Source organism: Pseudomonas sp. R2-60-08W, from assembly GCF_003852335.1.
In the GTDB taxonomy this organism is placed as follows: domain Bacteria; phylum Pseudomonadota; class Gammaproteobacteria; order Pseudomonadales; family Pseudomonadaceae; genus Aquipseudomonas.
The window spans coordinates 1-922,746 of the sequence record NZ_CP027731.1; the positions used below are offsets into that span (position 1 = coordinate 1).

At 60.6% G+C, this 922,746-nt stretch carries 770 protein-coding genes, 16 tRNA genes, 7 rRNA genes, 10 pseudogenes and 1 riboswitch (1 of these 804 only partly in view); of the genes and pseudogenes, 417 read left to right on the forward strand and 386 right to left on the reverse strand.

Going from position 1 to position 922,746, the window contains the following annotated elements:
- The 5 genes from dnaA (at nt 1) to C4J90_RS00025 (ending at nt 7,525) form a co-directional block, all read left to right on the forward strand.
- Nucleotides 1-1,506 (forward strand): chromosomal replication initiator protein DnaA, encoded by a 1,506-nt coding sequence (gene dnaA, locus C4J90_RS00005; RefSeq protein ID WP_124360574.1) that lies wholly within the window; start codon nt 1-3, stop codon nt 1,504-1,506.
- Between the two features lie 38 nt (nt 1,507-1,544).
- Nucleotides 1,545-2,648: a DNA polymerase III subunit beta gene (dnaN, locus tag C4J90_RS00010; protein ID WP_124365235.1), complete on the forward strand. Its 1,104-nt coding sequence runs from the start codon at nt 1,545-1,547 to the stop codon at nt 2,646-2,648.
- Between the two features lie 20 nt (nt 2,649-2,668).
- Nucleotides 2,669-3,772: a DNA replication/repair protein RecF gene (recF, locus tag C4J90_RS00015; RefSeq protein WP_124418924.1), complete on the forward strand. Its 1,104-nt coding sequence runs from the start codon at nt 2,669-2,671 to the stop codon at nt 3,770-3,772.
- Between the two features lie 4 nt (nt 3,773-3,776).
- Nucleotides 3,777-6,194 carry a DNA topoisomerase (ATP-hydrolyzing) subunit B gene (gene gyrB / locus C4J90_RS00020; protein WP_124360577.1) on the forward strand — a complete coding sequence of 806 codons (2,418 nt, stop codon included), beginning with the start codon at nt 3,777-3,779 and terminating at the stop codon, nt 6,192-6,194.
- Between the two features lie 108 nt (nt 6,195-6,302).
- Nucleotides 6,303-7,525 (forward strand): IS3 family transposase gene (locus tag C4J90_RS00025; RefSeq protein WP_124418925.1). Its coding sequence is split into 2 segments (ribosomal slippage): nt 6,303-6,654 and nt 6,654-7,525, totalling 1,224 coding nucleotides; the frame shifts between segments, so codons are not numbered across the junction.
- Between the two features lie 76 nt (nt 7,526-7,601).
- Here the strand turns inward: C4J90_RS00025 and C4J90_RS00030 are convergent.
- Nucleotides 7,602-8,324, reverse strand: coding sequence for a response regulator transcription factor (locus C4J90_RS00030; protein WP_124360578.1), 723 nt, complete (start codon nt 8,322-8,324; stop codon nt 7,602-7,604).
- Nucleotides 8,325-8,695: 371 nt separating this feature from the next.
- Here C4J90_RS00030 and C4J90_RS00035 point away from each other — a divergent pair, with 371 nt between their 5' ends.
- Nucleotides 8,696-10,972: a CHASE2 domain-containing protein gene (locus C4J90_RS00035; RefSeq protein ID WP_124418926.1), complete on the forward strand. Its 2,277-nt coding sequence runs from the start codon at nt 8,696-8,698 to the stop codon at nt 10,970-10,972.
- A gap of 180 nt (nt 10,973-11,152) precedes the next feature.
- On the opposite strand, the gene C4J90_RS00040 is transcribed toward C4J90_RS00035, so the two are convergent.
- The 4 genes from C4J90_RS00040 to glyQ form a co-directional block, all read right to left on the reverse strand.
- Nucleotides 11,153-11,923 (reverse strand): 1-acyl-sn-glycerol-3-phosphate acyltransferase, encoded by a 771-nt coding sequence (locus C4J90_RS00040; RefSeq protein WP_124413409.1) that lies wholly within the window; start codon nt 11,921-11,923, stop codon nt 11,153-11,155.
- Nucleotides 11,924-12,005: 82 nt separating this feature from the next.
- Nucleotides 12,006-12,545, reverse strand: coding sequence for a D-glycero-beta-D-manno-heptose 1,7-bisphosphate 7-phosphatase (gene gmhB, locus C4J90_RS00045; RefSeq protein WP_177412761.1), 540 nt, complete (start codon nt 12,543-12,545; stop codon nt 12,006-12,008).
- Entirely contained in the window at nt 12,545-14,599 is a 2,055-nt protein-coding gene (glyS, locus tag C4J90_RS00050; RefSeq protein ID WP_124418927.1) for a glycine--tRNA ligase subunit beta, read from the reverse strand. Before glyS ends, gmhB begins: the two co-directional genes overlap by 1 nt.
- Nucleotides 14,596-15,549: a glycine--tRNA ligase subunit alpha gene (gene glyQ / locus C4J90_RS00055; protein ID WP_003187265.1), complete on the reverse strand. Its 954-nt coding sequence runs from the start codon at nt 15,547-15,549 to the stop codon at nt 14,596-14,598. The genes glyS and glyQ overlap by 4 nt, the downstream gene beginning before the upstream one ends.
- 81 nt (nt 15,550-15,630) lie before the next feature.
- Between glyQ and C4J90_RS00060 the strand changes: the two genes are divergently transcribed.
- Together C4J90_RS00060 and C4J90_RS00065 are read left to right on the forward strand one after the other, a co-directional pair.
- Nucleotides 15,631-16,188, forward strand: a complete 558-nt coding sequence (locus tag C4J90_RS00060; protein WP_124402558.1) for a DNA-3-methyladenine glycosylase I — start codon at nt 15,631-15,633, stop codon at nt 16,186-16,188.
- Nucleotides 16,189-16,228: 40 nt separating this feature from the next.
- Nucleotides 16,229-17,116, forward strand: a complete 888-nt coding sequence (locus tag C4J90_RS00065) for a lysophospholipid acyltransferase (protein ID WP_124360583.1) — start codon at nt 16,229-16,231, stop codon at nt 17,114-17,116.
- A gap of 135 nt (nt 17,117-17,251) precedes the next feature.
- Here C4J90_RS00065 and C4J90_RS00070 read toward each other — a convergent pair whose 3' ends face one another.
- The 5 genes from C4J90_RS00070 to def form a co-directional block, all read right to left on the reverse strand.
- Nucleotides 17,252-17,563 (reverse strand): tetratricopeptide repeat protein, encoded by a 312-nt coding sequence (locus C4J90_RS00070; protein ID WP_124418928.1) that lies wholly within the window; start codon nt 17,561-17,563, stop codon nt 17,252-17,254.
- Nucleotides 17,564-17,581: 18 nt separating this feature from the next.
- The gene (gene trkA / locus C4J90_RS00075; RefSeq protein WP_124360585.1) at nt 17,582-18,955 is read right to left on the reverse strand and encodes a Trk system potassium transporter TrkA; all 1,374 of its coding nucleotides are present in this window, start codon (nt 18,953-18,955) and stop codon (nt 17,582-17,584) included.
- Nucleotides 18,956-18,977: 22 nt separating this feature from the next.
- Nucleotides 18,978-20,288 (reverse strand): 16S rRNA (cytosine(967)-C(5))-methyltransferase RsmB, encoded by a 1,311-nt coding sequence (gene rsmB, locus C4J90_RS00080; protein ID WP_124418929.1) that lies wholly within the window; start codon nt 20,286-20,288, stop codon nt 18,978-18,980.
- On the reverse strand, nt 20,285-21,238 hold the full coding sequence (gene fmt, locus C4J90_RS00085) for a methionyl-tRNA formyltransferase (protein WP_124418930.1): 954 nt from the start codon (nt 21,236-21,238) through the stop codon (nt 20,285-20,287). The genes rsmB and fmt overlap by 4 nt, the downstream gene beginning before the upstream one ends.
- A 69-nt stretch (nt 21,239-21,307) precedes the next feature.
- Nucleotides 21,308-21,814, reverse strand: a complete 507-nt coding sequence (gene def, locus C4J90_RS00090) for a peptide deformylase (RefSeq protein WP_005783383.1) — start codon at nt 21,812-21,814, stop codon at nt 21,308-21,310.
- A gap of 135 nt (nt 21,815-21,949) precedes the next feature.
- Between def and C4J90_RS00095 the strand changes: the two genes are divergently transcribed.
- The 3 genes from C4J90_RS00095 (at nt 21,950) to C4J90_RS00105 (ending at nt 24,521) form a co-directional block, all read left to right on the forward strand.
- Nucleotides 21,950-22,726: a peptidoglycan-binding protein gene (locus tag C4J90_RS00095; RefSeq protein ID WP_124418931.1), complete on the forward strand. Its 777-nt coding sequence runs from the start codon at nt 21,950-21,952 to the stop codon at nt 22,724-22,726.
- A 63-nt stretch (nt 22,727-22,789) separates the two neighbouring features.
- On the forward strand, nt 22,790-23,893 hold the full coding sequence (gene dprA / locus C4J90_RS00100) for a DNA-processing protein DprA (protein ID WP_124418932.1): 1,104 nt from the start codon (nt 22,790-22,792) through the stop codon (nt 23,891-23,893).
- A 70-nt stretch (nt 23,894-23,963) separates the two neighbouring features.
- A complete protein-coding gene (locus tag C4J90_RS00105) occupies nt 23,964-24,521 on the forward strand; it encodes an L-threonylcarbamoyladenylate synthase (protein ID WP_124360590.1) in 558 nt (185 codons plus the stop codon).
- 104 nt (nt 24,522-24,625) lie between these two features.
- Here the strand turns inward: C4J90_RS00105 and C4J90_RS00110 are convergent, their stop codons facing one another.
- Nucleotides 24,626-25,603 (reverse strand): quinone oxidoreductase, encoded by a 978-nt coding sequence (locus tag C4J90_RS00110; protein ID WP_124360591.1) that lies wholly within the window; start codon nt 25,601-25,603, stop codon nt 24,626-24,628.
- 160 nt (nt 25,604-25,763) lie between these two features.
- On the opposite strand from C4J90_RS00110, the gene hemF reads away from it, so the two are divergent.
- Both hemF and aroE read left to right on the forward strand, forming a co-directional pair.
- Nucleotides 25,764-26,696, forward strand: a complete 933-nt coding sequence (hemF, locus tag C4J90_RS00115) for an oxygen-dependent coproporphyrinogen oxidase (RefSeq protein ID WP_124360592.1) — start codon at nt 25,764-25,766, stop codon at nt 26,694-26,696.
- Nucleotides 26,696-27,514 (forward strand): shikimate dehydrogenase, encoded by an 819-nt coding sequence (gene aroE, locus C4J90_RS00120; RefSeq protein ID WP_124418933.1) that lies wholly within the window; start codon nt 26,696-26,698, stop codon nt 27,512-27,514. The genes hemF and aroE overlap by 1 nt, the downstream gene beginning before the upstream one ends.
- Nucleotides 27,515-27,627: 113 nt before the next feature.
- On the opposite strand, the gene C4J90_RS00125 is transcribed toward aroE, so the two are convergent.
- The 3 genes from C4J90_RS00125 to betC form a co-directional block, all read right to left on the reverse strand.
- Complete coding sequence (locus C4J90_RS00125; protein ID WP_124418934.1) at nt 27,628-29,196, reverse strand: SulP family inorganic anion transporter; 1,569 nt, start codon at nt 29,194-29,196, stop codon at nt 27,628-27,630.
- A gap of 169 nt (nt 29,197-29,365) precedes the next feature.
- The gene (gene choX, locus C4J90_RS00135; protein WP_124413418.1) at nt 29,366-30,280 is read right to left on the reverse strand and encodes a choline ABC transporter substrate-binding protein; all 915 of its coding nucleotides are present in this window, start codon (nt 30,278-30,280) and stop codon (nt 29,366-29,368) included.
- Nucleotides 30,281-30,296: 16 nt separating this feature from the next.
- Nucleotides 30,297-31,811, reverse strand: a complete 1,515-nt coding sequence (gene betC / locus C4J90_RS00140) for a choline-sulfatase (protein WP_124418935.1) — start codon at nt 31,809-31,811, stop codon at nt 30,297-30,299.
- A gap of 103 nt (nt 31,812-31,914) precedes the next feature.
- Between betC and C4J90_RS00145 the strand changes: the two genes are divergently transcribed.
- From C4J90_RS00145 to C4J90_RS00170, 6 genes are all read left to right on the forward strand, one after another.
- Nucleotides 31,915-32,865, forward strand: a complete 951-nt coding sequence (locus tag C4J90_RS00145; protein ID WP_124413420.1) for a LysR family transcriptional regulator — start codon at nt 31,915-31,917, stop codon at nt 32,863-32,865.
- Nucleotides 32,866-32,895: 30 nt separating this feature from the next.
- Nucleotides 32,896-33,222 carry a DOPA 4,5-dioxygenase family protein gene (locus C4J90_RS00150; protein ID WP_124360599.1) on the forward strand — a complete coding sequence of 109 codons (327 nt, stop codon included), beginning with the start codon at nt 32,896-32,898 and terminating at the stop codon, nt 33,220-33,222.
- 164 nt (nt 33,223-33,386) lie between these two features.
- Nucleotides 33,387-34,346: a 2-dehydro-3-deoxygalactonokinase gene (locus C4J90_RS00155; RefSeq protein WP_124360600.1), complete on the forward strand. Its 960-nt coding sequence runs from the start codon at nt 33,387-33,389 to the stop codon at nt 34,344-34,346.
- 1 nt (nt 34,347) lies between these two features.
- On the forward strand, nt 34,348-34,968 hold the full coding sequence (locus C4J90_RS00160) for a 2-dehydro-3-deoxy-6-phosphogalactonate aldolase (RefSeq protein WP_124360601.1): 621 nt from the start codon (nt 34,348-34,350) through the stop codon (nt 34,966-34,968).
- A gap of 48 nt (nt 34,969-35,016) precedes the next feature.
- Nucleotides 35,017-36,165, forward strand: a complete 1,149-nt coding sequence (gene dgoD, locus C4J90_RS00165) for a galactonate dehydratase (protein WP_003170741.1) — start codon at nt 35,017-35,019, stop codon at nt 36,163-36,165.
- Nucleotides 36,166-36,350: 185 nt separating this feature from the next.
- Nucleotides 36,351-37,658, forward strand: coding sequence for an MFS transporter (locus tag C4J90_RS00170; RefSeq protein WP_124418936.1), 1,308 nt, complete (start codon nt 36,351-36,353; stop codon nt 37,656-37,658).
- Nucleotides 37,659-37,681: 23 nt separating this feature from the next.
- On the opposite strand, the gene trpA is transcribed toward C4J90_RS00170, so the two are convergent.
- On the reverse strand, nt 37,682-38,491 hold the full coding sequence (trpA, locus tag C4J90_RS00175) for a tryptophan synthase subunit alpha (protein ID WP_124360603.1): 810 nt from the start codon (nt 38,489-38,491) through the stop codon (nt 37,682-37,684).
- Nucleotides 38,491-39,717: a tryptophan synthase subunit beta gene (gene trpB / locus C4J90_RS00180; protein ID WP_124369062.1), complete on the reverse strand. Its 1,227-nt coding sequence runs from the start codon at nt 39,715-39,717 to the stop codon at nt 38,491-38,493. The genes trpA and trpB overlap by 1 nt, the downstream gene beginning before the upstream one ends.
- 110 nt (nt 39,718-39,827) lie before the next feature.
- Here trpB and C4J90_RS00185 point away from each other — a divergent pair, with 110 nt between their 5' ends.
- Nucleotides 39,828-40,724, forward strand: coding sequence for a LysR family transcriptional regulator (locus C4J90_RS00185; RefSeq protein WP_124418937.1), 897 nt, complete (start codon nt 39,828-39,830; stop codon nt 40,722-40,724).
- On the opposite strand, the gene C4J90_RS00190 is transcribed toward C4J90_RS00185, so the two are convergent.
- On the reverse strand, nt 40,721-41,047 hold the full coding sequence (locus C4J90_RS00190) for a YqjD family protein (RefSeq protein WP_003170746.1): 327 nt from the start codon (nt 41,045-41,047) through the stop codon (nt 40,721-40,723). The genes C4J90_RS00185 and C4J90_RS00190 overlap by 4 nt on opposite strands.
- 157 nt (nt 41,048-41,204) lie before the next feature.
- Here C4J90_RS00190 and C4J90_RS00195 point away from each other — a divergent pair, with 157 nt between their 5' ends.
- Both C4J90_RS00195 and C4J90_RS00200 read left to right on the forward strand, forming a co-directional pair.
- Nucleotides 41,205-41,420: a dodecin gene (locus C4J90_RS00195; protein WP_057725727.1), complete on the forward strand. Its 216-nt coding sequence runs from the start codon at nt 41,205-41,207 to the stop codon at nt 41,418-41,420.
- 116 nt (nt 41,421-41,536) lie between these two features.
- Entirely contained in the window at nt 41,537-41,761 is a 225-nt protein-coding gene (locus tag C4J90_RS00200) for a DUF1161 domain-containing protein (protein ID WP_124413426.1), read from the forward strand.
- Between the two features lie 152 nt (nt 41,762-41,913).
- On the opposite strand, the gene C4J90_RS00205 is transcribed toward C4J90_RS00200, so the two are convergent.
- Nucleotides 41,914-42,915 carry an LLM class flavin-dependent oxidoreductase gene (locus C4J90_RS00205; RefSeq protein WP_124360607.1) on the reverse strand — a complete coding sequence of 334 codons (1,002 nt, stop codon included), beginning with the start codon at nt 42,913-42,915 and terminating at the stop codon, nt 41,914-41,916.
- 215 nt (nt 42,916-43,130) lie between these two features.
- Here C4J90_RS00205 and C4J90_RS00210 point away from each other — a divergent pair, with 215 nt between their 5' ends.
- Together C4J90_RS00210 and C4J90_RS00215 are read left to right on the forward strand one after the other, a co-directional pair.
- The gene (locus tag C4J90_RS00210) at nt 43,131-43,562 is read left to right on the forward strand and encodes an OsmC family protein (RefSeq protein WP_124360608.1); all 432 of its coding nucleotides are present in this window, start codon (nt 43,131-43,133) and stop codon (nt 43,560-43,562) included.
- A 142-nt stretch (nt 43,563-43,704) separates the two neighbouring features.
- Nucleotides 43,705-43,944: a DUF1161 domain-containing protein gene (locus tag C4J90_RS00215; RefSeq protein ID WP_124360609.1), complete on the forward strand. Its 240-nt coding sequence runs from the start codon at nt 43,705-43,707 to the stop codon at nt 43,942-43,944.
- On the opposite strand, the gene C4J90_RS00220 is transcribed toward C4J90_RS00215, so the two are convergent.
- A complete protein-coding gene (locus C4J90_RS00220) occupies nt 43,945-44,367 on the reverse strand; it encodes a hypothetical protein (protein ID WP_124413427.1) in 423 nt (140 codons plus the stop codon).
- Nucleotides 44,368-44,476: 109 nt separating this feature from the next.
- Between C4J90_RS00220 and C4J90_RS00225 the strand changes: the two genes are divergently transcribed.
- Nucleotides 44,477-45,562: an aminopeptidase gene (locus C4J90_RS00225; protein WP_124413428.1), complete on the forward strand. Its 1,086-nt coding sequence runs from the start codon at nt 44,477-44,479 to the stop codon at nt 45,560-45,562.
- A gap of 72 nt (nt 45,563-45,634) precedes the next feature.
- Nucleotides 45,635-48,523 (forward strand): RHS repeat domain-containing protein, encoded by a 2,889-nt coding sequence (locus C4J90_RS00230; RefSeq protein WP_124418938.1) that lies wholly within the window; start codon nt 45,635-45,637, stop codon nt 48,521-48,523.
- Between the two features lie 16 nt (nt 48,524-48,539).
- On the opposite strand, the gene C4J90_RS00235 is transcribed toward C4J90_RS00230, so the two are convergent.
- Nucleotides 48,540-49,199: an HAD family hydrolase gene (locus C4J90_RS00235; protein WP_124413430.1), complete on the reverse strand. Its 660-nt coding sequence runs from the start codon at nt 49,197-49,199 to the stop codon at nt 48,540-48,542.
- Nucleotides 49,196-49,738, reverse strand: coding sequence for a gamma carbonic anhydrase family protein (locus tag C4J90_RS00240; protein ID WP_124360614.1), 543 nt, complete (start codon nt 49,736-49,738; stop codon nt 49,196-49,198). Before C4J90_RS00240 ends, C4J90_RS00235 begins: the two co-directional genes overlap by 4 nt.
- Before the next feature lie 101 nt (nt 49,739-49,839).
- Between C4J90_RS00240 and prlC the strand changes: the two genes are divergently transcribed.
- The 8 genes from prlC to C4J90_RS00280 all read left to right on the forward strand — a co-directional run bounded on the left by prlC (nt 49,840) and on the right by C4J90_RS00280 (nt 60,005).
- Nucleotides 49,840-51,891, forward strand: a complete 2,052-nt coding sequence (gene prlC, locus C4J90_RS00245; protein WP_124413431.1) for an oligopeptidase A — start codon at nt 49,840-49,842, stop codon at nt 51,889-51,891.
- On the forward strand, nt 51,888-52,163 hold the full coding sequence (locus tag C4J90_RS00250) for a YheV family putative zinc ribbon protein (protein ID WP_017528719.1): 276 nt from the start codon (nt 51,888-51,890) through the stop codon (nt 52,161-52,163). The genes prlC and C4J90_RS00250 overlap by 4 nt, the downstream gene beginning before the upstream one ends.
- A 269-nt stretch (nt 52,164-52,432) precedes the next feature.
- Nucleotides 52,433-53,185: a gluconate 2-dehydrogenase subunit 3 family protein gene (locus tag C4J90_RS00255; protein WP_124418939.1), complete on the forward strand. Its 753-nt coding sequence runs from the start codon at nt 52,433-52,435 to the stop codon at nt 53,183-53,185.
- 3 nt (nt 53,186-53,188) lie between these two features.
- The gene (locus tag C4J90_RS00260) at nt 53,189-54,973 is read left to right on the forward strand and encodes a GMC family oxidoreductase (RefSeq protein WP_124360617.1); all 1,785 of its coding nucleotides are present in this window, start codon (nt 53,189-53,191) and stop codon (nt 54,971-54,973) included.
- A gap of 12 nt (nt 54,974-54,985) precedes the next feature.
- On the forward strand, nt 54,986-56,284 hold the full coding sequence (locus tag C4J90_RS00265; RefSeq protein ID WP_124418940.1) for a cytochrome c: 1,299 nt from the start codon (nt 54,986-54,988) through the stop codon (nt 56,282-56,284).
- A gap of 70 nt (nt 56,285-56,354) precedes the next feature.
- Entirely contained in the window at nt 56,355-57,413 is a 1,059-nt protein-coding gene (locus tag C4J90_RS00270; protein ID WP_124413435.1) for a PA0069 family radical SAM protein, read from the forward strand.
- 230 nt (nt 57,414-57,643) lie between these two features.
- Nucleotides 57,644-58,372 (forward strand): carbonic anhydrase, encoded by a 729-nt coding sequence (locus tag C4J90_RS00275; RefSeq protein WP_124360620.1) that lies wholly within the window; start codon nt 57,644-57,646, stop codon nt 58,370-58,372.
- An 85-nt stretch (nt 58,373-58,457) separates the two neighbouring features.
- Nucleotides 58,458-60,005, forward strand: a complete 1,548-nt coding sequence (locus tag C4J90_RS00280) for a SulP family inorganic anion transporter (RefSeq protein ID WP_124418941.1) — start codon at nt 58,458-58,460, stop codon at nt 60,003-60,005.
- Nucleotides 60,006-60,135: 130 nt separating this feature from the next.
- Here C4J90_RS00280 and C4J90_RS00285 read toward each other — a convergent pair whose 3' ends face one another.
- A complete protein-coding gene (locus tag C4J90_RS00285) occupies nt 60,136-60,783 on the reverse strand; it encodes a hypothetical protein (RefSeq protein WP_124418942.1) in 648 nt (215 codons plus the stop codon).
- Between the two features lie 365 nt (nt 60,784-61,148).
- On the opposite strand from C4J90_RS00285, the gene coxB reads away from it, so the two are divergent.
- The 4 genes from coxB (at nt 61,149) to C4J90_RS00305 (ending at nt 65,534) form a co-directional block, all read left to right on the forward strand.
- On the forward strand, nt 61,149-62,276 hold the full coding sequence (gene coxB, locus C4J90_RS00290) for a cytochrome c oxidase subunit II (protein WP_124413436.1): 1,128 nt from the start codon (nt 61,149-61,151) through the stop codon (nt 62,274-62,276).
- Between the two features lie 58 nt (nt 62,277-62,334).
- Complete coding sequence (gene ctaD, locus C4J90_RS00295; RefSeq protein WP_124413437.1) at nt 62,335-63,921, forward strand: cytochrome c oxidase subunit I; 1,587 nt, start codon at nt 62,335-62,337, stop codon at nt 63,919-63,921.
- A gap of 138 nt (nt 63,922-64,059) precedes the next feature.
- The gene (locus C4J90_RS00300) at nt 64,060-64,611 is read left to right on the forward strand and encodes a cytochrome c oxidase assembly protein (RefSeq protein ID WP_124360625.1); all 552 of its coding nucleotides are present in this window, start codon (nt 64,060-64,062) and stop codon (nt 64,609-64,611) included.
- 35 nt (nt 64,612-64,646) lie between these two features.
- Entirely contained in the window at nt 64,647-65,534 is an 888-nt protein-coding gene (locus C4J90_RS00305) for a cytochrome c oxidase subunit 3 (protein WP_124365281.1), read from the forward strand.
- 6 nt (nt 65,535-65,540) lie between these two features.
- On the opposite strand, the gene C4J90_RS00310 is transcribed toward C4J90_RS00305, so the two are convergent.
- The gene (locus tag C4J90_RS00310; RefSeq protein ID WP_124365282.1) at nt 65,541-65,744 is read right to left on the reverse strand and encodes a twin transmembrane helix small protein; all 204 of its coding nucleotides are present in this window, start codon (nt 65,742-65,744) and stop codon (nt 65,541-65,543) included.
- A gap of 32 nt (nt 65,745-65,776) precedes the next feature.
- On the opposite strand from C4J90_RS00310, the gene C4J90_RS00315 reads away from it, so the two are divergent.
- From C4J90_RS00315 to C4J90_RS00335, 5 genes are read left to right on the forward strand one after another with little or no spacing between them, the layout of a single operon-like run.
- On the forward strand, nt 65,777-66,541 hold the full coding sequence (locus C4J90_RS00315) for an SURF1 family protein (protein WP_124418943.1): 765 nt from the start codon (nt 65,777-65,779) through the stop codon (nt 66,539-66,541).
- Nucleotides 66,507-67,091 (forward strand): hypothetical protein, encoded by a 585-nt coding sequence (locus tag C4J90_RS00320; RefSeq protein WP_124418944.1) that lies wholly within the window; start codon nt 66,507-66,509, stop codon nt 67,089-67,091. Before C4J90_RS00315 ends, C4J90_RS00320 begins: the two co-directional genes overlap by 35 nt.
- 10 nt (nt 67,092-67,101) lie before the next feature.
- The gene (locus C4J90_RS00325) at nt 67,102-68,181 is read left to right on the forward strand and encodes a heme A synthase (RefSeq protein ID WP_124360630.1); all 1,080 of its coding nucleotides are present in this window, start codon (nt 67,102-67,104) and stop codon (nt 68,179-68,181) included.
- On the forward strand, nt 68,169-69,068 hold the full coding sequence (gene cyoE, locus C4J90_RS00330) for a heme o synthase (protein ID WP_124360631.1): 900 nt from the start codon (nt 68,169-68,171) through the stop codon (nt 69,066-69,068). Before C4J90_RS00325 ends, cyoE begins: the two co-directional genes overlap by 13 nt.
- A complete protein-coding gene (locus tag C4J90_RS00335; protein ID WP_124360632.1) occupies nt 69,065-69,700 on the forward strand; it encodes an SCO family protein in 636 nt (211 codons plus the stop codon). Before cyoE ends, C4J90_RS00335 begins: the two co-directional genes overlap by 4 nt.
- Nucleotides 69,701-69,831: 131 nt before the next feature.
- Here the strand turns inward: C4J90_RS00335 and C4J90_RS00340 are convergent, their stop codons facing one another.
- The 3 genes from C4J90_RS00340 to C4J90_RS00350 are packed head-to-tail and all read right to left on the reverse strand — an operon-like array spanning nt 69,832 to nt 72,353.
- Complete coding sequence (locus C4J90_RS00340; RefSeq protein ID WP_124360633.1) at nt 69,832-70,602, reverse strand: MetQ/NlpA family ABC transporter substrate-binding protein; 771 nt, start codon at nt 70,600-70,602, stop codon at nt 69,832-69,834.
- Between the two features lie 51 nt (nt 70,603-70,653).
- On the reverse strand, nt 70,654-71,346 hold the full coding sequence (locus C4J90_RS00345) for a methionine ABC transporter permease (RefSeq protein WP_124360634.1): 693 nt from the start codon (nt 71,344-71,346) through the stop codon (nt 70,654-70,656).
- Complete coding sequence (locus tag C4J90_RS00350; RefSeq protein ID WP_124360635.1) at nt 71,346-72,353, reverse strand: methionine ABC transporter ATP-binding protein; 1,008 nt, start codon at nt 72,351-72,353, stop codon at nt 71,346-71,348. Before C4J90_RS00350 ends, C4J90_RS00345 begins: the two co-directional genes overlap by 1 nt.
- Before the next feature lie 184 nt (nt 72,354-72,537).
- Between C4J90_RS00350 and katE the strand changes: the two genes are divergently transcribed.
- Nucleotides 72,538-74,760 (forward strand): catalase HPII, encoded by a 2,223-nt coding sequence (gene katE / locus C4J90_RS00355; protein ID WP_256658904.1) that lies wholly within the window; start codon nt 72,538-72,540, stop codon nt 74,758-74,760.
- A 103-nt stretch (nt 74,761-74,863) separates the two neighbouring features.
- Here katE and C4J90_RS00360 read toward each other — a convergent pair whose 3' ends face one another.
- From C4J90_RS00360 to zur, 4 genes are read right to left on the reverse strand one after another with little or no spacing between them, the layout of a single operon-like run.
- Nucleotides 74,864-75,583 (reverse strand): PA5502 family lipoprotein, encoded by a 720-nt coding sequence (locus C4J90_RS00360; RefSeq protein ID WP_124418946.1) that lies wholly within the window; start codon nt 75,581-75,583, stop codon nt 74,864-74,866.
- Between the two features lie 37 nt (nt 75,584-75,620).
- Nucleotides 75,621-76,409, reverse strand: coding sequence for a zinc ABC transporter permease subunit ZnuB (gene znuB / locus C4J90_RS00365; protein ID WP_124360638.1), 789 nt, complete (start codon nt 76,407-76,409; stop codon nt 75,621-75,623).
- On the reverse strand, nt 76,402-77,187 hold the full coding sequence (gene znuC / locus C4J90_RS00370; RefSeq protein WP_124369084.1) for a zinc ABC transporter ATP-binding protein ZnuC: 786 nt from the start codon (nt 77,185-77,187) through the stop codon (nt 76,402-76,404). Before znuC ends, znuB begins: the two co-directional genes overlap by 8 nt.
- On the reverse strand, nt 77,187-77,669 hold the full coding sequence (gene zur, locus C4J90_RS00375) for a zinc uptake transcriptional repressor Zur (RefSeq protein ID WP_124365291.1): 483 nt from the start codon (nt 77,667-77,669) through the stop codon (nt 77,187-77,189). The genes znuC and zur overlap by 1 nt, the downstream gene beginning before the upstream one ends.
- 58 nt (nt 77,670-77,727) lie before the next feature.
- Here zur and C4J90_RS00380 point away from each other — a divergent pair, with 58 nt between their 5' ends.
- A complete protein-coding gene (locus C4J90_RS00380; protein WP_124418947.1) occupies nt 77,728-78,657 on the forward strand; it encodes a zinc ABC transporter substrate-binding protein in 930 nt (309 codons plus the stop codon).
- A gap of 127 nt (nt 78,658-78,784) precedes the next feature.
- On the opposite strand, the gene C4J90_RS00385 is transcribed toward C4J90_RS00380, so the two are convergent.
- Together C4J90_RS00385 and C4J90_RS00390 are read right to left on the reverse strand one after the other, a co-directional pair.
- Nucleotides 78,785-79,738 (reverse strand): homoserine kinase, encoded by a 954-nt coding sequence (locus C4J90_RS00385; RefSeq protein ID WP_124418948.1) that lies wholly within the window; start codon nt 79,736-79,738, stop codon nt 78,785-78,787.
- Between the two features lie 56 nt (nt 79,739-79,794).
- Complete coding sequence (locus tag C4J90_RS00390) at nt 79,795-80,085, reverse strand: DUF2782 domain-containing protein (RefSeq protein ID WP_057725690.1); 291 nt, start codon at nt 80,083-80,085, stop codon at nt 79,795-79,797.
- A 74-nt stretch (nt 80,086-80,159) separates the two neighbouring features.
- Here C4J90_RS00390 and polA point away from each other — a divergent pair, with 74 nt between their 5' ends.
- Nucleotides 80,160-82,955: a DNA polymerase I gene (polA, locus tag C4J90_RS00395; RefSeq protein ID WP_124418949.1), complete on the forward strand. Its 2,796-nt coding sequence runs from the start codon at nt 80,160-80,162 to the stop codon at nt 82,953-82,955.
- Between the two features lie 268 nt (nt 82,956-83,223).
- Here polA and yihA read toward each other — a convergent pair whose 3' ends face one another.
- Nucleotides 83,224-83,865, reverse strand: coding sequence for a ribosome biogenesis GTP-binding protein YihA/YsxC (yihA, locus tag C4J90_RS00400; protein WP_124360645.1), 642 nt, complete (start codon nt 83,863-83,865; stop codon nt 83,224-83,226).
- 266 nt (nt 83,866-84,131) lie between these two features.
- Here yihA and C4J90_RS26990 point away from each other — a divergent pair, with 266 nt between their 5' ends.
- The 6 genes from C4J90_RS26990 (at nt 84,132) to C4J90_RS00430 (ending at nt 89,531) form a co-directional block, all read left to right on the forward strand.
- The gene (locus tag C4J90_RS26990; protein WP_372237514.1) at nt 84,132-84,278 is read left to right on the forward strand and encodes a cytochrome C; all 147 of its coding nucleotides are present in this window, start codon (nt 84,132-84,134) and stop codon (nt 84,276-84,278) included.
- Nucleotides 84,279-84,311: 33 nt separating this feature from the next.
- The gene (locus C4J90_RS00410) at nt 84,312-84,923 is read left to right on the forward strand and encodes a cytochrome c (RefSeq protein ID WP_124413446.1); all 612 of its coding nucleotides are present in this window, start codon (nt 84,312-84,314) and stop codon (nt 84,921-84,923) included.
- Between the two features lie 168 nt (nt 84,924-85,091).
- A complete protein-coding gene (gene dsbA, locus C4J90_RS00415; RefSeq protein WP_124369089.1) occupies nt 85,092-85,727 on the forward strand; it encodes a thiol:disulfide interchange protein DsbA in 636 nt (211 codons plus the stop codon).
- A gap of 10 nt (nt 85,728-85,737) precedes the next feature.
- Nucleotides 85,738-86,616 (forward strand): endonuclease/exonuclease/phosphatase family protein, encoded by an 879-nt coding sequence (locus C4J90_RS00420; protein ID WP_124360648.1) that lies wholly within the window; start codon nt 85,738-85,740, stop codon nt 86,614-86,616.
- Nucleotides 86,613-88,667 carry a GGDEF domain-containing protein gene (locus C4J90_RS00425; protein ID WP_124418950.1) on the forward strand — a complete coding sequence of 685 codons (2,055 nt, stop codon included), beginning with the start codon at nt 86,613-86,615 and terminating at the stop codon, nt 88,665-88,667. The genes C4J90_RS00420 and C4J90_RS00425 overlap by 4 nt, the downstream gene beginning before the upstream one ends.
- 87 nt (nt 88,668-88,754) lie before the next feature.
- Nucleotides 88,755-89,531 carry an N-acetylmuramoyl-L-alanine amidase gene (locus C4J90_RS00430; protein ID WP_124360650.1) on the forward strand — a complete coding sequence of 259 codons (777 nt, stop codon included), beginning with the start codon at nt 88,755-88,757 and terminating at the stop codon, nt 89,529-89,531.
- Between the two features lie 57 nt (nt 89,532-89,588).
- Here the strand turns inward: C4J90_RS00430 and C4J90_RS00435 are convergent, their stop codons facing one another.
- Together C4J90_RS00435 and algB are read right to left on the reverse strand one after the other, a co-directional pair.
- Nucleotides 89,589-91,376, reverse strand: coding sequence for a KinB sensor domain-containing domain (locus C4J90_RS00435; protein WP_124418951.1), 1,788 nt, complete (start codon nt 91,374-91,376; stop codon nt 89,589-89,591).
- A gap of 10 nt (nt 91,377-91,386) precedes the next feature.
- Entirely contained in the window at nt 91,387-92,733 is a 1,347-nt protein-coding gene (gene algB, locus C4J90_RS00440) for a sigma-54-dependent response regulator transcription factor AlgB (RefSeq protein ID WP_124360652.1), read from the reverse strand.
- A gap of 400 nt (nt 92,734-93,133) precedes the next feature.
- Between algB and C4J90_RS00445 the strand changes: the two genes are divergently transcribed.
- The 5 genes from C4J90_RS00445 to C4J90_RS00465 all read left to right on the forward strand — a co-directional run bounded on the left by C4J90_RS00445 (nt 93,134) and on the right by C4J90_RS00465 (nt 97,506).
- Nucleotides 93,134-93,418, forward strand: a complete 285-nt coding sequence (locus tag C4J90_RS00445; protein WP_124418952.1) for a hypothetical protein — start codon at nt 93,134-93,136, stop codon at nt 93,416-93,418.
- A 78-nt stretch (nt 93,419-93,496) separates the two neighbouring features.
- The gene (locus C4J90_RS00450; protein WP_003170804.1) at nt 93,497-93,661 is read left to right on the forward strand and encodes a DUF1328 domain-containing protein; all 165 of its coding nucleotides are present in this window, start codon (nt 93,497-93,499) and stop codon (nt 93,659-93,661) included.
- A 2-nt stretch (nt 93,662-93,663) separates the two neighbouring features.
- The gene (locus C4J90_RS00455; RefSeq protein ID WP_124369092.1) at nt 93,664-94,131 is read left to right on the forward strand and encodes an inhibitor of vertebrate lysozyme family protein; all 468 of its coding nucleotides are present in this window, start codon (nt 93,664-93,666) and stop codon (nt 94,129-94,131) included.
- A 715-nt stretch (nt 94,132-94,846) separates the two neighbouring features.
- Nucleotides 94,847-96,178: a glutamate/aspartate:proton symporter GltP gene (gene gltP / locus C4J90_RS00460; RefSeq protein ID WP_124360655.1), complete on the forward strand. Its 1,332-nt coding sequence runs from the start codon at nt 94,847-94,849 to the stop codon at nt 96,176-96,178.
- A gap of 98 nt (nt 96,179-96,276) precedes the next feature.
- Complete coding sequence (locus tag C4J90_RS00465; RefSeq protein WP_048721443.1) at nt 96,277-97,506, forward strand: nucleoside recognition domain-containing protein; 1,230 nt, start codon at nt 96,277-96,279, stop codon at nt 97,504-97,506.
- Nucleotides 97,507-97,599: 93 nt separating this feature from the next.
- Here C4J90_RS00465 and C4J90_RS00470 read toward each other — a convergent pair whose 3' ends face one another.
- The 19 genes from C4J90_RS00470 to C4J90_RS00560 form a co-directional block, all read right to left on the reverse strand.
- Nucleotides 97,600-98,211 (reverse strand): ABC-type transport auxiliary lipoprotein family protein, encoded by a 612-nt coding sequence (locus C4J90_RS00470; RefSeq protein ID WP_124418953.1) that lies wholly within the window; start codon nt 98,209-98,211, stop codon nt 97,600-97,602.
- Entirely contained in the window at nt 98,208-99,146 is a 939-nt protein-coding gene (locus C4J90_RS00475) for an MlaD family protein (protein WP_124369096.1), read from the reverse strand. Before C4J90_RS00475 ends, C4J90_RS00470 begins: the two co-directional genes overlap by 4 nt.
- Nucleotide 99,147: 1 nt before the next feature.
- Complete coding sequence (locus tag C4J90_RS00480; protein ID WP_124365302.1) at nt 99,148-99,951, reverse strand: ABC transporter ATP-binding protein; 804 nt, start codon at nt 99,949-99,951, stop codon at nt 99,148-99,150.
- Entirely contained in the window at nt 99,948-101,096 is a 1,149-nt protein-coding gene (locus tag C4J90_RS00485; RefSeq protein WP_124360659.1) for an ABC transporter permease, read from the reverse strand. Before C4J90_RS00485 ends, C4J90_RS00480 begins: the two co-directional genes overlap by 4 nt.
- A gap of 54 nt (nt 101,097-101,150) precedes the next feature.
- Nucleotides 101,151-102,182: a DUF5924 family protein gene (locus C4J90_RS00490; protein WP_124365304.1), complete on the reverse strand. Its 1,032-nt coding sequence runs from the start codon at nt 102,180-102,182 to the stop codon at nt 101,151-101,153.
- Nucleotides 102,183-102,252: 70 nt separating this feature from the next.
- Nucleotides 102,253-103,635 carry a pitrilysin family protein gene (locus C4J90_RS00495; RefSeq protein ID WP_124418954.1) on the reverse strand — a complete coding sequence of 461 codons (1,383 nt, stop codon included), beginning with the start codon at nt 103,633-103,635 and terminating at the stop codon, nt 102,253-102,255.
- A 58-nt stretch (nt 103,636-103,693) separates the two neighbouring features.
- On the reverse strand, nt 103,694-105,352 hold the full coding sequence (locus tag C4J90_RS00500; RefSeq protein ID WP_124360662.1) for a Na/Pi cotransporter family protein: 1,659 nt from the start codon (nt 105,350-105,352) through the stop codon (nt 103,694-103,696).
- Between the two features lie 251 nt (nt 105,353-105,603).
- Entirely contained in the window at nt 105,604-106,371 is a 768-nt protein-coding gene (locus C4J90_RS00505) for a TerC family protein (RefSeq protein ID WP_124360663.1), read from the reverse strand.
- A gap of 68 nt (nt 106,372-106,439) precedes the next feature.
- The gene (locus tag C4J90_RS00510; protein ID WP_124418955.1) at nt 106,440-107,747 is read right to left on the reverse strand and encodes a CitMHS family transporter; all 1,308 of its coding nucleotides are present in this window, start codon (nt 107,745-107,747) and stop codon (nt 106,440-106,442) included.
- Between the two features lie 369 nt (nt 107,748-108,116).
- The gene (locus C4J90_RS00515) at nt 108,117-110,078 is read right to left on the reverse strand and encodes a DUF4105 domain-containing protein (protein WP_124418956.1); all 1,962 of its coding nucleotides are present in this window, start codon (nt 110,076-110,078) and stop codon (nt 108,117-108,119) included.
- The gene (locus tag C4J90_RS00520) at nt 110,075-110,395 is read right to left on the reverse strand and encodes a DUF2388 domain-containing protein (protein ID WP_124418957.1); all 321 of its coding nucleotides are present in this window, start codon (nt 110,393-110,395) and stop codon (nt 110,075-110,077) included. The genes C4J90_RS00515 and C4J90_RS00520 overlap by 4 nt, the downstream gene beginning before the upstream one ends.
- Nucleotides 110,396-110,433: 38 nt before the next feature.
- On the reverse strand, nt 110,434-110,742 hold the full coding sequence (locus C4J90_RS00525; RefSeq protein ID WP_124360666.1) for a DUF2388 domain-containing protein: 309 nt from the start codon (nt 110,740-110,742) through the stop codon (nt 110,434-110,436).
- 81 nt (nt 110,743-110,823) lie between these two features.
- Nucleotides 110,824-111,144 carry a DUF2388 domain-containing protein gene (locus C4J90_RS00530; protein ID WP_124360667.1) on the reverse strand — a complete coding sequence of 107 codons (321 nt, stop codon included), beginning with the start codon at nt 111,142-111,144 and terminating at the stop codon, nt 110,824-110,826.
- A gap of 330 nt (nt 111,145-111,474) precedes the next feature.
- Nucleotides 111,475-111,690: a DUF1127 domain-containing protein gene (locus C4J90_RS00535; protein WP_003187413.1), complete on the reverse strand. Its 216-nt coding sequence runs from the start codon at nt 111,688-111,690 to the stop codon at nt 111,475-111,477.
- Between the two features lie 318 nt (nt 111,691-112,008).
- On the reverse strand, nt 112,009-113,502 hold the full coding sequence (locus C4J90_RS00540; RefSeq protein ID WP_124360668.1) for an acetyl-CoA hydrolase/transferase family protein: 1,494 nt from the start codon (nt 113,500-113,502) through the stop codon (nt 112,009-112,011).
- A 234-nt stretch (nt 113,503-113,736) separates the two neighbouring features.
- Entirely contained in the window at nt 113,737-115,173 is a 1,437-nt protein-coding gene (locus C4J90_RS00545; protein WP_124418958.1) for an NAD(P)(+) transhydrogenase (Re/Si-specific) subunit beta, read from the reverse strand.
- Nucleotides 115,173-115,493, reverse strand: a complete 321-nt coding sequence (locus C4J90_RS00550) for an NAD(P) transhydrogenase subunit alpha (protein WP_003187417.1) — start codon at nt 115,491-115,493, stop codon at nt 115,173-115,175. Before C4J90_RS00550 ends, C4J90_RS00545 begins: the two co-directional genes overlap by 1 nt.
- Before the next feature lie 15 nt (nt 115,494-115,508).
- A complete protein-coding gene (locus C4J90_RS00555; RefSeq protein WP_124413459.1) occupies nt 115,509-116,630 on the reverse strand; it encodes a Re/Si-specific NAD(P)(+) transhydrogenase subunit alpha in 1,122 nt (373 codons plus the stop codon).
- A 452-nt stretch (nt 116,631-117,082) separates the two neighbouring features.
- On the reverse strand, nt 117,083-117,982 hold the full coding sequence (locus tag C4J90_RS00560; RefSeq protein WP_124418959.1) for a LysR family transcriptional regulator: 900 nt from the start codon (nt 117,980-117,982) through the stop codon (nt 117,083-117,085).
- 157 nt (nt 117,983-118,139) lie between these two features.
- Between C4J90_RS00560 and C4J90_RS00565 the strand changes: the two genes are divergently transcribed.
- The 9 genes from C4J90_RS00565 (at nt 118,140) to C4J90_RS00610 (ending at nt 128,739) form a co-directional block, all read left to right on the forward strand.
- Complete coding sequence (locus C4J90_RS00565; RefSeq protein ID WP_124360672.1) at nt 118,140-119,321, forward strand: acyl-CoA dehydrogenase; 1,182 nt, start codon at nt 118,140-118,142, stop codon at nt 119,319-119,321.
- Between the two features lie 13 nt (nt 119,322-119,334).
- Complete coding sequence (locus C4J90_RS00570) at nt 119,335-120,555, forward strand: CaiB/BaiF CoA-transferase family protein (RefSeq protein WP_124360673.1); 1,221 nt, start codon at nt 119,335-119,337, stop codon at nt 120,553-120,555.
- A 564-nt stretch (nt 120,556-121,119) separates the two neighbouring features.
- Nucleotides 121,120-122,656, forward strand: a 16S ribosomal RNA gene (locus C4J90_RS00580).
- Nucleotides 122,657-122,778: 122 nt separating this feature from the next.
- Nucleotides 122,779-122,855 (forward strand) — tRNA-Ile (locus C4J90_RS00585).
- A 10-nt stretch (nt 122,856-122,865) separates the two neighbouring features.
- Nucleotides 122,866-122,941 (forward strand) — tRNA-Ala (locus C4J90_RS00590).
- Nucleotides 122,942-123,180: 239 nt separating this feature from the next.
- Nucleotides 123,181-126,072: ribosomal RNA gene (locus C4J90_RS00595) — 23S ribosomal RNA — on the forward strand.
- Between the two features lie 171 nt (nt 126,073-126,243).
- Nucleotides 126,244-126,359 (forward strand): 5S ribosomal RNA (gene rrf / locus C4J90_RS00600).
- 109 nt (nt 126,360-126,468) lie between these two features.
- Nucleotides 126,469-126,584 (forward strand): 5S ribosomal RNA (gene rrf / locus C4J90_RS00605).
- Together the 16S, 23S and 5S rRNA genes with 2 tRNA genes alongside form the textbook arrangement of a ribosomal RNA operon.
- Nucleotides 126,585-126,858: 274 nt before the next feature.
- On the forward strand, nt 126,859-128,739 hold the full coding sequence (locus tag C4J90_RS00610) for a methyl-accepting chemotaxis protein (RefSeq protein ID WP_124418960.1): 1,881 nt from the start codon (nt 126,859-126,861) through the stop codon (nt 128,737-128,739).
- Between the two features lie 68 nt (nt 128,740-128,807).
- Here the strand turns inward: C4J90_RS00610 and C4J90_RS00615 are convergent, their stop codons facing one another.
- The 4 genes from C4J90_RS00615 to C4J90_RS00630 form a co-directional block, all read right to left on the reverse strand.
- Entirely contained in the window at nt 128,808-132,185 is a 3,378-nt protein-coding gene (locus C4J90_RS00615; RefSeq protein WP_124418961.1) for an amino acid adenylation domain-containing protein, read from the reverse strand.
- Nucleotides 132,182-133,129: a diiron oxygenase gene (locus C4J90_RS00620; protein WP_124418962.1), complete on the reverse strand. Its 948-nt coding sequence runs from the start codon at nt 133,127-133,129 to the stop codon at nt 132,182-132,184. The genes C4J90_RS00615 and C4J90_RS00620 overlap by 4 nt, the downstream gene beginning before the upstream one ends.
- Nucleotides 133,126-133,884, reverse strand: coding sequence for a DUF3050 domain-containing protein (locus C4J90_RS00625; RefSeq protein ID WP_124360677.1), 759 nt, complete (start codon nt 133,882-133,884; stop codon nt 133,126-133,128). Before C4J90_RS00625 ends, C4J90_RS00620 begins: the two co-directional genes overlap by 4 nt.
- Nucleotides 133,885-134,258: 374 nt before the next feature.
- Entirely contained in the window at nt 134,259-134,969 is a 711-nt protein-coding gene (locus C4J90_RS00630; RefSeq protein ID WP_124418963.1) for a GntR family transcriptional regulator, read from the reverse strand.
- Nucleotides 134,970-135,221: 252 nt separating this feature from the next.
- Here C4J90_RS00630 and lapG point away from each other — a divergent pair, with 252 nt between their 5' ends.
- Complete coding sequence (gene lapG, locus C4J90_RS00635) at nt 135,222-135,914, forward strand: cysteine protease LapG (protein ID WP_124360679.1); 693 nt, start codon at nt 135,222-135,224, stop codon at nt 135,912-135,914.
- A gap of 14 nt (nt 135,915-135,928) precedes the next feature.
- The gene (gene lapD / locus C4J90_RS00640; protein ID WP_124413463.1) at nt 135,929-137,875 is read left to right on the forward strand and encodes a cyclic di-GMP receptor LapD; all 1,947 of its coding nucleotides are present in this window, start codon (nt 135,929-135,931) and stop codon (nt 137,873-137,875) included.
- A 121-nt stretch (nt 137,876-137,996) separates the two neighbouring features.
- Here the strand turns inward: lapD and C4J90_RS00645 are convergent, their stop codons facing one another.
- Nucleotides 137,997-138,335 (reverse strand): hypothetical protein, encoded by a 339-nt coding sequence (locus tag C4J90_RS00645; RefSeq protein WP_057725300.1) that lies wholly within the window; start codon nt 138,333-138,335, stop codon nt 137,997-137,999.
- Between the two features lie 152 nt (nt 138,336-138,487).
- Nucleotides 138,488-153,634, reverse strand: a complete 15,147-nt coding sequence (locus C4J90_RS00650; RefSeq protein WP_124418964.1) for a retention module-containing protein — start codon at nt 153,632-153,634, stop codon at nt 138,488-138,490.
- A gap of 338 nt (nt 153,635-153,972) precedes the next feature.
- On the opposite strand from C4J90_RS00650, the gene C4J90_RS00655 reads away from it, so the two are divergent.
- The 8 genes from C4J90_RS00655 (at nt 153,973) to C4J90_RS00690 (ending at nt 165,237) form a co-directional block, all read left to right on the forward strand.
- On the forward strand, nt 153,973-155,331 hold the full coding sequence (locus C4J90_RS00655) for a TolC family outer membrane protein (protein ID WP_124360682.1): 1,359 nt from the start codon (nt 153,973-153,975) through the stop codon (nt 155,329-155,331).
- A gap of 40 nt (nt 155,332-155,371) precedes the next feature.
- On the forward strand, nt 155,372-157,528 hold the full coding sequence (locus C4J90_RS00660) for a type I secretion system permease/ATPase (protein WP_124418965.1): 2,157 nt from the start codon (nt 155,372-155,374) through the stop codon (nt 157,526-157,528).
- Nucleotides 157,518-158,882 (forward strand): HlyD family type I secretion periplasmic adaptor subunit, encoded by a 1,365-nt coding sequence (locus C4J90_RS00665; protein WP_124418966.1) that lies wholly within the window; start codon nt 157,518-157,520, stop codon nt 158,880-158,882. Before C4J90_RS00660 ends, C4J90_RS00665 begins: the two co-directional genes overlap by 11 nt.
- Nucleotides 158,883-159,096: 214 nt before the next feature.
- A complete protein-coding gene (locus C4J90_RS00670) occupies nt 159,097-159,963 on the forward strand; it encodes a TauD/TfdA family dioxygenase (RefSeq protein WP_124418967.1) in 867 nt (288 codons plus the stop codon).
- A gap of 60 nt (nt 159,964-160,023) precedes the next feature.
- A complete protein-coding gene (locus C4J90_RS00675; protein ID WP_124413467.1) occupies nt 160,024-160,944 on the forward strand; it encodes a LysR family transcriptional regulator in 921 nt (306 codons plus the stop codon).
- A gap of 238 nt (nt 160,945-161,182) precedes the next feature.
- Entirely contained in the window at nt 161,183-162,718 is a 1,536-nt protein-coding gene (locus C4J90_RS00680; RefSeq protein ID WP_124418968.1) for an MFS transporter, read from the forward strand.
- Nucleotides 162,719-162,733: 15 nt separating this feature from the next.
- The gene (locus C4J90_RS00685; RefSeq protein WP_124418969.1) at nt 162,734-163,792 is read left to right on the forward strand and encodes an HlyD family secretion protein; all 1,059 of its coding nucleotides are present in this window, start codon (nt 162,734-162,736) and stop codon (nt 163,790-163,792) included.
- Nucleotides 163,789-165,237 (forward strand): efflux transporter outer membrane subunit, encoded by a 1,449-nt coding sequence (locus C4J90_RS00690; protein WP_124418970.1) that lies wholly within the window; start codon nt 163,789-163,791, stop codon nt 165,235-165,237. Before C4J90_RS00685 ends, C4J90_RS00690 begins: the two co-directional genes overlap by 4 nt.
- 36 nt (nt 165,238-165,273) lie before the next feature.
- On the opposite strand, the gene C4J90_RS00695 is transcribed toward C4J90_RS00690, so the two are convergent.
- From C4J90_RS00695 to C4J90_RS00710, 4 genes are all read right to left on the reverse strand, one after another.
- Nucleotides 165,274-166,497, reverse strand: a complete 1,224-nt coding sequence (locus C4J90_RS00695; RefSeq protein WP_124418971.1) for a type II toxin-antitoxin system HipA family toxin — start codon at nt 166,495-166,497, stop codon at nt 165,274-165,276.
- On the reverse strand, nt 166,475-166,834 hold the full coding sequence (locus C4J90_RS00700; protein WP_124360691.1) for a helix-turn-helix transcriptional regulator: 360 nt from the start codon (nt 166,832-166,834) through the stop codon (nt 166,475-166,477). The genes C4J90_RS00695 and C4J90_RS00700 overlap by 23 nt, the downstream gene beginning before the upstream one ends.
- Nucleotides 166,835-166,939: 105 nt before the next feature.
- Nucleotides 166,940-167,644, reverse strand: coding sequence for a DUF3142 domain-containing protein (locus C4J90_RS00705; RefSeq protein WP_124418972.1), 705 nt, complete (start codon nt 167,642-167,644; stop codon nt 166,940-166,942).
- Complete coding sequence (locus tag C4J90_RS00710; RefSeq protein WP_124418973.1) at nt 167,641-169,803, reverse strand: outer membrane assembly lipoprotein YfiO; 2,163 nt, start codon at nt 169,801-169,803, stop codon at nt 167,641-167,643. The genes C4J90_RS00705 and C4J90_RS00710 overlap by 4 nt, the downstream gene beginning before the upstream one ends.
- A 159-nt stretch (nt 169,804-169,962) precedes the next feature.
- Between C4J90_RS00710 and C4J90_RS00715 the strand changes: the two genes are divergently transcribed.
- Genes C4J90_RS00715 through C4J90_RS00730 form a run of 4 tightly spaced genes read left to right on the forward strand, consistent with a single transcriptional unit; the run spans nt 169,963 to nt 174,673 of the window.
- Nucleotides 169,963-170,733 (forward strand): efflux RND transporter periplasmic adaptor subunit, encoded by a 771-nt coding sequence (locus C4J90_RS00715; RefSeq protein WP_124413474.1) that lies wholly within the window; start codon nt 169,963-169,965, stop codon nt 170,731-170,733.
- Entirely contained in the window at nt 170,730-172,049 is a 1,320-nt protein-coding gene (locus tag C4J90_RS00720) for an efflux RND transporter periplasmic adaptor subunit (RefSeq protein WP_124360695.1), read from the forward strand. Before C4J90_RS00715 ends, C4J90_RS00720 begins: the two co-directional genes overlap by 4 nt.
- Entirely contained in the window at nt 172,049-174,145 is a 2,097-nt protein-coding gene (locus C4J90_RS00725) for a biotin/lipoyl-binding protein (protein WP_124418974.1), read from the forward strand. Before C4J90_RS00720 ends, C4J90_RS00725 begins: the two co-directional genes overlap by 1 nt.
- A gap of 12 nt (nt 174,146-174,157) precedes the next feature.
- The gene (locus tag C4J90_RS00730; RefSeq protein WP_124360697.1) at nt 174,158-174,673 is read left to right on the forward strand and encodes a GNAT family N-acetyltransferase; all 516 of its coding nucleotides are present in this window, start codon (nt 174,158-174,160) and stop codon (nt 174,671-174,673) included.
- Here C4J90_RS00730 and C4J90_RS00735 read toward each other — a convergent pair.
- Both C4J90_RS00735 and C4J90_RS00740 read right to left on the reverse strand, forming a co-directional pair.
- Entirely contained in the window at nt 174,649-174,957 is a 309-nt protein-coding gene (locus C4J90_RS00735) for a hypothetical protein (protein ID WP_124418975.1), read from the reverse strand. The genes C4J90_RS00730 and C4J90_RS00735 overlap by 25 nt on opposite strands.
- 49 nt (nt 174,958-175,006) lie before the next feature.
- Nucleotides 175,007-175,597: a phage tail protein gene (locus tag C4J90_RS00740; RefSeq protein ID WP_124360699.1), complete on the reverse strand. Its 591-nt coding sequence runs from the start codon at nt 175,595-175,597 to the stop codon at nt 175,007-175,009.
- 201 nt (nt 175,598-175,798) lie between these two features.
- Between C4J90_RS00740 and C4J90_RS00745 the strand changes: the two genes are divergently transcribed.
- The 23 genes from C4J90_RS00745 to C4J90_RS00855 all read left to right on the forward strand — a co-directional run bounded on the left by C4J90_RS00745 (nt 175,799) and on the right by C4J90_RS00855 (nt 217,767).
- The gene (locus C4J90_RS00745; protein ID WP_124418976.1) at nt 175,799-177,412 is read left to right on the forward strand and encodes a glycosyltransferase family 39 protein; all 1,614 of its coding nucleotides are present in this window, start codon (nt 175,799-175,801) and stop codon (nt 177,410-177,412) included.
- Nucleotides 177,413-177,522: 110 nt separating this feature from the next.
- Nucleotides 177,523-178,365 (forward strand): sulfotransferase, encoded by an 843-nt coding sequence (locus C4J90_RS00750; RefSeq protein ID WP_124408574.1) that lies wholly within the window; start codon nt 177,523-177,525, stop codon nt 178,363-178,365.
- 49 nt (nt 178,366-178,414) lie between these two features.
- The gene (locus C4J90_RS00755; RefSeq protein WP_124418977.1) at nt 178,415-186,292 is read left to right on the forward strand and encodes an Ig-like domain-containing protein; all 7,878 of its coding nucleotides are present in this window, start codon (nt 178,415-178,417) and stop codon (nt 186,290-186,292) included.
- A 41-nt stretch (nt 186,293-186,333) separates the two neighbouring features.
- On the forward strand, nt 186,334-187,848 hold the full coding sequence (locus C4J90_RS00760; RefSeq protein WP_124360702.1) for a TolC family protein: 1,515 nt from the start codon (nt 186,334-186,336) through the stop codon (nt 187,846-187,848).
- Nucleotides 187,832-188,443 (forward strand): adenylyl-sulfate kinase, encoded by a 612-nt coding sequence (cysC, locus tag C4J90_RS00765; RefSeq protein ID WP_124418978.1) that lies wholly within the window; start codon nt 187,832-187,834, stop codon nt 188,441-188,443. Before C4J90_RS00760 ends, cysC begins: the two co-directional genes overlap by 17 nt.
- A gap of 9 nt (nt 188,444-188,452) precedes the next feature.
- The gene (locus C4J90_RS00770) at nt 188,453-188,710 is read left to right on the forward strand and encodes a DUF2789 domain-containing protein (protein ID WP_124360704.1); all 258 of its coding nucleotides are present in this window, start codon (nt 188,453-188,455) and stop codon (nt 188,708-188,710) included.
- A gap of 256 nt (nt 188,711-188,966) precedes the next feature.
- The gene (locus C4J90_RS00775) at nt 188,967-189,377 is read left to right on the forward strand and encodes a MarR family winged helix-turn-helix transcriptional regulator (RefSeq protein ID WP_124360705.1); all 411 of its coding nucleotides are present in this window, start codon (nt 188,967-188,969) and stop codon (nt 189,375-189,377) included.
- Entirely contained in the window at nt 189,374-191,452 is a 2,079-nt protein-coding gene (locus tag C4J90_RS00780) for an FUSC family protein (protein WP_124418979.1), read from the forward strand. Before C4J90_RS00775 ends, C4J90_RS00780 begins: the two co-directional genes overlap by 4 nt.
- Nucleotides 191,449-191,658 (forward strand): DUF1656 domain-containing protein, encoded by a 210-nt coding sequence (locus tag C4J90_RS00785; RefSeq protein WP_003187469.1) that lies wholly within the window; start codon nt 191,449-191,451, stop codon nt 191,656-191,658. Before C4J90_RS00780 ends, C4J90_RS00785 begins: the two co-directional genes overlap by 4 nt.
- A complete protein-coding gene (locus C4J90_RS00790; protein ID WP_124360707.1) occupies nt 191,655-192,545 on the forward strand; it encodes an HlyD family secretion protein in 891 nt (296 codons plus the stop codon). Before C4J90_RS00785 ends, C4J90_RS00790 begins: the two co-directional genes overlap by 4 nt.
- Nucleotides 192,542-193,984, forward strand: a complete 1,443-nt coding sequence (locus tag C4J90_RS00795; RefSeq protein WP_124418980.1) for an efflux transporter outer membrane subunit — start codon at nt 192,542-192,544, stop codon at nt 193,982-193,984. The genes C4J90_RS00790 and C4J90_RS00795 overlap by 4 nt, the downstream gene beginning before the upstream one ends.
- A 77-nt stretch (nt 193,985-194,061) precedes the next feature.
- The gene (locus C4J90_RS00800) at nt 194,062-194,694 is read left to right on the forward strand and encodes an NADH:ubiquinone oxidoreductase subunit N (RefSeq protein WP_124360709.1); all 633 of its coding nucleotides are present in this window, start codon (nt 194,062-194,064) and stop codon (nt 194,692-194,694) included.
- Between the two features lie 239 nt (nt 194,695-194,933).
- Entirely contained in the window at nt 194,934-196,430 is a 1,497-nt protein-coding gene (locus C4J90_RS00805; RefSeq protein WP_124369134.1) for a YdgA family protein, read from the forward strand.
- A 301-nt stretch (nt 196,431-196,731) separates the two neighbouring features.
- Nucleotides 196,732-199,212 (forward strand): poly-beta-1,6 N-acetyl-D-glucosamine export porin PgaA, encoded by a 2,481-nt coding sequence (gene pgaA / locus C4J90_RS00810; protein ID WP_124418981.1) that lies wholly within the window; start codon nt 196,732-196,734, stop codon nt 199,210-199,212.
- 12 nt (nt 199,213-199,224) lie between these two features.
- Complete coding sequence (gene pgaB, locus C4J90_RS00815; protein ID WP_124418982.1) at nt 199,225-201,222, forward strand: poly-beta-1,6-N-acetyl-D-glucosamine N-deacetylase PgaB; 1,998 nt, start codon at nt 199,225-199,227, stop codon at nt 201,220-201,222.
- A gap of 2 nt (nt 201,223-201,224) precedes the next feature.
- Nucleotides 201,225-202,565, forward strand: coding sequence for a poly-beta-1,6-N-acetyl-D-glucosamine synthase (gene pgaC, locus C4J90_RS00820; RefSeq protein ID WP_124360713.1), 1,341 nt, complete (start codon nt 201,225-201,227; stop codon nt 202,563-202,565).
- Nucleotides 202,566-202,567: 2 nt separating this feature from the next.
- Nucleotides 202,568-203,050 carry a poly-beta-1,6-N-acetyl-D-glucosamine biosynthesis protein PgaD gene (gene pgaD / locus C4J90_RS00825; protein WP_124360714.1) on the forward strand — a complete coding sequence of 161 codons (483 nt, stop codon included), beginning with the start codon at nt 202,568-202,570 and terminating at the stop codon, nt 203,048-203,050.
- A gap of 540 nt (nt 203,051-203,590) precedes the next feature.
- Nucleotides 203,591-205,312, forward strand: coding sequence for a ShlB/FhaC/HecB family hemolysin secretion/activation protein (locus C4J90_RS00830; protein WP_124418983.1), 1,722 nt, complete (start codon nt 203,591-203,593; stop codon nt 205,310-205,312).
- Between the two features lie 31 nt (nt 205,313-205,343).
- The gene (locus tag C4J90_RS00835; protein ID WP_124418984.1) at nt 205,344-214,382 is read left to right on the forward strand and encodes a filamentous hemagglutinin N-terminal domain-containing protein; all 9,039 of its coding nucleotides are present in this window, start codon (nt 205,344-205,346) and stop codon (nt 214,380-214,382) included.
- 1 nt (nt 214,383) lies between these two features.
- Complete coding sequence (locus C4J90_RS00840) at nt 214,384-214,866, forward strand: SMI1/KNR4 family protein (RefSeq protein ID WP_124418985.1); 483 nt, start codon at nt 214,384-214,386, stop codon at nt 214,864-214,866.
- Between the two features lie 738 nt (nt 214,867-215,604).
- Nucleotides 215,605-216,216 (forward strand): hypothetical protein, encoded by a 612-nt coding sequence (locus tag C4J90_RS00845; RefSeq protein ID WP_124418986.1) that lies wholly within the window; start codon nt 215,605-215,607, stop codon nt 216,214-216,216.
- A gap of 382 nt (nt 216,217-216,598) precedes the next feature.
- Nucleotides 216,599-217,003 carry a hypothetical protein gene (locus C4J90_RS00850; protein ID WP_124418987.1) on the forward strand — a complete coding sequence of 135 codons (405 nt, stop codon included), beginning with the start codon at nt 216,599-216,601 and terminating at the stop codon, nt 217,001-217,003.
- A gap of 131 nt (nt 217,004-217,134) precedes the next feature.
- On the forward strand, nt 217,135-217,767 hold the full coding sequence (locus C4J90_RS00855) for a hypothetical protein (RefSeq protein ID WP_124418988.1): 633 nt from the start codon (nt 217,135-217,137) through the stop codon (nt 217,765-217,767).
- Nucleotides 217,768-218,073: 306 nt separating this feature from the next.
- On the opposite strand, the gene C4J90_RS00860 is transcribed toward C4J90_RS00855, so the two are convergent.
- Nucleotides 218,074-218,331: a hypothetical protein gene (locus C4J90_RS00860; RefSeq protein ID WP_124372368.1), complete on the reverse strand. Its 258-nt coding sequence runs from the start codon at nt 218,329-218,331 to the stop codon at nt 218,074-218,076.
- A gap of 344 nt (nt 218,332-218,675) precedes the next feature.
- Here C4J90_RS00860 and C4J90_RS00865 point away from each other — a divergent pair, with 344 nt between their 5' ends.
- The 3 genes from C4J90_RS00865 (at nt 218,676) to C4J90_RS00875 (ending at nt 222,818) form a co-directional block, all read left to right on the forward strand.
- A complete protein-coding gene (locus tag C4J90_RS00865) occupies nt 218,676-219,068 on the forward strand; it encodes a DUF2846 domain-containing protein (RefSeq protein WP_177413417.1) in 393 nt (130 codons plus the stop codon).
- Nucleotides 219,069-219,142: 74 nt separating this feature from the next.
- Entirely contained in the window at nt 219,143-219,835 is a 693-nt protein-coding gene (locus tag C4J90_RS00870) for a hypothetical protein (RefSeq protein ID WP_124418989.1), read from the forward strand.
- A gap of 394 nt (nt 219,836-220,229) precedes the next feature.
- Entirely contained in the window at nt 220,230-222,818 is a 2,589-nt protein-coding gene (locus tag C4J90_RS00875) for an autotransporter outer membrane beta-barrel domain-containing protein (RefSeq protein ID WP_124418990.1), read from the forward strand.
- Nucleotides 222,819-223,451: 633 nt separating this feature from the next.
- Here C4J90_RS00875 and C4J90_RS00880 read toward each other — a convergent pair.
- Nucleotides 223,452-224,039, reverse strand: a complete 588-nt coding sequence (locus C4J90_RS00880; protein ID WP_124369157.1) for a hypothetical protein — start codon at nt 224,037-224,039, stop codon at nt 223,452-223,454.
- A gap of 16 nt (nt 224,040-224,055) precedes the next feature.
- Complete coding sequence (locus C4J90_RS00885) at nt 224,056-224,667, reverse strand: hypothetical protein (protein ID WP_124360726.1); 612 nt, start codon at nt 224,665-224,667, stop codon at nt 224,056-224,058.
- Nucleotides 224,668-224,937: 270 nt separating this feature from the next.
- On the opposite strand from C4J90_RS00885, the gene C4J90_RS00890 reads away from it, so the two are divergent.
- From C4J90_RS00890 to C4J90_RS00920, 7 genes are all read left to right on the forward strand, one after another.
- Nucleotides 224,938-225,618: a CsgG/HfaB family protein gene (locus C4J90_RS00890; protein WP_124360727.1), complete on the forward strand. Its 681-nt coding sequence runs from the start codon at nt 224,938-224,940 to the stop codon at nt 225,616-225,618.
- 29 nt (nt 225,619-225,647) lie between these two features.
- Nucleotides 225,648-226,010: a DUF4810 domain-containing protein gene (locus C4J90_RS00895; RefSeq protein WP_124365366.1), complete on the forward strand. Its 363-nt coding sequence runs from the start codon at nt 225,648-225,650 to the stop codon at nt 226,008-226,010.
- On the forward strand, nt 226,007-226,657 hold the full coding sequence (locus tag C4J90_RS00900) for a DUF799 domain-containing protein (protein ID WP_124365367.1): 651 nt from the start codon (nt 226,007-226,009) through the stop codon (nt 226,655-226,657). Before C4J90_RS00895 ends, C4J90_RS00900 begins: the two co-directional genes overlap by 4 nt.
- A 214-nt stretch (nt 226,658-226,871) precedes the next feature.
- Nucleotides 226,872-228,494 carry a VWA domain-containing protein gene (locus C4J90_RS00905; protein WP_124418991.1) on the forward strand — a complete coding sequence of 541 codons (1,623 nt, stop codon included), beginning with the start codon at nt 226,872-226,874 and terminating at the stop codon, nt 228,492-228,494.
- 154 nt (nt 228,495-228,648) lie between these two features.
- Nucleotides 228,649-229,221: an RNA polymerase sigma factor gene (locus C4J90_RS00910; RefSeq protein ID WP_124418992.1), complete on the forward strand. Its 573-nt coding sequence runs from the start codon at nt 228,649-228,651 to the stop codon at nt 229,219-229,221.
- The gene (locus C4J90_RS00915) at nt 229,218-229,820 is read left to right on the forward strand and encodes a hypothetical protein (RefSeq protein ID WP_124418993.1); all 603 of its coding nucleotides are present in this window, start codon (nt 229,218-229,220) and stop codon (nt 229,818-229,820) included. The genes C4J90_RS00910 and C4J90_RS00915 overlap by 4 nt, the downstream gene beginning before the upstream one ends.
- A 269-nt stretch (nt 229,821-230,089) precedes the next feature.
- Nucleotides 230,090-230,701, forward strand: a complete 612-nt coding sequence (locus tag C4J90_RS00920) for a hypothetical protein (RefSeq protein WP_124418994.1) — start codon at nt 230,090-230,092, stop codon at nt 230,699-230,701.
- A gap of 920 nt (nt 230,702-231,621) precedes the next feature.
- Here C4J90_RS00920 and C4J90_RS00925 read toward each other — a convergent pair.
- Entirely contained in the window at nt 231,622-233,307 is a 1,686-nt protein-coding gene (locus C4J90_RS00925; protein WP_124418995.1) for a hypothetical protein, read from the reverse strand.
- Entirely contained in the window at nt 233,304-234,203 is a 900-nt protein-coding gene (locus tag C4J90_RS00930; protein ID WP_124418996.1) for a hypothetical protein, read from the reverse strand. Before C4J90_RS00930 ends, C4J90_RS00925 begins: the two co-directional genes overlap by 4 nt.
- 909 nt (nt 234,204-235,112) lie before the next feature.
- On the opposite strand from C4J90_RS00930, the gene C4J90_RS00935 reads away from it, so the two are divergent.
- The 4 genes from C4J90_RS00935 (at nt 235,113) to C4J90_RS00950 (ending at nt 239,092) form a co-directional block, all read left to right on the forward strand.
- Complete coding sequence (locus C4J90_RS00935) at nt 235,113-235,544, forward strand: hypothetical protein (protein WP_124418997.1); 432 nt, start codon at nt 235,113-235,115, stop codon at nt 235,542-235,544.
- A 217-nt stretch (nt 235,545-235,761) separates the two neighbouring features.
- Nucleotides 235,762-236,718 (forward strand): DUF4917 family protein, encoded by a 957-nt coding sequence (locus C4J90_RS00940; protein ID WP_124418998.1) that lies wholly within the window; start codon nt 235,762-235,764, stop codon nt 236,716-236,718.
- Nucleotides 236,719-237,454: 736 nt separating this feature from the next.
- Complete coding sequence (locus C4J90_RS00945; RefSeq protein WP_124418999.1) at nt 237,455-238,288, forward strand: HEPN domain-containing protein; 834 nt, start codon at nt 237,455-237,457, stop codon at nt 238,286-238,288.
- Nucleotides 238,289-238,384: 96 nt separating this feature from the next.
- A complete protein-coding gene (locus C4J90_RS00950; protein ID WP_177413384.1) occupies nt 238,385-239,092 on the forward strand; it encodes an endonuclease NucS domain-containing protein in 708 nt (235 codons plus the stop codon).
- 369 nt (nt 239,093-239,461) lie between these two features.
- On the opposite strand, the gene C4J90_RS00960 is transcribed toward C4J90_RS00950, so the two are convergent.
- The 4 genes from C4J90_RS00960 to C4J90_RS00975 form a co-directional block, all read right to left on the reverse strand.
- On the reverse strand, nt 239,462-239,671 hold the full coding sequence (locus C4J90_RS00960) for a hypothetical protein (RefSeq protein WP_164488006.1): 210 nt from the start codon (nt 239,669-239,671) through the stop codon (nt 239,462-239,464).
- A 63-nt stretch (nt 239,672-239,734) separates the two neighbouring features.
- Nucleotides 239,735-240,577: a chromosome segregation protein SMC gene (locus tag C4J90_RS00965; protein ID WP_124419001.1), complete on the reverse strand. Its 843-nt coding sequence runs from the start codon at nt 240,575-240,577 to the stop codon at nt 239,735-239,737.
- A gap of 94 nt (nt 240,578-240,671) precedes the next feature.
- A complete protein-coding gene (locus tag C4J90_RS00970; RefSeq protein ID WP_256658905.1) occupies nt 240,672-242,420 on the reverse strand; it encodes a DUF927 domain-containing protein in 1,749 nt (582 codons plus the stop codon).
- Nucleotides 242,413-242,489: transfer RNA gene (locus C4J90_RS00975), tRNA-Arg, on the reverse strand. Before C4J90_RS00975 ends, C4J90_RS00970 begins: the two co-directional genes overlap by 8 nt.
- Nucleotides 242,490-242,860: 371 nt before the next feature.
- Here C4J90_RS00975 and gabD point away from each other — a divergent pair.
- Together gabD and gabT are read left to right on the forward strand one after the other, a co-directional pair.
- Nucleotides 242,861-244,303: an NADP-dependent succinate-semialdehyde dehydrogenase gene (gene gabD, locus C4J90_RS00980; protein WP_124360737.1), complete on the forward strand. Its 1,443-nt coding sequence runs from the start codon at nt 242,861-242,863 to the stop codon at nt 244,301-244,303.
- Between the two features lie 178 nt (nt 244,304-244,481).
- The gene (gene gabT, locus C4J90_RS00985; RefSeq protein WP_124419002.1) at nt 244,482-245,759 is read left to right on the forward strand and encodes a 4-aminobutyrate--2-oxoglutarate transaminase; all 1,278 of its coding nucleotides are present in this window, start codon (nt 244,482-244,484) and stop codon (nt 245,757-245,759) included.
- 82 nt (nt 245,760-245,841) lie between these two features.
- Here gabT and C4J90_RS00990 read toward each other — a convergent pair whose 3' ends face one another.
- From C4J90_RS00990 to desA, 4 genes are all read right to left on the reverse strand, one after another.
- Entirely contained in the window at nt 245,842-247,041 is a 1,200-nt protein-coding gene (locus C4J90_RS00990) for a hypothetical protein (RefSeq protein ID WP_124419003.1), read from the reverse strand.
- A 13-nt stretch (nt 247,042-247,054) separates the two neighbouring features.
- The gene (locus C4J90_RS00995) at nt 247,055-247,942 is read right to left on the reverse strand and encodes a nitrilase family protein (protein ID WP_124419004.1); all 888 of its coding nucleotides are present in this window, start codon (nt 247,940-247,942) and stop codon (nt 247,055-247,057) included.
- Nucleotides 247,943-248,113: 171 nt separating this feature from the next.
- The gene (locus C4J90_RS01000; protein WP_124419005.1) at nt 248,114-249,115 is read right to left on the reverse strand and encodes a sensor domain-containing diguanylate cyclase; all 1,002 of its coding nucleotides are present in this window, start codon (nt 249,113-249,115) and stop codon (nt 248,114-248,116) included.
- A 188-nt stretch (nt 249,116-249,303) separates the two neighbouring features.
- Nucleotides 249,304-250,488: a delta-9 fatty acid desaturase DesA gene (desA, locus tag C4J90_RS01005; RefSeq protein ID WP_124369170.1), complete on the reverse strand. Its 1,185-nt coding sequence runs from the start codon at nt 250,486-250,488 to the stop codon at nt 249,304-249,306.
- Between the two features lie 166 nt (nt 250,489-250,654).
- Here desA and dibA point away from each other — a divergent pair, with 166 nt between their 5' ends.
- The 6 genes from dibA (at nt 250,655) to C4J90_RS01035 (ending at nt 257,075) form a co-directional block, all read left to right on the forward strand.
- On the forward strand, nt 250,655-252,568 hold the full coding sequence (dibA, locus tag C4J90_RS01010) for a phosphodiesterase DibA (protein ID WP_124419006.1): 1,914 nt from the start codon (nt 250,655-250,657) through the stop codon (nt 252,566-252,568).
- A 300-nt stretch (nt 252,569-252,868) separates the two neighbouring features.
- Entirely contained in the window at nt 252,869-253,051 is a 183-nt protein-coding gene (gene oscA / locus C4J90_RS01015; protein WP_010565387.1) for a sulfur starvation response protein OscA, read from the forward strand.
- Nucleotides 253,052-253,197: 146 nt separating this feature from the next.
- The gene (locus C4J90_RS01020) at nt 253,198-254,208 is read left to right on the forward strand and encodes a sulfate ABC transporter substrate-binding protein (RefSeq protein ID WP_124384594.1); all 1,011 of its coding nucleotides are present in this window, start codon (nt 253,198-253,200) and stop codon (nt 254,206-254,208) included.
- A 178-nt stretch (nt 254,209-254,386) separates the two neighbouring features.
- Nucleotides 254,387-255,205 carry a sulfate ABC transporter permease subunit CysT gene (gene cysT / locus C4J90_RS01025; RefSeq protein ID WP_065949976.1) on the forward strand — a complete coding sequence of 273 codons (819 nt, stop codon included), beginning with the start codon at nt 254,387-254,389 and terminating at the stop codon, nt 255,203-255,205.
- A gap of 13 nt (nt 255,206-255,218) precedes the next feature.
- Nucleotides 255,219-256,091, forward strand: a complete 873-nt coding sequence (cysW, locus tag C4J90_RS01030) for a sulfate ABC transporter permease subunit CysW (RefSeq protein ID WP_122686303.1) — start codon at nt 255,219-255,221, stop codon at nt 256,089-256,091.
- A 3-nt stretch (nt 256,092-256,094) separates the two neighbouring features.
- Nucleotides 256,095-257,075, forward strand: coding sequence for a sulfate/molybdate ABC transporter ATP-binding protein (locus C4J90_RS01035; RefSeq protein ID WP_124360744.1), 981 nt, complete (start codon nt 256,095-256,097; stop codon nt 257,073-257,075).
- Between the two features lie 142 nt (nt 257,076-257,217).
- Here C4J90_RS01035 and C4J90_RS01040 read toward each other — a convergent pair whose 3' ends face one another.
- From C4J90_RS01040 to C4J90_RS01050, 3 genes are all read right to left on the reverse strand, one after another.
- Nucleotides 257,218-257,742 carry a DUF962 domain-containing protein gene (locus C4J90_RS01040; protein WP_124419007.1) on the reverse strand — a complete coding sequence of 175 codons (525 nt, stop codon included), beginning with the start codon at nt 257,740-257,742 and terminating at the stop codon, nt 257,218-257,220.
- A gap of 102 nt (nt 257,743-257,844) precedes the next feature.
- Entirely contained in the window at nt 257,845-258,255 is a 411-nt protein-coding gene (gene uraH, locus C4J90_RS01045) for a hydroxyisourate hydrolase (RefSeq protein ID WP_124360746.1), read from the reverse strand.
- Nucleotides 258,256-258,283: 28 nt separating this feature from the next.
- Nucleotides 258,284-258,757 (reverse strand): heme-binding protein, encoded by a 474-nt coding sequence (locus C4J90_RS01050; RefSeq protein WP_124419008.1) that lies wholly within the window; start codon nt 258,755-258,757, stop codon nt 258,284-258,286.
- A gap of 100 nt (nt 258,758-258,857) precedes the next feature.
- Between C4J90_RS01050 and C4J90_RS01055 the strand changes: the two genes are divergently transcribed.
- Complete coding sequence (locus tag C4J90_RS01055) at nt 258,858-259,223, forward strand: response regulator transcription factor (RefSeq protein ID WP_124413512.1); 366 nt, start codon at nt 258,858-258,860, stop codon at nt 259,221-259,223.
- 117 nt (nt 259,224-259,340) lie between these two features.
- Here C4J90_RS01055 and C4J90_RS01060 read toward each other — a convergent pair whose 3' ends face one another.
- A complete protein-coding gene (locus C4J90_RS01060; protein ID WP_124419009.1) occupies nt 259,341-260,345 on the reverse strand; it encodes an AraC family transcriptional regulator in 1,005 nt (334 codons plus the stop codon).
- A gap of 101 nt (nt 260,346-260,446) precedes the next feature.
- On the opposite strand from C4J90_RS01060, the gene C4J90_RS01065 reads away from it, so the two are divergent.
- Entirely contained in the window at nt 260,447-261,517 is a 1,071-nt protein-coding gene (locus C4J90_RS01065; protein WP_124413513.1) for a fatty acid desaturase, read from the forward strand.
- On the opposite strand, the gene C4J90_RS01070 is transcribed toward C4J90_RS01065, so the two are convergent.
- Together C4J90_RS01070 and C4J90_RS01075 are read right to left on the reverse strand one after the other, a co-directional pair.
- Nucleotides 261,504-262,319: an ABC transporter ATP-binding protein gene (locus C4J90_RS01070; RefSeq protein WP_124419010.1), complete on the reverse strand. Its 816-nt coding sequence runs from the start codon at nt 262,317-262,319 to the stop codon at nt 261,504-261,506. The two genes, C4J90_RS01065 and C4J90_RS01070, sit on opposite strands and share 14 nt — an antisense overlap.
- Nucleotides 262,316-263,890, reverse strand: a complete 1,575-nt coding sequence (locus C4J90_RS01075; RefSeq protein WP_124419011.1) for an ABC transporter permease — start codon at nt 263,888-263,890, stop codon at nt 262,316-262,318. The genes C4J90_RS01070 and C4J90_RS01075 overlap by 4 nt, the downstream gene beginning before the upstream one ends.
- 275 nt (nt 263,891-264,165) lie before the next feature.
- Between C4J90_RS01075 and C4J90_RS01080 the strand changes: the two genes are divergently transcribed.
- Nucleotides 264,166-265,167, forward strand: coding sequence for an ABC transporter substrate-binding protein (locus tag C4J90_RS01080; protein WP_124360753.1), 1,002 nt, complete (start codon nt 264,166-264,168; stop codon nt 265,165-265,167).
- A gap of 104 nt (nt 265,168-265,271) precedes the next feature.
- Here the strand turns inward: C4J90_RS01080 and C4J90_RS01085 are convergent, their stop codons facing one another.
- Entirely contained in the window at nt 265,272-266,192 is a 921-nt protein-coding gene (locus C4J90_RS01085) for a LysR family transcriptional regulator (RefSeq protein ID WP_124360754.1), read from the reverse strand.
- Between the two features lie 181 nt (nt 266,193-266,373).
- Here C4J90_RS01085 and C4J90_RS01090 point away from each other — a divergent pair, with 181 nt between their 5' ends.
- Nucleotides 266,374-267,279: a TauD/TfdA family dioxygenase gene (locus C4J90_RS01090; protein ID WP_124365392.1), complete on the forward strand. Its 906-nt coding sequence runs from the start codon at nt 266,374-266,376 to the stop codon at nt 267,277-267,279.
- Between the two features lie 135 nt (nt 267,280-267,414).
- On the opposite strand, the gene C4J90_RS01100 is transcribed toward C4J90_RS01090, so the two are convergent.
- Nucleotides 267,415-269,022, reverse strand: a complete 1,608-nt coding sequence (locus C4J90_RS01100; RefSeq protein WP_124419013.1) for an alkaline phosphatase family protein — start codon at nt 269,020-269,022, stop codon at nt 267,415-267,417.
- 121 nt (nt 269,023-269,143) lie between these two features.
- Nucleotides 269,144-270,088: a LysR family transcriptional regulator gene (locus C4J90_RS01105; protein ID WP_124419014.1), complete on the reverse strand. Its 945-nt coding sequence runs from the start codon at nt 270,086-270,088 to the stop codon at nt 269,144-269,146.
- Nucleotides 270,089-270,243: 155 nt separating this feature from the next.
- On the opposite strand from C4J90_RS01105, the gene C4J90_RS01110 reads away from it, so the two are divergent.
- Nucleotides 270,244-272,583: a TonB-dependent receptor gene (locus C4J90_RS01110; RefSeq protein ID WP_124419015.1), complete on the forward strand. Its 2,340-nt coding sequence runs from the start codon at nt 270,244-270,246 to the stop codon at nt 272,581-272,583.
- Here C4J90_RS01110 and C4J90_RS01115 read toward each other — a convergent pair.
- Nucleotides 272,554-273,753: a CynX/NimT family MFS transporter gene (locus tag C4J90_RS01115; RefSeq protein WP_124419016.1), complete on the reverse strand. Its 1,200-nt coding sequence runs from the start codon at nt 273,751-273,753 to the stop codon at nt 272,554-272,556. The two genes, C4J90_RS01110 and C4J90_RS01115, sit on opposite strands and share 30 nt — an antisense overlap.
- Nucleotides 273,754-274,110: 357 nt before the next feature.
- On the opposite strand from C4J90_RS01115, the gene C4J90_RS01120 reads away from it, so the two are divergent.
- The 10 genes from C4J90_RS01120 to C4J90_RS01165 all read left to right on the forward strand — a co-directional run bounded on the left by C4J90_RS01120 (nt 274,111) and on the right by C4J90_RS01165 (nt 282,103).
- On the forward strand, nt 274,111-274,917 hold the full coding sequence (locus tag C4J90_RS01120; protein WP_124419017.1) for an energy transducer TonB: 807 nt from the start codon (nt 274,111-274,113) through the stop codon (nt 274,915-274,917).
- Between the two features lie 25 nt (nt 274,918-274,942).
- Nucleotides 274,943-275,665, forward strand: coding sequence for a MotA/TolQ/ExbB proton channel family protein (locus tag C4J90_RS01125; RefSeq protein WP_124372371.1), 723 nt, complete (start codon nt 274,943-274,945; stop codon nt 275,663-275,665).
- Nucleotide 275,666: 1 nt separating this feature from the next.
- Nucleotides 275,667-276,068, forward strand: a complete 402-nt coding sequence (locus C4J90_RS01130; protein ID WP_010565408.1) for a biopolymer transporter ExbD — start codon at nt 275,667-275,669, stop codon at nt 276,066-276,068.
- Between the two features lie 290 nt (nt 276,069-276,358).
- Nucleotides 276,359-276,940 carry an alpha/beta hydrolase gene (locus C4J90_RS01135; protein WP_124419018.1) on the forward strand — a complete coding sequence of 194 codons (582 nt, stop codon included), beginning with the start codon at nt 276,359-276,361 and terminating at the stop codon, nt 276,938-276,940.
- A gap of 46 nt (nt 276,941-276,986) precedes the next feature.
- Nucleotides 276,987-277,913, forward strand: a complete 927-nt coding sequence (locus tag C4J90_RS01140; protein ID WP_124419019.1) for a sigma 54-interacting transcriptional regulator — start codon at nt 276,987-276,989, stop codon at nt 277,911-277,913.
- Nucleotides 277,914-278,019: 106 nt separating this feature from the next.
- Complete coding sequence (locus C4J90_RS01145) at nt 278,020-278,802, forward strand: MetQ/NlpA family ABC transporter substrate-binding protein (protein ID WP_124360764.1); 783 nt, start codon at nt 278,020-278,022, stop codon at nt 278,800-278,802.
- Between the two features lie 371 nt (nt 278,803-279,173).
- On the forward strand, nt 279,174-279,839 hold the full coding sequence (locus C4J90_RS01150) for an amino acid ABC transporter permease (RefSeq protein WP_124365402.1): 666 nt from the start codon (nt 279,174-279,176) through the stop codon (nt 279,837-279,839).
- Complete coding sequence (locus C4J90_RS01155; protein ID WP_124419020.1) at nt 279,820-280,479, forward strand: amino acid ABC transporter permease; 660 nt, start codon at nt 279,820-279,822, stop codon at nt 280,477-280,479. The genes C4J90_RS01150 and C4J90_RS01155 overlap by 20 nt, the downstream gene beginning before the upstream one ends.
- Nucleotides 280,476-281,252 (forward strand): amino acid ABC transporter ATP-binding protein, encoded by a 777-nt coding sequence (locus tag C4J90_RS01160; RefSeq protein ID WP_124419021.1) that lies wholly within the window; start codon nt 280,476-280,478, stop codon nt 281,250-281,252. Before C4J90_RS01155 ends, C4J90_RS01160 begins: the two co-directional genes overlap by 4 nt.
- A complete protein-coding gene (locus C4J90_RS01165; RefSeq protein WP_124360768.1) occupies nt 281,249-282,103 on the forward strand; it encodes a transporter substrate-binding domain-containing protein in 855 nt (284 codons plus the stop codon). Before C4J90_RS01160 ends, C4J90_RS01165 begins: the two co-directional genes overlap by 4 nt.
- A 117-nt stretch (nt 282,104-282,220) precedes the next feature.
- Here the strand turns inward: C4J90_RS01165 and C4J90_RS01170 are convergent, their stop codons facing one another.
- Complete coding sequence (locus C4J90_RS01170; RefSeq protein WP_124413524.1) at nt 282,221-283,384, reverse strand: AAA family ATPase; 1,164 nt, start codon at nt 283,382-283,384, stop codon at nt 282,221-282,223.
- A 121-nt stretch (nt 283,385-283,505) separates the two neighbouring features.
- On the opposite strand from C4J90_RS01170, the gene C4J90_RS01175 reads away from it, so the two are divergent.
- The 4 genes from C4J90_RS01175 to C4J90_RS01190 all read left to right on the forward strand — a co-directional run bounded on the left by C4J90_RS01175 (nt 283,506) and on the right by C4J90_RS01190 (nt 291,148).
- The gene (locus C4J90_RS01175; protein ID WP_124413525.1) at nt 283,506-284,588 is read left to right on the forward strand and encodes an efflux RND transporter periplasmic adaptor subunit; all 1,083 of its coding nucleotides are present in this window, start codon (nt 283,506-283,508) and stop codon (nt 284,586-284,588) included.
- A complete protein-coding gene (locus C4J90_RS01180; RefSeq protein ID WP_124419022.1) occupies nt 284,585-285,655 on the forward strand; it encodes an efflux RND transporter periplasmic adaptor subunit in 1,071 nt (356 codons plus the stop codon). The genes C4J90_RS01175 and C4J90_RS01180 overlap by 4 nt, the downstream gene beginning before the upstream one ends.
- On the forward strand, nt 285,652-288,708 hold the full coding sequence (locus tag C4J90_RS01185) for an efflux RND transporter permease subunit (RefSeq protein ID WP_124360772.1): 3,057 nt from the start codon (nt 285,652-285,654) through the stop codon (nt 288,706-288,708). Before C4J90_RS01180 ends, C4J90_RS01185 begins: the two co-directional genes overlap by 4 nt.
- A 250-nt stretch (nt 288,709-288,958) precedes the next feature.
- Nucleotides 288,959-291,148, forward strand: a complete 2,190-nt coding sequence (locus tag C4J90_RS01190) for a glycoside hydrolase (RefSeq protein WP_124419023.1) — start codon at nt 288,959-288,961, stop codon at nt 291,146-291,148.
- A 94-nt stretch (nt 291,149-291,242) separates the two neighbouring features.
- On the opposite strand, the gene C4J90_RS01195 is transcribed toward C4J90_RS01190, so the two are convergent.
- The 12 genes from C4J90_RS01195 to C4J90_RS01250 all read right to left on the reverse strand — a co-directional run bounded on the left by C4J90_RS01195 (nt 291,243) and on the right by C4J90_RS01250 (nt 303,183).
- Nucleotides 291,243-291,869, reverse strand: coding sequence for a bifunctional 2-polyprenyl-6-hydroxyphenol methylase/3-demethylubiquinol 3-O-methyltransferase UbiG (locus C4J90_RS01195; protein WP_124419024.1), 627 nt, complete (start codon nt 291,867-291,869; stop codon nt 291,243-291,245).
- Nucleotides 291,870-291,908: 39 nt separating this feature from the next.
- Nucleotides 291,909-292,553, reverse strand: a complete 645-nt coding sequence (locus tag C4J90_RS01200; protein WP_034117212.1) for a methionine ABC transporter permease — start codon at nt 292,551-292,553, stop codon at nt 291,909-291,911.
- Nucleotides 292,543-293,658: a methionine ABC transporter ATP-binding protein gene (locus C4J90_RS01205; RefSeq protein WP_124419025.1), complete on the reverse strand. Its 1,116-nt coding sequence runs from the start codon at nt 293,656-293,658 to the stop codon at nt 292,543-292,545. Before C4J90_RS01205 ends, C4J90_RS01200 begins: the two co-directional genes overlap by 11 nt.
- Nucleotides 293,655-294,470: a MetQ/NlpA family ABC transporter substrate-binding protein gene (locus tag C4J90_RS01210; RefSeq protein ID WP_124419026.1), complete on the reverse strand. Its 816-nt coding sequence runs from the start codon at nt 294,468-294,470 to the stop codon at nt 293,655-293,657. Before C4J90_RS01210 ends, C4J90_RS01205 begins: the two co-directional genes overlap by 4 nt.
- Before the next feature lie 144 nt (nt 294,471-294,614).
- Nucleotides 294,615-295,967, reverse strand: a complete 1,353-nt coding sequence (locus C4J90_RS01215) for an LLM class flavin-dependent oxidoreductase (protein ID WP_124419027.1) — start codon at nt 295,965-295,967, stop codon at nt 294,615-294,617.
- Nucleotides 295,967-297,160, reverse strand: coding sequence for an SfnB family sulfur acquisition oxidoreductase (locus C4J90_RS01220; RefSeq protein ID WP_124419028.1), 1,194 nt, complete (start codon nt 297,158-297,160; stop codon nt 295,967-295,969). Before C4J90_RS01220 ends, C4J90_RS01215 begins: the two co-directional genes overlap by 1 nt.
- A 24-nt stretch (nt 297,161-297,184) precedes the next feature.
- The gene (locus C4J90_RS01225) at nt 297,185-298,426 is read right to left on the reverse strand and encodes an SfnB family sulfur acquisition oxidoreductase (protein WP_124419029.1); all 1,242 of its coding nucleotides are present in this window, start codon (nt 298,424-298,426) and stop codon (nt 297,185-297,187) included.
- Between the two features lie 187 nt (nt 298,427-298,613).
- A complete protein-coding gene (locus C4J90_RS01230) occupies nt 298,614-299,390 on the reverse strand; it encodes a hypothetical protein (protein ID WP_124406007.1) in 777 nt (258 codons plus the stop codon).
- A gap of 310 nt (nt 299,391-299,700) precedes the next feature.
- Complete coding sequence (gene tcyN, locus C4J90_RS01235) at nt 299,701-300,447, reverse strand: L-cystine ABC transporter ATP-binding protein TcyN (protein ID WP_124360781.1); 747 nt, start codon at nt 300,445-300,447, stop codon at nt 299,701-299,703.
- A gap of 3 nt (nt 300,448-300,450) precedes the next feature.
- Nucleotides 300,451-301,116 (reverse strand): cystine ABC transporter permease, encoded by a 666-nt coding sequence (gene tcyL / locus C4J90_RS01240; RefSeq protein WP_003187646.1) that lies wholly within the window; start codon nt 301,114-301,116, stop codon nt 300,451-300,453.
- Nucleotides 301,116-301,910 (reverse strand): cystine ABC transporter substrate-binding protein, encoded by a 795-nt coding sequence (tcyJ, locus tag C4J90_RS01245; RefSeq protein ID WP_124419030.1) that lies wholly within the window; start codon nt 301,908-301,910, stop codon nt 301,116-301,118. The genes tcyL and tcyJ overlap by 1 nt, the downstream gene beginning before the upstream one ends.
- A gap of 277 nt (nt 301,911-302,187) precedes the next feature.
- Entirely contained in the window at nt 302,188-303,183 is a 996-nt protein-coding gene (locus C4J90_RS01250) for a D-cysteine desulfhydrase (RefSeq protein ID WP_124419031.1), read from the reverse strand.
- Nucleotides 303,184-303,429: 246 nt separating this feature from the next.
- Here C4J90_RS01250 and epsC point away from each other — a divergent pair, with 246 nt between their 5' ends.
- From epsC to mgrA, 3 genes are all read left to right on the forward strand, one after another.
- Nucleotides 303,430-304,356: a serine O-acetyltransferase EpsC gene (epsC, locus tag C4J90_RS01255; RefSeq protein WP_124419032.1), complete on the forward strand. Its 927-nt coding sequence runs from the start codon at nt 303,430-303,432 to the stop codon at nt 304,354-304,356.
- Between the two features lie 399 nt (nt 304,357-304,755).
- The gene (gene betT, locus C4J90_RS01260; RefSeq protein ID WP_164487677.1) at nt 304,756-306,717 is read left to right on the forward strand and encodes a choline transporter BetT; all 1,962 of its coding nucleotides are present in this window, start codon (nt 304,756-304,758) and stop codon (nt 306,715-306,717) included.
- Nucleotides 306,718-306,858: 141 nt separating this feature from the next.
- A complete protein-coding gene (mgrA, locus tag C4J90_RS01265) occupies nt 306,859-307,896 on the forward strand; it encodes an L-glyceraldehyde 3-phosphate reductase (RefSeq protein WP_124413537.1) in 1,038 nt (345 codons plus the stop codon).
- 113 nt (nt 307,897-308,009) lie between these two features.
- On the opposite strand, the gene tauD is transcribed toward mgrA, so the two are convergent.
- The 7 genes from tauD to C4J90_RS01300 all read right to left on the reverse strand — a co-directional run bounded on the left by tauD (nt 308,010) and on the right by C4J90_RS01300 (nt 316,216).
- Nucleotides 308,010-308,846, reverse strand: coding sequence for a taurine dioxygenase (gene tauD, locus C4J90_RS01270; RefSeq protein WP_124419033.1), 837 nt, complete (start codon nt 308,844-308,846; stop codon nt 308,010-308,012).
- A gap of 14 nt (nt 308,847-308,860) precedes the next feature.
- The gene (gene tauC / locus C4J90_RS01275) at nt 308,861-309,697 is read right to left on the reverse strand and encodes a taurine ABC transporter permease TauC (protein ID WP_124419034.1); all 837 of its coding nucleotides are present in this window, start codon (nt 309,695-309,697) and stop codon (nt 308,861-308,863) included.
- On the reverse strand, nt 309,694-310,473 hold the full coding sequence (gene tauB / locus C4J90_RS01280; protein WP_124419035.1) for a taurine ABC transporter ATP-binding subunit: 780 nt from the start codon (nt 310,471-310,473) through the stop codon (nt 309,694-309,696). The genes tauC and tauB overlap by 4 nt, the downstream gene beginning before the upstream one ends.
- Nucleotides 310,474-310,486: 13 nt before the next feature.
- Entirely contained in the window at nt 310,487-311,464 is a 978-nt protein-coding gene (tauA, locus tag C4J90_RS01285; protein ID WP_124419036.1) for a taurine ABC transporter substrate-binding protein, read from the reverse strand.
- Between the two features lie 246 nt (nt 311,465-311,710).
- The gene (gene gshA / locus C4J90_RS01290) at nt 311,711-313,294 is read right to left on the reverse strand and encodes a glutamate--cysteine ligase (RefSeq protein WP_124360792.1); all 1,584 of its coding nucleotides are present in this window, start codon (nt 313,292-313,294) and stop codon (nt 311,711-311,713) included.
- Nucleotides 313,295-313,508: 214 nt separating this feature from the next.
- On the reverse strand, nt 313,509-313,892 hold the full coding sequence (locus tag C4J90_RS01295; RefSeq protein WP_124360793.1) for a PaaI family thioesterase: 384 nt from the start codon (nt 313,890-313,892) through the stop codon (nt 313,509-313,511).
- Complete coding sequence (locus tag C4J90_RS01300) at nt 313,892-316,216, reverse strand: Tex family protein (protein ID WP_124413541.1); 2,325 nt, start codon at nt 316,214-316,216, stop codon at nt 313,892-313,894. The genes C4J90_RS01295 and C4J90_RS01300 overlap by 1 nt, the downstream gene beginning before the upstream one ends.
- Nucleotides 316,217-316,571: 355 nt before the next feature.
- Between C4J90_RS01300 and ompR the strand changes: the two genes are divergently transcribed.
- Both ompR and C4J90_RS01310 read left to right on the forward strand, forming a co-directional pair.
- A complete protein-coding gene (gene ompR, locus C4J90_RS01305; RefSeq protein ID WP_003236035.1) occupies nt 316,572-317,312 on the forward strand; it encodes a two-component system response regulator OmpR in 741 nt (246 codons plus the stop codon).
- Nucleotides 317,313-317,429: 117 nt separating this feature from the next.
- On the forward strand, nt 317,430-318,743 hold the full coding sequence (locus C4J90_RS01310; protein WP_124360795.1) for an ATP-binding protein: 1,314 nt from the start codon (nt 317,430-317,432) through the stop codon (nt 318,741-318,743).
- 139 nt (nt 318,744-318,882) lie between these two features.
- Here C4J90_RS01310 and rimK read toward each other — a convergent pair whose 3' ends face one another.
- The 3 genes from rimK to C4J90_RS01325 are packed head-to-tail and all read right to left on the reverse strand — an operon-like array spanning nt 318,883 to nt 321,059.
- Nucleotides 318,883-319,788 (reverse strand): 30S ribosomal protein S6--L-glutamate ligase, encoded by a 906-nt coding sequence (gene rimK / locus C4J90_RS01315; RefSeq protein ID WP_057725432.1) that lies wholly within the window; start codon nt 319,786-319,788, stop codon nt 318,883-318,885.
- Nucleotides 319,785-320,234: an ATP-dependent zinc protease gene (locus C4J90_RS01320; protein ID WP_372237488.1), complete on the reverse strand. Its 450-nt coding sequence runs from the start codon at nt 320,232-320,234 to the stop codon at nt 319,785-319,787. The genes rimK and C4J90_RS01320 overlap by 4 nt, the downstream gene beginning before the upstream one ends.
- 45 nt (nt 320,235-320,279) lie before the next feature.
- Nucleotides 320,280-321,059 (reverse strand): EAL domain-containing protein, encoded by a 780-nt coding sequence (locus tag C4J90_RS01325; RefSeq protein WP_124360797.1) that lies wholly within the window; start codon nt 321,057-321,059, stop codon nt 320,280-320,282.
- 116 nt (nt 321,060-321,175) lie between these two features.
- On the opposite strand from C4J90_RS01325, the gene C4J90_RS01330 reads away from it, so the two are divergent.
- The gene (locus C4J90_RS01330; RefSeq protein ID WP_124360798.1) at nt 321,176-321,583 is read left to right on the forward strand and encodes an RNA-binding S4 domain-containing protein; all 408 of its coding nucleotides are present in this window, start codon (nt 321,176-321,178) and stop codon (nt 321,581-321,583) included.
- Nucleotides 321,584-321,720: 137 nt separating this feature from the next.
- On the opposite strand, the gene C4J90_RS01335 is transcribed toward C4J90_RS01330, so the two are convergent.
- Nucleotides 321,721-322,524: a phosphatase PAP2 family protein gene (locus C4J90_RS01335; protein WP_124413543.1), complete on the reverse strand. Its 804-nt coding sequence runs from the start codon at nt 322,522-322,524 to the stop codon at nt 321,721-321,723.
- Between the two features lie 123 nt (nt 322,525-322,647).
- On the opposite strand from C4J90_RS01335, the gene hslO reads away from it, so the two are divergent.
- On the forward strand, nt 322,648-323,550 hold the full coding sequence (gene hslO / locus C4J90_RS01340; RefSeq protein ID WP_124360800.1) for an Hsp33 family molecular chaperone HslO: 903 nt from the start codon (nt 322,648-322,650) through the stop codon (nt 323,548-323,550).
- 179 nt (nt 323,551-323,729) lie between these two features.
- Entirely contained in the window at nt 323,730-325,271 is a 1,542-nt protein-coding gene (locus C4J90_RS01345; RefSeq protein WP_124360801.1) for a phosphoenolpyruvate carboxykinase, read from the forward strand.
- A gap of 57 nt (nt 325,272-325,328) precedes the next feature.
- Here the strand turns inward: C4J90_RS01345 and C4J90_RS01350 are convergent, their stop codons facing one another.
- The 5 genes and pseudogenes from C4J90_RS01350 to C4J90_RS01370 all read right to left on the reverse strand — a co-directional run.
- Nucleotides 325,329-326,192 (reverse strand): DMT family transporter, encoded by an 864-nt coding sequence (locus C4J90_RS01350; RefSeq protein ID WP_256658906.1) that lies wholly within the window; start codon nt 326,190-326,192, stop codon nt 325,329-325,331.
- Nucleotides 326,193-326,353: 161 nt separating this feature from the next.
- Entirely contained in the window at nt 326,354-326,710 is a 357-nt protein-coding gene (locus C4J90_RS01355; RefSeq protein ID WP_124419037.1) for a DUF1493 family protein, read from the reverse strand.
- Nucleotides 326,711-326,996: 286 nt separating this feature from the next.
- Nucleotides 326,997-327,479, reverse strand: coding sequence for a hypothetical protein (locus C4J90_RS01360; protein ID WP_124360803.1), 483 nt, complete (start codon nt 327,477-327,479; stop codon nt 326,997-326,999).
- Between the two features lie 273 nt (nt 327,480-327,752).
- On the reverse strand, nt 327,753-328,076 hold the full coding sequence (locus tag C4J90_RS01365) for a hypothetical protein (RefSeq protein ID WP_124360804.1): 324 nt from the start codon (nt 328,074-328,076) through the stop codon (nt 327,753-327,755).
- A 274-nt stretch (nt 328,077-328,350) separates the two neighbouring features.
- Nucleotides 328,351-328,503: pseudogene (locus C4J90_RS01370) on the reverse strand (YhfG family protein); the annotation flags it as partial.
- Between the two features lie 162 nt (nt 328,504-328,665).
- On the opposite strand from C4J90_RS01370, the gene C4J90_RS01375 reads away from it, so the two are divergent.
- The 3 genes from C4J90_RS01375 to C4J90_RS01385 all read left to right on the forward strand — a co-directional run bounded on the left by C4J90_RS01375 (nt 328,666) and on the right by C4J90_RS01385 (nt 332,504).
- Nucleotides 328,666-329,841, forward strand: a complete 1,176-nt coding sequence (locus tag C4J90_RS01375) for a tetratricopeptide repeat protein (protein WP_124419038.1) — start codon at nt 328,666-328,668, stop codon at nt 329,839-329,841.
- Between the two features lie 270 nt (nt 329,842-330,111).
- Complete coding sequence (locus tag C4J90_RS01380) at nt 330,112-332,049, forward strand: ATP-dependent DNA helicase RecQ (RefSeq protein WP_124419039.1); 1,938 nt, start codon at nt 330,112-330,114, stop codon at nt 332,047-332,049.
- A gap of 23 nt (nt 332,050-332,072) precedes the next feature.
- Nucleotides 332,073-332,504 (forward strand): thioesterase family protein, encoded by a 432-nt coding sequence (locus tag C4J90_RS01385; RefSeq protein ID WP_124419040.1) that lies wholly within the window; start codon nt 332,073-332,075, stop codon nt 332,502-332,504.
- 144 nt (nt 332,505-332,648) lie between these two features.
- Here the strand turns inward: C4J90_RS01385 and C4J90_RS01390 are convergent, their stop codons facing one another.
- The 3 genes from C4J90_RS01390 to fdhD all read right to left on the reverse strand — a co-directional run bounded on the left by C4J90_RS01390 (nt 332,649) and on the right by fdhD (nt 336,538).
- Entirely contained in the window at nt 332,649-333,137 is a 489-nt protein-coding gene (locus tag C4J90_RS01390; protein WP_124360808.1) for a glycine zipper domain-containing protein, read from the reverse strand.
- Between the two features lie 216 nt (nt 333,138-333,353).
- Complete coding sequence (locus C4J90_RS01395; RefSeq protein ID WP_124360809.1) at nt 333,354-335,702, reverse strand: FdhF/YdeP family oxidoreductase; 2,349 nt, start codon at nt 335,700-335,702, stop codon at nt 333,354-333,356.
- Nucleotides 335,699-336,538 (reverse strand): formate dehydrogenase accessory sulfurtransferase FdhD, encoded by an 840-nt coding sequence (gene fdhD / locus C4J90_RS01400; RefSeq protein WP_124419041.1) that lies wholly within the window; start codon nt 336,536-336,538, stop codon nt 335,699-335,701. Before fdhD ends, C4J90_RS01395 begins: the two co-directional genes overlap by 4 nt.
- Nucleotides 336,539-336,749: 211 nt before the next feature.
- Between fdhD and lysM the strand changes: the two genes are divergently transcribed.
- Complete coding sequence (gene lysM, locus C4J90_RS01405; protein WP_124360811.1) at nt 336,750-337,190, forward strand: peptidoglycan-binding protein LysM; 441 nt, start codon at nt 336,750-336,752, stop codon at nt 337,188-337,190.
- 109 nt (nt 337,191-337,299) lie between these two features.
- On the opposite strand, the gene yrfG is transcribed toward lysM, so the two are convergent.
- Nucleotides 337,300-337,962, reverse strand: a complete 663-nt coding sequence (gene yrfG / locus C4J90_RS01410; protein WP_124419042.1) for a GMP/IMP nucleotidase — start codon at nt 337,960-337,962, stop codon at nt 337,300-337,302.
- Between the two features lie 87 nt (nt 337,963-338,049).
- On the opposite strand from yrfG, the gene nudE reads away from it, so the two are divergent.
- The gene (gene nudE, locus C4J90_RS01415; RefSeq protein ID WP_124360813.1) at nt 338,050-338,616 is read left to right on the forward strand and encodes an ADP compounds hydrolase NudE; all 567 of its coding nucleotides are present in this window, start codon (nt 338,050-338,052) and stop codon (nt 338,614-338,616) included.
- Nucleotides 338,613-339,449 carry a 3'(2'),5'-bisphosphate nucleotidase CysQ gene (gene cysQ / locus C4J90_RS01420; protein ID WP_124419043.1) on the forward strand — a complete coding sequence of 279 codons (837 nt, stop codon included), beginning with the start codon at nt 338,613-338,615 and terminating at the stop codon, nt 339,447-339,449. The genes nudE and cysQ overlap by 4 nt, the downstream gene beginning before the upstream one ends.
- Before the next feature lie 127 nt (nt 339,450-339,576).
- Here cysQ and C4J90_RS01425 read toward each other — a convergent pair whose 3' ends face one another.
- The 7 genes from C4J90_RS01425 to rfbB are packed head-to-tail and all read right to left on the reverse strand — an operon-like array spanning nt 339,577 to nt 346,648.
- On the reverse strand, nt 339,577-340,032 hold the full coding sequence (locus C4J90_RS01425) for a thioesterase domain-containing protein (protein WP_124365090.1): 456 nt from the start codon (nt 340,030-340,032) through the stop codon (nt 339,577-339,579).
- A 26-nt stretch (nt 340,033-340,058) separates the two neighbouring features.
- Complete coding sequence (locus C4J90_RS01430; RefSeq protein WP_124402742.1) at nt 340,059-341,444, reverse strand: sigma-54 dependent transcriptional regulator; 1,386 nt, start codon at nt 341,442-341,444, stop codon at nt 340,059-340,061.
- Nucleotides 341,441-343,249, reverse strand: coding sequence for an ATP-binding protein (locus C4J90_RS01435; RefSeq protein ID WP_124360816.1), 1,809 nt, complete (start codon nt 343,247-343,249; stop codon nt 341,441-341,443). Before C4J90_RS01435 ends, C4J90_RS01430 begins: the two co-directional genes overlap by 4 nt.
- Before the next feature lie 36 nt (nt 343,250-343,285).
- Nucleotides 343,286-344,155 (reverse strand): dTDP-4-dehydrorhamnose reductase, encoded by an 870-nt coding sequence (rfbD, locus tag C4J90_RS01440; RefSeq protein WP_124419044.1) that lies wholly within the window; start codon nt 344,153-344,155, stop codon nt 343,286-343,288.
- Complete coding sequence (rfbC, locus tag C4J90_RS01445) at nt 344,152-344,697, reverse strand: dTDP-4-dehydrorhamnose 3,5-epimerase (protein WP_124360818.1); 546 nt, start codon at nt 344,695-344,697, stop codon at nt 344,152-344,154. Before rfbC ends, rfbD begins: the two co-directional genes overlap by 4 nt.
- Nucleotides 344,694-345,569 (reverse strand): glucose-1-phosphate thymidylyltransferase RfbA, encoded by an 876-nt coding sequence (gene rfbA, locus C4J90_RS01450; RefSeq protein ID WP_124360819.1) that lies wholly within the window; start codon nt 345,567-345,569, stop codon nt 344,694-344,696. Before rfbA ends, rfbC begins: the two co-directional genes overlap by 4 nt.
- A complete protein-coding gene (gene rfbB / locus C4J90_RS01455; protein ID WP_124419045.1) occupies nt 345,566-346,648 on the reverse strand; it encodes a dTDP-glucose 4,6-dehydratase in 1,083 nt (360 codons plus the stop codon). Before rfbB ends, rfbA begins: the two co-directional genes overlap by 4 nt.
- 185 nt (nt 346,649-346,833) lie before the next feature.
- On the opposite strand from rfbB, the gene C4J90_RS01460 reads away from it, so the two are divergent.
- The 4 genes from C4J90_RS01460 (at nt 346,834) to C4J90_RS01475 (ending at nt 353,038) form a co-directional block, all read left to right on the forward strand.
- A complete protein-coding gene (locus tag C4J90_RS01460; protein WP_124419046.1) occupies nt 346,834-349,740 on the forward strand; it encodes an aminotransferase in 2,907 nt (968 codons plus the stop codon).
- 120 nt (nt 349,741-349,860) lie between these two features.
- On the forward strand, nt 349,861-350,967 hold the full coding sequence (gene aguA, locus C4J90_RS01465) for an agmatine deiminase (RefSeq protein WP_124419047.1): 1,107 nt from the start codon (nt 349,861-349,863) through the stop codon (nt 350,965-350,967).
- 237 nt (nt 350,968-351,204) lie between these two features.
- Nucleotides 351,205-351,420, forward strand: coding sequence for a hypothetical protein (locus C4J90_RS01470; protein ID WP_124360823.1), 216 nt, complete (start codon nt 351,205-351,207; stop codon nt 351,418-351,420).
- Between the two features lie 301 nt (nt 351,421-351,721).
- On the forward strand, nt 351,722-353,038 hold the full coding sequence (locus tag C4J90_RS01475) for an OprD family porin (RefSeq protein WP_124360824.1): 1,317 nt from the start codon (nt 351,722-351,724) through the stop codon (nt 353,036-353,038).
- Between the two features lie 106 nt (nt 353,039-353,144).
- Here C4J90_RS01475 and C4J90_RS01480 read toward each other — a convergent pair whose 3' ends face one another.
- From C4J90_RS01480 to C4J90_RS01500, 5 genes are all read right to left on the reverse strand, one after another.
- Nucleotides 353,145-354,722, reverse strand: coding sequence for a M48 family metallopeptidase (locus tag C4J90_RS01480; RefSeq protein WP_124408833.1), 1,578 nt, complete (start codon nt 354,720-354,722; stop codon nt 353,145-353,147).
- A 13-nt stretch (nt 354,723-354,735) separates the two neighbouring features.
- Nucleotides 354,736-355,101, reverse strand: coding sequence for a hypothetical protein (locus C4J90_RS01485; RefSeq protein ID WP_124419048.1), 366 nt, complete (start codon nt 355,099-355,101; stop codon nt 354,736-354,738).
- Between the two features lie 37 nt (nt 355,102-355,138).
- Nucleotides 355,139-356,482 (reverse strand): CHASE2 domain-containing protein, encoded by a 1,344-nt coding sequence (locus tag C4J90_RS01490; RefSeq protein ID WP_124419049.1) that lies wholly within the window; start codon nt 356,480-356,482, stop codon nt 355,139-355,141.
- Nucleotides 356,483-356,606: 124 nt separating this feature from the next.
- Nucleotides 356,607-357,605: an NADP-dependent oxidoreductase gene (locus C4J90_RS01495; protein WP_124419050.1), complete on the reverse strand. Its 999-nt coding sequence runs from the start codon at nt 357,603-357,605 to the stop codon at nt 356,607-356,609.
- A 57-nt stretch (nt 357,606-357,662) separates the two neighbouring features.
- Nucleotides 357,663-358,451 (reverse strand): SDR family oxidoreductase, encoded by a 789-nt coding sequence (locus C4J90_RS01500; RefSeq protein WP_124419051.1) that lies wholly within the window; start codon nt 358,449-358,451, stop codon nt 357,663-357,665.
- 193 nt (nt 358,452-358,644) lie between these two features.
- Here C4J90_RS01500 and C4J90_RS01505 point away from each other — a divergent pair, with 193 nt between their 5' ends.
- Nucleotides 358,645-359,220, forward strand: a complete 576-nt coding sequence (locus C4J90_RS01505) for a TetR/AcrR family transcriptional regulator (protein ID WP_124419052.1) — start codon at nt 358,645-358,647, stop codon at nt 359,218-359,220.
- A gap of 52 nt (nt 359,221-359,272) precedes the next feature.
- On the opposite strand, the gene C4J90_RS01510 is transcribed toward C4J90_RS01505, so the two are convergent.
- Complete coding sequence (locus C4J90_RS01510) at nt 359,273-360,172, reverse strand: LysR substrate-binding domain-containing protein (RefSeq protein WP_124365461.1); 900 nt, start codon at nt 360,170-360,172, stop codon at nt 359,273-359,275.
- A 158-nt stretch (nt 360,173-360,330) separates the two neighbouring features.
- On the opposite strand from C4J90_RS01510, the gene C4J90_RS01515 reads away from it, so the two are divergent.
- On the forward strand, nt 360,331-361,890 hold the full coding sequence (locus C4J90_RS01515) for an MFS transporter (protein WP_124419053.1): 1,560 nt from the start codon (nt 360,331-360,333) through the stop codon (nt 361,888-361,890).
- Between the two features lie 224 nt (nt 361,891-362,114).
- Here C4J90_RS01515 and C4J90_RS01520 read toward each other — a convergent pair whose 3' ends face one another.
- Nucleotides 362,115-363,272 (reverse strand): AAA family ATPase, encoded by a 1,158-nt coding sequence (locus C4J90_RS01520; RefSeq protein ID WP_124419054.1) that lies wholly within the window; start codon nt 363,270-363,272, stop codon nt 362,115-362,117.
- A gap of 117 nt (nt 363,273-363,389) precedes the next feature.
- Between C4J90_RS01520 and C4J90_RS01525 the strand changes: the two genes are divergently transcribed.
- Complete coding sequence (locus tag C4J90_RS01525) at nt 363,390-363,587, forward strand: hypothetical protein (protein WP_124419055.1); 198 nt, start codon at nt 363,390-363,392, stop codon at nt 363,585-363,587.
- On the opposite strand, the gene C4J90_RS01530 is transcribed toward C4J90_RS01525, so the two are convergent.
- Entirely contained in the window at nt 363,564-363,854 is a 291-nt protein-coding gene (locus tag C4J90_RS01530) for a type II toxin-antitoxin system RelE/ParE family toxin (RefSeq protein ID WP_124419056.1), read from the reverse strand. The two genes, C4J90_RS01525 and C4J90_RS01530, sit on opposite strands and share 24 nt — an antisense overlap.
- On the reverse strand, nt 363,817-364,083 hold the full coding sequence (locus C4J90_RS01535; protein WP_124419057.1) for a CopG family ribbon-helix-helix protein: 267 nt from the start codon (nt 364,081-364,083) through the stop codon (nt 363,817-363,819). Before C4J90_RS01535 ends, C4J90_RS01530 begins: the two co-directional genes overlap by 38 nt.
- Before the next feature lie 428 nt (nt 364,084-364,511).
- On the opposite strand from C4J90_RS01535, the gene C4J90_RS01540 reads away from it, so the two are divergent.
- Entirely contained in the window at nt 364,512-364,829 is a 318-nt protein-coding gene (locus tag C4J90_RS01540) for a hypothetical protein (protein ID WP_124419058.1), read from the forward strand.
- 12 nt (nt 364,830-364,841) lie between these two features.
- On the opposite strand, the pseudogene xerC reads toward C4J90_RS01540, so the two are convergent.
- The 4 genes and pseudogenes from xerC to C4J90_RS01560 all read right to left on the reverse strand — a co-directional run.
- A pseudogene (gene xerC, locus C4J90_RS01545) lies at nt 364,842-365,851 on the reverse strand (tyrosine recombinase XerC); the annotation flags it as partial.
- A 360-nt stretch (nt 365,852-366,211) separates the two neighbouring features.
- Nucleotides 366,212-366,640, reverse strand: a pseudogene (locus C4J90_RS01550) (DUF4158 domain-containing protein); the annotation flags it as partial.
- Between the two features lie 158 nt (nt 366,641-366,798).
- A complete protein-coding gene (locus C4J90_RS01555; protein ID WP_124360831.1) occupies nt 366,799-367,062 on the reverse strand; it encodes a bacteriocin immunity protein in 264 nt (87 codons plus the stop codon).
- A complete protein-coding gene (locus C4J90_RS01560; RefSeq protein WP_124419059.1) occupies nt 367,062-369,179 on the reverse strand; it encodes an S-type pyocin domain-containing protein in 2,118 nt (705 codons plus the stop codon). The genes C4J90_RS01555 and C4J90_RS01560 overlap by 1 nt, the downstream gene beginning before the upstream one ends.
- Before the next feature lie 320 nt (nt 369,180-369,499).
- Between C4J90_RS01560 and C4J90_RS01565 the strand changes: the two genes are divergently transcribed.
- Complete coding sequence (locus C4J90_RS01565) at nt 369,500-370,267, forward strand: DNA adenine methylase (protein ID WP_124421177.1); 768 nt, start codon at nt 369,500-369,502, stop codon at nt 370,265-370,267.
- Nucleotides 370,268-370,317: 50 nt separating this feature from the next.
- Here the strand turns inward: C4J90_RS01565 and C4J90_RS01570 are convergent, their stop codons facing one another.
- The 4 genes from C4J90_RS01570 to C4J90_RS01585 form a co-directional block, all read right to left on the reverse strand.
- The gene (locus tag C4J90_RS01570) at nt 370,318-370,806 is read right to left on the reverse strand and encodes a hypothetical protein (protein ID WP_124419060.1); all 489 of its coding nucleotides are present in this window, start codon (nt 370,804-370,806) and stop codon (nt 370,318-370,320) included.
- Between the two features lie 53 nt (nt 370,807-370,859).
- Nucleotides 370,860-371,171: a hypothetical protein gene (locus C4J90_RS01575; protein WP_256658908.1), complete on the reverse strand. Its 312-nt coding sequence runs from the start codon at nt 371,169-371,171 to the stop codon at nt 370,860-370,862.
- A 487-nt stretch (nt 371,172-371,658) separates the two neighbouring features.
- A complete protein-coding gene (locus C4J90_RS01580) occupies nt 371,659-372,459 on the reverse strand; it encodes a hypothetical protein (RefSeq protein WP_124419061.1) in 801 nt (266 codons plus the stop codon).
- A 112-nt stretch (nt 372,460-372,571) separates the two neighbouring features.
- Nucleotides 372,572-372,647 (reverse strand) — tRNA-Thr (locus C4J90_RS01585).
- A gap of 328 nt (nt 372,648-372,975) precedes the next feature.
- Between C4J90_RS01585 and bcsQ the strand changes: the two genes are divergently transcribed.
- Nucleotides 372,976-373,875 (forward strand): cellulose biosynthesis protein BcsQ, encoded by a 900-nt coding sequence (bcsQ, locus tag C4J90_RS01590; RefSeq protein ID WP_124419062.1) that lies wholly within the window; start codon nt 372,976-372,978, stop codon nt 373,873-373,875.
- Between the two features lie 241 nt (nt 373,876-374,116).
- Here the strand turns inward: bcsQ and C4J90_RS01595 are convergent, their stop codons facing one another.
- The 5 genes from C4J90_RS01595 to C4J90_RS01615 all read right to left on the reverse strand — a co-directional run bounded on the left by C4J90_RS01595 (nt 374,117) and on the right by C4J90_RS01615 (nt 378,322).
- Nucleotides 374,117-375,304 (reverse strand): methyltransferase, encoded by a 1,188-nt coding sequence (locus C4J90_RS01595; RefSeq protein WP_124419063.1) that lies wholly within the window; start codon nt 375,302-375,304, stop codon nt 374,117-374,119.
- The gene (locus tag C4J90_RS01600) at nt 375,285-375,974 is read right to left on the reverse strand and encodes an ABC transporter permease (protein ID WP_124365093.1); all 690 of its coding nucleotides are present in this window, start codon (nt 375,972-375,974) and stop codon (nt 375,285-375,287) included. The genes C4J90_RS01595 and C4J90_RS01600 overlap by 20 nt, the downstream gene beginning before the upstream one ends.
- Before the next feature lie 38 nt (nt 375,975-376,012).
- Nucleotides 376,013-376,708: an ABC transporter permease gene (locus C4J90_RS01605; protein WP_065883173.1), complete on the reverse strand. Its 696-nt coding sequence runs from the start codon at nt 376,706-376,708 to the stop codon at nt 376,013-376,015.
- 74 nt (nt 376,709-376,782) lie between these two features.
- Complete coding sequence (locus tag C4J90_RS01610; protein WP_057725474.1) at nt 376,783-377,535, reverse strand: ABC transporter substrate-binding protein; 753 nt, start codon at nt 377,533-377,535, stop codon at nt 376,783-376,785.
- A gap of 13 nt (nt 377,536-377,548) precedes the next feature.
- A complete protein-coding gene (locus C4J90_RS01615; protein WP_124419064.1) occupies nt 377,549-378,322 on the reverse strand; it encodes an ABC transporter ATP-binding protein in 774 nt (257 codons plus the stop codon).
- Nucleotides 378,323-378,876: 554 nt separating this feature from the next.
- Between C4J90_RS01615 and gabP the strand changes: the two genes are divergently transcribed.
- Nucleotides 378,877-380,268: a GABA permease gene (gabP, locus tag C4J90_RS01620; protein WP_124360837.1), complete on the forward strand. Its 1,392-nt coding sequence runs from the start codon at nt 378,877-378,879 to the stop codon at nt 380,266-380,268.
- A 117-nt stretch (nt 380,269-380,385) separates the two neighbouring features.
- On the opposite strand, the gene C4J90_RS01625 is transcribed toward gabP, so the two are convergent.
- Nucleotides 380,386-380,799, reverse strand: coding sequence for a hypothetical protein (locus C4J90_RS01625; RefSeq protein WP_057725477.1), 414 nt, complete (start codon nt 380,797-380,799; stop codon nt 380,386-380,388).
- Between the two features lie 140 nt (nt 380,800-380,939).
- Here C4J90_RS01625 and C4J90_RS01630 point away from each other — a divergent pair, with 140 nt between their 5' ends.
- From C4J90_RS01630 to C4J90_RS01650, 5 genes are all read left to right on the forward strand, one after another.
- Nucleotides 380,940-381,905 (forward strand): arsenic resistance protein, encoded by a 966-nt coding sequence (locus C4J90_RS01630; protein ID WP_124419065.1) that lies wholly within the window; start codon nt 380,940-380,942, stop codon nt 381,903-381,905.
- Between the two features lie 86 nt (nt 381,906-381,991).
- Nucleotides 381,992-383,599 carry a glycosyltransferase family 39 protein gene (locus C4J90_RS01635; RefSeq protein ID WP_124419066.1) on the forward strand — a complete coding sequence of 536 codons (1,608 nt, stop codon included), beginning with the start codon at nt 381,992-381,994 and terminating at the stop codon, nt 383,597-383,599.
- 238 nt (nt 383,600-383,837) lie between these two features.
- Nucleotides 383,838-385,556 carry a ShlB/FhaC/HecB family hemolysin secretion/activation protein gene (locus C4J90_RS01640; RefSeq protein WP_124419067.1) on the forward strand — a complete coding sequence of 573 codons (1,719 nt, stop codon included), beginning with the start codon at nt 383,838-383,840 and terminating at the stop codon, nt 385,554-385,556.
- Nucleotides 385,557-385,587: 31 nt separating this feature from the next.
- Nucleotides 385,588-395,856, forward strand: coding sequence for a filamentous hemagglutinin N-terminal domain-containing protein (locus tag C4J90_RS01645; protein WP_124419068.1), 10,269 nt, complete (start codon nt 385,588-385,590; stop codon nt 395,854-395,856).
- Nucleotides 395,853-396,257, forward strand: a complete 405-nt coding sequence (locus tag C4J90_RS01650; protein ID WP_124419069.1) for a hypothetical protein — start codon at nt 395,853-395,855, stop codon at nt 396,255-396,257. Before C4J90_RS01645 ends, C4J90_RS01650 begins: the two co-directional genes overlap by 4 nt.
- Before the next feature lie 328 nt (nt 396,258-396,585).
- On the opposite strand, the gene C4J90_RS01655 is transcribed toward C4J90_RS01650, so the two are convergent.
- On the reverse strand, nt 396,586-396,840 hold the full coding sequence (locus C4J90_RS01655; protein WP_124419070.1) for a DUF6124 family protein: 255 nt from the start codon (nt 396,838-396,840) through the stop codon (nt 396,586-396,588).
- A gap of 416 nt (nt 396,841-397,256) precedes the next feature.
- Here C4J90_RS01655 and C4J90_RS01660 point away from each other — a divergent pair.
- The 7 genes and pseudogenes from C4J90_RS01660 to C4J90_RS01695 form a co-directional block, all read left to right on the forward strand.
- A pseudogene (locus C4J90_RS01660) lies at nt 397,257-399,866 on the forward strand (hemagglutinin repeat-containing protein); the annotation flags it as partial.
- 451 nt (nt 399,867-400,317) lie between these two features.
- On the forward strand, nt 400,318-400,458 hold the full coding sequence (locus C4J90_RS27330; protein ID WP_124419072.1) for a lysis system o-spanin lipoprotein Rz1: 141 nt from the start codon (nt 400,318-400,320) through the stop codon (nt 400,456-400,458).
- Nucleotides 400,459-400,471: 13 nt separating this feature from the next.
- Complete coding sequence (locus tag C4J90_RS01675) at nt 400,472-401,134, forward strand: hypothetical protein (RefSeq protein ID WP_124419073.1); 663 nt, start codon at nt 400,472-400,474, stop codon at nt 401,132-401,134.
- Nucleotides 401,109-401,348: a hypothetical protein gene (locus tag C4J90_RS01680; protein ID WP_124419074.1), complete on the forward strand. Its 240-nt coding sequence runs from the start codon at nt 401,109-401,111 to the stop codon at nt 401,346-401,348. Before C4J90_RS01675 ends, C4J90_RS01680 begins: the two co-directional genes overlap by 26 nt.
- A gap of 5 nt (nt 401,349-401,353) precedes the next feature.
- A complete protein-coding gene (locus C4J90_RS01685; protein ID WP_124419075.1) occupies nt 401,354-401,815 on the forward strand; it encodes a hypothetical protein in 462 nt (153 codons plus the stop codon).
- A 169-nt stretch (nt 401,816-401,984) separates the two neighbouring features.
- The gene (locus tag C4J90_RS01690; RefSeq protein WP_124419076.1) at nt 401,985-402,464 is read left to right on the forward strand and encodes a hypothetical protein; all 480 of its coding nucleotides are present in this window, start codon (nt 401,985-401,987) and stop codon (nt 402,462-402,464) included.
- Nucleotides 402,465-403,105: 641 nt separating this feature from the next.
- Nucleotides 403,106-403,336: a hypothetical protein gene (locus C4J90_RS01695; RefSeq protein ID WP_124360849.1), complete on the forward strand. Its 231-nt coding sequence runs from the start codon at nt 403,106-403,108 to the stop codon at nt 403,334-403,336.
- A gap of 181 nt (nt 403,337-403,517) precedes the next feature.
- On the opposite strand, the gene C4J90_RS01700 is transcribed toward C4J90_RS01695, so the two are convergent.
- The 5 genes from C4J90_RS01700 to C4J90_RS01720 form a co-directional block, all read right to left on the reverse strand.
- Nucleotides 403,518-404,189 (reverse strand): hypothetical protein, encoded by a 672-nt coding sequence (locus C4J90_RS01700; RefSeq protein WP_124360850.1) that lies wholly within the window; start codon nt 404,187-404,189, stop codon nt 403,518-403,520.
- A 169-nt stretch (nt 404,190-404,358) separates the two neighbouring features.
- Nucleotides 404,359-404,434, reverse strand: a tRNA-Phe gene (locus C4J90_RS01705).
- 103 nt (nt 404,435-404,537) lie between these two features.
- Nucleotides 404,538-404,810, reverse strand: coding sequence for an oxidative damage protection protein (locus C4J90_RS01710; protein ID WP_124360851.1), 273 nt, complete (start codon nt 404,808-404,810; stop codon nt 404,538-404,540).
- Nucleotides 404,807-405,874, reverse strand: a complete 1,068-nt coding sequence (gene mutY / locus C4J90_RS01715; protein WP_124419077.1) for an A/G-specific adenine glycosylase — start codon at nt 405,872-405,874, stop codon at nt 404,807-404,809. The genes C4J90_RS01710 and mutY overlap by 4 nt, the downstream gene beginning before the upstream one ends.
- Nucleotides 405,871-408,087, reverse strand: a complete 2,217-nt coding sequence (locus tag C4J90_RS01720) for an AsmA family protein (protein WP_124419078.1) — start codon at nt 408,085-408,087, stop codon at nt 405,871-405,873. Before C4J90_RS01720 ends, mutY begins: the two co-directional genes overlap by 4 nt.
- Nucleotides 408,088-408,411: 324 nt before the next feature.
- On the opposite strand from C4J90_RS01720, the gene C4J90_RS01725 reads away from it, so the two are divergent.
- The 7 genes from C4J90_RS01725 to C4J90_RS01755 all read left to right on the forward strand — a co-directional run bounded on the left by C4J90_RS01725 (nt 408,412) and on the right by C4J90_RS01755 (nt 414,272).
- The gene (locus C4J90_RS01725; protein WP_124360854.1) at nt 408,412-410,073 is read left to right on the forward strand and encodes an OFA family MFS transporter; all 1,662 of its coding nucleotides are present in this window, start codon (nt 408,412-408,414) and stop codon (nt 410,071-410,073) included.
- A gap of 279 nt (nt 410,074-410,352) precedes the next feature.
- Complete coding sequence (gene hisB / locus C4J90_RS01730; RefSeq protein ID WP_003237513.1) at nt 410,353-410,946, forward strand: imidazoleglycerol-phosphate dehydratase HisB; 594 nt, start codon at nt 410,353-410,355, stop codon at nt 410,944-410,946.
- Nucleotides 410,946-411,584, forward strand: coding sequence for an imidazole glycerol phosphate synthase subunit HisH (hisH, locus tag C4J90_RS01735; protein WP_124419079.1), 639 nt, complete (start codon nt 410,946-410,948; stop codon nt 411,582-411,584). Before hisB ends, hisH begins: the two co-directional genes overlap by 1 nt.
- Nucleotides 411,585-411,845: a DUF2164 domain-containing protein gene (locus tag C4J90_RS01740; protein ID WP_122305409.1), complete on the forward strand. Its 261-nt coding sequence runs from the start codon at nt 411,585-411,587 to the stop codon at nt 411,843-411,845.
- 90 nt (nt 411,846-411,935) lie between these two features.
- A complete protein-coding gene (gene hisA / locus C4J90_RS01745; protein ID WP_027605077.1) occupies nt 411,936-412,673 on the forward strand; it encodes a 1-(5-phosphoribosyl)-5-[(5-phosphoribosylamino)methylideneamino]imidazole-4-carboxamide isomerase in 738 nt (245 codons plus the stop codon).
- A 9-nt stretch (nt 412,674-412,682) separates the two neighbouring features.
- The gene (gene hisF, locus C4J90_RS01750; RefSeq protein WP_003171107.1) at nt 412,683-413,453 is read left to right on the forward strand and encodes an imidazole glycerol phosphate synthase subunit HisF; all 771 of its coding nucleotides are present in this window, start codon (nt 412,683-412,685) and stop codon (nt 413,451-413,453) included.
- Between the two features lie 63 nt (nt 413,454-413,516).
- Nucleotides 413,517-414,272 carry an ABC transporter substrate-binding protein gene (locus C4J90_RS01755; protein ID WP_124419080.1) on the forward strand — a complete coding sequence of 252 codons (756 nt, stop codon included), beginning with the start codon at nt 413,517-413,519 and terminating at the stop codon, nt 414,270-414,272.
- Between the two features lie 164 nt (nt 414,273-414,436).
- Here C4J90_RS01755 and C4J90_RS01760 read toward each other — a convergent pair whose 3' ends face one another.
- The 4 genes from C4J90_RS01760 to gpmI form a co-directional block, all read right to left on the reverse strand.
- Nucleotides 414,437-415,210, reverse strand: a complete 774-nt coding sequence (locus C4J90_RS01760; protein WP_124419081.1) for a divergent polysaccharide deacetylase family protein — start codon at nt 415,208-415,210, stop codon at nt 414,437-414,439.
- Between the two features lies 1 nt (nt 415,211).
- A complete protein-coding gene (locus C4J90_RS01765; RefSeq protein ID WP_124360859.1) occupies nt 415,212-416,540 on the reverse strand; it encodes a S41 family peptidase in 1,329 nt (442 codons plus the stop codon).
- Between the two features lie 30 nt (nt 416,541-416,570).
- Entirely contained in the window at nt 416,571-417,866 is a 1,296-nt protein-coding gene (locus C4J90_RS01770; protein ID WP_124419082.1) for a murein hydrolase activator EnvC, read from the reverse strand.
- A gap of 258 nt (nt 417,867-418,124) precedes the next feature.
- Complete coding sequence (gene gpmI / locus C4J90_RS01780) at nt 418,125-419,651, reverse strand: 2,3-bisphosphoglycerate-independent phosphoglycerate mutase (protein ID WP_124419083.1); 1,527 nt, start codon at nt 419,649-419,651, stop codon at nt 418,125-418,127.
- Nucleotides 419,652-419,802: 151 nt separating this feature from the next.
- Here gpmI and C4J90_RS01785 point away from each other — a divergent pair, with 151 nt between their 5' ends.
- The 3 genes from C4J90_RS01785 to secB are packed head-to-tail and all read left to right on the forward strand — an operon-like array spanning nt 419,803 to nt 420,986.
- On the forward strand, nt 419,803-420,216 hold the full coding sequence (locus C4J90_RS01785) for a rhodanese-like domain-containing protein (protein WP_124360862.1): 414 nt from the start codon (nt 419,803-419,805) through the stop codon (nt 420,214-420,216).
- A 1-nt stretch (nt 420,217) separates the two neighbouring features.
- Entirely contained in the window at nt 420,218-420,472 is a 255-nt protein-coding gene (gene grxC / locus C4J90_RS01790; protein ID WP_124365491.1) for a glutaredoxin 3, read from the forward strand.
- A 34-nt stretch (nt 420,473-420,506) separates the two neighbouring features.
- Nucleotides 420,507-420,986 carry a protein-export chaperone SecB gene (secB, locus tag C4J90_RS01795; protein WP_012721755.1) on the forward strand — a complete coding sequence of 160 codons (480 nt, stop codon included), beginning with the start codon at nt 420,507-420,509 and terminating at the stop codon, nt 420,984-420,986.
- Nucleotides 420,987-421,106: 120 nt separating this feature from the next.
- Here the strand turns inward: secB and C4J90_RS01800 are convergent, their stop codons facing one another.
- Nucleotides 421,107-421,562, reverse strand: a complete 456-nt coding sequence (locus C4J90_RS01800) for a tRNA (cytidine(34)-2'-O)-methyltransferase (RefSeq protein WP_003171120.1) — start codon at nt 421,560-421,562, stop codon at nt 421,107-421,109.
- Between C4J90_RS01800 and C4J90_RS01805 the strand changes: the two genes are divergently transcribed.
- A complete protein-coding gene (locus C4J90_RS01805) occupies nt 421,561-422,001 on the forward strand; it encodes a hypothetical protein (RefSeq protein WP_124419084.1) in 441 nt (146 codons plus the stop codon). The two genes, C4J90_RS01800 and C4J90_RS01805, sit on opposite strands and share 2 nt — an antisense overlap.
- Before the next feature lie 450 nt (nt 422,002-422,451).
- Here the strand turns inward: C4J90_RS01805 and ntrC are convergent, their stop codons facing one another.
- From ntrC to glnA, 4 genes are all read right to left on the reverse strand, one after another.
- Nucleotides 422,452-423,888 (reverse strand): nitrogen regulation protein NR(I), encoded by a 1,437-nt coding sequence (ntrC, locus tag C4J90_RS01815; protein ID WP_008435682.1) that lies wholly within the window; start codon nt 423,886-423,888, stop codon nt 422,452-422,454.
- Nucleotides 423,885-424,970 (reverse strand): nitrogen regulation protein NR(II), encoded by a 1,086-nt coding sequence (glnL, locus tag C4J90_RS01820; RefSeq protein ID WP_005783937.1) that lies wholly within the window; start codon nt 424,968-424,970, stop codon nt 423,885-423,887. The genes ntrC and glnL overlap by 4 nt, the downstream gene beginning before the upstream one ends.
- A gap of 372 nt (nt 424,971-425,342) precedes the next feature.
- Entirely contained in the window at nt 425,343-425,927 is a 585-nt protein-coding gene (locus C4J90_RS01825; protein WP_256658974.1) for a chorismate mutase, read from the reverse strand.
- A gap of 157 nt (nt 425,928-426,084) precedes the next feature.
- Nucleotides 426,085-427,491, reverse strand: coding sequence for a glutamate--ammonia ligase (gene glnA / locus C4J90_RS01830; protein WP_124360867.1), 1,407 nt, complete (start codon nt 427,489-427,491; stop codon nt 426,085-426,087).
- 334 nt (nt 427,492-427,825) lie between these two features.
- Between glnA and thiI the strand changes: the two genes are divergently transcribed.
- Entirely contained in the window at nt 427,826-429,280 is a 1,455-nt protein-coding gene (gene thiI, locus C4J90_RS01840; RefSeq protein WP_124360869.1) for a tRNA uracil 4-sulfurtransferase ThiI, read from the forward strand.
- A gap of 139 nt (nt 429,281-429,419) precedes the next feature.
- Entirely contained in the window at nt 429,420-431,240 is a 1,821-nt protein-coding gene (typA, locus tag C4J90_RS01845; protein WP_053140412.1) for a translational GTPase TypA, read from the forward strand.
- A gap of 176 nt (nt 431,241-431,416) precedes the next feature.
- Here typA and C4J90_RS01855 read toward each other — a convergent pair whose 3' ends face one another.
- Nucleotides 431,417-431,851: a YkgJ family cysteine cluster protein gene (locus C4J90_RS01855; RefSeq protein WP_003237464.1), complete on the reverse strand. Its 435-nt coding sequence runs from the start codon at nt 431,849-431,851 to the stop codon at nt 431,417-431,419.
- A gap of 228 nt (nt 431,852-432,079) precedes the next feature.
- On the opposite strand from C4J90_RS01855, the gene C4J90_RS01860 reads away from it, so the two are divergent.
- From C4J90_RS01860 to C4J90_RS01875, 4 genes are all read left to right on the forward strand, one after another.
- Nucleotides 432,080-434,530: a glycogen/starch/alpha-glucan phosphorylase gene (locus tag C4J90_RS01860; RefSeq protein ID WP_124413593.1), complete on the forward strand. Its 2,451-nt coding sequence runs from the start codon at nt 432,080-432,082 to the stop codon at nt 434,528-434,530.
- A 255-nt stretch (nt 434,531-434,785) separates the two neighbouring features.
- Entirely contained in the window at nt 434,786-435,796 is a 1,011-nt protein-coding gene (locus tag C4J90_RS01865; RefSeq protein WP_124360871.1) for a class 1 fructose-bisphosphatase, read from the forward strand.
- 176 nt (nt 435,797-435,972) lie between these two features.
- Nucleotides 435,973-436,227, forward strand: a complete 255-nt coding sequence (locus tag C4J90_RS01870) for a lipoprotein (RefSeq protein WP_033897714.1) — start codon at nt 435,973-435,975, stop codon at nt 436,225-436,227.
- Nucleotides 436,228-436,257: 30 nt separating this feature from the next.
- Nucleotides 436,258-436,827, forward strand: a complete 570-nt coding sequence (locus tag C4J90_RS01875) for a lipocalin family protein (protein ID WP_124360872.1) — start codon at nt 436,258-436,260, stop codon at nt 436,825-436,827.
- A gap of 96 nt (nt 436,828-436,923) precedes the next feature.
- Here C4J90_RS01875 and C4J90_RS01880 read toward each other — a convergent pair whose 3' ends face one another.
- Nucleotides 436,924-438,288 carry a formimidoylglutamate deiminase gene (locus tag C4J90_RS01880; RefSeq protein WP_124419086.1) on the reverse strand — a complete coding sequence of 455 codons (1,365 nt, stop codon included), beginning with the start codon at nt 438,286-438,288 and terminating at the stop codon, nt 436,924-436,926.
- 78 nt (nt 438,289-438,366) lie between these two features.
- Here C4J90_RS01880 and hutC point away from each other — a divergent pair, with 78 nt between their 5' ends.
- The 19 genes and pseudogenes from hutC (at nt 438,367) to C4J90_RS01980 (ending at nt 461,497) form a co-directional block, all read left to right on the forward strand.
- The gene (gene hutC / locus C4J90_RS01885; protein WP_177412738.1) at nt 438,367-439,146 is read left to right on the forward strand and encodes a histidine utilization repressor; all 780 of its coding nucleotides are present in this window, start codon (nt 438,367-438,369) and stop codon (nt 439,144-439,146) included.
- Nucleotides 439,143-439,703, forward strand: coding sequence for a HutD family protein (locus C4J90_RS01890; RefSeq protein WP_124413595.1), 561 nt, complete (start codon nt 439,143-439,145; stop codon nt 439,701-439,703). The genes hutC and C4J90_RS01890 overlap by 4 nt, the downstream gene beginning before the upstream one ends.
- Nucleotides 439,704-440,086: 383 nt before the next feature.
- On the forward strand, nt 440,087-441,790 hold the full coding sequence (gene hutU / locus C4J90_RS01895; protein ID WP_124419087.1) for a urocanate hydratase: 1,704 nt from the start codon (nt 440,087-440,089) through the stop codon (nt 441,788-441,790).
- A 141-nt stretch (nt 441,791-441,931) separates the two neighbouring features.
- Entirely contained in the window at nt 441,932-443,392 is a 1,461-nt protein-coding gene (locus C4J90_RS01900) for a cytosine permease (RefSeq protein ID WP_124413597.1), read from the forward strand.
- A gap of 68 nt (nt 443,393-443,460) precedes the next feature.
- On the forward strand, nt 443,461-444,426 hold the full coding sequence (locus C4J90_RS01905; protein ID WP_124402800.1) for an ABC transporter substrate-binding protein: 966 nt from the start codon (nt 443,461-443,463) through the stop codon (nt 444,424-444,426).
- A 71-nt stretch (nt 444,427-444,497) separates the two neighbouring features.
- A complete protein-coding gene (locus C4J90_RS01910) occupies nt 444,498-445,349 on the forward strand; it encodes a proline/glycine betaine ABC transporter permease (RefSeq protein ID WP_124419088.1) in 852 nt (283 codons plus the stop codon).
- Complete coding sequence (locus C4J90_RS01915; protein ID WP_124360880.1) at nt 445,346-446,170, forward strand: glycine betaine/L-proline ABC transporter ATP-binding protein; 825 nt, start codon at nt 445,346-445,348, stop codon at nt 446,168-446,170. The genes C4J90_RS01910 and C4J90_RS01915 overlap by 4 nt, the downstream gene beginning before the upstream one ends.
- A 132-nt stretch (nt 446,171-446,302) precedes the next feature.
- Nucleotides 446,303-447,810 (forward strand): annotated as a pseudogene (gene hutH / locus C4J90_RS01920) (histidine ammonia-lyase).
- A gap of 39 nt (nt 447,811-447,849) precedes the next feature.
- Entirely contained in the window at nt 447,850-449,382 is a 1,533-nt protein-coding gene (hutH, locus tag C4J90_RS01925; protein ID WP_124419089.1) for a histidine ammonia-lyase, read from the forward strand.
- A 163-nt stretch (nt 449,383-449,545) separates the two neighbouring features.
- Nucleotides 449,546-450,751, forward strand: a complete 1,206-nt coding sequence (gene hutI, locus C4J90_RS01935) for an imidazolonepropionase (RefSeq protein ID WP_124419091.1) — start codon at nt 449,546-449,548, stop codon at nt 450,749-450,751.
- 11 nt (nt 450,752-450,762) lie between these two features.
- Nucleotides 450,763-451,563 carry an N-formylglutamate deformylase gene (gene hutG, locus C4J90_RS01940; protein WP_124419092.1) on the forward strand — a complete coding sequence of 267 codons (801 nt, stop codon included), beginning with the start codon at nt 450,763-450,765 and terminating at the stop codon, nt 451,561-451,563.
- A gap of 123 nt (nt 451,564-451,686) precedes the next feature.
- Complete coding sequence (gene pip / locus C4J90_RS01945; protein WP_124369282.1) at nt 451,687-452,658, forward strand: prolyl aminopeptidase; 972 nt, start codon at nt 451,687-451,689, stop codon at nt 452,656-452,658.
- Nucleotides 452,655-453,092 carry a D-aminoacyl-tRNA deacylase gene (dtd, locus tag C4J90_RS01950; protein WP_124360888.1) on the forward strand — a complete coding sequence of 146 codons (438 nt, stop codon included), beginning with the start codon at nt 452,655-452,657 and terminating at the stop codon, nt 453,090-453,092. The genes pip and dtd overlap by 4 nt, the downstream gene beginning before the upstream one ends.
- A 267-nt stretch (nt 453,093-453,359) precedes the next feature.
- A complete protein-coding gene (locus C4J90_RS01955; protein WP_065950185.1) occupies nt 453,360-455,111 on the forward strand; it encodes a glucan biosynthesis protein G in 1,752 nt (583 codons plus the stop codon).
- Nucleotides 455,104-457,676 (forward strand): annotated as a pseudogene (gene mdoH / locus C4J90_RS01960) (glucans biosynthesis glucosyltransferase MdoH); the annotation flags it as partial. The gene C4J90_RS01955 and the pseudogene mdoH, both read left to right, overlap by 8 nt.
- A gap of 182 nt (nt 457,677-457,858) precedes the next feature.
- Nucleotides 457,859-458,668, forward strand: coding sequence for a transporter substrate-binding domain-containing protein (locus C4J90_RS01965; RefSeq protein ID WP_124413605.1), 810 nt, complete (start codon nt 457,859-457,861; stop codon nt 458,666-458,668).
- A gap of 210 nt (nt 458,669-458,878) precedes the next feature.
- The gene (locus tag C4J90_RS01970) at nt 458,879-459,676 is read left to right on the forward strand and encodes a transporter substrate-binding domain-containing protein (protein WP_124360892.1); all 798 of its coding nucleotides are present in this window, start codon (nt 458,879-458,881) and stop codon (nt 459,674-459,676) included.
- 134 nt (nt 459,677-459,810) lie between these two features.
- Nucleotides 459,811-460,770 (forward strand): amino acid ABC transporter permease, encoded by a 960-nt coding sequence (locus C4J90_RS01975; protein ID WP_124360893.1) that lies wholly within the window; start codon nt 459,811-459,813, stop codon nt 460,768-460,770.
- Nucleotides 460,763-461,497 (forward strand): amino acid ABC transporter ATP-binding protein, encoded by a 735-nt coding sequence (locus C4J90_RS01980; protein WP_124360894.1) that lies wholly within the window; start codon nt 460,763-460,765, stop codon nt 461,495-461,497. Before C4J90_RS01975 ends, C4J90_RS01980 begins: the two co-directional genes overlap by 8 nt.
- A gap of 52 nt (nt 461,498-461,549) precedes the next feature.
- On the opposite strand, the gene C4J90_RS01985 is transcribed toward C4J90_RS01980, so the two are convergent.
- The 4 genes and pseudogenes from C4J90_RS01985 to C4J90_RS01995 all read right to left on the reverse strand — a co-directional run bounded on the left by C4J90_RS01985 (nt 461,550) and on the right by C4J90_RS01995 (nt 466,807).
- Nucleotides 461,550-463,457, reverse strand: coding sequence for a methyl-accepting chemotaxis protein (locus C4J90_RS01985; RefSeq protein WP_124419093.1), 1,908 nt, complete (start codon nt 463,455-463,457; stop codon nt 461,550-461,552).
- Nucleotides 463,458-463,590: 133 nt separating this feature from the next.
- Entirely contained in the window at nt 463,591-464,463 is an 873-nt protein-coding gene (locus C4J90_RS27335) for a methyl-accepting chemotaxis protein (protein WP_372237489.1), read from the reverse strand.
- Nucleotides 464,449-465,507: pseudogene (locus C4J90_RS27340) on the reverse strand (methyl-accepting chemotaxis protein); the annotation flags it as partial. The pseudogene C4J90_RS27340 and the gene C4J90_RS27335, both read right to left, overlap by 15 nt.
- 109 nt (nt 465,508-465,616) lie before the next feature.
- Nucleotides 465,617-466,807 carry a murein transglycosylase A gene (locus C4J90_RS01995; RefSeq protein WP_124419095.1) on the reverse strand — a complete coding sequence of 397 codons (1,191 nt, stop codon included), beginning with the start codon at nt 466,805-466,807 and terminating at the stop codon, nt 465,617-465,619.
- Nucleotides 466,808-466,933: 126 nt separating this feature from the next.
- On the opposite strand from C4J90_RS01995, the gene C4J90_RS02000 reads away from it, so the two are divergent.
- Nucleotides 466,934-467,383: a cytochrome c gene (locus tag C4J90_RS02000; protein ID WP_124419096.1), complete on the forward strand. Its 450-nt coding sequence runs from the start codon at nt 466,934-466,936 to the stop codon at nt 467,381-467,383.
- Between the two features lie 5 nt (nt 467,384-467,388).
- Here the strand turns inward: C4J90_RS02000 and C4J90_RS02005 are convergent, their stop codons facing one another.
- A complete protein-coding gene (locus tag C4J90_RS02005) occupies nt 467,389-467,784 on the reverse strand; it encodes a DUF1090 domain-containing protein (protein WP_124419097.1) in 396 nt (131 codons plus the stop codon).
- 39 nt (nt 467,785-467,823) lie between these two features.
- A complete protein-coding gene (gene ligB, locus C4J90_RS02010; RefSeq protein ID WP_124419098.1) occupies nt 467,824-469,485 on the reverse strand; it encodes an NAD-dependent DNA ligase LigB in 1,662 nt (553 codons plus the stop codon).
- A gap of 157 nt (nt 469,486-469,642) precedes the next feature.
- Here ligB and C4J90_RS02015 point away from each other — a divergent pair, with 157 nt between their 5' ends.
- Entirely contained in the window at nt 469,643-470,974 is a 1,332-nt protein-coding gene (locus C4J90_RS02015) for an IS4 family transposase (RefSeq protein ID WP_124419099.1), read from the forward strand.
- Here C4J90_RS02015 and C4J90_RS02020 read toward each other — a convergent pair.
- The 3 genes from C4J90_RS02020 to C4J90_RS02030 are packed head-to-tail and all read right to left on the reverse strand — an operon-like array spanning nt 470,967 to nt 473,424.
- A complete protein-coding gene (locus C4J90_RS02020) occupies nt 470,967-471,167 on the reverse strand; it encodes a hypothetical protein (RefSeq protein ID WP_124419100.1) in 201 nt (66 codons plus the stop codon). The two genes, C4J90_RS02015 and C4J90_RS02020, sit on opposite strands and share 8 nt — an antisense overlap.
- Before the next feature lie 51 nt (nt 471,168-471,218).
- Complete coding sequence (gene metK / locus C4J90_RS02025) at nt 471,219-472,409, reverse strand: methionine adenosyltransferase (RefSeq protein ID WP_124360902.1); 1,191 nt, start codon at nt 472,407-472,409, stop codon at nt 471,219-471,221.
- Between the two features lie 19 nt (nt 472,410-472,428).
- Nucleotides 472,429-473,424, reverse strand: a complete 996-nt coding sequence (locus C4J90_RS02030) for a metalloregulator ArsR/SmtB family transcription factor (protein ID WP_124360903.1) — start codon at nt 473,422-473,424, stop codon at nt 472,429-472,431.
- A gap of 259 nt (nt 473,425-473,683) precedes the next feature.
- Between C4J90_RS02030 and tkt the strand changes: the two genes are divergently transcribed.
- The 6 genes from tkt (at nt 473,684) to fba (ending at nt 480,077) form a co-directional block, all read left to right on the forward strand.
- The gene (gene tkt, locus C4J90_RS02035) at nt 473,684-475,681 is read left to right on the forward strand and encodes a transketolase (protein ID WP_124360904.1); all 1,998 of its coding nucleotides are present in this window, start codon (nt 473,684-473,686) and stop codon (nt 475,679-475,681) included.
- Between the two features lie 169 nt (nt 475,682-475,850).
- Entirely contained in the window at nt 475,851-476,906 is a 1,056-nt protein-coding gene (gene epd, locus C4J90_RS02040) for an erythrose-4-phosphate dehydrogenase (RefSeq protein ID WP_124360905.1), read from the forward strand.
- 17 nt (nt 476,907-476,923) lie between these two features.
- Complete coding sequence (locus C4J90_RS02045; RefSeq protein ID WP_057014011.1) at nt 476,924-478,087, forward strand: phosphoglycerate kinase; 1,164 nt, start codon at nt 476,924-476,926, stop codon at nt 478,085-478,087.
- 31 nt (nt 478,088-478,118) lie between these two features.
- Nucleotides 478,119-478,346, forward strand: coding sequence for a hypothetical protein (locus C4J90_RS02050; RefSeq protein WP_124360906.1), 228 nt, complete (start codon nt 478,119-478,121; stop codon nt 478,344-478,346).
- 60 nt (nt 478,347-478,406) lie between these two features.
- Nucleotides 478,407-478,739 (forward strand): MliC family protein, encoded by a 333-nt coding sequence (locus C4J90_RS02055; RefSeq protein WP_124419101.1) that lies wholly within the window; start codon nt 478,407-478,409, stop codon nt 478,737-478,739.
- Nucleotides 478,740-479,012: 273 nt separating this feature from the next.
- Nucleotides 479,013-480,077 carry a class II fructose-bisphosphate aldolase gene (fba, locus tag C4J90_RS02060; protein ID WP_003177554.1) on the forward strand — a complete coding sequence of 355 codons (1,065 nt, stop codon included), beginning with the start codon at nt 479,013-479,015 and terminating at the stop codon, nt 480,075-480,077.
- Nucleotides 480,078-480,311: 234 nt separating this feature from the next.
- On the opposite strand, the gene C4J90_RS02065 is transcribed toward fba, so the two are convergent.
- On the reverse strand, nt 480,312-480,977 hold the full coding sequence (locus tag C4J90_RS02065; protein WP_124360908.1) for a polysaccharide lyase family 7 protein: 666 nt from the start codon (nt 480,975-480,977) through the stop codon (nt 480,312-480,314).
- 310 nt (nt 480,978-481,287) lie between these two features.
- On the opposite strand from C4J90_RS02065, the gene C4J90_RS02070 reads away from it, so the two are divergent.
- The 3 genes from C4J90_RS02070 to C4J90_RS02080 are packed head-to-tail and all read left to right on the forward strand — an operon-like array spanning nt 481,288 to nt 484,250.
- Nucleotides 481,288-483,393: a bifunctional diguanylate cyclase/phosphodiesterase gene (locus C4J90_RS02070; RefSeq protein ID WP_124360909.1), complete on the forward strand. Its 2,106-nt coding sequence runs from the start codon at nt 481,288-481,290 to the stop codon at nt 483,391-483,393.
- A 42-nt stretch (nt 483,394-483,435) separates the two neighbouring features.
- Nucleotides 483,436-483,936 (forward strand): M48 family metallopeptidase, encoded by a 501-nt coding sequence (locus C4J90_RS02075; RefSeq protein ID WP_065937088.1) that lies wholly within the window; start codon nt 483,436-483,438, stop codon nt 483,934-483,936.
- Between the two features lie 17 nt (nt 483,937-483,953).
- Nucleotides 483,954-484,250, forward strand: a complete 297-nt coding sequence (locus C4J90_RS02080; protein WP_124419102.1) for a helix-turn-helix domain-containing protein — start codon at nt 483,954-483,956, stop codon at nt 484,248-484,250.
- A 106-nt stretch (nt 484,251-484,356) separates the two neighbouring features.
- Here the strand turns inward: C4J90_RS02080 and C4J90_RS02085 are convergent, their stop codons facing one another.
- Nucleotides 484,357-484,809, reverse strand: coding sequence for a GNAT family N-acetyltransferase (locus tag C4J90_RS02085; protein ID WP_124402818.1), 453 nt, complete (start codon nt 484,807-484,809; stop codon nt 484,357-484,359).
- Between the two features lie 199 nt (nt 484,810-485,008).
- On the opposite strand from C4J90_RS02085, the gene C4J90_RS02090 reads away from it, so the two are divergent.
- Complete coding sequence (locus tag C4J90_RS02090) at nt 485,009-485,746, forward strand: ABC transporter substrate-binding protein (RefSeq protein ID WP_124365528.1); 738 nt, start codon at nt 485,009-485,011, stop codon at nt 485,744-485,746.
- A 73-nt stretch (nt 485,747-485,819) separates the two neighbouring features.
- Here the strand turns inward: C4J90_RS02090 and C4J90_RS02095 are convergent, their stop codons facing one another.
- The 11 genes from C4J90_RS02095 to betI all read right to left on the reverse strand — a co-directional run bounded on the left by C4J90_RS02095 (nt 485,820) and on the right by betI (nt 502,147).
- Nucleotides 485,820-487,121, reverse strand: a complete 1,302-nt coding sequence (locus tag C4J90_RS02095) for an IS4 family transposase (protein WP_124419103.1) — start codon at nt 487,119-487,121, stop codon at nt 485,820-485,822.
- 141 nt (nt 487,122-487,262) lie between these two features.
- Nucleotides 487,263-489,446 carry a YccS family putative transporter gene (yccS, locus tag C4J90_RS02100; protein ID WP_124419104.1) on the reverse strand — a complete coding sequence of 728 codons (2,184 nt, stop codon included), beginning with the start codon at nt 489,444-489,446 and terminating at the stop codon, nt 487,263-487,265.
- A gap of 221 nt (nt 489,447-489,667) precedes the next feature.
- The gene (locus tag C4J90_RS02105) at nt 489,668-490,846 is read right to left on the reverse strand and encodes an NAD(P)/FAD-dependent oxidoreductase (protein ID WP_124419105.1); all 1,179 of its coding nucleotides are present in this window, start codon (nt 490,844-490,846) and stop codon (nt 489,668-489,670) included.
- A 157-nt stretch (nt 490,847-491,003) separates the two neighbouring features.
- The gene (gene dbpA, locus C4J90_RS02110) at nt 491,004-492,341 is read right to left on the reverse strand and encodes an ATP-dependent RNA helicase DbpA (protein WP_256657486.1); all 1,338 of its coding nucleotides are present in this window, start codon (nt 492,339-492,341) and stop codon (nt 491,004-491,006) included.
- 198 nt (nt 492,342-492,539) lie between these two features.
- The gene (gene mdtD, locus C4J90_RS02115; RefSeq protein WP_124413617.1) at nt 492,540-493,967 is read right to left on the reverse strand and encodes a multidrug transporter subunit MdtD; all 1,428 of its coding nucleotides are present in this window, start codon (nt 493,965-493,967) and stop codon (nt 492,540-492,542) included.
- A 35-nt stretch (nt 493,968-494,002) separates the two neighbouring features.
- Nucleotides 494,003-494,893: an alpha/beta fold hydrolase gene (locus C4J90_RS02120; protein WP_124365532.1), complete on the reverse strand. Its 891-nt coding sequence runs from the start codon at nt 494,891-494,893 to the stop codon at nt 494,003-494,005.
- Between the two features lie 243 nt (nt 494,894-495,136).
- Nucleotides 495,137-496,453 carry a TldD/PmbA family protein gene (locus C4J90_RS02125; protein ID WP_124419106.1) on the reverse strand — a complete coding sequence of 439 codons (1,317 nt, stop codon included), beginning with the start codon at nt 496,451-496,453 and terminating at the stop codon, nt 495,137-495,139.
- The gene (locus C4J90_RS02130) at nt 496,453-497,895 is read right to left on the reverse strand and encodes a TldD/PmbA family protein (RefSeq protein ID WP_124419107.1); all 1,443 of its coding nucleotides are present in this window, start codon (nt 497,893-497,895) and stop codon (nt 496,453-496,455) included. The genes C4J90_RS02125 and C4J90_RS02130 overlap by 1 nt, the downstream gene beginning before the upstream one ends.
- Nucleotides 497,896-498,103: 208 nt before the next feature.
- The gene (betA, locus tag C4J90_RS02135) at nt 498,104-499,810 is read right to left on the reverse strand and encodes a choline dehydrogenase (RefSeq protein WP_124419108.1); all 1,707 of its coding nucleotides are present in this window, start codon (nt 499,808-499,810) and stop codon (nt 498,104-498,106) included.
- Between the two features lie 160 nt (nt 499,811-499,970).
- Nucleotides 499,971-501,443 (reverse strand): betaine-aldehyde dehydrogenase, encoded by a 1,473-nt coding sequence (betB, locus tag C4J90_RS02140; RefSeq protein WP_124369310.1) that lies wholly within the window; start codon nt 501,441-501,443, stop codon nt 499,971-499,973.
- A 110-nt stretch (nt 501,444-501,553) separates the two neighbouring features.
- Complete coding sequence (betI, locus tag C4J90_RS02145; RefSeq protein WP_124360922.1) at nt 501,554-502,147, reverse strand: transcriptional regulator BetI; 594 nt, start codon at nt 502,145-502,147, stop codon at nt 501,554-501,556.
- A gap of 378 nt (nt 502,148-502,525) precedes the next feature.
- On the opposite strand from betI, the gene C4J90_RS02150 reads away from it, so the two are divergent.
- The gene (locus tag C4J90_RS02150; RefSeq protein WP_256658975.1) at nt 502,526-504,460 is read left to right on the forward strand and encodes a BCCT family transporter; all 1,935 of its coding nucleotides are present in this window, start codon (nt 502,526-502,528) and stop codon (nt 504,458-504,460) included.
- 143 nt (nt 504,461-504,603) lie between these two features.
- Here the strand turns inward: C4J90_RS02150 and choV are convergent, their stop codons facing one another.
- The 3 genes from choV to C4J90_RS02165 form a co-directional block, all read right to left on the reverse strand.
- Nucleotides 504,604-505,782 (reverse strand): choline ABC transporter ATP-binding protein, encoded by a 1,179-nt coding sequence (gene choV / locus C4J90_RS02155; protein ID WP_124419110.1) that lies wholly within the window; start codon nt 505,780-505,782, stop codon nt 504,604-504,606.
- The gene (gene choW / locus C4J90_RS02160; protein WP_010207125.1) at nt 505,779-506,624 is read right to left on the reverse strand and encodes a choline ABC transporter permease subunit; all 846 of its coding nucleotides are present in this window, start codon (nt 506,622-506,624) and stop codon (nt 505,779-505,781) included. Before choW ends, choV begins: the two co-directional genes overlap by 4 nt.
- A gap of 69 nt (nt 506,625-506,693) precedes the next feature.
- On the reverse strand, nt 506,694-507,641 hold the full coding sequence (locus C4J90_RS02165; RefSeq protein ID WP_124365538.1) for a choline ABC transporter substrate-binding protein: 948 nt from the start codon (nt 507,639-507,641) through the stop codon (nt 506,694-506,696).
- A gap of 416 nt (nt 507,642-508,057) precedes the next feature.
- Here C4J90_RS02165 and C4J90_RS02170 point away from each other — a divergent pair, with 416 nt between their 5' ends.
- On the forward strand, nt 508,058-509,434 hold the full coding sequence (locus C4J90_RS02170) for an L-serine ammonia-lyase (protein WP_124360926.1): 1,377 nt from the start codon (nt 508,058-508,060) through the stop codon (nt 509,432-509,434).
- Nucleotides 509,435-509,469: 35 nt separating this feature from the next.
- Here C4J90_RS02170 and C4J90_RS02175 read toward each other — a convergent pair whose 3' ends face one another.
- Nucleotides 509,470-510,696 (reverse strand): MFS transporter, encoded by a 1,227-nt coding sequence (locus C4J90_RS02175; RefSeq protein ID WP_372237490.1) that lies wholly within the window; start codon nt 510,694-510,696, stop codon nt 509,470-509,472.
- A 171-nt stretch (nt 510,697-510,867) separates the two neighbouring features.
- Here C4J90_RS02175 and C4J90_RS02180 point away from each other — a divergent pair, with 171 nt between their 5' ends.
- Both C4J90_RS02180 and C4J90_RS02185 read left to right on the forward strand, forming a co-directional pair.
- Nucleotides 510,868-511,761 carry a LysR family transcriptional regulator gene (locus tag C4J90_RS02180; protein WP_124419112.1) on the forward strand — a complete coding sequence of 298 codons (894 nt, stop codon included), beginning with the start codon at nt 510,868-510,870 and terminating at the stop codon, nt 511,759-511,761.
- 88 nt (nt 511,762-511,849) lie between these two features.
- The gene (locus tag C4J90_RS02185; protein WP_124402828.1) at nt 511,850-512,236 is read left to right on the forward strand and encodes a type II toxin-antitoxin system PemK/MazF family toxin; all 387 of its coding nucleotides are present in this window, start codon (nt 511,850-511,852) and stop codon (nt 512,234-512,236) included.
- Between the two features lie 192 nt (nt 512,237-512,428).
- On the opposite strand, the gene C4J90_RS02190 is transcribed toward C4J90_RS02185, so the two are convergent.
- Genes C4J90_RS02190 through C4J90_RS02285 form a run of 20 tightly spaced genes read right to left on the reverse strand, consistent with a single transcriptional unit; the run spans nt 512,429 to nt 529,746 of the window.
- Nucleotides 512,429-512,824: a hypothetical protein gene (locus C4J90_RS02190; protein WP_124419113.1), complete on the reverse strand. Its 396-nt coding sequence runs from the start codon at nt 512,822-512,824 to the stop codon at nt 512,429-512,431.
- A gap of 26 nt (nt 512,825-512,850) precedes the next feature.
- Nucleotides 512,851-514,077 carry a beta-ketoacyl-ACP synthase gene (locus tag C4J90_RS02195; protein ID WP_124413629.1) on the reverse strand — a complete coding sequence of 409 codons (1,227 nt, stop codon included), beginning with the start codon at nt 514,075-514,077 and terminating at the stop codon, nt 512,851-512,853.
- Nucleotides 514,077-514,805 (reverse strand): 3-oxoacyl-ACP reductase FabG, encoded by a 729-nt coding sequence (gene fabG, locus C4J90_RS02200; RefSeq protein ID WP_124419114.1) that lies wholly within the window; start codon nt 514,803-514,805, stop codon nt 514,077-514,079. Before fabG ends, C4J90_RS02195 begins: the two co-directional genes overlap by 1 nt.
- Nucleotides 514,802-515,263, reverse strand: a complete 462-nt coding sequence (locus tag C4J90_RS02205; protein ID WP_124360932.1) for a hotdog family protein — start codon at nt 515,261-515,263, stop codon at nt 514,802-514,804. The genes fabG and C4J90_RS02205 overlap by 4 nt, the downstream gene beginning before the upstream one ends.
- Nucleotides 515,260-516,426 (reverse strand): beta-ketoacyl-[acyl-carrier-protein] synthase family protein, encoded by a 1,167-nt coding sequence (locus tag C4J90_RS02210; protein WP_124419115.1) that lies wholly within the window; start codon nt 516,424-516,426, stop codon nt 515,260-515,262. Before C4J90_RS02210 ends, C4J90_RS02205 begins: the two co-directional genes overlap by 4 nt.
- Nucleotides 516,423-516,905, reverse strand: a complete 483-nt coding sequence (locus C4J90_RS02215) for a hypothetical protein (RefSeq protein ID WP_124419116.1) — start codon at nt 516,903-516,905, stop codon at nt 516,423-516,425. Before C4J90_RS02215 ends, C4J90_RS02210 begins: the two co-directional genes overlap by 4 nt.
- Nucleotides 516,902-517,651 carry a class I SAM-dependent methyltransferase gene (locus C4J90_RS02220; RefSeq protein ID WP_124419117.1) on the reverse strand — a complete coding sequence of 250 codons (750 nt, stop codon included), beginning with the start codon at nt 517,649-517,651 and terminating at the stop codon, nt 516,902-516,904. The genes C4J90_RS02215 and C4J90_RS02220 overlap by 4 nt, the downstream gene beginning before the upstream one ends.
- On the reverse strand, nt 517,648-518,895 hold the full coding sequence (locus C4J90_RS02225) for an NAD(P)/FAD-dependent oxidoreductase (RefSeq protein WP_124413633.1): 1,248 nt from the start codon (nt 518,893-518,895) through the stop codon (nt 517,648-517,650). The genes C4J90_RS02220 and C4J90_RS02225 overlap by 4 nt, the downstream gene beginning before the upstream one ends.
- 33 nt (nt 518,896-518,928) lie before the next feature.
- A complete protein-coding gene (locus C4J90_RS02230; RefSeq protein ID WP_124419118.1) occupies nt 518,929-521,247 on the reverse strand; it encodes an MMPL family transporter in 2,319 nt (772 codons plus the stop codon).
- A complete protein-coding gene (locus tag C4J90_RS02235; RefSeq protein ID WP_124419119.1) occupies nt 521,231-521,914 on the reverse strand; it encodes an outer membrane lipoprotein carrier protein LolA in 684 nt (227 codons plus the stop codon). Before C4J90_RS02235 ends, C4J90_RS02230 begins: the two co-directional genes overlap by 17 nt.
- Nucleotides 521,911-522,336: a thioesterase family protein gene (locus C4J90_RS02240; protein WP_124419120.1), complete on the reverse strand. Its 426-nt coding sequence runs from the start codon at nt 522,334-522,336 to the stop codon at nt 521,911-521,913. Before C4J90_RS02240 ends, C4J90_RS02235 begins: the two co-directional genes overlap by 4 nt.
- Nucleotides 522,329-523,870 carry a histidine ammonia-lyase gene (gene hutH, locus C4J90_RS02245; RefSeq protein WP_124419121.1) on the reverse strand — a complete coding sequence of 514 codons (1,542 nt, stop codon included), beginning with the start codon at nt 523,868-523,870 and terminating at the stop codon, nt 522,329-522,331. The genes C4J90_RS02240 and hutH (C4J90_RS02245) overlap by 8 nt, the downstream gene beginning before the upstream one ends.
- Nucleotides 523,854-524,789 (reverse strand): glycosyl transferase, encoded by a 936-nt coding sequence (locus C4J90_RS02250; protein WP_124360941.1) that lies wholly within the window; start codon nt 524,787-524,789, stop codon nt 523,854-523,856. Before C4J90_RS02250 ends, hutH (C4J90_RS02245) begins: the two co-directional genes overlap by 17 nt.
- Nucleotides 524,786-525,520 carry a glycosyltransferase family 2 protein gene (locus C4J90_RS02255; RefSeq protein WP_124419122.1) on the reverse strand — a complete coding sequence of 245 codons (735 nt, stop codon included), beginning with the start codon at nt 525,518-525,520 and terminating at the stop codon, nt 524,786-524,788. Before C4J90_RS02255 ends, C4J90_RS02250 begins: the two co-directional genes overlap by 4 nt.
- Nucleotides 525,513-527,183, reverse strand: coding sequence for an acyl-CoA synthetase family protein (locus C4J90_RS02260; protein WP_124419123.1), 1,671 nt, complete (start codon nt 527,181-527,183; stop codon nt 525,513-525,515). Before C4J90_RS02260 ends, C4J90_RS02255 begins: the two co-directional genes overlap by 8 nt.
- Entirely contained in the window at nt 527,180-527,725 is a 546-nt protein-coding gene (locus tag C4J90_RS02265; protein ID WP_124365556.1) for a hypothetical protein, read from the reverse strand. Before C4J90_RS02265 ends, C4J90_RS02260 begins: the two co-directional genes overlap by 4 nt.
- A complete protein-coding gene (locus C4J90_RS02270; RefSeq protein WP_003209389.1) occupies nt 527,722-527,976 on the reverse strand; it encodes an acyl carrier protein in 255 nt (84 codons plus the stop codon). The genes C4J90_RS02265 and C4J90_RS02270 overlap by 4 nt, the downstream gene beginning before the upstream one ends.
- A gap of 9 nt (nt 527,977-527,985) precedes the next feature.
- The gene (locus tag C4J90_RS02275) at nt 527,986-528,261 is read right to left on the reverse strand and encodes a phosphopantetheine-binding protein (RefSeq protein ID WP_124360945.1); all 276 of its coding nucleotides are present in this window, start codon (nt 528,259-528,261) and stop codon (nt 527,986-527,988) included.
- On the reverse strand, nt 528,239-529,051 hold the full coding sequence (locus C4J90_RS02280) for a 1-acyl-sn-glycerol-3-phosphate acyltransferase (protein ID WP_124413641.1): 813 nt from the start codon (nt 529,049-529,051) through the stop codon (nt 528,239-528,241). Before C4J90_RS02280 ends, C4J90_RS02275 begins: the two co-directional genes overlap by 23 nt.
- A complete protein-coding gene (locus C4J90_RS02285) occupies nt 529,027-529,746 on the reverse strand; it encodes a beta-ketoacyl synthase chain length factor (RefSeq protein ID WP_124360947.1) in 720 nt (239 codons plus the stop codon). The genes C4J90_RS02280 and C4J90_RS02285 overlap by 25 nt, the downstream gene beginning before the upstream one ends.
- Nucleotides 529,747-530,061: 315 nt before the next feature.
- Between C4J90_RS02285 and C4J90_RS02290 the strand changes: the two genes are divergently transcribed.
- Together C4J90_RS02290 and C4J90_RS02295 are read left to right on the forward strand one after the other, a co-directional pair.
- Complete coding sequence (locus tag C4J90_RS02290) at nt 530,062-530,832, forward strand: ParA family protein (RefSeq protein WP_124419124.1); 771 nt, start codon at nt 530,062-530,064, stop codon at nt 530,830-530,832.
- A 484-nt stretch (nt 530,833-531,316) separates the two neighbouring features.
- Nucleotides 531,317-531,535 (forward strand): DUF6124 family protein, encoded by a 219-nt coding sequence (locus C4J90_RS02295; protein ID WP_177413386.1) that lies wholly within the window; start codon nt 531,317-531,319, stop codon nt 531,533-531,535.
- 128 nt (nt 531,536-531,663) lie between these two features.
- Here C4J90_RS02295 and trxC read toward each other — a convergent pair whose 3' ends face one another.
- Entirely contained in the window at nt 531,664-532,098 is a 435-nt protein-coding gene (gene trxC, locus C4J90_RS02300) for a thioredoxin TrxC (RefSeq protein ID WP_124402846.1), read from the reverse strand.
- A 223-nt stretch (nt 532,099-532,321) separates the two neighbouring features.
- On the opposite strand from trxC, the gene C4J90_RS02305 reads away from it, so the two are divergent.
- Together C4J90_RS02305 and C4J90_RS02310 are read left to right on the forward strand one after the other, a co-directional pair.
- Complete coding sequence (locus tag C4J90_RS02305) at nt 532,322-532,618, forward strand: type II toxin-antitoxin system HigB family toxin (protein ID WP_124419125.1); 297 nt, start codon at nt 532,322-532,324, stop codon at nt 532,616-532,618.
- Nucleotides 532,615-533,016: a type II toxin-antitoxin system HigA family antitoxin gene (locus tag C4J90_RS02310; RefSeq protein WP_124360952.1), complete on the forward strand. Its 402-nt coding sequence runs from the start codon at nt 532,615-532,617 to the stop codon at nt 533,014-533,016. Before C4J90_RS02305 ends, C4J90_RS02310 begins: the two co-directional genes overlap by 4 nt.
- A 4-nt stretch (nt 533,017-533,020) precedes the next feature.
- Here the strand turns inward: C4J90_RS02310 and selO are convergent, their stop codons facing one another.
- The 5 genes and pseudogenes from selO to C4J90_RS27350 all read right to left on the reverse strand — a co-directional run.
- Nucleotides 533,021-534,484, reverse strand: coding sequence for a protein adenylyltransferase SelO (gene selO / locus C4J90_RS02315; protein WP_124419126.1), 1,464 nt, complete (start codon nt 534,482-534,484; stop codon nt 533,021-533,023).
- A 48-nt stretch (nt 534,485-534,532) separates the two neighbouring features.
- Nucleotides 534,533-537,910: a mechanosensitive channel MscK gene (gene mscK / locus C4J90_RS02320; RefSeq protein WP_124419127.1), complete on the reverse strand. Its 3,378-nt coding sequence runs from the start codon at nt 537,908-537,910 to the stop codon at nt 534,533-534,535.
- Nucleotides 537,911-537,959: 49 nt separating this feature from the next.
- A complete protein-coding gene (locus C4J90_RS02325) occupies nt 537,960-539,702 on the reverse strand; it encodes a potassium/proton antiporter (protein WP_124369340.1) in 1,743 nt (580 codons plus the stop codon).
- Between the two features lie 145 nt (nt 539,703-539,847).
- Nucleotides 539,848-540,720 (reverse strand): methyl-accepting chemotaxis protein, encoded by an 873-nt coding sequence (locus tag C4J90_RS27345; RefSeq protein ID WP_371850830.1) that lies wholly within the window; start codon nt 540,718-540,720, stop codon nt 539,848-539,850.
- Nucleotides 540,703-541,527, reverse strand: a pseudogene (locus C4J90_RS27350) (MCP four helix bundle domain-containing protein); the annotation flags it as partial. The pseudogene C4J90_RS27350 and the gene C4J90_RS27345, both read right to left, overlap by 18 nt.
- 223 nt (nt 541,528-541,750) lie before the next feature.
- On the opposite strand from C4J90_RS27350, the gene C4J90_RS02335 reads away from it, so the two are divergent.
- Nucleotides 541,751-541,981 carry a hypothetical protein gene (locus tag C4J90_RS02335; RefSeq protein WP_124360957.1) on the forward strand — a complete coding sequence of 77 codons (231 nt, stop codon included), beginning with the start codon at nt 541,751-541,753 and terminating at the stop codon, nt 541,979-541,981.
- On the forward strand, nt 541,978-542,268 hold the full coding sequence (locus C4J90_RS02340) for a cell division protein ZapA (RefSeq protein WP_057724383.1): 291 nt from the start codon (nt 541,978-541,980) through the stop codon (nt 542,266-542,268). The genes C4J90_RS02335 and C4J90_RS02340 overlap by 4 nt, the downstream gene beginning before the upstream one ends.
- Here the strand turns inward: C4J90_RS02340 and C4J90_RS02345 are convergent.
- Nucleotides 542,265-544,067, reverse strand: a complete 1,803-nt coding sequence (locus C4J90_RS02345; RefSeq protein ID WP_124360958.1) for an acyl-CoA dehydrogenase — start codon at nt 544,065-544,067, stop codon at nt 542,265-542,267. The genes C4J90_RS02340 and C4J90_RS02345 overlap by 4 nt on opposite strands.
- 286 nt (nt 544,068-544,353) lie before the next feature.
- Nucleotides 544,354-548,307 (reverse strand): trifunctional transcriptional regulator/proline dehydrogenase/L-glutamate gamma-semialdehyde dehydrogenase, encoded by a 3,954-nt coding sequence (gene putA, locus C4J90_RS02350; RefSeq protein ID WP_124419129.1) that lies wholly within the window; start codon nt 548,305-548,307, stop codon nt 544,354-544,356.
- A 462-nt stretch (nt 548,308-548,769) separates the two neighbouring features.
- Between putA and putP the strand changes: the two genes are divergently transcribed.
- The 4 genes from putP (at nt 548,770) to C4J90_RS02370 (ending at nt 554,121) form a co-directional block, all read left to right on the forward strand.
- The gene (gene putP / locus C4J90_RS02355; protein ID WP_124360960.1) at nt 548,770-550,254 is read left to right on the forward strand and encodes a sodium/proline symporter PutP; all 1,485 of its coding nucleotides are present in this window, start codon (nt 548,770-548,772) and stop codon (nt 550,252-550,254) included.
- Between the two features lie 205 nt (nt 550,255-550,459).
- Complete coding sequence (locus tag C4J90_RS02360) at nt 550,460-552,481, forward strand: type VI secretion system tip protein VgrG (RefSeq protein WP_124419130.1); 2,022 nt, start codon at nt 550,460-550,462, stop codon at nt 552,479-552,481.
- Nucleotides 552,481-553,206 (forward strand): DUF4123 domain-containing protein, encoded by a 726-nt coding sequence (locus C4J90_RS02365; protein ID WP_124419131.1) that lies wholly within the window; start codon nt 552,481-552,483, stop codon nt 553,204-553,206. The genes C4J90_RS02360 and C4J90_RS02365 overlap by 1 nt, the downstream gene beginning before the upstream one ends.
- A gap of 78 nt (nt 553,207-553,284) precedes the next feature.
- The gene (locus C4J90_RS02370; protein ID WP_124419132.1) at nt 553,285-554,121 is read left to right on the forward strand and encodes a 23S rRNA (adenine(2030)-N(6))-methyltransferase RlmJ; all 837 of its coding nucleotides are present in this window, start codon (nt 553,285-553,287) and stop codon (nt 554,119-554,121) included.
- Nucleotides 554,122-554,854: 733 nt separating this feature from the next.
- Here C4J90_RS02370 and msrA read toward each other — a convergent pair.
- From msrA to aceE, 4 genes are all read right to left on the reverse strand, one after another.
- Complete coding sequence (gene msrA, locus C4J90_RS02375) at nt 554,855-555,502, reverse strand: peptide-methionine (S)-S-oxide reductase MsrA (RefSeq protein WP_124360964.1); 648 nt, start codon at nt 555,500-555,502, stop codon at nt 554,855-554,857.
- Nucleotides 555,503-555,574: 72 nt separating this feature from the next.
- Complete coding sequence (locus C4J90_RS02380; RefSeq protein ID WP_124413654.1) at nt 555,575-558,268, reverse strand: bifunctional diguanylate cyclase/phosphodiesterase; 2,694 nt, start codon at nt 558,266-558,268, stop codon at nt 555,575-555,577.
- Between the two features lie 303 nt (nt 558,269-558,571).
- Entirely contained in the window at nt 558,572-560,218 is a 1,647-nt protein-coding gene (gene aceF, locus C4J90_RS02385; protein ID WP_124419133.1) for a dihydrolipoyllysine-residue acetyltransferase, read from the reverse strand.
- 11 nt (nt 560,219-560,229) lie between these two features.
- The gene (aceE, locus tag C4J90_RS02390; protein ID WP_124365578.1) at nt 560,230-562,875 is read right to left on the reverse strand and encodes a pyruvate dehydrogenase (acetyl-transferring), homodimeric type; all 2,646 of its coding nucleotides are present in this window, start codon (nt 562,873-562,875) and stop codon (nt 560,230-560,232) included.
- A gap of 383 nt (nt 562,876-563,258) precedes the next feature.
- Here aceE and glnE point away from each other — a divergent pair, with 383 nt between their 5' ends.
- Genes glnE through C4J90_RS02430 form a run of 8 tightly spaced genes read left to right on the forward strand, consistent with a single transcriptional unit; the run spans nt 563,259 to nt 573,211 of the window.
- Nucleotides 563,259-566,198 carry a bifunctional [glutamate--ammonia ligase]-adenylyl-L-tyrosine phosphorylase/[glutamate--ammonia-ligase] adenylyltransferase gene (gene glnE / locus C4J90_RS02395; protein ID WP_124419134.1) on the forward strand — a complete coding sequence of 980 codons (2,940 nt, stop codon included), beginning with the start codon at nt 563,259-563,261 and terminating at the stop codon, nt 566,196-566,198.
- A 54-nt stretch (nt 566,199-566,252) separates the two neighbouring features.
- Entirely contained in the window at nt 566,253-567,287 is a 1,035-nt protein-coding gene (gene waaF / locus C4J90_RS02400) for a lipopolysaccharide heptosyltransferase II (protein ID WP_124402858.1), read from the forward strand.
- A gap of 1 nt (nt 567,288) precedes the next feature.
- Entirely contained in the window at nt 567,289-568,350 is a 1,062-nt protein-coding gene (gene waaC / locus C4J90_RS02405) for a lipopolysaccharide heptosyltransferase I (protein WP_124360970.1), read from the forward strand.
- Nucleotides 568,350-569,474: a glycosyltransferase family 4 protein gene (locus tag C4J90_RS02410; protein WP_124360971.1), complete on the forward strand. Its 1,125-nt coding sequence runs from the start codon at nt 568,350-568,352 to the stop codon at nt 569,472-569,474. Before waaC ends, C4J90_RS02410 begins: the two co-directional genes overlap by 1 nt.
- Nucleotides 569,471-570,277, forward strand: a complete 807-nt coding sequence (gene rfaP / locus C4J90_RS02415; RefSeq protein ID WP_124413657.1) for a lipopolysaccharide core heptose(I) kinase RfaP — start codon at nt 569,471-569,473, stop codon at nt 570,275-570,277. The genes C4J90_RS02410 and rfaP overlap by 4 nt, the downstream gene beginning before the upstream one ends.
- Nucleotides 570,277-571,011 (forward strand): lipopolysaccharide kinase InaA family protein, encoded by a 735-nt coding sequence (locus tag C4J90_RS02420; RefSeq protein WP_124419135.1) that lies wholly within the window; start codon nt 570,277-570,279, stop codon nt 571,009-571,011. The genes rfaP and C4J90_RS02420 overlap by 1 nt, the downstream gene beginning before the upstream one ends.
- Complete coding sequence (locus C4J90_RS02425; protein WP_124360974.1) at nt 571,008-571,760, forward strand: lipopolysaccharide kinase InaA family protein; 753 nt, start codon at nt 571,008-571,010, stop codon at nt 571,758-571,760. Before C4J90_RS02420 ends, C4J90_RS02425 begins: the two co-directional genes overlap by 4 nt.
- Complete coding sequence (locus C4J90_RS02430; protein WP_124419136.1) at nt 571,760-573,211, forward strand: lipopolysaccharide kinase InaA family protein; 1,452 nt, start codon at nt 571,760-571,762, stop codon at nt 573,209-573,211. The genes C4J90_RS02425 and C4J90_RS02430 overlap by 1 nt, the downstream gene beginning before the upstream one ends.
- 520 nt (nt 573,212-573,731) lie before the next feature.
- Here C4J90_RS02430 and C4J90_RS02440 read toward each other — a convergent pair.
- Nucleotides 573,732-575,810 (reverse strand): TonB-dependent receptor, encoded by a 2,079-nt coding sequence (locus C4J90_RS02440; protein WP_124419138.1) that lies wholly within the window; start codon nt 575,808-575,810, stop codon nt 573,732-573,734.
- 206 nt (nt 575,811-576,016) lie between these two features.
- Here C4J90_RS02440 and C4J90_RS02445 point away from each other — a divergent pair, with 206 nt between their 5' ends.
- From C4J90_RS02445 to C4J90_RS02470, 6 genes are all read left to right on the forward strand, one after another.
- The gene (locus tag C4J90_RS02445) at nt 576,017-576,352 is read left to right on the forward strand and encodes a YceK/YidQ family lipoprotein (RefSeq protein WP_124419139.1); all 336 of its coding nucleotides are present in this window, start codon (nt 576,017-576,019) and stop codon (nt 576,350-576,352) included.
- 132 nt (nt 576,353-576,484) lie between these two features.
- The gene (locus C4J90_RS02450; RefSeq protein WP_124413661.1) at nt 576,485-578,242 is read left to right on the forward strand and encodes a carbamoyltransferase; all 1,758 of its coding nucleotides are present in this window, start codon (nt 576,485-576,487) and stop codon (nt 578,240-578,242) included.
- The gene (locus C4J90_RS02455; RefSeq protein ID WP_124365590.1) at nt 578,243-579,139 is read left to right on the forward strand and encodes a GNAT family N-acetyltransferase; all 897 of its coding nucleotides are present in this window, start codon (nt 578,243-578,245) and stop codon (nt 579,137-579,139) included. It abuts the gene before it with no gap.
- The gene (locus tag C4J90_RS02460) at nt 579,136-580,542 is read left to right on the forward strand and encodes a PIG-L deacetylase family protein (protein WP_124419140.1); all 1,407 of its coding nucleotides are present in this window, start codon (nt 579,136-579,138) and stop codon (nt 580,540-580,542) included. Before C4J90_RS02455 ends, C4J90_RS02460 begins: the two co-directional genes overlap by 4 nt.
- Nucleotides 580,543-580,628: 86 nt before the next feature.
- Nucleotides 580,629-581,777 (forward strand): glycosyltransferase family 4 protein, encoded by a 1,149-nt coding sequence (locus C4J90_RS02465; RefSeq protein ID WP_124360981.1) that lies wholly within the window; start codon nt 580,629-580,631, stop codon nt 581,775-581,777.
- On the forward strand, nt 581,774-582,655 hold the full coding sequence (locus C4J90_RS02470; RefSeq protein ID WP_124360982.1) for a glycosyltransferase: 882 nt from the start codon (nt 581,774-581,776) through the stop codon (nt 582,653-582,655). The genes C4J90_RS02465 and C4J90_RS02470 overlap by 4 nt, the downstream gene beginning before the upstream one ends.
- A 106-nt stretch (nt 582,656-582,761) precedes the next feature.
- Here the strand turns inward: C4J90_RS02470 and C4J90_RS02475 are convergent, their stop codons facing one another.
- Nucleotides 582,762-584,627 carry a bifunctional O-antigen ligase/aminoglycoside phosphotransferase family protein gene (locus tag C4J90_RS02475; RefSeq protein ID WP_124419141.1) on the reverse strand — a complete coding sequence of 622 codons (1,866 nt, stop codon included), beginning with the start codon at nt 584,625-584,627 and terminating at the stop codon, nt 582,762-582,764.
- A 158-nt stretch (nt 584,628-584,785) separates the two neighbouring features.
- Between C4J90_RS02475 and msbA the strand changes: the two genes are divergently transcribed.
- The 3 genes from msbA (at nt 584,786) to C4J90_RS02490 (ending at nt 589,152) form a co-directional block, all read left to right on the forward strand.
- Nucleotides 584,786-586,591 carry a lipid A export permease/ATP-binding protein MsbA gene (msbA, locus tag C4J90_RS02480; RefSeq protein WP_124360984.1) on the forward strand — a complete coding sequence of 602 codons (1,806 nt, stop codon included), beginning with the start codon at nt 584,786-584,788 and terminating at the stop codon, nt 586,589-586,591.
- Between the two features lie 208 nt (nt 586,592-586,799).
- Nucleotides 586,800-588,224 (forward strand): bifunctional D-glycero-beta-D-manno-heptose-7-phosphate kinase/D-glycero-beta-D-manno-heptose 1-phosphate adenylyltransferase HldE, encoded by a 1,425-nt coding sequence (gene hldE / locus C4J90_RS02485; RefSeq protein ID WP_124419142.1) that lies wholly within the window; start codon nt 586,800-586,802, stop codon nt 588,222-588,224.
- A complete protein-coding gene (locus C4J90_RS02490; RefSeq protein ID WP_124413668.1) occupies nt 588,217-589,152 on the forward strand; it encodes an NAD-dependent epimerase/dehydratase family protein in 936 nt (311 codons plus the stop codon). The genes hldE and C4J90_RS02490 overlap by 8 nt, the downstream gene beginning before the upstream one ends.
- 68 nt (nt 589,153-589,220) lie before the next feature.
- Here the strand turns inward: C4J90_RS02490 and C4J90_RS02495 are convergent, their stop codons facing one another.
- From C4J90_RS02495 to C4J90_RS02510, 4 genes are read right to left on the reverse strand one after another with little or no spacing between them, the layout of a single operon-like run.
- Complete coding sequence (locus tag C4J90_RS02495) at nt 589,221-590,189, reverse strand: metal ABC transporter ATPase (protein ID WP_124413669.1); 969 nt, start codon at nt 590,187-590,189, stop codon at nt 589,221-589,223.
- Between the two features lie 41 nt (nt 590,190-590,230).
- Nucleotides 590,231-591,043, reverse strand: a complete 813-nt coding sequence (locus C4J90_RS02500) for an aldo/keto reductase (RefSeq protein WP_124419143.1) — start codon at nt 591,041-591,043, stop codon at nt 590,231-590,233.
- The gene (locus C4J90_RS02505; protein WP_124419144.1) at nt 591,040-592,215 is read right to left on the reverse strand and encodes an FAD-binding oxidoreductase; all 1,176 of its coding nucleotides are present in this window, start codon (nt 592,213-592,215) and stop codon (nt 591,040-591,042) included. The genes C4J90_RS02500 and C4J90_RS02505 overlap by 4 nt, the downstream gene beginning before the upstream one ends.
- 55 nt (nt 592,216-592,270) lie before the next feature.
- Complete coding sequence (locus C4J90_RS02510; protein ID WP_124360990.1) at nt 592,271-592,606, reverse strand: multidrug efflux SMR transporter; 336 nt, start codon at nt 592,604-592,606, stop codon at nt 592,271-592,273.
- Between the two features lie 103 nt (nt 592,607-592,709).
- Here C4J90_RS02510 and C4J90_RS02515 point away from each other — a divergent pair, with 103 nt between their 5' ends.
- Complete coding sequence (locus tag C4J90_RS02515) at nt 592,710-593,600, forward strand: LysR family transcriptional regulator (RefSeq protein ID WP_124419145.1); 891 nt, start codon at nt 592,710-592,712, stop codon at nt 593,598-593,600.
- Between the two features lie 23 nt (nt 593,601-593,623).
- Nucleotides 593,624-594,901: a lipid IV(A) 3-deoxy-D-manno-octulosonic acid transferase gene (gene waaA / locus C4J90_RS02520; protein WP_124419146.1), complete on the forward strand. Its 1,278-nt coding sequence runs from the start codon at nt 593,624-593,626 to the stop codon at nt 594,899-594,901.
- A gap of 123 nt (nt 594,902-595,024) precedes the next feature.
- Here waaA and C4J90_RS02525 read toward each other — a convergent pair whose 3' ends face one another.
- Nucleotides 595,025-596,464: a TolC family outer membrane protein gene (locus C4J90_RS02525; protein WP_124360993.1), complete on the reverse strand. Its 1,440-nt coding sequence runs from the start codon at nt 596,462-596,464 to the stop codon at nt 595,025-595,027.
- 195 nt (nt 596,465-596,659) lie between these two features.
- Nucleotides 596,660-596,765: riboswitch (TPP riboswitch) on the forward strand.
- Nucleotides 596,766-596,913: 148 nt separating this feature from the next.
- Between C4J90_RS02525 and thiC the strand changes: the two genes are divergently transcribed.
- Together thiC and cytX are read left to right on the forward strand one after the other, a co-directional pair.
- The gene (thiC, locus tag C4J90_RS02530; RefSeq protein ID WP_124402873.1) at nt 596,914-598,818 is read left to right on the forward strand and encodes a phosphomethylpyrimidine synthase ThiC; all 1,905 of its coding nucleotides are present in this window, start codon (nt 596,914-596,916) and stop codon (nt 598,816-598,818) included.
- 135 nt (nt 598,819-598,953) lie between these two features.
- A complete protein-coding gene (gene cytX, locus C4J90_RS02535) occupies nt 598,954-600,243 on the forward strand; it encodes a putative hydroxymethylpyrimidine transporter CytX (protein WP_124419147.1) in 1,290 nt (429 codons plus the stop codon).
- Here the strand turns inward: cytX and C4J90_RS02540 are convergent.
- Nucleotides 600,212-600,958 carry an RsiV family protein gene (locus C4J90_RS02540; protein ID WP_124360996.1) on the reverse strand — a complete coding sequence of 249 codons (747 nt, stop codon included), beginning with the start codon at nt 600,956-600,958 and terminating at the stop codon, nt 600,212-600,214. The genes cytX and C4J90_RS02540 overlap by 32 nt on opposite strands.
- A gap of 194 nt (nt 600,959-601,152) precedes the next feature.
- Here C4J90_RS02540 and C4J90_RS02545 point away from each other — a divergent pair, with 194 nt between their 5' ends.
- The 3 genes from C4J90_RS02545 to cpdA all read left to right on the forward strand — a co-directional run bounded on the left by C4J90_RS02545 (nt 601,153) and on the right by cpdA (nt 603,120).
- The gene (locus C4J90_RS02545) at nt 601,153-601,770 is read left to right on the forward strand and encodes an NUDIX domain-containing protein (protein ID WP_124360997.1); all 618 of its coding nucleotides are present in this window, start codon (nt 601,153-601,155) and stop codon (nt 601,768-601,770) included.
- Nucleotides 601,761-602,210 carry a DUF1249 domain-containing protein gene (locus tag C4J90_RS02550; protein WP_124419148.1) on the forward strand — a complete coding sequence of 150 codons (450 nt, stop codon included), beginning with the start codon at nt 601,761-601,763 and terminating at the stop codon, nt 602,208-602,210. The genes C4J90_RS02545 and C4J90_RS02550 overlap by 10 nt, the downstream gene beginning before the upstream one ends.
- Before the next feature lie 97 nt (nt 602,211-602,307).
- Nucleotides 602,308-603,120 (forward strand): 3',5'-cyclic-AMP phosphodiesterase, encoded by an 813-nt coding sequence (gene cpdA, locus C4J90_RS02555; RefSeq protein WP_124360999.1) that lies wholly within the window; start codon nt 602,308-602,310, stop codon nt 603,118-603,120.
- Nucleotides 603,121-603,134: 14 nt separating this feature from the next.
- Here cpdA and C4J90_RS02560 read toward each other — a convergent pair whose 3' ends face one another.
- From C4J90_RS02560 to C4J90_RS02570, 3 genes are all read right to left on the reverse strand, one after another.
- A complete protein-coding gene (locus C4J90_RS02560; protein WP_124419149.1) occupies nt 603,135-604,118 on the reverse strand; it encodes a M14 family metallopeptidase in 984 nt (327 codons plus the stop codon).
- Nucleotides 604,119-604,203: 85 nt separating this feature from the next.
- Nucleotides 604,204-605,520, reverse strand: a complete 1,317-nt coding sequence (locus C4J90_RS02565; RefSeq protein ID WP_124361001.1) for an MFS transporter — start codon at nt 605,518-605,520, stop codon at nt 604,204-604,206.
- Nucleotides 605,521-605,742: 222 nt separating this feature from the next.
- Nucleotides 605,743-606,663 carry a LysR family transcriptional regulator gene (locus C4J90_RS02570; RefSeq protein WP_124413676.1) on the reverse strand — a complete coding sequence of 307 codons (921 nt, stop codon included), beginning with the start codon at nt 606,661-606,663 and terminating at the stop codon, nt 605,743-605,745.
- Between the two features lie 222 nt (nt 606,664-606,885).
- Between C4J90_RS02570 and C4J90_RS02575 the strand changes: the two genes are divergently transcribed.
- From C4J90_RS02575 to C4J90_RS02600, 6 genes are all read left to right on the forward strand, one after another.
- Nucleotides 606,886-607,494, forward strand: coding sequence for a YqiA/YcfP family alpha/beta fold hydrolase (locus tag C4J90_RS02575; RefSeq protein ID WP_124361003.1), 609 nt, complete (start codon nt 606,886-606,888; stop codon nt 607,492-607,494).
- Nucleotides 607,495-607,540: 46 nt separating this feature from the next.
- On the forward strand, nt 607,541-609,445 hold the full coding sequence (parE, locus tag C4J90_RS02580; protein WP_124361004.1) for a DNA topoisomerase IV subunit B: 1,905 nt from the start codon (nt 607,541-607,543) through the stop codon (nt 609,443-609,445).
- On the forward strand, nt 609,445-610,440 hold the full coding sequence (locus tag C4J90_RS02585; protein WP_124419150.1) for an esterase-like activity of phytase family protein: 996 nt from the start codon (nt 609,445-609,447) through the stop codon (nt 610,438-610,440). Before parE ends, C4J90_RS02585 begins: the two co-directional genes overlap by 1 nt.
- A 70-nt stretch (nt 610,441-610,510) precedes the next feature.
- A complete protein-coding gene (parC, locus tag C4J90_RS02590; RefSeq protein ID WP_124419151.1) occupies nt 610,511-612,775 on the forward strand; it encodes a DNA topoisomerase IV subunit A in 2,265 nt (754 codons plus the stop codon).
- Between the two features lie 173 nt (nt 612,776-612,948).
- Entirely contained in the window at nt 612,949-613,659 is a 711-nt protein-coding gene (locus tag C4J90_RS02595; RefSeq protein ID WP_124419152.1) for a membrane integrity-associated transporter subunit PqiC, read from the forward strand.
- Nucleotides 613,660-613,780: 121 nt separating this feature from the next.
- Nucleotides 613,781-615,112 carry an IS4 family transposase gene (locus C4J90_RS02600; RefSeq protein WP_124361991.1) on the forward strand — a complete coding sequence of 444 codons (1,332 nt, stop codon included), beginning with the start codon at nt 613,781-613,783 and terminating at the stop codon, nt 615,110-615,112.
- Nucleotides 615,113-615,282: 170 nt separating this feature from the next.
- Here C4J90_RS02600 and C4J90_RS02605 read toward each other — a convergent pair whose 3' ends face one another.
- Nucleotides 615,283-616,815: an AhpA/YtjB family protein gene (locus tag C4J90_RS02605; RefSeq protein WP_124413681.1), complete on the reverse strand. Its 1,533-nt coding sequence runs from the start codon at nt 616,813-616,815 to the stop codon at nt 615,283-615,285.
- Between the two features lie 133 nt (nt 616,816-616,948).
- Between C4J90_RS02605 and serB the strand changes: the two genes are divergently transcribed.
- Nucleotides 616,949-618,163, forward strand: coding sequence for a phosphoserine phosphatase SerB (gene serB / locus C4J90_RS02610; RefSeq protein ID WP_124361009.1), 1,215 nt, complete (start codon nt 616,949-616,951; stop codon nt 618,161-618,163).
- A 116-nt stretch (nt 618,164-618,279) separates the two neighbouring features.
- On the opposite strand, the gene asd is transcribed toward serB, so the two are convergent.
- Genes asd through C4J90_RS02625 form a run of 3 tightly spaced genes read right to left on the reverse strand, consistent with a single transcriptional unit; the run spans nt 618,280 to nt 621,565 of the window.
- Complete coding sequence (gene asd, locus C4J90_RS02615) at nt 618,280-619,140, reverse strand: archaetidylserine decarboxylase (RefSeq protein ID WP_124413682.1); 861 nt, start codon at nt 619,138-619,140, stop codon at nt 618,280-618,282.
- A gap of 16 nt (nt 619,141-619,156) precedes the next feature.
- Nucleotides 619,157-619,972, reverse strand: coding sequence for a rhodanese-like domain-containing protein (locus tag C4J90_RS02620; RefSeq protein WP_124413683.1), 816 nt, complete (start codon nt 619,970-619,972; stop codon nt 619,157-619,159).
- A gap of 57 nt (nt 619,973-620,029) precedes the next feature.
- The gene (locus C4J90_RS02625; RefSeq protein WP_124419153.1) at nt 620,030-621,565 is read right to left on the reverse strand and encodes an HDOD domain-containing protein; all 1,536 of its coding nucleotides are present in this window, start codon (nt 621,563-621,565) and stop codon (nt 620,030-620,032) included.
- Between the two features lie 167 nt (nt 621,566-621,732).
- Here C4J90_RS02625 and motA point away from each other — a divergent pair, with 167 nt between their 5' ends.
- Nucleotides 621,733-622,584, forward strand: coding sequence for a flagellar motor stator protein MotA (gene motA / locus C4J90_RS02630; protein ID WP_124361013.1), 852 nt, complete (start codon nt 621,733-621,735; stop codon nt 622,582-622,584).
- A gap of 3 nt (nt 622,585-622,587) precedes the next feature.
- Nucleotides 622,588-623,607: a flagellar motor protein MotB gene (gene motB, locus C4J90_RS02635; RefSeq protein ID WP_124413684.1), complete on the forward strand. Its 1,020-nt coding sequence runs from the start codon at nt 622,588-622,590 to the stop codon at nt 623,605-623,607.
- A 60-nt stretch (nt 623,608-623,667) separates the two neighbouring features.
- On the opposite strand, the gene C4J90_RS02640 is transcribed toward motB, so the two are convergent.
- Both C4J90_RS02640 and rsgA read right to left on the reverse strand, forming a co-directional pair.
- The gene (locus C4J90_RS02640; RefSeq protein WP_124361015.1) at nt 623,668-624,063 is read right to left on the reverse strand and encodes a type II toxin-antitoxin system PemK/MazF family toxin; all 396 of its coding nucleotides are present in this window, start codon (nt 624,061-624,063) and stop codon (nt 623,668-623,670) included.
- A 285-nt stretch (nt 624,064-624,348) separates the two neighbouring features.
- Entirely contained in the window at nt 624,349-625,380 is a 1,032-nt protein-coding gene (rsgA, locus tag C4J90_RS02645; RefSeq protein ID WP_005784215.1) for a small ribosomal subunit biogenesis GTPase RsgA, read from the reverse strand.
- A gap of 108 nt (nt 625,381-625,488) precedes the next feature.
- Here rsgA and orn point away from each other — a divergent pair, with 108 nt between their 5' ends.
- Together orn and C4J90_RS02655 are read left to right on the forward strand one after the other, a co-directional pair.
- Nucleotides 625,489-626,031, forward strand: a complete 543-nt coding sequence (gene orn / locus C4J90_RS02650; RefSeq protein ID WP_010213620.1) for an oligoribonuclease — start codon at nt 625,489-625,491, stop codon at nt 626,029-626,031.
- Nucleotides 626,032-626,209: 178 nt separating this feature from the next.
- Nucleotides 626,210-626,827 (forward strand): trimeric intracellular cation channel family protein, encoded by a 618-nt coding sequence (locus tag C4J90_RS02655; RefSeq protein ID WP_177412764.1) that lies wholly within the window; start codon nt 626,210-626,212, stop codon nt 626,825-626,827.
- Here the strand turns inward: C4J90_RS02655 and queG are convergent.
- Entirely contained in the window at nt 626,824-627,888 is a 1,065-nt protein-coding gene (queG, locus tag C4J90_RS02660; protein WP_124419154.1) for a tRNA epoxyqueuosine(34) reductase QueG, read from the reverse strand. The genes C4J90_RS02655 and queG overlap by 4 nt on opposite strands.
- A 63-nt stretch (nt 627,889-627,951) precedes the next feature.
- Between queG and C4J90_RS02665 the strand changes: the two genes are divergently transcribed.
- From C4J90_RS02665 to C4J90_RS02720, 12 genes are all read left to right on the forward strand, one after another.
- The gene (locus tag C4J90_RS02665) at nt 627,952-628,812 is read left to right on the forward strand and encodes an NAD(P)H-hydrate dehydratase (RefSeq protein ID WP_124413685.1); all 861 of its coding nucleotides are present in this window, start codon (nt 627,952-627,954) and stop codon (nt 628,810-628,812) included.
- Nucleotides 628,800-629,270: a tRNA (adenosine(37)-N6)-threonylcarbamoyltransferase complex ATPase subunit type 1 TsaE gene (gene tsaE, locus C4J90_RS02670; protein ID WP_124361019.1), complete on the forward strand. Its 471-nt coding sequence runs from the start codon at nt 628,800-628,802 to the stop codon at nt 629,268-629,270. The genes C4J90_RS02665 and tsaE overlap by 13 nt, the downstream gene beginning before the upstream one ends.
- A gap of 15 nt (nt 629,271-629,285) precedes the next feature.
- The gene (locus C4J90_RS02675; RefSeq protein ID WP_124361020.1) at nt 629,286-630,707 is read left to right on the forward strand and encodes an N-acetylmuramoyl-L-alanine amidase; all 1,422 of its coding nucleotides are present in this window, start codon (nt 629,286-629,288) and stop codon (nt 630,705-630,707) included.
- On the forward strand, nt 630,707-632,620 hold the full coding sequence (gene mutL, locus C4J90_RS02680) for a DNA mismatch repair endonuclease MutL (RefSeq protein ID WP_124361021.1): 1,914 nt from the start codon (nt 630,707-630,709) through the stop codon (nt 632,618-632,620). Before C4J90_RS02675 ends, mutL begins: the two co-directional genes overlap by 1 nt.
- A complete protein-coding gene (gene miaA / locus C4J90_RS02685) occupies nt 632,620-633,591 on the forward strand; it encodes a tRNA (adenosine(37)-N6)-dimethylallyltransferase MiaA (RefSeq protein WP_124419155.1) in 972 nt (323 codons plus the stop codon). Before mutL ends, miaA begins: the two co-directional genes overlap by 1 nt.
- Before the next feature lie 93 nt (nt 633,592-633,684).
- The gene (hfq, locus tag C4J90_RS02690; RefSeq protein WP_016976904.1) at nt 633,685-633,945 is read left to right on the forward strand and encodes an RNA chaperone Hfq; all 261 of its coding nucleotides are present in this window, start codon (nt 633,685-633,687) and stop codon (nt 633,943-633,945) included.
- A gap of 12 nt (nt 633,946-633,957) precedes the next feature.
- A complete protein-coding gene (hflX, locus tag C4J90_RS02695; RefSeq protein ID WP_124361023.1) occupies nt 633,958-635,259 on the forward strand; it encodes a ribosome rescue GTPase HflX in 1,302 nt (433 codons plus the stop codon).
- 96 nt (nt 635,260-635,355) lie between these two features.
- A complete protein-coding gene (gene hflK / locus C4J90_RS02700) occupies nt 635,356-636,531 on the forward strand; it encodes an FtsH protease activity modulator HflK (RefSeq protein WP_124365625.1) in 1,176 nt (391 codons plus the stop codon).
- Nucleotides 636,531-637,397, forward strand: a complete 867-nt coding sequence (gene hflC / locus C4J90_RS02705; protein ID WP_003188064.1) for a protease modulator HflC — start codon at nt 636,531-636,533, stop codon at nt 637,395-637,397. Before hflK ends, hflC begins: the two co-directional genes overlap by 1 nt.
- 293 nt (nt 637,398-637,690) lie before the next feature.
- Nucleotides 637,691-638,878: an ATP phosphoribosyltransferase regulatory subunit gene (locus C4J90_RS02710; protein WP_124361025.1), complete on the forward strand. Its 1,188-nt coding sequence runs from the start codon at nt 637,691-637,693 to the stop codon at nt 638,876-638,878.
- 54 nt (nt 638,879-638,932) lie between these two features.
- Nucleotides 638,933-640,222, forward strand: a complete 1,290-nt coding sequence (locus tag C4J90_RS02715; protein ID WP_124365627.1) for an adenylosuccinate synthase — start codon at nt 638,933-638,935, stop codon at nt 640,220-640,222.
- 140 nt (nt 640,223-640,362) lie between these two features.
- On the forward strand, nt 640,363-642,297 hold the full coding sequence (locus C4J90_RS02720) for a methyl-accepting chemotaxis protein (RefSeq protein ID WP_124419156.1): 1,935 nt from the start codon (nt 640,363-640,365) through the stop codon (nt 642,295-642,297).
- A gap of 93 nt (nt 642,298-642,390) precedes the next feature.
- On the opposite strand, the gene C4J90_RS02725 is transcribed toward C4J90_RS02720, so the two are convergent.
- The 4 genes from C4J90_RS02725 to C4J90_RS02740 form a co-directional block, all read right to left on the reverse strand.
- A complete protein-coding gene (locus C4J90_RS02725) occupies nt 642,391-643,944 on the reverse strand; it encodes an iron ABC transporter permease (protein ID WP_124361028.1) in 1,554 nt (517 codons plus the stop codon).
- Complete coding sequence (locus C4J90_RS02730) at nt 643,944-644,969, reverse strand: iron ABC transporter substrate-binding protein (RefSeq protein WP_124419157.1); 1,026 nt, start codon at nt 644,967-644,969, stop codon at nt 643,944-643,946. Before C4J90_RS02730 ends, C4J90_RS02725 begins: the two co-directional genes overlap by 1 nt.
- A gap of 141 nt (nt 644,970-645,110) precedes the next feature.
- Nucleotides 645,111-645,197 (reverse strand) — tRNA-Leu (locus C4J90_RS02735).
- Between the two features lie 153 nt (nt 645,198-645,350).
- Nucleotides 645,351-645,437, reverse strand: a tRNA-Leu gene (locus tag C4J90_RS02740).
- Between the two features lie 225 nt (nt 645,438-645,662).
- On the opposite strand from C4J90_RS02740, the gene rnr reads away from it, so the two are divergent.
- The 7 genes from rnr to dnaB all read left to right on the forward strand — a co-directional run bounded on the left by rnr (nt 645,663) and on the right by dnaB (nt 652,947).
- Entirely contained in the window at nt 645,663-648,296 is a 2,634-nt protein-coding gene (rnr, locus tag C4J90_RS02745) for a ribonuclease R (RefSeq protein WP_124419158.1), read from the forward strand.
- Entirely contained in the window at nt 648,293-649,054 is a 762-nt protein-coding gene (gene rlmB, locus C4J90_RS02750) for a 23S rRNA (guanosine(2251)-2'-O)-methyltransferase RlmB (protein ID WP_124419159.1), read from the forward strand. The genes rnr and rlmB overlap by 4 nt, the downstream gene beginning before the upstream one ends.
- A 307-nt stretch (nt 649,055-649,361) precedes the next feature.
- Nucleotides 649,362-649,784 (forward strand): 30S ribosomal protein S6, encoded by a 423-nt coding sequence (gene rpsF, locus C4J90_RS02755; protein WP_003236224.1) that lies wholly within the window; start codon nt 649,362-649,364, stop codon nt 649,782-649,784.
- A 28-nt stretch (nt 649,785-649,812) separates the two neighbouring features.
- The gene (rpsR, locus tag C4J90_RS02760) at nt 649,813-650,043 is read left to right on the forward strand and encodes a 30S ribosomal protein S18 (protein WP_002551829.1); all 231 of its coding nucleotides are present in this window, start codon (nt 649,813-649,815) and stop codon (nt 650,041-650,043) included.
- A gap of 36 nt (nt 650,044-650,079) precedes the next feature.
- The gene (locus C4J90_RS02765; protein WP_124419160.1) at nt 650,080-650,973 is read left to right on the forward strand and encodes a hypothetical protein; all 894 of its coding nucleotides are present in this window, start codon (nt 650,080-650,082) and stop codon (nt 650,971-650,973) included.
- Between the two features lie 18 nt (nt 650,974-650,991).
- The gene (gene rplI / locus C4J90_RS02770) at nt 650,992-651,438 is read left to right on the forward strand and encodes a 50S ribosomal protein L9 (protein ID WP_003171376.1); all 447 of its coding nucleotides are present in this window, start codon (nt 650,992-650,994) and stop codon (nt 651,436-651,438) included.
- Between the two features lie 111 nt (nt 651,439-651,549).
- The gene (gene dnaB / locus C4J90_RS02775; RefSeq protein ID WP_003188079.1) at nt 651,550-652,947 is read left to right on the forward strand and encodes a replicative DNA helicase; all 1,398 of its coding nucleotides are present in this window, start codon (nt 651,550-651,552) and stop codon (nt 652,945-652,947) included.
- A gap of 6 nt (nt 652,948-652,953) precedes the next feature.
- Here the strand turns inward: dnaB and C4J90_RS02780 are convergent, their stop codons facing one another.
- Nucleotides 652,954-656,910 (reverse strand): dermonecrotic toxin domain-containing protein, encoded by a 3,957-nt coding sequence (locus C4J90_RS02780; protein ID WP_124419161.1) that lies wholly within the window; start codon nt 656,908-656,910, stop codon nt 652,954-652,956.
- Between the two features lie 216 nt (nt 656,911-657,126).
- Here C4J90_RS02780 and C4J90_RS02785 point away from each other — a divergent pair, with 216 nt between their 5' ends.
- The 8 genes from C4J90_RS02785 to C4J90_RS02820 all read left to right on the forward strand — a co-directional run bounded on the left by C4J90_RS02785 (nt 657,127) and on the right by C4J90_RS02820 (nt 669,699).
- Complete coding sequence (locus tag C4J90_RS02785; protein WP_012721927.1) at nt 657,127-659,430, forward strand: YgiQ family radical SAM protein; 2,304 nt, start codon at nt 657,127-657,129, stop codon at nt 659,428-659,430.
- Nucleotides 659,431-659,640: 210 nt separating this feature from the next.
- On the forward strand, nt 659,641-660,573 hold the full coding sequence (locus C4J90_RS02790; protein WP_124419162.1) for an NAD synthetase: 933 nt from the start codon (nt 659,641-659,643) through the stop codon (nt 660,571-660,573).
- A complete protein-coding gene (locus C4J90_RS02795) occupies nt 660,570-661,019 on the forward strand; it encodes a hypothetical protein (RefSeq protein WP_124413690.1) in 450 nt (149 codons plus the stop codon). Before C4J90_RS02790 ends, C4J90_RS02795 begins: the two co-directional genes overlap by 4 nt.
- A 300-nt stretch (nt 661,020-661,319) precedes the next feature.
- A complete protein-coding gene (locus C4J90_RS02800; RefSeq protein ID WP_124419163.1) occupies nt 661,320-662,249 on the forward strand; it encodes an NAD synthetase in 930 nt (309 codons plus the stop codon).
- Entirely contained in the window at nt 662,237-662,686 is a 450-nt protein-coding gene (locus tag C4J90_RS02805) for a hypothetical protein (protein WP_124419164.1), read from the forward strand. Before C4J90_RS02800 ends, C4J90_RS02805 begins: the two co-directional genes overlap by 13 nt.
- A 187-nt stretch (nt 662,687-662,873) precedes the next feature.
- The gene (locus tag C4J90_RS02810) at nt 662,874-666,164 is read left to right on the forward strand and encodes a DUF2126 domain-containing protein (protein ID WP_124419165.1); all 3,291 of its coding nucleotides are present in this window, start codon (nt 662,874-662,876) and stop codon (nt 666,162-666,164) included.
- A 158-nt stretch (nt 666,165-666,322) separates the two neighbouring features.
- Complete coding sequence (locus tag C4J90_RS02815; RefSeq protein ID WP_124419166.1) at nt 666,323-668,809, forward strand: circularly permuted type 2 ATP-grasp protein; 2,487 nt, start codon at nt 666,323-666,325, stop codon at nt 668,807-668,809.
- The gene (locus C4J90_RS02820) at nt 668,809-669,699 is read left to right on the forward strand and encodes a transglutaminase family protein (RefSeq protein ID WP_124419167.1); all 891 of its coding nucleotides are present in this window, start codon (nt 668,809-668,811) and stop codon (nt 669,697-669,699) included. The genes C4J90_RS02815 and C4J90_RS02820 overlap by 1 nt, the downstream gene beginning before the upstream one ends.
- A gap of 115 nt (nt 669,700-669,814) precedes the next feature.
- On the opposite strand, the gene C4J90_RS02825 is transcribed toward C4J90_RS02820, so the two are convergent.
- The gene (locus C4J90_RS02825; protein ID WP_057724239.1) at nt 669,815-669,997 is read right to left on the reverse strand and encodes a hypothetical protein; all 183 of its coding nucleotides are present in this window, start codon (nt 669,995-669,997) and stop codon (nt 669,815-669,817) included.
- 333 nt (nt 669,998-670,330) lie between these two features.
- Here C4J90_RS02825 and azu point away from each other — a divergent pair, with 333 nt between their 5' ends.
- Nucleotides 670,331-670,777, forward strand: coding sequence for an azurin (gene azu / locus C4J90_RS02830; protein ID WP_124419168.1), 447 nt, complete (start codon nt 670,331-670,333; stop codon nt 670,775-670,777).
- Between the two features lie 126 nt (nt 670,778-670,903).
- Here the strand turns inward: azu and nadE are convergent, their stop codons facing one another.
- The 3 genes from nadE to C4J90_RS02845 form a co-directional block, all read right to left on the reverse strand.
- Nucleotides 670,904-671,731, reverse strand: coding sequence for an ammonia-dependent NAD(+) synthetase (gene nadE, locus C4J90_RS02835; RefSeq protein ID WP_124419169.1), 828 nt, complete (start codon nt 671,729-671,731; stop codon nt 670,904-670,906).
- A 3-nt stretch (nt 671,732-671,734) separates the two neighbouring features.
- On the reverse strand, nt 671,735-672,949 hold the full coding sequence (gene pncB / locus C4J90_RS02840) for a nicotinate phosphoribosyltransferase (protein ID WP_124413698.1): 1,215 nt from the start codon (nt 672,947-672,949) through the stop codon (nt 671,735-671,737).
- Nucleotides 672,950-673,157: 208 nt separating this feature from the next.
- Nucleotides 673,158-674,048 carry a LysR family transcriptional regulator gene (locus C4J90_RS02845; RefSeq protein WP_124419170.1) on the reverse strand — a complete coding sequence of 297 codons (891 nt, stop codon included), beginning with the start codon at nt 674,046-674,048 and terminating at the stop codon, nt 673,158-673,160.
- Between the two features lie 154 nt (nt 674,049-674,202).
- On the opposite strand from C4J90_RS02845, the gene C4J90_RS02850 reads away from it, so the two are divergent.
- From C4J90_RS02850 to C4J90_RS02895, 9 genes are all read left to right on the forward strand, one after another.
- On the forward strand, nt 674,203-675,693 hold the full coding sequence (locus C4J90_RS02850; RefSeq protein WP_124419171.1) for an aldehyde dehydrogenase family protein: 1,491 nt from the start codon (nt 674,203-674,205) through the stop codon (nt 675,691-675,693).
- Nucleotides 675,694-675,869: 176 nt separating this feature from the next.
- Nucleotides 675,870-677,153: an FAD-binding oxidoreductase gene (locus tag C4J90_RS02855; RefSeq protein ID WP_124419172.1), complete on the forward strand. Its 1,284-nt coding sequence runs from the start codon at nt 675,870-675,872 to the stop codon at nt 677,151-677,153.
- A 374-nt stretch (nt 677,154-677,527) separates the two neighbouring features.
- Nucleotides 677,528-678,664, forward strand: coding sequence for a branched-chain amino acid ABC transporter substrate-binding protein (locus C4J90_RS02860; protein WP_124361046.1), 1,137 nt, complete (start codon nt 677,528-677,530; stop codon nt 678,662-678,664).
- 201 nt (nt 678,665-678,865) lie between these two features.
- Nucleotides 678,866-679,780: a branched-chain amino acid ABC transporter permease gene (locus tag C4J90_RS02865; protein WP_048727385.1), complete on the forward strand. Its 915-nt coding sequence runs from the start codon at nt 678,866-678,868 to the stop codon at nt 679,778-679,780.
- A 2-nt stretch (nt 679,781-679,782) separates the two neighbouring features.
- Complete coding sequence (gene livM / locus C4J90_RS02870; protein ID WP_124361047.1) at nt 679,783-681,060, forward strand: high-affinity branched-chain amino acid ABC transporter permease LivM; 1,278 nt, start codon at nt 679,783-679,785, stop codon at nt 681,058-681,060.
- On the forward strand, nt 681,057-681,932 hold the full coding sequence (locus C4J90_RS02875) for an ABC transporter ATP-binding protein (RefSeq protein WP_124413701.1): 876 nt from the start codon (nt 681,057-681,059) through the stop codon (nt 681,930-681,932). Before livM ends, C4J90_RS02875 begins: the two co-directional genes overlap by 4 nt.
- Entirely contained in the window at nt 681,929-682,645 is a 717-nt protein-coding gene (locus C4J90_RS02880; protein ID WP_124365647.1) for an ABC transporter ATP-binding protein, read from the forward strand. The genes C4J90_RS02875 and C4J90_RS02880 overlap by 4 nt, the downstream gene beginning before the upstream one ends.
- Nucleotides 682,646-683,419: 774 nt before the next feature.
- Nucleotides 683,420-684,184 (forward strand): SDR family oxidoreductase, encoded by a 765-nt coding sequence (locus C4J90_RS02890; RefSeq protein WP_124419174.1) that lies wholly within the window; start codon nt 683,420-683,422, stop codon nt 684,182-684,184.
- A 186-nt stretch (nt 684,185-684,370) separates the two neighbouring features.
- Entirely contained in the window at nt 684,371-685,276 is a 906-nt protein-coding gene (locus tag C4J90_RS02895) for a cation diffusion facilitator family transporter (RefSeq protein WP_124365650.1), read from the forward strand.
- A gap of 124 nt (nt 685,277-685,400) precedes the next feature.
- Here the strand turns inward: C4J90_RS02895 and C4J90_RS02900 are convergent, their stop codons facing one another.
- The 5 genes from C4J90_RS02900 to ureE all read right to left on the reverse strand — a co-directional run bounded on the left by C4J90_RS02900 (nt 685,401) and on the right by ureE (nt 689,058).
- Nucleotides 685,401-686,501, reverse strand: coding sequence for an AGE family epimerase/isomerase (locus C4J90_RS02900; RefSeq protein WP_124419175.1), 1,101 nt, complete (start codon nt 686,499-686,501; stop codon nt 685,401-685,403).
- 155 nt (nt 686,502-686,656) lie between these two features.
- On the reverse strand, nt 686,657-687,229 hold the full coding sequence (locus C4J90_RS02905) for a HupE/UreJ family protein (protein WP_124419176.1): 573 nt from the start codon (nt 687,227-687,229) through the stop codon (nt 686,657-686,659).
- 20 nt (nt 687,230-687,249) lie between these two features.
- Entirely contained in the window at nt 687,250-687,864 is a 615-nt protein-coding gene (gene ureG / locus C4J90_RS02910) for an urease accessory protein UreG (protein ID WP_017849719.1), read from the reverse strand.
- 22 nt (nt 687,865-687,886) lie between these two features.
- Complete coding sequence (locus tag C4J90_RS02915; RefSeq protein WP_124419177.1) at nt 687,887-688,561, reverse strand: urease accessory protein UreF; 675 nt, start codon at nt 688,559-688,561, stop codon at nt 687,887-687,889.
- The gene (gene ureE, locus C4J90_RS02920; RefSeq protein WP_124361055.1) at nt 688,558-689,058 is read right to left on the reverse strand and encodes an urease accessory protein UreE; all 501 of its coding nucleotides are present in this window, start codon (nt 689,056-689,058) and stop codon (nt 688,558-688,560) included. Before ureE ends, C4J90_RS02915 begins: the two co-directional genes overlap by 4 nt.
- A gap of 339 nt (nt 689,059-689,397) precedes the next feature.
- Between ureE and C4J90_RS02925 the strand changes: the two genes are divergently transcribed.
- Nucleotides 689,398-689,895 carry a C40 family peptidase gene (locus tag C4J90_RS02925; RefSeq protein ID WP_124413707.1) on the forward strand — a complete coding sequence of 166 codons (498 nt, stop codon included), beginning with the start codon at nt 689,398-689,400 and terminating at the stop codon, nt 689,893-689,895.
- Nucleotides 689,896-689,899: 4 nt separating this feature from the next.
- On the opposite strand, the gene C4J90_RS02930 is transcribed toward C4J90_RS02925, so the two are convergent.
- Both C4J90_RS02930 and C4J90_RS02935 read right to left on the reverse strand, forming a co-directional pair.
- Nucleotides 689,900-690,532 (reverse strand): TetR family transcriptional regulator, encoded by a 633-nt coding sequence (locus C4J90_RS02930; protein ID WP_057702615.1) that lies wholly within the window; start codon nt 690,530-690,532, stop codon nt 689,900-689,902.
- 151 nt (nt 690,533-690,683) lie between these two features.
- Nucleotides 690,684-691,055: a hypothetical protein gene (locus C4J90_RS02935; protein ID WP_124361058.1), complete on the reverse strand. Its 372-nt coding sequence runs from the start codon at nt 691,053-691,055 to the stop codon at nt 690,684-690,686.
- A 357-nt stretch (nt 691,056-691,412) separates the two neighbouring features.
- Between C4J90_RS02935 and C4J90_RS02940 the strand changes: the two genes are divergently transcribed.
- A complete protein-coding gene (locus tag C4J90_RS02940) occupies nt 691,413-693,479 on the forward strand; it encodes an AsmA family protein (RefSeq protein ID WP_124419178.1) in 2,067 nt (688 codons plus the stop codon).
- Nucleotides 693,480-693,614: 135 nt separating this feature from the next.
- Here C4J90_RS02940 and C4J90_RS02945 read toward each other — a convergent pair whose 3' ends face one another.
- Nucleotides 693,615-694,145 (reverse strand): bacterioferritin, encoded by a 531-nt coding sequence (locus tag C4J90_RS02945; RefSeq protein ID WP_124419179.1) that lies wholly within the window; start codon nt 694,143-694,145, stop codon nt 693,615-693,617.
- A gap of 236 nt (nt 694,146-694,381) precedes the next feature.
- On the opposite strand from C4J90_RS02945, the gene C4J90_RS02950 reads away from it, so the two are divergent.
- Nucleotides 694,382-694,681 carry a PsiF family protein gene (locus C4J90_RS02950; RefSeq protein WP_124361061.1) on the forward strand — a complete coding sequence of 100 codons (300 nt, stop codon included), beginning with the start codon at nt 694,382-694,384 and terminating at the stop codon, nt 694,679-694,681.
- Nucleotides 694,682-694,857: 176 nt separating this feature from the next.
- Complete coding sequence (locus tag C4J90_RS02955) at nt 694,858-695,871, forward strand: AI-2E family transporter (RefSeq protein ID WP_124361062.1); 1,014 nt, start codon at nt 694,858-694,860, stop codon at nt 695,869-695,871.
- Nucleotides 695,872-695,996: 125 nt separating this feature from the next.
- On the opposite strand, the gene C4J90_RS02960 is transcribed toward C4J90_RS02955, so the two are convergent.
- Complete coding sequence (locus C4J90_RS02960; protein WP_124361063.1) at nt 695,997-697,265, reverse strand: Hsp70 family protein; 1,269 nt, start codon at nt 697,263-697,265, stop codon at nt 695,997-695,999.
- A 236-nt stretch (nt 697,266-697,501) separates the two neighbouring features.
- Between C4J90_RS02960 and C4J90_RS02965 the strand changes: the two genes are divergently transcribed.
- Nucleotides 697,502-698,440 (forward strand): DnaJ C-terminal domain-containing protein, encoded by a 939-nt coding sequence (locus tag C4J90_RS02965; RefSeq protein WP_124419180.1) that lies wholly within the window; start codon nt 697,502-697,504, stop codon nt 698,438-698,440.
- 129 nt (nt 698,441-698,569) lie between these two features.
- Here C4J90_RS02965 and ureC read toward each other — a convergent pair whose 3' ends face one another.
- The 18 genes from ureC to C4J90_RS03055 form a co-directional block, all read right to left on the reverse strand.
- Nucleotides 698,570-700,270: an urease subunit alpha gene (ureC, locus tag C4J90_RS02970; protein WP_124419181.1), complete on the reverse strand. Its 1,701-nt coding sequence runs from the start codon at nt 700,268-700,270 to the stop codon at nt 698,570-698,572.
- Nucleotides 700,271-700,391: 121 nt separating this feature from the next.
- Nucleotides 700,392-700,700: an urease subunit beta gene (locus C4J90_RS02975; protein ID WP_124361066.1), complete on the reverse strand. Its 309-nt coding sequence runs from the start codon at nt 700,698-700,700 to the stop codon at nt 700,392-700,394.
- The gene (locus C4J90_RS02980) at nt 700,697-701,230 is read right to left on the reverse strand and encodes a GNAT family N-acetyltransferase (RefSeq protein ID WP_124419182.1); all 534 of its coding nucleotides are present in this window, start codon (nt 701,228-701,230) and stop codon (nt 700,697-700,699) included. Before C4J90_RS02980 ends, C4J90_RS02975 begins: the two co-directional genes overlap by 4 nt.
- Nucleotides 701,231-701,235: 5 nt before the next feature.
- Nucleotides 701,236-701,748 carry a GNAT family N-acetyltransferase gene (locus tag C4J90_RS02985; RefSeq protein ID WP_124419183.1) on the reverse strand — a complete coding sequence of 171 codons (513 nt, stop codon included), beginning with the start codon at nt 701,746-701,748 and terminating at the stop codon, nt 701,236-701,238.
- A 9-nt stretch (nt 701,749-701,757) separates the two neighbouring features.
- Nucleotides 701,758-702,060, reverse strand: coding sequence for an urease subunit gamma (ureA, locus tag C4J90_RS02990; protein WP_003171437.1), 303 nt, complete (start codon nt 702,058-702,060; stop codon nt 701,758-701,760).
- A gap of 144 nt (nt 702,061-702,204) precedes the next feature.
- Nucleotides 702,205-703,044, reverse strand: coding sequence for an urease accessory protein UreD (locus C4J90_RS02995; RefSeq protein WP_124419184.1), 840 nt, complete (start codon nt 703,042-703,044; stop codon nt 702,205-702,207).
- A gap of 31 nt (nt 703,045-703,075) precedes the next feature.
- Nucleotides 703,076-703,774 carry an urea ABC transporter ATP-binding subunit UrtE gene (gene urtE, locus C4J90_RS03000; protein WP_124419185.1) on the reverse strand — a complete coding sequence of 233 codons (699 nt, stop codon included), beginning with the start codon at nt 703,772-703,774 and terminating at the stop codon, nt 703,076-703,078.
- Nucleotides 703,775-703,842: 68 nt separating this feature from the next.
- Nucleotides 703,843-704,676, reverse strand: coding sequence for an urea ABC transporter ATP-binding protein UrtD (urtD, locus tag C4J90_RS03005; protein WP_164484508.1), 834 nt, complete (start codon nt 704,674-704,676; stop codon nt 703,843-703,845).
- Nucleotides 704,673-705,740: an urea ABC transporter permease subunit UrtC gene (gene urtC / locus C4J90_RS03010; RefSeq protein WP_124419186.1), complete on the reverse strand. Its 1,068-nt coding sequence runs from the start codon at nt 705,738-705,740 to the stop codon at nt 704,673-704,675. Before urtC ends, urtD begins: the two co-directional genes overlap by 4 nt.
- Nucleotides 705,740-707,242 (reverse strand): urea ABC transporter permease subunit UrtB, encoded by a 1,503-nt coding sequence (gene urtB / locus C4J90_RS03015; protein WP_124419187.1) that lies wholly within the window; start codon nt 707,240-707,242, stop codon nt 705,740-705,742. Before urtB ends, urtC begins: the two co-directional genes overlap by 1 nt.
- A gap of 75 nt (nt 707,243-707,317) precedes the next feature.
- Entirely contained in the window at nt 707,318-708,583 is a 1,266-nt protein-coding gene (gene urtA / locus C4J90_RS03020) for an urea ABC transporter substrate-binding protein (protein ID WP_124361074.1), read from the reverse strand.
- A gap of 219 nt (nt 708,584-708,802) precedes the next feature.
- On the reverse strand, nt 708,803-710,164 hold the full coding sequence (locus C4J90_RS03025; RefSeq protein WP_124419188.1) for a PepSY domain-containing protein: 1,362 nt from the start codon (nt 710,162-710,164) through the stop codon (nt 708,803-708,805).
- 140 nt (nt 710,165-710,304) lie between these two features.
- Nucleotides 710,305-712,365: a TonB-dependent copper receptor gene (locus tag C4J90_RS03030; protein ID WP_124419189.1), complete on the reverse strand. Its 2,061-nt coding sequence runs from the start codon at nt 712,363-712,365 to the stop codon at nt 710,305-710,307.
- Nucleotides 712,366-712,458: 93 nt separating this feature from the next.
- On the reverse strand, nt 712,459-712,848 hold the full coding sequence (locus C4J90_RS03035) for a DUF2946 domain-containing protein (protein WP_124406175.1): 390 nt from the start codon (nt 712,846-712,848) through the stop codon (nt 712,459-712,461).
- A gap of 10 nt (nt 712,849-712,858) precedes the next feature.
- Nucleotides 712,859-713,341, reverse strand: a complete 483-nt coding sequence (locus tag C4J90_RS03040; protein WP_124361078.1) for a copper chaperone PCu(A)C — start codon at nt 713,339-713,341, stop codon at nt 712,859-712,861.
- Nucleotides 713,342-713,388: 47 nt separating this feature from the next.
- The gene (locus C4J90_RS03045) at nt 713,389-713,781 is read right to left on the reverse strand and encodes a DUF2946 domain-containing protein (protein ID WP_124419190.1); all 393 of its coding nucleotides are present in this window, start codon (nt 713,779-713,781) and stop codon (nt 713,389-713,391) included.
- Nucleotides 713,782-713,878: 97 nt separating this feature from the next.
- Nucleotides 713,879-714,166, reverse strand: a complete 288-nt coding sequence (locus tag C4J90_RS03050) for an addiction module antidote protein (protein WP_124361080.1) — start codon at nt 714,164-714,166, stop codon at nt 713,879-713,881.
- Nucleotides 714,163-714,471 (reverse strand): type II toxin-antitoxin system RelE/ParE family toxin, encoded by a 309-nt coding sequence (locus C4J90_RS03055; protein ID WP_124419191.1) that lies wholly within the window; start codon nt 714,469-714,471, stop codon nt 714,163-714,165. Before C4J90_RS03055 ends, C4J90_RS03050 begins: the two co-directional genes overlap by 4 nt.
- A gap of 555 nt (nt 714,472-715,026) precedes the next feature.
- Here C4J90_RS03055 and C4J90_RS03060 point away from each other — a divergent pair.
- Entirely contained in the window at nt 715,027-715,275 is a 249-nt protein-coding gene (locus C4J90_RS03060; RefSeq protein ID WP_124361082.1) for a DUF6124 family protein, read from the forward strand.
- Between the two features lie 118 nt (nt 715,276-715,393).
- Here the strand turns inward: C4J90_RS03060 and C4J90_RS03065 are convergent, their stop codons facing one another.
- On the reverse strand, nt 715,394-716,113 hold the full coding sequence (locus tag C4J90_RS03065; protein WP_124419192.1) for a cobalt-precorrin-6A reductase: 720 nt from the start codon (nt 716,111-716,113) through the stop codon (nt 715,394-715,396).
- Complete coding sequence (gene cbiE, locus C4J90_RS03070; protein ID WP_124419193.1) at nt 716,110-717,315, reverse strand: precorrin-6y C5,15-methyltransferase (decarboxylating) subunit CbiE; 1,206 nt, start codon at nt 717,313-717,315, stop codon at nt 716,110-716,112. The genes C4J90_RS03065 and cbiE overlap by 4 nt, the downstream gene beginning before the upstream one ends.
- Nucleotides 717,316-717,353: 38 nt before the next feature.
- Between cbiE and cobG the strand changes: the two genes are divergently transcribed.
- From cobG to C4J90_RS03095, 5 genes are all read left to right on the forward strand, one after another.
- The gene (gene cobG / locus C4J90_RS03075; RefSeq protein ID WP_124419194.1) at nt 717,354-718,700 is read left to right on the forward strand and encodes a precorrin-3B synthase; all 1,347 of its coding nucleotides are present in this window, start codon (nt 717,354-717,356) and stop codon (nt 718,698-718,700) included.
- Nucleotides 718,693-719,319, forward strand: coding sequence for a precorrin-8X methylmutase (locus C4J90_RS03080; protein ID WP_124361086.1), 627 nt, complete (start codon nt 718,693-718,695; stop codon nt 719,317-719,319). The genes cobG and C4J90_RS03080 overlap by 8 nt, the downstream gene beginning before the upstream one ends.
- Nucleotides 719,319-720,050, forward strand: coding sequence for a precorrin-2 C(20)-methyltransferase (locus C4J90_RS03085; protein ID WP_124419195.1), 732 nt, complete (start codon nt 719,319-719,321; stop codon nt 720,048-720,050). The genes C4J90_RS03080 and C4J90_RS03085 overlap by 1 nt, the downstream gene beginning before the upstream one ends.
- Nucleotides 720,050-721,687, forward strand: a complete 1,638-nt coding sequence (gene cobJ, locus C4J90_RS03090; protein ID WP_124419196.1) for a precorrin-3B C(17)-methyltransferase — start codon at nt 720,050-720,052, stop codon at nt 721,685-721,687. The genes C4J90_RS03085 and cobJ overlap by 1 nt, the downstream gene beginning before the upstream one ends.
- A gap of 237 nt (nt 721,688-721,924) precedes the next feature.
- Complete coding sequence (locus tag C4J90_RS03095; RefSeq protein WP_124413728.1) at nt 721,925-722,704, forward strand: hypothetical protein; 780 nt, start codon at nt 721,925-721,927, stop codon at nt 722,702-722,704.
- Here the strand turns inward: C4J90_RS03095 and C4J90_RS03100 are convergent.
- The 13 genes from C4J90_RS03100 to C4J90_RS03165 form a co-directional block, all read right to left on the reverse strand.
- The gene (locus C4J90_RS03100; RefSeq protein ID WP_124419197.1) at nt 722,701-723,297 is read right to left on the reverse strand and encodes a MarC family protein; all 597 of its coding nucleotides are present in this window, start codon (nt 723,295-723,297) and stop codon (nt 722,701-722,703) included. The genes C4J90_RS03095 and C4J90_RS03100 overlap by 4 nt on opposite strands.
- Nucleotides 723,298-723,500: 203 nt before the next feature.
- Entirely contained in the window at nt 723,501-726,272 is a 2,772-nt protein-coding gene (locus tag C4J90_RS03105; protein WP_124413729.1) for a hybrid sensor histidine kinase/response regulator, read from the reverse strand.
- A 99-nt stretch (nt 726,273-726,371) separates the two neighbouring features.
- Nucleotides 726,372-727,664, reverse strand: a complete 1,293-nt coding sequence (purD, locus tag C4J90_RS03110) for a phosphoribosylamine--glycine ligase (RefSeq protein ID WP_124419198.1) — start codon at nt 727,662-727,664, stop codon at nt 726,372-726,374.
- Between the two features lie 129 nt (nt 727,665-727,793).
- Nucleotides 727,794-729,401 carry a bifunctional phosphoribosylaminoimidazolecarboxamide formyltransferase/IMP cyclohydrolase gene (purH, locus tag C4J90_RS03115; protein ID WP_124419199.1) on the reverse strand — a complete coding sequence of 536 codons (1,608 nt, stop codon included), beginning with the start codon at nt 729,399-729,401 and terminating at the stop codon, nt 727,794-727,796.
- 81 nt (nt 729,402-729,482) lie between these two features.
- A complete protein-coding gene (gene fis, locus C4J90_RS03120) occupies nt 729,483-729,803 on the reverse strand; it encodes a DNA-binding transcriptional regulator Fis (RefSeq protein WP_003221275.1) in 321 nt (106 codons plus the stop codon).
- Nucleotides 729,800-730,813, reverse strand: coding sequence for a tRNA dihydrouridine synthase DusB (dusB, locus tag C4J90_RS03125; protein ID WP_124413731.1), 1,014 nt, complete (start codon nt 730,811-730,813; stop codon nt 729,800-729,802). Before dusB ends, fis begins: the two co-directional genes overlap by 4 nt.
- A gap of 185 nt (nt 730,814-730,998) precedes the next feature.
- Entirely contained in the window at nt 730,999-732,219 is a 1,221-nt protein-coding gene (locus tag C4J90_RS03135; protein ID WP_124419200.1) for a DUF3426 domain-containing protein, read from the reverse strand.
- Between the two features lie 30 nt (nt 732,220-732,249).
- Nucleotides 732,250-733,128, reverse strand: coding sequence for a 50S ribosomal protein L11 methyltransferase (prmA, locus tag C4J90_RS03140; protein ID WP_124419201.1), 879 nt, complete (start codon nt 733,126-733,128; stop codon nt 732,250-732,252).
- A gap of 281 nt (nt 733,129-733,409) precedes the next feature.
- A complete protein-coding gene (gene accC / locus C4J90_RS03145; protein ID WP_124361096.1) occupies nt 733,410-734,771 on the reverse strand; it encodes an acetyl-CoA carboxylase biotin carboxylase subunit in 1,362 nt (453 codons plus the stop codon).
- A 17-nt stretch (nt 734,772-734,788) separates the two neighbouring features.
- A complete protein-coding gene (accB, locus tag C4J90_RS03150; protein WP_012721998.1) occupies nt 734,789-735,250 on the reverse strand; it encodes an acetyl-CoA carboxylase biotin carboxyl carrier protein in 462 nt (153 codons plus the stop codon).
- A gap of 24 nt (nt 735,251-735,274) precedes the next feature.
- Complete coding sequence (aroQ, locus tag C4J90_RS03155) at nt 735,275-735,730, reverse strand: type II 3-dehydroquinate dehydratase (RefSeq protein WP_065951442.1); 456 nt, start codon at nt 735,728-735,730, stop codon at nt 735,275-735,277.
- Between the two features lie 295 nt (nt 735,731-736,025).
- Nucleotides 736,026-737,987 carry a methyl-accepting chemotaxis protein gene (locus C4J90_RS03160; RefSeq protein WP_124419202.1) on the reverse strand — a complete coding sequence of 654 codons (1,962 nt, stop codon included), beginning with the start codon at nt 737,985-737,987 and terminating at the stop codon, nt 736,026-736,028.
- Between the two features lie 53 nt (nt 737,988-738,040).
- Nucleotides 738,041-739,711 carry a PleD family two-component system response regulator gene (locus tag C4J90_RS03165; RefSeq protein WP_124361098.1) on the reverse strand — a complete coding sequence of 557 codons (1,671 nt, stop codon included), beginning with the start codon at nt 739,709-739,711 and terminating at the stop codon, nt 738,041-738,043.
- Nucleotides 739,712-740,008: 297 nt separating this feature from the next.
- On the opposite strand from C4J90_RS03165, the gene C4J90_RS03170 reads away from it, so the two are divergent.
- The 4 genes from C4J90_RS03170 to speA all read left to right on the forward strand — a co-directional run bounded on the left by C4J90_RS03170 (nt 740,009) and on the right by speA (nt 744,131).
- The gene (locus tag C4J90_RS03170) at nt 740,009-741,076 is read left to right on the forward strand and encodes a DUF2333 family protein (RefSeq protein WP_124361099.1); all 1,068 of its coding nucleotides are present in this window, start codon (nt 740,009-740,011) and stop codon (nt 741,074-741,076) included.
- Nucleotides 741,077-741,078: 2 nt separating this feature from the next.
- Complete coding sequence (locus C4J90_RS03175; protein ID WP_124419203.1) at nt 741,079-741,615, forward strand: NUDIX hydrolase; 537 nt, start codon at nt 741,079-741,081, stop codon at nt 741,613-741,615.
- 88 nt (nt 741,616-741,703) lie between these two features.
- Nucleotides 741,704-742,075, forward strand: coding sequence for a translation initiation factor Sui1 (locus C4J90_RS03180; protein WP_124361101.1), 372 nt, complete (start codon nt 741,704-741,706; stop codon nt 742,073-742,075).
- Nucleotides 742,076-742,217: 142 nt separating this feature from the next.
- On the forward strand, nt 742,218-744,131 hold the full coding sequence (gene speA / locus C4J90_RS03185; RefSeq protein WP_124361102.1) for an arginine decarboxylase: 1,914 nt from the start codon (nt 742,218-742,220) through the stop codon (nt 744,129-744,131).
- A 129-nt stretch (nt 744,132-744,260) separates the two neighbouring features.
- On the opposite strand, the gene C4J90_RS03190 is transcribed toward speA, so the two are convergent.
- Nucleotides 744,261-745,604: an MATE family efflux transporter gene (locus C4J90_RS03190; RefSeq protein ID WP_124419204.1), complete on the reverse strand. Its 1,344-nt coding sequence runs from the start codon at nt 745,602-745,604 to the stop codon at nt 744,261-744,263.
- A gap of 278 nt (nt 745,605-745,882) precedes the next feature.
- Here C4J90_RS03190 and C4J90_RS03195 point away from each other — a divergent pair, with 278 nt between their 5' ends.
- Complete coding sequence (locus C4J90_RS03195; RefSeq protein WP_124419205.1) at nt 745,883-750,778, forward strand: alpha-2-macroglobulin; 4,896 nt, start codon at nt 745,883-745,885, stop codon at nt 750,776-750,778.
- 139 nt (nt 750,779-750,917) lie between these two features.
- Here C4J90_RS03195 and C4J90_RS03200 read toward each other — a convergent pair whose 3' ends face one another.
- Nucleotides 750,918-751,211 (reverse strand): hypothetical protein, encoded by a 294-nt coding sequence (locus C4J90_RS03200; RefSeq protein WP_124361105.1) that lies wholly within the window; start codon nt 751,209-751,211, stop codon nt 750,918-750,920.
- A gap of 90 nt (nt 751,212-751,301) precedes the next feature.
- On the opposite strand from C4J90_RS03200, the gene pbpC reads away from it, so the two are divergent.
- From pbpC to C4J90_RS03230, 6 genes are all read left to right on the forward strand, one after another.
- A complete protein-coding gene (gene pbpC / locus C4J90_RS03205; protein ID WP_124419206.1) occupies nt 751,302-753,632 on the forward strand; it encodes a peptidoglycan glycosyltransferase PbpC in 2,331 nt (776 codons plus the stop codon).
- A gap of 106 nt (nt 753,633-753,738) precedes the next feature.
- Nucleotides 753,739-754,047 carry a MazG-like family protein gene (locus C4J90_RS03210; protein WP_048723087.1) on the forward strand — a complete coding sequence of 103 codons (309 nt, stop codon included), beginning with the start codon at nt 753,739-753,741 and terminating at the stop codon, nt 754,045-754,047.
- Entirely contained in the window at nt 754,040-754,789 is a 750-nt protein-coding gene (locus C4J90_RS03215; RefSeq protein WP_124419207.1) for a methyltransferase, read from the forward strand. Before C4J90_RS03210 ends, C4J90_RS03215 begins: the two co-directional genes overlap by 8 nt.
- A gap of 24 nt (nt 754,790-754,813) precedes the next feature.
- On the forward strand, nt 754,814-755,416 hold the full coding sequence (locus C4J90_RS03220; protein ID WP_124369448.1) for a DUF4136 domain-containing protein: 603 nt from the start codon (nt 754,814-754,816) through the stop codon (nt 755,414-755,416).
- A 44-nt stretch (nt 755,417-755,460) separates the two neighbouring features.
- Nucleotides 755,461-756,018: a DUF4136 domain-containing protein gene (locus C4J90_RS03225; protein WP_124413740.1), complete on the forward strand. Its 558-nt coding sequence runs from the start codon at nt 755,461-755,463 to the stop codon at nt 756,016-756,018.
- Nucleotides 756,019-756,116: 98 nt separating this feature from the next.
- Nucleotides 756,117-758,099, forward strand: a complete 1,983-nt coding sequence (locus tag C4J90_RS03230; protein WP_124419208.1) for a pilus assembly protein TadG-related protein — start codon at nt 756,117-756,119, stop codon at nt 758,097-758,099.
- Here the strand turns inward: C4J90_RS03230 and C4J90_RS03235 are convergent.
- Nucleotides 758,096-760,828: a PAS domain-containing sensor histidine kinase gene (locus C4J90_RS03235; RefSeq protein WP_124419209.1), complete on the reverse strand. Its 2,733-nt coding sequence runs from the start codon at nt 760,826-760,828 to the stop codon at nt 758,096-758,098. The two genes, C4J90_RS03230 and C4J90_RS03235, sit on opposite strands and share 4 nt — an antisense overlap.
- The gene (locus tag C4J90_RS03240) at nt 760,825-761,265 is read right to left on the reverse strand and encodes a TadE/TadG family type IV pilus assembly protein (RefSeq protein WP_124419210.1); all 441 of its coding nucleotides are present in this window, start codon (nt 761,263-761,265) and stop codon (nt 760,825-760,827) included. The genes C4J90_RS03235 and C4J90_RS03240 overlap by 4 nt, the downstream gene beginning before the upstream one ends.
- A 75-nt stretch (nt 761,266-761,340) precedes the next feature.
- Here C4J90_RS03240 and C4J90_RS03245 point away from each other — a divergent pair, with 75 nt between their 5' ends.
- A complete protein-coding gene (locus C4J90_RS03245; protein WP_177413022.1) occupies nt 761,341-761,811 on the forward strand; it encodes a prepilin peptidase in 471 nt (156 codons plus the stop codon).
- Between the two features lie 125 nt (nt 761,812-761,936).
- On the forward strand, nt 761,937-762,710 hold the full coding sequence (locus C4J90_RS03250) for a response regulator transcription factor (protein WP_124361114.1): 774 nt from the start codon (nt 761,937-761,939) through the stop codon (nt 762,708-762,710).
- A 168-nt stretch (nt 762,711-762,878) separates the two neighbouring features.
- Here C4J90_RS03250 and C4J90_RS03255 read toward each other — a convergent pair whose 3' ends face one another.
- The 8 genes from C4J90_RS03255 to cpaB are packed head-to-tail and all read right to left on the reverse strand — an operon-like array spanning nt 762,879 to nt 770,297.
- Entirely contained in the window at nt 762,879-763,148 is a 270-nt protein-coding gene (locus C4J90_RS03255) for a DUF3613 domain-containing protein (protein WP_124419211.1), read from the reverse strand.
- Between the two features lie 2 nt (nt 763,149-763,150).
- Nucleotides 763,151-763,873 (reverse strand): tetratricopeptide repeat protein, encoded by a 723-nt coding sequence (locus C4J90_RS03260; RefSeq protein ID WP_124413747.1) that lies wholly within the window; start codon nt 763,871-763,873, stop codon nt 763,151-763,153.
- 10 nt (nt 763,874-763,883) lie between these two features.
- Nucleotides 763,884-764,777 carry a type II secretion system F family protein gene (locus C4J90_RS03265; protein ID WP_124413748.1) on the reverse strand — a complete coding sequence of 298 codons (894 nt, stop codon included), beginning with the start codon at nt 764,775-764,777 and terminating at the stop codon, nt 763,884-763,886.
- Between the two features lies 1 nt (nt 764,778).
- Nucleotides 764,779-765,660, reverse strand: coding sequence for a type II secretion system F family protein (locus tag C4J90_RS03270; RefSeq protein WP_124413749.1), 882 nt, complete (start codon nt 765,658-765,660; stop codon nt 764,779-764,781).
- 19 nt (nt 765,661-765,679) lie between these two features.
- Nucleotides 765,680-766,942 (reverse strand): CpaF family protein, encoded by a 1,263-nt coding sequence (locus C4J90_RS03275; RefSeq protein ID WP_124419212.1) that lies wholly within the window; start codon nt 766,940-766,942, stop codon nt 765,680-765,682.
- The gene (locus C4J90_RS03280; RefSeq protein WP_124419213.1) at nt 766,939-768,135 is read right to left on the reverse strand and encodes a pilus assembly protein; all 1,197 of its coding nucleotides are present in this window, start codon (nt 768,133-768,135) and stop codon (nt 766,939-766,941) included. Before C4J90_RS03280 ends, C4J90_RS03275 begins: the two co-directional genes overlap by 4 nt.
- The gene (locus C4J90_RS03285) at nt 768,132-769,352 is read right to left on the reverse strand and encodes a type II and III secretion system protein family protein (protein WP_124419214.1); all 1,221 of its coding nucleotides are present in this window, start codon (nt 769,350-769,352) and stop codon (nt 768,132-768,134) included. The genes C4J90_RS03280 and C4J90_RS03285 overlap by 4 nt, the downstream gene beginning before the upstream one ends.
- Nucleotides 769,353-769,367: 15 nt before the next feature.
- Complete coding sequence (cpaB, locus tag C4J90_RS03290) at nt 769,368-770,297, reverse strand: Flp pilus assembly protein CpaB (RefSeq protein WP_124419215.1); 930 nt, start codon at nt 770,295-770,297, stop codon at nt 769,368-769,370.
- A 325-nt stretch (nt 770,298-770,622) separates the two neighbouring features.
- Here cpaB and C4J90_RS03295 point away from each other — a divergent pair, with 325 nt between their 5' ends.
- Together C4J90_RS03295 and C4J90_RS03300 are read left to right on the forward strand one after the other, a co-directional pair.
- Nucleotides 770,623-770,814 carry a Flp family type IVb pilin gene (locus C4J90_RS03295; RefSeq protein ID WP_124361123.1) on the forward strand — a complete coding sequence of 64 codons (192 nt, stop codon included), beginning with the start codon at nt 770,623-770,625 and terminating at the stop codon, nt 770,812-770,814.
- Between the two features lie 31 nt (nt 770,815-770,845).
- Nucleotides 770,846-771,259 carry a response regulator gene (locus C4J90_RS03300; RefSeq protein ID WP_124415990.1) on the forward strand — a complete coding sequence of 138 codons (414 nt, stop codon included), beginning with the start codon at nt 770,846-770,848 and terminating at the stop codon, nt 771,257-771,259.
- A gap of 59 nt (nt 771,260-771,318) precedes the next feature.
- On the opposite strand, the gene C4J90_RS03305 is transcribed toward C4J90_RS03300, so the two are convergent.
- The 4 genes from C4J90_RS03305 to C4J90_RS03320 all read right to left on the reverse strand — a co-directional run bounded on the left by C4J90_RS03305 (nt 771,319) and on the right by C4J90_RS03320 (nt 777,482).
- Nucleotides 771,319-773,001 carry a ShlB/FhaC/HecB family hemolysin secretion/activation protein gene (locus tag C4J90_RS03305; protein ID WP_124419216.1) on the reverse strand — a complete coding sequence of 561 codons (1,683 nt, stop codon included), beginning with the start codon at nt 772,999-773,001 and terminating at the stop codon, nt 771,319-771,321.
- Nucleotides 773,002-773,188: 187 nt separating this feature from the next.
- Nucleotides 773,189-774,979: a collagen-like triple helix repeat-containing protein gene (locus tag C4J90_RS03310; protein ID WP_124419217.1), complete on the reverse strand. Its 1,791-nt coding sequence runs from the start codon at nt 774,977-774,979 to the stop codon at nt 773,189-773,191.
- A gap of 299 nt (nt 774,980-775,278) precedes the next feature.
- Nucleotides 775,279-776,127: a MaoC family dehydratase gene (locus C4J90_RS03315; protein ID WP_124361127.1), complete on the reverse strand. Its 849-nt coding sequence runs from the start codon at nt 776,125-776,127 to the stop codon at nt 775,279-775,281.
- Nucleotides 776,128-776,129: 2 nt separating this feature from the next.
- The gene (locus C4J90_RS03320; RefSeq protein WP_124419218.1) at nt 776,130-777,482 is read right to left on the reverse strand and encodes a 3-oxoacyl-ACP reductase; all 1,353 of its coding nucleotides are present in this window, start codon (nt 777,480-777,482) and stop codon (nt 776,130-776,132) included.
- Nucleotides 777,483-777,587: 105 nt separating this feature from the next.
- On the opposite strand from C4J90_RS03320, the gene C4J90_RS03325 reads away from it, so the two are divergent.
- Complete coding sequence (locus C4J90_RS03325; protein WP_124419219.1) at nt 777,588-778,865, forward strand: acetyl-CoA C-acetyltransferase; 1,278 nt, start codon at nt 777,588-777,590, stop codon at nt 778,863-778,865.
- Nucleotides 778,866-779,000: 135 nt separating this feature from the next.
- Nucleotides 779,001-779,897 (forward strand): PA4780 family RIO1-like protein kinase, encoded by an 897-nt coding sequence (locus C4J90_RS03330; RefSeq protein WP_124361130.1) that lies wholly within the window; start codon nt 779,001-779,003, stop codon nt 779,895-779,897.
- 163 nt (nt 779,898-780,060) lie between these two features.
- On the opposite strand, the gene cueR is transcribed toward C4J90_RS03330, so the two are convergent.
- From cueR to C4J90_RS03345, 3 genes are all read right to left on the reverse strand, one after another.
- Nucleotides 780,061-780,462, reverse strand: coding sequence for a Cu(I)-responsive transcriptional regulator (gene cueR / locus C4J90_RS03335; protein WP_124361131.1), 402 nt, complete (start codon nt 780,460-780,462; stop codon nt 780,061-780,063).
- A complete protein-coding gene (locus C4J90_RS03340; RefSeq protein WP_124419220.1) occupies nt 780,459-782,651 on the reverse strand; it encodes a cation-translocating P-type ATPase in 2,193 nt (730 codons plus the stop codon). Before C4J90_RS03340 ends, cueR begins: the two co-directional genes overlap by 4 nt.
- Before the next feature lie 202 nt (nt 782,652-782,853).
- Entirely contained in the window at nt 782,854-783,225 is a 372-nt protein-coding gene (locus C4J90_RS03345) for a hypothetical protein (protein ID WP_124419221.1), read from the reverse strand.
- A gap of 147 nt (nt 783,226-783,372) precedes the next feature.
- Here C4J90_RS03345 and C4J90_RS03350 point away from each other — a divergent pair, with 147 nt between their 5' ends.
- The gene (locus tag C4J90_RS03350; RefSeq protein ID WP_124361135.1) at nt 783,373-783,564 is read left to right on the forward strand and encodes a heavy-metal-associated domain-containing protein; all 192 of its coding nucleotides are present in this window, start codon (nt 783,373-783,375) and stop codon (nt 783,562-783,564) included.
- A gap of 85 nt (nt 783,565-783,649) precedes the next feature.
- Nucleotides 783,650-784,843 carry a multidrug effflux MFS transporter gene (locus C4J90_RS03355; protein ID WP_124361136.1) on the forward strand — a complete coding sequence of 398 codons (1,194 nt, stop codon included), beginning with the start codon at nt 783,650-783,652 and terminating at the stop codon, nt 784,841-784,843.
- Between the two features lie 13 nt (nt 784,844-784,856).
- On the opposite strand, the gene C4J90_RS26830 is transcribed toward C4J90_RS03355, so the two are convergent.
- The 3 genes from C4J90_RS26830 to C4J90_RS03365 form a co-directional block, all read right to left on the reverse strand.
- A complete protein-coding gene (locus tag C4J90_RS26830; RefSeq protein WP_164488008.1) occupies nt 784,857-785,030 on the reverse strand; it encodes a hypothetical protein in 174 nt (57 codons plus the stop codon).
- A 144-nt stretch (nt 785,031-785,174) separates the two neighbouring features.
- The gene (locus C4J90_RS03360) at nt 785,175-786,188 is read right to left on the reverse strand and encodes a zinc-binding alcohol dehydrogenase family protein (protein WP_124419222.1); all 1,014 of its coding nucleotides are present in this window, start codon (nt 786,186-786,188) and stop codon (nt 785,175-785,177) included.
- A gap of 26 nt (nt 786,189-786,214) precedes the next feature.
- On the reverse strand, nt 786,215-786,508 hold the full coding sequence (locus C4J90_RS03365; protein WP_124365704.1) for a putative quinol monooxygenase: 294 nt from the start codon (nt 786,506-786,508) through the stop codon (nt 786,215-786,217).
- A 118-nt stretch (nt 786,509-786,626) separates the two neighbouring features.
- Here C4J90_RS03365 and C4J90_RS03370 point away from each other — a divergent pair, with 118 nt between their 5' ends.
- The 3 genes from C4J90_RS03370 (at nt 786,627) to C4J90_RS03380 (ending at nt 789,847) form a co-directional block, all read left to right on the forward strand.
- Nucleotides 786,627-787,553 carry a LysR family transcriptional regulator gene (locus tag C4J90_RS03370; RefSeq protein WP_124413762.1) on the forward strand — a complete coding sequence of 309 codons (927 nt, stop codon included), beginning with the start codon at nt 786,627-786,629 and terminating at the stop codon, nt 787,551-787,553.
- Between the two features lie 137 nt (nt 787,554-787,690).
- Nucleotides 787,691-788,377: a helix-turn-helix transcriptional regulator gene (locus C4J90_RS03375; RefSeq protein WP_124361140.1), complete on the forward strand. Its 687-nt coding sequence runs from the start codon at nt 787,691-787,693 to the stop codon at nt 788,375-788,377.
- A 99-nt stretch (nt 788,378-788,476) separates the two neighbouring features.
- Complete coding sequence (locus C4J90_RS03380; protein WP_124413764.1) at nt 788,477-789,847, forward strand: MFS transporter; 1,371 nt, start codon at nt 788,477-788,479, stop codon at nt 789,845-789,847.
- Between the two features lie 128 nt (nt 789,848-789,975).
- Here C4J90_RS03380 and C4J90_RS03385 read toward each other — a convergent pair whose 3' ends face one another.
- Nucleotides 789,976-790,929 (reverse strand): adenosine deaminase, encoded by a 954-nt coding sequence (locus C4J90_RS03385; protein WP_124419223.1) that lies wholly within the window; start codon nt 790,927-790,929, stop codon nt 789,976-789,978.
- A 194-nt stretch (nt 790,930-791,123) separates the two neighbouring features.
- Between C4J90_RS03385 and C4J90_RS03390 the strand changes: the two genes are divergently transcribed.
- Entirely contained in the window at nt 791,124-792,215 is a 1,092-nt protein-coding gene (locus C4J90_RS03390; protein WP_124361142.1) for a calcium:proton antiporter, read from the forward strand.
- Nucleotides 792,216-792,351: 136 nt separating this feature from the next.
- Here the strand turns inward: C4J90_RS03390 and C4J90_RS03395 are convergent, their stop codons facing one another.
- The 6 genes from C4J90_RS03395 to C4J90_RS03420 all read right to left on the reverse strand — a co-directional run bounded on the left by C4J90_RS03395 (nt 792,352) and on the right by C4J90_RS03420 (nt 798,428).
- Complete coding sequence (locus tag C4J90_RS03395) at nt 792,352-793,710, reverse strand: 8-oxoguanine deaminase (RefSeq protein WP_124419224.1); 1,359 nt, start codon at nt 793,708-793,710, stop codon at nt 792,352-792,354.
- 232 nt (nt 793,711-793,942) lie between these two features.
- Nucleotides 793,943-794,629: an SDR family oxidoreductase gene (locus tag C4J90_RS03400; protein WP_124361145.1), complete on the reverse strand. Its 687-nt coding sequence runs from the start codon at nt 794,627-794,629 to the stop codon at nt 793,943-793,945.
- A 58-nt stretch (nt 794,630-794,687) separates the two neighbouring features.
- Nucleotides 794,688-795,269 (reverse strand): YigZ family protein, encoded by a 582-nt coding sequence (locus C4J90_RS03405; RefSeq protein WP_124419225.1) that lies wholly within the window; start codon nt 795,267-795,269, stop codon nt 794,688-794,690.
- A 12-nt stretch (nt 795,270-795,281) separates the two neighbouring features.
- Nucleotides 795,282-795,941, reverse strand: a complete 660-nt coding sequence (locus tag C4J90_RS03410; RefSeq protein WP_124361147.1) for a TetR/AcrR family transcriptional regulator — start codon at nt 795,939-795,941, stop codon at nt 795,282-795,284.
- An 87-nt stretch (nt 795,942-796,028) separates the two neighbouring features.
- A complete protein-coding gene (locus tag C4J90_RS03415; RefSeq protein WP_124419226.1) occupies nt 796,029-797,423 on the reverse strand; it encodes a uracil-xanthine permease family protein in 1,395 nt (464 codons plus the stop codon).
- 87 nt (nt 797,424-797,510) lie between these two features.
- Nucleotides 797,511-798,428, reverse strand: a complete 918-nt coding sequence (locus C4J90_RS03420) for a LysR family transcriptional regulator (RefSeq protein ID WP_124419227.1) — start codon at nt 798,426-798,428, stop codon at nt 797,511-797,513.
- A 126-nt stretch (nt 798,429-798,554) separates the two neighbouring features.
- Here C4J90_RS03420 and C4J90_RS03425 point away from each other — a divergent pair, with 126 nt between their 5' ends.
- From C4J90_RS03425 to C4J90_RS03475, 10 genes are all read left to right on the forward strand, one after another.
- Nucleotides 798,555-799,904, forward strand: coding sequence for an aspartate aminotransferase family protein (locus tag C4J90_RS03425; protein WP_124419228.1), 1,350 nt, complete (start codon nt 798,555-798,557; stop codon nt 799,902-799,904).
- A gap of 39 nt (nt 799,905-799,943) precedes the next feature.
- Complete coding sequence (locus C4J90_RS03430) at nt 799,944-801,437, forward strand: CoA-acylating methylmalonate-semialdehyde dehydrogenase (RefSeq protein ID WP_124419229.1); 1,494 nt, start codon at nt 799,944-799,946, stop codon at nt 801,435-801,437.
- Between the two features lie 570 nt (nt 801,438-802,007).
- Nucleotides 802,008-803,544: ribosomal RNA gene (locus C4J90_RS03440) — 16S ribosomal RNA — on the forward strand.
- Nucleotides 803,545-803,626: 82 nt separating this feature from the next.
- A tRNA-Ile gene (locus C4J90_RS03445) sits at nt 803,627-803,703 on the forward strand.
- 30 nt (nt 803,704-803,733) lie between these two features.
- Nucleotides 803,734-803,809 (forward strand) — tRNA-Ala (locus tag C4J90_RS03450).
- A gap of 249 nt (nt 803,810-804,058) precedes the next feature.
- Nucleotides 804,059-806,950, forward strand: a 23S ribosomal RNA gene (locus C4J90_RS03455).
- A gap of 171 nt (nt 806,951-807,121) precedes the next feature.
- Nucleotides 807,122-807,237 (forward strand): 5S ribosomal RNA (rrf, locus tag C4J90_RS03460).
- 161 nt (nt 807,238-807,398) lie between these two features.
- Nucleotides 807,399-808,058 (forward strand): paraquat-inducible protein A, encoded by a 660-nt coding sequence (locus C4J90_RS03465; protein ID WP_124361152.1) that lies wholly within the window; start codon nt 807,399-807,401, stop codon nt 808,056-808,058.
- Nucleotides 808,045-808,668 (forward strand): paraquat-inducible protein A, encoded by a 624-nt coding sequence (locus C4J90_RS03470; protein WP_124361153.1) that lies wholly within the window; start codon nt 808,045-808,047, stop codon nt 808,666-808,668. The genes C4J90_RS03465 and C4J90_RS03470 overlap by 14 nt, the downstream gene beginning before the upstream one ends.
- Entirely contained in the window at nt 808,661-810,964 is a 2,304-nt protein-coding gene (locus C4J90_RS03475; RefSeq protein WP_124419230.1) for a PqiB family protein, read from the forward strand. Before C4J90_RS03470 ends, C4J90_RS03475 begins: the two co-directional genes overlap by 8 nt.
- Before the next feature lie 169 nt (nt 810,965-811,133).
- On the opposite strand, the gene mksF is transcribed toward C4J90_RS03475, so the two are convergent.
- Genes mksF through mksB form a run of 3 tightly spaced genes read right to left on the reverse strand, consistent with a single transcriptional unit; the run spans nt 811,134 to nt 815,945 of the window.
- Nucleotides 811,134-813,974: an Mks condensin complex protein MksF gene (gene mksF, locus C4J90_RS03480; RefSeq protein ID WP_124419231.1), complete on the reverse strand. Its 2,841-nt coding sequence runs from the start codon at nt 813,972-813,974 to the stop codon at nt 811,134-811,136.
- The gene (gene mksE / locus C4J90_RS03485; protein WP_124361156.1) at nt 813,971-814,678 is read right to left on the reverse strand and encodes an Mks condensin complex protein MksE; all 708 of its coding nucleotides are present in this window, start codon (nt 814,676-814,678) and stop codon (nt 813,971-813,973) included. Before mksE ends, mksF begins: the two co-directional genes overlap by 4 nt.
- Nucleotides 814,668-815,945: an Mks condensin complex protein MksB gene (gene mksB / locus C4J90_RS03490; protein ID WP_124361157.1), complete on the reverse strand. Its 1,278-nt coding sequence runs from the start codon at nt 815,943-815,945 to the stop codon at nt 814,668-814,670. Before mksB ends, mksE begins: the two co-directional genes overlap by 11 nt.
- Nucleotides 815,946-816,132: 187 nt before the next feature.
- On the opposite strand from mksB, the gene C4J90_RS03495 reads away from it, so the two are divergent.
- Nucleotides 816,133-816,876, forward strand: a complete 744-nt coding sequence (locus C4J90_RS03495; protein ID WP_124421180.1) for an energy transducer TonB — start codon at nt 816,133-816,135, stop codon at nt 816,874-816,876.
- Complete coding sequence (gene rimI, locus C4J90_RS03500; RefSeq protein ID WP_003188286.1) at nt 816,869-817,321, forward strand: ribosomal protein S18-alanine N-acetyltransferase; 453 nt, start codon at nt 816,869-816,871, stop codon at nt 817,319-817,321. Before C4J90_RS03495 ends, rimI begins: the two co-directional genes overlap by 8 nt.
- A gap of 67 nt (nt 817,322-817,388) precedes the next feature.
- Here rimI and C4J90_RS03505 read toward each other — a convergent pair whose 3' ends face one another.
- From C4J90_RS03505 to C4J90_RS03510, 3 genes are all read right to left on the reverse strand, one after another.
- Nucleotides 817,389-818,231: an IS3 family transposase gene (locus C4J90_RS03505; protein WP_305955275.1), complete on the reverse strand. Its 843-nt coding sequence runs from the start codon at nt 818,229-818,231 to the stop codon at nt 817,389-817,391.
- The gene (locus C4J90_RS26995) at nt 818,228-818,536 is read right to left on the reverse strand and encodes a transposase (protein WP_256658866.1); all 309 of its coding nucleotides are present in this window, start codon (nt 818,534-818,536) and stop codon (nt 818,228-818,230) included. Before C4J90_RS26995 ends, C4J90_RS03505 begins: the two co-directional genes overlap by 4 nt.
- 94 nt (nt 818,537-818,630) lie before the next feature.
- Nucleotides 818,631-819,035 (reverse strand): serine kinase/phosphatase, encoded by a 405-nt coding sequence (locus C4J90_RS03510; protein WP_124402998.1) that lies wholly within the window; start codon nt 819,033-819,035, stop codon nt 818,631-818,633.
- A gap of 139 nt (nt 819,036-819,174) precedes the next feature.
- Between C4J90_RS03510 and can the strand changes: the two genes are divergently transcribed.
- Nucleotides 819,175-819,819 carry a carbonate dehydratase gene (gene can / locus C4J90_RS03515; RefSeq protein ID WP_124361159.1) on the forward strand — a complete coding sequence of 215 codons (645 nt, stop codon included), beginning with the start codon at nt 819,175-819,177 and terminating at the stop codon, nt 819,817-819,819.
- Here can and C4J90_RS03520 read toward each other — a convergent pair.
- The 3 genes from C4J90_RS03520 to acpA all read right to left on the reverse strand — a co-directional run bounded on the left by C4J90_RS03520 (nt 819,816) and on the right by acpA (nt 823,472).
- Nucleotides 819,816-820,340 (reverse strand): SET domain-containing protein-lysine N-methyltransferase, encoded by a 525-nt coding sequence (locus C4J90_RS03520; RefSeq protein WP_124419232.1) that lies wholly within the window; start codon nt 820,338-820,340, stop codon nt 819,816-819,818. The two genes, can and C4J90_RS03520, sit on opposite strands and share 4 nt — an antisense overlap.
- A gap of 139 nt (nt 820,341-820,479) precedes the next feature.
- Complete coding sequence (locus C4J90_RS03525; RefSeq protein WP_124413774.1) at nt 820,480-821,649, reverse strand: hypothetical protein; 1,170 nt, start codon at nt 821,647-821,649, stop codon at nt 820,480-820,482.
- 122 nt (nt 821,650-821,771) lie between these two features.
- Nucleotides 821,772-823,472 (reverse strand): acid phosphatase, encoded by a 1,701-nt coding sequence (gene acpA, locus C4J90_RS03530; RefSeq protein WP_124419233.1) that lies wholly within the window; start codon nt 823,470-823,472, stop codon nt 821,772-821,774.
- A 156-nt stretch (nt 823,473-823,628) separates the two neighbouring features.
- Here acpA and C4J90_RS03535 point away from each other — a divergent pair, with 156 nt between their 5' ends.
- Together C4J90_RS03535 and C4J90_RS03540 are read left to right on the forward strand one after the other, a co-directional pair.
- Nucleotides 823,629-823,919 (forward strand): nucleotidyltransferase family protein, encoded by a 291-nt coding sequence (locus C4J90_RS03535; RefSeq protein ID WP_124361163.1) that lies wholly within the window; start codon nt 823,629-823,631, stop codon nt 823,917-823,919.
- Nucleotides 823,916-824,257: a DUF86 domain-containing protein gene (locus C4J90_RS03540; RefSeq protein WP_124413776.1), complete on the forward strand. Its 342-nt coding sequence runs from the start codon at nt 823,916-823,918 to the stop codon at nt 824,255-824,257. Before C4J90_RS03535 ends, C4J90_RS03540 begins: the two co-directional genes overlap by 4 nt.
- 39 nt (nt 824,258-824,296) lie before the next feature.
- Here C4J90_RS03540 and C4J90_RS03545 read toward each other — a convergent pair whose 3' ends face one another.
- Complete coding sequence (locus tag C4J90_RS03545; RefSeq protein ID WP_124419234.1) at nt 824,297-825,715, reverse strand: short-chain fatty acid transporter; 1,419 nt, start codon at nt 825,713-825,715, stop codon at nt 824,297-824,299.
- 185 nt (nt 825,716-825,900) lie between these two features.
- Here C4J90_RS03545 and C4J90_RS03550 point away from each other — a divergent pair, with 185 nt between their 5' ends.
- Nucleotides 825,901-827,190, forward strand: a complete 1,290-nt coding sequence (locus C4J90_RS03550; protein ID WP_124419235.1) for an MFS transporter — start codon at nt 825,901-825,903, stop codon at nt 827,188-827,190.
- Nucleotides 827,191-827,345: 155 nt separating this feature from the next.
- Nucleotides 827,346-828,662 (forward strand): PAS domain-containing methyl-accepting chemotaxis protein, encoded by a 1,317-nt coding sequence (locus C4J90_RS03555; protein ID WP_124419236.1) that lies wholly within the window; start codon nt 827,346-827,348, stop codon nt 828,660-828,662.
- 298 nt (nt 828,663-828,960) lie between these two features.
- Here C4J90_RS03555 and C4J90_RS03560 read toward each other — a convergent pair whose 3' ends face one another.
- The gene (locus tag C4J90_RS03560; protein WP_124419237.1) at nt 828,961-829,770 is read right to left on the reverse strand and encodes an AraC family transcriptional regulator; all 810 of its coding nucleotides are present in this window, start codon (nt 829,768-829,770) and stop codon (nt 828,961-828,963) included.
- Between the two features lie 139 nt (nt 829,771-829,909).
- Nucleotides 829,910-831,721 (reverse strand): gamma-glutamyltransferase, encoded by a 1,812-nt coding sequence (gene ggt, locus C4J90_RS03565; RefSeq protein WP_372237483.1) that lies wholly within the window; start codon nt 831,719-831,721, stop codon nt 829,910-829,912.
- A 197-nt stretch (nt 831,722-831,918) separates the two neighbouring features.
- Here ggt and C4J90_RS03570 point away from each other — a divergent pair, with 197 nt between their 5' ends.
- Nucleotides 831,919-836,235 (forward strand): AvrE-family type 3 secretion system effector, encoded by a 4,317-nt coding sequence (locus tag C4J90_RS03570; RefSeq protein WP_124419239.1) that lies wholly within the window; start codon nt 831,919-831,921, stop codon nt 836,233-836,235.
- A gap of 58 nt (nt 836,236-836,293) precedes the next feature.
- On the opposite strand, the gene C4J90_RS03575 is transcribed toward C4J90_RS03570, so the two are convergent.
- Together C4J90_RS03575 and C4J90_RS03580 are read right to left on the reverse strand one after the other, a co-directional pair.
- A tRNA-Met gene (locus C4J90_RS03575) sits at nt 836,294-836,370 on the reverse strand.
- Nucleotides 836,371-836,582: 212 nt separating this feature from the next.
- Nucleotides 836,583-837,131 carry an RNA polymerase sigma factor gene (locus C4J90_RS03580; RefSeq protein WP_124361172.1) on the reverse strand — a complete coding sequence of 183 codons (549 nt, stop codon included), beginning with the start codon at nt 837,129-837,131 and terminating at the stop codon, nt 836,583-836,585.
- Nucleotides 837,132-837,395: 264 nt separating this feature from the next.
- Here C4J90_RS03580 and C4J90_RS03585 point away from each other — a divergent pair, with 264 nt between their 5' ends.
- Genes C4J90_RS03585 through sctU form a run of 11 tightly spaced genes read left to right on the forward strand, consistent with a single transcriptional unit; the run spans nt 837,396 to nt 847,536 of the window.
- Nucleotides 837,396-838,460: an HrpJ domain-containing protein gene (locus tag C4J90_RS03585; protein WP_124419240.1), complete on the forward strand. Its 1,065-nt coding sequence runs from the start codon at nt 837,396-837,398 to the stop codon at nt 838,458-838,460.
- The gene (gene sctV, locus C4J90_RS03590; protein ID WP_124413781.1) at nt 838,457-840,550 is read left to right on the forward strand and encodes a type III secretion system export apparatus subunit SctV; all 2,094 of its coding nucleotides are present in this window, start codon (nt 838,457-838,459) and stop codon (nt 840,548-840,550) included. Before C4J90_RS03585 ends, sctV begins: the two co-directional genes overlap by 4 nt.
- 37 nt (nt 840,551-840,587) lie before the next feature.
- Entirely contained in the window at nt 840,588-841,487 is a 900-nt protein-coding gene (locus C4J90_RS03595) for an FHA domain-containing protein (RefSeq protein ID WP_164488032.1), read from the forward strand.
- Nucleotides 841,484-842,842, forward strand: a complete 1,359-nt coding sequence (locus tag C4J90_RS03600) for a FliI/YscN family ATPase (RefSeq protein WP_124403009.1) — start codon at nt 841,484-841,486, stop codon at nt 842,840-842,842. The genes C4J90_RS03595 and C4J90_RS03600 overlap by 4 nt, the downstream gene beginning before the upstream one ends.
- Nucleotides 842,829-843,257: a YscO family type III secretion system apparatus protein gene (locus C4J90_RS03605; protein WP_124413782.1), complete on the forward strand. Its 429-nt coding sequence runs from the start codon at nt 842,829-842,831 to the stop codon at nt 843,255-843,257. The genes C4J90_RS03600 and C4J90_RS03605 overlap by 14 nt, the downstream gene beginning before the upstream one ends.
- Nucleotides 843,254-843,712: a type III secretion system HrpP C-terminal domain-containing protein gene (locus C4J90_RS03610; protein WP_124413783.1), complete on the forward strand. Its 459-nt coding sequence runs from the start codon at nt 843,254-843,256 to the stop codon at nt 843,710-843,712. Before C4J90_RS03605 ends, C4J90_RS03610 begins: the two co-directional genes overlap by 4 nt.
- Nucleotides 843,709-844,722 (forward strand): FliM/FliN family flagellar motor switch protein, encoded by a 1,014-nt coding sequence (locus tag C4J90_RS03615; protein ID WP_124361179.1) that lies wholly within the window; start codon nt 843,709-843,711, stop codon nt 844,720-844,722. Before C4J90_RS03610 ends, C4J90_RS03615 begins: the two co-directional genes overlap by 4 nt.
- Nucleotides 844,719-845,372: a type III secretion system export apparatus subunit SctR gene (sctR, locus tag C4J90_RS03620; protein ID WP_124419242.1), complete on the forward strand. Its 654-nt coding sequence runs from the start codon at nt 844,719-844,721 to the stop codon at nt 845,370-845,372. Before C4J90_RS03615 ends, sctR begins: the two co-directional genes overlap by 4 nt.
- Nucleotides 845,373-845,379: 7 nt before the next feature.
- Nucleotides 845,380-845,643: a type III secretion system export apparatus subunit SctS gene (gene sctS / locus C4J90_RS03625; RefSeq protein WP_124361181.1), complete on the forward strand. Its 264-nt coding sequence runs from the start codon at nt 845,380-845,382 to the stop codon at nt 845,641-845,643.
- A 10-nt stretch (nt 845,644-845,653) separates the two neighbouring features.
- Nucleotides 845,654-846,442 carry a type III secretion system export apparatus subunit SctT gene (gene sctT, locus C4J90_RS03630; protein ID WP_124361182.1) on the forward strand — a complete coding sequence of 263 codons (789 nt, stop codon included), beginning with the start codon at nt 845,654-845,656 and terminating at the stop codon, nt 846,440-846,442.
- A complete protein-coding gene (gene sctU, locus C4J90_RS03635; RefSeq protein WP_124413785.1) occupies nt 846,439-847,536 on the forward strand; it encodes a type III secretion system export apparatus subunit SctU in 1,098 nt (365 codons plus the stop codon). The genes sctT and sctU overlap by 4 nt, the downstream gene beginning before the upstream one ends.
- On the opposite strand, the gene C4J90_RS03640 is transcribed toward sctU, so the two are convergent.
- From C4J90_RS03640 to C4J90_RS03730, 19 genes and pseudogenes are all read right to left on the reverse strand, one after another.
- Nucleotides 847,537-847,902, reverse strand: coding sequence for a transcriptional regulator (locus tag C4J90_RS03640; protein WP_256658910.1), 366 nt, complete (start codon nt 847,900-847,902; stop codon nt 847,537-847,539).
- Between the two features lie 2 nt (nt 847,903-847,904).
- A complete protein-coding gene (gene hrpT / locus C4J90_RS03645) occupies nt 847,905-848,108 on the reverse strand; it encodes an HrpT family type III secretion system protein (RefSeq protein WP_124361185.1) in 204 nt (67 codons plus the stop codon).
- Nucleotides 848,105-850,235 (reverse strand): annotated as a pseudogene (gene sctC / locus C4J90_RS03650) (type III secretion system outer membrane ring subunit SctC). Before sctC ends, hrpT begins: the two are co-directional and overlap by 4 nt.
- Before the next feature lie 14 nt (nt 850,236-850,249).
- Nucleotides 850,250-850,642 carry a type III secretion protein gene (locus C4J90_RS03655; protein WP_124419244.1) on the reverse strand — a complete coding sequence of 131 codons (393 nt, stop codon included), beginning with the start codon at nt 850,640-850,642 and terminating at the stop codon, nt 850,250-850,252.
- Between the two features lies 1 nt (nt 850,643).
- Nucleotides 850,644-850,862, reverse strand: coding sequence for a type III secretion protein (locus C4J90_RS03660; RefSeq protein WP_124361188.1), 219 nt, complete (start codon nt 850,860-850,862; stop codon nt 850,644-850,646).
- An 87-nt stretch (nt 850,863-850,949) separates the two neighbouring features.
- A complete protein-coding gene (sctL, locus tag C4J90_RS03665) occupies nt 850,950-851,543 on the reverse strand; it encodes a type III secretion system stator protein SctL (RefSeq protein ID WP_124419245.1) in 594 nt (197 codons plus the stop codon).
- 11 nt (nt 851,544-851,554) lie between these two features.
- Complete coding sequence (locus C4J90_RS03670) at nt 851,555-852,127, reverse strand: type III secretion protein (protein WP_256658911.1); 573 nt, start codon at nt 852,125-852,127, stop codon at nt 851,555-851,557.
- Nucleotides 852,117-852,917 (reverse strand): type III secretion system inner membrane ring lipoprotein SctJ, encoded by an 801-nt coding sequence (sctJ, locus tag C4J90_RS03675; protein WP_124361190.1) that lies wholly within the window; start codon nt 852,915-852,917, stop codon nt 852,117-852,119. The genes C4J90_RS03670 and sctJ overlap by 11 nt, the downstream gene beginning before the upstream one ends.
- A gap of 5 nt (nt 852,918-852,922) precedes the next feature.
- Nucleotides 852,923-853,288: an EscI/YscI/HrpB family type III secretion system inner rod protein gene (locus tag C4J90_RS27000; RefSeq protein WP_256658912.1), complete on the reverse strand. Its 366-nt coding sequence runs from the start codon at nt 853,286-853,288 to the stop codon at nt 852,923-852,925.
- A 114-nt stretch (nt 853,289-853,402) separates the two neighbouring features.
- Nucleotides 853,403-853,600, reverse strand: coding sequence for a hypothetical protein (locus C4J90_RS03685; protein WP_124361191.1), 198 nt, complete (start codon nt 853,598-853,600; stop codon nt 853,403-853,405).
- A gap of 181 nt (nt 853,601-853,781) precedes the next feature.
- On the reverse strand, nt 853,782-854,714 hold the full coding sequence (locus tag C4J90_RS03690) for a sigma 54-interacting transcriptional regulator (RefSeq protein WP_124361192.1): 933 nt from the start codon (nt 854,712-854,714) through the stop codon (nt 853,782-853,784).
- Between the two features lie 303 nt (nt 854,715-855,017).
- Complete coding sequence (gene ychF, locus C4J90_RS03695; RefSeq protein WP_124361193.1) at nt 855,018-856,118, reverse strand: redox-regulated ATPase YchF; 1,101 nt, start codon at nt 856,116-856,118, stop codon at nt 855,018-855,020.
- 21 nt (nt 856,119-856,139) lie between these two features.
- Nucleotides 856,140-856,724, reverse strand: a complete 585-nt coding sequence (gene pth, locus C4J90_RS03700) for an aminoacyl-tRNA hydrolase (protein ID WP_124419246.1) — start codon at nt 856,722-856,724, stop codon at nt 856,140-856,142.
- 168 nt (nt 856,725-856,892) lie between these two features.
- Nucleotides 856,893-857,498 carry a 50S ribosomal protein L25/general stress protein Ctc gene (locus C4J90_RS03705; protein WP_124361194.1) on the reverse strand — a complete coding sequence of 202 codons (606 nt, stop codon included), beginning with the start codon at nt 857,496-857,498 and terminating at the stop codon, nt 856,893-856,895.
- A 138-nt stretch (nt 857,499-857,636) separates the two neighbouring features.
- The gene (locus C4J90_RS03710; RefSeq protein ID WP_003208392.1) at nt 857,637-858,578 is read right to left on the reverse strand and encodes a ribose-phosphate pyrophosphokinase; all 942 of its coding nucleotides are present in this window, start codon (nt 858,576-858,578) and stop codon (nt 857,637-857,639) included.
- A 46-nt stretch (nt 858,579-858,624) separates the two neighbouring features.
- Nucleotides 858,625-858,699, reverse strand: a tRNA-Gln gene (locus tag C4J90_RS03715).
- 37 nt (nt 858,700-858,736) lie between these two features.
- Nucleotides 858,737-859,540, reverse strand: coding sequence for a 4-(cytidine 5'-diphospho)-2-C-methyl-D-erythritol kinase (ispE, locus tag C4J90_RS03720; RefSeq protein WP_256658978.1), 804 nt, complete (start codon nt 859,538-859,540; stop codon nt 858,737-858,739).
- Nucleotides 859,541-859,589: 49 nt separating this feature from the next.
- Nucleotides 859,590-860,207 carry a lipoprotein insertase outer membrane protein LolB gene (gene lolB / locus C4J90_RS03725; RefSeq protein WP_124365751.1) on the reverse strand — a complete coding sequence of 206 codons (618 nt, stop codon included), beginning with the start codon at nt 860,205-860,207 and terminating at the stop codon, nt 859,590-859,592.
- A 4-nt stretch (nt 860,208-860,211) separates the two neighbouring features.
- Nucleotides 860,212-861,936 (reverse strand): tetratricopeptide repeat protein, encoded by a 1,725-nt coding sequence (locus tag C4J90_RS03730; RefSeq protein ID WP_124419248.1) that lies wholly within the window; start codon nt 861,934-861,936, stop codon nt 860,212-860,214.
- Between the two features lie 182 nt (nt 861,937-862,118).
- On the opposite strand from C4J90_RS03730, the gene hemA reads away from it, so the two are divergent.
- From hemA to C4J90_RS03760, 6 genes are all read left to right on the forward strand, one after another.
- Nucleotides 862,119-863,408, forward strand: coding sequence for a glutamyl-tRNA reductase (gene hemA / locus C4J90_RS03735; RefSeq protein WP_124361198.1), 1,290 nt, complete (start codon nt 862,119-862,121; stop codon nt 863,406-863,408).
- Nucleotides 863,405-864,487, forward strand: coding sequence for a peptide chain release factor 1 (gene prfA / locus C4J90_RS03740; protein WP_124361199.1), 1,083 nt, complete (start codon nt 863,405-863,407; stop codon nt 864,485-864,487). Before hemA ends, prfA begins: the two co-directional genes overlap by 4 nt.
- On the forward strand, nt 864,488-865,318 hold the full coding sequence (prmC, locus tag C4J90_RS03745) for a peptide chain release factor N(5)-glutamine methyltransferase (protein WP_124361200.1): 831 nt from the start codon (nt 864,488-864,490) through the stop codon (nt 865,316-865,318).
- Complete coding sequence (locus tag C4J90_RS03750; RefSeq protein WP_124419249.1) at nt 865,312-866,067, forward strand: molybdopterin-synthase adenylyltransferase MoeB; 756 nt, start codon at nt 865,312-865,314, stop codon at nt 866,065-866,067. The genes prmC and C4J90_RS03750 overlap by 7 nt, the downstream gene beginning before the upstream one ends.
- Nucleotides 866,060-866,854 (forward strand): glutamate racemase, encoded by a 795-nt coding sequence (gene murI / locus C4J90_RS03755; RefSeq protein WP_124419250.1) that lies wholly within the window; start codon nt 866,060-866,062, stop codon nt 866,852-866,854. The genes C4J90_RS03750 and murI overlap by 8 nt, the downstream gene beginning before the upstream one ends.
- A 99-nt stretch (nt 866,855-866,953) precedes the next feature.
- The gene (locus C4J90_RS03760; RefSeq protein ID WP_065891717.1) at nt 866,954-867,472 is read left to right on the forward strand and encodes an acyloxyacyl hydrolase; all 519 of its coding nucleotides are present in this window, start codon (nt 866,954-866,956) and stop codon (nt 867,470-867,472) included.
- A gap of 137 nt (nt 867,473-867,609) precedes the next feature.
- Here the strand turns inward: C4J90_RS03760 and C4J90_RS03765 are convergent, their stop codons facing one another.
- The 11 genes from C4J90_RS03765 to C4J90_RS03815 all read right to left on the reverse strand — a co-directional run bounded on the left by C4J90_RS03765 (nt 867,610) and on the right by C4J90_RS03815 (nt 877,170).
- Nucleotides 867,610-867,915, reverse strand: a complete 306-nt coding sequence (locus tag C4J90_RS03765) for a YkgJ family cysteine cluster protein (RefSeq protein ID WP_124361204.1) — start codon at nt 867,913-867,915, stop codon at nt 867,610-867,612.
- A 53-nt stretch (nt 867,916-867,968) separates the two neighbouring features.
- Complete coding sequence (locus C4J90_RS03770; RefSeq protein ID WP_124361205.1) at nt 867,969-868,448, reverse strand: DUF2878 domain-containing protein; 480 nt, start codon at nt 868,446-868,448, stop codon at nt 867,969-867,971.
- A complete protein-coding gene (locus tag C4J90_RS03775) occupies nt 868,441-869,712 on the reverse strand; it encodes a cyclopropane-fatty-acyl-phospholipid synthase family protein (RefSeq protein WP_124361206.1) in 1,272 nt (423 codons plus the stop codon). Before C4J90_RS03775 ends, C4J90_RS03770 begins: the two co-directional genes overlap by 8 nt.
- Complete coding sequence (locus C4J90_RS03780; RefSeq protein WP_124361207.1) at nt 869,699-870,508, reverse strand: DUF1365 domain-containing protein; 810 nt, start codon at nt 870,506-870,508, stop codon at nt 869,699-869,701. Before C4J90_RS03780 ends, C4J90_RS03775 begins: the two co-directional genes overlap by 14 nt.
- Nucleotides 870,505-871,752 (reverse strand): NAD(P)/FAD-dependent oxidoreductase, encoded by a 1,248-nt coding sequence (locus C4J90_RS03785; RefSeq protein ID WP_124419251.1) that lies wholly within the window; start codon nt 871,750-871,752, stop codon nt 870,505-870,507. Before C4J90_RS03785 ends, C4J90_RS03780 begins: the two co-directional genes overlap by 4 nt.
- Complete coding sequence (locus C4J90_RS03790; RefSeq protein ID WP_124369522.1) at nt 871,749-872,531, reverse strand: SDR family oxidoreductase; 783 nt, start codon at nt 872,529-872,531, stop codon at nt 871,749-871,751. The genes C4J90_RS03785 and C4J90_RS03790 overlap by 4 nt, the downstream gene beginning before the upstream one ends.
- Complete coding sequence (gene phrB, locus C4J90_RS03795) at nt 872,528-873,967, reverse strand: deoxyribodipyrimidine photo-lyase (RefSeq protein ID WP_124419252.1); 1,440 nt, start codon at nt 873,965-873,967, stop codon at nt 872,528-872,530. The genes C4J90_RS03790 and phrB overlap by 4 nt, the downstream gene beginning before the upstream one ends.
- On the reverse strand, nt 873,968-874,897 hold the full coding sequence (locus tag C4J90_RS03800) for a MerR family transcriptional regulator (RefSeq protein WP_124419253.1): 930 nt from the start codon (nt 874,895-874,897) through the stop codon (nt 873,968-873,970).
- A gap of 3 nt (nt 874,898-874,900) precedes the next feature.
- Nucleotides 874,901-875,860, reverse strand: a complete 960-nt coding sequence (locus C4J90_RS03805; protein ID WP_124419254.1) for a DUF523 and DUF1722 domain-containing protein — start codon at nt 875,858-875,860, stop codon at nt 874,901-874,903.
- 111 nt (nt 875,861-875,971) lie between these two features.
- Nucleotides 875,972-876,187 carry a TIGR02450 family Trp-rich protein gene (locus C4J90_RS03810; RefSeq protein ID WP_124419255.1) on the reverse strand — a complete coding sequence of 72 codons (216 nt, stop codon included), beginning with the start codon at nt 876,185-876,187 and terminating at the stop codon, nt 875,972-875,974.
- Nucleotides 876,184-877,170, reverse strand: coding sequence for an NAD(P)/FAD-dependent oxidoreductase (locus C4J90_RS03815; RefSeq protein ID WP_124419256.1), 987 nt, complete (start codon nt 877,168-877,170; stop codon nt 876,184-876,186). The genes C4J90_RS03810 and C4J90_RS03815 overlap by 4 nt, the downstream gene beginning before the upstream one ends.
- 212 nt (nt 877,171-877,382) lie before the next feature.
- Here C4J90_RS03815 and C4J90_RS03820 point away from each other — a divergent pair, with 212 nt between their 5' ends.
- A complete protein-coding gene (locus tag C4J90_RS03820; RefSeq protein WP_124419257.1) occupies nt 877,383-878,282 on the forward strand; it encodes a TIGR01777 family oxidoreductase in 900 nt (299 codons plus the stop codon).
- Between the two features lie 14 nt (nt 878,283-878,296).
- Complete coding sequence (hemH, locus tag C4J90_RS03825) at nt 878,297-879,322, forward strand: ferrochelatase (protein ID WP_124419258.1); 1,026 nt, start codon at nt 878,297-878,299, stop codon at nt 879,320-879,322.
- 127 nt (nt 879,323-879,449) lie between these two features.
- Here the strand turns inward: hemH and C4J90_RS03830 are convergent, their stop codons facing one another.
- Nucleotides 879,450-881,543, reverse strand: coding sequence for a TonB-dependent siderophore receptor (locus tag C4J90_RS03830; protein WP_124419259.1), 2,094 nt, complete (start codon nt 881,541-881,543; stop codon nt 879,450-879,452).
- Nucleotides 881,544-881,654: 111 nt separating this feature from the next.
- The gene (gene algW, locus C4J90_RS03835) at nt 881,655-882,815 is read right to left on the reverse strand and encodes a Do family serine endopeptidase AlgW (protein WP_124361218.1); all 1,161 of its coding nucleotides are present in this window, start codon (nt 882,813-882,815) and stop codon (nt 881,655-881,657) included.
- Nucleotides 882,816-882,916: 101 nt separating this feature from the next.
- Between algW and C4J90_RS03840 the strand changes: the two genes are divergently transcribed.
- The 3 genes from C4J90_RS03840 to cysN all read left to right on the forward strand — a co-directional run bounded on the left by C4J90_RS03840 (nt 882,917) and on the right by cysN (nt 886,682).
- Nucleotides 882,917-883,675: a Nif3-like dinuclear metal center hexameric protein gene (locus tag C4J90_RS03840; protein WP_124419260.1), complete on the forward strand. Its 759-nt coding sequence runs from the start codon at nt 882,917-882,919 to the stop codon at nt 883,673-883,675.
- A 181-nt stretch (nt 883,676-883,856) separates the two neighbouring features.
- Nucleotides 883,857-884,774: a sulfate adenylyltransferase subunit CysD gene (cysD, locus tag C4J90_RS03850; protein WP_003171640.1), complete on the forward strand. Its 918-nt coding sequence runs from the start codon at nt 883,857-883,859 to the stop codon at nt 884,772-884,774.
- Nucleotides 884,775-884,783: 9 nt separating this feature from the next.
- On the forward strand, nt 884,784-886,682 hold the full coding sequence (gene cysN / locus C4J90_RS03855) for a sulfate adenylyltransferase subunit CysN (RefSeq protein ID WP_124419261.1): 1,899 nt from the start codon (nt 884,784-884,786) through the stop codon (nt 886,680-886,682).
- A 167-nt stretch (nt 886,683-886,849) separates the two neighbouring features.
- On the opposite strand, the gene C4J90_RS03860 is transcribed toward cysN, so the two are convergent.
- The 3 genes from C4J90_RS03860 to C4J90_RS03870 all read right to left on the reverse strand — a co-directional run bounded on the left by C4J90_RS03860 (nt 886,850) and on the right by C4J90_RS03870 (nt 890,219).
- Entirely contained in the window at nt 886,850-887,749 is a 900-nt protein-coding gene (locus C4J90_RS03860; protein ID WP_124419262.1) for an acyltransferase, read from the reverse strand.
- Nucleotides 887,750-889,849 carry a phosphate acetyltransferase gene (pta, locus tag C4J90_RS03865; RefSeq protein WP_124365770.1) on the reverse strand — a complete coding sequence of 700 codons (2,100 nt, stop codon included), beginning with the start codon at nt 889,847-889,849 and terminating at the stop codon, nt 887,750-887,752.
- Nucleotides 889,850-889,928: 79 nt separating this feature from the next.
- Nucleotides 889,929-890,219, reverse strand: coding sequence for a DUF3565 domain-containing protein (locus C4J90_RS03870; RefSeq protein WP_164485281.1), 291 nt, complete (start codon nt 890,217-890,219; stop codon nt 889,929-889,931).
- Here C4J90_RS03870 and C4J90_RS03875 point away from each other — a divergent pair.
- On the forward strand, nt 890,218-890,703 hold the full coding sequence (locus C4J90_RS03875) for a peptidylprolyl isomerase (RefSeq protein WP_003171645.1): 486 nt from the start codon (nt 890,218-890,220) through the stop codon (nt 890,701-890,703). The two genes, C4J90_RS03870 and C4J90_RS03875, sit on opposite strands and share 2 nt — an antisense overlap.
- A gap of 272 nt (nt 890,704-890,975) precedes the next feature.
- On the opposite strand, the gene rpsT is transcribed toward C4J90_RS03875, so the two are convergent.
- On the reverse strand, nt 890,976-891,254 hold the full coding sequence (gene rpsT, locus C4J90_RS03880) for a 30S ribosomal protein S20 (RefSeq protein WP_003188401.1): 279 nt from the start codon (nt 891,252-891,254) through the stop codon (nt 890,976-890,978).
- Nucleotides 891,255-891,507: 253 nt separating this feature from the next.
- Between rpsT and murJ the strand changes: the two genes are divergently transcribed.
- The 6 genes from murJ to ispH all read left to right on the forward strand — a co-directional run bounded on the left by murJ (nt 891,508) and on the right by ispH (nt 899,026).
- The gene (gene murJ / locus C4J90_RS03885; RefSeq protein ID WP_124361224.1) at nt 891,508-893,046 is read left to right on the forward strand and encodes a murein biosynthesis integral membrane protein MurJ; all 1,539 of its coding nucleotides are present in this window, start codon (nt 891,508-891,510) and stop codon (nt 893,044-893,046) included.
- Nucleotides 893,047-893,165: 119 nt separating this feature from the next.
- Nucleotides 893,166-894,104 carry a bifunctional riboflavin kinase/FAD synthetase gene (gene ribF, locus C4J90_RS03890; protein ID WP_010213269.1) on the forward strand — a complete coding sequence of 313 codons (939 nt, stop codon included), beginning with the start codon at nt 893,166-893,168 and terminating at the stop codon, nt 894,102-894,104.
- Nucleotides 894,105-894,118: 14 nt separating this feature from the next.
- Nucleotides 894,119-896,950, forward strand: a complete 2,832-nt coding sequence (ileS, locus tag C4J90_RS03895; protein ID WP_124419263.1) for an isoleucine--tRNA ligase — start codon at nt 894,119-894,121, stop codon at nt 896,948-896,950.
- A 7-nt stretch (nt 896,951-896,957) separates the two neighbouring features.
- Nucleotides 896,958-897,467, forward strand: a complete 510-nt coding sequence (gene lspA / locus C4J90_RS03900; RefSeq protein WP_124421183.1) for a signal peptidase II — start codon at nt 896,958-896,960, stop codon at nt 897,465-897,467.
- 7 nt (nt 897,468-897,474) lie between these two features.
- A complete protein-coding gene (locus tag C4J90_RS03905) occupies nt 897,475-897,915 on the forward strand; it encodes a peptidylprolyl isomerase (RefSeq protein WP_177413419.1) in 441 nt (146 codons plus the stop codon).
- Nucleotides 897,916-898,078: 163 nt separating this feature from the next.
- On the forward strand, nt 898,079-899,026 hold the full coding sequence (gene ispH / locus C4J90_RS03910) for a 4-hydroxy-3-methylbut-2-enyl diphosphate reductase (RefSeq protein WP_124361227.1): 948 nt from the start codon (nt 898,079-898,081) through the stop codon (nt 899,024-899,026).
- A gap of 19 nt (nt 899,027-899,045) precedes the next feature.
- On the opposite strand, the pseudogene C4J90_RS03915 reads toward ispH, so the two are convergent.
- A pseudogene (locus tag C4J90_RS03915) lies at nt 899,046-899,561 on the reverse strand (GspH/FimT family pseudopilin); the annotation flags it as partial.
- A 204-nt stretch (nt 899,562-899,765) separates the two neighbouring features.
- On the opposite strand from C4J90_RS03915, the gene pilV reads away from it, so the two are divergent.
- The 5 genes from pilV (at nt 899,766) to thiO (ending at nt 903,063) form a co-directional block, all read left to right on the forward strand.
- Nucleotides 899,766-900,239, forward strand: coding sequence for a type IV pilus modification protein PilV (gene pilV / locus C4J90_RS03920; RefSeq protein ID WP_124421184.1), 474 nt, complete (start codon nt 899,766-899,768; stop codon nt 900,237-900,239).
- Nucleotides 900,236-900,943 carry a prepilin-type N-terminal cleavage/methylation domain-containing protein gene (locus C4J90_RS03925; RefSeq protein ID WP_124419265.1) on the forward strand — a complete coding sequence of 236 codons (708 nt, stop codon included), beginning with the start codon at nt 900,236-900,238 and terminating at the stop codon, nt 900,941-900,943. Before pilV ends, C4J90_RS03925 begins: the two co-directional genes overlap by 4 nt.
- Nucleotides 900,944-900,947: 4 nt before the next feature.
- Nucleotides 900,948-901,478: a PilX N-terminal domain-containing pilus assembly protein gene (locus C4J90_RS03930; protein ID WP_256658913.1), complete on the forward strand. Its 531-nt coding sequence runs from the start codon at nt 900,948-900,950 to the stop codon at nt 901,476-901,478.
- A gap of 11 nt (nt 901,479-901,489) precedes the next feature.
- Nucleotides 901,490-901,891 carry a type IV pilin protein gene (locus C4J90_RS03935; RefSeq protein ID WP_124413810.1) on the forward strand — a complete coding sequence of 134 codons (402 nt, stop codon included), beginning with the start codon at nt 901,490-901,492 and terminating at the stop codon, nt 901,889-901,891.
- A 62-nt stretch (nt 901,892-901,953) separates the two neighbouring features.
- Nucleotides 901,954-903,063: a glycine oxidase ThiO gene (gene thiO / locus C4J90_RS03940; protein ID WP_124419266.1), complete on the forward strand. Its 1,110-nt coding sequence runs from the start codon at nt 901,954-901,956 to the stop codon at nt 903,061-903,063.
- Here thiO and C4J90_RS03945 read toward each other — a convergent pair.
- The gene (locus C4J90_RS03945) at nt 903,050-903,283 is read right to left on the reverse strand and encodes a PP0621 family protein (RefSeq protein ID WP_124361233.1); all 234 of its coding nucleotides are present in this window, start codon (nt 903,281-903,283) and stop codon (nt 903,050-903,052) included. The two genes, thiO and C4J90_RS03945, sit on opposite strands and share 14 nt — an antisense overlap.
- A 126-nt stretch (nt 903,284-903,409) precedes the next feature.
- A complete protein-coding gene (locus C4J90_RS03950; protein WP_124356980.1) occupies nt 903,410-904,435 on the reverse strand; it encodes an outer membrane protein assembly factor BamD in 1,026 nt (341 codons plus the stop codon).
- A 149-nt stretch (nt 904,436-904,584) separates the two neighbouring features.
- Here C4J90_RS03950 and rluD point away from each other — a divergent pair, with 149 nt between their 5' ends.
- The 7 genes from rluD to C4J90_RS03985 all read left to right on the forward strand — a co-directional run bounded on the left by rluD (nt 904,585) and on the right by C4J90_RS03985 (nt 909,682).
- Nucleotides 904,585-905,547, forward strand: coding sequence for a 23S rRNA pseudouridine(1911/1915/1917) synthase RluD (rluD, locus tag C4J90_RS03955; protein ID WP_003188422.1), 963 nt, complete (start codon nt 904,585-904,587; stop codon nt 905,545-905,547).
- The gene (gene pgeF, locus C4J90_RS03960) at nt 905,544-906,269 is read left to right on the forward strand and encodes a peptidoglycan editing factor PgeF (RefSeq protein WP_124419267.1); all 726 of its coding nucleotides are present in this window, start codon (nt 905,544-905,546) and stop codon (nt 906,267-906,269) included. Before rluD ends, pgeF begins: the two co-directional genes overlap by 4 nt.
- A gap of 131 nt (nt 906,270-906,400) precedes the next feature.
- Nucleotides 906,401-908,965 (forward strand): ATP-dependent chaperone ClpB, encoded by a 2,565-nt coding sequence (gene clpB, locus C4J90_RS03965; RefSeq protein ID WP_124361235.1) that lies wholly within the window; start codon nt 906,401-906,403, stop codon nt 908,963-908,965.
- Between the two features lie 303 nt (nt 908,966-909,268).
- Nucleotides 909,269-909,344: transfer RNA gene (locus C4J90_RS03970), tRNA-Asn, on the forward strand.
- A 9-nt stretch (nt 909,345-909,353) separates the two neighbouring features.
- Nucleotides 909,354-909,430, forward strand: a tRNA-Pro gene (locus tag C4J90_RS03975).
- A gap of 5 nt (nt 909,431-909,435) precedes the next feature.
- A tRNA-Lys gene (locus tag C4J90_RS03980) sits at nt 909,436-909,511 on the forward strand.
- Nucleotides 909,512-909,605: 94 nt separating this feature from the next.
- Nucleotides 909,606-909,682 (forward strand) — tRNA-Pro (locus C4J90_RS03985).
- Nucleotides 909,683-909,875: 193 nt separating this feature from the next.
- On the opposite strand, the gene C4J90_RS03990 is transcribed toward C4J90_RS03985, so the two are convergent.
- From C4J90_RS03990 to C4J90_RS04000, 3 genes are read right to left on the reverse strand one after another with little or no spacing between them, the layout of a single operon-like run.
- The gene (locus C4J90_RS03990; protein ID WP_124419268.1) at nt 909,876-911,174 is read right to left on the reverse strand and encodes an NAD(P)/FAD-dependent oxidoreductase; all 1,299 of its coding nucleotides are present in this window, start codon (nt 911,172-911,174) and stop codon (nt 909,876-909,878) included.
- Nucleotides 911,175-911,234: 60 nt separating this feature from the next.
- Nucleotides 911,235-911,408: a DUF3094 family protein gene (locus tag C4J90_RS03995; RefSeq protein WP_124361240.1), complete on the reverse strand. Its 174-nt coding sequence runs from the start codon at nt 911,406-911,408 to the stop codon at nt 911,235-911,237.
- 53 nt (nt 911,409-911,461) lie between these two features.
- Nucleotides 911,462-912,091, reverse strand: coding sequence for a DUF1780 domain-containing protein (locus tag C4J90_RS04000; protein ID WP_083360208.1), 630 nt, complete (start codon nt 912,089-912,091; stop codon nt 911,462-911,464).
- Nucleotides 912,092-912,291: 200 nt separating this feature from the next.
- Between C4J90_RS04000 and C4J90_RS04005 the strand changes: the two genes are divergently transcribed.
- A complete protein-coding gene (locus C4J90_RS04005) occupies nt 912,292-912,846 on the forward strand; it encodes an energy-coupling factor ABC transporter permease (protein WP_124419269.1) in 555 nt (184 codons plus the stop codon).
- Nucleotides 912,847-912,909: 63 nt separating this feature from the next.
- Nucleotides 912,910-913,125: a hypothetical protein gene (locus C4J90_RS04010; protein ID WP_124361242.1), complete on the forward strand. Its 216-nt coding sequence runs from the start codon at nt 912,910-912,912 to the stop codon at nt 913,123-913,125.
- On the opposite strand, the gene yacG is transcribed toward C4J90_RS04010, so the two are convergent.
- Genes yacG through C4J90_RS04030 form a run of 4 tightly spaced genes read right to left on the reverse strand, consistent with a single transcriptional unit; the run spans nt 913,122 to nt 916,010 of the window.
- On the reverse strand, nt 913,122-913,322 hold the full coding sequence (gene yacG, locus C4J90_RS04015; RefSeq protein WP_065887991.1) for a DNA gyrase inhibitor YacG: 201 nt from the start codon (nt 913,320-913,322) through the stop codon (nt 913,122-913,124). The two genes, C4J90_RS04010 and yacG, sit on opposite strands and share 4 nt — an antisense overlap.
- Nucleotides 913,319-913,942: a dephospho-CoA kinase gene (gene coaE, locus C4J90_RS04020; protein WP_124419270.1), complete on the reverse strand. Its 624-nt coding sequence runs from the start codon at nt 913,940-913,942 to the stop codon at nt 913,319-913,321. The genes yacG and coaE overlap by 4 nt, the downstream gene beginning before the upstream one ends.
- Complete coding sequence (locus C4J90_RS04025; RefSeq protein ID WP_124419271.1) at nt 913,939-914,805, reverse strand: A24 family peptidase; 867 nt, start codon at nt 914,803-914,805, stop codon at nt 913,939-913,941. Before C4J90_RS04025 ends, coaE begins: the two co-directional genes overlap by 4 nt.
- Complete coding sequence (locus tag C4J90_RS04030) at nt 914,802-916,010, reverse strand: type II secretion system F family protein (protein ID WP_124419272.1); 1,209 nt, start codon at nt 916,008-916,010, stop codon at nt 914,802-914,804. The genes C4J90_RS04025 and C4J90_RS04030 overlap by 4 nt, the downstream gene beginning before the upstream one ends.
- 199 nt (nt 916,011-916,209) lie before the next feature.
- On the opposite strand from C4J90_RS04030, the gene C4J90_RS04035 reads away from it, so the two are divergent.
- The 3 genes from C4J90_RS04035 to C4J90_RS04045 all read left to right on the forward strand — a co-directional run bounded on the left by C4J90_RS04035 (nt 916,210) and on the right by C4J90_RS04045 (nt 917,242).
- On the forward strand, nt 916,210-916,623 hold the full coding sequence (locus tag C4J90_RS04035; RefSeq protein ID WP_124421186.1) for a pilin: 414 nt from the start codon (nt 916,210-916,212) through the stop codon (nt 916,621-916,623).
- A gap of 64 nt (nt 916,624-916,687) precedes the next feature.
- Nucleotides 916,688-916,763, forward strand: a tRNA-Thr gene (locus C4J90_RS04040).
- 173 nt (nt 916,764-916,936) lie between these two features.
- The gene (locus C4J90_RS04045; protein WP_124413817.1) at nt 916,937-917,242 is read left to right on the forward strand and encodes a DUF6388 family protein; all 306 of its coding nucleotides are present in this window, start codon (nt 916,937-916,939) and stop codon (nt 917,240-917,242) included.
- Nucleotides 917,243-917,336: 94 nt separating this feature from the next.
- On the opposite strand, the gene nadC is transcribed toward C4J90_RS04045, so the two are convergent.
- The gene (gene nadC / locus C4J90_RS04050) at nt 917,337-918,185 is read right to left on the reverse strand and encodes a carboxylating nicotinate-nucleotide diphosphorylase (RefSeq protein WP_124419273.1); all 849 of its coding nucleotides are present in this window, start codon (nt 918,183-918,185) and stop codon (nt 917,337-917,339) included.
- A 246-nt stretch (nt 918,186-918,431) separates the two neighbouring features.
- Between nadC and C4J90_RS04055 the strand changes: the two genes are divergently transcribed.
- From C4J90_RS04055 to C4J90_RS04070, 4 genes are all read left to right on the forward strand, one after another.
- On the forward strand, nt 918,432-920,588 hold the full coding sequence (locus tag C4J90_RS04055) for a DUF1631 domain-containing protein (RefSeq protein WP_124419274.1): 2,157 nt from the start codon (nt 918,432-918,434) through the stop codon (nt 920,586-920,588).
- Between the two features lie 61 nt (nt 920,589-920,649).
- The gene (ampD, locus tag C4J90_RS04060) at nt 920,650-921,213 is read left to right on the forward strand and encodes a 1,6-anhydro-N-acetylmuramyl-L-alanine amidase AmpD (protein WP_124369621.1); all 564 of its coding nucleotides are present in this window, start codon (nt 920,650-920,652) and stop codon (nt 921,211-921,213) included.
- A complete protein-coding gene (ampE, locus tag C4J90_RS04065) occupies nt 921,210-922,046 on the forward strand; it encodes a regulatory signaling modulator protein AmpE (RefSeq protein ID WP_124419275.1) in 837 nt (278 codons plus the stop codon). Before ampD ends, ampE begins: the two co-directional genes overlap by 4 nt.
- 145 nt (nt 922,047-922,191) lie before the next feature.
- Nucleotides 922,192-922,746, forward strand: the beginning of a protein-coding gene (locus C4J90_RS04070) for a methyl-accepting chemotaxis protein (protein WP_124419276.1). It continues 1,476 nt past the right edge of the window; only the first 555 of its 2,031 coding nucleotides appear in the window; its start codon is at nt 922,192-922,194; the stop codon falls past the right edge of the window.

Here is a 922,746-nt window from a genome sequence, read left to right on the forward strand (position 1 = left end):
GTGTCAGTGGAACTTTGGCAGCAATGCGTGGAGCTTTTGCGCGATGAGCTGCCTGCCCAGCAATTCAACACCTGGATCCGTCCGCTACAGGTCGAAGCCGAAGGCGACGAGTTGCGTGTCTACGCGCCCAATCGTTTTGTTCTCGACTGGGTCAACGAGAAGTACCTGAGCCGCGTTCTCGAATTGCTCGACGAACATGGCAACGGTATCGCGCCCGTGCTCTCCTTATTAATAGGCAGCAAACGCAGCTCCGCACCTCGCGCTGCTCCGAATGCGCCATTGGCAGCGGCTGCTTCCCAGTCCCAGGCTGCCCCGGTTGCCGCTGCCCCTGCGCCGACGCCTTCCAAGTCTTCCGCGCATAAAAATGCACTGGAGAACGAAGAGCCGTCCCGTGACAGCTTCGACCCCATGGCAGGCGCCAGTTCTCAGCAAGCTCCCGTGCGTGCCGAGCAGCGCACTGTGCAGGTTGAAGGCGCGCTCAAGCACACCAGCTACTTGAACCGCACCTTTACCTTCGAGAATTTTGTCGAGGGTAAATCCAACCAGCTGGCCCGTGCGGCCGCCTGGCAAGTGGCCGACAACCCCAAGCACGGTTACAACCCGCTCTTCCTTTATGGCGGGGTTGGCTTGGGTAAAACCCACTTGATGCACGCTGTGGGTAACCACCTGTTAAAGAAGAACCCGAATGCCAAGGTGGTCTACCTGCACTCGGAGCGCTTCGTGGCCGACATGGTCAAGGCCCTGCAACTCAACGCGATCAACGAGTTCAAGCGTTTCTATCGCTCCGTTGATGCGTTGCTGATCGATGACATTCAATTCTTCGCGCGCAAGGAACGCTCCCAGGAAGAGTTTTTCCACACGTTCAACGCGCTGCTCGAAGGCGGACAGCAGGTCATCCTCACCAGTGACCGTTACCCCAAAGAGATCGAAGGCCTGGAAGAGCGCTTGAAATCGCGATTCGGCTGGGGGTTGACCGTCGCTGTAGAGCCACCCGAGCTGGAAACCCGCGTCGCGATCCTGATGAAAAAGGCCGACCAGGCCAAAGTCGATCTGCCCCACGATGCCGCGTTCTTTATCGCCCAGCGTATTCGTTCCAACGTGCGTGAGCTGGAAGGCGCGCTCAAGCGGGTCATCGCGCACTCGCACTTCATGGGCCGTGACATCACCATCGAGCTGATTCGCGAATCCCTGAAAGACTTGCTGGCACTGCAGGACAAACTGGTAAGTGTGGATAACATCCAGCGTACCGTTGCCGAGTACTACAAGATCAAGATTTCCGACCTGCTATCCAAGCGCCGTTCGCGTTCGGTAGCGCGTCCGCGCCAGGTGGCCATGGCCCTCTCCAAGGAGTTGACCAACCACAGCCTGCCGGAAATCGGTGATGTGTTTGGCGGTCGCGACCACACCACGGTTTTGCACGCGTGCCGCAAGATCAACGAACTTAAGGAATCCGACGCGGATATTCGCGAGGACTACAAGAACCTGCTGCGTACACTGACTACGTGATGACACCAGCGCAGCTTATTAAGGCAAGGGACTAGACCATGCATTTCACCATTCAACGCGAAGCCCTGTTGAAACCCCTGCAACTGGTCGCAGGCGTCGTCGAGCGCCGACAGACCTTGCCGGTGCTGTCCAACGTACTGCTGGTGGTCGAAGGCCAGCAGCTGTCCTTGACCGGTACCGACCTGGAAGTCGAACTGGTTGGCCGCGTGCAGCTCGAAGAGCCCGCCGAACCCGGCGAAATCACCGTGCCGGCGCGCAAGCTGATGGATATCTGCAAAAGCCTGCCGAACGACGCGCTGATCGACATCAAGCTCGACGAGCAGAAGTTGGTGGTCAAGGCAGGTCGCAGTCGTTTCACCCTGTCGACTTTGCCGGCCAATGACTTCCCGACGGTTGAAGAAGGCCCGGGTTCGCTGACCTGCAGCCTGGAGCAAAGCAAGCTGCGTCGCTTGATCGAGCGCACCAGTTTCGCCATGGCCCAGCAGGACGTGCGTTACTACCTTAACGGCATGCTGCTGGAAGTGTCCGAAGGTATCATCCGTGCTGTGGCAACTGACGGCCACCGCTTGGCGATGTGTTCGATGCGCGCCGATATCGGCCAACCGGATCGTCACCAGGTCATCGTGCCGCGTAAAGGTATCCTCGAGTTGGCACGCTTGCTCACCGAGCCGGATGGCAACGTCAGCATCGTCCTGGGGCAACACCACATCCGCGCGACCACCGGCGAATTCACCTTCACCTCCAAGCTGGTTGACGGCAAATTCCCGGATTACGAGCGCGTACTGCCTAAAGGCGGTGACAAGCTGGTGCTCGGCGATCGCCAGGCCCTGCGTGAGGCATTCAGCCGTACGGCCATTCTCTCGAACGAGAAGTACCGGGGTATTCGTCTGCAATTGGCCAACGGTCAGTTGAAGATCCAGGCCAACAACCCGGAGCAGGAAGAAGCCGAAGAAGAAGTAGGCGTTGACTACAACGGTGGTTCGCTGGAAATCGGCTTCAACGTGAGCTACCTGCTGGACGTGCTGGGTGTGATGACCACCGAACAGGTTCGCCTGATTCTGTCGGACTCCAATAGCAGCGCACTGGTACAAGAATCCGATAACGACGACTCGGCTTACGTTGTTATGCCGATGCGCCTGTAATCATGCTCAGCAGAAGCTAGATGTCCCTCAGTCGCGTCTCGGTCACCGCGGTGCGCAATCTGCACCCGGTGACCTTCTCCCCTTCCCCTCGCATCAATATTCTCCATGGCGCCAATGGCAGTGGCAAAACCAGCGTGCTGGAAGCCATCCACCTGCTGGGCCTCGCCCGTTCCTTCCGCAGCGCCCGCTTGTTACCAGTGATTCAATACGAGCAGCTGGCGTGCACGGTATTTGGCCAAGTTGAACTGGCCGAGGGTGGACACAGCGCTCTGGGGATATCCCGCGATCGCGGCGGAGAGTTTCAGATTCGCATCGATGGGCAGAATGCGCGCAGTGCCGCGCAACTGGCAGAAATCCTGCCGTTGCAGTTGATCAACCCCGACAGCTTCCGCCTGTTGGAAGGCGCACCGAAGATCCGCAGACAATTCCTCGATTGGGGAGTGTTCCACGTGGAACCGCGTTTCATGGCCACTTGGCAGCGCCTGCAGAAGGTCCTGCGGCAGCGGAACTCGTGGCTGCGGCATGGTACACTTGACGCCGCTTCACAAGCGGCCTGGGACCGGGAACTGTGCCTGGCCAGCGACGAAATAGATGAATACCGCCGTGCCTATATCAAAGCCTTGAAACCAGTCTTTGAGCAGACCTTGAGCGAGCTGTTGGACCTCGAGGGGCTGACGCTGAGTTATTACCGCGGTTGGGACAAAGAACGTGAGCTGAGCGCAGTGCTTGCGACGTCCCTGCAGCGTGATCAGCAAATTGGCCACACCCAGGCCGGGCCCCAACGCGCTGATTTGCGCCTTAGATTAGGCGCTCACAATGCTGCGGATATCCTTTCCCGCGGCCAGCAGAAGTTGGTGGTGTGTGCATTGCGTATCGCGCAGGGGCATCTGGTTAGCCAGTCCCGACGCGGCCAATGTATTTATCTGGTGGATGACTTGCCGTCCGAGCTCGACGAGCAACACCGCCGCGCGCTATGCCGCTTATTGGAAGACTTACGCTGCCAAGTGTTTATCACCTGTGTAGACCACGAATTATTGAGGGAAGGCTGGCAGACGGAAACGCCAGTCGCTTTGTTCCACGTGGAACAAGGCCGTATCACCCAGACCCACGACCATCGGGAGTGAAGGCATGAGCGAAGAACACACGTACGACTCGACCAGCATTAAAGTGCTGAAAGGTTTGGATGCCGTACGCAAACGTCCCGGTATGTACATTGGCGACACCGATGATGGTAGCGGTTTGCACCACATGGTGTTCGAGGTGGTCGATAACTCCATCGACGAAGCTCTGGCCGGTCACTGCGACGACATCAGCATCATCATCCACCCGGATGAATCCATTACCGTACGCGACAACGGTCGCGGTATTCCGGTAGACGTGCACAAAGAAGAAGGCGTCTCGGCGGCAGAGGTCATCATGACCGTGCTCCACGCCGGCGGTAAGTTCGACGACAACTCCTATAAAGTGTCTGGCGGCTTGCACGGCGTAGGTGTCTCGGTAGTGAACGCTCTGTCCGAAGAGCTGGTCCTCACCGTACGCCGCAGCGGCAAAATCTGGGAACAAACTTACGTCCACGGTGTGCCACAGGAACCGATGAAAATCGTCGGTGACAGTGAAACCACGGGCACCCAGATTCACTTCAAGCCCTCGGCTGAAACCTTCAAGAACATCCACTTCAGCTGGGACATCCTGGCCAAGCGGATTCGCGAACTGTCATTCCTCAACTCCGGTGTTGGCATCGTCCTCAAGGACGAGCGCAGCGCCAAGGAAGAGCTGTTCAAGTATGAAGGCGGCCTGCGTGCGTTCGTTGAATATCTGAACACCAACAAGACTGCGGTCAACCAGGTGTTCCACTTCAACATTCAGCGTGAAGACGGCATCGGCGTGGAAATCGCCCTGCAGTGGAACGACAGCTTCAACGAGAACCTGTTGTGCTTTACCAACAACATTCCCCAGCGCGATGGCGGTACTCACCTGGTGGGTTTCCGTTCCGCGCTGACGCGCAACCTGAATACCTACATCGAAGCGGAGGGTTTGGCGAAGAAGCACAAAGTCGCCACCACCGGTGATGATGCCCGTGAAGGTCTGACCGCGATTATTTCGGTCAAGGTTCCGGACCCCAAGTTCAGTTCCCAAACCAAAGACAAGCTGGTGTCTTCCGAAGTGAAGACCGCCGTGGAACAGGAGATGGGCAAGTACTTCTCCGACTTCCTGCTGGAGAACCCGAACGAAGCCAAATTGGTCGTCGGTAAGATGATCGATGCCGCGCGTGCGCGTGAAGCGGCGCGTAAAGCCCGTGAGATGACGCGTCGTAAAGGCGCACTGGACATCGCTGGCCTGCCAGGCAAATTGGCCGACTGCCAGGAGAAGGACCCTGCCCTCTCCGAGCTGTACCTGGTGGAAGGTGACTCTGCTGGCGGTTCCGCCAAGCAGGGTCGCAACCGCCGTACCCAGGCTATCCTGCCGTTGAAGGGTAAGATCCTCAACGTCGAGAAAGCACGCTTCGACAAGATGATTTCTTCCCAGGAAGTCGGCACCTTGATCACCGCATTGGGCTGCGGTATTGGCCGTGATGAATACAACATCGACAAGCTGCGTTATCACAACATCATCATCATGACCGATGCTGACGTCGACGGTTCGCACATTCGTACCCTGCTACTGACCTTCTTCTTCCGTCAGTTGCCTGAATTGATCGAGCGCGGCTACATCTACATCGCCCAGCCGCCGTTGTACAAAGTGAAAAAGGGCAAGCAAGAGCAATACATCAAAGACGACGACGCCATGGAAGAGTACATGACGCAGTCGGCCCTGGAAGATGCCAGCCTGCACTTGAACGACGAAGCCCCAGGCATCTCTGGAGAGGCGCTGGAGCGCTTGGTCAACGACTTCCGCATGGTGATGAAGACGCTCAAGCGCCTGTCGCGCCTGTATCCGCAGGAGCTGACCGAGCACTTCATCTACTTGCCGGCCGTGAGCCTGGAACAGCTGGGCGACCATGCTGCCATGCAGGATTGGCTGGCCCAGTACGAAGTGCGTCTGCGCACGGTAGAAAAATCTGGCCTGGTGTACAAAGCCAGCCTGCGCGAAGACCGTGAACGCAACGTATGGCTCCCCGAGGTGGAACTGATCTCGCACGGCCTGTCGAACTACGTCACCTTCAACCGCGACTTCTTCGGTAGCAACGACTATAAGACGGTGGTCACCCTGGGCGCGCAATTGAGCACGCTGCTGGATGACGGCGCTTATATTCAGCGTGGCGAACGCAAGAAGCAGGTCAAGGAGTTCAAGGAAGCTTTGGACTGGTTGATGACCGAAAGTACCAAGCGTCACACCATCCAGCGGTACAAAGGTCTGGGCGAAATGAACCCGGATCAGCTGTGGGAAACCACCATGGACCCGGCTCAGCGTCGCATGCTGCGAGTGACCATCGAAGACGCCATTGGCGCAGACCAGATCTTCAACACCCTGATGGGTGATGCGGTCGAGCCTCGTCGTGACTTCATCGAGAGCAATGCCTTGGCGGTGTCTAACCTGGATTTCTGATCCGGTACCGGTAAAAAAAAAGGCCAACGCTAGCGTTGGCCTTTTTTTATGGATGTGTCCCGTCCTGAATAAGGTTTACACCTTCTGACCCATTTTCAGGAGGGAGTAATGAGCACGGGAAAAAGGCGTAGTCAGCGTGACTATTCGCTGACCTTTAAATTGTCCGTTGTCGATCAGGTCGAAAAAGGCGAGTTGAGTTATAAAGAGGCTCAAGAGCGCTATGGCATTCAGGGCAAATCGACCGTCTTAAACTGGTTACGCAGGCATGGTCGACAGAACTGGAGTCAAGGCGCATCAATTCGCACCAAGAGATCCCGTTCCATGGATGAGCCCGATAAGCCGCTGACGCCCGAGCAGCGAATCAAAGAGCTTGAAGAAGCACTCGCCCAGGCAAATCAAAAAGCTCAGTTTTTTGAAGCCGTCGTCGATGTTCTAAAGAACGACTTCGGTGTCTCTGTCGTAAAAAAGCGATCCGGCAAGTCCTCTCCCAAGGAAAAGTCAAAGACCTGAGTATTAGTCGGGCTTGCCAATTCATAGGAATTTCCCGCCAGGCTTATTACAAGCGCAATCGAGCCTGTGATGCCAGGGCCCGTCAGGCCCAGGATGTCATGGTGTTTGTTCGGGAAAAGCGACTCAGGCAACCTCGCCTAGGTACTCGAAAACTGCACAACCTCATGCACTGTGAGCCTGAAGTATCGGTAAAGGTAGGTCGAGACTGCCTTTTTGACATTTTGCGAGACCGGCGCGAATTGGTTCCTCGCAAGCGCGCTTATCACAAAACGACAGACAGCCATCACCGGTTCCGCCGACACCCCAACCTGCTTAAAGAAGGGCCTGCGCAAGTAGTCGCCACTGCTCCTGAGCAAGTATGGGTGGCTGATATCACCTACTTGCCTACTCAGGCAGGCGTGGCTTACTTGAGCCTGGTCACAGATGTCTATTCTCGAAAAATCGTGGGCCATCATGTGCACGAAAGCTTGCATACAGAATCTGTGATTCAGGCATTCAGCAAAGCCCTCAAGCAGCGAACAACTGAGCATCACCTAGTTCATCACTCGGATCGTGGCGTCCAGTATTGCTCAGAGCTTTACCAACGACTGCACGCTAAGCACCGTGTCAGGTGTTCAATGACCGATGGTTACGACTGTTATCAAAACGCATTGGCCGAGCGAGTGAACGGGATTTTGAAAAACGAGCTTCTCTTGCATCGACCTAAAGACGCTGCCGAGGCCCAGCGAATGGTGGACGAATCGGTGCAAATCTATAACAGCGAGAGACCTCATCTAGCACTGAAATACAAAACGCCCGATGCGGTGCATCAGGCGTTTTGAGGCTGAAATGGGTGTAAACCTATTTCAGGACTAGACAATGTTTGTTGAGCATTATCAAAATGCTCCACGTGGAACATCATCCTTCGGCGGGCGCCGCCACACTCTCCAACCGATACCCGTACCCATAGATCGTCAGCAACTGCCATCCTCGGTCCGCCGTCAATCCGAGCTTGTTGCGCAAGCGGTAGATGTGCGTATCCAGAGGGCGAGACGAGACCATTTCCTCATGGGTCCAAAATCGCTCATACAGGTATTCGCGGGACAGTGGCCGCGCCAGGTTGGCGAACAGGCAGCTGGCCAAGCGGTACTCCCGTTCGGTGAGGTTGATCGGTGTGCCAGCGCGCGTGACCGTCAACTCGGCATCATCGAACGTCAGGTCATTGAAGCTTTGGAGTTCATTGCTGGCGGACTTTTGCAGCCCGTGCCGGCGCAGGACGGCGCTGACGCGAGCCTTGAGTTCATTAGGACGAAAGGGTTTGCTGACGTAGTCGTCCGCTCCACTGTTGAGGGCCGCGACGATATCGCTCTCCGCATCGCGGCTGGTGAGCATGATCACGGCCGGTGGTGACTCCATGTGCTCGCGGGTCCAGCGTAACAACGCAATGCCGCTGATATCGGGAAGTTGCCAGTCGAGTATCAACAGGTCGAAAGTTTCACGGCGCAGTTGGCGCAGCAGGTCCTCGCCGCGCTCAAAACAATGCACGGACCAAGGCTGTTCCGAAGTGCTGGGAATCTGTCGCAGTGTCTGTTCTACCCGTCTCAACTCGGCGGGCTCGTCATCCAGTATTGCGACACGCATGAGTGGATCCTTCCTGCAAAAATACGACAGCTTAATCAGGGGCGCCTTGTGCACATACACAGACCCGCCGCTGAATCTGAATAATTATGGGCGGATACAACGAACTCCGAAACTCTGGGTACGCTGATATCAAAGGACCGTAACCAGCGAAAATCCTCGGCCCTCAAGGGGAAGATACCGGCTCCTGGCTATGAGGAAAAGGATCGATATACGCTATGGTGACTACCGGGTCCTCCAGTAAGACCGAAATAAGCTTCGCTGGTTTCAGCACCTCTAATGCGTCCCATCGTAACCACCTGGAGGGAGACCGGGCTTATGACACGTTCATGCGATGATCATCGATGTCTCGGCGGGCCTGTGGCGGTGGCCCTGTGAAACTATGGGGTAAGGCTGAAAAACGCCAACCCACCCGGGCACAGCTGCTGTTCCACGGGTTGGTGCGGGAATGGTTGCTGATTGGCTTGGTACTGTTGCCCTTCACCGTATACCTATCCTTGAGTCCGGGCCTGGCCCTCAATAACCCGCTCTATGACAGCTTGCGCCAGTTGGCACCGTTGCCTGTGGACCCGCGCATCGTATTGGTGACCATTGACGCGCCTAGCCTGGAAGAACTTGGCCCATGGCCCTGGCCGCGCAGTGTGCATGCAGACTTGATCGAACGCCTCAATGCTGCCCAGCCGGCAGGAATCTTATTCGATGTGATCTTCAGTGAGCCGGGCGAAGGCGCGGGTGATCAACGATTGGCCGATGCCGTGTGCAACGCAGGCAATGTATTGCTGCCGATTGTGACGGATAGCCGGGCACGGTCCAGGCAGACCGGGGAGCCATTATCGCCCTTGCTCAAGTGCGCCAGGGGCATCGGGCACATCAACGTCGAATCGGATAATGATGGTGTCGTGCGCAGCCTGTATCTACGCGAAGGTCCACCGGGAAGCACGCTGCCACAGCTGGCCTGGCTGGCATACACGTTGAACGGGCAAACATCGACGATGCCTGGCATGCCGCGTGAGCCCCGCAGTCAGCAATGGCATCAGGAGCATGAGATTCGCGTTCCGTTTACCTCTGCCCATGAGCGCTTTCCAAGTGTTTCCTACGTCAGCGTACTGCGTGGCGAGGTGGCTCCAGACGCGCTGCGCGGTCGACTGATTCTGGTCGGCGCCACGGCCTATGGAATGGGCGAAAGTTTCGTTACCCCGCTCTCCGCGACCGGCTCGACAGCGGGCGTGGAGATCCAGGCCAATGTGCTTAACGGTTTACTGCAGGGGCGCAGCATTGTCGATCTGCCGGGTTGGCTGGCGGCCTTGATGGCTACGTCCGGGGTGGCATTGTTGTTGGGCCTGCTGCTGTATCGCCCGCGTTATGCGCTATGGATGAACCTGGGCTGCATGGCCGCGTCGGTACTGATGTCGTGGGCGTTACTGAGCCTGGGCCATTGGTGGTCGCCTGCGGCCTGCCTGATTGGGTTGTTGCTCAGCTATCTGATCTGGAACTGGCGACGCCTGAGCGTGATCCTCGCCTATTTCGGCTGGGAACTGGCGCGCCTGGATAACGAACCGAAAGTCTTGCCAGAGCGGCGTCGTGCACCGGCCAGCAAGGGCGATGTGCTACAGGGGCGCATCTTCGCCCTCGAGCAGGCGGTCAGTCGCACCCGGGATACACGGCGCTTTATGGCGGATGGACTGGAATGCCTGCCAGTCGCAACACTGATCACCGATCCCCAGGGCAGCATCCTGTTGGCCAATCGCGTTGCCCGTGACGTATTCGGCAGCGACCTGGTACGCGAAAACCTCCTCGAACAGCTCGCCGACCTGGGTTACCCACCGCTGCATAACGGCGTGCGTCCTGCCCTGTCTGCACTGGAGCTGGTCGAGTTTCGTGATATCCACCAACGCAGTTTGCGCATGGAGCTCGCGCCCTTGCTTCCGGCCGAGGGTGATGTCGCCCTTGGCTGGCTGCTAAGCCTCACGGATTTAAGCAAGGAACGCGAAGCCCAACAGCACCGCGAAACCATGCTGCGCTTTCTGTCCCATGACTTGCGTGCACCGCATTCGGCAATCCTCGCGCTGTTGGATGTACACGACAGTGAATCACCCATCTTTGGCCAGATCGAACAACAGGTCCGACGCGCGCTGAGCCTCACCGAGTCGTTCGTACAATTGGCGAAAGCCGAGGCTGACGGTTATCAATTCCAACCTACGTTATTCGCCATGCTGGTGATGGATGCTTTCGATCAGGTGGCGGTCATCGCCCAACTCAAGGGCATTCATCTGGTTCACGATCTGGATGAAGCAGACGAAGGCATGGTGCGCGCCGATCAATCGCTGCTCACCCGTGCGCTATTCAATGTGCTGGAAAATGCGATCAAGTATTCGCCATCCGGCACCACCGTCCGGTTGAGTCATGGCTGTGTGGAGGGTTGGTTGGAATGCCGCATCAGCGATCAGGGGCCCGGAATTGCGCCAGAAGATTTGCCAGAGCTGTTCAACCAATACCGGCGCTTCAATTCGGCCCAAGGCAGTGACGGCCTAGGGTTGGGCCTGACCATGGTGAAGGCCGTCGTAGAACGCCACGGTGGGCATGTCAGCTGTGAAAGCGAGCTGGGTAAGGGCTCGACGTTCATCCTGCAATTGCCACCTTTGGAGGACTGAAAACGATCTTTTCTGCTGTGCATAAAAAACCGGTCACAAGGACCGGTTTTTTTATGAAGAAAAAACTTATGCACGTTTTTACAGATTTTATGCGCTTCAGAAATATGCCTGTAAATCAGTACGTTACTGATCAAAAATGCACATTTGCCAACAATCCGTGCACAGCTTATCCACAGATGCTCAAATCTCCGGCGTCTCTACCACTACAGGCACCGGCGGCAATGAACCCATGGCCCGTTGCTGCGCTTCATTCCAGGCAGCGGCGCGGTCATTCAATGCAGCAATGGCACGCGGGCCTTCGCCTTCTGCATACATGGGCTCGCCGATTACCACGGTAATGGTACCTGGGCGTTTAGCCCAGCCAGTCTTGGGCCAGAACTTGCCGGCGTTATGGGCAATCGGCAACACCGGCAGATTGGCGTTGACCGCCAGCGCAGTGCCACCTCGGGAGAATTTGCCGACAGTGCCATAAGGCACACGCGTACCTTCCGGGAAGATCAGCACCCAAACGCCATCCTTGAGCAGCTCGTCGCCCTTCTTGGCGACATGCTTGAGCGCCGCCTTGGGATTGTCACGGTCGATCGCAATCGGGCGCAGCATTGCCATGGCCCAACCAAAGAACGGCACGTACAGCAGCTCACGCTTGAGCACCTGGCTCAAGGGCGAAAAGTATGCCGAGAGAAAGAACGTTTCCCAGGTGCTCTGATGGTTAGACAGGATTACACAGGGCTGGTCCGGGACGTTTTCGGCGCCTTTGACCTCGAAACGGATATTCAGGAATACCTTGGACAGCCACAACGCGCAGCGGCACCAATACACATTGATGAAGCGATAGCGCGCCTTGAACGGCAGGAACGGTGCAATAAAAAAGCTCAGGGTGCACCAGAGAAACGAACTGGTGCCCAGCAGCAGGTAAAAGAAAAAGGTTCTGATGGCCTGCAAGATCGACATGGCGGCATTTACCGTTGCGGGACACGGCCCGCCTGTTAAAAGCGCACTCCCGAACAATCCTTGGTCAGGAAGTCGAGGGCGGCTAGTTGTTGATAAGTTCTGCGGCAACCGCCGCCAGATCGTCAAAAATCAAAGTGCCTACCGGCAGGTTTTTCGCCTGGGTCTTTTCGCCTTTCCCGGTCTTTACCAAAACTGGCTGAGAGTCGACGGCTTTGGCCGCCTCCAGGTCACCGAGACTGTCCCCGACGAACCATATCCCAGCCAAGGGCACCTTGTAATGTTCTGCAATGGTTTTCAACATGCCAGGCTTGGGCTTGCGGCAAGCGCAGCCCTCATCCGGCCCGTGGGGGCAGTACACCACCAGCCCCACCTCACCGCCCTGCTCCGCCACCAATGTGCGCAAGCGCGCATGCATGGCGTCCAGGGTGGCGATGTCGTAATAACCGCGGGCGATGCCGGACTGGTTAGTGGCAATGGCCACCGTCCAGCCGGCTTTGCTCAACTGCGCGATGGCTTCGATCGAACCGGGCAATGGAATCCATTCCGCCACCGACTTGATGTAAGCGTCGGAGTCGTAATTGATCACCCCGTCCCGATCGAGAATCAGCAGTTTCAACATGATCAGCCCAGTACGGAAATGTCAGCGATGTTGATGAACAACCCACGCAGACGCGCCAGCATGGCGTAGCGGTTTTTTCGCACGCCGGCATCTTCGGCGTTGATCATCACCGCTTCGAAGAACGCATCCACCGGCTCACGCAGCGACGCCAGGCGCGCCAACGCTTCGGCGTAGTTACGCTCGGCGATCAGCGGCTTCACGGCGTTTTCGGCCTTGGCGATCGCCGAGTTCAGCGAGAACTCCTTGGCATCGGCAAACAGACCGGGGTCGACTTCGGCAGTGCCGAGGTTGTCGGCTTTGCTCAGCAGGTTCGATACACGTTTGTTCACGGCGGCCAGGGCATCGGCTTCCGGCAGCTTGCGGAACGCCTGTACGGCTTGTACGCGCTGGTCGAAGTCCAGCGCAGAACCCGGTTGCAGGGCACGTACCGACAGGTATACGGAAACGTCCACGCCCTCGTCCTCGTAACGCGCACGCAGGCGGTCGAACACGAACTCCAGCACTTGCTCGGCGAGGCCCGCTTGCTTGACCTTGGTACCGAACTGGCCGACGGCAAACACCACGGCCTGGGTCAGGTCGAGGTCCAGCTTCTTGTCGATCAGGATACGCAGCACGCCCAGGGCTGCACGGCGCAGGGCATACGGGTCTTTGCTGCCGGTAGGCAACATGCCGATACCGAAGATGCCGACCAGCGTGTCCAGCTTGTCAGCGATGGCCACGGCCGCGCCGGTCAGGGTGCTTGGCAGCTCGGCACCGGCACCACGCGGCATGTACTGCTCGTTCAGCGCCAGGGCCACGTCGTTCGGCTCGCCGTCGTTGAGGGCGTAGTAGTAACCGGCTACGCCTTGCATCTCAGGGAATTCGCCGACCATCTCGGTAGCCAGGTCGCACTTGGAAAGCAGGCCTGCGCGTGCGGCCCAGGCGGCGTCGCCACCAATGCGCGGCGCGATGTAGGCCGCCAGCTTGGAAACGCGCACGGCCTTGTCGTAGACGCTGCCGAGTTTTTCCTGGAACACCACGTTTTGCAGGCGCAGGTTGAAGTCTTCGAGCTTCTGCTTCTTGTCTTGCTTGAAGAAGAACTCGGCGTCAGTCAGGCGCGGACGCACGACTTTCTCGTTACCGGCGATGATCTGCTGTGGGTCCTTGCTCTCGATGTTGGCCACGGTGATAAAGCGCGGCAGCAACTTGCCATCCACATCCAGCAGGCAGAAGTACTTCTGGTTGTCCTGCATGGTGGTGATCAGTGCTTCCTGCGGCACATCGAGGAAGCGTTCTTCGAACGAGCAGACCAGCGGCACGGGCCACTCAACCAGGGCGGTCACTTCGTCGAGCAGGCTTGGCGGCACGATGGCGGTGCCTTCCTGCAGGCGAGCCAGCTCTTCGGTGCGCTTGCTGATCAGCTCGCGACGCTCACTGGCATCGGCCAGCACGTAGGCGGTGCGCAGGTCATCGAGGTAGCTGGCCGGCGAGGTGATGCGCACGCTCTGCGGATGGTGGAAGCGGTGGCCACGGGAATCGCGGCCGGCCTTTTGGGCGAGGATGGTGCACTCGATGACCTGGTCACCGAGCAGCATCACCAGCCATTGGGTTGGGCGTACGAACTCTTCCTTGCGAGCACCCCAGCGCATGCGCTTGGGGATCGGCAGGTCGTTGAGGGAGTCTTCGACGATGGTCGGCAACAGGCTGGCCGTCGGCTTGCCGGCGATGACCTGGCTGAAACGCAGTTTCGGGCCGCTCTGGTCAATTTCGCTCAGCTCGACGCCGCACTTCTTGGCAAAGCCCAGTGCTGCCTGAGTCGGGTTGCCTTCGGCGTCGAACGCGGCCTGACGCGGCGGGCCATCCAGGTTGATATTGCGGTCCGGCTGCTGGGTTTCCAGCGCGGTGAGCAATACCGCCAGGCGGCGTGGCGCGGCGTAGACCTTTTTCGCGGCGAACTTCAGGCCGGCGCTGTGCAGGCCTTTTTCGATACCGGCCAGGAACGCATCGGCCAGGGTGCTCAATGCCTTGGGTGGCAGCTCTTCGGTGCCCAGTTCAACCAGGAAATCTTGAGCACTCATTGTGCAGCCTCCAGCTTAGCCAACACTTCATCACGCAAATCCGGGGTTGCCATCGGGAAGCCCAGCTTGGCGCGAGCCAGCAGGTAGGCTTGGGCGACGGAACGCGCCAGGGTGCGTACACGCAGGATGTATTGCTGGCGCGCGGTTACCGAGATGGCACGGCGCGCGTCCAGCAGGTTGAAGGTATGGGACGCCTTCAACACCATTTCATAGCTTGGCAACGGCAGCGGCTGGTCGAGCTCGATCAGGCGCTTGGCTTCGCTTTCATAGAAGTCGAACAGTTCGAACAGCTTGTCGACGTTGGCGTGTTCAAAGTTGTAAGTGGACTGCTCCACTTCGTTCTGGTGGAACACGTCGCCGTAGGTGACCTTGCCGAACGGGCCGTCAGCCCACACCAGGTCGTAGACCGAATCCACGCCTTGCAGGTACATGGCCAGGCGCTCGAGGCCGTAGGTGATTTCGCCGGTTACCGGGTAGCACTCGATGCCGCCCGCTTGCTGGAAGTACGTGAATTGCGTCACTTCCATGCCGTTGAGCCACACTTCCCAGCCCAGGCCCCAAGCGCCAAGGGTCGGTGATTCCCAGTTGTCTTCGACAAACCGGATGTCGTGGACCAGTGGGTCCAGGCCGACATGTTTCAGCGAGCCCAGGTACAGTTCCTGGAAGTTGTCCGGGTTGGGCTTCAATACCACCTGGAACTGGTAGTAGTGCTGCAGGCGGTTCGGATTCTCGCCGTAGCGGCCGTCAGTCGGGCGACGACTGGGCTGCACATAAGCGGCGTTCCAGGTTTCCGGGCCGATGGCCCGCAGGAATGTAGCGGTGTGGAAAGTGCCGGCGCCTACTTCCATATCGTAGGGCTGAAGTACCACACAACCTTGCTCGGCCCAGTATTGCTGGAGGGCGAGGATCAAGTCTTGGAAGGTACGCACGGCTGGCGTAGGCTGGCTCACGAAATTCACCTGTTACTTGGGCTGCGATTTAAAGAGCGGGAGTATACCCGATTCGGCCCTGCCACCACTCCCTGGAGCCTTATGCCACGCTGCTTTTGGTGTTCTGAAGATCCGCTGTACATGGCTTATCACGATCAGGAGTGGGGAACGCCGCTGCGCGATGCGCAGGGTTTGTTCGAGTTGCTTTTGCTCGAAGGGTTCCAGGCGGGCCTGTCCTGGATCACGGTTTTACGCAAACGCGAGCATTACCGGAAGGTCTTGTTCGGCTTTGATGCGCAGCGCCTGGCCAAGCTGACCGACGCTGAAATCGAAGCGCTGATGCAAGACCCGGGCATTGTGCGCAACCGTCTGAAGCTCAACGCCACACGCCGCAATGCCGCAGCCTGGCTGGCGCTGGAAGACCCTGTGGGTTTGCTCTGGTCGTTCGTCGGCGGCGTGCCCAAGGTCAATCACTTCAAGGATCGCAGCGAAGTCCCGGCGATTACGCCCGAGGCGCAAGCGATGAGCAAAGCCTTGAAAAAGGCCGGCTTCACTTTTGTCGGGCCGACTATTTGCTACGCGTTCATGCAGGCCTCGGGCATGGTCATGGACCACACTCAGGACTGCGACCGTTACGCGGACCTGGCCAACGCCGGTTAGAATGCGCGCTTTGCGTACTACACACGATCAGGAGTGACCTGTGGAAAAGTTTAAAGGCGCCTTGCTGGTAGGCGCTCTTCGGTTGTTTGCCCTGCTGCCCTGGCGCGCCGTACAGGCCGTGGGCACGGGCATCGGCTGGATCATGTGGAAAACCCCCAACCGCTCCCGCGACACGGTGCGGATCAACCTGTCCAAATGCTTCCCGGACATGGATCCGGCCGAGCGCGAGCGCCTGGTGGGACGCAGCCTGATGGACATCGGCAAGTCATTGACCGAAAGCGCCTGCGCCTGGATCTGGCCGGCCCAGCGTTCCATTGACCTGGTGCGCGAAGTTGAAGGCCTGGAGGTGCTGCACGAGGCCTTGGCATCGGGTAAAGGCGTGGTGGGGATCACCAGCCACCTGGGCAACTGGGAAGTGCTGAATCATTTTTATTGCAGCCAGTGCAAGCCGATCATTTTCTATCGCCCGCCCAAGCTCAAGGCTGTTGACGACTTGTTGCGCAAGCAACGCGTGCAACTGGGCAACCGCGTGGCGGCGTCCACCAAGGAAGGCATTCTCAGCGTGATCAAGGAAGTGCGCAAAGGCGGTCAGGTGGGAATCCCTGCCGACCCGGAGCCGGCTGAATCCGCCGGGATCTTCGTGCCGTTCTTCGCGACCCAGGCACTGACCAGCAAGTTCGTACCGAACATGCTCGCGGGCCACAAGGCGGTCGGCGTGTTCCTGCACGCCCTGCGCCTGCCAGATGGCTCGGGCTACAAGGTGATCCTGGAAGCGGCCCCGGAAGACATGTACAGCACCGATACCGCCACGTCCTGCGCGGCGATGAGCAAGGTAGTGGAACGATATGTCGGCGCCTACCCAAGCCAGTACATGTGGAGCATGAAGCGCTTCAAGAAACGCCCGCCGGGCGAGGCGCGGTGGTACTGATTCACACCTGACTCAAGACCACCAAAAAACCAATGTGGGAGGGGGCTTGCTCCCGATGGCGGTGGTTCAGTCAACTATGCATTGGCTGACACACTGCTATCGGGGGCAAGCCCCCTCCCACATTTTGATCTGCGTTCAGGCTTGGCGGTCGAGTTTCTTCAGGAATACCGTCATCTCTTTTTCGGCATGTTTGTCGCCATGGGCCTGGGCCGCCTGTATGCCTCTTTCCCACGCGTCTCGTGCGGCAGCGTTATCACCCTGCCCCAACTGCGCCTTGCCCAACAACTTCCAGGCCGCCGAATACTTAGGGTCGAACTCGACACATTTCTGTAGGTGCTTCGCCGCCTTGGCGTGGTCCTTCAGATCCAGATAACCCTTGCCTAAGCCAAACCTTAGCAGCGAATTATCCGCGCCCTTGGCGAGCATTTTCTCCAGGGATTCGAGCATGTCGGTCACTCCGTTTGATCAGAAAAAGCTCAACCCCACGTGGAACAGCTTCTCCACATCACGGATATGTTTCTTGTCCACCAGGAACAGGATCACATGGTCACCGGTGGCGATCACCGTATCGTCGTGGGCGATGATCACTTCTTCATCGCGAATGATTGCGCCGATGGTGGTGCCAGGTGGCAAGCCGATATCACGGATCGCCCTGCCGATGACCTTGCTCGACTTCGAGTCGCCATGGGCAATCGCCTCGATCGCCTCCGCCGCGCCACGGCGCAGGGAGTGCACGCTGACGATGTCGCCACGGCGCACATGCGCGAGCAACGTGCCGATGGTCGCCAATTGCGGGCTGATGGCGATGTCGATATCGCCGCCCTGGATCAGGTCGACATACGCCGGGTTATTGATGATGGTCATCACCTTCTTCGCTCCCAGCCGCTTGGCCAGCAGCGAGGACATGATGTTAGCCTCGTCATCGTTGGTCAGCGCCAGGAAGATATCGGCGTCGGCGATGTTTTCTTCCATCAGCAGGTCGCGATCCGAGGCGCTGCCTTGCAGTACGACGGTGCTGTCGAGGGTGTCGGACAAATGCCGACAGCGCGCCGGGCTCATCTCGATGATTTTCACCTGGTAACGGCTTTCGATGGCCTCGGCCAGGCGCTCGCCGATCTGCCCGCCGCCTGCGATGACGATGCGTTTATAGGTCTCGTCGAGCCGGCGCATTTCGCTCATCACTGCACGAATATTGGCCTTGGCCGCGATGAAAAACACTTCGTCATCGGCTTCGATCACGGTGTCGCCCTGGGGCAGGATCGGCCGGTCACGGCGGAAAATCGCCGCCACGCGGGTTTCCACATTTGGCATGTGTTCGCGCAGTTGGCGCAGTTGCTGGCCCACCAGCGGCCCGCCGTAGTAGGCCTTTACCGCGACCAGCTGCGCCTTGCCTCCGGCGAAGTCGATCACCTGCAAGGCGCCCGGAATTTCGATCAGGCGCTTGATGTAGTGAGTGACCACCTGTTCCGGGCTGATCAGCACGTCCACCGGAATGGCGTCGTTGTCGAACAGGCCGGCGCGGGTCAGGTAGGCCGCTTCGCGGACACGGGCGATCTTGGTCGGGGTGTGGAACAGCGTGTGGGCGACCTGGCAGGCGACCATATTGGTTTCGTCGCTGTTGGTGACCGCGACGAGCATGTCGGCATCGTCGGCGCCGGCTTGACGCAGCACGGTCGGGAACGACGCACGGCCTTGTACCGTGCGGATGTCCAGGCGGTCGCCCAGATTGCGCAGGCGCTCGGCATCGGTGTCGACCACGGTGATGTCGTTGGCTTCACTGGCCAAATGTTCAGCCAGCGTGCCACCGACCTGCCCTGCCCCAAGGATGATGATTTTCATCCGGTCACTCCCTTAAACCCATTCAGCCGCGCGCGGCGGCGATCTTGATCAGTTTGGCGTAGTAGAAGCCATCATGCCCGCCTTCCTGCGCGAGCAGTTGCCGGCCGTGCAGTTGCTTGACGCCGGCCGTGGTCGCAACGTCCAGCTCCCGCGCGCCGCTGGTGCGGGCAAGGAAGGCTTGGATAACCTCGGTATTCTCGGTGGGCAAGGTGGAGCAGGTGGCGTACAGCAGGATGCCGCCGACTTCCAGGGTCGGCCATAGCGCGTCGAGCAGTTCGCCTTGCAGCACGGCCAGGGCGGCGATGTCGTCGGGCTGGCGGGTCAGCTTGATGTCCGGATGACGACGGATCACGCCGGTGGCCGAACACGGCGCGTCCAGCAGGATGCGCTGGAACGGTTTGCCATCCCACCAGGTGGCGGTGCCGCGGCCGTCGGCGGCGATCAGCTCGGCGCTGAGGCCCAGGCGTGCGAGGTTCTCGCGTACGCGCACCAGGCGTTTGGCTTCCAGGTCGACGGCAACTACACCGCCAAGGTCTTTTTCGACTTCCAGGATGTGACAGGTCTTACCGCCAGGCGCGCAGCAGGCGTCCAGTACGCGCTGGCCGGGCGCCAGGTCGAGCAGGTCGGCGGCCAATTGCGCGGCCTCGTCCTGCACGCTGATCCAGCCTTCGGCAAAGCCCGGCAGGCTGCGCACGTCGGCGGCGGCCTCAAGCACGATGCCATCGATGCTGTACACACATGGCGCGGCGTTGATGCCGGCCTCGCTGAGCAATTGCAGATAGGCGTCGCGGCTATGATGGCGCCGGTTGACCCGCAGGATCATCGGCGGGTGTGCATTGTTGGCAGCGCAGATGGCTTCCCATTGTTCGGGCCAGAAGGCCTTCAGGGATTTTTGCAGCCAGCGTGGATGCGCGGTACGCACCACCGGGTCATGTTCCAGCTCGGCCAGCAGCGCTTCGCTTTCGCGCTGGGCGCGGCGCAACACGGCATTGAGCAGGGCCTTGGCCCAGGGCTTTTTCAGCTTGTCGGCGCAACCAACCGTTTCACCAATGGCGGCGTGGGCCGGCACGCGGGTGTAGAGCAACTGGTAGAGACCCACCAGCAACAGCGCCTCGACGTCAGCGTCCGCCGCCTTGAACGGCTTTTGCAGCAGCTTGGCTGCCAGCGCCGACAAGCGTGGTTGCCAACGGGCGGTGCCGAACGCCAAGTCCTGGGTGAAACCTCGATCGCGGTCTTCGACCTTATCCATCTGCGTGGGCAGCGAACTGTTCAGCGACGCTTTGCCGTTGAGCACGGCGGCGAGGGCCTTGGCGGCGGCCAGACGCGGGTTCATTGGGCGACCACGCCGAGAACGGTGCCCAGGGCAAACTTCTCACGACGGCTGTTGAACAAATCGCTGAAGTTCAGCGCCTTGCCGCCGGGCAATTGCAGGCGCGTCAGACACAGCGCCTGTTCACCGCAAGCCACCAACAGGCCGTCCTTGCTGGCGCCGATGATTTCACCCGGAGCGCCTGTACCCTCGGTCAGGGTCGCGGCCAGCACTTTCAAGGCTTCGCCGTTGAGCGTGCTGTGGCAGACAGGCCATGGGTTGAACGCACGCACCAGGCGCTCAAGCTCCACGGCCGGGCGGCTCCAGTCAATGCGGGCTTCGTCTTTGTTCAGTTTGTGGGCGTAGGTGGCGAGGCTGTCGTCCTGCACCTCGCCTTCCAGGGTGCCGGCAGCAAGACCGGCGATGGCCTGGATGACGGCCGGCGGGCCCATTTCAGCCAGGCGATCGTGCAGGCTGCCGCCGGTGTCTTGGGCAGTGATCGGCGTGGTGACTTTGAGCAGCATCGGGCCGGTGTCGAGCCCTGCTTCCATGCGCATGACGGTCACGCCGCTTTCGCTGTCGCCGGCTTGCACCGCGCGCTGGATCGGCGCCGCGCCGCGCCAGCGTGGCAGCAACGAAGCGTGGCTGTTGATGCAACCCAGGCGCGGGATATCGAGTACGGCTTGGGGCAGGATCAAACCGTAGGCGACGACCACCAGCAGGTCCGGCTTGAGCGCGGCCAGTTCGGCCTGGGCGTCGGCATTGCGCAGGGTCGGTGGTTGCAGCACGGCGATGTTGTGCTCGAGCGCCAGCTGCTTGACCGGGCTGGGCATCAGTTTTTGCCCGCGCCCGGCCGGGCGATCCGGCTGGGTGTACACCGCGACGATTTCATAAGGGCTGGCAAGCAGCGCCTTGAGGTGTTCGGCGGCAAATTCGGGTGTACCGGCAAAAACAATGCGCAGTGGCTCGGTCATCGGAGTTCTCGGTTAAAAGCAGTCACAAAAGAAAAAGGCTTGCCGCAGCAAGCCTCTGGAAGGAGGGCATCAAGCTTGCTGGCGATGCTTTTTTTCCAGCTTCTTCTTGATCCGGTCACGTTTGAGCGTGGACAGGTAATCGACAAACAGCTTGCCGTTGAGGTGGTCGCACTCGTGCTGGATGCACACCGCCAACAGGCCTTCGGCAATCAGCTCGAACGGCTTGCCGTCGCGGTCCAGGGCCTTGATCTTAACGCGCAATGGGCGTTCGACGTTCTCGTAGAACTCCGGCACCGACAGGCAACCTTCCTGGTATTCGCCCATCTCGTCGGTCAGCGGTTCGAACTCGGGGTTGATGTACACCCGCGGTTCGCTGCGATCTTCGGAGAGGTCCATGACCACGACGCGCAGGTGCACGTTGACCTGGGTCGCGGCGAGGCCGATGCCCGGGGCTTCATACATTGTTTCAAACATGTCATCGACCAACTGACGAACCTTGTCGTCCACTACGGCCACCGGCTTGGCGATCGTGCGCAGGCGCGAGTCGGGAAATTCGAGGATGTTCAAAATAGCCATAAGCGTAATTGCTGCACATGTGAGGTAGAGGCAAATCGGCGGTGGGATGGACCCAGGCAGCCGGTGTGAAACGTTCGAAAGCCGCGAAGGCTATGGCGTTTCACGCGAACGCACATAATAAAGGAGATTGACCCCATGAGGAAATCGCTACTCGTCTTGCTGCTGTGGGCCCCGTTCGCCATGGCGCTGATTCCCCAGCCCGGCCAGCGCCTGGATTCTTCCACGCAAAAGGCTATCCAGGGCTTCTTGCTGCACAACCGCATACTCGACTCGCCCCAGGAACTGGACAACGCGCCCTATATCGTTGCCGCCGATGCCGGGCGCGTGCTGGGCGCCACGGGTGAACGCATCTATGCCAGAGGCAGCCTGGACCCGGCCCAGCCGAGCTATGGGATCTTCCGCCGAGGCAGGGTCTACACCGACCCCAACACTCGGGAATTGCTTGGGGTCAACGCTGACGACATCGGCACCGCGCGCTTTTTGCTGGCCGATGACCTGACCACCCTGGCCGTGCAAAGGGTGACCCAGGAAGTGCGCCCAGGCGACCGTTTGCTGCGCGTCGAACCCGGCGTCGGCCTGGCGGATCTTAAAACCCCTGCAACTGCACCCTTCGTTGAAGGGCACATTATCGACATCCCCAAGGGGATCACGCAGATCGGCGTGCTGGATACGGTGACCCTGAACAAGGGACGCCGCGATGGCTTGGTCGAAGGCCAATTGCTTACGGTGATTCGGGCTGGCGCCTCGGTGCGCGATGCGCTTACCGGTAGCCCGACGAGACTCCCGGAGGTTCGTGCTGGCACGCTGCTGGTGTTTCGCACCTATGAAAAGCTCAGCTATGCCCTGGTGCTCAGTGCGTCCCGCTCCCTGGCGGTAATGGACCGTTTCGAGAGCGCCGATCAAACGCAATAAATAGCCTGCTAAATAAGTTACCAACAGAGTTATCCACAGCTTGTTCCGGTCAAGGATGATCATATGTTTCCGATAAACAGCAACGAAATTTCCCCGGCAGAGCTGGAAGCCCGGCTACGCTTGCACAGGCTGCCGGAACTGGGTCCCCAGCGTTTTCGCGTGTTGATCGAGGCGTTCGGCTCTGCTTCCAAAGCCATCAGTGCACCGGCCAGTGCCTGGCGCGCGCTCGGGTTGCGGGCGGTGAGTGCCGATGCCCGGCGCAGTGCCGATGTTCGCGATGGGGCCAGTGCGGCGCTGGCATGGCTGGCCCGCCCGGCCCAGCATTTACTGATGTGGGACCAACCTGACTACCCTGCACTGCTCGGCCAGATCGACGATGCACCGCCGCTGTTATTCGTTGCCGGCGACCCGACGTTGCTGGAAAAACCGCAGCTGGCCGTGGTCGGCAGCCGTCGCGCTTCCCGCCCGGGCCTGGACACTGCTGCTGCCTTTTCCCGCAGCCTGGCCAGTGCTGGTTTTGTCATCACCAGCGGCCTCGCGCTGGGTATCGATGGTGCGGCTCACCAAGCCGCACTGGACGTGGGCGGTCATACCATCGGCGTGCTCGGCACCGGCCTGGAAAATTTTTATCCACAGCGCCATAAGACGCTCGCCGCCGCCATGATTGCTCAGGGCAGCGCCGTGGTTTCCGAGTTTCCCCTGGACGCTCCACCCCAGGCCGGTAACTTTCCACGGCGCAACCGCATCATCAGTGGTTTATCCCTGGGTGTCCTGGTAGTGGAAGCCGGCATGGCCAGTGGTTCGCTGATCACCGCACGCCTGGCGGCGGAACAAGGGCGTGAGGTCTATGCCATTCCTGGTTCCATCCATCATCCCGGCGCCAAGGGCTGTCACCAGTTGATTCGCGATGGCGCGGTGCTGGTGGAAACCATCGAACACATTCTGGAAGGCTTGCGCGGTTGGCAGGCGTTGTCACGGCCGGCGCCGGTGCCGGTGGTGCATCCGCTGGTGGCCCTGCTGCACGCGGCTCCCCATACCAGCGAAGCCTTGGCGATTGCCAGTGGCCGGCCGCTGTCCCAGGTGCTGGCGACCCTGACCGAGCTGGAACTCGAGGGCCAGGTGGTCTGCGAAAGCGGGCGCTGGCTGGCGCGCTGCGCGCGTTTGTAGCGGCTTTTGTAGCTGGGTTTTGTAACGAAGATCGGTAAACTGCCCACAGCTTTAGTTCGGAGGGTAAACAATGGTCAACAGGTGGCGTGTGCTGGAAGCCGCGCGAGAAATTCGCGCAGGTGCGGTGATTGCCTATCCGACCGAAGCGGTCTGGGGCCTGGGCTGCGACCCGTGGAATGAAGAAGCGGTGGACCGTCTGCTGGCGATCAAGAATCGCTCAGTGGATAAGGGCCTGATCCTGGTGGCGGACAACATTCGCCAGTTCGACTTCCTGTTCGAAGACTTCCCCGACACCTGGATCGAGCGCATGGCCAGCACCTGGCCTGGGCCGAATACCTGGCTGGTGCCCCATCAGGACCTGCTGCCGGAATGGGTCACCGGTGTGCATGACACCGTGGCGCTGCGGGTCAGTGACCATCCGTTGGTACGGGATTTGTGTGCTCAGGTCGGGCCGCTGATTTCCACCTCGGCCAACCCCCAGGGCCGCCCGGCCGCGCGTACGCGGATTCGGGTGGAGCAGTATTTCCGTGGGCAAGTAGACCTCGTGCTGGGCGGCGCCCTGGGTGGGCGCAAGAACCCGAGCCTGATCCGCGATCTGGTGACAGGGGATGTAGTGCGACCGTCCTGAGACCGAGTCGCGCCCATCGGGGGCAAGCCCCCTCCCACATTTGATCGGTGTTCGTCATGACAACTCGGTCAAGGGTGGGAGGGGGCTTGCTCCCGATGACTTGTTTAAGGCAGCAGAATGGTTGAGCCCGTCGTGCGCCGCGCGGACAATTCGGTCTGCGCTTTGGCCGCATCCGCCAGCGCATAACGCTGGTTGATGTCGATGCGCACCTTGCCGCTCTTGATCATCGAGAACAGATCATCGGCCATTGCCTGCAAGTCCTTTGGATTGCTCGCATAGGTCGCCAGCGTTGGGCGGGTGACATACAGCGAACCCTTTGCCGCCAGAATTCCCAGGTTCACCCCGTCCACCGCACCCGACGCATTCCCAAAACTCACCACCAAGCCACGCGGTGCCACGCTGTCCAGCGAGGTCAGCCAGGTGTCTTTGCCGACGCCGTCATACACCACCGGCACCTTTTTGCCGTCAGTCAATTCCAGCACGCGCTGTGCGACATCTTCCTGGCTGTAATCGATGGTTTCCCAGGCGCCCAGGGACTTGGCCAGGGCGGCCTTCTCCGGTGAGCTCACCGTACCAATCAACTTGACGCCCAGCGCCTTGGCCCATTGGCAGGCCAGGGAGCCCACGCCGCCAGCAGCGGCGTGGAACAGAATGGTTTCGCCGCCCTTCAACTCATACGTCTGGCGCAACAGGTACTGCACGGTCAGGCCCTTGAGCATGGCGCCGGCGGCCTGTTCGAAGCTGATCTCGTCTGGCAGATGCACCAGGTTGGCAGCGGGCAAGACATGCAACTGGCTGTAGGCGCCCAGCGGGCCGCTGCCGTAGGCCACGCGGTCGCCGACCTTGAACTGGCTGACGTCACTGCCCACGGCATCGACCACGCCCGCCCCCTCTGCGCCCAGCCCCGATGGCAAGCTCGGTGGCGCGTAAAGGCCGCTGCGAAAGTAGGTGTCGATGAAGTTCAGGCCAATGGCTTCGTTACGTACCCGAACCTGCTGTGGGCCAGGCTCCGCTGGTGTGTAGTCCACATACTCGAGCACGTCGGGGCCGCCATGGGCGCTGAACTGGATACGTTTGGCCATTTACCTTCTCCTTGGGTCGAATAATACAAAGGCCCCTATCGGACTCCTAAGCTTGATCTTCGTCAACTGCGACGGCACGGGGTGCGGTGGTATCCTGTGCGCCCATTTGCCGCCGACGCCCAATGGCCTCGCGTAGCTTTGCCCGATTCAAGGTGATGCCATGACTACCCGCACCGAGGCTGTTAAAGCCTACCTGCTTGACCTGCAAGACCGCATTTGCAGCGCCCTGGAAACCTTCGAGACGGACACACGCTTTATCGAAGACGCCTGGACCCGGCCTGCTGGTGGCGGCGGTCGCACCCGTGTGATTGAAAACGGTTCGGTGATCGAAAAAGGCGGCGTTAACTTTTCCCACGTGTTTGGCAGCGGCTTGCCACCGTCCGCCAGTGCACACCGCCCGGAACTGGCCGGTCGCGGCTTCGAGGCGCTGGGGGTGTCGCTGGTGATCCATCCCCATAACCCCCATGTGCCGACGTCCCACGCCAATGTGCGCTTTTTCACCGCAGAAAAAGAAGGCGAAGAGCCGGTGTGGTGGTTTGGCGGCGGCTTTGACCTCACGCCGTACTACGGCAATGAAGAGGATTGCGTGCACTGGCATCGCGTGGCTGAGCAGGCCTGTGCGCCGTTCGGCGCGGACGTCTACCCGCGTTATAAAGCCTGGTGCGACACCTATTTTCATATCAAGCACCGCAACGAGCCGCGGGGCATCGGCGGCCTGTTTTTCGATGATTTGAACGAATGGGGCTTCGACACCTGCTTCGCCTTCATCCGCGCCATCGGTGATGCCTATATCGACGCCTACCTGCCGATCGTGCAACGCCGGCAAGCGATGGCCTATACCGAACAGCAGCGCCAGTTCCAGGAGTTTCGCCGGGGGCGTTACGTCGAGTTCAACCTCGTCTATGACCGTGGCACCCTGTTCGGCCTGCAATCGGGCGGGCGTACCGAGTCGATCCTGATGTCGCTGCCGCCCCAGGTACGCTGGAGCTACGACTGGAAAGCCGAAGCCGGCAGCGATGAAGCGCGCCTCACCGACTACTTCCTGCAGGACCGCGACTGGCTCGGCCTGGCTGCGCCCAAGGCGGTGGAGTGATGGATCACTATGTCGTCTTCGGCAATCCCATCGGCCACAGCAAATCGCCGTTGATTCACCGCATGTTCGCCGAACAGACCGGTGAGCAACTGGACTACAGCACACTGCTCGCGCCGCTGGAGGATTTCACCGGCTGCGCCCGTGAGTTCTTTCAACACGGGCGTGGCGCGAACGTCACCGTGCCGTTCAAGGAAGACGCTTTCCGGCTGGCCGACACCCTCACCGAGCGCGCCCAACGCGCCGGCGCGGTGAATACCCTGAGCAAGTTGGCCGATGGCACATTGCTGGGGGATAACACCGATGGGGCCGGCCTGGTGCGCGACCTGACGGTAAACGCCGGGCTCAACCTGCAAGGCAAGCGCATCCTGCTGCTGGGCGCCGGTGGCGCGGTGCGCGGCGTGTTGGAACCGCTGCTGGCCGAGAGCCCTGCCTCGCTGATTATCGCTAACCGCACCGTGGAAAAAGCGGAAGTGCTGGCCGAGCTGTTCGACGACCTGGGGCCGGTGTCGGCCAGTGGGTTCGATTGGCTGCGTGAGCCGGTGGACGTAATCATCAACGCCACTTCCGCCAGCCTGACGGGCGATGTACCGCCGATTGCGGGCAGTTTGATCGAACCGGGCAAGACGTTCTGCTACGACATGATGTACGCCAAGGAGCCCACCGCGTTTTGTCGCTGGGCTGAGGAACACGGTGCTGCGGTGGCAATGGACGGCCTGGGCATGCTAGTGGAACAAGCGGCGCAAGCCTTCTTCCTGTGGCGCGGTGTGCGCCCGGAGACGGCGCCGGTACTAGCCGAACTGCGCCGCCAGTTGGCCTGACACCAATCAAACTGTGGGAGGGGGCTTGCCCCCGATAGCGGTGTTTCAGTCAACATATAAGTAGCTGACAGACCGCCATCGGGAGCAAGCCCCCTCCCACAGTTTGATCGCGTTCAGTCTTCGAAATGGATGGGGCACTTGTCTGGCCCTTCCAGTTTCTTCAACTCTTCAACGACTTGTGGCCTGGCGCCACGCAACGTCAGGCGACGTCCGTGCCGCTTCAACCGCCGCGCCTCCTGATGCAGCATCTCCACCCCGGAATAGTCGATAAAGTTGATCTGCTGCGATTCGATCACCACCCGCTCGCCCTGCAGACTCTGCAGGCGCACTTGCAGGTAGTGACTGGCGCCAAAAAAGATCGAGCCACCCACTCGCAATACATCCTCGTCACCGTCGCGCCACTGCTGAATGCGCGGTTGCGAGGTGCGTTTGAGGTAGAAAAACAGTGACGCGAGCACTCCCGCATAAATCGCCGTTTGCAGTTCCAGCAGCAAGGTGGCGACACACGTCAGGCCCATCACCACAAATTCGGCGCGGCTCACACGGAACAACGCACGGATGCCTCGGTGGTCCACCAGCCCCCAGCAGATCAGCAGGATGCTCGCCGCCATGCTTGGGATCGGAATGTGTGCGATCAGCCCCGCGCCAAACAGCGCGAACAGTGCGACCCAGAGCGCGGAAAACACGCCGGCCAATGGCGAGCAGGCACCCGCCTCATAGCTGAGGCCGGACCGGGTGAAGGAGCCCGCCGACACGTACCCGGAGAAAAATCCGCCGATGATATTGGATAAACCCTGGGCTCGGACTTCCTGATTCGCGTCGAGCAATTGCTGGGAACGGGCCGACAGTGAGCGGGCAATCGACAGGCTGGTCACCAGCCCCAGCATGCCCACGGCCACCGCACTCGGTAGCAGACGCAAGATCGTATCCAGATCCATTGGCAATGAACGCATGGGCGGCAGCTGGCCGATAAACGCACTGACCAGCGCCACATGCCCGAACAGCGCCGGCCACAGCCACGCGGCCAGGCTGCCCAGGACCAGGGCGATCAATAGCGTCGGCCAGCGCGGCATCAGGTATTTGAGCAGCGCGCCCACCAGCAAGGTGCCCAAGCCCAGGGCGAGCGAGGCGCGGTCCCACTCGCCGCCATGCTCGAGCAGCGCCAGCAGGCTGTTGATGGCGGTGGCCTGGCTCGCAAGCTCCAGCCCCAGCAGGTTGGGCAACTGGCCTAGGGCAATCACGACGGCGGCGCCGAGGGTGAAACCGAGTACCACGGAATGGGAGACGAAATTCACCAGCGCGCCGAAGCGCAGCATGCCCAAGAGCCACTGGAAAATGCCGGCGAGGAAGGTCAGCAGCAGGATCAAGGTGACGTAATCCTGGGAACCCGGCACCGCCAGTGGGCTGATACTGGCGTAGAGCACGATGGAGATCGCCGCTGTAGGACCGCAGATCAGGTGCCAGGACGAACCCCACAGGCAAGCGATCAATACCGGGATGATTGCGGCGTACAGGCCGTATTCGGGTGGGAGACCAGCGATGAGCGCGTAAGCAATCGACTGCGGCAAGGCGAGCACGGCACCGCTGAGGCCAACCATCGCGTCCCGGCCGACGCTGGCGTGGGTTTGGCGCGGGAGCCAACTCAGAAAAGGGAAGAGTGTGTGACGGTTGGGCCGGGGCATCGCGAGCTCGGATAAAAAGGTTTGAGCCAGGGTATCAGGCTGCCACTGATCGTTCCCCCGCTCTGCGTGGGAATGCCTCTTGTGACGCTCCGCGTCACGGTTTTAAAGCGGACGCAGAGCGTCCAGGAATGCATTCCCACGCGGAGCGTGGGAACGATCGCATGTGTCTTTAAAGTTTGGCTTTTACCGCCGGCAACGCATCCTGGCCATCCAGCGTCTTCACACCTTCCAGCCACTTGTCCAACACCGCCGGATTGGCCTTGATCCAAGCCTTCGCGGCGTCCGCATTGCTGACCTTATTGTTCACCACGTCGGCCATGATGCTGTTCTCCATGGCCTGAGTGAAACTCAGGTTGGTCAGCAGTTTCCCCACATTCGGGCAGGCTTGCGCATAACCCTTACGGGTCAACGTGTAGACGCTGCCGGTGTCACCAAAATACTTCTCGCCGCCCTTGAGGTAGCGCATTTTCAACTGCACGTTCATCGGGTGCGGCGTCCAGCCGAGGAAGGTGACGAATTTCTGCTTTTTCACCGCCCGTGACACTTCCGCCAGCATCGCCTGCTCACTCGACTCGATCAGCTTCCACTGGCCAAGCTCGAAGTCATTTTTCTTGATGATCTCCTGCAGCGAGATATTCGCCGGTGCGCCGGAGCCGATGCCGTAGATCTTCTTGTCGAACTTGTCGGCAAATTTATTCAGATCGGCAAAATCATGCACGCCGGCTTCCCACACGTAGTCCGGTACGGCGAGGGTGAACTCGGTGCCGTCGAGGTTCTTCGCCAGTTGCACCACCTCGCCGTTCGCCACGAACTTGTCATAGAAACCTTGCTGCGCCGGCATCCAGTTGCCCATGAACACGTCGACCTTGCCGTCCCTGAGCCCGCCGAAGGTAATCGGCACTGCCAGGGCGTCGACCTTGGCCTTGTAGCCCATGCCGCTCAGCAGAAAACCGGTGATGGCGTTGGTCGCCGCGATGTCGCTCCAGCCGGGGTCGGCCATTTTCACCGTTTCACAACTGGCGTCCGCGTAGGCATTGGCGCTGCTCAACGCCAGAATGCCCAGCACAACCGTTAATTTTTGCATGGCCTTCCCTCTGAATTTATTGGTTTTGGCAGGGTTGTGGATAACGTGCCTTGCGCTCCAGGTCGTCGAGGTCGATATGGTTGCGCATGTACTGCTGACTGGCGTCTACCAGAGGCTGGTGATCCCAGCTCTTCAGCTTTCCTTGGGTCAGTGCCTCGAATACCAGGCGACGGCGGCGTTGGCTGGCGAGCACTCGTTGGTGGATCGCCGGGATGTCCCATTTGGCCCGCGCTTCGTTCAAAAACGCCTCAAACAGTGGCCGGTGTTCCGGTGACTGGCTGAGGTTTTCCCGCTCGTGCGGGTCGTTGTGCACATCGAACAGCAGACAAGGGTCGTCTTCGCTGTAGATGAATTTGTAGGCGCCTCGGCGAATCATCATCAGCGGGCTGATGGTGCCTTCGGCCATGTATTCGCCAAACACTTCGTCATGCCCGCCCTCGCCTTTGAGGTGCGGCAGCAGCGAGCGGCCATCCAGTGGCAGGCGTGGGTCCAGCTCGCCGCCGGCCAGTTCCACCAGGGTCGGCAACAGGTCGGCGGTCGACACGGCGTGGGTCACACGGCGCGCCGCGAATTGCCCCGGCGCACTGACCAGCAGCGGCACCCGGGCGGCCATCTCGAACCAGTGCATTTTGTACCAGAGGCCACGTTCGCCCAACATGTCGCCGTGGTCGCCGGAGAAGATGATGATGGTGTTATCGGCCAGGCCGGTGTCTTCCAAGGTTTGTAGCAGCTTGCCGACGTTGCTGTCGATGTAGCTGCACGCGCCGAAATAGGCACGGCGCGCATCGCGGATTTTATCCACCGGCAGCGGCTTGTCCCATAGGTCGTAGACCTTGAGCAAACGCTGGGAGTGCGGGTCAAGATCATCCTGCGCTGGCGTTGCAGGCAAGGGGATGTCGGCGTCGTCGTACAGGTCCCAGAACGGCTTGGGAATGGTGTACGGGTCGTGGGGATGGGTCATCGACACGGTCAGGCAGAACGGTTGCTCGCCGTCCTCGCGGATATGATCGAACAGGTATTGCTGGGCCTTGAACACCACCTCCTCGTCGAAATCCAGCTGGTTGGTACGCACGCATGGCCCGGCTTGCAGCACCGAGGACATGTTGTGGTACCAGGTGGGGCGTACATCCGGTTCATCCCAGTTCACTGCCCACCCGTAGTCCGCCGGGTAGATGTCGCTGGTCAGGCGCTCTTCATAACCGTGCAACTGGTCGGGACCGCAGAAATGCATCTTGCCCGACAGCGCGGTGCGGTAACCGAGGCGCCGCAGGTAGTGGGCGTAAGTGGGTACATCGGCCGGGAAGTCTGCCGCGTTGTCATAGGCGCCGATCTTGCTTGGCAGCTGGCCGCTGACCAAGGTAAAGCGCGAGGGTGCGCACAGCGGGCTGTTGCAGTAGGCAGCGTCGAAGACCACGCCGTGTTCGGCGAGGCGGCTCAGGTTGGGCAACTTGATCGGGGAAGATCCGTAGAAGGGCAGCATCGGTGCGGCCATTTGATCGGCCATGATGAAAAGAATGTTCTTGCGCTTCATGGGTTCTCGGCATTCCATAGGCAGTGTTTATGCGAATGAGCATGCAGCCCGCTTAAAGCGTGGTAAAGCCCATGAAGAACAATGTCTAGGATAAGCACAGCTTATGTATGAAGCGCTCGGTGACCTCTCCCTTGATCTGCTGCGCGCGTTCGAAGCGGCGGCGCGTCAGCGCAGTTTCACTGCCGCCGCGATGGAGCTGGGCACCACTCAGCCGGCCATCAGCCAGCAGATCAAACGCCTCGAAGAGCAGTTGGCGATCCGCTTGTTCGACCGCATCTACCGTGGCATCGAGTTGACCGAAGCGGGCGCCCTGCTGTTCGAACACGTCCAAGCCGGCCTGCACGCCATTAACCTGGGCTTGAGCACCGTCACCGAGCAAGACCAGCATGAAGTGCTGCAAGTGGCCACCGACTTCGCCTTCGCCGCCTACTGGCTGATGCCGCGCCTGCATCGTTTCCACCAGGCCAACCCGCAGGTGGATGTGAGCCTGGTGACCAGCGAGCGCAACCACGCCAGCCTGCGCAGTGACATCGACGTGGCGGTGCTGTTTGGTGACGGACGCTTCAAGCAAGGCGACAGCCTATGGCTGTTCAACGAGGAAGTGTTCCCGGTGTGCAGCCCGCAGTGGCTCAAGCAGCAGGCCACCGCGCTGACGGTGCAGACCCTGCCGGACTACCCGTTGCTGCACTTGCGCCAGGAAAACAACCGCCACTGGTTCGACTGGGCCGGCGTGTTTCGCGAGCTGGGAATCAGCGCCGCGCCCACCCCTGGGCAATTGCGTTTCGACAATTACACGCTGTTGATCCAGGCGGCCATTGCCGGCCAGGGCGTTGCGATCGGCTGGCGCCATCTGGTGGATGACCTGCTGGAGCAGAACTGGTTGTGCCGACCGATCAGCGACACGGTGATCTCGCGTTTCGGCTATTACGTGGTGCAGCCCCAGCGCAAGCGTCGTCGGCAGTTGGTCGAACGGTTTGTCGATTGGCTGGTGGCGGAGCAGGCCAGCAGCGCGCAGTCATTGACCGGGCTGGCCCTGCCGTCGATTGCGGTCTAGGATCGCTGCACAGTGGAACCGGAGTCCGGCATGCAACGTATCAAGGGCTATCACGCCCATATCTACTTCGACGCCAGCACGATCGACCAGGCGCGCACCTTGTGTGAAGACGCGGCAGCGCTCTTTCCGCTACGCATGGGGCGCGTGCATGAGCGTCCGGTAGGCCCGCACCCGGACTGGAGTTGCCAGCTGGCGTTCGAGCCGGAATACATCGGCGTGGTGCTGCCCTGGCTGGCGCTGCATCGCAATGGCTTGGTGGTGTTCCTGCACCCTGACACCGGCGATGACCTGAAGGACCACACTGATTACGCGGTCTGGATGGGTGCGATGCGCGAGCTGGATTTGTCTATTTTTTAACCGTTATGTGCTGACGCAATTCGCATCTTCCTAAGGATGTGTAAGATTTTACGCGCCTATCTCCCAATATATGGGACTGTTATTTATATATTGAGATGTTGCCAGGCATAGGTTTATATTCGCTCATCTGCTTTTTTCAGCACCCACTCATTTCAGGTGAAGCGATGCAGGCGCAATTGATCGCGCTCGATTGGGGAACCAGCTCCCTTCGTGCTTACAAACTAGGCCCCGCCGGCGTGGTGCTTGAACAACGCTCACTGCCCTGGGGCATCATGCATTTGCCCAGCGAACCGCGTGACATCGCGGGTGTTCGCTGCAGCAATGGCTTTGAGTTGGCATTCGATAGCGCCTGCGGGGATTGGCTCGACGCCCAGCCCGAACTGCCGGTGATCGCCTGCGGCATGGTGGGTAGCGCACAGGGTTGGAGCGAAGCGGCTTATCGCAACACCCCGGTGGATGTTGCCAGCCTGGGCCAGGCGCTGCACAAGGTGCGCAGCGTGCGTGGCGTCGATGTGCATATCGTGCCGGGCGTGATCGAACAAGTCGGCCTGCCCAATGTGATGCGCGGCGAAGAAACCCAGGTACTCGGTGTGCTGCACGGGCTCGCTACCGACGTATTGATCGGCCTGCCGGGCAGCCATTCCAAATGGGTCGAGGTGGTCGAGGGCTGTATCACGCACTTCGACACGTTCATGACCGGCGAGCTGTTCGCCATATTGAGCAAGCACAGCATCCTGGGACGCACCCAGCAATCATCGGAACATTTCCACACCGAGGCGTTTGACCGAGGCGTGGCTGTCGCGCTGTCGGCGGACGGCCAGCGCGGCGTGCTCTCGACCCTGTTCAGTGCCCGCACCCTAGGGCTGACCGCCGAACTTACGCCTGAGCAGCAGCCCGACTACCTGTCCGGCCTGCTGATCGGCCATGAACTCGCCGGGTTACCCGACAGCGCCAAACGCAAGCCGATCATCCTGGTCGGCGCCGCCCCCCTCTGCGCCCGCTATCAACGCGCTCTCGCCCAGTGCGGCTTCGCCCGCGTCAGCCTGGCGCAGGAAGCCAGCGAGCGCGGCTTGTGGCAACTGGCCGAGGCGGCCGGGCTCACTCAACCTGTAACGGAGGCCTGACATGCTCAAGAAAGCACTCGCACAAAACGGTTTGATCGCGATCCTGCGCGGTGTGCGTCCGGACGAAGCCCAAGCTGTCGGCCAGGTGCTGTACCAAGCCGGTTTTCGCGTGATCGAGGTGCCGCTGAACTCGCCGGACCCCTACACCAGCATCCGGACCCTGCGCGACAGCCTGCCTGCCGATTGCCTGATCGGTGCCGGTACGGTGTTGACGCCCGAGCAGGTCGAGCAGGTCAAAGCCGCCGGCGGTCAAGTGATCGTCATGCCGCACAGCGATGCCAAGGTATTGCGTGCGGCGAAAGCGGCGGGCCTGTACCTGTCACCGGGCGTGGCCACGCCGACCGAGGCCTTTGCCGCACTGGCCGAAGGCGCCGACGTGCTGAAGCTGTTTCCGGCCGAGCAAATGGGCCCGGCGGTGATCAAGGCGTGGCTCGCAGTATTGCCGGCGGGCACGTTGCTGCTGCCGGTAGGCGGTATCACCCCGGACAACATGCAGGTATTCACCGACGCCGGTGCCAAAGGCTTCGGGCTGGGCTCGGGCTTGTTCAAGCCGGGCATGTCCGTGGAGCAGGTCGCGAGCCGCGCCCAGGCGTACGTCGCGGCCTGGAAAGCCCTGAGCTGATTTCAAGTTCCGCGCCTGCTGGCGCCGCATCTACAAGAGAGATAACAGATGAAAATCACCAAACTGACGACCTTCATCGTCCCGCCGCGCTGGTGCTTCCTCAAAGTCGAAACCGACCAGGGTGTCACCGGCTGGGGTGAGCCCGTGGTTGAAGGCCGCGCCCACACCGTGGCCGCTGCCGTCGAAGAATTGTCCGACTACCTGATCGGTAAAGACCCACGCAATATCGAAGACATCTGGACCGTGCTCTACCGTGGCGGTTTCTACCGGGGCGGCGCGGTGCACATGAGCGCCCTGGCCGGTATCGACCAGGCGTTGTGGGACATCAAGGGCAAGGCCCTGGGCGTTTCCGTCAGCGACCTGCTGGGTGGCCAGGTGCGTGACAAGATCCGCGTGTATTCGTGGATCGGTGGCGACCGCCCGGCAGACACTGCCCGCGCCGCCAAAGAGGCCGTGGCCCGTGGTTTCACTGCGGTGAAAATGAACGGCACCGAAGAGCTGCAGTTCGTCGACAGCTTCGAAAAAGTCGACCTGGCCCTGGCCAACGTCGCGGCGGTACGCGATGCGGTCGGCCCCAACGTGGGCATCGGCGTCGACTTCCATGGCCGTGTGCACAAGCCGATGGCCAAGGTGCTGATGAAGGAGCTAGACCCGTACAAGCTGATGTTCATCGAAGAGCCGGTGCTCAGCGAAAACTACGAGGCCCTCAAGGAACTGGCACCGCTGACCAGCACCCCGATTGCTTTGGGCGAGCGCCTGTTCTCGCGCTGGGACTTCAAGCGTGTGCTCAGCGAAGGCTACGTCGACATTATTCAGCCGGATGCGTCCCACGCCGGCGGCATCACCGAAACCCGCAAGATCGCCAACATGGCCGAAGCCTACGACGTGGCCCTGGCCCTGCACTGCCCGCTGGGCCCGATCGCCCTGGCGGCCTGCCTGCAACTGGATGCGGTTTGCTACAACGCCTTTATCCAGGAGCAAAGCCTGGGCATTCACTACAACGAGAGCAACGACCTGCTCGACTATGTGCGCGACCCCGGCGTGTTCGATTATGACCAGGGCTTCGTGAAGATCCCCAATGGCCCGGGCCTGGGCATTGAGATCAACGAGGAATATGTGATCGAGCGGGCGGCCATTGGTCATCGCTGGCGCAACCCGATCTGGCGCCATGCCGATGGCAGTTTCGCCGAGTGGTGATTTCCAACTGAAAGAACAGGGTCAAAAAATGTGGGAGGGGGCTTGCTCCCGATAGCGGAGTGTCAGACGACACTTTGGCGGCAGGTTCACCGCTATCGGGGGCAAGCCCCCTCCCACATTTGATCCGGGTTCTTCAGTCAGCCCTGTTTTCAGACCTCAATAAACATAAAAAGAGGCATTTCCCCATGCACCCTGAACCCCTCACCGGACAGGCTTCCTTAGTCACGCCTAGCCGAAAGCGCTTCTTCATCATGGTGCTGCTGTTCATCACCGTGGTGATCAACTACCTCGACCGCAGCAACCTGTCGATTGCCGCCCCTGCGCTGACCAGCGAGCTGGGCATCGACCCGGTCCATGTCGGGCTGATTTTCTCGGCGTTCGGCTGGACCTACGCCGCCATGCAGATTCCTGGTGGCTGGCTGGTAGACCGTGTGCCCCCGCGCATTCTCTACACTGCGGCCCTGCTGCTGTGGTCGATCGCCACCGTCATGCTCGGCTTTGCCGCCAGCTTCATCGCCTTGTTCGTGTTGCGCATGGCCGTCGGCGCCCTGGAAGCCCCGGCCTACCCGATCAACAGCCGGGTCGTGACCACCTGGTTTCCCGAGCGCGAGCGCGCCACGGCGATTGGCGTCTACACCTCCGGGCAGTTCGTCGGGCTGGCGTTTCTCACCCCCGTGCTGGCCTGGCTGCAGCATGCGTTCGGCTGGCACATGGTGTTCGTCGCCACCGGTGGTGTCGGCATCCTATGGGCGGTGATCTGGTATGCGGTGTATCGCGAGCCCAAGGATTTCAAAGGCGCCAACGCGGCGGAAATCCAGCTGATCCGCGACGGCGGCGGCCTGGTGGATATGCAGGCGCAAGCGACCAAGGCGCCGTTCAGTTGGGTCGACCTCGGTATTGTGCTGAGCAAGCGCAAGTTGTGGGGCATCTACCTGGGGCAGTTTTGCCTGAACTCGACCCTGTGGTTTTTCCTGACCTGGTTCCCGACCTACCTGGTGAAGTATCGCGGGATGGACTTCATCAAGTCCGGCCTGCTGGCCTCGCTACCGTTTCTGGCGGCGTTCGTCGGTGTGCTGTGCTCGGGGATTTTTTCCGATTGGCTGATTCGCCGGGGCGCCTCGGTGGGCTTTGCGCGCAAGTTGCCGATCATTGGCGGGCTGCTGATTTCCACCGCGATCATCGGCGCCAACTACGTGGACTCCACAGCCTGGGTGATTGCTTTCCTGGCGCTGGCGTTTTTCGGCAATGGCCTGGCGTCGATTACCTGGTCGCTGGTGTCCACGCTTGCCCCCGCACGTCTGTTGGGCCTGACCGGTGGCGTGTTCAACTTCATCGGCAACCTGTCGGCCATTGCCACGCCGATCGTGATTGGTTTTCTCGCCAGCGGTGATTCGTTTGCGCCAGCGATTACCTACATTGCGGTGCTGGCGCTGCTTGGGGCACTGTCCTATGTGTTACTGGTGGGCAAGGTCGAGCGCATCGAGCTTTCCTAGCGCAAGAGCCAACACAGGCGCGCTTACCGACGAGCGTTACGCACGCCTTGCGACAGCGCCGCGCAATGGCTCAATACGCCATCGATCGCTTGCTGGTCGCTGCTGGCGTTGGCGATGTGATCGATCAGCGCAGAACCCACCACCACACCGTCCGCCAGGCGCGCGATGGCCGCCGCTTGCTCCGGTGTACGGATACCGAAGCCGATGCTGATCGGCAGGTCAGTGTGACGACGCAGGCGGGCGACGGCCTCCTCGACGTGTTCCAGGGTCGCGGCGCCGGCACCGGTCACGCCGGCGACCGACACGTAGTACACAAAGCCGGAGCTGCCATTGAGTACGGTCGGCAGGCGCACATCGTCAGTGGTCGGGGTGGTCAGGCGGATAAAATCGATGCCAGCGGCCTGGGCCGGATCGCAGAGCTCGCCGTTATGCTCGGGCGGCATGTCGACCACGATCAGGCCATCGACCCCGGCCTCCTTGGCGTCGGTAATGAACTGCGGCACGCCGTATTTGTGGATCGGGTTGAAGTAACCCATCAGCACCAGTGGCGTGTCGTTGTTGTCCTTGCGGAACTCGCGGACCATCTGCAGGGTTTTCGCCAGGTTCTGCCTGGCTTCCAGCGCACGGATGTTGGCCAACTGGATCGCCGGGCCATCAGCCATCGGGTCGGTGAAGGGCATGCCCAGCTCGATCACGTCGGCGCCAGCGGCTGGCAAGCCTTTGAGGATGGCCAGCGAGGTGTCATAACCCGGGTCGCCGGCGGTGACGAAGGTCACCAGGGCGGCACGGTTTTGTTCTTTCAGCTGTGCAAAGCGGGTGTGCAGGCGGCTCATCAGTGTTTCTCCTGCTGGGAGGTTTGCATATGGTGCATCACCGTCTGCATGTCTTTGTCGCCACGCCCGGACAGGTTGACCACCATCAGGTGATCGGCAGGCAAGGTCGGGGCGCGCTTGAACACTTCAGCCAGGGCGTGTGCGCTTTCCAGCGCGGGAATAATCCCTTCCAGGCGGCAGCATTTGTGGAAGGCGTCGAGGGCTTCATCGTCAGTCACCGAGGTGTACTGGACTCGGCCGATGTCGTGCAACCAGGCATGTTCAGGGCCGATGCCTGGGTAGTCCAGGCCTGCGGAAATCGAGTGGGCGTCGATGATCTGGCCATCATCGTCCTGCAGCAGGAAGGTGCGGTTGCCGTGCAGTACACCGGGTACCCCGCCGTTGAGGCTGGCGGCGTGCTTGCCGGTTTCGATGCCGTGGCCGGCCGCTTCAACGCCGATGATTTCGACGCTGGTGTCATCCAGGAACGGGTGGAACAGGCCCATGGCGTTGGAGCCGCCACCGATGCACGCCACCAGGCTGTCCGGCAGGCGGCCTTCCTGGGCTTGCAGCTGGTCGCGGGTTTCCTTGCCGATGACGGCCTGGAAGTCGCGCACCATGGCCGGGTACGGGTGCGGGCCAGCCACAGTACCGATCAGGTAGAAGGTGCTGTCGACGTTGGTTACCCAGTCACGCAGGGCTTCGTTCATGGCGTCTTTCAGGGTACCGGTGCCGGCGACCACCGGGATCACCTCGGCGCCCAGCAGCTTCATGCGGAACACGTTGGCCTGTTGGCGCTCGATGTCGGTGGTGCCCATGTAGATCACGCATTGCAGGCCGAAACGCGCGGCCACGGTGGCGGTCGCCACGCCGTGCATGCCGGCGCCGGTCTCGGCGATGATGCGTTTCTTGCCCATGCGCCGCGCCAGCAGGATCTGGCCGATGCAATTGTTGATCTTGTGCGCGCCGGTATGGTTCAGCTCTTCACGCTTGAGGTAGATCTTGGCGCCGCCGCAGAACTCCGTCAGGCGTTCAGCGAAGTACAGCGGGCTTGGGCGCCCGACATAATCGCGCTGGAAGTAGGCCAATTCTTCGTTGAACGCTGGATCGATCTTGGCGGCTTCGTATTCACGGGCCAGCTCAAGGATCAACGGCATCAGCGTTTCAGCGACGTAGCGGCCGCCAAACGCGCCAAACAGGCCGTTGGCGTCAGGGCCGTTGCGCAGATCGGTCTGGGACTGGGTCATGGGGCGCTCCAGGAAAGAATGGGTGTAGAGAACAATGAGGGCCACTCTACCCCTGCCGCTCCCGGCTGAAAACCGATAAGATCGCCGCAACCTGTCAGGAAAACTCACAGATGAGTCGAGACCTTCCGCCGCTCAACGCGCTACGCGCGTTTGAAGCCACCGCCCGCCTCAGCAGCGTCAGCCAGGCGGCCGAGCAATTGCACGTCACCCATGGCGCAGTCAGTCGCCAATTGAAAGTGCTGGAAGAACACTTGGGCGTCAGCTTGTTCGTCAAGGATGGGCGCGGCCTTAAACTCACAGATGCCGGGGCCAGGCTGCGCGATGTCAGTGCCGAGGCGTTTGAACGTCTGCGGGATGTTTGCGCCGAACTCAGCCAAAACAGCGCTGATGCGCCGTTTGTGCTTGGTTGTTCAGGCAGTTTGCTGGCGCGTTGGTTTATTCCACGCTTGGGGCGCTTGAATGCGGACCTGCCGGACTTGCGTTTACACCTGTCGGCGGGCGAAGGCGATCTGGACCCGCGACGCCCAGGGCTGGACGCCCTGCTGGTATTTGCCGAGCCACCGTGGCCGGCGGATATGCAGGTGTATGAGTTGGCAAGCGAGCGTATTGGCCCGGTGATGAGCCCACGATTTGCAGGCTACGCAAACCTGCTTCACGCGCCCGCTGCAGCCTTGTGTGGCGAAGCGCTGCTGCATACCACGTCACGTCCGCAGGCCTGGCCGAGTTGGGCGCAGCAACACGCAATCGATCCCGGCGCGCTGAAGCTCGGCCAGGGTTTTGAGCATTTGTATTATTTGCTGGAAGCGGCGGTTGCAGGGCTGGGTGTGGCAATCGCGCCGGAGCCGCTGGTGGCAGAGGACCTGCGAGCGGGTCGCCTGGTAGCGCCATGGGGCTTCAGTGAAACCCCGGCGCACTTGGCGTTGTGGCTACCCAAGCGCGCCGCAGACGGGCGCGCCGGGCAATTGGCGCAGTGGCTCAAGGCTGAGCTGGGGCGCCAACCGGTTTAGTCGCCGCGTTTGCACAGCAGGTAAGCCGCCAGCAGGCCCAGGGCACCTACAGCGACGCCGGCTGTGGTCCACGGGTGCTCTTGGGCGTAGTCCCGAGTAGCAACACCGGTTTCGCGAATTTTGACTTTGCTTTCTTCATAGGCATCGCTGATCAGGTGGCGAGAGTGCTTGAGGGCATTCTCGGCATTGCTTTTCAGGGCCTTCAGCGTTTTGCGCGACTCATCGGATGCATCATCCTTGAGGCTCTCAAGGGATTTGAGCAGGCTCGAAATCTCGGCTTCCATGCTTTCCAGCGACGCTTTGCGTAAAGAAGTGTTGGCCATGTGGACATCTCCTGAAGTGATTGAGTGGCATGTGTAGATACCGACTGCGGCGGTTTCGGAAAGTGCATTAAATCTGAACTTTCGTAGCCGAGCGGTCGCCTCAAGCAGTACGAATATTCACTGCTAGTCTTGATTGACGACCTACAGGAGAAACACCATGAGCGAACATCACACCTACAAGAAAGTCGAATTGGTGGGCTCATCCACCACCACCATCGAAGATGCAATCCAGAATGCCCTGGCCGAAGCCAGCAAAAGCCTCAAGCATCTGGAATGGTTTGAAGTGACTGAAACCCGTGGGCATATCGAGAATGGCAAGGTTGCACACTATCAGGTCACCCTGAAGGTAGGATTCCGAATTGCCAGTAGTTGATCGGGCGCGTGGAACTTTGATCGCTGGCCGATTGCCATAACCTGCGCTACATACAATGGGTGCCGACGTCATAGGCGTCGGCACGCTCTTTTCGACCAGCGCAAGGAAAGTATCGGATGAAGAAGTTTCTGTTAGCGGTAGGTTTGTTGAGCATCGCCGGCACGGCCCTGGCGGCGGGCAAGCCTTGTGAAGAGCTGAAAAGCGAATTGGCTGCGAAGCTCGATGCTAAAGGCGTTCAGGACTATTCGCTGGATGTTGTCGACAAAGGTGCAGCAGCCGATGCCAAGGTGATTGGCAGCTGTGAAGGCGGCACCAAGGAAATCGTCTACAAGCGCGGTTAAGCCCGTGTTGCAGACCTAAAAACCGACGCACTTGTGGCGAGGGAGCTTGCTCCCGCTGGAGTGCGTAGCGCTCCCTTTTTTTGGGGCCGCTTCGCAGCCCAGCGGGAGCAAGCTCCCTCGCCACAGACGCGTCGGTTTTTTTTGCCCGGAATTTAGCCCTTCATCAACTGCGCCAGCAGTTCGTAGGAATGAATCCGGTCGGCATGCTCGTACAGGTCGCAGGTAAAGATCAGTTCATCAGCGCCGGTCTGCTCGATCAGCACCTCCAGTTTGGCGCGGATCTTCGCCGGGCTGCCTACCATCGCCAAGCCGAGGAAACTGCCGACCGCGTCTTTTTCGTGGGGCAGCCACAGGCCGTCCATGGTTTTGACCGGTGGCCGCTGCACCAGGCTCTGCCCACGCATCAGTGCGAGAATGCGCTGGTACACCGAGGTGGCAAGGTAGTCAGCTTGTTCATCGGTGTCAGCGGCCACCAGCGGAATGCCAAGCATGACGTAGGGCTTTTCCAGCACGGCCGAAGGCTTGAAGTGATTGCGGTACACGCGAATCGCCTCATGCATCAGGCGCGGTGCGAAATGTGAGGCGAACGCGTAAGGCAAGCCACGTTCACCGGCCAATTGCGCGCTGAACAGGCTCGAGCCCAACAGCCATACCGGCACGTTGGTGCCGGTGCCCGGTACCGCAATCACCCGTTGGTCGGGCGTGCGTGGGCCGAGGTAGGCCATCAGTTCGGCCACGTCTTCAGGGAAGTCGTCGGCACTGCCGGAGCGTTCACGGCGCAGGGCGCGGGCGGTCATCTGGTCGGAACCGGGCGCACGGCCCAGGCCCAAGTCGATACGGCCGGGGTACAAGCTTTCCAGGGTGCCGAACTGCTCGGCAATCACCAGCGGCGCATGGTTGGGCAGCATCACCCCACCGGAGCCGACACGGATAGTCGAGGTGCCCCCGGCCAGGTAGCCGAGCAACACCGACGTGGCCGAGCTGGCGATACCGTCCATATTGTGGTGTTCAGCCACCCAGAAACGGTTGTAGCCGAGTTTTTCCACGTGCCGGGCAAGGTCCAGGGAATTGCGCAGCGATTGCGCCGCACTGCCGTTGGCGCGAACGGGCACCAGGTCGAGGGTCGAGTACTTAACGTCGGACAGCGATTTCATAGCCTGCTTCTCCAATGGGGGCGCAGGCTTCTCAGACGAACCAAAACCTGCCGCTTCATGTGCATGTTCTATGCAATGAGGGCATATACCCGAGATTCAATAGCAGGCATGAAATTTCCTACCTGAATGGTAGGTTTTTCCGACAAGGTGAACTTTGCCACGGTGTCTATCCTCAGAACCTTACTGACGCAAAACTACCGTTCGAGGAGAAAGCTATGAGTATCGTTAAAAAGGCATCCGCGCATTGGGAAGGCGATCTGAAGACTGGCCTGGGTTCCATTTCCACGGAAACTGGCGTGCTGCGCGAGGCGCCCTACGGCTTCAAGGCCCGTTTCGAAGGCGGCAAGGGCACCAACCCTGAAGAGCTGATCGGCGCGGCCCACGCCGGCTGTTTCTCCATGGCCTTTTCCATGATTCTCGGCGACGCGGGCCTGAAGGCTGACAGCATCGACACCCAGGCCGAAGTGAGCCTCGACCAGGTCGAGGGTGGTTTTGCGATTACCGCCGTGCATCTGGTTCTCAAGGCCAAGATCCCAGGCGCCAGCCAGGCGCAGTTCGACGAACTGAGCAAAAAGGCCAAGGAAGGGTGCCCGGTGTCCAAAGTGCTGAACGCAACCATCACCCTGGATGCCACACTGGTTAACTGACACACCCTCCATGTGGCAGGGGGCTTGCCCCCTGCCACATTTAGTTTTGCGTTAAATCAGAACTCGTATTTCATAGATGTGGTCCTATAGCCTATGCAGCCTAGGCGCACACTCGTGCGCATGCATTCAGGGAGCTTCACACATGAAACGTTTTGCCTTGGCAATCATCTGCGGTGTATTGGCCACTTCGGCCGTGGCCGCGCCAAAAGATTGTGAAGAGCTCAGGAAGGAAATCGAAGTGAATATCCAGGCCAAGGCGATCCCGTCCTACACCCTGGAAATCATCACTGCCGAAGAAGCCAAGAACCACGACAGCGCCATGATTGTTGGTTCGTGCGAAAACGGCACCAAGCGCATCCTCTACCAGAAAAACAACGACTGATCAGATGCAGTTCACACTGCGCTCCTCGGCCAGCAACTGACGCGCCGAGTCATACAGGCGGATGTTGGGGGTGAAGGCCAGTGAGCGACCTTCCAGTACGTAGCGTTGGCCAGCCTGGAAATGGTCGTACTGCAAGGTCATGAAGCAGGTTCGATACATCATCTGGCTGAGCCCCCCCAAACCACCGCCGGCGGGCACTTCGAAATCGAAGCGCACCATCAGTTCGTGGGGGCCGGGCGGCATTTGGAAAAAGCGCCCGTCGTCGAGGTTTTTCCCGTCCAGCCGCTGAGCCATGACCAATTTGGAGCCCGGTGTCGGCGTGGTGAAGTCTACCCAGGCCTGCCGAGGGTCGACTGGCGGGACGGGCGTCAATGCGCAAGCGCTGAGGAACAGGGCGGCGATGGGATACAGAAGCTGGCGCATGGCAGGTACTCAACGCGAGAAGATAGTTTGAGTATAAACACGCCATCGTGTGGAACATCACTTCAAACGTATCAGTCTGGCGCACACATCACCCAGGAGCAGTCGCGGCATGATCAGGCGTTTTCTTCCGGGGTTGCTCGCGATGCTGCTCAGCGGCTGCTCCAGCGTCAGTTACTACAGCCAGTTGGCGAGTGGTCAGTGGCAGCTGCTGCGGGCGCGGGAACCGGTGGCCGAGGTCATCGCCGATCCAACCCGTCCTCAAGGGTTGCGCGAGCATCTGGTGCAATCCCAGAAAGCTCGTACTTTCGCCAGCGAACACCTGCACTTGCCCGACAATCAAAGTTACCGGCTCTACGCCGATATTGGCCGACCCTATGTGGTCTGGAATGTCTTCGCCACGCAGGAATTTTCTCTATCGCCTGAAAACCATTGTTTTCCCATCGCCGGTTGCGTCGCCTACCGCGGCTATTACAGCCAGGGCGCGGCACGCGGCGAAGCGGCATTGCTGCGCCAACAAGGTATGGACGTGTCGATTGGCGGCGTCGAGGCGTATTCCACCTTGGGTTGGTTCAACGACCCGATCATCAGTTCGATGCTGCACTGGGGCGATGAGCGCCTGGCCACGTTGATCTTCCATGAGCTGGCGCATCAGCGCTTCTATGTGAAGGACGACACCGAATTCAATGAGTCATTCGCCAGCTTCGTCGAGCAGGAAGGTACCCGCCAGTGGCGAGCCGCCCGTGGACTGGCGCCGCTGAGCGATGGGACGCTGCAGCAGCGTGATCAGTTCATTCGCCTGATTCTCGATACCCGCAAACGCCTGGAAACCCTCTACGCACAGCCCTTGGCGCGCGAAGCCATGCGCCAGGCCAAGGCGGCGGAGTTCGAACGCCTGCGCCTTGAGTACCGACAGATGCGCGACAGCCAATGGGGCGGTGACAAGCGCTATGACGCGTGGATCAACCAGCCGATGAACAACGCACGGCTGTTGCCTTTCGGCCTGTATGACCAATGGGTGCCGGCGTTTGCAGCATTGTTTCGGCAGGAAGGCGGGGATTGGGTCAGGTTTTATCAGGCGGTGCGCGCATTGGGCGGTTTGGCTTCGCAAGAGCGCAAGATTCGTTTGAGGCAATTGATGAACGAATATCAGGGGATGAATGCGCAGAGCACGTTTGACGCGAGCAGATACAAGTAATATCTACATATCCCACCGCTCTGAGACGCGCTCATTAGAGTTTCCTGACCTTTACAGCGTCAGGGTTTCCTCATGTCTCTACCCTTGCATCAAAACACACCAACGTTAACGGCGATCGATCCACGCGGGTTGGCTGTGCGCACGGTCGCTTATTACCGGCCGACTGCCCAAGTCGAGCTTGAGGCGCGTATTACCCGTCAAGCGTTCAATGCCTCGGGTTTCGTCGTGCAGCAGTACGGGTCACGTCAGTGGATGGCAAGTGACGCCAAAGGGGTGAAAAAAGCCTGTCACGTGACGGTCTACAGCCTTGGCGGTCAGCCGATCTACAGCAATAGCACGGATGCGGGCTGGCGCCTGACGTTACTGGGGGGCGCGGGTCAATGGGTGCACAGGTGGGATGGTCGCGGCGCTCACCGTAAGTGCAACTATGACGCTTCGCTGCGGCCCGTGGCAGTGTTTGAACAAGCGGCCGATGATTCATCTGAGCGATGTGTAGAAAGGTTGGAATATGCAGGTAATTCAACGTCTGAGGCTGTGAATAATCGCTGTGGCCGGCTGGTGTTGCATGACGGCGAATGCGTCAGAACGCGCTTTGAGGAGTATGGCCTGCAGGGGCATGTATCAAGGCAGGCGCAGCGTTTTCTTCGAGAGATTGCGACGGTCAACTGGCCCTTGCAACCCACACAGCGAGAAGCTTTATTGCAGGATGAAGACTTCGTGACGTCATGGCGCTTCAGTGCATTGGGGGAAGCGCTTGAGCAGGTAGATGCAAAAAACAATGTAAAGGACAGTCGTTATGGACGCACCGGTGAGCTACTGGAAGTTGGCATCACCCTGGCGGGCGGTACTCGTCAGGTCATCGCGGATGGGGCCGGCTACAACGCCCATGGTCAGATGCTAACGCAACGTGCTGGAAACGGCGTAGTGAGCGAGTGGACCTACGACCCACGCAGCCAGCGTCTGGAGCGATTATTGACCTATCGCAGCAGGGCAAAGAAAGAGCGGTTGCAGGATTTGGCATACACCTATGACCACGTCGGCAATGTGATCAAAATCGTCGACGCAGCCCAACCCATCCAATGGTCAAGCAACGCCCAGGTCATGGCTGTCAGCCATTATCAATATGACACTTTGTATCAGCTGGTCCAGGCCAGTGGTCGAGAGAATGCGCACAATAGCGCTGGATCGGGGCTGCCAAGGCGGGCAACTTTCGGCGCCGCAAATGATAGCCAATGGCGCAACTACACCCGAACCTATACCTATGACGCCGATGGCAATCTGCAAAAGCTGCAGCATATGCCTAGCAACGGCAGCGGCTATACGCGAACAATGAAGGTAGCGACGCTCGGAAACCAAAGTCTGCCGACTACAGGCCCATTGATCGAGTCGCCCGCATTGGGCAAGGGCTTCGACCTCAATGGCAACCAGCAGCAACTCGAGCGGGGGCAGACCATGAACTGGGATGTGTCCAACCGACTGATCAGTGTCGCCTTGGTGACCCGTGAGGACGCGGCCAACGATGAAGAGCTGTACGGCTATGATGCGTTCGGCCAGCGCGTGATAAAAAATAGTTTGGTCCGGGCGGGCTCACTCACTCATCGTGCGCAGGTGTGCTATCTGCCGGGGCTGGAAGTACGGCGCGACAGTGCCAGCGGCGAATGGCTGAATGTCTTGAATATTGAAGTCGGTCGCTACAGCGTGCGGATACTTCAATGGGAAAAAGGTCGCCCTTCCGAGCTTGCGAACAATTCCATTCGTTGCAACTTGGCGGATCATTTGGGCAGCAGCACCCTGGAGCTGGATGAAAAGGCCCTGCTGATCAGTCAGGAAAGTTATTACCCATTTGGCAGCACTGCGTGGTGGGCGGCGAGAGGCGCCATCGAGGCACGCTATAAAAGTTGCCGCTACAGTGGCAAGGAGCGCGATGCTACTGGGCTGTATTACTACGGGATGCGTTACTACGCACCCTGGTTGCAGCGTTGGATCAGCCCGGACCCGGCAGGGACACTTGACGGACTGAATCGATACAGGATGGTGCATAACAACCCGATGAACAGGGTTGATCGTCAAGGGATGATTACATCCTTGCCCACCGACTGGAGTTCGGCAGGTCAAGGCAGGCTGCCAAGCTTTGGGCATCAAGTGTCCCTGGGCGCTGCACAGGGCGTGGTACTGGGCGGGGTTGCTGCGCTAGGGGCCAAGCTGACGGGCATTGTGGGGCCCTCAGTGGCGTTCGGCGCGTTCGTTGCGGGAGGCGTAGGTTTTGCCGCAGTACGCAACGTTTCGGATGAAATCCGTCATTCATTGTGGGTAGGGTCACCCAGTTATAAAAAGCTCGTGGCGGGTGCGCAGGCAGCTTCTGTCCTGTTGAATGCAGCGTATGCGGCGATCAATGATCCTGCTAACGCAACTGAATTGAATCAGCTGGATGCAGTGTTCTTCGAGGCGGCGCAGGGCTCGAGCAATCTGCAGGAAACGATGTCTGCGGTGAGTTATTACCATGACAACTTACACAGAATAAGCGTCATGGAGCACCATGAAGGCAGGACGACGGTAGAGGCTATTTCAGCCAGAGGCACATTGGCGTCCGGCAGGCTGACGATGCCAGGCGTAAAACGACTGATGTATTTTCAGCGGGACTTTCTAGAACGGTCTTCTGCAGAGGAAATTGCTCACACCTTCATTCATGAAGTCACTCACAGCGCACTCGCGACCCACGATGAAGGCGGCAGTTCGGCCACCGAGGACACGTTATCGTCCTATTTGAGTCGATTGCGCAGTCAGAGGATTTCACCTGCCACCAGTGCAGAAGCCAATGCTCATTATTTTTCTTTGTTGGCCGCCTTGCACCTCAATAAAGCCGACTATCTGCGCAGAAAAAACCGGTTAGCCAGTGGAATATCCGCTCACCCTGCAAGCTCACCGGCCGCACATGCTCCAGTGCGCAGACGGAGGCCTTGAAAACTCGCGTGGCGTGTTAACGATGGTCCATAAACGCCTGGTGCAGCTCGGCCAATGTTTCAAAATGCCAGGTCGGCGCTTCGGCATTCAGCTCTGCAAAGCTGCCAAACCCATACCCCACCGCCGCCGAGTCGAGCCCATTGCTGCGTGCGCCGATCAAGTCATGCTTGCGGTCACCGATCATCAAGGTGGTGGTCGGGTCCAGCCCTTCTTCACGCACCAGGTGGGCGATCAGCTCGACCTTGTTGGTGCGCGTGCCATCCAGCTCGCTGCCGTAAATCACCTTGAAGTGTTTGGCGAAGTCGAAATGCCGTGCGATCTCACGGGCAAACTCCCACGGTTTGGATGTGGCCACATACAGCTGGCGGCCTTGGCTGTTCAGTTCTTCGAGCAAGGGCATCACGCCATCGAACACATGGTTTTCATAGAGCCCTGTGACCCTGAAACGCTCACGATAAAAATTCACCGCTTGCCACGCCTTGGCCTCGTCGAAGCCGTAGAACTGCATGAACGCTTGCAGCAACGGCGGGCCGATGAAGTGTTCGAGGCGGGACAGGTCTGGCTCGTCGATGCCCAGCTTGCCCAGGGCGTACTGGATCGAGCGGGTGATGCCCTCGCGTGGGTCGGTAAGGGTGCCATCGAGGTCGAACAGCACGGTTGGGTGGTGCAGGGTCATCGGTCGAATCCTTCAGCCAGGTGCAGGTCTTTGAGCTTCACGTAGTTCGCTGCGCTGTAGGTGAAAAAGGCACGCTCCTTGTCAGTCAACGGGCGTACCTGTTTAACCGGGCTGCCGACGTACAAAAAGCCGCTGTCGAGTTTCTTGCCCGGCGGCACCAGGCTGCCGGCCCCGATGATCACGTCATCCTCCACCACTGCGCCGTCCATCACGATGCTGCCCATGCCGATCAGGATGCGGCTCCCCACGGTGCAGCCATGCAGCATGACTTTGTGGGCGATGGTCACGTCGTCACCGATCAACAGCGGGAAACCGTCCGGGTTGAACGGGCCGGCGTGGGTGATGTGCAGCACGCAGCCATCCTGCACGCTGGTGCGCGCGCCGATACGGATGCGATGCATGTCGCCGCGAATCACCGTCAAGGGCCAGACTGAGCTGTCGGCGCCGATTTCGACATCGCCGATCACCACCGCCGAAACATCGACAAAAGCCCCGGTGCCCAGGGTTGGCGTGTGGTTCTGATAGGTGCGAAGGGTCACGATAGCCTCTCTCTGTTGTACTGATAGCTGCGGTGGGTGTTGATTGTAATTAAGATGCCCCCATCTTTGTCTTATCTGTTTTTTCAGCCAAGGTGCCAACCGTGAGCGCGAACAACCCTCTTCTGCAGCCCTACGACCTGCCGCCGTTCTCGGCGATCCGTGCCGAGCATGTCCAGCCGGCCATCGAACAGATCCTTGCCGATAACCGGGCAGCTATCGCAGAAATCCTGCAAAGCCAGGGAAAAAATCCGACATGGGCGGGCCTGGTCCTGGCCATGGACGAGCTTAATGATCGCCTGGGCGCGGCGTGGAGCCCTGTCAGCCACCTCAACGCCGTGTGTAACAGCGCCGAACTGCGCGAAGCCTATGAGGCCTGCCTGCCGGCATTGAGCGCCTACTCCACCGAGATGGGGCAGAACCGTGAGCTGTTCCAGGCCTTCGAAGCCTTGGCCAGCAGCCCCGAGGCCGCCGGTTTCGATGTGGCGCAAAAAACCGTGCTGGAACACGCCCTGCGCGACTTCCGCCTGTCGGGTATCGATTTGCCGCTGGAGCAGCAAAAGCGTTACGCCGAAGTGCAGAGCAAGCTGTCGGAGCTGGGCAGCAAATTCTCCAACCAGTTGCTGGATGCCACCCAGGCCTGGACTAAGCACGTCACCGACGAAGCCACCCTCGCCGGCCTGACCGATTCGGCCAAGGCGCAAATGGCCGCCGCCGCCCAGGCCAAAGGTCTCGATGGCTGGCTGATCACCCTGGAATTTCCGAGCTATTACGCGGTAATGACCTACGCCCAGGACCGCGCCCTGCGTGAAGAAGTCTACGCGGCCTACTGCACCCGCGCGTCGGACCAAGGCCCGAATGCCGGTCAGAACGATAACGGCCCGGTGATGGAACAGATCCTCGACCTGCGCCAGGAACTGGCCCAGCTGCTGGGCTACGCCTCCTTCGCCGAACTGAGCCTCGCTACCAAAATGGCCGAGTCCAGCGACCAGGTGCTGAGCTTCCTGCGCGACCTGGCCCAGCGCAGCAAACCGTTCGCGACCCAGGACCTGCAGCAGCTCAAGGCTTACGCCGCCGAACAAGGTTGCGCCGACCTGCAAAGCTGGGACAGCGGTTTCTACGGCGAAAAATTGCGCGAGCAGCGCTACAGCGTGTCCCAGGAAGCCCTGCGCGCTTACTTCCCGATCGACAAAGTGCTGGGCGGCCTGTTTGCCATTGTGCAGCGCCTGTACGGCATCGAGATCGCCGAGCAGAAAGGTTTCGACGCCTGGCACCCGGACGTGCGCCTGTTCGAGATCAAGGAAAACGGTCAGCATGTCGGCCGCTTCTTCTTCGACCTGTATGCCCGCGCCAACAAGCGTGGCGGTGCCTGGATGGACGGTGCCCGCGACCGCCGCCGCACCCTGGAGGGTGTGCTGCAAAGCCCGGTGGCCAACCTGGTGTGCAACTTCACCCCGGCCGACAGTGGCAAGCCCGCCCTGCTGACCCACGATGAAGTGACCACCCTGTTCCACGAGTTCGGCCATGGCTTGCACCATCTGCTGACCCGCGTTGAACATGCCGGCGTATCCGGTATCAACGGCGTGGCCTGGGATGCGGTGGAGTTGCCGAGCCAGTTCATGGAGAACTGGTGCTGGGAGCCTGAAGGCCTGGCGCTGATTTCGGGCCATTACGAAACCGGTGAGCCGTTACCCCAGGACCTGCTGGAAAAAATGCTCGCGGCGAAAAATTTCCAGTCCGGCCTGATGATGGTGCGCCAGCTGGAGTTCTCGCTGTTCGACTTCGAATTGCACGCCACCCACGGCGATGGTCGCAGTGTGGCGCAGGTGCTCGAAGGCGTGCGCGATGAAGTCTCGGTAATGCGCCCACCGGCCTACAACCGCTTCCCCAACAGCTTCGCGCACATTTTCGCCGGCGGTTATGCCGCCGGTTATTACAGCTACAAGTGGGCCGAAGTGCTGTCGGCGGACGCCTTCTCCAAGTTCGAAGAAGACGGCGTGCTCAATGCCCAGACCGGTCGCGCCTTCCGTGAAGCGATCCTTGCACGGGGCGGTTCACAAGCGCCGATGGTGTTGTTCGTCGACTTCCGCGGACGTGCGCCGTCGATTGACGCACTCTTGCGCCACAGCGGCCTGAGTGAGGACGCGGCAGCATGAGTGAAGGGCCTGTGATCACCAAAAAGCAATTTATCGCCGGGGCGGTCTGCCCGGCGTGCAGCGAGCCGGACAAGCTCAAGATGTGGACCGAAGACAGCGTGCCACACCGCGAGTGTGTGGCCTGTGGGTATACCGATACGCTCAATGACCAGGGGCTGTCAGTGCCCAAGGAATTGGGTACGCGGGTCAATACGTCGGCATTGAAAGCGCCGGCGGACCCGAAGGTGCAGGCGGTGCAGTTCTTCCCCAACCCGAAGCTGAAAAAAGACTAGCAGTCCGTACGCGGACCAAAATGTGGGAGGGGGCTTGCCCCCGATAGCGGCTTGTCAGTCAACCTACACATGACTGACTCACCGCCATCGGAAGCAAGCCTCCTCCCATTTTTTTGCCCGCATGTATGCGACTTAGGTCGCTGAATTCTTTCTCTACATGCTTAGCCTGCTATCATTTGTAACCATTGATTGCTGCTCGCAGCAAAAAAAAGACAAGCCACTCCCCAGAAGCGGCTGCCAAACCCGTGACCACATGATGAGGTGCACCCATGTCTGATCAAGATCAAGACAACCCCCGGCGTGAGTTTTTGCGCAAATCCTTGACCTTGATCCCGGTGGTCACGGTTGCCAGCACTGGCCTGGGCGGATCGATGCTGATGACCACACCGGCACCTGCCGAGGCAGCGCCAGCCAAGCCTGCGGCCAGTGACAAGGCGTATGAACCGACCTACTTTACCGCCGAAGAATGGGCGTTCCTCAACGCCGCCGTCGAGCGCTTGATCCCTGCCGATGCCCAAGGCCCGGGTGCCTTGGAAGTCGGCGCTGCGGAATATATCGACCGTCAGATGAATACGCCGTACGCCAGTGGCGCGCTGTGGTTCATGCAAGGCCCCTTCAACGCCGATGCCGCGCCGGAGATGGGCTGGCAGAGCAAGCTGGTGCCCAAGGAAATCTATCGCCTGGGTATCGCGGCGACGGATGCCTGGTCGAAGGCGTTCAACGGTAAGGCTTTTGCTGCGCAAGACAGCGCTACCCGAGACGACATGCTGCACCGCCTGGAGGCGGGTGCCACTGAGCTGAGCGCTCATTTCGAGGCTGTGCCGTCAAAGATGTTTTTCAACCTGCTGCTGCAGAACACCAAGGAAGGCTTCTTCTGCGACCCCATCCACGGCGGCAATAAAGGCATGGTCGGCTGGACCATGATCGGTTTCCCCGGCGCCCGCGCCGATTTCATGGACTGGGTCGAGCGCAACGAGCAGTACCCCTTCCCGGCTGTTTCCATTCGCGGCGAGAGGGCTTAACTCGTGGCGACCATCATGAAGAAAGTGGACGCGGTGATCGTGGGCTTCGGCTGGACCGGCGCGATCATGGCCAAGGAGCTGACCGAAGCGGGCCTCAACGTGGTAGCGCTGGAGCGCGGCCCGATGCAGGACACCTACCCGGACGGCAACTATCCCCAGGTCATCGACGAATTGACCTACAGCGTGCGTAAAAAACTCTTCCAGGACATTTCTAAGGAGACAGTGACCATTCGCCATAGCGTGAATGACGTCGCCCTGCCCAACCGTCAGCTTGGCGCTTTTTTGCCGGGTAATGGCGTCGGCGGTGCAGGCCTGCACTGGTCGGGCGTGCATTTTCGCGTCGATCCCATCGAGCTGCGCATGCGCAGCCACTACGAAGAACGCTATGGGAAAAACTTCATTCCCAAGGACATGACCATTCAGGACTTCGGCGTCAGCTACGAAGAGCTGGAACCGTTTTTCGACTATGCGGAAAAAGTCTTTGGCACCTCGGGCCAGGCCTGGACCGTCAAGGGGCAATTGGTGGGTGAAGGCCGCGGCGGCAACCCCTATGCACCGGACCGCTCGAACCCGTTCCCGCTGGAGTCGCAGAAAAACACGGTCTCCGCGCAGCTGTTTCAGAAAGCGGCTGCTGATGTGGGTTACAAACCCTACAACCTGCCGTCGGCCAACACCTCCGGGCCTTACACCAACCCTTACGGCGCGCAGATGGGGCCGTGCAACTTCTGCGGCTTTTGCAGCGGTTACGTGTGCTACATGTACTCCAAGGCGTCGCCGAACGTAAACATCCTGCCGGCGTTGCGCCAGGTGCCGAATTTCGAACTGCGGCCCAATTCCCACGTGCTCAAGGTCAATCTCGACAGCACCCGGAAGAAAGCCACCGGCGTGACCTATGTCGATGGCCAGGGCCGGGAGTGCGAGCAACCGGCAGACCTGGTGATCCTCGGCGCGTTCCAGTTCCATAACGTGCGCCTGATGCTGCTGTCGGGCATCGGCAAGCCGTACGACCCGATTACCAATGAAGGCGTGGTGGGCCGCAACTTTGCCTACCAGAACATGGGCACCATCAAGGCGTTCTTCGACAAGGACACCCACACCAACAACTTTATCGGCGCGGGCGGCAATGGCGTGGCCATCGACGACTTCAACGCCGACAACTTTGATCACGGCCCGCACGGCTTCGTGGGCGGCTCGCCGATGTGGGTCAACCAGGCGGGCAGTCGGCCGATTGCCGGCACCTCCAATCCACCGGGCACCCCGGCCTGGGGCAGCGCGTGGAAGCGCGCCACCGCCGATTACTACACCCATCAGGTATCGATGGACTCCCACGGTGCCCATCAGTCCTACCGGAGCAATTACCTGGATCTGGACCCGGTTTACCGCGATGCCTACGGCCTGCCGCTGTTGCGTATGACCTTCGACTGGCAGGAAAACGACATCAAGATGAACCGCTTCATGATGGACAAAATGAGCAAGGTCGCCCAAGCCATGAATCCCAAGGCGATCGCCGTGTTGGGCAAGAAAGTCGGTGAGCATTTCAATACGGCGGCGTACCAGACCACGCACCTCAACGGCGGCGCGATCATGGGCACCGACCCGAAAACCAGTGCGTTGAACCGCTACTTGCAGAGCTGGGATGTACACAATGTGTTTGTCCCGGGGGCGTCGGCTTTCCCACAAGGCCTGGGCTATAACCCTACCGGCCTGGTAGCAGCGCTGACCTACTGGTCGGCTCGGGCGATCCGCGAACAGTACTTGAAAAATCCCGGCCCGCTGGTCCAGGCATAAGGAGCGATGACCATGAAAGCACTCGTTATCGCCTCCTTGGCGCTGTTCAGCAGTTGCTCGGTCAGCGCGGCTGAGGCCGAGCTGATCAAGCAAGGTGAATACCTGGCTCGCGCCGGTGACTGTGTGGCCTGCCACACCGCCAAGGGCGGCAAGCCATTCGCCGGCGGCCTGCCAATGGAAACCCCTATCGGTGTGATTTATTCCACCAACATCACGCCGGACAAGACCGGCCTGGGCGACTACAGCTTCGAAGACTTCGACAAGGCCGTGCGCCATGGCGTCGCCAAGAACGGTAGTACGCTTTACCCGGCGATGCCCTACCCGTCTTACGCGCGTGTCAGCGACAGCGACATGCAGGCCTTGTATGCCTACTTCATGAAAGGCGTTGAGCCGGTCGCCCAACAGAACAAGGACAGCGATATTCCCTGGCCGTTGAGCATGCGTTGGCCCCTGGCGGCGTGGCGCTGGATGTTCGCGCCGGCAGTCGAGGAGCATCAGGTACAGGCCGCCGCCGATCCTGTGGTCAGCCGTGGCGCTTACCTGGTCGAAGGCCTCGGCCATTGCGGTGCGTGCCACACGCCCCGCGCCCTGACCATGCAGGAAAAGGCCCTGAGCGCCGCTGACGGCAATGCGTTCCTGTCCGGCAGCGCGCCGCTGGAAGGCTGGATTGCGAAAAGCCTGCGCGGCGACCACAAGGACGGCCTCGGCAGTTGGAGCGAAGAGCAATTGGTGCAATTTCTCAAGACCGGGCGCAGTGATCGTAGTGCGGTGTTTGGCGGCATGAGCGATGTTGTGGTCCACAGCATGCAATACATGTCGGAAGACGACCTGACCGCTATCGCCCGTTACCTCAAGAGCCTGCCGGCGGTGGATCCCAAGAACCCGCCGCAGCAGTACGACAAGCAAGTGGCCCAGGCGCTCTGGAAGGGTGATGACAGCCAGCCGGGCGCCTCGGTGTACATCGACAACTGCGCGGCTTGTCACCGTACCGACGGGCATGGCTACACGCGGGTGTTCCCGGCGCTGGCGGGCAACCCGGTGCTGCAGACGGCGGATGCCACGTCGTTGATCAACATCGTGTTGAACGGCGGCACCTTGCCCGCCACCCACGCCGCGCCGTCAACCTTCACCATGCCGGCATTTGCCTGGCGCCTGTCGGACCAGGAAGTGGCGGACGTGGTCAGTTTCATCCGTGGCAGTTGGGGCAATCAAGGCACGCCAGTGAGCGCCAGTGACGTGGCCGACCTGCGCAAGAACGATATGCGCACCACCTCGGGGGATGATTTGGGGCAGGTCACGCAAAAGCACTGACCGCCAAACGGCACTGGTCAGAACCCTCACGCCTCGATACTGTATATAAAAACAGTATAGAGGCGTTTTCATGACGACTGCACTGCCACCCCGTGGCCGGGGCACGGCCACCAACCTGCACAACCGTTTCGCGCCCACCGTCAGCGTGGCCGAGGACGACGGCTGGTTCCAGGAAGTGCCGCCCACCCAGGGCACCGAAGTGCGTATCGAAACGGCCAAGACCATCATCACCCGCAATAACTCGCCGGACTTGCCGTTCGATCGCTCGATCAACCCTTATCGTGGCTGCGAGCACGGCTGCATCTACTGCTATGCGCGGCCCAGCCACGCGTATTGGGACATGTCGCCGGGGTTGGATTTCGAAACCAGGCTGATTGCCAAGAGCAACGCCGCCGACGTGCTGGAGCAGCAGTTGTCGAAGCCGGGATACGTGTGCGCGCCGATCAACCTGGGCTCCAATACCGACCCTTACCAGCCGATCGAGCGCGAATACAGGATTACCCGGCAAACCCTTGAAGTGCTGCTGCGCTATCGGCACCCGGTGACCATCATCACCAAAGGCTCCCTGATCCTGCGCGATCTGGACCTGCTCGCCGAACTGGCCCGGCAACGACTGGTGGCCGTGATGATCAGCCTTACCAGCCTGGACGATGAACTCAAGCGCATACTGGAGCCGCGCACGGCGGCGCCCAAGGCGCGGTTACGGGCGATACGGGTGATGCGCGCGGCGGGCATTCCGGTCGGTGTGCTGTGTTCGCCGATGATTCCGATGATCAACGACAGCGAGTTGGAAAGCCTGCTCACCGAAGCCCATGCCGCCGGTGCGCAAAGTGCCGCGTACATGATGTTGCGCCTGCCGCTCGAGGTGGCGCCGCTGTTCGAAGAGTGGCTGGCGGCGCATTACCCGCAGCGCGCGGCGCACGTGATGAGCCTGGTGCGTCAGGTGCGCGGTGGCGCGGTGTACGACAGCCGTTTCGGCGTGCGCATGCGCGGCGAAGGGCCGTTTGCCGATTTGCTGGCGCAGCGTTTCAGCAAGGCGATCAAACGTCTGGGGCTCAATCGCCGTGGAGGCTTCGATCTGGATTGCACGGCGTTTTGCCCACCGGGCCGGCAAATGGCATTGTTGTAGATTGAAGAGGATAAGTGCGAAACATCTGTAGGGTTAATCGCGTTTTGATATCACTGAAACCCGCGACCTAGAGCGGTTGATTCAGTTTGAGTTAAGTTTCGATGGGTACCTTGTTCGACGAGTGACTGATAAGTCGGCGCCCTGGCCTATGGAGGTTTCCCAACTTTTTCACTGCCCGGACGTCGAACTGGCCTGGAACACTTACCCTGCATTGATCAAGAGGATGAATTATGAGTGATAAGGATAAACAGCCGTTGGCTGCGTCGGCTTCAGCCTCTCAGGCGGAAACCGCCGATGCAGCGCTGCAGCACATTGTTGACGGCTTTTTGCATTTCCATCACGACGTCTTCCCCCAGCAGGAAGAACTCTTCAAGAAACTTGCCACGGCTCAAAGTCCCCGTGCGATGTTCATCACCTGCGCCGATTCGCGCATCGTGCCGGAGCTGATCACCCAAAGCTCCCCTGGCGATCTGTTCGTCACCCGTAACGTGGGTAACGTAGTGCCGCCTTATGGTCAGATGAACGGCGGCGTGTCCACGGCCATCGAGTACGCGGTACTGGCGCTGGGCGTGCAACACATCATCGTGTGCGGGCATTCCGACTGCGGCGCCATGCGTGCGGTGCTCAATCCCGACAGCCTCGAGAAGATGCCAACGGTCAAGGCCTGGTTGCGGCATGCCGAGGTGGCCAAGACCATGGTCCACGACAACTGCGACTGCGCCAATGAAGGCGAGAGCATGAAGGTGCTGACCGAAGAAAACGTCATCGCCCAGTTGCAGCACTTGCGCACCCACCCTTCCGTGGCTTCGCGCATGGCCAATGGCCAATTGTTTATTCACGGCTGGATCTACAACATCGAAACCAGCGAGATCCGGGCCTACGACGCGGACCAGTCGACGTTCCGACCGTTGGGCGGTGAAGGTCCGATCCCATCCGCGACGCCTAAAGCGCGCTTCTAATACACTTCCCTGCCGGGTAATGCGGTGGCTGCCATGGATGCAGCCAAGCTTTACCGCGCCCGGCGAATGCCTCGGGAGAGTCATCATGCGTGCTGCTCAATTGAAAGCTGTTTTGCCGCGGGAGCTGCTCGCCTCCGTGGTGGTGTTTCTGGTCGCCCTGCCTTTGTGCATGGGCATCGCGATCGCATCCGGCATGCCGCCGGCCAAGGGCTTGATCACCGGGATCATCGGTGGTCTGGTGGTGGGCTGGTTGGCGGGTTCTCCGTTGCAAGTCAGTGGCCCGGCAGCGGGGTTGGCGGTGTTGGTGTTCGAGCTGGTACGCCAGCACGGCATGCTGATGCTGGGGCCAATCCTGTTGCTGGCGGGCTTCCTGCAATTGGTGGCCGGGCGTCTGCGCCTGGGCTGCTGGTTCCGCGTGACGGCGCCGGCGGTGGTGTACGGCATGCTGGCGGGGATCGGCGTACTGATTGTGCTATCGCAGGTCCATGTGATGCTCGACAGTGCGCCCAAACCTTCCGGGCTGGATAACCTGGCAGGCTTCCCGGCGGCATTGATCGAAGCGATACCCACCCTCGGCGGCGGGCTCGGCTGGCAGGCGGGCTTGCTCGGTGTATCGACGATGCTGGTGATGTACCTGTGGGACAAATTCCGTCCACAACAACTACGCTTCGTGCCAGGGGCTCTGCTGGGCGTAGGCCTGGCAACGGTGACGAGCCTGGTGCTGGCCTTGCAGGTCAAACGTGTGGAAGTGCCGGAAAACCTGGCCGACGCCATCGATTGGCTGCGCCCCAGCGACCTGCTCAACCTGGCTGACCCGCAGCTGCTGATCGCCGCATTTGCCGTCGCCTTTATCGCCAGTGCCGAAACGCTGCTGTCCGCCGCAGCGGTCGACCGCATGCACAGCGGCCAGCGTTCGGATTTCGATAAGGAATTGTCCGCTCAAGGCGTAGGCAACATGCTGTGCGGATTGGTCGGCGCCCTGCCGATGACCGGCGTGATTGTCCGCAGTTCGGCCAACGTCCAGGCGGGTGCCACCACGCGCTTGTCAGCGATGTTCCACGGCCTGTGGCTGCTGGGCTTCGTGTTGTTGCTGTCGAGTGTGCTGCAGAGCATCCCGGTGGCGAGCCTGGCGGGCGTGCTGGTGTATACCGGGATCAAGCTGGTGGACGTGAAGGCGTTCAAGGCATTGGGGCGTTATGGCCGCATGCCGATGTTCACCTACGCGGCTACGGCGCTGGCGATCATCTTTACCGACCTGCTGACCGGTGTACTGGTGGGCTTCGGGCTGACGCTGGTCAAGCTGGCCTTCAAGGCCTCACGGCTGAAAATCAGCCTGATCGACTTGCCTCAGGACGGCGAGATGGAGTTGCGACTGATCGGTGCCGCGACGTTCCTGAAAGTGCCGGCGTTGACTCAGGTGCTGTCGACGGTGCCGATGGGAACCACCGTGCATGTGCCGCTCAATAACCTGAGTTATATCGACCATTCCTGCCTGGAGCTGCTGGAGGAATGGGGCCGGGCCAATGCGGCCAAGGGCTCGAAACTGGTGATCGAGGCGCGCGGGTTGAAGCGCCGGTTGGAAGGTCGGATAAGGACCACCACGAGGATAGGCTCCGCGCCCTCAACCACCTGACCAAACCGGATCAAAATGTGGGAGGGGGCTTGCTCCCGATTGGGGTGTATCAGCCAAATAGATTTTGACTGGTCCACCGCTATCGGGAGCAAGCCCCCTCCCACATTTCGTTCTGTGTCTGATTCAGGATTTAGGTCGGCTGATCCAGCGCCAACTCCACGCCAAGCTGGCGCGACAGGCACGGCCAGCGCTTCCACGCCGCTTCCGTGTCCGGGCTTTTCAACTGTTCGCGGTATGTCTCGACCGACTCCAGCGCAAAGCTCTCTTCGTTAAGCATCTCATCCACAGCCATGTGCACCGCTTCATCCAGCTGGTTGGCGAAGTCTTCACCGATCAATTGGTGGGCGATCAGGTTGGCGACCGTAGTGTCCGCCGGGATCAGCGGCTGGCCGAAATGCTTGATATACAGGTCGTTGACCTCCTCTACCAGGCGATGGGCCAGGTAGGCTTCGTCCAGCAAACCGTCCAGGCCTTCGTGGCCCGCCAGAATTGCCGGCGGCTGAAGGAAGAAGTGCTCGGCAATCTTCAGCACAGGCTTGATCTGGCTTTCGATTCCGGCTTCGCGCGCTACGTCGTTGGCGGCTTCGAGCAAATCCGGGACGAGGTCGATGTACGCGGTGACAAAGCGGGTCATGACAATGTTGCGATCACCGTCAACCAGGGAAATGGCCGAATGCAGGTGCGGCAATTGCTTTTCCAATTGCAGGGCAAGCTGGCCCGTGGTTGCTTCGTGTTGATGGGCACGGGAAATCTGCTCGCGCAATGCGGCGGTGTTCATGAAGGCTCCGGTCAGGCGTAGGAAAAGAGAGAGGATAAGGTAGCTCGGTTATACGAGCACCTAAGACGCATTTGTCATAATTATTTCATGGTTATACGCACACGTTATATCGAATTGCCATCGCTCGTCGGATAAACGATTCCGCCGCCCGTTTTATTGGGCCCGTCTGTCTGTTTTCACTCATTTGCCCCTACACATTGCGGGGTCGCTGCGGCTGTCTATACTCGGATTTGTAGGCAATTGGCTGATGACGCCCGACTGCATGACGCAGCAAGGCTTGGCGGTGGTAAGCAGTTTGGAAGCCGCTCCCTTCGCCGCAGGTGCAAACCGGCGGGATAACAAGAAACATAAAAGGGGAACCCGCAATGACGCGACATCCACACGTTTGGATGGGCTTAGTGTTGTCGTCGGTATTCGGCCAGGCCCACGCCGCCTGGACAACGAATATGGCGCCAGGTGCTACTGAAGTCAGTCACGCTGTGTTTGACCTGCACATGACCATTTTCTGGATTTGTGTAGTGATCGGCATCGTCGTGTTTGGCGCGATGTTCTGGTCGATGATCCTGCACCGCAGGTCCACCGGCCAGGTAGCGGCCAAGTTCCACGAAAGCACCACGGTGGAAATTCTCTGGACCGTGGTGCCGTTGCTGATCCTGGTGGCCATGGCCATTCCCGCGACCAAGACGTTGATCAACATCTACGACAGCAGTGAGTCGGATATCGATATCCAGGTCACCGGCTATCAGTGGAAGTGGCATTACAAATACCTGGGCCAGGACGTGGAGTTCTTCAGCAACCTGGCCACACCCGCCGAGCAAATCCATAACCAGGCCACCAAGGGCGAGCACTACCTTCTCGAAGTCGACCAGCCGCTGGTGTTGCCGGTGGGGGCGAAAGTGCGCTTTCTGGTCACCGCCGCCGACGTGATCCACTCCTGGTGGGTGCCGGCCTTTGCGGTCAAGCGTGACGCCATTCCAGGCTTCGTCAATGAAGCCTGGACCCGAGTCGAGAAACCCGGCATCTATCGCGGCCAGTGCGCCGAGCTATGCGGCAAGGACCACGGGTTCATGCCCATCGTGGTCGAGGTCAAGTCCAGGGCCGACTACGACACCTGGCTCGGCGAACGCAAGCAAGAGGCGGCCAAGCTCAAGGAACTGACCTCCAAGGAATGGACACTCGACGAACTGGTGGCCCGCGGCGACAAGGTCTACCACACCACCTGCGTGGCCTGTCACCAGGCTGAAGGCCAGGGCCTGCCGCCCATGTTCCCGGCGCTCAAGGGCTCGAAAATCGCCACCGGGCCTGCCGCCGATCACCTGAACCTGGTGTTTCACGGCAAGCCAGGTACCGCGATGGCCGCGTTCGGCAAACAACTCTCGGAAGTCGATATCGCTGCGGTCGTGACCTACGAACGCAATGCCTGGGGCAATAACAAAGGCGACATGGTCACGCCAAAAGACGTGCTGGCCATCAAACAGGCGCAAAGTAAATGACAGCCTCCCTTGCCACCGTCCAGACCCGCCCCGCCCACTCGCTTGCAGGAGAACGGTCATGAGCACTGTGATCGATGACCATGGTCACGCCGACCACGCCCACGGCCCCGCGAAGGGGTTGATGCGCTGGGTGTTGACCACCAACCATAAAGACATCGGCACGATGTACCTGTGGTTTGCCTTCACCATGTTCCTGCTGGGCGGTTCATTCGCCATGGTGATTCGCGCCGAACTGTTCCAGCCCGGCCTGCAGATCGTGCAGCCGGCGTTCTTCAACCAGATGACCACCATGCATGGCCTCATCATGGTGTTCGGCGCGGTGATGCCGGCCTTTGTCGGCCTGGCCAACTGGATGATCCCGTTGATGATCGGCGCACCGGACATGGCCCTGCCGCGCATGAACAACTTCAGTTTCTGGCTGCTGCCGGCGGCGTTCCTGTTGCTGGTCTCGACCCTGTTCAGCCCCGGCGGCGGGCCGAATTTCGGCTGGACGTTCTATGCCCCGCTCTCCACCACCTATGCGCCGGAAAGCGTGACCTTCTTCATCTTTGCCATCCACCTGATGGGCATCAGTTCGATCATGGGCGCGATCAACGTGGTGGCGACCATCCTCAACTTGCGCGCGCCGGGCATGACCCTGATGAAAATGCCGCTGTTCGTGTGGACCTGGCTGATCACCGCGTTCCTGCTGATTGCGGTAATGCCGGTGCTGGCCGGTTGCGTGACCATGATGCTGATGGATATCCACTTCGGCACCAGCTTTTTCAGCGCGTCGGGCGGTGGTGATCCGGTGCTGTTCCAGCATGTGTTCTGGTTCTTTGGCCATCCTGAGGTGTACATCATGATCCTGCCGGCGTTCGGGGCCGTCAGCTCGATCATCCCGACCTTTTCGCGCAAACCGTTGTTTGGCTACACCTCGATGGTCTACGCCACGGCCAGCATTGCGTTCCTGTCGTTCATCGTGTGGGCGCACCATATGTTCGTGGTCGGTATACCGCTGGTGGGCGAACTGTTCTTCATGTACGCCACCCTGCTGATTGCGGTGCCCACCGGGGTCAAGGTGTTCAACTGGGTCAGCACCATGTGGCAAGGTTCGCTGACCTTCGAGACGCCGATGCTGTTCGCGGTGGCCTTCGTGATCCTGTTTACCATCGGCGGTTTTTCCGGGCTGATGCTGGCGATCGCGCCGGCGGACTTCCAGTACCACGACACCTACTTCGTGGTGGCGCATTTCCATTACGTGCTGGTACCCGGTGCGATCTTCGGCATCTTTGCTTCGGCCTACTACTGGCTGCCGAAGTGGACCGGCCACATGTACGACGAAACCCTGGGCAAGCTGCACTTCTGGCTGTCCTTCGTCGGCATGAACATGGCGTTCTTCCCGATGCACTTCGTGGGCCTGGCCGGCATGCCGCGCCGGGTGCCGGACTACAACCTGCAGTTCGCCGACTTCAACATGGTGTCGTCGATTGGCGCGTTCATGTTCGGCGCCACGCAGATTTTCTTCCTGTTTATCGTGATCAAGTGCATCCGCGGCGGCCCGCCCGCGCCGGCCAAACCGTGGGATGGCGCCGAAGGCCTGGAGTGGAGCGTGCCCTCGCCCGCGCCGTACCACACCTTCACCACGCCGCCGGAGGTGAAATGAATAAGTCACCCTCGATTCCTTGTGGGAGGGGGCTTGCCCCCGATTGCTATCTCACAGCCAAAGGTAGTGTCGACTGGTACACCGCCATCGGGGGCAAGCCCCCTCCCACATTGATTGTGTCCGCTTGGGGTGGGCGTTATGGCTGACTCCATACCGATCAAACGCCTGGTTACGCGCCTGCTGATCCTGGTGCTGGCGATGTTCGCCTTCGGCTTCGCCCTGGTGCCGATCTATGACGTGATGTGCAAGGCATTCGGCATCAACGGCAAGACCGGCGGGCAGTACGAGGGCGAGCAGGTCGTCGACCCGTCGCGCCAGGTGCGGGTGCAGTTCCTGTCCACCAACGCCATCGATATGGTTTGGGATTTTTATGCCAAGGCCGACGAGGTGGTGGTCAACCCGGGCGCTGTGACCGAGATGCTGTTCGTCGCGTACAACCCGACTGACAAACCGATGACCGCCCAGGCGGTGCCGAGCATTTCCCCGGCCGAAGCGGCGATGTACTTCCACAAGACCGAGTGTTTTTGCTTCACCCAGCAAGTGTTGCAGCCAGGCGAACGTATCGAGATGCCAGTGCGCTTCATCGTCGATCGCGCCATGCCTAAGGATGTGAAGCATTTGACCTTGGCCTACACGCTGTTCGATATCACTGCGCGCCAGCCGCCCGTGGCGGCCCACAGCGGCGGCTAGCTACTGTTTGCCCGCTCAATCAGGAGAGCGAATACATGTCGACTCATGATACGTACTACGTACCAGCGCAAAGCAAATGGCCGATCATTGCCACGATTGGCCTGTTGGTCACCGTGTATGGGCTGGCCGTGTGGTTCAACGATCTCAAGGCGTTGCGCCCGGAATCCCACGGCCCGTGGATCTTCTTCGTCGGTGGCCTGTTGCTGGCCTACATGCTGTTCGGCTGGTTCGGTGCGGTGATCAAGGAAAGCCGCGCCGGCTTGTACAGTGCGCAGATGGACCGTTCGTTTCGCTGGGGCATGACCTGGTTCATCTTTTCCGAAGTGATGTTTTTCATCGCGTTCTTCGGCGCGCTGTTCTATGTGCGTACCTGGGCGGGGCCATGGCTGGCGGGTGAGGGACCCAAGGGCGTTGCGCATATGCTGTGGCCGAATTTCGAATTCGCCTGGCCCTTGCTGAACAACCCGGACCCCAAGCTGTATCCGGCGCCCAAGGGCACGATCAGCCCGTGGGGCCTGCCGTTGGTAAACACCATCCTGCTGGTGAGCTCCAGCGTGACCATCACCATCGCTCACCATGCCTTGCGCAAAGGGCACCGCGGCGCGCTGAAGATCTGGCTGGCGCTCACCGTGCTACTGGGCCTGGCGTTTCTCGGGTTCCAGGCCGAGGAGTACATCCACGCCTATAAAGAGCTGGGCCTGACGCTGGGCTCGGGTGTATACGGCGCGACGTTCTTCATGCTCACCGGGTTTCACGGCGCCCACGTGACCATCGGCACGATCATTCTGTTTGTGATGCTGATGCGCATCCTGAAGGGGCATTTCAATGCCGAACACCAGTTCGGTTTCGAGGCGGCCAGTTGGTATTGGCACTTCGTGGATGTGGTGTGGATCGGGCTGTTTTTCTTTGTGTATGTGCTGTGAACCGTTCTACCACGGCGCATGCGAGACCAACTGGCCACTGAAAAAGCCCCAGGCGATCAGCCCGACGGTGATGGCGGCCAACACCACACGCACAGTCAGGGCAGTGACGAGGCGGTTGGAACGGCCTTCGTCCTTGACCAGGAAGAACAAGCCACTGAACAGGCTCGCGACGGTCGCGATCAGCATCAGGGCAATGGCGGCTTTGAGCATGGTCTGGCTCCGGGCTTCAGGGGGAGGGGGCAATGAGATTCAGTATAGCCAGTGCCAGGCAGCGCCTGCGGCCCGGCATCGCGCCGACGTTGGTGGTGCTGTTGTTGCTGCCGTTGATGGTCGGCCTGGGGTTCTGGCAACTGTCGCGCGGTCAGGAAAAACAGCGCTTGGTCGACACTTACGCAGAGCGGCGTGCGGCCGCGCCCATGGGCAGCGAGCAGCTTGAAGCCAGTGCCGACCCAGCCTTTCGCCGGGTTCATCTGCGCGGCAACTTCGATGCCGAACACAGTGTGCTGCTCGACAACCGTATGCGCGACGGCAGGGCCGGCGTTGAGCTGTTACAACCCTTCCATGATCAGGCCAGCGGCGTGTGGTTGTTGCTCAATCGCGGTTGGCTGCCCTGGCCGGACCGGCGCACGTCACCGGTGTTCACCACCCCGGATCAACCGGTGAGTCTCGTTGCCTGGGTGTACGTCGCCCCCGGCGAAACCTTCCAATTGCGCGTCGACCCCACAACCGCGCAGTGGCCGCGCCTGTTGACCGCGTTGCATCCCGTCGCGCTGTGGGCTGAATTGCGCCGCAGCGGGTTCGCCTACGAGCTGCGCGCCGAAGCCGGCCCCGGTACCTACGACACCACCTGGCCGGTGGTCGCCATGGGCCCGGAAAAACACCTGGGGTATGCCGTGCAGTGGTTTGCCATGTCATTGGCGCTGCTGGCGCTTTACCTCTACCTCGGATGGCACAACGCAAAGGAGAAGCACCATGGGAGCCGCCATGAATCCACTCAACATGTCTGAGGCGCCGGACCGGCGTAAAGGCCGCTTTCAGCTGATCCTGATCCTGCTGATGGTGGTGGGCCCGATGGTGCTGGCAACCTTTATGTACAAGCTGCAATTCTGGGTGCCGGACAATCGCAGTTATCACGGTGAAATGATCGGTAACGGCCAGACCCGCGCCGACATCGGCGTGCAGGCCGATGAGGAGCGCTGGCAACTGTTGGTCACCGCGCCTGCCGCCTGCGCCGCCGAGTGCCAGCAACTGGTGTATCTGGCGCGCCAACTGCAGATCGGCCTAGGTCGCGATGCGTCCCGCGCCAGCCACGCGCTGGCCAGTGCGCAGCCGGTCGCTACCGACTACGACGCCAAGCTCAAGGCCGAGTACCCGCAATTGCAACGCTACTCACTGGACCTGTCGATCTTCAACCGCAATGCCGCCGCGCCGGGGGATGCGCACCTGTGGATCGTCGACCCCCACGGTAATCTGGTGCTGCGCTACGACGCCAAGGTCAACGGCAAGGATTTGCTCAACGACCTGCGCCTGCTGTTGAAACTGTCGAACATCGGATAAGGGCATCATCATGGCCAAGCCTGGATTTCGCCTCGCGTTGTTTGCCACCTTGCTGGCGCTGATCGTCGTGTTGCTGGGCGCCTATACCCGCCTGACCCATGCCGGCCTTGGGTGCCCGGACTGGCCGGGTTGCTACGGCTTTATCAGCGTGCCGCAAAGTGCAGCCCAGTTGGCCCATGCCGAGCTGCATTATCCGGATACGCCGGTGGAGGCCGACAAAGGCTGGGCCGAGATGACTCACCGCTACTTTGCCGGCACCCTCGCCCTGCTGATCGCGCTGCTGGCGGCGCGTGCGTGGAGCCACCGCCGCGACCCCGGCCAGCCGGTGAAATTGCCGCTGTTCGTGTTGATGGTGGTGATCGCCCAGGCGGCGTTCGGCATGTGGACGGTGACGCTCAAGCTGTGGCCGCAAGTCGTGACGGGGCACCTGTTGGGCGGTTTTGCCACCTTGAGCCTGCTGTTCCTGTTGACCCTGCGCTTGTCCGGTGTGTTGCCCGCATTGATCGTGCCCAGGCGCCTGCAATATTGGGCAACGGCGGGGTTGGTGCTGGTGATCGGGCAGATTGCGTTGGGTGGTTGGGTCAGCTCCAACTATGCGGCGGTGGCCTGTGTGGACTTGCCGACGTGTCACGGGCAATGGTGGCCGGCAGCGGACTTTGCCAACGGCTTTCACCTGACCCAGCATATCGGCCCTAACTACCTCGGTGGTCAGCTGGACAGCGATGCGCGCACGGCCATTCACCTCACCCATCGCGTCGGGGCGGTGCTGGTCACGCTGGTGCTGCTGGGCCTGGCCTGGCAACTGCGCGCGGTGGGCATGACGCGCCTGGCGGGCTTGCTGTTGATCGCCCTGGCGGCGCAAATCAGCCTGGGCCTGAGCAATGTGGCGTTCGGCTTGCCGCTGCCGGTGGCGGTGGCTCACAACGCCGGGGGCGCAGCGCTATTGCTGAGCCTGGTACTGGTCAATTATCACGCGCGTACCAGCCTGGTCCGGGTGCGCGTTCCACGTCCGATTGCCTGGCGGTTTATTCCGCGCAAACAGGTATCGGGCCTGATAACCCTTAAAGGAGAGATGCCATGGCGTCCTTGATCGGCGCGGGTCACGGCCAGGCTATCTGGCGCGACTATCTGGAGCTGACCAAGCCGAAGGTGGTGGTGCTGATGCTGATCACCTCGCTGGTGGGCATGTTCCTCGCCACCCGCGCTGGAGTGCCGTGGACGGTGCTGGTTTTCGGCAACCTGGGCATCGCCTTGTGTGCGGGCGCGGCGGCTGCGGTCAACCATGTGGTGGACCGGCGTATTGATGCACTGATGGCGCGTACGCACAAACGACCATTGGCCGAGGGGCGCGTCTCGCCGGCTGCGGCACTGGCCTTTGCGTTGTTGCTGGCGGTGGCGGGCCTGGCGCTGTTGCTGGCCTTTACCAACCCACTGGCGGCATGGCTGACGTTGGCTTCGTTGCTGGGCTATGCGGTGATCTACACTGGCTTTCTCAAGCGTGCGACGCCGCAGAACATCGTCATCGGTGGCCTGGCCGGCGCCGCGCCGCCGCTGTTGGGCTGGGTCGCGGTAACCGGGCATATCAGTGCCGAACCCCTGCTGCTGGTGCTGATCATCTTTGCCTGGACGCCGCCGCACTTCTGGGCGCTGGCCATTCACCGCAAGGAGGAGTACGCCAAGGCTGACATCCCGATGCTGCCGGTCACCCACGGCGAGCATTACACCAAGGTGCATATCCTGCTCTACACCTTTGCCCTGCTGGCGGTGAGCCTGATGCCCTATGTGATCCATATGAGCGGGTTGCTGTACCTGGCCTGTGCGCTGGTATTGGGCGGGCGCTTTCTGCAATGGGCCTGGGTGCTGTACCGTGGCAGCCAGCCGCACGCGGCGATCAACACCTTCAAGTACTCCATCTGGTACCTGCTGCTACTGTTTATCGCCCTGCTCGTCGACCACTACCTACTGTTGAACCTATGACTCGAACTCAGAAAACTGTCTTCATTCTCGTGGCCCTGGTGGCGTTGATCATGGGCCTGACCGTCAATAAGGTGCTATCGGGCAAAGGCCAGGGCGATCCCACCGCGCTGATCGACGCCGGCATTATCCTGCTGCCGCAAAGTCGCCAGCTGCCTGCGGTGAGCATGACCAACCAGGACGGCCAGCCGGTGCTGGTCGATGAGCTGAAAGGCAAGTGGAGCCTGCTGTTCTTCGGCTACACCTTCTGCCCGGATATCTGCCCGACCACCCTCGCCCAACTGCGCCAGATCAAGAGCGAACTGCCCAAGGACGCGGTGGATAAGTTGCAAGTGATCCTGGTCAGCGTCGACCCGAACCGCGACACCCCAGCCCAGCTCAAGCAGTACCTGGGCTATTTCGATCCGCAGTTCCAGGGGCTGACCGGTGCGAATGTGCAGGAGGTGCAGACGGTCTCGAATGCGGTGAGCATTCCGTTCATCCCGGCGGACACCAGCAAGCCCAACTACACCGTCGATCACAGCGGCAACCTGGCGCTGATCGGGCCGGACGGTACCCAGCGTGGGTTCATTCGCGCGCCGTTGAATAACCAGAAGCTGGTGGCGCAGTTGCCGGGGCTGTTGCAGCGTAAATAGCTCACGACACAAAACAAATGTGGGAGGGGGCTTGCCCCCGATAGCAGGGTGTCAGTCGATGAAGATATTGACTGACCTGGCGCTATCGGGGGCAAGCCCCCTCCCACATTTTTGATCTCCAGTGTGCTGGATCAGAACGCTGGCTTGATCGCGCCTTTGTACTTCTCTTCGATAAATTGCTTCACTTCAGGTGTGTGCAGGGCGGCTACCAGCTTCTTCACCGCGTCCGAATCCTTGTTGTCTTCACGGGTCACCAGGATGTTCACGTAAGGCGAGTCGCTGCCTTCGATCACCAGGGCGTCCTTGGACGGGTCCAGCTTGGCTTCCAGCGCGTAGTTGGTATTGATCAGCGCCAGGTCGACCTGGGTCAGTACGCGCGGCAGGGTGGCGGCTTCCAGCTCACGGAACTTGAGGTTTTTCGGGTTGGCGGTGATGTCCTTGATGGTCGACAGGATGTTGGTCGGGTCCTTCAGGGTAATCAGGCCGTTGTTGGCCAGCAGCAACAGGGCGCGGCCACCGTTGGTGGCGTCGTTCGGGATCACCACATTGGCGCCGTCCGGCAGCTCGTCCAGCTTCTTGTATTTGCTCGAGTACGCGCCCAGCGGTTCCAGGTGCACGCCGCCGACGCTCACCAGGTGAGTGCCCTTGGCCTTGTTGAATTCATCCAGGTACGGCTGGTGCTGGAAGAAGTTGGCGTCCAGGCGCTTTTCAGCCACCTGTACGTTCGGCTGCACATAGTCGGTGAAGACTTTGATCTGCAGGTCCACGCCTTCTTTGGCCAGCGCAGGTTTCACGAATTCCAGAATTTGCGCATGCGGCACTGGCGAGGCAGCGACCTTGAGGGTCTCGGCGTGGGCGGAAAACGCGGCAACGGCGGCGAAGGCAACCAGTAGTTTTTTCATCCAGCAAGCTCCATGTTCGGGCATCTGCCGGCACCAGGCCGGCCATGGCCGTTATTTTCGAGAAAAGTGCACCACCAGCTTGTCGCCGACGGTTTGCAGAATTTGCACCAGGATCACCAGCATCACCACGGTGACCACCATCACATTGTCCTGGAAACGCTGGTAACCGAAACGGATCGCCAGGTCGCCCAGGCCACCGGCACCGACCACGCCGGCCATCGCCGTGTAGGACACCAGTGTAATCGCCGTTACGGTAATTGCCGCGAAAATGCCGGGGCGTGCTTCGGGCAGTAAGGCGTTGGTGATGATCTGGCGCGTGCTGGCACCCATCGACTGCGTGGCCTCGATGATGCCGCGGTCCACTTCACGCAGGGCGGTTTCCACCAGGCGTGCAAAGAACGGTGTGGCGCCGATAACCAGCGGCGGAATCGCGCCCGCGACGCCCAGCGAGGTGGGCTCGTCCATATAGATGCCAGTGATCAGCTTGGTTAATGGAATCATCACGATCAGCAGGATGATGAACGGCAGCGAACGCAGGATGTTCACGATCAGCGACATAAAGGCGTACAAGCCTTTCTGCTCGAACAGCTGACGTGGGCTGGTCAAGAACAGCAGCACACCCACGGGCAGGCCCAGTACGACCGTGAAGAACAGCGAACCGAACAGCATGGTCATGGTATCGCCGGTGGCGAGCCAGATTTCGGACCAGTCGATGTCGGCGAAGAAATTCAGGAACAGATCCATTAGCGCAGCACCTCCATATGAACGTCAGCGGCGGTGAAGCGCGCAAACGCGGCTTCCATGTCACCGCCAGTGACGGCGAGGGTCAATTGCCCGTAGGGGATGTCTTTGATGCGGTCGATACGACCGGCCAGGATGCTGTAGTCCACCCCCGTTTCACGGGCGACGGTACCCAGCAATGGCGCGTAGGTCGCGTCCCCTTGGAACGTCAGGCGCACGATACGGCCCGGTACGTGGGCGAAGTCATCGTGCTGTTCGCCTTCATCGACCTGTTCGGCTTCCTGGACGAAGCGCTTGGTGGTCGGATGCTTGGGATGCAGGAACACATCAGCCACCGAGCCTTGCTCGACGATCACGCCAGCGTCCATCACGGCCACCTGGTCGCACACGCGGCGAATCACATCCATTTCATGGGTGATCAACACGATGGTCAGCTTCAGCTCACGGTTGATTTCAGCCAGTAATTGCAGGACCGACGCGGTGGTTTGCGGGTCGAGGGCGCTGGTGGCTTCATCGCACAGCAGAATCTTGGGTTTGGTCGCCAGGGCGCGAGCGATGCCGACGCGCTGTTTCTGGCCGCCGGACAATTGCGCCGGGTACTTGCGGGCGTGGTCCGACAGGCCAACGCGGGCGAGCAGCTCGGCCACGCGCAGCTCGATTTCCTTGCGCGACAATTCGCCGGCCAGTGTCAGCGGCAGCGCCACGTTGTCTGCAACGGTCTTGGACGCCAGCAGGTTGAAGTGCTGGAAGATCATGCCGACCTGCTGGCGGAAACGGCGCAGGCCGTTGGCGTCCAGTGCGGTGACTTCTTCGCCGTCGACACTGATCTGCCCGCCACTGGGCTCTTCAAGGCGATTGATCAGGCGCAGCAGGGTACTTTTTCCCGCACCCGAGTGGCCAATCAGGCCAAACACCTGGCCGTTTTCGACGCGCAGGCTGGTGGGGTGCAGGGCGGGAATATCCTTACCGGCGACGCGGTAGGTTTTATGGACGTTTTGAAACTCGATCACGTAGCGAACCTTGTGGGGCGCATGGAAAAGGGATCAGCGGTTAGCCGGGCGCGCATTTTAGCCTGTCCATCCAGTGATTCTTAGCATTTATTTCGTATCCATCCTGCGATTTGGCAATAACGAGACCGAAGGTCATAAAAAGGGAACGGCTCATAACGCTGTCAGTCACTACTTAAGCAATGCGATGTTCCGGGTGCCGTGCCCGGGGCTTCATTCAAACGAGCCGGGGACCGCTCTGGCCACTTTGACTAAGGAGTTTTTACTGATGAGTACCAAGAAGCCAGGCACCCCGCCGAAGAGTGAACTCGCGGGTACCGATACCCTGGACCGAGGCAATACCAACACCAAATTGCAGGCGTTGGAAGAATTCCGTTCCGATGCGACCGGCCAGGCCCTGCGCACTAACCAGGGCGTGAAGATCTCCGACAACCAGAACACCTTGAAGGTCGGTGCCCGTGGCCCTTCGCTGCTGGAAGACTTCATCATGCGTGAAAAAATCACGCACTTTGACCATGAACGCATCCCGGAGCGCATCGTGCATGCCCGCGGTACCGGCGCCCATGGTTATTTCCAGAGCTACGGCGACCATTCGGCGCTGACCAAGGCTGGTTTCCTACGTACTCCGGAGCATAAAACGCCGGTGTTCGCGCGTTTTTCCACGGTGCAAGGGCCACGCGGTTCCGGTGACACCGTACGTGACGTGCGCGGTTTTGCCGTGAAGTTTTTCACCGACGAAGGCAACTTCGACCTGGTGGGCAACAACATGCCGGTGTTCTTCATTCAGGATGCGATCAAGTTTCCTGATTTCGTGCACGCCGTTAAGCCTGAACCGCACAACGAGATTCCTACAGGCGGCTCGGCCCACGATACGTTCTGGGACTTTGTCTCGCTGGTACCGGAGTCGGCGCATATGGTGGTGTGGGCGATGTCTGACCGCGCCATTCCGAAAAGCCTGCGTGCAATGCAGGGTTTCGGCGTGCATACCTTCCGTTTGATCAACACCGAAGGCAAATCGAGCTTTGTGAAGTTTCACTGGCGGCCAAAGGTCGGTACCTGCTCGCTTGTGTGGGACGAAGCGCAAAAGCTGGCCGGTAAAGATACCGATTACCACCGTCGCGACCTATGGGAATCGATTGAAAGCGGCGACTACCCCGAGTGGGAACTGGGCGTTCAGATCGTTGCAGAAGAAGACGAGCATAAGTTCGACTTCGACCTGCTCGACCCGACCAAGATCATCCCAGAGGAACTGGTACCGATCACCCCGCTGGGCAAGATGGTGCTTAACCGCAACCCGGACAATTTCTTTGCCGAGGTCGAGCAGGTTGCGTTCTGCCCAGGCCATATCGTGCCGGGCATCGATTTCACCAACGACCCGCTGTTGCAAGGTCGTCTGTTTTCCTACACAGACACCCAGATCAGCCGTCTTGGCGGGCCGAACTTCCATGAGATCCCGATCAATCGCCCGGTCGCACCGAACCACAACAACCAGCGCGATGCGCTGCATCGCAGCGTGATCGATAAGGGCCGCGCAGCCTATGAGCCGAACTCCATCGACAGCGGCTGGCCGAAGGAAACGCCGGCGGGTCCGACCGACGGCGGTTTTGAGACCTACTACGAGCGCATCGATGCGAACAAGGTCCGCGAGCGCAGTGAGTCGTTTGGCGACCATTTCTCCCAGGCCACGCTGTTTTTCAACAGCATGAGCCACCACGAGAAAGAGCACATCATCGCCGCCTACAGCTTCGAGTTGGGCAAGGTCGAGCGCGAACACATTCGTGCCCGCCAGGTGAATGAAATCCTGGCCAACATCGACCTGGAACTGGCCAAGCGCGTGGCGCAGAACCTGGGCCTGCCAGCGCCGACCAAAGGCACGGTGCCTGTACGTGAAACATCGTTGAAGCAATCGCCGGCATTGAGCCAGGTGAATTTGCTGTCCGGCGACATCAAGACGCGCAAAGTGGCGATTCTGGCGGCTAACGGCGTGGACGGTGCAGCGATTGATGCACTCAAAGCCGCACTTGAGGCTGAAGGTGCGCACGCCAAGTTGCTGGGGCCGACTTCGGCGCCTGTGACCACTGCCAATGGCAAGTCACTGCCGGTGGATGCGTCGATGGAAGGCATGCCGTCCATTGCGTTTGACGCAGTGTTTATCCCTGGCGGTAAAGAGTCGGTCAAAGCGCTGAGCGGCGACGGTGTGGCGCTGCACTACGTGCTGGAAGCGTACAAGCACTTGAAGGCTATCGCGGTGGCCAGTGACGTGAAGCCTTTGTTGGATCTGCTGAAGCTGGAGGCGGATGCGGGGTTGATCGTGGGTGCGGATGCCAAGGCGTTCAAGGCGTTCTTTGCCGCGATTGCCCAGCATCGGGTCTGGGATCGGGAGCCTATGGCCAAGGCGATTCCGGCTTAATTATTGGGCTGTTTGTTAAATCGTCATCGGGGGCAAGCCCCCTCCCACACTTGAACGTATTCACAGTTCAAAATGTGGGAGGGGCTTGCCCCCGATGCTTTTGTCAGTCTGCCTTACGCGGTATCAACACAACCTGCGCCGGAATGTGTTTCAAAATTTGCCGGTGAATCTTCAGCTCATACCCTGCCTCAATGCGCTTCACCCGTTTGGTCAGCAACGTGGCCAACCACGGGTAATCTTCGGTACGTGGCACCTGAATGCTGACGTCGCACTGGTAATTCACCACGTCGGTGGCGATGGCATCCAACTGATGGCGCATGGCTTCGACATCCGCCAGGTTCAACGCCACGGTGGTGCTCGGCGCCGCCGGGTCGATGACCTTGGCGGCGGGCTTGGCTTCGGCGGCTTTTAAGGCGGCCTCGGCCTGATCCAGCTCGGCTTTGCGCGCATGGCTGATGGCGCTGTTGACGCCACCGGTCAGGGCCGGGGCCTTGGGCATCAGCGCGCGGGCACGGCTCAGGGCTGTGGCGGCGGCGTTGACGTCGCCCTTTTGCAGCACGATCTGGCTGCGCTGCAGGTAGGCTTCGGCCAATTGCCGCTGGTAAGCCTCCAGCGCCGGATCGTTGGGCGATTGGGCCTGCAACGTGGCGAGCTGGTCTTCGGCGGTGGCCAATTCGCTGCTGGCCAGGTTTTGCTCCAGTTGCGCGATGGCCGCAGCACGCGGATCCAGCGCTTCGGGGGCGGCGGGCGGTGTGCTTTGACAGGCGCCCAGCAGCAGGGAAAATGCGGCAAGGAGCAGATAACGGAAGGTGAACGGCTTCATTCCTGCGACTCTCTATTTGCGCAAAAAGCGAGCAAGTCTACACCCCTCGACGGGGCAGGACAAAACTCAGCAGAAACAGGGCGGCCGCCGATACTACGATCGACGGCCCGGCCGGTGTGTCCTTGAACCATGACAACGCCAGGCCTCCACACACTGCCAACATGCCCAAAAGGCTTGCGCCGATTGCCATTTGCTCCGGCGAACGAGCATGGCGCTGAGCGGCGGCTGCGGGAATGATCAACAGCGAGGTGATCAACAATACGCCGACAATCTTCATCGCGACAGCGATCACCACCGCGATCAATAACATCAGCGCCAGGCGCAGGGCCGGCACGGGCAAACCTTCCACCGTGGCGAGTTCCTCGTGCACGGTGATCGCCAGCAGCGGGCGCCACAGGCTCACCAGCAGCACCAGCACGGCCGCGCTGCCGCCTAGGATCCACATAAGATCGACAGGGCTGATCGCCAGCAGATCGCCAAACAGGTAGGCCATCAGGTCAATGCGCACTTCATGCATGAAGCTCAGCACCACCAGGCCCAGGGACAAGGTACTTGGCGCCAGGATGCCCAGCAGCGTATCGGAGGCCAGGGGTTGGCGCTGTTGCAGCGTTACCAACAACACCGCCAGCAGCAGGCAGCCGACCGTTACGGCGATGGTCGGGCTCACATCCAGCAGGAAGCCCATGGCCACGCCGAGCAGCGCGGCATGGGACAGCGTGTCGCCAAAGTACGCCATGCGCCGCCAGACCACGAACGAGCCCAACGGGCCCGCCACCAGCGCCAAAGCCAAGCCTGCCAGCAGGGCGTAGAGCAGAAAATCAGCCATGCTTGCAGCTATCTCCATGAACATGAGGGTGGGGTGCGGCGGGGTCGTCAACCACGGCGCCGTGCAGATCATGGGCGTGGTCATGGTGGTGATGGTAGATCGCCAGGCTTTGCGCGTTCTTACCGAACAGCTCGACGAACGCCGGATCGCCGCTGACCTGCTCCGGGTGGCCGGAACAGCACACGTGACGGTTGAGGCAGACCACCTGGTCGGTGGTGCTCATCACCAGGTGCAAATCGTGAGACACCATCAGCACACCGCAGCCGTGACGGTCGCGCAAGCGGGTGATCAGGCTGTATAGCTCGGCTTGCCCGGCGACGTCGACGCCTTGCACGGGCTCATCGAGCACCAGCAGCTCTGGCTCGCGCAACAGCGCGCGGGCCAGCAGCACGCGCTGCATTTCACCGCCGGAGATGCTCTGCACCGGGCTGTCGATCACCTGTTCGGCGCCGACTTCCTTGAGCGCCGCCTGCGCGCGGGCACGGTCGACCGCCGGTACCAGGCGCAGGAAGCGCAGTACGGAAAGCGGGAGTGTCGGGTCTACGTGCAGCTTCTGCGGCATATAGCCCACGCGCAGTTTGGGCCTGCGCCATACGCTGCCACGGTCGGGCTTGAGCAGGCCCAGCACGGCGCGCACCAGGGTGGTCTTGCCGGCGCCATTGGGGCCGATCAGGGTAACGATCTGCCCCGGCTCCACACTCAATGCGATGTCATCCAGCACGTTTTGCCCGGCGAACGTGACCCCAACCTGCTCCAGGCGGATTAACGCGTTGCTCATCAAGCCCCCTGACAGCCCGAGCACAGGCCGACCACTTCGACCGTTTGCCCTTCGACGCTGAAGCCGACTTCGGCGGCGCTTTTGATGATGGCGTCACTGATGCTTTTTTGTTCAAGCTCGATGGCGGCGTGGCACTGGCGGCAAATCAGGAATTGGCCCTGATGCGCGTGTTCCGGGTGGTTGCAGCCGACAAAGGCATTGAGCGAGGCGATGCGGTGCACCAGGCCGTTTTCCAGCAGGAAATCCAGCGCGCGGTAAACCGTGGGCGGCGCAGCGCGGCGGCCGTCCTGCTCGCTGAGTACGCCGAGGATGTCGTACGCGCCGAGCGGCTTGTGGCTTTGCCACACCAGCTCCAGCACGCGTCGACGCAGCGCGGTCAGGCGCAAACCCTTCTGCGCGCACAGGGTGTCGGCCTCCGACAGCGCGGTGTGAACGCAGTGAGAGTGGTCGTGGGGACGGCTGGCAAGCGGTGTTATAGGCATGAGCGGCGACAGATATTTGATAGAGACGTTATTATGTTACCCGTTCCTACGCCATTGAGTGGTCATCGTGTCCCGACTTTTTCCCGTTTTTGTCGTATTTGTCACCAGTTTGTTCATGGCTGGCGCCGCTCAGGCCGAGGTCAAGGTACTGACCAGCATCAAGCCGCTGCAGCTGATTGCCGCTGCTGTGCAGGACGGTGTAGCGGTTCCGGAGGTGTTGCTGCCACCGGGCGCATCGCCGCATAACTTCGCGTTGCGCCCATCCGACGTACGGCGCGTGCAGTCGGTAGACCTGCTTTATTGGATCGGTCCGGACATGGAAACATTTTTGCCGCGCGTGCTGAAAGGCCGTACGGCGACAACGGTGGCCGTGCAGGACCTGCCGGATATGAAACTGCGCCGGTTCGGCGAAGATAGCCACTCCCACGCCGATGAAGCCGACGAACATGATCACGATCATCGCCCCGGCAGCGTGGATGCACATCTGTGGCTGTCGACGGTGAATGCGCGGGTGATCGCGGCGCGTATGGCGGCTGACCTCAGTGCCGCCGACCCGGCCAACGCCGCGCGTTACCAGAGCAACGCAAAGGCCTTCGAGGATCGCCTGGATGCGCTGGATGTGCGCCTGAAGCAGCGTTTGGCCGGCGTTGAGGGCAAACCTTACTTTGTGTTTCACGAAGCCTTTGATTACTTCGAAGACGCCTACGGCTTGAAGCACGCCGGCGCGTTTGCCGTTGCAGCCGAAGTGCAGCCAGGCGCCCAGCATGTGGCGGCGATGCGCACGCGGTTACAGGAAGTGGGCAAGACCTGTGTGTTCAGCGAGCCACCGTTGCGACCAAGGTTGGCGGAGACGCTGGTGGCGGGTTTGCCGGTGAAGCTCGCGGAATTGGACGCGCTGGGTGGCTACACCCCGGCCACGGCCCAGGGTTACGAGCAGGTGCTGGAAAAACTGGGCAATGATCTGGCCGGGTGCCTGGAATCGCTCTGAGTGCCACTGCAGATCAAATGTGGGAGGGGGCTTGCTCCCGATAGCGGTGGGTCAGCCAGCAAATGTATCAGCTGACCCAAAGCCATCGGGGGCAAGCCCCCTCCCACATTTTTGACCGAGCAGGTCTTTAGAGCGCAAACGGCAGGTGGACGCTGACTTGCTGGCGTTGCGCCAAGCGCTGCTCGAACTCCGCCGGGTCATGAATCAACACATCCTGCCCCGCAAACGACTCGGCTGCGATCAGCCGCGACAGCCAGAACCGCACGCACGCCACGCGCAGCATGGTCGGCCACAGCTCGGCTTCCTTCGCAGTAAACGGCCGCAGCCCCGCGTAAGCCCCAAGCAATGCACGGGCGCGCTGCCCATCGATCACGCCGTCGGCATCCGAACACCAGTCATTCAAGGCGATGGCGACGTCGTACAGCATCGGCCCCGAGCAGGCGTTGTAGAAGTCGATCAGGCCGGTCAGGTGCGTGCCTTCGAACATCGCGTTGTCGCGAAACAGGTCGGCGTGAACGTTGGCGCGCGGCAGGGCAAGGATATGCGCCTTGTGGGCCTGGATCTCGCCCAAGGCGTCCTGCAGAAGCCGCTGTTGCGCGTCGTTCAGGTGCGAAATCAACTGCGCGCCTTCAGTGAGCATCCAATCCAGCCCGCGATCGGTCTTGCGTTCCAGCACTTTGTCGCCCTGGGTCGCCAGATGCAGGTGACCGAGCAAGTCGCCGACCTGGGCGCAATGCTGGGCGTTGGCGTCCTTGATGTGTTTGCCGGCCAGGCGCGGTTGCAACAGCGCCGGCTTGCCGGCCAGCGTGCGCAGGGCGACGCCGTCGGTGGTGCGCAGGGCGTAAGGCACGGGCAGGTCGGCGTCGTGGAGCACGTCGAGCAGCTCGATGAAGAATGGCATTTCCGCAACGGGGCCACGTTCAACCAGGGTCAGGACGTACTCGCCCTGTTCCAGGCGGATAAAGAAATTGGTGTTTTCACTACCGGCGGCAATCCCCTGGAAATCAAGCAGGCGGCCGAGCCCGTAAGGGGCAAGAAAGGTTTCCAGCTCGGGCCGAGCCAGGGGGGTGAACACAGACATGGTTAAAACTGCCGTTACGGGCGCCGCTCAGGGCGGCGCCGGTTGAAGTTAGGGAATCATTTCCATTCGAAGATCTTCCATGACGGGATCAGCATATCCGGCTGGTCAGAACGGATGAAGTTCGCGTCGGTTCCGTCAGCGCGTACCAGAAAATATGGTGGAGCACCTTTTGGCGTGACCTTGATGGCGTACAGGAAGCCGTTTTGGCGGTATTCCTGGATAGTCTTGTCGCCTTCCGTGCGAATGGTCACTTCCGGATCGCCCGACGGGGCGTCATCTGCCGCCATGGCAGCCATCGGAGCGAGTGCAATCAAGCCAGTGAACAGCAGGCGATTGAATGTACGCATGATAACCTTGTCCCTTTGTTTTCATTGGTCCGGCTATTCTAGCGCCTGACCCGCCGAAAAGGTTGATCCTGCTCATGAGCCAAGCGCCCCTCGTCCTGGTGGACGGTTCTTCTTATCTGTACCGCGCCTTCCACGCGCTACCACCACTGACCACCTCCAAAGGCCTGCCCACCGGCGCGGTCAAGGGCGTATTGAACATGCTCAAGAGCCTGCGCAGGCAATACCCGAACAGCCCGTTCGCCGTGGTGTTCGACGCCAAGGGCGGGACCTTTCGCGATGAAATGTTCGCCGAATACAAGGCCAATCGCCCGAGCATGCCCGATGACATGCGCCTGCAGATCGAGCCCCTGCACCAGAGCGTGATCGCCCTGGGCTTCCCGTTGCTGTGCGTCGAAGGCGTCGAGGCCGACGACGTGATCGGCACCCTGGCCCGCAGCAGCGCGGCCGCTGACCGTCCCGTGGTGATCTCCACCGGCGACAAGGACATGGCGCAACTGGTGGACGGGCACATTACCTTGGTCAACACCATGACCGGTAGTTCGATGGACATCGAGGGCGTAAAGGAGAAATTCGGCGTCGCTCCCGAGCAGATCATCGATTACCTGGCGTTGATGGGCGATTCGTCCGACAACATCCCTGGCGTTCCCGGAATTGGCCCGAAGACCGCCTCCGGTTTGCTGGTGGGTGTGAATGGCGGCCTGAAAGAGCTGTATGAACAGCTGGATATTGTGCCAACCCTGCCGATTCGTGGCGCCAAGACGCTGCCGGCGAAGTTGGAAGAGCATAAGGAGATGGCGTTCCTGTCCTATCAGTTGGCGACGATCAAGATCGACGTGCCCCTGGATATCGGCCTGGACGACCTGCACCTGATCGAGCCGGATCGCGAAAAGCTGCTTGAGTTGTACACGCTGCTTGAATTCAAGAGCTGGTACGAAGAGATCCAGCGCGATACCAAGCGTGTCGAGCTCAAGACGGCAAACGAGGTCGCGTCCGTCGCTGAAGCGTCGGTTGAGGCGGTGATAGCGGTGCCGGTGGAGTCGGTTTACACCACCATCCTGGACCAGGCCACATTCGATCTGTGGCTGAAGAAGCTCAACGACGCGCCATTGTTTGCCTTCGATACCGAAACCACCGGGATCGACGCCCAGCAGGCCCAGTTGGTTGGGCTTTCGTTCGCGGTGCAGCCCCATGAAGCAGCCTATATTCCGCTGACGCATTCCTATACCGGCGCGCCGGATCAATTGGACCGTGACACTGTGCTGCTGGCCTTGAAGCCGTTGCTGGAAGATCCGACCAAGCTCAAGGTCGGCCAGCACGCCAAGTTCGACATGAATATCCTGGCCAACTGCGCTATCGGCGGTGACCCTGCGCAGGGCATCACCGTGCGGGGCATCGCCTTCGATACCATGCTCGAATCCTACGTACTGAACTCCACTGCGACCCGCCATGACATGGACAGCCTGGCGAAAAAATACCTGGACCACGACACCGTCAGCTTCCAGGACATCGCCGGCAGGGGCGCCAAGCAGCTGACATTCGACCAGATCGCCCTCGAGCAAGCTGGCCCGTATGCGGCCGAAGATGCCGATGTGACGTTGCGCCTGCACCAGAAGCTGCACGCGCAGCTGGCAGCGATCCCGAGCCTGGCCAGTGTGCTGACGGATATCGAGATGCCGTTGGTGCCGGTGCTGGCGCGTATCGAGCGCCAGGGCGCCCTGGTGGACAAGGCACTGCTGGGCATCCAGAGCATCGAGCTGGGCAACAAGATGGTCGAGCTGGAGCGCCAGGCATTCGAGATCGCCGGCGAGGCGTTCAACCTGGGTTCGCCCAAGCAGCTCGGGGCGATCCTCTACGAGAAACTCGGAATGCCGGTGTTGAAAAAGACCGGCAAGGGCCAGGCATCCACGGCTGAAGAAGTGCTGGCCAAGCTGGCCGAGGATGATTTTCCGCTGCCCAAGGTGCTCATGCAGTACCGCAGCATGAGCAAGCTGAAAAGCACCTATACCGACCGCCTGCCGGAACAGATCAACCCGCGTACCGGGCGTATTCATACGTCTTACCATCAGGCGGTGGCGGCGACCGGGCGTTTGTCCTCCAGCGATCCGAACCTGCAGAACATCCCGGTGCGCACCGCCGAAGGGCGGCGCATTCGCCAGGCGTTTATCGCACCCAAAGGCTACAAGCTGCTGGCAGCGGACTATTCGCAGATCGAGCTGCGGATCATGGCGCACCTGTCGAAGGACGAAGGGTTGATGAACGCCTTTCGCAACGACCTTGACGTGCACACCGCCACGGCCGCCGAGGTATTCAAGGTTGAATTGAGCGAGGTTACCTCCAACCAGCGCCGCAGTGCCAAGGCGATCAACTTCGGCCTGATCTACGGCATGGGCGCCCAGAAGCTCGGCAAGGACATTGGCGTCGATACCAAGACCGCCAAGGCTTATATCGATGTGTACTTCGCCCGCTATCCCGGCGTGCGCGAATACATGGAGCGCACCCGCGCCCAGGCGGCGGACCAGGGTTTTGTGGAAACCTTCTTCGGGCGGCGCCTGTACGTGCCGGATATCAACTCCAACAAGCCTCAGGAGCGCGCGGCGGCAGAGCGCACCGCGATCAACGCGCCCATGCAGGGCACGGCGGCAGACATCATCAAGAAAGCCATGGTGAAGGTGGACAACTGGCTGACCGAGTCGGGCCTGGACGCCAAGGTCATCCTCCAGGTGCATGACGAACTGGTACTGGAGGTGCGTGAGGACCTGATCCCGGAGGTCAGCCAGAGAATCCGCGAACACATGAGCGCTGCCGTGCAGTTGGACGTGCCCCTGGTGGTGGACGTGGGCGTTGGCGATAACTGGGACGAGGCCCATTGATTCTGCGGCTGCGCCATCACCGCGCGTGATGGCACGGCGCTTTAGTTCGGAAACTGCCGTCAGTTATTTCCAAGAGTTTTTTGAACTCGCCGGAACTTAACCTGTGAACCGTCACTCAGAGTTACTGAATGGGTGGTGAAGCCCTTCAATGCTCCTATGTTGTGTTAAGTGTTGGCAGATATCTGGACCCCGCCCTAGCGGTCCGGAACTTGGACCCCGAACTTCCCTCCCCATACGAAGTCCGGGGTTTTTTTTGCCCGCGCAAAAGTTACTCGGCGATCTCAGCGCCTTTGTCCGCCAATTCCATCCAGCCGGCCAGTACCGTGTAGGCGTCTTCCAGGCCCATGCGCTTTGGCGCGGAGAACAGTTGGATGCTGATTGCGTCGCCCCAACCCTTACGGATCTCGGTCTGCACTTTGAGCAGGGTGTTCTTGGCTGCGCCGTAGGTCAGCTTGTCGGCCTTGGTCAGCAGGATATGCATCGGCATGCCGCTAGCGACCGCCCAATCGAGCATCAAAAGGTCGAAATCGGTCATTGGATGACGGATATCCATCATCAGGATCAACCCCTTCAAACTCTCCCGGCCACCCAGGTAAGCCTCCAGGTGACGCTGCCAGTGCAGCTTCAATGGGATAGGGACTTTTGCATAACCGTAGCCCGGCAGGTCGACCAGACGCCGATCATCGTCTAGCTTGAAGAAGTTGAGCAGCTGCGTGCGACCTGGGGTTTTCGAGGTGCGTGCCAGGCTGGCGTGGGTCAGGGTGTTCAGTGCGCTGGACTTACCGGCGTTGGAGCGGCCGGCGAAGGCGACTTCAAAGCCTTCGTCATCGGGGCATTGGTCCACTTTGGCGGCGCTGAGCATGAAGGTGGACTGTTGGCACAGGCCGAGGATGGGATTCTTGAGTTGCATGAGATTTCCGATGTGGGCGGTGCCGAAAAAGGGTGCGGCAAGCGGTGTCGTTTCCGTTTCAGTAGCGCCAGTATATAATGCCGCAGATTTTGTGTGTGCTTTGTCCCAGCGAAGGACGAAGTTCACGGGAGCGAAAGACCTTCATTGCGCATTAGAACGCAAAACGCTCTCAAACCCTGAACAGGTCGATGTATGACCTGATGGTGACTCGCTTCGGTGTCCTGATCGCACGTTAAAGCGCCCAGGCTACACAGGAACCGCAAGCGCTGTACAACCGAGTTTGCGTGGTCATGCCAGTGCAGCGCGTGACCCGGGGTTTCAAGGCAATGCCGCCGCGTGGTTTGTGCAAGGACTGCAGTACTGAGGATTACCAGGCCATCATTGAGTTGATGGTGAGTAAACCCGGTAGATAACTCTTAAACCCTTAGCCGTAGTTGGATTAGCTGATGAACAAACTGATCGTGAGTCTGCTGTTGACCTTGGGCATCACCGGTGCTGCCCATGCTGCAGGCGACGCTGCCGCGGGGCAGGCGAAAGCCGCCGTGTGTGGTGCTTGCCATGGACCGGACGGTAACAGCCCGGCACCGAACTTCCCCAAACTCGCCGGCCAGGGTGAACGTTACCTGACCAAGCAGATGCACGACATCAAGGATGGCAAGCGCGTGGTGCTGGAAATGACCGGCTTGCTGGCCAACTCCAGCGATCAGGACATGGCTGACATCGCGGCGTATTTTGCCAGTCAGAAAGGCAGTGTGGGAGCTGCCGATCCGAAACTGGTCGCCCGTGGCGAGAAGCTGTTTCGTGGCGGCGACCTCGACAAGGGCCTGCCCGCCTGTACCGGCTGCCATTCGCCCAATGGCGCAGGCAATGCCGCCGCAGGCTTCCCGCACCTGAGTGGTCAGCACGCCACTTACATCGCCAAGCAGTTGACCGACTTCCGCAAAGAAGAAGCCGGCCGCGCCAACGATGGCGACGCAATGACCATGCGCACCATCGCCCGTAAACTGAGTGACGAAGACATTGCGGCAATCTCCAGTTACATCCAAGGCTTGCACTGACAGCCTGCAACGTTAACGCTCGATTAATCCATCGATGCAAGCATAAAAAGGGTGGCTACGGCCGCCCTTTTTTGTGGCGGCTGCCGTTACACTAACGAACTCATGTCCGCGTAGACCTGTCACACCTAAAGGTCGCGTGAGGCGACCGTATTTGTCCAGGAGTAAAGCATGCGTAATCTGATCCTCAGCGCCGCCCTCGTCACTGCCAGTCTCTTCGGCATGACCGCACAAGCTGCCGACGTGCCGCTTGAAGCCGGTAAAACCTACGTTGAATTGGCTAACCCGGTGCCGGTTTCGGTACCCGGCAAGATCGAAGTGGTGGAGCTGTTCTGGTACGGTTGCCCGCATTGCTACGCCTTTGAGCCGACCATAAATCCTTGGGCCGAAAAGCTGCCCAAGGACGTGAACTTCAAGCGCATTCCGGCCATGTTCGGTGGCCCATGGGATGCCCACGGCCAACTGTTCCTGACCCTGGAAGCCATGGGTGTGGAGCATAAGGTCCATAACGCGGTATTCAACGCGATCCAGAAAGAAGGCAAGCGCCTGACCAAGCCAGACGAAATGGCTGACTTCGTTGCCACCCAAGGCGTTGATAAAGACAAGTTCCTGGCCACCTTCAACTCCTTTGCCATCCAAGGCCAGATCAAACAGGCCAAGGAACTCGCGCAGAAGTATGGCGTGCAAGGCGTACCGACCCTGATCGTCAACGGCAAGTACCGCTTTGACCTGGGCAGTACCGGTGGCCCTGAACAGACGCTCAATGTCGCTGACCAGCTGATCGCCAAAGAGCGCGCAGCCAAGTAAGGGGCTCGCCATGCGCCGCTGGGGTACCGAACGCGTTGTAGGCCTGCATGATCCGCGGGTCAACGAACATCATCTGGAATCCACAGGCCTGCCGGCAGACAGCCGCCTGCGCCTGCTCAGTTTCAATATCCAGGTGGGTAACAGTACCGAGAAATATCGGCACTACCTCACGCGTGGCTGGCAGCACTTGCTGCCGCACAAAGGGCGCACCGGCAATCTGCAAAAAATCGGCGACCTGCTCAGCGACTTCGACCTGGTCGCTCTACAGGAAGCCGACGGCGGGAGCCTGCGCTCCGGCTACATCAACCAGGTGGAACACCTCGCCCAGCTCGGCGCCTTCCCCTACTGGTACCAGCAACTCAATCGCAACCTCGGGCGCCTGGCGCAGCACAGCAATGGCGTGCTCAGCCGCTTGAAGCCGACCGTCATCGAGGATCACCCGTTGCCGGGCCCCAAAGGGCGAGGCGCGATCCTTGTGCGTTTTGGCGAAGGTCCGGAAGCGTTGGTGGTGGTGATGATGCATCTGGCCCTCGGCGGGCGTACGCGCAATCTTCAGTTGGCCTACGTGCGCGACTTGATCGGCAACTACAAGCACCAAGTGCTGATGGGTGACATGAATACCCATGCCAACGACCTGCTGCAGAATTCCCCGCTGCGCGACCTCGGCCTGCTGGCGCCGCAAGTCGAGGCCACGTTTCCCAGCTGGCGTCCGCAGCGCTGTCTGGACCATATCCTGCTCAGCCCGAGCCTCACACTGGAAAGTGTGCAGGTGCTGGCGCAGCCCATTTCCGATCACCTGCCGGTCGCGGTAGAGATTCGTCTGCCGGGTTCGCTTACGGCTGATGCATTACCCGCGTTGAGCCCAGGCCCTCGCGGACCTCTTGCATGAGCGACGACGCCCAGCGCTGGAAAGAAAAATACCTTAAAAGCATCGAGCAACAAGACAAGCTCGAACGCCGCTGGGCCGCCCGCCTCGACCTGCTACGCCGAGGGCTGGTGCGCAGCACGCTGGCGGCCGAAGGCACTGACCGCGCTGTCGATCAATGCATGAAGGAAATGCGCGATGTGGTGCGCACCGACGACATGGACGCTGCCCTCGCCGCCCTATTGCCGCGTCTGGAAAAGGCCGTGCTGGATTCCGAGCAGCGCCGCGAAACGCGGGTTGACCAGATCAGTTCCGCCCTCACCGCCCTGGTCGCGCAGTTGCAGAAACTGCCGCTGCCCCGTGAGGTGGCGCGCCCGCTGAAGACCTTCGCCAAACAGCTCGAAGCTCGGGTGGGGCAGGCGCGGGAAATTCCGCTGCTGCTCAGCGAGTTGAGCAACCTGCAAGAGCAGGCGCTGCAAAACCTGGAGCCAGAGGGTGAAACCTCACGCTCCGGGCCCGGTTTGTTGCAACGCTTGTTTGGTGCCAAAGAGGTCTCCAACGACACCTCTGCGCCTGAGCCCGAGGTGCTCCCTGCGGCAAAATCCGTTGCGCCCAAACCTGCCCCAGAGCCTGCGGAACCGGCCCAGTCCGAAGAACTGACACAAGCCTTGCGCGCGTTTGCACCGTTGGCGCAAACAGTGACGGCCGCCGAGCCTGAGGCCGTTGCACCGGTCAAAGAGACAGGGCCTGCCGGCGCAACGTTTGAGTTCGAGGCGCCTGCTCAAACATCAATTGCGGTCACGCCTGACAAAACCCCTGAACCGGTGGCGCCTGAAGCGCCGGCTGAGGAGGCCGCTCCCGAAAGCGCACTTGCTGCCTTTATCGAAGAGCCCCAAGACTCAGTCGACACGCCTGAAGAAACCCTCATCGGCAGCCTTTCCCTCCCGCCCGTATTGGATACCGCAGAGCCTGATCCCGATGCAATGCAATCGGATAGCCTCTACGCCCTGCCCGATTCGCCCGAGCCTTCCTACAGCTCGGTTGCCCAGCATATTGAAAACACCTTGCTCGGCCTGCTGGAAGACCTCTCCCTGCCCGAGCGCCACCGGCCCCAGGCCGAAGCCATGCGCGAACGCCTTGCCCACGGCTTGAACTGGTACGAACTGCTGCCGATTCTCGATGACCTGGCGGTGCTGATGTTGGCCGTCACCGACAGCGGCCAGCATGAGTTCGAGGCTTACCTTAAACAGCTCAACGAGCGCCTTGAGGCATTCCAGGGCCATCTGCAGGTTGCCAGCGAGGGTCACGCCGACAGCCGCTCTGCTGCGCGCCAGTTGGACACGCAGATTCGCGAGCAAGTGGACGGCCTGCAAAGCAGCGTGCAGGAAGCTGCCGATCTGGACAGCCTCAAGCAACTGCTGGAGAGCCACCTTGAAGGCTTGCTCGGCACCATGGACGAGCACCGCCAGCAGCGCGACCAACGCGAACAGGAAGTGGCCGCGCGCCTCCAGGGCCTGGCGGAGCGGGTGGCGAACATGGAGCAGGAAGCCCAGGGCTATCGTGAGCATTTGGAAATACAGCGCCAGAAGGCGCTGATCGATCCACTCACCGGCCTGCCCAACCGCGCAGCCTGGAGTGAGCGCCTGGATCAGGAGGTCAATGCCTGGCACCAGCGTGGCAACAGCTTGTCACTGGCCATGCTGGACCTGGACCACTTCAAGCGCATCAACGACGGCTACGGCCACTTGGCTGGCGATAGGGTACTGAAGATCATTGCCAATGTGCTGCGCAAGCGCCTGCGGCCGACCGATTTTATCGCGCGCTTCGGCGGCGAAGAATTTGTGTTGTTGATGCCCGACTCAGCATTGGCGGATGCCCTGGCCGTGGGTGAAGGGCTGCGGGCGGCCATTGAGGCTTGCCCGTTCCACTTCAAGGGCGTGCCGGTAACCATCACGGTATCCATGGGGGTTGCGCAGTTTCAACCAGGCGAGCGCAGTGACCTGGCGCTCAAGCGCGCAGATGAGGCGCTTTACAGGGCGAAGGCGGCGGGACGTAACCAAGTGCAGGCGGCGTAAAAATGTTTCCTTTTTGTGATTTGGCCGCCCGGAATCTGGCGTTACGTTACACTGTTGCATTATCGTCCTCTACGTATGCCTTCTCCCATGAAATCTCTTCTTATCGCCTCTGTCGTTCTTCTGCTCGCTGGCTGCTCCAGCGGCCCGCGCCTGAATACCAGCCACCCTTCGGTCAACCACGACAACCGTGTGCAGTTCGTTGTGGTGCATTACACCTCGGCCAACCTTGAACGCTCCCTGGCGTTATTGACCCATGGTCAGGTCAGCAGCCATTACCTGATCGGCGATGACGCTTCAGGCACCCTCTACAAGCTGGTTGATGAAAGCCAGCGTGCCTGGCACGCAGGGGAAAGTGAATGGATGGGGCGAACCTGGCTCAATTCCAGCTCCATCGGCATCGAGATCGTCAACCCAGGCTATAGCGACACCCCGACCGGTCGGGTGTGGTACCCGTACTCCGAAGCGCAGGTGAAATCACTGGTGGTGTTGCTCAAGGACATCAGCAAACGTAACGGGATCGCCCCCAAGAACATCATTGGGCACAGCGACATCGCCCCGCTGCGCAAGTTGGACCCTGGCCCGTTGTTCCCTTGGAAGCGTCTGGCCGATGAAGGCCTGGGGATTTGGCCGGATGCCCAGGCGGTGGCTCGATTCCAGGCGCAGTACGCCACGCAACTGCCAAGCATCAGTTGGTTCCAGCAAGAACTCGCGCGTCTGGGTTACCAGACACCGCAAACCGGCGAGTTGGATGTGGCCACGCGTCACGTGATCGCCGCGTTCCAGATGCATTTCCGTCCATCGCTGTTCGACGGAACGCCGGATGCGGAAAGTGCGGCGATCCTGCATGCCTTGAACCAACGCTGAATGGCTGGCAAGTTTTTGTGGCAAGGCAGCAAGCACCCTCGCCACAAAAGCGCGCGCCTACAGAGGCAAGGCCATATAGAACTGGGTGCCCTGCCCGGGCCGTGAGTACACACCCATGCGGCCGCCGTGCAATTGCACGATCTCCTTGCACAGCGCCAACCCCAGGCCGGCGCCGCCTTTTTTGCGCCCCACCTGCACGAAAGGTTCGAAGATGCGTCCTTGCTGGCCGTACGCAATGCCCTCGCCGTTGTCCTCGACGCTGATGATTACCCGCTCACCATGACGCCGAGCCTGCAAGCGAATCTGCCCTCTCTCGGCCGTGTGTCGCATGGCGTTACCCAGCAGGTTGTCGAGCACGCGCTCCAGTTGTGCCTGGTCGGCATACAGGCGCGGCAGGTCAGATTGCACCTCCACCATCAGTTCAATACCTTGCGCGTTTGCCGGCTCGGCGAATCGCGCGCGGGCATGTTCGAGCAGGTCGGTGACATCGCATGGCCCGAGTGTGAGTTTCTGCAGGCCGTTCTGGTAGCGCGAGAAGTTGAGCAAATCGTTGATCAACTGCATCAACCGCTGCATTTCTTCATTAACCGTATCCAGCAGGTCCGCTTCACGTGACTCCGCCGGGAACTTGGCCCGCTCGCGGAACAGTCCGAAGGCCATGTGCATGCCGGTCACCGGTGTTCGCAGCTCGTGGGAGGCGCGCAACACGAACTCGCTGCGCACCCGTTCAAAAGCCCGCTGCTCGGTGACGTCATGCAGCACCATCACCGCCCCCAGAATGTGCCCCTGTGTATGGCTGACCGGGGTCAGGCTGTACGTCAGCAGGCGCAGCTCGCCTTCGACTTCAACTTCCAGATCCTCCGGCGCCCGTTCCAGGTTGCCGCCGCGCAGCACCAAGTGCAGCTGTTCATCCATTTCCGGACGACCCAGGGCTTCGCCCAGGCCCTGGCCGAGGCGTTCTTCGTCCCAACCCAGTTGGCGTTGCGCCACAGGGTTGAGGTGCTCGAGATGGCCCTGGCGATCAATCATCAGCAAGCCGTCGTCAATGCTGTCGAGTACTGCCTGCAAGCGCTGCTGGCCGGCGAGCAGCTCATCGACATTGGTGGCCTGATGTTGGCGCAACGCCTCGGCCATGATGCCGAAGCGACGGGTTAGCTGGTTCATTTCCGCCGCCGACGATATCGGCAATGTCACTTCGAAATCGCCTTGCCCGATTTTGTCGGCAGCCTTGGCCAGTGCTTCGATTGGCCCGCCGAATCGCCGGGCAATGCCATGCGCGGTCACAAAACCGATGATCAGCACCGCAAGGCCTACCAGCCCCAGTAAGCTGGCAATCAACAGCGCCCGTTCACGGGATCTGTGCTCGCTCGTGCTGATATTTTCCAGCGCCTGTTTGTGGTGAACGATTAGCCCATTGCGCAGAGTATTGAAGGTTTCAGTGAGCTTTTCCTTGCTGCCCGGTACAGGTGGGTTCTGCTGGAATTCGTCAAATGCCTGCAGCAGGTGCTGGTAGTCGTCGCGTGCCTGACTGAAACCGTGGGTCAGTCCGTCACGTTGTTCATGGGCGATGCCCTGGTCCAGCAGGTCGAAGTATTGCTGCTTGGAAGCTTGCAGGGCAGCCGGATCAGGGCGCTTTTCGAGCATCATCATCAGTTGATCGCCCAGGCTCTGGCGCAACTTGAGACCCAGCTCCAGGGTGACGAAGTTGCTGCGAATCAACGATTCCTGGGTCTTGGCCATCTGCATCACGCTGACCAGGCCCAGGACCAGCCCCAGCAGGGCCACGGTGATCAGCGCTGAGATGCTCAGGAATAGCCGAGTACGCAGTTTCATCGCGAGCTTCATGAGGTACAGCTCATAGGTTGTACTGTTTACGTTTGCGATACAGCGTCGACGCATCGATGCCAAGGGTGCGCGCGGCCTGGTCCAGCGTATCGCTGGTGGCGAGGACGGCGCCGATATGGGCTTTCTCCAGCTCGTCCAGGCTCAGTGCCGCACCAATGCGCGGCGCGTTGTTGGTCGGTTGCTCGGCCATGCCAAGGTGGCTGATCTCGACCTTTTCCTGAGGGCAGATGATGCTGGCGCGTTCCACCACGTTGCGCAGTTCCCGGATGTTACCGGGCCAACGGTAGTTGAGCAGCGCTTCGCGTGCCTGATCGCTGAAGCCACGAGCCGGGCGGGCATACTCCTTGACGAAGCGCGCCAGGAACCGGTCGGCCAGGGCGAGGATGTCTTCACTGCGTTCGCGTAGCGGCGGCAGGTGCAGGGTGATGACGTTGAGGCGATACAGCAGGTCTTCACGGAAGCGGCCGTCGCGCACCATGTCTTCCAGGTTCAGGTTGGTGGCGGCGAGGATGCGCACGTCAGCGCGACGGGTAACCGGGTCGCCGACACGCTCGTATTCCTTGTCCTGAATGAAACGCAGCAGTTTTGGCTGCAAGGTGAGCGGAAAATCGCCGATCTCGTCAAGAAACAAGGTGCCGCCGTCCGCCTGGTTAACGCGGCCCAATGTGCTTTCGCTGGCACCGGTAAAGGCGCCGCGGCTGTGGCCGAACAATTCGCTTTCCATCAGTTCTGCGGTCAACGAGGGGCAGTTGATGGTCACGCAGGATTTCTTCGAGCGTTTGCTCCAGCCATGAATGGCCCGCGCCAACTCGCCTTTACCGGTGCCCGACTCGCCGAGAATCAAAATATTGGCATCGGTCCCGGCCACCTGGCGTGCGGTTTCCAATACCACCATCATGGCCGGGCTGTGGGAGTCGAGACCGTCCTTGGATTGGCGTACCGCGCCTTCCAGGGCTTCCAGGCGTGCCGAGAGCTGGCGTACTTCCAGTTGCTTGGCGGTGGCCAGGCGCAACTGGTCCGGGCTGCAGGGTTTGACCAGGTAATCGGCGGCGCCGGCTTGAATGGCGTCTACCGCAGTGTCCACGGCGGAGTGGGCCGTCACGATCACGACACGCATCCATGGCGCCTGGACACGCATCTGGGCCAATACATCCAGGCCATTGTCCTCGCCCAGGCGCAAATCCAGGAAGCACAGATCGAACACTTGGCGTTGCATCAAGGCATCGGCTTGGGCCGCGCTGTTGGCGGTGGCAACGGTGTAGCCTTCATCTTCCAGGCAATAACGAAAGGTACGGAGGATCGCGGACTCGTCATCCACTAAAAGAATGCGGCCTTGAAGTTCCTTGGCTGATTCCATCTGTCCCGCGCTCCTTAACTATGAATGTTGGTGTTTAGTCCCGGAATAATCGGGCAAGTTGCATGGTTTATTCTGATCGATAAAAGGCAACGTCGCGCAGCTATCTGCATACCTTCCTACACGCCCCGCTAAAGCCCCGCGCTAGTGGCGTTTTCATATCTACTCGCCGCTTCGGCAATCCTGCAGCTACTTTCGCTCCGTCGCCCCGACCACTGGCCATCGTGCATTTCGCACGGCCCTAGGGAGGGCATCGTGCAGGATGCTGGGCGGCGTGCTTTTAAATAATCTATATCTTATTGATTTTAAAGAGTTTTATTTTGTAATAAACCTGGCATGCGCTCTGCAATAGGTAATGCATAGAGCATCATGAACGAATAATCAGAATGCGGGAGAAAGCAGTATGACTCGCCAAAGCCTCAGCCAATTGCGTGTATCGCCTCTGCATCTGCAGCAAGGCCTGTTCGCCAGCCTGGCGTTGATGGTCACGCTGATCGCCGGCCAGCAGATGCAGCATTGGCAGCAGAGTCAGCAGCCAACTCCACAGTTCGAGCGTCCCGTCATGACCCAGACCCACTTCCGTTCCGTCGCCAGCACGGCTGTCGATGTAACCGCCCCGCAACTGAGAGTGGCAGACCAGGATTCCACCCTGAGCGAACTGCCGGTCCAGGAACGCTGGGTGTTCTAAGCAACAAAACGTCGCTCATGCCGAGCGGTCGCATGGCATCACTGCTGTTACCTCTATGAAAGCTTAAGGAGAATCACCATGTTGAGTTGGGCAATCACATTTCTGATCATCGCCATTGTGGCTGCAGTCCTGGGCTTCGGTGGTATCGCGGGCACCGCCACGGGTATCGCCAAGATTCTGTTCGTGGTGTTCCTGGTGATGTTCATCGCTTCGTTCTTCTTTGGTCGTCGCGGCCGAGGCTGAATATGACCACTTTGTCCCTCAAAGCCATCGCCGCTGCCGTGCTGTTGAGCGGCAGTGGCTTGGTGATGGCTGCCAATGACGGCCAATCCCGGGCCAACGAATTGCTCAGCACGGATGCGCAGTACCGTGAAACCTGGCAAGGCGTGGTGAAGAAAGAAGAGCGCCTGCCGGAATGGGTGATGAACCTGTCGGGTACGGCTGAGCAGATGAACGCGGTCGAAGAGGATGGCGATAAGTATCTGGTAGGGCCGCTGTGTGAAACGGCAGATACCTGCCTGAACAAGCGCCTGATTGTCGCCTTCAGCCTCGATAAGGAAGATGCCTACGCGATGTTGGTGGAAGTCCCGGCCGGCCTGCCGGCGGACAAGTCCCCAACACGCCACGCCGATTACCGTTTTCTCGGTAAGCCGGACGAAGGCATGAAGAAGCTGCTGATGGAGCAGCTGAAGAAAGATCCGAATTGGTACTAGGTTCCGTCTCACGGAGCCGGCGTCCATAGAAAGAAGCCAGTTCGCTTCTTTCTGTTTGTATCGCTCGGCAAGGGCGATGCATGACCAGGGGGCCGGGTTGCTCTGATCGATCAGGATCGGCGCGACCTACGGGTACAGGGAGTGCCTGCGCAAGGGCCGGGTCAGGCGAAAAGCTGCGACGCAAGTTCACAAGTCCTCAAGCTTGCTGAACTTGCGGCGAGCTTATGCTGTTCATCGCTCGTCCTTCATGCCACCCATAGCTGACATTCATCGTTTTTCCTCCCGCCAATCATTACCTTGTGTGTCGGCGCGACCATCTATCGAGAAAACTTTGCTGACGCTATAGGCTGTTTCTTACGCCAGGCTGCGGATTTTCCAAGCATTTTCAGTAAACCCCTCTAGCCATGCGGTATCTCTGTGCATACCGGAATTGGCAGCTTCACGGCAGGTTCACCCGCTTGAATGGCGCATTCGAACTGACCGTTCAGACAATTATTTTCAATAATGTCCATGCCGATTCGGCATAGGGTAGGCGTTTACGGCATTAGACGTCGCTCCCTTGCATGGGAATAGTTGCGGCTTTTTTCGCCTGCCAGTAAGCCATTTCGGCCACGCTGCGGTGACCTTCCATGGAGGCAGATGCACACACTTTTTCGCTTTCGAGCGGTCCAGCTGGCGCATTTGCCTTAAGTTCACTTGAAGTAAGGGTAATGACATGAAGAAGGCAAAGCTAAGCCTCGCCTGGCAGATCCTCATCGGTTTGGTACTGGGGATCGCGATCGGCGCAGTGCTCAACCATTTCAGTGCTGAAAAGGCCTGGTGGATCAGCAACGTGCTGCAGCCGGCGGGCGATATCTTTATCCGCCTGATCAAGATGATTGTCATCCCAATCGTGATTTCCTCGCTGATCGTGGGCATTGCTGGCGTTGGTGACGCGAAAAAGCTCGGTCGCATCGGCGTCAAAACCATCCTCTACTTTGAAGTCGTCACCACCATCGCCATTGTGGTCGGCCTGTTGCTCGCCAACCTGTTCCATCCGGGCGCGGGCATCGACATGAGTACCCTGGGTACCGTCGACATCTCCAAGTACCAGGCGACCGCCGCCGAGGTGCAGCATGAGCATGCGTTCATCGAGACCATTCTCAACCTGATCCCGTCGAACATCTTCGCTGCCGTTGCGCGCGGCGAGATGCTGCCGATCATTTTCTTCTCCGTGCTGTTCGGCCTGGGCTTGTCGAGCCTCAAGCCGGAACTGCGCGAGCCCTTGGTGACCATGTTCCAAGGCGTGTCCGAGAGCATGTTCAAAGTCACTCACATGATCATGAAGTACGCCCCTATCGGTGTATTTGCCCTGATCGCGGTAACGGTCGCCAACTTCGGCTTCGCCTCGCTGCTGCCGTTGGCCAAGCTGGTCATTCTGGTGTACGTCGCGATTCTGTTCTTCGCGTTTGCGGTGCTGGGCATGATCGCCCGCCTGTTTGGTTTTTCGATCCTCAAGCTGATGCGCATCTTCAAGGATGAGCTGGTGCTGGCCTACTCCACCGCCAGCTCTGAAACCGTGCTGCCGCGCGTGATCGAGAAGATGGAAGCCTACGGCGCGCCGAAGGCGATCTGCAGCTTCGTGGTGCCGACGGGTTACTCGTTCAACCTCGACGGTTCGACCTTGTATCAGAGCATTGCCGCGATCTTCATCGCGCAGCTGTACGGCATCGACCTGTCGATCGGCCAGCAACTGATGTTGGTCCTGACCCTGATGGTCACCTCCAAAGGTATTGCCGGTGTGCCGGGCGTGTCCTTCGTTGTGTTGCTGGCGACCTTGGGCAGTGTGGGCATCCCATTGGAAGGCCTGGCGTTTATCGCGGGTGTCGACCGTGTGATGGACATGGCGCGTACCGCGCTGAACGTGATCGGCAACGCTTTGGCCGTGCTGGTTATCTCGCGCTGGGAAGGCATGTACGACGATGCCAAGGGCGAGCGCTACTGGAATTCGCTGCCGCACTGGCGCAGCAAAGAGGCCCTGCCGGCCGGCGAGATCACGCGCGGCTGATCGCGCGAATGCGCTGACACAAACCCCGGATAATTCCGGGGTTTGTCGTTTCTGCCAGCCCCGCTATCATTCGCCCCAACTTTCGGGGGATTTAACTGATGCTCAATGGCCTGTGGCTTGGCTTCTTTGTCGTGGCAATGGTGTCAGCACTTGCGCAATGGCTGGTGGGCGGTAACGCCGGGATTTTCGCGGCGATGGTGGAAAGTATTTTCGCCATGGCCAAATTGTCGGTAGAGGTCATGGTGCTGCTGTTCGGCACCCTGACGCTGTGGCTGGGCTTTCTGCGTATCGCCGAAAAAGCCGGGATCGTCGATTGGCTGGCCAAGGCCCTGGGCCCGCTGTTTCGCCGCCTGATGCCGGAAGTGCCCGCCGGCCACCCGGCCATCGGCCTGATCACCCTCAACTTCGCCGCCAACGGCCTGGGCCTGGACAACGCCGCCACACCCATCGGCCTGAAAGCCATGAAGGCGCTGCAGGAACTCAACCCTATCCCCAACACGGCAAGCAATGCACAGATCCTGTTTCTGGTGCTCAATGCGTCCTCGCTGACCCTGTTGCCGGTGACCATCTTCATGTACCGCGCCCAGCAAGGCGCTGCCGACCCGACGCTGGTGTTCCTGCCAATCCTGCTGGCCACCAGCGCGTCGACCCTGGTCGGCCTGCTGTCGGTAGCGGTGATGCAGCGCCTGCGCTTGTGGGACCCGGTCGTGCTGGCCTATCTGATTCCCGGCGCGTTGGTCTTGGGTGGCTTCATGGCGCTGCTGGCGACCTTGTCCGCTACCGCACTGGCCGGCTTGTCGTCGATCCTTGGCAACCTCACGCTGTTTGGCTTGATCATGCTGTTCCTGGTGATCGGCGCGTTACGCAAGGTCAAGGTGTATGAGGCCTTCGTCGAAGGCGCCAAGGAAGGCTTCGATGTCGCCAAGAACCTGTTGCCCTATCTGGTGGCGATGCTCTGTGCGGTGGGTGTGTTACGTGCGTCCGGCGCGCTGGACTTCGGCCTGGAAGGGATTCGCCACCTGGTGGCCTGGACCGGCATGGACACCCGCTTTGTCGACGCGCTGCCGACCGCGATGGTCAAGCCGTTCTCCGGCAGCGCGGCGCGGGCGATGCTGATCGAGACCATGCAGACCCAGGGTGTAGACAGCTTCCCGGCGTTGGTGGCCGCGACGATCCAGGGCAGTACTGAGACCACGTTTTATGTGTTGGCGGTGTACTTCGGGTCGGTGGGTATCCAGCGCGCGCGGCATGCCGTTGGCTGTGCGTTGCTGGCAGAATTCGCCGGGGTCGTTGCGGCTATTGCGGTGTGCTACTGGTTCTTTGGTTGACCCTCGAGACCGCTATCGGGGGCAAGCCCCCTCCCACATTTGAAAGTATTCACAGATCAACATGTGGGAGGGGGCTTGCCCCCGATGAGGCCGTCAGTGTTTAGAAACAGCATTGCCTTGTGCGACCACCCAATCCACCACCTGCCTATTCAAACTATCCCCCGCCTGCCCAAACCCAGCCACCACCGCCGGCACCTGGGTATCGCTCACTGGCTGGCGCACTTCAAACCGGCGACTGGCAATGATGCGCTGATCACTGCCGCGCACCAGTCGAGCATCCAGGCGAATCACCACCTCCACGGCCTTGCCGCGATATTCACTCTGAAACGCCTGTAACTGCCCGCCCAGCTCATAGTCCGCCTGCAGGTTGGTCTCGTCGGTACTCAACAGCGTCACCCGGCCGTCACGCTGGAAGCCATCCAGCAGGCGATTACGCAACAGCACCGGCGCCGGATCGCTCCAGCGTGAGTTGGCATAGCTGCTGATCAAATCGCCATTGGGCACCACCGCAATGCGCGGGCTGTCGAGAAATTCGCTGGTTTGTGGCTTGGTCACGCGCAATGACCAGCTTACTGGCGCGCCTTGGCTGACGGGCTGGGCCGAAGCCAGGCGGTACACGTCGGACGGGTCCGGCTTGGGCAGGATCGAGCACGCGCTCATCAGCGCGAAGGCTGCCAGGGTGATCATTCGGTAAGCAGGCTTCATGGCGTGAACTCCTTGTTCTTGTCACTGCCCAGCAGGTAACCGCTGGGGTTGGCTTCGAGGCGGCGCGAGATGGCGCGCAGCGAACCAAGGGTTTCGCGCAGTTCGCGCACGGCCGGTGCCAGCTCATTGAGGCCCTGCAGGCCGCTGTTCACCGAGTCCTTGTTGTTGGCCAGCAACGTGTTGAGGGTGGCAGTGCTTTGCTCAAGAGACTTCATCGCCTGCTCCGCGCTGCCAAAGGCTTGCTTGCCTTGGTCATTGAGCAAGCCGTTGGCGTTGCGCATCAATACGGTGGTCTGCTCCAACGCACCGCCGGCCTGTTTGCTCACTTGCAGCAATTGCTGCATCACCACTTTGATGTCGCCGCGCTGGTCGGCTATGGCGCCGGTGGTTTGCTGCAGGTTATCCAGAGTAGTGCTCAAACGTTCGACGTTTTCCCGGGAGAACAGCTGGTTGGCGTTATGCAGCAGCAGGTTGATGCTGGTCATCAGGTCGTTACTGTTATTGAGCAGGCGTGCGATGGGCGATGGCGACGCGATGATTTCCGGCAGGTTGCCATCCTTGCCCTTGAGTTCCGGGCTTTGCGGGGTGCCGCCGCTGAGCTGGATGATCGAGGTGCCGGTGATGCCGGTCAGGGCCAGCTTGGCCTGGGTGTCTTCCTTGATCGGCGTTTGCCCGGCCAGGCGGATGCGCGCCAGCACGCGGCGTGGGTCCTTGGGGTCCAGGCGCAGGCTGGTGACATCGCCCACCTTGATCCCGCTGTACTGCACCGAACTGCCTTGGGACAGGCCGCTGACCGCTTCGTTGAACACCACCTCGTAATCGCGAAAGGCACTGTCGACGCTGGATTTGGCCAGCCACAGGCCGAACAGCATCGCGCCGACCACCACAATTACGCTGAACAATCCGATCATCACATGATGGGCTCGGGTTTCCATGTCATACCTCGTTGAGCGATTGAGCGGCATCCAATGCCGCGCGGCCTCGGGGGCCGTGGAAATATTCGTGAATCCAGGCGTCGTCGGTTTCCGAGACAACATCGATGGCATCGGCCACCAGCACTTTCTTCTGCGCCAGCACCGCCACGCGGTCGGTGATGGTGTACAGCGTGTCGAGGTCGTGGGTCACCAGGAACACACTCAAGCCCAGCGCATCGCGCAGGGTCAGGATCAGTTGGTCGAATTGCGCCGCGCCAATCGGATCGAGGCCGGCGGTGGGTTCGTCGAGAAACAGGATGTCCGGATCCAGGGCCAGCGCGCGCGCCAGGGCGGCGCGCTTGATCATGCCGCCGGACAGCGACGCCGGGTATTTGTCGGCCGCCGACAACGGCAGCCCGGCCAGGGCCAGCTTGACCGCCGCCAAATGCTCGGCATCCGCACGGCTGAGCCCGGCGTGCTCGATCAACGGCAGGGCGACGTTCTCGGTGACGGTCAGCGAGGAAAACAACGCGCCCTTCTGGAACAGCACGCCGAAGCGCCGTTCCACCAATGAGCGTTCATGCTCGGGCAAGCTCGGCAGGTTCTTGCCGAACACCCGCACTTGCCCCTCGCTGGGCCGGCGCAGGCCGACGATGCTGCGCAGCAACACTGACTTGCCGCTGCCAGAGCCGCCGACCACCGCCAGGATTTCACCCTTGTACAAATCCAGGTCGAGGTTTTCATGCACGCTCTGGCTGCCAAAGCGATTGCACAGGCCGCGTACCTCAATCACCGCCTCAGTGGGCGCTCGATGTAGACGACTCACCAGCCCATCTCCATGAAAAACATGGCAGCGACCGCGTCCAGCACGATCACCACGAAAATCGATTGCACCACGCTGGAGGTGGTATGCGCGCCGACTGACTCGGCACTGCCGCTGACCTTGAACCCTTCCAGGCAACCAATTGCGGCGATCAGGAACGCGAAAATCGGCGCTTTCACCATGCCGACCAGGAAATGCTGCACGCCGATGTCCGATTGCAGCAGCGACAGAAACATCGCTGGCGAAATATCCAGGGCCACCGCACACACCACGCCGCCGCCGATGATCCCTGAAAGCATCGCCAGGAACGTCAGCATCGGCAGCGCCACCAGCAGCGCCAACACCCGTGGCAGCACCAGCAGCTCCATGGGGTCCAGGCCCAGGGTGCGGATCGCGTCGATTTCTTCGTTGGCCTTCATCGAGCCGATTTGTGCGGTAAAGGCACTGGCCGTGCGGCCGGCGATCAGGATGGCGGTGAGCAATACACCGAATTCGCGTAGGAAAGAGAACGCCACCAGGTCCACGGTGAATACCGTCGCGCCAAAGCTCTTGAGCACGGTGGCGCCGAGGAAGGCCACGACGGCGCCGACCAAGAAGGTCAGCAGCGCGACGATCGGCGCGGCGTCGAGACCGGTCTGTTCGATATGCGCCACCATCGGCGTCAGGCGCCAGCGCTTGGGCCGCAAGATGCCGCGCACGAAGGTTTCGAGGATCAGGCCGATGAAGCCCAACAGCTTCATCCCGTCTTGCCACACGGTGTCCACGGCGCGGCCGATGCGCGCCAGCACTTGGATGCCAGTGCTCTCTTCCGGCTCTTTGAGCGGGACGCAAAAATCATTCAGCGAGCGGTAGACGGTCTTGAGCAGTGCGCGGTCGGCGGCGGACAGGCTGCAATCAGTCTGCTCGGCGGAGTGTTCGATGCGGTCGGGGCCCAGCAGCTCCACCAGCAGCGAAGCACCGGCGGTATCCAGGGCGCCGAGGCCGTTAAGGTCGATGCGCGCGCCAGCGTCGTATCGGCCGTCGAGTGTGGCCGACAACTTCTTCAGGTTTGCATAGTGGGCAAGCGTCCAGTCACCGGTAATCCGCAGCAGCGGCGGTGTGCTGGACGTATCGAGTTGGGCCGCGCCGGCTGTCGTGCGAGTGGTCATAAGCTCCGAGCTTGTTTGGCTATCCACAATTCCTACGTAATAGCATGATCGGGCCTACTCTGGGTTGTCCGTTTGTGCTGAGTCGGTGACGTTGAAGCGCAGCACGCCAATGACTTGGCCGTCTTCGGTCAGCACCCGCACCTGCCAGCGGCCTACCGAATCCGGCGGGAAGTTCTGCTTGTGGGTCCAGGCGCGGTAGCCCTCCTTGCGGCCGCCATGGATATCCAGGGCAATGCGGTCGACTTCCTTGCCGTTGAATTTCCACACATGGTAGATCCGCTCATCCAGGCCGCGCGGGGCGTTGATGGCGGTGTAGGCGTACAGCCCGCCGCTGCGCAGTTGGGCGGCGCTGACCTGCTTGAGGTCGTCGCCCGGTGTGCGGTCCTGGAGCTGGGTGCTGATGGCCACTTCGGTCATCCACAGGGTGGCAGGTGGCACCCAGCTTCGCAGCAGCCAGCCGGCGCAGCCGATCGCGGCCGTGACCCCCAGCAGCATCGCCCAGCCCTTGATGCTGCGCAGCGGCAGGCTGACGGCCAGGCTCGGAATCGACAGGGCCATGGCGACGCCCAAGGCCAGCTTGTAACTCTCGGCGGTGGTCAGGTGCAGGATGATCGGCAGTGCGGTCAGCAGTGCGGCGAATAACGTCAGCGTATGCAAGGCGAGGAACAGCGAACGCTTGGGCGCCAGCCACTTGTAGTACAGCGGGTCGATGATCGACACCAGCGCCGCCGCGCCGAGCAGGCCGGTGAACACCGACTGGCCGCTGTTCCAGGCCGTGGTGACGAAAAAGAACGGCAGCACGAAAAACAGACTTTCCTGGTGGATCATCTGGGTGGCATAGCGCAGCAGCGGTTCGGGTATTTCTCGGTTGAACAGCTTGGTGAACAGTTGCGTGAAGCTGTTTTCCAGCATCAGCCACAACCAGCTCACCAGCATGATCACGGCGATCCAGCTGGCCATGCCTTGCTGGCGGTCCACCAGGATGAAGCTGCCCACACCCGATATGAAACCGCCGAGTGCGATCACCCCAGGGTAGCGTTTGATCAGTTCTATAACGCGCTGGATAAGGGGCGGTAAGTTCGGCATGGACGATTCACAATGTGTGTGGGAAAAATCCGAGACAGAATAACGTCTTAGTCCGTTGTTCGGTGCCTCATTACGTGATCCGTTTGCGATAAAACCGTAGCGCCGCCCCAGCCAGGATGATCACTCCCAGCACACCCGCGCTGATCCAGCTCAGGGCGTTATAGCTCAACAGCGGCTTTTCGACGCGCCAGTAGCCCGGCTGCTCCAACACCTGGCGCATGGCCTGATTGGTCTGCGCCAGGGTCACGGCCTTGATGCGTTTGGCCGGGTCGCCGAAGCGGCCATCGGCATATTCGCCGGCCGCGCTCCAATAATAGTCGGCCAACGCGCTGTTGCCCTGCACTGCCCAGGCCTGGCGGGCGATGGCGGCTTGCTGCAGGCGAGCGAACACCGCCGGGTCGAGACCGTCCTTGAGCAGCTGCGCCTTGAGGTCTTGCAATACCTGTTCGGCTTGCTCGAGGTTGTCCCGTTCGAGGTCGGCGTTCAGGCTGAGGAAACCGACGCCGCCGAGCACTTCGCGTTCGGTCCACGGGCCGTAGGACAAGCCGTGCCTGAGCCGCAGCTGGCGGTACAACGCCCAGTCGAGGTAGTCCTTGAGCAGGTCGTAGGTTTCATCATGCTGGTCGTCCAGCACCGGTTCCGGGAACAGCCAGTGCAGCTTGGCGTTGTCGCCGACCCAGCCGTGGATCAGGTCACGCTGGCCGGCAGCGGCGTGCTGGATTTGCGGCAACGGCCGGTGTTCGCTCGGCTCTACCGGATCGAGTTGACCAAAGGTGCGTTCCAGGTAGGCCGGCAGCAGTTTGTCCAGATCGCCGACGACGATCAGGGTCATATTGTTCGGCGCGTACCAATTTTTGCGCAGCGCCTCCAACTGATCGCGCGTGAGGTGGCTGACCTCGGCGCGTTCGGCGCACTTGAGGCCCAGCTCGACGGCTAACTGGTTGCTGGCGTTGTGGCCGAGGTCCTGGCGGTCGAGCAAGCGTTGCAAGTGTGAGTAATGACCGCCGTCCTCGCGCTCGACTACCTGCTTGGCAGCGTTGATATGGGCGTCGGTCAGTTGAGTGCGGGTGATGATTGCCAGCAGCAGGTCCAGCACCTTGCGCTGATTCTGCGCGGGCGCCTCGATGACGAACGTGGTGTCGGCGTTGCTGGTGTAGGCGTTCCATTCGCCGCCCAGGGCTTGCATGCGGTCTTCGAGGTTGCCTTCGCCACCGCCATCGATGCCGCTGAACAACAGGTGTTCGAACAGATGTGGCAGTTCTTTCTGGTCGCAACTGAAATCGTCCAGGCCTACGCCAACCACCAGGCGGATGGCCACATGCCCGCGTTCGGTGCCCGGTTTGAGCAGCAGTTGCAGGCCGTTGGGCAAGGTGTAGCCCTCGACTTGCAGGCGGTCAAAGGCAAAGGTGTGTGCCGAGCCCAGCAGCAGGCAGGCGAGTAACAGGCGACGCATAACAAGCTTCCTGGCGAACGAGGTCCATTGTTAACTGACTTCGCTCGCTGGCGTACGTTCAGGGCGAATGGGTGATGTCGGCAATATCTTCAGCAGAGAGTGCGCCGGTGTCGGACGTTTCCAACACGACATAGGCGCTGCTACAGAACAACGAGTTCAAGCGCTTCATGTCGGCAATCAGCTCCAGGTGCAGGGAACTGGTTTCCAGGCTCTGCACGATTTTACGCTGCAGGCGGCTGACGTGGGCGTGGGCCAGGCGACGTTCCTGGGCGCGAAAGCGGCGTTTCTCACGCAGTAATTGACGGGCGCTTTCCGGATCGCCGCTGAGGAAGACCGACAGGCCCAGGCGCAGGTTGGCGATCAACTGGCTGTGCAGGCCGCTGAGTTCTTCCAGGCCGACCTCGGAAAATTGCCGACGTTGCGAAGTCTTCTGCTGCTGGACTTTGCGCAGCATGCGCTCGATCAAGTCGCCCGCCAGCTTCAGGTTGATGGACAACTCAATGATTTCTGCCCAGCGTCGGTTGTCCTGTTCACTCAGGTCTTCACGGGGCATTTGCGCCAGGTAAAGTTTGATCGCGCTGTAAAGCGCCTCGACGTCATCGCTGAGACGGCGCATTTCCTGGGTGATGGCGGTTTGGTTGCCGCGCAGCACTTCCTGCATCGAGGTGAGCATGTTGTCGATCAGGTCGCCGAGCCGCAGGGTTTCGCGGGCGGCGTTGGCCAGCGCCAGGCTCGGCGTATTCAGTGAGGCCAGGTCCAGATGGCGCGGCTTGGCTTTGCCATCGGTCTCGGGACGCTCCGGCAGCAGCCATTCGCACAGCCGTGCCATCGGGCCGATGGTGGGCAACAGAATCAGGCAGCGGCTGACGTTATAGAGCAGGTGGAACGTGATGACCATGGCCTGAGTGCTGTAGTCCAGGCCGTCCATCCAGCGTACGAGTGGGTCGAGTACCGGAATGATCAACAACAGGCCGATCAACTTGTACAACAGGCTGCCCAGGGCGACTTGCCGCCCGGCGGTGTTCTGCATGCTGGTGCTGAGAAAGGCCAGGATGCCGCTGCCGATGTTGGCGCCGATCACCAGGCCGATGGCCACGTGCAAACCGATCACGCCGGCACCGGCCAGGGTAGCCGTCAGCAGCACGGCGGCGAGGCTGGAGTAGGAAATCATCGCGAACAGCGCACCGACCAAGGCATCGAGCAGGATGTCACCGGTCAGCGAAGCGAAGATGACTTTGACACCTTGGGCATGGGTAATCGGCCCGGCGGCTTCGACGATCAGTTGCAAGGCGAGAATGATCAGCCCGAGGCCGATCCCGACCCGGCCGAGTTGCCCGGCCCGCGTCTGTTTGCGCGACAGGAAAAAAATCACCCCGAGAAAGATCAGCAGCGGCGACAACCAGGACAGATCCAGGGTGAGTACCCGCGCCATCAACGCGGTACCGACGTCGGCGCCGAGCATGGTGGCCAAGGCGGGCGTCAGGCTCATCAAGCCTTGGCCGACAAAGGACGTCACCAGCATCGCCGTGGCATTGCTGCTCTGCACCATGGCCGTCACCAGGATACCGGCGACAAACGCCAGCCAGCGCTTGGACATGTTCTGCCCGATGACTTGGCGCAGGTTGGAGCCGTAGACCCGCAGGATGCCGGTACGGACGATGTGCGTGCCCCAGATAAGCAGGGTCACGGCGGAAAGCAGATTGAGCAGGGTCAGCATGCTCGGCCCCCCGTGTGGGTGCGCTCCAACAGGAGCGAAGGAAAGTTGCCGCGTGCCGTTCTACGTCTTGTACTTAAGCTGTAGTTGGCGAACGGGCTCTGCGCCAGCATCGCATAGCTAAACTCGGGATTGAAACAAAACTGTCATATGTAGGAGCGAGCTTGCTCGCGAAGAACGTCAACGATTACGCGTACTGCCTGGTTTAACGCGTTGTCCTTGGGTTCTTCGCGAGCAAGCTCGCTCCTACAGGTTTATTGACCCGGAACGTCCTTGCGCAGTTTCACCGGGTCCTGCTGTTTCTTCTTTTTCGCGATGGCAGTGCGCATCTTGATGTTCACGGCTTCCACTGCCAGCGAGAACGCCATGGCGAAGTAGACGTAGCCTTTTGGCACGTGCACGTCGAAGGATTCAGCGATCAGCACGGTACCCACTACCAGCAGGAACGACAGCGCCAGCATCTTCAGCGACGGGTGCTTGTCGATGAATTCGCTGATGGTGCCAGCGGCCAGCATCATCACCAGTACGGCAACCACGATAGCGGCAATCATTACCGGCACATGGGAAACCATGCCGACGGCGGTGATGACCGAATCCAGGGAGAACACAATGTCGATGATCGCAATCTGGATGATGGTGTAGATGAATTTGCCGCCGGCGCCTTTAGGCTCGTCGTTGGTTTCATCTTCACCTTCCAGGGCGTGGTACATCTCCTGGGAGCTTTTCCACAACAGGAACAGGCCACCGAAGAACAGGATCAGGTCGCGACCGGAAATGCCCTCGCCGAACACTACGAACAGGTCGGCGGTCAGTTGCATGACCCAGGTGATCGACAGCAGCAACAGGATGCGCGTGACCATCGCCAGGGCGAGGCCGAAGATCCGGGTGCGTGCCTGCATGTGCTTGGGCATGCGGCTGACCAGGATCGAAATCATGATGATGTTATCGATGCCCAGGACGATCTCGAGGGCCGTCAGGGTGAAGAAGGCAATCCAGATTTCCGGATTGGTCAGCCATTCCATGTGTATTCCTTTGAGCAAGTGTTAGACCGCGCAAGCTGTAGCGCCGCGCGGTAGGTGAGTCGGTACGATTATAGAGTGCTGAACAGCGGAAAAATCCCCATCAGCAACGCGGCGAACATTATGCACAGGCATACCAGTACTGCCCACTTGAGGGTGAAGCGCTGGTGATCGCCAAACTCGATACCCGCCAGGGCGACCAGCAGGTAGGTCGAGGGTACCAGTGGGCTCAGCAGATGCACCGGTTGCCCGACGATCGAGGCGCGGGCCATTTCCACGGCGGTGATGCCGTAGTGGCTGGCGGCTTCGGCCAGTACCGGCAGCACGCCATAGTAGAACGCATCGTTGGACATGAAGAAGGTAAACGGCATGCTCACCAGCGCCGTGATCACCGCCAGGTACGGGCCCATGGCTTCAGGGATGACCGCCAGCAGGCTCTTGGACATGGCGTCGACCATGCCAGTGCCCGACAGGATGCCGGTGAAGATGCCGGCGGCGAAGATCAACCCGACCACCGCCAATACGCTGCCGGCGTGGGCCGCGACGCGGTCTTTCTGTTGCTGCAGGCACGGGTAGTTGACGATCATCGCGATACTGAACGCCACCATGAACAGCACCGGCAGCGGCAACAGGCCGGCGATCAGCGTGCACATCAGGGCAAGGGTCAGCGCGCCGTTGAACCAGATCAGCTTCGGACGGCGGGCATCGGGGAATTGCGACACGCTGATGTCGCTGTGGTTGATCTCGTCGCCCTGCAGGTGCAGTTCACCCAGGCGGGCGCGCTCGCGCTTGCCGTACATGTAGGCAATCACCAGGATCGCCACCACGCCGGCGGCCATGGCCGGGATCATCGGCACGAAGATGTCCGAAGGGTCCACATGCAGCGCACTGGCGGCGCGGGCCGTCGGGCCACCCCAGGGGGTCATGTTCATTACGCCACCGGCAAGAATGATCAGGCCGGCCATGATCCGCGGGCTCATGCCGATGCGCTGGTACAGCGGCAACATGGCGGCGACGCAGATCATGTAAGTAGTGGCGCCGTCACCGTCGAGGGACACCACCAGGGCCAGCACGGCGGTGCCGACCGAGACTTTCAACGGGTCGCCCTTGACCATCTTGAGGATCTTGCGCACGGCCGGGTCGAACAGGCCGGAGTCGATCATCAGGGCAAAGTAGAGGATGGCGAACATCAGCATCACGCCGGTCGGCGCGAGCTTGGTGATGCCTTCGAGCATCATCGGGCCGATCTTCGGCGCGAAGCCGCCGAACAGCGCGAACAGGATAGGCACGATGATCAAGGCGATCAGCGCAGACAGGCGCTTGGTCATGATCAGGAACATGAACGTGATGACCATGGCAAAGCCAAGGAAAGTCAGCATAGGAATACTCCAGGCGTAGCGCGGCTAGGGAATGGCGAACCGGGTGGGGTCAGCGCAGAACGAAAGGCACGTGGCGTACGGGGGGAGTTGGGGCAAACAGGCGGGTACGGGCGGACATCGGGAATCACCATTGTTGTTGTTAACAGTCGGTCTGTTGCCGACAGTGGGGGTGATCCTAGACGGGTAAGCTTTCAGCCAGCTTTCGCTGAGAAAACAGGAGATATACGGTCGTGAGGCTTATTCAGATAAAAAGTGTGGGAGGGGGCTTGCTCCCGATTGCGGTGGATCAGCCAGCACATGTATCAGCTGACCCAATGCCATCGGGAGCAAGCCCCCTCCCACAATTGGGTTTTGCGTACCGCTGAATCTTCAGGGCAGTTCGAGGCCACCGGCCGCCTTGTGCAACGCCCGCAGATGTTCGCCCATCTGCTTGAGATTGGCTTCGCAAGCGGCAATCTCGGCAGCACGGGCAGGCTCGAGCAGCGCCCTTACCTCTTTATCCAGTTCGCCGGTCAGCGATTGCAATTGCTTCTGGCGCTCGGCACTTTCCGATTCCAGCCGCTTGGCTTCTGAAGGTTGCGGCAGGCCGTAGCCGCCACTGTCGAGCAGTTCGGCCGGACGGCTGAGGAAGCCGCTGTTGGCGAGAATTTGCTGCAGCGTGTTATTGGCTTTCTCCATGCCGCCGTTTTTCAGCTCCCGGGCATTGAGGTAGCGTTGTTTGACTTCGTCCTGGGCGAGCATCAGTTGTTTGCGATAGCTGGCTTGTTCCAGCAACAGCAACGCGGCGCTGGTGCGCAAGTCGGCCTGGCTGAACCATTGGCGGCGCTCTTGCGCATTCAGCGACAGCCACTCCTCGACTTGGGTCTGCTTGATCGGCAGACGCTTGCGCAGTACATCGAACATCGCCTGGTAGCGCTCGCGGAACGAGTCGAAGTGATAACCCAGGCGCAACGCCTCGCGCTTGTCGTTCAGCACGCTGGTATCGGCCAACCCACGGGCGCTGAGGACTTCCAGCAAACCGTTGGGGGTGATGTTGTCCAGGCCGGTCAATTGCGGGTTGGCGCTGCCGCTGCGCAACAGCTTCAGGCTTTCTACCGCGCAGTTGTTGGAAATAAAGAAGTAGTTGCCGTCGTAGCTCCAGTGCATCTCGGCGGCATGTTCGACCGTGTCGTTGATTTCCTGGCGGTTGAGCTTCAGCGGCACGGATGCCAAGCCGCGCAGCTCGGTCTTGGTGTATTCGTCGATGACTTGGGCCAACGGCAGCACAAACAGGCGCGACGGGTATTTGCCCACCAGGCCGTCCCAGCTCGACAGCTGTACGTCACCGACGAAGGCGCGGTAGGACAACACCAGATGCTGATCCAGGTCCAGCCGGCAATCCGGCCCGCGCGGACGGCCCGGCGCGCAGATCACCAGGCGTAGCATGCTGTGGCCCCAGCGGCTTACCAGATTCTGGTTGGCTTCGGCGAGCAGGTAGTCGATTTCGTACACGCGCTCCGGGTCGATCTGGCCCAGCGGGGTTTTGGCGAAGTCATTGCCGGCGTTCAAAAACGCGTAGGTATTGCCGCAGGCGTCCTGCCCGGGCGGCGCCCAGCCGAAGTGTTCCTTGTAATAGCGCGCCAGCGCGGGACGGCGGCAGGCGTAGCTGGGGTCGAGGAGGAAGTACTCCATGTTGACCGCGACGAATTCCAGCGGGCTGGTGGTTTCGTAGATATCCGGGCTGCGCACCACCTGATTATTGTGCTGTTCGCGTTCGCCGCGACGGCCGACGTATTGCGGCCAACCGGCGAGGTCCAGCAAGCGTGGGTCATCACTGAGCGTGAAGCGCCGGTCATTCTGGCCACGGCATTGATCGGGCAGGCCAATCAAACCGGTGATGCTGTTCTGGCGGCTGCAGCGCTGGATCAGGGCGCGCTCGTCTTTGGACCACAGGCGCGCACGGTCATAGATGTGGGTCAGTTCATGCAGCACGGTGGCGAGCATTTCCTTGCGCACGGTGCCGTGGGGGCGGTTGGTTTTCTGCGTGGCGGCGCTGCCGTCAGTCAGGCTGGCAAGCAGGTTCTGGTTGAGGTCCAGTTCGGACACCAGGGAGGCCTGGCCATAAGCGTTTTCAGGCATCTTATCGGTCCAGCCGACGTCGATACGGCGGTCCAACTGCTCGATGAAACGCGGCGGCAAGGCGCCCATCGCTTCATCGAGCAGCGCCTGGCTGGCCTGCTGTTCCGCCGGGCTCAAGCCATCGGTCTTGAGCCGCAGCTGCAGGCTGGCCTGGGCTGTACCGGCACACAGCAGCACGGCCCCGGCCAGGAGCCAGGCATTGATTCGCCTCACAGAGCGAGAATAGCTTCGGCGAGCGTCTGGTCACTGGCATCACGGGCTTCTGGCACGCGGGTGCGCAAAGTGTCGAAGGCCGCTTCGAGCTGCGCACCACGGATCTCGCCGTTGGTGGCGACGAAACTGGCGGCCTCATCGTGGGCTTCACGCACGATCTTAGAGTCGCGGATGGAGGTGGTGGTGTCCGAGGTGAAATCAATAGTGCGCGCCGAAGCACGGACGATGATGTTACTGGTGGCCTTCAGGGTTTGCGCCTGGGCGACATCGGCCAAAAACAGCAGGCCGAGGGCGGCGATGATCAACGGGCTACGCATGGGGTGACTCCAATACAAAGATGGACATACAAAGATGATTATTGGACGAGAATTGCCTGCGCCAGTTCAAGGTCGCTCGCATGAAGTTTTGGCTGGGTACGGCGCAGGTAATCCAGCGCGGACTCCAAGCGTGCGCCCCGCCATTGGCCGTCAGTGGCAATGAAAGCAGCAGCATCATCCTTGGCAACCCGTACCAACTTGTTGTCGAACGGCGCAGAGGTCACCTTGCTGGTGGCGTACGCGCTGACAACGGTGCTCTGGATGGACACGTCAAAGGCCGAAGCCGGCGGTGCCCAGCAGGCGCAGAACATCACAGGAACAATCAATAGGCGGTATGAAAAAGCCATGGGACTCGACAACTGAAAACGAGCGCCAAGGCTAGCGCAATGACCGGATGAGGGCCAGTGCGACTGGCCCTTCCCCTGGCTTTAGATCGCCAGGATGGCCTGGGCCAATTGAGCGTCGGTGGCGGTGCTCAACTGCGGTGCCTGCTGGCGGATCTGGGCCAGGGCGCTTTCCAGTTTCACACCTCGGATGGCGCCTTCGCTGGCGACAAAACTGGCCGCGTCGTCACGGGCGGCTCGCACCACTTTGTTGTCGCGCAGTGAGGATGTGGCATCAGAGGTGGCGTCGGAGGTGGCTTTCAGTGCGCCAACGATCGAATCGGTGGTGACGATAAAGCTGCTCGCGTTGGCATTGGCAGCAACGGCCAACAGGGCGGCGGTGCACAGCAGGCGAAGACGGGACATGGAGTAACTCCTGTAGATGGCAAATAAAGTGGCACAGAACGGCCACAATGAAACGGACGTTGGCAATTGGGCATCTGACGCCCGCTCTACAAGGTTCGCCACGTAGTGATTGGATATTAGGCCACCGCATGTCCATTCGGAAGTCGTCGTTTAACTGTTATGGTTATATTTTAAAATATAAAAACTGTATTGGTTCGGCAGATCGTCGCTGTATCAATTGCATCGCATCAGAAACAGCAAAGCCCGCCTCCGGTTTCCCGGGGCGGGCTTTGCTTTGACAAATCAGAGTGCTGGCAGTGGACCCGACAGGTCAGGGCCAGCGAGCGCCAATCAGCGCCAGAACGGCTTGCTCAGCTCTTCGTAGCGTTGAGCTTCGCTGATACCTGCATCAGCCAGCAGACGCGAATCCAGGCGAGCCAGTTGGTGGCGGCTGGAGATGCGGCGCTGCCACAACATCAGGTTGGCGAGAACGCGCAGAGGCAGGGAAGCCTGGGTGTTAACAGCTTTTTCTTCGAAGAACAGTTCGGAACTGAGTGTACGTTCCATGATGACATCCTTCCGCTTGTGGCGGGATTAGGTAGTGGTTTAACTGATGCCAATCATCCTCCTCCCGCGCAAGACTCTCTAGATACAGTTCACTTGTATTGTGAGGGGCCAGTTAACTGTTTATAGAGGCTGTACGGTACGAAATGAGGGCAACTGTACCTGCTCGCACTGAAACAGTGCGAAATGGGCATTTTAGAGGAGGGTCGTAGGATATTTCGGTAGGAAATGACCGGTACAGCAGTACAGTTTTTGACGTAACCGCCGCTTAAGCGACCGGGTCGATGAAACTGTCTAGGCATCAACCCGGTTGTGTACTCCTCAAGCCTTGAGCATGTGTCCGGTTTCTTCCAGGTTAATGTGCCAGCTCAGTGCATCACGCAGGATGTGCGGGGTATGCCCGCCAAGCGCGCAGGCGGCCTCGAAGTAACTGTTCAGCGCATCGCGATACGCCGGGTGCACACAGTTGTCGATGATCACTCGGGCCCGCTCCCGTGGCGCCAGGCCACGCAAGTCGGCCAGGCCCACTTCGGTCACCAGGATGTCTACGTCATGTTCGGTGTGGTCCACGTGGCTCACCATCGGTACCACGCTGGAAATCGCGCCGCCTTTGGCAATCGACTTGGTCACGAAGATCGCCAGGTGCGCATTGCGCGCAAAGTCGCCGGAGCCGCCAATGCCGTTCATCATTCGCGTGCCGCAAACGTGGGTGGAATTGACGTTGCCGTAGATATCGAACTCCAACGCGGTGTTGATACCAATAATGCCCAGGCGACGCACCACTTCAGGATGGTTGGAAATTTCCTGCGGGCGCAGCACCAATTTGTCCTTGTAGTGCTCAAGATTGCCGAACACGTCGGCATTGCGCCGCTCTGACAGGGTAATCGAGCTGCCGGAGGCGAAGCTCAGCTTGCCGGCGTCGATCAAGTCGAACGTCGAGTCCTGCAGCACTTCCGAATACATGGTCAAGTCTTCGAACGGCGAGTCAATCAGGCCACACATCACCGCGTTAGCGATATTGCCGATACCGGCCTGCAGCGGGCCGAGCTTGTTGGTCATGCGGCCGGCGTCTACTTCCTGTTTCAGAAAGTTGATCAGGTGATTGGCGATGCCTTGGGTATCACTGTCGGGTGGCGTTACGGTGGACGCCGAATCGGCCTGATTGGTGATCACGATGGCGACGATCTTCTCGGGCGGGATAGGAATCGCCGGGCTGCCAATGCGGTCGTCGACTTTAACCAGCGGAATCGGCGTGCGGGTTGGCCGATAAGAGGGGATGTAAATATCGTGCAGCCCTTCCAGGTTAGGGTTATGCGCCAGGTTGATCTCGACGATCACTTGCTTGGCAAAAATCGCGAAGCTGGCCGAGTTGCCTACCGACGTGGTGGGTACGATATGCCCAAGCTCGGTGATTGCAACGGCTTCGATCACCGCGATGTCCGGCAACTTGAGCTGGTTATTGCGCAACTGCTCGACGGTTTCCGACAGGTGCTGGTCGATAAACATCACCTCGCCCGCGTTGATCGCCTTGCGCAGCGTGCTGTCCACTTGAAAGGGCATGCGTCGTGAGAGTACGCCGGCTTCGGTCAATTGCTTGTCCAGGTCGTTGCCCAGGCTGGCGCCGGTCATCAGGGTGATTTTCAGCGGGGAAGTCTTGGCGCGCTCGGCCAGGGCGTGAGGAACGGCCTTGGCTTCACCGGCGCGGGTGAAGCCGCTCATGCCGACGGTCATGCCGTCCTCGATCAGTGCTGCGGCGTCTGCCGCGCTCATGACCTTGTTCAACAACGAAGGCAAGCGGATACGATCACGGTACATGAATGGTCATCTCAGGCTACGGAAGCAAGGTGGGCAGTGTAGTGATTTCAAAAAGTTTCGGCCCGCTACCATGGTCGAATGCCGAGTAGCGATTTAGAGCCTTTGGTCGGGTTTCATATGAGTGTGCAAAGCGGGGCGTGCAATGTCCCCGGCTGCATTCCCACGCAGAGCATGGGAACGAAAAAACCCCAGCCTACGTGAGGCCAGGGTTTCGAGTGTTGCGCTGGCGCAGTGTTATTCGACGGCCTTGACCATGTCTTCGATGACCTTCTTGGCATCACCGAAGACCATCATGGTCTTGTCCAGGTAGAACAACTCGTTATCCAGGCCCGCGTAGCCGCTGGCCATCGAGCGCTTGTTGACGATGATGGTCTTGGCCTTGAACGCTTCAAGGATCGGCATGCCGGCGATCGGTGAGTTCGGATCGTTCTTGGCGGCCGGGTTGACCACGTCGTTGGCGCCCAGCACCAGTACCACGTCGGCCTGGCCGAACTCGGAGTTGATGTCCTCCATCTCGAACACTTGGTCGTACGGCACTTCTGCCTCGGCGAGCAGTACGTTCATGTGCCCAGGCATACGGCCCGCTACCGGGTGGATCGCATACTTCACTGTTACGCCGCGGTGAGTCAGCTTCTCGGTCAGTTCCTTGAGCGCGTGTTGCGCTCGGGCCACTGCCAGGCCGTAGCCCGGCACGATGATCACGGTGTCGGCGTTGGTCAGCAGGAACGTGGCATCGTCGGCCGAGCCGGATTTCACCGGTCGTGTTTCTTTAGCACCTGTCGCAGCGGCGGCGTCCGGCGTATTGCCGAAACCGCCGAGCAGTACATTAAAGAAGGAACGGTTCATCGCCTTGCACATGATGTACGAAAGGATCGCGCCGCTGGAACCCACCAGGGAGCCGGCGATGATCAGCATCGAATTGTTCAGCGAGAAGCCGATGCCCGCCGCTGCCCAGCCGGAGTAGCTGTTGAGCATCGACACGACAACCGGCATATCGGCGCCGCCGATCGGGATGATGATCAGCACGCCCAGGACAAAGGCCAGGGCCAGCATCACTGCGAAGGCCGTCAGGTTGCCGGTGAACATGAACGCCAGGCCCAGCCCCAGCGTGAGCAGGCCCAGCACCAGGTTGAGCTTGTGCTGGCCGCCGAACTGTACCGGTGCGCCCTGGAACAGGCGGAACTTGTACTTGCCCGACAGCTTGCCGAAGGCGATCACCGAACCGGAGAAGGTGATTGCGCCGATGGCGGCGCCGAGGAACAGCTCCAGGCGGTTGCCTGCGGGAATCGCGTCGCCCAGGTGTTTGACGATGCCCAGCGATTGCGGCTCGACGACAGCTGCGATGGCGATAAACACTGCGGCCAGGCCGATCATGCTGTGCATGAAAGCTACCAGCTCCGGCATCTTGGTCATTTCTACGCGCTTGGCCATGATCGAGCCGGCGGTGCCGCCGATCAGCAGGCCGACGATCACGTAGCCGATACCGGCAGTCGCCAGCTCAGCGCCGAGCTTATAGATGAGGCCGACGGTGGTGATTACCGCCAGCGCCATGCCGAGCATGCCAAACAGGTTGCCGCGCCGCGAAGTGGTCGGGTGCGAGAGGCCTTTGAGGGCTTGGATGAAACAGATCGACGCAATCAGGTAGAGCGTCGTGACGAGGTTCATGCTCATTACTTTGGCGCCTCTTCTTTTACTTTCGGGGCTTTTTTCTTGAACATCTCAAGCATGCGCCGCGTGACCAGAAAGCCACCAAATACGTTGACCGCTGCCAGCGCCACGGCCAGGGTGCCCATTGTTTTGCCCAGCGGCGTCACCGTGAGGGCGGCGGCGAGCATGGCGCCGACGATCACAATGGCCGAAATGGCGTTAGTCACGGCCATCAACGGCGTGTGCAGCGCGGGTGTCACGTTCCAGACCACGTGGTAACCGACATAAATCGCCAGCACAAAGATGATCAGGTTGTAGATACCGGGGGAGATAAGCTCTTCCATCGTCTGAATCCCTGCTTAGGCGTTTTTGCGGATGACTTGGCCGTCGCGGCACATCAGGCACGCGGCGACGATGTCGTCTTCGAGGTTGATTTCAAACTGCCCTTCCTTGGTGAACACCAGCTTCAGGAAGTCCAGCAGGTTGCGTGCATACAAGGCCGACGCATCGGCGGCCACGGCGCCGGCCAGGTTGGTCGGGCCGCAAATGATCACGCCGTTTTCCACCACCACTTGATCTGCGACCGTCAGCGGGCAGTTGCCGCCCTGGGCTGCCGCGAGGTCAATGACGACCGAGCCCGGCTTCATCTGTGCGACGGTTTCGGCGCTGAGCAAGATCGGTGCTTTGCGACCGGGGATCAATGCCGTGGTGATGACGATATCGGCTTGCTTGGCGCGCTCGTGCACAGCCAGGGCCTGGCGCTGCATCCAACTGGTGGGCATCGGGCGTGCGTAACCACCGACGCCGACCGCGCATTCACGTTCCTCATCGGTTTCGTAAGGCACATCGACGAACTTGGCGCCGAGGGATTCGATCTGTTCCTTTACGGCCGGGCGTACATCAGAGGCTTCGATTACTGCACCCAGGCGTTTCGCCGTGGCGATGGCCTGCAAACCGGCGACGCCGGCGCCAAGGATCAGCACGCGGGCCGCTTTCACGGTGCCTGCGGCGGTCATCAACATCGGCATGAAGCGCGGGTAGTGGTGGGCAGCCAGCAATACCGCCTTGTAGCCGGCAATGTTGGCTTGTGAAGACAGCACATCCAGGCTCTGGGCCCGCGAGGTGCGTGGCGCCGCTTCGAGAGCGAAGGCCGTGATGCCGCGTTCTGCGAGCTTGGCGATGGTTTCGTTGCTGAACGGATTGAGCATGCCCACCAATACGGTGCCGCTTTTGATCAGCACCAGTTCGCTGTCGCTGGGGGCAACCACCTTGAGGATCAGTTCGGCGCCAAACGCATCGTTGGCGCTGCCAATGGTTGCGCCTGCCGTTTCATAGGCACTGTCGACGATGCTGGCTTTAATGCCTGCGCCGCTTTGTACAGTGACCTTATGGCCCTGGCCGATCAGCTTCTTGATGGTTTCCGGGGTGGCAGCCACCCGCGTTTCACCGGTCTGGGTTTCGAGAGGAACACCAATGTGCACGTCAAATCTCCTGCATGATCTTTTTGCTTTTGATCTTTTTGTAAAAAGGCCAGTGCGCCGTGAGTGGCGCAGCTGGGGCGGCCGATCAGCACGATCCCGCTGAAATGACAGCGGGGCGCGGCATTTTGCAGGCGAACTTTACGGCCTTCAAGGGATTATGACGGGTGACGAAAAATTAACTACAAGTCACCCTGTGACTGATTGTCGCAACGCATAGAAATAACCTTATTAAATACAGGCTGTTAAGCACTTTTGTAGTGAAATATACAGTTTCCACATGGTCATGGTGAATAGTCGGTTATTGACCCGTGATGGTCGCTATAGGCCATGAAAATCATGGCTTTGAGCCTCATCTGTGTTCGGCAGGTACAGTCTGTTTAAATGCGACATCTACGTATATCTGTAGGGCTATTATTTATCTGACTACAAGGTCAATAAATTGCCGTACGCCTTTAAATATTGGGGTTGTAGCGCTGAGATTGGCCGATAAGCCAGTCTCGGAACGCATGCAATGAAGCAGATTCGACCTTTCGTTCTGGAATCATCAAGTAATAGGCCTTATCGCTGCTCAGGGTCTGGTTAGCGGCGATCATCAACTGTTTCTCCTGTAACTCCCGCTGGATCAAGAAGGGCGGGATCAACGCGATGCCCATGTCATGCATAGCCGCCTGGGACAACATTGAGAATAGCTCGTAACGCGGGCCTGTCATGTCGCGGGGAACGCTCAGTTGCTGGGCGTTGAACCACTGGCGCCAGGCATAAGGGCGGGTTGTCTGCTGCAGCAGAGGCAGTTCGGCGATTTCCCGAGGAGTGAAGTGCGCAAGGTCGCCGAGTAGGCGTGGGCTGCAGACGGGCACAGGGTTTTCACCCATGAGCCGATGGGATTCCGTGCCGGACCAGTCGGCATCGCCGAAGTAGATCGCAGCGTCGAACTCGGTGTCGGCAAAGAGGAAGGGGCGTGTGCGGTTGGTCAGGTTGACCGTCACTTCCGGATGCTGCTGTTGAAAGTCCTTCAGCCGCGGGATCAGCCACTGGGTGCCAAACGTCGGTACCACCGCCAGTTCGATCACGTTCGCGCCTTGCTGGCCCATGACTGAAAGGGTATCGCGCTCCACCGCATCCAGTTGCTTAGCCACTCTGCGGCTATAGGACAGACCCGCCTCGGTCAGCTTCACCCCGCGCCGCGAGCGCCGAAACAGTTCGACACTCAAAAACTCTTCAAGGCTGGCGATCTGTCGGCAGATCGCGCCTTGGGTGATGGAAAGCTCCTGCGCCGCCTTGGTGAAGCTCTCGTGGCGGGCTGCTGCTTCAAAGCTGATGAGCGCGGTAGTGCTGGGGATTTTCCTGCGCATGTACATTGTCCTCACATGTAAGGCGCATTTTTGGCCTTATCGAGCATTACGAAGTGAGAAATTAGCACAAGCTCATGCAGAAACCTCGTTTGCCCTCTGCGCCGTCCCGACCTAGTCTGCATGCACGACGTTTGATTCTTTTCGTGAGGACTTATTCATGGCTGGCAAGGCAAGCTTCAACTGGATCGATCCATTGCTGCTGGATCAACAGCTCACCGAAGAAGAGCGCATGGTGCGTGACAGTGCCGAGCAATTTGCTCAGGACAAGTTGGCGCCTCGAGTGCTTGAAGCTTTCCGTCATGAAAAGACCGACCCTGCGATCTTCCGCGAGATGGGCGAAACCGGCTTGTTGGGAGCGATGATTCCCGAGCAATACGGTGGCAGTGGCTTGAACTACGTCAGCTATGGGTTGATTGCCCGTGAAGTCGAGCGTGTCGATTCCGGTTATCGCTCGATGATGAGTGTGCAGTCCTCACTGGTGATGGTGCCGATCAATGAATTCGGTACCGAGGCGCAAAAGCAGAAGTACCTGCCGAAATTGGCCTCGGGCGAATGGATCGGCTGCTTCGGTCTCACCGAGCCCAATCATGGTTCTGATCCAGGCGCGATGATCACCCGTGCGCGTAAAGTGGAGGGCGGCTACAGCCTGAGCGGCGCGAAGATGTGGATTACCAACAGCCCGATCGCCGACGTGTTTGTGGTGTGGGGCAAGGACGACGCCGGCGACATACGCGGTTTTGTCCTGGAGAAGGGCTGGAAAGGCCTGAGCGCGCCGGCGATTCACGGCAAGGTCGGCCTGCGGGCGTCCATCACCGGCGAAATCGTGATGGATAACGTATTTGTACCGGAAGAGAACATCTTTCCGGATGTGCGTGGCTTGAAGGGGCCTTTTACTTGCCTGAATTCGGCACGATACGGCATCTCCTGGGGCGCGCTGGGCGCTGCGGAGTTCTGCTGGCATACCGCGCGTCAGTACACCCTTGATCGCCACCAGTTTGGCCGGCCATTGGCCGCGACGCAGTTGATCCAGAAGAAGCTGGCCGACATGCAGACCGAGATCACATTGGCGCTGCAAGGCTGCCTGCGCTTGGGTCGGATGAAGGATGAAGGGACGGCGGCGGTCGAGATCACTTCGATCATGAAGCGCAACTCATGCGGCAAGTCCCTGGATATCGCGCGTATGGCCCGGGACATGTTGGGTGGTAACGGTATCTCCGACGAGTTTGGGGTGGCGCGCCATTTGGTCAACCTGGAGGTGGTCAACACCTATGAAGGTACCCATGACGTGCACGCCTTGATCCTGGGGCGCGCGCAAACCGGTCTTCAGGCGTTCTATTAATAGGAGCATGGGCATGGGCGCGCTTTCGCATCTGCGAGTACTGGATTTATCGCGAGTACTGGCGGGCCCTTGGTCCGGGCAGATACTTGCGGACCTCGGGGCCGAGGTGATCAAGGTCGAAAGGCCGGGCAATGGTGACGACACGCGCGCCTGGGGGCCGCCCTTCCTCAAGGATGCTTATGGTGAGAACACCAGTGAGGCGGCGTACTACCTGTCTGCCAACCGTAATAAGGAATCGGTGACCATCGACTTCACCAAGCCTGAGGGGCAGAGGCTGGTGCGTGACCTGGCTGCCAAGTCGGACATCCTGATCGAGAACTTCAAAGTGGGTGGCCTGGCGGCTTATGGTTTGGATTATGAGTCGCTCAAGGAGATAAATCCGGAGCTGATCTATTGCTCGATCACCGGTTTTGGCCAGACCGGGCCTTATGCCACGCGTGCCGGCTATGACTTCATGATTCAAGGGTTGGGTGGGTTGATGAGCCTGACCGGTCGGCCTGAGGGGGATGATGGCGCGGGGCCGGTGAAGGTTGGGGTGGCATTGACCGATATTCTCACGGGGCTTTATTCAACCGTGGCTATCCTGGCAGCCCTCGCTCACCGGGATCACGACGGCGGCGGGCAACATATCGATATGGCGCTGCTGGATGTGCAGGTGGCTTGCCTGGCTAATCAGGCGATGAATTACCTGACGACGGGGGTCTCGCCAAAACGCCTGGGCAACGCGCATCCGAATATCGTGCCTTATCAGGACTTTCCTACGGCCGATGGTGATTTCATTCTGACGGTGGGAAATGACGGTCAGTTTCGCAAGTTCGCCGAGGTGGCTGGGCAGCCACAGTGGGCGGATGATCCGCGGTTCTCTACTAACAAGATGCGGGTTGCCAATCGTGCGGCGCTGATCCCGTTGATTCGTCAGGCGACGGTCTTCAAGACCACGGCAGAGTGGGTATCGCAACTGGAGAAAGTAGGCGTGCCGTGTGGGCCGATCAATGATCTGGCGCAAATGTTCGCTGATCCGCAGGTCAAGGCGCGGGGGTTGGCCATGGAGCTGCCTCATGCTTTGGCGGGGATGGTGCCTCAGGTCGCCAGCCCGATCCGGCTTTCCAAGACGCCTGTGGAGTATCGCAGTGCGCCGCCGCTGCTGGGTGAGCACACGCTTCAAGTGCTGCAGAGTGTACTGGGGCTGACGCCGTTGAATGTGGCTGCTTTAAGAAAGGCTGGCGTCATCTGAGGGCGCTCTCTATATAGAAGAGGTATCTGTCGGTCGTTTTATGATCAATCCTAACTATTTGATAAGAAAACGAAATTAGAAGTTGACGGCAGATTCTGTGCGCCTATAATTCGCCCCACTTCCGGCGCAGTCGAAACGGAAAACTTCTTGGTAAACAATGAGTTAAGTAAGTTTTGACAGTAAGTTGCTTCAGTTCATCGAGGCCAAAAGGAAGTTGAAAAAGAGGTGTTGACAGCAGCGTGTAACGCTGTAGAATTCGCCTCCCGCTTACGAGAGATCGCAAGCGCAAGTGGTTGAAGTTGTTGAAGAAATCTTCGAAAACTTCTGAAAATAACCACTTGACAGCAAATGAGGCTGCTGTAGAATGCGCGCCTCGGTTGAGACGAATAGCTCTTAACCAACCGCTCTTTAACAACTGAATCAAGCAATTCGTGTGGGTGCTTGTGGAGTCAGACTGATAGTCAACAAGATTATCAGCATCACAAGTTACTCCGCGAGAAATCAAAGATGTAACCAACGATTGCTGAGCCAAGTTTAGGGTTTCTTAAAAACCCAAAGATGTTTGAACTGAAGAGTTTGATCATGGCTCAGATTGAACGCTGGCGGCAGGCCTAACACATGCAAGTCGAGCGGTAGAGAGAAGCTTGCTTCTCTTGAGAGCGGCGGACGGGTGAGTAATGCCTAGGAATCTGCCTGGTAGTGGGGGATAACGTTCGGAAACGGACGCTAATACCGCATACGTCCTACGGGAGAAAGCAGGGGACCTTCGGGCCTTGCGCTATCAGATGAGCCTAGGTCGGATTAGCTAGTTGGTGAGGTAATGGCTCACCAAGGCGACGATCCGTAACTGGTCTGAGAGGATGATCAGTCACACTGGAACTGAGACACGGTCCAGACTCCTACGGGAGGCAGCAGTGGGGAATATTGGACAATGGGCGAAAGCCTGATCCAGCCATGCCGCGTGTGTGAAGAAGGTCTTCGGATTGTAAAGCACTTTAAGTTGGGAGGAAGGGCAGTTACCTAATACGTGATTGTTTTGACGTTACCGACAGAATAAGCACCGGCTAACTCTGTGCCAGCAGCCGCGGTAATACAGAGGGTGCAAGCGTTAATCGGAATTACTGGGCGTAAAGCGCGCGTAGGTGGTTTGTTAAGTTGGATGTGAAATCCCCGGGCTCAACCTGGGAACTGCATTCAAAACTGACTGACTAGAGTGTGGTAGAGGGTGGTGGAATTTCCTGTGTAGCGGTGAAATGCGTAGATATAGGAAGGAACACCAGTGGCGAAGGCGACCACCTGGACCAACACTGACACTGAGGTGCGAAAGCGTGGGGAGCAAACAGGATTAGATACCCTGGTAGTCCACGCCGTAAACGATGTCAACTAGCCGTTGGGAGCCTTGAGCTCTTAGTGGCGCAGCTAACGCATTAAGTTGACCGCCTGGGGAGTACGGCCGCAAGGTTAAAACTCAAATGAATTGACGGGGGCCCGCACAAGCGGTGGAGCATGTGGTTTAATTCGAAGCAACGCGAAGAACCTTACCAGGCCTTGACATCCAATGAACTTTCCAGAGATGGATTGGTGCCTTCGGGAACATTGAGACAGGTGCTGCATGGCTGTCGTCAGCTCGTGTCGTGAGATGTTGGGTTAAGTCCCGTAACGAGCGCAACCCTTGTCCTTAGTTACCAGCACGTTATGGTGGGCACTCTAAGGAGACTGCCGGTGACAAACCGGAGGAAGGTGGGGATGACGTCAAGTCATCATGGCCCTTACGGCCTGGGCTACACACGTGCTACAATGGTCGGTACAGAGGGTTGCCAAGCCGCGAGGTGGAGCTAATCCCAGAAAACCGATCGTAGTCCGGATCGCAGTCTGCAACTCGACTGCGTGAAGTCGGAATCGCTAGTAATCGCGAATCAGAATGTCGCGGTGAATACGTTCCCGGGCCTTGTACACACCGCCCGTCACACCATGGGAGTGGGTTGCACCAGAAGTAGCTAGTCTAACCTTCGGGAGGACGGTTACCACGGTGTGATTCATGACTGGGGTGAAGTCGTAACAAGGTAGCCGTAGGGGAACCTGCGGCTGGATCACCTCCTTAATCGACGACATCAGCTGCTTCATGAGCTCCCACACGAATTGCTTGATTCATTGAAGAAGACGATAGAAGCAGCTTTAAGCTCCAAGCTGATAGCTCTTAGCTAATCAGTTGCGCTCGAAATTGGGTCTGTAGCTCAGTTGGTTAGAGCGCACCCCTGATAAGGGTGAGGTCGGCAGTTCGAATCTGCCCAGACCCACCAATTTTGTTATGGGGCCATAGCTCAGCTGGGAGAGCGCCTGCCTTGCACGCAGGAGGTCAACGGTTCGATCCCGTTTGGCTCCACCATTAACTGTTTCTGCTGTTAGAGTTTAGAAATGAGTATTCCGCTGTGAATATTGATTTCTAGTCTTTGATTAGATCGTTCTTTAAAAATTTAGGTATGTGATAGAAAGATAGACTGAACGTTACTTTCACTGGTAACGGCTCAGGCTAAGGTAAAATTTGTGAGTCGCTCTTAATTGAGTATGATCGAATTTTCGGCGAATGTTGTCTTCACAGTATAACCAGATTGCTTGGGGTTATATGGTCAAGTGAAGAAGCGCATACGGTGGATGCCTTGGCAGTCAGAGGCGATGAAAGACGTGGTAGCCTGCGAAAAGCTTCGGGGAGTCGGCAAACAGACTTTGATCCGGAGATGTCTGAATGGGGGAACCCAGCCATCATAAGATGGTTACCTTACACTGAATACATAGGTGTATGGAGCGAACCAGGGGAACTGAAACATCTAAGTACCCTGAGGAAAAGAAATCAACCGAGATTCCCTTAGTAGTGGCGAGCGAACGGGGACTAGCCCTTAAGTGGCTTTGAGATTAGCGGAACGCTCTGGAAAGTGCGGCCATAGTGGGTGATAGCCCTGTACGCGAAAATCTCTTAGTCATGAAATCGAGTAGGACGGAGCACGAGAAACTTTGTCTGAATATGGGGGGACCATCCTCCAAGGCTAAATACTACTGACTGACCGATAGTGAACTAGTACCGTGAGGGAAAGGCGAAAAGAACCCCGGAGAGGGGAGTGAAATAGATCCTGAAACCGTATGCGTACAAGCAGTGGGAGCCTACTTTGTTAGGTGACTGCGTACCTTTTGTATAATGGGTCAGCGACTTATTTTCAGTGGCGAGCTTAACCGAATAGGGGAGGCGTAGCGAAAGCGAGTCTTAATAGGGCGTCTAGTCGCTGGGAATAGACCCGAAACCGGGCGATCTATCCATGGGCAGGTTGAAGGTTGGGTAACACTAACTGGAGGACCGAACCGACTACCGTTGAAAAGTTAGCGGATGACCTGTGGATCGGAGTGAAAGGCTAATCAAGCTCGGAGATAGCTGGTTCTCCTCGAAAGCTATTTAGGTAGCGCCTCATGTATCACTGTAGGGGGTAGAGCACTGTTTCGGCTAGGGGGTCATCCCGACTTACCAAACCGATGCAAACTCCGAATACCTACAAGTGCCGAGCATGGGAGACACACGGCGGGTGCTAACGTCCGTCGTGAAAAGGGAAACAACCCAGACCGTCAGCTAAGGTCCCAAAGTTATGGTTAAGTGGGAAACGATGTGGGAAGGCTTAGACAGCTAGGAGGTTGGCTTAGAAGCAGCCACCCTTTAAAGAAAGCGTAATAGCTCACTAGTCGAGTCGGCCTGCGCGGAAGATGTAACGGGGCTCAAACCATACACCGAAGCTACGGGTATCACGTAAGTGATGCGGTAGAGGAGCGTTCTGTAAGCCTGTGAAGGTGAGTTGAGAAGCTTGCTGGAGGTATCAGAAGTGCGAATGCTGACATGAGTAACGACAATGGGTGTGAAAAACACCCACGCCGAAAGACCAAGGTTTCCTGCGCAACGTTAATCGACGCAGGGTTAGTCGGTCCCTAAGGCGAGGCTGAAAAGCGTAGTCGATGGAAAACAGGTTAATATTCCTGTACTTCTGGTTATTGCGATGGAGGGACGGAGAAGGCTAGGCCAGCTTGGCGTTGGTTGTCCAAGTTTAAGGTGGTAGGCTGGAATCTTAGGTAAATCCGGGATTCTAAGGCCGAGAGCTGATGACGAGTTGTCTTTTAGATGACGAAGTGGTTGATGCCATGCTTCCAAGAAAAGCTTCTAAGCTTCAGGTAACCAGGAACCGTACCCCAAACCGACACAGGTGGTTGGGTAGAGAATACCAAGGCGCTTGAGAGAACTCGGGTGAAGGAACTAGGCAAAATGGCACCGTAACTTCGGGAGAAGGTGCGCCGGTGAGGGTGAAGGACTTGCTCCGTAAGCTCATGCCGGTCGAAGATACCAGGCCGCTGCGACTGTTTATTAAAAACACAGCACTCTGCAAACACGAAAGTGGACGTATAGGGTGTGACGCCTGCCCGGTGCCGGAAGGTTAATTGATGGGGTTAGCTAACGCGAAGCTCTTGATCGAAGCCCCGGTAAACGGCGGCCGTAACTATAACGGTCCTAAGGTAGCGAAATTCCTTGTCGGGTAAGTTCCGACCTGCACGAATGGCGTAACGATGGCGGCGCTGTCTCCACCCGAGACTCAGTGAAATTGAAATCGCTGTGAAGATGCAGTGTATCCGCGGCTAGACGGAAAGACCCCGTGAACCTTTACTATAGCTTTGCACTGGACTTTGAATTTGCTTGTGTAGGATAGGTGGGAGGCTTTGAAGCGTGGACGCCAGTTCGCGTGGAGCCAACCTTGAAATACCACCCTGGCAACTTTGAGGTTCTAACTCAGGTCCGTTATCCGGATCGAGGACAGTGTATGGTGGGTAGTTTGACTGGGGCGGTCTCCTCCTAAAGAGTAACGGAGGAGTACGAAGGTGCGCTCAGACCGGTCGGAAATCGGTCGTAGAGTATAAAGGCAAAAGCGCGCTTGACTGCGAGACAGACACGTCGAGCAGGTACGAAAGTAGGTCTTAGTGATCCGGTGGTTCTGTATGGAAGGGCCATCGCTCAACGGATAAAAGGTACTCCGGGGATAACAGGCTGATACCGCCCAAGAGTTCATATCGACGGCGGTGTTTGGCACCTCGATGTCGGCTCATCACATCCTGGGGCTGAAGCCGGTCCCAAGGGTATGGCTGTTCGCCATTTAAAGTGGTACGCGAGCTGGGTTTAGAACGTCGTGAGACAGTTCGGTCCCTATCTGCCGTGGACGTTTGAGATTTGAGAGGGGCTGCTCCTAGTACGAGAGGACCGGAGTGGACGAACCTCTGGTGTTCCGGTTGTCACGCCAGTGGCATTGCCGGGTAGCTATGTTCGGAATAGATAACCGCTGAAAGCATCTAAGCGGGAAACTAGCCTCAAGATGAGATCTCACTGGGACCTTGAGTCCCCTGAAGGGCCGTCGAAGACTACGACGTTGATAGGTTGGGTGTGTAAGCGCTGTGAGGCGTTGAGCTAACCAATACTAATTGCCCGTGAGGCTTGACCATATAACACCCAAGCAATTTGACTACTCCTGACTTTAAAAAAGCAGAAGCATCAGATTGCGGTGTGTGAAGACGCAATGAACCGAAAGTTCGATACTCACAAAACACCGACTTCTATCCCATACCCAATTTGCTGAAGCGAGGCCATCTGGCCACGACTCAGTACCCGAATTTCTTGACGACCATAGAGCATTGGAACCACCTGATCCCATCCCGAACTCAGTAGTGAAACGATGCATCGCCGATGGTAGTGTGGGGTTTCCCCATGTGAGAGTAGGTCATCGTCAAGATTAAATTCCAGAACCCCTGTTTGCGTACGCAAACAGGGGTTTTGTTTATGTAGAAGTCCATGAATTTCACCGGTACGTAGCTAGCGCAACGATCTGGTACACAGAATTTCTTGACGACCATAGAGCATTGGAACCACCTGATCCCATCCCGAACTCAGCAGTGAAACGATGCATCGCCGATGGTAGTGTGGGGTTTCCCCATGTGAGAGTAGGTCATCGTCAAGATTGAATTCCGAAACCCCTGTCTGCTTACGCAGACAGGGGTTTTGTCGTTTAGGGTTCTAAGTGGCTGATAATCGACTGTGCTCATACCGCCTGTCGTTCTCTTACGCTAAAAGCGGAAGATTCACACAAATCTCTAAGTTTTATCGATTTCTGGCCGAAAGCCTGACGAGCCATGCGTGCACCGAAATAGAGCGGTCGCAGAGTCCGCCTATCGCGATACATGGAATGTTCCACTCGGCACGCTCACCCCCCTTTGGCAAAAGAAGTCGATGAAATGAATCTCAAGTTCAGTCATAAAATTCTGTTGGCTGCGTCAGGCGTCGTGGTTCTGGCCTTCGCGCTATTCACGTTCTACAACGATTACCTGCAGCGCAACACGATCAGGCAGAACCTGGCGTCCTCCATCCAGCAATCCGGAGAGCTTACCGCCAGCAGTGTGCAGAACTGGCTCAGCGGCCGTATCCTGGTTCTCGAGAGCCTGGCACAAAACGTTGCCCATCAAGGCAGCGCCGCCGACCTTCCCGGCTTGGTCGATCAACCGGCGCTCACCTCCAACTTCCAGTTCACCTACGTTGGCCAAATCAATGGAGTGTTCACCCAGCGCCCCGACGCGAAGATGCCCGAAGGCTATGACCCACGTCAGCGCCCTTGGTACAAGCAAGCCGTAGCAGCCGACAAAACCATGCTTACCCCGCCTTATATGGCGGCTGTAGGCGGCCAGATCGTGACGATCGCCATGCCGGTGAAGAAGAACGGAGAGTTGTTGGGCGTGGTGGGTGGCGACTTGAGCCTGCAAACCTTGGTGAAGATCATCAACTCGGTGGATTTTGGCGGTATTGGTCATGCATTCCTGGTCAGTGGTGATGGCCAGGTCATCGTCAGTCCTGACCAGGACCAGGTGATGAAAAACCTCAAGGATATCTACCCGGGCACCCTGGTGCGCATCGAGAAGGTTAACCAGGAGGTTGTCCTCAATGGACAAGACCGAATCCTGTCCTTTACACCAATCAACGGGTTGCCGGGGGCTGACTGGTACATCGGTCTGTCTATCGACAAAGATAAAGCCTATGCCGCACTGGGTAAATTTCGCACTTCAGCGTTGATCGCAATGCTCATCGCCGTGGTGGCGATTGCCGTACTGTTGAGTGTGCTGATTCAGGTGTTGTTGCGTCCGCTGACCACCATGGGCGTTGCCATGCAGGACATTGCTCAAGGCGAAGGTGACCTGACCCGCCGCCTCGACGTGACCAGCAAAGACGAGTTTGGCGAAGTCGGTAGCGCATTCAATCAGTTTGTCGAGCGGATCCACGCCTCGATTTCCGAAGTGTCCTCGGCCACCCGCCAGGTGCATGACCTGTCCCAGCGCGTAATGGCGTCGTCCAACGCGTCGATCATCGGCTCCGATGAACAAAGTGCACGTACCAACAGCGTGGCTGCCGCTATCAACGAGCTGGGTGCCGCTACCCAGGAAATCGCACGTAACGCCGCTGATGCCTCGCAGCATGCCAGCGGTGCCAGTGAGCAAGCTGATGATGGGCGCAAAGTGGTCGAGCAAACCATCCAGGCGATGTCGGAACTGTCGCAGAAAATCAGCCTGTCCTGTACCCAGATCGAAACCCTTAACGCCAGCACCGACAACATCGGACACATTCTCGATGTGATCAAGGGCATCTCCCAGCAGACCAACTTACTTGCGCTTAACGCGGCAATCGAAGCTGCCCGTGCCGGCGAAGCAGGGCGTGGGTTTGCCGTGGTGGCGGATGAAGTGCGTAACCTGGCTCACCGTACCCAGGAATCGGCAGAAGAGATCCACAAAATGATCACTTCGCTGCAAGTGGGTTCGCGTGAAGCCGTGACCACCATGAACGCCAGCCAAGTCTCCAGCGAGGAAAGCGTTGAAGTGGCTAACCAGGCCGGCGAGCGTCTGGTCAGCGTGACACAGCGAATCGTTGAGATCGACGGCATGAACCAATCGGTCGCCGCTGCCACCGAGGAGCAAACGGCGGTGGTTGAAACCCTCAATGTCGACATCAACCAGATCAACCTGCTGAACCAGCAAGGCGTGGCCAATCTCAACGAGACGCTCAAGGACTGCGACGCGCTGTCCCAGCAGGCCAGTCGATTGAAGCAATTGGTCGACAGCTTCAAGATCTGATCCTCGCTGTATCGGAGCGAGGCCTCGCTCCGATACAGCCGAGCAACTTCAATGCGGGCCAAAGCCGCTCAGAGAAAGCCGATGGCTCTGAGGTAGTCACAGCCCTTGCGTAACAGTGCGGGGCTCTTTGGCGGATACTGTGTGCCCATTTGTTCCAGGCCCCACTGCGCGTTGCTGTAATGGATCATCGACGTGTCGCCGATGTCTTCACCCAACCCATCAAGGTAAAAGCCCAGTACGCCGAACAACGCATTGTCGTGGCGCACTGTGCGCAACGCCCGTTGCCAATGTTGAAGGCTTACCCGTTCGAAGGTGTGTCCGGCCTGGCTGAACGCATTAAGGTACTGGTCCCAGCTCAAAGGTTGAGGATTGTGCAGGTTGAAGACGTTTCGCCCAGGGACAAAACGCGCGCTGTGAAACGCGATGAAGCGCGCCAGGAAGTCCACCGGCATCAGGTCGAAATTGCCCTCCATTCGAGGAACCCTGCCCAACTGCAGTGACCCTTTGAGCATCAACATCAACCGATTTTTATGGGGTTGGCAGACACCGTTCCGGCTGTTGAAACTGATATTCCCTGGCCGATGAATATTCACCCATGCCCCTTGCTCGACTGCACGCCCCAACAACCGCTCGGCCACCCACTTCGAGAGGTTGTAGCCGTTTTTTACATAGAGCGGCAACGCGCGGCTTGCGGGTGCTTCGAGCACATACCCATCAGTGTCGAGGCGACTGCAGGCTGACAGCGTTGAAATGAAATTGAAAACTTTCTTACAGTGGGTCTCGCAAAGGCGCAGGCATTCAAACACCGGTTCGACGTTGTCGTTGGCCAGTGCTATGTAGTCCATCACATGGTTGACCTGCGCCGCATTGTGCACCAGCACACCATGATTGCGGGCGAGGTGGTCGTACGCCTCTGCAGACAGACCCAGGCGGGGTTGGCGCAGGTCGGCGGCATACACCTGCACTCGGCTCAGGTCCAGCTGTTCCAGGCGGTATTCGCGCAACGCCTGAGAGAATCGGTCCGCCGCCGACTGGCCTGGGAGCGCCCGGACCAGGCACGCTACCTCCTGCGCCCCACCCGCCAGCAAGGCCTGGACGATGTGCACGCCGACAAAGCTGTTCGCCCCTGTGACAATCGCCTTGCGTGGATCCCCGGCGCGGGCCTCGGGCAGCACCTCAAGCGTCATGGCTCGGGATGCATCTTTTTCCATCTGGCTGAACGATGTATTCGGCAGCGCTGCGCCCTGCATCTGCAAGGCCAGCGTACGAATCGTCGGCGCTTCAAAAAATTGGCTCAAGGAGAGGCTGCGGCCAAACTGCTCGCGCAGGCGCAGCAACAAAGTGGACAGCAGGATCGAATGGCCGCCCAGGTTGAAAAAGCTGTCGTCGATCGACACGTCACCGGCAGGCAACCCTAACAACTCCCCCCACAGGTCTACCAACTGCGCCTGGACTGGCGTGAGCGTGCTGCAACGCGTCATCTCCTGGGCGCGGGTAATTGGCGTCTCCCGCAACGCCTTGCGATCGATCTTGCCGTTGCTCGAAGCGGGGAGGCTCGGCAGCTCGCTCCAGGCGACAGGTTGCATATGTTCAGGCAGCCACTGCCGTGCGTGCTCCTTCAGGCTGGCCAGCGTGGCGCCGGGTTCGGGCTGGGCCGCAAAGCCGATGATTCTGTGCGTCTGATCAATCACCACTGCCACTTGGCGAAACAACCGACTGCTGCGCAGGCAGTGCTCGATCTCCTGAGGTTCGACCCGAAAACCGCGGATCTTGACCTGGTCATCCCGTCGGCCGCCCAACTCGATACCGTCTTGCGTCCATTTCGCCAGATCGCCGCTGCGGTAAGCCTGCAGCCATTGCCCGTCGGGCAACGTCAGCTTGATGAACGGGGAGTCGGCCTGAGGTGGTCCGTTCATATAGCCCAGGCTCACGCCCGGTCCTGCGAGGTACAGATCGCCCATCACCTGCTCGTCCACCGGTTGCAGGTGCTTGTCCAGGATCAAGACCTGGCTGTTGGCGATGGGCAGGCCGATATTGCGATTGCTATCACCGAGCCGAAACTTTCGATGGGTTGCCAGTACCGTGGCTTCGGTGGGGCCATAGAGGTTGTGAAACTGGCATTGGCCGGCCATTCGCTCGATCACGTAGGGTTCGCAAAAGTCGCCGCCGGTGAGCAGGTGTGCGAGGCCCAGCGGCTGGTCCAGCGGCAAGATGCCGAGCAGTGCCGGTGGCAAGAAAGCATGAGTGACGCGTTGCAGGCGAATCAGCTCGACCAATTGCCGGGGATCGTGACGTTGTTCTGCGCTGGGGACAATCAACGCTGCGCCCGCGATCAAGGCGGGGAAAATATCGATCAGTGAGGAGTCAAAGCTCAGCGGCGAAAATTGCAGGACGCGGCTTTTATCGTCCAGCGCCACACAGGTACCGAGCCAGGCCGTGAAATGTGCCAGATTATGTTGGCTGAGCAGCACACCCTTGGGTTGCCCCGTGGTGCCAGAGGTAAAAAGCGCCATACACGGCGCATCGGCCTGGGGACGATGGCGCATCAGCGGCTGTGTGGAGTCGATGCCGTGTGGGGTGAGCGTACTGACATCAAGTGAAACGCACTTATCCCGCAACGGGTGCAGGCCATTTTCCAGTAATACGCCTGCACCTGCGCTTGTCAGCATGCTGTGCTGGCGTTTTACCGGATGGTCCGGAGACAGCGGCAAATACACCGCGCCACAGCCCAGCACCGCCAGAATGCTTGCGTAAAGCTCGGTAGATTTTTCCAGGCATACACCCACCACCGGTGGTGTTTCAATGCCCGCCAACAGGGGCAGCAAGTGTTGCTGAATCGCCACGGCTTTTTCCTGAAGCTGGCGATAAGTCACCCTGCGCCCCGCAATATTCAGCGCTGTACGATCGGCGAAGGCATTCAGGCTGGCCTGTAACCGTTCGATCATGGGCGCCTGTGCCGCCCGCAGCAGTGCCGGATCGGCTGTACGGTTGAATCGATGCATGAACGCCAGTGACTCCAGTCCTCGCAAGCCCTGTTCGGGCAAGGTGCCCGGGTTGGCCGTTGCACAGAAATAACCAGGGTCTCTCGAGAATCCGCTGACCAATGACGCTACCCACTCCACCAGAGCGTGCGCCGCACGACGACGCAGGCGCTGGCCGTTGCCGCTGGGCTCCTCGGCGACGTCGTGCACGGCCAACAGGCGCCGATCACGGTCATAGCAGCGAAACTGAAGTGCGGGTAACCCAGTTTCGGACACGGGGCCGATGCACAGGCGCAGGCTCATCCACGGCGCATCGGTGGATAAGGCTGACGGTGACTGGCTGCCGTCCTCAATCACCAGGTCGACCGACCCCGCCCCCGCGATATGCCCGTATTGTTCCAGAACCTGCTTGAGGGCCCCCAGTGCTTCACTGGCACCGCCCCATTCAATCGTCAAGCGCCTCATGCCAGCCTCCCCGCCGCGGGCAGGTAGTCGTCCAGTGCGCGTGCCACGCTTGGGGTGTGCAGCACGCCGCTGTGGTGCAGGAAGCCCATGATGTTGCCCATCAACGGGTGCTGGCGGGTGATAGGAAAATCCAACGCAATGATTTCATCCTGCAGCGCCAAACGAATATCGGTACTGACATCCAGGTGTTCGATCAACTGCAAGTCGAAGCCTTTCTGTATGTCGTTGGTCAGGTAATGGGCCAGAAAAGTCGGGAGCACGCCGCCAATGCTGTCGCGGTCTTGCGCGCTTGCCGACTGCCAGTAGATACGCACCAACTGTGTCCAGAACTGTGCGTGGCGCCCTTCATCGAACAGGTGATCGGCCATCAGGCCGCGTACGGACGACTTGATACTGTCGTCCTTGGAAAAGGCCGCCACATCATGGGTGACGGTGTTTTCGGCGATGGCCACGACAATCAACTCGACGGCATCGTGCAGGTGCTCCGGTGCCTGCGCCTGCGCGGCCGGCAAGGCGCGGCTCAGTTCGATCTGCCCCGGCAGGTCCAGGGGCTCGATACCGGTCAACGCCACGGCTTGCTGCAGGAAGTCCAGTGCCACCAATGCGTGGTAATCCTCATCCACTACGACGGTCATTGCATCGTAGCGGCAGGCGAGGGGGAGGGGCAGCGAGAAGCGATTCTTGGCAATACGGCGGGCAAGTTTATCGACGATCTCGGTTTCGAAAACCACGATGTCATGGATGAATCGATAAAAGCTTTGCACCAGCACAAAGTCGCGGCATTGCGAGCAGCGCTCGAGAAAGGTCGCACTCAATACAAGGGGTTGGCGGCTCAGGGGATAGATCAGTTTGCCGTCGTTTTCCAACATGCGGCGCGGGCGTGTGCGGATGGTTGCGCGCCGCTCCCAGTCTTCGGCAAAGGAGTGATAGCCGGTGGCGCTCATGGGTGTACCTCATGCATTGAGGCGTGTACGTCGTCCCAGAAGGTCATGCGGCTTTCCAGGGCACCGAAGGCAGCGCTATCGGCTTGTCGCTGGCGAGTCGGGTCTGCGCCGATCAAATGCTGGAGCACCTGCTCCGCCGCCGGGCCGTGCTCCTGGCTATCCAACTCGATATGACGGTTGAGGTAGTGACACAAGATGGGTGCCTGATGAGCAATCAAGGGGCTGCTGCACAGAAGGCGCTCGAACATGGATGCAATGACGCCTTCACGACCATGCAGGAAGGCCGCCGCGACGCAGTGGGTGGGGGCGCTGAGTGCGATCTGCCATGTGCTGTCGACAAAGCGCGGCACGCCGGGGGGCGCACCGATCATTCGCAGCGCTGCGCTGACCTCTACACCCTGGTGTTGCAGGTCAATGAAACGTGCGATGACACGGGTATTGGCGCCCACCTCCGCCATGGCTTCCAGGTACAGCTCAAAGTGACTGCAATGGCCCCGCGTCGGATGTTCGTCCGACTCCTCGCCCAGCACGATTTCATTGATCAGGCGTGCGGCCTGCGGATTGGCTGGCGGGAGCCAGGGTATTTGGGTGCACGTAAGGTCCTGTTGCAGGCGTTTGGTCAGGGTCATGAAGTCCCAAACCGCAAATACATGGCTTTCCATAAAGTGTTGTAATTTGCTAAGAGAAGTTATTTCAGCAAATAACGGGTGACGGTACAGTTTAAGTTTCTTTTGTTCGAGCGAATGATGATGCATGGTTGACGCCTATGAAGTTGTTGCGACTGCTCTAGTTGCAGTGATGGATTTTGTAGTTGTTAGTTGGAAGATTAGCGTTACGGCGCGCCCACGCGAGGAGCGCTGGCTCAGTACGCGGGCAGCGATTGCAAGGTTTTTGGGTGAGTCGCTGATACTAAGCTGATTAAACGTTTGGATGAGCTTATAAATGTATTAAATGTTTTTTCGAACAAAAACTTCCCGGAGAAATAGTTGTTTGAAGTGTGAGAAGTTTCCTTATATAACGCCGATTTGATTAAGGCTTGCCGGTTTGTTCACAGTGTTATCAACGCGGGACGCTTCCTGATAAGGGATGGTACCCCGCGATGCTCAGGCTCAAGAGAGGTACGAGCGCCTTATGACGTGGCTGTTCTATTCGCAGTTTCGAGGCTATTGAGGTATCTATTGATGACCTCCATGCCTCGCATCAAGTGATTACGCAATGTCAGGATGCTTTCATCGATTTTCTTCTGCACCACCAGGTTGAGCAGTTCGCGGTGATCCTCCTGTGACGTCTCGCCCAGTCCCATCGCCTCGAGGTTGAAGCGCAGAAACCGCTCCTCTTCATTCAGCCCATGTTCCACCAATTTGAGCAGGCGATGGTTAGGCGCCTTGCCATACAGGATCATGTGAAACAGGCGATTGAGGCGACCGATCTCGCTGTAGTCTTTCTCGCATTCCAGCGCAGTGATACAGGCCTCTGCCTTGGCGATGTCCGACTCCGTGAGCAATGGGATCGACAAGCGCAAGGCTTCGGACTCCAACAGCATGCGCAGGGCATAGGTCTCAGCCGAATTGTCCTCGATCAAGGGCGCAACCACAGCGCCTTTGTGGGTCACCACATGCAGCAGGGATTGTGCCTCCAACTGGCGCAAAGCTTCGCGCACCGGCATACGGCTGACGCCGAACAGGCTGGCGAGTTCTTGCTGGCGCATAGCAGTGCCACAAGGCAATCGACCATCGAGAATGGCGTTACGCAACGTTTCTTCAATAATGGCGCGGGCAAGATGAGCGGGAATAGGTCCGCTGACCTTGATACTGCTTAAAGGGTTCGGCTTCTGTGTCACGGTTACGCTACCCTCCTTTCTTGAGTAATAAAGTGTGTTTATTGGATCCAATGAACACTAGAGATGGGCCATGCACTTGTCAAACAGCCAGAGTTTCCGTTTGTAAGGGCCCACAGCGTGTATTTTGTACGTCCCACAGGAGGCGGTTATAAACTCGCTCCACCGATGAATGATCGCACTGTGCCATTGTTTTTTGTGAGACGAAGCTTCACCATCCCTTGAAATTCCGTCTCTCTTCATGGACTGAACGCCTTGGCGGTAAGTTTTATTCCCTATCGAGTTTTTTGCTGGCTCTTATCAGCGATCTTATTGGCCGGCCTGATGCTTGGCGGGCTGCATGCCGATTGGGATTTCTCGCAGATCAGCCGCAAGGCCAGCGCCTTGTACGGGCCGTTGGGCGAGGGCCAGCAACGTATTGACGCGTGGCAGCGGCTGCTGAGCACCGAAAAACAGGTCAGCGAGCAAGACCAGCTCAAGGTCGTCAACGTGTTCTTCAACAAACAAATGACCTACGTGGAAGACATCGATCTCTGGCGCGCGGTCGACTATTGGGAGACACCCATCGAAGCACTCTGGAAGGGCGCCGGTGACTGTGAAGACTACGCCATCGCCAAGTATTTCAGTTTGCGTCATCTGGGCGTGTCCAGCGATAAATTGCGCATTACCTACGTCAAGGCCTTGCGTCAGAATCGTGCGCACATGGTCCTGACCTACTATTCGACCCCCGACGCGATCCCGTTGGTGCTCGACAGCCTGATGGACGACATTCTGCCGGCAACCCGCCGTACCGATTTGATCCCGGTGTATTCATTCAACGCCGAGGGGCTGTACCTGCCCGGCGCCAAGGGCAACAAGAAAGTCGGCGATACCAAACGCTTGTCGCGCTGGCAGGATGTGTTGAGAAAAATGCGTGCGGAAGGCTTCCCAGCCGAGCCTGCCAACTAGGAGTAACTGATCGGATGTCTTTGTTCAAACAGCTGTTGATCGCAATCTGTCTGTTCCTGGTGGTCGCCTTCAGCGGCAGCTTCATGGTCAGCCTGGAAAGTTCGCGCACGCAATACGTCAACCAATTGCGCTCCCATGCGCAGGATGCCGCGACGGCACTGGCGTTGTCGCTGACTCCCAATATCGACGATCCGGCCATGGTCGAGTTGCTGGTCAGCTCGATCTTCGACAGCGGTTATTACGCCAGCATCCGTGTGGTGGACCTGGCCACGGACCAAACCATCGTCGAGCGCAGCGGCATACCCGACAACAATGGCGTGCCCCATTGGTTTGTAAAGTTGATCGGCCTGGAGCCGGCCGGTGGTGATGCGCTGGTGAACCGTGGTTGGGAGCAGGCGGCGCGAGTCGAGGTGGTCAGCCATCCGATGTTCGCCCTGGCCAAACTCTGGCAGAGCGCCCTGGGCAGCCTTGGCTGGTTGCTGCTGTGCGGTGCGGTCAGCGTGGTGCTCGGCGGGCTGTTGCTGCGCCGGCAACTGAAGCCGTTGGACTATATGGTCAAGCAGTCCCACGCGATCGCCCGTCGGGAATTCCTCAGCCTGCCTGACCTGCCGCGTACGCCGGAGTTGCGCCGGGTGGTGCAGGCCATGAACCAAATGGTGGAAAAGCTCAAAGCGCTGTTCCAGGAGCAGGCCGAGCGCAGCGAAAAGTTGCGCACTGAATCCTATCAGGACAACCTCACCGGCCTGGCCAACCGCCGCTATTTCGAGATGCAGCTCAACGCCCGCGTCAGCAACCCCGAAGAAACCAACTCCGGCTACTTGCTGGTGTTGCGCGTCAAGGACCTGGCCGGCCTGAACCAGCGCCTGGGCGGCCAGCGTACCGACCAGCTGCTGCAAGCGGTCGGCGAACAACTGCTGCGCCAGTGCGAGCCGTACCCGGAAACCCATAACCTCGTGACCCGTATTCGTGGCGGCGAATTCGCCGTGCTGGCGCCTGGGCTCACGCGTGAAGAAGCGCTGCAATTGGCGCAGAACCTTGAAAGCACGTTGCTCAGCCTGCAGGCCACCGGCGCCAGCGATGTTACGCCCGTGGCCTACATCGGCCTGGCACCGTTCAACCATGGCGATGCGCCGCAGGCGCTGCTGACCCTCGCCGACCAAGCTTTGGCTCAAGCCGAAGGGCAGGGTGACAGCACCTGGGCGTGCCTCGACCACAGTGCCGCCGCCAGCGTCGGTGACGATCACCATGCCTGGCACACACTGTTGGACCAGGCGCTGACCCAACAGCGTTTCGAGTTGTACTTCCAGCCGGTGGTGGCCAGCCAGGACCCGCAATTGGTCTTGCACTACAAAGTGCTGTCGCGCTTGCAGGACTTTGACGGCCATACCCTACCCGCCGGGCGTTTCCTGCCGTGGCTTGAGCGTTTCGGCTGGTCAGCCCGCCTGGACCGCATGATGCTGGAGCAGGTGCTCAAACAGATGAGCGGCCACAGCCACAACCTGGCGCTGAACCTCTCAGCCGCAACCTTGCAGGATCCTCAGGCACTGCAACGCATTTATGACCTGCTGCGCCAGCACAGCAACCTGGGCTCGCGCCTCACCCTGGAGATCGGTGAAGAGCAACTGCCGGAACAGCTTGTGTTGGAACAGATGACCCAGCGCCTGCGCGAGTTGGGCTTTTCCCTGAGCCTTCAGCGTTTCGGTGGGCGATTCAGCATGATCGGCAACCTGGCCCGCCTGGGCCTGGCCTACTTGAAAATCGACGGCAGCTACATCCGCGACATCGACCAGGAAAGCGACAAGCGCCTGTTTATCGAAGCCATCCAGCGCGCGGCCCACAGCATCGATCTGCCGTTGATTGCCGAACGTGTGGAGACCGAAGGTGAGCTGAAGGTGATTCGTGAAATGGGGATTTTTGGCGTGCAGGGCCAGCTGTTCGGCGAGCCCGCGCCCTGGAAATAACGCAGAACCCATGTGGGAGGGGGCTTGCTCCCGATAGCAGTCAATCAGTCAATATCTTCGGTGACTGACACACCACTATCGGGAGCAAGCCCCCTCCCACATTTCGGTGCGGCTTCAGGGCTCAGATAAGCCCTTTCTCATCATCATTGATCAACTGGCTCAACCCACCCAACGCTTCCCGCGCCTGGTTCCGGTCCATCAATTTGGCCTGAGCCGCAGGCGGCAGGTCGGTCACGCTGATGACGCCCTTGCGGGTGAGCACCTGGATCAAGTCGTCCAGTACCCGGATCATTTCCAGGTCACTCTGTTTGAGCTGGGCCAGGCTGGTTTCCACCACTTCGTTGGCGTACCAGGCCTGGATCTCATGGTGATCGGCCGGCAGCGTTTCGGTGGATTCGGCAAAGGCGGCGGCCTCTACGCGACTCAACGCGCCCTGCGCATCACGTTGCACGTAAAACATAAGAACCCCCTCGAAAAAAAGCCACACATCGTCAGCCGCATAGGGCGGTCGTGTGTTGATAAGCGCGAGTATGCGATGCAACCGGCCGCCAGGGCCAGCAACGTATCGCCCAAATAAATCGGCCGCCTCGAGGGCGGCCGATAAACCCAAGCTTAGGCGGTGTGATCGATCTTGATGGTCGGGTCGGCACCGCTGATCAGCGAGTTGATGTTGGTGTGGGACCAATCATTGCCTTCCAGCTTGATGGTCACATCCGCATTGGCCAGGCCACCGGCGGCGTTGAGCTTGCCTTCGCTGCTCACCTGCAGGGTCGACACGCCTTCTACCGTGGTGATCTTGAGGTAGTTATCGATGGTGCTGTCCGTCTCGCCCTTCAACAGATCACGCAGGTCAATTCGGTCACCTTCCGACGCCTTGAAGTCCTTGATCACATCGTTGCCGATGTCACCGGCCTTCCACACGAAGGTGTCGGCACCCGCACCGCCGATCAGGATGTCGTTGCCCTGACCGCCCATCAACGTGTCGTTGCCGGTACCGCCCAGCAAGATGTCATTGCCCTTGCCGCCGTCCAGCACGTCGTTGCCGCCTTGGCCGAACAGAATGTCATCGCCATTGCCGCCGAGCAGCGTGTCGTTGCCGTCCTTGGCGCCGGACACGTCGAAGTCCGCGTAATGCTCGGTGACGTACTGGTGCACGTTCGAGGTGGTAACTGCCGAGACAGCCACACCGGCTTTCTGTGCCACGAAAGCCTGCAGGGCGTTGTAACCCTCGCCGGTCACCCCGCTGAAGCTCACCAGGTCGCCAAAGAGGATGTCATTGCCGTCGCCACCGCTGATGCTGTCCGCACCCGGCAGAGTCGCCTCGGTATGGCCGAGGATGGCGTTGGCCAGGTCTTTCGGATCGATATTGGCCTGTGGTTTGCCATCGCTGTCGTAAGGCTTCAGGTCGCTTAAGCTGATGTCGCTGTTGATCCCGATCGCTTCCACCTGCGACAGCCCGCCCAGCAGCGCAAAGGCGCTCTTGGAATTAGCCAATGTTGCCGCGTCAGTGCTGTTGCCTCGGCCGTCAAGATTGGACAGCTCAAAGGTGCCGTCGCCCTGAGCGCGGACCAGGCCCAGATTGGCGGCCGTCCACCAGAAGCCGTTCCAGGTTTGCAATTGAGCGGCACCCGAGGTGTCGATGCTGAAGTAATGGGTGTTATCCAGGTACTTGCCGACCGAGGTGCCGGGGGTGTAGTTGGCCGTCGTCACCACGTCATCGAACTTGACGTTGCCGTACAGCGTCACGTTGGTCTGCTCGCCGCTCTGGTAGAACGTCGGCTGACCGTCGGTGATGAAGTACGTCAGGTTGGTTGCGCCGGTGTTTTTGCTCGCCAGGTCGCTCTGGAAGAAGTTGGCGGTGGTCTTGAACACGTCTTCGTAGTTGGTGCCGCCTTCCGACACCATCGAGTCCAGCACCACTTTGAGCTGGGCCAGCGCATTGGGGGCATTGAGGTTGATGGCAATCGACTTGTTCACCTGGCTATCGAAGTCGGCCAGGAAGATATTCACCGTGCCCGATGTGTTGGCGCCCAGGCTGTTTTTCAGCGAGTTGAACACCGTGGTCAATGAAGCCTTCGCCGCGTCGATCGATGCGGTGCTCATGCTGCCGGAACTGTCCACCATGAACGCGATGTTGTAGTTCTTGCCCTGCACCACGTTCAGACCGCCGATGTCGGCTACGACGATGTCGTTGCCATCGCTGCCGATAATCGAGTCGCTGCCCGACGTGCCGGTTACCGAGTTATACGCCGCCGGGAAGACCGTCACCGGCAATTGCGCGGTGGTGCTTGCCGAGCCGCCGATGCTTTCGGTCGACGTCGAGGTCACGGTCAGGTTGAACTGGCCGCTGTAATAGGTCGGCGGCTTGATGGTCAGGGTGCCCAGGTCCCAGCCGCTGACGTTGACTTCGCCCACGGTTTTCGTCGCGGTGAAGGTGTGTCCCGAAGCGTCGGTAAGCACCGAGCCTGCCGGAATGCCGCCGATCTTCACCGCCAGGGTTTCCGAACCATCGGTGTCGGTCAGCGCGGTGGTGATCTTGGACAGTTTGACGCTGCCGTTTTCCAGGCCTTCGTTGAGCTTATAACCCACGTAGTAACCGTCACCGTTGCTGCCATGCAGGTCGGACACGGTCACGCCGGCGCTGGTCAAGTCGGTGATGCCGGTGTACAGCGGGACGTTGCTGGTGCTCAAGTTCTGCGTCGCGCCGCCATTGATCGACAGGTTGACGTCAAAGCTGCCGGGGCCCGCCTGGTTGGCCTGATAGATCTCAAGGCTGTAGTAACCGCTGACCGCCGGCGTGAACGTGCCGCTGAACTTGCCGCTGTTAGTGCCCCACAGGCCGCTGGCCACGTCTTTACCGCCGACGTTGATCAGCAGGCTGTCATCGGCGACGCCGCTGAAGGTGTAGTTCTTACCGGCTTCCATATACATCAGGCCGGAGATTTTTCCGCCTGAACCGGGGGTGACGTCGGTGGTGGACTCGACATTGGTCACCACCGCCGTGCTGTTCGGCGTGCCGGCGCCATCGATGGCTTTTTTCAGCACGTCCGGTGCGGCGCCGTTGCCGTTGGTGCCAAGGCCGGGAAGGCTGTTCCAGCTCTGTTTGATCAGGCCGACCGAGTTGACGTTGTTGTCAGCCACACCCAGGGTTGGCGCGTCGGCCACTGGGGTGATATCGACTTTCACCGTGGCGCTGGTGCCCAGGTCCTTGCCGTCGGTGGGCTGGAACTTGAACTGTGCGTAATCGGCCTGCTTGTTACCGATGCCCGTGCCGCCATAACCGTCGGCGCCGGACTCGTTGGCGTTTGGCGTAAAGCGTAACTGGCCGCCATCGATCTGGGCTTTGGTAAAGGTCTGGCCGCTGGTCACGTTGGTCCAAGTGGTGCCGTCGGTTGCCAGGTATTGCAGTTTGCCGGCCACCGGCAGGTCGGTGATTTTCACGCCGAGGCTGGCTGATGGCGAGTCCACGTCGCTCACGCCGAAGTTTGCCCAGGTCAAAGCCAGCGCAGTGTCTTCCGTACCGGTCACGGCCCCGCCCGTTGCCACTGGCGCATCGTTGACCGCCACCACGTTGACTGTGGTGGTGGCGACGTTGGAGTAATTGCCGCCGTCGGTCACCGCCACGGTAATGGTGCGCGGCGTGGTGCTTGGGTCGTGGCTGGTGTTGGTGAACGTGATGTTCTGGATACGCTGCATGTAGTCAGCCAGCGTCGCGCTGCCCGACAACGTCAGAGTGATCGTACCCGTCTGATTGTTGGTGCTGACGCTGATGCCATTCACGCTGTTGCCCAGGTTCAAGGCATCACCGGCTTGTGCGTTGGTCAGGGTGACCGTTGCGCCCGTCAGCAGGGTGCTGTCCGGATCGGTGATCTTGATATCGGTGTCGGCAATCGACACACCCGGCCCGGTGGTGCCTTCGGTGAAGGTGGTCTTGAAGTCGTTGCCACTGGCACCGCTGGAGTTGTTGGCGTCCAGGTCGATAACCGGTGGCGCATCGTTGTCGAGGATGTCAGTGCTGACAGTGCCCTTGTCGATCACCAGGTTCTCGAAGTTACCGCCTGTGGCCTTGTCGATGGTGATGACGATTTTTTCGGTCGGCTCGGTGATTCGGTCATCAAGCGTGCGGATATCAAACGGCACGCTGCTGGCGCCGGCTGGGATCTTCACGGTGTACACACCATTGAAATCCGAACCATCGGTGGCCGTGCCGCTGTACTTGAGGGTGACGGTTACATCGGTTTGCGCCGGGTTGCTCAAGGCCAGGGTGTAGTGCGCCGTACCGCCCTCGGTCACCGAAGCGTCGCCGCTGATGCTGAGGGTGGTGTTGGTGACCACATCCGTGACTTTGGTGACCACGGTGCTGCCGTCGACCATCAAGTGCTCGTATTTGTCGCCGCCACTGACTACGGCACTGATTTTGGCAGTGACATCATTGGCGCCGACATACGCATCGTTCGGCGCGGTGGCGGTGGTGAAGCTGCTGGACTTGCCGTTGCCGATGGTAATGGTCGAGCCGTTATCCAGCTTCACCACCAGGTCGGAACCGACGTTGGCCACTGCCGCACCATTTTTGTCGACCAGCGACGCGGTGTAGACGATCTGCCCGCCCTCGCTGACTGAACCCGTGGCCTTGAGCACCACGGTTACATCGTCGATGGTGTCGTTGATCGTGGTGGTTGCGCCGTTGCCTGCGACTGCCAGTTTTTCGAAGTTGCCGCCAGTTGCGTCGGTGATCTTGACCGTTTGAGTGCTCTTGTCGATGAACACGTCATCGCTTGGCGCGGGCACAGTTACGGTGCCGACGGTCTCGCCAGCCTTGATCGTGATGCTCGAACCGTTGTCCAACTTCAGGGTGACGTCGCTGCCGGCCTTGTTGCTCAAGGTGGCGGTGTAGGTGATCTGGCCACCCTCGTTGACGGCGCTTGGCGCGGTCAGCGTGACGCTGGTGAGGTCGGTACTGCCTGGGGTATCCGTGACGGTCGTGTTAACCGCTGTGGTACCCGGCACCAGGTTTTCAAAGTGCTCGCCACCGGTCACGCCTTTAATGGCGGTGGTGACGGTTTGATCGCCTTTGTAGACATCGTTCGGTGCCACGCTGGTAACCGTACCGCTGGATTGGTTCACGCCGATGGTGATGGTTTTGCCGTTGTCCAGAGTGACGGTTAGCGGATTGGTGGTGTTGTTCACCAGCGCGCCGTTTTTATCCACAAGGGTAGCGGTGTAGACGATATTGCCACCTTCGCCGACGGTAGGAGTGGCGGTCAGAACCACGTCGACCTTGTCTATGGTGTCGTTGATCGTGGTGGTTGCGCCGTTGCCTGCGACTGCCAGTTTTTCGAAGTTGCCGCCAGTTGCGTCGGTGATCTTGACCGTTTGAGTGCTCTTGTCGATGAACACGTCATCGGTCGGAGCAGGCACAGTTACAGTGCCGACGGTATCGCCAGCCTTGATGGTGATGCTCGAGCCGTTATCCAACTTCAGGATGACGTCGCTGCCTGCTTTGTTGGAAAGCGTGGCGGTGTAGGTGATCTGGCCACCTTCGTTGACTGCGGTTGGCGCTGTCAGGGTGACGGTAGTGGTATCAGCAGTGCCCGGAGTATCCGTGACGGTGGTATTCACTGCGGTGGTGCCTGGCACCAGATTTTCGAAATGTTCGCCACCGGTCACGCCTTTGATAGCAGTGGTGACGGTTTGATCGCCTTTATAGACGTCGTTTGGTGCCACGCTGGTAACCGTGCCGCTGGATTGGTTCACACCGATGGTGATGGTTTTGCCGTTATCCAGAGTGACAGTCAGCGGGTTGGTGATGTTGGTCACCGGCGCGCCGTTCTTATCCACAAGGCTGGCGGTGTAGACGATATTGCCGCCCTCGCCAACGGTAGGAGTGGCGGTCAGAACCACATCGACCTTGTCGATGGTGTCGTTGATCGTGGTGGTTGCACCGTTACCTGCGACTGCCAGTTTTTCGAAGTTGCCGCCCGTGGCGTCACTGATCTTGACGGTCTGGGTGCTCTTATCGATAAACACATCATCGGTCGGAGCAGGCACAGTCACGGTGCCGACAGTGTCGCCAGCCTTAACAGTGATCGACGAGCCGTTATCCAACTTCAGGGTGACGTCACTGCCGGCCTTGTTGCTCAAGGTCGCGGTGTAGGTGATCTGCCCACCTTCGTTGACGGCACTTGGCGCGGTCAAAGTGACGGTAGTGGCATCCGCTGTAGCTGGTGTGTCGGTGACAGTGGTGTTAACCGCTGTAGTACCAGGCACCAAGTTTTCGAAATGCTCGCCACCGGTAACGCCTTTGATGGCGGTCGTGACGGTCTGGTCGCCCTTGTAAACGTCATCCGGTGCAACAACCGAAACAGAACCGCTCGACTGGTTCACACCAATGGTGATGCTCTGGCCGTTATCCAGGGTGACGGTCAGCGGATTGGTGATGTTATTCACCGGCGTGCCGTTTTTATCCACAAGGCTGGCGGTGTAGACGATGCTGCCGCCTTCGCCAACGGTAGGAGTCGCGGTCAGAACTACATCGACCTTGTCGATGGTGTCGTTGATGGTGGTGGTTGCGCCGTTGCCTGCGACTTCCAGTTTCTCAAAGTTGCCACCAGTCGCGTCGGTGATCTTGACGGTCTGGGTGCTCTTGTCGATGAACACGTCATCGGTCGGTGCTGGCACAGTCACAGTGCCGACGGTATCGCCGGCTTTGATGGTGATGCTCGAGCCGTTGTCGAGTTTCAAAGTTACGTCACTACCGGCCTTGTTGCTCAGGGTCGCGGTATACGTAATCTGCCCCCCCTCATTGACGGCGCTTGGCGCGGTCAGCGTTACGGTAGTGGCATCTGCTGTACTTGGTGTATCAGTGACGGTGGTATTGACCGCCGTGGTGCCTGGCACCAGGTTTTCGAAGTGCTCGCCACCGGTCACGCCTTTGATGGCGGTGGTGACGGTTTGGTCGCCTTTGTAGACGTCGTTTGGCGCAACGGTGGTGACCGTGCCGCTGGATTGATTTACACCGATGGTGATGTTCTGGCCGTTGTCCAGAGTGACGGTCAGCGGATTTGTGATGTTAGTAACCGCATTACCCGACTTGTCGACGAGCGAAGCGGTGTAGACGATGTTGCCGCCTTCGCCAACGGTGGTGGTCGCGGTCAGAACCACATCGACCTTGTCGATGGTGTCGTTGATCGTGGTGGTTGCACTGTTACCTGCAACTTCCAGTTTTTCGAAGTTGCCGCCGGAAGCGTCGGTGATTTTGACGGTTTGAGTGCTCTTGTCGATGAACACGTCATCAGTCGGTGCTGGCACGGTCACGGTGCCGACGGTGTCGCCAGCCTTAACAGTGATCGACGAGCCGTTATCCAACTTCAGGGTGACGTCACTGCCGGCCTTGTTGCTCAAGGTCGCGGTATACGTAATCTGCCCACCTTCGTTAACCGCACTTGGCGCGGTCAGCGTAACGGTGGTGGTGTTATCGGTGCCAGGGGTATCAGTCACAGTCGTATTGACCGGTGTGGTACCAGGAACCAAATTCTCGAAGTGCTCGCCACCAGTGACAGTTTGAATAGCAGTGGTGACGGTCTGGTCGCCCTTGTACACGTCATCGGGAGCTACAACCGAAACGCTACCGCTCGATTGTTTCACACCGATAGTAATGCTCTGGCCATTATCCAAGGTCACGGTCAGTGGATTGGTGATGTTAGTCACCGGCGCGCCGTTCTTATCCACAAGGCTGGCGGTGTAGACTATATTGCCGCCTTCGCCGACGGTGGTGGTGGCGGTCAGAACAACATCGACCTTGTCGATGGTGTCGTTGATTGAGGTGGTTGCACCGTTACCCGCAACTTCCAGTTTTTCGAAATTGCCGCCAGTGGCGTCGGTGATCTGAACGGTCTGAGTGCTCTTGTCGATAAACACATCATCGGTAGGCGCAGGTACGGTCACGGTGCCGACGGTATCGCCCGCTTTGATCGTGATTGATGAACCGTTATCCAGCTTCAGAGTGACGTCAGTACCGGCCTTGTTGCTCAACGTCGCGGTGTAGGTGATTTGACCACCTTCACTAACGGCGCTTGGTGCAGTCAGCGTAACGGTCGTGGTGTTATCGGTACCCGGCGTATCGGTAACGGTCGTGTTGACCGGAGCAGTACCTGGCACCAAATTCTCGAAGTGCTCGCCTCCGGTCACGCCCTTGATGGCGGTGGTGACGGTTTGATCACCTTTGTAGACGTCATCCGGCGCAACAACCGAAACGCTGCCGCTCGATTGGTTTACACCAATGGTGATGCTCTGGCCGTTATCCAGGGTGACAGTCAGCGGGTTGGTGATGTTAGTCACCGGCGCACCGTTCTTATCCACAAGGCTGGCGGTGTAGACGATATTGCCGCCTTCGCCGACGGTGGTGGTAGCGGTCAGAACAACGTCGACTTTGTCGATAGTGTCGTTGATCGTAGTGGTCGCACCGTTACCCGCAACTTCCAGCTTCTCGAAGTTGCCACCAGTCGCGTCAGTGATCTTGACCGTTTGAGTGCTCTTATCGATGAACACATCATCGGTTGGCGCAGGGACGGTCACGGTGCCGACGGTATCGCCCGCTTTGATCGTGATTGATGAACCGTTATCCAGCTTCAGTGTGACGTCAGTACCGGCCTTGTTGCTCAACGTCGCGGTGTAGGTGATTTGACCACCTTCACTAACGGCGCTTGGTGCAGTCAGCGTAACGGTCGTGGTGTTATCGGTACCCGGCGTATCGGTAACGGTCGTGTTGACCGGAGCAGTACCTGGCACCAAATTCTCGAAGTGCTCGCCTCCGGTTACGCCCTTGATGGCGGTGGTGACGGTTTGATCGCCTTTGTAGACGTCATCCGGCGCAACAACCGAAACGCTACCGCTCGATTGGTTTACATCAATGGTGATGCTCTGGCCGTTATCCAGGGTGACAGTCAGCGGGTTGGTGATGTTAGTCACCGGCGCGCCGTTCTTATCCACAAGGCTGGCGGTGTAGACGATGTTGCCGCCTTCGCCAACGGTAGGAGTGGCGGTCAGAACCACATCGACCTTATCGATGGTGTCGTTGATTGTGGTGGTCGCACCATTACCCGCAACTTCCAGTTTCTCAAAGTTGCCGCCAGAAGCGTCGGTGATTTTGACGGTCTGGGTGCTCTTGTCGACGAACACGTCATCGCTTGGCGCTGGCACAGTCACGGTGCCGACGGTGTCGCCAGCCTTAACAATGATCGAGGAGCCGTTATCCAACTTCAGGGTGACGTCACTGCCCGCTTTATTAGAGAGCGTCGCGGTGTACGTAATTTGGCCACCTTCGTTCGCTTCAGCCGGAGCCGTCAGCGTCACTGTGGTGGCGTTGTCAGTGCCGGGAGTATCAGTAACGGTGGTATTGACCGGCGTGGTGCCCGGCACTAGGTTTTCGAAGTGCTCACCGCCAGTGACAGTCTGAATGGCAGTGGTGACGGTCTGGTCGCCTTTGTAAACATCATCCGGTACCACGGCGGTGACCGTGCCGCTCGATTGGTTTACCCCGATGGTGATGCTCTGGCCATTATCCAAAGTGACGGTCAGCGGGTTGGTGATGTTGGTCACCGGCGTACCGTTCTTATCCACAAGGCTGGCGGTGTAGACGATGTTGCCGCCTTCGCCAACGGTAGGAGTGGCGGTCAGAACTACATCGACCTTGTCGATGGTGTCGTTGATTGTGGTGGTCGCACCATTACCCGCAACTTCCAGTTTCTCGAAGTTGCCGCCAGAAGCGTCGGTGATTTTGACGGTCTGAGTGCTCTTATCGATAAACACGTCATCAGTCGGAGCAGGCACAGTTACAGTGCCGACGGTATCGCCGGCCTTGATGGTGATGCTCGAACCGTTGTCCAACTTCAGCGTAACGTCACTGCCGGCTTTGTTGGAAAGCGTGGCGGTGTAGGTGATTTGACCACCTTCATTGACGGCGCTTGGTGCGGTCAGCGTAACGGTGGTGGTGTTATCGGTACCCGGCGTATCGGTAACGGTCGTGTTGACCGGAGCAGTACCCGGCACCAAGTTCTCGAAATGCTCGCCACCGGTCACGCCATTGATAGCGGCGGTGACGGTTTGATCGCCTTTGTAGACATCATCCGGCGCAACAACCGAAACAGAACCACTCGACTGGTTCACACCAATGGTGATGCTCTGCCCGTTATCCAGGGTGACGGTCAGCGGATTGGTGATGTTGCTCACCGGCGTGCCGTTTTTATCCACAAGGCTGGCGGTGTAGACGATGTTGCCACCTTCGCCGACGGTAGGAGTGGCGGTCAGAACTACGTCGACCTTGTCGATGGTGTCGTTGATCGTGGTGGTTGCGCCGTTGCCCGCAACTTCCAGTTTTTCGAAGTTGCCACCAGTAGTCTCGGTGATCTGAACAGTCTGGGTGCTCTTATCGATAAACACGTCATCGGTCGGAGCAGGAACAGTCACGGTGCCAACGGTATCGCCGGCTTTGATGGTGATCGAAGAGCCGTTGTCCAGCTTCAGAGTGACGTCACTGCCGGCCTTGTTGCTCAAGGTCGCGGTGTAGGTGATCTGTCCACCTTCGTTAGCTGCACTTGGCGCAGTCAGGGTTACGGTGGTGGCGTTATCAGTGCCTGGGGTGTCAGTCACAGTTGTAGTGACTTTGTCGGTGCCCGGCACTAGGTTTTCGAAATGCTCGCCACCGGTCACGCCATTGATAGCGGCGGTGACGGTCTGGTCGCCCTTGTACACATCATCCGGCGCAACAACCGAAACAGAACCGCTCGATTGGTTTACCCCAATGGTGATGCTCTGACCGTTATCCAGGGTGACGGTCAGCGGGTTGGTGATGTTGGTCACCGGCGTACCGTTCTTATCCACAAGGCTGGCGGTGTAGACGATGTTGCCGCCTTCGCCAACGGTAGGAGTGGCGGTCAGAACTACATCGACCTTGTCGATGGTGTCGTTGATTGTGGTGGTCGCACCATTACCCGCAACTTCCAGTTTCTCGAAGTTGCCGCCAGAAGCGTCGGTGATTTTGACGGTCTGAGTGCTCTTATCGATAAACACGTCATCAGTCGGAGCAGGCACGGTCACCGTGCCAACGGTGTCGCCAGCCTTGATGGTGATGCTCGAACCGTTGTCCAACTTCAGGGTGACGTCGCTGCCTGCTTTGTTGGAAAGCGTGGCGGTGTATGTGACCTGGCCACCTTCGTTGACTGCGGTTGGCGCGGTCAGCGTGACGGTAGTGGTGTTGTCGGTACCCGGTGTATCGGTAACAGTGGTGTTAACCGGAGTAGTACCTGGCACCAGGTTTTCGAAATGCTCGCTCCCGGTCACGCCTTTGATAGCAGCGGTGACGGTCTGGTCGCCCTTGTACACATCATCCGGAGCCACAACCGAAACAGAACCACTCGATTGGTTTACACCGATGGTGATGCTCTGGCCGTTATCCAAGGTGACGGTCAGCGGGTTCGTGATGTTGTTCACCGGCGCGCCATTCTTATCCACAAGGCTGGCGGTGTAGACGATGCTGCCGCCTTCGCCAACGGTGGTGGTGGCGGTCAGGACGACGTCAACTTTGTCGATGGTGTCGTTGATCGTGGTGGTCGCACCGTTGCCTGCAACTTCCAGCTTCTCGAAATTACCGCCAGTGGTCTCGGTGATCTGAACGGTCTGGGTGCTCTTGTCGATGAACACGTCATCGGTCGGAGCAGGCACGGTCACCGTGCCAACGGTGTCGCCAGCCTTGATGGTGATGCTCGAACCGTTGTCCAACTTCAGCGTAACGTCGCTGCCTGCTTTGTTGGAAAGCGTGGCGGTGTAGGTGATTTGACCACCTTCACTAACGGCGCTTGGTGCAGTCAACGTAACGGTCGTGGTGTTATCGGTACCCGGCGTATCGGTTACGGTCGTGTTGACCGGAGCAGTACCCGGCACGAGGTTTTCGAAATGCTCGCCACCGGTCACGCCCTTGATAGCGGCCGTGACGGTCTGGTCGCCCTTGTACACGTCATCCGGTGCAACAACCGAAACAGAACCGCTCGACTGATTCACACCAATGGTGATGCTCTGGCCGTTATCCAACGTCACGGTCAGCGGGTTCGTGATGTTGTTCACCGGCGCGCCATTCTTATCCACAAGGCTGGCGGTGTAGACGATATTGCCGCCTTCGCCGACGGTAGGAGTGGCGGTCAGGACGACGTCAACTTTGTCGATGGTGTCGTTGATTGTGGTGGTTGCGCCATTGCCTGCGACTTCTAGTTTTTCGAAGTTACCGCCGGAAGCGTCGGTGATCTGAACGGTCTGAGTGCTCTTGTCGATGAACACGTCATCGGTAGGTGCAGGCACAGTTACAGTGCCGACGGTATCGCCGGCCTTGATGGTGATGCTCGAACCGTTGTCCAGCTTCAGCGTGACGTCACTTCCCGCTTTATTGGAAAGTGTCGCGGTGTATGTAATCTGACCACCTTCGTTAACTGCACTTGGCGCGGTCAGCGTAACGGTGGTGGTGTTATCGGTACCCGGCGTATCGGTTACGGTCGTGTTGACCGGAGCGGTACCCGGCACCAAGTTTTCGAAATGCTCGCCACCGGTCACGTCCTTGATAGCGGCCGTGACGGTTTGGTCGCCCTTATACACGTCGTCTGGAGCTACAACCGAAACAGAACCGCTCGATTGGTTCACACCAATGGTGATGCTCTGCCCGTTATTCAGGGTGACGGTCAGCGGATTGGTGATGTTAGTCACCAGCGCGCCGTTCTTATCCACAAGGCTGGCGGTGTAAACGATGTTGCCGCCTTCGCCAACGGTAGTCGTAGCGGTCAGAACTACATCGACCTTGTCGATGGTGTCGTTGATTGTCGCCGTCGCACCGTTACCCGCAACTTCCAATTTTTCGAAGTTGCCACCAGTAGTCTCGGTGATCTGAACAGTCTGGGTGCTCTTATCGATAAAGACGTCATCGGTAGGTGCAGGCACCGTCACAGTGCCAACGGTATCGCCGGCTTTGATGGTGATGCTCGAACCGTTGTCCAACTTCAGCGTGACGTCGCTGCCCGCTTTATTAGAAAGCGTAGCGGTGTAGGTGATCTGACCACCTTCGTTCGCCTCGGCCGGAGCTGTCAGCGTGACGGTCGTGGTGTCGATGGAGTCGGTAATGGTGGTAACCGCTGGCGTCGTACTAGGCACCAGGTTTTCAAAGTTGCCGCCGGTTGCGCCAGTAATGGTGGTGCTGATGGTGCTGCCGTTGACGTAGACATCGTTGGCCGGGGTATCGACTACAACGGTGCCCACGGACTCGCCGGCCTTGATGGTGATCACCGAGCCATTGCTCAAGGTGACGTTCACCGGCGTCTGCGCCGGGTTGGTCAAGGTCGCGGTGTAAGTAATCTGGCCGCCTTCGGTCACAGCCGTGTCGGCTGTCAGCGTAACGGCGGTGGTATCGACCGAATCAGTGATGGTCGTAACGGCGGGCGTCGTACCCGGCACCAGGTTTTCAAAGTTGCCGCCGGTGGCACCCGTGATGGTGGTGCTGACGGTCGAACCGTTAACGTAGACATCGTTTGCCGGGGTATCGACTACAACGGTGCCCGTCGATTCACCGGCTTTAATGGTAATCACCGAGCCATTGCTCAAGGTGACGTTCACCGGCGTCTGCGCAGGGTTGGTCAGGGTAGCGGTGTAGGTGATCTGACCGCCTTCGGTCACAGTCGAACCGGCCGTCAGCGTGACAGTGGTGCTATCAACCGAGTCAGTAATCGTAGTGACCGCAGGCGTGGTGCTCGGCACCAGGTTTTCAAAGTTGCCGCCGGTTGCACTGGTAATAGTGGTGCTGACAGTCGACCCATTAACGTAGACGTCGTTGGCCGGGGTATCGACTACAACGGTGCCCGTCGACTCGCCGGCTTTGATGGTAATCACCGAGCCATTGCTCAGGGTCACGTTCACCGGCGTCTGCGCAGGGTTGGTCAAGGTCGCGGTGTAAGTGATCTGGCCGCCTTCGGTCACGCTCGTGTTGGCTGTCAGCGTAACGGCGGTGGCGTCGACCGAATCAGTGATGGTCGTAACGGCGGGCGTCGTACTCGGCACCAGGTTTTCAAAGTTGCCGCCGGTCGCGCCCGTAATCGTGGTGCTGACGGTCGACCCATTAACGTAGACATCGTTTGCCGGGGTATCGACTACAACGGTGCCCGTCGATTCACCGGCTTTAATGGTAATCACCGAACCATTGTTCAAGGTGACGTTCACCGGCGTCTCCGCAGGGTTGGTCAGGGTAGCGGTGTAAGTGATCTGGCCACCTTCGGTCACCGTCGAACCCGCCGTCAGCGTGACGGTGGTGGTATCGACCGAATCAGTGATGGTCGTAACGGCAGGCGTTGTGCTCGGCACCAGGTTTTCAAAGTTGCCGCCCGTAGCACCGGTAATCGTGGTGCTGACAGTCGACCCATTAACGTAGACATCGTTGGCCGGGGTATCGACTACAACGGTTCCCACGGACTCGCCGGCCTTGATAGTAATCACCGAGCCATTGCTCAATGTAACGCTTACCGGCGTCTGAGCCGGGTTGGTCAGGGTAGCGGTGTAGGTGATCTGGCCACCTTCGGTCACAGTCGAACCGGCCGTCAGCGTGACAGTGGTGCTATCAACCGAATCGGTAATCGTAGTGACCGCAGGCGTGGTGCTCGGCACCAGGTTTTCAAAGTTGCCGCCGGTTGCGCCGGTAATAGTGGTGCTGACAGTCGACCCATTAACGTAGACATCGTTGGCCGGAGTATCGACCACGACCGTACCCGTCGACTCGCCGGCTTTGATAGTGATCACCGAGCCATTGCTCAAAGTGACAGTCACCGGCGTCTGTGCCGGGTTGGTCAAGGTCGCGGTGTAAGTGATCTGCCCGCCTTCGGTCACGCTAGAACCGGCCGTCAAGGTCACGGTGGTGGTGTCGAGGGTATCGGTAATCTGTGTCACGGCCGGGTTAGGGTCGAGGGTCAGCACCAGGTTGTTACCGCCGGTGGTGCCGGTGACGTTGACGCTGATCTGGCTGGCGTCGATGTACGGGCTGTCATTAGGTGCCAGGGGCACGTTGACGGTGCCGGTCAGTTGGCCGGACGGGATGGTAATCACCGCGCCGTTGGACAGGGTGACAGTCAGGTCGCTGGTGCCGGGCTGGGTCACGGTGGCGGTGTAGGTCAGCACGCCTCCGGCTTCGGTGATGCTAGGCGTGGCGCTCAGGCTCAGGGTCGCAGGCTGCAGCGCCAGGCTGCCGTTGCCGGTAGAAGCCTGGGCACCCGTAAAGGTGTTCAGGGTTGACGTGCCCTGGCCGATAGGGGCGGTGGGAAAACCGATGGTCGGATCGACACGGCCGGCGGTCGCTTCCAGCACCACAAAGCTGTGGCCCCCGCCTGCGGCGCCGTTACCGGCAGCGGTTGCGCCTGCTGCCGTGGCTTCGAGGTCGGTGGTCGGGTCGGCGCCGGCGGCGATGGCTTGTTGCAGTTCGGCTATTGATGGCGCGGCCTGTTCGGTGGCGGCGGCCAAGTCGGCAGTGGAGTCCGGCATGTCGGCGCTCCACTGGGTATCGCGGCCCAGGTCCAGTGTGCGCCCATCAGCCAGTTCCAGGCTCACCGCGCCCGACAGGCCCGTGTCAATCTGGTCGCCCGCGAACAGGCGATCACCCTCAACCAGAACACGGCGCGTTCCTTCCGGAGAAATAACGAACACTTGACCAACAATGCTTTTGACGATGGCAACAACATTGCTCATTAAATATTTCTCCGGCGATCCGTTTCTGATGATTTCCATGTGGCCACTAAAGAGTAGGGCCAAACTGGAGGGGGCGTAGTCTAGATAGTTACTGGCGTCAAATATTTGGCTGGAATTTTTAGTTATCTAGTTTATGCCAAACTATTGACCTTATGGCCGCCATCCTAAACAATCGCCTCCGTAATGTCACATTGATATTTATGCGGCGAACCGTCCTACATGTGTGAAGCAGTTCCGCTTTTTGAACTTTCCGACGTACGGTCATTACGGTAGCCATTATCCGACGCGGCGGCGCCAATCGCTGTGATTTGAGACAAGAAGTCCTGGGGAATTTTTTAATGCGTCTGCACCTGCTTAAGGCAATACCGTTCGTTCTCGCCGCCAGTTTTGTACAAGCCCAAACACTGCCCCAAGCCATGCAACAGGCACTGGATGTGCACCCAGAGATTCAGGCCGGTGTGAATAGCCGTATCGCCGCCGATTACCAGCTGCGTGCGGCGCAGGGTGGGTATCTGCCGCGTGTTGATTTGAATGCCGGCTATGGCCGTGCAGGCACCGATAACGCGTCCACCCGCCTCGCCAATGGCACGGGCGGCAACCACTGGGAAACCCTCAATCGCGGCGAGTCCAGCCTGCGCCTGCAACAAATGATTTTTGACGGTTTCGCTACCTCCAGCGAAGTCGGGCGTCAACAAGCCAACGTCAACGCCCGTGCCTACTCCCTGCTCGGTACATCCGAGCGCACCGCGTTGACCGTTGCCCAGGTTTACCTGGAAGTGTTGACCCGTCGCGAGTTCGTGCGCCTGGCCGAAGACAACCTGCGCAACCACGAACGCATCTACGATCAGATCAAGCTGCGCACCCAGCGCGGCGTCGGTAACGGTGCCGACCAGGACCAGGCCGAAGCGCGTCTGGCCCAGGCCCGCAACAACCTGATCACCGAGCAGACCAACCTGGCGGATGCGCAAACCAACTACCTCAGCGCCGTTGGCCAGATGCCCGACCAGCTCGAGCGCCCGGCACCGTTCATGGCCATGCTCCCGGCCGACCTGAATGAAGCGCGTCGCCAGATGCTCGACAACAGCCCGGTCCTGCGCTCGGCCGAGTCGGACATCTCTGCCGCCGAGAAGCAGTACGCCGCCGCCAAGTCCAGCTTCTACCCGCGCTTTGATGCTGAGCTTGGCACCAATGCCGACAACAACGTCGGCGGCGACGCCAACCACAGCAACGGCTGGGAAGCCATGGTGCGCATGCGCTTCAACCTGTTTGCCGGGGGCAGCAACAAGGCCGACCTGCAATCGAAGTCGTACCAGGCCAACCAGGCCCTGGACATCCGCAACAACGCCCTGCGCCAGCTCAATGAAGAACTGGGCCTGGCCTGGAACGCCCTGAACAACGCCAACGCGCAACTGCCGGTGGCCCAGCAGTATGTGGACCACAGCACGCGCGTGCGCACCTCCTACCAGCAACAGTTCAGCCTGGGCCAACGTACCCTGCTGGACCTGCTCGACAGCGAGAACGAATTGTTCACCGCTTCGCGTCGCCTGGAAGAGATCAAGAACATTCAGTTATTTACTCAGTACCGAATCAAGGCGACCATGGGCCAATTGCTCAAAAGCCAAGGCGTAGTCGCTCCAATGGCCTCCATCGTGCAAAACGATGTGAAGCCCAAAGTCCAGCTGCCTGGGATGAACTGAGTCACCCCATAGCCCCATCTGTTAGTCGAGAGTGCACCGCGTGGAATCCGAAGTCAGTCGAGTTCATCTCAGTCATGATCCACGCACGCTGCACGACGACCCGTTACTCGACGGGTTGTTGGCACTCTGCGCCCTGCACCAGAAACCGGCCAGTGCGGCCATGCTCACCACCGGCCTGCCGCTGCCTTCGCAGCGCCTGAGTGCCGAACTGCTGGCGCGTGCTGCCGCGCGTGCCGGGCTGCAGGGCCGGCTGTTGCAACGCAAGCTCGAACAGATCCCGGCCATCGCGTTGCCAGCGCTGCTGCTGCTCAAGGATGGGCGCAGTACCGTACTGGTCGGTTGGGAAGGCGACGATCAGGCGCGGGTGCTGCTCAGCGAAAGCGACGGCGGGGAAGTGCTGATCAAGCGCGAACTGCTGGCCGCCGACTACATCGGCAAAGTCTTCTTCGCCCAGCCGCAGCACAAATTCGACGTCAACCATGGCACCCTGATCCCGCGGGCGCGATCCTGGTTTCGTGACACCCTCAAGCGCTCGCGCTGGCTGTACACCGACGCCATCGCCGCCAGTTTTTTGATCAATATCATCGCCATGGCCGCGCCGCTGTTCGTGATGAACGTGTACGACCGCGTGGTGCCGAACCAGGCCACCGCCACCCTGTGGGTGCTGGCCGTGGGCATCTGTGGCGCGTACCTGTTCGACCTGGTGCTCAAAAGCCTGCGCAGCCTGTGCCTGGACCTGGCCGGTAAAAAAACCGACCTGATCATCTCCGCCACCTTGTTCGAGCGCATCGTCGGCATGTCGATGAAATACCGCCCGGCGCGGGTCGGCAGCTTTGCGCAGAACATCCATGAGTTTCAGAGCCTGCGCGACTTTCTCGCCTCGCTAACCCTTACCAGCCTGATCGACCTGCCGTTCACGCTGCTGATTTTCCTGGTGATCGCCCTGCTCGGCGGCCATCTGGTATGGATTCCGGTGCTGGCGTTCCCGATTGCCCTGGGTATCGGCTACGCCCTGCAGAAGCCGTTGGTCGCGACCATGGAACGCACCATGGCCCTGGCCGCCGAGCGCCAGTCGAGCCTGATCGAAACCCTCGCCGGGCTGGATGCGGTCAAGGTCAACAACGCCGAGAGCGAACGCCAGTACGGTTGGGAACAGACCATCGGCACCTTGAGCCGGCTCGAACTGCGGGTGAAGTTGCTGTCGGGCCTGTCGATGAACATGACCCTGCTGATCCAGCAACTGGCCGGCGTGATCATGATCGTCTTCGGCGTGTACCAGATTATCGACGGCAACCTGAGCATGGGCGGCCTGATTGCCTGCTACATGCTCAGTGGCCGCGCGTTGAGCCCGCTGGCCTCGCTGTCGGGCCTGCTCACGCGCTACCAGCAAGCCAAGGTCACCATGACCTCGGTGGACCAGATGATGGAGCTGCCCCAGGAGCGCAACTTCGAAGAGCGCCCCATGAGCCGCCGCACCCTGCAAGGCGCCATCGAGTGCCGGGGCCTGAACTTCACGTATCCGAACCAACAGAACGCTGCGCTGAAAAACATCAACCTGGTGATCAAGCCAGGGGAAAAAATCGGCATCATCGGCCGCAGCGGTTCGGGCAAAAGCTCCCTGGCCAAATTGATCGTCGGCCTTTACCAGCCTGACTCCGGCGCGTTGCTGGTGGACGGCGTGGATGTGCGCCAGATCGATGTCAGTGAACTGCGCCACAACATCGGCTACGTCGCCCAGGATATCCAACTGCTGGCCGGCACCCTGCGTGACAACCTGGTCAGCGGCGCACGCTACGTCGAAGACGAAATGGTCCTGCAGGCGGCGGAACTGGCTGGCGTGCACGAATTTGCGCGCCTGCACCCGCAAGGCTACGAACTGCAAGTCGGCGAGCGTGGCCAGAACCTGTCCGGCGGCCAGCGCCAGAACGTCGCCCTGGCCCGTGCGCTGCTGCTCAACCCGCCCATCCTGCTGCTGGACGAACCCACCAGCGCCATGGACAACACCGGTGAAGAACGCTTGAAACAACGCCTGCACGCCGTGGTGCAAAACAAGACCGTGGTGTTGGTGACGCACCGTGCCTCGCTGCTCTCCCTGGTAGACCGCCTGCTGGTGGTCGACCGTGGGCAGATTCTCGCGGACGGCCCGAAAGCCGTGGTCATGGAAGCGTTGAAGAAGGGGCAGATCAGTGTTGCTTAACTCCATAAAAAACGCGGTCGGCCGCTACTTCAAAGGTTCCGACTCGCTGCAGGGCCAGCCGCTGCCCGAGGTCAACAAAGCGTTGATCGAAGATGCGCCGCGAGTCATCCGCCTGACCATCTGGGCCATCATTGCCTTCTTCCTGTTCCTGGTGGTGTGGGCGGGTTTCTCCGAAATCGACGAAGTGACCCGTGGCGACGGCAAGGCGATTCCGTCGTCCAAATTGCAGAAAATCCAGAACCTGGAAGGCGGTATCGTCGCCGAGCTGTACGTCAAGGAAGGCCAGATCGTCGAGGCCGGTGCGCCGCTGATTCGCCTGGATGACACGCGGTTCGTGTCCAACGCCGGCGAAACCGAAGCCCTGCGCCTGGCCATGCAATTGCGCGTCGAACGCCTGAGTGCGCAGGTGGATGATCGCCCACTGAACATTCCCGACGAGGTGCTCAAGGCCGCGCCCAGCCAGGCCGCCAACGAACGCTCGCTGTATGAAAGCCGTCGCCAGCAGTTGAAAGACGAAGTCGGCGGCTTGCAGGAGCAACTGGTGCAGCGCCAGCAGGAATTGCGCGAGTTCACCTCCAAGCAAGGCCAGTACCGCAGCCAGCTGTCCCTGCAACGCCAGGAAATCAACATGTCCGAGCCGCTGGTGGCCCAGGGCGCGGTGTCGCCGGTGGAAGTGCTACGCCTCAAGCGCGCCGAAATGGAGACCCGCGGCCAGCTGGACGCCACCACCCTGGCAATCCCACGCGCCGAATCGGCGATCAAGGAAGTGCAGCGCAAGATCGACGAAACCCGTGGCAAATTCCGCAGCGAAGCCCTGACCCAACTCAACGAGGCCCGCACCGAACTGAACAAGGCCGAATCCACCGGTCGAGCCCTGGAAGACCGCGTCAGCCGTACCCTGGTCACCTCGCCGGTGCGCGGGATCGTCAAGCAGCTGCTGGTCAACACCGTCGGCGGCGTGATCCAGCCGGGCAGTGACATGGTGGAAATCGTGCCGCTGAACGACACCCTGCTGGTGGAAGCCAAGATCCGCCCGCAAGACATCGCGTTTCTGCACCCCGGGCAAGAAGCGGTGGTCAAATTCACCGCTTATGACTACACCATCTACGGTGGCCTGAAGGCCAAGCTCGAACGCATCGGCGCTGACACCATCACCGATGAAGACAAGAAAACCACCTACTACATGATCACCCTGCGCACCGACCGCAGCCACCTGGGCACCGATGAGAAGCCGCTGCTGATCATCCCCGGCATGGTCGCCTCGGTGGACATCATCACCGGCAAGAAAAGCATTCTCAGCTACCTGCTCAAACCGATCATCAAGGCGCGGGCCGAGGCGTTGCACGAGCGGTAATCTCTATCGCCTGCTCCGGCCTCATCGGGGGCAAGTCGAATCGTCGCACCGCCCCTCCCACACTTGATCTGTGAACGCATTCAAATGTGAGAGGGGGCTTGCCCCCGATGAGGCCATCAGCATCACCCAAAGCATATGGATATGCCCTAACAGTATTTAAACTTCCATTCTTAGACCTATAAATTCACTCCCCTGTCTGCCGGAAGTGAATCCAATGTCCACCATCAACCAAACCTTCGACATCCGCCCATTCCCCGGCAGTGTCGGCGCCGAAGTCATCGGCCTGGATCTATCCCAACCCGTCAACGACCAGGACTTCGCCCGCATTCATCGCGCACACCTGGACCACCACGTCATCGTGTTCCGCGACCAACGCATCACCCCCGAACAACAGATCGCCTTCAGCCGCCGCTTCGGTGTGCTGCAAATCCATGTGCTCAAACAGTTCCTGCTGGCCAATCACCCGGAGATCCTGATCGTCTCCAACGTTATCGAAAACGGCCAGTCCATTGGCCTGGGCGATGCAGGCAAATTCTGGCACTCGGACCTGTCGTACAAGGAGCTGCCCAGCCTGGGCTCGATGCTGCACGCCCAGGAACTGCCGTCCGAAGGCGGCGACACGCTGTTTGCTGACATGCACAAAGCCTGGGAGCAACTGCCCGAGCACCTGCGCAACGCCGTCGAAGGGCGCCGCGCCGCGCATTCCTATACCGCGCGTTACAGCGAGAGCAAATTCGAGGGTAACTGGCGTCCCACCTTGACCCCTGAACAGCTCGCCCAAGTGGCCGAAGTGGAGCACCCCATCGTGCGCACTCATCCTGAAAACGGCCGCAAGGCACTGTTCGTCAGCGAAGGCTTCACCACCCGCATCGTCGGCCTGCCAGAGGACGAAAGCCGCGACCTGCTGGCCCAGCTCTACGCCCACAGCGTGCTGCCGGCAAACATCTACCGGCACCAGTGGCAGCCTCACGACCTGGTGTTCTGGGACAACCGCTCGCTGATCCACCTGGCGGCCGGCTGCCCGAGCCATCTGCGCCGCAAGTTGTTCCGCACCACCATCCAGGGCGACGCGCCGTTCTGAACCGCTAAAGCCTGCTAGGATTGCGTCCAGTTCACTCCCGACCGAACACGAGTGCTTGGCATGCAACTACCGGACATGAACCTGCTGGTCGCCCTCGACGCCTTGCTCGATGAAGGCAGCGTGGTGGGCGCCGCGCGACGGATGAACCTGAGCCCGGCGGCCATGAGCCGTACCCTCACGCGTATCCGCGAGGCGGTGGGTGATCCGATCCTGGTGCGTGCCGGCCGCGGCCTGGTGCCGACGCCCAAGGCGCTAGAGCTGCAAGCCCAGGTGCGCAACGTGGTGGAGCAGGCGGCGTTGTTGTTTCGCTCGGCGGACCAGGTCGATTTGAGCACCTTGCGCCGCCGCTTCAGCGTGCGCGCCAATGACTTTTTCATCGGCGTGTATGGCGGTCGGCTGTTCGACACCCTGCAACGCGCGGCGCCGTTCTGCGAACTGCGCTTCGTGCCCGAAGGCGACACCGACGATGAAGCGCTGCGCGAAGGGCGGTTGGACCTGCGGGTGAGCAATACCATGCCGGCTGGTCCCGAAGTGAAGGTGCAGAACCTGTTCTCGACCACGTTTGTCGGCCTGGCCCGGGAAGATCACCCGCTGTTCGACGAAGAGATCACCGCCGCTCGGTTTGCCAGCTATTCCCACATCAGCATCTCGCGACGCGGCATCGCCCGTGGGCCCATCGATACCGCCTTGAATGCCCAGGGCCTGGAGCGCCACGTCGCAATGATCGCCCCCGGCTTTCACGGCGCGATGTTCATGTTGCCCGACTCCGACCTGCTGCTGCCGGTGCCCAAGGAAGCCCTCCTGAGCGCTCGGCGCCTGAAGCTGCCGCTGCGCTCGTTCGCCTTGCCGATTTCGCTGCCGACCCTGGTATTGGCGCAATCCTGGCACCCGCGCTTCGACAAAGACCCGGCGCACAAATGGCTGCGCGAGACCATGCGCGAGAGCTGCCACGCCACCTGGCTGGAAGCCCAGCCCAGCTGATTCTGAAGCCACACACAGTCAAATGTGGGAGGGGGCTTGCCCCCGATAGCGGTGTTTCAGTTTCACATCAGGTGACTGTCACCCCGCAATCGGGAGCAAGCCCCTCCCACATTAAAAGCCCCCTGCAACACCAGGGTGGATTGCGTATGACGCACTTATAACCTGCCAACAAGTCACTTTTTGTCATGCATTTGCCTGATTAAACTACTCGGGTATTCCCATTCCGAGTTACCTGTCCATGACTTCCCTCGCTGCCCCCGCCTTCGAGGCCGCAGCCAAACCCACTGCGCCCAGCCCACCGGTGTTCGGCCCGCGCATCATCATCGGCCTGGTCGGCGTGTTGCTGGCGGTGCTGGTGTCAGGCCTCAACGAAATGGTGACCAAGGTCGCCCTCGCCGATATCCGGGGTGCGCTATACATCGGCTTTGACGAAGGCACCTGGCTGGTCGCGGCGTACACCGCCACTTCCGTCGCAGCCATGGCATTCGCGCCGTGGTGCGCGGTGACGCTCTCCCTGCGCCGTTTCACCCTGGGTGCCATTGGCGTGTTTACGCTGCTCGGCATCCTGTGCCCGTTTGCACCGAACTACGAAAGCCTGTTGCTGCTGCGCACCGTGCAAGGCCTGGCCGGTGGCGCGTTGCCGCCGATGCTGATGACCGTGGCGCTGCGTTTCCTGCCCGCCAACGTCAAATTGTACGGGTTGGCCGGCTATGCACTGACTGCCACTTTCGGCCCGAGCCTGGGCACGCCATTGGCGGCGCTGTGGACCGAATACGTCGGCTGGCAATGGGCGTTCTGGCAGATCGTCGGGCCGTGCCTGTTGGCGATGGCCGCCGTGGCCTACGGCTTGCCGCAGGATCCGCTGCGCCTGGAACGCTTCAAACAGTTCAACTGGCGTGGTCTGCTGTTGGGTTTTCCGGCGATCTGCATGCTGGTGATCGGCCTGTTGCAAGGCAATCGCCTGGACTGGTTCGAGTCGGGCCTGATCACCTTTTTGCTCAGTGGCGGCGCGCTGCTGCTGGTGCTGTTCATGCTCAACGAATGGTCGCAGCCGCTGCCATTCTTCAAGCTGCAGATGCTCGGCCTGCGCAACCTGTCGTTCGCCTTGATCGTACTGGCCGGTGTGTTGATGGTGCTGACCTCGGTGATCATCATCCCCTCGAGTTTTCTCGCCCAGGTCCAGGGTTACCGGCCGCTGCAAACCGCACCGGTGATGCTGCTGATGGCGCTGCCGCAGTTGATCGCGCTGCCGCTGGTGGCGGCGCTGTGCAATCTGCGCTGGGTCGATTGCCGCTGGGTGCTGGGCATGGGGCTGGGCATGTTGGCGTTGTGCTGCATCGGCAGTTCGCACCTGACCTCGGCGTGGATTCGCGATGATTTTTATGGCTGGTACCTGCTGCAGATTTTCGGTCAACCGATGGCCGTTCTGCCCTTGCTGATGCTGTCCACCGGCAGTATTCAGCCCATCGAAGGGCCGTTCGCGTCGGCGTGGTTCAACACCGTCAAGGGTCTGTCCGCCGTGATCGCCACGGCGGTGCTGGATACGCTGACCACCCAGCGCGGGCATTTCCACTCGACCATGCTGGTGGACCGCCTGGGCAACTCGCCCCTGGCTGACGACGACGCGTCGGGCCTGGCGCACCGCCTGCACGAGCAGACTGTGGTGCTCACCTCTTCGGATCTGTATGTCGTCATGGCCGGTGTCGCGGTGGCGTTGATCCTGCTGATTTTCTGGATGCCCACGCGGATTTTCCCGCCTCGTGCACCGACCTGACCCCAAGGATTTTTCATGAAACGCAAAGACAAAATTGCCGTCTCCGTCATCGCCGTATTTGCCGTGGGCGTGCTGGTCTACCTGGTTGCGCCGGGCATCCTGGGCAGCCAGCGCCAGACCACCAACGACGCCTTCGTCGCCGCCGATTTCACCCTGGTTGCACCGCGTGTTGCCGGGTTCATCAAGGAGGTGCTGGTGGAAGACAACCAGCGCGTCAAGGCCGGCCAACTGTTGGCGCTGATCGACGACCGTGATTTTCGCGCCGCCGCCCAGGCCGCCGACGCCGACACCCTGGTCGCCCAGGCCCAACTGAAAAACGCCACCGCGACCCTTGAACGCCAAAGCTCGGTAATCGCCCAGGCCCAGGCCACCGTAGCGGCCGATCGCGCCGAAGTGGCGTTTGCCGAACACGAACTGAACCGCTACAACCACCTCGCCGGCGTCGGCGCGGGCACCGTGCAGAACGCCCAGCAAGCCAAGACCCGCATCGACCAGGCCACCGCGCGCCTGGCCAAATCCACGGCGGTGCTGGCAGCCGAACGCAAGCAAGTGGAAATTCTCACCGCGCAGCGTGACGCTGCCGAAGGCGGTCTCAAGCGCGCACAGGCCGCGCTGGAAATGGCCAGTTATCAGCTGTCCTACACCCGCATCGTCGCGCCGGTGGACGGCATGGTCGGTGAGCGTGCGGTACGGGTGGGCGCTTATGTCACGCCGGGCAGCAAGATCCTCGCCGTGGTGCCGCTGGCCCAAGCCTATGTCGTGGCCAATTTCCAGGAGACCCAGCTGTCTCACATGCAGGCCGGCCAAGCTGTGCAGGTGCGGGTCGACAGCCTCGATGGCGAGTTGCTCAACGGCCACCTGCAAAGCCTGGCGCCCGCCACGGGGGTGACCTTTGCCTCGGTCAAGCCGGACAACGCCACCGGTAACTTCACCAAGGTGGTGCAGCGTATTCCGGTGAAGATTGTGCTTGAGCCAAACCAACCGCTGACCGAACGCTTGCGCGTAGGGATGTCGGTGGAAGCCAGCGTCGACACCCGCGCCGCCGCGCAACAACATGAGGTGGCCCAGCAATGAGACATCTCGCCTGGCTCACCCTGAGCCTGATCAGTTTGAGCGCTTGCACCGTCGGCCCGGATTTCCAGCGGCCGCAGGGTCCGTCTGTGGCCCCATGGACTGAGCCCCAGGGGCGTCAGGCGGCCAGTCGCGCCACCAGCGACCCGTTGCAAGAGCGCTGGTGGGACGTATTCCACGACGAGCAACTGTCGGCCCTCACACGCCGCGCCCTCAGGGATAACCTCGATCTGAAACTGGCCAGCAGCCGCCTGCAACAAAGTCGCGCCGTGCGCCAGGTAACCACCGCCGAGCGTTACCCCAACGTCGACGCGGGCGGCGCTTACCAGCGCAAGCGCAACAGTGGCAGAGGCTTGAACGACCCCTCCGGCGAAAACGGCCGCTCGGCGTTCAACCAGTGGGACATGGGCTTTTCCGCCGCTTGGGAAGTGGACTTCTGGGGCCGGGTCAAGCGCGAGACCGAAGCCGCCGACGCCACCCTGGAAGTCGCGGAAAACGACCGCCGCGCCGTGTTGCTGTCGGTGCTGGCCGAGACCGCCCAGGACTACATCCAACTGCGCGGCGTACAAAACACCCGCGCCGTCACCGAGCAGAACCTCGACGTCGCCCGCCACAGCCTCAAGCTTTCGCAACTGCGCCTGGCCGATGGCGTGGCAACCGACCTGGACGTGGCCGAAGCCGCCGCCCAAGTCGCCGCCATCGAAGCGCGCCTGCCGGATTTGCAGCAGCGCCAGGACCAGTTGATCAACGCCCTGAGCCTGCTGATGGGCGAGCCTCCGCAAGCCCTGCACGCGCAGCTGTCCAAGGACGCCGCCGTGCCGCAGACCCAGCGCCAGGTCGCTATCGGCCTGCCTTCGGAACTGGCCGAGCGCCGCCCGGACATCCGCCAGGCCGAAGCCCGCCTGCACACTGCCACCGCCAGCATCGGTGTGGCCAAGGGTGATTTCTACCCGCGCATCACCTTGTCCGGCAGCCTTGGCTCCCAGGCCATGCAGCTCTCGGATCTCGGCTCCTGGGGCTCGCGCGCCTTTGCCTTCGGCCCGCAGTTCAGCCTGCCGCTGTTCAACGCCGGGCGCCTGCAAGGCATGGTGAACCTGCGCGAAGCCCAGCAACAGGAAGCGGCGCTGGCCTACCAGCAAACCGTGCTGCGCGCCTGGCATGAAATCGACGACCAGTTGACCCGCTACAACGCCAGCCAACTGCGCCGCGACAGCCTCGCCGAAGCCGTGCGCCAGAACCAGATCGCCCTGACCACCGCGCAACACCAGTACGTCGAAGGCGTGGCGGATTTCGTCAATGTGCTCACCGTGCAAAGCGCTCTGTTGGCGACTCAGGAACAGTGGGTGGAAAGTTCTACGAGTGTGTCGTTGGCGATGGTCGGGTTGTACAAGGCGCTGGGAGGAGGGTGGGAGTCGGTGTATCCGCTGGCACGTTCAGATGCGCAATAGGACGGACGTGGCGTCGTCTTCGGTTGTGCACCCGGGTCATGCGATCAGCTGCGTTTCAAACCGGGTGCATACCGTGGAAAGCATGCTGGCATCGGCACTGCTACAGCCTGCCGCCTCAAAAAAACCGGAGGCTTCTCGCACGACGGCATATACGTCAGTGACGATAGATCTTGCTTCATCCATCCCCAACCCAAAGCGCTCGGGCGTACTCAGCAAATTGCTGACAGACGATACCCTTCCCTCATTCCCGATGATGAGCGCCTGCAAGCCTAGCTGCGTTGGGTGGGGCAGCACGTCGAATACTGGCGCAAGGGAGTAGCCCGACGAGCTGGTCAAAAGTAGTCCGGTTTGTTTCAGGTGGTCGTCGCTATTTCCGATGAGCACATTGAATGCCATGCGTCGATAAAGTTCACGCATGTCGAGCGTTGCATCGTCGCTGACTTTCTTCAAAACGTCGGCGATTCTGGAATAGGAAACGTCACTATCAACCGCGCCAACGCGCATTCTCGGCTTCTCGGCGCTTACCAAAGAGTTGCAGCTGACATAGTGCTCGCGCCCCGTTCCTTCATGCCGGTCAAAACGCTCGACCATTAACACCGGCCTGCCTGCTACCTCGACCAACTTGTGCCCCGCTGCCGGTAGACCCGCCGCGTTCGCCATTTGCAGGCTGGCAAATTCAGCACGGGGCTGATCGAAAACATCGTCGCTGCGGCCGAACTTGGCAATCCATTCCTTACCTTCAAAAGTCACGGTGACCTTGGGTCTGGCGCCGCCCATAGAGCTTCCGAACTCGAATAGCCGTGCGATTTCCGCAGGGAGGTCCACATCGCCTTTCTCGACTTGATCGAGGCCAACCATGATTTTTTCGAGATCTTCAAATTGTGGCGGCTGGTGCAGGGTAGGTAACAGATGGCGCGAAGCACTGAAAAGCAGGCAACCGACCCCGGCACCCCGCGAGGCAAGCAGCCATTCGATGTCGTTTTGTGGATGCTGTTTGTGGGTGGCCAGCAGAACACGCCGGCCCCAATTGTCCGGAGTGGCGTCGTCAAGCACCCCAAACATGCGTGTGGAGGAATACTGGTTGGGGGTCAGTGGCAAATTCAGCGGGTCAATCGCGAATGCGTTGGAACGTGCGAGCCAGCTGTTCGCGTAGCGAAAAACGAATCCGCCCCCGTGCATCGCCACTTCACCGACGGGGACCGGATCACCGATTGAGTGAGCCGAAAAAACGAATGCATTACCAATCGGCTTCCAGGACATGGGGGTCTCCTTCTGTGCGAATTCGGTCAGGCTCACGGGCGAGGCTCAGGGTAATCCCGACCTGGTCAAGGTCTGGCGATGCGATGCTCGCCATCCCTTCCTCCAGGTCCATTGCGCTGAGCACATTCATCAGTACACCGAGGGATACGCCGGCTTCTCCGTGTCTCAGTCGTTGATACGTTTGCCGGGTTATGCCCGCGCGGCTGCATATGGTGGAAATCTTCAGCCGACGACGAATACGGGCTATTTCGATACCGTTTCCAATACCTTTCATCAGCTCATCGCTTCGCTCTGAGATGTACCCTTTGTGAGGGTTTGGCTTGCCCGTAGTTTGCATGATATATCACCCTTTAACGCGGTAAGAGTAACTTATATCATCGACTCTATTTAAGCCAGTCTGCACAAACTCCAGCTCGATGCGGATTTTTCCCTGTCGGCGGACTCACCGGTTCTGCAAAAACACCACATACCCCCGAAACCACTCACTCCCCTGTAAATACCCCGGCGCTTGCCATTCCCCGCCCTGAATCAGGCCGACCTTGAACGGCACGCCGAGCCGATTCATCCGGGGCAAATACGCGGCGTAGTCGGGGATGCTGTGCCGCCCTTGATAGGTCTGTACCACCACTTCATCCACCACGCCCTTGAGCTGGGCGATGGCGGCGGGGTCGGCGTTGCTGCTCCAGTCCATCAGGCCGGTGATGCTCAAGCGCAGGTCGGCCGGCAGGCGGTGGCGCAGGTCGCGCAGAAAGGCCGCGTATTCGTGCAGGTACTGGGTACGGGCGTCGAAGTCGATCTGGATGCCGACCACCGGGTTGCCCGCCTCGCGCCAGCGTTGCACCTGGCCAAGCAGTTGGGTGTAGACCTGTTCCGGCCATCGCAGAGTATGGGCGCGGTAGACCACCCAGATGTCGCCCTGGGTAATGCGCGGCACGTTCATGCCCTGGGCGATCAGTTGCACACCGCGTTGCGGCGCGCGGCGGGTGGAGTTGATCTGGCCCTGCAGGATGTAGAGGGTCTTGGCCTGCTTGAGCACCGGCTGGGGCGCGACGCCGCTCCACAGCCAGAAGGCGTCGTAGTCACGGGCGTCAACAGCACCGAAGGCCGGGCCTGCCAGCAACAGCAGGCCCAGCCACAGCATTTTCACCAGTAGTACTGCAGCGATTTGCCCCACTGGGTGTCGGCGAAACCGCTCTTGAGCTGGCGGAACCAGCCTTTGCGCACGCCCGGCGCCACGTCTTCGCCGCCGCAGCTGTTGTAGCCGGCCGGCGCGTAGCAATTGATCGCGCGAAACAGTGCGTAGGCCCGGTCGGTTTTGGGCGCCTTGGCATTGGCGATCACCTGCTGGTAGCCGTCCAGGCGCGAGAAGGTTTCACCTTTGAACTCCGAGGCGGTGCTGCCAAGGCTGCCGGTGGCGCGGGCTTGCTCCAGCGGCATGCCGTCCAGGCCATTGCGCAGGATAAATTCCCCCAGGCAGTTGAGGGCTTGCGGGTTTTTTGCGTCGCTTTGCAAGGTCGCGGCGGTTTGCGCGACGCTCGGGCAGGCATAGCCGGATTCGGCCTTGTCACCGTTCCACTGGAACAGCTTCAGGCTTTGCCCGCCGCTGTAGGTGTAACCCAGGCTGGTGCCGAGTTTGTCGTCAGACAGCGAGGCCTGCTTGAGGTCGTCGGCGAAGGTCGCGAACTGGCGGTGCAGCAGGTCTTTGTAGAGCAGCACGAATTGGGCGGTCTGGCGTTCAGTCGGGTCGTTGGCCTTGGCGACCTGCTGGCGCAACAGGTCGGGACCGGCCACGTTGCGCAGCAGGATGTAGCGCACCTGCCTGGCACTGATCGGCGAGTCGGCGGCGAACACCTTGGCCAGTTGGCCGCTGCGCTCGTAATTCATCGCCAGTGCCAGCTCCAATTGGTCGCGTTGCAGCGGTTGCTTGGCCAGCGGCAGCAGTTGCAGCCACAGCGCTTCGGCGCCTTTCCAGTCTTGCTTGGCTTCCAGGGCCAGGGCGCGCAGGGTCTGCTGGCTGAAGGCGAAGTAATCCAGGTTTGGCGGCAGGTCCGTCGGCAGGTGCTTCAGGGCCGTGTCGGGTTGGTGCTCGACGTACAGGGCATACGCCGCTTGCAGGTAGTCGAACAAGGCCGGCTCGTTGGCGAAGGTGCTCTTTTGCTTGTCGAGGGCTTCGCGACTCAACAGCGGCGGGGTATGGGCACGCATAGCCATCAGGTCGCTGACCAGTTGCAGCATCGGGCTGTTGGCCGCCTGGTTGCTGGCCATCAGCAGTTTGAGGTCGGCTTCTTCCACCAACGCGTCTACGCTCACATTGCGCTGGGCGTCGCTGGCTTCGGTGAATTGCCAGGTGAAATCTGCGGCGAGCTTGGTCTCGTCATTCGCCAGCCAGTGCACCCGGCGCAGCAGGCCACGGGCGGACGCGACGTAAGCGCCCTGCGGGTAGGTTTTCAGGTAGCCGAGAAAGCCTTCTTCGGCGTCGCTCAACGCGGCCTTGTCCACATGCTCGCGCTGGGGCACACCGTATTCGTCGAAGGCTTCGGCCTGGGCTTGGTTCAGCGAGGTGCGCGCGGCCATATACAGCGCAGTTTCCTTCAGCCAGGGCACCTCGCTGGTCGCGGCGGCGGCGAAACCGCGCTCGGCGTTACCGAAGCGGCCGCTGTAGAAGTCAGCGGCGGCCTGCAGATAAGTGCGAAACAGTTGGGCGCTGGCCGAAGGGGTCAGTTGCGCATCCACCACCTGGCCGTCCCAGTCACAGGTGGTCAGCAGCTGCAAACGTGCTTTCACCAGCAGGTCGCGCTCGGCGGGCGGCATATCGGCCTTGATCACCTGGCTGATAAACGCGGTGGCGCTGTCATCAGCGTTGCTGCGGCAGCGGCTGCCTTCGCCATCGAGAAACGCTTCGCCTGCGGTCTTGTACTCCTCACGCTTGATGCCCAGCGGCGCGAGCAGGGTGTCGAGCTCGGCGGTGCGCGAATCGTCCGCTTGGTTATCGGGTTCGTCCTCTGCGGCCGGAACCGGCACCAAGCGATACACCGGAAACGGCACCGGGCCGAAACCCTGGGCCAGGTCGTCTTCGCTCAGGGCATTCGGAGCCAGGGGTGCGGCCTTTTTGTCGGCCAGCAACAGGCGCAGGTTTACTCGGCTATCGTTGCCTGGGCTGAGAAAGGGTTGGTTGCTGCAGGGTTCGAGACTGTCACGCGACACCCGCCAGTCGGGGTAGCACGAGTCGTCGGAACTGGCCTGGGCCGTCAGGGGAATACCGGCCAGCAGGGCCAGTGCCAGAGGTGACAAAAAACCGATGCGCATGACGTGTCCTTGATCCTGGGTCCTTGGAGGACGGCAATCATAGCGTGATCCGACACCAGCTTCGGTGAACGCTCACACAAATCACGGATTTGTCCGATTGAGGGTAGTGGCGTTTTAACCTTGCTGACATAGACTGCGTTCTTCATCAGGGAGGATCGTATGAAGCTATTGCGGCTATGGCTGTTGAGTGTTGCCTGCGTGATCGGCGTGGCGCCTGTCGCCATGGCGGACGACCCCTTGCTGGATCACCCGCCGGCGGCTGCGGCCGGCACTGATGAGGCGCGCGGCGTGTTACGGGCCCGCGACCAGGCGATGCTGGCCAGCGAGTTGTCGGGGCGCATCGTCGAACTGCCGTTCAGTGAGGGCGAGTCGTTCAAGAAGGGCGACACCCTGGCACGTTTCGATTGCTCGGCCTACCAGGCGCAATTGAATGCCGCCCAGGCTTCCAGCCGTGGCGCCGGTGAAGAGCTGGCCCACAACAAACAGCTGGCGGCGCTCAATTCAGTCGGGCGCTTTGAAGTGGCCCGCGCCGAAGCCAAACTCAGCGAAACCCAGGCCCAGTCCCAGGTCTATCAGGTGCAGGTCAAGCGTTGCAGCGTGCTGGCGCCGTATGACGGCCAGGTGGTGCAACGCAAGGTGCAACGCTATGAAAGCGTGTCGGCCGGGGCGCCGCTGCTGGAAATCGTCGACAACCGCAGCCTGGAAATCCACCTGCTGGTGCCGTCACGCTGGATGGACAAGCTCAAGCCCGGCCAGACCTTCACTTTTACCCCCGATGAAACCGGCCAGGCGTTCAGCGCCACGGTCAAACGACTCGGCGCGCGCATTGACGAGGGCAGCCAGACGCTGCTGCTGGTCGCCACTTTACCCAACGCCGCCGGGTTGATGGCAGGCATGAGTGGCACCGCACACTTTGCGCAATTGCAATGAACGCCCCGATGCCGGGCAGCAGCGAGCGGGTGTTTGCGCAGTTTCTGGACCTGGAACGCCAGACCCGTGCCGCGCGCACCACCGAGCAACTGGCCTACAGCCTGGTCAATGACAGCCAGCCGCTGTTCGGCTATCGGCATGCCGCACTGTTGATCGCCGGCAAGGTGCAGGCGGTGACAGCCGTGAGTAACGTCGACCCGAATGCGCCGTTCGTGGCCTTTGTCGAGCAGGCGGTGGCGCAGTTGCACAAGCAGGCGCTGGCCCAGACCGCACGCGTAGTGCCGGCGGAGCAGTTGAGCGAGGCGGTGCGGGCGGACTGGCAAAGCCTGTCTGCCGGCCAGGTGTTCTGGTTGCCGTTGATCGACCCCCAGGGCCGAGTGTTCGGTGGCCTGTGGCTGGCGCGAGATACCCCGTGGAATCCGGCCGAGCAAGTGTTGCTGGCGCAATTGGGCGACACCTGCAGCCATGCCTGGCATGCACTGCAGCCGCAGCGGCCGTGGCGGTTGCGCCTGACTCGCAAGCGCCGGCTGATGGTGGTGGTCGCCTTGCTGCTGTTGCTGCTGATTCCGGTGCGCCAATCCGTGCTGGCGCCCGCCGAAGTGGTGCCGCTGGCCGGGCAGGTGGTGGCGGCGCCGCTGGATGGGGTGATTGCACAGTTTTTGGTCAAGCCCAACCAGGCGGTAAAAACCGGTGACCTGTTGCTGCGTTTCGAAAGCACCACCCTCACGGCCCAGGCTGACGTGTCGGCGCGTGCCCTGGGCGTGGCCGAGGCCGAGTTGAAGGCCAGCGCGCAGCGAGCTTTTGCCGATGCCGAATCGAATTCGCGTATCGACCTGCTGGCGGCCCGGGTCGAGCAAAAACGCGCCGAACGCGATTACGCCCGCGAACTGCTCAAGCGCAGCGAAGTGCGCGCCGAGCGCGACGGTATCGCCGTCTTCGCCGACGCCGAGCGCTGGACCGGCAAGCCCGTGCAAACCGGCGAGCGCCTGTTGCAGATTGCCGACCCCGACCAGGCCGAGTTGCGCATTGAGCTGGCGGTAGGCGATGCGATCGCCCTGGAACCGAACGCCCAGGTAGCGCTGTTCCTCGACAGCGACCCTTTGCATCGCCACCTGGCGACCTTGCAACGGGCAGCCTATGAGGCGCAGCCCACACCGGGTGGCCAACTGGCCTATCGCCTGGATGCGCAATTCGACGAAGCACCGCCGCGTATCGGCCTGCGCGGCACGGCCAAGCTGTTTGGCGAGCGCGCGCCGCTGGCGCTGTACCTGTTGCGGCGGCCGCTGGCAGGCCTGCGTCAAAGCGTGGGCCTCTGATGGACTTGCCCAAACTGCGTGAAGACCTGCAACTGTCCAGCGCCGGCGCGGCCCTGGACGGTTCGCCGCGCTGGACCCTGGCCGACCCGGTGCGCGGGCGCTATTTCAAACTGGGCGCCACCGCCATTCGCTTGCTGCGCCACTGGTCTTTGGGTGACCCGGAAAAAGTCCTGCAGGCCGCCAACCGCGAGCCGGGCCTGGCGTTGGGCGGCAGTGAAGTGGATGAGCTGCTGGGTTTTCTGCGCGCCCACGACCTGATCGCCGCCCTCGACCCGCAGCAGCGCGCCAGTTACCTCTACAAATCTGCCGCGCGTAAACAAAGCCTGTGGCAGGTGCTGCTGCATCAATACCTGTTTTTCCGGATTCCGCTGTGGCGACCGGATGCGTTTCTCAACCGTGCCTGGCCGCTGCTGGCGCGCTTTGGCCCTGGGTTGTTGCGCTACGGCTTGCCGATCATTTTGGCGCTTGGGGTGTTTCTGGTCGCGCGCGACTGGCAGCGCTTTGTGGCGACGTTTCCGCATCTGTTCAGCCTGGGCGGCGCCCTGGCGTTTGGCGTGGCGCTGTTCTTTGCCAAGCTGTGCCATGAATTCGGCCATGCCTTTATGGCCAAGCGCGCCGGGTGCAGGGTGCAGAGCATGGGCGTAGCGTTCATGGTGCTGCTGCCGATGTTCTACACCGACGTAAGCGACGCCTGGCGGGTTAATGATCGTCGTGCGCGCTTGATGATCGGGGCCGGTGGGGTCATGGCCGAGTTGTTGCTGGCGTGCATCGCCCTGCTGGCCTGGTCGCTGCTGCCGGACGGCCCGGCGCGCACGGCAGCGTTCATGCTGGCAAGCGCCACCTGGCTGACCACCCTGGCGATCAACCTCAACCCATTCATGCGCTTCGATGGTTACTTTCTGATCAGCGATTGGTGGGAGGTGGATAACCTGCAAGGTCGCGCCTTTGCGCTGTGTCGCTGGCGCTTGCGCGAGCTGCTGTTCGGTTATGGCGAACCGGCACCGGAGCCGTGGTCGCCCAACCTGCAACGCCGGCTGTTGTGGTGGGGCTACCTGGCGTGGCTGTGGCGCGCGGCGCTGTTTTTAGGGATCGCCTTGGCGGTGTATCACCTGTTTTTCAAGCTGCTGGGGATCGTCCTGATGGGGGTGGAACTGGTGTGGTTTATCGGCCTGCCGATCTTCAAGGAGTGGCGCCAATGGTGGAGCCGACGCAGCCAGGCCCATGCGCCGCGGGTCATGCTCAGCAGCCTGGGCCTGGTGCTGGTGGTGCTCGCGCTGGTAGTGCCCTGGCGCAGCGCGGTGGAGCTGCCGACCATGCTCGAAGCCGGGCGCGCCAGTGCGCTGCATGCGCCGGTGGCGGCGCGGGTCAAGCACTTGCGGGTGGGGGACGGGCAAGAGGTGACCCAGGGCCAGGTGCTGATCGAGCTGGAATCACCGGACCTGGACGCCCGGCAAAGCATCGTGCGCCGCGAAGTGGAGATTTTGCAGTTGCAGATGCGCCGCCAGGCCGGGCGCAGTGAAACGGCAGTGGACGCTGGCATCAATGATCAGCGCCTATCCCAGGCCCTCGCCGAATACCGTGGCCTGGCCGCCCAGCGCGAACGCCTGCTGCTGCGCGCGCCTCACGCCGGCACGGTGCGCGATGTGCTGCCGCAATTGAGCGTGGGGCGCTGGCTGTCGCCCAAGGATTCGCTGGCGCGGGTGGTGGAAGAAGGCGCCCGCCTGCGCGGTTACATCGCCGAGGCCGAGCTGTGGCGGGTGGCGCCGGGGGCAACCGGACGGTTTATCGCCGATGACCCGATGCACGCGGCCATCCCGGTGGAATTGACCGATATCGACGCCAACGGTGTGGCCTACCTGGACCAGGAGGCGCTGACCTCAGACCACCACGGGCCGATTGCCGTGCGCCGCGATGAAAACCAGCGCCCGGAGCCGGTGCAGGCGCAATACGGCGCACGCTTGAAAAGTCTGCAAGCGATTGCAACGCCCCGTCAGCCGTTGCGCGGCGTGGTGGTGCTGCAGGGGCGCAGTGAGTCGGTGCTGGGCGTGGCCTGGCGACGGGCGGCGGCGTTGGGTGTACGGGAAAGCGGGTTCTAGGAGTTGAACGCAATGTCGAACAAGCAAGGTGCCCTGGCGCAGGGCCTGGTGATGCGTCCCTCACGCAGTACCGACGGGCCGTTTTTGCAGCGCCTTTACCGCTCGGCACGTGCGGATCTGCAGTGGATTGATGGCGAGCAGGCGCTGGTCGAGGAGGTGATCGCCCAGCAATTCCAGGTCCAGGAAAAAGGCCTGGACGAGCATTTCCCCGGTGCGCTGCACTATGTCATCGAAAAGTTGGACACGCCCATCGGCGCCTTGAGTGCCGACTTCGGGCCACATGAAATCCGGGTGTTGTACCTGGCATTCATTCCCACCGCGCGTGGCCAGGGTTTTGGCCGCGCGGTTTTGCAAGGGGTGCAGCAGGCGGCCACGCAGGTGGCGTGCCCGGTGAGCACGGTGGTGTGGGCGAGCAACCCCCATGCGTGCCGGCATTACCTGGCGCTGGGGTTTCGGGTGGAAGAACAGACGCCCGCCGCGCAGCGGTTGGTGTGGTACCCGTCTCAGTTGAACACAATGCAGAAATAACCCCGCTCGCTGTCGCGGCCCATGGCGGGCTCGCGAGACACAAACACCTGTTCGAGGCAGGCGTCCGCCAGCGGTAAACGGCATAAGCCGTCGACGAAATCCGTGGGTACAAGGCTTTCGAGCAGCACCCTGAAGGCCCCGCGCGGGCTGCCTGGCAAGGTGGCTTTGGGGGTTTCGGTGAGGCTTTGGACCTGGATCGGCAGCGCCGAACCGTCGGGCAGGTAAAGCACGGAGGTGCCATCAAGCAACGGTCGAAAGTGTTCCGGGGTGACCAGGTTCAACATGTGAGGCTCCATTTCAGAGATGCCGGGGCCTGCGAGCCCCGGCCAGGGGTTAATCGCGCGACGGAAAAAGCCCGTTCAAGGCAATGCTGAAATTGATCGCAAGGTAAGGGTTCATGGTGGCCAAGGCCTGGCCCTGGCCGGCGACACTGATCGTGCCTCCGGCCACGGCGGTGCTCACGCCCTGCAGAGGGACCGGCGTGGCGCCCTGCTGGTCTGAATAGATTGCAGCGCTGCCCGGCCCACCGCCGGAAGCGCCGATAAACGCGTTGGTAGCGCTGGGTACTGTCAGCGGGTTGCTGGAGGTGTTCGCCAGTTGCACCGAGGTGGTGGCGGTGAGTGGTGTCATGGCGTGGGTGTGGGCAGGCAGGTTGAGCAGGGTGGCGGTGACGGATTCCGTGCCGGAGATTTCGCCAATGACGCGCGCCGACAACCCCGCGCCGCTGCCTTGACCAATGGGCATTCGACCTTGCAGGTTAGGCAGCATGAAGCTGACGCTGCCATTTCCGCCGTAAACGACACCGAGCAGGGCGTACAGCGCCTGGTACTGGTTGACGGCAAGGGTTTGCCCGGCGCACAGGGCCCAGTCTCTGGGGGCGAAATCAAATGCAAAGGGTTGGATGGTGCCGATGAAAACTTCCATGGATCGTTCATCCTTGTGATGGCTAGACAGGGGGGAGGACGCCAATCGGTCCGGCGCCATCGCAGAGCGTAGTCGCCGTTGTTGCTTGCTGCCTGGCGGTTGCGAAACAGCGAGCGAAACCGGGGCTTTTGTCCTAGAGTGGCGCGTGTTTGCGCATGTGTGGGGTTTGCCTGGTAAACGGGCTGTGTCTGGGGAGTTGAGGTGCGACGGTCTGTGGTAGAACAAGACGAAAAAGTGGCGGCACTTTCCTTAGTCAATCGTCTTTCGAGCACCTGGGAAGGCGCCGGTTGGCTAGGCCGTTTGTGGTGGGTGCCGATCCTGGCGCTGGCCATGGCCGTGCGGTTTTATGGCCTGACGGCTGCGGCGATCTGGGGCGATGAGGGTTCAAGCCTGCTGCTCAGCGAATACGCCCTGGACGACCTGTGGTTTCACGCCGCCCATGATGTGCATCCGCCGCTGTACTTTTTCATGCTGCGCGGCTGGATCGAACTGTTCGGCGACGGCATCTGGTCGATTCGCGGCATGAGTGCTATCCCCGGCGTGCTGGCGGTAGGCCTGGGCGTCTGGCTCACGCGGCAACTGTCTACCCGCCGCGCAGCGGTGCTGGCGGGGGTGCTGCTGGCGCTGTTTCCCTCCGCCGTGCGCTACAGCCAGGAAGTGCGCATGTACTCGCTGCTGGCGGTGTGGTTGCTGGGGGCCACGCTGGCGCTGGTGTACTGGGTGCGCCAACCCGCGCGCACGCGTTACCTGGTCGTTTATGCGCTGTTGATGGCCGCCGGTTTTTATACCCATTACTTCACTGCACTGTGCGTGCTGGTGCACTGGGCTTACCTGGGGCTGCTGTGCCCGTCCCAGGCGCCCGGCCAGCGCCTGATCCTGCGTCCGTCGTGGTGGTGCGCCAATGCGCTGGTCGTGGCGTTGTACCTGCCCTGGCTGCCGAACATGCTTGACCTCGTGCAACACGTCGAACAGCTCAAGGTTGGCGGTGACATTGGCTGGGAAGACCCGGTCACGTTGACCTCCGTGCCGTCGATGATCTGGCAGTTCACGCTTCAGGATGAAGGCGTGGACTTCTGGCGACCGCTGTTCTGGCTGTTCCCGCTGTTGTTGATCGCCGTCGTGATAGCCACCGCCTGGCAGGATCGCGAGCGCCATCGCCCGGCCCGCCTGCTGGCGCTGTTCTTCCTGTTGCCGCTACTGCTGGTGTATGCGGTGTCGTTTATCTCGCCGGTGTTTATCGAGCGCTACCTCACGGTGTACGCCCTGGGCTTGCCGATCCTTGTGGCCCTGGCCATCGACCGCCTGCCCACGCGCCTGGCATGGCTGGGCGCGGCGTTGTGCGTGGTGTTTGTCGGAGTGGAGCTGCTGGGGCTGAAAAACAATGCCACGGTGGATGTGCATGATCAGTTCAACGTGCCGGTGGAGTTCGTCAACCGCAACTATCAGGAAGGCGACCGCATCGTTCTCAGCGACATGATGTGGTACCTCAGCTACGTGTATTACGACCAGACCGACGCCCAACTGCAGCTTTACACCCCGCCCAGGCCCGACGGTACGCCGACTCGGCCGAATGCCTATGGCTTCGGCACTCTGGTGGATCAGGACGGCGGGCGCATCTACCTTGACCGTCTGTCTGCCTTAGCGCCCGACACACGACGTGTCTGGCTCATCAGCAGCAACGAGCTGCCGGATGAATTCGCGCCGATTCCGCCAGGCTGGCAAGAACTTTTGCAGCAGGACGGCGGCGGCGCGCGGGCGCGGCTGTTCGTGTTGTGTGGCGGGCCAGAGCCTTCGCGGCCCGCCGGTTGCCGCTAATCACGAATTGGTATTAGGGGCATGCCAAAATAGTGGCAAATGATCGCTAGTCGGCACTGTGTTTCTCAACTACGCTCCGGCCCACAAATGGATTTTTGTCCTACAAAGTGGTGAACGGATTGCAGTATCACTTTATCTCGGGCTTGCCGCGCTCCGGCTCGACCCTGCTCTCTGCGATTTTATTGCAGAACCCGCGTTTTCACGCCGGCATGAGCAGCCCTTTAGGCACCTTGTTCAATGGTGTGCTGGCGCAGTGCAGCGCCGGCAGCGAGTTTGGCTCGGTCATCGATGCCAACACCCGTCGTCGCCTGTTGCGCGGCCTGTTTGATTCCTACTACGCCGACAAAGCCTCCATCCCGGTGGTATTCGACACCAACCGCCAGTGGTGCGCGCGTATGCCTGCGCTGCACGACCTGTTTCCCCAGGCCAAGGTCGTCGCCTGTGTGCGCAACGTCGCCTGGATCATGGACAGCCTGGAACGCCTGTATCGCGCCAATCCTTTCGAAAACACCAAGCTGTTTGGCGATGACGTCGAGCGCAACACGGTCTACAGCCGCTGCGAAACCCTGGCCCAGCGCAACCGTCTGGTCGGGTTTGCCTGGGCTGCGCTCAAGGAAGCCTATTACGGTGAACATGCCGATTCTTTGCTGATCGTCGATTACGACCTGCTCAGCCAGGCCCCGGAGCGGGTCATGCGGTTGGTCTACGATTTTATCGGCGAGCCATGGTTTGAGCATGACTTCGACAACCTCGCCTACGACGCGCCGGCATTCGACGAGGCGCTGGGCGTTTCCGGCTTGCACAAGGTCCAGCCCAAGGTGCGTTTGCAGACGCGGCGCACCATCCTGCCGCCGGACTTGTTCCAGCAGTACACCGAGTTGTCGTTTTGGCAGGACGGCTCAGCCAGCGCCGCCAATGTGATTCGTATGAAGGCCAACGCCGCGATCAGTTGATCGCGGCGTTTTCATTTTTCTCAAGAACGTTTGACGCCGGGTGAGCAGCATGTGGTGGAGCAATCGCAAGTCGCGGGAAACCGAAGCAGTACGGGCACGGGTCTCGCCGATGATCATGCACCTGGAGCCGCGCATGCTGTTCGACGGCGCAGTCGCCGCCACCGTGGCTGAAGCGGCGCAACCCGACAGCCATCCCACCGCTGACGCCGCCAAGCCGCCGACGGCTGACCACCCGAGCGTGAGCAAAGACACCCACGGCCAGGCCGACGCGCCAGCCGTTTCCCCCGTAGCCGTGCCCGGTCAAACCGTGGTGTTCGTGGATGCCCGGGTCAAGGACTCCGCCAGCTTGTTGCAAGGCGTGGCCCCGGGCGCCCAGGTCATCCAGCTGGATGCGAGCAAGGACGGCCTGCAGCAGATTGCCGACTACCTCGACACTCACCAGGGCGTCAGCTCGGTGCAGATCGTTGCCCACGGCAACGCGGGCGATCTGTGGCTCGGTACTACCTACCTGTCGGCCGATAATGTCGCGGCCCGCAGCGCGGTGCTGGGGCAAATCGGCAAGGACATGAACGTTGGCGGCGACATCCTGATTTACGGCTGCTACACCGCCGAGGGCGAACGCGGCCTGAATTTTGTCGATTCCCTGGCGCAGTTGACCGGCCGCGACGTGGCGGCGTCGATCAACCGCACGGGCGTGGGCGGCGACTGGGACCTGGAGATCGCCACCGGCTCCATCGAAAGCGCCAACGTGCTGTCGACCAAAGCCATGAGCGATTACCAGTGGGGCCTGGCGACCTGGACCGCTACCAACAACCTCAACACTGGGGTCGGTTCGCTGCGCGCGGCCATCGCCTCGGCGCAGAACGGCGATATCGTCACGTTCAATGCCGGCCTCTCCGGCTCGACCGTGGCGCTCACCTCCGAGTTGCTGATCAATAAAAACATCACCGTCGATGGTGACCTGGACAACAACGGCACCGCGGATATCACCCTCGATGGCCAGTACCGGTCCCGCGTCGTGGAAATCGCGTCCGGCAGTACGGTAACCCTTGATGGCCTGGTCATCACCAAAGGGCTGGTGGCGGGCAACGGCGGCAACGGCGGCGCGGCAGCGGCGGGCGCGATGGGCGGCGGGATTTTCAACGCTGGCACCCTTACGCTCAACAACGTGACGGTCACCGCCAACGCCGCGTCCGGTGGTGGTGGCGGTGGTGGCGTGACGCCCGCCTATTCCGGCGGCGGTGGTGGCGGCGGCGGGGGTATCGGTGGGGGAAGCGGCGGCCATGGCGGTTCGACCGGGCCAGGCAACCTCACGTATGCCGGGGGCGCCGGCAGCGCCGGCGCTGGCGGCTACGGGGGTGGCTACTCAGTCAACGACATGGGCGGACGCGGCGGCACCAGCACTGGCGGCCTGGGTGGCAATGGTGCGTCAGGCTACAGCCACGGCGGTGACGGCGGATCGGCGACCAACGGCACGCTGTCGATTGGCGGTGGCGGTGGCGGCTCCGGCTGGGACAAGGTCGGCGGCGTCGGCGGCAATGCGTCGGGTGGTATCTACAACGCTTCAAGCGGCACCCTGAAAGTGATCGGTGCTTCGGTGATCAGCAACAACATCGCGGCCGGCGGCGGCGGTGGGGGCGGCGGCAGCGGCGGCAAGATCTTCGACGGCGGCGCCGGTGGTCGCGGTGTGGGAGCCATCTGGAACAACGGCGGGACCGTGTTGATCACCGCCGCCAACTTTGCCGCGCTGAGCGGTAACGCCGCGGCCAGCGGGGTAGGCGGCCCCACTAGCGGGGGCACCGCGGGTACCACGCCGAGCGCGCAGCCCTCGATTTACAGCAGTGGCGGCGTCCTCAATACCGCCTACGTCGAGCCCCCGACCGCCACCATCGTGCTGGCTGATAGCGCCCTGAAAATCGGCGATACCTCACTGGTAACCATCACCTTCAGCCGGGCCGTGAGCGGTTTCACCAATGCCGACCTGGCCATCGCCAATGGCACGTTGACAGCCGTTTCCAGCGCCGACGGCGGCATTACCTGGACGGCGACGTTTACGCCCACCAATGCCATCTCGGACACCACCAACGTTATCTCCCTGGACAACACCGGCGTGGCGGCCATCTCCGACGGCGCAGTCGGCGTCGGCACCACCAATTCCGCCAACTACGTGGTCGACACGCTTCGCCCGACGGCCACGATCGCTATCACCGACACGGCACTCAAAGCCGGTGAAACCACGGCAGTGACCTTTACGTTCAGTGAAGCCGTAAGCGGTTTCACCAACGCTGACCTGACCATCGCCAACGGTACGCTGAGCGCGGTGAGCAGCAGCGACGGCGGTATCACCTGGACGGCGACCTTTACCCCGACCACTGCTATCACCGACGCCACCAACCTGATCACCCTGGACAACACCGGCATTGCCGACCAGGCCGGCAACGCCGGCAGCGGCACCACCGATTCGGCCAACTACGCCATTGATACGGCTCGGCCGACCGCGACCATCGTGGTCGCCGACAATAGCCTGAGCATCGGTGAAACCTCGCTGGTGACCATCACCTTCAGTGAGGCCGTGAGCGGTTTCACCAACGCGGACCTGACCCTCGCCAACGGGACACTGTCGGCCGTCACCAGCGGCGACGGCGGCATCACCTGGACGGCCACGTTCACGCCCACCAACAGCGTCACTGACACCACCAACGTGATTACCCTGAATAACGCCGGGGTAGCAGACGCTGCCGGAAACACCGGGCAGGGCACCACCGATTCGAACAACTTCGTGGTCGACACCACGCGTCCGACCGCTACCCTTGTCGTGGCCGACACCGCGCTGGCCATCGGTGAAACCTCAACGGTCACCATCACGTTCAACAAGGCCGTCAGCGGCTTTACCAACGCGGACCTGGCTGTCGCCAACGGTACGTTGTCAGCCGTCAGCAGCAGCGACGGCGGCATCACCTGGACCGCGACGCTCACCCCAACGGCCAGCATTACCGATACCACCAACCTCATCACCCTGGATAACACCGGGGTCAGTGATGTGAATGGCAACCAGGGCCTCGGCACCACCAGCTCCAACAACTACACCATCGACACCCAGCGCCCGGCCGCGTCCATCGTAATGGCCGACACCGCCCTGAAAATCGGCGACACCTCGCTGGTGACCATCACCTTCAGTGAAGCCGTGTCGGGTTTCACCAATGCCGACCTGACGATTGCCAACGGCACATTGACGGCCGTCAGCAGCAGCGACGGGGGGATTACCTGGACAGCGACGTTTACCCCTGCCGCCAGCACCAGCGACACCACCAACCTGATCACCCTGAACAACACCGGCATCGCCGACCAGGCCGGCAACGCCGGCAGCGGCACCACCGATTCGGCCAATTACGCCGTCGATACCGTCCGGCCAACCGCCACCATCGTGGTCGCCGACCCGGTGTTGAGCGCCGGTGAGACCTCGCTGGTCACCGTCACCTTCAGTGAGGCCGTCAGCGGTTTCACCAATGCCGACCTGGCGATTGCCAACGGTACGTTGACGGCCGTCAGCAGCAGCGATGGCGGTATCACCTGGACCGCCACCTTCACGCCGACGCTTGGCGTCAATGACGCCACCAACCTGATTACCCTGGCCAATACCGGCGTCGCCGACCTCGCCGGCAACGCCGGGTCCGGCACCACCAACTCGGCCAACTACACGATCGACACCGTACAGCCGACAGCGACCATCGTGGTCGCGGACACCTCGTTGAGCATCGGCGAAACCTCACTGGTCACCATCACTTTCAGCGAAGCGGTCAGCGGTTTCAGCAACGCCGACCTGGCCATCGCCAACGGTACGCTGAGCGCGGTGAGCAGCAGCGACGGCGGTATCACCTGGACGGCGACGTTCACGCCGATCAGCAATGTCACCGACACCAGCAACCTGATCACCCTGGACAACAGTGGCGTGCAAAATGGTGCGGGCAACGTCGGCAGCGGTACCACTGACTCCAATAACTATGCCATCGACACACAGGCCCCGACCGCCAGCATTGTGCTTGCCGATACCGCCCTCGGCGTCGGCCAGACGTCGCTGGTAACGGTCACCTTCTCCGAGGCGGTCACAGGCTTTACCAACGCCGACCTCGCGGTTGCCAACGGTACCCTGGGCGCCTTGAGCAGCAGCGATGGCGGTATTACCTGGACCGCAACCTTCACGCCGACGGCCGGAATCACCGACACCAGCAACCTGATCACGCTGAGCAACACCGGCATCGCCGACCAGGCCGGCAACGTCGGCAGCGGCACCACCGATTCGAACAACTACACCATCGACAGCCAGCGCCCAACGGCCACGATCGTGGTCGCCGACCCAATGTTGAGCGCCGGTGAGACCTCGCTGGTGACCATCACCTTCAACGAGGCGGTTTCAGGTTTCGACAACAGCGACCTGAGCGTGCCCAACGGCACGCTCTCGGCGGTGAGCAGCGCCGACGGTGGCATCACCTGGACGGCAACCTTCACCCCGAACTCCAGCGTGCGCGACACCACCAATCTGGTCACCCTGAACAACGCCGGGGTCGCCGACCTGGCCGGTAATGCCGGTACCGGCATCACCAACTCGGGCAACTTCACCATTGATACGGTGCAACCGACGGCAACCATCGTGGTCGCGGACACCGCGTTAAGCGTCGGCGAAACCTCGCTGGTCACCATCACCTTCAGCGAAGCGGTCAGCGGTTTCAGCAACGCCGACCTGGCCATCGCCAACGGTACGCTGAGCGCGGTGAGCAGCAGCGACGGCGGTATCACCTGGACGGCGACGTTCACGCCCACCAGCGCCATTACCGACGCCAGCAACCTGATCACCCTGGATAACAGCGGTGTACAGAACGGCTCGGGCAACGTCGGCAGTGGCACCACCAGCTCCAACAACTACGCCATCGACACACAGGCCCCGACCGCCAGCATTGTGCTTGCCGATACCGCCCTCGGCGTCGGCCAGACGTCGCTGGTAACGGTCACCTTCTCCGAGGCGGTCACAGGCTTTACCAACGCCGACCTCGCGGTTGCCAACGGTACCCTGGGCGCCTTGAGCAGCAGCGATGGCGGTATTACCTGGACCGCAACCTTCACGCCGACGGCCGGAATCACCGACACCAGCAACCTGATCACGCTGAGCAACACCGGCATCGCCGACCAGGCCGGCAACGTCGGCAGCGGCACCACCGATTCGAACAACTACACCATCGACAGCCAGCGCCCAACGGCCACGATCGTGGTCGCCGACCCGACCCTGGCCGCCGGGGAAACTTCGCTGGTGACCATCACCTTCAGCGAGGCGGTTGCAGGTTTCGATAACAGCGACCTGAGTGTGCCCAACGGCACGCTCTCGGCGGTGAGCAGCAGCGACGGCGGCATCACCTGGACGGCAACCTTCACCCCGAACGCCAGCGTGCGCGACACCACCAATCTGGTCACCCTGAACAACGCCGGGGTCGCCGACCTGGCCGGTAATGCCGGTACCGGCATCACCAACTCGGGCAACTTCACCATTGATACGGTGCAACCGACGGCAACCATCGTGGTCGCGGACACCGCGTTAAGCGTCGGCGAAACCTCGCTGGTCACCATCACTTTCAGCGAAGCGGTCAGCGGTTTCAGCAACGCCGACCTGGCCATCGCCAACGGTACGCTGAGCGCGGTGAGCAGCAGCGACGGCGGTATCACCTGGACGGCGACGTTCACGCCCGCCAGCGCCATTACTGACGCCAGCAACCTGATCACCCTGGATAACAGCGGTGTACAGAACGGCTCGGGCAACGTCGGCAGTGGCACCACCAGCTCCAACAACTACGCCATCGACACACAGGCCCCGACCGCCAGTATTGTGCTTGCCAATACCACCCTCGGCGTCGGCCAGACTTCGCTGGTAACGGTCACCTTCTCCGAGGCGGTCACCGGCTTTACCAACGCCGACCTCGCGGTTGCCAACGGTACCCTGAGCGCCTTGAGCAGCAGCGATGGCGGCATTACCTGGACCGCAACCTTCACGCCGACGGCCGGAATCACCGACACCAGCAACCTGATCACGCTGAGCAACACCGGCATCGCCGACCAGGCCGGCAACGTCGGCAGCGGCACCACCGATTCGAACAACTACACCATCGACAGCCAGCGCCCAACGGCCACGATCGTGGTCGCCGACCCGACCCTGGCCGCCGGGGAAACTTCGCTGGTGACCATCACCTTCAGCGAGGCGGTATCAGGTTTCGACAACAGCGACCTGAGCGTGCCCAACGGCGCGCTCTCGGCGGTGAGCAGCACGGACGGCGGCATCACCTGGACGGCGACGTTTACGCCGACCAGCGACATTCACGACACCACCAACCTGATCACGCTGGATAACGCCGGTATCAGCGACCTGGCAGGCAATGTCGGCAGTGGCGTGACGGGCTCCGATAACTTCAGCATCGACACGCTGCGGCCGACCGCGACGGTTGTGGTCGACCACGGCGCATTGAAGGTGGGTGAGACTGCCCAAGTCACCATTACCTTCTCCGAGGCAGTCAGTGGCTTGAGCACCGGCGACCTGAGCGTGGCCAATGGCACTCTGGGCAACCTGGCCTCCAGCGATGGCGGCGTGACCTGGACCGCGACCCTGACGCCGACGGCCAACATCACCGACACCAGCAACCTGGTCACGCTGAACAACAGCGGCGTGCAGGACGCGGCCGGCAACGCAGGCAGCGGCACCACCGATTCCAACAACTATGCCGTCGACACCCAACGCCCCACCGCGAGTATTTCCGTGGCCAACGGCACCTTGGGCATCGGGCAGACCACCACCGTTACCATCGCTTTCAGCGAAGCAGTGAGCGGCTTTGACCTGTCGGACCTGAGTGTGGCCAATGGTGTGCTGTCCAACCTGGCAAGCCAGGATGGCGGTAAAACCTGGACCGCCCTCCTGACCCCAACCGCGGTGATCAGCGATGCGACCAACCTGATCGTGCTGGATGCGGGTCAGGTCAATGACGCGGCGGGTAATGCCGGCAGCGGCATTGCGATCTCCAACAATTATGCGATCGATGGCGAACGTCCCACCGCGACGATCAGCATCGCCAACCCGAACCTGACGGTGGGCCAGACCACCACCGTGACCTTCACCTTCAGCGAGAAAGTCAGTGGCTTCGACCTTGATGACCTGAGCGTGGCCAACGGCAGCTTGTCCAACCTGGCAACCAGCGATGGCGGCCAGACCTGGACGGCCACCTTGACCCCGTCAGCCAACCTCAACGACCCGAGCAACTTCATCACCCTCGATACCGGGCTGGTGAATGACCTGTCGGGCAATACGGGCAGCGGCTTTGCCAACTCCAACAACTTCTCGATCAATACCGTTACGTTGACTGGCGACCCGCTGTTTCGCGTCACCGAGCCGGCACCGTCGCAGGTGGCGACGAACGTGCCATTGCAGCCCGTTATCTTCGGCCAGCCGACCGGCAATCTCGGCTCACTCATCGGCTTCTCGCCGTTGTTTGCACCGCGCGAAATAGGCGCGGGCTTGCCGCCCCTGGGCAGTATCTTCATTCAGAACGGTGCGTCGGCGCCGAGCTTTATCGCCCAGGTGTTCAGCAACAACGACGCCGGTGATGGCAGCGGCAAGGGCTTTCTCGGCTTTGGCGGCGGCGATGGCGGAGTGTTTGGTTCAAGCTCCTTGTCGAGCCTGTTCAACCGTGACAGCGGCGGCGACGACAGCGGCCTCAAGGCGTTCGACAGCAAGTCGATCAAGGGCCAGTCCGACCCGGCCCACGGGTTGCGTGGCGTATTTGGCGCGCCAACCCTCGGCCAGCAATTGCAGCAACTCAAGGACACCGAACAACGCCAGGTGATTGACCTGGCGCGTGCACTGCAACAGGTCGGCATCAGCGAAATGCAGGCTTGAACATACTTAACTCAAGACGCAGGAACAGGGGCGCTCCAAGGATGAAAACAGGTCATAAGTTGTTCGGCGCCAGCTTGCTGGCGCTGGCGATCGGCGGTTGTGCGGTCACCAGCGAGCCGATTGAACGCAGTGTCAGTGAGCAGCGAGCCCGCAGCGATCTGCAAGGCATGTACAAGGACCAGGAGCCGCTGAGCGGCCCGCTCACGCTGCACCAGGCAATGGCCCGTGCGGTGAAGTACAACCTCGAAGGCCGCTTGAAGATCATGGAAGAAGCCCTGGCCATGCGTCAGTCCGACCTTTCCAGCTTCGACATGCTGCCGCGCATGGCCCTGTCTGCGGGCTACGCCGGGCGCAATAACACCAACGCCTCCAGCAGCCAGAGCGTGCTCAGTGGCAACCAGTCGCTGGAACCGTCCACCTCCCAGGACCGCGACCGCCGCGTGGCGGACCTGACCATGGTGTGGAACGTTCTCGACTTTGGTGTGAGCTACATCAGCGCCAAGCAGCAGGGCGACCAGCGTCTGATCATCCAGGAACGTCGGCGCAAGGTGATCAACACCATCGTGCAGGACGTGCGCTCGGCCTATTGGCGCGCCGTGGCGGCTGAACGCTTGCTGACCCAGATCGACAGCCTGATGGCGCGGGTCAACCAGGCCCAGACCAACAGCCAGAGCATGAGCGAGCAGCGCATCGGCGACCCGGTGCAGGCCCTCGGTTACCAGCGCTCGCTGATCGAAGCCACGCGCCAGTTGCAGGAACAGCGCCGCGCGCTATCCCTGGCCAAGACCGAACTGGCTACCCTGATCAACCTGCCCATGGGCACCGACCTCAAGCTGGTAACGCCCGATGACTACAGCGTGCCGCAACTGAAGGTCAAGCTGGCCAGCCTGGAGCAGGAAGCCCTGGCCAACCGCCCTGAACTGCGCGAGCAGGACTACCAGACCCGCATCAGCGCCGCCGAAACCCGCAAAGCCATGCTGCGCCTGCTGCCGGGCCTGGAGTTTTCGGCCGGAGGCCATTACGACAGCAACTCGTTTTTGGTCGACAACCGTTGGGCCGACTACGGCGCCAAGATCACCTGGAACCTGTTCAACGTGATCTCCGCGCCGGCCGCCATCGACGTCGCCAAGGCCGGTGAAAACGTCGCGACAGCCCGACGCCAGGCGATGTCCATCGCGGTGCTGGCCCAAGTCTACGTGGCCAACGCCAATTACCAGGAAGCCGTGCGCCAGTTCAAGACCAGCGAACAACTCGCCAGCATCGACGGGCAAATCCTCACCCAGTTGCGCAACCGCCATGAGGCCGCCGGGTTAGGTGAGCTCGACTTGATCCAGGGCGAACTCAACACCCTGCAAGCCGACCTGCGCCGCGACCTGGCCTACGCCGACCTGCGCAACGCCTATGGCCAGATCTTCGCCAGCGCCGGGCTCGACCCGTTGCCCGAAGAGCTGGACTCGGACCGCGTGCAGTCCATCGCCACGGCGTTGGCTGGCCGCGAATCAGCGTGGGCTGCCGGCAATATCACCACGCCGGTGCCACGTGCCGTCGCCAAATAACCTGGTGGCGCCGACGGCGAGCGTCACTCGCCGTCAACGCGAAGCACGCAATGGGCATCGCGGCGTGGCGATCCTGCTCACCGGTTTGCCCGCCTCGGGCAAATCCACCCTGGCCCAGGGGCTGCACGTGGCGCTGTTCGAACAGGGCCGACAGAGCCTGGTCCTCGACGGCGACGCTTTGCGCGGTGGCCTCAACAAAGACCTGGGGTTTGCCGACAGCGATCGCCTGGAGAACATCCGCCGCGCCAGCGAACTCGCGGCACTGCTGGTGGAAAACGGGCACATCGTGATCCTGGCGTTGATCGCGCCGCTGGTTGAGCTGCGCGCGGTGTTTGCCGAGCGCCTGGGCGCCGATTATCGCGAAGTGTGGTGCAGCGCCTCACTCGCGGTGTGCGAAGACCGCGACCCCAAGGGGCACTATGCCCGGGCGCGAAGGGGAGAACTGCCGGGGTTCACCGGCATCGGCTCGCCTTACGAGCCACCGCCCCATGCGTCGCTGGTGTTGGATACCGGCGTGCTGCCGGCACAGCAGTGCGTCGAGCGGTTGCTGGCGTGGCTGGCGCCTGGGCTAGACTCTGGGAAATCGTCTTCTTAGGAGCCCGCCATGGAATCGCCTGTGCATAGCTTGTCGTCACTGTTCAAACAGCTTGGATTAGCGGATGACCCGGTGAGCATTGAGCAATTTGTGGCGGTTCATTCACCGCTCAAGCCGGAGCTGAAACTGGCGGATGCGTTTTTCTGGACCGATAGCCAAAGAGCGTTTTTGCGTGAGGAGATTCTGGAAGATGCGGATTGGGCGGTGGTGGTGGATGAGTTGAATGTGATGTTGCGGGGCGGGCGAGATGTGCAAAAAAATGTGTGAAAAGGCCAAAACTTGAAAAAAAATGGTGAGGGTTGAAAAAAACCGAGCTTTAGTCGGCTAGGTGAATTTTTTTTGAGAATGTGGGAGGGGGCTTGCCCCCTCCCACATTTGCCCTGCGGTGTTGCCGCCAAGTCGCTCCACTCATCCGCGAAATTGTTTCCAAACTTGACGGGCGCGCATCGATCCACCATATTGATAGTTAGCAAACTAACTGTATGCGAACTATCCAGTGCCTCAATCTCTCGAACAACTCCAGATGAACCTCAGCAGCAGCATGGTGGTGGGCGCCCGTCACTGGCGCAAAATCTGCCAGACCACGCTGGTGAGCTATGGCATCTCTGAAGCCTGCGCCGTGCCGCTGTTGATGATCGGTCGCCTGGGGGACGGGGTGCATCAGGTCAAAGTGGCCCAGGCGTCGGGGATGGAAAGCCCGTCGCTGGTGCGCCTGCTCGACCGGCTGTGCCACGACGGCTATGTGTGCCGTACCGAAGACATCCACGACCGCCGCGCCAAGGCCCTGAGCCTGACCGCGCGTGGCCGCGAGTTGGTGCAGGCGGTCGAGGCGCAACTGGTGCGCCTGCGCCTCGAAGTGCTGGCGGACATTACGACCACCGATATGGAAGCCGCGCTGCGCGTACTGCGGGCCTTTGAGGCGGCGACGCCTTGAACGGATTCTTTACCGGCTTTCCGCCCGCTCGCGACTGGTTCTACGGGGTGCGTACGTTCGCCGCTTCGATGATCGCGCTGTACATCGCCATGCTCATGCAAATGCCGCGTCCCTATTGGGCGATGGCCACGGTGTATATCGTCTCCAGCCCCTTTGTCGGCCCCACCAGTTCCAAAGCGTTGTACCGCGCCATCGGCACCTTGATGGGCGCGGCGGCGGCGGTGTTTTTTGTGCCGATGTTCGTGCAGTCACCCTATATCCTGGTGGTGGTGATCGCGTTGTGGACCGGGACCTTGCTGTTTCTCTCCCTGCACCTGCGCACCGCCAACAACTACGCGCTGATGCTGGCCGGCTACACCTTGCCGCTGATTGCCCTGCCGGTAGTGGACAACCCGCTGGCGGTGTGGGACGTGGCTGAGGCGCGTACCGAGGAAATCTTCCTCGGCATCGCCGTGGCCGCGGTGGTGGGCGCGATGTTCTGGCCGCGTCGCCTGATGCCTGTGTTCGATGGGTCCGTGGCCAAGTGGTTTACCGACGCCCAGGTCTACAGCCAACGTTTTCTCACCCGCGATGTGGAGCCTGAAGCCGTCAGCAGCCTGCGCGGTGGCATGGTCGCGACCTTCAACACCCTCGAATTGATGATCGGCCAGCTGCCCCACGAAGGCGCGCGGCCGCAGACGGTGCGCAACACCAAGGAACTGCGCGGGCGCATGATTCACCTGTTGCCGGTGATCGACGCCCTGGACGATGCGGTGTACGCCATCGAACATCGCGCCCCCGAGTTTCTCGCTCAGCTCACGCCGTTGCTCCAGGAGGCCAATACCTGGCTGCAAAGCACCACCCAAACAGCCCCGCTTGAACGTTGGCGCGTGCTGCGCGACCAGATCGACGCCGCGCAACCCCAAGGCGAAGCGCTGGACGACCGCCACACGTTGCTGTTCTCCAACGCCCTGTACCGCCTCGGCGAATGGGTCGACCTGTGGCAAGACTGCCGCAGCCTGCAAGCCGCCATCCAGTGCGAAAGCCAGGACACCTGGCGCGCCGTATACCGTCACTGGCGCCTGGGCCGGCTCACGCCGTTCCTCGACCGGGGCCTGATGTTCTACTCGGCGTTTTCCACCGTCAGCGCGATCATCGTCGCCTCGGTGCTGTGGATTCTGCTGGGTTGGACCGACGGTGGCAGCGCAGTGATCCTGGCCGCCGTCGCCTGCAGCTTTTTCGCCTCGATGGACGACCCCGCACCGCAGATCTACCGCTTCTTTTTCTGGACCGCCATGTCGGTGCTGCTCGCCAGCCTGTACCTGTTCCTGGTGCTGCCCAACCTGCACGATTTCCCGATGCTGGTGCTGGCGTTCGCCGTGCCGTTCATCTGCATCGGCACCCTCACCGTGCAGCCACGCTTTTACCTGGGCATGCTGCTGACGCTGGTCAACACCTCATCGTTCATCAGCATCCAGGGCGCCTATGACGCGGACTTTCTCAACTTCGCCAACGTCAACCTGGCCGGTCCCGTAGGCCTGCTGTTTGCCTTTATCTGGACCCTGATCGCGCGGCCCTTCGGCGCGGAACTGGCGGCCAAGCGCCTGACCCGTTTCAGCTGGCGCGACATCGTCAGCCTCACCGAACCTGCGACCCTGGCCGAACACCGGCATATGGCTGCGCAAATGCTCGACCGCCTGATGCAGCACCTGCCGCGCCTGGGCCTCACCGGCCAGGACACCGGCACCGCGCTGCGCGACCTGCGCGTGGCGCTGAACCTGCTCGACCTGCTCGCTTACTCCCCGCGCATCCTCGGCGTGCCTCGCGTGCTGCTCAACCAGGTGGTGGAAGGCGTGGGCGGTTATTTCAAGGCGTGCCTCAAGGCCGGTGAACGCTTGCCCGCGCCCAGCGGTCTGCTGATGACCCTGGACCGCACGCGCCGCGCCCTTAACGGCCAGGGCCTGCAAGACGACGGTGACACGCGCCTGCACCTGCTGCATGCCCTGGCCGGCCTGCGCCTGGCGCTGTTGCCTGGCGTGGAGTTCATTGGCGGCACGGAAATGGAAGCGCCGCTACCCGATGGAGCGCCTTTATGATCGGTGACCTGGATATCAGCGGCGTATTCCTGCCCACGCTGCTGGTGCTGATGGGCATTACCTATGTGTTGTTTCTGGTGGTGCACGGGCTGTTGACGCGCATGCACTTCTATCGCCTGGTCTGGCACCGGGCATTGTTCAATGTGGGGCTCTACGCGCTGTTGCTGGGCGCGGTGGACTCACTCAGTCGATATTTGATGACATGAAAAAACCTTTTTTGACCATCGGCCGTGTAGTCCTGACGCTGTTGATCGTGAGTTTCGCGGTCGTCGTCGTGTGGCGCATGGTCATGTACTACATGTTTGCGCCCTGGACCCGCGACGGGCACATCCGCGCCGACATCGTGCAGATCGCCCCGGACGTGTCCGGGCTGATCCAGCGGGTGGACGTGCGCGACAACCAACTGGTGACCAAGGGCCAGGTGCTGTTTGCCGTCGACCAAGACCGCTTCAAGCTGGCCCTGCGCCAGGCCCAGGCCGCCGTGGCCGATCGCCAGGAAACCCTGGCCCAGGCCCAGCGCGAGTACAAGCGTAACCGTGGCCTGGGCAACCTGGTGCCCAGCGAGCAACTGGAAGAAAGCCAGTCCCGCGTGGCCCGTGCCCAGTCGGCGTTGGCCGAGGCGCAAGTGACGGTGGATTCCGCCCAGCTCAACCTCGACCGTTCGGTGATCCGCAGCCCCGTGGACGGCTATGTCAACGACCGCGCGCCGCGCACCCAGGAGTTCGTCACCGCCGGGCGGCCGGTGCTGTCGGTGGTGGACAGCAATTCCTTCCATATCGACGGCTACTTCGAAGAGACCAAGCTCGACGGCATCCACGTCGGCATGGGCGTGGATATCCGCGTGATCGGTGACAACGCCCGCCTGCATGGGCATGTGCAGAGCATCGTTGCCGGTATCGAAGACCGCGACCGCAGCAGCGGCTCCAACCTGCTGCCCAACGTCAACCCGGCGTTCAGCTGGGTGCGCCTGGCCCAGCGGATTCCCGTGCGTATTGCCTTTGATGACGTGCCGCCGGACTTTCGCATGATCGCCGGGCGTACGGCGACGGTGTCGATCATCGATGACAAGGCCAAAGCCGGAGACCAGCCATGAAGCAACTGCTGGCCACCGCTGCGCTGGGGGTGTTGCTGTCGGCCTGCCAGGCGGTAGGCCCGGACTACAAATTGCCGGACACCGCTGCCGTCAACCGTGGCGACCTGCAAGGCGCTATCGCGGGGGAGGGCAATAACGTGATGTCGGCGCCGGTGCCGACGGACTGGTGGAAACTCTACAAAGACCCGCGCCTGGATGAGCTGGTGCGCCAGGCCATGGCCTCCAACACCGACTTGCGCGTGGCGGCCGCCAATTTGCAACGCGCGCGCTATCAGACCCAGCAGGCCGAATCCGCAGGCGGCTGGAGCGCCGGTGCCAAGGCCGAAGCCCAGCGGTTGCAGGAGTCTGGCGAAGCCTTCTTGCTGGAAGACAAAGTCCCGGTGGGCAACATCGGCAGTGTGGGCATCACCACCTCGTATCAATTCGACCTGTTCGGCACCCTGCAGCGTGGCATCGAAAGCGCCCAGGCCAGCGCCGATGCGGCCCAGGCGGCCGCCGATATCGCGCGCATTACCCTGGTGGCCGACGTGGTGCGTTCCTACACCCAGGTCTGCGCCGCCAACGAAGAGCTGGCGATTGCCAACGAATCCCTCGACCTGCAAGCGCAAAGCACCCGACTCACCCAACGCCTGCGCGACGCCGGGCGTGGCGATGAAACCCAAGTGACGCGCTCGCAAACCCAGTACAAATCCCTGCGCGCCGATATGCCGCGCTACGAAGCCGCGCGCCAGGCGGGGCTGTTCCGGCTGTCGATGCTGCTGGCCAAACCTCTCGAGCAACTGCCGGCTGGCACCGCCAGTTGCGCCGAGCTGCCGCACATTGCGCAGTTGTTGCCGGTGGGCGACGGCGCGGCCCTGCTCAAGCGCCGCCCGGATGTACGTCAAGCCGAACGTCAACTGGCCGCTGCCACCGCACGCATCGGCGTGGCCACCGGCGCCTTGTACCCCGACATCGCCATTGGCGCCACGGTGGGCACGGTGGGCCTGCTCGACAACCTCGGCCAGCCGGCGACCAATCGCTGGGGCTTTGGCCCGATGATCAGCTGGACAGTGCCGACCAACGGCGCCCGTGCCCGTATCCACGAGGCCGAAGCCGCGACCCAGGGCGCCCTGGCGCATTTCGACGGGGTGGTACTCAACGCGATCCGCGAAACCCAGACCGGCCTGGCGCAGTACACCGCCATGTTGCAGCGCCGTGAGGCGCTGGCTGATGCCGAACGCTCGGCACGTGAAGCGGCAGACCAGACCCACCGGTTCTTCCAGGCCGGGCGCGAGTCGTTCCTCGCCGACCTGCAAGCGACCCGCACCTACACCACCATGCGCGCGCAATTGGCGGCGGCCAACACCCAGGTTGCGATGAGCCAGATCGACCTGTTCCTGGCCCTGGGCGGCGGCTGGGAAAGCGGACGAACGCAAGGGGTAAAACCCGGCAATCCGTGAGGTGATGGCTATGCTGTGTCTAAGGGGCGTAACGCCTCGCCTGACACTGCTCGCGTTTGCTCATGGGGATTCCAATAATGAAAAACCCTTATGCTCCCGCTTTCTGGTGCGTGCTCTTCGCACTGGTGCTGTTATCGGCCGCGTATTTCTACGGGGTGATGCTCGCCCACCAACTCGACAAGGCCATGGTGTTTCTCGACAGCGCCTGCCTGGTCATCGGCACCTTGTCCATCGGCGTGGTGGCCTGGGCGTCGTATCAAAACCAGCGGGTGAAGCGAAAGCTGCTCGAGCAAGGCAAGACCCGCGTAACGATCTGGGATACCAAGGTTGCCCTGCGCCGTGTCGAAACCGTGTTCGACCGCTATTTCTGGGGCAGCTACTGGCAACCCGGGCGCACCTTCCAGGAAGTCATGGGCGACCTCACCGGCACGCCCCTGGAAAAAAGCCTCGAAGTCCTGAAGAAGCAGTGCGTGGTACTCGACCGGCAGGTCGCGGACGGCAGGCACTGGCTCAATAATGCGCGGGAATTGTCCGATGTCGCCACGCAGATGGCCCGTGAACGCTACCAGCTGGACTTCTGTGACCCCAAGAGCGACACCCCCGGCAATGCGGTAATACACCGCGAGTTTGAGGTGTTGGTCTACACCTGGACGGCGCGCTTGAAGAGTTTCGATCACCAACTGGACGAAATTGAGCTGGAGTACTCCTGAACTCCTGCTGAACTGATCCCTCTGAAAGGCTGGGCCGTTTATGCCCGCCAGTGCTAATCTTCCCCAGCCTTTCGGCCATACGGGCCAGTACTGTAGGAGCGAGCTTGCTCGCGAAAGACGTCAACGATAACGCGTGCATTCTGAATGAACGCGGTGCCTATGCGTTCTTCGCGAGCAAGCTCGCTCCTACAGTTCAAGGAAGACAGCCCACTTCTCACAGGATTTGATCAGGTCACTTCATGAATAAGCCAGCAGTCGTTCTTTTGGGTTTCGTTGTCGCCGTTGGCGTCGTCAGTGCAGGCGGCGCCTGGTACACCGGTAAACAACTGGAGCCGGTCCTGCAAACCGCGATCCAGAACGCCAACAAGGAACTGCAGACCTCCATGGCCGGCGTCGACGGCAGCGTGTCCCTGGAACTGGTGTCCTTGGACCGCGGCGTGTTCAGCAGCACCGCCCACTACCGCCTCAAGGGCCAGGGCAGCGTGTTCGGCGAGCAAAACCCGAACCCCGAGCTGCTGTTCGTCGACCATATCGAACACGGCCCGCTGCCGTTCTCGCGCCTGGTCAGCCTGAAGTGGCTGCCAGTGATGGCCACCAGTCACTACGCACTGGAAAAGAACGCCACCACCGAACAATGGTTCGCCGCCAGCAAAGACGTGTCGCCGCTTAAAGGCGTGGCCAATATCGGTTACAGCCGTTCGGTCAGCGGCAATGTCGAACTGCTGCCCCTGGAATTCAAGGACGATAAGTCCTCGGTGAGCTTCTCCGGCGCCAACCTCGACTTCGACAGCAGCGCCGAAGGCCAGAAGGTCAAGGCCGACGGCTATATGAACAGCCTCAAGGTCGCGGCGGTCGATGCCAACGGCGACGCGTTCGAAGCCGAACTGGCCGGCCTGACCGTCGCCAGCAACCTGGCCAAATCCACTTTCGGTTTCTACACCGGCCAGAACACCATCGAACTGACCGACACCAAGGTTACCTTCGGCCCGCAGAAAGCCGTGCTGACCCTCAAGGGCTTCGAGCAGAAAGACTCCAGCGAAACCAAGGACAATAACCTGGCCGGCCGCGTCGACTACAAGATCGACGAGATCGGTTACCAGGGTAAGCCGGTGGGCTCGGCTGCCATGGCCGTCAGCATGAAGAACGTCGATATCCCGGCGATGCTGGTGTTGACCAAGCTCTACCAGGACAAGATGCAGCCGGTGCAAGCCGCTGCCGCTGCCGGCCAACCCGCGCCGGAGCTGCAACTGACCGAAGCCGAGCAGACCCTGGCCGAAGCCAACGTCAACCAGGTGCTGGCCGCCAAGCCGCAACTGGCCGTGGAAAACCTGTCGCTGAAAACCACCCATGGCGAAAGCAAGTTCAGTCTGGTGCTGGACCTGGCCAAGCCGGCCTCCATGGAACTGCCGCCGGTTGAACTGGGCAAGCAGATGATCTCGCTGCTGGACGCCAACCTGACCCTGTCCAAGCCGATGATCGGCGACGTGGCCGCGTTGCAGGCGCAGGTCGGCGGCGTGACCGACCCGAAAGCCATCGAACAGCAATCGCAGATGGCGGCCGATATGGTCAGCGGCATGGCCGTGGGTACTCAGCTGGCAACCCTGGAAGGTACCGATGTAGTGTCCAAGCTGCACTACGCCAATAACGAAGTGACCTTCAACGGCCAGAAGATGACGGTTGAGCAGTTCATCAGCTTTGTGATGTCCAAGGCCGGCGCAATGAGCGGCGCGCAATAACCCTGAAATGCAGTTAAAAATGTGGGAGGGGGCTTGCTCCCGATAGCGGAGTGTCAGTCAGAACATTCATAACTGACCCACCGCCATCGGGAGCAAGCCCCCTCCCACATTTTGTTTTGTGCTTGGCAAAAAACCTCGTTCAGCCAATTCTGAACAATTGTTCTGAATTGCCCTTGGCCTCGCCTGGCTGAGGGATAGTTCCCATAGGAAAGCTAGGTCGGGTCCCGAGACGCCGACACCCTGATGCACATCGCTCAGGATCACCCATCGTTGCAGCTTTCCTTGTAAGGAAGCTGACGCCATGTTGCCAATCCATTCACTCAGTGCATCAGGCCGGTTGCGGTTGCTCATCGGAGCAGCCCTGTGCAGCCAATTGCTGATGCCCGCCTACGCCGTGGCCGATCCTGCCTATGACGCGCTGATCATTCAGGCCCGCAACGGCCACTTCACGCCGGCCCTGACCCAACTGCGCCAACTGTCCGCCGAACGTCAAACCCCAGGGCAGGTCAGCGATCACCTGGTGATTGCCGGTTGGGCCGGGCAGGACGCCGAAGTGCTGAAGGTGTATGAAGCCCAGGGTAAAAATCGCAACCTGACCAGCCAGGCGCTGGCCACGGTGGCGCGCACCTACCGCAATCAAAAACAGTGGGCCCAGGCCGAGGTGGTCTATCGCCAGGCGCTGCTGCGTGAACCGAACAATATCGACCTGCAACTGGGCCTGGCACTCACCCAGGCCGATGGCGGCAAAGCCACCGAGGCGGTGCAACGTTTGCGCGCGCTGGTGGCCGCGCAGCCGAATGACTCCAACCGCCGCATGGCCCTGGGCTACGCGCTGAGCCGCGCCGGCTTGAACTACGACGCACTGTTTGAATTCGACCAGGCATTTATCCGCGCCGGCGACAAACCTGACGTGGCCCGTGAATACATCGTCGCCCTGCAAAAGGCCCGCCTGCCGGAAGCCGCGCTGCGCCTGTCGGCCAAGCGCCCAGGGCTGGTGGACGCGGTGACCCAGCGCCGGCTGGAAGGCGACCTTGCTGCCGAGCGCGTGCGCATCGCCGAGTTCGCCACGCGCACCGAAAAAGAACGCTACGTGGTGGCCGACCGCGCGCTCAATGACTACGACCGGCTGATCGCCCGCTGGGCCCCGGACGCCAGCGCCCATGACGACGTGGTGCGCTGGCGCATCGACCGCCTGGGCGCGCTCAAGGCCCGGGCGCGTACCGCGGAAGTGATCCGCGAATCCCAGACCCTCACCGGCGAAGGCGTGCAGTTGCCCACTTACGCGTTGCGTTGGGTTGCCGCGTCGTACCTCGATCAGCGCCAGCCGGAGAAAGCCGAACCGCTGTACCGCCAGGTGTTGACCGCACCGGATGCCGACGCCAGTTACCGCGTCGACGACAGCACCGCGTTGTTCTACGCGTTGCTGGAAAGCGACAAGGTCGAGGACGCCCGCCAGGTCGCCAACACCCTGGCCAAGGAACAGAACCCCCGCGTCGAACTCAAGGGCCTGCCGATTGGCAACCCCAACGATAACTGGATGGACGCGCAACAACTGGCCGCCCAGGCCGGCACCTTCGGCGGCGACCTGCCGGGCAGCGAAGCCAGCCTGGAAGCCCTGGTGGCCAAGGCGCCAGGCAACGTCGGCCTGCGCATCGCCCAGGCCGACATGTACCGCGCCCGTGACTGGCCGCGCCGCGCCGAAGGCACCCTCAAGGAAACCGAAGCCCAGGCCCCACGCGACATCGGCCTGGAAGTGTCCCAGGCCTATACCGCCATGGACCTGCAGGAGTGGCGCCAGATGGACGCCCTCACCGACGACGTGGTTGCGCGCAACTCGGACAACCGCCAAGTGCAACGCCTGCGCCGTCTGCGCGATGTACATGACATGGCTGAACTGCGCGTCGAGGCCTACACCGGCAAAAGCTATGGCGGGGGCAATGACAACGACGCGGGTGCCGTGGCCGGTAGCCGTGACTGGGGCATTGAAAGCGTGATCTACACGCCGCCCATCGATGAAGACTGGCGCCTGTTCGCCGGTGCCGGCTACGCCACCGCCGACTTCAGCGAAGGCACCGGCCAGCACCGTTGGCAGCGCGTGGGCGTGGAGCGGCGTACCCGCGACATGACCATTGAGGCCGAAGTGTCCAACCATTCCTACGGTGATGGCTCCAAGCAAGGCGCGGCAGTGTCGATTGCCCGCGACATCAACGACCACTGGCAGTACGGCGGCAGCGTCGGCTACCTGCTCACCACCACGCCATTGCGCGCCTTGAACGACGGCGTCACCGCCAACGGCGGCAGTGGTTTTATCCGCTGGCGCGCCAATGAAAGCCGCGAGTGGAAACTGACCCTCAGCCCGTCGCACTTCAGTGACGGCAACGACCGCTTCGAAGCGCTGCTCAGCGGCCGCGAAGGCCTCTACAGCTCGCCCCATGTGCAAGTCGACCTGGGCCTGGAAGTGGGCGCCAGCCGCAACAGCAAGGAAGACACCGCGTACTTCAACCCGAAGTCGGACTTCACGGTGTTACCGATGATCAACGTCAATCACGTGCTCTATCACCGCTACGAGACCCAGTGGAGCCAGCAGTTCCAGATCGGTGCGGGCACCTACAGCCAGCGCGACTACTCCACCGGCGGCATCGGCCTTATCGGTTACGGCCAGCGCTTTCGCTGGAACGACGTACTGGAAATGGGCGCCAACCTCAGCCTGATCAGCCGACCTTATGACGGTGATCGCGAACGCGATCTGCGCCTGCTCGTCGACCTCACTTACCGTTTCTAGAAGAGCCTGACCATGACCGTCCTCAGCCGTTGCTTGTTGGTCCTGGGTGTAATGCTGGCCGCCGCCTGCGCCCAGCAACCCGCGCCCTATACCCCACCCGCGCAACGGCCAACAGCGCCGAACGAAGCGCCTTGGCCGAAAAACCATTTCCTGGGCATTGCCTACCACGACGTCAATGATCGCGACCCCGACCAGACGGTGGTGGCGGTGCGCACCGAACGCTTGATCGAGCAACTGTCGTGGCTGCGGGAGAACGGCTACCAGGCGGTCAGCGTCGACCAGATCCTGGCGGCGCGCAACGGTGGCCCTGAGCTGCCGCCCAAGGCCGTGATGCTCAGCTTCGACGACGGTTATACGAGCTTCTACACCCGCGTGATGCCGATTCTGCGCGCCTACCACTGGCCGGCTCTGCTGGCGCCGGTGGGCTACTGGATCGATACGCCGCTGAACAAGCCGGTGGACTTCGCCGGCTCACCGCGACCGCGTGGCGAATTCCTCACCTGGCAGCAGATTCGCGAAGTGTCCCAGTCGGGCCTGGTGGAAATCGCCGCCCACACCGACGCCAGCCACACCGGGATTCTGGCCAACCCCCAGGGTAACCTGGAGCCGGCGGCGACCTCGCTGCGCTACGACCCGGCGACCCAGCGCTATGAAACCCAAGCGCAGTTCCAGGCGAGGATGCGGGCCGATGTGGCGGCCATCACGCAGAAAATCCGCAGCGTGACCGGCAAGGCGCCACGGGTGTGGGTGTGGCCGTACGGCGCGGCCAAAGGCACGTCCCTGGCGGTGGTCAGCGAGCAGGGCTACCAGATGGCCCTGACCCTGGAAGACGGCCTCGACAGCCCCGGCAACCTGATGAACAGCCCACGCTTCCTGGTGGCCTCCGACCCGGACGGCGAGCACTTCGCCAACAGCATTGTCGCGGCGCAGACCCCGGCGCCGCTGCGCGTATTGCACGTTGACCTGGACAACGTCTACGACCCCGACCCGGCCCAGCAGGCGCGCAATCTCGACGTACTGGTCCAGCGGGTAGTGGACATGGGCGCCGGCACGGTATTTTTGCAGGCCTTCGCCGACCCCAAGGGTGACGGCCTGGTGCATTCGCTGTATTTCCCCAATCGTCATCTGCCGGTGCGCGCCGACTTGTTCAACCGCGTCGCCTGGCAATTGCACACCCGCGCCCATGCTGCGGTGTATGCGTGGATGCCGGTGCTCAGTTTCGCCCTCGATCCCAAGCTGCCCCGCGTGACCCGCTGGGACCCGCAAAGCGGCAAGCTGGGCGCCGATCCTGATCAGTACAAACGCCTGTCGCCGTTCGACCCGCAGGTGCGCAAAATCATCGGCGAGATCTACGAAGACCTCGCCCGCAACAGCGCCATCGACGGTGTGCTGTACCACGACGACGCCGTGCTCTCGGACTTCGAAGATGCCAGCCCCGCAGCGCTCAAGGCCTATACGGCCAATGGCTTGCCGGGCAGCATCGCCGCCTTGCGCGCAGACCCGGCAACGCTGCAACGCTGGACCCGCTTCAAAAGCCGCTACCTGATCGATTTCACCCAGGAGCTGACCACCAAGGTGCGCGCCATCGCCGGGCCGCAGGTGCTGACCGCGCGTAACATCTTCGCCGAGCCGATGCTCAACCCGGCCAGCGAAGCCTGGTTCGCGCAGAACCTCGATGACTTCCTGCAGGCCTACGACTGGACCGCGCCGATGGCCATGCCGCTGATGGAAGGCCAGTCGCTGGAAAACTCCAACGCCTGGCTGGAAAAACTGGTCGCTACCGTCAAGGCCCGCCCCGGTGCGCTGGAGCGCACCGTATTCGAACTGCAAGCCAAGGACTGGCGCACCCAGCAAGCCCCCGATATCAACGCTGTGCAAATGGCCGAATGGATGGGTGTGCTCAAACGCCAGGGGGTCAAGAGCTTTGGCTACTACCCGGACAACTTCCTGGAAAACTCGCCGGACCTGAAGACCGTACGCCCGGCCCTTTCCAACCAGTGGAACCCTTGATCATGTTCGACAGAATCCTGGCTTTATTCGTGTTGGCGTTGGTACTGGGGGTGCCCCTGGGCCTGATTTTCCTGGTCACCGGGCAGTTCCTGATGGACTTCGTGTTTTTCTACCCGTTGTTCATGTCTGCGCTGTGGATCGCCGGCGGCCTGTACTTCTGGCTGCACTGGGAGCGTCACTGGCCGTGGAAGGAAGACACCCCGGCGCCGACCCTGGCCGGCAACCCGCTGATCTCGATCATCATCCCCTGCTACAACGAAGGCGATAACGTCGCCGACACCATGGCCGCCGCATTGGCCCAGGTGTATCCGAACATCGAGGTGATCGCGGTCAACGACGGTTCCAGCGACAACACCGCCGCCGTACTCGACGCGCTCGCGCTGCAACACCCACGCCTGCGCGTGCTGCACCTGGCGCAGAACCAGGGCAAGGCCGTGGCTCTGCGCATGGGGGCGGTGGCCGCGCGCAGCGAATACCTGGTGTGCATCGATGGCGATGCGTTGCTCGACAAAAACGCGGCGGCCTATATGGTTGCGCCGATGCTCGACAACCCGCGCCTGGGCGCCGTGACCGGCAACCCGCGTGTACGCACACGCTCAACCCTGATCGGCCGGGTACAAGTGGGCGAGTTCTCCTCGATCATCGGCCTGATCAAGCGTACCCAGCGCGTGTTCGGGCGGATCTTCACCGTGTCGGGGGTGGTGGTGGCGTTCCGTAAGAAGGCGCTGAACCGCATCGATTACTGGAGCACCGACATGATCACCGAGGACATCGATGTCAGTTGGAAGCTGCAGCTCGATCACTGGGCGATCTTCTACGAGCCGCGCGCGCTGTGCTGGATCCTCATGCCCGAAACCGTCGGCGGCCTGTGGAAACAGCGCCTGCGCTGGGCCCAGGGCGGTGCTGAAGTGCTGTTCAAAAATATCCGCGGCATCTGGCAATGGCGCCATCGCTACCTGTGGCCGCTGCTGTTCGAGTATTGCCTGTCCACCGGCTGGGCGTTCACCTTCCTGCTCTCGGTGTTTTTCTGGGGCCTGGGTAAGTTCATGGTGTTGCCGCAGGCGATTACCGTCGTCTCCCTTGTGCCGCCGGCGTTTACCGGGCTGGTCCTGGCAATGGTGTGCCTGCTGCAGTTCGCGGTGAGCATCCTGATCGACCGGCGCTACGAAAAAGACCTGTGGAAAACCCTGTTCTGGACCGTGTGGTACCCGATGGTGTTCTGGCTGGTGAGCCTGTTCACCACGCTGGTCAGCTTTCCCAAGGTGTTGTTCAACCAGCACCAGAAACGCGCACGCTGGGTCAGCCCGGACCGTGGTATCAAACCTGCCCAAGAGGAGGCGTGACGATGAAACTGGTCAGAACCCGCCAGCACCTGGTGATGTGGATCATCGATGTGTTGCTTACCCTGCTGGCCTGGGGCGGCCTGGTCTGGCTGCTGGCCCGGGGCATGAGCGCCATGCTCGAAACCCACGGCGGCCCGCGCCTGGAAGCGCCGATTTTCGCCGCGCTCAATACCTTGCAGATCTATCTGTGGATCGCTCTGTTCAACGCCGTGATTCTGATCGCCTGGGCGCGCTACCAGCAACGTAAAGGCCGCAAATTCGCCCAGCGTCGCGCCGAGGCGAATGCGCTCAGCGACCAGCACTTGAGTGAAAGTTTCAACCTTGGCGCGGGCGACCTGGAGCAACTGCGCCGGCCTGGCGTGCTGGTGATCCACAACGATGAAGAGGGTGGCGTGGGAGAAGTGAAGTCCCACGTGTCCCGCGACGTCGAACGCCCCGGCCTGGCCCTGGTGCCCGGCTCGGAAAAAGACAAGGGCATTGGCTAGGCTCTTCAATGCAGTGAATACCCAATGTGGGAGGGGGCTTGCCCCCGATAGCGGTCTAAAGATCATTCCCACGCTCCCGCGTGGGAATGCCTCCTCGGACGCTCCGCGTCCCGCCAACCGCTCACACAGGTGACGCGGAGCGTCACGGGCTGCATTCCCACGCGGGAGCGTGGGAACGATCAAGCCCCCTCCCACCTATGCGCAGCAGTTCAATCCCTGTTGTGGGAATTCCGATAAATGGGATCGGATTCACAAAACCCCCGCGAACTTTCCTCCAATCCCCGGTACTAACCTAGCGACGACACCTGATGGCTAAATAATGGCGATCAATGGCTGCTCAGTCGAATTCTCATCGAAACAGCTGCCGCCGGTCGGATTAAACGTTTCCGCGATCAGCCTGAAAGCTGTTAGATGATTAAATTTTGTTACTAATCAATACATTAACGGCCAGGCCCGCTCGAACACCCAACAGCCCCAGCGTCTTGGACTGCTGGAAGTTCGATGTTAGTTTGCCGGCCCTTGATTTTCGACGGATCGAACATGCCTCTGTTAATGCCACGGACTCGGTTTCTTCTATGCACTGTGTTGCTCACTTGCCTGGGCCTGAACACTGCATTCGCCGCCCCCACCCCCGGCGACCAGGACCTGATCCGCGACCGTCAAAACCGCCTGCTCGAAGAGCAGCAGCGGCGTCTGCAGGAACTCCAGGACCTGCCCGGTAAAGCGGCTAAGCCCGAAGCCCCGGCCACCCCCGCCGACACGCGCTGCTTCCCGATCCAGGATATCGAACTCAAAGGCGCCGACAGCCTGCCGGCCGCCGACCGCGAGCGCCTGCTCAAACCGTATATCGGCCAGTGCCTGGGCGTGTCCCAGCTCAACGAATTGCTCAAGGCCATCACCGACTACTACCTCGGCAAAGGCCGCGTCACCAGCCGTGCCTACCTGCCGCAGCAAGACCTCTCCAGCGGCCACCTGCAAGTGCTGGTGGTGGAAGGTAAGCTCGAAGCCCTGAAAAGCGCCGAAGGCAGCACGGTGACCGAGCGCGAATTGGCCATGGCCTTTCCCGGCAAGGTCGGCGAGGCGCTGAACCTGCGCGAGATCGAGCAACTGGTGGACCAGCTCAACCGCCTGCCGTCGAAACAGGCGCAGATGGAGCTGACCCCCGGCAGCCAGGTCGGCGGCAGCGACGTGGTGGTCAAGAACACCCCACAAAAGCCCTGGCGCGCCAGCCTGTCGCGCAATAACGACGGCCAGAAAAGCACCGGCGAACAGCAATGGGGCGCCGGCCTTGAGTGGGACAGCCCGCTCGGCCTGGGCGACCAGTTGATGCTGCGCGGCGGCCATGACGCCATCAGCGACCACCAGAAAACCTCGAAAAACACCCTGCTTTACTACAACGTGCCATGGGGCTGGTGGAACTTCAGCTACAGCTACAACGAGAGCGACTACCGCACCTACATCGTGGCCGATAACGCCAAGTACAAGCAGGACGGCGACAACCAGAACCACCAACTGCGCGCCGAGCGGGTGATTCACCGCGATGACGTGAGCAAGACCTCGGTCAACGTCGGCCTGGCGCACCTGCGCACCAACAACTACCTCCTCGACGTGCGCACCGCGCCCAGCAGCAACCGCCTCAGCGAACTGCAACTGGGCATCAACCACGGCCGCCGTATCGGCAGCGCGTTCGTCAACCTCGACCTGGGCATGCAGAGCGGCATCGGCCTGCTCGACGCCCAGTCGCAGGAAGAGCGCGACCCGCTCGGCCGCCGCCAGCCGAATTCGCGCTACCGCAAATACACCGCCACCGTCAGCTACCTGCAACCGTTCAGCCTGTGGGGCGAGTCGTTCAGCTTCAGCAGCCTGGCCACCGGCCAACGCAGCGAAGACATCCTGTTTTCGCCCCAGCGCATGAGCCTCGGCGGTTCGGCCTCGGTGCGCGGCTTCAAGGACCAATTATTGACCGGCGACAGCGGCGGCTACTGGCGCAACGAAGTGCGCTGGGCACGCCCGGTGACCCTCGACTGGATGCGCCCGGCCTTCTTCGAATACGGCGCCAGCGTCGGCTACGACCAGGGCGTGATCAGCAACGACCGCTACAACGACAACCTGCATGGGCGGGTCTCCAGCAACTCCCTGGAACTGTTCGCCCGCGGCAAACACGTCAGCACCAGCGTGACCTTTGCCCATTCGTTAGAAAGACCTGGGGTCGTGACCGAGCGCGAAGCGCCGATCTACTTCCGCATGGATTTCTTCCTGTAATTCAACGCCCCGCTGCAATGAGAACCTGACAATGGACGTTCGCCAATTCGCCTTCCTGGCCCGCCAACCTTCTGCCGCCCTGAAGCCGCGCAACGCGTTCTTCGGCCTGCCCAAGCGCGGGCTGGCGTTGATCCTCGCCAATGCGCTGTTCTGGCAGCCGCTGCTGGCCCAGGCCGAGGGCATTGTGGTCAGCGCGCCAGGCACCACGGTAGGTGCGGCGGGCAATGGCGTACCGGTGGTGAACATCGCCACGCCCAATGGCGCAGGCTTGTCCCATAACCAGTTCCAGCAGTACAACGTCGGCCCCAACGGCGTGATCCTCAATAACGCCACCGGCACCCTGGTCAACACCCAGCTGGGCGGCTACATCGTCGGCAACCCCAACCTCAAGGGCGGCGCGGCCAGCGTCATCCTCAACGAAGTCAACGGCGGCAGCGCCAGTCAGTTGCGCGGTTATACCGAAGTAGCGGGGCAGTCGGCCAAGGTCATCGTCGCCAACCCGTACGGGATTACCTGCAGCGGCTGCGGCTTTATCAACACGCCGAACGTGACCCTGACCACCGGCAAACCGGTCCTCGACCCCACCGGCCAGCTGAAAAGCTACCAGGTCGACGGCGGCGCCGTGACCATCGACGGCGAAGGCCTGAACGCGAGCAACGTCGACCGCTTCGACATCATCACCCGCTCGGCCAAAATCAACGCGCAGATCAACGCGCGCGAACTCAACGTGATCGCCGGGCGTAACGACGTCGATGCAAAAACACTCAACGCCACCCCACGCGCCGATGACGGCAGCGCCAAACCCGAGCTGGCGATCGACTCGTCCGCCCTGGGCGGCATGTATGCCGGTGCGATCAAACTGGTGGGCACCGAGGCCGGTGTGGGCGTGAAGCTCGACGGCACGCTGGCGGCCAGTGGTGGGGATATTCAGCTCGATGCCAATGGGCGGTTGAGCATGGCGCAGGCGGCGGCCACCGGCAACGTCAAGGTCACGGCGCAGAATGTCGACCTGACCGACAAGGTCTACGCCAACGGCAACGTGCAGGTCACCAGCGCTCAGAACCTGGTCAACCAGAAAAGCATCGCCGCCGGCCAGCGCATCGAACTCAACGCGGCCAACGTGAACAACCCCGGCATCATCGAAGCCGGCGTCGCCGCCGATAACACCCGCAACACCACCGGCGATCTGGTGGTCAACGCGCAAACCGTCACCACCTCCGGCAACCTGCTGGCCAGCCGCGCCCTGGCGATCACCGCCGCGCAAGCGCTGACCAATCAGGGCGCAATCATCCAGGCCAAGACCGTCGACCTCAGCAGCGCCAAGCTGACCAACCAGGGTGCCAGCGCGCGCCTGTTCGGCGAGCAGAGCCTGGCGATCAACTCACCGGCCATCGTCAACCTCGGCGGGCTGATCCGCTTCGGCGAAGGCCAGGCCGCCACGCTCGACAGCGCCTCCCTGGACAACCGCCAGGGCCGTATCGAAATGGCCGGTGGCAGCCTGGTCGTGACCAGCGCCAACCTCAACAACAGCGGCGGGCAAATCATCGCCAACGACCTCACCGTCAACGCCGGCAGCCTGAACAACCAGAACGGCGTGCTGGTGGGCAAAACCGCTACCGTCAATGCCAGTAACCTCGACAACAGCCTCAAGGGCCTGATCCAGGCCGACGGCGGCGCGCTCAACCTCACCGTTGCCAACACCTTCAACAACAACCAGGGTTTCGCCCAGGCCAGCACCGACCTCAACGTCACTGCCGGCACCCTCAGCAGTAATGCCAGCGGCGTGCTGAGCGCCGACACCGGCAAGCTGACCCTCACCGCCGCGCAACAGCTCAACAACGCCCAGGGCCGCCTGCAGGCCGGGCAGGGCGATATCGCACTGCGCGCCGCGAACCTGGATAACCAGAACGGCGTGATCGTCGGCAAGCAACTGCTGTTCGACGTTGCCGGTGGCGATATCGACAACCGTGCCGGGCGCGTCTTGGGCGACCAACTCGACGTGCGCGCTACCGGCCTCGACAACCGCAGCGCCGGCCTGCTGGCCGGTGGCGCCCAGGGCGTCAGCCTGCTGCTCAAAGGCCCGGGCCAGTTGCTTAACGCCCAGGGCCGCATCCAGAGCGAAGGCCTCCTGCAATTGCAGGGCGAGCGTTTCGACAACAGCGCCGGCATCCTGCTGGGCCAGACCGTCGACGTGACCGCGCAGACCTTCAACAACAGCAACAAAGGCGCGCTGGTCAGCGATGGCGGCGACGTGGTGCTCAAGGTCAGCGACCTGCTCACCAACGTCGGCGGCCAGATCGACGCGGGCGAGCGCAGCGTATTGGTCAAGCAGCTCACCACCTTCAACAACGACGGCGGCACCCTGCGCGGCAAGCGCCTGGACATCGCCGCCCAGCACCTGAACAACGACAACGGCCAACTGCTGGCCGGCACCGGAGGCTTGAGCTACAGCGGCCAGGATCTGAGCAACCGCAAGGGCCTGATCCTCAGCGGCGGCGCCCTCACCGAATTGACCACCGCCAGCCTGGATAACCAGGACGGCACCGTGCAGGGCGACAGCCTGAGCGTCACCGCCGACAGCGTGAACAACGGCAGCGACGGCCTGATGGCGAGCTTGGTGGGCAATCTGCAACTCACCGTGCAAACCCTGGCCAACCGTGGCGGCAAACTGTTCGGCAAAGAGCAGGTGACCGTCAACGGCGCCACCCTCGACAACAGCGCAGGCGGCCAGATCAGCGGCAACCAGCTCAACCTCACCTCTCGCGACACCCTCACCAACCAGGGCGGCCTGATCGAAGCCAACCAGGGCCTGACCCTCACCGGCGGCAACCTGGACAACAGCGCCAACGGCCAATTGCGTGGCCTGGGCGGCGCCAGCAGCAGCCTCAACCTAAGTGGGGCGGTAAACAACCAGAATGGCACCCTGGAATTCGGCAGTCAGGCCTTCAACCTCGACGCGGCCAGCCTCAACAACCAGAACGGCATGCTGCAACACGCCGGCACCGGCCTGTTCCACCTCAACACCGCCAGCCTCTCCGGCAGCCAGGGCAATATCCAGGGCATGGGCAGCGCCGACTGGGCATTCGGCAAAGTCGACGGCCTGGGCCGCGTGCAACTCAACGACGTGCTCACCTACAAGAGCGACCAAGCGCTGGCCCTCAAGGCCGGTGACCGTATGGCCAGCGCCAAGGGGTTGGTCCTCAATGTGGCCAGCCTGGACAACGGCGGCGAACTGCTCAGCGATGGCGACCTGAGCATCACCACCGGCGACATGAGCAACAGCGGCCGCGTCTCGGCTCTGCAAACCCTCACCGTCGCTGCGAACAATCTCAACCAGAACGGCGGCCGCCTGGCGGCCACCAATGCTCGCCTGACCCTCAACGGCACCCTGGCCAACCTCGGTTTCCTCACCGCCCGGCAGCAGTTGGATATCGCCGCCGCGCAAATCGACAACCGTGGCACCCTCGGTGCCCAGGGCGCGGTGAACCTGACCGCCGTCAACGGCATCACCAATGCGGCCGATTCGCTGTTGTTCAGCGGCGGCGACATGACGTTGCGCGCCAATGGCTTCAGCAACAGCTATGGCGATGTCTACAGCAAAGGCAACTTGAGCTTCGCCGCACGGGATGGTGGGCGTGCCGTGCTGTTCAGCAACCGCTCCGGCACCGTGGAAAGCGAAGGCTCCATCGGCATCAATGCGGGCTTCATCGAAAACGCCAAAGACGAATTCGATCTCGGGCAAACGCTGACTACCGGCAGCTTGTATTGGGTTTGTTCGCAACACTGCGACGAGAGCGACAACTGGGAACGTGGCGAGATCACCATCTACGAAACGTACCTTGAGGCGGCGACCAAGGATTCGGCAGCGGCGCGCCTGGTGGCGGGCAAAAACATGCTGCTGCAAGGCGACAATGTGCAGAACCGCTACAGCCTGATGGCCGCCAATGGCGACCTGAGCATCACCGCCGGTGACCTGCTCAATCAGGGCGCCGCCACGCGTACGGGGCAGCGCAAGATTGTCGTCAACACGCCAGGGCACGTTCCCGACGATTTGTTTGAACGCATGCGATACGTCGACGTTCCCGCGTTCAATGCGGCCACGGCGGCTGGGCATTTCGATAAGGCGCGCTTCGAAGAACTGAAAAGCCGCTCGCCCAATAGCCGGCCTTTCGTCCACTCAAGCGACGTCACCACCTGGACCGACAACGGCGGCCCTGGCTACGCGGCGACGCTACAAGCCGGCGGCACGGTCAACCTCAACGTCGCCCGCACCCTGCAAAACGGCACGCTGCACAACAACACCCTGGCCCAGTTGACCGGCACCCTCGGCGACGACCAGACCGGCATCCCCGTCGGTGGCATCAACATCAACCTGAGCAAACACGCCAACGACCCCAGCGCCCAGGCACCGGGCAGCGTATTGCCAGTAGTGGGCGTGGCCCCCGGCGGCGGCTTCGTGCCTGTGGACTACACCGGCACCGCCTTCGCCCCGGTCGACCCCACCACCTCGCCCACCTTCCAACTGCCCAAGGGCGAGTACGGCCTGTTCGTCAAGAACGCCGACCCCACCAGCCACTACCTGATCGAGACCAACCCCGAGTTCACCTCGATATCGGGCTTCTTCAGCTCCGACTACATGCTCGGCAAACTCGGTTTCAATTCCGACAACGCCTGGCGCCGCCTCGGTGACGGCCAGTACGAAACCCGCCTGATCCGCGACGCGGTGCTCGCGCAAACCGGCCAACGCTTCCTCGCCGGCGGCCTGTACAGCGACGCCGACCAGTTCCGCTACCTGATGGACAACGCGTTGGCCAGCAAAGACGCCCTGCGCCTGAGCCTCGGCGTGTCCCTAACCGGCCAGCAAGTCGGCGCCCTGACCCACGACATCGTGTGGATGGAAAATCGCGTCATCGACGGCCAGACCGTCCTCGTGCCCGTGCTGTACCTGGCCCAGGCCGAGTCGCGCAACGTGCGCGGCAACAGCCTGATCCAAGGCCGCGACCTCAACCTGGTCACCGGCGGCGACCTGATCAACGTCGGCACCCTGCGCGCCAGCAACAACCTCTCCGCCATCAGCAGCGGCAGTATCTACACCGGCGGCCTGGTCGAAGCCGGCAACAACCTGAACCTGCTGGCCCAGGACAGCATCCGCAACGCCATGGCCGGCGAAATCCGCGGCAAGCAAGTCAGCCTCACCGCGCTCAAGGGCGATGTCACCAACGACAACACCGCCATTCAGGTGCGTGACGGCGTCGGCATGCGCACCCTCACCGACACCAGCGCTGGCACCATCGTCGCCCGCGAAAACCTCGCCATCGACGCCGGCCGCGACCTCACCAACCGAGGCGCTTTGGTAGCGGGCAACGACGCCAACCTCACCGCCGGCCGCGACCTCAACCTCATCGCCGCCAGCGACACCAGCGTCAAGCACGAGACCCGTGACAGCGGCGAAAAATCCAGCATCACCACCGACGTCAAAAACCTCGCCGCCAGCGTCACGGCGGGCGGCAGCATCAACATGCAAGCCGGGCAAGACGTCAACATCATCGGCAGCAACGCCACGGCGGGTAAGGACCTCAACATCGCCGCCGGCCGCGACCTCAACGTCGCCTCCGTCAGCGACATGCACAACGTCGAAGGCAAGGAAAAACACGGCAAAAAACGCATCAAAACCTCAGACGACCAGACCACCCAAGTGGCCAGCGTACTGACGGCGGGCGGGGATTTCGTCAGCCAGGCTGGGCGTGACACCACGATAGTGGCGAGCAGGATCAGTGCGGGGAATGAGGCTTATCTGTATAGCGGGGATAAGTTGAACCTGCTGGCGGCGCAGAACAGCACCTACAGCCTTTACGACATGAAGGAGAAGGGTGGTTGGGGCGCGAAGAAGACCAAGCGCGATGAAGTGACCCACGTCACGAATGTGGGGACTGAAATCAAGACTGGTGGTGATCTGTCGCTGGTCAGCGGCGGTGATCAGCTGTATCAGCGGGCCAAGCTCGAGAGTGGTAAGGACCTAGCGATCACCAGTGGCGGCGCGGTGACCTTCGAGGCGGTCAAGGACCTGCACCAGGAGAGCCACGAGAAGAGCAAGAGTGACCTGGCGTGGACCAGCGCCAAGGGCAAGGGGAATACCGACGAGACGCTGCGCCAAAGTGAGTTGAAGGTACAGGGTGAGTTGGCGATCAAGGCGGTCAACGGGCTGAAGATCGACATTAAACAGATTGATCAGAACACGGTTAGCCAAACGATTGATGTGATGGTCAAAGCAGACCCACAGTTGGCTTGGTTGAAAGAAGCCGAGAAGCGCGGGGATGTGGATTGGCGGCATGTGAAGGAACTGCACGACTCCTTTAAGTACAGCCATTCCAGCCTCGGCCAAGGCGCAATGCTGGCAATCATTATCGTTGTCACCGTGTTGACGGCGGGAGCCGCCAGTGCACTTGCTGCCTCTGCAGGGAGCGCAGTCGGCGCGGGCTCGACCATGGCGGCTGCGACAGCCGCTACTGCTGCGACGTCGACCACCGCTGCAGTTGCAGGAACTGCGGCTGGGTTGGGCAACGTTATCGCGACGGCGTCGTTGACTTCGCTTGCTAGCACCGGCGTTGTTAGCACCATAAACAATAAAGGCAACCTGGGGGCAGCATTCAAGGAAACGTTCAGCAGCGACAGCCTGAAACAATCGCTGATCGCGGGTGCTTCTGCAGGTTTTGTGAATTACGCGAGTGGCAATTGGTTCGGCGCACAGAGCGACCCCGTAACTAATAAAGTAAGCGGCCCAAGCGTCGTGCCCCATTGGAACGACCCGGCAGCAATTGGCCGTTTTGGAACGATCCAATTAGCTGGTGGTGCAGTGCGCGGGACGCTTTCTGAAGCCCTTGGACAAGGGAGCTTCAAAGACGCCATGAAGGGCAGTCTTTTTGATGTGATGCAGGCGACCGCCTTCACAGGCGTTGGTGATTTTGGCAATGCCTACAAACTTCAAGACAGCGGTCTAAGCAAAACGGCACTGCACGCCGTTGTAGGCGGGTTGCTTTCGGAAGCCATGGGTGGCGACTTCAAGACGGGAGCGATTGCTGCGGGTGCTAATGAAGCCCTTATTGTGACGTTGGATAAGTCACCTCTACTCATTAGTAGTGATCCAGCAGAGCATGATCGACTGGTCAATGCAGCATCCAAGCTGGTGGGATTGCTCGCTGCCGCAAGCGTTGACGGCGATGTTGCAATGGGCTCGGAAATTGCTGGAAATGCACAATCATACAACCGCAAGTTGCACGCTCAAGAAGAGAAACGATTGGCCCAAGAGGCCAAGAGTTTAGATGCCACTAAAGGTCAAAGCCGATCTGGCTTTGAGTGGGATGCCCTCTTAACATTTGTTGCCGGAGGTGAGGTCGATCAGAAAACCAACAATGAGCTTCAAGGGATTCTGGCCGGTTACGGTCCTACAAATCCTGAAGGGCAAGCACTAGGAGACGACCTGGCTGTTGCGCGGGGAGTTATCAATAAGCTGCAAAACGAGAAAGTCCTACTGACCTGGGGTGATGGCAGCCCCATTGTTGCGAACGGGGATCAGGTCGTCGCGTTCAAGTCTACAGATAAGCAGTACAAGGATTCGCTGCTGTTCAATCCTTCGAGCAACACAACCTACAACAACGAACCCGGTGGTGTGGGTGTTGTGCCGGATGCGTGGGCCGAGCAATACGGAGAGCGTACGGCTATCAGGAAATTTCCTGAAATCGCCGCGCTCAGTTCTGATACTGCCTCCCAAGCAGAGCAAATAGACCGGCTACGCGTTTTGGTGGGCGGTGGCATTAATTCAGATATAGATCTCAAACTGCTTGCTGAGCTTATGCCTGTAGGTGGCGTAGGCAAGGGAGCACTGTTAAGCGCAATCAAAGAGTTGGCGGCGCGGGACACATTGGCGGTTAAAGGAACGGAGGCTATCGCTGGGAAGGCTGCGGAGACTGTTTCTGGAAAGGCCATTGAGTCAGCAGCCGGTAAAGGCTTGGATGCGGCGGCGGGTAAGGGGACTGAACAGTTTGCCAACCAAGCACAGGCCAAGTTAGCAGGCTATAGCCCATGCTGTTTTGCTGCCGGGACTATGGTCGCCACCCCTGATGGTGAACGAGCCATTGACGCCCTCAGGGTGGGCGACGTCGTCTGGACCAAACCTGAAGAAGGAGGTGAACCGTTCGCCTCGAAGGTCTCGGCAACCCACATTCGCACGGATCAGCCGATCTACCAGTTGACGCTTGTGAAGAACGGCAGTGCCGGTGAAGGTATCACTGAGACTCTGCAAGTGACGCCGGGTCATCCGTTCTACGTGCCGGCGCGCAAAGGCTTTGTACCACTTATAGAGCTCAAGCCGGGTGATCAACTGCAGTCGTTGGGGGATGGGGCGACGCAAGAGGCTTCGATCTCCGTAGTATCAATAAAGCTGCTGCAGTCGCAGGGGAAAACGTACAACCTGACGGTGGACATTGGGCATACTTTCTATGTTGGCAAGCTAAGCACGTGGGTACATAACATTGGACCTTGCTATACCTGTAATGCGGGAAGCTGTTCGATTCACGGTAATGTTGGAGATATTCCTTATGACTCAAGGAATATACGGGCTGAATTGAGCGATAAGTACGGGGTCGACAATGTATTATCTACGACTGTTCCGCCCGCAGGGATGCCTAATGTAAAGCTGGCTGGAATGCATAAAGATATTTTGCTGCCAGACGGTAACACTGCTCGTGTGGTCTTTGATAATAAAGGATTCCCTATATTTGATGACGTTACAAAATTTGACACGCATATAAACATAAGTGAATTTAGAGCGGCCAGTTACGATGGGCAGTTAAGGATGGCGACCCGCGATTTGCGGACACAGATAGAGAGCGGCGCTTTTCCGAGTTCCGCGTTTACGGACGTACAGCTTAAAGCAATTCGCAGCGGCCAGGATAAGATCCCAGGGTATACTTGGCATCACCATCAGGATACCGGTAGGATGCAGCTGGTTCCCGAAGTGTTCCATAATGGCGCGCGTCACGTCGGGTGGGAATCGATGAGTAAGGGTAAATAAAATGATCGCAGGCATAAGTTTTGATTCGTATTATGGGCCAGGTAGCCCCGTTAAAATAGAGGCATTTGAAAGACTGGCCGGCATAGCTCTTCCTGCCCTATATAAAGAAATTTGCGTGGGGTTTAATGGCGCGTTTATCTTAAATAAGCCTGTTTTTAAATTTTATAATCGTCTTCTTGGAGAGGATGTTACGAGCGGTACCGGTATGTTCTTGCCTTTCGGCGAGATCGAGGGATCATTCGAGACGATGGAGATTAAGTATCAGTATCCTCCGGAGGAATTCGTTCAAGGGTTAATTATTTTTTCGGCGCTGGGGAATGGTGACGCGCTCTGTTTTGATTACCGAGAGAATCGCTTGACCGATGATCCAAGCGTGGTGATGTGGCATCATGAATCCACACCCGGCAGTGACCTCGAATTGTCATTCGTTGCGCCCTCTTTCTCAGAGTTTCTAGGAAAGTTATTTGAACGGCTAGCTGAATAATTAAAGGTGTTAGTCGAGTGGAGCAGGCCGCGTTGTTAGCAGCGAGACGGGGCCTTACTTCTGAAAGGCGAAACGGGGATAGCTACGTTAGATTTATTTGTATAGTCGATGGAAAGCGCCAAATCATTCATTTGAATGAAGTGCGTAGAATGTAGCTATGATTATAGTCAAAGATGCGCACTATGATATCTAATTCATATCCCAGAATAAGAGTTTTTATCGCATTCATGTTGTGTCCCTTTTTGTCGGGGTTAGCCGCCGTGCCATTAATGTTGATCTCGATATTGATAACAGTGTTCAAGAACTCATCATTAATCGGGGAGGTAAGAGGAAGTGAAATTTTTTCGCTATTTATTACAATTCCCTTAATGGTTCAATTGATTTTTTTTGTTCCTGCATTAGTCTTTGCTCTAATATTGGTTTTTGTTAGGCCTGTGGGCAGGGTTAAAGTATACTTAATGATTTCAATTGTCGGCGCAGTTGTTTCTTCTGTGTGGATGTTTGTTGTGGTTTTTTTCTTCATAAGTAAAGTTGAAAATTATCATGTAATGAGAAATATGTTTCCCGTATCTTTGAGTTTTTTGTTAGGCGGGAGCTCTACTTGGGCTGCTGCTTATTGGTTTCTTCCTAGGCGAATATCCAGCGATTAAAGTGGGATAGAAAAAATAGAGGGGCAGGGGGCAGCTTTATTTAAATGGCCTGAGTTAAATAAATCTGCCCAGAGCGGAGCTGAATTAGATGAGTAATTTAATTAAAAATATAAGCGACCTGCCTTCGATCGAAAAGGTCAGAAAAACTGCTCAAGGGCTGGCATTACTAGACGCGGTAATTATGCCGCAATGGGAGTACAGGTACTTTTCATTCAATTGTAATTGGGATGGGAAGGGTGAAGAGATGATGGCATCCATGAAGAACGGCGAGGGGGCCGGGTACTTTATACACTTTACTTGCGAAGGAGTTGTAGGTAAGGTTCTAGATGAAAATTTATTGTCGAATCCGCAAGAGCATTTGGATAACATGCCCGAAAAATTTCGAGCTTTTAAAGATGAACCTGCATTTTCCAACAATAATGCAAGTTTCTTTTTCTGGCGGGAGGCTAATCAAGGCTCATGGCAGGCATCACCGGATAAATTGAAGCGGTTTCCTCTTCTGGGTTTCTTGCAAGAAGGTGCTCTTGCCTATAAAGAGTTTGCTGAAAACTGTTATGAAAAAATAATTGATATTAATATTATTGAGAAAGTCCTCGAGTCGCTGACAGTAACGACAGAACAGTTGGTTGTAATTAATTCTGAAGTTGGTTTGGACGATTTAGATGATGATTTTCTAGAGATTTTAGGCGGCACAATTTGATTGAAGATGTCTAGGTTGTTAATTTTATATGTGCGCTCTTTAAAAGCTTACCTATTTTATTGATTTTAAGTGTTCTCAAGTAGGGCGGTTGAAAACCGCCCACTTTTTATTATGAATTCTGCGAATTAAATTTCCTTCCAATTACATCCAACAAATCACAACCATCCCGCAGCGGGGAATAGGGGTCGGCCCCTGAGAAATCCCGTGATGCAAATGGTACATTACATGGTCTTGAGGTCAAAAGCGGAACCGCTAGCAAGACAAGCTACCAAGAATTTACCGATTACTTTGTTAATAAGTTTGGGGCGCAAGGGAAAGGACGAATAGAGGGCAAAGTCATCGAAAGCGCTACAACTGTCTATGTGCCGTGAAGGTGGTAAATATGAAGCTCGAAGCCGAAAATAGTCCTGTAATAATTGGTTTTAATCAGGCGCAGCTTATAAAAGCGCTAAAAAAATTAAAAAGCTACGGTTCTAGCTCGTTCGCATGCATCACTGATGATGACGGTAACTACATGCAAGTGGCTGGAGGCAGATTTACTTGTTTTATTGAACGATATGACGCTAAAAGTAAAAAGTTGTTTAGAGGTTATCATTCAAATTCAAGTATGAACTTTGAAGATGGGACCTTACTATCGTTTGGTGGGGGGCGTGTTCCGTTAAATAAAGATGAGTGGTTTAATATTGATGATGTGATTGAGGTGTTCTCTCTGTTTACCCAGAATCAGACTTTACCAGAAAATATCTACTGGCGCGAGATAAGGGTTTTGGATCAAAACGGCAGTTGAGGGGAATGCGGCTAGACTACAAATTTAGAACAGGTTGTTTTTTATTGTGGTATGAGCCAATTTTATCCGAGCTCCATTGGTCCACTTAGCGTCGGTACGAACATCACAACAGTAGAAAAGGACGTTCGAAAATGAAATATCGAAGCGTATACCGAAAAGGTCTTTCCCTAGTTATCTTGTTTAATTTAATGCTATTAGCAGGATGCACAGGCATTCCCTACGAAAAGCTCGAGGACCAGATATCCATCCAGAAGGATCTTTCCGTAACGCCCGAGGAGATCGTCACGATGAGCCAGGTAACTTGGTGCACCTATCCTTATGGTGACATGATACCGTGCCAACCACAGAACGCACTTGCGGTACAAGCGCGCACAAAACTGATACTTGCCAATTATAGCGGTCAGCACTATAAACCCATCTTAAAAATCATGGTCAATGACGTCATGTGCGCTCATCTCTACGAGTCCAGAGAGACATCACCCAATTTTTATTTATTCACCAAAGAGTATGCGCTGCAGGTTTGGACATTCGATGTTCACAATAAGCCAGATATTAAGAAAAAGAAGCTTATGCTCGACGTCATGGTGCCGGAGGGAAAAAAAGCCTATGTTGGACCAGAGGGTAACTTTGTCGAAGCTACCGGGCGGACCAGCGAGGCAACTTATGTTACGAAGACTCCTGCTATTGTTTATACAACGAATACAGAAATCATGCAAATGATCAATCCATGTGTTAAGGAGCTTAAAACACAAAAGCAGGATTAGGCCCAAGCCACGACTTGCAATAATGCTGTTAAAGCATTATATGCTATTATAACCGTGACCTGATCCCTATTGTGGTTCCTGTTTAATTGTGATGTTTCGATGTAAGGCATAATTGGCGCATTGTGGAGATTAGCCCCGAGTTTGATGATAGATATATAGGTATCGTTAATTCTTGTTTTCGGGTTTTTGACTTTCGGTGATGTAAGTTTGTCAGTGCTGAAAACTAGTAATTAAATAAATCTGTCCCCTTTGTTTCTATTTTTAGCGCACCAAAACGGGCGACACCACGGCCGCCCGATTTTTCACTCAGGACAGCTCAGCATTCAGCCTGCGACTGATGACATCCAGCAAATCACACCCATCGCGTAGCGGGATGGCCAGCAAGTGGGCGAAGTCTGAAAGCACTACGGCATCGCTGCTGAGTTGTTCGCGGAAGGCCAGGTTTTCCAGCAGTTGGGTGACGGCCCGAATACGGTGCACGGCGGCGTCGTGAAGGACGTCGAGGGGTGCCTGGGTGTCGATAATCAGGGCGGGGACGGTGCAGTCGTGGCCGGTTAGGGGCATGTATCGATTCATCATTAAGCTCTCTAGATTATTGAGGGCTCGGTTTTTCGGGTCGCCAAACCCGGTCGCTTTTTGAGCGACGGCCGGACTATAAGCCCCTCGCCCAAAATCGCGCAAGGCATCACAGCAGTGGCACCAGCCCTCATGCCATGCCAACCCTTGCCGACACATTGGCGATGACCCAACACATCAAAAACTGAGACCCCGCCATCATCGGCGCTCTCGCAACTGCTCCACCGTTAACCACAAGGAAGAAGTACATGATCAAGTTGTTCTGCAAAGCCGCTGTCGTTCTGTCTCTGGCCACTCTGTTTGGCTGTTCCTCCACGCCGTCGGTAGAGAAGATGCAGGCTGACGTGGCGAACTACTCGTTGCCCAAGGCTGCCGTGGCCGATAAAGGCCTGGTGTATGTCGTGCGCCCTAGCAACGTCGGGATGATGGTGCGGTTCAACGTGTTCCTGGATGACAAGGAAGCCAACTCGGAGATGGGTTATAACCGTGGTAACCAGTACATCTATTTTTTCGTGACGCCGGGCAAGCATGTGATCAGCTCCAAGGCTGAAAACTGGGCGGACATGCCGATCGACGTCAAGGCGGGTGAGGTGGTTTACCTCAAGCAGGAAGTCGAAATGGGCTTCGCCGTGGCGCGTAACAGCCTTAAAACGCTGAGCGAAGTCGAAGGCCGTTATCTGGTCAAGGATGCGTCCTTGGGCACTATTGCCAAAGAAAGCAAATAAGTTGAAGTCGGTCTGTCGGCAGGGTCAGGTCTTGCCGACAGCTACTTATTCTCTGCAAACATTAAGGGACTGATGTGAAAAACCTCCTCCTAATCCTTTTCACCACCCTCATCCTCGGCGGTTGCGTCAGCCACCCCCTCACCCCCGAAAACCGCGCGCAGATCAAGACGGTAAAAGTCCTGCCCGTGAAGTGGGAAAAGAACATGGTGTACTTCGGTCGCGAACAAGCCTGGGGCGCGGCCCTGGGGGCCGGGGTTGGCGCGGGTGTTGGCATGGCCAGCGGTGCGTCCAAGGTGGGTACTGCGGCGTTGAGCGGCGCCGGTTTGGCTGGTGGCATGAAGCTTGGGCAATTGGCCGAGATGCCGACGTCGATGGCGATCCTGACGTTGATCGAAGCGGAAAAAATCGACGTGGGTGTGTTGCTCAAGCAGGGCTTTGTCGATGCGCTGGGCAAGACCTCGACGCTCAAGGTGGTCGGTGACGATGAACCGGCCGATGCGCAGATCCAGTTGACCGTGTCTGAGTGGGGCTTTCGCCTGACCCAAGGGTTCAGCAGCGTGATTTACCCCACCATTAGCGTGTTGGCGCAGATGAATCGCGGCGATGAAATGATCTGGCGCACCTTTGAAACGGTTACACCATTCAATGGCCAGAACGTTTATGGCTATACGCCGCTGACTTATCGCACCGATCCTGAGGCCTTGCGCCGGGCGTTGACCGGGATTACGCAGATATCTGCGCAGTATCTGGTGAAGGAGCTCAAGTAAGTCTGACGGTGGTGTAACAACGTCTATGCGGCGTTTTTCTGGTTGCTCGCGTTATCGTTGACGATTTTCGCGAGCAAGCTCGCTCCTACAGGGGGGCGGTGTTGGGGCGTGCCGCTTATAGCTTTGAACATTTTGTTTATCCCAGTGTCTTTACCCCGCCCACCCGCAATCGGTAGGGCTGCATGGACTGCAGCGTTTTCAAATGACATTAAGGATTGATGTGAACCTTCCCCTCTTACGGCCCCTTTCTGCCACCGCCTGCGGTGCACCGGCTCGCGCCTGCGATTCTCAAGGACGTCAGAGGCATCATTCGGATCGGTTGATCCTTTCCCACAGCACACCTACTGCCGCCGGGCCTCTTGGCGGTTTTGACCTGTAGTTCATGGAGTTAGAAATGAAGCGCAAGCAGTTCCAGAAAAGTCTGTTGGCAATCATGGTCGGCGCGATCAGCACCCAAGTGCTGGCCGTGGAGTTCGACCTGGGTCAGGGCAAGAATATTTGGGCCAATGAGACGTTCAACGAGCCCGTGACCATCACCGGCCAGTTTTCCCGAGTGGTCGATTCCAACACCACCGACCCCGCCGGCCTGGGATTTGCCAACACCCACATTCAAGGCTCGCTGATCAATCGCGCAGACATCACGCTGGAGTCGCAAGGCCGCACCATTCGCGCGATCGCTATCGACCCGATGTTCTGGACTGGCCCGACCGGTTTGGCCCCGAGCACTGTCACCGGGGATGTGGTTCAGGCAGGCAACGTGCTGATGCGCAACGGCGCGTATGAAGGGCTTGAGATCGGCCCCACTACGATTGGCGGCAGCGTTATCAACTCCGGCACCATCCGCTCCACGCCTCCCGTGGGTACGGTGACAACGCCCGGCTACCTGGGCGGCGGCGAAGGCATTTACCTGCATGGCACCACCATTGGGGGTGACGTTTCCAATACAGGTGTGATCGATATGGCCGGCGAGGGTGCGATTGGCTTGATCCTTGACATCGACGGCGACACGCCGACCACCATCGGCGGCAAAATCCTGAACTCGGGCTCGATTACTGCCACAGGCGAGGGCGCTTGGGGTGTGGAAGTGGAAACCGACACCAGCCCTCTGCGTATTGAAAACAGCGGCCTGATTTCCGCCAATGGCAATGAGGCGAAAGGGCTGTTTCTGTACGGCGGCACCTTTGATTACATCCTCAACACCGGCACCATTGAAGCCAAGGGCGCGTCGGCCAATGCCTTCGACCTGTCCGGCGCCAGCTTTGCGCAGAACAGTGCCGCAGGTGCGCGCGGTATCGTCAACCGCGGCCTCATCGCGGCGGACGGCACTGCGATCCAGGTGGATGCGGCCGAGCAGGTTGCGAGCTTTGAAATCAACCAGCAAGCCGGCGAAATCCGCAGCAACAGCGGCATCGCCGTCGACGCCAATAACCTCGCCAGCCTGAACTGGACCGGCGGCAAAATCACCGGCGACCTGCTCAACCTCAACGCCGTCAACATCGACGGCCAGGCAGGTTTCACCGGCAGCCGTATCATCGCGCCAGTGTCGGTCAACTCGGGTTCGCTGAACCTGTCCGCGCCTGGCACCGCTATCACCGGCGATCTCAATGTGGCCAGCGGTGCGGGCGTTGATATGCACCTGTCCGACAGTGTGGTGCCGACCACGCCGTATCTCACCGTCAACGGCACGGCCAATCTGGCCCAGGCCTCCAAGCTGACCGTCAGCGCCAACCCGGGCGACTTCGCCGCGCCTAAAGCCGGCACGCAATACACCTTGCTGCAAGCCACCAACGTGCAGAACAACGGCGTGGCCGTGACCAGTGCGTCGTCGTTGCTGAACGTGCTCAGCTACTCGGCCGATGCGCAGACGGTCAAGGCCGTAGTGGCGGTGAAAAGCGATCAGCAGGTGCAGCAGGAACTGGCGGGTGCCAGCGCGGGTGCGTCGGCCGCAACCGCCGTTAACGTGTTGAAAAACGATGTGCTCGGCGAGCTCAACCAGAACGACCCGGTATTCCAGAGCCTGGCCAACGCCGGGACGGCACAGCAACTGGCGCAACTCGCCGACCAACTCACGCCGGACGTCAACCGTGGCGCCCTCGATGTGGCGCTGTCGGGGCAAACCGTGGTCAACGGCGCGATCTTCAATCGCCTCACCGACCAGCGTGAAAGCCACCAGGTCGGCGGTGTGTGGGTGCAGGGCCTGAGCAGCAACATGGACCAGGACGGCCGTGGCGGCAACAACGGTTACTCGGCCAACAGCAGCGGCATGGCGGTGGGTGTGGACGGTCGTTTGAACGACACCACCACCCTGGGCGTGGCGTACAGCTACCTCAATTCGAATATTCATTCGGACCTGGGCAACAAGACCGACGTCGAGGGCCACGCGCTGTCGTTGTACGGCAACTGGGCGCTGCAGAACTGGTTCGTGGATGGAAACCTCAGCTACGGTCATAACGAGAACGACAGCAAGCGCCACGTCGCGGGCACCACGGCCAAGGGCAGCTACGACAGCAATGTGTTGGCGGCCAGCGTGATCGGCGGCTACAGCTTCAAGCCGTCCCAGGCGGTGGTGATCGAGCCACGTGTAGCGGCGCGCTATGCCAACGTACGCATGGATGGTTTTACCGAGAAAGGTTCGTCGGCGGCGTTGAGCACGGCTTCGCAGCGTTATGAAGTGGGCGAGTTGGGCGCTGGTGTGCGCCTGGCGGCCAACCTGCCGTTGAGCGCCGGCACGCTGCAACCGGAAGCTACGTTGATGGCCTATCACGACCTGATGGGTGATCGCGTCGCGCAAACCTCCAGCTTCGTGGCGGGTGGTTCGCCGTTTACCGTGACCGGTGCATCGGTGGCGCGTGACAGCTATGAAGCCAGTGTGGGCGTGAATTACCATGTGTCGGACTTCAGCGTCGGCGCCAGCTACACCCGCCAGGCACGCAGCGGTTTCGATGCTGACGGCGTCATGCTCAAGGCACGCTACGCCTTCTAACCACACCGCGAAACAAGTGTGGGAGGGGGCTTGCTCCCGATTGCGGTGGTCCAGCCAATCATGCATTGACTGACTCGCCGCCATCGGGAGCAAGCCCCCTCCCACATTTGGATTTGTGTGAATCCGTCAGAACAACTTGCGCTGTACGGCCTCAACCCGCGTACGTAGAGCCTGCCGCTAATCCCCTGTGGGAGGGGGCTTGCTCCCGATAGCGGTGGTTCAGCCAATGATGTGTTGGCTGACTCGCCGCTATCGGGGGCAAGCCCCCTCCCACATTTGGATTTGTGTGAATCCGTCAGAACAACTTTCGCTGTACGGCCTCAACCCACGTACGTAGAGCCTGCCGCTAATCCCCTGTGGGAGGGGGCTTGCTCCCGATAGCGGTGGTCCAGTCAATGTTGTGTTGACTGACTCACCGCCATCGGGAGCAAGCCCCCTCCCACATTTGGATTTGTGTGAGTCCGTCCAGACAACTTGCGCTTTACTGCCTCAACCCGCGCAAGTAGAGCCTGACGCTATTCCCCTGTGGGAGGGGGCTTGCTCCCGATAGCGGTGGTCCAGCCAATGATGTGTTGACTGACTCACCGCCATCGGGAGCAAGCCCCCTCCCACATTTGGATTTGTGTGAATCCGTCAGAACAACTTGCGCTGTACCGCCTCATCCAGCGTGCTGCGCGTCAACGCCTCTACCACTTCCCGGGTGTCTGCCTGGAACGGGATGCCCACGATCAGCACCAGGTGCATCCAGGTGCGTACCGACTCGCTCTTCTTGACGCGGCCCAACTCCTTTCCGTCTTTGTCCTTGAACACGGTTTCCAGGGTGAAGGTGTTCTTGGCCGTGGACGGGATGATGAAGAACGTCACGCCGGTGATAATCGCCGAGGCCATGCTGAACTGTTCGTTGTTGTACAGGGTGGCGTCGGCGTAGATGTCCGAGTCAACCTTGTCGGTGCTCACCCGTGCAAAGCGGTTGGACTGGCGGAACCCATCCGCCACGGCTTTTTCCCACAGGGCGGCGGGTGCGCCGGCAGCGGCGTTGGCGGGGCCGCCGTTGACCTGGTTCAGCCCGGTGGTGCGCACGTACGCCGTAGGTTTCTGCGCTGGCGCGTTGGCGGTCGGTGGCCAGGTCTGTACCGGTGGCAGTTCGTGTTGCGAGTAGGACACGCAGCCCGTCAGCAAGACGGCCGCGAGTACCAGGCTGTGCTTGATCAATCCTTTCATGTGATGCTCCTTGAGTTTACGGTTTGGCCAGTTTGGCGGTGGCGGTGTCGAGCAGTTGCGCGACGAGTTCGTTCAGTTGTTTGGCGCCCATGGTCGGGGCCCAGTATTCGCGACCGTAAAGGCCCACGTTGCGCTCGAACTTGACCTCTTGTTTGCTGCTGGCCAGTTCCTTGCCGTCGCGGTCGACGATCACCAGGTCGCCGGCCAGATCGAACGTGTCGACGTAGATCGGGCCGTTGACCCAGATCCAGATCGTCAAGGTCAGCAAGGCGCCGGGTACATAACCCGGGTGCACGCCGCGATGGCCCTTGAGCGACGTCATGTTGAACTTGAGCGAAACATCCTGCTCACCCAGGCGCACCGGGTACTCGGTAACCTGCTTGAAGTAACCGGCCGCGCGCACGTACTGGTTAAGCTGCAACGTCAATGAACGGCTGATAGCGGTTTTGTTGGCGTCGTTGATGTCAGCGGCATTCACCGTCACATCAGCGATTTGCGCGCTGCGCGGGCTGCTGACAGAAGCCGGGTGTAACGGGGCGCCGATGGGGCCGGTGACGGTGTAGGACACACAGCCGGTCATCGACAGTGCGGCAACGAGGGCCGCTGCCCGCAAGAGGATTTTCAACACGCAATATCCCTATTAATGAATGAACCAGGTCAGGGTCTCGGCACGTCGGCTCAGAACTTTAGGCCGATCCGGTTTCCCTCCCTCAGCAGCCCCACTCATCACTTAACCCGGCGTTTATTCAAAACACCTTGAGAACCGCTCTCAACCCCGTAAAATGCCGCAGCCGTTGCGGCACGACAGGTTCAGGGATGAATACAGACGCACGTGTTTCCCTCCCCGAAAATGGCCGCAGCCCTGCGCTCTGCCGATTTCTCACTTTAGGAGCAACACGTGAAGACACTGTCCAAAATCCTGCTGTCGGGCCTCACCGCCGTGGCGCTGTTGACCGTGGCCGGTTGCGCCACCGAGAGCAACCGCGCAATGCCGGTGGAGCAAGTCGCCAGCGCCAGCGTGGCCTATTCCGGCGTGCGCGTGCCGATTGCCGTGGGCAAGTTCGACAACCGCTCCAGCTACATGCGCGGTATCTTTTCCGACGGCGTCGACCGCCTCGGTGGCCAGGCCAAGACCATCCTCATCACCCATTTGCAGCAGACCAACCGCTTCAGCGTGCTGGACCGCGACAACATGGGCGAAATTTCCCAGGAAGCCAAAATCAAAGGCACCGTGCAGAAGCTCAAGGGCGCTGATTACGTGGTGACCGGCGATGTGACCGAGTTCGGCCGCAAGGAAACCGGCGACCGCCAGCTGTTCGGTATCCTCGGCCGTGGCAAGACCCAAGTGGCCTACGCCAAAGTCGCGTTGAATATCGTCAACATCAACACCTCCGAAGTGGTGTATTCCACCCAGGGCGCGGGTGAGTACGCGCTGTCCAACCGTGAAGTGATCGGCTTCGGCGGCACCGCCAGCTACGACTCCACCCTCAATGGCAAGGTGCTGGACCTGGCCATGCGCGAAGCGATCAACCGCCTGGTGGACGGCATCAACGCCGGCGCCTGGAACCCACGTAACTGATCAGCAACACCTCAAGGAGCAGTACACGGATGAGCAAGGCAGTGAAGTTGGCGCTGACGCTGGCAGCAATCGCGACGGTAACCGGGTGCCAGACGGCGCCCCAGCCCCTGTATCAATGGGAAAGCTATCAGCCGCAGGTTTACGAATATTTCAAGGGTGAGCCCAAGGAAGCGCAGGTCGAGGCACTGGAGCGCGACCTGCAAAAGATCAACGCCACCGGCCGCAAGGCGCCGCCGGGCTACCACGCGCATTTGGGCATGCTGTACATGAACATGGGCAAGGACGACCAGATGGTGCAGGAGTTTCGTACCGAGAAGGCGCTGTTCCCTGAGTCGGCCGCCTACATGGACTTTTTGCTGAAAAACGCCAAGACCGGAGTCGCCACTAAATGAGCCTGTTAAAACTCACCGGCGCCCTGCTGGCCCTGGCCTTGCTCGGCGGTTGCGCGGCGCCCAAGACGTTTGATTACTCAGCCTACAAACAGGCGCGGCCCAAGTCGATCCTGGTACTGCCGCCGATCAACGAATCGCCGGAAGTGCAGGCGTCCTACAGCCTGGTGTCGCAAGTCACCTATCCGTTGGCCGAAGCCGGCTACTACGTGCTGCCGATCGCCCTGGTGGACGAAACCTTCCGCCAGAACGGCCTGACCACCGCCAACGATATCCAGGCCGTACTGCCGGCCAAGCTGCATGACATCTTTGGTGCAGACGCCGCGCTGTACATCACCGTCAGCGAGTACGGCACCAAGTACATGCTGATCTCCAGCGACACCTCGGTGACCGCCTCGGCCAAACTGGTGGACCTGCGCACCGGCACCACCCTGTGGACCGGCACGGCGCGTGCGTCGAGCGAGGAGGGCAACAATAACAGCGGTGGCCTGGTGGGTATGTTGATTACAGCGGCGGTCAAGCAAGTGATCAACAGCTCCACCGACGCAGCGCACCCGATTGCGGGCATCACCAGCGCACGGTTGCTGTCGGCCGGGCAGCGCACCGGAATCCTGTACGGCCCGCGCAACCCGAAATACGGCACAGACTGAAGTTCTTCAGACACTGAAGATCAAATGTGGGAGGGGGCTTGCCCCCGATAGCTTAGTGTCAGCCACTGCATCTGGTGGCTGACCCACCGCCATCGGGAGCAAGCCCCCTCCCACACTGATTTCTGCTGTTGTCAAAATTGCACGCGTTAACCCGAACCCCACATTCCCCGCGTCTGACCTTGTGAACGGACTATTCACTCACGAGGTTCAGCCCATGTCCCGTCCTCTGCTCTTCCTGCGTCCTGCTGCCCAAGGCTTCACCCTTACCCTGCTGGTGGCGTTGGCCGGGTGCGGGCTATCTTCCTCGCCTGACCTGGCGAAACCGGCTGAGCCCGTCGCAGAGCTTCAGCGTGCGACGGCCCAGGGCGCATTGGTCAAGCGCATGGCCATGCCTGCACCGATGCAAATGCGCGAGACCGCGACCATGGACTACCGCAGCGAACCCCGCGAGCAATACGCCAACCTGCCCGACAACCCGGTGCATCGCGTCGCCGAAACCCCCGTCTCCACTTTCAGCGTGGATGTCGACACCGGTAGCTACGCCAACGTCAGACGCTTCCTCAACCAAGGCAGCCTGCCGCCCGAAGGCGCGGTGCGCCTGGAGGAAATGGTCAATTACTTCCCCTATGACTACGCGCTGCCTACCGATGGCTCACCCTTTGGCGTTACGACCGAAGTCGCCGCCACGCCGTGGAACCCACGGACTAAACTGCTGCGCATCGGCGTCAAAGCGTCCGACCGCGCCGTGGCGGACCTGCCGCCGGCCAACCTGGTGTTTCTGGTGGATGTGTCCGGCTCGATGGACCGTCGCGAAGGCCTGCCGCTGGTCAAAAGCACCCTGAAATTGCTGGTGGATCAATTGCGTGATCAGGACCGCGTGTCATTGGTGGTCTACGCTGGCGAATCCCGCGTGGTGCTCAAGCCGACTTCCGGGCGTGACAAAACCAAAATCCGCAACGCCATCGACCAACTCACCGCCGGTGGATCCACCGCTGGCGCGTCCGGTATCGAACTGGCCTACCAGATGGCCCGCGAAGGCTTTATCGACAAGGGCATCAACCGCATCCTGCTGGCTACCGACGGTGACTTCAACGTGGGCATCAGCGACTTCGACAGCCTCAAGCAAATGGCCGTCGACCAGCGCAAAAGCGGTGTTTCGCTGACCACCCTCGGTTTCGGTGTGGGCAACTACAACGAACGCCTGATGGAGCAACTGGCCGATGCCGGTGACGGCAACTATGCCTACATCGACAACCTGCGCGAAGCCCGCAAGGTGTTGGTGGACCAGCTCAGCTCAACGCTGGCGGTGGTGGCGCGGGACGTAAAATTGCAGGTGGAATTCAACCCGGCACACGTCAGCGAGTACCGCCTGCTTGGCTACGAAAACCGCGCCTTGAAGCGTGAGGATTTCAACAACGACAAAGTCGATGCCGGCGAAATCGGCGCAGGGCACACGCTGACCGCGCTGTACGAAATCGTACCCAAGGGCGAGAAGGGCTGGTTGGAACCTTTGCGCTATGCCAGAGCGCCTGCGGCTGAAAACACCTCGGCAGAACTGGCGACGGTGCGCGTACGCTACAAACCTGCGGCGGGCGGTGATAGCCAATTGATCGAACGGACCGTCGATAAAATATCCGCCAGGCCCAGCGACGACCTGCGCTTCAGCGCCGCCGTAGCCGCGTTCGCCCAGCAGCTCAAGGGCGATGGCCGCTACACTGGCAACATGAGTTTGCAGGACACCGCCAAACTGGCGCGCTCAGCCCGCGGCGACGACCCGTTCGGCCTGCGCAACGAGTTCGTACAGCTAGTGGAACTGGCCCAAAGCCTGAAACGCTGATCTCAAATCCTACACTGTCCAAATGTGGGAGGGGGCTTGCCCCCGATAGCGGTACATCAGCACCAAATGTGCTATCTGACCCACCGCATCGGGAGCAAGCCCCCTCCCACAATTAATCCTGCTTCGGCTGACAAAAAGGAGTTCACCCCAGCACATGGCCGTCCCAGACGATCCACCCAGCGACGAATCGCTGCTGGCCCGCTACCGCACCGGCGACGCCGCTGCTTTCGAAGCCTTGTACGCCCGGCACCGCCAAAGCCTGTACCGCTTCCTCCTGTCCCTGTGCAACAAACCCGAACTGGCCGAGGAAATCTACCAGGACACCTGGCTCAGCCTGATCCGCAGCACCACCCAGCCACAGGGCCGGGCGAGTTTTCGTACGTGGCTGTTCCAGATCGCGCGCAACCGCCTGATCGACCACTGGCGCAAGCACGGCATCCACAACCCGTTGCACGACAGCTACGACGAGCAGCTGCACGCCCAGGCCGACCACAGCGCCGGCCCCGAGCAACACCTGAGCCTGAGCCGCGACCAGGCGCGCCTCGACGCCGCCGTGCAAGACCTGCCCGAAGACCAGCGCGAAGTCTTCCTGCTGCGCCTGCACGGCGAACTTGAAGTCCCGCAAATCGCCACGCTCATCGGCGCCCCGCTGGAAACCGTAAAAAGCCGCCTGCGCTACGCCCTGCAGAAATTGCGGCGCTTGCTGGCCGACGAGGTAACTGTATGACTGACACTCGACCCACCCCAGACGACGAACTGCTCCAGCACTACCGTCAACACAGCACCGGCGAACCCCCCGCGTCCCTCGACGCCTTCATCCTCAACACCGCCCGCCGCGAAGCCCCGGCGCCACAATCGAACCTGTGGCAGCGCTGGCTGCACGCCTGCCAACGCCCACGCTGGCAAATGGCATTTGCCACCGTCGCAGGTTTAGCGCTGATGATCGGCGTGCTCACGCACTCCCCCGTGCCGCAGCCCGAGATCTCCACCGCGACATTCTCCGCCCTGCGCCACGAAGAAGCCGCCCAGCCAACGCCGCAAGCCTTCTCCGCCCCCGCGCCAATGGCCCGAATGGCAGCGGCACCCAGGCTTGAAAGTGCGCCGGCTCAGGCTGAAACTGCGGATGCACTGGCGGCCCCGCCAGCGGTAAAGCTCAGCAAGGCCGCGCCGGTTGCATTGCCGTTTTTGGAGCAGGAGCTGCAGGCCATCGTGAAGTTGCGTGAGGCGGGAGAGAGCAAGGCGGCTGATGAGAAGCTGCTGGCTCTGCATAAGCGCTTTCCGGAGGAGGATTTGCCGGGGAGGTTGGAGGCGTTGCGGAAGCGTTGAATTGGCATATACGGAAAAGCCCCAGGTCTTTCGGCCTGGGGCTTTTTCATTCGTATCTGGTGCCCCGGCGTCGTTTGAACTGGGCTGTCATATGCCTGTGTTTACTGGGTTTTCCGGTTGTTTATTCGGTTAGGCATACACGTAGGCATACATAGTGCTTCTTACTGCCCCTCCTCTCCTGTACCTACCCATGGTAAAACGCCACCAGATGATGGGGTGCAAACGTTCGTTCTTCGCCGCCAGCGAAGCCAAGACATGAGTGATTGACGATGTATTCCAACCAAGCAATAAGCCAAGCTTTGCAAATCAGATTCGCCGCATTCAAAGGTCGCAAGAAAGATGATTACGAGAGCGAGAATATCGCTCATGGGGCTGCTCATCTTGCGTTGGACGTTGGGATCATCACGAACGACGCCTTGCTAATCGCTCAGGCACAAGAGGTCATCACGGCGATTAGTGATTTTTGGCAACATCTAGAAGACCTGGACCAGAAGGCGCTGACCGACAGCTACGCCGATTCGGATGCTCTCCAAGAGAAGCGTAGGCAGGCGAATAGAATGGTCAAAGATCTGGTGGGGAAAGAGTTTCATGATTCGCGGTGGGGGGAGCTCATTGAGATCTATCAAAAAACCTTTCCGAGCTTTCTGGTAGGAGCGTCGGTATACGCGAGGATTGAACCTAAAAAGGCAGCTAGCGAGCTTCGTAAAGAGCTAATGGGCCTGTTGACCAAGAAACGGTTGGAGCGAGCTCCCACCCTTGGCGAGGTTCAAGCTTTGCTGCCTTCTGCCAAAGCTCTTTTGGAAGATCGTACCATCCGTTATTTAGAGGGGGCCTTACCCGGGTTTGATTTTCGAAATCACTCAATCTTGAACTCCAAATAGGCGCTGGGGACCCTGGTAGTTTTGCCTCAACACGGGGCATGAAACCCGCGGGATCGAGTTAGTGGGAGGTGCCGGAAGTTACTGAAATTTCAATCGTTGAAATTGAAAGGATCTTGAAGAAAAAGGGCCATCGTTACAGCTTTGGTAAAGGTGGCTGTATCTGTTGCTGATAGTGAACACCTGCATGGCGTCAACCATGGTGATGGGTGTCAACCACGTCAACCTGTCAACCAACTTAAAAAATCCATCCGCTAACACGAACGCGCGGGTTCTTTACCCCGTGTCTATCCGAAATGCCCAGGGTCCCCAGCGGCTTTCCGATTCATTGGGCAAATGCACTGGTGAACAGCAGTTCACCCGGTTCACCTGTTCACTAAGCTGGGCACCTTTCCGCTGACACGATCACGCGTGTTTCCTACACCGTGCCAAACCAACATGCGAAGGGCCGCCCGTGATTTAACCAAGGCCAAGAGCATGATCGATCTTCCTTCGCTGAAGGAGCAATACTAATGGGGCTAGGGGGATACCTTAATAAAACCGTGTTACGGGTGTTACGCGCGTTACATATTATTTTAATTGTTTGATTTTAAAGAGTTTATATGGCGTTACACAGCCGTGTTTTGTTTCCCGATAGACGTGTTACATGGCAAATGGGTGTTACCTCAATAACAGCTCTGCGAGGAGCGGTTTATGATAATTAAGGCGATTGTCATCAGACTAGATCCCTTCGCGTAGAAGGGCCGCTACCGGCCAGAAGTGGACGGTCTCTAAAACTAGGGACGGTTCACACTGGAATAGGTGGGCAACCTCATTGGAATAGACATGTACCCATCCTATAAATTGTCTAGCTCTAGGCTCGTCTGGTAGTGCCCGAGCCCTCTTCATCGATGACGAGGGTCAGGTTGATCAGGTGAGTGCGGTCAAAGCGCCGGATGTAATTTGGCAAGCTTTGCAACGTACCAGGTAGGCAAAGGATGGCGGTGCAATCTAGCTGAGATCGCAATCAGCACTTCCCAGGTGGTGTTGTGCCAAGCGAAATCCTCTGGGGAGGCGGCCTGGCTCGGCACCTTCACAGAAGCCTCAACCTCATCATCTGGCGTCGGCCGAAAGCCAGTCAGGGCACGTGATATGCCAATGGCATTCACATATGCATCGGAACCCGTCAGCATCTGCAGTGCCTTTTTGGGGAACCACCTTTCCTTGGTTACCCCTTCAAGATTTGGAACAATCTCCCCAGTCAATTGATCGAGGGCCTCCTGGTCGCCCAGCAAAGCAGCCATGGTTCCCAGGAGCGGCACCAAAGTCGTGGTTTTGAAGAATCGACCTCTTTGGGTTTCTTTCCCGGAGAACAGGGCCATGGCATCTTCAAGATCATCGGTATCCACCGGCATGATCCTGTTCCGATGCAGAGCGGCATCAAAGCGATCAATGCACTCACGCACCATGAGTTGGGTGCTGGCTGTATCACCCACGGCCATGATCGCGGTCATGGCTATCGAAAGGTCAATGGCTTGTCCGTCATAGACGGGTAGCAAGCATCCGTTGTGCGCGTTGATGAAGGACACCAGGCAGCCGTGCATGGCTCGGAGAGTTGCGGTATCGACCTTCAGGGACTGAAGCAACAGCAGTGTGGTGCCCAACCGGCCAAGCTCATCGCAAATCAAGTCGATGTAGAGCACCTGATCGGGGCGGTAGCGGAGCATGCGTCTGCGGTTCAGGAGCGACGGCATCACGCGCTCGTAGTACCGTAACAAGGCGTTCGCATGGAGCCGAGCAAGCGTTTCGAAACGTTTGAGGAACTGAGTGTCGGTCTGCAGGCCAAGCGTTATCGATTCGCTCCAGAGGCGTAGCAAAAGGTACTCACCTGCGAGCACGCCTGGTTTCTGATTCCCCTCACTTTCGCCCCAGACGAGAAGCACAGCCCACCCCATGCCCGCCGCCGCTGCTCGTTTGTGGAAGCGGTTCGCGCGCGTATTTTCTGATACGTCTTTGTCATCCTCAAGTGCGGCCATGCAGTCATCAACAAACCGAACGAACCTGGAGAATGAAGCCTGCGTATCCTCAAGCCCGGTCAAGGCTGCCCTCAGGTCGGATTTGCCTTTCCCGAGCAGCAAGGCATCGTCAAAGAGGTACTCCTCGATGTAGGGACTCAACTGATCCATGCCCCAGAAATCCAGCGAGCATAGAGGAGAGAATTCGACCACCTCCTTCGAGATTGCCGAGTAATCTGACTGTGCGTCTTGCTTGAGGATGCCGTTTGAAACCAGGACGATTCGCTTTTTTAGGCCCCGCAGAGGCTCTTGCAGCCTATTCCGGACGTACTCGGTGTACGCTTGGCGGATGGAGGGCGAAATCGCCTGCTGAGTGCCATAGAAGTCGTTCCGGTTCACATTGCCAAATTTGATGATGAACAGGAAAACTTCCGTTTGCCCCTGAGCATCCTCCTTGGTGGACATAACGTCGACACCACCCTGATTCACGCCAATCTGGGCACGGCTGTGCACCGAATGACCCATCGCTTGGAGAAGCTCTGGAAGGAGTGCATCCAGCTCATCGCGCTCGCGAAGCCCCGAAAGGTAGTGTGATAGAACCAGTTGGATGCTCATTGGTCAGCTTCCTTCCATAGGCTCATGATCTTCTGGTCATATAGCAACGGGTCGGCAATCCAGGTCTGAGGCAATTCAATACTCATTTCCTGCGTGAACATGGGGATCATCGCCTCGACGGTCTCGTGATCGTTCTGATATTCCACTGATACTTGGTTGGAATACTTGAAATGCTGCGCGGTCATGAACATTTCGAACAGGGATCCGCCGTGAGCCTTCTCCGCCACCGCCCGATTCTCATTCCGGCGAAGGTAGCTGAAGCTCCGCCGCATTTCCGATGACATCTGTAGCTCAGTGAGGTGGGGCAGGGCGTCCAAGGCGCAGCTTTCGGCGGACAGCCTTTCGCCCAGGTGCTTGGCGGGAGTTGACTGAGCAAGCGGTGAGGGATCTGCTTCAAGGAGACGTTTGCAGGTGGCTGGGTACTCTGTCGCCAAAAAATCGATGACCACACAGGTCGTTGCAGAAATCAGAGGGCTTGGGGGTAGGTCTTCGTTCATGCTCAACACCCAGCCAAGTGATACTGGTACAGAAACGTTCAGGGCACACAATCTGCGGGCCACAGCGCTGGTGGATGCCTCTGTGGCTCCGGACAGCGTGAACCTCACCAACGTGGGATGTTGGAGGTACTGGACGCTGACCTCGTGCACCAACGCTTTGCTCAGCTTGTGGTGGCCTTTGTCACCGATCCATTCGCAGGCAGCCAGGACAAACAAGTGAGTAGACGCAACCCGATGGAGGCAGTCCTTTGCTTCATCTACCAGGGTATCGGCCTCAACTCCGGAGGTTTCCGCCTCGCGCCAGAGGGCATAGAACTCGCCCAGCAAGGCCTCACCATCTTGCTCAAGGTTGGCTCTGTAAAGGCGTAGGTAAAAATCGTTGAACCGGATCATGTCCATGTGAATTGGCTCCGAGGGCGTCGGTAGGTACGCATTAGGATGATACTACGCCGCCCCGTGGCTGCCCCAACGCTGATTCGCCAGTAAAGCATTGACCAGTAGAGAATCGTGGAGCAACCAATGACTACAATCGGCCGTTTGAATCGCCCCAGATTTCTTAAATAGTGAACGTCCGCTTTTGGCCGGTTGCTGTCTGTCACGAAGGGCAGCTACCGATCCAAAGCGGCCGATCAGTGCCCGCGAAGATCAACCAACATTGGTCAATCGCTCTTGATAAGCGCCACGAGGATTGTGGGAAGCTCCCTTTGGGGTTAGCCTTCGCAAGCGTAAACACAGTAACTCTAGGCCAATTACAAGGACGGTACATTCAAGCCATGCATCTACCCCTTCCCTCGACTAAGCAAAGTAAGTTGCAATCAATTCGCACTGTGATCTCACACGCGGCGCGTTTAAAGGCGCCATGTGTGCCTACTGATAATTAATCGTCATGTCATATATATCTAAATACCATGGAACATCCACCATAATTGCGACTGACATACAATTGGGAAAAATTGACCATACGCTCGGAGGAGGTGAGTTGGGGCAAGGTTTCTATCTCGGTGATTTGCTTTGGGTTGCAAAGGCTTGGGCTCATAATCGCCACGGCAAAAACTCAGCCGTTGTCAAAATTGAAATACCAGATCCGGAATTTAACACTTTATCCATAGAACTACTCTCGCGCACAGATGCACTAGCTCTCCGGAAGGAGATCAAGGTGATGAATGCCACTAGAACTTATACCCATGGCTATGACGTGCTATGGTCGCCCATAGTTGGAACGACAAGGGTTGAAGCAGATCAGTATAAATATGAATCTAAATTTGGTGTAGATATTTTGAATGGAGTTTCGTGTGCTCGGAGCCTAGTATGAAGGTTCACTACCTGTGCCATCCGCCCGGTGATTCAGCAAATTTCGTGTATGCTGCCGAACTCCCTACTGATTATTACGCGCCAGGAATGTTCTGTGTCGAGGCTTCCAGTTTAAGCGGGACTGTTTCGGATTCATTTCAATTTCCTGCTCAATTAAAAAAGAACACTGTTATCCTTAAACTCGTCAGAGTTAGTGCTCGCACTTACTCTGTGGAGGTCAAGGAATTGGGCGTGAAGTTCTTTTTTAAGCTCATAAGCTTCGACAGGACGTCGCGTTATGTCGGGCAAGCTCCAAACCGATTTTCTGATTATCCATTGCTTCGGGTGCAACCGGCTAACTTCCTTCGATTAGAGCAAGCTTGCTTAGATTATGACTTTTACTTTGTCGGACTAGGTTATGAACCTCCACAATCGCAGCTCGAAGGCTAGCGTTAATTAGATCCGGCCCCTTAAAAGGGGCCGGTTATGTGCCAAATACACGTTGAGGCTTTGGCTCGCACGAAAACCTTAGTCTTATTGCTAGATGCCTGTGGATAATTTAAGCTAATTACCTATTCCAGACTAAATACACGACTTTTTTTAGCCTGTTTAAGTTGACTTGTATGGATGTGATGTTTTTAAGGACTTTAACTCGAGGGTATCCGGAATGATTGGGAAATGGTCAGATATAGAAACGCTCGGGTGGAAGACCTTGCTTTTGGGTAACGGTTTTAGCATCGGTATTAGCGGTAAATTCAGATATGAATCCTTGCTGAGTCAGGTCGATGCTCTAGGCATTGCGATGTATCCCCACGCCAGATCGTTATTCAGTGAAACGAAGATTGGAACATCAAATTTCGAAGAGGTGCTTAAGGTTATTTATCACGCTTACTTAGTAAATTTCTATAACCTAGAAGCGATAAAGCAACTTTATTTCAATGTTCAAAAATCCCTAATCGAAGCGGTTCAGTCGTCTCATGTATCCTATTCGGAAGTACCAGTCACAAGAATTGCAAAGATCTTGGGGGCTTATGAAGAGGTATACACAACAAATTATGATCTCATTCCATACTGGTCTATGGTAGATGTTTCGTTCTCCGGATTTTGTGACTTCTTTTGGCATGTGGGTTGCGAGTTTAATCTGGCAAACGCTGAGGTGTGGGGTGGAAAGACCCCGATATATTATCTACATGGCGCGGTTCATTTGAAGTCAAGCCCTGAAGGTACCGTCTACAAAGTAACTATGGGGGGCAGCAATACTTTGTCCGACGTGATAGGCTCACCTGGGATGGGTAATACTCCGCTTTTTATATCAGAAGGCAACTCAGATATCAAGCTGAGAAAAATCAGAAGCAACTACTACCTTAATTTTTGCTATGAGAGTTTTCTTAAATGTAAAAACAATATAGTGATTTTTGGTCATGGTCTTGATAGAGAATACGACGAGCATATATTAAAAGCGCTTAAAGCTTCCCCCCTGAAAAAGATCGCAATTAGCGTTTATTCTGGACTGAGAGTTGAGGACAAGCTCTCCTTCGCTAGTTACGTCGTAGCGTATTTTGCTGGAACGGATAAAGATCTTTATTTTTTTGAATCGAAAACTCACCCGCTGTCACTACTGTAGGTAGTGTCTGTATTTAATTAGTCGTAATCTGGATATCATCAACTTGTGGCTGGCAATTCCACGGATTGCAGCTTAGAAAATCATCTCGCGAGGGCCTTAATTTATTTTTGTTTGATGAATGCCAGAAAGATGAAGCAGTCCAGGCAGACGTAACGAGTTCACTAGGATAAGCCGAGAAATTCGCTAAATGTTTTAAACACGCCTGACAACCTGACCTGAGACTTACGTGAGCCAAATGAGCGTCGCCGACTTAGAACATACCTGCAAGCGCAAGCTGATAAGTCGCGAACGCATCCTAGCTTAAATAGAGCGGTTCGTTTCCCGAAAGGGATCTACTTTGACTGACGGAGCCGTTCTGCCTTAACGCGATGCTCCCGATTTCAGCCGCGTGGCGAAGGGCAGCTTTGGGCCGAATGCGGTCATAGGGAAACCAATTCAACGCTAGGGATTCGAACCCCTTCAGACATCCCTACAGCCCGCTCAAGGCCAGAAAATCCGGTATATTCGTCCTTTGCTAATAGCGTCCTGCGGTCTATGGCGGTGTTCAATCTGCCCAAATTTTACCCTAAACCACTTCACCACCGCCGCTGCTATGCTTGGTTTTTTTCTCGACAGGAGTCGACAATATGCCAGATGATTACTCACTGATAGACACACCCGGCTTTGCCCGTCGAGTTCCATCCATGAACATCTGAAAAATTACAAGACTGACTTCCTCTGAAACTAAGGAGTACTGATGCAAGTAATAGGAAGTGGAAGTACCACCTATATGCTTCTAAACGGAATAGTCGTACCTGACGAAGTGCAGCTCGATGATAACATTTGTCTGCAACCTGCAGACGCCTCTCACTTGAATTTTCATACAGCAATTGCTACTTGCAGAAGACCAGATGATATCGCCGTTGTAGCAGCATACATACCGCGGATTTCAGCGCAACTGAAAGTGACCGCTAACACACAGGATGAGTTGGCTATCCGCGCCTGGAACTCCGCATGGGACGTCCTCATACTTAGCGCAGTATTTCACACAGAGATTGGCTTTAACCTCCAATCAGACACTACAGCATCCGAAATCCATGAAGCCAGTCACTTACACGCAACTAGCTATCACATGCGAGGACTAACTTCCGACAATCCACATAAGCTCTCACCTGAAGAGCTGGTATGGATCAGAGCCCATTTCGCAAGTGCAAGGGAACTTCTTAGTGATGATCGTTTTCAAACTGCTATACATTGCCTCGCTTCATATCGGTGGCACTCGATGCCTAGGATAAAGCTCGCAGTACTGTGGGCAGGTATAGAGGGGATTTTTGGCGCAAGCTCTGAGATCCGATTCCGGATTAGTTTATATATCGCCCGTTTTTTGCATCATGAAGATCCCATCAAGCGCAAGGACACATTTGAAACTATCAAAAAGCTCTACAACATTCGCTCTGCCGCTGTACATGGATCCAAAATGAAAGGAAATATAAGAGGTGCTGTCGACGAGTCAGCAGAAATTCTTCGCCAAATTTTATTGCAGTGCGTTATTTACAAATCTCTACCTAATGAAAACGATCTGGTTCCGTAGGCGAATCAATTAGTCCGGGGCAATTCAAAGGCTCCATAAAGTAACTCGCCATGACAGATTCGCGAGCATTGATACACACAATCAGCAGGGAAGCCCATGCGTTCGCCAAAGCAGTATCTCGTTGTAGAAGTAAACGCAGAAGGAACCGTTGAGTTTCACCCTATGAAGAACTGGTGCAGGGCCAATCCGACCGAAGCACCAGCCTTAAATCCCAACGAAGCAAATTCACAGGCTTTGCGGCGGGGATTTGACCGGCTTGGATGGGCAGTCGAGGAAACCGACTCACAGGTGCGTTTCTTCAAACCCGGCACCACCCAGTCAGCCTTAGAAACGCTTGGCGAAAAAGATTCTGACTTAAACGACCTGGATACGCCAGACAGCGATCGTGAAACAGTTTTTGAGCTTGAGTACCAGCTACGAGACTTCATAGCCCATAACATCGAGTCGATCAAGGTTGATGGTAAGGCACTGCGGCTATATGTAGATGACCAAGGCCGGGACGGTATTGAGTACCCAACAGGGGTTGGGCCTATAGACATTTTGGCTACAGATAGCGATGGCGCGTATGTAGTCTTTGAGCTGAAACGTGGGCGAGTGGCGGACAAAGCTATTGGACAGATCAGCCGCTACATGGGCTGGCTGATTACGAATAAAGCGGAAGGAACGAAGGTCAAAGGGGTCATTGTCGCAAAGGATATTAGCGTCAACCTTAAACATGCCGTTGTCGCGGTGCCAAACGTTTCGCTTTTTGAGTATCACATCAGCTTCACCCTGAACGATATCAAGCCTGCCAACTTCAGATGAAGTGAGTCTCTCCTAGTTTCGTAGTCATCCTCACCTCTCGAACCGCTACTGGTTCGAATGCCTACTTTTGGCCCATTGTGTTGAAAAAGTCCGGCCTGGTTCCCATTGCTGAAAAGTACGCGTCTGAGATTGAAATCCTTACCTTCAGCAGAGGCTGCCTGACTCGGATTTCGCGTAGCAGCGTGCAAAAAAGGTGTTTTCATCCATCAATATTTGAGCCGTTTGGGCAAGCCGACTTTTTCAACAGAATCGGCCGAAAGTGGTCGTAAGCCTAAGGTCGTTATAGACCAGAAGCCGAAAAGTTCTGAACCCTTGCCTCTAAGGATAGGATCTAGTGAAGCGGAAGCTGCTCAGACTTCCGCTTCTTCATCAGCTGCTCTTTCTTTTGAGCTGAAGGTCGATGAAATCGAGCTCTGCCTTGATTGCATCAATTGTGAGCGTTTCGACTTTAGTGGCTTTTTTTGCTCTTGCATCCAGTTTTTTCATATCGGCCATGACGGCCATTATCCCGTTCAAATGAAGCTTTCGGGCCTTTAGGTAATCAGGCATCTTTGCGCTGTTCTGTGGTGGTTTGTTCATGGAGGGACCGTGGTATGCCCGAAACAACCTGTTTCTCGCAGGCTGCTTCGGGGAAGGTTTAATTTAAGCGGCCAATAGATCAATCAGGCTGTGTTGGCGAGAGCGATCTGCAAGTTCTTGCCAGGTCCAGCTTCCAAAGCGCTCGCCCTGTTCGGGAATATCTAGCTTCATCAATGCAACCGGGTCCCGACTAATCAGGTTGCGTGCAGCCCACAGCTTGCCGCCGGTCTCCAGCAGTGCTTCCGCGGCCTCATTCCATTGTTCTTCCAGCACAGTGTTCGCCAGGTGAGCCGCGCTGTTCTCGATCTTGGCGCGTTCTTTTTGTGCTTCTGTGATGTGCAGATCAATCGTCACGAGCTCCTGCTCCAGCGCGGTGATGAGCAGTTGTTGGCGGCGGTGATGCTCAACCGCGGCCGTGAGGTTTTTTGCTGCCTTTTGAGCTTCGGCGTTGGCTGCTTTCTCGCCCTCTACATCGCCCCAAGCGACAGCCTGTGCATAAGCGGTGGCTGCGTCCGTTTCAGCTTGTCGAGCTTTTGCCATGTCTTCCTGATCGCTCTGGCGGACCTGCTGCAACCGTGTCTCAATGCTGTTGCGCTTTTCGTTGAGTTCCATCTCGTCGGCTTTCCAGGTCGCCATGGCGCTGATGTAGCCCGCAGCCAAGCTTTCACGGTTTGTCAGTGCCTCAAGGCGATCTATCTTTTGATTCAGGAGGTGGATTTCAAGCTCCCGCGAGTCGATGCGTCTTTTGTGATCGTTGATTTCATCCTGCACAGCCTTTTGTCGGCGCTGCTGGATCACCTCAGGGCTATCTAGTGCTACTTCCAAAGGCGCGAGATCGCGCTGAATGCTCTCCATTTCGAGGGTCATTTTGTCGCGGCGGTCTTTCAGTTCTTGGATAGTGTTCATCTGTATTGTCTCTTGGCATTGCGGTTTATAAGGATGGTTGAACGGCTGGCGAGGCGGGAATGAGCCGGCGCTACCTCGATCAGCAGGCATGCCGTCAGGCGGCCTTGGCCTTGCTTTTATCCGTTCCTGGAAGGGTCTTCACCACATAGCAGCGTTGAGGACCTAACCCGGGCAGGCGAATCAAGCTGTACGCCTTTCCGTCGCTTCCCGGCTCGAGCACGCCCCGTTGCAGCAGCTCCTTGTTCACCGCACTGATGTTCATGCCTTTGAAGATTTCGGCCCGCCAGGATTCAGGCAGAACGTAGTAGGTGTTGGTGGTGTGCAGGGCATCGCCCATGCCATGTTCCAGCGTCTTGCGAAAGCCCAACCGATCAATCGTGCGTGGGCCATGTTCATCAATCTTGGCGGCGGCAGATTCCCAGCGGGTAAAGCGGCTTTCTCCAAACCGCTCGATGACCTGGCGCAGCCGCGCCAAGATCGCATCGCCCTCGAAGTTTCCGGCGCCGCCACGTTCGGCCAGCCACGCGTGCAAACACACCCGTGCGGCGGTCGTGGCAGTGCCATCCGGCCAGCCGGTGACACTAAAGGCGGTGGCCAACTCTCCGGCGGCGGCGGCGAGTCCGAATCGAAGAGCGGCACGCTGCGCCTGACCACTGGCCGAGGCTGGTAGGTTTTGGGTGATGAACTGTTCCACCGTGCGGCGCACGATCACTGTCCACCTGAGCATTTCCCCAGGCGCACACAATGCGTGCAGGAAAGCGGTGAGGGGCGTGCCGTAATATTTGGCTACTCGGGCCTTGAGCGCATCGGAGAGGGCGGCAGCGTCCTCAAAACCGTTCAACACATCGAACATGCCGAGACCTTTGCTCGCATCCGCAGGTACGGCGAGCATGCGCACCTCCATACCGGCTTTCAGCTCCTTGTTGGCATCCGCCATGTGCTGCGCCAGTGTCTTCTCGCCGGTCGAGAGAAACAGCAAGCGCCACTCCTGCACCTGTCGGCCCGCCTGTCCTCGATCATTTGCTCGAGCCTTGCCGGTGCCATTGCCGAGCATGTAGACCGTCTCGCCAATAATGCGTGGGTCGCACATGCCGATTTCATCAAGCACCAGGAGACCGTCCGAGTGTGCTGCGGCTATGGACTCCAGGGCGTTATCTGTCGAGCGCCACGAACGCACCAGACGGGGCCCGCCATAAACCGATGCAGCAACTTGCAGGTGGGTAGTCTTGCCCCCGGAACTGTCGCCGTAGAGATGGAAGCCGCCCGACTCATGTCCCAGCAGGTTCAACAGAGGCCCTGCAAAGGCCACAGAGACGACAAACGCCAAGCGATGGTTACCAACGCACAGCGCGCCGATTTGCTGCTGCCATTGCTCCAGAGAACCCGCCTCGCTGATCGGCGGCAACTGTGCGCCGGCCTCATAAAAATGCAGATGTTCGGAGTGCGAGCCGATTTGTTGTTCGGGCAATAGGAACGCATTGTGGTGCCAGCCCAAACGCGTCACTAATCGTGCGCGCTGGGCGCTATCGAAGCCGCCGAGATAACTCTGCAGATCATTGCGGGCATTGCGCCCTGATCGGGTTCCCGCGAGGCGCAAGCCCATGTCTACCAGTGGACCGAGTACGTCCTTTCCGAAGTCGCCAGCCATGGTTCGGGCCGGAATGTTCCAGTGCTTTTTGGCGCCGTCCGGGTAGTCGAATTCGACCAACAAGCCCCAGTTGTGGCCCTTGTCGTCGCGATTACAGGCGCCGGATAGCCAGAAACAAAAAAGCCCGCACGGGGCGGGCTTCTTGAGGTGTTTCGTAGACTGTCTGAGACAGCCCGAGACTGCTATATGGTGCACCCGGCGGGATTCGAACCCACGACCCCTGCCTTCGGAGGGCAGTACTCTATCCAGCTGAGCTACGGATGCTTGTGCGGGCGACATCATACCCATGTCGACCTTGGGCGTCCATGCTGGTCTTTGGGCGTTTATGCGTAGGATTCCGCCGCGTGCAGGCTCTGGGCCGGGGGCCATCGATCAGTGCGGTGAAACCAAGTGCAACTACGCTGATCAGAAAGGTCTGACGGATATGCCGTTTTTGTTCTTTTTTTCGAACATCCTATTGCCCTGTACCCCCATTGATCCTAGGATTCGTTTGAGATTTCAAACGCTCTGTCTCCCGTGCGCACTTTATTGGTTCTTGCGCACCGAGGCTGATTTCCCTGACGGCAGCCCACCAGGCGCCTTTCAACAACTCTAATTCGCTCCGCGTGCGCGCGGTGCTGTTAAGGAAAGCCGACATGCAGCTTAAAGACACCCAGTTGTTCCGCCAGCAAGCGTTCATCGATGGCGCTTGGGTCGATGCGGACAACGGTCAGACGATCAAGGTCAACAACCCGGCCACGGGCGAGATTCTCGGCACCGTGCCGAAGATGGGCGCCGCCGAAACCCGCCGCGCCATCGAAGCCGCCGACAAGGCCCTGCCGGCCTGGCGTGCACTCACCGCCAAGGAGCGCGCCAACAAGCTGCGCCGTTGGTTCGAACTGTTGATCGAAAACCAGGACGACCTCGGCCGCCTGATGACCCTCGAACAAGGCAAGCCGCTGGCCGAAGCCAAGGGCGAAATCGTCTACGCCGCTTCCTTTATCGAGTGGTTCGCCGAAGAAGCCAAGCGCATCTACGGTGACGTGATTCCCGGCCACCAGCCCGACAAGCGCCTGATCGTGATCAAGCAGCCGATCGGCGTGACCGCTGCCATTACCCCGTGGAACTTCCCTGCGGCGATGATCACCCGCAAAGCCGGCCCAGCCCTGGCCGCCGGTTGCACCATGGTGATCAAGCCTGCCTCGCAAACCCCGTTCTCGGCCCTGGCCCTGGTGGAACTGGCGCACCGTGCCGGTATCCCGAAAGGCGTGCTGAGCGTGGTCACCGGCAGCGCCGGCGACATTGGCGGCGAGCTGACCAGCAACCCGATCGTGCGTAAATTGTCCTTCACCGGTTCCACCGAAATCGGTCGCCAGCTGATGGCCGAATGCGCCAAGGACATCAAGAAAGTCTCCCTGGAGTTGGGCGGCAACGCGCCGTTCATCGTGTTCGACGACGCCGACCTGGATAAGGCCGTCGAAGGCGCGATCATCTCCAAGTACCGCAACAACGGCCAGACGTGCGTCTGCGCCAACCGCCTGTATATCCAGGATTCGGTCTACGACGCGTTTGCCGAAAAGCTCAAAGTGGCCGTGGCCAAGCTCAAGATCGGCAACGGTCTGGAAGAAGGCACCACCACCGGCCCGCTGATTGACGAAAAGGCCGTGGCCAAGGTCCAGGAACACATCGCCGACGCCCTGAGCAAAGGCGCCAAACTGTTGGCCGGTGGCAAGGCGATGGAAGGCAACTTCTTCGAGCCGACCATCCTGACCGACGTGCCGAAAAACGCCGCCGTGGCCAAGGAAGAAACCTTCGGCCCACTGGCGCCGCTGTTCCGCTTCAAAGACGAAGCCGAAGTGATCGCGATGGCCAACGACACCGAGTTCGGCCTGGCGTCGTACTTCTATGCGCGCGACCTGGGCCGTGTGTTCCGCGTGGCTGAAGCCCTGGAATACGGCATGGTCGGCGTCAACACCGGGTTGATCTCCAACGAAGTGGCGCCGTTCGGCGGCATTAAGGCTTCGGGCCTGGGCCGTGAAGGTTCCAAGTACGGGATCGAGGATTACCTGGAAATCAAATACCTCTGCCTGGGCATCTGACCGGTAAGGGATTGCAGTAAACGCAGAGGGCACGAGAGCGCTGTCCCTTTGCGTGTTTCACAGCGTTATTCGCAGTGGCCGGAAAGCTGTGGCAGTCGATCATCGCATGCTGCCGTAGTTGCCTCCCCGCCACCTATCCTTGAGCCACGCCGCCCGATGAGCGGCGAATGAGGACTTTATGAGCAAGACCAACGCTTCCCTGATGAAACGCCGCGAAGCCGCTGTACCGCGCGGTGTTGGCCAGATTCACCCGATCTTCGCCGAATCCGCGAAGAACGCCACCGTGACCGACGTTGAAGGTCGCGAGTTCATCGACTTCGCCGGCGGTATCGCCGTGCTGAACACCGGTCACGTGCACCCGAAAATCATCGCGGCGGTGACCGCGCAACTGAACAAGCTGACGCACACCTGCTTCCAGGTGCTGGCCTACGAGCCTTACGTGGAGCTGTGCGAGAAAATCAACGCCAAGGTGCCAGGTGATTTCGCCAAGAAAACCCTGCTGGTCACCACCGGTTCCGAAGCGGTCGAGAACGCCGTGAAAATCGCCCGCGCCGCCACCGGTCGTGCAGGTGTGATCGCCTTCACCGGCGCGTACCACGGCCGCACCATGATGACCTTGGGCCTCACCGGTAAAGTCGTGCCGTACTCGGCCGGCATGGGCTTGATGCCGGGCGGCGTGTTCCGAGCGCTGTTCCCCAATGAGCTGCACGGCGTGAGCGACGACGACGCCATCGCCAGCATCGAGCGTATTTTCAAGAACGATGCCGAGCCGCGCGATATCGCTGCGATCATCATCGAGCCGGTGCAGGGCGAAGGCGGTTTCTACGTCGCGCCGAAAACCTTCATGAAGCGCCTGCGCGAACTGTGCGACAAGCACGGCATCCTGCTGATCGCCGACGAAGTGCAAACCGGTGCCGGCCGCACCGGCACCTTCTTCGCCATGGAGCAGATGGGCGTCGCCGCCGACCTGACCACCTTCGCCAAATCCATCGCCGGTGGTTTCCCGCTGGCCGGTGTGTGCGGCAAAGCCGAACACATGGACGCCATCGCCCCAGGCGGCCTGGGCGGTACCTACGCCGGTAGCCCGATCGCCTGCGCGGCCGCGCTGGCGGTAATGGAAGTGTTCGAAGAAGAGCACCTGCTGGACCGCTGCAAGGCCGTCGGCGAGCGCTTGGTAACCGGCCTCAAGGCCATCCAGGCCAAATACCCGGTAATCGGCGAAGTGCGTGCCCTCGGCGCGATGATTGCCGTGGAGTTGTTCGAGGACGGTGATAGCCACAAACCGAACGCCGCTGCCGTTGCATCCGTGGTGGCCAAAGCGCGTGACAAGGGCCTGATCCTGCTGTCCTGCGGTACCTACGGCAACGTCTTGCGCGTACTGGTGCCGCTGACCTCGCCGGACGAGCAGCTGGACAAAGGCTTGGCAATCATTGAAGAGTGCTTCTCTGAGCTTTGAGCCCAGCGCCTTTCTCGATAGAAAAACCCCGCCTCGGCGGGGTTTTTTATGCACGGTGAATCACCTTCAGACGTTGCTTGGATTAATCCGCGATCACCACACCGATCAACGGAACGATCAACACCGTACTGATCGCCATGGATAAGACGTTGCCGATGTAGGGGTGCAGGTAGCTGGGCAGGCGCCCGGCAATCGCGCAGGCCAATGGCGGGGCGATCAGCGCGCCCAGTATCGCGCTGGCTACAATCACTGTCGGGTTGCCGCCATAGGTCAACACGGCAGCGGGTACCACCGAGACCAGGGGCACATAGGTTGGGTACCAGCCGCGCTCACGCCATTGCCGGCGCCACAGGATAATGCCGATGAGTGAGGTCAGCGCTTGGCCTGCAATCAGGTGTGGCAACCATCCAGATCCATACGCGGGGCTCAGGGGGTTCAGTGCGTAGGCCAGCAACACCCCAGCGAGCAAACCCAGGCTGGCCCACTCATTGCCATAGAACGGCGCTTCGGAAAAGTCCGCCAGCACCCGACGTAACGTCCAGCGTATACCGTAATCGGGTGTTTTCAGGGCGGCAGCGGGAGGGATGCTCGCTTTGGGGTCAACTGCGCGACTTACCAGCACCGGCAGGGCACGGCATAGTAAAAACGCCACCAAACTGCCTAAAGCCATGCCCAATACATTGCCAATCACCACCGGCAAACCCAGCGGAATGCACAGGTAGTTGACCAGCAACAGGCAGCTCGGCGTCACCAGAAGCGCGCCGAGCAAGGCGCCATTGAGCGTGACCTTCCACCCCCCGCCAAACAGCAGCACCATGGCCGCCGGCAGCGAAACAAAGGCGGCGAACGTGGGTTGCCAGGCGTCTGCCGTCAGGGTCCAGCCCCACATCGCATTGCTCAGCAGCAAGCCCAGCAATGAACTGGTCACCAACCAGGGCCAGAGCCCCGTGCCGTAGGCGATGCTGAAGCCTTGCCAGGCCTGAGCATAACGACTGGTCCAGTAACCGAAAGCGCCACCGAGCAGCAGGCCGAGTGACGCGAACTCGTGTTTGTAGAAGGCCACTTCGCTGATATCGCCGACCACCCAACGCACCCACGCTGTAGGGCTGGGCAGGCTGGCCATCATGTCGTTGTAGCTTGGCCAGAGCTCCGGCGCCGAGGTGGAATAAACCACTGATAACCCGGTGAGCGACACTGCCAGGGTGAGCGAGGCCAGGACCAGAAGGACAAGGTGGCGAACAGATGAGTCTGATGACAGTTTTTTTGTCGGTAGGAAAGCCATGGTCGCACCCCCATCAGCGTGGCAGGCACGGGTGAAGGCGGTAGCCGAGCATCCCGTCATACAGGTCGCTGCGACGATCCCGTTGCAGGTCGTTGAGGCTGTTCCAGATCGGTGCGCTGCGGGCGCTGGAGAGGTCGATGTCGGCGTAAATAATCGCTTGCTCGTTAGGTGAGGCGATCTTGCCGATGGGCCAGCCGTTGGTGCCGGCAATCAGTGAACACCCAAGGTAACGTGCATCCTGTTCCTCGCCGATACGGTTGGCCGCAGCAATGAACACGTTGTTGACGTGGGCGGCCGTCATGGTCAAGTACGAGGCCATGCATTTGCCGGCTTCGTCGAACAGCGGCGGCGGGGTCCACACCCAGTTGTTCAGGCTGCAGATGATATCGGCGCCTTGCTGGGTCAGGATGCGTGGGACCTCGGGGAACCAGATGTCCCAGCAGATCAGTAAACCTATACGGCCTATGGGGGTTTCAAACACGGGGAACCCAAGGTTGCCAGGGCTGAACCAGAGCTTTTCCTTGTTCCAGAGGTGGGCCTTGCGGTATTTACCAATCAGGCCGTCGGGGCCCAGCAGCACTGCGGTGTCGAACAGTTGCATGCCGTCGCGTTCAGCCAGGCCTGCCACGAGATGCACCTGGTGAAACTGCGCGAAATCCATCCAGGCCCGCAGGCTGGGACCGTCTGGAACGGGCTCGGCATGCAGATAGGCGTCCTGGCGACTGTTGAACAGATAACCGGTATTGGCCAACTCGGGCAGCACAATCAGATTGGCGCCATTGTTAACCGCTTGCAGGGCTAGGCTCAGGCTGGTTTCCAGGTTGGAAGCGCGATTGTGGGTGCCGACTTGCGGATCAAATTGCACAACGGCGACGCGTACGGGACTCGTGGACTCGTTCATGGTGCAGACCTCTTATTGTTATGAACCCACCGGAATGGGTGGGCGTTTAATAGGAAGTCTTCTTTTGCTGTGCGTCAGTAGGTTGTTTCCTTTTGAAGCGTAGGCAGTTGCTGTATCAGCGGCTGCCTCTGGTAGCGCGGTACGCGACTAGCGCTGCCAACCCAGTACGAGCTAACCCGCGATCACCCGGTTTTTACCCTGACGTTTTGCCTCATACATCGCCGCATCGGCGCGGCCGAACAGGCTGTCCAGGGTCGAGTCGTCTTCGCGCAGGCTGGTCAGGCCCTGGCTGACGGTAACTGTAAACGCGTGGCCTTCAACGCTGAAACTCAGCGCCTGGATTTCCTTGCCCAGCCGCTCGGCTACCTGCAGGGCCATCTCCGGGGCGCAGCCGGGCAGTACGGCGGCGAATTCTTCGCCGCCGATGCGGCCGAACAGGTCGCCACGGCGCAACACGCCTCGGCCACTTTCGGCGATGCGCCGCAGCACCTGGTCACCTTCGAGGTGGCCATAACTGTCGTTGATGTCTTTGAAGTCGTCGATGTCCAGCAACAGGAACGCCAGCGGCGTGCCCTGCATACAGGCGTTGTCAAAGGCCTGGTTGGCGAGTTCGAAGAAGTGCCGGCGGTTGCTGCTCTGGGTCAGCACATCGGTGGTGGCCAGGCGATGCAGTTCCAGCTCCAGCTGCTTCTTTTCGGTGATGTCCTCGGCCATGCCCACGACGATCATAGGCTTGCCCGGCTCGGCCTGCTGATTGATATAGCATTTGTCGCTGAGCCAGCGGATCTGCCCGTCGACCGTGACGATGCGGTATTCGCGGTCTTCCACGGCGCCCTGTTCCAGCACGCGGGCCAGGCTGTGTTCGGCGTAGTCGAGGTCTTCGGGGTGGATGCTGTTGCGCCATTCCCGGTGATCGGCCAACAGCAAACCGGCGCTGCGGCCGAATATCCGTTCGTAGGCCGGGCTGACGTAGAGCACGCGACGCGTTTCCCAATCGATGGCCCACAGCACCGCATTCACACTCACCAGCAGCGAGCTGAGCAGCTGCTCACGCTCACTCAGCCGTTCGACCTCACCCTGGGCATGCATCAGCGCCAGCAGGGTCGACGCCGCCGCCGGACGCGGTGGCTGGGCGGTGGACAGGTCAGTCGGGCAGGGCTTTTCGTGAACCATCGGAACAACTCTCTCTGGGCGCGCCGCAGGATGGAACAGCGGTCACTACAAGGGGTCACCATGATGGCGAAGTGTTCTTTGAGAGAGGGGAATTGCAGTGAAGTTCCGTGATCGTGGTGGATTGGCGGTGCCCGGAAAATGGCGCCAAAAAGCCAGTGTGCGGGAGGGCGAGCCCTCCCGCGGTACCGTCAGACCGCTGCGGGACGCAGTGAATAGGTCTTCAATTGGTGAGCGAAATCACGCAGAGATTGAATGCCGCTGGCCTCGGCTTCGTGCACCCATTCCTTGATCGCAGCCAGCATGTCGTGGCCGTTGGAACTGGTTTTGAGCCAGATTTGCTGCAGCGCCAGGCGCTTCTCGTAGATCACGCTCAGCGCATGGCTGTGTTCCAGCATGCTCTGGATGCGCACGTGGTGGCGATCGCTCAGCAGGCTGGTTTCCCGCGACAGCAGGCGCTTGGCGCGGTGAAACTGGTGGCGCACCGAATGATCGACTTTCTCCAGCTCCTGCTTGACCAGCGGGCCGATCACCAATTTGCGGTATTGGGCCATGATCTGGAAGCGGTTGTTGAGGATCGCCATCGCGGTGTCCATGTCCAGATGGCCCTTGCCTTCGACACGGTGGGCGATCGGCGCGACGCGCTGCACCTTGGCCAGGCGCAGGAAGCTGAACACCTTGATCCAGGCCCAGCCCAGGTCGAATTCCCACTTTTTCACCGACAACTTGGCCGAATTGGGGTAGGTGTGGTGGTTGTTGTGCAGCTCTTCGCCACCGACGATGATGCCCCACGGCACCAGGTTGGTCGCCGCGTCGCGGCATTCGAAGTTGCGATAGCCCACGGCGTGGCCCAGGCCGTTGATGACGCCGGCGGCCCAGAACGGGATCCACATCATCTGGATCGCCCAGATGGTGATGCCGATGGTGCCGAACAGCAGCACGTCGATGACACCCATGATCGCGATGCCCAGCAGCGGGTAGCGCGTGTAGAGGTTGCGTTCGATCCAGTCGTCCGGGCAATTCTTGCCGTAGATGCGCAGGGTCTCGGGGTTTTCCGCTTCGGCGCGGTACAGCTCGGCACCTTTGCGCAGCACGGTGGACAGGCCCTTGATCACCGGGCTGTGCGGGTCATCGACGGTTTCGCATTTGGCGTGGTGCTTGCGGTGGATGGCGGTCCACTCGCGGGTGTTCTGCGCCGTGGTCAACCACAGCCAGAAGCGGAAGAAGTGTTTCAGGCCAGCATTGAGCTCGAGCGAGCGATGGGCCGAATAACGGTGCAGATAGACGGTGACCCCGATAATGGTCACATGGGTCATCAACAACGTGACTGCCACCAGTTGCCAGGCTGACAGGTCAAGAAAACCGTTGTACCACATAGGCTGTATGGCCCTCAGATAAAGTAAAGAACAGCTCACGCATTATCACTAAGCCTACAGAGAAAACCAGCCGCCCTTTCAGATAGAAGTGACTGGATGTTTCTTATTCTATAATCCTCAGCCTTCGTAGGGCGATTGTGTTTTTTTGGTAAGGATTACTGAGCATATGTTGTTTTCATACCGAGGAGCCCTACGTGCGGGGCTGGTATACCTGCTGATTTCCATTCTATGGCTCCAGCTTAGCCACCAACTATTAATCAGCTTTATCGATGATCCACGGGCGTTGGCGCATTGGCTGCAACTGCGCGGCTATGTCTGGGTAGGCCTGAGCGCGCTGGCTATTTACCTGATGGGCGGGCGGTTTGCTCGTGCCCACGCGTTGCAACAACCCCTGAAAGAAAACCGTGAGCGCCTGCAACAGGCCGCTGCGGTGTTTGATTGCACCCGCGAAGGCGTGCTGGTCACCGACGCTCAGGGCCTGATCGTGCACGTCAATCGGGCGTTCATCGAGATCACCGGATACCGCCGCGAAGACGTCATGGGCCGGCCACCCAGCCTGTTCAAGTCCGGGCGCCATTCGTCGAATTTTTATCAACAGATGTTCCAGGCCCTCGAGCGCAGCGGCGAATGGAGCGGCGAAATCTGGAATCGACGCAAAAGCGGAGAAATTTACCCCCAGTGGCAAACCATCCGCGTCATCCGTGATGACCAGGGCCACATCAGCCACTACGTCGCCGTGTTCTCGGATATCAGCGCCATCAAGGACTCCGAACACGAGCTGGCGCACCTGGCCCACCACGACCCGCTGACCGGCCTGCCCAACCGCCTGCTGTTCACCGACCGCGCCGAGCAGGCGCTGGCCTCGGCACGCGTGCACAAGCGCGGCTGTGCATTGCTGTTGATGGACCTGGATCACTTCAAGATCATCAATGACAGCCTGGGCCACAACGTTGGCGATCAACTGCTCAAGCTGGTGGCCGACCGTCTCAAGGGGCTGTTCGGGCCTGGGGTGACCCTGGCGCGCCTGGGGGGCGACGAGTTCGCCGTGCTGGCGGAAAGTTGTCCACAGGTGATGCAGGCTGCGGCCATGGCCCAGCGCATGCTTGAGGCCATGAAGGAGCCGTTCATTTTTGACGGCAACCAACTGTTTATCAGCGCCAGCATCGGTATCAGCCTGTTCCCCAGCGATGCGCTGAGCGCCGAGCAATTGTTGCGCAACGCTGACTCGGCCTTGTTCAAGGCCAAAAACGCGGGCCGTGAAAGCTACGCCTTGTACACCGAGGAACTGACGGCTCACGCGCAGAGTCGTGTGGAAATCGCCAGCGAATTGCGCCGCGCCCTCGACCGGCAGGAACTGCGCGTCTATTACCAGCCCGTGCACGACCTGCAGGACAGCCGTTTGATTGGCGTGGAAGCGCTGGTGCGCTGGCAGCACCCGGAGCGCGGCCTGGTGCCGCCGGCTGAATTTATCCCCATCGCCGAGCGCACCGGGTTGATCGCCGACATCGATGCCTGGGTGATGGACCAGGCCTGCCGCCAGATGTGCCTATGGTTGGCGGACGGCGCGCCGTTGGGGTTTATCGCGATCAACGTCTCCAGCCGCCTGTTTGCCCGGCGTGAACTCTATGAACAGATCGGCCAGGTGCTCCACGACACCGGCCTGGACCCGGCCTTCCTGGAGCTGGAAGTCACCGAAAGCGCGGTGATGGACGACCCGGAAGTCGCCCTTGAACAACTGCACCGCCTGCGCGAACTGGGCTTGCGCCTGGCCATCGACGACTTCGGCACCGGCTATTCCTCGCTGTTGCGCCTCAAGCACCTGCCGGTGCAGAAACTCAAGATCGACCAAGGCTTTGTCGCCGGCTTGCCCTGGGACGAAGACGACGCCGCTATCGTGCGCGTGGTCATCGCCCTGGCCAAAAGCATGGGCATGCAGGTGCATGCCGAGGGGATCGAGCAAGTGGAGCAGGCGCGCTTCCTGTTGGACCAGGAGTGCGACATGGGCCAGGGGTATTGGTTTGGCAAGCCGATGCCGGCCCAGGAGATAGATTGGACCCGGACACCCCCCATCCACATTTGAAATGCATTCAACTGTGGGAGGGGGCTTGCTCCCGATAGCGGTCTATCTGGTTAGAAAATCTTGTCTGACCCACCGCCATCGGGAGCAAGCCCCCTCCCACATTTGCATTGCATCAGGCCTTAATTTCAGTGGCTGAACGCAAAACCTGCGCGCAACCCCACGCCCCGTCAGAAAATTCTTTTTGGTTATATAAACATTCTTAAATAGTATTTTTAAGAATATCCGCGCTTATCTACTATCGCCCTCACGCCGCAAGCAGTGCCGCCACTGCCAGGCACTATTCATTTCAGGAGCGAGACCATGAGCGCATCTCTACGTAGCGTCGACGGCCAGGACGAAGCAGCCATTTTGCGTGAGATCCAGAGCGCCTTGCGCGATCTGCGGTTTGGCGCGGTGGAAATCACCGTACACAACGCTCAAGTGGTACAGATCGAACGCAAGGAAAAATTCCGTCTGCAGAACCCGGGTAACAAACCCGCCTAAGAATAAGCCACCAGTAGGAGCAAGCTTGCTCGCGAAAAACGCCAACGATAACGCAGCGCATCAGGTTTAACACGGTGCTCCTTGGTTTTTCGCGAGCAAGCTCGCTCCTACAGGGTTGCGCCAACATAAGAATTTCAGGAGCTTCTATGTCGTCGATTCGCCGTTACGCCCTGGCCGCATTGGCCAGTGCCGTGTTTGCCGGTTCCGCCGTTGCCAAGGACTACGAGTTGCTCAACGTCTCGTACGACCCGACCCGTGAGCTGTACCAGGACTACAACGCTGAGTTCACCAGCTTCTGGAAACAGTCCCACCCTGGCGACAACGTGAAGATCCAGCAATCCCACGGTGGTTCGGGCAAGCAGGGCCGCGCGGTGATCGACGGCCTGCGCGCCGACGTGGTGACCCTGGCCCTGGCGGGCGATATCGACGAAATCGCCAAGCTGGGCAAGACCCTGCCGGAAAACTGGCAGACCCGCCTGCCGGATGCCAGCACTCCGTACACCTCGACCATCGTGTTCCTGGTACGCAAGGGCAACCCCAAGGGCATCAAGGACTGGGGCGACCTGATCAAGAAAGACGTTTCGGTGATCACGCCCAACCCGAAAACCTCCGGCGGTGCGCGCTGGAACTTCCTCGCCGCCTGGGCCTACGGCCTGAAGACCGGCGGCAGCGAAGCCAAGGCTCAGGAATACGTCAAGGAGCTGTTCAAGCATGTGCCGATCCTCGATACCGGCGCACGCGGTTCCACCATCACTTTCGTCAACAACGGCCAGGGCGACGTGCTGCTGGCCTGGGAAAACGAGGCGTTCCTGGCGCTGAAAGAAGACGGCGGTGCCGACAAGTTCGACATCGTCGTGCCGTCGCTGTCGATCCTCGCCGAGCCGCCAGTGGCCGTGGTCGACAAGAACGCCGAGAAAAAGGGCAACACCGAGATCGCCACCGAATACCTCAAGCACCTGTACAGCCCGGCTGGCCAGGAGATTGCGGCGAAGAACTTCTACCGCCCACGCGATGAGAAAGTCGCCGCCAAATACGCCCAACAGTTCCCGAAACTGGACTTGGTGACCATCGACAAAGATTTCGGCGGCTGGAAAACTGCCCAACCGAAATTCTTCAACGACGGTGGCGTGTTCGACCAGATCTACACGGCGCAGTAACAACACCGATCCCTGTAGGAGCGAGCTTGCTCGCGAAAAACTTCAAGGCACCGCGTGCAAACAGACCGCCCGCGTTATCGTTGACGATCTTCGCGAGCAAGCTCGCTCCTACAGGGGTCAGGAGAGCCCGCATTCATTTGCGGGTTTTGCATATCCGTTCCGCTAACCAAGGACTCTTATGTCGCGTCGTATCTCCCCCGTCATACCCGGCTTCGGGCTGACGCTGGGCTACACCGTCGTGTACCTCAGCCTGATCGTGCTCATCCCGCTGGCGGCGATGTTTGTACACGCCGCTCAACTCACCTGGGATCAGTTCTGGAACATCATCTCCGCACCCCGCGTGCTGGCGGCGTTGAAACTGAGCTTCAGCACTGCGTTGTACGCCGCGCTGATCAACGGCGTGATCGGCACCCTGCTGGCCTGGGTGCTGGTGCGCTACACCTTCCCCGGGCGCAAGATCATCGATGCGATGATCGACCTGCCGTTCGCCCTGCCTACCGCTGTGGCCGGTATCGCGTTGACCGCGCTGTATGCGCCTAACGGCCTGGTTGGCCAGTTCGCCGCCGACCTGGGCTTCAAGATCGCCTACACCCCGCTGGGCATCACCCTGGCGCTGACCTTCGTTACCTTGCCCTTCGTGGTGCGCACCGTGCAGCCGGTACTCGCCGATATCCCCCGGGAAGTCGAAGAAGCCGCCGCCTGCCTGGGCGCCAAGCCGCTGCAAGTGTTCCGTCACATCCTCGTACCGGCGCTGTTGCCGGCCTGGCTGACCGGTTTTGCGTTGGCCTTCGCCCGTGGCGTCGGCGAGTACGGTTCGGTGATTTTCATCGCCGGCAACATGCCGATGAAAACCGAGATTCTGCCGCTGCTGATCATGGTCAAGCTTGACCAGTACGACTACCGCGGCGCCACCTCGATCGGTGTGCTGATGCTGGTGGTTTCCTTTGTCTTGCTGCTGCTGATCAACTTGTTGCAGCGGCGCATCGAACGTCCATAAGGAGGCGCGGAACATGTCCCAATCGTCTATTTCCGCCGCGTCCTCGGCCAACGCCGCCCGGCGTGGCAGCGCCACCTCGCGACGCATCCTGATCGGCCTCGGCTGGCTGGTGTTCGCGCTGTTTTTGCTGCTGCCGCTGTTGATCGTGGTGTCCCAGGGCTTGAAGAATGGCCTCGGCGCGTTCTTCACTGCGATCCTAGAACCGGACGCGCTGTCGGCGCTGAAACTCACGGTAATCGCCGTGGTGATTTCGGTGCCGCTCAACCTGGTGTTTGGTGTCAGCGCCGCGTGGTGCGTGAGCAAGTATTCTTTCCGTGGCAAAAGCATATTGGTAACGCTGATCGACCTGCCGTTCTCGGTCTCGCCCGTGATCGCTGGTCTGGTGTACGTGCTGATGTTCGGCGCCCAGGGCTTTTTCGGGCCGTGGTTGCAGGACCATGACATCCAGATCGTGTTCGCCTTGCCCGGCATCGTGCTGGCGACCATCTTCGTCACCGTGCCGTTCGTGGCCCGCGAGCTGATCCCGTTGATGCAGGAGCAGGGCACCCAGGAAGAAGAAGCCGCGCGCCTGCTCGGTGCCAACGGCTGGCAGATGTTCTGGCATGTCACCGTGCCGAACATCAAGTGGGGCCTGATCTACGGCGTGGTGCTGTGTACCGCGCGGGCCATGGGTGAGTTCGGCGCGGTGTCGGTGGTGTCCGGCCATATTCGTGGCGTGACCAACACGCTGCCGCTGCACGTCGAGATTCTCTACAACGAATACAACCACGTCGCCGCCTTCGCGGTGGCCAGCCTGTTGCTGATCCTGGCGCTCTTCATCCTGCTGCTCAAGCAGTGGAGCGAGAACCGAATCAACCGCCTGCGCAACAGCGCCGGTGAGGAATAAGTCATGTCGATCGAAGTCCGTAATGTCAGCAAGAACTTCAATGCCTTCAAGGCCCTGGACAGCATCAACCTGGATATCCAGAGTGGCGAGCTGGTGGCCTTGCTGGGCCCGTCCGGCTGCGGCAAGACCACCTTGCTGCGCATCATCGCCGGCCTGGAAACCCCGGATGACGGCAGCATCGTGTTCCACGGCGAGGACGTCTCGGGCCACGATGTGCGTGATCGCAACGTGGGCTTTGTGTTCCAGCACTATGCGTTGTTCCGCCACATGACTGTGTTCGACAACGTCGCGTTCGGCCTGCGCATGAAGCCGAAAAACCAGCGCCCGAGCGAAAGCCAGATCGCGACCAAGGTTCACGACCTGCTGAACATGGTGCAGCTCGATTGGCTGTCGGATCGCTACCCGGAACAACTCTCCGGCGGCCAGCGCCAACGTATCGCCTTGGCCCGCGCCCTGGCGGTAGAGCCTAAAGTGCTGCTGCTGGACGAACCCTTCGGCGCCCTCGATGCCAAGGTGCGCAAGGAGCTGCGCCGCTGGCTGGCGCGCTTGCACGAGGATATCAACTTGACCTCGGTGTTCGTGACCCATGACCAGGAAGAGGCCATGGAAGTTGCCGACCGTATCGTGGTGATGAACAAGGGCGTGATCGAGCAGATCGGCTCACCGGGCGAGGTGTACGAAAACCCGGCCAGCGATTTTGTGTACCACTTCCTGGGTGACTCGAACCGCCTGCACCTGGGCGAGGATAAACACCTGCTGTTCCGCCCCCATGAGGTGTCGCTGTCGCGGCATGAGCTGGAGGATCACCATGCGGCTGAGGTGCGCGATATTCGGCCGCTGGGCGCGACCACGCGGGTGACGTTGAAAGTCGAAGGCCAACCCGAGCTGATCGAAGCCGAAGTGGTCAAAGACCACGACAGCCTCACCGGCCTGGCCCGTGGCGAGACCCTGTTCTTCAAACCCAAGGTCTGGCAAAAAGCCTAAGCTCACCGCAAAACCAAATCTGAAACTGGGACCAAATGTGGGAGGGGGCTTGCCCCCGATAGCAATGGATCAGTCAAAACATTTGTGACTGAGACACCGCCATCGGGGGCAAGCCCCCTCCCACATTAAACTTCACCCGGCTTTAGACCGTGGCGTTTTTCCCGCGCACCGCCACCGGCCCCGAGCGCGCTTCAATCTGTTGTTTCAGGTCCTGCCGCAAACCCACCAGAAACGCCAACTCCGCCACCACAAACAATGGCCCCACGATCAGCCCCGACACGTCGTCCACAAACGCCGGCTTGCGGCCTTCGTAGTAATGCCCGACAAACTGGATCACCCAGCCCAGCACAAACAGGCCCACGCCGCTGCCCAGCCACACCGTCGTGCTCTGCGCCGCCAGTACGTGCCCGGCCCACACCGACAAACCCATCAGCACTGTCATCAACCCACCCAGCGCCAGCTCCAGGCGCAGGTAGAACCACGCCGAAAACAGCGCCAGCAACACCGCCGGCGATAGCCACAGCCCACCCACCGCCCATTCGGGGCGTGACAGCAGCACGGCGACCGCCACCACGATCAACGGAATGCCGATGAAATGACTGGTGATATTGCGCGGGTCGCGGTGGTAGGCGGCGTATTGACTGAGGTGGTCGACGAGGCTTTTCATTGTTATTCCTCTTGTAGGATGTTTGATCATGCCCTGTCAGTCGGCTGCCAGCGGCTGCTGATGATGATCGCGCAAGGCCAGGGTGAAGTCGAGCAGGCGCGCCTATGAACCGCGATAGGTGGAGAAGCCATAAGGGCTGAGCAACAGCGGGATGTGGTAGTGCTGGTCAGCCTGCTTGACCTGGAAAATCACCGGCACTTCGGGGAAGAAGGTTTCGCGGTTGGCTTTCTTGTAATAGTCGCCGGTCTTGAACACCACGCGGTACTCGCCCGGCTTCATTTTGCGATCAGCCGGGAACAGTTCGGCGATGCGCCCTTGCTGGTTGGTCACGCCTTGGGACAGCGCCTGCCATTGGTCGCCCACGTGTTCTTCCAGGGTGACGTTGACGCCGGCGCTCGGCAGGCCATTTTCCAGGTTGAGCACATGCACGCTCAGCGGGTTGCCGTCGGCCAGGGCCAGATTGCACAGGCCGCTCAGGCTGAGGGCGGCGAGGGTCATGCTTAGGGTTTTCATCGAGAAGTCCTTGTTGGCAGGAGTGGAATCAAGGGGTGATTTTCAAGCCCAGTTGCTCGGCCGCCTGTACGGCGCAGGCTTCATCCTGCGGCGCGCCGCCGGCACCGGCGATGCCCAGCGCGCCGACCAGTTCGGCCTCGGCAAACAGCGGCACGCCACCGCCGAGCAACAGCAATTCGGGCAAGCTGTTAAGGTTGGCTGCCTCGGGGTTGTTGCGCGCACGCTCGGCGAACAGCCGGGTTGGGGTTTTGGTCGACAACGCCGTGTACGCCTTGCGCTGGCTGGCGAGGCTGTTGTGCGGGCCAACGCCGTCGGCGCGCAGGCTCAGCAGCAGGTTGCCGCCACGGTCGAGCACGGTCACCGCGGCGTTGCAGTGAGCCAGGCTGGCATCGGCCAATTGGCGCGCGGTGTGTAAATCAAGCGTGGCGTGGCGTGGCAGTTGTGGCGTCGCCTGGGCGGCAGTCGCCACGGCGAGGCTCAGGCATAAAGCAGTGCGATACATGGTGAACGCTCCAGAAGGCAGGCCGTCACGGTAGCCAGTGGAGGTGGACAAAAGCCGCACAATTTGATGACAGGTTTGTAATCAAACCCAGAGGTAAGGCATGCACGTGTTGTTAGTGGAAGACCAGCCGCAACTGGCGCAACGGATGGCCCAGGCCTTGAGCGAGGCCGGTTTTACCGTGGAAGTCGCGGCCAACGGCATGGCCGCGCAACGGTTTGTGGAAAGCACCGTGTACGACCTGGTGATCCTGGATGTGATGCTGCCGGGCCTGAATGCCTGGAAGTTGCAGCAGGCGATTCGCCAACGCGGCGAAACGCCTGTGCTGTTTCTGACCACGCCCGATGGCATCGAAGATCGTTTGCGTGGGTTGGAGTTGCATGAAGACGACTACTTGCTCAAGCCGTTTGATGCCAAGGCATTGGTGGCGCGGGTGAGGAAGGTGTTGCGGCGTGACCGAGGGCGGTGATGGCCTCCACCACCGCTATCGGGGGCAAGCCCCCTCCCACAGTTGATTTGTGAATACAGTTCAAATGTGGGAGGGGGCTTGCCCCCGATGAGGCCCTCAAAGCCACCACACATCCCGCTACCGCAACCCATCCCTGAACTGCCCCGGCGTCATCCCCGTCCAGCGCTTGAACGCCCGATTGAAGCTGCTGGTATCGGCAAACCCCAACAAATGGCTGATCTCGGCCAATGAACACTGCGGATCGCGCAGGTGCAACAGCGCCAGGTTCTGCCGACACTCATTGAGCAGCGCATCAAACCGGCAGCCTTCATCTGCCAGGTGCCGCTGCAGGCTGCGCAGGCTCAAATGCAGCGCCTGGGCGATCCGCTCCGCGCTGGGTTCGCCGTCGGGCAGTTGCGCCTCGATGGCGGCGCGCACCTTGCGTTCCCAGGTCAGCGGTTGCAGTTGGGCCAGGGTGCGCTTGAGCACGGTTTCATTGTGTTCGGCCAACTCCGGGTTGGCGTCGTCCAGGTGGCTGTCGAAGTCGCGGGCGGCGAACTCCAGGCGGTCTTCCTCGGCGCCGAAGAACACCGGTGAGCGAAACACCGTGTGCCAGGGCGCTGGGTCGGCCGGTTCCGGGCGCCGCAGGTATACCGCCAGCGGTGCGTAGTCACGCCCGAGGCGATTGCGGCAGGTGCGCACATAGATCGCCGCAAACGCATCGATAGCTTCCAGCGCCGGCGCCGGGCTGCCTTCGGGCCGCAGCAGGCGGAAACGGTAGCCGTCACCGTGACGGCTCAGCTCCAGGCTCAGGGCATCACTGACCACCTGGTGATAGCGCACGATACGCTCGAACACTTCGCGCAGGCTGCCGCTGGCCACCAGCGCATACCCCAACGCATGAAAGGTGGTGGGGCTGACAAACCTCGACACCCGCAAGCCAATCGCCGGATCGCCACTGGCCTGCACCGCCAGTTCCCACAGGCGCGTGGTGGCCGACAACGGGTAGCGCGCATTCGGGTCGTCCATCAACAGCGGGTCGAGCCCGGCCTCGCGGCAGAGCGCGGCGCTGTCGAGGCCCAGGGCGTCGAGTTGCTTGCGCAGGGCGCGGGTCCAACTGGCGAGGGAGGTGGGTTCGGTCATGGCGATTGGCGCTTGCGGTCAACAGGTTGGCGTGCGGAGCTAGCGCCCTGCGCTAGGGTTGGGTGCAGGATGCAGGCATCACTCCACTAGAGAATGGAAGCATGGACGGTACTTGTGCAAGTCCCCAGCAGATGAACGCCCAACAGCGTTCGGCGCATATCCGTGAGGTGGTGCTGGCCGAGGGCGTGCGATTGCGCCAGCGTCACCCCTGGCTGCTGCATCAGGACGCCCTGGGCGCGGGCATCCTGGCGTTTGCCCTGGTCGGCATGCTGGGTTCGGCGGCGCTGTATATCAGCGGCCAGATGGCCTGGTGGGTGTGCCTGCTGCTCAACGCCTTCTTCGCCTCACTCACCCATGAGCTGGAACACGACCTGATCCACAGCATGTACTTTCGCAAGCAGCGCGTGCCGCACAACCTGATGATGGGCCTGGTCTGGCTGGCGCGGCCGAGCACCATCAACCCATGGATTCGCCGGCACCTGCACCTTAACCATCACAAGGTCTCCGGTACCGAGGCCGATATGGAAGAGCGCGCGATTACCAACGGCGAGCCCTGGGGCATCGCGCGCTTGCTGATGGTCGGCGACAACATGATGTCGGCATTCATCCGTCTGCTGCGCGCCAAGACCTGGCGGCACCGGTTCAGCATCCTCAAGCGCGTGGTGCTGGTGTACGCACCGCTGGCGCTACTGCATTGGGGCGCGTGGTACGTGTTCCTGGGTTTTCATGCCGCCAATGGCATCGCCAGCCTGATGGGCGCGCCCATCGAGTGGTCAGCCGGGACGCTGCAGATGATGCAGGTGATCGACATCGCCGCCGTGGTGATCATCGGCCCCAACGTGCTGCGCACCTTCTGCCTGCACTTTGTCAGCTCCAACATGCATTACTACGGCGATGTGGAGCTGGGCAATGTGATCCAGCAGACCCAGGTGCTCAACCCCTGGTGGATGTGGCCGTTGCAGGCGTTCTGTTTCAATTTCGGCAGCACCCACGGCATCCACCATTTTGTGGTGAAGGAGCCGTTCTATATTCGCCAGATGACTGCCAAGGTGGCGCACAAGGTCATGGCCGAGATGGGTGTGCGCTTCAATGATTTGGGCACCTTTGCGCGGGCCAATCGGCTTGAGCGCCAGGAGCAGCCGCGCAGCGAACTGTCGTTCAGCAAGCGATGAATGCCAACGGCAGGTCGCGGATCTGCTCGCGCGCCGGCGGCTGGTAGTGATCGTCGCTGGTCAATTCATGCAGCAGCTCTTCGCGCAACTGGTGGAATTCAAAGCTGCTGCGCTGGCGTGGATGGGGCAGGGCAATCTCGACCACATGCTTGATCCGTCCCGGTCGGGGCTCCATCACCACCACCCGGTCGGCCAGGAAAATCGCTTCCTCCACGTCGTGCGTCACCAGCACCGTGGTGATACTGGCGCGGGCGCGGATCGCCAGCAGTTCGTCCTGCATCTGCTGGCGGGTCAGCGCGTCCAGTGCGCCGAACGGCTCATCCAGCAGCAGAATTCGTGGGCTGGCGACCAAGCCGCGAGCGATCGCCACCCGTTGCGCCATGCCGCCGGACAACTGGTGAGGATAGGCGCGGGTGAAGTCAGTCAGGCCCACCAGTTCGATAAAGTCGCTGATGCGCCGGCTGCGCTCGGCCTCGCTCAAGGGCTCGTTGACCAGACCCAGGCCAATGTTCTGCGCCACCGTCAGCCACGGAAACAAGCGGTGTTCCTGGAACACAATGCCGCGTTCGCCACCGATGCCGTTCACCGGCTTACCGTCCACCTGAATCTCGCCGCGAAACTGCGTATCCAGCCCCACCAGCAAGCGCAGCAGCGTGGATTTTCCGCAACCGCTGGAGCCGACAATCGCAACGAATTCGCCCTCGGCGATCTGCAGGTTGAACTCACGGATGGCCTCCAATTCGAAGCCCTCCACATCGAAAGACTTGCCCACGTGGTTGAAGCTGACAATTGGTGCGTTCATGCGTGTCTCCAGCGGGTGGCGCGAGTTTCAAGGCGTTGGCCGACAAGGTTGAGGGTGGCGCCGGTAAGGCCGACCAGCAGCATGCCGCTCATGATCAAGTCCATGCGCAGCAGCTGTTGGGCGCCGATCATCAGGCTGCCGATACCGCCGTTGGACGGCATGAAGTATTCCGCGCCGATGGTGCCCAGCCAGGCGTAGATCAGGCTCAGGCGCAGGCCGGCGAAAATTCCCGCTGCCGCGCCGGGCAAGATCAGGCGTCGCAGCCGTTGGGGCAGGTCCAGGCGCAGCACTTGGGCGGCTTCGCTCAGTTGCGGTGACAGGTTCAACACGCTGCGCTGGGTGGCGACAAACAAGGGGAAAAACGCCGCCAGGCCGATAAACACCCACTTGGCCAGCTCCCCCAGACCAAACCAGGCCGTGAGCAGCGGCACCCAGGCGAAGATAGCGATCTGGCGCAACGCGGCGAGGGTAGGGCCGAGTACCCGTTCACTGCGCGGTGACAAGCCCAGCCACAAGCCCACGGCAAACCCCAGGCTGCCGCCCAGCACCAAGCCGCCCAAGGTGCGCCCCAGGCTTTTGCCCAGCGCCCCCGACAGCGTGCCATCCGCGACACCCGAGGCGGTGGTGTGCAGCACCGTCCAGGGGCTCACCAGGATATTCGCATCGACCCAGCCCTGTTGCGTCGCCACCTGCCACAGCGCGAGCAACAACAGCGGCAGCAGCCACGGCTGCAGGCGTTGCCAGCCGTGGTAACGCGGGCCGCGACGGATCTGCGCCGTTGCCGGGTGCGGCCAGTGCACCCAGCGCCGATCCAGCCAGCCGATGCCACGGTCCATCGCCACGCCCAGCACGCCGATGACCACGATGCACACAAAGACGATATCGAGCATGAATAACTGGCGCGCCCACACCATCAGGTAGCCGATGCCTTCGCTGGAGGCGAGCAGTTCCACCGCCAGCAGCGACGTCCAACCGGCCGCCAGGGCCAGGCGCACGCCAGCCATGAACGCCGGCAGGGCGGCGGGCAGGATCAGCCGGCGGATCAGCAGAGGGGTGGGCAGGCGCAGCACCCGCGCAGCCTCACGCAACTGCGGTTGGGCGTCGCGCACGCCGACCAGGGTATGCAGGGTGACCGGCACCACGATGGCCTTGACCAGCACCACCAGTTTCAGCGTCTCGCCAATGCCGAAAAACACCATGAACAGTGGGATCCACGCCAGGGTCGGCACCTGCGACAGCGCGCTGAATGTCGGAAATACCAGGCGCTCGGCACGCGCGCTGAAGCCCAGCCAGGCGCCGAGCAAGGCCCCGGCGCTGATGCCCGCCAGCAAGCCCCAGCACAAGCGTTGCAGGCTGATCGCCAAATGGCTCCACAACTCGCCGCCCGCCAGTTCCGCCGCGCTGCGCCAGACCAGTGAAGGCGGCGGCAGGATCTGTTCGCTCATCCACTGCTGACGGCTGGCCAGCCACCACAGGGCAAACAGCGACAGCGGCAGCAGCCAGTGGCTGAACGACGGCCAGCGCAGGATGGGCGTTGCAAGAGGCGGGCTCAACCGTGCGCTCCGGGCCATTGAGGACTCCCTTTCGTTATGTGATTTCGATCTTATAAAAACGTAATCAAGATGATTGTGGGATAAGAGAAGTCATTTAAAGCCTGCGCTCGACACGCATCCAATGCATTCGAAGAATATTTTCGATGCTGTTTATGCATAGGTCGCTGGAGGCTGCGGTTTGGCTCGCATAGTGCTAAAAGCTATAAAATAGTGAATTTATAGTATTTAAAGTTTTCATCGGCCTGTGCCTACTTTCAGCTCCCGGCGACCGTCGCCCACCAGGAGCTGCGCTTATGAAACTGCCCTTCAAACGTCTGATCACGCTGTTCGCGGGCACCGCACTGGCGGGGCTGGTGCATGCCGCCGAACTCAAGGAAATCCGCATTGCCGTGCCCGACCTCAGCGCCGGCACCCAACACAGCGGTGGCGGCATCACCGATGTGTTGCGCGAACAGCAGATCTTCGAAAAGGCCTTCGCCGACCAAGGCATCACGATTCAGTGGAATTACTTCAAGGGCGCGGGCCCGGTGATCAACGAAGCCTTTGCCAACGGCCAGGTGGACCTCGCCTACCTGGGCGACTTGGCGGCCATCATCGGCCGCTCCAATGGCCTGCAGACCCGCTTGCTCAGTGCAACGGCACGGGACATCAAGCAGTACCTCGGCGTGGTGCCGGGCTCGGGCATCAAGACCCTGCAAGACCTCAAGGGCAAGCGCGTCGCGGTGTTTCGCGGCACGGCCAGCCAGTTGTCGTTCGACAGCGCATTGGCCAGCCAGGGCTTGAACGAGAAAGACCTGAAAGTCATCAACCTGGACTTCAACGCAGCCGGTGCGGCGCTGGCCGCCAAGCAGATCGACGCGACCTGGGGCGGCTCGAACCTGACCGCGCTGCAAGCCAAGGGGCTGGCCGAAATCGCCCTGACCACCAAGGACCTCGGCGGTGCCGGCAGCATCCAGGCGGTGCTGGTGGGCAGCAAACAGTTTGTCGATGAGCATCCCGACGCCGTGGCCAAGCTGCTCAAGGCCCAGCAGCAGGCGGTGCAATGGTTGACCGATGACAACAACAAGCAGGCTTACATCGAACTGGTGTCGGGGCTGGCCAGTTATCCGCCGGTGATCCTGACCAATGATTTGAAAGACCAGCAGCTCAGCGCGATTTTCCCGGCGACGCTTGATCCGGTGTTTCTTGGCAAGTTGCAGGATGCAGTGGACTTGGCGTCCAGGGAAAAGCTGATTCGCCGGTCGTTTCAGGTGAGTGACTGGGTGGCGCCTGGGTTGGTGGCGGCGGGGCTTTGAGTATTGTGGTGTCTGGGGTATCGCATCGGGGGCAAGCCCCCTCCCACAGTTGATCTGTGAATACATTCAAAATGTGGGAGGGGGCTTGCCCCCGATGAGGCCCTTCAAACCGCCACACTCACCTCCTGCCGATCTACTTCCACCAACGTCTCGATCATCGCCTTGGCCGCCGGTGACAAGCGCGACCCGGTACGGCTGACAATCCCGCACCGCGCACTCAGGGTCTCCAGGTTCTGCGGCAGGTTGCGCCAGTGCAGCAGCACCAGCGCACCTCGGGCGATATCCTCGGCGAACGCTTCTTCGGTGCCCACGCCGATGGCATTGGACTGCAGCACAATCTTTACCAGCGCCGGGAAGTGTTCGGTCTGGATGCTCGGCGAAAAGTCCATGCGCCCGCTCAGGTTCGCCAGCAGTTTGCGAATGCCCTGGGAGATCAGCGGCGCGGCCAGCGGGTAGTCGAACATGTCGTTGGTCGACAGGCTGTCCTTGGCCAGCAGCGGGTGCCCCGGGCGGCAGAAAAACACGCCGCGCTTGGGGGTCAGCGCACGGGTCTGGAAGTTCGGGTCGGCTTCGAACTGGCGGATGTCGGCAATGAAGAATTCGATCTCTTCACGGCTCAATGCACGGCTGAGCTTTTCCCAGTTATCCACTTGGAAACTGGTGCGGATTTTCGGGTGCGCGCCGATAAAACGCGCCACCGCATCCGGCACCAACTTCACCGCCGGCGCCGGGCCGCAGCCGAAGCGCAGGTCGCCGGCATCGAGCTTGGTCATGCGCGTGACTTCACTGCTCAGCAAGGCGGCGCCATGCACCAGGGTCAGGGCGTGTTGCAATACCACCTGGCCTTCTGGTGTCGGGCGCAGGTCCTTGTGGCCACGGTCCACCAGCACGCAGCCAAACTCCTGTTCCAGCCCCTGGATACTGCGGCTGAACGCCGGTTGCGTGATGCCCATGGCGTCAGCCGCACGCACAAAACTGCGGTGTTCGTTGAGGGCGATGAAGTAGCGCAGCTGACGAAGATCCATATGCATTCCCGGCATTTGAAAAATAGGTCGAAGGCATTTGCGAGCGACCCAGCTGAGGTTTTAAATGCAAGCTCTTATTCCGTCAACGAAGCAATGGTTCAATTGCTAGATCTAAAAGGCATATGAATAGAGCGTTGTCGGCGAGCGTTCCACCATCCGCAGGCACATGAGGGTCACTACAATGAGCAACGCCGCATTAGCTGTTCAACCCATCGCCCAGGCACTGGAGATTCATCCGGTCGCCGGCCGCATCGGCGCCGAGATTCGTGGCATCACACTGTCCGGTCACCTCGATGCCGCCACGGTCGAAGCCATCCAGCAAGCGCTGGTGCAGTACAAGGTGATCTTCTTTCGCGAGCAAACGCACCTCGATGACCAGAGCCAGGAAGCCTTCGCCCATCTACTCGGCGAGCCGATTGCGCACCCGACTGTGCCGGTACGCGACGGCACGCGCTTTCTGATGGAGCTGGACGGCACCCGCGGCCAGCGCGCCAATTCCTGGCACACCGACGTGACCTTCGTCGACGCCTACCCGAAAGCCTCGATCCTGCGTTCAGTGCTGGCGCCAGCCTCCGGCGGCGACACCGTCTGGGCCAACACGGCGGCCGCCTACAACGACCTCAGCGTCGAACTGCGCGCCCTGGCGGATAACCTGTGGGCCATCCACAGCAACGAATACGACTACGCCGCGCGCAAGCCGGATGTGGCGGTGGAGAAGCTTGAGGAGTACCGCAAGGTGTTCACCTCGACGGTGTATGAAACCGAGCACCCGGTGGTGCGCGTGCATCCGGTCAGTGGTGAGAAAACCCTGTTGTTGGGGCATTTTGTCAAACGCCTGAAAGGCTACTCCCAGGCCGACTCGACGCAACTGTTCAACCTGCTGCAAAGCCACGTCACCCGCCTGGAAAACACCGTGCGCTGGCGCTGGAACAGCGGCGACGTGGCCATCTGGGATAACCGCGCCACCCAGCATTACGCGGTGGATGACTACGGCACCCAAGAACGCATCGTGCGCCGGGTGACGCTCAAGGGCGATGTGCCGGTGGGTGTGCAGGGCCAACGCAGCCAGACCACCAAAGGCCTCTAAATTCACAGAGATGATCGTTCCCACGCTCCGCGTGGGAATGCCTCCTGGGACGCTCCGCGTCCCGCTACCGCGCACAGGTGACGCAGAGCGTCACTGGCTGCATTCCCACGCAGAGCGTGGGAACGATCATAGGCCTTACCAGACCCCGATCTGCACGACCTTCTCCGCCTCCGGCTCCCCGTAGCGAAACCATTGGCCACGCACTTCAATCTCCGTGTGGCTGATGGTGGTGCGCCGCTTCAGCGCGCGCAGCCACTCGAACAGATAACCCGCGTGTGTCTCGCGCACCTGCGCATAGGCCGGATCGGCGCCCAGGTCGTGCACTTCCTGCGGGTCGTTTTCCAGGTCGAACAGCTGCGCGCGAAAGCCGTCGTACGCCAGGTATTTCCAGCGCTCGCTGCGCACCATGGTCATGCGGCAACGGTCGATCGGCTGGCCCAAGCGCTCGCGGGCCGGGGCCTGGAAGGCGTAGTCGTATTCGGCAATCGCATACTGGCGCCAAAGGGTCGGCTGACCATGCAGCAGCGGGATCAGCGAGCGGCCTTCCAGGCGGTGATCGGCGGCGGGCAGGCCCAGCGCATCGAGGAAGGTCGGCAGGGCATCGATGGTCTCCACCAGGCGCGCGTCCACCGAGCCGCGGCTGCTATCGGCACTGGCGCGCGGGTCGCGCACAATCAAGGGAATGCCCACGGCAGGCTCCAGCAGAAATTCCTTTTCACCGAGGAAGTGGTCGCCGAGGAAGTCGCCGTGGTCGCTGGTGAACACGATCAGCGTGTCATCCCAGCGCCCGTTGCTTTGCAGGAAATCGAACAGTCGCCCGAGCTGGTCGTCGATCTGTTTGATCAGCCCCATGTAGGTCGGAACCACCGTGAGCCGCACCTCGTCGCGAGAGAAATTCACGCTCTCCTGGTGCTGGCGGAACGCCTGGTACACCGGGTGATCGCTGGTCTGCTCCGGTTGAATCGGCGCCTGCACATGCTCGGCGGCGTACAGCGCGTGGTACGGCGCCGGTGCGATATAGGGCCAGTGCGGCTTGATGTAGGACAGGTGCAGGCACCAGGGTTGCTCGGCCTGCTCCTGGATGAAGTCGATGGCGCGGTCGGTGGTGTAGACGGTTTCCGAATGCTGCTCGGCGACCCGCGCCGGCAACCCGGCGTTGCGCATATGCCAGCCGCTGAGCACTTCGCCGTTTTCACCTTGTGCGGCATTGGCCCATTCATGCCACGGGTTGCTGCCGCTGTAGCCCTGCTCGCGCAGGTAATGCGTGTAGGGCGCGGACTCGCGTTTATCCTCGAACAGCGGGCTGTCGGGGTAGATGCCGTCGTGACGAAAGTAGGCGTCGAAGCCCACTTCATTCAGCGGCTCGGCCTGGGCGCTTTCAGGGTCAATGTTCACGCGTTGCAGCGCATCCAGATTCGGCGTGGCGTGGGTCTTGCCCACCAGCGTAGTACGGATGCCGTGGGGGCGCAGATAGTCGCCAATAGTCAGCTCGTCCAGCGGCAGCGGCACGGCATTCCACGCCACCTGATGGCTGCTGACATAACGCCCGGTGTACGCCGACATTCGCGACGGCCCACAAATGGTGCCTTGGGTATAGGCACGGCTGAAACGCACGCCGGCAGCGGCGAGGCGGTCGATATTGGGGGTGTGCAAATGTGCGTGGCCATAGCACGACAGGTAATCGCGGCGTAGTTGATCGCACATGATGTACAGCACATTGCGCACGGGTTGGGGTTTGGACATGAGGCTTCACCGAACGGAGGACAGGCGACGTTTTTCGCCGTTCGGATGGGCGCTGGCAAGTGCATTTGGGGTCTGGGTTTCATGCAGTGAATGCATGGAGCTTGCCCCCGACGGCGTCGGTTCACACAGCGACATTTTCCAGCGTACAAATATCTTCATCCAACTCATCTATTTGCTTGATCTGCTCAATCATCGCCTCCGCCAGCGGTGACAACCGATACCCCGCGCGGCTGACGATGCCGTAGCGGGTGTAACTCTCCTCCAGGTTCTCATCCAGGCCGTCGATCGTCAGGCACACCAATTCGCCGCGAGCCATCTGCAGCACGTCGCTGTTGGCGCTGACGATGCCGATGGCGTCCGAGCGCAGCACCACCCCCAGCAGGCTGTAGCCGTTTTCGCATTCGACATTGGGCAGGTAATCCGGTCGGCCGCTGAGGTCGACGATGACTTTGCGCAGGTTCGGTGGGCGGATGGTGACGGCCAGCGGATAGCTCATCAGTTCGGCGGCGCTGACGCTGTCGCGGGCGGCGAGGGGGTGGCCGACGCGGCAGCAGAAATACCAGCGGCGCGCGCGCAGGCGATGGGTGTGATAGTCGGGGTTGGCTTCGAAATGTCGGGTGTCGGCGACGAAGAATTCGAACTCTTCGCTGAGCAGGCGTTTGCTCAGACTTTCCCAGTCGTCCACCTGGAACTGCACGCGGGCCTTGGGATAGCGCCCGATAAAACTGCCGATGGCGCGGGGGATCAAGCCGCCCGCCGGGGCCGGGCCGCAACCGAAGCGCAGTTCGCCCGCCTCGAGGCCATTGAATTGGCTGATTTCGTTAGCCAGTTGCTGCGCGCCGCTGACCAGGCGCCGGGCGTGTTCGAGCAGCACCTGGCCTTGTTTGGTCGGCGCCAGGTCTTTGCGGCCGCGGTCCACCAACTGGCAGCCGGCACTGTGTTCCAGGGCCTGGATGCTGCGGCTGAAGGCCGATTGCGACAGGTTCACCGTCAACGCCGCCGCGACAAAACTGCGTTGTTCGGCGAGGGCGATGAAGTGGCGAAGCTGGCGCAGGTCGATATGCATTTTTCACATCAAAAATATCCGGGAAATGCATTGGCTATGCATTAGGTCGACTCCTTATAAAGGCTATCTCTTATGCAGTAAATGTTCGTAAAAACATAAATAAATAACCCAAAGGAATATCAGAGATTGAATATTCCTGGGTTCCGGAGCCGCTCATGAGTCTGTTCACGCCCGCTGTACCTTGCTCTCCCTGGACGCTCAAGCGCCTGCCCTTGGCCCTGTTGCTCGCGGGCAGTGCCGGTTGGACGCTCAGCCATGCGGCCGAGCCTGCGCCTGCGGGCGAAAGCGCCAGTGGTCAACTGGAAACCGTCACGGTCACGGCCCGCCGGCGCACCGAAAGCGCCCAGGCGGTACCGACGCCCATGAGCGTGGTCGGCGGCCAGGCGCTGGAGAGCCAGCGGGTGTACCGGATTCAGGATTTGCAGCAACTGGTGCCCAGCGTCAACGTCGCCTATATGCATGCGCGCCAGTCCAGCGTGTCGATTCGCGGCCTGGGCAACAACCCGGCCAGTGACGGCCTGGAAGGCAGCGTGGGGTTGTATATCGATAACGTGTACCTCGGCCGTCCCGGCATGGCGGTGTTCGACCTCATGGACATCGAGCAGCTCGAGGTGCTGCGCGGCCCGCAAGGTACGTTGTTCGGCAAGAACACTACGGCGGGGGTAATCAATATCAGCACGCGCGCGCCGAGTTTCACCCCGGAGCGCAGCATTGAAACCTCGTTGGGCGAGGACGGTTATTTCCAGACCAAGGGCACGATTTCCGGGCCGCTGACCGATGACTTGGCAGGGCGTTTTTCAGCCTATCGCACGCGCAGCGACGGCGACATCAAGAACGAGCATGACGGGCACGACCTCAATGGCGGTTCGCGCCAGGGCTTTCGCGGGCAACTGCTGTACAAGCCCAATGAGGCGTTCAACCTGCGCTGGATCGGTGACTACAACGAGGAGGATTCCAGCGCCGGTACCCGTGTGCTCTACAGCACCGGGCCGACCATCAACGGTACCAACCTCTACCAGTCCAGGGCCAACGCAGCGGGCGCCACGCTGGTCGACGGCACCCACCGCAAGGTCAATCTGGACAATGACCAGCACGTCACGGTGTTTCAGGGCGGAACGTCGCTGGAGGCCAACTGGACCTTGCCGAGCGATTTCACCCTGACGTCGGTCAGCGCCTACCGCTGGTGGAATTTCACCCCGCGCAATGATGACGGGCTTAACGTGCCGGCCTCGTATAACGCCGGCGTATCGGTGGAAGACAAACAGTGGTCCCAGGAATTTCGCCTGGCTTCACCCCAGGGCGGGTTCTTCGATTACGTGCTCGGCGCCTATTACTTCGGCTCAGACCTGGATAACCAAGCCTTCGCCTACTACGGCCCCAAGGCGGACATCTGGAACGGTACGCCGACCGGCGCGTTGAATAATGTGAGCAGCGTCGGCAACGGGCACATCCGCACCGACAGCTTTGCGCTGTTCGCCCAAGGCACCTGGCACCTGACTGAACGCCTGGATTTCACCGCTGGCCTGCGCGGCACCTACGAAGAAAAAAGTGCCTGGGTGACACGCAATGCCCCGCTCGGCGGTGCTGCAGTCAGCGGCGCGGCTGCCACGGCGCGGCGCGGGCGTGCCGGGGCGTATGACTCGGGTGACCTGACGCAATACAGCGCCACGCCGTCGGGGCTGCTCAACCTCAGTTATCACTTCAACGACAACCTGCTGGGCTACGCGACGCTGTCCCACGGCGAGAAGTCCGGTGGCGTCAACCTGGCGGTGGGCTCGGCGCCGACGGCCGGGGCCGACTCGCTGCTGATCGGCACCGAGCGGGCCAACAATGCCGAGTTGGGTTTCAAGAGCACGTTGTGGGATCGACGCCTGCAGCTCAATGCCAACCTGTTCTGGACCCAGGTCAACGGCTACCAGACCAACGCTTACGATCAGGACAACCGGGTGCAATACCTCACCAACGCCGGCTCCGTGCGCTCGCGGGGCGTTGAAGTGGAAAGCACCCTGGTGCCGATCAAGGGCCTGACGCTGAACATCAACGGGTCGTTCAACGACGTGAGTTACCTGTCTTACAAGGACGCGCCATGCCCGCCGGAAGTCAGCCTGCGCCCCGGTGCGCCGGCGTCCTGCGACTTGACCGGGCACCAGGTGGTGGGCGCGTCGAAATGGATTGCCAATGCCAACGGCGAGTACAAGTGGAACTTGGATAACGGCTTTGAACCCTACGTCACCGCCAGTTATGCCTTCCGCTCCAAGGCGGTGGGCACCGTGGAAGACTCCGACTACGGGCAGATCCCCGCCTATGCGCTGGTCAACCTCTCCACTGGCCTGCGCGGCAACTACGAGCAAGGCCAGTGGGATGTGTCGTTGTGGCTGAAAAACGCCTTCGACAAAACCTACTACACCACCCTGTGGACCGGCGGCAACGGCGGTTACGAAGGCCTGCTGGGCACGCCGCGTACCCTAGGCGTGACCGGGCGCTACGACTTCTAGCCCGGTGCGATAGGTGGCCGGGCTGAACACCCGCGTCACCAGCAGCATCGCCACCGCCGTTACCGTGAGCACGACCCAGGCGCTGATGAAGTGGCCGGTAAGCTCGCGCAACCAGCCGGTCAACCACGGCGAAACAGCATTGATCAAAAAGCCCACGCCTTGTACGAAGGCCGCCAGTTGCCCGGCCTGGCGTGGGTCGCGGTGATGGTCGAGGGTCAGCAGCAGGCTCAGGGCGAAGCACGCACCCAGGCCGAACCCGCACAAGGCCACCCACAGGTGGGGGAATGCGGTGGGCGCGATGATCAGGCCGAGGTAGCCGAGGATTTGCGCCAACAGGCTGATGGCGAGCAGCGGGCGACGGTCGATCCCACGTTGCGCCAGTACCGGCATCAGCAGCGCGGCGATGACTTGAAAAATGGTCATGAACGCCAGCAACGAGCCGCTGGGCAGCACGCCCCAACCCAGTTGCTGATAGTAGGCGGGCAGCCAGGCCACCATGCTCATGTAGCCGCAATTGACCAGGCCGAAATACAGCGCCAGCAGCCACGCGCGGCGGTTGCGCAGGCCTTTGAAGGCCGGGGCAACCTGTGTATTTCGGGCGGCGCCCAGCGGTAACCCTGCCCATAGCAACAACGCCCCCAACGCTGGCAACAGCCACACGCCCAGGCCCGCCTGCCATTGCTGGAAATACGTGGCTACCACCGGGCTGAGCAGCGCCGCCAGCCCTCCACCGGCCATCAGCGACGCCGAATACACACCCATCGCCACCGGCACGCGGTGCTGAAATTCGCGCTTGATCATCGCCGGCACCAACGCCTGGATCAGCGCTACGCCCGCGCCGCCGAGCAATGCCGTGACCAACAGCGCCGAGGCCTGGCCCATCAGCCAGCGCGCCAGGCACGCCAGCAGAATCATCACTAAACCCAGAGCAATACCGCGCCGTTCACCCAATCGCGCTTCGACCCTCACGCCCACCAGCGCCACCAACCCCATGCACACCACCGGCAAGCTGGTGAGCAAGGCACTGCTCTGAAAGCTCAGGCCGGTGGCTTGGCGAATTTCACCGAGCAGCGGGCTGATGGAGCTGAGGATGGGCCGCAGGTTCAGTCCCAGGACCACCAGGAGGCCCCAGCCTGCGAGCTTGCTGGCGATCGAATGGTTAAACGTCATGCAGGACCTGCCGGAGTGCAAAAAGAGGCAGGGAGTATGCCAGCCGTTGTGCTGGGTCGACAGCCTGAGCACGCCCGTGGTGAGTTGCTTGCGTGTTGCGATGCAAATCCCGTTTGAACCATGCCTTCGCTGAATATTTTGTATGCCGTAAACGCATGCAAAAACAAGCGCTTCGCGCAAAGCCACGGAAGACGCGGGCTTGACGCAGCGGGCCCATTTTTATATTCGCTTTAGATATATCCATAACTGTAAAGATTACTTTAAGAGATAAGCGCTCAACCCCGATGATTCAGCCCTCGACGGCCTTTCAAGCAGGCCTGTCGGTTTTTTGGTCTTAAAGCCGTAGGGAGTGAATCAATGGGCAATGTCCAGACCGCCGCCAGTGCACAAGAGGCGCAATGGCGCCTGGCACCGGGTGGTGAGTTGGTCGACCTTGGCCGGCCGCACCGTGCGCCGTTGGGTCAGTTACGCCTGCAACAGACCCCCAAGCGGTTTTCCAGCCGACGCGAAGGAGTCCTGCTGGGCTTGTTGGTGCTGGCCTTGCACGGCGCGGTGATCTATTGGGTGAGCCAGAAGCCCACCCCGCTATTGCCGGTGGTGCCGCCGGAAATTCCGCCGATGACCATCGAGTTTTCCCGGCCGGCGCCACCCGTGGTCGAGCCGCCACCGCCCGTGCCTCCGCCACCTGCGGTGGTCGAGCCGCCGCCGCCGGTGGTGGATGAGTTGGCCGCCAAGCCGGCGCCGCCCAAACCGATTCCTAAACCCAAACCCAAGCCCGTGCCCAAACCTGAGCCAAAGCCGGTACCCAAGGCGATCGAACAGCCGCCAGCGCCGCCTGTACCCGCGCCGCCGGCACCTGTTGCACCGCCCGCGCCGGCCCCGGTAACGCCCGCTTCGGCCAACGCCGCGTACCTGAAGAACCCGGCGCCGGAATACCCGTCGCTGGCCCAGCGTCGCGGCTGGGAGGGCACCGTGTTGTTGCGGGTGCACGTACTGGCCAGCGGCAAACCGGGTGAAATCCAGCTGCAGAAAAGCAGCGGTCGCCAGCAACTCGATGACGCCGCATTGGCCGCCGTGAAGCGTTGGAGCTTCGTGCCAGCCAAGCAGGGTGACGTGGCCCAGGACGGCTGGGTCAGCGTGCCGATCGATTTCAAGATCCATTAATTATTCAGTTGCACAGAGGGAACACATCATGGCTTTGGCATCTCCACTTGAATCCATTGAAAGCGCGGTGATCTGGCTGTTGGTGGTCTTTTCGGTCGCCACCTGGGGCTTGGCGTTATTGAAGGGCGTGCAATTCGGGCGCCTCAAGGCCCAGGATCGCCGGTTTCATAAAAAATTCTGGGCTGCCTCAAGCCTGGACGCCGCCGCCGAATTGACCGAAACCCAACCGGGCGCGGCGGCCCGAGTAGCCCATGCCGGTTACGCCGCGATCCAGGTCGGCGATACCCAGCACGCGGCTGACCTGAGCCAGGCTATCAATCATCAAGACCGCCTCGAGCGTGCCCTGCGCCAGCAAATCGTGCGTGAACGCCGCTCCCTGGAGACCGGCCTGGCCGTAGTCGCCAGTATCGGCAGCACCTCGCCGTTTATCGGCTTGTTCGGCACCGTGTGGGGCATCATGGAAGCGCTCAAGGGCATCAGCGCTGCCGGTTCGGCCAGCCTTGAAACGGTGGCGGGGCCTATCGGTGCGGCGCTGGTCGCGACGGGTGTGGGGATTGCCGTCGCGGTGCCGGCGGTGCTGGTCTACAACTATTTCCTGCGTCGCCTGAAGCTGACGGCTGCCGATCTGGACGACTTTGCCCACGACTTCTACAGCCTCGCGCAGAAAAACGCATTCCGCGTGCTGCTGCATCCCGCGCTGACCAAAGCCAGCGCCGGCACCCCGCAAAAAGTGAAGGAGGCGTCCTGACATGGCCTTTTCCACCCAAGACAGCGATGAGGTGCTGAGCGAGATCAACGTCACGCCGCTGGTGGACGTGATGCTGGTGCTGCTGGTGGTGTTTATCGTCACCGCGCCGCTGCTCACCAATGCGATTCCGATCAACTTGCCCAAGACCGAGGCCGTGGCCCCGGTCGAGCAGAAAGACCCGCTGGTGGTGAGCATCGACGGTGCCGGCAAGCTGTTTATCAACAAGGACGAAATCCAGCCGGACCTGCTGGAATTCAACCTGCAGGCGGCCAAGGCCAAGGACCCCGATGTGCGGGTGCAACTGCAGGCTGACGATGGTGTGAACTACGGCGAAGTGGCGCGAGCCATGGCGTCTATCGAGCGCGCGGGGATTACGAAGTTGTCGGTGATTACCGCACGTTAATCGCAACAAAGCCGCGACGATTTTTGGGCCGTTTCCTTGGCAGGGTGCGGCCTTTTTTTTATGTATGGCCGATGAGGTAAATGTGGGAGGGGGCTTGCCCCCGATAGCGGTGTATCAGTATCAGATGTGCTGACTGACAGAATGCTATCGGGGGCAAGCCCCCTCCCACATTTTGACCGGATGCGGGATTGAGATTTTGGTTATTAATAAATAGCTTCTTATTCCTTAACGAATATAAACCGCGTCCCTATACTGGTCAGCAACGTTAAACGCTGCAGGAGGGCACACCCATGCACAGCGAATCGATTCGTTACCTGATCGTGCCGGGCTGGCAAGGATCGCCAGAAGATCATTGGCAAAGTCACTGGCAGAACAGCCTGCCCAACAGTGCGCGCGTGGAGCAGGATGACTGGCTGACCCCGCGCCGCGAAGATTGGGTGGCGGCGTTGGCCGAGGCCATCGCCGCCGACAGCACGCCGGTGATTCTGATCGCCCATAGCCTGGGCTGCATCACCGTGGCGCATTGGGCGGCTACCGCGCCTGTGAATTTTCTGCGCCAGGTGCGCGGTGCCTTGCTGGTGGCCCCGGCGGATGTTGAACGTCCGGCCTGCGCCCCCGCCCTGCGCAACTTCGCGCCGATTCCTACCGACCTGTTGCCGTTTCCCAGCCAAGTGGTCAGTTCCGACAACGACAGCGCCGTCAGCGCGCCACGGGCGTTGGAGCTGGCGCGCCAGTGGGGCGCCGAAGCCGGCATCCTGTCGGGTGCCGGGCATATCAATGTGAAGTCCGGGCATCAGCGTTGGGAACAGGGTTTCGCCTACCTCTATCGCCTGCAAAATCGCCTCGAGCATCACGCTCGGCGCCGTGCATAAAACATTTCAACGCCCCGTCCCTGAGTGGATGGGGCGGGAGCCTGCCATGAGTCTGCATGAAACCTACGGCCAGCCCTTGCTGACCTTTCCCGATGCCGAAAAAAGCCCGCTGAGCATCCGCGCCAAGGCACTGGTGTTCGTCGACCCTCGTTCGCGGCAACTGCGCGAAGACCTGGAAAATCTCGCACCGCGTGCGCTGCCCGTGTTGATTCGCGGCGAGACCGGTAGCGGCAAAGAGCTGCTGGCGCGGCATATTCACCGTGGCAGTGATCGCTCGGGCTTGTTTGTGTCGGTCAATTGCGGCGCGATCAGCCCGACTTACGCCGACGCGGAGCTGTTCGGCTATGCCGCCGGCAGCCACAGCGGCGCGGCGAGCAGCCGGGCGGGGTGGTTCGGTTCGGCCAACGGCGGCACGTTGTACCTGGACGAAATCGGCGACTTACCTTTACCGATCCAGGTCAAATTACTCGCCGCCCTGGAAAACCACGAAGTCACCCGCGTTGGCGCACACCAACCCAGCCCGGTGGACGTGCGCCTGGTGGCCGCCACCAGCATCGACCTGGCCCAGGCGGTGGCAGCGGGCAAGTTCCATGAGCGCCTGTTCCATTATCTGAGCGAAGGTCAATTGGACCTGCCGGCATTGCGCGAGCGGGTCGGCGACATCCTGTCCCTGGCCGAATACTTCCTGGGCATCTACAGCCAGCGCCTGGAACTGCCGGTGCCGCTGATCAGCGACGCCGCCCAGCGCGTGCTGGAACGTCATAGCTGGCCGGGCAATACCCGCGAGCTGGAAAACGTTATCCACTTTGCCCTGTTGGTGAGCAGCGGCGATGAGATTCTGCCCGAGCATCTGAACCTGCCCGCCGCCGGCTCGCCGTTGGAGCAGGTGCAGCGGATTTTCGCGAACGCCAGTCCCACCGAACGGGAGACGCTGCGTACCTTCCTGTATGAGCAAAATGGAATATCAACGTGAATAAAAGATATTGTTCGGGAATAAAAAATCTAGGTATTGTCCACTCCACGCCGCGATAGCACTTCGCTGGCACTCCACATAAAAACGGTCGTTAGAAGGACATTGCATGAAAAAGGTTCTGTTGTTTACCGCACTGGCGGCTGCCCTGACTGCCAGCTTCGCCCAGGCCAACGAGAAACTGGTGGTGGCCGCCACCCCGATCCCGCACGCCGAAATCCTTGAGCTGGTCAAGCCAACCCTGGCCAAGGAAGGCGTAGACCTGCAGATCAAAGTCTTCACCGACTACGTACAACCGAACGTGCAAGTGGCCGAGAAGCGTCTGGACGCCAACTACTTCCAGACCCTGCCGTACCTGGATAACTTCAACAAAGGCAAGGGCACCAACCTGGTGACCGTAGTCGGTGTGCACGTTGAACCGTTCGGCGGTTACTCGAAAAAGATCAAAAATATTTCCGAGCTCAAGGATGGCGCCACCGTGGCTATCCCGAACGAAGGCTCCAACAGCGGCCGCGCCCTGTTGCTGCTGCAGAAAGCGGGTGTGATCACCCTCAAAGACCCGACCAATGCCTTGGCCACGCCGAAAGACATCGCCAGCAACCCGAAAAACCTGAAATTCAAGGAGTTGGAATCAGCCCTGCTGCCACGCGTGCTGGACCAGGTTGACCTGGATCTGATCAACACCAACTACGCGCTGGAAGCCGGCCTGAACCCAGCCAAAGACGCGCTGATCATCGAAGACGCCAAGTCGCCCTACGTGAACTTCCTGGTCGCTCGCCCGGACAACAAGGACAGTGACGCTATCCAGAAACTGGCCAAGGCCCTGACCAGCCCGGAAGTCAAAGCCTTCATCGAGAAGAAATACAACGGTGCGGTGGTGCCGGCGTTCTGATGTAACTCAAAACCCCCTTCAAGGTTTCAACGCCGGTGGCTGGTACAGCACCGGCGTTTTTTATTGCTGAAAATTTGGAATGCAATCGAAAGGTGGGAGGGGGCTTGCTCCCGATGGCGGCAGGTCAGCTACACATGAGCTGACTGACAGACTGCTATCGGGGGCAAGCCCCCTCCCACATTTGATCTTGATTCCACCGTAAATCTTCAGTGTGCCCCCTCCCGGCGACCTTAGCTTTTTGGGTGATATCAATATGCTATTTCGGTATTTAAAGTTTGCTTTTTATACCTTTAAAGTTCGCGCTACCCGACGTTACCCACGCCGGAACGGATAGCGCTCGCCGCATTATCCTGCGGCGTCATGGACTCAAGATGACCTTCGATTTTGCTTTTATCCTCAGCACCTTGCCGGCATTTCTGAAAGCGGTCGGAGTGACGCTGCAAGTGGGTCTGATCGCCATTGCCACCTCCTTGCTGGTGGCACTGATCAACGCAGCGCTGTTGGTGTTTCGCACCCCCTACCTGTCGCGGCTGGTGGCGCTGTATGTGGAGCTGGCGCGTAACACGCCGCTGCTGATTCAATTGTTCTTCGTGTATTTCGCGCTGCCGGCCCTGGGCTTGAATATTTCCGGGTTCTGGGCGGCAATTATCACCATGACCTTCCTCGGCGGCGCCTACCTCACCGAAGTGCTGCGCGCCGGTGTGGAAGCGGTGCCAACGGCACAGATCGAGTCGGGCAAGTCCATCGGCCTGTCCGACTGGCAACTGCTGCGCCATGTGATTCTGCCCCAGGCCGGCATCCTCAGCCTGCCGGCGCTGTTCGCCAATTTCATCTTTCTGCTCAAGGAGACCACGGTGGTTTCCGCTGTGGCGGTGCCCGAGATTCTCTACACCACCAAGAGCTACATCGCGCTCTACTACAAGACCTACGAAATGCTCGCCGTATTGACGCTGATCTGCGTGCTGCTGTTCTTGCCGTTGTCGCTGTTGCTCAGCCGTTTGGAAAGGAGGCTCCAGCATGGCCAGTTCGGGTCTTGAATTGTTATGGGTGTCGTTGCCGCAACTGGGCAAGGGCGCTGCGCAAACCCTGTCGATTTCATTCTTGAGCATCGCCTTCAGCACGGTCGGCGGCGTGTTGTATGGCGTATTGCGCACCTTGGACAACCGCTTGATCAATGCGCTGCTGCGGGTTTACCTGGAGCTGTTTCGCGCCATCCCGGTGCTGGTCTGGCTGTACCTGTTGTTTTTCGGCCTGCCGATCTTCTTCGGCCTGAGCATCCCCAGTTTCTGGTGTGCGGTGCTGGTGTTGTCGTTGTGGGGCGCCAGTGAAGTCGGCGAAGTGGTGCGCGGCGCCTTGCATTCGCTGCCCCGTGGCCAGCGCGAAGCCGGCTTGTCGATCGGGCTGTCCGGCCCGCAGTTGTACGGCTACGTGCTGCTGCCCCAGGCCCTGAAACGCATGACGCCGCCGACCATCAATGTCTACACGCGGATCATCAAGACCAGCTCCCTGGCGGTGCTGATCGGCGTGGTGGATGTGATCAAGGTCGGCCAGCAAATCATCGAGCGCACCTATGAGTCGGTGTTGATCTACGGCGCGCTGTTCCTGTTTTTCTTCTTTATCTGCTACCCGTTGTCGGCCGCCTCCAAGGTGCTGGAACGGCGCTGGGCCCAAGCATGAGCGCATTGATCGAGTTTCAGGGTTTCAACAAATTCTTCGGCGAACAGCAGGTGCTCAAGGGCATCGACCTGAGTGTGCACAGCGGCGAAGTGGTGGTGATCCTCGGCCCCAGCGGTTGCGGCAAAAGCACCTTGCTGCGCTGCCTCAATGGCTTGGAAGTGGCTCACAGCGGGCACTTGCGGTTCGCCGGCAACGAGCTGCTGACCAAGCATACCGACTGGCGCCAGGTGCGACAGGACATCGGCATGGTGTTCCAGAGCTACCACCTGTTCCCGCACATGAGCGTGCTCGACAACATTCTGCTCGGCCCATTGAAGGTGCAAAAGCGCGACCCGCGTGAAGCGCGTGAGCAGGCGGAAAAACTGCTGGCGCGCGTGGGCTTGGCCGACAAGCGCGACGCCTTTCCACGCCAGCTTTCCGGCGGCCAGCAGCAACGCATCGCCATCGTCCGTTCGTTGTGCATGAACCCGCAGGTCATGCTGTTCGATGAAGTCACCGCCGCCCTCGACCCGGAAATGGTCAAGGAAGTGCTGGAAGTCATCCAGGACCTGGCCCGCGACGGCATGACCCTGCTGATTGTCACCCACGAAATGGCCTTCGCCCGCGCCGTCGCCGACCGCGTGGTGTTTATGGAGGCCGGTCGCATCCTCGAACAGAACACCCCCGAGGCATTCTTTACGAACCCGCAAACCGCACGCGCGCAGCAGTTCCTGGAGAAGTTCTCCTTTGTTTCAACACTGCCCAGAAAGATCAAGGAACCGGAGCTGCTATGAAAAAGTTACTGCTGCCACTGTTTGCCGTCGCGTTACTGGCCGGCTGCGACAAGAAGGCCGAAGAGCCTGCCAAACCTGCCGCCAGCGCGGTGAGTGCGATCGACAAGATCAAGGCCCGCGACAAGCTGATCGTCGGCGTCTTCACCGACAAGCCGCCGTTCGGCTTCGTCAACGAAGCCGGCCGCTACGTCGGCTTCGATACCGACATCGGCCGCCAATTCGCCAAGGACCTGTTGGGCGATGAAAACAAAGTCGAGTTCGTCGCCGTGGAGCCGGCCAGCCGTATCCCATTCCTGCAAAGCGATAAGGTCGATCTGATCCTCGCCAACATGACCGTGACCCCTGAGCGCAAGGAAGCGGTGGACTTCACCAACCCCAACCTGAAAGTCGCGGTACAGGCCCTGGTGCCGAACGACAGCCCGGTCAAGAACCTGGATGACCTGGCCACCCGCACCACCATCGTCACCACCGGCACCACCGCCGACATCTGGTTGACCAAGCACCACCCGGACTGGAAGCTGCTCAAGTTCGAGAAAAACTCCGAGTCGCTGCAAGCGCTGTCGGCCGGCCGTGGCGATGCCTACGCCCAGGACAACCTGGTGCTGTTCAGCTGGGCCAAGCAGAACCCCGGCTACCGCGTGCTGGAGCAGAAGCTCGGTGACGAAGCACCGATTGCCCCGGCGGTTAAGAAGGGCAATATCGAACTGCGCGACTGGGTGAACGCAGAGCTGGCGAAGTTGGGTGAAGAGAAGTTCTTGCTCAAGCTCTATGACCAATATGTGCGTAAAGAGCTGAGCGATGACACCAAGCCTGAGAGTGTGATTGTTGAAGGGGGCAAGTGGCAGGGCTGATAAAGCTATCGGGGGCAAGCCCCCTCCCACATTTGAATACATTCACACATCAGAACCTGTGGACCCAATCCAGTGTGGGAGGGGGCTTGCCCCCGATGAGGCCTGTGCAGTCGCCCTCTATTCCGGCCATTGCCACGCCGGCGCATCCAGCATCCCTTGCCCCACAATCCGCGTCTCCCCCAGCACCTTCTCCAGCACAATCGAATTGCACTCTTGATCCTGCTGCAACGCCGCAATCAAGCGGCTGGCATGGGACACCACCCACACCTGGCACTGCGCCGACGCCTGGATGATCAAGCGCGCCAACGCCGGCAACAGGTCCGGATGCAAGCTGGTTTCAGGCTCGTTCAGCACCATCATGGTCGGCGGCCGTGGCGTCAGCAGCGCGGCGATCAGCAGCAGGTAGCGCAAGGTGCCGTCCGACAGCTCTGCCGCCGACAACGGGCGCAGCAGACCTTCCTGGTAAAACTCGATGGCAAAGCGCCCGCCCTGTAACGGTTGGATACTCAGGCGTGCGCCCGGGAATGCATCACTGACGGCGTGCTGCAACGCCTCGGCGTCGCCCACTTCCCGAATCGTCTGCAACGCGGCCGCCAGATCCCGACCGTCGTGATGCAAGACCGGCGTGCGCGTACCCAATTGCGGTTGGCGTACCGGCGCATCCCCATCGCTGCGAAAGTGGTCATAAAAGCGCCAGCCACGAATGCTCTCGCGCAGCAGCAACACTTCCGGCGAGCCGCGCAGGTTACCCACCTGATCGAACAGGCTGTGGTAGTTGGGCGTGTGCTGGGCCAGCACATCCCAGGCGCGGCCTTCACGCGCCCGCACCATCGGCCCGGAACGTTGCACCAGCAGGCTGGCCGGGCGGTAGAGGGGGCCGGCCCAGATACATTCCTTCTTGATTTCCGGGTCCAGTTTGAACTCGCTGCCGGGAACCGGAATGGGCATTCCCAGGGAGATGGCATAGCTGAAGTCCTCCCCGGCAAAGCCCAGGCGCAAGCGTTTGACGCCTTGGGCCACGACGGCCTCCACCGGCACTTCGCCGCTGTGCATGCGCCGGCTGATGGTTTCCGGTCCGGCCCAGAACGTCGAGTCCAGCCCGCCCTCCCGGGCCAGGGCATTGATCACCCCGCCCTGGGCGGTTTCGGCCAGCAGGCGCAGGGCGCGATACAGGTTGGACTTGCCGCTGCCGTTGGGGCCTGTGACCAGATTCAAGCGGCCCAGGGGCACCACCAATTTATTGATCGAGCGGTAATTGGCCACCGCGAGGGTCTTGAGCATGGCAATTGAGTCGGTAGGGGAACCATTGAAGTATGGGATCCTCCATGCAGATAAGGAACCCTGATCTAAGCTCACAGTCGCATACACACTGGCACGTCGGCATCACGCAAAAGGAGCCTGCATGGGCGGTCGCATTTCCACATTTTTATTCGGGCTTGGCTTACTGACGCTGCTGGGCGGTTGTGGCCAGGAAAAGACCGAGCCCAAGGCCCATTCACGGGTGTTCGTGCAAACCGTGCAGCCGGCGGATTTTGCCGCAGCGGTCACGCTGACCGGAGATGTTCAGGCGCGGGTGCAAACCGATTTGTCCTTTCGGGTGGGTGGCAAGATCATCCAGCGCCTGGTCGACGTCGGTGATCGGGTGACGGCCAAGCAAGTGCTGGCCAAGCTCGACCCCAAGGACCTGCAGACCAACGTCGATTCCGCCCAGGCCCAGGTCGTGGCCGAGCAGGCGCGGGTCAAGCAAACCGCCGCCGCCTTCGTGCGCCAGGAAAAACTCTTGCCCAAGGGCTACACCAGCCGCAGCGAATACGACGCCGCCCAGGCCGCGTTGCGCAGCAGCCAAAGCGCCCTGGCCGCCGCCCAGGCGCAGTTGGCCAACGCCCGTGAACAACTGGGCTACACCGCGCTGATCGCCGATGCGCCGGGCATCATCACGGCGCGCCAGGCTGAAGTCGGCCAGGTCGTCCAAGCCACCCTGCCGATCTTCAGCCTGGCCCGCGATGGCGAACGCGACGCGGTGTTCAACGTTTACGAATCGCTGCTGGTGGAGCCGCCGCCGGACGCGCCGATCACCGTCAGCCTGCTGGATAACCCGAGCATCAAGACAGTGGGCAGAGTTCGCGAAGTCACCCCTGCCGTGGCCGCCAATACCGGCACCGTGCAAGTGAAGATCGCCCTGCAAAGCCTGCCCAAAGGCATGGAGCTGGGCTCGGTGGTGAGCGCCACCGCCAATGGCCCGGCCAAGGCCAGCATCGAGTTGCCGTGGTCGGCCTTGACCAAGGACCTCAGCGAACCCGCCGTGTGGCTGGTAGACGGCGACGGCAAGGCGCAACTGCACAAGGTCACAGTGGCGCGTTACCTCACCGGCAAGGTGATCATCGGCGACGGCCTTAAAGGCGGCGAAAAAGTCGTGGTGGCCGGTGGGCAATTGCTGCACCCCGGCATGCTCGTCGAAATCGCCCAGCAAGGAGCCCAGCCATGAAGCACCTGACGGTTATCCTCGCCGCCAGCCTGTTGCTGGTGGCCTGCTCCAAGGAAGACGCGCCGCCCGAACCGGTGCGCCCGGTGTTGTCCATGGAGGTGAAGGCCGAAGACCAGGCACAGCTCGGCCGCTTTGCCGGCACCATTCAGGCCCGCTACGAAAGTAACCTGGGCTTCCGTGTGCCGGGCCGTATCGCCCGCCGCGCGGTGGACGTGGGCGCCGAGGTGGAGAAGGGCGCCTTGCTCGCCGTCCTCGACCCCACCGACCAGCAGAACCAATTGCGCGCCGCCCAGGGTGACCTGGCCCGCGTGCAGGCACAGTTCATCAATGCCCAGGCCAATGCCCGCCGCCAGCAGGAGCTGTTCGACCGTGGCGTCGGCGCCCAGGCGCAGTTGGACGTGGCCCAGACTGACCTGAAGACCACCCAGGCGACCCTTGACCAGGCCCGCGCCTCGGTCAATCAAGCCAAGGACCAGCTCAACTATGCCGAACTGCGCACCGACCACGCCGGCATCGTCACCGCCTGGAACGCCGAGGCCGGCCAGGTGGTCAGCGCCGGCCAGCAAGTGGTGACCCTGGCCCGCCCGGACATCAAGGAAGCGGTGATCGACCTGCCTGCCGGCCTGGCCGAGCGCTTGCCGGCGGATGTGGTGTTTCTGGTGGCCGGGCAACTGGACCCCAGCGTGCACACCACCGCCATCGTGCGCGAGATCGAGCCCCAGGCCCAAAGCGCCACGCGTACCCGGCGCGCACGCTTGAGCCTGACTGACACGCCCACCGCGTTTCGCCTGGGCACCGCCATCAGCGTGACCTTGAGCAGCGCCATCGCGCCGCGTATCGAGCTGCCGTTGAGCGCCTTGCAGGAAGTCGACGGCAAGACCCGCATCTGGTTGCTCGACACCCAGAGCCAGACGGTGCAACCGCGTGATGTCACGGTTATCAGCCGTGACGTCGACAGCGCAGTGCTCAATGGTGGCATCAAGCCCGGCGAGCGCGTCGTCACCGCCGGTGTGAACAGCCTGAAACCCGGGCAAAAAGTCAAAATCGACGAGGACAGCCCGCGATGAAAGGCAGCTTCAACTTATCCGACTGGGCCATCAAGCATCAGTCCTTCGTCTGGTACCTGATGTTCGTCGCGTTGCTGATGGGCGTGTTTTCGTACATGAACCTGGGCCGCGAGGAAGACCCCTCGTTCACCATCAAGACCATGGTCATCCAGACCCGCTGGCCGGGCGCGACCCAGGAAGAAACCCTCAAGCAGGTCACCGACCGCATCGAGAAAAAACTTGAGGAACTCGACTCCCTCGATTATGTGAAGAGCTACACCCGGCCGGGCGAATCCACGGTGTTCGTGTTCCTCAAGGACACCACCAGCGCCAAGGCTATCCCGGAGATCTGGTACCAGGTTCGCAAGAAGATCGACGATATACGCGGCACCTTCCCTCAAGGTTTACAGGGGCCGTCGTTCAACGACGAATTCGGTGATGTGTTCGGCTCGGTGTACGCCTTTACCGGCGATGGCCTGTCGATGCGCCAGTTGCGCGACTACGTGGAGCAGGTGCGCGCTGAAATTCGCTCGGTGCCGGGTCTGGGCAAGGTCGAGATGATCGGCCAGCAGGACGAAGTGATTTACCTGAATTTTTCCACACGCAAACTGGCGGCCCTGGGCATCGATCAGCGCCAGGTCGTGCAAAGCCTGCAGTCGCAGAATGCCGTGACCCCCGCCGGCGTGATCGAGGCCGGGCCGGAGCGGATTTCCGTGCGCACCTCGGGGCAGTTCGCCTCGGAGAAGGACCTGGCCAACGTCAACCTGCGCCTGAATGACCGCTTCTATCGCCTCGCCGACATTGCCGACATCAGCCGGGGCTACGTCGACCCGGCGCGGCCGATGTTCCGTTTCAACGGCAAGCCGGCGATCGGCCTGGCGATTGCGATGCAAAAGGGCGGCAATATCCAGTCGTTCGGCAAGGCGTTGCACGGGCGCATGGATGAGCTGACCGCCGACCTGCCGGTGGGCGTCGGGGTGCACAAGGTTTCGGACCAGGCTGAAGTGGTGGAAGAGGCGGTCGGTGGCTTTACCAGCGCGTTATTCGAAGCGGTGATCATCGTGCTGGTGGTGAGCTTTATCAGCCTGGGCATGCGTGCCGGGCTGGTGGTGGCGTGCTCGATTCCGTTGGTACTGGCCCTGGTGTTTGTGTTCATGGAATACAGCGGCATCACCATGCAGCGGGTGTCGTTGGGCGCCTTGATCATCGCCCTCGGCCTGTTGGTGGACGATGCGATGATCACCGTGGAAATGATGATCACACGCCTGGAAAAAGGCGAAACCAAGGAGCAGGCCGCGACTTACGCCTACACCTCCACAGCGTTCCCGATGCTCACCGGCACGCTGGTGACCGTCGCCGGTTTCGTGCCGATTGGCCTCAACGCCAGTTCGGCGGGGGAGTACACCTTCACCCTGTTCGCGGTCATTGCCGTGGCGATGTTGGTTTCGTGGGTGGTGGCGGTGCTGTTTGCGCCAGTGATCGGCGTGCATATCCTCAGCGCCAACGTGAAGCCCCATAGTGCCGAGCCGGGGCGCATCGGCCGCGCGTTCAATGGCGGCATGTTGTGGGCCATGCGCAACCGCTGGTGGGCCATCGGCATCACCGTGGGCCTGTTTGTGGCGTCGGTGTTCTCCATGCAGTTTGTGCAGAACCAGTTCTTCCCGTCGTCGGATCGCCCGGAAATCCTCGTCGACCTCAACCTGCCGCAAAACGCCTCGATCAACGAGACGCGCAAGGCGGTCGACCGTCTGGAAGCGATCATCAAGGACGACCCGGACATTACGCGCTGGAGCACCTATATCGGCCAGGGCGCGATCCGTTTCTACCTGCCCCTGGACCAGCAATTGGAGAACCCGTACTACGCGCAGTTGGTGATCGTCAGCAAGGGCCTGGAAGAGCGCGGCGCTTTGATTGCGCGCCTGCAGAAGCGCCTGCGCGATGATTTCGTCGGCATCGGCAGTTTCGTGCAACCGCTGGAAATGGGCCCGCCGGTGGGACGACCGATCCAGTATCGCGTGTCCGGCAAAGACACCGACCAGGTGCGCAAGCACGCCATCGAACTGGCGACCCTGCTCGACCAGAACACCCACCTGGGCGAGATCATCTACGACTGGAACGAGCCGGGCAAAGTGCTGCGCGTCGACATCGCCCAGGACAAGGCGCGGCAACTGGGGCTGTCGTCCGAAGACGTGGCGCAGTTGATGAACAGCGTGGTCAGCGGCGCCTCGGTGACCCAGGTGCACGACGACATTTACCTGATCAATGTGGTCGGCCGCGCCGAAGACGCCGAACGCGGTACACCGGAAACCTTGCAGAACCTGCAGATCGTCACGCCCAACGGCACCTCGATTCCGTTGCTGGCCTTCGCCACCGTGCGCTACGAGCTGGAGCAGCCGCTGGTGTGGCGTCGCGACCGCAAGCCGACCATCACCATCAAGGCCGCAGTGCGCGACGAGATGCAGCCGACCGACCTGGTCAAGCAGCTGGCGCCGACCATCCAGCAGTTCAGCGACGGCCTGCCGGTGGGTTACAAGGTCGCCACCGGCGGCACCGTGGAAGAAAGCGGCAAGGCCCAGGGCCCGATTGCCAGCGTGGTGCCGCTGATGCTGTTCCTCATGGCCACGTTCCTGATGATCCAACTGCACAGCGTGCAGAAGATGTTCCTGGTGGCGAGTGTCGCGCCGCTGGGGCTGATTGGCGTGGTGCTGGCGCTGATCCCCACGGGCACGCCCATGGGCTTTGTGGCGATCCTCGGTATCCTCGCGCTGATTGGCATCATCATCCGCAACTCGGTGATTCTGGTGACACAGATTCATGAGTATGAGGTGGCGGGGTATTCGCCGTGGGATGCGGTGGTGGAAGCCACCGAGCATCGGCGCCGGCCGATCCTGCTCACGGCGGCGGCGGCGAGCCTGGGCATGATCCCGATTGCCCGGGAAGTGTTCTGGGGGCCGATGGCCTACGCGATGATTGGCGGGATCATCATCGCCACCTTGCTGACGCTGTTGTTCCTGCCGGCGCTGTATGTGGCCTGGTACAAGATTCGCGAGCCAAAGCAGGAAGAACGCGGTTAAAAATGTGGGAGGGGCTGATCGTTCCCACGCTCCGCGTGGTAACGCCTCCTGGGACGCTCCGCGTCCCGCCAAGCGCTGCAAATTTCGGCTACTGCGCACAGGTGACGCGGAGCGTCACGGGCCGCATTCCCACGCGGGAGCGTGGGAACGATCTTTGAGATGTGGGAAGCTTCTGAAAGTGACGCCTGTTGCCCTAGTCACCCGTTGAGTGTTTTACCCTCCGGCCTCCACTTCTCAACGGTCGCCTGCCATGAACCGTCTGCGTCATACCTTGCTGATCTGCTGCTGCTTCCTGTCGCCCCTGGCCTTTGCCAGCACCGTATTGGAAAACCCGTTGTGGCGAGTCGAACTCGACCCGGCCACCCTCGCCATCCGTGTGACACCCAGCGGCCAACCCGAGGTTCAAGCCTCCAAAGGCGTATCGGCCCGCGCCGTCAGTCAACTCGCACAAAACGATCAACAGGTCAGTTGGCAATGGGACGACGGTGCCTATCGCGTGACTGCCAGCCTTGAGCAGCGCGACCTGCTGCTGTCGATCAGGGCGCGGGAAGACGGTGAACTGCCGATCCTTGTGCAGCCGGCGAGCGCCCTGGGCAAGGGGTTGATGTGGCCGTTGGCCGAAGGGCATTACGTGCCGGCCGGCAATGCCCTGTGGAGCGAGTTCCTGGTATCGCAGGGCGAAATCAACACCACCCAGGACCTCAGTCTGCCGTTGTGGGGGGTCGATCACGGCGCCTTCACCTTGAACTGGCTGCTGACCAATCCCTACAACAACCGTCTGCGCTGGCAAGGCCAGGCGTTGTCGTTGGCCCATGAGTTCACGTCGCTCGCACCTGCCGCGCCCATGACCCTGTTGTTGCACCTGGGCGAAAGCGACCCGCTGGCCGGCGCCAAGCGCTATCGCCAATGGCTGGTCGAACAGGACCGTTACGAACCCTTGGAGGCCAAGCTGCGGCAAACGCCGGGTGCGCAAAAACTGCTGGGCGCCAGCCATGCCTACCTGTGGGGCAATGACCTGCTGGCGCTGGAGGATGTGCGTGATTGGCCGCTGTTGCTCAAGCGCTTGCGCGATCATGCGCTCAAGGGCCTGTTGGACAAGGACTCCGCAGCGCTGCTGGCGCAGCCGCGCAGGTTGAATCGCTACGAGCAAACCGTGCTGTTGCGCGGCCTCAACGCGGCGATCAACCAGAAGGCCCGGCAGAGCTGGCAGGTGGACGAGCCCGATATGACCCGTCTTGCCGCCCGCTACGGTGAGTTGCGTCGCGAACTGGTCGTGGATTTTGCCGGTGCCCTCGGCGGTAGCCCCGACACCTGGGGCAGCAAGGTAGTACAGACACTGCGCGACGCCGGGCTGCCACGCTTGATGCTGACCCTGGGCGAAGGCTGGGAAGGCGGCCTGTGGCACCCCGAAACCATCCGCGCCGGTGTCGACGCGGGCTACCTGATGGCGCCCTACGACTCCTATCAAACCGCGTTGTCCGCCACCGAAAACCCCGACTGGACCACCGCCCACCTGGGCAGCAAGGCCTACCGCGACTGCGCCATTGTATTGAAGGACGGCCAGCTCAAGACTGGCTTCCAGCGGTCCGGCCACTACACCGATCCGCGCTGTGTGCGGCCGTTATTGGAAGCGCGGGTGAAAGCCGTACAGGCCAGGGCCGGCTTCAACGCCTGGTTTCTCGATGCGTACGCTACCAGCATGCTGCTCGACAGCTACCGCGACAGCGCACCGATGACCCAGGCGCAAAACGCTGAAGGCAATATCGATGCGTCCCGTTGGCTGAGCACCACGCTGCAATTGCCGACAGGCTCCGAAGACGGCAACGCCGTCACCGCCCAGGGGATCCTGTTCGCCCATGGCATGCAAACCCCGGTGCTGGGCTGGGGGGATCGCGACATGACTCAGGACAAACAGTCGCCCTACTACGTGGGCAACTGGTATCCGCCGGAGCAACCGGCGGTGTTCTTCAAGTCGGTGCCGCTGAACGAGCCGTTTCGCACGCTCTACTTCGATCCGACGCTGCGCCTGCCGCTGTACCAGGCGGTGTTCCATGGCTCGGTGATCACCACCCATCACTGGCTGTTCGATAGCCTCAAACTGAGCAATGTGCGGGCTGAAAATGAGCTGACCCAACTGCTCTACAACGTACCGCCGCTGTATCACCTGAGTGCTGCGACGCTCAAGGAACGGCTGCCGTTGATTCAGCGCCAGGACCGTTTTTTCCGCCCACTGCATGAGCGATTGGCGACTCAGGCGATGACCGGGTTTCGCTGGCTGACGGCGGATCGGCAGGTGCAGGAAACCATGTTTGCCGATGGCACGCGGCTGGTGGCGAATTTCTCGGCGGGAGAAAAACGAGGCTATGCCGGGCGCAGTGTGACGGCGCTGGTGGAGGGTGAAAAGCCGGTGGTGTATCAGGTGGATCAGCGGGGCCATTGAGACCATCGGGGGCAAGCCCCCTCCCACATTTGGAATGCGTTCCCCTGTGGGAGGGGGCTTGCTCCCGATAGCGTCAGCCCAGGCAATACATCACTTAAACCCGACGCCACACACTGGCCAACCAAGGCTGCTGCTCCCGAGGCAGTCCAGCGGGGCGGTGGTAATGCTCCAACTCCACAAACCCCGCCGTCGTCAGCAATGCCTGCCAGGCCGCCAGATCGTGATAAGACCCATACCGTGGCCCATTCCAGCCTTCCTGGTTGTCACCGCGAGGGTTGGAGCTGAACAGCACGCCCCCAGGCTTCAACGTGCCATGCAGTTGCTTGAGGACCCGGGGCAATTCCTGCTTGGGAATATGAAACAGCACCGCATTGGCAAACACCCCATCGAAGCGCCCGTCGGGCAGGTCCAGCTTGAGGAAGTCCTGCTGCAACACCTCACAGCCACTGTCGTCCCGCGCCATCTGTGCAAACCGTTCGGAACCATCGAGCCCCACAGCGATATGCCCCAGGCGTGTAAAGGTCTGCAGATCCCGCCCCGGCCCGCAGCCAAAATCCAGCACGGTAAAAGGCGGCGTGCCCTGAATGTGCCGCAGCAACGCGTCGATGTTCTGGCTCACATCGTGATCGCGGGTGCCCTCGCGGAAGTCTTCGGCCACTTTGTTGTAATGGCTGAGGGTGGTGGCGGTGATCTGGTTAAGGTCGTCGGGCTTGAGGGTCATGACAGGCAATACCGGGCGCTGGGATGCGCCGACTATACCTCACCTCTTGTTCAGCACCCGCGCCAGTCGATCGCCGCCGAGTTGGATCACCGCCACCAACACCACCAACAGCACAATCACCGTCAGCATGATCTGCGTATCGAAGCGCTGGTAGCCATAGCGGTACGCAATGTCGCCCAAGCCACCGGCGCCAATCGCCCCGGCCATGGCCGACGAGTTGATCATGGTCACCAGGGTAATGGTGAACCCGCCGACGATCCCCGGCAGCGCTTCGGGCAACAGCACGTGCCAGATGATGTGCCAGCGGCGGCACCCCATGGCCTGCGCCGCTTCGATCAAGCCATGGTCGACCTCGCGCAGGCTGACTTCGGCGATGCGTGCAAAGAACGGCGTGGCCGCGATGGTCAGCGGCACGACTGCCGCCCATACGCCGTAGGTGGTGCCGACGATCAGGCGCGTGAACGGGATCAGCGCCACCATCAGGATCAGAAACGGAATGGAGCGGAACAGATTGACGAAGGCCCCGAGCACCCGGTTAAGCGCGGGCGCCTGGTAGATGCCGCCTTTGTCGCTGGTGACCAGGAATACCGCCAGCGGAATCCCCACCAGCAAGGCGATCAACGACGACACGCCCACCATCAACAAGGTGTCTATGGCGCCCTGTACTAAACGATCAAACCACATAGCCCAGCACCTCCACCTGTTGTGCCCAGTTCGCGGCGCGGTTGCGCAGTTCTTCGGTGCTATGGGGCGAGCCATTCACCGCCAGCAGCAGTTGCCCCAAGGCATGGCCCTGAATCCGTTCGACGCCGCCCTGCAGCAGACGCACACGCCCGCCGAGGGCACTGAACAGCGCGGCCAGGTCGGGTTCATCGCTGGCACTGCCGGTGAACTGCAAGCGCAGTACCACGGCGGCTTCCGGCGATGCAGGCTGGGTATGCAACCGGTTTTGCAGTTCTTCCGGCAGCCCATGTTGCAGCGGCGCCAGCAGAGTCTTGCTGACCTCGTGTTGCGGGTTGCCGAACACTTGCCACACCGGGCCTTGCTCGACGATGCGCCCATGCTCCAGCACCACCACGCGGTCGCAGATGTCGCGGATCACCGCCATCTCATGGGTGATCAACACGATGGTCAGGCCCAGGCGCTGGTTGATCTCGCGCAGCAGGCCGAGGATCGATTGGGTGGTTTCCGGGTCCAGCGCCGAGGTGGCCTCGTCGCACAGCAAAATCTCGGGGTCGTGCACCAGCGAACGGGCGATGCCCACGCGCTGTTTCTGCCCGCCCGAGAGCTGCGCCGGATAGGCCTGGTGCTTGTCTTGCAAACCCACCAGTTCCAGCAGCTCACGCACCTTTTGCTCACGCTGCGGCTTGGGCACCCCGGCGACCTTGAGCGGCAGTTCGACGTTCTGCCAGACGGTCTTGGCCGACATCAGGTTGAAATGCTGGAAGATCATGCCGATGCGCCGGCGCAGCGCGACCAGGCGGTCTTCATCGAAGCAGCCGATATCCACCTGATCGATCAGCACGCGCCCGCTGCTGGGTTGTTCCAGGCGATTGATGGTGCGGATCAGCGACGACTTGCCGGCGCCGCTGCGGCCGATGATGCCGAACACTTCGCCGCGCGCAATCGCCAGGTCAATGCCTTGCAGGGCATGCACCGTGCCGTCATAGGTTTTGCCCAGGTTGATGAAACGCACATGGGCGCTGTTCAAGTCCGGATGCAGTTCGGTCTGCTCGGCGTCCCTGGGCAATGTGCCCAGGTCGCGCAGTTGGGCGTTGGCGGCGGTCATTTTTTATCGTCCCAGCCGACCTGGTAGAGCTTGCCGAGGGATTTATCCAGGGCGGCGCGCACCGTCGGCGAGTGCTGGTAGATGTCGACGAACTTGATCACCCTCGGGTCGGTTTTGCTCTTGGGCTGGATCACGAACTGGATCACGTATTCCGGGTGGTCGAGGCCATCGAACAGCAGCGCCGACTCGGCATCGAAGGTCTTGGACAGGCGGATGTACGCCGGGTAGCCCTGCACCAGGTCGGCGTCGTCATAGGCGCGTACCAGTTGCACGGCCTCGACTTGCAGGATCTTGATCTTTTTCGGATTGCTGACGATGTCTTCTTCAGTGGCCTTGTAGCCCACCCCCGGCTTGAGGGTGATCAGCCCGGCCTTGGCCAGCAGTTGCAGGCCGCGCCCGCTGTTGATCGGGTCGTTGGCGATAGCCACGCTGGCGCCTTCGGGCAGGTCATTGAAGCTTTTGTACTTTTTCGAATACAGGCCGACGTTGTTGATGATGCCCGGCGCGTAGGGCACCAGGTCAAAGCCGGCGGCGGCCTTGGCGTTTTCCAGGAAGGGGATGTGCTGGAAGTAGTTCACGTCGATATCGCCGGCGGCGAGGCTGACGTTCGGCGCGATCCAGTCGGTGAATTCCACCAGTTCGACCTTCAAGCCCTGTTTGCCGGCTTCTTCTACAGCGGCTTCCAGGGGAATCGCGAAGGCGGCGGTGGTGCCGACTTTCAACGGCGCATCGGCGGCGAATACGGCCGAGCTGAACAAGCCAAATGCCAGGGCCAGTGCTTTGACTGGCTGGGTGAGCAGTGCTTTTTTCATAAATTTTTCCAGTCATAAGGTATTGGTATAAACAATGAAGATCCAATGTGGGAGGGGGCTTGCCCCCGATGAGGGAGTGTCAGTGAATGCCGCTGCGTCTGACCCACTGCTATCGGGAGCAAGCCCCCTCCCACAATTTTTGGTTCAGTGTCGATAGGTAGACCCGGTGTGTTGTTCGGGAAGACGCGCAGTGCCATGGAAGACTTTTTCGCGCAGCGTTCCCTGCTCATATTCAGTCTTGTACGACCCACGCTTTTGCAGCTCCGGCACCACCAGGTCGATAAAGTCCACATAGCTTTCCGGCGTCACAATGCGCGTGAGGTTGAAGCCATCCAGGCCGGTTTCGCTGATCCACGATTCCAGTTCGTCGGCGACCTGCTCGGGCGACCCCACCAGCGTGATGTAGCGCCCACCGAGGGCGTGCTGCTCGAGCAGTTTGCGTCGGGTCCAGTCGTTGTTCTGCAGGTTCTTGGTCGCCGACTGGATGGCGTTGCTCTTCACGTACTGGATCGGTTCATCCAGTTCGTACTCGGAAAAGTCGATGGCCGTGGAGGCCGAAAAGTGCGCCACGCCGGCCTCCGCGCTGGCATAGCTGAGATACTCGGCGTGCTTGGCCCAGGCCAGTTCCTCGGTCGCGCCGACGATCACGTTCAGGCCCATGAACACCTTGATGTCATCCGGATTGCGCCCGGCCTCTACCGCGCTGGCGCGCACCTTGTCCACCTGGATTCGGGTCGCGGCCTTGTTCTGCCCGCTGATGAACACGCACTCGGCATGGCGCCCGGCGAACTGCAGGCCACGGTCCGAACTGCCGGCCTGGAACAGCACCGGCGTACGCTGCGGCGATGGCTCGCACAGGTGATAGCCCTCCACCTGGTAGAACTCGCCATGGTGTTCGACCTTGTGCACCTTGCCTGGCTGCGCATACACCCGAGCCTGGGGATCGTTGACCACCGCGTCATCCTCCCAGCTGCCTTCCCAGAGTTTGTACAGCACCTCCAGATATTCATCCGCCTGGTCATAGCGGCGGTCATGCTCGACCTGCTCGGTCAGCCCCATGGCCTTGGCGGCGCTGTCGAGGTAGCCGGTGACGATGTTCCAACCCACCCGGCCCTGGCTCAGGTGGTCGAGGGTGGACATGCGCCGGGCGAACAGATACGGCGGCTCGTAGGTCAGGTTGGCGGTGAGGCCGAAGCCGAGGTTCTGGGTGACGGCCGCCATGGCCGAGACCAGCAGGAGCGGGTCGTTGACCGGCAACTGGATTGCTTCCTTGAGCGGCACGTCGATGGACTGCTGGTACACGTCATACACGCCGACGATATCGGCGATAAACAAACCGTCGAACAGCCCGCGCTCGAGGATTTTTGCCAGGTCAGTCCAGTACTCGAGGGTCTTGTACTGGGTGGACGTGTCCCGTGGATGGGTCCACAAACCGTGGTTGATATGCCCGATGCAATTCATGTTGAAGGCATTGAGCAGGATTTTTTTCTTGCTCATCAGATGGTCCCCCGCAGCGGCGGGTTTTCATCGTTAAGGTAGTAATTGCCCACCGCGTGGTATTTCCAGCGCACCGGGTCATGCAGGGTGTGCACCCGTGCGTTGCGCCAGTGGCGATCCAGGCCATGCTCGGCCAGGGTCGCCTGGCTGCCGGCCAGTTCGAACAGCGTGCTGCCGGCGGCCAGGGAGATTTCGGTGCTCAAGGCGCGCACTTCGGCGACGGCGATGGACGCGGCCGCGACGGTCTGGGCATTGCTGTCGGCCTGGGCGCGGTCGAGAAATTCGCCCGAGCGCTCCAGCAGCGCTTCGGCGGCATGCAGGCGAATGCTCAAGTGGCCGAAGCTCTTCAAGGTCAGCGGGTCATCAGTGGCCTTGTCGCTGCCCGAGTCGATCCAGGGACGGGTCTTGGTGCGTACAAAATGCAGCGCGTCTTCGAAGGCGGCGCGGGCGATACCGGTGTCGATGGCGGCATGAAGAATCTGCGCCAAGGGGCCGACGGTGGTCGGGCGTTCGAAAGCGCTCTGGAACGGGATCACGTCCTGCGCCGCCACCCACACGTTGTCGAACACCACTGAGCCGCTGCCGGTGGTGCGCTGGCCGAAGCCGCTCCAGTCGTCGATCACGCTCAGGCCTTCGCTGTCGCGCGGCACAAAGGCCAATTGCTGCACGCCGTGTTCATCCACCACCGAGGTGGGGATGCGCTGGGCGTAGATCGCGCCAGTGGAATAGAACTTGCGGCCGCTGATGCGAAAACCCTCGCCATCACGCGTGAGCGTGGTCACACGGTCGTGGGCGGTCTTGGTGCCCAGCTCCGCCAGGGCGTTGCCAAAGCGCTGGCCGGCCAGGACCTCGGCGTACAGGCGCTGCTGCTGCTCGGGGCTGCCGTTGACCCGCAGCACTTCAAGGGCATAGAAGTGGTTCTGCGGAATCTGTCCCAAGGACGCATCCGCCTGGGCGATCAAGGCGATGACCTTGGCCAGGGTGACGTTGGACACGCCAGCACCGCCGTAGGCCTTGGGCACGCTGATGCCCCACAGGCCGGAGCGCGAAAAGGCGTCAAGCTCGGCCAGCGGCAGACGGCGCTCGCGGTCGCGCTGGGCGCTGTCGCGGCGCAAGTCTTCAGCCAGGTCGCTGGCGACAACAAGGGCTTGTTCGTCGTTGGTGATGACCGCGACGGGGTGAGAGAAAGTCATGATGTTCTCCAGATGTCTGGTCGGTCAGATCCAGGAATGGCGAGCCGGCAGAGTGCCGTTCAGGCGATAGGCGCCCACCGCGTGATACTTCCAGCGCACCGGGTCATGCAGCGTGTGGACCCGCGCATTGCGCCAGTGCCGGTCAAGGTTGAATTCGGCGAGGGTGGCGCGGCTGCCGGCCAGCTCGAAGAGTTTTTCGCTGACCTGCAACGCCACCTCAGTGGTGAGTACCTTGGCTTCGGCGACGGCGATCGACGCGCGTGCAGCGGACTGCGCGGTGAGCGGCGCAGCGCTGACCTGGTCCAGCACCTGGCCGGCCTTGCGCAACAGCGCCTCGGCGGCGTGCAGTTCGATTTTCAGCTTGCCGATGTCCGCGATCACATACAGGTCGTCGCTGGCCCGTTCGACCTTGGCGTCGATCCACGGGCGCGAGCGTTCACGTACAAAGGCGATGGTGTCGTCCAGGGCGCCACGGGCAATACCGGCGTCGATGGCCGCCTGGATCAATTGCGAGACGGCACCCTGAATATTCGGGCTTTCGCCCAGGCGCCAGTTGTCCACCACCAGTTCTGCGTCCACCGGTACCCGGTCAAGCAGTACGGTGCCGCTGGCGGTGGTGCGTTGGCCAAAACCCGACCAGTCATCCACGATGCGCAGCCCTTCGCTGCCACGGCGCACGAACGCCATGACTTGCTTGCCGTCGTCGTTGAGCGCTTTGATGGCCACCCAGTGCGCAAACAACGCGCCGGTGGAGTAGAACTTCTGGCCGCTGACCACGTAGCCGTCACCCTCGGCGGTGATACGCGCCTTGAGCTCCAGGGTATTTTTGGTGCCGCGTTCCGGGCCGCCATTGCCGATGCGCCAACCGTCGAGCACGCTCTGGAACAGCTGCTTTTTCTGGCGCTCGCTGGCGGTGCTCTGCAACAGGTGCAGGATGCCGAAATGGTTCTGCGGGATCTGCCCCAGGGCCGGGTCGGCCGCGCTGATGATCGCGAAGACCTCGGCCAGGGTGACGAATGAAACCTGCGGGCCGCCGTATTCACGGGGAATGGAAATGCTGCCCAAGCCGCTGCGGGTGAACTGTTCGACCTGCGCCCAGGGCAATTGGCGTTGCTGGTCGCGCTTGGCGGCTTGCAGGCGCGCGGCGTCGGCCAGCTCATGGGCGGCGCTCAGCGCCTGGGCGTCGTTGCGCACCACCGTGGCCGGCAACAACAGTGGGGCTACGTCCAGATCACTCTGGAGGGGTGTTAGAGCCAAGTTAGACATCAGCGCCGCTCCTTGGCTGCACGTAATGCCCTGGCGTTATGCACCGGGGTAATTCTGACCATACCGACCTCGCATTCAATGAAATAAAAACAAAACAATCAGGAATGTCCGGTGGTCCGGTGCATATACCCTAAGCGTGTTTATTTTTTAAATAAACTAACTTTTAGGAATATGCATAGAAGGCGCGTCACCCCGGTTCGCAGGGGGAGCCGAAAGGGCGAGGTTGATACACGTCCTTGGCTGCGCCAGGACAAGTGGGAACCCAGGCGGCGATGCGCAAGGTGCGGGCTGGCGCCCAGCGTGAATTGTTGCCGACGCGGTCCAGGATGCAGTACGTCACCTCCAGGCGGCAGTCGTCACCGCCTTCGATAATGACTGTCGAAGGCACCCAGACCTGCACCGCCAGGCCGACGTCCCTGGCCTGGATGTTCGGCAGGTCCATGCGCACGTCACCCCAGCGCAGCGTGATGGCATCGCCACTGGCCATGTTCGCGTAAGGCTCGATGCTCAGCGGAATTCCGCGTTGCACCTGGCGACTGTTGACGCCCTGGCGGCGGATGGTCTCGGGCAGGCTGACCGGCGCGAGGTTCTGGTTTTCGTCGCTGTACAGGGCCGACGGCGCGCCGCCCGGGTAGTTGGTTTTGACCCGGACCTGGGTGGTGGCCGAGCGCGCCGGGCCGTGGCCGATCTGCATGATCTGGTAATGCACCCGCGCCGGGCCATCCTGCACAAAACTTTCCGGCACTCGCAGGTGGGTAGGCGTGCCGATTTTGCCGGCGGTCACCCGGCGTGAGGCGGCAAAGCAGTTGTTCCAGAACAGCTCGATCAGGTCGCCTTCTTCCATGCCGGGGTAAGGTGCGATGTCGACCTGCAATTGGGCAGCCGCGTGGGCACTGATGCCGTTTCGAACGGCTTGGGGCAGGGTGGGTGCGGTCAGCATGGCCGGGGTTGTAGTGTGCGTCATAAGTGATCTCCTTGATGCAGCCAGCAGCAATCGTTCCGGGCCTGGGCGCGGGTGCGCAAAGGGGCCGAAAGAACGATTCAGTGAGTAGCCGGGATAGGATCCAATCCTCTGGACGCTAGATAAGAGGGTTGGACCGGGGGCGTCAATGGCGGCAAAAGGCTAAACGGCGGGTTCGAGGATATTCAGAAGGGTCTGACTGGAAGGGGTATTTCAAGAGGGGCGCAGCGTGGTGTTTTACCGGCAGCAATGGCGATTCGGTGTAGGAGCGGCTTTTTGTGGCGAGCAAGCCCGCTCGCCACAAAAAGCCGGGTCAATGGGCGAGAAACTTGCTCAGGAACTGCTGGGTGCGTTCTTCCCTGGGATTGGCGAACAGCGCCTTGGCTTCACCCTGTTCGACGATCACGCCCTTATCGAAAAAGATCACACGGTTGGCCACATCCCGGGCAAAGCTCATCTCGTGGGTGACGATCACCATGGTGCGGTTTTCTTCGGCCAGGCTGCGGATGGTCGCCAGCACTTCACCTACTAATTCGGGGTCGAGGGCCGAGGTGGGTTCGTCGAACAGGATGACCTCCGGCTCCATGGCCAGCGCCCGAGCGATCGCCACACGCTGTTGCTGCCCACCGGACAAGCGCCGAGGATAAGCCGCCTCCTTGCCCGCCAGGCCCACTTTGGCCAGTAGCTTGCGGCCCAGCTCGGTCGCCGCCTCGCGTGGCATCTTCTTGACCACGATCGGGCCTTCGATGACGTTTTCCAGCGCGGTGCGGTGGGGGAACAGGTTGAAGTTCTGGAAGACAAAACCGACGTGCTGGCGCAGGCGTCGCACCAGGCCCTGTTGCTGGTTGAGTGGCTTGCTGCTGTCGATCTCGATGTCGCCCACCTTGATGCGGCCGCTGGTGGGTTCTTCGAGAAAATTCAGGCAGCGCAGGAACGTGGTCTTGCCGGAACCGCTGGGGCCGATGATGGCCACGACTTCGCCGGCCTTGACCTCCAGGTCGATGCCGTTGAGCACCACCTGGCCGTTGAATTGTTTGGTCAGCTTTTCAACCACGATCATGCTTCAAGACTCCAGGTCGTGCCGGTTGACCCGGTCTTCCAGACGATTTTGCAGATGCGCCAGGATGCTCGCCAGGATCCAATAGATCAGGGCTGCGGACAGATACATGGTGAAAATTTCGAAGGTGCGCGCCGAGACCAGTTGCGCCTGCCGGAACAGCTCGGGCACCTGGATAGTGGCGGCCAGCGCCGTGTCCTTGACCAGCGAAATGAAACTGTTGCCCAGCGGCGGCAAGGCCGTGCGCATGGCTTGCGGCAGGATGGCCCGGCGCAACGTCTGCGCGCGGGTCATGCCGATACTCGCGGCGGCTTCCCACTGGCCACGCTCGATGGAGGCGATGGCGGCCCGCAGGATTTCACAGGCGTAGGCGGCCATGTTCAGCGAAAAGCCGATCATGGCGGCCGGGATCGGGTCCAGCTCGATGCCCACTTGCGGCAAGCCGTAGTAGATCAGGAACAGTTGCACCAGCAAGGGCGTGCCGCGAAAGAACGACACGTAAACCCGCGCCGTCCAACTCAGCAGCTTGAAGCGCGACAAGCGCATCAACGCCAGGCCGAAGCCCAGCAGCAGGCCGAAAAACATCCCACCCAGGCTGAGGATCACCGTGTAATACGCGCCCTTGAGCAAAAAGGGCGCGGAGTCCAGCGCGAGTTGGAAACCTGCTTCCATTATTGAGTGACGTCAGCGTTGAAGTACTTCTCGGACAACTTCTTCAAGGTGCCGTCGGCGCGCAGCTTGTCGAGAGCCTTGTTCACCGCGTCGAGCAGTTCAGGCTCGCCCTTGCGCAGGGCAATACCGGCTTCCTGGCGGGAGAAGGCGTCGCCGGCAGCGGCGGTGTTCTTGGCTTTCTTGGCGTATTCCAGAGCGGCCAGGCGGTCGATCAGGATCGCGTCGATGCGGCCGATGCGCAGGTCCTGGAATTTGGTCGGGTCGTCGTTGTAGGTCTTGATGATGGCTTTGGGTTGGTTTTCCTTGAGCCATTGTTCGTAGTTGGTGCCCAGGCCCACCCCGACTTTCTTGCCGGCCAGGTCGTCGGCGGTCTTGATGCTGTCGACATTCTTCGCCAGGGTCAGCGCCTGGATACCGGAAATGGTGTAGGGCTTGGAGAAGTCATACTTCTTCTTGCGCTCTTCGGAAATCGTCACCTGGTTGACCACGGCGTCCAGGCGTTTGGATTCCAGGGCGGCGAGGATGCCGTCCCATGGCGTGGCTTGCAGCTTGACCTTGACGCCCAGCTCCTTGGCCAGCGCCTCGGACAGCTCCACCTCGAAGCCGCTGAGCTTGCCGCTTTCATCGACAAAGCTGAACGGTGGGTAGGTGCCTTCCAGGCCGATCTTGATCTCGCCGGCTTTCTTGATGGTATCCAGTTGCTCGCCGGCAACCGCCTGGCCAAGCATGCCTGCGCCGAGCGCCAAGCCCAATGTGCCGACCAGCAATGTGCGACGCAATACAGAAATAGTCATGAAGAGCCCCTGTGGTTTTTTATGGTGAGCGAAGCCGGTGACGCAGTAGCCGTATCCTGCCTTAAAGCGCGGTGCGCGTCTTCGCCTTCGGCGTGATGATAAAGCCGGTTTTTAAGACTTGAAAATAATATAAATCATGTTTGATATTCGTTTTTGAAATATAAGCGAATCCAATGTGGGAGGGGGCTTGCCCCCGATAGCGGTATATCAGTCAACTCCTCGGACACTGACCCACCGCTATCGGGAGCAAGCCCCCTCCCACATTTACAGCGTTCGGTCAGTTAAACACCGAATCATAGGCAAACAACGCCGGCGCTCCGCCGGTATGCAGGAAAATGATCGGCCCGTCTGCGAAACGCTGACGCCCGATGCCGTCCAGCAGGCCGGCCATGGCCTTGCCCGTGTAGACCGGGTCGAGCAACAGACCTTCCTGACTGGCCAGAAGTTTGATCGCCGACAACGTACCCGCATTCGGTTCGCCATAGCGCGGGCCGAAGTATTCGTCCCACAGGATCACCTTGAACGCCTCGGGCACGTTCATGCCGAGCAGTTCGGCCGTACGCTCGGCCAGGCCTTGCACTTTCGGGCGTTGGGCTTCATCGGTGCGCGATACGGTGACGCCGATCACCGGCAGGTTTGGCAGCGCTTCGCTCAACGCCAGTGCCAGGCCGCTGTGGGTGCCTGCGCTGCCGGAGGCCAGTACCACCGCCGCAAAGTCGAGGCCGCTGTCTTCGATCTGCGCCGCCAGCTCCAGGCCCGCGCGCACATACCCCAACGCGCCGAGGGCGTTCGAGCCGCCGATAGGCACCAGGTAGGGCTTCTTGCCGTTGCTGCGCAGGCGGTCGGCGAGGGCGTTGAGTTGGTCGTCGGCATTGTCGAGGTTTTCCACCCGCTCCACCTTGGCGTCGAACAGCTCCAGCAACAGGCGGTTGCCGTTGCTCAGATAGTTGGGGTCTTCGGTGCCGGTGGGGTTTTCCAGCAGGGCGACGCAGCCCAGGCCGAGCCTGGCGGCCAGCGCGGCGGTCTGGCGCACATGGTTGGACTGGATAGCGCCGGCGGTGACCAGGGTATCGGCGCCCTGGGCGATGGCGTCAGCGGCGAGGTATTCAAGTTTGCGCAATTTATTGCCACCCATGGCCAGTGGGGTGGTGTCGTCGCGCTTGACGTAGATATCCCTGCCCAGCCAGGCCGACAGCCGCTCGAGTTTTTCCAGGGCGGTGGCGCCGCCCAACAGTTCCAGACGGTTAAAGCGGTCGAGCTGTTGTTTGATCATTGCTATGCACGGTGGCTGAGTGATGGGGCGACTATAGGCAGGCACTTTTCATCGGGCAACCGCCAATCGCTTATGGGCTGGGGTTATATGTTTGGGATAATTGGTTATTAAGGCTGCTTTCAGTGCATGTCGTAGAGTGGGTGTCTTTTCAGGGGCAAGCTGTAAGCGGCAAGCTGCAAGTTGATCGCGGTTTGCTTGCAGCTTGCAGCTTGCCGCTGCGCCCCCCCTATTCAGGAGCAAACCCCTTTGAGCGAGCGTTCCAGCCATTGGCAACTACAGACCATCGTCAGCCAACTGCGCAGCGCCCGGGACCAGTGGCGAACGCGCAATGGTCGCTTGAGTGGCGAACATGGAGGCCGCGAACTACCGTCTCGCCAGGCGGTGGCGCAGATTCTCGAAGACTTGTGCGGCGCACTGTTCCCGATGCGCCTGGGCCCGGTGGACCTGCGCGAAGAAAGTGAAGACTTCTACGTCGGGCATACCCTCGACGTCGCCCTCAACGCCTTGCTCGCCCAGGCCCGCCTGGAGCTGCGCTACGCCGCGCGCCAGGGCGGCCAGGATGACCGTGAGGTCGACGCCCAGGCCATTCGCCTGATCCAGGATTTCGCCCTGGCCTTGCCGGCGTTGCGCAGCCTGCTGGACACCGACGTACTGGCCGCCTACCACGGAGACCCGGCCGCGCGCAGCGTGGATGAGGTGCTGCTGTGCTACCCCGGCATCCTGGCGGTGATTCACCATCGCCTGGCCCATCATCTGTACCGCGCCGGTTTGCCCCTGCTGGCGCGGATCAGTGCGGAAATCGCTCATTCGGCCACCGGTATCGATATCCACCCCGGCGCGCAGATTGGCCCGAGTTTCTTCATCGACCACGGGACCGGCGTGGTGATTGGCGAGACGGCGATCATCGGTGAGCGAGTGCGCATCTACCAGGCGGTGACATTGGGCGCCAAGCGCTTCCCGGCGGATGAAGATGGGCAATTGCAGAAAGGCCATCCGCGCCACCCTATTGTGGAGGACGATGTGGTGATCTACGCCGGCGCTACGATTCTGGGGCGGATTACCATCGGCCAGGGTTCGACCATTGGCGGTAATGTGTGGCTGACCCGCAGCGTGCCGGCCGGGGCGAATATTACCCAGGCGAATTTGCAGCATGATGATGGCGCGCAAAAGTAACGAACCTGCGCAAATCCCCTGTGGGAGGGGGCTTGCCCCCGATAGCGCTGCACCAGCCAATACCTGTGCTGGCTGACCTACTGCTATCGGGGGCAAGCCCCCTCCCACATTTTTTATGCGCATTTCAAACCGGTGATTGCTGAACGTTTTGTCATCGCCACGCGTCATACCAATCCCTGAGCTAGTGTAGGAATCACCTACCACTCGGCCCCGAAATTAGTCCCAAACCGCCTATCCATGTTTAACTTGAACGTTCGTTCAAGTTAAACCGGTGGTTCGCTGCCCGCTCACAACAGGAGGCTTACCTTTGCTGAGTCCGTTATTGACAGCCACATTTCACACCTCGGGGGTGCATGGTTCATGAGTGCATCGTCTACCCCGTCCAGCGGTCAGGTGCGCATGAATGCGCCCGTCTTCTACTTTGCCGCCACGGCTATTCTGCTGTTCGGCATCACTGTCATCGCTATCCCGCAACAGGCCGGTGCCTGGCTGCTGGCGGCGCAAAACTGGGCGGCCAATACGGTCGGCTGGTACTACATGCTGGCGATGACCCTGTATCTGGTCTTCGTGGTGGTCACCGCGTTATCGGGCTATGGCAAGATAAAACTCGGTGCCGACCACGACGAGCCCGAATTCAGTTACCTGTCCTGGGCCGGCATGCTGTTCGCCGCCGGGATCAGCATCACGCTGTTCTTCTTTTGCGTGTCCGAGCCGTTGACCCACCTGGTGCAACCGCCCCAGGGCGAGGCGCTGAATGCCGATGCGGCGCGCCAGGCCATGCAGATCCTGTTCCTGCACTGGGGCCTGCACGGCTGGGGCGTGTTCGCGTTTGTCGGCATGGCCCTGGCGTACTTCGCCTACCGGCATAACCTGCCGCTGGCGCTGCGTTCGGCGCTGTACCCGTTGATCGGCAAGCGCATCAATGGCCCGATCGGTTACGCGGTGGATGGCTTCGGCATCATCGCCACGGTGTTCGGCCTGGGCGCCGACATGGGTTTTGGCGTGCTGCACCTCAATTCCGGCCTGGATTACCTGTTCGGTATTGCCCATACGCAGTGGATCCAGGTGGGCTTGATCACCTTGATGATGGGCGCGGCGATCATCGTCGCCGTGGCCGGCGTCGACAAGGGCGTGCGAGTGATGTCCGACATCAACATGCTGCTGGCCTGCGCGCTGCTGCTGTTTGTGTTGTTTGCCGGGCCCACCCAGCATTTGCTCAACACCTTGATCCAGAACATCGGGGACTACCTGGGCGCCCTGCCGACCAAGAGTTTCGATGTGTACGCGTACGACAAACCCAGCGACTGGCTGGGTGGCTGGACGGTGTTCTACTGGGCGTGGTGGATCGCATGGTCGCCGTTCGTGGGCCTGTTCATCGCACGCATTTCCCGTGGCCGCACCATCCGTGAATTCGTGTTTGGCGTGCTGCTGATCCCGCTGGGTTTCACCCTGGCGTGGATGTCGATCTTCGGCAACAGCGCCATCGACCAGGTGCTCAACCATGGCATGACCGCGCTGGGCCAGTCCGCCATCGATGAACCGTCGATGAGCCTGTACCTGCTGCTGGAAACCTACCCGTGGAGTAAAACCGTGATTGCGGTCACGGTGTTCATCAGCTTTGTATTCTTCGTGACCTCGGCCGATTCCGGCACCGTGGTGCTATCGACGCTGTCGTCCAAGGGCGGCAACGCCGATGAAGACGGACCGAAATGGCTACGCGTGTTCTGGGGCGCGATGACCGCCCTGGTCACCAGCGCCTTGCTGTTTGCCGGCAGTATCGATTCGTTGAAGTCCGCGGTGGTGCTGACCTCGCTGCCGTTCTCGCTGATCCTGTTGCTGATGATGTGGGGGCTGCACAAGGCGTTCTACCTCGAATCGCAAAAGCAGATCGCGCAGTTGCATTCGTTGGCGCCGGTGTCGGGCTCACGCAAGGGCACGGGCGGTTGGCGCCAGCGTTTGAGTCAGGCCGTGCATTTCCCGTCGCGGGATGAGGTGTACCGCTTCCTTGAGACCACGGTACGTCCGGCGATCGAAGAAGTGACGGCGGTGTTTGTCGAAAAAGGTCTCAACGTCGTCACCCAGCCCGACCCGTCCAACGACAGCGTCAGCCTGGAAATCGGCCACGGCGAAGAGCATCCGTTTGTTTACCAGGTGCAGATGCGCGGCTATTTCACGCCCTCGTTTGCGCGCGGCGGCATGGGGTCCAAGCAGCTCAACAATCGCCGCTATTATCGGGCGGAAGTGCACTTGCGTGAGGGCAGCCAGGACTACGACCTGGTGGGCTATACCAAGGAGCAGATCATCAATGACATCCTCGACCAGTACGAGCGGCACCTGCAGTTCCTGCACCTGGTGCGCTGAGAAAACGTACGGCGCACCGTTCCTCTCAAGTAGGTCTTTGCTGTAAAAGGGAAAGGCAGACTTAAGCGATTCAGCGGGCTGAAAGGCCTGGGAATAACCTTATTCCCAGGCCTTGTTTGCCCCAAGCCTAGAGAGGATTCGATGACGTACATTGCTGCCGAAAACCGCTATGAATCTATCCCTTATCGCCGCGTAGGCCGCAGTGGATTGGTGCTGCCGGCACTGTCCCTGGGGTTGTGGCACAACTTTGGCGACAGCACCCCGATCGCCACCCAGCGCGCCCTGCTGCGCACCGCGTTCGACTTAGGCATCAACCACTTCGACCTGGCCAATAACTACGGCCCGCCCTACGGCAGCGCCGAGATCAACTTCGGCCGGTTGCTGCGCGAAGACTTCAAGCACTACCGGGACGAGCTGATCATTTCCAGCAAGGCCGGTTGGGACATGTGGCCCGGCCCCTATGGTCAGGGCGGGGGTTCGCGTAAATACGTGCTGGCGAGCCTGGACCAGAGCCTGCAACGCCTGGGCGTCGACTATGTGGATATTTTCTATTCGCACCGTTTCGACGCTGACACGCCGCTGGAAGAAACCGCCAGTGCGCTGGCCACCGCCGTGCAGCAGGGCAAGGCGTTGTACATCGGTATCTCGTCCTACTCCGGCGTAAAAACCCGTGAGATGGCAGCGCTGCTCAACGAGTGGAAAGTGCCGCTGTTGATTCACCAGCCGGCCTACAACCTGCTCAACCGCTGGGTGGAAAAAGACCTGCTCGACACCACCGAAGAGCTCGGCGCTGGGGTGATTGCGTTCACACCGTTGGCCCAGGGTTTGCTCACCGACAAGTACCTCAACGGCGTGCCGGCCGACGCACGAGTCAACCGCCCAGGTGGCGGTTCGTTGCAGGCCAAGCACCTATCCGACGCCAACATTGCCCATGTTCGCGCCCTCAACGAAATCGCCCAGCGTCGCGGCCAGAGCCTGGCGCAAATGGCGCTGGCCTGGACCCTGCGTGATCCACGGGTAACCAGCGCGCTGATCGGTGCCAGCCGACCGGAGCAGATCATCGAGAACGTCGGGGCGTTGAAGAACCTGAGTTTCAGTGCAGAGGAACTGGCGGAGATTGATCGGTTTGCTCTGGAAGGCGGGATCAACTTGTGGGAAAAACCATCCACCGCCGAATAACCTGACGCAGCTCGGTCAAACATGTGGGAGGGGGCTTGCTCCCGATGGCAGTGGATCAGTCAATAGATACAGTGACTGACCCACCGCTATCGGGAGCAAGCCCCCTCCCACATTTAGAACGGCACATCGCCCAGGATGGTTGCCCGATGCATCACCCGCCGCTGTGGCCGGTAGTCATCCACTGCGTAATGCTGGGTCACGCGGTTGTCCCAGAACGCCACGTCATTTTCCTGCCAGCGCCAGCGGATGGTGAATTCCGGGCGTGTGGCATGGGCGAACAATAGTTTGAGAACCGCCGCGCTTTCGGCCGATTCCAGTTCATTGATCCGGGTGGTGAAGCCTTCGCTGACGAACAGCGATTTACGCCCGCTCACCGGGTGCGTGCGGATCACCGGGTGCGACAGGGGCGGGTTTTTTCGGCGGGCTTCTTCCCAACGGGCTCGGTCGTCGGCGGTGTTGCCAAAGCGCTCCAGTGGGAAAGACTGGGTGAAGTCGTGGGTGGCAGTCAGCCCATCGAGCAATGCTTTGAATGGCTCGGACAGCGCTTCATAAGCCGCAATCCCACTGGCCCACAAGGTATCGCCACCGAACGCCGGCAGCAGTTTGGCGCTGAGCACCGCGCCCAGGGCTGGCGTGGGCAGGAAGGTCACGTCGGTGTGCCATACGGCGTTATCACGCACATCGGTGACCGCCGTGTCGAGGATCAACACTTCGGGCTGCTCCGGCACGTTGGGGTAGATCGGGTGGATGTGCAGGTCGCCGAAATTCGCCGCGAACCGTGCCTGTTGCTGCGGGGTGATCGGCTGGTCCCGGAAGAACAGCACCGAATGCTTGAGCAGGGCTTGTTCGATGGCGTCGCGCTGTTGGGCGCTCAGTGTCTGGGTGATATCGACGCCACTGATCTGGGCGCCGAGCGCGATGCTTAGTGGGGTAACGGTCAGGCTGCTCATTTATTCATCATCACTCAGTGTGCCTGGCCATGCCACGGCACCAATTTACGCTGCAGGGCGCGCAGGCCCATTTCCATGGCGAAGGCGATCAGCGCGATCACCAGGATGCCGAGGACCACGACGTCAGTGACCAGAAACTGCGCCGCCGACTGCACCATGAAGCCCAGGCCGCTGGTGGCGGCGATCAGCTCGGCGGCCACCAGGGTCGACCACCCCACACCCAGGCCGATGCGCACGCCAGTGAGGATGTCGGGCAGGGCGCTGGGCAGGATCACATGCCGGATCAACTGCGCACGGGTCGCGCCCAGCGACTGTGCGGCGCGCAACTTGGCTGGGTCGACCGTGCGTACGCCGGTCGCGGTGGCGATGGCAATCGGCGCAAAGATCGCCAGGTAAATCAGCAGCACTTTGGACAGCTCGCCGATGCCGCACCAGATCACGATCAACGGCAGATAGGCCAGCGGCGGGATCGGCCGGTAAAACTCGATCAGCGGATCGAGAATGCCACGGGCGATACGGTTGGCACCGATGGCGATGCCCACCGGCACGGCCGTCAGCACCGCAAAGCCCAAACCCAGGCCGATGCGGCTGAGGCTCGCGCCCAGGTGCTGCCACAAGGTGGAATCCATATACCCCGTGGTCGCCAGCAACCAGCCTTTTTGCAATACGGCAGAGGGTGGCGGCAGGAATAGCGGCTCGATCAAACCGGTGGCGGTCACGGCCCACCAGACAGCCAGCAAGGCCAACAGGGTCAACAGGCTGATCCAGCGCGTGCTCACGCGGCGGCGTACGGGAATGACGGCGTGTGTCACGGGCTTGGCCGCCGTGGCGGCGAATTCGTAGCTGCTCATGCGCACACCTGCCGTTGCGAGAACACTTTGCCCAGCACGTGTTCGCGGGTTTCGATAAAGCGCGGGTCGGACTTGATCGCCCGTGCCGATTCGCCCGCCGCATAGCGTTGGCCGAAGTCCAGGTGCAGGCGCTCGACGATCTGGCCGGGGTTGGGCGCCAGCAGGATCAAGTCCGTGGCAAGGAACACCGCTTCTTCGATGTCATGGGTGATCAGGAACACCGGCTTGGCCGTGCGTCGCCAGACTTGCAGCAGCAGTTCCTGCATCTGTTCGCGGGTGAAGGCATCGAGGGCGCCGAAGGGCTCGTCCATCAGCAATACGCGAGGGTCGGCCGCCAAGGCGCGGGCAAGGCCGACGCGTTGCTTCTGGCCGCCAGAGAGTTGCCAGATGCGGCGGCTGTCGAAACCGCCCAGGTCCACCAGCGCGAGCATTTCCCGGGCGCGCACTTCACGTTGCGCCTTGGGCACGCCGGCCAGTTCCAGGCCGAAGGCGACGTTGGCCAGTACGTTTTGCCAGGGCAACAGGGCATCGTCCTGGAACACCACGCCGCGCTCGGCACTGGGCCCCTTGACCGGCACGCCATCGAGGGTGATGCGCCCGGCCGAGGGCTCGACAAAACCGGCAATCAGGTTCAACAGCGAAGTCTTGCCACTGCCGGACGGGCCGAGGGCCACCAGCAATTGCTGGGGCCCAAGCTCGAGTGAAATATCCGCCAGTACCGGTTCCGGAGCGCCTGGGTACTGTGCGCTGATGCGCTCCAGCTGTAGCAAGGCCATCGCGATGAACTCCTCAGTTAGTGATGAATTTGGCGCTGATGTAAGGGGCGTAATCCGGCAGCACCGCGTCGACCTTGCCTTGCTCCTTGAGGAACGCTGCGGTATCGGTGACGGCCTTGGTGGTTGGCGCGCCCAGCAGGGTCACCTGGTCAGCGGCCAGCGGGTAGACGTTGCCTTGCAACAGCAGTGGGATGTCGCTGGCCTTGGCACCGGAGAGCTTCACCAGTTTGTCGACGTTGCCTTTGTCGGCGAGCCAGGCTTGTGGGTCTTTGCGGTACGCCGCGTAGGCATCCAGGGTGACTTTGGCGAAGGCGGTGACGATTTCCGGATGCTTCTCGGCAAAATCCTTACGCACGATCCAGGCATCGAAGGTCGGTGCACCGAACTTGGCCAGCTCGCCGGAGGTGATCAACACCTTGCCGTTTTCCTTGGCTACGCCCAGGGCCGGGTCCCACACATAGGTGGCGTCGATATCACCGCGCTTCCAGGCGGCGATGATGGCCGGTGGTGCGAGATTGAGGATGGTTACTTTCGAGGGGTCGATGTTCCAGTGCTTCAGCGCGGCCAACAGGCTGTAGTGACCGGTGGACACGAACGGCACGGCGATCTTTTTACCGATCAGGTCCTGCGGGCTGTTGATCCCCGAACCCTCGCGCGCCACCAGGGCTTCGGCACCGCCGATCTGAGTGGCGACGAGGAAGGTCTGCACCGGTACCTTGCGGGTGATCGCGGCGGTCAGCGGGCTGGAACCGAGGTAACCGATTTGCACGTCGCCCGAAGCGATGGCGGCGATGATATCGGCGCCATTGTCGAATTTGCGCCAGTCGATTTCGGCATTGGTGGCTTTTTCATAGGCGCCATCGGCCTGGGCGACTTTCGCCGGGTCGACGGTGGTCTGGTACGCGACGGTCACATCCGCCGCCTGGGCAAACAGGCTGGCACCGGCCAGGGACAACGCCGCCAGCAAGCGCAGGGGGGTCAGCAGTTTCAAAGGGAAGCTCCTCGATCAGGCGGCCGGGGGTCGGCGTGTGAGGAGACTAAATGATCTAAGAATCCGAAAATAAATAACATTTTCGAATTAGCTTAGTCGGAGAAGAATTGAAGCAAACCTTTGAGCATATGAGAGACAAATGTGGGAGGGGGCTTGCTCCCGATAGCGGTGGATCAGTCACTGATGGAGCGACTGACACGCTGCTATCGGGAGCAAGCCCCCTCCCACAATGGACCGCGTTCGGTCTTAGTTACTGATCGCCAGAATACTCGCCTGGTACGACCCCACGAACACATCGAAATCGCCCACTTCGTTTTGCTCAAGCTCCGCCTGCTGGGCCAGCGATGTACGCGCCAGTTCTTCAAAGCGCGCCTGTTCCTCAGCGGGAAGCGGCTCCTTGCGGAAATACTCAGCATGCACCTCGCTCTGATGCAGGGAGAACTGCGCAAAGCTTTCCTTGCGCTCGGCCATCGCTGCCAGCACCTGAGCCGACGGCGTCAATGACGGGTCATTGATCTTCGCCAATTGAGCGTCCAGTGCCTGGCTGTGCTCAGTGATGCCGTGGCTTTCATCGAGCAGGGCGGCCAGGGGTGCGATGTGCTCCAGCAGCTCGGTGGCCCACTCTTTCATATCCACCGCTTGGCCCTCACGCTGCAATTGCAGGCCCGGACGGCGACCTTCCTTGACCACGCTGAGGAAGTTGGAGGTGGCATTCCCACATTCATTATTGGCGAACAGCGGGCTGTCATTCAGCGCGCAATACAGCAGGAACGCGTCGAGAAAGCGCGACTCTGGAAGGTCGATACCCATCGGCAGGAACGGGTTGATGTCCAGGCAGCGCACTTCGATGTACTGGATGCCTCGCGCCATCAGGGCCTGGATCGGCCGTTCGCCGGTATAGGTCACGCGCTTGGGGCGGATGTTGGAGTAGTACTCGTTTTCGATCTGCAGGATGTTGGTGTTGAGCTGCACCCACTCACCATCCTTGTGCGTGCCGACTTCGACATAGGGCGCGTAGGGCGTTGCCACCGCTTCGCGCAGGCTATCGGTGTAGCTGGCCAGGTCGTTGTAGCACGGCGTGAGGCCGGCCTGGGCGTTGCTCTGGTAACCCAGGTCGCTCATGCGCAGGCTGGTGGCGTACGGCAGGTACAGGGTGTCGGCGTCGAGCACTTCAAGCTGGTGCGAGCGACCGCGCAGGAAGCCGGCGTCCAGGGCCGGCGACGCACCGAACAGGTACATCAACAGCCAGCTGTAGCGCCGGAAGTTACGGATCAGCGCGATATAGGCGGTGGACTGATAGTCGCGGTCGGTGCCGACAAACCCTTCGGCTTCCTTGAGCAGCGGCCACAGCTGTTCCGGCAGCGAAAAATTGTAGTGGATACCGGCAATGCATTGCATGGTCTTGCCGTAGCGCAGGGCCAGGCCCTTGCGATAAACGTACTTGAGCTGCCCGATATTGGAGGTGCCGTAGTAGGCAATCGGAATATCTTCCTCGGCCGGCAACGGACACGGCATCGAGGGGCTCCACAGGTACTCGCTGCCCAGCTTGGTGTAGGCAAAGCGATGGATCTTGTCCAGGCTGCTCAGGGTATCGGCCGGGTTGGGCAGCGCGGGGGTGATGAACTCCAGCAGCGATTCCGAGTAATCGGTCGTGATCTGTTCGTGAGTCAACGCGGCGCCCAGGGCTTCCGGATGCGGTGTCTGGGCCAGGCGGCCCTCGCTGGTGACGCGCAGGCATTCACGCTCGATGCCATGCAGGCAGTGCTCTAGCAGGGAGAGGTGTTCGCGCTTGCCGAGCAGAGCCAGGCGGCGGTTGAGAAGTTCGCTCAAGTTGGATTCCTTCACGCGTCAGTCGCCCCAATATGGGGGTGGGCAAGACGGTCTACAAGGGTGAAGTTGAAACTGGCGTGATCGCCTGGTTCTGAGTCGATTTGACCCGCTCTGAATATGCCGACTTCACTCCATGAATTGGGCTACAGCGCAGCGAGAAAATTCCGACGCTGTTGTCACAGCGCCGAAATTAACTCAAATCATGGGCGGGGAGCTATAGGACAGCGAACGTGCCCTGTGCTTTTGCGACAAGTCTGTCGCCTTGGTACACGTCGGCTTCGACTACTAATGTGCGCCTTCCGGCGTGGATCACCCGGCTGGTGCACAGTACGTCACCGTCTTCCACGGCGCGGATATAGTTGATTTTGCACTCGATGGTCGCGCTCTGCTGGTCGAACCCATGGGCGCTGGAGCAAGCCAGGCCCATGGTGATGTCCACCAAGCTGAAAATCGCGCCACCATGCAGCTTGCCGCCGCGATTGCGCAAATGCGGCGCCAGGCTCAGGGCCACCTCGGCAACGCCCTCATCCAGGCGCTGCAGGCGGCAGCCGATCAGTTCGCTGAACGCGCTCTGGGTCAAACCGGCCGGAATATCCATCAGCGCTTCTTCAACTGCTTGGCGTTGGCGAACAGCGAGGCCATGGCGTTGTTGCTCGGTGCGGCTGTCGCGGTTTCCTTGCGCGGCGCGGTGTTCTGCGACGAGCGCGGGGCCGAGCCAGGACGAGCACCACGGGCGCCGTCGATTTTCTCGCCGGGGGTGTCGCTCATGCGCATCGACAGACCAACGCGTTTACGTGGGATGTCGACTTCCATCACCTTGACCTTGACCACATCACCGGCTTTCACCGCTTCGCGGGGATCCTTGATGAACTTCTCTGAAAGCGCGGAGATATGCACCAAACCGTCCTGATGCACGCCGATATCCACGAATGCGCCGAAGTTGGTCACGTTGGTCACCACGCCTTCGAGGATCATGCCCAGTTGCAGGTCCTTGAGGTCTTCGACACCGTCCTGAAACTCAGCGGTCTTGAATTCGGGGCGCGGGTCGCGGCCGGGTTTTTCCAGCTCTTGCAGGATGTCGGTGATGGTCGGTACGCCGAAGGTTTCGTCGGTGTACTTCTTCGGGTCCAGACGCTTGAGGAACGCCGCGTCGCCGATCAGCGAGCGGATGTCACGGTCGGTTTCGGCGGCGATTCGTTGCACCAGTGGATAGGCTTCCGGGTGAACCGCAGAGGCATCCAGCGGGTTATCACCGTTCATTACGCGTAGGAAACCGGCGGCTTGCTCGAAGGTTTTCTCGCCCAGGCGCGCAACCTTTTTCAGTGCGGCGCGGGTTTTGAAGGCGCCATTCTCGTCGCGGTGGGTGACGATATTCTGCGCCAGGGTAGCGTTGAGGCCAGAAATACGTGCGAGCAGCGCCACGGAAGCGGTGTTCACGTCCACACCCACGGCGTTCACGCAGTCTTCCACCACAGCATCCAGGCCACGCGCTAGCTTGAGCTGCGACACGTCGTGCTGGTATTGGCCGACGCCGATGGATTTAGGATCGATCTTCACCAGCTCGGCCAGTGGGTCCTGCAGGCGACGGGCAATCGACACGGCGCCGCGGATCGACACATCGAGGTCCGGGAATTCCTTGGACGCCAGTTCCGAGGCCGAGTACACCGAAGCGCCTGCCTCGGAGACCATGACCTTGGTCATCTTCATGGCCGGGTATTTTTTGATCAGCTCGGCGGCCAACTTATCGGTTTCGCGGCTGGCGGTGCCGTTGCCGATGGCAATCAGGTCCACGGCATGCTTGGCGCACAGGGCGGCCAGGATGGCGAGGGTCTGGTCCCACTTGTTGTGCGGTACGTGCGGGTAGACGGTGGCGTGGTCCAGCAGCTTGCCGGTGGCGTCGACCACCGCGACCTTGCAGCCGGTGCGCAGGCCCGGGTCCAGGCCCAGGGTGGCGCGTGGGCCCGCCGGAGCGGCCAGCAGCAGGTCATGCAGGTTGTGGGCGAATACGTTGATCGCCTCGGTTTCGGCGCCGTCGCGCAGCTCGCCGAGCAGGTCGGTTTCCAGGTGGGTATAGAGCTTGACCTTCCAGGTCCAGCGCACGACCTCACTGAGCCACTTGTCCGCAGGACGATTCTGATTCTGAATGCCGAATTGTTGACCGATCATGCCCTCGCACGGGTGCATGGTGCCCGGCAGCTCGTCGCCGACTTTCAGCGCGGAGCTGAGAATGCCCTCGTTACGGCCACGGAAAATCGCCAGGGCGCGGTGGGACGGCATGCTCTTGAGGGGCTCGTCGTGTTCGAAGTAATCGCGGAACTTGGCGCCTTCTTCTTCTTTGCCGGCGATGACGCGGGCGCTGAGGATGGCTTCCTGTTTCAGGTAGGTACGCAGTTTTTCCAGCAGGCTGGCGTTTTCCGCGAAGCGCTCCATCAGGATGTACTTGGCGCCCTCCAGGGCGGCCTTGATATCGGCGACGCCTTTTTGCGCGTCGACAAAGCGCGCGGCTTCGGTTTCCGGGGTCAGCGACGGGTCGTTGAACAGGCCGTCGGCCAGGTCGCCCAGGCCCGCTTCCAGGGCGATCTGACCCTTTGTGCGACGTTTCTGTTTATACGGCAGGTAAAGGTCTTCGAGGCGGGTCTTGGTGTCGGCGAGCTTGATGTCGCGTTCCAATTGCGGGGTCAATTTGCCCTGTTCTTCGATGCTGGCCAGGATGCTGATACGCCGCTCGTCGAGTTCTCGCAGGTAACGCAGGCGTTCTTCCAGGTGCCGCAGCTGGATATCGTCAAGGCTGCCGGTCACTTCTTTTCGGTAACGGGCGATGAAAGGCACCGTGGAGCCTTCATCCAGTAGCGCGACGGCCGCTTCGACCTGTTGTGGGCGTACACCGAGTTCCTCGGCGATGCGGCTGTTGATGCTGTCCATAAAACCACCTGAAATTCTGAAAAGCAGCTCGCAGACCCGGAAAACAAGGCCTTGCGAGGCTGGTTGAGCGGCCCGACTGGCGCCGCTGCCTGGGTCAAGAGGCAGTCTGTTGACCCTCGAAATCGAAAAAACACGACAAGCGAGTAAAAAAAGCCTGGCAGTAAACGGTAACGATCTGACGTTGCCCTGCACGAAGGCGCCGCATTATAACCAGCGTTCTGCCCTTGGGGGCTACTGCGCCAGTGCTCGTAGAGCGCGGCTTGGCTGGCAGTAGAGGAAAAATCTGCTAACAATGCACACGGTGCGTATAACGGCAGCTAGGCCATAATGCGCGCCGAGATAAGAGGAGCATCTAATGAGCAGCACTGCACAAACTGCTGAAGGCGAAAAAATTCTCATCGTTGACGACGATCCGGGGCTGAGCAGCCTGCTGGAGCGTTTTTTCAACTCCAAAGGCTACCGGGCCCGCGCGGTGCCGAACACCGAGCAGATGGACCGCCTGTTGGGGCGTGAAGTGTTCAATCTGGTCGTGCTCGACCTGATGCTGCCCGGCGAAGACGGCCTGACCGCCTGCAAGCGTCTGCGCGGCGCGAACAACCAGATCCCGATCATCATGCTCACTGCCAAGGGTGATGAGCTGAGCCGCATCAAGGGCCTTGAACTGGGCGCTGATGACTACCTGGCCAAGCCGTTCAACCCGGACGAGCTGATGGCACGGGTCAAGGCCGTATTGCGTCGCCAGGCCCCGTCGGTACCGGGTGCGCCGGGCAGCGAAGACGAAAGCGTGACCTTTGGCGACTACGAGTTGTCCCTGGCGACCCGCGAGCTTAAGCGTGGCGACGAAGTGCACATGCTCACTACCGGCGAATTCGCGGTGCTCAAGGCCCTGGTGATGAACGCTCGCCAGCCGCTGACCCGCGACAAGCTGATGAACCTGGCCCGTGGCCGAGAATGGGACGCCCTGGAGCGCTCCATCGACGTGCAGATATCCCGACTGCGCCGGATGATCGAGCCGGACCCTTCCAAGCCGCGGTATATCCAGACGGTGTGGGGTGTGGGTTATGTGTTTGTGCCGGATGGCACCGCAACCAAGTGACCGATGATTTGCAGGGGGCGGGCATCCGGCGTTTGATTCCATGAGGATCGACGGGGTGTCCGGCGTCTGCAATTCTGCGAGCGCCGCTCGTTCCTGCAAGGTGTCTAGCTGTCTCCTATGAAAACCCCGCTGTGGTTCCCGCAAAGTTTCTTCTCCCGCACCCTTTGGCTGGTGCTGATCGTCGTTCTGTTTTCGAAGGCACTCACACTGGTTTATCTCTTGATGAACGAGGACGTGCTGGTGGATCGGCAGTACAGCCATGGCGTCGCCTTGACGTTGCGCGCCTACTGGGCCGTAGACCCTGAGAACCGTGAAAAGGTAGCCAAGGCCTCAACCCTGATCCGGGTTGATGGGGCCGGCGTGCCTGAGGGCGAACAGCATTGGCCCTACAGTGAGATCTACCAGCGCCAGATGCAGGCGGAACTGGGCGACGACACCGAGGTGCGGCTGCGCATGCATGTGTCGCCTGCGCTGTGGGTGAGGGCGCCCAGCCTGGGAGATGCCTGGATCAAGGTACCGCTGTATCCGCACCCGTTGCGCGGGCAGAAAATCTGGAACGTATTGGGCTGGTTCCTCGCCATTGGCTTGCTTTCAACCGCGTCCGCGTGGATTTTCGTGCGCCAGCTCAATCAACCGCTCAAACGCCTGGTGTTCGCGGCCCGCCAATTGGGCCAGGGGCGCAGCGTGCGCCTGCCAGTCAGCGATACGCCCAGTGAGATGACCGAGGTGTACGGCGCGTTCAACCAGATGGCGGAGGATGTCGAGCAGGCCGGGCGCGAGCGCGAGCTGATGCTGGCGGGCGTGTCCCATGACCTGCGTACACCGTTGACGCGATTGCGCTTGTCCCTGGAGTTGATGGGCAACCATACCGACCTCACCGATGACATGGTGCGCGACATCGAGGATATGGATGCGATTCTGGACCAGTTCCTGGCATTCATCCGTGATGGGCGCGACGAGGTAGTGGAGGAGGTTGACCTGACCGATCTGGTACGTGAAGTGGTCGCGCCCTACAATCAGAGTGGTGAGCAGGTGCGTCTGCGCCTGGAGCCGATTCAACCGTTTGCGTTGCGCAGGGTGTCGATGAAGCGCCTGCTGAACAACCTGATCGGCAATGCCTTGCATCATGCCGGTTCGGATGTGGAAGTGGCGGCGTACGTGTCTGGCGACAGCGCTGCGCCCTATGTCGTGCTGAGCGTGATGGACCGCGGCACCGGTATCGACCCGGCGGAACTGGAGGCCATCTTCAACCCCTTCACCCGTGGCGACCGTGCCCGGGGCGGTAAGGGTACCGGCTTGGGCTTGGCGATTGTGCGGCGGATTGCGTCGATGCATGGCGGCAATGTCGAATTGCGCAACCGCGAAGAGGGCGGACTGGAAGCACGGGTGCGCCTGCCGCTTGGATTGATGTTGCCCAGGGATGCGGTCTAACAGACAACATGAATCAAATGTGGGAGGGGGCTTGCTCCCGATAGCAGAATGTCAGTCATGCAGATGTAACTGACCCACCGCTATCGGGAGCAAGCCCCCTCCCACATTTGAGCTGATGTTGTGTCAGGAGCAGAGCTTTTCAGCCCTTTCCCTTGGTCCGGGTCATGTTCGGCCCGCCATTTTTTTCCAGATGCTCAATAATGATCCCCGCCACATTTTTGCCCGTGGTGGTCTCGATCCCTTCCAGGCCCGGCGATGAGTTCACCTCCATGACCAACGGGCCATGGTTGGAGCGCAGGATATCCACGCCCGCCACGGCCAACCCCATGACCTTGGCTGCACGCAGCGCGGTCATGCGCTCCTCCGGGGTGATCTTGATCAGGCTCGCGCTGCCGCCACGGTGCAGGTTGGAGCGAAACTCACCCGGTTTGGCCTGACGCTTCATGGCGGCAATCACCTTGTCGCCCACCACGAAGCAGCGGATATCCGCACCGCCCGCTTCCTTGATGTACTCCTGCACCATGATGTTCTGCTTGAGGCCCATGAACGCCTCGATCACCGATTCCGCCGCCGTTGCGGTTTCGCACAGCACCACGCCGATGCCCTGGGTGCCTTCCAGCACCTTGATCACCAGCGGCGCGCCATTGACCATTTCGATCAGGTCGGGAATGTCATCCGGGGAGTGGGCAAAACCGGTGACCGGCAGACCGATCCCCCGGCGCGACAGCAGCTGCAGCGAGCGCAACTTGTCCCGCGAGCGCGCGATGGCCACGGATTCATTCAGCGGGAAGACCCCCATCATTTCAAACTGGCGCAGCACCGCGCAGCCGTAGAACGTCACCGAGGCGCCGATGCGTGGGATCACCGCATCGAAACCTTCCAGCGGCTTGCCCCGGTAGTGGATCTGCGGCTTGTGGCTGGCAATGTTCATATAGGCCCGCAACGTGTCGATCACCACCATTTCATGGCCACGTTCAGTGCCGGCCTCGACCAGGCGGCGGGTAGAATACAGACGCGGGTTTCGCGACAGCACAGCGATCTTCATGCAGCACCTGGGGCAGAAATAGTAGAGACCGGGAACACCGGCTTGTCTTGAACGTACTTGACGCCCGGGCTGACCACCAACTGGCCGTCAATCAGCGCCTTGGAGCCCAGCAACAGGCGATAACGCATGGCTTTGCGGCAAGCCAGGGTGAATTCCACCCGCCACACCCGATCGCCCAACGCCAGGGTGGTGCTGATCACGTAGCGCACCTGTGCATGGCCGTTGGAGCTCTTGATGGTTTTCATCGTTACCAGGGGCGCTTCGCAGCGGCGGTGACGCAGTTGCACCACGCTGCCCAAGTGGGCGGTAAAACGCACCCACTTTTCGCCATTACGCTCGAATGGCTCGATTTCAGTGGCGTGCAAGCTCGAGGTACTGGCGCCGGTGTCGATCTTGGCGCGCAGGCCAGCCACTCCTAGGTCGGGAAGCGCCACCCACTCTCGCAGACCCACAACGGTCAAATGGTCAAATGTCTTCAATATGGGTACCGGTCAATGTGCCCAGGCGTCAGGCGAAACCTTGGCCAGGGCATTGAATGCGGGCTTGGCGAACCAATAGCCCTGCATTAGAAATATTCCACAGTCGGAGAGGAAGTCCCGCTCGCCGGCACTTTCGATGCCTTCGGCGATGACAGTAACCCCCAACTGCTCACAGATTGTGACAATCCCCCGGACGATCACCTGACGGACTCGGTCTTGATCGACATCGCGAATCAGCGCCATGTCGAGTTTGATCAGGTCCGGTTGGAAATCGGCCAGCAGATTCAGCCCCGAATAGCCCGCGCCGAAATCATCGATGGCGGTCTTGAAGCCGAATTCGCGGTATTCACGCAGAATATTCGTCAAATGGCGATTGTTATCTACATGCTCGCTTTCCAGTGTCTCGAAAATCAGGCGGTCCAGCGGAAAATTGTGCGCGCGGGCGGCCTCCAGGGTGCTGCGGATACACAGTTCCGGACGGTATACGGCATTGGGCATGAAATTGATGGAAAGGTGAGTCTGCATGCCCAGGGCGGCAGCGCCGGCAATTGCCTGGGTGCGGCAGCGCTGGTCAAAGCGGTAGCGATTGGTTTCGTTGATATGTGCCAGCACCGATAACGCGTTCTCACCCTGGGTGCCGCGCACCAAGGCTTCATTGGCAAATATCGAATGGTCACGCAGGTCTACGATAGGCTGGTAGGCGAAAGCGAAATCGAACCCCAGGGGCTCGCTTTGCTGGCAACCCACGCACCGCTGGTTGGGCGAGGTGAGTGAAACGGGAAAGTCGGTCACAGCGTGTCCTCGCGAAAACAGAGTGCTACCTGGCGTATCTTAGGTGAGCCTCAGGGTTTATGCGTCGAAGCGTTTCAACGGTAAGGTTGCGACATTTTTCAGAGCGAGGAATTCAAGTGGCTCAAAAACAGGAAGAGGAAGAAAAGGTCCGCCTGGACAAGTGGCTGTGGGCCGCGCGTTTCTACAAAACCCGTGCCCTGGCCAAGGCCGCTATCGAGAGCGGCAAGGTGCACCATCGCGGTGAGCGCTGCAAGCCGGGGAAGGAACCGCGTGTCGGCGACGAGTTTCAGATTCGTACAGGGTTCGATGAAAAGACTGTCGTGGTTCAGGCGCTTTCCGCCGTGCGCCGGGGTGCGCCAGAAGCGCAGACGCTGTATGTGGAGACCCAAGCCAGCATTGCCAAGCGCGAGAACGCTGCGGCCATGCGCAAGGCGGGAGCTTCGGGTTTGACCACCGACGGCAAGCCGAGCAAAAAGCAACGCCGGGATTTGTTCAAGTTTCGCGGCAGTGGCAATGATGATTGACTGCGCAAATCTCCAGCGCAAAGAAGATCAAAAATGTGGGAGGGGGCTTGCCCCCGATTGCTGTAGGTCAGCTACCTATAAGCTGACTGATCCACTGCTATCGGGAGCAAGCCCCCTCCCACATTTGGCCGGCGGTGTTAACGGGCTGTACGTATCACACTCAATCGCCCGATCACCGGCAATTTGCCGAGCAACCCGAAAACCGGCGCTGTTACCCGCAACAGGAACCCCGACACCTTCGCTGCAAACGGCGTGTAGTAACCCCAACCCAATGCCAACAGCGCCAGCAAAACCCCGCCGATGTAATCGTCCTGGCCCCAATGCGCGCCTGCTACCAGTCGCGGCATCATGAACAACAGCGCCAGGCCCCATATCGCCAGTACCTGGCCGCTGCGCCTGGCGAACACGGTCATGAACATCGCCCAGATCAACAACACCGACGCATGATCGCCGGGAAAGCTCTGGCTCGATCGGTCTTTCAGTTCCCAGGTTTTCTCCAGCCCAGGGAAAAAATCACTCATCTGCACTGCGCCGCCGATCACCATCGACGGGCTGCTGTGCTGCCAACCCATCTGCGCCGCGAGTTTGGAAAACAGCATGCGGATAAACAGCAGCAACAAAAGAATGCTGAGGAAGCCAAAGAACGCTTGGCGAACCTGCACGGCCTTGAACACCCAGTCGCCGCGTATCAGCAGCGCCAACAGAATTACCCCGACGACCGCATCAAACGGCCGCAGGCTCGCCACTGCCCACACATGCAACCAAGTGGAGTTGCTCGCCAGCGGACCGTTGAGCAGATGAAACAGCCACTCGTCGAAAACCACACACAGCATCTGCCCAGTGGGCCACAGCCAAAAACACAGCAGCCCGATAGCGACTAGATTGCAAAGAGCCCATCGCCGGAGGTTCCAGTTCGCTTGGAACAAACCCGGATTGTTCATAAACTGTCCCTCATCGCTCTATCAAGCTCCTTGTTTTAGGAGAATCCGCACCAATATGGCGCTAAAGCGTTTAATTTTATAAACGTTGTAATCATTTTGTCATCACTTCAGATACCCAGACCTATGACTGATCTACCGGATACCGACTTCACCCAACGCTTTATCTTTGACGAGAACGACGCCCGCGGCGAATTGGTTTCGTTGGAGCTCAGCTACGCCGAAGTCCTTGCCAAACACGCGTATCCGGAGCCGGTCGCGCAGTTGCTCGGTGAGTTGATGGCCGCGGCTTCGCTGCTGGTGGGCACGATGAAATTCGATGGCTTGCTGATCCTGCAGGCGCGTTCCGAAGGTCCGATCCCGATGCTGATGATCGAGTGTTCCAGCGAGCGCGAGATCCGTGGCCTGGCCCGTTATGACGTCGACCGGATTACACCGGATGCCACTTTTTCCGAGCTGATGGCCGATGGCGTGCTGGCGATTACCGTTGACCCCACCGAAGGCCAGCGCTACCAGGGCATCGTTGACCTCGACGGCGAGACCTTGGCGGACTGCTTTACCAACTATTTCGTAATGTCCCAGCAAGTCGGCACCAAGTTCTGGCTCAACGCCGACGGCAAGCGCGCTCGCGGCCTGTTGTTGCAGCAATTGCCGGCTGACCGCATCAAGGATGAGGATGAGCGCACGGATAGCTGGCGCAAGCTGACCGCTCTGGCGGGCACCCTGACCGCTGAAGAATTGCTGGCACTGGACAACGAGACCATCTTGCACCGCCTGTACCACGAAGAGACCGTGCGCCTGTTCGACGAACAGTCCCTGCGCTTCAATTGCAGCTGCTCCCGCGAGCGCTCGGCCAATGCCCTGGTCAGCCTGGGCCTGGAAGATGCGCAGAATCTGGTGGTGGAGCACGGTGGCCATATCGAGATCGACTGCCAGTTCTGCAACGAGCGTTATCTGTTCGATGCTGCCGATGTCGCCCAATTATTCGCCGGCGCAGGCATCGACACCCCTTCCGACACCCGCCACTAAAACGTTTAAGCACAGGTAAATCACCTGTCAAATGCCGGATTAGAGGCGTTCTGACGGGAGGGCCCTACTTTTTTTGGGCTTTTCTGGCATAATCCGGCCCACTTTTTTCGCGGTAGTAGTGCGCAACTTTCTACTACAAAACGTTTGGAGCACTCGGCCATAGGCCGACGGGGAACCTCATGACGCAAGCCAATAACGCCGTATACACCGATCTGAGTGTTGACGATCTGGTCAAAGAAGCCCTGCAGCGCGGTGAAGGCGTGCTTGCCGATACTGGCGCGCTGGTCGTAGAAACCGGTCACCGCACCGGTCGTTCGCCGGTCGATCGTTTCATCGTTGAAGAGCCGACTACCCAGGCCGCAATCGCCTGGGGCCCGATCAACCGCAAGTTCCCGGCCGACAAGTTCGATGCCCTCTGGGCTCGCGTCGAGGCCTTCAACAATGCGCAAGAGCATTTCGTTTCCCACGTTCACGTAGGGGCTGCCGAAGACCACTACCTGGCCGTGAAAATGACCACCCAGACGGCCTGGCAGAACCTGTTCGGTCGCTGCCTGTTCATCAACCCGGCCCAATACAACCCGGCCGGTCGTGAAGAGTGGCAAGTGCTCAACGTGGCCAACTTCGAGTGCGTGCCAGAGCGTGACGGCACCAACTCCGACGGTTGCGTGATCCTTAACTTCGCCCAGAAAAAAGTGCTGATCGCCGGCATGCGTTACGCCGGTGAAATGAAAAAAGCCATGTTCTCGGTGCAGAACTTCCTGCTGCCGGCCGCCGACGTGCTGCCGATGCACTGCGCCGCCAACATCGGTGAAGCAGGCGATGTGACCCTGTTCTTCGGCCTGTCCGGCACCGGCAAGACCACCCTGTCCGCCGACGAAAGCCGTTACCTGATCGGTGACGACGAGCACGGTTGGGGCGAAGGCGTGGTGTTCAACATCGAAGGCGGTTGCTATGCCAAGTGCATCGACCTGTCCGAGCAGAACGAGCCGGTTATCTGGAAGGCCATCAAGCACGGCGCCGTGCTGGAAAACGTCGTCATCAACGAAGCCGGGCATGCCGACTACGCCGATGTCAGCCTGACCCAGAACAGCCGCGCCGCCTACCCGCTGGAACACGTTGCCAAGCGTTCCGAGAAGAACCTGGGCGGCGAGCCCAACGCGGTGATTTTCCTGACCTGCGACCTCACCGGCGTGCTGCCGCCCGTGTCGATCCTCAGCGAAGAACAAGCGGCCTACCACTTCCTGTCCGGCTACACCGCACTGGTGGGCTCGACCGAAATGGGTTCGGGCAGCGGCATCAAGTCGACTTTCTCCACCTGCTTCGGCGCACCGTTCTTCCCGCGCCCGGCCGGTGAATACGCTGAGCTGCTGATCAAGCGCATCCGTGGTTTCGGTTCCAAGGTCTACCTGGTCAACACCGGCTGGACCGGCGGCGGCTACGGCGTCGGCAAACGCTTCAACATCCCGACCACGCGCGGCGTGATCGCAGCGATCCAGAGCGGCGCGTTGATCGGTGCCGAAACCGAACACCTCGACACCATCAACCTCGACGTGCCATTGGCCGTGCCGGGCGTTGAAACTGGCCTGCTGAACCCACGTAACACCTGGGCTGACAAGGCTGCCTACGATGAAGCGGCGAAGGCGTTGGCTGGATTGTTCATCGAGAACTTCAAGAAGTTTGAAGTGAGCGATGCGATCAAGGCTGCAGGGCCTAAGTTGTAAGATCCGATCGTTGTGAAAAAGCCGCCTCTTGAGGGCGGCTTTTTTGTGCGCGAAAGATCAGTCGGCGATGTGCAAAACCACAGCTCCGACCAGCACCAGCACAACCCCCAGCACCTGCACCGCCGTCAGCCGCTCCTTGAAAAACACAAACCCCAGGATCGCTGCAATCCCACCTGACAGCGTACTGATCACCGTCACCACCGAAACCGACCCTGCCATTGCCCCCCACGAAAACGCCGAGAAACCACCGAGGTTCATCACGCTCGCTCCGGTCAATGTCGCGCAGTTTTTCAGCGGCGGGATTTTCAAGCCGTCCTTGATCTTCCGCACCATCATCACCATTACGCACCCTCCAACCAGGTAACCCAGCCACAGCATAGTGATGGGGCCCAGCGCCGGCAGCGTATAGCGGCCTTGCAGCCAGAAACTGGTGCCGTACAGCAGCGCGGCGAGCATGGCGTAGGCGATGGACAGGCGCGGGTTGTTGTGGGGTACGCCGTTGTCCTTATGGAGGCTGGAAAGGATCACGCCGATGACGCACAGGCCGATGCAGCCGAGTTGGACCAGGCTGATCTGCTCGCCGCTGGCCCAGGACAGCAAGGTGGTGACTACGCCGTATGAGGTCACGAGTGGCGCAACGATGGCGGCTTTGCCCAGGGCGAAGGCTTTGGACAGTGCGAGGGCGCCGGACACGGTGAGCAGCGCGGCCGCGATACCCAGGAGCCAGACGCTCAACGGCGCATTGAGGGATTTGGAAAAGAAGGCAGGAAAACTGACCAGCAGCAGGGTCATGATCAAAAAGCCGAGGGCTTGGCCGAAATACACCGCGCGTTTAACACCAACGGCCCGGGCGTTGAGGCCCACCAGAAAGTCCGTGCCGCCCCAGAGCAGGGCGGCCAGCAGGCCCATCGTTACGTCCATGTAAGGTCCTTGTTATGCATACCGTTCGCCAGGTTAGCGCAGATCCAAATGTGGGAGGGGGCTTGCCCCCGATTGCGGTGTAACAGTCAAAAGTTGGCCGCCTGACACACTGCTATCGGGAGCAAGCCCCCTCCCACACTTGATTCTCGTTGTACTTCAGTTCAGCTCAGGTTTTCCAGCGTTTGCGTGTCCCAGCTGTGGGTCTTGATCGCCAGGTAGAGCATACCAATGGTCAGCGGGACTTTGTCGCCATGCCCCTTGGCACGGTGCTTGAGGAACACGTCGAAGACCGGCGGGTTGAAGTAACGATAAGTGTCGTAGTCGCCCAAGTCGAGGGCGAACTCCTGCTCCAGTGCTTCCATCAGTTGCTTGGCCTCGCTGCCGTCACAGCCCAAGTCGAAATTGAGTGAGGTTTGCAGATGGATGGTCTTGTGTTTCGGCAGGCCGATTTCTTCGTGCAGCAGTTGCAGAAGTTGCTGCATGACGGGGTCTTCGGGGAAGTTGGGGGCGAGGTTCATGGTGGGCGCACGTAGAAGTGGGTGAGGGGGACGGTTGCGTTGGTGGCGATACTTGTTTTGGCTTTTTAACAAAATGATGCCTGTTACAAAAGCGATGACCGGCAGGCTCTCTGTTTGTGTCTCCCTTATCCAAGAGGTGGCGCAGAATAAGATTGTCGGACCGCTCACCACGAGTATGAGCCCAAAAGCCTTTCTGAATACGGGCCGCTTGATTGTTTTGTCGGCTAAAGCGGGAAGTGCCAAGAGTAGAATCAGATTTATCCATTGGATGTACATGGTTATCGTATTAGCCACCCTGAAATTGTCGGACCATTGACGAGAGAGATCGCTGAGGGCCGATGCCTCCGTTGACCTGAGCGTCGATCCCTATAACGACGTCACCGGCGTGATAGCTACGAATGAGGCCTTTGATAGTCAGACCTACGGCTGCTCCTGCGGCGAGTCCAACTGCTGGAGATGCCAGACTCATTGGCGCTGATACCGCGCCGCTGATTAATCCTGCAACGATTTCCCCGCGAATGTTGAGCAAGTCGGCATGTTGCCGGGTGATTGGCTTCGAGATGCCGATGGTGATTTTGCAAGGCAAATCACGGGCAAGCATTTTGTCGTATAAATCTACGAGCCGCTGGCGCAGCTCATTTGCGAATGTGCCTGCTTCCAGTAGGCATAGATTTGCCAGTGCGTGCCGGTTGGCTGGTAAGGCTATAAGGCGAAGCACCGTGAAGGTGATGCCATAATGGCCGATGTATTGAGTCCTTTCGATGTTCACGGGTGTCCGCCGAGAAAGTTGAGACCGCGCTATTTTCATTCAGCTACGGGTAACTTCTGTAGACGTTAGGTGGGTATTTGGAGCAGTTTGGGAAGGGGATGTCGCGGTGTTTGGAAGTTTCTTACAGCGGTTTCCGGCATTTGTGCCTTGGCAGCGACGCCATAGGTAAAACTGGTCAAATGTGGGAGTCCGGCTTGCCCGCGTTGACGTTGGGTCAGGTGTGGAAATGTCGCCTGATACTCCGCTATCGCAGGCAAGCCAGCTCCCACAGGGTTAGCTGTGTGGCTGGCCAGTTTGTGTTGGACTGCCGGCCGCCGGCTGTAGCTGCACGTGTTGCGCCGCTTCCAGCAAATCACAGCCGTCCTGGACGAGCAGGTACAAGGCGTTGGTGATGTGGGAGATGTCTTTGAGGTCGGCGTGTTCGAAGGTCAGGCAGGAGAAGGTTTCCAGTAGGTCCGTAGCTGCGCGGATGCGTTGGTGGGCGGCGGACTGGATGTCTTCGGCTTTGGCTTCGGTGTCGATGACGAGGGGGTAGGTATCGGTGAAGTTAGTGCGCAGAATGCGATAACGATTGGTTGGGAGGTTGGGCTTTGTCATTTCAGTTCCAATACAGATTCAAAGAAATACACCAAACGAGTTGGCACGTTTGTCCCTGCTGTTTTTCGGATGACCAAACCCGGTCGCTGATTTGGTAGCGACGGAACGAACCTTAGAAGTGAGTGTGTTCTCGGGCAATAAACGAATGGTTTAACTGTTCATGGCCTCAGATCATTCCCACGCTCCTGCGTGGGAATGCATCCCGTGACGCTCTGCGTCACCAACACCTGAGGTTCAAGCCGTGCAGTGATGAGGCGTTGAGTTCGCGAGGCAAATACTGGGCAAGGACCGCGGCTCTCGTCGGCAGAGCATTGTCGACATCGGACGGTTGGGTGTCGAAGCCTGCCAGACGCAAGCTGGCAAGATAGTTGGAGCGTTGTATCTGCTTGTAGTAAGCCTGTTTCTGCTTGAACGTCATCTCTTCCACGGCGCAGTTCTCCAAGACAGAGGCTGGTTTCATCGTGCGGTCGGTGTTCGCTATAACCACGTCACATTCCTTATAAAAAATCCGCCAGCGCGCTGAATTCAGCGTATGTTTCACCGCAAAATCTTGTAGGGCAATTCCGCCCACTACTTAAAGGGAATTAACATGGGTTTGCTTCGTGTCGCTTCGGCGATGTCATTGTGTGCGGTGGCTTTTTCCGTTCAGGCCGAGCAGTTGCCGATCGAGGTGCTGAGTGCGGTGGTCAAGGACCAGAAAATCGCCGACGCCGAGGTGCTGCTGCAACGCAACGGTGCGCAGAACGTGGTGGGCCGCACCAACGCTCAAGGGCAGGTGACGCTGACCAGCGAGGCGGCTGACGACGTCAGCAACCTATTGATCATCAAAAAACCGGGCTATTCCAACCTGGTGGTGAAGTGCCCGTGCAAGGGCATGACCTACGCTATCAGCCCTGTGATGGAAAACCTCGATGGCTTGCGCGTGGTGCTGAGCTGGGGCCAGACGCCGGAAGATCTCGACTCCCATATGATCTTCCCCGGCAACAATATCTACTTCGAGAACAAGACCGGCACCGACGCCGAGCTGGACGTGGATGACACCGACAGCTACGGCCCGGAGACCATCACCCTGCAGAAAAAACACTACGGTGAAAGCTACGTTTACGCCGTGCATGACTACAGCAACGGCGGCAATCCAGGCTCTCGTCAGTTGTCCAACAGTGAAGCCAAAGTATTCGTGTACATGGGCCAATCGCTGGTGCGCACCTACTACGTGCCGAAAAACCGCAGCGGTAACCTGTGGACCGTGTTCCGCATGACCGGCAGTGGCGACTTCCAGGACATCAACACCTTCACCGGCGTGACCGTTAATGCCGCTAATGTACTCAACGAAGTCAAACCATTGCTGGACGACAGCGTCGCCGTTACCGCTGTCGCCGTCAGCTCTTCCGCACAGACCGATGCGAAGCGTCTGAATGTGCAGGGTGAAGCGGCCTACCAGGCGGGTAATCTGGACCAAGCGATTGACCTGTTCCGCCAGGCCATTGATCTGGATAACGGCTTCGGTAAAGCCTATGGCAACCTCGGCCTGGCGTATCAAAAGGCTGGCAACACCGCTGAATCGATCTGGGCCAACCGCAAGGCCATCGCCCTGGCGACGGGGGCCAATGCGGCAACCGTACGCGCGGGTGCCTACTACAACATTGCGCGAATCTACGAAGCGGCGGGCCAGTTCCCGGATGCGCTGCGTCACTACCAGTTGGCCAAGGAGCAGAAGGCCAATCCGGTGTACGACACGGCGATTGAGCGGGTGCAGAACCGCTGATTCGGTTGTAGCGCGGTTTTGAAATGTGGAAGGGGGCTTGCTCCCGATAGCAGTGGGTCAGTGATTTATTTGTAGCTGATCCACCGCCATCGGGGGCAAGCCCCTTCCCACATTTGGTTTTTGGTGTTCCTACAGTCGTATTTGGCCCAAGGCCATTGCTGCACCCTGTGTATCATCCTGTCTCTTTTTTCCATGCGACCTTTCTCGATCCGCTGAACTTAATGGGCTACGTTTTTAAGCCACGTTCAACGGTCAATGGAGTGACAGCCTATGCACGACACCCTCCAGCAGGTCTTTGGTTATCCACAGTTTCGTTTGGGCCAGGAAGAGACGGTCAGCGCCGTGCTGGCCGGTCGTTCGGCGGCCGCTATTTTCCCCACCGGGTCGGGCAAGTCCCTGTGTTATCAACTGTCAGCCGTATTGCTGCCACACCTGACGCTGGTGGTGTCGCCGTTGTTGGCATTGATGCAGGACCAGTTGGGTTTCCTGCGGCGTCACGGCATTTCAGCGGGCAGCATCGACTCGGCGCAAAGCCGCGAGGACGCCAATGACGTGATGGCTCGCGCACGTTCCGGGGAATTGAAAATCCTGATGATTTCCGTGGAGCGCTTGAAAAACGAGCGTTTCCGCAACTTCCTGCAAAGTGTGCAGCTCTCGCTGCTGGTGGTGGATGAGGCGCACTGCATTTCCGAATGGGGCCACAACTTCCGTCCGGACTATCTGAAGCTTCCCGACTACCAGCGCCAGTTCAAGATCCCACAAGCGCTGCTGCTGACGGCTACGGCCACGCCCAAGGTAATTGCCGATATGCAGGCCAAGTTCGCCATTGCGCCGCAGGATGTGATTACCACTGGCTTTTACCGGCCCAACCTCAACTTGTTGGTAGAACCGGTGAGCGGCGCGGACAAACGCCGGCGTCTCGTGCAATGGATGAGCGAGCGGGCCAATCAGCCGAGCATCGTCTACGTCACCCTGCAAAAAACCGCCGAGCAGATCGCCGAGCACCTGAACCGTAACGGCATCCAGGCCGAGGCGTATCACGCCGGTTTGCCCCATGATAAACGCGAGGGCATCCAGCAGCGTTTCATGGGCGGGCGCTCCAATTGCATCGTCGCCACCATCGCGTTTGGCATGGGCATCGACAAAAGTGATATCCGCAATGTGGTGCACTTCGACCTGCCCAAATCCATCGAAAATTACAGCCAGGAAATCGGCCGCGCCGGGCGCGATGGCCAGCCTTCGGACTGCCTGGTGCTGGCCAATCGCGACAGCCTCAATGTGCTGGAAAACTTCGTGTACGGTGATACGCCGGAGCAGGAAGGTATCCGCCGGGTGCTGGAAGAGGTGCAGGCCGCGCGAGACGAGGGCCAATGGGAGTTTTTACTCAGGTCTTTATCGGACCACAGTAACATTCGCGAGCTGCCATTGAAGACGCTGCTGGTGCAGTTGGAGCTCAAGGGCGTGATCGCACCGCGCTACGCGTTTTATGCCGAGTACCGTTTCAAGTACCTGATCGAACCCGATGCCTTGCTGGCCCGATTTTCCGGGGAGCGGCAACAGTTTGTCGCGGCGATCATCCAGGTGTGCAAGCGCGCGAAAACCTGGGCGACCGTGGATTTCGACGCGCTCTACCAGCAGCACAACGCCGAGCGCAGTCGTGTGGTGAAAGCGTTGGATTACTTCCAGGAACAGGGCCTGATCGAATTGGAAAGCAAGCAGATGACCGAGGTCTACAGCTTGCTGAACACCAATTTTGACCCACAGGTGCTGAGCGCCGAGTTATACACAGGCTTCAAGCAGCACGAGGTGACAGAAGTGGCGCGGATTCACGCCATGCTTGATCTGTTCGCCACCGAGCAGTGCCTTGGGCAACGCCTGGCGCGCTATTTTGGCGACGAAAATGTACCTGAGCGTTGCGGGCATTGCTCGGTGTGCCATGGGCACGTCGCCCATCTACCGCCGCCGCCGCGCCTGCCGCCGCTTGTGGATAAGAACTTCATGGGGCTGTGCGGCGATTTTATCCACAGGCATCATGAGCACACCGGCCAATTGCCGGGTGCGGAACGGTTGACGCGCTTTCTGGGTGGGATCAGCGTGCCGTTGTTCACCAAGTTGAAGGCGCGGGGTATTCCCGGGTTCGCTGCGCTGGAGGACTACCCCTACGCCGAGGTTCGTGAGTGGGCCGAAGCCCATTTGAATGACCTGTAAACTCCTTCTAACGAGAGGTGCCCATGCCTGACTCAGTGTCCCAACGTGCCGATTACGCACACTTCCAGCCGATCATTACGCGCTGGCACGACAATGACGTGTACGGCCATGTGAATAACGTCACCTACTACAGCTTTTTCGACACGGCGGTGAATACCTACCTGATCGAACAGGGCGAGTTGGATATTCATGACGGGGAAGTGGTCGGGTTTGTAGTCAGTTCGGCGTGCGATTACTTTGCGTCGATCGCTTTCCCAGAGCGCATTGATATCGGCCTGCGGGTGGGCAAGTTGGGCAATAGCTCAGTGCAATACGAGTTGGCGGTATTCAAGGCAGGCGAGCAGGAAGCCTGTGCGGCGGGGCGTTTTGTGCATGTGTTTGTCGACCGGGGCACGAACCAGCCGGTGACGATTCCGGGGAGGTTGCGCGAGGCGTTGCAGCGGTTGGTGGTCTGACTCGGTCCTGCAAACACCGCTGAACCAAATGTGGGAGGGGGCTTGCTCCCGATAGCGGTGGATCAGTCACTGTATGTATTGACTGATCCACCGCTATCGGGAGCAAGCCCCCTCCCACATGGGATTTTCTGTGTTCGTCAGGCCTTAGTCATCATAACGATGATGGCGCTTGTGTTTGTTCTTGCGATGCCCATAGGCATGACCGCGGCCAGGGTGGCCATCGCGGTAGTAGCGACGGTCGTCGCGGCCACGGTAACGACGGTCATCGTCATCGCTCTTGTTGCCCATGTAGTTGCCCAGCGCGCCACCTGCGCCACCGCCGGCAGCTGAGCCGATCAGTGCGCCGGTGCTGCCGCCGACACTGCGGCCTACCACGTTGCCGCCGGCAGCGCCCAGTGCGCCGCCAATGGCGGCTTCGCCACGGCTGCGCTTGTCGGCGCCGACCGCGCTACCGCCCGCGCCACCCAGCGCTGCGCCGATGGTCGAACCGGTGTTGCCGCCCAACTGCTGGCCGACAACCGAGCCTAGAACCCCGCCCAATGCGCCGCCCACACCGGCTTCGGTGGTGCCACCGGCCATGGCTGCGCCACTGACCAGGCCAAGGGACAACAAGAGAATCGAGGAGAACTTCATTCAGGGAAACCTCAAGGGGATGACGGCGCGATCCTGAGGTTGTATCGAGCCGCTGACAATCGAAATCCGACCGGCGGCAGCAGTTGTATACAATTTGCTAAGTTGCTGTTTTGTATAGGGAACTTAAGTTGTTTTTACGAGTCTTTAGTTACTTAGGAAAGGCCGCTTTTATATAAAAAGCGGCCTTTTTTGTGCCTGCAAAATGTGTAGCACACGTCAGGCCGAGCGCGCCATGATCAACCCATTATCGCTCGCCGCTTCCAAACGAATCGCCACAAACTTCGACGTCGGCGTATGGCTACCGTCGCCCGTGCTTTCCAACGGCACCAGAGGGTTCACTTCCGGATAGTAAGCAGCGGCCTGCCCGGCCGGAATATCGAACGCCAGTAGGGTGAAGCCCTTGACGCGCCGCTCTCGGCCGTCTTCCCACAGCGAAATGATGTCCGCCTTCTGCCCCGGCTTGAAGCCCAGGCGGATGATGTCGGCTTCGTTGACGAACAGCACATCCCGTTGGCCTTTGACGCCGCGATAACGGTCGTCTAGCCCATAGATAGTGGTGTTGTACTGATCGTGGGAGCGCATCGACTGCATGATCAGGTCCGGCACACGCCCTGTGGCGTGGGTGCGTTCGTGAATCAGGTCTTTGGGCAGAACGTTCGGTCGGAAGTTGGCGCGGCCCGATGGGGTGTTCCAGCGGCGTGCGCCGGCGGAGTTGCCCAAGTAGAAACCGCCCGGGTTTTTGAGCTTCTCGTTGAAGTCCTTGAAGCCTGGAATGGTGTCGGCGATCAGGTCGCGAATGCGTCTGTAGTCAGCCACCAGCCAATTCCAATCCACCGGTTTGCTGCCCAGGGTCGCGGCGGCAATGCCCGCCACAATCGCGGGCTCCGATTTCATCAGCTTCGACAGCGGCTGCAACTGGCCGTTGGAGTCGTGGACCATGCTGAACGAGTCTTCCACCGTCACCGCTTGCGGGCCCTCGGCCTGGATATCGATGTCGGTACGGCCCAGGCATGGCAGGATCAGCGCGTCTTTGCCGTGCATCAGATGGCTGCGGTTGAGCTTGGTGCTGATCTGTACAGTCAGGTCGCAGTTACGCAATGCTTCGAACGTGCGGGTGCTGTCCGGCGTGGCCTGGGCGAAGTTGCCGCCCAGACCGATAAACACCTTGGCGCGGCCTTCAAGCATCGCGTGGATGGCTTCGACCACGTTGTGGCCATTGGTGCGCGGCACCTGGAACTGGAAGCGGCGCTCCAGTGAGTCGAGGAATGCCACCGGTGGGCGTTCGTTGATGCCCATGGTGCGGTCGCCCTGCACGTTGCTGTGACCGCGCACCGGGCACAGGCCTGCACCTGGGCGGCCGATATTGCCGCGCAGCAACATCAGATTGGCGATTTCCTGGATGGTCGGCACCGAGTGACGGTGTTGGGTGATGCCCATCGCCCAGCACATGATCACGTTCTTGCCTTTGGCATACATGCGCGCGGCTTGCTCGATCTCCACCAGCGTCAGGCCGGACTGCTCGACGATTTCCTCCCACGAGGTGTCGTCGATCTGGCCCAGATAGTCCAGCACGTTGATGGTGTGTTCGTTGAGGAAGTCGTGATCGAACACCGCTTCCTTGCCTTCGGCCAAGGCTTGACGCTCCCACAGCAGCAGGAACTTGGCCATGCCGCGCAGAATGGCCATGTCGCCGCCCAGCGCCGGGCGGAAATAGGCGGTGTTGGTTGGCTTGTCGCCGTTGGTGAGCATTTCCAGCGGATGTTGCGGGTGCTGGAAGCGTTCCAGGCCACGTTCTTTCAGGGGGTTGATACACACCACCTGAGCGCCGCGCTTCACCGCTTCGCGCAGAGGCTCGAGCATGCGCGGGTGGTTGGTGCCGGGGTTCTGGCCCCAGACGAAAATCGCGTCGGCATGTTCGAAGTCATCAAAGGTCACAGTGCCTTTGCCCACGCCCACACTCTGGGCCAGGGCGACGCCGCTGGCTTCGTGGCACATGTTCGAGCAGTCCGGGAAATTGTTGGTGCCGTAGGCGCGCACAAACAGCTGGTACAGGTAGGCGGCTTCGTTGCTGGCGCGGCCCGAGGTGTAGAACTCGGCCATGTCCGGGCTGGGCAGGGCATTGAGGTGCTTGCCGACCAGGTCGAACGCGGCGTCCCAACTGATGGGCTGGTAGCGGTCGGTCGCGGCGTCGTAGCGCATAGGCTCGGTGAGACGCCCTTGGTACTCCAGCCAGTAATCGCTTTGTTCCAGCAGCGCGGTCACGCTGTGTTTGGCGAAGAATGCGGCGTCCACGCGGCGCTTGGTGGCTTCCCAATTGACCGCCTTGGCGCCGTTTTCGCAGAACTTGACCATGCCACTTTCCGGCGAGTCGCCCCAGGCACAGCCCGGGCAGTCGAAGCCGCCGTTCTGGTTGGTCTTGAGCATCATGCGCAGGTTTTTCAGCGCGTTGTCGCTGGTCAGCCAGGCGTGCGCCACGCTGATCAATGCACCCCAGCCGCCTGCCGGGCCTTTATAGGGCTTGTAGCGTGGGGTTGGGGTTTGGTCGGCTTGGTGGTGAAGGCTCATGGCTGGTACTCCATCGCTGGGCTGTAGACCCGCGGCGCGCTTTTCTGCGGCAGGTGGATGAGATTGAGGTTATGCCGACGCGCCCATTGCAGGGCAAGGCCGGTGGGCGACGACAGGCTGACCAGGGTCTGGATGCCCGCGCGCAGGACTTTCTGGATCAATTCGAGGCTGCAGCGGCTCGTGACAATTGCCAGGCCACCGTCGGTCGGAATCTGTTGGCGGGTCAGTGCACCAATCAATTTATCCAGGGCGTTATGCCGGCCGATGTCTTCGCGGCCCATCAGCAATTCGCCCTGGTTGTTCATAAATATGGCTGCGTGCACCGCGCCGCTGTGTTGGCCCAAGGGCTGGAAGGCGCTGATGCGCTGGCGCAGGCCATCAAGCCATGCGGCGGGTGGCAAGGGTGCGCCGGGCAGCACCTGCAGGTCGGGCAAAGCCTGCTCCACGGCTTCGACGCCACACAGCCCGCAGCCGCTGGTGCCCGCTAATTGGCGGCGCTGCTGCTTGAGGTTCCAGAACGCCCGGCTGGAAATCTGTACCTGGGCATACTGGGCAGAGCCCGAACCGCTGAGCTTCAGGTCATAGATGTCGCTGACGTCGGTGATAATGCCGCTGCCAAGGCTGAAGCCGACAATGAAGTCTTCCAGGTCGGTCGGCGTCACCAGCATGACGGCCTGGCTGATGTCGTTATAGGCAATCGCCAACGCCACCTCTTCGGCCAGCGCAGTACTGCCGACGTCTGTGTGTTCGAGATTGCTGTACTCATAGCTCTGGCTGGCGGCGGGCGCGGGCATTTCAAGGGCGGGCGCCGCGCAGGTTGGGCGCTTGGCGTTCATGAGGCAATTACCACCGACGGATTGATCAGTGTTCAGACTAGGCGCGACAAAGGGTCGCGTCTAATTGCCAGTATTGATGTAGTGATAGACGGCGTCGATCAAGGCTCGGTTTTGCGCGGTCGTCTGCTCGTCTTTGGGGCCGCTGGAACCCAAAACCTTGGGACTGGTCTAGTCTTGGGCATCAGGAACTTAAACCCAAGGAGAGCGCACTATGAGTATTTTCAGCTTTATCAAAGAAGCCGGCGAAAAGATCGTCGACCTGTTGACGCCGGGTAATGCTAATGCGAGTGAGCAGTTGAAGGAGCATGTGAGCAAGGTGGGCCTGGGTAATCCAAACGTGCAAACCACCGTGGATGGCGACAAGGTCACCGTGACCGGTGAAGTGGCCACCCAGGAAGAGAAAGAGAAGATCCTGCTGGCACTGGGCAACATCGCCGGCGTGGCGAGCGTGGATGATCAGATCACCGTCACGGGTCCTACGGTTACCGCTGCGCGTTTCGTCGTGGTGAAAAAGGGCGATACCCTCAGCGCGATTTCCCTGGCTGTGTACGGTAATGCCAACCAGTACAACAAGATTTTCGAGGCCAACAAGCCGCTGTTGTCGCACCCGGACAAAATCTACCCAGGCCAGACCCTGCGTATTCCTGAGTAATACGCACAACAACCCTGTGGGAGGGGGCTTGCCCCCGATGGCAGTGTGTCAGTCACTGGATGTGTTTCTGATATACCGCTATCGGGAGCAAGCCCCCTCCCACATGGGTTCAGAGTCCGGCTATTAGATCGCGGTAGTCCTCGACAGCCGCAAACTCTGCGGTGTCCTTGGGTCCCTTTTTGCTGTCGGGCTCTTTGACTGCCAGCAAATGCCCCACACCGAACTCCCTGGCGCTGCGCAGGATCGGCAGGGTGTCGTCGATAAACAGGCTGCGGGCCGGGTCGAACTGGATATCAGCGTGCAGCGCTTCCCAGAACTGCTGGTTTTCCTTGGGAAAACCATAATCGTGGGAGCTGATCAGTTGCTCGAAGTACGGCGCCAGCTCAATGCGCTCCAACTTCAATGACAACGAATCGCGGTGAGCATTGGTGATCAGGATCACGCGTTTGCCGGCCTGTTTGATCGCCGCCAGAAATGTATCGGCGTCCGGGCGCAGGGCGATCAGGTGGGCGGTTTCAAGCTTGAGTTCGCGTACTGGGATCTTCAGTTCGGCGCTCCAGAAATCCAGGCAATACCATTGCAACTGTCCGGCGTTACGCTCGAACAGGGGCTGCAGTTCCATTTCGGCCATGGCCCGGTTTACGCCATGCAATTCGGCATAACGCTGGGGCAGGTGCTCCATCCAGAAATGGTTGTCGTAGTGCAGGTCGAGCAAGGTGCCGTCCATGTCCAGCAGGACGGTATCGATGGCGTGCCAGGGCAAAGAGGGCATGGGGCGTTCTCATGTAAGTAAAGATATCCGACACAGACAATCGGAAAAGCCACGGTATAGTAACCCGATCACGCCAAGGAGCCGTTCATGCGCCAGAAACCCACCGTCCTCGCCCGCGAAATAGTCGCCAGTAGCCGTTTGTTCCGCGTGGAGGAAGTGCAATTGCGCTTTTCCAATGGCGTTGAACGGACCTACGAGCGCCTGGTGGGCCGTGGTGCCGGTTACGGCGCAGTGATGATCGTCGCCATGATCGACGAAGACCATGCCTTGCTGGTGGAAGAATACTGCGGTGGCACCGACGAGTATGAGTTGTCCCTGCCTAAAGGCCTGATCGAGCCCGGCGAGGATGTGTTGGCGGCGGCGGATCGCGAACTCAAGGAAGAAGCCGGCTATGGGGCACGCCAGTTGGAACACATCACTGAGCTTTCACTGTCTCCCGGCTATATGAGCCAGAAAATCCAGGTGGTGCTGGCCACCGAGCTTTATGAAGAACGCCTGGAAGGCGATGAGCCCGAGCCCATGCGTGTGGAGCGGGTCAACCTGCGTGAGCTGTCGGCACTGGCACAAAACGAGCAGTTCAGTGAGGGCCGGGCGCTTGCCGCGCTGTACCTGGTGCGAGACCTGCTGACCCAGCGTGGAGTGTTTACCTTATGAGCGAACTGTTTCTGGGCCACCCCTTTATCGCCCCCGTCATCGAACTGGCTCGCCAGGCCGGTGAAGCCATCCTGCCGTACTGGCGTGCCGACGTTGCGGTTACCTCCAAAGCGGATGATTCTCCGGTGACGGCCGCCGATCTGGCTGCGCACCATCTGATTCTCGCTGGCCTGACTGCGCTGGACCCAAGCATTCCGGTGCTGTCCGAAGAAGACGCCGATATCGACCAGAGCGTGCGCGCCGGTTGGCAGCGTTGGTGGCTGGTGGACCCGTTGGATGGCACCAAGGAATTCATTGGTGGCAGTGAAGAATTCACCGTCAATATCGCCTTGATCGAACAAGGCCGCGTGGTGTTCGGCGTGGTGTCGATGCCCACCAGTGGTCGTTGCTACTTCGGCGGCGCGGGCCTGGGGGCTTGGCGTTCGGATGTGAATGCCGCGCCCAGGCAGATTCAGGTGCGCCAGACGCCGGCCGCGGGTGAAGCCTTTACCGTGGTTGCCAGCCGCCGTCATACCAGCCCGGAGCAGGAGCGTTTGCTGGAGGGGCTGAGCCAAGGCTTGGGGGAGCTGAAACTGGCGAATATCGGCAGCTCGTTGAAGTTCTGCCTGTTGGCCGAGGGCAGTGCCGACTGCTATCCGCGCCTGGCGCCGACTTCGCAGTGGGACACTGCGGCGGCGCAAGGCGTGCTGGAAGGGGCGGGGGGCGAAGTGCTGGAGTTGAATGGCAAGCCGTTCAGCTACCCGGCGCGGGAATCGTTGTTGAACCCGTTCTTCCTGGCGTTGCCGGCCAAGGCGGCGTGGCGTGAGCGCCTGTTGACCCTGGCCAGATCTTAAGACCACAGCAAAACAAAATGTGGAAGGGGGCTTGCTCCCGATGGCAGTGTGTCAGTCAATATCTAAGTGACTGATCCACCGCTATCGGGGGCAAGCCCCCTCCCACATTTGCTTTGTGTGATGGCGGCTAGCGGTGCAGGACGTACTGGCCGGTGAAGGTCACTGCACGTTCTTCACTGCCCTCATTCACAATCCACGTCTCCAGCGTCAACCGCGCACGGCCATAGCGCTTGTACGTTGCGACAAAACGCTTCCACACTTTCTCCTCCGGCGCTGGGCAAATCACCGTCGCGTCCTGCGTCACCGGCAACGGATAGCTGATCTGCCCTTCCTGAATCACGATATGCCCGTCTTCGATCCCTTCCTCGCGCAGTTTCAGGTGCAACCAACCCCAACCCGCCAGCACGGCGCCGCAGTAGAGGCTGCCGCCAAACATGGTGCTCTTGTGGTTGATATTGGCTTGCAAGGGTAAATGCAGTTGCAGTTGGCCGTGTTGCCAGTCGAGCACCTTGAGGCCCATTTCCCGGGTGAGGGGGATGTCGTGATGGAGGATGGATTCCAGGTAACGGCTGTCGCGGCTCATGGCGGTCTCTTGGCGGGTGGGCAGGGTCATTCGTCGTCTGCGCTGTGGCTGGCGCTGTCGGCGAAGTTCAGGCCATGCTTGCGCAGTTTGTCGTGCAGGGTTTTGCGGGGCACGCCGAGGGCTTCGGCGAGGCTGCGCATGGAGCTGTGGGGGCGGGTCAGTTCGGCGGCGATCAGGCTTTTTTCGAATTGTTCGACTTGCTCGCTCAAACCGCCGGGCGTGGAGGTCAGTGTGCTGGCGGATGGATTGTCCAGTGTACTGTCCAAGGCCAGTTCCAGGCCCAGGGCAAAGCGTTCGGCGGCGTTTTGCAGCTCGCGTACGTTACCCGGCCAACTGTGGCGCAACAGCAGCGCGCGCTGGCCCGGTTGCAGCTCATGCAGGGGCAGGCCGTGGCGGCTGCTGGCTTCGTCGGCGAAGTGCTGAAACAGCATCAATGCGTCTTCACCGCGCTCGCGCAGTGGCGGAATGCGCAGCGGCGCGACATTCAGGCGGTAATACAAGTCGGCCCGGAAGCGGCCCTGGTCGGCCGCCTGGCGCAGGTCTTCCTTGGTGGCGGCGATGATGCGGATATCCAGTGCAATCAACTGGTTGCCGCCCAGGCGCTCCACCACACGCTCCTGCAGCAGGCGCAACAGCTTGACCTGTACATCCAGGCTCATGCTTTCGATTTCATCGAGGAACAGCGTGCCGCCATTGGCGAATTCGAACTTGCCGATACGGCGCTTCTGCGCGCCGGTAAACGCGCCCGGTTCATGGCCGAACAGCTCGCTTTCCACCACCGATTCGGCCAGGGCCCCGGCGTTGATCGCCACGAACGGGCCGCTGCGGCGGCTCGACAGATCGTGCAAGGCGCGGGCGACCACTTCCTTGCCGGCGCCGGTTTCGCCGAGGATCAGCACATCGGCCTTGGTCGCTGCCAGTGCGCCGATTTGCTCGCGCAGGCGCAGCATCTGCGGCGAATGCCCCACCAGGCGCGTGCTTAGTTGCTGCCGGTCACTGAGGGCCAGGCGCAGGCTGCGGTTGTCCAGCACCAGTCGGCGCAGGGCCAGGGCGCGGCGCACGCTGTCGAGCAAGGCGTCGCTGGCGAAGGGCTTTTCGAGGAAGTCATAGGCGCCGGCACGCATGGCCTGCACCGCCAGCGGCACGTCACCGTGGCCAGTGATCAGCAGCACTGGCAGGTCAGGGTCCTGGCCGTGCAGCTCGGCGAGCAGCTCCAGGCCGTCCATGCCGGGCATGCGGATATCGCTGACCACCACGCCCGACCAGTCCCGCGACAAGCGCGCGGTGAGGCCGCTGGCTTCGCCCAGGGGCAGCACTTTCAGCCCGGCCAGGTCCAGGGTCTGGCACAGCGCCTGACGCAAATGGGGATCGTCATCGATCAGCACCACCTGAATCTGGTTATCGATACTCATACACTGCGGTCCTCGGACGGTTGCAGACTGACGCCCGGCGAGCCGGCACGCAATTTCAAGGTTAACAGCGCGCCGCCTTCCTTGTGGTTGGCGAACAGCAGTTCGCCGCCGAAGGCGCGCATCAGGGTGTCACAGATCGCCAGGCCCAGGCCCAGGCCCTGGGTGCGCGTCTTGGTGGTGTAGAAGGGCTCGCTGGCGCGGCCCAACGCTTCCATGCAAAAGCCCGGGCCGTTGTCGCGAATGTACAGGTTGACGCCCAAGTCGGTGGTTTGGGCACTCAGCCACAGTTTGCGCGGCGGGCCTTTTTCGGTAAGGGCGTCCAGGGCATTGGCCAGCAGGTTGCCCAGCACCTGGCGCAGACGGGTTTCACCGGCTTGTACCCATAAGGTCGCTTCGGGTAAGTCGCGGATCAATTCCACTTCCATCGAGCGCCGCCGTTTGGCCAGTAAGGCCAGGGCATCGTCCAGCGCGGGTTGCAGCGCCACGCTTTCCGGCGCGTGGCGGTCACGGCGGGCGAACGCGCGCAAGTGGGCGATGATCGAGGCCATGCGCCCGGTCAGTTCGCTGATCAACTTGAGGTTGCCGCGCGCATCGGCGGTGCGTTCATGGTCGAGCAGGATTTCAGCGTTTTCCGCGTAGCTGCGAATCGCTGCCAGGGGTTGGTTCAGTTCATGGCTGATACTGGCCGACATGGTGCCCAGCGCCGAGAGTTTACCGGCCTGCACCAGGTCATCCTGGGCACGTACCAGTTCCTGCTGGGCGTGTTCGCGCTCCAGCACTTCCTGTTTCAGGCGCCGGTTCAGGCCTTCCAGGTCGCTGGTGCGCTCGGCCACGCGCATTTCCAGCTCGCGGCGCGCCTTCGCTTCGAAGGCGATACGCTCCAGGTAATGCCGGCGGCGCTGCATCATCAAGCCGAGCAGTAGCATCAGCACCAGCAACGTCGCGCCGCCTACGGCCACCACGGTACGCACCGGGCGGTTGATCAAGGATTGGGGGGCGAGGATTTCCACATTCCAGCCGGTCTCGGCGATGGCGGTGGATTGGCGCAGCCAGGCGCTGCTGCTGAGGTTCAGCGGCTGAGGATCACGGGTGGGATAAGGCTGAATGGCAATAATGGCCTGGCGCTCTGCGGCGGTCAGCGGCCGGGTGGCGCGGAACCGCCATTGCGGGCGCGAAGTGAGGATCACCACGCCGTTGTGGTCGGTCACCAGGAGTTGTTCCGGGGTGTTGCCCCACAAGCTTTCGGTGTGGTCCAAGTCAACCTTGACCACCAGCACGCCAATGATGTTCTCACCATCGCGTACGGCGGCGGCGAAGAAGTAACCGCGCTTGGCCGAGGTGGTGCCCAGCCCGAAAAAACGTCCTAGGCGCCCGGCCATGGCTTCGCTGAAATAGGGGCGAAAGGAAAAGTTGCGCCCGACAAAGCTGTCTTGTTTGTCCCAGTTGGACGCGGCGAGAGTCTTGCCGGTGGTGTCCATCAGGTACATCACCTCCACCCCGGCCTGGGCGGCGACGTCCTTGAGCAGCGAGTTGGCGTTGACCAGGTTGGTGCTGACGTGAGGCGCATCCAGCGCGGTACGCAGGGCCGGCAGGTCACCGAGGATCTGCGGCAGCACTTCATAGCGATGCAGGGTGCCCAACAGGTTGGCGACGTACAGGTCGAGGGTCTGACGGTTCTGCCCGGCCAGCTCGCTGCGGTAGTAGCGCTCGGCCAAGTGCTCCAGCGGCCAGAGCAGCGGCGCCAGGCACAACGCCAACAGGGCGAGGCTGCGCCAGCGGGGTCTTCGCGGAAGGGGTGGGGTCATGGGAATCGTGCGCCTGTGGGTACAGGCGCATTATGCCTAGTGCTGCCCGGCAAGACACTCGTGCAATGCGTCTTGCCACTGCGGCTGGCTGACCTGCCACTGCTGTTGCAGACGGCTGCAATCCAGGCGCGAGTTCAGCGGGCGTTTAGCGGGTGTTGGATAGGCGCTGGACGGGATCGCTTCCAGTTCGGCGCAGGCTTTGCCCGCAGCGCGAAGGGCTTGGCCAATGGCCTCGGCAAAACCGAACCACGACGTTTCGCCCTGGGCCGTGAGGTGGTAAACCCCCCAATCCCCGGCGTTACCGGCTTGCCAGCGCTCAATCAACGCACGTGTGCTGTTGGCAATGGTCCCGGCCCAGGTTGGCGCGCCGATCTGGTCGGCGACGATGCGCATCTGCGGCTTCTCCTGCAGCAGACGCTGCATGGTCAGCAGGAAATTCTTGCCGTGGCTCGAATACACCCAGCTGGTGCGCAGAATCAGGTACTTCCCGCCCACGGCCGCAATCGCCTGCTCGCCCGCCAGCTTGCTCTGACCGTAGACGCCCAGCGGGTTGGGCGGATCGCTTTCGGTGTACGGGGCCGGCTTGCTGCCGTCGAACACATAGTCGGTCGAGTAGTGAATCAGCGGGATGCCAAGGGCCTTGGCTTCTTCGGCGAGGATGCCGGGGGCGATGGCGTTGATGGCGAAGGCAGCGTCCGGCTCGCTTTCGGCCTGATCGACCGCCGTGTGGGCGGCGGCGTTGATGATCAGGCTTGGGCGGTGAGCGCGCACTTGTTGGCGAATCTGCTCGGCGTGGGCCAGGTCAAGCTGGTCGCGGCCGAGGACGATGAGCTCACCGAGGCCTTGGAGCCGCTGTTGCAGCTCTTGGGAGACTTGGCCGTGTTGGCCGGTGATCAGTATTTTCATGGGAACAAGTCGGCTTCCATCAGAAGTTTACCGACCTGGTCCTTGGCAGACAGTCGCGGCGGCTCGGACAGCGCCCAGTCGATAGCCAGCGTCGGGTCATTCCAGAGAATGCTGCGTTCGGCACTCGGTTGATAGTAGTCGGTGGTTTTGTATAGAAACTCGGCATAGTCACTCAGCACCACAAACCCATGGGCGAAACCCTCCGGCACCCACAGTTGGCGATGATTCTGCGCGGATAAACGTACGCTCACCCATTGGCCGAAGTTCGGTGAGCTGCGGCGGATGTCGACGGCAACATCCAGCACTTCACCGTAAGTGACACGTACCAGTTTGCCCTGAGTGTGTTCAAGCTGGTAGTGCAGCCCGCGCAGCACGCCTTTTTGCGAGCGTGAATGGTTGTCCTGCACGAAGTCACGTTTGAGCCCCGTGGCGGCTTCAAAAGCGCGAGCGTTGAAGCTTTCGTAGAAAAAACCGCGCTCATCACCGAATACTTTTGGCTCGAGAATCAGCACGCCAGGTAACGAGGTTTCAACGACATTCACTTGGTTTCTCCGGCCAGCGAGTAGAGGTATTGACCGTAACCGGTTTTGCCGAAGTACTTGGCACGTTCCAGCAGATAGTCACGATCAATCCAGCCGTTCTCGTAGGCGATTTCTTCCAGGCAGGCTACTTTCAGGCCCTGGCGGTGCTCGATGGTCTGCACGTAGGTCGAGGCTTCCAGCAGGCTGTCGTGAGTGCCGGTATCAAGCCAGGCGAAACCACGACCGAAACGCTCAACGTGCAGATCGCCGCGCTTGAGGTAGGCGTTGTTGACGTCGGTGATCTCCAGCTCGCCGCGTGGCGAAGGCTGGACGGCCTTGGCGATGTTGATCACGTCGTTGTCGTAGAAATACAGGCCGGTGACGGCATATGGCGACTTGGGCTTGGCAGGTTTTTCTTCGATGGACAGGGCGCGGCCTTCCTTGTCGAAGTCGATTACGCCGAAACGCTCTGGGTCTTTGACCCAATAACCAAATACTGTGGCGCCGCTGGTGCGTTCTGCCGCAGTGCGTAGTTGGTCGCCAAAATGCTGGCCGTGGAAAATGTTATCTCCCAGGATTAGGCAGACAGGGTCATTACCGATGAAGTCTTCACCAATCAGAAATGCCTGGGCCAGGCCATCCGGTGTGGGTTGCTCGGCATAGCTGAAGTGCACGCCAAACTGGCTGCCATCACCCAACAGGTTGCGATACTGCGGCAAGTCTACCGGGGTGGATATGACCAGGATGTCCTTGATGCCCGCCAGCATCAGCACAGAGATCGGATAATAAATCATCGGTTTGTCGTACACCGGCAACAGCTGTTTCGACACGCCCAGCGTAATGGGATGCAAACGGGTGCCGGAGCCGCCGGCCAATACGATGCCTTTCATCATGCGATCAAATCCTTCAAGTCGGTGTTGCCCAATCGTTGGCCTTGATAACTACCGTCCTGGACCCTGCGGCACCATTCCAGATTGTCGAGGTACCACTGCACGGTTTTGCGTAGACCCGTTTCAAAAGTCTCTTCAGGCGTCCAGCCCAGTTCACGTTCGATCTTGCTCGCATCGATCGCATAACGTTGGTCGTGACCGGGGCGGTCTTTGACGAAGGTAATCAGATCGCTGAACTTCTCCACCTCGGCCGGGCGTTGTGGCGCCAGCTCTTCAAGCAGGTTGCAGATGCTGCGTACCACGTCGATGTTCTTTTGCTCGTTGTGCCCACCGATGTTGTAGGTCTCGCCAACCACGCCTTTGGTCACGACTGTCAGTAGCGCCCGTGCATGGTCTTCGACATACAGCCAGTCGCGTACCTGCAGCCCATCGCCATATACCGGCAGCGGCTTGCCCGCGAGGGCGTTGAGAATCACCAGCGGGATCAACTTCTCGGGGAAATGGAACGGCCCGTAATTGTTGGAGCAGTTGGTCAACAGTACCGGCAGGCCATATGTACGCTGCCACGCGCGTACAAGGTGGTCGGACGCCGCCTTGCTGGCTGAATAAGGCGAGCTGGGGGCGTAAGGCGTGACCTCGGTAAACAGGTCGTCCACGCCGTGCAGGTCGCCATACACTTCGTCAGTAGAAATGTGGTGAAAACGAAACGCATGCCTGGCGGGCTCGTCGAGCTTCTGCCAATAAGCACGGGCGGCTTCCAGCAGGCTATAGGTGCCAACGATATTGGTCTGGATAAAGTCCGATGGGCCATCGATAGAGCGGTCTACATGGGACTCGGCCGCCAGGTGCATGATCGCCTGTGGCTCGAAGCGCGCCAGTACGGCGCTGACTGTCGCCTGGTCGACGATGTCGGCCTGGACGAACTCATAGCGGCTACTGGACGCGACGCTGGTAAGCGACTCCAAGTTGCCGGCGTAGGTGAGTTTGTCCAGGTTGAGCACTTCGTGCTCGGTATGTTGAATCAAGTGCCGGATCAAGGCAGAGCCGATGAAGCCAGCGCCGCCGGTGATGAGAATACGCATATCGGAGGCCCTTTCCTTAGACGGACATTAAGCGAGTGAAGCATAGCTTGAGTTGTGTAGCAGGGGTGGCGCAAGCACGGTGTATGTTGGGGGTTGCCTAACCCTTTCATCAATGGCGATATAGGCCCTGTCAAAAATAGACACCTGTCAAAAACAGACACCTGACAAAACGCAGAGGTTGTCCCATGTTGCTCGCTACCTTGATTCACCGCGCCAGCTTAGCCTGCCCGCAAGCAGGGCCTACCCACGCGGCGAGGTTGCTTGAGCAGCATTATGGCCTCACAGGTAGATTAACTTCATTGGGTAGCCAGCAAGACCTCAACTACAAAGTTGAAAGCCCCCTGGGCCGCTTTGTTCTGAAAATCTGCCGGGGTGACTACGCCGCAATCGAGCTACTGGCCCAGCATGCAGCCCTCAACGAGCTGCAGGCACACGTACAAGTGCGCGTGCCCAAGGTCATCAAGGCCCTCAATGGCGACGAACTGCTGAGCGTCACCGTCGATGGGCAAACCCTGCACCTGCGGCTACTGGACTACATCGACGGCCAGCCGCTGACCGATTTGCCTCACCTGGGTCGCGATGTGATCGCAGGGTTCGGCGACCTGTGCGGGCGAATGAGCCTGGCACTGTCAACGTTCACCCATCCCGGCCTGGATCGCACTCTGCAATGGGACCCACGCCACGCGCAGGAGCTGATTACCCATCTGCTGGCGACCTTGCCCGAGCTTCCCCATCGCACTGCACTGGAGCAAGTCGCCGGGCGGATCGAAGCGCATATCCGGCCTCTGGCTGCACACCTGCCCTGGCAGGCCGTGCACATGGACATCACCGATGACAATGTGGTTTGGCAGCGCGATGCGCAGCGGCATTGGCAGGTCCAGGGTGTGATTGATTTCGGCGACCTGGTACACACCTGGCGCATCGCTGACCTGTCGGTGACGTGCGCTGCGCTGCTGCATCACGCTGAGGGCGACCCGTTTGCCATCCTGCCGGCGATCCAGGCCTGTCACGCGATCACGCCGTTGCAGCACGAAGAGTTGCGCGCGCTGTGGCCGTTGATCGTCGCCCGCGCGGCGGTGTTGGTGTTGAGCAGTGAGCAGCAGCGACGTCTGGACCCTGATAACGCCTACCTGTTGAAGAACGCCGAGCACGAGTGGGAAATTTTCCATGTCGCCACGTCGGTGCCGTTCGAACTGATGGAAGCGGCGATCCTGAGCAGCGTCGGCGAGGCGTTGCCTGCCTTGGCCAACCAGGACTTTGCCCCCTTGCTGCCGGGGCTGGTCGGGCGGGAGTTCGCGCTGATCGACCTGGGCGTACTCAGCCCGCATTTCGAGGCGGGCAATTGGGAGACGCCGGGCATGGATCGGCGGCTGCTGAATGAAGCCGCAGCGGTGCATGGGCTGGCAGCCAGCCGTTATGGGCAATATCGCTTGTCGCGCACCCGCCCGGACAGTGCTGTGGAACCGGACACCTTCGCCCTTCATGTCGAATTAAGCCTGCCCCATGGCACAGTGCTTGAGGCACCTTTCGCCGGGACACTGCGCGAGGGCGCCGACGGTTTGCTGTGTGTGTACGAAGAGCGCCTGAATCTGCGCGTATGGGGCGTGACAACGCGGCTCAAAGCCGGTGCGCAGGTGGTGAAGGGGCAAATACTCGGTGAAGTCCACGGGCCTTTGATCGTGCAGCTGTGTCGTGCCGACCTGGAGCCCCCGCTGTTCTGTACCCCTTCCCGGGCGTCGGCGTGGCAGGCGTTGTGCCCGTCACCGGCGGCGCTGCTCGGGCTGGCCTGTGATGCCGAACCGGAGCTGGACCCCGAAGCCCTGCTGGCCCGGCGCGACGCCAGCTTCGCCCGTTCGCAGAAGCACTATTACGTCGACCCGCCCCGTATCGAGCGGGGCTGGCGCAATCACTTGATCGACATGCAGGGCCGCTCCTACCTGGACATGCTCAACAACGTGGCGGTGCTGGGCCACGGCCACCCGCGCATGGCAGCGGTGGCGGCGCGGCAATGGTCACTGCTCAACACTAATTCACGTTTTCACTACGCGGCGATCGCCGAGTTTTCCGAGCGTCTGCTGGCGCTGGCGCCGGCGGGCATGGACCGGGTGTTCCTGGTCAACAGCGGCACCGAGGCCAATGACCTGGCGATCCGCCTGGCCTGGGCCTACAGCGGCGGGCGCGACATGCTCAGCGTGCTGGAGGCCTATCACGGCTGGTCGGTGGCGGCGGACGCGGTGTCTACCTCGATTGCCGACAACCCCCAGGCGTTGAGCAGCCGCCCCGACTGGGTACACCCGGTGACGGCGCCGAATACCTACCGGGGTGAGTTTCGCGGGCCAGACAGTGCGCCTGACTATGTACGAAGCGTGGAGCACAACCTGGCGAAAATCGCCGCTGGCCAACGCCAACTGGCGGGTTTCATCTGCGAACCGGTGTATGGCAACGCCGGTGGCATTTCGTTGCCGCCCGGCTATTTGCAGCAGGTCTATGGGCTGGTCCGCGCCCAGGGCGGTGTCTGCATTGCCGATGAGGTGCAGGTAGGTTATGGGCGCATGGGGCATTTTTTCTGGGGCTTTGAAGAGCAGGGCGTCGTGCCGGACATCATTACCATGGCCAAGGGGATGGGCAACGGGCAGCCGCTGGGCGCGGTGATCACCCGTCGAGAGATTGCCGAAGCCCTGGAGGCCGAGGGCTATTTCTTCTCGTCATCGGGCGGCAGCCCGGTGAGCTGCCGTATCGGCATGGCGGTGCTGGATGTGATGGAAGAGGAAAAGCTGTGGGAAAACGCCCAGGTAGTGGGCGGGTATTTCAAGACACGCCTGCAAGCGTTGATCGAGCATCACCCGTTAGTCGGTGCGGTACACGGTTCCGGCTTCTATCTGGGCCTCGAGCTGGTACGTGACCGACAAACCCTGGAACCCGCGACGCAAGAGACTGCGCTTTTATGCGACCGTCTGCGCGAACTGGGAATCTTCATGCAGCCGACCGGCGACTACCTGAACATCCTCAAGATCAAGCCGCCGATGGTCACGACCCGGCGCAGTGTAGATTTCTTCGTCGACATGCTATCGAAGGTGCTGGATGAGCTGTAGTCATTCGATTGTTATCGACTAAATTACGTTATATGGCTTAATTATTATTCCTGTTCACTATTAATGCCGATATTTATCCGTTATAAAGTCGGCTTTCACCCCATTCGGAGTCCTCATCGCATGACCACCCTGCACAGCACACCTCGCGCCGATGGCTTCCATATGCCCGCCGAATGGGCGCCACAGACTCAAACCTGGATGATCTGGCCCGAGCGCCCGGACAACTGGCGGCTCGGCGGCAAACCGGCGCAAGCGGCCCACGTGGCGGTGGCCAAGGCCATCGCACGGTTCGAGCCGGTGACCGTTGCGGTTTCCGCCGGCCAGTATGAAAACGCTCGTAGCCGCCTGGATGTTCCGAATATCCGCGTGGTGGAAATGTCCAGCGACGACGCCTGGGTACGGGACACGGGGCCGACTTTCGTGATCAACGACAGCGGTGAAGTACGCGGGGTGAACTGGGATTTCAACGCCTGGGGCGGTTTCGATGGCGGCCTGTATGCGCCGTGGAACCGTGACGCACAGGTGGGCGGCAAGATTCTCGAGATCGAGCGCGCGTCGCGTTATCGCACCGAAGGTTTTGTGCTGGAGGGCGGTTCGATTCACGTCGACGGCGAAGGCACCCTGATCACCACCGAAGAATGCCTGTTGAACCGCAACCGCAACCCGCACTTGGATCGCGCCGCCATCGAAGCGGTGCTCAGCGCCAACCTGGCTGTGGATAAGGTCATCTGGTTGCCGGATGGCCTGTTCAACGACGAAACCGACGGCCATGTGGATAACTTCTGCTGCTATGTGCGCCCAGGTGAAGTGCTGCTGGCCTGGACCGATGACCCGCAAGACCCGAACTACCCGCGCTGCCATGCCGCCATGGACGTACTGCAAAGCAGCACCGACGCCCGCGGCCGCTCGCTCACGGTGCATAAGATGCCGATTCCGGGGCCGCTGTATGCCACCGAAGAAGAATGTGCCGGTGTCGATCCGGTAGACGGCAGCCAGGAACGTAATCCGAGCGTGCGGTTGGCCGGTTCCTACGTCAACTTTCTGATCGTCAACGGCGGCATCATCGCACCGAGTTTCGATGACCCGCTGGACCATCAGGCCAAGCAGATCCTGCAGAACCTGTTTCCACAACACGAAGTCGTGATGGTGCCGGGCCGTGAACTGTTACTGGGGGGTGGCAATATTCACTGCCTGACCCAGCAGCAGCCAGCACCGCAGAGAAATTGAGTGCAGTTGTAACAGCGCCTTGAGGGCGAGCGAGCACTGCGCGAGCGCAGTGCTCCAAGCAAGCCCGCGACCCAGCACGGTCGCGGGCTTTTTTGTGCCTGAATACCTGTGAATGCGGGAGATTGGCATAGCTCTTGTATCGGCAAACACACCACAGAGCGCCAAGGTGATGACCGCATGGTTCTGTCACAAACCTTGAGTAAGTTAGCCGCTCACGCAGCAGGAGAGAGCGCTGAAATGAATGCCGAAATCAACCCGATGTACACGCGCACGTTCCACCCGGTGCGGGTCGACGGCGACGCGATCCACGCGCTGGCGCTCTGGTTGAAGGAAAACGGCGCGCGCCAGGGCAGGCAACAGCCCGACTTGCGCAGCGTGATGAGTGAACGCTACCCAGCGGGCTTGTTCACGGAGGATGAGGTGCAGGTATTGTGCGCGCTGGAGCGTAACTGAAAGCGCCGACGAATCAATATGGGAGGGGGCAAGCGCTTTTTTGTAGGAGCGCTATAGGTCTGTGCTTAGAATTATTTAGCCTAAATACAGGCGGTTCACGAAATTGACACATAGTTCAACGCGCGCATAGGATTGCGTCCAACGCCTGTGGCTAACAGCCATGACTCATCCAATAAGAAAAGGCCCGCGGCAGTTCAGTCGTCCGCGGGCCTTGTTTTTTCTGGAGAAAGTCGACACCAGAAAGCGATACGGGGCCTGGTGTCATAGCGCGTACTCAACCAGTAATAAGGAATATAAGAAAATGTTGAAGCAACGGATGAGTCTGATCGCTCTGGGGATTTTGAGCGCATCGACAGCCATGGCGAACGACCAGGAGCAATCCAAGGGTTTCGTTGAAGACAGCCACCTGAACATCGCAGCACGCAACGCCTACATCAGCCGTGACTACAAAAACGGCAAGCAGGACAAGGCCGAGTGGGGCCAGGGCTTTATCGGCAAGTTGGAATCCGGTTTCACCCAAGGCACCGTCGGTGTGGGTGTGGACGTGATTGGTCAGTACGCGATTCGCCTGGATGGTGGCCAAGGCCGCGCCGGCGCCGGCGGTATCGACTTCTTCAAGCAGGGCAACGGTACGGTTGATGCCAACGGCAAGCCGAACCCAGGCCCGGCCCCTCACGACCTGGCCAAGGGCGGCGCGGCCGTGAAATTCCGCGTTTCCAACACCGTGCTCAAGTACGGTGATCAGTTCCCGGCCGTGCCTGTGTTGCAGTACGACAACTCCCGCCTGTTGTCGGAAACCTACACCGGTACCTCGATTGTTTCCAAAGAGATCGCCGGTCTGCAACTGGACGCCGGTCACTTCACCAAAGAAGCCCGCAAGAGCATGGAAGGCACCGATAGCGGCCGCCTGAAAAGCATCAACTACATCGGTGGTAGCTACAAATTCACCGAAAGCCTGTCGGCAGCGTTGTATGCCTCCGACATGCAGGACGTACTGAAGAAGCAATACGTCAACGTCAACTATGTGCTGGCGCTGCCAGAGAAACAGTCGCTGACCTTTGACTTCAACGGCTACAAAACCAAGCTGGACCGCAGCTTCGCCCTGGAAAACCAAAAAGACGCTGACGCTCGCGACAACAAAATCTGGAGCCTCGGCGCTACCTGGGCCGTTGGCGCGCACAGCTTCACCATCGCGCACCAGCGCAGCACCGGTGACACCGGCTACCTGTACGGCGGCTACCGCAACGCTGGCGGCATCGGCGACGGCGGCAATACCATCCTGCTGGCCAACTCCTACTGGTCCGACTTCAACGGCAAGGACGAGCGCTCCTGGCAAGCGGGCTACGGCATCGACTTCACCACCTTCGGTGTACCGGGCCTGACCTACAACATTGCCTATGTACGAGGCACCAACATTGACGACGGCACTGGCCGTGGCGATGGCACCGAGCGTGAAATCTGGAACCAGTTCAAGTACGTGGTCCAGAGCGGCCCGGCCAAAGACCTGAGCCTGCGCGCTCGCGCCTCGTGGTTGCGCGTTTCCAACAATGCCAGCGAATACAACGTGGGCGGTAACGAAATCCGCCTGTTCGCCGACTACCCGATCAATGTTTTCTGATTGATCGCAGGTCGCGCCTGATGCCAGGCGAGAAAAACCCCGACTGGTTCGGGGTTTTTTTATTTCTGACGACGAGCATTTCCCGCTAGGCGGTGGGCATTGAACGTCAGGCCTTGATCGGCGCGAGCTTCTTGCAGTTCTCCTTGCGTGTCGGGTATTGCTCACACTTGCGCAGCACGGTTTGCACCTGCTGCACATTCTGCAGTTGCTGGTTGGCCAACAGTTTTTCTGTGATGAACAGTTCCTCCGAGCCCAGATTGCGTTCGGCCTTGTCGATCATCTCCAGTGCCGATTGCCCGTCGCCCCGCTTGAGGTGGTAGCTGATCATCAAGTCATAGGTGGAAGGGCCGGCCAGGGACCAGTCCTTGATCGCTTGCAACTCTCTCACCGCCTCGCTGTTTTTACCCTGGGCCAGGCGCAGGGTATAGGCAGTGCGCCGAATGCTCGGCTGGTCCTTGACGGGCGAGGCCAGGGCCTTGCGAACAAACCTTTCGGCATCCGGTACCTTGTTTTTCTCCAGGGCATCGATTGCGAAGTACGCGTCTTTGTAGCCCTGCAAGGCCTCCGCCACTTTGGGCGTAGCCTTCATCTTCGACCAGCTTTGCGGGTTGACCCGGGCGCGGCGTTCCTGGCGATATTCGCGCTGCAAATATTGGCGCAGCTCTGTGTCGCGGTCCGTGGCCGACATATGCGAGCGGTTGAAGTACTGCGTGGTTGCGGTGATGCCGGTGGTCAAGCCGTCCTTGACCAGTACGTCGAGCTCCTTGGTGAACTGGTTGAGATTGAACTGTTGCAGCGAATCCTGCATGGCATTCTTACGTGCCGTGAGGAACCCAGTGAGCAAGGGTTTCTGTTTGCCCTGGAAGTCGTTGAGACGCTCCAGACTATGGGTGGCGGCGCGCGGCGCGTAACCGGCGCGGATCATCAAGTCGGTGCCAAGCAGGTCGGCCTGGTCTTCCTGGCTACGGCCCCAGGCGGTGCTCCACACTTGGTCGGAAAACGTATTGGCCAGCGCGGTGTACAGCACCGTGTTGCCGATGGTCTTCTGGGTACCGGCCGGGTCTTTGCTGAACAGCTTCATGGTACCGGCGCTACGGTCGACGCCAGTATCGGCTGCCATGGTAGCCAAGGCGACCGTGGAGGCGACGGTGGTAAACATGTCTTTCTGCTGCTGGAAGGCCGCCATGCGGTCATGGTGATGCAGCAGCACATGGCTCATTTCGTGACCAAGCATCGCCGCGATTTCGTCTTCGCTGGCAACGTTGTCCAGCATGCCCAGCGGTACGAACAGGTTGCCGTAAGGGTCTGCCGACGGTCCGAACCCATAACTGTCGGTGATCTTCACCTGTAGCGGCGGAACTTCGCCCGGCCAGCCCTTGGACAAGCGCGTGACAATGCCCTGCAAGTAGCCTTGCAGCATCGGGATATCCACCAGGTTCTGCTGGCGCGCTTCGGCAGCCGGCACCGCCCGCCCGTCGTAGCTCAGGCGCTGTTGGCTCTGGCGTTGGGGGTCTAGCTTGTAGTACTGGCGCACGTCGATGTTGTCCACGTAGTGGCCTTGGACCCGCGATTGGGTCGACGGCCCTACCAGGTTCAGGAACGCCTGGTCCGCGCCCTTCAAGGTGGCGCAACCACTGAGCACCGAACTGGCCAATAGGCTGGCTGCTACTAGATATTCCCTCACCGCAACGCTCCCTTTATTGATTGCAACCGGCACCAAAACCTATGGTGGAATTATTGCGGGCGTCCCTGGCCTGGCTTTTCGTCAGGCCGAGACAGGGCAGGTCGACCACGTTCAGCGGCGGTTCGATACGCAGGTCCATGGTGTCCAGCCAGACTTTCTGGCCTGCCAGTTCTACCTGCACCAGGTCCAGCGCCTGGTTGTACTGCAGCACCGGCATGGGTTGGGTAGGCGCATCTTTTTTCGCCAACTCGCGCTGTGGCTTGCCCTGCTCGTCGAGCACCGTCACCGGGTCGGCGAGGAACGCCTGGATACTGTGGGTTTCCGCCCAGGCACCCTGGGTAAAGAGGGCTGCGAGCAAGACGATGAGGCTTCTTTTCATCCTTGATTTCCTTGAGTCAAATGGCAAAGCGGCACGCTCAACGATCGCGGTCGAAGAAGGCTTCGATCCGCTCGCTGAACAACACCAACGACAGCAATACGATGCCCAGCACGTTGACCGGGGTGATGTCATTGAGGCTCAGCAGCACACTGACCACCCCGAGCATTGACATCACCAACAGCCACGACGGGCACGGCGAGGTGAAAAACCAGATTTCCTGGCGCCGCCAGCGGCTCCAGGTGCGATGGCCCGCCAGGCGTCGTGCGTGCAGCGCCTTGAGCACAGCGATCAACGCCAGCAGCCCGAGCTCCAGCAGGTCCAGCCAATTGAAAGGCAGGTGGGGGAAGTCGGCGGGTTCATGGTCATAATTCATACCTGCATTGATCAGGTTATCCAGGGCCATGGCGTGCAGGTAAACGCCGGGGAGCTGGCCGTGTACCGGCGACTCCACCAGATCCCCCGTGGACGCGATATTGGCGCCGATCAGCACCAGGCGGTCGTGGAGTAATTCGGCGATCAAGGCTTGGTCGTCCGGGTCACTGACTTCCAGGTCACTGGCCGATAACGTCAGCGTATAAGGGCACTGCGCCTGGGCGGAGTCATCCAGTTTCCAGAACACGGCCTGGAAGAACTGCGCCACCCCGTCCAGCAAGAAATGCCGCGCCGCTGCGCAGTGGCGAATATCGGCAATACGCGCCTGGTCCGCTGCCAGCTTCAGCCCCCATTGCACCGCGATGGGCTGGCGCTGCGCAGCGGTTTGTACATCCACAGGCGGCGACGTGCAGTCTTGGGTGGCACAGAACGCCCGGTATAGCGCCAAGGCGGGAGTTTCCATCAGCCCGGCCTGTGTGTGCTTAGCCAGTGGGTACTTGTCGTCCACCCCTTCCCACGCTACCAGTGCTGGCCGGCTGACCTGCATAAAAGGCGCCAGCGTATTGGCCTGGCCTGCCTCCGCGCGCGTCAGCCCAGTATTGGCCAACCACAGCGGAATGCCCTGGCGTTGATAACGCTCAAATACATTTGCCAGCAACTGACTGCCCCGCGCCGGGTCGCCGAACGAATGGTCGTGGCTGTAAAGCAAATCCACAAACACAGCCCGTGGCTTGTATGCCAGCAAACGCTTGAACAATTTGCTTTGGTCGCTGTACGGCATTGGCCATGGGCTGTCATTGCGCATCAGGTAGGCATCATCAATCAACACCACCGCCACCTGCTGTTGTCCGAGGCTTGGGTAGTGGCTGGCGAACATACGATTGAGCCACTGCGCCGACGCCTTGTCGCTGGAACTGGCCAGGCCAAAAGGATCAAGAATCGCCAGCAACACGATGATGGCCGCCAGCCAATAGCGGCGGTATTTGAACAGCGGGGTGTTGGACAACATCCATGTCTCGATTAAATGCATAGCAAGGCGGGGTTTTTAACGGAGTAGAGAAGGGGTGTCAATCAAAGAGGTGGCTAAGTGCCATGTTATTCGTGCGCGTGGATCGCCTTTCGCAAAAAAAAACCTATCGGAGCGTAATGGTCACCTTGCCTTTTGCTCTGCCCTGCTCGACGTACCGCAACGCTTCTGCGGTCGATGTAAACGGGAAGGAGCGATCAATGACCGGTTTGATGACGCCAGCCTCGATCAGCGAGGTGATTTTTTGCAGCTGCACCCCGTCGGCATGCATGAACAAAAACGCATAGCTCACCCCCTGTTTGCGGGCTTTTCTGCGAATGCCGCTGCTGAGCAGGCGCATGACCTGCCCCAGCACCCAGGGCAGGCCTTGGGCTTGGGCAAATTGCGCAGTCGGCGGCCCCGACAGGGAAATGAGCTGCCCGCCAGGCTTGAGAACCTTGACCGATTTCTCCAGTACATCGGTGCCGAGGCTGTTCAACACCACGTCGAAATCGCGTAACTCGTTGGCAAAGTCCTGCTGCTTGTAATCAATGACCACATCCGCCCCAAGTGCTTTCGCCCATTCGACATTCGCCGTGCTGGTGGTGGTGGCAACGAATGCGCCGAGGTGTTTGGCGAGCTGGATGGCAAGCGTGCCAACACCGCCGGAGCCGGCATGGATCAACACCTTCTGGCCTTCTTTCAGCTGGGCGGTTTCAACCAGCGCCTGCCAAGCCGTCAAGGCGGCCAAGGGGATGGACGCCGCCTGGGCCATGTCGAGATTCGACGGTTTCAGCGCCAGCGCGTCTTCGTTCACAGCGATCAGCTCAGCGAAGGTTCCGATCCGCGCGTCGGGAGGCCGAGCGTACACTTCGTCTCCCGGCTTGAATCGCGTTACCGCCGCACCCGTACGAACCACCACGCCAGCCAGGTCATTGCCCAATATCAAGGGAAGTTTATAGGGCAGGATCAGTTTGAACGCCCCCGTCCTGATCTTCGAATCCAACGGGTTCACGCTCGTTGCATGCACCTGGACCAGCACGTCATGCACACCGACCGCAGGGTTGGGCACTTCGCCAATCATTCCGTTCTGCTTGCCGTAGCGGTCGATAAAAAATGCTTTCATGGTGCAACTGCTCTTGTCGGTGAAATGAGAGGCGCGGCCCCGGCAACGTCAAGCCGTTCAGGCTTGAGTCAAATAGCGTTGTGCCACCGTGGACTGCTTGATCTGCGCCAAAAGCCCCCCACGCGCGGCTTGCAGCGCATCCCAACGCTCGCCTTCCTGCAGCGCAGGAATAGTCACCAGCTCGCGTCGGTCAAAACCAAGCAGGGCGGCATCGACCAGCTCACCCACTTCCATGATTTCGCTCAAGGTATTGATGTCGATACCGGCGCGGTCCCAAATTTCCGTGCGGGTGGCGGCGGGCAGTACGGCTTGTACGTAAACACCTTGGGGCGACAGTTCCAGGCTCAGGCCTTGGGAAAGGAACAGCACAAACGCCTTGGTCGCCCCATAGACCGACATGCCGAACTCAGGCGCCAGCCCCACCACCGAACCGATGTTGATGATAGAGCCTTCACCTGCTTTGGCCAGGCGTGGCGCGATGGCGCTTGCGAGTCGCACCAGCGCGGTGGTGTTGAGGGCCACCAGCTGCGCAACGCTGTCAGTGCTTTGCTCGATGAACGTGCCCGATTGTGCGGCGCCGGCATTGTTGACGAGGATGCCGATGCGCACGTCATCGCGCAGGCGCGCTTCAACACTGTGCAAGTCGCTGAGTTGCGTCAGGTCGGCCTGAAGCACATCAATGGCGACGTTGTGTTCGTCCTGCAACTTCGCGGCGAGCGTTTCCAGGCGCGCGTGGTCGCGGGCGACCAATACCAGATCATGCCCGCGTTGGGCGAAACGTTCGGCATAAACCGCGCCGATGCCGGTGGAAGCGCCAGTGATGAGAACAGTAGGGCGGGTCGTCATGATGTCAGCTCTTTATCAGGGGTTGGGATTGAGGTGCGCATAAATCCAAGGCTCTATCAGCCGGTGACTTTGGTAGAGGTCATGTCACTTGCGATTAGGATGATGATCGAAATCTAAACTGTCAACGGTTTTGATTATGAACGACATCTATGTATCATCAGCTCATGAATTCTGCGGTAGAGAGGTAGCGAACATGCGCGTGTCCAAGGCCAAGGCCCAAGCAAACCGGGAGCACATCGTCGAAACGGCTTCAGTGGTGTTCCGCGAGCGCGGTTTCGACGGCGTCGGCGTGGCCGACCTGATGGCCGCCGCCGGCTTCACCCACGGCGGTTTCTACAAACATTTCGGTTCCAAGGCCGACCTGATGGCCGAAGCCTCGGCTTGCAGCCTTGCGCAGTCCCTGGCCAGCGCCGAAACATTGAGCGTGCAGGAGTTCATCGACCTGTACGTGTCCAGGGCCCATCGCGACAGCCGCGCCACGGGCTGCACCCTGGCGGCGTTGTGCGGCGACGCGGCGCGCCAGTCGAGCGATTTGAAATCGACTTTCGCTGAAGGTATCGAGCATATGTTGCAAACCATCGGCGGAAACTACCCAACTGGTCCGGATGCGGAGCCGGATGAGGCGAGGGTGAAAATGATTGATCTGCTGGCAAGAGCGGTTGGCGCGATTGTGTTGTCGCGCGCTTGTCCTGATGACTCGGCGTTGGCGGATGAGATTTTGGGGGTGTGTCGGGGGGAGATGACGGAGTCGTTGTCGGGTAAGGCTTAAAGAGGGTGGTGGGGCTGCCGCGCTGTGCAGGCGCGCATTCTCCACACACCAATCACTCGTTCAAGGCGCTGTTGAATAACTGGCTGTGCATAAAGTCTATGAAGACTCGCAGTCTCAACGAAAGATGTTTGCTGGAAGGCCACACCAGCCTGAATACCCCGGTATGGACCGTATAGTCCGCCAACACCTGAACCAATTCGCCGTTCTTGATCGACTGGGCCGTCATGAAGTCGGGCAGGCACGCAACTCCCAGGCCTGAGCGAGCCACATCGACAATCACCTCTGTCGTGTTGCACACCATGGTCTGAGGTAGCTCGAAATCGGGCTCCCCTGGTGCAATACGTAACGGCCAGGGCTCCACTTTTCCCGTCGAAGGAAACTTGTGCAACAGGCATGAATGCGTGGCGAGATCCGCTGGGTGTTTGGGTATACCGTACTGTGCGAGATAGTCCGCAGACGCCACGATCTGGAGCTGGAAGCATCCCAGTCGTTTGGAAATCAATCTCGAGTCAGTGGGCTCGCCTGTGCGTAATACGGCGTCAAACCCTTCCTCGATAACGTCGACCATGCGATCAGAAAAATCGATATCGAGTTCTATTTCGGGATAGGTGCGCATGAACTCGATGATGGCCGGCATGACGAGTCCGCTTACGAGAGGCAAGCTGATCCTCAATTTGCCCCGCGGTTTTTCACGCGCGTTGCTCAGCTCCATTTCTGCAGCTTCAAGCTCTGAAAGTATCCGTCGACAGCGTTCAAGAAACAGTGAGCCTTCCAGCGTCAGGGCGATACTTCGTGTATTGCGCTGGAAAAGGCGTACACCGAGCCTGTCCTCCAGCCGGCCAATACTTTTGCCGACGCCCGACGAAGAAATCCCCAGTCTTTTTCCCGCCTCGGTAAAGCTTCGAGTCTCAGCCACCAATACAAATAATGAAATGCTGCCAAGCGATTCCAATGGACGGACCTCACTGCGGACACCAGGGTCCGATATGTTCGGATTATAGGCCTGTTTTTGTTTGCCGACGCAAGCCCTAACCTCTCGATGGGCCGATCACCGCAGACAACTGTGCGCGAGGGACCACACCTGCGCACGCCAATGAAGGAACCATTCAGATGAACTCAACATATAGCGCTCAGACGGCTCCCCCGTTATTGAAGTGGATACAGCTTTTTGCAGCTTGCCTGACAGGCGTGCTCATCCCGCTTTGCTTTACCGGGCCTGCCGTAGTGCTCTCGTCCATCAGCGCGGCCATGGGTGGCTCTGCTGTGGAGCTCAGTTGGGTGGTCAACGCTTATATCCTCACCTATGGCAGCGCCATGATGGCGGCGGGAAGCCTGACGGATATCTATGGGCGTAAGCGGGTCTGGCTGATTGGCCTGGTCATCTTCGTGTTGTCTACCGTGGCTATTCCCTTTTCTTCGACTGTATTGCAGATCGATATCCTGCGCCTTGTGCAGGGGTTGGGCGGAGCAGCCGCATTCGCCGGCGCCATGTCGTCATTGGCTCAGGTATTCCATGGCGCAGAGCGCACCAAGGTATTCAGTCTGCTCGGTACGACTTTCGGCATTGGGCTAGCCTTCGGCCCACTGGCCGCCGGGGTGTTGGTCGACTCGGCAGGTTGGAAATGGACGTTCCACGCGACTGCATTAATAGGCATCGCGGGGTTCTTGCTCGTGTGCGTGAGTGCGACGGATTCCAAAGACCCGGCTAACAACGGTATGGACTGGCCAGGCGCTCTGAGTTTCACGGCCGCGCTGACGTTGTTCACTTATGGCATTCTCCTCGCGCCAGAGGATGGTTGGGCCAGCCCGGTCGTTTTGGGGAGTGTCGCCGCCGCGATCGTGCTGTTCATGATTTTCGTGATGATTGAGCGCCGTACCAGTAGCCCGATGCTCGACCTTTCGTTGTTTAAACAATCCAAATTCGTCGGCGTGCAGATCCTTGCAGCGAGCCCAGCATTCTTTTTCGTGGTCCTGATTATCATGCTGCCGGCGCGATTCATCGGGGTCGATGGGCTCAGTGCCATGCAAACCGGAAAGATGATGATTGCGTTGGCCGCGCCGTTGTTGTTCGTACCGTTCCTGGCGGCTCAGCTCGCGCGACACTACACCTCAGGGATGCTCTCGGCAGTCGGACTGGTGCTGGTGGCTGCCGGGTTGTTCTGGCTGGCCGTTGTGCTCGATAGCGGTGCCAGCAATGCCGTAATGCCCATGGCGCTGGTCGGCATCGGTATTGGCCTGCCGTGGGGGTTGATGGATGGCATGGCCGTCAGCGTGGTGGAAAAAGAACGTGCGGGTATGGCTACTGGCATTTTCAACGCAGTTCGCGTTTCTGCCGACGGGATAGCGATCGCCGTGGCCGGGGCATTACTGGCGACGTTCATTCAATGGGGATTGTTCGACGGCGTCACCCATTTTGCAGCGCATCAGATAATGGAGGCCTCCAGCCGGGCAGCGCTCGGCGATTTGCAGAGCGCAGGCATTCAACTGCCAGGGCAGTCGGACCTGTTGCGCCTCGAGTACGCGAGTGCGTTTCGGCATCTGCTTTTCATCCTGGCTGCTGGCAGCGTGCTCACGGCCATTGCTGCGTACGCAACACTGGGTCGAGTCAGCGCGCATGATCATCAGCCAGTGGAAGCCGTTCGCCCGGTGATCGTCGGTGACGGAGAGTGATCGGGCGGACACGAACGGGCGACGATTCCTATCGAGCTCACCCGGCGTCGATGTTAGGTCTTGAGTAGGATCTATGTGCATCGAAAGTGTCGTATCGTAAAGGACAAAACTGTCCGATATTTTCGTGGGGCGCAACGTAGATCACCGAGATGAAGACCGAGCGCTTACTTGGTTGCGCCACGTTTCGCTTTAGAACTAAAGACGACAAATTTCATTTTCTTATCCTACCGCCCCTCAATCAACGCCCGCTCCTCCAACCAAGTCTCCTGAACAAACTGATCCGTAATCGCGTAAATCCCATGCCCGCGCCGCATGATGATGTTCTCCGCCACCAGCGCAATCACCACGGGTTGAATTTCTTCAACCCGTACTTCGCGACCTACCGTTTTCGAATATTCTGCGGCTGCATCGGTAGAGAAAATCCCCCGAGCATCGCCTTCCGTAGCCGCGATCTTATTGAAAACCGCCTGAGCCAGGCTGCCCAGTTGTTCGACTTTTTCTAGCTCAATACTTGCCGCTGCTGAGCGTAAGGTACTGGCAATCACGGGGAGGAAAAGACCAGGCTCGCCGTCCTGCTGCAGTAACTGACGCAATGCCTTGAGCATTTCCTCAGGTCGATTGCCCAAGGTATTGAACGCTTCGATGGCGGAGTCAAGTGAGGGGAGCTTTTCCTTTTTCACCGTCATTGCCAATCGGTTGAGCAGGAATTCAACGTAATCACCCTTTAGCAGTGGATACGCGGCCGATGTCGCGCCGGAAAATGCTTGGTTACGTTTGGCGGTCAACTCGCTTACTTGGGCCCTGTGAGAGCCCGTGCCGATAAAGAGGAAGTAGCCCGGCGTATTCGGGCGTGGGTTGATTGCATCACGAGCAGCCTTGAGTGCCAGGAGCAGTTGATTGCCATCGTCGGAGGAGATGGCATGTTGCACCTCGTCGATGATCAGCACGAGATGGGTCTTCGCTTGGTCGACGACCTCTGTGAGCGCCTGCGCCAATGTGGGGCCGTCGGCGTTGCCGATGCTGTCGAGTTTGAAGCCGAACTTGAATCCTGCTGCACCTAGATCGACATGGCTGACTCGCGTGAGCGTTTCCAGGACTGAAGAGCCCGGCGTTTGCAGTTCTTTCAAGGTCTTGTGGATGGCGTTGTGCACGAGCGTTGCCGGGTTGGCCAGCGTGTCGCTCCAGAGGTCGACGTAAATCACCAATGCGCCTGCTGCCTCCAGGGCCGGGATAAGGTCGTTGCGCAAGAACGTCGTTTTACCTGTACGACGCAGTCCAGACAAAAAAAGACCCGAGCGCAGACCTTCATCTAATACGCCTGGGTTAAGAAGCTGGTTTGCCATCGATTCAGCCAATTCAGGACGCTGGAATATGCTGCTCATGCAATTACCCCTTTTTATGGATAAGCCATAATTATTGCCAATCCATAATTTAGCATAAAGAGTGAATCTGGAATCTGGGCGCGCAAAGAGGTGATTCAAAAGGAGAGGAGACTGGGGATGAATAGCCATGAGATCAACCCTGCAGCGATGGTGAAGGTCGATAAAGTCTCGGCCCCTGTCGAACGAGCCTTGTCTGATTCAGAGCTGAAGCAATTCTGGAAGACGGTTGAGGATACTGACGGGAAAAACGCGAAAAACGGGATCAGACCGGGCGCTTCTGCGTATCAACGATCACCAATCCTCCCGACGCTCTGAATGCTGTTGAAGAATCCGGAAGACCATCACGCGGTCACCCTGCAAGCTATAGGTCGCTCGATACGGATACGTGGTGATAATCAGCTCTCGGCAATCGGGCACTGGAGACGCTTTCCCTGCATTAGGAAAACGCTCCAGCATTTCCAGGCAGTTGAGGATGTGGAAGACGGCTGCCTCCCCCAATTCCGCGCCGACTAAACCTTCGTAATGCTCGTAAATTCCATCCAGGTCACTTTCCGCTTTGCTGCTTAACGCGATCTTCGGCACGTTTTACCCACTTAGCCTTTACGGCATCCAAATCGGTGACGTTGCCGGCATCAGCATATGCGATGCCTTCCTGCACGGCTTTGAAATGCCAGGATTCATCGGCCACATAGCGGCTCAAAGCCCGTTGCAGGTGGTATTGGCGGTCTCGGTCGGTCGCCTGCGCCAGTTGATCCAGCTCGCTGGCAAGTTCGGGCTTTACTCGGAAAGACAGAACGGAAGAGGCTGCCATAACGTTGCTCCATACATTTTTTGTATACGCTGTATACACAGTATACGAACGTTAGGCTTCGGCAGGTTGGCGGTCAATAGCGGTTAGTCGGTTTAGGAAGGGTTTGCAGGCGAGCGACTGGGTGGTATTAACCCAAAAACAACAAAGCCCTCACATTTCTGCGAGGGCTTCGTTTTATATGGTGCCGGCACCAGGAGTCGAACCCGGGACCTACTGATTACAAGTCATGCACCGTAGTCAGTCAAGGCTTAACTTTGCGGCGTTTATTTGTACGTTGAGCGTAAGCCGTACGCCCTTTGATTCCTGCATCAAGGCGTTCATTGTACGCGGGAAATCATGCTACTTTTCTCTAGCCAAACGACAGCTATCTGTGGATAACTCAGATTGATCTGCGCAGAAATAGTCACTTTTAGGGGCTTGAGGACGTTATGAAAGGCACGATTGCAATCGACGCCCAGGGTGATGGGCAAGAGTTTTACGGGAAATTTAAACGGGAGCCGGTCCTCGTTACAGACGAATATCGAGTGTACGAGCTTGCCGATTTCTACCTTGATCGAGACGAGACAATTGAGGTTGTGGGCAGCAAGTCTGGTCGGTTGCTTGGCAAATATCGGCAGATAGCCATTGTCGGCGCTCAGGAGCCGAAGCATTACAGCATGGTCGAAGCGTGGGCATTTGACAGCTCCCTGCGACAACCTGCGAAGAACATCAGCTATCGGGCTATTTTCTTCGACTTTGACGTGTAGTCGATGGGTAAATTACTCCGCCGAGGGGTTGACGGTCGGCACGCTCAAGTCATAAACATCCATCATTGATTCGTCTTTGTGCCCTGACGCCTGCTGCTTGTCCGCCCGGGTGTCTACCGTGTCAGTGATGCCCTTGCGCTTGAAGTCGTGCATCCCGAATCGCTGCTCCTCGGTCAGGACACCTTTCTCGATCGCCTGCACGATCAACCGCTGGAAGGCGGTATCAAGCCCCGACTTCGACAGCTGTCTGCCGGTGGCAGCAATAATCAGGAAGCGCTGGTCTGCGCGGATTGGTACCGGCACACGTTTTCGCTCCCACGTCTCCGACCTGACGGCCTTGGCTGCATCCCATGCAGCGCGTAGCCGAGGCGTCCAGCGAACGATATTGTCCCGGCTACCCTTCCGGCGGTTGGTCAGCACGCCCTCGGCGAGCTCGTTCTCGTCGGTTAGGGTGATCGTCTCGATACCGCGTAGACGGCAGAGGTAGCCTATCTCCATCACATACCAGAGGTAAGGCGAGCAGGCTGGCCGCTCTTGAGCTGACCTTGCTGCTGCGCGAACCTGATCAGGTTGGCCATGACGATGTCGTCGGGCAGCCGCCGCAGTTTGCGCTCTTTTGGCGACTCGATGCCCCTGGCCGGGTTGTCCTTCACGAAACCACGGTTGCGGCCCCACTGCATCACGCGGCGCAGGTAGCGCAAGGCGTGCGCGGCCTTTGATGGTTTGCCCTCCTGGGCGATCTTATCGATGATCCGCTGGATAAGCGCCGGCGTGAACTTGAGCACCGCCAGCTCGCCCAACGGCTTGCCGAGCTTTGTGGGGAATGCCAGAAGCACGTCGCGGGAGTAGACGTAGTCGTCGTGGGTTTTCTCGCTGAGAGCCTTGTAATGATCACTTTTGTGGAACTCGTTACAGAGATACTGCAGGCTGTCTCGGTCCACGCCGTTGCGCTCCTCGATCAGCCGGTGAAGCTCCGAAAGCGTCACGTTGCCCGCGCATAGATTCTGCCGCTGCTTACGACCAGGCAGTTGACCGGCAGATCTCGCGCTGGCGTCAGATTCAGCATCAGGCAGAAATGCAACGCCAGGCCAAGGAAAAAGCCCATGCCATGCCTACTGATGGTGACAGCCATCAGCCAGACGAGCCCACAGAGGGTGCGTATCAGCAACTGCCGAATACTGGGCAAAGCTGAACCTAAAAGAACTCCAGATTGAGAAAGAGAGCGGGGTAGATCCAGCCACCGAAAAAATCGCGCTGCTGGCGAAATCTAGTATTTGGATTACATTTAGCTGTACCGCAGAAGGGCGGCGGACTGACGGATCATCCAGCAGTACACCTGTGCTGCGCTTTGCCAAGGAGCGTTACATGTCAAATGCTTCTAAAGACCGGTTAAACAACTCGCCCGGACGATCCGTCCCTGTCCAGCAGAGTGCATATAGCCAGCGGGTTAACCGAAAGCCGACACTGACGTCAGAAAGTACTCGATGACCGTAGCGGTCCTGAATCTCGACGGCATGGCGGTGACGTTGAAGTGTTTCGGAGTAGAGCAGGACGCAAGTCAAATCATTAACACCCAACTGTTTACTGAGTATTTGCAGTACCTCCTGTGGAATGGCTGAAAAGTCATCGGGGAAGGCCCCGAGATAACGAAGGCTGGTCAGTTGTACGGCGTAACCGAGACGGTTGTGTTCGCCACGCAGTGGCACGAGGACTTTGTAGTCGTCATCGCTCAGGTGAAAATAGCGCTCTAGCTCATCCCTTCTGGGGGACTCGACGTAACGCCCAAAACCATCGCGTTGCTCTTGGGTCAAAAAAAACGACTGGCATCGATCACAGCGCCTCGACGTAAAGTAACGGTTTTGCGCTTATACACTCGTGGCTGACGGTGCGGCAAATAAAATGTCAAAGGTCTGCAAATAGCGAAAAGCCCAGTCGCCTTTTTTTGGCGACTAGGCTTGGTTAGCTTTGATTAAGCTGTTTTGAAGCCTGGCTTGCCATTGGCGGCCCGCCATTCTTTAACCTTATTAGTTATTGCCTCGGGCGTGCTCTCTGCGTCCGTCGCTGCATAATAAATAAGGTCTGTGCTTTCAGGATGTTCGGTGATTCTTTCGAAATGCTCCAAAAGTATATCTAGCTGATCATCGGTCTTGGCGATATTCTCTTTAAATATCTCCTTCATGAACTCCAAAAACTCAGCTTCTGTATATTCTGAAATACTGCTTTTAAGTTCCATTATTTTACTTCCTTATGGATATCTATGTGACGCTTAGGTGTCAAAACACGCATGTTTTCGATATTGTAAATATCTCCGCCTTTCGCAACTTCGTCAATATGATGAAGTTCAAAAGATGATCGTTTACCCACAGCATCAGCTTTTCTGGACTTTGCAGCTTTACCAGTGATCATGCGGTCTCTGTTTGTCAAAATAAATTGTTTCGCAAGTTCTGGGTCACTAGCTACGGCTTTCCAGAAGGTTTCTCGAAACTCTCTGAAGTTCTTAAATTCCTTCCCTCTAAGTTGATCGGCAATCTGCGACGGGATGGGTGCACCCTCACCTTGTGATGCAGCGCCTAACCAAGTCCCCGACACAGGTTGGCCAACACCTGTCGCCACGCCTGGATCCTCTCGCCGGTCCCTGAACATCACATAGATTGGAGGCAGACCCGAGTCTGCCGGGAACACGGTGACGAAGTCATCAAAACCAGCGTCTGCAACCCCTGGGAAAGTGTCAATCCTTCCTTCAACCGGCGTTACACTAGCTCCAGTGTAGACCGGTGGAGTAGGTTGTTCGGCAGGTAGGGTGGTCGAGCTGTTACCAGGGTCGACAATCGGTGTCCAAGTCAAAGTCCTTGGTGGGGCGTCTCCTGTCGTCACACTGTACAGGTTCTGTTCGGCGTTATAAGTAGCAGCCACCACCCTGACTTTCGAAGAAATCGTCACACCATCAGTCTTTACCACAATGACTTCTGACTGCCCATCTGCAGCTGTTTTCGAGCTAAGCCGAACAGGCAAATCAACGGTACCACCGGCGGCGGCAATGGCTGGCAAATCTTGGCTTAGCTCAGGGGTAAGATCCGACACAGGGGTACTAAACGTATAACGTTCAGGCAACTCCCCATTAGCCAGTTTGGGCGAATAGATTAAAGCAGAAACCCCAACCAGAAGACCTGAGGCGGTGCCAGCTGCCAAACTGGTCAAGGCGGCAATTGCAGAGCGGATAGCTGTTTGCAAGGTCACTGCCGCCGCTTCAATGACAGCGATGGTTCCCGCCGAGGTTATAACAAACGGTGCAGCCGCTGACGCTGGGCCTGGAGCACGAAACGTATTGGCAACGCGAATAGCCTCTGCAGCTAAACGGGCTTGCTCAGCTGCTTCGGCGGCGATCCTGGCTGCCTCCGCTGCTGCCGCTTCATCCGCGATCCGCTTAGCTTCAGCCTCTGCCGCGACTCTCGCCGCTTCAGCAGCGGCAGCCTCATCAGCCACGCGTTTTGCTTCAACCTCAGCGGCGATTCTGGCGGCTTCAGCGGCTGCCGCTTCATCGGCAATGCGCTTGGCCTCGGCCTCAGCAGCGACCCTGGCTGCCTCAACTGCAGCCGCTTCATCGGCAACACGCTTGGCTTCGACCTCAGCGGCGATTCTGGCGGCTTCAGCGGCTGCCGCTTCATCGGCAATGCGCTTGGCTTCGGCCTCCGCCGCGAGACGTACGTCTTCTGCTGCCTGGGCCGTAGCAACATTCTGGGTCAGTAATGCGGACTTTTCTGTAAGAATTCGTATTTTTTCCTCAAGTATTTTTGCCGAATACGCCGCCGTAGCTGACGCTTCCCAGTTTTTATAAGTATCAAGGGGACTGTTTGGGTTTTTAGGTGATTGAAAGATATTTACAAAATAAACCGCACTTTTTTTCATTTCCACCGCGAGCACATTTCTACCAAAAAAAGCGGTAGCAGCTGCGTTAGCGTTAGCCAATTCTGCGGTGTTCTGCGCAATCAGGCCGTCTACAACGGATTTTTCCTTGTTGGCCTTCTCAAGTTCGGAGAGAGGGTTAGGTCCTACACCTGCCGCGATCTCTGCTTCAACATCAGCCGGCAATTGGGGCAAGTAAGCCGTATAGGATTGCTCCATACTTCGTTGAGCGCTAGCGACGGTTACAACCACAGACATTGTGTACCGATCGCTCGTAATTCGTTCCTGATTGAAAAATGCATCAACTTCAGGGCCAGAAGCGAACTTGCCGTCCCATGGCAGTGGTTTAGCAATGACCCCACCCCCTGGCAGAGGCCCTGGTGGATTGGGCAATGGTGGATCAGGGGTCACGATAGTGGGAGGCAGAGTAATATCTGGTGGTGACATGTGTTTCTCCTTGATGTTTAGATCCCTTACGAATGCCTTCCAGTGGCTATCGATAGCATGGGCAAGCAAACACTTAATGTGCAAACAGAATGTTCGCGAATCCACTGTACATAAGCACAGCTATCGCACCAAGCCAAAATATGCACAAATGCATAAATATTGGACGGACGGTATTGATTTCGATTGGCCATCACTCGAAACCAAACGAGCCCCACGATCAAGCCTTTACTGAAGTGATGCTATACAACGCGGCTTGATCAGCTATGGACGATCAGCTGCAAATAAGCACCACCACCAAAACCCATTGCAAAGGATTGCAAATGACAAACCCAATCGTTCCATGGATGGGCGGCAAGCGCCGTCTTTCGAAGCGCCTGCTGGCGCTGTTCCCAGACCACGAGTGCTACGTCGAAGTGTTTGCCGGCGGCGCTGCGCTGTACTTCAAGCGAGAGCAGCCCGCAAAAGTCGAGGTTTTGAATGATCTCAACGGCGACCTGGTGAACTTGTACCGTGTAGTCCAGCACCACCTTGAGGAGTTCGTTCGTCAGTTCAAGTGGGCACTCAGCTCCCGACAGATCTTCGAGTGGCAAAAGATGACAGCGGCCGAGACACTGACGGATATCCAGAAAGCGGCCACATTCTTCTACCGCCAACACCACGCGTTCGGTGCAAAGTCCACGGGACAGACATTCGGAACCGCTACTACCGGCCGGGCCATCAACCTGCTGCGGATTGAGGAAAACCTATCGCTGGCTTGGCAGCGCTTGTCCGGCACGTACGTCGAGAACCTTCCGTGGCTGAAGTGCGCCCAAAAGTACGATCGGCCTCACACCTTTCACTATATGGACCCTCCGTACTGGGAAACCCAGGGCTACGGAGCTGAGTTTGGCTTTGACCAGTACGAGCTTATGGCCGAGTTCATGCGCGCCTGCGAAGGCAAAGTGATGGTAAGCATCAATGATCACCCGGATATCCGCCGGGTGTTTGAAGGGTTCCGCATGGAGGCGATGGATATCCGCTACAGCACGGCCAACCCTAGGAAGGGCGTAGCAGAAAGAACAGGTGAACTGGCGATCATGAACTGGTAGCGGTCGCTATCAGCGCAGCAACAGCAACAGCAGTGGTTGCTGAAACCTGATCAGTATCGAGGGCCAGGAGGCGGTCTTGGCTTCAAGTCCAGCGACAAATGCTCGTTCTGTTTACGGATCAATCTGGCCAGATATTCCAGCCAATCCGCGATAGCGTCGGCCGCAGCTGGGCGGTCCTCTGGCACCCATGACGACAGGTGTGCTTCTAGCAACTCCTGAAAGTCCAGGTCTTCCCCTGCTTCATGTATGAGGCCGACTAGAGGGGAGTAGTCTGGAAGACCCGACTCGATGGCCGCGTCCACAAGGTCCATTGCATCAAGCGAAATGAAAGGACGAATGCCGTCTTCTGCTTCGCTCTCGTCAGGAACTTCAAACGTAACTTTGATCTTTCCGGAGAGCATCTTCGCCCCTTTCGTGTCCCTTACCGCATGTCGGGAAATGGCTGTGGATAAATGGCCGAAAGCATAGCGGGTTGAATGCTGCCCGCCGCCTATTGTACGTGTGATTGTACGTATTGCAGAAACAACAAAGCCCTGCATCGCTGCAAGCCCTTGTTTTGTATGGTGCCGGCACCAGGAGTCGAACCCGGGACCTACTGATTACAAGTCAGTCGTTTTACCGTTCCGGTCACGCCGCTGGCGCAGCACACGCAATCGGGGTCAATCCCAAGAATGTCCAGCGCACCATCTATATAGCCACGCAGGTAGTCAGCGCGATTGAACAAAATCAGGCTGGCCGGTCCTTCCTGGTAGTCCCAATGGACCTCCCACAGGGCGCCTTTCTTGATGACTTCAATTTTTGGAATGGGAGCGACGGAGCTGGGCTTTGTCATGGTGTTCACCGGATTAAAGTCGCGAGGCGAGAGCAGTTTGGTGCGGCGTGCCTGAACGGCTGCTGAAAACATTTTCCAGGTACGCCCCCTCCTGACACGTAAGTGGCGTCAGCAGTTCGAGAAACGCCTGAAAAGCCCCGGATTCATTGGGGGGCGTCACTTACAGTCCCGTCGTCTAAAAGTGTAAGTCAGGAAAGGGAATTAAAAAAACCTTTAAAAACAGTAGGTTGCGTTCAGCCTCACTTACAGTCACAAACTGTTCGGCGCCGACACTGATCTGACAGTCTACTTACGGTTTAGAAATGGTTCTAAGCTATTGAAATATAAGGGGTAGAGATAGATAAAAAATCTCACTTACACTTCTTACGCACTTTTGATGGGTGCACCGGAAAAAAATTCCGTGTGTCGTAGGGTGGACACTCGACGTGTGCAGACACTTCCTTGGCGCTAGATTTTCGGGCTATTGGATATCCATACTTGTTGATCGCAGCCCGCCTGGCTCGGTGCAGATCTGTGCGCTGAAACCGATATAGAAGCTACAGCAGGTAACCGCCCAGGATTACTCGAGAGCTTCTGTATGGAGGCTCTTTGGATACTTGCGCCTATTCCAGAACCTGCTGTTGAGCCACATACCCACGACTACGCCCAGAAACGAGTAAAAAAGAAGCAAGGTGTCTGGGTTAGCAAGGAACGAAGGGCGCGGTCCGTAGATCGCGGTGAGAAAGCCAGATAGGGCCACACCAATCGGGAGTAAAGTCGAGCCGAGCGGATGCAGTTTCCCTGGCTTGCTCTTTTGGGGTTTAGGGCGAATGAATTGGCCAAGATTTCGAAAACCCTGTGGAAGACCTTTCAAGGTGCCTTTAACGCGAGGTTTCCGATCAGTACTGGTATGCAGAATTTCCACCACAACTCCATCGTCTTTATCGAGGAAGTTGAAGCTAAACGTGATTTCATTAGCGCCTATGTCTGGCGTCTTTAGGATCGAGAAGTCATTTACTGCCCGACTCGATTTCAGTATCGCAGCAGATAGGATTTGACCGTCGTCTCCTACTTGGAAGCGGAGCGGATCCTTCGCGACGATATCTTCACCATTGACTGTGTTCTCGCCACTGTTCCAGAAAATCAGTATGGATTTGGTTAGGCGGGGGATACTGATGCCGTTGTACTGCACGACTATCTGCGATGGCAGCGCATCCGAAGCGCTCCCCAGAAGATGCTCTCCCAGGTGTACATACGCCAAGCTAGTTCGTTTACGGGTCCATAGGTACGTACAAGCCGCGAAAACGATACCTGCGATTCCAAGCAACGTGCCCAGCCAGCTCTTGTCCAGGAGGCCCTGCGCATAGTCGATCCACGACATTACCGTATCCCTACAGATGATGAGGAAGCGAAAACTGGTTGCTTGTTACGTGCCTTGTTACGTATGACACAAAAAACAAAGGCCTGCATCGCTGCAAGCCTTTGTTTTTAAATGGTGCCGGCACCAGGAGTCGAACCCGGGACCTACTGATTACAAGTCAGTTGCTCTACCAACTGAGCTATACCGGCGTGTTAGGGCGACGATTATAGCGATTGAAAAGGTTCTGTAAACCCCTGAATTCTGACTATTTTTGCAAACGCTGCGGTTTTTTGCAGTCGCCGTGTTTTTTGCCCAATGTCACTGCATGAAAACCTGCGCAAGCAGCACTCAGAAAAAAGCCATTAAATTGACTTTTTACCGTTCATCCAGAAAGCACAAAACAAAAACATCAAAATAATGACACGCCCTACCCGTTGCCACAGAATGCCCAAACAAGGACGCCTATAATAAGACCTGCGGTAAGTATCCGCGCTTGCCGAGCTTCACGTCTTAACGCTGCGTCGTGAGGAGCAGGTTATGAGCCTTAGCAGAGAAATCCTGGCGTTGTTCGGCAAGGATGTCGCCCATGACGCCAATGGCATCAATGCGCGAATGCACTTTTTCGGCAGTGTCCCTGAACAATCCCTTCAATATCTCCAACCGCTGGTTACCCCTGTGTTGCGTCCAAAAATAGTGGCGCTTGTGTCGATCAATGGCGGTGTCGGGCGCAGCACGCTGGTTACGGCGTTGAGCAGCGGTTTGCAACGCCATGGGGAGTCGGTGGTGGCGCTGGATCTGGACCCGCAGAATGCCTTGCACCACCACTTTGGTGTCAGTTCCACCTTGCCGGGAATCGGGCGCACCAGCCTGGAGCATGGGCAGTGGGGTCCGCTGCAGCAGTTGGGGTTTGCCGGTTGTCAGGTGATCACCTTCGGCGATATCGATATCCAGCAGCAGGAGAATCTGGAGCGTTGGCTCAAGCATGAGCCCGATTGGCTGGCGCAGCGTCTCGCATCATTGGGTTTGAGCGAGCGGCAGACGGTAATTATCGATACCCCTGCCGGCAATAACGTCTATTTCCATCAGGCGCTGAACGTGGCCGATGTGGTGCTGCTTATTGTGCAGCCGGACGCTGCGTGCCTTGGTACGCTGGATCATCTGGACACGCTGCTCGCCCCGTACCTTGAGGGCCAGTGCCCACCGGCTGTGCACGTAGTGGTCAACCAGGTGGATGAAAGCAATGCCTTCAGCCTGGACATGGTTGAGGCATTCAAGCATCGGCTTGGCACAGACCTGCTGGAGGTGCATCGCGACATGGCGATCAACGAGGCCTTGGCCTTCGCGGCCGACCCGTTGGATAACGTGACCAAGCGGCTCGCCAGTGACGATATCAACGCGTTGTGCCTGCTACTGAAGGCGCCGAGGAAAACCGTGTGAAAGGGCGGTTTATATGGTTTACGCCAGATGCTTATGCACAATCGGTTGGTAACGGTGGTTACTGAACGGCCATTTTGTGGAGCTGTTCTCAATACGCTGCAACTGCCTGTTTTGCGTGCGTTTTATTGTGTGAACAAAAAGTGACCAGCGCTGCTTTTGGGCTGTAGCGCTGATGGCTACAGCTTTGGTAAAGAATTCATCAACAGAGTTATCCACAGGGCGCGGTAGAAAGTTGTGCTCCTTAATCGCGCTCGGCGAGCACCATCAGGTTGCGTGGAGTGAGGGTGTGTTCACAGAAGCTGCCGAGCTCGACGTTGTAGCCGTGCTCCATCAGGAATAACGCGCGATCCAGTATCAGCCACATTTCCACCGGGCGGCGAAACAGGCCTCGGACCAGTTCCAGGTTTCGTACCTCGGCCAGCCGGCGCCAGCCGTGTGCTTCCAGCGCCCCCCAATCCTGGTCACCGGTAGATAAATCCTTCAGGCGTGCCAGCTCCCGGCAATAGTCAGCGAAGGATTTATCCAGCCACTTCGTGGGCAGGGACGGCGTGGGCAGGTAGTCGTCGCAACCGCGTAGCTGCCGTTGCAGTCGGTCGAAGCCCAGGCGTCGGGCCATGGAGGTATCGCGTTGCCGGCGTACGCGGTTGCCAGCAGTGACGGTTTCGCTTAGCGGCAGGCCCAGATCATCGATCGACAGCTGCAGGGCCGACGCGCGCCCGGACGCAGACAGCGCTTGATAGTGGTCGGCGCCGATGCGGTTATAGCAGCACGGCGCCAGCGCCAGTTGTTTGCAGCCGGCAGCGCTGGCAAGTTGCAGCATGCGCACATGCAGGTCGCCGCAGGCATGCAGGGCGATGGGGGTGTGCTTGGGGCTGATCGCCACATCCGCCATCACGTCTTGCAGGCGATGGGTAGCGCGCAAGCCGTGGTGATCACTCAAAGCTGTGCCGGAGGCAATCAGGGCCGGGTCATATTCCAGGCAGGTCAGCTGTTGGCCAGGTTGCAGCAGGCGGCGGCCGAGATGGCCTTTGCCGGCGCACCAGTCCAGCCAGTGGTGGGGCTCTGCGGCAAAATTCAGGGCGGCGCCGAAGGCTTCGATCTGCTGCCACTTGCGCCCCGGAACGTCGACATCCAGGCGATGGCGAGCGGGTGCAAGCGCGTGTGTCGGCAATTTATCCACGGCGCTGAGGCGCAGCGCCTGTGCGGCCAACTGTGGAAAAGGCGCGGGCGCCGGCAGGTCGTGGGGGTGATTGTGGCTGGCTTCGGCGTCGTCCAGCGAGCGTTGGCGTAGCCACTGTGCTAGCGCCGGATGTTCGGTTTCCCAGGACAATCGAAGCTGGGTAAAGGGCCGTGGTCGCCACAGCCCTTGGTGCTCGATCAGAAACGCATCCAGTGCCTGGAAGCGTGCCTCAACGTCCTTGGCATGCATCGACGCGCAGCCATTTTTCCAGCAGTTTGAAACCGCGCACCAGCACGTAGGCCATCACCAGGTAGAACAGCCCGGCCGCAAAGAAGATCTCCACCGGCAGGTAGGTACGGGCGATGATGGTCCGGGCCATGCCGGTCAGTTCCAGCAAGGTCACGGTACTGGCCAGGGCGCTGGCCTTGAGCATCAGGATCACTTCGTTGCTGTAGGCCGGCAGGCCGATGCGCGAGGCGCGGGGTAGGATGATGTAGAACAGTGTCTTGGGCCTGGACATGCCCAGGGCGCGTGCCGCCTCGATCTCGCCTGGGGGAATGGCCTGGATCGCGCCGCGCAGGATTTCAGCGATATAGGCGGCGGTGTGCAGGGTCATGGTGGCGGTGGCGCACCAGAACGGATCGCGCAGGTAGGGCCACATGAAGCTGCCACGCACGCTGTCGAATTGCGCCAGGCCGTAGTAGACCAGAAACAACTGCACCAGCAACGGCGTGCCACGGAAGAAGAAAATGTAGGCATAGGGCAGGGCGCTCACATACCAGCGGCGTGATGAGCGAGCGATGCCCAGTGGGATCGCCAGCAGCAGGCCGGCAATCACGGCGATTGCCACCAGCTCCAGGGTCAGCGTCGCGCCCTGGGCCAATTTGGGCAGCCATTTGATGATCACGGCCCAGTTCAGGCCCAGGTCGAAATGCGACAGCCAGCTGTAATCAGCACTCATTGGGCGCTCCTTGCAAAGCCGCGGGCGGCGCGTTTTTCCAGGAAGTGCATGCTGGTCATGGCGAGCACGGTCAGGCCGAGGTACATGAAGGCGGCGACCATGAAAAAGGTGAACGGCTGCTTGGTCACGGTCACGCCGATCTGCGCGTGGCGCATGATCTCTTCCAGGCCGATCACCGATACCAGCGCGGTGTCCTTCATCAGGATCATGAACAGATTGCCCAGTCCCGGCAGGGCGATGCGCCACATCTGCGGCATGATCAGCCGCGTGAAAATCCGAAATTTCGACAGCCCCAACGCCACACCGGCTTCACGGTGGCCCTTGGGAATGGCGAGGATCGCACCGCGAAACACTTCCGTGGCGTAGGCGCCAAAGCACAGGCCCAGGGCGATGACGCCGGCGGCAAAGGCGCTCAGGGACAGGTCGGGGTTACCGAAGAATTCCCCTAGGGCACGCATCAGATTGACGGTGCCGAAATAAATCAGCAGCACCCACAGCAACTCGGGAATACCGCGAACGATGGTCGAATAAGCACCGCCCAGCCATTGCAACGGCTTGTACGGTGAAGTCTTGGCCAAGGCGCCGGCCAGGCCGAGCACCAGCCCAAGGCACAGGGCCGTGAGCGCCAGTTTGACGGTCATCAGCGCGCCGGCGGCAAGGGCCGGGCCGAATCCGTAGAGGTCGAAATTCATGGTGTTTTCATATCGCGGCAGGCATTGCTGGAAGCCGGCGCGCTCGGCTGAGCGCGCCGGTCAGGCCGTTCAGATCATTCGATGCTGAACGGGAAGTACTTGTCGTTGATCTTCTTGTAGGTGCCGTCTGCCTTGATCTCTGCCAGGGCTTTGTTCAGGCGCTCGCGCAGCGGGTCGCCCTTGCGCACTGCGATACCGATCTTGTCGCTCTCCACAACCGGGTCGCCCTTGAATTCATAGGCCGAACCGTCTTTGCTCTTGAGCCATTCGTACTGCACGTACTTGTCGGCCAGGATGCCGTCCAGGCGGCCGGAAGTCAGGTCGAGGTAGGCGTTTTCCTGGGTGTCATACAGCTTGGCCTCGGTGTCCGGCAGCTTGTCTTCCAGGTAGGTGCCAGCCAGGGTCGCACGTTGTGCACCGATCACCTTGCCCTTGAGGTAGGCGGCGTCGGGCTTGAAGTCGGCGGTGGCTTTTGGCGCGATGAACTGCAGCTTGTTGGAGTAGTACGGGTCGGTGAAGTCGACAGCCTGCTTGCGCTCATCGGTGATCGACAGCGAGGACACCAGGAAGTCGAATTTCTTGGCGTTCAGGGCCGGGATGATGCCGTCCCAGTCGGACACATACACTTCGCACTTCTCGACTTTCATCTTGGCGCACAGGGCGTCGCCGATGTCTTTGTCGAAACCGACGACATTGCCACTGGCGTCTTTATTGTTGAAGGGTGGGTAGGCCGCTTCGATCCCCATTTTCAAGGTTTCTGCCATGGCCGTGGCGCTGAACGCCATCGAGACGGCCGCGGCCAGAAGGAATTTTTTATAGGTCTGCATGCATGTTGCTCCGTTAGCGGTTGCTGGACATGAATTGTTTGCAGCGCGCCGAAAGCGGGTTTTCAAATACCTGCTGTGGCGATCCTTGCTCTTCGACCAGGCCCTGGTGCAGGAACACCACTTCGCTGGACACTTGGCGGGCGAAGCCCATTTCGTGAGTGACCAGCAGCATGGTGCGGCCTTCTTCGGCCAGCGCGCGGATCACATTAAGTACTTCCTGGACCATTTCCGGGTCAAGCGCCGACGTCGGCTCATCGAACAGAATGACCTTGGGCTGCATCGCCAACGTACGCGCAATCGCTGCGCGCTGTTGCTGGCCGCCGGACAGTTGAGCCGGGTAGGCGTGGCGCTTGTCGGCGATGCCGACCTTGGCCAGCAGGGCCTCGGCCACTTCTATCGCTTCGGCCTTGCTCTGGCCGAGCACGCGGCGAGGGGCCTCGATGATGTTGTCGAGGATGCTCATGTGCGGCCACAGGTTAAAGTTTTGAAACACAAAACCGATTTCGCTGCGCAGGCGGTTGATCTGCTTGCCGTCGGCGGCCATCAACTCGCCGTTTTTTGCGGCCTTGAGCTTGAGTTCTTCGCCGGCCACCAGGATCTGGCCCTGGTGCGGGTTTTCCAGCAGGTTGATGCAGCGCAGGAAGGTGGACTTGCCGGAGCCGGAGGAACCCAGGATCGAGATCACATCGCCGTCGCGAGCGGTCAGCGAGATACCTTTGAGTACCTCCAGCTCACCGTAGCGTTTGTGCAAGTTGCGGATTTCAAGCGCGGGCGCGGCCTCGGCCATGTGCGGTCCTCATTGTGTGCATTGCATTCCTGCTGTTGGGCCGCCTTCCTGGCGAGGCGCCAAGCTAGCATAGCGTTTGGATGACAGCCAACAGCGCTGCGGACGGTTAACAGGTGGTCTGCGGCAGGGTGTCGCATCGGCGCAGCAGCGTGTCGCGCCATCAACAACTAACAGACGTCTGGACCTGGCCAATCCACAGGCTTCGCGTAAAAAAGGGCGCGATGGTGCCAGCTTTGGCCGGGTGTTGGAAGGGTTAACCGGGTAAACGGTGTATATCGGCCCTTTTATAGAGCGCCGCCTACTTTTTGTGTGTGTTTTTGGTGCGCTCATGCGCTATGAAAATGGGTCGCTCGGTAACGCTATAGCGAAATGCCATTGTTCTCAATGACTTGCGACGACTGAGGGATTGTCCTACAGCCCGCGTAAATCCAGGCTTTGTAACATTTTGGCGCAAAACTTGCGTAAAAAATAAAGAACGCCCTGTTGGTTTCTTTTCACGAGAAAGACTGCGGGCCGGGCGAACCGTTTTCGCAATTCCTCCCAAAGGTGTGTCAATGAGTAGTACGCAAAGCTGCAATGACCTCGAACAGGGGCTTAAACCGCGTCACGTGACCATGCTCTCGATTGCCGGGGTGATTGGTGCCGGTTTATTTGTGGGCTCCGGCCATGCGATTGCCGCCGCCGGTCCCGCTGTACTGCTGGCGTATGCCGCTGCGGGTACGCTGGTGGTACTGGTGATGCGCATGTTGGCCGAAATGGCCGTTGCCTCGCCGGACACCGGTTCGTTCTCTACTTACGCCGACCGTGCGATCGGCCACTGGGCCGGGTTTACCATCGGCTGGCTGTACTGGTGGTTCTGGGTGCTGGTGATTCCGTTGGAAGCCAACGCGGCCGCGACCATCCTGCATGCCTGGTTCCCGGGCGTAGCCATTTGGGCCTTTACCCTGATCATCACGTTGCTGCTGACGGCGACCAACCTGTTCAGCGTGAAGAACTACGGTGAGTTCGAGTTCTGGTTCGCGCTTATCAAGGTCGTGGCGATCGTGGGCTTTGTCATCCTCGGCCTGGCGGCGATTTTCGGCTTTTTACCCACCAGCCAGGTCAGCGGTGTGTCGCACCTGTTCGATACCCAAGGCTTTATGCCGAACGGCATGGGCGCGGTGCTGGCGGCGATCCTGACCACCATGTTCTCGTTCATGGGTACTGAGATCGTGACCATCGCCGCCGCAGAATCGAAGAACCCCGGCCAGCAAATCACCAAGGCCACCAACTCGGTGATCTGGCGGATTGGTTTGTTCTATCTCTTGTCGATTTTCATCGTCGTGTCCTTGGTGCCTTGGAATGATCCGACGCTGGCTGCCGTGGGTTCCTACCAGACCGTGCTCGAGCGCATGGGCATCCCGAATGCCAAGCTGATCGTCGACCTGGTGGTATTGGTTGCCGTGACCAGCTGCCTCAACTCTGCGTTGTACACCGCCTCGCGCATGCTGTTCTCCCTGGGCCGTCGTGGCGATGCTCCAGCTGTGGCCAAACGCACCAATAAAAGCGGCACGCCTTACTGGGCCGTGTTGCTGTCCACGGGCGCTGCATTCCTGGCGGTGTTTGCCAACTATGTGGCGCCGGCGGCGGTGTTCGAATTCCTGCTGGCCAGTTCGGGCGCCATTGCCTTGCTGGTGTATCTGGTGATTGCCGTGTCGCAACTGCGCATGCGTCAGAAGCGTACGGCAGCGGGTGAGAAGATTGTGTTCAAGATGTGGCTGTTCCCAGGCCTGACCTACGCGGTGATGGTGTTTATCGTGGGCACGCTGACCATCATGCTGTTCCAGGAAGCGCACCGCGTTGAGATCATCGCGACAGGGATCCTGAGCTTGCTGGTGGTGTTGGCGGGGCTGTTTGTTGCAAATCGTCGCAAGGCGCAGAGAGTGGGCGCTGCCGTACTGAACTGACGAAATGCAGATCAAAATGTGGGAGGGGGCTTGCTCCCGATGACAGTGGGTCAGTTAACAAATAAGTGACTGACACACTGCCATCGGGAGCAAGCCCCCTCCCACATTTTGTATGTGTCAGTCTGCTGAATTCGTCAGGGCCTGGGACGCTGCTACATAGTCCGCCTGGAACTGCGGCGATTCGATCCACGCCAATGCGGCGGCCTCGTCATCGCTGTCAGTGGCCCATTGCCGATATTCAATCAGCGCGGCCAGGATAAAGTCGGTCGCTTCCTCTTCGCCTTCCTGCTCCAGCACCAGCGCCAGCAGCGGGTGCGCCAGGAATACCGCACACAGCGCCTGCTGGCTGATTTCGCCCGCCGTGCGCATCTCCACGAACAGCTCGGTCAAGTCCACCGACTCAAGGTCGATACGGCTGTCATCGCCTGCGAACGCGTCCGGCTTGGTTGCGACGGCACGCTGGGTGCGGTTTTGCTTGGCCTTGGTTTTTGCCCGCTGGGCGCGTTTTTGCTGCTTGTTTGGCGAGGCCATGGGCGTAACGTCCTTGGGTTTGGGGCAGGTATTGAAGCGCAGGTTGGGAGAAATCCCAAGAAGGTTTGGTCGCTCATCCAACTCGACCGCCAGGCAATAGATGAATAGGCTTGGTCTTCGCAACTTGCCAGAGCGTCTTCATGACCCGCGATACCCTCGAGCACAACCAGATTCCCGTCTACTCTGGCGCCATCCTGCTCGCCGCTCTGTGTGGGGTATTCGCGCCATCATTCGCTCAGGGCCTCAGCGTGCTGATCACGCCGGCCATCGCGATATTGATGTACGCGATGTTCCTGCAAATTCCTTTCCTGGAGCTGCGCCGCAGCTGGGGCAGCAAGCGCTTTATGGCGGCGTTGCTGCTGGCCAATTTCATCCTGGTGCCCTTGCTGGTATGGGCGCTGACCCGTAGCCTGCTGGGGCACCCTGCGCTATTGGTGGGCGCGTTGCTGGTGTTGCTGACGCCGTGTATCGATTACGTGGTGGTGTTTACTCACCTCGGTAAAGGTGATTCGCGGTTGGTATTGGCAGCCACGCCGCTATTGCTGCTGATGCAATTGGCCCTGCTGCCGGTGTACCTGGGTTTGATGCTGGGCACGCAATCCGGGGTGGTGATCGCGGTCGGGCCGTTTATCCAGGCGTTTCTGGTGTTGATCGTGGCGCCAATGGTGCTGGCCGCGTTGACCTTGGTCCTTGCGCGCCATTCAACACGCATAAGCCGATGGAACAGCGCCTGGGCCTGGCTGCCGGTGCCGGCGATGGCCCTCGTGCTGTTTGTGGTGATTGGCTCGCAAATCACATCGGTGATTCGGGACATCGGCGTACTGCTGCCAGTGCTGCCGATCTACGCAGGTTTCGTGCTGCTGGCGCCGCTGATGGGAATGTTGGCCGCGCGGCTGTTTGCGCTGCCGGCGGCCTCGGCGCGTGCGGTGACGTTCAGCGTATCCACCCGCAATTCGCTGGTGGTGCTGCCCCTGGCGCTGGCGTTGCCTGAGGGCGTGCGCGGGTTGGCCGCGACGGCGGTCATCCTGCAGACCCTGGTCGAGCTGGTCGCGCAGTTGATCTATATCCGCCTGATCCCGGCCCTGGTGTGGCCCGCCAGCCGCTAACGCGTGAATAATCAGGTTTGTTCAGGCGCTATTCAGGGAGGCGGCCGGCACCATAAGCCCGCGCTTCCCACCTGACAGGTCACCCGATGGATCATCGCAACCGCTATCGCCTGGAGTCACTGGGCATCTTTCTGATCGTCTTATTGCTGTTCACCTGGGGTATCTGGGACCAGCAGCCCCAGGGCTTTGACGGACGTTGGGCGCTGTTCCTGCAGGAAATGTTTCGCCACGGCGCGAGTCTTTTCCCCACCACCTACGGCCAGCCGTACGCCGATTATCCCGGCACCGCGACGTTCCTGAGCTTCCTTTTCGCACGCTTGTTCGACGCGCCCAACCATCTGGCGAATGTGCTGCCCACCGCGCTGGCTTCGGCCGGCGTGATTGCCTTGATCTATCGCCTGCTGGCGCCGTCCAGCCGGCCCTGGGCATTACTGACGGTGCTGCTGACATTACTCACCACCCAGTTGCTCGAAAAGTCGCGCTCGGTGTGCCTGGACCAGATGATCGCGCTGTTGTGCATCGGCACTTTCTACCTGCTGCACAGTGGTGAGCGCCTGGGCTCGCGGTGCAGGCAGCTTGCGGTGTTCCCCCTGTTTATCCTGGCCTTTGCGATTCGCGGGCCGCTGGGGTTGATCGAGGTGTGTGGCGTCGCCTGCGTGTACTCGGCGCTGGGCCGGCCGGGGGAGCGGGTCAGGCAGGTGTTGATTCACGGCGTTGTCGGGTTGGTGCTGCTGGCGGCTTGCTGGTGGCTGTTGATGAAGCTCGCGCGCATCAGTGGTGGCGATGCCTTTGCCGATGAGGTGTTCAAGATGCAGGTCGGCGGGCGCCTCGATGAGTCCGGCGAGCCGTTCTACTTTTACTTCCAGCTGAGTCTGTACCGGTATTTCCCGGTGGTGCCATTGGCGCTGGCTACCTTGATTACGCTGCGCCATCGCTGGGCGCAACGCTGGGCCAACGAGGATGTGCAGTTATTGATACGGCTCGGCGCGTGCGGCCTGATGATTCTGCTCGGCCTGTCCGTGCCGCATTTCAAGCGTGCTTATTACATTCTGCCCATGGTGCCGATGTTTGCCGCCGTCGCGGCTTATGGGTTGCTTCAAGCCCAAGGCTGGCTCGTTGGCGTGCGTCGCGGTTACGAAGGGCTCGTCGTAGCGTTGCCGGCGCTGTGCGTGGTGGTGCTGTTTGTGTGTCGGCATGCCTGGCACAAGCAGGGTTACTGGCCCGACGTGTCCATGCCGCTATTGATCGGCGTGCTGGTGCTTCTGCAGGTGGCGGCGATCCTTGCGTGGTATCGGGCTACGCGATTGATGTGGCTCAGCGCAATCGCCCTGACGGCCCAGTGGTTGCTGCTGGTGAGCGTCATCGAGCCGGCCAAGGACCTTCAGTTCGATACCCGGCAGTTTGTCCGCCAGGTAGAGGCGTTGCGGGATGCGCAGCCGGGACCTCTGGTATTTGTCGACCTGGCCCGGGACACCTGGGCGGTGCGCTACATGATGAACCTGGATCACGATGAGCAGCCGCTGTTCGTCGGGCGTAACGAGTTGGAGAAGCTCGTCACATTGCCCCGGCCATCCTGGGTGATTGTGCCGCGCAAGGACACGGCGCTGTTGAAGGGCTCGCCCGTGGAGCCATTGGCACCGAGCTTTCAGGGGCGGTTGAATGACAATCCGTTGATGGTGTTTTTGCTCAACTGAGAAGCCTTTTTTGGTAAGCATCTGAAGCGACGCTCAGCGCGTTACCGTCGCTCGTTCAGTTAGATCATCGCTACCGTTTATCGGAATCGCAACGCCAGATACTCGAGCTTTATAATTTTTTATTTAAAAATCAGTTAGTTAAGAGTTATTAAGGCATCTACTGATAAGACAGTCGGGATATTGGCTGACGCATGCTTCGATGTTAATTTGCCACCCTTTGTAAATCGACGGATCGAACATGTACTTTCTCCTGCCATGGACTCGGCTGCTGGGCGCCTGCCTGCTGACTTTTTTCACGCTGAACAGCGCATTCGCCGCCCCCACCCCCGGCGACCAGGACCTGATCCGCGACCGTCAAAACCGCCTGCTCGAAGAGCAGCAGCGGCGTCTGCAGGAACTCCAGGACCTGCCCGGTAAAGCGGCTAAGCCCGAAGCCCCGGCCACCCCCGCCGACACGCGCTGCTTCCCGATCCAGGATATCGAACTCAAAGGCGCCGACAGCCTGCCGGCCGCCGACCGCGAGCGCCTGCTCAAGCCGTATATCGGCCAGTGCCTGGGCGTGTCCCAGCTCAACGAACTGCTCAAGGCCATCACCGACTACTACCTCGGCAAAGGCCGCGTCACCAGCCGTGCCTACCTGCCGCAGCAGGACCTTTCCAGCGGCCACCTGCAAGTGCTGGTGGTGGAAGGCAAGCTCGAAGCCCTGAAAAGCGCCGAAGGCAGCACGGTGACCGAGCGCGAGTTGGCCATGGCCTTTCCCGGCAAGGTCGGCGAGGCGCTGAACCTGCGCGAGATCGAGCAACTGGTGGACCAGCTCAACCGCCTGCCGTCGAAACAGGCGCAGATGGAGCTGACCCCCGGCAGCCAGGTCGGCGGCAGCGACGTGGTGGTCAAGAACACCCCACAAAAGCCCTGGCGCGCCAGCCTGTCGCGCAATAACGACGGCCAGAAAAGCACCGGCGAACAGCAATGGGGCGCCGGCCTTGAGTGGGACAGCCCGCTCGGCCTGGGCGACCAGTTGATGCTGCGCGGCGGCCACGACGCCATCAGCGACCATCAGAAAACCTCGAAAAACACCCTGCTCTACTACAACGTGCCATGGGGCTGGTGGAACTTCAGTTACAGCTACAACGAGAGCGACTACCGCACCTACATCGTGGCCGATAACGCCAAGTACAAGCAGGACGGCGACAACCAGAACCACCAACTGCGCGCCGAGCGGGTGATTCATCGCGATGACGTGAGCAAGACCTCGGTCAACGTCGGCCTGGCGCACCTGCGCACCAACAACTACCTCCTCGACGTGCGCACCGCGCCCAGCAGCAACCGCCTCAGCGAACTGCAACTGGGCATCAACCACGGCCGCCGTATTGGCAGCGCGTTCGTCAACCTCGACCTGGGCATGCAAAACGGCATCGGCCTGCTCGACGCCCAGTCGCAGGAAGAGCGCGACCCGCTCGGCCGCCGCCAGCCGAATTCGCGCTACCGCAAATACACCGCCACCGTCAGCTACCTGCAACCGTTCAGCCTGTGGGGCGAGTCGTTCAGCTTCAGCAGCTTGGCCACCGGCCAACGCAGCGAAGACATCCTGTTTTCGCCGCAGCGCATGAGCCTCGGCGGTTCGGCCTCGGTGCGCGGCTTCAAGGACCAGTTGCTGACCGGCGACAGCGGCGGCTACTGGCGCAACGAAGTGCGCTGGGCGCGCCCGGTGACCCTCGACTGGATGCGCCCGGCCTTTTTCGAATACGGCGCCAGCGTCGGCTACGACCAGGGCGTGATCAGCAACGACCGCTACAACGACAACTCGCATGGGCGGGTCTCCAGCAACTCCCTGGAACTGTTCGCCCGCGGCAAACACGTCAGCACCAGCGTGACCTTTGCCCATTCGTTAGAAAGACCTGGGGTCGTGACCGAGCGCGAAGCGCCGATCTACTTCCGCATGGATTTCTTCCTGTAATTCAACGCCCCGCTGCAATGAGAACCTGACAATGGACGTTCGCCAATTCGCCTTCCTGGCCCGCCAACCTTCTGCCGCCCTGAAGCCGCGCAACGCGTTCTTCGGCCTGCCCAAGCGCGGGCTGGCGTTGATCCTCGCCAATGCGCTGTTCTGGCAGCCGCTGCTGGCCCAGGCCGAGGGCATTGTGGTCAGCGCGCCAGGCACCACGGTGGGTGCGGCGGGCAATGGCGTGCCGGTGGTGAATATCGCGACGCCCAACGGCGCAGGCTTGTCCCATAACCAGTTCCAGCAGTACAACGTCGGCCCCAACGGCGTGATCCTCAATAACGCCACCGGCACCCTGGTCAACACCCAGCTGGGCGGTTACATCGTCGGCAACCCCAACCTCAAGGGCGGCGCGGCCAGCGTCATCCTCAACGAAGTCAACGGCGGCAGCGCCAGCCAGTTGCGCGGCTACACCGAAGTGGCGGGGCAGTCGGCCAAGGTCATCGTCGCCAACCCGTACGGGATTACCTGCAGCGGCTGCGGCTTTATCAACACGCCGAACGTGACCCTGACCACCGGCAAACCGGTCCTCGACCCCACCGGCCAGCTGAAAAGCTACCAGGTCGACGGCGGCGCCGTGACCATCGACGGCGAAGGCCTGAACGCCAGCAACGTCGACCGCTTCGACATCATCACCCGCTCGGCCAAAATCAACGCGCAGATCAACGCGCGCGAACTCAACGTGATCGCCGGGCGCAACGACGTCGATGCGCAAAGTCTGAACACCACCCCACGCGCCGATGACGGCAGCGCCAAACCCGAGCTGGCGATCGACTCCTCGGCCCTGGGCGGCATGTATGCGGGTGCGATCAAACTGGTGGGCACCGAGGCCGGTGTGGGGGTGAAGCTCGATGGCACGCTGGCGGCCAGTGGTGGGGATATTCAGCTCGATGCCAATGGGCGGTTGAGCATGGTCAATGCCAAGGCCAGCGAAGCGGTGGTGATCAAGGCCGACCAGTTGGATGCCACGGGCGCGATCTACGCGGGCACCCGAATCGATGCGCAAACCACCACAGGCTTGAGCAACCAGAAAAGCCTCGCCGCGCGCGACAGCATCAGCCTGACCAGCAGCGGGCAGGTGATCAACAACGGCATCATCGAAGCCGGCGTGAATGGCGATGAAAGCCGCAATGCCAGCGGCGACGTCAACCTGACGGCGGCGAGTGTGCAAAACACCCAAAGCGTGGTCGCCAGTCGCACCCTGATGGTGACCGCTGCGCAGACCGTGAATAACCAGGGCGGCACATTGAGCGGTGTGAACACCGTGGTCAGCGCAGGCCAGCTCGATAACCGGGGCGGCAGGGTTCTGGGGGCCGAGGCGCTCAAAGTCAACGCCACCGGCCTGGATAACCGCGCGGCTGGCTTGGTGCACAGCGATAACAGCACCGACGTCACGGTGACGGCTGCCCTGGATAACCAGAACGGCCGAGTGATCGGCCTCAAGAGCCTGACGCTCAACGCCGGGCAATTGACCAACGATAATGGCTTGGTCGCCAGCCAAGAGCAGGCCCAGGTAACGGCCGGGCCGTTGAGCAACCGGGCGGGCGAAATCTCCGCCCAGCAAACCACCCTAAGCGCCACGTCGCTGGATAACCGTTCCGGCAAACTGCTGGGCAGCCAACTCAACGTGACCGCCAGCGGCGCCATTGATAACCGCCTGGGGATTTTCTCCGCCACCAGCCTGCTGACGGTGCAAGCCGCAAGCCTGGATAACAGCGACCAAGGCTCCGTCGCCAGCCAGGGCAACCTGACCGCGACCATCGCCGGGCTGTTCGACAATCACAATCAAGGCAACCTGGTCAGCCAAGGGGCCCAGCAGGTTCGGGTCGGGCAGCTGAACAACGCCCAGGCTGGACTGGTATCGAGTAAAACCACCCTGGCGCTGCACGGCGATACTCTGGCCAACCAGGGCGGCCAGGTGATCGCCGATGGGGCATTGACCCTGACCGGCGGTAGCGTCGACAACAGCAATGGCGGCCAACTGAGCAGTCATAGCCGGTTGACGCTCAATGCCAACCAACTCGACAACAGCGCGGGTCGGATCAGTGCCAAGGGTGATCTGCAGGCCACCGTCGGCGTGCTCAACCAGCAAGCGGGTGAGCTGGTGAGCGAAGGCGCGCTGAGCCTTATTGGCACCTCGGTGGACAACCGCAACGGCGGTTTCATCGCCGCCACCAACGGCGTTGATTTGCGCAGCCAGAGCGTGCTCAACCAGCAAGGCGAGATCTCCAGCCAGGCCAAGGTGCTGCTGGTGGCCGACCAGTTGAACAACAATGCTGGCAAGGTGATTGGTGACAGCGGCTTGAGCCTGACCGTGCAACGCCTGCTCAACCAGAGCAAAGGCCTGCTGGCCGGGCGCGACGGCCTCGTGCTGAACGGCGGTCAACTGGATAACAGCCTGGGCGGCCGCATCACCAGCCAGAAAGACCTGAATATCAACCTGAGCGGCGACCTGCTCAACCATGATCAGGGCACCTTGCTCAGTGAAGGCACGTTAACGGTCAAGGCTGGCACGCTGGACAACCGCCAGGGCGGCATTCTGTCCGCCGCCAACGCGCTGTCGATCACAACGGACGGCCAGCTGAACAATCAGGCGGGCAAGCTGCTGGCCGATGGCACGGCCACGCTGGTGAGCGCTGCGCTGAACAACAGCCAGGGCGGTGTGATCAGCGCCAAGCAACAGGTTGATGTGCGCAGTGCGGGGCTGGACAACAGTCAGCGCGGCAGCATCAGCAGTGACGCCGGCATCAGCCTGAATGCCGGGCAACTGGACAACAGCCAGCAAGGTTCAATCTTTGCCAAGTCCACGGTCAAGGCCACCATGACCGGGCTGGACCAACACGATCGTGGCGAGTTGGTCAGCGATACCCACATCGATCTGGATTTGAGCCACGGGCAACTGATCAACCGCGACCACGGCCTGATTGCGACCCCCGGCCAATTGCTGCTGAGCAACCTGGGCAGCGTCGACAACAGCCAGGGCGGCGAGATTTCCAGCACCCAATCCTTCCTGTTGACGGCCGATGCACTGAACAACCGGGGCGGCAAAGTCATCAGTGGCGACAGCCTTCAGGTACGCATCGCCAAGGCGCTGGATAACAGCGTTGAAGGTGTGTTGTCTGCCAAGAACCTCTTGCAGGTGGATGCAGGCAGCCTGGACAACCAGGCCGGCGGCGCCCTCGCCAGCCGTGGCGCGCTGGACCTGAAAGTCACCGGCCTTCTGGACAACCATAACCAGGGGCTGATTTCTGCCGCCACTGCCCTGAATGCCACGTCGGGTGCATTGAACAACAGTGACAAGGGCCGGCTTTCTGCCGGCACGTTCCACACCCTTAATACCGGCGCACTGAATAACTCCCAGGGCGGGCAACTGGTCAGCGATGGCAGCCTGACAATCACCGCCGCCAATGTGGATAACCGCAGTGGCGTGATCGGCAGCCAGCACGCCTTGAACCTGACCGTCGCCAACCTCGACAACGGCGCGGGCCTGATCAACAGTCAAAGCGACCTCACCCTGGCGGGCCAGCGTGTGGACTCAAGCCAGGACGGTGAAATCTCGTCCAAGGGCGACTTGAAACTCACGATCCAGAAGCTGATCCAGCGCCAGGGCCGCTTGATCGGCGAGCGCGCCGTGAGCCTCGATCTGCAAGGCGGTGATCTGGACAACAGCGCGGGCTTGATCAGCGCCAAAGGGCCGTTGACCTTCGCGCGCCTGGCCAACCTGACCAACCGCGAACAAGGCGAAATCTCCAGCCAGACGGCATTCAGCGTGGCCGCCAAGCGCATCGATAACGGCGATCGCGGGGTCATCCTCAGTGCCGATCAATTGCGTCTTGAAGCGGATACGGTGGTCAACGCTGGCAAGGGTTTGATCTCTGGCTGGAATGGCCTGACCGTCGTCGGCGGCAGCCTGGACAACAGCGCCGAAGGCACGTTGTCGAGCAAGAGCGGCATCTTGCAAACCACGCTTACCGGCGCGCTGGATAACCACGCGGCAGGTGCGCTGGTCAGCCAGGGCGAGCAAACCATCAGCGCGGCCAGCCTGAACAATGATCAAGGGATCATTTCCGGCCAGGCGGATGTCAGCCTCACCGTTACCGGCCGCCTGGACAACAGCAACGGCGGCTTGATTTCCGCCGGTCAGCACCTGGGCTTCAACCATGCCCAAAGTGAAATCCTCAACCGTGGCGGCCAGATCAGTGCTGCCAGCATCACCCTGGTTGGCCAAAGCCTGGACAACAGCGCCGGTCAACTGATCAGCCAGGGCACTCTGGAAGGCACCCTCAGCGGTGCGCTGATCAACGCCAACAACGCCCGTCTGGCCAGCGGCGCAGCTTTGCTGCTGAACGCATCGAGCCTGGATAACCGTGGCGGCCAACTGGTCAGCCAGGACCGGCTCGACCTGACCCTCGCCGACGGTCTGGATAACCGCGACAAAGGCACCCTCGCCAGCCAGAAAGACCTGGTGATCAAGCTGTTGGCCGGTGACATCAACAACCAGCAGGACGGCCTGATTTTCAGCCAGAAGGGCAAGCTTGATCTGGCTGCGCGTACCCTGAACAACCAGAAAGGCACGTTGCAAAGCCAAGTCGATAACCGGCTACGTCTGAGTGGCGCCCTGAACAACCAGGGTGGCCGGGTCGACAGCCTCAGTGGCAACCTGGACCTGGAAGCAGCCAGTGTGGCCAACACCGCCGGCGGCATACTCAACAGCAGCAAGGGCTGGATCAAACTGGTCAGCGGCCTGTTCGACAACGGCAGCGGGATCACCCAGGCGCAATCGCTGGACATCACCGCCAACGGCGGCTTGCTCAACCAACTCGGGCACCTCTCGGCCCTGGCCGGTGAAAACCGTATCGTCACCAGCAGCTTGAATAACCAGGGTGGAGGTGTGTATGCCGACACCTTGCTCAAAGTCACGGCCCAGGATTTCGATAACCAGGGCACGGCTGCCGGCAACGGCGGCAAGGTCGGCGCGCGCACCATCGACTTCGGCCTGACAGGCGCCCTGAGCAACCGCTTTGGCCTGATCGAAAGCGACGACACCCTAAGCCTCACCGCGCAAACCATCAGCAACGTGGGCGGTACCCTGCGGGCCATGGGCCGCACCGGTTCCACGCGCATCAGCACACTGGGGCTGTTCGATAACCGCCTGGGTGCGCTGGAAAGCGCCAACGAAGAACTCAACCTGCAAGCGGCCAGCCTGGACAACAACGGCGGGCGCATCGTGCACACCGGCAGCGGCACATTCGACCTGACTTCCGACCAGGTCACCCGAGCCGGCGGCAGCTTCATCACCAGCGGCCAACTGGACATCACGGCCGCCAAGTGGACCAACAGCAGCGTGATTCAGGCTGCACGCCTGAACCTCGACATCGGCGAGTTCACCCAGACCGCCAGCGGCCAGTTGCTGGGCGCACAAAGCCTGACCGGCATCGGCGGCACCTGGACCAACGAAGGCCTGCTGGCCAGTGACGGCATCCTCAACCTGACACTGACCGGTGGCTACAGCGGCAATGGTCGGGTCAGCAGCCTGGGCGCCATGAGCCTTACCAGCGCCCGCATGGACCTCGGCGATAACGCACGCATTGCCGGTGGTGCACTTACCCAGATCAACAGCACCACCCTGAACAATCGCGGACGCCTGACCGCCATCGGCGACCTGACCGTCAACGCCACCACCTTGAACAATTACGGCACCCTGGGCGGCGCTGGAAAGGTCCGCCTGAACGCCACTCACCTGCTCAACGACAAGGGCCTGATCTTCAGCGGCAACGACATGACGTTGCGTGTCAGTGATTTCAGCAACCGCTATGGCGACGTCTACAGCCTGGGCGGCCTGGACATCGCTCGCGACGACGCCAATGGGCGCAGCGCCCTGATCGAAAACGTCTCCGGCACCCTGGAAAGCACCGGCAACATGCGTTTGCTGGCCGACACCCTGAGCAACCGTCGCGACCAATTCAGCACCGAAATGAAACTGGTGTCGGGCAGCTTCGACACCTACTACGACGACTTCTGTGACGGCAAGGGCTGTGAAGTGCACTTCCGCTCGGTTGAGCGCTACGAGGACGTCGTCACCGGCAGTTCCCCCACGGCGTACATCTCGTCGGGCGCAGGCCTGACCGTTGGCGCGCAAACCGTCGACAACCTCTACAGCTCCATCTCGGCTGCGGGCAATATCCAGATCGATACCGGTGTACTGAACAACACAGGCGCAGCCGGTGGCGAGGATCGTCACTTCGACTCGGAGTTCTATACCCGCAACGACAGCGTCTACAACACGTTCATCATCCGCAGGAACCAGTTCAACCTCTACAACAACCCCAACTCGGCCGACTACCGTCCCGGCGAAATGACCATCGCCAAGCTGAGGGACGGGATCGGTAACTTCTACAACGATTCCAGCTATGTCGTCGCCACCGCCGGACGTGTGATTGCCCCCGCTGTTATTCAGGCGGCTGGATCAGTCACCGTTAACGCTACGCAGCAAATCAACAACAGCGTGATCCGCGCCAACGCCACGGATATCAATACGCCGGCGCAAAACCGCAATACCAACTCCGACGTGTTTGCCTCCACGGTCAAACCGGCGATCACCGCGCAACTGCCGCCGGACCTTGCCCAGCGCCAGGTCAACCCGGTGACCTTGCCGGGCTTCAGTTTGCCGACCAGTCAGAACGGCTTGTTCCGCCTCAGCGGCCAGGCCGCGAAAGCCGGCGCAGCGGGTAAAACCGCCACCGGCAGCGGTGACTTCAGCGTGAACGGGCGAGTGGTCAGCGCCGCCGAGCGCGAGAAAACCCTCGACTACAGCGCCGTGCAAGAGCGCGGCTTCAGCCTCGATGGCCAGCCGGTCAGCGGCGCGGTAAACGGCCAGGGCCCGCTGGTGCTGGACGGCCGCGCGCCTTCGGTCACCCGCGTGCAGGGTGTGCCAGACATCGCCCCGGTGGACAACAGCCACAAATACCTGATCGAAACCAACCCGGCGCTCACCGACCTCAAGCAGTTCATGAGCTCCGACTACCTGCTCGGCAAACTCGGCTACAACCCCGACGCCAGCTGGAAGCGCCTGGGCGACGGCCTCTACGAGCAACGCCTGATCCGCGAAGCCGTGGTGGCGCGTACCGGCCAGCGCTATATCAACGGCATCGCCAGCGACGACGCGCTGTTCCGCTACCTGATGGACAACGCCATCTCCTACAAGGACTCGCTCAACCTGCAGCTCGGCGTGTCGCTCACCGCAGAACAAGTCGCGGCGTTGACCCACGACATCGTCTGGATGGAAGAGGCCGAGGTCAACGGGGAGAAAGTCCTGACCCCGGTGTTATACCTGGCCCAGGCCAACAACCGCCTGGCGCCCAACGGTGCGTTGATCCAGGGCCAGGACGTCAGCCTGATCAGCGGCGGCGACCTGCACAACAGCGGCACCCTGCGCGCCACCAACAACCTGAGCATGGTCGCGGGCAACATCGACAATAGCGGCCTGATGCAAGCCGGCAACCGCCTGGAAATGCTCGCCACCGACTCGATCCGCAACAGCCGTGGCGGCATCATCACCGGCCGCGACATCAGTGCCACGGCTGTGACCGGCGACATCATCAACGAGCGCACCGTCACCACCTTCAAGCGCGACGGCGAGAAATTCCAACTGCGCGACGACGTGGTCAGCGATGCGTCACGCTTCGAAGCAACCGATACCTTAAGGCTCAACGCCGGCCGGGATGTGCTCAACGTAGGCAGCACTCTGAAAGCGGGCGGCAACGCCAGCGTGACCGCAGGCCGCGACGTAGTGATCGCCAGCCAGACCGAAGAAGACAGCGCCGCCTACCAGCGCCGCCGGGTCAAAAGCACCGAGCAAACCCTGCTGCAACACGGCTCCAGCGTGGAGGTGGGCGGCAACCTCGCCATCGACGCCCGACGCGACATCGCCGTGGTCGCCAGCACCGTCAGCGCAGCCAAAGACCTCAGCGTCAAAGCCGGCGAAAACCTCACCCTGGCCGCCGCCGCCAACGAACAGCACGACTACTCCAAAGGCAAAAAAGGCGACACAAAAACCACCACCCAACTGGACAACGTCACCCAACAAAGCGCCGAACTCAAAGCCGGCGGCGACCTGATCGCCGTGGCCGGCACCGACCTGACCCTGGTCGCCAGCAAAATCAGCGCGGGCAACGAAGCCTACGTGCATGCCGACAACGAACTGCAACTGCTCGCCGCGCAAGACAGTAATTATTCGCTGTATGACATGAGTAAGAAAGGCGGGTGGGGCAGCAAGAAGACCCAGCGGGATGAAGTGACCGATGTGAAAAATGTCGGCAGTGAGATCAAGACGGGGGGAGACCTGACGCTGGAGAGTGGTGGGGATCAGAAGTATCAAGCGGCGAAGCTCGACAGTGGCGGGGATATTGCGATTGTCAGTGGTGGGGCGGTGACGTTTGAGGCGGTGAAGGATTTGCATCAGGAGAGTCACGAGAAGAGCAAGAGTGACATGGCATGGAACAGTGCCAAGGGGAAGGGCGCTACGGACGAGACGCTGCGTCAGACACAGATGATGGCTCAGGGTGAGTTAGCTATCCGTGCTGCTGGCAAGATCAATATCGACGTCAAACAAATTGATCAAAAGACAGTCAGCCAAACGATTGATGCGATGGTTCAAGCTGAACCTCAATTGGCGTGGATCAAGCAAGCCGAAGCCAACGGCCAAGTTGATTGGCGAGTTGTGAAGGAGATTCATGACAGTTGGGATTACAAGCACTCAGGTTTAGGTGCTGCACCCGCGCTGATTATTTCGATTGTCGCAAGCTTCTATCTGGGGCCTCTCGCCGGAGCCATGGCCAGCAACTTTGCTGTGGGCACTATCAATGGCGGCGGAGACATTGGTGCGGGCCTGAAAGCCGCAACCAATAAAAATGCGATTAAAGGCTATGCAACGCAGATGGTTACAAGCGGTATCTTGGCCGGCGTAGATACCGCCGTGGCGGGTTGGAATCCCGATGGCCCTTTGATTCTGAATGCCAATGGTGTCAACAATCCAGGCTATTCCTCAAACATGCTGGATTGGAATACGGTTAGTGAGAACGTACTTCGAAGCAGCACACATGCATTGGTCACAGGCAGCGTTAACACTGCGATCAACGGCGGTAGTTTAAAAGATAATCTCGGTGCTGCGGCTATTTCGGAAGGTCTCGATCTCACAGCCGCTTTTGGAAATAAACAAGTCGGTGATTTAGCGGATTATTTGGAAGTCAGCCCTGGCACAGCCTCAAAAGTGTTCATGCATGCTGTCTTGGGCGGAGCACTTTCATCTGCCAAGGGCGGTGATTTTAAAACAGGCGCACTTGCAGGGGCTGCTGCGGAAGGATTGACGACTATCGCGACAGAGAATCTTGGTAAATACCTGGATTCTCAGCTTGCTACGAATCCTCAGTTCAAAGTAGCCACCGCTCAAGTTATTGGGGTGTTGGCAGGCGCTTTGGGTAATGGTGATCCCGAGACAGCCAGTTGGGTGGCGGGGAATGCCGAGCGCTACAATGCCTTTGAGCATATGGGCGGTAATTGGGGAGCTGCTGCGACCAGTCTCGGCGCTGAAATGATCGAGCAAGGCAAGACACCTGATGAGATCTCTGAGGCGTTCAGATCCTTGGCCAGAAGCGATGGGTATGAGGGGCCGGGCCATGATTATGTTGCTGGTTGGGTCTATATACCTGGCGCGCTCGGGCTAGCAGTAGCTACACCTGAGCTGCTGATGGGGTGCGCGTTTGCTCCGCTGGCATGCAACCAGGCTGCAATAGCCGCTGCGGAAGTGGCGGGCGGAAATGCTACTCTCGGGGGGACGGCGTTTGGTGTTTTTGGTGGGGGCGCGCTGGCTGTTGCGGGTGGCGCTGCTCAAAACGGCGGAGCTAAGGCACTCCAGTTATTACCTGATTTCACCAACGGTCGAAAAGCATTTGAACATTATGCCAAACACTCCCAAGGAGTAATATTGGGCGGAAAAGGTAAAGCGGTGGCGAAGATAGATGGTGCTGATATGTCCGAGTTCACTTCGTTGGATTCATACGTCAGTGCTGCACGGTCTTTTTGGGCGCCATCCAGTAGAGAAGGGATTCAGCAGGGCATTCGAGCAGATGGCTCTGTCCTAAGGTTTGAACCGTCCACTGGATATTTTGGCGTTATGCGGAATGGTAAAATAAACACTTTCTTTAGGCCTGACGGTGATGCTGCAGCAAGGCTAAAATATTTCAAGGATCAGTTATGATAAACGAGAATATTTTTGAGCTGTGTTCAACTATTCTGACCAAGCTCGGATTTGGTAATGAGACTTTTAACTCATTAGTTCAAAGGTGGGATTTTTTTGTTGATGAATGCCAAGATGGATATCGTTGGGATTATTCTGAGTATAGAAACGAAATTAGGGTAAGAGGGTTGCTAGAGCAGTTGTTGAATAGCTCAGCAATTTCCAGCTCAGAGAATTTTAAGGAGTTGCGCGAAAAAGTTATTTCCGTGGATAAAAAATTTAAAGATTTATTACAGCCAGGTATAGCTTTGGTCGAAGGGGAGGGGTGGTGGGATAGCGGGGTTTTGATGTATGCAGGTGAAGACTATTCCTGTTATATGAAAGAAGCTCACGGAGTATTGGTTGAGGTTGTCGAAAGTTAAGTGGCGCGAAATTGAAAGGGAAAGTTGCAGGTATAGGTAATACATTAATATAACGACGTTGCTCGTAAGGGAAGGGTAGAGATTTATTTTTTCAGGAAAAATAACGGTAAAGGGACAGATTTATTTGGTTGCTCTATTGATGGTTTGCTCTTTAATAACGTGGTTTTATTTTTTTTGGTGCCTGCTAGCTTTATGGTTAGCCAAGATGGATGCCTATGAGGCATCATTTTTTGTAGATAATTCAATTGTTTGAATGTAAGTGATAGAGGGGGGTAGGCCACGATTTTCGAATAAAACTGCGTAACCTACCCTCATCCCTTTTTCTTCATTAAAAATCAGAGGTTACTGGAGTCGTTTTTTTCAGAGCATCGTTCACTAGAAGGTGCGCGCTTTCGATCAGCTGGGCCAAACCGAAGGTTTGAAGTCGCTGTGATCCGCTTGAGGAAAATGCTTGTTCATTAGCCATAGCTGACGCCGAAGCCAAAAGCTCACTTGCATTCACTAATGCTTCTTCGGAGCTCAAATCTGGCCTCACATTGAAAACACTGGTAGGCAAATCGTCGGCATCTATTCGCGTGTTCATGAGCGATACTCCAATGCACCACACATTGAATGAGCGCTAACGGAAGAGCGCGAACCCCTCATCACGACTTCTACTTCAATAACTCGACAGTTTCGATTTGTAGAAAACATCCACTCGATCCTCAGACATTTAAGAGGCCACCACCTTCGTTGCGACACGAGTGGGTGGTGGACCGTGCGAGGGTCGCAAACCGGTGTCCGAGGGTACCGGCCGGGCAAAAGCCCGCCTCACACGGTCCACCATAGATGCGGTAAGCAGGCACAAAAAAGCGCCAGCTACAGAGCTATGGCGCTACCGCGCCTCAGACTACTTCAGGTTGCGACACCCGGCCACAGGATTTACTGCGACGTCGAATCCTAGCCAAGTTACTTCCTATGGCTCAACCTCGCCAGGCCGTGGGAAAAGTCCGAAGCTCGGGAACAGGGCAATACGTCTTCAGAAAGAAAGATTCAGTTTTCCGACCGTCCGGCCAGCGTTACATCAATGGCCTCGCCAGCGACGACGCGCTGTTCCGCTACCTGATGGACAACGCCATCTCCTACAAGGACTCGCTCAACCTGCAACTGGGCGTATCGCTGACCGCCGAGCAAGTGGCGGCGTTGACCCACGACATCGTCTGGATGGAAGAGGCCGAGGTCAACGGAGAGAAAGTCCTGACCCCGGTGTTATACCTGGCCCAGGCCAACAACCGCCTGGCGCCCAACGGTGCGTTGATCCAGGGCCAGGACGTCAGCCTGATCAGCGGCGGCGACCTGCACAACAGCGGCACCCTGCGCGCCACCAACAACCTGAGCATGGTCGCGGGCAACATCGACAACAGCGGCCTGATGCAAGCCGGAAACCGCCTGGAAATGCTCGCCACCGACTCGATCCGCAACAGCCGCGGCGGCATCATCACCGGCCGCGACATCAGCGCCACGGCCGTGACCGGCGACATCATCAACGAGCGCACCGTCACCACCTTCAAGCGCGACGGCGAGAAATTCCAACTGCGCGACGACGTGGTCAGCGATGCGTCGCGCTTCGAAGCAACCGATACCTTGCGGCTTAACGCCGGCCGGGATGTGCTCAACGTAGGCAGCAATCTCAAGGCTGGCGGCAACGCCAGCGTGACCGCAGGCCGCGACGTAGTGATCGCCAGCCAGACCGAAGAAGACAGCGCCGCCTACCAGCGCCGCCGGGTCAAAAGCACCGAGCAAACCCTGCTGCAACACGGCTCCAGCGTGGAGGTGGGCGGCAACCTCGCCATCGACGCCCGACGCGACATCGCCGTGGTCGCCAGCACCGTCAGCGCGGCCAAAGACCTGAGCGTCAAAGCCGGCGAAAACCTGACCCTGGCCGCCGCCGCCAACGAACAACACGACTACTCCAAAGGTAAAAAAGGCGACACCAAAACCACCACCCAACTGGACAGCGTCACCCAACAAAGCGCCGAACTCAAAGCCGGCGGCGACCTGATCGCTGTGGCCGGCACCGACCTGACCCTGGTCGCCAGCAAAGTCAGCGCGGGTAACGAAGCCTACGTGCATGCCGACAACGAACTGCAACTGCTCGCCGCACAAGACAGCAACTACTCGCTGTATGACATGAGCAAGAAAGGCGGGTGGGGCAGCAAGAAGACTCAGCGGGATGAAGTGACCGATGTGAAGAACATCGGCAGTGAGATCAAGACTGGGGGAGACCTGACGCTGGAAAGTGGTGGGAATCAGAAGTATCAGGCGGCGAAGCTCGACAGTGGCGGGGATATAGCGATTGTCAGTGGTGGGGCGGTGACGTTTGAAGCGGTGAAGGATTTGCATCAGGAGAGTCATGAGAAGAGTAAAAGCGACCTGGCCTGGACCAGCGCCAAAGGCAAGGGCAATACCGACGAGCTGCTGCGTCAGACTGAAATCGTCGCGCAGGGCAAGTTTGCTATCCAGGCGGCTGATGGCTTGAAGATTGATATCAAGCATATCGACCAACAGTCTGTATCCCAGACCATTGATGTGATGGTCAAAGCTGACCCCCAATTGGCTTGGCTCAAAGAGGCTGAAAAGCGCGGAGACGTGGATTGGATAAAAGTGCAGGAGATGCACGACTCCTTTAAATATAGTCACTCCAGCCTTGGACAGGGCGCAATGTTGGCAATCATCATTGTGGTCACCGCCTTGACTGCGGGCGCTGCGAGTGGCGCGTTAGGTGCTGCTGCAGGGGCTGGTGCGGGCTCAGGCACTGCGATGGCGGCAGCGGGCAGTTCCGCGATGGTGACGGCAGGTACTGCAGTTGGGACTGCAGCGGCAGGATGGGGGAACGTGATGATCACCACCGCGCTTTCTTCCATGGCGGGTACCGCAGCGGCGAGCACTATCAACAACAAAGGCAACATGGGCCTAGTGCTTAAGGACGTGACGAGCCAAGACGCTCTGAAAGGGTATGCCACGGGCGCGGCAATCGCCGGCTTTGGCGCAGCCTTCACCGACGGTTGGGGGAGAGAGTTGACGTCTGAGGGCAACTATAAAACGGTGAGTTACGCGGAGCGGGTTAAAGCCTATACCGCGAATACGGCGTTGAAAGGCGTGCTGAGTGGCAAAGATAAAAGCTCTTGGCTGACGATCGCGGGCACTGGAGCGCTGACTGAAATTTATCAATATTCCGCTGGGCGCGGTCCGGATACACGACCGGGAGTCGACAGAGTGAAGGGGCCTGAATACGAGGTGTTACCTGATGGATTTGTTCCTCGTGAAGTCTACAACGGGGTAGATAGAGATGGTAAAAATATTGGTCTCAATCTAACTGAGGGCTGTGGCATATTTTCTATTTGTCATGGCACTCCAATTAGTAATGGATTAAATCAAGTTCCTGGGTTTAATTCTTTCGCGACATCGCATGACACATGGATGAGTGATTTGGAAACGTACAAGGGAGATGAAATGTCGTTTATTGAAAATATTGGAAGTATGCCCCCGGCGCTATTTGTTAACTATGGTGCGATCTATGACAAATATCGACCTCAAATCGAAGCGGAGAAAAAACGTGCGCAGAATTAGTCTCTTTGTATTATTCGCCTTTTTAATCACAGGGTGTGCACCTTCTTACTCTGGGTGGAAGAACAGTAAGGATGCTTGGGTGGGAACAACATTGAATTCGCATAATCACTCCATTTGTCAACGAGATTGTGGCGGGTCGCTATGGTCCCCGGTGAATAAAAATCGCGTGTTTGATCGTGTTGTTGCTGAAGGAAAAAATAAACGGATTTACATTACGTGGATCAGGGATTGCCATTACTCCGTGTTGGTTTCCGAGGACGGTATCATTAGAGCGTGGCGGCCCGAGGGACGCAGTGATGAAAATTGCTATATATACTAGTGCACCGTCTCAAAAATAAGGCTCCTCATTCCTGTGAGACGATGGCCTCAGGCTCGTTGTATTTTGTTCGATGTGTCTTCTCCATTGGTGTTGCAGACGTAGAGAGTCTGCTGCGCATCGTGGGATGTTGTCGTGCCAATAGCGGCCACGTGCCCAGTTCCACCGGCACCACCAGCCTGGGCGATTCGAGAGCCGTCGAACTCACTCCAACTGCTGAACAAACTGTTTTTGATATACGAGCCGGGACCATTACCGATCAAGAGGAAGGTCTGACCCTGAGGGATCCGTGGTTGGCGAGCCGGAAGGGGTACTTGATACGGTCAAGGGCATCGTGGAAGCTGTCGGTAGCCCGATAGAGACGTTTCGGGCATTGAGATCCGTGTTTCAAAGCGGGGATGTGCTGGGTAACGTCTCGGACGCCGTAAAGCAGTCCTACGTCGCACGAGTCGATAATCTGGAAGCGGAGTATGAGAGAGCCGGGGCGAGTGGATCGTTTAACGCAGGGCGTGAAACCGGGAAGCTGATAAGCGACGTGGTGGCTCTTGGAACGGGGGGTGGGGGAGCGCTAAAAAGCGGAGCCGTGTTCGTCGAAAAGGTCACTGCTAAGGTCGCTAAAGTGGAGTTGGCGGGTGCAAAAGGGGCGGGCGCAGGAAAGGCGCCATACACCTCGACTGTCTCGACGGATGCTGAGGCTGGCATGCCGTATACGCGCCCGATAAAGGAGGCTGGTGCAAAAGCTACTGGTGGCGCTGCCGGAAAGGTAGACGAGTTTATCCCTCCAGGAATGGATCGCCCATTCCGTCCTGTTAACCCAGAGTTTCCGCCGAGCAAATCTGTTGTTGATGCAATGGAGAGCCCGCAAATTAAAAATATGGTGGGTTGTTCAGGAACAGACTGTTCAGATATTGCAAGCAGGTTATTTGATGCTTCTGGTGGTAAAGGTTATTGAAGTTCGCCCTTCGAAAGTTGGCGATTTGAATGTTTTTGAGAATGGTATTAATGAACCGGGTCAGTTTTATCACCAAGTCTATACCGATGGTCGATATGTTTATGATCCACGGCTGTCCTCCAACCCTATCCCTAAGGGGGATTGGGAGCAGCATATTAAAAATATCGACCCAGGCGGAGTTTCAATCTCTGATAAGTTGAAGGGGTTAAAGTGATGGGTGTGACTAGGATTTTAGACTCGGAAGGTGAGCTGCTAAACATTCTTCATGACTTGAATGCACTTGAGTGGAGAAAGTATAGGCAACGTAATCCAGAAGTCTGGATGGGTGATCATTTTGAAAGAGAGGATCGTTCAAGATTTCCTCCATATATAGCTTTTCGATTTGAAAAAGAAAATACATATATTATAGGTGCTTTAAATGAGGTAATTGCTTCTTATGTTGGCTTGATTTCTTGGGTGCTGATAGGCTGTGAGCGTTATGCGTCCTCTGGCATGAACTGGGTAGTTCAGCCCGCACATATTAAGGAAGTAGAGGCTAAGGCCCAATCTTTAGGACTATCTTCTGAAATCTATCTTGCTGAGTATGAGCCTGAGTTTGGCTCTATTGCCTTTGAAGACTTGGCTGGATTAACTGAATATGTTCGTAAGAAATTCTCAGAGTTGAATATTTCCAGCCAATGAACTGTAGCGGCTGAATTCAGATTTTTCTCAGAATAATAAATCTGCTTCTTTTTTTACATGAGCAGGTGACGACAGATAAAGGTATTCCATTTATGGAAAAGCGCCTGAGCGATGGGCGTGGTGTGCGATTAAATTTAGGCGGGGCTTTTAAAGGGTTTGTCGACTAGTTATGAAAGAGTTTTACGAGGTTGTCCTAAGTGGCGTGGCTAAAGAGGATCTTCTTGCTCTCCTGAATATCTTGAAAAGTCACTCGGAACGCGTCGCTGCTGTAACGGCTTCACAAAAGCTCGACATTGAAAATAGGTTGTGTCTGGATCAGAAAATCGTTACGGGGCTTTGTGGGTTTGATGGTGATGTTTGTGTGACTGCTAAATTATATGGTTTTGATACGATATCTGCCCGCTCTGATTTTTTCGTACTACTTAGGATTATAAAGTATGGAAAGGATGTTAATGTGGAACTATGCTTTGATGATGCCTGCTTGATAGATGTTGATAGAGTCATGCTCGCGCTACAGAAATACTTACAAGGGATTTCTGATAAAATTCGCCTGGCGGAGTTTTATGGCGGCATGGAACCTGCCCGGGATTTAGAAACTCGGTACTTTACTAACGACATATTAGGGCCTCTGTTTGCTCGTGCCCGCTAACCGCTATTCATAAGTAATGAAGAAAAGGAGGCTGGAAGTGATCTATGAGAAATTTATTCCCTGATTTGTACTCTGACCTTGTTCCAGGTATATCAGCAGCAGGATTCTCTTTAGGTGAATCGTTTTCCAGCGTTAGCGAAAAAGTTGGGGAGGTTGAGTGGTAAGGTCCGGAAGTAGCTGTTCGTGACATTCTCCTTCAAAATAACTCTTGGGTCGGCATTAAGAGACGGATCGGTTTCGGTAATGAGTTCTTATCTTCATATCGATTTATGAATGAGGCCGTCTCGCTGCACTTCGAAAGTAGCGGAAGGCTTTATAGAATTGCCGTAGGTGAGGGGTATCTTGGAAAATTTAATAGTGTCAGCGTGGGGGATGATCTTCGGGCCTTAGAGATGGAGTTCGATGTTTTGTTTAATGATGCGGACGATGACTTCCTTATAAAGAAAAGTGGGAGCATATTGATGGGAATTAGTTTTGTTACAGACTGCAGAGCATCCTTGGAAGATGCGCCAGAACAAGTTATCAAATTTATATCAATACATGACTGGTCTTTTCGATAAGAATAGTGGGCAGATCACGTTCTTCAAATGTCCATCAAATAAATTTGCCAGCCAGAGAAGAGCTAAAGAGTTGGGGCAACGATGAGCATGGAAGACGTGGTGGCTGACAGGCTTGGAAGAATCGCTGCGGATGGGTTTGATATTTTTAAAGTATCAAAAGAAGCGCATGATATTTATCAAGATCCTAATTTTTTACTTACAAAAAAATTAGATCTTGCGTTGTTGTCACTAATGGTAATGATCGAGGGGCCAGAGTATGAGATGACAGAAAAAGAGTTTCATGAACTTTTATCTGATATTCGCCAAATGTAGTCTCTTCAATATACCTATGTCAGGCGTTATCGACACCGGCCTTGCGCTGGTGTTTTTGCACGTGCGCCAGGCATGGCGCGCTGCGCGCGAGCGCAACCAGCTTGGCTGTGGTGGCCTCGCTGGTGACTGACAGTCCTCTACACACCCGGCAAGCCCATCCGAATGCCCTTAGAAAACCCTTCTACTTACAACGAAACCCCTCCGGCATCGTAACCGTGTAATTACGCTGCACCCGATCCTGAAAATTCAGATTGCGCAGCCCCTGCTCCACCAAAAAGGCTTCCACCTTCGCGGGCTGGCAGTCGTCGTTATAGGACGATGCCCGCAGCAGATACACCGCGCGCTTGCTCGTTTCATCCCGGGCGGTGGCCCTGAAGGTGGTGAGGGTGGTGTAACCGGTGCGCTCAGAGGTGCCCACAGGGCCGTAGGTGGTGTTTGGGGTGCTGGTGCAGGTCAGCTGGTCGGTTTTCTTTTTGTTCTTCTTGCACTCGGTGGTGGTGCTGTTTGCCACCTGGCCGTATTCGGTGGCGGTATAGCGGTAGGTGACTTGCTTGCTGTCGACGTCCAGGGTGACGGTCATTTTGATGGGGGTGTGGTTTTTGGGCAGGGTGGTGTCGGTGAAGACATTCTGAAAGCCCTGGTCCTTCATGGCGCTGACCATGTCGCGCAGGTAGTAGCGGGCGTTGAGTGCGTTTTCGTCGCTGCCGCCGGTGGATGTCACCAGTACCGTGGCCTGGCGGTCGAAGTGGTAGTCGGGGTCAGGTGTTGCGTTGATCGCTACGTCCATTTGCGTGGCGCATCCACTGAGCATTGCGGTCAGTAGCAGTAGCGTGCAGAGCAAGAAGCGGGTCATGAAGGAAACCTTACAGCGGCGAATTGGGTAAAGGCTGAACGATCGGGCCCAGCGAAAAAACCCTCAATCGTCTTGCTGCGACACCGTGACGCCGTCAGGTCGGTCGCCATCAAATCGCAGGCAATAAAAAACCCCAAGGAACATGGTTCCTTGGGGTTTTTCGGTATTTTGGTGCCCAGAGACGGAATCGAACCGCCGACACGGGGATTTTCAATCCCCTGCTCTACCGACTGAGCTATCTGGGCAACGGGGCGCATTAAACGGGTTTTTCAGGGGGTCGTCAAGCAAGTTTTCAAAAAATATTTAATTATTACCGTCGCTTACGTGCCGACCCCGGTTTTTGATCAATTATTGAGCAGGCGGAACGTAACCTTCGGCTTGGGCGTATTCCTCGCCGGAAAAGAACTTGTCCATTTCGCCCTGCAGGTATTTGCGGTCTTCGGCGTTCATCATGTTCAAGCGTTTTTCGTTGATGAGCAGGGTCTGGTGTTTTTGCCAGTCGCCCCAGGCTTTGGCGGAGACGTGGTCGTAGATGTCCTGGCCCTTGGCACCCGGAAAAGGGGCGCGTTCGAGTGCGGGCAGTTCTTCTTTGTACTTGCGGCACATGATGGTGCGGGTCATGACGACTCTCCTGCGTTCAATACTTCAGCCGCGCGCTTCAGCAGTTTTTTTACCGGGGCGGCAAGGCCCAGGCGCGGCGGGGTGGCGAGGTTATACCAGAGCCAGTCGGCCTCGGCCACGTGATGGGCGCTTTCCTCGACCTGGACCAGCCAGGGTTCGATGGCCAGCTGGAAGTGGCTGAAGGTGTGGATCAGCCCCGGCAGTTCCTGGTGCTTGCCCAATGCCAGTGCGTGCTGGTTGGCCAGATGATCGAGGTCTTCCAGGTCGTCCAGCTCCGGCAGGCTCCACAAACCGCCCCACAGGCCCGTGGAGGGGCGACGGTAAAGCAGGATCGCGCCTTCGGCATTGGCCAGCATCGGCATCAGCGTGCGTTTCTGGGGGATGGTCTTGCGTGGTTTGGGGATCGGGTAGCGCGTTTCCAGGCCGAGCATGTGCGCTTCGCAGCCTTTTTCCAGCGGGCACAGCAGGCAGCTGGGTTTGCTGCGGGTACAAAGGGTCGCGCCCATGTCCATCATCGCCTGGGTGTAGGCGTTGACGCGGTCATGGGGCGTGAAGCGCTCTGCGGTGGCCCACAGCTGCTTGGCGACCTTGGGTTCGCCTGGGTAGCCCTCTTGCGCGGTAAAGCGTGCCAGCACGCGTTTTACGTTGCCGTCGAGGATCGGCGCGCGCAGGCCCATGCTCAGGCTGGCGATCGCTCCGGCGGTGGACAGGCCGATGCCGGGCAGCTCGGTGAGCTTTTCGACATCCCTGGGAAACTCGCCACCGTAGTCGGCTACCACGATCTTTGCGGTTTTTTGCAGGTTACGCGCCCGGGTGTAGTAGCCCAGGCCGGTCCACAGGTGCAGCACTTCGTCTTCCGGCGCGGCGGCCAGGGCTTCGACCGTCGGCAGGGACGCCATGAACCGGTCGAAGTAATTGAGCACGGTGCTGACCTGGGTCTGTTGCAGCATGATTTCCGACACCCACACCCGATAAGGCGTAATGCCCTGTTGCCAGGGCAGGTCGTGGCGACCATGGCGGTCGTACCAGTCGAGTACCGCCTCTGAAAACTGCTCGTCTCTCATCGGTTGAACAAGCCTTTCAGTGCGTCTTTGAGCTTTGGATTCACTTTGTCGAGCTTCTCTTCGAGCTTCTCGTTGAGGCGATTGCCCGCCGCCTTGATGGCGACCTGGCCAAGCCCGTCCTTGTCCAGGCGGCAGGCCTTGGCGCCCAGTTCCAGCGGGCCACGGCAACGCAGCGGCACTTCGATGCCCTGGAAGTTGGCGCCGACCTGGCAGGCCGGGTCCGGCACGTCGCGCTGGTCGCCTTCGACGATGATGCCCACGCGGTAGTCCATGCCCAGCACGCGCAGGTCGACATCGCCATCGCCGTTGAGCGTCAGCCCCGGAATGCGCACCTTCAGGTCAGGGTTGCTGGCCACGCCATTGCGGAACGTCAGGTTGCCGCGCAGTTCCTGGAAGGGCGTGTCCTTGCCTTGTGGCGTGGTGCTCAGGGTCTTGCGGTTGAGCAGGGCGATACCGGTACACAGTTGCTGCTCGATGTTGGCGTTGAGCAACACACCGTTGTTGATCACGACGTTGGCGGTACCGTTGAGGCTGTCGATCAGGGCCTTCTGGCTGTTGCCTCGACCACTCAGGTTGCTGTCGAGGGTGATCAGGCCTTTGACCGGCGGGGTTTTCCCCTGGGCCTGCAGGATGCGTTCGACGGGCACTTGCTTGATATGGCTTTGCAGCGCCAGCAGCGGGATGTCCTGGCGCACGTCGAGGCTGCCGTTGGCCTGGAACGTACCGTTGTAGAGGCCGCCGCTGAGGCTGTCGAGCTTGAGCTGGCCGTCGATGCCGGAGGCTTTCAATACTGCATTCTGGATTGGCAACTGGCTCAAGGTCAGCTGACCAAAGGCGAGGTCTGCGTTCACATCCAGGCTGCGCAGGCGGGTCAGCGGCAGCAGTTTGTCGCTGCTCCAGGCGCCCTTGGTCGGCGCTTCCGGCAGCGGTGTGGTGCCGCCGGCGGCCATTGCCCCGGCTTCGCTGCTCTGCACTTCGGCCTGGCGTGCGGCGGTGGCGCCTTTGGCGGCTTCGGATTTGGCCGGCAGGTAATTGTCGGCGTTGAAGGTATCGCCCTTGAGCTGCACGCGCAGGGACTGCTTGGCGAAATCATCCACGGCGACGCGACCGGTGAAGGTGCTGCCGTCGAGTTTCAGGTTGAGGTCTTCCAGCGCAACGCTGGTCGGCGTGCCCTGGACGCGGCTGACCAGTTCGACTTTGCTCAGGCTGCCCGGCGCCATGGCCGGCAGCGGGTGGCCGACGCTCTCCAGAAACTTCGCCAGGTCGAACTGGGCGACCGACAACGCGCCGCTGACCTGCGGGGTTTTGTCCAGGTCATTGACCCGCAGTTCGCCCAAGGCGCGCAATTGGTTGGCCGAGAGTTTCAGGTTGGTCCATTCGGCGAAGTTGGCCGCCAGGTCCACCAGCACCTGGCCCTGGGTGGAGAAGGTCAGGGTCTTGCCTTGCAGGGGCTCGCCGGTAGCTTCGCCACTCAGGCGCATGTCTTCGAACTGGTAGCGCTTGAGGGCGCGTTGGATGCGTAGATTGCCGTTCAGCTCGGTCTTGAGCCGCATGACCGGTTGGTTGCTGCCCAGGAACGCGGTGAGTTTCAGCGGGATGTTGGCGCCTTCGTGGATCGCGCCGGCACTGAGCTGGATGCTTTCGGCGCTGAACTGCTTGCCGGTCTGTTCATCGTTGTATTCAACGCGGGCGTTGTTGATGGTCAGGCTGTCGATGTCCAGGCGGATCGGCTGCGGCGGTTTTTCCGGCTTGGTTTCAGCAACCGGCTCGACCGGCGCGGGAGCGGGGGTACCCGTGGGTTCATCGGGCAGGTTCTTGCCGATGTCTTCCCAGTTGCCGTGGCCGTTCTTGTCGCGGTTGAGGCGCAGGTTCAGGCCTTCGACGCGCACATCGCTCATCTGCACTTCGCGGCGCAGCAGCGGCAGCACGCGTACCGACAGGCCGAGCATCTGCAGGTCGGCGAATGGTTGGGTCGGGTTGGTCAGGGTCGCCACCCCGGCTTCGTGCAGCTCCAGGCCCAGCCAGGGGAACAGGCTCCAGCCGATGTCGCCATTGAGCGTCAGCTCGATGTGGGCTTTGTCGCGGGCAATCTGGCGAATTTCTTCTTTGTAGTCGTTGGGATCGAAGAGGTGGGTCAGGGCAAAGCCGAGAGCCACAATGATCAGCAACAGCCCGAGAAATACCAGACCCAGGATTTTGCCGAACGCTTTCATGGGCGAGTCCTTGTATGTCGATTTCAAAATTTAGCCGCAGAGTATAACGCCCGACGGCCTGCATCAGTTCGTGGATCGTTACATTGTATCTACGACCGCCGAAACAAGATTCTGGCGTCAAAAAAAACCGATTTGCTGAAAAAAGTGATGTCACTTTGGTTTTTCTCGCGCCCGCAAGTGCTAATCTCTGCGCGTTCGTCCGCCTTCTGCGACCTATCGTCGCGCCAAAATGGAGTTTCACCCAAAAAAACGGCCACGCTTTGCGTGCAAGGCCGAGGGGGAGAGCGCCTGACGGACGCATACCAATAACTGGGGGAAACACCAATGAGCACTAGCACTGCGGCCGATATCAACGCCGCACAGCCTGCGTTCCTGTCCAAGGAACGCATTATCGCCAAGCCCGGCTTCAACCGCTGGCTGGTTCCGCCGGCCGCCCTGGCCATTCACCTGTGCATCGGCATGGCCTACGGTTTCTCGGTGTTCTGGTTGCCGCTGTCCAAGGCGCTGGGTATCACTGCGCCGGTCGCCTGTGCGCCGGACATGGGCTTCATCGCCCAGGTCTTTTCGTCCCAATGCGACTGGCCCATCTCCATGCTGGGCTGGATCTACACCCTGTTCTTCATCTTCCTGGGCTGCTCGGCAGCAATCTGGGGCGGCTGGCTGGAACATGCCGGGCCACGCAAGGCCGGTGTCGTGTCCGCACTGTGCTGGTGTGGTGGCCTGCTGATCTCGGCCTTGGGTATTTATACCCACCAGATCTGGCTGATGTGGATCGGCTCCGGGGTCATTGGCGGTATCGGTCTGGGCCTGGGCTATATCTCGCCGGTATCGACCCTGATCAAGTGGTTTCCGGACAAGCGCGGCATGGCCACCGGCATGGCGATCATGGGTTTCGGTGGCGGCGCGATGGTCGGTGCACCGCTGGCCGCAGCACTGATGGGCCACTTCGCTTCGCCGACCAGCGTGGGCGTATGGCAGAGCTTTTTGGTGATGGCTGCGATTTACTTCGTGTTCATGATCGGCGGCGCACTCTCGTATCGCGTGCCGCCGACCGGCTGGAAGCCTGAGGGCTGGACCGCGCCGGCGAAAAAAGCCAGCAACGCGATGATCACCCACCGTCATGTGCATGTGAACGTGGCGTGGAAAACCCCGCAATTCCGTCTGGTATGGCTGGTGCTGTGCCTGAACGTGTCGGCCGGTATCGGCATCCTCGGCATGGCGTCGCCACTGCTGCAGGAAGTGTTCGGCGGCAAGCTGCTGGGTGTGGATGTGCCGTTTGGTCAGCTGGATGCCGGGCAACTGGCGTCGATTGCAGCCATCGCGGCAGGCTTCACCGGGTTGTTGAGCCTGTTCAACATCGGTGGCCGGTTCTTCTGGGCGTCGTTCTCCGACTACCTGGGCCGTAAAAACACCTACTTCGTGTTCTTCGCCCTGGGCTTTGCCCTGTACGCGCTGATCCCGAACCTGGGGCACCTGGGCAACGTGGCGCTGTTCGTGGCGGCGTTCTGCATCATCCTGTCGATGTACGGCGGTGGTTTTGCGACGGTGCCGGCTTACCTGGCCGACCTGTTCGGTACGCAAATGGTCGGCGCGATCCATGGCCGCCTGTTGACCGCCTGGGCTGCGGCCGGCGTGCTGGGCCCGGTGTTGGTGAACTACCTGCGTGAATATCAGCTGAGCATCGGCGTCGAGCGCGCTGCGGCCTACGACATCACCTTGTACATCCTCGCTGGCCTTCTGGTGCTGGGCTTTATCTGCAACCTGCTGGTGCGTCCGGTCGCTGACAAGTACTTCATGACCGACGCCGAACTTGCCGCCGAACAGGCGCTGGGCCATGACAAAGGTGCTGATGCCAGCACTTCCCTGGAGTGGAAAGCGGCTCCCGGCACCGTGCCCATGGCGATCGCCGCCTGGCTGGTGGTGGGCATTCCGCTGGCGTGGGGTGTGTGGGTGACCCTGCAGAAGACGGCTGTACTGTTCCACTAACACTGCAAAACCTTTGTGCCTGATCGTTCCCGCGCTTCGCGTGGGAATGCATCCCGTGACGCTCCGCGTTACCAGCGCGCAGGCTCTGAGTCTTACACCCGTTGGCGGGACGCGGAGCGTCCCAGGCGGCATTCCCACGCAGAGCGTGGGAATGATCTTCGCGCACCATGCTGGGGCGCTTTGATCAACTCGTCAGTCTTATCCCCTCCGATGTTTCTGTTTAGCGCCCGCGCCCCTATAATGGCTGCCTTTTTCGCCCAATGATTTGCGGAGCTGGTGATGGTCGAACGTATGGCGTCCGTCGAGCGCGACACTCTGGAAACCCAGATCAAAGCCTCGATCAACCTGGATGGCACCGGAAAGGCCCGATTTGATATCGGTGTCCCTTTTCTTGAGCACATGCTGGACCAGATCGCCCGTCACGGGCTGATCGACCTGGATATCGTCAGCAAGGGCGACCTGCATATCGACGACCACCACACGGTGGAAGACGTAGGCATCACCCTCGGCCAGGCATTTGCCAAGGCCATCGGCGACAAAAAAGGCATTCGTCGCTACGGCCACGCCTATGTCCCACTGGATGAAGCGCTGTCGCGCGTAGTCATCGACTTCTCCGGCCGCCCAGGCCTGCAGATGCACGTGCCCTACACCCGCGCCACCGTGGGCGGCTTTGATGTCGACCTTTTCCAGGAATTCTTCCAGGGTTTCGTCAACCACGCACTCGTCAGCCTGCACATCGACAACCTGCGCGGCACCAACACCCACCACCAGATCGAAACCGTGTTCAAGGCCTTTGGCCGCGCGCTGCGCATGGCCGTCGAGCTCGATGACCGCATGGCCGGGCAAATGCCGTCGACCAAGGGCGTTTTGTAATGCAGACGGTCGCGGTTATCGATTACGGCATGGGTAACCTGCACTCGGTGGCCAAGGCCCTCGAGCACGTCGGGGCCGGCAAGGTGCTGATCACCAGCGATGCCAGCGTGATCCGCGAGGCCGACCGCGTGGTGTTCCCAGGCGTGGGCGCGATTCGCGACTGCATGGCCGAGATCCGCCGTCTGGGCTTTGACAGCCTGGTGCGTGAAGTCAGCCAGGACCGCCCGTTCCTCGGCATCTGCGTGGGTATGCAAGCCTTGCTCGACAGCAGTGAAGAGAACGACGGCGTTGACTGCATCGGCCTGTTCCCAGGCCAGGTGAAGTTCTTTGGCAAGGGCCTGCATGAAGACGGCGCCCACCTGAAAGTCCCGCACATGGGCTGGAACGAAGTGCGCCAGAGCATGGATCATCCGCTGTGGCACGAAGTGCCGGACATGGCGCGCTTCTACTTCGTGCACAGCTACTACATCGCCGCCGGTAAACCGGAGCAGGTGGTGGGCGCCGGGCACTACGGCGTCGACTTCGCCGCCGCGCTGGCCGACGGTTCGCGCTTTGCCGTGCAGTTCCACCCGGAGAAGAGCCATACCCATGGCCTGCAATTGCTGCAGAACTTTGCCGCGTGGGACGGTCGCTGGTAAATGGCCAAGAAGCCCAAGCCGCCGATCTTGAACCTCACGCCCGAGCAGGAGCGTGAGGCTACCGACAAGATCAAGCGCTTCATGGAGGACCGCTTCGAGCTCAAGCTGGGCTCGTTCGAGGTCGCCGAGATTCTTGAGCTGTTCACCACCGAAGTGGCGCCGCACTATTACAACAGGGCGATTTTCGATACGCAGACGCTCCTTAAAGAAAGGTTCGAAAGCATCGAAAGCGACTTGTGGTCGCTTGAAAAGAGCAGCTGAGAGCGTCAAGCCCCAAGCTGCAAGAATTGATACGCGTGCTTGCTTGCAGCTTATAGCTTGCAGCTTGCAGCTCTTTGACGAAGGAAAAGCATGCTCATTATCCCCGCTATCGATCTCAAGGACGGCGCCTGCGTACGTCTGCGCCAAGGCCGCATGGAAGATTCCACCGTGTTCTCCGATGACCCGGTGAGCATGGCTGCCAAATGGGTGGAAGGGGGCTGCCGTCGTCTGCATCTGGTGGACTTGAACGGCGCCTTCGAAGGCCAGCCGGTCAATGGCGAGGTGGTCACCGCCATCGCCAGGCGCTACCCGAACCTGCCGATCCAGATCGGCGGCGGCATCCGTTCCCTGGAAACCATCGAGCACTACGTCAAGGCTGGCGTGAGCTACGTGATTATCGGCACCAAGGCCGTGAAAGACCCGGCCTTCGTTGCCGAAGCCTGCCGCGCCTTCCCAGGCAAAGTGATCGTGGGCCTGGACGCCAAGGACGGCTTCGTCGCCACCGACGGCTGGGCTGAGATCAGCACCGTGCAGGTCATCGACCTGGCCAGGCAGTTCGAAGCCGACGGCGTGTCTGCCATCGTTTATACCGACATCGCCAAAGACGGCATGATGCAGGGCTGCAACGTGCCGTTCACCGCTGCTCTGGCGGCGGCGACGAAGATTCCGGTGATCGCGTCCGGTGGTATCCACAACCTGGGCGATATCAAGTCGCTGCTGGACGCCAAGGCGCCTGGCATCATCGGCGCCATCACCGGCCGCGCGATCTACGAAGGTACCCTGGACGTCGCCGAAGCCCAGGCTTACTGCGATGCCTACAACGGCTGAGGACTGACCATGGCGCTGGCCAAACGCATCATCCCTTGCCTGGACGTCGACAACGGTCGCGTGGTCAAGGGCGTCAAGTTCGAGAACATCCGGGATGCCGGCGACCCGGTGGAAATCGCCCGTCGCTACGATGAGCAAGGTGCCGACGAAATTACCTTTCTCGACATCACCGCTAGCGTCGACGGCCGCGACACCACCTTGCACACCGTCGAGCGCATGGCCAGCCAGGTGTTTATCCCGCTGACCGTGGGCGGCGGCGTGCGCACCGTGCAAGACATCCGCAACCTGCTCAATGCCGGCGCAGACAAGGTCTCGATCAATACCGCCGCGGTGTTCAACCCGGAGTTCGTCGGCGAGGCCGCGCAGCACTTCGGCTCGCAGTGCATCGTGGTTGCCATCGACGCCAAGAAAGTCTCCGGCCCTGGCGAAACCCCGCGTTGGGAGATCTTCACCCATGGCGGGCGCAAGCCCACCGGTTTGGACGCGGTGGAATGGGCGATGAAAATGGAAGGCCTGGGCGCCGGTGAAATCCTGCTGACCAGCATGGACCAGGACGGCATGAAAAACGGCTTCGACCTGGGCGTGACACGCGCCATCAGCGACGCGCTGGGCATCCCGGTGATCGCTTCCGGCGGGGTCGGCAACCTGCAGCACCTGGCCGATGGCGTCATCGAAGGCCACGCCAGCGCGGTGCTGGCGGCGAGTATTTTCCACTTCGGCGAATACACGGTCCCCGAGGCCAAGGCCTACATGGCCGCGCGCGGTATCGTCGTTCGCTAAACGCTGGACACCATGGCAGGCTCGCGGCACTCTCTGCGCTTGCCATGGATTCCGGTAGCCTTCATGTTCAAACACCTGCTGCTCGCCCTCGCCAGTTCCTCCATGCTCATGGTGGCTACGGCACACGCCGAAGAATCGTCCGACGCCTCTCTGGTGTTGCTGACGGAAAATTTCCCGCCCTACAACATGGCGAAGAACGGCAAGAATTTCGCCAAGGACGAGAACATCGAAGGCATCGCCGTGGACATCGTGCGTGAAACCTTCAAGCGCGCCGGCATTTCCTACAATCTCACGTTGCGGTTTCCTTGGGAGCGAATCTACAAACTCGCCCTGGAAAAGCCTGGCTATGGCGTGTTCGTCATGGCGCGTTTGCCGGACCGTGAAGCCTTGTTCAAATGGGTCGGCCCGATCGGCCCGGACGACTGGGTGCTGCTGGCCAAGGCTGACAGCAAGATCCAGCTCGACGGCCTTGAGCAGGCGCGCCGCTACAGGATTGGCGCCTACAAGGGCGATGCCATTGCCCAGAGCCTGGACAAGCAGGGGCTCAAGCCGATTGTCGCCTTGCGTGACCAGGATAATGCGCAAAAGCTCATGGAGGGCCAGATAGACCTGTGGGCCACCGGCGATCCTGCTGGGCGTTACCTGGCGCGGCAAGTAGGGGTGAACGGGCTCAAGACCGTACTGCGCTTCAACAGTGCGCAGCTTTACTTGGCGTTGAACAAGGATGTGCCGGATGAATTGGTGGCCAGGCTTCAGGCCGCGCTGGATGAATTACGCAAGAGCGGCCGAGTAGACGAAATCATGGCGCGTTACCTCTAAAGTTGGCAGTTCCCATGCAGCGCAGGGGAATCAGCAGAATAAACGCGGTCAAAAATGTGGGAGGGGGCTTGCCCCCGATGGCGGAGTGTCAGTCAATACATTAGGGGCTGGCCCACCGCATCGGGAGCAAGCCCCCTCCCACATTGGATCTTCGCAGCCTTCATTTAGCGGTAAATGCCGTCTTTGCCGTGCCCGGCCATTGCCCGGTTACTGCGCACACTGATCATCAATTTGATATCAATCCACTCCACACCCTGGGCCTTGAGCTTGGGCAGCTCGCGCTCGAGCACCGCCAGCGTTTGCGGATAAGTATGCCCGATCATCACGGCCGAACCCTGCTTGTGCGCCAGCTTGATTGCGGTTTGCAACTGCGTGGTAATCGCCGCCTCGGTGCGTTCGTCATCCAGGAACACATCCCGCGAAACATGCGCCAAACCGATTTTCTGCGCCTCAGCCGCAGCCACCGTTTGTGCGCTGGTACGGCTGTCCACAAAAAACTTGTGGCGCCGCTGCAGCTCGCCCATTAACCAGGCCATTGCCTGCGGCTGCGCCGTCATGCGGCTGCCCATATGATTATTGATGCCAGCGGTGTAGGGCACGGCCTCGAACGCCGCGTTCAGACGCTTGCCCAGCTCTTCGATCGACAGCTCGGGGTGCCAGGCAAACGGCCCGGTGGCCGGGTCCATGGGCATGTGCAGGATGACAATCTTGCCGGCCTTGTGGGCTTCGCGGGCGAATTCGGCGGCGTGAGGGGTGTCGGGCATGATCGCGGTGGTGACCGGCCCAGGCAGGGCCAGCACGCGACGATCCCTGGGCAGGTTTTGCCCCAGGTCGTCGATGATCAGGGTCAGGTAGGCTTTGTGCGGCTCGCCGGCCGGCGTCGCTTTGGCGAATCCGGCCAGGCTGCACAGCACGGCGATAATCAGTACAACACGCATATCAACGGCTGCGCGTGATGCTCAGGCCCTTGAGCAGGCTCAGCGCCTGGGCCAACTGGTAGTCGTCGTCCTGCGGCATCGGCTTGGCTTTGGCGCCGCTGCCGGTCGGCTGGTCGGCCCCGCCGTTGCCATTGCCCAGGTGGCCTTGCAGATCGGCTTCCTTGTAGTACTCGCTGTCGATCTCGTTGGTGATCTTGGCCCTGCGCACTTCGATGTCCGGCACGATGCCCTGGGCCTGGATCGAGCGCCCATTGGGCGTGTAGTACAGCGCCGTGGTGATCTTCAGCGCACGCTCGTTATTGAGCGGCAGCACCGTTTGCACCGAACCTTTACCGAAGCTGGTGGTGCCCATCAGCACGCCGCGCTTCTGGTCTTGCAGGGCGCCGGCGACGATCTCCGATGCCGAGGCGCTGCCGCCGTTGATCAGCACGGCCAGTGGCACGTTCTCGCTGAGGTCGTTGCCGGTGGCCGAGAAACGCAACTCGGAATTGGCGATACGGCCCTTGGTGTAAACGATCAGGCCCTTGGTGATGAAGTGGTCGACCACTTCCACCGCTGACTGCAACACGCCGCCTGGGTTGTTGCGCAGGTCGAGCACGATGCCGTTGAGCTTCTTGCCGTTGTCCTTGCGCAGCTTGGCCAGGGCCTTGGCCACTTCGTCGCCGGTCTTGACCTGGAACTGGGTGATGCGGATGTAACCGTAGCCCGACTCCAGCAACTGGCTCTTCACGCTCTTGACCGTGATGGTCGCGCGGGCCAGGGTCACGTCGAACGGGTTGCCGCCGTCGCGCACCAGGGTCAGGGTGATTTTCTGGCCGAGCTTGCCGCGCATCTTGTCGACGGCTTCGGTCATGGATTGGCCGCGGGTCGGCTGGCCGTTGATCTTGACGATCAGGTCGCCGGCCTGGATGCCAGCCTTGGACGCTGGGGTGTCGTCGATGGGCGAGACCACTTTGATCTGGCCGTCTTCGGAGCCCACTTCGATGCCCAGGCCGCCGAACTCACCGCTGGTGCTTTCCTGCAGTTCGGCAAAGTCTTCCGGGCCCAGGTAGGCGGAATGCGGGTCGAGGTTGCTGAGCATGCCCTTGATGGCATTTTCCAGCAGGGTCTTGTCGTCTACGGGTTCGACATAGGCTGCCTTGATCCGGTCCATGACCTCGGCAAAGGTGCGCAGCTCGTCCAGCGGCAACGGCGCCTTGGTGGTCGCGGCAGAGGTCGCGGCCGGGGCGGCGGGTGCAGCCGGTGCGGCCTGATCGGCGAAAGCCAGAGGCGCGCCGATCACCAGGGCGATCGTCAGGGCCAGCGAAGTGAGGCGGGACAAATGCAGCATGTCGAACGAACTCCTAATGTAGATGCGACCCTATCCTTGGGATCGGCACCATTGTGCGGGATCGCTCGGGCGACCCTGCTGACGAATAGCGAAGTACAGCGCCGGCGTGTCCTGGCCACCACTGTTACCGACAGTGGAGATGGATTCACCGGCTTTTACCACATCACCTGCCGACTTGAGTAACGTCTGATTGTGGCCATAAAGGCTCAAATAGCCATTACCGTGGTCGAGAATCACCAGCAAACCGGCCCCGCGCAGCCAATCGGCGAACACCACACGCCCGCCGTGAACGGCGTGGACCTGGCTGCCGGCAGAGGCGCTGATCATCACCCCATCCCACTTGGCGCGGGTGTCATCGCCACGGGTTTCCCCGAAGCGTGCCAGTAGTCGACCATCAACGGGCCATGGAAGTTTTCCGCGAGCCGAAGCAAAAGGCCCGCCGAACGACTCGCCACTGCTGGAAACCAATGGGCCAGGCGCTGCATGTGCCGGCTTGCGTGGGGCCGGCGCATCGGTAATGGCTGCCAGTTCGGCCTCACGCTGGCGCTTTTTTTCGGCTTCCTGCTGGGCGATCAGCGCTTTTTGTCGCGCTTCTTCGGCCTCGCGTGCCTGGCGGGCCAGGGTTTCTTCGATAGTCTTGAGCACTTTGGCCAAATCGGCCTGGTCTTGCTCGCGCGCTTGCAGCTTGGCGTCGCGGGCTTTCACGTCGTCGTTGAGCTTGGCCAGGGCTTGCTGGCGTTCCTTGCGGACTTTATCGAGTTCGTTGCGCTGGGTGTCGAGTGCGGTTTTCTGGTCGAGCAGCTGTGCCTGCTGGTCGTTGATCTCCTGCTCGACATTGGCCAACTGGCGCAGGGTTTCGTTGAAGCTCTTCAATTGCGCCAAGCGCGCCTGGCTCACGTAATCGTAATAGGTGAGGGTGCGGGCGAATTTTTCCGGGTTCTGCTGGTTGAGCAGCAGCTTGAGGTATTCCTGGCGGCCGCTCTGGTAGGCGGCGCGGGCCTGGATCGCGATCAGGCGTTGCTGCTCAACGCGTGCGCTCTGGAGTTTTTTTTTCTCAGCGTCGAGTCGCTCCAGTTCCGACTCGCTCTTCTTTAATTCTTTTTGCAGCTCCTGGACCTGCTTCTCCAGCTTGCCCATTTCGGTTTCCGTGCCGCGCAGGTCTTTCTGCACGCCGGATTTCTCTTCCTGGAGCTTGCCGAGCAGTTTTTTCAGCTCGGTAATGTCCTGACGCGTAGCGTCCAACTGTTGTTGGGTTTGTGCGCGCTCATCGGCAAATGCCGGTTGGAGCAGGCAGACAAGAGCAAGGGTAATCAAGGCGCGAAGCATAGAGGCGGGCGACACCAGGGGAAAGGGACGGCCTAGTATGCCCGCCAAGCGCTGCAAAAAAAACGCCCAATTGGGGCTGGCGGGCAAGATAGGTGCCGAGTGGCGGTGGTATGGCAAAAAGATATCTACCAAACGCTGCAAAGCTAATGTGGGAGGGGGCTTGCCCCCGATTGCGGTGGGTCAGCTAAATAGGTGCTGGCTGAGCCACTGCTATCGGGGGCAAGCCCCCTCCCACACTGTTTTGTGGTGTGTTTTGGATTAGACCAGGATCGAGGTCCCAGTCATCTCTTTCGGCTTCTCCAGCCCCATCAACATCAGCATGGTCGGCGCCACATCCGCCAGTACGCCGCCGTTACGCACTTTGAAGTCGCGCTTGCCGACGTAGATGAACGGCACCGGTTCGGTGGTGTGGGCGGTGTGGGCCTGGCCGGTGGATTCATCGGACATCTGCTCGCAGTTGCCGTGGTCCGCCGTGATCAGCGCTTCGCCACCGACCTTGTCCAGGGCATCGACAATGCGACCGACGCACAGGTCCAGGCATTCCACGGCCTTGACCGCCGCTTCCAGGTTGCCGCTGTGACCGACCATGTCGCCGTTGGCATAGTTGACCACGATCACGTCGTAACGCTGATGCTCGATGGCGTCGACGATCTTGTCGGTGACTTCCGGTGCGCTCATTTCTGGTTGCAGGTCGTAGGTGGCGACTTTGGGCGAAGGGATGAGGATGCGCTCCTCGCCCGGGAACGGTTCTTCACGTCCGCCGGAGAAGAAGAAGGTCACGTGGGCATATTTTTCGGTTTCGGCAATGCGCAGTTGCGTCTTGCCGTTTTTCGCCAGGTAGTCGCCCAGCACGTTTTCCAGGCTGCCCGGCGCGAATGCCGAGGGGGCCGGGATATTGGCAGCGTATTGGGTCAGCATGACGAACTCGACCTTCGGCTGGCGCGCGCGTTCGAAGTCTTTGAAGCCGTCGTCGACAAACACATGGCTCAGCTCACGGGCACGGTCGGCGCGGAAGTTCATGAACACCATGGCGTCGCCGTCTTCGACCTTCACCGGCTCGCCGATGGTGGTGGCCTTGACGAATTCATCGCTCTCGCCACGCGCGTAGGCGGCTTCCAGGCCTTGTTGGGCGGTAGCGGCGTTGAATTCGGCCTGGCCGTCGACGATCAGGTTGTAGGCTTGGGCTACGCGGTCCCAGCGGTTGTCGCGGTCCATGGCGAAGTAGCGGCCCACGATGCTGGCGATACGGCCCTTGCCCAGGGCGGCGAAGGTGGTGTCGAGCAGTTCGATGGACGACTGCGCGCTTTTGGGCGGGGTGTCGCGGCCATCGAGGAAGGCGTGCAGGTAGATCTTGTCGGCGCCGCGCTTGAAGGCCAGTTCGGCCATGGCCACCAGGTGGTCCTGATGGCTGTGCACGCCGCCATCGGACAGCAGGCCCATGAAGTGCACGGCCTTGCCGGCGGCGACGGCTTTATCCACCGCAGCGCAGATGGTCGGGTTCTCGAAGAACTCGCCATCGCGGATCGCTTTGGTCACACGGGTGAAGTCCTGATAGACCACTCGTCCGGCGCCGAGATTCATGTGGCCGACTTCCGAGTTGCCCATCTGGCCGTCCGGCAGGCCCACGTCCATGCCGGAACCGGAGATCAGGCCGTTGGGTACGGTGGCGGTGAGGCGGTCCAGCACGGGCTTGTTCGCTGCGTACACAGCGTTGTCGTGGTGGCTTTCACTGTGTCCGAAGCCATCGAGAATAATCAGGACCAAAGGTTTAGGCGTGGTAGTCATAGATCCTCTCGCGGCGGTAATAAAGGAAGACAATGGAAAAGGGAGTGGCAGTTTAAAGCGAAGTTCCAACCGCGTCACCGCTTTACGGGGGTTGGCCGCCCCTGGCGGCTGTGTATACTTACCGCCATTTTAACGCCCTGGAACCTCCTTGATGGTTGATCACCTGATTGCATTTGCCACTGCCCACTATCTGCTCGTGGGTGCCTTCGTCATCCTGCTGGCGCTGCTGATCGCTCACGAATTGAGCCGTGGTGGCCGCAGCCTGAGCACGTCGGAGCTGACCGCGCTGGTCAACAAGGATGAAGCGGTTGTCGTGGATATCCGCCCGGCCAAGGATTTCGCCGCCGGCCATATCGTCGGCGCCCTGAACATTCCCCAGGACAAGCTGATGGCGCGCCTGGGCGAGCTGGAAAAGCACAAGGCCAAGACCATCATTCTGGTCGACGCCCAGGGCCAGCATTCCGGCACTCACGCGCGTGAAATGCTCAAGGCCGGCTTCACCGCCGCCAAACTGTCCGGCGGTATCGGCAGCTGGAAGGCCGATAACCTGCCGCTGGTGAAGTGATATGAGCCAGGTTGTCGTGTATTCCAGCGATTATTGCCCTTATTGCGTGCGAGCCAAGGCTTTGCTGGGTAAGAAGGGCGTTGCCTTCGAAGAGATAAAAGTCGATGGCAAGCCCCAGGTGCGCGCCGAAATGGCCCAGAAGGCAGGGCGCACGTCGGTCCCGCAGATCTGGATCGGCACCCGGCACATCGGTGGCTGCGACGACCTGTTTGCCCTTGAGCGCGCCGGTAAACTTGATGCGCTGCTGTCCGCCTAACCCCTAAAAGCCCCAAGATAGAGAAGGATCTGCGATGACTGATCAACAGAACACCGAAGCAGCAGAAGCCCAAGGCCCACAGTTTTCGCTGCAGCGCATCTATGTGCGTGACCTGTCGTTCGAAGCACCGAAAAGCCCGGCCATCTTCCGCCAGGAGTGGACCCCAAGCGTTGCGCTGGACCTGAACACCCGTCAAAAAGCCCTGGAAGGTGACTTCCACGAAGTCGTGCTGACCCTGTCGGTCACCGTCAAGAACGGCGAAGAAGTGGCCTTCATCGCTGAAGTGCAGCAGGCCGGTATCTTCCTGATCCAGGGCCTGGACGAAGCGTCCATGAGCCACACCCTGGGCGCGTTCTGCCCGAATATCCTGTTCCCGTACGCCCGTGAGACCCTGGACAGCCTGGTCACCCGTGGCTCGTTCCCGGCGCTGATGCTGGCACCGGTGAACTTCGATGCCCTGTACGCTCAAGAGCTGCAGCGCATGCAACAGGAAGGTTCGTCGACGGTTCAATAAGTCGATGCGGTAAAAAATGTGGGAGGGGGCTTGCTCCCGATGGCGGTGGGTCAGCTACAGATATGCTGGCTGATATACCGCTATCGGGGGCAAGCCCCCTCCCACATTTGCTCTGCGGTGTTACTTGAAGCCGAGTTGGCGCCAGCCTTCATAGACCGCCACGGCGACGGTGTTCGACAGGTTCAGGCTGCGGCAGCCTTCGCGCATCGGCAAGCGCAGGCGATGGCCGTCGGGCAGGGCGTCGAGCACTTCGGCCGGCAGGCCCCGGCTCTCCGGGCCGAACAGAAACGCGTCGCCCTCGGCGAAGCTGGCATCATGAAACGGCCGCGAGCCCTTGGTGGTAAACGCGAACAAGCGCGGGTGGCCCAGGCTCTCCAGGCAGCTTGCCAGGTCGGCGTGGCGCTTGAGGGTGGCGTACTCGTGGTAATCCAGCCCGGCGCGGCGCAGGCGTTTATCGTCCATGTCGAAGCCCAGCGGCTCGATCAAATGCAGGTGGCAGCCACTGTTGGCGCACAGCCTGATAACGTTGCCGGTATTCGGCGGAATTTCTGGTTGAAAAAGGATGACGTGAAACATGCACGGCTCCGAAGGTAAAGATGCGCTGCATTCTACCCCCGAAGACGACCCGAGGCCGAAGCTATTGCCACGGGTGCTCGGCTCACTGGCGATTGTCGGCTTGATGATTGGCTTGATGATTGGTCGCTTGACCACTGCGGACCCGGTCGAGCTGCAACAGGTGGAAGCTGCGGCGGACGGTTTGGTGGTGTGGTTCAACAGCGAACCCAAGCTGCACGGCGAGCATATCGACGGCACCGTGGCGCTGCTGTTCGACGCGCAGGGCAATGCCGCCAGTGGGCAACTCAAGGTCAATGACAAGGACGTGAACTGGCGCATCCGCAAGACCGACAGCGGCTTGCTGCTGAACCTGGTGGCGGCTCGGCCATTACGCGGGGAGTGGAAGGGCGAAGAGGTCGATGACCGCTGGCGGCTGGAGATCCATCTCCACGAACAATAAAAGAGGGAGTTCCCGGCCTGCCTGTACCAGGGCTCCCAAAACGGGGTGAAGCCTAGGGCTTCGGTGTTAAAGAGGGGATTCTCGGCCTGCCTGTACCAAGGTCCCCGAAACTGGGTAGTACAAGAGTTATTGCAGGGGGCGTGCCAGAGTTTGCAATTGGCGCCATAAAAACTTGCAAGAAAGCGCAAAGCCCCGGAATTCGGGGCTTTGGTGGTTTCAGCTTTGGAGAGTTTTTCAGTCGTAGCAATCTTTCGGGTGCCGGCTCCATGCCCGATGCCGGTTCATGGTGCATTGAATCAGTGCATGACTATGAGCCTTATGAAGATCCAAATGTGGGAGGGGGCTTGCTCCCGATAGCGGTAGATCAGACACAGATGTTGTGACTGAACCACTGCTATCGGGAGCAATCCCCCTCCCACATTGGATCTTCGGTGGATCAGAGAGCGGTGATCATGCCTCGTCACCTTCGTCGTCATCCCCGCCGTCGACCTTCATCCCCAGCTCCTTGATCTTGCGCGTCAGGGTATTACGCCCCCAACCCAGCAGCACGGCGGCATCGCGACGGCGGCCAGCGGTGTGCTTCAGTGCGGTCTCGATCATGATCCGCTCGAACGCCGGCACGGCGCTGTCCAGCAGGTTCGACTGGCCGCGTGCCAGGGCCTGGTCGGCCCATTGGCGCAGTGCCTGTTCCCAGTTGGTGACCGGTGCCGAATCCTGCGGCAGGCTCAGCAGTTCCGGCGGCAGGTCGCTGATATGCACTTCGCGCCCGGAGGCCATCACCGTGATCCAGCGGCAGGTGTTCTCCAGCTGGCGTACGTTGCCGGGCCATGGCAAGTTCTTCAGGTATTCCTCGGTCTCGCTCTTGAGCAGCTTCGGCTCGACGGCCAGCTCCTGGGCGGCGCGGCTGAGGAAGTGACGGGCGAGGGTAGGGATGTCTTCGCGGCGGTCCGACATGCGCGGGATGTGGATGCGGATCACGTTGAGGCGATGGAACAAGTCCTCGCGGAATTTGCCGGCGTGTACCAGGGTTTCCAGGTTCTGGTGGGTCGCCGCGATGATGCGTACATCCACCTTGACTGGCGTATGCCCGCCGACGCGATAGAACTCACCATCGGCCAGCACCCGCAGCAGGCGGGTCTGGGTATCGGCTGGCATGTCGCCGATTTCATCGAGGAACAGGGTGCCGCCGTCCGCTTGCTCAAAGCGCCCGCGCCGCAGGTTGGCCGCGCCGGTGAACGCGCCTTTTTCATGGCCGAACAGCTCGGACTCCATCAGGTCTTTCGGGATAGCCGCCATATTCAACGCGATAAACGGCGACGCCGCCCGAGGGCTGTGACGGTGCAGCGCGTGGGCGACCAGCTCTTTACCGGTACCCGACTCGCCGTTGATCAGCACGGTGATGTTGGAGTGGCTCAAGCGCCCGATGGCGCGAAACACTTCCTGCATCGCCGGCGCTTCGCCGATGATTTCCGGCGTGCGCGTCAGGGCCGGCGGGGCTTCCTGGTTCTGCTGTTCCTGGGCGTGCTGGTTGGCGCGCTTGACCAGCGCCACCGCCTCATCCACATCGAACGGCTTGGGCAGGTACTCGAAGGCGCCGCCCTGATACGACGCGACAGCGCTGTCCAGGTCCGAGTGCGCCGTCATGATGATCACCGGCAGGCGCGGATGCTGTTCGCGAATCCGCGCCAGCAGGTCCAGGCCGCTGGCGCCGGGCATGCGGATATCGGAGATGATCACATCCGGCTGCTGGCGAGCCAGGCGGCTCATTACACCGTCGGCGCTGTCGAAGCTCTGGGTGGTCATGCCTTCCTGTTGCAAGGCTTTCTCCAGGACCCAGCGGATAGAACGGTCGTCATCGACGATCCAGACAGTTTCACTACGGCTCATGTCGTGGGGGCTCCTTGTTCCAATGGCAGGAAGATCGAGAACGTGGTGTGGCCGGGATGGCTCTCACATTCGATCAGGCCCTGATGCTGGCTGATGATGTTCTGGGTAATGGCCAGGCCCAGCCCGGTACCGTCCGGGCGGCCACTGACCATGGGGAAGAAAATGGTTTCCTGCAGCTCCGCAGGAATGCCCGGGCCGTTGTCGATGATTTCGACCTTGGTCACCAGGCGATGGCGCACATGGCCAATGGTGAACTGGCGCAGGGCGCGGGTGCGCAGGCTGATGCGGCCCAGGCGCAACTCGTTCTGGCTGCTGATGGCCTGCATGGCGTTGCGCACGATATTGAGCACCGCCTGGATCATCTGCTCACGGTCGATCAAGACATCGGGGATGCTGGGGTCATAGTCGCGCACCAGGGTGATGCAGCCCTGGCTTTCGGCCTCGACCAGTTGGCAGACGCGCTCCAGCACTTCGTGCACGTTGGTCATCGCCAGCGACGGCAGCTTGTTGGAGCCGAGCATGCGGTCCACCAGGTTGCGCAGGCGGTCGGCCTCTTCAATGATGACGTTGGTGTAGTCCTTGAGATGCTCCTCCGGCAGCTCGCGGGCCAGCAACTGCGCCGCGCCGCGAATGCCGCCCAGCGGGTTCTTGATCTCGTGGGCCAGGCCGCGCACCAGCATCTTGCTGGTTTCCTGCTTGGACAGCTGCGCCTCCTCCTTGGTGATGCGCAGCAGGCGGTCGCGGGGGTGTACTTCGAGCAGCAGCAGGGTCGCGCCATTGCTCAGGATCGGCGTCACTGCGTAGTCGACGGTCAAGGTCTGGCCAGTGAGGGCGGTGAGCATCGCTTCACGCTTGGTGAACGGGTGTGCCTGCTCCACGGCCTGGCGCAACGAGCTCAGGGCTTCGGCCGACTCGGTGAACAATTCGCTGATGAACTGCCCATGGCTGCGCTGGCCGCTGATAGCCAGGAGCATCTCCGCCGCCGGGTTCATGTACTCAAGGCGCAGGTCCGCGTTGAGCAGGATGGTCGCAGTGGTCAGGTTGTCGAGTAACAAACGGTGCAGTGCATCACTGATGGTCATCAGGACCTCTTTTGGAGCAAGGCGCAGGCTTGAGGCACACGCTGATACAAGGAAAATGCAAAAACCAAACCAAGGCTCCGAAAAGAAGCGTTAAAGCCCTGAAATAAGGGGTTCAGGCGCGAAACTGTGGCGTTCCGCCAGCTTGTTCGGGAAGAATCGAACCAAAATGGGCTGGATCGCTGGGATGGGTGCAACCTATCGCACCAATATAGTGCGTTTTGAGAAAGTCTGTTCAGGAAGCTGAATGCACCCAAATCCAATGTGGGAGGGGGCTTGCTCCCGATAGCGGTGTATCAGCTGTTAAATATGCTGACTGACACTCTGCTATCGGGAGCAAGCCCCCTCCCACAGTTTTGACTGGGTTTGCACGCGTTAACCTTTGTAAACGCACAGCTCGGCGGTGGCGCGGATCATTGCCAGTTGGCGCAGCGGGTCATTGAGTGGTTCATGCACCGCCTCGGCAAGCCATTGGGGGCATTGAGGATCTGTGCGCAGGGGTGTGAAGTCGGCCAACTGCTGCAGCAGGCGTTTTTGCAGCTCATCCAATCGCGGGCGAATCTGCTTGACCAGGTCCGGACGCGGATCGTCGGGGGCCTTGCCCTGGAATTGCCAGTCGGACAAGTGGGTGTACTGCACCAGTTTGTTTGCCTCGATCTGCGCCGAGAAAAATTGCTCGGCGGCGGCGGGGTCCAGTTTGTAGCTCGGCGCTTGGGCGACGACGCTGGCAATCACTTCCTGCTCGCGCCTTTTATCTTCCACGGGTTTATGGCTGTCCCATTTGCTCAAGGCCACCTGGTCGGCGATCTCCAGGCGTTCGGCGATGCTGTTGAGCAGCGGCTCGAGCGTGGGCGGGGCGGCGCAAGCACCGGCACTGACGAACAGCAGAGCGAACACAAGTCTATGTTTCAACGCAGATCTCCTGTGGGAGGGGGCTTGCTCCCGATGACGGTGTGCCAGTCATACCTATACTGCCTGACACTCTGCCATCGGGGGCAAGCCCCCTCCCACATTTTTTATTGGGTTTGAACATGTAAAGCAGCGTAATTCCCAAGCAAAAAAAGACCTCCCGAAGGAGGCCTTTTTCAATCACGCTACGTCAAGCAGCGCTACCGGATCAGCAGCTGTAGTACAGCTCGTATTCCAGTGGGTGTACGAAGGTGCGAACCTTGATTTCTTCTTCGCTTTTCAGCTCGATGTAGGCATCGATGAAGTCGTCGCTGAACACGCCGCCTTTGGTCAGGAACGCACGGCCCTTGTCCAGCTCTTCCAGGGCCTCTTTCAGGCTGCCGCACACTTGTGGAATCTCTTTGGCCTCTTCAGGCGGCAGGTCGTACAAGTTTTTGTCGGCGGCGTCGCCAGGGTGGATCTTGTTCTGGATGCCGTCCAGGCCAGCCATGACCAGGGCTGCGAAAGCCAGGTATGGGTTGGCTGCCGGGTCCGGGAAGCGGGCTTCGATACGGCGCGCGCGCGGGCTGGACACGTAAGGGATACGGATAGAAGCGGAACGGTTACGGGCCGAGTAGGCCAGCATCACCGGCGCTTCGAAGCCTGGGACCAGACGCTTGTAGGAGTTGGTCGACGGGTTGGTGAAGCCGTTCAGGGCCTTACCGTGCTTGATGATACCGCCGATGAAGTACAGGGCGGTGTCGGACAGGCCGGCATAACCTTCGCCGGCGAAGGTGTTCTTGCCTTCTTTGGCGATGGACAAGTGAACGTGCATACCCGAACCGTTATCGCCGTACAGCGGCTTAGGCATGAAGGTAGCGGTACGGCCGTAGGCATCAGCCACGTTGTGTACGCAGTACTTCAGGGTCTGGACTTCGTCAGCCTTGGCGACCAGGGTGTTGAACTTCACACCGATTTCGTTCTGGCCGGCAGTCGCCACTTCGTGGTGGTGAACTTCGATGACCAGGCCCATTTCTTCCATGGCGTTGCACATGGAGGTACGGATTTCGTGGTCGTGGTCGAACGGCGGAACAGGGAAGTAGCCACCTTTGATGCCTGGGCGGTGGCCTTTGTTGCCGCCTTCCACGTCCTGGTCGGACATCCACGAACCTTGTTCGGAGTAGATCTTGAACATGGAGCCGGAGATGTCGGACTTGAACTTGACCGAATCGAAGATGAAGAATTCTGGCTCTGGGCCTACGAATACGGTGTCGCCGATACCGGTCGACTTCAGGTATTCCTCGGCACGCTTGGCGATCGCACGTGGGTCGCGGTCGTAGCCTTGCATGGTCGAAGGCTCGATCACGTCGCAGACGATGATCAGGGTTGGGTCTTCGGTGAACGGGTCGAGGACGGCAGTGCTGTCGTCCGGCATCAGGATCATGTCGGAGGCTTCGATGCCTTTCCAGCCAGCGATGGAGGAACCGTCGAACATCTTGCCTTCTTCGAAGAAAGCATCATCCAGCGCGTCGCGAGCCGGCATGGTCACGTGGTGCTGAGTACCTTTGGTGTCCGTGAAGCGCAGATCAATCCATTTAACGTCATGATCTTTGATGAGTTGAACCGACTTCGACATGGTGTCCTCCGGGTGGCTTCGGGCTAGGGTAGTGGAGTTAGCCCTTAGAATTTGGGTGATGCCGGCGCGGATACTCCGCCAAGGCAACCTGCCTCACAAGAGAGCAAATTGCATGCCAGTGCGCCAACATGGTCTTTTTGCGTCAAAATGGCCCCTATAACGGTGCAATCGGCCAAAGCGCGGCAAATAGCGCACTGCAATGTAGCGCTAACGGGCGAAAATGACCCGTTTTGGTGCGCAGCGAATGCGCTGCATATTAACTGGTTAAACCTTGAGCGATTTCCGCTATAATCCGCGCCCCCCTTTTTCAGCAGGCCCGGCGCGCGCTGTTTCCATGAAATTAATCGTTAAAGTCTTCCCCGAGATCACCATCAAGAGCCGACCGGTACGGACGCGTTTCATCCGTCAGTTGGCCAAGAACATCCGTGCCGTGCTCCGTGACCTGGACCCGGCTGTGGTGGTGAATGGCGTGTGGGACAACCTCGAGCTGGAAACCCGCCTGACCGACGCCAAAGCCTTGAAGGACATGACCGAGCGCCTGAGCTGCATGCCGGGTATCGCGCATTTCCTGCAGGTGGATGAGTACCCGCTGGGCGACTTCGACGACATCACCGAGAAGTGCAAACAGCACTTCGGTGACGCGCTGGCCGGCAAGATTTTTTCGGTGCGCTGCAAGCGTGCCGGCAAGCATCCGTTCAGCTCCATGGATGTGGAAAAATACGTCGGCAGCAAGCTGCGTCGCGAGTGCGGCGCCGCCGGAATTTCCCTGAAAGCACCGCAAATTGAAGTGCGCATGGAAATTCGCGACAAACGGTTGTTCGTGATCCACAGCCAGCACAACAGCATCGGCGGCTACCCGCTGGGCGCCCTGGAACAGACCCTGGTATTGATGTCCGGCGGTTTCGATTCGACGGTGGCGGCCTACCAGATCATGCGTCGCGGCCTGATGAGCCACTTCTGCTTCTTCAACCTGGGCGGGCGTGCACACGAATTGGGCGTGATGGAAGTCGCGCACTTTATCTGGAAGAAGTACGGCAGCTCTCAACGCGTGCTATTTGTGAGCGTACCGTTTGAGGAAGTGCTGGGCGAAATTCTCGGCAAAGTCGATAACGGTCATATGGGCGTCGTATTGAAGCGTATGATGTTGCGCGCGGCGTCCCGGATTGCCGATCGGTTGCAGATCGACGCGCTGGTGACCGGCGAAGCGATCTCCCAGGTATCCAGCCAGACGCTGCCAAACCTGTCGATCATCGACTGCGTCACCGAGAAACTGGTGTTGCGCCCGCTGATCGCCAGCCACAAGCAGGACATCATCGATCAGGCAGAGCAGATCGGCACCGCCGACTTTGCCAAGCATATGCCTGAGTATTGCGGGGTCATCTCGGTGAACCCCAAGACCCACGCCAAGCGCAACCGCGTGGAGTATGAAGAACAACAGTTCGACATGGCGATTCTGGAGCGAGCGCTCGAGAACGCCAAACTGGTCCCGATCGATCGCGTCATCGACGAGCTGGGCCAGGATGTGCAGATCGAAGAAGTCAGTGAAGCTCTGGCCGGCCAGATCATCGTCGACATCCGTCACCCGGATGCCGCCGAAGATGAGCCGCTGGAAATTCCTGGCATCGACGTACAAACGCTGCCGTTTTATGCATTGAACGCGCGTTTCAAGGAACTGGATGACAGCCGTCAGTACCTGCTGTATTGCGACAAAGGCGTGATGAGTCGCCTGCATGCCCACCATTTGCTCAGTGAGGGGCATGCCAATGTGCGCGTTTATCGACCGAGCTAAGAGCCCGGGGCTGTTTGCCTGTGGCCTGCGTCACCGGCCCCCCGACTCTGCCGTCAAGCTGTAACGGCAAGGCCTGACTCTACTGTAAATCGCTGCCACGACCTGTCAGCACACCGAATCCTCTGATCGAGATACACAAGTGATCGAAAATCTACGTAACATCGCCATCATTGCTCACGTTGACCATGGTAAAACCACCCTGGTAGACAAACTCTTGCGTCAATCCGGCACCCTGGAGCGCAACGAGCTCAACGACGAGCGCGTGATGGACTCCAACGACCAGGAAAAAGAGCGCGGTATTACCATCCTGGCAAAAAACACCGCTATCAACTGGAACGGCTACCACATCAACATCGTGGACACCCCGGGCCACGCCGACTTCGGCGGCGAAGTAGAACGCGTAATGTCGATGGTTGACTCCGTTCTGCTGCTGGTTGACGCTCAAGACGGCCCTATGCCGCAAACCCGTTTCGTGACCAAGAAGGCTTTCGAAGCCGGCCTGCGTCCGATCGTGTGCATCAACAAGGTTGACCGTCCAGGTGCGCGTCCGGACTGGGTTCTGGACCAGATCTTCGACCTGTTCGACAACCTGGGTGCCACCGAAGAGCAGCTTGATTTCCAAGTGATCTACGCCTCGGCCCTGAACGGTATTGCCGGTCTGGAACACACCGCCATGGCGGAAGACATGACCCCGCTGTACCAGGCCATCGTTGACCACGTTCCACCACCGAAGGTTGACCGTGAAGGCCCGTTCCAGATGCAAATCTCGGCACTGGACTACAACAGCTTCCTGGGTGTTATCGGCGTTGGCCGTATCGCCCGTGGCAGCGTCAAGCCGAACACCCCGGTTGTCGCGATCGGCGCCGACGGCAAGAAGCGTAACGGCCGTATCCTGAAGCTGATGGGCCACCACGGCCTGCACCGTATCGACGTTGAAGAAGCCTTCGCCGGCGACATCGTGTGCGTCAGCGGCATGGACTCGCTGTTCATCTCCGACACCCTGTGCCAGCCAGACACCGTCGAGGCGATGAAGCCTCTGACTGTTGACGAGCCAACCGTTTCCATGACCTTCCAGGTCAATGACTCGCCGTTCTGCGGTAAAGAAGGCAAGTTCGTGACCTCCCGTAACATCAAGGAGCGTCTGGACAAAGAGCTGCTGTACAACGTTGCTCTGCGCGTTGAAGAAGGCGACTCGGCCGACAAGTTCAAGGTCTCCGGCCGTGGTGAGCTGCACCTCTCGGTACTGATCGAAACCATGCGTCGCGAAGGCTTCGAAATGGGTGTTGGTCGTCCGGAAGTGATCATCCGTACCGTTGACGGCGTGAAGCAGGAACCGTTCGAAAACGTCACCATCGACACCCCGGAAGAATCCCAGGGCAAGGTGATGGAAGAGATGGGCCTGCGTAAGGGCGACCTGACCAACATGGTGCCGGATGGCAAAGGCCGTGTGCGTCTGGAATACAACATCCCTGCTCGCGGTCTGATTGGTTTCCGTAACCAGTTCCTGACCCTGACCAACGGTGCTGGCATCCTGACCTCGATCTTCGATCGCTACGACACCATGAAGTCCGGCGATATGTCCGGCCGTCAGAACGGTGTTCTGGTATCGGTAGAAACCGGCAAGGCGCTGACCTACTCCCTGGAAACCCTCCAGGCGCGTGGCAAGCTGTTCGTTGAACACGGTCAAGAGATCTACAACGGCCAGATCGTTGGTCTGAACAGCCGTGACAACGACATGGGCGTCAACCCAACCAAAGGCAAGAAGCTCGACAACATGCGTGCTTCGGGTAAAGACGAAACCATCGCTCTGGTTCCACCTGTTCGCTTCACCCTGGAACAGGCCCTGGAATTCATCCAGGACGACGAGCTGTGCGAAGTCACGCCTAAGTCGATCCGCCTGCGTAAGAAGATCCTGGACGAAGGCGAGCGTACCCGCGCTGCCAAGAAAGCCAAGAACTGAGTTAACTCAGGCTGAATGAAAAACGCCCCCGGTCGAAAGGCCGGGGGCGTTTTTTTATGTCTGATCGTTCCCACGCTCTGCGTGGGAATGCCTCTTGGGATGCTCTGCGTCGCGCCTTTAAGAGCGGACGCGGAGCGTCCAGGGCTGCGTTCCCACGCGGAGCGTGGGAACGATCATCAAAACTTGTCGAGTGTCTTGAAATTAGTCTCGCGCACCACTTCTTTCGGCTTGTACGCGCAATACCCCGGCCGCGGCCCGATTTTCGGGTGGTTGCGGCAGGTATCCGGGCGCTTGTCATAAATAGTGCAAAAGCGCGTCTTACGATCCAGGTACAGGCAGTCGTTGTTGCTCATGCGCTGCAAAGTAAAAATCTCGGATTTGGAATTGAAGCGCTCGACGATGCCTTCCTTCTGCAAACGCTTGGCGATGTTCTTCGGCGGGTCGCCGCGCTCGAACTCATCGACGATGCCGATGCGGATCAGGTCCTTGATCTTCACTTCGACCGGCAGCGTGCAGCAGCTGGACACGCAGCCACCACACATGTGGGCGGAATATTTCTGCCAGGTCTCGAGACGGTCGAGTTCCGCGGCGGCGATCAGTTGAGGCTTCATCAGGGTTCCAAAAGGTGGGGCTGTATCCGGGCGCGCGATCATACCGGGATTGGTGGTTTTTTGAACAACCTTTTCAGAGTTTCTGCGCGAACGGCGATCAGGCACGACCTCTGCATCAAATTCATGCAACGCTCAATGAGTTAAAAAACTGACGAACCAGAGCGTCTACCGTCTGTCAGACCGTCTAGGCTCTAGCAACTCCTTCTATCTCGCCCGAGGTCGCAATTGATGTCTCAGGAACCACTTGCACGAGAAGCAGAGGTAGCCGCATTTCGCGATGCTGTCTTGACCAAACTCACCTACGCGGTGGGCAAGGACCCGGATCACGCCTTCGACCACGACTGGTTCGAAGCCATTGCCCTGGCCGCCCGCGACCAGATGGTCGACCACTGGATGGACCATACGCGGCGCATCTACCGCAAAGGCCAGAAACGGGTTTATTACCTCTCGCTGGAATTTCTTATCGGCCGCTTGCTCTACGACAGCCTGAGCAACCTCGGCGTGCTGGAGATCGCGCGCGAAGCGCTGTCGGAGCTGGGCGTGGACCTTGAGCGCATTCGCCTGCTCGAACCCGACGCGGCGCTGGGCAACGGTGGCTTGGGCCGTCTGGCGGCGTGCTTCATGGAAAGCATGTCGACCCTGGGCATTGCCGGCCACGGTTATGGCATTCGTTACGAACACGGCTTGTTCCGCCAGGCGATTGTCGATGGCTGGCAGCAGGAGCAGACCGAACGCTGGCTGGATTTCGGTAACCCGTGGGAGTTCGAGCGCGCCGAAGTGATCTACCCGATCGGTTTTGGCGGCAGCGTGGAAACCCTGGCGGACGCGTCCGGCAAGATGATCCAAGTGTGGTCGCCCAGCGAAACCGTGCGCGCGGTGGCCTACGACACTCCGGTGGTCGGCTGGCGTGGCGCCAGCGTCAATACCTTGCGCCTGTGGCGCGCACGGGCGGTCGAAGATTTGCACCTGGAACGCTTCAACGCCGGTGACCACCTGGGCGCCGTCGCCGAAGTGGCGCGGGCCGAGAGCATCTCGCGTGTGCTGTATCCGGCCGACAGCACCGAAGCGGGGCAGGAACTGCGCCTGCGCCAGGAATACTTCTTCGTTTCCGCTTCGTTGCAAGACTTGCTGCGCCGCCACAAGAACATGCACGGCTCGGTGCTGAGCCTGGGCGAACACGCCGCCATCCAGCTCAACGATACTCACCCGTCCATCGCCGTGGCCGAGTTGATGCGCCAGTTGGTCGACCTGCACGACATTCCTTGGGAAGCGGCGTGGGACGTCACTGTCGAAACGCTTTCCTACACCAACCACACCTTGCTGCCCGAGGCATTGGAAACCTGGCCGGTCGGTTTGATGGAGCGCATGCTGCCCCGGCATATGCAGATCATCTACCTGATCAACGCCCAGCACATCGACTCGCTGCGTGCCAAGGGCATTCACGACTTCGACGTGCTGCGCGCCGTGTCGTTGATTGAAGAAGACAACGGCCGTCGTGTGCGCATGGGCAACCTGGCGTTCCTCGGTTCCCACAGTGTCAACGGCGTGTCCGGTCTGCACACTCAGCTGATGCGCAGCACGGTGTTTTCCGAACTGCATAAGCTCTACCCGGAGCGCATCAACAACAAAACCAACGGCATCACCTTCCGCCGCTGGCTGTACCAGGCCAACCCCAAGCTCACCGATATGCTGGTGCAGGCCCTGGGCCCTGACATTCTCGACAACATGGAAACCCGCCTGGGCGAGCTGGAAACCTTCGCCGAGAAACAGACCTTCCGCAAAGCCTTCGCCGACCAACGCCTGCACAGCAAGCGAGCGCTGGCCGAGATCATCCATGAGCGCCTGGGTATTTCGGTGAACCCGGCGGCGATGTTCGACGTGCAGGTCAAACGGATCCACGAATACAAGCGCCAACTGCTCAACCTGCTGCACACCGTGGCGCTGTATCAGGCGATCCGGGCCGAGCCGGAGGTCGACTGGGTGCCGCGGGTGAAAATCTTCGCCGGCAAGGCGGCGGCGAGTTATCACCAGGCCAAGCTGATCATCAAGCTGACCAACGATATCGCCCGCACCGTCAACAACGACCCGACCGTACGCGGCCTGCTCAAGGTGGTGTTCCTGCCCAACTACAATGTCAGCCTGGCGGAAAGCATCATCCCGGCGGCGGACTTGTCTGAGCAGATTTCTACCGCCGGTTTCGAGGCGTCGGGCACCAGTAACATGAAGTTCGGCCTCAACGGCGCGCTGACCATCGGCACCATGGACGGCGCCAACGTGGAAATGCACGAGCGGGTGGGCGCCGAGCACATGTTCATCTTCGGCCTCAGTGCCCAGCAGGTCGAAGCCCGCAAGCACGCCGGTGAATTCAACGCCGGGCCGGAAATCGCTGCCTCCCATCGCTTGAGCGATGTGCTGCAGGCGATCCGTGGCGGTGTGTTCTCGCCGGATGATCCGGGCCGGTATGTGGGTTTGATCGACGGGCTGATCGACTACGACCGCTTCCTGGTGTGTGCCGACTTCGACTCCTACTGGGACGCCCAGACGCGGGTCGAGGCGCATTGGCATGACTCCAAGGCCTGGTGGCGCTCGGCGGTGCTGAATACGGCGCGGATGGGCTGGTTCTCCTCGGACCGGACGATCCGCGAATACGCCACCGAAATCTGGAAAGCCCTCGACTAAACGCCACAGTAGAAAATGTGGGAGGGGGCTTGCTCCCTATAGCGGTCTATCAGTTAACAGCTATGTCGACTGGCACACCGCTATCGGAGCAAGCCCCTCCCACATGGGGTTCTGCGTATATGCACCGTTGTTGGAGATAGCCGTTGGGCCAACCCGTGAACTCTATTGGCGTTAAATCCTCTGATTAGAGGAAATCAGCCCCGACTCGCGTTAAACTGCGCGGGTTTTTAAGCCCCCCATTCTCCGGAGCCGTCCATGTCCCGCGTTACCTTGAGTCGCTATTTGATCGAGCAGACCCGCAGCAACAACACGCCTGCCGATCTGCGCTTCCTTATCGAAGTGGTGGCGCGTGCTTGCAAGGAGATCAGCCACGCCGTGTCCAAAGGCGCACTGGGTGGTGTCCTGGGCAGCATGGGCACTGAAAACGTGCAGGGCGAAGTGCAGAAAAAGCTCGACGTTATCTCCAACGAAATCCTGCTCGAAGCCAACGAATGGGGCGGTCACCTGGCCGGCATGGCCTCCGAGGAAATGGACAATGCCTACCAGATTCCGGGCAAATACCCCAAAGGCGCGTACCTGTTGGTATTCGACCCACTGGACGGTTCGTCCAACATCGACATCAACGCCCCGGTCGGCACCATCTTCTCGGTACTGCGTTGCCCGAACGAATACCTGAGCCAGAACGAAGCCCTGAACGAAAAGGCCTTCCTGCAGCCGGGCACCGAGCAGGTTGCTGCCGGTTACGCGATCTACGGCCCACAGACCATGCTGGTGCTGACCCTGGGCGATGGCGTCAAGGGCTTCACCCTGGACCGCGAAATGGGCAGCTTCGTACTCACCCACGAAGACATCTCCATTCCGGCCTCCACCCAGGAATTTGCGATCAACATGTCCAACCAGCGTCACTGGGAAGAACCGGTGAAGCGCTACGTCAACGAGTTGATGGAAGGCGAAGAAGGCCCGCTGAAGAAAAACTTCAACATGCGCTGGGTCGCGGCCATGGTTGCCGATGTGCACCGCATCCTGACCCGTGGTGGCTTGTTCATGTACCCACGTGACGGCCGCGAACCGTCCAAGCCGGGCAAACTGCGCCTGATGTACGAAGCCAACCCGATGTCGTTCCTGGTGGAACAGGCGGGCGGGGCGTCCACTGACGGCCACCAGCGCATCCTCGACATCCAGCCCGAAGGCCTGCACCAGCGTGTGGCGGTATTCCTGGGTTCCAAGGAAGAAGTTGAGCGTGTGACGGCGTATCACAAGAAGTAAGCTGCTGCGATAGGTTATCCGCCGTGTTGTGAGGCGGATCACCGTTAAAGAAGCCCCGAAACGTTTCAGCGTTTTCGGGGCTTTTTTGTTTTCGCTCGTCGGGAACCAGACACCTCTTTTCCCTTCTAAGCTTCTGGCAGATACCCCAGCTGCTTTGTCTCTCCAGGAGCTTTTCCATGTCTTTACGCCGTCTCGCCCTGCTGGCTTTTTGCGTGCTGTTAGCCGCCTGCAGCAAGGTCAACCAAGAAAATTACCAGAAGCTGTCGGCCGGCATGGCCAAGGCCGAGGTTGAGTCGTTGCTGGGCAAGCCGACCGATTGCTCCGGCGCACTGGGCATGTCCAGCTGCACCTGGGGCGATAAAAACAGCTTTATCAGCGTGCAGTACGCCGGTGACAAAGTTCTGATGTTTTCCGGGCAAGGCCTGAAGTAAACCGGGGCGCGAGCCTGCGGGAGAAGAAGAATGATGCGTTTTGTTGTGTTCCTTTGCGCCAGCCTGTTTTTGGCGGGCTGCGCCAGCCATTCTGGCGATGATCTGCAACCCAAGACCGCGAGCAACGTCAACCTCAAGCGTTACCAGGGCACCTGGTATGAGTTGGCTCGCTTGCCGATGTACTTCCAGCGCAACTGCGCGCAGTCCGAAGCCCGCTACACCTTGTTGCCGGATGGCGACATGTCGGTGTTCAATCGCTGCCTGACGCCTGAGTGGAAATGGCAGGAAGCCAAAGGCACGGCCACGCCGCAAGTGCCGGGCAAGACCGACAAGCTCTGGGTAGAATTCGATAACTGGTTTACGTCGTTGTTGCCGGGCGTTGCCAAGGGCGATTACTGGGTGCTGTATGTCAGCGATGACTACAAGACCGCCATCGTCGGCAGCCCGAGCCGGCGTTACATGTGGATTTTGTCGCGTACGCCAACGGTAAGCGCCGATACGCGTGAAGACCTCTTGAGCAGGGCACGACAGCAGGGGTATGACACCACGCGTTTGATCTGGCGCACGTCCGACAAGCAGATGGCGAAAACCTCGCAGTAAAAATGTGGGAGGGGGCTTGCCCCCGATAGCAGTGTGTCAATCAGCGCATCTGATACTGATACATCGCCGTCGGGAGCAAGCCCCCTCCCACATTTTTTAACCGAGTAAGTCTCTCAAGACCTGGATAAATGCCCGGCCGCTTTCTTCCTCGCCGGCATGATGCCCATCCCGCACCACCCACTGGCCGTTGACCAGCACATCCCGTACCTGTCGATCACCGCCAGCGAACAGCCAGCGATTCAGAATGCCGTCCTCTGTCGCTGTCGCCAGGTAAGGGTCGTTGCCGTCCAGCACGATCCAATCCGCGCGCTTGCCCACCTCCAATCGACCAATCGGCTGGCCCAATGCCTGGGCGCCGCCGTCCAATGCGGCATCGAACAGCGTACGGCCGACCATCGGCTGGTCATTGCGATACAAGCGATTGCGCCGTTGATCGCGCAGGCGCTGGCCGTATTCCAACCAGCGCAGTTCTTCCACCACGCTCAGTGACACATGGCTGTCGGACCCGATGCCCATGCGCCCGCCCTGGGCCAGAAAATCCACCGCCGGGAAAATCCCGTCGCCCAGGTTGGCTTCGGTGGTCAGGCACAAACCGGCAATCGCCCGGCTCCTGGCCATGCGCGCGACTTCGTCGGCATCGGCGTGAGTGGCGTGCACCAGGCACCAGCGCTCGTCGACGTCCACGTTGTCGTACAGCCACTGCAACGGGCGTTTGCCGCTCCAGGCCAGGCAGTCGTCAACTTCTTTTTGCTGTTCGGCAATGTGAATGTGCACCGGGCACGCCTTATCACTGGCGGCCAGCACGTCCTTGATCTGCTCGGGCGTGACCGCACGCAGGGAGTGGAAACACAGGCCCAGTTGCTGCGCAGGTTGCGCGGCGAGCATCGGCTGCAAGCACGCCTGCAGATCCAGGTAGTTGTCGGTGCTGTTGATAAACCGGCGCTGGCCGTCGTTGGGCGCCTGGCCACCGAACCCCGAATGCGTATAAAGCACCGGCACCAGCGTCAAGCCGATGCCACTGCTGGCGGCGGCCTGGCTGATCTGGCGCGACAGCTCTGTGCGGTCGGCATAGGGCTGGCCACTGACGTCGTGATGCACATAATGAAACTCGGCCACCGAGGTGTAGCCGGCCTTGAGCATCTCGATGTACAGCTGGCGGGCGATGATCTGCAACTGCTCCGGGTTGATCTTGCCGACCATGCGGTACATCAGGTCACGCCAGGTCCAGAAGCTGTCATTGGGGTTACCCGCCACTTCCGCCAACCCCGCCATGGCGCGCTGGAAAGCGTGAGAATGCAGGTTCGGCATGCCGGCCAATACCGGACCTCTTAGCCGTTCGGCGCCCACCGCGCTGGCATTGGCCTCAACCTGTATCAGGACCCCATCGGCGCTGACTTCAAGACGTACATCATTGGCCCAGCCATCAGGCAGCAGCGCGCGGTCGGCAAAGAAAGCGGACATGATCAAGGCACCCCGGTCGTGTGTTTATTTGTATATACATATACAGACGTTTGCCTGCTCGGTAAACTCCGGCAATCTATGCATCTTTTCCCCCTGCAAGGATTCCCTGTGCCGACTCCGCCCGCCAAGTCTCCGCTGGCTGCCCACATGGACGAAAGTCCGGCGCCCTTGTATGCCCGCGTCAAACAGATGATCAGCCAGCAGATCCTCAACGGCAACTGGCCGCCCCATTACCGCGTGCCGTCGGAAAGCGAGCTGGTCAGCCAATTGGGCTTCAGCCGCATGACCATCAACCGCGCGCTGCGCGAGCTCACGGCCGAAGGTTTGCTGGTGCGCATGCAGGGCGTCGGCACGTTTGTCGCCGAGCCCAAGAGTCAGTCGGCGCTGTTTGAAGTGCACAACATTGCCGATGAGATCGCCTCCCGCGGCCATCGGCACACGTGCCAGGTCATCACCCTGGGCGAAGAAGCGGCCGGTTCGGAACGTGCCGTTGCGCTGGAAATGCGCGAAGGCGGGCGGGTGTTTCACTCGCTGATCGTGCATTTCGAAAACGACATTCCGGTGCAGATCGAAGACCGTTTCGTCAACGCCCTGGTCGCGCCGGAATACCTGCAACAGGATTTCACCCAGCAAACGCCCTACGCCTACCTCAACCAGGTCGCACCGTTGACTGAGGGCGAGCATGTGGTCGAAGCCATCCTCGCCGATGCCGCCGAGTGCAAGCTGTTGCAGATCGAGCCGAGCGAGCCCTGCCTGTTGATCCGCCGACGCACCTGGTCTGGCCGCCAGCCGGTGACGGCCGCGCGCTTGATTCACCCCGGTTCCCGACACAGCCTCGAAGGACGCTTCAGTAAATGAGTTCAGTCAACGTCTGGCGCGCTGCCGACTATGTGCGCATGCCGTGGAAGAATGGCGGCGGCAGCACCGAAGAAATCACCCGTGATGCGGGCACCGGCCTCGATGGTTTCGGCTGGCGCCTGTCGATTGCCGACATCGCCGAGTCGGGTGGTTTTTCCACCTTCGCCGGCTACCAGCGCGTGATCACCGTGATCAAGGGCGCGGGCATGGTGTTGACCGTGGACGGTGAGGAGCAGCGCGGTTTGTTACCGCTGCAACCGTTCGCGTTCAAAGGTGACAGTCAGGTGGCGTGCCGCTTGATCACCGGGCCGATCCGCGATTTCAACCTGATCTACTCACCCCAGCGTTATGACGCGCGGTTGCAGTGGGTGGATGGCGTACAGCGGTTTTTCAGCTCGGCGCACACTGTGCTGGTGTTCAGCGTGGCGGATGAAGTGAAGGTGCTGGACCATGTGCTGGGTCATCACGATTGCCTGCAAGTGGACGGTAACACCGGCTTGCTGGATATTTCGGTCAGTGGCCGCTGCTGCCTGATCGAACTGACCCAGCGCGGTTAAAATGTGGGAGGGGGCTTGCTCCCGATAGCGGTGGATCAGTCAATATATCTTTGACTGACACACCGCTATCGGGAGCAAGCCCCCTCCCACGTTTGTTTTGTGTTGCTCTTAGGATCTGTTTCCACAGCCCCCGCACCAAATTGTTACCTAACGCCCCAGCGCGGCGCAAAGCCGCGTTGTCGTGACAAACCTCCCTCGCTGCAAAACTCCTTCGTAAGAAATTTCATCACGCCTCGAAGCCTTAATTTCCAAGGCTCCCACGCGCTTTCGAAAAAAATCCAAACCCTCGCTCTGAAAGTTGGCCGCTTGATTGCATATGCTTGTACATACAAGTAAAGATGTGTGCGTAAGAGTCTCCTTCGCACCATCCATGTTCGCGCATCATGCCGAGGAGTCCAGCTGTGACCGATTTTTCGAAAGCAAGGCCTACAAAATACCGTGACGTCGAAATCCGCGCCGCCCGCGGTAACACGCTCACCGCCAAAAGCTGGCTGACTGAAGCGCCGCTGCGCATGCTGATGAACAACCTCGACCCGCAAGTGGCCGAGAACCCCAAGGAACTGGTGGTATACGGCGGTATCGGGCGTGCCGCGCGCAACTGGGAGTGCTACGACCAGATCGTCGAGAGCCTTACGAATCTGAACGACGACGAAACCCTGCTGGTGCAATCCGGCAAGCCGGTCGGCGTGTTCAAGACCCACAGCAATGCCCCGCGCGTACTGATCGCCAACTCCAACCTGGTGCCGCACTGGGCCAGTTGGGAACACTTCAATGAACTGGATGCCAAGGGCCTGGCCATGTACGGCCAGATGACTGCCGGCAGCTGGATCTACATCGGCAGCCAGGGCATCGTCCAGGGCACTTACGAAACCTTCGTCGAAGCCGGTCGCCAGCATTACGACAGCAACTTGAAAGGCCGTTGGGTGCTCACCGCCGGCCTCGGCGGCATGGGCGGTGCCCAGCCTTTGGCCGCGACCCTGGCCGGCGCGTGCTCGCTGAACATCGAATGCCAGCAGGTCAGCATCGATTTCCGTTTGAACAGCCGCTATGTCGACGAGCAGGCCACCGACCTTGACGACGCCCTGGCGCGCATCGCCAAGTACACCCAGGAAGGCAAGGCGATCTCCATTGCCCTGCTGGGTAACGCGGCTGAAATTCTGCCGGAACTGGTCAAGCGTGGCGTGCGCCCGGACATGGTCACCGACCAGACCAGCGCCCACGACCCGCTCAACGGCTACCTGCCGGCCGGCTGGAACTGGGACGAATACCGCGCCCGCGCCAAGACCGAGCCTGCCGCTGTGATCAAGGCCGCCAAACAGTCGATGGCGGTGCACGTCAAAGCCATGCTCGAGTTCCAGAAACAAGGCATTCCGACCTTCGACTACGGTAATAACATCCGCCAGATGGCCCAGGAAGAAGGCGTGGAAAACGCCTTTGATTTCCCAGGCTTCGTACCGGCCTACATCCGCCCGCTGTTCTGCCGGGGTATCGGCCCGTTCCGCTGGGCCGCGCTGTCGGGCGACCCGCAAGACATCTACAAGACCGACGCCAAAGTCAAAGAACTGATCCCCGACGACGCCCACCTGCACAACTGGTTGGACATGGCCCGCGAGCGCATCAGCTTCCAGGGCTTGCCGGCGCGTATCTGCTGGGTCGGCCTGGGCCAGCGCGCCAAGCTCGGCCTGGCGTTCAACGAGATGGTGCGCAGCGGCGAGTTGTCCGCGCCTGTCGTAATCGGTCGCGATCACCTCGACTCCGGCTCGGTGGCCAGCCCCAACCGTGAAACCGAATCCATGCAGGACGGCTCTGACGCTGTGTCCGACTGGCCGCTGCTCAACGCCTTGCTCAACACTGCGAGCGGCGCGACCTGGGTGTCGTTGCACCACGGCGGCGGCGTCGGCATGGGCTTTTCCCAGCACTCGGGCATGGTGATCGTGTGTGATGGCACCGACGAAGCGGCCGAGCGCATTGCGCGGGTGCTGCATAACGACCCGGCTACCGGGGTGATGCGACATGCGGATGCGGGTTACCAGATTGCGATCGATTGCGCCAAGGAACAGGGCCTCAACCTGCCAATGATCAAGTAACCAGTGTGGGAGGGGGCTTGCTCCCGATGGCGGTGTATCAGCCGGAAAATCAGTGACTGACACACTGCTATCGGGGGCAAGCCCCCTCCCACATTGGATTGGCGTAGCACATAAAAACAATCCATCAGAGGTTGAACACCCATGGCTGCAAACGACACCACCCCGTTGATCGAAAGGCGTTCGATCGACTACATCCCGGAAGCGGAAAGACATGGTCGTCTATTGAGCCAGTTCACCCTGTGGCTGGGTGCCAACCTGCAGATCACGGCTATCGTCACCGGCGCCCTGGCCGTGGTGCTGGGCGGGGATGTGTTCTGGTCGTTGATCGGTCTGTTGATCGGCCAACTGCTGGGCGGCGGGGTGATGGCGTTGCATGCCGCGCAAGGGCCCAAGCTTGGCCTGCCGCAGATGATTTCCAGCCGGGTGCAGTTCGGCGTATATGGCGCGGCCATTCCGATCGTGCTGGTGTGCCTGATGTACCTGGGTTTCACCGCAACCGGCACGGTACTTTCCGGGCAGGCGCTGGGCCAGTTGTTCGGGGTCAGCGACAGCGTCGGCATTCTGATCTTCGCCAGTGTCATCGTGCTGGTCACGGTGCTGGGGTATCGGGTGATCCACTTCATCGGGCGCGTCGCCAGCGTCATCGGCGTGATCGCCTTCGTCTACCTGTTCAGCCGCTTGATGGGCCAGGCCGACATCGGCGCATTGCTGCAGATCCGCCATTTCAGCTGGAGCAGCTTCTTGCTGGCGGTTTCGCTGGCAGCGTCCTGGCAAATCGCGTTCGGGCCCTATGTGGCGGACTACTCACGTTACCTGCCGAGCAGCACCTCCTCGGTGAAAACCTTCCTGGCGGCTGGCGCAGGGTCGGTCATCGGCGCGCAGGTGGCGATGGTTCTCGGTGTGTTTGCCGCCGCCATGGCCAACGGGCAATTCGCCGGGCACGAAGTGGCTTACATCGTTGGCCTGAGCGGCAGCGGTGCAGCGGCGGCGTTGCTGTACTTCAGTATCGCGTTCGGCAAGGTCACGATTTCCACGCTGAACTCCTACGGCAGTTTCATGTGCATCGCGACCATCATCAGCGGCTTCCAGGGCCACCTGCGGGTATCGCGCCTGCAGCGCCTGCTGTTCGTGCTGGCGATTGTCGGCACGGCCACCCTGATCGCGCTGCTCGGCCAGCACTCGTTCCTGGGGGCGTTCAAGTCGTTCATCCTGTTTCTGCTGGCGTTCTTCACGCCCTGGAGCGCGATCAACCTGGTGGATTACTACTGCATCACCCGCGAGCGTTATGACGTGCCAGCGCTGGCTGACCCCAAAGGTCGCTACGGGCGTTGGAACCCCCTGGGCATCAGCGTTTATGTATTCGGTGTGCTGGTGCAGCTGCCGTTCATTTCCACCAAGTTCTATACCGGCCCGCTGGTAGAAACCCTGGGTGGGGTGGATATCTCCTGGATCATCGGCCTGGTGTTGCCGGCGGCCCTGTACTACCTGTGCGCGAAAAAATGGCACGGCACGATGCCTGATCAACTGATCCTGCCGGTCGAGCAGGACAGCGTTGCACCCACGCAAACAAGCGGTATCGGTCGCGCTGCGGCGCAGGCCTGACGGGACGTGGACAAGGCAGGATGCCTTTTGACTGCCGTAATCCATTTCATGATTGGGAGCGTCACACAATGAAAATGCATAAGACCCTGCTGACCACGTTGCTTTCTGCGGGCTTGCTGGCAAGCGCCGGCGCTCAGGCGGCCGGCTGGTGCGAATCCGGCAAGCCGGTGAAGTTCGCCGGCCTGAACTGGGAAAGCGGCATGTTGCTCACCGACATCCTGCAAACCGTGCTGGAGAAAGGCTACGACTGCAAAACCGACAGCCTGCCGGGCAATTCCATCACCATGGAAAACGCCCTGAGCAGCAACGACATTCAGGTGTTTGCCGAAGAGTGGGTCGGCCGCAGCGAAGTCTGGAACAAGGCCGAGAAGGCCGGCAAAGTCGTTGGCGTCGGTGCGCCCGTGGTTGGCGCCATCGAAGGCTGGTACGTGCCGCGCTACGTGATCGAAGGCGACGCCAAGCGCAAGCTGGAAGCCAAGGCCCCGGACCTCAAGACGATTGCCGACCTGGCCAAGTACGCCGCGGTGTTCAAGGACCAGGAAGAACCCTCCAAGGGACGCTTCTACAACTGCCCGGCCGGCTGGACCTGCGAACTGGACAACAGTGAAATGCTCAAAAGCTACGGCCTGGAAAGCACCTACACTAACTTCCGCCCCGGCACTGGCCCGGCGCTGGACGCGGCGGTGCTGTCGAGCTACAAGCGCGGCGAGCCGATTCTGTTCTATTACTGGTCGCCGACGCCGCTGATGGGCCAGGTCGATCTGGTCAAGCTGGAAGAAAAACCGGGTGTGGATAAAAGCGTGAGCATCAAGGTCGGCCTGTCCAAGGCCTTCCACGAGCAAGCGCCGGAACTGGTGGCCGTGCTGGAAAAGGTCAACCTGCCCATCGACCTGCTGAACCAGAACCTGGGCCGCATGGCCAAGGAGCGAATCGAGTCGCCGAAACTGGCGAAAATTTTCCTCAAGGAACATCCTGAAGTCTGGCACGCCTGGGTGAGCGAAGACGCCGCCAAGAAAATCGACGCGGCCTTGTAGGTCAAGCGTGTCCGGCTACCCTGAGGGGCAGCCGGGCGCCTGGCCTCAACCCACTGGATCGAGAGCACGCTATGTTTCCTGAGAGTTTTACGTTTTCCATTGCCGACTGGGTCAACGGTTGGGTGGATTCGCTGGTCACCAACTACGGCGACGTGTTCCGGCACATTTCCGACACCCTGCTATGGGCCATCGTCAACCTAGAAAGCCTGCTGCGCGCAGCGCCCTGGTGGCTGATGCTGGCCATCGTCGGCGTCATCGCCTGGCACGCCACGCGCAAGGTGGTGACCACGGCCGTGATTGTCGGTTTGTTGTTCCTCGTCGGCGCGGTCGGCCTGTGGGACAAATTGATGCAGACCCTGGCACTGATGATGGTCGCGACGGTGATCTCGGTGCTGATCGGCATCCCGTTGGGCATTCTTTCCGCGCGCAGCAATCGCTTGCGTTCGGTATTGATGCCATTGCTCGACATCATGCAAACCATGCCCAGCTTCGTGTACCTGATCCCGGTGCTGATGCTGTTCGGCCTGGGCAAGGTACCGGCGATTTTCGCCACGGTCATATACGCCGTGCCGCCGCTGATCCGCCTCACAGACCTGGGTATCCGCCAGGTCGACGGCGAAGTCATGGAAGCCATCAACGCCTTCGGCGCCAACCGCTGGCAGCAGCTGTTCGGCGTGCAACTGCCGCTGGCGCTGCCGAGCATCATGGCGGGCATCAACCAGACCACCATGATGGCGTTGTCGATGGTGGTGATCGCCTCGATGATCGGCGCCCGTGGCTTGGGTGAAGACGTACTTGTCGGCATCCAGACCCTCAACGTCGGCCGAGGCCTCGAAGCCGGGCTGGCGATCGTGATTCTCGCCGTGGTCATCGACCGCATTACCCAGGCCTATGGTCGTCCACGGCATGAGGCGAGCAAATGACTACTGTCAGCAAAATCGAAGTCAAGAACGTCTTCAAGATCTTCGGCAACCGCTCCAAAGAAGCGCTGGCGCTGATTGGCCAGGGCAAGACCAAGGATCAGGTGCTGGCCGAGACCGGTTGCGTGGTGGGTGTGAACGACCTGTCCCTGAGCATCGGCACCGGTGAGATCTTTGTGATTATGGGCCTGTCGGGCTCCGGCAAATCCACCCTGGTGCGTCACTTCAACCGCCTGATCGACCCCACCAGCGGCGCGATTTTGGTCGACGGTGAAGACATTCTGCAACTGGACATGGAGGCCTTGCGCCAATTCCGTCGCCACAAGATCAGCATGGTGTTCCAGAGCTTCGGCCTGTTGCCCCACAAGAGCGTGCTCGACAATGTTGCCTATGGCTTGAAAGTGCGCGGCGAAACCAAGCAGGTGTGTGCCGAACGCGCCCTGCACTGGATCGAAACCGTGGGCCTCAAGGGCTATGAGAACAAATACCCGCACCAGCTCTCTGGCGGCATGCGTCAACGTGTAGGCCTGGCCCGCGCCCTGGCGGCTGACACCGACATCATCCTGATGGACGAGGCCTTCAGCGCCCTCGACCCGCTGATCCGCGCCGAGATGCAGGACCAGTTGCTTGAGCTGCAAAAGACCCTGCACAAGACCATCGTATTTATCACCCACGACCTCGACGAGGCGGTGCGCATCGGCAACCGCATTGCGATCCTCAAGGACGGCAAGCTGATTCAGGTCGGCACGCCCAGGGAGATCCTGCATTCGCCGGCGGATGAGTATGTGGACCGGTTCGTTCAGCGGCGGGCGGCGGTGGTCTGACTGATCGTTCCCACGCTCCGCGTGGGAATGCATCCCGTGACGCTCTGCGTCACTCCCTGACAGCGGGACGCGGAGCGTCCCAGGCGGCATTCCCACGCAGAGTCTGGGAACGATCAACTTAAGAGGCTGAAAATGTCCCAGGCAACAAAAATCACCCTCGCCGACACCCCGTTGCGCTGGCAGGACGTCGTCGCCGTCGCCCGCCACGGCGCCGTGCTCGAACTCTCGGGCCACGCCTGGGCGCGTATCGACAATGCCCAGGCCATCGTGCAGCGCATCGTCGCCAGCGGCGAACGCGCCTATGGGGTGAACACCGGCCTGGGCGCGCTGTGCAATGTTTCGCTTGAGGGCGAGCAACTGAGCCAGTTGTCGCGCAACACCTTGCTCAGCCACGCCTGTGGTGTCGGTCCGGTACTGAGCGATGAGCAGACCCGCGCGATCATCTGCGCCGCCATCATCAACTACTGTCACGGCAAATCCGGCCTGCACCCGCAAGTGGTGCATGCGCTGCTGGCGCTGCTCAACCACGGCATCACGCCGCAGGTGCCGTCCCAGGGTTCGGTCGGTTACCTGACCCACATGGCCCATGTCGGCGTGGCGCTGCTCGGGGTCGGCAACGTCAGCTATCGCGGCCAGGTGGTGACCGCGCAAGCAGCGCTGGCAGCCGAAGGTTTGCAGCCGGTGGTACTCGGCGCCAAGGATGGCTGTGCCTGGTCAACGGCACGCCGTGCATGACCGGCCTGAGCTGCCTGGCCCTGGCCGATGCGCATCACTTGCTGGAATGGGCCGACGTGATCGGCGCCATGAGCTTCGAAGCCCAGCGCGGCCAGATCGACGCGTTCGACGAAGCAATCATCGCCCTCAAGCCGCACCCGGGCATGCAGCACGTCGGCCGCCATCTGCGCGCCTTGCTCGACGGCAGTGAAGTGATCGCCAGCAGCCGCGGCATTCGTACCCAGGACGCCCTGAGCCTGCGCTCGATCCCGCAAATCCACGGCGCGGCGCGCGATCAGGTGGAGCACGCGACCCGCCAGATCGAGACCGAACTCAACAGCGCCACGGATAACCCGCTGCTGCTTGGCACGCCGGGCAACTACCGCGTGGTGTCCCAGGCCAACCCCCACGGGCAGTCCGTGGCGCTGGCCGCCGACATGCTCGCCATCGCCATGGCCGAAATCGGCTCGGTGGCCGAACGCCGCCTGGACCGCCTGATCAACCCGCACGTCAGCGGTCTGCCGGCATTCCTGGTGAGCAACCCGGGGGTCAACTCCGGGATGATGATCGTGCAGTACGTCGCCGCCTCCTTGTGCGGGCAAAACCGCCAGTTGGCGCAACCGGCGGTGCTCGACAACTTTGTCACCTCGGGCCTGCAGGAAGACCACTTGAGCATGGGCACCAATGCCGCGCTCAAGCTGCATCAGCTACTGGCCAACGTTACCCAGATTCTGGCCATCGAATACCTGATGGCGGCCCAGGCGTTCGAGTTCCTCAAGGACCAGCGTTTCGGCGCCGGCACCGACCGCGCCTGGCGCTTGTTGCGCGAAGTCGTACCGGCCTACGAAGAGGACCGCTGGCTGGCGCCGGACATCGCGGCGGCCGCCCACCTGCTCAAATACACCGCATTACCGAATGTGCACTGAACACCTATTCAAGAAGAACAATTCACAAGGAGAACGAATGTGACTGCGCTAAACCTGATTCCAGGCCAACTGAGCCTCGCCCAACTGCGGACCATCTACCAGCAGCCGGTAACCCTCAGCCTGGATGACAGCGCCTCGGCCCAGATTGAAGCCAGTGTGGCCTGTGTGGAGCAGATTCTCGCCGAGAACCGCACTGCGTATGGCATCAACACCGGTTTCGGCCTGCTGGCCTCGACCCGCATCGCCAGCGAAGACCTGGAAAACCTCCAGCGTTCCCTGGTGCTGTCCCATGCCGCTGGCGTGGGTGAGCCGATCAGCGATGCGCTGGTGCGGCTGGTCATGGTGCTCAAGGTCAACAGCCTGAGCCGTGGGTTTTCCGGGATTCGTCGACAGGTGATCGACGCGCTGATCGCACTGATCAACGCCGAGGTTTACCCGCATATTCCGCTCAAGGGCTCGGTCGGTGCATCCGGTGACCTGGCGCCGCTGGCCCATATGTCCCTGGTGCTGCTCGGCGAAGGCAAGGCGCGTTACCAGGGCGAGTGGCTGTCGGCCACCGATGCATTGAAAATCGCCGGCCTCACGCCGCTGACCCTGGCTGCCAAAGAGGGCTTGGCCCTGCTCAACGGCACTCAGGTGTCCACCGCCTACGCCTTGCGCGGCCTGTTCGAGGGCGAAGACCTGTTCGCCGGTGCGCTGGTCTGCGGCGGCCTTACCGTGGAAGCGGTGCTCGGCTCGCGCTCGCCGTTCGACGCGCGTATTCATGCCGCGCGCGGCCAACGTGGGCAGATCGATTCGGCGGCGGCCTATCGTGACCTGCTCGGCGAAAGCAGCCAGGTGTCCCAGTCGCACCAGAACTGCGACAAGGTGCAAGACCCGTATTCCCTGCGTTGCCAGCCACAAGTGATGGGCGCCTGCCTGACCCAGTTCCGCCAGGCTGCCGACGTGTTGGTCGTTGAAGCCAACGCCGTGTCGGATAACCCGCTGGTGTTTGCCGCCGAAGGCGATGTGATTTCCGGCGGCAACTTCCACGCCGAACCGGTGGCCATGGCCGCCGACAACATGGCCCTGGCCATCGCCGAAATCGGCTCCCTCAGTGAGCGCCGTACCTCGTTGATGATGGACAAGCACATGTCGCAATTGCCGCCGTTCCTGGTGGGCAATGGTGGGGTCAACTCCGGTTTCATGATCGCCCAGGTCACGGCTGCGGCCCTCGCCAGCGAAAACAAGGCGCTGGCCCATCCCCATAGCGTCGACAGCCTGCCGACGTCGGCCAACCAGGAAGACCACGTGTCCATGGCCCCGGCTGCGGGCAAGCGCCTGTGGGAAATGGCCGAGAACACCCGTGGCATTCTGGCTGTTGAGTGGCTGGCCGCCTGCCAGGGGCTGGATCTGCGCGACGGCTTGAAAACCTCGCCAACACTGGAAAAAGCCCGTGGCCTGTTGCGTGACAAGGTGGCGTTCTATGACAAGGACCGTTTCTTCGCCCCGGACATCATCGCCGCCAGCGAACTGCTCGCCAGCCGCTGCCTGAATGAACTGGTGCCGGCCAAGTTGCTGCCAAGCCTGTAACCCACCGATCGTTCCCGCGCTCTGCGTGGGAATGCCGCCCTGGACGCTCTGCGTCCGCTTTTAGAGTGGTGACGCGGAGCGTCACAGGATGCATTCCCACGCAGAGCGTGGGAACGATCTTCTCCTCATAAGAATGTCTCATCGATAACTGAGGGAGGCGTTGATGAAAACCCTTTGGCAACACTGCCACGTCGCAACCATGGCCCATGGCAAGTACTCGATCATCGAGGACGCCGCCATGGTCACCGCACATTCGCTCATCGAGTGGATCGGCCCGCGCAGCCAAGTGCCGCCGGCGGACTACACCCACGTGCATGACCTGCAAGGCGCGTGGGTCACCCCAGGGCTGATCGACTGCCACACCCACACGGTGTTTGGCGGTAACCGCAGCGGCGAATTCGAGCAACGCCTCGAAGGTGTCAGCTATGCGGACATCGCGGCCAAGGGCGGCGGTATCGCCAGCACCGTGCGCGCTACCCGTGCGGCGACGGAAGATGAGTTGTTCGTCAGCGCGGAAAAACGCCTGCGCAGTCTGTTGCGCGACGGCGTGACCACGGTGGAGATCAAGTCCGGCTACGGCCTGGACCTGGCTAACGAACGCAAGATGCTGCGTGTGGCGCGACGCCTTGGGCAAGCGCTGCCGGTGAGCGTGCGCGCCACCTGCCTGGCGGCCCACGCGTTGCCGCCGGAATACAAAGACCGCGCCGATGACTACATCGAGCACATCTGCAACGACATGCTGCCGAGCCTGGCGGCCGAAGGGCTGGTGGACGCGGTGGATGCCTTCTGTGAATACCTGGCGTTTTCCACCGAGCAGGTGGAACGTGTGTTCAAAGTGGCCCAGCAACTCGGCCTGCCGGTGAAATTGCACGCCGAGCAATTGTCTTCCCTGCATGGCTCCAGCTTGGCAGCGCGCTATCAGGCGTTGTCGGCGGACCACCTGGAATTCATGACCGAAGAGGATGCCATCGCCATGGCTGCTGCCGGCACGGTCGCCGTGTTGTTGCCGGGCGCGTTCTACTTCCTGCGTGAAACCCAGTTGCCGCCCATGGAGGCCTTGCGCAAACACGGCGTGAAGATTGCCATTGCCAGCGACCTCAACCCCGGCACCTCACCGGCACTGTCGGTGCGCCTGATGCTGAACATGGCCTGCACCCTGTTCCGCATGACCCCGGAAGAAGCCCTGGCCGGCGCCACGCAGCATGCGGCCACCGCGCTGGGCATGGGCGATACCCATGGTTCCCTGGAAGTGGGCAAGGTCGCGGATTTTGTCGCCTGGCAGATCGATCGCCCCGCCGACCTGGCCTATTGGCTGGGTGGCGAACTGGATAAACGCGTCGTACGCCATGGCGTCGACGTCACTGTGTAAGGAGTCGCGTTGTGGATAAGGTACTGACATTCAAACAAGGCAACACACCGCTGCTGATCAGTATGCCCCACGCGGGCCTGCGGCTTACGCCAGCAGTCGAGGCCGGGCTGATCCCCGAAGCGCAAAGCCTGCCGGACACCGATTGGCACATCCCCACGCTGTATGACTTTGCCGATGAACTCGGTGCCAGCACCCTGGCGGCGGAATATTCGCGGTTTGTCATCGATCTGAATCGGCCGTCCGATAATAAGCCGCTCTACGCCGGCGCTACCACCGGCCTGTACCCGGAGACGCTGTTCGACGGCGTGCCGCTGTTCCGCGAAGGGCAGACACCCTCCGAGGCCGAGCGCGCGAGCTATCTGCAAAAAATCTGGGGGCCGTATCACCGCACGCTGCAAGAGGAACTCGCCCGCCTCAAGGCCGAGTTCGGCTATGCGCTGCTGTTCGACGCGCATTCGATCCGCTCGGTGATCCCGCACCTGTTCGATGGCAAACTGCCGGACTTCAACCTCGGCACCTTCAACGGCGCCGCGTGCGATCCGCAACTGGCCAGCCAGCTCGAAGCCATCTGCGCCAATCACCCGCAATACACCCATGTGCTGAACGGGCGCTTCAAGGGCGGTCATATCACCCGGCATTACGGCAACCCGGCGCAGGATATTCATGCGGTGCAGTTGGAGCTGTGCCAGAGCACGTATATGGAGGAGATCGAGCCGTTCCGCTATCGCCCCGACCTGGCCGAGCCGACCCAGATGGTGCTGAAACAATTGCTGCAAGCTTTGCTGGCATGGGGGCAAACCCGCTATCGATAATGGCTGACACCGGTACAAGCGCTCAAGGGCATGCTCATTGCACAATTCGGGTTTATGATGCCGGACGGCAAAAATAATAGACGTCCCCCCAGGGATGAACCCCGACACCCTACGGAGCGCGCAATGCAGACTTGGTACCCGCAGATCAAACCCTACGCCCGGCACGATCTGGCAGTCGATGATGTTCACACCCTGTACGTCGATGAAAGCGGCTCCCCCGAAGGGCTGCCCGTGGTTTTCATCCATGGCGGCCCAGGCTCCGGTTGTGATGCCCAGAGCCGGTGCTACTTCGATCCGAACCTGTACCGCATCGTTACCTTCGACCAACGCGGCTGCGGGCGCTCCACGCCCCGCGCCAGTCTGGAAAACAACACCACCTGGGATCTGGTCGCCGACCTTGAGCGCATCCGCGAGCACCTGGGCATCGACAAATGGGTGCTGTTCGGTGGTTCCTGGGGTTCGACGCTGGCCCTGGCCTACGCGCAAACCCACCCCGAGCGCGTGCATGGCCTGATCGTGCGCGGCATTTTCCTCGCGCGCCCACAGGACATCGAATGGTTCTACCAGGCCGGTGCGAGCCGCCTGTTCCCGGACTACTGGCAGGACTACCTCGCGCCGATTCCTGTCGATGAGCGTCACGACATGATCGCGGCCTACCACAAGCGCCTGACCGGCAACGACCAGATCGCCCAGATGCATGCAGCCAAGGCATGGTCCGGTTGGGAAGGGCGCATGCTGGGCCTGTGCCCGAGCCCGCAGCATGTCGAGCGCTTCTCCGAGCCGCAGCGTGCCTTGTCCATTGCCCGCATCGAATGCCATTACTTCACCAACAACTCCTTTCTGGAGCCCAACCAGCTGATTCGCGACATGCACAAGATCGCCCATCTGCCTGGCGTCATCATTCATGGCCGCTACGATATGATCTGTACGCTGGATAACGCCTGGGAGCTGCATCAGGCCTGGCCGAACAGCGAACTGCAGGTCATCCGCGAAGCGGGCCATGCGGCGTCCGAGCCTGGAATTACCGATGCGCTGGTACGCGCAACCGGCGAAATGGCACGGCGCCTGCTTGATTTGCCGCCTGAAGAAGCATGAAGGGCCTGTTGCAACGGGTGCGAGGCGCCCGGGTCGAGGTTGCCGGCGAAGTCGTCGGGGCGATTGAGCAGGGTTTGCTGGTGCTGGTGGCCGTCGAACCTTCAGATACCCCCGAGAGCGCCGATAAACTGCTGCATAAGCTGCTTAACTATCGGGTGTTCAGCGACGACGAGGGCAAGATGAACCTGTCGTTGAAGGACATCGGCGGCGGTTTGCTGCTGGTGTCGCAGTTCACGCTGGCGGCGGACACCAAAAGCGGGCTGCGGCCAAGCTTCTCCACAGCGGCCCCGCCGGCCCTGGGAGCGGCGCTGTTTGATCACTTGTTGTTACAAGCGCAACAATTGCATGGCAAGGTGGCGTCAGGGCGTTTTGGCGCGGATATGCAGGTGCATCTGGTCAATGATGGCCCTGTGACCTTCCTCTTACAGACCTGAATGTATGAAAAACGACGTTAATGCCTAAAAACGCAGGGTTTCGCTACAAATACTTCGTTGTCCCTGATGCGTTGTCTCGCGGGCTACTAGATAATCGCGCGCTACGGGGATCAGCGTTGTTTGGTCCATTTTTGACTTAGGTAGAGACTTGTCCGACAAACCAGTGGGGAATCATTTTGCCCCTGAGGAGTCGGAACAATGCTCGCCAACCTGGCATATAGATAGCTGGCCGTTGGTTTTTTGATCTGTTTTCGGCGAGGGTTGCTCGTGATTGTTAGTCCCTGTAATGCACCAAAATTGTCTGCCAAACGGTTACGAAACGCACTGGTGACGGGCTCTGCCCTGTTTTGCCTGTTCGGCGCGGGTCAACTGTGGGCATTCAGTCTGGACGATGTGTCGGCCAAGGCAAAAGAACTGGCTGGGCAGAAATACGAAGCTCCGCGCAGCAATCTGCCGAACGAATTCCGCGAAATGAAATTCGCTGACTACCAGAAGATTCGTTTCCGCAACGAAAAAGCCGAGTGGGCCGATCAGAACACCCCGTTCAAGCTGTCCTTCTATCACCAGGGTATGCACTTCGATACACCGGTGAAAATCAATGAAGTCACCGCTGACAGCGTTCAGGAAATCAAATACGACCCCAATCGTTTCGATTTCGGCGACGTAAAGTTTGATCCAAAAGCCACCGAACAGTTGGGTTATGCCGGCTTCCGTGTGCTGTTTCCGATCAACAAGGCTGACAAGCAAGACGAAATCATGACCATGCTTGGCGCCAGCTATTTCCGCGTCGTCGGCAAGGATCAGGTGTATGGCCTGTCGGCCCGTGGCATGGCGATCGACACCGCGCTGCCGTCCGGCGAAGAATTCCCGCGTTTCACCGAATTCTGGATCGAGCGTCCGAAGCCGGGCGACAAGCACCTGGTGATCTTCGCGTTGCTGGATTCCCCACGTGCGACGGGCGCCTACCGCCTGATTCTGCGTCCGGGCACCGACACCGTGGTCGACGTCAAATCCCAGATGTACCTGCGCGACAAAGTCAGCAAGCTGGGCGTGGCCCCGTTGACCTCGATGTTCCTGTTCGGCGCCAACCAGCCGTCCAAGGTCCTCAACTACCGTCGCGAGCTGCATGATTCCAGCGGTCTGTCGATCCATGCCGGCAATGGCGAGTGGATCTGGCGCCCGTTGAACAACCCTAAACACCTGTCGGTCAGCAACTTCAGCGTCGAAAACCCGCGTGGGTTCGGCCTGCTGCAACGTGGCCGCAACTTCAGCCACTACGAAGACCTGGACGACAACTACGACAAGCGGCCGAGCGCCTGGATCGAGCCGGAAGGCGACTGGGGCAAGGGCAGTGTCGACCTGGTAGAAATTCCGACCGCTGACGAGACCAACGACAATATCGTTGCCTTCTGGAGCCCGGCCGAACTGCCGGAAGTCGGCAAGCCGCTGGACGTGTCCTACCGTCTGCACTGGACGCTGGACGATGCTGCCTTCCATTCGCCTGACAGTGCCTGGGTCAAGCAGACCCTGCGTTCCACCGGTGACGTGAAGCAATCCAACCTGATCCGTCAGCCGGACGGCAGCGTGGCTTACTTGGTCGACTTCGAAGGCCCGGCCCTGAAAAAACTGCTGCCGGACGCCCCGGTGCGCAGCCAGGTCAGTGTTGGCGACAACGCCGAGCTGGTTGAAAACAGCGTGCGCTACAACGAGCACACCAAAGGCTGGCGCCTGACCCTGCGCATGAAGATCAAAGACGCGAGCAAGCCGACTGAAATGCGCGCCGCGCTGGTGCAGGAGATCGCACAGGCCGAGCCAGAACAGGTTTCGACCCACGTGCTCAAGGCTGACAAGGTCTTGGCCAAGCAACACGAGAAACAGGCCAAGAAAGACGCCAAAGAGGCGAAGGACAAGGACGCCAAGCAGCCAGAAGCTGCCCCAGCCCCTGTCACGCCGGAGCCGGCCAAGACCGAACAAGTCCTGACCGAAACCTGGAGCTACCAGTTGCCCGCCGATGAGTAATTCACAAGTCAAGCCAGAGACTCTGACCGAGTATCTGGCGCATCTGCCCATGACCGCTGAGCAGCGTGCCGAACTGGCGGGCTGCAGCTCCTTCAGCGAATTGCACGAACGCCTGTCGTCCGCAACCTTCGACGCACCTACCGACGCCGCCCAAGCGTCGGTGGGCCGCAGGCTGACCCTCAGCACGGCCGAAGAGCTGCAGGACGCCGAGATGCTGGCGCTCGACGCCAGCGGTCGCGTCTGCCTGAAGGCTACGCCGCCGATCCGTCGAACCAAAGTCGTGCCCGAGCCTTGGCGCACCAATATCCTGGTACGCGGCTGGCGCCGGATGACGGGTCGTACCAACCCGCCCAAGCCGCCGAAAGACGAGCGGGTCCTGCCGGCTGCGCGCTGGCGGACCGTGGGTTCGATCCGTCGCTATATCCTGTTGGTGCTGATGCTTGGCCAGACCATCGTGGCCGGCTGGTACATGAAAGGCATCATGCCGTACCAGGGCTGGTCGCTGGTGGACTTCGACGAAATCCGCAACCAGACCCTGCTGCAAACCGCTACCCAGGTTCTGCCTTATGCACTGCAGACCAGCATCCTGATCATGTTCGGGATTCTGTTCTGCTGGGTGTCGGCCGGTTTCTGGACCGCGCTGATGGGCTTCCTCGAACTGCTGACCGGTCACGATAAATACCGTATCTCCGGTAAGAGTGCTGGCAACGAGCCTATTCCGAAGGATGCGCGCACCGCGTTGGTCATGCCGATCTGTAACGAAGACGTGCCTCGGGTATTCGCCGGTTTGCGTGCGACGTTCGAATCGGTGGCGGCTACCGGTGACCTGGACCGCTTCGACTTCTTCGTGCTCAGCGACAGTAACGACGCCGATATCTGCATTGCCGAACAGCAAGCCTGGCTCGACGTGTGCCGCGAAGCCGGTGGTTTCGGCAAGATTTTCTATCGCCGCCGTCGCCGTCGCGTCAAGCGCAAGAGCGGTAACCTCGATGACTTCTGCCGTCGTTGGGGCGGGGACTACAAGTACATGGTGGTGCTCGACGCCGACAGCGTGATGAGCGGCGAATGCCTGACCAGCCTGGTACGCCTGATGGAAGCCACGCCGGATGCCGGGATTATCCAGACCGCGCCGCGTGCGTCGGGCATGGACACCCTGTATGCGCGCATGCAGCAGTTCGCCACCCGCGTCTACGGCCCGTTGTTCACCGCCGGTCTGCACTTCTGGCAGCTGGGTGAATCCCATTACTGGGGCCACAACGCAATCATCCGCATGAAGCCATTCATCGAGCACTGCGCCCTGGCGCCGTTGCCGGGCAAAGGCGCGTTCGCCGGTGCGATTCTCTCCCACGACTTCGTCGAAGCCGCGCTGATGCGCCGTGCCGGCTGGGGCGTGTGGATTGCCTACGACCTGCCGGGCAGCTACGAAGAACTGCCGCCGAACCTGCTCGACGAACTCAAGCGTGACCGTCGCTGGTGCCACGGCAACCTGATGAACTTCCGCCTGTTCCTGGTCAAAGGCATGCACCCGGTGCACCGTGCGGTGTTCCTGACTGGCGTGATGTCGTACCTGTCGGCGCCGTTGTGGTTCTTCTTCCTGGTGCTGTCCACTGCGTTGCTGGCGGTGAACACCCTGATGGAGCCGCAGTACTTCATGGCGCCACGCCAGTTATACCCGCTATGGCCACAATGGCACCCGGACAAGGCGGTGGCGCTGTTCTCCACCACCATCGTGCTGCTGTTCCTGCCTAAATTGCTCAGCATCATCCTGATCTGGGCCAAGGGCGCGAAAGAGTTCGGCGGCAAGTTCAAGGTGACCCTGTCGATGCTGCTGGAGATGTTGTTCTCCATGCTGCTGGCGCCGGTGCGCATGATCTTCCACACCCGTTTCGTACTGGCCGCGTTCCTCGGCTGGGCCGCGACCTGGAACTCGCCGCAACGCGACGACGACTCCACGCCCTGGAGCGAAGCGGTCAAGCGCCACGGTCCGCAGACTGTGCTGGGCTTCTTGTGGGCACTGTTGGTGGTGTGGCTGAACCCGAGCTTCTTGTGGTGGCTGATCCCGATCGTCGGTTCGCTGATGCTGTCGATCCCCGTGTCGGTGATTTCCAGTCGGGTCAAGCTGGGCCTCAAGTCTCGCGATGAAAGCCTGTTCCTGATTCCCGAGGAATACAATCCACCGCAGGCGTTGCTGTCGACCGAGAAGTACACCCACGAAAACCGTTGGCACGCGCTTAACGACGGGTTCGTACGTTCGGTGGTCGACCCACAGCAGAACGCCCTGGCCTGCGCCCTGGCGACTTCACGTCACCGCGAGGCGGAGCCGATCGAGTACCTGCGAGGGGAGCGTGTTCGCCACGCGTTGAAAGTCGGCCCGGCCGGCCTCAACAACGGCGAACGCCTGGCCTTGCTCAGCGATCCGGTGGCCCTCGCTCGCCTGCATGAACAGGTGTGGAGCGAAGGTCATGCCGAGTGGCTGGACGCTTGGCGTGCTTCGATCAAGGCCGATCCGCACGCGCCGTTGCTACCCCTGCAACCGCAGTCGTCCCAGGCTCTACCGGCCTGATTCAGACGCCCCCGAGGGCTCACCTCGGGGGTGTTCCAAGTGTTTGCCCTACAGCGTTTACCGCTCCTTCCTTTCTCCGCTAACCCTTTGTTATTTCGAAACAAAACACCTTCGTTCGAAGCGTATTGCCGTGCCTGTGGCTGGGGTAGCATCGCCCCCAATCTGACTCGCCACGGGGGCACATATGTTCAAAAAGTATGGTTCGGCACTGCTGATGGGTGTTGTCGCATTGATTCACACAGGCTTGCTCAACGCAGGGGCAATTGACGACGCCGTTCGCCGTGGTGTGCTGAAAGTCGGTACCACGCCGACTTACGTACCGTTCGAAATGACGGACAGGCAGGGGCGCATCGTCGGCTTCGAGATCGATTTGCTCCATGCCATGAGTCGCGCGCTGGGGGTTGAACTCGAACTGGTCACGGTGCCCTATACGGAGTTGTTGTCGGGGCTGATGGCGAAGAAGTTCGACCTGATCGGCAGCGGTATGACGGTCACCCAGGAGCGCAACCTCAAGCTCAATTTCAGTGATTCTTTTATCGTGGTAGGCCAGACCGTCCTGCTGCATCCGCGCCTGGCCGGCACGGTGTCGAGCATCGAAGACCTGGACGAGGCGAGCTATCGGATCGCGGTCACCGAAGGCACCACCGGCGAGGCCGCGGCGCAGCGCTTCCTGGGGGCGGCCCGGCTGATGAGTTTCGTAACGCCGGAGGAGGGTGTGCGCGAGGTGGTGGAGGGCAGGGCCGACGCTTTTATTTATGATGCGCCCTACAACCTGATCGCGATGGCCCGGCCCGAGAACAGCGCATTACTGACGCTGGAGCAGCCGTTTACCTTTGAGCCTCTGGCGTTCGGCCTTAAAAAGGGTGATTACGACAGCCTCAACTGGATCAATCATTTTCTCAACCAAGTGGCCCAGGACGGGACCTACGATCAACTGCATGACAAGTGGTTCAAGGACACTGCCTGGATCGCGGAAATTGACTTGTCGTCATAACTGCTTACACATCAACCCATTAGTGAACCCAGGCGCTGACCGGTCTAGGCCTGCGGTCATGCGCGGCGCCGTAGGGTTCCTCTTACACACGCCGAGAACATTTAGCCGTGAAACCTTTGTGACGGGCAACGAGTGGGTTAGGATCGCACCCCGAAATGGCGCAACCCTTTTGTGCGCCCACTTTATGAGAACCGTTCAGGGGACTTGATGATGAAAAAGTATCTTTCGATGCTGATGCTCGGCGTCACCGCGCTGGTGGCGGCCACTGCGGCCCAGGCCGGCGCCATCGATGATGCGGTCAAGCGCGGCACGCTGAAAGTCGGCATGGACCCGACCTACATGCCGTTCGAAATGACCGACAAACGCGGTGACATCATCGGTTTCGAAGTGGACATCCTCAAGGCCCTCGCCAAGTCCATGGGCGTCAAGCTGGAGCTGGTGTCTACCGGTTACGACGGTATCATCCCGGCCTTCCTGACCGGCAAGTTCGACATGATCGGCAGCGGCATGACCCTGACCCAGGAACGCAATCTGCGCCTGAACTTCAGCGAACCGTTCATCGTGGTCGGCCAGACCCTGCTGATTCGCAAGGACCTGGAAGGCACCATCAAGTCCTACAAAGACCTGAATGACGAAAAGTACCGCCTGACCTCCAAGCTTGGCACCACCGGTGAAATGGTCGCCAAAAAACTGATCGCCAAAGCCAAGTACCACGGCTACGACAACGAGCAGGAAGGCGTGCTCGACGTGGTCAACGGCAAGGCTGACGCGTTTGTCTACGACGCACCGTACAACGTGGTGGCCGAGAAGAAAGTCGGCAATGGCAAGCTGGTGTTCCTTGACGAACCCTTCACCTTCGAACCCCTGGCGTTCGGCCTGAAGAAAGGCGACTACGACAGCGTCAACTTCATCAACAACTTCCTGCATCAGATCAAGCACGACGGCACCTACGATCGCATCCATGACAAGTGGTTCAAGAGCTCCGAGTGGCTCAAGGACATGGAATAAAGGCTGATTGATCATTCCCACGCTCCGCGTGGGAATGCAGCCCGTGACGCTCCGCGTCACAAAGCAGACGCAGAGCGTCCATTGAGGCGTTCCCACGCGGAGCATGGGAACGAGCTCTAATCCCGGAATCTGAAATGAAACAGAAAAAAGCCCAATGGCCCTGGCACCTGCTGACGGTGCTCGTACTGGTCGGCCTGGCTGGCGCCTTGTATTACGCCACCTCGCTGATGTCCTACGAATGGCGCTGGAACCGCGTGCCGCAGTACTTCGCCTACCAGGCTGAGGAAGCGCAGCGTGCGGCGGATATTTCGACGGTCATTGAACTGGTACGCAAAGGCGACGTGGCCGAGGTTACCCTGCGCAATGACGCCGGCACCGAACAAACGCTGACGGTTGCCGACAACAGCCTGCAGGTGGCGCGCGGCGATGATGTGGCTGAAGGTGACGTCATCGGTGTCAACCGTCATTGGGCGTTGGGGCCGCTGATGTGGGGCCTGTGGACCACGCTGTGGTTGTCGGTGGTGTCCGGCGTCCTGGGCCTGGCGATTGGCCTTGCCACCGGCTTGTGCCGCCTCTCCAGTAACCCGACCTTGCGCGATCTGTCGACGCTCTACGTCGAACTGGTGCGTGGTACGCCGCTGCTGGTGCAGATCTTCATTTTCTATTTCTTTATCGGCACGGTGCTCAACCTGTCACGGGAGTTTGCCGGGATCGCCGCACTGTCGCTGTTCACTGGCGCCTATGTGGCGGAAATAGTGCGTGCCGGTGTGCAGTCGATCACCCGTGGCCAGAACGAGGCCGCGCGCTCCCTGGGCTTGAGCGCCAGCCAGTCGATGCGGCATGTGGTGCTGCCCCAGGCGTTCAAGCGCGTACTGCCGCCGTTGGCCGGGCAATTCATCAGCCTGGTGAAAGACACCTCGCTGGTCTCGGTGATCGCGATCACCGAGTTGCTCAAGAGTGGACGCGAAGTGATCACCACCTCGTTTTCGCCGTTTGAAATTCTGTTCTGTGTGGCAGGCCTGTACCTGCTGATCAACCTGCCGCTGTCGAAAATGGCCAGCCGGCTTGAGCGGAGGCTCGCGCAAAGTGATTGAAGTCCGCGATCTGGTAAAAGTCTTCGACACCCGCGGTCATGTGGTGCGTGCGGTGGATCATGTCACTACCCAGGTGGCCAAGGGCGAAGTGCTGGTGGTGATCGGCCCGTCCGGCTCCGGCAAGTCCACCTTCCTGCGCTGCCTCAATGGGCTGGAGGAGTTCGACTCAGGTTCGGTCAGCATTGACGGTTTGCAGCTGGCCGACCCGAAGACCGATGTGAATGCCTATCGCCGTGAAGTCGGCATGGTGTTTCAGCATTTCAACCTGTTCCCCCACATGACCGTGCTGGAAAACCTGTGCCTGGCGCAAAAGGTCGTGCGCAAGCGCGGCAAGCAAGAGCGTGAGGCCAAGGCCCTGGCACTCCTGGAAAAGGTGGGTATTGCGCAGAAAGCCAATGAGTTCCCGTCACGCCTTTCCGGCGGCCAGCAACAGCGGGTTGCGATTGCCCGCGCCCTGGCGATGGAACCCAAGGTGATGCTGTTCGACGAACCCACCTCGGCCCTCGACCCGGAAATGGTCGGTGAAGTGTTGGATGTCATGAAGACCCTGGCGCTGGAAGGCATGACCATGGTGTGCGTCACCCACGAGATGGGCTTTGCCCGCGAGGTGGCAGACCGGGTGTTGTTCTTCGACCACGGCAAATTGCTGGAGGACGCGGCGCCGGCCGAATTCTTCGCGGCGCCGAAGGACCCGCGGGCCCAGGCTTTCCTGCGCCAGGTCTTATAGGTTCGGGCGCCTATGTGGGAGCAAGCCCCCTCCCACATTGGATGGCGGTGTTTCAGAGCTTGAATTTGCCGATCAGCGTCTGCAGATCCAGGCTCAACCTTGTCAGCTGAACGCTCGCGGCCGCCGTTTCCTCGCTGGCGGCGGCGGTCTGTTCCGACACATCCCGCACCTTCAAGACACTGCGATTGATTTCCTCGGCCACCGCGCTTTGCTGTTCGGCGGCGGCGGCAATCTGCGGGTTCATTTCCTGGATGACCGATACCGTGCGGGCAATCGCTGCCAAGGCCTCGCCGGCGTCGCGAGTCAGGGCAACGCTGTTGTCGGTCAGGTTGCGACTGCTGTCCATGATGTCCGCGACCTGTTGGGTGCCGTTATGCAGCCCCAGGATCAGCCCTTCAATCTCTTCAGCCGATTCCTGTGTGCGCTGAGCCAGGCTGCGCACTTCATCGGCGACCACGGCAAACCCTCGCCCGGCAGTGCCTGCGCGCGCCGCTTCGATGGCGGCGTTCAGGGCGAGCAGGTTGGTCTGTTGGGACACGGACTTGATAACGTCCAGCACGCTGGCGATCTTTTCGCTCTCTTTTTGCAGAGCCAGCATCGCGCGGCCGGATAAGGCCATTTCACTGGCCAGGTTGCCGATTTGCTCAACCGCCTGGATGACTACCTGCTCGCCGGCGCCGGCCTGCTGGTCTGCTTCGTTCGCTGCAACGGACGCGCGTTCGGCATGGCGCGCCACTTCCTGGGCGGTGGCGAGCATTTCATTCATCGCCGTGGCCACTTGGTCGGTTTCATCTTTCTGATTGTTCAGCCCGTTGCGGGTCTGTTCAGTCACGGTGGATAACTGCGTCGCCGCACCGGCAATCTGCCGAGCGCTGTCACCGATGCTGCCGATCAGGCTGCGCAGGCTGTGGGTCATTTGGCCGATGCTGTGTTGCAGTTGGCCCAGTTCGTCGCGGCGCTCCACCTGGATATCGTGACTCAGGTCGCCGTTGGCGATACGGTTGGCGGAGGTCAGGACCTGGCGTAACGGTAAGACGATCTGCCGAGCAATCCACCAGGCGGCCAGGGTGCCGAGCAGCAACGCCACAGCGGTGACGCTTGTGAGCAGGGTATGGGTTTGTTTCACTTCCCGGTCGAGTTTAAAGGCCTGGGCCTGGCTTAACAGGTCGTTTTGTTCCAGGACTTGATCGAGTTGTTGTTCGAGTCGGTTCTGCACGGCCTCGGTATTAAGCTGGGCCTCCTTGAGCGCTATCAATTGCCCACGGTAGGCGGCCAATTGGGTTTTGAGCAAAGCCGCATCCACCGGGAGGGTCGTGACGGCCTCTTGCGCCGCCTCCATTGCATCGAGCGCCGTACTGACCGTTTGGGCATAGGCTTGCAATGAGTCGGCCGCCCACGCCGGGTTCTGGGTGCCATCATCGGCAAGTGTTATCGCCTGGCGCAGGTCTTCAATGGCATCAAGGGCTTTCTGGTTTTCCTGGTCGGGTAAATCACTGGCGAATTGGGCCAGGGTGTCGCCGGTCTGAAGGGCCATTTGTTTGAGCGGGCTGCGGGCGTTTTCACGACGTTCGACCAGGGACGGGAGCTCATTGAACTCGGCTTTTAATTCAGCTACCAGGCGCGTTGTTTCCTGAAGGTGCTGCTGGTCGGAGGGGGCTCTCATGTGGGTTGAGAGGTCAGCGACATACAGTTCGATTTTTCCGATGCGCGCGTTGATTTTGCTCAGGCTGGCCGTGTCCGCCTGTATTCGGTACACGATTCGTTCGGCACGCATGGCTTCGGCATCAACAGCCCACTGCCCCAATGTTGTCAGCTTGGAAGAGCGTTCAAGCACGGCATTCAGAGCTTGCCAGCTTGTCACAGCGATAGTGAGACTGAGGAACAGCACCAGGCCAAAACCCAGGGCGAGTTTGAGGCGGACGCTGATGTTGTCCAGCAAGCGAGTCAGCCAAGTAAACATGGTGAACCTCCAAATCTGAAAAGCGCTTAGCAACAGAGCAAACGCTAATCCGATTCGAGGTGAGGGCTGGCTGATAACTGTGTAGGAAATTTCACAAGATGCGGCGGCCTCAATCGGCCGCCGCTCAAGTCAGTCAGATGCGGAAGCGCCCGACCAGGGTTTGCAGGTAGATGCCCAGGCGTGCCAGCTCTGCGCTGGACGCCGCCGTTTCTTCGCTGGCCGAAGAGGTTTGTTCGGAAACATCGCGCACATTCAACACGCTGCGGTTGATCTCTTCGGCCACCGCGCTTTGCTGCTCGGCGGCCGTGGCGATCTGCGAGTTCATCGCCTGGATGGTCGAAACGGTGCGCGTGATGTTCTCCAATGCGCTGCCGGCGCGGCGGGTCAGTTCGACACTGCTGTCGGTCAGGCCGCGGCTGTTGTCCATGATGGTCGCCACCTGCTGAGTACCGTTTTGCAGGCCGACGATCAGTTCCTCGATCTCCTCGGTGGACTTCTGTGTGCGCTGGGCCAGGCTGCGCACTTCGTCGGCCACCACGGCGAAGCCACGCCCGGCTTCACCGGCACGCGCCGCTTCAATGGCCGCGTTCAGCGCCAGCAGGTTGGTTTGCTGGGCCACGGACTTGATCACGTCGAGCACGCTGCCGATTTTGTCGCTTTCGCGCTTCAGGTCGGCCATGGCGATCGTCGAATTGCCGACTTCGGTGGCCAGGCGCTCGATCTGGGCGATGGCTTCGCCAACCACCTTGTCGCCTTCACGGGCCTGCAGGTCGGCGGCTACGGCGGCTTCCGAGGCTTCTTCGGCATTGCGCGCAACTTCCTGCACGGTAGCGGCCATCTCGTTCATGGCCGTGGCTACCTGGTCGGTCTCGATCTTCTGACTGTTGACCCCGGCGCTGGTCTGTTCGGTCACTGCCGACAACTGCTCGGCGGCGCTGGCGATTTGCGTGACGCCATCGCTGATGCCGCCAATCAACTCGCGCAGGCCCACGGTCATGCTTTGCATGGCGCGTTGCAGTTGGCCGAGTTCATCCTGGCGGGTAGATTCCAGATTGTGGCTCAGGTCGCCCGAGGCTACGCGTTCGGCGACCTTGAGGGTTTGATTGAGCGGAATGATGATCTGGCGAGTGATGGCCCAGGCGGCGAAGAGACCAAAGCTCAGTGCCAGCAGGGCAGCCAGCAGCAACAGCTGTTTGGCTTGCGCGGCATCATTGTCGCGGACCACGGTTTGCGAGGCGGTGAGTGTGCTGCTGCGGTCCAGCAGAATGTCGCCTTGGACGTTCATGAGTTTCAGCGCAGCGGCGCTGGCCACCTGCGAGTCGCGGTACTGGCTGACAGCGGCGCGGTAGGCTTGCAACGAGGCACTGGCCTGTTGCAGGTTGGTCGAGAATTGGTCAGGTAGCTGGCCGTTAAGGGCGGCGATTTTCTTCAGCGTATTGTCGATGGCATCCAGCGCAGGCTGCTCGGCCTCGGCTTTGCCGCTGTAGGTGTAGCCGCGAACCTGGAACCGCGCCTGCTGGATCAGCTTGCTCAGATCGACGATGCTGTTGAACTGGCTGACGCTGTCGCCCTGTAACAGGGCCTTTTCCACTTCGCCGACTTTGAGCACTGCGTTGTCGGCGGTATCGCCGAGTTTGCTGCGCGCGTTTTCGCGATTGGCACCTGCCTGGACCATAGCGTCGAATGCACGCTTGTACTGGTCAACCGCCGCAAGTTGGTCATCGACCAACGCGATATCGGCGGGCTGTTCAATCAGCGCCCGCGCAGTTTTCAGGCCGCTTTCCAGTTGGCCGAGAAGGCCATTGACGGTTGCCGGGCCCTGTTCGCCACGACGCATTTCAAAGTCCAGTCGCGCGATGCGCAGGTCCTTGCTCAAGTCGTTGAGGCTGGCGATGTAGCCCAGTTTGTCGCCACGGCTTATCACGCTGGAAAGCCCGGTCCAGCCGGTGAGTGTGATGATTAACGTAAGCAGCAACACCAGGCCGAAGCCCACGCCCAGTTTGGTTTTGACGCTCACATTTCCGAGCTTTTCGGCCGACCAACGATACATGCTGCGAACTCCCCTGGAACAAGGCTTGGACTTATTCACAGGCTATCGGCATGTGCACGGGATTCTGTAGCGCCACCGATTCACTGGGGGAGGAGGCTTGCCCCGATCATCATAGAGCGTCCGTGACAGGCGCCTGAGGCAGCGCCGCACCCTTGGGCCACAACATCCAGATCTGCCCCTGTTGCTTCATGTTGCCCGCCAACTCGCCCGCTGCCTCGCCTGTGCCCCAGAACAAGTCTGCCCGCACTTCGCCGGTGATTGCGCCCCCGGTGTCCTGGGCTGCGACGGGTCTGGTGATGGCTGAACCGTCAGGTCTGGTGGTCGACAGCCACAACAGACTGCCCAGCGGAATCACCTTGCGGTCTACCGCCACGCTGTACCCCGCCGTCAATGGTACATTCAGCGACCCGCGCGGCCCTTCGTTGCTGTCGGGGCGGGCGCTGAAGAATACATAGCTGGGGTTGCTCGCCAGCAACTCTGGAATACGCTGCGGATGCGCCTTGGCCCAGGCGCTGATGGCGCCCATGCTCACCTCTTCTTTTTTCAGCTCGCCTTGCTCGATCAGCCAGCGGCCGATAGGGCGGTAGGGATAGCCGTTCTGGTCGCCATACCCCACACGCAGTTGACGCCCACCGGCCAGTTGAATACGCCCAGAGCCCTGGATCTGCAGGAACTGCAGGTCCATCGGATCGGTCAGCCAGGCTATCGGCTTGGCGGTCGAGCCTTGGCCGTTGATGGTGCTGGCATCGTCATACGGCTTGAGCATGCGGCCTTCCAGGCGGCCGCGCAGGCGTTTGCCCTTGAGTTCCGGGTAGATTGCTTCCAGGTTGACGATAATCAGGTCATCCGGCACGCCGTACACCGGCACATGCGCGGTGGCGGTTTCAGTCAGGCTGCCGGGATAGACCGGCTCGTAGTAGCCAGTGATCAGGCCGTTCGGGGTGTTGTCGGCTGAACGCAGGCCGAATACATCCAGGTGCTCTTTAAGAAACCCGCGAACCGCCACGGCATTGCCCGGTACGCTGGCTGCCGCTGCGCAGGTCGCGCCCCAGACCGGGTCGGCCTTGAGGCGCTGACAGGCACTGCGCCAGGATTCGAAGCCCGCCAGCAAGTCGCTGTCGGAAACCGCCGGCAGCGCTTCCCACGGAGCGCTCACGTAAGTGGCGACGGCATGGGGTTTGGGCGCCTCTTCTTTGGCTGTCTCTTTGCCAGCGTCTTTGCCCAGGTCGCAGCCGGCCAGCAGCGCGATCATCGGTAGAGCCCACGCCAGGCGGCTCCAGGGTTTCCAATTGACATTCATGCATGTAATTCCTGAAGCGATTGCCCGTGCTTTTTCGCGCTCGGGCAACCTTATTATTAATAGGGCTATTGGTCTTTGCGGAGGGGGCGGGGATACTGACCGCCGTTTCCGTGACCCTGAGCCACCATGACTTTAAAAAATATGACCGTTGTAGCGTTGGCCTGCCTGGCCTTGTCCGCCTGCGGCGGGGTTGATCCCAATTCCCCCCTGGGCCAGCGCAAGGCGATCTTCAAACAGATGCTCAAGACTGCCGAAGGCCTGGGCGGCATGTTGCGCGGGCGCATCCCTTTCGACGGCGCCCGGTTCGCCGACGGCGCGGTCAAGCTGGACGCGTTGTCCCATCAACCCTGGCAGCACTTCCCGAACGTGCGTGAAGAGGACCACACCAGTGCCAGGGACGAGGTGTGGCAAAAGCAGGCGCAGTTCCAGCAAATGGCCCGCGACCTTGAGGCGGCCACCGGTGAATTGGTGATCGCAAGCCAGGTCCAGCCCTATAAGGCCAGCAATCTGCAACCTGCAGTGCAGAAAGTTGAAGATGCCTGCAGCGCCTGCCATAAGCAGTTTCGGGACCACTGACCGGTTTACTGATCGAGTTCTTCCACCGCATCCTGCAGTTCTTTGCGCGATTCGGCGAGCTTGTCCTTGCGCTTGTTGATCTTGTCCGGATCGCCTTTTTTCATGGCCTTGTCGAGGTCGGCCTGACGGCGGCTGACTTCGTGCTTGGCATCCAGCACCTTGTTTTCGCGTTCTTTCTTCAGCGATGCGTCAGTGCAGTTGGCGGTGACCTCGCTCAGGGCTTTTTCCAGGCCGGCCTGTTGGGCGCTGTTGCCATGGGCCTTGGCCTGTTCGATCTGGGTGCTGATGGCCTGGCGCTTGGCGGCGCAGCCGGTCAGTTCGGGCGTTTCGTCGGCGGCCAGCAGCGGCGTGGCCATGAAGCTTGCGACAGTCAGTAAGGCAAGAGGGGCAAGAAATTTCATATAAGGACTCCAAGTAGCATTCAGAGGGTCGGGCCGGACTCAGAAACCGTCTATGCCGGCTCCACGTAATGTTTCAGCCAATGCCTGGACCTGCGGGTCGCGGAAAAAGGCGCTCAGTTGCGCTGCGCGGCCCGGGCCGATGCCGTCCGAGGCCAGCCAGGCTTGGGTGTCTTTGGCGACCAGCGTATGCCAGTCGCCCTCCAGGTTGTTGCGCGCCGCAGGCGGTACGCCCAGGGCTTTGAGCCACTGTGCAAACGGGCGTTGCCGGGCGCTGTGAATACTGTCGAGCACCCGCGCGCGGGTGCGTTCGCCGAAGCCATCAATGTTAGCAAGCTCTGCCGCATCCAGGGTCAACCAATCGAGAAAGCCTGCGATTAGACCGGCCTGGATCAATACGTTCCAGGTTTCCCGCCCCATATGTGGCAAGGCCAGGCCCTGGTTGCTGCTCAGCCAGGTGAGGCGCGAGAGCAGCTGCTCCTCGCAGCCAGGGTCCAGTTGCCAGCAGCTCAAGGCGTGAAAATCTCGAGTATCGGGTACTGGCACTTCCACTCGGGTGTTGTTGCGCAGGATCACCTCGTCGAGCCGGGGAATGACCTGGCCGGCAAGGCTGATGGATACCTGATCGCCGGGCCGGATGTCGAGGGCCTGCCAGTTTCTCAACGAACCCGCGCTGACCCGGCTGATTTGCCGGTCATCCAGTCGCACCGGTTCCAGTTCGAGAATCGGTGTGATACGCCCGGTACGCCCGATCCTGAACTGCACCTTACGCACCAGCGCCAGCGCCTTGATCGCTGGGTACTTCCAGGCCACCGCCCAGTAAGGTGCGCTGGCTTGCCAACGTTTGGCGGGTGCGCGCGCAGCCTGGTGCAACACCACCCCGTCGCTGGCGAACGGCAGCGGATGGTTGTACCAATGTGTACGCCAGCGCGTGGCATCGCTGATGCTGTCGATGGACTGGCTATACCGCTGGCTGTCGGTGAACCCCCACCGTGCCAGCGTGGCCAGGCGCTCGGTGAAGCCCGCCGGGCCTTCGGGCCAGGCCCAGACGAACAACCCGATCCCGCCCACCTCGGTGTCGCTCAATTGGCGTCGGTTCATCAAGCCGGCCACTTTGCTACGCGCGTTGAGCCCGCCGTTTGCCGACTGTACGTGACCGTCGAGGCGCCAGTAGAGCTCGCCTTGCAGCACGGCGTCGACGGGCTCCGGCAGTTGCTGGACGATTCCCGGCATCTTGCGCGCGGAAGCTGTCCAATCGTGACCGAGCAGACCGTCGCCGCGGCTGATGAGTTGGTGCAATTGGCCTTTGCGATACACCAGGGTCACGGCTACCCCGTCGACCTTGGGTTGAATCCAGACGTCCTGGCGGGTGCTGAGCCATTCACCCACAGCGGACGCGTCCAGCAGTTTGTCCAGGCCGGTGTGCGCGACCGGATGGCGCAAGGTGCCACGTGAGCTGGCCAGGGGGTTGTCAGCCTTGAGGGCGGGTTGGCGCGAACATTTGCGCCAATCTGCCAGGCGTTGGCGGGCTTGGTCGTAAAGTTCATCGCTGATGGGGGACTGCCCTTGTCGGTGATAAACGTCATCCCATTCGCTGACCTGCCTGGTCAACGTGTCGATTTGCGCTCGGGCATCATCGGGACAGTCTTCGGCCCAGGCCCAGCACGGTAGAAAGCCGATCAGGAGAACTATAAAAAAACGCATCGTGAGCATCCTTGCTCGAAAAGGGTGCTCAGCCTAAGTGATCCGCATGGCGACAAAAAAGCCTCCACTGAACGGTAATGCTGTTCACTTAAGCATTTGAGCTAAAGCGGGGCTTCCTAGAAAATCCGATGCCAGACCTCTGGCATCGGATTTTTTTATGTCTGTTCAACAGGACCTGCTCGACCTCGGCGACCTTTTCAACTTCTGCGACCTAAGCACTTTCACCCAGAACATCCCCATTGAATGGGTTGCGTCTGCGCTGGATCTATCCAGTCAGGCCACTATTCGTCGGCGTCGCTTGCCCGCCGATCAGGTGCTTTGGTTGGTGCTTGGCATGGCGTTGTTTCGTGATGAGCCTGTCCATGAGGTCGCTAGACGGTTGAACATTTGCGCTCAAGGCCTCGCCTCCGACCACTTGTTGGCCCGAAGCGGCGTCACTGAAGCCCGCAAGCGACTAGGGGCCGATCCCGTTGAGTGGTTATTCCGTAAAACCGGCACTCAATGGGGCTTGGAGCGCTACGACGAGGACGACTGGCACGGTTTGCAGGTCTTCGCGGTGGACGGTGCGCTCTTGCGCACGCCGGACACACCCGAGCTTCGAGATCATTTCGGGTCAGGAAATACGCCCAGTGATCGTCAGACTCCCTTCCCCATGATGCGCTTGGTAGCGCTGATGAACGTGCGTTCGCACTTAATCCTGGATGCACAATTAGGGCCTTACCGGCGCAATGAAATGCGCTTGGCCGACGAGTTTTTGCAGCAAGTCCCCGACCACTCCGTGACGCTATTCGATAAAGGATTTTGGGGCGCAGAAATGCTGTTGAGCCTGAGTAACACCGGAACCCACCGTCATTGGTTGATTCCCGCCAAAAAAGGCATGGTCTGTGAAGAAGTGATCCGTTACGGCGAGCACGACCGCTTGGTGCGCATGAAGGTCTCACCGCAAGCCAGAAAGAGAAATCCGGCTCTTGGCACCCACTGGGAAGCCCGCGAAGTCAGCTATGAAATCCAAGGCAGATTAAAAACTGTCATGACGTCGTTACCAGCCAACACCTACAGCACCAAGGTCGTTGCCAAACTTTATCAGGAACGCTGGGAAATCGAATTGGGCTTTAGGGATATCAAAAGCTCTATGCAGCAGAATGCCGTGACCTTGCGCAGTAAAAAAATCGACTTGGTCTATCAGGAGGTCTGGGGGCTTTTACTCGCTTACAACGTGATTCGCCGGGAGGCCGGTCAAGCAGCGGTAGCGTTTGGTCGAGCTCCGTCGGACATACGCTTTAAGCCCGTTTGCCAGTATATCGCCGTGCAGTTGATCGTGATGGCGGCAGCCAATCCGGTATCAGCCACAGGCAGACGCTTGGCCGAACTAAGGAAGGGTATCGGCAGCTTGTTTCTGGATCACCGCCCCAGACCTGCAAGGCCGAGGACGGTGAAGATCTCAAAAACCCGATTTCCAGTGGATCGCAATGCTGCTCCGCTTAAGTGAACAGCATTACCACTGAACGGGGCTTTTTACCGGGTGTTTCTGCTTGCTTGAACAGGCCGTCCAGCGCGTTCATCGCGCCGTTGTTTTCAGCCTTGGCCTGCTGCTTTTGCTGGCCCGCGTCGACTCTGGCCTGAGTTTCATCGATTTTGTTGCAACCTTTGTTGCTCGCTCCAGCGCGGCCTGAATCCAACACGTAAAAAAGCCCCGCCGGGTTAACCCGGCAGGGCTTGGCGAGCCACAGCGATTACAGGCCGGCAGCAGTACGCAGGTCGTTGGCGCGGTCGGTTTTTTCCCAGGTGAAGGTGGTGAAGGTGTCGTCGCCGACCGTCTTCTGCGCAGGGGTACGACCGAAGTGGCCGTAGGCTGCGGTTTCCTGGTACATCGGGTGCAGCAGGTCGAGCATGGTGGTGATCGCGTATGGGCGCAGGTCGAAGATCTCGCGCACCAGCTTGACGATCTTGTCATCGCTGATCTTGCCGGTACCGAAGGTATTCAGCGAGATCGAAGTAGGCTGGGCCACGCCGATGGCGTAGGACACCTGAATCTCGCAACGTTCAGCCAGGCCGGCGGCGACGATGTTCTTGGCCACGTAACGACCGGCGTAGGCTGCGGAACGGTCGACCTTGGAGGGATCCTTGCCGGAGAACGCGCCACCACCGTGACGGGCCATGCCGCCGTAGCTGTCAACGATGATCTTGCGACCGGTCAGGCCGCAGTCGCCCACCGGGCCGCCGATGATGAACTGGCCGGTCGGGTTGATGTGGAACTGGGTGTCCTTGGTCAGCAGCTCGGCAGGCAGTACGTGCTTGACGATCAGCTCCATCACGCCTTCGCGCAGGTCTTTGTAGGAGACATCCGGGTTGTGCTGGGTGGACAGTACGACGGCGTCGATACCCACCACTTTGCCGCCTTCGTAGCGGCAGGTGACCTGGGACTTGGCGTCCGGGCGCAGCCACGGCAGCAGGCCGGATTTACGTGCTTCGGCCTGGCGCTGTACCAACTGGTGAGAGAAGGTGATCGGTGCGGGCATCAGCACCTCGGTTTCGTTGCTGGCGTAGCCGAACATCAGGCCCTGGTCGCCAGCGCCTTGATCTTCAGGCTTGGCGCGGTCGACGCCCTGGTTGATGTCGGGGGACTGCTTGCCGATGATGTTCATCACGCCGCAGGTCGCGCCGTCAAAGCCGACGTCGGAGCTGTTGTAGCCGATGTCGGTGATCACGTCGCGCACGATCTGTTCCAGGTCGACCCAGGCCGTGGTGGTGACCTCGCCGGCGATGATCGCCACGCCCGTTTTCACCAGAGTCTCGCACGCCACACGGGCGAACTTGTCTTCAGCAATGATGGCGTCCAGCACCGCGTCAGAAATCTGGTCGGCGATTTTGTCCGGATGCCCTTCAGACACGGACTCGGAGGTGAAAAGGGAGTATTCGCTCATCTCGATGTTTTCCTGATATTTACCGATGGTGAGTGTCGCCAGCCGGTCGCTGAAAATGGCGGACCTGAATCTGGAAACCATTACGTAAACCTACATAGAGGCTTTCCCCGGGAACGAGTCCCGCAGCGGTGGCCCAACGGGCCAGATCGTCCTGTTCAAAACCCAACCAGAGATCACCGCAGGCCTCCCTGGCCCAATTCTGGTTGTGGCTGCATAAATCCGTTACCAGCAGGCTGCCGCCGGGGTGCAGCAACCCGGCCATTTGCTTGAGCGCGTCGGCGGGGACGGCAAAGTGGTGCAAGACCATGTTCAGTACCACGCAATCGGCCCGCAGGCGGGTGTCGCTCAAGGCGTCGGCCAGTTGCAGGCGGACATTGCCCAACGCCTCGCGTTCACACAGCTGGCGCGCCAGTTCAAGCATCGCCGGGCTGTTGTCCAGCGCCGTCACCTGGCCAAAGCGCCGCGCCAGGTCCGGCAGGAAACCGCCGTCGCCAGGGCCGACTTCCAGGGCTGTGGCCTCATTGCTGAAGCTCAGCTTGTCCAGCAGCGCCAGTACGCTTTCGCGGTACTGGGGCAAGCCGGCGATCAGGTCTTGCTGAGCACGAAATTTCTCGGCAACCCGTGCGAAAAAATCCTGGCTGGCAGCGGCGCGTTGTCCGTGAACCTGACTGACGCGTGACTGTACGTCGCTCGGCAGGTCCAGGCTGTCCACCTCGTCGAGCAGGGCGGCGTGCAGTTTGCCGCCGAGCAGTTCGGTGTGGGGCAGGGCGCGACGGTAAAAAATTGCATTGCCTTCGCGGCGGGTCGCCACCAGGTCGGCCTGGGCCAGTACCTTCAGATGATGGCTCATGCCGGACTGGCCGATGGCGAAGATCTGCGCCAGTTCCAATACGCCGAAGGAATCGTTGGCCAGTGCGCGCAATACGTTCAAGCGCAGCGGATCACCTGCAGCCTTGCAAAGGGCAGCCAGTTCATCGCCGTCGTCAGGACGCAGGGAGGGCACAGGTAGGTTCATAAGGCCAGCAGTCTAGTGACGGGTGGTAATCGCCGCAAGGCCAATATCAAAAAGTTTTGATATTGATCGATAAGTGGCAGTTATAAGCGGGCGCTATAACCTTTGGACGAACCGGCATCCGGGTTCTGCAAGGGATTGGCGGGCAAACCACAGGAAAAACCGCTTCAAGTGACTATCTGTCATTGCCCGCAGGCGGTGGCTGAGGGAAAATGCCGGTCCTTTTTTCCGTTTCTTTGTTCAAGCCCCCAGGAGATCAGCGATGCCCAGCCGTCGTGAGCGTGCCAACGCCATTCGTGCCCTCAGCATGGATGCCGTGCAAAAAGCCAACAGCGGCCATCCCGGTGCCCCGATGGGCATGGCGGATATCGCCGAAGTACTTTGGCGTGACTACCTGAAGCACAACCCGAGCAACCCGTCGTTCGCCGACCGTGACCGTTTCGTACTGTCCAACGGCCACGGCTCGATGCTGATCTACTCGCTGCTGCACCTGAGCGGCTACGACGTCACCATCGATGACCTCAAGAGCTTCCGCCAGTTGCACAGCCGCACCCCGGGCCACCCGGAATTCGGCTACACCCCAGGCGTCGAGACCACCACCGGTCCCCTGGGCCAGGGCCTGGCAAATGCGGTTGGCTTCGCGCTGGCTGAAAAAGTCCTGGGCGCGCAGTTCAACCGCCCCGGCCACGATATCGTCGATCATCACACCTACGTATTTTTGGGTGATGGTTGCATGATGGAAGGCATTTCCCACGAAGTCGCTTCCCTGGCCGGCACCTTGGGCCTGGGCAAGCTGATTGCCTTCTACGATGACAACGGCATTTCCATCGACGGCGAAGTTGAAGGCTGGTTCACCGATGACACCCCCAAGCGTTTCGAAGCCTACAACTGGCAGGTGATCCGCAACGTTGACGGCCACGATCCGGAAGAAATCAAGATCGCCATCGACACCGCTCGCAAGAGCGCGCAGCCGACCCTGATCTGCTGCAAGACCACCATCGGCTTCGGTTCGCCGAACAAGCAAGGCAAGGAAGACTGCCACGGCGCCCCGCTGGGTGACGCGGAAATCGCCCTGACCCGCGAAGCGCTGAAGTGGAACCACGGCCCGTTCGAGATCCCGGCCGACATCTACGCCGAGTGGGACGCCAAGGAAAAAGGCCTGGCCACCGAAGCCGAGTGGGACCAGCGCTTCGCTGCCTATTCCGCCGAATTCCCTGAGCTTGCCAATGAGCTGGTACGCCGCCTGGCCGGTGACCTGCCGGCCGATTTCTCGGAAAAAGCCTCGGCCTACATCGCCGAAGTCGCGGCCAAGGGCGAGACCATCGCCAGCCGTAAAGCCAGCCAGAACACCCTGAACGCCTTTGGCCCGCTGCTGCCTGAGTTCCTTGGCGGTTCGGCCGACCTGGCCGGTTCCAACCTGACCCTGTGGAAAGGCTGCAAAGGCGTGTCGGCTGAAGACGCCAGCGGCAACTACATGTACTACGGCGTGCGCGAGTTCGGTATGAGCGCCATCATGAACGGCGTGTCGCTGCACGGCGGGCTGGTGCCTTACGGCGCGACCTTCCTGATGTTCATGGAGTACGCCCGTAACGCGGTACGTATGGCCGCGCTGATGAAGAAGCGCGTGATCCATGTGTACACCCACGACTCCATCGGCCTGGGCGAAGACGGCCCGACGCACCAGCCGGTCGAGCAATTGACCAGCCTGCGCACCACGCCGAACCTGGATTGCTGGCGCCCTGCCGACGCGGTGGAATCCGCCGTGGCCTGGAAGCACGCGATCGAGCGCAAGGACGGCCCTTCGGCGCTGATCTTCTCGCGCCAGAACCTGCAACACCAGGTGCGTACCGACGCGCAAATCGCCGACATCAGCCGCGGCGGCTACGTACTCAAGGACTGCATCGGCGAGCCGGAGCTGATCCTGATCTCCACCGGTTCCGAAGTGGGCCTGACCGTTCAGGCGTACGACAAGCTGACCGCTCAGGGCCGCAACGTGCGCGTGGTGTCCATGCCCTGCACCAGCGTGTTCGAAGCCCAGGACGCCGGCTACAAGCAATCGGTATTGCCGTTGCAGGTCAGCGCGCGTATCGCCATTGAGGCGGCTCACGCCGACTACTGGTACAAGTACGTAGGCCTGGAAGGTCGCGTGATCGGCATGACCACCTACGGTGAGTCGGCGCCGGCACCCGCCTTGTTCGAAGAGTTCGGTTTCACCTTGGAAAACATCCTGGGCCAGGCTGAAGAGCTGTTGGAAGACTAAGGCGCTAACGCGGTGGCCCACTGACCACCGCCTCTACTGTAGGAGCGAGCTTGCTCGCGAAGATCGTTAACGATAACGCAGCGTTTCTGGTTTAACGCGGCGCTCTCAAGTTCTTCGCGAGCAAGCTCGCTCCTACAGTGGTTTGTGTCGCCCCTACTGCGAGAACCCCATGCCCCAACCACGTCCCTACAAAGTTGCACTCAACGGCTACGGCCGCATTGGTCGTTGCGTCTTGCGTGCTCTGTTCGAGCGAGGGGCGGCGGCAGGGTTTGAAATTGTTGCGATCAACGACTTGGCCGACATGGCCAGTATCGAATACCTGACACGCTTTGACTCCACTCATGGCCGCTTTCCCGGCGAAGTGCGGGTCGAGGGCGATTGTCTGCATATCAATGGCGACTGCGTAAAAGTACTGCGCAGTGCCACCCCCGAGGGCATCGACTGGGCGGCGCTGGGTGTCGACCTGGTGTTGGAATGCTCCGGTGCCTACCACACCCGTGCCGACGGCCAGCGTTTTCTCGATGCCGGCGCTCCGCGCGTGCTGTTTTCCCAGCCGATGGCCAGCGAGGCGGATGTGGACGCCACCGTCGTCTACGGCATCAACCAGGACTGCCTGACCGGCGCCGAGCTGCTGGTGTCCAACGCCTCGTGCACCACCAACTGCAGCGTGCCGTTATTGCGCCTGCTGGACCAGGCGATCGGCCTGGACTACGTGTCGATCACCACGATCCACTCGGCCATGAACGACCAGCCGGTGATCGACGCCTATCACCACGAAGACCTGCGCCGCACGCGCTCGGCGTTCCAGTCAGTGATTCCGGTGTCCACCGGCCTGGCGCGTGGTATCGAGCGATTGCTGCCGGAACTTGCCGGGCGAATCCAGGCCAAAGCGGTACGGGTGCCGACGGTGAACGTGTCCTGTCTGGACATCACCATGCAAACCGTGAGCGATACCGATGCGGTGGAGGTCAACCGGATATTGCGCGACGCCGCCACCAGCGGCCCGCTCAAAGGCTTGCTGGCCTACACCGAGTTGCCCCACGCCAGCTGCGATTTCAATCATGACCCGCATTCGGCGATTGTCGATGCCAGCCAGACCCGCGTTTCCGGCCCGAGGCTGGTGAACATCCTGGCCTGGTTCGACAACGAATGGGGCTTTGCCAACCGAATGCTCGACGTTGCAGAACACTATCTGCAAGTGGCTTCCAAACAACCTCAACAGTAATTCAGGAACTGCGACCCATGACCGTGTTGAAGATGACCGACCTCGATCTGCAAGGTAAGCGCGTACTGATTCGCGAAGACCTCAACGTCCCAGTCAAGGACGGTGTTGTCACCAGCGATGCGCGAATCCTGGCCTCGCTGCCGACCATCAAGCTGGCCCTGGAAAAAGGCGCGGCCGTGATGGTCTGCTCCCACCTGGGTCGCCCGACCGAAGGTGAGTTCTCCGCCGAAAACAGCCTCAAGCCTGTGGCCGAATACCTGAGCAAGGCCCTGGGCCGCGACGTACCGTTGGTGGCTGACTACCTGGGCGGCGTTGACGTCAAGCCTGGCGACATCGTGCTGTTCGAAAACGTGCGCTTCAACAAGGGCGAGAAAAAGAACAGCGACGAGCTGGCCCAGCAATACGCGGCGCTGTGCGACGTATTCGTGATGGACGCCTTTGGCACCGCCCACCGCGCCGAAGGCTCGACCCACGGCGTGGCCAAGTTCGCCAAGGTCGCCGCTGCCGGCCCGCTGTTGGCCGCTGAGCTGGATGCGCTGGGCAAGGCCCTGGGCGCTCCGGCGCAACCGATGGCCGCCATCGTCGCCGGTTCCAAAGTCTCCACCAAGCTGGACGTACTCAACAGCCTCAGCCAGATCTGCAACCAGTTGATCGTCGGTGGCGGCATTGCCAACACCTTCCTGGCCGCAGCCGGCCATCCGGTGGGCAAATCGCTGTACGAGCCGGACCTGCTCGATACCGCACGCGCCATCGCCGCCAAGGTCAGCGTGCCGCTGCCGGTGGACGTGGTGGTCGCCAAGGAATTCGCCGAAAGCGCCGAAGCCACCGTCAAGCTCATCGCTGACGTGGCCGACGACGACATGATCCTGGATATCGGGCCGCAAACCGCAGCCAACTTCGCTGAGCTGTTGAAAGCCTCCCAGACCATTCTGTGGAACGGCCCGGTCGGCGTATTCGAATTCGACCAATTCGGCAACGGCACCAAGGTGTTGGCCAAAGCCATCGCTGAAAGCTCGGCATTCTCCATCGCGGGGGGTGGCGACACTCTGGCGGCCATCGATAAATATGGCGTTGCTGATCAGATCTCCTACATTTCTACCGGTGGCGGTGCGTTCCTCGAGTTCGTCGAGGGCAAAGTACTGCCGGCCGTTGAAGTGCTGGAAACCCGAGCCAAAGGTTAAGGCGCGCGTGATCAGGAAAAAGGAGCGTCCCATGATCAAGTCGTTGGCACTGGTGATAGCAGTGGGCCTGTTGGCCGGCTGCAGCAGCACGCCAAGCGCAGCGCCCGAGGCGGATAAAGCCACGGCGCCGCTGAAAAAAAACTGCTACCAGGCCGACTGGCAAGCCGAGACCATGCCGGTGATCAACAAGCGCATGGGCAATGAACGGCTGGAGAAATACGACTCCGCGCCCAACGGTCAGGAACAGGGTTGCCCTTGACGGGTCTGATCCACTAACCCACAGCAATGGCGGCCTTGTGTCGCCCTGCGAGGATAGGCAATGAAAGGCGCTATCGCCCTGGCAACCCTGGCCTTGTTGGCCGGTTGCAGCAGCATGAACATGTTCGACAAGGCTGGGCCGGAAGGTAAATGGACGACGTGGACCTGCGACAGCAAGGCCGAGATCAATTGGCGCTTCGCCAACCCGGCCCGCACTGAGGTGGATGTACGCCTCGGCGGTTCCGACCAGGTTTATCGCCTCAAGGAGGACGTGGCGGCTTCGGGTGTGCTGTACAGCGATGGCCAACTGGCCTTTCATACCAAGGGTGAGGAAGGCCTGGTCTACTGGGTGGCCACAGATGATCTGATTGGGCGCGGCTGCAAGGCCCAATAAGATTTCGAATTTGATGAGATCCAAATGTGGGAGGGGGCTTGCTCCCGATTACGGTAGGTCAGCCAGCACACAGGTGTCTGGCAAACCGCTATCGGGAGCAAGCCCCCTCCCACATTAAATCCGGTTCCAAAGTGACATAGGTTGTGAGCCGGACACTGCAATAACGATTCAGCAGCACAAGGCTCAACCCCTTGATCTGCAATAACTTGAATAGCAGCCGCCGCTACGGCAGGCTTGCACGATTAACGACCCTCGACCGGGAGAGACAACACAATGGCACTTATCAGCATGCGTCAAATGCTGGACCACGCAGCCGAGTTCGGCTACGGCGTTCCAGCCTTTAACGTCAACAACCTTGAGCAGATGCGCGCCATCATGGAAGCCGCTGACAAGACCGACTCCCCCGTGATCGTCCAGGCTTCGGCCGGTGCCCGCAAATACGCCGGTGCGCCGTTCCTGCGCCACCTGATCCTCGCGGCCATCGAAGAATTCCCGCACATCCCGGTGTGCATGCACCAGGACCACGGCACCAGCCCTGACGTGTGCCAGCGCTCAATCCAGCTGGGCTTCAGCTCGGTGATGATGGACGGCTCTCTCGGCGAAGACGGCAAGACCCCGACCGACTACGAGTACAACGTACGCGTCACCCAACAAACCGTGGCCATGGCTCACGCCTGCGGCGTATCGGTTGAAGGCGAGCTGGGCTGCCTGGGCTCCCTGGAAACCGGCATGGCCGGCGAAGAAGACGGCATCGGCGCCGAAGGCGTGCTGGATCACAGCCAGATGCTGACCGACCCGGAGGAAGCCGCCGACTTCGTCAAGAAGACCCAGGTAGATGCCCTGGCCATCGCCATCGGCACCAGCCATGGCGCCTACAAGTTCACCAAGCCACCGACCGGCGACGTGCTGGCCATCGACCGCATCAAGGAAATCCACAAACGCATCCCCAACACCCACCTGGTGATGCACGGTTCCTCCTCGGTACCGCAAGAGTGGCTGGCGATCATCAACCAGTACGGTGGCGACATCAAAGAAACCTACGGCGTACCGGTTGAAGAAATCGTCGAAGGCATCAAGTACGGCGTGCGCAAGGTCAACATCGACACCGACCTGCGTCTGGCCTCCACGGGCGCAATGCGTCGCCTGATGGCGACCAACCCGAGCGAATTTGACCCACGTAAATTCTTCGGCGCTACCGTGACTGCCATGCGTGATGTGTGTATTGCACGTTATGAAGCGTTTGGTACTGCCGGTAATGCTTCGAAGATCAAGCCGATCTCGTTGGAAGCGATGTATCAGCGGTATTTGAAAGGTGAGTTGAACGCTAAGGTCAACTAAGCCTCAGCGTTTAAAAGGAAGCCCGCAGTGATGCGGGCTTTTTTGTGCTTGGAGATGGCAGGCCGCAACGGAGCCGTAGGACGAGCGCCGCGTGCTCAGGCTACGCGATCCAAATGTGGGAGGGGGCTTGCCCCCGATGGCTGTGTATCAGCTAACACATTCAGAGACTGACCCACCGCTATCGGGGGCAAGCCCCCTCCCACAGGGTTCATCGGAACTTGCCTACTCACGATTTTACTCGTGATCAATATCCAACTTCGCAAACGTCACCTTTGCCCCTTCCTTGCTATCCCCGCTGTTGTCCTGCACATACACCCCCGCCTTGAAGTACAACGGCTTGTCGGCCCAGGCTGCGCCGATGCGTTCATTCCACTCACTGTCGGCTGCGTACACGCTGAGCAGCCCGGCTTTGTTGAGGTTGATCACATAGGTGAAGGTCTTTTCCAGTGGCACATTGGAGGCAACGATGATTACCCGGCTTTCAGATTCGTCCGGGCGCATGCGCACTTTGGCGACGATGTTGCCGGTCTGGGTTTTTTCCTTGAACTGGTACTCCAGTTTGATCAGCGGTTTCTGACTGTCGTAGGCGTGGATCTGGCCGATCACAACCTTGCCGGTGGACGGTACCTGGTTGACGGTGAGCGTGGCGCGCAGGAAGTTATCGGCTTCGGGGTAGGTCCAGTTGCGCAAGCGCCCGTCGGCGTAGGTTTCGCGCAGTTCGCTGCGCGGGTAGATGGCGTTTTCCGTGCGGGTGCCGGTGACAGGGGTCCAGAACTGCACATCGCTGCCTTCGGCCTGGAAATACTGGTCATTGAAGCCGTTGAGCAGCTTCGGGGTTTCGATGGTCGTGGGCGGGGAGCCGACCGGAATGCTCAGGTTCCAGGTGGAAAGGTCGATCATGGTGTTGGCCTTTTACGAGGGGTGAAAGCTTTAGCCCGAGGGCTGCACAGGTTCTTTATAGGTGGTGTTAACCAAGTTGTTAACACTGACTGGCAATTTATTGGCGTCAGCAGAATGCCAAAAAGCCATGTTGCCCATGGTACGCGGGCTACAGAGCCTTACCGTTAGTCGGCTGCCTCGGCTTTGGCGCAATGATGGCATCGACGTTACTTCTGCTTTTTTATAACCGGGGCTAGAGTGAGGCCTCATTATTTGTCCGGTTTAAAGTACCCGAAGTGACCGGTGCAGTTCCTTAAGGAAGAGACGTAGCATGGATTGCGCTCCAAACCTCGGCGACGGCAGTTCAGTTCTCTTGGTGGTCGATGACTACCCGGAAAATCTCGTCAGCATGCGTGCAGTGTTGCAGCGCGAAGACTGGCGAATCATTACCGCCGCTTCCGGTCTGGAGGCCCTGGAATTGCTGCTGGTCCACGACGTCGATCTGGTATTGCTGGACGTGCGGATGCCCGGTATGGATGGCTTCGAGGTGGCACGCCTGATGCGGGGCAGCCAGCGTACGAGCATGACGCCGATCATCTTTCTCACCGCCGATGCACAGTCGCCCGACGCGGTGCTCAAAGGCTATGCCAGCGGTGCGATCGACTACCTGTTCAAGCCCTTCGACCCGCATATCCTCAAGCCCAAGGTGCAGGCGCTGTTGGAGCATCAGCATAATCGCCGCGCCCTGCAGCGGTTGAGCCATGACCTGGAAGCCGCCCGCGCCTTCAATGCCTCGGTGTTGGACAACGCCGCCGAAGGCATTCTGGTGGTGGGCGAGGGCAGCGTGATTGAGTATGCCAACCCAGCGATCTCCAGGCTGCTCAACGCCACGATGGCGGAGTTGCAGGGCGAGAGCTTCTTGAGCTTCCTGCAAAAACCCCATGTGCCAGCCTGGTTGGGGTTCCCGATGTACGAGGCCTATCGCAAAGGCGAAACGTGGCGCTTGCACGATGCCATCTTGCGCACCAGCCGTGGTCAACAGGTGCCGGTGGCGTTGTCCTGCGCGCCCTTGCCTGCAGAGCAGAAGGCGATGGTGGTGACGGTGCTGGACATGTCCGAGGTGCGTCACTTGCACCAGCAACTGGAGTTCCAGGCGGTCACCGACCCGCTGACCGGGCTGCTGAATCGTCGCGGCTTCTACCAGACAGTGGGCAACATGTTGTCGCGCAGCGAGCGCAATGAGCAGTCGCTGGTGTTGCTGTACCTGGATCTGGATGGCTTCAAACGAGTCAACGATACCTTGGGCCACGACGCCGGTGATCGCGTGCTGCGCTGGGTTTCCGAGCAGATGCAGGCGTGCTTGCGCTCCTACGACATTCTGGGACGCATGGGCGGGGATGAATTCACTGCCTTGCTGGAGCTGGAGTTCCCGGAGCAGGCGGCGAAGATTGCGGAGAAACTGATCGAACGGGTGTCGGTGTGCCAGCAGGTCGACGGTCTGGAGGTGATGCTTGGGGTCAGCATCGGTATTGCGACGTTTCCCGACTGTGGCTCGGATCTGAGCGGTTTGTTGCGCGCGGCGGACATCGCCATGTACGAAGCCAAGCGCGCTGGCCGTCAGCAGTATCGCTATTACGACCAGGAAATGAACGGCCGAGCCCGTTCACGCCTGATGCTGGAAGACAGTGTGCGCACCGCGATTCAAAACAAGGAATTCACCTTGGTGTACCAGCCGCAGGTGTCACTGGAGAACGGGCGCTTGCGCGGTGTCGAGGCATTGCTGCGCTGGCAGCACCCGAGCGTCGGCGATGTGTCGCCGGGTCTGTTTTTGCCGTTGCTGGAAGAGGCGCGCTTGATCAGCCAGTTGAGCACTTGGATTTACCAGCAAGTCGCCGCCCAACGCCAGGCCTGGCAAGCGGCGTTCGATGAAGAGCTGGTGCTGAGCGTGAGCCTGAGCAGCAGCCAGTTCAATATGCCTAACCTGGCCAGTCAACTGCGCCAGGTCCTCGAAAGGCACGGGCTACAGGGGCGGCAGTTGGAAGTGGAAATCGGTGAAGACTGCCTGATGAGTAACCTTGAGGAGTCGACCAAGCAGCTCAAGCTGTTGCGTGGGCTTGGGGTGCGTATCGCCCTGGATGACTTTGGCTCAGGGCGTTGTTCCCTGGCGCATTTGCGCGACCTGGCGTTCGACACCCTCAAGCTGGACCCGCAATTGGTGGCCCGCCTGCCAGGCTCGGCACGGGATGCAGCGATGGCGCGCAGCATCATCGAGCTGTGCGGGCATTTCGATGTTTTGGTGATCGCCGAGGGCGTAGAAACCCTTGAGCAGTCGCAGTGGCTCAAGGCCCATGGGTGCTCGTTCATCCAGGGCACCTGGGCGGCGGCACCGCTGATGGCCGAGGACGTGGTCGGTTGGTCGCACCCTCACACGCTTTGAATTCGCTACACTGGCGCCCGTCCGAACCACGTTGCAGACCCCATGACCGCGTTGAAATACCTCCAGGCCTATCCCGCTGCCCTTCAGGAGCAAGTTCGCCAACTGATCGCCAAGGACCAGTTGGGCGCCTACCTGGAGCAGCGTTATCCCGAGCGGCACGCCGTGCAGAGCGACAAGGCCTTGTACAGCTACGCCCTGGCCTTGAAGCAGGAACACCTGCGCAATGCGCCGTCGATCGACAAGGTGCTGTTCGATAACCGCCTGGACCTGACCCACCGCGCCCTGGGCCTGCACACCACGATTTCCCGAGTGCAGGGCGGCAATCTCAAGTCCAAGAAAGAGATCCGCATCGCCTCTCTGTTCAAGGAAGCGGCCCCCGAGTTCCTGCGCATGATCGTGGTGCACGAGCTGGCGCACTTCAAGGAATCGGACCACAACAAGGCGTTCTACAAACTCTGTGAACACATGATGCCCGGCTACCACCAGGTGGAATTCGACCTGCGGGTGTACCTCACCTGGCGCGATCTGCAGGGCAAGCCCTAATCACAAGGCGATTGACCATGGATGTGAGCAAGACCAAGAGCAGCTTCTACCGCCGCCTGTATGTGGCGTACCTGATCGACAGCGGCCTGGCCAGCAGCGTCCCCGCCCTGACCGATGCCACTGGCATGCCCCGGCGCACGGCGCAGGACACGATTGCGGCATTGGCCGATCTGGATATTGTGTGCGAGTTCGAGCAGGAGGATGGCGCCCGTAACCATGCCGGGCGTTATCGGATTCGGAACTGGGGTGCGATTGATCGCGGGTGGATCGAGGGGAATCTGGTGTCGATCAAGCGGGTATTGGATTATCCCTGAAGGCTTGCAGTGCCTGGCCTGACGCTATCGGGGGCAAGCCCCCTCCCACACTTGATCGGGTTCACACGGTCAAAATGTGGGAGGGGGCTTGCCCCCGATGAGGCCATCAGACTCGCCGCATCCCGATATGTGGAATATCGTCTTCCAGGTATTCCTCTCCCGCCACCACAAACCCGTACCGTCCGTAATACCCCTGCAAGTGCGCCTGGGCTGACAGAAAAATCGGTGTCTCGGGCCAGATATCCTCGATCTGCTTGAGGGCCTCTTCCATCATCAAATGCCCCAGCCCGGTGCCGCGTGCCGATGGCGCGACGATCACTCGACCGATCACCACATCGCCGCCCTGGGTCTCTGGGTCCAGCAGCCGCAGGTAGGCCACCAGTTCATTGTCGTTCCAGGCCATCAAGTGGTGGGTATCGCCTGACAGGTCCTGCCCGTCAATGTCCTGGTAAACGCATTTCTGTTCAACGACGAACACCTCGCCGCGCAGGCGCAGGATGGCATAAAGCTGCTCTTTGCCCAGATCGTCGTGATGTTTGCAGACCCAATCAACCGTCATGATGTGCGCTCTTGTCAAAGGCTTGGCAGGGATAGTAAGCGCGACCGGCGCTGCTGTCTAAAACCGGCTATTTTGTGAATGGCGTCAATTTGCCATCATTCAGTGCATGCACGGCCGACTTCTTTGTGTAATAAGCAATGCACGCTCATTGATGAGCTACTGTTATCAGGCCATCGCCTGCCCGCCAAGGATTTTAAGCATGCCGCGATTGTCTCGTGCCGTTGCTTTGATTGCAGTGCTGCTGCTGGCCCAACCGGTGGTGGCGCAGCGTCTGCGCCTGGTGGCGGATGGTTGGCCACCGTTCACCGATGTCACCTTGGTCAACGGCGGGCTGGCCACGGATATCGTCAGCACCGCGCTGGCTCGGGCGGGGTATGCCAGTGATTTTGAGCAGGTGCCTTGGGCGCGCGCGCTGAAGGGTGTAGGCGATGGGCGCTACGACGTGCTGATCAACGCGTGGTACGACGATGCCCGCACGCAGCTGGGGCAGTTTTCCGAGCAATACCTGGTCAACCGTGTGCGTTTTATCAAGCGTCGCGACGACGCTATCGATTATCAGAGCCTGGAACAGTTGCACGACGAAAGCATCGCCGTGGTGCGCGGCTATGCCTATTCGGCGGCGTTCGACCAGGATGCGCTGTTACAGAAAGTCCCGGTGCATAACTTTGCCATGGCCGTGCGCATGCTGGCGGCGGGCCGTGTGCGGCTGACGCTGGAAGACGAGTACGTGGCGCGTTACTACCTGGCGCGGGAGTCACCGAGGGTGCGCAATGCCGTGGAGTTCCTGGGCAAGCCGCTGAGCGAGAACAGCCTGCATATTCTGGTCAGCCTGAAGAACCCCGAGCATGCGCAGATCGTGGCCGGCTTTGATCGGGAGATTGCCAGGATGAAGGCGGATGGCAGTTATGCCAGGTTGATGAAGGCCCACGGGATGTAGTGGTCTTGAGGGCCTCATCGGGGGCAAGCCCCCTCCCACATTTGACTGCATTCCACTTTGAGAGGCAGCCCTTTCAAGGTCTTTTGATTTTAGCGGCCTTGAGCACCCGATCCGTCGACACATGGGCATTCGCGGCTTTGCCTTCCAGCCATTCCTTGGGTTTAGGCACCTTCGGCCCCCGCTTGCTCTTGACGACCGCTTTGGGCTGGATATTTCGAGCAAGTGCAAGCAGGTATTGAGCCAGCCCCGCTGCGGGGATAGGGATGGATAAATATTCTGGCAAGGCTATTTGCATTCCCTCGTAACCGCTGCGTACCTGCACCGTCAGGTGGAAAATCGATGCATCCCAATCGTCGGGCAAAGTCTGGCGATGAGCCTGCTCGACGCTGCGTTTGAGCACGGCCAGAACGTTGTAAGCCAACACGGCTGATGCAAATCCCAACAGGGCTGCTTTAGGGTTGCCCAAGGTTTCGATTTCACTGTCCAACACCGCTTCCAGGCGCTGGAACATCCCTTCGATGCTCCAACGACGGCGGTACAAATCGGCGATTTGCTCAGCACTGATAGAGTCGGGCAAGTTGCTCCAGAACAGCAGCGTGGTGTCGCCGGATTCGGTGGGGTTTTGCAGGCTCAGTTCGACTCGCCGCCACTGGCGTCCACCTTTTACTTCGATGATTTGCTCACGCACGCTGCCTGCCGCGACCGCAACAGGCAGCTGCCAGTCGCTTTCCTTAAGCAGACGTGGATGTTTGCTCTGTTCGCGAATGATGAACGAGGCCCCGGTATCTTCGCAGGCCTCCATGACTGGAAGCGTGCAGTAGAGTCGATCAGCCATCCACAGTTGCCCCGCGTTGGCCTTTTCCAGCAACGGCAGCACGCTGACGCGTTCGCTGGCATAGGCATCTTCACAAGGCTGCAGATCAACGACCTGGTCCAGATCGGGGTCGTAAACCACAACGGAAAAACCAGGCCGGGCGGCGCCTCGTTCACGGCGCAAAGCGCCCAGACGCTTTTCGCTCGAAGGCAGGTGGTTACCGTCAACGACCCGTAGTTGCCAACCAGGCAAAATGGCTGTGTGCCCCAGTTCTTTTATCGTCGGTGCCAAACGCTCTGCGCTACCGGTGACCAAGGCGCGCAGTAGCGCAGGCTCTGTACGACTGACCTTGTCATACAGCGCCGCCAAGCTGACAGGAAGATCTTCCATCTGTCGCGCGGCGGCATGCAGCGAAGGTCGCAAACCCAATGAAACAAGGGACATCAGTTCAACGATGGTTGAAAACAAAAGCTCTCGTGGGTACTGCCGCTGACGGTGCTCTTCGAATATCTGGTCGACCCATTCAGCAGGAACAGCCTGCTCCAATATCACTCTGGTCATGACACTGGCCGGTGCTTTTTTCTCAAACCGCGCTAGAACCTCTGCCCACATCGCTTTCGTCACCCTGATCGGAGTTTTGCGGGATTTTATCAAAGACCTTGAAAGGGCTGACTTTGAGAGGGGCTTGCCCCCGATAGCGGCCTAAGCCGCGCGGGTATCCTTGATCAGGTGCGCCGCCAACGTCCGCAACGGCCCCAACTGCCGACAGATCAACGCCAACTGCGTCTGCACCAGCCGCTGGCCTTCGTCGATTTCATCCGGCATCTGCTCAAGCTGCGCCGCCAGTGCTTCCTCCTCATCACTCTGAATCGCAATCGGCTGTTTATTCGCCAGCCCACTGGCGATCTCGTCGATGCTCAATGCCAGGGCGCGCCCGGCACCGTCGATCAACTGCTCCCGCACCTCGGCCGGCAGCGGGGTGTCGCGGTGTGCGCCAAGGCCCGACAAGTAGCTGAGCAGGGTGTGCGACAGCACCAGGAACCTGAAGCCCACATCCGCTTCCTTACGGAAATGCCCCGGTTCCATCAGCATGTTCGCCAGGGTGGTGGACAGCGCCGCATCGGCGTTGTGCGCGTTGCGACGGGCCAGGCGGTAGGCCAGGTCGTCGCTCTTGCCAGCGGCATACTGCTGCATGATCTGGCGCAGGTAGATGCTGTTGCAGGTCAGGGTATTGGCCAGCACTTTGTTCAGGCGCCGGCCTTGCCAGTCCGGCAGGAACAGGAACACCGCCAGGCCCGCGATCAGGCTGCCGAGCAGGGTATCGAACAGGCGTGGCAGGAACAGTCCGTAGCCATCGCCCACTTGGTTGAAGCAGAACAGCACCATCAGGGTGATCGCCGCCGTGGCCAGGGTGTAGCGCGTGGTGCGATTGATAAAGAACACCAGGCCGGCGGCGATGGCGAACATCGACTGCACCACCGGGCTGGGAAACAGGTCGAACAGCGCCCAGGCCACCGTGAGGCCGATGGCGGTGCCGATGATCCGCTGGCCGAGTTTGCGTCGCGTCGCACCGTAGTTCGGTTGGCAAACAAATAGCGTGGTGAGGATGATCCAGTAGCCCTGGGACGCGTGGATGGCATGCAGCGTGGCGTAGCCGACGGTCAATGCCAGGGACAGGCGCAAGGCGTGACGAAATAGCAGCGAGGTCGGCGTGAGCTGGGTGCGCAGGCGCGTCCACATTTCCTTGAGGTTGCGCGGGGCGCGGTCCAACAGATTGCTGTCGGTGGCGTCGGCCAGGGCATCGGGGTTGCTCGCGTCGCCGAGCAGGCGGTCGAGGGTGGACAAGTTGGCGGCCAGGGCCCGCAACGAGCGCAGCAAACCGCGCCAGGCCGGGTTGCTCTGGATGCGCAGGTGTTCCAGGGAGGCGTTCAAATCGCCCAGGGCTTCGGCGAAGCTGTCGTCATAAATGAACGGCTGGCGCAGCTGGATCGACTCGGCCAGGGCCTGGCACGCCTTGCCTTGCTGGCGCAGCAGGCGTTGGCAGCGGAACAGCACGTCGCTGTGGAAGAAGGCTTCGGCCAAGGCGTTATACGGGTAATGGGACGAACTGGCGCGCTCGTGGATGTCTTGCGCCAGGAAGTACAGCTTCAGGTAACGGCTGACCTTCGAGCCTGGGCGACCGTTGCCGACGCGGTGCAGGATGATTTCCTTGGCGGCATTCAAGGCGGCGACGACCCGGCCATTTTGCTGGGCCAATTCCAGGCGCCGCGCCTCTACGTCCAGCTGGCGGATCGGTTCGAACAGCGACGACTTGAGCTTGAGATAACGCCCCAGCTCGCGGAACAACCGCGCCAGGCTCTGCTGCACCGGCTGGTTGGAAAACAGCGCCTGCCACAGCACCGACAGCACGCCGTACCAGGCCGCACCCGCCACCAGCAGCAAGGGCTCGTGCCAGAAATCACTGACGGCACCGCCGCGCTGGTCCACGCCGATCATGGTATAGACCGACAGAATCAACGTGGCCGAGGCAATCGCGCCATAGCGTTCGCCGAGCGCGCCGAGCATGGTCAGGCCGAACGTGGCCAGGGCCAGGGAGGCCGCGAAAATCCAGGGGTAAGGGAACAGCAACTCCACCGACAGCGCCGCGATGCTGAAGCACACCAGCGTCACCGCCAGGGCGTTGAGGCGGCCTTGCCAACTGTCATCGGTCTCGGCCAGGGCGCTGGCGATAATCCCCAGGAACAGCGGGATCAACAGCGTCATTTCATCCTGATACCAGCACAGCGCCATGCTGCCGGTGAGGGCGATGAATACCCGAATGCTGTAGCTGAATTTATCCAGTGCCCACAGGCGCCGCAGGGACTGCTTGAACGAGGTCGATGACATGAAGTCGGGAGTCTTCCGGGACGATGCCGCTAAATTGAGCTATCAAGGACGCCACGGCAAGGGTGGTGATCACATCCACCCGCAAAATATTTCCCTGGCTCACCGCAGACCAAATGTGGGAGGGGGCTTGCCCCCGATAGCAGTGGACCATTCAACTCATCAGGTGACTGACACACTGCTATCGGGAGCAAGCCCCCTCCCACATTTTTTACCGTGTCGTGTCAGGCGTACTGCGCAGCCGCATAGCCTGACGCCCAGGCCCACTGGAAGTTGAACCCGCCCAAGTGCCCGGTGACATCCAGCACTTCACCGATAAAGTACAGCCCTGGGCTTTTCAGCGACTCCATGGTCTTGGAAGACACTTCCCGCGTGTCCACCCCGCCCAATGTCACCTCGGCGGTGCGATAGCCCTCCGTGCCCGCCGGTACCAACTGCCAGCTGCCGAGCATCGAAGCGATGTCGGCAATTTCGGCATGGGTGTACTGCTTCATCGGCTTGGACGCGAACCAGGTCTCCGCCAGCAGATTGGCCATCTTCTTGGTGAAAATCTCGCCCAGCAGGGTTTTCAGCTCGCTGTTGGGGCGCTCGGCCTGTTGCTGTTGCAGCCAGGCGTGGGCGTCGTGGTCGGGCAGCAGGTTGATTTCCACGGTGTCGCCGGATTCCCAGTAGGAAGAAATCTGCAGGATCGCCGGCCCGCTCAGGCCGCGATGGGTAAACAGGATGTTCTCGCGAAAGCTCTGGCCGTTGCAGCTGACCAGGCAGTCCACCGAGGTGCCCGACAGCTCGCCGCACAAGTCCTTGAGCTGATCGGTGATGGTGAACGGCACCAGTCCCGCGCGGGTCGGCAGCAGCTCATGGCCAAATTGCCTGGCCACTTGATAACCGAAGCCGGTGGCGCCCAGGGTCGGGATCGACAGGCCGCCCGTGGCGATCACCAAGGACTCGCAGCGCAGTTCGCCCAGGGTGGTCTGCAACTGGTAGCCGTGGTCGACCTTGGCGATGGCTTCAATCGAGGTATCCAGGTGCAGGCTCACGCCGGTCTGGATGCATTCGTCGAGCAGCATGCCGAGGATGTCGCTGGACTTGTTGTCGCAGAACAGCTGGCCGAGTTTCTTTTCGTGGTACGGCACGCCGTGCTTGGCTACCAGCCCGATGAAATCCCACTGGGTATAGCGCGCCAGGGCCGACTTGCAGAAGTGCGCGTTGTGCGAGAGGAAGTTGGCCGGCTCGGTGTACAGGTTGGTGAAATTGCAGCGGCCACCGCCGGACATCAGGATCTTTTTGCCGGCCTTGTTCGCATGGTCGATCAGCATCACCTTGCGCCCCCGCCCGGCGGCGGTCAGCGCGCACATCAAGCCTGCGGCGCCGGCGCCAATGATCACAACTTCGGTCGAGCGCACAGCAATGTCCTCATACAAATTCTGAATTGGAATACAGTCAAATGTGGGAGGGGGCTTGCTCCCGATGGCGGTGTGTCAGTAAGTACATCTAGCACTGATACACCGCTATCGGGGGCAAGCCCCCTCCCACATTGGATTTTCATTGGATGGAAGAGCCTTACAGAATCCGCACGCGCAACGAACGGCCCTTGATTTTGCCGTCGTTCAAACGCTGCAGTGCCTGCTTGGCGACCCCGCGCTCCACGGCGACGAAGGCCTGGAAGTCAAAGATCGCGATCTTGCCGACCTGGGCTCCCGGAATCCCGGCATCGCCGGTCAGTGCGCCAAGGATGTCGCCTGGGCGAACCTTGTCTTTACGCCCGGCGGCGATGCACAGGGTGCTCATCTGCGGCAGCAGCGGGCCGCCGCTCTGCGGCTTGAGGTTGTCCAGCTGGTCCCAGTTCAAGGGCGACTTTTGCAACTGCTCGATGGCTTGGGCACGGTGCGCTTCGGACGGCGCCACCAGGCTGATGGCGATGCCGGTCTCCCCCGCGCGACCGGTACGGCCGACACGGTGGATATGGATTTCCGAGTCGCGGGCCAGTTCGACGTTGATCACCATGTCCAGTGCGTCGATGTCCAGGCCACGGGCGGCCACGTCGGTGGCTACCAGGACCGAGGTGCTGCGGTTGGCAAACATGGCCAGCACCTGGTCGCGGTCACGCTGCTCGAGGTCGCCATGCAGGCCAACGGCGGAGATGCCTTTGGCGGTCAGGTGGTCGACGGTTTCCTGCACTTGCTGCTTGGTGAAGCAGAACGCCACGCACGAAGCCGGGCGGAAATGCGCCAGCACCTTGGTCACGGCGTCCATGCGCTCTTCCGGCGAGATTTCGTAGAAACGCTGCTCGATCTGGTCGTCGGAGTGGAAGGCTTCGGCTTTCACCTGTTGCGGCGCGCGCATGAACTTGGAGGCCAGCTGCTTGATGCTCACCGGGTAGGTGGCCGAGAACAGCAGGGTCTGGCGGCGTGGCGGGGTCTTGCTGATGATGTCTTCGATGGCGTCGTAGAAACCCATGTCGAGCATGCGGTCGGCTTCGTCGAGGATCAGCGTGTTCAACCCGTCCAGTACCAGCGAACCTTTGCGCAAGTGCTGCTGGATACGGCCCGGGGTGCCGACGATCACGTGGGCACCGTGCTCAAGGGAGGCGATCTGTGGGCCGAGGGACACGCCACCGCACAGGGTCAGCACCTTGATGTTGTCTTCGGCGCGGGCCAGGCGACGGATTTCCTTGGCCACCTGGTCGGCCAGCTCGCGTGTCGGGCACATCACCAGAGCCTGGCAACCGAAGTAGCGCGGGTTGATCGGGTTCAGCAGGCCGATACCGAAGGCGGCGGTCTTGCCGCTGCCGGTCTTGGCCTGGGCGATCAGGTCCAGCCCCTTGAGGATCACCGGCAAGCTCTGCGCCTGGATCTGCGTCATCTCGACATAACCCAGCGAGTCGAGGTTAGCCAGCATGGCGGCGGACAGGGGCAAAGTATTAAAAGCGGTGGCGATGGTGGTCACGGGACTGGCTCTGCAAAACAAAATGTCGCGCAGTGTAGCAGGCCCCCTTGGGTTTCTTTGTATGTTCTCGACGAGGCGTAGGGGGCCAGCGGCAAGTTATCAGCTGCAAGCCGCAAGCTTGAAGCTTACAACTTGAAGCTTGCAGTTGCTTCAATGCTCCAGGTCGTGCTCGCGGCTGACCACGCGTTTGCCGTCTTTTGGCGACAATTGCAGGAAGATCGCCGCCGCCAGCATGGCCATGATGCCCACCGTGAGGAACGTCAGCTGGAACGCGCCCAGTACCGTATTCACCCCATCGTTGCCGGTCTCCAAGGTAAACCCGCCGAGCAGCGCACCGGCGCAGGCCACGCCCAGGCTCAGGGACAGTTGCGCCACCACCGACAGCAAACTGTTGCCGCTGCTGGCCTGGGCGTCGTCGAGGTCGATCAGCGTCACGGTGTTCATCGCGGTGAATTGCAGGGAGTTGATCGCGCCCAGCACCGCGAGCATGCCCAGCAGCATGGGATAGGGCGTCTGTTCGCTGACCAGGCCCATGCTCGCCAGCATCGCGCCCAGGGCCAGGGTGTTGCCGGTGAGCACCACGCGATAACCCAGGCGCTCGATCAACGGCCTCGCGATGGACTTGGCAAACATCGCCGCCGCCGCGAGCGGCAGCATGCTCATGCCGGCTTCCGACGGCGAATAGCCCAGCGCCACCTGCAACAGCAAGGGCACCAGAAACGGCAGGGCACCGCTGCCCAGGCGTGCGAACAGGTTGCCGAGGATGCCCACGGCAAAGGTGCGGGTCTTGAACAGCACCGGGGAGAACAGCGGGTTATCGATATGCCCGGCGCGCAGCCAATACGCCGCCAGGCACGCCAGGCCACCGAACAGCAGCAGCATCACCCGCAGGTGCGGCAAGTGCAGTTCGCCCAGGCCTTCCATGGCGATGGTGATCAGCACCATCGCCGCGCCGAACAGCACAAAGCCCAGGCCATCGAAGCGCGTGCGCTCGCTGCCGCGCAGGTCGGGAATGAATTTCCACACGGCATAGCAGCCGATCATGCCCACCGGCAGGTTAATCAGGAAGATCCAATGCCAGGTCAGGTATTGCACCATCCAGCCGCCCAGGGTCGGGCCGAGCAACGGGCCGAGCAGGCCGGGGATTGTGATGAAACCCATGATCCGCACCAGCTCGGAACGGGGATAGGCGCGCAGTACCACCAGGCGCCCGACCGGCAGCATCAGCGCCCCGCCCAAACCCTGGATCACCCGCGCGCCCACCAGCATGCTCAAGCTGCTGGACAGGGCGCACAGCAATGATCCGATGCTGAATAGCAAAATGGCGCCAAAGAAGATTTTCTTGGTACCGAAGCGATCGGCGATCCAGCCGGATGCCGGAATCAGCAAGGCGACGGTGAGCATGTAGGCAATGACTACGCCCTGCATGCGTAGCGGGTTTTCCGCCAGGTCCCGGGCCATGGCCGGCAAAGCCGTATTGAGGATCGTCCCGTCCAGCGACTGCATGAAGAAGGCAATCGCTACCACCCAGGGTAACCAGCGGGCGGTCTTGGCGTCGAGAGGGGCACGATTCGGCATGGGATCCCTTTTGTTAGCAGGCTATGTGTCGGCGATTATGCGCCATCCGTCGCTGCTTTTCCCACTGGCGGTTCGTCTAAGTCCGACAAGGCGGCGTGTTCACCGACCAAAAAATCCAGCAAGGCGCGGTGCACCGCCAGCGCCGCCTCGCGGGATTCCAGGTCAAGCAAATGGCCAGTATGTTCGGCCACGGCGAAACTGCTGCGCCTCACGTAACTGCCGAACAGTTGTGCATCGGCGGCGGGGGTGTATTCGTCCAGCGTACCGTTGAGAAAGTGCACCGGCGTTTCAATCTGCCTGAGCGCCGGCAGGTAGTTGCCGTCGCCCAATGCCAGCACCTGATGAATATGAAAGCGCGCCTGGCGATACTCGGTGGTGGCCATGTTCGCCAGATGGCGATGGTTGTTGCGCTTGAGGCGGGGCGACAAGTATTTCCCGACCGTCTCGTTGAGCAAATGGCCGACGGCGGATTTGTCATCGGCCTCGATCAACACGCGTACGCGCTCCACGTACTCGAGCATCGCCTGGTTGAGGTTGGGCGCCAGGGCCATCACCACCGAGCTTTCGATGGAGGGCGGGTTATGGGCCAGGGTCAGCAGCGTGGAGATGCCACCCCATGAGGCCGAGACCAGATGGTTGACCGCAAAGCGCTGCACCAGCGCCCGCAGGATCTGCACTTCGTCATCCTTGGTGACCAGGTCGAGGTCGGTGTTGTGCTCGCGGGAATAGCCGGAGAAGGGCAGGTCGAACAGCAGCACATTGAAATGCTCGGCCAGGCATTTGCTGGTGCGGGCAAAGGAGCGCGTGGTGGACAGGGCGCCATTGACCATCAGCACGGTTTTTCTGTGTGGGTCGTTGCCCAGTTGCTCTACGTGGACGTTGTAATGCTTGTACAGCTTGTCTATGACAAAACTTGCCTGGGTCATCGCAACACTCCCTGTCGTGTGGCGGTATGCCATTAGCTTTTATAACGGGGTTTATTGCGGGCGACAACAGGCCGCCCGGAGTATGGGATTGAACGGTAGGAAGGGGCTCAGCGAAGTGTCCGAAATCAACACAGGACAATGTGGGAGGGGGCTTGCCCCCGATGGCAGTGTGTCAGTCGATAAATACTTGGCTGATCCACCGTCATCGGGGGCAAGCCCCCTCCCACATTGGATGTGTTGTGCTTAGAGGGTGAGCGTCAGGCGTTTGACCAGGGCGCCTGGCAGCAGGTTGGACGCGGTGTTGCGCTGGCCATACGTACTGGCCGACAGCAGCAGTTCCCGATCAACAGTCAGCGCTTCCAACTGCGAGCCCAGCAGGCTGTACACGCTGTCGTCAAAGCGCATGGTGCTGACCGGCGCCTTGATCTCGCCGTCTTCCACCCAGAACGTGGCGAAGCGGGTCATGCCGGTCAGGCGCGCCGCCGGTAGATCGGAGTAGTTCAGGTACCACAGGTTGCTGATGTACAACCCGGTGCCCAACTGCTTGAGGATATCGGCCTGGGCCAGGTTGCCGGCAGCCATTTGCAAGGCGCTGGGGGACTCGTCGCTGCTGGCGCCATTGGCGCTCAGGCCATATTCGGCGGCGCTGCGCGAGTTGACCAATTGGCCGTCGGCCTGGCCGGCATGGATCAACGTGACGTCACTGCGCGGGTAGCCTTCGCTGGAAAATGCCTGGCTCAGTGAACCGCTGATCTGCTCGGTTACGGTTACCAGCGGGCTCAGGTGTTGTTCACCGGCATACAGGCGTTGCAGCGAACTGCCCTTGCTGGCGATGGCCTGCGCGGAAAAACCGCCCCAGGTCACGATGCTGATGATTTCTTCGAGTGCCGCCGGAGCGAGGTAGGCGCGGTACTGTCCGGGTGCCAGCGGGTGCAGCGGTCGGCCCAGGAAGTGAAGCTGGTCGCGGGCCTGCTGGACGCGCCGGGCGAACTCGGCACTGTCCCAGGTGTGCCCGGCGTAGCTGGCCTTGACCGCTTCGCCATTGGCATGGAACAGACTGAAGTCGAAGTTGAAGCTGTTGGCCTGGTGCCAGCCGAACGCGCCGTCGGAGCTGGCAAAGCCACGGCTGATCGGGCCAGCGGCATAGAAGCCGACCAGGTCCACGCCTTCGGCGGCCTGGCTGATGTCTTGCAGCACCTGGGTCAGTTCCGGCAAGGGTCGCAGTTGTTCGTTGTGGCTTTGCCAGGCGTTGTGGTTCAGCAGCAGGTAGGGGTCTGGCGGCAGCAACGGCAAGGTTTCGCGCAACTGTTGCAGGCCTGTGGCGAGGCGATGGCGGTCCAGTTGCGGATCACCCGCCAGGGTGATGACGAGGTCAGCATGGCGACCGGCGTTGATCAGCTTGAGGTTGAGGCTGGCCTGTTGCACCTGGCCGGCCTGGCGTACCTGGGCGTGGTTGAAACGCACGAACTCGGATGCTTCAGCGGCAAAGCCGAGGTGAAACTGTTCCTGCTCGGTGATGGCCTGTTTGAGCCAGTCCACCAGTGCCTTGAAGTCGTTCATCAGGCATCTCCCCCAAATACGTCGACGTTACTGAATACACACGCCGGCGAAGCATGGCCGACGCGGATCACCTGGTTGGGTTCGCCTTTGCCGCAGTTCGGTGTGCCCAGCACCTTGAAGGTGCTGGCATCGCCGACCGCGCTGAGCTTGCGCCAGAACTGCGCGGAAATGGCACGGTAGTTGGGGTTCTTGACCACGCCCTTGAGTTCGCCGTTTTCGATCAGTTGGCCCCATTCGCAGCCGAACTGGAATTTGTTGCGTGCGTCGTCGATGGACCAGGAGCGATTGGTCGACATCAGGATGCCGTGTTCGATACCGCCAATCAGCTGGGCCAGGCTCTGGTCGCCTGCCTCAATATTGAGGTTGGCCATGCGGTCGATCGGCGGGCGGTTCCAACTGCTGGCACGGCTGTTGGCCACACCGCCCAGCCCCGCGCGAAATTGCGACAACGCGCCGCCCAACGGCTTGAGCAGCAGCCCTTCGCGAATCAGGAACTGTTTGCTGGCGCGGCTGCCGTCATCGTCATGGCTGTAGCTGGCGAGCTGTTCGGGGATGTCCGGGTCGAACGTCACGTTGAGCAGGTTGGAGCCGTATTGCAGATGGCCGAAGTCGCTGGCCTTCACAAAGCTGGTACCGGCGTAGTTGCGCTCGTCGCCCAGAATGCGGTCCAGCTCCAGCGGGTGGCCGATGGACTCGTGGATCTGCAGGATCATCTGGTCGGGCATCAGCAGCAGGTCACGCGGACCCTGGGGCGTGTTCGGTGCCAGCAGCAGTTGCAGGGCCTCATCGGCCACACGCGGCGCGGCGCCGATCAGGCCGAAGCGGCTGATCACGTCAAACCCGCCTTGCTGGCCGAAGTTGCTGCCGCCAAGGGTGCGAGTCTGGCTGTCCTTGCCATCGAAGGCGGTGACATTGACGCCGGGAAACACAAAGCGCTGGGCCTGGCGCAATTGCGCGCCGGCGGTGTTGAGGTAGATCTGTTCGACCGTGGTCTGGCCGAGGCTGACGTCCCAGCTCACCAGGCGCTCATCCCTGGGCACGGCAGCCGATTCATCGCCGAGCAGTTGGTAGCAGTCGCTCAGGGACGGGAAGGGCTGGTCGAAGTCGGGAGACAGGTAGTCGGCAACGTCACTCGACACCGCTTGCTCGCGCAGGTCGAGCAGCGCGTGGGGCTTGATCCGCCGGGCCTGCTGCTCGGCACGGTCGAGGGCGGCTTGCAGGCCGGCCAGGGACAGATCATTGGTCGCGGCGTAGGCTTCGACGCCGTTGAGGCGCACGGTGAGCATGGCGCCTTCGTCATGGCTCAAGTGTGGCGGTTCGGCGACGTTCTTGCGCACCGACAGGTACCGGCCGGATTCGCGCACATAGCGCAGGGAGAAGAATTGGGCGGTGGTGCGCAGGGCACTGAAGTGTTGTTTGAGCGTGGCGTGGTGTTCGAACATGGGGCCTTCCTTGTGGGCAGCTCAGCGCGGGGCAGGCCAACAGAGTAGGCCGGGGCTGGGGGCTGATCAAGGAGGGGGAGGTGATCGTTCCCACGCTCCGCGTGGGAATGCATCCTGTGACGCTCCGCGTCACGACCTCAAGAGCAGACGCAGAGCGTCCAGGGCGGCATTCCCACGCGGAGCGTGGGAACGATCGGTTGGCGGTGTATCAGTTATTGCGCAGCGGCCCCACTTCACGCAGCGGCTTGCCACGCACCGGCGCGTCACCCGCCACGTAGTAGTCGGCGGTGCTGCGCGGCAGCGGCTGGCGGCCGCGGATCTTGTCGGCGATTTTCTCGGCGATCATGATCGTCGGGGCGTTCAGGTTGCCGGTGGTGATGATCGGCATGATCGACGCATCGACCACACGCAGGCCCTGCATGCCATGCACGCGGCCCTCGCCATCGACCACCGCCATCTCGTCGGTGCCCATCTTGCACGAGCAGGACGGGTGGAACGCGGTTTCGGCGTGCTCACGGATGAACTTGTCCAACTGTTCATCGGTTTGCACCTCGATACCCGGGCTGATTTCGCGGCCACGGTATGGGTCCAGTGCCGGCTGCTGCATGATTTCACGGGTCAGGCGGATGCCGTCGCGAAATTCCTGCCAGTCCTGCTCGGTGGCCATGTAGTTGAAGAGGATGCTCGGGTAGTCCCGTGGGTTCTTCGACTTCAACTGCACACGGCCACGGCTTGGCGAACGCATGGAGCCCATGTGTGCCTGGAAACCGTGCTCTTTCACCCCGTTGCTGCCGTTGTAGTTAATCGCGACCGGCAGGAAGTGATACTGGATGTTCGGCCATTCGAATTCCGGACGCGAACGGATAAAACCGCCGGCTTCGAACTGGTTGCTGGCGCCAATGCCCGTGCCGTTGAACAGCCACTCGGCACCGATGGCCGGCTGGTTGTACCAAAGCAGCGAGGGATACAGCGACACCGGCTGAGTGCACGCATATTGCAGGTACAGCTCAAGGTGGTCCTGCAGGTTTTCGCCGACGCCTGGCAGGTCGTGGACCACCGGGATGTCGAGGCTTTCCAGCAGTTTGGCCGGGCCGACGCCGGAGCGTTGCAGCAGCTGCGGCGAAGCGATTGCGCCGCTGCAGACCAGCACTTCTTTACGCGCACGGGCTTCAACACGCTCTTCAGCGGCGCCGATCAGGTAACGCACGCCGACCGCACGCTTGCCTTCGAACAACACTTTGTCGGTGAGGGCGTGGGTAACGATGGTCAGGGTCGAACGCTTCTTGGCGACGTCCAGGTAACCACGTGCGGTGCTGGCGCGACGGCCGTTCGGCGTGACGGTGCGGTCCATCGGGCCGAAGCCTTCTTGCTGGTAACCGTTCAAGTCTTCGGTACGCGGGTAACCGGCCTGCACGCCGGCTTCAACCATGGCGTGGAACAGCGGATTGTTGCCGGCTTTGGGCGTGGTCACGCTGACCGGGCCTTCGCCACCGTGGTAGTCGTTGGGGCCGATGTCGCGGGTTTCGGCTTTGCGGAAATACGGCAGGCAGTCCAGGTAGGTCCAGTCTTCCAGGCCCGGCAATTTCGCCCAGTTGTCGTAGTCCATGGCGTTGCCACGGATGTAGCACATGCCGTTGATCAGGGAAGAGCCACCCAGGCCCTTGCCACGACCGCATTCCATCCGGCGACCGTCCATGTGTGGCTCTGGGTCGGTCTCGTAGGCCCAGTTGTAGCGACGGCCTTGCAGCGGGAACGCCAGGGCGGCGGGCATCTGGGTACGGAAGTCGAGGCGGTAGTCCGGGCCACCGGCTTCCAGCAACAGGACGGTGACGCCTTCGTCTTCGGTCAGACGGGTCGCCAGGGTGTTACCGGCAGAGCCGGCACCCACAATGATGTAGTCGTATTCTTGGGACATTGAATGCACCCTCTTTGAAGTGTGGTCAGGTCGGGCCTCATCGGGGGCAAGCCCCCTCCCACATTTGACTGTATTTACACATCTGAACCTGTGAACACAGTCAGTGTGGGAGGGGGCTTGCCCCCGATAGCGGCCTCAAAGGCACTACAAGGCTCGGTTCTTAGAACACCGAGGCGTAATCGCCCAGCTCAACCTGTACCGATTTGATGCGCGTGAAGTTATTCAGCGAGCTGATCCCGTTTTCACGGCCCACACCGGATTGCTTGTAGCCACCGACCGGCATCTTCGCGTCGGATTCGCCCCAGGCGTTGATCCAGCAGATACCCGCTTCCAGCTGGTGAATCACGCGGTGGGCGCGGTTCAGGTCCTTGGTCACAAGGCCCGCAGCCAGACCGAAATCGGTGTCGTTGGCGCGGCGGATCACTTCTTCTTCGGTTTCATAGGTGAGGATGCTCATCACCGGGCCGAAGATCTCTTCACGCACGATGGTCATGTCATCGGTGCAGTCGGTGAACACGGTCGGTGCGACGAAGGCGCCCTTGGCCAAGTCGCCGTCGGTCAGGCGGTCGCCGCCGCACAGCAGGCGTGCGCCTTGCTCTTTGCCTTTGGCGATGTAGCCCAGCACGCTTTCCATGTGCGCAAAGCTGACCAGCGGGCCGAAGTTGGTGTTGTCATCCTGCGGGTCGCCCACACGGATGCGCGCAACACGTTCAAGAATCTTGGCTTCGAACGCCGCTTGCAGGTGCTTGGGCACGAACACACGGGTGCCGTTGGTGCAGACCTGGCCGGAGCTGTAGAAGTTGGCCATCATCGCGATGTCGGCGGCACGGTCCAGGTCGGCGTCTTCGAACACGATCAGCGGCGACTTGCCGCCCAGTTCCATGGTCACTTCCTTGAGCGACGAACTCGACGCGCTGGCCATGACTTTCTTGCCGGTGTCGGTGCCGCCGGTGAACGAGACTTTCTCGATGCGTGGGTGTTCGGTCAGCCAGGTGCCGACTTCACGGCCGCTGCCGGTCAATACGTTGAATACGCCGGCGGGAACACCCGCCTCGGTGTAGATCTCGGCCAGTTTCAGGGTGGTCAGCGAGGTGACTTCGCTCGGCTTGAAGATCATCGCGTTGCCGGCGGCCAGGGCCGGTGCGGATTTCCACAGGGCGATCTGGATCGGGTAGTTCCACGCGCCGATACCAGCAACCACGCCCAGCGGCTCGCGGCGGGTGTAGACGAAGGACGTGTCGCGCAGCGGAATCTGCTCGCCTTCGATGGCTGGCACCAGGCCCGCGTAGTATTCCAGCACGTCGGCGCCGGTGACGATGTCCACGTATTTGGTTTCGGAGAAGGCTTTGCCGGTGTCCAGGGTTTCCAGGGCGGCCAGCTCATCGTTGCGCTCGCGCAGGATGTCGACGGCGCGGCGCAGGATGCGCGAACGCTCCATGGCGGTCATGGCGGCCCAGATCTTCTGGCCTTTTTCAGCGCTGACCACGGCACGCTCGACGTCTTCCTTGGTGGCGCGTTGCACTTGGGCGAGAACTTCACCGTTAGCCGGGTTGATGGCTTCGAAGGTGGCATCGCTGCCAGCGTCGCTGTAGCCGCCGTCAATGTAGAGTTTTTGCAGGTCGAAACGGGCCATAAAGTCCTCGCAAGTGCATAAGTGGTTGGCGTTACCCGTCGAACAGTGGGCCATGGAGATGTGGCAATACTGCGCGGCGGACGTTCAGGGGTTGAGCGTTTATAAGGGCTCTAACTCACCTGCTTGGCCAATTGGAAATCCATGTAGTCGTAAGCGATCCGTTGCGCCTGCTCCGTGTCGAAAGCGTCTCCCGACAAGGCGCCGCGCAACCACAAACCGTCGATCAGGGCCGCCAGGCCTCGAGCTGCGCTGCGTGCCTCGGGTAACGGCATCGCACGGCGGAACTGGCAGCACAGGTTGGAATACAGGCGGTGATCGTTGATCCGCTGCAACCTGTGCAAAGACGGGTGATGCATGCTGGTGGCCCAGAAGGCCAACCAGGTTTTCATTGCCGGGCCGTTGACCTGGCTGGCGTCGAAGTTGCCTTCAATGATCACCCGCAGATGCGCCCGTGGGCTGTCATCGTTCAGGGCACGCCGGCGTTCCTGGACGTTCTCGATCAGCGCGTTCATCAGGTAACGCATCGTCGCTGCGATCAGGCCGTTCTTGTCCTGAAAATAGTGACTGATGATGCCATTCGAGACACCCGCCAGACGGGCGATCAGCGCAATGCTGGCATCTCCCATCCCAACCTGATCGATGGCCGTCAGAGTGGCTTCGATCAACTGCTGGCGGCGTATGGGTTGCATACCGACCTTGGGCATGTAGCACCTCTCCTTTGGCCTGCCGACAGGCGATCCACGTCCATCGGCTTGAGGGCCAGTCTATTTTGTTTTGATTGAACGTTCAATCAACAAAGAATAAGCTCTGCGACAAATCGTCGCTGCTGACAGGTATTTCCTACTTTCGGACAGCGACGTCTGACACCTGGAAAACCCTTGGAACGCCCCATTTACCGCTGCGGCAGGGGCCAGGGAATTTTGAGGTGTCTTTATAACACCCGTCCGTCGACTGCCGAAAAATCGATGTCCCGGGATAACCGTTGCCTTGTGTTTCTCTCTCGCACTGCCCGGAGCATCTGCGCCATGAGTTCTGCCTCTCTTATAAAGACCCCACCGGAAAAGGTCCGGGTCAACGGTTGGGTGTTCTACACCTCCACCGCGCTGATTCTGTTGTTGACCGCCATCCTGATCATCGCCCCGCAGGAGGCCGGGCGCATGCTCGGCGTCGCCCAGGCCTGGCTGTCGAAAAGCTTCGGCTGGTACTACATGGTGGTCATCGCCGCCTACCTGGTGTTCGTGGTCGGCCTGGCGTTTTCGTCCTACGGCAAGTTGAAACTGGGCAGCAAGGACGACACCCCGGACTTCAGCTACGGCGCCTGGGCCGGCATGCTGTTTTCGTCGGGCATCGGCATTTCGCTGCTGTACTTCGGCGCCTCTGAGCCCCTGGATCACTACTTCAACCCGCCCGAAGGCACGGCCGCCAGCAATGGCGCGGCACGTCAGGCGCTGCAACTGACCTTCCTGCACTGGGGCCTGCATGGCTGGGCGATCTATGCGCTGGTCGGCCTGGCTGTGGCGTACTTCGCGTACCGCCACAACCAGCCGCTGGCCCTGCGTTCGGCGCTGTATCCGCTGGTGGGCGAGCGTTGGGTGAAGGGCGCGGCCGGCCATGCGGTGGACGGTTTCGGCATGTTCGTGACCCTGCTCGGGCTGGTGACCAACCTGGGGATCGGTTCGATGCAGGTGTCGTCCGGGTTGGAAAACCTGTTCGGCATGGCGCACAGCAACACCAACCTGCTGATTGTGATCATTGTGATGAGCACGGTGGCGACTATCGCTGCGGTGTCGGGTGTGGAGAATGGCATCCGCCGCCTGTCCAACCTCAACATCGTGTTGTTCAGCGGTTTGCTGATCTTCGTGCTGCTGTTCGGCCCCACCCTGCACCTGCTCAACGGCCTGGTGCAAAACACCGGTGACTACCTCAACGGCATCATTCTGAAAACCTTCGACCTCTATGTGTACGAAGGCGACGCCGACAAGACCGAGCGCTGGATGGGCCTGTGGACCCTGTTCTACTGGGCCTGGTGGATTTCCTGGGCGCCCTTCGTGGGCATGTTCATTGCGCGCATTTCCCGTGGCCGCACCGTGCGCGAACTGGTCGCCGGCGTGCTGCTGATCCCGCTGGGCTTCACCCTGGCGTGGTTGTCGATCTTCGGTAACTCGGCGTTGGACCTGGTGCTGAACCATGGCGCGGTGGAGCTGGGCAAGACCGCGCTGGAACAGCCGTCCATGGCCATCTACCAGCTGCTTGAGCATTACCCGGCGTCGAAAGTCGTCATCGGTGTGTCGATCTTCGTGGGCTTCGTGCTGTTCTTGACGCCTGCCGATTCCGGCGCGGTGATGATGGCCAACCTGTCGTGCAAAGGCGGCAACGTGGATGAAGATGCGCCGCACTGGCTGCGGATCTTCTGGTCGGCGGTGATCACCCTGGTGACCATCGGCCTGCTGTTCGCCGGCAACTTCGAAGCCATGCAGACCATGGTGGTGCTGGCGGGTTTGCCGTTCTCGGTGGTGCTGATTCTGTTCATGTTCGGTTTGCACAAGGCCATGCGCCAGGATGTGGCCATCGAACAGGAGCAGGCGCAGTTGGCTGAACGCGGGCGCCGGGGGTTCAGCGAGCGCCTGACCGCGCTCGACCTGCAACCGAGCCAGGGCACCGTGCAACGCTTTATGGACAAGCACGTCACGCCGGCATTGGAAGAAGCCGCCACAGCGTTGCGCGAGCAGGGATTGGAAGTGCAGACCTTGCTGGGCAAATCCAAACGCTGCATCGGTGTGCGGATCGAGATGGACGAGGGCAACCCGTTCGTCTACGAAGTCAGCCTGGATGCTTATTCCTCGGCGCCCACTGACCTGCCCGAAGAAGAACGCACCCGCTACTACCGCGCCGAGGTGTACCTGCACAACGGGCCGCAGGAATACGACCTGATGGGCTTCACCCAGGAGCAGATCACCCGTGACGTGCTCGATCAGTTCGAAAGCCATCGGCAGCTCCTTGGCCGGGTTTATAGCTGAAGCCAGGCAATGCGCTAAATGTGGGAGGGGGCTTGCCCCCGATTGCGGTGTGTCAGTCAGCACATTTGATGCTGATACACCGCTATCGGGGGCAAGCCCCCTCCCACATTGGCCCGGTTCCTTCAGTTGTTTTGCGGTGTTGGTTATCCCAGGTTTTTGCCGAGCAGGGCGTGATACAGCTCGCTGTCTCCCAGGATCCCCACCACCTTGTTGTTTTCATGCAACACCAGCTTGTTCCCCGTCTGATAGCGGATCTGCAAGGCATCACGCATGCCGATATTGGAATCCACCAACGTCGGCACCCGGCCCAGGCCTTCTACCGCTTGCCCCGGCGCCCAGTTCTGCAGGTTCATCACCACGCCATTCTGGCGTGCGCCCTGGATGGTGTTGCCTTCGGCCAGGTCCAGCCAGGAATCGCCGCCTGGGTCCAGGCATACCGAACCGTTCACCCGCGTGCAGTTATCCAGCGTGCGCATCAGGCTGCGGCCGCACAGTACGTTCAGTGGGTTAGTGTGGGCGACGAAGGTGCGCACATAGTCGTCCGCCGGGTTCAGCACGATTTCTTCCGGCACGCTGTACTGGATGATCTTGCCGTCTTTCATGATTGCGATGCGGCTGCCCAGCTTGAGGGCTTCGTCGAGGTCGTGGCTGACGAACACGATGGTCTTGCTCAGCTTGCGTTGCAGCTCCAGCAGCTCATCCTGCAGGCCCTGGCGGATCAGCGGGTCGAGGGCGGAGAAGGGTTCGTCCATCAGCAGGATATCGGCGTCCATCGCCAACGCACGGGCCAGGCCCACACGCTGTTGCATGCCGCCGGACAGCTCGTCGGGCTTCTTGTTGCGCCATTGGCTCAGGCCCACCAGCTCGAGTTTTTCATCGACCAGGGTGCGTCGTTCCTTCTCCGGACGGCCCTGCATTTCCAGGCCGAAGCTGATGTTCTCGCGTACCGTCAGCCAGGGCATCAGGGCGAACTTCTGGAACACCATGGCGATGCGTTTGGTGCGCATCATTTTCAGCTCGGCGGGGGTGCAGGACGCGATGTCGATCTGGCGACCTTCATGCTCCACGAACAGCTGGCCACGGCTGACCGTGTTGAGGCCGTTGATGCAGCGCAGCAAGCTGGATTTGCCGGAGCCCGACAGGCCCATCAGCACGCAGATCTCGCCTTTTTCCACATCCAGGCTGGCCTTTTCAACGCCGACAATCTGCCCGGTTTTCTTCAGGATTTCGTTACGGCTCATGCCCTGGTCCAGCAGCTTGAGCGCTTCGCGTGGGTCTTTGGAAAAGATCACGTCGACTTTGTCGAATCGGATAATGCTCATGCATCACCCCCTACTTTGGCATCGGGTTGTTTGCAGATACGGTCGAGCATGATGGCCAGCAACACAATGGCCAGCCCGGCTTCGAAGCCCAAGGCGATGTCAGCGGTGTTGAGTGCGTTGACCACCGGCTTGCCGAGGCCATCGGCGCCGACGAGCGCCGCGATCACCACCATCGACAACGACAGCATGATGCATTGGGTAATACCGGCGGCAATGCTCGGCATCGCGTGGGGCAGTTCGATGCGTGAGAGCAACTGACGGCGTGAGCAGCCGAACGCCTTGCCGGCGTCCATCAACTCTTGCGGTACATCGCGGATGCCCAGGTAGGTCAGGCGGATCGGCGCGGCAATCGCGAACACCACGGTGGAAATCAAGCCGGGCACCACACCCAGCCCGAAGAGGGTCAGGGTAGGGATGAGGTAGACGAAGGTCGGTACGGTCTGCATCAGATCGAGAACCGGCCGCATCATGGTGTAGAACATCGGCTTGTGCGCGGCAACAATGCCCAGCGGCACGCCGATGACCACGCAGACCAGAGTGGCGAACAGCACCTGCGCGAGGGTTTCCATGGTTTCCTGCCAGTACCCCAGGTTGAGGATCAGCAGGAAGGAGGCGATGACAAAGACGGTCAGGCCCCATTTACGTTGGATAAAGTGAGCCAGCAGCGCAATCAGACCGATCAATGCCAGCGGATTGAACCAGGTCAGCGCAAACGTCACGCCGTGGATCATCGTTTCCAGTGTCGATGCGATCGCGTCGAAGTAGTTGGCGCCGTGTTGGGTCAACCATTCGACGAAGGCAGCGATGTACTGGCCTAGTGGGATTTTCTGTTCAGTCAGCATGGTAGTGAATGTCCACATGCGAAGAGGGAAACATCCCGGGGCAGCGCACCGCCCCGGGGTCAGCGGGTGCTATTTGGCGAGGTAAGCTTTAACGGCATCGAGACCCGGTTGGCCATCAACGGTGGTGACACCGGCCAGCCAGGTGTCGAGGATTTGCGGGTTCTTCTGCAGCCAGGCCTTGGCGGCAGCATCGGGCTTCATTTTGTCGTCCAGGACGTTGCCCATCAGGGTGCTTTCCATGTTCAGCGTGAACTGCAGGTTTTTCAGCAACTGGCCGACGTTGCTGCATTCCTGGGTGTAGCCCTTGCGGGTGTTGGTGTAGATGGTGGCCTGGCCGTAGTTGGGGCCGAACGAATCGTCACCCCCGGTCAGGTACTTCATCTTGAAACGGGTGTTCATCGGGTGCGGTTCCCAGCCGAGGAACACGATGGCCTGGCCGCGCTTGGTGGCGCGTTCAACCTGGGAGAGCATCCCCGCTTCGCTGGACTCGACCACTTTGAAACCGGCTTTCTTGAGGCCGAAGGCATCCTTGTCGATCAGCGTCTGGATGGTGCGGTTGCCGTCGTTACCCGGCTCGATGCCGTAAATCTTGCCGCCCAGCTCATCCTTGAATTTGGCGATATCGGCGAAGTCTTTCAGGCCCTTGTCATACAGCGCTTCGGGCACCGCCAGGGTGTACTTGGCGTTTTCCAGGTTGGCGCGTACGGTTTCCACGGTGCCGGCATCGCGGTACTGCTTGATGTCGTTTTCCATGGTCGGCATCCAGTTGCCGAGGAAGATGTCCATGTTCTTGCCGTCAGCCAGGGACTTGTAGGTCACGGGTACCGAAATCATCGTGGTGCGCGGCTTGTAGCCCAGGCCCTTGAGGATTTCGCTGGTGGTCGCGGTGGTGACGGTGATGTCGGTCCAGCCGACATCGGAGAAGTTGACGGTCTTGCATTGTTCCGGTTCTGCGGCGTGCGCCATGACCGGCAGACTCAGCATGGCGGCCAACAACAACGAGGGTGAACCTTTCATCGGGGTAGACTCCTGTGTTTTTTCTGGCGGCATTCGCCGCGCTTTATAGGTGCTGCTATTGGAGTATGCGTCGGACAGCTCTGGCACGGTGCCTTGCAAACGAGTCGAGACTGATCATGTACCAGTGAAAATCTGACGCCTACAGGGGGCGTCGTATCCAGTACAGGGAGGGTCGCATCCAGTGTCGGTGACGTCGCTTACAGATTTTTACCACAGTGAAACTGCAGTTTTTACTCATCTGCACCGTTAAAAACGGCCAAAACAGGCGATCGCACGTTAGCGACGCTGGTGAGCATGGGTGCGTCGGTGTGAGACGCCGTGACGGCGGATAAAAGCTGGATGATGCCGCCATCTGGGCGATCTGAGCGTAGCACCTCGTTCAAGCCTGGCCGCGCTTATCGAGGAGTTTCAGGTTAATGGCTATCAGCGTTTTCGACTTGTTCAAGATCGGCATCGGGCCCTCCAGCTCTCACACCGTCGGCCCCATGCGCGCTGCGGCGTTGTTCGTTCAAACGTTACGCGAACGTGGCCTGTTGGAACAGGTTCGGCGTGTCGAAGTGCAACTCTACGGTTCCTTGTCGGCCACCGGCATCGGCCATGGCAGCGACACCGCCACCATTATGGGGCTGATGGGCGAGTGGCCGGACGCAATCGACCCGTCCCAGATTGGCGTGCGCATTCACACGCTGCGCGAAACCGACACCCTGCTGCTCGACGGTCGCTTGCCGGTGCCATTCGTATGGTCACGGGACATGCGTCTGCTCGACGAAAACCTGCCGTTCCATCCCAACGCCATGACCCTGGTGGTGTTCGATGCTGACGGCGAGTTGCACCGTGACACCTACTACTCGGTGGGCGGCGGCTTTGTGGTGGATGAAGCCCAGGCCCAGAGCGGCGTGGCGGACATGGACCGCACCGAGCTGCCGTATGACTTTTCCAGCGCCGCAGAGCTGTTGCAGCTGTGCAAGACCCACAACCTGCGCGTCGCCGAACTGATGCTGGCCAATGAGAAGGTCTGGCGCTCCGAAGAAGAAATTCGCAGTGGCCTGATGACCCTGTGGCGTGCCATGCAAGCGTGCGTGGAGGAAGGCCTCAAGCATGAAGGCATCCTGCCTGGCGGCTTGAACGTGCGCCGTCGCGCCGCCAAGTTGCACCGCAGTCTGCAGGAGTTGAACAAGCCCAATGTGATCGGCTCAACCTTGAGTGCCATGGAGTGGGTGAACCTGTTCGCCCTGGCGGTCAATGAAGAAAACGCCGCCGGTGGGCGCATGGTGACGGCGCCCACCAATGGCGCAGCGGGGATCATTCCGGCAGTGCTGCATTACTTCATGAAGTTCAGTGAAGAGGTGACCGAGGCCAACGTGGTCGACTACCTGCTCGGCGCGGCGGCGGTGGGCATTCTGTGCAAAAAGAACGCCTCGATCTCCGGCGCCGAAGTCGGTTGCCAGGGCGAAGTCGGTTCCGCCTGCGCCATGGCCGCAGCGGGCCTGGCGGAAATTCTCGGCGCCACCCCTGAGCAACTGTGCAACGCCGCAGAAATCGGCCTGGAACATAACCTGGGCCTGACCTGCGACCCGGTGGGCGGCTTGGTGCAAGTGCCGTGTATCGAGCGCAATGCGATTGCGGCGGTCAAGGCGATCAACGCTGCGCAAATGGCCTTGCGTGGCGATGGGCAGCATTTTATCTCCCTGGACCGGGTGATCCGCACCATGCGCGATACCGGTGCGGATATGCATGACAAGTACAAAGAGACGTCGCGGGGCGGGTTGGCGGTGAGTGCGGTTGAGTGCTGAGACCGGGTCACCTGCATCGGCAGACGCAGGTGATCTCAGGCCTTCACATGGCCCAACGGCGCCAACTTCGCCAACCTCAACGCCACCAGCAACGCGCCGATCAGCAACGCCAGGATAAATGCGCCTATCCCATTCCATCCGGCAAAGTGCCAGAAGAACCCGCCCGCCGTCCCGGCAATGCTTGAACCTGCGTAATAGCAGAACAGATACAGCGACGACGCCTGTCCCTTCGCCTTTACCGCACGACGGCCGATCCAGCTGCTGGCCACCGAGTGGGCGCCGAAGAAGCCGAAGGTAAAGATCAACATGCCTGGCACCACCAGCCATAGCGGGGTGAAGAGTGTCAGGGCCATGCCGGCGAGCATCAGCACAATGGTGCCCCACAGCACGCGGCGGCGGCCCAGGCGGTCGGCGAGCGAGCCGATCTTTGCCGAGCTGTAGATGCCCGACAGATACACCAGCGACAGCAGGCCGACCACGGCTTGGCTGAGGTCATACGGATCGGCCAGCAAGCGATAGCCGATGTAGTTGAACAGCGTGACAAACGCGCCCATCAGCAGGAAGGCCTCAAGGAATAACCACGGCAGGCCCGCGTCCTTGAAGTGCATGACAAAACCGTCCAGCAGGTTGCGCGGCTTGAGGCTGCTGGCGCGGAAGTTGCGCGATTCGGGGAGGATTTTCCAGAACACCGTCGCGGCGATCAGCGCCAGGCCGCCGATGATCAGCATTGCGGTGTGCCAACTGACGAAGTCGATCAGCACGCCGATGATCAGGCGCCCGCTCATGCCGCCAATTGCATTGCCGCCGATGTACAGGCCCATGGCCAGGCCGATGTGTTGCGGGTGGATCTCTTCGCTCAGGTAGGTCATGGCCACGGCGGCCAGGCCGCTCAGGGACAAGCCCACCAGCGCCCGCATCAACAGGATGCCTTCCCAGCTCGGCATCAAGCCGCTGGCAATGGTGGCCAGCGCTGCGCAGAACAACGCGGCGACCATCACCGGCTTGCGCCCCAGCCTGTCGGAAACCGGCCCGGTAATCAGCAGGCCGAAAGCTAGCATCGCCGTGGCGACCGACAGGATCAGGCTGCTTTGTGCGGCATTGATGGAAAACTCGTGGGACAGCGCCGGCATCATCGGTTGCACGCAATACAACAGGGCAAACGTGGCGAAGCCGCCGGAGAACAGCGCCAACACCGTGCGCATGAACATCGGCGTGCCTTTTTCGATGTACTCGTCGTTGAGCTGCGCGACGACCTCATCCAGGGCAGTGTGCGGGGCTTCTTGAGCGTGTGCAGCAACAGCAGATTTCACGGTGACCTCGGGGAGGAAAGACTGCCACGGCCGGCAATACGAAAAAGAATATAGCTGGCTAATGATTCTTTCCAATATATTGTTCGACCCGTTTGATAGCTTTAGCGACCTAATGAGGTTTGCATGGAATTACGTCACCTGCGGTACTTCATCGCCGTCGCCGAGGAGCTGCATTTTGGCCGCGCCGCGCAAGTGCTGGGCATCTCGCAACCGCCGTTGAGCCAACAAATTCAGGCGTTGGAGCAAGACGTGGGCGCGCGCTTATTTGAGCGCACCAATCGTCGGGTCGAGCTGAGCGAAGCAGGGCGACTGTTTCTGCACGAGGCGCGCCTGGTGCTGGCGCAGGTCGATAAAGCGGCAGACATCGCGCGACGGGCGCAGCTGGGAGAGCTTGGAGAGCTGAAAATCGGCTTCACGTCGTCGGCGCCGTTCAACGCCAGCATCCCGCAGGCGATCTTTGCGTTTCGCCAGGCGTTTGCGGCAGTGCATTTGAGCCTGCAAGAAATGAGCAGCACCCAGGTGGCCGAATCGTTGCTGGATGAGTCGATCCAGGTCGGGCTCATGCGACCGTTGCCGTTGCCGGACTCGCTCAGTGTGATCGAACTGATGCGCGAGCCGTTGGTGGCGGTATTGAGCGCCGGGCACCTGTTGGCCCAGGGCAGCGAAGGCGGCTTGCACCTGGCGCAATTGGCTGACGAACCCTTTGTATTTTTCCCGCGCAGTTATGGCAGCGGCCTCTACGCACAATTACTCAATCTGGCCCGCGACGCCGGGTTCAGCCCGCACTTTGCCCAGGAAGCAGGCGAGGCGATGACCATCATTGGCCTGGTGGCGGCAGGGTTGGGCGTGTCGGTGCTGCCCGCGTCTTACCAGCGTATCCGCATTGACGGCGTGGTGTACCGTACTTTGCTGGACCCGGAAGCGGTAACAGCGGTGTGGCTGGTGCAGCGCAAGGGCGCGCAGACGCCGATGGCGCAGGCGTTTGTGGAGTTGTTGACGCGTAAGGCGTCGGTGTAGGCCGGGTCACATATCAGGTAACGCAACCGGCTTAGTTATTCGAGGGAAACTTGCGCAGAATCGCTCTTTTTCAAGCGAGTGAATATGGATGGCACTTCTCTATCAGCCCAAGGAGGGCAGCGTGTTGATTTGTGATTTTCGTGGCTATGAGGTTCCGGAAATCACCAAGATTCGGCCCGTTATTGTGGTACGCAAACATCGGACTAATAAGCTGCTCGTCACGGTGGTCCCTCTGAGTACCACTGCCCCACAGCAGGTGTTGGAGCATCATTTGCAGCTTGATAGCCACCTTCAGGGAGCGAGCCCCATCTGCTGGGCAAAATGCGACATCGTTGCGACAGTTAGCTTGGGCCGACTGGACCGAATCAAAAGTAAAGATCGTCATGGAAAACGAACTTACAAAATCGCAGAACTCACCAGTGACCAATTCTTGGCAATAAAGGCGGCGGTGCGCAGTGCGCTTGGGTTGCGATAAAGTAGGACGGCATTCTGCCACTGATTGCAGGCCGCCTGTTTTCAGGCATACTGGCCGAGTTCCCGAAAGGGGCTTGTGAGACTCTGAGGATCCTGGGCAACCAGCCATCGCAGAGCCAGGCAGGAAGCGGCGATGACAAGCCAACCTGTTTGAGAAGAGGGCGCCGAAAGGCGCCCTTTGTCGTTTCTGGCGTTATTGAATTCCCGCCGAGCGCAACCCGGCCATGATGTCGCGGTCCAGCATGCTCACCCAACGGTTGTAGTTGCGATGGATCTTGCCGTCCTTGTAGCCCAGGTCGCGGCTGTCGCGATAGGTAATGGCGTAGCTGTTGCGGGTGTAGCGGATGTCGATGGCTGCATAAAACTGGTTGCGCACGGTGATCTCGGCCTGCACCAGTTGCGGGCTCAGGCGTTGTACCGTCCACTCGCGTTTTTGCAGGGCAGCGACGATCACCTGTTTCATTTTTTCTTCGCTGACCTGAGTGGTGGCCGGCAGTTCGTGCTGGGTGTTGAGTACCGGTTTGTTGGTGCAGCCGGCGGTGGTCAGCAGGGCCAGGGTGATCAGGGTCGCGCGTAGCAGGGAAGACATTCCGTTTTCTCCAATCGTTTTAAAAGTCAGGACCAGCGGCGGAAGATCAACGAGGTGTTGACGCCGCCGAAGGCAAAATTGTTGTTCATCACGTAGTCGTGATGCATCTCGCGAAAGCCACCCTGCAGGTAATCCAGCTCGCCGCAGTGCGGGTCGACGGTGTCCAGGTTGAAGGTGTGCACGTATTGGTCGCGGTTCATCATCTCGATGCTGAACCATGACTCCAGCGCCCCGCACGCGCCCAAGGTGTGGCCAAGGAAACTCTTCTGCGAACTGATGGGCATGCGAGGGCCGAACAGGCTGCTGGTGGCCAGGGTTTCGGCGATGTCGCCCTGGTCGGTGGCGGTGCCGTGGCCGTTCACGTAGCCGATGGCGGACGGCTCAAGCCCGGCATCTTCCAGCGCCAGTTCCATGGCGCGACGCATGGTTTTCTGTTCCGGGCGGGTGGTGTGCTGGCCGTCGGCATTGCTGCCGAAACCGACCAGTTCCGCATGAATATGCGCACCCCGCGCCAACGCGTGTTCCAACTCTTCCAGCACCAGCATGCCGCCGCCTTCACCAATTACCAGCCCATCGCGGCCGCTGTCGTAGGGGCGCGGGCTGGTTTGGGGCGCGTCGTTTTTCAGGCTGGTGGCGTAGAGCGCATCGAACACCATTGCCTCGGTGGGGCACAGCTCTTCGGCGCCTCCGGCCAGCATCAAGGGCAGGCGGCCGAACTTGATCGCCTCGTAGGCATAACCGATGCCCTGGCTGCCGCTGGTGCAAGCGCTGGACGTGGGGATCAAGCGGCCGGTCAGGCCAAAGAAGATGCTGATATTTGCTGCCGTGGTGTGCGGCATCATGCGCACATAGGAGTTGGCATTCAGCCCCTCGGCCACCGAGTTCAGCAGCATGTTGCCGAACGCCTTGATCTCATCGGTGCTGCCGGTGGACGAACCACACGCCACGCCCATGCGCCCGTCCTTGATCGACGCGTCGCCGAGCAGGCCGGCATCCTGCAACGCCTGCTCCGCCGCCCACACCGCCAGTCGCGAGACACGGCCCATGCTGCGCAGCTGCTTGCGCGTCCAGTGCGCGGGCACGACGAAATCATCAATCGGCCCGGCCAGGCGCGTGTTCAATTCGGTAAAACGGTCCCACTCATCCATGCGCCGGATGCCGCTGCGGTTGGCGCGAAAGTTGGCCGCGATGGTGTCCCAATCGCTGCCTAGGGAGGTCATGCCGGCCATGCCGGTGACGACGACGCGCTTCATCAGCACAAGCCCCCGTTCACGGCCAACACCTGGCGCGTGATATAGCCGGCTTCGGCCGACATCAGGAAGTTCACCGCCCCGGCGACTTCTTCCGGGGTGCCCATGCGCTGCGCCGGGATCATCTTCATCAGCTCTTGCACCGGGACGTTTTCATCCAGCATGGCGGTGTCGATCAAGCCCGGTGCGACACAGTTGACGGTGATCTTGCGCTTGCCCAGCTCGATGGCCAGCGCTTTGGCTGCGCCGATCAGGCCCGCCTTGGACGCGCTGTAGTTGACCTGGCCACGGTTGCCGATCAGCCCGGAAACCGAGGTGATGCACACGATGCGCCCGGCGGCGCGCCGACGAATCATCGGCATCATCACCGGGTGCAGCACGTTGTAGAAACCGTCGAGGTTGGTGCGCATCACCACGTCCCAGTCATCTTCCGACAGGGCCGGGAAGGCGCCGTCGCGGGTCAGGCCGGCGTTGAGCACCACGCCGTAATAAGCACCGTGCTGCTCCACATCGGCTTCAAGGATTGCCTTGCACGCGGCGCGGTCTGCCACATCGAATTGCAGCACCCGCGCCTGGCGGCCCAGGGCTTGGATTTCGACCTGTACCGCGCAGGCTTCGGCATGCCCGCTGCGGCAATGCAGCACGATGTCATGCCCGGCCTGGGCCAGGCGCAGGGCAATGGCGCGGCCGATGCCACGGCTGGAGCCGGTGACCAGTACGGATTCAGTCATGGCGTTTCGTCCTTCGTTTCAGCTAAATAGTTGGCCGCCTGGGGCGGTCGAAATACGTTCAAGCGTGCGCTGGCCTGGATTCCATCGCCAGTGAGGTGGCATTCGAACACCCCCATGCCATTGTCGTCTTCCAGGGAGCGCAGGCCGTGGATGTTCAGCTCGGCGCCGGCGGGGAAGTGCGCCACGTTGCACTCGAATTTACGCGTGCCCAACAGGAAGCCCAGTTCCACCGCCAGGCCTTGCTGGCGCGCGCGGCAACCGGCATAGGCGGCGACGCTTTGCGCCATCAACTCGATACCGACCCAGGCCGGCAGGCTGCCGTCTGCGCGGTTGAACAGGCCACCAGGCTTGACGGTGAGGCGGGTATGCACCTGCTCTTCATCGAACGACAGCACCTGGTCGATCAGAATCATGTCGCCCGCGTGGGGCAGCAGTTCGGCGAGTGGCCAATCGATCATGGGGCCTCTCCAATAATCAGGCTGACGTTGTTGCCGCCGAAGGCAAACGAGTTGCTCATCAGGTAGGGTTTTTCCAGGGTGTCGCCCTTGTGCGCCCACTGCAACGCGGGCAGCGCCGGGTCAAGGTGGCCGTCCCACACATGGGGCGGGACAAGGCCGTGAGTCAGGCTCAACCAGCAGAACGCCGCTTCCAATGCGCCCGCCGCGCCGAGGGTATGGCCGCTCATGGGTTTGGTCGACGAACAGGCCACGCCGCCCGGAAACAGGTTGGCGACCGCCTGGCTTTCCATGGCGTCGTTGTGTTGGGTCGCGGTGCCGTGCAGGTTCAAGTAACCGATCTGCGCGGGCGTAAGTTTCGCGCCGGCCAAGGCCTTGCGCATCGCCTGCAACGCCCCCTTGCCGCTGGGCTCGGGCGCGGAGATATGGTGCGCGTCGCAACTGGCGCCACTGCCCAGCAGGGCGACCGGCGCCGCCTCGCGGCTCATCACGAACAACACCGCCGCTTCGCCGATATTGATGCCGTCGCGGTTCACCGAGAACGGATTGCAGCGCTCGGCAGACACCGCTTCCAGCGCGGTAAACCCGTTCAGCGTCAGCCTGCACAGGCTGTCGACGCCGCCGCAGAGCACCGCATCGCACACGTCCAGGTCGAGCAGACGCTGGGCGCTCATCAGCGCGCGGGCGCTGGACGTGCAGGCGGTGGAAATCACATAGGCCGGGCCGCTCAACTGCAGCCAGTCGGCGAGGAAATTCGCCGGAGCGCTGAGTTCCTGCTGCTGGTAGTCGTAGTCGCCAGGGAACGCGTGATCGCGCAGGTAGTGGGCAATGCCGCGACTGGCTTCATCGATGCCCGAAGTGCTGGTACCCAGCACAACGCCCACCCGTGAGGCGCCGTAGGTGTCGATCACCTGGCGAATCTGCGCCTCGATCTGCAACGCCGCTTCCAGCAGTAACTGGTTATTGCGGCTGCTCTGCTGGCCCAATTGCGCCGGAATGGTTGCCAGCTCGCCGCGCACCGCCGCGACCGGCACCACGCGCTCCGGCACCCAGCCGCTCTCGGCGCGCATGCCGCAACAGTCACCGGCAAACAGGCTGCGGCTGACCTCGGCCTGGCCGCGCCCGAGGGCACAGATTACGCCGAGGGCATTGAGGTAGGCAGTCATCGGCCGGCTCCCAGCGGAGTAATGCGATAGCTCAACGGTTGGCCCGCCATGTTCACGCTGAACACCTCCGAGGACTGATAGACGATTTGCCAATGGCCCGGCAGCGTTCGCGTGAGGTCCCTGGCCTGAGCCGAAGGATACAGCGCACGCACGTCATCTGCCGAGGCCAGGGCAAACAGCAGCGCGGCGAACAGTTCTCGCGCCTGGGGATTGGGCGGTAGCAAGCCATCGGCCTGCCATTGCCCGTCGATCAGCTTCTGCCGGGCCTGGGGAATGCCCAGCGGATCCATCAACGACCAACGAATCGCCGCGTCTTCACGCTGGATCACCAACAGCCAGTCCTGGCTGCGCTCGCCCTCCAGGCGTTGCACATGCAATTGCATCGGCAAGGCCAGCGCCGGGATTTTCTCGGGTAACGGCGCCTGGCTGGCGCACGCGCTGAGCAGCAACAGGCAACCCATCAACAGCCAGCGCATCATGAGCTCGCGGCCTCTAACGGTTTGCGCGCCACACAGTTGACCAGGGTTTCCTCACGCTGGCCCACCGGCGGCGCCTTGCGCAGGCCCCAGCGTTCCAGCAGGCCGAAATCGCTGGAGCGGCTCCACCACAGATAGGGATACGAGACGTTCTGCGCGCCGAATTCAAAGCCTTGCTCGCGCAGCATCTGCAGATACTCTTCGGCGCTTTTCTGCACGTGCATTGGGTGGCGGAACAGCCAGCGGATTACCCAGGTGTCGATATAGGCCTCGGTGGACTCGGCAAACAGCAAATAGCCGCCCGGCTTGAGTACCCGATAAAACTCCTTGAGTGCGCGATGTTGCTCGACCAGGTGGTGGAAGGTCTGGTGGCAAAACACGATATCGACGCTGGCGTCGGGGACTTCGAGGGTGGCGCAGTCGCTGGCGATCAGCTCCACGGCCAGGCTCTGGCGAGCGGCTTCTTCGCGGCTCAGGGCCAGGCTGTGAGGGTCGGCATCCAGGCCGATCAGGCGCGAGGGCGCAAAGACCTGCTGCAGCAAGTTGAAGGATTTGCCCTGGCCGCAGCCGGCGTCGAGCAACACCGGCGCCACTGGCAGCGGATCGCTGAACAGGCTGCGCAGGTCGTTGATCGCCACGCGCAACACATGGTGCTGCCAGGTGTGGCTGCGCAGGAACCAGAAGCCGAACCGGGTTTCTTCGACGTAGTTCTTACTCAGGTAGTTTTTTTCAACGGCAGGGCTGGTCATACCGTCTCACTCGCGCAGATCTGCGACAACATGCGCAGGCGCCGCTTGGGCTCGCTGACGAACGGGTTGCGTTCATCCCAGGCGTAACCGGCGAGAATCGAACTGATCATGCGGCGAATCTCCGGCGAACTGCCGGCGTGGAAAATCACATCCTGGAACGTTCCGGCGTACCAGCCTTCGACGTAGCAGCGGAAGGTGTCGACGCCGCGCTTCAACGGCTCGGCAAACTCGGTTTGCCAGTCCACCGTTTCGCCTTGCAGTTGGCGATGCAGCAAGCCGGCGGCCATGCTCGCCGAGCGCATGGCGATGGTCACGCCGGACGAGAACACCGGGTCGAGAAATTCTGCCGCGTTGCCCAGCAGCGCAAAGCCCGGACCGTGCAGGGTTTTGACGTTGGCCGAATAGCCGCCGATGCTGCGCGCCGGGGTGTCCCACACGGCGTTTTGCAGCACGCCGGACAGGCTCGGGGTTTGCTCGATAAACCCGCGCAGGCAGGCGTCGAGGTCGCCGTCGCGGCCGTCGAAGTGCTCCTTGGCCGCGACCACGCCCACCGAGCAACGGCCGTTGCTGAACGGGATGGTCCAGAACCAGATATCGCGCTTCTCGGGATGGGTGGTCACTAGAATCTTGGTGCGGTCGAAGCCTGGGTGTTCGATGCGGTCTTCGACGTGGGTGAACACGGCCTGGCGCAGCGGGAAATTCGATGGGGCTTCAAGGTCCAGCAGGCGCGGCAACACGCGGCCATAGCCGCTGGCATCCAGCACGAATTTGGCCTTGAGGTGGTACTCGCTGCCATTCTCGCGGCGTACGTGCAGGTAACGACACTCGCCGGAAAAGTCCACGCCGACGATGCTTTCGCCATAGCGGATTTCCACACCCTGCAGTGCCGCCTGATCGGCCAGCAGCTTGTCGAACTCGGCGCGCTGCACCTGGAAGGTCGTCGGCTTGCCGTTGCTGAAGGTGTCACCGAAATCGAACGCGCTGTAGCGCTCGCCCCAGGCGAACGCGGCACCGGTTTTCAGTTGAAAGCCGGCCGCCTGCACGGCGTCGAGCATGCCGGCTTCTTCGATAAAGTCGATGCAGTGCGACAGCAGGCTTTCGCCAATCGAGAAACGCGGAAAATGCTGGCGCTCGATAATCAATACATCATGCCCTTTGCGCTTGAGCAGCGCGGCCGCGATGGCCCCGGACGGCCCGGCACCGATCACCACCACTTGGCGACGTTCCATTTCAACTGTGGGCACGAAGGCTCCTTGCCGCTTTGGCGATAATCACATTCATAAGGCGTGTTTCTGTTGCCCGGCCCAGGGCGCCAGCATAAAGCTGAATGCCAGGCCGAGGCTGACCGACAGGCCGAAATTGCTCACTGCCGGGGTACTGGAGACGGCCAGCAGGCCGAACGATAACCAAGTGGTCAGCGCGGCCAGTAAGGTTCCCAGCAGGCTCACGGCCGCACCGCCGATCTGCTCGCGCATCAGGATCGCATAATCGACGCTGATAGCCGTGACCAGCAGCAGGCCGAACAGGCTGAACAGGGTCAGCGGCTGGCCCAGCCAACCGAGGCTGGCCAGGCTGCACAGCGCCGCCAGCAGCGGCAGCGCGACGATGCGCAAGGCGCCGATGAGGCCGAAGGGCAGCATCAACAGCACCACGATCAGCACACAAGACAGCAACTTCAACTCGGCGGCGCTGATTTGGGTATTGGCAAACACGCGGTTCAAGTCACCCAGGCGATCCACCAGTTGCACGCCGGGCAAGTCCACGGCCTGCACCCGCAGCAAGGCCGGGTTGTTCAGGCCTTGCAGGCTGACCATCGCCGCCACGCCGCCGTCTACCGGGCCCAGCCACAGCGTACGCCATGGCTCGGCCAGCGGGCCTTTGAGCGCGGCGTCGATGTCTTCGGTGGGCAGTGCCTGCAACTGCGCGACCTCGGCCTGCAGCGCGGCGGCGGGCACGCCGAGGTCCAGCAGCGGTTGCCAATGCTGCGCGAGTGTATCCAGCGCCGCGCGCAGTTGCTGCTGCTCGGCAGGCAGGTTGACCAGTTGATTCAGCGCCAGGTAACCCTGCAGCTTGTCCATGTTCACCAGTTGATCCAGGCGCTGGCCCAGCGCCGCTTGGCGTTCGAGTAACTGCTGCTGAGTGTCGGCGCGCACCAGGAAGAACTGGCTGGTGGGCTGGAACCCGGTGATGCGCGCCACGGCCTGGGCCTCCTGCAGCAATTGCGGCGGAGCGCCGATCCACTGGCGGATATCGTTTTTAGTGTTCAACTGCCACAGGCCACCGGCGCAGAACAACAGCACCCACACCAGCAGCACCGAGCCTGGTACGCGCTTGATCAATGCCGCCCGCCATTGCCACAAGCGTTCGGCGATGCGCAGCGGCCATTGTGCCGGGCGCAGCTCCACACCGCTGAGCAGCGCGGGCAGCAGGCACACGGCCGAGAGATAAGCACCGACCAAGCCGGCTGCGGAGAACACCGCGATTTGTGTCAGCGCCGGGAACGGCGTCCAGGCCAGGGCCAGGTAGCCGATGCAACTGGTGGCCAGGCTCAGGCTCAGCCCTGGCAGGGTCAGGCGCAATGCCGGCCAACTGCGCCAGGGTTGCAGGCTCCAGCTTTTGGACAGGTAGTGCAGCGGGTAATCCACCGCCACGCCGATCAAGCTCGAGCCCAGCACCAGGGTCATCACATGCATATGGCCGAACAGCGCCACACAGGCCACGGCGCCAAACAGCATGCCGACCACCACCGGCACGAACGCCAGCAGCACCCGCCAGCGCCGGAACGCCAGCAGCAGCAACAGCAGGATGCCCACGGTTGCGCCGCCGCCGACCCAGGTGATTTCCCGCGTGGCTTGCTGTTGCCCATTGGCCGCATAGAGCAAGCCGCTGGCGGCGAGCAGTTGCACACCTTGCTCGCCTGCCTCGGCGCGGCTGGCCTGGAGCAGATCGGCCACTTGCAGCGGCAGTTTCATATCGAACGCATTGCCGGTGGTGCGCGCCCGCAACAGCACCCAACTTTTGCCGTCGGCATCGGCGATCAGCGCGCCGCTGCCGATATCCAGCTGTACCGCCCCGTGTTGTGGCTGGCTGTTCTGGATGCGCCCGGTCAGGCCCAGCCAGTCGTCCTGGCTCGGCACCAGGCTGAAGCCGGTGAAGGGGTCGAACAGCGACTGCACACGCTGCTGGATGAAGGCCTCAGGCTGTTCGATCAGTTGCTCGCGGTCCTTGGCCGCCAGCATCGCCAGGCGGCCGCGCAGCAGCTGTTCGCGCAGCACCGGCAAGTCGGCTTGCAGGTTCCATTGCACCTTTTCAAACAGACCGCTGGCTTGCCAGCGCTCGGCCAGTTGCTGCGCCACGGCCAGCGCTCGTTGGCGGTCGGCATGCCCCACCAGCACCAGCATCTCGCGGTTCAGCGGCTCCTGCATGCGCTGCTCGGCTTTGAGTTCCAGGGCGTCCGGCGTATTGCCGGGCACCAGCTCCATCAAGTTGGCCGACAGCGGCGCACCCGCGCGCCACTGCCAGCCGGCCAGGGCCAATACGGCCACCAGCAGGATCAGGAACAGGCGCGGCAGCAGGCGCTCACTGGGCAAAGTCATGTTGCTCGGCAATGCTCAAAGGTTGGTCGGCGCTGCTGTCCTGCATGCGCAGCAGGGTGCTGTCGCCCTGGGTTTCCAGCAGCTCAATGGTATTGACTAGCTCGCCGCCGTCGATATTGATCTGGGTGAACACCTGCTTGAGCAGCAGCGAACGCGGGATCAGCGTCAGCTTCCATTGCTGGGCTTGCCCTTGCAGTTGCAGTTCGAAGTCACGCTGCAAGCCGCTGCTGTCGCCCTGCAGCACCGCGAGGAACAGGCGATTCTGCTCGGCGCCGGCGCTCTTGTTGGGCAGCAATTGCCAGCCGTTGGCGTCACGCCGGGCGATGCCCTGGGCGCTGATGCGGTAGTCCTGTTGCAGCGGGGTCTTCAACAGCCACAGCAAGCCGTAGTCCTTGGCGAGCACGAAGGTGCCTTTGCTGACCAGCGGCTGGGGCAGGGCGCGCAGGTGTTTTTCCTGGATGAAGTTGCCGTGGATCACGCGGGGTTTGGCCAATTGATCGCTCAGTTGCTGCAGGTCGAAGGCGTGGGCGCTGAAACTCAGCAACGCGGCGGCCACTGTAAGAGCGAGCTTGCTCGCGAAAAACCTGAGGGCCCTGCGGGGGGTCAGGTGCTGCGGGTTATCGTTGGCGATCTTCGCGAGCAAGCTCGCTCCTACAGGGGATCTCATTTCAGGGCCCTTTCTACGGCGTCGGTGAAGACTTTGGGCGAGGCCAGCTGCATCTCGCGGCTGGCGATCTCTACCGCCACTTGCACGGTGCTGGCGCGGGTCAGGCGTTCGCCGCTGGTGAGGTCGGTGATCAGGTAATTGATCTTCAAGCGGTTCTCCCACTCCACCAGGCTGGCGCGCACGTTGAGGGTTTGGCCGAAGGTCGCGCCGCGTACATAGCGCAGCTGCATGTCGATGATCGGCCAGGCGTAGCCGGCTTCGAGCATCGCGGTGTAGTTGTGGCCGATCTTGTCCAGCAGCGCGCAGCGCGCCACTTCCAGGTATTTCACGTAATGCCCGTGCCACACCACGTTCATCGAGTCGATATCGAAAAACGGCACGAGGATTTCAGTGTCGCTGTGCAATACGCCGGGGCTACGCATGCAGCCTCCAGTGTTGCGCGGCAATACGTTGCAGGCACAGGCGCAGTTCGCCTTCCAGGGCGCGGTCTTCAATGACCGGCGGGAAATCCTTGGCCAGTGCTTCATGCATCGCCGCCAGCGCCGGCGGCAACGGCCGGGCATCGTCGGCCTGGGCGCGCAGCCATACTCCTTGGTTGGCGGCGAGCAAGGTGGCGGCGGCAACCTGCTCGGTCAACTCCAGTACGCGGATCGCATCGCGGGCGGCGATGGTGCCCATGCTCACTTTGTCCTGGTTATGGCACTCGGTAGAGCGCGAAAACACGCTGGCCGGCATGGTGTTTTTCAGCGCTTCGGCGGTCCAGGCGCTGGTGCCGATCTGCACGGCCTTGAAGCCATGGTTGATCATCGCGCGGTCGGCCGGCGCGCCCGACAGGTTGCTCGGCAGGCCGTGGTTGTAACGCACGTCCACCAGCAGCGCCAGTTGGCGGTCGAGCAGGTCGGCGACGTTAGCCACCAGGGTTTTGAGGCTGTCCATGGCAAAGGCGATGTGCCCGCCGTAGAAGTGCCCGCCGTGCAGCACGCGTTCGGCTTCGGCATCGATGATCGGGTTGTCATTGGCGCTGTTCAGCTCGATTTCGATAAACGAGCGCAACCAATTCAGGCTGTCGGCCAACACGCCGAGCACATGGGGCGCGCAGCGCAGCGAATAGCGATCCTGCAGGCGATGCAGCGGTGCGGTCGGTGCATCGATAGCCAGGTCCTGGCGCAGCCAGGCGGCGACTTGCATCTGCCCGGGGTGGGGCTTGGCGGCGAACAGGCGTTCGTCGAAGTGTTCCGGGTTGCCTTGCAGCGCCACCACATTGAGCGCGGTGATGCGCGTGGCCAGGTGCAGCAGGTAGTCGGCGCGGGCGAAGGCCAGGCAGGCAATGCCCGTCATCACCGCAGTGCCGTTCATCAACGCGAGGGCTTCCTTGGGCCGCAGTACCAGCGGCGCCCAGCCCAGTTCGCGGTGCACGTCGGCGGCTTGGCGCCGTTCGCCACGAAACAGCACTTCACGCTCGCCGGACAAGGTCGCCGCCACATACGACAGCGGCGTCAGGTCGCCGCTGGCGCCCACCGAGCCTTCTTCTGGAATCAGCGGCAGCACATCGTGTTCGAGGAAACCCTGCAGGCGCTCCAGCAGTTCCACGCGCACGCCCGACACGCCATGGCACAGCGACTGCAAGCGCGCCGCCAGCACGGCGCGGGTGGCTTGGGCGTCGAGCAATTTGCCCAGGCCGCAACCGTGGAAGGTGTAGAGATGACGCGGCAGCGCTTCGACATGGTGCAACGGCACCGCGACCACGCACGAGTCGCCGTAACCGGTGGTCACGCCGTAGATCACGCCTTCCTTGTCCAGCAGCGAGTCAAGAAACTGCGCGCCCTTGGCGATGCGCTGGCGATACGCGGCATCGTTCTGCAAGCGGGTAGGCACCTGACGGTTGGCCAGGGCCAGTACGTCTTCGATGCGCAAGGGGCGTTCGCCAAAGGTGATCGGCTCAAGAGGCGTCGTCATCGGTCTTCCAGAAAGGGTAAAAGTTGAACCACTGTTGAGGCGCCTGCAGGCAGAACTCACCCAGGCGTGCGGCGTAGCGGGCGGTCCACAGGGCGATGACCTGCTCGCGGGTGCTGCGCTTCCATTCGATCGATTGGGCGAAGGGCTCGATGGTCAGGCGATAGCGGCCCTGGTGCTTGAGGCACATCAGCAGGTTGACCGGGCATTTGAGCAGGCCGGCCAGCAACCACGGGCCTTGGGGGAACGCGGCTGCATGCCCGAGGAAATCCACGCACACTGTGCGCCCGCCGTGCAGCGGGATGCGGTCGCCGGCAATCGCCAGCCACTCGCCGTCGTCCAGGCGCTGGCTGAGCAGCAGCATGGTGGCCGGGTCCAGCTCGCTGACCTGGATCAGGCGCAAATGGGTCGCGCCCGCTTCGCCCAGCAGGCGATTGAAACGCTCGGCATGCTTGGTGTGCACCAGCACATTCATGGTGACGCGTTCGCCGATTTCCGCCAGGGCGCGGCACACTTCCAGGTTGCCCAGGTGCGCGCCCACCAGCATCTGCCCGCGCTCGCCTCGCAATTGGCCGCGTAATTGCGCCGGGTCGTTGATGTCGATCTGTTCCAGGCGCAGCTTGCCGTTCCACACGTCCAGCTTGTCGAGCAGTGAGTCGGCGAAGGCCATGAACTGGGCAAAGACCGTCCTGTGGCTCGGCAGCAGGTCATCACGCCCGCTCCACTGCGCCAGGCGCTGCTGGTAGTGCCAGGCGCTCTGGCGCGCGGTGCGGCCGAACAGGAAAAAGTACAACACAATGCTGTAGAGCAACGGGCTCAACAGGCGGCGACCGAGGACTTTTGCCGCGACCGCCGTGAGTTTCATCAACCAGAAGCTGCCGCGCTCCTCGCGATCGGCCCAGTGTTTGCCGCTGTCGCTCATGCCTGCCACCGGCGCCACAAAATGGCCGGCGCGCGCACCAGCATGCCGAAGAACAGCCGCGTGTGCATAGCGCTGATGCGCACGTTGTCGCGGAACAGGCGGAAGTGCGACAGGCCGTCGGCGGGGTAATGCACCTGGGTCGGCAGCCAGCGCATGGGCTGGTTGCGCCAGGCCAGGCGCACGAGGATGTCCGAGTCGAAATCCATGTGTGTGCCAATGTAGGCCGAGTCCATCAGCGCCAGCGTGGGGGCCAGCGGGTACACGCGAAAGCCGCACATCGAGTCGCGAATCTGCAGCGACAGGGTGTTGATCCACACCCACACGTGGGTCAGGTAGCGTGCGTAGAGGCGGCCTTTGGGCACGCTGTCGTCGTATTCGGGGTAGCCGCAGATGACGGCGTCGGGGTGCCGGCGGGACGTGTCGATAAAGGTCTCGACTTCGCGCAGGTCATGCTGGCCGTCGGCATCCACCTGCAGGGCATGGGTGTAACCCAGTCGCGCGGCTTCGCGAAAGCCCGCCATGACCGCGCCGCCCTTGCCCTCGTTGCGGGGCAGTGTCAGCAGGGTGACGTGTTCCAGCGTCGCCAAGTGGGCCAGCACTGCCGCGCAGGCCGCGCTGCTGCCGTCGTCCACCAGCAGGCAGGGCAGGCCGCTGTCCAGCAGGCTCTGGACCACGGCGGGCACGGCGGCTTCGTGGTTGTAGACCGGGATCAGGGCGCAGGGGTTATGCATGTGCGGCCTCCAGCACTATCCGCCCACTGGAGCAGGCGGCGACGCCATTGCGGTAGGCGAAGTACAACTTGCTGCGTTCGCGGTCAAAGCGCAGGTGCAATTCGATGTGATCGCCGGGGCGCACCAGTTGCTGGAACTTGAGCACTTCCATACCGGCGAACGTCGCTGGCAGGTCGAGCAATTGCTGGCCCAGGTTGAAGGCCCATTCCACCTGCACCACCCCAGGCAGCACCGGCGTCACCGGGAAATGCCCGCTGAAATAGGCCAGGTCCGGCGGAACGCTCAGTTGCAACGTCCATTCGCCGTCGGTTTCGACCTGCGCCAGCACCTCCGGCGCCTTGGGGCGCGGCGCCAGCAACAGCGCTTCGGTATCGGCCTGGGGCAGCTTGCCCTGGCTGTTGAGCGGCAATTGGCGCAGCAAACGCCAGCGGCGCGGCAAGGCCAGGGCTTCGCAATGCTGGCTCAGGTGTTCGCGCAGGGTTTGGGTCACCGTGCGCCGGCCCTGGTTGCGCAGGGCATGCAGGCCCTCGGCACTCAGCACCACCAGGGCGCCGAGTGAGGCGCGATTTTCCTGCACCACGCCCAGGCGGGTGTCGGCAACCCATGGATGGTGCATCAACGCCTGTTCGAGCATCGGCAAGGCGATGCGTTTTTCTTCCAGCTTGACGATGCGGTCCAGGCGCCCGAGCAGTTCGAAGCGGCCATCGGCATGGATGCGCGCGGCGTCGGCGGTCTGTTCGATATGCCCCTCGGGCAAGTAAGGCGAGGCAATGCGCAGGGCACCGTCGGCATCCTGGCTCAGCTGTACGTCGGTAAACGGCTGCCACGGCTGGGCACCCTGGCGCCAGGCGATACCGCCGGTTTCCGAGCTGCCGAGGATTTCCGTCGGCCATTGCTGCAAGCGGTCGTAGAGGCTGGCGGCGGCCTCGACAGGCAAGGCACCCCCGGAGGAAAACACCCGTGAGACGTGGCTCAGCGCCGGCCAGTCGAGGTTATCGCCCATGCGCTTGAGCAGCGCCGGGCTGGCCACCCAGGCGAAGTGCCGATGCTCGCGACTGGCGCGCTGCAGGTCCTCGGGGAATGCCAGCTGCCTGCGCCCAAAGGGGCGCCCGGCGCACAGCGGCCACAGCACGCGAAACAGCAAGCCGTAGATATGTTGGGTGGCGACGCTGCCGATGATGCAGGCGTCTTTCAGGTCGGCGCCCCACAGCGCTTCCAGCGCCTGGACCTCATTGGCCAGCTGGCGCAGGGACTTGTCGATGCGTTTGGGTTCACCGCTGGAGCCGGAGGTGCACAGGCTCAGTTGGCAGCTATCCAGGTCGAGTGCGGCCGGGCGCAGTGGCGTGTGATACAGCGCCTCCAGCTCCGATACCTGCGTCAGCCAGGCATCCACGGCGGCGTCCCAGCGTTGACGGGTCTGGGGTTGCAGGTCAGCCGGCAGCAGCACGCTGACCCCGGCACGCCAGGCGCCGAGCAGGGCAATCGCCAGCACGCCCGCGTCTTCCAGGTGCACCGCCAGGCGCTGTATGCCACGCGCTTGCAGGCCTGCCGCCAGGCGCAGGGATTGTTCCACCAGTTGTGCATGATTCAGCGCAGGCTCAATAGCGACCTGGCGGTGTTCCTGCGGCTCGAGCAGCAGATGCTCAAGTTTCAAACCTTTCATACGCGGCCTCGAACCCTTTGTCGTACCAGCCATTCCACGGCAAACAACAGCCCCATCAGCCCGTAGGCGATCAAGCCGTTGTACAACGTCCACCAGCTCAGCGGCGCCCACAGGGTGAGGGCGGCGGCGAGCAGGCCATTACCCAGGAAAAACACACTCCACACAACGGTGACCCGGCGCGTATACACAATTGCATGCGGCGGCAACTGCGGGTCGCTCATGCGCGCCAGGCGCTCGACCATCGGCGGCCCGTATTTAAGGCTCAGGCCGAACAGTGCCAGCATGAACGCGCTGACCAGGCTGGGGTACCAGCGCAGCCACTGCGGGTTATCGAACCAGGCCAGCGCCAGGCAAAACACAATCACCACCACCGCCATCCAGCGACTGCCGGGGCGTCGTGCAGCGGTGAGCGCGCGCAGCAGCCACAGGCTGCCCAGCAGCAGGCCGAATTGCCAGGGCGCAAAATGTTCGGTGCCGTAATACACCGCAAAGGGGTACAGCAGCCCCGCCAGCAACAGGCCAAGGCCGATCAGCCGGCTCATGCGGCGGGCTGGACCAGACGGTACACCGCCTCAACCACGTCATTCACAGTGCGCACCGCCTTGAACTCTTCGGCGGCGATCTTCTTGCCGGTCTGGCGCTTGATATGGTCGATCAGGTCCACCGCATCGATGCTGTCGATTTCCAGGTCCTGGTACAGGTTGGCATCGAGGGTGACGCGTTCAGGTTCCAGTTCAAACAGTTCCACCAAGGCGTCGCGCAGGGTGTTGAAAATATCGTCACGAGTTTGCATGGTCCGGTCTCAAGCTGCCTGTCTGGCCGTGACGAATGCCGCAAGGCTGGCCACGTTGGTGAAGTGATTGCGCGTGTCCTTGGCGTCGGCGTCGATCTTGATGCCGTACGTTTTCTGGATGGCCAGGCCCAGTTCCAGGGCGTCGACCGAATCCAGGCCCAGGCCTTCGCCGAACAGCGTCTGCTCGCTGCCGATGTCGTCGGCACTGATGTCCTCCAGGCCCAGGGCCTCGATGATCAGCGTCTTTATGTCGTGCTCAAGGCTAAGGCGGTGTTGGTCGCTCATCTTCGGCGAGCTCCTTAATGAAATAGTGATGCAGGTAATCGTTGAGCTTGCGTGACGCCTGGGGCGCGGGGCCCAGTGCGGCGAACGCCTGTGGTTCTATATCGGCACCCACGCGCAAACTGAAGTGGAATCGGCATCTGGGAATGCGATACCAGGGCTCGGCCTTGGTCAGGGTGGTGGGGCTGACCTTGATCACCACTGGGGTGATGATTGTCGCACCGCGCAGCGCAATGGCCGCGCCGCCGCGATGAAAGGCAGGTGGCGCGCCGGGTGTGGTGCGGGTGCCTTCGGGAAAGATGATCAGGGTCTGGCCGGCGCGCAGGGCGTCGGCCGCCGCGTCCAGCATGTCGGCGCTGCCGTCGTTGCTGATGTAGCCGGCGTCGCGCACCGGGCCGCGGGTAAACGGGTTCTGGAACAGGCTCTGCTTGACCACGCAATTGGTCTGGCGCATCAGGCCGATCAGGAACACGACGTCAATCAGCGACGGGTGGTTGGCGACGATCATCTGGCCGGGGCGGCCGAGTTTGTCCGCACCCTCGACGCTGTAGGTGAGGATGCCCAGAAACTTCATCATCCGGATAAAAAACCAGAACAGGCAACTGATGGTGTGGCGCGCGCGTCGTTGATGCTGCCTGGCGTCGCCCGGCAGGCAACTGAGCAGCGGGAATACCAGCAAGCGCAGGCACAGCCCGCCGACACCGAACATAAAGAAGCTGGTGGCCGTGGCGAGCAGGCGCCAGTAATAGGCCTGCCGTGGTTTGTCGGTCAGGATTTGCGTCGCCAGTTCCATACTCGGTTCTTCCAGGCATGTTGGCAGGCGCCCTGTTCGGTCAGCAGGGTGCGCAGCAGGTTCAGGGCGTGGGGCCACTGGGTTTGAGTGAGTTGGACCGCGCTGCTGTTTAGTTCCAGTTGCCACTCGTCGCCGGGCGTGAGCAGAAGGCCGAGGGCATAGGGGAAGGGCACGTCGGCGATCCAGCTGGCATACGCCTCGGGCGGTTGTTCCTCGGTAATCACCAGCAATACCGCCGGGGCGCCTTCGTTGAGCAACGCAACGGCTTCGAGCAGGCCGTGTTCGAGGCCATCGCCAGCGGCGGCGAGGGCGGTCATTTCGCTGGTTTCATTGCGCAGGATCGACCACAGGCCAATCACCGCATTGTGCACCGACAGGCTGAACTGGGTCGGCGACAGCGGCTGCTCGTTGGCCAGGTCGCTGAGGATGTCGAGGGTGCGCGGGGTCTCGCCGTGGCGCGAGACAAACACCAGGGGCAGCGCTTCATGGCCTTCGGCCAGCGGCCAGCCCACACTGAACGCCATGCGCGCCAGGCGGCTTAAGCGTCGGCGTTGCATGGCTGGCAAAAATGACACATCCGGGGAGGCATCGCTGGCGGGCAGCAACACCGGGTCCCGGCACCATGCCTGCCAGTCGTCCGCACGCTCCAGGCCAGGGGCCCAGGCGCGCCATTGGGCGATGTTGAAGTTGATCACTGAGAAGTTATCCCGCCCCTGCGGGCTTCCATGTGCGGCCAATGGCCCCGGATTCCGGGACAGAGGGCAATGGCCGAATGGCGCGCATTATCCCGGTGCCGTGGGCTTCTAGCAAATATTGGTAAAAATTTGTTCACGACGGATCACAAATAAATTGGACGAATTCACAAATTGTGCGCGATAGAGGGCCGAACTGGATTGTCGGAGCGTTCCCATTCATTCGTGGGCCAGACACAGGGTATGGATGAACGAGGTAGCTAACCGGCGCTTTTGCGCTCTACACTCGGTCATTCATTGATACACGGAGGTTTTCCCATGCGGCGCGTGGTGTTCAATCAGAAAGGCGGCGTGGGCAAGTCCAGCATCGCCTGCAACCTGGCGGCGGTCAGCGCCAGCGAAGGTTATCGAACCCTGTTGGTGGACCTCGATGCACAGGCCAACTCCACCCAGTATCTTACGGGGCTGACCGGCGACGATATCCCCATGGGAATCGCCGACTTTTTCAAGCAAACCCTGTCTTCCGGGCCGTTTTCGAAGAAAAACAAGGTGGATATCTACGAAACGCCGTTCGACAACCTGCACGTCATCACCGCCACTCCGGAACTGGCAGACCTGCAGCCCAAGCTCGAGGCCAAGCACAAGATCAACAAGCTGCGAAAGCTGTTGGATGAGTTGAGCGAGGATTACGACCGTATTTACCTGGATACGCCACCGGCGTTGAATTTCTATGCGGTGTCGGCGCTGATTGCCGCTGATCGTGTGCTGATTCCCTTTGATTGCGACAGCTTCTCGCGCCAGGCCCTGTATGGCCTGTTGGCTGAAATCGAAGAATTGAAGGAAGACCATAACGAAGGCCTGGAAGTCGAAGGCATTGTGGTCAACCAGTTCCAGGCCCGGGCGAGCCTGCCGCAGCAGATCCTCGATGAGTTGATTGCCGAAGGTCTGCCGGTATTGCCGGTGTACCTGGCCAGCTCCGTGCGCATGCGCGAGTCGCACCAGGAGAGCAAGCCGCTGATTCATCTGGATCCACGGCATAAGCTGACGCAGCAATTTGTGGAACTGCATAACCTGCTGGAAAACACCTGATCTCAAGCACTACACAGATCCAATGTGGGAGGGGGCTTGCCCCCGATAGCGGTATGTCAGCCAGCTTATCTATTGCTGACCCACTGCTATCGGGGGCAAGCCCCCTCCCACATTTGGATTGCATTCCAGTTGGGTTTCTGGGAATTGTCCTACGTAGGCTGTAGGAGCAGTCTGGCAGCAGGGGATTGGCCTTGTAACCTTGCCTACAGCTACGCCAGAATCCGCCGGCTTGTGCGTCTGGATGGGCGTCTCTAAGGTTTGCCGGTCGCTGAATGTTCAGTGATCGGGTTTAGTAGCCCACTCAGACGAAAGTACGTGCACCGCTTCAAAGCATGGCGCTTCTTGCCTGTCGATGGTAGCTGTGCGCAGGGCACCTTCGGGTGCGCCGGGTTTTGCTTTCGTTCTACCGGTCTACTAACCTGCGTACAGCTGCCGCCCCTTGTTTAGTAGCAAGCAGGCGATGGCCCTGGCAGAGAACGAAAATATGAATTTATTTACCGTTACACCCAACCTCCCCACCGAAGCGCTGGTCATCAACAGCTACGAAACCTTCGCCTCAGTCCGCACCTTATTACTCAACCTGTCCAACGACCTCACCGGCGAACACCGCGACGTGGCCCTGGCTATCCATCAATTGAGTGAGCTTGGCGTCATGCTGGTCAGCCAAATGATGGACCGCCAATCTCCACTGGCCCAAGGCTGAAACGCGGTCAAAATGTGGGAGGGGGCTTGCTCCCGATGGCAGAGTGTCAGGCACTTAAGTGTCACTGACCCACCGCTATCGGGAGCAAGCCCCCTCCCACACTGTCCTGTGGTGCTTTCCTGATCGGGTTACACGCCTTGGCTACGCAACCAACTCATCAATTGCGGCAACGGAAACGCCCCACTCTGGCGCGCCACTTCGCGGCCATTCTTGAACAGAATCAAACTGGGAATCGAGCGAATCCCCAGCTGCGCCGACAACTGCTGGTTGGCCTCGCTGTCCAGCTTGGCCAGCCGGCACTTGCCCTCCAACTGCCCGGCCGCCTGCTCGAACACCGGCGCAAACGACTTGCACGGCCCGCACCAATCCGCCCACACATCCACCAGCAACGGCAGGTCACCCTTGATCTGGCTGGCGTAGTCGCCTTGTTTCAATTCAAAGGGTTTGCTCAACAACACAGGCTGCTTGCAGCGCCCACATTTCGGCGCATCGCCCAGGCGTTCGCCGGGGATGCGGTTAAGACCGTTGCAATGAGGGCAGGGGATTACAAGAGGTTCGGACATTGGGGGCTCCAGGGGACTTGCCAATAGGGTGTATCTGGTGCCGGGGCTGAGATTAATCAAGGCTTGCTGCAGAGACTCATTCGCTCACAGTTTTGCCCGCGCCGCGGTGAATCGTCTGGCTAGGCTTTCTGGTGTGCGCCACCGGTCTGTTTGCGACTATAGCAAATTGCGATAGTTCGAAATCAGGTTTAACCTTCATAGCAAGATGCGATAAGGACGTTGCATGCGAGTCATCAGTGAAAGCAGGATCTGGGAAGCAAAGGGAAAATGGCCGCGCTCGGCGACGGCTTTGGATCAGTGGTATCGCGTGATCAAACGCAACGCCCCCAAGGACTTCGCCGCAATGAAAACCATATTTCCCGCCACGGACAAGGTAGGTGAATTTCATGTGTTTGATATTGGCGGTAACAAGCTGAGGTTGATTGCATCGGTGCAGTATCGAATGCAGCGCGTTTACATCAAGCACCTGCTTGACCATCGCGATTATGAGAAGGACAAATGGAAGGAAAAAATCAAATGAGCGCACTTATGCGAGTGGCGGCAGAGCACTGGCAATTCGTTTCGCCCGTGCTGCGCAAGCCGGAAACCGAGGCAGAATACGACACACTGGTATGCGGTTTGGATGAGCTGTTGAGCCTGGTGGGTGACGACGAAGATAGCCCGCTGATGAGCCTGGTCGACATTCTCAGCGACTGGATAGAAGCCTATGACCGTGAGCATCGTCCAATGCCCGTGGCCAGCGGGGTGGATGTGCTGCGTTACATGATGCGCGAGCACAATCTCACCCAGAGCGACCTTCCAGGGGTCGGCGCGCAATCAGTCGTCTCGGAAATATTGAGCGGGAAACGCCAGCTCAACGTGCGCCAGATTCGTTGGCTGGCCGAGCGTTTCGGGGTGTCTGTGGAGACCTTTATCTAAGAGGTCAAGACGAGCAACTAATCTCCAGATGCTTGCCCCAATCCGGCGGCCGCTGTGCGTACTGTTCCATCCCCGCTTGTTCCTCAAACGGTTTGGTCAGGACTTCATGCAGCCGTCGCACTTCGCTGTAATCGCCTGACTCGGCAGCGGCGATGGCGTTTTGGGCGAGGTAGTTGCGCAGGATGTACAGCGGGTTCACGGCATGCATGCGTTCACGGCGCTGTGTCTCGCTGTCGTCCCCGTCTCGGGCAACACGGGCCTTGTACAGCTCGGCCCAGGCATCGAAACCGGCCAGGTCGACAAAGTCATCGCGTAACCGCGTGACTGCCAAGGCTGCCGACTCATCGCCAAGGCGTCGGAAAAACAGCGTGTAGTCCACGCCGCTGTTCTGCATCAGCTTGAGCAAGCGTTCCACCAGCTGCTGGTCGTCGTCTTCGGCGGTCGTCAGCCCCAACCGGCGACGCATCAGGTCTAGGTAGTGCGCTTGATACAGCGGCAGGTACAGGCCAAGGGCTTCTTTAAGGGCGTCAACGCTGATAAACGGCGTCAGCGCCTGGGCCAGCGCGCTGAGGTTCCACTGCCCGATCGGCACCTGGTTGCTGAAGGAATAACGCCCCTCATGATCGGAATGGTTGCAGATGAAGTGCGCATCGAAGTCATCCAGAAACGCAAATGGCCCGAAGTCGAAGGTGATGCCCAGGATCGACATGTTGTCGGTGTTCATCACGCCATGGCAGAAGCCATAGGCCTGCCATTTGGCGATCATCTCGGCATTGCGTTCGACGACTTCACGGAACATCGCCAGGTAAGGTTCCGGTTGTTCGCGGCACTCGGGAAAGTGCAGGTTCAAGACGTGTTCAGCCAGCTGGGCCTGCTGCTCGGGCTGCTTGGTGTAATAGAAATATTCGAAATGCCCGAAGCGGATATGGCTGGGTGCCAGGCGCAACACCATCGCCCCGCGTTCCTGTTTTTCACGCCATACCGGTGTACTGGAGCCGATCACGCACAAGGCGCGACTGCTGGGGATGCCCAATGCATGGAGGGCTTCGGAGGCGAGGAACTCACGGATCGAGGAGCGCAATACCGCACGCCCGTCGCCCATCCGCGAGTAGGGCGTCATGCCGGCGCCCTTGAGGTGCAGGTCCCAATGCTCGCCGGCCTGGTTATACACCTCGCCCAGCAGCAACCCTCGGCCATCGCCCAGTTGCGGGGTGTAGCCGCCGAACTGGTGCCCGGAATAGACCATCGCCCGCGGTTCCGCTTCGGCCCATAGCTTGTGGCCACCAAACAGTTCGGCAAACACGGGCGTTTCGGCCACGGCCGGGTCAAGGTCGAGCAGGGCCATGGCGGCGGTGCTCGCCACCACCAGGCGCGGCTCGTCGAGGGGCTCGGGCAGCACGTGGGTTGAGAACCCATCGCCCAGGCGTGCGAAGCGGTTGTCGAAGGTCAGTTCGTCGAGGGCTTTCACCGGCCATCTCCAGCAGGATGCCCCCAGCGTTTTGCTGGGGGTAATTCGTTAGTCGAGTTTGCTCGGCGGTGGTTCAGGCGCGTCTGCGACCTTTCCGGCGGGCGGCTCGGGAGTGTCCTGCTCGGGCGCGACGATGGTCTTGTGCTCGTCTTCCACCGGAACCAGTTTGTATTCGTGGCCTTGCATGTTTTTCAGATACACCTCCATCTGCCTGAACGAGATGTTGATGTGCTGTTTCTTGAACTCACGGTTGATAAAGCGGTTGACCTCGTCCAGCACAGGGTTGCGGTCGCCCAGGTCGCGCACATGCATGCGCAGCTCGTGGTCGAGGGTGCTTTCGCCGAAGTTGAGGAAATACACGTGGGGCTCGGGCTCTTTGAGTACCCGTGGGTTTTCCTTGGCGGCCTTGAGTAACAATTCCTTCACCAGGTCCAGGTCGGAGCCGTAGTCCACGCCCAGTTTCAAGGTGACCCGAGTGATGGTGTCGGTCAGCGACCAGTTGATCAGTTGCCCGGTAATGAAGGTCTTGTTCGGGACAATGATGTCCTTGTTGTCGAAATCGGTGATGGTGGTGGCGCGAATGCGGATCTTGCTCACCGTGCCCGACAGGTTGCCGATGGTGATGGTGTCGCCGATGCGCACGGGGCGTTCGAACAGGATCATGATGCCGGAGATGAAGTTGGCGAAGATTTCCTGCATGCCGAAGCCCAGGCCTACCGACAGCGCGGCCACCAACCATTGCAACTTGTCCCAGCTCACGCCCAGGGTGGACAAGGTCGAGACGAAACCGACGCCGGCGATCACATAGGACAGCAATGTGGTGGTGGCATAGGCGCTGCCTTGTGCGAGCTCCAGTTTGGACAGCACCAATACTTCGAGTAGACCGGGCAGGTTGCGCGCCAGGGCGAAGGTGATACCGATGATGATCAGCGCGCCGAGCATGTCGCCGATGCTGATCGGCACCATGCTGATATTCGAGCCGGTGCCGCTGGTGTATTCGTACAGCGTGACGTTATCGAGGTAGGAAAATACCGAGATCAGGTCCGACCAGACCCAGTACAGGGCTGCGATAAAGCCCCCGAGCAAGGCCAGGCGGATCAGGCGCAAGGATTGCTCGTTGACCTTTTCGATGTCCAGGGTCGGCTCTTCCACCACCGCTTCGCCTTCACCGGCTTCCTTGGCGGCCTGGCGTTTGGCCAGGGCGCGCGCATAGGCCAGGCGTCGGGCGGCAACGCTCAGCCAGCGCACGAAGGTGGCTTCGATTACCAGCCAGAACATCAGCAGGTACAGGGTGTTGATCAAGCGATCGCTGAGTTTCAGAGCGGTGTAGTAGTAGCCAAAGCACACGGCAATAAACAATGCGACGGGCAGGGCGGTGAAGACCAGCCCGATCGTCTTGCGAAACAGCGAGGCTTTTTCATGGGTGGGGCTGTTCAACAGCAGGCGGCTGAGCAACCACGCCATCAGCGCGTAGCAGGTGAGTACCACGGCGATGCCCAGCACATCTTCGGCGAGCGCCGCCGGTTGGTGCTCGGCGATGGCAACCACGGCCACCAGGGCCAGTACCACCAGCCCGAGCTTGCGTACCCAACCTTGCAGGAATTCGACCTGGGGTTTTTCCCAGCGAAAATGCAGCTCGGCCACACCGCCGGGCGCCAGGATGCGGTAAGCGGTGTAGAACACCAGCCAGGCTTGGGCGATCTGCAACAAGGCCGAACCCAGGTTGGCGTTTTGCCCGCGGGCGTCGATCTGCAACGCATAGCCGCACAGCGCCAGGCCCAGGGACACCGGCATCGCCAGCAGGATATTGATCAGGATCGCCTGGGGCGTGTGCCACTGGCTGTCGCGCTTGAAGTGACCGATGTCCAGGTGAACTTTGTTGAGGCGCTGATACAGCGCCTTGCGCCGCCACAGCAGCGCGCCGATCAACAGCAGCAGCGGCAGGAACAGCCACGGGCGCTGGGTCAGGCCGTCATACAGTTCGCTGACGCTGGAGGCCCAGGGCAGGGTGGTGATTTGCTTGCTCAGGTGCGCCGGTACGGTTTCCAGCCACTCGGTGTCCAGCGGCTTGTTGCTGGGGATCCAGAACATCTGTTCATCGAGCGTGGCGCGCAGGGTGGTGGCGGTGCTCAGCAGTTGTTTCTGGTTCAGTTGCAGGGTGATGGATTCGTTGAGCAGCGCGCTCAATTCACGGCTCAGGCGCTCCAGCAGGTCGCTGCGGGTAATTGCCAGTTCCAGCAGGGTGCGACGCAATTGCGGGGTGACGTCGTCCGGCGGCTGGTTGGCCAGCAGGTTATCCACATACGCGCTTGGCGAGCTGATCAGCTCGCGCTGCTGGTTGACCTCGAACTGGTACAGGCGAATGTTGGCGATGTCGTCGGCCAGGTCACGGTCGACGGTCAGGCGTGGCAGCGCCTGTTTCTGCTTGTAGAGGATCTTGGACAGCAGCAGGCTGCCCTTGAGCACGTTGATCTGCTCGTCCAGCGCCGAATCGCTTTGGGTGACGGTGTCCAGTTGCTGCTTGGTCTGCAGGTTTTTCTGGGTCAGGTCGTTGAGGCGGTCGGTGCTCTTGAGCAAGTAGTCGGAGAGCTTCAGGTTGGCCGCGCTTTCCGTGGCCAGCAGGCTGCTGCCGCCGGCTTTCTGCGCTTCGATGGACTGTTGGGTCACCGTCTGCTGGGACTGGGCCAGGCGTTTCTGGTTGATCAGGGTTTGCAGGTCCTGGATTTCCTGCTCCAGGCGCGCGGTTTTTTCCTGGATCAGATCGTGCTGGCTGTTGCCCAGGTCTTGCAACTGGCTGTTGCCGGCCAGTTCCTGGCGGCGCAGGGGGATCAGCGCATTCAGGGCGGCGAGTTCGGCGTTGAGCTGGTTGCGCTGGTCGGCGCTGAGGGCTTTGCCGTTGTCTTTGCCGGTCTTGAGGGTCGCATTGATCTGCTGGATGCGCGTCTGGCTGCTGCTGATTTCGGTTTGGGCGCGCTCGGGGCGGGTTTGGGCGGCGATGGTCAGGCTATTGGCGTCGGCCAGTTCTTTTTGCAGATCACCTTGCTGGGTGGTGCGTTGCACCAGCAATTGTTCAAGCTGCGGCACAGGCAGGCTGGCGTAGCGTTGGGCCACCGGAATGATTTTGGTGGCCTTGAGCCGAGTCAGCTCGCGCTGGTTGTCCGTCGTCTGGCGCGGGGCATCTTCCAGCTGGCGCTTCAGGTCTGCCAGGCGCTGCTCGTACTCCTGCTTGTTAGCCAGGAACGTCAGGGTCTGTTGCAGGATGCTCTGCAACGCCTTCATGTCGGCGTCGGGTAGCTTGCGGTCGGGCAGTTTGTCCAGGGTTTGCTGGACAGCGTCGGCGCTGGGTGGGTCGGCCGCGTGAACGGTGCCAACACAAAGAGTCAGGCCCAGCAGGGCAGTGGCGAGAAAAGTGCGCAGGGTTGGCATAGAGACCGGTCGAGCTAGATGAAGAATCGGGGCATTGTCGCCCCGCAGTTTAGAGGAAGAGACCGGGGCCCGGGCGACTTCCTTCGGGGAATCTGACGCCGACTTTGCCAATCTTGTTCCCGTCCATGACCGCGACGGTCCAGATGGTGTTGTTCCACTCCACCTGGTCGCCCACCACCGGCGCGCCGCCGACTTTCTGGGTGATGAAGCGGCTCAGCGGCATGTCCGGGTCGATACCCTCGAGCTTGAGCCCGTACAGCGCCGACACCGCGCCCAGCTGGGCGTCGCCTTCGAGTACGAAGTCGCCGAAGAAGCGCAGGTCCAGGCCTCGCTGCGGCGCCTGGCTGAACAGTTTGCCCAGGGCCGGCAGGTTGTGTTCATGGCCGATGACGCAGAGCAAATCATCGACTTCCAGCACCGTACTACCCGACGGGTGGAGCAGTTGCTGGCCACGGAACAGCGCCGCGATCCGTGTGCCCTCGGGCATTTTCAACTCGCGCAGGGCGGCGCCGATGCACCATTTCTCCGCGCCCAGGCGGTAGACGAACAGCTCCCACTCGCTGGTGACGTGCACTTCCAGGGCGGCGCGGGAAATCGGCGCCGGGTCCGGCGGTACGGTGACTTTCAGCAACTTGGCCACCCACGGCAGGCTGGTGCCCTGCACCAGCAGCGACACCAGCACGATAAAGAACGCCAGGTTGAAATACAGCTGGGCATGGGGCAGGCCGGCCATCAGCGGGAACACCGCGAGGATGATCGGCACCGCGCCGCGCAGGCCGACCCAGGCGATAAAGGCTTTTTCCCGGCCGTGGAACGCCTTGAAGGGCAACAGGCCGACCATCACCGACAGCGGCCGTGCAAACAGGATCATCCACAGCGCCAGGCCCAGTGCCGGCAAGGCAATCGGCAGCAAGTCATGGGGCGTGACCAGCAGGCCCAGCACCAGGAACATGCCGATCTGCGCCAGCCAGGCCATGCCGTCGAGCATATGCAGGATGCCATGACGGCTGCGCACCGGACGGTTGCCGATCACCAGGCCGCACAGGTACACGGCGAGAAAGCCACTGCCGTGCAAGGCGTTGGTCAGCGCGAAGACGAACAGGCCGCCAGCGATCACCAGGATCGGGTACAGGCCGGTGGCCAGGTTGATGCGGTTGACCATCTGCAGCATCAGCCAGCCGCCGCCCAGGCCGACCAGGCCGCCGATGCCGAACTCGCGGACCAGGTGGGTCAGCAGGCTCCAATGCAGGCCGGTCTGGCCGCTGGCGAGCATGTCGATCAAAGTCACGGTGAGGAACACCGCCATCGGGTCGTTGCTGCCGGATTCGATTTCCAGGCTGGCGGTCACCCGTTCGTTCAAGCCCTTGCCGCCCAGCAGCGAGAACACGGCTGCGGCGTCGGTGGAACCAACAATGGCGCCGATCAGCAAGCCCTGCACGATGTTGAGGTCGAACAGCCAGGCCGCGGCCATGCCAGTGAGGCCGGTGGTGATCAACACGCCCACCGTGGCCAGGGACAACGCAGGCCAGAGTGCCACGCGGAAACTCGCCACCCGCGTGCGCAAACCGCCGTCGAGCAGGATCACGGCCAGCGCCAGGTTGCCCACCAGGTAGGCGGTCGGGTAGTTATCGAAGATGATGCCGCCGCCATCGACGCCGGCGATCATGCCCACGGCCAGGATGATCACCAGGATCGGGATGCCCAGGCGCGACGACAGAGAACTCACCAGAATGCTCGCACTCACCAGCAACGCGCCGATCAAGAACAGGCTGTTGATGGTCGTCGCATTCAAAGGCAGTACTCCAGAGCAGGGAAAGACAGGGCGCAAACTGACCATGCAGTCTGCGTGCCAGGGATTCTAACCTGTTGAATTGCTGCGCTGTCAAAAGATCGTTCCCACGCGGAGCGTGGGAACGATCAAGCCCCCTCCCACATTTTTACAGCCGGAAGCGGCCCACCATGCCATTGAGGTCCACTGCCAGGCGCGACAACTCGCTGCTCGCCGCGCTGGTCTGGCTGGCGCCTGTCGCCGATTGCACCGACAGATCGCGGATATTCACCAGGTTACGGTCGACTTCCCGCGCGACCTGCGCCTGTTCTTCCGCTGCGCTGGCGATCACCAGGTTGCGCTCGTTGATCTCGACAATTGCCGTGTTGATGGTATCCAGCGACATCCCTGCGCCCTTAGCGATGTTCAGCGTGGATTCGGCGCGCTCAGTGCTGTTGCGCATCGAATCCACCGCATGCTCGGTGCCGGCCTGGATGCTGCCGATCATGCGCTCGATCTCGCTGGTGGACTGCTGGGTGCGATGGGCCAACGCGCGTACCTCGTCCGCCACTACCGCAAAACCACGCCCGGCCTCACCAGCCCGCGCCGCTTCGATGGCCGCGTTGAGGGCCAGCAGGTTGGTCTGGTCGGCCAGGCCACGGATCACGTCCAGCACTTTGCCGATATCGCGGGATTCATTGGCCAACTCACCGATCAAGGTGGCGGTGGCTTGCACGTCGCCGCTCATGCGTTCGATGGCGCTGACGGTTTCCTGTACCAGGTCACGGCCATCACCGGCCGAGGTGGTGGCGTTGCGCGAGGCTTCGGAGGTGCTCACGGCATTGCGCGCGACTTCCTCGACCGCGCTGGTCATTTCGTTCACCGCGGTGGCGGCCTGTTCGATCTCATTGTTCTGCTGGGTCAGGCCACGCGCGCTTTCGTCGGTGACGGCGTTGAGCTCTTCGGCGGCCGACGCCAGTTGCGTGGCGGAGCCGGCGATGCGTTGCAGGGTGTCGCGCAGTTTGTCCTGCATCTTGGCCATGGCGGCGAGCAGGCGGCCGGCCTCATCGTTGCCCTCGACTTTGATCGGGCGCGTGAGGTTGCCTTCGGCCACTTCTTCGGCCGCTTCCAGCGCTTGGGAAATCGGCACGGTGATGCTGCGGGTCAGCAGCCAGGCGAACAACAGGGTCAGCGCGGTGGCGATCACCAGCAGGCCCACGACCATGTTGAAAGCCAGATCGTACTGGTCTTCGGCCTGCTGGTTGGTGTCCAGGGCCATGCTGTTGTTGATTTCCAGCAGGCGGCTGAGCACCGCGTTGACCTGCTCGGAGTTGTTCAGCAGTTCGGTGTTGAGCAGGGCGCGCAATTCGTCGACCTGGTTGGCCCGGGACAGGCTTTTCATGCGCTCTTCGATCTGATGGTACTGGGCCAGTAACCGCACGTATTCATCGTAGGTCGCGCGTTCTTCGCGGCTCTCGATCAGCTTTTCATATACGCCCTGGGCGGTGCGGATCTGCTGGTTGCGCACGTCGAAGGCTTCCAGGGTTTTCTGCTGTACTTCCGGCTCGCGGTTGGTGAGCAAGCGGTACGACAACACGCGCAGGCGCAAGGTCAGCTGAGTGAATTCGTCGAGGGCGCGGATGCTTGGCACGCTGGACAGGGTGATGTCTTCGGTGGCAGCACGGATCTTGCTCATTTGGTTCAGGGCGAACACGCCCAGAAACAACATCAACGCGCCGATAAACGCGAAGCCGAGGAAAGCCCTCGGGGCGATATTCATATTACGAAGAGACATGCTGGAATCCTGGGGAGAAGCGCGATCCGTGCGGCCATGAGACGGGGTGTGCATCGCGTATCGGCTCTGCGACTAAAGTCTTAAGGGGGCGCGCGCTTTTGTCGCAGCTGACCGGGGGTTACACGGATTCAGGAACCAGATCGGGTAATTGCAGTCACTAAGGCTCGAAAGCGCGGCCCGGCCCTTGAACATCGGGCTGCGCGCCGGGGATAACCCTGGCATCCGAGGTGAATTTTCTTTATCGTCACCGCCCTTTTAAAAAGCCCGAGAAATCAAAATGTTAGAAGCATCCCTCAGCCAACTGGAACAATTGGTCAACGACCTGGTACAGCAGAACCAGGACCTGCTGAGCAGCAACGAATCCCTCAAGGCGCAACTGGCCCAGGCCAAGGATGAAAACGACAGCCTGCAACTGAACCTGATGGAACAGGAAGAAAAGCATGGCGCCACCGCTGCCCGCATCCAGGCACTGGTTGAGCGTGTGAGCGCAGGGCCTGTCAGCGCATGAATGAAGGGATAAAGGTCGTTTCGATTCTCGGTGAGGATTACTCGATCAAGGCGCCGGCCGGGGAAGACCAGACCCTGATGCACGCCGTGACCATGCTCAAGGCTTCGCTGGCCACGACCAAGAAAAAGTACCCGACCCTCATTGGTGACAAATTATTGGTATTGGCCGCGCTGAACCTGTGCGCCGAGCAGATCGAAATGCAGCAGGCTCACCAACAGGAACTCGACCGTTACCAAGAGCAAGTCAGCGCCACGGTCGAGGTGATTTCCAAGGCGATCCAGCCTTAGAACCACGCATCCTGCATGCCCAGGCACGTATCGTCGCGTGCCTCGAGAATCGCCAGTTCATGATGGCAGCTTGGTACTTCCCAGGTCAGGAAGTACCGGGCGGCCTGGAGCTTGCCTTTATAGAAGGCCACATCGGCCGCGTTGCCCTTGGCCAGCCCTTCTTCGGCGCGAATCGCCTGTTCCAGCCAGCGCCAGCCAATTACCGTGTGCCCGAACACTTTCAGGTACAGCGCCGAGTTCGCCAGGCTGCTGTTGACCTTGCCCTGGGCGAGATCGCTCAGCAGGCCCAGGGTGACCTTTTGCAGGCGATTGACCAATTGCTCCAGCGGTTCCCTCAGCGCGTTGAGCGTTGGGTATGGCTGCGCCCGAGCACCTGTCTCGGCGATCAGTCGAATCAATTGCTTGAGGCCGGCCCCGCCGTTCTGCGCCAACTTACGCCCAAGCAGGTCCAGGGACTGGATGCCATGGGTGCCTTCGTGGATCGGATTCAGGCGGTTATCGCGGTAGTACTGCTCGACCGGGTACTCGCGGGTATAGCCATGGCCGCCGAGAATCTGGATCGCCAGTTCGTTGGCCTTGAGGCAGAACTCCGACGGCCAGGATTTGACGATGGGGGTCAGCAGGTCCAACAACTCGTGGGCTTGTTTGCGTTCGGTTTCACCTGGCAGGGTGGTGGTGTCGTCGAACAGGCGTGCGGCGTACAGGCCCAGGTCGAAGGCGCCTTCCACGTAGGCTTTTTGGGTCAGCAGCATACGCTTGATATCGGCGTGCTGGATGATCGACACCGGTGCGGTGCTTGGGTCTTTGCTGTCCGGCAGGCGGCCTTGCGGACGTTCGCGGGCGTACTCCAACGAGTAGAGATAGCCCGCGTAACCGAGCATCACCGCGCCCATGCCGACGCCGATCCGTGCCTCGTTCATCATCTGGAACATGCAACTCAGGCCCTGGTGTGGTTTGCCCACCAGATAGCCGACACAGTTGCCGTTATCGCCAAAATTGAGTGCTGTGGACGTCGTGCCGCGCCAGCCCATCTTGTGAAACAGCCCGGCCAGCAGTACATCGTTGCGCTCGCCCAGGCTGCCGTCAGCGTTGACCAGGAATTTGGGCACGATAAACAACGAAATGCCCTTCACCCCGGCCGGTGCATCGGGCAGCTTGGCCAGCACCATATGCACGATGTTTTCCGACAGCGGATGGTCGCCACCGGAGATGAAGATCTTGTTGCCTTTCAGGCGATAGCTGCCGTCAGCCGCAGGCTCGGCACGGGTACGAATATCCGACAGGGATGAACCGGCGTGTGGCTCGGTCAAGGCCATGGTGCCGAAGAAACGGCCTTCGATCATCGGTTGCAGGAAGCGCTGTTTCTGCTCCTCGGTGCCGAAGCTTTCGATCAGGTTGGCGGCGCCCATGGTCAGGAACGGGTAAGACGTAGAGGCCGCGTTGGCGGATTGGAAGTGAGCGAAGCAGGCTTGGGACAGCAGGGTCGGCAACTGCATGCCACCGGCTTCGAAGCTGCGGGCGGCATTGAGGAAACCGGCTTCCAGGAAAGCATCCACCGCCGGTTTCACTTCCGGAATCAGAATCGCCTTACCGTCTTCGTAACGCGGTTCGTTTTCATCGTTCTTGCGGTTGTGAGGCGCGAAGTACTTTTCGGCAATGTTGCGCGCTGTGCTGATGGCGGCGTCGAAGGTTTCGCGATTGTGCTCGGCAAACCGCTCGCGCTGGGTCAGGCCCTCGGCATCGAGGACTTCATACAGCTCGAAAGCCAGATTGCGGGAACTGAGCAGCGTCTCGGACATGGCGGCTTACCTTTAAAGAGTATGCCGCAGTCTAGGAGCGCTAATAAAAAGGGGAAAGGAAGATAGATAGGGGTGATGGGGCGGCACAAGTTGCGAGCCTCAAGCTATAAGCTACAAGTAAGAGCAGTGCGCTTTCACTTGTAGCTTGCAACTTAAGATCGTTCCCACGCTCTGCGTGGAAACGCCTCTCTTGACGCTCCGCGTCACGCTTCTGGACGCAGAGCGTCCTTGAGCTGCATTCCCACGCGGAGCGTGGGAACGATCAGCTTGAAGCTGCTGTTTGCCGTTAACCGATGGTCATCAGGCTCGCATTACCGCCGGCAGCAGCGGTGTTAACGCTCAACGCCCGCTCGATCACCAACCGCTCCAGGGCAATAGATGTCTCACCCTGGGACAAACCATGCACCCCAACAATCGCCCCACCGCGCTGCGCCACTTGCTGGCACACCGCACGCAGTTGGTCGGAGTCACCGTGATGCAGCACAGCGTCGAACACCACGTCGTCCTTGGTCCAGTCGGCCACGCGCTTGATCTTCGCCTGAATATCCTTCGGCAGGCGTGGGAACAAGGCCTTGGTCAGCTCGGTTTCCGGCCATACCGCCGAACCGCCTACCGCCAATATCGCAGCCAGTTGAGTCAGCAGGTCGCCTTCCACTTCCGCCAGGCACAGCACGTGTTCACGCGGCAGGATCGCATAGCTGTTGCGCTCGCCGGTCGGGCCAGCCAGTTGGCGGGTGATACCGCTTTGCGACTGGGCGGCGAATTGGCTGCACAGGGCGCTCAGTTCGCTGAAGTTGTGGCTGTCGGCCCAGGTTTTCAGCGCGGTCAGCGGTTGGCTCATTGCGTCGCGCAGGCGCAGGTCCGGTGCGGTCAATGCGTCGCCACGTACGAAGGATTGCTCGATCGCATCGGTAGGACGAGTCGACAGCAGGCGGTACAGGTACAGCGGGCCACCGGCTTTCGGGCCGGTACCCGACAGGCCTTCGCCGCCGAACGGCTGCACGCCGACCACGGCACCCACGATGTTACGGTTGACATAGACGTTACCTGCATTGACGTTGTCGATCACCTTGGCGATGGTCTCGTCGATGCGGGTGTGCACGCCCAGGGTCAGGCCGTAGCCGGAGGCATTGATCTGGCCGATGAGCTGGTCGATCTCTTTGCGCTTGTAGCGCACCACGTGCAGCACCGGGCCGAAGATTTCGCGTTGCAGCTCGTCGAAGCTTTCCAGCTCGATCAGGGTGGGCATCACGAAGGTGCCACGCTTGATCTCTTCGCCATCGGCAATCGCCACCTGGTAAACGTTGCGGCCTTTGTCGCGCATGGCCTGGATGTGTTTCTCGATACCAGCCTTGGCTTCGGCGTCGATCACCGGGCCGATATCCACCGACAGGCGTTCCGGGTTACCCAGGCGGCATTCCGCCATGGCGCCCTTGAGCATTTCGATGACACGGTCTGCCGAATCTTCCTGCAGGCACAACACGCGCAGGGCCGAGCAACGTTGGCCGGCGCTGTCGAAGGCCGACGACACCACGTCAATCACCACTTGTTCGGTGAGTGCCGAGGAATCCACGATCATCGCGTTCTGGCCGCCGGTTTCGGCGATCAGAGGAATCGGACGGCCCTGGGCGTCAAGGCGACCGGCGACATTGCGTTGCAGCAAGCGTGCAACCTCGGTGGAGCCGGTGAACATCACGCCTTTGACGCGTTCATCACCGACCAGGCGGGCACCGACGCTCTCGCCCTGGCCCGGCAGCAATTGCAGCACGCCTTGCGGAATGCCGGCTTCGAGCAGGATGCGCACGGCCTGGGCGGCGACCAACGGGGTTTGTTCGGCGGGTTTGGCCAGCACCGGGTTACCGGCAGCCAATGCCGCCGCCACCTGGCCGCTGAAGATCGCCAGCGGGAAGTTCCACGGGCTGATGCACACCACCGGACCCAATGGGCGGTGGGCGTCGTTGGTGAAATCGTTACGCGCCTGCACCGCGTAGTAGCGCAGGAAGTCCACGGCTTCGCGCACTTCAGCGATGGCGTTGGCGAAGGTCTTGCCGGCTTCACGGGCCAGCAGGCCCATCAGTGGCTGGATCTCGCCTTCCATCAGGTCGGCGGCGCGCTCCAGGATCGCGGCGCGTTCGGCGGGCGGAGTGGCCTGCCAGATCGGCGCGGCGCTGATGGCGCACTGGATGGCGTTGTCGACGTCTTCGACGGTGGCCTCCTGAACGTGACCGACCACATCGCGCACGTCGGACGGGTTCAGCACCGCTGCAGCCGGTTGTTCGCTGGCGGCGCAACCGAGCATCGGCGCGGCTTTCCAGTTGTTGTGAGCGGTGGCCAGCAGGGCGCAGGACAGCGATGCCAGGCGATGCTCGTTGGCCAGGTCGATACCGGCCGAGTTGGCGCGGTCGCTGCCGTACAGGTCACGCGGCAGTGGGATACGCGGGTGCGGCAGGCCGAAGCCGCCTTCCACCGTCGCCATCTGCTCGATGTTCGCCACTGGATCGGCCACCAGCTCCTGAATCGAGATGGAGTGATCGGCGATGCGGTTGACGAACGAGGTGTTCGCACCGTTTTCCAGCAGGCGACGTACCAGGTACGCCAGCAGTGTTTCGTGAGTGCCGACCGGTGCGTACACACGGCACGGACGGTTCAGCTTGCCTTCGGAGACCTTGCCCACCACCTGTTCGTACAGCGGTTCGCCCATGCCGTGCAGGCATTGGAACTCGTACTGGCCGGGGTAATAGTTCTGACCGGCAATGTGATAGATGGCCGACAACGTATGGGCGTTGTGCGTGGCGAACTGCGGGTAGATGGCTTCCGGCACCGACAGCAGTTTGCGTGCGCAGGCAATGTAGGAAACGTCGGTGTACACCTTGCGGGTGTACACGGGGTAGCCTTCCAGGCCTTCGACCTGGGCGCGCTTGATTTCGCTGTCCCAGTACGCGCCTTTGACCAGACGGATCATCAGGCGGTGGCGGCTGCGGCGTGCCAGGTCGATCACGTAGTCGATCACGTAAGGGCAACGTTTCTGGTAGGCCTGGATCACGAAACCGATACCGTTCCAGCCAGTCAGTTGCGGCTCGAAGCACAGGCGCTCGAGCAGGTCCAGGGACAACTCGAGGCGGTCGGCTTCCTCGGCGTCGATGTTCAGGCCGATGTCGTATTGCTTGGCCAACAGGGTCAGCGACAACAGGCGCGGGTACAGTTCGTCCATCACCCGTTCGTACTGCGCGCGGCTGTAACGCGGGTGCAGGGCGGAGAGCTTGATGGAGATGCCTGGGCCTTCATAGATCCCACGGCCGTGGGACGCTTTGCCGATGGAGTGAATGGCTTGTTCATACGAAGCCAGGTACTTCTGGGCGTCGTGTTCGGTGAGGGCGGCTTCCCCGAGCATGTCGTAGGAATAGCGGAAACCCTTGGCTTCGAACTTGCTCGCGTTGGCCAGGGCTTCGGCGATGGTTTCGCCGGTGACGAACTGTTCACCCATTAGGCGCATGGCCATGTCGACGCCCTTGCGGATCATCGGCTCGCCGCTTTTGCCGATGATGCGGCTCAGGGACGAGGTCAAGCCTGCTTCGTTATGGGTCGCGACCAGTTTGCCGGTCAACAGCAGCCCCCAGGTAGCAGCATTGACGAACAGCGACGGGCTGTTGCCCAAGTGCGGGTGCCAGTTGCCGGTGCTGATCTTGTCGCGGATCAGTGCATCGCGCGTGCCTTTGTCCGGAATGCGCAGCAGCGCTTCGGCCAGGCACATCAGCGCCACGCCTTCCTGGGACGACAGGGAAAATTCCTGCAGCAGGCCTTGAACGATACCGGCACGGCCGCCAGCGCTTTTCTGGTTGCGCAATTTTTCGGCAATCGTGGCGGCCAGCTTGTTGGTGGCTTCGGCCATTTCTACCGGCAGGCGTGCCTGCTCGATCAGCATCGGCACCACTTCCGGCTCGGGGCGACGGTAAGCGGCGGTGATCGAGGCGCGCAGTACAGATTGCGGCAGGATGCTCTCGGCGAACTCAAGGAAGCACTGGTGCGCGTGGTCATGCTGGACTTCGCCGGCGTCGTCGGCATCCTTGCTGCCCGAACCGTTAAGCTCGGAAAGGGTTGCACCACCCTCGAGTTTCTCCAGGTAATTGAAAATTGCCTGTTTGATCAGCCAGTGCGGCGTGCGATCAATGGAGGACGCGGCAGCCTTCAGGCGCTCGCGGGTCGGGTCGTCGAGTTTGACCCCAAGGGTGGTCGTAGCCATTTTGTTATCCTCATGGGTGCCACTACCGAGTGGCATCTGCTGGCGGCAAGATTAGCTTTGCCCATGAAGAGGTGCAACCGGGTGCAACCCTTTTTGTTCATGAAATTTTCGACGGTTGATCGGAAAAAATCTGGCCTTCTGCCGAAACGGCGCCTTGGTGGTGCATTTGCTTCTGAGGTTGACTGTTCTTGCTCCGAAAAGTAGCAAAAAACCGGTGTTTGTTCTTAAATGCGCGTAGGTGCAACTTATTCGCGAGAAACTGGTTGCACCTTATTTGCTTTGTTGAATAGCATTCGCGCACCAAGGTGCAACCACTTCCACAGGTCGGTTCATCGGCTGGCGGCTTTCCTGGGGAAACGCCAGTCATAAATGCGCGGCAAGCAGCTTCGTTTACCCGGTTAACCACCGGTAGCGGGCTGACAGACCGTCGCTACATAAAAACAAAGCCAGGGCGTCACTTCTATGAGCGTTAGTAATCCCACCCTGATCACGTTCGTGATCTACATCGCAGCAATGGTACTGATCGGCTTGATGGCCTATCGCTCCACCAATAACCTTTCCGATTACATCCTGGGCGGTCGCAGCCTCGGTAGCGTGGTGACCGCTTTGTCCGCCGGCGCTTCCGATATGAGCGGCTGGTTGTTGATGGGCCTGCCGGGCGCGATCTACATGTCCGGGTTGTCGGAAAGCTGGATTGCTATCGGCCTGATCGTCGGTGCCTACCTCAACTGGCTGTTCGTGGCCGGCCGCCTGCGGGTGCAGACCGAACACAACGGCGACGCCCTGACCCTGCCGGATTACTTCTCCAGCCGCTTCGAAGATAAAAGCGGGCTGCTGCGGATCATCTCCGCTGTGGTGATCCTGGTGTTCTTCACCATTTACTGCGCTTCCGGCATCGTGGCCGGTGCCCGTCTGTTCGAAAGCACCTTCGGCATGTCCTACGAGACTGCGCTGTGGGCTGGTGCCGCAGCGACCATTGCCTACACCTTTATTGGCGGTTTCCTGGCGGTCAGTTGGACCGATACCGTGCAAGCCACGCTGATGATCTTCGCGTTGATCCTGACGCCGATCATCGTACTGCTGGCGACCGGCGGCGTGGACACCACCTTCCTGGCCATCGAAGCCAAGGACCCGACCAGCTTCGACATGCTGAAAAACACCACCTTCATCGGCGTTATCTCGCTGATGGGCTGGGGTCTGGGTTACTTCGGCCAGCCGCACATTCTCGCGCGGTTCATGGCGGCGGATTCGGTGAAGTCGATTGCCAACGCGCGCCGCATCTCCATGACCTGGATGATCCTGTGCCTGGGCGGCACCGTGGCGGTGGGCTTCTTCGGCATCGCTTACTTCTCGGCGCATCCTGAGGTGGCCGGTCCCGTGACCGAAAACCCTGAGCGCGTGTTTATCGAACTGGCCAAGATCCTGTTCAACCCATGGATTGCCGGTGTATTGCTGTCGGCCATCCTGGCGGCTGTCATGAGTACCCTGAGCTGCCAATTGCTGGTGTGCTCCAGCGCCCTGACCGAAGATTTCTACAAGGCATTCCTGCGCAAGGGTGCGTCCCAGCTTGAACTGGTATGGGTCGGTCGGATCATGGTGCTGGCGGTGGCCTTGATCGCCATCGCCCTGGCCGCCAACCCGGAAAACCGTGTACTGGGCCTGGTCAGCTACGCCTGGGCCGGTTTCGGCGCCGCGTTCGGGCCTGTGGTGCTGATCTCGGTGATTTGGAAAAACATGACCCGCAACGGCGCACTGGCCGGCATCCTGGTCGGCGCGATCACCGTAATCGTGTGGAAGCACTTCGAAGTGCTGGGCCTGTACGAAATCATCCCAGGCTTCATCTTCGCCAGCCTGGCGATCTACTTCGTGAGCAAGATGGGTGCCCCGACTGCCGGTATGGTCGAGCGCTTTGATGCCGCAGAAAAAGATTACAACCTCAATAAGTAATTCACCGGGCGCTGGGCGCTCGATGAGTTAACAAAAAGGCCCGCGTCCTACGGATGGCGGGCCTTTTTTTGCCTGTGATTTACGACGCTCCGAAGAGGATTCCGACGTTCGCGTGTAGGGTTTTACTGATTTTCCTCGGGCCTGCTCAGCAGGGAGCAACAGTGGTGCAGAATCGGTCGCCTATTTTTTTGCAGAGAAACACCGGATGTTCGCTCCTGCCAATCAAACCGCGTTTACCCTGACCCTGGATGGGGTTGCCAGTGACCTCAGGGTCTACAGCTTCAAGGGTAACGAAGCGCTCAGCCAGCCCTATCGTTTTGACCTTGAGTTGGTCTGCGAGCAGCCCGACCTGGACCTTGAGAACCTGCTGCATCACCCGGCGTACCTCGGTTTCGATGATCAGGGCCATGGTGTGCATGGCCTGGTTTACCGGGTAGCGCAGGGTGATTCCGGGCGGCGCCTTACGCGCTATCAGTTCAGCCTTGTGCCGCACTTGGCCTACCTGAAACACAGCAGCCACCAACGTATCTTCCAGCACAAGACGGTGCCGCAGATTGTGGCGCTGGTGTTGACGGGGCAGGGCATCCAGAGCGATCAATTCGAGTTTCGCCTGAGCGGTACTTACCCCGAACGCGAGTATTGCGTGCAGTTTGCTGAAACCGACCTGGCATTCGTTCAGCGCCTGTGTGCCGAGCAGGGCATTCACTATCACTTCCAACATTCGGCCGAACAGCACCTGCTGGTGTTTGGCGATGACCAGACCGTGTTCGCCCAGGCGCAGCAGCCAACCCCGTATATGCCCGGTTCCGGAATGGTCGCGCAGACCCCGGCGATCAAGCGGTTTGCCGTGCAGCTGGAAACGCGCACCACATCGGTGAACCTGCGCGATTACGATTTTCGTAAACCGCGCCTTGAGCTGGAAAGTGCAGCTACCGGCGAGCAACTTCCCACTCTTGAGCAGCAATTCTTCCCCGGCCATTTCAGCGAGCGTCCCCATGGTAAATACCTCGCACAGCGTGGGCTGGAGCGCCATCGCAGTGACTATCGGCTGGCGCATGGCTCGGGTGATGAGCCTGGATTGGTCAGCGGCCGCTTCCTCAGACTGAGTGGGCATCCGCGTGAGGACTGGAATGGGTTGTGGTTGGTGACGCAGGTGAGTCATGAAGGTATGCAACCCCAGGTGTTGGAGGAGGCTGTCACAGACCTCGCCGGCGGAGATTTTCGTCAGGGTTATCGCAACACATTCATTGCCGCTCCATGGGATGTCATGTTTCGCCCCCCTTTGCCTGAAATACCCCGCCCAAGTGTGTCCGGCTATCAGAGCGCGGTGGTTACCGGGCCCGTCGACAGTGAAATTCACTGCGATGAATACGGCCGGGTGAAGGTGCAAATGGCCTGGGACCGCGCTGGCGAGCGGACCGATCAGTCCAGCTGCTGGCTGCGAGTCGCCAGTGGTTGGGCCCATGACCGTTATGGCACGGTGCTGATTCCCAGGGTCGGCATGGAAGTGCTGGTGGGCTTCATCAATGGCGACCCGGATATGCCGCTGGTGATGGGCTGCCTGCCCAATGCCGTGACATCGGTGCCCCTCGATCTGCCGGCGGACAAGACCCGCAGCATCTTTCGCAGCCAGAGCACGCCCGGCGGTGGCGGCTACAGCGAGCTGCGCATCGAAGACCGCAAGGGCGCCGAAGAAATCTACCTGCGTGCCCAGCGTGATTGGACCCAGCACGTATTGCACGACCAGCAGGTGCAGGTTGATAACAGGCGTCGGGTGAAGGTCGGCGGCGAGTCGCACCATGAGTTGCACGGCGAAGAGCAGCGCATTACCCATGGCAACCGCCTGACCGAGCTCAAGCAGGATGATCACTTGATGGTCGGCGGCTCGCAGCAGATGCGAGCTGGCAGGACCATCCAAATTGGCGCCGGGCAGAGCATCGTCATCGATGCGGGAGCCAGCGTTACGATTCAGGCGGGAGGGCAGTCAATCACGATTTCGGCGGGCGGGATTTTCAGCAGTGTGCCAATCCAGCTCGGCGGGGCGCCAGCACCTGCGGAGGCGCCGTTGACGCCCGGTTTGAAGGAGACGGTACTGGCGGTTATCCCGCTCCCCCTGAGCCCTGTGCAAATCGCCAGCCTGAAACGCAGCGCGCCGTTTTGCGAAGAGTGCGAGCGTTGTCGGGGCGGGCAGTGCGATATCACCGATCATGCGCGGAGGGCTTCCTGATGCAGGCACTCATGGATCCTGGCACCTGGTTGGCACAGTTTCCCTTGCGCGGCGATGAGCGCATCTTTGCCGTGCTGGGCAATGCCAGCGCCGCCAAACCGCTCGTCGCCTGGCAAAATTTGACGGCAGGGCCGCTGCCGCAAGCGATCTGGGCGGGTACGGCCTACGCCCATTGGGACGAGGTGATGCCTTACGTGGGCATTGTCGAGCCGGGCAGCGCGTTTCTGGAGTGGGTCGCCACCGCGCACGCCACCGATTGGGGTTGGTTGGCGGTATCCTCCAGCGCGCTGGACACCGTGATCGCCCATCTGCAAAGCATGACCAAGGTGTTTATGCCCAATGACCAGGCGGTGTTTCTACGCTTCTGGGATGGCGCTCAGTTTCAGCCGATGTGGCAGCAATTGGGTGACGAGGCGGGGAAGGTCTTGCCGGTGTTTGGGCGTTATTTGATCAATGGTCAGCCGCTGACGGTGGCGACTGACCCGATCACCCCTGCCAAGCCCTGGCCCTGGTGGCGAGTGCCTGCGCCATTGCTCGAGCATCTGGCTGAGCAGTCCCCGCAGGTACTGGTCGGCAACCTGTTGCAATGGCTGCAAGAGCAGCGTCCCGATCTGTATGCCGCCTTCACGCCGAGCACGTTGCGGCACAAGCTCACCTGGCTCGCGCGCAGGCCGGGGATCAACCATGCAGCGCTGGCCGATTACCTCGCTACGCAGTTGAGTTAACAAAAACACCAGCCGCCATGCGGCCCTGCACCTTTGCCCCGGTAGAAGGTAAACTTCGCCTCCTGCGCAGGAGCAACCATGAATTATCGTCACGCCTTTCACGCCGGCAACCACGCCGATGTCTTCAAACACCTGACCTTGACCCGCCTCATCGCCTTGATGTCGCGCAAGGAGCAGCCGTTCGCCTACCTCGATACCCACGCCGGCATCGGCCTGTACGACCTGCAGGGTGACCAGGCCAACCGCACCGGTGAATACCTGGAAGGCATCGCCCGCCTGTGGGGCGCAAGCGACCTGCCGCCGCTCACGGCCGATTACATGCGCGTGCTCCACGAGATGAATCCGGATGGCCAGTTGCGCTACTACCCAGGCTCGCCGGAGCTGGCGCGGCGCCTGACGCGCCCTCAGGACCGCGTACTGCTCAACGAAAAGCACCCGGAAGACGGCCTCTTACTCAAGGACAACATGAAGGGTGATCGTCGGGTCAAGGTGCACCTTGGCGAAGGCTGGCACGTGCCGCGCGCCCTGTTGCCGGTGCCGGAAAAACGCGCGCTGATGCTGATCGACCCACCGTTTGAAAAGCTCGATGAAATGCAGCGTTGCGCGGCGTCCCTCAAGGAAGCCGTCAGCCGCATGCGCCAGACGGTCGCGGCAATCTGGTACCCGGTGAAAGACCCGCGCATGTTGCGCCGCTTCTACCAGGACCTGGCCGGCACCGGTGCGCCGAAACTGTTGCGCGTAGAGCTGCTGGTGCATCCGCTGGACACGCCCAACACCCTGACCGGCTCAGGCCTGGCAATTGCCAACCCGCCGTGGGGCCTGGAAGAGGAGCTGCGTGAATTGCTGCCGTGGCTGTCCAGGCAACTGGGCCAGACCCAGGGCGGCTGGCAGATGGATTGGCTCATCGCTGAATAGCCTATTTCAAGCCAAACACAGGACCCAATGTGGGAGGGGGCTTGCTCCCGATAGCGGGGTGTCAGTCAGTACATTTGTCACTGATACACCGCATCGGGGGCAAGCCCCCTCCCACATTTTGTTTTGTGTCGTTCTTCAGATCGGGCGGGTCTGTCCGGAAGAGGAATTGCGTGGGTTGGATTGGCTCATCGCTGAATAGCTTTATCTCAAGCCAAACACAAAACCAGTGTGGGAGGGGGCTTGCTCCCGATAGCGGGGTGTCAGTCAGTACATTTGTCACTGATACACCGCATCGGGGGCAAGCCCCCTCCCACATTTTGTTTTGTGTCGTTCTTCAGATCGGGCGGGTCTGTCCGGAAGAGGAATTGCGTGGGTTGGATTGGCTCATCGCTGAATAGCTTTATCTCAAGCCAAACACAAAACCAGTGTGGGAGGGGGCTTGCTCCCGATAGCGGGGTGTCAGTCAGTACATTTGTCACTGATACACCGCATCGGGGGCAAGCCCCCTCCCACATTTTGTTTTGTGTCGTTCTTCAGATCGGGCGGGTCTGTCCGGAAGAGGAATTGTGTGGGTTGGATTGGCTCATCGCTGAATAGCTTTATCTCAAGCCAAACCCAAAACCAGTGTGGGAGGGGGCTTGCCCCCGATAGCGGAGTGTCAGTCAGTACATTTGTCACTGATACACCGCAATCGGGGGCAAGCCCCCTCCCACATTTTGTTTTGTGTTGTGCTTTAGATTGGGCAGGTCACGCCGGTGCCGCCGATGCCGCAATAACCCTGGGGATTCTTCGCCAGGTACTGCTGGTGATACGCCTCGGCGAAGTAAACCGTCGGTGCTTCGTCGATTTCGGTGGTGATCTCGCCCAGGCCGGCCTTGGTCAGCTCTTGCTGATAAGCCTCGGCACTGGCTTTGGCTGCCGCCAACTGCTCCGGCGTGGTGGCATAGATCACCGAGCGGTATTGGCTGCCGATATCGTTGCCCTGGCGCATGCCCTGGGTCGGGTTGTGCAGTTCCCAGAACATCTTCAGCAAGTCTTCGTATTTCACTTTGGCCTGGTCATACACCACCAGCACCACCTCGCTGTGGCCGGTCAGGCCTGAGCAGACTTCTTCGTAGGTCGGGTTCGGCGTGAAGCCGCCGGCGTAGCCGACCACGGTGCTGACCACGCCGTCGCGCTGCCAGAACTTGCGCTCTGCGCCCCAGAAGCAGCCGAGGCCGAAGATCGCAAAACCGACGTCGTCGGTAAACGGGCCCAGCAGCGGGTTGCCGTTGACGAAATGCGTCTCCGGCAGGTTCATCGGGGTTTCACGGCCAGGCAGAGCTTGTTCTTGAGTAGGCAGCACGTTTTTGTTCACCAGAATTTCCGAGCGCAAGACCATGATCAGTCCTCTCGTCAGGTTGATTAGCAGTAAATTGTCAGACAGCCAGTGTGCCCGAGTGTTACAGCGCTGTCAGGCGATTGGCCCGCGTGGGTAGCGTTTAAGCTTCTCCAGCAGCTCTGCGCCGGGGATTGGCCGGTCGAACAGGTAGCCCTGGCCCACGTCGCACCGATGCCGGCGCAGGAACGCCAATTGCGCGGCGGTCTCGATGCCTTCGGCCACCACCTTGAGCTTGAGGTTGTGGGCCATGGCGATGACCGCCGAGGTGATTTCCATGTCGTCCTGGTTATCCGGGATTTCGTGGATAAAGCTCCGGTCGATCTTAATGATGTCGATGGGGAATTTTTTCAAGTAGCTCAGCGACGAATAACCGGTGCCGAAGTCGTCCATGGCCAGGGTCAGGCCAAAGCTCTTCAGTTGGTCCAGTTGCAGGCGCGTGTCTTCGGTAGCTTCCAGCAGCAGGCCTTCGGTCAGCTCCAGCTCCAGGAGATTGGCCGGCAGCTGTTCTTCCTTGAGAATCGTGGCGATCGAGGCCACCAGGTCCGGGTCGGAAAACTGTTTGGGCGACAGATTGATCGCTACCTGCAGATTACCCAGGCCCGCCGCCGTCAACTGCCGGCTCATGCGGCACGCCTGGCGCGCAATCCATTTGCCGATGGGGATGATCAAGCCGGTCTCTTCGGCCACGCTGATGAACTGGTCGGGGCGGATCATGCCCTTTTCCGGATGGTTCCAGCGCAACAACGCTTCCATACCCAACAGGCGGCCACTGCGCAGGCACAGCTTGGGCTGGTAGAACACATCAAGCTCGTTCTGGGTCAGGGCGCGGCGCAGGTTGTTTTCCACGAACAGTTTGTAGCTCGCTTCGGCATTCAGGGCTTCGGTAAACACCTGCACCTGGTGTTTGCCGTTAGCCTTGGCCTTGTGCAGGGCCAAACCGGCGTTGCGCATCAGGGTCTGCGGGTCGCGGCCGTGCAGCGGTGCGCAGGCCAGGCCTACGGAGCCGGTCACGCTGATCAATTGGTTGTCGACGAACATCGGCTTGTCGAGGGTGGCCAGCAACTGGCTGGCGACCTGCTGGCCGGTCTCCAGGTCGGCATCGTCCAGCAACACCGCAAACTCGTTACTGGCAAAGCGCGCCAGGCTGCCGCCGCTGCTCAGGCTGTTGCGTAGACGACGGGCCAGGCTGATCAGCAGCTTGTCCCCGGTCTGGTGCCCGAGGCTGTCGTTGATGCGCTTGAAGTTGTCGATGTCCACCAAAAGCAGGCTGATCGGGCTGTCGCTGTCGCGGGCAAAGCGCTCGTCGAGGTTGCGGATGAAGGCCGGGCGGTTGCCCAGGTTGGTCAGGTTGTCGGTGTAGGCCAGGCGTTCGATGCGCTGTTGCGCCAGCTTGGTCTGGGTGATGTCTTCGTAGATGCCGATGTAGTGGGTCAACTCACGGTTGTCGCCGTACACCTTGGAAATCGACAGCTGGCCCCAGTAGGGTTCGAGGTTTTTGCGTCGGCTTTTGAATTCACCTTGCCAGCTGTTGCTCTTGGCCAGGCTCGACGGCGCATCGAACAGCAACTCGCTGAGGTTCTCCAGGGCCGGCAACTGCGCCAGGCGGTGGCCGTGCACCTCTTCGGCGCTGTATTGGGTGATCGCGGTAAAACTTGGGTTGACGTACTCCACCACGCCGTCGCAATTGACCAGCAGAAAGGCGTTGGCACTTTGTTCCACGGCACGCTGGAACAGGTGCAGGGCGCTGGTGGCGGTGCGGCGGTTGTGGTTGTTGATGACCTGGGCGAACTGGTCCGCCAACTCGCCGGCAAAGGCGATTTCATCGGACTGCCAGGCACGCGAACTGCCGCTTTGCTCCAGGCACAGCACGCCGACGACCTGGCCATCCACCCGGATGCTCGCGTCGAGCATGGCGTGGATATCCTTGGCGAACAGGCTTTCGGCCATTTCCCGCGTACGCGGGTCGCGCAGGGCATTGGTGGCATCGATCGCGCGGCTGCTGTGCAAGGCTTCGAGGTAATCGGGGAAGCAACTGGCGTCAATCGCTTCGGGCAAATGGTATTGCTGATCGGCGCGGTGATAAGCCGAAATCGGCACCAGGCGCTGGCCTTCCAGGTTCCAGATGCTGGCGCAATCGATCTGGTAGATGTCGCAGGCGCTGCGGGTGATCAGTTCGGCGGCTTCTTGCAGCGAATTGGGTGTGGTGTAGCGTTGGCGGGCCAGGAGCAGGATCAACTCCTGCTGGGCGCGTACCCGCTCCAGGTGCTGCAGTTGTTCCTGTTGCGCGCGCTGGTTGAGTTCCAGGGCGATTTGCAGGCGGCTGTTCTGGTTTTCCAGGTCGGCGGTCGGCACCGTGGCGGGAATTTCGCTGAACAGGCCATCAACCACCATCAGGTAGCCGCGCAGCAGGTGGCGATTGTGTTGTTTGTAGGCCTCACCCATTTCCAGCAGGCTCAGCGGGCCATCGTTGGTGTGCAGGGTGTAGCGCACCAGGTAGTGGGGGCTGAGGGTCAGTTGCTGCTGGATCGCGTCGTGCAGTTGATAGCGTGCCTGGGGCTCCATCAGGCTGGCGTACGGCGTGCCGATGAGGGCACAGAGCTCGACGGCCGGCAGGCCGAATTGGCGTTCGCAATTGGGGTCGAGGTAGAGCAGCGCCCAGCTTGCCTCATTAAGCCGCTCGAAACGCAGCATACCGAGGCGCGAAGGCACCGGTAATTGCGTCACTACCTCGGCCGCCGTTCGGGCGACATCGGGTTGGCTTTTCATGGGGGAAACTCGCTTGGAAAAATGCGCACGGCGCCGGGCTCACGCCCTCTTTACTGTTGCCTGCGGCAAGGTTGCATCATGCGGCACGCACTGACAAGAGAGGATGAAGGCTAAGTGCTATAACCCTGTTATCGGCCACGCAGGGCGTTTCTGCAGTCGAAGTGACGGAAGGTGTACAAGCCTGTCCTATGTATACAACAAACGGGCAAAAAAAGCCCCGCCAAGTGGCGGGGTTGAGGTACGAGCGTGGCGCTCGGAAATCGGTGCGGCAAAGGCCTCCCGCTCAGGGGAGGCCGCTGCGGCTTACAGCAGGATGGTGCGGATGTCGTTCAGCAGCTGGCTCAGGCGCTGGGTGAAGCGTGCCGCCGCCGCGCCGTTGATCACGCGGTGATCGTAGGACAGCGACAGTGGCAGCATCAGCTTGGGCTGGAACGCTTTACCGTCCCAGACTGGCTGGATAGTTGCCTTGGACACACCCAGGATCGCCACTTCCGGCGCGTTGACGATTGGCGTAAAGCCAGTACCGCCAATGTGCCCGAGGCTGGAGATGGTGAAGCACGCGCCCTGCATGTCGTCCGGGGTGAGCTTCTTGTCGCGGGCCTTGGCGGCCAACGCAGCAGCCTCGGCAGCCAGTTGCAGCAGGCTCTTCTGGTCGACGTTCTTGATGACCGGTACCAGCAGGCCGTCAGGCGTGTCTACCGCAAAGCCGATGTGCACGTACTTCTTGCGAATGATCGCCTTGCCGCTTGGCGCCAGCGAGCTGTTGAAGTCCGGCAGTTCCTTGAGCAGATGCGCACAGGCCTTGAGCAGCAGAGGCAACACGGTCAGTTTCACGCCGGCCTTCTCGGCCACGGCTTTCTGCGCAACGCGGAAAGCTTCCAGGTCGGTGATATCGGCCTGGTCGAACTGAGTCACGTGCGGGATGTTCAGCCAGCTCGCGTGCAGACCTGCCGCGCCGATTTGCATCAGGCGGGTCATCGGCACTTCTTCGATTTCGCCGAAACGGCTGAAATCCACGGTGCGGATCGGCGGAATGCCCGAGCCACCGGTAGCGCCGCCGGCAGCTGGCGCTTCCTTGGCTTTCTGCATCATGGCCTTGACGTAGGCCTGCACGTCTTCCTTCAGTACACGGCCGTGAGGGCCGCTGGCCGCGACGGCGCCCAGCTCGACACCAAACTCACGGGCCAGCTGACGCACGGCAGGGCCGGCATGAACCTTGGCACCGCTTGGCGCGGGTGCGGCGGCAGCAGGAGCCGGTGCAGCTTCGGCTTTGGCAGCAGGCGCAGGCGCGGCAGCGGCCGGAGCAGCTTCAGCCTTGGCCGCAGCCGGAGCGGCAGCCGGTGCCGGAGCAGCAGGCGCAGCGCCCTGTACTTTCAGCTTGAGAATGAAATCGCCAGTGCCGACTTCGTCTTCCAGCTTGACCGCAATGCTTTCCACCACGCCGGCAGCCGGCGATGGGATCTCCATGGAGGCCTTGTCGGACTCCAGGGTGATCAGCGACTGGTCGGCTTCGACGGTGTCGCCGACCTTGACCAGCAGCTCGATGATCTTGGCCTTGCCCGACGAGCCGATGTCCGGAACATGGATGTCCTGGACGGTGGCGGCGGCAGGTGCGGCGGCCGGGGCTGGAGCAGCCTCGGCAGCAGCAGGCTTTTCAGCAGCCGGTGCAGGTGCAGCAGCGGCAGCAGGAGCCGCCGCAGGGGCCGCATCAGCGGCACCTTCGATTTCCAGCTCCAGCAGTTCGTCGCCTTCTTTCAGGCGGTCGCCCAGCTTCACTTTCAGGCTTTTGACCACGCCGGCCTTGGGAGCAGGGATTTCCATGCTCGCCTTGTCCGACTCCAGGGTCAGGATGCTCTGGTCGGCTTCGACGGTGTCGCCAACCTTCACAAACAGCTCGATTACTTCACCTTCACCGCTGCCGATGTCAGGTACGCGAATGAGTTCGCTCACAAAAAATCTCCTCAGCAGTCCAGTGGGTTGCGTTTTTCCGGGTTGATCCCGAACTTGACGATGGCGTCAGCCACCACCTTGGGTTCGATCTCACCACGGTCAGCCAAGGCTTCCAGGGCTGCCAACACCACGAAGTGACGGTCGACTTCGAAGAAGTGACGCAGCTTCTTGCGGCTGTCACTGCGGCCGAAACCGTCGGTGCCCAGGACTTTGAATTCCTTGGACGGGACCCACTGGCGAATTTGTTCAGCAAACAGTTTCATGTAGTCGGTAGAGGCGATGACTGGACCCTTACGGCCGGCCAGGCACTCTTCGACATAGCTCAGTGCAGGCTTCTGACCCGGGTGCAGGCGGTTGCTGCGTTCCACGGCCAGGCCGTCGCGACGCAGTTCGTTGAAGCTGGTAACGCTCCACACGTCGGCGCCGACGTTGAACTCGTCACGCAGGATCTTCGCCGCTTCACGCACTTCGCGCAGGATGGTGCCGGAGCCCATCAGCTGTACGTGGTGCGCCGCTTCCTTGGTGTCTTCTTCGAGCAGGTACATGCCCTTGATGATGCCTTCCTCGACACCGGCCGGCATGGCTGGCTGCTGGTAGGACTCGTTCATCACTGTGATGTAGTAGAAAACGTCCTGCTGCTCTTCGGTCATCTTCTTCATGCCGTCCTGGATGATCACCGCCAGCTCATAGCCGTAGGTTGGATCAAAGGTGCGGCAGTTCGGGATGGTGGCAGCCAGGATGTGGCTGTGACCGTCTTCGTGTTGCAGGCCTTCGCCGTTGAGCGTGGTACGGCCGGCGGTACCGCCGATCAGGAAGCCACGGGTACGGCTGTCGCCTGCGGCCCAAGCCAGGTCGCCAATGCGCTGGAAGCCGAACATCGAGTAGAAGATGTAGAACGGCAGCATCGGCTGGTTGTGGCTGGAGTACGAAGTACCGGCAGCGATGAAGGAGCTCATGGCGCCCGCTTCGTTGATGCCTTCTTCGAGGATCTGGCCCTTCTTGTCTTCCTTGTAGAACATCACCTGGTCTTTATCGACTGGCTCGTAGAGCTGGCCGACGGAGGAGTAGATGCCCAACTGACGGAACATGCCTTCCATACCGAAGGTACGGGCTTCGTCCGGGATGATCGGCACGATACGCGAGCCGATTTCCTTGTCCTTGACCAGCTGCGCGAGAATCCGCACGAAGGCCATGGTGGTGGAGATTTCGCGGTCGCCCGAGCCGTCCAGGATAGCCTTGAGGGTATCGAGTGGCGGCGTCGGGATGCTCATGCTCTTGGCGCGGCGTTGCGGCACGAAACCGCCCAGTGCAGTGCGACGCTCGCTGAGGTAGCGGGCTTCGGCGCTGTTCGGCTCAGGCTTGAAGAACGGCAGGTTCTCCAGCTCTTCGTCCTTGACCGGGATGTCGAAGCGGTCGCGGAACAGCTTCAGGCTGTCAACGTCGACTTTCTTGGTGTTGTGCGCGGTGTTCTTCGCTTCGCCGGCACCGGTGCCATAACCCTTGATGGTCTTGGCCAGGATGACGGTCGGTTGCTCTTTGTGGTTGACCGCTTCGTGGTACGCCGCGTAGACCTTGTACGGGTCGTGGCCGCCACGGTTGAGCTTCCAGATCTCGTCGTCGGACAGATCAGCAACCATCGCCTTGAGTTCAGGCGTGTTGAAGAAGTGTTCACGCACGAACGCGCCGTCTTTTGCTTTGTAGTTCTGGTACTCGCCGTCGATGACTTCGTCCATGCGACGTTGCAGGATACCGTCGACGTCCTTGGCCAGCAGCGGGTCCCAGAAACGGCCCCAGATGACTTTGGTCACGTTCCAATGCGCACCGCGGAACACGCCTTCGAGTTCCTGGATGATCTTGCCGTTGCCGCGAACCGGGCCGTCGAGGCGCTGCAGGTTGCAGTTGATGACGAAGATCAGGTTGTCCAGCTTCTCGCGGCCGGCCAGGGAGATGGCGCCCAGGGATTCCGGCTCGTCGCACTCGCCGTCGCCCAGGAAGCACCAGACTTTCTGCTTGCCTTCGGGAATGAAGCCACGGGCTTCCAGGTACTTCATGAAGCGTGCCTGGTAGATCGCCTGGATCGGGCCCAGGCCCATGGATACCGTCGGGAACTGCCAGAAATCAGGCATCAGCCAAGGGTGCGGGTAGGACGACAGGCCCTGACCGTCGACTTCCTGGCGGAAGTTGTTCATTTGTTCTTCGGTAATGCGGCCTTCCATGAACGCACGGGCGTAGACGCCTGGCGAGGTGTGGCCCTGGAAGTAGATCAGGTCGCCGCCGTGTTCGTCGGTCGGGGCCTGGAAGAAGTAGTTGAAGCCGATGTCATACAGGGTTGCGCTGGAGGCGAAGCTGGAGATGTGACCGCCCAGGTCCGAATCCTTCAAATTCGTGCGCATTACCATCGCCATGGCGTTCCAGCGTACCAGCGAGCGAATGCGGCGTTCCATGAACAGGTCGCCAGGCATGCGTGCTTCGTGGGTAACGGGGATGGTGTTGCGGTATGGCGTGGTGATGGCGTAAGGCAATTGCGAGCCGCTGCGGGTCGCGAGTTCGCCCATACGGGTCATCAGGTAGTGAGCACGGTCTTCGCCTTCTTTGTCGAGAACCGATTCCAGGGCGTCCAGCCATTCCTGGGTTTCGACGGGATCGAGGTCTTGCATGGCTTGCTCCAGGGCGGAAAGGCTACCAGAATCGGTTGCCTGAAGTTTGCGACTGGCCTTGTGGGCAGACGACATAAATTCTTGGATGGCCGAAGGTTGCTTCGGCGTCCTGTAGTTTTACTACAAATCGTCGGCCATTTCAGCCTTTCGAATGTATATACGAGTAGTAAAACTACACAAGACTGAGCGTATGGCTCGGTCTGGCTGGTGAGCATAATCGTTATTGTTGGTCTATTGCGAACAAGAAAAGGTGAAAGTTTGATGTTGCCTGCCAAGATTGATTTAATTTCAGCTATTTCTAACTTTTGTTCGACAGTCCTTCATCGAGCATGGCTCCTGCGTTCACAACTACACGCCATTTACACGCCGATCAAGGATAGACCATGAGCCTTCCAACGTTGGCCGAACTTCCGGCCATTCTCTTGCCTTACGCCAGCCGGGCCGAGCAGTCATTTCGTGACGCGGTGGCCGCGCTGGATGACGATCATGGCCTTTCTGGCTGGACGCCGCAACGGTGGGCCGACTTTGCGCGGGTGTGCGCTGCCAGTGATTTTGTCATTGAACAGAGCGTGCGTGACCCTTTGATGTTGCTTGAGTTGGTGGCCTGGGGCGAGCTCGACCGAGGGTTTGCGCCGGGTGAGTTGTGCGGGCAGATTGCCGGAGCCGTGCAACAGGCCGAAACAGAAGACGAACTCGGCCGTGTGCTGCGCCGCCAGCGTACGCGCCAGCAGGTGCGCATCATCTGGCGCGACCTGACCCGCCAGGCGGATTTGGTGCAAACCTGCCGCGACCTCTCCGACATGGCCGACGCCTGCATCGACCAGGCCTACCAATGGCTGTACCAACGCCATTGCGTGCAATTCGGCACGCCAACCGGGCGGCGCAGCGGCGAGGCGCAGCACATGGTCATCCTTGGCATGGGCAAGCTCGGGGCGGTGGAGCTGAACCTGTCGTCGGATATCGACCTGATCTTCGCCTACCCCGAAGGCGGCGAAACGGTGGGGGTCAAGCGCTCCCTGGATAACCAGGAGTTTTTCATTCGACTTGGTCAGAAATTGATCAAGGCCCTCGACCCGATGACGGTCGACGGTTTCGTGTTCCGCGTCGACATGCGCCTGCGTCCCTACGGTTCGGCCGGCGCGCTGGTACTGAGCTTCAACGCGCTGGAGCAGTACTACCAGGACCAGGGCCGTGATTGGGAGCGTTACGCCATGATCAAGGCCCGCGTCGTCGCCGGTGACCAACTGGCCGGCGCGCAGTTGCTCGACATGCTGCGCCCGTTCGTCTATCGCCGTTACCTGGACTTTTCGGCCATCGAAGCGCTGCGCACCATGAAGCAACTGATCCAGCAGGAAGTAAGGCGCAAGGGCATGGCCGAGAATATCAAGCTGGGTTCGGGCGGTATTCGTGAGGTGGAATTTATCGCCCAGGCGTTCCAGCTGATCCACGGTGGCCGCGATCTCAGCCTGCAGCAACGTCCGCTATTGAATGTGCTGGGCACCCTGGAGGGCCAGGGTTACTTGCCGGCCGCCGTGATCAGTGAGTTGCGCAATGGCTACGAGTTTTTGCGCTACACCGAACACGCGATCCAGGCGATCGCCGACCGCCAGACCCAAATGCTCCCGGACAGCCCGGAAGACCAGGCGCGTATCGCCTTCATGCTCGGTTTTGCCGACTGGGCCGCGTTCCACGAACGCCTGATGTATTGGCGTGGACGGGTGGACTGGCACTTCCGCCAGGTGATTGCCGACCCTGATGAAGAAGAGGGCGAAGAAAGCGAACTTGTCGTCGGCGGGGAATGGTTGCCGCTGTGGGAAGAATCCCAGGATGACGCCGCCGCCTGCCGCCAGTTGAGCGAAGGCGGCTTCAGCGATGCGCCCAAGGCCCTCAAGGCCCTGGCTGGCTTGCGCGGCAGTCCGCAGCTGCGCGCCATGCAGCGCCTCGGTCGCGAGCGGCTGGATGCGTTTATTCCGCGCTTGCTGGCCCAGGCGGTCGAACACGCCAACCCGGACCTGGTATTGGAGCGCGTACTGCCGCTGGTCGAGGCGGTCGCCCGGCGTTCCGCTTACCTGGTGCTGCTCACTGAAAACCCCGACGCCCTGCGCCGTCTGCTGACGCTGTGCGCCGCGAGCCCGTGGATCGCCGAGCAGATCACGCGTTTCCCGCTGTTGCTCGATGAGCTGCTCAACGAAGGGCGCCTGTTCAAGCCGCCGTTGGCGCCGGAGCTGGCCGCCGAATTGCGCGAGCGCCTCACGCGTATCCCTGAAGACGACCTCGAGCAGCAGATGGAAGCCCTGCGCCATTTCAAGCTGGCGCACCGCCTGCGGGTGGCCGCGTCGGAAATCGCCGGCAGCCTGCCATTGATGAAGGTCAGCGACTACCTCACCTGGCTGGCCGAAGCCATCCTCGAACAGGTGCTGGCCCTGGCCTGGCGCCAGACCGTTGCCCGTCACGGCTCGCCGCAACGGCTGGACGGCAGCCTGTGCGATCCTGGGTTCATCATTGTCGGTTATGGGAAAGTCGGCGGTATCGAATTGGGGCATGGTTCGGACCTGGACCTGGTGTTTATCCACGACGGCGACCCGCAGGCCGAGACTGACGGTGCCAAGCCGATCGACGGTGCGCAGTTCTTCACGCGCCTGGGCCAGCGCATCATTCACTTGCTGACCACCCAGACCAACTCCGGCCAACTGTATGAGGTGGACATGCGCCTGCGGCCTTCAGGTGCGTCCGGGTTGCTGGTGAGTTCACTGGGCGCGTTCGACCGCTATCAACAAAATGAAGCCTGGACCTGGGAGCATCAGGCGCTGATTCGCGCGCGGGTATTAGTCGGCAGCCAGGATGTGGGCCAGGCGTTCGAGCAGGTCCGCGCCAAGGTATTGGGGCGTGAACGGGACTTGGCGAAGCTGCGCCAGGAGGTCAGCGAGATGCGCGCCAAGATGCGTGACAACCTGGGGACCAGGAGCACAGCGGCCGGTATGGGCGCCAATGCCTTCGAAGCCACGGCGCTGTTCGACCTCAAGCAGGACGCCGGAGGTATCGTCGATATTGAATTTATGGTGCAATACGCCGCTTTGGCGTGGTCTGCGCAACATCCATCGTTGCTGCGCTACACCGACAATATCCGCATTCTGGAAGGCCTGGAGCAGGTCGGGCTGATGCCTGCCGCCGATGCCCATTTGTTGCGGGAGGTGTATAAGGCGTACCGCTCCGCCGCGCACCGCCAAGCCTTGCAGAACGAGGCGGGCACGGTGGCCGGGGACCAATTTGCAGACGAGCGGCGCCAGGTGATGCGAATCTGGCAGGCGCTCGGTTTGAGCTGAAACACTATTAGGGCGGGGAGGCATAAGCCTCCCCGCATCGTTTGTGGAAACTACATGAATATTCTGATCGTTGGGCCCAGTTGGGTCGGTGACATGGTGATGGCACAGACACTGTTCCAGTGCCTGCGGCTGCGCTATCCGGACTGCCAGATCGACGTGCTTGCCCCTGAGTGGAGCCGGCCGATACTTGAGCGCATGCCTCAGGTGCGCAAGGCCTTGAGCTTTCCGCTCGGCCATGGCGCGCTGGAATTGGCGACCCGCCGGCGCATCGGCAAAGCCATGGCCGGCCAGTACGACCAGGCGATCCTGTTGCCCAACTCGCTGAAGTCGGCGCTGGTGCCGTTTTTTGCCGGCATTCCCAAGCGTACCGGCTGGCGCGGCGAGTTTCGCTATGTGCTGCTTAACGATGTACGCACCCTGGACAAAGCGCGCTACCCGTTGATGATCGAGCGTTTCATGGCCCTGGCCTACGAACCCGGCGCCGAGCTGCCCACGCCGTATCCGCGCCCCAGCTTGCAGATCGACCCGCTGACCCGTGATGCGGCGCTGGCCAAGTTCGGCCTGGCGCTGGACCGCCCGGTATTGGCCTTGTGCCCGGGCGCCGAGTTCGGCGAGTCCAAGCGCTGGCCGTCGGAACACTACGCCAAGGTCGCCGAGACCAAGATCCGCGAAGGCTGGCAGGTGTGGCTGTTTGGCTCGAAAAACGATCATTCGGTGGGTGAGGATATTCGCCAGCGCCTGATTCCGGGCCTGCGCGAAGAGGCGGTGAACCTCAGTGGCGAGACGTCCCTGGCCGAAGCCATCGACTTGCTGTCATGCGCCGACGCGGTGGTGTCCAACGACTCCGGCCTGATGCACGTCGCCGCTGCGCTGAATCGCCCGTTGGTGGCGGTGTACGGCTCGACGTCCCCAGGGTTCACGCCACCCTTGGCCGACCAGGTCGAAGTGGTGCGCCTGGGCCTGGATTGCAGCCCCTGTTTTGAGCGCACCTGCCGTTTCGGCCACTACAACTGCCTGCGCCAATTGCTGCCGCAGCCGGTAACCGATGCCTTGCAGCGGTTGCAGGGCGACGTGGTCGAGGTTCACTGAGTTGCGGGTACTGGTAATCAAGACCTCATCCCTGGGCGACGTGATCCACGCCTTGCCGGCACTCACCGACGCGGCGCGGGCGATCCCCGGCATCCGTTTCGATTGGGTGGTGGAAGAAGGCTTTGCCGAAATTCCGACCTGGCACCCGGCGGTGGACAAGGTGATCCCGGTGGCGATTCGTCGCTGGCGCAAGAACCTCTGGCAAACCATCAAGAGCGGCGAATGGCGGCGTTTCAAACAGGCCGTGCAGTCGACCAAGTATGACCTGGTGATCGATGCCCAGGGCCTGCTGAAAAGTGCCTGGCTGACCCGCTACGTGCGGGCGCCGGTGGCCGGCTTCGATAAAACCTCGGCCCGCGAACCCCTGGCGGCGCGCTTTTATTCCCGCCGCCTGGCCGTGGCCCGTGGGCAACATGCGGTGGAGCGGTTGCGCCAACTGTTTGCCGTGGCGCTGGGCTATGACCTGCCCAAGGGCCTGGGCGACTACGGCTTGAGCGTCGAGAAACTGCTTGGCCTGCCGCCGAAGAAACCCTTCGTGCTGCTGCTGCACGGCACCACCTGGGACACCAAGCACTGGCCCGAAGCCTACTGGCGCGAACTGGCCGAACGCATGGCCCGCCTGGGCGTGGACGTGAAGTTGCCGTGGGGCAACGCCGCCGAAAAAGCCCGCGCCGAGCGCCTGGCCCAGGGCTTGCCCAACGCCGAAGTGCTGCCAAAACTGAACCTGGCGGGCGTGGCCCGTGTATTGGCTGGTGCGCGCGCCTGTGTGGCGGTGGACACCGGCCTCGGCCACTTGGCGGCGGCGCTGGATGTGCCGACCATTTCGCTGTTCGGGCCGACCAACCCGGGCCTCACCGGCGCCTACGGCAAAGGCCAGGTCCACTTGGCCAGCGACTGGCCGTGTGCGCCGTGCCTGCAAAAGCACTGCACCTACCAACCCACCGCCGATGACCTGCGGCGGTTCGACATCACGCGCGAGTCGCCCCTGTGCTTCACGCGCCTGAATCCTGAGCGCGTAGCAAGCCGACTGAGCGCGTTGTTACTGGCTGAGGAGCAGCACTGATGCAACTGGCTTTCGTACTGTACAAATACTTTCCCTTCGGTGGGCTGCAGCGTGACTTCATGCGCATCGCCCTGGAATGCCAGCAGCGCGGCCATCAGATTCGTGTCTATACGCTGATCTGGGAGGGCGATATCCCGCCCGGCTTCGAAGTGCTGGTGGCGCCGGTCAAGGCGCTGGTCAACCATCGCCGCAACGAAAAGCTCTACGCCTGGATCCAGGCCGACCTGGCCAGGCGCCCGGTGGACCGAGTGGTGGGCTTCAACAAGATGCCGGGGCTCGACCTGTACTTCGCCGCCGACGGCGTGTTCGAAGACAAGGCCCAGACGCTGCGCAACCCGATGTACCGCTGGTTCGGGCGCTACAAGCACTTTGCCGAATACGAGCGTGCGGTGTTCGACAAGAACGCCAAGACCCAGATCATGGTGCTGTCCGAGCATCAACAGCAACTGTTCAGCCAGTATTACGGCACCCAGCCCGAGCGGTTCCACCTGCTGCCGCCGGGCATCGCCCGTGACCGGCGCGCGCCGCCGAACGCCGCCGACATCCGCGCTGAGTTTCGCCGTGAGTTCGGCCTGGCCGAGGATGATTTGCTGCTGGTGCAGATCGGTTCGGGTTTCAAGACCAAGGGCGTCGACCGCAGCCTCAAGGCCGTCGCCGCATTGCCGTCCAAACTGAAAAAACGCACCCGCCTGTTTGTAATCGGCCAGGACGACCCCAAAGTCTTCCAATTGCAGAGCGCCACGCTGGGCCTGGGCGACCAGGTGCAGTTCTTCAAGGGCCGCAACGATATCCCACGCTTCCTGCTCGGGGCGGACCTGTTGATTCACCCTGCCTACAACGAGGCGGCCGGCATGGTGCTGGTCGAAGCGGTGGTCGCCGGCCTCCCGGTACTGGTGAGCCGGGTCTGCGGCTACGCGTTCTACATCGACAAGGCCCAGAGCGGCCGAGTGTTGGACGAACCGTTCGAACAGGCCCAGCTCAACCAGTACTTGGTGGATATGCTCGAAGATCCACACGCGCGCGCGACCTGGAGTCGCAATGGTCTGGCCTTCGCCGAGACGGCCGACCTGTTTAGCATGCCGCAGTACGCTGCGGACCTGATTCTGGCGGAGCCAAACCGATGAAGTTGATTCTAGCCGAACCCTTCAACACCCTCTGGGCCGGACGCGATGCGTTCGCCGAGGTCGAGAAGCTGCAAGGCCAGGTGTTCCGCGAGCTGGCCGCTCGCCGTACGTTGCGTACGGTGGTGCAGGGCCAACCCTATTTCGTGAAGATCCACCGTGGCATCGGCTGGGGCGAAATCCTCAAGAACCTGGTCACCGCCAAATTGCCGGTGCTGGGCGCAGGCCAGGAGTGGCTGGCGATCCAGCGCTTGCAGGAACTGGGCGTGCCGACCATGACGGCGGTGGCCTTTGGCGAAAAAGGCAGCAACCCGGCCGACCAGCATTCGTTCATCATCACGCAAGAGCTGGCACCGATCATCAGCCTGGAAGACCTGACCCTCGATTGGGTCAAGCAGCCGCCGGTGCCGGCGATCAAGCACGCCTTGACCGTCGAGTTGGCGAACACCGTCGGGGCGATGCACCGGGGCGGCGTCAATCATCGCGATTGCTACCTCTGCCACTTCCTGCTGCACACCGACCGGCCCATTGCGGTCGATACCCTCAAGCTGTCGGTGATCGACCTGCACCGCGCCCAGGTGCGTGCGACGATCCCTGTGCGCTGGCGCAACAAAGACCTGGCCGGGCTGTATTACTCTGCCCTGGAAATCGGCCTGACCCAGCGCGACAAGCTGCGCTTTCTCAAGCATTACTTTCAGCAGCCGTTGCGCCAGATCCTCGCCGAGCAAACCGCGCTGTTGCGCGAACTGGAACGCATGGCCGCCAAGCTCTATGCGCGCAAGCAGCGCTACGGGGATGCGCTCTGATGGCGGGTTGGAATCTGGAACCTGCCTACGCCGCTCTCGCGGACGACTTCGGAAGCCTGGAAGCGGTGTTTGCCCTGCAAGGTGAGCGCCTGACCCGCGACCCACTGTCGGAAGTGATTCGGGTGGAGCGCGGCGGGGTCAATTATTACGTCAAACGCTATGTCGGGGCTGGCAAAGGCCTGCGCCGCTACCTGGGCAAGCCGCGGGTCAAGTCCGAGTGGCAGAACCTCAAGCGCTTTGCCAAGTGGGGCATTCCCACCGCCGAGGTCATCGCCTGGGGCCTGCAACGTAGCGGATTGGCCTACGACCGTGGCGCGATGATCACCCGTGAGCTGCCCAAGACCGAAGACCTGTCGGCGTTGGCAGAGCGCAACGATCCGCGCCTCAAAGACCCCATGTGGGTCGATGCGATCAGCCGCCAGCTCGCCGAATACACGCGCACCATGCACGATCACCGCTTTACTCATAACGACTTGAAGTGGCGCAACCTGCTGGTCGACGACCAGCGCACCCTGTACCTGATCGACTGCCCCAACGGCGATTTCTGGCGCGGTTTCTGGCTCAAGTACCGCATTACCAAAGACCTGGCCTGCCTGGACAAGGTCGCCAAGTATCATCTGTCGGCCACCCAGCGCCTGCGTTTCTACATGCAATACCGCCAACGCACGCACCTGAAGACGTCGGACAAACAACGAATTCGCCATGTGGTGAAGTTTTTCGAGGGACGTGAATGAGTGACTTCCTGGCGGCCGAAGACCGCGCTTTGCTTGAGCGCAACGGCCTGGCTAGCTTCGACGCGCTGTGGGCCCGGCAACTGGATGCGGTGGACGAGCCGAACACCAGCGGCGACGGCTGGAGCAGCGTGTATCGCCTGGAGCTTGAAGGTCAGGGTTACTACCTCAAGCGCCAGAGCAACTACCTGACGCGCACCTTGCACCGGCCGTTTGGCGAACCGAGTTTTGCCCGCGAGTTTCGCAATATCAGCCTGTACCGAAAGCTGGGTATCCCGGCCTTGCAGGCAGCCTTTTTTGGCGAGCGCAAGGTTGCAGGCGAGCGCCGTGCGATGCTGCTCACCCGTGCCCTGGACGGCTGGAACGACCTGGACTCGTTGCTGGAGCAATGGACGCAACTGAGCGACGCCCAGCAGCACGCGATCCTGCTGGCCTGCGGCAAGCTTGCGCGGCATTTGCACAGCGTGGGCCAGGTGCACGGCTGCTTTTATCCCAAGCATATTTTCCTGCAGGGCCGTGGCGACAGCTATGCCGCGCAACTGATCGACCTGGAAAAGACCCGTCCGCTGTTGTTCGGCTGGCGTGACCGGGTCAAGGACCTGGAACCGCTGCTGCGCCGTGCACCGCAGTGGACCGACGCCCAGGTGCGACAGCTGTTGGCGGCTTACCTTGAGCAGCCCGAAGAGAGTGCATTGGTGTCTACCTGGCACCAGCGTCTGACGGCTCGCCGCAGCCACAAGGAGAACCGCTGATGCGTTTGTCCGAGCTGAAAAATGCCGGTCGTACACCCCACCTGCCGCTGACCCTTGATCTTGCGGATGCGGCAGGTCCGGGGCAACTGCAACTGCTCAGCCTGTTGCGGGTATTGCCGGGGCAGCGCTACGTCGGCGCTGCCGTGTGGCGCGGTCGCCCGGTGCTGGCCAAGTTGTTGGTGGGCAGCAAGGCGGCGCGGCATTTTCAACGTGAACTCAGCGGTGTGCGGCTGTTGGCCGAGCAAGGCTTGACCACACCGCTGTTGCTCGCCGACGGTTTGCAGGAAGGCGAGGGGGGCTGGCTGCTGTTCGAGTTTCTCGAAGGCGCCCAAAGCCTGGCCGACGCCTGGCTCGCTGTCGAAGGCTTGCCGCCCTTGGCCGATGAACAAACCGCTGTGCTCGCCGAAGCGCTCGGCGCGATTGCGCAGATGCATGCCCAAGGGTTGTGGCAGGAAGACCTGCACCTGGACAACTTACTGCGCCAGGACGGCAAACTGTATTTGATCGATGGTGCCGGAATCCGTGTCGAAGAGGCGGGCAAGCCGCTGTCGCGCAATCGAGTGCTGGAAAACCTCGGGGTGTTCTTTGCCCAGTTGCCGAAAAACCTCGAGCCGTTTACCGAAGAATTGCTGGTGTACTACCTGCTGGCAAACGGCGAACATGCCTTGCCCCTGGAAGCGCTCGAAAAGCAGGTGCGCAAAGTCAGCGCCTGGCGCATGAAGGACTATCTGAACAAGGTCGGTCGCGACTGCACGCTGTTCAGCGTGGTGCGCGGTGCCTTCGGCCTGCGCGCGATTCGGCGTGAAGAAGAGGCCGCCATGCTGCCCGTGCTGGAGCAGGCCGATGCGCTGCTCGACCAGGGCTATCTGTACAAGACCGGTGGCGCGGCGAGCGTGGCCAAGGTCGAAGTGGCCGGCCGGCCCCTGGTGATCAAACGCTACAACATCAAGGGTTTCGCCCACTGGCTCAAACGCTTCTGGCGCCCCAGCCGTGCCTGGCATTCCTGGCGCGAAGGCAATCGCCTGGCATTCCTAGGCATCGCCACGCCCAAGCCGCTGGCGGTGTTGGAGAAACGCTTTTTCTGGTTGCGCAGCCGTGCGTATCTGGTCACTGAATACCTGCCTGGACCCGACATTATCGAGCGTTTTGCGCCCTATGTTGAAAACGGCGATGCGCCTGAAGATGAGCTGCTGGCGCTGGACCGGTTGTTCGCCGAGTTGATCCGCGAGCGCATCAGCCATGGAGACTTCAAAGGCCACAACCTGTTCTGGAGCGAAGGCCGCTGGGCGATGATCGACCTTGACGCCATGCGCCAGCACCACTCCGCTGCTAGCTTCGCTGGGGCGTATGCCAAGGATCGTGCGCGGTTCATGCGTAATTGGCCGCAGGGCAGTGCGTTGTATCAGGTGATTGATCAGCGTTTGCCTAAAGAGGTCAGCGCCTCCGGTTGAAGCGGGCCTTCGGCCCTATCGGGGGCATAGGTATCTACACAGCTTAGTAGCAGTCTAAGTAACCACGATGCGAAGCGAGCCGCTCTTGATCTTGCTCTTGATCTAAGCGCCCCGTTAAACCACGCTGGCCGTAATCCGATAGTGATTTGGGGGGTAAACCGGCAGGGATGCCGGTTTAGCCGCCCCGCGCCATGGATGGCGCGTGGCGGCGGCCCTCCCAAATCACTGTCGGATTATGGGCACACCGAGCCTAGGCGAGGTGCCGAGTGGTGGGGCAAGAGCCTTTTTGGTTACTTTTGGGGCTCTTTTCCAAAAGTGACCTGCCGTCAGGGCGGAACCCTAAGCCGCCGTTACCGCAGCAACGGATATGTACTCGTTCTGATCCAACATCCTGGCCGGCTGTCGGGCCGCCATCGGGGGCAAGCCCCCTCCCACATTTGACTGTTACACTTCTGAAGATGTGAACACAGTCAGTGTGGGAGGGGGCTTGCCCCCGATGGCGCCCGCTCAGGCGCTGCAGTCAGAACTGATACTCCGCCCCCGCCCCCGCATACCATGACCGCCCCGGCGCCGCTTCGTAGTAGCGACCATTGCCGTCCCCCACGATCACCGAGCCCACGTACTGACGATCCAGCAAGTTATCCAGGCGCAAGGTCTGGTGAAAGGTCCAGTGCTCTGCCTTTTGCTCGAACCGCGCGCGCCAGTTGAATACGCTGTAGCCCGGTGCGGCGTGTTGGCGGTTGGTGTCTTCGACGTAGACTTTGCTGCGGTACATGCCTTCGAGGGCGGTACTGACCCAGTCGCGCGGTTTCCAGTTCAGTTCAGTGAACAGCGTGGTTTGCGGCACGCCGGGCAGGTAGTTGCCTTTGTCGATGGTATTCGCGCCGCTGGGAAAGGCGCTGTCGTAGGTCGCCTGCAGGCGTGTATAGGCGAGGCTGGTGCTCCAGTGCTCGCTGAGTTGGCTTTCCACGCCCAGTTCGAAGCCGCGACGCAAGGTTCGGCCAGCGTTCTGGTAGCTGGTGCGGCCACCGATGGATTGCTGCACGACCAGTTCGTCTTCAGTGGTGATCTGGAACACGGCGGCGTTGACGCGGGTGTTGGCCAGTTGGGCCTTCAGGCCTATTTCGTATTGCGTGCTTTCAGACGGCTTCAAGCCAAAGTTGAAGCCTTCGACATTGCCTGGTGCATAGGCCAACTCGGCCTGGGTGGGGGTTTCGAAGCCTTTGCCTGCGCTGATGTAACCGTGCAGGTCGGGCGTGAACGCGTACATCACGCTCATCGATGGGGTGTTCTTCTGGTAAGTCTTGTTGCCGCTGGCGTCGCCATTGCTCAGGAATTGGTCGTCGACGTCCATCTGCATAGTGCTATGGCGGATGCCGGCTTGCAGGGTCCAGCGGTCGAGGGCCCAATTGGCCTGGATATAGGGATCGAGGCTGCGAGCGGTATCGATTTCGTCACGGCGTAGCTGGCCTTTCACGCCCAGGGTGTTGCCGCTGTAGTTCTGATAGCCGTGGCGGCTGTCTTCGCTCTGGTCGAAGTCCAGGCCGGTGATGATCATCAACTCGCCCGGCGCGCGTTCGATGGGCTGCATCCAGCGCACGCTGCCACCGTAGAACTTGCGGTCGAATTGCACGACGCCACCGCCACGCTCGTTTGCGGGCGTGCCCTTGGGGATCGACAGGTACTGAATCACGCTGCGCCGCCCCGTGTAGGCGTTGACCTGCAAGGTCGCCTCGCCAAAGTACCGTTCGTAATTCATGCCCAATTGCTGATGATCGATACTTTTACGCGTGTTGTAGGTCAGCGCATTGGCGCTCACCGAGCGTGGATCAGCCTTGTACGCCGCCCAGGTCTGCCCCAGCGGATCTTGCGTGCCATTCTGTTCCAGGCTGCTGTAGATCAACGCCAGCTTGCTGTCGTCATCCGGCTGGAAATTGAGCTTGGCGAACGTCTGGTCGCGGCGCGCGCTGCTGTGGTCGCGATAGCCGTTGGTGTCCATGCGCGAGGCGTCGAGCACGAAGCCGGCGCCGTTGGCCGCACCTTCGGCGGTGAGGTGGTTTTTGTTCAGCCCGTCGCTGCCGACCAGGGTTTCGGCACCGATGCGCGGCGGGCCCTCGCCGTCGCGGGAGAACATCTGGATCACCCCGCCGGCGTTGCTGCCATACAGCGTCGCGGCGGGGCCGCGCAGTATTTCGATGCGTTCGGCGGTGTCGAGGTTGAAGGTCGCTGCCTGGCCCTGGCCGTCCGGGGTGCTGGCGGGAATCCCGTCGGCCAGCAGCTTGATGCCGCGCACGCCGAAGGCTGAACGGGCGCCGAAGCCACGGGAGGAGATTTGCAGGTCCTGCGCGTAGTTCTGGCGGTTCTGCACCACCAGGCCGGGCACACGGGACAAGGCTTCGGAGGCGTTGATGCCGAGTTGGCCGTCGCTGATCTGTTCGCGGCTGATGCCGTCGACCGAGTAGGGCAGGTCAAAGGTGGGGCTGGCGTTGCGCGAACCGGTGACCACGCTGGGGTCGAGGATCAGCGGCGTATCGTCAGCCTGGGCGGTATTGACCAGGCCCAGGAGTAGGGCCAGGCAAGCGGGGGTAGATGAGTTCATGAACAGGTCAGGTCCGTGGCGCCACCCGCCTGAGGTGCGCGGGTGCAAATATCGCGAGTTTAACGATTCAGCCTGGGAATTGCCGAGTTCCTTGCCGTTGGGCCGAATGAGAGGTTTCCTACGCCAGGCAGCGGCTATGGAAACCTGAGTCGGCGGCCCTAGGGTGCTAGATTTTCGGTCCTCTCAATAAGAAAGAAGAAGCAAATATGTGGACGCTTATCGTGCGGTTATCGGTGCTGCTGGGAATATCTTTGCTGCTGGGCGGCTGCGGTACCGCGACCACTGTGCTGCGAGGTGATGACGTCACTGTTCGCGAGCTCAGGGGCAAGAAAACCTATTGCCAGTCTGTTTCACGCATCTACAGCGGCGTGGCGTATGACCTGTGTGTCCTGCACGGGCCGCTCAATTCCGCAGGCGGACTCTCGCTGAACGGTATTCCGTGGGCCATTCTCGATGTGCCCCTCTCCGGAGTGCTGGATACGCTCGTCCTGCCCTATACCCTCTACCGGCAAAACGCCGACGGTAACCTTGAGCTTCGCTAGCCCTTGGCGCTAACAGCTTCCTAGTGCTTTTAAGCTATAATCCCGCCCTTTAGCTGTTTCCCGCCCGTGCGGGAGGCACACTTTTTTCAGGCGCGACCCGCCTGCATGCAGACTAAAAGAGGCTAGACCCCAGTGGCATTGACGATTCTTGGCCTGTCCGGCGCCCTTAGCCATGATCCTTCCGCGGCCCTGTATATCGACGGCAAGCTGATCGCGGCCGCCGAAGAAGAGCGCTTCGTACGCGACAAACATGCAAAGAACCGCATGCCCTACGAGTCGGCGAAGTTCTGCCTGGAGCAAGCAGGCATCAAGCCTTCCGACGTTGACGTGGTGGCGATTCCGTTCGCTCCGATCAGCTTGTTCGGCGAAGCGCGATGGCACTATGCCAAGCGTTACTGGTACGCCCCGGACCGCGCGCTCGACGCGATCCTGATGGGCAACCGCCGCTACAAGCGCTATCGCAACAAGATCGTCTGGTGCCTGGAGCAACTGGGCTTTGATCCGAAGAAAATCAAGATCGAACCGGTTGAACACCACCTGGCCCACGCCTCCAGTGCCTACCACTGCTCCGGCTTCCAGGAAAAAACCGCGATCCTGGGCATCGACGGCAAAGGTGAATACGCCACAACGTTTTTTGGTTACGGCGAAAACGGCAAGATCCACAAGATCAAGGAATTCTACGATCCGGACTCCCTCGGCGGCCTCTACGGCGCGATCACCGAGTTCCTCGGTTTCGAGATGCTCGACGGTGAGTTCAAGGTCATGGGCATGGCGCCTTATGGCGATGCCAGCAAATACGATTTCTCGCGCCTGGCCTCCTTTGAAAATGGCGAGTTGGTGATCAACACCGATTACGCCAACGTCATCGGCCTGCGTCGCTATAAAGAGAAGGGCAAGGGGTTCTACTTCTCGCCAAAACTGATCGAGTGGCTGGGGCCCAAGCGCGAGGGCGATATTGCCGACGAGCCGTACATCCACTACGCGGCCAGCATGCAGGCACTGTTCGAGAAACTGGCCTTGCAGATGATCGACCATTACCTGGGCGACATCCTCAAGGACACCGGCAAGCTGGCCTTTGCCGGCGGCTGTGCGCTGAACGTAAAGCTGAACCAGAAAATCATTGCCCGCGATGACGTCAAAGAGCTGTTCGTGCAGCCGGCGTCCGGCGATGCCGGCACTGCCGTGGGTGCGGCCGCCTATGTCTCCCACGCCCGTGGTGTGCCGGTGGAGAAGATGGAGCACGTCTATCTCGGCCCGTCCTACAGCAACGAAGATGTCATCGCGGCGTGCGCCAAGCACGACAGCAAGCCGAACTGGCGCAAGATCGAAAACATGCCCAAGCGTATCGCCAAAATCATGGTCGATGGCAACCCGGTGGCCTGGTTCCAGGGCCGCATGGAGTTCGGCCCGCGTGCACTGGGCGGTCGCTCGATCATCGGTTGCCCCAGCGCCACCGGCGTGGCCGACCGTATCAACCACCAGATCAAGTTCCGCGAGCGCTGGAGGCCTTTCTGCCCGTCAATGCTCGACACCGTGGCCCCGCAGATGATCAAGGTCGATCACCCGGCGCCGTTCATGACCTTCACCTTTGAAGTCTCGGAAGAATGGAAAACCCGCGTGCCGGAGGTGGTGCATGAAGACGGCACCTCCCGTGCCCAGGTGCTCAAGCGCGAATACAACCCGCGCTACTACGACATGATGAAGGAACTGGAAGTACTGACCGGTAACGGCGTGTCGCTGAACACCTCGCTCAACCGCCGGGGTGAAGCGATGATCTGCTCGCCGACCGACGCGCTGAACATGTTCTTCGGCTCCGACCTGCAGTACCTGATCATGGAAGACATCCTGGTGGTCAAGGATGGCGTGGACCCCTATGACGCCGTGGTTTAAATGCTGAACCGCTTGCGGGGCTGGCGTGAACGTGGCTGGACGCCTGTCGAGGCCGAGGTTTACGCCCAGGCCTGGCAGCGTTACGGCGGCAGTGTGGCGACCCATCCGCAGGTGATCGAACGCCTGGCCGGCCTGGCGCAGCTTCCGGTGCGCTACCTGGGTTGGGAGCAGGACGGCGAACTCAAGGGGGCGATTGCCACCTGGGGGCGCGACCTGGCCTTGTCCAAGGACGTACTCAAGCGCACCGGCAGGAAGGGCCTGTTTGACCTGGGCAATGCCGAGCTCATCCTGCCGATTGCCGCCGATGCGCAGGTACCGTTGCGCCACCGTGGGCGTTACTTGTCAGCGCTGAACGAAGGGCGCATCAGCACCCTCAAGCCCCAGGCCGAGCAATTGGCCATGGCGCGCACCCCTGAAGAACTCTCGAAAAAGTTTCGCTACAACCAGCGGCGTGAATTGCGTTTGCTGGAAGAAGCGGGTGGCGTGGTGCGGGCGGTCAACGAGTTTTCCAGCGTGGAACTGGCGGCGATTTATTGCGACCTGTTCCAGCGCCGCTGGGGTTTCCCGGCGGCCGGCGCGGCGCGCTTGGCCGAGGTGCTGGAGTTGCTCAAGGAGTTTCTGTTCGGCTCGGTGCTATTTCTCAACGACGCCGCAATCGCTGTGCAGTTGGTGTATCAGGTGCAGTCCCGCGAATGGTTCAGCGCCGAATACGTCAACGGCGGTGTCGACCCTGAAACTCGCGCGTTCAGCCCCGGCAGTGTGTTGAGTTTTCTTAATACCCAAAGTGCCTGGGAGCAGGCGCGTGCGGCCGACAAGTCGCTGCGCTTTTCCTTCGGGCGTGCCGACCGCGAATACAAGGAGCGCTGGTGCAACCCGGTGCCGGTGTTCAGCGTATGAGCCGCAAACAGCAGTTGCTCAAGCGCCATCGGCGCAACAAACGCATTGCGCTGGTAATCGGCTTGCTGGTGCTGATCGCGACCGGTGTGCTGGTGGCCTGGTGGCTGCCGCCAATCCTCGCGGTGCTGCTGTGGGCAGCCCATGAAGCCTGGTTTGCCGACCACCTGTTCTACTCGCCAAAAGACCCTTATGAGTACGCCTTCCCGGCCGGCAGCGAACAGCCCGGTTTGCGTCTGGAGGCGGGACGGCTATTGCTGGACACGCCGTTGGCGGCCGATGAAACCCTGATCATCGGGGTTGAGTTGAAAAGCTCATGGCTAGGGCGCTTCCTCGACCCGGCGTTGGACGTGCTGGGCCTGGAAACACCGGACCGGCAAGTCTTCGAACGGGGTGTCGCCGGGCGGCGTTATCTCAACCTGACCGGCGCCACTGAAGCACTTGCGGCGGGCAATATCGTTTTGCGCGGACGTTTTTGCCGGATCGAGGGCCAGCCGACGCTATGGCGTTTTCGCCAACCCGACTATCGCCAGCAACGCGTAATGGTGATCGCCCCCCACGCCGACGATGCCGAGCTGGCCGCGTTCAGCCTTTACAGCCAGGCGACACAAAGCTGGATCGTGACCCTGACCGCCGGCGAAATCGAAGCCGAGCATTACCAGCACATGGGCTTGCCCAAGGCTGATGCGGCACGGCTCAAGGGCCGCCTGCGCGCCTGGGACAGCGTTGCCGTGCCGCGTTGGGCCGGTGTGCCCGAGGCGCAGTGCGTGCAACTGGGTTATTTCTGCATGCAATTGCAGGCCATGCAGGCCGCGCCGGATCAGCCTCAGGCCTCGCGCGAAGCCGACTTGGCCGATACGCGACTGTTCCGTCAATTCAATAGCTTTGCTTTGCCCGGGGATGTGGACGGCGCGCCGACCTGGTACAACTTGATCGCCGACCTGCGCGCACTGCTGCTCAAGGCGCAGCCCCAGGTGATCGTGTTGCCCACGCCGTTGCTCGACCCGCACGCCGACCATATCTGCGCCCATGCGGCGGTGCTTGAAGCGTTGCAGGGCCTGGCGTGGCAGCCCGACACATTGCTCGGCTACGCCAATCACCTGCATGATAACGACCGCTGGCCGATGGGCGATTCCGGGGCCGGGGTGGCGCTGCCGCCGCATTTCGATGCCGCCGTAGCGCTGGTCCCGTGCAGTTTTACCCTGACCTTGCGCCAGCAACAGGACAAGGCCATGGCGCTGGGCATGATGCATGACCTGCAGCCGCGAGCGCCGTTCAAGCGTCGCGTGCGCAAGTGGTTGCAGCAGGTGCTGGCGGGCCGTAGTCCATCGCCTTATGGCGAGAACGAATTCTTTCGCAAGGCCGTGCGTCGTCACGAGCTGTTGTGGGTCCTTAAGCAGGACTGAGACCCTATCGAAGGCAGGCCGGCATGGGCCTGTCGCTGTTTTTTACCGGGCCGTGCGCCCGTAGCCAGATCGCTGCATGGAGAGTTATGAAGCCGCGTTTCAAGGTTTTGCAGTTACAGCCGGACTACAACGTCAAGACCCATGATTTCGCCGACCTGGGTGAGCAGATCGTCAAATCCCTGCCGGTTGAGCGTTTCGAGGTGACCTCCGGTTTTCTCAGTGGGCGTCCGCAGCCAGGCCAGCCCTTGAGCGTGGCCGAGCACTCCCACTATTTCGAGTTGCCGGAGAAGTCCCTCAAGGGCATCCGCTTTGGCGCCATGTGGCAGATCTACAAGTATTGCCGCGAGCAGAAATTCGACGTGGTCATCTGCAACCGCTTCAAATCGGTGAACATGATGCTGTCGCTCAACCGTTGGCTGAAGATCCCGTTGTGCATCGGCATCTCCCACGGTTTCGGCGAGTATGCCCGTGGCTATCGGCGGCGCCAGACCCAGCGTTGGGTCAGCCCCGCCTGGCGGTTCGTCGGTGTGTCAGAGGCGGTGAAGGATTACCTGGTGAACCTCAACTGCGGGTTTACCCGTGAGAACACGACCTATGTGACCAACGCGATCGATATTCCCCAGGCAGAGGCTTTGCAGTTGTCCCGCGAGGATGCCCGCCAAGCCCTTGGGCTGCCGATGGACGCACGCATGATTGGCGCCCTCGGCCGTCTGGTGCCGATCAAGGGCCACACCCATTTGCTGCAAGCTTTTGCCACCCTCAAGGACAAATACCCTGAGGCGCAGGTGGGCATCATTGGTTCCGGGCGTGCCGAAGCCGATCTGCGCGCCGACATCGAGCGCCTGGGCCTGACGGGCCGTGCGCATTTGCTGGGCTTTCGCGAAGACGGCATGAAGTACGTGCGCGGTTTCGACATCTGGACCATGCCATCGCTGTTCGAAGGCCTCGGCCTTGCGCTGCTGGAAGGCATGAGCGGCCACTTGCCGGTGATCGCGTCCAACGGCCCTGCGATGCTGCCCTTGGTGCAGGGCGCGGGCGGTTTGTCCCATGACCCAGGCAACGTCGAGCAGTTGGCCGAGGCCCTGGATACCTATCTGGCGCTGAGTGATGAGCAGCTGCGCGCCAAGGGCGAAGAGGTGTTCCGCTATCTGGAAGCCAACCATACCCTCGACGAGTTCAAGCACAAGTACCTGACCCTGATTGAAACCGGTTTGCGTGAAGTAGGTAGAGCATGAATCAGCAGCAACCCCTGGTCTCGGTGATCATTGCTTCCTATAACCACGCCCGGTATATCGAGCAGAGCATCCTCAGCGTGTTGGGGCAGACCTACCCCAATATCGAGTTGTTGGTGGTGGACGATGGTTCCAAGGATGACAGCGTCGAGCGCATCCGGCGCTTGCAGGCCGAACACGGCTTTGATTTCCAGGTGCAACAGAACCAGGGCCTCAGCGCCACCCTCAACGGCGCGATCGCTCGCGCCAAGGGCAGCCTGATCGCACCGTTCGGCTCGGATGACATCATGTTGCCGGACCGTATTGCGACCCAGGTGGCGTATATGGAGGGCAAGCCGAAGGTGGGCATGTGCGCCGGCAACATCGAGCTGATCGATGGCGATGGCAACCTGCACCCGGAGAAGAAGCAACGTCGCGATGTGCCGTTTCGCAGTCTCGATTTTGACGACATGTTCATGGACCGCAAGCCGTTCCCACCGGCGCCCACCATGCTGATTCGTCGGGACGTGCTGGAGGAGGTCGGCGGTTTCGACCCGCAGATTCCCCTCGAGGACCTGCTGATCCAATTGAAGATCACGGCGGCGGGCTACACCATCGACGCCCTTGACGTGGTGATGGCGCAGTATCGACAGCACGGCAGCAACACCTACAAGAACCACCGCTACATGATCCAGAACATCCTCAAGACCTACGCCAAGTTCAGCGACCACCCGGCCTATGACGCGGTGCGCTACAACTTCCTGAACTCGATGTTCTTAAAGACCGCCCAGCGCGACCGGCCGTTGGCGCGCGAGATTCTCAAGCAGATTCCCCTGAAGTTCTGGGGCCGCAAAACCTTGCGCGGGTTGGTGCGGCTCTACCTGGCACCGCTCAAAAGCTGAGGCGTTTCCCCTGTAGGAGCAAGCTTGCTCGCGAAAAACCCGAGGACACTGCAGGCAGTCTGAATGCCCGCGTTATCGTTGACGATCTTCGCGAGCAAGCTCGCTCCTACAGGGGCTCATCACCTGGATGGGCCAGGCTGTGTACCTGCTCGCGAATTTTCGCAGTGGCCGTTGGGCTCGCAACGGTTGCGTAGCCCTTCACCAGTTGCTCGAAGTGCGTTTCGAACAGCCAGTTGCGGTCCTGCGGATAGCGTTGCATGTGGCGCAAATTACGCTGGCGCAATGCGTAGCGCAGGGGCGACGGGAAGATGCGCAGGTCGGCGACGTCAATCAGGCCGAACTCACCGTCGTCCATCAGCAACACGTTGCCCAGGTGCAGCGAACGGAAGTACACGCCGCGCTCATGCAATTGCGCCATGAACCGACCAAAACGCTCGACCAGCGATTCGCGTAGGCTGCTGTCCAGGCTTTGCAGGGCCTGGCGCAGGGTCAGGCCGGGCAGGGGCGTGTAGGCCACGGCGCTGCTGGCATCGGGCAAGGAGTAGAGCCCGAGAATGTGTGGTGCGGGGATGTCCAGGGTGCGCAATTGCTCGCTGTTGCTGGCAAAGCGCTCTGAATACGGGTTGAAGCTACCGGAGGTGTACCAGCGGCGTGGGCGGAACAGCTTGAGGAAGCTGCCATCTTCCAGGCGCAAGACCTTTGGCCCGAGGCCATCGGCTTCGATTACATGGGCATTGCTGCACAGCTGGTCGAATGCCTGGGGCTTGATCGATTGCACAGGCATGCGCAGCAGACTGCGGTGGCGCTGGGCGACGCTCAGGCCGGCAATGATTGCCAGCGGGATCCACAGCAGGAACCAATGCTCCTTGGGTCGCGACAGGATGCCGCCGCCTTCGGTCAGGCCGGCACCGATGCCGTAGGCCAGCAAGGACGATGCAAGGATGAACAGCGGCTGTGCGCGCTCTTTCAGACCTTTATACAGGCCCCATCCGAGCATGAAGGCCCACGGGATGAAGCCAATGATACCGACGTAATAGAGCACGCCGAGGGAGAAGCTGTGGGGCTCGCGAAGTTGGTCGCCAACTGCCAGAGTCAGATACAGCTCGGAATCGTAACTATGACCGATCCACGGATGCTCTGCGATTAGGTGCAACGACATGCGCCACAGCTCAAGGCGGAATGAGCTGCCTCGTTCGGTGATCGATTCAGGGTAAAACACCAGGAGCGCGACAGCACCCAGGATCATGCCGCTGAGAAGCAGTGCCGAGCGCCGGTTACGGCTGAGAAAGCTCATCCACAGGATGGCAAGCGTCAATGCTACAAGCGGCGTGCGTGAACCGGTCGCCAGCACGGCCGTGGCCATGATCGCAAGCGCTGGTACGCTGAACCACAATACCTTCTGTCGCTGGGTGGTCATGCAGGTGTATAGCCAATAAACCGTAAAAAAACCAAAAAGGTGCGAGCTGAGCAACGGGTTGTCGAGGGCGCCAAGACCGCCGATCATGCGCATGCCGGGTTGGAATCCCTTGGCGAACGCCACCAGATTCCACAGGCTTACCACTAGCGCAATGGCAGCGGCACTAAAGAAGATCGGTTTGAACAGTTCATTGCGATAATGCAGCAACAGCCCGCAGCCACCAAACAGCATGAATGTGTTCAGCGGGCGTTTGAACAGGTCGGTGTCGGTACTGGGCTCCGGGCTCCAGAGCAGGCTCGTCAAGGCCCAGGCAGAAAACACCAGGAACGCGAGGGCAATAGGCTCGCGCAACAAATCCTTGAGTTCCTTGGGACGCATGCACAACAGGAACAAGGTGGGCACGCTGAACAGGATGTAGAAAACCCGGTGCAGTACGTTACGGTTGCCGACGAAGAACAGCGCACTCAAGAGCAACAGCAAGCCAACAGGCAAAATCCACAGGACCAGGAAGTCGAAAACGCGATTTGAGCCATAGATAAGGCGCTTTGAGTGCATACGATAAAGCCATTCCAGAAAGAGAAAGCCGACCATCTTAAGGTAGTGGCTATGTAATGTCGCCCGTCTGATCCAACCGGGCTGTGGGTTACGCCGGGTGCAAGTACAACAGAGAAGCTGTGCTAAAGTCAGCCTCCTTTTTCAAAACGCCGCGTGATATGACCGACTCCAGTCCGAGCGCAAGCCCTTCGAGCTTGAAAATATACTTCCGCCTGCTCAGTTACGTTAAGCCTTATATGGGCTTGTTCGCGTTGAGTATCCTTGGATTTCTGATTTTCGCGTCGACCCAACCGATGCTGGGTTACATCCTCAAATACTTCGTCGACGGCCTGTCCAACCCCGAAGCCGTGCTGTTTCCGACCGTGCCGTTCTTGCGCGACCTGCAGCTGCTGCAGGCGGTGCCGCTGCTGATCATTCTGATCGCGGCCTGGCAAGGCCTGGGCTCATTCCTGGGCAACTACCTGTTGGCCAAGGTCTCCCTGGGGCTGGTCCACGATTTGCGCGTGCAGTTGTTCAACAACCTGCTGACGCTGCCAAACCGTTACTTCGACAACCATAACTCCGGCCACCTGATTTCCCGCATCACCTTCAACGTGACCATGGTCACAGGGGCGGCAACCGATGCCATCAAGGTGGTGATCCGCGAAGGCATGACAGTGATCTTCCTGTTCGCCTCGCTGCTGTTCATGAACTGGCGCCTGACGCTGGTGATGATCGCCATCCTACCGTTGATTGCGGTCATGGTCAGCACGGCCAGCAAGAAATTCCGCAAGCAGAGCAAGAAGATCCAGGTGGCCATGGGTGACGTCACCCACGTCGCCTCGGAAACCATCCAAGGCTACCGCGTGGTGCGCAGCTTCGGCGGCGAGGTCTACGAGGAAAAAAGATTCTTCAAGGCCAGCCAGAGCAACACCAACAAGCAATTGCGCATGACCCGTACCGGGGCGATCTACACGCCGGCGCTGCAACTGGTGATCTACTCCGCGATGGCGGTGCTGATGTTCCTGGTGCTGTACCTGCGAGGCGATGCGTCGGCCGGTGACATGGTGGCCTACATCACCTTGGCCGGTTTGTTGCCCAAACCGATTCGCCAACTGTCGGAAGTCAGCTCGACTATTCAGAAAGGCGTGGCCGGTGCCGAAAGCATTTTCGAACAGCTGGACGAAGAGGTGGAGGTCGACCACGGCACCCTCGAGCGTGAAAAAGTCAGCGGCCGCCTGGAAGTGCGCAACCTGAACTTCACCTACCCCGGCACCGAGCGCCATGTGCTCAAGGACATCAGCTTTACCGCCGAGCCTGGGCAGATGATCGCCCTGGTAGGGCGCTCGGGCAGCGGCAAGTCGACCCTGGCCAGCCTGATCCCGCGGTTCTATCACCACGAGAGCGGTGAAATCCTGCTCGATGGCATCGAGATCGAAGACTACAAGCTGCTCAACCTGCGCAAGCACATTGCCCAGGTGACCCAGCACGTGACCCTGTTCAGCGACACCGTGACCAACAATATCGCCTACGGTGACCTGGCCGGCGCGCCACGCGAAGACGTCGAGGCGGCGGCGGCGGATGCCAACGCCAGGGACTTCATCGACCAGTTGCCCAAGGGCTTCGATACCCAGGTCGGCGAGAACGGCGTGCTGTTGTCCGGTGGCCAACGCCAGCGCCTGGCGATTGCCCGTGCCCTGCTCAAGAATGCGCCTGTGTTGATTCTCGACGAGGCCACCTCGGCCCTCGACACCGAGTCCGAGCGGCATATCCAGGCCGCGCTGGACAAGGTTATGCAGGGCCGCACGACGCTGGTGATCGCACACCGCTTGTCCACCATCGAAAAGGCTGACCTGATCCTGGTGATGGACGACGGTCGGATCGTCGAACGTGGCACCCACGGCGAATTATTGGCGCAGAACGGCTATTACGCCCGCCTGCATGCCATGGGCCTGGATGCGCCGGTAGCGGCTGATATCACCTGATCTGAAATACGCACACATCTACTGTGGGAGGGGGCTTGCCCCCGATAGCGAAGTGTCAGCCTGCACATATGTCAGCTGACCCACCGCCATCGGGGCAAGCCCCCTCCCACATTTGCCCTGCGCTTGATTCGGCGTCGCGCCAGTCGCAAGCCAGCGCAAACCCTGTGCTAATATCGCGCCCCTGTTCATTTTGTATGTGGGTTGCTCCATGAAGTTGTCCATGCCGCGATTCAATCAAGCCCCTGTCTTGGTGGTCGGCGATGTCATGCTCGACCGTTACTGGCATGGTGGTACCTCACGGATTTCCCCTGAGGCGCCGGTACCGGTCGTCAAGGTCGAGCAAATCGAAGACCGTCCGGGTGGCGCTGCCAACGTTGCCCTCAATATTGCCGCGCTCGGCGCCCCGGCCTCCCTCGTGGGTGTGACCGGTGACGACGAAGCGGCCGACAGCCTGGCCAATAGCCTGCGCGGGGCGGGCGTGCGCGCGTTGTTCCAGCGCATCGCGCATCAGCCGACCATCGTCAAGCTGCGGGTCATGAGCCGTCACCAGCAATTGCTGCGCATCGATTTCGAAGAACCCTTCGCCACCGACGCCCTGGCCCTCGGTGGTCAGGTCGAGGCGTTGCTCGAAGGCATCAAGGTGCTGGTGTTGTCCGACTACGGCAAAGGCGCCTTGAAGAACCACCAGGTGCTGATCCAGGCCGCCAAGGCCCGCAACATTCCGGTGCTGGCCGATCCCAAGGGCAAGGACTTCTCGATTTATCGGGGCGCCAGCCTGATCACGCCAAATCTCAGCGAGTTCGAAGCCGTCGTCGGTGGTTGCGCCGATGAGCACGAACTGGTGAGCAAGGGCGCGGCGCTGATGGCCGATCTTGACCTCGGCGCCCTGCTGGTGACCCGTGGCGAGCACGGCATGACCCTGCTGCGTCCAGGCCATCCGGCGATGCACCTGCCGGCGCGTGCACGGGAAGTGTTCGACGTCACCGGCGCCGGTGACACGGTGATTTCCACCCTGGCCGCGTCCATCGCCGCCGGTGAGGAGCTGCCCCACGCCGTGGCCCTGGCCAACCTGGCGGCGGGCATCGTGGTTGGCAAGCTGGGCACCGCTGCCATCAGCGCACCCGAGTTGCGTCGCGCCATCCAGCGCTCCGAAGGCTCGGAACGTGGGGTGCTGGGGCTCGAGCAATTGCTGTTGGCGATTGACGACGCTCGCGCCCACAACGAAAGCATTGTCTTCACCAACGGTTGCTTCGACATCCTGCACGCCGGCCATGTGACTTATCTTGAGCAAGCGAGCGCCCAGGGCGATCGCCTGATCGTCGCGGTCAACGATGACGCGTCTGTCAGCCGCTTGAAAGGCCCTGGCCGCCCGATCAATAGCGTCGACCGGCGCATGGCGGTACTGGCAGGTTTGGGGGCGGTGGACTGGGTGATCAGTTTTTCTGAAGGCACCCCGGAAAACCTGTTGGCCCAGGTCAAGCCAGACGTGCTGGTCAAGGGTGGTGACTATTCCGTCGACCAGGTAGTGGGTGCGGACATCGTCAGTGCCTACGGCGGCACGGTCAAAGTGTTGGGCCTAGTTGAAAACAGCTCAACCACAGCTATCGTCGAGAAGATCCGTAATAATGATTGATACTAAAAAGTGGGTTCTGATCACCGGTGGCGCTGGCTTTATCGGTTCGCATTTGGTCGATGCGCTGCTTGCGAGAGGCTATTGGGTGCGCGTGCTGGATAACCTATCCACGGGCAAGCGAAGCAATTTGCCGCTCGATAACCGGCGAGTCGATCTAATTGAAGGTGACGTCGCCAATGCCGAAGAGGTGGAGCGGGCCGCTGTCGGCGTGACTGCGGTGGTGCACTTGGCGGCGGTAGCTTCGGTACAAGCATCGGTGGATGATCCAGTCGGCACGCATCAGAGCAATTTCGTAGGCACCTTGAATGTCTGCGAAGGCATGCGTAAGGCCGGCGTAAAGCGTGTGGTATTTGCTTCCAGCGCAGCTGTGTATGGCAATAATGGGGAAGGTGCTTCGATTGAAGAGGAGACTGCTAAAGCTCCGTTGACACCTTATGCTTCGGACAAGTTGGCAGGTGAGTTCTACTTTGATTTCTATCGCCGTCAGCATGGCCTGGAACCGGTGATTTTTCGCTTTTTCAATATTTTCGGACCACGCCAGGATCCGTCATCACCGTACTCTGGCGTGATCAGCATTTTTAGCGAGCGTGCCCAGCGAGGTTTGCCTATTTCGGTGTTCGGCGACGGTGAGCAGACCCGCGATTTCATGTACGTTGAAGACTTGGTCGAGGTACTGGTGCAAGCCGTCGAAGCGCCAAGCGCACCCTTTGGGGCTATTAACGTCGGCTGGAACCGCACCACCACCCTCAAGCAGGTCCTGCACGCGTTGGAAGAGGCGCTGGGCTCGTTGCCTGCTGTGACGTACGAGCCGGCGCGCCCCGGAGACATTCGGCATTCAAGGGCGAATAACCAAAGGTTGCTGGCCAGTTTCAAGCCGCCTGAGCCTACTCTCTTGAAGGTTGGCCTGGAGCGTTTGTTGAACGGCTGACTTCTCTCCATGTAGGAGCTGGGTGGGTAGAGCCGTCCGGCTTGCTCCTTAGCGATAGCATTAACGCTTCAGTCCCTGGCTTTTTTCTTCGGCACGATCTTGCGCAGCATCTGCTGCGCCTTGCCGGTCAAGCGCTTGAGCTTCGACTCTTTTTCCGGTTCTGCCAGGCCTTGCTGGCGCAGCCAGTCCTTCCAGCGAATCCGCTCATCACGCACCAGCCAGCCCTCCTGCTGGGCGAAGCTTTCGGCCAGGTACAAACCACGCGTGCTCGCCGGGTACAACTGATCTTTCTTGACGGTGTACAGCTCGGCCAGCGGCTCGCCGTCTTTGAGCGGCATCAAGTACAGATCCGGACGCTGTCGATCCAGGCGCGCCACCAGTTGGTCACCTTCCAAGCGCTCATCCACATGAAACAGGCTCAGTGACTTGGCCTCCTTCGGCACTTCCAGGCGCAGATCGTAAATCAGCTGCAGTGACGCCGTCGGCAGGTGCACATAGGCCCGTGGGCGCTCAATCAACTGGGTGGTCGCACAGCGCACCGGGCGCGCGGCGCCGGACAGCGGGCTCAGGCGAAACGGCAGGGCTTCACGGTAATGCAGCGCGGCGGAGTAGGGCGCCGGCAGCCACGTGTCGTTGAAGCGCCCGCCGAGCCAGCCTTCCGGGGTTTCCAGCAAGCACTCTTCGGCAATTTCCTGGATGGCGGTATGCAGCGGCAGGTTCAGTTCATGGGCCGGGACGTAGCCGGAGATCAACTTGAGCACTACATCGCCGCGATCCTGGCGCCGCTGGCGCACCAGTACCCAGTAATCCTTGTTTTGCCAGTGCAGCGTCAGGCGCACCGAAACGCCGAGGTTCGCCAGCTCCAGGGTGAAGCGTTCGGCGTCCGGCACCTCGACCGGCTTGCGCCGTTGCAGGGTCTGGGCGAAGTTGAGCGGCATGCCGACGCTCTGGTAGCTCAGGCCTTCAGGGGTGGCTTCTACGTGCAGCGGCAGTGTCTTGAAGTTGCTCGGGTTCTTTCTTATGAGCGTACGCGGCATGTCGGCTCCTTTTTGCGACGGGGTCGGCCGCGTGGGCGGCATCAGAGTTGACGGATGACTCGGGCAGCGGTTGCCACGTTATGGGCCAGGTGCAGCGGATTAATCGTCCCGACAATAGCACTGGCGACGCCCGTTTGCGCAAACAACAACATGAAACTGGCCTGAATTGGATCCATTCCAGGCTCCAGACACACGTGGCCGCTGGCCAGGGCTTTTTTCACCAGGATGCCCTTGCCATGGGCCGCCGCGTATTCAATGACGGCTTTTTCAGCTTGTTCGTTCAAATTGTAAGTGACCATTGCGCAATCACCCTGTTCCAGCGCTTTCACGCCGCCTTCAACGGTCTTGCCGGAGAAGCCGAAACCGCGAATTTTCCCCTCTTTTTTCAGCGCCGCCAGGGTCTGGTACACCTCGCAATCATTGAGGATATGCAAGTCGTTACCATCAGAGTGCACCAGCACCAGGTCGATAAAATCCGTTTCAAGTCTTTTCAGGCTGCGCTCGATCGACATCCGCGTATGGGCGGCGCTGAAATCGTGGCGGGATACACCCGCTTCGAATTCCTCACCGACCTTGCTGACGATCACCCACTCCTTGCGCTGGCCGCGCAGCAGAGGCCCGAGGCGCTCTTCGCTGCGGCCGTAGGCGGGCGCGGTGTCGATCAGGTTGATGCCCAGCTGGCGCGCCTGGCGCAGCAACATCCGCGCCTCGTCGTCATCCGGAATCTTGAAGCCGCTGGGGTATTTCACCCCTTGGTCACGGCCCAGCTTGACGGTGCCCAGGCCCAGCGGCGACACCAGCAAGCCGGTACTGCCCAGGGGGCGATGCAGGTCGTGCAGGGTTGGCAGGCTCATGGCAACAGTTGCTCCCAGGCGGGTTGGCCGATAGCCGGCTTTGGCAGCTCGGGCAGGGAGGCGCTGGCGCTTGGGCGGATGCCATCGCGTTCCAGGCGGGTGATGACTCGGTCGGCGAAGTCCGGTGCCAGGGCCAGCTTGGTCGGCCAGCCCACCAACAGGCGACCCTGTTCGGCAACGAAGGCATTGTCGGGACGGGTCAGGCCCGATTGCAGTGGCTCGGCGCGGTTGACGCGCAGGGTGGCCCACTGGGTCTGGCTCATGTCGATCCACGGCAACAACTGGGCAAGCTCTTTCTGGGCAGTGGCGATCTGCTCTTGCGGCGTGCGAGCCACGCCGTCGGCCTCGGCGATATCACCACCGATGTACCACACCCAGCGACCGTCGGCGGCCGGGTGGGTGGTCACGGTCAGGCGCGGCTTGGTGCCGCCGCCCAGGCAGTGGGCATACAACGGTTTGAGGCCCGGGCCTTTGGCGAGGATCATGTGCAGCGGGCGGGTTTGCATCGCCGGCTGGCTCAAGCCCAGGGCCGCCAGCAGTTCGGCCGTGCCAGCGCCGGCGCTCAAGACGATGCGCTGGGCGCGGATGTCGCGGCCATCAACCTTCAAGCCGACCAGCGTGGCGCCGTCGAGCAGCGGTTCGATGTGCTCGCCTGCGAGCAAACCGTCACCGGCCAGATGCGCCAGGCGTTCAATCAGGCTTGGCACGTCCACCACCAATTCCGCCAGGCGATAGACCTTGCCCTTGAAGCGGCGATCTTGCAGCGCCGGGGGTAGTTCGTCGCCCTTGACCTGATCCACGCGACCGCGCACGGCCTTGCTGGCGAAAAAGCTGGTGAGATTGCCGGCGAGGGTGCCGGGGGACCACAGGTAGTGGGCTTCGGAGAGCAGGCGCACGCCGGAAAGGTCCAGTTCGCCAGTGCCGGCCAGGGCTTCACGCCAGCGGCGCGGCATGTCGGCAATTGCTTCGGAGGCGCCGGTGAGGGCGCCGTGCAGGGCGTATTTCGCGCCGCCGTGGATGATTCCCTGAGACTTCACGCTTTGCCCGCCGCCCAGGGTCGCGCTTTCCACCAGCACCGTGGAAAACCCCTGGCGGCGCAGGCGCGCATTGAGCCAGAGGCCGGCAACCCCGGCGCCGACAATCAGAACGTCGGTGGAAATAACGGATGGCATCGGCGACCTCAATGTTCAAGACAAGAGGCGCAGTATACAGGCTGTTGAGTGGCGGTCAGTGACCGGCGGTTTTCGAGAACAGCTGAATCACCACCACGCCCAGCACAATCAGCCCCATCCCCAGCATGGCCGGGATATCCAGCTTCTGCCCGTAGATGAACAACGCCGCAATGCTGACCATCACGATGCCCAACCCTGCCCATACCGCGTACGCCACGCCCACCGGCACCGTGCGCACCACCAGCGTGAGCATCCAGAACGCCACGCCATAACCGACGATCACCAGCAACAGCGGGATGGGGGTGCTCCAGCCCTTGATGGCTTTCATGGAAACGGTCGCGATCACTTCCGAGCAGATGGCGATGGCCAGGTAACAGTAGGCGGCGTTCATGGTGCGTTCCTCAAGGTGAAGCTCGTATGATAAGTTCGGCATTCTAGAGGTTCAACAGATGGGGTAAAGTCATTACCTATCCGAATTCAAGATAGGTTCAGCCATGAGCGTGCAGTGGGATCTGGAACAGATGCGCCTGTTTGTCGGCGTTGCCGAGCAGCGTTCGTTCTCTGCCGTGGCGCGCGGGCAACGCAAGGCGCAATCGGCCATCAGCAACGCTATTGCGATGCTGGAGGCGGACCTCGGCGTCAGCCTGTTCGAGCGTAGCAGCGGCCGCCAGCCGCGCCTGACCGAAGCCGGCAGTGTGCTGCTGGAGGAGGCGCGTGAAGTGCTGCGCCAGTGCGAGCGCCTGACGGGACGGGCGTTGTCGTTGACCCGGGGCGAGGAAGCGTGCCTGCGCCTGGCCCAGGACGAGGCGATGTTGTTCCAGCCGGTGCTCGACAGCTTGGAAGCGCTGGCCGTGCGCTATCCGTTGCTTGAAGTGCAGCTGTCCAGCGCCGCTCAGGGCGATGTGGCGCGCAAGTTGGTGGAACGCCAGGCCGACCTGGGCCTGTTGTTCTACCACGACCAGATCCCCGAAGCTCTCGAACGACGGGTGGTGGGCAGTGTGGAAATGGTCACGGTGTGCGGAGTGAATCACCCTTTGGCCAAGGAAAAGTACGTGGATTGCCAACGACTGGCGCAGTTTCGCCAGTTGCTGATGTCGACCCAGACCAGCGTCTACCCCGGCAGCGAAGCCGCCAGCCCGCTGGTGTGGCGGGCCGACAGCTTCTACGTATTGGCCGAATGGCTGATGAGCGGCCTCGGTTGGGCCTGGTTGCCACGGCATATCGTGCAATACCCGACCTACCAGCAACAAATGGTTGAACTAGACAGCGAATGGACCCCGCCGGCGCTGGTGGTGGAACTGGTGTGGCGCCGCGATGAGCCCCTTGGGCCGGCCGCGCGTTTTTTGGCTGAACGTTTTGCCGAGTGCCTGCAGGCGATCGACTGAAAAAGCCGATAAACTCCGCCGCCATGAATAGAACTCTCTACAGCTGTCTGTTTTACCTGGCGCTGCCGTTGGTGGCTTTACGTCTATGGTTACGCGCGCGCAAGGCGCCGGCCTATGCCAAGCGCGTGGGCGAGCGGTTTTCCTATGGCTTGCCGGTGATGCAGCCCGGCGGCATCTGGGTGCATGCGGTGTCTGTGGGCGAAAGCATTGCCGCCGCGCCGATGATCCGCGCCCTGCTGGAGCGTTATCCGCAGTTGCCGATGACCGTCACCTGCATGACGCCCACCGGTTCCGAGCGAATCCAGGCGCTGTTCGCCAATGAACCGCGCATTCAACATTGTTATCTGCCGTACGACTTACCCTGCGCCGCCAAGCGTTTCCTCGACCGGGTACAGCCCCGGCTGGCGGTGATCATGGAAACTGAATTGTGGCCTAACCATATTCACGCCTGCGCCCAGCGCGGTATTCCGGTGGCCCTGGCCAATGCGCGGTTGTCGGCGCGCTCGGCCAAGGGCTACGCCCGGTTTGCCAGGCTGACCGCGCCGATGCTGGCGCAAATGAACTTGATTGCGGTGCAGACCGAGACCGAGGCCGAACGCTTTCGCAGCCTCGGCGCGCGTCCTGAAACCGTTGAAGTCACCGGCTCGATCAAGTTCGACCTGACCGTCGACCCGCAACTGCCGGCCCGCGCCGCCGCCCTGCGCGAACAATGGGGTGCCGGTGAGCGGCCGGTGTGGATCGCCGCGAGTACCCACGAAGGCGAGGATGAGGTGGTGCTTGCGGCCCATCGCCAATTGCTCGCCAGCTATCCCAACGCCTTGCTGATCCTGGTACCGCGTCACCAGGAACGCTTTGACCCGGCCTTTGAGCGTTGCGTGCAGCAGGGCTTTTCCACGGTACGTCGTTCCAGTGGCGAGCCGGTCACCGCCCACACCTCAGTGTTGCTCGGCGACACCATGGGCGAGTTGCTGTTTCTCTACGCCTTGGCCGACAGCGCCTTTGTCGGCGGCAGCCTGGTCCCGACCGGTGGGCACAACCCGCTGGAGCCGGCCGCGCTGGGCAAGCCGGTGATCATGGGGCCGCACCTGTTCAACTTCCTGGAAATCACCGCGATGATGCGCGACGCCGGGGCGTTGCGTGAGGTGGATGATGCAGAAGGCTTGGCCGAGGCGGTGCGGCAGCTGTTCGAGTTGCCACAGGATGCGCGCAGGATGGCAGAGGCGGGGTTGAAGGTAATGCAGGCCAACCAGGGCGCGCTTAAGCGCTTGCTGGATGGCCTGGACAGACTGATAAGTCACTGACTCAACACTGAACCAACTGTGGGAGGGGGCTTGCTCCCGATAGCGGTCTGTCAGTTCAAGTTGTCTTGACTGACACTCCCTCATCGGGGGCAAGCCCCCTCCCACATTGGTTTTGCGGTGTGGTCAAGAACCTGGGCGGGCCTTCAGTTGCTCGGCGGCGGCTTTGGCCAGGTCCGGTGGCAGGAAGTCCTTGTCCGGGTTGTAGTCGGCCTTGAGGTAGCGCGTCAGGTCCTGCAGATCTCCTGGATTCAACGTGCCCGCAGCCTGCTTCAAGCGCAGGTTGTCGAGGATGTAGTCGTAGCGGCTATTGTTGTAGTTGCGCACCGACGCGTAGAGCTGGCGCTGCGCGTCGAGCACGTCGACGATATTGCGCGTGCCCACCTGATAGCCGATTTCCGTGGCTTCCACCGCGCTCTGGTTGGAGATGATCGACTGGCGGCGCGCCTGTACCTGCTCCACGTCGGTGTTCACCGCGCGGTGCAGGTTGCGGGTGTTTTCCACGACCTGGCGGCGCAGGCCTTCGCGTTGCTGTTCGGTCTGGCCCAGGCGCGAGTAGGACTCACGGACCTGGGAGCTGGTCAGGCCGCCGCTGTAGATCGGAATGTTCAGGCGCAGGCCGATGGTGCGCTGTTCGACGTCACCGCGATAGGGCGTGCCGAACGCATTCGGGTTGCTGAAACCCAGGGCATCGTTATCGCCTTTTTCGTACTGCGCCACTGCGTCCAGGGTGGGCGCGTGGCCGGCCTTGCGCTGCTTGAGGGTTTCCTCGGCGGCAGTGACGGCGTAGTTGCTGGCCAGCAGGTTCAGGTTCTGGCGGCCGGCAGTTTCGACCCAGGCTTTGGCGTCGTTCGGCAGCGGTGGCAACACCGGCAACGTATGGACAATGCCCTGGATCGAATTGTATTGGCGATTGGTCAGGGTGATCAGCGCCTCGAAGGCGTCTTCCACCTGGCGCTGGGCGAGGATACGGTTGGCTCGTGCCGTGTCATAGCTGGCCTGGGATTGCAGCACGTCGGTCTTGTCCGACAGGCCCACATCGAAGCGTTCATTGGATTGGTCCAACTGACGCTTGAAGGCATTTTCTTCGGCCTTGGTCGAGGCCAGGTTGTCTTGGGCGCGCAGCACGGCGAAGTAGCTTTCGGCGCTCTGCAGGATCAGGTTCTGTTCGGTCGCCGAGAGCTGCAGCGCCGCCTGCTCGTTGGTGGCTTCGGCAGCTTGCAACTGGAACCAGCGGTCGGCACGGAACAGCGGCTGGCTCAGGGTTGCACGCCAGGAGTGCGCATCGCGATTGGCGGTGGCGGCCGGCGTGTCGATCTGGGTGCGTACGTTGTTGATATCAGCGCCGCCGGTCAGGTTCGGCAGCAACCCGGCGCGAGCCTGGGGCACCACTTCTTTCTGCGCGCCGTACTGGGCGCGTGCGGCGGCCAGGTCGGCGTTGTTGTCCACCGCTTCCTGATAGACGCTGACCAGGTCGGTCCTGGCAGACAAGGGCGCTTCAGCTGCCCAGACCATTGTGTGGGTCGCACAAGACACGGCAACTGCCAGTGAAAGTTTGCGCAGCATGAGTCGATCCCTGAATAAATATTACGATGATAATGTGTTGGCCAAGGCTACGGTGACCCAACTGGAGCGTCAAGCCTTGAGGCAGCTCCCGAGTGTAGTGGCCGGACCGCGGCACAACAATCCTGCAATCACGCCATTTATCATGCCCAATGCAGCGCCATTGGCAATTTGCCCACGCCATGGTCTAGACTGGCCGCGTTCTTGTCGGGGTGCCTTGTTGGAAGGCTGAGATCGGTAAATACCGGATCCCGTTGAACCTGATCAGGTTAACGCCTGCGTAGGGAACAAGATTTCTCGTCACCCGGCGAGTCCTCTTGTGCTTCGTCCGGGAAGTTGTTCGACAATCGAACAGCCCTCGTGCGCCAAGCACAGCACTGGTTCCAGTGCCTCCGTCCGTCACAGGTTCGCTCCGACAAACATCCACCGCCTGGAGAGTTGGAGAGCCCGTGATGAGCACAGAAATAAAAAGTACAAAACTGAAAAACACCGTTCACTTGAGTGAATCGGCCAAGGTCGACTCCGGCTCCGTGCAGCCGTTTACCCGCTCGCAGAAGATCTACGTACAAGGCACGCGCCCGGACATTCGTGTGCCGATGCGCGAGGTCAGCCTGGATGTGACGCCCACCGATTTCGGCGGCGAAATCAACGCGCCCGTGGTGGTCTACGACACCTCCGGTCCGTACACCGACCCCAACGTGATCATCGACGTGCGCAAAGGCTTGGGCGATGTGCGCTCGCCCTGGATCGAATCTCGCGGCGACACCGAGCGCCTGTCGGGCCTGAGTTCGCACTTCGGTCAACAGCGCCTGAGCGATGCCGAGTTGACCGCCCTGCGTTTCGCCCATGTAAAGAACCCGCGCCGCGCCAAGGCCGGGGCCAACGTCACGCAAATGCACTACGCGCGCAAAGGCATCATCACCGCCGAGATGGAGTACGTTGCCATCCGCGAAAACATGAAGCTTGAAGAGGCCCGCGCCAGTGGCTTGCTTGACCAGCAGCACGCCGGCCACAGCTTCGGCGCCAGCGTACCGAAGATCATCACCCCTGAATTTGTGCGCGAAGAAATCGCCCGTGGTCGCGCGATCATCCCGGCCAACATCAACCACACCGAATTGGAACCGATGATCATCGGCCGTAACTTCCTGGTGAAGATCAACGGCAACATCGGCAACAGCGCGCTGGGCTCGTCCATTGAAGAAGAAGTGGCGAAACTGACTTGGGGTATTCGCTGGGGCTCGGACACGGTGATGGACCTGTCCACCGGCAAGCACATCCATGAAACCCGCGAGTGGATCATTCGCAACTCGCCGGTGCCGATCGGTACGGTGCCGATCTACCAGGCCCTGGAAAAAGTCGGTGGCGCCGCCGAGGACCTGACCTGGGAGCTGTTCCGTGACACCTTGATCGAACAGGCCGAGCAGGGCGTCGACTACTTCACCATCCACGCCGGCGTGTTGTTGCGCTATGTCCCGCTGACCGCCAAGCGCGTCACCGGCATTGTTTCCCGTGGCGGCTCGATCATGGCCAAGTGGTGCCTGGCCCACCACAAAGAGAACTTCACCTACACGCATTTCGATGAGATCTGCGAAATCATGAAGGCCTATGACGTCAGCTTCTCCCTCGGCGATGGTCTGCGCCCTGGCTCGATTGCCGACGCCAACGACGCCGCGCAATTCGGTGAACTGGAAACCCTTGGCGAGCTGACCAAGATCGCCTGGAAGCACGACGTGCAAACCATGATCGAAGGCCCGGGCCACGTGCCGATGCAGCTGATCAAGGAAAACATGGACAAGCAGCTCGAGTGCTGCGACGAAGCGCCGTTCTACACCCTCGGGCCGCTGACCACCGATATTGCGCCAGGCTATGACCACATCACCTCCGGTATCGGCGCGGCAATGATCGGCTGGTTCGGCTGCGCCATGCTCTGCTACGTCACGCCCAAGGAACACCTGGGCTTGCCGAACAAGGATGACGTGAAGACCGGCATCATTACCTACAAGATCGCGGCGCATGCTGCCGACCTTGCCAAGGGCCATCCGGGTGCGCAGATACGCGACAACGCGCTGAGCAAGGCACGCTTCGAGTTTCGCTGGGAAGACCAGTTCAACCTCGGCCTGGACCCGGACACCGCGCGTTCCTATCACGACGAAACCCTACCGAAGGATTCGGCCAAGGTCGCGCATTTCTGCTCGATGTGCGGTCCGAAATTCTGCTCGATGAAAATTACCCAGGAAGTGCGTGAGTACGCGGCTAACCAGCGCATTGAAGCGGTGGATGTGGACGTGGCCAAGGGCCTGGCCGAGCAGGCGGAGCGGTTCAAGCAGGAAGGCAGTCAGCTGTACAAAAAAGTCTGAAACCCATGATCATTCCCACGCTCCGCGTGGGAATGCATCCCGTGACGCTCCGCGTCACAAAGGCGGACGCAGAGCGTCCAAAGCGGCATTCCCACGCAGAGCGTGGGAACGATCAGCCCCTCAGAGATGCCCCCCTTGAACATTCAACCGAGTACCTACTCCCCCGACATCGCGGTGCCTACCGACAAGCGCGTCTTCGGCGCCCGCGACCTGTTCTCCCTGTGGTTCTCCCTCGGCATCGGCCTGATGGTCCTGCAAACCGGCGCGCTGTTGGCGCCGGGCCTGGGTTTGTCCGGCTCATTGTTGGCCATCTTCCTTGGCACCCTGGTGGGCGTGCTGTTGCTGGCATCCGTCGGTGTGATCGGCAGCGACACCGGTTTGTCCGCCATGGCCGCGCTCAAGCTCAGCCTCGGTGCCAAGGGCGCCAGCCTGCCGGCGCTGTTGAACTTGTTGCAATTGATTGGCTGGGGCTCGTTCGAAATCATCGTGATGCGCGATGCCGCCAGCCTGTTGGGCACAAGAGCGTTCAGCGAAGGTAACCTGCTGGCGAGCCCCTTGCTGTGGACGCTGTTCTTCGGCGGCCTCGCCACCTTGCTGGCGGTGAGCGGCCCGCTGACCTTCGTGCGCCAGGTCCTGCGCAAATGGGGTATCTGGCTGCTGCTTGCGGCCTGCCTGTGGCTGACCTGGAACCTGTTCGCCAAGGCCGACCTCGCTGCGCTGTGGGCCCAGGCCGGTGATGGCTCGATGCCGTTTGCGGTGGGCTTCGACATTGCCATCGCCATGCCGCTGTCCTGGCTGCCGTTGATTGCCGACTACTCACGCTTCGGCAAGCGCGCTAAAAGCGTGTTCGGCGGCACGGCGCTGGGGTTCTTTGTGGGTAACTTCTGGCTGATGAGCCTGGGGGTGGCGTACACCCTGGCATTTGCGCCAAGCGGTGAGGTCAATGCATTGCTGCTGGCCCTGGCCGGCGCCGGCCTGGGTATTCCGCTGTTGCTGATCCTGCTGGACGAGTCGGAAAACGCGTTTGCCGATATTCACTCGGCAGCGGTGTCGAGCGGGATTCTGCTGCGCTTGAAGGTCGAGCACCTGGCGTTGGCCATTGGTGTGATCTGCACCCTGATCGCCTGCTTTGCGCCCTTGGCGCAATACCAGAACTTCCTGTTGCTGATCGGTTCAGTATTTGCGCCACTGTTCGGCGTGGTACTGGTGGATCACTTCATCCTGCGCCATCGGCGCCAGGGCGCGGTGACCCTGCTGCACTGGCCGGCGCTGTTGGCCTGGCTGGGCGGCATCGCTACCTATCATCTGCTGGCCAACCTTTCTCCGGATATCGGCGCAACCCTGCCGGCATTGCTGCTGGCGGGGCTGCTGCAGTTCATCCTGGGGCGGGCGGTCAGTGGCGCGCGGGCATCAGCTCAGGCTTGATCACACCGGTCAGGCGCGCATAGGGGATGGTGATTTCGATCAACCCCTGTGCATAAGGGGCAATGGTGCTCACGTTGTACTTGAGCACCACGCCGCCACTGGTCAAGGCCACATTCGGGGTTTTCTGGAACGGCCAGTTCTTCACGAACTCCGGATCGCGGTCCATCTTGGTGTTGATCAACCAACTGTTATGGGCAACTTTTGCCGTATTCCAGAAGGCCTGCTCCTGGCCGGGCAACAGCATGTCGGCCAGGCCCAGCTCTTTATGCAGCACACGTGAATAGTTGATGAACCCGCGGCCAGGCTCACCGTGGGCCACGCCGGTGTCCAGGTAGCTGGAGACTTCGACGATCACCAGGGCGTCATGCTGCTCGCGTACCTTGGCTTGCAAATACATGCTGTGGCGGTCGGGGGATTCGCGCAGGAACTTGTCCCGGTAGGCATTCAGGGTTGCCGGTACGCTGGCGCCGGGGCTGGTGCGGGTCATTTGCAGCAAGCGCTGCTCCACCAGGCTGTCGAGTTGCGGGTCGGCGGGGAAATGCACGGTATCGATGTTCACCAGCGGGCAATCAGGGCTGCCGCAGCCGGGCTTGGTTTGCTCCGACTTGTCGGTGGTAACGTCCAGCGGCTTGAGCTGGCTGGGTTGGAACAGGCTCTGGCAGGCACCCAGGGTCAAGGCAATACAAGCCACGGAGGCGATTTTTAAAAGCGACATGTGTGTCCTTCGTAAATCGATGGAAAGCGAAAAGAGTAGCGCTTGGACTGCCAACAAGGCCGCCAGTTCGCCACTAGACTGATTAGAGTGAGTTTGACGCCCGCCGTCTATCCCGGCAACCGGAAAGGGGCTGCGCCAACCTGCATGGGCGCGTTAGGATGGCGCCCATTGCACGGCTTATGACGAGGAAGAATATGACGGATTTTACGAAGTCGACGCCGAATAAAATCGAGATTGTTCAGCGCGACTCTGCCTACAAGGGCTTCTACCAGCTCGATCGCGTGCAGTTGCGCCACGAGAAGTTTGACGGCGGCATGAGCCGCGTGATCAATCGTGAAGTCTTCGTGCGCCATGACGCGGTGTGCGTGCTGCCCTACGATCCGCAGCGCGATGAAGTGGTGCTGATCGAGCAGTTCCGCGTGGGCGCCATGGGCCGCACCGACAACCCCTGGCTGGTGGAAATGGTCGCCGGACTGATCGACAAGGACGAGCAGCCGGAGGAGGTTGCACACCGCGAAGCCGAGGAGGAAGCTGGGCTGACGTTCTCCGCGCTGTGGCCGATCACCAAGTATTTCCCCTCGCCTGGCGGCAGCACCGAATTTGTCCACTTGTACCTGGGCCGTTGCGACAGCTCCCAGGCGGGTGGTATCCATGGATTGGAAGAAGAGGCAGAAGACATCCGCGTCACCACCTGGGCATTCGAAGATGCCTTGCAGGCGGTACGCGACGGTAAGATTTCCAACGCAGCCAGCATTATCGCCCTGCAATGGCTTGCGCTTAATCGCGCGGAAGTGAGGGGGTTATGGCAGTAAAGGCACGGGAACGTTATCGGGTCGACCTGATCGGGCTGCAAGCCGCGTGCGAGGCCAACTATGCGCGGCTGATGCGCCTGCTGCCCGACATGCGCCACGCGCCCGAGGCGCGGCGCATTGCCGTGACCCACGGCGACCAGATGCTCGGCGTGCTGGCCCTGGAAGTCATCGTCAATTGCCCGTACACCACCATCCTGCGCGTGCGCCAGGAACACAGCCTGCCGTGGCTGCCGGTGCCGCAGCTGGAAGTGCAGGTGTACCACGATGCGCGCATGGCCGAAGTGATCAGCGCCGAACATGCACGGCGCTTTCGCAGCATCTATCCTTACCCGAATGTGTTCATGCACCAGCCCGATGAGAAAGCACAGCTCAATGTGTTCCTCGGCGAATGGTTGAGCCACTGTCTGGCCTTGGGCCATGAGTTCGAAGTCGTGCGATAGATGTGAACGGTGTCCGTTTGTCCAGGTTTCCTCTTTGTGTCCTGCCCTAGCATAATTGCCCCAACTATCTATTCCTGTGATTGCTAGGGAGAGCGCCTTGCCGAGCGTATCCGCCGTGAACCCTGACGCTGTGCTGCTGGTGCAGCTGACCGACAGCCATCTGTTTGCCGAGGCCGACGGCACGCTGCTGGGTATGAATACCCGCGAAAGCCTGCAGCGGGTGATCGAATTGGTCCGCGAACAGCAGCCGTCTATCGATCTGGTGCTGGCCACCGGGGATCTTTCCCAGGACGGCACATTGGCGTCATACCAGCAATTTCGCGATATGACCGCGCCGATAGGTGCTCCCGCGCGCTGGATTCCCGGCAACCACGATGAGCCGCAGGTCATGGCCCAGGCTGCCGTGCACAGCGACCTGCTGGAGCCGGTGGTCGATGTCGGCAACTGGCGCATCATCCTGCTGGACTCCGCCGTACCCGGCTCCGTGCCCGGCTACCTGCAAGACCAGCAACTGCAATTACTCGCCCAAGCCTTGAGCGAAGCGCCGAACCGGCATCATCTGGTGTGCTTCCATCATCACCCGGTATCGATCGACTGTGCCTGGATGGAGCCGATTGGCCTGCGCAACCCCGATGCGTTGTTTGCCGTGCTCGACCGCTTCCCGCAGGTCAAGGCGGTGCTCTGGGGCCATGTGCACCAGGAAATCGACCGCGAGCGCAACGGTGTACGTCTGCTGGCTTCGCCGTCCACGTGCATCCAGTTCGCACCCGGCAGTGAGGACTTCAAGGTCAGCGAGCAAGCGCCGGGCTATCGCTGGCTGCGCCTGCATGCCGACGGATGGTTGGAGACCGGCGTAGAAAGGCTCGAAGGCTTCGCGTTCCAGGTGGACTACGGCAGCAACGGCTATTGACCATCGCGGCGCGGCTATAGGTCCAGCACCTTCGCCAACCTGACCACCGTAACGCCTTGCCCCAAGTGCCGCAGCGAGGGTTGGATCAGCACGCAGTTGTCATACGGCGTGAGGATTTCGCGTTCGGCGTCTCTGGCGATCACTGTTCCCGCGTGAGCGATCCGTTTAAGGCCACGGAAGTCATCGGTAAAACTGAAGTCCATGCTGTGCGCGATCACTGGATCGGTGACCTGCAAACAGTGCTGGGCAACGGGCTGTTCACGGCTTAGAAACTTCGAAACGTCGGCCTCGGCGACGGTTTCAGTCGCCATCAGGAAACGAGCGGCTATATCGAGGGCGACGTATTCGCTCTTTTTTGAAAAGTGCTGACCTGTTTCGATGAGCAGCGCGTTTTTGGTGCTTTTGGCGTCACCAAACCCGCCGTAGTCTCGCATGCGTTGTCCATTGGCGTGGCCAGCGTCGGCGACGACGGTGGCCGGTACACCCAACGATTTGGCAAATGCCAGGCCTTTGGCGCACGCCCCGCACATCATCAAGGGGGGGGATTCTTCGTGCATTGAATGGATATCGAGCAGCAAATCGACAGTGTCGATCAGCGGTCGCAGTTCACGTGCGCGGCGCAACTCGACAGACTCTCGCTCGCCTTCCAGTGCGGATGGCAGCCAGACACGGTTCATGTCCTCGTCGATGAAGCGGGACGCGTCGATGTTTTGCGGGTCGAAGCGTTGATAGGCCTCAACGTTGCCGAACGCCAGTGACAAGCGGCCCTTGCGCGGGCGGATACCGCGGCGTAACAGGGCGTCTACCGCGATGGCTCCGCTGACTTCATTCCCATGGGTCAATGCCATGATCAAAACATGCGGCCCTGGTTCGCCGCTGTCGAAGCTGTAGACGTAGTCAATCCCGCTATTACCGTTTTTCCATGGGCTGAGGTCGGGGAAGTCGACTTCAATCGGGTATGGCTTCAGGGATGCACGCACTTGCTCTAAGGTTTTCATTTCTGTCTCCGACAGACCAACGTTTAGACGTGTCGCCAGATGAGGCACGACAATCAAGAGAAGCTGGCTTTCATAAGTGCTCGGCTCAACTGGCCGAAGGTTGCGTACCGCGCATGCGCCGGCCGAGGCAGACGATCGACACGACACTGATCAAGATGGTCCCCATCACGTAAAAGCTCGGTGCGAGCTTGCTGCCGCTGGCTTCGATCAACGCGGTCACGATCAATGGCGCAAAACCACCAAACAGGGTGACGGAAAAGTTGTAGCTCAGCGCCAGGCCCGTGCCGCGAATGCTGGTCGGAAAAATGTCGGAAAGCATCGCTGGAATCGGCCCCAGGCAGGCTGCGATCAACAAGCCAACAAGGGCTTGCACGATCAGCAGTGTGGTGACGCTGGGGAAGGTGTTGAGCAGCACGAACATCGGGTAAGACGAAAACCCGGTAATCAACAGCGCAATGGTCAGTACCCGGTATCGTCCGTAGCGGTCGGAAAGCCCGCCAAATACCGGCGCCATCAGCATTAACGTAACGCCCGTCATCAGCGCCCCGAGGTAAGAAGACGTGGCGGCGATGTTCAGTTGCTTGAACGCGTAGATCGGCATGTACAACTTATGGACATAATTGAATGCGGTCGCACCGGCCACTACACCGATAGCCAGCAGCAGGCTGACATGCTCCTTGATCAAGACGTCTCGCAGCGGGGTTTTGGCCGTGCTGCTGACCAGCGTTTTCTTGAAGTCCGGGGTTTCATCGATTTGTGTACGAATGTAATAGCCCACCGGCCCGATCAGCAGGCCGAAACCGAATGCGACGCGCCAGCCCCATTCGTTCAACTGCACATCCGACAGTACATAACTGAGGATCGCGCTGACCCCCGCTGCCAGGACGGTTGCCAGCCCTTGGGTGGACAGTTGCCAGCTGGCAAAGAAGCCCCGGCGCTTGGCGTCTGCGTGTTCGACCATAAACGCCGTCGCGGCGCCGAACTCACCGCCTGTGGAGAACCCTTGAAGCATGCGCGCAACGATGATTAACAGCGGCGCGGCCAAGCCAATCTGTTCATAGGTGGGTGCGAAAGTGATTATCGCGGTGCCGAGCAACATGATCATGATCGACAGTGTCAGCGAGGCTTTTCGCCCGGCTTTGTCGGTATAGGAACCCAGCACAATGGCGCCCAGCGGACGCATCAGAAAGGAAATGCCGAATGAGCCCACAGCCAGCAACAGTGAGGTGGTTTCGTTATCGGAGGGGAAAAACTGTTTGCCGATGACGACTGCAAAATAGCCGTAGATCAACAAATCATAGAACTCCAGCGCATTGCCGAAACTGGCAGCGATGATTTCCTTCCATGGGCCTCGTCGGGCTGGGGTCGTTGCCGAGGGTAAGGCGGGTGATTGAGCGGTCATGGGTGTGCCCCGGGTGTATTTCACGTTTGGCATTCGGATTCGCCCAAGCTGCTACGCGGCCTGGCGAGATCGAAAGCGTTAATTGTTATGGGTGAAAGCCCGGATGAAAGTGAATCAATAGCGGTGTAGCGGCAATTGCTGATTTGGCACAGATTTGAGCTGTTTTGGCACGGCCCAGGCCAGTCGCGGCTGGTAGCGGTGGTGAAGCGGAAAAACGGGCGGTCATGAGGGGGGCGGCAGCGTTTCAAACGCTGCCAACGCTTCCCATATCTTCATCACCATCTCGCTCTGGTTATCGCGTAACCGATGCAGCGATACGTCGAAGCTGACGCAAAACTCGGCGCCGCCCGCAATCAGCAGTTCGCCCGACGCCAGCGCATCGCTGACGACCATCTGCGGTAACCATGCAAGGCCCTTGCCACGCTTGGCCATTTCCAGAATCGCATCATAGGAATCGGCCTGGTAAACCATCCGCAACGCCAGGCGCTGTGGCAGTCGCTCCAGGTGCTGCGCCAGCACGCCGCGCAGCGCAAGGGAAGGTGAAAAGGCCAGCCAGGGAATAGAGAGGGCGTTACTGCTTGCGGCTATCTGCTGGCGCGGTTGGCCCTGAGCGTCCGGCGCACTGACCGGTAGCAATTGCTCCTTTGCCAGCACTCGAGAGTCAAAACGCTGCGGGTCGATCAATGACTGGGTCAGCGGGCTGGAAAAGCTCAGCAGCAGATCGACTTCGCCAGCCGACAGCCGGCTGATGGCCTCTTGCGCACCGCTGGTGAGCAGTGACACCGCAAAACTGCCCAATTGCGGGTACAGCGACTCGTACCAGTCGGGGAAGAAGTCACAGGCCAGGGTTCGCCCGGTGGCGATACGCACGGGTTCATCGCGGCTCAGGGGGCCGCCTTTGAATTGCGCTCTGACGGCGGTCAGCAGTTCCAGCGATTGGGTGGCGGCGTCCAGAAACAGTACGCCGCAAGGGGTCAATGACACTGGTTGTGTACGTTCGATCAATGGCGTGCCGACCCATTCTTCCAGCGCCCGGATACGGCGCCCGAACGCGGGGTGCGTGACGCACCGATTTTCCGCAGCGCGCGACAGGCTGCGGGTGCGGGTCAGTTCAATAAAGTCCTCAAGCCATTCCAGTTGCATGCTGTTTTCCCGCTCGGCAACCTATTTAACGCGCCGCCAGTACCGGCGAATTCCACAAGCAATGAAGAAAGGGTGCGCTGATCAAAAAATGAGCAGTTTGCAGCCGATCAGGTGCTTAAGGGTCGTGGAACGGATAGTAACGCCAGCGGCGATGGGCTGCACCCACGACCCCGCTGTTACCTGTAAACTGCGCCTCTTTGGCGCAAGCATGGAGAGCCCGGCATGTCCGCATCAATCTTGTATATTCACGGTTTCAACAGCGCACCGGCGTCCAACAAGGCCAGCCAGTTGATGACCGTGATGGACAGCCTGGGCCTGGCCGACCAGTTGCGTGTACCGGCCCTGCATCACCACCCGCGTCAGGCGATTCCTCAATTGGAGGAAGCCATCGCGCAACTGGGTCGGCCACTGCTGGTGGGAAGCTCACTCGGCGGCTACTATGCAACCCATCTTGCCGAGCGCCATGGCCTCAAGGCGTTGCTGGTCAACCCGGCGGTCAGCCCCCATCGGATGTTTGACGGTTACCTGGGCACCCAGAAGAACCTCTACACCGATGAAACCTGGGAGCTGACCCACGACCACGTCACGGCATTGGCCGAGCTGGAAGTGCCGGCTCCTCAAGACGCCGCGCGTTATCAGGTGTGGTTGCAGACCGGGGATGAAACCCTGGATTATCGCCTGGCCCAGCAGTATTACCGGGCCTGTGCCTTGCGCATCCAGGCCGGTGGCGACCATGGTTACCAAGGGTTCGCCCAGCAATTGCCGGCACTGTTGAGCTTTGCCGGCATTGGCGCAGATCAGTATCAATCCTTCGATTTTTCGTCACTGTAAAAATCGCGGGTCACTTTTTTAATCGAACGACTCACGACGAGACCCCATGGCCACTCCCAGCGCTAGCTCTTATAACGCCGACGCCATCGAAGTCCTCTCGGGCCTCGACCCGGTGCGCAAACGCCCCGGCATGTACACCGACACCAGTCGGCCGAACCACCTCGCCCAGGAAGTCATCGACAACAGCGTTGACGAAGCCCTGGCCGGCCACGCCAAGTCGGTGCAGGTCATTCTCCACGCCGATCACTCCCTGGAAGTGTCCGATGACGGTCGCGGCATGCCAGTGGACATCCACCCCGAAGAGGGCGTGTCGGGCGTCGAGCTGATCCTTACCAAGCTGCACGCCGGCGGCAAGTTCTCCAACAAGAACTACCAGTTCTCCGGCGGCCTGCATGGCGTGGGTATTTCGGTGGTCAACGCGCTGTCCACGCAGGTCAGGGTCAAGGTCAAGCGCGATGGCAACGAATACCAGATGACCTTCGCTGATGGCTACAAAGCCACCGACCTGGAAGTGATCGGTACCGTTGGCAAGCGCAATACCGGCACCAGCGTGTACTTCGCGCCGGACCCGAAATACTTCGATTCGCCGAAATTCTCCATCAGCCGCCTCAAGCACGTGCTCAAGGCCAAGGCCGTGCTGTGCCCGGGCCTGCTGGTGAGCTTTGAAGACAAAGGCACGGGCGAGAAGGTCGAGTGGCACTACGAAGACGGCCTGCGCTCCTACCTGGAAGACTCCGTCAGCGACTTCGAGCGGCTGCCCAACGCGCCTTTCTGCGGCAGCCTGGCCGGTAACAAGGAAGCCGTCGACTGGGCGCTGTTGTGGTTGCCCGAAGGCGGCGACAGCGTGCAGGAAAGCTACGTCAATCTGATCCCCACCGCCCAGGGCGGCACCCACGTCAATGGCTTGCGCCAGGGCCTGCTGGATGCCATGCGCGAATTCTGTGAATACCGCAGCCTGCTGCCACGCGGCGTGAAGTTGGCGCCGGAAGACGTGTGGGAGCGCATCGCCTTCGTGCTGTCGATGAAAATGCAGGAGCCGCAATTTTCCGGCCAGACCAAGGAGCGTCTGTCGTCCCGCGAGGCGGCGGCGTTTGTCTCCGGGGTGGTCAAGGATGCCTTCAGCCTGTGGCTCAACGAGCACCCGGAGTTGGGCCTGGCCCTGGCGGAACTGGCGATCAACAACGCCGGCCGTCGCCTAAAGGCCAGCAAGAAGGTCGAGCGCAAGCGCATCACCCAGGGCCCGGCATTGCCCGGCAAGCTGGCCGACTGCGCCGGACAGGACCCGATGCGTTCCGAGCTGTTCCTGGTGGAAGGTGATTCCGCCGGTGGTTCCGCCAAGCAAGCGCGGGACAAGGAATTCCAGGCGATCCTGCCGTTGCGCGGCAAGATCCTCAACACCTGGGAAGTCGACGGCAGCGAAGTCCTGGCCAGCCAGGAAGTGCACAACATTGCCGTGGCCATCGGCGTCGACCCGGGCGCGGCGGACATCAGCCAGTTGCGCTACGGCAAGATCTGCATCCTCGCCGACGCCGACTCCGACGGCCTGCACATCGCAACCCTGCTGTGTGCGTTGTTCGTGCAGCACTTCCGCCCGTTGGTGGATGCCGGTCACGTCTACGTCGCCATGCCACCGCTTTACCGGATCGACCTGGGCAAGGAGATTTTCTACGCTCTGGACGAAGCCGAGCGCGATGGCATTCTCGACCGCCTGGTGGCCGAGAAGAAACGCGGCAAGCCACAGGTCACGCGATTCAAGGGCCTGGGTGAAATGAACCCGCCGCAACTGCGCGAAACCACCATGGACCCGAACACCCGGCGCCTGGTGCAGTTGACCCTGGAAGACTTCGCCGGCACGTCGGAAATGATGGACATGCTGCTGGCGAAAAAGCGCGCACCGGATCGCAAAGCCTGGCTCGAATCCAAAGGCAACCTGGCCGAGGTTCTGGGCTGATGCGCACAGGCGTCGCCCTGGCGATCCTGATGGTGTGCGGGTTGGCGACCACCGATGTGGTTGCCGCGCCCGTGGCTGAGCTCAAGCTGGTGTCGGAACATCCGGTAGACGGCATGCGCGGCGGGAACCTGTCGGGCCTGGCGCTGTGTGGCGAGCAATTGTGGACCGTCTCGGACCGTGATGATGAGCAGATTTATCGCCTGGACACCCGCGCGCCGACCTGGACCGCCGAAGTGGTGGCGATCGACGTACCCCCCGTGCCCGGATCCGGCCTGCCGTGGGGTTTGCGCTCGCGCACCAAGGCGGCTTCGTTCGTTCGCGGTGGCGACCTGGATTTCGAAGGCATCAGCTGTGATGCCGCAGGCAACCGCTACATCGTCAGCGAAGCCCACGCGGCGGTGTTGCAGGTGCCGGTAGCAGGCGCACCCGAGTGGCTGAAAATTGCCCCAGGCATGGTGCGCGAGGCTCGGGCCAGTGGCATGTTGCTGCACTTCAATGCGTTGTTCGAGGGCCTGACGGTGAACCCGCAGGGCGATCGGATCTGGCTGGCGGCCGAGCGTGAGCGCCAAGGCCTGGTCTCGATCAAGCGCGGGCAGAGCGTGTGGGATTGCGACGGTGCTTGCGTGTTGTTGAGCGAGGCCGGCCTGGAAGTGCAACCGGCGCAGTTCCCCAACGCCAAGGCGGTGTCGAAGGACTTCGCCGACCTGGCGCTGTTCAACGGCAAGCTGTTTACCCTGGAGCGTAATGCGTTCCAGATTTGCCGGCGCGATACGGTGACGGCCAAGGTTGAGCTGTGCTGGTCGTTTGCCGACGAAACCCTGAGGCCCGAGCGGCGTTACCCCCAGCCTTACGGCCTGGCCGAAGCCCTGGTGGTGGACGCCGACGGTGCCTGGATTGGCATCGACAATAATTTCGGCGCGCGTGCCGATGGTGAAAAGCGCCCGGTGGTCTATCGTTTCGCCGCCCCGGCCGGTGGCTGGAGTGCCCAGCCATGAGCCGTCACGAATTTGAATTGAATCAGCGCAGCGGCAATTCCGTTGCGCCTTACCCCATGATGAGGCCCGCATGAGTGACATCCTCGCAGACAGCTTAGATGGCGTAGAACGCCGATCGCTGGCTGACTTCACCGAAAATGCCTACCTCAACTACTCCATGTACGTGATCATGGACCGTGCCCTGCCGCATATCGGCGACGGCCTGAAGCCGGTACAACGGCGCATTATCTACGCCATGAGTGAGTTGGGCCTGGACGCCGACTCCAAGCACAAGAAGTCGGCGCGTACCGTCGGTGACGTGCTCGGTAAGTTCCACCCCCACGGCGATTCGGCGTGCTATGAAGCCATGGTGCTGATGGCCCAGCCGTTCAGCTACCGCTACACCCTGGTCGATGGCCAGGGTAACTGGGGGGCGCCGGATGATCCCAAGTCCTTCGCCGCCATGCGTTATACCGAGGCGCGCCTGTCGCGCTACTCGGAAGTATTGCTTAGCGAACTGGGCCAGGGCACCGCGAACTGGGGGCCGAACTTTGACGGCACCCTCGACGAACCCCTGGTATTGCCGGCACGTTTGCCGAACATCCTGCTCAATGGCACCACCGGCATCGCGGTCGGCATGGCCACCGACGTGCCGCCGCACAACCTGCGCGAAGTCGCCACGGCCTGCGTGCGCCTGTTGGATGAGCCAAAAGCCACGGTCGAGCAGCTGTGTGAGCATATCCAGGGTCCGGACTACCCGACCGAGGCGGAAATCATCACGCCGCGCGCCGACCTGCTGAAGATGTACGAAACCGGCAAGGGCTCGGTGCGCATGCGCGCGGTGTACCACGTCGAAGACGGCGACATTATTGTCACCGCGTTGCCGCATCAGGTATCCGGCGCCAAGGTGCTGGAGCAGATTGCCGCGTTGATGCAGGCAAAACCGTCGAAATTGCCGCAAGTCGCCGACCTGCGGGATGAGTCCGACCACGAAAACCCTTGCCGCATCGTGATCATCCCGACCAATAGCCGGGTTGATCATGAAGTGCTGATGCAGCATTTGTTTGCCAGCACCGACCTTGAGTCCAGCTACCGGGTCAACGTCAACATCATCGGCCTGGACGGCAAGCCACAGCTCAAGAACCTGCGCAATTTGCTGGTGGAATGGCTGGAGTTCCGCGTGCAGACCGTGCGCCGCCGCCTGCAATTTCGCCTGGACAAGGTCGAGCGCCGCTTGCACCTGTTGGACGGCTTGCTGATTGCCTACCTCAACCTGGATGAAGTGATCCATATCATCCGTACCGCCGAGCACCCGAAGGCCGAGCTGATCGCGCGCTTCGAGCTGAGCGAAATCCAGGCTGACTACATCCTCGACACCCGCTTGCGCCAGTTGGCACGCCTGGAAGAAATGAAGCTGCGCGACGAGCAGGACGCGCTGCTCAAGGAGCAAGCCAAGCTGCAGGCGCTGTTGGGCAGCGAAGCCAAGCTCAAGAAGCTGGTGCGCAGTGAACTGATCAAAGACGCCGAAACCTACGGCGATGAGCGCCGCTCGCCGATTGTCGAGCGCGCAGAAGCGAAAGCTCTGACAGAAACCGAGCTGTTGCCTAACGAGAAAATTACCGTCGTTCTGTCGGAAAAGGGTTGGGTTCGTTCCGCCAAAGGGCATGATATTGATGCCACCGGCCTGTCGTACAAGGCCGGTGATGGCTTCAAGACTGCGGCGGCTGGGCGTTCCAACCAATTTGCGGTGTTTATCGACTCGACCGGGCGCAGTTATTCGGTGCCGGCCCACACCCTGCCCTCAGCACGCGGGCAGGGCGAGCCGCTGACCGGGCGCCTCACGCCGCCGCCGGGAGCGAATTTCGAGTGCGTGCTGTTGCCGGACGATGATTCGCTGTACGTCATCGCGTCCGACGCCGGCTATGGTTTCGTGGTCAAGGGTGAAGACCTGCAGGCCAAGAACAAGGCGGGCAAGGCGTTGTTGAGTCTGCCGAACAACGCCAAGGTGATCCTGCCGCGACCGGTGGAGGATCGCGAGCATAACTGGCTGGCCTCGGTGACCACCGAAGGGCGTTTGCTGGTGTTCAAGATCAGCGACCTGCCGCAGTTGGGCAAGGGCAAGGGCAACAAGATCATCGGTATCCCTGGAGAGCGGGTGGCCAGTCGCGAAGAGTACGTGTCCGACATCGCCGTCATCCCGGAAGGCTCAACCCTGGTGCTCCAGGCCGGCAAGCGCACGTTGTCATTGCGCCCTGACGACCTTGAACACTACAAGGGGGAGCGCGGTCGACGCGGTAACAAACTGCCTCGCGGCTTCCAGAGAGTGGATGCTTTGTTGGTAGAAACGCCTGCTTAAGGCGTACTAGAGGCCTCGATCTACGATTTAACGCGTAGATCGACGCTTTGGCGCTGGAGTCATGGCGCATATTCACGGATGATATGGCCTTTCCAGCGCCGGCGTGGCCGAGCGTATTTAGGTTATTTTTAGTATTACATTGTGGTTCGCCGTGCGGCAGCCACCTGGATGGGATGATGACTGCTCCACGCCTTCCTCTATTTTTGATGCTCGCTGGCCTGTTAGGGCTGGCGGGTTGCAGCACGCACCAGCCGGTGTCGCTGTACCAGCTGGACAGCGGAAGTCCGGCTCAGCCAGCACAAACCGCCGGCATGGCCGTTCTGCTGGGGCCGGTAATCGTTGCCGATTACCTGCAACGCGAAACCCTGCTGCAACGTCAGAACGACGGCAGCCTGCAAGGTTCCACCGATGGTCGCTGGGCGGGCAGCCTGTCCTCCGATATCAATCAATTGATGTTGCGTCAGGTGGCCGGTCAGCTGGACAGCCAGCGTGTGGTGCTGGCGCCGGGGCCATCCGGGTTTACCCCGGATGTGCAGGTGCTGCTGACGATCACGCGGCTTGACTCCGGTACCTCGCAACCGGCGATCCTGGATGCACAGTGGCGCCTGATCGACCGTCGCGGCCAGGTGCGGGACAACCGTATCGTGCACCTGCAGGAAGAACATACCGGCACCACGGCGTCCCAGGTCCAAGCCCAGGGCGTATTGTTGCAGCACTTGGCGCAACAGTTGTCGGTAGCGCTCAAGCCGCTGGCCAACCAGCCGCCAATTGCCGAGGCCCCGCGCAAGCAGGCGCCGGCACAGGCCAAGCCGGCCACACCGGGAAAACCCAAGATGCCAATGGCGACACCGATTCGTACGGATTTGGAAGTGTTCAGGTTTTGATCTGAATGGCAGACAAACAAAAGGCCCGCTGAGTAAGCGTAATGCTGTTCACTTAAGCATTTGAGCTAAAGCGGGGCTTCCTAGAAAATCCGATGCCAGACCTCTGGCATCGGATTTTTTTATGTCTGTTCAACAGGACCTGCTCGACCTCGGCGACCTTTTCAACTTCTGCGACCTAAGCACTTTCACCCAGAACATCCCCATTGAATGGGTTGCGTCTGCGCTGGATCTATCCAGTCAGGCCACTATTCGTCGGCGTCGCTTGCCCGCCGATCAGGTGCTTTGGTTGGTGCTTGGCATGGCGTTGTTTCGTGATGAGCCTGTCCATGAGGTCGCTAGACGGTTGAACATTTGCGCTCAAGGCCTCGCCTCCGACCACTTGTTGGCCCGAAGCGGCGTCACTGAAGCCCGCAAGCGACTAGGGGCCGATCCCGTTGAGTGGTTATTCCGTAAAACCGGCACTCAATGGGGCTTGGAGCGCTACGACGAGGACGACTGGCACGGTTTGCAGGTCTTCGCGGTGGACGGTGCGCTCTTGCGCACGCCGGACACACCCGAGCTTCGAGATCATTTCGGGTCAGGAAATACGCCCAGTGATCGTCAGACTCCCTTCCCCATGATGCGCTTGGTAGCGCTGATGAACGTGCGTTCGCACTTAATCCTGGATGCACAATTAGGGCCTTACCGGCGCAGTGAAATGCGCTTGGCCGACGAGTTTTTGCAGCAAGTCCCCGACCACTCCGTGACGCTATTCGATAAAGGATTTTGGGGCGCAGAAATGCTGTTGAGCCTGAGTAACACCGGAACCCACCGTCATTGGTTGATTCCCGCCAAAAAAGGCATGGTCTGTGAAGAAGTGATCCGTTACGGCGAGCACGACCGCTTGGTGCGCATGAAGGTCTCACCGCAAGCCAGAAAGAGAAATCCGGCTCTTGGCACCCACTGGGAAGCCCGCGAAGTCAGCTATGAAATCCAAGGCAGATTAAAAACTGTCATGACGTCGTTACCAGCCAACACCTACAGCACCAAGGTCGTTGCCAAACTTTATCAGGAACGCTGGGAAATCGAATTGGGCTTTAGGGATATCAAAAGCTCTATGCAGCAGAATGCCGTGACCTTGCGCAGTAAAAAAATCGACTTGGTCTATCAGGAGGTCTGGGGGCTTTTACTCGCTTACAACGTGATTCGCCGGGAGGCCGGTCAAGCAGCGGTAGCGTTTGGTCGAGCTCCGTCGGACATACGCTTTAAGCCCGTTTGCCAGTATATCGCCGTGCAGTTGATCGTGATGGCGGCAGCCAATCCGGTATCAGCCACAGGCAGACGCTTGGCCGAACTAAGGAAGGGTATCGGCAGCTTGTTTCTGGATCACCGCCCCAGACCTGCAAGGCCGAGGACGGTGAAGATCTCAAAAACCCGATTTCCAGTGGATCGCAATGCTGCTCCGCTTAAGTGAACAGCATTACGCTGAGTAAGCGGGCCTTTTTGTATCTGAAAATAGAAGCCATGGCGCAGTCAAATGTGGGAGGGGGCTTGCCCCCGATGGCGGTGGTTCAGTGAGTGATGTGCTGACTGATACTCCGCTATCGGGGGCAAGCCCCTTCCCACAGGGAGCAATTGCGTGCCTTATGTCTTTGTGCGCGTCTCATGCATCCGCGCCAGCTGCCGTTCCAGCATTGAGGGATAAGGTTCCATCAAGCGCTCCACACAGCTGGCGCCCTCAGGGCTGGCAATCGGGCGGATGCGTGCGCGTTGGCGGATCAACGTGTCTTCACTGATCTTGCGCTCCACCAGCAGCAGGTTGCGGCTGTGTTGCGACAAGGCCAAGGCATCCTGGGCGATCTCGGTCAGCAGCAGGTCGATCTGGCTGATGCCGAACAGGTCATCACCCACTGTCAAACCCAGCTGCAGTTGCAACGTGATGCCGCTGTCCGCGACTTCGATCTGCAGGGCATGACCCAGGGCGCGCAGCAATTCGCCGCAGCAGATGGCGTTGGTCAGGTAGTCCTCGCCGCTGTCTTCGCTGTGGAACAGCATCAGCGTGCTGCCGTCGTTCAGGGTGTGCAGTTCGCTCTGGTAAAGCGAAGCGGCCTGGTCGAGACAGTCGCGGTAGCGTTCCAGCAGTTCCGTCAAGCGAGCGCGGGGCAAGCGGCGCAGTTGGTCCTGGGCACCCAGTTGCACGGCGAGTACGGCGCTGTACTGAGGTTCGCTGCTTTTGGCGGGAAGCGGCTTCGGCGCCACGACGGGCGCGGCCTCGGCGGTATCGCGCAGGTCGGCGAACGGGTCTTCGTCGTCAAGCTCGTCTTCTTCGGCCTTGATTACATGTCGCGGCGCAGGCTTCAAGCCCGCCACCGGAGCGCTTTCGTCAAAGCCTGGGTCGCGCAGGTCGCGTACTTCAAACTCAGGCTCGTCGGTGTAGTCGGCGTCGTCGTACTCGGGTTCGGGTTCGACTTCAGGCACGGTCGGCTCCGGGGCGAAGCTGGCATGCAGCTGGCGCGCCAGGTCGCCGATTTCGTCCTGGCGGTCGGTGGCCGGGGTGTGTTCGTCGATATCGCGCAGCCAGATGCGCAGTTGCATCAACGGCGTGGAAATATGCCGTCCCAGGCGCAGGCTCAACGCCAGGGCGAGGGCCAGCAGGATCGCGCTCAAGATGCCCATGCTCTGCAGGCTGATGGTCATCGGCTGCTGGAATTGCTGCATGTCCAGGCTGATGCGCAATTGGCCGGCTTTTACATCCTGAAACGTGATATTGCTCTGATACAGGCCCTCGGCTTCGCCCAGCAGGCCGTTTTTCGGGCGCTGCCCGGCTTCGGCCATGATCCGGTTGTCCACGCTATAAATGGCGGCGTGGGCCACCAGCGGGTTCTTGGTCAGGTTGTTGAGCAATACATTGAGGCTGAGGATGTCGTTGGACACCAACAACTCAGTCGCCGAGGTGGCGGTCTGGGTGGTCAGGCTCTCGCCGAGGGCGTCGGCCTGCTCGTGCATGGCCTGCTTGAACTGCAAACCCATCACGCAGGCGTAGATCACCAGGGCCAGGGCGACCAGGATCACGTTATGGCTGGCGATGCGTAATGCGATCGGTACACGGCGGTGGCGCAGTGCCCGGAAGATCAGCAGGAAGAAGTTATCGGTTTTTACTGGCGTGGGCCGGTTCACTTGCGCTCGGCTCTTGGTCCGTGAAGTTGACGCGCAGTATAGCGACAGGCCCATGACCGGCAAAGCGCTGGCTGTGCCCGATGGTCACTGAAAGTGGGTAGAATGCGGTTTTTTTCCAGCCTGGGGGTGCGCTTTGCGCGAAATCGTCCTGATCAACATCACAGGTCTTGACCGACCGGGTCTCACCGCTGCCATTACCGGCGTTCTGGCCCAGGGTGGTGTGAACATTCTCGACATCGGCCAGGCGGTGATCCACGACACCCTGTCGTTCGGCATCCTGGTGGAAATCCCCAGCAACGAGCAGGCCTCGTCGGTACTCAAGGACATCCTGTTTACGGCCTACAAGCTGGATCAGCAGGTGCGTTTCACGCCAGTGTCCGAAGCCGATTACCAGCATTGGGTCGAAGGCCAGGGCAAAAAACGCCATATCGTGACGTTGCTCACCCGCAAGGTCACGGCCGAACAGTTGCAGCGCGTCAGTTCGATCACCGCGCACTACGGCTTGAACATCGACCATATCGACCGTCTGTCGGGGCGTATGCCTTTGGACACGCCCGCAGACAAAGGCAAGGGCTGCATCGAGTTCTCCGTGCGGGGTGAGCCGGCCGATGCGCAGGCGCTGCGCGCTGAATTCCTGAGCGTGGCTCAGGAGCTGAATGTCGACATCGCCTTCCAGGAAGATTCGCTGTTCCGGCGCAACCGTCGCCTGGCGGTGTTCGACATGGACTCCACGCTGATCGAAGCCGAAGTCATCGACGAACTGGCCAAGGCCGCCGGTGTGGGCGAGCAAGTCTCGGCCATTACCGAGCGCGCGATGGCCGGCGAGCTGGATTTTCGCGCCAGCTTCAAGGAGCGCCTGGCGCTGCTCAAAGGCCTGGATGTGAGCGTGCTCGATTCAATCGGCGCGTCCCTGCGTCTGACCGAAGGCGCCGAAACCCTGTTCGCCGAACTCAAGCGCCTGGGCTACAAGACGGCCATCCTGTCTGGTGGCTTCACCTACTTTGCCAAGCAGCTGCAAGCCAAGCTGGGCATTGACTACGTGTTCGCCAACGAGCTGGAAGTGGTGGATGGCAAAGTGACCGGCGTGGCGGTGGAGCCGATTGTCGATGCACAACGCAAGGCGGACCTGCTCAAGGAGCTGGCGCACAAGGAAGGTTTGCGTTTGGAGCAGACCATTGCGGTCGGCGACGGCGCGAACGACTTGCCGATGCTGGCGATTGCGGGATTGGGTGTGGCGTTTCGCGCCAAGCCATTGGTCAAGCAATCGGCCAAGCAGGCAATTTCGACCTTGGGGTTGGATGGGGTGCTGTATCTGCTGGGCTTGCGCGATCGCGACGGTCAGCTCTAACTCGACAGATCATTCCCACGCTCCGCGTGGGAATGCCTTCTGTGACGCTCTGCGTCAGGCTTTGGGGGCGCAGAGTGCCCTGCGCTGCATTCCCACGCAGAGCGTGGGAACGATCATCAGGCTTTAGGTGAGCCGATACCCTGGCCCATCTGCACCGGCGTGCCCGCCGCCAGTTCCTGCGCCCACTGCACTTGGCCCGGCCCGAACAGCACGATCGCGGTAGAACCCAGCTTGAAGCGACCCAACTCCGCACCTTTCTCCAGGTGAATCGGTGCGCGAGCAGCTTCGTCATAGCGGAAGGTTTTCAGCTCGCGCTTCGGTGGTGTTACCAGCCCGGCCCACACCGTCTCGATCGAGGCTACGATCATTGCGCCCACCAACACTACGGCCATCGGGCCGCGTTCGGTGTCGAACAGGCAGACAACCCGCTCGTTACGCGCAAACAGTTCCGGCACGTTCTCGGCGGTGGTCTGGTTCACCGAGAAAATCCGCCCCGGTACGTACACCATCTCACGCAAGGTACCGGCCAGCGGCATATGCACGCGGTGATAGTCCTTGGGCGACAGGTAGATAGTGGCGAAGTCACCGCCCATGAACGGCGCTGCCAGCGCGGCGTCGCCACCGAGCAATTCCAGCACGCTGAAACTGTGGCCCTTGGCCTGGAACACACGGCCATGTTCGATCGGGCCGAGCTGGCTGACAGCACCATCGGCCGGGCTCAGTACGGCGCCGGGGGTTGGGTCCAGCGGGCGCGCACCGTCTTTCAATGCGCGGGTAAAGAAGGCGTTGAAATGCTCGTAGGCGGTCACGTCTTCAACCAGCGCCTGGGACATATCCACCTGGTAACGCTTGGCGAACCAACGGGTGAAGGCGTTCTTGAACCAGCGCACACGGCACTCGGCAATGCAGCCGGCCAAGCGCGACAGCAGGTGGTGCGGCAGCAAGTACTGACTGAGGATAAACAACTGCTTTTTCATTAAGTGTCCTTAAGCTTCAAATCTCGACGGGGGTGTCGGGGTGGTTGCCCCATTCGCCCCAGGAACCGGCATAACCTTTGACTCGCGGATAACCGAGCGCCTTGGCCACCAGGTAGGTGAAGCCAGAGCGGTGGTGGGTCTGGCAGTGGGTGATGATTTCTTTATCGCGGGTCAGCCCGAGGTCTTCGAGGATTTGCGGCATGTCGCGGCGGATGCGCAGGCTACGCGCCTCGTCCATGCCAGCGGTCCATTCGAAGTTCACCGCGCCGGGAATGTGCCCGGCTTTGGCCGCGAGCACTTTTTCGCCGGAATACTCCAGCGGGCCGCGTGCGTCCCAGATACCCAGGTCGGCTGCGCCCAGCCGGCTTTGCAGGTATTCGCGGGTGGCGGTGGGGCCGTCGTGCAGCGTAAGGCTGACCGGGCCACCGGCGGGCGCGGGCACCTCGGTGGAAACCGGGTGTTTTTCCTCCAGCCACGCCAGAAGGCCGCCGTCGAGGTAGTGATACTTCTGGTGGCCGATGACGTCGAGCATCCAGATAAAGCGCCCGGCCCAGCCGCCGCCTTCGTCGTCATAGACCACATAGGTGGCGTCGGGGGTGTGGCCCAGCTCGCCGAACAGTTTTTCCAGGTCGACCTTGTGCGGCAGCAGGCCTGGCGCGGGTGGTTGGCCCAATTGGGTGCGCTTGGGGTCAACGAAATGCGCGCCGGGGATATGCCCTTCGGCGTAGCGGGCGGCACTGGTGAGGTCCACCAGAATCAGGTGGTCGGCATCCAGGCGACCTTGCAGGTCGCTGGATTCGATCACCAGCGGCAAGCCAGAGAAGTCAGGCATGTGAGGTCTCCTGGGCACAAATGTTGGCGATAAAGGAGGGCGATTGTAGCGCAAGCATCAGGCGCTGCGGTTGGTAAAGCTGTGCAGGGCTTTTTCAATGCATTGCGCGGTTTTACCGAAGGCCTGCACGGTGGTTTCCGAGAACGGCCCGCCACCCTGGTCCGCCACCATCAGCATCACCACGCGGCCATTGCAGCTCAGCGAGCGCAACAGCAGGTGCTCGCCGGTAAACAGGCGGCGCAGGATCGGTGGCAGCAGAGCGGAGAATTGCGCATGGTTGTCAGGGCCGAGACGCACCTGGGCGGACTTTTCCAGCAGGCGTTGCAGCAATGTACTGTTGACCACATCCAGGCTCAGGTTGGCAGCGTCCCTGGGCAAGCCATCGGCCTGATGCGCACGCAAGGTGCTCAAGGCGCGATCCGCCATGAACAGCAACACGCGCTGCATGCCGCTGGCGACCAGGGCTTCCTTGGCGCAAGTGGTCAGGTGCATCGCGTTGGCAAAGCGGCTCGGCTCGACCAACAGCTCGGTGCAGCGGCTGCGCCACAGTGCCAGTGCTTCGGCCGTGGGCGGCGGCGCGGGCAACAGGCCACGATGGACTTTTTGCACATGCCACGGCCAGATCAACGACAGGGCCGGGTGCCAGAGGTCAGGCATCAAGGTGCTGCGCGCGCTGGTCACCGCTTGCTGGTGCACCTGCTGCTGCACATCGCCCAGTGGCTCCTGCAGGTACAGCGCAGTGAGGTATTGCCAGCGCTCGGTGTGCGGGCAGGTCCAGGACTCCTGCGCCGACATCGCCAGGCCGTTGGCCAGCAGTACGGTGTTGGCCGGCTGGTTCAGCCAGCGGCGCAGATTGGGGTCGGCGTCGAGTAGTTGTTGGTGGCGCAGAGGGTCGTCTTCGCGCGCGATGCGCAGTGCCTTGACCAGCAGACGACGCTCGCCCAGCAGCAGGTGATAGCCCTGGGACACCCAGATCGGCAAGTGCCAGGCTGCCGTCAAAGCAAGGCACAGGTCCAGCAGGCGCACGCCGAATAATTGCTGCTCGACCTGGCGCGCCGACTCGCCTTTGTGGATCACCCGCAGTTCCCATTCCTCCAGGAGCTTGGGGTAGGCGACGGCCATCGGCCACAACGGTGACAGAAACAACAGGCTGCCCCAATGAATGTCTTGCCACAGACGCGCCAGGCGGTTGCCGAACAAGCCGTTGGCCTGCTGCGAGGCATGCTGGCTGATCAACAGCAGCTGGCGCAGCGCTACGGGAATTTCAAGGGCCGGCACCGAAGGCAGGCGTGCCAGCAGTTCCTCGGCGCGCTTGAGACCGAGGCGGTTGAGCGCCACTTCGAGGTTTTCCGCCGGTTCCGCCAGGCTGCCGTGAGTGTGGCTGTTGGCCTCGCGCATCACGCTGAGCACCAGGGCCGGGCTGTCTTGCATCAGTTCGGCAATGTCTCTTAACGAGCTGCGGCTGTCGCGGATGGCTTTGCACACGCGCTCGTGGCTGGCCTGGGGAACGGGCAGCAGCACGTCGTCCAGGCGCTTGATCCAGGCGGCGAGTGTGGCGGGTTTTGCAGTTGGGACTGTCGTTTCATTAGCCATGATTGGGGCGCGATCGTCACTTGTGTTCAACACGCCCGGAACGGGCTGAATTGGCTTTTCGCCTTAACGGGCTATAGTCTGGCGCAGTTTTGCCGATAAGTAGAACAAGAGTTTTTCAGCTGCACCCACTATGTCCATGAACCCGACGGCGCAAGTACAGATCCCCTATGGCTAAAATTATCGGCATCATTGTCGTCATCGCAAGTGTGCTCGGTGGGTACGTCCTGTCCCACGGTAAAATTGCCGCGCTGATTCAGCCTTTCGAAGTGTTGATCATTGGCGGCGCCGCATTTGGCGCTTTCCTGCAGGCCAACCCCGGCTACATGACCATGCATGTGATCAAGAAGTCGCTGGGCATGTTCAGCTCGCGCTTCTCGCACACGTTCTATCTGGAAGTGCTGGGGCTGGTCTACGAGATCCTCAACAAGAGCCGCCGCGAAGGCATGATGGCCATTGAAGGGGATATCGAAGACGCCGCCGCCAGCCCGATCTTCGCCAAGTACCCCGCCGTGCTCAAGGACGAGCGCATGACCGCGTATATCTGCGATTACCTGCGCATCATGTCCTCCGGCAACATGGCTCCCCATGAGCTTGAAGGCCTTTTCGACATGGAGCTGTTCAGCCTCAAGGAAGAGCTGGAGCATCCTTCCCACGCGGTGACCGGCATTGCCGACGGCATGCCCGGTTTCGGTATTGTTGCGGCGGTGCTGGGTATCGTGGTGACCATGGCTTCCCTGGGCGAGGGCGACCAGGCGGCCATCGGCATGCACGTCGGCGCGGCGTTGGTCGGGACCTTCTTCGGTATTCTCGCGGCCTACGGTTTCTTCGGCCCGCTCGCCACGTCGCTGGCCCACGATGCCAAGGAAGAGATCAACCTCTACGAAGCGATCAAAGCGTGCCTCGTGGCTTCGGCATCCGGCATGCCGCCATCGCTGGCGGTAGAGTTCGGACGCAAAGTGCTGTACCCGAAACATCGCCCAAGTTTCGCCGAGCTGGAACAAGCGGTTCGCGGTCGCTAAGCCATGGAAAACAACCAGCCGATCATCATCAAGCGCGTCAAGCGCTTCGCCGCGGGGCACCATGGCGGCGCCTGGAAAATCGCCTTTGCCGACTTCGCGACGGCAATGATGGCGTTCTTCCTGGTGCTGTGGCTGATGTCCACCGCTACCCCTGAACAGAAGATCGCCATCGCGGGTTACTTCAAGGACCCGATTGGTTTTTCGGAAAGTGGTACGCCCTTCGTGATCGACCTGGGTGGCTCGCCGCAGTTGGCGCCGGAGCGCACCATCAACCCGGAAGTGCAGACCGAATCGCCCCAGGAAAAAATCCCGATCGAGCGCGATAAGGTCGAAACCATGGCCGAACAGGTCGAGAAAGAACGCCTCGAGCTGCTGTTGCAGGAGCTGCAGACCAAGGTTGAGGAAAACCCGCAACTGCTGAAGTTCAAGGATCAGATTTCCTTCGAGATCACCCCGGAAGGCTTGCGCATCCAGATCACCGACGCGGCCAACCGGCCGATGTTCGATTCCGGCAGCGCACGCTTGAAGCCGTACTTCGAAGATATCCTGCTGGCCATGGCCGACACCATCAAGGCGGTGCCGAACAAGATCAGTATCAGCGGTCACACCGATGCCAAGCCCTATGCGGGGCAGGGCGACTTCGGCAACTGGGAGCTCTCGGCCAACCGCGCCAACGCCGCCCGCCGTGCGCTGGTGGCTGGCAGCTACCCGGACCCGCAAGTGGCGCGGGTGGTGGGCTTTGCGTCATCGCAGCTGTTTGACCCCAAGGAACCGTTCAACCCGATCAACCGTCGGATCGACATCGTCGTGCTGACCAAAAAGGCCCAGCGTGCGATCGAAGGCGATCAACCGCCGCCGCCACAGCCGGCTCAGGGTGATGGCGCCCCCGGTGAAGTACCGGCGGACCCGAACGCGCTCCCGCCAGGGCAGGAGCCGCTGCCGGCCCATGAACTGCGCCAGAAGCTGAACCTGTTTGATGATGGCGGCGTGAAGGACCCGACGGCGCCTGCGCCGGGGTCGTAAGCGGTCTCTATAAGCCAGAAATGAAAACGCCCCGATCAGCCGGGGCGTTTTCATTTGCGGTCAGAGTGGCAGGTACGCTTTGACGCCACCGATTACGCCTCGCATATCATCCTCGCACAGGCGCGGTACGAAGTACTCTCGCCCCTTGGAGCGGGTCTTTCTGTGCAGTTTGTCGAGGCGTTCGAAGCTGACGGTGTAAATCATGTCGCACTTTACCCATAGCTCTTTGTAACCGTCGGATTGAAGTGGGTTGGTGCGTAGCAGATGGTGCCAGTCGTGCCGGATATCTGGTGCAGTAGAGGAAATCGGCACCACGGTGCACAGTTTGCGAGTGTGTGTAGAGGTTGGGGATATCACTACGACCTTACGGATCTTCAGCATCTCCGGAGCCACAAAGCCCCGCGTGAAGTCGCACAGCAGTACATCGCCCTGTTTGGGGTGATAGTAGAGAGCCAAATGTTAATTCCCCACAAAAAGCAAAGCCGCCCGAAGGCGGCTTCATTCGACACGCAGCGGAGCTTGCTTCGCCCCTTCTGCGCCGCTGGATCAACTCCGAAAAGGATCCAGACTCCTGCCAGCTTTCGCTGGTGACGGAGCAATTATGGGCATCAGAAAATCCGAATACAAGCCAGCTTGTGTTGTAAGCCACCGAGTTGGCCTGAATTCTTGATGCCTGCACCTATTAAATCAATGGATTATGAGGATTATCGTCCTGATTTATGTGTATCAAGAAATTGACCGTCAGTAACTGCTCTCAGGCAAACTCGCAATAATCGACCGATAGCTGTTCATCCGTTGCTGCTGCACGCGGCCATCTTCCAGGGCCTTGAGCAATGCACAACCCGGTTCGCGGTCGTGTTTGCAGTCGCGGAAGCGGCAGGTGCCGATCAGGTCGTTGAACTCGATGAAGCCCGCTTCCACGTCGCTGCGGCTGACATGGCCGAGGCCGAACTCACGAATGCCTGGGGAGTCGATCAGCTCGCCGCCTCCGGGGAAGTGGAACAGACGTGCGGTGGTGGTGGTGTGCGTGCCTTGGCCGGACAGCTCCGACAGCGGGCCGACACGGGTGTCGACTTCCGGCAGCAGGCTGTTGACCAGCGACGATTTGCCCACGCCGGACTGGCCGACAAACACGCTGATACGCCCGTCCAACTGCTGTTGCAGCTGTTCCATGCCGTTGCCATGGTGTGCCGAGACTTCCAGCACGGGATAACCCAGGGTGCGGTAGACCGCCAATAACGCGTTAAGCGCCGGCGCGTTCTGCTCGTCGATCAAGTCGAATTTGTTCAGCAGCAGCAGCGGGCGGATACCGGCATGCTCGGCAGCGACCAGATAGCGGTCGATCAGGTTGGCATGGGGCTCGGGCAGCGGCGCGAACACAATCACGATCATGTCGACGTTGGCCGCCACCGGCTTGAGCTGGCCGCGGCTGTCGGGGCGGCGCAGTTCGGTGCTGCGGGGCAACTGGGCGACGATCACGCCGATGCCCTGGTTGCCGGCGCGCCAGACCACCTTGTCGCCGGTCACCAGCGCAGGCAGGTTGGCGCGCAAATGGCAGCGGGATACCGAGCCGGCGAGCTCGCCTTCCAGCGCCTCGACTTCGACCTGCACGCCGAAGTGCGCGATCACCAGGCCCGTTTGTTCGGGACCCAGGTCGCCGCCCTCAAGCGCTTCCACGGCGGAGGACTCTCGTTTGGCGGCGCGCGCTGCGCGTTCACCTTGAATCTTTTCGATGCGCCAGTTTTGGCGACGATTGAGCTGGCGTTTGGCCATTGGTGTTCCGTGTCGATAATGCAAAAGTTGGGTGAAACGGTCGCGAGTCTAGCACGGCGCCGCCTGCTAAACTGCCCGGCTACGCCAAGGTGCCAAGAGAATCAAGCCATGCAAAACCCACAGAACCTGATTTGGATCGATCTCGAAATGACCGGTCTGAACCCCGACACCGACGTCATCATCGAGATGGCGACGATCGTCACCGACAGCAACCTCAACACCTTGGCCGAAGGTCCGGTGATCGCCATCCATCACAGCGACGCGGTGCTCGCCACCATGGACGAATGGAATACCCGCACCCACGGCAACTCCGGCCTGACCCAGCGAGTACGCGACAGCCGCATCAGCATGGCCGAAGCCGAAGCCGAAACCATCGCGTTCCTGGAAAAATGGGTGCCCAAGGGCAAATCGCCGATCTGCGGTAACAGTATCTGCCAGGACCGTCGCTTCCTTTATACGCATATGAAGGCGCTGGAGAGCTACTTCCATTATCGCAACCTGGACGTGTCCACCTTGAAAGAGCTGGCTGCACGCTGGGCGCCGGAGGTCAAAGACAGCTTCCACAAAGGCAGCACGCACTTGGCGCTGGATGATATTCGCGAGTCGATCGCCGAGTTGCAGCATTACCGCAAGCATTTCATCAAGGCTTGAAGACCTTCCGCCTTGGATCGTTCCCACGCTCCGCGTGGGAATGCAGCCCAGGACGCTCTGCGTCCCAATGTGGGAGGGGGCTTGCCCCCGATGGCAGGCGACTCGGTTTATCGCCAAGCGCCCCCTTTTGGTGCCATCAGCAAATGATTAGACTGCCGGCCTCTCTGCAAGGATCGCCATCATGCTGCTGATGCTCTACCTCATCGCCATCACCGCCGAAGCCATGACGGGTGCCTTGTCCGCCGGCCGGCGCGGCATGGACTGGTTTGGCGTGGTGCTGATCGCGTGCGTGACGGCGCTGGGTGGCGGTTCTGTGCGCGATATGTTGCTGGGGCATTACCCGCTGACCTGGGTCAAGCACCCTGAATACCTGGTACTGACCTCCGTCGCCGCGCTGGTGACTATCTTTATCGCACCGCTGATGCGCCATCTGCGCTCGCTGTTCCTGGCGCTGGATGCCGTGGGGTTGGTGGCGTTCACCTTGATCGGCTGCATGACCGCCCTGGAGATGGGGCATGGCATGCTGGTCGCCTCGGTCAGTGGCGTGATCACCGGCGTATTCGGCGGCATCCTGCGGGATATTTTCTGTAATGACATCCCACTGATCTTCCGCCGTGAGCTGTACGCCAGCGTGTCGTTCCTTGCCGCCTGGTTTTACTTGCTGTGCCTGTATCTGGAATTGCCCAGCGAACAGGCGATCCTGTTGACCTTGTTCAGCGGCTTTCTACTGCGCCTGCTGGCGATACGGTTTCATTGGGAAATGCCCAAGTTCGTCTATAACGATGACGTCCACTAGCGGGCGGCGTGCTGGTTCAGCGCCCATTCCACATGCTCACGCACCAGTTCCGACGGGTAGTCGCGCCGCGCCTTCAAAGCTTCCAGCACCGGAATGCTCGAGGGGGCATTGCCCAGGCCCACCGCCAGGTTGCGCAGCCAGCGCTCGTATCCGGCACGGCGCAAGGGTGAGCCTTCGGTGCTGCTGAGGAATTTATCCTCGTCCCACATAAACAGTTCGGCCAGGGTCGCGTTATCCAGATTGTGCCGTGGCTTGAAATCGCTTTCGCCAGTGGGTCGGGCGAAACGATTCCACGGGCAAACGATCTGACAGTCATCGCAACCGAATACCCGGTTGCCGATCAGTGGGCGCAGGTCCTCGGGAATGGCGCTCTTGAGCTCGATGGTCAGGTAGGAAATGCAGCGCCGGGCATCCAGCACGTAAGGGCCGACGAACGCGTTGGTGGGGCAGATGTCCAGGCAAGCCGTACAGCGGCCACAGTGTTCGGTGGCATGGGGTGGGTCGACCGGTAACGGCAAATCGACAAACAGTTCGCTCAGGAAGAAATAGCTGCCGGCCTTGCGGTTGAGTACCAGGGTGTTCTTGCCGATCCAGCCGAGGCCGGCCTGTTCGGCGATGGCTTTTTCCAGTACGGGTGCGCTGTCGACAAAGGCCCGAAAGCCGAACGGCCCGATTTGCGCCTGAATACGGTCAGCCAGTTGCTGCACGCGCTTGCGGATCAGCTTGTGATAGTCGCGGCCCAGGGCGTAACGCGAGACATAGGCTTTTTCCGGCTCGGCCAGTAGCTGTGCCATTTGCGTGTCGCCGGGCAGGTAATCCATGCGCAGTGACACCACGCGCAAGGTACCGGGCACCAGCTCTTCGGGGTGGGAGCGTTTGCTGCCATGGGCGCCCATGTAGTCCATCTCGCCGTGGTAGCCCGCGTCGAGCCAGCGTTGCAGGTGCTGTTCATGCTCAGCCAGGTCGAGACCGCTGATGCCGACTTGTTGGAAACCCAGCTCGCGGCCCCAGTCTTTGATCGATTGGGCGAGGGCGGGCAGATCGGAGGTAATAGCGGGCATGAGACACGGGAAACCACAGGTTAGATGCGTATAATTCTGCCAGACATCGGAGCTTGAAGACGCATGCCTCAGACAAAACACGAAATAACCGACGTGCAGCCGCTGTTGCCCGGCCACTTGCCGCAACTGGCTGCGCGCTCCCCGGACGCTCATAAAGGGCAGTTTGGCCATCTATTGGTGATTGGCGGCGACCGAGGCTTTGGCGGCGCCGCGCTGCTCAGTGCCGAGAGCGCGTTGCGCAGTGGCGCCGGCATGGTGTCCCTGGCGACCCGCGTGGAGCATGTTCCCGCCGCGCTGGCGCGCTTGCCGGAAGTGATGACCGTGGGCGTGAGTTCGGCCAATCAACTGATAGGCTTGCTGGAAAAAATCTCGGTCATTGTGATCGGCCCCGGTCTCGGGGATGCGTCCTGGGGTAAAAGCCTGCTGTCCGTCGCCGCCAACACGCACCTGCCGCAAGTCTGGGATGCCGATGCCTTGAATCAGCTGGCGACCGGCAGCGTCAGCCTGCCTGCCAACTGCGTGATCACTCCGCATCCAGGCGAAGCCGCGCGGCTGTTGGGCATTTCGACAGCCGAGGTTCAGGCCGACCGCCTTAAGGTGGCGCGCGCGTTGAGCCGTAAATTCGACTCAGTGGCTATCCTCAAGGGTGCTGGCAGTTTGATTGCAAGCCCGGACGGGCGCGTTTCACGTTGTGACCAAGGCCATCCCGCCATGGCGACGGCGGGGCTCGGTGACGTATTGGCCGGCCTCGTGGGCGCATTGCTCGCCCAAGGCATGCCGGCGTATGAGGCAGCTTGCCTGGCCGTGTGGTTGCACGCCACGGCAGGGGATCGCCAGGGCACCTTCGGTCGCGGGCTGGCAGCGAGCGACCTGATACCTGCCATTCGTCAATTGCTGGAGGAGCAGTCGCCGTGCCTGAAGTAAATCTTTTCCTGGCCGATGAAGACGCGATGGTCGCGTTCGGTCACGCTATTGCACGGGTGACGGGCGGGGCGGGGCTCGTCTTTCTCGAAGGTGACCTGGGGGCGGGCAAGACTACGCTGTCTCGGGGCATCATTCGCGGGTTGGGCCATACCGGTGCGGTAAAAAGCCCGACGTTCACCCTAGTCGAACCCTACGAGATCGGTGACGTGCGTGCGTTCCACTTCGACCTCTATCGCCTGGTCGACCCTGAAGAGCTGGAGTTCATGGGCATTCGTGATTACTTCGACGAAGACGCGCTGTGCCTGATCGAGTGGCCAGATAAAGGCACAGGCTTTTTGCCAAAGCCTGACATGACCATTACCATTACGCCGCACGAGCACGGACGTCAGCTGAAGTTGTTGCCCCAGAGCCCGCGCGGTGAAGCGTGGCGTGATGCTCTGGCATTGGAATTCAAATAATTGGTGGGGTTAGGTATGCGCTTTCGCGCGTTGGTTGCTGTCGTGGGGGTGTTGCTTGCGGCAATGACTGTCAATGCTGTGGCTGCTTCACAGGTCAAGAGTGTCCGCCTGTGGCGAGCGCCGGATAACACGCGACTGGTGTTTGACCTGTCGGGCCCGGTCCAGCACAGCGTCTTTACCCTCACGGCGCCTGACCGCCTGGTGATCGACATCAACGGTGCGACCCTGGCCGCGCCGCTGAAAGTCTCCACCGCCAACACCCCGATTACGATGATGCGTTCGGCCCAGCGTACGCCGACCGATTTGCGCGTGGTCATCGACCTGAAAAAGGCGGTCACCCCCAAAAGCTTCTCCCTGGCGCCCAACGCCCAATATGGCAACCGCCTGGTGGTCGACCTGTTCGACAACCCCGCCGATGCCGCACCGCCGCCTGCGCCGACGCCCAGCGTGGCGACGGTGCCGGCGGTGCCGGTCAATCCATCGCAGCCGCAGGTCAAGCTGCCACCGCCGCCGCCCGCTCCGGCAGGCAAGCGCGACATTATCGTGGTGATCGATGCCGGCCACGGTGGCGAAGACCCGGGCGCGTCCGGCTCGCGCGGCCAGCATGAAAAAGACGTGGTGCTGGCCATCGCCCGCGAACTGCAACGCCAGGTCAACGGCATGAAAGGCTATCGCGCCGAACTGACCCGTACCGGCGACTATTTCATCCCGTTGCGTGGGCGTACCGAAATCGCCCGCAAGAAGGGCGCGGACCTGTTCGTATCGATCCACGCCGACGCTGCCCCTTCCTCCGCTGCGTTCGGTGCGTCGGTGTTTGCCTTGTCCGATCGTGGCGCCACGTCCGAGACCGCCCGGTGGCTGGCCGACAGCGAAAACCGTTCCGATTTGATCGGCGGGGCCGGCAACGTCTCCCTCGATGACAAAGACAAAATGCTCGCCGGCGTACTGCTCGACTTGTCGATGACCGCCTCGCTGACCTCCAGCCTGAACGTCGGCCAGAAAGTCCTGAGTAACATCGGCCGGGTCACGTCGCTGCACAAACAGCGCGTGGAGCAGGCCGGGTTCATGGTGTTGAAGTCGCCGGACATCCCGTCGATCCTGGTCGAAACCGGCTTCATTTCCAACGCCAACGAGGCCTCGAAGCTGGCCAGTGCCAGCCACCAGCAAGCGTTGGCGCGCTCGATCAGCGCCGGCGTGCGCCAGTTCTTCCAACAGAACCCGCCACCGGGCACTTACATCGCCTGGTTGCGTGACTCCGGTAAAATTGCCCAGGGCCCGCGTGACCACCGCGTGCAGCCTGGCGACACCGTGGCCATGCTGGCCGTACGTTTCCAGGTCACGCCCGCCGCCTTGCGCAGCGCCAACAACCTGAAAACCGACGAGTTGAAAATTGGCCAGGTGTTGACCATTCCTGGCACCGAATTGGCGGCGCAGTAATGAGTGAATCTGTGTTGAATAGTGGCTCGCGCATCGAACTGCTCAGCCCGCGCCTGGCTAACCAGATCGCCGCAGGTGAGGTGGTCGAGCGCCCGGCGTCAGTGATCAAGGAACTGCTGGAAAACAGTATCGATTCCGGCGCCAAGCGCATTGACGTAGACGTGGAACAAGGCGGCGTCAAGCTGCTGCGGGTACGTGACGATGGCAGCGGGATCTCTTCAGATGACCTGCCGCTGGCCCTGGCCCGTCACGCCACCAGCAAGATTCGCGACCTGGAAGACCTTGAAAGGGTCATGAGCCTGGGCTTTCGCGGTGAGGCCCTGGCCTCCATCAGCTCCGTGGCCCGCCTGACCCTGACGTCCCGCACGCGCGGCGCCGAACAGGCCTGGCAAGTGGAAACCGAAGGCCGCGACATGGCGCCTCGGGTCCAGCCGGCGGCCCATCCGGTGGGCACCTCGGTGGAAGTGCGCGACCTGTTCTTCAACACCCCGGCGCGGCGCAAATTCCTCAAGGCCGAGAAAACCGAATTCGACCACCTGCAGGAAGTGATCAAGCGCCTGGCTCTGGCGCGCTTCGATGTGGCGTTCCATCTGCGCCACAACGGCAAGACCATTCTCAGCCTGCACGAAGCCAATGATGACGCCGCGCGCGCTCGGCGAGTGGCGGCCGTGTGCGGTGCCGGGTTCCTGGAGCAGGCGCTGCCGATTGAAATCGAACGCAATGGCTTGCGCCTATGGGGCTGGGTCGGCTTGCCGACCTTCTCCCGCAGCCAGGCCGATTTGCAGTATTTCTTCGTCAACGGCCGGGCGGTGCGCGACAAACTGGTGGCCCATGCGGTGCGCCAGGCGTACCGCGACGTACTGTTCAACGGTCGGCATCCGACGTTTGTGCTGTTTTTCGAGGTCGACCCCTCGGTGGTCGACGTCAATGTGCACCCGACCAAGCACGAAGTGCGCTTCCGTGACGGGCGCATGGTGCATGACTTCTTGTACGGCACCTTGCACCGTGCCTTGGGCGATGTGCGCCCGGATGACCAGTTGTCCGCGCCAATCGTAACGGCGGTGGTCCGCCCGAGCGGCCCTGAGGCCGGCGAGTTCGGCCCCCAGGGCGAAATGAGCCTCGCCGGTAACCTGTTGCAATCATCGCAGCCGCAGCCGAGTTACACCGCGCCCAACTCGGGCGCCGGCGCGGGTTATCAATATCAATACACCCCACGGCCGCAGTCGACCGTGCCGGTGGCTGAGGCCCAGGCGGCTTACCGTGAATTCTTCGCGCCGTTGCCGGGTGCCGAGCCGGGCATTGTTGCCTTGCCCGAGGGCGGCGGTGATATTCCGCCGCTGGGCTACGCGCTGGCGCAACTCAAGGGCATCTACATCCTTGCGGAAAATGCCCACGGCCTGGTGCTGGTAGACATGCACGCCGCCCACGAGCGGATCATGTACGAGCGCCTGAAGATCGCCATGGCCAGTGAAGGGCTCAGTGGCCAGCCACTGCTGGTGCCGGAATCCCTGGCAGTCAGCCAGCGGGAAGCCGATTGTGCCGAGGAACACCACGGCGTGTTCCAGAAGCTGGGCTTCGAACTGCAACGCCTGGGCCCGGAGACCCTGGCGATCCGTCAGATTCCCGCGCTGCTCAAGCAGGCCGAGGCCAATCGCCTGGTGTCCGACGTACTGGCGGACCTGATGGAATACGGCACCAGCGACCGTATCCAGGCGCATATCAACGAACTGCTCGGCACCATGGCCTGCCACGGCGCCATCCGTGCTAACCGCCGACTGGCCCTGCCGGAAATGAACGGCCTGCTGCGCGACATGGAAAACACCGAGCGCAGTGGCCAATGCAACCATGGCCGACCGACCTGGACCCAGATGGGCCTGGATGATCTGGACAAACTGTTCCTGCGCGGTCGCTGATGAGTGCTTTGCCCCCCGCGATCTTCCTGATGGGCCCGACGGCCGCGGGCAAGACCGACCTGGCCATCGAACTGACCAAGGTCTTGCCGTGCGAGCTGATCAGCGTCGACTCTGCCCTGGTTTACCGGGACATGGACATCGGCACGGCGAAGCCTTCGAAAGAGCTGTTGGCCCGGCATCCGCATCGGTTGATCGACATTATCGACCCGTCCGAAAGCTATTCGGCCGCAGATTTCCGTACCGACGCCCTGGCCGCCATGGCTGAAATCACCGCGCGGGGCAACATCCCGCTGTTGGTCGGCGGCACGATGCTCTACTACAAGGCTTTGCAGGAGGGCCTGGCGGACATGCCCCCCGCTGACGCCCAGGTGCGCGCCGAGCTTGAAGATCAAGCCGCGCGCCTCGGCTGGCAGGCCCTGCACGACCAGCTGGCGGCGGTAGACCCGGTGTCTGCGGCGCGCATCCACCCCAACGACCCCCAGCGACTTACCCGTGCGCTGGAAGTCTGGCGCGTCAGCGGCCAGACCATGACTGAACACAGGCTGAAACAAACTGCGCAAAGTGCTGATGCAGACGCATCTGGTCAGTCACAATTGCCCTATACTGTGGCGAATCTGGCCATCGCTCCGGCAAATCGCCAGGTGCTGCATGAACGAATTGCACAAAGATTCACAATTATGTTGGAACAGGGGTTTATGGAGGAGGTCGTAGCACTGCGTTCCCGAGGTGATCTGCATCCAGGATTGCCTTCGATACGCGCTGTAGGCTACCGCCAAGTCTGGGATCATCTGGATGGCAAGCTGACGTCAGCCGAAATGCAGGAGCGCGGCATCATCGCCACGCGCCAATTGGCGAAGCGCCAGTTCACCTGGCTGCGCAGCTGGAGCGATTTGCACTGGCTGGACAGCCTGGACAGCGACAATCTGTCACGCGCCTTGAAATACTTGGGAACGGTCTCCATATTGAGCTGAGTCCTTGCAATTGCCGTCTATCCTTGGGGGTGTGACGGCCATGAGCTATTTATTTTCCGATTTTTATTATTGATCCTTAAAGGAGTGCGGCACATGTCAAAAGGGCATTCGCTACAAGACCCTTACTTGAATACTTTACGTAAAGAGAAAGTGGGGGTTTCCATCTATCTGGTCAACGGTATCAAGTTGCAAGGTACGATCGAGTCGTTCGACCAGTTCGTGATCCTGCTGAAAAACACCGTCAGCCAGATGGTTTACAAACACGCTATCTCGACAGTCGTCCCTGTTCGTCCGATCCGTCTGCCTAGCGCAGCAGGTGATGAAGCAGCTGACGCTGAGCCAGGTAACGCCTGATAGGAGTCTCCTTTGTTCTTTGAGCGCCACGGTGGTGGTGAGCGAGTAATCCTCGTTCACTTGGATGGACAGGACCCTGAGGCGCGCGAAGATCCGCAGGAGTTTCAGGAGTTGGCAAATTCGGCCGGCGCCGAGACCGTTGCGTTTTTTAACGTGCCGCGTCATCGGCCAACCGCCAAATACCTGATCGGCAGCGGCAAGGTCGAGGAATTGCGCGACCTGGTCCACGCTGAAGAAGCCGATCTGGTGATCTTCAATCACACCCTCACGCCCAGTCAGGAACGTAACCTCGAACGTGTCTTCGAGTGTCGCGTGATCGACCGCACCGGTCTGATTCTCGATATCTTCGCCCAACGCGCGCGTACCCATGAAGGCAAACTGCAGGTCGAACTGGCCCAGCTTGACCACATGAGCACCCGTCTGGTGCGCGGCTGGACTCACCTTGAGCGCCAGGGCGGCGGCATCGGCATGCGTGGTCCGGGTGAAACCCAGCTGGAAACCGACCGGCGTCTGTTGCGGGTTCGCCTGCGCCAGATCAAGGGCCGCCTGGAAAAAGTGCGCAGCCAGCGCGAGCAATCGCGTCGAGGCCGTTCGCGTGCGGATATCCCTACCGTGTCCCTGGTGGGGTACACCAACGCCGGCAAATCCACACTCTTCAACAACGTGACGAAATCGGACGTGTACGCGGCAGACCAACTGTTCGCCACGCTCGACCCGACCCTGCGCCGCCTGGATATCGGCGACCTGGGGCCGATCGTCCTGGCCGATACCGTGGGTTTCATCCGCCACTTGCCGCACAAGCTGGTCGAGGCATTTCGGTCTACGCTCGAAGAGTCGAGCAATTCCGACCTGCTGTTGCACGTAATCGATGCGGCTGAACCGGATCGCATGCTGCAGATCGAGCAGGTGATGGTAGTGCTGGGCGAGATTGGTGCACAGGACTTGCCGATCCTCGAGGTCTATAACAAACTCGATTTGCTTGAAGGCGTCGAGCCACAAATTCAGCGCGACGAGAACGGCAAGCCCCAGCGGGTCTGGCTGTCGGCGCGTGATGGGAGTGGCCTGGAGCTGCTGGAACAAGCCATTGCCGAGTTGCTCGGCAGCGATTTGTTCGTGGGCACCTTGCGCTTGCCGCAGCGTTTTGCTCGACTGCGTGCACAGTTTTTCGAGCTGGGCGCGGTACAGAAAGAAGAACACGACGAAGAAGGTGTCAGCTTGCTGGACGTTCGATTGCCACGCTCGGAGCTCAATCGACTGGTCAGTCGCGAGGGTGTTGTACCGGCAGAGTTCATCGAGCAACACACTTTGCAATAAAAGCCTGAGAAAGCGGTTGTGCCGCGGTGGCAGGCATTCTGTAGCATTGGTCGGCGCGCCGTGGGTGCGTCTTTGCTTTATCAGATGGAGAGCGCTATGGCTTGGAATGAGCCGGGTGGCAACTCGAATAATCAGGATCCTTGGGGTGGTAAGCGCCGCAATAATGGCGACCGCAAGGGGCCACCGGATCTCGACGAGGCCTTCCGAAAGCTGCAGGAAAGCCTGAATGGGTTGTTCGGTGGTGGAAAAAAACGCGGTAGTGACGAGGGTGGTCGCACAAGCAAGGGCGGTGGCTATGGCCTGCTGGGCTTGGGCCTTGTCGTGCTTGCGGCCGTCTGGCTGTACAGCGCGGTCTATGTAGTGGACGAGCAGGAGCAAGCTGTGGTGCTGCGCTTCGGCAAGTACTACGAGACCGTCGGGCCAGGCCTGAACATCTATTTCCCGCCGATCGACAAGAAGTACATGGAGAACGTCACGCGTGAGCGTGCCTACACCAAGCAGGGCCAGATGCTGACCGAAGACGAGAATATCGTCGAAGTGCCGCTGACCGTGCAGTACAAGATCACCAACCTGCAGGACTTCGTGCTGAACGTCGACCAGCCGGAAATCAGCCTGCAACACGCAACCGAAAGTGCCTTGCGCCATGTGGTGGGTTCCACCGCTATGGACCAGGTGCTGACCGAAGGGCGTGAATTGATGGCCAGCGAAATCAAGGAGCGCCTGCAACGGTTCCTCGATACCTATCGCACCGGTATCACGGTCACCCAGGTCAACGTACAGAGCGCTGCCGCACCGCGTGAAGTGCAGGAAGCCTTTGACGACGTGATCCGTGCCCGTGAAGACGAGCAGCGTTCGCGCAACCAGGCTGAAACCTACGCCAATGGCGTGGTGCCGGAAGCCCGTGGTCAAGCCCAGCGCATCCTTGAAGATGCCAACGGTTACCGCGACGAAGTGGTCTCCCGTGCCAAGGGTGAGGCAGACCGCTTTACCAAACTGGTTGCCGAGTACCGCAAGGCACCTGAAGTGACCCGTGAGCGTCTGTACCTGGACACCATGCAGGAAGTCTTCAGCAATACCAGCAAGGTTCTCGTGACCGGCAGCAAGGGTGGGCAGAACAACCTGCTGTACCTGCCGCTGGACAAGATGATCGAAGGTGGTCGTAGCGGCGCCAGCGCGCCGTCCACCGGTTCGAATGCTGCTGCCAACGAAGCGAGCGCCCGTGCGGCCGCTGACTTGCTGCAACAGCAAACACGTACCAGGGAGAGCCGTTGATGAGCAATAAATCGCTGACCGCCCTGATTGTGGGCGTCGTCGTGGTCATCGCTGCCTGGAACTGCTTCTACATCGTGGCTCAGACCGAGCGTGCGGTGCTGCTGCAATTCGGTCGCGTGGTCCAGGCGGATGTCCAGCCGGGCCTGCATGTGAAAGTCCCCTACGTCAACCAGGTGCGCAAGTTCGACGCCCGCCTGATGACCCTGGATGCACCGACACAGCGCTTCCTGACCCTGGAAAAGAAAGCCGTGATGGTTGACGCCTACGCCAAGTGGCGCGTCAAGGACGCCGAGCGCTTCTACACCGCGACTTCCGGCCTCAAGCAGATTGCCGACGAGCGTTTGTCGCGCCGTCTGGAATCGGGCCTGCGCGACCAGTTTGGTAAGCGCACCCTGCATGAGGTGGTATCCGGTGAACGTGATGCGCTGATGGCTGACATCACCCGTTCGCTGAACACTATGGCGGAGAAAGAGCTGGGTATCGAAGTGGTCGATGTGCGGGTCAAGGCCATTGACCTGCCGAAGGAAGTGAACCGCAGCGTGTTCGAACGCATGAGCACTGAGCGTGAGCGTGAGGCCCGTGAGCACCGCGCCAAGGGTAACGAGCTGGCCGAAGGTATCCGTGCGGATGCCGATCGTCAGCGCCGTGTACTGCTGGCAGAAGCCTATCGCGAGTCTGAAGAGGCCCGTGGTGATGGTGATGCTCAAGCCGCGGCGATCTACGCCAAGGCTTACGGCCAGGACCAGGAGTTCTACGCGTTCTACCGTAGCCTGCGTGCCTACCGTGAAAGCTTCGCGAACAAGACCGACGTGCTGGTGCTGGACCCAAGCAGCGACTTCTTCCGCTACCTGGAAAAGTCCAAGTAACAGGCCTGTGATTCGGTAGGAACCACTCCGTCGGGCGGCTAAAATGCCTGGCGGGGTGATCCTTTCAGAAAACGGGTGTATGATGCGGCAGCCGGGAAATTCCCGGCTTTTTTGCGTCTGCATGTTCGATTCGGCAGGCGTGACAGGTTTTTCGAGGAAAGTGCCCGACGAGGCCGGTTACAGGTCGTTCGTCACGTCGCTCTTGCGCGTGGTTTATGCAGGCGGCGGGTATTTTCTGCTTCACTCAAGGCTCGGCCGAAGGCTGGCCGCCCGGATCATAGGGGAATGGCGTAATGGCAACGGTAGACCGCTGGCTGCTGCCAGATGGCATCGAAGAAGTACTGCCACCAGAAGCTGCGCGCATTGAAGTAGCGCGTCGCCAGGTGTTGGATCTGTTCCAGAGCTGGGGTTACGAGTTTGTCGTGACTCCCCATATCGAGTACCTGGAATCCCTGCTGACCGGCGCGGGCCAGGACCTTGATCTGCGCACCTTCAAGGTTATCGACCCACAATCGGGCCGGCAGATGGGGTTCCGTGCCGACATCACGCCGCAAGTGGCGCGTATCGATGCGCACACCCTGCGCCGCGAAGGCCCGAGCCGCCTGTGCTACGCCGGCAGCGTGCTGCACGCCCAGCCGCGAGCCTTGTCATCGTCCCGCAGCCCGATCCAGTTGGGCGCCGAGCTGTATGGCGATGCGAGCCCGAGCAGCGACGTCGAAGTGATCAGCCTGATGCTGGCCATGCTGCAACTGGCTGACGTGCCGGATGTGCACATGGACCTGGGCCACGTCGGTATCTACCGTGGCCTCGCTCGTGCCGCTGGTTTGTCCGGTGAAGCCGAGCAACAGCTGTTCGACGCCCTGCAACGCAAGGCGATTGACGAAGTGATCGCCCTCACCGAAGGCGTGCCGGCTGACCTCGCGCAGATGTTGCGCGCGTTGGTCAACCTGTGCGGCGGCCGTGAAGTGCTGGTGGCTGCGCGTGAGCGCCTGGCTAACGCGCCAGCGCCGGTGTTGGCGGCGTTGGACGATGTGCTGGCGATTGCCGAGCAGTTGTCGGCGCGCTTCCCGCAATTGCCGCTGTATTTTGACCTGGGCGAGTTGCGCGGCTACCACTACCACACCGGTGTGGTGTTCGCGGTGTTCGTTCCGGGTGTTGGCCAGGCCATCGCCCAGGGCGGTCGCTACGACGATATCGGCGCCGACTTCGGTCGCGCCCGTCCGGCCACTGGCTTTTCCACCGATTTGAAAACCCTGGTGACCCTGGGGCGTGCTGAGGTCGAGCTGCCGTCTGGTGGCATCTGGATGCCCGACAGTACGGACGCGGCACTCTGGCAGCAGGTTTGCCAGTTGCGCAGTGAGGGTCAGCGTGTCGTCCAGGCCTTGCCTGGGCAGCCATTGGCCGCCGCCCGTGAAGCGGACTGCGACCGGCAATTGATTCAGCAGAACGGGCTTTGGCAAGTATCGCCACTGGCTTCTTGAGTTTTCCTGCCGGCCATCGCCGGCACCAAGTTTGCGTGAATGAGGACAAGTGTTATGGGTAAGAATGTCGTAGTCCTGGGCACCCAATGGGGTGATGAGGGCAAAGGCAAGATCGTTGATCTGCTGACCGAACATGCTGCCGCCGTAGTGCGCTACCAAGGTGGCCACAACGCGGGTCACACCCTGGTCATCGATGGCGAAAAAACCGTCTTGCACCTGATCCCGTCGGGCGTACTGCGCGAAGGCGTGCAGTGCCTGATCGGCAACGGCGTGGTGGTTGCACCGGACGCCCTGTTGCGCGAGATCACCAAGCTGGAAGAGAAAGGCGTACCGGTGCGTGAGCGCCTGCGTATCAGCCCATCCTGCCCGCTGATCCTGTCCTTCCACGTGGCGCTGGACCAGGCCCGTGAAAAGGCCCGTGGCGAGCTGAAGATCGGCACCACCGGTCGCGGCATCGGCCCGGCCTACGAAGACAAGGTGGCGCGCCGTGGCCTGCGTGTGGGCGACCTGCTCAACATGCCGCGCTTTGAAGACAAGCTGCGTGAACTGGTGGATTACCACAACTTCATGCTGGTGGGTTACTACAAAGAACCGGCCATCGAGTTCGAAAAGACGCTGGCCGAGTGCAAGGAATACGCTGAGCTGCTCAAGCCGCTGATGCTGGATGTGACGGCCGAGCTGCACGACCTGCGTCGCGCCGGCAAAGACATCATGTTCGAAGGCGCCCAGGGTTCGTTGCTCGACATCGACCACGGCACCTACCCGTACGTGACCAGTTCCAACACCACCGCTGGCGGCGTTGCTACCGGTTCGGGTGTTGGCCCGATGTTCCTGGACTACATCCTGGGCATCACCAAGGCTTACACCACCCGTGTAGGTTCGGGCCCGTTCCCGACTGAGCTGTTCGACGAAGTCGGCGCGCACCTGGCCAAGCAAGGCCACGAGTTCGGCGCAACCACCGGCCGTGCCCGTCGTTGTGGCTGGTTCGACGCCGTTATCCTGCGTCGCGCTATCGATGTGAACAGCATCTCGGGCATCTGCCTGACCAAGCTGGACGTACTCGACGGTCTGGAAGCCATCAACATCTGCACCGGTTACAAAGACGCCGCAGGTAATGACGTCGCTCCAACGGACGCCGACAGCTACGTGGGCCTGCAGCCTGTGTACGAAGAAGTGCCGGGCTGGACCGAGTCGACCGTGGGCGCCAAGACCCTGGAAGAGCTGCCAGCCAATGCCCGTGCTTACATCAAGCGCGTTGAAGAGCTGATTGGCGCGCCGATCGACATTATTTCGACGGGCCCGGACCGCAACGAGACCATCGTTCTGCGTCATCCGTTCGCTTAATAAGCTGTTGATGTAAAAAGCAAAGGGCTCCTTCGGGAGCCCTTTGTCGTTTGTGTCTGGCAAGCGGCACGACCCTTGCTGTGTTTCCTTCTTTCCGAGGTGCTATCAATTTAATGGCACCCGTGGTGGAGGGATTCCCAGTGTCTGCCGTTCTCTCGTTGTTACAAAGTCGTCTGTTGCGGCCAGTGTTCGTTACCCTAGGTATCGCTCTTATGGTGCAAGTGCTGGTCGCCGTCGCGCTGACGCGGAGCACTGTCACCGCCCTGGAGGCAGATTTGGGTAATCGCCTGGGCATCGACAGCCAGAAACTATCCGGCGAATTGGCCCAGGCCGGCAAGGAAGTCACGTCCAGCCTGGACAGTTTGTCCACCAGCACCCGTCAGCGCCTGACCGCAGGGCTTTCCACGCGCCTTCAGCAAGAGCAGAAGCAATTGCGTGCGACCCTGGAAAAAGATCTGCAGGACTCTGCCAATGACATGGCGCAGTTGCTGGCGTCGGTGGCGCCGCGAGCCATGTGGGACAGCGATGTGCCGACCTTGTCGGAGTTCGCCCGGCGAGCGCAGCGCAATCCCAACGTGTTGTTCGTGGTGTATGACGACGCGGCGGGCGAGCACCTGACCCGTTACCTGAACCGTGAAAACCCGATCAACCAGGCCCTGTTGGCAAAGGGCGCGGGGGAGCGGGCCCTGGATAAAGTGTTGGACGCGGCCAAGACTGATCCTGCGGTGTATTACGTCGAAGCCTCGATCAGCCCCAACGGCGTGGAGATCGGCAAGGTCCGCATGGGGGTTTCCACCGCGTCGGTCGAGGCCGATCTGCAAGCACTGGACAAGCGTTTTGCCGCGCTGATTGCCAGCGGTGATCAACTGGTCGGTGACAGCCTCAAAGGCGCAGCGGCCGATAGCGCCGCCGCCATGGGCGCGCGCCTGCAATCGGCGCAAGCCACGGCCACCCAGATGACCGCCAACACCACCAGCGCGGTTCAAGAGGCTGCCGGCACCCTGCGTTGGCGCATCGGCATGGGCTTGGCGCTGGTCGGTCTTGGCGTATTACTGCTGATCGCCATCGTGCTCGGTCGCCGCGTCGTCAACCGCTTGAAGCTGCTGATCGCTGCCATGGATGATTTGGCGGCGGGCGAGGGCGACCTTACCAAGCGGGTGCAAATCAGCAGCAAGGATGAGATCGGCGACATGGCTTCGGCGGTCAATCGCTTTGTGGATAAGTTGCAGCCCATCGTGCGCGAAGCGGGGGAGGTGGCCCAGCGCACCGGTGTGGAAATCGGTGCGATGACCTTGCGCAATGCCGGCGCCGACAAGGCTGCCGGTTTGCAGCGTGATGAAGTCGCCGAGAGCCTGCGCGCACTGTCGCAAATGGCCGATGAGGCCCAGGCCGAAAGCCATGCCATGCAGGCGGCGCTGCAACAGGTGGTGGAGATTCGCCACGCGACGGATGAGAACTCACGCACGTCGGCCGAAGTTGGCAGTTTGATCGAAGCGTTGGCGGGGCAGGTGCAGGCGGGGTCCCAGGTCATTGAGCGCCTGGCCCAACAGAGTGAGCAGATTGAAGTGGTGCTGACGGTGATCCATGGGATCGCCGAGCAAACCAACCTGCTCGCCCTGAACGCCGCCATCGAAGCGGCGCGCGCCGGTGAAACGGGGCGCGGTTTTGCGGTGGTTGCAGACGAAGTGCGCGCACTGGCCAGTAAAACCCAAAGCTCCACCGGTGATATCCAGGCGCATATCGTGGCGTTGCAACAGGGCGCGCGTGAGGCGGTGGACACCATCGGCAAAGCCGGGCGCCAGGCCAGTGAGGGCTTGCTGGTACTGCGCGAGAGCGTACGTTTGCAGCAGACGGTGCAGGCTTCGGTGGAGCAGGTGCATGCGGCAATCGGCCTGGCGACCCGCGCGGCCGAGCATCAGGCCCAGGGCGCGCATGCGGTGCGTGGGCGCGTCGAGGTGATCCACGCCCAGGCCGAGCGTGCTGCGCAGGCGGTGGTGGAAACCACGGCCAGTGGCAAGGTGCTGGACGGGTTGGCGGCGCAGTTGAAGGCGAGTCTGGGGCAGTTCAGGGCTTAGCGTCGCCTGGACTGGCGCTATCGGGGGCAAGCCCCCTCCCACAGGTTGAAATGCATTCAAAATGTGGGAGGGGGCTTGCCCCCGATAGCGGTCTCAGCGACTCAGATACATCCGCGTCGTCAGCAGATAAACCGGCAACCCCGACACCAGGATCAACAACGCCGCATAAGGCGCCGCCGCCGCAAACTCCACATTCGACGTATGCGCCCACACGGCAGTCGCCAAGGTATTCAGCCCGGTCGGACTCAGCAGCAAGGTCGCCGTCAATTCCTTCATCGCATCCAGAAACACCAGGGCAAACGCCGCGCCCAGTGCCGGGAAGATAATCGGCAGTGTCACCCGGCAAAACGCACTGAAGGGCGATGCCCCCAGCGTCCGCGCTGCCTCTTCCAGCTGGGGAGCGGCCTTGTTCAACGCCGTGCGTATTGGCGCCTGGGCCAGCGGCAGAAATAACAGCGCGTAGGCGATCAGCAGCAGCGCCGACGTTTGATACAGCGCCGGCACGTAATGCAGGGCGAAATACACCAGGGTCAGTGCAATCACCAGGCCGGGCAGGGCGTGCAGCAGGTAGGGCAGGCGTTCAGCCCAGATCGCCAGTCGGCCTTTATAGCGCACCACCAGCAATCCCACCGGCACCGCCAACGCCAGGCACACCGCTGCGCCACCCAGGGAAAGCGCCAGGGACGATAACAACGCTTCACTGATCTCGGCCACCGGAAACGCCGCCGATGAGCCCACGGCCAGCCAATAGCCCAGCATCCCCAGCGGAATGCCGCTGCCGATGACTGCCAGCGCCAGGCAATACAGCTGACCGAGCGGCGCCCACTTGCCCAATTTCACCTGTTCGGCATGCCGCGCCGCGCCCTGGCCGATACGCACATGGCGGCCCTTGCCACGCATGCGCAGCTCCAGCCACAACAGGGTCAGGCACATCGCCAGCAGCACCGCCGAGAGCATCGCCGCATTGGCGTTGCTGAACTCCAGCTCGAATTGCTGATAGATCGCGGTCGTGAAGGTCTGCAAGCCGATGATCGACAAAGCGCCGAACTCCACCAGCATGTGCAGCGCAATCAGCAGCGCGCCGGCCACCAGCGAGGGCCACAGCAGCGGCAAGGTGATGCGCCGGAATACGCCCCAGCGGTTCAGGCCCAGGGTACGCGCCGATTCTTCCAGGGCGGGATCAAGATTGCGCAGTGTCGCGGCCACCGGCAGAAACACCAGCGGGTATTTGGACAGGCTCATCACCAGGATCGCGCCGCCGAGGCCTTCGAAGTCGGCGCTCAGCGACACCCAGGTGAAGCTGCTGACAAACGCCGGCACCGCAAACGGTAGACACAGGACCACCCCCCAGAGGCGTCGCCCAGGCAGGTTGCTGCGCTCCAGCAACCAGGCCAGGGACAGGCCGACCACGCCGCACACCACCGTCACGCCCACCATCAGCGCCAGGGTGTTGCGCAGCAGCCCGAAGACATAAGGTCGCCACAGCAGATGCACCGCCTGCGCCCAACCGGCCTGCCAGGTCTTGAGCCCGACATAGGCCAGCGGCAACAGGCTCAGGCCAACCAGCAACAGCACCGGCAACAGCAGCCAGATCGAAGGGCGTTTGCGCCGGGGGCGAAAACCTGCGGCGCTGAGCGATGGGTTCATCAGTTCAAGCCAACGTCACGTTCCAGGTCCAGGGCCTCTTCGGCATTGCCCAGGTCGGCGGGGGTGACTTTCGGCGGCTGCAGTTCGTTGAAAGGCTTGAGGCCACGATTGGACTGCATGCCTTTGCGCAGCGGATACTCAGCCGAGGTGTTGGTGATCACGCGCTGGCCTTCTTCACTCGCCATGAACGCCAGCAGTTGCTGGGCTTCCTTGGGGTGTTTGCTGGATTTCAGCGCTGCAGCCGAAGACACGGTAATCAGACCGCCCGCATCGCCGTCGGTGAAGTAGTGCAATTGGGAGTCGAGGTTGGTTTTCTCTTTTTTCAGGGCAAACCAGTAATAGTTGTTCACCAGTACCGTAGCCACTTCGCCGTTTTCCACGGCTTTGAGCGCAACCATATTGTTGCTGTACACCTTGCCGAATGCGCGCAGGCCGGTCAGCCATTCTTCTGCGGCTTCACGCCCGTGCAGCTTGATGATCGCCACCGCCTGTTCCTGGAACGCACCGCTGGTGGGCACGAAGCCAACCTTGCCTTGCCACTCGGGACCGGCGAAATCCAGCACCGATTTGGGCAGGTCTTTTTCGGCAATCAGCTTGGGATTGAAAGCGACGACGCGGGTGCGTGCGGTCACGCCCATCCAGTCACTGTTACTGCCGACGTAGCCCTTGGGCAATACATCGAGGGTGCTGGCGTCGATCCTGGCCAGCAGGCCTTGCTCGCCCAACTTGTTCAGCGGCGGTGATTCTTCGGTGTAGATCACGTCGGCAGGCGAGCGGTCGCCTTCTTCGACGATTTGGCTGGCCAGTTGATTGCTGCTGCCTTTGCGGACATTGACGTGAATGCCGGTCTTGGCTTCGAAGGCTTTGGCGAGCTCATCGCCGACTTCCTTGTGCTGGCCGTTGTACAGGGTCAGGGAGATCTTTTCGGCGCTATGGGCGGCGGGCGAGAGCAGGGTCAGGCCGAGCAGAGTGATGGTCAGGCCACGCAGAAGGGAGGTCTTGAGACGGGTATCGCGGATCATCATCCGGGGTTTTCCTCACTTGTAAGCTACAAATTCTTACAAGGATAAACGATAAACCTTCTCAAGTGCGCATGAGCAGCCCCGATCACCAAGTTTTAAACCCCAGAAACGAAAAAACCCGCTTTCGCGGGTTTGATCTGAATTTGGTGCCCAGGAGAAGACTCGAACTTCCACGACCTTGCGATCACCAGCACCTGAAGCTGGCGTGTCTACCAATTTCACCACCTGGGCATTATCAAGCAACGTTGCCGCTGTTGATGGGGCGAACTATACGGCGGGCTTTTTGATCTGTAAACCCCTGATTCGAAAAAATAAATCAGGTTTTACGTTAAGAATCAAAGGCCTGAAACGAAAAAACCCGCTTTCGCGGGTTTGATCTGAATTTGGTGCCCAGGAGAAGACTCGAACTTCCACGACCTTGCGATCACCAGCACCTGAAGCTGGCGTGTCTACCAATTTCACCACCTGGGCAGCATCAACAACGTTGCCGTCGTCGATGGCGCGCACTATACGGAGCCCTTTTTCAGCTGTAAACCCCTGGTATGAAAAAAGCCTGGAAAATTCCCTCAGTGGTCGTGCAAGGTATGCGTTGGTGGGCTACAAAGGGCTTTTAAACACTTGTTGATGCCTGAAATTTCCCGTTTCAATACGCGTATGCCAAACTAACCCGCATATAGACAAGGTGAAAACTCTCTAATGGCCGATTGGCAGTCCCTCGATCCCGAGGCCGCTCGTGAAGCGGAAAAATATGAAAACCCTATTCCTAGCCGCGAACTGATCCTGGCGCACCTCGCCGATCGTGGTTCGCCTGCTAGCCGTGAGCAGCTGGTTGAAGAATTCGGTCTGACCACCGAAGACCAGCTCGAAGCCCTGCGCCGCCGTTTGCGTGCGATGGAGCGCGACGCTCAGCTGATCTATACCCGCCGTGGCACCTATGCGCCTGTCGACAAGCTCGACCTGATCCTCGGCCGCATCGCCGGCCACCGGGACGGCTTCGGCTTCCTGATCCCGGATGACGGCAGCGACGACCTGTTCATGAGCCCCGCGCAAATGCGCCTGGTGTTCGACGGCGACCGTGCCCTCGCGCGTGTTTCCGGCCTGGACCGTCGTGGTCGTCGTGAAGGCGTGATCGTCGAAGTGGTGTCCCGTGCCCACGAGTCCATCGTCGGCCGTTACTTCGAAGAAGGCGGTATCGGCTTCGTCGTGCCGGATAACCCGAAGGTCCAGCAGGAAGTGCTGATCACCCCGGGCCGCAATGGCGCCGCCAAGGTTGGCCAGTTCGTCGAGGTGAAAATCACCCACTGGCCAACTGCGCGCTTCCAGCCCCAGGGCGATATCGTTGAAGTGGTCGGTAACTACATGGCGCCGGGCATGGAAATCGACGTCGCGCTGCGCACCTACGATATTCCTCACGTCTGGCCCGACGCTGTGCTCAAGGAAGCCGCCAAGCTCAAGCCGGAAGTTGAAGACAAGGACAAAGAGAAGCGCATCGACTTGCGCCATCTGCCGTTCGTCACCATCGACGGCGAAGACGCCCGCGACTTCGACGATGCGGTCTACTGCGAAGCCAAGCCTGGCAAACTGCGCCTGTTCTCCGGCGGCTGGAAGTTGTACGTCGCGATTGCCGACGTGTCCAGCTACGTGAAGATCGGTTCGGCCCTGGATAACGAAGCCCAGGTGCGCGGCAACTCCGTGTACTTCCCTGAGCGCGTGATCCCGATGCTGCCCGAGCAGCTGTCCAACGGCCTGTGCTCCCTGAACCCGAAAGTCGACCGTTTGGCCATGGTGTGCGAGATGACCATCTCGAAAACCGGCGAAATGACCGACTACCAGTTCTACGAAGCGGTGATCCATTCCCAGGCGCGCCTGACCTACAACAAGGTCAGCACCATCCTGGAAACGCCGAAGACCAGTGAAGCCAAAGCCCTGCGTACCGAGTACGCCGACGTGGTGCCGCACCTCAAGCAGCTGTACTCGTTGTACAAAGTGTTGCTGGGTGCCCGTCATGTGCGTGGCGCGATCGATTTTGAAACCCAGGAAACCCGGATTGTCTTCGGTTCCGAGCGCAAGATCGCCGCGATCACCCCGACGACGCGTAACGATGCGCACAAGTTGATCGAGGAATGCATGCTGGCCGCCAACGTGGCCACCGCTGAATTCCTGAAAAAGCACGAGATTCCTGCCCTGTACCGGGTGCACGACGGCCCGCCGCCGGAGCGCCTGGAAAAACTGCGCGCCTTCCTCGGTGAGCTCGGCCTGTCCCTGCACAAAGGCAAGGACGGCCCGACGCCGAAGGACTACCAAGCTCTGTTGGCCAGCATCAAGGACCGTCCGGATTATCACGTGATCCAGACCGTCATGCTGCGCTCGTTGAGCCAGGCGGTGTACAGCGCCGACAACCAGGGCCACTTCGGCCTGAATTACGAAGCGTACACCCACTTCACTTCGCCGATCCGTCGTTACCCGGACCTGCTCACGCACCGCGCGATCCGCAGCGTGATCCATTCCAAGCAGAACACCCCGCACGTCAAGCGCGCCGGCGCCATGACCATTCCGAAGGCACGGATCTATCCGTACGACGAAGCGGCCCTGGAACAGTTGGGCGAGCAGTGCTCCATGAGCGAGCGCCGCGCCGATGAAGCCACCCGCGATGTGGTGAATTGGCTCAAGTGCGAATTCATGAAGGATCGCGTGGGCGAGTCGTTCCCGGGTGTGATCACCGCCGTGACCGGTTTCGGCCTGTTCGTCGAGCTGACCGACATCTACGTCGAGGGTCTGGTGCACGTCACCGCCTTGCCGGGCGACTACTATCACTTCGACCCTGTGCATCACCGCTTGGCGGGCGAGCGCACCGGGCGCAGTTTCCGCCTGGGTGACACGGTGGAAGTGCAGGTCATGCGCGTCGACCTCGACGAACGCAAGATCGACTTCGGTATGCCTGACAAGCCGGCTGAGCCTGCGGGTCGCAAAAAGCGTGGCGGCGAAACCACCGCGCCGGCCAGCAAAGGCAAAGGGGCTCCTGCGAAAGCGGCGGCCGCCGAGCCAGCGCCGGCCAAGGCTGGTCGTCGTTCTTCGGCCAAGGAAAAGGCCCCGGAAGCCTATCGCCCGAGCGACGCTGCGGCGAAAAATGCCGAGCTGCGCAAGAGTCGCGAGTTGAAGCAGCAGTTGCTCAACGACGCCAAAAGCGGTGGTAAAGCGGCGTCTGGGGGAAAGTCCCAAGGGGCGGAAAAACCGTCGAGCAAACCCAGTAAACACCGTAAAGGCCCGCCCAAAGCGGGTTCGGCCCCCGCGAAAAGCGGCGGGTCGCGCAAACCTAAGGCCAAGCCATGAGTCTGGAAAAAATCTACGGCGTGCATGCCGTAGAAGCACTGCTGCGTCACCACCCCAAGCGCGTCAAGCAAGTGTGGTTGGCGGAAGGTCGCAGCGAGCCACGCGTGCAGGCGCTGGTCGAGCTGGCCAACCAGAACAAGATTGCCATCGGCCAGGCTGAACGCCGTGAAATGGACGTATGGGTAGAAGGCGTTCACCAGGGTGTGGTTGCCGACGTCAGCCCGAGCCAAGTGTGGGGCGAGGCCATGCTCGACGAGCTGCTCGACCGTACCGAAGGCGCGCCGTTGCTGCTGGTGCTGGACGGCGTGACCGACCCGCACAACTTCGGCGCCTGCCTGCGTTCGGCGGATGCCGCCGGCGCGCTGGCGGTGATCGTGCCTAAAGACAAGTCGGCGACCCTCACGCCGGTCGTGCGTAAAGTGGCCTGCGGCGCGGCGGAAGTGATTCCGCTGGTGGCCGTGACCAACTTGGCGCGCACCCTGGAAAAGCTCCAGCAACGTGGCTTGTGGATTGTCGGCACGGCGGGGGAGGCTGAAGTCAGCATCTATGACCAGGACCTCACCGGCCCGACCATCCTGATCATGGGCGCCGAAGGCAAGGGCATGCGTCGCTTGACCCGTGAGCATTGCGATTACCTGGTGCACTTGCCGATGGCCGGTAGCGTCAGCAGCCTGAACGTTTCGGTGGCAACGGGCGTGTGTCTGTTCGAAGCCCAGCGTCAGCGCGGTGCCAAGGCGAAGGCCAAGCCCAAGAAGTAAGCCAGGCCTGGCCTGGATCAAAATGTGGGAGGGGGCTTGCCCCCGATAGCGGTAGATCAGTTACAGATTATGTGGCTGACCCACCGCATCGGGGGCAAGCCCCCTCCCACATTTGTTTGGGGTGCCGGCAAGGATTGTTCAAATAATCACCAATCACCTTGCGCCGCTCCTTCCCCTTCTCTACAATTGCGCCCCTTGCCCACCTGGCAGGCACGCATGTGCCTCCCCTGCGGCAAGATCCATAAGTGTCATTCACTCCTTGTCTGACCGTTTTTGAGCGGCAGGCTACAACCCGTAAGGAGCATTCATGCGTCATTACGAAATCATCTTTTTGGTCCACCCGGATCAAAGCGAGCAAGTCGGCGGCATGGTTGAGCGTTACACCAAGCTGATCGAAGAAGACGGCGGCAAAATCCACCGTCTGGAAGATTGGGGCCGTCGTCAACTGGCCTACGCAATCAACAATGTTCACAAGGCTCACTACGTGATGCTGAACGTTGAGTGCACTGGCAAGGCCCTGGCCGAGCTGGAAGACAACTTCCGCTACAACGATGCAGTGATCCGTAACCTGGTCATCCGTCGCGAAGAAGCCGTTACCGGCCAATCCGAGATGCTCAAGGCTGAAGAAAACCGCAGTGAGCGCCGTGAGCGTCGCGACCGTCCTGAGCACGAAGGCGCTGATAGCGCTGATAGTGATGACAGCGACAACAGCGATAACGCTGACGAGTAATCCACGGACCTTTTAAGGAGCCTATCAAATGGCACGTTTCTTCCGTCGTCGTAAATTCTGCCGCTTCACCGCTGAAGACGTGAAAGAGATCGATTACAAAGATCTCAACACTCTGAAAGCCTACGTATCCGAGACCGGCAAAATCGTTCCAAGCCGTATCACCGGTACCAAAGCACGTTATCAGCGTCAGCTGGCCACCGCTATCAAGCGCGCCCGCTTCCTGGCCCTGCTGGCCTACACCGACAGCCACGGCCGCTGAGACCGGGCAGTCGACAAGTAGTAAGGGATTGAATGCATGCGCGCCTTAGCTGAGTTCATCATGCGCGGTCGTATGCAGGCCACTCTGGTAGTGGCTGGCTGTGCGGCATTGCCGTTGCTTTATTGGTTGGGTGCTGCCGCAGGTTGCCTTGTGCTCCTGCGGCGCGGTTTGAAGGACGCTCTTGGCGTTCTTGCCCTGGGTTTGTTGCCGGCCTTGATCTGGTGGCTGCAAATGGGTGATCCACGGGTACTTCTGGTACTGCTGGGGTCATCGAGCCTTGCGTTGGTTTTACGCGCAAGTGAGTCCTGGGTCCGCACGCTGCTGGTCAGCGTGGCATTGGGGTTGGTGTACTCAGTGATGCTTGGCGCGGCTTTCCGCCCGCAAATCGAGGCGCTGGCGCAGGAAATCGTCAAGATCCTGCCGCTGGCCCTCGGGGATCTCTACCAGCAGTTGTCGGTAGATGAGCGAGCGCGGTTTGCGTCACTGATTGCGCCGGTCCTGACCGGCCTGATTGCGGCTTTGTTGCAGGTTGTCAGCGTGCTGAGCCTGATTCTTGGGCGTTATTGGCAGGCGTTGTTGTACAACCCGGGTGGTTTTGGTCGCGAGTTTCGCAGTATCAGAATTCCTGCGGGGCCGGCGATGTTGCTGCTGGCGTGCATGGTTGTCGGGCCGAACTTCGGTCCACAGATGGCCTTGCTTGCGCCGATTTGCAGCGTACCGCTGGTGTTTGCCGGGCTGGCCCTGATTCATGGGCTGGTTGTGCGCAAGCGCCTGGCCAGGTTCTGGCTGGTGGGGTTGTACGTCACGCTGTTGCTGTTCATGCAGCTGATCTATCCGTTACTCGTGGTTCTGGCCATTGTCGACGGCCTGATTGATTTTCGCGGACGTCTGGCGTCGAAAGATGCCGATAGCGCGAACGGTGAAGGTTAAAAGTTAGAGGATTTTCACATGCAACTGATCCTTCTGGAAAAAGTCGCCAACCTGGGCAACCTGGGCGACAAAGTGAACGTTAAGGCCGGCTACGGTCGTAACTACCTGCTGCCATACGGCAAAGCCACCGCTGCAACCGCTGCCAACCTGGCTGCGTTTGAAGAGCGTCGTGCCGAGCTTGAAAAAGCAGCAGCAGACAAAAAAGCTTCGGCCGAAACTCGCGCTGCCCAACTGGCTGAGCTGGAAGTGACTATCACTGCCACCGCCGGTGACGAAGGCAAGCTGTTCGGTTCGATCGGCACCCACGACATCGCTGATGCACTGACCGCCTCCGGCGTTGAAGTGCAGAAGAGCGAAGTTCGTCTGCCGAACGGCACCATCCGCAACGTAGGCGAATTCGACGTAGCCGTGCACCTGCACGCCGAAGTTGAAGCCACCGTACGCGTTGTCGTGGTAGCAGCTTAAGCCGCACCTAACTGACTGGCACCTCGCGTGTCAGCCGGTTAACATCGGGCACGATCCTGTTTACAGGTCGTGCCTTTTGTTTTTCTACACACCCCTAAATTCCAAGTGGCCATGAACGAAATCTCCGCTCCTGAGCAATACGATCTGCAAACCGCTGCCCTGAAGGTGCCGCCGCATTCCATCGAGGCCGAACAGGCCGTGCTCGGTGGCTTGATGCTGGACAACAACGCCTGGGAACGCGTGCTGGATCAAGTCTCGGACGGGGATTTCTATCGTCATGACCACCGCCTGATCTTCCGTGCTATCGCCAAGCTGGCCGACCAGAACTCACCGATCGACGTGGTGACCCTGGCCGAGCAACTGGACAAGGAAGGCCAGACCTCCCAAGTCGGCGGCCTGGGTTACCTCGGCGAACTGGCGAAAAACACGCCGTCCGTCGCCAACATCAAGGCCTATGCGCAGATCGTCCGCGAGCGCGCCACCCTGCGTCAGTTGATCGGCATCAGCACCGAAATCGCCGACAGCGCCTTCAACCCCGAAGGCCGCACCGCCGCCGAGATCCTCGACGAAGCCGAGCGCCAGATCTTCCAGATCGCCGAAGCCCGCCCGAAAACCGGCGGCCCGGTCAGCGTCAACGACCTGCTGACCAAGGCCATCGACCGCATCGATACCTTGTTCAACACCGATGCGGCGATTACCGGTATTTCCACCGGCTACACCGACCTCGACGAAAAGACCAGCGGCCTGCAGCCGTCCGACCTGATCATCGTCGCCGGCCGTCCTTCGATGGGTAAGACCACCTTCGCAATGAACCTTGTGGAAAACGCCGTACTGCGCAGTGACAAGGCGGTGCTGGTGTATTCCCTCGAGATGCCAGGCGAATCGCTGATCATGCGTATGCTTTCTTCCCTTGGCCGCATCGACCAGACCAAGGTGCGTTCCGGCCAGCTCGAGGATGACGACTGGCCGCGCCTGACCTCGGCGGTCAACCTGCTCAACGACCGCAAGCTGTTCATCGATGACACCGCCGGTATCAGCCCGTCCGAAATGCGCGCGCGTACCCGTCGCCTGGTGCGTGAGCACGGCGACATCGCGCTGATCATGATCGACTACCTGCAGTTGATGCAGATTCCGGGTTCCAGCGGCGACAACCGCACCAACGAGATTTCCGAAATCTCCCGGTCCCTCAAGGCCCTGGCCAAGGAATTCAACTGCCCGGTGGTGGCGCTGTCCCAGCTCAACCGTTCCCTGGAACAACGTCCCAACAAGCGTCCGGTGAACTCCGACTTGCGTGAATCCGGAGCGATCGAGCAGGATGCCGACGTGATCATGTTCGTGTACCGCGACGAGGTGTATCACCCCGAGACCGAGCACAAGGGCATTGCCGAAATCATCATCGGCAAGCAGCGTAACGGGCCGATCGGCTTTATCCGCCTGGCGTTCATCGGTAAGTACACACGCTTTGAGAACCTCGCGCCGGGCAGCTACAACTTCGATGACGATGAGTAATCGGCTTCAGGCGTTTGCCTGAGGGAGCGCACCGAACAGCGCCCTCACCGTGGGCTCGTTGTATTGGTAATTCCAACGCAACTCGGTACCGGCAGGGATATCTTCACTGGCAAAGAATGCACTGAGGAAAAAGTTGTCCCTGGGTTGCTCAGCAATCTGTGTCGTGACGTTGAACCGCGCAACCTCTACGTTATAGCCCGTGGATGCCTGCCTGACCGGCAGATTTGCTTCGTACTCAAAAATCGTATTTATTCGCGAAAGTACGTTGTCACCCGACAAAATGACCGGCTGTGGTGCAGCGGGAATGGGTTCAAAAGGTTTGACGTCGATCAAATAGGGATCCTGCCGATAAGCCGCCACATAATACGGCACCAGTTCCCCGCCATAGACGCCGAGCGCCTCACCTTTTATCAACGGCTTCCTGCTTATGACGGTCTGCTCGCCGATCATCACTGCCTCCTGCACACACTTTTGGTGGGCCGCAGTGAAGGGTGTCACTTCTAGTTTGTCTTCATAGAGGCGTGCAACCCGTTCATACCCTTCCCACTGCAAAAAAGGCAGGATCAATTCCTTGCTGAAAGTTTGATCGGACGTAAGCGATTTGCTGCGGATTTGTATGCTTCTAATCCGCAATGGGCGACCTGTTAAATCGCGCAGGGGGTAGCGGCCATTGTTGGCGCGATCATAAATGCGTCGATAGTTCTGGCTGTGTTGATAGCTTCGTGTGGACCGCATGGTCTCCATATCCTTCGGCGTATACAGGCTGTTGACCGTGCCTTCTTCTGCTGAGTCATATTCGCTGGATGAGTGCGCCGACTCAAACTCGTCGCTAAGCTCCATCGGCTCTCCCGATGGCAAAGCAGCGGCTTGCATGCCACCCATCAACCCCTGGCTGCTCGGATCGATATCCCAGCCACCGGAGGTTTTTGCGCGCAGGTAGGGCCGGTAAGCCCTGAACGGGCTGCGGGCATCGATCAGTCGCCATTTCTGCCCTTCGGCTTTGACCTGAAAGTAGTTCCCGCCCTCCAGGACGTAATAGTGATAGCCACCGCTGGGCAACGGGGCTGACTGATGGATACCATCAGCGCGCAGCGTCAGGCCTGCCGGGGCGGTTTGCGTGGCGAACAGTGGATCAAGCGCAACCCCGGGGGCCTGCACGGGCGCCGTTGGGGCTAGCCTGGCGAGCGGCGGCAGCGGCGGTTTGGCGATCATTGCCAGGCTATGCTGGTGGATGGCTTGTTTGAGCGTGCCTGCATTCGACTCACGCAAAAGCGCGCTGCGCTCGGCCTCGGTCAGCGTATGTTCCAGCGCGCTGAACAGCGTGCTCGGTGCATGCAGCTCTGTCGCCTCGGCGTCCTGCACGGCGTACTGTTCGCCCTGGCGGATCAGGATGTGACGCACACTGTCCTGTTCGCTGCCAATATGTCCCAGCAGCGGGCCGCTGTTATCATTTTCGTACACCTCGATGCGGCGTGCGCCTGGCCAGCCTGGCAACTGTTCCAGAGTGTGCAACACCAGTGGCACGCTCTCGTGACTGCTCAGCGAATCGAGAAAAATGCCTTCGTGGATGCGTGCGCTGCGCGCCACGTCGCGGTATTGGGTGGCTTCCCACTCTTGTGTTGACGGCAGTTTTTTCTCCTGGTGCAGGTGTTGCCGTTCCTGCGGGCTGAGGGTGGCTTCCATTTCTTCAAGGTGACGCTTGGACAGTTCGGGCATGGTTGGGCGAAGGTCCTGTTCAACCTGGCTAACGGGTTCCTCGCCGTGGCTATCGAGCAACGAAAACAGGCGCTGGCGTTGTGCCGGAACGCTTTCCAGCAGGCGTGAGGCAAGGTTTTCGACCGGGGTGAAATAGTCGATGTACAGCGCAGGTAGCAATTGATTGAATTCTTCCCGCGGCATCTGCTGCTCCAGTGCATGCAGCAGTTCGCCTTTTCTGAAGCGTGAAGCGCTCACCTCGATCGCGTTGGCGCCGCTACCGTGGCTGATCAGTACCTGTTGCCGTTCGTCGACGATTTTCAGCCGCCGGGTCGCAGGCCATTCCGGCAATGCACACACCAGGTGGAACTGGATGAAGGGGGACTGCGGTGTGACCGTAGTGCCTTCGGCGCGATCGAGGTTGAAGTCGGCGAGCTCCTGATCCAGGCTGAAGTGCTTGATCGTGTCTCGCAGCAACGGCGGCGGCCTCAGCATGTCCTGATGGAGCTCGCGCAGGCCGGCGCTGTCCATGCCGCCGAGCAGGAGGATCGGCTCAACGGCGGGTTGTTTGATCGAGGCCCCGTCCGGGCCCAGGCGTTGGACCAGCTTGAGGTCGTCCCAGTCGGCGGGCGTCTCATGCTCGGCGCGCCATCCGCCGACAGAGTTGCCCCGCACGGGCGGCGCGTAGGCGTCGGGGTCGGTAGGGTGGGACAGCTGCCATTGCTGGCTATCGGGCGCCCGTTGCACGGCATGAACCTGATCATCGAGCTTCAGGTAATACCGCTGCGCATGTTTATACAAACCCTGCTTATCCGCGACCAGGCCGTCGGGCAGCATCTTGGGATGCCGATAGGGGGTCAGGTCGGGGTTCCACAGGCGCAAACCCTTGTTGGCCACGTGCACTTTCAGCAGTTTTACACCGAAGCCGGCGGTCTTGACCACGCCTGCGGTGGCGACTGCCATCGCGGCGTCATCCACCGCGTCGAGAAAGTCATTCAAGGCCTCTTCGCTATCGCCGCGGCTCCAGGCGGCGAAGCCGTCATAGACGGTATTGAGCAGCTGCAAGGCGCTGACGGCCAACAGCACTTCACCGACGATTGGAATGAATGACGCGGCAAAAAACAACAGTGACTTACCCAGTTCCAGATAGCCTTGCAGACGCTTTTGCCGGCTCATCAGGTCGGCATCGGCAGTGGGCACGGCCAGGATGCGCGCGTCATTCCTGATCTGGATGATGCGTTGCGTAGCCATGTCCTGAAACACATGCGTACGGACCGGGGTCAGGTTGAGCCTGCTCTCCAGGTTCGGGCGCGCACTGGGTGACGGTCGAGGGGCCAGCTTCAACAGGCTTCCCTGATGTTGCAGCGGTACCAGGCGAGTGAAAAAAGCCAGGTATTGCGGCTGTTCCAGGCGTTCGGCCAGGCCGTGGTGGAGATCCTCCCAGGTTGGATGCAGGCGAAACGCCGCGCTGGGGTCCTGGGGTGTGTAGAGAACCATCGGCAGCCCGATCGCCGACGCCTGAATCACCATGACATTGGGCAGAACAACATCCTGGAGGGTCAAAAGGCTGCACCGTATGTCGATGTTATTTCCAGTGGTCTGGAGGCTGCGCAGCTGCAGAAACTGCCAGGTGGTGAACGCCTTCTGCAGGTAGGCGATATGCAGTGCGACCCCAAAGGCAAGCTGCTCTTGACTGGACAAGAGTTGCATGACCTCGGCGGCGGTACGGGACGTGCCGGAGTTGGGCGTGGGTTCAAGCACGTTATCGATATGCGCGAGGTACTGGCCACCGATATCCAGGTTGCGGCAGACGCTGGCGAAGCGTGTCGCAGCAATAATGCTCAGCACTTCGCCGGTGGGGCCGGGATTATAGATGGCGGTGCCAGTTTCCATGCCGCCGGTCTCGGCTTCCGCTGCTTCGAAATTCTGCAAGGCCGCTTCCAGCAGCGTTTGCCGGGTGGTGCGGGCGTGATTACGGATCAGGCCCAGCAAATGATGGTTTTTCCATTCGCGGGACAGGATGGCGTTTTCGTCGTCCTGCAAACCGAAGAACTCGGTCCGCAGGGCTTGGCGTAACAATGGCCTGGCAAACTCCTCGGGGCTTTGCAGTTCATCCATCAGCGCCTTTAGCGCTTGCCTGGCCTGATTGCTGCTGATGAGGTCACTGCGAAAGTCTGCACGCTGCGAAGCCGAAGCCTGGGTCAGCCAGGCAGGCAATCTGGACGCGATGAATGCCCTGTGGGGCGATTGTGGCAAGGGGGTGCTCATGGGCTAGGCCATCCGAAGTGATGATTGACCTGCCGCAGATTACCCATGAAATTTTCGATCAACGGTTAGAAGATTAGCCCCCGCGCCCCTATAAAGGAGGGTGGTCTGCAGCCTCGCGAGCCTCTGGCTTAAAAGCCGACCACTGTCGTCGGAATTGGTCAAAATTTGTGCTATATTCCGCGCCCGCGATTTTTCATCTCAACACCGGTCACCGTCATGCAAACAGCCAAGCCGTTATTTGACTATCCCAAGTACTGGGCCGAATGTTTCGGTCCTGCGCCATTCCTGCCGATGAGCAGGGAGGAGATGGATCAGCTTGGCTGGGATTCATGCGACATCATCATCGTCACCGGTGATGCCTACGTTGACCATCCGTCGTTCGGCATGGCGATCATCGGCCGGCTGCTGGAGTCCCAGGGCTTTCGCGTCGGGATCATTGCCCAGCCGAACTGGCAGTCCAAAGACGACTTCATGAAGCTCGGCGAGCCGAACCTGTTTTTCGGCGTCGCGGCCGGTAACATGGATTCGATGATCAACCGCTACACCGCCGACAAAAAAATCCGTTCCGACGACGCCTACACCCCAGGCGGCATGGCCGGCAAACGCCCGGACCGCGCCAGCCTGGTGTATAGCCAGCGCTGCAAGGAAGCCTACAAGAACGTGCCGATCGTGCTCGGCGGCATTGAGGCCTCCCTGCGCCGCATCGCCCACTATGACTACTGGCAGGACCGCGTGCGCAACTCGATCCTGATCGACGCCACTGCCGATATCCTGCTGTACGGCAACGCCGAGCGCGCGATTGTCGAAGTCGCCCAGCGCCTGTCGTGGGGCCACAAGATCGAAGACATCACCGATGTGCGCGGCACCGCGTTCATTCGCCGCGACACCCCGGCCGGCTGGTACGAAGTGGACTCCACGCGCATCGACCGTCCGGGCAAGGTCGACAAGATCATCAACCCGTACGTCAATACCCAGGACACCCAGGCTTGCGCTATCGAGCAAGAGAAAGGCCCTGTCGACGATCCGGAAGAAGCCAAGGTCGTGCAGATCCTGGCAAGCCCGCGCATGACCCGCGACAAGACCGTGATCCGCCTGCCCTCGGTGGAAAAAGTCCGGGGCGACGCGGTGCTCTATGCTCACGCCAACCGCGTATTGCACCTGGAAACCAACCCAGGCAACGCCCGCGCCCTGGTGCAGAAGCACGGTGAAGTAGACGTGTGGTTCAACCCGCCGCCCATTCCCATGACCACTGAAGAAATGGACTACGTGTTCGGCATGCCGTACGCCCGCGTACCGCACCCTGCGTATGGCAAGGAGAAGATTCCGGCCTACGACATGATCCGTTTCTCGGTGAACATCATGCGTGGCTGCTTCGGCGGCTGCACCTTCTGCTCGATCACCGAGCACGAAGGTCGCATCATTCAGAACCGTTCCGAAGAGTCGATCATTCGCGAGATCGAAGAGATCCGCGACAAGGTCCCGGGCTTTACCGGGGTGATTTCCGACCTCGGCGGCCCGACCGCGAACATGTACCGCATCGCCTGCAAGAGCCCGGAAATCGAATCCGCGTGCCGCAAGCCGTCGTGCGTGTTCCCCGGCATCTGCCCGAACCTGAACACCGACCACTCGTCGTTGATCCAGCTGTACCGCAGCGCCCGTGCGTTGCCGGGTGTGAAGAAAATCCTGATTGCCTCCGGCCTGCGCTATGACTTGGCCGTCGAGTCGCCGGAATATGTGAAAGAGCTGGTCACCCACCACGTCGGTGGCTACCTGAAGATCGCCCCGGAGCACACCGAGGAAGGTCCGCTCAACCAGATGATGAAACCGGGCATCGGCAGCTATGACAAGTTCAAGCGCATGTTCGAGAAGTACACCAAGGAAGCGGGTAAGGAGCAGTACCTGATCCCGTACTTCATCGCCGCCCACCCCGGCACCACCGATGAAGACATGATGAACCTGGCCCTGTGGCTCAAGGGTAACGGCTTCCGCGCCGACCAGGTGCAGGCGTTCTACCCGTCGCCGATGGCCACCGCCACCGCGATGTATCACTCGGGCAAGAACCCGCTGCGCAAGGTCACCTACAAGAGCGACGCGGTGACCATCGTCAAGAGCGAAGAGCAGCGCCGTCTGCACAAGGCGTTCCTGCGCTACCACGACCCGAAAGGCTGGCCGATGCTGCGTGAAGCGCTGACCCGCATGGGCCGCGCCGACCTGATTGGGCCGGGCAAGGACCAACTGATCCCGCTGCACCAGCCGTCCACCGACAGCTACCAGAGCGCCCGTCGCAAGAACTCGACGCCGGCCGGCAGCCATAAGGTCGCCAAGGAAACCACCACCAAAATCCTGACCCAGCACACCGGCCTGCCACCCCGTGGCAGCGACGGCAGCAACCCGTGGGACAAGCGTGAGCAAGCCAAGGCAGCGGCCCAGGCGCGGAACAAGCAGGCGGCGAAGGAACGTACCGATGCGGCGAAGGGCAAAGGCGGCAAGCCTGCGCGTAAGCCGGTTGTGCCGCGTTGATCGCAGCTTAAATATGCAGAACGCCAGCCTCGTGCTGGCGTTTTGCTTTCTGGCCGGTGGTGAGCCTGTTTGGTAAGGTGGCGCCCATTGAAGCGCTATCGGGAGCAAGCCCCCTCCCACATTTTGAATGTATTCACACATCCAAGTGTGGGAGGGGGCTTGCTCCCGATAGCGTCAGTCCAGTCACCCCCTTCAAGGAAGAGCACCTCCATGAGCAACCCCCTGCTCAGCATCGGCATGGACTCCAACCGCTCCCAGTTCATGGCGCGCCAACGTATTGAAAGCCAGATCAACCTGCCGCGCCTGTTCGCGGCCATCGACGCCGACCCAGGCATCGTTGGCGCAGGCGTTGTATACATCGACGCCGACTTCAACGTCATTACCCTGCGCGAATTCAAGCCGATTTGCAGTATCAAGCCCAAGCGCATCATTTTACGCGAGGCGCAGAAGTACATTTCGCCTGCCCAGTTTGTGGAACAGGTGAAGACAGACCCCCGTGAAGGGCGCCTCCAGAAGGAGGCATTTGATATGGGTCTTTCCTGCGGCGCAGCGGTGATCGGTTGGATCGTGGTGTTCAGCGGCAGCGTCGCCGTTCCGTTCACAGCCGGTGCCAGCGCTTTTGTCGTGGGCATTGGCATTACGGCGGCGCTGGCCAGCAGCGCCCAATGCGGGTTTGGTGTTGCGCGTACCTATAACGAAGTGCTTGACCCAGATGCCAACGACCGCATGGACGACGCCGAATGGTATGGCGCGGTTTCACCCATCCTCGATGCGGCCTCGCTGGTGGGTATCGGCACGGGGGCCTTGACCACGATTAGGCTGCTCAAGGCCAACAAGGCCGCCGCGTTGGGTAAGAGTTGGTATGAACTGCTCAAGGGCCTGAGCCGTCAGGAGCGCAAGAAGTTGACCAAGGAGTTGCTCAGCCTGCGCGATCCGAGCCTGACGCCCAAGTTGCTCAAGCTGCAGCAGCGCGCCGGCAAGCTGACCAAGAGCTACAGCTCCACCGAAATCCGTCACGCCACCCTGACCCAATTGAAAGATGCGCTGGGCGGCCTATTGGGCATCACCGGTAGCTATCGAACAGGGCATGTCGGTACGGCCAGCACCATTGCGATCGGCTTGTACGAGGATTTGACCGAATGAGCGGCTTCCCCGATATGCGCAGTTTTCTCGCCCGTTATTTTCCGGTGTTCATGGGTACTGTTTTCATGGCGATCTTCTCCGGCTCAGTTGCCGTTTCCACGGCGGGCGTGACCTATTTGCGTGGGGTAGAGCCAGCGCTCAAGTCCAATTATTCCGGGGCTGCGATCCTGCTGCTGGTGGCGGTGCTGGTGTTTGGCAACGTGATGATCGCGCGTGGCTATCCCTGGGCGGCCAAGCTGGTGGCGGGATACCTCGGCGCATGCCTGTTGTTCGTCTTGCCGATGATTCAGTACGACCTCAATCGCCTGGTGTACGGCTCGGCGGTGTTATTCCCACTGCTGGGGTTGCTGTTGCTCAACAGCAAGCGCCATCGCGAAATGCGTCAGCGGCTACTTGAAATACGGCGCCTGCGACAAGCCGTCGTTGCCCAGCGTAAAGCCCTTTAATTGGGTAGATTCACCACCTGTGTTCGCGCTTTCATCAGAAAGTCTGGCCCGCGCTGCGATCTCGCGTTGGACTGACGTGAGTAAACCAACCGGCCGCCCAGGTTGGTAAAACGCCAGCCTCGTGCTGGCGTTTTGCTTTCTGGCCGGTGGTGAGCCTGTTTGTTAAGGTGGCGGGCATTGGATCGCTATCGGGAGCAAGCCCCCTCCCACATTCTGACCTGTGAATACATTCAAAATGTGGGAGGGGGCTTGCTCCCGATAGCGTCAGTCCAGTCACCCCCTTCAAGGAAGAGCACCTCCATGAGCAACCCCCTGCTCAGCATCGGCATGGACTCCAACCGCTCCCAATTCATGGCGCGCCAGCGTATTGAAAGCCAGATCAACCTGCCGCGCCTGTTCGCGGCCATCGACGCCGCCCCAGGCATCGTTGGCGCAGGCGTTGTCTACATCGACGCTGACTTCAACGTCATTACCCTGCGCGAATTCAAGCCCATTTGCAGTATCCAACCCAAGCGCATCATCCTGCGGGAGGCGCAGAAATACGTTGCACCGACACAATTCGCTCAACATGTGACGAGCAACCCCAGAGAGTCCAGGCTGATCGGCGAGGCTGTGAACACCGGGATCTCTTGTCTGGGCGCTGTCATCAGTTGGGCTGCGATTGCCAGCGGTACTCTCCTGGTGCCGTTCAGTGCGGGCGCCAGTTCCGTCGTTGTGGTGATAGGGTACGCGGCGGCGGGCGCGAGTTCGCTGCAATGCATCAATGGCCTTGCCCGCACGACGCTTGAGGTGGCCAAGCCCGAGGTCAACGATTGGCTCGACAGTGAAGGCTGGTACCAGAATGCTTCCATTGTGCTCGACGCAGCGTCGCTGGTCGGCGTGGGCGCTTCGACCCTGACGACGATCAAGCTGGTCAGGGCCGCCAAAGCCTCGACGGGCAAGAGCCTGCGGGATGTGCTGCGCGGTTTGAATCGGCAGGAAAGAGCCAGGCTGACGAAAGAGCTGCTGAGCATCAACCATCCCAGCTTGACCGCGAAGATGCTCAAGTTGAGGCAGGCGTCGGGTGAACTCACCAAGCGTTTCACCCCTACGCAGCTCAAGCACGGCACAACGACCCAGATCAAGGACGCCCTGAGCGCAGTCGTAGGGTTCGGCGGGAGCGCCTACTCCGGAAACGTCAATACCATCGCGATCGGGCTGTACGAGGAAGTAAAAGAATGGGCGAATTGATGACGCTCCGGGACTTTTTCCGGCATTACTTTCTGACATTTCTGGGCGGCGTATTTGCGGCGTATTTTTCATTGGCGTTGACCATGGCGCTGGCGTTCGTCACCTATTTTGATGATGTGCCCCTTGCTCAAGTCGGGTTCAAGATCATGCTGGCCGGGGCGGTGTCCACGCTGCTGACGGTGCATAGCAACTTTATGATTTTGCGCGGCAAACCCTCTTGGACATGGTTGATGGTCGGTATCTACGTCGCTTGCCTGCTGTTTGTGTTGCCGATGATCCAATACGACCCTCATCGTGTTCTTTATGGGTTGGCGCTGGTTTTTCCACTGTTCGGGCTGCTGATACTCAACAGCAAGGGGCAGCGCGAGATGCGCGCCAAACTCGTTGAAATTCGCCGCCTGCGCCAAGCCCTTGGCGCCAGGCACAAGGCCCCATGACTGGGTAGATTCGCCACCTCCCTCCAAGGGTTCGCCACAAATATGTGCGGCGGTTGCACCATGGCACGTACGATGGCGTCGTTTTGGTGCTGTACTGCACCGGGCTCCACGATAAAGCGCAATGACTGCCGCTCTGGCATAAGTCTTGCGCGCGTTGTGCCCATGCCCTGGCTCGCAGGAGGCCGCCGTGTCGATTCATGTCGCGTTGCACCACGTTACGCATTACCGCTACGACCGCGCTGTCGAACTCGGCCCGCAGATTGTGCGCTTGCGCCCGGCTGCCCACAGCCGCACGCGGATTTTGTCCTATGCGCTGAAAGTGCTGCCCGAGCAGCATTTCATCAACTGGCAGCAGGACCCTCAGGGCAACTACCTGGCGCGTCTGGTATTTCCGGAAAAGACCGACCAGCTGCGCATCGAAGTCGATCTGGTCGCCGAGATGGCGGTATTCAACCCTTTCGACTTTTTCCTCGAGCCCTACGCCGAGAACATCCCTTTCAGTTATGCCGCCGATGAGCAGCGCGAGCTGGCGCCTTACCTGGAAACCTTGCCACTGACGCCGAAGTTTGCCGCCTACCTGGCCGGCATCGACCGTACGCCGTTGCCGGCCGTGGATTTCCTGGTCGGGCTCAACCAGCGTCTGGCCGCCGATATCGGCTACCTGATCCGCATGGAACCGGGCGTGCAAACCCCGGAATTCACCCTGGAAAACGCCTCGGGCTCGTGCCGCGATTCGGCCTGGCTGCTGGTTCAACTGCTGCGCAACCTGGGGCTGGCGGCGCGGTTTGTCTCTGGCTACCTGATCCAGCTCACCGCAGACGTCAAGGCCCTGGATGGTCCCTCCGGTACCGAAGTGGACTTCACCGACCTGCACGCCTGGTGCGAGGTGTATTTGCCCGGCGCCGGTTGGATCGGCCTGGATGCCACCTCCGGGTTGTTCGCCGGTGAAGGGCATATCCCGTTGGCCTGTAGTCCAGATCCGTCGTCCGCCGCACCAATCAGTGGGCTGGTGGAACCGTGCGAGTGCGAATTCACCCACGAAATGTCGGTAGAGCGGATTTGGGAGGCCCCGAGGGTCACCAAGCCCTACACCGAAGAGCAGTGGCTGGCGATCCAGGCCCTGGGCCGGCAGATCGATGGTGACCTGCTCAGGGACGATGTGCGCCTGACCATGGGCGGCGAACCGACGTTCGTCTCCATCGACGACCCCGACGGCGCCGAGTGGAACACCGCCGCCCTGGGGCCGGACAAGCGCCGCCTGTCCGCTGAACTGTTCCAGCGCCTGCGCAAGCACTACGCGCCGCAGGGCCTGGTGCACTTCGGCCAGGGCAAGTGGTACCCCGGCGAGCAACTGCCGCGCTGGTCGCTCAACTGCTACTGGCGCCGTGACGGGGTGCCGATCTGGCACAACAGCGCGCTGATCGCCGATGAGCAAGCAGACTACGGCGCGGATGGCCTATTGGCCGGGCGCTTCCTGGCCAGCGTCGCCGAACGCCTCAGGTTGCCGGCGCGCTTTGTGTTTCCGGCGTTCGAAGACAATTTCTATTACCTGTGGCGCGAGGGGACGCTGCCGCAAAACGTCAGCGCCCAGGACCCGCGCCTGAGTGACGATCTGGAGCGCGAACGCCTGCGCAAAGTCTTCGGCCAAGGCTTGGATAAAATCATCGGCCAGGTGCTGCCGCTGGCGCGCACCGCCGCCAATGATCGCTGGCAGAGCGGGCGCTGGTACCTGCGCGACGATCACTGTCGCCTGGTGCCCGGCGATTCGCCGTTGGGTTATCGACTGCCGTTGGCCTCGCAGCCTTGGGTGACGGCAGCGGAATATCCGTTCGTGCATCCGACCGACCCGAATCAGGATCAACCGCAACTGCCCAGCACCGCGCAACTGCAAAGCCATGGCGAGCCCGCGCCGAGTGAAGAGCGTGTGCCACAGCTGGATGAATCCGCCGACTGGCTGACCCGCACCGCGCTGTGTGCCGAAGCACGGGAAGGGCGCCTCTATCTCTTCATGCCGCCGCTGGAGCGCGTGGAAGACTATCTGGAGCTGGTGACGGCCATCGAGGCCACCGCTGAAGAACTGCATTGTCCGGTGTTGCTGGAAGGCTATGAGCCGCCGGCCGATACGCGTCTGAGCAACTTTCGCGTCACGCCGGACCCTGGCGTGATCGAGGTCAACGTGCAGCCGTCCGCCACCTGGGACGAGTTGGTGGAACGCACCGAGTTTCTTTACGAAGAAGCGCGGCAAACCCGCCTGACCACGGAAAAATTCATGATCGACGGCCGCCACACCGGCACCGGCGGCGGCAACCATTTCGTGTTGGGCGGCGCGACACCCAAGGACTCACCGTTCCTGCGCCGGCCCGACCTGCTGCGCAGCTTGATCAGCTACTGGCATAACCATCCATCTCTGTCCTATCTGTTTTCCGGCCTGTTTATCGGCCCGACGTCCCAGGCACCGAGGGTGGATGAAGCGCGCAACGACGCACTGTATGAGCTGGAAATCGCCTTTGCGCAAATGCCCGCGCCGGGCGAAGAATGCCCGCCCTGGCTGGTAGACCGGCTGCTGCGCAACCTGCTGATCGACGTGACGGGCAATACCCATCGTGCTGAGTTCTGCATCGACAAGCTCTATTCCCCCGACGGCGCCACCGGCCGTCTGGGCCTGTTGGAACTGCGCGCGTTTGAGATGCCGCCCCATGCGCGCATGAGCCTCACCCAGCAGTTGCTGTTGCGGGCGCTGGTCGCGCGTTTCTGGCGTGAACCTTACGCGCCACTGAAGCTGGCGCGCTGGGGTACCGAACTGCATGACCGCTTCCTGCTGCCGCACTTTATCGAACAGGATTTCGCAGATGTGATCGCGGAGCTCAACGCCGCCGGTTATCCGCTGCGCGCCGAGTGGTTTGCCGCGCACCTGGCGTTCCGTTTCCCCAAGGTCGGCGACTATGCCGTCAGTGGTATCGAGCTGGAACTGCGCCAGGCTCTGGAACCCTGGCATGTGCTGGGCGAGGAGGGCGCGGTGGGCGGCACGGTACGTTATGTGGATTCGTCCCTGGAACGCCTGCAGGTGAAGTTGAGTGGCTTGCCGGCGCAACGCTATCTGCTGACCTGCAACGGCATCCCGGTGCCGCTGCAGCCCACCGGCCGCGTCGGCGAGTTCGTCGCCGGCGTGCGTTACCGCGCCTGGCAACCGTCCAACTGCTTGCAACCGACCATCGCCGTGCATGCGCCGCTGGTGTTCGATCTGCTGGACACCTGGATGCAGCGTTCGCTGGGCGGTTGCCAATACCACGTGGCCCATCCGGGCGGGCGCAATTACGACAGCTTGCCGGTGAATGCCAATGAAGCCGAGAGCCGGCGGATGGCGCGGTTTTTCCGCTTGGGGCATAGTCCAGGCAAGCTGGACGCACCAACTGTAGTTATCAACGATGAATTGCCAATGACTCTCGATCTGCGGCGTTTCCCCAATAAAAATGATTGAGTGCGATCCAAATGTGGGAGGGGGCTTGCTCCCGATGGCGGTCTGTCAGTCAGAATATCTGTTGCTGATGCACCGCAATCGGGGGCAAGCCCCCTCCCACATTGGATCGCGGTGAATTTGAGTTAACCTGAGCCCCCCTTGCCTCTGCCGAGCGTTCCATGTCCGATTTGCTCGACCGTTACCCCCTGACCCCAGGCACCTATCACGAACTGCTGGATGCCAGCGGCGCAGTGCGTGCCCATTGGCAGCGCCTGCTCGACCACCTGCAACGCAGCACGCCGGCCCAACTGGCCCAGCGCCAGGCATTGCTGACCCGGCAGATTCAGGAAAACGGCGTGACCTACAACGTCTACGCCGACCCCAAGGGCGCCGACCGTCCATGGGAACTGGACCTGTTGCCCCATGTGCTGGCCGCTGATGAGTGGCAGCACCTGTCGGCCGGTATTGCTCAGCGGGCGCGTCTGCTCAATGCCGTCCTCGCCGACCTCTATGGCCCGCAGCGCCTGATCAAAGAAGGCCTGCTGCCCGCCGAGCTGGTCTTCGGCCACAACAACTTTCTCTGGCCGTGCCAGGGCATCCAGCCGCCGGACGGGACCTTTCTGCACCTGTTCGCCGTGGACCTGGCCCGCACGCCGGATGGTCGCTGGTGGGTGACCGCCGATCGAACCCAAGCCCCCTCGGGCGCCGGTTATGCCCTGGAAAACCGTACCATCGTGTCCCGCGCCTTCCCGGATTTGTATCGTGACCTGCAGGTGCAACACCTCACCGGTTTCTTCCGCACCCTCCAGGACACCTTGGCCCGCCAGGCGCCCGGCGATGACCAGCCGCCGCTGATCGTGTTGCTCACGCCGGGGCGCTTCAACGAAAGCTATTTCGAACATCTCTACCTCGCCCGTCAGCTCGGTTACCCGCTGGTGGAAGGCGGCGACCTCACCGTGCGCGACAGCACGGTATTCCTCAAAACCCTCAGTGGCCTGCGCCGCGTAAACGCGATCATGCGTCGCCTGGACGACGACTTTTGCGACCCCCTGGAGCTGCGCACCGATTCGGCCCTCGGCGTACCCGGCCTGCTCGATGCCGTGCGCCAAGGCAACGTACTGGTGGCCAATGCCCTGGGCAGTGGCGTGCTGGAGTCGCCGGGGCTGCTCGGTTTCCTGCCGAAGATCAATGAGTTTTTATTTGGTGAACAACTGATTCTGCCGTCCATCGCCACCTGGTGGTGCGGTGAGGCGCCGGTGCTGGCCGAGGCGCTGGAAAAGCTGCCGCAGTTGCTGATCAAACCGGCATTCCCCTCGCAGAGTTTTGCCCCGGTATTCGGCCGCGACCTGAACGCCGAACAACGCCAGGCCCTGGCCGAGCGCATGCGCGCGCGGCCCTACGCCTACGTCGCCCAGGAGTTGGCGCAGCTGTCTCAGGCGCCGGTGTGGCACACCGTGGATGACCACTTGCAACACCGCGCCATCGGCATGCGCGTATACGCCGTGGCCAGTGACGACGGCTACCGCGTACTGCCCGGCGGCTTGACCCGCGTGGCCGCTGACGCCGACGCCGAAGTGGTGTCGATGCAGCGCGGCGGTGCGAGCAAGGACACCTGGGTGCTCGGTGAGCGTGCCCCCGGTGGCGAGCAATGGCGCGCCCAGCGCGCGATCGGCGCACACGACCTGGTGCGCCGCGATCCGTATCTGCCGTCACGCGTGGTAGAAAACCTGTTCTGGTTTGGCCGTTATTGCGAGCGCTGTGATGACAGCGCGCGCTGGCTGCGCATCGTGCTGGCGCGCTATGTCGACGGTGACGATCCATTGGCGCTCCAGGCGGCGGTGGAGCTGGGTGAGAGCCTGCGATTGTTGCCGGATGAAGGGGCGCTTCCCGAACGCTTGCTGGCCGCGTTGCTCGGCGATGATTGGCCGTCGAGCCTGCGCGCCAATCTGCAGCGCTTGCAGTGGGCGGCGTCCCAGGTGCGCGGCAAGTTGTCCCGGGAAAACTGGCAGGCCCTGGTGGAACTGCAACGCGAAGCCATGGAGCTGGAGAGCGAAACCCCAGACTTCGGTCAACTGCTGGATTTCCTCAACCGCCTGGTGATGTCCCTGGCGGCGCTGTCGGGGTTTGCCCTGGACGATATGACCCGCGATGAAGGCTGGCGCTTCTTGATGATGGGTCGGCGTATCGAGCGCCTGCAGTTTCTCAGCAGCAGCCTTGCCGCGTTCCTGCGCGGTGTGGCGGTATTCGATCAGGCGGGGTTGGAGTGGTTGCTGGAGCTGGGCAACAGCAGCATCACCTACCGCTCGCGTTACCTGGCAGTGCCGCAACTGATTCCGGTGCTCGACCTGCTGTTGCTCGACGAGCAGAACCCCCATGCGGTGCTGTTCCAGCTGAAACTGGTGAGCCGTACCTTGCGGCGCTTGAACGATGATTTCGGCGTGCCACGGGAAACCGGCCTGGGACCGTTGGTGGAGCAATTGGCGCGCTTCGACCTGGGGTGCCTGGAGAACCCGCTGTTTGGCGAAGCCAGCGTGCGCGCCGCGTTGGACGGCCTGGCCGACCTGCTGCAAGCGGTGGCCGATGAGAGTGGGCAAGTGTCGGATCGCCTGGCCTTGCGTCACTTTGCCCATGTGGATGATGTCAGCCAGCAAACGGTGTCGGTGTGATGAGTGCGCGCTATCAGATTTTCCATGACACCCATTATCACTACGACAGCCCGGTGTCCCTGGCCCAGCAGCTGGCGCATTTATGGCCACGGCCCTGTGCGTGGCAACGCTGCACCTGGCAAACCCTGGATATCAGCCCGCCGCCTTCTTCACGCCGCGATGAACTGGACGTGTTCGGCAACCCGATCACGCGCCTGGCGTTCGAGCGGCCCCATGATGAACTGCTGGTCAATGCCGGGCTGACCGTGGAAGTGCTGACGCGGCCCGCATTGGATTTCCAGCAGTCGCCGCCGTGGGACCGCACCCGTGACAGCCTCACCTACAGCAGCCAATCGCTGTCGCTGGAGGTGATCGAAGCCTGCCGCTACCGCTTCGAATCGCCTTACGTGCATCTGAAAAAAACCTTCGTCGAATTCTCCGAAAGCTGCTTCCCGCCTGGCGCGCCTTTGTTGATGGGCGTGCAGGCGCTGATGCAAAAGATCTTCAGCGAATTCACCTTTGATGCCGAAGCCACGCAGGTCGCCACGCCGTTGGTGGAAGTGCTGGAGCGCCGTCGCGGCGTGTGCCAGGACTTCGCCCACTTGATGCTCGCCTGCCTGCGTTCGCGGGGGCTGGCGGCACGCTACATCAGCGGCTACCTGCTGACCCAGCCACCGCCCGGCCAGCCACGGCTGATCGGCGCCGATGCGTCGCACGCGTGGGTGTCGGTGTTCTGCCCGGTGTCGGGCTGGGTGGATTTCGATCCAACGAATAATGTGCAGCCGGCGCTGGAGCACATCACCCTGGCGTGGGGCCGGGATTTTTCCGATGTGTCGCCGTTGCGAGGGGTGATCCTGGGAGGAGGGAGCCATGACCCGGAGGTGCGGGTGACGGTGATGCCGCTGATGTAACGGGATCGTTCCCACGCTCTGCGTGGGAACGCCTGCGGTGACGCTCAGCGTCACTGTGCGCCGGGACGCGGAACGTCCAAGGCTGCATTCCCACGCAGAGCGTGGGAACGATCAATTATTCAGCCGGGTCTTTCGGTGTTTCAGTCTCGTCTGCTGCCACTTCACCTTCCGCATCCGGGTTCAGTGCTCCAGCCTCTTCATCTGCAGCGGCTTTCTTGCGTTGCAGCTTTTCCTCTTTCTTCTGTTCCTTGGCCAAGTCTCTCTGACGTTTGGCGAAGGAGTAATTAGGTTTGGCCATGGGCGATCCTCTAGGGTACGAAGGTGAGGGTGGGCGGCGCGCGGCTGCCTTGGGTCGCTATGGTAGCAGCTTAGCAGCGCGCTTGGCCTTCACTTACCGTTGGCGTAAGCGGCCAGCAGGCCGTTGAACAGTTGGTTGAGGTGCATGGCTCAGGCTCCAAGGGGGGATGGGCCGATCATATTCGGTTGCCGCGACGTTGGCTGGTAGATTGTATTGATCAGTCTGATAGCCTAAAGTTGTATACAATCTGTTGATGCAGATCATAAGAACTCACGCCTGATTGAGGCACCCTTGTCGCCATACGCGTTATTCAACCCTGCCTTGGAGATTCACATGTTCGCCAAACTCGTTGCTGTTTCCCTGCTGACTCTGGCTAGCGGCCAGTTGCTTGCCGCAGAGTGCAAGGTCACTGTCGACTCCACCGACCAGATGTCGTTCAACACCAAAGAAATCACCATCGACAAGAGCTGCAAGCAGTTCACCGTTGAGCTGACTCACTCTGGCAGCCTGCCGAAAAACGTCATGGGCCATAACTGGGTGCTGACCAGCGCCGCCAACATGCAGCCAGTTGCAACCGACGGCATGGCCGCTGGTATTGACAAGGACTACCTGAAAGCCGATGACGACCGCGTCATTGCCCACACCAAAATCATTGGTGCCGGCGAGAAAGATTCGGTGACCTTCGATGTGTCCAAACTGGTCGCAGGTACGGATTACGCGTTTTTCTGCTCGTTCCCGGGCCACATCTCGATGATGAAAGGGACTGTGGTCGTCAAATAAGACCGCGTTATCGTTCATCGGGGGCAAGCCCCCTCCCACACTTTGATTTGTGAATACATGCAAATGTGGGAGGGGGCTTGCCCCCGATAGCATTCTGACAATCAACGCAACACTACCTGCCTCACCTCAAGGCGCAAACGGCATCACGCGCTTGTGCTCAGTCTTGCGGTACGTCTCGCAAATAATCCTGAACGCCTCCTCACGCACCGGCTCGCCGTGCAGGAACGCATCGATCTCGGCATAGGTCACGCCATGTGACGCTTCGTCCGGCTTGCCCGGCGACAGGTCTTCCAGGTCGGCGGTCGGCACTTTCTCCACCAACGACTCCGGCGCGCCGAAATGCCGCGCAATCGCCCGCACCTGGTTTTTCACCAGCCCGCTCAGCGGCGCCAGGTCGCAGGCGCCGTCACCGAACTTGGTGAAAAAGCCCATGACCGCTTCTGCCGCATGGTCGGTACCGATCACCAGCCCACCGGCCGCGCCCGCGATGGTGTACTGCGCGACCATACGCATGCGCGCCTTGGTGTTGCCCAGCACGAAGTCGCGGGATGCTACCGGTTTGCCCTCGAACGCCGCGACTTCATTGGCCAGGGCTTTGACCGCCGGGCCGATGTTGACGGTGTGGCGCTCGTCCGGCTCGATGAAGTCCACCGATGCCTGGGCTTCGTGTTCGTCGAACTGGGTTTCGTAGGGCAGGCGCACGGCGATAAACCGATAGGCCTCGTCGCCGCTGCTGGCGCGCAGTTCCTGCACGGCGCGCTGGGCCAAGAGGCCTGCGGTCAGGGAGTCGACACCGCCACTGATGCCCAGTACCAACGACTTGAGCCCGGAATTGCGCAGGCAGTCCTGAATAAAAGCCACGCGCCTGGCGACTTCTGCCTCAAGGGCGGCCTGGTCTTTGAACGGCGCTTGCACCTTGAGCTGCTGCGCAATCTCACGCTGTACGGCTTGCATGATTCACTCCTTGCTGGATAGGGCAGGTACTTTGAAAACGTGACGCAAATAGGCGACGAAATTGGGGTCGGTGCAGTGGGTCTTGCCCGCTTCATCGGAAATCTTCGCGACGGGCTGTCCATTGCAGGCGGTCATTTTAAGCACGATGCTCATCGGTTCCACCCCTGGAATATCGCAGGTCAGGTTGGTGCCGATGCCAAAGCTCACATTGATGCGACCGCGCAGCGCACGGAAAATCTCCAGGGCCTTGGGCAGTGTGAGGCTGTCGGAGAACACCAGGGTCTTGCTCATCGGCTCGATGCCGAGCTTGTGGTAATGAGCGATGGCTTTTTCAGCCCACTGCACCGGGTCGCCGGAATCGTGGCGCAGGCCATCGAACAGCTTGGCGAAGTACAAATCGAAGTCGCCCAGGAACGCATCGGTGGTGATGCAGTCGGTCAGGGCGATGCCCAGCAGGCCACGGTACTCGCGGACCCAGCAATCGAGGGCGGCGATCTGGCTGTCGATCAGGCGCGGGCCGAGTTGCTGGTGGGCCATGATCCACTCATGGGCCATGGTGCCCAACGGCTTCATATCGAACTCGCGGGCCAGGTGCACGTTGCTGGTGCCGACAAAACGCCCAGGGAAGTCGTGCTTGAGCACGCTGACCACTTCCTCTTGCACCCGGTACGAGAAGCGCCGACGCGTGCCGAAGTCGGCCACTTGCAATTCGGACAGCTCATCGCGGCTGGCGTTGGCGGTCAGCCAGTCGAACTTGCGGTACAGCTGCTCGCGGGCCTGTTCCAGGATCACGGTCTGGTAGCGGTAGCGGTTACGCACTTCGCTGACGATGGCCAGCATCGGCACTTCAAACAGGATTACATGCAGCCACGGCCCGCGCAGGCGGATAAACAGCTCGCCGTTCTCGATACCGGTCTGCACGTAGCGCAGGTTGAAGCGGAACAGCCCGAGAAAACGCAAGAAATCCGGCTTCATGAAGCTGATGCGTTCCAGGAAACCCAATTGGTCCGGGCTCAGGCTCAGCTCGGCGAGGCGCTCGATCTGGTAGCGGATCTCCGCCAGGTAAGGGCGCAGGTCTTCGCTGTTGCGGCAACGAAACTCCCATTCAACCTCCACGTTCGGGTAGTTGTGCAGCACCGCCTGCATCATGGTCAGCTTGTAGAAGTCGGTGTCGAGCAGGTTCTGCACGATGCGATCGGCAAACACACTCTCGCTCATAACGGGAATCTCCAGACGGGTCGGCGAGGGGCGCCGGCCTTTACGCTCAATTGAGGAAGGGGGCTAGTGGCGCATAGACCTGGGTCGGTTTGCCAGTGATTTTTTTGCCAAGGCCACTGGCGCCATCGGGGGCAAGCCCCCTCCCACATTTTGAAATGCATTCCAACCTGTGGGAGGGGGCTTGCTCCCGATAGCGGTATTTCAGGCACTACACAACTTGCTCCAGCATCCATTTCACAAATTCGCGCACCTTTGGCACCTCCGCCGAATGCTCCGGATATGAGAGGTAATAAGCATCCTGGCTCGGCATTGCATGCTGCCAGGGAATCACCAGCTTGCCGTCGGCCAATTCCTCTTCCACCAGAAAGCGTGGCAGCAGCGCCACGCCGCAGCCGACTTGCGCCGCGCGAATGCACATATAAAAGGTGTCAAAGCGCGGCCCGTGGTAACTGTGCTCGGTGTGGAAGCCCTGGCTGGCGAACCAGTCATGCCAGCCTTGGGGGCGTGAGGCGTTTTGCAGCAGCACCAGCTCGCTCAGTTGGGTGGGGTCGGTAAACGGCGCTGCCGGCAGGCTCTCCGGGGCGCACACGGGGATGAGTTCTTCGCTGAACAACTTCAGGCTTTCGGTGCCGGGGCGTGAACCCTGGCCGAAGTAGAACGCCATGTCGGCCTTGCCTTGCAGCAGCTCATCCGGTTCCTGTTCGTTGCACAGGTCCAAATGAATCTGCGGGTGGCGCAGGCGCCAGCCCTTGAGGCGCGGCACCAGCCAGCGCGCGCCGAAGGTGTAGGGCGTGGACACGCGCAGTACTTCGGTTTCGCCGCCGTAGGAACGCAGGTAGTGGGTAGACATCTCCACTTGGGTGAGGATCTTGCGCACCTCTACCAGGTACAGATCGCCCGCCGGGGTCATCTGCAAGCGGCGCCGCACCCGGCGAAACAGCAGGTGTTGCAGCAATTCTTCCAGCTGCGCCACCTGTTTGCTCACCGCGCTTTGGGTGAGGTTCAGTTCCTCGGCGGCGCGGGTAAAGCTCAGGTGGCGGGTGGCGGCTTCGAAACACTGCAGGGCGGTGATCGAAGGCAAATGTCTTTTGTTCAGCACGGCATGCCTCTTTTTATTCTTTGCATGAATAAACGGAATGATATCTCGCCTAATCGTCGTTTGTTGGCAAGTCTTGGGCCAGCTACAAATGAGGCCTGGATCGCCGCGCCGGTTGCGGCGCACATTTTTCTGTTTTTGTTTGAAGGAGTGACCCATGGTTGCCGCATTGCTTGACCGTCTCGGGGTAGACCCGGCGCTGTACCAGGCGGGTACACAACCCGTACATTCGCCGATCGATGGCAGCCGTATCGGCAGTGTGCACTGGGAAGGCGCGGCCGAGGTGGAGCAGCAGGTCAGTCGCGCCGAGCATGCATTCGACGCCTGGCGCAAAGTGCCGGCCCCGCGGCGCGGCGAGCTGGTGCGTCAGTTGGGCGACATGTTGCGCCAATACAAGGCCGACCTTGGCGAGCTGGTCTCCTGGGAAGCCGGCAAAATCACCCAGGAAGGCCTGGGGGAAGTGCAGGAAATGATCGACATCTGCGACTTCGCCGTCGGCTTGTCGCGCCAGCTCTACGGCTTGACCATCGCCTCCGAGCGTCCCGGCCACCACATGCGTGAAACTTGGCACCCGCTGGGCGTGGTCGGCGTGATCAGCGCGTTCAACTTCCCAGTGGCCGTGTGGGCGTGGAACACAACGCTGGCGCTGGTGTGCGGCAATGCGGTGATCTGGAAACCGTCGGAAAAGACCCCGCTCACCGCGCTGGCCTGCCAGGCGCTGTTCGAACGGGTGTTGAAGAACTTCAAGGATGCACCGCAGTACCTCAGCCAAGTGATTATTGGCGGTCGCGATGCCGGCGCCGCGCTGGTGGATGACCCGCGTGTGGCGCTGATCAGCGCCACCGGCAGCACGCGCATGGGCCGCGAAGTGGCGCCGAAAGTTGCCGCGCGCTTCGCCCGCAGTATCCTCGAACTGGGCGGCAACAATGCGATGATCCTCAGCCCCAGCGCCGACCTGGACATGGCCGTGCGCGCCATCCTGTTCAGTGCGGTCGGCACCGCCGGCCAGCGGTGCACCACCCTGCGCCGGCTGATCGCCCATGAATCGGTCAAGGCCGACATCGTCACCCGTCTCAAGGCCGCCTACGCCAAGGTGCGCATCGGCCACCCGCTGGAAGGCAACCTGATCGGTCCGCTGATCGACAAGCACGGCTTCGACAACATGCAGGACGCCCTGGAGCAAGCCCTGAGCGAGGGCGGCAAGGTGTTCGGCGGCAAGCGCCAGCTCGAAGACCAGTTCCCCAACGCCTATTACGTGTCGCCGGCGATTGTGGAAATGCCCGAGCAGAGCGACGTGGTGTGCACCGAGACCTTCGCGCCGATTCTGTATGTGATCGGCTACACCGACTTCGCCGAGGCCCTGCGCCTGAACAACGCGGTGCCACAAGGCTTGTCGTCATGCATCTTCACGACCGATGTGCGCGAAGCCGAGCAGTTCATGTCGGCGGTGGGCAGTGACTGCGGGATTGCCAACGTCAACATCGGCCCGAGTGGCGCGGAAATCGGTGGTGCGTTTGGCGGTGAGAAGGAGACGGGCGGCGGGCGTGAGTCGGGCTCGGATGCCTGGCGCGGGTATATGCGGCGCCAGACCAATACCGTGAACTACTCGCTGGAGTTGCCGCTGGCTCAGGGCATCACCTTTGACTGAAGCCCCCTCAAGTCGAAGTGAGAGCAAAAATGTGGGAGGGGGCTTGCTCCCGATAGCAGTGCTTCAGTCAGCGAATCTGTAGCTGACCCACCGCTATCGGGAGCAAGCCCCCTCCCACATTCGGCCGGATTTTCAATTCTGAAAAGTTGTTTGTTAGGTCTCATCGGAGTCTGGCAATGGCATTACGCGAAACATGTTTGTGGGAACACCTCACCCCGAGCCGGCCGGATCGCGCTGCGCTCAAAGGCGAAATCAAGGTGGATGTGTGCGTGATCGGTGCAGGCATCACCGGTTTGTCGGCGGCCATTCACTTGCTGGAACAGGGTAAAACCGTCGCGGTGCTGGAGGCCCACCGCACCGGCCATGGCGGTTCGGGGCGCAACGTCGGGCTGGTCAACGCCGGTATGTGGATCCCGCCGGACGAGATCGAAGCCGGTTTCGGCGAAGCCGTGGGCAGTCAGCTCAACCGCATGTTGGGCGCCGCGCCGTCGCTGGTGTTCGGCCTGATCGACAAATACGCCATCGATTGCCAACTGCGCCGCGAGGGCACTTTGCACATGGCGCACAATGCCCGTGGCGAGGCGGACTTGCGCAGCCGGGAAGCGCAATGGAAGCGCCGCGGTGCGCCGGTCGAGTTGCTGACCGGGCAGGCATGCGAGCAGGCCACCGGCACCACGAAAATCGCCGCCGCGTTGCTCGACCGACGCGCCGGCACCTTGAACCCGATGGCCTACACCAGCGGCCTGGCGAATGCGGCGGCCGGGTTGGGCGGGCAGTTATTCGATCATTCTCCGGTGACCCAGCTTGAACGCCAGGGCGCAGACTGGCTGGTGCAGACTGCCCAGGGTGCGGTGCGGGCCGCACAGGTGGTGATCGCTTCCAATGCCTACACTGAAGGCGAATGGACCGAGCTGCGCCGCAATTTCTTCCCCGGTTATTACTATCAGGTCGCATCGGCACCGCTCACCGACGACGCTTCCTCACGCATCCTGCCGGGTGGCCAGGGTTCATGGGACACGCGCCAGGTGCTGAGCAGCATCCGTCGCGATGCCGATGGCCGCCTGTTGCTCGGCAGCCTGGGCAACGGCAACCAGAAGCCGGCCTGGTTCCTCAAGGCGTGGGCCGATCGAGTGCAGCAGCACTACTTTCCGTATCTCAAATCGGTGCAGTGGGAATACACCTGGACCGGCTGCATTGCCTTTACACCCGACCATTTGATGCGTTTGTTTGAGCCGGCGCCTGGGCTGGTGGCGGTCACCGGCTATAACGGTCGCGGGGTGACCACCGGCAGCGTGGTCGGCAAAGCGTTTGCCGACTATTTGTGTCACCAGAATCCCCATGTGCTGCCGATTCCCTTTACACCGATGCAACCGCTGGCGGGCGCAGGCCTGCGCAGTTGCCTGTATGAAGCGGGATTCTCGCTGTATCACGCCGGGCAATGCCTGCGGATCGTGATCTGATCCGCGAAATAGCGCGCGGAGGCCGGCATTTTCTTAGCCGGCTACCCATCTGTATTGGTGCAAGTCGTAGCAATCGCGCACTGTAAATGTGCAGTTCCGTTACGCACTTGGTTACAACTAGCGGAGCGGTCGTTTATCCCTCCGGTTGCAGGTGCCACCGTTCGGGGTTGTACTTTTTTTGCTTGCCGGTTGCACCTGTCGGGGCTAGACGGTTGCACGTCCTGGCGAAAGGACTCGAAACGCCAGCAATAACAATGACACCGTGTCTTTTTGAAGAATAAAAAAGTAATGGCACGCGGCTTGCTCTGAGCTTTCAGTGAAAAGTTTGAATGCAAGTTGTCGTGCCAAAAATCAAAAATATCGGAGCACCACTCATGTCCCAGACGTTTTACAAGAAAGGTTTTCTAGCCCTCGCCGTTGCAGCGGCGCTGGGTGTTTCTACGTTTGTTCAAGCTGATGTGAAAATTGGCGTGGCAGGCCCGATGACGGGCGCCAACGCCGCTTTCGGTGAGCAGTACATGAAGGGTGCCCAGGCGGCAGCCGATGAGGTCAACAAGGCGGGTGGCGTCAACGGCGAGAAGATCGTGCTGGTGGCCGGCGATGACGCCTGCGAGCCAAAACAAGCGGTGGCCGTGGCCAACCGCCTGGCCGACCAGGACAAAGTGATCGGCGTGGTCGGGCACTTCTGCTCCTCCAACACCATCCCGGCCTCCGAGGTGTATGACGAAGCGGGCATCATAGCAATCACCCCCGGCTCCACCAACCCACAGGTGACCGAGCGCGGCCTGGGCGCCATGTTCCGCATGTGCGGGCGTGACGACCAGCAGGGCATCGTCGCCGGCGACTACATCGTCGACGTGCTCAAGGGCAAGAAAGTCGCGGTCATCAACGACAAAGACACCTACGGCAAGGGCCTGGCCGACGCCACCGCTGCCCAGTTGACCAAACGCGGCGTGAAGCCGGTGCTGGAAGAAGGCCTGACCCGTGGCGAGAAAGACTTCAGCGCCCTGGTCACCAAGATCCGTTCCCTGGGCGCCGACGTCGTGTACTTCGGCGGCTTGCACCCGGAAGCCGGCCCGCTGGTTCGCCAGATTCGTGAAGCTGGCTTGAAAGACGTCAAGTTCATGTCCGACGACGGCATCGTAACCGACGAACTGGTGGCGACCGCCGGTGGTGCGCAGTACGTGGACGGCGTCTACATGACCTTCGGCGCCGACCCGCGCCTGTTGCCGGACAGCAAGGCGGTGGTCGAGCAGTTCCGTAAAAACGGCACCGAGCCCGAAGGCTACACCCTGTACGCCTACGCCTCGATCCAGGCCCTGGCCGCAGGCTTTAACGGCGCCAAGTCGAACAAGGGCGAGGACGCAGCCAAGTGGCTGAAGGCTCACCCGGTTAAAACCGTCATGGGCGAAAAGGCCTGGGATACCAAGGGCGACCTGAAAATCTCCGACTATGTGGTTTACCAGTGGGACAAAGACGGTAAATACCACCAGCTGGAAAAGCAGAAGTAAGGCTCTGCACCACAGTCCCAATGTGGGAGGGGGCTTGCTCCCGATTGCGGTGGATCAGGTTCAAATCTATTGACTGGCACACCGCAATCGGGAGCAAGCCCCCTCCCACAAGGGGACTGGGTTGTGATCAAGATCTGTCTTTTCCTCCAGAAGCGCCGCACACCCACCGGTGTGCAGGTGCTCACCGCGTGAGATTGCGTTATGGATGGTATTTTCCTGCAGCAACTGGTCAACGGCCTGACCCTCGGGTCGGTCTATGGCCTGATCGCCATCGGCTACACAATGGTCTATGGCATCATTGGCATGATCAACTTCGCCCACGGCGAGGTTTATATGATTTCCGCTTACCTCGCGGCGATCAGTCTGGCACTGCTGGCTTACTTCGGCATCGAATCCTTCCCGCTGCTCATTCTCGGCACTTTGGTCTTCACCGTCGTCGTCACCGGCGTGTACGGTTGGGTCATCGAACGTGTCGCCTACAAACCGCTGCGCAACTCCACCCGACTGGCTCCGCTGATCAGCGCCATCGGTATCTCACTGATCCTGCAGAACTACGCGCAGATCGCCCAGGGCGCCAAGCAACAAGGCATTCCCACCCTGCTGGCCGGCGCCTGGCGCGTCGATATCGGCACCGGGTTCGTGCAACTCACCTACACCAAAGTGTTCATCCTCGTGGCGGCATTCGCCGGCATGGCGTTGCTCACCTACATCATCAAATACACCAAGCTCGGCCGCATGTGCCGCGCCACCCAGCAAGACCGCAAGATGGCCTCGATCCTGGGCATCAACACGGACCGTGTGATCTCCTACGTATTCGTCATCGGCGCCGCCATGGCCGCCCTGGCCGGCGTGCTGATCACCCTCAATTACGGCACCTTCGACTTCTATGCCGGCTTCATCATCGGCATCAAGGCGTTTACCGCAGCGGTACTCGGCGGCATCGGCTCCCTGCCTGGGGCGATGCTGGGCGGGATCATCCTCGGTATCTCCGAGTCGCTGTTCTCGGGGTTGATCAACTCCGACTACAAAGACGTGTTCAGTTTCTCCCTGCTGGTGGTGATTCTGATTTTCCGTCCTCAGGGCCTGCTTGGTCGCCCACTCGTGGCGAAGGTGTAAACATGTCTGCTGCCAAATCTATCGATATCAAGAAAAGTGTGGTCGATACGGTCCTCGCCGGGCTGATTTCGCTGATCGTGTTCGGCCCGATCGTCGGCGTGGTGCTCGACGGCTACAGCTTCAACCTGGAACCGGCGCGCGTGGCCACGTTGGTCGCCATCGTGATGGCCGGGCGCTTTGCCCTCAGCCTGTTCCTGCAAACCCCCAAGGGCGTGAAGATCCTGCAGGGTTTCGAAAGCAGCGGCTCCGGCGTGCACGTGCGGGCGCCGGACTACAAGTCGCGGCTGCGCTGGATCATTCCGGCGCTGATCGTGATCGCCATCGTGTTTCCGATCTTTGCCAACAAGTACCTGCTGACCGTGGTGATCCTCGGGCTGATCTATGTATTGCTCGGCCTGGGCCTGAACATCGTGGTGGGTCTGGCCGGTCTGCTCGACCTGGGTTATGTGGCGTTCTACGCCATCGGCGCCTACGGCCTGGCGCTGGGTTACCAATACCTCGGCCTGGGTTTCTGGACGGTGCTGCCCCTGGCGGCCATCGCGGCGGCGCTGGCGGGGTGCATACTCGGCTTTCCGGTATTGCGAATGCATGGTGACTACCTGGCCATCGTGACCCTGGGCTTCGGTGAAATCATTCGCCTGGTGCTCAACAACTGGCTGTCGTTCACCGGTGGCCCGAACGGCATGCCGGTGCCTTCGCCGACCTTCCTCGGCCTGGAGTTCGGCAAGCGTGCCAAGGACGGCGGCATCCCGTTCCACGAGTTCTTCGGCATCGATTACAACCCCAATATCAAGTTCATGTTCATCTACATCGTGCTGTTCCTGGTGGTGCTGGCCGTGCTGTACATCAAGCATCGCCTGACCCGCATGCCGGTCGGGCGTGCCTGGGAAGCCCTGCGCGAAGATGAAATCGCCTGCCGCTCCATGGGCCTGAACCACGTACTGGTCAAGCTCTCGGCATTCACCATCGGTGCCTCCACGGCCGGCTTGGCCGGGGTGTTCTTTGCCAGCTACCAGGGCTTCGTCAACCCGTCGTCGTTTACCTTCTTCGAGTCGGCGTTGATCCTGGCCATCGTGGTCTTGGGCGGCATGGGCTCGACGGTCGGTGTGGTGATCGCGGCGTTCGTGTTGACCGTTGCCCCGGAACTGCTGCGCAGCTTCTCTGAATACCGCGTGCTGCTGTTTGGCGTGTTGATGGTGGTGATGATGATCTGGCGACCGCGCGGGTTGATCCGCATCAGCCGTACCGGTGTGACACCACGTAAAGGAGTGGCGCCATGAGCAAGGAAGTCGTCCTTTCCGTTGAACACCTGATGATGCACTTCGGTGGCATCAAGGCCTTGAGCGACGTGAGCCTCAAGGTAAAGCGCAATTCTATTTTCGCCCTGATCGGCCCCAACGGCGCCGGCAAGACCACCGTGTTCAACTGCCTCACCGGTTTCTACAAGGCCAGTGGCGGCAAGATCGAACTCAACGTGCGCGGCCAGCAGACCAATGTGATCCAGTTATTGGGTGAGCGCTTCCAGGCCACCGATTTCGTCTCGCCGAAAAGCTTCCTCAGCCGGGTGTACTACAAGATGTTCGGCGGCACCCATTTGGTGAACCGCGCGGGCCTGGCGCGGACCTTCCAGAACATTCGCCTGTTCAAGGAAATGTCGGTGCTGGAAAACCTGCTGGTGGCCCAGCACATGTGGGTCAACCGCAACATGCTCGCCGGTATCCTCAACACCAAGGGCTACCGCAAAGCTGAAAGCGATGCCCTCGACCACGCCTTCTACTGGCTGGAAGTGGTCGACCTGGTGGACTGCGCCAACCGCCTCGCCGGCGAGCTTTCCTACGGCCAGCAGCGCCGCCTGGAAATCGCCCGCGCGATGTGCACGCGGCCGCAGATCATCTGCCTGGATGAACCGGCGGCGGGCCTCAACCCTCAGGAAACCGAAGCCCTCAGCGCGATGATTCGCCTGCTGCGCGACGAACACGACCTCACAGTGGTGCTGATCGAACACGACATGGGCATGGTGATGAGTATTTCCGACCACATCGTGGTGCTCGACCACGGCAACGTGATCGCCGAAGGCGGGCCGGACGCGATCCGCAACGACCCGAAAGTGATCGCCGCCTACCTGGGCGCAGACGAAGAGGAACTCGTATGAACGGGCCTATCCTCGAAATGAAGGACCTGGACGTGTTCTACGGCCCGATCCAGGCCCTGAAAAAAGTCTCGCTGCACATCAACGAAGGCGAAACCGTCAGCCTGATCGGCTCCAATGGCGCGGGCAAATCCACGCTGCTGATGTCGATCTTCGGCCAGCCACGGGCCGAGTCGGGGCAGATTCTCTACAACGGCGTGGACATTACCCACAAGTCGTCCCACTACATCGCCTCCAACGGCATCGCTCAATCGCCGGAAGGGCGGCGGGTATTCCCTGACATGACCGTCGAGGAAAACCTGCTGATGGGCACCATCCCCATTGGCGACAAGTTCGCGCAGGAAGACATGCAGCGCATGTTCGAGCTGTTTCCACGGCTCAAGGAGCGGCGTAACCAGCGCGCGATGACCATGTCTGGTGGCGAGCAGCAAATGCTCGCCATCGCCCGCGCGCTGATGAGCCGGCCCAAGCTGTTGCTGCTCGATGAGCCAAGCCTGGGCCTGGCGCCGATCGTGGTGAAGCAGATCTTTTCCACCCTGCGCGAGCTGGCCTCCACCGGGATGACCATTTTCCTGGTGGAGCAGAACGCCAACCACGCCCTGCGCTTGTCGGACCGTGCCTATGTAATGGTCAACGGCGAGATTCGCCTGACCGGTACGGGCAAGGAACTGCTGGTGAATGAGGAAGTGCGCAACGCCTACCTGGGCGGTCACTAATCTAAACAACAACGCAGCACCCCTGTGGGAGGGGGCTTGCTCCCGATAGCGGTGTATCAGTATCAGGTGTACTGACTGAGCCACCGCTATCGGGAGCAAGCCCCCTCCCACATTTGTTTTTGGGTGTCTTTCGAAATTGTGGAAAACAAATTCAGCTCCCCTCCAAAGCGCGACATATAGCCGCCGCAAATCCCTGTTTTGTCACAGTTTTGACTTGTCCCCATCCGCTGTGGAACCGGCTGTGGGTAAGGTGGGAGTAGCTGGCTGCAGGCCTCTGAAACCGCGGCTTGCAGCGGTGTGGTTAGTATTTGACCAGCCACTTTTTCGGGACCCGTCGAGGGGTTTGTCAACCTGTTTAAAGACACAGGTATATGACCGTTGCGTGTCACTCCTGCCTGTGGATAAGTCTGTGACTAAACTCTGGAAAGACTGCCGCAGAGGCCGGAATGACTGGCCTGGAGCCATCGTCTAGATGTTCACCGGGGAAAATACCTACATACGCCTCTGTTCAGGTCAAGCAAAAAACTTTCTAAAACCATCTGCAGGCCTTGTATAACGTGGCTCAAGGCGATTTGCACTTGCCCCCAAAGACTGTGGGCGCAGTTGTGGATAACCTGCGCGTATGTGGCTGCAGGCCTTGATCTGCATAGCTCTGCCCGGCGTGGTTAAAAAATGATCAGATGAGTATGAAATTGCGCGCATAGCGGTTGCCGCGAGGGCAGCGTAAGGGCATTCTGCTGGCAACTTTTTCCCGTTGCCCGCAAGGAGACCACCATGTCCGACACGCTGTTTATTACTGGCGCCACTTCAGGTTTCGGTGAAGCCTGTGCCCGCCGTTTTGCCGAAGCTGGCTGGAAACTGGTGCTCACCGGCCGGCGTGCCGAGCGCTTGAATGCGCTGGTCGAAGAGCTCTCCAAGCAAACCGAAGTGCATGGCCTGGTGGTGGACGTGCGTGATCGCAAAGGCATGGAAGACGCCATCGCTAATTTGCCGCCATCGTTCGCCACGTTGCGCGGGCTGATCAACAACGCCGGCCTGGCCGTGGGCACCGACCCTGCGCCCAAATGCAACCTCGACGATTGGGAAACCATGGTCGACACCAATATCAAAGGGCTGCTGACCACCACCAACCTGCTGCTGCCGCGCCTGATCGCCCATGGCCGTGGCGCCGGGATCATCAACTTGGGCTCCATTGCCGGTAACTACCCTTATCCGGGCAGCCATGTGTATGGCGGGTCCAAGGCGTTCGTGAAGCAGTTCTCGCTGAACCTGCGCTGCGATCTGCAAGGCACCGGCGTGCGGGTGACTAACATCGAGCCGGGATTGTGCGAGAGCGAATTTTCCCTGGTGCGTTTCGGCGGCGACCAGGCGCGTTATGACGCGACCTACGCGGGCGCCGAGCCGATCCAGCCGCAGGATATTGCCGATACGATCTTCTGGGTGCTGAATACGCCGGCGCATGTGAATATCAACCGCTTGGAGCTGATGCCGGTGAGCCAGACCTGGGCTGGGTTTGCGATTGAGCGGGGGAGCAAGTAAGGCTCAACTGATTGTTCCCACGCTCCGCGTGGGAATACCGCCGGGGACGCTCTGCGTCGCGCTTTGCTGGTGATGCAGAGCGTCACACCATGCATTCCCACGCAGAGCGTGGGAACGATCAAAGGTACACTCCGCTCCTGAAAACCCTCCGCACTGTGCGGTTTAAAGGTTTTGACGGGAGGAAATGTGAGTAACCGAGGTGAGCAGGCACTGCTCAAACAATCGACCATCCTGATGTTCGCAGTTGCGATCGCCGGGATTGTCACGGGTGTGATATCCGGCGCCCAATCCATTCTGTTCGACGGCTTTTTCTCGCTGATCGCCACCGCCATCAAGGTGTTGATGCTGATCACGGCCAAGCTGATCGCCAAGAAAAGCAACGAGCGGTTCCAGTTCGGCTACTGGCACCTGGAGCCCATGGTGCTGTTGATCGAAGGCAGCTTTCTGCTGTTGATCGCCATCTATGCGTTTCTCAACGGCGTGTTCGGCATCATCAATGGCGGGCGCGAGATCGAGTTGGGGCTGGTGATCATTTATGCGGCGGTGTTTACCGTGGTGGAGTTCGCCTACTTCTTCTATGTGCGCTACCGTAATCGCACGCTGAAATCCTCGCTGATCCAGTTCGACAACATCAGCTGGCTGGTGGACGCGATGCTGTCAGTGGGCCTGTTGATCAGCTTTCTGGCGGCACTGCTGCTCAAGTCCCAGGGGTATGGCGAGTGGGCGGTGTATGTCGACCCGCTGATCCTGATCCTGTTGGCCCTGAGCATGCTGGCACCGGCCTTCAAGATCCTGCGCCCGGCATTGCGTGAGGTGCTGGGGATTGCCCCGGATCATTTGGACGACACCGTGCGTGAAGTGATGGACGCGGCCAAGGCCAGGCATGGTTTCGATGACTACGTGTCCTATGTGCAAAAGCACGGGCGGGCGCGGTTCATCGAAATCCATGTGGTGTTGCCGGCGGATTACCCGGTAGATAACGTCGCGACCCTCGACCGGCTGCGCGAGGAGATATCCACAGGGCTAGGCACGCCGGATGCAGCGCGCTGGTTGACCATCAGTTTTACTGGGGATCGCAAGTGGATTGCATGAAGTCAGTTAGACCGAGGTGAGGCCATCGGGAGCAAGCCCCCTCCCACATTGGATCGGGTTCACACAGTCAAATGTGGGAGGGGCGGTGCGACGATTCGACTTGCCCCCGATGAGGCCCGTAAGGTCAGCCCAAATGCTGGGTCAGACCCTGATAGCAAGTCGCCAAATGATAAGGTGTGGTAGAAGGCATATCCCGGCGGCTCACTTGACCGTCGGCATCCAGGCATTCATGCCAACCCTTCCCATGCAGGAAATGCTCTTGCAGCGCCAGCAATTGACGCTGCAGCACTGCCTCGCTGTCAGGTCTCAGGGTCAACGCCCGCATGTATTCAGCCTGCGCCCAGATACGCTGGGTGCCGTCGCGCACCGTGCCATCCACAGACAGCATGCCACTGACCGCACCGCTTAACTTATCCACACCCTTTTGCTCAGCATAGGCAAACGCTCGCGTCAGTGAGGCATGCAGCGCTGTACCGCGTAGCACCTCTGACGACTCGAGCAAAAAGAACCACTCGAACTGATGCCCTGGCTCGAACCAGTTATCCACAGCGCCCAAGGGTTTTTCCATCATCACGCCGTGCTGGCGGTCGATAAAGCGCTTTTGCAGGGCGCCGGCCAAGTCCAGCAATGCGTCACGCGTGAGGGGATCGTCACGCACCGCCAGTGTGGCGAGAAAGCCTTCGGCCAGGTGCATCAGCGGGTTCTGCAAGGGGCCCGACTTGAGGCTTGACCAGTTGCGCTCCAGCACCGCTTCGTACAGGCCGTCGCCAGTGGCAAAGCGTTCGGCGACCACCGCCAGCGCGGCATTGAGCACCGATTCCACCAACGGTTCACGCACTTTGGCCCAGTAATGGGCGCAGGCAAAGATGATGAAGGCGTGGGTATAGAGGTCTTTGCGTTTATCCAGCGGCTGCCCGGCCGGGTCGATGCTGTAGAACCAGCCGCCGTGTTCGGCGTCGTGGAAGTGCTGTTGCAGGGAACGGAACAGTGTGGCGGCGCGCTCCTCGGCAAAGGCTGCACCGGGTTCGCCGATCAGGCTGGCGAACAGGTACAACTGCCGGGCGCAGGCCATGGCGCGGTAGCGTTGTGGAGGCAACGGCTGGTGATCGGCGTCCAGTGCCTCGTACGGCAGCGCCAGGTCGGCATTCCAGCCCGGGCCCTGCCAGAGCGGCACGATCAGGTCATGGAAGTGCGTGAGCACGGAATTCAAAAGAGGTTGGGGCATCGGCTGGCGTCGTCACGGCAGGGGTGTGGCGCGCATGGTATCAGGCTGATCGTTCCCACGCTCTGCGTGGGAATGGTTTCATGACGCTCCGCGTCATGCGTGGGAACGCGGAGCGTCCCCGGCTGCATTCCCACGCGGAGCGTGGGAACGATCTATCAGCCCGCCAACAACCAGACCCCAGTCGCCGCCGACGCAGCCCCGGCCACCCGCACCAACGGTGCCGCCGCCGCTGGCAGCAAACGTACCACCGCATAGCCCGCCGCGTGCAACGCCGCAGTTGCGCCGACAAACCCCGCCGCATACGCCCAGGGGCTGGACATGTCCGGTAACTCCAAGCCATGGGCCACGCCGTGAAACAGGGCAAACAACGCCGTCGCCGCCACCGCCACGAACAACGGCGGCCGTACTGCCAGCGCCACCGCCAGGCCCAGCGCCAGCACCGAGGCGGCAATCCCGCTTTCCAGCGCCGGCAATTGCAGGCCTTCAAACCCCAGCATGCCGCCAATCAACATGGTGCCGACGAAGGCGCAAGGCAGGGCCCAGCGTGCATTGCCTTTTTGCTGCGCCGCCCACAGCCCGACCGCAACCATGGCCAGCAAGTGATCGAGACCGCCCAGCGGGTGGCTGATGCCGGCAACCAGGCCATTGTCGCCGTGACCCGGGTGAGCAAACGCGAGGACGGGGGCCAGCAGCAACGCGGCGGCGGCGAACAGTTTCTTGAGGTTCATATACAGGCTCCGTAGGGGGATCAGGCAGCGGTCAGCAGGCCTTGGCGTTCGATAAAGGCGACGATTTCATCCAGGCCGACGCCGGTTTTCTGGTTGCTGAACACAAAAGGTTTGCCATTGCGCATGCGTTGAGTGTCGCTGTTCATCAACTCCAGCGAGGCACCCACCAGCGGCGCGAGGTCGATCTTGTTGATCACCAGCAGGTCGGATTTGCAAATACCGGGCCCGCCCTTGCGCGGGAGTTTGTCGCCGGCGGACACATCGATCACATAGATGGTCAGGTCTGACAGCTCGGGGCTGAACGTCGCCGACAGGTTGTCGCCGCCGGACTCCACCAGAATCAGGTCCAGGCCGGGAAAACGCCGGTTGAGTTGGTCCACCGCCTCCAGGTTGATCGAGGCATCTTCGCGGATGGCGGTGTGCGGGCAGCCGCCGGTTTCCACGCCGATGATGCGCTCCGGCGCCAGGGCCTGGTTGCGCACCAGGAAATCGGCGTCTTCGCGGGTGTAGATGTCGTTGGTGACCACCGCCAGGTTGTAGCGGTCGCGTAGCGCCAGGCACAGGGCCAGGGTCAGGGCCGTCTTGCCGGAGCCTACCGGGCCGCCGATGCCGACGCGCAGGGGTTGTGTGTTCATGTCAGGTTCTCCAAAAACAGTCTCAGGAACGGAACAGGCGGCTGTACTGGCGTTCATGAGCCATGCACGCCAAAGACAGGCCAAAGGCGGCGCTGCCCAGATGATCGGGTTCGATGCGGTCGGCCTCCTGCTGTGCCTGTTGCAGCAGCGGCAGCAGCTCGCTGGTCAGGCGCTGCGCGGCTTGCTGGCCCAGGGGCAGGGTTTTCATCAGCACGGTCAGTTGATTTTCCAGCCAGCTCCATAGCCAGGCGGCGAGCGCGTCGTCGGGGCTGATTGCCCAGGCCCGCGCGGCCAGCGCCCAGCCGAGGGCGAGATGGGGTTCAGGGTGTTGGGCAAGAAAGACGCGGGCGGCGGCGTCCAGTTCCGGCAAGCCATTGAGCAGTTGCTGCAGGGAGTAACCCATCTGCCGGCTCTCCTGATACAGCTCGCGGGTTTCGCGGCTGGCACGGTGTTCTTCACACAGCTGCGCCAGGCGTGGCCACGCCTGTTCAGTGGCCGCGCGGCAATGGGCGAGCAGCAGCGGCGCTTCGAAACGCGCGAGGTTGAGCAGCAATTGATCGCTGATCCAGCGCCGCGCGCTGGCGGCATTGTTGACGCGGCCGTTGTCCACGGCCATTTCCAGTCCCTGGGAATAGCTGTAGCCACCAATCGGCAACTGCGGACTGGCCAGGCGCAACAGCGCCCAGGCTGGGTTCATAGACGCACGCCGAACTGATGCAGCTTGGGCGCATAGTTGAAGGCTTCATCGCCATGCCGCGAATGATGATGGCCACCGCCGTAGGCCCCGTGTTCAGGCTGGAAGGGCGCCTCGATGGTGTGCACATCGGCGCCCAGCTGCTCAAGCATGGCCTTGAGCACGTAGTCATCGAGCAGGCGCAGCCAGCCATCGCCGACCTGCAGGGCCACATGCCGGTTGCCAAGATGATAGGCGGCGCGGGTCAGTTCAAACGCGTTGCGACAGGTGACGTGCAGCAGTTGTTCAGGACGCGCGCAGACACGTACGACGCGTCCGTCTTCAGCTTGTAGGAATTCGCCGTCATGCAGCGGCGACTGCCCACGCTCCAGAAACAGGCCGACGTCTTCACCCTCGGCACTGAAACAGCGCAGGCGGCTTTTGCTGCGGGCTTCGAAGTTCAGCAGCAGTTCGGCGGCCCAGAGGGCTTGCGGGGCGATTCGGCGGTGGATCACCAGCATCAGAAAGCTTCCGGCTATGAGCGATAAGGGAGCTAGAGCAAGGGGCTTGCCAACCCGGCAGGCGCGTAGGAATTTCCTGTCAGCAGGGCGCGAGCGCCACAAGGCAGGGCACTCGCCGAGTGCATCTGTGTGGCAATTTGGTGCGCTTGAGCGGGCTTTAGCACCGTAAAAGGGCATTCTGCGTGGTGAACGGCCATGTGTTGCATGAAACTTCTTTCATCCAATTCTTCGTTGCGTTTTTAAGGATTTATCCCACAAGGCTACGGGAATCGGCCTTCGCGGAGTTACATGGGGGTTGTTTAAGATTCGCGCCGTGTTTAATTCACTGCGATGTTCATCATGTTCAAGTCACTTATCTGTTCCGTCATTGTCAGCCTGTCGTGCCTTGTCTCATCAGCCTCGGCCACTCTTCAACAGCCGCCCACCTTTGTTTCCAAGCCCGCATCGTCCTCGGTCGACGATGTGATCGACCGGGCCCATCAATTGCTCGGCACACCCTACAAGTGGGGTGGTACGTCTACCGAGCAAGGGTTCGATTGCAGCAGTTTCCTGGTCTATCTGTTCAAGACCGAAGCGAATATTCAGCTTCCGCGCACCACGGCTGCGATGCACCGTTCCACCGCCGCGACCATCAAGCGCACTGCGTTGAAACCGGGCGACGCGGTCTTTTTCAAAGGCAACGGGCAGGGGCGGGTGAGTCACGTCGGGCTGTATATCGGCGAGGGCAAATTCATCCATTCACCGCGTACCGGCAAAAATGTGCGTATCGATTCGTTGAGCAATACCTATTGGAGCAAGAACTACACCACGGCCAAGCGCTTTCATACGGCCGGCTGAGGCATTACTCGGTACTGCCCAGGCCTTGCCAATGCTTGAGGCCGATAAAGATGAAGCGCAATTGCTGGGTGATCTTCGCCTGGGGCGTGAGATGGGCAGGCAACGCGTGGGCGGGTGGGTCGATGATATCGGGCAGGGTGGCGAACACACTTTTGACGATGAGGTCAGCCATTACGTGCAAACCTTCGGCGTCCAGGTGTTGCAGCTTGGGCATCAGCGTGAGGTCGGCCGCCAGGTCGCGAGTGATGTCTTCGCGCAGGGCGCCGATGGCTTGGCGCACCGCCAGGCAACCGCCATATTGTTCGCGGGCCAGGAACAGGAACTGGGAGCGGTTGGCCGAGACCACATCGAGAAAGATCCGCACGGACGCATCGATGATCCCGCCCATCACGAATTCGTTGTGACGCACCAGGCGAATCGTGGCGCGGAAGGTCTGGCCGACTTCACTGACCAATACGAGCCCAAGCTCGTCCATGTCGGCGAAATGGCGATAGAACCCGGTAGGCACGATACCCGCTGTCTTGGCCACTTCGCGCAGGCTCAGGCTGCCGAACCCACGGCCACACTCCATCAGATGGCGGGCAGCGTCCATCAAGGCGAGGCGGGTCTGTTGCTTCTGTTCGGCGCGGGGCAGCATGAGCGGATGGGCTTTGTCGGCGAGTACAGCGACGCACTCTAGCAAAACCGCTTTGCCGGCGTCGAACTTGGCGGGGGCGAGACGTGACGCGGTCTATATAAAAGCGAAAGCCCGATCGACAGACCGGGCTTTTTTCTGGGCCACCATGGGCTTAGCTCTGTGCTTGATGCAGTTCTTCCAGACGGTCGGCACCGCCTTCAGCAAGACCTTGGGTGTAGGCGCGATCATTGGCTTGTTCAGCACCGCCTTCTACCAGACCTTTTTCTTGCAGGCGGTCGTTGCCACCTTCGGTCAGGCCTTCGGTGTAGGCGCGTTTGTTGGCCTGTTCCGAACCGTTTTCAGCGACAGCGCCTTTGGCGTAGTCACGGTTTTCGTCTTCTTGCGAACCGCTGCGCGCCAGGGTCTGGCTGGACTGCACGGCTTGAGCTTTGTTCTGTGGGGTGGCCTGTTCGGCGGCTGGCAGGGCAAAGGCACTGGAAGCCAGGATGGATAACAGGACGGTAGCGAGTACTTGGCGTTTCATGAGGGTTGCTCCTTGGGAGGGCGATAAAGTGGGTACAGGGCTAATGCTACTCTTGATAAGTCGATATAAAAGTTCATAAAGACAATGGTAATAATCAACAGAATTGATTGTTCCCACGAGAGGCTCTAGAACGCGCCTCTCAAGCACGCGGTTTTGCACCGGGGTGGGTATTTTCGACACGAACCTGGGTAACAATGGTGCGTCGTTGATGATCAACCTTGTCTGTTTGATCAGGAAAATCGCTTTTTTCGGCTAAATCGGCCGTTGCGTTAAACCCCCGGGCACTTTGCCAGTCGTAGTCCTATAAGCTGTGTCAAAGGCTGTTGCCCAGCCAGTCGTATTCAGGAGTCCTGTGCAATGACGCGCACTCGAAAAATTGTCGCTTGGAGCTGCGCCAGCTTCGTTCTGTTGATTGCCATCGCGGTATTGGTCCTGGTGTTCTTCGACTGGAACCGCATCAAGCCCCCCCTCAATGCCAAGGTCTCCGAAGAGTTGCACCGCCCGTTCGCCATCAATGGCAACTTGGCGGTGGTGTGGCAGCGTGAGCCCGACGAAGGCGGCTGGCGCGCGTGGGTGCCGTGGCCCCATGTGATTGCCGAAGACCTGAGCCTGGGTAACCCCGACTGGTCCAAGCAGCCGCAGATGGTCACGCTGAAGAAAGTCGAGTTGCGTATTTCGCCATTGGCCTTGCTGGCACAACGCGTGGTGATCCCGCGTATCGACCTCACCGAACCGAGCGCCGACCTGCAGCGCCTGGCTGACGGCCGGGCCAACTGGACCTTCAAGTTCGACCCCAAGGACCCCGACGCCGAGCCTTCCAGCTGGGTGGTGGACATCGGCGCCATCGGCTTCGACAAGGGCCACGTCACCCTCGACGACCAGACCCTCAAGACCCGCCTCGATGTGATCATCGACCCGTTGGGCAAACCGATTCCTTTCGGTGAAATCGTCGGTGACGCCGATGCCAAAAAGGTCTTGGAGAAAGGCTCGGCGCCGCAGGACTATGCGTTCGGCCTCAAGGTCAAAGGCCAGTACCATGGCCAGGCGCTCGCCGGCACCGGCAAGATCGGCGGGTTGCTCGCCTTGCAGGACGCGGCCAAGCCTTTCCCGCTGCAGGCCCAGGTTCAGATCGCCGACACCCGCATCGCCCTGGCCGGCACCCTGACCGACCCGCTTAACCTCGGCGCCCTCGACCTGCGCCTGAAGCTGTCGGGCAGCAGCCTCGGCAATCTCTACCCGTTGACTGGCGTGACACTGCCCGATTCGCCGGCGTACTCAACCGACGGTCATTTGATCGCCAAGCTGCACGAAGCCAGCGGCGCTTCATTTCGTTATGAAAACTTCAACGGCAAGATCGGCAACAGCGACATCCACGGCAACCTCGCCTACGTTGCCAGCCAGCCACGGCCCAAGCTCAGCGGCGCGCTGGTATCCAACCAACTGCTGATGGATGACCTGGCACCCTTGATCGGCGCCGACTCCAACGCCAAGCAGAAAGCCCGTGGCGGCGAAAGCAAACAACCGGCCACTAAAGTGTTACCGGTGGAAGAGTTCCGCACCGAGCGCTGGCGCGAGATGGATGCCGATGTGGAATTCACTGGCAAACGCATTGTGCACAGCGCCGACCTGCCCTTCACCGATCTCTACACGCACCTGGTACTCAACGATGGTGAGCTGAGCCTTGAGCCCCTGCGCTTCGGCGTGGCCGGCGGCAAACTCGATGCGCAGATCCGCTTGAACGGCCGCACCACGCCGATGGAAGGCCGCGCGAAACTCACTGCGCGTAACTTCAAGCTCAAACAGCTGTTCCCGACCTTTGAGCCGATGAAAACCAGCTTTGGTGAGCTCAACGGCGACGCCGATATTGCCGGGCGCGGCAACTCCGTGGCGGCGCTGCTGGGCACGGCCAACGGTGACTTGAAGATGCTGATCAACGACGGCGCCATCAGCCGTGGCCTGATGGAAATCGCCGGCCTTAACGTGGGCAACTACGTGGTGGGGCGCCTGTTTGGCGACAAGGAAGTGAAGATCAACTGCGCGGCGGCGGACTTCGGCATCAAGACCGGTTTGGCGACAACGCGGTTGTTTGTGTTTGATACCGAGAACGCGATCATCTACGTCGATGGTACAGCCAATATGGCGACCGAGCAGTTGGACCTGACCATTACGCCGGAGTCCAAGGGCTTTCGTCTGTTCTCCCTGCGCTCGCCGTTGTACGTGAACGGGCCGTTCATCAAGCCCAATGCCGGCGTGAAAGCCATCCCCCTGGCGCTGCGCGGCGCGGGCATGGTCGCCCTGGGTGTGATCGCCGGCCCGGCTGCCGGGTTGCTCGCACTGGTTGCCCCAAGTGGCGGCGAGCCGAATGCGTGCGCGCCGTTGTTGCAACAGATGCGAGAAGGCAAGGCGCCGAAAACCGTGAAGTAAATAACGGACTGCACCTGAAACCAAATGTGGGAGGGGGCTTGCTCCCGATAGCGGTGTATCAGCCAATCAATCTTTGACTGAGACCCTGCCATCGGGGGCAAGCCCCCTCCCACAGTGGTATTGCGGTGTTACGGGTTACAGACCCTGCAGAATATCCGCCATGTCATCGGCGTGTTCTTCTTCCTGGGCCAGGATCTCTTCGAAGATGCGACGGGTAGTCGGGTCTTTATCGCCGATGTACTGAATGATCTCGCGATAGCTGTCCACCGCGATGCGCTCGGCCACGAGGTCTTCGTAGACCATTTCCTTCAGCGAGTTGCCCGCCACGTATTGTGCGTGGGAGTTCTTCGACAACAGGTCGGGGTTGAACTCCGGCTCGCCGCCCAGTTGCACGATGCGTTCGGCGAGTTTGTCGGCGTGTTCGGCTTCCTGGGTGGCGTGCTCCAGGAACTCGTCGGCGGCGACGCTGGCTTTCAGGCCGCTGGCCATGAAGTAATGACGCTTGTAGCGCAACACGCAGACCAGCTCTGTGGCCAACGATGCGTTGAGCAGGCGGATGATTTCTTCGCGGTCGGCGTCATAGCCTTCGGTCACGGCACCGTTTTCGACGTTCTGGCGGGCGCGGCTGCGCAGGGTCGCAACGTCAGTCAAGTGTGCTTCAGTCATCTCAATCTCCTGGGGCTAATCCGGTTTTACGCCACGCTCTGCCGGCGTGATCGCTCCAGGTTGTGAGTCGCGCAAGGGGCGAAAAGTTTTATCGGATTTAACCGGATGTGTCATAAGCACTTCGTGTACTGGCATCGCGGCGACTGGAATATCCATGGCCGGTGAAGTTGTAACGAGTTTTGACTACACTGCGCTGTAGGCCGCGCCCTTCGGCACGGTAACCGGGAGAAAACTCCATGAAGATGCTGCGTATTCCGTTGATCATGATGAGCCTGCTGCTGTGTTCCCAAGGTTTTGCCGCCACCGCCCAGCAAAACAAAATGACCACCTGCAATGCCGAAGCCTCTACCAAGACCCTCAAGGGCGACGAGCGCAAGGCCTTCATGAAGACCTGCCTGTCGGCCCCGGCGGCCAATGACGCCAAGACCCTGACCCCGCAGCAGCAGAAGATGAAGGATTGCAACGCGTCGGCGAAAACCAAGGCGTTGGCCGGCGATGCGCGCAAGACCTTCATGAGTACTTGCCTGAAGAATTGATAGCCCCAGGCCATAGAAGGCTGCGACACTCGTACACAGCCCCCTGTAGGAGCGAGCTTGCTCGCGAAGAACTCAATTACCCCCGCGTTTATTCAGAATAAACGCGCTATCGTTGGCGACCTTCGCGAGCAAGCTCGTTCCTGCACATCCTTTAACGCCGTTCGTTTTGAGGCTGTATGCCAACGTTTTCTCAGCGTCATGTGTTGTTGCTGTCCAGCTACATCATCATTTTCGGCGGGTTGCTGCTGGTGCTGCCGCTGAAACTGCTGCCCAGCCTGCTGGCTGGCCTGTTGGTCTATGAACTGGTCAACATGCTTACGCCCCAGCTGCAGCGGCTGATCGAAGGGCGGCGCGCGCGCTGGCTGGCGGTGGCCTTGCTGGGTACCTTGATCGTCAGCGTGCTCACGCTGATCTTCGCCGGCGCGATCAGCTTCCTGCTGCACGAAGCGGAAAACCCCGGCGCCTCGCTGGATAAATTCATGCACGTGGTCGACCGCGCACGCGGCCAGTTACCGCCGTCCATCGATGCCTATCTGCCCGCCAGCGCCGCCGAATTCCGCGTGGCCATCGGCGACTGGCTGAGCAAACACCTGAGCGAACTGCAACTGGTCGGCAAAGACGCGGCCCACATGTTCGTCACCTTGCTGATCGGCATGGTGCTCGGCGCGATCATCGCCCTGCAACGCGTGCCCGACCTGACCAAGCGCAAACCCCTTGCCGCCGCGTTGTTCGACCGCCTGCACCTGTTGGTCCAGGCCTTTCGCAACATCGTCTTCGCCCAGATCAAGATCGCCGCGCTCAACACCGCTTTCACCGCCGTGTTCCTCGCCGTGGTGCTGCCGCTGTGTGGCATTCACCTGCCGCTGACCAAAACCCTGATCGTGTTGACCTTCCTGCTCGGCCTGCTGCCGGTGATCGGCAACCTGATGTCCAACACCCTGATCACGATTGTCGCGTTGTCGCTGTCGATTTGGGTCGCCGTGGCGGCGCTGGGGTATTTGATCGTGATTCACAAGGTCGAGTACTTCCTCAACGCGCGCATCGTCGGTGGGCAGATCAGTGCTAAGTCGTGGGAGTTGCTGCTGGCGATGTTGGTGTTCGAGGCCGCGTTCGGCCTGCCGGGGGTGGTGGCGGGGCCGATTTATTATGCGTATCTGAAGAGTGAGCTGAAGCTCGGTGGGATGGTTTAGGTTTTGTGTTGCCTGGGCTGACGCCATCGGGAGCAAGCCCCCTCCCACATTTTGACCGTGTTCACAAATCAAAGGTGGGAGGGGGCTTGCCCCCGATGAAGTCACCACGGTGTTTCAGGTGAAATTCAGCAACCGTAGCGTTTGCTGGCCTCAATCGCCAACCCACTGCCAATACTGCCAAAGATATTACCTTCCACATGCCGCGCATTCGGCAGCATCGCCGAGATGCTGTGACGCAGTGCCGGGATCCCGCTGGAACCACCGGTGAAGAACACCGTGTCCACCTGGGCCACATCCACCGAGGCGTCGTTGAGCAGTTGGGTCACGCTGTTGCGCACGCGCTCGAGCAGGCCATCGATGGCCGATTCAAACAGGTTGCGGCTCAGTTCCACGCTCAAGCCAGGCTCAACCCGGTCCAGCAACACCAGGCGGCTGTCTTCATGGGTCAGCTGGATCTTGGTCTCTTCCACTTCCATCGCCAGCCAGTGCCCGGCACGCTGTTCGATCAGCTTGAACAGGCGGTCGATGCCGCCGGTGTCTTCGATGTCGTAGCGCATGCTGCTCAGGGCCAGCTGGGATTTCTGCGAGTACACCGAGTTGATGGTGTGCCAGGTGGCCAGGTTCATGTGATGGCTGGTAGGCATGTAGGCGCCGCTTTTCATGCGGCTGCCGTAGCCGAACAGCGGCATCATGCCTTGCAGGCTGAGCTGCTTGTCGAAGTCGGTACCGCCGATGTGCACGCCACCGGTGGCGAGGATATCGCTCTGGCGGTTGTCGTTGTGACGACGGTCCGGTGACAGGCGCACCAGGGAGAAGTCGGAGGTACCGCCGCCGATATCGACGATCAGCACCAGTTCTTCTTTTTCGATGGTCGACTCGTAGTCGAACGCGGCGGCAATCGGTTCGTACTGGAACGAGATGTCCTTGAAGCCGATCTTGCGGGCCACGTCGACCAGGGTGTTTTCCGCTTCCTGGTCGGCCATCGGGTCGTCATCGACGAAAAACACCGGGCGCCCCAGCACCACTTCTTCGAACTCGCGGCCGGCGGTGGCTTCGGCGCGGCTCTTGAGCTGGCCGATGAACAGCGCCAGCAGGTCGGTGAACGGCATCGCCGTGCCCAATACGCTGGTGTCGTGCTTGATCAGCTTGGAACCCAGCAGGCTCTTGAGCGAGCGCATCAAGCGGCCTTCGTAGTTCTCCAGGTACTCGTGCAGCGCCAGGCGACCGTACACCGGGCGGCGTTCCTCGAAGTTGAAGAACACCACCGACGGCAGGGTGATCTTGTCGTCCTCCAGCGCGATAAGCGTCTCCTCGCCGGGGCGGATCCAGCCGACGGTGGAGTTGGACGTGCCGAAGTCGATGCCGCAGGCACGGGCTGGGGATGGGTTTTTCATGTCGATCGGGTTCCGGTTGCAAAACGGCCGCGCAGTGTATGCCAGTCGACGCCGGATGCGTAGGCCGACCATCCGTTAAATAGCGCTTGAAAGCGCGCGATTTGCCCCCACATCTGGTGCATACGGCAAGTGCCTGTAAAACTCCGACGCACCCCAGGCCGCAAGACTCAACACGTGCAAACCAGCGCACCTTGTGTCCGGGCTGTGCGATCTCGTTTAAGGATGGTGAACCACCGATGGATTTCAAAGACTACTACAAGATTCTGGGTGTCGAGCCGAGCGCCGACGACAAGGAAATCAAAGCCGCCTATCGCAAGCTCGCGCGCAAATATCACCCGGACGTGAGTAAGGAAAAAGACGCCGAAGCCAAGTTCAAGGACGCGTCCGAAGCCTATGAAGCCCTCAAGAGCGCGGACAAGCGGGCCGAGTACGACGAACTGCGCAAATATGGCCAGCACGGTCAGCCGTTCCAGGGGCCACCTGGCTGGCAGAGCCGTGGCGGTTTTGGCGGTAGCGCGGGCACTGAGGATTTTTCGGACTTCTTCAGCTCGATCTTCGGCGCGCGCAGCGACGGCTTCGGCGGCGGCCAACGCCGCCCTGCCGGACGCAAGGGCCAGGACGTTGAGATGCAGCTGTCGGTGTCCCTCGAGGAGACGCTGTCCACCGAGTCCAAGCAGATCAGCTTCCAGGTGCCTCAGTACGATGCTTCGGGCCGGCACGTGAGCAATACGGTCAAGAGCCTGAACGTGAAGATCCCGGCCGGTGTGGCCGACGGTGAACGCATCCGCCTCAAGGCCCAGGGCGCGCCCGGAATTGGCGGCGGTGCCAACGGTGATCTGTACCTGATCATCAAGTTCGCGCCGCATGCCAAGTTTGAAGTGGATGGCGAAAACCTAGTGATCAACCTGCCGCTGGCGCCGTGGGAATTGGCGCTGGGCACGGAAGTCACGGTGCCGACGCTGACCGGCAAGATCAACCTCAAGGTGCCCGCCGGCAGCCAGAACGGCCAGCGCATGCGCGCCAAGGGCCATGGGTTGCTGAACAAGGCTGGCCAGCGAGGTTTCCTGTTCGTGCAACTCAAGGCGGTGATGCCGCCGGCAGGTAGCGACGAGGTGAAAGCGTTGTGGCAGGAGCTGGCCAAGAAAGCCAACTTCAATCCGCGCGAGAACTTCTAAGCTGCCCTAATGTAGGAGCGAGCTTGCTCGCGAAGAACGTCAACGATAACGCGTACAACCCTGAATAAACGCGGCGTCCTTGAGTGCTTCGCGAGCAAGCTCGCTCCTACAGTTACAGTGAGGCGGTTGTCAGAACAGGAAATAGCGCTGCGCCATCGGCAGTACGTCAGCCGGTTCACACCACAGCAATACACCATCGGCCTTGACCTGATACGTCTGCGGGTCCACTTCGATATCCGGCAGGTAATCGTTATGGATCAGGTCGCTCTTCTGCACCTCGCGACAGCCCTTGACCACCGCAATCTGCTTTTTCAAACCCAGGGCCTCGGGCAGGCCGGCCGCCTGTGCCGCCTGGCTGATAAAGGTCAGGCTGGTGGCATGCAGTGAGCTGCCGAAGCTGGCGAACATCGGCCGGTAGTGCACCGGCTGCGGTGTGGGAATCGAAGCGTTGGCATCGCCCATCAGGCTGGAGGCAATCGCGCCGCCCTTGAGGATCAGCGTGGGCTTGATCCCGAAGAACGCCGGGCGCCACAGCACCAGATCGGCCCATTTGCCAACTTCGATGGAGCCGACGATATGGCTGATGCCATGGGTGATCGCCGGGTTGATGGTGTACTTGGCGATATAGCGCTTGGCGCGAAAGTTGTCATTGCCCGGCCCGTCACCGGGCAGGGCGCCACGCTGTTTTTTCATCTTGTCGGCGGTCTGCCAGGTGCGGGTGATCACTTCGCCGACGCGGCCCATGGCCTGGCTGTCGGAACTGATCATCGAAAACGCACCGAGGTCGTGCAGGATATCTTCGGCGGCAATGGTCTCGCGACGGATGCGGCTTTCGGCGAAGGCCACGTCTTCGGCAATGCTCGGGTCCAGATGATGGCAGACCATCAACATGTCCAGGTGTTCGTCGATGGTGTTGCGGGTAAACGGCCGCGTCGGGTTGGTGGAACTGGGCAGCACGTTCGGCAAGCCGCAGGCCTTGATGATGTCCGGCGCATGTCCGCCACCGGCACCCTCGGTGTGATAGGTGTGAATGGTGCGGCCCTTGAGCGCGGCGAGGGTGGTTTCGACGAAGCCGGATTCGTTGAGGGTGTCGCTGTGGATTGCCACCTGCACGTCGTATGCATCGGCGACGCTCAGGCAGTTATCGATGCTGGCGGGCGTGGTGCCCCAGTCTTCGTGCAGCTTCAAGCCAATGGCGCCGGCCTTGACCTGTTCGATCAACGGCTCGGGCAGGCTCGCGTTGCCCTTGCCGGTAAAGCCGATGTTCATCGGGAACGAATCACTGGCCTGCAGCATGCGCGCCAAGTGCCAAGGCCCTGAGGTGCAGGTGGTGGCGTTGGTGCCGGTGGCAGGTCCCGTGCCGCCGCCAATCATAGTGGTGACGCCGCTGGTCAGCGCCTCTTCGATCTGCTGCGGGCAGATGAAATGCACATGGGAGTCGATACCGCCGGCGGTGAGGATCATGCCTTCGCCGGCGATCACTTCGGTACTGGCGCCGATGGCCATGGTCACGCCGGGCTGGATGTCGGGGTTGCCGGCTTTGCCGATGGCGTGGATGCGGCCGTTCTTCAGGCCCACATCGGCCTTGACGATGCCCCAGTGGTCGATGATCAGCGCGTTGGTGATCAGGGTGTCGACCACTTCATGGGCGAGCAACTGGCTCTGGCCCTGACCGTCACGGATCACCTTGCCACCGCCGAATTTCACTTCCTCGCCATAGACGGTGAAGTCCTGCTCCACTTCGACGAACAACTCGGTGTCGGCCAGGCGGACCTTGTCGCCAACGGTGGGGCCATACATGTCGGCGTAGGCTTGTTTGGAAATCTTCATCTGTGTCCTCGATCGTTCCCACGCTCTGCGTGGGAATGCATCCTGTGACGCTTCGCGTCACGATGTTAGAAGCGGACGCGGAGCGTCCATGGCGGCATTCCCACGCGGAGCGTGGGAACGATCAGTCGAGGTCGCCCATGATCCGACCGGCAAACCCGAACACCCGCCTTCCACCGCTCAAATCCACCAACTCCACCTCCCGACTCTGCCCCGGCTCAAACCGCACCGCCGTGCCTGCCGGAATATTCAGGCGCATGCCACGGCTCGCGGCGCGGTCGAAGGTCAGCGCATCATTGGTCTCGAAAAAATGATAATGCGAGCCCACCTGAATCGGCCGGTCGCCACTGTTGGCCACGCTCAGGCTGATGGTGCGCCGGCCCACGTTCAGTTCGATCTCGCCAGGCTGGATCTGGAATTCGCCAGGAATCATGCAGGTTGCCCCAGGGTCTTGAAGTAAATGGCGGTCGGGCTGTAGCGCCCGTCCGGGCTTTGGCAGTAGTCGGGCAATTCGCCGACCTTGGTGTAGCGCAACGACTGGTAGAAGGCCTCGGCGTCGGAGCCGGCTTCGGTGTCCAGGTAGAGCAAGCCGCGCTTGTGCTGGCGTGCGGCGAGTTCCAGGGCATTCATCAATTGCTGCCCCAGGCCGTGGCGCCGCGCACGGCTGTGCACCAGCAGCTTCTGCACCTCGGCACGGTTCAGGCCATTGGCTTTCTGGCACAGCGCCAACTGCACGCTGGCGACCACCTGTTCATCGCGCACCACCACCCACAGCAACAGGCTGGCGTCTTCGATGCCGGCTTGCACACCGCTCAGGTACGCGCGGGCCTGGGTCTCATCGAAGTCGGCCATGAAGCCCACCGAGGCGCCATGTCGGACCGCGTCCAGCAACAGCTCGATCAAGCCGAGGCGGTAATGGGCAAAGCTTTCAGCATTGACTCGACGCAGTTGCGCAGCGCTCATCGATCTCACTCCTTGGGCGGTTCGGCGCCCGGGTTCAAGGCCAGTTGCATAAAGGTCAGGTCGAGCCAGCGGCCGAACTTGATACCCACTTGCGACATCTGCCCGGTGGTGATGAAGCCCAGACGTTCATGCAGGCGGATCGAGGCCAGATTGCCGCTTTCGATGGCCGCCACCATTACCTGTTTGCCGCCGCTGCGCGCGCGTTCGATCAGGGCCTGCAGCAACCGCGGGCCGAGGCCCTTGCCGCGCTGGTCGTTGCGCACGTACACCGAGTGCTCGACGCTGTAGCGAAAGCCTTCGAAGGGCCGCCAGTCGCCGAACGAGGCGTAGCCGGTGACCTCGGCGTTTTCCACCGCCACCAGGATCGGATAGCCCTGGGCCTGGCGGGCGCTGAACCACGCCTGGCGGTTAGCCAGGTCGACCGGCTGTTCGTTCCAGATCGCCGTGGTGTTCAACACCGCGTCGTTGTAGATATCGCGGATTGCCGGCAGGTCTTGCTCGGTAGCATCACGAATCATTGCCGCGCCTCACGCAATGGGTTGATGGACAGTGACCAGCTTGGTGCCGTCCGGGAAGGTGGCTTCGACCTGGATGTCCGGGATCATTTCCGGAATGCCTTCCATCACTTGCTCACGGCTGAGCAGGGTCGTGCCGTAGTGCATCAGGTCGGCCACGGTGCGGCCATCGCGGGCGCCTTCCATCAGCGCGGCGGAAATATAGGCGATGGTTTCCGGGTAGTTGAGCTTCACCCCACGCGCCAGGCGGCGTTCGGCTACCAGGCCGGCGGTGAAGATCAGCAGTTTGTCTTTTTCCCGTGGGGTCAAATCCATGGTTCAGTCCGTCGTGAAATACATTCATAAATACAAGGAGATCAAGTGTGGGAGGGGGCTTGCTCCCGATAGCGGTGGGTCAGTAGCAGATGCATTGCCTGACACTCAGCTATCGGGAGCAAGCCCCCTCCCACAGTTTGATCTTCATGTGCTCCAGATTCTGGGTGATACCGCTTCGCGGCCCAATACGGCGGGGCGCAACAGCCGCCACAAATCAATCAACCATCCCCGTGCCAGCAGCGCTTCGCTGGCCAGGCAGCGAGCAACCAGCAAACCGGGCAGTTGGGTCAAATCGCCGCGCACCGCGTGGGGCAGTGAGCGGCAGTGTTCGAGCAATTGAGCATCGATTTCACCGGTCACCAGGAGTGTGGCAAACACCGGTTGCCCATCCAGCCCGATAGGCGAATCCAGCAACCCATCGCCGCCCACAATGCGCTGGCGCTCATGCCAGAGCAACTGGCCGTCGCGACGGATATCAAGGTGCGATTGAAAGTGGCCGAGGTCGAACCGCTCGCCGCTGGCCGGGCGCCCGAGGGCGACCACGTCCCAGTAGAACAACCGCGCATCGCCGTGCAGTTCGATGCGCGTGCTCAGTTCGGCCTGGGCGGCGCTGAATACGATGGTTTCCTGGGGCAGCCATTCCAGGGTCGCGCCGGCCTCCACGCGCAAATTCAACTGCTGAAACGCCGGGCCGCTGGCGCGGTACCACTTGGCCGCGCCGGGGCTGGTCAACTGTGCCCAGGCGCCTTGGGCAACCTGCGCGCTGATGTCGAGGCGATCACCGCCGGCAATGCCGCCCGGCGGGTGCACGATGATGTGCTGGCACACCTCGGGGCCTTCGGCGTACAGGTGTTTTTGCACGCGCAGCGGGCCGAGGTGGCGGCGCAGCACCGGGCGTGTGGTGTCGCCGAAACGCGCATAGCCGAGTTCCAGCTCGGCGCGCCAGCTGAGGGTGAACAGGGCAGGGGTAACGGGCAGGTTCATGGTTTTGTGCTTATCGTTAGGACGCTACAGATTAGATGGTTACCAGCCCGCGTACACCTTCGCTTTGCATATTTTCACCCCGGCCCTGCTGCACGATTTCGCCACGGGACATCACCAGGTACTGGTCGGCCAGCTCAGCGGCAAAGTCGTAGAACTGCTCCACCAGGAGAATCGCCATGTCACCGCGTGCCGCGAGTTTCTTGATCACCGCGCCGATTTCCTTGATCACCGAGGGCTGAATGCCTTCGGTGGGCTCATCGAGAATCAACAACCGCGGGCGACTCGCCAAGGCGCGGCCGATGGCCAACTGTTGCTGCTGGCCGCCGGACAAATCCCCTCCGCGCCGGTGCTTCATCTGCAGCAGCACCGGGAACAGCTCGTAGATAAAGGCCGGCACTTCCTTGGCTTGGGCACCGGGGAAGCGCGAAAGGCCCATCAGCAGGTTTTCTTCCACCGTCAGCCGGCCGAAAATTTCCCGGCCTTGGGGCACGTAGGCAATGCCAGCATGTACGCGCTGATGCGGCTTGAACCCGGTGATCGGCTTGCCCTCCCAGTTCACCGCGCCTTCCTTGGCCGGCAGCAGGCCCATCAGGCACTTGAGCAGGGTTGTCTTGCCCACACCGTTACGGCCGAGCAGGCAGGTGACTTCGCCGATCTTCACGTCAAACGACAGACCGCGCAGGATATGGCTACCGCCGTAGTACTGGTGCAGCTTGTCGACTTGCAGCATTCTCAAACCTCCTAATGAAACGACGCGGAGCGTCCAGGGCGGCATTCCCACGCGGAGCGTGGGAACGATCAGCGACCGAGGTAGACCTCGATCACCCGCTCATTTTCCTGCACCTGTTCCAGCGACCCCTCGGCCAGCACGCTGCCCTGGTGCAACACGGTGACGTGGTCGGCAATCGAGCCGACAAAGCCCATGTCATGCTCCACCACCATCAACGAATGCTTGCCCGCCAGGCCCTTGAACAGTTCGGCGGTGAATTCGGTTTCGGCATCGGTCATGCCCGCCACCGGTTCGTCCAGCAGCAACAGTTGCGGGTCCTGCATCAGCAGCATGCCGATCTCCAGAAACTGCTTCTGCCCGTGGGACAGCAACCCGGCCGGGCGCTGTGCCGAGGCCGTGAGGCGGATGGTGTCGAGCACTTCATCGATGCGGTCTTTCTGCTCGCCGCTCAAGCGCGCGCGCAGGCTGGCCCAGACGGACTTGTCGGTCTTCTGCGCCAGCTCGAGGTTTTCGAACACCGTGAGGGCTTCGAACACCGTGGGTTTCTGGAACTTGCGGCCGATACCCGCCTGGGCGATCTGCACTTCGCTCATGCCGGTCAGGTCCAGGGTTTCGCCGAACCAGGCCTTGCCGTGGCTGGGCCGGGTCTTGCCGGTGATCACATCCATCAGCGTGGTTTTGCCTGCGCCGTTGGGGCCGATGATGCAGCGCAGCTCGCCGACGCCGATGTACAGGTTGAGGTCGTTCAAGGCCTTGAAGCCATCGAAGCTGACGCTGATGTCCTCCAGGGTCAGGATGGTGCCGTGGCGGGTGTTCAGGCCTTTGCCCGCAGCCTGGCCGATGCCGATGGCCTCGCGGCCGCTGCCCGCGTCGAAAATAGGTTCAAGCATGACGTTCCTCATTTCTTCAGCAGGCCGATAACGCCCTTGGGCAGGTACAGGGTGACCAGAATGAACAACGCCCCGAGGAAGAACAGCCAGTATTCCGGAAAGGCCACGGTGAACCAGCTCTTCATGCCATTGACCACGCCGGCGCCGAGCAACGGGCCGATCAAGGTGCCACGCCCGCCCAGGGCCACCCACACGGCGGCTTCGATGGAGTTGGTCGGCGACATTTCGCTGGGGTTGATAATGCCCACTTGCGGCACATACAACGCCCCCGCCAAGCCGCACAACACTGCGCTCAATACCCACACGAACAGCTTGAAGCCGCGCGGGTCATAGCCGCAGAACATCAGGCGGTTTTCCGCATCACGCAAGGCGGTGAGCACCCGGCCGAACTTGCTGCGGGCCAGGCGCCAGCCGAGGTACAGGCTCGTCACCAGCAGCAGCACCGTGGCCACGAACAGCACCGCCCGCGTGCCCGGCTCGGTGATGCCGAAGCCCAAGATGCTGCGGAAATTGGTAAAGCCGTTGTTGCCGCCGAACCCGGTCTCGTTGCGAAAGAACAGCAGCATCCCGGCAAAGGTCAGGGCCTGGGTCATGATCGAGAAATACACGCCCTTGATCCGCGAGCGGAAGGCGAAGAAGCCGAACACCAGAGCCAGCAACCCCGGCGCCAGCACCACCAGGCACAGCGCCCACCAGAAGTGTTGGGTGCCCGCCCAGTACCAGGGCAATTCGGTCCACGACAAAAAGGTCATGAACGCCGGCAACGCATCGCCGGACGCCTGGCGCATCAGGTACATGCCCATCGCATAACCGCCCAGGGCGAAGAACAAACCGTGGCCCAGGGACAACATCCCGGCGTAGCCCCACACCAGGTCGAGCGCCAGGGCGACGATGGCATAGCAGAGGATCTTGCCTACCAGCGTCAAGGTGTAGGCGGAGATATGAAAGACGTTTTCCGCCGGCAACAGCGACAGCAACGGCAGCGCCAGCAGCACCGCGAGCAGGATCGCGCCGACGGTGATCGTCACCTTGGGGCCGGCTTTCTGTGCGGCCGTAAGCATCAATGGCTGGTTCATCAGTCGATCACCCGTCCTTTCAGTGCGAAGAGTCCTTGCGGGCGTTTCTGGATAAACAGAATGATCAGCGCGAGGATCAGGATCTTGCCGAGCACGGCGCCGATCTGCGGTTCAAGAATCTTGTTGGCGATGCCCAGGCCGAAGGCCGCCGTGACGCTGCCGGCAAGCTGGCCCACACCGCCAAGCACCACCACCAGGAACGAGTCGATGATGTAGCTCTGGCCCAGGTCCGGGCCGACGTTGCCGATCTGGCTCAGGGCGACGCCGCCCAGCCCCGCGATGCCGGAGCCCAAGCCAAAGGCGAGCATGTCCACCCGCCCGGTCGGCACACCGCAGCAGGCGGCCATGTTGCGGTTCTGGGTGACGGCGCGCACGTTGAGACCCAGGCGCGTCTTGTTCAGCAACAGCCAGGTCAGCACCACCACGAACAGCGCAAAGGCAATGATCACCAGGCGGTTGTACGGCAGCACAAGATTGGGCAGCACCTGAATGCCCCCGGACAGCCAGGCGGGGTTGGACACTTCGACGTTCTGTGCGCCGAACACCAACCGCACCAGTTGGATCAGCATCAGGCTGATGCCCCAGGTGGCGAGCAGGGTTTCCAGCGGGCGGCCATACAGGTGACGAATCACCGTACGCTCCAGCGCCATGCCGATCGCGGCCGTGACAAAGAACGCCACCGGCAGCGCGATCAGCGGGTAGAACTCGATGGCCTGGGGCACGTAGCGCTGCATCAGCAACTGCACGACATAGGTGGAATAGGCGCCGAGCATCAGCATTTCGCCGTGGGCCATATTGATCACCCCCAGCAGGCCGAAGGTGATCGCCAGGCCCAGGGCCGCGAGCAACAGAATCGAGCCCAGCGACATACCGCTGAAGGCTTGGCCGAGGATTTCCCCGACCATCAATTTGCGTTTGACCTGGGCCAGGCTGGTTTCGGCGGCGGTGTGCACGGTGGCATCGGTTTCGACGCCGGGCGCGAGCAACGTCTCCAGGCGCGTGCGGGCCAGTGGGTCACCGGTGTTGCCGAGCAAGCGCACGGCGGCCAGGCGCACCACCGGGTCGCTGTCGACCAGTTGCAGGTTGGCCAGGGCCAGGCTGAGGGCGCTGTGCACTTGCTCATCGGGCTCGGTGGCGAGCTGCTGGTCGAGGAATTTAAGCTGGGCCGGCACCGCGCTTTTTTGCAGGGTACGCGCCGCATCAAGGCGTACCTTGGGGTCGGCCGCGAGCAGTCGCTGGCTGGCCTGTACATTCTCGATCAGGCCGCGCAGGCGGTTGTTCAGGCGTACGGTCTTGGTTTCACCGTTGACGGTGAGTTGGCCTTGTTGCAGTGCGTCCACCAGTTCGATGCGCGCCGGGTCTGGCTGGGCGGCCCAGTCCTGAAGGAGCTTGGCTTGCTGCGCCGGGTTGGCGTTGATGAAGTCTTCGGCATCGCTGGCGTGTGCGGCCAAAGGCAGCAACAGCAGCAAGGCGAGTAAATAGCGATTGAGGGCAGCGGGCATAAACAAGTGTCCTAGTCATGCACGGACAGTGTGGGAGGGAGCAAGCCCCCTCCCACATTTGGCCTGTGGTGGGGCTTAGTTGCTCTTCACTGCGTAATCGGGCTTTTTGTCATTGCCCGGAATGTACGGGCTCCACGGTTGTGCACGGATCGGCTCATTGGTCTGCCACACCACCGAGAACTGCCCGTCAGCCTGGATTTCGCCGATCATCACCGGCTTGTGCAGGTGGTGGTTGGTCTTGTCCATGGTCAGGGTGAAGCCGGACGGTGCGGCGAAGGTCTGGCCGGCCAGGGCTTCACGCACTTTGTCGACATCGGTGGACTTGGCCTTTTCCGCCGCCTGCGCCCACATGTGGATGCCCACGTAGGTGGCTTCCATCGGGTCGTTGGTCACGGCCTTGTCTGCGCCTGGCAGGTTGTGTTTCTTGGCGTAGGCTTTCCAGTCGGCCACGAACTTCTGGTTCACCGGGTTCTCCACCGACTGGAAGTAGTTCCAGGCCGCGAGGTTGCCCACCAGTGGCTTGGTGTCGATGCCGCGCAGCTCCTCTTCACCCACGGAGAACGCCACTACCGGTACCTCGGTCGCCTTCAGGCCCTGGTTGGCCAGTTCCTTGTAGAACGGCACGTTGGAGTCGCCGTTCACGGTGGAAATCACTGCGGTCTTGCCGCCGGCGGAGAACTTCTTGATGTTGGCGACGATGGTCTGGTAGTCGCTGTGGCCGAACGGGGTGTAGACCTCTTCGATGTCTTTGTCCGCCACGCCTTTGGAATGCAGGAACGAGCGCAGGATCTTGTTGGTGGTGCGCGGGTACACATAGTCGGTGCCCAGCAGGAAGAAGCGCTTGGCGCCGCCGCCTTCTTCGCTCATGAGGTACTCCACCGCCGGGATCGCCTGCTGGTTCGGCGCCGCGCCGGTGTAGAACACATTCGGCGACATCTCTTCGCCTTCGTATTGCACCGGGTAGAACAGCAGGCCGTTGAGCTCTTCGAACACCGGCAAGACCGATTTACGCGACACCGAGGTCCAGCAACCGAACACCACGGCGACCTTGTCCTGGGTCAGCAACTGGCGGCCTTTTTCAGCGAACAGCGGCCAGTTGGACGCGGGGTCGACCACCACCGGCTCAAGCATCTTGCCGTTCACACCGCCCTTGGCGTTGATCTCGTCGATGGTCATCAGCGCCATGTCCTTGAGCGAGGTTTCGGAGATCGCCATGGTCCCGGACAACGAGTGCAGGATGCCGACCTTGATGGTCTCGGCGGCCTGGAGGGTCCAGGTCATGCCCATGGCGGCAATGGATGCCGACAAAGTGAAAGCCTTGATCAAGCTGCGACGCTTCATGGTGCGATCTCCGTAAAACCGATAGTTTTTGTTGGGCAGATACACACGACTTTGCAAGGGCTGTGCCTGCTACGCGAGGCACAGGATTACAGGCGGGTTCGGGAGGCGCTCAGGCACAGTGGCGCACCAGCATGGCGCCACATTCCGTTGCTGAGTGCACGGCAAGCTTCAAAACAGGGCGTTGCGCAACAGGCCGTGCCGGCAGTGCGCAACCCAGTCCTACGCGGTGACGCTGACCCGTGAAAGGAGCAGGCGGTCCAGCACCCATACGACGATCAACGAAGCGCCTACCAACGGGAAAATGATTGCCAGGCCGAGCATGATCGCCATGGCGGTTTTCCACCTGGGCAAATCATGACGCAGGGGCGGTACACCCAGCCCGCCCTGCGGCCGGCGCTTCCACCAGATCACCACGCCACTCACCGCGCTGAGCAGGATCATCAGGCAGATCACCAGCACGATCAGTTGGTTGACCCAGCCGAACATCTTGCCTTCGTGCAGCATCACGCCGGTTTCGGTGGCGCGTGCGACGCCGTTGTAATGTGCCCAGCGCACGTCGGCGAGCACCTTGCCGGTGTACTGGTCCACATGCAGCGTGGCGTCGTTACGTGGGTCGTCGGCGAACACCGCGACAGTGAACACGCCCGTGGCCGTGGTGGGGAAGGTGATGCTGTAGCCGGGCTCGACCTGGCGCGCCGTGGCCAGGTCGACCACCTGTTGCAGGCTGACGGTGGGCGCGGCGGGGCCTGCATGCATGGCGCCGTGGTTCATGTGTTCGGCATGATCGCCCGACATCGGCATCGGTGTGTTTTCCATCGCCCAGGGCACGGTTTGCTGGCTGGCGGTATTGAGGCTGCGCGCCTGCTGGTCCGATTGCGGCACGTTGTTCCACATCGCTGACGGGAAGGTGTTCCACAGGTCGGCGTATTGCTTGCCCCAGAACCCTGTCCAGGTCATGCCGCTGAGCAGCATCACCAGCAGGAATGCCGCGCCCCAGAAACCGGCGACGGCGTGCAGGTCGCGCCAGAACAACCGTCCTCGGCTGCCCAGGCGTGGCCATAACACGCCCGCCGATGACTGACCGCGCGGCCACCACAGGTACAGGCCGGACACCACCAGCATCACGCCCCAACCGGCAGCGAGCTCAATCAGGCGGTCACCCGTGGTGCCGATCATCAGCTCGCCATGCAGGGCGCGGGCGATGGCTTGCAGGTTGTTCTTGGCGTCCTGCTCACCGAGCACGGTGCCGCGATACGGGTCAACGAATACAGTGATTTCGCGGCCTTGGTGTTGCATCACGAACTGCGCGCTGCTGATGGCGTCGGCGGGCGGCAGGTATTTGCTGATCGCGGCCTGAGGGTAAGCGGCCTTGGCCCGTTGCAGTTGCGCGTCGGCGCTCAGTGCCTGCGCGGCGGCGGGCACTTTGAGCAGATCGCCGTATATCAGCGGGTCGAGCTGGGGTTTGAACAGGTAGATGATGCCAGTCAGGGCCAGCAGCACCATGAAGGGGGCGACGAAGAGCCCGGCGTAGAAGTGCCAGCGCCAGGCCAGGTTGTAGAAGGAGATTTTTTGAGTGGTCATCGAGGGCTCCGCAAGGCTTTGGTTTATTTGTGTCAGTTACACCGCCATCGGGGGCAAGCCCCCTCCCACACTTGACTGTGTTCACAAGGCTCAATCTGTGAACCCGATCCAATGTGGGAGGGGGCTTGCCCCCGATGCTTTTAGAAGCTCATATCCACCTTGGTCCAGAGGGTGCGCCCCGGCTCCTTGATGGCTTGCGGGTCGCTTGCCGGGTAACCGAACCCGGCGTTGCCGGCCAGGTTCAAATGCTCGGCATAAGCCTTGCCGAACAGATTGTCGACACCGGTACTGACCTTGAAGTTTTTATTGATGCGGTACGCCGCGTTCAGTGAGAACACACCAAAACCGCCGCTCTTGTCGAAGTCCTTGCCGACCACATTGCCCTTGTTCGGGTCGATACGGTTTTGCGCCGCGACCACGCGCCACAAGGCCCCGGCGCTCCAATCAGCTTCGCTGTAGGTCAGGCCCAGGCGCGCATCCAGCGGCGGCATCTGTGGCAGTGCCTTGCCGTCGCTGCTGTTCTTGCCCCAGGCGTAGGCGAGGCTGGCGTCGGCTTTCCAGTGTTGCGTCAGTGTGTAGGCCGCACCCAGTTCACCGCCCATGATGCGCGCGTCGACATTGCGCGCCTGGGAGGTGGTGCCCGTCATGCCGGGCCGGTAGTCGAACAGGATGAAGTCGCGCACCTGGCCGACGTAAGCCGAGGCCCAGGCTTGCAAGTCGGCGGTTTTGTATTGCGCGCCGACATCCAGCTGGGTGGTCTTCTCGGGCTTTACGCCGTCGAAGGCATTGGCCGAGCCGACCGCGCCGGTGTTGGGGGAAAACAGCTCCCAGTAATCCGGGAAGCGTTCGGCGTGACCCACGCCTGCATACAGCGTGGTGGGGGTGTCCGCCAGGTCGTGCTCGTAGCGCACAAAGCCTGACGGCAAGGTATCGGCGCGGTTGTCGCCGGCGGTCGGGTTGGGGCGCGACATCATTCCCGAGCCAGTGCGTTGGCGAAAATCCTTGGCCGAGGCGCGGTCCAGGCGTGCGCCGGTGATCAGGCGGTCGCGGTCGGCGGCGTACCAGGTCAGCTCGCCAAATACGCCGTAGTTGTGGAAGTTGGCGTCCTTGTCGCGCGGCAGGTCCTTGTAGGTGTCGACGCCCATGCTGCTGCGCGCGCGGTGTTCGTTGGTCTGCGCGTCCAGGCCGCCGATCAACTGCACATCGGCCCAGCGCCACGTGGCCTTGACCCTTGCACCGAGGGTGCGGCGGTCGACGTTGGAGGCCATGGGCCCGGCCATCATGCCGGTGCCGGACGGTACGCGCAGGCTGTAGTTGTCCATCACGTGGTCGGCGTAGTTGTAGTAGACCTGGGCCTCAAGCTTATCCAGCACCTCGCCGAGGTTGGACTTCTCGAAGCGCAGCCCCAGGCTTTCGCGCAGGAACTGCGACCCGTCCATGCCGCGCCCGGCGTAACGTGCCTCGCCATCGCCACGGCCGGCGGTGAGCTCGAGCAGCGTATCCGCGTCGGGGGTGAAGCCGACAGCGACGTCGCCGTTCCATTTGTCATAGCGCGACGCGACCGTGTCGTTGTTGCCGTCCTTATAATCGTCGGCGTGGGCCTGGTTGCCGATCACCCGCACATAGCCCAGCGGCCCGCCGGCAGCGGCATCGATGACCTTGTCGAAACGGCCGTTGGAACCGGCCAATACGCTGGCGTTGAGCCGCGTGCCCAGCTCGCCGAAGTGTTCCGGCTCACGCTCGAACAGCACGGTGCCGGCTGACGCACCGGGGCCCCATAGCACGGTTTGCGGGCCCTTGATCACGGTGAGCTTGTCGTAGGTTTCCGGCGAGATGTACGAGGTGGGCGCATCCATCCGGCCGGGGCAGGCACCGAGCATCATGCCGCCGTTGGTGAGGATATTCAGGCGCGAGCCGAACATGCCGCGCAGCACCGGGTCGCCATTGGTGCCGCCGTTGCGTACCAGAGCGAAACCGGGGATGGTCTTGAGGTAGTCGCCACCATCGCTGGCGGGCACTGGCTGGCGTGGGTCTTTCGGGTTGGTGACAACGGTGAGTGGCGAGCTGGGGGCGATCGCGGTGATCACCGTGGGGCTCAACTCGTGTTCCTCCGCGTGGGCCTGCGAAGCAAGCAGTGCGCCGCACAGTACGGCAAAAACAGGGGCAACCCCCAAACGGGTGTCGACAGGAAACCTGGACATGAAAAATTCCATCAATCAATCGTAAACGACACGGCCAGCAGCCTGCGGCTGTCTGTTTAAAGTCGGCCGGTGTGAAGTAACGCTATGAGGGGCTTACGAGGCGATGGGCGGCGCACGACTGCGGGCGCCGGGGAAGATGCTTTGCCGGGCATGGCCCAGGCGCGGGGCGGGGGGAAGGGCGTTGGCGGGCGGCGGGGCGTCGAGGGCGATGAAGGACACGCCGCCGGGCAGGGCTGGGCAACTGAAGAGCAGGCTGCAATAGCCGCACTTTTCCCAGAGTACGTGGTGCTCGTCGGGGGCCTTGGTGGGCTTGGGCTCGCCATGGCAGCTCGGCATGTCCATCGACATACCGGCGTGATGATCCATCGGCATCGCTTGGGAAATCAGCGGGCCGATAAAGATCATCAGCATGGCGAACAGGCTGATCCAACTGCCACGCATCAGGCGTGGGCGTGGAGACAACCTGGCGCGAGAGGCGCCCATCAAGGTCAGCCTATTGGGCGTGCTGATGCGCGTGGGCGGCCACCGGCGGCGTTTTCTGCACCGATACGTTCACGTCGACCTTGCCGGCCTTCTCAAAGGTCAGGGTCAGCGGGAACTGCTTGCCGTCGGCCAACAGGCTGCGGTCTTTAAGGCCCAGCAGCATGACGTGGTAAGCCATCGGCGCGAAGGTCAGCTCGCCCTTGGCCGGCACGGCGACGCTGGGCACCTGGCGCATCTTCATCAGGTCGCCTTGCATCACATGCTCGTGCAGCTCGGCTTTTTCGGCGACGCTGGTTTCGACGCTGAGCAAACGGTCCGGGGAAGCGCCGGTGTTATGAATCACGAAGTACGCCGCAACGGTGGGCGCATTCGGCGGCAATTCCTGGGACCAGGGATCGCTGACCAACAGGTCGCCGACCTTGTAGTCATCGGCATTGGCGGCACTGAACACCGGCAGCAGCAACGCCGCCAGAAGCAGGGAAGATTTGAGCATGGCAGTTCTCCAGAACAGTTCTAAACGCAGTTCACTTGCGAAGCAGATCAGACCGTTGGAGAGGCGCGGGGGTTGAGGCTCGGCCATTGCTGGCGTGGCGTGGGGTTTTGCAGTGCAGGCGCCGGCAGGCTGCGCAGGGCCTCGAACCGTGTGACATACAGCTGCGGCACATGCCCCGGCAACGCTACCCACGATGCCGAACCTGAGCAACACCAGCAATGCTGCATGGCAGAGTGATCATCCGGCGCCGCGGGAACCTCCAGCGTGCTCAGGGCGAGCGTCTGCAGGCTGGCGCCGTTGGACGAGCAGAAACTGCCCCACATCAGACGCTTGACCGGGTCATCCACCTGCTGCATCGCGCTGGCCAGCGGCATGGCAAACGCGTTGAACAGCACTGCAAGGCAGGCGATCCAGGCAATTGCAAAGCGTTGACGGGCCATGGCGGATAATCCGTAGGGTTAAACGATCAGGCGGGTATTTAGCCTGATCGGGGGGGATAAGTAAAAAGGGGCGGTGTGGTTTGGTGTCGCAGTGCTATCAGATCGCCGTGGCGTGAAGCTTGAGGCCCAACGCCTTCATGACCTTCATGATAGTCGCGAACTCGGGATTGCCGGCGCTGGAGAGGGCTTTGTACAGACTTTCTCGTCCGAGGCCGGCATCGCGGGCTACCTGCGTCATGCCTTGGGCGCGGGCTATGTTGTTAAGAGCTGAACGAATCAGCACGCCGTCACCGGCATCTTCTTCGAAGGAGGCTTCAAGATATTCAGCCATGTCCTCCGGGGTCTTGAGATGCTCGGCTATGTCAAAATCCTTAAATTGAATCATGAGTCACCGCTCCTTTCCAAATTGATCTGCATGTGTTTTGCACGCTGGATATCGCGTTTTTGCGTCGATTTATCGCCACCTATCAACAGCAGGTAAACCAGCTCACCTATGCGCGTGAAATACACCCGGTAGCCTGGGCCATAGTGGATGCGCATTTCCGATACGCCATGCCCTACGGTTTCGCAGTCTCCAAAATTGCCCCTCATCGCGTTATCCAATCTGACCAGCACACGACCACGGGCGGGTCTGCCGCGTGACGAATCTAGCCACTCCTGAAACTCGACGGATCTCTTGAATCGAATCATCTTTGATCGTATTCCTTGGGATACAAGATGGCAAGTTGCGACGCGCTGCAAAGGCAGTGCATCCCCATCGCGGGCGCTGAGGCAAAACCGCGAGAGCGGAGGGTAGAGCGCAGGGTTTTGGCTGAGCCAGCCAGCGGGTTCGGAAGGGTTTGTAGGATGAATCGCCTTGTTGAGGGCGTAGCCAAGCGATCAGCGTTTTTCCAATTCGATCATTCCCACGCTCTGCGTGGGAATGCCGCCCAGGACGCTCTGCGTCTGCTCAAACAGAAATTTCCGACAAGGATTTGAGGTTGTCCCTAGGAAACTCAATCTCTAGTCTCCGTACACCGCTGCAAACTCAGCGGTCGGGCGTCGCGGCTCGGATTGATTAAGCATTGCCTCCTTTCAGTTGACGCTTTTTTATCGTCTACTGTGCGGCGCTATGGTGGCTGTGCGCGGGATACCTTCGGGTATGCCGGCTTCCTTAATCTCCGGTCCGCGAACCTGCGCACAGCTGCCACCCCCATCGCATCGCGGCGATTAGTTGGCAGCTCCACTTAGATTAAGGAGCTTCACATGATCAAACCCACCCCCAATCCCCCCATCCGGCTGTTCACCGTGGCCGACGGCATCAGCACCGAAGACCTGCTGGTCAACCTCAGCGAAACACTCGCCTCGGCCAATGCGCTGAGTTGCGACATTGCCTTTAACCTGGAAGGCGCGCCACGCGAGGAATTGCTGGGCGTTGCGCAGTTGATCGAGCTTGCGCAGTTGTTGGCTGATCGTGTGAACGATGTCGGGCAGGCCACAGCGGCAGGCAGCTGATAACCCAGTCCAAATGTGGGAGGGGGCTTGCCCCCGATTGCAGTGGATCAGCCAATAAGTCTGTGTCTGACACGCCGCACTCGGGGGCAAGCCCCCTCCCACATTGGACCGGTGTTGTTCAGTGAGCGTGGATGGCCTCTAAGGCCGCTGCCACTGTGATGAACTCCCGATCCACCACCGCCAACACCGGCCGCTTCACCACCAATACCGGCACCCCCCGTTCCCGCGCCACTTCCAGCTTCGGCTCGGTGGCTGTGCTGCCACTGTTCTTGCTGATCAGCACATCAATCCGGTGCCGTTCAAACAGCGCACGCTCGTCTTCAATCAGGAACGGCCCACGTGCGCCAATCACTTCACAGCGCGCATTGCCCGGATACACCTCCAGCGCGCGCAGCGTCCAGAACTGTTCGGCGGGGATTTCTGCGAGGTGCTGCAGCGGCTCACGGCCCAAGGTAAACAGCGGGCGCCTGAAGGGTTTCAGCGCTTCGATCAGCTCGGCCCAATCGGAAACTTCACGCCAATCGTCACCGGCCTGCGGCTGCCATGCCGGTCGGCGCAACGCCCAGCAGGGCACACCGCACAACTGCGCCGCCCGCGCCGCGTTCTGGCTGATCTGCGCTGCATAAGGATGGGTCGCGTCGAGGATCAGGCTGATCCCCGCATCCCGAACAAACTGCGCCAAGCCCTCAGCGCCACCGTAACCGCCGACCCGCACTTGGCAGGTCAGATTGGTCGGCACACGTCCCACGCCCGCCAGGCTGTAGATATGTTCCGGCCCTAACGTCCGCGCGATGGCCAGCGCTTCGGTCACACCGCCCAGCAACAGAATCCGTTTCATAGCGGCTTGACCACTTCCAGCAAGGTAATCGGCAGCGCCTGGCGCCAGGTATCGAACTCTCCCAGCGGCTGGGCCTGGGCCACATGGACGCGCGTCAGTTCGCCGCCGTGCTCGGCGCGCCAGTTCATCAGGGTCATTTCGCTTTGCAGGGTTACGGCGTTGGCGACGAGTCGACCGCCGGGGCGCAGCTGTTGCCAACAGCTGTCAAGCACGCCGTCGCGGGTGACGCCGCCGCCGATGAAGATGGCGTCGGGTGTCGGCAAGCCATGCAAGGCGTCCGGGGCGGTGCCGCGTACCAGGTGCAGGCCGGGCACGCCGAGGGCGTCGCGATTGTGTTCGATCAAGTCTTGGCGGCCTGCGTCGGCTTCAATCGCCAGTGCGCGGCAACTGGGATGAGTGCGCATCCATTCGATACCGATGGAACCGCTGCCCGCACCTACATCCCACAGCAGCTCGCCCGGCATGGGGGCCAGGCGCGCGAGGGTCATGGCGCGCACATCGCGTTTGGTCAGTTGGCCGTCGTGCTTAAAGGCGCTATCCGGCAAGCCTGCCAGGCGCGACAGGCGTGGCGTGTCGGGAGAGGCCAGGCACTCGATGGCGACCAGGTTCAGATCGGCGGCCGAGTGGTGCTGCCAATCCTCGGCCAGGCCGTCGATACGTCGCTCATTCGCCCCGCCCAAGTGTTCAAAGACGCTCAATCGGCTCGGCCCGAACCCGGCCTCGGTCAACACCGCCGCGATCAACGCAGGGCTGCCACCGTCATTACTCAGCACTAACACGCGCACACCGCTGGCCAGATGCGCGTTGATCGCCGCGACGGGCCGCGCCACCACGGATAACGTCACCACGTCCTGTAACGGCCAGCCCAAACGCGCGGCTGCAAGGGATACCGACGACGGCGCGGGCACAATCAGCAACTCTTGCGACGCAATCTGTCGTGCCAGGCTGGCGCCCACGCCATAGAACATCGGATCGCCACTGGCCAATACGCACACCGGTTCACCGCGCCGCGCCAGTACCGGTTCCAGGGAGAACGGGCTCGGCCACAACTCGCGCTCACCGCGAATGCACACCGGCAACAGGTCCAACTGGCGCTGCGCCCCTATAATCCGCGTGGCGCGCAACAAGGCGTGCCGGGCGTTTCTGCCCAGGCCCTTGAAGCCGTCTTCACCGATGCCTACTACCGTCAGCCAGGGCGACATATCAATTCCTTGAACGACATCCGACGGGCAGGCTTTTCATGCCGTCGGACAAAGCAGGCATAATACCGCGCCTTTACCCGTCAACCGGAAGCCCCGTGAAGCCAACGCCCGCTCTGAATACCTTGCGCCCCTCGGCTTGTCCGGGGTTGTTGCGCATCGTCCAGGCGTTGGACGGCGGTATTTGTCGGATCAAACTGGCCGGTGGCTCGATCACCGCGGCCCAGGCCAACGCCGTGGCGGACGCTGCCCAGGCGTACGCGGGCGGGGTGATCGAGGCGACCAACCGCGCCAACCTGCAGATTCGCGGGATCGGCGCCGAGCAGGAGGCCTTGATCGCGATGCTGCTGGCGGCAGGCCTCGGCCCGAGCAATGCGGGCGGTGATGACGTGCGCAACCTAATGCTCAGCCCCAGCGCCGGCATCGACCCACAGATGCTGTTCGACACCCGCCCCCTGGCCGGGCAGATCCTCGCCACCCTGGAAAACCATCCACGCTTTCATGAGCTGTCGGCCAAATTCGCCGTGCAGCTGGATGGCTTCGAGGCCTTGGCGATGCTCGAACATCATCACGATCTGTGGCTGTCGGCCTTCGAACAGGCGGGTGAAACCCTGCTCGCGTTCGGCCTGGCCGGCTGTCCTGGCCTGAATGCACCGTTGGCCGCTGTGCGCTTGGACCAAGGCCATGCGCTGGTGGTGGCCGTGCTCGAAGCCTTTCTCGACCTGGCCACGCCGGAACAAACGCGCATGCGCCATCTGGCTGTGGATAACTTACTGAGCCGCCTGCGCCTGCCGCTACTGCCTGCGAATGGCTTCAACCGCCCGGCCAGCAGCGCTTCGGGCCATCTGGGCAGTTATCCACAGCGCCAGCAAGACCGGTTCTATGTCACCGCCGCCGCGCCATTGGGCCGCCTGGATTCGGCGATGCTCAAGGGCGCTGCACAGCTGGCCTGCGAGTATGGCGACGCCACCTTGCGGTTCACCCCTTGGCAGGGCGTGCTGCTGCCTAACCTCACACAGCCAGGCGTGGTGACCGAACAGTTGGCGCAACTGGGCTTTCTCTGCGCCGCCGACCAACCCCTGGCGCGCATGATCGCCTGTACCGGTTCCAGCGGCTGCGGCAAAGGCTTGTCGGATACCAAAACCGACGCCGTGCAATTGGCCGGCCTGCGACCGGGTCACGCTGTTCACTTGTCCGGCTGCCCGCGCTCCTGCGCCGCCGCACACACTGCGCCGGTCACCTTGCTGGCGGTGAGCCCCGGCCACTACGACCTCTATTTTAGCGACGCTGCTCATCCAGGTTTTGGCCGGCTGCACGCGCGCACTCTTTCTATTGACGCGGCGGGCGCCTTGCTGCGCGCTCGCCCACGGAGCAACACCGATGATTGATTACATCCGCGACGGTCAGGAGATCTATCGCAACTCCTTCGCCATCATTCGCGCGGAGGCGAACCTGGCGCGTATCCCGGCGGATCTGGAGAAACTCGCGGTGCGGGTGATTCATGCATGCGGCATGGTCGAGGCCATCGACGGCCTGCAATTTTCCGACGGCGCAGGCAAGGCCGGGCGCGACGCGCTCGCGGCGGGCGCACCGATTTTATGCGATGCGCGGATGGTCTCCGAAGGCGTGACCCGTGCGCGCCTGCCGGCCAACAACAAGGTGATCTGCACCCTGCGTGACGACAGCGTGCCGGAACTGGCGCGCGAGCTTGGCAACACACGCTCCGCCGCTGCCCTGGAACTTTGGCGCCCGCATTTGGCCGGCAGCGTGGTAGTGATCGGCAACGCACCGACCGCCTTGTTCTACCTGTTGGAAATGCTCGACGCCGGCGCGCCGAAACCGGCGTTGATCCTTGGTTTTCCGGTGGGTTTCGTCGGTGCCGCCGAATCCAAGGCGATGCTCGCCGCCGACAGCCGGGGTGTGCCGTTCGTGATCATGCAGGGCCGCTTGGGTGGCAGCGCCATGGCCGCCGCCGCCGTCAATGCGCTCGCCACGGAGGTTGAATAATGCCTGCACGCGGACGTCTGATCGGCCTGGGTGTAGGCCCCGGCGACCCGGAACTGATCACCCTCAAGGCCCTGCGCCTGCTGCGCGAATCGCCGGTGGTGGCGTACTTCGTGGCCAAGGGCAAGAAGGGCAATGCCTTCGGCATCATCGAAGACCACCTGGTGCCCCAGCAAACCCTGATGCCGCTGGTGTACCCGGTGACCACCGAGGCGCTGCCGGCGCCGCTGTCCTATGAGCAAGTGATCAGCGATTTCTACGACACGGCCAGCGTCGGCGTGGCCGCGCACCTGGATGCCGGTCGCGATGTGGCGGTGATCTGCGAAGGCGACCCGTTCTTCTACGGCTCCTACATGTACCTGCATGACCGCCTCGCCGAACGCTATGAGGCGCAGGTCATCCCGGGCGTGTGTTCGATGCTGGGCGGTGCTTCGGTATTGGGCGCGCCGCTGGTGTATCGCAATCAGAGCCTGTCGGTGCTCTCTGGCGTGTTGCCCCACGATGACCTCAAGCGCCGGCTGGCGGATGCGGATGCGGCGGTGATCATGAAGCTGGGGCGCAACTTTCCCAAGGTGCGCCAGGTATTGGAAGAACTCGGTCTGGCCGGGCGCGCGCTGTACGTGGAGCGCGCCACTATGGCCAATCAGAAAATTGTGCCGCTGGATCAGGTGGAGCCGATGTCGTCGCCGTATTTCTCGTTGATCATCGTGCCCGGTGAACGGTGGCAAGGTTGATGAGCCCGGCGATTGTCATTCTGGGCCAGGGCAGCCTGGCGACCGCGCGCAGGATCCAGCAACTTTACCCGGCTGCGCTGATCCATGGCCTGGACGGTCGGGTTGAGGGTGCAGACCAACGCTACAGCGAATTCGGCGCCACCCTGCGCCAGCTCTACCAGCAAGGCACGCCGCTGATTGCGCTGTGCGCCGCCGGTATCGTCATCCGCACCCTCGCGCCGCTCTTGCTCGAAAAAGGCGAGGAGCCGGCCGTGCTGGCCGTCGCCGAAGACGGCAGCGCCGTGGTGCCGCTACTGGGCGGCCTGGGCGGCTTGAATGTGATGGCGCGGGAGATTGCCGCCGCGTTGGGCGTGGCAGCGGCGATCACCACCAGTGGCGAGTTGCGGTTCGGCACCTGCCTGCTCAACCCGCCCACGGGCTATGCGTTGGCGGACCTGGAGCTGGGCAAGCGCTTTGTCTCGGACCTGCTGGCCGGTGAAAGCGTGCGCATCGAAGGCGCGGCGCCCTGGCTGGAGCAGGCCAATTTGCCGCAGGATCCGCAGGCACGCCTGGCGATTCATGTGGGCAGTGCCGAGCGTACGCCTGCCGCCAACGAATTGCTGATCTACCCGAAGACGGTGTGCGTCACCTGCAAGCCCGGTGCGCACCTGGCGGCACGTGTGCGCACGGCCTTGCAGGAGGCGGGCGTTGCCGTGCAAGCGCTGGCGTGCCTGCTGGCGAGCGACACGCAGATGGCCGAAGCCTCGTTGCATGAGGCCGCGTCGGAGTTGGGTGTGCCGCTGCGGTTTGCCAAGCTTGAGCCGCACGCGGACATCACCCTCAGCGTGGCCGAGCAGCCGGTGGATGTGTCACAGGTAGGCCGCCCGCGTGGCCGTCTCGCCGTGATCGGCCTTGGCCCTGGCGCCGCTGACTTGATGGTGCCGGCCGTCAAGGCCGAGTTGGCGCGCTGCACCGATGTGCTGGGCTACGAAACCTACGTGCGCATGGCCGGGCCGTTCCGTGACGACCAGGTGCAGCATTGCACGGACAACCGCGAAGAAATGCAACGCGCACGTCACGCCTTCGAACTGGCCGCCCAAGGGCGCTCGGTGGTGGTGGTGTCGTCTGGCGACCCCGGTGTATTCGCCATGGCCGCTGCGGTGATCGAGGCGTTGCATGAGTCCAGCGACCCAGCCTGGCATCAGGTCGACCTGCAGATCCTGCCTGGCGTCTCGGCTTCCCTGGCCACCGCTGCCCAGGCGGGCGCGCCGCTGGGGCATGATTTCTGTGTGATGTCGCTGTCGGATAACCTCAAGCCCTGGTCGATCATCGAAAAGCGTCTGGAGCTCGCGTCCCAGGCCGACCTGGCGCTGGCGTTCTACAACCCGATTTCCCGTGCGCGCCCGTGGCAACTGGGGCGTGCGCTGGAGATCGTCGCCCAGCACCGCACGCCTGAAACACCGGTGGTACTGGGCCGTGATATCGGTCGCCCCGGCCAGACGCTACGCGTCACCACGCTGGGCCAGCTCACCCCGGACCAGGTGGATATGCGCACCATGGTGCTGGTCGGCTCGTCCACCACCTGCACCTTTGCGCGTGCCGGCGGCGGGGAGTGGGTGTACACACCGCGCTGGTACGGCGGTAAACCCGCCTCCTGAAAACACCTCGGCGGCGGTCTGAAAGCTCCGAATGACTCAAGGATTTTCCTGTAGTCGTCCGGGGCTTTTTCTTTTTTTCACGGCGAAACCATGAAGCCCTTCGTGCATGCCGCGCTATTGCTGGACGGCGCGCTTGGCCGAGCCGCGCCAAGGGATGTTTGTCGTCTGGAAAGCCTGTCGGTCAGTGGACTAGTGTGGTTACAAGCCCCGAGTCGGGGTGTACGTGGAGAATTGGAAATGGAGCGACATCACAGAAGGATCAACAGTACCAAAAGGCGCAAGTTGATTGCCGCCTACAAATTGCCGGGTGCGCCAGGCACGCACGCGGCTTTACCGCTGGACACCGAAGATGACTGCAATGCGGCGGTGGTCAACAACGGCGTGATTTCCTTTGCCGAGGGGTTGTCCGGGCTTAACCGCGAGTACATCCGCAAAAGCTACCTGTTGGCCAGCAGTTATGTGAGCGATGTATTAAAGGTTCATCGGGGCACCGAGGCCTGGTACGACGAATTTATCAAGGTCATGGTCAGCCTCGGCTGGTTGCCGTTGCGTAGCAGTTTTGAGCGAGTTTCACGCGTCGGCGAGGGGCTGACGGTGCAACTGGCAGCACTGAATATCATCGGCGCGGTGCTCGCTTCGATGTCGTTGTCGGGGCCGCTGCTCAGCCTGCTGCCGAAACTGGCTGCGGATGCGCTGGAAGCCTTGAAGCAACAGCCGGCGTCGTTCGATTTGTTCAAGCGCAACAGCAGCGTGCACCAGGGCGGTGACTTTGGCGTGGCGTCCTGCGCGCAAACCAATGGCGAAGTGATGATGGTGCTGGTGACCTACAGCAGCCGTGGCGTGAGTAAACAGGTGGGTTTGCCGTTCCTTGAATGGGACAGCTCATCGTTCGAGGCCTTCAGCGGGCAGACCTGCCTGGTGCTGAATACCTCGGTGGTCAACGAGAAGACCCTTCAACTGATGCGTGACAGCGCGGGCGACAAGGTGCAGTCGGCCATTGCCAAATACCGGATCTAGGTCACCAGATAACCGCGCACCCCGGTAAAGATAATTTGCGCGGCCAGGGCACACGCGAACAACCCCATCAACCGGCTGACAATCTGCAAGCCCTGGTCGCCGAGAATGCGTTCGATCCGATTGGACAGGTACAGCACCACGCCCACGGTAAGGCTGGCCAGGGCGATGCTGAGGATGGCGGTGAGCTTGTCGTCCCAATGGGGCTGGCTCACGCCCATCACCAGCAGCGCGCCGATGGTGCCGGGGCCGACCGTCAGCGGGATGGTCAGCGGTACGATGGTCACGTCCTGCTGCACATTATCGGTCTGCACCGCCGACTTGCCCTGAGCCATGCCCAGGGCAGAGATAAACAGCACGCTGCCGGCACCGATGCGAAAGGCATCCACGGTAATACCGAACACACTGAAAATCACCCGACCGAACAGGTACAGCAGCACGCTCGATACCAGCGTCGCCAACGCGACTTTCCACGCCAGGCGCCGCCGCTCCTTGCTGGAATAACCACGGGTCAGGCTGATAAAGCAGGACAGCACAAAGAACGGGCTATAGAGCACCAGCATCTTCAGGTAAACGCTGAACAACACATGGAGCATGAGGGGCGGCTCGCGGGTGGTGGAAGTGTGGAGGAGTCTATCAGGCGCCAGAGATCAAATGTGGGAGGGGGCTGATCGTTCCCACGCGCTGATCGTTCCCACGCTCCGCGTGGGAATGCATCCGGTGACGCTCCGCGTCACGCCAGGAGCAAGACGCAGAGCGTCCCCGGCGACGTTTCCACGCGGAGCGTGGGAACGATCAGTCAGGAGGGGGCGTGCTCTGGTCGCTGTTGGCGCTGCGCCACCCAGAATTCCACCAGTTCACGCAACTGCGACAGCTCCACCGGCTTGGCCATATGCCCATCCATCCCGGCCTGGCGCGCACGTTCCTTGTGTTCCGAAAGAATGTGCGCGGTCAGCGCCACCACCGGCGTGCGTACGCGTTGGTGGCTGACTTCCCACGCGCGCAGTTGCTGGGTGGCGGAGAAACCATCGAGGATCGGCATTTCACAGTCCATCAACACCAGGTCATAGCGCTGGGCTTTCATCGCCTCCAACGCTTCTTCGCCGTTGCTGGCGGTGTCCGGGTTGAGGTTGAGCTTGCCGAGCATGCCACGTATCACTTTGGTGGAGATGCTGTTGTCTTCGGCCACCAGGATGCGGAAGTCGCTGGGCACCGTAATCACTGCCGGGGCGGCTGGAGCGGGGCGAGGGTGGGTCAAGCCTTTGCTGCGTTGGGCCAGTTCGTCGGCCAGGGTGGTCTTGAGCGTATAGCCGGCCACCGGTTTGGCCAGGATGCGTTTGATCCCGCAGTTGCGCGCGATGATCTTGCTCGGCGCGTTGCTGATGCCCGTGAGCATGATCAGCAGGATATCGTGGTTCAGGCTCGGGTCTTCCTTGATCTTCGCCGCCAGTTGCATGCCGGTCATGCCGGGCATGTTCTGGTCCAGGAGCACCACGTCGAAGTAATCGCGCAGGTGCGCCTTGGTACGCAACAGGGCCAGGGCCTCCTTGCCGGAAGCCACGGCGCTGACGTTCAGGCCCCAGGCCGAGCATTGCTGCAACAGCACCTTGCGGCAGGTGTCGTTGTCGTCCACCACCAGTACTCGTGCGTCCTTGAGCGGGCCGTCGAGATCGGAGGTCGGGTGCTCGAGGCGTTCCGGGTCCAGCGGCAGGGTCAGCCACAGCGTGCTGCCTTGGTGACTGCCGCTCTTGATACCGAACTCGCCGTTCATCAACAGGATCAACTGACGCGCGATAACCAGGCCCAGATGGCCACTCAAGCGTGTCGCCGAGAGGAAGTTCTTGCTGTGCAGTTCACTGTGCAGCAGGGCGTCGCGTTCGGCGGCTTCCATCGGTACGCCGCTGTCTTGTACCGCAATGCGCAGGCGCGGCACGGTGCTGCGTTCGTCGAGGGCCACGACGATCAGCACTTCGCCCTCGTCGGTTTTGTGCAGGGCGTTTTCCAGCAGGCTCAACAACGCCTGGCGCAGGCGTGTCGGATCACCGCTGATCACGCGCGGCACCTGGGGCTGGATGAAGCTGATCAGCTCGACATTCTGCTGCTCGGCCTTGGCGCGGAAGATGCTCAGGCAGTCGTCGATCAGCGCGTTGAGGTCGAACTGCACATCATCGAGTTCGATCTGTCCCGACTCGAGCTTGGAGATGTCGAGGATTTCGTTGATCAGCGTGAGCAACTCGTTACCGGCGCTGTGGATAGTCTGCACATAGTCGCGTTGTTTCACCGACAACGGCGTGCCCAGCAGCAACTCAGTCATGCCCAGCACGCCGTTCATGGGGGTGCGGATTTCGTGGCTGATCTTCGCCAGGAATTCGGCCTTGGCGGCAATTTCGGCGTTGCTGGCGGCCAGGTCGCGGCTGAGGCTGAAGCGGGTTTCGACAATGGCGCGCTGGCGCTCGCCGAGGGCCAGGCTCATCAACAGGCCGCTGAGGCAGATAAACGTGAGCAGGGTCACGATCAGGCCTTGCGGTGCCACCAGCGTGAGGCCGAGCAGGGCGGGCAGAATGATCAGCGTGCCGATGTTGAACACCACCATGCCGGCCACGAACAGGCGCGCCGGGCGATAGCCTCTTTGCCAGTGATAGGCCGAGACAAACAGCATGCTCAGGCCGGCCAGCGCGACCAGGGCGTAGGTGATGATGTTCAACGGCAAGGTGTTGACGAACAACAGCAACAGGCCGCACAGCACGATCAACAAGATGTCGGCCATCAACAGTTTGTTCAGCGGGTGTGGGCCCAGGGGCATGAAGAAACGGTAGGCAAACATCAGCCCGCACGGCGCGGTCAGCAGCAGCGCGAGGTAGGCGCCTGGGGTCTGGATCGCATGCCAATTCGGCAGCCACGGCCCCACCACGTTGAGCAACAGCGCCAGGCTGAGCATCAACAGCACTTCGCAGGCCGCCAGCCACAGGCTGCTGCGCGAGCGGTGGTAGGCGAAGCGTGTGAGGTTATGCAGGATCAGCATCAGCAGCACGCCGAACAACAGGCCATAGAGCAGCGTCTGGTTCTGGTTGGCGGCGGCCAGTACGGCGGGTTCCAGCGTGATGTAAGGGCGTAGCTCGTGCTCCGACACCAGGCGCAGGTACACCTCGAGCGGGCGCTGGCTCTGCGGCATCGGGAGCATGAAGTCACTGCTCGGCAGCGGGCGCTCGGCCTGGGGCTGGCGCGTGCCGGTGGTTTGTTGTTCCACCAGGGTATCGCCATCCAGCACATACAGGCTCAGGTGCGACAGGTCCGGCGCGAACACCCGCAGCACTTGTTCATGCTTGCCGGGTTGCAGCTTGAAGCGTACCCACAACGCACCGTCCGGCTGCGCGGCGGTAATCCGGTCCAGTTCGATGGGGCTGAATTGATTGGTGTAGCGGGCGGAGCGGATATCGCTCAGTTGCAGGTCGGCCTGTTCATCAAGCAATACTGCCCAACCACTGCCTTGCGCAGCGGCTTGAGCCGGGGCCAGGCAGAGCAAGGTCAGCAGGCTGACTGTAAAAGCTAAGGCGATCCTGAGCCAGCGCAAGGCGAAGTCCCTTCGTAGGTGAATGCACGGGTTAACTATGCGCGGGGGCATGAGTACGGCAAGGGCCAGAGGCCCTTACCTACCCGAACGGATAGCTACTCAGTTGCTCTCGCCACGTTCACGGGCAATGGCGCGGTAACCGATGTCGGTGCGATAGAAGCAGCCTTTCCAGTCGATTTTCGCGGCCAGTTTGTACGCCTGTTGCTGCGCGGCGTCGACACTGGCGCCCATCGCGGTGGCGCACAGCACGCGGCCACCGGCGGTGACGACCTTGCCGTCCTTCAGCGCGGTGCCAGCATGAAATACCTTGCCTTCCAGCGCTGCTGCCGCCTCCAGGCCCTCGATCACATCGCCCTTGGCGTAATCGGCAGGGTAGCCACCGGCCGCCAGCACGATACCGACGCTCGGACGTGGGTCCCACTGGGCTTCGACCTTGTCCAGGGCCTGGGCCAGCGCGGCTTCCACCAGCAGCACCAGGCTCGACTGCAGGCGCAGCATCACCGGCTGGGTTTCCGGGTCGCCAAAGCGGCAGTTGAACTCGATGACTTTCGGGTTACCGGCTTTGTCGATCATCAGGCCGGCGTAGAGGAAGCCGGTGTAGACGTTGCCTTCGTCGGCCATGCCGCGCACGGTCGGCCAGATCACCAGGTCCATGACGCGCTGGTGCACGTCGGCGGTGACCACCGGCGCCGGGGAGTAAGCCCCCATGCCGCCGGTGTTCGGGCCGCTGTCGCCGTTGCCGACGCGCTTGTGGTCCTGGCTGGTGGCCATTGGCAGTACGTTCTTGCCGTCGACCATCACGATGAAGCTGGCTTCTTCGCCGTCGAGGAATTCTTCGATTACCACGCGCGAACCGGCGTCACCAAAGGCGTTGCCGGCGAGCATGTCGCGCACGGCATCCTCGGCTTCCTGCAGGGTCATGGCGACGATCACGCCTTTACCCGCAGCGAGGCCGTCGGCCTTGATCACGATCGGCGCGCCTTTTTCACGCAGGTAAGCCAGGGCCGGCTCGATCTCGGTGAAGTTCTGGTAGTCGGCAGTCGGGATCTTGTGGCGCGCCAGGAAATCCTTGGTGAAAGCTTTCGAACCTTCCAATTGAGCGGCGCCGGCGGTCGGCCCGAAGCAATCCAGGCCACGGCTGCGGAACAGGTCGACGACGCCGGCCACCAGCGGCACTTCCGGGCCGACGATGGTCAGGGAGACGTTTTTCTCGGCGAAATCTGCCAACTGCTCAAGCGCCAGCACGTCGATAGCGACGTTCTCGCACTTGGCTTCAATGGCGGTACCGGCATTACCCGGTGCGACGAAAACTTTCTGGACGCGTGGGTCCTGGGCAACTTTCCAGGCCAGGGCGTGTTCACGGCCACCGCTGCCAATGATCAAAACATTCATTTCAAAAACCTCGTTAGCATGATCGTTCCCACGCTCTGTGTGGGAATGCAACACGGGACGCTCCGCGTCCCAAAGCGTGACGCAGAGCGCCACAAGAGGCATTCCCACGCGGAGCGTGGGAACGATCGATCAGTGGCGGAAGTGGCGCATGCCGGTGAAGACCATGGCGATGCCAGCTTCGTCGGCAGCAGCGATGACTTCAGCATCGCGCATCGAACCGCCCGGCTGGATCACGGCGGTCACGCCGGCTTTCGCGGCATTGTCCAGACCATCACGGAACGGGAAGAACGCATCGGAAGCCATAACCGAGCCGGCTACCTGCAAGCCGGCGTGTTCGGCCTTGATCGCAGCGATACGTGCTGAGTTCACGCGGCTCATCTGGCCGGCGCCGACACCGATGGTCTGGCGGTTCTTGGCGTAGACGATGGCGTTGGACTTAACGTACTTGGCGACTTTCCAGGCGAAGATCAGGTCGTTGATCTCCTGCTCGGTCGGCGCGCGTTTGGTCACGACCTTAAGGTCTTGGCTGCCGATCATGCCGATGTCGCGGCTCTGCACCAGCAAGCCGCCATTGACGCGCTTGTAGTCCCAGGCTGCGGCGCGTTCAGCCGACCATTCGCCGCAGGCCAGCAGGCGCACGTTGGCCTTGGCGGCGACGATGGCGCGGGCTTCTTCACTGACGGACGGGGCGATGATCACTTCGACGAACTGACGCTCGACGATGGCCTTGGCCGTCTCGGCATCCAGTTCACGGTTGAAGGCAATGATGCCGCCGAATGCCGATTCGGTGTCGGTGGCGTAGGCCAGTTCGTACGCCTGGCGGATCCCGCCTTCAGCGTCCGGGCTCACGGCCACGCCGCACGGGTTGGCGTGCTTGACGATCACGCAGGCCGGTTTGACGAAGCTTTTCACGCATTCCAGCGCGGCGTCGGTGTCGGCCACGTTGTTGTAGGACAGTTCTTTGCCTTGCAGCTGGGTGGCGGTGGCGATGCCCACTTCGGCCGGCTTGGCCTCAACGTAGAACGCCGCGCTCTGGTGCGGGTTCTCGCCGTAGCGCATTTCCTGGGCCTTGATGAACTGGCTGTTGAAGGTGCGTGGGAACTGGCTGCGGCCTTCGGTGCTCAGGACATCGGCGGCCTGGTTCACGGTGCCCATGTAGTTGGCGATCATGCCGTCGTAGGCGGCGGTGTGTTCGAACGCCTTGAGCATCAGGTCAAACCGCTGGGCGTAGGTCAGGCCACCGGCTTTGAGGCTGTCGAGCACTTGGGTGTAGTCGCTGGCGTTGACCACGATGGCCACGTCTTTGTGGTTCTTGGCGGCCGAGCGAACCATGGTCGGGCCGCCGATATCGATGTTTTCGATGGCGGTCGGCAGGTCGCAGCCTGGCTTGTTGATGGTAGCTTCGAACGGGTAGAGGTTAACCGCCACCAGGTCGATCGGCTTGATGCCGTGCTCGTTCATGATGGCGTCGTCGATACCGCGGCGGCCAAGGATGCCGCCGTGGATTTTCGGGTGCAGGGTCTTGACCCGACCGTCCATCATTTCCGCGAAACCGGTGTAGTCCGCGACTTCTACTGCGGCCACGCCGTTGTCCTGCAGCAGTTTGAAGGTCCCGCCCGTGGAGAGGATTTCCACGCCAAGGGCTTCCAGCTCCCGGGCGAATTCGAGGATCCCGGTCTTGTCGGAAACACTGATCAAGGCGCGGCGGATCGGCAGGCGGGTAGTCTGGTCGGTCATCTCAATTTCCATCAAAAGCAAAGGAGTCAGCAAAAAAGGCGACCGTTTTTACGCGGGCGCCTTTCTGGTTTGATTGAATGCTTACAGCAAATCGTATTGCTTGAGCTTTTTGCGCAACGTGCCCCGGTTGAGGCCCAGCAGCTCACTGGCTTTGGTCTGGTTGCCCTTGACGTAGTTCATCACGCTTTCGAGCAGGGGCGCCTCGACTTCGGAGAGCACCAGGTTGTACACGTCCGTGACGGAAGCGCCCTCGAGGTGGGCGAAATAATTGTGCAGCGCCTTCTCGACACTCCCGCGAAGGGTCTGGCCTTCTTCGCTCGGCGTGTTGAGGTGCTGTTTCAAATTGACGTTGTCGCTCACGGGTGCTGTTCCACTCACTAAAGTCTCGGTCATCATCGTCATGCGGCCACCCCTTCTCCATCCCCTGTTCCCAGGCTCTTGTCACGTTCGGCGAAGAACTCACGAACGGTGGCGACCTGTGCCTGCGTTTCATCCAAACGGTTGAACTGAGCGCGAAATTCCCTGGCGCCCGGCAAGGTGGCGAGGTACCAGCCGACATGCTTGCGAGCAATGCGTACGCCCATCACATCCCCATAGAAGGTGTGCAGGGCGGCCAGATGCTCTAGCAGAATACGTTCCACCTCGGTCAGTCCCGGTGCCGGCAATACGTCGCCGGTACGCAGGTAATGCTCGATCTCACGGAAAATCCATGGCCGCCCCTGGGCGGCCCGGCCGATCAACACGCCGTCGGCACCGGTTGCGTGCAGAACGCGCCGGGCTTTCTCGGCTGAATCGATATCGCCATTGGCAAACACCGGCATCGACACCGCCTGCTTGATTGCGGCGATGGTGTCGTACTCGGCTTCCCCGGTGTAAAGGTCGGCGCGGGTGCGGCCATGCACCGCCAGCGCTGCAATACCTGCCTGTTCGGCGATCTTCGCCACCGTCAGGCCATTCTTGTTGTCCCGGTCCCAGCCGGTGCGAATCTTCAGGGTCACCGGCACATCGACTGCGGCGACAACGGCCTGCAGGATCTCGGCAACCAACTGCTCATCTTTCAGCAGGGCGGAGCCTGCGGCCTTGTTGCAGACCTTCTTGGCCGGGCAGCCCATGTTGATATCGATGATCTGCGCGCCCAGCTCCACATTGGCCCGGGCCGCATCCGCCAGCATCTGCGCATCCCCCCCGGCGATCTGCACCGAGCGTGGCTCGGGATCACCTTCGTGGATCATGCGCATCCGCGACTTGCGGGTGTTCCACAAACTCATGTCGCTGGTGACCATTTCAGAGACTACTAGACCCGCGCCCAAACGTTTGCAGAGCTGACGAAAGGGCTGGTCCGTGACGCCCGCCATCGGGGCGAGGATCAAGCCGTTGTGCAATGTATATGGGCCGATGCGTACCGCCGACATAGGACTTCCCTGTTGTGGGGCCGGATCATTAGAGTTCGAAAAAGGGTTGGCATGATACCCGCTCTCGATGACTGGATAAAGGCTGAATTGGATAAAATCTGAACAGTTATTTTTTTATCGCCAGTGGTTTGGTTGACGTCGGCGCAGTCAATAAACCGCCGTCAAACCTCGGTGCTGGCGCAGCTTCACTCGGGCGAATGGAAGCTCAGGCTGTAGTTCACCGCTTTGCTGCCGGGGTCAAGGATGTCCAAGGAGATGTGGATCGGTGTCTGCGACGGCATTTCACTGACCCCGGCCAACTCGCCGCTGAGGTACTCGGCGGGCTTGAAGCGCCGACTGGCGATCAGGCCGCCGTTCAAGTCGGCAAAGCGCAGCTCCAGCTGCGGAAAGGGCTGGGAGAAGGTCGCGCGGTTGTAGATGATCGCATCCACCACCAGCGCCCCAGCGAACTCCGGATGGCTGCGCACCACCAGGTTGCTGCTCTTGATGTGGGCGATGTCGACCCGTGATGGCACAGTGCAGCCCAATTTCGGGCACAGTTGCTGGAACCACGGACGGTAGGCGTCCTGGCGGGCCAGTTCGTCGAATTGGTAGGCGATGTACTGGCCTGCCAGGCCTGCGGCGGCGAGCAGTACCAGCACGATCCAGGTCAGGCGGCGGCCCAGGCCTGACGGACGCTTCTGCGCATACAGGTGCAGCGGGTCGTCTTCCAGGTCCTGGAACACCTCGTCGACATTGGCCTCGGCACGCGCCCGCTTGCGCCGGGCGTGGGGGCGGTCGTCGGTGGCTTGCGCCGCTGGCGTCAGAGGCGTGAAGGGTGGATCGGGATCGTCGTCCGGATTCGAGCGCAGCGGCGGTTCGTCGTCGTCGAGATCGTCGCGGTGAAACGACAGGGACGGCTCGGTGCGCTCGCTCGGCTCCGGCTCCGGCTCGGCTTCGGCGGGCAGGGCGCGCTCTTGCGGCGGCTCGCTGAACAGGCTGGCGGCCCACTTTTCTTCCTCGGCCTTGACTGTATTGCGGCTGGCGCTGAGGGCATCTTCCTTGTGCCGACGCTCGGCACCGGGCTGGCGGCGGTCCGCGCCGACGGGCTGGGTGTGCTGAATTTCGCGGCGCTCGAGCTTGGCCAGTTCCTCGTCCAGGTCCAGGTTGTCCAGGTCCAGCTCTTGGGCTGTCCACTGTTTCTGGCTGATTGCGCGCGGCGGCTCAGACGTGGGTTCATCAGCGCCGAACTGTTCAGGTTGCGCTGCCGGCACCGAGGCTCGCTGCTCCAGCAACTGGCGCGCAGCGTTGAACACCTGCAGGCAGGAGCCGCAGCGCACCACGCCACGGGCCACGCTCAATTGAGCGTGGTTGACGCGAAAGCGTGCTTGGCAATGCGGGCACTGGGTGACGAAACTGTCGCTCATGCGGCCATCCGATTCAGACAAGCGCTCATTCTAGCGCCGACGACCGCTGATGCGTACCCAGCCGTCACGGTTGGCGATGGGGTCCAGCTCGAAATCCCTGGCGTAGGCGGCGGCGACCTCTTCACCTTGCTCGGCGAGAATGCCCGACAGTGCCAGGCGCCCGCCTGGCTTGACCAGGTTCGACAACTGCGGCGCCAGCGACACCAACGGCCCGGCGAGGATGTTGGCGACCAGCACATCGGCCTGTACCTGGGGCAGGTCCTCAGGCAGATAGAGTGGGAATTTGCCTTCAGGAATGTGGTTGCGCCCGGCGTTATCGCGGGAAGCTTCCAGGGCCTGCACGTCGATATCGGTGCCCACGGCCTGCTCGGCGCCCAGCAGCAGCGCGGCGATGGCCAGGATCCCCGAGCCGCAGCCGAAGTCGAGCACGTTGCAGTCGGTCAGGTCTTGGCCGTCCAGCCATTCCAGGCACAGCGCGGTGGTGGGGTGAGTGCCGGTGCCGAACGCCAGGCCGGGGTCCAGCAGCAGGTTGACCGCCTCCGGCTCGGGGGCGGCGTGCCAGCTGGGTACGATCCATAGGCGCTGGCCGAAACGCATGGGCTGGAAATTGTCCATCCAACTGCGTTCCCAATCCTGGTCTTCGATCACTTCGCTGTGATGCTCCGGCAGCGGGGCGCCGGTGAGCAACTCCAGATGGGCCAGTACGCTGGCGGCCTCGGTGCCGTCTTCGAACAGGGCCAGCAAGTGGGTGTGGGACCACAGCGGGGTGGTGTTGAGTTCCGGTTCGAAGATCGGCTGGTCTTCAGCGTCCATGAAGGTCACCGACACAGCGCCGACTTCGAGGAAAGCGTCTTCGTAGGTTTCGGCTTGTTCTGGGCTGATGGCGAGACGGACTTGCAGCCAAGGCATGGCGGGCACCTTTGAAAAAATGAGTGTGCAGCGGGATGGGGCTGCGAAAGCGCGCAAGTTTACGCGAGCGAACAGCAGAAGACGACATTACTGACGATCGTTCCCACGCTCGGCGTGGGAATGCTGCTCTGGACGCTCCGCGTCCGTGACGCGGAGCGTCACAAGATGCGTTCCCACGCCGAGCGTGGGAACGATCAGTCAAGCCCCCTCCCACAGGTGGTTGGTGTGTGGCTGCCAGAAACAACAAAGCCGCCCGAAGGCGGCTATGTTGGGTGGAGCACTTACTGGTTGGCCAGCTTGTGTTCCAGGTAGTGAATGTTCACACCACCTTCGCAGAAGCCTTCATCACGCACCAGGTCCCGATGCAGCGGGATGTTGGTCTTGATGCCGTCGACCACGATTTCGTCCAGGGCGTTGCGCATGCGGGCCATGGCCTCATCGCGAGTCGCGCCCCAGGTGATCAGCTTGCCGATCAGCGAGTCGTAGTTGGACGGAACCTTGTAGCCGCTGTACAGGTGCGAATCCACACGTACGCCGTTGCCGCCGGGCGCGTGGAAATGCTTGACCAGGCCTGGGCTCGGCATAAAGGTTTGCGGGTCTTCGGCGTTGATCCGGCACTCCAGGGAGTGGCCGTGGATCTTCACGTCTTCCTGGGTGAAGGACAGCACGTTGCCGGCGGCGATGCTGAGCATCTCCTTGACGATATCGATACCGGTGACCATCTCCGACACCGGGTGCTCTACCTGCACGCGAGTGTTCATCTCGATGAAGTAGAAACGGCCGTTCTCGTAGAGGAACTCGAAAGTACCGGCGCCACGGTAGTTGATGTCGATGCACGCCTTGACGCAGCGCGCCAGGACTTCCTGGCGGGCTTTCTCGTCCAGGCCGGGTGCCGGGGCTTCTTCCAATACCTTCTGGTGACGACGCTGCAGCGAGCAATCGCGGTCGCCCAGGTGGATCGCATGGCCCTGGCCGTCGGACAGTACCTGCACTTCCACGTGACGTGGGTTGGTCAGGTACTTCTCCAGGTAGACCATCGGGTTGCCGAACCAGGCAGCCGCTTCGGAGCGGGTCTGCTTGGCGGCTTCGATCAGTTCTTCTTCCTTGTGCACCACGCGCATGCCGCGACCACCACCGCCACCGGCGGCCTTGATGATCACCGGGTAGCCGACTTCACGACCGATGCGCAGAGCGGTTTCCTCGTCTTCCGGCAGCGGGCCGTCGGAGCCGGGAACGGTAGGCACGCCGGCCGCGATCATGGCGTCCTTGGCCGAGACCTTGTCGCCCATCAGGCGAATGGTTTCGGCTTTCGGGCCGATGAAGGCAAACCCGGATTTTTCCACCTGTTCGGCGAAATCGGCGTTTTCCGCGAGGAAGCCGTAGCCTGGGTGAATGCCATCGGCGCCGGTCACTTCGGCGGCAGCGATGATGTTCGAGACTTTCAGGTACGAGTTGGTCGCCAGGGGCGGGCCGATGCAGATGCTCTCGTCCGCCAGTTTCACGTGCATCAATTCGGTATCGGCCGTCGAGTAAACAGCGACGGTCTTGATGCCCTCTTCCTTACAGGCGCGCAGGATACGCAGCGCGATCTCGCCGCGGTTGGCGATCAGGACTTTTTGCAGTTTCTTCGCAGGTTTCAACATCGAAGGCGCTCCGCGGTTCAAACGATGGTGAACAGCGGCTGGTCGTACTCAACCGGCTGACCGTTTTCTACCAGGATGGATTCGATGACGCCGGCTTTTTCAGCCGTGATGTGGTTCATCATCTTCATCGCTTCAACGATGCAGATGGTGTCGCCCACTTTCACGGTCTTGCCCACTTCAACGAAGGCTGGCGAGGTCGGTGCCGGGGTGCGGTAGAAAGTACCGACCATTGGCGACTTGACCACGAAACCGTTCAGCGCAGGGGCTGCTGGCGCCGCAGGCGCGGCGGCGGCTGGAGCGGCTGCAGGTGCGGCAGCGGCCGGAGCCGGCGCTTGCATCTGTGGCGCGTAGAACTGTTGAGCCGGGGTCTTGCTGTGACGGCTGATCCGTACGGACTCTTCGCCTTCCTTGATTTCCAGCTCGTCGATACCGGATTCTTCCAGCAGTTCGATCAGTTTCTTAACTTTACGGATATCCATGAATCATCAACTCCCAAGGGTCGGTCAGGGGCGTTTAGCCTGTTCTTCAACGTGTTCCAGGGCGGCCTCCAGGGCCAGTCGGTAACCGCTGGCGCCAAGGCCGCAGATCACTCCTACCGCTACATCGGAGAAGTAAGAGTGATGGCGGAAAGCTTCGCGTTTGTGCACGTTCGATAAATGCACTTCGATGAATGGGATGCTCACCGCCAGCAGCGCGTCACGTAATGCAACGCTTGTGTGCGTAAAAGCGGCGGGATTGATCAGAATGAAATCCACGCCTTCGCCACGCGCGGCATGGATGCGATCAATCAATTCATACTCGGCATTGCTTTGCAGGTAGAGCAAATGGTGGCCGGCGACACGGGCCCGCTGTTCCAGATCGAGGTTGATCTGATCCAGGGTCACTGCCCCGTAGACGCCCGGTTCACGGGTGCCGAGCAGGTTCAGGTTGGGTCCGTGAAGAACCAGTAAGGTCGCCATCGGCTGTTCCTTGTTATTGGTGGGGTACGGCAGAACCCGGCGACTATGCCGCAAAGCCTTTGTGACTGTCCAGTTCTATGCAGTAGCCAGCACGATTAGCGAGGATTGCGCGAAATTTGTGACTGAGGCTCAGGATCTGGTCATTGGCAACACTGTTATGAATTCAATGGGGATCCACTGTGGGAGGGGGCTTGCTCCCGATCGCGGTGTGTCAGTTATAAATGCTTCGACTGACCCACCGCGATCGGGAGCAAGCCCCCTCCCACATTTGATCTTCATAGGGCGCGGGATCGGGTCAGACCCGGAATGCCTGCACAGCCGTATTGAGCTGCCCACCCAGCACCAGCAGATGCTCGCCCTGGCTGCGTCCCTGGCCGATACGCCGCAGGTTGTCTTCACCCAGTTGGTGAATTCTTTCGCTGTTGTCGCGAATCTCACTCACGGCCCCGCTTTGCTGTGCTGTCACGTCAGCGATGCGTACGGCGGTCGCGGAGATGGTCTGGATCGCCCCGACGATTTCGTCCAGTGCGCCATCGGCGGCCTGGGCTTGCTCGGCGGTGGCTTCGGCGTGTTCGACCTGGGCACGCATGCCTTGTACCGATTGGTGGGCGGCGGTTTGCAGGCCGGCGATCAAGCCCTGGATTTCGGCGGTGGCGCCGGCGGTACGCTGGGCCAGGGAGCGCACTTCATCGGCGACCACCGCAAAACCGCGTCCGGCCTCACCGGCGCGGGCCGCTTCGATCGCGGCGTTGAGCGCCAGCAGGTTGGTCTGGTCGGCGATCGAGCGGATCACCGTGAGTACGCCGCCGATGGTCGCGGACTCTGCGGCGAGTTTCTCGATCATCTGCGCATTTTGCTGCACTTCACCCACCAGGGCATGCAACCCGGCCAGGCTCAAGCCGATTACCCGCTGACCTTGTTCCACGGCGACACCGGCACTGCGACTCGCGCCTGCAGCCTGGCTGGCATCACCCGCCACTTGCTGGATGGTCGCCTCCAGTTCGCCCAGGGAGTCACGAATCTGCGCGGTGTCCCCGGCCTGGCGTTCGGCGCCGTCGTGCAAACCGCTGCTCAGTTCGGCCAGGGTGCGGCTGCTGCCGGCGACTTCTTCGGCATTGCCGCGGATCGTGCCGACGAGGTCCACCAGATAAGCGCGCAGGCGATTCAGCGAGGCTTCGATGTCGCGCAGTTCGCGGTTGGTCCTGCCCAAGGCGATCGGCTGGCTGAAGTTGCCTTCGGCCCAGGTGGACAGCGCCGGGGCGAGGTGGGTCAGCACCCGCGCCAGGCGGCGTTGCAGGGTATCGATCAACAGTGCGATCAGCAGGATCAGGCCAATCATCAGCCCCTGCATCAGGCGCACTTCGCCCTGGATGTTGGCGTGCTGCGCGCGCACCACCGGCTCCAGGCCGGCGATGGCTTGTCGCACGCGGGTGATCTTGATGTGTGTGGCGGCGGCGAGGTCGGTGCGTTGCTGGATCTGTTCGCGGGTGCGCTTGAGTTCGGCGGGGTAGCGAGTCAACAGGCTGTTGAGTTCACGCTTGAGGTCGACGCCGGTGTCCTGGGCTTCGGTTTTTTCAGCGTTTTCCAGGCCCATCAACGCGGAAAAATCGTCGCTGCTGGAGTCGGCGCTGGCCTTCACCCCCAGCAAAGGCAGCTGGGCCAACAGGTCGGCCTGGGTACGAATGTTGGCGATTTCACGCTCGACATCATCGGCCAATTCGGCGCGACCGCTGCTCACCAGTTTGTCCCGGGCCAGGGACAGCTTGCCCAGGTGTTGCGAGGCGGCCAGCAGTGGCGGCAGATAGCGCGCCGCGTCCGGGGCATTGACGGCGCTGGCGTACTGGCTCAGTTGCTCCAGGTTCGCCCCCAGCTCGCGTTCGGCCTGCAATAACAGCGCTTGCGGGTCGCCGGCCAGTTTGCCGGCGGCGAGCAGGTCGGTTTTGCTGAAGGTGTCTAGCTCCGTGAGGCTGGGTCGCAGGTTCTGCGCCAACTCGGGCGGCAATGAATCGAGCTGCTGCAGCAGGCTTTCCAGGCTCTGGCCGGCGCTGCTCAAGCGCAGGGCATCGCCGCTGGCCAGGTAGTCGTCGATATTGCGTGCGACCTGGTTCTCGAAGGCCTGGGACAGCCCCAGATAGCGCTCCATCAACAGGTACGGGCGCTCCAGTGCTCGTTGCGACCACCACAGCGTCGCCCCAAGTGCCAGGCACACGGCCACCAACAAAAGGGTATTGAGATTGGTCAGCAGCTTCAGGCGCATGCGTGGTTTCAACCGACAGCAAAAGATAAGTGCCTGAAGTTATTGCGTTTACATTACAAAGTTATGACCGAATCAGTGGATTCCGGTGAAAAGATGGCACTTTGCTTTGATGTGCGAGCGGCTTGCACGCGGTTACGTCCGGCATGCTTGGCGCGGTACAGCGCCTCATCGGCCTGGGCGGCCATCGTCAGGCTGTCGGAACCGTCGCACAGCTCCACCAGCCCGGCGCTGAAGGTGCACCATAAATCCTGGGGTTGGGCCGGGTAGTGGATTTCCGCAAAACGCCCACGAATTTCGTCTAGCACTTTGCAGGCCGATTCGAGGTCGGTGTCGGGCATCACGATGGCGAATTCCTCACCGCCATAGCGGCCGATATAGTCGCTCTTGCGCAAACGCTGCTTGAGAAACAACGCCAGGCTTTTGATCACGCGGTCGCCCATGGGGTGACCGTGGCTGTCATTGACCCGCTTGAAGTGGTCAATATCGAGCATGGCAAAGCTCAGCGGCTTGTTCTCGCGGCGGGCGCGGAAGCTGCAGTCTTCGAGCAGTTGCAGGATATGCGTGTGGTTGTACAGCCCGGTCAGGCTGTCGCGCACCATCCGCGCTTTCAAATTGCGCGCACGCGCCGCACGGTTGCGCACGGTGGTGATCAGGTGGCGCGGCTTGATCGGCTTGGTCAGGAAGTCGTCACCGCCTTCGCTCATCGCATCCAGCTGTTTGTCCAGGTCGTCTTCGGCCGACAGGTAGATGATCGGTACGCTGACATAACGGTCGTTGTGACGAATCACCTTGGCCAACTCGGTGCCGGTGCAGGCGGGCATGTACATGTCGAGGATGATCAGGTCGGGCTGGAAGTCGGCCAGTTCGGCCATGGCCCGGATCGGCTCGATCAACGTGCGGGTGACGATGCCGGCGCTGTTGAGCAGACGCTCGGTGTGCAACGCCTGGGCGCGGGAGTCGTCAATGATCAGCACTTTATACGGCTCATATTGAGCCACGCAGGTCAGCACTTCGATCTTTTCCAGCAGGCTCGAGGCCTCCAGCGTGCCGGTCAGGAATTCTTCACCGCCGGCGCGCACGGCGGCCAGGCGGGTCGGGGTGTCGGTTTCATGCAGGCTGAAAAACAGCAGCGGCAGCTTTTGCTCCAGGCCTTCCTGGGCTTCGGCAGCCAGTTTCAGGCCTAGGCCGGTGCCGCAGAAATCCACGTCCATTACGATGGCCGACGGCAGGCGCTCGGCCATGGCGGCGCGAAAGGCTGCGACGCTGTCCAGGGACTGGGCGCTCATGCCAAAGAATTCCAACTGCTTGGCCAGGCGCTCGGCGCGGTTGTGGTCGGCCAGCATCACGTAGATCGGCTTGCGCATCGGCGGCAGCAGGGTTTGTTCCAGCTGATCGCCCTGGCGCAGCCCGGTGCGCGACAAGCGCTGCATCAAGCGATTGAGCTCGGTGATCAATTGGCTGCTCAGGCGCCCGCGGTTTTCATCCACCGCTTTGAGGGACTCGCCAATGTGCTGGGCCAGTTGGCGGTGTTCGGGCTGTTCGAAACGCTCGGCAAAGCGCTGCAGGCGCAGATTGGCTTCATTGAGCTCGGAGAAATCCGCGTTGGACCATTCGCTACGCTGCAGGCGCTGCCAGATCTCAAGAATTTGACGTGCCTGATGAATTACCCGCTGGGCAAAGTGCTGCTTGAGACGCTCGCGGCTGGGGTCTTCTGACTCGGTCATATCCTGACTACTGTGCGGGTGCATGCTGAGGTCGACTGATGGCTCTATGCTAGCATCTCTTTTCTGCTGCATGAGTGTCATACGTCAATTAAGTACGTGTCTGCGGTATTCATTTTTTGACCTCGTGGTCGCGCTGTGTAAAAAGCGTGCATCCTTTATAGTCCAACCTTCGGTATGCGCCAATTTGGTTTAAAAGCCCGCACCGATGGGCACGATGGGGTAGGGTTGTGGTCGGAATGTTTGACCGCACCCGGACAATTGATGTGCATGAACTCAAGTGATTGAAAGGATATCGCCATGCTGGACTGGAAAAACCGCGAAGGCAGTGCCAAAGGCCCCGCCCCTGAGCCCAAGTCGGCCAACCGCAGCTACGTTCGCAACCTGCTGATGAGCCGCGCCTTGCTCAGCGTGATCTGCTTGTACTTGCTGGTCACCGGTGGCCTGGGTTGGTATTGGAGTCAGGAACCCGCGTTGTTCCCGGTCCAGCAAAACGCCCAGCTGGCCGCCGAGAAGGAAGGCAAGCAGATGGTGATCGGCTACACCACCGTCGAAACCCTGAAAACCGTGGTCGGCACTTTGCTGAACAAACCCGGTGGCTACATTTCCAACGACCGTTTCCCGCCAGGCCTGTGGATGGACAACATGCCCAGCTGGGAGTACGGCGTGCTGGTGCAGGTGCGTGACCTGACCCGTGCCCTGCGCAAAGACTTCGCCCGTTCCCAGTCGCAGTCGGCAGAAGACGCTGACCTGGCCAAGGCCGAGCCGCGTTTCAACTTCGACAACAAGAGCTGGGTGCTGCCGTCCAGCGAGTCGGAATACCAGGAAGGCATCAACTCCCTGAACCGCTACGAAGCACGCCTGTCCGACCCGAACCAGAAGGGCGCGCTGTTCTATTCCCGCGCCGACAACCTGAACAACTGGCTGGGCGATGTTGCCACCCGCCTGGGTTCGCTGTCGCAGCGCCTGTCGGCCAGCGTGGGCCGGGTCAAGCTGAACACCGCGCTGAAAACTGAAGCGCTGGCGCCGGGTGAAGTACCGCAGGTCGATGAGGAAGTGGTGGAAACCCCCTGGATGCAGATCGACAACGTGTTCTACGAGGCCCGTGGCCAGGCGTGGGCACTGTCCCACCTGCTGCGCGCCATCGAAGTCGATTTCGCCGACGTGCTGGCCAAGAAAAACGCCACCGTCAGCGTGCGCCAGATCATTCGTGAGCTGGAGGCCTCGCAGGAACCGGTTTGGAGCCCGATGATTCTCAATGGCAGTGGTTTCGGGGTACTGGCGAACCATTCGCTGGTAATGGCCAACTACATTTCCCGGGCCAACGCTGCGGTGATCGATTTGCGTCAGCTTCTCAACCAGGGTTGATGATGGACGCTACTCAAAGGGAGGCTGCCCACCGGGTGGCCTCCGATGCTGAACTGATCTGCTGGGTCGACGAGCAGGACAACCTGCTCGGCCACCTGGTCAGGTCCGACCTTCGCCGGCGCGGCTTGATCGGCCGTTGCACCTTCATATTCCTGTTCAATACCAAGGGTGAGTTGTGCGTGCATCGGCGCACCCTGAGCAAAGCACTGTACCCGGGGTTCTGGGACACGGCTGCGGGCGGGATGGTCGCGGCAGGGGAAACCTATGCCGATTCGGCGGCCCGTGAGCTTGCAGAAGAACTCGGCGTCAGCGGCGTGGAATTGACCGAACATGACCATTTCTATTTCGAAGACGGCGACAGCAGGCTTTGGTGCACCTCCTACTCTGCGGTATGGGACGGGCCACTGTGCCTGCAGCCCGAAGAAGTCATGGAAGCGCGCTTCCTGCCGATTGAAACGGTGTTGAGCGAGGCGAAACACAAGCCTTACTGCCCGGACGCTCAAGAGGGCCTGCGGCGCTATCTGGCGTTGCGTCGCTAAAGTTGCATGAAATGGCGCCATTTGGCCCTTAGCAACTTGGCTTTTTGCCGTTACACTGCGCCACTTTTCATCCCCTAGAGGATTGCCGGTGGCCAAGAAAGCCGCATCCTTCGCCGCCCTGGGTGGCCTGGTATTTTCCACCGACGCAGGTCGACACTGCCCGGACTGTCGTCAGCCCGTGGATTCGTGCACCTGCAAAAACACCCTGATTCCCGAAGGCGACGGCATTGCCCGCGTACGCCGCGAGAGCAAAGGCCGTGGCGGCAAGACGGTGACCACCATCACCGGCGTGCCGCTGGCCGAAGACGCGCTCAAGGAGCTTGCCACCGCGCTGAAAAAGCGCTGCGGCACGGGTGGCGCGTTGAAAGACGGGGTCATCGAAATCCAGGGCGATCACGTCGAACTGCTGTTGGCCGAGTTGATCAAGCTCGGTTACAAGGCCAAGAAGTCCGGCGGCTGAAAGCCTCTTCCCAACCTGTGTCTAAACTCTGTCCTGCAAGCGAGGTCTACCTCCCTCACAGGCAAATCGTCATTTTCATTCTTTAGACTGCGCCAGCCTCCGCTTGAGGTGGCGCCTTCGCCTTCATTTATAGGGGACTTCGATGTCCGTACGACGCACACGCAAAGACGATGGCAGCCAATGGACAGTTGCGGACAGCCGCAGCGTTTATGGGATTCGCCATTGGGGGGCCGGTTATTTCGCGATCAATGAAGCCGGTCGCGTAGAAGTCCGTCCGAACGGTCCGAACAGCACGCCCGTCGATCTGTACGAGCAAGTAGATGCGCTGCGCAAAAGCGGCCTGTCGTTGCCGCTGCTGGTGCGCTTCCCCGATATCCTGCAAGACCGTGTCCGCCAGCTCACCGGTGCCTTCGATTCAAACATCGAGCGCCTGGAATACCAGAGCCAATACACCGCGCTGTACCCGATCAAGGTGAACCAGCAGGAAGCGGTGATCGAGAACATCATCGCCACCCAGAACGTCTCCATCGGCCTGGAAGCCGGCTCCAAGCCTGAGCTGCTGGCCGTATTGGCCCTGGCGCCGAAGGGCGGCACCATCGTCTGCAACGGTTACAAGGACCGTGAGTTCATCCGCCTGGCGCTGATGGGCCAGAAGCTCGGCCACAACGTGTTTATCGTGATCGAGAAAGAATCCGAAGTGGGGCTGGTGATCGAAGAGGCTGCCAGCCTCAAGGTCAAGCCCCAGGTCGGCTTGCGTGTGCGCCTGTCGTCGCTGGCCTCGAGCAAGTGGGCTGATACCGGCGGTGAAAAGTCCAAGTTCGGGTTGTCGGCGGCGCAACTGCTGTCGGTGGTCGAGCGTTTCCGCGCGGCGGGCCTCGACCAGGGCATCCGCCTGCTGCACTTCCACATGGGCTCGCAGATCGCCAACCTGGCCGACTACCAGCACGGGTTCAAGGAAGCCATTCGTTACTACGGCGAGTTGCGCAACCTCGGCCTGCCGGTGGACCACATCGACGTCGGCGGCGGACTGGGCGTGGACTACGACGGTACCCACTCGCGTAACGCCAGCTCGATCAACTACGACATGGACGACTACGCCGGCGTGGTGGTGGGCATGCTCAAGGAATTCTGCGACGCGCAGAGCCTGCCGCACCCGCACATCTTCTCCGAAAGCGGCCGTTCCCTGACCGCCCACCACGCCATGCTGGTGGTGCAGGTGACCGACGTCGAGAAACACAACGACGAAATCCCGACCATCGAAAACAAGGAAAGCCTGCCCGAAACCGTGCAATGGCTGGTGGACCTGCTCGGCCCGACCGATATCGAGATGGTCACCGAAACCTACTGGCGCGCCACCCACTACATGAGCGACGTGGCTACCCAGTATGCCGACGGCAAACTGACCCTGGCCGAGAAAGCCCTGGCCGAACAGTGCTACTTCGCCGTGTGCCGCCGCTTGCACAACTCGCTCAAGGCGCGCCAGCGCTCGCATCGCCAGGTGCTGGACGAACTCAACGACAAGTTGGCCGACAAGTACATCTGCAACTTCTCGGTGTTCCAGAGCCTGCCGGATACCTGGGCCATTGGCCAGGTACTGCCGATCCTGCCGCTGCATCGCCTCGACGAAGAGCCGCTGCGCCGCGCCGTGCTGCAAGACCTGACCTGCGACTCCGACGGCAAGATCAAGCAGTACGTCGACGAGCAGAGCATCGAGACCAGCCTGCCGGTACATGCCCTGAACGAGGGCGAAGACTACCTGCTGGGTATTTTCCTGGTGGGGGCTTACCAGGAAATCCTTGGTGACATGCACAACCTGTTCGGCGACACCGACTCGGTGAACATCTACCAGCGTGAAGACGGTTCGGTGTACAGCGCCGGTATCGAGACCCACGACACCATCGAAGACATGCTGCGCTATGTGCACTTGTCGCCGGAAGAGTTGATGACGCATTACCGTGACAAGTGCGCGAGCGCGAAGATCTCCGCGTCGGAGCGCACCCAGTTCCTGGATGCGCTGCGCCTGGGCCTGACGCGGTCGTCGTACCTGTCCTCGTAATAGCAGCTGATATAGCTCTAAAAATATGGGAGGGGGCTTGCTCCCGATAGCAGTGGATCAGTCAGAACATTAGTGGCTGACACACCGCAATCGGGAGCAATCCCCCTCCCACATTTGGATTGCATTTCTTCAGTTGGCGCCCAGCCACAGTCCTTGCCGATTCAACCGCCACGCAATCGCCCACAGCGTCAAACTGCGCACTGCCATGAACACCAGGAAGGTTATCCACAACCCGTGGTTGCCCAACCCCTGCAGTGCCCAGGCGATCGGCAGCACCAACAGCACCGTCAGCAACATCCCATTGCGCATTTCCCGCGCCCGCGTTGCGCCGATAAACAGCCCATCCAGTAAATAACTCCACACCGCAATCAACGGCAATACCGCGAGGTAGGGCAGGTAGATATCGGCGGTTTCGCGCACGCTGGGGATATCCGTCTGCATGGCGATAAACACATGGCCGCCGAAGGTAAAGAGCAATGCGAAGCCCAGGCTGGCGATTAATGACCAGCCACAGGCCACCACCAATGAACGTCTCAACGCCTGGCGATCATGCGCACCGATGGCGTGGCCGCACAGGGCTTCCACCGCGTGGGCCAGGCCGTCCAAAGCGTGAGCGGTCAGCAGAAGGCCGTTGAGCAACAGCGCATTGGCCGCCACGGTGGCATCGCCCAGGCGCGCACCTTGTACGGTGATCATGAAAAACACCGATTGCAACGCCAGGCTGCGGATAAAGATGTCGCGGTTCACCGCCAGCAGCGGGCGCCAGCTTTCCCATCGCTTCAATGCGGCCCAGGCGATATAACCGGGGTAGGCGCGCAGGGCTTTTTGCGTGAGGGCCAGGCCGAGCAGGGCGCCGGTCCACTCGGCGATCACCGAGGCCCGGGCCGAACCGACCACGCCCCAGTCCAGGCCGAGTACGAACCACAGGTTCAGCGCGATATTGACCAGGTTGGTGGTCAGCAGAATCGCCAGCGGCGCACGGGCGTTCTGGGTGCCGAGGAACCAGCCGACCAGCGCATAACTGGCCAGTGCCGCAGGCAGACCAAACAGGCGCGTATGGAAGAATTCGCGGGTCAGCTGGTTCAGTTCGGCGGAGGGCTGCATCCACTCCAGGGCCAGGTGGCTCAGCGGAATACCCACGGTGCCGAGCAACATCGCCAACCCCAGCGCCAGCAACAAACCCTGCAGCAGGATCTGGCGCAAGGCCGCGCCGTCATTACGCCCGGCGGCCTGGGCGGCGAAACCGGTGGAGCCCATGCGCAGGAAACCCATGGCCCAGGCGAGGAAGGTGTACAGGCTGGCCCCGACGGCCACGGCGCCCAGTTGGTGAGCGTGGGGCAGGTGGCCGATGACCATGCTGTCGACCAGGGCTACCAGCGGCACGGAGATATTCGACAGGATCATCGGCGCGGCCAGGGCCCAGACACGGCGATGGGTGGGGCGGTGGCGCCAGTCGGCGAGCAGGGCGGTCATGAAGGCTCCTTGGTGGAGCGGCATTGTACCCGGCCCTCAGTCGCACAGCAGATCCAATGTGGGAGGGGGCTTGCCCCCGATGGCGGAGTGTCAGGCACAGACTCATCCACTGAGAGACCGCATTCGGGGGCAAGCCCCCTCCCACATTTTTTGATCTCCATTGACGGTGGGATTGGGCTTGGCCCACCCTCCGTCGGTCAATGTGACCGGCGCCACAACGGCTTGGCCGGCGCTGATATATAGTTCACCCCCCGGTTTCCTCTGACGACGAGTGCCCCATGCTTAACAAAGGATTGTTCCTGGCCTGCGCGCTGGCCCTGCTGAGCGCCTGCGATTCTTCCGATAAACCGTCTGCGCCTTCCGCCCCGGCGGCGAGCGTGGCGCCCAAGCCGGCCAAGGCGGCGGTGGATGTGGCGGCGTTGAAGCAGCGCTACGCCGGGCGCGAGTTGAGTGTGGTGGACGTGTCCGAGGTGCAGCTGGACGGGGCCAGCACCTTGTCGGTGAGTTTCTCCATTCCCCTGGACCCGGATCAGAAGTTCGCCGACAAAGTCCATCTGGTGGACAGCACCTCGGGCAAGGTCGATGGCGCCTGGGAACTCTCCGACAACTTGATGGAATTGCGCCTGCGTCACCTGGAGCCGCAGCGCAAGCTGGTGCTCACGGTGGACCCCGGTGTCAGAGCGGTGAATAACAACCTGCTGCCCGCCGAGTACAGCGCCCGCCTGGAAACCCGTGACCTGCAAGCTACCGTCGGCTTCGCCAGCCGCGGCACATTGCTGCCCACGCGCCTGGCCGAAGGCTTGCCGGTGATCGCGCTGAACGTCGACAAGATCGACGTCGAATTCTTCCGCATCAAGCCCGAGTCCCTGCCGTCGTTCCTGGCGCAGTGGGGGCGCAATACCAGCCTGCAAAGCTACGAGTCCCGCGAATTGCTGCCGATGGCCGATCTGGTCTACGGCGGGCGTTTCGACTTGAACCCGGCGCGCAACACCCGCGAAACCCTGTTGCTGCCGATCGCCGGCCTCAAGCAATTGCAGCAGCCCGGTGTGTACCTGGCGGTGATGCGCGCCTCAGGCACCTACAACTATTCGCAACCGGCCACGTTGTTTACCTTGAGCGATATCGGCCTGTCGGTGCACCGCTACGCCAATCGCCTGGATGTGTTTACCCAGGCGCTGGAAGGTGGCAAGGCGCTGAACGGCGTCGAGCTGGAAATTCTCGATGCCGAAGGCCGTGTGCTCGGCCAGGGCAAGACCGAAGACGGTGGCCACGCCGAGTTGCCGCTGCCGAAAAAAGCCCAGGTGCTGCTGGCCAAACAAGGCGAACAGACCAGCTTATTGCGCCTCGACAGCGCCGCGCTGGACCTGGCCGAGTTCGACATCGCTGGCCAGCCGTCCCATCCGCTGCAGTTTTTTGTGTTCGGCCCGCGTGACTTGTACCGCCCCGGCGAAACCGTGCTGCTCAACGCGCTGTTGCGCGACAAGGACGGCAACGCCGTCAAGCCGCAACCGGTGAGCGTCGAAGTGCGCCGACCGGATGAGCAGGTCAGCCGCAAGTTCGTGTGGGACGCCGACGCTTCCGGCCTCTATCAATATGCGCTGCAACTGGCCGGCGAAGCACCGACCGGGCGGTGGCAGTTGGTGTTCGACCTGGGCGATGGCAAGCCGCAGCTGTATGAGTTCCTCGTCGAAGACTTCCTGCCCGAGCGCCTGGCGCTGGAACTCAAGGGCAGCGACACCGCGCTGAGCCCTGCGGATGACCCGGTCATCCAGGTCAACGGCCGTTATCTGTACGGCGCGCCGGCCTCGGGCAACCGGGTCAGTGGGCAGGTTTATGTGCGCCCGCTGCGTGAGGCGGTCAAAGCCCTGCCGGGCTTCCAGTTCGGTTCGGTCACCGAAGAAGAGCTGAGCCAGGATTTCGAACTGGACGAAAGCACGCTCGACGCCAAGGGCCAGGAAGAACTGACCCTGGAAAGCAAATGGGCCGAGGCCAAGTCGCCGCTGCAACTGATCGTGCAAGCCAGCCTGCAAGAGTCGGGCGGGCGGCCGATCACCCGGCGCCTGGTACAGCCGATCTGGCCGGCCGAGCACCTGCCGGGCCTGCGCGGGCTGTTTGACGGCACTGAAACCAACGGCGACGGCCCGGCGGAATTCGAAGTCGTGGTGGCCAACCAGGACGGGCAGAAACTCGCCGCGCAGAACCTCAAGGTGCGTCTGGTGCGTGAGCGCCGCGACTACTACTGGAACTACTCCGACAATGATGGCTGGAGCTATCACTACAACGAGAAATTCCTCAACCTCGACGAACAGACCCTCGACATCAAGGCTGGAGATACCGCCAAGGTCAGCTTCCAGGTGGAGTGGGGCCCTTATCGCGTGGAGGTCGAAGACCCGCAGACCGGCCTGATCAGCAGCCTGCGCTTCTGGGCCGGCTACCAGGCCCAGGACAACACCGAAGGCGGTGCCGTGCGCCCCGACCAGGTCAAGCTGGCGCTGGATAAACCTGCCTATGGCGATGGCGACACGGCCAATGTCACCGTCACCCCGCCGGCTGCCGGTAAAGGCTATCTGCTGGTGGAGTCCGCCGAAGGGCCGCTGTGGTGGCAGGAAATCGACGTGCCGGCCGAAGGCAAAAGCTTCGCCGTGAAGCTCGACCCGAAATGGTCGCGGCATGATCTGTACGTGAGCGCACTGGTAATCCGTCCAGGCGAGCGCAAAGCCAATATCACCCCCAAACGCGCGGTGGGCCTGCTGCACCTGCCGTTGGATCGTACCCAGCGCAAGCTGGGCCTCACGCTGACCGCTCCGGAAAAAATGCGCCCCAAACAGCCGCTGACGGTGAAGATCGCCGCCAGGAATGCCGACGGCAGTGTGCCCAAGCAGGTGCATGTGCTGGTGGCCGCGGTGGACGTGGGCATTCTCAATATCACCGAATACCCCACACCCGATCCGTACGCCAGCCTGTTCGGCCGCAAGGCCTACGGCGTGGACCAGTTCGACATCTACGGCCAGTTGATCGAAGCCGGGCAGGGTCGCCTGGCCAGCCTGGCGTTCGGTGGCGATGCGGCACTGGCCAAGGGCGGCAAGCGCCCGGACACCAGCGTGACCATCGTCGCCCTGCAAAGCGCGCCGGTCACCCTCAACGAAAAGGGCGAGGGTGAAGTCAGCGTCAATATTCCGGATTTCAACGGCGAACTGCGCCTGATGGCCCAGGCCTGGAGCGATGATCGCTATGGCATGGCGCAAGCCAAGACGGTCATCGCCGCGCCGCTGATCGCCGAGCTGTCGGCGCCGCGCTTCCTGGCCGGGGGTGACCAGACCACCTTGGCGCTGGACCTGTCCAACTTGTCCGGTAAGGCGCAGAAACTCGAGGTGCAACTGACCGCCGAAGGGCAACTTGAACTGGCCGGTAACGGCGCGCAAACCGTCGAGCTGAAACAAGGCCAGCGCACCACCCTTCGTATCCCGGTAAAAGCCTGGGGCGGTCTGGGGCAAGGCAAAGTTAAGGTCACGGTCAATGGCCTGGACCTGCCCGGTGAAAACCTGCCGCCGTTCAGCCGTGAATGGACCCTGGGCGTGCGCCCTGCTTACCCGGCGTTGCTCAAGCATTACCGCGCCGTGCTCAAGGACCAGCCGTGGAGCTTGCCGGCAGGCACCCTGGAGCAGTTCGACAGCTCGGGACGCGAGGCGTTGTTGAGCCTGTCCAGCCGGCCGCCGTTGAACCTCGGCGCGCAGATCAGTGCGCTCAAGGCTTACCCCTACGGCTGCCTGGAACAAACCGCCAGCGGTCTGTACCCCTCGCTCTATGCCGACGACGCGCTGCTCAAACGCCTGAGTATCAAGGGCGAGCCGGATGCCGAGCGTAAACGCAAGATCGAGCTGGGCATCGAACGCCTGCTGGGCATGCAGCGCTACAACGGCAGCTTCGGTTTGTGGGGCGCTGACGGCGAGGAAGAATATTGGCTGACCGCCTACGTCACCGATTTCCTGCTGCGCGCGCGCGACCAGGGTTTTGCCGTACCGGCCGAGGCGCTGAAGAAAGCCAGCGAGCGTCTGCTGCGCTACGTGCAGGAGCGCAACCTGATCGAAGTCGACTACAGCGACAACGCCGACCACACCCGTTTCGCCGTACAGGCCTACGCCGGCATGGTCCTGGCGCGCAGTCAGCAGGCGCCGCTGGGGGCCTTGCGCAGCATCTTCGAACGCCGCAGCGATGCGCGTTCCGGCTTGCCGCTGGTGCAGCTGGCCATCGCCCTGCAGAAAATGGGCGACCAGCCGCGTGCGGACCAGGCGTTGCTCGCGGGCCTGGCGGCGCAGCGCAGCGCCAAGGAATGGTTGGCCGACTACGGCAGCCCATTGCGCGACCAGGCGATGATCCTGGCCTTGCTGGAAGAAAATGACCTGGCCAAGGGCAAGCGCGAGGAACGTTTGTTTACCCTGGCGGACCAGTTGGCGGCCAGCCCGTATCTGTCGACCCAGGAGCGTAATTCACTGTTCCTCGCTGGGCGCCTTGGGCTCGCCCAGCCAGAGGCGAGCTGGCAGGTGTCGCTGACCGGCAGTGGCGCGGTGCGCGAACTGAACAATCAGCAATCGACGCTGCAACTGGATGACAAGCTGCTGTCCAGCGACTTGACCCTGAGCAACCAGGGCGAAACGCCGGTGTACCAGCAACTGACCCTTTCCGGTTATCCACAAGTGCCACCGGCAGCGGGCGGCGAGAATCTGAGCATCCGTCGCGAATACCTGGGCATGAACGGCCAGCCGCTGAACCTGCACAGCCTCAACAGCGGTGATTTGGTGTTGGTGCACTTGGCGGTCAGCGCCAAACAACGGGTGCCGGACGCCCTGGTGGTGGACCTGCTACCGGCCGGCCTGGAACTGGAAAACCAGAACCTGGCGCAAAGCGCCGCCAGCCTGGAGAACGCCGGCAGCCAAGTGAAGGAGTGGCGCGAATCGATGCAGAACGCCTCGCTCAAGCATCAGGAGTTTCGTGATGACCGTTATGTGGCGGCCATGGACCTGGATGGCTATGGGACGACGCACTTGCTCTATCTGGCGCGGGCTGTAACGCCGGGCACCTACCGTGTGCCGCCGCCGCACGTGGAGTCGATGTACCGGCCGAACTGGCAGGCGGTGGGCGAAACCCCGGCAGATATGGTGATCAAGGGCCGCTGATCGCTGAAGTTGAAATGGAGATCCAATGTGGGAGGGGGCTTGCCCCCGATGGCGGTGTGTCAGTCACCCTATGCATTGACTGAACTACCGCTATCGGGGGCAAGCCCCCTCCCACAGGGATTGTGCGGTGTGTGTGGGATCAGTGCACGACCCAGCTCAACAACCACAGGCCCAGCACCAGCCAGATGATCCCGATAATGACCGAGGCGCGCATAAAGGCGCGTACCGCCGAGTACAGGAAGAGCAGCCCGACGATCAGGGTAAGGATGCTGATGATCGAGGTGTCCATGCCCAGGGTGCGCGACAAGCCATCGATAAAGTTGCCGCCGGCGTGGGTCAGGGCTCCGAACAAGCCGCTCAGACCGTCGACGATAAAGCGGATGACGGCGCCGAGCGCCTGGCCCAACCACTCGAAAAAGCTTTCTACCTGCATGTGCGTGTCCTGATAAGAAGGTGGGCGTAACTGTGCCTTTGGTCGTTGTGGCGTCAGGCGAGTTCCCTACAAGCATAGAGGTTTGCCCGCTTGAATTTGCGTTTTGTTGCCCGCTGGACACTGCTGAGCCTGTTGTTGGTGATTGCCCTGCTATGGCTGGCCGACCGTATCTGGCCTTTGCCGTTGCCCCAGGACGACCTGGCCCGGGTGGTGTTGGCCGAGGATGGCACACCACTGTGGCGCTTTGCCGATGCCAATGGCGTGTGGCGCTATCCAGTGCAAACCAGCGAAGTCTCACCGTATTACCTGGACGCGTTGCTGACCTACGAAGATCGTTGGTTCTATCGGCACCCCGGGATAAATCCGTTGGCATTGGCGCGGGCGACGTGGCAGAACCTGAGCGGCGCACGGGTGGTGTCGGGCGGCAGTACGTTATCGATGCAAGTGGCGCGTTTGCTCGATCCGCATTCGCGTACCTTCCTCGGCAAGTTGCGTCAGCTGTGGCGTACCGCGCAGTTGGAGTGGCACCTGTCCAAGGAGCAGATCCTCAACCTGTACCTGAACCGCGCACCGTTCGGCGGTACGCTGCAGGGCGTGGCGGCGGCCAGCTGGGCTTATCTGGGTAAATCCCCGGCGCAATTGACCCACGCCGAAGCGGCCCTGCTCGCGGTATTGCCTCAGGCACCGAGCCGCTTGCGCCCGGACCGTCACCCGCAGCGCGCCCAGCAGGCCCGCGACAAAGTGCTGCGCCGCCTCGCCGAGTTCCAGGTATGGCCGCAATCGGCGGTGGATGAGGCGCTGGAAGAACCGCTGCTGCTCGCGCCGCGCCTGGAACCGAGCCTGGCGCCGTTGCTCGCGCGGCGCTTGAACCGTCCCGACAGCCCGCCGCTGATCCGCACCACGGTGGATGCCACGTTGCAGCGCCGTCTGGAAGACCTGCTGTTGGGCTGGCGCGCACGTTTGCCCGAACATACCTCCGCTGCGATCCTGGTGGTCGAGGAGGAGACCATGGCCGTGCGTGCCTACCTCGGCTCGGTGGATATCAATGACGCCAAGCGCTATGGGCATGTGGACATGATCAGCGCGCTGCGCTCGCCCGGTTCCACCTTGAAACCCTTTCTCTATGGCATGGCACTGGACGATGGCTTGATTCATTCCGAATCCCTGCTGCAGGACGTGCCGCGACGTTACGGCGATTACCGGCCGGGCAATTTCTCCATGGGCTTTACCGGGGCGGTGCCGGCGAGTACGGCGCTGTCCAGCTCGCTGAACCTGCCGGCAGTGCAATTGCTGGAAGCCTACGGGCCGAAACGCTTCGCCGCGCAGATGCGGATCGGCGGCATGCCGCTGGCGTTGCCGGCATTGGCCGAACCGAACCTGGCGCTGATCCTGGGGGGCGCGGGCAGCCGCCTGGAAGACCTGGTCAGCGGCTACAGTGCGTTCGCCCGCGACGGCAAGAGCGCCACCCTGCGCTTGCAGCCGGATGACGCGCTGAGGGAGCGGCCATTATTGTCGCCGGGAGCGGCCTGGATCGTGCGGCGTATTCTCAGCGGCCAGGCGCGCCCCGACCGCGACCCACGGGCCGAACTCGTGCAACGCCCGACGCTGGCCTGGAAAACCGGCACCAGTTATGGCTTTCGCGATGCCTGGGCGATTGGTGTCGGCCCGCGTTACCTGATCGGCGTCTGGATCGGTCGACCAGACGGCACGCCGGTGCCGGGGCAGTTTGGCCTGGCCTCGGCAGCGCCGTTGATGTTGCAGGTGCATGACGTGCTGGCCAACCGCGACAGCCAGCGCGGCATCAGCGCAGCCGTCAAACCGGTGCCGGCCAATGTCGGCGTGGCGGCCATCTGTTGGCCGCTGGGCCAGCCGATGAGTCGCAGCGATCCCAATTGCCGTCGCCAGCGCTTTGCCTGGACACTGGACAACACCACGCCGCCGACCTTGCAGGCGCTGGACCAACCCCTGAGCGTGGGGTTGATGGAAAACCTTTGGGTCAACGCCAAAGGGTTACGCGTCGATGCCCATTGCCCCGGCGCAGAAGCGAACAATATCGCCCTGTGGCCGGCGCCGCTGGAGCCTTGGTTGCCCAGGGCGGAGCGCCGCGAAGCGCGCATCCCGGCAGCCGACCCGGATTGCCCGCCGCCGGCCTTGGCCGCCGCTTCGCCGTTGTCTATTGTGGGCGTGCGCGAGGGCGATCAACTGCGTCTGCCCGCTGCCAGTCAACAGGCGCTACGCCTGAAAATCTCCGCCCTGGGCGGTAGCGGGCGGCGGTGGTGGTTTCTTAACGGGGCGCCTTTGGGTGACAGTGCCAACCAGGATTTCATCAATGCCAGTTTCGAGCGATTGGGCCGTTATCAACTGAGTGTTCTGGATGAGGCGGGGCAAACTGCCAGGCTTGAGTTCAGTGTGGTTGATTAGGGCCTCATCGGGGGCAAGCCCCCGATGGCATCCTCAAGCCCACCACCGCTATTCACTTGCCTTCAATCTCCATCCCCCTGAAGCTATACCCATTCAGGAGCCCCCAATGAACCTCGAACACCTCACCGAACGCCTGCACCGCATCCGCGATACCAACGATTGGAAGCAGTTCCACAGCCCGAAAAACCTGGCCATGGCCGCCAGTGTGGAAATGGCCGAACTGGTGGAGATCTTCCAATGGCTGAGCGAAGACCAGTCGCGCCAATTGCCCGCCGATAAGCTGGCTCACGCCGGCCAGGAAGTCGGTGACATCGTGCTGTACCTGCTGTTGCTGTGCAGTGAGCTGGGCCTGGACATGAACGAGGTGGTGCGCGCCAAACTGGCCGACAGCGAACGGCGGTTTGCCCATGAGTGATCGGCATTTCGACCAGTTGGCCACGCGTTTCGCCGAGAAGATCTATGGTGGCGCCAAGGGCGCGATTCGCCTGGCAGTGTTGCAGGCCGATCTTACCGAGGCCCTGCCGGACCGCCCGTTGCGCGTACTGGATATCGGCGCGGGGTTGGGGCACATGTCGTTGTGGCTGGCCGAACGCGGCCATCAGGTAACCCTGGCCGAGCCCGCCGAGCCCATGCTCGAAGGCGCACGCCAGCGTTTCGCCGACGCCGGGCAGAGCGCCACGTTCATCCACGCGCCCTGGCAAGACTTGCTCGGCCAACTCACCGAGCCCTACGACCTGGTGCTGTGCCATGCGGTGCTCGAATGGCTGGCCGAACCCCACGCGATCCTGCCGGTGCTGCACCAATTGACGCTGCCCGGCGGCTGGCTGTCCCTGGCGTTTTACAACCGCGACGCGCTGATCTACCGCAACCTGCTCAAGGGCCACTTTCGCAAGATGCGCAAGAACGATATGGCCGGCGAAAAGCAGAGCCTCACGCCGCAGCAGCCACTGGACCCGCGGGAATTGGCGGCGCAACTCGAAGGGCTGTGGCAGGTCGAAAGCCAGAGTGGCGTGCGCGTGTTCCACGACTATATGCCGGTGGAATTCCAGGCGCGCGCCGATCTGCAGGATTTGCTCGAGATGGAGCTCGCTCACCGTCGTCACCCAAGCTTTGCCGGACTTGGGCGTTATTTGCACTGGGTGTGCCGTCCGGTTTAAGCGGCCCAGCCTGCGGAGGTCGAAATGCGTCGTCTCGGTTTGCTCCTGTTGTCTCTCGGGTTAGGCGCCTGTTCCAGCCCTAACCCTTATGTTGCCGCTTCGGCGCCGATGCCACCGGCCCCGGCGCAAGCGGCCACGACCTTCGATGCCAGTGCCTACCCGGCGCCGGTGCGCGACTATGGTGCCTACCGCAATTGGGCCTGGCGTAACGGCCAGTTGCCGGCCGGCACCGCGTGGGCGGATTCGGCCCAGGTTGCCGAAGCGGTCAGCGGCGCACTGGACCAGCGCGGTTTGCGCCCGTTGCATGACAATCGCGCGCCGGACCTGTTGGTCAGCGCCGATGTGCGCCTGGAGAAACGCCTGCGGCAAGTCCAGGATGACTATGGCTACGGCTATGGCGGCTACAACCGTTATGGCAATGGCTACGGCATGTACAACTCGGTGCCGATGGTGCGTACCTATGAAGTGCAGGTCGTGGTGGTGCGGGTCAATCTGTTTGACGCCCGCAGCGGCCAGCCGGTGTGGAGCGCCAGTGCGGAAACGGGCAGCCAGGGCAGCCTGAGCGAGCGTGCGGATGCGCTGCGCCAAGCGGTACAGAAGGCACTGACGGCGTATCCTCCGCGTTAACCGCTATTCTCATTTAAAGCCGGACCGATCGTTGGAGAGCCATCATGTTTCGTCGTATCGCTACGCTTGCCGTTGTGCTGCTGCTGGGCGGTTGCCAGAGCAACCAGGTCAACCACGATTTTGACGCCAGCCGCGACTTTGCCGCCTACCGTCACTGGGCCTGGAAGGAGCCGGCGCTGCAATACCGCCCGGATGACCCGCGCATCAAGAGCGACCTCACCGAGCAACGTATCCGCCAGGCCGTGGGCGAGCAGCTTGACCAGCGCGGCCTGCGCCCAGCAGCGCCCGGCACCAAGGCTGACCTGAATGTGCAGGCCTACCTGATCGTCGAAGACCGCCAGCAACAAGTCACCACCAACTACGGCGGTGCCTGGGGCGGGCCATGGAATGGCTATTGGGGCGCGCCGATGTACAACGAAACGCGCAACATCACTTACAAGGTGGCGACCCTGCAGATCGACCTACTCGACGGCAAGGACGGCAAGCTGGTGTGGCGTGGCAGTGACGAACAAATCATGGCCAGCTCGCCGAACCCCCAGGACCGCAGCGCGGCCATCCGCAACACCGTGAGCAAAATCCTCGCTAACTACCCGCCGCGCTGATCCTGCCCTTTAGAAGCGCTGCGCCGACAGCGCGTCTACACTTATCGATACCCTAAGGAGAGTAAGCGCACGGCAACTCGCCGGCACAGGAGTGCTCGATGTCTCCCCGACTTCATGGCAAGCAACGCGGCGCCATCGGCTTGATGGCGGTCGGTGTGTTGGCAGTGGTGTTGGCGTTCACGTTGCTGGCGGTCGACAGCGGACGGCTTTACCTGGAAAAGCGCAGGCTGCAAGGGGTGGCGGACACGGCAGCGCTGGAAGCTGTCAGCCGCGACGGCACTTGCGCGGCCGGCCTGAGCGCAGCGGCGTATGCGGCGCAAAGCGTGGCTCGTAATCAATTCGTGGTGGGTAACGGCAATACTTTGGTCACCCGTTGTGGCGCCGTGACCACCGGCGCGTCCGGCCAGCGCGTGTTCGCGGCCAATCCGGCGCTGTCAGCGGCGATCGAAGTGGTGGTCAGCAAAACCGTCACCACCAGTGTCGCCGGCGGCGTGTGGTCGTTGTTTTCCGGTACTCCGGTCAGTCTCAATACCCAATTGACCGCTAAGGCCGTGGCGGCGAAGCCCACGCCACCGATGGCCCAGTTGAGCATCAAAAGCACCCTGACCAGCGTCGATACCGCCAGCGCCGGCTCGTTGAACGCGGTGTTCAGCGGGTTGCTCGGCGGCGCGGTCAATGTGTCGGTGCTCGGCTGGAATGGCTTGCTCGACAGCAACATCAATATGCTCAGCTACCTCGACCAGTTGGCCCTCGACCTGCACGTGGCCGCCGGTGACTACACCCAGTTGCTCAACACCACAGTGACCGCCTCGCAGTTGCTTCAATCCGCCATCAGCGTGCTGGGTAACAGCCCGTTGACGGCGAATGCCGTGACCGCGCTGGGCATTATCAAGGTCGCGGCGACCAACCCGGTGCCGCTGACCGTCGGCACAATCCTGCAGGTGCAGACCGGCACCACCGCTGCTGCGCTGAATGCCAACCTGCAGGTGTTCCAACTGGTCCAGGGCGTTGTGCAGTTGGCCGGCAGCCAGAGCGGGGCGGCGGTGACTTTGCCCATCAATGTGTTAGGGCTGGCCAATGTCACCACGCAAATCAAGGTGATCGAGCCGCCGCAGCTGTCGGCCATCGGCAATCCGATGCTCGCGGCGGCCAACCCATTGGGCCCGAACAGGATTTTTGTGCGCACTGCGCAACTGCGCACGCAGATAACGGTGAGCTTGCCGGTGCTCAACAGCGTGGCCGGCTTGACCACGGCGGTGAATGACCTGGTGGGGCCGCTGACGCCGGTGCTCAACGGCCTGCTGAGCCTGAACCTGGTGACCACGATCAACTCGGCATTTTGCCTGCTGGGCGCCGGTTGCCAACAACTGGACATCATTGCGGTGCCGGGTAACGTGCCGCTCAAGATCGTGCTGGATGCCGGCGGCGCCAGCACTTATGTCACCGGCTACACCTGCCCTACGGGCAGCGCGGGCACCAAAAGCCTGACCGCCCACACCATCAGCTCGATCGCGTCGTTGAATGTCGGCAACATCAGCAACGCATTTTCTTCCACCCTGCCGATGAGCGTGGCGCCTCTGCCGCTGGTCGATATCGGCATCAAGACCTGCCACAAAATCCTTGGCATCGGCAGTTGTGACCCGCGTGTGGCGTTTGCTGGCGGCGGCATCGCGATCAACCTGCAAAGCACTGTGGCGGGCAGCAACAGTGAGCAAAACCTGGTATTTTCCAGCACCACACCGTTCGCCACGCCGCCTGATGTGGGGCTTGCGCCCAGTTATCAATCGGCTGTGCCGGCTGCAAATTTGGTGAGTGGCCTTTCCGCCGCGCTCAATGGCGTCGGCATCACGGCTTATCGACCCGTGGGGAGCAACCCTTTGGGAAGCGTGATCGCAAGCACGGTGTCGTTGCTCAGCGGTGTCTCCGCCCTTGTGACGCCCGTGTTGAATAATGCCCTGAGCCCATTGCTCAACCCAATCCTCAATAACCTGTTGAACAGCCTGGGCATCAGCCTGGCAAGCGTGACCGTGGGCGCCAACCTGAGCTGCGGCCAGGCCGGCGAAGCTTACCTGGTGATTTAAACGTCGCTGGCCCTGGGCAGTTCCACGCAAAACCGCGCGCCGTGCTCGCCGTTGCTGACGCTGAGGCGTCCGCCCATGTTTTCGACGATGCCGTAGCTCACCGACAAGCCCAGCCCGGTGCCCACGCCAATCGGCTTGGTGGTGAAGAACGGCTCGAAGATGCGTTCCAGCAAACGCGGGTCAATGCCACCGCCGTTATCTTCGACCCAGATGCGTACGTGGCGGCTGTCGTGTTCGGTGTGCACTGCGATCCAGGGGCGCAGGTCCGGGTGCTTTTGCTTCAGGCTCAACAGCGCATCGCGGGCATTGACCATCAGGTTGATCAGCACTTGTTCCAGCTGGTCGGCGTAACCTGTGACCTGCACCGAACCGTCCGCCTGGGTCAGTTTGACCTCCACGCCTTTGCCGCGCAGGCCTTCGCTGAGCAGCGACAGGGTGCCTTCCACCGCGTGCGCCGGGTCGAAGGGCTGCTGCTCGACTTCCGAGCGGCGGCCGAACACGCGCATATGGTCCACCACCCGCGCCGCGCGTTGCACCTGTGCGTCAATGCGCTGGAGTTTTTCCGTCAGGTAGTCGACCTGCACGTCGCCATTGCCCAGGCGCTTGAGCACGTTGACGACGGCCATGCGCATCACGTTCAGCGGCTGGTTGATCTCATGAGCCAGGCCGGTGGCCATTTCGCCGAGGGTGGCCATTTTCGCGCTTTGCGTCAGCTGCTGCTGGGCGCGTCGCACTTCGGTGTTGTCGCGGCCCACGGCCTGCACTTCAACCAGATGGCCGTGCTCGTCGAACACGCCACGGTCCGACCACACCCACCAGGCATGCTCGCGCCCCGGCAGTTGCAGGCTGATTTGCGCCGTGCTCACGGGAAATTCCGGGGTCAGTTGCTGGATGCGCAGCACAAACGCCGCGCGTTGCTCGGCCGACAGCCAGTGCCCCAGGTTCAGTCCCGGCAATTGCCCGGGCCGGCATTCCAGGTAATTGGCCAGGGGCGTATTGCCAAAGGTCAGGGTCAGGTCCGGACGGTAGCGGCAGATCATCGCCGGGGAGTCTTCCACCAGGATGCGGTAGCGCTCTTCGCTGGCCTTGACCTGTTGCGCGGCCAACGTGGCTTCGGTGACGTCCAGCCACAGGCCGACCGCCTCCACCGGCAGGCCGAGGTCGTCGCGCAGCAATTTGGCCTCGTCGAGCAGCCAGTGGTAGTCGCCCTGTTTATCCTGGACCCGATAGCGACTGCGCACGCTGCCTTCGCGCAACAGTTGGCGCGTGCGCTGGAAATACAGGTCACGGTCTTGCGGGTGGACCCATTGCACCAGGCTGTCGTGGCTGCATTCGGCGAGGGTGCGGCCCAGCAGCGGCAGCAGGCTGTCGCTGAAAAACACCGGCTGCAAGGCGCCGTTCACGTAGCGCTGTACGTAGATCACCGCCGGCGAACTGGCGATCAGGTTATCCAGGCGGGCATGGGCGGCGTCGGCTTGCAGTTGCTGGTTTTTGATGTCGCTGATGTCGAGCATGAAGCCGATGCAGCGACGCTGCTCACCCGCGCCCAGCACCTGGCCCTGCACGCGGTACCAGGTGGGTGGTTGGTCGCTGTCGCCACGGTTGAGGCGTACGCTGGCGAGCAAGGGTTTGCCAAGGGCTTGCAGGTCGCGCAGGCGGCTGTGCAATTCCTCGCGATCAGCGGGGTGGATGAGGTTGAGCCAGGTGTCCAGGGCTTGCCGGGTCGGGCCGTCTTCGGGGCCCAGGTTGCGCAGCAATTGCGGCGCCAGCTGGATCTCGTCGCTGGCGGGCAGCAACTCCCACCAGCCGGTGCCCAGCAAGCCCTGCAGGGCTTCCTGGCGCTCCAGTTGCAGATGATGGCGGTGTTCGCGCAGGCGGCTGAGCAGCGGGGCGGCGAGGGCGGCGGCGAGGTTCAGCCAGTCACGCTCGCGGGTGTCGGGTTCACCGCTGTAGGCCCCGCACAGCAACCACGCGGCGACGCCCTGGCTATCGCGGTAGGGCACGAGGAACCCATCGGCATTGCCAAACACGCTGTGCAAGCGTGGGTGTTCACCGCGCCCGTAAAGTGCCTGCAGGCTCAATGGGGTGGTGCCGTTGAGGCTGTCCAGGCAGGTCCCGAGGCGCTGGCCGGGGTGCCAGAACAGCGGCGCGTCATGCTGGGCGTATTGGCTGTAGATCATCCAGCCCTGGTCCTCTTGATCGAGCAGCGCCAGGGCGATACAGGGGATTTTCCAGCGCTGCGCCACACTGCACAGTTGTTCGTTGAACACATCGGGCAGTCGGCTGAGGCTGCACACGCGCAGTTGCTCGCTGACCTGGCTGGCCAATTGCTGATTCTGTTCGCGCTGCTCGGCCAGTTGCCGCCCGTCAAGCAAATCGCCGATATCCACCGCGTGCAGCCGCCACCCTTGGTCGTCAGGCTCAAGGCTGCCACGGGTGTGCAACACCTGCCCGGCGCTGCCCTGGAAATCCAGGTCAAGGCTATGGCGCTGCCAGTCAGCGGGAACGCCCTCCACTGCCAGGGCGCTATGGGCCCACAGCAAAGCGTGCAACGGCGTCCCTGCGGCAAAGGGCGCCAGGTGTGAGCGCAGTGTGCCGCTGATATCGAGCACTCGACCTTGGGCATCCAACAGCACCTGCAAACCGGCCGAGGGCGCCGCCGCAGGCGCGATCGCCAGCGCGCTGCCCCGGCCGAGCAAGCGCCCGAACAGTTTGTCCCCGGAGGTCAAAATTGCAGGCTCGACTGTGCCTGCAGCGTCACCGGCAACTGCGGCACGCTGCCAATGCCGGGCAGCACAATGAACGGCATCACCGCCTGCAGATTGGCCGAGGGGTAGTTGATCTGCACCTTCAGCAGGCCACCCACGAAGGTGGTGCTGACCTGCGTCGCCGCGTTGAAGTTATACGCGTTGGGGATCCAGCGCAGGCGTTCGTTGATCGCGCTCTTGGCGGTGCTTTGTACCGCAGCGCTGTAGCCCGGCATGGCCGGGTCCAGCCTCACGCTCAGGCGCACGGCCTCGGCGGTGGCCTGGTTGAACGACTGCAATAACAGCAACGGCAGGCTATAGCTGACCATGCCGTAGAACACGGCGAAGAACATCACGAACACCGCGACGAACTCAATCGCGGCCGTGCCTTTCTGTTTGTGGGGGAGGCTAGTTTTCATCACCGCGTCTACCCTGACGGCTACTACTTGATATCAGCATAGAATCAATCGGCAAAAAAGGATGTTTTTTACGTGATCCAAGGTGCGGTGGTGCTGTTGTGGTTGGGGCTTTGCGCAGTGCAGGACACGCGGCAGCGATTGCTCGCCAATCGCCTGACGCTGGGCGTTGCGGTATTGGCGGGGATCTACCTGTTCTGGACCGGCAGCACCTGGCTCGGTGCCTCCGTCGGCGAAGGTCTGTGGGCGTTTATTCTGGCGCTGCTGTTGACCTTGCCGGGGTACGCCTTGGGCCGTCTTGGCGCTGGGGATGTGAAGCTGCTCGCGGCCTTGGCCCTGGTGTCGGATGCCGAGTATTTGTTGGGCTCGTTTATCGGCGCAGCGGTGGCGAGCGGGCTGTGGCTGTTGCTGGCGCCAAGGCTCTGGCCGCTTATGAGTCAACGGCTTGCGGCTTGCCTGGGGCACCTTGCGCCCGCACCGTCAAAAAAACTGCCGTTTGCGCCGTTTTTGCTGGTCGGATTTGCGCTTGTCTGGTTTTGGATTCATTGAATGACGGAAGGGATTAACGCTATGTACATAGTTGGAAAGTACGTCTACGTTTAATAAAGCGTTGTATAGGAATATTCGTGGTTAAGGATGGGTCAATCTTTTGGCTGCCAGGCATGGAGTAGCGTGTGGACAAGCTTAATTCTGCGGTAAAAGTGCTTGTAGTCGACGATCAGCCGTTGATCGTGGAAGAGCTTTGCGAATTTCTTGAAAGCAGCGGGTTGCGTTGTGTGCCGTGTGAGTCCAGCCAGCAAGCCTTGACACGTTTCAGCGAAGACACCGAGATCGGCCTGGTGCTGTGTGACCTGCATATGCCGGAGATGGATGGCATCGAACTGGTCCAGGCCCTGCAAAAAGTGGCCGGCCGGCAGCGGGTCTTCGAGGCGATCATGCTGACCGGGCGCGCTGACAAACAGGACGTGATCAAGGCCCTGCGCGCCGGGATCGCGGACTACTATCAGAAGCCGATCAATCTGGACGAGTTGCTGGAAGGTTTGCAGCGCCAGCTAGCCGCGTTGCAAGAGCGCAAGAACGACCTGCAACTGGGGAACCTGAACCAGAAGCTGCAATTTCTATCCGAGTCGATCAACGACCTGTACCAGGACCTCGATAAAGTGCGCCGCAATCCTAAGGGTGAAGAGGCCACGACGGAAGAAACCGGGCCGGTGGAAATTCCGGCGATCTTCAATCAGCTGTCACCGCGTCAGCTGGATGTGGCCAGGCTGGTTGGCAAAGGGCAGACCAACTATCAGATTGCCTGCGAGCTGGGCATCACGGAGAACACCGTCAAGCTGTATGTGTCGCAAGTGCTGCGGCTGACGCATATGCACAACCGTACGCAGTTGGCGCTGGCGTTATCGCCGAGTAATTCGACGCTGCGCCAGCGGGTGACGGCTCACTGAGTGATCGTTCCCACGCTCTGCGTGGGAATGCCTCCTGCGACGCTCCGCGTCGCGCCCACCGCGGTAATGCGCACAGCTGACGCAGAGCGTCACGGGCTACATTCCCACGCGGAGCGTGGGAACGATCATCCCACGCAGAGCGTGGGAACGATCACCAACGATCACCACTCAGTTGTCCCCTTGGGTTTTCCCGCCGATCTTTTGCTCGAAAAACTCCGGAATCTCATGCTTGAAACTGTCCACCCAACGCTGTGCGGCCACGTCGCGTTCGGTGGCAGAGGCTGACTGTGGCGTCGCTGACGCGGCTGTCCCGCTGACCTGCAACGCCAGCCAGTTCTCCGTGACGGCCTGCTGCGGCGAGGAGGGGCCGGGCTCGATGGCCATGACACCGAGCGGCAAGGCCAGCACGGCCAGGCTTGCGAGATAAGGCAGTTTCATCATCAATTCCTCGGGTTGCTGTTGGCGTCGCTGACTCTGGCGATCTGGTCCTTGGCCTTGGCGGCGGTCGCGCTTGAAGCCTTGAGTTTTTCGGCGCGGGCCTGGGCTTCGGTGACTTGTTCGGGCCCCAGGCCCATCTGGCTGACCACCTGCGCGGCCTGCTTCCAGTTGTCTTGATAGATCAGCAGCGTCACCAGGTTGATCGCTGCCAGTGGGTCGCTTTGCTTGAGTTCCATGGCGGTCATGAATTCAAACCGCGCGTCGTCCAGGCGCAGTTGGTTGAGGTACACCACGCCCAGGTCATTGCGGATTTTCTCGTCGGTGGGCGCCAGCCGCGCCGCGCGCTGCAAGTGGGCCATGGCCTGGGCGTTGTCGCCTTTGGCCGAGGCCAGTTGCCCCAGGCCGTGTTCGCCTTCGGCGGCCATGCAGGTGCCGAGCAGGCTGCGGTACAGCGGCTCTGCCTCGCTGCGCCCGAGCAAACGATAAGCCTTGGCCTGGCGCAGACGCACCTGGGGCAGACTGGCCGGCAAACTCTGCAGGTTGGCCAGGCTGGCGTGCAGTTTGCCGTCGTTGGCCATTTCATCGGCCAGGCTCAACGACAACTCGTGTTCGGCGCCAGGCTTGGGGCAACTGCCGGGGGCCGTCAGGGCGCCCCATGGGGTTTGGCCATTGGTGGCGCACCCTCCCAGCAGCAACAGGCTCAAAGCAGCTATCAAGGCTTTCATCGGGCGCTCCTCATAGGTTACTCAACGCCCGGGTAATACCGATGAAGGCCGGCCCCCCGAGCACGATCAGCAAGGCGGGAAACAAAAACACCATCATCACCACCGACATTTTCGCCGACATCTTCGACACGAATTCCTGGATGCGTGTCAGGCGTCGGTCGTCGAGCAATTGCTTGAGCGCCAGCAATGACTTCATCGCACCGCCGCCCTGCTGGATCAGTTGCTGAAGGATGATGCAGGTGTCGGTGAACTCATCCACGGCCAGCAGCCTGGCGGTCGTGCCCAGTTCCTCACTGAGTTCCAGGCCGGAGTCGACCCGGTTCAGGATCAGCCGCAGTTCATGGGTCAGGGTCGGCAGCAGGTGTTGCGCTTCGATGCTCAACACGCGCAACGCCTGTTCGACCGCCATGCCCGATTCGAACAGGATCCGCAGTAACGGAATAAAGGTCGAGACTTCCTGGGAGATCCGCAGCTGACGCGCCTTGGCCACGCTGGCCAGGATGCGCTTGGGCAAGAGGTAGCCGACGCCCAGCGCGATCAGGGGCAGCAGCCACGGCGAGCCACTTTCAGGAAACAGCAACGGCTGAGCGATCAGGGCCACGACCAACAGCAGCACCGGCGTGCCGATCTGGAAGGCGGCGAACATCGAACGCTGGCTGGCGGTGCGCCAACCTATGCGGTTGAGCAGCGTCTGGGTTTCGTTGTCGAGGCTGACCGAACGTTGCGCGAGGGGGCTGTTGCCCAACTGGCGCATCATCGCCCCGAGGCGGTGTTCGCGGCCCAACTGGCCCTGCAGGCGTTGGGCAACCAGGCGCTGACCACGCCGATGTTTGACCAGGTTGGCCAGGAGCAGCGCCAGGGCGGCCAGCAACAACACGGCGCTGATCAGCAGCGAAATAGCCATCTCATACGCTCCGCAACATGCGCCACAGGGCGAAGCAGCCGAGCACCTGCATACCCAGGGCCACGAATAACAGCATGCGGCCAGTGCCGTCGTTCCACATGGTCATCAGGTAGGCGGGGTTGACCGCCAGGAAGTAGCCCACCATGGAAATGGGCAGCGCGGTGAGCACGTAGGCGGTCACCCGGGTTTCGCCGGTCAGGGCGCGTAACTGGCGCGCGGCTTGCTCGCGCTCGCGGATCATCTTAATCAGGTTTTCCAACAGCTCGCTGGCATTGCCGCCATAGCGGTGGTTGACCTTCAAGCCCAGGGCGAACAAGCGCAACTCGTCGCGCTCATAGAATTCGGCGAAGTCGTGGGCGGACTCCGGCAGGCTGACTCCCAGTTGCACGTTGCGCTGGATTCGGCCCATGGCGTTTTTCAGCGGGTCTTCGGCCACGTCGATCCCGCCCAGCACCGCATCGGCCAGGGTGCGCCCGGCCTTTAGGCTGCGCACGGTGTGGTCGAGCAATTGCGGCAGCTGTTCGATCATGCGCGTGATGCGGCGTTGATAACGCCAGGCGATGTACAAGCGCAACAGCACCGGCGGCAGCACCAGCATCACCAGCAGGCCGACCCAGCTGACGACGATCAACCCGAGCACCGCGCCCAGGCCCCACACCGTCAGCCACAGCCCCAGGCTTTCGCTGGGTTTGCCCAGGCCTGCGCGCAGGAACATGCGTTCCACGCGATTCCACGAATCGTTTTCTTCGGCGAGCTGCGGCTGGCCTTCGGCGAGGCGGCCCAGCACGCGTTCGGTCTGGGCACGGCGCAAGCCATGCTGGAACGAGCGGATCGACAGGCCGATCAGGATCAGGCAGATGAGTAGCAGGATGGCCCCGGTCATGCTTGATTCCCCCTCAAGGCTATACCGGTTCGCGGCGCAGTTTGTCGCCGGCCGGGTTGAGCGCTTCACGCACGAAGCCGAAGCCGGTGCGCCGGTCATGGCGAAACAGGGTGTTGGTCACGTACACGTCTTCGCGGATGCCCACCACTTCGACCACTTCGCTGACGCAACGACGTCCGTCCGGCAGGCGGGTCAGTTGCACCACCACATCCAGCGCCGCGCAGATCATTTGCCGCAGGGTTTTTTCTGCGATCATGCGGCCGGTCAGGCCCACCAGGGTTTCCAGACGCAGCAGGGCGTCGGCGGCATTGTTGGCGTGCACGGTACTCATGGAGCCGTCATGGCCGGTGTTCATGGCGGTCAGTACATCGAGCACTTCCACCCCGCGAATTTCACCGAGAATGATGCGGTCGGGGCGCATCCGCAGGGCGTTGCGGATCAGGTCGCTGGCCTTGACCTCGCCATGCCCCTCGGCATTCGGCGGGCGGGTTTCCAGGCGCACCACATGGGGATGGCCCAATTGCAATTCGGCCACGTCTTCGATGGTGACCAGGCGTTCATGGGGGTTGATCAACTGGCTGAGAATATTCAGCAGCGTGGTTTTACCGGTGCCTGTCCCGCCGCTGATGAGGATATTGCAACGCTTGCCCACCGCTTCCTGGAAGAAGTCGAAGATGTTCTGGTCGATGGTCTGCATGGCCACCAGATCGCTGCTTTTGAGCATGTCCTTGCGAAACTTTCGGATCGACAGGCAGGGGCCGTCCAGGGCAATCGGCGGAATGATTGCATTGACCCGGCTGCCATCGGGCAAGCGCGCATCGACCATCGGCGATGACTCATCCAGGCGCCGTCCCAGCGGCGCGAGGATGCGCTGCATGACGCGCTCCACATGGTGGGCGTCGATAAAGCGCAAATCGCTTTGATGCAGCAGACCGTCACGTTCGATAAACACCCGGTGCGGCCCATTGACCAGGATTTCGGTGACGGACGGATCGCGCAGCAACACTTCCAGCGGGCCGAAGCCGGTCAGTTCGTCGACGATTTCTTCGGCCAGGCGCTCCATCTCGTAGCGCGAGATCGCCAGGTGCATGCGGTTGATGTACTCGGCCACTTTGTCGATGACAAATTGCGCCAGGGACTGGCGCGAGCCTTCCAGCAGATTCAGTCCGGATTCTTCGATGGCATCGATGATGTAGCGATGCAGCACCAGCTTCAAACCGTCGTGATCGGTGTTGCCAGCCACGCCGCGCGCGGGTGCGCCGAAGAGTTTTTCACTGGTCATTTAGCGGCTCCCAGCAAACGCTCCAGCCAACGGCTGGGCGGTTTTGCGGTGGGGTCCTGCGAGCGTTTCGCCAGGCGCTCGCCGAGGGTTTTGAGCCCTTGCGTCAGGGCTTCGCGCGGCGCCAGCGCAAACAGGGTTTGCCCTTGGTTCTTGGCGTTCAGCCGTAGCTCCGCGCTCAGTGGCAACACCGCAATCACTTCCAGGCCAAAGCTTTTGCCCAGCGCTTCGGCGTCAGGCGCGCAGCCTTTGAGGTAGCCATCGATCAAGAGCTTGGCGTGTTCGAGCTTCATGCCTTTTTCGCGCCAATGGTTCAGCACCGCCAGGTTGCGCCGGCAGTCCAGCACGTTCTGGTCGGTGCACCACAGCAGCTTGTCGCAATGGCTGACAAAGGTGCGCAGGGCGTCGCTGTCCGGCTGGCCGACCAGGTTCACCACAATGTGCTGGAAGTGCTGGCGCAGTGCGCTGAGCAACATGTACAGCTCGGCGGCGCTGGTGTGCTCCAGCAGCTCATCGTTGGGCGCGTAGGCAAGCATGCGCAGGCCGTCTTCAGCTGAGGTAAAGGCGCTGTTGATCAGGGTCGCGTCCAGCCGCCTCAGGTGGCGCAGGGCATCGCCGAAGTTGAACGAGCTTTCCAGGCCCAGCAGCGCCAGGCTGTCACCGCGTGGCAGGCCGAGGTCGAGCAACAGCGTTTGCTGGCCGCTCTTTTGCACCACCAGCGCCAGATGGCTGCTGAGCAGCGCGCCGTCGGAAGTGCCCTGGGTGCCGTACAGCACCGAGAGGCCGCCCAGATGGGTGTGAGTGGTGACCGCAGGCAGGCGCTTGCTCAGGCGGCGCACCAGCCCGGCGACTTCGCTGGAGCGCGAGCCGTAGGCGACGAAGTCCCGCGCCCCGGCGCGCATCGCGTTGAGCACCAATTGATTGTCCATACCGTCGCCGAGGGCGACGATCGCCAGCATCGGCTTGGCTTCCAGTGCGCCTTCGATCAGCGCGCTCTGGGCCACCAGATGCTCGCGATCGAGGCCGATGAACACCAGGTTGGCGAAGGTCACATCGACCAGGGCCAGCAGCTCATCCAGGGTGCCGCTGCCGGCGCTGACCACCTGGCCGAGGGGCGCCAGCGCGCCCTGCAGCCATTCGAGGTCGGTGGTATTACGGGTAATTGCCAGGAAGGTCTGGCTCAGGTGATCGCTCATTGGGACAACCCGTTGAGGCGGTCAAAATTACCGTTTTCCAGGAAGAACAGGCGGTACCAGTTCGGGTCGTAGTTGCGCATTTTTTCACCGGGCAGCGCCGACAGTCGGGCATTGGCCGCCAGCGGTTGCACCAGGTGCGGCGTGACGATCATCAGCAGTTCCTTGTCCTCGCGCTGGACCGACGAGTCGCGAAAGAACGCCCCCAGGATCGGGATGTCCCCCAGGCCTGGGAACTTGGCGATGCTGGTGGTGGTGTTGCTGCTGATCAGGCCGCTGATCACGAAGCTTTCGCCGTCGGCCAGGGACACGCTGGTATCGGTGCGGCGAATGGTCAGGGCCGGCACGCGGATATTTTCGATGACCACTGCGTTGGTGTAATCCAGTTCGCTGACCTCCGGCGCCACCTTGAGGGAAATGCGGTTGCGGTCGATCACGGTCGGGGTGAGGGTCAGGCGAATGCCGAATTCCTTGTATTCGATCGAGATGGTATCGCTGCCGCTGCTCGGCACTGGCACGGGTATTTCGCCGCCGGCGAGGAAGGTTGCGCTTTGCCCGCTCATGGCCACCAGGCTCGGCCGCGCGAGGGTGTAGGCAAAGCCGCTGCTTTCCAGGGCGTTGATCATCGCCGAGACGCGGCCGCCGCCAAAACCGATGTTGAAGTTGTCGGTGCTCACCGGCAGCTTGAACGTGCTGGGCGTGGGGGACAGCAAGTTGGGGCTGCCGAGGAAGAAGTTGTTGCCGATGCCCAGGATCTTGGTGCTGGCCTCCTTGAGTTTGGTGCGGCTGACTTCGACGAAGCGGATATCGGTCTGTACCTGGCTGGGCAGCAAAGGATCATCGGCGGGCGACAGCGAAAGACTGGTCAAAGCGGTATTGGCCTTGCCCTTGACGAACACCATGCTCTGGCGCGGGGTGGTCGAACAGGCGGTCCACACCATCAGGCTGGTGGTGCCGGGGCCGACGCCGGTCAGCAGGAAACCCCGATCGCCATTGAGATGAACGTCAGCGATTTTCGGATCGCCAATGGCCAGGCGTGTTATGGCCACCGGCGATTGCAGTTCCTGTTGCAGGCCCTCGCCTACGGACAACGCGGCGGGCAGTTGAGCCAGGTTGGCGCAATTGCTCGCAGCCGCCATGGCCAGCCCGATGGACAGGTGCGACAGCAGCAACGCACAGGTAATTCTCAGCGTGAACACCGGTATGAAACGTCGGTTCATGCACAGCATCCTTGTTCAGTCGGGGGTTTGTTGAGTTGCTTGATTGCCGCGTATCACCTCGACGCCAGCACGGCGCGGGGCGCTGCTCTGGGCCACTTTCCTGGGGGGCTGGGCGAAGGCCAGTTGGGTGAACTGATAGAGGTCGCGGTTAGCGTTCTGCAGATTGCCCGGCGCGTCGTCTGCGCCGGCCCAGTAGTGGCTCAACAGGCGTTCGTCGGCGCTGCGCACGGCCAGGCGCAAGGTGCCGGCCTGGGTGGCCAGCATCAACCGGCTCAGCAATTGTTCGGGCACGGCCAGCACCACCGTGCGCGAGGGCGCATGGCGTTGGGCTTTTTCTTCGGCGGTCAGCGCGGGAGGGGCGGCGGGGGTGCCGTCGTTGGTCAGGCCCATCTGGTCGCCGACGCTGAGCAGGCGCACGGCGGGGATCACCACCTGGGCCGATTGTTCAAGGTTGGCCGCGTCCTGACGCAGGTACAGCAGCACGTCCACATAGTCGCCAGGGCTCAACTGGCCGGCGGCGCCAATCACTTCATCGACGGCGACGGCCAGGGCGCGTTCATCGGCGCGGATCATCCGCGCCAGCGGCCCGCCCGGAGTGAAACTTTCCTCGTTGAGCCAGGTGCCCGCGCCGAGCGCCCGCAATGGGGTACGGCCAACCGCCTGGTCGATACGGCTCATGCTGCCGGCCGGGACCGTGCGCAGTTTTTCGAGGCTCAGGTCAGCGGCAGTCAGGGCAACGAAGGGAGGCACATCGTGGGCCAGCACGACCACCGATTGGCGGGTCGGGTCTTCCACCACAGCGACGGCTTTTTCGACGGGAGCAGCCTGTGGCGGTGGTGGTGGCGCCGGAGCAGGCTCACGGCTGAGGACCAACCCCCAGTAACCGGCAAACAACGCACCGACCAACAACACAGCGGCCAGTACCATGCTTAGACGCGTGTTCATGACGGCTCTCCTTTTCCCGTTGCCCCACAGCCCGTCTGTCCAACAGGCTACTTGCGCAACCCGGCTGAACGGTGACTAACTATTTCGCTATTTGACGGTAGTTGAGCTAGGACAAAATGCCATTACTGAGAGAAAGTTTTCTTCAGGGAGCAGGACGTGCCCTTTAAAAACACACATTTACGGCGTCAGAAGAGCAACTACTACTTTAGGACTAATCAGTTCTTACAGTTGTGAGGCTGGGCTTTGTTGGCAATGCTTTGGATGGCACATCGCAATCACTGTGCGTTACCGGGATACGGCGCTTGGTCGCCTGAGGAGAAGTGTTATGGTCCTTGCTCTGCTGATGAAGCTTCACGTTCAACTCCAATTGCTGTTCCATCGTAAAGACGGCGCGACAGCCATCGAGTACCTCATACTGGTGGCGATTGTGGCGCTGGTGGTACTCGCCGCCGGAACGACGCTGGGGCCTCAGATCACGGCCTTCTTTACCAGGATCGGTACTGCCATTTCCCCATGAGTTGCCGTTGTTGATTGATCAGGTCGTGCTCATGAATGCTGCTGTCTCTCCCCGCCAACAAATCCTGTTGGTGGACGACGAAGAAGATGCCCTCGTTGAACTGGCGGAGTCGCTGGAGAACGAGGGCTTCGTTTGCTTTACCGCCACCTCCGTGACGTTCGCGCTGCAGGAACTGACCTTGCATCCCGATATTGCTCTGGTCATCACTGACCTGCGCATGCCTGAGGAAAGCGGTATCTCCTTGATCAAGCGCCTGCGCGAACACACCTCCCGCTCCCATCTGCCGGTGATCGTCATGTCGGGGCATGCGGAGATGGATGACGTCAGCGACATGCTGCGCCTGCAGGTACTGGACCTGTTTCGCAAGCCCATCTACCTCGCGCGGCTGCTCGATACGTTGAACAGTTTGTTTCCCCTAAGAGCAGCTACGAGCTTCAAGCCTTAAGCGGCAAATGGTGCACCTTGCCCCTCTTGCAGCTCGAGGCTTGTAACTTGACGCTCTCGTTACAGCTGATAACTGAAACTCAACGTATACCGCGGCCGCCGGTTGAAACTGTCCAGAGCGATGTCCGACATCGGCTTGGCGGCTTCCAGGGCGATGTTGTAGTACTTGTTATCGCCAAAGCGCAGACCCACCGCCGCCGAGGACATGTCGCTGGCCTTGACCGGCAGTTCGTTGAACCAGGCCTTGGCGCGGTCCAGTACCACGTAGGGTTGCAACACCTTCACCCAATCGCCGGCCCGGTTGAAGCTGTAGTTGACCTCATACGCCACGCCCCAGCCCTTGTCGCCCGAGCCTTGGTCATCGGGGTAGCCACGGCCGAAGTTCTGCCCGCCAAACGTGGCGCGCTCGCTGTCGGGCAGGGTGTTGTTGCTCCAGTAGAGCGCACTTGAGAGCACGCCTTGCCAGTTGTCGAAGAACTTGTTGCTTTGCACGCCGGACAGGCGCAGGCGAAAGAAATCGAGATCGGGTTTGGCCACGTCCAGGTCGCTGCGGGCCTTGGCGCCCAGACCGTCGATACCTTGATACAAGCCGCCGCTGAGGATGCGTAACTGCCTGGCGTCGGCCTTACGCCAGTCACCCTCGAAGGCCAGGGCGCGCAGGTTCGATTCGATATCGAAGCGCAGCGGGTAGCCCACCAGTTTATAGCGGGTGGTCTGGTCTACCGCGTACAGGCGCGTGCCCAGGGTGAGCGACTCGGTGGGTGAGGCAATGAAGGGGTGGCTCAGGCCGATGGAGTAGCGATCGATCGACTGGTGTGGCTTGAGTTCGAAGCCGCCGTCCAATTGCACGCTGCTGCTGGGGTCGGCGCGATAACGCTCGGCGGCCAGGGCCAGTTGGGTGCCCTCGGTATTGATGAACTGGTTGTAGTCCACGCGGTAGTAGTGCTCTTTGTCCTCGCCGGGCGGGAACAACCCGCTGAGGCTGAGCTGTTCGCCCATTGAAGTTTGAGCATTACTGGTTGCGCTGAGTAACGCCTGGGTGCCGCCACGGCTTTTCTGCGCCAGGCTCATGCTGGTGGTGAAGGGTTTGCGGCTGGCCTGGATCTGCATGTGCGTGGCGCCATCGGTGGTGCCCGGCGGCGGCACTTGTGCCTGTACGGTGAGGCCGGGGATGCGGCTCATCAGCGTGGTGTAGCGTTCGAAGGTCTTGCGCGTGAGTGGGCGTTCGGCGAGGAGTTTTTGCGCGAGTTTGTCGACGTAGGCCGACACCGAACCGATGTCGCCGGTTTGTTGATAGTCCTTGATGTAGCCTTCTACCAGCACCACGCGGACCAAGCCGTTTTCGAAGGTCTGCTGCGGCAGGAACGCGTAGGACAACAGGTAGCCGTCCTGCTGGTAGCGACGAGTGATGCCACGGGTGGCCTCGATCAGTTGCGCGAGGTTGGTCTCATGGCCAATCAACGGCGCGTAGACCTGGGCCGTCTCGGTGAGCGGGTACACCGTGCCGCCTTCGATCTGCAGCTTGCGAATGGTGACCTTGGTGTCCATCAACAACGGCTGGCCCGCAGTGGGTGGCGTTTCTGGCACCTGGGTTTGCGGTGTGGCCGGTCGATAGGCGTCGGCGGGCAGGTTGGGCACCGGCAGGGTGCGGATGGTGTCGTTGCTGTTGAGGAAGCTGGGAAGGGCCTCGGCCTGGGCATAAGTGCTGAGGGTAAGCAATAACAACGGGGTCAACACGCGCATAGGACACTCCATGGTCAATTGCAGCAGCGTTTCGGGCCCGCCGCGCTCTGGGGCGCGGTTCGGGAGGGCGCTGAGTGTCTACATCCAGCAGCGGCCCCTAAAAAAGACGAGAGACTTAGTCAGGGTCTCTCGTCTCAACCAAGCGTAGGCGCTGTAGGGGAGGCCGTCTAATCGGCCAGGTGCATTTCTATTTGCCGCTCAGGCCGTTCAGCAAGCCGCCCAGGCCTCCCGTTGTTGCCGTGCCGCCAGTGGTGGGTGCAGTGCCTGTGGCGGGGGCTGTGGCGCCAATATTCAGACCGCCGAGCAGGCCACCGCTGGTACCGCCGGTGCCGCCGGTGACCAGGCCACCGACCGAGCTTACGGTATTGCCGACGGCGGTTACCGTGGTGCCCAGGGTCGTGGTGACCGGGTTGGCGTTGGCGGTGGTGAGGTTAGTGCCCAGGCTGCTGACGGCGCCGCCGACTTGGGTCACCAGGCCGTTGACCGGAGTACCGACGCCGGTGGTGGTGCCGATGTTTTGCGTCAGTGCGGTGACGCCCGATGTTACTGGGTTCAGCGCAGCGCCTACGTTGGCTGCAACCGTTGCGACCGGTGCAGTAGCGCCCGTGTTGGCAACGCCTGTGCCACCGAGCACGGTACCCACGGAGGCAATGGTGTTGCCCAAGGCGCCGCCGGTCACCCCGGCTGCACTGACCGTGCCGTTGGTGTTGCCGACGTTCAGGCCGGTCCCGACGTTGTTCACCAGGCCGCCGACCAGTTCCGGTATGCCGGGTGCTGCGGCGCCGCCGGTTGGCGCGACATAGCCGCCGGACTTGTCGAGTGTGCCGCCTACGCCTGTCAGCACGCTGCCGACAATCGTGGTCACAGGGTTGCCTGCGCCGCCGGTGCTGGCGACTTGGGTGCCGAGGCCGGTGACGGTGGCGCCCAGTTTATCCACCAGGCCGTTGACGGGCGTGCCCAGGCCGGTTGCGTTGCCGAGGTTGCCGGTGGTGTTTTCCACCAGCGACACCACCGGCACCAGCGCTTTGCCGCCCAGGGTGCCGGTCAGGGAACCCAATGGGCCGGTGGTGCTGGCCGTGCTGAGGGTATCGCCGAGCATGGTCACCGTAGTGCCCACTTTATCCACTACACCACCGACTGCACCGCCCACGCCGCCGGTCAAGCCGCCGACGACGGGAACCCCGCCGAGGGTGGTCGACAGCGATTTGCCAGTGACCGACAAGCCGTCGCCCAAATCGGCGACGCCAGTGCCGACACCCGCGACCGTGATGCCCAGGGAGTTGCTGTTGGTGCCCAGGGAGCCCAGGCCCGCCGTCACGCCAGTGCCGATGCTGGTCACGGCGGTGCCGGCCGAAGTGACCAGGCCGCCAGCGGTTGTGCCGACGATGGGGACACCGTTCAAGGTCGAACCGAGGTCACCCACCGCTGCGCCTACATTGCCCACGGTGGTACCGAGGGTGCCGGCGATCTGGCCAGTGACGAGTGGGGTGGTTGTCGAACCAGTGCCACCGCCAGTGCCGCCGCCGGTGCCGCCGCCGGTGCCGCCACCAGTGCCGCCGCCGGTGCCACCGCCGGTACCGCCGCCAGTGCCGCCGCCGGTGCCACCACCGGTGCCGCCGCCGGTGCCACCGCCGGTACCGTCTCCAGTGCCACCACCGGTACCACCGCCAGTACCGCCACCGGTGCCATCGCCAGTGCCCCCGCCGGTTCCGCCACCGGTGCCATCGCCAGTGCCCCCGCCGGCTCCGCCACCGGTGCCATCGCCAGTGCCCCCGCCGGTTCCGCCACCGGTTCCACCGCCAGTGCCGTCGCCGCTACCCGTACCGCCACCAGCACCTGCACCAGCACCAGCATCCGGCGAAGACGCCGCCACGTTTGATTTATGCCCGCCACCACCGCTGCTGCAGCCGCCGAGGCTCATGGCCAGAATCAACGCCAGCGCGGTACTTGCTTTCCAAAACACGACTTGAGTTTTCATGATTGAGTTCCTTGCACCTGGTACAACCTTGGTTGTTTCAAACGTTCGCTATTTCTTTGGCTAGCGATACGTTTGTCCGTGTGGCTATCACAGACCCGGGCCGGTTTTCTCGCAATCTCAACTTGGTATTAACGATTTATATACATAAGGTCTTAGTCGTCTTAAGCGCTAATACGAACGTTATAAATTAAAATAACGCTGGCTGCCTTTTAGTTGTAAATCAAAGGGTTAAATAAAGTAGCGGACCCGGTCGGGTTCGCTATAACTTAAGGTGTATATATACAATTAATCAGTGTCTCTCAGGCAATCGGTCGCCACTCTCCAAGCATATGCTGGATGTTACCGGCGCCGTTCAACACCAACTCGCCAGTTAAACCGGCGCCGCTGGTCATCAGAATCACTTCGCTGGGCAGGCGCACGGGTTTCTTGAATTCAACGGCTATTTCGACATTGGCCACCGGCAGTTGCTCGCCCAAGGCCGCCAACGTGCGGGCCTTGTTCCACAACCCGTGGGCAATCGCCTGGGGAAAGCCGAAGAGCTTGGCGGTCATTGCGCTGAGATGAATCGGGTTGTAATCGCCGGATACGCGAGCATAGCGGCGACCGATATCGGCGGGGGCTTTCCAGCGCGTGAGTTCGGTGAGGGCTGCGTCAATTACCAACGTGCGTTCCTCGGTCTCGCCCTCGAGCTTTACGCCCCGGCACAACATTGTGCTTTCAGCTTCCCAGAGCAGCCCAAGGGCATCCTCGACCACGGTCACCACATCGAAGGTCGCGCCTTTGGCATGGGGCTTGAGGTTGCCGGTGTACACCCCGACGCTCAGCTCACTCACACTGCCCAGGGGCCGATGCAGGCGAATGCAGTTGCTCAGGTGGATCAACCCCAGCAACGGAAACGGGAACGCCTGGTCGGTCAGCAGTTGCATCTGCAGGCCGAACGCGAGGATATGCGGATAGGTCGCCGGCAGCATCGGGCTGTCAGCAAAACCGCAAACCTTGCGGTACGCCGCCACAGCCCTGGGGTCGACGCGAACCTGGCAGCGCAGGCCGTGCTCGGGCAGTGCGCTGCCGGTGATCTTGCGCTTGAGCGCCGCACGCCAGTACAGCGGCGGTAGATACGGCGTGCTGTCCAGTGTCTGCCATTGCATATTCACGCTCCCAGAAGACTTTGCCCACACACCCGCAGCGCCTGGCCGCTGACGGCACCCGAACCCGGCTGGCTCAGCCAGGCCACGGCTTCGGCCACGTCCTGCGGCACACCGCCCTGGCCCAGGGAACTCATGCGTCGTCCGGCCTCACGCAGGGCAAACGGAATATGCGCGGTCATCTGGGTTTCGATAAAACCGGGGGCGACGGCATTGATGCTGATCCCGCGCGTTTGCAGCAGCGGTGCCCATGCCTGGGCCAAACCGATCAGCCCGGCCTTGCTCGCCGCATAGTTGGTTTGCCCGCGATTGCCGGCAATGCCGCTGATGGAAGCCAGCAGCACCACGCGGGCATTGTCGCGCAGGGTGCCGCTGTCGAGCAGCGCCTTGGTCAGCACCTGCGGCGCATTGAGATTGACCGCCAGCACCGCGTCCCAGTATTCCGGGGTCATGTTGGCCAGGGTCTTGTCGCGGGTGATGCCGGCGTTGTGCACCAGAATATCGAGGCCATCGGGCAGGTGTTCGATCAACTGGGCGGCGGCGTCTTCGGCGCAGATATCCAGCGTGAGAGTACGCGCATTCAAGCGGGCGGCCAGGGCGTCGAGGTCGGCCTTGGCTTGGGGCACATCCAGCAGGATCACCTCGGCGCCATCGCGGGCCAGGGTCTCGGCGATGGAGGCGCCGATACCACGCGCAGCGCCGGTCACCAGGGCTTTGCGCCCGGCCAACGGACGTGTCCAGTCTTCGACCGGCGTGGCGCAGGCCTGCAGGCGAATCACCTGCCCTGAGATATAGGCGCTTTTGGGCGACAGGAAAAACCGTAGTGCGCCTTCCAACTGGTCTTCAGCACCCTCGTCCACCTGCAGCAACTGCAGCACACCGCCGCTGCGCAGTTCCTTGGCCAGCGAGCGGCTGAACCCTTCCAGGGCGCGCTGGGCGCTGGCGGCGAACGGGTCGCTGAGGCTTTCCGGCGTGCGGCCAAGGATCACCAGGTGGGCGCTGTGAGCGAGGTTTTTCAGCAAGGGCTGGAAAAATTCACGTAGCTGCTTGAGTTGATCGGTGTGCTGCAAGGCGCTGGCGTCGAAGACCACAGCCTTGAGCTTGGGACCGTGGCCTGGAATCCACGCCGGCGCGTCCAGCGCTTCGGCACCGTAGCTGTAGACGGCATCGGTGAGTTTGTTGGCAAACGGCAACACTTTAGTTGCCAGCGCGCCACCGCCCAGCAGCAGTGCACCTTCCACCGGGCGCAGGCGCCCGGCTTGCCAGCGTTCCAGGCGTACCGGCGACGGCAGGCCAAGGGCGGCGACCAGGCGATGGCCGAGGCTGGAGTTGGCGAAGTCGATATAACGGTCAGACATGGAACGCTCTCCGAAGACTGGGGTTCAAAAGGTGGACCATCCCAGGGTAGCAGTCGTTCGACTAGGCTCACTGATCAAGCCCATAACAGACAGAGGGAGCTTTCCATGACTCAATTGCGCCGTGTGGCGATCATTGGCGGTAATCGCATTCCTTTCGCCCGCTCCAACGGCCCCTACGCCACGGCAAGTAACCAGGCGATGCTCACTGCTGCCCTGGAAGGCCTGATCGAACGTTTCAACCTGCACGGCCTGCGTCTCGGCGAGGTGGCCGCTGGCGCGGTGCTCAAGCATTCCCGTGATTTCAACCTCACCCGCGAATGCGTACTTGGCTCGCGCCTGTCGCCGCAAACCCCGGCCTACGACGTGCAGCAGGCCTGCGGCACCGGGCTGGAAGCGGCCTTGCTGGTGGCCAACAAGATTGCCCTGGGCCAGATCGAATGCGGTATCGCCGGCGGGGTGGACACCACCTCCGATGCGCCGATTGGCGTCAATGAAGGCCTGCGCAAGATTTTGCTGCAGGCCAACCGCAGCAAGTCCATGGTGGATAAGCTAAAAGTTTTGTTACAGCTTCGTCCGCAGCACCTCAAGCCAGAACTGCCGCGCAACGGTGAGCCGCGCACCGGCTTGTCCATGGGCCAGCACTGCGAGCTGATGGCGCAGACCTGGCAGATTCCTCGCGCCGAGCAGGACCAGCTTGCCCTGGAGAGTCATGAGAAAATGGCCGCCGCCTACGCCGAGGGCTGGCACAACGATTTGCTGACGCCGTTTCTGGGGCTGACCCGCGACAACAACCTGCGCCCTGACCTGACCCTGGAAAAACTCGCCGCGCTCAAGCCTGCTTTCGAGCGCAGTGAAAAGGGCACGCTCACCGCCGGCAACTCGACGCCGCTGACTGATGGCGCCTCGCTGGTGCTGTTGGGCAGTGAAGCCTGGGCCAACGAGCGCGGCTTGCCGATCCTCGCGTATCTGCGCGATGGCGAAGCGGCGGCGGTGGATTTCGTCCACGGTGCCGAAGGCCTGCTGATGGCGCCGGTGTACGCCGTACCGCGTTTGTTGGCCAGGAACGGTCTGACGCTGCAGGACTTCGATTACTACGAGATCCACGAAGCATTCGCCGCCCAGGTGTTGTGCACGCTCAAGGCCTGGGAAGATGCCGACTATTGCCGCACGCGCCTGGGCCTGGATGCGCCGCTGGGCGCCATCGACCGCAGCCGTCTGAACGTCAAAGGCAGCTCACTGGCCGCCGGGCACCCGTTTGCCGCGACCGGCGGGCGCATCGTCGCCAACCTGGCCAAGTTGCTGGATGCAGCAGGGAAAGGGCGTGGTTTGATTTCGATCTGTGCGGCGGGGGGGCAGGGTGTGACGGCGATTATCGAACGTTGATTGCCGGGTAAAATTGGCATATTGAATGCATTCTTCGTGGGCCAGAGGTCGGTAGCCTCTCCCACCGGCGCGCCGATTGCCGTATAACGAGTGCCACACGCGTGTTTGGTAATACAGGACCCACAATAAAAGCTGATGAAGACTCCTAAACGCATTGAACCCCTGATCGAAGACGGTCTGGTCGACGAAGTGCTGCGCCCACTGATGAGTGGTAAAGAAGCAGCTGTTTATGTGGTGCGCTGCGGCAACGAATTGCGTTGCGCCAAGGTTTACAAGGAGGCGAATAAACGAAGCTTTCGTCAGGCGTCCGAATACCAGGAAGGCCGCAAGGTCCGTAACAGCCGCCAGGCCCGCGCCATGGCCAAGGGCTCCAAGTTCGGCAAGAAAGAAACCGAAGATGCCTGGCAGAACGCTGAAGTAGCGGCGTTGTTCCGCCTGGCCGGTGCGGGCGTTCGCGTGCCCAAGCCGTACGACTTTCTTGAAGGCGTGCTGTTGATGGAACTGGTCGCCGACGAGTACGGCGATGCGGCGCCACGCCTGAATGACGTGACGTTGGAGCCGGACCAGGCGCGTGAATACCACGCCTTCCTGATTTCCCAGATCGTGCTGATGCTGTGTACCGGGCTGGTGCACGGTGACCTGTCCGAGTTCAACGTACTGCTCACGCCAACGGGCCCGGTGATCATCGACCTGCCCCAGGCGGTGGATGCGGCGGGCAACAACCACGCATTCAGCATGCTGGAACGGGATGTGGGCAACATGGCTTCCTACTTCGGGCGCTTTGCTCCGGAGCTGAAGAAGACCAAGTACGCCAAGGAAATGTGGGCGCTGTACGAAGCCGGTATCCTGCACCCGGCCAGCATCCTGACCGGTGAGTTCGACGAGCCGGAAGAGCTGGCGGACGTAGGCGGTGTGATCCGCGAGATCGAAGCGGCGCGGCTGGATGAAGAGCGCAAGCAAGCGAATCGCGCGGCAGATGATGCCCCACCCACCAAGACCGCCGAAGAACCGCCGCCGCCTTGGATGCAGTGACCTTTCGGCACATGATCGTTCCCACGCTCCGCGTGGGAATGCCTCCTGGGACGCTCCGCGTCCCGCCAATTGCTGCACGTTTAGGCTAGGTGACGCAGAGCATCACGGTCTGCATTCCCACGCGGAGCGTGGGAACGATCTTTATGTTGAGTCAGTTGGAGCATCAGGTGCAGCAACTGCCGGAGGCCAATTCCTTGAGGATCGGGCAATCCGGTCGGTGGTCGCCCTGGCAGTGCTCCACCAGGTCTTGCAACGTGTCGCGCAGTTGCGCCAACTCGCGGATTTTTTGATTCAGCTCATCGATATGCTGGCGCGCCAAGGCTTTCACGTCGGCGCTGGCCCGTTGTCGGTCCTGCCACAAGGTCAGCAGTTTGCCGACCTCTTCCAGTGAAAACCCCAGGTCGCGCGAGCGTTTGATGAACGCCAGGGTGTGCAGGTCGTCGGCGCCATAGATGCGATAACCGCTGTCGGTGCGGTGGGCTGCCTTGAGCAGACCGATGGATTCGTAGTAGCGAATCATCTTCGCGCTCAGCCCGCTCTGGCGAGCGGCTTGGCCGATATTCATGGGCGTTGATCCTCCAAGTCCTTGGGTTTCCAGGTTTTCAACAGCAACGCATTGCTCACCACACTGACGCTGGACAACGCCATCGCCGCACCTGCCAGCACCGGGTTGAGCAGGCCGAAGGCCGCCAGGGGAATGCCGATCACGTTATACACAAAGGCCCAGAACAGGTTCTGGCGGATTTTCGCGTAGGTCTTGCGGCTGATCTCCAGGGCGGCCGGCACCAGGCGCGGGTCGCCGCGCATCAGGGTGATGCCGGCGGCGTGCATGGCCACGTCGGTGCCGCCGCCCATGGCGATGCCGATATCGGCGGCGGCCAGGGCCGGTGCGTCGTTGATGCCGTCGCCGACCATGGCCACCACGCCGGTTTTTTTCAGTGCGGTCACGGTGGCGGCTTTGTCGGCGGGCAGCACTTCGGCGTGTACATCGTCGATGCCCAGCGCCTCTGCAACCACCCGCGCGCTGCCGCGATTGTCGCCGGTAAGCAGGTGGCTGCTGATGTGCTGCGCCTTGAGTTGCTGCACGGCCTGCTGCGCGCCGGGCTTGAGCGTGTCGCCGAATGCGAACAGCCCCAGCACGCGAGGGCTTGCGCCTTGCTCGATCAGCCAGGACAACGTACGCCCCTCGGCTTCCCATGCCGTCGCGCGCTGACTCAACTGGCCCGCGCTAAGGCCGGCCTCTTCCAGCAGGCGCCGATTGCCCAGAGCCAATTGCCGGCCGTCAAGGGTACCGGCGATGCCGCGCCCAGTCAGGGACTGGCTGGCACTGACATCGGCCACGCTCAGCCCGCGTTCGTCGCAGGCGTCCAGCACGGCCTTGGCCAGCGGGTGCTCGCTGCCACGCTGCAAGGCGCCGGCCTGTTGCAGCAGTAGCGATTCGTTACCATCCAGCGCCGCCAAATGGGTGATCTTCGGCGTGCCCGAAGTGAGGGTGCCGGTTTTATCGAAGACTACGGCGCTCACCCCATGGGCATGCTCCAGGACTTCGGCATCCTTGATCAGAATGCCATGGCGCGCGGCGACGCCGGTGCCGGCCATGATCGCCGTCGGCGTCGCCAGGCCCAGGGCACATGGGCAGGCGATCACCAATACCGCGACCGCATTGATGATTGCGCTCTCCAGCGGGGCGCCGTACAGCCACCAGCCCGCCAGGGTGAGCAATGCCAGTACCAGCACGGTCGGGACGAATACCTGGCTGACTTTATCCACCAGTTTCTGGATCGGTGCCTTGGCGGCCTGGGCGTCTTCGACCAGGCGGATGATCCGTGCCAGCACGCTTTCCGCTCCCAGGGCCCGGGTACGCACCAACAGGCGGCCTTCACCGTTGATTGCGCCGCCAGTAACCGTATCGCCGGGCCGCTTCGGCACCGGCAGGCTTTCGCCGCTGATCAGTGCCTCGTCGGCATGGCTTTGGCCGTCGACCACTTCGCCATCCACCGGAAAACGTTCGCCTGGCTTGACCAGCACCAGGTCACCGAGCGTAAGCGTATTGATGGCGACCTCTTCCTCGCGCCCCTCCAGCACGCGGACCGCCCGCTCGGGGCGCAAGGCTTCGAGGGCGCGTATGGCGCTTGCGGTTTGGCGCTTGGCGCGGCTCTCCAGGTATTTGCCCAGCAGCACCAGGGCGATCACCACGGCCGAGGCTTCGAAGTACAAGTGCGGAGCGGGTTGGGTGAGCCATTGATAGACGCTCAAGCCGTAGCCGGCGCTGGTGCCGATCGCCACCAACAGGTCCATATTGCCCGCCCCGGCGCGCACGGCTTTCCACGCGGCACTGTAAAAACGCGCACCGAGGATCAATTGCACCGGCGTCGCCAGCGCGAACTGAACCCAGGCGGGGAGCATCCAGTGAAAGCCGAAGGGTTCCACCAGCATCGGCAGTATCAGGGGCAACGCCAGCATGATCGCCAGCATCAGCGCCCAGCGCTCGTGGTGCAGGCGTTGGGCTTGATTGGCCTGGGTGGCGGTTTCGCTCTGGGGCAGGGTGGCGGTGTAGCCGGCTTTTTCGACAGCGGCGATCAATACGCCGGGATCCAGTTGGTGGAGTCCTTCAACGTGGGCACGTTCGTTGGCCAGGTTGACGCTGACCCGCTGCACCCCCGGCACCTTGCCCAGCGCACGCTCCACACGGCCGGCGCAACTGGCGCAGGTCATGCCGCTGATGGGCAGGTCAAACGTGGTGGGTCCATTCATGGGGCAGTCCTCCAGAAGACGATGCTCCTAGGATCAACCTTGACCTGTGGGTAAGGTCAAGCGCGATCGTTCCCACGCTCTGCGTGGGAATGCATCCCCATGACGCTCCGCGTCACCCTTGCGCCGAATCAAAGGCTTGTACGCGGGACGCGGAGCGTTCCATGAGGCGTCCCCACGCGGAGCATGGGGACGATCGGCGGCTTCAGTATTCCAGCGTGGCGGCTTTGAGGTACATACCGTCCGGGCCTTGGGCGATACGCAGTTTGCGTACATCCCCGGCTTTGAGCGTAATGTTCTGCGCCGGCGGTGCCAGCATGCCCGGCAAGCAGCCCGGTGTCTGGCCCGGCAGCAGCTTGAGGCGCAATGACACATCGCCCGGCGGCAAATTGAAGGAGGTGGCTTGTTCCTGGAACAGGCGCCCGGCCAGTTGGTCCTGAATGTAGAGGCCGATCTCACAGTTGGTCGGCACTTCCAGGCGCTCGCGGGAAATGATCAGCACCGCATAGTCTTCAGCGGCGGGCGCAACGGCAGAAAAACTCATCAGGCCGGCAACGGCAAAAATCGACCAGCGCATGGCGAATGCTCCGTGGTTCACTTCTATTGAAGGTGAAGCTTGGCCGACGTCGCCACCGAATACCAGCCCGGCCGACGTTTCTGAAACTTGACCTTGCCATCGTGGCAAGGTCGAGACTGCGTTCAACCTCATCAAAGGAGACATGTCATGCAAGTATTCAAGGTGCAAGGAATGACCTGCGGCCATTGCGTTCGTGCGGTGACCCAGGCGGTGCGCAGCCAGGATGCAGATGCCGAGGTCACGGTGGACCTTGCGGCCAAGCAAGTCAGTGTCCAAAGCAAACTGGACCGTGAAGCGATCGCGGGCCTGATCAAGGAAGAAGGCTACACAGTCGTCTGATTCTCGATAGTTAGCGAGCTATCTTAATGTTCAAGACGCCCAAGCGCGGCTAGACTATCGGGCTGCCGACTCACTTGGGTGTCTGATGAACCTCCGCATAATTCTGATCCTGGGCGCCTTGAGCGCCTTCGCCCCGTTGGCGATCGATTTTTACCTGCCGGGTTTCCCGGCGATGGCAGCCGCTTTTGCAACCGATGAAAAACACATCCAGCTGACCCTGGCGGTGTATTTCGGTGGGCTGGCCATCGGCCAATTGATCTACGGCCCCTTGGCCGACCGCTTTGGCCGGCGCGTGCCGCTGCTCAGCGGCGTCACGCTGTTTACCCTTGCGTCCTTCGCCTGTGCGTACGCGCCCTCCCTGGAATGGCTGATCGGCGCGCGTTTCGTGCAGGCCCTGGGCGGTTGCGCGGGCATGGTGATCTCACGGGCGGTGGTGAGTGACAAATGCGATGCCGTGGGCTCGGCCAAGGTGTATTCGCAACTGATGTTGGTGACTGGCCTGGCGCCGATTCTCGCACCGCTGGCGGGCGGGATAATGGTGGGTGTGTGGGGCTGGCAGTCGATTTTCCTGGCGCTGTCGCTGTTCAGCGTGATGGCGGCGGTTGCGGTGGCGGTGGGCTTGCCGGAAACCTTTCCGGCGCATCAGCCGCGCCAGCCGTTGTCCGGCTCGCTGCGCCGCTACGGCGCGTTGTTGTCAGACCGGGTTTACCTCGGCTACGCCTTGACCGGCGGCATCTCGATTGCCGGGATGTTTGCCTACATTGCCGGTTCGCCGTTCGTGTTCATCAAGCTGTATGGCGTACCCGCCGAGCATTACGGCTGGCTGTTTGGCTCCAACGCCGCCGGTTTTATCCTGGTGGCGCAGTTGAATGCGCGGTTACTGGCCAAGCGCGGCCCGGCGTTTTTGCTCACGCGTACGGTGTGGGTTTACGTAGCGGCGGCGTTGACCCTGCTGGGCATTGCAGCGCTGCGCACCGAAGCCCTGTGGCCGTTGCTGGTGCCGCTGTTCATCTGCATCGCCAGCCTGGGCTGCATTTTGCCCAACACCTCGGCGTGCGCCATGAACGGGCAAGGCGCCCGGGCCGGCAGCGCGTCGGCATTGCTCGGTTGCATTCAGTTCGGCGTGGCGGCGGGGGCGGCATCGTTGGTGGGCGTGTTGCATGACGGCACGGCGATGCCGATGGCGATGGTCATCAGCCTGTGCGGTGTGCTGGCGGTGACGATTGCGATGTCGACCCAGCGCCTGCAACGGGCCAGGGCCGCGCAGGCGCAGGTCTGATCTGAAGGGCCGATCAGCCGGCGGCGGCGCGTTGCTGGCTGGGTGGGAAACGGTGGGGAGCCTGGATGCGGGCTTGCAAGGTGTCGGCAAAGGCACGGGCCTCGGCTTCGGTGTGGAAAATAATCGACTTCTGGTCCAGGCGGACCTCCCACTGCGATTTTGCTAACGCTTTTATCAGGATCTTCATTGCTGACTTCCTCACGTAAAAGAATCGTGGCAAAGGCGGCCAATATAAACCCGTATGCGCGCACAAATATGACAAACGTCAACTCTCGGACTAATGGTGTCGTCCTTACCTACATCAGTGACAGACGACACTGATAGCCGTTTTTTAGAACCCTTCTAAAACGATCTTGCCCTTGGCCTTGCCGCTTTCCAGCAGCGCGTGCGCACGTCGCAGGTTCGCCGCATTGATCACGCCGAAGTGCTCGCCTACCGTGGTTTTCAGGGTGCCAGCGTCGATCAGCATTGCCACGCGGTTGAGCAGGTGATGCTGCTCGATCATGTCCGGTGTCTCGAACATCGAGCGGGTGTACATGAACTCCCAATGCAACGACAAACTCTTGCGCTTGAGCTTGCTGACGTCCAGCGCCTTGGGGTCGTCGATCAGCGCCAGCTTGCCTTGGGGCTGCAGGGCTTCCACCAGTTGGTCGAGGTGATGGTCGGTCTGGGTCAGGCTGGCGACGTGGGTCACGTGCGGGTGGCCGGCGTGTTTCAGCGCTTCGCTCAGCGGCTGGCTATGGTCGATCACCAAGTCGGCGCCGAGGTTCTTGGCCCATTCTTGAGTCTCCGGGCGCGAGGCGGTGCCGATCACCTTCAGTGCCGTGAGCTGGCTGGCCAGCTGGGTCAGGATCGAACCCACGCCGCCCGCTGCGCCGACGATCAGCAGGCTCTGGCCCAGGTCCGCTTTGCCCTCGGGGACCTGCAGGCGTTCGAACAGCAGCTCCCAGGCCGTGATGGCGGTCAACGGCAGCGCGGCGGCTTCGGCGAAACCCAGGGTCTGCGGCATATGGCCGACGATGCGTTCATCCACAGTGTGCAATTGACTGTTACCGCCGGGGCGCACCAGTGAGCCGGCGTAGAACACCTTGTCACCGGCCTTGAACAGCGTGACTTCGCTGCCGACCGCCTTGACCACACCGGCTACGTCCCAGCCGAGCACTTTGGCGGCGCCGTGTTCCGGGGCGACGTTCTGGCGCACTTTAGTGTCCACCGGGTTGACCGAGATGGCTTTGACTTCCACCAACAGGTCGCGCGGCCCGGCCACGGGTTCGGGCAGTTCGATGTCTTGCAGGGCGTTCGTGTCGGTGATGGGCAGGCAGCTGTAGTAGGCGATGGCTTTCATGTTTTCTCCGGGTAAAGGGTTGGTGGTCAGGCGAGAAACTTCAGGCGCTTGAGGTCGAAGTGTTCAATCACCTCGGCGGCCTGGGCCCGGAAGCTCTGGATATGCGCGCTCTGATCGTGGTCGGCCAGGGCCGCCTCATCGCTCCAGCGCTCGAGCATGTAGAACGTCTCGGGATGTTGCAGGTCCTGATGCAGGTCGTACTGCTCACAGCCAGGTTCCAGGCGGGTCGGTTCGAGCAGGCCGCGCAGCAGGGTTTCCAGAGTGGCTTGTTGGCCAGGCTTGGCGATCAGTGTGGCGATGACGTTAAAAGCAGTGGACATACTCGACTCCTGGTCGAAAAGGAACGGCGTGGGCAGATGATTGGCTATTTCCAATGCAGATAAAAGCCGATAAAACAGCGTTCTGTTTCAATAAAAAATTGATAATTGGCGGGAATGCATGCTTCGCTTTGATGATTTGCAGTTATTTGTGCGGGCGGCGGACCTGGGCAGTTTGTCCGCAGCCGCGCGGGTGATGGACCTTTCCCCCGCAGTGGCCAGTGCCGCGTTGAAGCGTATAGAGCAGCAACTGGGCGCGCGCTTGCTGGCCCGCTCCACCCGCAGTTTGCGCTTGACCGCCGAGGGCGAAGGTTTTCTCACCTACGCCCGCGCCGCGTTGAGTTCACTGGATGAAGGGCGGCGCTTGTTGGCCAGTGGGCAGGACCACGTGAGCGGCCTGCTGCAACTGTCGGCGCCTTCGGATTTCGGGCGCAATCAGCTGTTGCCCTGGCTGGATGATTTCCAGCGTGAATACCCGCAACTGAGCGTGCGCCTGTTGCTGGGTGATCGCATAGCCGACCTGTTCCGGCAACCGGTGGACATCGCTTTGCGCTATGGCGAACCCGAGGATTCAAGCCTGGTGGCGCTGCCCATCGCCCCGGAAAATGTGCGGGTGCTGTGCGCAGCACCCAGTTATCTGGCCCGTTATGGCGAGCCGCGACACCTTGAACAACTGGCCCAGCATAATTGCTTGCTCTATATGCTCGCCGGTCGCGTGCATGATCACTGGCGTTTTTTTGATGGCAAGCGCGAGGTCAGCCTGACCGTCTCGGGGGATCGGGTCAGCGACGACGCCGACGTGGTGCGCCGCTGGGCGGTAGCGGGTGTGGGCATTGCCTATAAATCCTGGCTGGATGTGAGTACCGACGTCGTGGCTGGGCGTTTGCGCTTGATCCTGCCGGAGCTGCGCGGTGAGCGCACGCCGCTTAACCTGCTGTGCGCGCATCGTGCGCAGTTGAGCAAACCCGTCAACTTGCTGCGGGAGATGCTCGTGTCCCGTTGTGCGACATTGACGGCGCAACGGTCGGAGCGATTCGCGGCTAAGTAACGGCCGGCAGAAAAGCAGGAAATTTCGCTCAAGTGCTGTCCCTGTCCAGGCTGTAAGACGCCATGGAACCAGCTGTTTTGGCCCCTATACTTTGGCGCCAACCGCAGCAGAAAAACGCGTCAACAGGGAGTCGAGAGATGGAACAGGCACCATGCATCAGTCATATCGCCAGCTTGCTTGCCGAGCCCAAGCGCACCGCAATGCTGTGGGCATTGATGGACGGTTCGGCAAAATCTTCAGAGGAGTTGGCGACGTGCGCCGGGTTGTCTACGGCGTCGGCCAATGCCCATTTAGCCCGGCTGACCGGCAGCGGCCTGCTGCGGGTCGAGGCGCGACGGGGCAAGCGATTGTTTCGTGTGGCGGCTGCGGACGTCAGCGCCGCCATCGATGCCCTGGCGACGACCACCATGGCCAGTGTCGGGCGCAGCACGCCGGATACTCAGCCAGCGGCGTTGCGGGTACCGTCGCTGCTGCGTCGCGCCCGTGTGTGCCAGGACCACCTCGGCGGTGAACTGGCGGCCGGCCTGTACCAGCGGATGATGGAGGCAGGGTGGATCCAGCGCTACGAACAACGTACCGAAGTCACGGTCAAGGGCACCCAGCATTTGGCGAGCCTGGGTATCTTTATCCAGGCATTCTCGTCGCCGTTGGTGTGTGACTGTTTCGACTGGAGCCAACAGCAACCGCATGTGGGTGGTGCGCTCGGCGCGGGGTTGTTGCAACTGTTCCTGCAGTCGAACTGGGTCAATGCGATCGATGAATCCCGGGCCTTGGCGGTCAGCGACGCCGGGCTTGCGGAGATCAACCGGCTGGCCACAGCGTAGGCGCGTCGCTCCTGGTTTCGGTCAGGTCGCATCCAGCAATCGCCAGGGCAGACGATGCCGCACACTCTTTGGGGGACTTTTCAGACAGGGGGCGGCGGCATGGGTATGCAAGGCTATAGCGCAGCAGAGCGGCTGGAACGGTTGCCCATCAGTGGTTACCACCGAATCATTTTCATCATCATTGCCCTGGCGTTCTTCTTCGACTCCATGGATCTGGCAATGATGACGTTTCTATTGGGCTCGATCAAAGCCGAGTTCGGCCTGAGTACGGCCCAGGCCGGCTTACTCGCCAGTTCGAGCTTTTTCGGCATGGTGATCGGTGCGTCGCTCTCGGGGATGCTCGCGGACCGCTTCGGGCGCAAGCCGGTGTTTCAGTGGAGCATCGTGTTGTGGGGCGTCGCCAGCTACCTGTGCTCCACGGCGCAGACGGTCGAGACGCTGACGCTGTTTCGCATCTTGCTGGGCATTGGCATGGGCATGGAATTTCCCATTGCACAGTCGATGTTGTCGGAGCTGATTCCGGCAAAGCGACGTGGGCGGTATATCGCGTTGATGGATGGTTTCTGGCCGCTCGGGTTTGTCGCCGCCGGGGTGCTGTCGTATTTCCTGCTGCCGGTGGTGGGCTGGCGCGACATCTTTCTGGTGCTGGCGGTGCCGGCGGTATTTGTGCTGGCCATCCGGTTTTTTATTCCGGAATCGCCGCGTTGGCTGGAACAGGCCGGGCGCCACGAGGCGGCGGACAAGGTATTGCTTGGCATCGAACACAAGGTGCGCGACTCCCTGGGATGCGCCGACTTGCCCGAACCGGTGGCCTTGCCGCGAGTGGCGAGTACGCCAGGCACGTTCTTCTCGGCCTTCCAGCAATTGTGGTCGGCGCAGTACCGTCAACGCACCCTGATGATCTGGAGCGTGTGGTTCTTTGCCCTGCTCGGGTTCTACGGGCTGACCTCGTGGTTGAGTGCGTTGTTGCAGCAGTCAGGCTTTGCGGTGACGCAATCGGTGTATTACACGGTGATCATTTCCCTGGGCGGAATACCGGGTTTCCTCATGGCCGCGTGGCTGGTCGAGCGTTGGGGGCGTAAGCCGGTGTGCGTGGTGACGTTGCTCGGTGGCGGGGTGATGGCGTTTCTGTATGGGCAGAGTGCGGTGTTTGGCGGCAACGTCGGGCTGCTGATTGCGTCCGGCTTGTTGATGCAGTTCTTTCTATTTGGCATGTGGGCGGTGTTGTACACCTATACGCCCGAGCTATATCCCACCTCGGCGCGTGCGACCGGGTCCGGCTTCGCTTCGGCGATTGGGCGGGTGGGGTCGTTGCTTGGGCCTCTGGTGACCGGGCTGGTGTTTCCGATTACCGGGCAGGGCGGGGTGTTTGCCTTGGGTGCACTGTGTTTCGCGGTGGCGGCGCTGGTGGTGTGGGTGTTCGGGATGGAGACCAAGGGCAAGACGTTGGAAGAACTCACCGAAATCTAGGGTTACCGCAAAAACCATGTGGGAGGGGGCTTGCCCCCGATGGCGATGGGTCAGCTACAAATAAGCTGGCTGACATACCGCAATCGGGGGCAAGCCCCCTCCCACATGTCTGGACTGCGTTTATTCAGTTATGGCTTTACCAGTCGCGCATCCAGGCTGTTCTGCGCCAGGCGTTTGGCCTGGTTCTGGGTCATGCCCAGGGAGGTGTACAGCGCGTGGAAGTTCTCGGTGACATAACCGCCGAAATAGGCCGGATCGTCCGAGTTCACGGTGACTTTCACGCCACGCTCGAGCATGTCGAGGATGTTGTGCTGGGCCATGTCGTCGAATACGCACAGCTTGGTGTTGGACAGTGGGCAAACGGTCAGCGGGATCTGCTCGTCGATGATGCGCTGCATCAGGCGCTCGTCTTCGATGGCGCGCACGCCATGGTCGATACGCTGGATTTTCAGCAGGTCGATGGCTTCCCAGATGTACTCGGGCGGGCCTTCTTCGCCGGCGTGGGCCACGGTGAGGAAGCCTTCGTGACGGGCGCGGTCGAACACACGCTGGAACTTGCTCGGCGGGTGACCCATTTCTGAACTGTCCAGGCCCACGGCGACGAACGCGTCACGGAACGGCAGCGCCTGGTCGAGGGTTTTCTCGGCTTCGGCTTCGCTCAGGTGGCGCAGGAAGCTTAAGATCAGGCCGCTGGTGATGCCCAGTTGCTGCTCGCCGTCTTTGAGGGCGGCAGCGATGCCGTTGAGCACCACTTCGAACGGCACACCACGGTCGGTGTGGGTTTGCGGGTCGAAGAAGGGTTCGGTGTGGATCACATTCTGGGCTTTGCACCGCAGCAGGTAGGCCCAGGTCAGGTCGTAGAAATCCTGGGACGTGCGCAGCACATCGGCGCCTTTGTAGTACAGGTCGAGAAACTCTTGCAGGTTATTGAACGCGTAAGCCTTGCGCAGGGTTTCGACGTCGTTCCACGGCAGGGCAATCTTGTTGCGTTCGGCCAGGGCGAACAGCAGCTCGGGCTCCAGCGAGCCCTCCAGGTGCAGGTGCAGTTCAGCCTTGGGCAGGGCGTTGAGCCAATCGTACATGTCTAAAAATCTCATCAGGTGCAATGGCGGCATTCTACAGGCCATGGCCGAAATAATCGGCATAACCTGACCAGCAGGAGAGTATTTGATTTTTTCGCGCAAGAGCGACGTGAACTAAGGTGTAACGAAACGTTAGCGGCTGGGCGCAGTCTGTACCCCAACGATGACTGATTTGCTGCACATAAAGGCCTCCCATGCTCACTTCCCTCAAGCAAGAAAAATTCATGCTGCTGGCGCTGATTGCCGCCATTGCCGCCTACCCGCTGGAACACTGGATGCTCCACAGCGGGCAGATTGTGGCGTTGCTCGCGGGCCTCGGTTTGATCGCGTTTATCGTGATGGCATCGATGCGTGTGGCCCATCATGCCGAACAACTGGCGGAAAAGGTCGGCGACCCCTACGGCACCATGATCCTGACCTTGGCGGCCGTGTTGGTGGAGGTGGTGATCCTGGCGATCATGATGAGCAACGAGCCTTCACCCACACTGGTGCGCGACACCATCTATTCGGCGGTGATGCTCGATATCAACGGCATCCTCGGCCTGGCCGCGCTGATGGGCGGCATCAAGCATGGCGAGCAGTCCTACAACGATGATTCTGCGCGCACCTACAGCGTGATGATCCTCACCGCCATGGGCGTGTCGATGGTGGTGCCGGAATTTATCCCCGAGGCCGACTGGAAAATTTACTCGGCCTTCACCATCGGCGCCATGGTAGTGCTCTACACCTTGTTTCTGAGAATGCAGGTCGGCCCACACAGTTATTTCTTCAGCTACAGCTACCCGGAAAAGCGCCGCAAGAAATTGCCGGAAGACGAGCAAGCGCCGCCCGTGAACCTCGCGTTCTCGATCGGCACCCTGGTGTTTGGCGTGATTGTGATTGGCGCGTTGGCCGAGGTCATGTCCAAGACCCTCGACCTGGGCCTGGAAGGCACGGGCGCGCCGCCGGTGATCACCGCGATTGTAGTGGCGGCTATTTCCGCCGCGCCGGAAATCCTCACCGCATTGCGCGCCGCCTTGGCCAACCGCATGCAGTCGGTGGTGAACATCGCACTGGGTGCCTCGTTGTCGACGGTGATTCTGACGGTGCCGGTCATGGAAGCGATGGCGCTCTACAGCGGCCAGCCGTTCCAGATGGCGATGACGCCGGTACAGACGGTGATGGTGTTTATTACGCTGATCGTCAGCGCGATCAACCTCAATGATGGTGAAACCAATGCCATTGAGGGGATGACGCATTTTGTGTTGTTTGCGACGTTTATCATGTTGTCGCTGTTGGGGTTGTAACCCGATTTCAAGCACACCATAAAGCCAAATGTGGGAGGGGGCTTGCCCCCGATAGTGGTGGGTCAGCCAGCTTATATAGGACTGACACACCGCCATCGGGGGCAAGCCCCCTCCCACATTTTTAACTGTGTTGGGCTCAGGTTCCGGCGATCAACTGCCGGGCTGCCTGAGTGTGATCGGCGATCAGGCCTTTCAGGTCGAGGCCCTCCACTTGGCCGTCGATTACCCGCCATTGACCTGCAATCATCACCCGGTCCGCTCGATCGGCACCGCACAGCAACAGTGCGGAAATGGGATCGTGGCTGCCGGAGAAGCGCAGTTCATCCAGCTTGAACAGTGCCAGATCAGCCTGTTTGCCCACAGCCAATTCTCCAATATCCGTACGGCCCAACAACTGCGCCGAGCCTTTGGTCGCCCAGCCCAACACACCTTCGGGCGTGATTTTTTCTGCCCCGTAACGCAGACGCTGGATGTACAGAGCCTGGCGGGTTTCGAGGATCATGTTCGAGGCGTCGTTGGAAGCCGAGCCGTCCACGCCCAGGCCGATGGGAGCACCGGCGGCGAGCAGGTCGAGGGTCGGGCAGATGCCGGAAGCCAGGCGCATATTCGAGCTCGGGCAGTGGCAGATGCCCGTGCCGGCGGCGCCCAGGCGGGCGATTTCATCCGGGTTGAAGTGAATGCCGTGGGCCAGCCAGGTGCGCGGGCCGAGCCAGCCGACGCTGTCGAGATAATCCACGGTGCGCAGGCCGAAACGTTGCAGGCAAAAGTCTTCCTCGTCGAGGGTTTCCGCCAGGTGCGTGTGCAGGCGCACGTCGAGGCTGTGGGCCAGTTCGGCGCTAGCTTGCATGATCTCCGGGGTGACGGAAAACGGCGAGCAGGGTGCGAGGGCAATCTGGATCTGCGCACCGTTGCCGCGCTCGTGGTATTCGCGGATCAGGCGCTGGCTGTCGTCGAGAATGACCTGGCCCTGTTGCACGGTTTGCTGCGGCGGCAGGCCACCATCGGCTTCGCCCAGGCTCATGGAACCACGGGTGAGCATGGCGCGCATGCCCAGCTCGCGTACGCTGTCGACCTGCACATCGATGGCGTTTTCCAAACCGTCGGGGAACAGGTAGTGGTGGTCTGCCGCTGTGGTGCAGCCGGAGAGCAGCAATTCGGCGAGTGCCACCTTCGAAGCCAGGGCCAGTTTTTCCGGAGTCAGTCGGGCCCAGACCGGATACAGGGTTTTCAGCCAGGGAAACAGCGGCTGGTTGACCACCGGCGCCCAGGCGCGGGTCAGGGTCTGGTAGAAGTGATGGTGGGTGTTGATCAGCCCGGGCAGGACCACATGCTCGTGGGCATCGAACACCTGCGCACAGGGTTGTGCAGGTGCTTGCCCTTGGGCCAGCAATTCGGTGATGACGCCGTCTTGCAGCACCAGGCCGCCACGGGCATCGAGGCCATTGGCGGTGAAGATCGCGAGGGGATTTTTTAACCAGATACGGGTCGCAGGCATTGGCCGGCTCCTCTGAATGATGGGTTCAGGTTTGCCAGCTCAGTGTTGCCCTGTCTGCTGATCCAGGGTCGCCGGGGAAGGCGAGGCGGGTAGATTACGTGTTGGTCCACATGCAGGCAAGCGGACGCGGTCAGTGGGGGCTTGCTCCCGATAGCGGTGGATCAGCCAACTTATATATGACTGAAATACCGCCATCGGGGGCAAGCCCCCTCCCACAGGGTGATCAGTGTACTTACCAAGCGATGGTGTCGCCTTTGTAATCCACGAAATGATGACCGCCTTTGCCGGTGTACGCATTCACCTGATCCACCAGGCCGCGCACGCTGGTTTCGACGTCGATGTGCGCATTCTCGCCGCCCATGTCGGTTTTCACCCAGCCTGGGTGCAGCGATAACACCGTCGGCTTGTGTTCGCCCAGTTGGGTGACAAAGCTGTTGGTCATGGAGTTGAGCGCCGCCTTGCTGGCTTTGTACAACGCCATGTCCGAACCATCAGGAATGGTGACGCTGCCCAGCACCGAACTCATGAAGGCCAGCACGCCGGTGTCCTTACGGATCTGCCCGACGAAACGCTGGGCCAGGTTGATCGGGGCCACAGCGTTAGTGAAAAACAGTTGGCCGACTTCCGCCAGGGTCGCGTGGCCAGGTTCCTGGTTCGCCGGGCCCTTGACGCCGGCGTTGACGAACAGCAGGTCGAAGGTGCGGTCTTTCAGGCGCTGGGCCAGGGCGATCACGGCTTGCTGATCGTCCATGTCGAGTTTCTCGATCTGCACCGGGCCCACGGCTTTCAGGGCGTCAGCCTTGTTCGGGTCGCGCACGGTGGCGGTCACGTCCCAGCCGTCCTGTAGCAGTTGCTTGACCAGGCCAAGGCCCAGCCCGCGCGAGGCGCCGATGATCAGTGCGGTTTTTGGCGTAGGCATGAAAAGCTTCCTTTTAGAGTCGCGGTTCAGGGAGTTCAGCAAATAACAGTAACAGTTTTCAGCGTTGCAGCAGGATACGTCCACGGCTCAGGTCGGCCAGTTGGGCCTGCAGGGTATCGACCTGCTCTTCGCCCAAAGCCAGTTGCAGTTCGACACCGTTGGCGGTGAAGGTTTCCTCCACCACCAACCCGCCGAGGTCGGCAACACGCAGTTTTACCAGGTTCAGCTCGGCGAATGCGCAGACGCAGCGCAAGGGTATGCGGCTGATCAGCTCGATGCGCTCGACATTCTGCAGGCACTTGTTGGCGCCGCCGCCATAGGCCCGGGCCAGCCCACCGGTGCCCAGTTGAATGCCGCCGTACCAGCGAATCACCAGCACCGCGACCTGATCGAAACCCTGGGCTTCGATGGCCGCGAGGATTGGCCGCCCGGCGGTGCCACCGGGTTCACCGTCGTCGTTGCTGCGGTATTGGTCGGCGAGTTTCCAGGCCCAGCAGTTGTGTGTTGCGTTGAGGTCGCTGTGCTGCTCGAAAAACGCCTGGGCGTCGTGCGGGCTGGTAATGGGCGCCGCCAGGGTGATAAAGCGGCTTTTGCGGATTTCTTCACGAAATTCGCAAAGGCCTGTAAGCGTGAATGGCATAAGTCGCTTCGTTTATTGGGCCGGCTTGATGCCACAGCCTTTGAGAATGATGTGGATCAGGTTGGTGCCGGCGTCTTCCATGTCCTGCTTGGTCAGCTTAGTGCGCCCCGTGACGCGGCATATCTGGGTGGCGAAGTCGGCATAGTGCTGGGTGCTTCCCCACAGTAGGAAGATCAGGTGTACCGGGTCGATGGGGTCCATCTTGCCAGCATCGATCCAGGCCTGGAACACGGCCGCCCGGCCGCTGAACCAGGCGCGGTAGTCCTGGCTGAAATATTCGGTAAGGCATTCGCCGCCGCTGATGATCTCCATGGCGAAGATTCGCGAGGCCTGTGGCTGGCGTCGTGAGAATTCCATCTTGGTGCGGATGTAACGGGAAAGGGCCACGGCCGGGTCGTCCTCGGCGGTCAGCGCGTTGAACGTGCTGTCCCACAATTCCAGGATATTGCTCAGCACGGCAATGTACAGGCCAAGCTTGTTGGTGAAGTAATAATGCAAGTTGGCTTTGGGCAACCCGGCACTGGCAGCGATGGTGTTCATGCTGGTGCCCTTGTAGCCGTGGCGCGCGAACTCATCTTCAGCAGCCTGGAGAATCGCTTGTTCGTTCTTTTGCCGAATGCGGCTGGCGGGTTTACCGGCGTGGTTGCTGTGGGCAGGAACTTCGAGGCTCATGGAGGTTTCCGTGCTGATCGATAGAGGCGACGTGTGCACAGATAACCCACCCTCAAGCCTCAGACAAGTGTTGATGCAATAAAACCGTCAAAGCGATTCCAGGGAGTCACTTTCGGGCGTGTGGTTTGCAACGGCATCGGTGGTTTTGGCCTCGGGCAATAGCAGGCACAACACAATGGCAGTCAGGCCGCCGCTGGTGATGGCGGAGTCGAACAGGTTCTGCACCAGGACCGGCATCAAGTGCAGCAAGTTGGGTTGGGCGGCGATGCCCAAGCCGACCCCGAACGAGGTGGCGATGATCAACATGCTGCGTCGATCCAGCGGCGCCTGCGCCAGGATGCGCACACCTGCCGCAGCGACGCTACCGAACATCACCAGGGTCGCGCCGCCCAGCACCGGTTTGGGGATTTGCTGCAATACCGCGCCGATCATGGGAAACAACCCGAGACAAATCAACACGGCGCCGATGTACAGGCCGACGTAACGGCTGGCCACGCCGGTGAGTTGGATCACCCCGTTGTTTTGCGCGAAGGTGGTATTGGGGAAGGCGCTGAACGTCGCGGCGATCATGCAACTGACCCCATCACCCAGCACGCCGCCTTTGAGTCGGCTTATATAAGACGCACCGCTGATGGGCTGGCGGGCGATCATGCAGTTGGCCGTAAGGTCACCAACGGTTTCGATACTGCTGATCAGATAAATCAGCGCGATTGGCAGGAAGGCGCTCCAGTCGAAGTTGAAACCAAAGCGAAACGGCGTAGGCAGGCTGATCAGCGGCAGGTCGGGCAAGGCGTGGGGCACCAGCTTGCCGCTGAACCAGGCGGCCAGGCTGCCGAGGGCCAGGCCGATGATGATGGCCGAGAGGCGTACCCAGGGTGTGTTCGAGCGGTTGAGCAGGATGATCGTCAATACCACGAACAGGCCCAGGGCCAGGTTGGTGGGGGCGCCGAAGTCGGGAGCGTTGAACCCGCCGCCGAGATCGGTGATGCCCACTTTTATCAGGCTGATGCCGATCAGCGTAATCACGATCCCGGTCACCAGGGGCGTAATGACCCGGCGCAGTTGGCCGATACAGCGGCTCAGCACGATTTGCACCAAGGCGCCGAAAAAGCACACGCCGAAGATCATCGCCAGGATGTCCTCAGGGCTGCCGCCGCGTTGCTTGACCAGAAAACCGGCGGACAATACCGCCCCCAGGAAGGCGAAGCTGGTGCCTTGCAGGCAAATCATCCCGGCGCCGATACCGAACGGCCTACGCGCCTGGATGAACGTGCCGACGCCGGAGACCATCAGCGCCATGCTGATCAGGTAGGGCAGGTGCGCGGTGAGGCCCAGGGTGGAACCGATGATCAGTGGCGGGGTGATGATGCCGACAAACGCCGCCAGCACATGTTGCAGGGCAGCCAGCAGGGCGGGCAGTGGTTTGGGGCGATCATCGAGGCCGTAGATCAAGTCGTTGGGGCTGGAGAATTCTGGTGGCATGGCGGGTCAACTCGGGGCGGACGGTTCAAGGTCCTTGTGCCTTGCAAAAAACTGTCCACCTGCTCAGCTTTTTGTGCAGGGCCCGTATCAGCGCGTTGCCGCCAGGCTTTCCAGAAAACTTTCCAGCACCAAATGGGGGCGGCGGCCCTTGCGCGTGACCGATGCCAGGCTTAAATCGTAAAACCGTGTAGCCGGTTTCAGCGCGCGCAGTCGGCCTTGTTGTACCCACAGGCTGGCGTAGTGGTCGGGCAGGTAGCCGATATAACGGCCGGTGAGGATCAGGAACGCCATGCCTTCGCGGTCCGAGGCACTGGCCGTGCAATTGAGCGCCTGGTAGTGGGCCTGGATCTCGGCGGGCAGGCGGAAGGTCGGGGCGATGGCGTCCTGGTCGTCGAGGCGCGCGTCGTCCAGTTGCTTGTCGTCGGCGTAAAACAGCGGGTGGCCGACCGCGCAATAGAGCAGCGAGCGCTCGCTGTACAGCGGTTGATATTCCAGGCCCGACAACGCGCTGGCCTGGGGTACCACGCCGACATGCAGACGGCCGTCGAGCACACCTTGCTCCACTTCATTGGGGGCGATCATGCGGATCTGGATCTGCACGTCCGGGCCGCGCTCCTTCAACTGCGCCAGGGCGTGGGTTATGCGCATATGGGGCAGGGTGACGAGGTTGTCGGTGAGGCCGATGATCAGCTCTCCGCGCAAGTGCTGGTGCAGGCCATTGACCTCGGTGCGAAAACTTTCCAGGGCACTCAACAGTTGCAACGCCGACTGATAGACCTCGCGGCCTTCTTCAGTCAGTGAGAAGCCGGCGCGGCCGCGTTGACAGAGCCTCAGCCCAAGGCGCTGTTCCAAGTCGCTCATTTGCTGGCTGATGGCCGAACGCCCAATCCCCAGTACGGTTTCCGCTGCCGAAAACCCGCCGCACTCCACCACGCTGCGAAAGATGCGCAGCAGGCGGATATCAAAGTCGCTGACCTGGGCCAGGGGGTCGGGACGACGGCTCATAGTTTAGTGAAGTCCTGACTGAAGGTTAGAAGAGTTGAATTTCACCGACTTTATCCCCGTGTCAATTTAGCTGCAACAACGCTTTTTCAATCCCGACGCTGCCTTTTGCCTTGCGAGGTTTTGCTGATGAACATGCCGGAAAACGCCCCATCGTCCCTGGCCAGCCAACTCAAGCTGGATGCTCACTGGATGCCTTATACCGCCAACCGTAACTTTCAGCGCGATCCGCGCCTGATCGTGGCCGCCGAAGGCAGCTGGTTGACCGATGACAAGGGGCGCAAGGTCTACGACTCGCTGTCGGGCCTTTGGACCTGCGGCGCCGGGCATACGCGCAAGGAAATCCAGGAAGCGGTGGCCCGGCAGTTGGGCACCCTGGACTACTCTCCGGGCTTCCAATACGGTCATCCGCTGTCCTTTCAACTGGCGGAAAAGATTACCGACCTGACCCCTGGCAACCTCAACCATGTGTTCTTCACCGACTCCGGCTCCGAGTGCGCCGATACCGCCGTGAAGATGGTGCGTGCCTACTGGCGCCTGAAGGGCCAGGCCACCAAGACCAAGATGATCGGCCGCGCCCGTGGGTACCACGGTGTGAACATTGCCGGTACCAGCCTTGGTGGCGTCAACGGTAACCGTAAGCTGTTTGGCCAGGCGATGATGGACGTTGACCATCTGCCGCATACCTTGCTGGCGAGCAATGCGTTCTCCCGTGGCATGCCGGAGTTGGGCGGCATCGCGTTGGCCGATGAGTTGCTCAAGCTGATTGAGTTGCATGATGCTTCGAACATTGCTGCGGTGTTCGTCGAGCCAATGGCCGGTTCTGCGGGAGTGCTGGTGCCGCCACAGGGGTACCTCAAGCGCCTGCGTGAAATCTGCGATCAGCACAACATCCTGTTGGTGTTCGACGAAGTGATCACCGGTTTCGGCCGCACAGGTTCGATGTTCGGCGCCGACAGTTTTGGCGTGACCCCGGATCTGATGTGCATCGCAAAGCAAGTCACCAACGGCGCGATTCCCATGGGCGCGGTGATTGCCAGCAGTGAGATCTACCAGACCTTCATGAACCAGGCGACGCCTGAGTACGCGGTGGAATTCCCCCACGGCTACACCTATTCGGCGCACCCAGTGGCCTGCGCGGCCGGCCTCGCGGCACTCGACCTGCTGCAGAAGGAAAATCTCGTGCAGAGCGTAGCCGAAGTCGCACCGCACTTTGAGAATGCGTTGCATGGCTTGAAGGGCAGCAAGAATGTGCTTGATATTCGTAACTACGGCCTGGCCGGAGCCATCCAGATTGCCCCGCGCGACGGAGATGCGATCGTGCGTCCGTTCGAGGCCGGCATGGCACTGTGGAAAGCCGGTTTCTATGTGCGCTTCGGCGGTGACACCCTGCAGTTCGGGCCAACCTTCAACAGCAAGCCGCAGGACTTGGATCGCCTGTTCGATGCGGTCGGTGAAGTACTGAACAAGATTGACTGATTTCTCCTTCTATATAGAACAACTTTTCAGGAGCCCTGCATGAGCCTTATCCAGCATTTGATCAACGGTGAACTGGTCAACGACAGCGGTCGCAGTGCCGACGTGTACAACCCGTCTACTGGCCAAGTGATTCACCAAGTGCCGTTGGCCAGTCGTGAAACCATTCAACAGGCGATCGACGCGGCCAAGGCGGCGTTCCCGGCCTGGCGTAATACGCCGCCGGCCAAACGTGCGCAGGTGATGTTCCGTTTCAAGCAGTTGCTGGAGCAGAACGAAGCGCGTATTTCGCAGTTGATCAGCGAAGAGCACGGCAAGACGTTGGAGGATGCCGCCGGTGAGTTGAAGCGTGGCATCGAGAATGTGGAGTATGCGTGCTCGGCGCCGGAAATTCTCAAGGGTGAATACAGCCGTAACGTGGGGCCGAACATTGATGCCTGGTCGGATTTTCAGCCGCTGGGCGTGGTGGCGGGGATTACGCCATTCAACTTCCCGGCGATGGTGCCGTTGTGGATGTATCCCCTGGCGATTGTGTGCGGTAACTGTTTCATCCTCAAACCGTCGGAGCGTGACCCGAGTTCAACGTTGCTGATCGCGCAATTGTTGCAGGAAGCGGGTCTGCCTAAAGGCGTGCTGAGCGTGGTGCATGGTGACAAGGGGGCAGTGGACGCTTTGATCGAGGCGCCCGAGGTAAAGGCGCTTAGCTTTGTAGGATCGACGCCGATTGCCGAATACATCTATGCCGAAGCGACCAAGCGCGGTAAGCGTGTGCAGGCACTGGGCGGGGCGAAGAACCACGCGGTGCTGATGCCCGATGCGGATCTGGATAACGCCGTCAGTGCCTTGATGGGCGCGGCATATGGTTCCTGCGGCGAGCGTTGCATGGCGATCTCGGTGGCGGTGTGTGTGGGTGACCAGGTGGCGGATGCGTTGATCGCCAAGCTGGTGCCGCAGGTCAAGGCATTGAAGATCGGCGCGGGCACCACCTGTGGCTTGGACATGGGGCCGCTGGTGACTGGGCAGGCGCGGGACAAGGTCAGTGGCTATATAGAAGACGGTGTGTCGGCGGGGGCCGAGTTGGTCGTTGACGGTCGCGGCTTGAGCGTTGCCGGGCATGAAGACGGGTTCTTCCTCGGTGGCAGCCTGTTTGATCGCGTGACCCCCGAGATGCGTATCTATAAAGAAGAGATCTTCGGGCCAGTGTTGTGCGTGGTGCGGGTGGACAGCCTGGAAGCGGCGATGCAACTGATCAACGATCATGAGTACGGCAACGGTACCTGCATCTTCACCCGTGACGGTGAGGCGGCGCGTCTGTTCTGTGATGAAATTGAAGTGGGCATGGTGGGAGTCAACGTTCCGCTGCCGGTGCCGGTGGCTTATCACAGCTTCGGGGGCTGGAAGCGTTCGCTGTTTGGCGACTTGCACGCCTATGGGCCGGATGGGGTGCGGTTCTATACCCGTCGCAAAGCGATCACTCAACGTTGGCCGCAGCGGGCCAGTCATGAGGCATCGCAGTTCGCTTTCCCGAGCCTGTAAGGCTGGGTGAATAGGAGGCCGGCCCTTGGGGCCGGCCTTCGCGTTTCCTGGGTTTTTTGACCTATATGACAGAAATGTGAAAAAGAAGGTTGACGGCAGATTCTGTGCGCCTATAATTCGCCCACTTCCGGCGCAGTCGAAACGGAAAACTCCTTGGTAAACAATGGGTTAAGTAGGTTTCGACGGTAAGTTGCTTCAGTTCATCGAAGCCAAAAGGAAGTTGAAAAAGAGGTGTTGACAGCAGCGTGTAACGCTGTAGAATTCGCCTCCCGCTTACGAGAGATCGCAAGCGCAAGTGGTTGAAGTTGTTGAAGAAAACTTCGAAAACTTCTGAAAATAACCACTTGACAGCAAATGAGGCTGCTGTAGAATGCGCGCCTCGGTTGAGACGAATAGCTCTTAACCAACCGCTCTTTAACAACTGAATCAAGCAATTCGTGTGGGTGCTTGTGGAGTCAGACTGATAGTCAACAAGATTATCAGCATCACAAGTTACTCCGCGAGAAATCAAAGATGTAACCAACGATTGCTGAGCCAAGTTTAGGGTTTCTTAAAAACCCAAAGATGTTTGAACTGAAGAGTTTGATCATGGCTCAGATTGAACGCTGGCGGCAGGCCTAACACATGCAAGTCGAGCGGTAGAGAGAAGCTTGCTTCTCTTGAGAGCGGCGGACGGGTGAGTAATGCCTAGGAATCTGCCTGGTAGTGGGGGATAACGTTCGGAAACGGACGCTAATACCGCATACGTCCTACGGGAGAAAGCAGGGGACCTTCGGGCCTTGCGCTATCAGATGAGCCTAGGTCGGATTAGCTAGTTGGTGAGGTAATGGCTCACCAAGGCGACGATCCGTAACTGGTCTGAGAGGATGATCAGTCACACTGGAACTGAGACACGGTCCAGACTCCTACGGGAGGCAGCAGTGGGGAATATTGGACAATGGGCGAAAGCCTGATCCAGCCATGCCGCGTGTGTGAAGAAGGTCTTCGGATTGTAAAGCACTTTAAGTTGGGAGGAAGGGCAGTTACCTAATACGTGATTGTTTTGACGTTACCGACAGAATAAGCACCGGCTAACTCTGTGCCAGCAGCCGCGGTAATACAGAGGGTGCAAGCGTTAATCGGAATTACTGGGCGTAAAGCGCGCGTAGGTGGTTTGTTAAGTTGGATGTGAAATCCCCGGGCTCAACCTGGGAACTGCATTCAAAACTGACTGACTAGAGTGTGGTAGAGGGTGGTGGAATTTCCTGTGTAGCGGTGAAATGCGTAGATATAGGAAGGAACACCAGTGGCGAAGGCGACCACCTGGACCAACACTGACACTGAGGTGCGAAAGCGTGGGGAGCAAACAGGATTAGATACCCTGGTAGTCCACGCCGTAAACGATGTCAACTAGCCGTTGGGAGCCTTGAGCTCTTAGTGGCGCAGCTAACGCATTAAGTTGACCGCCTGGGGAGTACGGCCGCAAGGTTAAAACTCAAATGAATTGACGGGGGCCCGCACAAGCGGTGGAGCATGTGGTTTAATTCGAAGCAACGCGAAGAACCTTACCAGGCCTTGACATCCAATGAACTTTCCAGAGATGGATTGGTGCCTTCGGGAGCATTGAGACAGGTGCTGCATGGCTGTCGTCAGCTCGTGTCGTGAGATGTTGGGTTAAGTCCCGTAACGAGCGCAACCCTTGTCCTTAGTTACCAGCACGTAATGGTGGGCACTCTAAGGAGACTGCCGGTGACAAACCGGAGGAAGGTGGGGATGACGTCAAGTCATCATGGCCCTTACGGCCTGGGCTACACACGTGCTACAATGGTCGGTACAGAGGGTTGCCAAGCCGCGAGGTGGAGCTAATCCCAGAAAACCGATCGTAGTCCGGATCGCAGTCTGCAACTCGACTGCGTGAAGTCGGAATCGCTAGTAATCGCGAATCAGAATGTCGCGGTGAATACGTTCCCGGGCCTTGTACACACCGCCCGTCACACCATGGGAGTGGGTTGCACCAGAAGTAGCTAGTCTAACCTTCGGGAGGACGGTTACCACGGTGTGATTCATGACTGGGGTGAAGTCGTAACAAGGTAGCCGTAGGGGAACCTGCGGCTGGATCACCTCCTTAATCGACGACATCAGCTGCTCCATAAGTTCCCACACGAATTGCTTGATTCATTGAAGAAGACGAAAAGAAGCAGCCCGAAATTGGGTCTGTAGCTCAGTTGGTTAGAGCGCACCCCTGATAAGGGTGAGGTCGGCAGTTCGAATCTGCCCAGACCCACCAATTTTGTGTGGGAAACGCCTGTAGAAATACGGGGCCATAGCTCAGCTGGGAGAGCGCCTGCCTTGCACGCAGGAGGTCAACGGTTCGATCCCGTTTGGCTCCACCACTACTGCTTCTGTTTGTAGAAAGCTTAGAAATGAGCATTCCATCGTTGTGATGGTGAATGTTGATTTCTAGTCTTTGACTAGTTCGTTCTTTAAAAATTTGGGTATGTGATAGAAAGATAGACTGAACGTTACTTTCACTGGTAACGGCTCAGGCTAAGGTAAAATTTGTGAGTCGCTCTTAATTGAGTATGATCGAATTTTCGGCGAATGTTGTCTTCACAGTATAACCAGATTGCTTGGGGTTATATGGTCAAGTGAAGAAGCGCATACGGTGGATGCCTTGGCAGTCAGAGGCGATGAAAGACGTGGTAGCCTGCGAAAAGCTTCGGGGAGTCGGCAAACAGACTTTGATCCGGAGATGTCTGAATGGGGGAACCCAGCCATCATAAGATGGTTACCTTACACTGAATACATAGGTGTATGGAGCGAACCAGGGGAACTGAAACATCTAAGTACCCTGAGGAAAAGAAATCAACCGAGATTCCCTTAGTAGTGGCGAGCGAACGGGGACTAGCCCTTAAGTGGCTTTGAGATTAGCGGAACGCTCTGGAAAGTGCGGCCATAGTGGGTGATAGCCCTGTACGCGAAAATCTCTTAGTCATGAAATCGAGTAGGACGGAGCACGAGAAACTTTGTCTGAATATGGGGGGACCATCCTCCAAGGCTAAATACTACTGACTGACCGATAGTGAACTAGTACCGTGAGGGAAAGGCGAAAAGAACCCCGGAGAGGGGAGTGAAATAGATCCTGAAACCGTATGCGTACAAGCAGTGGGAGCCTACTTTGTTAGGTGACTGCGTACCTTTTGTATAATGGGTCAGCGACTTATTTTCAGTGGCGAGCTTAACCGAATAGGGGAGGCGTAGCGAAAGCGAGTCTTAATAGGGCGTCTAGTCGCTGGGAATAGACCCGAAACCGGGCGATCTATCCATGGGCAGGTTGAAGGTTGGGTAACACTAACTGGAGGACCGAACCGACTACCGTTGAAAAGTTAGCGGATGACCTGTGGATCGGAGTGAAAGGCTAATCAAGCTCGGAGATAGCTGGTTCTCCTCGAAAGCTATTTAGGTAGCGCCTCATGTATCACTGTAGGGGGTAGAGCACTGTTTCGGCTAGGGGGTCATCCCGACTTACCAAACCGATGCAAACTCCGAATACCTACAAGTGCCGAGCATGGGAGACACACGGCGGGTGCTAACGTCCGTCGTGAAAAGGGAAACAACCCAGACCGTCAGCTAAGGTCCCAAAGTTATGGTTAAGTGGGAAACGATGTGGGAAGGCTTAGACAGCTAGGAGGTTGGCTTAGAAGCAGCCACCCTTTAAAGAAAGCGTAATAGCTCACTAGTCGAGTCGGCCTGCGCGGAAGATGTAACGGGGCTCAAACCATACACCGAAGCTACGGGTATCACGTAAGTGATGCGGTAGAGGAGCGTTCTGTAAGCCTGTGAAGGTGAGTTGAGAAGCTTGCTGGAGGTATCAGAAGTGCGAATGCTGACATGAGTAACGACAATGGGTGTGAAAAACACCCACGCCGAAAGACCAAGGTTTCCTGCGCAACGTTAATCGACGCAGGGTTAGTCGGTCCCTAAGGCGAGGCTGAAAAGCGTAGTCGATGGAAAACAGGTTAATATTCCTGTACTTCTGGTTATTGCGATGGAGGGACGGAGAAGGCTAGGCCAGCTTGGCGTTGGTTGTCCAAGTTTAAGGTGGTAGGCTGGAATCTTAGGTAAATCCGGGATTCTAAGGCCGAGAGCTGATGACGAGTTGTCTTTTAGATGACGAAGTGGTTGATGCCATGCTTCCAAGAAAAGCTTCTAAGCTTCAGGTAACCAGGAACCGTACCCCAAACCGACACAGGTGGTTGGGTAGAGAATACCAAGGCGCTTGAGAGAACTCGGGTGAAGGAACTAGGCAAAATGGCACCGTAACTTCGGGAGAAGGTGCGCCGGTGAGGGTGAAGGACTTGCTCCGTAAGCTCATGCCGGTCGAAGATACCAGGCCGCTGCGACTGTTTATTAAAAACACAGCACTCTGCAAACACGAAAGTGGACGTATAGGGTGTGACGCCTGCCCGGTGCCGGAAGGTTAATTGATGGGGTTAGCTAACGCGAAGCTCTTGATCGAAGCCCCGGTAAACGGCGGCCGTAACTATAACGGTCCTAAGGTAGCGAAATTCCTTGTCGGGTAAGTTCCGACCTGCACGAATGGCGTAACGATGGCGGCGCTGTCTCCACCCGAGACTCAGTGAAATTGAAATCGCTGTGAAGATGCAGTGTATCCGCGGCTAGACGGAAAGACCCCGTGAACCTTTACTATAGCTTTGCACTGGACTTTGAATTTGCTTGTGTAGGATAGGTGGGAGGCTTTGAAGCGTGGACGCCAGTTCGCGTGGAGCCAACCTTGAAATACCACCCTGGCAACTTTGAGGTTCTAACTCAGGTCCGTTATCCGGATCGAGGACAGTGTATGGTGGGTAGTTTGACTGGGGCGGTCTCCTCCTAAAGAGTAACGGAGGAGTACGAAGGTGCGCTCAGACCGGTCGGAAATCGGTCGTAGAGTATAAAGGCAAAAGCGCGCTTGACTGCGAGACAGACACGTCGAGCAGGTACGAAAGTAGGTCTTAGTGATCCGGTGGTTCTGTATGGAAGGGCCATCGCTCAACGGATAAAAGGTACTCCGGGGATAACAGGCTGATACCGCCCAAGAGTTCATATCGACGGCGGTGTTTGGCACCTCGATGTCGGCTCATCACATCCTGGGGCTGAAGCCGGTCCCAAGGGTATGGCTGTTCGCCATTTAAAGTGGTACGCGAGCTGGGTTTAGAACGTCGTGAGACAGTTCGGTCCCTATCTGCCGTGGACGTTTGAGATTTGAGAGGGGCTGCTCCTAGTACGAGAGGACCGGAGTGGACGAACCTCTGGTGTTCCGGTTGTCACGCCAGTGGCATTGCCGGGTAGCTATGTTCGGAATAGATAACCGCTGAAAGCATCTAAGCGGGAAACTAGCCTCAAGATGAGATCTCACTGGGACCTTGAGTCCCCTGAAGGGCCGTCGAAGACTACGACGTTGATAGGTTGGGTGTGTAAGCGCTGTGAGGCGTTGAGCTAACCAATACTAATTGCCCGTGAGGCTTGACCATATAACACCCAAGCAATTTGACTACTCCTGACTTTAAAAAAGCAGAAGCATCAGATTGCGGTGTGTGAAGACGCAATGAACCGAAAGTTCGATACTCACAAAACACCGAATTCTATCCCATACCCAATTTGCTGAAGCGAGGCCATCTGGCCACGACTCAGTACCCGAATTTCTTGACGACCATAGAGCATTGGAACCACCTGATCCCATCCCGAACTCAGTAGTGAAACGATGCATCGCCGATGGTAGTGTGGGGTTTCCCCATGTGAGAGTAGGTCATCGTCAAGATTAAATTCCGAAACCCCATTTGCGAAAGCAGATGGGGTTTTGTTTTGGGCGGTCGAAAAGTGCCAATACTCCCCCAACACCTCTGACAAATTTGCACAGTTATTTCTGAACCAGACCACTAGAATAGGCACCTAACCTTTTTTAGAGCCCGAGCCCTATTTATGCCCGATCCGGTTGATGCCCTTGAGGTGTCGGACTTGCCCCTGGACGACTTGGTGGCATGCCATGAGTGCGACCTGCTGATGCGCAAACCCTCGCTCGCCCTCGGTGAGAAGGCTGAATGCCCGCGTTGCGGTTACGAGCTCTACGCTCATCGTCACAATGTCGTCGAGCGCAGCCTGGCCTTGGTGCTGGCAGCACTGCTGCTGTATATCCCCGCGAATTTTTTACCCATCATGCAGCTCAATCTACTCGGGCAGTCCTCGGAGGACACCGTGTGGACCGGCGTAGTTGGCCTGTTCAACACCGGTATGCAGGGCGTTGCTGCTGTGGTTTTCTTGTGCAGCATGGGCATTCCCCTGCTCAAATTGTTATGCCAACTGGCTGTGCTGCTCAGTATCCGCTGGAGCATCGGTCGCAGTTATGGACTGCTGTTCTACCGCATCTACCACCATATGAAAGATTGGGGAATGCTGGAGGTCTACTTGATGGGCGTACTGGTGGCACTTGTGAAGCTGGCTGACATGGCCTCCATTACGCTTGGCTTGGGTCTGGTCTGCTTTGTAAGTCTGTTAATGGTTCAGATTCTGCTCGAGGTGGTGATGTCACCCCACCAGATCTGGCAAGCGCTGTCAGGAGAGGATGACCATGCGGGCAATTGATGCAGGCATTCTGATTTGTACCGAATGCCATGAGTTGAACAAGCAGCAAGCCGATGCCGATGAGCAGCTCTGCACCCGTTGCGGCGCGCTGATTCACCCACGTCGTCCCAATAGCCTCATACGCACCTGGGCACTGCTGGTGACTGCGGCGATCCTGTACATCCCGGCCAACCTGCTGCCGATCATGACCGTCAACTCTCTCGGCCAAGGCGACCCGAGCACCATCATGTCCGGCGTGATCCAACTGGTACAGCACGGCATGTTTCCGATTGCCGCCGTGGTGTTCATCGCCAGTATCCTGGTACCGACGTTCAAGCTTGTGGGCATCGGCCTGCTGCTGTTTTCGGTGCAGCGCCGGCAACCGCTGTCTGCGCAACAACGCATTATCATGTACCGCTTTATCGAATTCATCGGTCGCTGGTCCATGCTGGATATCTTCGTGATCGCCATCCTGGTGGCGGTCGTAAACTTTGGGCGACTTGCCAGTGTCGAAGCCAATCTCGGCGCTGCAGCGTTTGCCAGTGTGGTGATCTTGACGATGTTTGCCGCAGTAACCTTCGATCCCCGACTGATTTGGGATAACACGGAGTCGGATGACGACCATGAGTGATTTGCCTAAAGCTAAAACCCGCCCTGCGTCCAACTGGTCGGCCATCTGGGTGTTGCCCCTCATCGCCCTGATCATCGGTGGCTGGCTGGGGTGGCGTGCCTATTCCCAGCAAGGTATCGAGATCCAGGTTCGCTTTGAAAGCGGCGAAGGCATTCAAGTCAACAAGACCGAAGTGGTCTACAAAGGCATGACGGTGGGCAAGGTCAAGGCCTTGGCGCTGGATGACGAAGGCAGCAATCGCGGGGTGATTGCCACCATCGAGATGAACAAGGACGTCGAACAATACCTCAAGACCAACACCCGCTTCTGGCTGGTCAAACCCAGCGTCAGCCTCGCCGGCATCACTGGCCTGGAAACCCTGGTTTCGGGCAACTACATCGCCGCAAGCCCGGGGGATGGTGAGCCCACCCGCAAATTCAAGGCGCTTTCCGAGGAGCCGCCGTTATCCGACGCCAAGCCCGGCCTGCACCTGACCCTCAAGGCTGATCGCCTGGGTTCGCTGAACCGTGGCAGCCCGGTGTTCTACAAGCAGATCCAGGTGGGGCAGGTCAAAAGTTACTTGTTGTCTGAAGACCAGAGCACCGTCGAGATCAAGGTTTATATCGAACCGACCTACGCCAACCTGGTGCGCAAACACACGCGTTTCTGGAACGCCAGCGGCATCAGCATCGACGCCAATCTGTCCGGCGTGAAAGTGCGCAGTGAATCCCTCTCCAGTATCGTCGCCGGTGGTATTGCCTTCGCCACACCGGAAAACCGCAAAGACAGCCCGCCAACCGACCCGAGCCTGCCTTTTCGCTTGTACGAGGATTTCGACGCCGCCGCCGCGGGCATCAAGGTCAAGGTCAAGCTCACCGATTTCGAAGGCCTGCAGGCTGGACGCACTCCAGTGATGTACAAAGGTATCCAGGTCGGCAGCCTGAAAACCCTGAAGATCGACCCGGACCTGACCAGCGCCAGCGCTGAATTGACCCTCGACCCATTGGCCGAAGACTACCTGGTTCAGGACACGCAATTCTGGGTGGTCAAGCCATCCATCTCCCTGGCCGGCATTACCGGGCTGGAGGCCCTGGTCAAAGGTAACTACATCGCCATCCGCCCCGGCGACAAAGGCACCCCGCCACAACGTGAATACGTAGCGCGCGCCAAGGCGCCACCGTTGGATCTGCGCTCCCCAGGCCTGCACATGGTGTTGCTCACCGACAACCTCGGCTCGCTGGATGTCGGCAGCCCGATTCTGTACAAGCAGGTCAAGGTCGGTTCGGTACAGAGCTACCAGTTTTCACGCAAGAAAAAGCAATTGGTGATCGGTGTTCATATCGAGAAAGAATATGAGAGCCTGGTCAACGGTTCGACACGTTTCTGGAATGCCAGCGGTGTCACCCTCACTGGTGGGCTTACCGGCGGTATCCAGGTAAAAAGTGAATCCCTGGCCAGTTTGATGGCCGGCGGTATCGCCTTCGAAACGCCGGAACCGAATGTGCCGCTGAAACGACGCATCCCCCGTTTCCGCTTGTTTGCTGATCGGGACGCTGCCAATCAGCATGGCACCCTGGTCACCATCAAGGTCGATCGCGCCGACGGCTTGAGCCCAGGCACGCCGGTGCGCTTCAAAGGCCTGGAAGTGGGCAAGCTCGAGAGCGTGGACCTGAGTGCCGACATGCAATCGGTGCTGCTCAAGGCGCGTATCACCCAGGTTGCGGACCGCATTGCGCGGGTTGGCAGCCAGTTCTGGGTGGTCAAGCCTGAATTGGGCTTGATGAAGACGGCAAATCTGGAAACCCTGGTCACCGGTCAATACATCGAAGTGCAACCGGCCGCGAAAAACGCCGGCCCGCAAAAGAGCTTTGTCGCCCTTGCCCAACCGCCTGAAACCGCCCGCCAGGAGGCCGGCCTGAGCCTGACACTCAGCGCCGCACGCCGTGGTTCGCTCAAGGAAGGCGTGCCCGTCACCTACCGTGAAGTCACCGTGGGCAAAGTTACCGGCTATGAGTTGGGACAGACCGCCGACCGTGTCCTGGTGCACATCCTGATCGAGCCCAAATACGCGCCGTTGGTACGCAGTGGCAGTCGCTTCTGGAACACCAGCGGCTTCGGGCTCGACTTCGGCTTGTTCAAGGGCGCGACGGTGCGTACCGAGTCCCTGGAGACGTTGGTTGCCGGCGGTATCGCCTTTGCCACGCCTGAAGGCGAGCGCATGGGCAACCCGGCACGGCCGCAGCAGACCTTTGCACTGTTCGACAAGTTTGAGGATGAGTGGCTGACCTGGGCGCCGAAGATTCCACTCGGCAAGTAGACCGAGGCGCGGCTATCGGGAGCAAGCCCCCTCCCACATTCCGATGTGTGAATACATTCAAGTGTGGGAGGGGGCTTGCCCCCGATGAGGCCTTGAAAAACACTGCAAAACCCACAAAAAAGGCCGCGATCCAAACGATCGCGGCCTTTCTGCCTTTCAGCGCTACACGTCAGACGGCATCCAACTCCGGCTCGTCCGCCTGCATGTTCAGGGTGGCCTTCACCGCATCGTGACGACGGATATATTTCCAGTCGGCCTCATCAATGTAGATCCCGTTCGGCCCGCTGCCGCCTTCCAGGTCGATCGCTACCTGGGCAGACACCTGCGGCTTCACGCTGGCCAGGATCGGCACGAAGCCCAACTGCAGGCTGGTTTCCAGCAGCGCTGCCTGGTTCTTCTCATCGATGTCCGCCGCCTCGTCGAGGTAGTACGGCAAGCGCACGCGACCGGCCTGGTCGCGGTCCATCAGGTGCAGCAACAAGTACATGTTGGTCAGCGCCTTGATGGTCATGGTGGTGCCGTTGGACGCGGCGCCGTCGATGTCGGTATGAATCACTGGCTGGCCGTTCACCTTGGTGATCTCGAACGCCAGCTCGAACAGGTCCTTGAGGCCCAGTTGGTTATGGTTGGCCGCCACGAGGCGGGCCAGGTATTCCTTGGCTTCTTCGTTCTTGTTGTCCTGCTCGGCGCTCTGGCTGAGGTCGAACACCGACAACGTTTCGCCTTCCTCATACTGACCGGCACTGTGGATGATCTGGTCGATATGCTTGAGGGCTTCCTTGTTCGGCGCCAGCACGATGCGAAAGCTCTGCAGGTTGGAGACCTGGCGCTTGTTGATCTCGCGGTTGAACAACGCCAGTTGGTGTTCCAGGCTGTCGTAGTCGCTACGGATATTGCGCAAGGTCCGCGCAATATCGGTGACGGCCGCGCGGCGCGCCTTGCCCAGGGTCAACGCCTCATCGGTACGGTGCGCATAGGCGTTGATCAGCAGTTGCAGACGCCGCTCCATGTCGTCCTCGCTGTCGAACTTGGCCACACCCTTGAGGCGCACCTGCGCATACAGCGCTTCGATCTGGCCATCGGCGCGCAGTAAGCCTTGCCAGCTGTCCTGGTAGTCGTTGAGCAGCGGCAGCAGGTTGTCCATGGAGTCGTCGACCGGGTCCATGAACGGCGTGCCGAACGGCAGGTCCGCCGGCAATAGCTGGCGCCGGCGCAACGCGTCGTCCAGCGTACGCTGCTTGGCTTCCATATCGCCGATCTGGCGGCCGACCAATTGCAGCTTGGCCGACAGCTGCTGGACGCGCTCGGTGAACGCATCGCTGGAGCGCTTCAGTTCATCCTGGGCCGCTTCCATCTGCGCGAGGTGTTCCAGCTTCTCGCCTTCCTCCGCGCTCAGGGTTTGGGTGCGGCGGAAATCTTCCAGCGCCTTCTGCGCGTCCAATACCTGCTGGTACAGCGCTTCGGTCTGGGTCTTGCTCGCCGCTCGGTCGGAAGCGACCGCATGTTGGGTTTTCAGTTGCTTGAGTTCTTTTTCCAGGCGCTCTTTCTGGTCGCGCAACGCCGCGCGATCCGCCAGGGCCTGCAAAGCCGGTGGTTCGATGTGCGAGAGGTCGATGGACAGCCCCGGCACTTCGAAACGCTCGCCCTTGAAACCCTCGAGGATCTGTTCCAGGGATTTGACCCACTGGCCTTGCTCATCCAGCGTGATGCCATGTTCACCCAGGGGCAGGCTGAACAACGCGCTGTTGAACAGGCGCATCAAGCGCTCGACATCCTGTTGCGAGAATTCTTCGCGCAGCTTGGCGTAGCTGTTGTTGTCCGCGTGATCAAGCTGCTGCTTGACCGACTTCAAGCGTTTTTCCAGGTCGCGCAGACGCTCGTCCAGGTCCTCGGCGCTGAACTGACGCGACTGCGCCAGCGCACCCGCCAATTCGTCGTGGGCGTCCTTGGCGGCGAGCAGTTGCTGCTCCAATACCCGCACATCATCGACCAGCGCGAAGCGATGCTTGAGCACCGACAACTCGCCCAACCAGCGTTGAATGCCACTGATCTCGCGCTCCAGGCGCATCAGCTCCTGGGTGCCGCCACGCTGGTCGTTCTGCAGCGCATCCTGCTCGTTGCGATAGTGTTCGGCCTGGATCGTCAGCTCTTCCTTGCGCGCACTGGCGTAATCCGACCAGGTGCCCAACAGCGAATCGAGCAACGGCGACAGGCGATGCAATTTGCCGCGCAAAATGTCGCGCTGTTTCACGCCATTGGCGAGTGCTTCGACCAACGGCCCAGCGGCCACCAAGGAGTTGTAGTCCTGCTCCATGCGCCGTACATCGCGGAAAGCTTCTTCGCATGCGGCGATGTAATCGACGCTGCCGGAGCGCAGGCTGTGTTCAAACGCATCGAGGAACAATTGCTTGAGCTTGGCGGCGGTGATTTCGCGCATGTGCAGCAGGTTGATGAACAACGCACGGAATGTCTTCAGGCTCTGTTCGCTGGTGGAGCGCAGTGGGATCAGCGTCAGGTCCAGCGGGACCGAGGTGTGGCCGCCCACCAACAGGCGCCGCAGTTCGTCGGGCTTGAGTTCATAGGCCTTCAGGCCTTCGCGCTCAAGGTTGGTGAACAGCTCTTTCTGGCGCAGGCAGGTGTCGTTTTTCTGATAGTGGGCCAGGTCCAGCTTGCCGGCATAGGCGAAGAACTGATGACCGAAACCACCGCCCGGGCCGCGCCCGACCACGCCAATCACATGCGGCCCATGGGGCAGCGAGACTTCCACGAGGATGTAGCTGGTGTCGGTGGCAAAGTAGAAGCGCCGCGATTGCTCCAGGGTGTACTTGCCGAAACTCATGTCCGACATGCGCGCCAGGATCGGGAACTGCAAGGCGTTGATCGACGCGGATTTACCCAGGTTGTTCGCGCCATACACCGACAACGGTTCTTCCAGCGGGAACAAACCCAGGCTGTAGCCGGCGGTATTCAACAGGGCGAAGCGGCGTATGCCGTAGCGTTCCTTACTCATGCGTCGGTCTCCTGTTCTTCGGCAATGGCGCGGGCGAGGGCGTCTTCTTCGCTGTCTTCAGCGAAGTCACTCAAGTCCAGTGGGTCATCGGTCTTCAGCAGTTTTTCATCGCTGTCTTCGTCGATGATCACCGGCGCCGGCAACGGCAAGACGCTGTGCACACTGGCGGCGAGGTCGCGGTCCTGCTGGACCGACAGGCACACATCAAGGAAACGATGCATCGGCGGCAGGAAGCGATAGATACCGTTGTCTTCGCTGGCAAAACCCAGCTGGGTCATGCGGCGCATGATTTTCTCTTCGAGTTCTTCCTGGGTCTGCACTTCGGCCTGGATAAACAGGTCGCGGTATTTCTCCAGCAACGACGGCAGTTCATCGCGGCCCAGGCTGCCGCCATCGAGCACGGCAACCGGGTCGCGGCCCTGGTCGGCCAGGTGTTCGACGATGATGAAGGTGAACAACGCCAGGCGCTGGGCGGTCTTGTTCACCTGCGCGGCAGCCACGGCGGTGTCCGGCACGAAGTAGTAGAAACCCCGCGTATCGCAGACCAGCTCAAAGCCCAGGGCCTTGAACAGCGTGCGGTACTGGTCCTGGAAATTCGACAGTTGTGCGTACAGCTCCGGGTCGCGGCGGCTGACGTGGTAGCCCTTGAACAGCTCGCGAAAGATCGGCGCCAGCTGGGACAGTTCGGATAGATCAAGATGCATTTGGGATGCTCGCAGAGTGCTCGGCCGCGTCAGAGCTGGCCGGGAGCAGGGCGAAGGAGCGCAGGCTGACCTGGTGCTCGTGGGTGTGGTAATCGCGGCGTTCCAGGCGCTCGCGCTTGAAGCGTTTTTCCCGCGAGAGCCGCGAGAACCAGTACAACAATTCGTCGGTCGCGCCGTCCGGCTCCTGCTCGAGCAGCCAGGTCATCAGGTCCGGCATCGGCAGCGCGTCTTCGCAGCGCTCGAGCATTTCCTTGACCGTTCGCGGTGCGCGCGGGGCTTCGCCCTTGTGGGTCTTGTGCGCCTTGGGGAAACGCGCCGGTTTCGGCTCGAAATTCGCCAGGGCATACACATACGCCTCGACCTGGCTGGCACTGCCGAGGAAGGTGCTTTGCGGCCGGCTGAACATTGGCATGGCAGCCTGCGGCACCGCGTCCAGGCCTTTGCGGCGGATGGCCGACAGGGCCAGCGCCGCGCCGCGGGTCACTGCGTTGTGCCGGCGTGCTTCTTCGCGCAGCGGCAACAGCAGCTCGCGCGCATGGCGCAGGGTCAGCTGGGCGCTGGTCTGCATTTCGAGGATGCGCGCGTGGGTGCGCAGCAGCATGTCGTCGTCCACCAGGTGGCCGAGACGCTGCTGCTCGGTGAGCATGCGCAGCAGCACGTTTTCCACCTTGCGCACGCCTTGCTCGAACGCGCCGTCGGCGTTCACCAGTTGGATCATCGGTTCAACGTATTCGTCCCAGGTGGCCAACACCTCGGCGTAACGCTGGCGCAACGGGATCTGCCGGTCGCTGGTCTTGGCGCGGTCGGCCACGGCCGCGAGGGCCTGTTCGTCGTTGGCGAGTTTTTTCAGCACATCCCGTACGCGCATATCCAGCAGGCGCAATTGCCGGGCCAGGTCGTGGCCGTCACGGATGTCAAAAGCGTCCTGGATATAACCGGCCAGGCGCTCGAGGTGACGCAGGTAAGCTTCGATTTCCAGGCACAGGCCAAGCCGGTGCTCCTTGCGAAGATACGCCAGGAAATCGTGAATCTGCGCGTTGAGCTCGAACCGGTTCGGGCTCTTGGCCACCGGCACCAGGATATCCAGGCGGATCCACACGTCCAGCAGGCTGGTGATGTCCTGGGGCGTGCTGTCCAATTGTTGGGCGGCGAGTTGCGCGCGCAGTTCGCCCAGGCTCAGGGTGCCTTGGTCGAAGTGTTCGCACAGTGGCTCAAGTAAGGCCCAGTGTTCGGCGAGGGCGCGCAGGACGCGCTTGGGTTCGATCATGGGAAAGGCCGGCTGGTTGGCGATTAAAAGTCGCGATTGTACTGCATCGGGCGCGGGATTTATCCACAGCCGGTCAGTGTGCAGTGGGCGATTGTTGCCGAACAGCGGTAGAATCCCCGCTCTTTAGTTATCCACAAGTGGCTGAGCTGTGCTTACCGAGTCCCGACGTCGCGCTTACTTGAGCGCCATGCAGGTGGTCAACTGGCTGCCCCGCACCGAACTGCCGTTTGCCGCGCCGTCGCGGCCCGAGCTGTTGCAGGCGCCGCAGCCCTATGAGGCGTTCGCACCTTCAGGCGAGGAAGCCGCCGCGCCGGTGGCGGTCATCAAGCCTGTGCCCGAAACGCGGCCGACGCTGGAGCGCACGAAGATCGAGGTGCCGCGCCCGTCACCGGTGGTCAAGGCAGTGGTCGCCGAAGACACTGCCCCGGTGGTCAAGGCCCCGGTCGTGCCGCCGCCACGCTTTGCCCTGCAACTGCTGCGCGCCGGGCGTTGCTTGCTGCTGGTGGAATTGCCCACCGGCGAACGTTTCCAGTCGCGCGACCCGGCCTACCTGCTGCTCAAAGACATGCTGCGCGCCGCCGGCCTGCCCGACAGCCCGCAAATTGTCGGCGACCCGGTGCGCTGGCCACTGCTGGTGCGCGGCACCATGGACCAGGGCCCGGACGCTGCGCGGGATTTTGTACAGAGTTTTGTTGCGGCACGCCTGGAAGACGAGCCTTGCGTCTGCCTGTGGCTGATCGGCTTGCCCGCCGTGCGCTTTGCCGGTGAGGCGGACGCCGAAGCCTGGTACCGCGAACTGCAGGTTGAAGGCCTGGGTTCGGTATGGGCCCTGCCGGGCCTGGAATTATTAATGGAAGAGCCACAGCGTAAGGCTGATATCTGGCAAGCCATGCGCCGGCTGATGGCGCGCTGGAAAACAACCGATGAGTGAGGCTTTATCCTTCCGCCCGATGACCGAGGCTGACCTCGATGCCGTGCTGAAGATCGAATACGCGGCGTTCAGCCACCCCTGGACCCGTGGCATCTTTCTCGACGGGCTGGGCAAGTACCAGATCTGGCTGATGTTCGAAGGTGAGCAGCAGGTGGGCCATGGCGTGGTGCAGATCATCCTCGATGAGGCGCATCTGCTCAATATCACCGTAAAGCCGGAGAACCAGGGCCGAGGTTTGGGGTTGGCGCTGCTGGAGCATCTGATGTCCCGCGCGTATGCGGCCAATGCGCGGGAATGCTTTCTGGAAGTGCGTGACAGCAATACCGGGGCGTTCCGCCTGTATGAGCGCTATGGCTTCAACGAGATTGGCCGTCGTCGCGATTACTACCCAGCCGTGGGCGGCCGCGAAGACGCAGTCGTGATGGCCTGCACCCTGGTCGATTAAACGTCGAACCCATGTGGGAGGAGGCAAGCTGAACTGGTCAAGTAATCCCGGACACCGATTACGGTGTTTATGCCGCTTTTTGCTCCATGGCTATTGGCGACAGGTAGTTGTTGTAGCTGTGGAGCCTGATTCGGTTGTATCGCATGAAGAAGCTGGTCATATCCTGCTTGGCTTCTTCAACCGTCATATAGCCCTTGGTGGGCACCCACTCTGATTTGAGCGTCCCGAAGAAACGCTCTATTGGTGCATTGTCCCAGCACTGCCCTCTGCGGCTCATGCTTTGGGTTATCCCATACTCCAGCAACGCGGACTGAAAGAGCTGGCTGGTGTATTGGCAGCCTTGATCCGAATGAAACATCAAGCCTGCATGTTTGCCTCGAACCTCCACCGCCATTCTCAGAGCCTTGCTAACCAGGTTGGCGTCATTGATCAGAGAAAACGCCCAGCCAACGATTCGGCGGGCGAACAGATCAATGACCACTGCCAAGTGATACCAGCGTTTCCCAACCATTAGGCTGGTAACGTCGCCGCACCAGACTTGATTAATTGCGGTTGGCTCGAAGTTACGCTCAAGCAGGTTCTTGGCCACAAATGCTTCAACGCCTCTAGAGCGATATTGATGGCGGCGGCGCTGTCTGCTGGCCAGATTTGCCTCCGCCATAAGTTTTCCGGCCAGATGCCGACCTACCTTGATCTGCTGGGCCTTCAAGTGCTGAGAGATCATCCGTGCACCTGCACTTCCCCGGCTTTCGTCATGCAGTTGCACGACTTTTGCTCTAAGCGCGTCACGCTTGGTATTTGGCTCTGAGCGACGCTTAAGCCAGTCATAAAACGCGCTGCGGGAAACGCCTAGCGCACTGCAAAGCAGGCTGGTCGGATATAAACTCGACTCCCTCAGTTCCTCGATCAGGAAAAACGATCGGGATCCGACATCAAGAGAGCCGTAGCCTTTTTTAAGATTTCAGCCTCACTCTCCAGGCGCTTGACCTTGGCTCGTAGCTGTTGAAGCTCTCGCTGTTCATCGCTGATAGCCTTGGTACCTGCCACTGGCTGCCCTTTGTGACGCTCTTTACGAACCTGATCAACCCAGCGGCGCAGAGCCGTAGGGCCAACGTCCATCGATGCACAGACGTCGGGAACTGAACAGTTATCATCAAGAACCATGCTTGCAGCACGTTGCTTGAACTCGTGGGTGTAGGTCTTTCGCTGTTGCATGGAACCTCCTGATTGGGCGAATCATATCGCCCTTAAGAGGTGTCCGGGATCATTAGGCCAGTTCAAGCCCCCTCCCACATTTTGAACTGCGTCGTCAGCGTTTGCCGTTGAGCGGATCCAGATCGGCCAGTTCGGCCTCATCCAACCCGTTCCCACCGCCAATCTCATCTTCATCGACGATGCTCAGGTCATAATCCGCCGCGCTATCTTCACCTTCCTCCCTTGCATCCCGCGCGCCGTCCTCATGGATCAGCGTTTCGGGGCTCATGTCATCATCGGTCGACTCATGGTCATCCGTCGAAGCCCCGGTCAGCCCGGCTTCGCGTACCCGCTCGTCGGGCATCAGGTGCTCGCGCTCGCCAGGTGGAAGTTCATCGCCGATTTCCGCTGTCTGGTCTTCTTCATCAAAATCCAGCTCGCGCATCGAACCCATGCGGTCTTCGTTATCATCAATGGGTTCGGGCTGCGTAGCGCCGTAGGGACGTCGTGATTCAGTCATGGCCAATCCTCATACTGTGGGGCTTATAGTGTGTGGACAGGCTTTGCGCCGCAAAGATTCAAGCTAATTTGCGCAAGGCGTGACCTGGACGAAGGCTTGTCAGTCACAAAACTGCGCATCATTCCTGAGGCTTTCCCTGATGAACGAACTACAAGACCTGCTAGACAACAACGAACGCTGGGCGGATGCGATCAAACAGGAAGATCCCGAATTCTTCGCCAAGCTCGCCCGCCAGCAAACCCCGGAATACCTGTGGATCGGCTGCTCCGATGCGCGTGTACCGGCCAACGAGATCGTCGGCATGTTGCCCGGTGATCTGTTCGTGCACCGCAACGTGGCCAACGTGGTGCTGCACACCGACCTCAATTGCCTGTCGGTGATCCAGTACGCGGTCGATGTGCTCAAGGTCAAACATATCCTCGTCACCGGCCACTATGGCTGCGGCGGTGTGCGCGCCGCGATGCAGGACCGTCAGTTCGGCCTGATCGACGGCTGGCTGCGCACCATTCGTGATCTCTACTACGAAAACCGCGACGTGTTGGCCCAGTTGCCCACCGAAGAAGAGCGCGTCGACCGCATGTGCGAGTTGAACGTGATTCAGCAAGTGGCCAATGTCGGCCATACCAGCATAGTGCAAAACGCCTGGCACCGCGGGCAGAGCCTGTCGATCCATGGCTGCATCTATGGCATCAAGGATGGCCGCTGGAAGAGCTTGAACACCACCATCAGTGGCTTCGAGCAATTGCCGCCGCAGTACCGTCTGCGCCCGTTGGGCGAAGTCTAAGTCCGTTTACGCTCGCGCCACCGGGCCATGAAGGCCTGGCCTTCGGCATTCAACGGCTCCTTGCTGCCGGTGATCCAACCCCGGCAGTTCAGCTCGCCGCAATGGCAGGCGAACTGCCGGAACAGCGCATCTTCGGTGGTGGCATAGTCGAGAGTCAATCGGGTGTCGACGGCGATGGGCTGGACGGTCCAGAGTTCCAGGTAAGTGGTGTCGAGGAACACGTTCGGGTTGCAGGAATGCTGCAACAGGCCGCAGAACCAGGCGTCGTACAAGTGTATGCGTGGCGATAGCTGCAGCGTATGCGGGCGTTGTTCGCTGACGGCGTAGCCGGAAATCCTGGCGATGCGCGTGCGACTGTCGAACGTGACGCGGGCCTTTATTCCGGTTGTCCTCCCACCCGTGCCTTGCACGATCTGGAAGTGTTCGGTCGAGGGGTAACCCTGATCGACGAGCAGCGTCTTGAATGGGTAAAAGCATTCGGTCACAGCCGCTTTGGCCTTATCCATGGCTCGGGTTTTCATGACTCTCCTGGGAGCGCTGCATGGACCTGCGGGGGTGGATCGACGGCCAGTCTTGCAGCAAATGGGCGCTGCTCAAGACTCGCCGAAGTCAGAGCCGATTTCTACTGTCAAATCTGACAGTAGAAATCCTGGGTGCTCCTCACAGCGCGGGCGGTGCGAGGGTTGGGGCAGGGGCTGCATTGCGCAGCTGCTTCAGCTGGTCTTTGATAGCGGGCGTGGCGCATTTGGCGTTGGCCTGCTCCGGGGTCAGGTTGCGCACCGAGGTGTAGAACAGTTCGCAGGTCTGCTCCTTGCGCGTGACCTGCCAGGTGTTCATGCACGCCTTGAGCAATACATTCGCGTCGCTGGCGGGTTTCTGGCCCATGCCGGCTTGCCAACAGGCTGCGCTCAGATCCTGACCCATCACTTTCAAGCCGGCCTCATCGGCCTTCTGCTCATTGCCGTCATACGTGTCCGGGCTGGCGGCGTACCAGATGTAGCTTGGGTGGTTGGCGCCGAGCACCGAGACCGGTCTGCCCGGCTCCGGGTTGATCTGCGCCAGGCCCAGCACCGCCACCGTTTGCCCGTATTGTTGCTTGATCCAACTGCGCACCGGCGCGCCGAAGGCCACCATCGGCAGCGAATCGCTGGGGCGCAGGCTCAGCTCCTTGACCATGCGGGTCTGGTAGTCGGTGAAGTAGCCGTAGACGGCTTCCAGGTCTTTACCCGCATTGGACGGCGCGGCGATGGGGGCGATATCGATGATGGTCTGGTAGGCCGGGGTTTCGCTGGCAGGAATGCCATTGCTGGTGAGCAAGGTCGCCCAGCGGTCGGTGGTAGCCGATTCCAGATAATCCTGGGCCTGGGTCAGCGAATAATCTGGCGGAAAGTGCAGCAGCTCGATGCTTTTGCGGTTTTCCAGGGCCATGCCCAGCGGCAGGAACAAGTACCAGTTATAGGCCCACTTGCCGTCTCTGTTGAGCTGGCTGGCACCTTGGTAAGCCAGGTCTGCGGTATCGAGCAGCGTGGTCAGGGGCTGGCCGTAACCGTCCGGCACGCCGCTGAAGGTTGCCGCGACCTGGCCGTCATGCACCTTGACGCTGACCTTGGCGCGGCTGTAGCCGTCACGTTGCAGGCTCTGGTTCAAATAATGCTCGGCGGTCTGCTCCAGCGTCCAGGACCGAAAACAGATCACGTTGCAGTTATTGGGAAACGCGAACAACTGGGTGACACGCTGTGTACTGCCCAACGGCACTTCGATGTCGGCCTGTACGACCGCACTGGCCAGCAGCGCAGCCAGGGTCAAGCACAGCCTGGTCGGTTTGAACATAATTGGTTCCTTGTCAGCGAAAGCCCGTCTGCGCGGGATGAAAGCCCACCCTCACACAGTAGCGGCTGACCGGGAAAACCGCGTGCTAAATCGCCACATGTGTCGCGATTGGATAAGTGAACCTACACGCTGAACTGCAAGGCATTGCTCAAATCCCCCATGGGTTTCTGGCCGCGCGCGATCATCGCGGCATCCCTTTGCTTGAGGCCGTCCAGGGTCTCCAGCTGAAACACGCGGGTGATCAAGCGCAGGATCGACGCGGTGTCGTAGAGCGTGTGGTCAACCGTGCCTTTGCGTGCGAACGGCGACACCACCAGGGCCGGAACCCGTGTGCCCGGGCCCCAGCGGTCGCCCTTGGGCGGTGCCACGTGGTCCCACCAGCCGCCGTTCTCATCGACGGTCACGACCACCACCATGTTGTTCCACTGCGGGCTTTCCTGCAGCAGCTTCAAGGCGCGGACGATATGGCGGTCGCCCGAGGCCACATCGGCATAGCCGGCGTGCATGTTCAGGTTGCCCTGGGGCTTGTAGAAGGTCACGGCGGGCAGCTTGCCGGCTTGGGCGTCGGCGAAGAACCTGTTGGTGCTCGACTCATCGCCCAACCCGCCGTCGCGCAGGCGTTTGTCGCGCTCGGCACGGTTCTCGGGGCCCTGCTGCTTGAAGTAATTGAACGGCTGATGGTGGTACTGGAAGTTCGGAATCTTGGGGATACCGCCCGAGTCCTTGAATTGCTCCAGAGTGGCTTGCCAGGCGCCAGCGTACCAGGCCCAGTCGATGTTCTTTTTCGAGAGCTTGTCGCCAATGTGTTCATGGGTTTGCGGCACCAGCACATTGGGCAGGTCCGGTTTGGCGTAGTCCGGGTTCTGCGGGTCGCGGATCCAGGTCGGCCAGTAGGGCGGAGCCAGCGTGTTGACGGCATAACCGTCCGGCGTCAAGGCGCTGGGGCCGAACTGCGGCGGGCCAGTCATGGCGCTGGCCGGCGATGTGTCCAAGGGTTTGAGGCGCGTGTCGGAAGGGTCATCGCTTTGCAGCGTTGCGACCTGCGCCTTGGCCACCGATTGCGCGGCATTCGGATAGATCGGTGCCGTGGCGCTGATCAGGTACTGATGGTTGAGGAACGAGCCACCAAACGCACCCTGGAAAAAGTTATCGCACAGCACAAACTCCTTGGCCACGTCCCACAGGCGCAGGGAATAGCGGCTCTGGGCGTAATGGCCCATCACCAGGCCACCGGAATCGCCCCAGGCAACGAAGCCGTCATTCTTGCCGCCGTTGATCTGCATCTGGTTCTGGTAGAACACATGCCACAGGTCGCGGGTCACCAGGCTCAGCGGCAAGTCCTGCGCATCCGGGCCTTTGAGGGCGAACGGGGCGTTGGGCAGGTTCTCCTGGAATTGCACGGCGCTCGGGTAGGTCACGCCATCCACGCTTTGCGGGCCCACCTGCAACACGCCGCCCCAGGTCGGGGGGAGGGTAGCCAATACGCTGCCATCGCGGTCGCGTTGTTGAACGTCAGCCGCCGAAAGCGCCGAGAGAGGTTTCTCCAGCCCAGGGAAGTCCGCAAACAGATTGTTGAAGCTGCGGTTCTCCGCGTAGATCACCACCACGGTTTTCACCGTGTCACGTAAGGCTTTATCCAGCTCCTGCGAGGTGAGTGGGCGCGGCGCGGGCTTTTCCGGTGCTTCGCCGGTATTGCCGCACGCACTCAGGGTCGCGCCCACGCCCAGTACCGCAGCGCCCCCCAGGAAGCGCCGGCGACTGCTGTCGACCGGCGGTTGGCCTGGCGAATCCGTGGAAGGGCGGTCTACGTGCTCGTCACTCATTGCGCGGGAGTCCTTGGCGAGATGTTGCAAGATGTTTCGCAGGACGGTAGCAATGGAATGTGACGGAACAAAGACAGACCTATGATGAGTGGGCCGTGTCTACACCGCATAAGCGCTGCTAGACTGGCTTCCTGACACAGGCCGCCGAGGTGAACCGTGAAACCATCAATTGCACTTGATCTACAAAGAGCCGCTGTTAGAGAAGTGGTCGGGCGTTTTCGTATATCAAATCCGAGAGTGTTTGGGTCTGTATTACTGGGGACCGATCACGAAGGCAGTGACCTGGACCTGCTGGTCGACGCGCCGCCGGGAACGACACTTTTTGATCTCGGTGGGTTGCAGGTAGAGCTTGAAAGCTTGCTGGGCGTCAATGTGGATCTGCTGACCCCCGGTGATTTGCCTTTGAAGTTTCGCGCGAAGGTGTTGGCTGAGGCTCGTCCGGTATGACGGAAAATCGCCTTGGGGATTATCTGGAACACATCAAGCAAGCTTGCACTGACGCGATTACCTTTGTTGAGGGGTTAAGCAAAGAAGAGTTCTTGGAGGACAGGCGAACGCAACAAGCAGTGGTCATGAGCCTGATCATCATTGGTGAGGCGTCGACGAAAATCATGGACCGGCACCCCGACTTCGCTACAGAACATTCATACATTCCCTGGCGCAATATGCGCGCGATGCGCAATCGAATTGCTCACGGTTACTTCGATATCAACTTCGATGTCGTTTGGGACACGATACAAAGCGCATTGCCCGATTTGCTGGAGCGCCTTCCCCTCACTGAATGACCGTACCTACTGTAATAGCAGGTACCGTCGGTCGCTATTTTATGGCCTCACCGGCGGCAAATACGTCAACGTCGTCCCCAACGCCCACAGCAGGAACAACACCAACGGCGTGTGCACCAGTAGCTGCACGAACGAAAACCCGATCAAATCCCGCGCCTTCAGCCCCAACACGCCCAGCAACGGCAGCATATAGAACGGGTTGATCAAGTTCGGCAACGCTTCGGCCGCGTTGTAGATCTGCACCGCCCAGCCCAGGTGATACTGCAAGTCATTGGCTACTTGCATCACGTAAGGCGCTTCGATGATCCACTTGCCGCCGCCGGAGGGGATGAAGAAGCCCAGCACCGCCGAGTACACGCCCATCAGCAGCGCGTAGGTGTCGTGGGACGCGATGGAGGTGAAGAATAGTGAGATATGGTGCGCCAGGGTCTGGCCGTCGCCGCCCTTGACCACGGTCATCAGCGCCGCAATCGAGCCGTACAGCGGGAACTGGATCAGCACGCCCGTGGTGGTCGGCACGGCGCGGGCCACGGCATCGAGGAAGCTGCGCGGGCGCCAGTGCAGGAGCGCGCCGACCATGATGAACAGGAAGTTATAGGTGTTGAGCCCCGAGATGGCGCTGATCGCCGGTTTGGTCGAGAACTCGTGGAACAGCCAACCGGCCGCCAGCAGCGCCAGCAGAATAGTCAGCAACGGGCTGTGCTCCAGCCATTCGCCGGGTCGGGTCGGCGCCTGCGGCTTGGGCAGGTTGAATGCCGGGTCGACACCGCAGGCCTTGGCATCCCGCGCACTGTTCGGGCCCGGCGCGGTGGCGTAGGCGATGATCAGCGACACGATGATCAGCGCCAGCAACAGCACGCCGGATTGCCACAGGAAGATGGTCTCGGTAAACGGGATCATCCCGGTGATCGCCAGGATCGACGGCGGCAAGCTGGCCGGGTTGGCCTGCAACTGCGCGGCCGATGAAGACAACCCCAGTGCCCATACGGCACCCAGGCCCAGGTAGGCCGCAGCGCCAGCGGCGCGGTAGTCCATGCGCAAGTCCGTGCGACGGGCCAATGCACGCACCAGCAAACCGCCGAACACCAGGGACAGGCCCCAGTTGAGCAAGGAGGCCACCATGGAAATCAACGCGACCCAGGCCACCGCCGAACGGCCGTTCTTCGGGATGCGCGCCAGGCGGTCAATCAGCTTTACCGCAGGCGGCGAACTGGCGACCACATAACCACCGATCACCACAAAGGCCATCTGCATGGTGAACGGGATCAGGCTCCAGAACCCGTCTCCAAAGGCTTTGGCGGCTTCGCTGGGCGCAGCACCCATGCCCAGGGTCGCCACGGCAACGATGATCACGGCGAGGGCGGCGAACACCCAGGAGTCGGGGAGCCAGCGCTCGGCGAAGTTGGAGCAACGCAAGGCAAATCGGGCATAGCGGCTTTCTTCGATAGCATCGGCCACGAGTCTTTCCTCTTGTATTTATTATGGGGATGGCAGTTTTTCGGCATGTTCCTCCAAGGTCATTGATTTGGGAATGTAGTTATCTTCATTGATCAATGAGTAAAACAAATATATCCGTCGCGATTGCCATCATCCGGTTCAACTCATAACCTGCACGCCATTTTGTTTGTCTGCCGAGCCCGTACATGACTGCCACCTTTTCGTCACAGGCGCAGCGTTTTTCCCGCTCCGACTACAAAACCCTGGGCCTGGCCGCCCTCGGTGGCGCCTTGGAAATCTACGATTTCATTATCTTCGTGTTCTTCGCGCTGACCCTCAGCCAACTGTTTTTCCCCCCGGAAATGCCCGAGTGGCTACGCCTGCTGCAGAGCTTTGGCATCTTCGTCACCGGCTATCTCGCGCGCCCGTTGGGTGGCATTCTGATGGCGCACTTTGCCGATCACCTGGGACGCAAGCGCGTGTTCAGCCTGAGCATCCTGATGATGGCCTTGCCCTGCCTGCTGATCGGCATCATGCCGACCTACGCGCAAATCGGCTATTTCGCACCGCTGATCCTGCTGGCGCTGCGCGTGTTGCAAGGCGCTGCGGTGGGCGGTGAAGTGCCCAGCGCCTGGACCTTCGTCGCTGAACACGCCCCGCGCCGCCATCGCGGGTATGCCCTGGGTTTTCTGCAAGCCGGCCTGACGTTCGGCTACTTGCTCGGCGCACTCACGGCCACCCTGCTTGCACAGGTCTTTACCCCGGCCGAGATTCTCGACTACGCCTGGCGCTTGCCCTTCCTGCTCGGCGGCGTATTCGGCGTGATTGGCGTATGGCTGCGCCGCTGGCTCAGCGAAACCCCGGTATTCCTCGAAATGCAGGCCCGCCGCCAGGCCGCTGCCGAACTGCCGCTGCGCACCGTATTGCGCGACCACCGCGCCGTGTTGCTGCCGGCGATGATCCTCACCTGTGTGCTCACGTCGGCGGTGGTGGTCCTGGTTGTCATCACCCCGACCATGATGCAGAAAACCTTCGGCATGAGCCCCAGCCACACCTTCGCCTTGAGCGCGTTGGGAATTGTGTTCCTCAACATCGGCTGCGTGCTGGCTGGCCTGCTGGTCGACCGCATTGGCGCCTGGCGCGCGGTGCTGGTCTACAGCCTGCTGTTGCCGGTGGGGGTGTTTATCCTGTACGCCAGTCTGATCAACGGCGGCGTCTGGCTGGGCGCGGCGTATGCCGTGGCCGGCTTGAGCTGCGGGGTGGTGGGCGCGGTGCCGTCGGTGATGGTCGGACTGTTTCCGGCGCATGTGCGCGTATCGGGAATTTCCTTCACCTACAACATCGCCTATGCGCTGTGGGCGAGCACTACGCCGCTGATGTTGATTGCGTTGATGCCCACTAGTCCGTGGATTTGCGTGGGCTATTGCGTGGTGATGGGGGCGGTGGGGGTGGGGAGCGTGGCGCTGTTCGGCAAGCGCCACACCTTGGCGGGCTGAGGTTCAGGTCAGGAAGTGCCAGAGCAACAACGTGCCGACCATCATCGAGGCCGGAATGCCGGAATATAGTTCGGCCAATGCCGCAAGCCCTCTTCAGAAAAGGCCAGCTGCGCCGATGCAGGTTAGACACCCACCTCACTTGCCATCGGTGCTCCATGTTCAATACCCGCCTGAAGCAGGAGCTGTCGGCTCTTCGCGAAGAATTGTCGAGCTTGCTCCAGGTCAAAGAGAGCCTGGAAAACGAAATGCTGTGTCTGACGCTCGGTCCTGATGGGCGGGTGGAGTGGGCGAATGCCAACTTCCTGCGGGAACTGGCCTACCCGTTGGGCGAGATTGTGGGGCGGCCGATCGAAGACCTGACGCCCGCCCACATCCGCCAGAACGAATTCCAGTTGCGCTTCAAGCATGCGCTGGCGCGTGGCGAACATTTCGCGGGTGCCGTGCGCCTGATGCGTGGCACTGGCAAAGAGGCGTGGCTACGCTCGATCCTACAGCCGGTGCGCAGTTCGGACGGGCGCCTCCTGCATTTTGCGATGTATTCCAGCGACCTCACGCGCACCATCGAGAGTTCGCGTGAACATGAAAACCTGATCACCGCGCTGATGCGCTCCACTGCGTTGATCGAGTTCGACCTGGACGGGCAGGTGCTCACCGCCAACGACCGCTTCCTCAACGCCATGGGTTACAGCCTGGCGCAGATCCAGGGTAAACATCACCGTATGTTTTGTGAACCGCAGGAATACAACAGCCCTGAGTATCAACAATTCTGGAAGCGCCTGAACGCCGGCGAGTTCGTCGCGGCGCGCTTCAAACGCGTGGACAGTCATGGCCGCCTGGTGTGGTTGGAAGCCACCTATAACCCGGTGGTTGACGCCAATGAGCGGCTGTACAAAGTGGTCAAGTTCGCCACGGTGATCACCGACCAGGTCAACCGCGAGCTTGCGGTGGCCGAGGCCGCCAACATTGCCTACAGCACCTCCCGGCAAACCGATGACAGCGCCCAGCGCGGCACCACTGTGGTGACTCAGGCGGTGGAGGTAATGCGTGACCTGGCCCAGCATATGCAGCGGGCCGGCGAAGGTATCGAGGCGTTGAACGCCCAGTCGCAAGTGATCGGCAGCATCGTCAAGACCATCAGCGGCATCGCTGAACAGACCAACCTGCTGGCGCTTAACGCGGCTATTGAAGCTGCGCGGGCCGGTGAGCAGGGACGTGGCTTTGCGGTGGTGGCCGATGAGGTGCGGCAATTGGCTTCTCGGACCAGCAAAGCCACCGAAGAAATTGTCGGCGTCGTGCGTCAGAACCAGGACATGGCCCGCGACGCAGTAGCCTTGATGGTTGGCGGCCGCCAGCAAGCCGAGCAAGGCCTGGCGCTGGCGGCGGAAGCGGGCACGGTGATCGTGGAGATTCAGGATGGCGCGCAAAAAGTGGTAAGCGCCGTCGGGCAATTTGCCAACCAACTGACGAACTGACTGATTAGGTTTTCTCCCTCAAAGCGCGCTCCAGCGCCGTGCGCGGTTTTGAATACAACAGCACTCAAATGTGGGAGGGGGCTTGCTCCCGATAGCAGTGTGTCAGCCAGCATATTTGTCGCTGATACACCGCTATCGGGAGCAAGCCCCCTCCCACATTTTTGAATGCATTCCAAGTCAAGATCGTTCCCACGCTCCTGCGTGGGAATGCAGCCCGTGACGCTCCGCGTCACCTGTGCGCTGGCGGGACGCGGAGCGTCCCAGGAGGCATTCCCACGCAGAGCGCGGGAACGATCAATCAGCGCCCGAGCATCTTCACCCAACGCGACGGCGGCATGCCGTAGGCGCTGCGAAACTGCCGGGTCATGTGGCTTTGGTCGGTGAAGCCGGCGGTCATTGCCGCATCCACCAGTGGCAGGCCCTGGGCCAACAATTGGCGCACCAGGTCCAAGCGACGCATGGTCAGGTAGCGGTAGGGGCTGGTGCCGAACAGCAGGCGGAAATCCCGCGACAATGCCCAGCGGTCGCGCTCGGCGTGCTCGGCCATTTCATCCAGGGTGATGCTGCGGCCCAGGGCGCTGTGGATAAATTCCCGGGCGCGCTCGGCGGCGATGTAGTCAAAGGATTTGCGGCTGGTGATTGCGCCGCACGCGTCGCTCAGCGTTTGGGCCAGGTCGAACATCGCGTCCTGCTCCTGCATCGCGTCGATCGGGCAATCCAGGCTTTGCAGCAACACTTCGCTGGCGCGATGCAGCCGAGGGTCGGTGGACACACCGCCGGGTATGAAGGGCAACGGCTTACCGCCGAGGATCTGCTGGATCAGCGCCGGCTGCACATAAATCATCCGGTACTTGAAGCCCTCCGCGCTGCCTGCGCGGCCGTCATGGACTTCATCGGGGTGAATGACCATGGTGGTGCCGGGCAAGCTATGGGTCATGCCGCCGCGATAATGAAAACTCTGCACGCCGAACAACGTGCGGCCAATGGCGTAAGTGTCATGGCGATGAGCGTCGAACGCAAAGCCGGCAAAGTACGCCTCGATACGGTCCAGGCCGCTGGCGTGCGGGGCGCGGTGCAGCCAGTCGAGGGTGTGGGTAGGGTTGCCCATGGTGACTTGTCACAAAAGGAGGTGGAAACACGTTAACCCAGTCTGTATGCCTTGTCTGCCGAGGTCTTGTACGATCGTGCAGGCTGGCGAGCCTTGGCAAGAAGCCTTGCTTTGAACTCGCCGCGCCACACAGGGCGGGTCAATCGCCCAGTGCTTCGCCTTCGCGCCGTGGGTCTGCACCGCCGCTGAGTGACACCTTGCCCTGAGCATCCCGTGTGCGAACGATCGCCTGGACGCCGCTGGTCATATCGATCTCGCTCAGCGCATGGCCCTTGCGCTTCAATGCCTGCTTCACGCCCGGGCTGAACAACCCGGCTTCCAGTTCGGTGGCGCCGTTGCGGCTACCGAAATTGGGCAGGCTGATCGCAGCTTGCGGGTCGAGTTTCCAATCGAGCATGGCCACCAGTGATTTGCTCACGTACTCGATGATCTGCGAGCCGCCCGGCGAACCCACCGTGGCCAGCAATTCACCGCTCTGACGATCGAACACCAGCGTCGGTGCCATGGCCGAACGCGGACGCTTGCCGGGCTGCACGCGGTTGGCGACGGGCTGGCCGTTTTCCTCGGCAATGAACGAGAAGTCGGTCATCTGGTTATTGAGCAAAAAGCCCTGCACCATCACATGGGAGCCGAACGCTGCTTCCACTGTGGTGGTCATCGAAACGGCGCCGCCCTGGTCATCCACGGCCACCACTTGTGAGGTGGAGATGCGCAGCGGCGATCGGTCTGGCGCGTAGGCTACCTGGATGCCCGCCGGTTGGCCTGGCTTGGCCATGCCCATGCTGCGTTCACCGATCAGTGCGGCGCGCCGGGCCAGGTAATCAGGGGCGGTGAGACCTGCGGCCGGCACCGGTGTAAAGTCCGCATCGGCCACGTACAGTGCCCGGTCAGCGAAGGCCAGGCGCCCGGCTTCGGCGATCAGGTGCACGGCTTCGGGCGTCGGCTCAAGCCCGGCGGGCGAGGTGCTTCGGATCGGCGTCATCGGCGCGATGGCCAGGCGTGGATCGCGGGCCTCCAACGCCTGCAACGTCCCGAGGATTTGCGCAACGGCTATCCCACCCGACGATGGCGGCGGCATGCCACACACCTTCCACTGTTTGTAGTCGGTACACAACGGTGTGCGCTCCTTGGCGGCGTAGCCCTTAAGGTCGGCCTGAGTCAGGCTGCCAGCATTGCGATTGCCTTGCACCTTGCGCGCGATCTCGTCGGCAATCGGGCCGTGATACAGCGCATCCGGCCCTTCCTTGGCGATGCGTTTGAACACCTTCGCCAGCGCCGGGTTCTTCAACAGCGTACCGGTGGCTTTTGGCGATCCATCGGCGTTCAGAAAGTAAGCGGCCATGTCCGGCGATTGCGCGATAAAGCGGTCGGCCGCGATCAAGCTGTGCAGGCGCGGGGAAATCGCGAAACCCTGTTCGGACAACCGAATCGCCGGTTCGAACAGCTTGGCCCATTGCAGATGGCCGTGCTGCTTGTGCGCCATTTCCAGTGCCCGCAATACCCCTGGCGTACCCACCGAGCGCCCGCCAATCTGCGCATCGGTGAACGCCATCGGCGTACCGTCGGCGTTCAGGAATAGCCGCTCTGTCGCCCCGGCCGGGGCGGTTTCACGGCCATCATAGGCGTGCACGTTTGCGCCGTCCCACAGCATGATAAAGGCGCCTCCGCCGATGCCGGAGGACTGCGGTTCCACCAGCGTCAGCACCGCTTGCATGGCGATCGCCGCATCGATTGCCGAGCCGCCCTGGCGCAACATCTCGCGCCCGGCTTGGGCGGCCAGCGGGTTGGCGGCGGCGGCCATATGACGTTCGGCGTGGCGGGGGGCGAGGTCGGTGCGATAGCCCGAACCCAGCTCCGGGGCGGGCGGTGGTTCATTGATCGCGGTGTGGCAGCCGGCCAGGGCGAGGGTGGTGGCAACTATTGCCAGTTGACGGCGGGAAATAAAAAGCACGCGCTGAACTCCGTTCATCTTGAGAATGATCTGGTCTTCCTGTCGGCAGACTTTAACGCACGAAAGACGGGGAGGGGCGAGCGGGCTGTTTTTTCTGGCTGAGCTTGTCGAGGCCTGGTTTTATTTCGCGACGCTGGAACCAAAGCCACGTAAACGCTCACAGCGTTACTGGTATTAAGCTATTTCTGGAGCCAGTTATGCACAGAAGACTAGACAATTTGCCCCACGCGCAGCTCAGTGTTATCAACTACTCCTCCACGCCCGACAAGGCCGCGGTGCCCACCCAGCAGTCACCTCGCTATCAATCGTTGACCCCCGCCTCAATGCTGTTTGATATCCGCCTAAAAGACGGGCAGCTGGAACCTGACACGACCAGGGTGGCACGCGATATCGCTCTTCATCTCAACGCGCCAACCAAACACTTTGCCGCCGATGGCGCCAGCGCCGCAGGCACCTTGCGTGTCAGGGATGGGCGAGATTACCTGTTTCATATTCAGTCTACGCCCGCTGTCGCGGCGGTATTCAAAAGCAGCGTGCCCGATCCTATCAGCGGCGACGGGGGCGTTTCGTCTTTTGACAGCCCTGGTCGCGGGCATTTGGCAAGCGTCAGCGGTGTACAGACGACGGTCGACGGCAAGCAGTTTCGTCTGGACGAACAGCGCGTGTATCGCTTCGAACCTCTCACCCTGTCGTGGTTGCCCGCACCCGACAACCAGGCCTACAGCCGTATTGGGCTGACCGGTGAGGGGCATTTGTCGAAAACACCCCAGGGGGCGCTGGACAGCAGTGCGCAAGGGCGCAGCTCGGTTGTATTGAGTCAGGTTCAGGGTGCGCCGGTGGTGCAGATTCAAGGTGCCGGGGCGGCGGATGTACGCCCGGTTGATGAGACCGGCGCGCCTGTGCAACTTACCCGAATCGGTTTGGCCGGCAGTACGCTGTATGGGGCCACGGTCGACGGCGAACTGCTGCGCGCGGACGTGCGCATGGCTCGGGACGGCGTGTTGCCGATGGCTGCGCAATCGCTCGAATCATTGGAGCAGGCGCTAAAGGGCGCTGTGCGTGTCGAAGGTTTCTTCCATGATGATGCCGGGCAGCTCAATGCCCAGGTTCGCGATGCCCGGCAGCAACTGCACAGTGTCCCCGTGAATAACGCAAGCGGGCTGCGCCCTCAGTGGAACCTGAGCGATGTGTGGGTCAAGGGCATCGAGAAAGGTCTGCCGTTGCCCAGCCAGCAGGCGTTGACGACCGCAGTCGACCTGGGCCCTCGCGGCAAGGTTGCGTTTGACGCAGGCGCGTTATTGAGCTGGGACGCGGCTGCGCAACGTTGGGATCACTCGGGGCTGCAGGGCGTCACACAGCTGGAGCGAGGGTTGGACGGACGTGCCTATGTACTGCAGGAAGGGCAGCTCAAAGCGGTGACCCTGCAAAAGGTGCGTGACCCTGTTTTCGAAGGGGCCAGCCATGAATTGAGCGCACTGCCCAAGCCGCGTCCTCAAGTGTCACTTGACGAGGTGCTGGCGGGCGATCCTCAGCGCCCTGTCACTGGATTCGCTATCGCTGACGGTCGCAACTTTGTAACCGTCGATAAAAACCATCAGCTTCAAGCCTGCGTGGATGGGGTGGTCAACCCGTTACGGCTTTCCCCCGCGCTCGCCATACAAACCCTGGCGCTTGATCATGAAGCGAGTCTTTATGCACACACCCAGGCGGGCGAATTGTTCAAGGCGGATCACCACGCCTGGCAGAGCCGCGACGGTGCCGCGCCAAGCTGGACCCAGATTGAATTACCGCAGGGCCAATCGCTGGACTCCTTGCGGATGGGAGCTGATAAGCATCTGGTTGGCGGATGGGATAAACAGTTCCATCGACTCGATAAGGCGGCCTTGGGCGCAATGGCGTGGGGGCCGTTGGCAGTGGCGGTGCAGCGGCCCTCATTGGCCGATACGTTATCGGCCGCTCAGATACGCACGCCGATGGCAGGAGGCGCGCTGACGGCCACAAGCACTGTCGTGGGGCAAACCCGTGAAGGCGTGCCGCTCCAGCGCAAGTTTTTCCAGGGACTCAATGCGCACTTTCATCCTCTGGAAGCCATCAGTGAGAAAGGCAAATCCATTCAACATCACGTAAACGGGCGCCGGGGGCTGGAGCACGTTTACGCTGACGATAAGCAACTGCACCAGCAGCTCGCATCGCTTTCCAAGAGCAAGCCGGTTGCCGCTGACCTGAATGCGCGTCTCGCCGCCCTGTGCGGGCCCGGGCCGCGCCAGGCATTGGCCATGCGGATCAGCCAGGCGTTGACGCAGGTAACAGAAAGCAGCCAGTCAAGCGCCCGCCTGTTAGGAGACGTACACGGGCTGGCGTTTGACCCACGGCCCACGCTGAGCCGAGCGCTGACGAGCCCTGAGTCGACGCTGCACCAACTGCATGAGGCATTCAAACGGGTCGCGCCTTCATCGCAGCCTTCAACGGCAGGCCTGCTGGCCAACTTCGAAGGTCAAGGATTGACGCTGCCCAAGTGGAAACCTGAGCGTAAACGCGATCTCGACCACCCTTCGGCCCTCGTCGAGGGCGACCTTATTCACCATGCCAATACGCTCAAGCAACTAAACGACCTGGCCCAGGAACTCGACAGCACTACTGGCCACAGCCCCAGTGCCTTGAAAAGAATCGAAGCGTCCATGGGCACTGTGATGAAAGGGTTTGATGACAGCCCTGTCCATAAACTGGCCAGCCAGAAAGTCGCCAGTTATAGCCAGGCGGAATCCCTGTATGACAATTTCAAGCTATTGGCCAAGGACCTTGGCACGCCGGGGTCTGCCTTGCATTGGCACCTTTCGGGCCTGCTGGGGTTGCCCGCCGAGGCGTCCATTACGCAGGCAATGACACAGCAAGTGCAGCAGATGGAAAGTGGTCAAACCCTTAACCCCAGCCGAACCCAGGGCGAAAGCCTGGGGCTGATGGTGACCGGTATAAAACCTGCGCCAGCCGTAGAGTTTTTTCTGGGAGCCTCCAAGTCTCATACGCATGGTGTGAGTATCACCCGTACCGACAAGGGAGCCAGGGTCCAGATCAGCCGCGACGATATGCGGCGCCTGGCCGGCTCCGTGGCCACGGGGGTGACGTTAGGGCGCGGGGGCGGTGCAGTGGGGCCCGGCCTGAGGGTTGCCGGTGAGTTGACGGCCGCCGTTGTGAAGAACACTGGATCGAACATCAGTTTCGATGTGAAGGAGTCGGACTTCGGCAAGATGATGTCGATATTGATGGGGCAGTCCGGGGGCTTTCACGACTTATTGGCGCTGGGAGAAAAAGGCGCAGCTGGCGAAAGCTCGAAACTCAGTGCTGACGTTAACCTGGATGGGCTCGCGCAACTGCGTTTGATGTACAGCCCGCAGGAAGACATCGCCGAGTTGGACTCAGTGATACGCGCCGGGATTGGAGTGATGGGTAACCTTAACCTTGCGCACACGGATAAAAGCCAAACCACCACGCGCTCTGCGACGGGCACCAGCCGTGACCAGGCAAGCAGCGCGCAGTGGCTGAGGCAGGGCGGCGTGGGGGCCAACTTTGTGCCGATCAGTGCGCTGGCGTTGGCGGGCAGTGCCGGGGCCGGCGGGCCGGCGACGGTGGTTGCGGCCTCGGCGGACGTATCGGTCATGGTGAAATTTGACCGTGGGCAGTCACAGGCCTTCAGCTTTTCTTTCAAGCCGCCGCAGCCAGTGACTCAATCTCAGGTCGATGAGATTCACAGCAGCCTGTCACTGTATTCCCCCCAGTTCAAACGGGACTTGGCCGCCGCTGACCCGTTGGGCGCGCAGGGCTCCCCAAAAGAACAACTGGCCAAGTTGCAGCAGTTTCTTTCCACTCATCCGGCATTGGCGACAAAGCCGGACGCTTATTACGCCATCAGTCAGTCGCTGGACACGTTGATGACCCAACAAGACTTGATGAACAAGGGGCTGCAGCAGTTGGCATCGGTCGAGTCTTCCGTCACGCGCGTGGGGTTACGCGATAACGGGCGGCATGACTGGTTGGACGATGTCGCGCCGGCCAACAAGGCCGCCATCGAACAGTGGCTCAAGGATGACCCGCAGTTTGCCCAGGTGATCGGTCAACTGCAGTGGGGTGAAGGGACTTCAGTGAGGCTTGGCATGGAACTCAAGCCAGAGGCTCTACGCACCATCGAGCGCAGCCTGCTTGCGGGCGCAGATACCGAGCCGCTGATCAAGCAGGCACTGGGAGGTCCGAACCACCTGCGCGTCAAAAGCATGAGCATGAGCTACACCGCGAGCCAGTCCCATGGCATGTCGGTGCCAGCCATGATGAATCTGAGTTTTTCCAGCAGCGTGGCCGTCAGCTATACGCAAAAACAGGTCAACGTCGACTTCGAGTACGGGGTGAATGCGGATAAACCGCTGCGGATGAACTTGAACGATACGCTGAGCAGCCTGCCTAGCCATGACCTGACGATTGACCTGGGGGACCTGCGCATAAGGACGCCGGTTTCCACCGCCTGAAAGGTAAACAGCGGGCATAAAAAAACGGCCTACCTTTCGGTAAGCCGTTTTTAGTACTTGGTGGCTACACAGGGACTTGAACCCCGGACCCCAGCATTATGAATGCTATGCTCTAACCAACTGAGCTATGTAGCCAAGTGGCGCGCATTATTCGCGTAGAACGGGAATGCGTCAAGAGGTTTTGTTAAGTTTTTTCTACGCTTTCAACTGTTTAACGAAAAACAGGCTGATTGGCGACGAGCGGCGGGGGGCTCTTCAGGCTGCGATTCTCGTGCTGTCGCGCCCATCAAGCGTCAATCGCGTTGGGCAGATATCCCTTTCGCCCAACGGTGTTGCTGTGGCGAGACTTACGGCAACGGGTTGCGCGTCACGCGTTTGAGCTGTTCGCGCGCTCGCGACAAACGTGAGCGTACCGTGCCGATGGGGATGTCCAACGCATCGGCGGTGTCCTGATAGCTACCATCGGTCTCGAGCGAAGCGTAAAGCGTTTTGCGCATTTCTATCGGCAGGTGGTCGATGGCGTTCAGGGTCTTTTCAAGCCGTCGGTTGACTTCAAACTCCCAGTCCAGGCTGTTGTGTTCTTCCTGGCCATGCCACAACGATTCATCGAACTCGCAATGCACCGGTTTGGCATACATGCGCCTGAAGTGGTTGCGGATCAAATTCTGCGCAATTCCGCACATCCAGGTGCTGAGTGTGGCCTGCCCGCTGAAACGCTCTCTGTTGCGCCATGCTTCCAGGTAAGTCAATTGCAGGAGATCGTCCGCATCTTCAGGGTTGAGCACGCGTTTATGAATGAAGCGTCGCAGTTTTTTTTGCTGGTCGTCCGTCAGCTGGACCATGAACTGAGGCGAATTGCCGACGAGGTGAACTAGATCGCCAATAGGTATTTTCATGTTGTTTTTCCTCCGGGAAGGCTCGATCGAAATGGTTTCGATAGGGACCCCTTTTGCACCGGCTGTGCCAAATGGGAAAAACACACAACTTATTGATTTATATAGATATATATTTTCTGTTGGGGATTTTTTGTGCCGTAACTTGCAAAGAAGACGATCTGGGTGTGCGGGTATTTTCATACCCCTCGCCGTGAAATGTTTTGATGGAACTGAACCGCAGCGGCTTGCCACATAGGGACACAAACTTCCCATTCTGGCCCGCCCATGAAAGTCGAATCCTTCAACGATGTGCAGCAGATCCAACCTGCGGACAAACCCAGTGTGAGCACTGTCGATGTGCCAATCCGTTCGCAGGGCTTAGATGACATCGCGCAGATTTTCAACGAAGAAGTGGCACTCAACGCACAGGCCCTGGGCCGGCGATCCATTGGCACAAAAGTTTCGCCTGTCGCAGAATTCGTGCAGCTCTATGAACAACTGGGTCACCCCGGCCTGGCCACGCTGGAAACCGTTGTTCGTCGGCTTCGGTTCGAGTTGCTGCGCAAGCCCACTGTCGAAAAATTGGTGAGCCATGCCGGGGGTGACCCCGCGCGTGCCTTCGTGGTGCTTCAATTCATCGCCCTCGAAGCGCAAAACAATGGGCTGACAGTAGAAGAGGGCCTGGCGCGCGGGGCCTTAAAAGCGCTGAGGCAGGATTTCGGCGGGCACATCCAGGCAGGCCTGAATATCGCCTTGGCATTGAAGGAGGCCAGCGCTGACCCGCAGGAGCGTCAGGACGTGCGTGCGCTTTATTACGCCTCCGTGGTCGTTCGCCAATCCTTGGCGTTGATGCTGCAGACGCTGTTGAAGATGTACGGCTTAACGGCGTTTTCCAAAGGCGTCGATCTGATGACGCAGGCGCTGAACGGCGATATCGCGGCGCACACCCAGTCGGTGCCCACGGAAAAATTGCACCTGCTGCTTAAGGGGTTGGCGCAGTGTCGTCAATTGCGCTCGGTGCTGGGCAACTGTGATGCGTTGATCCGGCGCCTGAACGTCAATCTGGAGGCGGTGGATTTATTGCAGCGTTTTCTGGGTTATGCCAGTACCGGTATCGATGCGGCCGAGGTGCAAAGGCTGGCCAGTGAGTTTGGGGGGACGCTGCTTGCCGCTCGTCTGCGCTCGCTTAATGAATTGGCCACGGAAGTAAAAAGTCTGCCCAAGGCCTGGTGGCTTGATGCGCAATCCCAGGCTTCTGCCGTGAAAGCGTTCAAGGACGTCATGGTTGAGTGGGCGCGCGAAGAGCGCGGCCATCAGACGTTTTCCGGCGAAACGAGGACGTCCGGGTGACACTGCTGTCATCGGTCAATGGCGTGCTGCTCAAGGTGGCGCGGCGTGCCGAAGTGCTCGGCGCGGTGGTGGTCCTGGCCATCGTGTTTATCTTTATCGTGCCGCTGCCCACATGGCTGGTGGACATTCTGATCGCGTTGAACATCTGTATTTCCTGCTTGTTGATCGTACTGGCGCTGTACTTGCCGGGGCCGTTGGCGTTCTCGTCGTTTCCATCGATCCTGCTGTTGACCACCATGTTTCGCCTGGCCCTGTCGATTGCCACCACACGCTTGATTCTGCTGGAGCAGGACGCGGGCGATATTGTGGAAGCGTTCGGTAATTTCGTGGTGGGCGGCAACCTGGCGGTGGGGCTCGTGATCTTCATGATCCTGACCATCGTCAACTTCCTGGTGATCACCAAAGGTTCGGAGCGGGTCGCCGAAGTGGCTGCCCGCTTCAGTCTGGATGCGATGCCGGGCAAGCAGATGTCGATCGACAGTGACCTGCGCGCCGGGTTGATCGATGGTATGCAGGCTCGCGACAAACGTGAGCAGTTGTCCCGCGAAAGCCAGCTGTTCGGGGCCATGGACGGGGCCATGAAGTTCGTCAAGGGCGATGCCGTTGCCGGCCTGATCATCGTGGTCATCAACCTGCTGGGAGGCTTTTCTACCGGCATGTTCCAGCACGGGATGAGCGCGGGCGAGTCGATGGCGCTGTATTCGGTACTGACGATCGGCGACGGCCTGATCGCACAGATTCCCGCGCTGTTGATCTCCCTGACGGCCGGCATGATCATTACCCGAGTGGCGCCGGACGGGCGCAAGGGCGTCACCAACATGGGCGCCGAAATTGCCCGGCAGATGACCAGCGAACCCAAGAGCTGGATGATCGCGTCGGTGGGCATGTTGGCCTTCGCCACGCTTCCCGGCATGCCTACCGTGGTGTTCATTCTGATTTCGCTGATGACCGGCTCCCTGGGGTACTACCTCATGCGCCAGCGTCAGCGCGAGGACTCCCCGGCGGCATCGGACGAAAAAGCGGTCCGTCCGGAAGAGAACGGCAGTGAAGACCTGCGTGGCTTCGACCCGTCACGGCCGTATCTGCTGCAATTCAATAGCCAGATGTACGGGGCCCCCGAGGTCATCGACATCGTGCAAAAAATTCGTCAGGCCCGAAATGCGCTGGTCGCCAATATCGGGCTGACGCTACCCCCGTTCGAAGCCGAGTTCAGTGAGACGCTGGCCGTCGACGAGATGCGCTTTTGCGTGCATGAAGTTCCGACCGTGACGGCGACCCTCAGCGACCGTGTTGCGGTTGAATACGCCTCCTTGGCGCAGCCCCCGGACAGGGGCGATAGAGGCCTGGCCGAGCGGGACGAGGCGGACTGGCTGTGGCTCGACCCTGATGATCCATTGCTCAATGACCCCCAGATTGAGCGTTTCAGCGCCCAGAGCCTGATCATCGAACGGATGAAGCGGGCGATGTTGCTTAGCGGACCGCGGTTTCTCGGCATCCAGGAATGCAAGTCGATCCTCAGTTGGCTTGAACACAACCAGCCGGAGCTGGTGCAGGAGCTGCAGCGCATCATGCCGCTTTCGCGCTTTTCGTCGGTGCTGCAGCGCCTGGCGAGTGAGGGTGTGCCATTGCGCGCCGTACGTTTGATCGTCGAGTCATTGATCGAGTACGGCCAGCATGAGCGTGAACCGGATGCCCTGGCCGATTACGCACGGATCGCCCTCAAGTCGCAGATTTTTCACCAGTACAGCGAAGCCGATGGCCTGCATGCGTGGCTGCTGTCGCCACAGACCGAGAACATCCTGCGCGAAGCGTTGCGCCAAACCCAGAGCGGGGTGTTTTTCGCCCTCGATAACGACAGCAGTGCTGCCTTGGTCGGGCTGCTCAACCAGGCCTTTGTGCTAAGACCGAAAACCAAGAGCGTGCTGTTGGTTGCCCAAGATCTGCGCAGCCCGTTACGGGCGCTTTTGCTGGACGAGTTCAACCATGTGCCGGTGATGTCTTTTGCCGAGCTGGGGAGCAACTCCAAGGTCAAGGTATTGGGCCGTTTCGACCTGGGCCAGGACGAACCAATGCGTGGGGCGGCGGCATGAGCGCGTTATTTTTATCCGGATCGAGGGTCGCCCCATGATGTTCGAGCTGCGGGTGCTGGATGGTATGCATCAAGGCGCCGCGCTGCCGTTGTTTGGTGAGCAGTGGGGCGTGGGTGCCAATTCGGACGCTGATCTTCTGTTGAACGATCCCGGGGTTGCCGAGCATCACGCACGTTTGCGCTTGGCCGATGGCCAGTGGTCGGTGCAGGCCGAGGCGGGGCTGCTTGAAAACAGCGATGGGCAAGTGCTGGCGCAGATCGGCGAGCTTGCGCTGAACACGGTCTTTTTGATCGGCCCCGTTCGCTTGTGCGTCAGCCCTGCCGATCAGCCCTGGCCACAGGCACCCGCGCCTGCACCTGCGGCGCCTGAGCCTGTGGAGCAGGCGCCGCTCGCGTTGAAACTGTCAGCAATTCCATCGTCCCAACAAAAGCGTTTGCTTAGCCTGGTACTTGCGTTCGCCGTGCTCATTGCGGCAGCCGGCATCATCTTTAGTGGCGAGCGCAAGGCCCAGGCATCGTTGATGCCGGTAGTGGTTCAGAAGCCCGAACTGGGCTCGCCCTTTGAGGTGCGCCAGCAATTGCTGAAGATGCTCAGCGAGCGGGAACTGACTTCACGGGTCAGCTTGCAAGTCATCAATGGGCAGATTTCCCTGAGCGGTGATGTTTCCCAGGAAGAGGCGGACTTGGTCGCGCGCATGCTCGACCGCTTTGCCGGGCAGTTCGAAACCGCTGTGCCAGTGATCAGCCGCGTACGCACGCGTGACGGAGCACTGCCGTTCAAGATCGTGCAGATCATCAGCGGACCGAACGGCCACGTTGTGCTGGAAGAGGGCACCCGGTTATTTGTGGGCGACGAAGTCAATGGCCTGCGTCTGGTGCTGATCGATAACAGCAAGGTGGTGTTCGACGGTGTGCAGCGCTATGAGGTGCGTTGGTGAGCGGCGCATGGCAAGAGCGTCTCGAGGCTTGGCAACGCAGTCAGTCGGCGGCATTGGACAGCTTTGCGCCGGTCACGATGCGCGGTCGCATACAGCGCGTCAACGGCATGCTGATGCAGTGTCGGCTGCCCCAGGCGCGCATCGGCGACCTGTGCCAGGTTGAAAAGCAACCGGGCGATTACATGCTCGCCGAAATCATTGGCTTCGATCAGCAGGATGCGGTGCTCAGTGCCCTGGGGAATCTGGAAGGCGTGAGTGTGGGCGCCAGCGTGGAGCGTCTTGGTGTGCCGCACAGGGTACGGGTGGGTGATGACCTGCTGGGCCAAGTGCTGGACGGTTTCGGCCGGCCGATTGCCGGCAACGGTCCCAGTGCGTTCGCCGAAGCGGATACGCCCGACGCCACCCCGGTGTTGTGCGAGGCGCCGTTACCCACGGAGCGGCCGCGCATCAACCGCGCATTGGCCACGGGGGTGCGTTCGATCGACGGCCTGATGACGCTGGGGGAAGGCCAGCGCGTCGGGCTGTTCGCGGGGGCAGGCTGTGGCAAGACCACCTTGTTGGCCGAGATCGCCCGTAACGTGGACTGCGATGTGATCGTGTTCGGTTTGATCGGCGAACGGGGCCGAGAGTTGCGCGAGTTTCTTGACCATGAATTGGATGACCAACTGCGGGCCAAGGCGGTGCTGGTGTGCTCCACCTCTGACCGTTCCAGCATGGAGCGCGCCCGCGCCGCCTTCACCGCGACGGCGCTCGCCGAAGGTTTCCGGCGCAAGGGCCAGCGGGTGCTTTTGTTGATCGATTCCTTGACGCGTTTTGCGCGAGCCCAGCGTGAAATCGGCCTGGCTGCCGGCGAGCCGCTGGGGCGGGGCGGTCTGCCGCCTTCGGTGTACAGCCTGTTGCCGCGCTTGGTGGAACGGGCGGGGTTGACGCGTGACGGTGTGATCACGGCCATCTACACGGTGTTGATCGAGCAGGACTCGATGAATGACCCGGTGGCCGACGAAGTTCGCTCGCTGCTGGACGGCCATATCGTGCTGTCACGCAAGTTGGCCGAGCGCGGCCATTATCCGGCCGTGGACGTGCTGGCCAGCCTGTCGCGGATTTTGACCAATGTCTGCGAGCCCAGGCATATCCAGGCCGGTACGGCTTTGCGACGCCTGTTGTCGGCCTACCAGCAGATCGAGCTGATGCTCAAGCTGGGTGAGTACCAGGCAGGCAATGATGCCCTGACTGACATGGCGGTAAGCAGCCGCCAGGCGGTGGATAGCTTCCTGCGCCAAGATTTGCGTGAGCCTTCTGCGATCGACACGACGATGGACCAACTGACGGAGCTGACTGCCTATGTCCCATTCTGAAACGTTGCCCGGTGAGATCGAAACCCTGCGGCGCTTGCGTCGGTACCGGGCCGATCGTGCCGAACGTGCGCTGCGCGAGGCCAAACGATCACAGCAGGCATTGGTGGCGCACATCCAGCAGGCCCAAGACCTGCTGGAGAAAACCCGTCAGGAAGAGCAGCGCCAATGTGCACAACTGTTGAGCGAGCACCAGGGGCAGGTTGTGAGCGTTCAGGCGCTGAAGTCGTGGAATCGCAAGGAACAAAGCCTGTCTGCCGGTACCCGGCGTGAAGAAGGCCAGGTACAACAACTGCAAGGGCAGCAGGAACAGCGTGAGGTGGAGGTAGGTATCGCGCAGAAGCACGTCACCCAGTGCCTTCGCCAAGTAGAAAAACTGCAGGAATTGGCCAATTTACTCACGCAGGAACCGCTATGAACGCTATTTCAGCCAACACGCCTGAACGCCAACGCCGACGCGACCCTCGCGAGGACCGTGTCCACGAGGTGGGCGCCCCAGTGCCTTGGGAGCAACGGCAGCTCTTTAGCCAATTGTTCGGTGATGACGAACAGGATTCGGGCCGTAGCGCGTCACAGCCCGGAACCCGGGCCGGCGGCGATCTCGCCATGGTCGAGGCGTTGTCGGAGCAGTTGATACCTCGGCTGCAAAGCGGCTCGACGTGGCCGCTGACAGTGGCCATGTACTTGCCACGCCTGGGGCGGATCAATGCCCGTATTCGTCGAGAAGGGGCGGGGTGGAATATCGAGCTTGAAGCGCAGCAGGAAGCAACAGCACGCTGGCTCTACGGCGTACGGCACCAATGTGAGCACAGGCTCGCCGCGAGCCTGGCGTTACCGGTGGCGCTGTGCGTGGCGAATTCGGCGCCGGCATGATGTTGCCCTCTCTGGCCTTGCGCACTGTGAGGGCTGATGCAGTGGCTGCCCGGCGACGGCTGGGGCGTGGGTTGCGCATGCCGTTCCAGGTGGCCGAACAGCGCGGTGAATTACGCCTGGAGCCTGGCACTGAGCCGGTTGGCGCTCAGTCGCTGTGCTTTGAAACCACCAGTGGGGTATTGGCGTTCAGCGAACCGGGGCCGCAATTGAGCTTGATGGGTGAGTGCCCGGTGACGTTGGCCCAGGCCGGCAACGATCCGGACTCCTGGTTCTGGGCATTGTTTCAGCACTACTTGAGCCCGCAGATACGTGACCTGTTCGGCTATATGCGGCTGCTGGAGACGGATCGCCCCGAGGGGTTCGGTTGCCGGCTCAGCGTGTCCCTGGGTGCCTCACGGGTCATGGGCTACCTGTGGCTGAGCGCTGGAAGCTTCCTCGCGTTGTGCGAGGCCGCCCCCTGGCGCTCTGTCGCTGCACCGCTGCCGGGGCAGTTTCAACTGGCGATTGCCGTCACCCTGGGACGCATGCGGCTGACCATTGCACAGGTACGCGGCCTGCGCGCCGGTGATGTGCTGGTCCCCGAGCTCGCGCTGTTCCAGGCGCAGGGCAGCGGTTATGTGCAGGTTGGCAGGCATCGGCTGCGGGGCAGTATTGACGATGAAAACGGGACTCTGTGCCTGACCCTTTCTTCTATCGAGGACACGTCTGTGGACGAGAATTTTGCGGCGCACGCCTACTCCGAGGATGCGCAGGATGAACCTGTGGTGGATATCTTTGGCCACGAGCCATTCGATGAGTTGAGCATGGCGCTGAATGTTCGCTGCGGCACACTCAACCTCACGCTGGGCGAGTTGCGCAATCTGGGGCCTGGTTCCGTGCTGGGCGTTACCGGCTACGCACCTGGCCTGGCAGGCCTGTATTACGGCGATCGGCCGATTGGGCAGGGCCAGTTGGTGGAAGTCGACGGCCGCCTGGGCTTGCAGTTGTCCCGCGTGCTATTCGGCCGATGATACTCCAAGGGCTGGATCCCCTCGTTCTCGCACTGTTTCTCGCCACGCTGACGCTGATGCCGATGCTGTTAATCATCTGCACATCGTTTTTGAAGATCGTGATTGTGCTGATGATTACCCGTAATGCCATCGGCGTGCAGCAGGTGCCGCCGAGCATGGCGATTAACGGCATCGCATTGGCTGCGACACTGTTTATCATGGCGCCGGTGGGCTACCAGATCGCAGAAAGCCTCAAGATTTCTCCGCTGGACACGAGCAATGTGCAGACGGTGCTGCAGACAGGCGCAGAGGCCATCAAGCCGTTGCGTGCATTCATGCTGCGCAATCTCGACCCCGACGTGCTCACCCACCTGTTGGAGAATACCCACCGCCTCTGGCCCGCGCAGATGGCGCAGGAGGTGCAGCGTGAGGACCTGATCCTGCTGATTCCCGCCTATGTATTGTCGCAACTGCAGGCGGGGTTCGAGATCGGGTTTCTGATCTACATCCCCTTTATCGTGATTGACCTGATTGTCTCCAACCTCTTATTGGCGCTGGGCATGCAAATGGTTTCACCCATGACCATTTCCCTGCCGCTCAAATTGCTGCTGTTTGTAATGGTGTCCGGCTGGTCGCGGCTGCTCGACAGCCTGTTCCTTTCTTATCTCTGAGCTGAATATGGAACCGATCGTACTGTTCAAACAGGGCATGTTGCTGGTGGTGGTGTTGACCGCCCCGCCGCTGATCGTAGCGGTGGTGGTGGGCGTACTGACCTCGTTGATTCAGGCGCTGATGCAGGTGCAGGACCAGACCCTGCCGTTTGGTGTCAAGCTGGTGGCGGTGGGTGTCACGCTGATCATGACTGGGCGCTGGATCGGCGTTGAGTTGATCCAACTGATCAACCTGACGTTCGACATGATCGGCCGTTCGGCCCTTAACTGAGGGCACGCCGGTGCTGCATTATTTCGAGTTGCTGCCAAGCCTGGTGATCGGCATGGCGCGCATTTACCCCTGTGCCTTTCTGGTCGCTGCATTCTGTTTTCAACATATTCGTGGCATGCCCCGGCACACGATCGTGATGGTCATGGCATTGATCCCCGCGCCGGGTATCCATGCAGCGTTGGAGGGGCTGGATTACTCGGGCCTCATGCTCGCCGCATTGGCGCTCAAGGAGTTGGCCCTTGGGGTAGTGCTGGGCGTGTTGCTGTCGATGCCGTTCTGGATGTTCGAGTCGGTGGGCGCGCTGCTGGATAACCAGCGAGGCGCGTTGGCCGGGGGCCAGCTCAACCCGTCGCTGGGCCCGGACGCAACGCCCATCGGGCATATGCTCAAGCAGTTGGCGATTTTTCTGTTGATGGTCACCCTGGGGCTTGGCGCACTGACCCAGGTGATCTGGGACAGCTACCTGATCTGGCCACCGACGGTGTGGTTCCCGTTGCCGGGGCCCAACGGATTCGGTGTATTTATCGCGCTGCTCGGGGATACGTTCACCCACATGATGCTCTACGCCGCGCCCTTTATCGCCGTGCTGCTGTTGCTGGAGTTCGGCATCGCGCTGCTGGGTGTTTACAGTCAGCAGTTGCAGGTGAGCACACTGGCTCCGCCACTCAAGAGCCTCGCAGGTATCGGTGTCCTCTTGCTGTATTTTGCGTTATTGCAGGATCTGATCGTCGGGCGTATGAGTTTGCTGGGTGACCTCAAGCATTCCCTTGGGCTGCTGTTCAAGGTGGCGATGCCATGAGCGACTCGGGAGAGAAAAAACACCCCGCCTCCGCTAAAAAGCTGCGTGACCAGCGTAAGAAAGGCCAAGTCTCCCAGAGCCAGGATGTAGGCAAGTTGCTGGCGCTGACCGCCATCGGCGAAATCGCGCTGTATACCGCACAAAGCAGTTTGCAACGTTTCGAACAATTGATGGTGTTACCGATTTCACGCATGAATCAGCCCTTCGTGCGGGCGCTGGAAGAAGTGCTGTTCGATGGGGTGGTGGTGTTTCTATCGTTCGCCTTATTGATGGTTGGAGTGGCGATTGCCACGAAGCTGATCAGCAGTTGGTTGCAAGTCGGGTTTCTGTTCGCCCCGGAAGCGCTCAAGCTCGATTTCAATCGGGTCAATCCCATGAGCCAACTCAAGCAAATGTTCTCCGCCCAGTCGGTGATGAACCTGCTGATGAGCGTGGCCAAAGCGTTTCTCCTGGGCTTGATCGTGTATCTGGTGGTCTGGCCCTCTCTGGGCACGCTGATTAACCTGGCCAACAGCGATCTGCAAAGCTACCTGCTGGCGCTGATTGCGCTGTTCCGCTATCTGCTCCATGCCTGCCTCGGATTGCTGTTGGTGTTGGCATTGACCGACCTGACCCTGCAAAAGTACTTCTTCGCCAAGCGCATGCGCATGACCCAGGTCGAAGTGGTCAAGGAATACAAGGACATGGAGGGTGACCCGCACGTCAAGGGGCAGCGCCGCTCGTTGGCATACCAGTTGGCGCAGGAGGAACCCAAGGTCAAGTTGCCCAAGCTGGAAGAGTCGGACATGTTGGTCGTCAACCCGACCCACTTTGCCGTCGCCCTGTATTACCGTCGCGGCAAGACGCCATTGCCGCAGTTGGTGGCCAAGGGCACGGATGCGCAGGCGCGCAAACTGATCGATCGCGCCAAGGCAGCTGATGTTCCGGTCATTCAATGCGTATGGCTGGCCCGCACGATTTACGAGAAAAAGCTCGGAGCGCCGATTCCTCGAGAGACGTTGCAGGCCGTGGCGTTGATCTACCGTACCTTGCGTGAGCTGGACGATGAAGCCAAGCGTGAAACCCTCACGTTGCCAGAGCTGGAGCGGCGCTGATCAGCGTGTCACTGAGAGGTCCAGCGCTTGCAGGTTGGCCAGGGACAGCATCCGGCTGAGGATGTTGTCCAGTGCCTGGCGCTGGGTGGGCAGGGCGTGCCAGATAACCAGTGCGCCCTGTTTGTCCAGATAGATATAGCAGCCGTCAAACGCCAACGCCTGTTCAAAACGACGCTCCAGTACCCGTTCCAATTGCCCAGCTTGCAGGGCCATGCTCGCGATTTGCAATGCAACGCCCTTGCGGGCGCCGGCATCGCAGGAGCCGAACGTGATCCCCTGACACAACTGCTGGTGAGCGGACGCACCGCTCACCAGGTTGTCGATGAGCATCTGGCGTTTCAGATAAGCGTCTGACGCTGCCTCCATGCTCATCGCTCCAGCGAGATCGTTTGGTAGTCTGAGCGTTCGCCGGCGGGGCCGGGTTCGACGCGCATCTGGGGCGGCCACCAGACCACCATCTTGTCCTTGCTCGATTGCGGGCGTGAGCAGGAGTCGCCTTTGCAGGTAGGCGTGCAACCGGTGGCAAGCAATACGATGCCCAGCAGTGTGGCGTGCAACAGTTTGTGGTTCATGGTGAGGTTGTCCGGGTTGGGGTGAGCAGGGAAGGGCGTGGCTCGCTCAGATGTTCATCCTTGATGACCGGACGCATGGCGATAAACACTTCAGCTTCTTCACCAGGCTTGAGCCAGGCACGCGGCCAGACGGTGACTGCCAGCGTTTGCGAATTGCTGCATTCCTTCTCATCGATGCGCACATTGCGCTTGAACTGATTGCGCAGCACCACCACCGCCACGTTGTAGTGCGGGCCTGCATACCATTGGCTGCGCTCGGTATTCAGCGCCAGCAAGTCGCGGGTGCTGCACAACGTGTTCAGTCCCAGGGGCATTGGCTCGGCCTTGAACGCCTTGGGCACTTCGCCACTGACCAGGTGCGCCAGGGTGCTGGTGATATCGCTGCGATTAATCACCGGCTGATGGGGGGCGTAGCGCCGTGCCAATGGCTTGAGCGCAGCTTGCAGTTCGGCCTGATCGTCCTGAGGCAAATAGCGCGAAGGATCCGACTGATCGCCGATCACCCGTGGGGTCAGGATAAACAGCCGCTCACGCCGGTTATTCTGCCGTTCGGTCGAGGAGAACAGCGCCTTGCCCAGTAACGGTATGTTCCCCAGCACGGGGACCTTGTTTTGTTTGTCGGTGCTTTCGGTGACGTGGAACCCACCCACCACCAGCGAGCGCTTTTCCGCCATCACGGCTTGGGTGCTGACCTTGCCCCGGCGTACATCCGGGCCGATACGTTCTGGGTTGGATTCGTCAAAATTACCGTCTTCGATGTCTATCGCCAGATGAATCTGATGGCCGCCCCGGCTGGTGATCACCCGGGGAACCACCTGAAAACTGGTACCCACGGTAATGGGAAGGATCGTTGCGTTTTCAGTGCCAGCGGTCAGGTACTGAGTGCGGTTGAAATCGATGATTGCCGGTTGGTTTTCCAGGGTCAGCACCGAGGGATTGGAGACCATGGTTGCCAGCCCGCGGGATTCCAGCGCGCGGATATCGGCGTAAAAGCGATCAAGACGTCCGATCGATAATTGTGAAGCGGTACCCGGCGCCATATTGACGCCGCCACGGAAGCGACTGTTCTGAAAGCCCCACTTGATACCGAATTCATTTAATTGCGTGCGCTCGATGTCGAGGATGATTGCATCGATTTCCACCAGCTTGCGAGCGACATCCAGTTGACTGATCAACTCGCGATACATCGCTTGCCGCTCCGGCAAGTCATAAATCAGGATGGCGTTGTTACGCACATCCGCCTCGACGCGGATCCGGCTGGTGCCCACTGGCGCCCGAGGCGTAATCGACATTCCGGCATCCGTAGATGCCGGTGGGCTGAGCAGTTGCCCCAGCAGCGGGTTACCCAGGCGCGGGAAGCTGGGTGTGACCGGCGCGGGCTGGGACTGGGACGCGGAGCGTTGCGCCAGGCCGGAAAGCGTCGACGCGGAGCGCGGCTCCAACAGCCCGCGCAGCATGCTGGCGACGCCAGGGATGACGATCTTTTCGCTGCGGTACTCTATTTGACGGTCTGCGGCATTGGCGAACTTCAGCGGGAACGTCAGCACGCTCTGTTTTTCATCCGCAGAGCGCCGCTGGCTGCTGAATTGCTTGATCTGTTCGATATAGCTCTTGGGGCCGGAAACCAGAACGATACCGTCTTCGGGCAACTCACCCCAGCCGAATCGGCTATCGAGCAACCCGATATCAGTGAGCGCCTGCTTAAGGTCGGAAACCGTCTCCGAAGAGACTTCCAGGCGTGCGGACTCCTGTTGATCCAGGGTGCTGACGAATAAGGTGTTGTTGTAGAGATACCACTGGAAGCGGTGCTCTACGCCCAGTCTGTCCAGCAGTGACTGCGGCGTGTTCGCTCGAATCTTGCCGTTGACATCGCCCTCCAGCAGGCCTTCGATTTGCAGTTGCGTGCCAAAGGTCTGGGCAAAATCCTCAAGCACTTCCCGTAGAGGCTTGTGTTCGGCTTCATAGGCGTAGGCCGTGTTTTTCCATTCAGAGGGAATAGCGGCCAGCGAGTTTTCTACTGGAGCAAACAGGCAAAAGCAGGAGCATGCTGTACCAGGATGTACGTCTGCTTGGAGCACCCGGCGAATCCTGGCGCAAACTGTGGCATTTGTGGTTCTTGTTATACATAGCGAGTTCTCTGGTTAATACGGCAGTGACCGTAGCGAGCTGGGTCTGAGAGGCTGGGCAGGGCGGGCCAGGCGCGTGAACGTGGCACGCCATATGTCGCGTTGGTTGAGCAGGGTTTCTAGGCACGCGAACATGTGGGCCTCTGCTGTTCCATCCCGCAGGGTCTGGATGAGCCAAAGTTCGCCACTGTCCGCTTTTCGAACCAACGCGCCCTGGAAAAGACTCAAGCTGGCGGCGCCCAGGCGCAGCCAACTTAGTGGTGTCGTGTTATCTGAAGGTCTCGACGTCAGCTGAGCCGCCACCAGAATAAAGGCGTCTTGGCGCTTCAGAGTGATCTCGTCGTCGCCTTCCACTAACGTGAGTTGTGGCTCGCGACGGTTTAACCAGTCACGGATGAGCGCTTCCATTTTATTGAAAACTTTCGATAGCTGTTTTCAGAGACTGATGCTCAATCCGCAGGTTTTCAGTAAAGAGCGCGTTGGTCACAGTCATCTGCTTCATTAAGTTATAGAAGAACTCGGCATCTTGTTCACCCTGCATGTCTTCGATAGGAAATGAGTCATAATTTTTATACGCAGAGTCGGCATTTTTTAATGCTTGAGAAGAGAGCGACTTAGGTGTGCTCATACTTATTCCTCTAATTAGCGTTGCTCAGATGGTTATTCGTCAGGCCGTGCTGTTGACCGAGGGTGGTTAAAACAGAGTCGTATGTAATTAGACGTCTGGAGCCATCGCTTCGCCGCGTTTAAAAAAGGCAGTGAGCATGGAGTTCCAGCTGATACGAAAATCTCCCTCATCTGTTTTCAATACCAGCGTTTGGGGCGCTGTTGTCTCGTCAGCGTGAAGTTTCCAAACAGCGGCTTTCTGATAGGCAAGGTGTTGTTTTATCTCGTTCATATCATGGGGGTGGCAGAGCAGGGTTGCGCTGACCTCTGGAACTTGGAGTGTCATTAATTGGTTAAGAAGGGCGACCAGCCTGGCGGGCGCTACCGTCTCATCAAGCAGACGACGAATAGCCTCATTGGTAATTGCACTGGCATATTGTTCGAGCTTGTCGCACATGGCTTGACGGTCACGCTCCCATCGCTTGAGTTGCGCATCGGCGCGTTGCCAGACTTCCACAGACGCGTTCTCGCGCAGCGCTTCGCATTTTTTTTCCGTCAGGCTCAGCAGTTGTTCAGCCTGTTCATTGGCGTCCTTCAACAGCAGTTCTGCCTGCTTCCAATTGGCAAGCTCCTCTCGAGGAATCACGCTGCGTGGGACCCCGGGCGCGTTTTTGAATAGCTCAATGGTACGTCGGCATAGCATGACTTATCTCCTTACCCGTTCAAGCCATGGGCTATCGTTTCACCAGGCAGTGACATGACGCGCCAGACCACCGCCTGCCACAGCGTATCCAAACGGCTGCTCGCGTTTTCAAGGCACAGCTGCCTCTTTTCAACTTCACTCGCGCGTTCACGGGCGAAGCGCAACCTGATGCGCTGCCAGATAATGGGATCGAGCCAGCTATGCAGAAGTCGCAACGGATCGTCCTCGGGTGACAGCATGGCAGGGGGCAGCGCCTTGGAGAGACGTATGCACCACAGGTGGTGCGTGTCGCTCAAGGAGGGGCAGGCCTCAGGGTTGAAGGTGTCGTGAATCAGCGTCAACGCCAGGTCGAGTTGTTCATTTGAAGAGAGTGCCAGGTGCAACACGGTGGGTTGGGGAGCCGGGGGTAAACAGGCTGCCACACCTGTCAGGTCGCCCGGCACCCGACGTCCACGCTGATAAAGCGCTTCAATCGTGGCGTACTGGTTACCCCTCCAGTCTTCATGGGCATATTTCCAGGGAAATGCCCACCAGTGAGCCCAGGCCAGGTGCTCACGCATTGAGAGTTCGGCGCTAAGCGTCATGAGCCGTACCGCTCAATTCGCTGACTACCGTTGGTTTAGGCACAAAACGCTGACGTCTACGGTATAAAAACACCGTGACGCCCATAGCGGCCATCACACCTAGCAGGAAAATGGTTACGCTGTTTCGCCATAAACCGAGGTCCTCATCGGGTACCAGGAACGGGCCAAAATACACCAGGCGTTGTTGTTCCTGATAAGCCGCGGCGGGTACGAATATCACGGTCAGTTTTTGCGGATTGTCGATGGCTGTGGCCATGCCTGGGATGCTGCTTGCCACCATTCGGCGAACGCGCGCGGTGATGTTATCGGGATCAAGCCGTGGATCATGTTTTATGAATACTGAGGCGGAAGCGGGTTGGACCGGCTCACCGGGCGCGATGCGTTCCGGCAATACCACGTGAACCCGGGCAACGATGACACCGTCAATATTGGACAGCGTGGCCTCAAGTTCTTGCGACAACGCATAGATGTAGCGCGCTCGCTCTTCCAGGGGCGTGGAAATGACACCCTCTTTACGAAACGTATCGCCCAGCGTGGTTCTGGCCACTTTGGGCAGGCCGGCTGCCTCCAACGTGCGCACTGCGCGACCGATGTCGCTGGCGTTTATCGTCACGACGACGCCATCTTTAGCGGGGACCTTTTGGGCGCGAATATGCTTGTCTGCCAATTCTGCGATGACCTCATTAGCTTCTTGTTCTGAGAGTTGGCGATGAAGTTCGACACGGTCGCTGCACCCGTTCAACAGGAGTGCAACCACCAAGAGCAATGCAATAGGCAGGAGATTCGTCATGATCACTATTGCAGGTTGGATATTTTTTCGATGCCTTGAGTTGTCTTGGCAAGGCATTTGACTAACAGCTGGGACGTCAGCTGAATATTGGATAATATACTTGGAAATTTCCTGAATTTTTCTATATCAAGCTCTTGGTTGGTTGACTTCAGTAAAGTCGCCATGCGTTTTTTCGAGTCTTTCAAGGGGGCGACAGCTTCTGCCAGTACGGGAGAACTATACGCTTCGCCAGCGAACGTACTCGTCGTGAAGGCGGGGTCTAGCATTGATGTAAAGAAACAGGCGTCTCCCTGACACGTCGACGGGGCTCGTGTGATGCCGGCGGAATCGAAACCTGCATCTTCTTCGGAGAGCTTGCGGGTTATTTGCATGAGATGCCCATTGAGTTAACGGCTATATATTGGTTTTGAAGGGAGTCGCCACAACCACCCTTTGTATCGAGAGGGTTACCTCTCGGGCTGATAGGCCGGAGAGGTAAGTCGTTCTTATTGGAAACCTTTAGCAGCTTGGTTGATACCCGATATCAATTTAGCTTCAAGTTGCTTCTTGGTGGTGTAATCGTTGATTTGTTCTCCTTTTTCGAAGTTGTCTTCTGCCTGGCCGGCGCCGCTTGCGCCAGAGCCTGTAGGGTTTTGAGCGTTGTAGTAGCCGTATTGTGGGGAAGAATTATTGACTGGACCCATAACATTACTCCATGTGTCAGTTTTAATGGAAAATTGCGCCAGCGTGAAATTGAAAGGTGTTCAGGTTTCCTTACAAATTACCGCTGGCACTGAATGTGTGGCATGTAAGTGCAGGGCGTTCCATATGACACTGAATTACAGGTTTCTAAATATTTCCATGGCAGCAAAGGTGCGCGGAATGTCATCGACTTTCTCCGAGCGCTATTTCCAGCTGTTTCATCCGGTAGTACAGCGTACGCTTGGCAACCCCCAGTTCAACCGCCACCCTGTCTACGCAGTGCTGATGACGGCGCAACGACTCTTCAATCAAGGCTTTTTCAATTTGCTGCATGCGCGCCTTCAGGTGGGTCTGGGTATCAGCCCCCTCGTTTATGGGGGGTGAAAGCGGCGGCAAACCCAGGACGAAACGTTTTGCTGTCGACCGCAGCTCGCGGACGTTTCCCCGCCAAGGGTGGCACAGCAGTTGTTGCAGCAGGGCTCCCGAAGGCACAGGTGCAGTGCATTCGAAGTGCTCCGCTTCCTGCTGGATCATCTTCAGGAACAAAGGGATGACGCGTTCACGTTGATCTCGCAACGCCGGAAGTTGGATGTTGACCACATTCAGGCGGAAATACAGGTCGCGCCTGAAAGCGCCTTGATCGACCATTTCACATAGCGAGTGCTGGGCAGACGCGATGACACGCATGTCCACCGGGATAAATCGCGTCGAGCCCAGCCGCTCCACTCCACGCGACTCCAGCACGCGCAGCAGTTTGGCCTGCAGGTTCAAGGGCATGCTGTCGATCTCGTCCAGGTACAGTGTGCCCATGTGCGCGGCTTCGACAGAACCTGCCCGTGATTGAATCGCTCCCGTATAGGCCCCGCTGTTAACGCCGAACAATTGGCTTTCCGCCAGGCTTTCGGGGATGGCTGCGCAGTTCAAGGCGACGAAGTTGCCTCGTCGTCCCGACAGGCGATGAATCCGTTGCGCCAAGGTATCCTTGCCGGTGCCGGTTTCTCCGAGCAGCAAAATATCAATGTTGAGGGCGGCAGTGCCGCTCAACATATGTTCAATATCCGGGTCTTCAACAAGTGAAATAGCCGTTTCATTGTCCATGGGGTCGAAGGCCGACATTGAATGATTACTCCCTTATCAGATTGCTTCACTGCTGACAGTACGGCGCGCAGGCTTAGTTCAGTTAACCGAAGTCTATAGGGATCGTCGCGTGGTTAATTGCTGAAGTGGCGTAGGATAAGTTCTGTTGTGTTTGTCCTGAAGTGTATTCAGTAAACAAAACTGTTTTGCAGTAAGAGTTTTCTGAGTGTGTACGGGATTAAGTTGAGAGCGTACTAAAAAAGTGGGCAAACAGACGTCCACAAAAAAGCCGATGCAATGCATCGGCTTTTTATTGACTGCGAAAGATATCGCTGGTGATGTTTACACGTTGAAACGGAAGTGCATCACATCACCATCCTTGACGATGTATTCCTTACCCTCAAGACGCCATTTACCTGCTTCTTTTGCACCCGCTTCGCCCTTGTACTGGATGAAGTCGTTGTAGGCGATCACTTCAGCGCGGATAAAGCCTTTTTCGAAGTCGGTGTGGATCACGCCGGCGGCCTGTGGCGCGGTGGCGCCGACCTTGACGGTCCAGGCACGGACTTCTTCGACACCGGCGGTGAAGTAGGTCTGCAGGTGCAGCATTTCGTAGCCGGCGCGGATCACGCGGTTCAGACCAGGCTCTTCCAGGCCCAGGGCCTCGAGGAACATGTCTTTTTCTTCGCCGTCATCCAGCTCTGCGATTTCCGCTTCAATCTTGTTGCACACCGGGACCACGATCGCGCCTTCTTCGTCGGCGATGGCCTTGACCACGTCCAGCAGCGGGTTGTTCTCGAAGCCGTCTTCAGCGACGTTGGCGATGTACATCACAGGCTTGGTGGTGAGCAGGTGGAAACCCTTGATCACGGCTTTTTCGTCGGTGCTCATGCTCTTCATCAGGCTACGCGCCGGCTTGCCTTCGGTGAAGTGAGCGATCAACTGCTCCAGCAGGCCTTTCTGGACCACTGCATCCTTGTCACCGCCCTTGGCGTTGCGCGCGACTTTCTGCAGTTGTTTCTCGCAGCTGTCGAGGTCGGCGAAGATCAGTTCCAGGTCGATGATCTCGATGTCACGCTTGGGGTCAACGCTGTTGGAGACGTGAATCACGTTCTCGTCTTCAAAGCAGCGGACCACGTGGGCGATGGCATCGGTCTCACGGATGTTGGCCAGGAACTTGTTGCCCAGGCCTTCACCTTTCGAGGCGCCCGCTACCAGGCCGGCGATGTCGACGAATTCCATGGTGGTCGGCAGGATGCGCTTGGGATTGACGATGGCCGCCAATGCAGCCAGGCGTGGGTCGGGCATAGCCACGATGCCGCTGTTGGGCTCGATGGTACAGAAGGGGAAGTTCTCCGCTGCAATACCGGACTTGGTCAGGGCGTTGAACAGGGTGGATTTGCCGACGTTGGGCAGGCCGACGATGCCGCAATTGAATCCCATGGTGTTTCCCCTCGGTAAAAGTCAGGCCTTCTGGCTGTGCAGGTTTTTCATCGCACGGTTCCATTCACCTGCGAAGATATCCGGCAGCACGCCGAGGGCAAAGTCGATGCTGGCATCGAGTTTTTCCTGTTCGGCGAGTGGCGCACGACCCAGGACGAAATTTGAAACCATACTGGCAACGCCTGGGTGGCCAATGCCGAGCCGCAGACGGTAGAAATTATTCTGATTCCCCAACTGCGCGATGATGTCGCGCAGGCCATTGTGCCCGCCATGCCCGCCGCCCAGCTTGAGCTTGGCAACGCCGGGTGGCAGGTCCAGTTCGTCATGGGCCACCAGGATTTCCTCGGGTTTGATCCGGAAGAACCCCGCAAGCGCCGCGACAGCCTGGCCGCTGCGGTTCATGTAGGTGGTGGGAATCAGCAGACGAACATCCTGACCCTGGTGCGAGAAGCGCCCGGTCAGGCCAAAATATTTGCGATCGGCCACAAGATTGATGCCTTGGGCGTGGGCGATGCGCTCAACAAAAAGGGCCCCCGCGTTATGCCGGGTCTGTTCGTATTCGGCGCCTGGATTTCCCAGGCCAACGATCAGTTTAATGGCGGTCACGACAGGGGCCCTTCCTTTGGAGTTGTGGATAACATCGCCGCAGCCAACGTGCGGCGAAAGTGGACGACAGGAGCTCACTTATCCAGAGATAAACTTCGCGTTATCGCCCGCTTTCTCGCTACGTTTCGGTCCGCGATGTTTCCTCAAGCTCCGACGCTGCACAGAGCATTACTCGGCAGCGGTTTCGCCTGCTTCATCTTCTGCTACAACACGTGGCGCGTGGACGTTGGCAACAGCCTTGTCGTCGTTGTGAGCCAGTGCAACGAACTCAACGCCTTTAGGGGCCTTGAGGTCGGACAGGTGAATGATGGTGCCGATTTCAGCAGCCGACAGGTCGACTTCGATGAACTCAGGCAGGTCTTTCGGCAGGCAGCTTACTTCCAGCTCGGTAGTAGTGTGGGAAACAACGCCACCTTTCTTGACCGGAGCTTCTTCACCAACAAAGTGCACTGGAACGATGGCGGTCAGTTTCTGACCGGCAATAACGCGTACAAAGTCAGCATGCAGCACGTGGCCTTTGGCCGGGTGACGTTGCAGGGCTTTGATGATCACGTTCTGCTTGGTGCCACCAACGTTCAGTTCGATAACGTGGCTGTAGGCAGCATCGTTTTCGAGCAGTTTGGCAACTTCTTTAGCCAGCATGCTGATGGATTCAGGGGCTTTGTCGCCACCGTAAACTACAGCTGGAACCAGGCTTGCGAGACGACGCAGGCGGCGGCTCGCACCTTTCCCCAGGTCGGAACGCACTTCAGCATTCAGAGTAAAATCGTTCATGTTGTATCTCCAAAATAACCACATTCGCCCCAGCGTTTGCGACCAGCGCTAAAGGCGATATGGGCAAAAAAGCCCCGCCCCAGCGGAATGCTGGGGCGGGGCGCTTTTCGTCAGTGAAATGGTCCGCAGGTTTGACCCTTAGCGGAACATCGCGCTGATCGATTCTTCGTTGCTGATGCGGCGAACCGCTTCGGCAACTACCGGTGCGATATCCAGTTGACGGATACGCGAACAGGCTTGAGCTGCAGCGGACAACGGGATGGTGTTGGTCACCACCAGTTCGTCCAGCATGGAGTTCTCAATGTTCTCGATCGCTCGGCCCGACAGCACAGGGTGTGTGCAGTAGGCGAAGACTTTTGCGGCACCGTGCTCTTTCAAGGCTTTCGCCGCGTGGCACAGGGTGCCGGCGGTGTCGACCATATCATCAACCAGAATACAGGTACGCCCTTCGACATCACCGATGATATGCATCACTTCAGAGTGATTGGCTTTCTCGCGGCGTTTGTCGATGATACCGAGGTCCACGCCCAGGGATTTGGCGACAGCCCGTGCACGCACGACGCCACCAATGTCCGGGGACACGATCATCAGGTTTTCAAAGCGTTGGTCTTCGATGTCATCCACCAGGACGGGGGAGCCGTAGATGTTATCTACTGGAATATCGAAGAACCCCTGGATTTGGTCAGCGTGCAGGTCAACCGTGAGAACACGGTCAATACCTACCACGGTCAGCATGTCAGCAACGACTTTCGCGCTGATGGCCACACGTGCGGAGCGCGGACGGCGATCCTGACGGGCATAACCAAAATAAGGGATTACAGCTGTGATTCGAGTCGCTGAGGAGCGGCGGAAGGCATCAGCCATCACGACGAGTTCCATCAGGTTATCGTTGGTCGGAGCGCAGGTCGGCTGAATAATGAAGACGTCTTTACCGCGAACGTTTTCATTGATCTCGGCAGTAATTTCGCCGTCGGAGAATTTACCGACAGAGATGTCACCGAGAGGGATATGCAGCTGACGTACGACACGTCGAGCCAGATCGGGGTTGGCATTCCCCGTAAAGACCATCATCTTGGACACGCGCAGTACCTAGAGGCTGAGGGTAACCTGGATGAGTATTAGAAAATGGCAGGGGCGGCTGGATTCGAACCAACGCATGGCAGGATCAAAACCTGCTGCCTTACCGCTTGGCGACGCCCCTGTATCTGTTGCAACGAGTGCCTAACACTCGATTCCTTTTAGAGCAGATTTTGCAGCTTGCGATGCAACATCGAAACGTTGCTTCCTTTTGCTACAAACCCTGTAAGGGTCTCTGTAAGAAGGGCCGAGACTTTATCAGCTTCAGCTTTGCTTGGGAAGCCCCCAAACACACAACTTCCAGTTCCGGTTAATTTTGCTTCGGTAAATTTACCTAACAAATTCAAAGCGTTACGTACTTCTGGATAACGCCTTGCTACAACCGGTAAGCAGTCATTTCGACTGTTTCCCTTGGGAACGGGGCGCACTTTAATGGGAGAAGAGTTACGTGTCAACAACGGATCTGAAAAAATTTCTGCTGTACTTACAGATACTTGCGGCACCAGCACGAGATACCACGGCTCTTCGGGCTCCACGGGGGTCAGTTTCTCCCCCACACCCTCGGCAAATGCGGCATGCCCATGCACGAAAACCGGGACGTCGGCGCCAAGTGTGAGGCCCAGTACGGCCAGGCGATCAGGGTCCCAGCCCAGTTGCCACAAGTGGTTGAGCCCGAGCAGGGTGGTCGCGGCATTTGAACTGCCGCCACCGATACCGCCGCCCATGGGCAGGATCTTATCGATCCAGATATCAATGCCGAGCGGGCAGCCGGATTGCTGCTGAAGTTTCTTCGCGGCCTTCACGATCAGGTTGCTGTCGTGGGGCACGCCTTCGAACGCGGTGTGCAGCTTGATCACGCCATCGTCCCGCACGGCGAAGGTCAGTTCATCGCCGTAGTCGAGGAATTGAAACAGCGTCTGCAACTCGTGGTAGCCGTCTTCACGACGGCCCAGGATGTGCAGCATCAGATTGAGTTTGGCGGGAGAGGGCAGCGTGAGTTTTGCGACAGTCACGTTATTGCCCCAATTTACGCGGTTGCCAGTCCTTGATCACCAGCGTGACGTCAAGGTCGGTGCCGTGCAGTTTGATGCGCTCGGGCAGCCAGTAGCCGTTCTGCTGCACATAGCTCAGGTACTCGACTTGCCAGCCGTCCTGCTCCAGGGAGGCCAGGCGACTGTCGCCATTGAGGCTCAAGCGGCTTTTGCTGTCCGGCGCGGGCAGGCCGCGCACCCACCAGACCAGGTGTGAAACGGGCAGCTTCCAACCGATCTGCTGCTCCAGTAGCTCTTCCGGGGAGGTCGCTTCGTAGCGGCCCTGGTTGGCCACTTCAAGGCTGACTTGCCCCGGTCGACCGGTCAGGCGGGCTGCACCGCGACCCAACGGGCCGGAGAGGCGAATATCGTAGTAATCCTGGCGTTGCAGCCAGAACAAGGTGCCGCTGCCGGAATCTTTCGGCGCGCGCACTCCGACCTTGCCTTCGATCTGCCAGCCGTCAATGCTGCTGAGCTGGTCCTTGTGCTGTTGCCATTGTGCCGGGTTGCCCTGGCCTTCAACGGATTCGCGGTTGCCTACGCCCGCGCAACCGGCGAGCAGGGCGATGAAGCTGAAAACGATAACGTGGCGCAAGAACATAAGCTTATAGGGTCTCGGATCCGGTCAGGCGCTTGATGGTGCCGCGCAGGATGGGGCTTTCGGGTTGTTCCTTGAGGAATTTTTCCCAGATTTGTCGCGCTTCGCGTTGCTTGCCGTTGGCCCACAGCACTTCGCCCAGGTGGGCGGCGACTTCCTGGTCCGGGAAGCGCTCCAGCGCCTGGCGCAGCAGGCGCTCGGCCTCGTCGAGGTTGCCCAGGCGGTAGTTGACCCAGCCCAGGCTGTCGAGCACGGCCGGGTCTTCCGGGTTGAGCGTGTGGGCCTGTTCGATCAGCACCTTGGCTTCGGCGTAGCGCGTGGTGCGGTCGGACAAGGTGTAGCCCAGGGCGTTGAGGGCCATGGCGTTGTCCGGGTCGCGCTTGATGATCAGGCGCAGGTCTTTTTCCATCTGCGCCAGGTCGTTGCGTTTTTCTGCCTGCATGGCGCGGGTGTAGAGCAGGTTGAGGTCGTCGGGGTATTGCAGCAACGCTTGTTGCAACAATTTCCAGGCGCGTTCGCCCTGGTTATTGGCCGACAAGGTCTCGGCCTGGATCAGATACAACTGGATCGCGTAGTCCGGTTCGGCATCGCGGGCCGCGGCCAGGCGCTTCTCCGCTTCGTCGGTACGGCCATTGCTCATCAGAATATCGGCCTGGCGCAACTGGGCCGGCAGGTAATCATTGCCTGGGCCGACCTGGGCGTACTCGAGCAAGGCCGCCTGCGGGTCGTTGCGTTCCTCAGCGATGCGGCCCAGGTTCAGGTGCGCCGAGTCCACATGGCTTTCGCGCGCGACCAGCTCTTCAAGATAACCCTTGGCCTCGTCCCAGGCCTTGGCTTCCAGGCACACCAGCGCCAGGGAATAACGCAGTTCGTCATCGTCCGGGTATTGCTGGACCAGATTGGCGAACTGCACCTTGGCGTCTTCCATGCGGTCCTGCTCAACCAGCATCCGCGCGTAAGTCAGGCGCAGGCGCTTGTCGTCCGGATATTTCTTGATGCTTTTTTCCAGCAGTGGAATCGCTTCCTTGCTGCGGTTGAGGTTCTGCAGCAGGCGGGCGCGTAGCAGGATCGGTGCAATCTCACCGTCTTCCGGCGGGTTCTGCTCCAGCAGCTTGAGGGCGGCGTCGGCTTCATCGTCCTGTTGCAGCAGCAAGGCTTTGCCGAAAATCAGCTGGCTGTTCTTCGGATGCTTTTGCAGCAGGCGGTCGAAACTTTTCATCAAGCCATTGCGTGTGTCCTGATCGGTATCGGCGGCCGACAGCGCAAGGAAGTCAAAATGCGTGTCGCCTTTGCCCTGCAAGACTTTTTCCATGTAGACCATGGAGTCGTCATAGCGCCCGGCGCGTGCCAGCTGCACAGCTGCCGCTCGTTGGGCTTCCAGGTCGTCCGGGGCGTTTTTTGCCCAGATCAGCGAGGCATCCAGTGCGGCCTGGTCGGCGCCCAGGTACTCGGCGATACGAAACGCGCGTTCCGAGATACCGGGGTCTTGAGTATTGATGGCCTGGGTCACGTAGTTATCCAGGGCAATATCGAAGCGATTACGCTGGCCGGCCAGTTCTGCGGTCAGCAGGCTGTAGACCGTTTCTTCGCTGAACGAGGAATAAACCTTGGGCTTTTCAGGGGCGGGGGGGCTGTCTTCCACCGGCGCTGTAGCGTCCGGCGACACGGGTGCCATGGCCTGGCAGCCGCTGAGGAAGACAAAAGCAAGGAGCAACGCGGAAGATCTATTCATATAGGAAGAGGACGACTAACCTGCGGTCGGATCATCATGACACAAGCCTTCGGCCAAACATAACCGAGTCTCAATGGATGCCTTTATAGGCACAACGTATAGGGACAATAGACGACGGTGGTTGTTCTGGATCTTTCGAAGTAGGACAATTGTCGGCTTCCCGACATCATCAGCGATAGTGAATGGCCTTTCTCGCACTCGGTATTAACCACAAGACTGCCTCGGTAGACGTGCGCGAGCGCGTAGCGTTTACGCCAGAGCAGTTGGTTGAGGCCTTGCAGCAGCTCTGCCGGCTTACCGACAGCCGCGAAGCTGCAATCCTTTCGACCTGCAATCGCAGTGAGCTTTATATAGAGCAGGAACACCTGTCTGCCGATGTTGTGCTGCGCTGGCTGGCCGATTACCACCATTTGAGCCTAGATGACCTGCGCGCCAGTGCCTATGTGCACGAAGACGATGCGGCCGTTCGTCACATGATGCGCGTGGCGGCCGGTCTCGATTCGCTGGTGTTGGGCGAACCGCAGATTCTTGGCCAGATGAAGTCAGCCTATGCCGTGGCCCGCGAGGCCGGCACTGTCGGCCCGCTGCTGGGCCGCCTGTTCCAGGCCACCTTCAATTCCGCCAAGCAGGTGCGCACCGACACGGCCATTGGCGAGAACCCGGTTTCCGTGGCGTTTGCCGCCGTCAGCCTGGCCAAGCAGATTTTCAGCGACTTGCAGCGCAGCCAGGCGTTGCTGATCGGTGCCGGCGAAACCATTACCCTGGTCGCGCGTCACCTGCACGAACTGGGTGTGAAGCGCATTGTGGTGGCCAACCGCACCCTTGAGCGCGCCAGCATCCTCGCCGAGCAGTTCGGTGCGCATGCCGTGCTGCTGTCGGACATCCCGGCTGAGCTGGTGCGCAGTGACATCGTCATCAGCTCCACCGCCAGCCAGTTGCCGATCCTGGGCAAAGGCGCGGTCGAGAGCGCGTTGAAGCTGCGCAAGCACAAACCAATCTTTATGGTGGATATCGCCGTTCCCCGGGATATCGAGCCAGAAGTCGGCGAGTTGGACGACGTTTACCTCTACAGCGTCGATGATCTGCACGAAGTGGTCGCCGAAAACCTCAAGAGTCGCCAGGGCGCCGCCCAGGCCGCTGAGGAGATGGTCAGCACCGGCGCTGAAGATTTCATGGTGCGCCTGCGTGAACTGGCGGCGGTGGATGTGCTCAAGGCGTATCGTCAGCAGGGCGAACGCCTGCGCGATGAGGAGCTGATCAAGGCCCAGCGTTTGTTGGCCAATGGCAGCAGCGCCGAAGACGTGTTGATGCAGCTGGCCCGTGGCCTGACCAACAAGCTGCTCCACGCCCCCAGCGTACAGCTTAAAAAATTGACTGCCGAAGGCCGCCTCGATGCGCTGGCCATGGCTCAGGAACTCTTTGCCCTCGGTGAGGGCGCGTCAGACAGCTCTTCGGATAAAAAACCGCAATGAAAGCGTCACTGCTCAATAAACTGGATGTGCTCCAGGACCGTTTCGAAGAACTGACCGCCTTGCTCGGCGATGGCGAGATCATTGCCGATCAAACCAAGTTCCGTGCCTATTCCAAGGAATACGCCGAAGTCGAGCCCATCGTGGCCACCTACAAAAACCTGCTCAAAGTGCAGGCCGACCTCGAGGGCGCCCAGGCGCTGCTCAAAGACAGCGACCCGGACATGCGCGAAATGGCCGTGGAAGAAGTGCGCGAGGCCAAGGAAAAACTCGTCGAGCTGGAAGGCGATCTGCAACGCATGTTGCTGCCTAAAGACCCTAACGACGGGCGCAACGTGTTCCTCGAAATCCGCGCCGGCACCGGTGGCGACGAAGCGGCGATTTTCTCCGGCGACCTGTTCCGCATGTACTCGCGTTATGCCGAGCGTCGCGGCTGGCGTGTGGAAATCCTCTCCGAGAACGAAGGTGAGCACGGCGGCTATAAAGAAGTCATCGCGCGGGTCGAGGGTGATAACGTCTACGGCAAGCTGAAGTTCGAATCCGGCGTGCACCGCGTGCAGCGTGTTCCGGCGACCGAGTCCCAGGGCCGTATCCATACCTCGGCGTGCACTGTGGCGGTGTTGCCCGAGCCGGACGAGCAGGAAGCGATCGAGATCAACCCGGCGGACTTGCGCGTCGACACCTACCGCTCCTCGGGCGCGGGCGGCCAGCACGTCAACAAGACCGACTCGGCGATCCGCATCACTCACTTGCCGTCCGGCATTGTGGTGGAATGCCAGGAAGAGCGTTCCCAGCACAAGAACCGTGCGCGGGCGATGTCCTGGCTGTCGGCCAAGCTCAATGACCAGCAAACCAGCGCCGCCGCCAACGCGATCGCCAGCGAGCGCAAGCTGCTGGTGGGGTCGGGCGACCGCTCCGAGCGAATCCGCACCTACAACTTTGCCCAGGGCCGGGTCACCGACCACCGTGTCAACCTCACCCTGTATTCCCTGGATGAAATTCTCGCCGGTGGCGTCGATGCCGTGATCGAGCCGCTGCTCGCCGAATACCAAGCCGATCAATTGGCGGCGATAGGTGAATAAATGACCATCATCGCCAGCCTGTTGCGTGCCGCCGACCTGCCCGACTCGCCCACCGCGCGCCTGGATGCCGAATTGCTGCTGGCCGCTGCGTTGGGCAAGTCCCGCAGCTACCTGCACACCTGGCCGGAAAAGATCGTCAGCAGCGAGCACGCCCTGGCCTTTGCCGGCTACCTGCAACGCCGTCGCGGCGGTGAGCCGGTGGCCTATATCCTCGGCCAGCAAGGCTTCTGGAAGCTGGACCTGGAGGTCGCCCCCCACACGCTGATCCCGCGTCCGGATACCGAGTTGCTGGTGGAAACCGCCCTGGAATTGTTGCCGTCCATGCCCGCCGAGGTCCTTGACCTGGGCACCGGCAGCGGCGCCATCGCCCTGGCCCTGGCCAGTGAACGGCCGATGTGGCAGGTCACGGCCGTCGACCGCGTGCTTGAAGCGGTGGCTTTGGCCGAGCGCAACCGCCAGCGGCTGCACCTCAATAACGCCGTGGTGCTCACTAGCCATTGGTTCGGCGCGTTGCAAGGCCACACCTATGACCTGATCATCAGCAACCCGCCGTATATCGCCGCCAACGATCCACACCTGGCAGCCGGCGATGTGCGTTTCGAGCCGGCCAGTGCGCTGGTGGCCGGCGATGACGGGCTGGACGACCTGCGCCTGATCATCAAACAGGCCCCGGCTCACTTGAATGCCGGTGGCCGCCTGTTGCTGGAGCATGGTTACGACCAGGCCTCGGCCGTGCGCGAGCTGTTGCTCGGTGAAGGCTTTGAAGAGGTGCACAGCCGCATCGACCTTGGCGGCCATGAGCGCATCACCTTGGGACGCCGCCCGTGCTGAGCGACCAGGAGCTATTGCGCTACAGCCGACAGATTCTGTTGCAGCATGTGGACATCGACGGCCAGTTGCGCTTGAAAAACAGCCGCGCCCTGATCGTCGGCCTGGGCGGGCTGGGTGCGCCGGTTGCGCTGTACCTGGCCGCCGCTGGCGTAGGTGAGTTGCATCTGGCGGATTTCGACACGGTCGACCTGACCAACCTGCAGCGCCAGATCATCCACGACAGCGACAGCGTGGGGCAGACCAAGGTCGATTCGGCCATGGAGCGGCTGAGCGCCCTCAACCCCGAGGTCGCGCTGCTCGCTCACCGCGCCGCGCTGGATGCCGATTCGTTGGCGGCAGCCGTCGCCGCCGTCGACGTGGTACTCGATTGCAGCGACAATTTTTCCACCCGCGAAGCGGTCAACGCGGCCTGTGTCATGGCCGGCAAACCCTTGATCAGTGGCGCGGCGATTCGCCTTGAAGGGCAGTTGTCGGTCTTCGACCCACGGCGCCCCGAAAGCCCGTGCTACCACTGCTTATACGGGCATGGCAGCGACACCGAACTGACCTGCAGCGAAGCCGGTGTAATCGGCCCTTTGGTAGGACTGGTCGGCAGCCTGCAAGCGTTGGAAGCGTTGAAGCTGCTGGTCGGGTTTGGCGAGCCGCTGGTAGGGCGTTTGTTGCTGATCGATGCGTTGACCACGCGCTTTCGTGAGTTGCGCGTCAAACGCGACCCTGGTTGCAGCGTGTGTGGGACGCAACATGGTTAACGACGCGCCCATCGGTGTGTTCGATTCCGGGGTCGGCGGCTTGTCGGTACTGGACGAAATCCAGCAGTTGTTACCCCACGAGTCACTGCTGTACGTGGCCGATTGCGGGCACATTCCCTATGGCGAGAAAACCCCGGCCTTCATCCGCGAGCGCTCGCGGCGGGTCGCCGAGTTCTTTCGCGGGCAGGGGGCCAAGGCGTTTGTGATCGCCTGTAACACCGCCACGGTCGCCGCCGTTGCCGATTTGCGCCAGGACTACCCCGATTGGCCCCTGGTCGGCATGGAGCCTGCGGTAAAACCGGCGGCTGCTGCGACACGCAGCGGCGTGGTCGGCGTGCTGGCCACCACCGGTACCCTGCAAAGCGCCAAGTTCGCCGCCTTGCTCGACCGTTTCGCCACCGACGTGCGGGTGGTTACCCAGCCCTGTCCGGGCCTGGTAGAGCTGATTGAGACCGGCGACCTGAACAGCCCGGCGCTGCGCCAGTTATTGCAGGGTTACCTCGATCCGCTGCTCAGCGCTGGCTGCGACACCATCATCCTCGGTTGTACCCACTACCCCTTCCTCAAACCACTGCTGGCGCAGATGCTGCCCCCGAGCATCATCCTGATCGACACCGGCGCCGCCGTCGCGCGCCAGCTCAAGCGCTTACTGGGCGAACGCGGCTTGCTCGCCAGTGGTTCCCCGCTGCCTGCGCAGTTCTGGACCAGCGGCGATGTGTATCACCTAAGAAATATCCTACCGATACTATGGAAACATCCTGGAGTTGTGCGAAGCTTCGCTTCGTGAAAATTTCGTGAAATCTCGCTGAACTTCTGGCTCTACGTCAGCTTCTATAGCGAGATGGCCTGTAAATAACCAACAACTTCGTTCGCAAAGGTAGTTTCTATGAAGCGCTTGTTCTGTATGGCTGCTATTGCGGCTGTGATGGTGGGACACTCTATTACCACCCAGGCCGCCGGCCTGGAGTTCGGGCTGGGCAGCACCAGCGATTCAACGCTGACCTACCGTCTGGGCCTGACCTCGGATTGGGACAAAAGCTGGATGCAGAGCAATGTCGGTCGCCTGACAGGCTACTGGAGCGGCGCTTATACGTATTGGGAAGGTGATGACCGTGCAGGCGCCAGCAGCCTGTCGTTCTCGCCGGTGTTTGTGTATGAGTTTGCCGGCGAGTCGGTCAAACCCTACATCGAGGCCGGGATCGGCGTGGCGTTGTTCTCCCGCACCCAACTGGAAGACAACAACATCGGCCAGTCCTTCCAGTTCGAAGACCGCCTGGGTTTCGGCCTGCGGTTTGCCGGCGGGCATGAAGTGGGCATTCGCGCCACGCACTATTCCAACGCCGGGATCAGCAGCAACAACGATGGGGTAGAGAGCTACGCGCTGCACTACACCATGCCGTTGTAACGTTCAAGAACACCGAAAAACCAATGTGGGAGGGGGCTTGCCCCCGATGACGGCCGGTCAGTCAAATTATAGGTGACTGACACAACGCTATCGGGAGCAAGCCCCCTCCCACATTTGGATTTGTACTTATCGCCGTATCAGCGGTAGACCGTAGCAATACCTGCACGCTCTTCCAGACACTCCGGCGCCCCCATCTCGAATTCCCGGCAAATCAACGGCCGAAGCTCATAGATCGTGCACATCATAGTGTTCCGGTCCAGCGCCGCACACCAGCCGTCATCCAGGCGCAGCATCACTTCGCCGCCCCAGTCGTCGGTATCGATATAGCGCTGCGGCACGCCGGTGTCGGTGATCAGCATGACTTCCAACTGGCAACAGCAGGCCGCACACGTCGAGCAGGTGACGGCGGGTTCGGTGATTTGAATGTGGGGGATGTTGGTCATAGGCGCGCAGTGTAAGCCAAGCAGGCCATGGGTGTAGGAATGCGCGACGGACGTCAGTGAGCCAACCGCTGCATGCCGACAAACACTGCGGCCCAAAGTACCGCCAGCCCGGCCATTGTCGGCCCCAGTCCATAGCCAAACTGCACGCCAGCCAATTGGCTGCCGGCGTAATACGACAACGGCCCACCCACCGCGCCCAACAGGGCGGCACGCCACCAGGGCCGGGCGCTCCAAGCCAGGCAATGGCGCAGGGTGGTCGCCAGCAATGCCCACAGCAACATCAACCAGAACGGAATCAACGGCCCCGGTTCGCTGAAGTGGAAAACCCCAAGTGTGCGCAACAGCGTGTCGAGCAGCGTGCCGGCGAGCGTCACGCCGATGATCAGCACCCCGTCATCCGCCAGCGGACTTATCCACAGCAGGTTGATCACCAATACCGCCAGCCCCACCAGCAGCCACAGGCTGTCGCCGCCGAGCACACAGGCAAACCAGCCGCACTGGAACAACGCGGCATTCGCCAGGGATTTAAGCACTGAAGCGCCCGAGCAACGGCGGGTTGATTGCCGCAGGCTTGGCCAGCAGTAACTGCGCGGTGCCAATCGTGCGCTCCATGAAGCCGCCCTCGCAGTAGCACAGGTAGAACTCCCACAAGCGCAGGAAGTACTCGTCGTAGCCAAGCTCGGCGAGGCGGCCATGGGCGCGGCGAAAGTTCTCATGCCACAGGCGCAGGGTTCGTGCGTAGTGCAGGCCGAAATCCTCCATGTGCAGCAGGTTCATGTCGGTGTCGCGGCAGACGATCTGCAGCATGTTCTGCACACTGGGCAGGGCGCCGCCGGGAAAGATGTAGCGTTGGATGAAGTCGACGCTGTGCTTGGCCTGCTCAAAGCGTTGTTCGCGAATGGTGATGGCTTGCAGCAGCATCAGGCCGTCGGGTTTGAGCAAATGCGCACACTGCTTGAAATACGTAGGCAGGAAGCGATGGCCTACCGCTTCGATCATTTCGATGGACACCAGCTTGTCGTACACACCCGTGAGGTCGCGGTAGTCCTGCAGCAGCACCGTCACCTGACTGTGCAGGCCCGCCGCCGCGATGCGCTGCGCGGTGTAGGCAAACTGCTCTTTGGACAAGGTGGTCGTGGTGACCTTGCAACCATAATGCTGCGCCGCGTACAGCGCCATGCTGCCCCAGCCGGTGCCGATTTCCAGCAGGTGATCGCTGGGCTTGAGCGACAGTTTCTGGCAGATGCGTTCCAGCTTGTTCAGTTGCGCCTGTTCCAGGGTGTCGTCGGCGCTGAGAAATTGCGCTGCCGAATACATCATGGTCGGGTCGAGAAACGCCTCGAACAGGTCGTTGCCCAGGTCGTAATGGGCCGCGATGTTTTTCTGCGAGCCCTTGCGCGTGTTGCGGTTGAGCCAGTGCAGGCCCTGGGTGAACGGCCGCGCCAGGCGGGCCAGGCCACCTTCCATCGCATCAAGCACATCGAGGTTGCTGACCATCACCCGCACCACGGCGGTCAGGTCCGGGCTGCTCCAATAACCGTGGATAAATGCCTCGCCGGCGCCGATAGAGCCGTTGGCGGCCACCAGGCCCCACGCCGCCGAATCCAGGATCTGGATTTCCCCCAGCAGGTGCGCTTCCCGTGCGCCGAACACTTGTCGCTCGCCGTCCTCGACGATCACCAATTGGCCGTGGCGCAATTGGCTGAGTTGGCGCAACACGCCTTTGCGCAATAGCGCAGCGCTGATGCCGTTGACGTTCAGGCGATTGGTCTTGACCGATAAGCTAGGGGATTTCATGGCGGCGGTCCTTGGTATACCCGACTGCGGTGCTGGAGACGCCATCGGCGGCTCGGTGGGGGAAAATCGGTGTGCGTTTGAGCAGCAGGCGCAGGGCCTGCCAGTAAATCGCGAGGCAAGTTTTGGCGGTCATCCAGGGAAAGCGCCATAGATAGCGATGCAGGCTGGCGCGGGTCAGGGCCTCTTTTTGCAGGCTCAAGGTGGCGTCGAAGACTTTATGCGCGCCTTGCCAATCGGCCATGTGCACGCCGAGCCGGGCGGCCGGCGGGCTGAAGCTCATGCGATATTCCAGGTCGCGTGGCAGGAAGGGCGATACATGGAACGCCTTGGCCACGGCGAAGTGCTGATGCTCATCGGCGCCCATTGCCTGGGTCGGCAACACGTAGTGATAGCGCTCGCGCCACGGTGTATTGGTGACTTCGCACAGGATCGCCGCCAGCTGCCCGTCGGCCTCGAAGCAATAGAAGAAACTCACCGGATTGAACGCCAGGCCCCAACTGCGGGCCTGGGTCAGCAGGCAGATAGCGCCCTGCGGGGTGCGTCCCAGGGTCTTGCCGACTTCCTGGCGCACCGCGTCGCTCAAGCTCATACCGTGGCGCGTGAATTGGCGCAGGTAATCCTGCTGGCGAAAGCCGAACGGCGCCAGGCGGTTCGCGCCGGCCAGGGGGGAGAGCGCAAGCACCGCGTTCTCTTCGCTGAGGTCCAGGTACAGCAGGCCGATGCGGTAGCGAAAGGCATGGGCCTTGGGCGTAAACCGACGATGGGCGATCCAGCCGCTGTACAGGGCGCTGTTCACAGGGTTTCCCCAAAGGCCTGGGCCACGCGCAGGGCGCTGACCACGCCATCTTCGTGGAAACCGTTGGCCCAGTAGGCGCCGCAGTAGAACGTGTTGCGCGCGCCATGCAATTCTTCCCAGCGCGCCTGCGCGGCCACCGCTGCCAGACTGTATTGCGGATGGGCATAGGTGTAGCGCGCCAGGATCTTCAGCGGATCGATCATCGGCGTTTGGTTGAGGCTCACGCAAAAGGTGGTGGCGCTGTCGATGCCTTGCAGGATGTTCATGTCGTAGGTAACAGCGGCCTGATGCTGCTGACTGCCGCTCAGCCGGTAGTTCCAACTGGCCCAGGCCAGCTTGCGGTCGGGCAGCAGTCGCGTATCGGTGTGTAGCACCACGTCATTGTCGGCATAGGGCAGGGCGCCAAGGATTTGCTGTTCGGCTTGGCTGGGGTCGGCGAGCAATGCCAGGGCCTGGTCACTGTGGCAGGCGAAGACCACGCGGTCGAACGTCTCGCTGCCGGCCGGGCTGTGGATAACCACGCCGTCGTCGGTGCGTTGCACGTTCTGCACAGGACAGTTGAGGCGTACGTGATCGCGGAAGCTGCGGGCCAGCGGTTCGATATAACAGCTGGAGCCGCCTTCGATCACGCACCACTGCGGGCGATTGCTCACCGACAGCAAACCGTGGTTCTTGAAGAAACGCACGAAGAACTGCAAGGGGAACTTGAGCATGTCGGCCAAGGACATCGACCAGATTGCCGCGCCCATCGGCACGATGTAGTGGCGGATAAAGCGCGGGCCATAACCGCCGGCGTCGAGATAATCACCCAGGGTCATGTCGGCGCTGATGCGCTGCGCTTGCAGGTCCTGCGGCGCCTGACGATTGAAGCGCAGAATATCGCGCAGCATGCCCCAGAACCCTGGCGACAGCATGTTGCTACGCTGGGCAAACAGGCTGTTGAGGTTATTGCCGTTGTATTCGAACCCCGCGCTCGGGTCGCACACCGAGAAACTCATCTCGGTAGGTTTGAACCTGACGCCGATCTGCCCCAGCAGGCGGATGAAATTGGGATAGGTCCAGTCGTTGAACACAATAAAGCCGGTGTCCACCGCATAGCGTTGGCCTTCGACCGTCACGTTGGCCGTATGGGTATGCCCGCCGAGGCAGTCACCCGCCTCGAACAGTGTGATGTCGTGGCGCCGACTGAGCAGGTAGGCACTGGTCAGCCCGGCGATGCCGCTGCCGATAATGGCGATCTTCACAGGTCGTCCTTGTGCGGCGGCGGGCTGCGCAACATGCGTTTGCCGATGATCAATTGGGCCCGGTTAGGCAGCTTCGACAGCGGCCACAAGGTGGCGATGAACATAGCCGGAAAGGCGATCTCCAGCGGGCGCTTTTCCAGTTTGGCGAAGATATGCTTCGCCGCCTTGTCGGCCGACCAGCTTAACGGCATGGGAAAATCATTGCGTTCGGTCAGGGGCGTGTCGACAAACCCCGGGCTGATCACCGTAACGTCGATGTTCTCGGGCGACAGGCTGATGCGCAAGGATTCGAACAAGTAGCGCAGCCCCGCTTTGGAGGCACCATAGGCTTCGGCACGTGGCATGGGCAGATAGGTCACGGCGCTGGCCACGCCCACCAGGTGCGGCGTACGCCCGGCACGCAACAGCGGCAGCGCCGCTTCGATGCAATAACTGCTGGCCAGCAGGTTGGTGCGCACCACGTGCTCGACGATCGACGCATCGAACTGCCGGGCGTCGACGTACTCACAGGTGCCGGCGTTGAGGATCACCGTATCCAGCGAGCCCCAGGCTTCGCCGATTCGTTCACCGATCTCGCGTACGGTCTGGCTGTTGGTCAGGTCGCCGGCCACCACCAGCACCTGCCCCGGATAACGCTGGGCGAGTGCTGCCAATGGGCCTTTGGTGCGCGAGCTGAGCGCCACATGGGCGCCGCTGTTGAGCAACTCCACGGCCAGCGCGGCGCCGATGCCACTGCTGGCGCCGGTCAACCAATAACGACGGGGCGGTGTCAGGCTCATCCCATTCTCCTCTCTGGACGCGTGGGCAGGCTGCGAAAGGCGGCAAGGGCGCGCTCGCGGGAGTGTTTCAGGTCAACGATAGCGCGCGGGTAATCGGCCACTCCAAACAAACCGCCGGCGGCTTGCGGGCTGTGCACGTCCTTCTTATTCAGCGCGGCCAGCTCCGGCAGCCAGTGCTTGATGAACAGGCCTTCGCTGTCGAATTTTTCCGACTGGCTCAACGGGCTGAAAATCCGGAAATATGGCGCCGAATCGGTACCCGTCGATGAACTCCACTGCCAGCCACCGTTGTTGGCCGCCAAGTCGCCGTCGATCAAGTGCCGCATGAAGAAGCGCTCACCTTCGCGCCAGTCGATCAGCAGGTTCTTGGTCAGGAACATCGCCACCACCATGCGCAGGCGGTTGTGCATCCAGCCGGTTTCCAGCAGTTGGCGCATGGCCGCGTCGATAATCGGCAAACCGGTGCGCGCTTGCTGCCAGGCGGCCAGGTCCTCGGGCGCGTTGCGCCAGGCCACGGCTTCGGTTTCGGGGCGGAACGCCCGATGGCGCGAGACCCTTGGGTAACCCACCAGGATGTGTTTGTAGAACTCACGCCACAGTAGCTCGTTGATCCAGGTGATCGTGCCGATGTCGCCGCTTTCGAACTCGCCCTGGTTGGACTGCAACGCCGCGTGCAGGCACTGGCGTGGCGACACGACTCCAGCGGCCAGGTAGGCGGACAGCTGGCTGGTGCCGGGCTTGGCGGGGAAGTCGCGCTCGTCTTTGTAATAGCTGATTTGCTCGTCCGCAAAGGCGTCGAGGCGACGGCGCGCTTCGTCTTCACCGGCGGGCCACAGGGCACGCAAGGTTTCACTGGGTGACGCGAAACCTTCAACGCGGGTGGGGATGACGTCGCTTTTTACGTCGAGCCGGGCCTGGGCCTTGGGGCTCACCGCCAGGCGCGGCAAGGCGCTGTGCAGGCGGGTGTAGCAGACTTTTCGGAACTGGCTGAACACCTGGAAGTAAGTGCCGGACTTAGTCAACACGCTACCCGGCTGGAAAAACAATTGGTCCAGGTAGCGCTGGAAGGTCACGCCCTGGGCTTCCAACGCCTGGGCCACGGCGGCGTCGCGGCGGCTCTCGTGGATACCGTATTCCTCGTTGACGTGCACCGATTGCACCTTGAGCTCCCGGCACAGCTGGCTCAATACGCCGGGCGCCTGGTCCCAGGTGTCGGCGTGGCGGATCAACAGCGGGATGTTCAGGGCTGCCAGCGCCTGGCTCAGCGCTTGCAGGTTGCGTAGCCAGAAGTCGACCTTGCAGGGCGCGTCAGCGTGGGCCAGCCATTGTTGCGGCGTGATCAGGTAAACCGCCGCGACCGGGCCTCGCTGGCTTGCGGCAGCCAGGGCGGTGTTGTCGTGAAGGCGCAGGTCGGTGCGCAGCCAGATCAAGTGCATTTAGACAATTCCACGCTGGAGCAATATCTGATGGGCCGACAACGGGTCTTCGGCGACGAACACGTCGGGGAGGTCATGGGTGAGTGCGGCCAACTCGGCGTGGTGGATGCACACCGTGGGGCCGGCAATCAGTATCGGGCAACCAACGCCGGCCAGCAGTTTGGTGAGTGCCGGGACCTGCAGCGCTTTGCTTGAATACAGCAGCACCGCACGCGGTTGCAGGTGTTCTACCGCCAGGGCCAGTTCGCCGGCGGGCAGCGGCCAGTCGAACACCTCCACCGGGCAGTCGGCGCTGCTGGCCAGCCAGGCGCTGAGCCACAAGTGCGGTTCCAGAGGTAAGTCGGAGTGGTTGACCAGCAGCAACGGGGCGCCGTGGAGTTGACGATTGTTGTGGTAAATCCGCGCGCCAAACTTGCTGCGCAGCCACGACAGGAAAAACACCCGCTCCATCTGCGCGCCGAATTGACCCTGCCATTTCTGTTCAAGCTCGCGAAGCAGCGGCAACATCAATTGCTCGCACAGTGTGCGTGGCGGGTAGAGCGCCATGGCTTGGTTGAAGGCATCGTCGACCCGGCGTTCAGCCAATTCGCCAATGGCAGTGATCAAAGTTTGACGCAAGGCGTGCCATTCATTTTCCATCGGCTCGGGGTTGGCCTGGGCGGAGTCGATCAAGCCTTTTACCTGGCTGACCGGCACGCCCCGATTGAGCCAGGTGAGGATGGCGTGGATACGCTGCACATGTTCGGCGCTGAACAACCGATGCCCTTTGGGCGTGCGCTGGGGCACGATCAGGCCGTAGCGGCGTTCCCAGGCGCGCAGGGTCACGGCGTTGACGCCGGTCTGGCGCGCCACCTCGCGGATCGGTAGCCAGCCATTTTTCAGGGCTTGGGCGATGTCTTCGCCGGTTTCGTCTTGCAGGGCAACGTTCATGGCTTAGATCGCATTACGCAGGCTGAGATTTTCCGGGTGCGGTTGCAGGTAGGCCTGCTGCGCAATGTAGCGGTCCGGGTGTTGACGAAAGTGATGCTTGAGCAAGGTAAGCGGTACCACCAGAGGCACGATGCCTTGGCGGTATTGGCCGATGATGGTTTGCATTTCCTGCTTGTCGTCGACGCTGATCGACGCCTTGAGGTAGCCGCTGATGTGTTGCAGCACATTGGTGTGGGTACCGCGGGTGGCGCACCTTTTAAGGCCCGTCATCAGTTCGCAGAAGTAGCAGGTGGCCAACTCGTCGAGGTTGTCATCCTTGCCCATGGTGCCGAGCAACTGGCCGAGGCTTTTGTAGTGCGCCGGGCTGTGGGCCATCAGCAAGTATTTGTAGCGCGAGTGAAAGGCCAGCAGGCGATGACGCGTCAGGCCATCGGCGAGCAGTTGCTGCCAACTGGCGTAGACGAACACGCGGGTCAGGAAATTTTCTCGCAATACCGGGTCATTCAGACGGCCGTCTTCTTCCACCGGCAAGTTGGGATGGCGTGCGCAGAAGGCCTGGGCGTAGATACCGCGCGCCCCACCATCCACCGGTGCGCCATTCTCACGGTAAACCTTGACCCGCTCCAGGCCACAGGACGGCGATTTCTGCATAAAGATGTAGCCGCACAGGTCGGTATGTTCACGCGCCATCGCCTGCCCGTATTCATCCAGTGGCTGGGTCACGTTGAGTTCGCGGTGGACGGTGCCCACGGCCTGGGGATTATCCGCGTCGCCGACCAGGCGAATGGTTTCGCGGGGGATGCCCAGGCCGATTGCGACTTCAGGGCACAGCGGCACGTAGTCGAAGTATTCGGCCAGGGTCTGGCTGCACAATAGGGATTGTTTATGCCCGCCGTTGAAACGCACGTTCTCGCCCAGCAGGCAGGCACTGATGCCGATCTTGGGTTTCACGGAATGGGGCATGGGCAAACCTCTGTGAAATTCCTGTACAGGTGCGAATTACTGTACAACTAATTTCATCATAGATTTGATCTTGTACAAGTCAATTATTTTGTACAGGTTTTTTCGCAGGGCTTACTGCCATCCCATTTTCCAGCTATTCGTATTCTGCAATATTTGCCAGCCAACGCGCTCGGTTCGTCGGGTCATCACCGCCTGCAACTCGATCTCCAGCACGGTGCCTTCCTCGTCACGAAACAGTTCGGTGACGAGGAAGTGTTTTTCCTTGTTTTTCGGCAAGGTGGCTGTCCATTTCGACAATAGCAATTTGGCTGGGTTGATGCGATTCATTGCAGGTGCTCGATCAATCGTCGCGCCGCCTCCTGGCCGCTGAGCCAGGCGCCTTCGACACGCCCCGACAAACACCAGTCGCCGCAGACGAACAGGCCCAGGTCGGCATCGGCCAGCACGCCGAGTTCATGACTGCTGGACGGTCGGGCGTAGAGCCAGCGGTGCGCCAGGCTGAATGAGGGCGCAGGCATGGCGCAATGCAGCAACTCGGCGAAGGCGCCGTGCAGGTGTTCGATCACGGCCTCTTTGGGCAGGTCCAGGTGCGCCTTGCTCCAGGTGCTGGTGGCATGCAGCACCCAGGTGTCGACGGTAACGTCACGCCCCGGTTTGCTGCGGTTGCGCGCCAGCCAGTCGAGGGCGCTGTCTTGCACGAAGCAGCCTTCCATCGGTGTATCCAGGGGCGTGTCGAAGGCCAGGGCGATAGCCCAGGTCGGGTCCATTTTTACCCCGGCCACGGCGCTCGCCAGTTTCGGTGCGGCGGCCAGCAGGGTAGTGGCCTGGGGCGCCGGCGTGGCGATGATCACATGGCTGAACGGGCCGTGATGGCCGCCATCGGCGTCGAGCAGGTTCCAGTGCTGGGTGCCCTGGAACACCTCGGTGATGCGGCAACCGAATTCCACCGGCAGGTCATCGAGCAGGGCGCGGGTAATGGCGCTCATGCGCGGTGTACCGACCCAGCGGATCTGTTCATCGGGAGAGGGCGTCAGTTGGCCGGACTTGAAGTTGTACAGCTGGGGTTTCCACTGTTGCGCCCAGCCATGGCTTTGCCAGCGCTGCACTTCGTTGACGAAGCGCCGATCACGCGCGGTGAAGTACTGTGCGCCCATGTCCAGGGCACCGGCATCGCTGCGCTTGCTGGACATACGGCCGCCGCTGCCGCGGCTTTTATCGAAGAGTTGTACAACGTGCCCCGCGTCTCGTAACGCTCGGGCGGCGGAGAGACCGGCAATGCCGGTACCGATGATCGCAATGGGGACAGTCATGGGAGGCCTCGTTTTACCGTTGGGTACAGACTACGCCGACACCAATAGCTGTACAATATTGTTTTTTGGTATAAGTTTTGGCGTGCCTGATTGTGTGGCGTGACCTATGGTTAAGCTAAGGCCTGAATGGCCGCCACGCTCGATTATTAAATTGATCCCTGCTTATAAAATAGACCAGTGAGCGGCGGCGAACGTTACATGAGGAGGGTCCCATGCATATTTTGCTGACCGGCGGTACCGGCTTGATCGGCCGTCAACTGTGCCGGCACTGGCTTGCCCAGGGCCATCGCTTGACCGTGTTGAGCCGCAAACCCGAGGCCGTTGCGCGGGTCTGCGGCGCGCAAGTGGCGGGTGTCGGGCGCTTGCAGGACGTGATCGGCGGCGTCGATGCGGTGGTCAACCTCGCCGGTGCGCCCATCGCCGACCGTCCCTGGACCCACAAACGCAAGGCTTTGCTGTGGAGCAGCCGCATCAGCCTGACCGAAAGCCTGCTGGCATGGCTGGAAAGCCTGGAGCACAAACCGGCGGTGCTGATCTCCGGGTCTGCCGTGGGTTGGTATGGCGACGGCGGCGAGCGCGAACTGACTGAAGCGTGCGGCCCGGTGCAGGACGATTTCCCCAGCCAGTTGTGTATCGCCTGGGAAGAAACCGCCGTGCGGGCCGAGGCCCTGGGCATTCGTGTGGTGCTGGTGCGTACCGGCCTGGTGCTGGCGGCCGAGGGCGGCTTTTTGTCGCGCCTGCTGCTGCCGTTCAAACTGGCGCTGGGCGGGCCGATCGGCAATGGTCGGCAATGGATGCCGTGGGTGCATATTCAGGATCAAATCGCCCTGATTGATTTTCTTCTGCACAAGGCTGACGCCAGCGGTCCTTATAATGCCTGCGCGCCACACCCGGTGCGTAATCGCGAATTTGCCCAGACGTTGGGCCAGGTGCTGCACCGCCCGGCGTTCATGCCGATGCCGGCCTTTGCATTGAAGGTCGGCTTGGGCGAGTTGTCGGGCTTGTTGCTGGGCGGGCAAAAGGCCCTGCCTGAGCGGCTGCTGGCGGCGGATTTCACTTTCCAGTTCACTGAGTTGCGTGCGGCCCTGGACGACTTGTCCAGCCGCCTCTAGAGATAGGATGTTGCATGACGGATCACGCGTTGTTACTGGTCAACCTGGGCTCACCGGCCTCCACTTCGGTGGCCGATGTGCGCAGCTACCTCAATCAGTTCCTGATGGACCCTTATGTGATCGACTTGCCGTGGCCGGTGCGTCGCTTGCTGGTGTCGCTGATCCTGATCAAGCGCCCCGAGCAGTCGGCGCATGCCTATGCGTCCATCTGGTGGGAGGAGGGCTCGCCGCTGGTGGTCCTCAGCCGTCGCCTGCAGCAGCAGATGATCACGCAATGGACCCAGGGCCCAGTGGAACTGGCGATGCGTTATGGCGAGCCTTCGCTTGAAACGGTGCTGACACGCCTGGCCGCCCAGGGCATTCAGAAAGCGACCCTGGCGCCGCTGTACCCGCAGTTTGCCGACAGCACCGTGACCACGGTGATCGAGGAAGCCAGGCGCGTGGTGCGCGACAAGAAACTCAAGGTGCAATTCTCGATCCTGCAGCCGTTCTACGATCAGCCTGAGTACCTCGATGCCTTGGCGGCGAGTGTGCAGCCGTATGTAGAACAGGATTACGACCACCTGCTGTTGAGTTTCCACGGTTTGCCTGAGCGTCACCTGACCAAGCTCGACCCCACGGGCCAGCATTGCTTCAAAGACGCTGACTGCTGCCGGAACGCGTCCCCGGAGGTGCTTGCCACCTGCTACCGCGCGCAGTGTTTCAGCGTGGCCCGGGATGTGGCCGCGCGGCTGGGGTTGCCGGACGGCAAATGGTCGGTGGCGTTCCAGTCCCGCCTGGGCCGCGCCAAGTGGATCGAGCCCTACACCGAGGCGCGTCTCGAGGCCTTGGCGCAACAAGGCGTGAAAAAACTGCTGGTGATGTGCCCGGCGTTTGTCGCCGATTGCATCGAGACCCTGGAGGAAATCGGTGATCGCGGTCTGGAACAGTTCCGTGAGGCGGGGGGCGAAGAGTTGGTGTTGGTGCCCTGCCTGAATGATGACCCGCAATGGGCTGCGGCGCTCAATACCTTGTGTGAACGGGCGCCTGTTTCACTGTAATTAAGCCGTGCGAATAGCCAAATGTGGGAGGGGGCTTGCTCCCGATAGCAGGGTGTCAGTCTCAGTATTGCTGATTGATACACCGCTATCGGGAGCAAGCCCCCTCCCACATTTAGTACGCGTTTGCTTAGAGATTTAGGGTCAGGCTGAGCGTGAGGTTGCGCGGCTCACCGGGGTTGACCCAGTAGCTGCTGTAGGACCGCTCGTAATAGTGCTCATCGAACAGGTTGTTGAGGTTCAGGCCCACGGTGACATTTTCCGTCGCCTTGTAATGCGCGAGCAGATCGACGGTGTGGTAGGCGGGCAGTTCGAAACCTGTGCCCGCTTCACCGGAGCGATCACCGACATAGGTAAACGCCGCCCCCAGGTCCGAACCGCGTAACGCGCCGTCCTGGAACTCATACACCCCCAACAGACTGCCGCTGCGCTTGGCCACGCCGAGGATGCGGCTGCCCGCTGGAATGGTGTTATCACCCTTGGTCACTTCGGCGTCGATGTAGGCGAAAGCGCCGATCACGCGGATGGCGTCGGTGACTTGCCCGGTCAGTTGCAGATCGAATCCCTGGCTGCGCGCCTTGCCCATGGCGCGGTTGGTGTTGGTCGACGGGTCCAGGGTCAGCACGTTTTGCTTTTCGATATGAAAGGCGGCGAGGGTGGCGCTGAGGCGGTCGTCGAACAGCTCGGTCTTGACTCCAACTTCATAACCCACGCCCTCTTCGGGTTTGAAGGTTTTGCCAGTGGCGTCCAGGCCACTGTTGGGTTTGAACGAGGTCGAGGCGTTGGCGAACACGCCGATTTCGGGCGTGAGCTGGTAAAGCAGGCCGGCGCGGTGGGTGAGTGCGTCGTGGGTTTGCCGGCTGGGTGGGGCGTTACGGGTGAAGTCGTCGACCGTTTGTTCGAAATGCTCAAAGCGCGTGCCAATCATGCCGCGCAGGCGGTCGGTGAAGATGATCTGGTCTTGCAGATTCAATGCGTGGCTTTTGGTTTGCTCGAAGAAGTCGGTGCCAGAGCGTTTGTCGTTGGGTTTGGGCTGGCCGTAGACCGGGTTGTAGAGGTCGATGGGGTAGTTGCCGTCGGTAGAGGTCACGCGTTCCTGCTTGCGGTAGTCCTCGTATTCGGTGCCCACCAGCAGTTCGTGCTGCCAACTGCCGATATCAATCAGGCCACGCAGTTCCAGCTGGGTGATGCTGTCGTGCCAACCCATGGAGCGTTCGCGGTAGCGGCGGTTGAGAGTGTGGCCGTCTGCATTCAGCGCACGGCTTTCCGACGCATCGCCCCATAGGCTGCCTTGTTTGTAGTGGCTGGCCAGGCGTAGTGTCCAGGCGTCGTTGAGGTGATGTTCCAGGGTGGCCTGGATGCGATTGTTGTGGTTGTCGATGTCGCCGTCGTTGGGTTCGCCGAGGAAGGTGGAGCGTGATACCCCAGGGACGTCGACGATGCCGCGATCGAAGGTCGAGCTGTGGCGCACGAATTCGCTTTCCACCAGCAGGCTGGTGTCCGGGTTCAGCTGCCAGCTGAACGAAGGCGCGACGAACACGCGCTTACTCTCGACGTGATCACGGAAGCTGTGGTTGTCTTCCACTGCCAGATTGACCCGTGACAGCACATTGCCCTCGGCGTCCAGAGGTGTGTTGACGTCGAGGGCTGTGCGATAGCGGTCCCAAGTGCCGGCACTGGTTTGCAGGGTCGTGAAGGCTTCCGGCTGGGGCTTCTTGGTGACGATATTTACCGTGCCGCCCGGATCACCACGCCCATACAAACTGGCGGCAGGCCCCTTGAGTACTTCGATGCGTTCTATATTCGCGGCATCCGGCGTGCTCGGGTAGCCCCGGTTGGCACTGAAGCCATCCTGATAGAACTCCGAGGTGGTGAAGCCGCGTACGCTGTATTCGTAAAGGGTCAGGCCGCCGAAGTTGTTCTGTTTGGAGACGCCGCCCGCAAACTCTAAAGCGCGTTCCACGCTGGTACTGCCCAGGTCCTTGAGCACCGTGGCGGGAATCACGCTGATCGATTGCGGGATGTCGCGCAGGGCGGTGTCGGTCTTGGTGGCACTGGCGGAGCGGGTCGCGCGGTAGCCCTGCACCGGGCCGGTCGCCGACTCATAAGCGTCGGTGGTGACGCTGATGGTGTCCAGTTCCAGGGTGTTTTCTTCGGCGTAGGCGGGGTCGAGCAGCAAGCCCAGGGCCAGGCCGGCCAGGGGCGCAAACTTTCGAGACGGCATGATAGAGCGTTCCAATGTCGGTATTGAAACAATATAACATGTCTAGTGAGATGAATTGTTATGTAATATCATCTTACAGGTGCCCGCGAGCGGGCACCTGGGCGATGCCGCTTATTCCTCTTCTTTTACCGGCGCCGTGGCTGGCGGTGGGCGCAGGCCGATTTCCGCCGACAGCTTGATTTCCTTGCCGTTGCGCATCACCTGGATCGCCACCTTGTCGGTCGGCTTGATCCGCGCCACCTGGTTCATCGACTTGCGGCCATCACCGGCCGGAGCGCCGTCGATGCTGAGGATCACGTCGCCCAATTGCAGGCCGGCTTTCTGCGCCGGGCCGTCGCGGAAGATCCCCGCGACCACGATGCCAGGGCGCCCGGTCAGGCCGAACGACTCGGCCAGTTCCTTGGTCAAGGGTTGCACTTCAATGCCCAGCCAGCCGCGAATCACCTGGCCGTGCTCGATGATCGACTTCATCACCTCCATCGCCAGCTTCACCGGGATCGCAAAACCGATGCCCTGGGAGCCGCCGGACTTGGAGAAAATCGCCGTGTTGATTCCCGTGAGGTTGCCATTGGCATCCACCAGCGCGCCGCCGGAGTTGCCGGGGTTGATCGCCGCGTCGGTCTGGATGAAGTCTTCGTAGCTGTTAAGGCCCAGCTGGTTACGCCCGGTGGCGCTGATGATGCCCATGGTCACCGTCTGGCCAACGCCGAACGGGTTGCCGATGGCCAGCGCCACGTCGCCTACGCGCAGGCCATCGGAGCGGCCGAGGGTGATCGAGGGAAGGTTCGTCAGGTCGATTTTCAGTACCGCAAGATCGGTTTCCGGATCGCTGCCCACGACGCGGGCCAGGGTCTCGCGGCCGTCACGCAGGGCCACCACGATCTGGTCGGCGCCGGTGGTCACGTGATTGTTGGTGAGAATGTAGCCTTCGGGGCTCATGATCACCCCGGAACCGAGGCTCGATTCCATGCGGCGTTGCTTGGGCCCGTTGTCACCGAAGTAGCGGCGAAACTGCGGGTCTTCGAACAAGGGATGCGCCGGTTTGTTGATGACCTTGGTGGTGTACAGGTTGACCACGGCGGGGGCGGCGATGGTCACGGCGTCCGCATAGGTCACCGGGCCTTGCACCACGGTGCTGGTTTGCGGGGCCTGTTGCAGGTTCACATCAAGGCTGGGCAGGCCAACCCACTGTGGATAACGCTGAATGATCAGCATCGCGATCAGCACGCCGGCCAGCAATGGCCATCCAAAAAAACGCAGCGCCTTGAGCATCAAGTAAGTCCTGACAGGTTGCAGGGGGCGCGGGAGCGCCCATAATGACGCGCATTATACGAGGCTGCGACGCCAGCGAACGGGATATTTAGGAGTCTTTTATGGCCGTCCCCCTTACCACCCTCGTCGAGGAAGCGGACCGCTACCTTGGCAGCTTGAAAATCGCCGATTATTGCCCCAACGGCCTGCAAGTGGAGGGCCGGCCGCAGGTGATGCGCATTGTCAGCGGCGTCACCGCCAGCCAAGCCCTGCTGGACGCCGCCGTCGAAGCCCGGGCCGACCTGATCCTGGTGCACCACGGGTATTTCTGGAAGGGCGAAAACCCCTGCATCACCGGCATGAAGCAACGTCGCCTGAAAACCTTGCTCAAGCATGACATCAGCCTGCTGGCCTACCACCTGCCGCTGGATCTGCACCCTGACGTCGGCAATAACGTGCAGCTTGCCAAGCAACTGGACATTACCGTCGAAGGCCCGCTCGACCCAGGCAACCCAAAGGTCGTCGGCCTGGTCGGCTCGCTCGCCGAGCCGCTGTCGCCGCGCGACTTTGCCCGTCGCGTGCAGGACGTGATGGGCCGAGAGCCGCTGCTGATCGAAGGCGGTGAAATGATCCGCCGCGTCGGCTGGTGCACCGGGGGCGGGCAGGGGTATATCGACCAGGCAGTGGCTGCCGGTGTCGACCTGTACCTGAGCGGCGAAGCCTCGGAGCAGACCTTCCACAGCGCGCGGGAAAACGACATCAGTTTCATCGCCGCCGGCCATCACGCCACCGAGCGCTATGGCGTGCAGGCGTTGGGGGATTACCTGGCACGACGCTTTGCCTTGGAGCATATCTTCATCGATTGCCCGAACCCGATCTAAGCCACACAGCCGAGGCAAATGTGGGAGGGGGCTTGACCGAGTTCCAGGCCAAACTCAGGGGAATATTCATATACCGTTTCGATCTAGTTGGCGCCCTGAATAGAAGCAGGTGCTGTGCTAGCATGCCCCGCTCGAACACGGCCCGCTGGCCGTCCACACGATCGTTTTTCCGTGAGTAGCCATGGTCGACAAACTGACGCATCTGAAACAGCTGGAGGCGGAAAGCATCCATATTATCCGCGAGGTCGCTGCCGAGTTCGATAACCCGGTGATGCTCTACTCGATCGGTAAAGACTCCGCCGTGATGCTGCATCTGGCCCGCAAGGCCTTCTTCCCGGGCAAATTGCCGTTTCCGGTGATGCACGTCGACACCCGCTGGAAATTCCAGGAAATGTACAAGTTCCGCGACAAGATGGTCGAGGAGCTGGGCCTGGACCTGATCACCCATATCAACCCCGATGGCGTGGCGCAGAACATCAACCCGTTTACCCACGGCAGCGCCAAGCACACCGACATCATGAAGACCGAAGGCCTCAAGCAGGCCCTGGACAAGCATGGTTTCGACGCAGCCTTCGGCGGTGCCCGTCGCGATGAAGAGAAATCCCGCGCCAAAGAGCGCGTGTACTCATTCCGCGACAGCAAGCACCGCTGGGACCCGAAAAACCAGCGCCCGGAGCTGTGGAACGTCTACAACGGCAACGTCAACAAGGGCGAATCGATCCGGGTATTCCCGCTGTCCAACTGGACCGAGCTGGACATCTGGCAGTACATCTACCTGGAAGGCATCCCGATCGTGCCGCTGTACTTCGCCGCCGAACGCGACGTGATCGAGAAGAACGGCACGTTGATCATGATCGACGACGACCGCATCCTCGAGCACCTGTCCGACGAAGACAAAGCCCGTATCGTCAAAAAGAAAGTCCGTTTCCGCACCCTTGGCTGCTACCCGTTAACGGGCGCGGTGGAGTCCGAAGCCGAAACGCTGACGGACATCATTCAGGAAATGCTCCTGACGCGAACTTCCGAGCGCCAGGGCCGGGTCATCGACCATGATGGCGCCGGCTCCATGGAAGATAAAAAACGTCAGGGTTATTTCTAAGGGGTTGTCATGTCGCACGTATCTGATTTGATCAGCGAGGACATCCTCGCCTACCTGGGCCAGCACGAGCGCAAGGAAATGTTGCGCTTCCTGACCTGCGGCAACGTCGATGACGGCAAGAGCACCCTGATCGGGCGACTGCTGCACGACTCCAAGATGATCTACGAAGATCACCTGGAAGCCATCACCCGCGATTCGAAGAAGTCCGGCACCACCGGTGACGACATCGACCTGGCGCTGCTCGTTGACGGCCTGCAGGCCGAGCGTGAACAGGGCATCACCATCGATGTCGCCTACCGCTACTTCTCCACCGCCAAGCGCAAATTCATCATTGCCGATACCCCAGGCCATGAGCAGTACACCCGCAACATGGCCACCGGCGCGTCCACCTGTGACCTGGCGATTATCCTGATCGACGCGCGCTACGGCGTGCAGACCCAGACCCGTCGCCACAGCTTCATCGCCTCGTTGCTGGGCATCAAACACATCGTGGTGGCCGTCAACAAGATGGACATCAATGGCTTTGACCAGAGCGTATTCGAGTCGATCAAGGCCGATTACCTGAAGTTCGCCGACGGTATCGCGTTCAAGCCGAGCACCCTGGCCTTCGTGCCGATGTCGGCGCTCAAGGGCGACAACGTGGTGAACAAGAGCGAGCGTTCGCCGTGGTACACCGGGCAGTCGCTGATGGAGATTCTCGAGACCGTCGAGATCGCCAACGACCGCAACTACACCGACCTGCGTTTCCCGGTGCAGTACGTCAACCGTCCGAACCTGAACTTCCGTGGTTTCGCCGGCACCCTGGCCAGCGGCATCGTGCACAAGGGCGACGACGTCGTGGTGCTGCCGTCGGGCAAGAGCAGCCGCGTCAAATCCATCGTCACCTTCGAGGGCGAGTTGGAACAGGCGGGCCCAGGCCAGGCCGTGACCCTGACCATGGAAGACGAGATCGACATCTCCCGTGGCGACCTGCTGGTGCATGCCGACAACGTGCCGCAAGTGACGGACGCCTTCGACGCCATGCTGGTGTGGATGGCCGAAGAACCGATGCTGCCGGGCAAGAAGTACGACATCAAGCGCGCCACCAGCTATGTGCCGGGCTCCATCACCAGCATTGTGCACCGCGTGGACGTGAACACCCTGGCCGAAGGCCCGGCGAGTTCGCTGCAGTTGAACGAGATTGGCCGGGTCAAGGTCAGCCTCGACGCGGCTATTGCGTTGGACGGTTACGACAGCAACCGCACCACTGGCGCGTTTATCGTCATCGACCGCTTGACCAACGGCACCGTGGCCGCCGGCATGATCATCGCCCCGCCAGTCAGCCATGGCAGCGCGGCGCAGCACGGCAAGTTGGCCCATGTCGCCACCGAAGAACGCGCCCTGCGTTTCGGCCAGCAACCGGCCACCGTGCTGTTCAGCGGCCTGTCCGGCGCCGGCAAGAGCACCTTGGCATATGCGGTCGAGCGCAGGCTGTTCGACATGGGGCGTGCGGTGTTCGTGCTGGACGGCCAGAACTTGCGTCACGACCTCAACAAAGGTCTGCCGCAGGACCGCGCCGGGCGTACCGAGAACTGGCGCCGTGCCGCTCACGTGGCGCGCCAGTTCAACGAAGCCGGCCTGCTGACCCTGGCCGCGTTCGTCGCCCCGGATGCCGAAGGCCGCGAACAGGCCAAGGTGCTGATCGGCAGCGACCGTTTGCTCACGGTATACGTGCAGGCGTCGCCGCAGGTGTGTGCCGAGCGTGATCCGCAAGGGCTGTACGCCGCCGGTGGGGATAACATCCCGGGTGAGTCGTTCCCGTATGACGTGCCGTTGAATGCTGATCTGGTGATCGACACCCAGGCGTTGTCGCTGGAAGAGAGCGTCAAGCAAGTGCTGGAGTTGTTGCGCCAGCGCGGCGCGATCTAAGCGTCACGCGCACAAAAAAGCCCGCCATGTTGGCGGGTTTTTTTATGGGGCCTTGAACACAACTCAGTCAAATGTGGGAGGGGGCTTGCTCCCGATAGCGGTGGTTCAGTAACGGCTGTACTGACTGACACGCCGCCATCGGGAGCAAGCCCCCTCCCACAGGGTGATCACCTTTTGCCAGGAAATTCTGCGTGAAGCTTTTCCAGCAGCGCATCCTTCTCTTCCCACAACCGGTTGATCCAGCCCTGGAACGCCAACCGATATTCCCCATCCTGCTCATAATTCTTGCCGATAAACTCGACCGGAATCTGCACCTCTTTAAACTGCACCACCACATCCTTCACATTCCCGCACAGCAAATCCCAATAACCAGGACGCCCGCCAGGATAGTGAATGGTCACGTTGACCAGCGACTTCAGCTGTTCTCCCATCGCATCCAGCACAAACGCGATACCACCCGCCTTGGGTTTAAGCAGGTGACGAAACGGCGACTTCTGCTGTGCGTGCTTGCCCGGTGTAAACCGTGTGCCCTCGGCAAAGTTGAAAATCCCCACCGGGTTGTTGCGAAACTTCGCACAGGTCTTGCGGGTGGTTTCCAGGTCCTTACCTTTTTTTTCCGGGTGTTTTTCCAGGTACGCCTTGCTATAGCGCTTCATGAACGGAAAGCCCAGCGCCCACCACGCCAAACCAATCACCGGCACCCAGATCAGCTCCTGCTTGAGGAAGAACTTCAGCGGGCGGATGCGTCGATTGAGCACGTATTGCAGCACCATGATGTCGACCCAGCTCTGGTGGTTGCTGGTCACCAGGTACGAGTGCTGATAATCCAGGCCTTCGAGGCCGCTCAGGTGCCAGCGGGTGCGGCATACCAGGTTCATCCAGGCCTTGTTGTTGCTGACCCAGGCTTCGTGCGTGTGGTTCATCAAGCCTTCGCTCAAGCGCTTGGCGAAGGGCAGGGCCTTGAACAGCGCCACGATAAACAGGAACGAGCACAGCAGGATCGTGTTCAGCGCCAACAGCAGCGAGGCGATCACCCCGCGTACGGCGGCAGGTAGAAAATCCAGCATTTAGATATCCATAGGTCGGTTGGCGGCTTGGATCGCGGTCAGGGCGATGGTGTACACGATGTCGTCCACCTGGGCGCCGCGCGGCAGGTCGTTGACCGGTTTGCGCAGGCCCTGGAGCATCGGCCCCAGGCTTACGCAATCGGCGCTGCGTTGCACGGCTTTGTAGGTGGTGTTGCCGGTATTGAGGTCGGGGAACACGAACACCGTGGCCTTGCCGGCGACCTGACTGTTAGGCGCCAGTTGCCGGGCCACGCTTTCATTGGCGGCAGCGTCGTATTGCAGCGGGCCGTCGATCAGCAACGAGCTCTGTTGTTCGTGGGCGAGCAGGGTGGCTTCGCGGACTTTTTCCACTTCCTCACCGCTGGCCGACTCGCCGCTGGAATAGCTGATCATTGCCACGCGCGGGACAATGCCGAATGCCGCCGCCGAGTCGGCGCTCTGCAGGGCAATTTCCGCCAGCTCCGCAGCACTTGGGTGCGGGTTCATCACGCAGTCGCCATACACCAGCACCTGCTCGGGGAACAGCATGAAGAACACCGACGATACCAAGGTGCAGCCCGGCGCCGTCTTGATCAGCTGCAGGGCCGGGCGGATGGTGTTGGCGGTGGAGTGGATCACCCCGGACACCAGGCCGTCCACCTCGTCGAGGGCGAGCATCATGGTGGCGATCACCACGGTGTCTTCCAATTGCTGCTCGGCCATTGGCGCGTTCAGGCTCTTGCTCTTGCGCAGTGCAACCATCGGTTCGACGTAGCGCTGGCGGATCAGGTCCGGGTCAAGTATCTCCAGGCCTTCCGGCAGTTCGATACCTTGGGCCCGCGCCACCGCTTCCACGTCCGCCGGCTTGGCCAGCAGCACACAGCGGGCGATGCCGCGGGCCTGGCAGATAGCGGCGGCCTGCACGGTCAGCGGCTCGCTGCCTTCGGGCAGCACGATGCGCTTGTTGGCGGCCTGGGCGCGCTGGATCAACTGGTAGCGAAACACCGCCGGTGACAAGCGCATCTCCCGTGGGGTGCCGCAGCGTTGGTGCAGCCAGCGCGCATCGAGGTGGCTGGCGACGAAGTCGGTGATGATCTCCGCGCGCTCGCGGTCATCGATGGGGATTTCCTTGTTGAGGCTGTTGAGCTGGTTGGCGGTGTCGTAGGAACCGGTGCTCACCGACAGTACCGGCAACCCGGCCTGGAACGCGCCACGGCACAAATCCATGATGCGCGGGTCGGGCAGGGTGTCGCTGGTCAGCAACAGGCCGGCCAGCGGTACGCCGTTGATCGCGGCCAGGCTGACGGCGAGGATGATGTCGTCGCGATCGCCCGGCGTCACCACCAGCACGCCGGGCTTGAGCAGCTCCACGGTGTTGCGCATGGTGCGCGCGCAGATGATGATCTTGGTCATGCGCCGGGTTTCATAGTCGCCGGCGTTGAGGATCTGCGCGCCCATCAGGTCGGCCACGTCGCGGGTACGTGGCGCGTTGAGTTCGGGCTGGTAGGGAATGCAGCCGAGCAGGCGGAAATCACCGCTGCGCAATAACGGCGAGTGCTCTTTGAGACGCGCCGAGAAGGCCTCCATGCTTTCGTCGGTGCGCACCTTGTTGAGGATCACGCCCAGCACTTTCGGGTCTTTCGGGCCGCCGAACAATTGGGCCTGCAGTTCCACGCGGCCGGACAGTTCGGTGAGCACTTCGTTTTCCGGGGCCGAGACCAGGATCACTTCTGCATCCAGGCTTTTGGCCAGGTGCAGGTTGACCCGTGCCGCATAGCTGGCGCTGCGAGTCGGCACCATGCCTTCGACGATCAGCACGTCCTTGCCCACGGCGGCTTGCTGGTACAGCGTGATGATTTCTTCGAGCAACTCATCGAGCTGGCCGTCGCCGAGCATGCGCTCAACATGGGCCAGGCCCAGGGGTTGCGGCGGCTTCAGGCCGTGGGTGCGCGCCACCAGTTCGGTAGAACGCTCGGGGCCGGTATCGCCAGGGTGTGGCTGGGCAATCGGTTTGAAGAAACCGACTTTCAGCCCGGCCCGTTCCAGGGTGCGCACCAGCCCAAGGCTGATGGAGGTCAGACCCACACCAAAATCGGTGGGCGCGATAAAAAAAGTCTGCATGCGAATTCTCTGGAGGTGCATGGCTGGGGTGGCACTCTATGCGTGAGTGCCTACCGCGAATCAGGCGCCAAGGTTATCGTTATTCGGGGTGTTGCGCACACCAGCCGCACGCAAAGGGCTGGCCGATTTTTTCAAGGCGCTGCGCGGGGTCGAGCACCCAGGCGCGCGACTGCCATGGCGGCTGGTGGCGCAGATGCTGGGTGTGGCCGCAGGACAGCTCGACGACCCAGTGCAGGTCGTCGTCCTGGTGGAATCCGCTGATCGTCGAGACCGTTGGTCGGCCCCGTCTGTCCGGGTTCTGTTCGCTTTCGGGCAAATCCTTGTTTAGACTTGTCCGTTCTTCATTCTTATGCAAAAGGTCTCGCCCCATGACGATCGCCGCTAACAAGGCTGTCTCCATCGACTATACCCTGACCAACGACGCTGGTGAGGTCATCGACAGCTCCGCCGGCGGCGCGCCGCTGGTCTACCTGCAAGGCGCGGGTAACATTATCCCAGGCCTGGAAAAGGCTCTGGAAGGCAAGGCAGTTGGTGATGAACTGACCGTTGCCGTAGAGCCTGAGGATGCCTACGGCGAATACTCCGCCGAACTGGTCAGCACCTTGAGCCGCAGCATGTTCGAAGGTGTTGATGAGCTGGAAGTGGGCATGCAGTTCCACGCTTCCGCCCCGGACGGCCAAATGCAGATCGTGACCATCCGCGACCTGGACGGTGACGACGTGACCGTTGACGGTAACCACCCGCTGGCTGGCCAGCGCCTGAACTTCCAAGTGAAGATCGTTGCCATCCGCGACGCTTCCCAGGAAGAAGTGGCTCATGGTCACGTCCACGGTGAAGGCGGTCATCACCATTGATTGTGGTTTGATCAAGCGGTAGCAAAAACGCCCCGACTGGTTCGGGGCGTTTTTTTATCTGAAATTCACCGCGATCCAAGTGTGGGAGGGGGCTTGCTCCCGATAGCTGAGTGTCAGCCACTGCATCTGGTTACTGATCCACTGCAATCGGGGGCAAGCCCCCTCCCACATTTTGATCTTTGCACTCCAGAAAACAAAAATGCCCCGCACCTTTCGGTACGGGGCATTTCTTAACTGTTTCGCAACCTGGGCTGCGTAGCAGTTGTTACCACTTAGGCTGCAGCAGGAACGCTCAGAGCCTTGATGTGGCCATTCAGGCGGCTCTTATGACGAGCGGCCTTGTTCTTGTGGATGATGCCTTTATCGGCCATACGGTCGATAACTGGCACGGCCAGAACGTAAGCAGCTTGAGCTTTTTCAGCGTCTTTGGTGTCGATGGCTTTAACTACATTCTTGATGTAGGTACGAACCATGGAACGCAGGCTGGCGTTGTGGCTGCGACGCTTCTCAGCCTGTTTTGCACGTTTTTTGGCGGAAGGTGTGTTGGCCACCGTCGAGCTCCTCGAAAGACTTTTTAGGAAATAGCAAACAAAATAGGCCGCGAATCATGCCGATGACTTGATGGGTTGTCAAGGGCGGCTGATGCGAACTGCTGAGTGGTCGATCTGAAGAGGCGGGTGATTTATTTCCGGCGCTTGACCTGTAAACTCGCGAGCTTTGGCTCTGTGCTGTTGCAGGCGCGCAGTATCGCATAAGTAGGCGCTTTGTTCGCCTGCTCTTTATCTATAGGCGCAAACTCTTTCAATGAATCTGCTCAAATCGTTGGCTGCCGTCAGCTCTATCACGATGATCTCCCGGGTTTTGGGGTTTGTGCGTGACACCCTGCTGGCGCGCATTTTTGGCGCCAGTATGGCCACGGACGCCTTCTTTATTGCCTTTAAATTGCCCAACCTGCTGCGCAGAATCTTCGCCGAAGGCGCATTCTCCCAGGCCTTCGTGCCGATCCTGGCCGAATACAAGACCCAGCAGGGCGAGGAGGCAACCCGCACGTTCATCGCCTACGTCTCTGGCCTGCTGACCCTGGTGCTGATGCTGGTGACTCTGGTTGGCATACTCGCCGCGCCCTGGGTGATCTGGGCCACGGCGCCGGGCTTTGCCAACACCCCGGAAAAGTTCGCGCTGACCACCGACCTGCTGCGCGTGACCTTTCCTTATATAGTGCTGATCTCGCTGTCATCCCTCGCCGGGGCAATCCTCAATACCTGGAACCGTTTCTCGGTGCCGGCCTTCGTGCCGACGCTGCTCAACGTCAGCATGATTATCTTCGCGCTGTTCCTCACGCCGTACTTCGACCCACCGGTGATGGCCCTCGGCTGGGCAGTCCTGGCCGGCGGCCTGGCGCAATTGCTCTACCAACTGCCGCATCTGAAAAAAATCGGCATGCTCGTGCTGCCGCGCCTGAACCTCAAGGACACCGGCGTCTGGCGCGTGATGCGCAATATGTTGCCAGCAATCCTCGGGGTGTCGGTCAGTCAGATTTCCCTGATCATCAATACGGCGTTCGCTTCGCTGCTGGTGTCCGGTTCGGTGTCGTGGATGTACTACGCCGACCGCCTGATGGAATTGCCGTCCGGCGTACTCGGGGTGGCCTTGGGGACAATTCTGCTGCCGACCCTGGCGCGCACCTACGCAAGCAAGGACCGCCAGGAGTATTCGCGCATTCTCGACTGGGGCCTGCGCCTGTGCTTCCTGCTGGTGCTGCCATGCGCCTTGGCCTTGGGAATCCTGGCTGAGCCCTTGACGGTCTCGCTGTTTCAATACGGCCAGTTCGACGCCCATGACGCCTTGATGACCCAGCACGCGCTGGTGGCTTACTCCGTCGGCTTGCTCGGTATTATCGTGATCAAGGTGCTGGCGCCGGGCTTCTATGCCCAGCAAAATATCCGCACGCCGGTAAAGATCGCGATTTTCACGCTGATCGTCACGCAACTGCTCAACCTGGTATTTATCGGCCCGCTGGCCCATGCCGGCTTGGCGTTGGCAATCAGTGCCGGTGCGTGCATCAATGCCGGCCTGCTGTTTTATCAACTGCGCAAACAACAGATGTACCAGCCGCAGCCAGGCTGGGGAGTGTTCACCCTCAAGCTGCTCGTGGCGGTCGCCGCGATGTCCGCCGTGTTGCTGGGCCTGATGCATGTCATGCCGGCCTGGGACCAGGGCCATATGCTGGAGCGCTTCATGCGCCTTGGCGTGCTGGTGGTGGCGGGCGTGGTGGTGTACTTCGGGATGTTGCTGCTGCAGGGTTTCCGCCTGCGCGATTTCAATCGCAAGTCCCTGGGGTAGAGAGTTTGTCGCGATAAAACGGCTGTTTTATCGAATCGATCCATTTGGCCTGTGCTGTTGCCTGTCGTCCGGGGCCGGGTGTGGTTATAATCGACCACTTTATGAGCAAGAAGCGCGTTATGCAGCTGGTTCGAGGTCTCCACAACCTGCGCCCCGAGCATCGGGGCTGCGTCGCCACTATTGGCAACTTTGACGGTGTTCACCGTGGCCACCAGGCTATCCTGGCCAGGCTGCGCGAGCGTGCGGTCGAGTTGGGCGTGCCCAGCTGCGTGGTGATTTTCGAGCCGCAGCCGCGGGAATATTTCACTCCCGAGACCGCGCCGGCCCGTCTGGCCCGCCTGCGGGACAAGCTGCAACTGCTGGCTGAAGAAGGCGTCGACCGCGTGCTCTGCCTGGCCTTCAACCAGCGTTTGCAAAGCCTGAGCGCTGCCGAGTTCGTCGACCGCATCCTCGTCGATGGCCTGGGCGTGCAGCATTTGGAAGTCGGCGACGACTTCCGTTTTGGTTGCGACCGCGTCGGAGATTTCGATTTCCTGCAACACGCCGGCGTCAACCAGGGGTTTACCGTCGAAGCCGCGCAAACCGTCGAACTGGACGGCCTGCGCGTGAGCAGTACCCAGGTGCGTAACGCCCTGGCCGCTGCCGACTTCGCCTTGGCCGAGCGTTTGCTCGGTCGCCCGTTCCGCATCGCCGGGCGGGTATTGCACGGCCAGAAGCTGGCGCGCCAACTGGGCACGCCAACCGCCAACGTGCAACTCAAGCGCCGTCGTGTGCCACTCACCGGGGTTTACCTGGTGAGCGTCGACATCGATGGCCAATCGTGGCCGGGAGTCGCCAACATAGGCGTCAGGCCCACGGTTGCAGGTGATGGCAAGGCCCACCTGGAAGTTCACCTTCTGGATTTTGCCGGTGATTTATACGACCGGCGTTTAACGGTGGTTTTCCACCAGAAGCTGCGTGAAGAGCAGCGTTTCGCCTCCCTTGAGGCGTTGAAAACGGCGATCAATGCGGATGTCGCCGCCGCCCGTGCACTAGCCGCACCTAGCGCCCATCGCTAACCGAAGAGCCTTAAATGACCGACTATAAAGCCACGCTAAACCTTCCGGACACCGCCTTCCCAATGAAGGCCGGCCTGCCACAGCGCGAACCGCAGATCCTGCAGCGCTGGGACAGTATTGGCCTGTACGGAAAGTTGCGCGAAATTGGCAAGGATCGTCCGAAATTCGTCCTGCACGACGGCCCTCCTTATGCCAACGGCACGATTCACATCGGTCATGCGCTGAACAAGATTCTCAAGGACATGATCCTGCGTTCGAAAACCCTGTCGGGCTTCGACGCACCGTATGTCCCGGGTTGGGACTGCCACGGCCTGCCGATCGAGCACAAAGTCGAAGTGACCTACGGCAAGAACCTGGGCGCGGATAAAACCCGTGAACTGTGCCGTGCCTACGCCACCGAGCAGATCGAAGGGCAGAAGTCCGAGTTCATCCGTCTGGGTGTGCTGGCCGAGTGGGACAACCCGTACAAAACCATGAACTTCAAGAACGAGGCCGGTGAAATCCGCGCCTTGGCCGAAATCGTCAAGGGCGGCTTCGTGTTCAAGGGCCTCAAGCCCGTGAACTGGTGCTTCGACTGCGGCTCGGCCCTGGCCGAGGCGGAAGTCGAGTACGAGGAAAAGAAATCCTCGACCATCGACGTGGCCTTCCCGATCGCCGACGACGCCAAGCTGGCCGAGGCCTTTGGCCTGGCATCGCTGGCCAAGCCTGCTGCCATCGTGATCTGGACCACCACGCCATGGACCATCCCCGCCAACCAGGCACTGAACGTGCACCCGGAGTTCACCTACGCGCTGGTCGATGTTGGCGATCGCCTGTTGGTGCTGGCCGAAGAAATGGTCGAGTCGTGCCTGGCGCGCTACGAGCTGCAAGGTTCGGTGATCGCCACCACCACCGGCTCCGCGCTGGAATTGATCAACTTCCGTCATCCGTTCTATGACCGCCTGTCGCCGGTATATATGGCTGACTACGTCGAGCTGGGTTCGGGCACGGGCATCGTTCACTGCTCGCCTGCCTATGGCGTGGACGACTTCGTGACCTGCAAGAAGTACGGCATGGTCAACGACGACATCATCAACCCGGTACAGAGCAACGGCGTGTATGTGCCGTCGCTGGAATTCTTCGGCGGGCAGTTCGTCTTCAAGGCCGACCAGCCGATCATCGACAAGCTGCGTGAAGTCGGCGCGCTGATGCAGGCCGACACCATCAAGCACAGCTACATGCACTGCTGGCGCCACAAGACCCCGTTGATCTACCGCGCCACCGCGCAGTGGTTTATCGGCATGGACAAAGAGCCGGCCAGCGGCGAAACCCTGCGCATACGCTCGCTCAAAGCCATCGAAGACACTCAGTTCGTCCCGGCCTGGGGCCAGGCGCGCCTGCACTCGATGATCGCCAACCGTCCGGACTGGTGCATCTCCCGCCAGCGTAACTGGGGCGTGCCGATCCCGTTCTTCCTGAACAAGGAAAGCGGCGAACTGCACCCGCGCACCGTCGAACTGATGGAAGAAGTGGCCCAGCGCATTGAACAGGAAGGCATCGAAGCCTGGTTCAAGCTGGACGCCGCCGAGCTGCTGGGCGATGAAGCGCCGCAGTACGACAAGATCAGCGACACCCTCGACGTGTGGTTCGACTCCGGTACCACCCACTGGCACGTACTGCGCGGCTCGCACCCGATGGGCCACGACAGCGGCCCGCGTGCCGACCTGTACCTGGAAGGTTCCGACCAGCACCGTGGCTGGTTCCACTCCTCGCTGCTGACCGGCTGCGCCATCGACGGCCATGCGCCGTACCGCGAACTGCTGACCCACGGCTTCACCGTCGACGAAAACGGTCGCAAGATGTCCAAGTCGCTGAAGAACGTGATCGAGCCGAAAAAGATCAACGACACCCTGGGCGCCGACATCATGCGCCTGTGGGTAGCGTCGACCGATTACTCGGGCGAAATCGCCGTGTCGGACCAGATCCTGGCCCGCAGCGCCGATGCCTACCGTCGCATCCGTAATACCGCACGCTTCCTGCTGTCGAACCTGACCGGCTTCAACCCGGCCACCGACCTGCTGCCGGCCGAAGACATGCTCGCCCTCGACCGTTGGGCCGTGGACCGTACCCTGTTGTTGCAACGCGAGTTGCAGGAGCATTACGGCGAGTACCGCTTCTGGAACGTCTATTCGAAGATCCACAACTTCTGCGTGCAGGAGCTGGGTGGGTTCTACCTCGACATCATCAAGGACCGCCAGTACACCGCCGGCGCCAACAGCAAGGCGCGCCGCTCGGCGCAGACCGCGCTCTACCACATCAGCGAAGCGCTGGTGCGCTGGATCGCACCGATCCTGGCGTTCACCGCCGACGAACTGTGGGAGTACCTGCCGGGCGAGCGTAACGAGTCCGTCATGCTCAATACCTGGTACGAAGGCCTGACCGAACTGCCGGCCGACTTCGAACTGGGTCGCGCGTACTGGGAAGGCGTGATGGCCGTGAAGGTTGCGGTGAACAAGGAGCTGGAAGTGCAGCGCGCGGCCAAGGCCGTGGGGGGCAACCTGCAAGCCGAAGTCACCCTGTTTGCCGAGGACGGCCTGACCGCCGACCTGGCCAAGCTGAGCAACGAACTGCGCTTTGTGTTGATCACCTCCACCGCCAGCCTGGCGCCATTCGCCCAGGCTCCGGCAGACGCCGTGGCGACTGATGTACCGGGCCTGAAGCTCAAAGTGGTCAAGTCGGCATTCCCTAAATGCGCGCGTTGCTGGCACTGCCGTGAAGATGTCGGCGTGAACCCGGAGCATCCGGAAATCTGCGGTCGTTGCGTGGATAACATCAGCGGTGAAGGCGAGGTTCGCCACTATGCCTAGTAAAAGCATGCCTGACGCCAGCCGTTTCGGACGTCTTGGCTGGCTCGTACTGAGCGTGCTGGTCCTGGTCATCGACCAGGTCAGCAAGGCTCATTTCGAAGGCACCCTGGAAATGTTCCAGCAAATCGTGGTGATCCCGGATTACTTCAGCTGGACCCTGGCCTACAACACTGGCGCGGCCTTCAGCTTCCTCGCCGATGGCGGCGGCTGGCAGCGCTGGCTGTTCGCACTGATCGCCGTGGTGGTCAGTGCGGTGCTGGTGGTCTGGCTCAGGCGCCTGGGCCGTGATGACACCTGGTTGGCCATTGCCCTTGCCCTGGTGCTGGGCGGCGCGCTGGGCAACCTGTACGACCGCATTGCCCTGGGCCATGTGATCGACTTCATCCTCGTGCACTGGCAGAACCGCCATTATTTCCCGGCGTTCAACTTCGCCGATAGCGCCATCACCGTTGGTGCAATCATGCTGGCGCTGGATATGTTCAAGAGCAAGAAAACCGGAGAGACCGTCAATGACTGATCAGGTATTGGCTGAGCAACGCATCGGCCAGAACACGGAAGTCACTTTGCACTTTGCATTGCGCCTGGAGAATGGCGACACGGTCGACAGCACTTTCGATAAAGCCCCGGCGACCTTCAAGGTCGGCGATGGCAACCTGTTGCCGGGTTTTGAGACGGCGCTGTTCGGATTCAAGGCTGGCGATAAGCGCAACCTGCAGATCCCGCCGGAAAATGCCTTTGGCCAGCCCAACCCGCAAAACGTGCAGATCATCCCGCGTTCGCAGTTCGAAGGCATGGACCTGTCGGAAGGCCTGCTGGTGATCTTCAATGATGCGGCGAATACGGAATTGCCCGGCGTGGTCAAAGCCTTCGATGACGCGCAAGTGACCATCGACTTCAACCACCCGTTGGCCGGCAAGACACTGACCTTCGACGTCGAGATTATCCACGTCAAGGCGCTGGTCTAAAATGTGGGAGGGGGCTTGCCCCCGATGGCGGTGGGTCAGTCTGACAATTGACTGGCTGACACTGCGCAATTCGGGAACAAGCCCATTCCCACCTTTGATTCCCATTGTCCCTTCGGTCAGCAACACCCCTGACCCAAAGTGGCTGCAAGACACGAGGCACAGCATGCAAATCAAACTCGCCAACCCCCGTGGCTTCTGCGCCGGCGTGGACCGGGCGATCGAAATCGTCAACCGCGCCCTGGAAGTCTTCGGCCCGCCGATTTATGTGCGGCATGAAGTCGTCCACAACAAGTTCGTGGTCGAAGACCTGCGTGCTCGCGGAGCCATCTTCGTCGAAGAGCTCGACCAGGTGCCCGATGATGTCATCGTTATCTTCAGTGCCCACGGCGTGTCCCAGGCCGTACGCACCGAAGCGGCCGGCCGTGGCCTGAAAGTGTTCGACGCCACTTGCCCGCTGGTGACCAAGGTGCACATCGAAGTGGCGCGCTACAGCCGTGATGGCCGCGAATGCATCCTGATCGGCCACGCCGGCCATCCGGAGGTCGAAGGCACCATGGGCCAGTATGACGCCAGCAATGGCGGCGCGATCTACCTGGTGGAAGACGAAAAAGACGTTGCCAGCTTGCAGGTGCAAAACCCTGAACGCTTGGCCTTCGTCACCCAGACCACCTTGTCCATGGACGATACCAGCCGCGTTATCGACGCACTGCGCACGCGATTCCCGGCCATCGGCGGCCCGCGCAAGGACGACATCTGCTACGCCACGCAAAACCGCCAGGATGCAGTCAAGCAGCTGGCCGATGAGTGTGATGTGGTGCTGGTGGTCGGCAGCCCTAACAGCTCCAACTCCAACCGTTTGCGCGAGTTGGCTGAGCGCATGGCGACGCCGGCGTACCTGATCGACGGCGCCGAGGACATGCAGCGTAGTTGGTTCGACGGCGTAGAGCGCATCGGCATTACGGCAGGCGCCTCGGCCCCGGAAGTTTTGGTGCGCGGCGTGATCCAGCAACTGCACGCCTGGGGTGCCACCGGCGCCGATGAGCTGGCGGGCCGGGAAGAAAACATTACGTTTTCAATGCCCAAGGAATTACGGGTTCGCTCGCTGCTCTGACCCCCTGGCGGCTGGGTTAACCTCGGCATAGCGCCTGCTCGGTCTTATCACTGCGCAGGCTGATACGCCCGCTGGGAGCGAGCACGACCTGATACAGGCTCTGGGCCTGTTGTGTGTCGCACACATGCACGGTGCCGGCACGAAATCCCCCGCCCGCAAACACCGGTTCCCCCAAACCGCTGAAACGAACCTGGCTGCTGACCGGGCCATTGCCGGCAACCGGTACTTGCCCGCTGTCCTGTCGCTCCAGTAGCACCGGATTATCGTCGTCCAGGTGGCCGCGCCCACTGATATCCAGTATCACCCGCCATCCTTGGCTCCAGTCTTCATCCCGCGCATGGATCACCACCGCACGATTGCGTGCAATCGCCTCGGTGCGCGCGTAACGCAGCCCGTCGGCCAGTGCCTGGGCCACGCTTTGTCGCTGCTGCGATTCCAGCAAACCTTTGAAGTTGGGTATGGCCAGCTGCGCCAGAACACCCGTCACGATCAATCCCAGTAGTAATTCGATCAGGGTGAAACCTCGTTGTGTCATGTGTGCTCCCTCCGTGGATGCGAGTGATCGTCAAGTGGCAGGCATAGGTATAGCGCCTGGTCTCTGGTGCTGAATGATGGCCTTTACGTCCAATGTATTTCCCTTTGTTCCGGTAGCGGCAGCGGTCGAAAACCGACGCTAGTCTTGGGACGCACAACAGGTTTTTCCTGTTTTCCTAAGGCCTTCGACATGGATGACGACGGTATGCCTTTCTGCCGGAATACGTTTTCTCTACGCGCTTTTTATCGGCTCCAATCCGGCATGACGCTGATCGAGGTGCTGGTCGCGGTGCTGGTCCTGGCGCTCGGACTGCTGGGGGCCGCGGCGATCCAGCTCAACGCGCTCAAGACCACCGACAGCGCAAGGATGACCAGCCAAGCCAGTTTTATTGCCTACGACATGCTCGACCGTATTCGCGCCAACGCCGCTGTCGATTACTCCCAGGCTCGCACCGGCAGCACCTCGGCTACCAGCGTGCGTGACCTGGACCTGCGTGACTTCGAGGCCAATATCACTGGTTTTGCCGGCAAGGACGCCAAGGGTGCGATAGCGGCCAGCGGCGATGAGGTCACTGTCAGCATCAGTTGGGAAAACGCCAGAGGTGGGAGCGGCCTGGGTGAGCGGCAAACCTTCAGTCTCACCAGTCGGATCGCCAATGGGCAAGGGCGGTTGCAATGATCCGCCCTGCGCGAGGTTTCGGGCTGGTGGAGTTGCTGCTGGCGCTGGCCGTCGGGCTGGTGGTAGTGCTCGGGGCGAGCCAGGTGCTGATCGGTTCGCGGTTGACCCAGGCCAGCCAGCAGGCCGCCATGGTGCTGCAGGACGATGCGCGGTTCGTCCTGAGCAAGCTGACCCAGGATATTCGCCAGGCGGGCATGCTGGGGTGTCTGGCCACGGCTTTTATCGACAACGCCCCGGCGGCCTTTGATCGGCCGATTGGCTGGGAAGTGTCGGCAAGCGCAAAGTCACTGACACTGGTGACCGCCAATGCCAGCGACGGCGCAGGCAAGCCTGACTGGACGGTGGTGTCCGACTGCAAGGAGGCCGCTCAGGCCTTCACCGGGGCGCCGTCTGGGATTGCGCCCGGGCAGATTCGTTTCGCCATACGCGAGCTCACCTACACCTATGAGACGGGCCAGTTGAAGATCAGTACTCCGTCAGCTCCGGCCAAAGCCGTACTGATGGATAACGTACGGGCCTTCGAGATCAGTTTTGGTGTGGCGGCCAGGCCTGAATCGACCGGCGTGGTGCGTTACGACAGCCACCCGGCCGACGCATCGTTGATACGCAGCGTGCGCATCCTCATGACCCTGCAAGACCCCACCGGGCGAGTGAAAGACCAGGCCTACGCCGTCGTGGCGGCACTGCGCAACCGGCTGGAGTAGGGCGATGACGATGATGCGGTGTAGCCAGGTGCGGCAGGCGGGGATGGTATTGCTGATCAGCCTGGTATTTCTGCTGTTGTTGTCACTGGTGGGGTTGTCGTCGATGCAGGGCGCGCTCGCTCAGCAGAAGGCGGCTAATAGCCTCTGGCAGCGTAATCAATCGTTCCAGACGGCTGAAAGTGGCCTGCGGCTGGGGGAGTTGGCGGTGCGCAGGGGCGGACAGGTGATGCCGGTTTGCCAGTCGATCATCAGTTGCGCGCCGCCCGACGAAGCTTCATCGGTGGTGGGCGCCGGACATAATCCGGTCTCGGCGGTGACGTGGGTGAAGTTCAAGGACGGGGTGTATGGCGTTCAATCCCTGGGCGTGGGTTCGGGCCAGGCACATTTGCCGCCGTATGCCGCAGGCGCGCTCTTTCGGGTGACGGCCGTCGGGCTTGGTGGCCGATCGCGCACCGTGCTGGAGACTGTGTATGCGCGGGTGGAAGAGGGCGACGGCGAACGGTTTCGGCGAGTCTTATGGCGGCAACTTCAATAAGGAGCAATCGAATGGGCATGGATAGCCAGGGCTTTACCCTGATCGAATTATTGATCGCCGTGGCGATCATTGCGTTGCTGGGCGGGATCGCTTACCCCGCCTATACCGTCCAGGTGAAAAAGGTCTACCGGGTGCAGATCGTCGCGCTGCTGGCCGAGCAAGCTCAGTACCTGGAGCGCTTTTACACGCGCAACGGCACTTATATTGACGCAAGCGGCGTCAGTACGGGCAACGATCACTATAGAATCAGCGCAGTCTTGAACCCTCAGGATTTTGCCTTGCTGGCCACGCCTGCCACGGGCTCTGTCATGGCGGACGACGCCTGTGGCCGGTTCAGCTTGACCAGCACCGGCATGCGGAGCAATCCGGGAGCGCCGCCAGAGATGTCGCTCAAGGCATGCTGGGGGCAGTGATGAGAGTACTGGATGAATGGGCGCCGGGCGCGCTTTTCCCTTTTTATCGGCTGGATCAAATGATGGCTAAGCAACAGCGAGTAGTGATTGTCGGCGGCGGAGTGATTGGCTTGTTGACGGCATACAACCTGGCGAACCGGGGGCTGGCGGTCATATTGCTGGAGCGCGCCGGGCTTGGGCAGGAATCATCCTGGGCCGGCGGCGGAATTGTTTCGCCGTTGTATCCGTGGCGCTATAGCCCGGCGGTGACTGCCTTGGCCCACTGGTCCCAGGATTTCTACCCGCAGCTGGCGCAACGGCTGTTCGCCGCGACCGGGGTTGATCCTGAGGTTCACACCACGGGCCTGTATTGGCTCGACCTGGATGACGAAGCCGAGGCTCTGGCCTGGGCTGCGCGTGAAGGCCGGCCGTTGAGTAAAGTGGACGTGTCGGCCGCCCATGACGCGGTCCCGGTGCTGGGCGGCGGTTATTCGCGGGCGATCTACATGGCCGACGTGGCCAATGTACGCAATCCGCGCCTGGTCAAATCACTCAAGGCGGCGTTGTCGGCGTTGCCCGGTGTGACGATTCACGAGCAGTGCGAGGTCGCTGGATTTATTGTGAAAGGCGGCACTGTGGTGGGCGTGAATACGTCTGCTGGCGCCATCACGGGTGATCAGGTGGTGCTTGCGGCCGGTGCCTGGAGCGGGGCGTTGCTGGGAAAACTGGGCTTGGCGCTGCCCGTGGAGCCGGTAAAGGGCCAGATGATCCTGTACAAATGCGCGCCTGACTTTTTATCGAGCATGGTCCTGGCCAAAGGACGCTATGCGATCCCGCGACGTGATGGGCACATTCTGATTGGCAGCACCCTGGAGCATGAGGGGTTCGATAAAACGCCGACCGAAACCGCACTGGAAAGTCTCAAGGCTTCCGCAGTGGAGTTGCTTCCCGCCCTGACGGACGCCGAGGTGGTGGGGCATTGGGCGGGGTTACGGCCCGGCTCGCCGGAAGGCATCCCTTATATCGGCGAGGTGCCCGGCTTCAAGGGCCTGTGGCTCAATTGCGGGCACTACCGCAATGGCTTGGTGCTTGCCCCGGCGTCCTGCCAGTTGTTTGCCGACTTGTTGCTGGGGCATGCGCCGATCATCGACCCGGCACCTTACGCGCCCGCCGGTCGACTCAACGCTGGATAGACTTCGGCCCTTGCTGCAGGTGCGCCTGGGTGCAATACCATTGCTGGCCCGAGCTCAGCGCGCGATCCTGCGGCACATGCACGCCGCAATGGGCGCAACGCACCATCAGTGCGGCATTGGGTTCGCCGGTACGGGGTTGGCCGGCCGCGGGGCTTTTAAATTTGCGCCAGAGCCATACCGCAGCGGCAATGACGGCGATCCAGAACAATAGACGAAGCATGATGGGCAGTTTCTCGATGAGGAATGCGCCAGTTTAGCCAAGGTCGTCATGGGCGCACAGCGCAATAAATACTCGCCCATGAAAAAGGGAGCTCCTGAGAGCTCCCTTTTGCGTTGCGTCGAACGATCAGTCGAACACACCGAAGGTCATGTAGCTGAACCACGAGCGGTCCTGGTTGTTGCCCAGGGCTTGCGGCTCTTCCTCTTCGATCACGTCGCCGTTCTCGTCGTGCGGCTTGAGATCCGAAGGAATCGCGTCCTTGGCGTCCTGGTACTGCTTGATCACGTCCTGGTTGGCGCGTGTTTCACCCGGTGGCAGCGGTGGACGGGACTCGATCAGGCCCAGGGTGTACTTGCTCAGCCACGAACGGTTGTCGGCTTCGTCAACCTGAGGCACGAACTGGCCGTCTTTCAGGCTTGGGTGGTCCGGGTAGTTGAGCTTCAGGGTTTCCAGGCTGGTGCTTGCCAGTTCGTCCAGATGCAGGCGCTGGTAAGCCTCGGTCATCACGGCCAGGCCGTCGCCCACCGAAGGGGTTTCCTGGAAGTTCTCCACCACGTAGCGGCCACGGTTGGCGGCGGCCACGTAAGCCTGACGGGTCAGGTAGTAGTGGGCCACGTGGATCTCGTAGGAAGCCAGCAGGTTGCGCAGGTAGATCATGCGCTGCTTGGCGTCCGGCGCGTAGCGGCTGTTCGGGTAGCGGCTGGTCAGCTGGGCGAACTCGTTGTAGGAGTCGCGGGCAGCGCCCGGGTCACGCTTGGTCATGTCCAGCGGCAGGAAGCGCGCCAGCAGGCCGACGTCCTGGTCGAACGAGGTCAGGCCCTTCATGTAGTAGGCGTAATCCACGTTCGGGTGCTGCGGGTGCAGGCGGATAAAACGCTCGGCAGCGGACTTGGCAGCTTCCGGCTCGGCGTTTTTATAGTTGGCGTAGATCAGCTCGAGCTGGGCCTGGTCGGCATAGCGTCCGAACGGATAGCGCGACTCCAGGGCCTTCAGCTTCGCTGTGGCGCTGGTGTAGCTATTATTATCCAGGTCTGTCTGAGCTTGCTGGTACAGCTCGACTTCGCTCAGGTTTTCGTCGACGACGTCCTTGGTTGACGAGCAAGCAGCAGTCATGGCGAGGATGGCGATCAGCAGCAGGTGTTTCACTTGCATGGCGGCTTGCGTCCCTATGACGGCCGCTGTCTTGGGCGGGGCCGTCCTGTTATGATGAGCGCCCCGTTGAAAGCCTCGGGGCAAAAGACGCCGTATTTAACCACAAGCGCGCAGCCGAAACCAAAGGCTGTGCCACGCCTAGTCTGAGCATGTCCGATAAAATTGAACTTCGCGCAGAGGTGCCGTCCGAATTGGGCGGCCAACGCCTCGATCAAGTCGCCGCACAATTATTCGCTGAGCACTCGCGCTCGCGCCTTTCCGCCTGGATCAAAGACGGCCGCCTGACTGTGGATGGAGCGGTTATCCGCCCGCGAGACATAGTGCATGGCGGTGCGATTCTTGAGCTGACTGCCGAGCAGGAAGCCCAGGGAGAATGGGTCGCCCAGGACATCGAGCTGGATATCGTCTATGAAGACGACGACATCCTGGTCATCAACAAACCCGCAGGCCTGGTGGTTCACCCGGCTGCCGGGCACGCTGATGGCACCTTGCTCAATGCCCTGTTGCACCACGTGCCGGACATCATCAATGTGCCGCGCTGCGGCATCGTGCACCGTCTGGACAAGGACACCACCGGCCTGATGGTGGTGGCCAAGACCATTCAGGCGCAGACGCAACTGGTTACTCAATTGCAGAGTCGCAGCGTCAGCCGGATCTACGAGTGCATCGTGATCGGCGTAGTGGTGGCCGGGGGCAAGATCAACGCCCCTATCGGTCGCCACGGCCAGCAGCGCCAGCGCATGGCGGTGATGGAGGGCGGCAAGCAGGCCGTCAGCCACTATCGCGTGCTGGAGCGTTTCCGTTCCCACACGCACGTGCGGGTCAAGCTGGAAACCGGTCGTACCCACCAGATTCGCGTGCACATGGCCCACATCAACTTCCCGTTGGTCGGTGATCCGGCCTACGGTGGTCGCTTCCGCATTCCGCCTGCGGCCAGCCAGACCATGGTTGAATCGCTCAAGACGTTCCCGCGCCAGGCGCTGCATGCACGCTTCCTGGAACTGGATCATCCGACGAGCGGTAAGCGAATGAGCTGGGAATCGCCGCTTCCAGACGATCTGGTCTGGTTGTTGTCGCTGCTCAAGCAGGATCGCGAGGCGTTTGTCGGATGAGTGACTGGCTGATACCTGACTGGCCCGCGCCGTCTCAGGTCAAAGCCTGCGTCACTACCCGTGCGGGCGGCGTCAGTGTGGCGCCGTTCGACAGCCTCAACCTGGGCGATCACGTCGAGGACAGCCTTGAGGCCGTCCTGGAAAATCGTCGCCGTCTTACCGATGCCTTCGGTATCCAGCCGGCCTGGTTGCGCCAAGTCCACGGGACCACTGTGGTCGAGGCCGACCCGGGCCGTATCGCCGAAGCGGATGGCAGTTGGACCAGCACCCCTGGTATCGCCTGCACCGCGATGACGGCCGATTGCCTGCCTGCATTGTTCTGCAATCGAGCGGGCACCCATGTGGCGGCGGCGCATGCCGGTTGGCGTGGGCTCGCGGCCGGGGTGCTGGAGGCAGCCTTCGACAGCCTGGGTTGCGACCCCGCCGACGTGCTGGTCTGGCTCGGCCCGGCCATTGGTCCGCAGGCCTTTGAGGTCGGCCCCGAGGTGCGTGAAGCCTTCATGCAACAACTGCCTGCGACTGCCCAGGCCTTCGTGCCCAGCTGTAATCCCGGCAAGTTCATGGCCGATATCTATCAGCTCGCCCGTCTGCGCCTGTCTGCGCGGGGCATTAGCGCTGTGTATGGTGGCGGTTTTTGCACCGTGACCGACCCGCGCTTCTTTTCCTATCGCCGCAGCCCACGCACGGGCCGATTCGCCTCCCTTATCTGGCTCGAACGCTAGACTGTCCTGATCTGTATCAACCATCCGCTGCTTGAATCCCCCAGAATCCACCCCATCTATAGGGGTATCTGGCAGGTTTCTTCATTCAGGATGTTTCTTCAGCTCCGGCCTGCTCAAAAGGAAGGTGACTAATGCGTATTGATCGTTTAACCAGCAAATTGCAGTTGGCCTTATCGGACTCCCAATCCCTGGCGGTCGGTCTCGACCACCCGGCAATTGAACCTGCGCACTTGATGCAGGCGCTCCTGGAGCAACAAGGTGGTTCTATCAAGCCCTTGTTGATGCAGGTGGGCTTTGACATTAACAGCCTGCGCAAGGAACTGAGCAAAGAGCTCGACCAACTGCCGAAAATCCAGAATCCTACCGGCGACGTGAATATGTCCCAGGACCTGGCGCGCCTGCTGAACCAGGCCGACCGCTTGGCCCAACAGAAAGGTGACCAGTTCATCTCCAGCGAGCTTGTGCTGCTCGCCGCCATGGACGACAACAGCAAGCTTGGAAAATTGTTGCTGGGCCAGGGCGTGAGCAAGAAAGCCCTGGAAAACGCCATCAATAATCTGCGCGGCGGCGAGGCGGTAAATGACCCCAACCACGAGGAGTCGCGCCAAGCCCTGGATAAATACACCGTTGACCTGACCAAGCGCGCCGAAGAGGGCAAGCTTGACCCGGTCATTGGCCGTGACGACGAAATTCGTCGCACCATCCAAGTGCTGCAACGCCGTACCAAAAACAACCCCGTGCTGATCGGTGAGCCTGGCGTGGGTAAAACCGCCATCGCCGAGGGCTTGGCCCAGCGCATCATCAATGGTGAAGTGCCGGACGGCCTTAAAGGCAAGCGCCTGCTGTCCCTGGACATGGGCTCGCTGATCGCCGGCGCCAAGTTCCGTGGCGAGTTCGAAGAGCGCCTCAAATCCCTGCTCAATGAATTGTCCAAGCAGGAAGGGCAGATCATTCTGTTTATCGACGAACTGCACACCATGGTTGGCGCCGGTAAAGGCGAGGGCTCCATGGATGCTGGCAACATGCTCAAGCCTGCCTTGGCGCGAGGCGAGTTGCATTGCGTCGGTGCCACCACGCTCAACGAATACCGTCAGTACATTGAAAAGGACGCGGCTCTGGAGCGGCGTTTCCAGAAAGTGTTGGTGGAAGAACCCAGCGAAGAGGACACCATCGCCATCCTGCGTGGCCTGAAAGAGCGCTATGAGGTCCACCATAAAGTCGCGATCACCGATGGCGCGATCATTGCGGCGGCCAAGTTGAGCCATCGCTATATCACCGATCGTCAATTGCCCGACAAGGCCATCGATTTGATCGACGAAGCGGCCAGCCGGATTCGCATGGAAATCGACTCCAAGCCGGAAGTGCTCGACCGTCTGGATCGCCGCCTGATTCAACTGAAAGTCGAATCCCAGGCGCTGAAGAAAGAAGAGGATGAGGCGGCGAAGAAACGTCTGGAAAAACTCCAGGAAGAAATCGTCCGCCTGGAGCGGGAGTATTCGGACCTCGAAGAAATCTGGACCTCGGAGAAAGCCGAAGTGCAGGGTTCGGCGCAGATCCAGCAGAAGATCGAGCAGTCGCGCCAGGAGCTGGAAGCCGCACGCCGCAAAGGCGACCTGAACCGTATGGCCGAGTTGCAGTACGGGGTGATCCCGGACCTGGAACGCAGCCTGCAGATGGTCGACCAGCATGGACACAGCGAGAACCAGTTGCTGCGCAGCAAGGTGACCGAGGAAGAAATAGCCGAGGTGGTCTCCAAGTGGACCGGCATTCCTGTGTCGAAAATGCTTGAGGGCGAACGCGACAAGCTGCTGAAGATGGAAAGCCTGTTGCACCAGCGCGTTATTGGCCAGGAAGAGGCCGTGGTGGCGGTGTCCAATGCGGTGCGGCGTACCCGCGCCGGGTTGTCCGACCCGAATCGCCCAAGTGGTTCGTTCATGTTCCTCGGCCCGACCGGTGTGGGTAAGACCGAGCTGTGCAAGGCCTTGGCCGAATTCCTCTTCGATACTGAAGAGGCGATGGTGCGCATCGACATGTCCGAGTTCATGGAGAAACACTCGGTGGCGCGCCTGATCGGCGCCCCACCAGGCTATGTGGGCTACGAGGAGGGCGGTTACCTGACCGAGGCGGTGCGGCGTAAGCCTTACTCGGTGATCTTGCTGGACGAGGTCGAGAAGGCGCACCCGGATGTGTTCAACATCCTGTTGCAAGTGCTCGAGGACGGCCGCCTGACCGACAGCCACGGCCGTACCGTGGATTTTCGCAACACGGTGATCGTGATGACTTCCAACCTGGGCTCGGCGCAGATCCAGGAGTTGGTGGGCGATCGCGAAGCTCAGCGGGCAGCGGTGATGGATGCGCTGACCTCGCACTTCCGGCCGGAATTTATCAACCGGGTGGATGAAGTGGTGATCTTCGAGCCTCTGGCCCGGGATCAGATTGCCGGCATCACCGAGATTCAGTTGGGACGCCTGCGTGCACGCCTGGCCGAGCGCGAACTGGCGCTGGAGCTGAGCAGCGAGGCGTTGGACAAGCTGATCGCGGTGGGTTACGACCCGGTGTATGGCGCACGGCCGTTGAAGCGCGCGATCCAGCGCTGGATCGAAAACCCGCTGGCACAGCTGATCCTGTCGGGCAGCTTTATGCCCGGCACCCCCGTCAAGGCGACGGTGGAGAACGACGAAATCGTCTTCCATTAAGCCTGGCAGCCAGTGCTGTAAGAGGAGGCCCCGCATTGAGGGGCCTTTTTTTTCGATAGGGCGTTGAACTGTAAGGCAAAGGCTTGTAAAGTGCGCCCCGCAGCAACGTCAGCCCACGGGTTTCTTCTCCCCAAGAAGAAATCAGAAAGAAGCGCAAATCATTGTCTTAAAAGCAATTTAAAGGGTTGACAGGGGTTTTTAAGATTGTAGAATAGCGCGCCTCAGAGACGCTAACGTAGCGATACGGACAGGGTCGAAGAGAAGGTTGTAACGCAGTAGAAGTTGTACTTTGAAATATGTAGTTCCGTGATAGCTCAGTCGGTAGAGCAAATGACTGTTAATCATTGGGTCCCAGGTTCGAGTCCTGGTCACGGAGCCAATTTCAAACCGGGGTATAGCGCAGTCCGGTAGCGCGCCTGCTTTGGGAGCAGGATGTCGGGAGTTCGAATCCCCCTACCCCGACCATATTTGGGTCGTTAGCTCAGTTGGTAGAGCAGTTGGCTTTTAACCAATTGGTCGTAGGTTCGAATCCCACACGACCCACCATTTTTGAGACCAGTTAAGGCTGGAATCAGATCTTAAGATCAGAGGCCAAAAGCACTGATCGAAGAAGGCGACTGAAAGGTCGCCTTTTTATTACCGGGGTATAGCGCAGTCCGGTAGCGCGCCTGCTTTGGGAGCAGGATGTCGGGAGTTCGAATCCCCCTACCCCGACCATATTAAAAATCCTCGTATCGAAAGATACGGGGATTTTTTTTGCCTGAAAATTATCTCAAGTTCAACACAGCACCAATGTGGGAGGGGGCTTGCTCCCGATAGCGGTGGGTCAGTTAAGTATTTTTACCTGACCCACCGCCATCGGGAGCAAGCCCCCTCCCACATTAACCGAGTCCCACCAGGGGCCGAGTTGTCAGTGCAGTTTGAGTCGCGGCTCAGTCCCCCGACCGATCTTGCTGCCCAGCATCAGCATCGCCGTGCGGAAAAAGCCATACAGCGCCATCTGGTGCATACGGTACAGCGACACGTAGAACATCCGCGCCAGCCAGCCCTCCAGCATCACACTGCCGGTCAGGTTGCCCATCAAGTTGCCCACGGCGGAGAAGCGCGACAGCGAGATCAGCGAACCGTAGTCGGTGTACTTGTAGGTCGGCAGCTCCTTGCCTTCAATCCGCAGTTTCAGCGATTTGGCGAGCAATGAAGCCTGTTGGTGAGCGGCTTGCGCGCGTGGCGGAACATTGCGGTCGGTGCCCGGTTGCGGGCAGGCGGCGCAATCGCCAAAGGCGAAGATGTTTTCGTCACGGGTGGTCTGCAGCGTCGGCAGCACCTGCAGTTGGTTGATGCGGTTGGTCTCCAGGCCATCGAGGTCCTTGAGAAAACCCGGTGCGCGGATCCCGGCGGCCCACACTTTAAGGCTCGCCGGGATCACTTGGCCGTTGCTGGTGATCAGCGCGTCGGCGGTCACTTCGCTGACGGCCGAGTTGGTCAGCACGGTCACCCCCAATTTTTCCAGGGTTTTATGCACAGGCCCGCCGATCCGCTCCGGCAGCGCGGGCAATACCCGAGGGCCGGCTTCGATCAGGGTGATGTGCATGTTTTCCGGCTTGATACGGTCCAGGCCGTACGCTGCCAGCTCATGGGCCGCGTTATGCAGTTCGGCGGCCAGTTCGACGCCGGTGGCGCCGGCGCCGACGATGGCGACGCTGATCTGTTCAATGGTGTCGGTTTGCCCGGCGTGGGCGCGCAGGTAATGGTTGAGCAACCGCTGGTGGAAGCGCTCGGCCTGCTTGCGGGTGTCGAGGAACAGGCAATGCTGCGCCGCGCCCTCGGTGCCGAAATCGTTAGTGGTGCTGCCTACTGCAATCACCAGGCTGTCGTAGCCCAGTACGCGCGCAGGTACCAGCTCCCGGCCTTCTTCGTCGAGGGTGGCGGCCAGTTGGATTTTCTTCTGTTCACGGTCAAGCCCGCTCATACGCCCCAGCTGGAACTCGAAGTGGTTCCATTTCGCCTGGGCGACGTAATTGAGTTCATCTTCCGAAGAGTTCAGCGAGCCGGCCGCGACTTCGTGCAGCAGCGGTTTCCAGATATGCGTCAGGTTGGCGTCCACCAGCGTGATGCTGGCTTTGCCGCGTTTGCCCAGAGTCTTACCCAGGCGGGTCGCTAGCTCCAGGCCGCCGGCACCGCCGCCGACGACAATAATACGATGGGTCATGGGGATATCTCGCAAGGCTAAAAGAAATCGGAGCAGTTACCCCCGCGAGCGCCAGGCAGCTCATAGCGTCAGGTAACTCAAAAGGCGGCTCAGCAAGCCGAGCCCGATCACCACCACCAGCACCACACCAAGGAGCAGCCACGGCCTGAAAGGCTTGCGCTCGACTCTGTGCTGGGAGAGTTGCAGGTACTCTTCGACATGCTGTTGGTCATCGGGTTTCAGGCGGCTGGTCATAAAGGCCTCGTCAGGTAGACGTTGCAAAAGGGCGCCACGTTACAGCCGGGGCATCAAAGGCTGATGCCCACATCGAACACTATGCTGCGGCCCAGGTTGTTGCGCAAGAAATCCGGCGCGTCCGGATGTGCGAACAGTACCCGCGCAAAGGTTGGGCCCACCAGCGACAGCGAGCGCCAGCCCTGGCGCAGATATTCGGTAGGCGGTGGGAAGTGGCTGTTGAGGTCCAGCACTTCGCGTTTGAGGCTGGTGAAGGCGATGAGGTCCAGTTCCCCCAGGTCCATTCCGCGTTCCTTGTAGTTATGCGCTTTTTTACGCAGGGTTGGGGCCAGGCGCAGCAGGAACTCGTGGGCAGGGATGCGCCTTGGCTTGGCTTCGCGTCGCACCAATTGGCTCAAGGAGAAGGCGCTGCGTCGGCGCAGCAATTCGTCGCGCCATTCGTCGTTCAGCCGGCGGCCTTCGTCCAATACAAAGAACACCTCGAAACTGGCGTCGCGAAACAGCACGTCCGGCGGTTCCTGTCCGGCGGCGTGAAACTCCTCGGCGCGATAGGGCACGTTCAAGCCTTGCAGCAGGCGCTGACAGACCCAACGCTCACGCTCCCATTTGCGGGCATTGGACAGGAACGCGTTGGCTTGTTCGGCTGCTACGGTGAGCAGGCGCAAATAATCTGAGTCATCCATAGGCGTAGCTTAGCGTTCAAATGATGACCGCAGGAAGACTCGTTGCGGGCCCAGCGTTGCTCAGCCTTACAACTGGCTACCCTGTAACCTGGCGATGTAATCTGACCATCCGGCAGCGACTCTGGAAACGAGGCGTTCATGTACAGGATCAATGCGGCCAGGCCCATGACGGGCTTTGAGGCGGCTAGGCAGGTGAAACGATGATCGGCGCGGCGGTACTGACGCCGCAGACCCTTGGCATCGGCTGGCTGTTGTATGCCCCGCTGGTGATCTGGGCGATCTGGCGTGCGCCTTGGGTCGAGTTGTTTGCCGACCGACGGCGCCAGCATTTGCTGTTCGGCACGGTTTTCGCGCTGTTCATGTTATGGCTGGTGCGGCGGGATTTCGATACGGGGGTGTCTTACCATTTTATCGGCATGACCGCCGTGACCTTGCTGCTGGACTGGCCGTTGGCGATCGTGGGTGGGTGTGCCGCGCAGTTGGGTTTGGTATGGCTGGGGCGTCAGGATTTCGCCGCAGTCGGTGTGAACGGCCTGTTGGCCGGCCTGGGGCTGCTATGGTTCGATGGACGATTTGCGATGCCGGAATGGCTGGAAGACTTTGTAGGCTACCTGTGGCTGATCATCTTTCCCGAAGCGTTTATCAACGGCATGGTGATCAGTGCCCTGGTGGTGTTCTGCCCTGAATGGCTGGAGACCTTCAACCGCACCCGCTATCTCTCGGCACCGTGGAAGGATGACGATTCGCGGGGTTGATCCAGATCAAACACCGGATGGCCGCACGGGCCCATGCTCGTCGAAATTTCAGGAGCACGAATCATGAGTGTGTACGAATGGGCACGGCAGGAGTTGCGCAGGAGCCAGGATGCCGCACAGGAAATCGGGTTTGATCCGGGCCTGACCCTGCGCGCCATGCTCAGCGCGGTGGTGGAGCAGAGCAAGGGCGTGCGCAGCTTTGAAGACCTGGCCGACGAGTTGCAATACCTTGCGGAAAACCTCGACGACCAGCAGGAATACGCCTTTATGCGGCCTTAGTGGCGCGGCGGCAGGTCTTCGGAAAACAACTCGTCTTCGGCGTCCGGGGCCACCGGGATCTTATGTTCTTCAGCAGCCCAGGCGCCCAGGTCGATGAGTTTGCAACGGTCCGAGCAGAACGGCCGGTTGAGGTTGTCGGGTTTCCATTCCACGGGGGCGCCGCAGGTTGGGCAATCGACGGTCAAGGGTTGGCTCATGATCGGCCTCCACGCAAAGTAAGGTAAAAGTGGTGCAGTCGCTCGACCTCGCCCTGCAGCCAGGCAAGGTCCTGGTCATTGACCAATACGTCATCGGCATGGTTCAGGCGGTCTTCGCGGCTCGACTGGGCCTTGAGAATGGCCTGCACCTGTTGCTCGCTGATGCCGTCGCGCTGCAGGGTACGCTGAATCTGCAGGGATTGCGGCACGTCGATCACCAGGATCCGTTGGGTCATGCTGTATTGACCGGATTCGATCAGCAGCGGAGAGACCAGAATCGCGTAGGGTGACCGGGCGCGCGCCAGGTGGTCGCGAATCTCTTCGGCGATCAGCGGATGCAACAAGGCTTCCAGCCAGAGACGTTCGGCGGGTACGTCAAAAATCAATTTTCGCAACGCGGCGCGGTCCAGCTGGCCGTCCGGCTGCAGCACACCGCTGCCGAAATGTTCGGCAATGCGTGCCAGTGCCGGCCGGCCGGACTCTACCACCCAGCGGGCGGCATGATCGGCGTCGATCAGGTCGACACCCAACTTGGTGAAGTGTTCGGCCGCAGCGCTTTTACCGCTGCCGATCCCGCCCGTAAGGCCGAGAATCCAGGGTGTTGCAACAGGAGTGGTCATCTGAAACCGACAGACTGCAAATAGAAGTCGGTTATTTGACCACCCCAGAGCAATGCAATCCAGCCGGCAATTGCCAGGCAGGGGCCAAATGGCATCGGCACTGATGCTCGCGTCTTGCGCCAGCGCATCAGGAGCAGCCCGGCGAACACGCCGAGCAGTGACGCCATCAGCAGCGTCATTGGCAGGATTTGCCAGCCACCCCAGGCCCCTAACAACGCCAATAGCTTGAAGTCGCCATGGCCCATGCCATCCTTGCCGGTGACCAGCTTGAACAGCCAGAACACGCTCCACAGACTCATGTACCCGAACACTGCGCCCCATAACGCATCGGGCAATGTCGCCAGCAGGCCCACGCTGTTGACCATAAGCCCCAGCCATAGCAGTGGCAGCACCAATGCATCCGGCAGCAACTGGTGATCCACATCGATCAGGCTCATGCCCAGCAACCCCCAACTCAGCAGCAGCACCGCGCCCGCCTGCCAACTCAAACCGAAGTGCCAAGCGACAGTCGCGCTGATCAGCGCGCATGCCAGTTCGGTGAGGGGGTAACGCGCGCTGATGGTTGCATGGCAATGGCTGCAACGCCCCTTGAGCATCAGGTAGCTGAGCACGGGGATGTTTTCCCAGGGGCGAATCCGCTGGTCGCAGCGCGGGCAGCACGAGCCGGGGTGCATGAGGTTATAGACCGGCCCCGCCGGTACGACGGGCAGGCCGAGAATTTCATGGGCCTGGGCGCGCCATTCCCGCTCAAGCATTTTGGGCAGGCGCCAGACCAGCACATTGAGGAAACTGCCAACGATCAGGCCCAGCAGCAGCGCCACGCCCACATACACCCAGGGCTGCTCGCCGAGCAACGCGCTCAAAATGCCGACCCTAATTGAAATACCGGCAGGTACATCGCAATCACCAATGCACCGACAATGCTCCCCAGCACGACCATAATCAGCGGTTCCATCAGGCTGGTAAGGTTATCGACGAGGGTTTCTACGTCGGCCTCGTAGTGGCTCGCGACCTTTTCCAGCATGTGGTCCAGCGTGCCGGACTCTTCGCCGATTGCCGTCATCTGGATCGCCATGCCGGGAAACAGGCCGCTGGCGGCCATGGATTGGTTCAACTGCATACCCGTGGATACATCGTGGCGCATATGTTCGATTGCCTGTTTGAAAGGGCCGTTACCGACGGCGCCGGCCACTGAGCCCAGGGCCTGCACCAGGGGAACACCTGCCGCAAAGGTGGTTGAAAGCGTGCGGGCGTAGCGGGCGACGGCTGCTTTGTTCAACAGTTTGCCTGCCAGGGGGATTTTCAACAAACCCGCCTCCAGCCCGAGGCGAAAACCCGGCGAAACACGGTAGGCGTGGCGCCAGGCGCCTATTGCCACCCCCAGGCTCAGCGCCAGCATCCACCAGGCCTGTCGCAGAAAGTCGGAGAGGGCGATGACCCCCAGGGTAAAACCGGGCAATGGGCTGTCGACCCCGGCAAACAGGGTCTGGAACTGCGGCACCACCTGCATCAGCAACACTGCGCTGACCAGGCTGGCCACCACCAGTACGGCGAGAGGGTAGGTCATGGCTTTCTTGATTCTGGTCTTGAGCCGTTGGCTTTTTTCCAGATGAATGGCCACTCGCTCCAGCAGCGTTTCCAGGGCACCTGCCTGTTCACCGGCGGCAATCAGGTGGCAGTACAGCTCATCGAAATAACGGGGGTATTGGCGCAGTGTGCTGGCCAGGCTGTTACCGGCGGCGACGTGTTGTTTCAAACCCTCGACCAACTCACGCAGCGCTCGGTTCTCGACGCCCTCGCGGATGATGTCGAAAGCTTGCATCAAGGGGATGCCAGCCTTCAACAGCGTCGCCAACTGGCGGGTGAACAAGGCGATGTCGGCGGACTGAATCGGCGGAGCCAGGCTTGGCAGGCCCGACGATTTCCTGCGCACACGCTCGGGGCAGATGCCTTGCTGGCGCAGTTGCGCCTTGATCAGCGCCAGGTCATGCCCCGTGGTTTGCCCGCACACCCGGCGGCCTTTGCGGTTGATGCCTTGCCAAGTGTAGATCGTTGAGGTGTCGTTCATGTCGCCTTCGCACATGCAGGTTGAGAATTTACAGCTTAGTCAGAGGGCGGATGCAGGCCAGGCTGGCGTTGGCCGATAAAATGTCAGATTGTGCGTCTGGTACGCGATGGGCCACGCAGGGATGAGTACACTGGCGCCGCTGCACAATACGGGGCGCAGGACGCGCCTTGTCATGGTTCTATTCTGGAGAGTGAAAGTGATGCGTCAGAAAGGCTTTACCTTGATCGAATTGTTGATCGTCGTGGCGATCATCGGCATTTTGGCCACGATTGGCTTGCCCATGTACACCAAGCACCAGGCCAAGGCCAAGTTCACGGCGGGGTTGGCGGAAATCAGCGCGTTGAAGGCCGGCTACGAGGATGTCATCAACCAAGGCACGGTGCCCAAGCTTGATCTGATCGGCGGCAACAGTCCCACCGCCAATTGCAAGATCGACGTGACAGGCGATGTTGCGACGGGTAGCGGCTCCATCAGCTGTGAAATCCTTGATGCGCCTGCGCCCGTGCTGGGCAAGACCATCACCTTGACGCGCAGCGCCAACACCGGCTGGGCCTGTGTAACCACGGCCGATGCGCAATACGTCGCCAAGGGCTGTGGCGCCAACGGAGCATGACGGCGACCGGGCGGTGAGCGAGCCGGTTGCCGCATGTTCAATGCGGTGCTAGCTTTAGCCCACCGCCCGTGTAGCTCAGCCGGTAGAGCAGCGCACTCGTAACGCGAAGGTCGCAGGTTCGATTCCTGTCTCGGGCACCAAGGCAGCACTGTTTCAAGGGCCTGTTTCAAGGGCCTGTTTCAAAGGCAATGTTTTCAGATGATCCCAGAATGGTTCTGAAGGCCAGACGAGCGGGTATTCGCGCCCACTCTTTTGTATCTGCGCAACCTTGATGACCCAGATGCATCCCCATTCCTCGATCTAAGAGAACGACATGACCACGACTGAGATGACCCAGGAAGTTCGGCACCAGAAAGCCCTCGACAAGTACCTCGAGGCAACGCCGCAGCTTAAAGAAGAGATCAAGGACCTGAGCGCGGATGACCAGCGTGATCAGGTCCAGTGGGCATTCGAGGACGAGGCAGAAAGCCAGGGCCTCCAGCCTTGGGAACTGACCCTCAAATACACCTCTACACCGGAAGAATTCGAAGCCACACGCCTTGTCTTGCACAAGGAGGCCGCCGAGGTGCTGGGCGTCGAATGGGAAGAGTACTGCGAGATGAACAATCTCGTAGTCTGAAAGTAGCTACGAGCTACGAGCTACGAGCTGCAAGCTTCAAGCTGCAAGTGGTCGCGCAGCCCCTTGCGGCTTGAAGCTCGCAGCTTGCAGCTTCTCAAATACTCAACCGCATCGACAAATCCACCGCCTTCACATCCTTGGTCATCGCGCCAATGGAGATGTAGTCCACGCCGGTCTCGGCGATGGGCAGCAGGGTGCTTTCATTGATCCCGCCGCTGGCTTCCAGCTTGGCCTTGCCCGCGTTCAGCCGCACGGCTTCGCGCATGTCGTCCAGGCTCAGCTCATCCAGCATGATGATGTCGGCGCCCGCCGCCAAGGCTTCGCGCAACTCCTCAAGACTCTCCACTTCGATTTCCACCGGTTTGCCCGGCGCGATCTTGTGGGCGGCGCCAATTGCCTGGGCAATGCCTCCGCAGGCGGCGATATGGTTTTCCTTGATCAGGAAAGCGTCATACAACCCGATGCGATGATTGTGGCAGCCGCCGCAGGTGACCGCGTATTTCTGTGCCAGGCGCAGGCCCGGCAGGGTCTTGCGGGTGTCCAGCAGCTTGACCTGGGTGCTGGCGACGAAATCCGCCAGGTATTGGGCGCGGGTGGCGACGCCGGACAGCATCTGCAGGAAATTCAGCGCACTGCGTTCACCGGTGAGCAGCGAGCGCGCCGGGCCTTCAAGGTGAAACAGCGGCTGGTTGGGGCTGACACGCTCACCATCGGCGACCTGCCAATGCACCGCGACTCGCGGGTCCAGTTGGCGGAATACCGTATCCACCCAGGCGGTACCAGCGATAACGGCGGCATCGCGGGTAATGATCGTGGCCTTGGCCAGCCGTTCGGCCGGGATCAGCTGTGCGGTGATATCGCCACTGCCGATGTCTTCCAGCAGTGCGCGGCGCACGTTGGCTTCGATTTCGGCGGTGAGGTCAGCAAGACGCAGATTCGGCATAACAGGCTCCACAAACAAAGTGTCGCGATTATAGGGGTTGTGTGGATTGGAACCCAGGCTGGTCAGTCATTTAGCGCGCAGGGGCAGAGTTTGCTGGCGCAACCGCCCTCATTTGCCAGATAATCTCGCGCCTTGCAATTGGCGTCATAGCTTTGACGTCCTGATGGTGACCAGGTATTGGCAGCGCCCAGAGGGCTTGCCTGCGTTCCTTGCCCATCTCAACACCCGCCGTTTCAGGAGGCCAGGATGCACAATGACGGGAAGGTGGTGCCGATCAAGCAGGCTCAAGCCACGCCATCGCCGCTCGCACGTCTGCCGGTGGTGGTGTTGCAGGTGCGTGATAAAGCCGCGCAACACCTGCAGCAGGGGTTGCAGGAACTGTTCGATAACGCCGACGACACATTGTTCGAAATGGCCGACAAGGCCCGTAGCATCGTCGACCAGCATATTTTCTTCGAGGCCATGCGCGACCTGCGCCTCAAGCGCAAGAACTTCGAACGCATGTTCATGGAACAGCTGTTTGCGGCCTTCGCCAACCTGGGCCAGGCCGATAGCGTCGGGTTGCATCCGGTGCCGGTGGTGTCCTACGAGGTGACCAGCGGTACGCGGGCGGATGCGCGGGAAAAAGCCGTAGCGCTGGAGGCGATGCTCGGTCGCGTGCAACACCGTGACGGCTTGGCGCTCGGGCAATTGAGCGCGCGGTTGAGTGAGGTGTTGGGCAGGTGCATGAGCGATCATGAGAACCCCCTGGGCCCGGCACGGCTTTGCCAGTTTTTTCTGCAGGCGGGCCGCAGCCTGGGGGTGGAGATCCGGGTCAAGCTGATCATGCTCAAGCTGTTCGAGAAATATGTCCTCAGCGATGCCGACCAGCTCTATGGCGACGCCAATCAATTGCTGGTCGCTACCGGGGTGCTGCCTGGACTCAAGAGCGTGCCCTCCCGTCGTGCCGGTGGGCGTGCGGCGCGTGAGCTTCAATACCCGGCCCGTGCGCCGGCTGCCGAACCGCCGTGCGACGAAAACGGCCAGCAAGCCTTTGCCGCGTTGCAAGCCCTGCTGGTCGCGGTGCGCGGTAGCGTAGCGCCGACGCTTGAAGCCACTGCACAACCGCAACCCATCGCCACCCGAGACCTGCTGCGTCTGCTTTCGCATTTGCAACAATATGTACCGGAGCCTGCGGCGGAGGACGACTTCGACCTGCGCAACCAACTCGAACAGCTGCTGACCCGAGTCAGCGTCAAGAGCGGCAAGTCGCGGGTGGTGGAGACGGCAGACGAGGATGTGATCAACCTCGTTGCCCTGCTGTTTGAGTTCATCCTCAATGACCGCAGCCTGCCCCACGCCTTCAAGGCCCTGATCGCACGCTTGCAGATCCCGATATTGAAAGTCGCCGTGCTGGACAAGAGCCTGTTCAGTTGCCCCGGGCATCCGGCACGCCGCTTGCTCAACGAGATCGCCAGTGCCGCCCTGGGCTACAGCCCGCAGAATGGCGATCAGAACGACAGCCTGTACCTGCGTATCGAACAGGTCATCCAGCGCCTGTTGACCGAGTTCGTTGAAGACCCGGCGATTTTTTCGCAGTTGCTGACGCAATTGAGCACATTCATTGAAGAAGAGCGTCAGCGCAGCGCGTTGCTCGAACAGCACACCCGTGACGTCGAGCAAGGGCGCCTGCGTACCGAGGTGGCCCGCCAGCGTGTGGCCCAGGTGCTCAACCGGCGATTGTTGGGCAAAGCCTTATCGCCGTTCGTGGTGCAATTCCTGCAGCAAACCTGGAGCCAGGTGCTGTTGCTGGCCATTCTCAAGCATGGCGAACAATCGGTGCAATGGCAGACCGAACTACGCACCATGGACGACCTGATCTGGAGCGTCGGGCTGCGCGAAGACACCGAGGCCGGCCGGCATTTGCTCGAGCAATTGCCAGGGTTGCTCAAGGCATTGCGCGACGGGTTGGCCAGTGCGGCGTTCGATCCTTTCAGTACACGTGAGTTCTTTTTGCGCTTGCAGGCCTTTCACGTTCAAACCTGTGAAGGCGAGGATGGCGACAGGCTGATTGAAGTCCGCGAGCCCTTCGTCCTCAGCAGCCAGTTGTCGGACGCCTTCGAAGATTTGCCCGATGATGACCCGGACCTGCTCAAGGTTCACCAGTTGCGGATCGGCGGCTGGGTGGAGTTCCAGCAGGACCCGGACACCGTGCTGCGGTGCAAGCTCACAGCGATCATGGCGCCAACCCATCGTTACATTTTCGTCAGTCGCGCAGGGCTCAAGGTGCTGGAGCAAACCGCCGGCCAATTGGCCATGGCGTTCAAGCAGGGCGCCCTGCGCAGCCTGGACGAAGGTTTGCTGTTCGACCGCGCGCTGGCTGCGGTGGTTGGCAACCTGCGTCAACTCAATCGCGGCAAGTGATCGCAACGGCAGGGCGGAACGCGGCATACTGGTAACACTTCGTCTCATTCAAGGAGCCTGTATGCAGTTGGACCCCGTCAGCGGTTGGTTCGAGGGCATTCGCCATTGCCCTTCGCCCAACTTCAACGAGCGCCCGGCAGGCGAGATATCGCTGTTGGTGATACACAACATCAGCCTGCCCCCGGCGCAGTTCGCCACGGGCAAAGTGCAGGAATTTTTCCAGAACCGCCTGGATGTCTCGGAACACCCCTACTTTGAAGGCATTGCCAGCCTACGGGTGTCTGCGCATTTTCTGATTGAGCGCGACGGCACGGTCACGCAATTTGTCGCATGCCGCGACCGGGCCTGGCATGCAGGCGTGTCCAGCTTTGATGGGCGTGAAGTGTGTAATGACTTCTCCCTGGGGATCGAGCTGGAAGGCACCGACGAGCTGCCATTCACCGATGCCCAATACGCGGCGCTGATTGACCTGACGCGCCAGTTGCTCGCAGCCTACCCTGGGATCACCGCCCAGCGTATCTGCGGTCACAGCGACATCGCCCCCGGCCGCAAAACCGACCCGGGCCCGGCTTTTGATTGGATGCGCTTTCGCAGCGCGCTGCAGGATGGAGGATATAAACAATGAGTTTCCTGGTGCTGGTGCTGGCGGTGTGGATCGAGAAGTTCTCGGCCTTGCGTCAGCGGTTGCAGCGCGACGGCGGCTGGCTGCGTGAGCTGGTCAAGCTTGAATCGAGCCCGCGCATGGGGACGCGGCCCTGGCTGATCCTGCTGGTGTTGGTGGTGCTGCCCGTGGCCTTGCTGGGCTTGTTGCTGCTGGTGCTGGAGCCTGTGGCCTATGGCTTGTTGGCGTTGCCGGTGCACGTGCTGGTGGTGATCTACAGCCTGGGCCGTGGCGATCTGCTGGCCGCGCTGGGGCCGTTTCGTGATGCCTGGCGGCGGGGCGATCTGCAAGCCGCCGAGCATGTGGCCGAGCGCGATCTGACGCTGGGTGCCGACAACGGCGCGCAATTGCTCGAGCGTGTTCAGGGCTATTTGCTGTGGCAGGCCTACCAAAGCTTTTTCGCGGTGATTTTCTGGTATTTCCTGCTGGGCCCGGTGGCCGCTCTGGCCTACCGCCTGCTGGCGCTGGCCAGTGAACACAGCCAGAACCCGCTGGTGGCCGAGCGCGCCACGCAATTGCGCCATGCCTTCGACTGGCTGCCGGTGCGCTTGCTGGCGGCGAGCTTTGCCCTGGTGGGCAATTTCGTCGGGGTCAGTCGGGTGATGCTCCACGAACTGCTGAACTGGGATATCAGCGCAGCACAATTGGTGGAAAAAGTCGGCCTGGCCGCCGCAGAAATACCGCCGCCAGCGGTGGGCGCCGAGGGCATAAACAGCCTTGATCGCCTGTGGGAACTGCTGCTGCGTGCGGCGGTGCTGTGGTATGCCGGCTTTGCCATCTGGACCGTGTTGCCCTGATCCATTCGGCAGGGGTTAACCCCCTGCCGTTAACCTTACGTTACAAAACTCCCTTTCAAGTTGAGCTATACAGACAGAGCGCCAAATAGTGGCTATCTGCCGCCGCCCTGCGCCTCAATAAAAATAAAAGAAAGGGGGAACACCCGTGAAGCGCTTGCTCTATCCCGCCGTTGCATTGATGAATCGCCTGAGTTTCGGCATGAAATTCAGTCTGATCAGCGTGCTGTTCCTGCTGCCGATGCTGGCTACCAATTACTTTCTGGTGCGTGACGCCTGGGCTGAATTCCAGGGCACCCGCATCGAACTGCAAAGCCTTGATCTACTCGGCAGCAGCCTGATGGTGCGTCGCGAGCTGGAAGCGCTCAATAACCAGGTGCAGATCAATACGACCCTCGGCCAGTCCGGCAAGGCCGGCGACCTTGAAGCCAGGATCGCTGCCGTGGAGCAGAGCGTGCTCAACCGTGTGCAGGGGCTCAGCGCAATGGCTACCCAGCCTGAGCAGGTTGCGGCCTTCGACACCAAGCGTGACGAACTGATTGCCGCGTTCAAGGCTCAGCAACAGGAAACCTCACTGCTCAACAAAAGTGCGTTGATCGGCAAATTGCTCAACCAGGCCCAGATACTCAGCCAGATCATCGCCAGTCAATCCGGCTTGAGCCGTGATCCCCAGAGCGATCTGCGCCAGCTCAGCGACCTGATC

What these genes read in the sequence shown, in the direction of transcription:
- dnaN (WP_124365235.1), top strand. Translation starts at nt 1,545, where the DNA reads ATGCATTTCACCATTCAACGCGAAGCCCTGTTGAAACCCCTGCAACTG.
- recF (WP_124418924.1), top strand. Translation starts at nt 2,669, where the DNA reads ATGTCCCTCAGTCGCGTCTCGGTCACCGCGGTGCGCAATCTGCACCCG.
- gyrB (WP_124360577.1), top strand. Translation starts at nt 3,777, where the DNA reads ATGAGCGAAGAACACACGTACGACTCGACCAGCATTAAAGTGCTGAAA.
- C4J90_RS00030 (WP_124360578.1), bottom strand. Translation starts at nt 8,324, where the DNA reads ATGCGTGTCGCAATACTGGATGACGAGCCCGCCGAGTTGAGACGGGTA.
- C4J90_RS00040 (WP_124413409.1), bottom strand. Translation starts at nt 11,923, where the DNA reads ATGTCGATCTTGCAGGCCATCAGAACCTTTTTCTTTTACCTGCTGCTG.
- glyS (WP_124418927.1), bottom strand. Translation starts at nt 14,599, where the DNA reads ATGAGTGCTCAAGATTTCCTGGTTGAACTGGGCACCGAAGAGCTGCCA.
- C4J90_RS00060 (WP_124402558.1), top strand. Translation starts at nt 15,631, where the DNA reads ATGCCACGCTGCTTTTGGTGTTCTGAAGATCCGCTGTACATGGCTTAT.
- C4J90_RS00070 (WP_124418928.1), bottom strand. Translation starts at nt 17,563, where the DNA reads ATGCTCGAATCCCTGGAGAAAATGCTCGCCAAGGGCGCGGATAATTCG.
- trkA (WP_124360585.1), bottom strand. Translation starts at nt 18,955, where the DNA reads ATGAAAATCATCATCCTTGGGGCAGGGCAGGTCGGTGGCACGCTGGCT.
- rsmB (WP_124418929.1), bottom strand. Translation starts at nt 20,288, where the DNA reads ATGAACCCGCGTCTGGCCGCCGCCAAGGCCCTCGCCGCCGTGCTCAAC.
- fmt (WP_124418930.1), bottom strand. Translation starts at nt 21,238, where the DNA reads ATGACCGAGCCACTGCGCATTGTTTTTGCCGGTACACCCGAATTTGCC.
- def (WP_005783383.1), bottom strand. Translation starts at nt 21,814, where the DNA reads ATGGCTATTTTGAACATCCTCGAATTTCCCGACTCGCGCCTGCGCACG.
- C4J90_RS00095 (WP_124418931.1), top strand. Translation starts at nt 21,950, where the DNA reads ATGAGGAAATCGCTACTCGTCTTGCTGCTGTGGGCCCCGTTCGCCATG.
- dprA (WP_124418932.1), top strand. Translation starts at nt 22,790, where the DNA reads ATGTTTCCGATAAACAGCAACGAAATTTCCCCGGCAGAGCTGGAAGCC.
- C4J90_RS00105 (WP_124360590.1), top strand. Translation starts at nt 23,964, where the DNA reads ATGGTCAACAGGTGGCGTGTGCTGGAAGCCGCGCGAGAAATTCGCGCA.
- C4J90_RS00110 (WP_124360591.1), bottom strand. Translation starts at nt 25,603, where the DNA reads ATGGCCAAACGTATCCAGTTCAGCGCCCATGGCGGCCCCGACGTGCTC.
- hemF (WP_124360592.1), top strand. Translation starts at nt 25,764, where the DNA reads ATGACTACCCGCACCGAGGCTGTTAAAGCCTACCTGCTTGACCTGCAA.
- aroE (WP_124418933.1), top strand. Translation starts at nt 26,696, where the DNA reads ATGGATCACTATGTCGTCTTCGGCAATCCCATCGGCCACAGCAAATCG.
- C4J90_RS00125 (WP_124418934.1), bottom strand. Translation starts at nt 29,196, where the DNA reads ATGCCCCGGCCCAACCGTCACACACTCTTCCCTTTTCTGAGTTGGCTC.
- choX (WP_124413418.1), bottom strand. Translation starts at nt 30,280, where the DNA reads ATGCAAAAATTAACGGTTGTGCTGGGCATTCTGGCGTTGAGCAGCGCC.
- betC (WP_124418935.1), bottom strand. Translation starts at nt 31,811, where the DNA reads ATGAAGCGCAAGAACATTCTTTTCATCATGGCCGATCAAATGGCCGCA.
- C4J90_RS00145 (WP_124413420.1), top strand. Translation starts at nt 31,915, where the DNA reads ATGTATGAAGCGCTCGGTGACCTCTCCCTTGATCTGCTGCGCGCGTTC.
- C4J90_RS00150 (WP_124360599.1), top strand. Translation starts at nt 32,896, where the DNA reads ATGCAACGTATCAAGGGCTATCACGCCCATATCTACTTCGACGCCAGC.
- C4J90_RS00155 (WP_124360600.1), top strand. Translation starts at nt 33,387, where the DNA reads ATGCAGGCGCAATTGATCGCGCTCGATTGGGGAACCAGCTCCCTTCGT.
- C4J90_RS00160 (WP_124360601.1), top strand. Translation starts at nt 34,348, where the DNA reads ATGCTCAAGAAAGCACTCGCACAAAACGGTTTGATCGCGATCCTGCGC.
- dgoD (WP_003170741.1), top strand. Translation starts at nt 35,017, where the DNA reads ATGAAAATCACCAAACTGACGACCTTCATCGTCCCGCCGCGCTGGTGC.
- C4J90_RS00170 (WP_124418936.1), top strand. Translation starts at nt 36,351, where the DNA reads ATGCACCCTGAACCCCTCACCGGACAGGCTTCCTTAGTCACGCCTAGC.
- trpA (WP_124360603.1), bottom strand. Translation starts at nt 38,491, where the DNA reads ATGAGCCGCCTGCACACCCGCTTTGCACAGCTGAAAGAACAAAACCGT.
- trpB (WP_124369062.1), bottom strand. Translation starts at nt 39,717, where the DNA reads ATGACCCAGTCCCAGACCGATCTGCGCAACGGCCCTGACGCCAACGGC.
- C4J90_RS00185 (WP_124418937.1), top strand. Translation starts at nt 39,828, where the DNA reads ATGAGTCGAGACCTTCCGCCGCTCAACGCGCTACGCGCGTTTGAAGCC.
- C4J90_RS00190 (WP_003170746.1), bottom strand. Translation starts at nt 41,047, where the DNA reads ATGGCCAACACTTCTTTACGCAAAGCGTCGCTGGAAAGCATGGAAGCC.
- C4J90_RS00195 (WP_057725727.1), top strand. Translation starts at nt 41,205, where the DNA reads ATGAGCGAACATCACACCTACAAGAAAGTCGAATTGGTGGGCTCATCC.
- C4J90_RS00200 (WP_124413426.1), top strand. Translation starts at nt 41,537, where the DNA reads ATGAAGAAGTTTCTGTTAGCGGTAGGTTTGTTGAGCATCGCCGGCACG.
- C4J90_RS00205 (WP_124360607.1), bottom strand. Translation starts at nt 42,915, where the DNA reads ATGAAATCGCTGTCCGACGTTAAGTACTCGACCCTCGACCTGGTGCCC.
- C4J90_RS00210 (WP_124360608.1), top strand. Translation starts at nt 43,131, where the DNA reads ATGAGTATCGTTAAAAAGGCATCCGCGCATTGGGAAGGCGATCTGAAG.
- C4J90_RS00215 (WP_124360609.1), top strand. Translation starts at nt 43,705, where the DNA reads ATGAAACGTTTTGCCTTGGCAATCATCTGCGGTGTATTGGCCACTTCG.
- C4J90_RS00220 (WP_124413427.1), bottom strand. Translation starts at nt 44,367, where the DNA reads ATGCGCCAGCTTCTGTATCCCATCGCCGCCCTGTTCCTCAGCGCTTGC.
- C4J90_RS00225 (WP_124413428.1), top strand. Translation starts at nt 44,477, where the DNA reads ATGATCAGGCGTTTTCTTCCGGGGTTGCTCGCGATGCTGCTCAGCGGC.
- C4J90_RS00230 (WP_124418938.1), top strand. Translation starts at nt 45,635, where the DNA reads ATGTCTCTACCCTTGCATCAAAACACACCAACGTTAACGGCGATCGAT.
- C4J90_RS00235 (WP_124413430.1), bottom strand. Translation starts at nt 49,199, where the DNA reads ATGACCCTGCACCACCCAACCGTGCTGTTCGACCTCGATGGCACCCTT.
- C4J90_RS00250 (WP_017528719.1), top strand. Translation starts at nt 51,888, where the DNA reads ATGAGTGAAGGGCCTGTGATCACCAAAAAGCAATTTATCGCCGGGGCG.
- C4J90_RS00255 (WP_124418939.1), top strand. Translation starts at nt 52,433, where the DNA reads ATGTCTGATCAAGATCAAGACAACCCCCGGCGTGAGTTTTTGCGCAAA.
- C4J90_RS00265 (WP_124418940.1), top strand. Translation starts at nt 54,986, where the DNA reads ATGAAAGCACTCGTTATCGCCTCCTTGGCGCTGTTCAGCAGTTGCTCG.
- C4J90_RS00270 (WP_124413435.1), top strand. Translation starts at nt 56,355, where the DNA reads ATGACGACTGCACTGCCACCCCGTGGCCGGGGCACGGCCACCAACCTG.
- C4J90_RS00275 (WP_124360620.1), top strand. Translation starts at nt 57,644, where the DNA reads ATGAGTGATAAGGATAAACAGCCGTTGGCTGCGTCGGCTTCAGCCTCT.
- C4J90_RS00280 (WP_124418941.1), top strand. Translation starts at nt 58,458, where the DNA reads ATGCGTGCTGCTCAATTGAAAGCTGTTTTGCCGCGGGAGCTGCTCGCC.
- C4J90_RS00285 (WP_124418942.1), bottom strand. Translation starts at nt 60,783, where the DNA reads ATGAACACCGCCGCATTGCGCGAGCAGATTTCCCGTGCCCATCAACAC.
- coxB (WP_124413436.1), top strand. Translation starts at nt 61,149, where the DNA reads ATGACGCGACATCCACACGTTTGGATGGGCTTAGTGTTGTCGTCGGTA.
- ctaD (WP_124413437.1), top strand. Translation starts at nt 62,335, where the DNA reads ATGAGCACTGTGATCGATGACCATGGTCACGCCGACCACGCCCACGGC.
- C4J90_RS00300 (WP_124360625.1), top strand. Translation starts at nt 64,060, where the DNA reads ATGGCTGACTCCATACCGATCAAACGCCTGGTTACGCGCCTGCTGATC.
- C4J90_RS00305 (WP_124365281.1), top strand. Translation starts at nt 64,647, where the DNA reads ATGTCGACTCATGATACGTACTACGTACCAGCGCAAAGCAAATGGCCG.
- C4J90_RS00310 (WP_124365282.1), bottom strand. Translation starts at nt 65,744, where the DNA reads ATGCTCAAAGCCGCCATTGCCCTGATGCTGATCGCGACCGTCGCGAGC.
- C4J90_RS00315 (WP_124418943.1), top strand. Translation starts at nt 65,777, where the DNA reads ATGAGATTCAGTATAGCCAGTGCCAGGCAGCGCCTGCGGCCCGGCATC.
- C4J90_RS00320 (WP_124418944.1), top strand. Translation starts at nt 66,507, where the DNA reads ATGGGAGCCGCCATGAATCCACTCAACATGTCTGAGGCGCCGGACCGG.
- C4J90_RS00325 (WP_124360630.1), top strand. Translation starts at nt 67,102, where the DNA reads ATGGCCAAGCCTGGATTTCGCCTCGCGTTGTTTGCCACCTTGCTGGCG.
- cyoE (WP_124360631.1), top strand. Translation starts at nt 68,169, where the DNA reads ATGGCGTCCTTGATCGGCGCGGGTCACGGCCAGGCTATCTGGCGCGAC.
- C4J90_RS00335 (WP_124360632.1), top strand. Translation starts at nt 69,065, where the DNA reads ATGACTCGAACTCAGAAAACTGTCTTCATTCTCGTGGCCCTGGTGGCG.
- C4J90_RS00340 (WP_124360633.1), bottom strand. Translation starts at nt 70,602, where the DNA reads ATGAAAAAACTACTGGTTGCCTTCGCCGCCGTTGCCGCGTTTTCCGCC.
- C4J90_RS00345 (WP_124360634.1), bottom strand. Translation starts at nt 71,346, where the DNA reads ATGGATCTGTTCCTGAATTTCTTCGCCGACATCGACTGGTCCGAAATC.
- katE (WP_256658904.1), top strand. Translation starts at nt 72,538, where the DNA reads ATGTTCCGGGTGCCGTGCCCGGGGCTTCATTCAAACGAGCCGGGGACC.
- C4J90_RS00360 (WP_124418946.1), bottom strand. Translation starts at nt 75,583, where the DNA reads ATGAAGCCGTTCACCTTCCGTTATCTGCTCCTTGCCGCATTTTCCCTG.
- znuB (WP_124360638.1), bottom strand. Translation starts at nt 76,409, where the DNA reads ATGGCTGATTTTCTGCTCTACGCCCTGCTGGCAGGCTTGGCTTTGGCG.
- znuC (WP_124369084.1), bottom strand. Translation starts at nt 77,187, where the DNA reads ATGAGCAACGCGTTAATCCGCCTGGAGCAGGTTGGGGTCACGTTCGCC.
- zur (WP_124365291.1), bottom strand. Translation starts at nt 77,669, where the DNA reads ATGCCTATAACACCGCTTGCCAGCCGTCCCCACGACCACTCTCACTGC.
- C4J90_RS00385 (WP_124418948.1), bottom strand. Translation starts at nt 79,738, where the DNA reads ATGTCTGTGTTCACCCCCCTGGCTCGGCCCGAGCTGGAAACCTTTCTT.
- C4J90_RS00390 (WP_057725690.1), bottom strand. Translation starts at nt 80,085, where the DNA reads ATGCGTACATTCAATCGCCTGCTGTTCACTGGCTTGATTGCACTCGCT.
- polA (WP_124418949.1), top strand. Translation starts at nt 80,160, where the DNA reads ATGAGCCAAGCGCCCCTCGTCCTGGTGGACGGTTCTTCTTATCTGTAC.
- yihA (WP_124360645.1), bottom strand. Translation starts at nt 83,865, where the DNA reads ATGCAACTCAAGAATCCCATCCTCGGCCTGTGCCAACAGTCCACCTTC.
- C4J90_RS00410 (WP_124413446.1), top strand. Translation starts at nt 84,312, where the DNA reads ATGAACAAACTGATCGTGAGTCTGCTGTTGACCTTGGGCATCACCGGT.
- dsbA (WP_124369089.1), top strand. Translation starts at nt 85,092, where the DNA reads ATGCGTAATCTGATCCTCAGCGCCGCCCTCGTCACTGCCAGTCTCTTC.
- C4J90_RS00420 (WP_124360648.1), top strand. Translation starts at nt 85,738, where the DNA reads ATGCGCCGCTGGGGTACCGAACGCGTTGTAGGCCTGCATGATCCGCGG.
- C4J90_RS00425 (WP_124418950.1), top strand. Translation starts at nt 86,613, where the DNA reads ATGAGCGACGACGCCCAGCGCTGGAAAGAAAAATACCTTAAAAGCATC.
- C4J90_RS00430 (WP_124360650.1), top strand. Translation starts at nt 88,755, where the DNA reads ATGAAATCTCTTCTTATCGCCTCTGTCGTTCTTCTGCTCGCTGGCTGC.
- C4J90_RS00435 (WP_124418951.1), bottom strand. Translation starts at nt 91,376, where the DNA reads ATGAAGCTCGCGATGAAACTGCGTACTCGGCTATTCCTGAGCATCTCA.
- algB (WP_124360652.1), bottom strand. Translation starts at nt 92,733, where the DNA reads ATGGAATCAGCCAAGGAACTTCAAGGCCGCATTCTTTTAGTGGATGAC.
- C4J90_RS00445 (WP_124418952.1), top strand. Translation starts at nt 93,134, where the DNA reads ATGACTCGCCAAAGCCTCAGCCAATTGCGTGTATCGCCTCTGCATCTG.
- C4J90_RS00450 (WP_003170804.1), top strand. Translation starts at nt 93,497, where the DNA reads ATGTTGAGTTGGGCAATCACATTTCTGATCATCGCCATTGTGGCTGCA.
- C4J90_RS00455 (WP_124369092.1), top strand. Translation starts at nt 93,664, where the DNA reads ATGACCACTTTGTCCCTCAAAGCCATCGCCGCTGCCGTGCTGTTGAGC.
- gltP (WP_124360655.1), top strand. Translation starts at nt 94,847, where the DNA reads ATGAAGAAGGCAAAGCTAAGCCTCGCCTGGCAGATCCTCATCGGTTTG.
- C4J90_RS00465 (WP_048721443.1), top strand. Translation starts at nt 96,277, where the DNA reads ATGCTCAATGGCCTGTGGCTTGGCTTCTTTGTCGTGGCAATGGTGTCA.
- C4J90_RS00470 (WP_124418953.1), bottom strand. Translation starts at nt 98,211, where the DNA reads ATGAAGCCTGCTTACCGAATGATCACCCTGGCAGCCTTCGCGCTGATG.
- C4J90_RS00475 (WP_124369096.1), bottom strand. Translation starts at nt 99,146, where the DNA reads ATGGAAACCCGAGCCCATCATGTGATGATCGGATTGTTCAGCGTAATT.
- C4J90_RS00485 (WP_124360659.1), bottom strand. Translation starts at nt 101,096, where the DNA reads ATGACCACTCGCACGACAGCCGGCGCGGCCCAACTCGATACGTCCAGC.
- C4J90_RS00490 (WP_124365304.1), bottom strand. Translation starts at nt 102,182, where the DNA reads ATGCCGAACTTACCGCCCCTTATCCAGCGCGTTATAGAACTGATCAAA.
- C4J90_RS00495 (WP_124418954.1), bottom strand. Translation starts at nt 103,635, where the DNA reads ATGCGTCGCCTGTTACTCGCCTGCCTGCTGCTGGGCTCGGCACACACC.
- C4J90_RS00500 (WP_124360662.1), bottom strand. Translation starts at nt 105,352, where the DNA reads ATGCTGACCCTGCTCAATCTGCTTTCCGCCGTGACCCTGCTTATCTGG.
- C4J90_RS00505 (WP_124360663.1), bottom strand. Translation starts at nt 106,371, where the DNA reads ATGGAATGGCTGACCAATCCGGAAATCTGGATTGCCTTCTTCACCCTG.
- C4J90_RS00510 (WP_124418955.1), bottom strand. Translation starts at nt 107,747, where the DNA reads ATGCTGACTTTCCTTGGCTTTGCCATGGTCATCACGTTCATGTTCCTG.
- C4J90_RS00520 (WP_124418957.1), bottom strand. Translation starts at nt 110,395, where the DNA reads ATGCGTAGCCCGTTGATCATCGCCGCCCTCGGCCTGCTGTTTTTGGCC.
- C4J90_RS00525 (WP_124360666.1), bottom strand. Translation starts at nt 110,742, where the DNA reads ATGGCTTTTTCATACCGCCTATTGATTGTTCCTGTGATGTTCTGCGCC.
- C4J90_RS00530 (WP_124360667.1), bottom strand. Translation starts at nt 111,144, where the DNA reads ATGTCCCGTCTTCGCCTGCTGTGCACCGCCGCCCTGTTGGCCGTTGCT.
- C4J90_RS00535 (WP_003187413.1), bottom strand. Translation starts at nt 111,690, where the DNA reads ATGGAACGTACACTCAGTTCCGAACTGTTCTTCGAAGAAAAAGCTGTT.
- C4J90_RS00540 (WP_124360668.1), bottom strand. Translation starts at nt 113,502, where the DNA reads ATGTACCGTGATCGTATCCGCTTGCCTTCGTTGTTGAACAAGGTCATG.
- C4J90_RS00545 (WP_124418958.1), bottom strand. Translation starts at nt 115,173, where the DNA reads ATGAGCATGAACCTCGTCACGACGCTCTACCTGATTGCGTCGATCTGT.
- C4J90_RS00550 (WP_003187417.1), bottom strand. Translation starts at nt 115,493, where the DNA reads ATGGAAGAGCTTATCTCCCCCGGTATCTACAACCTGATCATCTTTGTG.
- C4J90_RS00560 (WP_124418959.1), bottom strand. Translation starts at nt 117,982, where the DNA reads ATGCGCAGGAAAATCCCCAGCACTACCGCGCTCATCAGCTTTGAAGCA.
- C4J90_RS00565 (WP_124360672.1), top strand. Translation starts at nt 118,140, where the DNA reads ATGGCTGGCAAGGCAAGCTTCAACTGGATCGATCCATTGCTGCTGGAT.
- C4J90_RS00570 (WP_124360673.1), top strand. Translation starts at nt 119,335, where the DNA reads ATGGGCGCGCTTTCGCATCTGCGAGTACTGGATTTATCGCGAGTACTG.
- C4J90_RS00610 (WP_124418960.1), top strand. Translation starts at nt 126,859, where the DNA reads ATGAATCTCAAGTTCAGTCATAAAATTCTGTTGGCTGCGTCAGGCGTC.
- C4J90_RS00615 (WP_124418961.1), bottom strand. Translation starts at nt 132,185, where the DNA reads ATGAGGCGCTTGACGATTGAATGGGGCGGTGCCAGTGAAGCACTGGGG.
- C4J90_RS00620 (WP_124418962.1), bottom strand. Translation starts at nt 133,129, where the DNA reads ATGAGCGCCACCGGCTATCACTCCTTTGCCGAAGACTGGGAGCGGCGC.
- C4J90_RS00625 (WP_124360677.1), bottom strand. Translation starts at nt 133,884, where the DNA reads ATGCATCATCATTCGCTCGAACAAAAGAAACTTAAACTGTACCGTCAC.
- lapD (WP_124413463.1), top strand. Translation starts at nt 135,929, where the DNA reads ATGTCTTTGTTCAAACAGCTGTTGATCGCAATCTGTCTGTTCCTGGTG.
- C4J90_RS00645 (WP_057725300.1), bottom strand. Translation starts at nt 138,335, where the DNA reads ATGTTTTACGTGCAACGTGATGCGCAGGGCGCGTTGAGTCGCGTAGAG.
- C4J90_RS00650 (WP_124418964.1), bottom strand. Translation starts at nt 153,634, where the DNA reads ATGAGCAATGTTGTTGCCATCGTCAAAAGCATTGTTGGTCAAGTGTTC.
- C4J90_RS00655 (WP_124360682.1), top strand. Translation starts at nt 153,973, where the DNA reads ATGCGTCTGCACCTGCTTAAGGCAATACCGTTCGTTCTCGCCGCCAGT.
- C4J90_RS00670 (WP_124418967.1), top strand. Translation starts at nt 159,097, where the DNA reads ATGTCCACCATCAACCAAACCTTCGACATCCGCCCATTCCCCGGCAGT.
- C4J90_RS00675 (WP_124413467.1), top strand. Translation starts at nt 160,024, where the DNA reads ATGCAACTACCGGACATGAACCTGCTGGTCGCCCTCGACGCCTTGCTC.
- C4J90_RS00680 (WP_124418968.1), top strand. Translation starts at nt 161,183, where the DNA reads ATGACTTCCCTCGCTGCCCCCGCCTTCGAGGCCGCAGCCAAACCCACT.
- C4J90_RS00685 (WP_124418969.1), top strand. Translation starts at nt 162,734, where the DNA reads ATGAAACGCAAAGACAAAATTGCCGTCTCCGTCATCGCCGTATTTGCC.
- C4J90_RS00690 (WP_124418970.1), top strand. Translation starts at nt 163,789, where the DNA reads ATGAGACATCTCGCCTGGCTCACCCTGAGCCTGATCAGTTTGAGCGCT.
- C4J90_RS00695 (WP_124418971.1), bottom strand. Translation starts at nt 166,497, where the DNA reads ATGTCCTGGAAGCCGATTGGTAATGCATTCGTTTTTTCGGCTCACTCA.
- C4J90_RS00700 (WP_124360691.1), bottom strand. Translation starts at nt 166,834, where the DNA reads ATGCAAACTACGGGCAAGCCAAACCCTCACAAAGGGTACATCTCAGAG.
- C4J90_RS00710 (WP_124418973.1), bottom strand. Translation starts at nt 169,803, where the DNA reads ATGCGCATCGGTTTTTTGTCACCTCTGGCACTGGCCCTGCTGGCCGGT.
- C4J90_RS00715 (WP_124413474.1), top strand. Translation starts at nt 169,963, where the DNA reads ATGAAGCTATTGCGGCTATGGCTGTTGAGTGTTGCCTGCGTGATCGGC.
- C4J90_RS00720 (WP_124360695.1), top strand. Translation starts at nt 170,730, where the DNA reads ATGAACGCCCCGATGCCGGGCAGCAGCGAGCGGGTGTTTGCGCAGTTT.
- C4J90_RS00725 (WP_124418974.1), top strand. Translation starts at nt 172,049, where the DNA reads ATGGACTTGCCCAAACTGCGTGAAGACCTGCAACTGTCCAGCGCCGGC.
- C4J90_RS00730 (WP_124360697.1), top strand. Translation starts at nt 174,158, where the DNA reads ATGTCGAACAAGCAAGGTGCCCTGGCGCAGGGCCTGGTGATGCGTCCC.
- C4J90_RS00735 (WP_124418975.1), bottom strand. Translation starts at nt 174,957, where the DNA reads ATGTTGAACCTGGTCACCCCGGAACACTTTCGACCGTTGCTTGATGGC.
- C4J90_RS00740 (WP_124360699.1), bottom strand. Translation starts at nt 175,597, where the DNA reads ATGGAAGTTTTCATCGGCACCATCCAACCCTTTGCATTTGATTTCGCC.
- C4J90_RS00755 (WP_124418977.1), top strand. Translation starts at nt 178,415, where the DNA reads ATGTGGTGGAGCAATCGCAAGTCGCGGGAAACCGAAGCAGTACGGGCA.
- C4J90_RS00760 (WP_124360702.1), top strand. Translation starts at nt 186,334, where the DNA reads ATGAAAACAGGTCATAAGTTGTTCGGCGCCAGCTTGCTGGCGCTGGCG.
- C4J90_RS00770 (WP_124360704.1), top strand. Translation starts at nt 188,453, where the DNA reads ATGGAATCGCCTGTGCATAGCTTGTCGTCACTGTTCAAACAGCTTGGA.
- C4J90_RS00775 (WP_124360705.1), top strand. Translation starts at nt 188,967, where the DNA reads ATGAACCTCAGCAGCAGCATGGTGGTGGGCGCCCGTCACTGGCGCAAA.
- C4J90_RS00785 (WP_003187469.1), top strand. Translation starts at nt 191,449, where the DNA reads ATGATCGGTGACCTGGATATCAGCGGCGTATTCCTGCCCACGCTGCTG.
- C4J90_RS00790 (WP_124360707.1), top strand. Translation starts at nt 191,655, where the DNA reads ATGAAAAAACCTTTTTTGACCATCGGCCGTGTAGTCCTGACGCTGTTG.
- C4J90_RS00795 (WP_124418980.1), top strand. Translation starts at nt 192,542, where the DNA reads ATGAAGCAACTGCTGGCCACCGCTGCGCTGGGGGTGTTGCTGTCGGCC.
- C4J90_RS00800 (WP_124360709.1), top strand. Translation starts at nt 194,062, where the DNA reads ATGAAAAACCCTTATGCTCCCGCTTTCTGGTGCGTGCTCTTCGCACTG.
- C4J90_RS00805 (WP_124369134.1), top strand. Translation starts at nt 194,934, where the DNA reads ATGAATAAGCCAGCAGTCGTTCTTTTGGGTTTCGTTGTCGCCGTTGGC.
- pgaA (WP_124418981.1), top strand. Translation starts at nt 196,732, where the DNA reads ATGTTGCCAATCCATTCACTCAGTGCATCAGGCCGGTTGCGGTTGCTC.
- pgaB (WP_124418982.1), top strand. Translation starts at nt 199,225, where the DNA reads ATGACCGTCCTCAGCCGTTGCTTGTTGGTCCTGGGTGTAATGCTGGCC.
- pgaC (WP_124360713.1), top strand. Translation starts at nt 201,225, where the DNA reads ATGTTCGACAGAATCCTGGCTTTATTCGTGTTGGCGTTGGTACTGGGG.
- pgaD (WP_124360714.1), top strand. Translation starts at nt 202,568, where the DNA reads ATGAAACTGGTCAGAACCCGCCAGCACCTGGTGATGTGGATCATCGAT.
- C4J90_RS00830 (WP_124418983.1), top strand. Translation starts at nt 203,591, where the DNA reads ATGCCTCTGTTAATGCCACGGACTCGGTTTCTTCTATGCACTGTGTTG.
- C4J90_RS00835 (WP_124418984.1), top strand. Translation starts at nt 205,344, where the DNA reads ATGGACGTTCGCCAATTCGCCTTCCTGGCCCGCCAACCTTCTGCCGCC.
- C4J90_RS00840 (WP_124418985.1), top strand. Translation starts at nt 214,384, where the DNA reads ATGATCGCAGGCATAAGTTTTGATTCGTATTATGGGCCAGGTAGCCCC.
- C4J90_RS00845 (WP_124418986.1), top strand. Translation starts at nt 215,605, where the DNA reads ATGAGTAATTTAATTAAAAATATAAGCGACCTGCCTTCGATCGAAAAG.
- C4J90_RS00850 (WP_124418987.1), top strand. Translation starts at nt 216,599, where the DNA reads ATGAAGCTCGAAGCCGAAAATAGTCCTGTAATAATTGGTTTTAATCAG.
- C4J90_RS00855 (WP_124418988.1), top strand. Translation starts at nt 217,135, where the DNA reads ATGAAATATCGAAGCGTATACCGAAAAGGTCTTTCCCTAGTTATCTTG.
- C4J90_RS00860 (WP_124372368.1), bottom strand. Translation starts at nt 218,331, where the DNA reads ATGCCCCTAACCGGCCACGACTGCACCGTCCCCGCCCTGATTATCGAC.
- C4J90_RS00865 (WP_177413417.1), top strand. Translation starts at nt 218,676, where the DNA reads ATGCAGGCTGACGTGGCGAACTACTCGTTGCCCAAGGCTGCCGTGGCC.
- C4J90_RS00875 (WP_124418990.1), top strand. Translation starts at nt 220,230, where the DNA reads ATGAAGCGCAAGCAGTTCCAGAAAAGTCTGTTGGCAATCATGGTCGGC.
- C4J90_RS00880 (WP_124369157.1), bottom strand. Translation starts at nt 224,039, where the DNA reads ATGAAAGGATTGATCAAGCACAGCCTGGTACTCGCGGCCGTCTTGCTG.
- C4J90_RS00895 (WP_124365366.1), top strand. Translation starts at nt 225,648, where the DNA reads ATGAGCAAGGCAGTGAAGTTGGCGCTGACGCTGGCAGCAATCGCGACG.
- C4J90_RS00900 (WP_124365367.1), top strand. Translation starts at nt 226,007, where the DNA reads ATGAGCCTGTTAAAACTCACCGGCGCCCTGCTGGCCCTGGCCTTGCTC.
- C4J90_RS00905 (WP_124418991.1), top strand. Translation starts at nt 226,872, where the DNA reads ATGTCCCGTCCTCTGCTCTTCCTGCGTCCTGCTGCCCAAGGCTTCACC.
- C4J90_RS00910 (WP_124418992.1), top strand. Translation starts at nt 228,649, where the DNA reads ATGGCCGTCCCAGACGATCCACCCAGCGACGAATCGCTGCTGGCCCGC.
- C4J90_RS00915 (WP_124418993.1), top strand. Translation starts at nt 229,218, where the DNA reads ATGACTGACACTCGACCCACCCCAGACGACGAACTGCTCCAGCACTAC.
- C4J90_RS00920 (WP_124418994.1), top strand. Translation starts at nt 230,090, where the DNA reads ATGTATTCCAACCAAGCAATAAGCCAAGCTTTGCAAATCAGATTCGCC.
- C4J90_RS00925 (WP_124418995.1), bottom strand. Translation starts at nt 233,307, where the DNA reads ATGAGCATCCAACTGGTTCTATCACACTACCTTTCGGGGCTTCGCGAG.
- C4J90_RS00930 (WP_124418996.1), bottom strand. Translation starts at nt 234,203, where the DNA reads ATGGACATGATCCGGTTCAACGATTTTTACCTACGCCTTTACAGAGCC.
- C4J90_RS00935 (WP_124418997.1), top strand. Translation starts at nt 235,113, where the DNA reads ATGAAGGTTCACTACCTGTGCCATCCGCCCGGTGATTCAGCAAATTTC.
- C4J90_RS00940 (WP_124418998.1), top strand. Translation starts at nt 235,762, where the DNA reads ATGATTGGGAAATGGTCAGATATAGAAACGCTCGGGTGGAAGACCTTG.
- C4J90_RS00945 (WP_124418999.1), top strand. Translation starts at nt 237,455, where the DNA reads ATGCAAGTAATAGGAAGTGGAAGTACCACCTATATGCTTCTAAACGGA.
- C4J90_RS00950 (WP_177413384.1), top strand. Translation starts at nt 238,385, where the DNA reads ATGCGTTCGCCAAAGCAGTATCTCGTTGTAGAAGTAAACGCAGAAGGA.
- C4J90_RS00960 (WP_164488006.1), bottom strand. Translation starts at nt 239,671, where the DNA reads ATGAACAAACCACCACAGAACAGCGCAAAGATGCCTGATTACCTAAAG.
- C4J90_RS00965 (WP_124419001.1), bottom strand. Translation starts at nt 240,577, where the DNA reads ATGAACACTATCCAAGAACTGAAAGACCGCCGCGACAAAATGACCCTC.
- gabD (WP_124360737.1), top strand. Translation starts at nt 242,861, where the DNA reads ATGCAGCTTAAAGACACCCAGTTGTTCCGCCAGCAAGCGTTCATCGAT.
- gabT (WP_124419002.1), top strand. Translation starts at nt 244,482, where the DNA reads ATGAGCAAGACCAACGCTTCCCTGATGAAACGCCGCGAAGCCGCTGTA.
- C4J90_RS00990 (WP_124419003.1), bottom strand. Translation starts at nt 247,041, where the DNA reads ATGGCTTTCCTACCGACAAAAAAACTGTCATCAGACTCATCTGTTCGC.
- C4J90_RS00995 (WP_124419004.1), bottom strand. Translation starts at nt 247,942, where the DNA reads ATGAACGAGTCCACGAGTCCCGTACGCGTCGCCGTTGTGCAATTTGAT.
- C4J90_RS01000 (WP_124419005.1), bottom strand. Translation starts at nt 249,115, where the DNA reads ATGGTTCACGAAAAGCCCTGCCCGACTGACCTGTCCACCGCCCAGCCA.
- desA (WP_124369170.1), bottom strand. Translation starts at nt 250,488, where the DNA reads ATGTGGTACAACGGTTTTCTTGACCTGTCAGCCTGGCAACTGGTGGCA.
- dibA (WP_124419006.1), top strand. Translation starts at nt 250,655, where the DNA reads ATGTTGTTTTCATACCGAGGAGCCCTACGTGCGGGGCTGGTATACCTG.
- oscA (WP_010565387.1), top strand. Translation starts at nt 252,869, where the DNA reads ATGAGCGCATCTCTACGTAGCGTCGACGGCCAGGACGAAGCAGCCATT.
- C4J90_RS01020 (WP_124384594.1), top strand. Translation starts at nt 253,198, where the DNA reads ATGTCGTCGATTCGCCGTTACGCCCTGGCCGCATTGGCCAGTGCCGTG.
- cysT (WP_065949976.1), top strand. Translation starts at nt 254,387, where the DNA reads ATGTCGCGTCGTATCTCCCCCGTCATACCCGGCTTCGGGCTGACGCTG.
- cysW (WP_122686303.1), top strand. Translation starts at nt 255,219, where the DNA reads ATGTCCCAATCGTCTATTTCCGCCGCGTCCTCGGCCAACGCCGCCCGG.
- C4J90_RS01035 (WP_124360744.1), top strand. Translation starts at nt 256,095, where the DNA reads ATGTCGATCGAAGTCCGTAATGTCAGCAAGAACTTCAATGCCTTCAAG.
- C4J90_RS01040 (WP_124419007.1), bottom strand. Translation starts at nt 257,742, where the DNA reads ATGAAAAGCCTCGTCGACCACCTCAGTCAATACGCCGCCTACCACCGC.
- uraH (WP_124360746.1), bottom strand. Translation starts at nt 258,255, where the DNA reads ATGAAAACCCTAAGCATGACCCTCGCCGCCCTCAGCCTGAGCGGCCTG.
- C4J90_RS01050 (WP_124419008.1), bottom strand. Translation starts at nt 258,757, where the DNA reads ATGTATCGCACTGCTTTATGCCTGAGCCTCGCCGTGGCGACTGCCGCC.
- C4J90_RS01055 (WP_124413512.1), top strand. Translation starts at nt 258,858, where the DNA reads ATGCACGTGTTGTTAGTGGAAGACCAGCCGCAACTGGCGCAACGGATG.
- C4J90_RS01060 (WP_124419009.1), bottom strand. Translation starts at nt 260,345, where the DNA reads ATGACCGAACCCACCTCCCTCGCCAGTTGGACCCGCGCCCTGCGCAAG.
- C4J90_RS01065 (WP_124413513.1), top strand. Translation starts at nt 260,447, where the DNA reads ATGGACGGTACTTGTGCAAGTCCCCAGCAGATGAACGCCCAACAGCGT.
- C4J90_RS01070 (WP_124419010.1), bottom strand. Translation starts at nt 262,319, where the DNA reads ATGAACGCACCAATTGTCAGCTTCAACCACGTGGGCAAGTCTTTCGAT.
- C4J90_RS01075 (WP_124419011.1), bottom strand. Translation starts at nt 263,890, where the DNA reads ATGGCCCGGAGCGCACGGTTGAGCCCGCCTCTTGCAACGCCCATCCTG.
- C4J90_RS01080 (WP_124360753.1), top strand. Translation starts at nt 264,166, where the DNA reads ATGAAACTGCCCTTCAAACGTCTGATCACGCTGTTCGCGGGCACCGCA.
- C4J90_RS01085 (WP_124360754.1), bottom strand. Translation starts at nt 266,192, where the DNA reads ATGGATCTTCGTCAGCTGCGCTACTTCATCGCCCTCAACGAACACCGC.
- C4J90_RS01090 (WP_124365392.1), top strand. Translation starts at nt 266,374, where the DNA reads ATGAGCAACGCCGCATTAGCTGTTCAACCCATCGCCCAGGCACTGGAG.
- C4J90_RS01100 (WP_124419013.1), bottom strand. Translation starts at nt 269,022, where the DNA reads ATGTCCAAACCCCAACCCGTGCGCAATGTGCTGTACATCATGTGCGAT.
- C4J90_RS01105 (WP_124419014.1), bottom strand. Translation starts at nt 270,088, where the DNA reads ATGCATATCGACCTGCGCCAGCTTCGCCACTTCATCGCCCTCGCCGAA.
- C4J90_RS01110 (WP_124419015.1), top strand. Translation starts at nt 270,244, where the DNA reads ATGAGTCTGTTCACGCCCGCTGTACCTTGCTCTCCCTGGACGCTCAAG.
- C4J90_RS01115 (WP_124419016.1), bottom strand. Translation starts at nt 273,753, where the DNA reads ATGACGTTTAACCATTCGATCGCCAGCAAGCTCGCAGGCTGGGGCCTC.
- C4J90_RS01120 (WP_124419017.1), top strand. Translation starts at nt 274,111, where the DNA reads ATGGGCAATGTCCAGACCGCCGCCAGTGCACAAGAGGCGCAATGGCGC.
- C4J90_RS01130 (WP_010565408.1), top strand. Translation starts at nt 275,667, where the DNA reads ATGGCCTTTTCCACCCAAGACAGCGATGAGGTGCTGAGCGAGATCAAC.
- C4J90_RS01135 (WP_124419018.1), top strand. Translation starts at nt 276,359, where the DNA reads ATGCACAGCGAATCGATTCGTTACCTGATCGTGCCGGGCTGGCAAGGA.
- C4J90_RS01140 (WP_124419019.1), top strand. Translation starts at nt 276,987, where the DNA reads ATGAGTCTGCATGAAACCTACGGCCAGCCCTTGCTGACCTTTCCCGAT.
- C4J90_RS01145 (WP_124360764.1), top strand. Translation starts at nt 278,020, where the DNA reads ATGAAAAAGGTTCTGTTGTTTACCGCACTGGCGGCTGCCCTGACTGCC.
- C4J90_RS01150 (WP_124365402.1), top strand. Translation starts at nt 279,174, where the DNA reads ATGACCTTCGATTTTGCTTTTATCCTCAGCACCTTGCCGGCATTTCTG.
- C4J90_RS01155 (WP_124419020.1), top strand. Translation starts at nt 279,820, where the DNA reads ATGGCCAGTTCGGGTCTTGAATTGTTATGGGTGTCGTTGCCGCAACTG.
- C4J90_RS01160 (WP_124419021.1), top strand. Translation starts at nt 280,476, where the DNA reads ATGAGCGCATTGATCGAGTTTCAGGGTTTCAACAAATTCTTCGGCGAA.
- C4J90_RS01165 (WP_124360768.1), top strand. Translation starts at nt 281,249, where the DNA reads ATGAAAAAGTTACTGCTGCCACTGTTTGCCGTCGCGTTACTGGCCGGC.
- C4J90_RS01170 (WP_124413524.1), bottom strand. Translation starts at nt 283,384, where the DNA reads ATGCTCAAGACCCTCGCGGTGGCCAATTACCGCTCGATCAATAAATTG.
- C4J90_RS01175 (WP_124413525.1), top strand. Translation starts at nt 283,506, where the DNA reads ATGGGCGGTCGCATTTCCACATTTTTATTCGGGCTTGGCTTACTGACG.
- C4J90_RS01180 (WP_124419022.1), top strand. Translation starts at nt 284,585, where the DNA reads ATGAAGCACCTGACGGTTATCCTCGCCGCCAGCCTGTTGCTGGTGGCC.
- C4J90_RS01185 (WP_124360772.1), top strand. Translation starts at nt 285,652, where the DNA reads ATGAAAGGCAGCTTCAACTTATCCGACTGGGCCATCAAGCATCAGTCC.
- C4J90_RS01190 (WP_124419023.1), top strand. Translation starts at nt 288,959, where the DNA reads ATGAACCGTCTGCGTCATACCTTGCTGATCTGCTGCTGCTTCCTGTCG.
- C4J90_RS01195 (WP_124419024.1), bottom strand. Translation starts at nt 291,869, where the DNA reads ATGACCCTCAAGCCCGACGACCTTAACCAGATCACCGCCACCACCCTC.
- C4J90_RS01200 (WP_034117212.1), bottom strand. Translation starts at nt 292,553, where the DNA reads ATGTGGTTTGATCGTTTAGTACAGGGCGCCATAGACACCTTGTTGATG.
- C4J90_RS01205 (WP_124419025.1), bottom strand. Translation starts at nt 293,658, where the DNA reads ATGACCGCCGCCAACGCCCAACTGCGCGACCTGGGCACATTGCCCAGG.
- C4J90_RS01210 (WP_124419026.1), bottom strand. Translation starts at nt 294,470, where the DNA reads ATGAAAAAAGCACTGCTCACCCAGCCAGTCAAAGCACTGGCCCTGGCA.
- C4J90_RS01215 (WP_124419027.1), bottom strand. Translation starts at nt 295,967, where the DNA reads ATGAGCAAGAAAAAAATCCTGCTCAATGCCTTCAACATGAATTGCATC.
- C4J90_RS01220 (WP_124419028.1), bottom strand. Translation starts at nt 297,160, where the DNA reads ATGACTTTCTCTCACCCCGTCGCGGTCATCACCAACGACGAACAAGCC.
- C4J90_RS01225 (WP_124419029.1), bottom strand. Translation starts at nt 298,426, where the DNA reads ATGTCTAACTTGGCTCTAACACCCCTCCAGAGTGATCTGGACGTAGCC.
- C4J90_RS01230 (WP_124406007.1), bottom strand. Translation starts at nt 299,390, where the DNA reads ATGACGCACACTACAACCCCGGCCATGCTGACCGCACCCACCCTGCCC.
- tcyN (WP_124360781.1), bottom strand. Translation starts at nt 300,447, where the DNA reads ATGATCGTGGTTGAAAAGCTGACCAAACAATTCAACGGCCAGGTGGTG.
- tcyL (WP_003187646.1), bottom strand. Translation starts at nt 301,116, where the DNA reads ATGGAAGCAGGTTTCCAACTCGCGCTGGACTCCGCGCCCTTTTTGCTC.
- tcyJ (WP_124419030.1), bottom strand. Translation starts at nt 301,910, where the DNA reads ATGACTATTTCTGTATTGCGTCGCACATTGCTGGTCGGCACATTGGGC.
- C4J90_RS01250 (WP_124419031.1), bottom strand. Translation starts at nt 303,183, where the DNA reads ATGATCAAACAACAGCTCGACCGCTTTAACCGTCTGGAACTGTTGGGC.
- betT (WP_164487677.1), top strand. Translation starts at nt 304,756, where the DNA reads ATGAATGCGCCCGTCTTCTACTTTGCCGCCACGGCTATTCTGCTGTTC.
- mgrA (WP_124413537.1), top strand. Translation starts at nt 306,859, where the DNA reads ATGACGTACATTGCTGCCGAAAACCGCTATGAATCTATCCCTTATCGC.
- tauD (WP_124419033.1), bottom strand. Translation starts at nt 308,846, where the DNA reads ATGAGCAGCCTGACCGTTACCCCACTAAGCATCGCGCTCGGCGCCCAG.
- tauC (WP_124419034.1), bottom strand. Translation starts at nt 309,697, where the DNA reads ATGAGCAGCTACGAATTCGCCGCCACGGCGGCCAAGCCCGTGACACAC.
- tauB (WP_124419035.1), bottom strand. Translation starts at nt 310,473, where the DNA reads ATGGCCTTGCTACAGCTGGAGCGCATCAGCGCACAGTACCCAGGCGCT.
- C4J90_RS01295 (WP_124360793.1), bottom strand. Translation starts at nt 313,892, where the DNA reads ATGGATATTCCGGCCGGTTTGACCCAGAGCGCGTTCAGCGAACTGATC.
- C4J90_RS01300 (WP_124413541.1), bottom strand. Translation starts at nt 316,216, where the DNA reads ATGGACAGCATCAACAGCCGCATCGCCGAGGAACTCGGTGTACGCCCA.
- ompR (WP_003236035.1), top strand. Translation starts at nt 316,572, where the DNA reads ATGAGCAGCACTGCACAAACTGCTGAAGGCGAAAAAATTCTCATCGTT.
- C4J90_RS01310 (WP_124360795.1), top strand. Translation starts at nt 317,430, where the DNA reads ATGAAAACCCCGCTGTGGTTCCCGCAAAGTTTCTTCTCCCGCACCCTT.
- rimK (WP_057725432.1), bottom strand. Translation starts at nt 319,788, where the DNA reads ATGAAGATCGCTGTGCTGTCGCGAAACCCGCGTCTGTATTCTACCCGC.
- C4J90_RS01335 (WP_124413543.1), bottom strand. Translation starts at nt 322,524, where the DNA reads ATGAACAATCCGGGTTTGTTCCAAGCGAACTGGAACCTCCGGCGATGG.
- hslO (WP_124360800.1), top strand. Translation starts at nt 322,648, where the DNA reads ATGACTGATCTACCGGATACCGACTTCACCCAACGCTTTATCTTTGAC.
- C4J90_RS01345 (WP_124360801.1), top strand. Translation starts at nt 323,730, where the DNA reads ATGACGCAAGCCAATAACGCCGTATACACCGATCTGAGTGTTGACGAT.
- C4J90_RS01350 (WP_256658906.1), bottom strand. Translation starts at nt 326,192, where the DNA reads ATGGACGTAACGATGGGCCTGCTGGCCGCCCTGCTCTGGGGCGGCACG.
- C4J90_RS01355 (WP_124419037.1), bottom strand. Translation starts at nt 326,710, where the DNA reads ATGAACCTCGCCCCCAACTTCCCCGAAGACCCCGTCATGCAGCAACTT.
- C4J90_RS01365 (WP_124360804.1), bottom strand. Translation starts at nt 328,076, where the DNA reads ATGACAAAGCCCAACCTCCCAACCAATCGTTATCGCATTCTGCGCACT.
- C4J90_RS01375 (WP_124419038.1), top strand. Translation starts at nt 328,666, where the DNA reads ATGGGTTTGCTTCGTGTCGCTTCGGCGATGTCATTGTGTGCGGTGGCT.
- C4J90_RS01380 (WP_124419039.1), top strand. Translation starts at nt 330,112, where the DNA reads ATGCACGACACCCTCCAGCAGGTCTTTGGTTATCCACAGTTTCGTTTG.
- C4J90_RS01385 (WP_124419040.1), top strand. Translation starts at nt 332,073, where the DNA reads ATGCCTGACTCAGTGTCCCAACGTGCCGATTACGCACACTTCCAGCCG.
- C4J90_RS01390 (WP_124360808.1), bottom strand. Translation starts at nt 333,137, where the DNA reads ATGAAGTTCTCCTCGATTCTCTTGTTGTCCCTTGGCCTGGTCAGTGGC.
- C4J90_RS01395 (WP_124360809.1), bottom strand. Translation starts at nt 335,702, where the DNA reads ATGAGCCTTCACCACCAAGCCGACCAAACCCCAACCCCACGCTACAAG.
- fdhD (WP_124419041.1), bottom strand. Translation starts at nt 336,538, where the DNA reads ATGAACGCCAAGCGCCCAACCTGCGCGGCGCCCGCCCTTGAAATGCCC.
- lysM (WP_124360811.1), top strand. Translation starts at nt 336,750, where the DNA reads ATGAGTATTTTCAGCTTTATCAAAGAAGCCGGCGAAAAGATCGTCGAC.
- yrfG (WP_124419042.1), bottom strand. Translation starts at nt 337,962, where the DNA reads ATGCCCTCTTTGCCCTGGCACGCCATCGATACCGTCCTGCTGGACATG.
- nudE (WP_124360813.1), top strand. Translation starts at nt 338,050, where the DNA reads ATGCGCCAGAAACCCACCGTCCTCGCCCGCGAAATAGTCGCCAGTAGC.
- cysQ (WP_124419043.1), top strand. Translation starts at nt 338,613, where the DNA reads ATGAGCGAACTGTTTCTGGGCCACCCCTTTATCGCCCCCGTCATCGAA.
- C4J90_RS01425 (WP_124365090.1), bottom strand. Translation starts at nt 340,032, where the DNA reads ATGAGCCGCGACAGCCGTTACCTGGAATCCATCCTCCATCACGACATC.
- C4J90_RS01430 (WP_124402742.1), bottom strand. Translation starts at nt 341,444, where the DNA reads ATGAGTATCGATAACCAGATTCAGGTGGTGCTGATCGATGACGATCCC.
- C4J90_RS01435 (WP_124360816.1), bottom strand. Translation starts at nt 343,249, where the DNA reads ATGACCCCACCCCTTCCGCGAAGACCCCGCTGGCGCAGCCTCGCCCTG.
- rfbD (WP_124419044.1), bottom strand. Translation starts at nt 344,155, where the DNA reads ATGAAAATACTGATCACCGGCCAACACGGCCAAGTCTCCCAAGAGCTG.
- rfbA (WP_124360819.1), bottom strand. Translation starts at nt 345,569, where the DNA reads ATGATGAAAGGCATCGTATTGGCCGGCGGCTCCGGCACCCGTTTGCAT.
- rfbB (WP_124419045.1), bottom strand. Translation starts at nt 346,648, where the DNA reads ATGCGTATTCTCATCACCGGCGGCGCTGGCTTCATCGGCTCTGCCTTG.
- C4J90_RS01460 (WP_124419046.1), top strand. Translation starts at nt 346,834, where the DNA reads ATGTTGCTCGCTACCTTGATTCACCGCGCCAGCTTAGCCTGCCCGCAA.
- aguA (WP_124419047.1), top strand. Translation starts at nt 349,861, where the DNA reads ATGACCACCCTGCACAGCACACCTCGCGCCGATGGCTTCCATATGCCC.
- C4J90_RS01470 (WP_124360823.1), top strand. Translation starts at nt 351,205, where the DNA reads ATGAATGCCGAAATCAACCCGATGTACACGCGCACGTTCCACCCGGTG.
- C4J90_RS01475 (WP_124360824.1), top strand. Translation starts at nt 351,722, where the DNA reads ATGTTGAAGCAACGGATGAGTCTGATCGCTCTGGGGATTTTGAGCGCA.
- C4J90_RS01485 (WP_124419048.1), bottom strand. Translation starts at nt 355,101, where the DNA reads ATGAAAAGAAGCCTCATCGTCTTGCTCGCAGCCCTCTTTACCCAGGGT.
- C4J90_RS01490 (WP_124419049.1), bottom strand. Translation starts at nt 356,482, where the DNA reads ATGTTGTCCAACACCCCGCTGTTCAAATACCGCCGCTATTGGCTGGCG.
- C4J90_RS01495 (WP_124419050.1), bottom strand. Translation starts at nt 357,605, where the DNA reads ATGAAAGCATTTTTTATCGACCGCTACGGCAAGCAGAACGGAATGATT.
- C4J90_RS01500 (WP_124419051.1), bottom strand. Translation starts at nt 358,451, where the DNA reads ATGACGACCCGCCCTACTGTTCTCATCACTGGCGCTTCCACCGGCATC.
- C4J90_RS01505 (WP_124419052.1), top strand. Translation starts at nt 358,645, where the DNA reads ATGCGCGTGTCCAAGGCCAAGGCCCAAGCAAACCGGGAGCACATCGTC.
- C4J90_RS01515 (WP_124419053.1), top strand. Translation starts at nt 360,331, where the DNA reads ATGAACTCAACATATAGCGCTCAGACGGCTCCCCCGTTATTGAAGTGG.
- C4J90_RS01520 (WP_124419054.1), bottom strand. Translation starts at nt 363,272, where the DNA reads ATGAGCAGCATATTCCAGCGTCCTGAATTGGCTGAATCGATGGCAAAC.
- C4J90_RS01525 (WP_124419055.1), top strand. Translation starts at nt 363,390, where the DNA reads ATGAATAGCCATGAGATCAACCCTGCAGCGATGGTGAAGGTCGATAAA.
- C4J90_RS01535 (WP_124419057.1), bottom strand. Translation starts at nt 364,083, where the DNA reads ATGGCAGCCTCTTCCGTTCTGTCTTTCCGAGTAAAGCCCGAACTTGCC.
- C4J90_RS01540 (WP_124419058.1), top strand. Translation starts at nt 364,512, where the DNA reads ATGAAAGGCACGATTGCAATCGACGCCCAGGGTGATGGGCAAGAGTTT.
- C4J90_RS01555 (WP_124360831.1), bottom strand. Translation starts at nt 367,062, where the DNA reads ATGGAACTTAAAAGCAGTATTTCAGAATATACAGAAGCTGAGTTTTTG.
- C4J90_RS01560 (WP_124419059.1), bottom strand. Translation starts at nt 369,179, where the DNA reads ATGTCACCACCAGATATTACTCTGCCTCCCACTATCGTGACCCCTGAT.
- C4J90_RS01565 (WP_124421177.1), top strand. Translation starts at nt 369,500, where the DNA reads ATGACAAACCCAATCGTTCCATGGATGGGCGGCAAGCGCCGTCTTTCG.
- C4J90_RS01570 (WP_124419060.1), bottom strand. Translation starts at nt 370,806, where the DNA reads ATGCAGGGCTTTGTTGTTTCTGCAATACGTACAATCACACGTACAATA.
- C4J90_RS01575 (WP_256658908.1), bottom strand. Translation starts at nt 371,171, where the DNA reads ATGTTTTCAGCAGCCGTTCAGGCACGCCGCACCAAACTGCTCTCGCCT.
- C4J90_RS01580 (WP_124419061.1), bottom strand. Translation starts at nt 372,459, where the DNA reads ATGTCGTGGATCGACTATGCGCAGGGCCTCCTGGACAAGAGCTGGCTG.
- bcsQ (WP_124419062.1), top strand. Translation starts at nt 372,976, where the DNA reads ATGAGCCTTAGCAGAGAAATCCTGGCGTTGTTCGGCAAGGATGTCGCC.
- C4J90_RS01595 (WP_124419063.1), bottom strand. Translation starts at nt 375,304, where the DNA reads ATGCATGCCAAGGACGTTGAGGCACGCTTCCAGGCACTGGATGCGTTT.
- C4J90_RS01605 (WP_065883173.1), bottom strand. Translation starts at nt 376,708, where the DNA reads ATGAATTTCGACCTCTACGGATTCGGCCCGGCCCTTGCCGCCGGCGCG.
- C4J90_RS01610 (WP_057725474.1), bottom strand. Translation starts at nt 377,535, where the DNA reads ATGCAGACCTATAAAAAATTCCTTCTGGCCGCGGCCGTCTCGATGGCG.
- C4J90_RS01615 (WP_124419064.1), bottom strand. Translation starts at nt 378,322, where the DNA reads ATGGCCGAGGCCGCGCCCGCGCTTGAAATCCGCAACTTGCACAAACGC.
- gabP (WP_124360837.1), top strand. Translation starts at nt 378,877, where the DNA reads ATGAGTAGTACGCAAAGCTGCAATGACCTCGAACAGGGGCTTAAACCG.
- C4J90_RS01625 (WP_057725477.1), bottom strand. Translation starts at nt 380,799, where the DNA reads ATGGCCTCGCCAAACAAGCAGCAAAAACGCGCCCAGCGGGCAAAAACC.
- C4J90_RS01630 (WP_124419065.1), top strand. Translation starts at nt 380,940, where the DNA reads ATGACCCGCGATACCCTCGAGCACAACCAGATTCCCGTCTACTCTGGC.
- C4J90_RS01635 (WP_124419066.1), top strand. Translation starts at nt 381,992, where the DNA reads ATGGATCATCGCAACCGCTATCGCCTGGAGTCACTGGGCATCTTTCTG.
- C4J90_RS01640 (WP_124419067.1), top strand. Translation starts at nt 383,838, where the DNA reads ATGTACTTTCTCCTGCCATGGACTCGGCTGCTGGGCGCCTGCCTGCTG.
- C4J90_RS01645 (WP_124419068.1), top strand. Translation starts at nt 385,588, where the DNA reads ATGGACGTTCGCCAATTCGCCTTCCTGGCCCGCCAACCTTCTGCCGCC.
- C4J90_RS01650 (WP_124419069.1), top strand. Translation starts at nt 395,853, where the DNA reads ATGATAAACGAGAATATTTTTGAGCTGTGTTCAACTATTCTGACCAAG.
- C4J90_RS01655 (WP_124419070.1), bottom strand. Translation starts at nt 396,840, where the DNA reads ATGAACACGCGAATAGATGCCGACGATTTGCCTACCAGTGTTTTCAAT.
- C4J90_RS01680 (WP_124419074.1), top strand. Translation starts at nt 401,109, where the DNA reads ATGCTTCTGGTGGTAAAGGTTATTGAAGTTCGCCCTTCGAAAGTTGGC.
- C4J90_RS01690 (WP_124419076.1), top strand. Translation starts at nt 401,985, where the DNA reads ATGAAAGAGTTTTACGAGGTTGTCCTAAGTGGCGTGGCTAAAGAGGAT.
- C4J90_RS01695 (WP_124360849.1), top strand. Translation starts at nt 403,106, where the DNA reads ATGAGCATGGAAGACGTGGTGGCTGACAGGCTTGGAAGAATCGCTGCG.
- C4J90_RS01700 (WP_124360850.1), bottom strand. Translation starts at nt 404,189, where the DNA reads ATGACCCGCTTCTTGCTCTGCACGCTACTGCTACTGACCGCAATGCTC.
- C4J90_RS01710 (WP_124360851.1), bottom strand. Translation starts at nt 404,810, where the DNA reads ATGACCCGCACCATCATGTGCCGCAAGTACAAAGAAGAACTGCCCGCA.
- mutY (WP_124419077.1), bottom strand. Translation starts at nt 405,874, where the DNA reads ATGAGAGACGAGCAGTTTTCAGAGGCGGTACTCGACTGGTACGACCGC.
- C4J90_RS01720 (WP_124419078.1), bottom strand. Translation starts at nt 408,087, where the DNA reads ATGAAAGCGTTCGGCAAAATCCTGGGTCTGGTATTTCTCGGGCTGTTG.
- C4J90_RS01725 (WP_124360854.1), top strand. Translation starts at nt 408,412, where the DNA reads ATGAGCACTAGCACTGCGGCCGATATCAACGCCGCACAGCCTGCGTTC.
- hisB (WP_003237513.1), top strand. Translation starts at nt 410,353, where the DNA reads ATGGTCGAACGTATGGCGTCCGTCGAGCGCGACACTCTGGAAACCCAG.
- hisH (WP_124419079.1), top strand. Translation starts at nt 410,946, where the DNA reads ATGCAGACGGTCGCGGTTATCGATTACGGCATGGGTAACCTGCACTCG.
- C4J90_RS01740 (WP_122305409.1), top strand. Translation starts at nt 411,585, where the DNA reads ATGGCCAAGAAGCCCAAGCCGCCGATCTTGAACCTCACGCCCGAGCAG.
- hisA (WP_027605077.1), top strand. Translation starts at nt 411,936, where the DNA reads ATGCTCATTATCCCCGCTATCGATCTCAAGGACGGCGCCTGCGTACGT.
- hisF (WP_003171107.1), top strand. Translation starts at nt 412,683, where the DNA reads ATGGCGCTGGCCAAACGCATCATCCCTTGCCTGGACGTCGACAACGGT.
- C4J90_RS01755 (WP_124419080.1), top strand. Translation starts at nt 413,517, where the DNA reads ATGTTCAAACACCTGCTGCTCGCCCTCGCCAGTTCCTCCATGCTCATG.
- C4J90_RS01760 (WP_124419081.1), bottom strand. Translation starts at nt 415,210, where the DNA reads ATGCGTGTTGTACTGATTATCGCCGTGCTGTGCAGCCTGGCCGGATTC.
- C4J90_RS01765 (WP_124360859.1), bottom strand. Translation starts at nt 416,540, where the DNA reads ATGCTGCATTTGTCCCGCCTCACTTCGCTGGCCCTGACGATCGCCCTG.
- C4J90_RS01770 (WP_124419082.1), bottom strand. Translation starts at nt 417,866, where the DNA reads ATGCTTCGCGCCTTGATTACCCTTGCTCTTGTCTGCCTGCTCCAACCG.
- gpmI (WP_124419083.1), bottom strand. Translation starts at nt 419,651, where the DNA reads ATGACTACCACGCCTAAACCTTTGGTCCTGATTATTCTCGATGGCTTC.
- C4J90_RS01785 (WP_124360862.1), top strand. Translation starts at nt 419,803, where the DNA reads ATGGTTGATCACCTGATTGCATTTGCCACTGCCCACTATCTGCTCGTG.
- grxC (WP_124365491.1), top strand. Translation starts at nt 420,218, where the DNA reads ATGAGCCAGGTTGTCGTGTATTCCAGCGATTATTGCCCTTATTGCGTG.
- secB (WP_012721755.1), top strand. Translation starts at nt 420,507, where the DNA reads ATGACTGATCAACAGAACACCGAAGCAGCAGAAGCCCAAGGCCCACAG.
- C4J90_RS01805 (WP_124419084.1), top strand. Translation starts at nt 421,561, where the DNA reads ATGCACGGCTCCGAAGGTAAAGATGCGCTGCATTCTACCCCCGAAGAC.
- C4J90_RS01800 (WP_003171120.1), bottom strand. Translation starts at nt 421,562, where the DNA reads ATGTTTCACGTCATCCTTTTTCAACCAGAAATTCCGCCGAATACCGGC.
- ntrC (WP_008435682.1), bottom strand. Translation starts at nt 423,888, where the DNA reads ATGAGCCGTAGTGAAACTGTCTGGATCGTCGATGACGACCGTTCTATC.
- glnL (WP_005783937.1), bottom strand. Translation starts at nt 424,970, where the DNA reads ATGACCATCAGTGATGCACTGCACCGTTTGTTACTCGACAACCTGACC.
- glnA (WP_124360867.1), bottom strand. Translation starts at nt 427,491, where the DNA reads ATGTCGAAGTCGGTTCAACTCATCAAAGATCATGACGTTAAATGGATT.
- thiI (WP_124360869.1), top strand. Translation starts at nt 427,826, where the DNA reads ATGAAATTAATCGTTAAAGTCTTCCCCGAGATCACCATCAAGAGCCGA.
- C4J90_RS01855 (WP_003237464.1), bottom strand. Translation starts at nt 431,851, where the DNA reads ATGAAGCCTCAACTGATCGCCGCCGCGGAACTCGACCGTCTCGAGACC.
- C4J90_RS01860 (WP_124413593.1), top strand. Translation starts at nt 432,080, where the DNA reads ATGTCTCAGGAACCACTTGCACGAGAAGCAGAGGTAGCCGCATTTCGC.
- C4J90_RS01865 (WP_124360871.1), top strand. Translation starts at nt 434,786, where the DNA reads ATGTCCCGCGTTACCTTGAGTCGCTATTTGATCGAGCAGACCCGCAGC.
- C4J90_RS01870 (WP_033897714.1), top strand. Translation starts at nt 435,973, where the DNA reads ATGTCTTTACGCCGTCTCGCCCTGCTGGCTTTTTGCGTGCTGTTAGCC.
- C4J90_RS01875 (WP_124360872.1), top strand. Translation starts at nt 436,258, where the DNA reads ATGATGCGTTTTGTTGTGTTCCTTTGCGCCAGCCTGTTTTTGGCGGGC.
- C4J90_RS01880 (WP_124419086.1), bottom strand. Translation starts at nt 438,288, where the DNA reads ATGTCCGCTTTCTTTGCCGACCGCGCGCTGCTGCCTGATGGCTGGGCC.
- hutC (WP_177412738.1), top strand. Translation starts at nt 438,367, where the DNA reads ATGCATCTTTTCCCCCTGCAAGGATTCCCTGTGCCGACTCCGCCCGCC.
- C4J90_RS01890 (WP_124413595.1), top strand. Translation starts at nt 439,143, where the DNA reads ATGAGTTCAGTCAACGTCTGGCGCGCTGCCGACTATGTGCGCATGCCG.
- hutU (WP_124419087.1), top strand. Translation starts at nt 440,087, where the DNA reads ATGCCGAGGAGTCCAGCTGTGACCGATTTTTCGAAAGCAAGGCCTACA.
- C4J90_RS01900 (WP_124413597.1), top strand. Translation starts at nt 441,932, where the DNA reads ATGGCTGCAAACGACACCACCCCGTTGATCGAAAGGCGTTCGATCGAC.
- C4J90_RS01905 (WP_124402800.1), top strand. Translation starts at nt 443,461, where the DNA reads ATGAAAATGCATAAGACCCTGCTGACCACGTTGCTTTCTGCGGGCTTG.
- C4J90_RS01910 (WP_124419088.1), top strand. Translation starts at nt 444,498, where the DNA reads ATGTTTCCTGAGAGTTTTACGTTTTCCATTGCCGACTGGGTCAACGGT.
- C4J90_RS01915 (WP_124360880.1), top strand. Translation starts at nt 445,346, where the DNA reads ATGACTACTGTCAGCAAAATCGAAGTCAAGAACGTCTTCAAGATCTTC.
- hutI (WP_124419091.1), top strand. Translation starts at nt 449,546, where the DNA reads ATGAAAACCCTTTGGCAACACTGCCACGTCGCAACCATGGCCCATGGC.
- pip (WP_124369282.1), top strand. Translation starts at nt 451,687, where the DNA reads ATGCAGACTTGGTACCCGCAGATCAAACCCTACGCCCGGCACGATCTG.
- dtd (WP_124360888.1), top strand. Translation starts at nt 452,655, where the DNA reads ATGAAGGGCCTGTTGCAACGGGTGCGAGGCGCCCGGGTCGAGGTTGCC.
- C4J90_RS01965 (WP_124413605.1), top strand. Translation starts at nt 457,859, where the DNA reads ATGTTCAAAAAGTATGGTTCGGCACTGCTGATGGGTGTTGTCGCATTG.
- C4J90_RS01970 (WP_124360892.1), top strand. Translation starts at nt 458,879, where the DNA reads ATGAAAAAGTATCTTTCGATGCTGATGCTCGGCGTCACCGCGCTGGTG.
- C4J90_RS01975 (WP_124360893.1), top strand. Translation starts at nt 459,811, where the DNA reads ATGAAACAGAAAAAAGCCCAATGGCCCTGGCACCTGCTGACGGTGCTC.
- C4J90_RS01985 (WP_124419093.1), bottom strand. Translation starts at nt 463,457, where the DNA reads ATGTTTACTTGGCTGACTCGCTTGCTGGACAACATCAGCGTCCGCCTC.
- C4J90_RS27335 (WP_372237489.1), bottom strand. Translation starts at nt 464,463, where the DNA reads ATGCAAAGCATGACCGTGGGCCTGCGCGAGTTGATTGGCGGCATCAGC.
- C4J90_RS01995 (WP_124419095.1), bottom strand. Translation starts at nt 466,807, where the DNA reads ATGAATGTCAATTGGAAACCCTGGAGCCGCCTGGCGTGGGCTCTACCG.
- C4J90_RS02000 (WP_124419096.1), top strand. Translation starts at nt 466,934, where the DNA reads ATGACTTTAAAAAATATGACCGTTGTAGCGTTGGCCTGCCTGGCCTTG.
- C4J90_RS02005 (WP_124419097.1), bottom strand. Translation starts at nt 467,784, where the DNA reads ATGAAATTTCTTGCCCCTCTTGCCTTACTGACTGTCGCAAGCTTCATG.
- ligB (WP_124419098.1), bottom strand. Translation starts at nt 469,485, where the DNA reads ATGCGTTTTTTTATAGTTCTCCTGATCGGCTTTCTACCGTGCTGGGCC.
- C4J90_RS02015 (WP_124419099.1), top strand. Translation starts at nt 469,643, where the DNA reads ATGTCTGTTCAACAGGACCTGCTCGACCTCGGCGACCTTTTCAACTTC.
- metK (WP_124360902.1), bottom strand. Translation starts at nt 472,409, where the DNA reads ATGAGCGAATACTCCCTTTTCACCTCCGAGTCCGTGTCTGAAGGGCAT.
- C4J90_RS02030 (WP_124360903.1), bottom strand. Translation starts at nt 473,424, where the DNA reads ATGAACCTACCTGTGCCCTCCCTGCGTCCTGACGACGGCGATGAACTG.
- tkt (WP_124360904.1), top strand. Translation starts at nt 473,684, where the DNA reads ATGCCCAGCCGTCGTGAGCGTGCCAACGCCATTCGTGCCCTCAGCATG.
- epd (WP_124360905.1), top strand. Translation starts at nt 475,851, where the DNA reads ATGCCCCAACCACGTCCCTACAAAGTTGCACTCAACGGCTACGGCCGC.
- C4J90_RS02045 (WP_057014011.1), top strand. Translation starts at nt 476,924, where the DNA reads ATGACCGTGTTGAAGATGACCGACCTCGATCTGCAAGGTAAGCGCGTA.
- C4J90_RS02050 (WP_124360906.1), top strand. Translation starts at nt 478,119, where the DNA reads ATGATCAAGTCGTTGGCACTGGTGATAGCAGTGGGCCTGTTGGCCGGC.
- C4J90_RS02055 (WP_124419101.1), top strand. Translation starts at nt 478,407, where the DNA reads ATGAAAGGCGCTATCGCCCTGGCAACCCTGGCCTTGTTGGCCGGTTGC.
- fba (WP_003177554.1), top strand. Translation starts at nt 479,013, where the DNA reads ATGGCACTTATCAGCATGCGTCAAATGCTGGACCACGCAGCCGAGTTC.
- C4J90_RS02065 (WP_124360908.1), bottom strand. Translation starts at nt 480,977, where the DNA reads ATGATCGACCTTTCCACCTGGAACCTGAGCATTCCGGTCGGCTCCCCG.
- C4J90_RS02070 (WP_124360909.1), top strand. Translation starts at nt 481,288, where the DNA reads ATGGATTGCGCTCCAAACCTCGGCGACGGCAGTTCAGTTCTCTTGGTG.
- C4J90_RS02075 (WP_065937088.1), top strand. Translation starts at nt 483,436, where the DNA reads ATGACCGCGTTGAAATACCTCCAGGCCTATCCCGCTGCCCTTCAGGAG.
- C4J90_RS02080 (WP_124419102.1), top strand. Translation starts at nt 483,954, where the DNA reads ATGGATGTGAGCAAGACCAAGAGCAGCTTCTACCGCCGCCTGTATGTG.
- C4J90_RS02085 (WP_124402818.1), bottom strand. Translation starts at nt 484,809, where the DNA reads ATGACGGTTGATTGGGTCTGCAAACATCACGACGATCTGGGCAAAGAG.
- C4J90_RS02090 (WP_124365528.1), top strand. Translation starts at nt 485,009, where the DNA reads ATGCCGCGATTGTCTCGTGCCGTTGCTTTGATTGCAGTGCTGCTGCTG.
- C4J90_RS02095 (WP_124419103.1), bottom strand. Translation starts at nt 487,121, where the DNA reads ATGACCAGAGTGATATTGGAGCAGGCTGTTCCTGCTGAATGGGTCGAC.
- yccS (WP_124419104.1), bottom strand. Translation starts at nt 489,446, where the DNA reads ATGTCATCGACCTCGTTCAAGCAGTCCCTGCGGCGCCTGTGGGCACTG.
- dbpA (WP_256657486.1), bottom strand. Translation starts at nt 492,341, where the DNA reads ATGCTGGCTAACCTCGACTCGCTGGGTTATGTCGAGATGACGCAGATC.
- mdtD (WP_124413617.1), bottom strand. Translation starts at nt 493,967, where the DNA reads ATGCCGAATCGTGCCCCTCTCGACGCCAAGACCGCCCGCTGGTTACCC.
- C4J90_RS02120 (WP_124365532.1), bottom strand. Translation starts at nt 494,893, where the DNA reads ATGACCCAGGCAAGTTTTGTCATAGACAAGCTGTACAAGCATTACAAC.
- C4J90_RS02125 (WP_124419106.1), bottom strand. Translation starts at nt 496,453, where the DNA reads ATGAACGACTTCAAGGCACTGGTGGACTGGCTCAAACAGGCCATCACC.
- C4J90_RS02130 (WP_124419107.1), bottom strand. Translation starts at nt 497,895, where the DNA reads ATGTTCGAACACCACGCCACGCTCAAACAACACTTCAGTGCCCTGCGC.
- betA (WP_124419108.1), bottom strand. Translation starts at nt 499,810, where the DNA reads ATGTCCCAAGAATACGACTACATCATTGTGGGTGCCGGCTCTGCCGGT.
- betB (WP_124369310.1), bottom strand. Translation starts at nt 501,443, where the DNA reads ATGGCCCGTTTCGACCTGCAAAAACTCTACATTGACGGCGGCTACAGC.
- betI (WP_124360922.1), bottom strand. Translation starts at nt 502,147, where the DNA reads ATGCCCAAGGTCGGTATGCAACCCATACGCCGCCAGCAGTTGATCGAA.
- choV (WP_124419110.1), bottom strand. Translation starts at nt 505,782, where the DNA reads ATGAGCATTATCCGATTCGACAAAGTCGACGTGATCTTTTCCAAAGAC.
- choW (WP_010207125.1), bottom strand. Translation starts at nt 506,624, where the DNA reads ATGCTGACTGAACAGAAAATCCCACTAGGCCAGTACATCGCTGCCTTC.
- C4J90_RS02165 (WP_124365538.1), bottom strand. Translation starts at nt 507,641, where the DNA reads ATGAAAGGTTCACCCTCGTTGTTGTTGGCCGCCATGCTGAGTCTGCCG.
- C4J90_RS02170 (WP_124360926.1), top strand. Translation starts at nt 508,058, where the DNA reads ATGGCTATCAGCGTTTTCGACTTGTTCAAGATCGGCATCGGGCCCTCC.
- C4J90_RS02180 (WP_124419112.1), top strand. Translation starts at nt 510,868, where the DNA reads ATGGAATTACGTCACCTGCGGTACTTCATCGCCGTCGCCGAGGAGCTG.
- C4J90_RS02185 (WP_124402828.1), top strand. Translation starts at nt 511,850, where the DNA reads ATGGCACTTCTCTATCAGCCCAAGGAGGGCAGCGTGTTGATTTGTGAT.
- C4J90_RS02190 (WP_124419113.1), bottom strand. Translation starts at nt 512,824, where the DNA reads ATGTCTTCCCTGCTACGCGCGACCCTGATCACCCTGGCCCTGCTGACC.
- C4J90_RS02195 (WP_124413629.1), bottom strand. Translation starts at nt 514,077, where the DNA reads ATGAAGCGCGTCGTCGTCACCGGCATGGCCGGCATGACCTCCCTAGGC.
- fabG (WP_124419114.1), bottom strand. Translation starts at nt 514,805, where the DNA reads ATGACTGAATCCGTACTGGTCACCGGCTCCAGCCGTGGCATCGGCCGC.
- C4J90_RS02205 (WP_124360932.1), bottom strand. Translation starts at nt 515,263, where the DNA reads ATGATCGATTGGCCACTCGCCGAACTGCTGCCCCACGCGGGCGACATG.
- C4J90_RS02210 (WP_124419115.1), bottom strand. Translation starts at nt 516,426, where the DNA reads ATGACTGCCTACCTCAATGCCCTCGGCGTAATCTGTGCCCTCGGGCGC.
- C4J90_RS02215 (WP_124419116.1), bottom strand. Translation starts at nt 516,905, where the DNA reads ATGATGCGCTGGCTGTTGATGGGTTGCCTGTTGCTGCTCAGCGCGTGC.
- C4J90_RS02220 (WP_124419117.1), bottom strand. Translation starts at nt 517,651, where the DNA reads ATGACCAGCCCTGCCGTTGAAAAAAACTACCTGAGTAAGAACTACGTC.
- C4J90_RS02230 (WP_124419118.1), bottom strand. Translation starts at nt 521,247, where the DNA reads ATGACTTTGCCCAGTGAGCGCCTGCTGCCGCGCCTGTTCCTGATCCTG.
- C4J90_RS02235 (WP_124419119.1), bottom strand. Translation starts at nt 521,914, where the DNA reads ATGAGATCCCCTGTAGGAGCGAGCTTGCTCGCGAAGATCGCCAACGAT.
- C4J90_RS02240 (WP_124419120.1), bottom strand. Translation starts at nt 522,336, where the DNA reads ATGCGTAGCCCCGGCGTATTGCACAGCGACACTGAAATCCTCGTGCCG.
- hutH (WP_124419121.1), bottom strand. Translation starts at nt 523,870, where the DNA reads ATGACGACGCCTCTTGAGCCGATCACCTTTGGCGAACGCCCCTTGCGC.
- C4J90_RS02250 (WP_124360941.1), bottom strand. Translation starts at nt 524,789, where the DNA reads ATGAGCGACAGCGGCAAACACTGGGCCGATCGCGAGGAGCGCGGCAGC.
- C4J90_RS02255 (WP_124419122.1), bottom strand. Translation starts at nt 525,520, where the DNA reads ATGCATAACCCCTGCGCCCTGATCCCGGTCTACAACCACGAAGCCGCC.
- C4J90_RS02260 (WP_124419123.1), bottom strand. Translation starts at nt 527,183, where the DNA reads ATGAAAGGTTTGAAACTTGAGCATCTGCTGCTCGAGCCGCAGGAACAC.
- C4J90_RS02265 (WP_124365556.1), bottom strand. Translation starts at nt 527,725, where the DNA reads ATGAGCCGGCTGATCGGCCTTGGCCTGTTGCTGGCGGGGCTGCTGTAC.
- C4J90_RS02270 (WP_003209389.1), bottom strand. Translation starts at nt 527,976, where the DNA reads ATGCAAACTCGTGACGATATTTTCAACACCCTGCGCGACGCCTTGGTG.
- C4J90_RS02275 (WP_124360945.1), bottom strand. Translation starts at nt 528,261, where the DNA reads ATGAGCGACCAACACCGCCTTAGCCTTGAGCACGACATAAAGACGCTG.
- C4J90_RS02280 (WP_124413641.1), bottom strand. Translation starts at nt 529,051, where the DNA reads ATGGAACTGGCGACGCAAATCCTGACCGACAAACCACGGCAGGCCTAT.
- C4J90_RS02290 (WP_124419124.1), top strand. Translation starts at nt 530,062, where the DNA reads ATGCGGCGCGTGGTGTTCAATCAGAAAGGCGGCGTGGGCAAGTCCAGC.
- C4J90_RS02295 (WP_177413386.1), top strand. Translation starts at nt 531,317, where the DNA reads ATGAATTTATTTACCGTTACACCCAACCTCCCCACCGAAGCGCTGGTC.
- trxC (WP_124402846.1), bottom strand. Translation starts at nt 532,098, where the DNA reads ATGTCCGAACCTCTTGTAATCCCCTGCCCTCATTGCAACGGTCTTAAC.
- C4J90_RS02305 (WP_124419125.1), top strand. Translation starts at nt 532,322, where the DNA reads ATGCGAGTCATCAGTGAAAGCAGGATCTGGGAAGCAAAGGGAAAATGG.
- C4J90_RS02310 (WP_124360952.1), top strand. Translation starts at nt 532,615, where the DNA reads ATGAGCGCACTTATGCGAGTGGCGGCAGAGCACTGGCAATTCGTTTCG.
- mscK (WP_124419127.1), bottom strand. Translation starts at nt 537,910, where the DNA reads ATGCCAACCCTGCGCACTTTTCTCGCCACTGCCCTGCTGGGCCTGACT.
- C4J90_RS27345 (WP_371850830.1), bottom strand. Translation starts at nt 540,720, where the DNA reads ATGGCCAAGATGCAGGACAAACTGCGCGACACCCTGCAACGCATCGCC.
- C4J90_RS02335 (WP_124360957.1), top strand. Translation starts at nt 541,751, where the DNA reads ATGTTAGAAGCATCCCTCAGCCAACTGGAACAATTGGTCAACGACCTG.
- C4J90_RS02340 (WP_057724383.1), top strand. Translation starts at nt 541,978, where the DNA reads ATGAATGAAGGGATAAAGGTCGTTTCGATTCTCGGTGAGGATTACTCG.
- C4J90_RS02345 (WP_124360958.1), bottom strand. Translation starts at nt 544,067, where the DNA reads ATGTCCGAGACGCTGCTCAGTTCCCGCAATCTGGCTTTCGAGCTGTAT.
- putA (WP_124419129.1), bottom strand. Translation starts at nt 548,307, where the DNA reads ATGGCTACGACCACCCTTGGGGTCAAACTCGACGACCCGACCCGCGAG.
- putP (WP_124360960.1), top strand. Translation starts at nt 548,770, where the DNA reads ATGAGCGTTAGTAATCCCACCCTGATCACGTTCGTGATCTACATCGCA.
- C4J90_RS02360 (WP_124419130.1), top strand. Translation starts at nt 550,460, where the DNA reads ATGTTCGCTCCTGCCAATCAAACCGCGTTTACCCTGACCCTGGATGGG.
- C4J90_RS02365 (WP_124419131.1), top strand. Translation starts at nt 552,481, where the DNA reads ATGCAGGCACTCATGGATCCTGGCACCTGGTTGGCACAGTTTCCCTTG.
- C4J90_RS02370 (WP_124419132.1), top strand. Translation starts at nt 553,285, where the DNA reads ATGAATTATCGTCACGCCTTTCACGCCGGCAACCACGCCGATGTCTTC.
- msrA (WP_124360964.1), bottom strand. Translation starts at nt 555,502, where the DNA reads ATGGTCTTGCGCTCGGAAATTCTGGTGAACAAAAACGTGCTGCCTACT.
- C4J90_RS02380 (WP_124413654.1), bottom strand. Translation starts at nt 558,268, where the DNA reads ATGAAAAGCCAACCCGATGTCGCCCGAACGGCGGCCGAGGTAGTGACG.
- aceE (WP_124365578.1), bottom strand. Translation starts at nt 562,875, where the DNA reads ATGCAAGACCTCGATCCCGTCGAAACCCAGGAATGGCTGGACGCCCTG.
- glnE (WP_124419134.1), top strand. Translation starts at nt 563,259, where the DNA reads ATGAGCCTTCCAACGTTGGCCGAACTTCCGGCCATTCTCTTGCCTTAC.
- waaF (WP_124402858.1), top strand. Translation starts at nt 566,253, where the DNA reads ATGAATATTCTGATCGTTGGGCCCAGTTGGGTCGGTGACATGGTGATG.
- C4J90_RS02410 (WP_124360971.1), top strand. Translation starts at nt 568,350, where the DNA reads ATGCAACTGGCTTTCGTACTGTACAAATACTTTCCCTTCGGTGGGCTG.
- rfaP (WP_124413657.1), top strand. Translation starts at nt 569,471, where the DNA reads ATGAAGTTGATTCTAGCCGAACCCTTCAACACCCTCTGGGCCGGACGC.
- C4J90_RS02420 (WP_124419135.1), top strand. Translation starts at nt 570,277, where the DNA reads ATGGCGGGTTGGAATCTGGAACCTGCCTACGCCGCTCTCGCGGACGAC.
- C4J90_RS02425 (WP_124360974.1), top strand. Translation starts at nt 571,008, where the DNA reads ATGAGTGACTTCCTGGCGGCCGAAGACCGCGCTTTGCTTGAGCGCAAC.
- C4J90_RS02430 (WP_124419136.1), top strand. Translation starts at nt 571,760, where the DNA reads ATGCGTTTGTCCGAGCTGAAAAATGCCGGTCGTACACCCCACCTGCCG.
- C4J90_RS02440 (WP_124419138.1), bottom strand. Translation starts at nt 575,810, where the DNA reads ATGAACTCATCTACCCCCGCTTGCCTGGCCCTACTCCTGGGCCTGGTC.
- C4J90_RS02445 (WP_124419139.1), top strand. Translation starts at nt 576,017, where the DNA reads ATGTGGACGCTTATCGTGCGGTTATCGGTGCTGCTGGGAATATCTTTG.
- C4J90_RS02455 (WP_124365590.1), top strand. Translation starts at nt 578,243, where the DNA reads ATGCTGAACCGCTTGCGGGGCTGGCGTGAACGTGGCTGGACGCCTGTC.
- C4J90_RS02460 (WP_124419140.1), top strand. Translation starts at nt 579,136, where the DNA reads ATGAGCCGCAAACAGCAGTTGCTCAAGCGCCATCGGCGCAACAAACGC.
- C4J90_RS02465 (WP_124360981.1), top strand. Translation starts at nt 580,629, where the DNA reads ATGAAGCCGCGTTTCAAGGTTTTGCAGTTACAGCCGGACTACAACGTC.
- C4J90_RS02470 (WP_124360982.1), top strand. Translation starts at nt 581,774, where the DNA reads ATGAATCAGCAGCAACCCCTGGTCTCGGTGATCATTGCTTCCTATAAC.
- C4J90_RS02475 (WP_124419141.1), bottom strand. Translation starts at nt 584,627, where the DNA reads ATGCACTCAAAGCGCCTTATCTATGGCTCAAATCGCGTTTTCGACTTC.
- msbA (WP_124360984.1), top strand. Translation starts at nt 584,786, where the DNA reads ATGACCGACTCCAGTCCGAGCGCAAGCCCTTCGAGCTTGAAAATATAC.
- hldE (WP_124419142.1), top strand. Translation starts at nt 586,800, where the DNA reads ATGAAGTTGTCCATGCCGCGATTCAATCAAGCCCCTGTCTTGGTGGTC.
- C4J90_RS02490 (WP_124413668.1), top strand. Translation starts at nt 588,217, where the DNA reads ATGATTGATACTAAAAAGTGGGTTCTGATCACCGGTGGCGCTGGCTTT.
- C4J90_RS02495 (WP_124413669.1), bottom strand. Translation starts at nt 590,189, where the DNA reads ATGCCGCGTACGCTCATAAGAAAGAACCCGAGCAACTTCAAGACACTG.
- C4J90_RS02500 (WP_124419143.1), bottom strand. Translation starts at nt 591,043, where the DNA reads ATGAGCCTGCCAACCCTGCACGACCTGCATCGCCCCCTGGGCAGTACC.
- C4J90_RS02505 (WP_124419144.1), bottom strand. Translation starts at nt 592,215, where the DNA reads ATGCCATCCGTTATTTCCACCGACGTTCTGATTGTCGGCGCCGGGGTT.
- C4J90_RS02510 (WP_124360990.1), bottom strand. Translation starts at nt 592,606, where the DNA reads ATGAACGCCGCCTACTGTTACCTGGCCATCGCCATCTGCTCGGAAGTG.
- C4J90_RS02515 (WP_124419145.1), top strand. Translation starts at nt 592,710, where the DNA reads ATGAGCGTGCAGTGGGATCTGGAACAGATGCGCCTGTTTGTCGGCGTT.
- waaA (WP_124419146.1), top strand. Translation starts at nt 593,624, where the DNA reads ATGAATAGAACTCTCTACAGCTGTCTGTTTTACCTGGCGCTGCCGTTG.
- C4J90_RS02525 (WP_124360993.1), bottom strand. Translation starts at nt 596,464, where the DNA reads ATGCTGCGCAAACTTTCACTGGCAGTTGCCGTGTCTTGTGCGACCCAC.
- thiC (WP_124402873.1), top strand. Translation starts at nt 596,914, where the DNA reads ATGAGCACAGAAATAAAAAGTACAAAACTGAAAAACACCGTTCACTTG.
- C4J90_RS02540 (WP_124360996.1), bottom strand. Translation starts at nt 600,958, where the DNA reads ATGTCGCTTTTAAAAATCGCCTCCGTGGCTTGTATTGCCTTGACCCTG.
- C4J90_RS02545 (WP_124360997.1), top strand. Translation starts at nt 601,153, where the DNA reads ATGACGGATTTTACGAAGTCGACGCCGAATAAAATCGAGATTGTTCAG.
- C4J90_RS02550 (WP_124419148.1), top strand. Translation starts at nt 601,761, where the DNA reads ATGGCAGTAAAGGCACGGGAACGTTATCGGGTCGACCTGATCGGGCTG.
- C4J90_RS02560 (WP_124419149.1), bottom strand. Translation starts at nt 604,118, where the DNA reads ATGAAAACCTTAGAGCAAGTGCGTGCATCCCTGAAGCCATACCCGATT.
- C4J90_RS02565 (WP_124361001.1), bottom strand. Translation starts at nt 605,520, where the DNA reads ATGACCGCTCAATCACCCGCCTTACCCTCGGCAACGACCCCAGCCCGA.
- C4J90_RS02570 (WP_124413676.1), bottom strand. Translation starts at nt 606,663, where the DNA reads ATGCAACTGGAATGGCTTGAGGACTTTATTGAACTGACCCGCACCCGC.
- C4J90_RS02575 (WP_124361003.1), top strand. Translation starts at nt 606,886, where the DNA reads ATGTCCGCATCAATCTTGTATATTCACGGTTTCAACAGCGCACCGGCG.
- parE (WP_124361004.1), top strand. Translation starts at nt 607,541, where the DNA reads ATGGCCACTCCCAGCGCTAGCTCTTATAACGCCGACGCCATCGAAGTC.
- C4J90_RS02585 (WP_124419150.1), top strand. Translation starts at nt 609,445, where the DNA reads ATGCGCACAGGCGTCGCCCTGGCGATCCTGATGGTGTGCGGGTTGGCG.
- parC (WP_124419151.1), top strand. Translation starts at nt 610,511, where the DNA reads ATGAGTGACATCCTCGCAGACAGCTTAGATGGCGTAGAACGCCGATCG.
- C4J90_RS02595 (WP_124419152.1), top strand. Translation starts at nt 612,949, where the DNA reads ATGATGACTGCTCCACGCCTTCCTCTATTTTTGATGCTCGCTGGCCTG.
- C4J90_RS02600 (WP_124361991.1), top strand. Translation starts at nt 613,781, where the DNA reads ATGTCTGTTCAACAGGACCTGCTCGACCTCGGCGACCTTTTCAACTTC.
- asd (WP_124413682.1), bottom strand. Translation starts at nt 619,140, where the DNA reads ATGAAAAAGCAGTTGTTTATCCTCAGTCAGTACTTGCTGCCGCACCAC.
- C4J90_RS02620 (WP_124413683.1), bottom strand. Translation starts at nt 619,972, where the DNA reads ATGCCTGACTTCTCTGGCTTGCCGCTGGTGATCGAATCCAGCGACCTG.
- C4J90_RS02625 (WP_124419153.1), bottom strand. Translation starts at nt 621,565, where the DNA reads ATGGCTAATGAAACGACAGTCCCAACTGCAAAACCCGCCACACTCGCC.
- motA (WP_124361013.1), top strand. Translation starts at nt 621,733, where the DNA reads ATGGCTAAAATTATCGGCATCATTGTCGTCATCGCAAGTGTGCTCGGT.
- motB (WP_124413684.1), top strand. Translation starts at nt 622,588, where the DNA reads ATGGAAAACAACCAGCCGATCATCATCAAGCGCGTCAAGCGCTTCGCC.
- rsgA (WP_005784215.1), bottom strand. Translation starts at nt 625,380, where the DNA reads ATGGCCAAACGCCAGCTCAATCGTCGCCAAAACTGGCGCATCGAAAAG.
- orn (WP_010213620.1), top strand. Translation starts at nt 625,489, where the DNA reads ATGCAAAACCCACAGAACCTGATTTGGATCGATCTCGAAATGACCGGT.
- queG (WP_124419154.1), bottom strand. Translation starts at nt 627,888, where the DNA reads ATGCCCGCTATTACCTCCGATCTGCCCGCCCTCGCCCAATCGATCAAA.
- C4J90_RS02665 (WP_124413685.1), top strand. Translation starts at nt 627,952, where the DNA reads ATGCCTCAGACAAAACACGAAATAACCGACGTGCAGCCGCTGTTGCCC.
- C4J90_RS02675 (WP_124361020.1), top strand. Translation starts at nt 629,286, where the DNA reads ATGCGCTTTCGCGCGTTGGTTGCTGTCGTGGGGGTGTTGCTTGCGGCA.
- mutL (WP_124361021.1), top strand. Translation starts at nt 630,707, where the DNA reads ATGAGTGAATCTGTGTTGAATAGTGGCTCGCGCATCGAACTGCTCAGC.
- miaA (WP_124419155.1), top strand. Translation starts at nt 632,620, where the DNA reads ATGAGTGCTTTGCCCCCCGCGATCTTCCTGATGGGCCCGACGGCCGCG.
- hfq (WP_016976904.1), top strand. Translation starts at nt 633,685, where the DNA reads ATGTCAAAAGGGCATTCGCTACAAGACCCTTACTTGAATACTTTACGT.
- hflK (WP_124365625.1), top strand. Translation starts at nt 635,356, where the DNA reads ATGGCTTGGAATGAGCCGGGTGGCAACTCGAATAATCAGGATCCTTGG.
- hflC (WP_003188064.1), top strand. Translation starts at nt 636,531, where the DNA reads ATGAGCAATAAATCGCTGACCGCCCTGATTGTGGGCGTCGTCGTGGTC.
- C4J90_RS02710 (WP_124361025.1), top strand. Translation starts at nt 637,691, where the DNA reads ATGGCAACGGTAGACCGCTGGCTGCTGCCAGATGGCATCGAAGAAGTA.
- C4J90_RS02715 (WP_124365627.1), top strand. Translation starts at nt 638,933, where the DNA reads ATGGGTAAGAATGTCGTAGTCCTGGGCACCCAATGGGGTGATGAGGGC.
- C4J90_RS02725 (WP_124361028.1), bottom strand. Translation starts at nt 643,944, where the DNA reads ATGAACCCATCGCTCAGCGCCGCAGGTTTTCGCCCCCGGCGCAAACGC.
- C4J90_RS02730 (WP_124419157.1), bottom strand. Translation starts at nt 644,969, where the DNA reads ATGATGATCCGCGATACCCGTCTCAAGACCTCCCTTCTGCGTGGCCTG.
- rnr (WP_124419158.1), top strand. Translation starts at nt 645,663, where the DNA reads ATGGCCGATTGGCAGTCCCTCGATCCCGAGGCCGCTCGTGAAGCGGAA.
- rlmB (WP_124419159.1), top strand. Translation starts at nt 648,293, where the DNA reads ATGAGTCTGGAAAAAATCTACGGCGTGCATGCCGTAGAAGCACTGCTG.
- rpsF (WP_003236224.1), top strand. Translation starts at nt 649,362, where the DNA reads ATGCGTCATTACGAAATCATCTTTTTGGTCCACCCGGATCAAAGCGAG.
- rpsR (WP_002551829.1), top strand. Translation starts at nt 649,813, where the DNA reads ATGGCACGTTTCTTCCGTCGTCGTAAATTCTGCCGCTTCACCGCTGAA.
- C4J90_RS02765 (WP_124419160.1), top strand. Translation starts at nt 650,080, where the DNA reads ATGCGCGCCTTAGCTGAGTTCATCATGCGCGGTCGTATGCAGGCCACT.
- rplI (WP_003171376.1), top strand. Translation starts at nt 650,992, where the DNA reads ATGCAACTGATCCTTCTGGAAAAAGTCGCCAACCTGGGCAACCTGGGC.
- dnaB (WP_003188079.1), top strand. Translation starts at nt 651,550, where the DNA reads ATGAACGAAATCTCCGCTCCTGAGCAATACGATCTGCAAACCGCTGCC.
- C4J90_RS02780 (WP_124419161.1), bottom strand. Translation starts at nt 656,910, where the DNA reads ATGAGCACCCCCTTGCCACAATCGCCCCACAGGGCATTCATCGCGTCC.
- C4J90_RS02785 (WP_012721927.1), top strand. Translation starts at nt 657,127, where the DNA reads ATGCAAACAGCCAAGCCGTTATTTGACTATCCCAAGTACTGGGCCGAA.
- C4J90_RS02790 (WP_124419162.1), top strand. Translation starts at nt 659,641, where the DNA reads ATGAGCAACCCCCTGCTCAGCATCGGCATGGACTCCAACCGCTCCCAG.
- C4J90_RS02795 (WP_124413690.1), top strand. Translation starts at nt 660,570, where the DNA reads ATGAGCGGCTTCCCCGATATGCGCAGTTTTCTCGCCCGTTATTTTCCG.
- C4J90_RS02800 (WP_124419163.1), top strand. Translation starts at nt 661,320, where the DNA reads ATGAGCAACCCCCTGCTCAGCATCGGCATGGACTCCAACCGCTCCCAA.
- C4J90_RS02805 (WP_124419164.1), top strand. Translation starts at nt 662,237, where the DNA reads ATGGGCGAATTGATGACGCTCCGGGACTTTTTCCGGCATTACTTTCTG.
- C4J90_RS02815 (WP_124419166.1), top strand. Translation starts at nt 666,323, where the DNA reads ATGTCCGATTTGCTCGACCGTTACCCCCTGACCCCAGGCACCTATCAC.
- C4J90_RS02820 (WP_124419167.1), top strand. Translation starts at nt 668,809, where the DNA reads ATGAGTGCGCGCTATCAGATTTTCCATGACACCCATTATCACTACGAC.
- C4J90_RS02825 (WP_057724239.1), bottom strand. Translation starts at nt 669,997, where the DNA reads ATGGCCAAACCTAATTACTCCTTCGCCAAACGTCAGAGAGACTTGGCC.
- azu (WP_124419168.1), top strand. Translation starts at nt 670,331, where the DNA reads ATGTTCGCCAAACTCGTTGCTGTTTCCCTGCTGACTCTGGCTAGCGGC.
- nadE (WP_124419169.1), bottom strand. Translation starts at nt 671,731, where the DNA reads ATGCAAGCCGTACAGCGTGAGATTGCGCAGCAGCTCAAGGTGCAAGCG.
- pncB (WP_124413698.1), bottom strand. Translation starts at nt 672,949, where the DNA reads ATGAGCGAGAGTGTGTTTGCCGATCGCATCGTGCAGAACCTGCTCGAC.
- C4J90_RS02850 (WP_124419171.1), top strand. Translation starts at nt 674,203, where the DNA reads ATGGTTGCCGCATTGCTTGACCGTCTCGGGGTAGACCCGGCGCTGTAC.
- C4J90_RS02855 (WP_124419172.1), top strand. Translation starts at nt 675,870, where the DNA reads ATGGCATTACGCGAAACATGTTTGTGGGAACACCTCACCCCGAGCCGG.
- C4J90_RS02860 (WP_124361046.1), top strand. Translation starts at nt 677,528, where the DNA reads ATGTCCCAGACGTTTTACAAGAAAGGTTTTCTAGCCCTCGCCGTTGCA.
- C4J90_RS02865 (WP_048727385.1), top strand. Translation starts at nt 678,866, where the DNA reads ATGGATGGTATTTTCCTGCAGCAACTGGTCAACGGCCTGACCCTCGGG.
- livM (WP_124361047.1), top strand. Translation starts at nt 679,783, where the DNA reads ATGTCTGCTGCCAAATCTATCGATATCAAGAAAAGTGTGGTCGATACG.
- C4J90_RS02875 (WP_124413701.1), top strand. Translation starts at nt 681,057, where the DNA reads ATGAGCAAGGAAGTCGTCCTTTCCGTTGAACACCTGATGATGCACTTC.
- C4J90_RS02880 (WP_124365647.1), top strand. Translation starts at nt 681,929, where the DNA reads ATGAACGGGCCTATCCTCGAAATGAAGGACCTGGACGTGTTCTACGGC.
- C4J90_RS02890 (WP_124419174.1), top strand. Translation starts at nt 683,420, where the DNA reads ATGTCCGACACGCTGTTTATTACTGGCGCCACTTCAGGTTTCGGTGAA.
- C4J90_RS02900 (WP_124419175.1), bottom strand. Translation starts at nt 686,501, where the DNA reads ATGCCCCAACCTCTTTTGAATTCCGTGCTCACGCACTTCCATGACCTG.
- C4J90_RS02905 (WP_124419176.1), bottom strand. Translation starts at nt 687,229, where the DNA reads ATGAACCTCAAGAAACTGTTCGCCGCCGCCGCGTTGCTGCTGGCCCCC.
- ureG (WP_017849719.1), bottom strand. Translation starts at nt 687,864, where the DNA reads ATGAACACACAACCCCTGCGCGTCGGCATCGGCGGCCCGGTAGGCTCC.
- C4J90_RS02915 (WP_124419177.1), bottom strand. Translation starts at nt 688,561, where the DNA reads ATGAACCCAGCCTGGGCGCTGTTGCGCCTGGCCAGTCCGCAGTTGCCG.
- ureE (WP_124361055.1), bottom strand. Translation starts at nt 689,058, where the DNA reads ATGCTGGTGATCCACCGCCGAATCGCCCCGCAAGCCCTCTGGGCCGCC.
- C4J90_RS02925 (WP_124413707.1), top strand. Translation starts at nt 689,398, where the DNA reads ATGTTCAAGTCACTTATCTGTTCCGTCATTGTCAGCCTGTCGTGCCTT.
- C4J90_RS02930 (WP_057702615.1), bottom strand. Translation starts at nt 690,532, where the DNA reads ATGCTGCCCCGCGCCGAACAGAAGCAACAGACCCGCCTCGCCTTGATG.
- C4J90_RS02935 (WP_124361058.1), bottom strand. Translation starts at nt 691,055, where the DNA reads ATGAAACGCCAAGTACTCGCTACCGTCCTGTTATCCATCCTGGCTTCC.
- C4J90_RS02940 (WP_124419178.1), top strand. Translation starts at nt 691,413, where the DNA reads ATGACGCGCACTCGAAAAATTGTCGCTTGGAGCTGCGCCAGCTTCGTT.
- C4J90_RS02945 (WP_124419179.1), bottom strand. Translation starts at nt 694,145, where the DNA reads ATGACTGAAGCACACTTGACTGACGTTGCGACCCTGCGCAGCCGCGCC.
- C4J90_RS02950 (WP_124361061.1), top strand. Translation starts at nt 694,382, where the DNA reads ATGAAGATGCTGCGTATTCCGTTGATCATGATGAGCCTGCTGCTGTGT.
- C4J90_RS02955 (WP_124361062.1), top strand. Translation starts at nt 694,858, where the DNA reads ATGCCAACGTTTTCTCAGCGTCATGTGTTGTTGCTGTCCAGCTACATC.
- C4J90_RS02960 (WP_124361063.1), bottom strand. Translation starts at nt 697,265, where the DNA reads ATGAAAAACCCATCCCCAGCCCGTGCCTGCGGCATCGACTTCGGCACG.
- C4J90_RS02965 (WP_124419180.1), top strand. Translation starts at nt 697,502, where the DNA reads ATGGATTTCAAAGACTACTACAAGATTCTGGGTGTCGAGCCGAGCGCC.
- ureC (WP_124419181.1), bottom strand. Translation starts at nt 700,270, where the DNA reads ATGAAGATTTCCAAACAAGCCTACGCCGACATGTATGGCCCCACCGTT.
- C4J90_RS02975 (WP_124361066.1), bottom strand. Translation starts at nt 700,700, where the DNA reads ATGATTCCTGGCGAATTCCAGATCCAGCCTGGCGAGATCGAACTGAAC.
- C4J90_RS02980 (WP_124419182.1), bottom strand. Translation starts at nt 701,230, where the DNA reads ATGAGCGCTGCGCAACTGCGTCGAGTCAATGCTGAAAGCTTTGCCCAT.
- C4J90_RS02985 (WP_124419183.1), bottom strand. Translation starts at nt 701,748, where the DNA reads ATGATTCGTGATGCTACCGAGCAAGACCTGCCGGCAATCCGCGATATC.
- ureA (WP_003171437.1), bottom strand. Translation starts at nt 702,060, where the DNA reads ATGGATTTGACCCCACGGGAAAAAGACAAACTGCTGATCTTCACCGCC.
- C4J90_RS02995 (WP_124419184.1), bottom strand. Translation starts at nt 703,044, where the DNA reads ATGAACCTGCCCGTTACCCCTGCCCTGTTCACCCTCAGCTGGCGCGCC.
- urtE (WP_124419185.1), bottom strand. Translation starts at nt 703,774, where the DNA reads ATGCTGCAAGTCGACAAGCTGCACCAGTACTACGGCGGTAGCCATATC.
- urtD (WP_164484508.1), bottom strand. Translation starts at nt 704,676, where the DNA reads ATGAGGAACGTCATGCTTGAACCTATTTTCGACGCGGGCAGCGGCCGC.
- urtC (WP_124419186.1), bottom strand. Translation starts at nt 705,740, where the DNA reads ATGAACCAGCCATTGATGCTTACGGCCGCACAGAAAGCCGGCCCCAAG.
- urtB (WP_124419187.1), bottom strand. Translation starts at nt 707,242, where the DNA reads ATGCCCGCTGCCCTCAATCGCTATTTACTCGCCTTGCTGCTGTTGCTG.
- urtA (WP_124361074.1), bottom strand. Translation starts at nt 708,583, where the DNA reads ATGAAGCGTCGCAGCTTGATCAAGGCTTTCACTTTGTCGGCATCCATT.
- C4J90_RS03025 (WP_124419188.1), bottom strand. Translation starts at nt 710,164, where the DNA reads ATGACCACTCAAAAAATCTCCTTCTACAACCTGGCCTGGCGCTGGCAC.
- C4J90_RS03030 (WP_124419189.1), bottom strand. Translation starts at nt 712,365, where the DNA reads ATGTCCAGGTTTCCTGTCGACACCCGTTTGGGGGTTGCCCCTGTTTTT.
- C4J90_RS03035 (WP_124406175.1), bottom strand. Translation starts at nt 712,848, where the DNA reads ATGGGCGCCTCTCGCGCCAGGTTGTCTCCACGCCCACGCCTGATGCGT.
- C4J90_RS03040 (WP_124361078.1), bottom strand. Translation starts at nt 713,341, where the DNA reads ATGCTCAAATCTTCCCTGCTTCTGGCGGCGTTGCTGCTGCCGGTGTTC.
- C4J90_RS03045 (WP_124419190.1), bottom strand. Translation starts at nt 713,781, where the DNA reads ATGGCCCGTCAACGCTTTGCAATTGCCTGGATCGCCTGCCTTGCAGTG.
- C4J90_RS03050 (WP_124361080.1), bottom strand. Translation starts at nt 714,166, where the DNA reads ATGATTCAATTTAAGGATTTTGACATAGCCGAGCATCTCAAGACCCCG.
- C4J90_RS03055 (WP_124419191.1), bottom strand. Translation starts at nt 714,471, where the DNA reads ATGATTCGATTCAAGAGATCCGTCGAGTTTCAGGAGTGGCTAGATTCG.
- C4J90_RS03060 (WP_124361082.1), top strand. Translation starts at nt 715,027, where the DNA reads ATGATCAAACCCACCCCCAATCCCCCCATCCGGCTGTTCACCGTGGCC.
- C4J90_RS03065 (WP_124419192.1), bottom strand. Translation starts at nt 716,113, where the DNA reads ATGAAACGGATTCTGTTGCTGGGCGGTGTGACCGAAGCGCTGGCCATC.
- cbiE (WP_124419193.1), bottom strand. Translation starts at nt 717,315, where the DNA reads ATGTCGCCCTGGCTGACGGTAGTAGGCATCGGTGAAGACGGCTTCAAG.
- cobG (WP_124419194.1), top strand. Translation starts at nt 717,354, where the DNA reads ATGCCGTCGGACAAAGCAGGCATAATACCGCGCCTTTACCCGTCAACC.
- C4J90_RS03080 (WP_124361086.1), top strand. Translation starts at nt 718,693, where the DNA reads ATGATTGATTACATCCGCGACGGTCAGGAGATCTATCGCAACTCCTTC.
- C4J90_RS03085 (WP_124419195.1), top strand. Translation starts at nt 719,319, where the DNA reads ATGCCTGCACGCGGACGTCTGATCGGCCTGGGTGTAGGCCCCGGCGAC.
- cobJ (WP_124419196.1), top strand. Translation starts at nt 720,050, where the DNA reads ATGAGCCCGGCGATTGTCATTCTGGGCCAGGGCAGCCTGGCGACCGCG.
- C4J90_RS03095 (WP_124413728.1), top strand. Translation starts at nt 721,925, where the DNA reads ATGGAGCGACATCACAGAAGGATCAACAGTACCAAAAGGCGCAAGTTG.
- C4J90_RS03100 (WP_124419197.1), bottom strand. Translation starts at nt 723,297, where the DNA reads ATGCTCCATGTGTTGTTCAGCGTTTACCTGAAGATGCTGGTGCTCTAT.
- purD (WP_124419198.1), bottom strand. Translation starts at nt 727,664, where the DNA reads ATGAATGTTTTGATCATTGGCAGCGGTGGCCGTGAACACGCCCTGGCC.
- purH (WP_124419199.1), bottom strand. Translation starts at nt 729,401, where the DNA reads ATGACCGACCAGACTACCCGCCTGCCGATCCGCCGCGCCTTGATCAGT.
- fis (WP_003221275.1), bottom strand. Translation starts at nt 729,803, where the DNA reads ATGACGATGATGACCGAGACTTTAGTGAGTGGAACAGCACCCGTGAGC.
- dusB (WP_124413731.1), bottom strand. Translation starts at nt 730,813, where the DNA reads ATGTCGGCGGTACGCATCGGCCCATATACATTGCACAACGGCTTGATC.
- C4J90_RS03135 (WP_124419200.1), bottom strand. Translation starts at nt 732,219, where the DNA reads ATGAGCGACAGTTTCGTCACCCAGTGCCCGCATTGCCAAGCACGCTTT.
- prmA (WP_124419201.1), bottom strand. Translation starts at nt 733,128, where the DNA reads ATGCCTTGGCTGCAAGTCCGTCTCGCCATCAGCCCAGAACAAGCCGAA.
- accC (WP_124361096.1), bottom strand. Translation starts at nt 734,771, where the DNA reads ATGTTGAAACCTGCGAAGAAACTGCAAAAAGTCCTGATCGCCAACCGC.
- accB (WP_012721998.1), bottom strand. Translation starts at nt 735,250, where the DNA reads ATGGATATCCGTAAAGTTAAGAAACTGATCGAACTGCTGGAAGAATCC.
- aroQ (WP_065951442.1), bottom strand. Translation starts at nt 735,730, where the DNA reads ATGGCGACCTTACTGGTTCTTCACGGACCCAACCTGAACCTGCTCGGC.
- C4J90_RS03160 (WP_124419202.1), bottom strand. Translation starts at nt 737,987, where the DNA reads ATGCGCCTGAAGCTGCTGACCAATCTCAATACCCTTTTGTTGGTGGCC.
- C4J90_RS03165 (WP_124361098.1), bottom strand. Translation starts at nt 739,711, where the DNA reads ATGACCGAGTCAGAAGACCCCAGCCGCGAGCGTCTCAAGCAGCACTTT.
- C4J90_RS03170 (WP_124361099.1), top strand. Translation starts at nt 740,009, where the DNA reads ATGCTGGACTGGAAAAACCGCGAAGGCAGTGCCAAAGGCCCCGCCCCT.
- C4J90_RS03175 (WP_124419203.1), top strand. Translation starts at nt 741,079, where the DNA reads ATGGACGCTACTCAAAGGGAGGCTGCCCACCGGGTGGCCTCCGATGCT.
- speA (WP_124361102.1), top strand. Translation starts at nt 742,218, where the DNA reads ATGTCCGTACGACGCACACGCAAAGACGATGGCAGCCAATGGACAGTT.
- C4J90_RS03190 (WP_124419204.1), bottom strand. Translation starts at nt 745,604, where the DNA reads ATGACCGCCCTGCTCGCCGACTGGCGCCACCGCCCCACCCATCGCCGT.
- C4J90_RS03195 (WP_124419205.1), top strand. Translation starts at nt 745,883, where the DNA reads ATGCTTAACAAAGGATTGTTCCTGGCCTGCGCGCTGGCCCTGCTGAGC.
- C4J90_RS03200 (WP_124361105.1), bottom strand. Translation starts at nt 751,211, where the DNA reads ATGCAGGTAGAAAGCTTTTTCGAGTGGTTGGGCCAGGCGCTCGGCGCC.
- C4J90_RS03210 (WP_048723087.1), top strand. Translation starts at nt 753,739, where the DNA reads ATGAACCTCGAACACCTCACCGAACGCCTGCACCGCATCCGCGATACC.
- C4J90_RS03215 (WP_124419207.1), top strand. Translation starts at nt 754,040, where the DNA reads ATGAGTGATCGGCATTTCGACCAGTTGGCCACGCGTTTCGCCGAGAAG.
- C4J90_RS03220 (WP_124369448.1), top strand. Translation starts at nt 754,814, where the DNA reads ATGCGTCGTCTCGGTTTGCTCCTGTTGTCTCTCGGGTTAGGCGCCTGT.
- C4J90_RS03225 (WP_124413740.1), top strand. Translation starts at nt 755,461, where the DNA reads ATGTTTCGTCGTATCGCTACGCTTGCCGTTGTGCTGCTGCTGGGCGGT.
- C4J90_RS03230 (WP_124419208.1), top strand. Translation starts at nt 756,117, where the DNA reads ATGTCTCCCCGACTTCATGGCAAGCAACGCGGCGCCATCGGCTTGATG.
- C4J90_RS03240 (WP_124419210.1), bottom strand. Translation starts at nt 761,265, where the DNA reads ATGAAAACTAGCCTCCCCCACAAACAGAAAGGCACGGCCGCGATTGAG.
- C4J90_RS03255 (WP_124419211.1), bottom strand. Translation starts at nt 763,148, where the DNA reads ATGAAACTGCCTTATCTCGCAAGCCTGGCCGTGCTGGCCTTGCCGCTC.
- C4J90_RS03260 (WP_124413747.1), bottom strand. Translation starts at nt 763,873, where the DNA reads ATGAAAGCCTTGATAGCTGCTTTGAGCCTGTTGCTGCTGGGAGGGTGC.
- C4J90_RS03265 (WP_124413748.1), bottom strand. Translation starts at nt 764,777, where the DNA reads ATGGCTATTTCGCTGCTGATCAGCGCCGTGTTGTTGCTGGCCGCCCTG.
- C4J90_RS03270 (WP_124413749.1), bottom strand. Translation starts at nt 765,660, where the DNA reads ATGACCGGGGCCATCCTGCTACTCATCTGCCTGATCCTGATCGGCCTG.
- C4J90_RS03275 (WP_124419212.1), bottom strand. Translation starts at nt 766,942, where the DNA reads ATGACCAGTGAAAAACTCTTCGGCGCACCCGCGCGCGGCGTGGCTGGC.
- C4J90_RS03280 (WP_124419213.1), bottom strand. Translation starts at nt 768,135, where the DNA reads ATGAGCGATCACCTGAGCCAGACCTTCCTGGCAATTACCCGTAATACC.
- C4J90_RS03285 (WP_124419214.1), bottom strand. Translation starts at nt 769,352, where the DNA reads ATGAACCGACGTTTCATACCGGTGTTCACGCTGAGAATTACCTGTGCG.
- cpaB (WP_124419215.1), bottom strand. Translation starts at nt 770,297, where the DNA reads ATGAACACGCGTCTAAGCATGGTACTGGCCGCTGTGTTGTTGGTCGGT.
- C4J90_RS03295 (WP_124361123.1), top strand. Translation starts at nt 770,623, where the DNA reads ATGGTCCTTGCTCTGCTGATGAAGCTTCACGTTCAACTCCAATTGCTG.
- C4J90_RS03300 (WP_124415990.1), top strand. Translation starts at nt 770,846, where the DNA reads ATGAATGCTGCTGTCTCTCCCCGCCAACAAATCCTGTTGGTGGACGAC.
- C4J90_RS03305 (WP_124419216.1), bottom strand. Translation starts at nt 773,001, where the DNA reads ATGCGCGTGTTGACCCCGTTGTTATTGCTTACCCTCAGCACTTATGCC.
- C4J90_RS03310 (WP_124419217.1), bottom strand. Translation starts at nt 774,979, where the DNA reads ATGAAAACTCAAGTCGTGTTTTGGAAAGCAAGTACCGCGCTGGCGTTG.
- C4J90_RS03315 (WP_124361127.1), bottom strand. Translation starts at nt 776,127, where the DNA reads ATGCAATGGCAGACACTGGACAGCACGCCGTATCTACCGCCGCTGTAC.
- C4J90_RS03320 (WP_124419218.1), bottom strand. Translation starts at nt 777,482, where the DNA reads ATGTCTGACCGTTATATCGACTTCGCCAACTCCAGCCTCGGCCATCGC.
- C4J90_RS03325 (WP_124419219.1), top strand. Translation starts at nt 777,588, where the DNA reads ATGACTCAATTGCGCCGTGTGGCGATCATTGGCGGTAATCGCATTCCT.
- C4J90_RS03330 (WP_124361130.1), top strand. Translation starts at nt 779,001, where the DNA reads ATGAAGACTCCTAAACGCATTGAACCCCTGATCGAAGACGGTCTGGTC.
- cueR (WP_124361131.1), bottom strand. Translation starts at nt 780,462, where the DNA reads ATGAATATCGGCCAAGCCGCTCGCCAGAGCGGGCTGAGCGCGAAGATG.
- C4J90_RS03340 (WP_124419220.1), bottom strand. Translation starts at nt 782,651, where the DNA reads ATGAATGGACCCACCACGTTTGACCTGCCCATCAGCGGCATGACCTGC.
- C4J90_RS03345 (WP_124419221.1), bottom strand. Translation starts at nt 783,225, where the DNA reads ATGCGCTGGTCGATTTTTGCCGTTGCCGGCCTGATGAGTTTTTCTGCC.
- C4J90_RS03350 (WP_124361135.1), top strand. Translation starts at nt 783,373, where the DNA reads ATGCAAGTATTCAAGGTGCAAGGAATGACCTGCGGCCATTGCGTTCGT.
- C4J90_RS03355 (WP_124361136.1), top strand. Translation starts at nt 783,650, where the DNA reads ATGAACCTCCGCATAATTCTGATCCTGGGCGCCTTGAGCGCCTTCGCC.
- C4J90_RS26830 (WP_164488008.1), bottom strand. Translation starts at nt 785,030, where the DNA reads ATGAAGATCCTGATAAAAGCGTTAGCAAAATCGCAGTGGGAGGTCCGC.
- C4J90_RS03360 (WP_124419222.1), bottom strand. Translation starts at nt 786,188, where the DNA reads ATGAAAGCCATCGCCTACTACAGCTGCCTGCCCATCACCGACACGAAC.
- C4J90_RS03365 (WP_124365704.1), bottom strand. Translation starts at nt 786,508, where the DNA reads ATGTCCACTGCTTTTAACGTCATCGCCACACTGATCGCCAAGCCTGGC.
- C4J90_RS03370 (WP_124413762.1), top strand. Translation starts at nt 786,627, where the DNA reads ATGCTTCGCTTTGATGATTTGCAGTTATTTGTGCGGGCGGCGGACCTG.
- C4J90_RS03375 (WP_124361140.1), top strand. Translation starts at nt 787,691, where the DNA reads ATGGAACAGGCACCATGCATCAGTCATATCGCCAGCTTGCTTGCCGAG.
- C4J90_RS03380 (WP_124413764.1), top strand. Translation starts at nt 788,477, where the DNA reads ATGGGTATGCAAGGCTATAGCGCAGCAGAGCGGCTGGAACGGTTGCCC.
- C4J90_RS03385 (WP_124419223.1), bottom strand. Translation starts at nt 790,929, where the DNA reads ATGTACGATTGGCTCAACGCCCTGCCCAAGGCTGAACTGCACCTGCAC.
- C4J90_RS03390 (WP_124361142.1), top strand. Translation starts at nt 791,124, where the DNA reads ATGCTCACTTCCCTCAAGCAAGAAAAATTCATGCTGCTGGCGCTGATT.
- C4J90_RS03395 (WP_124419224.1), bottom strand. Translation starts at nt 793,710, where the DNA reads ATGCCTGCGACCCGTATCTGGTTAAAAAATCCCCTCGCGATCTTCACC.
- C4J90_RS03400 (WP_124361145.1), bottom strand. Translation starts at nt 794,629, where the DNA reads ATGCCTACGCCAAAAACCGCACTGATCATCGGCGCCTCGCGCGGGCTG.
- C4J90_RS03405 (WP_124419225.1), bottom strand. Translation starts at nt 795,269, where the DNA reads ATGCCATTCACGCTTACAGGCCTTTGCGAATTTCGTGAAGAAATCCGC.
- C4J90_RS03410 (WP_124361147.1), bottom strand. Translation starts at nt 795,941, where the DNA reads ATGAGCCTCGAAGTTCCTGCCCACAGCAACCACGCCGGTAAACCCGCC.
- C4J90_RS03415 (WP_124419226.1), bottom strand. Translation starts at nt 797,423, where the DNA reads ATGCCACCAGAATTCTCCAGCCCCAACGACTTGATCTACGGCCTCGAT.
- C4J90_RS03420 (WP_124419227.1), bottom strand. Translation starts at nt 798,428, where the DNA reads ATGAGCCGTCGTCCCGACCCCCTGGCCCAGGTCAGCGACTTTGATATC.
- C4J90_RS03425 (WP_124419228.1), top strand. Translation starts at nt 798,555, where the DNA reads ATGAACATGCCGGAAAACGCCCCATCGTCCCTGGCCAGCCAACTCAAG.
- C4J90_RS03430 (WP_124419229.1), top strand. Translation starts at nt 799,944, where the DNA reads ATGAGCCTTATCCAGCATTTGATCAACGGTGAACTGGTCAACGACAGC.
- C4J90_RS03465 (WP_124361152.1), top strand. Translation starts at nt 807,399, where the DNA reads ATGCCCGATCCGGTTGATGCCCTTGAGGTGTCGGACTTGCCCCTGGAC.
- C4J90_RS03470 (WP_124361153.1), top strand. Translation starts at nt 808,045, where the DNA reads ATGCGGGCAATTGATGCAGGCATTCTGATTTGTACCGAATGCCATGAG.
- C4J90_RS03475 (WP_124419230.1), top strand. Translation starts at nt 808,661, where the DNA reads ATGAGTGATTTGCCTAAAGCTAAAACCCGCCCTGCGTCCAACTGGTCG.
- mksF (WP_124419231.1), bottom strand. Translation starts at nt 813,974, where the DNA reads ATGAGTAAGGAACGCTACGGCATACGCCGCTTCGCCCTGTTGAATACC.
- mksE (WP_124361156.1), bottom strand. Translation starts at nt 814,678, where the DNA reads ATGCATCTTGATCTATCCGAACTGTCCCAGCTGGCGCCGATCTTTCGC.
- mksB (WP_124361157.1), bottom strand. Translation starts at nt 815,945, where the DNA reads ATGATCGAACCCAAGCGCGTCCTGCGCGCCCTCGCCGAACACTGGGCC.
- C4J90_RS03495 (WP_124421180.1), top strand. Translation starts at nt 816,133, where the DNA reads ATGCAGGTGGTCAACTGGCTGCCCCGCACCGAACTGCCGTTTGCCGCG.
- rimI (WP_003188286.1), top strand. Translation starts at nt 816,869, where the DNA reads ATGAGTGAGGCTTTATCCTTCCGCCCGATGACCGAGGCTGACCTCGAT.
- C4J90_RS26995 (WP_256658866.1), bottom strand. Translation starts at nt 818,536, where the DNA reads ATGCAACAGCGAAAGACCTACACCCACGAGTTCAAGCAACGTGCTGCA.
- C4J90_RS03510 (WP_124402998.1), bottom strand. Translation starts at nt 819,035, where the DNA reads ATGACTGAATCACGACGTCCCTACGGCGCTACGCAGCCCGAACCCATT.
- can (WP_124361159.1), top strand. Translation starts at nt 819,175, where the DNA reads ATGAACGAACTACAAGACCTGCTAGACAACAACGAACGCTGGGCGGAT.
- C4J90_RS03520 (WP_124419232.1), bottom strand. Translation starts at nt 820,340, where the DNA reads ATGAAAACCCGAGCCATGGATAAGGCCAAAGCGGCTGTGACCGAATGC.
- C4J90_RS03525 (WP_124413774.1), bottom strand. Translation starts at nt 821,649, where the DNA reads ATGTTCAAACCGACCAGGCTGTGCTTGACCCTGGCTGCGCTGCTGGCC.
- acpA (WP_124419233.1), bottom strand. Translation starts at nt 823,472, where the DNA reads ATGAGTGACGAGCACGTAGACCGCCCTTCCACGGATTCGCCAGGCCAA.
- C4J90_RS03540 (WP_124413776.1), top strand. Translation starts at nt 823,916, where the DNA reads ATGACGGAAAATCGCCTTGGGGATTATCTGGAACACATCAAGCAAGCT.
- C4J90_RS03550 (WP_124419235.1), top strand. Translation starts at nt 825,901, where the DNA reads ATGACTGCCACCTTTTCGTCACAGGCGCAGCGTTTTTCCCGCTCCGAC.
- C4J90_RS03555 (WP_124419236.1), top strand. Translation starts at nt 827,346, where the DNA reads ATGTTCAATACCCGCCTGAAGCAGGAGCTGTCGGCTCTTCGCGAAGAA.
- C4J90_RS03560 (WP_124419237.1), bottom strand. Translation starts at nt 829,770, where the DNA reads ATGGGCAACCCTACCCACACCCTCGACTGGCTGCACCGCGCCCCGCAC.
- C4J90_RS03570 (WP_124419239.1), top strand. Translation starts at nt 831,919, where the DNA reads ATGCACAGAAGACTAGACAATTTGCCCCACGCGCAGCTCAGTGTTATC.
- C4J90_RS03580 (WP_124361172.1), bottom strand. Translation starts at nt 837,131, where the DNA reads ATGAAAATACCTATTGGCGATCTAGTTCACCTCGTCGGCAATTCGCCT.
- C4J90_RS03585 (WP_124419240.1), top strand. Translation starts at nt 837,396, where the DNA reads ATGAAAGTCGAATCCTTCAACGATGTGCAGCAGATCCAACCTGCGGAC.
- C4J90_RS03595 (WP_164488032.1), top strand. Translation starts at nt 840,588, where the DNA reads ATGTTCGAGCTGCGGGTGCTGGATGGTATGCATCAAGGCGCCGCGCTG.
- C4J90_RS03605 (WP_124413782.1), top strand. Translation starts at nt 842,829, where the DNA reads ATGTCCCATTCTGAAACGTTGCCCGGTGAGATCGAAACCCTGCGGCGC.
- C4J90_RS03610 (WP_124413783.1), top strand. Translation starts at nt 843,254, where the DNA reads ATGAACGCTATTTCAGCCAACACGCCTGAACGCCAACGCCGACGCGAC.
- C4J90_RS03615 (WP_124361179.1), top strand. Translation starts at nt 843,709, where the DNA reads ATGATGTTGCCCTCTCTGGCCTTGCGCACTGTGAGGGCTGATGCAGTG.
- sctR (WP_124419242.1), top strand. Translation starts at nt 844,719, where the DNA reads ATGATACTCCAAGGGCTGGATCCCCTCGTTCTCGCACTGTTTCTCGCC.
- sctS (WP_124361181.1), top strand. Translation starts at nt 845,380, where the DNA reads ATGGAACCGATCGTACTGTTCAAACAGGGCATGTTGCTGGTGGTGGTG.
- sctU (WP_124413785.1), top strand. Translation starts at nt 846,439, where the DNA reads ATGAGCGACTCGGGAGAGAAAAAACACCCCGCCTCCGCTAAAAAGCTG.
- C4J90_RS03640 (WP_256658910.1), bottom strand. Translation starts at nt 847,902, where the DNA reads ATGGAGGCAGCGTCAGACGCTTATCTGAAACGCCAGATGCTCATCGAC.
- hrpT (WP_124361185.1), bottom strand. Translation starts at nt 848,108, where the DNA reads ATGAACCACAAACTGTTGCACGCCACACTGCTGGGCATCGTATTGCTT.
- C4J90_RS03655 (WP_124419244.1), bottom strand. Translation starts at nt 850,642, where the DNA reads ATGGAAGCGCTCATCCGTGACTGGTTAAACCGTCGCGAGCCACAACTC.
- C4J90_RS03660 (WP_124361188.1), bottom strand. Translation starts at nt 850,862, where the DNA reads ATGAGCACACCTAAGTCGCTCTCTTCTCAAGCATTAAAAAATGCCGAC.
- sctL (WP_124419245.1), bottom strand. Translation starts at nt 851,543, where the DNA reads ATGCTATGCCGACGTACCATTGAGCTATTCAAAAACGCGCCCGGGGTC.
- C4J90_RS03670 (WP_256658911.1), bottom strand. Translation starts at nt 852,127, where the DNA reads ATGACGCTTAGCGCCGAACTCTCAATGCGTGAGCACCTGGCCTGGGCT.
- sctJ (WP_124361190.1), bottom strand. Translation starts at nt 852,917, where the DNA reads ATGACGAATCTCCTGCCTATTGCATTGCTCTTGGTGGTTGCACTCCTG.
- C4J90_RS27000 (WP_256658912.1), bottom strand. Translation starts at nt 853,288, where the DNA reads ATGCAAATAACCCGCAAGCTCTCCGAAGAAGATGCAGGTTTCGATTCC.
- C4J90_RS03685 (WP_124361191.1), bottom strand. Translation starts at nt 853,600, where the DNA reads ATGGGTCCAGTCAATAATTCTTCCCCACAATACGGCTACTACAACGCT.
- C4J90_RS03690 (WP_124361192.1), bottom strand. Translation starts at nt 854,714, where the DNA reads ATGTCGGCCTTCGACCCCATGGACAATGAAACGGCTATTTCACTTGTT.
- ychF (WP_124361193.1), bottom strand. Translation starts at nt 856,118, where the DNA reads ATGGGATTCAATTGCGGCATCGTCGGCCTGCCCAACGTCGGCAAATCC.
- C4J90_RS03705 (WP_124361194.1), bottom strand. Translation starts at nt 857,498, where the DNA reads ATGAACGATTTTACTCTGAATGCTGAAGTGCGTTCCGACCTGGGGAAA.
- ispE (WP_256658978.1), bottom strand. Translation starts at nt 859,540, where the DNA reads ATGCTGCACATCCTGGGCCGTCGTGAAGACGGCTACCACGAGTTGCAG.
- lolB (WP_124365751.1), bottom strand. Translation starts at nt 860,207, where the DNA reads ATGTTCTTGCGCCACGTTATCGTTTTCAGCTTCATCGCCCTGCTCGCC.
- C4J90_RS03730 (WP_124419248.1), bottom strand. Translation starts at nt 861,936, where the DNA reads ATGAATAGATCTTCCGCGTTGCTCCTTGCTTTTGTCTTCCTCAGCGGC.
- hemA (WP_124361198.1), top strand. Translation starts at nt 862,119, where the DNA reads ATGGCCTTTCTCGCACTCGGTATTAACCACAAGACTGCCTCGGTAGAC.
- prfA (WP_124361199.1), top strand. Translation starts at nt 863,405, where the DNA reads ATGAAAGCGTCACTGCTCAATAAACTGGATGTGCTCCAGGACCGTTTC.
- prmC (WP_124361200.1), top strand. Translation starts at nt 864,488, where the DNA reads ATGACCATCATCGCCAGCCTGTTGCGTGCCGCCGACCTGCCCGACTCG.
- murI (WP_124419250.1), top strand. Translation starts at nt 866,060, where the DNA reads ATGGTTAACGACGCGCCCATCGGTGTGTTCGATTCCGGGGTCGGCGGC.
- C4J90_RS03760 (WP_065891717.1), top strand. Translation starts at nt 866,954, where the DNA reads ATGAAGCGCTTGTTCTGTATGGCTGCTATTGCGGCTGTGATGGTGGGA.
- C4J90_RS03765 (WP_124361204.1), bottom strand. Translation starts at nt 867,915, where the DNA reads ATGACCAACATCCCCCACATTCAAATCACCGAACCCGCCGTCACCTGC.
- C4J90_RS03775 (WP_124361206.1), bottom strand. Translation starts at nt 869,712, where the DNA reads ATGAAATCCCCTAGCTTATCGGTCAAGACCAATCGCCTGAACGTCAAC.
- C4J90_RS03790 (WP_124369522.1), bottom strand. Translation starts at nt 872,531, where the DNA reads ATGAGCCTGACACCGCCCCGTCGTTATTGGTTGACCGGCGCCAGCAGT.
- phrB (WP_124419252.1), bottom strand. Translation starts at nt 873,967, where the DNA reads ATGCACTTGATCTGGCTGCGCACCGACCTGCGCCTTCACGACAACACC.
- C4J90_RS03800 (WP_124419253.1), bottom strand. Translation starts at nt 874,897, where the DNA reads ATGAACGTTGCCCTGCAAGACGAAACCGGCGAAGACATCGCCCAAGCC.
- C4J90_RS03805 (WP_124419254.1), bottom strand. Translation starts at nt 875,860, where the DNA reads ATGCCCCATTCCGTGAAACCCAAGATCGGCATCAGTGCCTGCCTGCTG.
- C4J90_RS03810 (WP_124419255.1), bottom strand. Translation starts at nt 876,187, where the DNA reads ATGAATCGCATCAACCCAGCCAAATTGCTATTGTCGAAATGGACAGCC.
- C4J90_RS03815 (WP_124419256.1), bottom strand. Translation starts at nt 877,170, where the DNA reads ATGACTGTCCCCATTGCGATCATCGGTACCGGCATTGCCGGTCTCTCC.
- C4J90_RS03820 (WP_124419257.1), top strand. Translation starts at nt 877,383, where the DNA reads ATGCATATTTTGCTGACCGGCGGTACCGGCTTGATCGGCCGTCAACTG.
- hemH (WP_124419258.1), top strand. Translation starts at nt 878,297, where the DNA reads ATGACGGATCACGCGTTGTTACTGGTCAACCTGGGCTCACCGGCCTCC.
- C4J90_RS03830 (WP_124419259.1), bottom strand. Translation starts at nt 881,543, where the DNA reads ATGCCGTCTCGAAAGTTTGCGCCCCTGGCCGGCCTGGCCCTGGGCTTG.
- algW (WP_124361218.1), bottom strand. Translation starts at nt 882,815, where the DNA reads ATGCTCAAGGCGCTGCGTTTTTTTGGATGGCCATTGCTGGCCGGCGTG.
- C4J90_RS03840 (WP_124419260.1), top strand. Translation starts at nt 882,917, where the DNA reads ATGGCCGTCCCCCTTACCACCCTCGTCGAGGAAGCGGACCGCTACCTT.
- cysD (WP_003171640.1), top strand. Translation starts at nt 883,857, where the DNA reads ATGGTCGACAAACTGACGCATCTGAAACAGCTGGAGGCGGAAAGCATC.
- cysN (WP_124419261.1), top strand. Translation starts at nt 884,784, where the DNA reads ATGTCGCACGTATCTGATTTGATCAGCGAGGACATCCTCGCCTACCTG.
- C4J90_RS03860 (WP_124419262.1), bottom strand. Translation starts at nt 887,749, where the DNA reads ATGCTGGATTTTCTACCTGCCGCCGTACGCGGGGTGATCGCCTCGCTG.
- pta (WP_124365770.1), bottom strand. Translation starts at nt 889,849, where the DNA reads ATGCAGACTTTTTTTATCGCGCCCACCGATTTTGGTGTGGGTCTGACC.
- C4J90_RS03875 (WP_003171645.1), top strand. Translation starts at nt 890,218, where the DNA reads ATGACGATCGCCGCTAACAAGGCTGTCTCCATCGACTATACCCTGACC.
- C4J90_RS03870 (WP_164485281.1), bottom strand. Translation starts at nt 890,219, where the DNA reads ATGGGGCGAGACCTTTTGCATAAGAATGAAGAACGGACAAGTCTAAAC.
- murJ (WP_124361224.1), top strand. Translation starts at nt 891,508, where the DNA reads ATGAATCTGCTCAAATCGTTGGCTGCCGTCAGCTCTATCACGATGATC.
- ribF (WP_010213269.1), top strand. Translation starts at nt 893,166, where the DNA reads ATGCAGCTGGTTCGAGGTCTCCACAACCTGCGCCCCGAGCATCGGGGC.
- ileS (WP_124419263.1), top strand. Translation starts at nt 894,119, where the DNA reads ATGACCGACTATAAAGCCACGCTAAACCTTCCGGACACCGCCTTCCCA.
- lspA (WP_124421183.1), top strand. Translation starts at nt 896,958, where the DNA reads ATGCCTGACGCCAGCCGTTTCGGACGTCTTGGCTGGCTCGTACTGAGC.
- ispH (WP_124361227.1), top strand. Translation starts at nt 898,079, where the DNA reads ATGCAAATCAAACTCGCCAACCCCCGTGGCTTCTGCGCCGGCGTGGAC.
- pilV (WP_124421184.1), top strand. Translation starts at nt 899,766, where the DNA reads ATGCCTTTCTGCCGGAATACGTTTTCTCTACGCGCTTTTTATCGGCTC.
- C4J90_RS03925 (WP_124419265.1), top strand. Translation starts at nt 900,236, where the DNA reads ATGATCCGCCCTGCGCGAGGTTTCGGGCTGGTGGAGTTGCTGCTGGCG.
- C4J90_RS03930 (WP_256658913.1), top strand. Translation starts at nt 900,948, where the DNA reads ATGACGATGATGCGGTGTAGCCAGGTGCGGCAGGCGGGGATGGTATTG.
- C4J90_RS03935 (WP_124413810.1), top strand. Translation starts at nt 901,490, where the DNA reads ATGGGCATGGATAGCCAGGGCTTTACCCTGATCGAATTATTGATCGCC.
- thiO (WP_124419266.1), top strand. Translation starts at nt 901,954, where the DNA reads ATGGCTAAGCAACAGCGAGTAGTGATTGTCGGCGGCGGAGTGATTGGC.
- C4J90_RS03945 (WP_124361233.1), bottom strand. Translation starts at nt 903,283, where the DNA reads ATGCTTCGTCTATTGTTCTGGATCGCCGTCATTGCCGCTGCGGTATGG.
- C4J90_RS03950 (WP_124356980.1), bottom strand. Translation starts at nt 904,435, where the DNA reads ATGCAAGTGAAACACCTGCTGCTGATCGCCATCCTCGCCATGACTGCT.
- rluD (WP_003188422.1), top strand. Translation starts at nt 904,585, where the DNA reads ATGTCCGATAAAATTGAACTTCGCGCAGAGGTGCCGTCCGAATTGGGC.
- pgeF (WP_124419267.1), top strand. Translation starts at nt 905,544, where the DNA reads ATGAGTGACTGGCTGATACCTGACTGGCCCGCGCCGTCTCAGGTCAAA.
- clpB (WP_124361235.1), top strand. Translation starts at nt 906,401, where the DNA reads ATGCGTATTGATCGTTTAACCAGCAAATTGCAGTTGGCCTTATCGGAC.
- C4J90_RS03990 (WP_124419268.1), bottom strand. Translation starts at nt 911,174, where the DNA reads ATGACCCATCGTATTATTGTCGTCGGCGGCGGTGCCGGCGGCCTGGAG.
- C4J90_RS03995 (WP_124361240.1), bottom strand. Translation starts at nt 911,408, where the DNA reads ATGACCAGCCGCCTGAAACCCGATGACCAACAGCATGTCGAAGAGTAC.
- C4J90_RS04000 (WP_083360208.1), bottom strand. Translation starts at nt 912,091, where the DNA reads ATGGATGACTCAGATTATTTGCGCCTGCTCACCGTAGCAGCCGAACAA.
- C4J90_RS04005 (WP_124419269.1), top strand. Translation starts at nt 912,292, where the DNA reads ATGATCGGCGCGGCGGTACTGACGCCGCAGACCCTTGGCATCGGCTGG.
- C4J90_RS04010 (WP_124361242.1), top strand. Translation starts at nt 912,910, where the DNA reads ATGAGTGTGTACGAATGGGCACGGCAGGAGTTGCGCAGGAGCCAGGAT.
- yacG (WP_065887991.1), bottom strand. Translation starts at nt 913,322, where the DNA reads ATGAGCCAACCCTTGACCGTCGATTGCCCAACCTGCGGCGCCCCCGTG.
- coaE (WP_124419270.1), bottom strand. Translation starts at nt 913,942, where the DNA reads ATGACCACTCCTGTTGCAACACCCTGGATTCTCGGCCTTACGGGCGGG.
- C4J90_RS04030 (WP_124419272.1), bottom strand. Translation starts at nt 916,010, where the DNA reads ATGAACGACACCTCAACGATCTACACTTGGCAAGGCATCAACCGCAAA.
- C4J90_RS04035 (WP_124421186.1), top strand. Translation starts at nt 916,210, where the DNA reads ATGCGTCAGAAAGGCTTTACCTTGATCGAATTGTTGATCGTCGTGGCG.
- C4J90_RS04045 (WP_124413817.1), top strand. Translation starts at nt 916,937, where the DNA reads ATGACCACGACTGAGATGACCCAGGAAGTTCGGCACCAGAAAGCCCTC.
- nadC (WP_124419273.1), bottom strand. Translation starts at nt 918,185, where the DNA reads ATGCCGAATCTGCGTCTTGCTGACCTCACCGCCGAAATCGAAGCCAAC.
- C4J90_RS04055 (WP_124419274.1), top strand. Translation starts at nt 918,432, where the DNA reads ATGCACAATGACGGGAAGGTGGTGCCGATCAAGCAGGCTCAAGCCACG.
- ampD (WP_124369621.1), top strand. Translation starts at nt 920,650, where the DNA reads ATGCAGTTGGACCCCGTCAGCGGTTGGTTCGAGGGCATTCGCCATTGC.
- ampE (WP_124419275.1), top strand. Translation starts at nt 921,210, where the DNA reads ATGAGTTTCCTGGTGCTGGTGCTGGCGGTGTGGATCGAGAAGTTCTCG.